At 61.3% G+C, this 905245-nt stretch carries 868 protein-coding genes, 7 tRNA genes and 6 pseudogenes (2 of these 881 only partly in view); 479 read left to right on the top strand and 402 right to left on the bottom strand.

Features of this window, described 5'->3' with window-relative positions; all coding sequences use genetic code 11:
- Nucleotides 1-173, bottom strand: the 5' portion of a protein-coding gene (locus QQ992_RS14950; protein WP_286110099.1) for a hypothetical protein. 133 nt of this gene lie to the left of the window's left edge; 173 of the gene's 306 nt are visible here — the first part of the coding sequence; it begins with the start codon at nucleotides 171-173; its stop codon lies off the left edge, out of view.
- Between the two features lie 476 nt (nucleotides 174-649).
- Between QQ992_RS14950 and QQ992_RS14955 the strand changes: the two genes are divergently transcribed.
- A complete protein-coding gene (locus QQ992_RS14955; protein ID WP_286110100.1) occupies nucleotides 650-1135 on the top strand; it encodes a P-loop nucleotide/nucleoside kinase family protein in 486 nt (161 codons plus the stop codon).
- Between the two features lie 158 nt (nucleotides 1136-1293).
- Here the strand turns inward: QQ992_RS14955 and QQ992_RS14960 are convergent, their stop codons facing one another.
- Complete coding sequence (locus QQ992_RS14960) at nucleotides 1294-1725, bottom strand: GFA family protein (protein WP_286110101.1); 432 nt, start codon at nucleotides 1723-1725, stop codon at nucleotides 1294-1296.
- Between the two features lie 104 nt (nucleotides 1726-1829).
- Here QQ992_RS14960 and QQ992_RS14965 point away from each other — a divergent pair, with 104 nt between their 5' ends.
- The 4 genes from QQ992_RS14965 to QQ992_RS14980 all read left to right on the top strand — a co-directional run bounded on the left by QQ992_RS14965 (nucleotide 1830) and on the right by QQ992_RS14980 (nucleotide 7870).
- Nucleotides 1830-2723 carry a LysR family transcriptional regulator gene (locus QQ992_RS14965; protein WP_286110102.1) on the top strand — a complete coding sequence of 298 codons (894 nt, stop codon included), beginning with the start codon at nucleotides 1830-1832 and terminating at the stop codon, nucleotides 2721-2723.
- Between the two features lie 156 nt (nucleotides 2724-2879).
- Complete coding sequence (locus tag QQ992_RS14970) at nucleotides 2880-3725, top strand: hypothetical protein (RefSeq protein ID WP_286110103.1); 846 nt, start codon at nucleotides 2880-2882, stop codon at nucleotides 3723-3725.
- A gap of 548 nt (nucleotides 3726-4273) precedes the next feature.
- A complete protein-coding gene (locus tag QQ992_RS14975) occupies nucleotides 4274-6721 on the top strand; it encodes a TonB-dependent receptor plug domain-containing protein (protein WP_433963119.1) in 2448 nt (815 codons plus the stop codon).
- An 84-nt stretch (nucleotides 6722-6805) separates the two neighbouring features.
- Entirely contained in the window at nucleotides 6806-7870 is a 1065-nt protein-coding gene (locus QQ992_RS14980; RefSeq protein WP_286110105.1) for an alpha-hydroxy acid oxidase, read from the top strand.
- Nucleotides 7871-7891: 21 nt separating this feature from the next.
- Here QQ992_RS14980 and QQ992_RS14985 read toward each other — a convergent pair whose 3' ends face one another.
- Together QQ992_RS14985 and QQ992_RS14990 are read right to left on the bottom strand one after the other, a co-directional pair.
- The gene (locus QQ992_RS14985) at nucleotides 7892-8848 is read right to left on the bottom strand and encodes an aliphatic sulfonate ABC transporter substrate-binding protein (RefSeq protein ID WP_286110106.1); all 957 of its coding nucleotides are present in this window, start codon (nucleotides 8846-8848) and stop codon (nucleotides 7892-7894) included.
- A gap of 16 nt (nucleotides 8849-8864) precedes the next feature.
- The gene (locus QQ992_RS14990) at nucleotides 8865-9830 is read right to left on the bottom strand and encodes an ABC transporter substrate-binding protein (RefSeq protein ID WP_286110107.1); all 966 of its coding nucleotides are present in this window, start codon (nucleotides 9828-9830) and stop codon (nucleotides 8865-8867) included.
- A gap of 305 nt (nucleotides 9831-10135) precedes the next feature.
- Between QQ992_RS14990 and QQ992_RS14995 the strand changes: the two genes are divergently transcribed.
- From QQ992_RS14995 to QQ992_RS15055, 13 genes are all read left to right on the top strand, one after another.
- Nucleotides 10136-11026, top strand: coding sequence for a LysR family transcriptional regulator (locus QQ992_RS14995; RefSeq protein WP_119370253.1), 891 nt, complete (start codon nucleotides 10136-10138; stop codon nucleotides 11024-11026).
- Between the two features lie 215 nt (nucleotides 11027-11241).
- Nucleotides 11242-12375: an acyl-CoA dehydrogenase family protein gene (locus QQ992_RS15000; protein ID WP_286110108.1), complete on the top strand. Its 1134-nt coding sequence runs from the start codon at nucleotides 11242-11244 to the stop codon at nucleotides 12373-12375.
- Nucleotides 12372-13316, top strand: a complete 945-nt coding sequence (locus QQ992_RS15005; RefSeq protein ID WP_286110109.1) for a D-isomer specific 2-hydroxyacid dehydrogenase family protein — start codon at nucleotides 12372-12374, stop codon at nucleotides 13314-13316. The genes QQ992_RS15000 and QQ992_RS15005 overlap by 4 nt, the downstream gene beginning before the upstream one ends.
- 17 nt (nucleotides 13317-13333) lie before the next feature.
- On the top strand, nucleotides 13334-14131 hold the full coding sequence (locus QQ992_RS15010; protein WP_286110110.1) for a class II aldolase/adducin family protein: 798 nt from the start codon (nucleotides 13334-13336) through the stop codon (nucleotides 14129-14131).
- 155 nt (nucleotides 14132-14286) lie between these two features.
- On the top strand, nucleotides 14287-15906 hold the full coding sequence (locus QQ992_RS15015; protein WP_119370258.1) for an ABC transporter substrate-binding protein: 1620 nt from the start codon (nucleotides 14287-14289) through the stop codon (nucleotides 15904-15906).
- Nucleotides 15903-16853, top strand: coding sequence for an ABC transporter permease (locus tag QQ992_RS15020; protein ID WP_286110111.1), 951 nt, complete (start codon nucleotides 15903-15905; stop codon nucleotides 16851-16853). Before QQ992_RS15015 ends, QQ992_RS15020 begins: the two co-directional genes overlap by 4 nt.
- A gap of 1 nt (nucleotide 16854) precedes the next feature.
- Nucleotides 16855-17751: an ABC transporter permease gene (locus QQ992_RS15025; RefSeq protein WP_198751240.1), complete on the top strand. Its 897-nt coding sequence runs from the start codon at nucleotides 16855-16857 to the stop codon at nucleotides 17749-17751.
- Nucleotides 17748-19367, top strand: coding sequence for a dipeptide ABC transporter ATP-binding protein (locus QQ992_RS15030; protein ID WP_286110112.1), 1620 nt, complete (start codon nucleotides 17748-17750; stop codon nucleotides 19365-19367). Before QQ992_RS15025 ends, QQ992_RS15030 begins: the two co-directional genes overlap by 4 nt.
- Before the next feature lie 271 nt (nucleotides 19368-19638).
- Nucleotides 19639-20973 (top strand): LLM class flavin-dependent oxidoreductase, encoded by a 1335-nt coding sequence (locus tag QQ992_RS15035; RefSeq protein WP_105948633.1) that lies wholly within the window; start codon nucleotides 19639-19641, stop codon nucleotides 20971-20973.
- Between the two features lie 62 nt (nucleotides 20974-21035).
- Entirely contained in the window at nucleotides 21036-22130 is a 1095-nt protein-coding gene (locus tag QQ992_RS15040) for an LLM class flavin-dependent oxidoreductase (protein WP_119370261.1), read from the top strand.
- 363 nt (nucleotides 22131-22493) lie between these two features.
- A complete protein-coding gene (locus QQ992_RS15045; protein WP_286110113.1) occupies nucleotides 22494-24056 on the top strand; it encodes an NAD(P)/FAD-dependent oxidoreductase in 1563 nt (520 codons plus the stop codon).
- A gap of 19 nt (nucleotides 24057-24075) precedes the next feature.
- Nucleotides 24076-24570, top strand: coding sequence for a RidA family protein (locus QQ992_RS15050; protein WP_286110114.1), 495 nt, complete (start codon nucleotides 24076-24078; stop codon nucleotides 24568-24570).
- Nucleotides 24571-24603: 33 nt separating this feature from the next.
- Nucleotides 24604-27015, top strand: coding sequence for a TonB-dependent receptor plug domain-containing protein (locus QQ992_RS15055; protein ID WP_286110115.1), 2412 nt, complete (start codon nucleotides 24604-24606; stop codon nucleotides 27013-27015).
- 29 nt (nucleotides 27016-27044) lie between these two features.
- Here the strand turns inward: QQ992_RS15055 and QQ992_RS15060 are convergent, their stop codons facing one another.
- Together QQ992_RS15060 and QQ992_RS15065 are read right to left on the bottom strand one after the other, a co-directional pair.
- Nucleotides 27045-28364, bottom strand: coding sequence for an LLM class flavin-dependent oxidoreductase (locus QQ992_RS15060; protein ID WP_286110116.1), 1320 nt, complete (start codon nucleotides 28362-28364; stop codon nucleotides 27045-27047).
- Between the two features lie 112 nt (nucleotides 28365-28476).
- Complete coding sequence (locus QQ992_RS15065) at nucleotides 28477-29430, bottom strand: ABC transporter substrate-binding protein (protein ID WP_105948627.1); 954 nt, start codon at nucleotides 29428-29430, stop codon at nucleotides 28477-28479.
- 299 nt (nucleotides 29431-29729) lie between these two features.
- Here QQ992_RS15065 and QQ992_RS15070 point away from each other — a divergent pair, with 299 nt between their 5' ends.
- The 4 genes from QQ992_RS15070 (at nucleotide 29730) to QQ992_RS15085 (ending at nucleotide 33245) form a co-directional block, all read left to right on the top strand.
- The gene (locus QQ992_RS15070) at nucleotides 29730-30332 is read left to right on the top strand and encodes a cysteine dioxygenase family protein (protein ID WP_286110117.1); all 603 of its coding nucleotides are present in this window, start codon (nucleotides 29730-29732) and stop codon (nucleotides 30330-30332) included.
- Nucleotides 30329-31912, top strand: a complete 1584-nt coding sequence (locus QQ992_RS15075) for a rhodanese-related sulfurtransferase (RefSeq protein WP_286110118.1) — start codon at nucleotides 30329-30331, stop codon at nucleotides 31910-31912. Before QQ992_RS15070 ends, QQ992_RS15075 begins: the two co-directional genes overlap by 4 nt.
- 368 nt (nucleotides 31913-32280) lie before the next feature.
- A complete protein-coding gene (locus tag QQ992_RS15080; RefSeq protein WP_286110119.1) occupies nucleotides 32281-32889 on the top strand; it encodes a GNAT family N-acetyltransferase in 609 nt (202 codons plus the stop codon).
- The gene (locus QQ992_RS15085) at nucleotides 32886-33245 is read left to right on the top strand and encodes a cupin domain-containing protein (protein ID WP_110742004.1); all 360 of its coding nucleotides are present in this window, start codon (nucleotides 32886-32888) and stop codon (nucleotides 33243-33245) included. The genes QQ992_RS15080 and QQ992_RS15085 overlap by 4 nt, the downstream gene beginning before the upstream one ends.
- Before the next feature lie 44 nt (nucleotides 33246-33289).
- Here QQ992_RS15085 and QQ992_RS15090 read toward each other — a convergent pair whose 3' ends face one another.
- Both QQ992_RS15090 and QQ992_RS15095 read right to left on the bottom strand, forming a co-directional pair.
- Nucleotides 33290-33670 carry a putative quinol monooxygenase gene (locus tag QQ992_RS15090; protein ID WP_286110120.1) on the bottom strand — a complete coding sequence of 127 codons (381 nt, stop codon included), beginning with the start codon at nucleotides 33668-33670 and terminating at the stop codon, nucleotides 33290-33292.
- An 85-nt stretch (nucleotides 33671-33755) separates the two neighbouring features.
- Complete coding sequence (locus QQ992_RS15095; protein WP_286110121.1) at nucleotides 33756-34703, bottom strand: LysR family transcriptional regulator; 948 nt, start codon at nucleotides 34701-34703, stop codon at nucleotides 33756-33758.
- Nucleotides 34704-34804: 101 nt separating this feature from the next.
- Between QQ992_RS15095 and QQ992_RS15100 the strand changes: the two genes are divergently transcribed.
- Together QQ992_RS15100 and QQ992_RS15105 are read left to right on the top strand one after the other, a co-directional pair.
- Entirely contained in the window at nucleotides 34805-35557 is a 753-nt protein-coding gene (locus QQ992_RS15100) for an SDR family NAD(P)-dependent oxidoreductase (RefSeq protein WP_125859340.1), read from the top strand.
- A gap of 95 nt (nucleotides 35558-35652) precedes the next feature.
- Entirely contained in the window at nucleotides 35653-36045 is a 393-nt protein-coding gene (locus QQ992_RS15105; RefSeq protein ID WP_286110122.1) for a hypothetical protein, read from the top strand.
- A 174-nt stretch (nucleotides 36046-36219) separates the two neighbouring features.
- Here QQ992_RS15105 and QQ992_RS15110 read toward each other — a convergent pair whose 3' ends face one another.
- From QQ992_RS15110 to QQ992_RS15125, 4 genes are all read right to left on the bottom strand, one after another.
- Complete coding sequence (locus QQ992_RS15110; protein ID WP_286110123.1) at nucleotides 36220-36696, bottom strand: GNAT family N-acetyltransferase; 477 nt, start codon at nucleotides 36694-36696, stop codon at nucleotides 36220-36222.
- A gap of 207 nt (nucleotides 36697-36903) precedes the next feature.
- Nucleotides 36904-37410: a GNAT family N-acetyltransferase gene (locus QQ992_RS15115; protein ID WP_198749138.1), complete on the bottom strand. Its 507-nt coding sequence runs from the start codon at nucleotides 37408-37410 to the stop codon at nucleotides 36904-36906.
- Nucleotides 37410-37916, bottom strand: coding sequence for a peroxiredoxin (locus QQ992_RS15120; protein ID WP_286110124.1), 507 nt, complete (start codon nucleotides 37914-37916; stop codon nucleotides 37410-37412). Before QQ992_RS15120 ends, QQ992_RS15115 begins: the two co-directional genes overlap by 1 nt.
- Nucleotides 37917-38093: 177 nt before the next feature.
- Nucleotides 38094-38384: a hypothetical protein gene (locus QQ992_RS15125; RefSeq protein WP_060501668.1), complete on the bottom strand. Its 291-nt coding sequence runs from the start codon at nucleotides 38382-38384 to the stop codon at nucleotides 38094-38096.
- A 963-nt stretch (nucleotides 38385-39347) separates the two neighbouring features.
- Here QQ992_RS15125 and QQ992_RS15130 point away from each other — a divergent pair.
- The 8 genes from QQ992_RS15130 (at nucleotide 39348) to dsdA (ending at nucleotide 48201) form a co-directional block, all read left to right on the top strand.
- Nucleotides 39348-40331, top strand: coding sequence for a DUF1852 domain-containing protein (locus QQ992_RS15130; RefSeq protein WP_286110125.1), 984 nt, complete (start codon nucleotides 39348-39350; stop codon nucleotides 40329-40331).
- Between the two features lie 27 nt (nucleotides 40332-40358).
- Nucleotides 40359-41393, top strand: coding sequence for a methionine synthase (locus tag QQ992_RS15135; protein WP_286110126.1), 1035 nt, complete (start codon nucleotides 40359-40361; stop codon nucleotides 41391-41393).
- A 49-nt stretch (nucleotides 41394-41442) separates the two neighbouring features.
- Nucleotides 41443-42372, top strand: a complete 930-nt coding sequence (locus QQ992_RS15140; RefSeq protein ID WP_286110127.1) for a LysR family transcriptional regulator — start codon at nucleotides 41443-41445, stop codon at nucleotides 42370-42372.
- A 372-nt stretch (nucleotides 42373-42744) separates the two neighbouring features.
- The gene (locus QQ992_RS15145; protein WP_286110128.1) at nucleotides 42745-44154 is read left to right on the top strand and encodes a circularly permuted type 2 ATP-grasp protein; all 1410 of its coding nucleotides are present in this window, start codon (nucleotides 42745-42747) and stop codon (nucleotides 44152-44154) included.
- A 3-nt stretch (nucleotides 44155-44157) separates the two neighbouring features.
- Nucleotides 44158-45108: an alpha-E domain-containing protein gene (locus tag QQ992_RS15150; RefSeq protein ID WP_110741996.1), complete on the top strand. Its 951-nt coding sequence runs from the start codon at nucleotides 44158-44160 to the stop codon at nucleotides 45106-45108.
- Nucleotides 45105-45884: a transglutaminase family protein gene (locus QQ992_RS15155; RefSeq protein WP_286110129.1), complete on the top strand. Its 780-nt coding sequence runs from the start codon at nucleotides 45105-45107 to the stop codon at nucleotides 45882-45884. Before QQ992_RS15150 ends, QQ992_RS15155 begins: the two co-directional genes overlap by 4 nt.
- A 73-nt stretch (nucleotides 45885-45957) precedes the next feature.
- Complete coding sequence (locus QQ992_RS15160) at nucleotides 45958-46680, top strand: proteasome-type protease (protein ID WP_286110130.1); 723 nt, start codon at nucleotides 45958-45960, stop codon at nucleotides 46678-46680.
- Between the two features lie 183 nt (nucleotides 46681-46863).
- Nucleotides 46864-48201 (top strand): D-serine ammonia-lyase, encoded by a 1338-nt coding sequence (gene dsdA, locus QQ992_RS15165; RefSeq protein WP_286110131.1) that lies wholly within the window; start codon nucleotides 46864-46866, stop codon nucleotides 48199-48201.
- Between the two features lie 123 nt (nucleotides 48202-48324).
- Here the strand turns inward: dsdA and QQ992_RS15170 are convergent, their stop codons facing one another.
- Together QQ992_RS15170 and QQ992_RS15175 are read right to left on the bottom strand one after the other, a co-directional pair.
- Nucleotides 48325-49278 (bottom strand): IS110 family RNA-guided transposase, encoded by a 954-nt coding sequence (locus tag QQ992_RS15170; RefSeq protein WP_119372048.1) that lies wholly within the window; start codon nucleotides 49276-49278, stop codon nucleotides 48325-48327.
- A 251-nt stretch (nucleotides 49279-49529) separates the two neighbouring features.
- The gene (locus QQ992_RS15175) at nucleotides 49530-50897 is read right to left on the bottom strand and encodes an aminotransferase-like domain-containing protein (protein WP_274082392.1); all 1368 of its coding nucleotides are present in this window, start codon (nucleotides 50895-50897) and stop codon (nucleotides 49530-49532) included.
- Nucleotides 50898-51047: 150 nt separating this feature from the next.
- Between QQ992_RS15175 and QQ992_RS15180 the strand changes: the two genes are divergently transcribed.
- The 5 genes from QQ992_RS15180 (at nucleotide 51048) to QQ992_RS15200 (ending at nucleotide 56516) form a co-directional block, all read left to right on the top strand.
- Nucleotides 51048-52334: a hydroxymethylglutaryl-CoA reductase, degradative gene (locus QQ992_RS15180; protein ID WP_286110132.1), complete on the top strand. Its 1287-nt coding sequence runs from the start codon at nucleotides 51048-51050 to the stop codon at nucleotides 52332-52334.
- A complete protein-coding gene (locus tag QQ992_RS15185) occupies nucleotides 52331-53251 on the top strand; it encodes a hydroxymethylglutaryl-CoA lyase (protein WP_286110133.1) in 921 nt (306 codons plus the stop codon). The genes QQ992_RS15180 and QQ992_RS15185 overlap by 4 nt, the downstream gene beginning before the upstream one ends.
- 102 nt (nucleotides 53252-53353) lie before the next feature.
- Nucleotides 53354-53806, top strand: coding sequence for a hypothetical protein (locus QQ992_RS15190; RefSeq protein WP_286110134.1), 453 nt, complete (start codon nucleotides 53354-53356; stop codon nucleotides 53804-53806).
- Nucleotides 53806-55188 carry a tripartite tricarboxylate transporter permease gene (locus tag QQ992_RS15195; RefSeq protein ID WP_286110135.1) on the top strand — a complete coding sequence of 461 codons (1383 nt, stop codon included), beginning with the start codon at nucleotides 53806-53808 and terminating at the stop codon, nucleotides 55186-55188. The genes QQ992_RS15190 and QQ992_RS15195 overlap by 1 nt, the downstream gene beginning before the upstream one ends.
- A 104-nt stretch (nucleotides 55189-55292) precedes the next feature.
- Nucleotides 55293-56516 carry an OprD family porin gene (locus QQ992_RS15200; RefSeq protein ID WP_286113953.1) on the top strand — a complete coding sequence of 408 codons (1224 nt, stop codon included), beginning with the start codon at nucleotides 55293-55295 and terminating at the stop codon, nucleotides 56514-56516.
- 47 nt (nucleotides 56517-56563) lie between these two features.
- Here QQ992_RS15200 and QQ992_RS15205 read toward each other — a convergent pair whose 3' ends face one another.
- From QQ992_RS15205 to pedF, 10 genes are all read right to left on the bottom strand, one after another.
- On the bottom strand, nucleotides 56564-57178 hold the full coding sequence (locus tag QQ992_RS15205; protein WP_286113955.1) for a hypothetical protein: 615 nt from the start codon (nucleotides 57176-57178) through the stop codon (nucleotides 56564-56566).
- 527 nt (nucleotides 57179-57705) lie between these two features.
- Nucleotides 57706-59370, bottom strand: a complete 1665-nt coding sequence (locus tag QQ992_RS15210; RefSeq protein WP_286110136.1) for a PAS domain-containing hybrid sensor histidine kinase/response regulator — start codon at nucleotides 59368-59370, stop codon at nucleotides 57706-57708.
- The gene (gene ercA, locus QQ992_RS15215) at nucleotides 59354-60517 is read right to left on the bottom strand and encodes an alcohol dehydrogenase-like regulatory protein ErcA (protein ID WP_014591380.1); all 1164 of its coding nucleotides are present in this window, start codon (nucleotides 60515-60517) and stop codon (nucleotides 59354-59356) included. Before ercA ends, QQ992_RS15210 begins: the two co-directional genes overlap by 17 nt.
- A gap of 144 nt (nucleotides 60518-60661) precedes the next feature.
- The gene (pqqA, locus tag QQ992_RS15220) at nucleotides 60662-60733 is read right to left on the bottom strand and encodes a pyrroloquinoline quinone precursor peptide PqqA (protein ID WP_010455123.1); all 72 of its coding nucleotides are present in this window, start codon (nucleotides 60731-60733) and stop codon (nucleotides 60662-60664) included.
- 381 nt (nucleotides 60734-61114) lie between these two features.
- Nucleotides 61115-62635, bottom strand: coding sequence for an acetaldehyde dehydrogenase ExaC (exaC, locus tag QQ992_RS15225; RefSeq protein WP_286110137.1), 1521 nt, complete (start codon nucleotides 62633-62635; stop codon nucleotides 61115-61117).
- 133 nt (nucleotides 62636-62768) lie between these two features.
- Entirely contained in the window at nucleotides 62769-64556 is a 1788-nt protein-coding gene (gene pedH, locus QQ992_RS15230; protein ID WP_105947860.1) for a PQQ-dependent alcohol dehydrogenase PedH, read from the bottom strand.
- Nucleotides 64557-64661: 105 nt separating this feature from the next.
- Nucleotides 64662-65618, bottom strand: coding sequence for a quinoprotein relay system zinc metallohydrolase 1 (locus QQ992_RS15235; RefSeq protein WP_286110138.1), 957 nt, complete (start codon nucleotides 65616-65618; stop codon nucleotides 64662-64664).
- 39 nt (nucleotides 65619-65657) lie between these two features.
- Nucleotides 65658-66419 carry a quinoprotein dehydrogenase-associated SoxYZ-like carrier gene (locus tag QQ992_RS15240; protein WP_286110139.1) on the bottom strand — a complete coding sequence of 254 codons (762 nt, stop codon included), beginning with the start codon at nucleotides 66417-66419 and terminating at the stop codon, nucleotides 65658-65660.
- A gap of 9 nt (nucleotides 66420-66428) precedes the next feature.
- Entirely contained in the window at nucleotides 66429-67304 is an 876-nt protein-coding gene (locus QQ992_RS15245; protein ID WP_286110140.1) for a substrate-binding periplasmic protein, read from the bottom strand.
- Between the two features lie 5 nt (nucleotides 67305-67309).
- Nucleotides 67310-67771, bottom strand: a complete 462-nt coding sequence (pedF, locus tag QQ992_RS15250; RefSeq protein WP_016714301.1) for a cytochrome c-550 PedF — start codon at nucleotides 67769-67771, stop codon at nucleotides 67310-67312.
- A gap of 254 nt (nucleotides 67772-68025) precedes the next feature.
- On the opposite strand from pedF, the gene exaA reads away from it, so the two are divergent.
- Together exaA and QQ992_RS15260 are read left to right on the top strand one after the other, a co-directional pair.
- Nucleotides 68026-69921: a quinoprotein ethanol dehydrogenase gene (exaA, locus tag QQ992_RS15255; RefSeq protein WP_119370282.1), complete on the top strand. Its 1896-nt coding sequence runs from the start codon at nucleotides 68026-68028 to the stop codon at nucleotides 69919-69921.
- Between the two features lie 66 nt (nucleotides 69922-69987).
- Nucleotides 69988-70647, top strand: a complete 660-nt coding sequence (locus tag QQ992_RS15260; RefSeq protein WP_286110141.1) for a pentapeptide repeat-containing protein — start codon at nucleotides 69988-69990, stop codon at nucleotides 70645-70647.
- Nucleotides 70648-70813: 166 nt separating this feature from the next.
- On the opposite strand, the gene QQ992_RS15265 is transcribed toward QQ992_RS15260, so the two are convergent.
- Together QQ992_RS15265 and QQ992_RS15270 are read right to left on the bottom strand one after the other, a co-directional pair.
- Entirely contained in the window at nucleotides 70814-71452 is a 639-nt protein-coding gene (locus QQ992_RS15265) for a response regulator transcription factor (protein ID WP_119370284.1), read from the bottom strand.
- Nucleotides 71452-72726, bottom strand: a complete 1275-nt coding sequence (locus tag QQ992_RS15270; RefSeq protein ID WP_286110142.1) for a HAMP domain-containing sensor histidine kinase — start codon at nucleotides 72724-72726, stop codon at nucleotides 71452-71454. Before QQ992_RS15270 ends, QQ992_RS15265 begins: the two co-directional genes overlap by 1 nt.
- A 161-nt stretch (nucleotides 72727-72887) precedes the next feature.
- On the opposite strand from QQ992_RS15270, the gene QQ992_RS15275 reads away from it, so the two are divergent.
- The 6 genes from QQ992_RS15275 (at nucleotide 72888) to QQ992_RS15300 (ending at nucleotide 78019) form a co-directional block, all read left to right on the top strand.
- Nucleotides 72888-74066, top strand: coding sequence for an ABC transporter substrate-binding protein (locus QQ992_RS15275; RefSeq protein WP_286110143.1), 1179 nt, complete (start codon nucleotides 72888-72890; stop codon nucleotides 74064-74066).
- A 30-nt stretch (nucleotides 74067-74096) separates the two neighbouring features.
- Nucleotides 74097-75083: a YVTN family beta-propeller repeat protein gene (locus QQ992_RS15280; protein WP_119370287.1), complete on the top strand. Its 987-nt coding sequence runs from the start codon at nucleotides 74097-74099 to the stop codon at nucleotides 75081-75083.
- Nucleotides 75080-75820: an ABC transporter ATP-binding protein gene (locus tag QQ992_RS15285; RefSeq protein ID WP_286110144.1), complete on the top strand. Its 741-nt coding sequence runs from the start codon at nucleotides 75080-75082 to the stop codon at nucleotides 75818-75820. The genes QQ992_RS15280 and QQ992_RS15285 overlap by 4 nt, the downstream gene beginning before the upstream one ends.
- The gene (locus QQ992_RS15290) at nucleotides 75817-76608 is read left to right on the top strand and encodes an ABC transporter permease (RefSeq protein ID WP_016714309.1); all 792 of its coding nucleotides are present in this window, start codon (nucleotides 75817-75819) and stop codon (nucleotides 76606-76608) included. Before QQ992_RS15285 ends, QQ992_RS15290 begins: the two co-directional genes overlap by 4 nt.
- 142 nt (nucleotides 76609-76750) lie before the next feature.
- On the top strand, nucleotides 76751-77299 hold the full coding sequence (locus tag QQ992_RS15295) for a PQQ-dependent catabolism-associated CXXCW motif protein (protein ID WP_286110145.1): 549 nt from the start codon (nucleotides 76751-76753) through the stop codon (nucleotides 77297-77299).
- A 54-nt stretch (nucleotides 77300-77353) separates the two neighbouring features.
- Complete coding sequence (locus QQ992_RS15300) at nucleotides 77354-78019, top strand: response regulator transcription factor (RefSeq protein WP_019096518.1); 666 nt, start codon at nucleotides 77354-77356, stop codon at nucleotides 78017-78019.
- 45 nt (nucleotides 78020-78064) lie between these two features.
- On the opposite strand, the gene QQ992_RS15305 is transcribed toward QQ992_RS15300, so the two are convergent.
- Nucleotides 78065-79963, bottom strand: a complete 1899-nt coding sequence (locus QQ992_RS15305; protein WP_286110146.1) for a hybrid sensor histidine kinase/response regulator — start codon at nucleotides 79961-79963, stop codon at nucleotides 78065-78067.
- Nucleotides 79932-81095, bottom strand: a complete 1164-nt coding sequence (gene nosP / locus QQ992_RS15310; RefSeq protein ID WP_286110147.1) for a nitric oxide-sensing protein NosP — start codon at nucleotides 81093-81095, stop codon at nucleotides 79932-79934. Before nosP ends, QQ992_RS15305 begins: the two co-directional genes overlap by 32 nt.
- Before the next feature lie 201 nt (nucleotides 81096-81296).
- Here nosP and QQ992_RS15315 point away from each other — a divergent pair.
- A protein-coding gene (locus tag QQ992_RS15315; protein WP_286110417.1) for an IS3 family transposase occupies nucleotides 81297-82654 on the top strand; the annotation gives its coding sequence in 2 pieces (ribosomal slippage) (nucleotides 81297-81765 and nucleotides 81765-82654; 1359 coding nt in all).
- A gap of 110 nt (nucleotides 82655-82764) precedes the next feature.
- On the opposite strand, the gene QQ992_RS15320 is transcribed toward QQ992_RS15315, so the two are convergent.
- The 15 genes from QQ992_RS15320 to QQ992_RS15390 form a co-directional block, all read right to left on the bottom strand.
- Entirely contained in the window at nucleotides 82765-83952 is a 1188-nt protein-coding gene (locus QQ992_RS15320; RefSeq protein ID WP_016714314.1) for a porin, read from the bottom strand.
- A 240-nt stretch (nucleotides 83953-84192) separates the two neighbouring features.
- Nucleotides 84193-84792, bottom strand: coding sequence for a trehalose-phosphatase (locus QQ992_RS15325; RefSeq protein WP_286110148.1), 600 nt, complete (start codon nucleotides 84790-84792; stop codon nucleotides 84193-84195).
- Nucleotides 84792-85490: a hypothetical protein gene (locus QQ992_RS15330; RefSeq protein WP_286110149.1), complete on the bottom strand. Its 699-nt coding sequence runs from the start codon at nucleotides 85488-85490 to the stop codon at nucleotides 84792-84794. The genes QQ992_RS15325 and QQ992_RS15330 overlap by 1 nt, the downstream gene beginning before the upstream one ends.
- A gap of 90 nt (nucleotides 85491-85580) precedes the next feature.
- Nucleotides 85581-86342, bottom strand: coding sequence for a phosphate ABC transporter ATP-binding protein PstB (gene pstB / locus QQ992_RS15335; RefSeq protein ID WP_042131386.1), 762 nt, complete (start codon nucleotides 86340-86342; stop codon nucleotides 85581-85583).
- Between the two features lie 75 nt (nucleotides 86343-86417).
- On the bottom strand, nucleotides 86418-87311 hold the full coding sequence (gene pstA, locus QQ992_RS15340; RefSeq protein ID WP_016714318.1) for a phosphate ABC transporter permease PstA: 894 nt from the start codon (nucleotides 87309-87311) through the stop codon (nucleotides 86418-86420).
- Complete coding sequence (pstC, locus tag QQ992_RS15345; protein WP_104834972.1) at nucleotides 87311-88276, bottom strand: phosphate ABC transporter permease subunit PstC; 966 nt, start codon at nucleotides 88274-88276, stop codon at nucleotides 87311-87313. The genes pstA and pstC overlap by 1 nt, the downstream gene beginning before the upstream one ends.
- Before the next feature lie 70 nt (nucleotides 88277-88346).
- Nucleotides 88347-89378: a phosphate ABC transporter substrate-binding protein PstS gene (gene pstS / locus QQ992_RS15350; protein ID WP_016714320.1), complete on the bottom strand. Its 1032-nt coding sequence runs from the start codon at nucleotides 89376-89378 to the stop codon at nucleotides 88347-88349.
- Nucleotides 89379-89518: 140 nt separating this feature from the next.
- Nucleotides 89519-89752, bottom strand: a complete 234-nt coding sequence (locus QQ992_RS15355; protein ID WP_105948660.1) for a hypothetical protein — start codon at nucleotides 89750-89752, stop codon at nucleotides 89519-89521.
- A gap of 203 nt (nucleotides 89753-89955) precedes the next feature.
- Complete coding sequence (locus QQ992_RS15360) at nucleotides 89956-90741, bottom strand: 2-keto-4-pentenoate hydratase (protein ID WP_286110150.1); 786 nt, start codon at nucleotides 90739-90741, stop codon at nucleotides 89956-89958.
- 120 nt (nucleotides 90742-90861) lie between these two features.
- Entirely contained in the window at nucleotides 90862-93552 is a 2691-nt protein-coding gene (gene metC / locus QQ992_RS15365) for a cystathionine beta-lyase (protein ID WP_286110151.1), read from the bottom strand.
- Between the two features lie 160 nt (nucleotides 93553-93712).
- The gene (locus QQ992_RS15370) at nucleotides 93713-94303 is read right to left on the bottom strand and encodes a cysteine dioxygenase family protein (protein WP_286110152.1); all 591 of its coding nucleotides are present in this window, start codon (nucleotides 94301-94303) and stop codon (nucleotides 93713-93715) included.
- A 28-nt stretch (nucleotides 94304-94331) separates the two neighbouring features.
- Entirely contained in the window at nucleotides 94332-95150 is an 819-nt protein-coding gene (locus QQ992_RS15375; protein ID WP_286110153.1) for an amino acid ABC transporter ATP-binding protein, read from the bottom strand.
- Nucleotides 95140-95820: an amino acid ABC transporter permease gene (locus tag QQ992_RS15380; protein ID WP_286110154.1), complete on the bottom strand. Its 681-nt coding sequence runs from the start codon at nucleotides 95818-95820 to the stop codon at nucleotides 95140-95142. Before QQ992_RS15380 ends, QQ992_RS15375 begins: the two co-directional genes overlap by 11 nt.
- On the bottom strand, nucleotides 95810-96544 hold the full coding sequence (locus tag QQ992_RS15385) for an amino acid ABC transporter permease (protein ID WP_110741969.1): 735 nt from the start codon (nucleotides 96542-96544) through the stop codon (nucleotides 95810-95812). The genes QQ992_RS15380 and QQ992_RS15385 overlap by 11 nt, the downstream gene beginning before the upstream one ends.
- Nucleotides 96544-97383, bottom strand: a complete 840-nt coding sequence (locus tag QQ992_RS15390; RefSeq protein ID WP_286110155.1) for a transporter substrate-binding domain-containing protein — start codon at nucleotides 97381-97383, stop codon at nucleotides 96544-96546. Before QQ992_RS15390 ends, QQ992_RS15385 begins: the two co-directional genes overlap by 1 nt.
- Before the next feature lie 289 nt (nucleotides 97384-97672).
- On the opposite strand from QQ992_RS15390, the gene QQ992_RS15395 reads away from it, so the two are divergent.
- Nucleotides 97673-98524 carry a LysR substrate-binding domain-containing protein gene (locus QQ992_RS15395; protein WP_286110156.1) on the top strand — a complete coding sequence of 284 codons (852 nt, stop codon included), beginning with the start codon at nucleotides 97673-97675 and terminating at the stop codon, nucleotides 98522-98524.
- Between the two features lie 18 nt (nucleotides 98525-98542).
- On the opposite strand, the gene QQ992_RS15400 is transcribed toward QQ992_RS15395, so the two are convergent.
- Nucleotides 98543-99007 (bottom strand): Lrp/AsnC family transcriptional regulator, encoded by a 465-nt coding sequence (locus QQ992_RS15400; protein ID WP_081735836.1) that lies wholly within the window; start codon nucleotides 99005-99007, stop codon nucleotides 98543-98545.
- A gap of 119 nt (nucleotides 99008-99126) precedes the next feature.
- Here QQ992_RS15400 and QQ992_RS15405 point away from each other — a divergent pair, with 119 nt between their 5' ends.
- The 5 genes from QQ992_RS15405 to QQ992_RS15425 all read left to right on the top strand — a co-directional run bounded on the left by QQ992_RS15405 (nucleotide 99127) and on the right by QQ992_RS15425 (nucleotide 103360).
- Nucleotides 99127-99846 (top strand): AzlC family ABC transporter permease, encoded by a 720-nt coding sequence (locus tag QQ992_RS15405; RefSeq protein ID WP_286110157.1) that lies wholly within the window; start codon nucleotides 99127-99129, stop codon nucleotides 99844-99846.
- Nucleotides 99843-100145: an AzlD family protein gene (locus tag QQ992_RS15410; protein WP_286110158.1), complete on the top strand. Its 303-nt coding sequence runs from the start codon at nucleotides 99843-99845 to the stop codon at nucleotides 100143-100145. Before QQ992_RS15405 ends, QQ992_RS15410 begins: the two co-directional genes overlap by 4 nt.
- 159 nt (nucleotides 100146-100304) lie before the next feature.
- Nucleotides 100305-101180: a universal stress protein gene (locus tag QQ992_RS15415; RefSeq protein ID WP_286110159.1), complete on the top strand. Its 876-nt coding sequence runs from the start codon at nucleotides 100305-100307 to the stop codon at nucleotides 101178-101180.
- 89 nt (nucleotides 101181-101269) lie between these two features.
- Nucleotides 101270-101980, top strand: coding sequence for a TetR/AcrR family transcriptional regulator (locus QQ992_RS15420; RefSeq protein WP_286110160.1), 711 nt, complete (start codon nucleotides 101270-101272; stop codon nucleotides 101978-101980).
- Nucleotides 101981-102133: 153 nt separating this feature from the next.
- Complete coding sequence (locus QQ992_RS15425; protein WP_198751248.1) at nucleotides 102134-103360, top strand: MFS transporter; 1227 nt, start codon at nucleotides 102134-102136, stop codon at nucleotides 103358-103360.
- A 65-nt stretch (nucleotides 103361-103425) separates the two neighbouring features.
- Here QQ992_RS15425 and QQ992_RS15430 read toward each other — a convergent pair whose 3' ends face one another.
- Nucleotides 103426-105201 carry an ATP-binding response regulator gene (locus QQ992_RS15430; RefSeq protein WP_286110161.1) on the bottom strand — a complete coding sequence of 592 codons (1776 nt, stop codon included), beginning with the start codon at nucleotides 105199-105201 and terminating at the stop codon, nucleotides 103426-103428.
- 106 nt (nucleotides 105202-105307) lie between these two features.
- Nucleotides 105308-105889 carry a response regulator transcription factor gene (locus QQ992_RS15435; RefSeq protein ID WP_286110162.1) on the bottom strand — a complete coding sequence of 194 codons (582 nt, stop codon included), beginning with the start codon at nucleotides 105887-105889 and terminating at the stop codon, nucleotides 105308-105310.
- Between the two features lie 210 nt (nucleotides 105890-106099).
- Between QQ992_RS15435 and bcsQ the strand changes: the two genes are divergently transcribed.
- Genes bcsQ through QQ992_RS15480 form a run of 9 tightly spaced genes read left to right on the top strand, consistent with a single transcriptional unit; the run spans nucleotide 106100 to nucleotide 120474 of the window.
- Nucleotides 106100-107065 carry a cellulose biosynthesis protein BcsQ gene (gene bcsQ, locus QQ992_RS15440; RefSeq protein ID WP_286110163.1) on the top strand — a complete coding sequence of 322 codons (966 nt, stop codon included), beginning with the start codon at nucleotides 106100-106102 and terminating at the stop codon, nucleotides 107063-107065.
- Nucleotides 107062-109212: a UDP-forming cellulose synthase catalytic subunit gene (gene bcsA, locus QQ992_RS15445; RefSeq protein ID WP_286110164.1), complete on the top strand. Its 2151-nt coding sequence runs from the start codon at nucleotides 107062-107064 to the stop codon at nucleotides 109210-109212. Before bcsQ ends, bcsA begins: the two co-directional genes overlap by 4 nt.
- 54 nt (nucleotides 109213-109266) lie before the next feature.
- A complete protein-coding gene (bcsB, locus tag QQ992_RS15450; RefSeq protein ID WP_286110165.1) occupies nucleotides 109267-111522 on the top strand; it encodes a cellulose biosynthesis cyclic di-GMP-binding regulatory protein BcsB in 2256 nt (751 codons plus the stop codon).
- A 13-nt stretch (nucleotides 111523-111535) separates the two neighbouring features.
- Nucleotides 111536-112729 carry a cellulose synthase complex periplasmic endoglucanase BcsZ gene (gene bcsZ / locus QQ992_RS15455; RefSeq protein WP_286110166.1) on the top strand — a complete coding sequence of 398 codons (1194 nt, stop codon included), beginning with the start codon at nucleotides 111536-111538 and terminating at the stop codon, nucleotides 112727-112729.
- Nucleotides 112711-116523 carry a cellulose biosynthesis protein BcsC gene (locus QQ992_RS15460; RefSeq protein WP_286110167.1) on the top strand — a complete coding sequence of 1271 codons (3813 nt, stop codon included), beginning with the start codon at nucleotides 112711-112713 and terminating at the stop codon, nucleotides 116521-116523. Before bcsZ ends, QQ992_RS15460 begins: the two co-directional genes overlap by 19 nt.
- Before the next feature lie 15 nt (nucleotides 116524-116538).
- Nucleotides 116539-117228 (top strand): SGNH/GDSL hydrolase family protein, encoded by a 690-nt coding sequence (locus QQ992_RS15465; RefSeq protein ID WP_286110168.1) that lies wholly within the window; start codon nucleotides 116539-116541, stop codon nucleotides 117226-117228.
- Entirely contained in the window at nucleotides 117225-117899 is a 675-nt protein-coding gene (locus QQ992_RS15470) for a cell division protein FtsQ (RefSeq protein ID WP_286110169.1), read from the top strand. The genes QQ992_RS15465 and QQ992_RS15470 overlap by 4 nt, the downstream gene beginning before the upstream one ends.
- A gap of 17 nt (nucleotides 117900-117916) precedes the next feature.
- Nucleotides 117917-119332 carry an MBOAT family O-acyltransferase gene (locus QQ992_RS15475; protein ID WP_286110170.1) on the top strand — a complete coding sequence of 472 codons (1416 nt, stop codon included), beginning with the start codon at nucleotides 117917-117919 and terminating at the stop codon, nucleotides 119330-119332.
- Complete coding sequence (locus QQ992_RS15480; RefSeq protein WP_286110171.1) at nucleotides 119332-120474, top strand: alginate O-acetyltransferase AlgX-related protein; 1143 nt, start codon at nucleotides 119332-119334, stop codon at nucleotides 120472-120474. The genes QQ992_RS15475 and QQ992_RS15480 overlap by 1 nt, the downstream gene beginning before the upstream one ends.
- A gap of 80 nt (nucleotides 120475-120554) precedes the next feature.
- Here QQ992_RS15480 and QQ992_RS15485 read toward each other — a convergent pair whose 3' ends face one another.
- Complete coding sequence (locus QQ992_RS15485) at nucleotides 120555-121445, bottom strand: alpha/beta fold hydrolase (RefSeq protein WP_286110172.1); 891 nt, start codon at nucleotides 121443-121445, stop codon at nucleotides 120555-120557.
- A 226-nt stretch (nucleotides 121446-121671) separates the two neighbouring features.
- Here QQ992_RS15485 and QQ992_RS15490 point away from each other — a divergent pair, with 226 nt between their 5' ends.
- Nucleotides 121672-122916 (top strand): DUF1835 domain-containing protein, encoded by a 1245-nt coding sequence (locus QQ992_RS15490; protein ID WP_286110173.1) that lies wholly within the window; start codon nucleotides 121672-121674, stop codon nucleotides 122914-122916.
- Nucleotides 122917-122920: 4 nt separating this feature from the next.
- Here the strand turns inward: QQ992_RS15490 and pdxR (QQ992_RS15495) are convergent, their stop codons facing one another.
- Nucleotides 122921-124405: a MocR-like pyridoxine biosynthesis transcription factor PdxR gene (gene pdxR / locus QQ992_RS15495; RefSeq protein ID WP_286110174.1), complete on the bottom strand. Its 1485-nt coding sequence runs from the start codon at nucleotides 124403-124405 to the stop codon at nucleotides 122921-122923.
- A 78-nt stretch (nucleotides 124406-124483) separates the two neighbouring features.
- On the opposite strand from pdxR (QQ992_RS15495), the gene QQ992_RS15500 reads away from it, so the two are divergent.
- Nucleotides 124484-126172 (top strand): NAD(P)H dependent flavin oxidoreductase family protein, encoded by a 1689-nt coding sequence (locus QQ992_RS15500; protein ID WP_286110175.1) that lies wholly within the window; start codon nucleotides 124484-124486, stop codon nucleotides 126170-126172.
- 8 nt (nucleotides 126173-126180) lie between these two features.
- On the opposite strand, the gene QQ992_RS15505 is transcribed toward QQ992_RS15500, so the two are convergent.
- Together QQ992_RS15505 and QQ992_RS15510 are read right to left on the bottom strand one after the other, a co-directional pair.
- The gene (locus QQ992_RS15505; RefSeq protein WP_286110176.1) at nucleotides 126181-126792 is read right to left on the bottom strand and encodes an alpha/beta fold hydrolase; all 612 of its coding nucleotides are present in this window, start codon (nucleotides 126790-126792) and stop codon (nucleotides 126181-126183) included.
- A 74-nt stretch (nucleotides 126793-126866) separates the two neighbouring features.
- Complete coding sequence (locus tag QQ992_RS15510) at nucleotides 126867-128087, bottom strand: MFS transporter (protein ID WP_286110177.1); 1221 nt, start codon at nucleotides 128085-128087, stop codon at nucleotides 126867-126869.
- 135 nt (nucleotides 128088-128222) lie between these two features.
- Here QQ992_RS15510 and QQ992_RS15515 point away from each other — a divergent pair, with 135 nt between their 5' ends.
- Nucleotides 128223-128810 carry a TetR/AcrR family transcriptional regulator gene (locus tag QQ992_RS15515; RefSeq protein WP_286110178.1) on the top strand — a complete coding sequence of 196 codons (588 nt, stop codon included), beginning with the start codon at nucleotides 128223-128225 and terminating at the stop codon, nucleotides 128808-128810.
- A gap of 62 nt (nucleotides 128811-128872) precedes the next feature.
- On the opposite strand, the gene QQ992_RS15520 is transcribed toward QQ992_RS15515, so the two are convergent.
- Nucleotides 128873-129499 (bottom strand): LysE family translocator, encoded by a 627-nt coding sequence (locus QQ992_RS15520; protein WP_286110179.1) that lies wholly within the window; start codon nucleotides 129497-129499, stop codon nucleotides 128873-128875.
- A 251-nt stretch (nucleotides 129500-129750) separates the two neighbouring features.
- Between QQ992_RS15520 and QQ992_RS15525 the strand changes: the two genes are divergently transcribed.
- Both QQ992_RS15525 and QQ992_RS15530 read left to right on the top strand, forming a co-directional pair.
- The gene (locus QQ992_RS15525; protein WP_286110103.1) at nucleotides 129751-130596 is read left to right on the top strand and encodes a hypothetical protein; all 846 of its coding nucleotides are present in this window, start codon (nucleotides 129751-129753) and stop codon (nucleotides 130594-130596) included.
- A gap of 366 nt (nucleotides 130597-130962) precedes the next feature.
- On the top strand, nucleotides 130963-131733 hold the full coding sequence (locus tag QQ992_RS15530; protein WP_286110180.1) for a response regulator: 771 nt from the start codon (nucleotides 130963-130965) through the stop codon (nucleotides 131731-131733).
- On the opposite strand, the gene QQ992_RS15535 is transcribed toward QQ992_RS15530, so the two are convergent.
- Complete coding sequence (locus tag QQ992_RS15535; protein ID WP_286110181.1) at nucleotides 131661-133484, bottom strand: ATP-binding response regulator; 1824 nt, start codon at nucleotides 133482-133484, stop codon at nucleotides 131661-131663. The genes QQ992_RS15530 and QQ992_RS15535 overlap by 73 nt on opposite strands.
- A gap of 459 nt (nucleotides 133485-133943) precedes the next feature.
- On the opposite strand from QQ992_RS15535, the gene QQ992_RS15540 reads away from it, so the two are divergent.
- Entirely contained in the window at nucleotides 133944-134177 is a 234-nt protein-coding gene (locus tag QQ992_RS15540) for a hypothetical protein (RefSeq protein ID WP_105948622.1), read from the top strand.
- 132 nt (nucleotides 134178-134309) lie between these two features.
- Here the strand turns inward: QQ992_RS15540 and QQ992_RS15545 are convergent, their stop codons facing one another.
- The 7 genes from QQ992_RS15545 to QQ992_RS15575 all read right to left on the bottom strand — a co-directional run bounded on the left by QQ992_RS15545 (nucleotide 134310) and on the right by QQ992_RS15575 (nucleotide 141565).
- On the bottom strand, nucleotides 134310-134822 hold the full coding sequence (locus tag QQ992_RS15545; protein WP_286110182.1) for an AmiS/UreI family transporter: 513 nt from the start codon (nucleotides 134820-134822) through the stop codon (nucleotides 134310-134312).
- Nucleotides 134823-134834: 12 nt separating this feature from the next.
- Nucleotides 134835-135419, bottom strand: coding sequence for an ANTAR domain-containing response regulator (locus tag QQ992_RS15550; protein ID WP_286110183.1), 585 nt, complete (start codon nucleotides 135417-135419; stop codon nucleotides 134835-134837).
- On the bottom strand, nucleotides 135416-136573 hold the full coding sequence (locus QQ992_RS15555) for a transporter substrate-binding domain-containing protein (RefSeq protein ID WP_286110184.1): 1158 nt from the start codon (nucleotides 136571-136573) through the stop codon (nucleotides 135416-135418). Before QQ992_RS15555 ends, QQ992_RS15550 begins: the two co-directional genes overlap by 4 nt.
- 21 nt (nucleotides 136574-136594) lie before the next feature.
- Nucleotides 136595-137716, bottom strand: coding sequence for an AAA family ATPase (locus tag QQ992_RS15560; RefSeq protein WP_286110185.1), 1122 nt, complete (start codon nucleotides 137714-137716; stop codon nucleotides 136595-136597).
- Between the two features lie 54 nt (nucleotides 137717-137770).
- On the bottom strand, nucleotides 137771-138814 hold the full coding sequence (locus QQ992_RS15565) for an aliphatic amidase (protein ID WP_286110186.1): 1044 nt from the start codon (nucleotides 138812-138814) through the stop codon (nucleotides 137771-137773).
- A 186-nt stretch (nucleotides 138815-139000) separates the two neighbouring features.
- Complete coding sequence (gene dapA / locus QQ992_RS15570; protein WP_286110187.1) at nucleotides 139001-139867, bottom strand: 4-hydroxy-tetrahydrodipicolinate synthase; 867 nt, start codon at nucleotides 139865-139867, stop codon at nucleotides 139001-139003.
- Nucleotides 139868-140233: 366 nt separating this feature from the next.
- Nucleotides 140234-141565, bottom strand: a complete 1332-nt coding sequence (locus tag QQ992_RS15575; RefSeq protein ID WP_286110188.1) for an MFS transporter — start codon at nucleotides 141563-141565, stop codon at nucleotides 140234-140236.
- Between the two features lie 287 nt (nucleotides 141566-141852).
- Between QQ992_RS15575 and QQ992_RS15580 the strand changes: the two genes are divergently transcribed.
- Nucleotides 141853-142104, top strand: coding sequence for a hypothetical protein (locus tag QQ992_RS15580; protein WP_286110189.1), 252 nt, complete (start codon nucleotides 141853-141855; stop codon nucleotides 142102-142104).
- A gap of 52 nt (nucleotides 142105-142156) precedes the next feature.
- Here the strand turns inward: QQ992_RS15580 and QQ992_RS15585 are convergent, their stop codons facing one another.
- Together QQ992_RS15585 and QQ992_RS15590 are read right to left on the bottom strand one after the other, a co-directional pair.
- The gene (locus QQ992_RS15585; RefSeq protein WP_286110190.1) at nucleotides 142157-143107 is read right to left on the bottom strand and encodes a LysR family transcriptional regulator; all 951 of its coding nucleotides are present in this window, start codon (nucleotides 143105-143107) and stop codon (nucleotides 142157-142159) included.
- A gap of 89 nt (nucleotides 143108-143196) precedes the next feature.
- Nucleotides 143197-144090, bottom strand: a complete 894-nt coding sequence (locus QQ992_RS15590; RefSeq protein ID WP_286110191.1) for a dihydrodipicolinate synthase family protein — start codon at nucleotides 144088-144090, stop codon at nucleotides 143197-143199.
- A gap of 207 nt (nucleotides 144091-144297) precedes the next feature.
- On the opposite strand from QQ992_RS15590, the gene QQ992_RS15595 reads away from it, so the two are divergent.
- A complete protein-coding gene (locus tag QQ992_RS15595) occupies nucleotides 144298-146151 on the top strand; it encodes an ABC transporter ATP-binding protein (RefSeq protein WP_286110192.1) in 1854 nt (617 codons plus the stop codon).
- 3 nt (nucleotides 146152-146154) lie between these two features.
- Here the strand turns inward: QQ992_RS15595 and QQ992_RS15600 are convergent, their stop codons facing one another.
- Nucleotides 146155-146982: an IclR family transcriptional regulator gene (locus QQ992_RS15600; protein ID WP_025753220.1), complete on the bottom strand. Its 828-nt coding sequence runs from the start codon at nucleotides 146980-146982 to the stop codon at nucleotides 146155-146157.
- 249 nt (nucleotides 146983-147231) lie between these two features.
- Here QQ992_RS15600 and QQ992_RS15605 point away from each other — a divergent pair, with 249 nt between their 5' ends.
- The 8 genes from QQ992_RS15605 to QQ992_RS15640 all read left to right on the top strand — a co-directional run bounded on the left by QQ992_RS15605 (nucleotide 147232) and on the right by QQ992_RS15640 (nucleotide 155188).
- Nucleotides 147232-148251 (top strand): ABC transporter ATP-binding protein, encoded by a 1020-nt coding sequence (locus QQ992_RS15605; RefSeq protein ID WP_286110193.1) that lies wholly within the window; start codon nucleotides 147232-147234, stop codon nucleotides 148249-148251.
- Nucleotides 148248-149117 (top strand): ABC transporter permease, encoded by an 870-nt coding sequence (locus tag QQ992_RS15610; protein WP_019099339.1) that lies wholly within the window; start codon nucleotides 148248-148250, stop codon nucleotides 149115-149117. Before QQ992_RS15605 ends, QQ992_RS15610 begins: the two co-directional genes overlap by 4 nt.
- A 4-nt stretch (nucleotides 149118-149121) precedes the next feature.
- Nucleotides 149122-149916: an ABC transporter permease gene (locus QQ992_RS15615; protein ID WP_016714351.1), complete on the top strand. Its 795-nt coding sequence runs from the start codon at nucleotides 149122-149124 to the stop codon at nucleotides 149914-149916.
- A gap of 14 nt (nucleotides 149917-149930) precedes the next feature.
- Nucleotides 149931-150221, top strand: coding sequence for a (2Fe-2S)-binding protein (locus QQ992_RS15620; protein WP_060499212.1), 291 nt, complete (start codon nucleotides 149931-149933; stop codon nucleotides 150219-150221).
- Entirely contained in the window at nucleotides 150218-151576 is a 1359-nt protein-coding gene (locus QQ992_RS15625; RefSeq protein WP_286110194.1) for an FAD/NAD(P)-dependent oxidoreductase, read from the top strand. Before QQ992_RS15620 ends, QQ992_RS15625 begins: the two co-directional genes overlap by 4 nt.
- Nucleotides 151573-152709 (top strand): NAD(P)/FAD-dependent oxidoreductase, encoded by a 1137-nt coding sequence (locus QQ992_RS15630; protein WP_286110195.1) that lies wholly within the window; start codon nucleotides 151573-151575, stop codon nucleotides 152707-152709. Before QQ992_RS15625 ends, QQ992_RS15630 begins: the two co-directional genes overlap by 4 nt.
- Nucleotides 152706-153749 carry a polyamine ABC transporter substrate-binding protein gene (locus QQ992_RS15635; RefSeq protein WP_019099336.1) on the top strand — a complete coding sequence of 348 codons (1044 nt, stop codon included), beginning with the start codon at nucleotides 152706-152708 and terminating at the stop codon, nucleotides 153747-153749. Before QQ992_RS15630 ends, QQ992_RS15635 begins: the two co-directional genes overlap by 4 nt.
- Nucleotides 153750-153943: 194 nt before the next feature.
- A complete protein-coding gene (locus tag QQ992_RS15640; protein ID WP_286110196.1) occupies nucleotides 153944-155188 on the top strand; it encodes an OprD family porin in 1245 nt (414 codons plus the stop codon).
- Nucleotides 155189-155300: 112 nt separating this feature from the next.
- Here the strand turns inward: QQ992_RS15640 and QQ992_RS15645 are convergent, their stop codons facing one another.
- Nucleotides 155301-156071, bottom strand: a complete 771-nt coding sequence (locus QQ992_RS15645; protein ID WP_286110197.1) for an IclR family transcriptional regulator domain-containing protein — start codon at nucleotides 156069-156071, stop codon at nucleotides 155301-155303.
- Between the two features lie 154 nt (nucleotides 156072-156225).
- On the opposite strand from QQ992_RS15645, the gene QQ992_RS15650 reads away from it, so the two are divergent.
- The 4 genes from QQ992_RS15650 to QQ992_RS15665 are packed head-to-tail and all read left to right on the top strand — an operon-like array spanning nucleotide 156226 to nucleotide 160801.
- Nucleotides 156226-157035: a shikimate dehydrogenase family protein gene (locus tag QQ992_RS15650; RefSeq protein ID WP_286110198.1), complete on the top strand. Its 810-nt coding sequence runs from the start codon at nucleotides 156226-156228 to the stop codon at nucleotides 157033-157035.
- Nucleotides 157036-157039: 4 nt separating this feature from the next.
- Nucleotides 157040-158773, top strand: a complete 1734-nt coding sequence (locus QQ992_RS15655) for an FAD-dependent oxidoreductase (RefSeq protein WP_286110199.1) — start codon at nucleotides 157040-157042, stop codon at nucleotides 158771-158773.
- Nucleotides 158758-159078 (top strand): NIPSNAP family protein, encoded by a 321-nt coding sequence (locus QQ992_RS15660; protein ID WP_284354596.1) that lies wholly within the window; start codon nucleotides 158758-158760, stop codon nucleotides 159076-159078. The genes QQ992_RS15655 and QQ992_RS15660 overlap by 16 nt, the downstream gene beginning before the upstream one ends.
- Before the next feature lie 40 nt (nucleotides 159079-159118).
- On the top strand, nucleotides 159119-160801 hold the full coding sequence (locus QQ992_RS15665) for an FAD-dependent oxidoreductase (protein WP_286110200.1): 1683 nt from the start codon (nucleotides 159119-159121) through the stop codon (nucleotides 160799-160801).
- An 18-nt stretch (nucleotides 160802-160819) separates the two neighbouring features.
- Here QQ992_RS15665 and tssM read toward each other — a convergent pair whose 3' ends face one another.
- Genes tssM through vasI form a run of 3 tightly spaced genes read right to left on the bottom strand, consistent with a single transcriptional unit; the run spans nucleotide 160820 to nucleotide 166544 of the window.
- Nucleotides 160820-164446, bottom strand: coding sequence for a type VI secretion system membrane subunit TssM (gene tssM, locus QQ992_RS15670; RefSeq protein WP_286110201.1), 3627 nt, complete (start codon nucleotides 164444-164446; stop codon nucleotides 160820-160822).
- Complete coding sequence (gene tssA / locus QQ992_RS15675; RefSeq protein WP_286110202.1) at nucleotides 164443-165906, bottom strand: type VI secretion system protein TssA; 1464 nt, start codon at nucleotides 165904-165906, stop codon at nucleotides 164443-164445. Before tssA ends, tssM begins: the two co-directional genes overlap by 4 nt.
- Nucleotides 165894-166544, bottom strand: a complete 651-nt coding sequence (gene vasI / locus QQ992_RS15680; protein WP_286110203.1) for a type VI secretion system-associated protein VasI — start codon at nucleotides 166542-166544, stop codon at nucleotides 165894-165896. Before vasI ends, tssA begins: the two co-directional genes overlap by 13 nt.
- Nucleotides 166545-166870: 326 nt before the next feature.
- Here vasI and tssB point away from each other — a divergent pair, with 326 nt between their 5' ends.
- The 16 genes from tssB to QQ992_RS15760 all read left to right on the top strand — a co-directional run bounded on the left by tssB (nucleotide 166871) and on the right by QQ992_RS15760 (nucleotide 185131).
- Nucleotides 166871-167374, top strand: a complete 504-nt coding sequence (tssB, locus tag QQ992_RS15685; protein ID WP_119370348.1) for a type VI secretion system contractile sheath small subunit — start codon at nucleotides 166871-166873, stop codon at nucleotides 167372-167374.
- A 17-nt stretch (nucleotides 167375-167391) separates the two neighbouring features.
- The gene (gene tssC / locus QQ992_RS15690) at nucleotides 167392-168882 is read left to right on the top strand and encodes a type VI secretion system contractile sheath large subunit (protein WP_286110204.1); all 1491 of its coding nucleotides are present in this window, start codon (nucleotides 167392-167394) and stop codon (nucleotides 168880-168882) included.
- Nucleotides 168879-169289, top strand: coding sequence for a type VI secretion system baseplate subunit TssE (gene tssE / locus QQ992_RS15695; protein ID WP_286110205.1), 411 nt, complete (start codon nucleotides 168879-168881; stop codon nucleotides 169287-169289). Before tssC ends, tssE begins: the two co-directional genes overlap by 4 nt.
- Nucleotides 169290-169292: 3 nt before the next feature.
- Nucleotides 169293-171059, top strand: coding sequence for a type VI secretion system baseplate subunit TssF (gene tssF, locus QQ992_RS15700; RefSeq protein ID WP_286110206.1), 1767 nt, complete (start codon nucleotides 169293-169295; stop codon nucleotides 171057-171059).
- Entirely contained in the window at nucleotides 171023-172039 is a 1017-nt protein-coding gene (gene tssG, locus QQ992_RS15705; RefSeq protein ID WP_286110207.1) for a type VI secretion system baseplate subunit TssG, read from the top strand. The genes tssF and tssG overlap by 37 nt, the downstream gene beginning before the upstream one ends.
- The gene (locus tag QQ992_RS15710; protein ID WP_286110208.1) at nucleotides 172036-172605 is read left to right on the top strand and encodes an FHA domain-containing protein; all 570 of its coding nucleotides are present in this window, start codon (nucleotides 172036-172038) and stop codon (nucleotides 172603-172605) included. Before tssG ends, QQ992_RS15710 begins: the two co-directional genes overlap by 4 nt.
- A complete protein-coding gene (tssJ, locus tag QQ992_RS15715) occupies nucleotides 172602-173402 on the top strand; it encodes a type VI secretion system lipoprotein TssJ (protein WP_286110209.1) in 801 nt (266 codons plus the stop codon). Before QQ992_RS15710 ends, tssJ begins: the two co-directional genes overlap by 4 nt.
- A gap of 56 nt (nucleotides 173403-173458) precedes the next feature.
- A complete protein-coding gene (tssK, locus tag QQ992_RS15720; protein ID WP_286110210.1) occupies nucleotides 173459-174796 on the top strand; it encodes a type VI secretion system baseplate subunit TssK in 1338 nt (445 codons plus the stop codon).
- A 1-nt stretch (nucleotide 174797) separates the two neighbouring features.
- A complete protein-coding gene (gene icmH / locus QQ992_RS15725) occupies nucleotides 174798-175661 on the top strand; it encodes a type IVB secretion system protein IcmH/DotU (protein WP_286110211.1) in 864 nt (287 codons plus the stop codon).
- Nucleotides 175662-175793: 132 nt separating this feature from the next.
- Entirely contained in the window at nucleotides 175794-176309 is a 516-nt protein-coding gene (locus QQ992_RS15730; protein ID WP_286110212.1) for an Hcp family type VI secretion system effector, read from the top strand.
- A 73-nt stretch (nucleotides 176310-176382) separates the two neighbouring features.
- Nucleotides 176383-178551 carry a type VI secretion system Vgr family protein gene (locus tag QQ992_RS15735; RefSeq protein WP_286110213.1) on the top strand — a complete coding sequence of 723 codons (2169 nt, stop codon included), beginning with the start codon at nucleotides 176383-176385 and terminating at the stop codon, nucleotides 178549-178551.
- Entirely contained in the window at nucleotides 178548-179480 is a 933-nt protein-coding gene (locus tag QQ992_RS15740; protein WP_286110214.1) for a DUF4123 domain-containing protein, read from the top strand. Before QQ992_RS15735 ends, QQ992_RS15740 begins: the two co-directional genes overlap by 4 nt.
- A complete protein-coding gene (locus QQ992_RS15745) occupies nucleotides 179473-182463 on the top strand; it encodes a T6SS effector BTH_I2691 family protein (protein ID WP_286110215.1) in 2991 nt (996 codons plus the stop codon). Before QQ992_RS15740 ends, QQ992_RS15745 begins: the two co-directional genes overlap by 8 nt.
- Nucleotides 182464-182465: 2 nt before the next feature.
- Entirely contained in the window at nucleotides 182466-183356 is an 891-nt protein-coding gene (locus QQ992_RS15750) for a DUF6708 domain-containing protein (protein WP_286110216.1), read from the top strand.
- Entirely contained in the window at nucleotides 183353-183610 is a 258-nt protein-coding gene (locus tag QQ992_RS15755; RefSeq protein ID WP_016711089.1) for a PAAR domain-containing protein, read from the top strand. The genes QQ992_RS15750 and QQ992_RS15755 overlap by 4 nt, the downstream gene beginning before the upstream one ends.
- A gap of 231 nt (nucleotides 183611-183841) precedes the next feature.
- Nucleotides 183842-185131, top strand: a complete 1290-nt coding sequence (locus QQ992_RS15760) for an MFS transporter (RefSeq protein WP_371059045.1) — start codon at nucleotides 183842-183844, stop codon at nucleotides 185129-185131.
- Between the two features lie 205 nt (nucleotides 185132-185336).
- On the opposite strand, the gene QQ992_RS15765 is transcribed toward QQ992_RS15760, so the two are convergent.
- The 3 genes from QQ992_RS15765 to QQ992_RS15775 all read right to left on the bottom strand — a co-directional run bounded on the left by QQ992_RS15765 (nucleotide 185337) and on the right by QQ992_RS15775 (nucleotide 188150).
- Nucleotides 185337-186152: a sugar phosphate isomerase/epimerase family protein gene (locus QQ992_RS15765; RefSeq protein ID WP_286110217.1), complete on the bottom strand. Its 816-nt coding sequence runs from the start codon at nucleotides 186150-186152 to the stop codon at nucleotides 185337-185339.
- A 29-nt stretch (nucleotides 186153-186181) separates the two neighbouring features.
- Nucleotides 186182-187234 carry a Gfo/Idh/MocA family protein gene (locus QQ992_RS15770; RefSeq protein WP_286110218.1) on the bottom strand — a complete coding sequence of 351 codons (1053 nt, stop codon included), beginning with the start codon at nucleotides 187232-187234 and terminating at the stop codon, nucleotides 186182-186184.
- 139 nt (nucleotides 187235-187373) lie between these two features.
- Nucleotides 187374-188150 carry an IclR family transcriptional regulator gene (locus QQ992_RS15775; protein WP_286110219.1) on the bottom strand — a complete coding sequence of 259 codons (777 nt, stop codon included), beginning with the start codon at nucleotides 188148-188150 and terminating at the stop codon, nucleotides 187374-187376.
- Nucleotides 188151-188345: 195 nt separating this feature from the next.
- Here QQ992_RS15775 and QQ992_RS15780 point away from each other — a divergent pair, with 195 nt between their 5' ends.
- From QQ992_RS15780 to QQ992_RS28145, 6 genes and pseudogenes are all read left to right on the top strand, one after another.
- Nucleotides 188346-190058: an FAD-dependent oxidoreductase gene (locus QQ992_RS15780; protein ID WP_286110220.1), complete on the top strand. Its 1713-nt coding sequence runs from the start codon at nucleotides 188346-188348 to the stop codon at nucleotides 190056-190058.
- Between the two features lie 163 nt (nucleotides 190059-190221).
- Nucleotides 190222-191691: a benzaldehyde dehydrogenase gene (locus QQ992_RS15785; protein ID WP_286110221.1), complete on the top strand. Its 1470-nt coding sequence runs from the start codon at nucleotides 190222-190224 to the stop codon at nucleotides 191689-191691.
- Between the two features lie 18 nt (nucleotides 191692-191709).
- Nucleotides 191710-192834, top strand: coding sequence for an NAD(P)-dependent alcohol dehydrogenase (locus QQ992_RS15790; protein ID WP_286110222.1), 1125 nt, complete (start codon nucleotides 191710-191712; stop codon nucleotides 192832-192834).
- A gap of 61 nt (nucleotides 192835-192895) precedes the next feature.
- Nucleotides 192896-193786: a transporter gene (locus QQ992_RS15795; protein WP_286110223.1), complete on the top strand. Its 891-nt coding sequence runs from the start codon at nucleotides 192896-192898 to the stop codon at nucleotides 193784-193786.
- A gap of 637 nt (nucleotides 193787-194423) precedes the next feature.
- Nucleotides 194424-195458, top strand: a pseudogene (locus QQ992_RS28140) (sigma-54-dependent Fis family transcriptional regulator); the annotation flags it as partial.
- 117 nt (nucleotides 195459-195575) lie between these two features.
- Entirely contained in the window at nucleotides 195576-195662 is an 87-nt protein-coding gene (locus tag QQ992_RS28145) for a helix-turn-helix domain-containing protein (RefSeq protein ID WP_371920925.1), read from the top strand.
- Nucleotides 195663-195665: 3 nt separating this feature from the next.
- Here QQ992_RS28145 and QQ992_RS15805 read toward each other — a convergent pair whose 3' ends face one another.
- Together QQ992_RS15805 and QQ992_RS15810 are read right to left on the bottom strand one after the other, a co-directional pair.
- Nucleotides 195666-198554, bottom strand: a complete 2889-nt coding sequence (locus tag QQ992_RS15805) for an HD domain-containing phosphohydrolase (protein ID WP_286110225.1) — start codon at nucleotides 198552-198554, stop codon at nucleotides 195666-195668.
- A gap of 189 nt (nucleotides 198555-198743) precedes the next feature.
- Entirely contained in the window at nucleotides 198744-199361 is a 618-nt protein-coding gene (locus tag QQ992_RS15810) for a TetR/AcrR family transcriptional regulator (RefSeq protein ID WP_286110226.1), read from the bottom strand.
- Nucleotides 199362-199470: 109 nt separating this feature from the next.
- Between QQ992_RS15810 and QQ992_RS15815 the strand changes: the two genes are divergently transcribed.
- From QQ992_RS15815 to QQ992_RS15845, 7 genes are all read left to right on the top strand, one after another.
- Nucleotides 199471-201264, top strand: a complete 1794-nt coding sequence (locus tag QQ992_RS15815; protein ID WP_286110227.1) for an ABC transporter ATP-binding protein — start codon at nucleotides 199471-199473, stop codon at nucleotides 201262-201264.
- Entirely contained in the window at nucleotides 201258-203015 is a 1758-nt protein-coding gene (locus tag QQ992_RS15820; protein ID WP_286110228.1) for an ABC transporter ATP-binding protein, read from the top strand. Before QQ992_RS15815 ends, QQ992_RS15820 begins: the two co-directional genes overlap by 7 nt.
- Nucleotides 203015-203956, top strand: coding sequence for an ABC transporter permease (locus QQ992_RS15825; protein WP_286110229.1), 942 nt, complete (start codon nucleotides 203015-203017; stop codon nucleotides 203954-203956). The genes QQ992_RS15820 and QQ992_RS15825 overlap by 1 nt, the downstream gene beginning before the upstream one ends.
- Nucleotides 203953-204894, top strand: coding sequence for an iron chelate uptake ABC transporter family permease subunit (locus tag QQ992_RS15830; protein WP_286110230.1), 942 nt, complete (start codon nucleotides 203953-203955; stop codon nucleotides 204892-204894). Before QQ992_RS15825 ends, QQ992_RS15830 begins: the two co-directional genes overlap by 4 nt.
- A complete protein-coding gene (locus tag QQ992_RS15835; RefSeq protein ID WP_286110231.1) occupies nucleotides 204891-205667 on the top strand; it encodes an iron ABC transporter ATP-binding protein in 777 nt (258 codons plus the stop codon). The genes QQ992_RS15830 and QQ992_RS15835 overlap by 4 nt, the downstream gene beginning before the upstream one ends.
- Complete coding sequence (locus QQ992_RS15840) at nucleotides 205664-206653, top strand: siderophore ABC transporter substrate-binding protein (RefSeq protein ID WP_286110232.1); 990 nt, start codon at nucleotides 205664-205666, stop codon at nucleotides 206651-206653. The genes QQ992_RS15835 and QQ992_RS15840 overlap by 4 nt, the downstream gene beginning before the upstream one ends.
- A 117-nt stretch (nucleotides 206654-206770) precedes the next feature.
- Nucleotides 206771-208993 (top strand): TonB-dependent receptor, encoded by a 2223-nt coding sequence (locus QQ992_RS15845; RefSeq protein WP_286110233.1) that lies wholly within the window; start codon nucleotides 206771-206773, stop codon nucleotides 208991-208993.
- A gap of 89 nt (nucleotides 208994-209082) precedes the next feature.
- On the opposite strand, the gene QQ992_RS15850 is transcribed toward QQ992_RS15845, so the two are convergent.
- The 9 genes from QQ992_RS15850 to QQ992_RS15890 all read right to left on the bottom strand — a co-directional run bounded on the left by QQ992_RS15850 (nucleotide 209083) and on the right by QQ992_RS15890 (nucleotide 221030).
- Complete coding sequence (locus QQ992_RS15850; RefSeq protein ID WP_286110234.1) at nucleotides 209083-210531, bottom strand: NAD-dependent succinate-semialdehyde dehydrogenase; 1449 nt, start codon at nucleotides 210529-210531, stop codon at nucleotides 209083-209085.
- A gap of 62 nt (nucleotides 210532-210593) precedes the next feature.
- Nucleotides 210594-212279, bottom strand: a complete 1686-nt coding sequence (locus tag QQ992_RS15855) for a thiamine pyrophosphate-binding protein (protein WP_286110235.1) — start codon at nucleotides 212277-212279, stop codon at nucleotides 210594-210596.
- Nucleotides 212280-212304: 25 nt separating this feature from the next.
- Nucleotides 212305-213501, bottom strand: coding sequence for an NAD(P)/FAD-dependent oxidoreductase (locus tag QQ992_RS15860; RefSeq protein ID WP_286110236.1), 1197 nt, complete (start codon nucleotides 213499-213501; stop codon nucleotides 212305-212307).
- A gap of 27 nt (nucleotides 213502-213528) precedes the next feature.
- On the bottom strand, nucleotides 213529-214341 hold the full coding sequence (locus tag QQ992_RS15865) for an NAD-dependent epimerase/dehydratase family protein (protein WP_286110237.1): 813 nt from the start codon (nucleotides 214339-214341) through the stop codon (nucleotides 213529-213531).
- Nucleotides 214342-214366: 25 nt separating this feature from the next.
- Nucleotides 214367-215569 carry a pyridoxal phosphate-dependent aminotransferase gene (locus tag QQ992_RS15870; protein ID WP_286110238.1) on the bottom strand — a complete coding sequence of 401 codons (1203 nt, stop codon included), beginning with the start codon at nucleotides 215567-215569 and terminating at the stop codon, nucleotides 214367-214369.
- 3 nt (nucleotides 215570-215572) lie between these two features.
- On the bottom strand, nucleotides 215573-217237 hold the full coding sequence (locus tag QQ992_RS15875) for a hydantoinase B/oxoprolinase family protein (RefSeq protein ID WP_286110239.1): 1665 nt from the start codon (nucleotides 217235-217237) through the stop codon (nucleotides 215573-215575).
- A gap of 24 nt (nucleotides 217238-217261) precedes the next feature.
- Complete coding sequence (locus QQ992_RS15880) at nucleotides 217262-219337, bottom strand: hydantoinase/oxoprolinase family protein (RefSeq protein WP_286110240.1); 2076 nt, start codon at nucleotides 219335-219337, stop codon at nucleotides 217262-217264.
- A gap of 195 nt (nucleotides 219338-219532) precedes the next feature.
- Complete coding sequence (locus tag QQ992_RS15885; RefSeq protein WP_286110241.1) at nucleotides 219533-220288, bottom strand: SDR family oxidoreductase; 756 nt, start codon at nucleotides 220286-220288, stop codon at nucleotides 219533-219535.
- On the bottom strand, nucleotides 220281-221030 hold the full coding sequence (locus QQ992_RS15890) for an SDR family NAD(P)-dependent oxidoreductase (RefSeq protein WP_110742298.1): 750 nt from the start codon (nucleotides 221028-221030) through the stop codon (nucleotides 220281-220283). Before QQ992_RS15890 ends, QQ992_RS15885 begins: the two co-directional genes overlap by 8 nt.
- 84 nt (nucleotides 221031-221114) lie before the next feature.
- Here QQ992_RS15890 and QQ992_RS15895 point away from each other — a divergent pair, with 84 nt between their 5' ends.
- The 5 genes from QQ992_RS15895 to QQ992_RS15915 all read left to right on the top strand — a co-directional run bounded on the left by QQ992_RS15895 (nucleotide 221115) and on the right by QQ992_RS15915 (nucleotide 225279).
- Entirely contained in the window at nucleotides 221115-221705 is a 591-nt protein-coding gene (locus tag QQ992_RS15895; protein ID WP_286110242.1) for a TetR/AcrR family transcriptional regulator, read from the top strand.
- Nucleotides 221706-221957: 252 nt separating this feature from the next.
- Complete coding sequence (msuE, locus tag QQ992_RS15900; protein WP_286110243.1) at nucleotides 221958-222518, top strand: FMN reductase; 561 nt, start codon at nucleotides 221958-221960, stop codon at nucleotides 222516-222518.
- 9 nt (nucleotides 222519-222527) lie between these two features.
- Entirely contained in the window at nucleotides 222528-223715 is a 1188-nt protein-coding gene (locus tag QQ992_RS15905; RefSeq protein WP_286110244.1) for an acyl-CoA dehydrogenase family protein, read from the top strand.
- Nucleotides 223716-223724: 9 nt separating this feature from the next.
- Nucleotides 223725-224825 (top strand): sigma54-dependent transcriptional activator SfnR, encoded by a 1101-nt coding sequence (gene sfnR / locus QQ992_RS15910; RefSeq protein ID WP_119370382.1) that lies wholly within the window; start codon nucleotides 223725-223727, stop codon nucleotides 224823-224825.
- A 136-nt stretch (nucleotides 224826-224961) separates the two neighbouring features.
- Nucleotides 224962-225279, top strand: coding sequence for a DUF2388 domain-containing protein (locus QQ992_RS15915; protein WP_016711111.1), 318 nt, complete (start codon nucleotides 224962-224964; stop codon nucleotides 225277-225279).
- A 58-nt stretch (nucleotides 225280-225337) separates the two neighbouring features.
- Here the strand turns inward: QQ992_RS15915 and glcC are convergent, their stop codons facing one another.
- On the bottom strand, nucleotides 225338-226102 hold the full coding sequence (gene glcC / locus QQ992_RS15920) for a transcriptional regulator GlcC (RefSeq protein WP_028699838.1): 765 nt from the start codon (nucleotides 226100-226102) through the stop codon (nucleotides 225338-225340).
- A 193-nt stretch (nucleotides 226103-226295) separates the two neighbouring features.
- On the opposite strand from glcC, the gene glcD reads away from it, so the two are divergent.
- From glcD to pdxR (QQ992_RS15955), 7 genes are all read left to right on the top strand, one after another.
- Nucleotides 226296-227795, top strand: a complete 1500-nt coding sequence (gene glcD / locus QQ992_RS15925; protein WP_286110245.1) for a glycolate oxidase subunit GlcD — start codon at nucleotides 226296-226298, stop codon at nucleotides 227793-227795.
- The gene (gene glcE, locus QQ992_RS15930; protein WP_286110246.1) at nucleotides 227795-228847 is read left to right on the top strand and encodes a glycolate oxidase subunit GlcE; all 1053 of its coding nucleotides are present in this window, start codon (nucleotides 227795-227797) and stop codon (nucleotides 228845-228847) included. The genes glcD and glcE overlap by 1 nt, the downstream gene beginning before the upstream one ends.
- A 9-nt stretch (nucleotides 228848-228856) precedes the next feature.
- Complete coding sequence (glcF, locus tag QQ992_RS15935; protein WP_286110247.1) at nucleotides 228857-230092, top strand: glycolate oxidase subunit GlcF; 1236 nt, start codon at nucleotides 228857-228859, stop codon at nucleotides 230090-230092.
- Nucleotides 230085-230483, top strand: a complete 399-nt coding sequence (locus QQ992_RS15940; RefSeq protein ID WP_110742276.1) for a heme-binding protein — start codon at nucleotides 230085-230087, stop codon at nucleotides 230481-230483. The genes glcF and QQ992_RS15940 overlap by 8 nt, the downstream gene beginning before the upstream one ends.
- A 90-nt stretch (nucleotides 230484-230573) precedes the next feature.
- Nucleotides 230574-232745: a malate synthase G gene (locus QQ992_RS15945; RefSeq protein ID WP_286110248.1), complete on the top strand. Its 2172-nt coding sequence runs from the start codon at nucleotides 230574-230576 to the stop codon at nucleotides 232743-232745.
- A 200-nt stretch (nucleotides 232746-232945) separates the two neighbouring features.
- Entirely contained in the window at nucleotides 232946-233284 is a 339-nt protein-coding gene (locus tag QQ992_RS15950) for a hypothetical protein (protein WP_119370389.1), read from the top strand.
- An 82-nt stretch (nucleotides 233285-233366) separates the two neighbouring features.
- Nucleotides 233367-234800: a MocR-like pyridoxine biosynthesis transcription factor PdxR gene (pdxR, locus tag QQ992_RS15955; protein WP_286110249.1), complete on the top strand. Its 1434-nt coding sequence runs from the start codon at nucleotides 233367-233369 to the stop codon at nucleotides 234798-234800.
- Here the strand turns inward: pdxR (QQ992_RS15955) and QQ992_RS15960 are convergent.
- Entirely contained in the window at nucleotides 234793-235989 is a 1197-nt protein-coding gene (locus QQ992_RS15960; RefSeq protein WP_286110250.1) for a cyanate transporter, read from the bottom strand. The genes pdxR (QQ992_RS15955) and QQ992_RS15960 overlap by 8 nt on opposite strands.
- A 201-nt stretch (nucleotides 235990-236190) precedes the next feature.
- On the opposite strand from QQ992_RS15960, the gene QQ992_RS15965 reads away from it, so the two are divergent.
- Nucleotides 236191-236628, top strand: a complete 438-nt coding sequence (locus QQ992_RS15965; protein ID WP_105948411.1) for a carboxymuconolactone decarboxylase family protein — start codon at nucleotides 236191-236193, stop codon at nucleotides 236626-236628.
- Nucleotides 236629-236652: 24 nt separating this feature from the next.
- On the opposite strand, the gene QQ992_RS15970 is transcribed toward QQ992_RS15965, so the two are convergent.
- Nucleotides 236653-237663, bottom strand: a complete 1011-nt coding sequence (locus QQ992_RS15970) for an AraC family transcriptional regulator (protein ID WP_286110251.1) — start codon at nucleotides 237661-237663, stop codon at nucleotides 236653-236655.
- A gap of 168 nt (nucleotides 237664-237831) precedes the next feature.
- Between QQ992_RS15970 and QQ992_RS15975 the strand changes: the two genes are divergently transcribed.
- The 3 genes from QQ992_RS15975 to QQ992_RS15985 are packed head-to-tail and all read left to right on the top strand — an operon-like array spanning nucleotide 237832 to nucleotide 240472.
- A complete protein-coding gene (locus tag QQ992_RS15975; protein WP_105948409.1) occupies nucleotides 237832-239016 on the top strand; it encodes an acetyl-CoA C-acyltransferase family protein in 1185 nt (394 codons plus the stop codon).
- Between the two features lie 13 nt (nucleotides 239017-239029).
- Nucleotides 239030-239878 carry a 3-hydroxybutyryl-CoA dehydrogenase gene (locus QQ992_RS15980; protein WP_286110252.1) on the top strand — a complete coding sequence of 283 codons (849 nt, stop codon included), beginning with the start codon at nucleotides 239030-239032 and terminating at the stop codon, nucleotides 239876-239878.
- 12 nt (nucleotides 239879-239890) lie between these two features.
- The gene (locus tag QQ992_RS15985; RefSeq protein ID WP_286110253.1) at nucleotides 239891-240472 is read left to right on the top strand and encodes a TetR/AcrR family transcriptional regulator; all 582 of its coding nucleotides are present in this window, start codon (nucleotides 239891-239893) and stop codon (nucleotides 240470-240472) included.
- A 156-nt stretch (nucleotides 240473-240628) separates the two neighbouring features.
- Here QQ992_RS15985 and QQ992_RS15990 read toward each other — a convergent pair whose 3' ends face one another.
- Genes QQ992_RS15990 through QQ992_RS16010 form a run of 5 tightly spaced genes read right to left on the bottom strand, consistent with a single transcriptional unit; the run spans nucleotide 240629 to nucleotide 247128 of the window.
- Entirely contained in the window at nucleotides 240629-241006 is a 378-nt protein-coding gene (locus QQ992_RS15990) for a response regulator (RefSeq protein WP_060499282.1), read from the bottom strand.
- A gap of 44 nt (nucleotides 241007-241050) precedes the next feature.
- Nucleotides 241051-242277: a hybrid sensor histidine kinase/response regulator gene (locus QQ992_RS15995; RefSeq protein ID WP_286110254.1), complete on the bottom strand. Its 1227-nt coding sequence runs from the start codon at nucleotides 242275-242277 to the stop codon at nucleotides 241051-241053.
- Nucleotides 242271-242846 (bottom strand): chemotaxis protein CheB, encoded by a 576-nt coding sequence (locus QQ992_RS16000; protein ID WP_286110255.1) that lies wholly within the window; start codon nucleotides 242844-242846, stop codon nucleotides 242271-242273. The genes QQ992_RS15995 and QQ992_RS16000 overlap by 7 nt, the downstream gene beginning before the upstream one ends.
- Nucleotides 242843-243664 (bottom strand): CheR family methyltransferase, encoded by an 822-nt coding sequence (locus tag QQ992_RS16005; protein ID WP_019099468.1) that lies wholly within the window; start codon nucleotides 243662-243664, stop codon nucleotides 242843-242845. Before QQ992_RS16005 ends, QQ992_RS16000 begins: the two co-directional genes overlap by 4 nt.
- Nucleotides 243661-247128 (bottom strand): response regulator, encoded by a 3468-nt coding sequence (locus QQ992_RS16010; RefSeq protein WP_286110256.1) that lies wholly within the window; start codon nucleotides 247126-247128, stop codon nucleotides 243661-243663. The genes QQ992_RS16005 and QQ992_RS16010 overlap by 4 nt, the downstream gene beginning before the upstream one ends.
- Nucleotides 247129-247375: 247 nt before the next feature.
- Here QQ992_RS16010 and QQ992_RS16015 point away from each other — a divergent pair, with 247 nt between their 5' ends.
- Nucleotides 247376-247726 (top strand): response regulator, encoded by a 351-nt coding sequence (locus QQ992_RS16015; RefSeq protein WP_198752134.1) that lies wholly within the window; start codon nucleotides 247376-247378, stop codon nucleotides 247724-247726.
- 15 nt (nucleotides 247727-247741) lie between these two features.
- On the opposite strand, the gene cobF is transcribed toward QQ992_RS16015, so the two are convergent.
- Nucleotides 247742-248494 carry a precorrin-6A synthase (deacetylating) gene (gene cobF / locus QQ992_RS16020; protein ID WP_286110257.1) on the bottom strand — a complete coding sequence of 251 codons (753 nt, stop codon included), beginning with the start codon at nucleotides 248492-248494 and terminating at the stop codon, nucleotides 247742-247744.
- Nucleotides 248495-248627: 133 nt separating this feature from the next.
- Here cobF and QQ992_RS16025 point away from each other — a divergent pair, with 133 nt between their 5' ends.
- The gene (locus QQ992_RS16025; RefSeq protein WP_286110258.1) at nucleotides 248628-250238 is read left to right on the top strand and encodes a metallophosphoesterase; all 1611 of its coding nucleotides are present in this window, start codon (nucleotides 248628-248630) and stop codon (nucleotides 250236-250238) included.
- Nucleotides 250239-250280: 42 nt separating this feature from the next.
- On the opposite strand, the gene QQ992_RS16030 is transcribed toward QQ992_RS16025, so the two are convergent.
- Entirely contained in the window at nucleotides 250281-251570 is a 1290-nt protein-coding gene (locus QQ992_RS16030; RefSeq protein ID WP_286110259.1) for an OprD family porin, read from the bottom strand.
- A 361-nt stretch (nucleotides 251571-251931) separates the two neighbouring features.
- Between QQ992_RS16030 and QQ992_RS16035 the strand changes: the two genes are divergently transcribed.
- The 3 genes from QQ992_RS16035 to QQ992_RS16045 all read left to right on the top strand — a co-directional run bounded on the left by QQ992_RS16035 (nucleotide 251932) and on the right by QQ992_RS16045 (nucleotide 253384).
- The gene (locus QQ992_RS16035; protein ID WP_119370495.1) at nucleotides 251932-252291 is read left to right on the top strand and encodes a histone-like nucleoid-structuring protein, MvaT/MvaU family; all 360 of its coding nucleotides are present in this window, start codon (nucleotides 251932-251934) and stop codon (nucleotides 252289-252291) included.
- Between the two features lie 225 nt (nucleotides 252292-252516).
- On the top strand, nucleotides 252517-253044 hold the full coding sequence (gloA, locus tag QQ992_RS16040; protein ID WP_016711135.1) for a lactoylglutathione lyase: 528 nt from the start codon (nucleotides 252517-252519) through the stop codon (nucleotides 253042-253044).
- 97 nt (nucleotides 253045-253141) lie between these two features.
- Complete coding sequence (locus QQ992_RS16045; RefSeq protein ID WP_019099472.1) at nucleotides 253142-253384, top strand: hypothetical protein; 243 nt, start codon at nucleotides 253142-253144, stop codon at nucleotides 253382-253384.
- Nucleotides 253385-253448: 64 nt separating this feature from the next.
- On the opposite strand, the gene QQ992_RS16050 is transcribed toward QQ992_RS16045, so the two are convergent.
- Nucleotides 253449-254270 (bottom strand): shikimate 5-dehydrogenase, encoded by an 822-nt coding sequence (locus QQ992_RS16050; RefSeq protein WP_286110260.1) that lies wholly within the window; start codon nucleotides 254268-254270, stop codon nucleotides 253449-253451.
- 161 nt (nucleotides 254271-254431) lie between these two features.
- Here QQ992_RS16050 and QQ992_RS16055 point away from each other — a divergent pair, with 161 nt between their 5' ends.
- Both QQ992_RS16055 and QQ992_RS16060 read left to right on the top strand, forming a co-directional pair.
- Nucleotides 254432-254776: a hypothetical protein gene (locus QQ992_RS16055; RefSeq protein ID WP_025752674.1), complete on the top strand. Its 345-nt coding sequence runs from the start codon at nucleotides 254432-254434 to the stop codon at nucleotides 254774-254776.
- Between the two features lie 94 nt (nucleotides 254777-254870).
- Nucleotides 254871-255053 carry a hypothetical protein gene (locus tag QQ992_RS16060; protein WP_016711139.1) on the top strand — a complete coding sequence of 61 codons (183 nt, stop codon included), beginning with the start codon at nucleotides 254871-254873 and terminating at the stop codon, nucleotides 255051-255053.
- Between the two features lie 76 nt (nucleotides 255054-255129).
- On the opposite strand, the gene QQ992_RS16065 is transcribed toward QQ992_RS16060, so the two are convergent.
- Nucleotides 255130-255444: a hypothetical protein gene (locus QQ992_RS16065; RefSeq protein ID WP_060499300.1), complete on the bottom strand. Its 315-nt coding sequence runs from the start codon at nucleotides 255442-255444 to the stop codon at nucleotides 255130-255132.
- Between the two features lie 164 nt (nucleotides 255445-255608).
- On the opposite strand from QQ992_RS16065, the gene QQ992_RS16070 reads away from it, so the two are divergent.
- Entirely contained in the window at nucleotides 255609-256433 is an 825-nt protein-coding gene (locus tag QQ992_RS16070) for a S24 family peptidase (protein WP_286113958.1), read from the top strand.
- 38 nt (nucleotides 256434-256471) lie between these two features.
- On the opposite strand, the gene QQ992_RS16075 is transcribed toward QQ992_RS16070, so the two are convergent.
- Nucleotides 256472-256798, bottom strand: coding sequence for a DUF1654 domain-containing protein (locus QQ992_RS16075; protein ID WP_286110261.1), 327 nt, complete (start codon nucleotides 256796-256798; stop codon nucleotides 256472-256474).
- A 240-nt stretch (nucleotides 256799-257038) separates the two neighbouring features.
- Here QQ992_RS16075 and QQ992_RS16080 point away from each other — a divergent pair, with 240 nt between their 5' ends.
- The 3 genes from QQ992_RS16080 (at nucleotide 257039) to pbpG (ending at nucleotide 259250) form a co-directional block, all read left to right on the top strand.
- Nucleotides 257039-257713: a polysaccharide lyase family 7 protein gene (locus tag QQ992_RS16080; protein ID WP_286110262.1), complete on the top strand. Its 675-nt coding sequence runs from the start codon at nucleotides 257039-257041 to the stop codon at nucleotides 257711-257713.
- 158 nt (nucleotides 257714-257871) lie between these two features.
- Nucleotides 257872-258108 (top strand): Arm DNA-binding domain-containing protein, encoded by a 237-nt coding sequence (locus tag QQ992_RS16085; RefSeq protein WP_105948396.1) that lies wholly within the window; start codon nucleotides 257872-257874, stop codon nucleotides 258106-258108.
- Between the two features lie 215 nt (nucleotides 258109-258323).
- Nucleotides 258324-259250, top strand: a complete 927-nt coding sequence (gene pbpG, locus QQ992_RS16090) for a D-alanyl-D-alanine endopeptidase (RefSeq protein ID WP_025752676.1) — start codon at nucleotides 258324-258326, stop codon at nucleotides 259248-259250.
- 42 nt (nucleotides 259251-259292) lie between these two features.
- On the opposite strand, the gene QQ992_RS16095 is transcribed toward pbpG, so the two are convergent.
- Nucleotides 259293-259727: a hypothetical protein gene (locus QQ992_RS16095; protein WP_286110263.1), complete on the bottom strand. Its 435-nt coding sequence runs from the start codon at nucleotides 259725-259727 to the stop codon at nucleotides 259293-259295.
- 201 nt (nucleotides 259728-259928) lie between these two features.
- Between QQ992_RS16095 and QQ992_RS16100 the strand changes: the two genes are divergently transcribed.
- The 9 genes from QQ992_RS16100 to QQ992_RS16140 all read left to right on the top strand — a co-directional run bounded on the left by QQ992_RS16100 (nucleotide 259929) and on the right by QQ992_RS16140 (nucleotide 267476).
- Nucleotides 259929-261263 carry a lysine N(6)-hydroxylase/L-ornithine N(5)-oxygenase family protein gene (locus QQ992_RS16100; protein WP_286110264.1) on the top strand — a complete coding sequence of 445 codons (1335 nt, stop codon included), beginning with the start codon at nucleotides 259929-259931 and terminating at the stop codon, nucleotides 261261-261263.
- Between the two features lie 177 nt (nucleotides 261264-261440).
- The gene (locus QQ992_RS16105; RefSeq protein ID WP_105948328.1) at nucleotides 261441-262634 is read left to right on the top strand and encodes a PepSY-associated TM helix domain-containing protein; all 1194 of its coding nucleotides are present in this window, start codon (nucleotides 261441-261443) and stop codon (nucleotides 262632-262634) included.
- Nucleotides 262631-263170: a hypothetical protein gene (locus QQ992_RS16110; protein ID WP_016711148.1), complete on the top strand. Its 540-nt coding sequence runs from the start codon at nucleotides 262631-262633 to the stop codon at nucleotides 263168-263170. Before QQ992_RS16105 ends, QQ992_RS16110 begins: the two co-directional genes overlap by 4 nt.
- Nucleotides 263167-263487 (top strand): hypothetical protein, encoded by a 321-nt coding sequence (locus QQ992_RS16115; protein WP_016711149.1) that lies wholly within the window; start codon nucleotides 263167-263169, stop codon nucleotides 263485-263487. Before QQ992_RS16110 ends, QQ992_RS16115 begins: the two co-directional genes overlap by 4 nt.
- Entirely contained in the window at nucleotides 263484-264053 is a 570-nt protein-coding gene (locus tag QQ992_RS16120) for a DUF6162 family protein (protein WP_119370506.1), read from the top strand. Before QQ992_RS16115 ends, QQ992_RS16120 begins: the two co-directional genes overlap by 4 nt.
- 18 nt (nucleotides 264054-264071) lie before the next feature.
- Complete coding sequence (locus tag QQ992_RS16125; protein WP_119370507.1) at nucleotides 264072-264974, top strand: metal ABC transporter substrate-binding protein; 903 nt, start codon at nucleotides 264072-264074, stop codon at nucleotides 264972-264974.
- Complete coding sequence (locus QQ992_RS16130; RefSeq protein ID WP_286110265.1) at nucleotides 264971-265720, top strand: metal ABC transporter ATP-binding protein; 750 nt, start codon at nucleotides 264971-264973, stop codon at nucleotides 265718-265720. Before QQ992_RS16125 ends, QQ992_RS16130 begins: the two co-directional genes overlap by 4 nt.
- Nucleotides 265717-266616, top strand: a complete 900-nt coding sequence (locus tag QQ992_RS16135; RefSeq protein ID WP_016711153.1) for a metal ABC transporter permease — start codon at nucleotides 265717-265719, stop codon at nucleotides 266614-266616. The genes QQ992_RS16130 and QQ992_RS16135 overlap by 4 nt, the downstream gene beginning before the upstream one ends.
- Complete coding sequence (locus tag QQ992_RS16140) at nucleotides 266613-267476, top strand: metal ABC transporter substrate-binding protein (RefSeq protein WP_286110266.1); 864 nt, start codon at nucleotides 266613-266615, stop codon at nucleotides 267474-267476. Before QQ992_RS16135 ends, QQ992_RS16140 begins: the two co-directional genes overlap by 4 nt.
- A 125-nt stretch (nucleotides 267477-267601) precedes the next feature.
- Here QQ992_RS16140 and QQ992_RS16145 read toward each other — a convergent pair whose 3' ends face one another.
- The 4 genes from QQ992_RS16145 to QQ992_RS16160 form a co-directional block, all read right to left on the bottom strand.
- A complete protein-coding gene (locus QQ992_RS16145; RefSeq protein WP_286110267.1) occupies nucleotides 267602-268654 on the bottom strand; it encodes a DUF1615 domain-containing protein in 1053 nt (350 codons plus the stop codon).
- 134 nt (nucleotides 268655-268788) lie between these two features.
- Nucleotides 268789-269508: a thioesterase II family protein gene (locus QQ992_RS16150; RefSeq protein ID WP_286110268.1), complete on the bottom strand. Its 720-nt coding sequence runs from the start codon at nucleotides 269506-269508 to the stop codon at nucleotides 268789-268791.
- The gene (locus QQ992_RS16155; RefSeq protein WP_016711157.1) at nucleotides 269505-269726 is read right to left on the bottom strand and encodes an MbtH family protein; all 222 of its coding nucleotides are present in this window, start codon (nucleotides 269724-269726) and stop codon (nucleotides 269505-269507) included. The genes QQ992_RS16150 and QQ992_RS16155 overlap by 4 nt, the downstream gene beginning before the upstream one ends.
- 90 nt (nucleotides 269727-269816) lie before the next feature.
- Complete coding sequence (locus QQ992_RS16160; protein WP_016711158.1) at nucleotides 269817-270218, bottom strand: hypothetical protein; 402 nt, start codon at nucleotides 270216-270218, stop codon at nucleotides 269817-269819.
- A 211-nt stretch (nucleotides 270219-270429) separates the two neighbouring features.
- On the opposite strand from QQ992_RS16160, the gene purU reads away from it, so the two are divergent.
- The 12 genes from purU (at nucleotide 270430) to QQ992_RS16220 (ending at nucleotide 282328) form a co-directional block, all read left to right on the top strand.
- On the top strand, nucleotides 270430-271296 hold the full coding sequence (gene purU, locus QQ992_RS16165; protein WP_286110269.1) for a formyltetrahydrofolate deformylase: 867 nt from the start codon (nucleotides 270430-270432) through the stop codon (nucleotides 271294-271296).
- Nucleotides 271293-272204, top strand: a complete 912-nt coding sequence (gene folD / locus QQ992_RS16170; protein WP_286110270.1) for a bifunctional methylenetetrahydrofolate dehydrogenase/methenyltetrahydrofolate cyclohydrolase FolD — start codon at nucleotides 271293-271295, stop codon at nucleotides 272202-272204. The genes purU and folD overlap by 4 nt, the downstream gene beginning before the upstream one ends.
- Complete coding sequence (locus tag QQ992_RS16175) at nucleotides 272186-273427, top strand: FAD-dependent oxidoreductase (protein WP_286110271.1); 1242 nt, start codon at nucleotides 272186-272188, stop codon at nucleotides 273425-273427. The genes folD and QQ992_RS16175 overlap by 19 nt, the downstream gene beginning before the upstream one ends.
- A gap of 12 nt (nucleotides 273428-273439) precedes the next feature.
- Entirely contained in the window at nucleotides 273440-273745 is a 306-nt protein-coding gene (locus tag QQ992_RS16180) for a sarcosine oxidase subunit delta (protein WP_119370515.1), read from the top strand.
- A complete protein-coding gene (locus tag QQ992_RS16185) occupies nucleotides 273742-276645 on the top strand; it encodes a 2Fe-2S iron-sulfur cluster-binding protein (protein WP_286110272.1) in 2904 nt (967 codons plus the stop codon). The genes QQ992_RS16180 and QQ992_RS16185 overlap by 4 nt, the downstream gene beginning before the upstream one ends.
- Before the next feature lie 3 nt (nucleotides 276646-276648).
- Nucleotides 276649-277254: an aminomethyltransferase family protein gene (locus QQ992_RS16190; RefSeq protein WP_119370517.1), complete on the top strand. Its 606-nt coding sequence runs from the start codon at nucleotides 276649-276651 to the stop codon at nucleotides 277252-277254.
- Nucleotides 277255-277371: 117 nt separating this feature from the next.
- Nucleotides 277372-277794 carry a nuclear transport factor 2 family protein gene (locus QQ992_RS16195; protein ID WP_060497205.1) on the top strand — a complete coding sequence of 141 codons (423 nt, stop codon included), beginning with the start codon at nucleotides 277372-277374 and terminating at the stop codon, nucleotides 277792-277794.
- The gene (locus QQ992_RS16200; RefSeq protein WP_286110273.1) at nucleotides 277791-278543 is read left to right on the top strand and encodes an SDR family NAD(P)-dependent oxidoreductase; all 753 of its coding nucleotides are present in this window, start codon (nucleotides 277791-277793) and stop codon (nucleotides 278541-278543) included. Before QQ992_RS16195 ends, QQ992_RS16200 begins: the two co-directional genes overlap by 4 nt.
- Before the next feature lie 3 nt (nucleotides 278544-278546).
- On the top strand, nucleotides 278547-279794 hold the full coding sequence (locus QQ992_RS16205) for an NAD(P)/FAD-dependent oxidoreductase (protein ID WP_286110274.1): 1248 nt from the start codon (nucleotides 278547-278549) through the stop codon (nucleotides 279792-279794).
- The gene (locus QQ992_RS16210) at nucleotides 279791-280603 is read left to right on the top strand and encodes a DUF1365 domain-containing protein (protein ID WP_286110275.1); all 813 of its coding nucleotides are present in this window, start codon (nucleotides 279791-279793) and stop codon (nucleotides 280601-280603) included. Before QQ992_RS16205 ends, QQ992_RS16210 begins: the two co-directional genes overlap by 4 nt.
- The gene (locus QQ992_RS16215) at nucleotides 280578-281837 is read left to right on the top strand and encodes an SAM-dependent methyltransferase (RefSeq protein WP_286110276.1); all 1260 of its coding nucleotides are present in this window, start codon (nucleotides 280578-280580) and stop codon (nucleotides 281835-281837) included. Before QQ992_RS16210 ends, QQ992_RS16215 begins: the two co-directional genes overlap by 26 nt.
- A 2-nt stretch (nucleotides 281838-281839) precedes the next feature.
- Nucleotides 281840-282328 (top strand): DUF2878 domain-containing protein, encoded by a 489-nt coding sequence (locus tag QQ992_RS16220; protein ID WP_060497210.1) that lies wholly within the window; start codon nucleotides 281840-281842, stop codon nucleotides 282326-282328.
- Between the two features lie 7 nt (nucleotides 282329-282335).
- On the opposite strand, the gene QQ992_RS16225 is transcribed toward QQ992_RS16220, so the two are convergent.
- The gene (locus QQ992_RS16225; protein ID WP_286110277.1) at nucleotides 282336-283220 is read right to left on the bottom strand and encodes a LysR family transcriptional regulator; all 885 of its coding nucleotides are present in this window, start codon (nucleotides 283218-283220) and stop codon (nucleotides 282336-282338) included.
- Nucleotides 283221-283366: 146 nt separating this feature from the next.
- Between QQ992_RS16225 and QQ992_RS16230 the strand changes: the two genes are divergently transcribed.
- Together QQ992_RS16230 and QQ992_RS16235 are read left to right on the top strand one after the other, a co-directional pair.
- Nucleotides 283367-284386: an alpha/beta hydrolase gene (locus QQ992_RS16230; protein ID WP_286110278.1), complete on the top strand. Its 1020-nt coding sequence runs from the start codon at nucleotides 283367-283369 to the stop codon at nucleotides 284384-284386.
- A gap of 54 nt (nucleotides 284387-284440) precedes the next feature.
- A complete protein-coding gene (locus QQ992_RS16235; RefSeq protein ID WP_286110279.1) occupies nucleotides 284441-285163 on the top strand; it encodes a pirin family protein in 723 nt (240 codons plus the stop codon).
- A gap of 52 nt (nucleotides 285164-285215) precedes the next feature.
- Here QQ992_RS16235 and QQ992_RS16240 read toward each other — a convergent pair whose 3' ends face one another.
- Nucleotides 285216-285509 (bottom strand): DUF1330 domain-containing protein, encoded by a 294-nt coding sequence (locus tag QQ992_RS16240; RefSeq protein ID WP_105948725.1) that lies wholly within the window; start codon nucleotides 285507-285509, stop codon nucleotides 285216-285218.
- A gap of 78 nt (nucleotides 285510-285587) precedes the next feature.
- Between QQ992_RS16240 and ribBA the strand changes: the two genes are divergently transcribed.
- The 7 genes from ribBA (at nucleotide 285588) to QQ992_RS16275 (ending at nucleotide 293638) form a co-directional block, all read left to right on the top strand.
- Entirely contained in the window at nucleotides 285588-286709 is a 1122-nt protein-coding gene (gene ribBA / locus QQ992_RS16245) for a bifunctional 3,4-dihydroxy-2-butanone-4-phosphate synthase/GTP cyclohydrolase II (protein ID WP_286110280.1), read from the top strand.
- A gap of 291 nt (nucleotides 286710-287000) precedes the next feature.
- Nucleotides 287001-288026: an ABC transporter substrate-binding protein gene (locus tag QQ992_RS16250; RefSeq protein WP_019099490.1), complete on the top strand. Its 1026-nt coding sequence runs from the start codon at nucleotides 287001-287003 to the stop codon at nucleotides 288024-288026.
- Nucleotides 288023-288940: an ABC transporter permease gene (locus QQ992_RS16255; protein ID WP_016711177.1), complete on the top strand. Its 918-nt coding sequence runs from the start codon at nucleotides 288023-288025 to the stop codon at nucleotides 288938-288940. The genes QQ992_RS16250 and QQ992_RS16255 overlap by 4 nt, the downstream gene beginning before the upstream one ends.
- A 6-nt stretch (nucleotides 288941-288946) precedes the next feature.
- The gene (locus QQ992_RS16260) at nucleotides 288947-289756 is read left to right on the top strand and encodes an ABC transporter permease (RefSeq protein WP_010954645.1); all 810 of its coding nucleotides are present in this window, start codon (nucleotides 288947-288949) and stop codon (nucleotides 289754-289756) included.
- Nucleotides 289757-289775: 19 nt separating this feature from the next.
- Nucleotides 289776-290924, top strand: a complete 1149-nt coding sequence (locus QQ992_RS16265; RefSeq protein ID WP_286110281.1) for an ABC transporter ATP-binding protein — start codon at nucleotides 289776-289778, stop codon at nucleotides 290922-290924.
- A 232-nt stretch (nucleotides 290925-291156) separates the two neighbouring features.
- Nucleotides 291157-292464: a substrate-binding domain-containing protein gene (locus QQ992_RS16270; protein WP_286110282.1), complete on the top strand. Its 1308-nt coding sequence runs from the start codon at nucleotides 291157-291159 to the stop codon at nucleotides 292462-292464.
- Between the two features lie 166 nt (nucleotides 292465-292630).
- Nucleotides 292631-293638 carry a TerC family protein gene (locus QQ992_RS16275; RefSeq protein WP_286110283.1) on the top strand — a complete coding sequence of 336 codons (1008 nt, stop codon included), beginning with the start codon at nucleotides 292631-292633 and terminating at the stop codon, nucleotides 293636-293638.
- Between the two features lie 66 nt (nucleotides 293639-293704).
- Here QQ992_RS16275 and QQ992_RS16280 read toward each other — a convergent pair whose 3' ends face one another.
- The 3 genes from QQ992_RS16280 to QQ992_RS16290 form a co-directional block, all read right to left on the bottom strand.
- Nucleotides 293705-294103: a hypothetical protein gene (locus tag QQ992_RS16280; RefSeq protein WP_286110284.1), complete on the bottom strand. Its 399-nt coding sequence runs from the start codon at nucleotides 294101-294103 to the stop codon at nucleotides 293705-293707.
- Nucleotides 294090-295496 (bottom strand): PAAR domain-containing protein, encoded by a 1407-nt coding sequence (locus QQ992_RS16285; RefSeq protein ID WP_286110285.1) that lies wholly within the window; start codon nucleotides 295494-295496, stop codon nucleotides 294090-294092. The genes QQ992_RS16280 and QQ992_RS16285 overlap by 14 nt, the downstream gene beginning before the upstream one ends.
- Nucleotides 295497-295663: 167 nt before the next feature.
- Nucleotides 295664-296893: an acyl-CoA dehydrogenase gene (locus QQ992_RS16290; protein ID WP_105948733.1), complete on the bottom strand. Its 1230-nt coding sequence runs from the start codon at nucleotides 296891-296893 to the stop codon at nucleotides 295664-295666.
- 140 nt (nucleotides 296894-297033) lie between these two features.
- On the opposite strand from QQ992_RS16290, the gene QQ992_RS16295 reads away from it, so the two are divergent.
- Together QQ992_RS16295 and QQ992_RS16300 are read left to right on the top strand one after the other, a co-directional pair.
- Complete coding sequence (locus QQ992_RS16295; protein WP_105948734.1) at nucleotides 297034-297960, top strand: LysR family transcriptional regulator; 927 nt, start codon at nucleotides 297034-297036, stop codon at nucleotides 297958-297960.
- A 187-nt stretch (nucleotides 297961-298147) separates the two neighbouring features.
- Nucleotides 298148-299302, top strand: a complete 1155-nt coding sequence (locus QQ992_RS16300) for a cysteine desulfurase family protein (RefSeq protein ID WP_286110286.1) — start codon at nucleotides 298148-298150, stop codon at nucleotides 299300-299302.
- Nucleotides 299303-299362: 60 nt separating this feature from the next.
- On the opposite strand, the gene nfsB is transcribed toward QQ992_RS16300, so the two are convergent.
- The gene (gene nfsB, locus QQ992_RS16305) at nucleotides 299363-300016 is read right to left on the bottom strand and encodes an oxygen-insensitive NAD(P)H nitroreductase (RefSeq protein ID WP_016711186.1); all 654 of its coding nucleotides are present in this window, start codon (nucleotides 300014-300016) and stop codon (nucleotides 299363-299365) included.
- 103 nt (nucleotides 300017-300119) lie between these two features.
- Between nfsB and QQ992_RS16310 the strand changes: the two genes are divergently transcribed.
- The 6 genes from QQ992_RS16310 to QQ992_RS16335 all read left to right on the top strand — a co-directional run bounded on the left by QQ992_RS16310 (nucleotide 300120) and on the right by QQ992_RS16335 (nucleotide 308713).
- A complete protein-coding gene (locus tag QQ992_RS16310) occupies nucleotides 300120-301043 on the top strand; it encodes a LysR family transcriptional regulator (RefSeq protein WP_286110287.1) in 924 nt (307 codons plus the stop codon).
- Nucleotides 301044-301260: 217 nt separating this feature from the next.
- The gene (locus tag QQ992_RS16315; protein ID WP_286110288.1) at nucleotides 301261-303504 is read left to right on the top strand and encodes a TonB-dependent receptor; all 2244 of its coding nucleotides are present in this window, start codon (nucleotides 301261-301263) and stop codon (nucleotides 303502-303504) included.
- 140 nt (nucleotides 303505-303644) lie between these two features.
- Nucleotides 303645-306092, top strand: a complete 2448-nt coding sequence (locus QQ992_RS16320; RefSeq protein WP_286110289.1) for a TonB-dependent receptor plug domain-containing protein — start codon at nucleotides 303645-303647, stop codon at nucleotides 306090-306092.
- 305 nt (nucleotides 306093-306397) lie between these two features.
- A complete protein-coding gene (locus tag QQ992_RS16325; RefSeq protein WP_286110290.1) occupies nucleotides 306398-307150 on the top strand; it encodes an ABC transporter permease in 753 nt (250 codons plus the stop codon).
- Between the two features lie 10 nt (nucleotides 307151-307160).
- On the top strand, nucleotides 307161-307916 hold the full coding sequence (locus QQ992_RS16330; RefSeq protein ID WP_286110291.1) for an ABC transporter permease: 756 nt from the start codon (nucleotides 307161-307163) through the stop codon (nucleotides 307914-307916).
- A gap of 11 nt (nucleotides 307917-307927) precedes the next feature.
- Nucleotides 307928-308713: an ABC transporter ATP-binding protein gene (locus QQ992_RS16335; protein WP_286110292.1), complete on the top strand. Its 786-nt coding sequence runs from the start codon at nucleotides 307928-307930 to the stop codon at nucleotides 308711-308713.
- A gap of 61 nt (nucleotides 308714-308774) precedes the next feature.
- Here the strand turns inward: QQ992_RS16335 and QQ992_RS16340 are convergent, their stop codons facing one another.
- From QQ992_RS16340 to QQ992_RS16350, 3 genes are all read right to left on the bottom strand, one after another.
- Nucleotides 308775-311213, bottom strand: a complete 2439-nt coding sequence (locus QQ992_RS16340) for a TonB-dependent siderophore receptor (RefSeq protein ID WP_286110293.1) — start codon at nucleotides 311211-311213, stop codon at nucleotides 308775-308777.
- 99 nt (nucleotides 311214-311312) lie between these two features.
- Nucleotides 311313-312296 carry a FecR domain-containing protein gene (locus QQ992_RS16345; protein WP_286110294.1) on the bottom strand — a complete coding sequence of 328 codons (984 nt, stop codon included), beginning with the start codon at nucleotides 312294-312296 and terminating at the stop codon, nucleotides 311313-311315.
- 4 nt (nucleotides 312297-312300) lie between these two features.
- Entirely contained in the window at nucleotides 312301-312810 is a 510-nt protein-coding gene (locus QQ992_RS16350; RefSeq protein ID WP_119370543.1) for a sigma-70 family RNA polymerase sigma factor, read from the bottom strand.
- A 120-nt stretch (nucleotides 312811-312930) separates the two neighbouring features.
- Between QQ992_RS16350 and QQ992_RS16355 the strand changes: the two genes are divergently transcribed.
- On the top strand, nucleotides 312931-313422 hold the full coding sequence (locus QQ992_RS16355) for a TonB-dependent receptor domain-containing protein (RefSeq protein WP_350156075.1): 492 nt from the start codon (nucleotides 312931-312933) through the stop codon (nucleotides 313420-313422).
- A 76-nt stretch (nucleotides 313423-313498) separates the two neighbouring features.
- On the opposite strand, the gene QQ992_RS16360 is transcribed toward QQ992_RS16355, so the two are convergent.
- Complete coding sequence (locus QQ992_RS16360) at nucleotides 313499-324325, bottom strand: peroxidase family protein (protein WP_286110295.1); 10827 nt, start codon at nucleotides 324323-324325, stop codon at nucleotides 313499-313501.
- 440 nt (nucleotides 324326-324765) lie between these two features.
- Here QQ992_RS16360 and QQ992_RS16365 point away from each other — a divergent pair, with 440 nt between their 5' ends.
- The 5 genes from QQ992_RS16365 to QQ992_RS16385 all read left to right on the top strand — a co-directional run bounded on the left by QQ992_RS16365 (nucleotide 324766) and on the right by QQ992_RS16385 (nucleotide 330810).
- Nucleotides 324766-326502, top strand: a complete 1737-nt coding sequence (locus tag QQ992_RS16365; protein WP_286110296.1) for a type I secretion system permease/ATPase — start codon at nucleotides 324766-324768, stop codon at nucleotides 326500-326502.
- A gap of 6 nt (nucleotides 326503-326508) precedes the next feature.
- Nucleotides 326509-327849 carry an HlyD family type I secretion periplasmic adaptor subunit gene (locus QQ992_RS16370; RefSeq protein ID WP_286110297.1) on the top strand — a complete coding sequence of 447 codons (1341 nt, stop codon included), beginning with the start codon at nucleotides 326509-326511 and terminating at the stop codon, nucleotides 327847-327849.
- 1 nt (nucleotide 327850) lies between these two features.
- Nucleotides 327851-329179, top strand: a complete 1329-nt coding sequence (locus QQ992_RS16375) for a TolC family outer membrane protein (RefSeq protein ID WP_286110298.1) — start codon at nucleotides 327851-327853, stop codon at nucleotides 329177-329179.
- 79 nt (nucleotides 329180-329258) lie between these two features.
- On the top strand, nucleotides 329259-330122 hold the full coding sequence (locus QQ992_RS16380) for a sensor domain-containing diguanylate cyclase (RefSeq protein WP_198751999.1): 864 nt from the start codon (nucleotides 329259-329261) through the stop codon (nucleotides 330120-330122).
- 19 nt (nucleotides 330123-330141) lie between these two features.
- Complete coding sequence (locus tag QQ992_RS16385) at nucleotides 330142-330810, top strand: class I SAM-dependent methyltransferase (protein WP_286110299.1); 669 nt, start codon at nucleotides 330142-330144, stop codon at nucleotides 330808-330810.
- Between the two features lie 29 nt (nucleotides 330811-330839).
- Here QQ992_RS16385 and quiC read toward each other — a convergent pair whose 3' ends face one another.
- Nucleotides 330840-332747 carry a 3-dehydroshikimate dehydratase QuiC gene (gene quiC, locus QQ992_RS16390; RefSeq protein ID WP_105946776.1) on the bottom strand — a complete coding sequence of 636 codons (1908 nt, stop codon included), beginning with the start codon at nucleotides 332745-332747 and terminating at the stop codon, nucleotides 330840-330842.
- A gap of 287 nt (nucleotides 332748-333034) precedes the next feature.
- Here quiC and QQ992_RS16395 point away from each other — a divergent pair, with 287 nt between their 5' ends.
- A complete protein-coding gene (locus tag QQ992_RS16395) occupies nucleotides 333035-334408 on the top strand; it encodes an MFS transporter (protein ID WP_016711199.1) in 1374 nt (457 codons plus the stop codon).
- Between the two features lie 35 nt (nucleotides 334409-334443).
- On the opposite strand, the gene QQ992_RS16400 is transcribed toward QQ992_RS16395, so the two are convergent.
- The 5 genes from QQ992_RS16400 to QQ992_RS16420 all read right to left on the bottom strand — a co-directional run bounded on the left by QQ992_RS16400 (nucleotide 334444) and on the right by QQ992_RS16420 (nucleotide 340566).
- On the bottom strand, nucleotides 334444-335856 hold the full coding sequence (locus QQ992_RS16400) for a DOPA decarboxylase (protein ID WP_286110300.1): 1413 nt from the start codon (nucleotides 335854-335856) through the stop codon (nucleotides 334444-334446).
- A gap of 81 nt (nucleotides 335857-335937) precedes the next feature.
- Nucleotides 335938-336882 (bottom strand): LysR family transcriptional regulator, encoded by a 945-nt coding sequence (locus QQ992_RS16405; protein WP_119370550.1) that lies wholly within the window; start codon nucleotides 336880-336882, stop codon nucleotides 335938-335940.
- A gap of 153 nt (nucleotides 336883-337035) precedes the next feature.
- Nucleotides 337036-337746: a YebC/PmpR family DNA-binding transcriptional regulator gene (locus tag QQ992_RS16410; protein WP_019097814.1), complete on the bottom strand. Its 711-nt coding sequence runs from the start codon at nucleotides 337744-337746 to the stop codon at nucleotides 337036-337038.
- A gap of 97 nt (nucleotides 337747-337843) precedes the next feature.
- A complete protein-coding gene (locus QQ992_RS16415; protein WP_286110301.1) occupies nucleotides 337844-339235 on the bottom strand; it encodes an FAD-dependent oxidoreductase in 1392 nt (463 codons plus the stop codon).
- Nucleotides 339236-339249: 14 nt separating this feature from the next.
- Nucleotides 339250-340566 carry an MFS transporter gene (locus QQ992_RS16420; protein WP_286110302.1) on the bottom strand — a complete coding sequence of 439 codons (1317 nt, stop codon included), beginning with the start codon at nucleotides 340564-340566 and terminating at the stop codon, nucleotides 339250-339252.
- A 243-nt stretch (nucleotides 340567-340809) separates the two neighbouring features.
- On the opposite strand from QQ992_RS16420, the gene QQ992_RS16425 reads away from it, so the two are divergent.
- Together QQ992_RS16425 and QQ992_RS16430 are read left to right on the top strand one after the other, a co-directional pair.
- On the top strand, nucleotides 340810-341679 hold the full coding sequence (locus QQ992_RS16425) for a LysR substrate-binding domain-containing protein (protein ID WP_025752728.1): 870 nt from the start codon (nucleotides 340810-340812) through the stop codon (nucleotides 341677-341679).
- Nucleotides 341680-341746: 67 nt separating this feature from the next.
- Nucleotides 341747-342118: a DUF2784 domain-containing protein gene (locus QQ992_RS16430; protein ID WP_286110303.1), complete on the top strand. Its 372-nt coding sequence runs from the start codon at nucleotides 341747-341749 to the stop codon at nucleotides 342116-342118.
- Here QQ992_RS16430 and tam read toward each other — a convergent pair.
- The 4 genes from tam to QQ992_RS16450 form a co-directional block, all read right to left on the bottom strand.
- The gene (gene tam / locus QQ992_RS16435) at nucleotides 342108-342884 is read right to left on the bottom strand and encodes a trans-aconitate 2-methyltransferase (RefSeq protein ID WP_286110304.1); all 777 of its coding nucleotides are present in this window, start codon (nucleotides 342882-342884) and stop codon (nucleotides 342108-342110) included. The genes QQ992_RS16430 and tam overlap by 11 nt on opposite strands.
- A 194-nt stretch (nucleotides 342885-343078) precedes the next feature.
- Entirely contained in the window at nucleotides 343079-345484 is a 2406-nt protein-coding gene (locus tag QQ992_RS16440; protein ID WP_286110305.1) for a TonB-dependent siderophore receptor, read from the bottom strand.
- A gap of 102 nt (nucleotides 345485-345586) precedes the next feature.
- On the bottom strand, nucleotides 345587-346429 hold the full coding sequence (locus QQ992_RS16445; protein ID WP_286110306.1) for a FecR family protein: 843 nt from the start codon (nucleotides 346427-346429) through the stop codon (nucleotides 345587-345589).
- Nucleotides 346426-346962, bottom strand: coding sequence for an RNA polymerase sigma factor (locus QQ992_RS16450; RefSeq protein ID WP_105946798.1), 537 nt, complete (start codon nucleotides 346960-346962; stop codon nucleotides 346426-346428). Before QQ992_RS16450 ends, QQ992_RS16445 begins: the two co-directional genes overlap by 4 nt.
- Before the next feature lie 194 nt (nucleotides 346963-347156).
- Here QQ992_RS16450 and QQ992_RS16455 point away from each other — a divergent pair, with 194 nt between their 5' ends.
- Entirely contained in the window at nucleotides 347157-347336 is a 180-nt protein-coding gene (locus tag QQ992_RS16455; RefSeq protein ID WP_028699887.1) for a hypothetical protein, read from the top strand.
- 3 nt (nucleotides 347337-347339) lie between these two features.
- On the opposite strand, the gene QQ992_RS16460 is transcribed toward QQ992_RS16455, so the two are convergent.
- Complete coding sequence (locus QQ992_RS16460; protein WP_019097820.1) at nucleotides 347340-348752, bottom strand: amino acid permease; 1413 nt, start codon at nucleotides 348750-348752, stop codon at nucleotides 347340-347342.
- Nucleotides 348753-349077: 325 nt separating this feature from the next.
- Between QQ992_RS16460 and QQ992_RS16465 the strand changes: the two genes are divergently transcribed.
- Nucleotides 349078-350502 carry an aminotransferase-like domain-containing protein gene (locus QQ992_RS16465; RefSeq protein WP_105946766.1) on the top strand — a complete coding sequence of 475 codons (1425 nt, stop codon included), beginning with the start codon at nucleotides 349078-349080 and terminating at the stop codon, nucleotides 350500-350502.
- Between the two features lie 50 nt (nucleotides 350503-350552).
- Here QQ992_RS16465 and QQ992_RS16470 read toward each other — a convergent pair whose 3' ends face one another.
- Nucleotides 350553-350834: a type II toxin-antitoxin system RelE family toxin gene (locus tag QQ992_RS16470; protein WP_286110307.1), complete on the bottom strand. Its 282-nt coding sequence runs from the start codon at nucleotides 350832-350834 to the stop codon at nucleotides 350553-350555.
- Entirely contained in the window at nucleotides 350824-351069 is a 246-nt protein-coding gene (locus tag QQ992_RS16475) for a type II toxin-antitoxin system prevent-host-death family antitoxin (protein ID WP_286110308.1), read from the bottom strand. The genes QQ992_RS16470 and QQ992_RS16475 overlap by 11 nt, the downstream gene beginning before the upstream one ends.
- A gap of 198 nt (nucleotides 351070-351267) precedes the next feature.
- Here QQ992_RS16475 and QQ992_RS16480 point away from each other — a divergent pair, with 198 nt between their 5' ends.
- Complete coding sequence (locus QQ992_RS16480; RefSeq protein WP_286110309.1) at nucleotides 351268-351810, top strand: WYL domain-containing transcriptional regulator; 543 nt, start codon at nucleotides 351268-351270, stop codon at nucleotides 351808-351810.
- A 9-nt stretch (nucleotides 351811-351819) separates the two neighbouring features.
- On the opposite strand, the gene QQ992_RS16485 is transcribed toward QQ992_RS16480, so the two are convergent.
- Both QQ992_RS16485 and QQ992_RS16490 read right to left on the bottom strand, forming a co-directional pair.
- Nucleotides 351820-352542, bottom strand: coding sequence for a hypothetical protein (locus QQ992_RS16485; RefSeq protein WP_286110310.1), 723 nt, complete (start codon nucleotides 352540-352542; stop codon nucleotides 351820-351822).
- A gap of 77 nt (nucleotides 352543-352619) precedes the next feature.
- A complete protein-coding gene (locus QQ992_RS16490) occupies nucleotides 352620-352922 on the bottom strand; it encodes a DUF3077 domain-containing protein (protein WP_060497247.1) in 303 nt (100 codons plus the stop codon).
- 199 nt (nucleotides 352923-353121) lie between these two features.
- Between QQ992_RS16490 and QQ992_RS16495 the strand changes: the two genes are divergently transcribed.
- Nucleotides 353122-353745, top strand: coding sequence for a glutathione S-transferase family protein (locus tag QQ992_RS16495; RefSeq protein WP_060497248.1), 624 nt, complete (start codon nucleotides 353122-353124; stop codon nucleotides 353743-353745).
- A 52-nt stretch (nucleotides 353746-353797) separates the two neighbouring features.
- Here QQ992_RS16495 and QQ992_RS16500 read toward each other — a convergent pair whose 3' ends face one another.
- The gene (locus tag QQ992_RS16500; RefSeq protein WP_286110311.1) at nucleotides 353798-354967 is read right to left on the bottom strand and encodes an MFS transporter; all 1170 of its coding nucleotides are present in this window, start codon (nucleotides 354965-354967) and stop codon (nucleotides 353798-353800) included.
- Nucleotides 354968-355061: 94 nt separating this feature from the next.
- Here QQ992_RS16500 and QQ992_RS16505 point away from each other — a divergent pair, with 94 nt between their 5' ends.
- Nucleotides 355062-355973 carry a LysR family transcriptional regulator gene (locus QQ992_RS16505; RefSeq protein WP_016711216.1) on the top strand — a complete coding sequence of 304 codons (912 nt, stop codon included), beginning with the start codon at nucleotides 355062-355064 and terminating at the stop codon, nucleotides 355971-355973.
- A gap of 7 nt (nucleotides 355974-355980) precedes the next feature.
- Here QQ992_RS16505 and QQ992_RS16510 read toward each other — a convergent pair whose 3' ends face one another.
- Nucleotides 355981-356466 carry a hypothetical protein gene (locus tag QQ992_RS16510; protein ID WP_286110312.1) on the bottom strand — a complete coding sequence of 162 codons (486 nt, stop codon included), beginning with the start codon at nucleotides 356464-356466 and terminating at the stop codon, nucleotides 355981-355983.
- 409 nt (nucleotides 356467-356875) lie between these two features.
- On the opposite strand from QQ992_RS16510, the gene QQ992_RS16515 reads away from it, so the two are divergent.
- Both QQ992_RS16515 and QQ992_RS16520 read left to right on the top strand, forming a co-directional pair.
- Complete coding sequence (locus QQ992_RS16515; protein WP_286110313.1) at nucleotides 356876-357121, top strand: hypothetical protein; 246 nt, start codon at nucleotides 356876-356878, stop codon at nucleotides 357119-357121.
- A 58-nt stretch (nucleotides 357122-357179) separates the two neighbouring features.
- The gene (locus QQ992_RS16520) at nucleotides 357180-358187 is read left to right on the top strand and encodes a 5'-nucleotidase (RefSeq protein WP_286110314.1); all 1008 of its coding nucleotides are present in this window, start codon (nucleotides 357180-357182) and stop codon (nucleotides 358185-358187) included.
- A gap of 88 nt (nucleotides 358188-358275) precedes the next feature.
- Here QQ992_RS16520 and QQ992_RS16525 read toward each other — a convergent pair whose 3' ends face one another.
- A complete protein-coding gene (locus QQ992_RS16525) occupies nucleotides 358276-358440 on the bottom strand; it encodes a hypothetical protein (protein WP_177410275.1) in 165 nt (54 codons plus the stop codon).
- Between the two features lie 209 nt (nucleotides 358441-358649).
- Here QQ992_RS16525 and QQ992_RS16530 point away from each other — a divergent pair, with 209 nt between their 5' ends.
- Entirely contained in the window at nucleotides 358650-359927 is a 1278-nt protein-coding gene (locus QQ992_RS16530) for a bifunctional O-acetylhomoserine aminocarboxypropyltransferase/cysteine synthase (RefSeq protein ID WP_286110315.1), read from the top strand.
- A gap of 64 nt (nucleotides 359928-359991) precedes the next feature.
- Entirely contained in the window at nucleotides 359992-360756 is a 765-nt protein-coding gene (locus QQ992_RS16535; protein ID WP_286110316.1) for a hypothetical protein, read from the top strand.
- Nucleotides 360757-360785: 29 nt separating this feature from the next.
- Here QQ992_RS16535 and QQ992_RS16540 read toward each other — a convergent pair whose 3' ends face one another.
- The 3 genes from QQ992_RS16540 to QQ992_RS16550 all read right to left on the bottom strand — a co-directional run bounded on the left by QQ992_RS16540 (nucleotide 360786) and on the right by QQ992_RS16550 (nucleotide 363706).
- Nucleotides 360786-361241: an anti-virulence regulator CigR family protein gene (locus QQ992_RS16540; RefSeq protein ID WP_119370566.1), complete on the bottom strand. Its 456-nt coding sequence runs from the start codon at nucleotides 361239-361241 to the stop codon at nucleotides 360786-360788.
- A gap of 168 nt (nucleotides 361242-361409) precedes the next feature.
- Nucleotides 361410-362801: an amino acid permease gene (locus QQ992_RS16545; RefSeq protein ID WP_286113959.1), complete on the bottom strand. Its 1392-nt coding sequence runs from the start codon at nucleotides 362799-362801 to the stop codon at nucleotides 361410-361412.
- 80 nt (nucleotides 362802-362881) lie between these two features.
- Nucleotides 362882-363706 carry a phytanoyl-CoA dioxygenase family protein gene (locus QQ992_RS16550; protein ID WP_286110317.1) on the bottom strand — a complete coding sequence of 275 codons (825 nt, stop codon included), beginning with the start codon at nucleotides 363704-363706 and terminating at the stop codon, nucleotides 362882-362884.
- 139 nt (nucleotides 363707-363845) lie between these two features.
- Here QQ992_RS16550 and QQ992_RS16555 point away from each other — a divergent pair, with 139 nt between their 5' ends.
- Nucleotides 363846-364769: a LysR family transcriptional regulator gene (locus QQ992_RS16555; protein WP_286110318.1), complete on the top strand. Its 924-nt coding sequence runs from the start codon at nucleotides 363846-363848 to the stop codon at nucleotides 364767-364769.
- On the opposite strand, the gene glsB is transcribed toward QQ992_RS16555, so the two are convergent.
- Nucleotides 364770-365678 (bottom strand): glutaminase B, encoded by a 909-nt coding sequence (gene glsB / locus QQ992_RS16560; protein WP_016711224.1) that lies wholly within the window; start codon nucleotides 365676-365678, stop codon nucleotides 364770-364772.
- A gap of 212 nt (nucleotides 365679-365890) precedes the next feature.
- Between glsB and QQ992_RS16565 the strand changes: the two genes are divergently transcribed.
- Entirely contained in the window at nucleotides 365891-366928 is a 1038-nt protein-coding gene (locus QQ992_RS16565) for a sensor domain-containing diguanylate cyclase (RefSeq protein ID WP_286110319.1), read from the top strand.
- A gap of 89 nt (nucleotides 366929-367017) precedes the next feature.
- On the opposite strand, the gene QQ992_RS16570 is transcribed toward QQ992_RS16565, so the two are convergent.
- Complete coding sequence (locus QQ992_RS16570; RefSeq protein WP_105946740.1) at nucleotides 367018-367887, bottom strand: DMT family transporter; 870 nt, start codon at nucleotides 367885-367887, stop codon at nucleotides 367018-367020.
- A gap of 121 nt (nucleotides 367888-368008) precedes the next feature.
- Here QQ992_RS16570 and QQ992_RS16575 point away from each other — a divergent pair, with 121 nt between their 5' ends.
- Nucleotides 368009-369391, top strand: a complete 1383-nt coding sequence (locus QQ992_RS16575; RefSeq protein WP_286110320.1) for an aminotransferase-like domain-containing protein — start codon at nucleotides 368009-368011, stop codon at nucleotides 369389-369391.
- On the opposite strand, the gene QQ992_RS16580 is transcribed toward QQ992_RS16575, so the two are convergent.
- The 3 genes from QQ992_RS16580 to QQ992_RS16590 form a co-directional block, all read right to left on the bottom strand.
- Entirely contained in the window at nucleotides 369388-370974 is a 1587-nt protein-coding gene (locus QQ992_RS16580; RefSeq protein WP_286110321.1) for an aldehyde dehydrogenase (NADP(+)), read from the bottom strand. The two genes, QQ992_RS16575 and QQ992_RS16580, sit on opposite strands and share 4 nt — an antisense overlap.
- 118 nt (nucleotides 370975-371092) lie before the next feature.
- Entirely contained in the window at nucleotides 371093-372082 is a 990-nt protein-coding gene (gene araD1, locus QQ992_RS16585; protein ID WP_286110322.1) for an AraD1 family protein, read from the bottom strand.
- Nucleotides 372083-372110: 28 nt separating this feature from the next.
- The gene (locus tag QQ992_RS16590; protein WP_286110323.1) at nucleotides 372111-373418 is read right to left on the bottom strand and encodes an MFS transporter; all 1308 of its coding nucleotides are present in this window, start codon (nucleotides 373416-373418) and stop codon (nucleotides 372111-372113) included.
- A gap of 185 nt (nucleotides 373419-373603) precedes the next feature.
- Here QQ992_RS16590 and QQ992_RS16595 point away from each other — a divergent pair, with 185 nt between their 5' ends.
- The 3 genes from QQ992_RS16595 to QQ992_RS16605 all read left to right on the top strand — a co-directional run bounded on the left by QQ992_RS16595 (nucleotide 373604) and on the right by QQ992_RS16605 (nucleotide 378924).
- Nucleotides 373604-375337, top strand: coding sequence for an IlvD/Edd family dehydratase (locus tag QQ992_RS16595; RefSeq protein ID WP_286110324.1), 1734 nt, complete (start codon nucleotides 373604-373606; stop codon nucleotides 375335-375337).
- Between the two features lie 198 nt (nucleotides 375338-375535).
- Entirely contained in the window at nucleotides 375536-376258 is a 723-nt protein-coding gene (locus QQ992_RS16600; protein ID WP_016711234.1) for a FadR/GntR family transcriptional regulator, read from the top strand.
- Between the two features lie 617 nt (nucleotides 376259-376875).
- Nucleotides 376876-378924 carry a TonB-dependent receptor domain-containing protein gene (locus QQ992_RS16605; RefSeq protein ID WP_286110325.1) on the top strand — a complete coding sequence of 683 codons (2049 nt, stop codon included), beginning with the start codon at nucleotides 376876-376878 and terminating at the stop codon, nucleotides 378922-378924.
- Between the two features lie 135 nt (nucleotides 378925-379059).
- Here QQ992_RS16605 and QQ992_RS16610 read toward each other — a convergent pair whose 3' ends face one another.
- Nucleotides 379060-379776: a hypothetical protein gene (locus QQ992_RS16610; protein ID WP_286110326.1), complete on the bottom strand. Its 717-nt coding sequence runs from the start codon at nucleotides 379774-379776 to the stop codon at nucleotides 379060-379062.
- 470 nt (nucleotides 379777-380246) lie between these two features.
- Between QQ992_RS16610 and QQ992_RS16615 the strand changes: the two genes are divergently transcribed.
- Complete coding sequence (locus QQ992_RS16615) at nucleotides 380247-380489, top strand: hypothetical protein (RefSeq protein WP_110741885.1); 243 nt, start codon at nucleotides 380247-380249, stop codon at nucleotides 380487-380489.
- Between the two features lie 161 nt (nucleotides 380490-380650).
- The gene (locus QQ992_RS16620; RefSeq protein ID WP_286110327.1) at nucleotides 380651-380914 is read left to right on the top strand and encodes a DUF3077 domain-containing protein; all 264 of its coding nucleotides are present in this window, start codon (nucleotides 380651-380653) and stop codon (nucleotides 380912-380914) included.
- A gap of 116 nt (nucleotides 380915-381030) precedes the next feature.
- Here QQ992_RS16620 and QQ992_RS16625 read toward each other — a convergent pair whose 3' ends face one another.
- Nucleotides 381031-381558, bottom strand: coding sequence for a GNAT family N-acetyltransferase (locus tag QQ992_RS16625; protein ID WP_286110328.1), 528 nt, complete (start codon nucleotides 381556-381558; stop codon nucleotides 381031-381033).
- Nucleotides 381559-381805: 247 nt separating this feature from the next.
- Here QQ992_RS16625 and QQ992_RS16630 point away from each other — a divergent pair, with 247 nt between their 5' ends.
- Nucleotides 381806-382717, top strand: coding sequence for an HNH endonuclease (locus QQ992_RS16630; RefSeq protein WP_286110329.1), 912 nt, complete (start codon nucleotides 381806-381808; stop codon nucleotides 382715-382717).
- Nucleotides 382718-382753: 36 nt separating this feature from the next.
- Here the strand turns inward: QQ992_RS16630 and QQ992_RS16635 are convergent.
- The 17 genes and pseudogenes from QQ992_RS16635 to QQ992_RS16715 form a co-directional block, all read right to left on the bottom strand.
- A pseudogene (locus tag QQ992_RS16635) lies at nucleotides 382754-382922 on the bottom strand (IS5/IS1182 family transposase); the annotation flags it as partial.
- Nucleotides 382923-383295: 373 nt separating this feature from the next.
- Complete coding sequence (locus QQ992_RS16640; protein WP_286110330.1) at nucleotides 383296-383595, bottom strand: hypothetical protein; 300 nt, start codon at nucleotides 383593-383595, stop codon at nucleotides 383296-383298.
- A gap of 61 nt (nucleotides 383596-383656) precedes the next feature.
- Entirely contained in the window at nucleotides 383657-384193 is a 537-nt protein-coding gene (locus tag QQ992_RS16645) for a DUF2514 family protein (protein ID WP_286110331.1), read from the bottom strand.
- Nucleotides 384190-384636 (bottom strand): structural protein P5, encoded by a 447-nt coding sequence (locus QQ992_RS16650; protein ID WP_286110332.1) that lies wholly within the window; start codon nucleotides 384634-384636, stop codon nucleotides 384190-384192. The genes QQ992_RS16645 and QQ992_RS16650 overlap by 4 nt, the downstream gene beginning before the upstream one ends.
- A gap of 96 nt (nucleotides 384637-384732) precedes the next feature.
- Nucleotides 384733-385536: a hypothetical protein gene (locus QQ992_RS16655; protein WP_286110334.1), complete on the bottom strand. Its 804-nt coding sequence runs from the start codon at nucleotides 385534-385536 to the stop codon at nucleotides 384733-384735.
- Nucleotides 385537-385549: 13 nt separating this feature from the next.
- Entirely contained in the window at nucleotides 385550-387499 is a 1950-nt protein-coding gene (locus QQ992_RS16660) for a hypothetical protein (protein WP_286110335.1), read from the bottom strand.
- Nucleotides 387500-387554: 55 nt separating this feature from the next.
- On the bottom strand, nucleotides 387555-390605 hold the full coding sequence (locus tag QQ992_RS16665; protein WP_286110336.1) for a host specificity factor TipJ family phage tail protein: 3051 nt from the start codon (nucleotides 390603-390605) through the stop codon (nucleotides 387555-387557).
- A complete protein-coding gene (locus QQ992_RS16670; protein ID WP_286110337.1) occupies nucleotides 390574-390978 on the bottom strand; it encodes a hypothetical protein in 405 nt (134 codons plus the stop codon). The genes QQ992_RS16665 and QQ992_RS16670 overlap by 32 nt, the downstream gene beginning before the upstream one ends.
- Nucleotides 390979-390980: 2 nt before the next feature.
- A complete protein-coding gene (locus QQ992_RS16675; protein ID WP_286110338.1) occupies nucleotides 390981-391460 on the bottom strand; it encodes a DUF1833 family protein in 480 nt (159 codons plus the stop codon).
- Entirely contained in the window at nucleotides 391457-391927 is a 471-nt protein-coding gene (locus QQ992_RS16680) for a transposase (RefSeq protein WP_286110339.1), read from the bottom strand. Before QQ992_RS16680 ends, QQ992_RS16675 begins: the two co-directional genes overlap by 4 nt.
- A gap of 26 nt (nucleotides 391928-391953) precedes the next feature.
- Complete coding sequence (locus tag QQ992_RS16685; RefSeq protein ID WP_286110340.1) at nucleotides 391954-392097, bottom strand: hypothetical protein; 144 nt, start codon at nucleotides 392095-392097, stop codon at nucleotides 391954-391956.
- Between the two features lie 83 nt (nucleotides 392098-392180).
- Entirely contained in the window at nucleotides 392181-392630 is a 450-nt protein-coding gene (gene gvpU, locus QQ992_RS16690; protein ID WP_286110341.1) for a gas vesicle accessory protein GvpU, read from the bottom strand.
- A gap of 62 nt (nucleotides 392631-392692) precedes the next feature.
- The gene (locus QQ992_RS16695) at nucleotides 392693-395614 is read right to left on the bottom strand and encodes a phage tail length tape measure family protein (protein WP_286110342.1); all 2922 of its coding nucleotides are present in this window, start codon (nucleotides 395612-395614) and stop codon (nucleotides 392693-392695) included.
- A 42-nt stretch (nucleotides 395615-395656) separates the two neighbouring features.
- Complete coding sequence (locus tag QQ992_RS16700) at nucleotides 395657-395968, bottom strand: hypothetical protein (RefSeq protein WP_286110343.1); 312 nt, start codon at nucleotides 395966-395968, stop codon at nucleotides 395657-395659.
- Nucleotides 395969-396015: 47 nt separating this feature from the next.
- Nucleotides 396016-396270 carry a hypothetical protein gene (locus QQ992_RS16705; RefSeq protein ID WP_286110344.1) on the bottom strand — a complete coding sequence of 85 codons (255 nt, stop codon included), beginning with the start codon at nucleotides 396268-396270 and terminating at the stop codon, nucleotides 396016-396018.
- A 107-nt stretch (nucleotides 396271-396377) separates the two neighbouring features.
- Nucleotides 396378-396863, bottom strand: a complete 486-nt coding sequence (locus tag QQ992_RS16710) for a phage-derived protein YdaY family protein (RefSeq protein WP_286110345.1) — start codon at nucleotides 396861-396863, stop codon at nucleotides 396378-396380.
- A 57-nt stretch (nucleotides 396864-396920) separates the two neighbouring features.
- Nucleotides 396921-398090 carry a phage tail tube protein gene (locus QQ992_RS16715; protein WP_286110346.1) on the bottom strand — a complete coding sequence of 390 codons (1170 nt, stop codon included), beginning with the start codon at nucleotides 398088-398090 and terminating at the stop codon, nucleotides 396921-396923.
- Nucleotides 398091-398200: 110 nt separating this feature from the next.
- Here QQ992_RS16715 and QQ992_RS16720 point away from each other — a divergent pair, with 110 nt between their 5' ends.
- Nucleotides 398201-398785: a hypothetical protein gene (locus QQ992_RS16720; RefSeq protein WP_286110347.1), complete on the top strand. Its 585-nt coding sequence runs from the start codon at nucleotides 398201-398203 to the stop codon at nucleotides 398783-398785.
- Between the two features lie 9 nt (nucleotides 398786-398794).
- On the opposite strand, the gene QQ992_RS16725 is transcribed toward QQ992_RS16720, so the two are convergent.
- Genes QQ992_RS16725 through QQ992_RS16775 form a run of 11 tightly spaced genes read right to left on the bottom strand, consistent with a single transcriptional unit; the run spans nucleotide 398795 to nucleotide 406991 of the window.
- Nucleotides 398795-399199 carry a phage tail terminator-like protein gene (locus QQ992_RS16725; protein ID WP_286110348.1) on the bottom strand — a complete coding sequence of 135 codons (405 nt, stop codon included), beginning with the start codon at nucleotides 399197-399199 and terminating at the stop codon, nucleotides 398795-398797.
- Nucleotides 399196-399585 carry an HK97 gp10 family phage protein gene (locus QQ992_RS16730; RefSeq protein ID WP_286110349.1) on the bottom strand — a complete coding sequence of 130 codons (390 nt, stop codon included), beginning with the start codon at nucleotides 399583-399585 and terminating at the stop codon, nucleotides 399196-399198. The genes QQ992_RS16725 and QQ992_RS16730 overlap by 4 nt, the downstream gene beginning before the upstream one ends.
- A gap of 2 nt (nucleotides 399586-399587) precedes the next feature.
- Nucleotides 399588-399968: a glutamate 5-kinase gene (locus QQ992_RS16735; protein WP_286110350.1), complete on the bottom strand. Its 381-nt coding sequence runs from the start codon at nucleotides 399966-399968 to the stop codon at nucleotides 399588-399590.
- A 1-nt stretch (nucleotide 399969) separates the two neighbouring features.
- Nucleotides 399970-400341 carry a hypothetical protein gene (locus QQ992_RS16740; RefSeq protein ID WP_286110351.1) on the bottom strand — a complete coding sequence of 124 codons (372 nt, stop codon included), beginning with the start codon at nucleotides 400339-400341 and terminating at the stop codon, nucleotides 399970-399972.
- Nucleotides 400341-400637: a hypothetical protein gene (locus tag QQ992_RS16745; protein WP_013972417.1), complete on the bottom strand. Its 297-nt coding sequence runs from the start codon at nucleotides 400635-400637 to the stop codon at nucleotides 400341-400343. Before QQ992_RS16745 ends, QQ992_RS16740 begins: the two co-directional genes overlap by 1 nt.
- Before the next feature lie 42 nt (nucleotides 400638-400679).
- Nucleotides 400680-401648: a major capsid protein gene (locus tag QQ992_RS16750; protein WP_286110352.1), complete on the bottom strand. Its 969-nt coding sequence runs from the start codon at nucleotides 401646-401648 to the stop codon at nucleotides 400680-400682.
- 9 nt (nucleotides 401649-401657) lie between these two features.
- Nucleotides 401658-402524, bottom strand: a complete 867-nt coding sequence (locus tag QQ992_RS16755; RefSeq protein ID WP_286110353.1) for a DUF6651 domain-containing protein — start codon at nucleotides 402522-402524, stop codon at nucleotides 401658-401660.
- A gap of 31 nt (nucleotides 402525-402555) precedes the next feature.
- Entirely contained in the window at nucleotides 402556-403632 is a 1077-nt protein-coding gene (locus QQ992_RS16760; protein ID WP_286110354.1) for a putative phage head morphogenesis protein, read from the bottom strand.
- The gene (locus QQ992_RS16765) at nucleotides 403632-405038 is read right to left on the bottom strand and encodes a DUF4055 domain-containing protein (RefSeq protein WP_286110355.1); all 1407 of its coding nucleotides are present in this window, start codon (nucleotides 405036-405038) and stop codon (nucleotides 403632-403634) included. The genes QQ992_RS16760 and QQ992_RS16765 overlap by 1 nt, the downstream gene beginning before the upstream one ends.
- A 2-nt stretch (nucleotides 405039-405040) precedes the next feature.
- Nucleotides 405041-406360, bottom strand: coding sequence for a phage terminase large subunit family protein (locus tag QQ992_RS16770; protein ID WP_286110356.1), 1320 nt, complete (start codon nucleotides 406358-406360; stop codon nucleotides 405041-405043).
- Entirely contained in the window at nucleotides 406335-406991 is a 657-nt protein-coding gene (locus QQ992_RS16775; protein ID WP_082044774.1) for a terminase small subunit, read from the bottom strand. The genes QQ992_RS16770 and QQ992_RS16775 overlap by 26 nt, the downstream gene beginning before the upstream one ends.
- Before the next feature lie 100 nt (nucleotides 406992-407091).
- Here QQ992_RS16775 and QQ992_RS16780 point away from each other — a divergent pair, with 100 nt between their 5' ends.
- The gene (locus tag QQ992_RS16780; protein ID WP_286110358.1) at nucleotides 407092-407292 is read left to right on the top strand and encodes a hypothetical protein; all 201 of its coding nucleotides are present in this window, start codon (nucleotides 407092-407094) and stop codon (nucleotides 407290-407292) included.
- 334 nt (nucleotides 407293-407626) lie between these two features.
- On the opposite strand, the gene QQ992_RS16785 is transcribed toward QQ992_RS16780, so the two are convergent.
- From QQ992_RS16785 to QQ992_RS16800, 4 genes are read right to left on the bottom strand one after another with little or no spacing between them, the layout of a single operon-like run.
- Nucleotides 407627-407818: a hypothetical protein gene (locus tag QQ992_RS16785; RefSeq protein WP_286110359.1), complete on the bottom strand. Its 192-nt coding sequence runs from the start codon at nucleotides 407816-407818 to the stop codon at nucleotides 407627-407629.
- The gene (locus tag QQ992_RS16790) at nucleotides 407815-408072 is read right to left on the bottom strand and encodes a hypothetical protein (protein WP_286110360.1); all 258 of its coding nucleotides are present in this window, start codon (nucleotides 408070-408072) and stop codon (nucleotides 407815-407817) included. The genes QQ992_RS16785 and QQ992_RS16790 overlap by 4 nt, the downstream gene beginning before the upstream one ends.
- A 49-nt stretch (nucleotides 408073-408121) precedes the next feature.
- The gene (locus QQ992_RS16795; RefSeq protein WP_286110361.1) at nucleotides 408122-408391 is read right to left on the bottom strand and encodes a hypothetical protein; all 270 of its coding nucleotides are present in this window, start codon (nucleotides 408389-408391) and stop codon (nucleotides 408122-408124) included.
- A complete protein-coding gene (locus QQ992_RS16800) occupies nucleotides 408391-408702 on the bottom strand; it encodes a hypothetical protein (RefSeq protein WP_064314657.1) in 312 nt (103 codons plus the stop codon). Before QQ992_RS16800 ends, QQ992_RS16795 begins: the two co-directional genes overlap by 1 nt.
- Before the next feature lie 128 nt (nucleotides 408703-408830).
- Between QQ992_RS16800 and QQ992_RS16805 the strand changes: the two genes are divergently transcribed.
- Nucleotides 408831-409130 (top strand): hypothetical protein, encoded by a 300-nt coding sequence (locus QQ992_RS16805; protein WP_286110362.1) that lies wholly within the window; start codon nucleotides 408831-408833, stop codon nucleotides 409128-409130.
- Here QQ992_RS16805 and QQ992_RS16810 read toward each other — a convergent pair.
- From QQ992_RS16810 to QQ992_RS16875, 14 genes are all read right to left on the bottom strand, one after another.
- Nucleotides 409107-409319 carry a hypothetical protein gene (locus tag QQ992_RS16810; RefSeq protein WP_286110363.1) on the bottom strand — a complete coding sequence of 71 codons (213 nt, stop codon included), beginning with the start codon at nucleotides 409317-409319 and terminating at the stop codon, nucleotides 409107-409109. The two genes, QQ992_RS16805 and QQ992_RS16810, sit on opposite strands and share 24 nt — an antisense overlap.
- Nucleotides 409320-409379: 60 nt before the next feature.
- Entirely contained in the window at nucleotides 409380-409895 is a 516-nt protein-coding gene (locus tag QQ992_RS16815) for a hypothetical protein (protein ID WP_286110364.1), read from the bottom strand.
- A gap of 129 nt (nucleotides 409896-410024) precedes the next feature.
- Nucleotides 410025-410201, bottom strand: coding sequence for a hypothetical protein (locus tag QQ992_RS16820; RefSeq protein ID WP_286110365.1), 177 nt, complete (start codon nucleotides 410199-410201; stop codon nucleotides 410025-410027).
- Between the two features lie 222 nt (nucleotides 410202-410423).
- Entirely contained in the window at nucleotides 410424-411110 is a 687-nt protein-coding gene (locus QQ992_RS16825; RefSeq protein WP_286110366.1) for a hypothetical protein, read from the bottom strand.
- Entirely contained in the window at nucleotides 411107-411256 is a 150-nt protein-coding gene (locus QQ992_RS16830; protein WP_286110367.1) for a hypothetical protein, read from the bottom strand. Before QQ992_RS16830 ends, QQ992_RS16825 begins: the two co-directional genes overlap by 4 nt.
- Entirely contained in the window at nucleotides 411253-411855 is a 603-nt protein-coding gene (locus QQ992_RS16835) for a recombination protein NinG (RefSeq protein WP_286110368.1), read from the bottom strand. Before QQ992_RS16835 ends, QQ992_RS16830 begins: the two co-directional genes overlap by 4 nt.
- Nucleotides 411846-412124, bottom strand: coding sequence for a hypothetical protein (locus QQ992_RS16840; RefSeq protein WP_286110369.1), 279 nt, complete (start codon nucleotides 412122-412124; stop codon nucleotides 411846-411848). The genes QQ992_RS16835 and QQ992_RS16840 overlap by 10 nt, the downstream gene beginning before the upstream one ends.
- Nucleotides 412121-412591, bottom strand: a complete 471-nt coding sequence (locus QQ992_RS16845) for a hypothetical protein (RefSeq protein WP_286110370.1) — start codon at nucleotides 412589-412591, stop codon at nucleotides 412121-412123. The genes QQ992_RS16840 and QQ992_RS16845 overlap by 4 nt, the downstream gene beginning before the upstream one ends.
- Nucleotides 412584-413240 carry an ead/Ea22-like family protein gene (locus QQ992_RS16850; protein WP_286110371.1) on the bottom strand — a complete coding sequence of 219 codons (657 nt, stop codon included), beginning with the start codon at nucleotides 413238-413240 and terminating at the stop codon, nucleotides 412584-412586. The genes QQ992_RS16845 and QQ992_RS16850 overlap by 8 nt, the downstream gene beginning before the upstream one ends.
- Entirely contained in the window at nucleotides 413240-413599 is a 360-nt protein-coding gene (locus QQ992_RS16855) for a hypothetical protein (RefSeq protein ID WP_286110373.1), read from the bottom strand. Before QQ992_RS16855 ends, QQ992_RS16850 begins: the two co-directional genes overlap by 1 nt.
- On the bottom strand, nucleotides 413596-414360 hold the full coding sequence (locus tag QQ992_RS16860; protein ID WP_286110374.1) for a replication protein P: 765 nt from the start codon (nucleotides 414358-414360) through the stop codon (nucleotides 413596-413598). The genes QQ992_RS16855 and QQ992_RS16860 overlap by 4 nt, the downstream gene beginning before the upstream one ends.
- Nucleotides 414357-415103 carry a phage replication initiator YdaU family protein gene (locus QQ992_RS16865; RefSeq protein ID WP_286110375.1) on the bottom strand — a complete coding sequence of 249 codons (747 nt, stop codon included), beginning with the start codon at nucleotides 415101-415103 and terminating at the stop codon, nucleotides 414357-414359. Before QQ992_RS16865 ends, QQ992_RS16860 begins: the two co-directional genes overlap by 4 nt.
- A complete protein-coding gene (locus QQ992_RS16870; protein WP_286110376.1) occupies nucleotides 415100-415555 on the bottom strand; it encodes a hypothetical protein in 456 nt (151 codons plus the stop codon). The genes QQ992_RS16865 and QQ992_RS16870 overlap by 4 nt, the downstream gene beginning before the upstream one ends.
- Entirely contained in the window at nucleotides 415552-416355 is an 804-nt protein-coding gene (locus QQ992_RS16875; protein ID WP_433963085.1) for a Rha family transcriptional regulator, read from the bottom strand. Before QQ992_RS16875 ends, QQ992_RS16870 begins: the two co-directional genes overlap by 4 nt.
- Nucleotides 416356-416517: 162 nt before the next feature.
- On the opposite strand from QQ992_RS16875, the gene QQ992_RS16880 reads away from it, so the two are divergent.
- Nucleotides 416518-416730, top strand: a complete 213-nt coding sequence (locus QQ992_RS16880) for a hypothetical protein (protein WP_286110377.1) — start codon at nucleotides 416518-416520, stop codon at nucleotides 416728-416730.
- Here QQ992_RS16880 and QQ992_RS16885 read toward each other — a convergent pair.
- The 3 genes from QQ992_RS16885 to QQ992_RS16895 all read right to left on the bottom strand — a co-directional run bounded on the left by QQ992_RS16885 (nucleotide 416696) and on the right by QQ992_RS16895 (nucleotide 417608).
- Nucleotides 416696-416899 carry a hypothetical protein gene (locus QQ992_RS16885; RefSeq protein ID WP_286110378.1) on the bottom strand — a complete coding sequence of 68 codons (204 nt, stop codon included), beginning with the start codon at nucleotides 416897-416899 and terminating at the stop codon, nucleotides 416696-416698. The two genes, QQ992_RS16880 and QQ992_RS16885, sit on opposite strands and share 35 nt — an antisense overlap.
- Nucleotides 416900-417173: 274 nt before the next feature.
- Complete coding sequence (locus QQ992_RS16890) at nucleotides 417174-417380, bottom strand: hypothetical protein (protein WP_019751332.1); 207 nt, start codon at nucleotides 417378-417380, stop codon at nucleotides 417174-417176.
- Nucleotides 417381-417410: 30 nt separating this feature from the next.
- Nucleotides 417411-417608, bottom strand: coding sequence for a Cro/CI family transcriptional regulator (locus tag QQ992_RS16895; RefSeq protein WP_286110379.1), 198 nt, complete (start codon nucleotides 417606-417608; stop codon nucleotides 417411-417413).
- Between the two features lie 116 nt (nucleotides 417609-417724).
- On the opposite strand from QQ992_RS16895, the gene QQ992_RS16900 reads away from it, so the two are divergent.
- The 31 genes and pseudogenes from QQ992_RS16900 to QQ992_RS17045 all read left to right on the top strand — a co-directional run bounded on the left by QQ992_RS16900 (nucleotide 417725) and on the right by QQ992_RS17045 (nucleotide 435807).
- Nucleotides 417725-418519 carry a LexA family transcriptional regulator gene (locus QQ992_RS16900; protein WP_286110380.1) on the top strand — a complete coding sequence of 265 codons (795 nt, stop codon included), beginning with the start codon at nucleotides 417725-417727 and terminating at the stop codon, nucleotides 418517-418519.
- An 82-nt stretch (nucleotides 418520-418601) separates the two neighbouring features.
- Nucleotides 418602-419468 carry a DUF7946 domain-containing protein gene (locus tag QQ992_RS16905; protein WP_286110381.1) on the top strand — a complete coding sequence of 289 codons (867 nt, stop codon included), beginning with the start codon at nucleotides 418602-418604 and terminating at the stop codon, nucleotides 419466-419468.
- Between the two features lie 497 nt (nucleotides 419469-419965).
- The gene (locus QQ992_RS16910) at nucleotides 419966-420175 is read left to right on the top strand and encodes a hypothetical protein (RefSeq protein WP_286110382.1); all 210 of its coding nucleotides are present in this window, start codon (nucleotides 419966-419968) and stop codon (nucleotides 420173-420175) included.
- 79 nt (nucleotides 420176-420254) lie between these two features.
- Nucleotides 420255-420560, top strand: coding sequence for a hypothetical protein (locus QQ992_RS16915; protein WP_286110384.1), 306 nt, complete (start codon nucleotides 420255-420257; stop codon nucleotides 420558-420560).
- 402 nt (nucleotides 420561-420962) lie between these two features.
- Complete coding sequence (locus tag QQ992_RS16920; protein WP_286110385.1) at nucleotides 420963-421247, top strand: hypothetical protein; 285 nt, start codon at nucleotides 420963-420965, stop codon at nucleotides 421245-421247.
- A 17-nt stretch (nucleotides 421248-421264) separates the two neighbouring features.
- Nucleotides 421265-421453: a DUF551 domain-containing protein gene (locus QQ992_RS27980; protein ID WP_433963120.1), complete on the top strand. Its 189-nt coding sequence runs from the start codon at nucleotides 421265-421267 to the stop codon at nucleotides 421451-421453.
- 20 nt (nucleotides 421454-421473) lie between these two features.
- A complete protein-coding gene (locus QQ992_RS16925; protein WP_286110386.1) occupies nucleotides 421474-421728 on the top strand; it encodes a hypothetical protein in 255 nt (84 codons plus the stop codon).
- Nucleotides 421725-421955: a hypothetical protein gene (locus tag QQ992_RS16930; protein WP_286110387.1), complete on the top strand. Its 231-nt coding sequence runs from the start codon at nucleotides 421725-421727 to the stop codon at nucleotides 421953-421955. Before QQ992_RS16925 ends, QQ992_RS16930 begins: the two co-directional genes overlap by 4 nt.
- A pseudogene (locus tag QQ992_RS16935) lies at nucleotides 421952-422143 on the top strand (hypothetical protein); the annotation flags it as partial. The gene QQ992_RS16930 and the pseudogene QQ992_RS16935, both read left to right, overlap by 4 nt.
- A 160-nt stretch (nucleotides 422144-422303) precedes the next feature.
- Nucleotides 422304-423401: a coiled-coil domain-containing protein gene (locus tag QQ992_RS16940; protein WP_286110388.1), complete on the top strand. Its 1098-nt coding sequence runs from the start codon at nucleotides 422304-422306 to the stop codon at nucleotides 423399-423401.
- Nucleotides 423402-423408: 7 nt separating this feature from the next.
- Nucleotides 423409-423555 (top strand): hypothetical protein, encoded by a 147-nt coding sequence (locus tag QQ992_RS16945; protein ID WP_165976044.1) that lies wholly within the window; start codon nucleotides 423409-423411, stop codon nucleotides 423553-423555.
- 85 nt (nucleotides 423556-423640) lie between these two features.
- The gene (locus QQ992_RS16950; protein WP_433963086.1) at nucleotides 423641-424426 is read left to right on the top strand and encodes an ATP-binding protein; all 786 of its coding nucleotides are present in this window, start codon (nucleotides 423641-423643) and stop codon (nucleotides 424424-424426) included.
- Nucleotides 424423-424932: a single-stranded DNA-binding protein gene (locus QQ992_RS16955; RefSeq protein WP_286110391.1), complete on the top strand. Its 510-nt coding sequence runs from the start codon at nucleotides 424423-424425 to the stop codon at nucleotides 424930-424932. Before QQ992_RS16950 ends, QQ992_RS16955 begins: the two co-directional genes overlap by 4 nt.
- A 2-nt stretch (nucleotides 424933-424934) precedes the next feature.
- On the top strand, nucleotides 424935-425129 hold the full coding sequence (locus tag QQ992_RS16960; RefSeq protein ID WP_286110393.1) for a hypothetical protein: 195 nt from the start codon (nucleotides 424935-424937) through the stop codon (nucleotides 425127-425129).
- Nucleotides 425130-425170: 41 nt separating this feature from the next.
- Nucleotides 425171-425518 carry a DUF7740 domain-containing protein gene (locus tag QQ992_RS16965; RefSeq protein WP_286110394.1) on the top strand — a complete coding sequence of 116 codons (348 nt, stop codon included), beginning with the start codon at nucleotides 425171-425173 and terminating at the stop codon, nucleotides 425516-425518.
- A complete protein-coding gene (locus QQ992_RS16970) occupies nucleotides 425493-425828 on the top strand; it encodes a hypothetical protein (protein ID WP_286110395.1) in 336 nt (111 codons plus the stop codon). Before QQ992_RS16965 ends, QQ992_RS16970 begins: the two co-directional genes overlap by 26 nt.
- A gap of 71 nt (nucleotides 425829-425899) precedes the next feature.
- Nucleotides 425900-426484 carry a hypothetical protein gene (locus tag QQ992_RS16975; protein ID WP_286110396.1) on the top strand — a complete coding sequence of 195 codons (585 nt, stop codon included), beginning with the start codon at nucleotides 425900-425902 and terminating at the stop codon, nucleotides 426482-426484.
- 67 nt (nucleotides 426485-426551) lie between these two features.
- Nucleotides 426552-427316: a hypothetical protein gene (locus QQ992_RS16980; protein ID WP_286110397.1), complete on the top strand. Its 765-nt coding sequence runs from the start codon at nucleotides 426552-426554 to the stop codon at nucleotides 427314-427316.
- 11 nt (nucleotides 427317-427327) lie between these two features.
- Nucleotides 427328-427861, top strand: a complete 534-nt coding sequence (locus tag QQ992_RS16985; protein ID WP_286110398.1) for an HNH endonuclease — start codon at nucleotides 427328-427330, stop codon at nucleotides 427859-427861.
- A complete protein-coding gene (locus tag QQ992_RS16990; RefSeq protein WP_286110399.1) occupies nucleotides 427822-429270 on the top strand; it encodes a DNA cytosine methyltransferase in 1449 nt (482 codons plus the stop codon). The genes QQ992_RS16985 and QQ992_RS16990 overlap by 40 nt, the downstream gene beginning before the upstream one ends.
- Before the next feature lie 8 nt (nucleotides 429271-429278).
- Nucleotides 429279-430043, top strand: coding sequence for a hypothetical protein (locus QQ992_RS16995; RefSeq protein WP_286110400.1), 765 nt, complete (start codon nucleotides 429279-429281; stop codon nucleotides 430041-430043).
- Entirely contained in the window at nucleotides 430040-430237 is a 198-nt protein-coding gene (locus tag QQ992_RS17000) for a hypothetical protein (protein ID WP_286110401.1), read from the top strand. Before QQ992_RS16995 ends, QQ992_RS17000 begins: the two co-directional genes overlap by 4 nt.
- Nucleotides 430238-430286: 49 nt before the next feature.
- Entirely contained in the window at nucleotides 430287-431045 is a 759-nt protein-coding gene (locus QQ992_RS17005) for a hypothetical protein (protein ID WP_286110402.1), read from the top strand.
- The gene (locus QQ992_RS17010) at nucleotides 431042-431395 is read left to right on the top strand and encodes a DUF4884 domain-containing protein (protein ID WP_286110403.1); all 354 of its coding nucleotides are present in this window, start codon (nucleotides 431042-431044) and stop codon (nucleotides 431393-431395) included. Before QQ992_RS17005 ends, QQ992_RS17010 begins: the two co-directional genes overlap by 4 nt.
- Nucleotides 431392-431772: a hypothetical protein gene (locus QQ992_RS17015; RefSeq protein ID WP_286110404.1), complete on the top strand. Its 381-nt coding sequence runs from the start codon at nucleotides 431392-431394 to the stop codon at nucleotides 431770-431772. The genes QQ992_RS17010 and QQ992_RS17015 overlap by 4 nt, the downstream gene beginning before the upstream one ends.
- Nucleotides 431773-432046: 274 nt before the next feature.
- Nucleotides 432047-432457: a phage protein NinX family protein gene (locus QQ992_RS17020; RefSeq protein WP_286110405.1), complete on the top strand. Its 411-nt coding sequence runs from the start codon at nucleotides 432047-432049 to the stop codon at nucleotides 432455-432457.
- Between the two features lie 46 nt (nucleotides 432458-432503).
- A complete protein-coding gene (locus QQ992_RS17025) occupies nucleotides 432504-433277 on the top strand; it encodes a DNA-methyltransferase (protein WP_286110406.1) in 774 nt (257 codons plus the stop codon).
- Nucleotides 433278-433392: 115 nt separating this feature from the next.
- Nucleotides 433393-434130 (top strand): metallophosphoesterase, encoded by a 738-nt coding sequence (locus QQ992_RS17030; protein ID WP_286110407.1) that lies wholly within the window; start codon nucleotides 433393-433395, stop codon nucleotides 434128-434130.
- Between the two features lie 14 nt (nucleotides 434131-434144).
- A complete protein-coding gene (locus QQ992_RS17035) occupies nucleotides 434145-434321 on the top strand; it encodes a hypothetical protein (protein WP_286110408.1) in 177 nt (58 codons plus the stop codon).
- Between the two features lie 20 nt (nucleotides 434322-434341).
- Nucleotides 434342-434758 (top strand): hypothetical protein, encoded by a 417-nt coding sequence (locus QQ992_RS17040; RefSeq protein ID WP_286110409.1) that lies wholly within the window; start codon nucleotides 434342-434344, stop codon nucleotides 434756-434758.
- Nucleotides 434659-435807: a tyrosine-type recombinase/integrase gene (locus tag QQ992_RS17045; RefSeq protein WP_286113961.1), complete on the top strand. Its 1149-nt coding sequence runs from the start codon at nucleotides 434659-434661 to the stop codon at nucleotides 435805-435807. The genes QQ992_RS17040 and QQ992_RS17045 overlap by 100 nt, the downstream gene beginning before the upstream one ends.
- An 82-nt stretch (nucleotides 435808-435889) precedes the next feature.
- Here QQ992_RS17045 and QQ992_RS17050 read toward each other — a convergent pair.
- From QQ992_RS17050 to thrS, 9 genes are all read right to left on the bottom strand, one after another.
- Nucleotides 435890-435966: transfer RNA gene (locus QQ992_RS17050), tRNA-Pro, on the bottom strand.
- A gap of 105 nt (nucleotides 435967-436071) precedes the next feature.
- Nucleotides 436072-436428 carry a MerR family transcriptional regulator gene (locus QQ992_RS17055; protein WP_003250681.1) on the bottom strand — a complete coding sequence of 119 codons (357 nt, stop codon included), beginning with the start codon at nucleotides 436426-436428 and terminating at the stop codon, nucleotides 436072-436074.
- Nucleotides 436409-436711, bottom strand: a complete 303-nt coding sequence (gene ihfA, locus QQ992_RS17060) for an integration host factor subunit alpha (RefSeq protein WP_003250679.1) — start codon at nucleotides 436709-436711, stop codon at nucleotides 436409-436411. The genes QQ992_RS17055 and ihfA overlap by 20 nt, the downstream gene beginning before the upstream one ends.
- Before the next feature lie 4 nt (nucleotides 436712-436715).
- Complete coding sequence (gene pheT, locus QQ992_RS17065; RefSeq protein ID WP_286110410.1) at nucleotides 436716-439097, bottom strand: phenylalanine--tRNA ligase subunit beta; 2382 nt, start codon at nucleotides 439095-439097, stop codon at nucleotides 436716-436718.
- Between the two features lie 33 nt (nucleotides 439098-439130).
- Nucleotides 439131-440147, bottom strand: a complete 1017-nt coding sequence (gene pheS / locus QQ992_RS17070) for a phenylalanine--tRNA ligase subunit alpha (RefSeq protein WP_286110411.1) — start codon at nucleotides 440145-440147, stop codon at nucleotides 439131-439133.
- Between the two features lie 109 nt (nucleotides 440148-440256).
- Complete coding sequence (gene rplT / locus QQ992_RS17075; RefSeq protein WP_003250671.1) at nucleotides 440257-440613, bottom strand: 50S ribosomal protein L20; 357 nt, start codon at nucleotides 440611-440613, stop codon at nucleotides 440257-440259.
- Between the two features lie 27 nt (nucleotides 440614-440640).
- Nucleotides 440641-440835, bottom strand: coding sequence for a 50S ribosomal protein L35 (gene rpmI / locus QQ992_RS17080; protein WP_003250667.1), 195 nt, complete (start codon nucleotides 440833-440835; stop codon nucleotides 440641-440643).
- A gap of 62 nt (nucleotides 440836-440897) precedes the next feature.
- Nucleotides 440898-441449 carry a translation initiation factor IF-3 gene (gene infC, locus QQ992_RS17085; RefSeq protein ID WP_177337068.1) on the bottom strand — a complete coding sequence of 184 codons (552 nt, stop codon included), beginning with the start codon at nucleotides 441447-441449 and terminating at the stop codon, nucleotides 440898-440900.
- Nucleotides 441449-443371 carry a threonine--tRNA ligase gene (gene thrS / locus QQ992_RS17090; protein ID WP_286110412.1) on the bottom strand — a complete coding sequence of 641 codons (1923 nt, stop codon included), beginning with the start codon at nucleotides 443369-443371 and terminating at the stop codon, nucleotides 441449-441451. The genes infC and thrS overlap by 1 nt, the downstream gene beginning before the upstream one ends.
- Before the next feature lie 336 nt (nucleotides 443372-443707).
- On the opposite strand from thrS, the gene QQ992_RS17095 reads away from it, so the two are divergent.
- Nucleotides 443708-444013 (top strand): hypothetical protein, encoded by a 306-nt coding sequence (locus tag QQ992_RS17095; RefSeq protein WP_286110413.1) that lies wholly within the window; start codon nucleotides 443708-443710, stop codon nucleotides 444011-444013.
- Between the two features lie 162 nt (nucleotides 444014-444175).
- Nucleotides 444176-444388: a cold-shock protein gene (locus QQ992_RS17100; RefSeq protein WP_003250656.1), complete on the top strand. Its 213-nt coding sequence runs from the start codon at nucleotides 444176-444178 to the stop codon at nucleotides 444386-444388.
- Nucleotides 444389-444465: 77 nt separating this feature from the next.
- Here QQ992_RS17100 and QQ992_RS17105 read toward each other — a convergent pair whose 3' ends face one another.
- The gene (locus QQ992_RS17105; RefSeq protein ID WP_286110414.1) at nucleotides 444466-444786 is read right to left on the bottom strand and encodes an I78 family peptidase inhibitor; all 321 of its coding nucleotides are present in this window, start codon (nucleotides 444784-444786) and stop codon (nucleotides 444466-444468) included.
- A gap of 257 nt (nucleotides 444787-445043) precedes the next feature.
- Here QQ992_RS17105 and QQ992_RS17110 point away from each other — a divergent pair, with 257 nt between their 5' ends.
- Entirely contained in the window at nucleotides 445044-445256 is a 213-nt protein-coding gene (locus QQ992_RS17110) for a hypothetical protein (RefSeq protein ID WP_105946722.1), read from the top strand.
- On the opposite strand, the gene QQ992_RS17115 is transcribed toward QQ992_RS17110, so the two are convergent.
- The gene (locus QQ992_RS17115) at nucleotides 445228-446229 is read right to left on the bottom strand and encodes a nucleoside hydrolase (protein WP_286110416.1); all 1002 of its coding nucleotides are present in this window, start codon (nucleotides 446227-446229) and stop codon (nucleotides 445228-445230) included. The genes QQ992_RS17110 and QQ992_RS17115 overlap by 29 nt on opposite strands.
- 163 nt (nucleotides 446230-446392) lie before the next feature.
- Between QQ992_RS17115 and QQ992_RS17120 the strand changes: the two genes are divergently transcribed.
- A protein-coding gene (locus QQ992_RS17120) for an IS3 family transposase (RefSeq protein WP_286110417.1) occupies nucleotides 446393-447750 on the top strand; the annotation gives its coding sequence in 2 pieces (ribosomal slippage) (nucleotides 446393-446861 and nucleotides 446861-447750; 1359 coding nt in all).
- A gap of 76 nt (nucleotides 447751-447826) precedes the next feature.
- Here QQ992_RS17120 and rbsD read toward each other — a convergent pair.
- The 6 genes from rbsD to QQ992_RS17150 are packed head-to-tail and all read right to left on the bottom strand — an operon-like array spanning nucleotide 447827 to nucleotide 453696.
- Nucleotides 447827-448225 (bottom strand): D-ribose pyranase, encoded by a 399-nt coding sequence (rbsD, locus tag QQ992_RS17125; RefSeq protein WP_286110418.1) that lies wholly within the window; start codon nucleotides 448223-448225, stop codon nucleotides 447827-447829.
- Entirely contained in the window at nucleotides 448222-449130 is a 909-nt protein-coding gene (rbsK, locus tag QQ992_RS17130) for a ribokinase (RefSeq protein WP_286110420.1), read from the bottom strand. Before rbsK ends, rbsD begins: the two co-directional genes overlap by 4 nt.
- Before the next feature lie 15 nt (nucleotides 449131-449145).
- Nucleotides 449146-450168, bottom strand: a complete 1023-nt coding sequence (locus QQ992_RS17135; protein ID WP_110740780.1) for a LacI family DNA-binding transcriptional regulator — start codon at nucleotides 450166-450168, stop codon at nucleotides 449146-449148.
- A gap of 4 nt (nucleotides 450169-450172) precedes the next feature.
- Complete coding sequence (locus tag QQ992_RS17140) at nucleotides 450173-451168, bottom strand: ABC transporter permease (protein WP_119370603.1); 996 nt, start codon at nucleotides 451166-451168, stop codon at nucleotides 450173-450175.
- On the bottom strand, nucleotides 451165-452718 hold the full coding sequence (locus tag QQ992_RS17145; RefSeq protein WP_286110421.1) for a sugar ABC transporter ATP-binding protein: 1554 nt from the start codon (nucleotides 452716-452718) through the stop codon (nucleotides 451165-451167). Before QQ992_RS17145 ends, QQ992_RS17140 begins: the two co-directional genes overlap by 4 nt.
- Before the next feature lie 21 nt (nucleotides 452719-452739).
- Nucleotides 452740-453696 carry a sugar ABC transporter substrate-binding protein gene (locus QQ992_RS17150; protein WP_286110422.1) on the bottom strand — a complete coding sequence of 319 codons (957 nt, stop codon included), beginning with the start codon at nucleotides 453694-453696 and terminating at the stop codon, nucleotides 452740-452742.
- A 314-nt stretch (nucleotides 453697-454010) separates the two neighbouring features.
- Here QQ992_RS17150 and QQ992_RS17155 point away from each other — a divergent pair.
- Nucleotides 454011-454301 (top strand): annotated as a pseudogene (locus QQ992_RS17155) (asparaginase domain-containing protein); the annotation flags it as partial.
- Between the two features lie 223 nt (nucleotides 454302-454524).
- On the opposite strand, the gene QQ992_RS17160 reads toward QQ992_RS17155, so the two are convergent.
- From QQ992_RS17160 to QQ992_RS17200, 9 genes are all read right to left on the bottom strand, one after another.
- Entirely contained in the window at nucleotides 454525-456216 is a 1692-nt protein-coding gene (locus QQ992_RS17160; protein WP_286110423.1) for a hypothetical protein, read from the bottom strand.
- 61 nt (nucleotides 456217-456277) lie between these two features.
- Nucleotides 456278-460090, bottom strand: a complete 3813-nt coding sequence (gene dsr1 / locus QQ992_RS17165) for an anti-phage defense-associated sirtuin Dsr1 (protein WP_286110424.1) — start codon at nucleotides 460088-460090, stop codon at nucleotides 456278-456280.
- 118 nt (nucleotides 460091-460208) lie between these two features.
- Nucleotides 460209-460664: a hypothetical protein gene (locus tag QQ992_RS17170; protein WP_286110425.1), complete on the bottom strand. Its 456-nt coding sequence runs from the start codon at nucleotides 460662-460664 to the stop codon at nucleotides 460209-460211.
- Between the two features lie 3 nt (nucleotides 460665-460667).
- Nucleotides 460668-462659: a hypothetical protein gene (locus QQ992_RS17175; protein WP_286110426.1), complete on the bottom strand. Its 1992-nt coding sequence runs from the start codon at nucleotides 462657-462659 to the stop codon at nucleotides 460668-460670.
- An 11-nt stretch (nucleotides 462660-462670) separates the two neighbouring features.
- Nucleotides 462671-464374 (bottom strand): hypothetical protein, encoded by a 1704-nt coding sequence (locus QQ992_RS17180; protein ID WP_286110427.1) that lies wholly within the window; start codon nucleotides 464372-464374, stop codon nucleotides 462671-462673.
- Nucleotides 464368-465753: a site-specific integrase gene (locus tag QQ992_RS17185; protein WP_286110428.1), complete on the bottom strand. Its 1386-nt coding sequence runs from the start codon at nucleotides 465751-465753 to the stop codon at nucleotides 464368-464370. The genes QQ992_RS17180 and QQ992_RS17185 overlap by 7 nt, the downstream gene beginning before the upstream one ends.
- Before the next feature lie 328 nt (nucleotides 465754-466081).
- On the bottom strand, nucleotides 466082-466627 hold the full coding sequence (locus QQ992_RS17190) for a hypothetical protein (protein WP_286110429.1): 546 nt from the start codon (nucleotides 466625-466627) through the stop codon (nucleotides 466082-466084).
- 66 nt (nucleotides 466628-466693) lie between these two features.
- Nucleotides 466694-468025: a hypothetical protein gene (locus QQ992_RS17195; RefSeq protein ID WP_286110430.1), complete on the bottom strand. Its 1332-nt coding sequence runs from the start codon at nucleotides 468023-468025 to the stop codon at nucleotides 466694-466696.
- A 345-nt stretch (nucleotides 468026-468370) separates the two neighbouring features.
- Entirely contained in the window at nucleotides 468371-468739 is a 369-nt protein-coding gene (locus tag QQ992_RS17200) for a histone-like nucleoid-structuring protein, MvaT/MvaU family (RefSeq protein WP_286110431.1), read from the bottom strand.
- Nucleotides 468740-469146: 407 nt separating this feature from the next.
- Here QQ992_RS17200 and QQ992_RS17205 point away from each other — a divergent pair, with 407 nt between their 5' ends.
- The gene (locus QQ992_RS17205) at nucleotides 469147-470235 is read left to right on the top strand and encodes an asparaginase (protein ID WP_286110432.1); all 1089 of its coding nucleotides are present in this window, start codon (nucleotides 469147-469149) and stop codon (nucleotides 470233-470235) included.
- 207 nt (nucleotides 470236-470442) lie between these two features.
- Here QQ992_RS17205 and QQ992_RS17210 read toward each other — a convergent pair whose 3' ends face one another.
- A complete protein-coding gene (locus tag QQ992_RS17210; RefSeq protein WP_286110433.1) occupies nucleotides 470443-471909 on the bottom strand; it encodes an RES family NAD+ phosphorylase in 1467 nt (488 codons plus the stop codon).
- A gap of 154 nt (nucleotides 471910-472063) precedes the next feature.
- Between QQ992_RS17210 and QQ992_RS17215 the strand changes: the two genes are divergently transcribed.
- Nucleotides 472064-472270 carry a hypothetical protein gene (locus QQ992_RS17215; RefSeq protein ID WP_286110434.1) on the top strand — a complete coding sequence of 69 codons (207 nt, stop codon included), beginning with the start codon at nucleotides 472064-472066 and terminating at the stop codon, nucleotides 472268-472270.
- Nucleotides 472271-473044: 774 nt separating this feature from the next.
- On the opposite strand, the gene QQ992_RS17220 is transcribed toward QQ992_RS17215, so the two are convergent.
- The 12 genes from QQ992_RS17220 to QQ992_RS17275 all read right to left on the bottom strand — a co-directional run bounded on the left by QQ992_RS17220 (nucleotide 473045) and on the right by QQ992_RS17275 (nucleotide 486801).
- Complete coding sequence (locus QQ992_RS17220; RefSeq protein WP_286110435.1) at nucleotides 473045-474370, bottom strand: carbohydrate porin; 1326 nt, start codon at nucleotides 474368-474370, stop codon at nucleotides 473045-473047.
- 78 nt (nucleotides 474371-474448) lie between these two features.
- A complete protein-coding gene (locus QQ992_RS17225) occupies nucleotides 474449-475768 on the bottom strand; it encodes a c-type cytochrome (protein WP_286110436.1) in 1320 nt (439 codons plus the stop codon).
- Nucleotides 475769-475776: 8 nt separating this feature from the next.
- Nucleotides 475777-477543 carry a GMC family oxidoreductase gene (locus tag QQ992_RS17230; protein WP_286110437.1) on the bottom strand — a complete coding sequence of 589 codons (1767 nt, stop codon included), beginning with the start codon at nucleotides 477541-477543 and terminating at the stop codon, nucleotides 475777-475779.
- A gap of 17 nt (nucleotides 477544-477560) precedes the next feature.
- Entirely contained in the window at nucleotides 477561-478283 is a 723-nt protein-coding gene (locus QQ992_RS17235; RefSeq protein WP_286110438.1) for a gluconate 2-dehydrogenase subunit 3 family protein, read from the bottom strand.
- Between the two features lie 232 nt (nucleotides 478284-478515).
- The gene (locus tag QQ992_RS17240; protein WP_286110439.1) at nucleotides 478516-479547 is read right to left on the bottom strand and encodes a LacI family DNA-binding transcriptional regulator; all 1032 of its coding nucleotides are present in this window, start codon (nucleotides 479545-479547) and stop codon (nucleotides 478516-478518) included.
- Between the two features lie 80 nt (nucleotides 479548-479627).
- Nucleotides 479628-480521, bottom strand: coding sequence for a DoxX family protein (locus QQ992_RS17245; protein WP_286110440.1), 894 nt, complete (start codon nucleotides 480519-480521; stop codon nucleotides 479628-479630).
- A gap of 12 nt (nucleotides 480522-480533) precedes the next feature.
- Nucleotides 480534-481067, bottom strand: a complete 534-nt coding sequence (locus QQ992_RS17250) for a GlcG/HbpS family heme-binding protein (RefSeq protein ID WP_286110441.1) — start codon at nucleotides 481065-481067, stop codon at nucleotides 480534-480536.
- Nucleotides 481068-481133: 66 nt separating this feature from the next.
- Nucleotides 481134-481628: a GlcG/HbpS family heme-binding protein gene (locus QQ992_RS17255; RefSeq protein WP_286110442.1), complete on the bottom strand. Its 495-nt coding sequence runs from the start codon at nucleotides 481626-481628 to the stop codon at nucleotides 481134-481136.
- A 151-nt stretch (nucleotides 481629-481779) separates the two neighbouring features.
- Nucleotides 481780-482946 carry an L-dopachrome tautomerase-related protein gene (locus tag QQ992_RS17260; RefSeq protein WP_286110443.1) on the bottom strand — a complete coding sequence of 389 codons (1167 nt, stop codon included), beginning with the start codon at nucleotides 482944-482946 and terminating at the stop codon, nucleotides 481780-481782.
- Nucleotides 482947-482981: 35 nt separating this feature from the next.
- Entirely contained in the window at nucleotides 482982-484370 is a 1389-nt protein-coding gene (locus QQ992_RS17265; protein WP_433963121.1) for an MFS transporter, read from the bottom strand.
- Nucleotides 484371-484424: 54 nt separating this feature from the next.
- The gene (locus tag QQ992_RS17270) at nucleotides 484425-485630 is read right to left on the bottom strand and encodes a mandelate racemase/muconate lactonizing enzyme family protein (protein WP_286110445.1); all 1206 of its coding nucleotides are present in this window, start codon (nucleotides 485628-485630) and stop codon (nucleotides 484425-484427) included.
- A 127-nt stretch (nucleotides 485631-485757) separates the two neighbouring features.
- Entirely contained in the window at nucleotides 485758-486801 is a 1044-nt protein-coding gene (locus QQ992_RS17275; RefSeq protein WP_286110446.1) for a LacI family DNA-binding transcriptional regulator, read from the bottom strand.
- A gap of 233 nt (nucleotides 486802-487034) precedes the next feature.
- Here QQ992_RS17275 and QQ992_RS17280 point away from each other — a divergent pair, with 233 nt between their 5' ends.
- The 5 genes from QQ992_RS17280 to QQ992_RS17300 all read left to right on the top strand — a co-directional run bounded on the left by QQ992_RS17280 (nucleotide 487035) and on the right by QQ992_RS17300 (nucleotide 493469).
- A complete protein-coding gene (locus tag QQ992_RS17280; RefSeq protein ID WP_286110447.1) occupies nucleotides 487035-487748 on the top strand; it encodes a gluconate 2-dehydrogenase subunit 3 family protein in 714 nt (237 codons plus the stop codon).
- 91 nt (nucleotides 487749-487839) lie between these two features.
- Nucleotides 487840-489615 (top strand): GMC family oxidoreductase, encoded by a 1776-nt coding sequence (locus tag QQ992_RS17285; RefSeq protein ID WP_286110448.1) that lies wholly within the window; start codon nucleotides 487840-487842, stop codon nucleotides 489613-489615.
- A 10-nt stretch (nucleotides 489616-489625) separates the two neighbouring features.
- Complete coding sequence (locus QQ992_RS17290) at nucleotides 489626-490933, top strand: c-type cytochrome (RefSeq protein WP_286110449.1); 1308 nt, start codon at nucleotides 489626-489628, stop codon at nucleotides 490931-490933.
- Nucleotides 490934-490947: 14 nt separating this feature from the next.
- Nucleotides 490948-492309, top strand: coding sequence for an amidohydrolase family protein (locus QQ992_RS17295; RefSeq protein WP_286110450.1), 1362 nt, complete (start codon nucleotides 490948-490950; stop codon nucleotides 492307-492309).
- Nucleotides 492310-492596: 287 nt separating this feature from the next.
- The gene (locus QQ992_RS17300; RefSeq protein ID WP_286110451.1) at nucleotides 492597-493469 is read left to right on the top strand and encodes an arginase family protein; all 873 of its coding nucleotides are present in this window, start codon (nucleotides 492597-492599) and stop codon (nucleotides 493467-493469) included.
- Between the two features lie 30 nt (nucleotides 493470-493499).
- Here the strand turns inward: QQ992_RS17300 and QQ992_RS17305 are convergent, their stop codons facing one another.
- Nucleotides 493500-494516, bottom strand: coding sequence for a helix-turn-helix domain-containing protein (locus QQ992_RS17305; protein ID WP_286110452.1), 1017 nt, complete (start codon nucleotides 494514-494516; stop codon nucleotides 493500-493502).
- Between the two features lie 339 nt (nucleotides 494517-494855).
- On the opposite strand from QQ992_RS17305, the gene QQ992_RS17310 reads away from it, so the two are divergent.
- The 3 genes from QQ992_RS17310 (at nucleotide 494856) to QQ992_RS17320 (ending at nucleotide 498684) form a co-directional block, all read left to right on the top strand.
- Nucleotides 494856-495506 (top strand): cyclase family protein, encoded by a 651-nt coding sequence (locus QQ992_RS17310; protein WP_286110453.1) that lies wholly within the window; start codon nucleotides 494856-494858, stop codon nucleotides 495504-495506.
- Between the two features lie 104 nt (nucleotides 495507-495610).
- The gene (locus QQ992_RS17315; RefSeq protein ID WP_286110454.1) at nucleotides 495611-496912 is read left to right on the top strand and encodes an MFS transporter; all 1302 of its coding nucleotides are present in this window, start codon (nucleotides 495611-495613) and stop codon (nucleotides 496910-496912) included.
- A gap of 410 nt (nucleotides 496913-497322) precedes the next feature.
- Nucleotides 497323-498684 carry a carbohydrate porin gene (locus QQ992_RS17320; protein WP_286110455.1) on the top strand — a complete coding sequence of 454 codons (1362 nt, stop codon included), beginning with the start codon at nucleotides 497323-497325 and terminating at the stop codon, nucleotides 498682-498684.
- Nucleotides 498685-499001: 317 nt separating this feature from the next.
- Here QQ992_RS17320 and QQ992_RS17325 read toward each other — a convergent pair whose 3' ends face one another.
- Both QQ992_RS17325 and QQ992_RS17330 read right to left on the bottom strand, forming a co-directional pair.
- Nucleotides 499002-500498: a carbohydrate porin gene (locus tag QQ992_RS17325; RefSeq protein WP_286110456.1), complete on the bottom strand. Its 1497-nt coding sequence runs from the start codon at nucleotides 500496-500498 to the stop codon at nucleotides 499002-499004.
- A 140-nt stretch (nucleotides 500499-500638) separates the two neighbouring features.
- Complete coding sequence (locus QQ992_RS17330; protein WP_286110457.1) at nucleotides 500639-501535, bottom strand: EthD domain-containing protein; 897 nt, start codon at nucleotides 501533-501535, stop codon at nucleotides 500639-500641.
- A gap of 308 nt (nucleotides 501536-501843) precedes the next feature.
- Here QQ992_RS17330 and QQ992_RS17335 point away from each other — a divergent pair, with 308 nt between their 5' ends.
- The gene (locus tag QQ992_RS17335) at nucleotides 501844-502773 is read left to right on the top strand and encodes a helix-turn-helix domain-containing protein (RefSeq protein WP_286110458.1); all 930 of its coding nucleotides are present in this window, start codon (nucleotides 501844-501846) and stop codon (nucleotides 502771-502773) included.
- 65 nt (nucleotides 502774-502838) lie between these two features.
- On the opposite strand, the gene QQ992_RS17340 is transcribed toward QQ992_RS17335, so the two are convergent.
- From QQ992_RS17340 to QQ992_RS17360, 5 genes are all read right to left on the bottom strand, one after another.
- Nucleotides 502839-503933 carry an alkene reductase gene (locus QQ992_RS17340; RefSeq protein ID WP_286110459.1) on the bottom strand — a complete coding sequence of 365 codons (1095 nt, stop codon included), beginning with the start codon at nucleotides 503931-503933 and terminating at the stop codon, nucleotides 502839-502841.
- Nucleotides 503934-503985: 52 nt separating this feature from the next.
- Nucleotides 503986-504447: a nuclear transport factor 2 family protein gene (locus QQ992_RS17345; RefSeq protein ID WP_286110460.1), complete on the bottom strand. Its 462-nt coding sequence runs from the start codon at nucleotides 504445-504447 to the stop codon at nucleotides 503986-503988.
- Nucleotides 504447-505493: an NADH:flavin oxidoreductase/NADH oxidase gene (locus QQ992_RS17350; RefSeq protein ID WP_286110461.1), complete on the bottom strand. Its 1047-nt coding sequence runs from the start codon at nucleotides 505491-505493 to the stop codon at nucleotides 504447-504449. Before QQ992_RS17350 ends, QQ992_RS17345 begins: the two co-directional genes overlap by 1 nt.
- Nucleotides 505494-505652: 159 nt before the next feature.
- Nucleotides 505653-507011: an MFS transporter gene (locus QQ992_RS17355; protein ID WP_286110462.1), complete on the bottom strand. Its 1359-nt coding sequence runs from the start codon at nucleotides 507009-507011 to the stop codon at nucleotides 505653-505655.
- Nucleotides 507012-507122: 111 nt separating this feature from the next.
- On the bottom strand, nucleotides 507123-508811 hold the full coding sequence (locus QQ992_RS17360) for a GMC family oxidoreductase (RefSeq protein ID WP_286110463.1): 1689 nt from the start codon (nucleotides 508809-508811) through the stop codon (nucleotides 507123-507125).
- A gap of 360 nt (nucleotides 508812-509171) precedes the next feature.
- Here QQ992_RS17360 and QQ992_RS17365 point away from each other — a divergent pair, with 360 nt between their 5' ends.
- Complete coding sequence (locus QQ992_RS17365) at nucleotides 509172-510056, top strand: aldo/keto reductase (protein WP_286110464.1); 885 nt, start codon at nucleotides 509172-509174, stop codon at nucleotides 510054-510056.
- A gap of 46 nt (nucleotides 510057-510102) precedes the next feature.
- Here QQ992_RS17365 and QQ992_RS17370 read toward each other — a convergent pair whose 3' ends face one another.
- The 6 genes from QQ992_RS17370 to QQ992_RS17395 are packed head-to-tail and all read right to left on the bottom strand — an operon-like array spanning nucleotide 510103 to nucleotide 515648.
- Complete coding sequence (locus tag QQ992_RS17370) at nucleotides 510103-510654, bottom strand: cytochrome b (protein WP_286110465.1); 552 nt, start codon at nucleotides 510652-510654, stop codon at nucleotides 510103-510105.
- Nucleotides 510651-511718 carry a catalase family peroxidase gene (locus QQ992_RS17375; RefSeq protein ID WP_286110466.1) on the bottom strand — a complete coding sequence of 356 codons (1068 nt, stop codon included), beginning with the start codon at nucleotides 511716-511718 and terminating at the stop codon, nucleotides 510651-510653. The genes QQ992_RS17370 and QQ992_RS17375 overlap by 4 nt, the downstream gene beginning before the upstream one ends.
- Before the next feature lie 57 nt (nucleotides 511719-511775).
- Nucleotides 511776-512750: a quinone oxidoreductase family protein gene (locus QQ992_RS17380; RefSeq protein WP_286110467.1), complete on the bottom strand. Its 975-nt coding sequence runs from the start codon at nucleotides 512748-512750 to the stop codon at nucleotides 511776-511778.
- Between the two features lie 58 nt (nucleotides 512751-512808).
- Nucleotides 512809-514017, bottom strand: coding sequence for an MFS transporter (locus tag QQ992_RS17385; RefSeq protein ID WP_286110468.1), 1209 nt, complete (start codon nucleotides 514015-514017; stop codon nucleotides 512809-512811).
- Nucleotides 514018-514060: 43 nt separating this feature from the next.
- Nucleotides 514061-514942, bottom strand: coding sequence for an arginase family protein (locus QQ992_RS17390; RefSeq protein ID WP_286110469.1), 882 nt, complete (start codon nucleotides 514940-514942; stop codon nucleotides 514061-514063).
- Between the two features lie 31 nt (nucleotides 514943-514973).
- Nucleotides 514974-515648, bottom strand: a complete 675-nt coding sequence (locus QQ992_RS17395) for a nitroreductase (protein ID WP_286110470.1) — start codon at nucleotides 515646-515648, stop codon at nucleotides 514974-514976.
- 208 nt (nucleotides 515649-515856) lie between these two features.
- Between QQ992_RS17395 and QQ992_RS17400 the strand changes: the two genes are divergently transcribed.
- The 3 genes from QQ992_RS17400 to QQ992_RS17410 all read left to right on the top strand — a co-directional run bounded on the left by QQ992_RS17400 (nucleotide 515857) and on the right by QQ992_RS17410 (nucleotide 518513).
- On the top strand, nucleotides 515857-516789 hold the full coding sequence (locus QQ992_RS17400; protein ID WP_286110471.1) for a LysR family transcriptional regulator: 933 nt from the start codon (nucleotides 515857-515859) through the stop codon (nucleotides 516787-516789).
- A 187-nt stretch (nucleotides 516790-516976) separates the two neighbouring features.
- Nucleotides 516977-517447, top strand: a complete 471-nt coding sequence (locus tag QQ992_RS17405; RefSeq protein WP_286110472.1) for an ester cyclase — start codon at nucleotides 516977-516979, stop codon at nucleotides 517445-517447.
- A gap of 148 nt (nucleotides 517448-517595) precedes the next feature.
- Nucleotides 517596-518513: a LysR family transcriptional regulator gene (locus QQ992_RS17410; RefSeq protein ID WP_286110473.1), complete on the top strand. Its 918-nt coding sequence runs from the start codon at nucleotides 517596-517598 to the stop codon at nucleotides 518511-518513.
- Here QQ992_RS17410 and QQ992_RS17415 read toward each other — a convergent pair.
- Complete coding sequence (locus QQ992_RS17415; protein WP_350156151.1) at nucleotides 518510-519412, bottom strand: LysR family transcriptional regulator; 903 nt, start codon at nucleotides 519410-519412, stop codon at nucleotides 518510-518512. The genes QQ992_RS17410 and QQ992_RS17415 overlap by 4 nt on opposite strands.
- Nucleotides 519413-519821: 409 nt before the next feature.
- Here QQ992_RS17415 and QQ992_RS17420 point away from each other — a divergent pair, with 409 nt between their 5' ends.
- Both QQ992_RS17420 and QQ992_RS17425 read left to right on the top strand, forming a co-directional pair.
- Nucleotides 519822-520748: an MFS transporter gene (locus QQ992_RS17420; RefSeq protein WP_286110475.1), complete on the top strand. Its 927-nt coding sequence runs from the start codon at nucleotides 519822-519824 to the stop codon at nucleotides 520746-520748.
- Nucleotides 520749-520947: 199 nt separating this feature from the next.
- Entirely contained in the window at nucleotides 520948-522582 is a 1635-nt protein-coding gene (locus tag QQ992_RS17425) for a GMC family oxidoreductase (RefSeq protein ID WP_286110476.1), read from the top strand.
- A gap of 508 nt (nucleotides 522583-523090) precedes the next feature.
- On the opposite strand, the gene QQ992_RS17430 is transcribed toward QQ992_RS17425, so the two are convergent.
- The 4 genes from QQ992_RS17430 to hpaA (QQ992_RS17445) all read right to left on the bottom strand — a co-directional run bounded on the left by QQ992_RS17430 (nucleotide 523091) and on the right by hpaA (QQ992_RS17445) (nucleotide 526670).
- Nucleotides 523091-523768: a DsbA family protein gene (locus tag QQ992_RS17430; RefSeq protein WP_286110477.1), complete on the bottom strand. Its 678-nt coding sequence runs from the start codon at nucleotides 523766-523768 to the stop codon at nucleotides 523091-523093.
- A 47-nt stretch (nucleotides 523769-523815) separates the two neighbouring features.
- On the bottom strand, nucleotides 523816-525012 hold the full coding sequence (locus QQ992_RS17435; RefSeq protein ID WP_286113962.1) for a Bcr/CflA family multidrug efflux MFS transporter: 1197 nt from the start codon (nucleotides 525010-525012) through the stop codon (nucleotides 523816-523818).
- An 86-nt stretch (nucleotides 525013-525098) separates the two neighbouring features.
- Nucleotides 525099-525521, bottom strand: coding sequence for a homoprotocatechuate degradation operon regulator HpaR (hpaR, locus tag QQ992_RS17440; protein WP_286110478.1), 423 nt, complete (start codon nucleotides 525519-525521; stop codon nucleotides 525099-525101).
- A gap of 243 nt (nucleotides 525522-525764) precedes the next feature.
- Complete coding sequence (gene hpaA, locus QQ992_RS17445; protein ID WP_286110479.1) at nucleotides 525765-526670, bottom strand: 4-hydroxyphenylacetate catabolism regulatory protein HpaA; 906 nt, start codon at nucleotides 526668-526670, stop codon at nucleotides 525765-525767.
- A 184-nt stretch (nucleotides 526671-526854) separates the two neighbouring features.
- Between hpaA (QQ992_RS17445) and QQ992_RS17450 the strand changes: the two genes are divergently transcribed.
- The 7 genes from QQ992_RS17450 to hpaI (QQ992_RS17480) all read left to right on the top strand — a co-directional run bounded on the left by QQ992_RS17450 (nucleotide 526855) and on the right by hpaI (QQ992_RS17480) (nucleotide 533048).
- Nucleotides 526855-527526 (top strand): fumarylacetoacetate hydrolase family protein, encoded by a 672-nt coding sequence (locus QQ992_RS17450; protein WP_286110480.1) that lies wholly within the window; start codon nucleotides 526855-526857, stop codon nucleotides 527524-527526.
- Nucleotides 527523-528290: a fumarylacetoacetate hydrolase family protein gene (locus QQ992_RS17455; protein WP_286110481.1), complete on the top strand. Its 768-nt coding sequence runs from the start codon at nucleotides 527523-527525 to the stop codon at nucleotides 528288-528290. Before QQ992_RS17450 ends, QQ992_RS17455 begins: the two co-directional genes overlap by 4 nt.
- 5 nt (nucleotides 528291-528295) lie before the next feature.
- Nucleotides 528296-529756 carry a 5-carboxymethyl-2-hydroxymuconate semialdehyde dehydrogenase gene (gene hpaE / locus QQ992_RS17460; RefSeq protein WP_286110482.1) on the top strand — a complete coding sequence of 487 codons (1461 nt, stop codon included), beginning with the start codon at nucleotides 528296-528298 and terminating at the stop codon, nucleotides 529754-529756.
- Nucleotides 529757-529846: 90 nt separating this feature from the next.
- Nucleotides 529847-530770: a 3,4-dihydroxyphenylacetate 2,3-dioxygenase gene (gene hpaD, locus QQ992_RS17465; RefSeq protein WP_286110483.1), complete on the top strand. Its 924-nt coding sequence runs from the start codon at nucleotides 529847-529849 to the stop codon at nucleotides 530768-530770.
- 60 nt (nucleotides 530771-530830) lie between these two features.
- Nucleotides 530831-531235, top strand: a complete 405-nt coding sequence (locus QQ992_RS17470; RefSeq protein WP_286110484.1) for a 5-carboxymethyl-2-hydroxymuconate isomerase — start codon at nucleotides 530831-530833, stop codon at nucleotides 531233-531235.
- Between the two features lie 195 nt (nucleotides 531236-531430).
- Nucleotides 531431-532234 (top strand): 2-oxo-hept-4-ene-1,7-dioate hydratase, encoded by an 804-nt coding sequence (hpaH, locus tag QQ992_RS17475; protein ID WP_286110485.1) that lies wholly within the window; start codon nucleotides 531431-531433, stop codon nucleotides 532232-532234.
- 10 nt (nucleotides 532235-532244) lie between these two features.
- Nucleotides 532245-533048, top strand: coding sequence for a 4-hydroxy-2-oxoheptanedioate aldolase (gene hpaI, locus QQ992_RS17480; RefSeq protein ID WP_286110486.1), 804 nt, complete (start codon nucleotides 532245-532247; stop codon nucleotides 533046-533048).
- 132 nt (nucleotides 533049-533180) lie between these two features.
- On the opposite strand, the gene QQ992_RS17485 is transcribed toward hpaI (QQ992_RS17480), so the two are convergent.
- From QQ992_RS17485 to QQ992_RS17495, 3 genes are all read right to left on the bottom strand, one after another.
- The gene (locus QQ992_RS17485) at nucleotides 533181-533939 is read right to left on the bottom strand and encodes a hypothetical protein (protein ID WP_286110487.1); all 759 of its coding nucleotides are present in this window, start codon (nucleotides 533937-533939) and stop codon (nucleotides 533181-533183) included.
- Nucleotides 533940-534229: 290 nt separating this feature from the next.
- Nucleotides 534230-535171 carry a p-hydroxyphenylacetate 3-hydroxylase reductase component gene (locus tag QQ992_RS17490; protein ID WP_286110488.1) on the bottom strand — a complete coding sequence of 314 codons (942 nt, stop codon included), beginning with the start codon at nucleotides 535169-535171 and terminating at the stop codon, nucleotides 534230-534232.
- 74 nt (nucleotides 535172-535245) lie between these two features.
- Nucleotides 535246-536415, bottom strand: a complete 1170-nt coding sequence (locus QQ992_RS17495) for a p-hydroxyphenylacetate 3-hydroxylase oxygenase component (RefSeq protein WP_286110489.1) — start codon at nucleotides 536413-536415, stop codon at nucleotides 535246-535248.
- Between the two features lie 312 nt (nucleotides 536416-536727).
- Here QQ992_RS17495 and QQ992_RS17500 point away from each other — a divergent pair, with 312 nt between their 5' ends.
- The 3 genes from QQ992_RS17500 (at nucleotide 536728) to QQ992_RS17510 (ending at nucleotide 540304) form a co-directional block, all read left to right on the top strand.
- Nucleotides 536728-537750 (top strand): MsnO8 family LLM class oxidoreductase, encoded by a 1023-nt coding sequence (locus tag QQ992_RS17500; RefSeq protein ID WP_286110490.1) that lies wholly within the window; start codon nucleotides 536728-536730, stop codon nucleotides 537748-537750.
- Between the two features lie 77 nt (nucleotides 537751-537827).
- Nucleotides 537828-538289 carry a GlcG/HbpS family heme-binding protein gene (locus QQ992_RS17505; protein ID WP_286110492.1) on the top strand — a complete coding sequence of 154 codons (462 nt, stop codon included), beginning with the start codon at nucleotides 537828-537830 and terminating at the stop codon, nucleotides 538287-538289.
- A gap of 761 nt (nucleotides 538290-539050) precedes the next feature.
- Entirely contained in the window at nucleotides 539051-540304 is a 1254-nt protein-coding gene (locus QQ992_RS17510; RefSeq protein WP_286110493.1) for a reverse transcriptase domain-containing protein, read from the top strand.
- Between the two features lie 147 nt (nucleotides 540305-540451).
- Here QQ992_RS17510 and QQ992_RS17515 read toward each other — a convergent pair whose 3' ends face one another.
- From QQ992_RS17515 to QQ992_RS17530, 4 genes are all read right to left on the bottom strand, one after another.
- Nucleotides 540452-540916 (bottom strand): toll/interleukin-1 receptor domain-containing protein, encoded by a 465-nt coding sequence (locus tag QQ992_RS17515; protein WP_286110494.1) that lies wholly within the window; start codon nucleotides 540914-540916, stop codon nucleotides 540452-540454.
- Nucleotides 540917-541692: 776 nt separating this feature from the next.
- The gene (locus tag QQ992_RS17520; RefSeq protein WP_286110495.1) at nucleotides 541693-542454 is read right to left on the bottom strand and encodes a glucose 1-dehydrogenase; all 762 of its coding nucleotides are present in this window, start codon (nucleotides 542452-542454) and stop codon (nucleotides 541693-541695) included.
- Nucleotides 542455-542560: 106 nt separating this feature from the next.
- Nucleotides 542561-543460, bottom strand: coding sequence for a LysR family transcriptional regulator (locus QQ992_RS17525; RefSeq protein ID WP_286110497.1), 900 nt, complete (start codon nucleotides 543458-543460; stop codon nucleotides 542561-542563).
- Nucleotides 543461-543499: 39 nt separating this feature from the next.
- Entirely contained in the window at nucleotides 543500-544393 is an 894-nt protein-coding gene (locus tag QQ992_RS17530) for a LysR family transcriptional regulator (RefSeq protein WP_286110498.1), read from the bottom strand.
- A 485-nt stretch (nucleotides 544394-544878) separates the two neighbouring features.
- Between QQ992_RS17530 and QQ992_RS17535 the strand changes: the two genes are divergently transcribed.
- A complete protein-coding gene (locus QQ992_RS17535; RefSeq protein WP_286110499.1) occupies nucleotides 544879-545583 on the top strand; it encodes a hypothetical protein in 705 nt (234 codons plus the stop codon).
- Nucleotides 545584-545809: 226 nt separating this feature from the next.
- On the opposite strand, the gene QQ992_RS17540 is transcribed toward QQ992_RS17535, so the two are convergent.
- Nucleotides 545810-546985, bottom strand: a complete 1176-nt coding sequence (locus tag QQ992_RS17540) for a hypothetical protein (protein WP_286110500.1) — start codon at nucleotides 546983-546985, stop codon at nucleotides 545810-545812.
- Between the two features lie 468 nt (nucleotides 546986-547453).
- A complete protein-coding gene (locus QQ992_RS17545) occupies nucleotides 547454-548617 on the bottom strand; it encodes a DUF3800 domain-containing protein (protein ID WP_286110501.1) in 1164 nt (387 codons plus the stop codon).
- 881 nt (nucleotides 548618-549498) lie between these two features.
- Here QQ992_RS17545 and QQ992_RS17550 point away from each other — a divergent pair.
- A complete protein-coding gene (locus QQ992_RS17550; protein ID WP_286110502.1) occupies nucleotides 549499-550290 on the top strand; it encodes a DUF5677 domain-containing protein in 792 nt (263 codons plus the stop codon).
- Between the two features lie 221 nt (nucleotides 550291-550511).
- On the opposite strand, the gene QQ992_RS17555 is transcribed toward QQ992_RS17550, so the two are convergent.
- Nucleotides 550512-551306 carry a site-specific integrase gene (locus QQ992_RS17555; protein WP_286110503.1) on the bottom strand — a complete coding sequence of 265 codons (795 nt, stop codon included), beginning with the start codon at nucleotides 551304-551306 and terminating at the stop codon, nucleotides 550512-550514.
- A gap of 489 nt (nucleotides 551307-551795) precedes the next feature.
- On the opposite strand from QQ992_RS17555, the gene QQ992_RS17560 reads away from it, so the two are divergent.
- A complete protein-coding gene (locus QQ992_RS17560; protein ID WP_286110504.1) occupies nucleotides 551796-551960 on the top strand; it encodes a hypothetical protein in 165 nt (54 codons plus the stop codon).
- Between the two features lie 64 nt (nucleotides 551961-552024).
- Here QQ992_RS17560 and QQ992_RS17565 read toward each other — a convergent pair whose 3' ends face one another.
- From QQ992_RS17565 to QQ992_RS17575, 3 genes are all read right to left on the bottom strand, one after another.
- Nucleotides 552025-552513: a hypothetical protein gene (locus QQ992_RS17565; protein WP_286110505.1), complete on the bottom strand. Its 489-nt coding sequence runs from the start codon at nucleotides 552511-552513 to the stop codon at nucleotides 552025-552027.
- Complete coding sequence (locus QQ992_RS17570) at nucleotides 552506-553114, bottom strand: MbcA/ParS/Xre antitoxin family protein (RefSeq protein WP_286110506.1); 609 nt, start codon at nucleotides 553112-553114, stop codon at nucleotides 552506-552508. Before QQ992_RS17570 ends, QQ992_RS17565 begins: the two co-directional genes overlap by 8 nt.
- Before the next feature lie 138 nt (nucleotides 553115-553252).
- The gene (locus tag QQ992_RS17575) at nucleotides 553253-553636 is read right to left on the bottom strand and encodes a hypothetical protein (protein WP_286110507.1); all 384 of its coding nucleotides are present in this window, start codon (nucleotides 553634-553636) and stop codon (nucleotides 553253-553255) included.
- A gap of 257 nt (nucleotides 553637-553893) precedes the next feature.
- Here QQ992_RS17575 and QQ992_RS17580 point away from each other — a divergent pair, with 257 nt between their 5' ends.
- Nucleotides 553894-554190: a helix-turn-helix domain-containing protein gene (locus tag QQ992_RS17580; RefSeq protein ID WP_286110508.1), complete on the top strand. Its 297-nt coding sequence runs from the start codon at nucleotides 553894-553896 to the stop codon at nucleotides 554188-554190.
- A 444-nt stretch (nucleotides 554191-554634) separates the two neighbouring features.
- Here QQ992_RS17580 and QQ992_RS17585 read toward each other — a convergent pair whose 3' ends face one another.
- Nucleotides 554635-554955: a hypothetical protein gene (locus tag QQ992_RS17585; RefSeq protein WP_286110509.1), complete on the bottom strand. Its 321-nt coding sequence runs from the start codon at nucleotides 554953-554955 to the stop codon at nucleotides 554635-554637.
- Between the two features lie 317 nt (nucleotides 554956-555272).
- Between QQ992_RS17585 and QQ992_RS17590 the strand changes: the two are divergent.
- Nucleotides 555273-556073 (top strand): annotated as a pseudogene (locus QQ992_RS17590) (asparaginase domain-containing protein); the annotation flags it as partial.
- 215 nt (nucleotides 556074-556288) lie between these two features.
- Here the strand turns inward: QQ992_RS17590 and hpaR (QQ992_RS17595) are convergent.
- Together hpaR (QQ992_RS17595) and hpaA (QQ992_RS17600) are read right to left on the bottom strand one after the other, a co-directional pair.
- Nucleotides 556289-556711, bottom strand: a complete 423-nt coding sequence (gene hpaR, locus QQ992_RS17595) for a homoprotocatechuate degradation operon regulator HpaR (RefSeq protein ID WP_286110510.1) — start codon at nucleotides 556709-556711, stop codon at nucleotides 556289-556291.
- Between the two features lie 155 nt (nucleotides 556712-556866).
- Complete coding sequence (gene hpaA, locus QQ992_RS17600; protein ID WP_119370635.1) at nucleotides 556867-557772, bottom strand: 4-hydroxyphenylacetate catabolism regulatory protein HpaA; 906 nt, start codon at nucleotides 557770-557772, stop codon at nucleotides 556867-556869.
- 171 nt (nucleotides 557773-557943) lie between these two features.
- Between hpaA (QQ992_RS17600) and QQ992_RS17605 the strand changes: the two genes are divergently transcribed.
- From QQ992_RS17605 to QQ992_RS17645, 9 genes are all read left to right on the top strand, one after another.
- A complete protein-coding gene (locus QQ992_RS17605; RefSeq protein ID WP_119370608.1) occupies nucleotides 557944-558603 on the top strand; it encodes a fumarylacetoacetate hydrolase family protein in 660 nt (219 codons plus the stop codon).
- Between the two features lie 10 nt (nucleotides 558604-558613).
- On the top strand, nucleotides 558614-559378 hold the full coding sequence (locus QQ992_RS17610) for a fumarylacetoacetate hydrolase family protein (RefSeq protein WP_286110511.1): 765 nt from the start codon (nucleotides 558614-558616) through the stop codon (nucleotides 559376-559378).
- Nucleotides 559379-559383: 5 nt separating this feature from the next.
- Nucleotides 559384-560844: a 5-carboxymethyl-2-hydroxymuconate semialdehyde dehydrogenase gene (gene hpaE / locus QQ992_RS17615; protein ID WP_286110512.1), complete on the top strand. Its 1461-nt coding sequence runs from the start codon at nucleotides 559384-559386 to the stop codon at nucleotides 560842-560844.
- Between the two features lie 193 nt (nucleotides 560845-561037).
- Nucleotides 561038-561961 (top strand): 3,4-dihydroxyphenylacetate 2,3-dioxygenase, encoded by a 924-nt coding sequence (gene hpaD, locus QQ992_RS17620; RefSeq protein WP_286110513.1) that lies wholly within the window; start codon nucleotides 561038-561040, stop codon nucleotides 561959-561961.
- A gap of 61 nt (nucleotides 561962-562022) precedes the next feature.
- Nucleotides 562023-562427, top strand: a complete 405-nt coding sequence (locus tag QQ992_RS17625; protein ID WP_105946710.1) for a 5-carboxymethyl-2-hydroxymuconate Delta-isomerase — start codon at nucleotides 562023-562025, stop codon at nucleotides 562425-562427.
- Between the two features lie 53 nt (nucleotides 562428-562480).
- On the top strand, nucleotides 562481-563788 hold the full coding sequence (locus QQ992_RS17630) for an MFS transporter (RefSeq protein ID WP_286110514.1): 1308 nt from the start codon (nucleotides 562481-562483) through the stop codon (nucleotides 563786-563788).
- 17 nt (nucleotides 563789-563805) lie between these two features.
- Nucleotides 563806-564609, top strand: coding sequence for a 2-oxo-hept-4-ene-1,7-dioate hydratase (gene hpaH, locus QQ992_RS17635; RefSeq protein ID WP_286110515.1), 804 nt, complete (start codon nucleotides 563806-563808; stop codon nucleotides 564607-564609).
- A 10-nt stretch (nucleotides 564610-564619) separates the two neighbouring features.
- Complete coding sequence (gene hpaI, locus QQ992_RS17640; protein WP_286110517.1) at nucleotides 564620-565423, top strand: 4-hydroxy-2-oxoheptanedioate aldolase; 804 nt, start codon at nucleotides 564620-564622, stop codon at nucleotides 565421-565423.
- 104 nt (nucleotides 565424-565527) lie between these two features.
- Nucleotides 565528-566885 (top strand): IS3 family transposase gene (locus tag QQ992_RS17645; protein ID WP_286110417.1). Its coding sequence is split into 2 segments (ribosomal slippage): nucleotides 565528-565996 and nucleotides 565996-566885, totalling 1359 coding nucleotides; the frame shifts between segments, so codons are not numbered across the junction.
- Nucleotides 566886-567001: 116 nt separating this feature from the next.
- Here the strand turns inward: QQ992_RS17645 and QQ992_RS17650 are convergent.
- Nucleotides 567002-567931: a p-hydroxyphenylacetate 3-hydroxylase reductase component gene (locus tag QQ992_RS17650; protein ID WP_286110518.1), complete on the bottom strand. Its 930-nt coding sequence runs from the start codon at nucleotides 567929-567931 to the stop codon at nucleotides 567002-567004.
- A 76-nt stretch (nucleotides 567932-568007) separates the two neighbouring features.
- Entirely contained in the window at nucleotides 568008-569177 is a 1170-nt protein-coding gene (locus QQ992_RS17655) for a p-hydroxyphenylacetate 3-hydroxylase oxygenase component (protein WP_110740772.1), read from the bottom strand.
- Between the two features lie 201 nt (nucleotides 569178-569378).
- Here QQ992_RS17655 and QQ992_RS17660 point away from each other — a divergent pair, with 201 nt between their 5' ends.
- Complete coding sequence (locus tag QQ992_RS17660; RefSeq protein ID WP_105946704.1) at nucleotides 569379-569969, top strand: TetR/AcrR family transcriptional regulator; 591 nt, start codon at nucleotides 569379-569381, stop codon at nucleotides 569967-569969.
- Nucleotides 569970-569980: 11 nt separating this feature from the next.
- Here QQ992_RS17660 and hpaR (QQ992_RS17665) read toward each other — a convergent pair whose 3' ends face one another.
- Nucleotides 569981-570403 (bottom strand): homoprotocatechuate degradation operon regulator HpaR, encoded by a 423-nt coding sequence (gene hpaR, locus QQ992_RS17665; RefSeq protein ID WP_119369533.1) that lies wholly within the window; start codon nucleotides 570401-570403, stop codon nucleotides 569981-569983.
- Between the two features lie 153 nt (nucleotides 570404-570556).
- Here hpaR (QQ992_RS17665) and QQ992_RS17670 point away from each other — a divergent pair, with 153 nt between their 5' ends.
- Nucleotides 570557-571855, top strand: coding sequence for an NAD(P)/FAD-dependent oxidoreductase (locus QQ992_RS17670; RefSeq protein ID WP_286110519.1), 1299 nt, complete (start codon nucleotides 570557-570559; stop codon nucleotides 571853-571855).
- A 30-nt stretch (nucleotides 571856-571885) separates the two neighbouring features.
- On the opposite strand, the gene feaR is transcribed toward QQ992_RS17670, so the two are convergent.
- From feaR to QQ992_RS17685, 3 genes are all read right to left on the bottom strand, one after another.
- Nucleotides 571886-572830 carry a transcriptional regulator FeaR gene (gene feaR, locus QQ992_RS17675; protein ID WP_286110520.1) on the bottom strand — a complete coding sequence of 315 codons (945 nt, stop codon included), beginning with the start codon at nucleotides 572828-572830 and terminating at the stop codon, nucleotides 571886-571888.
- Between the two features lie 113 nt (nucleotides 572831-572943).
- On the bottom strand, nucleotides 572944-573516 hold the full coding sequence (locus QQ992_RS17680) for a DUF3156 family protein (RefSeq protein WP_286110521.1): 573 nt from the start codon (nucleotides 573514-573516) through the stop codon (nucleotides 572944-572946).
- On the bottom strand, nucleotides 573497-574993 hold the full coding sequence (locus QQ992_RS17685; protein WP_286110522.1) for an APC family permease: 1497 nt from the start codon (nucleotides 574991-574993) through the stop codon (nucleotides 573497-573499). The genes QQ992_RS17680 and QQ992_RS17685 overlap by 20 nt, the downstream gene beginning before the upstream one ends.
- A 208-nt stretch (nucleotides 574994-575201) precedes the next feature.
- Between QQ992_RS17685 and QQ992_RS17690 the strand changes: the two genes are divergently transcribed.
- From QQ992_RS17690 to QQ992_RS17750, 13 genes are all read left to right on the top strand, one after another.
- On the top strand, nucleotides 575202-576689 hold the full coding sequence (locus QQ992_RS17690; RefSeq protein WP_286110523.1) for an aldehyde dehydrogenase family protein: 1488 nt from the start codon (nucleotides 575202-575204) through the stop codon (nucleotides 576687-576689).
- A gap of 177 nt (nucleotides 576690-576866) precedes the next feature.
- A complete protein-coding gene (locus QQ992_RS17695; RefSeq protein WP_286110524.1) occupies nucleotides 576867-578177 on the top strand; it encodes an alginate export family protein in 1311 nt (436 codons plus the stop codon).
- A gap of 260 nt (nucleotides 578178-578437) precedes the next feature.
- Nucleotides 578438-579655, top strand: a complete 1218-nt coding sequence (locus QQ992_RS17700; protein ID WP_286110525.1) for a multidrug effflux MFS transporter — start codon at nucleotides 578438-578440, stop codon at nucleotides 579653-579655.
- A gap of 125 nt (nucleotides 579656-579780) precedes the next feature.
- A complete protein-coding gene (locus QQ992_RS17705; RefSeq protein ID WP_110740766.1) occupies nucleotides 579781-580920 on the top strand; it encodes an ornithine cyclodeaminase family protein in 1140 nt (379 codons plus the stop codon).
- Nucleotides 580921-580950: 30 nt separating this feature from the next.
- Nucleotides 580951-581373, top strand: coding sequence for a RidA family protein (locus QQ992_RS17710; RefSeq protein WP_286110526.1), 423 nt, complete (start codon nucleotides 580951-580953; stop codon nucleotides 581371-581373).
- A gap of 54 nt (nucleotides 581374-581427) precedes the next feature.
- A complete protein-coding gene (locus QQ992_RS17715) occupies nucleotides 581428-582723 on the top strand; it encodes an NAD(P)/FAD-dependent oxidoreductase (RefSeq protein ID WP_286110527.1) in 1296 nt (431 codons plus the stop codon).
- A gap of 151 nt (nucleotides 582724-582874) precedes the next feature.
- Nucleotides 582875-583594, top strand: a complete 720-nt coding sequence (locus QQ992_RS17720) for a B3/B4 domain-containing protein (RefSeq protein WP_158261457.1) — start codon at nucleotides 582875-582877, stop codon at nucleotides 583592-583594.
- Between the two features lie 8 nt (nucleotides 583595-583602).
- A complete protein-coding gene (locus QQ992_RS17725; protein ID WP_286110528.1) occupies nucleotides 583603-584553 on the top strand; it encodes a LysR family transcriptional regulator in 951 nt (316 codons plus the stop codon).
- 186 nt (nucleotides 584554-584739) lie between these two features.
- Entirely contained in the window at nucleotides 584740-586152 is a 1413-nt protein-coding gene (locus tag QQ992_RS17730; RefSeq protein ID WP_433963087.1) for an amino acid permease, read from the top strand.
- An 11-nt stretch (nucleotides 586153-586163) separates the two neighbouring features.
- Nucleotides 586164-587810: a thiamine pyrophosphate-dependent enzyme gene (locus tag QQ992_RS17735; RefSeq protein WP_286110530.1), complete on the top strand. Its 1647-nt coding sequence runs from the start codon at nucleotides 586164-586166 to the stop codon at nucleotides 587808-587810.
- Nucleotides 587811-587827: 17 nt separating this feature from the next.
- On the top strand, nucleotides 587828-589018 hold the full coding sequence (locus QQ992_RS17740) for an amino acid aminotransferase (RefSeq protein WP_286110531.1): 1191 nt from the start codon (nucleotides 587828-587830) through the stop codon (nucleotides 589016-589018).
- A 216-nt stretch (nucleotides 589019-589234) separates the two neighbouring features.
- Nucleotides 589235-589477 (top strand): DUF1654 domain-containing protein, encoded by a 243-nt coding sequence (locus tag QQ992_RS17745; protein ID WP_016711353.1) that lies wholly within the window; start codon nucleotides 589235-589237, stop codon nucleotides 589475-589477.
- Nucleotides 589478-589483: 6 nt separating this feature from the next.
- Nucleotides 589484-590176: an endonuclease gene (locus QQ992_RS17750; protein WP_119369526.1), complete on the top strand. Its 693-nt coding sequence runs from the start codon at nucleotides 589484-589486 to the stop codon at nucleotides 590174-590176.
- A 3-nt stretch (nucleotides 590177-590179) separates the two neighbouring features.
- Here the strand turns inward: QQ992_RS17750 and QQ992_RS17755 are convergent, their stop codons facing one another.
- From QQ992_RS17755 to QQ992_RS17770, 4 genes are all read right to left on the bottom strand, one after another.
- Complete coding sequence (locus QQ992_RS17755) at nucleotides 590180-590605, bottom strand: GTP pyrophosphokinase (protein WP_286110532.1); 426 nt, start codon at nucleotides 590603-590605, stop codon at nucleotides 590180-590182.
- Between the two features lie 103 nt (nucleotides 590606-590708).
- Complete coding sequence (locus QQ992_RS17760) at nucleotides 590709-591278, bottom strand: SPOR domain-containing protein (protein WP_016711406.1); 570 nt, start codon at nucleotides 591276-591278, stop codon at nucleotides 590709-590711.
- Between the two features lie 132 nt (nucleotides 591279-591410).
- Nucleotides 591411-591487, bottom strand: a tRNA-Val gene (locus tag QQ992_RS17765).
- 169 nt (nucleotides 591488-591656) lie between these two features.
- Nucleotides 591657-591733: transfer RNA gene (locus QQ992_RS17770), tRNA-Val, on the bottom strand.
- Between the two features lie 203 nt (nucleotides 591734-591936).
- Between QQ992_RS17770 and QQ992_RS17775 the strand changes: the two genes are divergently transcribed.
- Nucleotides 591937-593220 carry an NAD(P)/FAD-dependent oxidoreductase gene (locus QQ992_RS17775; protein ID WP_003250557.1) on the top strand — a complete coding sequence of 428 codons (1284 nt, stop codon included), beginning with the start codon at nucleotides 591937-591939 and terminating at the stop codon, nucleotides 593218-593220.
- A 120-nt stretch (nucleotides 593221-593340) separates the two neighbouring features.
- Here the strand turns inward: QQ992_RS17775 and QQ992_RS17780 are convergent, their stop codons facing one another.
- Nucleotides 593341-594018: a peptidase C39 family protein gene (locus QQ992_RS17780; protein WP_286110533.1), complete on the bottom strand. Its 678-nt coding sequence runs from the start codon at nucleotides 594016-594018 to the stop codon at nucleotides 593341-593343.
- Between the two features lie 223 nt (nucleotides 594019-594241).
- Here QQ992_RS17780 and QQ992_RS17785 point away from each other — a divergent pair, with 223 nt between their 5' ends.
- The gene (locus QQ992_RS17785) at nucleotides 594242-594418 is read left to right on the top strand and encodes a hypothetical protein (protein ID WP_164524771.1); all 177 of its coding nucleotides are present in this window, start codon (nucleotides 594242-594244) and stop codon (nucleotides 594416-594418) included.
- Between the two features lie 45 nt (nucleotides 594419-594463).
- Here QQ992_RS17785 and QQ992_RS17790 read toward each other — a convergent pair whose 3' ends face one another.
- Nucleotides 594464-595216, bottom strand: a complete 753-nt coding sequence (locus QQ992_RS17790) for a TerC family protein (protein ID WP_284354778.1) — start codon at nucleotides 595214-595216, stop codon at nucleotides 594464-594466.
- 29 nt (nucleotides 595217-595245) lie between these two features.
- Entirely contained in the window at nucleotides 595246-595485 is a 240-nt protein-coding gene (locus QQ992_RS17795; RefSeq protein ID WP_016711409.1) for a hypothetical protein, read from the bottom strand.
- 131 nt (nucleotides 595486-595616) lie between these two features.
- Between QQ992_RS17795 and nhaR the strand changes: the two genes are divergently transcribed.
- The 3 genes from nhaR to QQ992_RS17810 all read left to right on the top strand — a co-directional run bounded on the left by nhaR (nucleotide 595617) and on the right by QQ992_RS17810 (nucleotide 598548).
- On the top strand, nucleotides 595617-596510 hold the full coding sequence (gene nhaR, locus QQ992_RS17800; RefSeq protein ID WP_119369522.1) for a transcriptional activator NhaR: 894 nt from the start codon (nucleotides 595617-595619) through the stop codon (nucleotides 596508-596510).
- 90 nt (nucleotides 596511-596600) lie between these two features.
- Complete coding sequence (sstT, locus tag QQ992_RS17805; protein ID WP_119369521.1) at nucleotides 596601-597812, top strand: serine/threonine transporter SstT; 1212 nt, start codon at nucleotides 596601-596603, stop codon at nucleotides 597810-597812.
- Between the two features lie 88 nt (nucleotides 597813-597900).
- The gene (locus tag QQ992_RS17810; protein WP_286110534.1) at nucleotides 597901-598548 is read left to right on the top strand and encodes a YceH family protein; all 648 of its coding nucleotides are present in this window, start codon (nucleotides 597901-597903) and stop codon (nucleotides 598546-598548) included.
- 4 nt (nucleotides 598549-598552) lie between these two features.
- Here the strand turns inward: QQ992_RS17810 and QQ992_RS17815 are convergent, their stop codons facing one another.
- From QQ992_RS17815 to QQ992_RS17850, 8 genes are all read right to left on the bottom strand, one after another.
- Nucleotides 598553-598741 carry a hypothetical protein gene (locus tag QQ992_RS17815; protein WP_286110535.1) on the bottom strand — a complete coding sequence of 63 codons (189 nt, stop codon included), beginning with the start codon at nucleotides 598739-598741 and terminating at the stop codon, nucleotides 598553-598555.
- A gap of 167 nt (nucleotides 598742-598908) precedes the next feature.
- Complete coding sequence (ahpF, locus tag QQ992_RS17820; protein ID WP_286110536.1) at nucleotides 598909-600471, bottom strand: alkyl hydroperoxide reductase subunit F; 1563 nt, start codon at nucleotides 600469-600471, stop codon at nucleotides 598909-598911.
- 126 nt (nucleotides 600472-600597) lie between these two features.
- Nucleotides 600598-601161, bottom strand: coding sequence for an alkyl hydroperoxide reductase subunit C (gene ahpC, locus QQ992_RS17825; protein WP_003250537.1), 564 nt, complete (start codon nucleotides 601159-601161; stop codon nucleotides 600598-600600).
- Between the two features lie 206 nt (nucleotides 601162-601367).
- Nucleotides 601368-602723, bottom strand: coding sequence for a glutathione-disulfide reductase (gene gorA / locus QQ992_RS17830; RefSeq protein WP_286110537.1), 1356 nt, complete (start codon nucleotides 602721-602723; stop codon nucleotides 601368-601370).
- 97 nt (nucleotides 602724-602820) lie between these two features.
- The gene (galU, locus tag QQ992_RS17835) at nucleotides 602821-603660 is read right to left on the bottom strand and encodes a UTP--glucose-1-phosphate uridylyltransferase GalU (RefSeq protein WP_105946682.1); all 840 of its coding nucleotides are present in this window, start codon (nucleotides 603658-603660) and stop codon (nucleotides 602821-602823) included.
- A gap of 252 nt (nucleotides 603661-603912) precedes the next feature.
- Nucleotides 603913-604827, bottom strand: a complete 915-nt coding sequence (locus QQ992_RS17840; RefSeq protein ID WP_286110538.1) for a c-type cytochrome — start codon at nucleotides 604825-604827, stop codon at nucleotides 603913-603915.
- Entirely contained in the window at nucleotides 604824-605474 is a 651-nt protein-coding gene (locus tag QQ992_RS17845; RefSeq protein WP_286110539.1) for a c-type cytochrome, read from the bottom strand. The genes QQ992_RS17840 and QQ992_RS17845 overlap by 4 nt, the downstream gene beginning before the upstream one ends.
- Nucleotides 605475-605551: 77 nt before the next feature.
- On the bottom strand, nucleotides 605552-605911 hold the full coding sequence (locus QQ992_RS17850) for a hypothetical protein (protein WP_019096535.1): 360 nt from the start codon (nucleotides 605909-605911) through the stop codon (nucleotides 605552-605554).
- A 159-nt stretch (nucleotides 605912-606070) separates the two neighbouring features.
- Between QQ992_RS17850 and QQ992_RS17855 the strand changes: the two genes are divergently transcribed.
- The 8 genes from QQ992_RS17855 (at nucleotide 606071) to csrA (ending at nucleotide 611833) form a co-directional block, all read left to right on the top strand.
- Nucleotides 606071-606373, top strand: coding sequence for a DUF1883 domain-containing protein (locus QQ992_RS17855; protein WP_003250918.1), 303 nt, complete (start codon nucleotides 606071-606073; stop codon nucleotides 606371-606373).
- 7 nt (nucleotides 606374-606380) lie between these two features.
- On the top strand, nucleotides 606381-606551 hold the full coding sequence (locus QQ992_RS17860) for a hypothetical protein (RefSeq protein ID WP_012051910.1): 171 nt from the start codon (nucleotides 606381-606383) through the stop codon (nucleotides 606549-606551).
- Nucleotides 606552-606602: 51 nt separating this feature from the next.
- Complete coding sequence (locus tag QQ992_RS17865; protein WP_286110541.1) at nucleotides 606603-607679, top strand: NAD(P)H-dependent flavin oxidoreductase; 1077 nt, start codon at nucleotides 606603-606605, stop codon at nucleotides 607677-607679.
- 91 nt (nucleotides 607680-607770) lie between these two features.
- Nucleotides 607771-608529, top strand: a complete 759-nt coding sequence (gene modA / locus QQ992_RS17870; protein WP_105946678.1) for a molybdate ABC transporter substrate-binding protein — start codon at nucleotides 607771-607773, stop codon at nucleotides 608527-608529.
- On the top strand, nucleotides 608529-609209 hold the full coding sequence (gene modB / locus QQ992_RS17875; protein WP_016487935.1) for a molybdate ABC transporter permease subunit: 681 nt from the start codon (nucleotides 608529-608531) through the stop codon (nucleotides 609207-609209). The genes modA and modB overlap by 1 nt, the downstream gene beginning before the upstream one ends.
- 1 nt (nucleotide 609210) lies before the next feature.
- A complete protein-coding gene (gene modC, locus QQ992_RS17880; protein ID WP_286110542.1) occupies nucleotides 609211-610302 on the top strand; it encodes a molybdenum ABC transporter ATP-binding protein in 1092 nt (363 codons plus the stop codon).
- Between the two features lie 57 nt (nucleotides 610303-610359).
- The gene (locus QQ992_RS17885; protein ID WP_286110543.1) at nucleotides 610360-611382 is read left to right on the top strand and encodes a DNA topoisomerase IB; all 1023 of its coding nucleotides are present in this window, start codon (nucleotides 610360-610362) and stop codon (nucleotides 611380-611382) included.
- A gap of 253 nt (nucleotides 611383-611635) precedes the next feature.
- Nucleotides 611636-611833 (top strand): carbon storage regulator CsrA, encoded by a 198-nt coding sequence (gene csrA, locus QQ992_RS17890; protein ID WP_004375914.1) that lies wholly within the window; start codon nucleotides 611636-611638, stop codon nucleotides 611831-611833.
- 45 nt (nucleotides 611834-611878) lie between these two features.
- On the opposite strand, the gene QQ992_RS17895 is transcribed toward csrA, so the two are convergent.
- The 4 genes from QQ992_RS17895 to QQ992_RS17910 all read right to left on the bottom strand — a co-directional run bounded on the left by QQ992_RS17895 (nucleotide 611879) and on the right by QQ992_RS17910 (nucleotide 615216).
- Nucleotides 611879-612232: a response regulator gene (locus QQ992_RS17895; protein ID WP_105946676.1), complete on the bottom strand. Its 354-nt coding sequence runs from the start codon at nucleotides 612230-612232 to the stop codon at nucleotides 611879-611881.
- Nucleotides 612233-612244: 12 nt separating this feature from the next.
- Nucleotides 612245-613690 (bottom strand): ATPase domain-containing protein, encoded by a 1446-nt coding sequence (locus QQ992_RS17900; protein ID WP_286110544.1) that lies wholly within the window; start codon nucleotides 613688-613690, stop codon nucleotides 612245-612247.
- 5 nt (nucleotides 613691-613695) lie between these two features.
- Nucleotides 613696-614856, bottom strand: coding sequence for a two-component system sensor histidine kinase NtrB (locus QQ992_RS17905; RefSeq protein WP_286110545.1), 1161 nt, complete (start codon nucleotides 614854-614856; stop codon nucleotides 613696-613698).
- A gap of 84 nt (nucleotides 614857-614940) precedes the next feature.
- Nucleotides 614941-615216, bottom strand: a complete 276-nt coding sequence (locus QQ992_RS17910; protein WP_198750773.1) for a hypothetical protein — start codon at nucleotides 615214-615216, stop codon at nucleotides 614941-614943.
- A 201-nt stretch (nucleotides 615217-615417) separates the two neighbouring features.
- Here QQ992_RS17910 and QQ992_RS17915 point away from each other — a divergent pair.
- Together QQ992_RS17915 and QQ992_RS17920 are read left to right on the top strand one after the other, a co-directional pair.
- A tRNA-Leu gene (locus QQ992_RS17915) sits at nucleotides 615418-615502 on the top strand.
- A gap of 104 nt (nucleotides 615503-615606) precedes the next feature.
- The gene (locus QQ992_RS17920) at nucleotides 615607-616020 is read left to right on the top strand and encodes a DoxX family protein (protein ID WP_016711429.1); all 414 of its coding nucleotides are present in this window, start codon (nucleotides 615607-615609) and stop codon (nucleotides 616018-616020) included.
- A 1-nt stretch (nucleotide 616021) separates the two neighbouring features.
- On the opposite strand, the gene QQ992_RS17925 is transcribed toward QQ992_RS17920, so the two are convergent.
- Nucleotides 616022-616219, bottom strand: coding sequence for a hypothetical protein (locus tag QQ992_RS17925; protein ID WP_016711430.1), 198 nt, complete (start codon nucleotides 616217-616219; stop codon nucleotides 616022-616024).
- A gap of 383 nt (nucleotides 616220-616602) precedes the next feature.
- Between QQ992_RS17925 and adhP the strand changes: the two genes are divergently transcribed.
- From adhP to QQ992_RS17940, 3 genes are all read left to right on the top strand, one after another.
- Nucleotides 616603-617613, top strand: a complete 1011-nt coding sequence (adhP, locus tag QQ992_RS17930; protein WP_286110546.1) for an alcohol dehydrogenase AdhP — start codon at nucleotides 616603-616605, stop codon at nucleotides 617611-617613.
- An 89-nt stretch (nucleotides 617614-617702) separates the two neighbouring features.
- A complete protein-coding gene (locus tag QQ992_RS17935) occupies nucleotides 617703-617909 on the top strand; it encodes a DUF6434 domain-containing protein (RefSeq protein ID WP_286110547.1) in 207 nt (68 codons plus the stop codon).
- A 264-nt stretch (nucleotides 617910-618173) separates the two neighbouring features.
- Nucleotides 618174-618410: a hypothetical protein gene (locus QQ992_RS17940; RefSeq protein ID WP_081717231.1), complete on the top strand. Its 237-nt coding sequence runs from the start codon at nucleotides 618174-618176 to the stop codon at nucleotides 618408-618410.
- Nucleotides 618411-618489: 79 nt separating this feature from the next.
- Here QQ992_RS17940 and QQ992_RS17945 read toward each other — a convergent pair.
- A tRNA-Cys gene (locus QQ992_RS17945) sits at nucleotides 618490-618563 on the bottom strand.
- 154 nt (nucleotides 618564-618717) lie between these two features.
- Complete coding sequence (gene sohB, locus QQ992_RS17950; protein ID WP_286110548.1) at nucleotides 618718-619737, bottom strand: protease SohB; 1020 nt, start codon at nucleotides 619735-619737, stop codon at nucleotides 618718-618720.
- Nucleotides 619738-620319: 582 nt separating this feature from the next.
- On the opposite strand from sohB, the gene QQ992_RS17955 reads away from it, so the two are divergent.
- The gene (locus QQ992_RS17955) at nucleotides 620320-620946 is read left to right on the top strand and encodes a DUF5343 domain-containing protein (protein ID WP_433963088.1); all 627 of its coding nucleotides are present in this window, start codon (nucleotides 620320-620322) and stop codon (nucleotides 620944-620946) included.
- Nucleotides 620947-620949: 3 nt separating this feature from the next.
- Nucleotides 620950-621543: a Swt1 family HEPN domain-containing protein gene (locus QQ992_RS17960; RefSeq protein ID WP_286110550.1), complete on the top strand. Its 594-nt coding sequence runs from the start codon at nucleotides 620950-620952 to the stop codon at nucleotides 621541-621543.
- A gap of 24 nt (nucleotides 621544-621567) precedes the next feature.
- Here the strand turns inward: QQ992_RS17960 and QQ992_RS17965 are convergent, their stop codons facing one another.
- From QQ992_RS17965 to QQ992_RS17980, 4 genes are all read right to left on the bottom strand, one after another.
- A complete protein-coding gene (locus tag QQ992_RS17965) occupies nucleotides 621568-621987 on the bottom strand; it encodes a recombinase family protein (RefSeq protein ID WP_433963089.1) in 420 nt (139 codons plus the stop codon).
- 360 nt (nucleotides 621988-622347) lie between these two features.
- The gene (locus QQ992_RS17970) at nucleotides 622348-622962 is read right to left on the bottom strand and encodes a hypothetical protein (protein ID WP_286110551.1); all 615 of its coding nucleotides are present in this window, start codon (nucleotides 622960-622962) and stop codon (nucleotides 622348-622350) included.
- A gap of 143 nt (nucleotides 622963-623105) precedes the next feature.
- Nucleotides 623106-623483: a hypothetical protein gene (locus QQ992_RS17975; protein WP_286110552.1), complete on the bottom strand. Its 378-nt coding sequence runs from the start codon at nucleotides 623481-623483 to the stop codon at nucleotides 623106-623108.
- A gap of 61 nt (nucleotides 623484-623544) precedes the next feature.
- A complete protein-coding gene (locus QQ992_RS17980; protein WP_286110553.1) occupies nucleotides 623545-623838 on the bottom strand; it encodes a hypothetical protein in 294 nt (97 codons plus the stop codon).
- A 434-nt stretch (nucleotides 623839-624272) separates the two neighbouring features.
- Between QQ992_RS17980 and QQ992_RS17985 the strand changes: the two genes are divergently transcribed.
- The 4 genes from QQ992_RS17985 to QQ992_RS18000 all read left to right on the top strand — a co-directional run bounded on the left by QQ992_RS17985 (nucleotide 624273) and on the right by QQ992_RS18000 (nucleotide 627414).
- Entirely contained in the window at nucleotides 624273-624983 is a 711-nt protein-coding gene (locus QQ992_RS17985; protein ID WP_286110554.1) for a histidine phosphatase family protein, read from the top strand.
- A 57-nt stretch (nucleotides 624984-625040) separates the two neighbouring features.
- Entirely contained in the window at nucleotides 625041-625358 is a 318-nt protein-coding gene (locus tag QQ992_RS17990; RefSeq protein WP_016487959.1) for an SCP2 sterol-binding domain-containing protein, read from the top strand.
- Nucleotides 625359-625542: 184 nt separating this feature from the next.
- Nucleotides 625543-626610: a phosphotransferase family protein gene (locus tag QQ992_RS17995; RefSeq protein WP_286110555.1), complete on the top strand. Its 1068-nt coding sequence runs from the start codon at nucleotides 625543-625545 to the stop codon at nucleotides 626608-626610.
- Between the two features lie 36 nt (nucleotides 626611-626646).
- Nucleotides 626647-627414 (top strand): SDR family oxidoreductase, encoded by a 768-nt coding sequence (locus QQ992_RS18000; RefSeq protein WP_016711440.1) that lies wholly within the window; start codon nucleotides 626647-626649, stop codon nucleotides 627412-627414.
- On the opposite strand, the gene QQ992_RS18005 is transcribed toward QQ992_RS18000, so the two are convergent.
- The 3 genes from QQ992_RS18005 to QQ992_RS18015 form a co-directional block, all read right to left on the bottom strand.
- Nucleotides 627415-628236 (bottom strand): class I SAM-dependent methyltransferase, encoded by an 822-nt coding sequence (locus QQ992_RS18005; protein WP_286110556.1) that lies wholly within the window; start codon nucleotides 628234-628236, stop codon nucleotides 627415-627417.
- Nucleotides 628237-628346: 110 nt separating this feature from the next.
- Entirely contained in the window at nucleotides 628347-628697 is a 351-nt protein-coding gene (locus QQ992_RS18010) for a hypothetical protein (RefSeq protein ID WP_016498900.1), read from the bottom strand.
- Nucleotides 628698-628770: 73 nt separating this feature from the next.
- A complete protein-coding gene (locus QQ992_RS18015) occupies nucleotides 628771-629931 on the bottom strand; it encodes a GGDEF domain-containing protein (RefSeq protein ID WP_286113964.1) in 1161 nt (386 codons plus the stop codon).
- 224 nt (nucleotides 629932-630155) lie between these two features.
- Here QQ992_RS18015 and QQ992_RS18020 point away from each other — a divergent pair, with 224 nt between their 5' ends.
- The 4 genes from QQ992_RS18020 to QQ992_RS18035 all read left to right on the top strand — a co-directional run bounded on the left by QQ992_RS18020 (nucleotide 630156) and on the right by QQ992_RS18035 (nucleotide 634331).
- Nucleotides 630156-630347 (top strand): hypothetical protein, encoded by a 192-nt coding sequence (locus QQ992_RS18020; RefSeq protein WP_016711445.1) that lies wholly within the window; start codon nucleotides 630156-630158, stop codon nucleotides 630345-630347.
- Between the two features lie 73 nt (nucleotides 630348-630420).
- Complete coding sequence (locus QQ992_RS18025; protein ID WP_025753699.1) at nucleotides 630421-630810, top strand: glycine zipper domain-containing protein; 390 nt, start codon at nucleotides 630421-630423, stop codon at nucleotides 630808-630810.
- Nucleotides 630811-630948: 138 nt separating this feature from the next.
- Nucleotides 630949-632778: an SLC13 family permease gene (locus QQ992_RS18030; protein WP_286110557.1), complete on the top strand. Its 1830-nt coding sequence runs from the start codon at nucleotides 630949-630951 to the stop codon at nucleotides 632776-632778.
- Nucleotides 632779-632915: 137 nt separating this feature from the next.
- Entirely contained in the window at nucleotides 632916-634331 is a 1416-nt protein-coding gene (locus QQ992_RS18035) for a GGDEF domain-containing protein (protein WP_286110558.1), read from the top strand.
- Nucleotide 634332: 1 nt separating this feature from the next.
- Here the strand turns inward: QQ992_RS18035 and QQ992_RS18040 are convergent, their stop codons facing one another.
- On the bottom strand, nucleotides 634333-635094 hold the full coding sequence (locus tag QQ992_RS18040) for a sulfite exporter TauE/SafE family protein (RefSeq protein ID WP_016711449.1): 762 nt from the start codon (nucleotides 635092-635094) through the stop codon (nucleotides 634333-634335).
- A 100-nt stretch (nucleotides 635095-635194) separates the two neighbouring features.
- On the opposite strand from QQ992_RS18040, the gene QQ992_RS18045 reads away from it, so the two are divergent.
- Nucleotides 635195-636100 (top strand): LysR family transcriptional regulator, encoded by a 906-nt coding sequence (locus QQ992_RS18045; protein ID WP_286110559.1) that lies wholly within the window; start codon nucleotides 635195-635197, stop codon nucleotides 636098-636100.
- 334 nt (nucleotides 636101-636434) lie between these two features.
- Here the strand turns inward: QQ992_RS18045 and QQ992_RS18050 are convergent, their stop codons facing one another.
- A complete protein-coding gene (locus tag QQ992_RS18050) occupies nucleotides 636435-636791 on the bottom strand; it encodes an SH3 domain-containing protein (RefSeq protein ID WP_286110560.1) in 357 nt (118 codons plus the stop codon).
- Between the two features lie 207 nt (nucleotides 636792-636998).
- Between QQ992_RS18050 and QQ992_RS18055 the strand changes: the two genes are divergently transcribed.
- Both QQ992_RS18055 and QQ992_RS18060 read left to right on the top strand, forming a co-directional pair.
- Complete coding sequence (locus QQ992_RS18055; protein ID WP_286110561.1) at nucleotides 636999-638042, top strand: alpha/beta fold hydrolase; 1044 nt, start codon at nucleotides 636999-637001, stop codon at nucleotides 638040-638042.
- Nucleotides 638043-638332: 290 nt separating this feature from the next.
- Nucleotides 638333-638518, top strand: coding sequence for a hypothetical protein (locus tag QQ992_RS18060; RefSeq protein ID WP_119369486.1), 186 nt, complete (start codon nucleotides 638333-638335; stop codon nucleotides 638516-638518).
- A 101-nt stretch (nucleotides 638519-638619) separates the two neighbouring features.
- On the opposite strand, the gene salA is transcribed toward QQ992_RS18060, so the two are convergent.
- Both salA and QQ992_RS18070 read right to left on the bottom strand, forming a co-directional pair.
- A complete protein-coding gene (salA, locus tag QQ992_RS18065) occupies nucleotides 638620-639903 on the bottom strand; it encodes a salicylate 1-monooxygenase (protein WP_286110562.1) in 1284 nt (427 codons plus the stop codon).
- A gap of 111 nt (nucleotides 639904-640014) precedes the next feature.
- On the bottom strand, nucleotides 640015-641352 hold the full coding sequence (locus QQ992_RS18070; protein WP_286110563.1) for an MFS transporter: 1338 nt from the start codon (nucleotides 641350-641352) through the stop codon (nucleotides 640015-640017).
- 237 nt (nucleotides 641353-641589) lie between these two features.
- Here QQ992_RS18070 and QQ992_RS18075 point away from each other — a divergent pair, with 237 nt between their 5' ends.
- A complete protein-coding gene (locus QQ992_RS18075) occupies nucleotides 641590-642498 on the top strand; it encodes a LysR family transcriptional regulator (protein WP_286110564.1) in 909 nt (302 codons plus the stop codon).
- Here the strand turns inward: QQ992_RS18075 and QQ992_RS18080 are convergent.
- Nucleotides 642458-643183 (bottom strand): FadR/GntR family transcriptional regulator, encoded by a 726-nt coding sequence (locus QQ992_RS18080; protein WP_286110565.1) that lies wholly within the window; start codon nucleotides 643181-643183, stop codon nucleotides 642458-642460. The two genes, QQ992_RS18075 and QQ992_RS18080, sit on opposite strands and share 41 nt — an antisense overlap.
- Nucleotides 643184-643279: 96 nt before the next feature.
- Between QQ992_RS18080 and QQ992_RS18085 the strand changes: the two genes are divergently transcribed.
- Nucleotides 643280-644026: a FadR/GntR family transcriptional regulator gene (locus QQ992_RS18085; RefSeq protein WP_286110566.1), complete on the top strand. Its 747-nt coding sequence runs from the start codon at nucleotides 643280-643282 to the stop codon at nucleotides 644024-644026.
- Between the two features lie 2 nt (nucleotides 644027-644028).
- Here QQ992_RS18085 and QQ992_RS18090 read toward each other — a convergent pair whose 3' ends face one another.
- The 8 genes from QQ992_RS18090 to QQ992_RS18125 all read right to left on the bottom strand — a co-directional run bounded on the left by QQ992_RS18090 (nucleotide 644029) and on the right by QQ992_RS18125 (nucleotide 654052).
- Nucleotides 644029-645831, bottom strand: coding sequence for a glycoside hydrolase family 28 protein (locus QQ992_RS18090; RefSeq protein ID WP_286110567.1), 1803 nt, complete (start codon nucleotides 645829-645831; stop codon nucleotides 644029-644031).
- A 28-nt stretch (nucleotides 645832-645859) separates the two neighbouring features.
- Nucleotides 645860-646636 carry an ABC transporter ATP-binding protein gene (locus tag QQ992_RS18095; protein ID WP_025753685.1) on the bottom strand — a complete coding sequence of 259 codons (777 nt, stop codon included), beginning with the start codon at nucleotides 646634-646636 and terminating at the stop codon, nucleotides 645860-645862.
- Nucleotides 646637-646647: 11 nt separating this feature from the next.
- Entirely contained in the window at nucleotides 646648-647487 is an 840-nt protein-coding gene (locus QQ992_RS18100; RefSeq protein ID WP_119369472.1) for an ABC transporter ATP-binding protein, read from the bottom strand.
- 11 nt (nucleotides 647488-647498) lie between these two features.
- Nucleotides 647499-648413, bottom strand: coding sequence for an ABC transporter permease (locus QQ992_RS18105; protein ID WP_119369471.1), 915 nt, complete (start codon nucleotides 648411-648413; stop codon nucleotides 647499-647501).
- Nucleotides 648414-648475: 62 nt separating this feature from the next.
- Entirely contained in the window at nucleotides 648476-650086 is a 1611-nt protein-coding gene (locus QQ992_RS18110; RefSeq protein ID WP_286110568.1) for an ABC transporter substrate-binding protein, read from the bottom strand.
- A 50-nt stretch (nucleotides 650087-650136) separates the two neighbouring features.
- Nucleotides 650137-651150, bottom strand: coding sequence for an ABC transporter permease (locus QQ992_RS18115; protein ID WP_016711470.1), 1014 nt, complete (start codon nucleotides 651148-651150; stop codon nucleotides 650137-650139).
- Between the two features lie 68 nt (nucleotides 651151-651218).
- Nucleotides 651219-652829 carry an ABC transporter substrate-binding protein gene (locus QQ992_RS18120; RefSeq protein WP_286110569.1) on the bottom strand — a complete coding sequence of 537 codons (1611 nt, stop codon included), beginning with the start codon at nucleotides 652827-652829 and terminating at the stop codon, nucleotides 651219-651221.
- Between the two features lie 68 nt (nucleotides 652830-652897).
- A complete protein-coding gene (locus QQ992_RS18125) occupies nucleotides 652898-654052 on the bottom strand; it encodes a mandelate racemase family protein (protein ID WP_286110570.1) in 1155 nt (384 codons plus the stop codon).
- A 343-nt stretch (nucleotides 654053-654395) separates the two neighbouring features.
- On the opposite strand from QQ992_RS18125, the gene QQ992_RS18130 reads away from it, so the two are divergent.
- The 3 genes from QQ992_RS18130 (at nucleotide 654396) to QQ992_RS18140 (ending at nucleotide 656935) form a co-directional block, all read left to right on the top strand.
- On the top strand, nucleotides 654396-655121 hold the full coding sequence (locus tag QQ992_RS18130) for an oligogalacturonate-specific porin KdgM family protein (RefSeq protein WP_286110571.1): 726 nt from the start codon (nucleotides 654396-654398) through the stop codon (nucleotides 655119-655121).
- Between the two features lie 75 nt (nucleotides 655122-655196).
- Nucleotides 655197-656015, top strand: coding sequence for an NAD-dependent epimerase/dehydratase family protein (locus QQ992_RS18135; protein ID WP_286110572.1), 819 nt, complete (start codon nucleotides 655197-655199; stop codon nucleotides 656013-656015).
- A 26-nt stretch (nucleotides 656016-656041) separates the two neighbouring features.
- On the top strand, nucleotides 656042-656935 hold the full coding sequence (locus tag QQ992_RS18140) for an SMP-30/gluconolactonase/LRE family protein (RefSeq protein ID WP_286110573.1): 894 nt from the start codon (nucleotides 656042-656044) through the stop codon (nucleotides 656933-656935).
- 36 nt (nucleotides 656936-656971) lie between these two features.
- On the opposite strand, the gene QQ992_RS18145 is transcribed toward QQ992_RS18140, so the two are convergent.
- Nucleotides 656972-658126 (bottom strand): MFS transporter, encoded by a 1155-nt coding sequence (locus tag QQ992_RS18145; RefSeq protein ID WP_286110574.1) that lies wholly within the window; start codon nucleotides 658124-658126, stop codon nucleotides 656972-656974.
- Nucleotides 658127-658410: 284 nt separating this feature from the next.
- On the opposite strand from QQ992_RS18145, the gene QQ992_RS18150 reads away from it, so the two are divergent.
- The 3 genes from QQ992_RS18150 (at nucleotide 658411) to QQ992_RS18160 (ending at nucleotide 660875) form a co-directional block, all read left to right on the top strand.
- Nucleotides 658411-659628, top strand: a complete 1218-nt coding sequence (locus QQ992_RS18150; protein ID WP_286110575.1) for an amidohydrolase family protein — start codon at nucleotides 658411-658413, stop codon at nucleotides 659626-659628.
- Nucleotides 659629-659816: 188 nt separating this feature from the next.
- Nucleotides 659817-660032 carry a hypothetical protein gene (locus QQ992_RS18155; protein WP_286110576.1) on the top strand — a complete coding sequence of 72 codons (216 nt, stop codon included), beginning with the start codon at nucleotides 659817-659819 and terminating at the stop codon, nucleotides 660030-660032.
- Between the two features lie 9 nt (nucleotides 660033-660041).
- Entirely contained in the window at nucleotides 660042-660875 is an 834-nt protein-coding gene (locus QQ992_RS18160; RefSeq protein ID WP_286110577.1) for a hypothetical protein, read from the top strand.
- A 58-nt stretch (nucleotides 660876-660933) separates the two neighbouring features.
- On the opposite strand, the gene QQ992_RS18165 is transcribed toward QQ992_RS18160, so the two are convergent.
- The 3 genes from QQ992_RS18165 to QQ992_RS18175 all read right to left on the bottom strand — a co-directional run bounded on the left by QQ992_RS18165 (nucleotide 660934) and on the right by QQ992_RS18175 (nucleotide 664586).
- Nucleotides 660934-661806, bottom strand: a complete 873-nt coding sequence (locus tag QQ992_RS18165) for a LysR substrate-binding domain-containing protein (RefSeq protein WP_286110578.1) — start codon at nucleotides 661804-661806, stop codon at nucleotides 660934-660936.
- A gap of 110 nt (nucleotides 661807-661916) precedes the next feature.
- The gene (locus tag QQ992_RS18170; RefSeq protein WP_286110579.1) at nucleotides 661917-662366 is read right to left on the bottom strand and encodes a GNAT family N-acetyltransferase; all 450 of its coding nucleotides are present in this window, start codon (nucleotides 662364-662366) and stop codon (nucleotides 661917-661919) included.
- A 33-nt stretch (nucleotides 662367-662399) separates the two neighbouring features.
- The gene (locus QQ992_RS18175; protein WP_433963090.1) at nucleotides 662400-664586 is read right to left on the bottom strand and encodes a methyl-accepting chemotaxis protein; all 2187 of its coding nucleotides are present in this window, start codon (nucleotides 664584-664586) and stop codon (nucleotides 662400-662402) included.
- A gap of 368 nt (nucleotides 664587-664954) precedes the next feature.
- Here QQ992_RS18175 and QQ992_RS18180 point away from each other — a divergent pair, with 368 nt between their 5' ends.
- Nucleotides 664955-665650, top strand: a complete 696-nt coding sequence (locus tag QQ992_RS18180; protein ID WP_026020319.1) for a 3-oxoacid CoA-transferase subunit A — start codon at nucleotides 664955-664957, stop codon at nucleotides 665648-665650.
- An 8-nt stretch (nucleotides 665651-665658) separates the two neighbouring features.
- On the top strand, nucleotides 665659-666300 hold the full coding sequence (locus QQ992_RS18185; protein ID WP_286110581.1) for a 3-oxoacid CoA-transferase subunit B: 642 nt from the start codon (nucleotides 665659-665661) through the stop codon (nucleotides 666298-666300).
- A 108-nt stretch (nucleotides 666301-666408) separates the two neighbouring features.
- Here QQ992_RS18185 and arfB read toward each other — a convergent pair whose 3' ends face one another.
- The gene (gene arfB / locus QQ992_RS18190) at nucleotides 666409-666822 is read right to left on the bottom strand and encodes an alternative ribosome rescue aminoacyl-tRNA hydrolase ArfB (protein ID WP_286110582.1); all 414 of its coding nucleotides are present in this window, start codon (nucleotides 666820-666822) and stop codon (nucleotides 666409-666411) included.
- A 99-nt stretch (nucleotides 666823-666921) separates the two neighbouring features.
- Complete coding sequence (locus QQ992_RS18195) at nucleotides 666922-667101, bottom strand: hypothetical protein (RefSeq protein ID WP_164524790.1); 180 nt, start codon at nucleotides 667099-667101, stop codon at nucleotides 666922-666924.
- A 210-nt stretch (nucleotides 667102-667311) separates the two neighbouring features.
- On the opposite strand from QQ992_RS18195, the gene QQ992_RS18200 reads away from it, so the two are divergent.
- Complete coding sequence (locus QQ992_RS18200) at nucleotides 667312-667896, top strand: class I SAM-dependent methyltransferase (protein WP_286110583.1); 585 nt, start codon at nucleotides 667312-667314, stop codon at nucleotides 667894-667896.
- Nucleotides 667897-667980: 84 nt separating this feature from the next.
- On the opposite strand, the gene QQ992_RS18205 is transcribed toward QQ992_RS18200, so the two are convergent.
- Nucleotides 667981-668331 (bottom strand): hypothetical protein, encoded by a 351-nt coding sequence (locus tag QQ992_RS18205; protein ID WP_286110584.1) that lies wholly within the window; start codon nucleotides 668329-668331, stop codon nucleotides 667981-667983.
- A 455-nt stretch (nucleotides 668332-668786) separates the two neighbouring features.
- Here QQ992_RS18205 and QQ992_RS18210 point away from each other — a divergent pair, with 455 nt between their 5' ends.
- Both QQ992_RS18210 and QQ992_RS18215 read left to right on the top strand, forming a co-directional pair.
- Complete coding sequence (locus QQ992_RS18210) at nucleotides 668787-669095, top strand: hypothetical protein (RefSeq protein ID WP_286110585.1); 309 nt, start codon at nucleotides 668787-668789, stop codon at nucleotides 669093-669095.
- Nucleotides 669092-669364, top strand: a complete 273-nt coding sequence (locus QQ992_RS18215) for a hypothetical protein (protein ID WP_286110586.1) — start codon at nucleotides 669092-669094, stop codon at nucleotides 669362-669364. The genes QQ992_RS18210 and QQ992_RS18215 overlap by 4 nt, the downstream gene beginning before the upstream one ends.
- A gap of 168 nt (nucleotides 669365-669532) precedes the next feature.
- Here QQ992_RS18215 and QQ992_RS18220 read toward each other — a convergent pair whose 3' ends face one another.
- Together QQ992_RS18220 and QQ992_RS18225 are read right to left on the bottom strand one after the other, a co-directional pair.
- Nucleotides 669533-670576 (bottom strand): phage portal protein, encoded by a 1044-nt coding sequence (locus tag QQ992_RS18220; protein ID WP_286110587.1) that lies wholly within the window; start codon nucleotides 670574-670576, stop codon nucleotides 669533-669535.
- Complete coding sequence (locus QQ992_RS18225) at nucleotides 670576-672327, bottom strand: terminase ATPase subunit family protein (RefSeq protein ID WP_286110588.1); 1752 nt, start codon at nucleotides 672325-672327, stop codon at nucleotides 670576-670578. Before QQ992_RS18225 ends, QQ992_RS18220 begins: the two co-directional genes overlap by 1 nt.
- A 153-nt stretch (nucleotides 672328-672480) precedes the next feature.
- Here QQ992_RS18225 and QQ992_RS18230 point away from each other — a divergent pair, with 153 nt between their 5' ends.
- From QQ992_RS18230 to QQ992_RS18360, 27 genes are all read left to right on the top strand, one after another.
- Nucleotides 672481-673326, top strand: coding sequence for a GPO family capsid scaffolding protein (locus QQ992_RS18230; protein ID WP_286110589.1), 846 nt, complete (start codon nucleotides 672481-672483; stop codon nucleotides 673324-673326).
- Between the two features lie 33 nt (nucleotides 673327-673359).
- Nucleotides 673360-674430, top strand: a complete 1071-nt coding sequence (locus QQ992_RS18235; RefSeq protein WP_286110590.1) for a phage major capsid protein, P2 family — start codon at nucleotides 673360-673362, stop codon at nucleotides 674428-674430.
- Nucleotides 674431-674433: 3 nt separating this feature from the next.
- The gene (gene gpM, locus QQ992_RS18240; protein ID WP_286110591.1) at nucleotides 674434-675135 is read left to right on the top strand and encodes a phage terminase small subunit; all 702 of its coding nucleotides are present in this window, start codon (nucleotides 674434-674436) and stop codon (nucleotides 675133-675135) included.
- A gap of 100 nt (nucleotides 675136-675235) precedes the next feature.
- A complete protein-coding gene (locus tag QQ992_RS18245; protein WP_286110592.1) occupies nucleotides 675236-675697 on the top strand; it encodes a head completion/stabilization protein in 462 nt (153 codons plus the stop codon).
- A complete protein-coding gene (locus tag QQ992_RS18250; RefSeq protein ID WP_286110593.1) occupies nucleotides 675697-675909 on the top strand; it encodes a DUF7415 domain-containing protein in 213 nt (70 codons plus the stop codon). The genes QQ992_RS18245 and QQ992_RS18250 overlap by 1 nt, the downstream gene beginning before the upstream one ends.
- Before the next feature lie 5 nt (nucleotides 675910-675914).
- Nucleotides 675915-676127, top strand: a complete 213-nt coding sequence (locus QQ992_RS18255) for a tail protein X (protein ID WP_286110594.1) — start codon at nucleotides 675915-675917, stop codon at nucleotides 676125-676127.
- A 33-nt stretch (nucleotides 676128-676160) separates the two neighbouring features.
- Nucleotides 676161-676475 carry a phage holin, lambda family gene (locus tag QQ992_RS18260; RefSeq protein WP_280045692.1) on the top strand — a complete coding sequence of 105 codons (315 nt, stop codon included), beginning with the start codon at nucleotides 676161-676163 and terminating at the stop codon, nucleotides 676473-676475.
- Nucleotides 676472-677311: an N-acetylmuramidase family protein gene (locus QQ992_RS18265; RefSeq protein ID WP_286110595.1), complete on the top strand. Its 840-nt coding sequence runs from the start codon at nucleotides 676472-676474 to the stop codon at nucleotides 677309-677311. The genes QQ992_RS18260 and QQ992_RS18265 overlap by 4 nt, the downstream gene beginning before the upstream one ends.
- Nucleotides 677308-677520, top strand: coding sequence for a hypothetical protein (locus tag QQ992_RS18270; RefSeq protein WP_286110596.1), 213 nt, complete (start codon nucleotides 677308-677310; stop codon nucleotides 677518-677520). The genes QQ992_RS18265 and QQ992_RS18270 overlap by 4 nt, the downstream gene beginning before the upstream one ends.
- A gap of 294 nt (nucleotides 677521-677814) precedes the next feature.
- Nucleotides 677815-678081, top strand: a complete 267-nt coding sequence (gene lysC, locus QQ992_RS18275; RefSeq protein ID WP_286110597.1) for an Rz1-like lysis system protein LysC — start codon at nucleotides 677815-677817, stop codon at nucleotides 678079-678081.
- On the top strand, nucleotides 678065-678514 hold the full coding sequence (locus QQ992_RS18280; protein ID WP_286110598.1) for a phage tail protein: 450 nt from the start codon (nucleotides 678065-678067) through the stop codon (nucleotides 678512-678514). Before lysC ends, QQ992_RS18280 begins: the two co-directional genes overlap by 17 nt.
- Nucleotides 678507-678962 (top strand): phage virion morphogenesis protein, encoded by a 456-nt coding sequence (locus QQ992_RS18285; RefSeq protein WP_286110599.1) that lies wholly within the window; start codon nucleotides 678507-678509, stop codon nucleotides 678960-678962. The genes QQ992_RS18280 and QQ992_RS18285 overlap by 8 nt, the downstream gene beginning before the upstream one ends.
- A 61-nt stretch (nucleotides 678963-679023) precedes the next feature.
- Nucleotides 679024-679596, top strand: coding sequence for a phage baseplate assembly protein V (locus QQ992_RS18290; protein WP_286110600.1), 573 nt, complete (start codon nucleotides 679024-679026; stop codon nucleotides 679594-679596).
- Entirely contained in the window at nucleotides 679593-679937 is a 345-nt protein-coding gene (locus tag QQ992_RS18295) for a GPW/gp25 family protein (protein ID WP_286110601.1), read from the top strand. The genes QQ992_RS18290 and QQ992_RS18295 overlap by 4 nt, the downstream gene beginning before the upstream one ends.
- Nucleotides 679934-680851, top strand: a complete 918-nt coding sequence (locus QQ992_RS18300; protein ID WP_286110602.1) for a baseplate J/gp47 family protein — start codon at nucleotides 679934-679936, stop codon at nucleotides 680849-680851. The genes QQ992_RS18295 and QQ992_RS18300 overlap by 4 nt, the downstream gene beginning before the upstream one ends.
- A complete protein-coding gene (locus QQ992_RS18305) occupies nucleotides 680848-681483 on the top strand; it encodes a phage tail protein I (RefSeq protein ID WP_286110603.1) in 636 nt (211 codons plus the stop codon). Before QQ992_RS18300 ends, QQ992_RS18305 begins: the two co-directional genes overlap by 4 nt.
- The gene (locus tag QQ992_RS18310) at nucleotides 681473-683485 is read left to right on the top strand and encodes a hypothetical protein (protein WP_286110604.1); all 2013 of its coding nucleotides are present in this window, start codon (nucleotides 681473-681475) and stop codon (nucleotides 683483-683485) included. The genes QQ992_RS18305 and QQ992_RS18310 overlap by 11 nt, the downstream gene beginning before the upstream one ends.
- Nucleotides 683486-683499: 14 nt before the next feature.
- Entirely contained in the window at nucleotides 683500-684306 is an 807-nt protein-coding gene (locus QQ992_RS18315) for a hypothetical protein (protein WP_286110605.1), read from the top strand.
- Nucleotides 684307-684374: 68 nt separating this feature from the next.
- Nucleotides 684375-685577 carry a phage tail protein gene (locus QQ992_RS18320; protein ID WP_286110607.1) on the top strand — a complete coding sequence of 401 codons (1203 nt, stop codon included), beginning with the start codon at nucleotides 684375-684377 and terminating at the stop codon, nucleotides 685575-685577.
- Nucleotides 685574-686080: a phage tail assembly chaperone gene (locus QQ992_RS18325; RefSeq protein ID WP_286110609.1), complete on the top strand. Its 507-nt coding sequence runs from the start codon at nucleotides 685574-685576 to the stop codon at nucleotides 686078-686080. Before QQ992_RS18320 ends, QQ992_RS18325 begins: the two co-directional genes overlap by 4 nt.
- A gap of 109 nt (nucleotides 686081-686189) precedes the next feature.
- Nucleotides 686190-687359, top strand: coding sequence for a phage tail sheath protein (locus QQ992_RS18330; RefSeq protein ID WP_286110610.1), 1170 nt, complete (start codon nucleotides 686190-686192; stop codon nucleotides 687357-687359).
- A 15-nt stretch (nucleotides 687360-687374) separates the two neighbouring features.
- Nucleotides 687375-687890 (top strand): phage major tail tube protein, encoded by a 516-nt coding sequence (locus tag QQ992_RS18335; RefSeq protein ID WP_286110611.1) that lies wholly within the window; start codon nucleotides 687375-687377, stop codon nucleotides 687888-687890.
- Nucleotides 687891-687914: 24 nt separating this feature from the next.
- Nucleotides 687915-688295, top strand: coding sequence for a phage tail assembly protein (locus tag QQ992_RS18340; RefSeq protein WP_286110612.1), 381 nt, complete (start codon nucleotides 687915-687917; stop codon nucleotides 688293-688295).
- An 8-nt stretch (nucleotides 688296-688303) separates the two neighbouring features.
- Nucleotides 688304-688423, top strand: coding sequence for a GpE family phage tail protein (locus QQ992_RS18345; protein ID WP_286110613.1), 120 nt, complete (start codon nucleotides 688304-688306; stop codon nucleotides 688421-688423).
- Nucleotides 688413-691043 carry a phage tail tape measure protein gene (locus QQ992_RS18350; RefSeq protein ID WP_286110614.1) on the top strand — a complete coding sequence of 877 codons (2631 nt, stop codon included), beginning with the start codon at nucleotides 688413-688415 and terminating at the stop codon, nucleotides 691041-691043. The genes QQ992_RS18345 and QQ992_RS18350 overlap by 11 nt, the downstream gene beginning before the upstream one ends.
- A gap of 6 nt (nucleotides 691044-691049) precedes the next feature.
- A complete protein-coding gene (locus tag QQ992_RS18355; protein ID WP_286110615.1) occupies nucleotides 691050-691490 on the top strand; it encodes a phage tail protein in 441 nt (146 codons plus the stop codon).
- 29 nt (nucleotides 691491-691519) lie between these two features.
- On the top strand, nucleotides 691520-692755 hold the full coding sequence (locus tag QQ992_RS18360) for a phage late control D family protein (protein ID WP_286113965.1): 1236 nt from the start codon (nucleotides 691520-691522) through the stop codon (nucleotides 692753-692755).
- Nucleotides 692756-693013: 258 nt separating this feature from the next.
- On the opposite strand, the gene QQ992_RS18365 is transcribed toward QQ992_RS18360, so the two are convergent.
- Entirely contained in the window at nucleotides 693014-693646 is a 633-nt protein-coding gene (locus QQ992_RS18365) for a hypothetical protein (protein WP_286110616.1), read from the bottom strand.
- A 72-nt stretch (nucleotides 693647-693718) separates the two neighbouring features.
- Nucleotides 693719-694048: a helix-turn-helix domain-containing protein gene (locus QQ992_RS18370; RefSeq protein WP_433963122.1), complete on the bottom strand. Its 330-nt coding sequence runs from the start codon at nucleotides 694046-694048 to the stop codon at nucleotides 693719-693721.
- 94 nt (nucleotides 694049-694142) lie between these two features.
- On the opposite strand from QQ992_RS18370, the gene QQ992_RS18375 reads away from it, so the two are divergent.
- The 12 genes from QQ992_RS18375 (at nucleotide 694143) to QQ992_RS18440 (ending at nucleotide 703398) form a co-directional block, all read left to right on the top strand.
- Nucleotides 694143-694355 (top strand): DNA-binding protein, encoded by a 213-nt coding sequence (locus QQ992_RS18375; protein WP_210172355.1) that lies wholly within the window; start codon nucleotides 694143-694145, stop codon nucleotides 694353-694355.
- A gap of 29 nt (nucleotides 694356-694384) precedes the next feature.
- The gene (locus QQ992_RS18380; protein WP_286110618.1) at nucleotides 694385-694867 is read left to right on the top strand and encodes a YmfL family putative regulatory protein; all 483 of its coding nucleotides are present in this window, start codon (nucleotides 694385-694387) and stop codon (nucleotides 694865-694867) included.
- Between the two features lie 41 nt (nucleotides 694868-694908).
- Nucleotides 694909-695166, top strand: a complete 258-nt coding sequence (locus tag QQ992_RS18385) for an ogr/Delta-like zinc finger family protein (protein WP_433963123.1) — start codon at nucleotides 694909-694911, stop codon at nucleotides 695164-695166.
- Nucleotides 695163-695531, top strand: coding sequence for a hypothetical protein (locus QQ992_RS18390; protein ID WP_286110620.1), 369 nt, complete (start codon nucleotides 695163-695165; stop codon nucleotides 695529-695531). The genes QQ992_RS18385 and QQ992_RS18390 overlap by 4 nt, the downstream gene beginning before the upstream one ends.
- Nucleotides 695532-695607: 76 nt before the next feature.
- The gene (locus tag QQ992_RS18395) at nucleotides 695608-695850 is read left to right on the top strand and encodes a hypothetical protein (RefSeq protein WP_286110621.1); all 243 of its coding nucleotides are present in this window, start codon (nucleotides 695608-695610) and stop codon (nucleotides 695848-695850) included.
- An 11-nt stretch (nucleotides 695851-695861) separates the two neighbouring features.
- The gene (locus QQ992_RS18400) at nucleotides 695862-698591 is read left to right on the top strand and encodes a toprim domain-containing protein (protein ID WP_286113966.1); all 2730 of its coding nucleotides are present in this window, start codon (nucleotides 695862-695864) and stop codon (nucleotides 698589-698591) included.
- 49 nt (nucleotides 698592-698640) lie between these two features.
- Nucleotides 698641-698913 (top strand): hypothetical protein, encoded by a 273-nt coding sequence (locus QQ992_RS18405; RefSeq protein ID WP_286110622.1) that lies wholly within the window; start codon nucleotides 698641-698643, stop codon nucleotides 698911-698913.
- Nucleotides 698914-698935: 22 nt separating this feature from the next.
- Complete coding sequence (locus QQ992_RS27985) at nucleotides 698936-699550, top strand: DUF7673 family protein (RefSeq protein ID WP_350156211.1); 615 nt, start codon at nucleotides 698936-698938, stop codon at nucleotides 699548-699550.
- Nucleotides 699547-699912, top strand: a complete 366-nt coding sequence (locus QQ992_RS18420; protein WP_286110623.1) for a hypothetical protein — start codon at nucleotides 699547-699549, stop codon at nucleotides 699910-699912. The genes QQ992_RS27985 and QQ992_RS18420 overlap by 4 nt, the downstream gene beginning before the upstream one ends.
- 62 nt (nucleotides 699913-699974) lie before the next feature.
- Nucleotides 699975-700238 carry a hypothetical protein gene (locus tag QQ992_RS18425; protein WP_286110624.1) on the top strand — a complete coding sequence of 88 codons (264 nt, stop codon included), beginning with the start codon at nucleotides 699975-699977 and terminating at the stop codon, nucleotides 700236-700238.
- Between the two features lie 195 nt (nucleotides 700239-700433).
- Entirely contained in the window at nucleotides 700434-702113 is a 1680-nt protein-coding gene (locus QQ992_RS18435; RefSeq protein WP_286110627.1) for a DNA cytosine methyltransferase, read from the top strand.
- A 115-nt stretch (nucleotides 702114-702228) separates the two neighbouring features.
- Nucleotides 702229-703398 (top strand): site-specific integrase, encoded by a 1170-nt coding sequence (locus QQ992_RS18440; protein WP_286110628.1) that lies wholly within the window; start codon nucleotides 702229-702231, stop codon nucleotides 703396-703398.
- A gap of 121 nt (nucleotides 703399-703519) precedes the next feature.
- Here the strand turns inward: QQ992_RS18440 and QQ992_RS18445 are convergent.
- Nucleotides 703520-703607, bottom strand: a tRNA-Ser gene (locus QQ992_RS18445).
- Between the two features lie 134 nt (nucleotides 703608-703741).
- Between QQ992_RS18445 and QQ992_RS18450 the strand changes: the two genes are divergently transcribed.
- The 8 genes from QQ992_RS18450 to QQ992_RS18485 all read left to right on the top strand — a co-directional run bounded on the left by QQ992_RS18450 (nucleotide 703742) and on the right by QQ992_RS18485 (nucleotide 709608).
- Complete coding sequence (locus QQ992_RS18450) at nucleotides 703742-704413, top strand: Bax inhibitor-1/YccA family protein (RefSeq protein ID WP_003251184.1); 672 nt, start codon at nucleotides 703742-703744, stop codon at nucleotides 704411-704413.
- 204 nt (nucleotides 704414-704617) lie between these two features.
- Nucleotides 704618-705997 carry a nucleobase:cation symporter-2 family protein gene (locus QQ992_RS18455; RefSeq protein ID WP_286110629.1) on the top strand — a complete coding sequence of 460 codons (1380 nt, stop codon included), beginning with the start codon at nucleotides 704618-704620 and terminating at the stop codon, nucleotides 705995-705997.
- Nucleotides 705998-706172: 175 nt separating this feature from the next.
- Nucleotides 706173-706565, top strand: coding sequence for a sulfurtransferase complex subunit TusD (tusD, locus tag QQ992_RS18460; protein WP_286110630.1), 393 nt, complete (start codon nucleotides 706173-706175; stop codon nucleotides 706563-706565).
- 1 nt (nucleotide 706566) lies between these two features.
- The gene (gene tusC / locus QQ992_RS18465; RefSeq protein WP_198751392.1) at nucleotides 706567-706926 is read left to right on the top strand and encodes a sulfurtransferase complex subunit TusC; all 360 of its coding nucleotides are present in this window, start codon (nucleotides 706567-706569) and stop codon (nucleotides 706924-706926) included.
- The gene (tusB, locus tag QQ992_RS18470) at nucleotides 706926-707222 is read left to right on the top strand and encodes a sulfurtransferase complex subunit TusB (protein WP_286110631.1); all 297 of its coding nucleotides are present in this window, start codon (nucleotides 706926-706928) and stop codon (nucleotides 707220-707222) included. The genes tusC and tusB overlap by 1 nt, the downstream gene beginning before the upstream one ends.
- On the top strand, nucleotides 707219-707554 hold the full coding sequence (locus QQ992_RS18475; protein WP_119369451.1) for a TusE/DsrC/DsvC family sulfur relay protein: 336 nt from the start codon (nucleotides 707219-707221) through the stop codon (nucleotides 707552-707554). Before tusB ends, QQ992_RS18475 begins: the two co-directional genes overlap by 4 nt.
- Entirely contained in the window at nucleotides 707551-708552 is a 1002-nt protein-coding gene (locus tag QQ992_RS18480) for a glycosyl transferase family protein (RefSeq protein ID WP_286110632.1), read from the top strand. The genes QQ992_RS18475 and QQ992_RS18480 overlap by 4 nt, the downstream gene beginning before the upstream one ends.
- A gap of 96 nt (nucleotides 708553-708648) precedes the next feature.
- Complete coding sequence (locus QQ992_RS18485) at nucleotides 708649-709608, top strand: glutathione S-transferase family protein (RefSeq protein WP_286110633.1); 960 nt, start codon at nucleotides 708649-708651, stop codon at nucleotides 709606-709608.
- A gap of 33 nt (nucleotides 709609-709641) precedes the next feature.
- Here QQ992_RS18485 and cysG read toward each other — a convergent pair whose 3' ends face one another.
- The 6 genes from cysG to QQ992_RS18515 form a co-directional block, all read right to left on the bottom strand.
- Entirely contained in the window at nucleotides 709642-711033 is a 1392-nt protein-coding gene (gene cysG, locus QQ992_RS18490; RefSeq protein WP_286110634.1) for a siroheme synthase CysG, read from the bottom strand.
- The gene (gene serS, locus QQ992_RS18495) at nucleotides 711034-712314 is read right to left on the bottom strand and encodes a serine--tRNA ligase (protein ID WP_286110635.1); all 1281 of its coding nucleotides are present in this window, start codon (nucleotides 712312-712314) and stop codon (nucleotides 711034-711036) included.
- Between the two features lie 30 nt (nucleotides 712315-712344).
- Nucleotides 712345-712719, bottom strand: a complete 375-nt coding sequence (gene crcB, locus QQ992_RS18500; RefSeq protein ID WP_016711494.1) for a fluoride efflux transporter CrcB — start codon at nucleotides 712717-712719, stop codon at nucleotides 712345-712347.
- Nucleotides 712716-714041, bottom strand: a complete 1326-nt coding sequence (locus QQ992_RS18505) for a replication-associated recombination protein A (protein WP_025753662.1) — start codon at nucleotides 714039-714041, stop codon at nucleotides 712716-712718. The genes crcB and QQ992_RS18505 overlap by 4 nt, the downstream gene beginning before the upstream one ends.
- Before the next feature lie 12 nt (nucleotides 714042-714053).
- Nucleotides 714054-714677: an outer membrane lipoprotein periplasmic chaperone LolA gene (lolA, locus tag QQ992_RS18510; RefSeq protein WP_019096729.1), complete on the bottom strand. Its 624-nt coding sequence runs from the start codon at nucleotides 714675-714677 to the stop codon at nucleotides 714054-714056.
- Between the two features lie 62 nt (nucleotides 714678-714739).
- Nucleotides 714740-717304, bottom strand: a complete 2565-nt coding sequence (locus QQ992_RS18515) for a DNA translocase FtsK (protein ID WP_401348977.1) — start codon at nucleotides 717302-717304, stop codon at nucleotides 714740-714742.
- 385 nt (nucleotides 717305-717689) lie between these two features.
- Between QQ992_RS18515 and aat the strand changes: the two genes are divergently transcribed.
- The 3 genes from aat to infA all read left to right on the top strand — a co-directional run bounded on the left by aat (nucleotide 717690) and on the right by infA (nucleotide 719454).
- The gene (gene aat, locus QQ992_RS18520) at nucleotides 717690-718370 is read left to right on the top strand and encodes a leucyl/phenylalanyl-tRNA--protein transferase (protein ID WP_286110638.1); all 681 of its coding nucleotides are present in this window, start codon (nucleotides 717690-717692) and stop codon (nucleotides 718368-718370) included.
- 56 nt (nucleotides 718371-718426) lie between these two features.
- On the top strand, nucleotides 718427-719134 hold the full coding sequence (locus QQ992_RS18525; protein ID WP_016711499.1) for an arginyltransferase: 708 nt from the start codon (nucleotides 718427-718429) through the stop codon (nucleotides 719132-719134).
- Nucleotides 719135-719235: 101 nt separating this feature from the next.
- Nucleotides 719236-719454: a translation initiation factor IF-1 gene (gene infA, locus QQ992_RS18530; protein WP_002553999.1), complete on the top strand. Its 219-nt coding sequence runs from the start codon at nucleotides 719236-719238 to the stop codon at nucleotides 719452-719454.
- Between the two features lie 170 nt (nucleotides 719455-719624).
- Here the strand turns inward: infA and clpA are convergent, their stop codons facing one another.
- The gene (clpA, locus tag QQ992_RS18535; protein ID WP_104834320.1) at nucleotides 719625-721895 is read right to left on the bottom strand and encodes an ATP-dependent Clp protease ATP-binding subunit ClpA; all 2271 of its coding nucleotides are present in this window, start codon (nucleotides 721893-721895) and stop codon (nucleotides 719625-719627) included.
- Between the two features lie 30 nt (nucleotides 721896-721925).
- The gene (clpS, locus tag QQ992_RS18540) at nucleotides 721926-722288 is read right to left on the bottom strand and encodes an ATP-dependent Clp protease adapter ClpS (protein ID WP_013973290.1); all 363 of its coding nucleotides are present in this window, start codon (nucleotides 722286-722288) and stop codon (nucleotides 721926-721928) included.
- 230 nt (nucleotides 722289-722518) lie between these two features.
- Between clpS and cspD the strand changes: the two genes are divergently transcribed.
- On the top strand, nucleotides 722519-722779 hold the full coding sequence (gene cspD / locus QQ992_RS18545) for a cold shock domain-containing protein CspD (protein ID WP_286110639.1): 261 nt from the start codon (nucleotides 722519-722521) through the stop codon (nucleotides 722777-722779).
- Nucleotides 722780-722848: 69 nt separating this feature from the next.
- Here the strand turns inward: cspD and icd are convergent, their stop codons facing one another.
- Nucleotides 722849-724105, bottom strand: a complete 1257-nt coding sequence (gene icd / locus QQ992_RS18550) for an NADP-dependent isocitrate dehydrogenase (RefSeq protein ID WP_286110640.1) — start codon at nucleotides 724103-724105, stop codon at nucleotides 722849-722851.
- 531 nt (nucleotides 724106-724636) lie between these two features.
- On the opposite strand from icd, the gene QQ992_RS18555 reads away from it, so the two are divergent.
- The 11 genes from QQ992_RS18555 (at nucleotide 724637) to QQ992_RS18605 (ending at nucleotide 737774) form a co-directional block, all read left to right on the top strand.
- Nucleotides 724637-726862 (top strand): NADP-dependent isocitrate dehydrogenase, encoded by a 2226-nt coding sequence (locus tag QQ992_RS18555; protein WP_286110641.1) that lies wholly within the window; start codon nucleotides 724637-724639, stop codon nucleotides 726860-726862.
- Nucleotides 726863-727015: 153 nt separating this feature from the next.
- Nucleotides 727016-727456: an NUDIX hydrolase gene (locus QQ992_RS18560; RefSeq protein ID WP_286110643.1), complete on the top strand. Its 441-nt coding sequence runs from the start codon at nucleotides 727016-727018 to the stop codon at nucleotides 727454-727456.
- A gap of 59 nt (nucleotides 727457-727515) precedes the next feature.
- Nucleotides 727516-728640 carry a tRNA 2-thiouridine(34) synthase MnmA gene (gene mnmA, locus QQ992_RS18565; protein WP_286110644.1) on the top strand — a complete coding sequence of 375 codons (1125 nt, stop codon included), beginning with the start codon at nucleotides 727516-727518 and terminating at the stop codon, nucleotides 728638-728640.
- The gene (gene hflD / locus QQ992_RS18570; RefSeq protein ID WP_016711506.1) at nucleotides 728637-729263 is read left to right on the top strand and encodes a high frequency lysogenization protein HflD; all 627 of its coding nucleotides are present in this window, start codon (nucleotides 728637-728639) and stop codon (nucleotides 729261-729263) included. The genes mnmA and hflD overlap by 4 nt, the downstream gene beginning before the upstream one ends.
- A 103-nt stretch (nucleotides 729264-729366) precedes the next feature.
- Nucleotides 729367-730737, top strand: coding sequence for an adenylosuccinate lyase (gene purB / locus QQ992_RS18575; protein ID WP_119369440.1), 1371 nt, complete (start codon nucleotides 729367-729369; stop codon nucleotides 730735-730737).
- An 81-nt stretch (nucleotides 730738-730818) separates the two neighbouring features.
- On the top strand, nucleotides 730819-731985 hold the full coding sequence (locus QQ992_RS18580) for a ribosomal protein uL16 3-hydroxylase (RefSeq protein ID WP_016711508.1): 1167 nt from the start codon (nucleotides 730819-730821) through the stop codon (nucleotides 731983-731985).
- Nucleotides 731978-732406, top strand: a complete 429-nt coding sequence (locus QQ992_RS18585; RefSeq protein ID WP_286110645.1) for a GNAT family N-acetyltransferase — start codon at nucleotides 731978-731980, stop codon at nucleotides 732404-732406. The genes QQ992_RS18580 and QQ992_RS18585 overlap by 8 nt, the downstream gene beginning before the upstream one ends.
- A gap of 167 nt (nucleotides 732407-732573) precedes the next feature.
- Nucleotides 732574-734532 (top strand): DNA topoisomerase III, encoded by a 1959-nt coding sequence (locus tag QQ992_RS18590; RefSeq protein ID WP_286113970.1) that lies wholly within the window; start codon nucleotides 732574-732576, stop codon nucleotides 734530-734532.
- Between the two features lie 128 nt (nucleotides 734533-734660).
- Nucleotides 734661-735950, top strand: a complete 1290-nt coding sequence (locus tag QQ992_RS18595) for an NAD(P)/FAD-dependent oxidoreductase (protein WP_286110646.1) — start codon at nucleotides 734661-734663, stop codon at nucleotides 735948-735950.
- An 80-nt stretch (nucleotides 735951-736030) separates the two neighbouring features.
- Nucleotides 736031-736861: an alpha/beta fold hydrolase gene (locus tag QQ992_RS18600; protein WP_286110647.1), complete on the top strand. Its 831-nt coding sequence runs from the start codon at nucleotides 736031-736033 to the stop codon at nucleotides 736859-736861.
- A 133-nt stretch (nucleotides 736862-736994) separates the two neighbouring features.
- Nucleotides 736995-737774, top strand: a complete 780-nt coding sequence (locus QQ992_RS18605) for a TSUP family transporter (protein ID WP_003251244.1) — start codon at nucleotides 736995-736997, stop codon at nucleotides 737772-737774.
- Here QQ992_RS18605 and nudC read toward each other — a convergent pair.
- Complete coding sequence (gene nudC / locus QQ992_RS18610; RefSeq protein WP_286110648.1) at nucleotides 737742-738572, bottom strand: NAD(+) diphosphatase; 831 nt, start codon at nucleotides 738570-738572, stop codon at nucleotides 737742-737744. The two genes, QQ992_RS18605 and nudC, sit on opposite strands and share 33 nt — an antisense overlap.
- A 36-nt stretch (nucleotides 738573-738608) precedes the next feature.
- Nucleotides 738609-739421, bottom strand: coding sequence for a crotonase/enoyl-CoA hydratase family protein (locus QQ992_RS18615; RefSeq protein ID WP_119369435.1), 813 nt, complete (start codon nucleotides 739419-739421; stop codon nucleotides 738609-738611).
- 150 nt (nucleotides 739422-739571) lie between these two features.
- Between QQ992_RS18615 and nhaB the strand changes: the two genes are divergently transcribed.
- The 6 genes from nhaB to QQ992_RS18645 all read left to right on the top strand — a co-directional run bounded on the left by nhaB (nucleotide 739572) and on the right by QQ992_RS18645 (nucleotide 744511).
- Nucleotides 739572-741074 carry a sodium/proton antiporter NhaB gene (nhaB, locus tag QQ992_RS18620; protein WP_286110649.1) on the top strand — a complete coding sequence of 501 codons (1503 nt, stop codon included), beginning with the start codon at nucleotides 739572-739574 and terminating at the stop codon, nucleotides 741072-741074.
- A 124-nt stretch (nucleotides 741075-741198) separates the two neighbouring features.
- Nucleotides 741199-741816 (top strand): dihydrofolate reductase family protein, encoded by a 618-nt coding sequence (locus QQ992_RS18625; protein ID WP_286110650.1) that lies wholly within the window; start codon nucleotides 741199-741201, stop codon nucleotides 741814-741816.
- Between the two features lie 78 nt (nucleotides 741817-741894).
- The gene (locus QQ992_RS18630) at nucleotides 741895-742440 is read left to right on the top strand and encodes a lipocalin family protein (RefSeq protein ID WP_286110651.1); all 546 of its coding nucleotides are present in this window, start codon (nucleotides 741895-741897) and stop codon (nucleotides 742438-742440) included.
- A gap of 85 nt (nucleotides 742441-742525) precedes the next feature.
- Nucleotides 742526-742972: an NUDIX hydrolase gene (locus QQ992_RS18635; protein ID WP_182774192.1), complete on the top strand. Its 447-nt coding sequence runs from the start codon at nucleotides 742526-742528 to the stop codon at nucleotides 742970-742972.
- A 16-nt stretch (nucleotides 742973-742988) separates the two neighbouring features.
- Complete coding sequence (locus QQ992_RS18640) at nucleotides 742989-743948, top strand: ribonuclease Z (RefSeq protein ID WP_286110652.1); 960 nt, start codon at nucleotides 742989-742991, stop codon at nucleotides 743946-743948.
- Between the two features lie 35 nt (nucleotides 743949-743983).
- Nucleotides 743984-744511 (top strand): P-loop NTPase family protein, encoded by a 528-nt coding sequence (locus QQ992_RS18645; RefSeq protein ID WP_286110653.1) that lies wholly within the window; start codon nucleotides 743984-743986, stop codon nucleotides 744509-744511.
- Nucleotides 744512-744521: 10 nt separating this feature from the next.
- Here QQ992_RS18645 and QQ992_RS18650 read toward each other — a convergent pair whose 3' ends face one another.
- Nucleotides 744522-745805, bottom strand: a complete 1284-nt coding sequence (locus tag QQ992_RS18650; RefSeq protein WP_286110654.1) for a Zn-dependent hydrolase — start codon at nucleotides 745803-745805, stop codon at nucleotides 744522-744524.
- Nucleotides 745806-745943: 138 nt separating this feature from the next.
- Nucleotides 745944-747434 carry an NCS1 family nucleobase:cation symporter-1 gene (locus QQ992_RS18655; RefSeq protein WP_286110655.1) on the bottom strand — a complete coding sequence of 497 codons (1491 nt, stop codon included), beginning with the start codon at nucleotides 747432-747434 and terminating at the stop codon, nucleotides 745944-745946.
- Between the two features lie 344 nt (nucleotides 747435-747778).
- Here QQ992_RS18655 and hydA point away from each other — a divergent pair, with 344 nt between their 5' ends.
- The 3 genes from hydA (at nucleotide 747779) to preA (ending at nucleotide 752076) form a co-directional block, all read left to right on the top strand.
- A complete protein-coding gene (gene hydA / locus QQ992_RS18660; protein ID WP_025753444.1) occupies nucleotides 747779-749218 on the top strand; it encodes a dihydropyrimidinase in 1440 nt (479 codons plus the stop codon).
- Nucleotides 749219-749433: 215 nt separating this feature from the next.
- Entirely contained in the window at nucleotides 749434-750801 is a 1368-nt protein-coding gene (locus tag QQ992_RS18665) for an NAD(P)-dependent oxidoreductase (RefSeq protein ID WP_286110656.1), read from the top strand.
- A complete protein-coding gene (preA, locus tag QQ992_RS18670; protein WP_286110657.1) occupies nucleotides 750802-752076 on the top strand; it encodes an NAD-dependent dihydropyrimidine dehydrogenase subunit PreA in 1275 nt (424 codons plus the stop codon). It begins immediately after the preceding gene.
- Nucleotides 752077-752205: 129 nt separating this feature from the next.
- Here the strand turns inward: preA and QQ992_RS18675 are convergent, their stop codons facing one another.
- From QQ992_RS18675 to gnd, 7 genes are all read right to left on the bottom strand, one after another.
- Nucleotides 752206-752664, bottom strand: a complete 459-nt coding sequence (locus QQ992_RS18675; RefSeq protein WP_286110658.1) for a hypothetical protein — start codon at nucleotides 752662-752664, stop codon at nucleotides 752206-752208.
- A 174-nt stretch (nucleotides 752665-752838) separates the two neighbouring features.
- Nucleotides 752839-753459 (bottom strand): TetR/AcrR family transcriptional regulator, encoded by a 621-nt coding sequence (locus QQ992_RS18680; protein ID WP_119369502.1) that lies wholly within the window; start codon nucleotides 753457-753459, stop codon nucleotides 752839-752841.
- Nucleotides 753459-753815, bottom strand: coding sequence for a VOC family protein (locus tag QQ992_RS18685; protein ID WP_286110660.1), 357 nt, complete (start codon nucleotides 753813-753815; stop codon nucleotides 753459-753461). Before QQ992_RS18685 ends, QQ992_RS18680 begins: the two co-directional genes overlap by 1 nt.
- Before the next feature lie 57 nt (nucleotides 753816-753872).
- Nucleotides 753873-754160 carry a HigA family addiction module antitoxin gene (locus tag QQ992_RS18690; protein WP_286110661.1) on the bottom strand — a complete coding sequence of 96 codons (288 nt, stop codon included), beginning with the start codon at nucleotides 754158-754160 and terminating at the stop codon, nucleotides 753873-753875.
- A gap of 15 nt (nucleotides 754161-754175) precedes the next feature.
- Nucleotides 754176-754454, bottom strand: a complete 279-nt coding sequence (locus QQ992_RS18695) for a type II toxin-antitoxin system RelE/ParE family toxin (protein ID WP_286110662.1) — start codon at nucleotides 754452-754454, stop codon at nucleotides 754176-754178.
- A gap of 194 nt (nucleotides 754455-754648) precedes the next feature.
- A complete protein-coding gene (zwf, locus tag QQ992_RS18700; RefSeq protein ID WP_286110663.1) occupies nucleotides 754649-756145 on the bottom strand; it encodes a glucose-6-phosphate dehydrogenase in 1497 nt (498 codons plus the stop codon).
- Nucleotides 756142-757149, bottom strand: coding sequence for a phosphogluconate dehydrogenase (NAD(+)-dependent, decarboxylating) (gene gnd, locus QQ992_RS18705; RefSeq protein WP_232888343.1), 1008 nt, complete (start codon nucleotides 757147-757149; stop codon nucleotides 756142-756144). The genes zwf and gnd overlap by 4 nt, the downstream gene beginning before the upstream one ends.
- 180 nt (nucleotides 757150-757329) lie before the next feature.
- On the opposite strand from gnd, the gene QQ992_RS18710 reads away from it, so the two are divergent.
- The 7 genes from QQ992_RS18710 to glgX all read left to right on the top strand — a co-directional run bounded on the left by QQ992_RS18710 (nucleotide 757330) and on the right by glgX (nucleotide 768821).
- Nucleotides 757330-757497 (top strand): DUF6026 family protein, encoded by a 168-nt coding sequence (locus QQ992_RS18710; protein ID WP_013973320.1) that lies wholly within the window; start codon nucleotides 757330-757332, stop codon nucleotides 757495-757497.
- 564 nt (nucleotides 757498-758061) lie between these two features.
- Complete coding sequence (glgA, locus tag QQ992_RS18715; protein WP_286110664.1) at nucleotides 758062-759621, top strand: glycogen synthase GlgA; 1560 nt, start codon at nucleotides 758062-758064, stop codon at nucleotides 759619-759621.
- Nucleotides 759622-759635: 14 nt separating this feature from the next.
- A complete protein-coding gene (gene treZ, locus QQ992_RS18720; RefSeq protein WP_286110665.1) occupies nucleotides 759636-761378 on the top strand; it encodes a malto-oligosyltrehalose trehalohydrolase in 1743 nt (580 codons plus the stop codon).
- On the top strand, nucleotides 761375-763444 hold the full coding sequence (malQ, locus tag QQ992_RS18725) for a 4-alpha-glucanotransferase (protein WP_286110666.1): 2070 nt from the start codon (nucleotides 761375-761377) through the stop codon (nucleotides 763442-763444). The genes treZ and malQ overlap by 4 nt, the downstream gene beginning before the upstream one ends.
- Nucleotides 763441-766215 carry a malto-oligosyltrehalose synthase gene (locus QQ992_RS18730; protein ID WP_286110667.1) on the top strand — a complete coding sequence of 925 codons (2775 nt, stop codon included), beginning with the start codon at nucleotides 763441-763443 and terminating at the stop codon, nucleotides 766213-766215. The genes malQ and QQ992_RS18730 overlap by 4 nt, the downstream gene beginning before the upstream one ends.
- A gap of 14 nt (nucleotides 766216-766229) precedes the next feature.
- Entirely contained in the window at nucleotides 766230-766514 is a 285-nt protein-coding gene (locus QQ992_RS18735; RefSeq protein WP_286110668.1) for a DUF2934 domain-containing protein, read from the top strand.
- 153 nt (nucleotides 766515-766667) lie between these two features.
- Nucleotides 766668-768821: a glycogen debranching protein GlgX gene (glgX, locus tag QQ992_RS18740; protein WP_286110670.1), complete on the top strand. Its 2154-nt coding sequence runs from the start codon at nucleotides 766668-766670 to the stop codon at nucleotides 768819-768821.
- A gap of 38 nt (nucleotides 768822-768859) precedes the next feature.
- Here the strand turns inward: glgX and QQ992_RS18745 are convergent, their stop codons facing one another.
- On the bottom strand, nucleotides 768860-768985 hold the full coding sequence (locus QQ992_RS18745) for a hypothetical protein (protein ID WP_286110671.1): 126 nt from the start codon (nucleotides 768983-768985) through the stop codon (nucleotides 768860-768862).
- Between the two features lie 189 nt (nucleotides 768986-769174).
- Here QQ992_RS18745 and QQ992_RS18750 point away from each other — a divergent pair, with 189 nt between their 5' ends.
- Entirely contained in the window at nucleotides 769175-770251 is a 1077-nt protein-coding gene (locus QQ992_RS18750; protein ID WP_286110672.1) for an autotransporter domain-containing protein, read from the top strand.
- A gap of 98 nt (nucleotides 770252-770349) precedes the next feature.
- Here the strand turns inward: QQ992_RS18750 and glgB are convergent, their stop codons facing one another.
- The 3 genes from glgB to QQ992_RS18765 form a co-directional block, all read right to left on the bottom strand.
- Nucleotides 770350-772560, bottom strand: a complete 2211-nt coding sequence (glgB, locus tag QQ992_RS18755; protein ID WP_286110673.1) for a 1,4-alpha-glucan branching protein GlgB — start codon at nucleotides 772558-772560, stop codon at nucleotides 770350-770352.
- Nucleotides 772557-775877, bottom strand: coding sequence for a maltose alpha-D-glucosyltransferase (treS, locus tag QQ992_RS18760; RefSeq protein ID WP_286110674.1), 3321 nt, complete (start codon nucleotides 775875-775877; stop codon nucleotides 772557-772559). The genes glgB and treS overlap by 4 nt, the downstream gene beginning before the upstream one ends.
- 146 nt (nucleotides 775878-776023) lie before the next feature.
- A complete protein-coding gene (locus tag QQ992_RS18765; RefSeq protein WP_286110675.1) occupies nucleotides 776024-778042 on the bottom strand; it encodes an alpha-1,4-glucan--maltose-1-phosphate maltosyltransferase in 2019 nt (672 codons plus the stop codon).
- Between the two features lie 139 nt (nucleotides 778043-778181).
- Here QQ992_RS18765 and QQ992_RS18770 point away from each other — a divergent pair, with 139 nt between their 5' ends.
- From QQ992_RS18770 to QQ992_RS27990, 6 genes and pseudogenes are all read left to right on the top strand, one after another.
- Nucleotides 778182-778322, top strand: coding sequence for a hypothetical protein (locus QQ992_RS18770; RefSeq protein ID WP_286114015.1), 141 nt, complete (start codon nucleotides 778182-778184; stop codon nucleotides 778320-778322).
- A 211-nt stretch (nucleotides 778323-778533) separates the two neighbouring features.
- Nucleotides 778534-778752: pseudogene (locus QQ992_RS28150) on the top strand (RHS repeat-associated core domain-containing protein); the annotation flags it as partial.
- 3 nt (nucleotides 778753-778755) lie between these two features.
- Nucleotides 778756-779349: an RHS repeat-associated core domain-containing protein gene (locus QQ992_RS18775; RefSeq protein ID WP_433963128.1), complete on the top strand. Its 594-nt coding sequence runs from the start codon at nucleotides 778756-778758 to the stop codon at nucleotides 779347-779349.
- 214 nt (nucleotides 779350-779563) lie between these two features.
- On the top strand, nucleotides 779564-779725 hold the full coding sequence (locus tag QQ992_RS18780; protein WP_286110677.1) for a hypothetical protein: 162 nt from the start codon (nucleotides 779564-779566) through the stop codon (nucleotides 779723-779725).
- Nucleotides 779726-779779: 54 nt separating this feature from the next.
- Nucleotides 779780-780127, top strand: coding sequence for a hypothetical protein (locus QQ992_RS18785; protein ID WP_286110678.1), 348 nt, complete (start codon nucleotides 779780-779782; stop codon nucleotides 780125-780127).
- A 27-nt stretch (nucleotides 780128-780154) separates the two neighbouring features.
- Nucleotides 780155-780661, top strand: a complete 507-nt coding sequence (locus tag QQ992_RS27990) for an RHS repeat-associated core domain-containing protein (RefSeq protein ID WP_350156233.1) — start codon at nucleotides 780155-780157, stop codon at nucleotides 780659-780661.
- 613 nt (nucleotides 780662-781274) lie between these two features.
- On the opposite strand, the gene QQ992_RS18790 is transcribed toward QQ992_RS27990, so the two are convergent.
- On the bottom strand, nucleotides 781275-782957 hold the full coding sequence (locus tag QQ992_RS18790; protein ID WP_286110679.1) for an AMP-binding protein: 1683 nt from the start codon (nucleotides 782955-782957) through the stop codon (nucleotides 781275-781277).
- A gap of 321 nt (nucleotides 782958-783278) precedes the next feature.
- On the opposite strand from QQ992_RS18790, the gene QQ992_RS18795 reads away from it, so the two are divergent.
- The 4 genes from QQ992_RS18795 to QQ992_RS18810 all read left to right on the top strand — a co-directional run bounded on the left by QQ992_RS18795 (nucleotide 783279) and on the right by QQ992_RS18810 (nucleotide 788925).
- A complete protein-coding gene (locus QQ992_RS18795) occupies nucleotides 783279-784442 on the top strand; it encodes an isovaleryl-CoA dehydrogenase (protein WP_105946579.1) in 1164 nt (387 codons plus the stop codon).
- A gap of 107 nt (nucleotides 784443-784549) precedes the next feature.
- Nucleotides 784550-786157, top strand: a complete 1608-nt coding sequence (locus QQ992_RS18800) for a carboxyl transferase domain-containing protein (RefSeq protein WP_286110680.1) — start codon at nucleotides 784550-784552, stop codon at nucleotides 786155-786157.
- Between the two features lie 3 nt (nucleotides 786158-786160).
- Entirely contained in the window at nucleotides 786161-786976 is an 816-nt protein-coding gene (locus QQ992_RS18805; protein ID WP_286110681.1) for a gamma-carboxygeranoyl-CoA hydratase, read from the top strand.
- Nucleotides 786973-788925, top strand: a complete 1953-nt coding sequence (locus tag QQ992_RS18810; RefSeq protein ID WP_286110682.1) for an acetyl/propionyl/methylcrotonyl-CoA carboxylase subunit alpha — start codon at nucleotides 786973-786975, stop codon at nucleotides 788923-788925. Before QQ992_RS18805 ends, QQ992_RS18810 begins: the two co-directional genes overlap by 4 nt.
- Before the next feature lie 33 nt (nucleotides 788926-788958).
- Here QQ992_RS18810 and QQ992_RS18815 read toward each other — a convergent pair whose 3' ends face one another.
- Complete coding sequence (locus QQ992_RS18815; RefSeq protein ID WP_286110683.1) at nucleotides 788959-789666, bottom strand: LexA family transcriptional regulator; 708 nt, start codon at nucleotides 789664-789666, stop codon at nucleotides 788959-788961.
- A gap of 88 nt (nucleotides 789667-789754) precedes the next feature.
- On the opposite strand from QQ992_RS18815, the gene QQ992_RS18820 reads away from it, so the two are divergent.
- Nucleotides 789755-790066, top strand: a complete 312-nt coding sequence (locus QQ992_RS18820) for a DUF6124 family protein (protein ID WP_016711549.1) — start codon at nucleotides 789755-789757, stop codon at nucleotides 790064-790066.
- Between the two features lie 438 nt (nucleotides 790067-790504).
- A complete protein-coding gene (locus QQ992_RS18825; protein ID WP_286110684.1) occupies nucleotides 790505-791020 on the top strand; it encodes a DUF4880 domain-containing protein in 516 nt (171 codons plus the stop codon).
- Between the two features lie 141 nt (nucleotides 791021-791161).
- Here the strand turns inward: QQ992_RS18825 and QQ992_RS18830 are convergent, their stop codons facing one another.
- The 7 genes from QQ992_RS18830 to gbcB all read right to left on the bottom strand — a co-directional run bounded on the left by QQ992_RS18830 (nucleotide 791162) and on the right by gbcB (nucleotide 799005).
- Nucleotides 791162-792481, bottom strand: a complete 1320-nt coding sequence (locus tag QQ992_RS18830; RefSeq protein WP_286110685.1) for an OprD family porin — start codon at nucleotides 792479-792481, stop codon at nucleotides 791162-791164.
- A gap of 122 nt (nucleotides 792482-792603) precedes the next feature.
- Entirely contained in the window at nucleotides 792604-793560 is a 957-nt protein-coding gene (locus QQ992_RS18835) for a LysR substrate-binding domain-containing protein (protein WP_286110686.1), read from the bottom strand.
- Nucleotides 793561-793574: 14 nt separating this feature from the next.
- Nucleotides 793575-794906 (bottom strand): NAD(P)/FAD-dependent oxidoreductase, encoded by a 1332-nt coding sequence (locus QQ992_RS18840; protein ID WP_286110687.1) that lies wholly within the window; start codon nucleotides 794904-794906, stop codon nucleotides 793575-793577.
- A 7-nt stretch (nucleotides 794907-794913) separates the two neighbouring features.
- Entirely contained in the window at nucleotides 794914-795255 is a 342-nt protein-coding gene (locus tag QQ992_RS18845; protein WP_286110688.1) for a cupin domain-containing protein, read from the bottom strand.
- Complete coding sequence (locus QQ992_RS18850; protein WP_286110689.1) at nucleotides 795252-796559, bottom strand: spinster family MFS transporter; 1308 nt, start codon at nucleotides 796557-796559, stop codon at nucleotides 795252-795254. Before QQ992_RS18850 ends, QQ992_RS18845 begins: the two co-directional genes overlap by 4 nt.
- 431 nt (nucleotides 796560-796990) lie before the next feature.
- Nucleotides 796991-797887: a LysR family transcriptional regulator gene (locus QQ992_RS18855; RefSeq protein ID WP_286110690.1), complete on the bottom strand. Its 897-nt coding sequence runs from the start codon at nucleotides 797885-797887 to the stop codon at nucleotides 796991-796993.
- Nucleotides 797888-797952: 65 nt separating this feature from the next.
- Nucleotides 797953-799005 carry a glycine betaine monooxygenase reductase subunit gene (gene gbcB / locus QQ992_RS18860; protein WP_286110691.1) on the bottom strand — a complete coding sequence of 351 codons (1053 nt, stop codon included), beginning with the start codon at nucleotides 799003-799005 and terminating at the stop codon, nucleotides 797953-797955.
- A gap of 247 nt (nucleotides 799006-799252) precedes the next feature.
- Here gbcB and QQ992_RS18865 point away from each other — a divergent pair, with 247 nt between their 5' ends.
- Nucleotides 799253-800491 carry an aromatic ring-hydroxylating oxygenase subunit alpha gene (locus QQ992_RS18865; RefSeq protein WP_286110692.1) on the top strand — a complete coding sequence of 413 codons (1239 nt, stop codon included), beginning with the start codon at nucleotides 799253-799255 and terminating at the stop codon, nucleotides 800489-800491.
- Between the two features lie 176 nt (nucleotides 800492-800667).
- Here QQ992_RS18865 and QQ992_RS18870 read toward each other — a convergent pair.
- From QQ992_RS18870 to QQ992_RS18895, 6 genes are all read right to left on the bottom strand, one after another.
- Nucleotides 800668-800743: transfer RNA gene (locus QQ992_RS18870), tRNA-Gly, on the bottom strand.
- 64 nt (nucleotides 800744-800807) lie between these two features.
- Nucleotides 800808-801368 (bottom strand): CDP-diacylglycerol--glycerol-3-phosphate 3-phosphatidyltransferase, encoded by a 561-nt coding sequence (gene pgsA, locus QQ992_RS18875; RefSeq protein ID WP_016711578.1) that lies wholly within the window; start codon nucleotides 801366-801368, stop codon nucleotides 800808-800810.
- Between the two features lie 33 nt (nucleotides 801369-801401).
- Entirely contained in the window at nucleotides 801402-803225 is a 1824-nt protein-coding gene (uvrC, locus tag QQ992_RS18880) for an excinuclease ABC subunit UvrC (protein ID WP_110740688.1), read from the bottom strand.
- A 6-nt stretch (nucleotides 803226-803231) separates the two neighbouring features.
- Nucleotides 803232-803870, bottom strand: a complete 639-nt coding sequence (gene gacA, locus QQ992_RS18885; RefSeq protein ID WP_003251380.1) for a response regulator transcription factor GacA — start codon at nucleotides 803868-803870, stop codon at nucleotides 803232-803234.
- A 63-nt stretch (nucleotides 803871-803933) separates the two neighbouring features.
- Nucleotides 803934-804323, bottom strand: a complete 390-nt coding sequence (locus QQ992_RS18890; RefSeq protein WP_105946558.1) for a helix-turn-helix domain-containing protein — start codon at nucleotides 804321-804323, stop codon at nucleotides 803934-803936.
- Nucleotides 804324-804441: 118 nt separating this feature from the next.
- Entirely contained in the window at nucleotides 804442-804873 is a 432-nt protein-coding gene (locus QQ992_RS18895; RefSeq protein WP_286110693.1) for a GNAT family N-acetyltransferase, read from the bottom strand.
- 211 nt (nucleotides 804874-805084) lie between these two features.
- Here QQ992_RS18895 and QQ992_RS18900 point away from each other — a divergent pair, with 211 nt between their 5' ends.
- The gene (locus tag QQ992_RS18900; RefSeq protein ID WP_286110694.1) at nucleotides 805085-806701 is read left to right on the top strand and encodes an inorganic phosphate transporter; all 1617 of its coding nucleotides are present in this window, start codon (nucleotides 805085-805087) and stop codon (nucleotides 806699-806701) included.
- A gap of 5 nt (nucleotides 806702-806706) precedes the next feature.
- Here QQ992_RS18900 and QQ992_RS18905 read toward each other — a convergent pair whose 3' ends face one another.
- From QQ992_RS18905 to QQ992_RS18915, 3 genes are all read right to left on the bottom strand, one after another.
- The gene (locus QQ992_RS18905; protein ID WP_119369363.1) at nucleotides 806707-807402 is read right to left on the bottom strand and encodes a glutathione S-transferase N-terminal domain-containing protein; all 696 of its coding nucleotides are present in this window, start codon (nucleotides 807400-807402) and stop codon (nucleotides 806707-806709) included.
- 87 nt (nucleotides 807403-807489) lie between these two features.
- The gene (locus tag QQ992_RS18910; RefSeq protein WP_286110695.1) at nucleotides 807490-807987 is read right to left on the bottom strand and encodes a PaaI family thioesterase; all 498 of its coding nucleotides are present in this window, start codon (nucleotides 807985-807987) and stop codon (nucleotides 807490-807492) included.
- A 57-nt stretch (nucleotides 807988-808044) separates the two neighbouring features.
- A complete protein-coding gene (locus QQ992_RS18915) occupies nucleotides 808045-809427 on the bottom strand; it encodes an amino acid permease (RefSeq protein WP_286110696.1) in 1383 nt (460 codons plus the stop codon).
- A 255-nt stretch (nucleotides 809428-809682) separates the two neighbouring features.
- Between QQ992_RS18915 and gcvA the strand changes: the two genes are divergently transcribed.
- Together gcvA and QQ992_RS18925 are read left to right on the top strand one after the other, a co-directional pair.
- Nucleotides 809683-810579 carry a transcriptional regulator GcvA gene (gcvA, locus tag QQ992_RS18920; protein ID WP_164524836.1) on the top strand — a complete coding sequence of 299 codons (897 nt, stop codon included), beginning with the start codon at nucleotides 809683-809685 and terminating at the stop codon, nucleotides 810577-810579.
- 120 nt (nucleotides 810580-810699) lie between these two features.
- Complete coding sequence (locus tag QQ992_RS18925) at nucleotides 810700-811950, top strand: 2-aminoadipate transaminase (RefSeq protein WP_286110697.1); 1251 nt, start codon at nucleotides 810700-810702, stop codon at nucleotides 811948-811950.
- Nucleotides 811951-811953: 3 nt separating this feature from the next.
- Here QQ992_RS18925 and QQ992_RS18930 read toward each other — a convergent pair whose 3' ends face one another.
- Nucleotides 811954-812256 (bottom strand): hypothetical protein, encoded by a 303-nt coding sequence (locus QQ992_RS18930; RefSeq protein WP_105946549.1) that lies wholly within the window; start codon nucleotides 812254-812256, stop codon nucleotides 811954-811956.
- 140 nt (nucleotides 812257-812396) lie between these two features.
- On the opposite strand from QQ992_RS18930, the gene QQ992_RS18935 reads away from it, so the two are divergent.
- Both QQ992_RS18935 and fusA read left to right on the top strand, forming a co-directional pair.
- Nucleotides 812397-812822, top strand: a complete 426-nt coding sequence (locus QQ992_RS18935; protein ID WP_105946548.1) for a hypothetical protein — start codon at nucleotides 812397-812399, stop codon at nucleotides 812820-812822.
- Between the two features lie 73 nt (nucleotides 812823-812895).
- Nucleotides 812896-815016: an elongation factor G gene (fusA, locus tag QQ992_RS18940; RefSeq protein WP_286110698.1), complete on the top strand. Its 2121-nt coding sequence runs from the start codon at nucleotides 812896-812898 to the stop codon at nucleotides 815014-815016.
- Between the two features lie 70 nt (nucleotides 815017-815086).
- Here the strand turns inward: fusA and QQ992_RS18945 are convergent, their stop codons facing one another.
- Complete coding sequence (locus tag QQ992_RS18945; protein WP_286110699.1) at nucleotides 815087-816529, bottom strand: SulP family inorganic anion transporter; 1443 nt, start codon at nucleotides 816527-816529, stop codon at nucleotides 815087-815089.
- Between the two features lie 317 nt (nucleotides 816530-816846).
- Here QQ992_RS18945 and QQ992_RS18950 point away from each other — a divergent pair, with 317 nt between their 5' ends.
- From QQ992_RS18950 to nuoN, 16 genes are all read left to right on the top strand, one after another.
- Entirely contained in the window at nucleotides 816847-817587 is a 741-nt protein-coding gene (locus QQ992_RS18950; RefSeq protein ID WP_286110700.1) for a secretin N-terminal domain-containing protein, read from the top strand.
- A 493-nt stretch (nucleotides 817588-818080) separates the two neighbouring features.
- On the top strand, nucleotides 818081-819406 hold the full coding sequence (aceA, locus tag QQ992_RS18955) for an isocitrate lyase (RefSeq protein WP_016711593.1): 1326 nt from the start codon (nucleotides 818081-818083) through the stop codon (nucleotides 819404-819406).
- A gap of 222 nt (nucleotides 819407-819628) precedes the next feature.
- Entirely contained in the window at nucleotides 819629-820291 is a 663-nt protein-coding gene (locus QQ992_RS18960) for a lysoplasmalogenase (RefSeq protein ID WP_286110701.1), read from the top strand.
- 380 nt (nucleotides 820292-820671) lie between these two features.
- Nucleotides 820672-821085 carry an NADH-quinone oxidoreductase subunit A gene (locus QQ992_RS18965; protein WP_003251427.1) on the top strand — a complete coding sequence of 138 codons (414 nt, stop codon included), beginning with the start codon at nucleotides 820672-820674 and terminating at the stop codon, nucleotides 821083-821085.
- A gap of 10 nt (nucleotides 821086-821095) precedes the next feature.
- Nucleotides 821096-821773 carry a NuoB/complex I 20 kDa subunit family protein gene (locus QQ992_RS18970; protein WP_008096180.1) on the top strand — a complete coding sequence of 226 codons (678 nt, stop codon included), beginning with the start codon at nucleotides 821096-821098 and terminating at the stop codon, nucleotides 821771-821773.
- A 79-nt stretch (nucleotides 821774-821852) separates the two neighbouring features.
- Nucleotides 821853-823634: an NADH-quinone oxidoreductase subunit C/D gene (gene nuoC, locus QQ992_RS18975; RefSeq protein ID WP_012273293.1), complete on the top strand. Its 1782-nt coding sequence runs from the start codon at nucleotides 821853-821855 to the stop codon at nucleotides 823632-823634.
- Nucleotides 823635-823636: 2 nt separating this feature from the next.
- Nucleotides 823637-824134 carry an NADH-quinone oxidoreductase subunit NuoE gene (gene nuoE, locus QQ992_RS18980; protein ID WP_012273294.1) on the top strand — a complete coding sequence of 166 codons (498 nt, stop codon included), beginning with the start codon at nucleotides 823637-823639 and terminating at the stop codon, nucleotides 824132-824134.
- A complete protein-coding gene (nuoF, locus tag QQ992_RS18985) occupies nucleotides 824131-825492 on the top strand; it encodes an NADH-quinone oxidoreductase subunit NuoF (protein ID WP_105946544.1) in 1362 nt (453 codons plus the stop codon). Before nuoE ends, nuoF begins: the two co-directional genes overlap by 4 nt.
- A 134-nt stretch (nucleotides 825493-825626) precedes the next feature.
- Nucleotides 825627-828341 carry an NADH-quinone oxidoreductase subunit NuoG gene (gene nuoG / locus QQ992_RS18990; RefSeq protein ID WP_119369354.1) on the top strand — a complete coding sequence of 905 codons (2715 nt, stop codon included), beginning with the start codon at nucleotides 825627-825629 and terminating at the stop codon, nucleotides 828339-828341.
- Entirely contained in the window at nucleotides 828338-829345 is a 1008-nt protein-coding gene (nuoH, locus tag QQ992_RS18995) for an NADH-quinone oxidoreductase subunit NuoH (protein WP_003251440.1), read from the top strand. Before nuoG ends, nuoH begins: the two co-directional genes overlap by 4 nt.
- An 11-nt stretch (nucleotides 829346-829356) precedes the next feature.
- Nucleotides 829357-829905: an NADH-quinone oxidoreductase subunit NuoI gene (gene nuoI, locus QQ992_RS19000; RefSeq protein ID WP_003251442.1), complete on the top strand. Its 549-nt coding sequence runs from the start codon at nucleotides 829357-829359 to the stop codon at nucleotides 829903-829905.
- Between the two features lie 10 nt (nucleotides 829906-829915).
- Nucleotides 829916-830416: an NADH-quinone oxidoreductase subunit J gene (gene nuoJ / locus QQ992_RS19005; RefSeq protein WP_016711598.1), complete on the top strand. Its 501-nt coding sequence runs from the start codon at nucleotides 829916-829918 to the stop codon at nucleotides 830414-830416.
- 3 nt (nucleotides 830417-830419) lie between these two features.
- The gene (gene nuoK, locus QQ992_RS19010; RefSeq protein WP_003251446.1) at nucleotides 830420-830728 is read left to right on the top strand and encodes an NADH-quinone oxidoreductase subunit NuoK; all 309 of its coding nucleotides are present in this window, start codon (nucleotides 830420-830422) and stop codon (nucleotides 830726-830728) included.
- Nucleotides 830725-832578: an NADH-quinone oxidoreductase subunit L gene (gene nuoL / locus QQ992_RS19015; RefSeq protein WP_060497815.1), complete on the top strand. Its 1854-nt coding sequence runs from the start codon at nucleotides 830725-830727 to the stop codon at nucleotides 832576-832578. The genes nuoK and nuoL overlap by 4 nt, the downstream gene beginning before the upstream one ends.
- A 40-nt stretch (nucleotides 832579-832618) precedes the next feature.
- Entirely contained in the window at nucleotides 832619-834151 is a 1533-nt protein-coding gene (nuoM, locus tag QQ992_RS19020) for an NADH-quinone oxidoreductase subunit M (RefSeq protein ID WP_286110702.1), read from the top strand.
- 7 nt (nucleotides 834152-834158) lie between these two features.
- A complete protein-coding gene (nuoN, locus tag QQ992_RS19025) occupies nucleotides 834159-835628 on the top strand; it encodes an NADH-quinone oxidoreductase subunit NuoN (RefSeq protein WP_012273301.1) in 1470 nt (489 codons plus the stop codon).
- Between the two features lie 90 nt (nucleotides 835629-835718).
- Here the strand turns inward: nuoN and QQ992_RS19030 are convergent, their stop codons facing one another.
- A complete protein-coding gene (locus QQ992_RS19030; protein WP_028699011.1) occupies nucleotides 835719-835982 on the bottom strand; it encodes an Ogr/Delta-like zinc finger protein in 264 nt (87 codons plus the stop codon).
- A gap of 179 nt (nucleotides 835983-836161) precedes the next feature.
- On the opposite strand from QQ992_RS19030, the gene QQ992_RS19035 reads away from it, so the two are divergent.
- Entirely contained in the window at nucleotides 836162-836554 is a 393-nt protein-coding gene (locus QQ992_RS19035) for a helix-turn-helix domain-containing protein (RefSeq protein ID WP_286110703.1), read from the top strand.
- Here the strand turns inward: QQ992_RS19035 and QQ992_RS19040 are convergent.
- The 3 genes from QQ992_RS19040 to QQ992_RS19050 are packed head-to-tail and all read right to left on the bottom strand — an operon-like array spanning nucleotide 836551 to nucleotide 837513.
- Nucleotides 836551-836913 carry a hypothetical protein gene (locus QQ992_RS19040; protein WP_198751582.1) on the bottom strand — a complete coding sequence of 121 codons (363 nt, stop codon included), beginning with the start codon at nucleotides 836911-836913 and terminating at the stop codon, nucleotides 836551-836553. The genes QQ992_RS19035 and QQ992_RS19040 overlap by 4 nt on opposite strands.
- Nucleotides 836906-837253: a head completion/stabilization protein gene (locus tag QQ992_RS19045; protein ID WP_286110704.1), complete on the bottom strand. Its 348-nt coding sequence runs from the start codon at nucleotides 837251-837253 to the stop codon at nucleotides 836906-836908. The genes QQ992_RS19040 and QQ992_RS19045 overlap by 8 nt, the downstream gene beginning before the upstream one ends.
- A gap of 11 nt (nucleotides 837254-837264) precedes the next feature.
- Nucleotides 837265-837513, bottom strand: a complete 249-nt coding sequence (locus QQ992_RS19050) for a helix-turn-helix domain-containing protein (RefSeq protein WP_019470477.1) — start codon at nucleotides 837511-837513, stop codon at nucleotides 837265-837267.
- Between the two features lie 220 nt (nucleotides 837514-837733).
- On the opposite strand from QQ992_RS19050, the gene QQ992_RS19055 reads away from it, so the two are divergent.
- Nucleotides 837734-839800, top strand: a complete 2067-nt coding sequence (locus QQ992_RS19055) for a TonB-dependent receptor family protein (RefSeq protein WP_286110705.1) — start codon at nucleotides 837734-837736, stop codon at nucleotides 839798-839800.
- Between the two features lie 53 nt (nucleotides 839801-839853).
- Here the strand turns inward: QQ992_RS19055 and chrR are convergent, their stop codons facing one another.
- Nucleotides 839854-840414, bottom strand: coding sequence for a class I chromate reductase ChrR (chrR, locus tag QQ992_RS19060; protein WP_286110706.1), 561 nt, complete (start codon nucleotides 840412-840414; stop codon nucleotides 839854-839856).
- 157 nt (nucleotides 840415-840571) lie between these two features.
- Between chrR and QQ992_RS19065 the strand changes: the two genes are divergently transcribed.
- A complete protein-coding gene (locus QQ992_RS19065; protein ID WP_016488235.1) occupies nucleotides 840572-840790 on the top strand; it encodes a hypothetical protein in 219 nt (72 codons plus the stop codon).
- Here QQ992_RS19065 and QQ992_RS19070 read toward each other — a convergent pair.
- From QQ992_RS19070 to QQ992_RS19085, 4 genes are all read right to left on the bottom strand, one after another.
- Entirely contained in the window at nucleotides 840774-843023 is a 2250-nt protein-coding gene (locus QQ992_RS19070; protein ID WP_286113972.1) for an Orn/Lys/Arg family decarboxylase, read from the bottom strand. The genes QQ992_RS19065 and QQ992_RS19070 overlap by 17 nt on opposite strands.
- Nucleotides 843024-843360: 337 nt before the next feature.
- The gene (dnaQ, locus tag QQ992_RS19075) at nucleotides 843361-844119 is read right to left on the bottom strand and encodes a DNA polymerase III subunit epsilon (RefSeq protein ID WP_286110707.1); all 759 of its coding nucleotides are present in this window, start codon (nucleotides 844117-844119) and stop codon (nucleotides 843361-843363) included.
- A 51-nt stretch (nucleotides 844120-844170) separates the two neighbouring features.
- On the bottom strand, nucleotides 844171-844617 hold the full coding sequence (gene rnhA, locus QQ992_RS19080; RefSeq protein ID WP_016711609.1) for a ribonuclease HI: 447 nt from the start codon (nucleotides 844615-844617) through the stop codon (nucleotides 844171-844173).
- Nucleotides 844618-844630: 13 nt separating this feature from the next.
- Nucleotides 844631-845404 (bottom strand): class I SAM-dependent methyltransferase, encoded by a 774-nt coding sequence (locus QQ992_RS19085; protein ID WP_016711610.1) that lies wholly within the window; start codon nucleotides 845402-845404, stop codon nucleotides 844631-844633.
- Between the two features lie 85 nt (nucleotides 845405-845489).
- Here QQ992_RS19085 and gloB point away from each other — a divergent pair, with 85 nt between their 5' ends.
- The 13 genes from gloB (at nucleotide 845490) to QQ992_RS19150 (ending at nucleotide 862661) form a co-directional block, all read left to right on the top strand.
- Nucleotides 845490-846269 carry a hydroxyacylglutathione hydrolase gene (gloB, locus tag QQ992_RS19090; protein WP_286110708.1) on the top strand — a complete coding sequence of 260 codons (780 nt, stop codon included), beginning with the start codon at nucleotides 845490-845492 and terminating at the stop codon, nucleotides 846267-846269.
- Between the two features lie 100 nt (nucleotides 846270-846369).
- Entirely contained in the window at nucleotides 846370-847800 is a 1431-nt protein-coding gene (locus QQ992_RS19095; protein ID WP_119369345.1) for a lytic transglycosylase domain-containing protein, read from the top strand.
- A gap of 164 nt (nucleotides 847801-847964) precedes the next feature.
- Nucleotides 847965-849794, top strand: a complete 1830-nt coding sequence (locus QQ992_RS19100) for an extracellular solute-binding protein (protein WP_201296070.1) — start codon at nucleotides 847965-847967, stop codon at nucleotides 849792-849794.
- A complete protein-coding gene (locus tag QQ992_RS19105) occupies nucleotides 849791-851626 on the top strand; it encodes an extracellular solute-binding protein (RefSeq protein WP_286110709.1) in 1836 nt (611 codons plus the stop codon). The genes QQ992_RS19100 and QQ992_RS19105 overlap by 4 nt, the downstream gene beginning before the upstream one ends.
- A 1-nt stretch (nucleotide 851627) precedes the next feature.
- Nucleotides 851628-852701: a microcin C ABC transporter permease YejB gene (locus QQ992_RS19110; RefSeq protein ID WP_027608722.1), complete on the top strand. Its 1074-nt coding sequence runs from the start codon at nucleotides 851628-851630 to the stop codon at nucleotides 852699-852701.
- A 1-nt stretch (nucleotide 852702) separates the two neighbouring features.
- A complete protein-coding gene (locus QQ992_RS19115; protein ID WP_016711616.1) occupies nucleotides 852703-853722 on the top strand; it encodes an ABC transporter permease in 1020 nt (339 codons plus the stop codon).
- Between the two features lies 1 nt (nucleotide 853723).
- Nucleotides 853724-855337 (top strand): ABC transporter ATP-binding protein, encoded by a 1614-nt coding sequence (locus QQ992_RS19120; protein WP_286110710.1) that lies wholly within the window; start codon nucleotides 853724-853726, stop codon nucleotides 855335-855337.
- Between the two features lie 521 nt (nucleotides 855338-855858).
- Complete coding sequence (locus tag QQ992_RS19125; RefSeq protein ID WP_286110711.1) at nucleotides 855859-856122, top strand: DUF3077 domain-containing protein; 264 nt, start codon at nucleotides 855859-855861, stop codon at nucleotides 856120-856122.
- A 112-nt stretch (nucleotides 856123-856234) separates the two neighbouring features.
- Nucleotides 856235-856762, top strand: a complete 528-nt coding sequence (locus tag QQ992_RS19130) for a helix-turn-helix domain-containing protein (RefSeq protein WP_286113973.1) — start codon at nucleotides 856235-856237, stop codon at nucleotides 856760-856762.
- 64 nt (nucleotides 856763-856826) lie between these two features.
- A complete protein-coding gene (locus tag QQ992_RS19135; RefSeq protein ID WP_286110712.1) occupies nucleotides 856827-857393 on the top strand; it encodes an HD domain-containing protein in 567 nt (188 codons plus the stop codon).
- A gap of 328 nt (nucleotides 857394-857721) precedes the next feature.
- Nucleotides 857722-860652, top strand: a complete 2931-nt coding sequence (locus tag QQ992_RS19140; protein WP_286110713.1) for an aminotransferase — start codon at nucleotides 857722-857724, stop codon at nucleotides 860650-860652.
- A 284-nt stretch (nucleotides 860653-860936) separates the two neighbouring features.
- Nucleotides 860937-861392 (top strand): REP-associated tyrosine transposase, encoded by a 456-nt coding sequence (locus tag QQ992_RS19145; protein WP_286110714.1) that lies wholly within the window; start codon nucleotides 860937-860939, stop codon nucleotides 861390-861392.
- Nucleotides 861393-861755: 363 nt separating this feature from the next.
- Entirely contained in the window at nucleotides 861756-862661 is a 906-nt protein-coding gene (locus QQ992_RS19150; RefSeq protein ID WP_286110715.1) for a LysR family transcriptional regulator, read from the top strand.
- A 91-nt stretch (nucleotides 862662-862752) separates the two neighbouring features.
- On the opposite strand, the gene QQ992_RS19155 is transcribed toward QQ992_RS19150, so the two are convergent.
- The 14 genes from QQ992_RS19155 to QQ992_RS19220 form a co-directional block, all read right to left on the bottom strand.
- Nucleotides 862753-863448, bottom strand: coding sequence for a response regulator (locus tag QQ992_RS19155; protein WP_119369340.1), 696 nt, complete (start codon nucleotides 863446-863448; stop codon nucleotides 862753-862755).
- Complete coding sequence (locus QQ992_RS19160) at nucleotides 863445-866099, bottom strand: sensor histidine kinase (RefSeq protein ID WP_286110716.1); 2655 nt, start codon at nucleotides 866097-866099, stop codon at nucleotides 863445-863447. Before QQ992_RS19160 ends, QQ992_RS19155 begins: the two co-directional genes overlap by 4 nt.
- A gap of 157 nt (nucleotides 866100-866256) precedes the next feature.
- Nucleotides 866257-866808: a potassium-transporting ATPase subunit KdpC gene (gene kdpC / locus QQ992_RS19165; RefSeq protein WP_286110717.1), complete on the bottom strand. Its 552-nt coding sequence runs from the start codon at nucleotides 866806-866808 to the stop codon at nucleotides 866257-866259.
- Between the two features lie 10 nt (nucleotides 866809-866818).
- Nucleotides 866819-868873 carry a potassium-transporting ATPase subunit KdpB gene (kdpB, locus tag QQ992_RS19170; RefSeq protein WP_286110718.1) on the bottom strand — a complete coding sequence of 685 codons (2055 nt, stop codon included), beginning with the start codon at nucleotides 868871-868873 and terminating at the stop codon, nucleotides 866819-866821.
- A gap of 9 nt (nucleotides 868874-868882) precedes the next feature.
- Nucleotides 868883-870577, bottom strand: coding sequence for a potassium-transporting ATPase subunit KdpA (kdpA, locus tag QQ992_RS19175; protein ID WP_286110719.1), 1695 nt, complete (start codon nucleotides 870575-870577; stop codon nucleotides 868883-868885).
- Between the two features lie 9 nt (nucleotides 870578-870586).
- A complete protein-coding gene (kdpF, locus tag QQ992_RS19180) occupies nucleotides 870587-870676 on the bottom strand; it encodes a K(+)-transporting ATPase subunit F (RefSeq protein WP_003251485.1) in 90 nt (29 codons plus the stop codon).
- 176 nt (nucleotides 870677-870852) lie between these two features.
- Nucleotides 870853-871905: an AI-2E family transporter gene (locus QQ992_RS19185; RefSeq protein ID WP_119369335.1), complete on the bottom strand. Its 1053-nt coding sequence runs from the start codon at nucleotides 871903-871905 to the stop codon at nucleotides 870853-870855.
- Nucleotides 871906-871917: 12 nt separating this feature from the next.
- Nucleotides 871918-872712 carry a DUF4892 domain-containing protein gene (locus tag QQ992_RS19190; protein ID WP_286110720.1) on the bottom strand — a complete coding sequence of 265 codons (795 nt, stop codon included), beginning with the start codon at nucleotides 872710-872712 and terminating at the stop codon, nucleotides 871918-871920.
- A 109-nt stretch (nucleotides 872713-872821) separates the two neighbouring features.
- Nucleotides 872822-873676, bottom strand: a complete 855-nt coding sequence (locus QQ992_RS19195) for an alpha/beta hydrolase (RefSeq protein ID WP_286110721.1) — start codon at nucleotides 873674-873676, stop codon at nucleotides 872822-872824.
- Complete coding sequence (locus QQ992_RS19200) at nucleotides 873673-874461, bottom strand: alpha/beta fold hydrolase (protein ID WP_286110722.1); 789 nt, start codon at nucleotides 874459-874461, stop codon at nucleotides 873673-873675. The genes QQ992_RS19195 and QQ992_RS19200 overlap by 4 nt, the downstream gene beginning before the upstream one ends.
- 93 nt (nucleotides 874462-874554) lie before the next feature.
- The gene (locus QQ992_RS19205; RefSeq protein WP_105946510.1) at nucleotides 874555-874941 is read right to left on the bottom strand and encodes a hypothetical protein; all 387 of its coding nucleotides are present in this window, start codon (nucleotides 874939-874941) and stop codon (nucleotides 874555-874557) included.
- A gap of 99 nt (nucleotides 874942-875040) precedes the next feature.
- Nucleotides 875041-875499 (bottom strand): phosphohistidine phosphatase SixA, encoded by a 459-nt coding sequence (gene sixA, locus QQ992_RS19210; protein WP_286110723.1) that lies wholly within the window; start codon nucleotides 875497-875499, stop codon nucleotides 875041-875043.
- Nucleotides 875496-875843, bottom strand: a complete 348-nt coding sequence (locus tag QQ992_RS19215) for a DUF4389 domain-containing protein (protein WP_016711631.1) — start codon at nucleotides 875841-875843, stop codon at nucleotides 875496-875498. The genes sixA and QQ992_RS19215 overlap by 4 nt, the downstream gene beginning before the upstream one ends.
- A gap of 36 nt (nucleotides 875844-875879) precedes the next feature.
- Complete coding sequence (locus QQ992_RS19220) at nucleotides 875880-876905, bottom strand: NAD(P)H-dependent glycerol-3-phosphate dehydrogenase (protein WP_060500858.1); 1026 nt, start codon at nucleotides 876903-876905, stop codon at nucleotides 875880-875882.
- A gap of 241 nt (nucleotides 876906-877146) precedes the next feature.
- On the opposite strand from QQ992_RS19220, the gene QQ992_RS19225 reads away from it, so the two are divergent.
- The 5 genes from QQ992_RS19225 (at nucleotide 877147) to fabB (ending at nucleotide 884067) form a co-directional block, all read left to right on the top strand.
- A complete protein-coding gene (locus QQ992_RS19225; RefSeq protein WP_286110724.1) occupies nucleotides 877147-879294 on the top strand; it encodes a TonB-dependent receptor plug domain-containing protein in 2148 nt (715 codons plus the stop codon).
- Nucleotides 879294-880184 (top strand): ABC transporter substrate-binding protein, encoded by an 891-nt coding sequence (locus tag QQ992_RS19230; protein ID WP_019099701.1) that lies wholly within the window; start codon nucleotides 879294-879296, stop codon nucleotides 880182-880184. Before QQ992_RS19225 ends, QQ992_RS19230 begins: the two co-directional genes overlap by 1 nt.
- On the top strand, nucleotides 880181-882112 hold the full coding sequence (locus tag QQ992_RS19235; RefSeq protein ID WP_286110725.1) for an ATP-binding protein: 1932 nt from the start codon (nucleotides 880181-880183) through the stop codon (nucleotides 882110-882112). The genes QQ992_RS19230 and QQ992_RS19235 overlap by 4 nt, the downstream gene beginning before the upstream one ends.
- 207 nt (nucleotides 882113-882319) lie before the next feature.
- Nucleotides 882320-882835, top strand: a complete 516-nt coding sequence (gene fabA, locus QQ992_RS19240; RefSeq protein ID WP_051098991.1) for a 3-hydroxyacyl-[acyl-carrier-protein] dehydratase FabA — start codon at nucleotides 882320-882322, stop codon at nucleotides 882833-882835.
- Nucleotides 882836-882846: 11 nt separating this feature from the next.
- Nucleotides 882847-884067 carry a beta-ketoacyl-ACP synthase I gene (gene fabB / locus QQ992_RS19245; protein ID WP_019099700.1) on the top strand — a complete coding sequence of 407 codons (1221 nt, stop codon included), beginning with the start codon at nucleotides 882847-882849 and terminating at the stop codon, nucleotides 884065-884067.
- Between the two features lie 47 nt (nucleotides 884068-884114).
- Here fabB and QQ992_RS19250 read toward each other — a convergent pair whose 3' ends face one another.
- Nucleotides 884115-885122: an amidohydrolase family protein gene (locus tag QQ992_RS19250; RefSeq protein ID WP_286110726.1), complete on the bottom strand. Its 1008-nt coding sequence runs from the start codon at nucleotides 885120-885122 to the stop codon at nucleotides 884115-884117.
- 117 nt (nucleotides 885123-885239) lie between these two features.
- On the opposite strand from QQ992_RS19250, the gene QQ992_RS19255 reads away from it, so the two are divergent.
- Entirely contained in the window at nucleotides 885240-886103 is an 864-nt protein-coding gene (locus tag QQ992_RS19255; protein WP_286110727.1) for a pirin family protein, read from the top strand.
- Between the two features lie 130 nt (nucleotides 886104-886233).
- Here QQ992_RS19255 and QQ992_RS19260 read toward each other — a convergent pair whose 3' ends face one another.
- From QQ992_RS19260 to QQ992_RS19275, 4 genes are all read right to left on the bottom strand, one after another.
- The gene (locus QQ992_RS19260; RefSeq protein ID WP_105946502.1) at nucleotides 886234-886959 is read right to left on the bottom strand and encodes a dienelactone hydrolase family protein; all 726 of its coding nucleotides are present in this window, start codon (nucleotides 886957-886959) and stop codon (nucleotides 886234-886236) included.
- A 78-nt stretch (nucleotides 886960-887037) separates the two neighbouring features.
- The gene (gene htpG / locus QQ992_RS19265) at nucleotides 887038-888942 is read right to left on the bottom strand and encodes a molecular chaperone HtpG (RefSeq protein WP_286110728.1); all 1905 of its coding nucleotides are present in this window, start codon (nucleotides 888940-888942) and stop codon (nucleotides 887038-887040) included.
- Nucleotides 888943-889012: 70 nt separating this feature from the next.
- Nucleotides 889013-889495 carry a PaaI family thioesterase gene (locus QQ992_RS19270; RefSeq protein ID WP_016711641.1) on the bottom strand — a complete coding sequence of 161 codons (483 nt, stop codon included), beginning with the start codon at nucleotides 889493-889495 and terminating at the stop codon, nucleotides 889013-889015.
- Complete coding sequence (locus tag QQ992_RS19275; RefSeq protein WP_286110729.1) at nucleotides 889492-889968, bottom strand: PaaI family thioesterase; 477 nt, start codon at nucleotides 889966-889968, stop codon at nucleotides 889492-889494. Before QQ992_RS19275 ends, QQ992_RS19270 begins: the two co-directional genes overlap by 4 nt.
- A 154-nt stretch (nucleotides 889969-890122) precedes the next feature.
- Between QQ992_RS19275 and QQ992_RS19280 the strand changes: the two genes are divergently transcribed.
- Entirely contained in the window at nucleotides 890123-890434 is a 312-nt protein-coding gene (locus QQ992_RS19280; protein ID WP_016711643.1) for a hypothetical protein, read from the top strand.
- 67 nt (nucleotides 890435-890501) lie between these two features.
- Here QQ992_RS19280 and QQ992_RS19285 read toward each other — a convergent pair whose 3' ends face one another.
- From QQ992_RS19285 to sdhC, 11 genes are all read right to left on the bottom strand, one after another.
- A complete protein-coding gene (locus tag QQ992_RS19285; protein ID WP_286110730.1) occupies nucleotides 890502-891251 on the bottom strand; it encodes a DUF599 domain-containing protein in 750 nt (249 codons plus the stop codon).
- A 211-nt stretch (nucleotides 891252-891462) separates the two neighbouring features.
- Nucleotides 891463-892776, bottom strand: a complete 1314-nt coding sequence (brnQ, locus tag QQ992_RS19290) for a branched-chain amino acid transport system II carrier protein (protein ID WP_016711645.1) — start codon at nucleotides 892774-892776, stop codon at nucleotides 891463-891465.
- Between the two features lie 375 nt (nucleotides 892777-893151).
- On the bottom strand, nucleotides 893152-894036 hold the full coding sequence (gene sucD / locus QQ992_RS19295) for a succinate--CoA ligase subunit alpha (RefSeq protein ID WP_003254203.1): 885 nt from the start codon (nucleotides 894034-894036) through the stop codon (nucleotides 893152-893154).
- Nucleotides 894036-895202: an ADP-forming succinate--CoA ligase subunit beta gene (gene sucC, locus QQ992_RS19300; RefSeq protein WP_011534748.1), complete on the bottom strand. Its 1167-nt coding sequence runs from the start codon at nucleotides 895200-895202 to the stop codon at nucleotides 894036-894038. The genes sucD and sucC overlap by 1 nt, the downstream gene beginning before the upstream one ends.
- A 172-nt stretch (nucleotides 895203-895374) precedes the next feature.
- Entirely contained in the window at nucleotides 895375-896811 is a 1437-nt protein-coding gene (gene lpdA, locus QQ992_RS19305) for a dihydrolipoyl dehydrogenase (protein ID WP_003254207.1), read from the bottom strand.
- A gap of 96 nt (nucleotides 896812-896907) precedes the next feature.
- The gene (odhB, locus tag QQ992_RS19310; protein WP_286110731.1) at nucleotides 896908-898131 is read right to left on the bottom strand and encodes a 2-oxoglutarate dehydrogenase complex dihydrolipoyllysine-residue succinyltransferase; all 1224 of its coding nucleotides are present in this window, start codon (nucleotides 898129-898131) and stop codon (nucleotides 896908-896910) included.
- Between the two features lie 42 nt (nucleotides 898132-898173).
- Nucleotides 898174-901005: a 2-oxoglutarate dehydrogenase E1 component gene (locus QQ992_RS19315; RefSeq protein ID WP_105946497.1), complete on the bottom strand. Its 2832-nt coding sequence runs from the start codon at nucleotides 901003-901005 to the stop codon at nucleotides 898174-898176.
- A gap of 246 nt (nucleotides 901006-901251) precedes the next feature.
- Nucleotides 901252-901956, bottom strand: coding sequence for a succinate dehydrogenase iron-sulfur subunit (locus tag QQ992_RS19320; protein WP_012315348.1), 705 nt, complete (start codon nucleotides 901954-901956; stop codon nucleotides 901252-901254).
- A gap of 11 nt (nucleotides 901957-901967) precedes the next feature.
- Nucleotides 901968-903740, bottom strand: coding sequence for a succinate dehydrogenase flavoprotein subunit (sdhA, locus tag QQ992_RS19325; protein WP_060500822.1), 1773 nt, complete (start codon nucleotides 903738-903740; stop codon nucleotides 901968-901970).
- A gap of 3 nt (nucleotides 903741-903743) precedes the next feature.
- The gene (gene sdhD / locus QQ992_RS19330; RefSeq protein WP_003254214.1) at nucleotides 903744-904112 is read right to left on the bottom strand and encodes a succinate dehydrogenase, hydrophobic membrane anchor protein; all 369 of its coding nucleotides are present in this window, start codon (nucleotides 904110-904112) and stop codon (nucleotides 903744-903746) included.
- Entirely contained in the window at nucleotides 904106-904492 is a 387-nt protein-coding gene (sdhC, locus tag QQ992_RS19335; RefSeq protein ID WP_012315350.1) for a succinate dehydrogenase, cytochrome b556 subunit, read from the bottom strand. Before sdhC ends, sdhD begins: the two co-directional genes overlap by 7 nt.
- A gap of 352 nt (nucleotides 904493-904844) precedes the next feature.
- Between sdhC and gltA the strand changes: the two genes are divergently transcribed.
- Nucleotides 904845-905245, top strand: partial view of a citrate synthase gene (gene gltA, locus QQ992_RS19340; protein ID WP_016711651.1) — the 5' portion only. It continues 889 nt past the right edge of the window; 401 of the gene's 1290 nt are visible here — the first part of the coding sequence; its start codon is at nucleotides 904845-904847; its stop codon lies beyond the right edge, outside the window.

Here is a 905245-nt window from a genome sequence, read left to right on the forward strand (position 1 = left end):
AACAAGTGGTCACCTTCAATCTGGACTTCCTCGTAGTCCTTAAATCGTATTAGCAGATACACCGGGTCATCGTTTGCTACCTCCAAGCCGAAAATCACGATAGCGGTAACGTCAGGCCGGAAATCACTGACTGTCCTTACATATGCAAACAGATGGCTTGTGGGCTTGGGCATGGCGTAGGCTGCATTTAATTGATGATGGTTCGCGGCATTGAACAAGACCGCTTATGGCCGATTGGTGCCCCTCCGGATGGCATGCGAAAGGCTAAGACGGAACGTATCGGAAGAGTATTATGACAAACTGCAAAAAGCCGCACCACTGCACGATCTGCGCACGCCTACTCGACAATCCGGACGATCCGCTATCAGGTAGTACCGGCGGGGATTGTTGGAGATGCATAGGCGCTATCGAGGCGAAAATGGGATGCGTAGAGTCACTCGACTACGTACGCCAAGAATACGAGGCAGGACTTCGACCTGATTGGGTCGATTCGTTCAAGCCATGACTCGGAAGCGCATTACGACTGCTTCGTGTCGAAAGCAGTCCTCTACGACCGGCAGCTTTCGACCCATAGCAGACAGTGAGGAGCCGCTAGTTGCTTCGAAGCTATTCAATAAGCATCATCAGGGCTCGACAAGGAGGCGTCCCCATGCTCACACCAGTGCTTCATCTCATGTCTGGCAAGATTGCATCTGGCAAATCAACATTGGCAAAAAGTTTGGCTACCGAACTGTCGGCGGTTCTGCTAAGCGAGGATCATTGGCTCTCAAAGCTTTACCCAGACCAGATCAAGTCAGTAACCGATTACGTACGCTTCTCGCGCCAGATTAGAGAGGTGGTGGGCCCGCTCGTCACTGATGTGTTGCGTGCCGGGGTGACAGTCGTCCTGGATTTCCCTGCCAACACTCTCCAGGATCGGCAATGGCTGCGGGGCCTGGCTGACGCGGCCGGGGTTGCCCATTGCGTTCACTATATCGAGGTACACGACGATGTCTGTCGAAGCAGATTGCATATTCGTAACCGCCGCGCCGAACATGAATTTGCTGCGACCGACGCCGAGTTTGATCTGATCACCAACTACTTTCAGGCGCCCGATAAGGATGAGGGGCTCCAGATCGAAATTCACCGCATTTGACGAAGACATCTCCAGAAAAATTGGGTCGTCTGGAGTATCCGCTCCTGGCCGATAGCAGTCGATCATGGATGACCTTTATCGGCCAAGGCGGACGTACTCATCTAGGGCAATTTGCTGTTCGACGAGCCACACATTCACTGATGAAGGATTAGGCTCTTTTAGCCTAATGCGGCGGCGAATGCTTCAGGCGTCGGGCTCTCCTGCCATTGCGCGATAGTCCCCGGCAGCACCAGCCATGGCTGCTTACGCCGTGTCCAGATATGCGCAATCGGCTCGAAACGCTCAGCGCCTTCCAGGATACCGGCCCGTACAACGCGCATGCCGGGTGCTGCTGTGGTCTCATTGAACAGCCGGGTATGACATACACCGCAGGCATGTTGGGTGGATGTTTGACCTTGGTGTTCATGCTGAAAGATCGCCGTTTCGCCCGCCACCTGAACAGCCGACGCCGCACTCAGCATGTGCAGACCAAACGCACTGCCGCTCCAGCGCTGGCAGTTCAAACAGTGGCAGGCATACAGCGGCGGCAATTGCTGCGCCACGATCTCAATGGTGATTTGCCCACATCGGCACTGACCGGTGATTCTCATGCATTGGTTCCTTACAATGACGCCCGGAAAAATGTGGGCGAATCATCGCTTTTTACGGACTCGGGCAGAAGATCAAATTAGGAGCAACTGTTGGCTAAGAATGTATGAGCGGTATTGAATGGGAAAGCCAGCGTGTATTTCTCGCCGTGTTGCGCTCTGGCAGCCTGAGCGGCGCGGCGAAGTTGCTGGGGATAGCCCAGGCCACTGCGCGCCGGCGCCTCGACCATCTTGAACACGCTCTCGGTGTGAGTCTGTTCACCCGCACACCTCAAGGACTGACTCCTACTGCCGGAGCGCAGCGCCTGATCGAACATGTGGAGGCCATGGATCTGGCCGCACAAACCTTCAACCGCATGGCCAGCTCTGAAGCGTCGATGGATCACGGTACAATCCGGCTGACCTGTGGCGAGTTGCTTGGCGTCGAGGTATTGCCCGACCTGCTGCGCCCTTTCCATTACGAACACGTCGGACTCAAACTTGAGTTGAGCATAAGCGATGCCCTTGAAGACATCGCCAGGCTGCAATCGGATATTGCGGTGCGGCTGATGCGGCCCAATGAAGCGGATATCACGGTACGGCGTGTCGGCAGTTTGCGGATTGGCATCCATGCCAGTGCCGGTTGCCTGGAGCGCTACGGTAATCCAGGCTCCCTGCTGTCGCTGCGCCATGGGCCGCTAATCGGGCCGGACAGACGCTCAGCGGATTTGCGTCGGCTTGTCGAAGCCGGTCTGTGCGATGCCGATCAGCACTTCGCTATTGCCTCTGATCATCACGTTGCTCAGTTAGCCGCTCTGAAAGCGGGCTTGGGCTTCGGACTTTGCCCGACGCAAATCGCAAAATCGCACGGCCTAGTACATGTGCTACCACACGATTTTGGCTTTGAGGTAGACGTGTGGATCGCAATGCACAATGACCTGCGCAAAATTAACAGGATCGTTCAGGCGTTCGAGGTTATTGGAGAGCAGTTGCATCAGTATCTATGCTTGGCTGATCAGTGAGCAGCGTAGGCCGTGGCATCCACTGCTTGGTCTAAACGGCTGCAATGGGTCGAAAACGAACAGTCGCGAATGACAGCTTACGACCCAAAGCAGACATCCCTCGATCGTATTGGTTACGGAGCGCTAGAATCGCAGCACTGGAAAAGCGGAGCGCACATGGACAAGCAGGCTAAAAATATACTTTTCAAAACATACTGGGGTAGCAATGGCTGGCTTCCTGCCCCGAAGACGGATCCTGAAGATTTCGCGTATGCAAAAGCGCAGGGCCTGATGTTTGAACCCGCCAGCATCGGCCATGACCAGTGCTTAGACGAGGTACTGGATATGATCAAGCGAATCCCCCCAGCCAAGGCCGCCCGCGCGTTTGTAGCCAGCCTTTCCAGAAGAAGACTGGACTGGCGGTCTGGCGTGGCTTCATATCATCTCGCCTGCCAGATGGTTCCTCATCAGTACACGCCGACTGTTTGTGGTCACAGTTACCTCCCCGACGGTACGGTCACGACCACAAGCTATACGTGCGCGGTCTGCCGCGATGTGGTCCCCGGCCTCACGGTCGGGGAAGATCAATACACGGATGTGGACCTCAACGTCCTTAATTTCGAGCGCATAAAATGGGGCGGAGTCCGCCACGGCCAGTTGATCTACACATGGTTCGACCTCCAAGAACTGTTGCGTGACGACATCCCCAATCCGACGGAAGAGGATTTAGCAATTCTCCGAGCGATCCTTGGGATCATCGACCTAAGCAAACCTGGCGACCACGCCGGCAGTTTGGAGAAGCGGCTGGCAGACGTGGTGAAGTCTTCAAAGAACGAGCGGCGGGTGATTATCGACGTCCTGGCGCACTTGGGCGTGCTCAAACCAGTGTCTTTCGAACGGCCTATTCACAGCAGAAGCGACTGGTCGGAAGCGGCTGCATGCTGGCGTGGAGAGGACAAGTTTGATCACGAGGCCGTGTGCAAACATTTCGGCCGGTGGCTCCAGACGGAGGTCAATCATTAGCGACTGATGTCCGATAGTAGCCATTCGTGAACGGCCGGTATGGGTCGATAGCAGTCATTTAAGGCTTACTGCTTTCGACCCATAGCGGGCGCTCAGAACCATGACGCAGGTGTGTCGCCTGGTTAGCCGAAGCGCCTTGACCCTGGGGCCATGGAAGGCTCGTCATCTAAAAATTTAAAATTCTTAATTCGCATATTGAAAGCAGAAGTTAATCAGCAATAATCATAATTAGCTTAGAACAAAAAAACCTTTTACATAGAGTAAGTATAAGAATACGGTCTTACACGGCCACCTCATCACGCTGGGGCGCTAAAGCGATCGGCGCTGCGATCTGCCCCTACACCCGTGATGAGAGACCAACGCTGCATGCCAACGCCCCCACGCTCAGACCCACCCACCCGCTAAACAACACCTCCCAATATATCGGGACTAAGCATCCTGTACCCGCACCAAGGGCCAGTGCTGGCTTAACAAAACGCGGCCCCAAATTGCCGCTTGCCAACACAAGGAAAGCTCAACATGAACCAACGCCCGCCCTTTCCACTGCGATCAGGGCTGCAGCTCTCGTCGCCTGCCTGGCGCTGCCGCAACTTTCAGTGCAGGCAGCCGAGCAGCAGGAGACCCGGCTCGACACCGTCTCGGTTATTTCCACCGGCCTGCGTGGGCAGCAGCGTACGGTCGCCGACAGCCCAACGCCCATCGACATCATCAACAGCGAGCAGCTGCTCAAGACCGGTCGGGCGGAACTGTCGGAAGCCATATCGAAATTGCTGCCATCGTTCAACTTCGGCACCAACATCGCCGGGGTCAACTCGCAAGTACGCCCGCTCAGCAATCGCGGCCTTGGGCCGGCCTACACGCTGGTACTGGTCAACGGCAAACGTCGGCATAACGGCGCCGCCCCCGCCAATGGCAGTATCGACACCAGTGGCGCCAACGCTGTCGATATCGACATGATCCCGATCAGTGCCGTCGACCATATCGAGGTGCTCAAGGACAGCGCCGCTGCCCAATACGGCTCGGACGCAGTAGCCGGGGTCATCAACATTATCCTCAAGAGCAATGCTTCTGGTGGTCATGCCGAGGCCAGCTACGGTCAATTGTTCTCGGGCCAGGGTGAAACCATCAAGAGCGCTGCTGATCGTGGCTTCGAGCTGGGTGACGGGGGCTTCCTGCACCTGTCTGCAGATGCCCGCAAACGCGGTACCGCCACCTGGGTCGGGAAGTCACCGGACAGCGTCCGTGCGTTTTTCGAGGATGATCGCCAAGCCGCCTGGGATCATGTGAGCACCAAGAACGGCGACCCGGATCTGAAAGCATTCAATCTGGCCTACAATGCCGAGTTGCCATTGGCCGACGACCTCAAGCTCTACTCCTATGCCACCTATGGCGAGCGCAAGACCGAAGCGAACAATCAGTTGCGCGCGGCCAACGGCGCGGCATCGATCCCGGAGCTGTTTCCGGACGGCTACTACCCCTTGAACAACCTCAAGGACACCGACTATCAGTTCCTCTTCGGGGGTAAAGGCAGCGCGGCAGAGTGGGACTGGGACCTGTCCACCACCTATGGCCGGGACAAGATCGAACATGCCAGCGACCTGACTGCCAACCCGACCTATGGCCCGCAGTCCCCGACCAAGTGGGATGACCTGGCGACCTTGCAGTTCGAGCAGTGGGTCAACAACCTGGATATCACGCGCCACTTCGATGGGCTTTTCGGTGTGTCCGTCCCCACCCAAGTGTCCGTTGGACTGGAGCACCGCTGGGAGCGCTTCAGGACATTTGCCGGGAATGATCCACGCGCTTACAGCGTCGGCCCCTACACCTTCCCGGTGGGCAGTCAGCTGTATGTCGCCAACGGAGCCCAACCTTCAACGGGCGCCCAAGGCGTACTGGCCATCCGTCCGCAAGACGAAGCCGATCTGAAACGCAACAACTTTGCAGCCTACCTGGATCTTGGCTTCGATCTCACCCAACGTTGGTACGTCGGCCTCGCCGGGCGCGCCGAACATTATGACGACATCAAGGAAAACACCTACAGCTTCAAGCTGAACTCCCGCTACGAGCTCACTGACCAGGTTGCCGTCCGCGGTACGCTGGGTTCCGGCTTCCGCGCGCCCTCTCTGACCCAGCTCGGCTACACCGTAACCGACAACCGGACGGCGGCTGATGCCAATGGCAACGCGGTACCCGCCCTGCGTTACACCGCAACGCCGGACAGCCAGGTAGCTCAAGCCTTGGGCGCAACGGATCTGAAACCTGAGAAATCGCGTAACGCAGGGCTTGGTATCACCTGGCAGCCAGCTGCGCGTACCAGCTTCACCGCCGACGCCTATGTGATCGACATCGACGACCGCATCCTGCTCAGTGAAAACCTGTATGACCGCAACAACGGCAACGGCGCGATCGGCGACATCCTCGAATCCGTCGGCGTGGCACGCAATACCTGGGTCAGTTACTACACCAACGCGTTCGATACCCGTACGCGTGGCATCGACTTGGTAGCCGATCACAGCAGCCAGTTCGGTGCCTGGGGCGATGTGCGCTGGAGCGCGGCCTTCAACTACAACAAGACGACCGTCGAAGGCAGCCGCGGTACGCCGGCTGCGCTGCAGAACGCGGGCATCAGTGTCGTGGGTCACGCCGCAGAGGGTTTGCTGGTGGCGGCCACCCCGCGTAGCAAATGGATACTGGGCGCGAACTGGACACTTGGAAACTTCGCCGCCAACCTGCAAACCACCCGCTACGGAAAGGTCGAGACCTGGCAACAGAATGCGGCCAATGACCGTTCATTTGGCGCCAAGTGGATCACCGACCTGGACCTGTCCTACGTGCTTTTCGACAGCCTGACGCTCAGCATCGGCGGCACCAACCTGTTCAACGTGCGCCCCGACAACAACGGCATCACCCAGGCTGCCTACAAGTACAACTACGGATCCCCCCCTTTCCATCCTGGCGGCGGATTCTGGTACAGCAAAATCGCCTACGACTTCTGACCACATGCGCAGGCTGCCCAACAGCAACCTGCGCGCTTGGCCTGCAGTTCCTGCATGCCAGACACTCTCCCTGCAGGAGGACAGATGCAACAACCGTCCCCGACATTCTTCAACTTGCTGGAACTGGAAGGCCTTGCCGCTGGCATCATTCCACGCGCAGCATTCGACTACATCACACGCGGTGCCGGAGATGAGCAGACGTTGCGGGAAAACCGCAACGCCTTCTCAAGATACTTCGTCGACCAGCGCATCCTCAGTGGCAAGACCGTGCAGAACCTGCAGACCCAGGTGTTCGGCAGCCAACTGAGGGCGCCGATCATGGTCAGCGCAATGGCGGCTCACGGCCTGGTTCACCCATCGGCAGAGTCTGCAACAGCACGTGGAGCCGCCGCGTATGGAACCCTGTTGGGCGTCAGCACCGTTGCAACGCAGAACCTTGAGCAGATCGCTGCTGCCAGCCAAGGTGACAAGTGGTTCCAGTGTTACCTGACCCGAGACAGCGGCTTCAACCGCGAGCTGCTGCAACGCGCCAAGGCTGCTGGATACAAGGCTATCGTGCTGACAGCAGACGTTACAGTCGGTGGCAATCGGGAGCAGGATCGCCGCAATGCCCTGCGCTTGCCGACACCCGGCAACTTTCTCGACAGCGAGGGCCGCAACCGGGATATCGACCTGACACTCAATAGCAGCATCGGCCTCGACAGCCTGGATTTTGTCCGTAGACACACTTCCGGCTTGCCCTTGATCGTCAAAGGCGTAACCACCCAGGCGGATGCGCGCGCAGTACTCCAGCACGGCGTCGATGCGATTCAAGTCTCCAACCACGGCGGCCGCCAGCTCGATGGCTCGCCAGCGGCCATCGACTCGTTACAGCGGGTCGCGGATGAAGTCTGTGGCCGGGTCCCACTCATTTTTGACAGTGGTATCCGGCGCGGACTGGACGTGTTCAAGGCCGTTGCGGCTGGTGCCGATCTGGTTGCCGTCGGGCGCCCGGTCCTTTACGGCCTGGCGCTCAATGGCTGGCAAGGCGTGCAAGCAGTACTTGAACAGCTCGAACAGGAACTGCGCATCGTCATGCAGCTCTCCGGCGCCGCCACGCTCGCGGATATTCGCGACACCCCATTGTTGCCACAGCCTTCAGCTCGGTGAAGCTTGACCTAAGAACAATGGCTAGTTTTGTGCCGGCTCATAAAGGCTCACCGAGCTGGCATCCACCGCCTTCGGCAGCAGCCCCTCGCGATAGAACGCATCGGCGATACGCTGCTGCTCAGCCAAGTTGTCCAACTTTACCGGCTGTACGTCATAACTGCGCCGGGCGTTGGCCTGCTGAACCGTGGCGCTGTCCAGGTTGCCCCACAACGGGCCGAGAATACGCGCAGCCTCCGCCGGATTGGCCTTGGTCCAGGCACCCGCCTCGCGTAGAGCCAGGTACACCTGCTGCAGCACCTCGGGGTGAGTCTTGGCATAGTCGCTGCCGGCCAGGTAGTAGCGCTGGTAGCTGGCCAGCTCGCTGCCATCGGCCAGGATACGCGCGTTCTGCTGGCGCTGGGCACTGGCCACATACGGGTCCCAGGTCACCCAGGCATCGACCTTGTGGTTCTCGAAGGCGGCTCGGCCGTCGGCGGGAATCAGGTAGGCCGGGCTGATGTCCTTGAAGGTCAGCCCGGCCTTGGCCAGGGCCTGGATCAGCAGGTAGTGGCTGCCTGCGGCCTTGGTCACCGCAACGCGCTTGCCCTTGAGGTCGGCCAGGCTCTTGAGCGGTGAGTCTGCCGGCACCAGGATCGCCTGGGCCGTGGGTGAAGGGGTTTCCCGGGCAAAGTAGGTAAGCTTGGCGCCGGCGGCCTGGGTGAACACCGGCACGGTATCTGCGACGTCCGCCGACAGGTCGACGTTACCCAGGTTCAGCGCCTCCAGCAGCGGCAGGCCGCTAGGGAATTCGTGCCAGCTAATGCGGATGCCCTCGGCTTGCAGGCGCTGTTCGAGGGTGCCGCGGGCCTTGAGCAGGGTCAGCAGGGTCGAGGATTTCTGATAGCCGATGCGCAGGGTCTGCTCGGCACTGGCAAAGCTCGGCAGCAAGGCGCTGGCCAGCAGCGCCAAGGCCACACGGTGCAGAGGTTTGAAGGTCATGGGGCGGGTCTCCGGGTCAGGGTTGTGCGGCCAGCTTGGCGTTGGTTGGCACGGTAAAGCCGGTGGCGAAGGTCGGCGCCACATTGAGGCGTTGGTTCATCAGGCCGTGGGCCTGGTAGAAGTCGGCGGTTTCCTGTTGTTCGGCCACGGTGCGTGGGTCAATCACCTGCCAGCGCAACTGGCGTCGCTCGAATTGCAGGCGCGCGGCGTCCTCGGGGAAGCCGATGATCGCGGCCAGGTTCTTGGCGTAGGTGTCCAGGTGCTGGTTGGCCCACACCTGGGCGCCGGCCAGACGGTTGAGGTAGTCCTGTAGCGCAGCGCGTCGGGCAGGTTCGTCCAGGGCCTTGTCGGTGGCGGCGAGGAAGCTGTTGCCGCTGGACAGGCCGCGGCCGTTCACCAGTACCCGGCCCTGCCCGCTCAGTTCGGCCAGCGCGGTGTAGGGCTCCCAGGTCGACCAGGCGTCCACCGAACCGTTGGCCAGGGCGATCTTGGCGTCCACCGGGCCAAGAAAGCGAAACTCCACGTCCTTTTCGCTCAAGCCGACCTGATCCAGCGCCTTGAGCGCCAGGTGATGCCCGATCGAACCGCGACCGGTGGCGATGCGCTTGCCCTTGAGGTCGGCGGCGCTGTGCAGTTGAGCGTCCGGGCGCACCAGCAGCGCGGTGCCATAGGGGTCGGATTTGTCCACCGCGATGGCCTTGACCGGCGCCCCCGAGGCCAGCACGAACAACAGCGGCGCATCGCCGATGATGCCGGCGTCGATGGCGCCGGCATTGAGCGCCTCGGCCAGCGGTGCGGCGGCGGGAAATTCAGCCCAGTGAATGTCATAGGGCAAATCGCGCAGGGCGTCGGCGGCCTCCAGTTGGGCGCGCATGTTGCCTTTCTGGTCGCCGATACGCAGGGTCAGGCGCTCGCTGGCGGCAGCCTGGCTGGCCAGCAGCACGGCGGCGGCAAGGGTCAGCAACTTCGAACGGATGGACATGGCGCTCCTCGGTGTCGTGGCGGGCGGCGTCTTGCGGCCCGGAAGCTGCGACTGTAGCGAGAAGTTCTTAATTACAAAAATTGATTTTAGGAATAACCTAATATGCATTTGTTGAAATTGTACGATAGGAGGCGTGGGAGCGGGCTTTCCCCGGCGAACCAGGCGCAGACCCAATCTCGGGACAAGCCCGCTCCCACGTAGTTGATCCTGCTGGCGTGACAGCACGAGTAAAGTCTGTAGCATCAAGCGCAAGCAAGATTATGCTGATAACGTATTTCTTCCGTTCTGTCCTGTGAGTACCGAACATGAAAATCGATGACATGGACGCCTTCGTGGCGGTCATTCGTTGCCAGTCGACCAACCTCGCCGCCGAGGCCCTGCAACTCACCCAACCGGCCATCACCCGCCGAGTGCAGAACTTCGAGGAAGACCTCGGCGCCACCCTGCTCGATCGCAACACCAAGCCGCTCAAGCCAACGCCCATGGGCCTACGGGTGTACGAGCAGTGCAAGGCGATCCTGCGCGAGATCGACTCGCTGCGCGAGTTGGTGGCCAACGACGGCGCCCCCTCCGGCACCCTGCGCCTGGGCGTGCCGCAAACCCTGGGCGATGTGGTGCTGCTCGACGCCCTGGCGCAGATCCGCGAGGCCTACCCGCAACTGCGCACCCAGGTCAGCAGCGGCTGGGGCAGCAGCCTGATCGCGCGCATGGAGAACGGCGAGCTGGACGCCGCCGCCGCGCTGTTCCCGCCGGGCAAGATCTTCCCCGAGGGCATCGCCAGCCAGTCCATCGCGCGCATGCCGCTCAAGGTGGTGGCCGCCAAGGGCAGCGCCGGCAAACGCAGCTACAAGTTGCGCGACTGCTACACCCGTGGCTGGGTGCTCAACCCCGATGGCTGCGGTTTCCGCGCAGGCTTGCAGCGAGCGCTGAGCGAACAGGGACTGAGCCTGTCGATCAACCTGGAGACCTTCGGCACCGAGCTGCAACTGGGGCTGGTGGCCAACGGACAAGGCCTGGGGTTGGTGCCCGAGCCCTTGCTGATGGCCAGCCGGCACCGCGATGCGCTGGAGGTGCTGAATGTGAGCGACTTCAAGCCGCAAGTGGATCTGTGGCTGTTCCATCCGCGCTATCTGGGGAACTTGCAGGAGCCGGTGGAGCTGTTTGGTGAGGTGGCGGGAAATCGGTTGTTAGGGTGAAAGCGTGACGCCTTGCCCCGCGATAGCGGTATCAACGCTGAGATCGCCATCGCGGGAGAAGCCCGCCACGCCCCTTATAAATGCAAATTACGCATAATCAGTAAAAATATAAATTCCATAATCTGATAATTAGCATAGAACAAAAAAGACTTTTACAGAGCCCATTCATACGAATACGGTCTTAGCCACACACCGTCATTCAGGGATGAACCCCCATGAGTCACCCTTCCGACAGCGTCCTGGCCGAGCTCACCACCGCCCTTGCGGCCAACGCCGAGCGCTACGACCGCAGCGCGCAGTTCCCCAAAGACAACTTCGACCTGCTCCAGCGCCACGGCCTGCTGGCCCTTACCGTGCCCCGTGCCCTGGGTGGCGGCGGCGCGGACCTGGCCAGCGCGCGCCGGGTGATCGGGGCGGTCGGCAAGGGCGACCCGGCCACCGCGCTGATCTTGGTGATGCAGTACCTGCAACACTTTCGCCTGCAGGACGATACCCGCTGGCCCGCCCACCTGCGCCAGCGCGTGGCTGACGAAGCCGTGCGCCACGGTGCCCTGATCAATGCCCTGCGTGTCGAGCCCGAGCTAGGCACCCCGGCCCGTGGCGGGCTGCCGGCCACCGTGGCAAGGCGCACCGCCGAAGGCTGGCGCCTGAGCGGGCGCAAGATCTACTCCACCGGCAGCCACGGCCTGAGCTGGTTCCTGGTATGGGGCCGCAGCGATGACAGCGACCCGCTGGTCGGTGGTTTTCTGGTCCACCGCGACACCCCCGGCATCCGCATCATCGACGACTGGGACCACCTGGGCATGCGCGCCACCTGCAGCCACGAGGTGCGTTTCGACGACGTGCTGATCCCTCTCGACCACGCCGTCAGCGTCAGTCCCGCCAGCGCACCGCGCGCCGAACTTGATGGCGACGGGTTGCTGTGGATGGCCGTGCTGCTGCCGGCGGTGTACGACGGCGTGGCCCGCGCCGCGCGGGATTGGCTGGCGCGCTTTCTCACCGAGCGCACACCGTCCAACCTCGGCGCGCCGCTGGCCAGCCTACCGCGCTTCCAGGACGTGTTGGGGCGCATCGACACCCTGCTGTTCGCCAACCAGAGCCTGCTCGATTCGGCCGCTGCCGGGCACATCGCCGCCAGCCATGCCGGGCAGATCAAGCACCTGGTCAGCGCCAACGCTATCCAGGCCGTGGAGCTGGCCGTCGAGGCCGCCGGCAATCCAGGGCTGTCGCGGCGCAACCCACTGGAGCGGCATTACCGCAACGTGCTGTGCAGCCGCATTCACACGCCCCAGGACGATGTGGTGTTCGGCCAGGTCGGCCGCAACGCGCTGACGGAGGTCGCAGCATGAGCCGTTCGATCATCGCCAGCCAGCTGGACACCCAGGCCAACCAAGTCTTGCGCGAGCGACTGGTGGACCATGAGGTAGTCGACATCCCCTTCGGCCAGTTGCACGTCGATGTGCCCGCCGATGTGTTCATCCTGCGCCCGGTGAACATCCGCGGACAGCGGGTCGACACCCCGCCGCCGGGCTGGCCGTGGAACCTGAAGTGGGTGCAGCTGGTGTCCTCAGGCATCGACTTCTACCCCGACTGGGTGTTCCAGGGCCCGCCGGTCACCAGCGGCAAGGGCGCCAACGCCGAGCACGTGGCCGAGTTCGCCCTGGCCTTGGTGTTCGCCGCCGCCAAGCAACTGCCGGGGCTGTGGGTCAAGGACGCCGACTGGCGCCTGACCCCGCTGGCCCCGGTGCGTGGCCGCACCCTGGGGATTCTCGGCTTTGGCAGCATCGGCCAGAGCCTGGCGCGCAAGGCGCAGGCCCTCGGCCTGCGGGTGCTGGCCCTGAGCCGCCCCGGCCAACCCATCGCCGAGATTCCCGGCGTGGAGCGTGCGGCCGATCTGCGTGAGCTTTTCGCCGGCAGCGACCACCTGGTGCTGGCCGCCCCGCTGACCCCCGCCACTCGCGGGCTGATCGACCGCCAGGTGCTGGCCCATGCCCGCCCCGGGTTGCACCTGATCAACATCGCCCGGGGCGGCCTGCTCGATCAGGAGGCGCTGCTCGACGCGCTGGACAGCGGCCTGATCGGCCGCGCCAGCCTCGATGTCACCGAGCCCGAGCCGCTGCCGGCGGGCCATGCGCTGTACCACCACCCACGGGTGTTCCTGTCACCGCACACCTCGGCCATTTCCGAGGACGGCTACCCGGCCTTCCTCGACGCCTTCACCGCCAACTTCCACCGCTACCGCGAGCAGGCGCCCTTGGCCAACCTGGTCGATACCGCGCGCGGCTACTGATCACCGGAGAACACACCATGAGTTCACTGTCTGCCGTCACCAGCAATACCGCCCAGAGCGTTCGCCAACGGGTCAGCGCCGAGGAATGGGAGGTACGGATCAAGCTGGCAGCGGCCTATCGCCTGGCCGCGCTGTTTCGCTGGACCGACCATATCTACACGCACTTCTCGGCCCGCGTACCGGGGCCGGAGGAGCATTTCCTGATCAACGCCTTCGGCTTGCTGTTCGATGAAATCACTGCCTCCAACCTGGTCAAGGTGGATGTCGACGGCACGATCATCGACGACCCGCTGGGGCTGGGCATCAACCAGGCCGGCTACGTGATCCACAGCGCCATCCACCGCGCCCGCCCCGACCTCAAGGCGGTACTGCACACCCACACCCGCGACGGCGCGGCGGTGTCGGCCCAGCGCGATGGCCTGCTGCCGATCTCCCAGCACGCCCTGGCCTACTACAGCCGCGTGGTGTACCACGACTACGAAGGCGTGGCGCTGGACCTGGACGAGCAAGAGCGGCTGGTGGCCAACCTGGGCGCGAGCAACATCCTGATTCTGCGCAATCACGGGCTGCTCACGGGCGGTGTCAGCGTGGAGCACGCCTTCCGCGAGCTGCACGGGCTGGAGCGGGCCTGCAACATCCAGGTGGCGGCCCAGGCCGGGGGCAATGATCAGTTGCTGCATGCGGCGCCGGCGGCGATCGCCAAGGTACATGAGCAGTCCAAGCGGTTTTCCGACGGCCAGGGTGAGGGGATCCAGCGGCATTGGGATGCGCTGATTCGCCAGCTGGATCGGGAGGGGCGGGACTATCAGGACTGACTGAAGGCATCTGCTGCCAGTACCGGCCTCTTCGCGGGCAAGCCCGCTCCCACAGGGATTGCACAGTTTCCCAGTACAGCACCGTACCTGTGGGAGCGGGCTTGCCCGCGAAAGGGCCGGCACAGGCAAACTCCATCTTGATCAAGGATTACCCCATGCCCCCACTGCACCGCCTGTTCGCCATCAGTTCCCTGGCCCTGGCCTTGTCCGCCTGCTCCCCCGCCGACAACAGCAGCGCCAGCAAGACCCTCAACATCGCCTTCTGGGGCGACAACACCACCTTGGTCAGCGTCGACCCGTTCCAGGTCTACTGGCTGGAACACCGCGTGTTGCTGCGCAACGTCGCCGAATCGCTCACCGACCAGGACCCGGACACCGGCCGCATCATCCCGTGGCTGGCCAAACGTTGGGAGATCGGCAGCGATGCGTTGAGCTACACCTTCCACCTGCGCCAGGACGTCACGTTCAGCAACGGCGAGCGCTTCGACGCACACGCCGTGAAGACCGCCTTCGACAGCAACAAGGCCTTCGCCACGCAACTCCCCGCCACCTTCGGCGCCACCTACCTGGCCGGTTACGATCACGCCGAAGTGATTGACGACTTCACCGTGCGCCTGGTGCTGTCCAAGCCCAACGCAGGCTTCCTGCAAGCCACCTCGACCACCAACCTGGCGATCCTCGCCCCGGCCTCGTACAAGCTGACCGCCCAGGAACGCTCGCTGGGCAAGATCATCGGCACCGGCCCATTCGTACTCGAACACTACACCCCGGAAGTCGGCGCCAAGCTGGTCAAGCGCGCGGACTACGCCTGGGCCTCGGCCAACGTGCGCAACCAGGGCGCTGCCCACCTGGACACCGTCGAGGTCAGCTACATTCCCGAAGAAAGCGTGCGCAACGGCCTGTTCCTGCAAGGCAAGGCCGACATCCTGTGGCCGCGCAACCCGTTCTCGGAGGTCGACCTCAAGCTGTTCCAGTCCAAGGGCGCGACCATCCAGAGCCGCTCGCTGCCGGGGCCTGCGCTGAACCTCTACCCCAATACCCGCAACAACCGACTGCTGGGCGACCGCCAGGTGCGCCTGGCCCTGCAGAAAGCCATCGACCGCACCAGCTACGCGCACACCGTGTACAACGCCGAGTTCCCGGTGGTGAGCGGGGTGTACGACGTGACCACGCCGTACTTCAAGGCCCAGGCCGACAAGCTGGCCTACGACCCCAAAGGCGCCGAGCAACTGCTCGAAGCCGCCGGCTGGCACAAGGGCGAAGATGGCTACCGGCAGAAGAACGGCCAGCGCCTGACCCTGCGCTACAACCTCACCCCCGCCGAAAGCGCAGGCGATGTGCTGGTGCAGGACCAATTGCGCAAAGTCGGCATCGATCTCAAGCTCAATGTGCTGACCCGCGCCGAGTGGGTGGCCGGCAATACCTCGGGCAACTACGACCTGACGTCCACCTACATGACCCGCGCCGACCCGATCATCCTGCAGACCATCCTCGACCCGCGCGCCGCCAACAGCGCAACGCTGGCCACCAACAGCTACGAGCCGCACACCCTGCCCAAGGTCCAGGCGCTGTTCGACAGCGGCATCACCGCCACCGCCGACCCACAGCGCGCCGCCGCCTACGGCCAGTTGCAGGACCTGCTGGTGGACGAGGCAGCAGCCTTCCCGCTGTACGAACGGGTCTGGCAGGCGGCCACCGCGCCACGGGTCAGGGACTTCCGCTGGACCGCCGAAGGCTTCGCCTTCCTCAGTGACATCCAGGTCGGCCAGCCATGAAGCGCTACCTGATCGGCCGCATCGGCCAGGCGCTGCTGGTGCTGTGGGGCGCCTACACCATCAGCTATTTCATCCTCTACCTGCTGCCGGGCGACACCCTGGCAATCATGCTCAGCGCCTCCGGCATGGAAGCCGACGGCCTGTCGCCCGAAGACCTGGCCAAGGCCCGCGCCTACTACGGGTTGGACAAGGGTCTGTTCGAGCAGTATTTCGACCTGCTCTGGCGTGCCGCGCACGGCGACCTGGGCCAGTCACTTTCGCTGGGCCGGCCGGTCACCGCGCTGCTGGCCGAGCGCCTGCCGCAGACCCTGTCGCTGGCGGGCCTGGCGATCGTGCTGTCGTTGCTGGGTGGCGTGGGCCTTGCCTACCTGACCGCCTACCTGCAATGGCGCCCGCTGAAGACCGCGCTGACCCGCCTGCCGTCGCTGGGCTTTTCGGTGCCAGTGTTCTGGATGGGGCTGCTGCTGATCCAGGTGTTCGCCTTTGGCCTGGGCTGGTTCCCGGCCACCGGCAGCCAGGGTTTTGCCAGCCTGGTGCTGCCGGCAGTGACCCTGGCCATTCCCAGCGCTGCGGTGTACGCCCAGGTGCTGCAACGGGGCTTTCAGGGCGTGTGGCAGGAGCCGTACATCGCCACCGCCTTCGCCAAAGGCCTGAGCCGGGCGCAGGTGCAAGCGCGGCACGGTTTGCGCAACGCGGCGCTGCCTCTTCTCACGCTGGTCGGCCTGCAGGTGGGCAACACGGTGTCCGGTGCGGTGCTGGTGGAGACCATCTTCTCGCGCAACGGCGTCGGCCGCCTGGCCCAGGAAGCTGTGCTGCGCCAGGACATTCCGGTGGTGCTGGCCATCGTCGCGGTGTCGGCGGCGGCCTTCGTGGTGGTGAACCTGATCGTCGATCTGCTGTACCCGTACCTCGACCCACGCATCACCCATACCGCCAAGGTGAGCTGATATGACTTCCGATACTCGCCTCTATCATCCAGTCCCCTCAACTGCTCCACAGCAATGGCAGCGCCGCACGCGCTGGCAACGCCTGCACGAGGCCGTGGCCCCGCTGCTGCGCCGCCCCGGTTTCAGCCTGGCCTTGCTGGTAGTGCTGTTCGCTCTGCTGAGCGCGCTGGCTCCACAACTGCTGACCAGCTTCGACCCGTACGCCACCTCCCCCGCCGACAAACTCAGCGCGCCGAGCCTTGTGCACTGGTTCGGCACCGACGAGCTGGGCCGCGACCTGTACACCCGGGTGGTCTACGGCGCGCGCTTGAGCGTGCAGGCTGCGCTGCTCGCGGTGGCCATCGCCCTGGCCGGCGGCCTGGGCCTGGGCGTGCTGGCCGGCTTTGCCGGCGGGCGCGTGGACGCCGCGTTGATGCGCCTGATCGACGTGCTGCTGGCCCTGCCCGGTCTGTTGCTGGCCCTGGCGATCGTCACAGCCATCGGCTTCGGCACGGTACCGGTGGCGATTGCCGTAGGCGTCGGCATCATCCCCGGCTTTGCCCGCACCACCCGCGCCGAGGTGCTGCGCATCAAGACCCTGCCCTATGTCGAGGCCGCGCGTCTGGGCGGCGCCAGCTGGGCGCGCACGCTGCTGCGCCATGTGCTGCCCAATGCCTGGGGGCCGGTGGCGGTGCTCGCCACCCTGGACTTCGGCGCGGCCATCCTCGCCACCGCGGGCCTCAGTTTTCTCGGCTTTGGCGCTGCGCCACCGGCGGCCGAATGGGGCACGCTGATCGCCAACGGCCGCCACTTCCTCATCACAGCCCCGTGGGTGTCCCTGTTGCCGGGATTGTTCGTGGTGGCCGTGGTGTTCAGCCTCAACCACCTGGCGCGCAGCGTCGAGGAGCATGCCCGATGAGCCAGCCTGCGTTGATCGAGGTCCGCGACCTCAGTGTCAGCTACCATTTCGCCGGGCAGCGTACCGAAGCCGTACGCCAACTGTCGTTCAGCCTGAACCAGGGCGAAACCCTGGCCATCGTCGGCGAGTCCGGGTCGGGCAAGTCGACCCTGGCCAATGCCCTGCTCGGCCTGCTGCCGGGCAACGCACGGATCGACCAGGGCCAGTTGCTGGTCGCCGGGGTCGATGTGGCCAAGGCCAGCGAGCCGGCCCGGCGCCAGTTGCGCGGGCGCACCGTCGGCCTGGTACCGCAAGACCCGATGGTCAGCCTCAACCCCACGCTGCGCATTGGCCGGCAGATCGCCGAAGCCCTGCTGCTGGCCCGCGGTCGGCGTTATCCGGGGCTGGACGCCGATGTGCTGGAGCTGCTGACCCAAGTGGGCCTGGACGACCCGGCCCTGCGCGCCCGCCAATACCCCCACGAGCTGTCCGGCGGCATGCGTCAACGGGTGCTGATCGCCATCGCCCTGGCCGGCGATCCGCGCCTGATCATCGCCGACGAGCCCACCAGCGCGCTGGATGTGACGGTGCAGCGGCGCATCCTCGACCACCTGCAACGGCTGGTGGCCGAGCGCGGCATCTCGTTGCTGATCATCACCCACGACCTGGGGATGGCCTGCGACCGCGCCGACCGCCTGCTGGTGATGAAGCACGGCGAGTTGGTGGAGCACGCCTCGCCGCGTCAGGTGCTGTGGGGCACGCCACAGCCCTACACCCGCGACCTGCTCGCCGCTGCGCCCGCCTTCGTGCCGCGCCAGCGGCCGAACACGGCCCTGGGAGAAACGCCGCTGCTGCGTCTGAGCAACGTCGGCAAGCGCTTTGCGCTACCGGGCAAGGACGCCCACTTCACTGCCCTGCACGACCTGAGCCTGGAGGTCAAAGCAGGCCAAACCCTGGCCATCGTCGGTGAATCGGGCTCGGGCAAGAGCACCGCGCTGCGCATCGCCCTGGGGCTAGAGGCGCCCAGCCAGGGCCGTGTGGAGTTTGCAGGCCAGGACGTCACCCACCACAGCTGGCGCCAGTTCAGGCCACTGCGCCGACGCATCCAGCTGGTGCAGCAAAACCCCTTCGCCGCGCTCGATCCGCGCTTCACAGTGTTTGACAGCATCGTCGAGCCGCTGGTGGCGTTTGGTGTGCTCAAGGGCCAGGCCCTGGAGCGCAAGGCGCGTGAACTGATCGCCCGGGTGCAGCTGCCGGTGCACTTCCTCGACCGCCTGCCGCGAGAGTTGTCTGGTGGGCAGCGCCAACGGGTGGCGATCGCCCGGGCCCTGGCGCTGGAGCCGCACGTGTTGCTGCTGGACGAGCCGGTGAGCGCGCTGGATGTGTCGGTGCAGGCGCAGATCCTCGCGCTGCTCGATGAGTTGCAGCGCGAGCTGGGGATCGCCTATGTGCTGGTGTCCCATGATCTGGCGGTGGTGGCCAGCATGGCCGATCAGGTGCTGGTGCTGCGGCGCGGGCAGGTGGTGGAGCAAGGGCCGGCGCTGGAGGTGTTCAGCCGTCCGGCCAGTGCCTATACCCGGGAGTTGATTGCGGCGATCCCGGGGCATTCGCGCAGCGTGTTGCCGGTGGCGGTGTAAAGGCGGATCCCCTGATTTGCTCTGACGGCCCTGTCGCAAGCTCCCACAAGGTTCACACCGGACACTATGGGAGCTGACGAAGCCTGCGACAGGATCAGGCAATAACAAAAAACAATGCATATTGATCATCACATCAAATAATACTTATGCATAATTAGCTTAGAACCACAAAGCCTTTCACAACCCCCTCTCCCCACGCTAACGTCCCCTTTACCAGTCCGACCCCACACCCGGCGGAGGCCTCCATCACCTGATTGCAGAAGGACTCCCCATGAGCAAGCGACAAATCAAACTCGGCGCGATGATCCACGGTGTCGGCCACGGCTGGGGCGAATGGCGCCACCCCGAGGCGCTGGCCGATGCCAGTGTCAACTTCGGCTTCTACAAGCAGCAGGCGCAACTGGCCGAGGCCGCCAAATTCGACTTCGCCTTCATCGCCGACAGCCTGCACATCCACGCCCGCTCCAGCCCCCACTATCTCAACCGCTTCGAGCCGTTGACCATTCTTTCGGCCCTGGCCGCAGTCACCTCGCACATTGGTCTTGTGGCCACGGTCACGGTCAGCTACACCGAACCGTTCCAGGTCGCGCGCCAGTTCGCCTCGCTGGACCTGATCAGCGGTGGGCGTGCCGGCTGGAACGTGGTCACCTCGTGGTTATCAGGCACTGCCGACAACTTCGGTAAGGCCGAGCACCCGCCGCATGCCGTGCGCTACCGCATCGCCCGCGAGCACGTCGAGGTGGTCAAGGGCCTGTGGGATTCGTGGGAGGACGATGCCTTCACCCGCGACAAACACACCGGCGAGTTTTTCGCCCCGGACAAACTGCACACCCTCGGCCACCAGGGCGAGTTCTTCAAGGTCAAAGGCCCGCTGAACATCCAGCGCTCGCCCCAGGGCCAGCCGCTGATCTTCCAGGCCGGAGTGTCCGAGGACGGACGCAACTTCGCCGCGCAGAACGCCGATGCGATCTTCGTCAGCCCCGAGTCGTTCAGCGACGCCCGCGCCTACTATCAGGACCTCAAGCAGCGCGCTGCCAAGCATGGCCGCGACCCTGAGCAGCTGTTCATCCTGCCGGGCATCCGCCCCATCGTCGGGCGTGACGAGGAGGAAGTAGAACGCCGCTACCAGCAGGCCGTGGAGCTGGTGAGCATCGAGGATGCCATCGTCGCCCTGGGCCGCCCGTTCAACGACTACGACTTCAGCCAGCACGCGCTGGACGCGCCCTTCCCCGACCTGGGCACCCTGGGCGACAACAGCCACAAAGGCACCGCCGACCAGCTCAAGCAGCTGGCCCGGGACGAACAACTGACCCTGCGCGAACTGGCCCTGCGCTTCTCGCGCCCGCGCCGCGACTTCGTCGGTACCCCCGAGCAAGTGGCCAACGCCCTGCAGGACTGGTTCGAGCACGGCGCCGCCGACGGTTTCATCATCAACCAGCTGCTGCCCGATGGCCTGCAGTACTTCACCGAGCTGGTGGTGCCGCTGTTGCAGGCGCGCGGGCTGGTCCGCGGCGAGTACGCAGGCGACACCCTGCGCGCCAACTTCGGGCTCGATGTGCCGGCCAACCGCAATACCTTGCGCCGCGAACAAAGCGCAGTGGCTTGAGACTGCCCGGGCTGCTTCACAGCCCCGGCCCGCCCATCCCCCCAGAAAAGGAATTTTGCTCCATGACTCTCGAATTCATCGGCCTCATCGGCCCCCAGGAAGGCAGCGAATCCCAGGCCCCGCGCGGCCCGCTGGTAGACCTGGAATTCATCAAGGCGTTCTCCCAGGCCCAGGAATACGGCGGTTTCGACAAAGCGCTGCTGGCCGTCAACACCAGCGCGCCGGACTCGATGATCCTGGCCAGCTACGTGGCCGCGCTCACCGAGCGCATCGGCCTGCTGGTGGCCCACCGCCCTGGCTTTCAGGCACCGACCTTCGCCGCCCGCCAGTTCGCCACCCTCGACCAGCTCAGCCGTGGCCGCGCCTCGATCAACGTGATCACCGGCGGCGACAGCGGCGACCTGCAGCGCGATGGCGACTTTCTCGACAAGGACGCCCGCTACGCCCGCACCGACGAGTACCTGGAGGTGCTGCGCAGCACCTGGACCCAGACCGAACCCTTCGACCACCAGGGTGAGCATTACCGGGTGGAAGACAACCTGACCCTGGTCAAGCCGGTGGGCAAGCTGCCGATCTACTTCTCCGGCGCCTCCGACGCCGCCGTGGAGGTCGCGGCCAAGCACGCCGACGTGTACATGATGTGGGGCGAGCCGCTGGAGCAGGTGCGCGAGCGGATTGCCAAGGTCCGCAAGGCCGCCGCCCGCTACGGGCGCGAGAAGCACATCCGCTTCAGCCTGTCGCTGCGCCCGATCCTCGGCGCCACCGAGGACGAAGCCTGGGCCCGCGCCGAGCGCATTCTGGCCGACGCCAAGCAGCGTATCGGCATCCGCCAGGGCAATCGCCGCGAGAAGAACTTCGGCAAGAGCAACGTGGGTTCCGAACGGCTGGTGCAGCTGGCCGGCAAGGTGCACGATACCCGGTTGTGGACCGAGATCGCCGCGCTCGGCGGGGGCGCGGGCAACTCCACCTCGCTGGTGGGCACGCCGGATCAGGTGGCCGAGGCTGCGCACGCGTATTACGAGCTGGGGGTGAGTACCTTCTTGTTCCGGGGGTTCGATCAGTTGCGCGATGCGGTGGAGTATGGGCAGGAGTTGATTCCGCGGATCAAGGCGCTGGTTGCGCTGCGGGAGGGTGAGCGTAGCGCCCGTACGGCCTAGATTTTCATAACGGCAACGGCCCCTTCGCGGGGCAAGCCCGCTCCCACGAAAAGCACGACCGTTGTGCATCGCGTGGGAGCGGGCTTGCCCCGCAAAGGGGCCTTTTCATGTTGTCGCCGATTAAATGAACAGCACATCGTAAAATACTACTTACGCATTTAGACAAATGAATATAATCATTAAATTACATAATTAACTTAGAACAAAACAGCCTTTCACAACCCCCGTAAAGACCATTAAGTTCTGTAAACCGACCCCGACCTGGCGGAGGCAAATGGATTCGTGCCAACCGTCGTCGGGCCTCGCCATGCGTCCGCCTGCCCTGTTGCGCACATCCGAACCCAACTTCTCGGAGACCGCGACATGGGATTGTCCCGTAGAGATCTGATCGCCCGCCTCGCCGCCATCGGCGGCTATTCGGCGGCACTGGCCGCGCTGGGGCAGAACGCCCTGGCCGCCACCTTCGAACCCCTGCAACTGGCCGCCAACGGTGGCAACGGCAAGCGCGTGGTAATTGTCGGCGCCGGTATTTCCGGGCTGGTGTCGGCCTACGAGCTGCGCAAGGCAGGCTTCAACGTGACCGTGCTGGAGGCCCGCGAGCGGGTCGGCGGCCGGGTCTGGACCCTGCGTCAGGGCGACCGCATCGAACACAACGACGGCACCACGCAGCGCGTGGAGTTCGACCAGGGCCAGTTCTTCAACGCCGGCGCCGCGCGCCTGCCCAGCCATCACCTGACCATCCTGGGTTACTGCCGCGAACTGGGCGTGGAGTTGCAGGTGCTGGTCAACAGCAGCCGCAACGCCCTGGCCCAACCCGACCTTGCCCGTCCACCGCTGCTGCTGCGCCAGGCGGTCAACGACACCCGTGGGCATTTCAGCGAACTGCTGGCGCGCAGCGTCAGCCGCAACAGCCTGGATGCCGAACTCGACAGTGGCCAGCGCAAAGCGCTGCTGGACTTCCTCAAGGTCTACGGTGACCTCGACAGCCAACAGCAGTACCGCGGCTCGGTGCGCGCCGGCTACACCCGCTTCGCCGGCGCCGGCGACCAGACGCCGATCCAGCGCCAACCCGTGCCGCTCGATCAGTTGCTGGACAGCAACCTGCTACTGCCGCTGGTGTTCGACGAGATCCCCGAGTTTTCCTCGACCATGTTCCAGCCAGTGGGCGGCATGGACCAGATCCCCAAGGCCTTCTACCGCCAGGTCCAGGACAGCGTACGCCTGGGCGCCGAGGTGCTCGGGGTCGAAACCGGCGACACCGGCGCCAAGGTAGTGTGGCGTGATCGCAAGAGCGGCCAGCAGCACGTCGAACAGGCCGACTACGCCATCGTTACCCTGCCCTTGCCGCTGCTGGCCAAGTTGCCGAACAACTTCGACGCGCCGTTCAAGCAGGCCATCGCCAGCGCCGAAGGCGACAAGGCCAACAAGGTGGCCTGGCAGTCGCCGCGGTTCTGGGAAACGGATTTTCAGATCTACGGCGGCCTCAGCTACATCAACCACGAGGCGCGCACCCTGTGGTACCCCAGTGATCGCCTCAACAGCGCCCAGGGCGTGCTGGTGGCCACCTACAACACCGGTGGTGTGGCCCAGCAGTTCGCCGCCAAGCCATTGGCCGCGCAGATTGCCTCGTCGCGCCAGGCGGTGGAATCGCTGCACCCCGGTCACAGCCAGAAACTCGGCCGGCCGGTGGTGGTGAACTGGTCGAAGATCCCCTTCAGCGAGGCGCCTTGGATCGTCCACGACGAAGTCGCCCAGCCCGGCTACGACCGGCTCAACCAGCCCCAGGGCCGTACCTGGCTCGCCAGTGACGCCCTGGCCCATGGCGGGGTGGGCATCTGGCAGAACAGCGCCGCCGAATCTGCCCGCCGCGTGGTCAGCCTGATCGCCCAACACGCCAGCCAGACCACCCGCGGCGCTGCCGCCTGACCCTGAAGGAATTCTACCCATGCCTCGTCTTCTTCTACTTGCCGGAGTGCTCATGTCCCTGACCCTCAACGCCCACGCCGACGGCATCAAACGCGTCGCGCCACCTGGCTCGAACTTCCCCATCTCGCAACTGGTCACGGTGCCGGCCGGCAGCCAGCTGACCTTCATCAGTGGCACCCTGCCGGATGTAGCAGACCCCAAGGCGCCCAAGGGCAGCGTCGCGGCCCTGGGTAATACCGAAACACAGGCCCGTTCGGTGCTGAAAAAACTGCGCGCAGCCTTGCAGAGCCAAGGCCTGGACCTGGGCGACATCGTCCAGTTGCGGGTGTTCCTGGTGGGCGATCCGGCCAACGGCGGCAACCTCGACTTCGCCGGACTGCAAGCGGCCTACACCGAGTTCTTCGCCACCGCCGATCAACCCCACACCCCGACCCGCACCGCCGTGCAGGTGGTGGCCCTGCCGTTGCCGGGCGCGCTGGTGGAAATCGACGCGATCGCGGCCAAGGCGCCCTGAGCGCGCCACCCCGCCCAACAAGGAACTGCGTGCATGAAGCAAGTGTTTACCTCTGCCTCGTTACTCCCCGTGGCCCTCGCCGCAGGGCTGCAAACCACCCCGACACTGGCCGATGAGCCCAGTGCCCAGGCCCTGGGCACGGTGATCGTCACCGGCAACCGTGGCGCCGAGAAGCGCACCGTCACCACAAGCCCCGTGCCGATCGACGTGATCAGCGCCAAGCAATTGCAGGAGACCGGCAAGCCCGGCCTGATGGAAGCCCTGAGCGCCAGCGCGCCCTCGCTCACCCTGCCGGAAAAGACAGGCTGGGACGCCAGCGGCATGGCCCGCGCGCCGAACCTGCGCGGGCTCAATGCCGCCCAGGTGCTGGTGCTGGTCAACGGCAAGCGCCGCCACACCAGTGCCACCCTGAACATCAGCGGCATCAACGCCGGTGCTGCGCCCAGCGACCTGGACCTGATTCCCATCAGCGCCATCGACCATGTCGAGGTGCTGCGCGACGGCGCCGCTGCGCAGTATGGCTCGGACGCCATCGCCGGGGTGATCAACGTGATCCTCAAGGCCGATACCAGCGGTACCGCCGTGACGACTGCCGGCCAGGGCTACGACGGCAAGAAGCAGACCGTGCAGCAAAGCCTGAACAAGGGCTTCGAGATCGGCCGTGACGGCATCCTGCAACTGGCGCTGGATGCGCGCAGCCAGAATGACGACAACAAGGCCAGCGCCAACGGCTACAGCCAGGCCGAAGCGCTGGACCGCGCCGGCAAGGTCACCTACGGCGGCTACGGCACGCCGAAGATCAACCTGCTGACCCTGGGCTACAACGCCGAGCTGCCGCTCGAAGACGACCTGACCCTGTACTCGTTCAGCACCTGGTCCTACCGCAAGGCCGAACAAGGCCAGAACTTCCGCCTGCCGACCATCGCCAACACCGTTACCACCGGCCCCAACGGGCGTCCGTCCGGCTACACGCCCACCTGGTACATCGAAGAGTACGACTACCAGGCCGCGTTCGGCGCCAAGGGCCTGGCCGGGGAATGGAACTGGGACCTGTCGAGCACCTACGGACGCAACGAAGCCGCCCAGGGCACCTGGAACAACCAGAACCCGTCGCTGGGCGAGGCAACGCCCAATCACTTCGAGTCCGGCACCTGGGTCAGCTCGCAACTGACCAGCAACCTGGACCTGCACCGCAGCTTCGAGGTGGGGCTGAGCAATCCGCTGGACTTCTCGTGGGGCCTTGAACAGCGCCGCGACACCTACCAGGTGCAAGCCGGCGACTGGGCCAGCTGGGCCGACGGCGGTTACTGCCCCACCCCAGGCAACTGCGCCGCCTCCGGCGCACAGGTGACCAACGGCATCTCCCCGGCCGAGGCCACCAGCGCCAGCCGCAACAGCTACGCCGGCTACCTGGATGTGGGCTTCAACCCGTTGCCACAGTGGTACTGGGGCGCGGCTGTGCGCTACGAGCACTACGACCGCGGCATCGGCGCCACCCGCAGCGGCAAGCTCACCACCCGCTACGAGTTCACCCCGGAACTGGCACTGCGGGCTACGGTAAGCAACGGCTTCCGTGCTCCATCGCTGGCCAACAGCCTGTTCAGCGCGCGCTCCACCACCTACGGGGTGGTCAATGGCGTGTATCAGTCGATCAACTACGGCGTACTGCCGGTGGACTCGGCGGCGGCCAAGGCGTTGGGAGCCGAAGCGCTCAAACCTGAAAAATCCACCAACTACAGCCTCGGCCTGACCTGGCAACCCACCGACCGCCTGGCCTTCACCGCCGATGCCTACCTGATCAACGTCCGCGACCGCATCACCCTCACCGGCACCCTGCTCGGCCCGGAAGTCACTCAGGCGTTGCTGGACAACGGCATCGACTCGACCTCCGGCGGGCAGTACTTCACCAACGGCGCCGACACCCGCACCAAGGGCCTGGACCTGGTGGGCAGCTACGACCAGGATCTAGGCAGCGCCGGCACTGTGAAGTGGACCGCAGCGTTCAACTGGAACGACACCGAGATCCTCGATTACAAGCAAAGCGTGAACATTCTCGGCGCCCCCTACACGCTGATGGACCGCCAGGCCCGCAACCTGCTCACCGAGGTGCAGCCGCACACCAAGCTGATCCTGGGCGGCAACTGGCGGCTGGACCGCTACCGGGTCAACCTGGGGCTGACCCGCTATGGTTCGTGGCGCGAGGTCAACGCCGCCAACGACCGCTCACTGGACCGCGAGTACAAGGCGCGCTGGATCACCGACCTGGATGTGGGCTACCAGCTGACCAAGGACCTGGAGCTGGCAGTGGGTGCGCGCAACCTGTTCGATGTGTACCCCGAGCGCCAGGCGCCGAGCAGCAAGACCATGGTCAAGGGGTATGGGGTTTACTCGCCGTATGGTTTTACTGGGGGGTATTACTTTGGGCGGGTGACGTACAACTTCTGAAAAGGGGGCTGCGTTGCAGCCCCGGCGATCTACCGGCTAAACCGCGGAATCGACAGCCCCAGGCTCTCGCGCAAGGTGCTGCCTTCATACGCCGTGCGATACACCCCACGCTCCTGCAACAGCGGCACCACCTCCTTGGTAAAGCGACGGAACTGCCCCGGATGCCCTATATAAATGTTGAACCCGTCCAAAGCCCGCGCCTCGAACCATTCGGCCATCTTCGCCGCCACCGTCTGCGCGGAACCTACGAACGCGCCGGGACGCAACTGGCGACCGAATTCCACCGCCTGGCGCAGGCTGAAGCCTTTGTCCCGGGCCTGGTCGGCGATGCGCTTGGCATTGGTGAAGAAGCTGCTGCGGGCATACTCCAGGCTCTCTTGCGGGAATGGGGCGTCAAGCTCGTACTGGCTGAAGTCGTGCCAGCCGAAATTGCGCCCGAACTCCTTGAGCGCCAGCTCGAAGCTGTGATCGGCCTGGTGATAGTGCCGTTCGATCTCACGGGCGTGCTCGTCGGTGTCCCCTACGTAGATCTCCGCGCCCGGCAGCACCAGCAACTGCTCCGGATCACGCCCCAGGCGCGCCGCGCGGCCTTTGACGTCACGGTAGAAGGCCTGGCCCTGCTCGATGCTGGCGGCATGGGTGAACACCACATCGGCGGTGGCCGCGCCCAGGTCGCGGCCCTGCTCGGAGTCGCCGGCCTGGAAGATCACAGGCTGGCCCTGGGGCGAGCGCTGGATGTTCAGCGGCCCCACCACCGAAAAATGCTCGCCCTTGTGGCTCAGCCCATGCAGCTTGCCAGGGTCGAGGAAGCGGCCGCTGGCGCGGTCGCGGGGGAAGGCGTCGTCCTCGTAGGAGTGCCACAGCCCCTGTACCACTTGCACATGCTCCTGGGCCCGGGCGTAGCGGGTGTCGTAGTCGTAGTGCTCGTCCAGCCCGTAGTTGCCGGCGGTGCCGGCATCACCACTGGTGACCACGTTCCAGCCGGCCCGGCCCTTGCTGATCAGGTCCAGCGAGGCGAGCCTGCGGGCAACGTTGTAAGGGGCGTTGTAGGAGGTGGTGAGGGTTCCGACCAGGCCGATATGGCGGGTGCTCACGGCCAGGGCCGACAGCAGGGTCAGCGGCTCCAGGCGGTTGAGGTAGTGCGAGGGGGAGCCAGGGGTGATGAACTGGCTGTCGACGATGAACATCAGGTCGAACAGCGCAGCCTCGGCCTGGCGGGCGATGTCGATGTACCAGTCGATGTTGACGCTGGCGTCCGCCGGCAGTTCGGGGTCCAGCCACAGGTTGTGCCGGCCGGGGCCGCCGCAGCCCATGGTCAGGGCGCCGAGTTTGATTTTGCGTTGGGTCATGGGGGTGGTCCTTCGAAATCGGTGGGAGCCCCTTCGCGGGTAAACCCGCTCCCACAGGGATTGTGGATGCCTGTGGGAGCGGGTTTACCCGCGAAGAAGCCGGTGAAGATCTTCAGTGCTGGCTGACGCTCGGCTGCTCGATAGCCGCACCAAACGAGGTGTCGAACAGGCTGCTGGCCGGATACGCCTGGATCAGCCCGAGCCCGGCGAAGAAGTCCACGGTCTTTTGCGCATCGACAATCACCTGCGGGTTCAGCGGTGCAAGGTCAGTGCGCGCACGGGCGAACCAGGCGCGGGCGATGTCGCGGTCGGCGCGGGTGCGCTTGGCCCAGGCGTCGGCGTAGGCCTCGGTGTGGGCCGGGTCGCTCAGGGTCCAGTCGCGGGCTTTTTTCAGCCGTTGCAGAAAGTCGGCGATCTGCGCGCGCTTGGCGTCCACCGCCTTGGCGTTGGCCACCACGAAGCTCTGCGCCGGGATCACGCCTTCGGCAGTGGCCAGTACGCGGGCGCCCTGGCGTTCTTGCTGGGTAACGTAGGGCTCCCAGGTGGCGATCACGTCCACCGAGCCGCCGTCCAGGGCGTGGGAAGCGTCCAGCGCGCTGAGGTAACGCAGCTCCAACGCATCACGCGGTACGCCGGCCTTGTCCAGGGCGCTGAACAACAGTTGCTGGCTCCACGAACCCTTCCAGATCGCCGCGCGCTTGCCACGCAGGTCTTGCAGGCTATGGATCGACGAATCCTTGCGCGCCAGAATCGCCACCCCTTCGAGGTTCTGGCGGCTGACCGCGATCACCTTGATCGGCGCGCCCAAGGCGCCCAGAAACAAGGGCGGCGCATCGCCCAGCAGGCCAATGTCGAGGCTGCCGACGTTGAGCGCCTCGGCCACGGGGGAACCTGCGGTGAACTGCTTCCACTCCAGCTCATAAGGCAGGTTGTCGAGTACCCCGGCCGCTTCCATCACCGCGCGGGCATTGTAGCTCTGGTCGCCAACGACCAAGGTCTGGGCGGCGGCGGCAAGGCTGAAGGTGGTGGCCAGCACAGTGGCGGCCAGTTGCTTGAAGTAACGCACGGGGGTCTCCAGATGCCCGCTTGGGGCATGTCAGGGCCGATCCGCAGGTGCGGTCTCGTGGCAACGGGTTTATATCTTTTAAGTCTTACTTGATCTATTTTTATAATCTATAGATCAATAAAGCCGCTGTGAAATGCGCTTTGGGCATAACCTCATGCCTTCGGCGTGATGGGATTTGAAAGCAGAAACGCTCATCTGTAAATGCATTATTTGCATATTAGCTTATGATTATTTTGCATTTTGAGAATAGAAACAGGCTTTGCTAGGGTGATATGAAACCTGAACACCGAGCCTGAACCATGAGCCATAACCCGGAACGCCTGCGCCACTTCATCGACAGCCTGGCCGAGTTGCTCGAACAGCAGCCCGACGAAGCTACCCTTCTCGACCGCGGCCAGGGCCTGCTGGCCAGCCTGGTCGCGCAGGACGACTGGCTACCAGACGACCTCGCCCAGCCCGACCCGCAGCGCTACCAGCAGTACCTGTTGCACTGCGACTCACGCCAACGCTTTTCGGTGGTGAGCTTCGTCTGGGGGCCGGGGCAGCGCACGCCCATCCACGATCACCGGGTGTGGGGGCTGATCGGCATGCTGCGCGGTGCCGAATATTCCCAAGACTTCACCCGCGACGCCCGGGGCGCACTGCAGCCCAGCGGCGCACCGGTGCGCCTGGCGCCAGGTCAGGTGGAGGCCGTGTCGCCGCGCATTGGTGATATTCACCAGGTCAGCAATGCCTTCAGTGATCAGGTGTCGATCAGCATCCACGTCTACGGCGGCAACATCGGCGCGGTCAAGCGCGCGGTGTACGCCGAGGACGGCAGCGAAAAAGCGTTCATTTCCGGCTATTCCAATACCCGCCTGCCCAACATCTGGGACCTGTCCAAAGAGAACCCTGCCCCATGAGCACAGTCACTACCCGCCGTTACCAAGACATCCGCCGCGCCCTGCTGGCCCGCGAGGAACTGGCCCTGATCGATGTGCGCGAAGAGGACCCGTTCGCCCAGGAGCACCCGCTGTTCGCTGCCAACGTGGCGCTGTCGAAACTGGAGCTGGAAATCTTCGCCCGTGTGCCGCGACGTGACGCCGCCATCACCGTCTACGACGATGGCGAAGGCCTGGCCGCCGTGGCAGCGCAGCGCCTGCTCGCGCTGGGCTACAGCGACGTGGCCGTGCTCGACGGCGGCCTGGCCGGCTGGCGCGCGGCAGGCGGTGAGCTGTTCCGTGACGTCAACGTCCCCAGCAAAGCCTTCGGCGAGTTGGTCGAGAGCGTGCGCCACACCCCTTCGCTGGCCGCCGAGCAGGTGCAGGCGCTGCTCGATGATAAGGCAAACGTGGTGGTGCTCGACGCCCGGCGCTTCGACGAATACCAGACCATGAGCATCCCCGGTGGCATCAGCGTGCCTGGCGCCGAATTGGTGCTGCGGGTGGCCGAGCTGGCGCCGAACCCGGCCACCCAGGTGATCGTCAACTGCGCCGGCCGCACCCGCAGCATCATCGGCACCCAGTCGCTGGTCAACGCCGGCATCCCTAACCCGGTGGCCGCCCTGCGCAACGGCACCATCGGCTGGACCCTGGCCGGGCAGCAGTTGGCTCACGGCCAGGACAAGACCTTCGCCCAGGTGAGCGCCGGCACCCGCGCCAACGCCGCCCGCCAGGCTCGCGCGGTGGCCGACCGCGCCGGCGTGCTGCGCCTGGAGCGCGCCGGGTTTGATACCTGGCAGGCCGACGCTAGCCGTACCACTTACCTGTTCGATGTGCGGACGCCCGAAGAATACGTTGCAGGCCATCTGCCCGGCAGCCGCAGCGTGCCCGGCGGGCAGCTGGTGCAGGAAACCGACCACGTCGCCAGCGTGCGCGGCGCGCGCATCGTGCTGGTGGACGACGATGGCGTGCGCGCCAACATGAGCGCGTCGTGGCTGGCGCAGATGGGCTGGCAGGTGGCGGTGCTGGACGGGCTGTCGGCGGCAGATTTCAGCGCCGCCGGCGATTGGCAAGCGCCGCTGCCGGAGCTACCCAAGGCCAATGAGATCGGTGTCGAACAGCTGCAAGGCTGGCTGCAGGAAGACGGCACCGTGGTGCTGGATTTCACCACCAGCGCCAACTACGTCAAGCGTCATATCCCCGGTGCGCACTGGGCGATTCGCGCGCAACTGGCCGAAACCCTGGAACGGGTGCCGCAGGCCAGTCGCTACGTACTGACGTGCGGCACCAGCCTGCTGGCACGCTTCGCCGCGCGTGACCTGCAGGCCCTCACCCGCACGCCCGTTTACCTGCTCGAAGGCGGCACCACGCGCTGGATCGCTGCCGGGCAACCGCTGGAAACCGGCGAAACGCAGCTTGCCGTTCCCCGCAGCGATCGCTACCGGCGCCCCTACGAGGGTACGGACAATCCTCGCGAGGCGATGCAGGGGTATCTGGACTGGGAGTTTGGTCTGATTGCGCAACTCGAGCGCGATGGCACCCATGGGTTCAAGGTGCTCTGAACCTGAACGCAGGGGTTCACGACAAACCGGTGCCGACCTGCACACCTTCACGCTCTGACGTACGCACGCGCCATGCTGAACCGAGGCCATCGGTTTCTATCCAGTATTGAGGGCCGTAAAACCAGGCTTCGCTTGCATTACTGGAAATCGATGGCTCGGGAACGTGCATCTTCGGCATTCGCTACTTGGTTTCGCAGCGGTTTTAGCCAGACAAGGGGCGGATTTTATCGCTACTGACCGGTAGTTTCCGGCCGGTAGTCGCACGCGGTGCTGACGCTGTTCGCCCCGAGCATGATGGGAACCTTTCAATCCGCCTACCCTGCCTCCCTGTCAAAGGCGTAATCCTTGAAAGCTAACTACCCGATCCCATGGGAGCACCGTACGTGCCTATCGACTTCAGACCCGCTCAAGCCTCGGACGCGCAGGATATTGCGCGCTTCTTTCAACTGACATCGGAAGGCATGGCCGATTACATCTGGAGCAAGCTTGCCGCACCTGGAGAAGCATTGCTGAGTGTCGGTGCGTCTCGCTATGCCAGGGAACAGGGCGACTTTTCGTACAAGAACTGCCTGATGGCCACTTACGAAGGGCGCGTCATCGGCATGATGCACAGCTATGCCTTGCGCGAGACCCCTGACAGGCCGGTCGAGACAGACCCGGTCCTCGCGCCGTATTCCGACATGGAAATACCCGACACCTTGTACATATCCAGCCTGGCCCTGGATGAGGCCTGGCGCAGCCAGGGGCTGGGCGTCCAGTTTCTTCGCCACGCCCAGCAGCGTGCGGAGGACGCTGGCCTGGATGGGCTATGCCTGATCGATTATGCAGAAAACCACGGTGCACGCCGCTTCTATGAACGTCACGGTTTTCAAATTGTTAAAACCTGCCAGATCGTTCCGCACCCGATGCTGGGCGTAACCGGTGAGGCCTATTTAATGTATCGCCCTAACCACAACGTGCTCGAGAAAAAACCATGAACAAGAAACTGACCGTGTTCCGCGAACTGGACATTCAACCGGTGCGCGACCTTCCCTTTTTTGAAGAAGTCGTGGAAGGCACCCCGCATACGCTGACGTCCAAGTACTATCACGATGAACAGCAAGGTCGCATTTCCGGAGAGTGGGAAGCCAGCACCGGAGCGTGGCGCATCGACTACAAGGTTTGGGAGTTCTGCCATGTGCTGAGTGGACGCTGCGTCATCGAGCTCGAGGGCTGCGCCCCCATCACACTGGCCGCTGGCGACACGTTCATTATCGAACCGGGCGCCAAGGGCAAATGGACCGTGCTGGAAGACATGAAAAAGAACTTCGTGATCCTCTTGCCCGCGAACTAGGCACGGGGTCACGTTTCGAAGCGCCCTCGAAACGCAGATCTCACCTATTCGGTGACTTTCCCTCGCGGGTCGTCAATGTGCTGTTTGGCCACATCGTAACGAATGCCCTCTCTATCCAGGATGCGGACGTTTTTCACAACCGTGGCCAGAGCCGTGAGGAAAGACTCCGAGTTTTCATGGCGCTCGTAAGCTTCTTCATCCGCCCAACCTTCAGTCAAATGGAAATTGTTCGGGTTGCTCAGATCCTGCGCAAATGCGTAGTAAATGCAGCCTGGCAGTTTCTGGGCCGCCAGCATCTCGGGGATCACCGCGTCGATGAAGGTCTGGCGGTCATCGGGATGAACGCGGTAGTACGCACTTACGAGAATCTTGGTCGGCAGGGTCTTGTCGTGGTCGGATGCAGCTGCTGGATGAACGTTTTGCATATTTATACGCCTCATTCGCGGGAAGTGAGTCAACGTTACTGAAGCCCAGGCCGCACAAAAATATCAAAGATTGAAAGCCATCATTTCACTTTTGAACATCGCCTAATGACTCATACCCGGGTGCCCAGCGCCACGTCGGCTCGGACAGGTGTTCAAAGAAGAAATCGGAAACCGCTCTGATCTTCACTGGCCGGGTTCGCGCAGACGGCGTCACGAAATACAAACCGCCCCGCGTCATGCTCCACTCCGGGAGGATTCTTTCCAGGCGCCCATCCATCAGGTATTCACTCGCGATGAACTCAGGCAGTTCGGAGATGGCCATCCCTTCTAGCAACAGTGGGATCATAGCGTCCGAATTCGTGACCCGCAGAGGCCCGGTAGGCACGACATCCTCTTCCACTCCAGAGGTATGCGTGAATCGCCAGACCTGCGTCCGGGCGCGGTAGGCGTAGCTCAGGCAAGGCACACTGGCCAGCTCTCGGGGGTGTTGTGGCCTTCCGTGCTTGTCGAGGTAGGCCGGTGAAGCGACAAGAAACTGGGTTACCGCACACAGCTTTCTAGCCACCAGTGATGAGTCTGGCAGTGCCGCGATTCTCAAGGCAGCGTCAAAGCCATCCGCGATCAGGTCGACCGAAGCGTCGGACAAATGCAGGTCTACCGAGAGTTCTGGATATTGCCGGATAAGTTTGGGCATCAAGGGCGCGACCCATCTCAAGCCGAACGACATGGGGATCGCGAGGCGAACCAGGCCGCGTGGTCGAACGGAGAGCTCCATCGCCTCGCCTTCTACCTCTTCGGCCTGCCGGTAGATTTCGCCAGCCTTGCCGGCCATGCTCTGACCGAACTCGGTCAATGAAAGTTGTCGAGACGTGCGGTTGAACAGACGCCCGCCCAGTCGCTCCTCCAGTCGAGCTATGGCCCTGGACACGGTGGGCACCGAAACGCCCATAACCCTGGCAGCGGCAGCGAACGAGCCCTCTTCAGCTACCTTGGCGAACATCGCCAAACCTTCAAAATCCGGAAGTTTGCTCATTTCATTTCTGCAACGATGAGTTTCTGACAATTCTATTTTGGTTTCTTCTCGTCGTCGATACGCTTCTCCCACCGCAACATTTCAAACATTGGAGAACGCTCATGACTGGCAAGCTTGTAAACAAAATCGCAATCGTGACTGGCGGAACCTCAGGCATCGGGCTGGCGACCGCGAAGCTTTTCGCTCAGGAAGGTGCGCGGGTATTCATCACTGGGCGCCGCCAGACGGAGCTGGACAACGCCGTCGCACTGGTTGGCAACGCAGTAGGGGTTCGAGTGGATTCCTCGAAGCCGGACGAACTCGATGCCTTGTACCAACAAGTCGCTGCAGCGCACGGGCGTATCGATGTGTTGTTCGCAAACGCAGGGGGTGGCTCGATGTTGCCGCTGGGAGACATCTCTGAAGAACACTACTACGACACATTTGATCGTAACGTCAAAGGTACGCTGTTCACGGTTCAGAAAGCGCTGCCACTTCTGGCTGAAGGCGCTTCGGTGATTTTGACCGGTTCCACTGCTGCCAGCTCGGGCACGCCCGCATTCAGTGTGTACGCGGCCTCCAAGGCTGCAGTACGTGCCTTCGCCCGTAACTGGATCCTTGACCTGAAGGATCGCAACATCCGGATCAACACCATCAGCCCCGGCGCTACCCGCACGCCGGGCCTGGTAGACCTTGCCGGCCCGGACGCAGCTCAGCAGCAAGGCCTGCTGGATTACCTGGCTTCGCAGATTCCCTTGGGACGCGTCGGAGAGCCTGAAGAGATTGCCAAAGCCGCTCTTTTCCTGGCGTCCAGCGATGCCAGCTTCGTCAACGGTGCCGAACTGTTCGTCGACGGCGGCCAAGCGCAAATCTAACCCGCAAAGGCCGCGAGAAACGCGGCCTTCCGCAAGCAGCTAACATTCCGACCCGTCGATCGAACCGAGCAGCAACAAAACCAAGGACATCCGCCATGGCAATCGATGCAAACCTCAACGGCATCACGAACACGTCCACACCTTATTCAGTATCGGTGCGCCCTGAACCCGTTGCGTCAAAAGACGACGCAACAACCACCGGTTCAATTAGCGTAAAAGCAGAAACACAGGCCGGATCCGAGACGGGTGCTGGCACGTCCAAAAAAGACATACTGGAAAAACTGCAAAAGCAGATCACCGAAGCGGCGAAGCGAATCCAGGAGCTGCAACAACAACTGCAGCAAGCCCAATCTGCTCAAGCATCCAGTGAGGAAAAAAATGCGCAGGTGGCAGCGATCCAAGCCCAGATTTCGAGTGTAACGGCAAACATGATGGCGATGCAGGCAACAATGATCACGCTGCAAAACTCCGTCGACACAACAGTTTGACTCACAAGCAGTTTTTTTCGTCAAACTCACACTTCGATACTCATGTCGTGCCGAATGGCTGTCCCGTCATTGAGGGCAGCCAGTGGTAGCGCTGTCAGCTTTCGTACTGATTAAAGCACTCACCCGCAAACGCCCGGTTCCCCGGACGCTTACCCAGATGTTCATCCCATGGCTTCATGCGCATCCAGTCAATCGCTTGTGCATGGGTGTGCATGCCAACTCAAGCCCCGAAGGCGAGGTGTAGATCCCTTCAGCCTCCCCAAGATAGCCACACCGATGGTAGAACGAAGTGGCATTGGGGGTCGCGTCCAGATGAATCTCGCAAAGCCCGGCCTCAAGCGCCAGACGCTCCAGATACTGGACCATAGCCCTGCCAATTCCCTGCCCCATGAACGCTGGCAGTACAAACAGAGCCCCCAGTTCCCCGGACTGGAAATCGATGTACCCTGTGGCCACAGGCGCTTCGCCCCACCATGCCATGTGGTAACACCGCTCTACGCTGAGCCTGTACCGCTCCGTCAGCGGCACCTGTGTCCAGGCTTGAACCTGTTCCGCCGTGTAGACGGTAATACACTGGTGCCGTATCGCCTGAAGCCTGATAGTGAAAGCAGCTTCGGCGTCGCTGTACCTGGCTGGACGGATCTGTAACATGCTCACTCTCCTTGTCATGGGTGATCATGACCGGAGCATGAAAAAGCCCCGACCATTGATGGCGGGGCTTAGGGTTACGTCAGGATTTACGCGCGCAACGTCCTATGGCCCGCCCAAGGCGGTCATCAGGGGACGCATCATGTACACGCGGCTGCAAGTCGTCATAGGGGCATCATCGGATGCTTCATGAGCGATGTCAAAACCCGCTCACGCCGTGGCATTGAACGCGTCGTGATATGCCACAGTCCCTGCAGGAACGTCACCGCAAAAGGACAGCGCCTGGAAATACACGTGAGGCACGCCAGGCAACACCAGCTCAGCGTGAGCGTTGAAGCCAAAACGGCTGTAGTAAGCAGGATCGCCAAGCACGACACAACCCGCTGCACCCTTACTTCGCAATTCGCTCAAAGCAGCCTTCATCAGAGAAGCGCCAATACCCCGGCCTTGCCAGCCCGGCAGCACGGATATGGGCCCAAGCCCATACCAATCTGCCGCACCGGAAGAGACGGTGACTGGAGAAACCGCGACGTGTCCAACGACTCGTTCCTGGTCCACTGCCACCAGCGAAACCGTTAATTGCCCGGCTTTGCGTAATGCATCGACAATGAACTGTTCGGTATGGCTAGAGTGTTCTGCCTGAGCGAACGCAGCGATGGTCACTGCGGCAATCTGCTCGATGTCTTCGGCTCGTTCGTTACGGATATCCACTTTCATCATACCGAACGCAGTGCAGCCAACACGCTCCCCGCGTCGCTGACCTCGAACTTGCCAGGCGCTTCCACCGCAACGTGCTTGACGATCAGGTCGTCGACCACCATGGCATAACGCAGCGAACGGCGCCCCAGCCCGCGGGCCGACAGGTCCTGGATCAAGCCCAGTGCGTTGCTGAACTCGCCATTGCCATCGCCGATCATCTTCACCGCATCGCCCACCTGCAGGCTGTTACCCCAGGCATTCATGACAAAGGCATCGTTTACCGAAACACAGAAAATTTCGTCAATGCCAGCCGCGAACAATGCTTGCGCCTGCGCTACGTAACCCGGAACGTGGCGTTCGGAGCACGTAGGCGTGAACGCGCCCGGCAAGCCGAAAATAACCACTTTTTTCTGCTTGCAGCGCTCGCGAACAGAAAAGGCATTCGGGCCGATCGCGCAGACGCCAGCATCGTTGTTGTATTCGTAAAGGGTAACGTCGGGCAGTTGATCGCCAGTTTTGATCATCGTTGTCTCCTGCATCAGGTGATGATTGAGCACGCCATGATGCCGCAGTCTGGTCGAAATGTCCGGGGTTCCCGCGCCGGATTGATAACCCTGGCAGCTGAAATGCAAAAGCCGCAGCCCCTTGCGCGAACAAGAGGCTGCGGCTTGGGTGTTGATGGCGCTAGCGGCCCAACTCAGTCAGACCGGTGCCACACCGATTTCAGCGCAATACGCTTCGGTTGCCTGCTCGATCACCTTGATATTCTTGTTGGCACGTACCAACAAGAAAACACCGAGCCCAATCATGATGATGCCGGGTACAAGCATGAACAGCATGGGCAACCCGAGAATGATGCAAAACCAGCCCACCAGTTTGAGGAACTTGGCAGCCTTGAGGAGCATGCTTTTCTGCGAGTAAATGGCGTCCGCGTCTTTGGTTGGCAGCATCTTGTAGCTGCCAATGATTTCCCGCTCGTTCGAAAACAGCATGGTAAGCCTAATTCCCTTTAGTGAGTGTGTGAATTTACGCCACAGCAACCTTTACGCTGTTGAAATAACACGAAGCTTGTCTAGCGATTCACTGCGAGCCGTCCATGTATCTCACGAAGCCCAGGCGCTGCCAGGCGTTTGAGCTGGCGCGATTTAAACATGGTCAAGAACCCTTGTTCAATCGATTCTCTGGCCCGACAGGCACAGGCAGAATTATTCCCTGTCGCAAGGAACTCTTTAAACCGGGTGATGTTCTGATGCAACTTTGTCTGCGCAATGCGCCGGATAATATTATTATGATATCACCCTGAATGTGGCGCATCGCCTGTTCAGCGGGCCAGTATCGCCTGATGATGGTCGATCGAAGGCACAGCGTCCTGAACGCGTCGAGCCGTCAGCCACTCACGCATTCGCGCAGTATCGAAAATCTGCCCCTCCTCCATCATGACCAAGATGAGCGTTTGGGACATTCGGTAACATCCACATCGGGAACAACATCGTGCTTCCCATCCGTGGGCGCATTCGACAGTTTCAGCCTGCCCTGCGCAGATCAGACAACTCATGTAAGCCCCCTTTTATTCTTCTTCCATGAAGGGTAGTTGCAAAGCCAAAAGAATAGTATGGCTTTCGATTGACATGAGATTTTCGTGCCAAGTCCCCAAATACCTTCTGCGCGCGCTTGAGAACCAGGCATGGCCCGAGGAGCGCTCATCAACTGTACAGGCTGTCATCCAAGGGCTCGCTCGGCGCGTCCATCAGGCACTCGCCTGGTACTGGCTATGGCACACATCATGAGCAACACTAAAAAACCTGTGAATTATCTTCAATACCCTTCATGTAGACGCCCTGCTTAAACTACGTCCTGATCATGCATCAGCATAAAGTTTGTTGAGCGAAGGCCCCGGAAGGTGCAACTGGACAGCACTGGAAGGCTCGACCTCAAACATCAGGACACCGCGCACCATGAATACAGCACCTACGTTTAGCCTCAAACGCATTGCCTTCGACGAACATTATCACCCTGCTGAAAACACCCGCATCACCACCAACTTCGCCAATTTGGCGCGGGGTGCGAACCGCCAGGAAAACCTGCGCAACACCTTGACGATGATTGACAACCGCTTCAACGCACTGGCGCATTGGGATAACCCCGACAATGACCGCTACCACGTCGAGCTGGAAATCATTTCGGTGGAAATGAACATGGAAGCCGAACAGCACGGCAATACCCTGCCGTTGATAGAAATACTGAAAACCCATATTGTCGACCGCACAACCAATACCCGCATCGAGGGCATGGTAGGCAATAATTTTTCTTCGTACGTTCGCGACTATGACTTCAGTGTACTGTTGCTGGAGCACAACAAGCATCAGCCAACCTTCAGCACGCCCGAGAACTTTGGCGCGCTGCACGGCAACCTGTTCAAGTGCTTTGTAAATTCGCAAACCTACCGGCAGCACTTCAACAAACCGCCGGTAATCTGCCTGAGTGTGTCGAGCAGCAAAACCTACTACCGCACCGAAAACCAGCACCCTGTGCTGGGCGCTGAATACCAGCAGGATGAATACTCGCTGACGGACGAATACTTCAAGAAAATGGGTTTGAAGGTTCGCTATTTCATGCCACCGGACAGTGTTGCCCCGTTGGCATTCTATTTTTCCGGTGACTTGCTCGCGGATTACACCAACCTTGAGCTGATCAGCACCATCAGCACCATGGATACCTTCCAGAAGATCTACCGCCCCGAAATCTACAATGCCAACTCTGCAGCCGGCAAGGCCTACCAGCCCAGCCTGAAGCACCAGGACTACTCGCTCACGCGCATTGTCTACGATCGGGATGAGCGCAGCCGGCTGGCGATCGAACAGGGCAAATTTGCCGAGGCGAACTTTGTCAAACCCTACCAGGCCACGCTTGAGCAATGGTCCGCTCAATACGCCCGTTGAATCATTCAAAGTACAAGGTCATCGCTCATGAACACGCTACTCCCCACGTCCACTGCCGGCAGCCTGCCTAAACCGTCCTGGCTTGCCCAACCTGAAACACTCTGGTCACCGTGGAAGTTACAAGACGCGCAACTTATCGAAGGCAAACAGGATGCCCTGCGCCTGGCCTTGCAAGAACAACAACACGCCGGTATCGACATTGTCAGTGATGGCGAACAAACACGTCAGCACTTCGTCACCACCTTTATCGAGCACCTGAGTGGTGTTGATTTCGAGCAGCGGGAAACCGTTAGAATCCGCGATCGTTACGACGCGAGCGTACCAACCGTGGTGGGTGCTGTCGCCCGACAGAAACCCGTGTTTGTCGAAGATGCCAAGTTCTTGCGCCAACAGACCACGCAGCCGATAAAGTGGGCGCTGCCTGGCCCCATGACCATGATCGATACGCTTTACGACAGCCACTATAAAAGCCGCGAGAAACTGGCCTGGGAATTCGCCAAGATTCTCAATCAGGAAGCCAGGGAACTGGAAGCAGCCGGTGTTGACATCATCCAGTTCGACGAACCGGCATTCAATGTCTTCTTCGACGAAGTGAATGACTGGGGCGTGGCCACCCTGGAAAGGGCTATTGAAGGCCTCAAGTGCGAAACTGCCGTCCATATCTGCTATGGCTATGGCATCAAAGCCAATACTGACTGGAAAAAGACCCTGGGCTCGGAATGGCGGCAATATGAGCAAGCCTTCCCCAAACTGCAACAGTCCGGCATCGATATCATCTCGCTGGAATGCCATAACTCGCATGTTCCAATGGACCTGATCGAGCTGATTCGCGGCAAGAAAGTCATGGTCGGCGCCATTGATGTGGCCAGCCATGTCATTGAAACACCGGAGCAGGTTGCCGACACCCTGCGCAAGGCACTGCAATTCGTCGATGCCGACAAACTATACCCGTGCACCAATTGCGGTATGGCACCCCTGCCTCGTCAGGTAGCCAGCGGCAAGCTCAAGGCGTTGAGTGCAGGCGCGGCAATCGTCCGCCAGGAACTCGTCAACGCACACTGAAGCCTATGCATACACAAGCCCCAAATTGAGCTGACCCGTATTTTTACCCATGATCGATTTACGCCACCTGCGAACCCTCCACGCGCTGCGTGAAACCGACAGCCTGCACGAGGCCGCCGAGCGCCTGCACCTAACCCAATCAGCCCTGTCGCACCAGTTCCGCGACATGGAAGAGCGCATCGGCATGCCGCTGTTCGTGCGCAAATCCAGGCCGGTGCGCTTCACCAGTGCAGGGCTGAAACTGTTGCAGCTGGCCGACCAGGTGTTGCCGCAAATCCGCAGTACCGAACGGGACCTTGGCAAACTGGCCGGGGGCTCGGCCGGGCGGCTGCACATCGCCATCGAATGCCACAGCTGCTACCAGTGGCTGATGCCTTCAGTGGATGAGTTTCGCAGCGCCTGGCCCGAGGTGGAACTGGACCTCGCCTCCGGTTTTTCATTCGCACCACTGCCAGCCCTGGAGCGCGGCGACCTGGACCTGGTAGTGACCTCCGACCCGGTAACACTGCCGGGCATCAGCTATGTGCCGTTGTTCGGTTATGAGGCACTGCTGGCCATCGACAACCACCACGCCCTGCGCGACAAGCCTTACCTGGAACCTTCCGATATCGCCCACCAGACGCTGATCACCTACCCGATCGAACGCACTCGCCTGGATATCTTCACCCGCTTTCTCGACCCGGCCGACGTCGAGCCGGCGCAGGTACGCACCTCGGAACTGACCGTGATGATGATGCAACTGGTGGCGTCCGGGCGCGGCGTCTGCTGCCTGCCCAACTGGGCAGTGCATGAGTACAGCTCGCGTGGCTATGTAACCGCCAAGCGCCTTGGCGAACATGGCTTGCAGGCCAGGCTCTACGCCGCACTGCGCAGTGACATGCTGGAAGTGCCATACGTGAGCGATTTTCTGCTCACCGCCAAGGACATCTCCTTCACCACGCTGGCAGGTGTCAGCGTGGCGTCAGGGCCCGTACTCTGACAACTGCGCGGCCTTAGCGGACCACGCCCCAATTCGGGTCAAAATCGATAACGGGGTTCAAAGCGCCCTTTTTTGATGCACGCCTGGCTGTCGGCCCGGCGTTGCTCACTCGCAGCTAGAGCAAACACCGCCCCGTACTGACACGGATTGCCCGCCCAAATCCCGTGTTTCGCGGCCCTTTCCCCTCGACATCCCCGCTGCACGGCGTTTTCGGCACCTTCATTGCAATGCTTGTTGTGCTCACCGCACAGGCAATCAATTGCAACCGAGGCTCACGCGAGACACGGCACCCACCGACCCCAGCAAGGCAGCACCCTGAAAAACGCAGATGAACCGCAATGAAGCTGCCGGCAACGGTGGCAAGGAGTGGGTATGTCCCGGGCTTTTTTCAATGAAATGTACGAAGCGAACGGCAGTTGCCGCCCGCATTACCAGGAGTTCGCCCGCTGGCTGGCGAACACCCCGCTGGAGCTGCTGGAGCAGCGCCGACGTGAAGCGGATCTGTTGTTCCACCGTGCCGGCATCACCTTCACCCTGTACGGCGACAGCCAGGACACCGAACGCCTGATCCCCTTCGATATCATCCCGCGCAGCATCCGCGCCAGCGAGTGGCGAACGGTCGAGCGTGGCTGTATCCAGCGTGTGCAGGCGCTTAACCTGTTCCTGCAGGACATCTACCACGACCAGCGCATCCTCAAGGCCGGTATCATCCCGCCAGAGCAGGTACTGGCCAACGAGGGCTACCAGATCGCCATGCAGGGCCTGGACCTGCACCGCGGGCTGTATGCCCACATCGCCGGTGTCGACCTGGTGCGCGATGGCGATGGCAGCTACTTCGTGCTGGAAGACAACCTGCGCACCCCCAGCGGCGTCAGCTACATGCTCGAAGACCGCAAGATGATGATGCGCCTGTTCCCCGAGCTGTTTGCCGCCCAACGTATCGCCCCCATCGACCACTACCCCAACCTGCTGCTGGACACGCTCAAGAGCGCCAGCCCGCTGGACAACCCCACAGCCGTGCTGCTCACCCCCGGCCGTTTCAACAGCGCCTATTTCGAGCATGCGTTCCTGGCCCGGGAAATGGGCATCGAGCTGGTCGAAGGCGCAGACCTGTTCGTGCGTGACGAGCATGTCTACATGCGCACCACCGCCGGCCCGCAGCAGGTTGATGTGATCTACCGCCGCCTGGACGACGACTACCTCGACCCGCTGTCGTTCAACCCGGACTCGATGCTCGGCGTGCCAGGGCTGATCTCGGTGTACCGCGCCGGCAATGTGGTACTGGCCAACGCCGTCGGCACCGGCGTGGCCGACGACAAGTCGATCTACCCCTATGTCGACGACATGATCTGCTACTACCTGGGCGAAGAGCCGATCCTGAACAACGTGCCCACCTGGCAGTGCCGCAAGCCTGCGGACCTGTCCCACGTCCTGGCCCACCTGCCCGAACTGGTGGTCAAGGAAACCCAGGGCTCCGGTGGCTACGGCATGCTGGTTGGGCCGGCATCGACCAGTGCCCAGATCGAAGACTTCCGCGCGCGCATCAAAGCCCGCCCGCACGCCTATATCGCCCAACCCACCTTGTGCCTGTCCACCTGCCCGACCTTTGTCGACAGCGGCATCGCCCCGCGCCACATCGACCTGCGCCCGTTCGTGCTTTCGGGCAGTGAAACCCGCCTGGTGCCCGGCGGCCTGACCCGCGTGGCGCTGAAGGAAGGCTCGCTGGTGGTCAACTCGTCGCAAGGCGGCGGTACCAAGGACACCTGGGTGGTGGAGGACTGAACCATGCTTTCGCGAACCGCTTCCGACCTGTACTGGATGTCGCGCTACCTGGAGCGTGCAGAAAACCTCGCGCGCATGCTTGAGGTCAGCTATTCGCTGTCGTTGATGCCTCAGGCCGGGCGCAGCGACGGTCATGCCGAGCTGGCGATGTCGCTGCTGGCATCCGGCACGCTGGACGACTACATCCGCCGGCACACCGAGCTCGACACCGAGCGCATGCTGCACTTCTTCGCGCTCGACGCGACCAACCCCAGCAGCATCTATTGCTGCCTGCAGGCCGCCCGCACCAATGCCCATGCGGTGCGTGGCCGCATCACCGCCGACATGTGGGAAAACATCAACGCCACCTGGATCGAGATGCGCAATATCGCCAGCAATGGCCTGGGCCGCTATGGCATCAGCCAGTTCTGCGACTGGGTCAAGGAACGCTCGCACCTGTTCCGTGGCGCCACCTCCGGCACCATCATGCGCAACGATGCCTACAGCTTCATCCGCCTGGGCACCTTCCTGGAGCGGGCGGACAACACCCTGCGCCTGCTCGATGCGCGCTATGAAATGTTCGGCGAAGCCTCCGAAGAGGTCAGCGACGATTCCGCCCGTGGCTATTACCAGTGGAGCGCCTTGCTGCGTGCGCTGACCTCGTATGAAGCCTTCAACGAGATCTATCGCGCCGCCCCCAGTGCCCGGCCAGTGTCCGAATTGCTGTTGTTGCGGGTGGACGTACCGCGCTCGCTGCATGCCTGCATCGAGGAACTGGACCTGATCCTGGCCGGTCTGCCGGGCAGTAGCGGGCGCGCCGCCCAGCGCATGGCCGCCGAACTCAACGCGCGCCTGCGCTACACCGCCATCGATGAAATACTCGAAGCAGGGCTGCACCCTTGGCTCAGCGATTTTATCGGCCGCATCAACCAACTGGGCCAGGCGGTCCATCACTCCTACCTGGAGGTTGTATGAAACTGTCCATTCGCCACGACACCACCTACAGCTATGCCAGCGATGTCAGCAACAGCATCCAGTTCCTGCGCCTGACGCCGCGCAGCAGCGCACGCCAACGTATCAATGAATGGCAACTGGGCCTGCCCTGCAAGGTCAAGAGCCAGATCGACCCGTACGGCAACATCCTGCATGTGCTGACCCTGGACAAACCCCACGGCCACCTGGCGCTGACTGCCAGCGGGCAGGTAGAGATCGACCCGGACTGCGAGCAGGAGGCTGAAAGCCAGTCTCCCCTGCCATTCCTGCGTGTCAGCCGCCTGACCCAGGCCGATGACACGCTCAAGGCCTTCGCCACCCGACAATGTGGCGAGCATCGAGACCGGGCGGCACTGACAGGGCTGATGCAAGGCTTGGCCGAGCACATGCCCTACAGCCCGGGGGCCACTTCGGTGGGTACCACCGCGATCGAAGCATTCAACGGCGGCGCCGGGGTGTGCCAGGACCACACCCACGCCTTCCTGGCCTGCGCCCGCAGCCTGGGGGTGCCGGCACGCTACGTTTCGGGCTACCTGTGCACCGAGGACGAGCAGCACCTGGCCAGCCACGCCTGGGCAGAGGCCTGGATCGACGACGCCTGGTACAGCTTCGACATTACCAACCGCCTGACGCGGCCAGACCGTCACCTGAAGCTGGCGGTTGGCCTGGACTACCTCGATGCCTGCCCGGTCCGGGGCGTGCGCCGCGGCGGCGGTATCGAATCGATGCAGGCCAGCGTCCACGTACACCGCCAGTGACACATTTGCTGCAGGCCGGTCTTGCCGCGCAGGTGCGGCAAGACCACTCCATACCCAATACAAGGGAAACCGCATGACTTACTGTGTCGCCATGCACCTTGAGGACGGGCTTGTCTTCATCAGCGATTCACGCACCAACGCCGGCATTGACCAGATCTCCACCTTTGCCAAGTTGTTCGTGTTCAGCGTGCCGGGCGAGCGGCTGATCGTGCTGCAGACCGCCGGCAACCTGGCAACCTCGCAGTCGGTGGTGAACCTGCTGCAGCAACGCAGCCAGGGCAGCGGCCCCCACCTGCTGAACGTTGCCACGCTCTACGATGCAACGGTGCTGGTCGCCGACACCCTGCGCGAAGTGGTCAACCGTGACCGCAGCAAACTTACGGGCGACATCGACCTGAGCAGTTCATTCATTGTCGGCGGCCAGATAGCCGGCGCACCCATGGCCATCTACAACGTCTACGCGCAGGGCAATTTCTTCCAGGCCACGCCAGACACCCCGTTCCTGCAACTGGGCGAAAGCAAGTACGGGCGGCCTATTCTTGACCGAAACCTGCAGTACCAGACACCACTGGATGAAGCGCTGCGTTGCGGACTGATTTCGTTCGACTCCACCATCCGCAGCAACCTGTCGGTGGGCATGCCGCTGGACTTGCTGGTGTACCGCGAAGGCAGCCTGGAAAGCATGACGCGCAAGCGCATCACCAATGAAGATGCCTATTATCAGCAGATTCGCAGGCAGTGGAGCGACGGGTTGAAGAGGTTGTTGGCGGAACTGCCTGCGCCGCCTTATGGCTGAATGAACACACGGCTCGAAACATCTGCTGCCTGTGCAGGCCTCTTCGCGGGCAAGCCCGCTCCCACAAGTACTGCGCATAACCTGAAGGCTGCGATGATCTTGTGCATGCTGTGAGGAGCCATCGTTTGAGTCTCACCAACCACTGAGCTCTAATTAGGCGAATACTGCGCTACTGGTGAAACCATGATTCACGGAAAAACCCTGGAAGCCTGGCAACAAAGCCACCCCATCATCGCCGACCTGGTTGCCCTGAAAGAAACCAACTGGTTCAACCCTGGTATCGCCAAGGCTGCCGAAGCCCTGCACGACGTAGGCCTGACGGCGGACGACGTGCAAGCGACAAGCGTGCGATTGCAGCGTTTCGCACCCTACCTGGCCACTGTGTTCCCTGAAACGGCAGCTGCCGGCGGGGTGATCGAGTCGCACATCACCCCGCTGCCGCAGCTTCGCCAACGGCTTATCGAGGAGGGCTCACCGCAAAACGTGGGCAGCCTGTGGCTCAAGGCAGACAGTGACTTGCCTATCTCCGGATCAATCAAGGCCCGGGGCGGCATTCATGAAGTGCTCAAGCACGCCGAAGACCTGGCCTTGGCGGCCGGTTTGATCACGCCGTCAGATGACTACACCAGACTGGCCAACGATGAGGCCCGCGCATTCTTCAGCCAGTACAAGATCGCCGTGGGTTCGACCGGCAACCTGGGCCTGTCGATTGGCATCATGAGTGCCAAGCTGGGCTTCCAGGTGAGCGTGCACATGTCGTCCGACGCCAGGCAATGGAAGAAGGACAAGCTGCGCGCCAACGGCGTAACGGTAGTGGAGCACGCCTGCGATTACAGCGTGGCAGTCGAGCAAGGTCGCCAGCAGGCAGCTTCAGACCCCAGCTGTTATTTTGTCGACGATGAAAACTCCCCACAGCTGTTCCTCGGCTATGCCGTCGCCGCTGAACGGCTGGCACGGCAGTTCGACGAGGCCGGCATCCAGGTGAACGCTGATCATCCATTGTTCGTGTACCTGCCGTGCGGCGTAGGAGGCGGCCCCGGCGGTGTCGCATTCGGGCTGAAGCTGGTGTTCGGCGATGCGGTGCATTGCATCTTTGCCGAACCCACCCACTCCCCGTGCATGCTGCTGGGGGTGTACACCGGCTTGCACGATGAAACCAGTGTGCAGGACTTCGGCATCGACAACATCACCGCCGCCGACGGCCTGGCGGTCGGGCGCCCGTCCGGGTTTGTCGGCAAAGCCATGCAGCGGCTGATCGATGGTTACTACACCGTGACCGACGAAGAACTGTACCGCTTGATGGTCATCGCCCATGAGCAGGACAAGGTCAAACTGGAGCCCTCTGCGCTGGCTGGCGTACCTGGCATGGCACGGGTGTTACGGGCAGACGAGTATCTGGCTCGCCAGGGCTTTACCCCAACGCATCTGCAAAATGCCACTCACCTTGTGTGGGGAACGGGCGGCAGCATGGTTCCAGAAACCGAGTTTGAGGCTTATCTGGCGAAAGGCCGCGGCCTGTAGGCTGCGCTTATCACAGCCCCTGAATGGGTTGCCTGTACTGGCCTCTTCGCGGGTAAACCCGCTCCCACAGGGATCGCACCGTTTTCGAAACCTGTGCTGTACCTGTGGGAGATTCTATGGTTTTCAGCAAGCTGTTTTGGCTCCTTTGGTGATGTATTCGTCCTGATTTTTCATCAGGGCGAATGCCACCCGTGCGAGCTTCCTGGCGAGGATTACCAATGCTTGGGTCGTTGCCTTTCCATTGTTCCGATGCCGCTCATAGTCCCCTTTCCAAACGGGTGACTTGCTGGCGGCCATCGCTGCGTTATGCAACAAACGACGGATTTCTGAGCAACCGCGCTTAGTGAGGCGACGTTGCCCACTTTTCTGCCCAGAGTCACTGACTCGTAGATCCATTCCCAAGAATGCGATGTACGCGTCACTGCTCTTGAACTCACCCCTCATAAAAGCCATTACCAGCGCTGTGGCGGTTAGAAAACCAATACCCTCTACTGCCTGGCAGCGAGCGACTTGCTCGTGCAATCCAGCTTCTCGCAGCACTTCCTTAATCTTCTTTTGGATCAACAGCTCCAGCCGATCTATCGATTTCACGAAGGTACTGAACGCAGCCTTCAAGAGGCCTTCATTAGCCCAGCTCTGAGTCATTGCAGTGCGAGCACTTACCAAGGCTGCTCTGCGACGAAGCAGGCTCTGAAGCTTGCCGTAGACAGCGGGAGGCGGGCTCCAGGGACGAAGATCCTCCCCTTCGTTTCTCAGAAATCGGGACAGCAACCGAGCATCGGAAGGGTCGGTTTTAACCCGTCCTCCAACACTTTTCCGGTAGTTACTCAGTTGGAAACCATCGATGACATAAACCTCGAAACCCAAGCTATGGGCCAGCTCAACCAAGTCCAGGTGATAAACATTGGTCGCCTCAACCGCGATAGCGGTGTTCAGCGGTTGCTGCTTCAACCATTTTTTGATTTCGGGTTTGGAATTTTTCAGTCTGACGATCTCATCACGGTCATCGTGATGGATAACCAGCTCAGCTTTTGCGACATCCGCACCCACAATCAGCTTGCCTACCTGCATTGCCATGGGCGACTCCTCACGCTATGGTTTTTCGGCTTGAAGGGGTTTCACCAAGAGGCGCTGGCTTGCTTCTATCGTCGCTTGTAAACGATGCATTCTTTATCGGCGCTTTGGTGGAAGGGGTGGGGCGATGTCTCCCACGGTCTGTACTGATGCGAGCAGTCAGAATCGGGCATTTAGTCCCACCACCCCTTCAAGTCTAACCATACAAGCGGGTTTACCCGCGAAGAGGCCGGTACAGGCGACACATAACTGGCTCAACCACGGATGCACTGAGCAAACACCGGCTCCTGCAAATAGGCCACATTCAACCGGGTCCAGGGCGTCACGGCCTTCTGGTTGGTCTGGAAGATCGCCCCCGGCGCCAGCATTACCCCCCTGCCCTGCACTTCGCGGGTCAGCAACGCGGTGTCTTCGATCCCCGGAAAGCGCGCCCACAGGTACAAGCTTTGTTCCGGTCGGCAGAACACCTCGGCACCTAGTTCGTCCAGCACCCGCAGCCCGCCAGCGGTGGCTTCCCGCACCCGGTCCTGCAGGCGCATCAGGTGCCGCAGGAAATGCCCTTCGCTGAGGATCACATCCGCCGTGCGTTCGCACAGTTCCGAACAACTGGTGTGCAACATCATCTGCAGGTCGGCCAACTCGTCGATGACCTCCTTGCTCCCTGCGATGTAACCCACCCGCAAGGCCGCCGACACTGATTTCGAGAAACTGCCGATGTACAGCGAACGCCTCAGTTGGTCGAGCGCCGCCACCTTGAGCGCCGAGCTGGGCTTGAAGTCTGCCAGTGCGTCGTCTTCGACCAGCAACAAATCGTGCCGCTCGGCCAGTTGCAGCAAGCGATGGGCCTTGGCCGGGGAGATATCCGAACCGGTAGGGTTGTGGCACACCGACTGGATGAAGAACAGCCGGGGCCGTTCGACCCGCAGCATGGCTTCCAGCGCGTCCATGTCCGGGCCGTCGGCCAGGCGCGGCACGCTCAGCAGCCGTGCGCCGTGCAGTTGCAGCTTGCCGAACAACGGGTAGTAACCCGGGTTTTCCACCAGCACCGCATCGCCTGGTACCACGAAGCGGCGAATGATCAGGTCCAGCGCATGGTTGGCGCCGTGGGTGGTCACGATTTGCCGGGGCGTGGCACTGATGGCGTAGCTGGCCAGCTTGCGCACCAGGCTCTGGCGCAGGCCGGGGTTGCCCAGGCGATTGCCATAGCGAAACAGGTTCCCTGCGCCACTGCGCATCGCTTGCCGGGTGAATTTGTCGAGGCGCATGTCCTGCAACCAGGACACCGGCGCAAAACCTTCACCCAACGGCGCCAGCCCGGGTTCGCGAACGAACTGCTGCCGCATCATCCAGATGGTGTCCATGGCCCGGGTATAGGGCGGTGTTTCATCCAGTTCGGCAGCCTGCACCTGCGCACCGACGAAAAAGCCCTGCCCGTGGCGGGCCTCCACCAACCCTTGGGAGGCGAGAATCTCGTACGCGGTGATCACCGTATTTTTCGAGTGCCCGTGCAAACGCATGTACTCGCGCAACGACGGCAGGCGGTCGCCAACCTTCAGCACGCCAGTGCGGATCTGCTGCTCGACCGCATCGGCGACCTGCTGGGCAAGGGTGACACGAGGCATCGGCTGGCTCCTGTGCTGTCATGGGTACAGTCTGGGTACTGTTGGGCAAAACTGTACCTTCAATCAAGGGCACAGTGGCTGCACATTTAGCACCACGCCGGCGACGCGCTCAAGCCGCCGCCCAACAACAATGACGCCAAGGGTACCCTCATGAGCCTCGATTCCCGCCTGCCCGCTTTCCGTAACCTGTCCCCCGCCGCGCGCCTGGACCACATCGGCCAGTTACTCGGCCTGAGCCACGACGACGTCAACCTACTGGCCGACGCTGGCGCCCTGCCGATGGAGATTGCCAATGGCATGATCGAAAACGTCATCGGCACCTTCGAACTGCCCTATGCCGTGGCCAGCAACTTCCAGATCAATGGCCGTGATGTGCTGGTGCCGCTGGTGGTGGAAGAGCCCTCGATCGTCGCCGCTGCTTCGTACATGGCCAAGCTGGCCCGTGCCAACGGCGGCTTCACCACCTCCAGCAGCACCCCGCTGATGCGTGCCCAGGTACAGATCGTCGGCGTAAAGGACCCGCTCAATGCACGCCTGAGCCTGCTGCGCCGCAAAGACGAAATCATTGAGCTGGCCAACCGCAAGGACCAATTGCTCAACAGCCTCGGCGGCGGCTGCCGCGACATCGAAGTGCACACCTTCGCCGACACCCCGCGCGGCCCGATGCTGGTGGCGCACCTGATCGTCGATGTGCGCGATGCCATGGGCGCCAACACCGTCAATACCATGGCCGAGGCCGTTGCGCCGCTGATGGAAGCCATCACCGGGGGCCAGGTACGCCTGCGCATTTTGTCCAACCTGGCCGACCTGCGCCTGGCTCGGGCCCAGGTGCGGATTACACCACAGCAACTGGAAACGACCGAGTTCAGTGGCGAGGCAGTGATCGAAGGCATCCTCGACGCCTACGCCTTCGCGGCGGTCGACCCCTACCGCGCGGCCACCCACAACAAGGGCATCATGAATGGCATCGACCCACTGATCGTCGCCACTGGCAACGACTGGCGTGCAGTGGAAGCCGGCGCCCATGCGTATGCCTGCCGCAGTGGTCACTACGGCTCGCTGACCACCTGGGAAAAGGACAACAACGGCCACTTGGTCGGCACCCTGGAAATGCCGATGCCCGTTGGCCTGGTCGGCGGTGCCACCAAGACCCATCCGCTGGCGCAACTGTCGCTGCGCATCCTCGGCGTGAAAACAGCCCAGGCGCTCGCTGAGATTGCCGTGGCCGTAGGCCTGGCGCAAAACCTCGGGGCCATGCGCGCCCTGGCCACCGAGGGCATCCAGCGCGGCCACATGGCCCTGCATGCACGCAATATTGCCGTGGTGGCTGGCGCCCGAGGCGATGAAGTGGATTGGGTTGCCCGGCAGTTGGTGGAGAACCACGACGTACGTGCCGATCGCGCCGTGCAGCTGCTGAAGCAGAAGCGCGCCGAATGAGCAGGGTCCCGATGCAAGCGGTAAAGGTCTTTGAAGTCGGCCCCCGTGACGGCCTGCAGAACGAACGCCAGCCGCTGTCGGTGACCGCCCGTGTGGGCTTGATCGGCGAGCTGGCTGGCACCGGCCTGCGGCATATCGAGGCCGGCGCCTTCGTGTCGCCGCGCTGGGTGCCGCAGATGGCCGGCAGCGACGAGGTGTTGCGCCAGTTGCCCAGCAACGACGGGGTCAGTTACTCGGCCCTGGTGCCCAACCGGCAAGGCTTCGAGGCGGCGCAACGGGCTGGCTGCCGCGAAGTAGCGGTGTTCGCCGCCGCCTCCGAGGCGTTTTCGCGCAACAACATCAATTGCTCCATCGATGAAAGCTTCGAGCGCTTCACCCCGGTGTTGCGCGCCGCCAAAGAGGCCTCTATCCGGGTGCGCGGTTATGTATCCTGCGTGCTCGGTTGCCCGTTCACTGGGGCCGTTGCGCCGGAGGCCGTGGCCAAGGTCGCACGCCGCCTGCACGAACTGGGCTGCTACGAAATCAGCCTGGGTGACACCATTGGCGCCGGCCGCCCGGATGAAACGGCTCAGTTGTTCGAGCACTGCGCACGGCAACTGCCGGTAGCGGCACTGGCCGGCCACTTCCACGATACCTGGGGCATGGCCATCGCCAATGTGCATGCCGCGCTCGCGCAGGGTGTACGTACCTTCGACAGCTCGGTCGCGGGCCTCGGCGGCTGCCCCTACTCGCCGGGCGCCAGCGGTAACGTGGCCACGGAAGATCTGTTGTACCTGCTGCACGGCCTGGGCTACAGCACCGGTGTCGATCTGGAGGCGGTGGCACGGGTTGGCGTGCGTATCAGCGCGCAGCTGGGCACCGCCAACCGCTCCCGCGCAGGCCTTGCCCTGGCAGCAAGGAGCGCCCGCGAACACTGATAGCGCCTGTGGCTCCCGAACAAAAACAACAAGCCCGCAAGGGCAGGAGAATGCCAATGACCTTTGAATGCCGCCTGCACCCCCTCCCCCCGGAGGTGGACCATGGCTGACGACAACCTCTATGAAGTGTGGGGCGACACCGTGGACAGCCGCCACCTGCTCGCCGCCATCGCCATCGGCGCCGCTTGCAGCCTGGGTACCTTTTTCCTGGCCGAGCGCCTGTTGACCGGCTGGGTCGAGTCCAGCCAGATGGCCCGGGCCTACGCCATGCTGCTGGGCATTCTCGGCTCGCTGCTGGGCGGCGGCGTCAGCGCTTGCCTGTTCAAACCCAAGCGCCATGTGGTCGAGCATGTGGCCGATCCGGCCTGGCGCCAGCAAGTCATCGAAGCGCTGCGCAGCGAATACGGCGGCATCGGCCAGCTCAGTGACCTGCCGCAGGAGGTGCGCAACGAGTTGCGTGAGCTGGGCTTGGAGCGCCTGTTCGATGAAGCCGAACCCGCAAGCACAGCCGAGGCCTGCACAAGCACCGCAACCCTGAAGCGAGGTACCGCCTGATGGACGCCCTGTTCGACCAGGTTCTGATAGCCGTGCTGATGGGCGTGATCGGTGCCGTGGTGTTTGCCGCCATCGGTCTGATCTCCGGCAGCGACGAAACTACCACCCTCGCCCCCCTGACCTTGCTGGTCGTGCTGTTGGGCGTGCCCGCTGCCGGGGTGTTTACCTTCTTTCTCGCCGGTGCAGTGGCCAAGCACATGACCCACGCAGTCCCCACGGCATTGCTCGGCATCCCCGGCGACACCATGGCAACACCCCTGATGCGCGAAGCCAACTTCCTGCGCAACCTGGGCGTGCCGCATATCGCCCTGCGCAAGATGATCTCCGGTGCGGTCATCGCTGCCTTGGTCGCAGTGCCACTGGCAGTGCTGTTCGCCGTGCTGCTGGCACCTTTTGGTGATGCGATCAAACGGGCAGCGCCCTGGGTGTTCCTCGCCGCCGCCACCACCATTGCCTATTTCTCGGCAGGCCGCTGGGCCTCGGTACTGGCGCTGCTGCCCTTCGTGCTGGTGATCATCGCCTTGCAGACCTTGACCGGCCAGCACGGCGTCAAGCTCAGCGTCAGCTACTTCCTGGGCATTGCCATCGGCCCACTGATCGCCGCCCTGTTCGCCATGCTCGCCCCGGCAGAGCGGGCGCGGATGAAACGCAGCGAACCGCGCACCTTTGCGCTGTCACCCGACGTCAAGGGCTGGGGCGGCTGGTTCCCCAACCCGCTGAAGGTGCTGGACCGCCGCCAGGCCGGCTGGACCTTGGCCACCGCCACGGTGTCCAGTGCCACCTTCGTGTTCAGCCCGGTGGCCATGACGGTGATCCTCGGTGAAGTGGTGGGTTCACGCATCAAGCACGCCTATCACCGCCTGACCTCGGTCATCAGCGTGCGCAACGGTGTTACCGAGTCCACCTACATTGCCGAGGCGCTGATCCCGCTGATCGCCTTTGGCCTGCCGCTCAGCCCGGTAGCCGCCGGGCCGGCCGCACCGCTGTTCAACGCCCCGCCACGCTTCACTGTCGACAGTGCCAGCGGCCAGGTGAACAACCTGCATAACCTGCTAAGTGCCAGCGAGTTCCTTGCCTACGGCATGCTGGCGGTCGTGATCGCCATCCTGATCGCCTACCCCTTCTCGATGAACTTCGCTCACCGTGCTGCTTCGTTCGTGTCCCGGTGCATCAGCCATGAGGCGGTGATCGCCACCTTCGTCGGCCTGATCCTGGTGATCGGCCTGTGGGAAGGCGGCCTGCTGGGCCTGCTGGTCATCCTTACGGTGGGCCTGCTGGGCGGTTTCCTGTACCGCTTCATCGGCTTCAACATCGGTGTGCAATTCATGGGCTACTACACCGCCGTGCTCAGCGTGCCGGCCATCGTCGCCCTGTTCGCTTGAACTGCCCCCCCCTCACTCTGCCACGCAACCACTGAGGTTGCGTGGCTTCACTCGCCTGCAAGAAAGGAACAACAACAATGAATATCCTTTGCCCCCCTTGCCGCATGACGGCGGCTTGCGCTTGTCTGTTGCTTGGCGCCGCCAGCGTCCAGGCCGAAGGCTTCAGCGAAGACGCCAAGGTCGGCCTGACCTTGCGCAACTTCTACATCAACCGCAATTTCGTCGACCCGGCCTATCCACAAGGCAAAGCCGAAGAATGGACGCAAAGCTTCATCCTCGACGCCCGTTCCGGCTTTACCCAGGGCGTGGTCGGCTTCGGTATGGATGTGCTGGGGCTGTATTCAGTCAAGCTCGACGGCGGACGCGGCACTGCCGGTACCCAGTTGCTGCCAGTGCACGACGACGGCCGCCCGGCGGATGACTTCGGCCGATTGGGCGTGGCGCTCAAGGCGCGTGTTTCGGCCACCGAGCTGAAGGTTGGCGAGTGGTCGCCGATGCTGCCGGTGCTGCGTTCGGACGACGGCCGCTCGCTGCCCCAGACCTTCCAGGGCGCCCAGCTCACCTCACGCGAGATCGACAACCTCACCCTTTACGGCGCACGCTTTCGCGGCAACAGCCCGCGCAACGACGCCAGCATGGAAGACCTGTTCATGTCTGGTCGGCCTACCGCCACGGCGGACCGCCTGGACATCCTCGGCGCCGAGTACCTGTTCAACGACAAGGCCACCCAGCTCGCCATCTGGCATTCGGACCTGCAAGATATCTACCGCCAGCAGTACTACAACCTGATCCACAGCCAGGCCGTGGGCAACTGGACCCTGGGGGCAAACCTCGGGTACTTCGTGGGCAACGACAGTGGCCGTTCACTGGCAGGCGAGATGGATAACCGCACCACGTCGCTGCTGCTCTCGGCCCGTACCGGCGGCCATACGTTCTACGTGGGGCTGCAACGTGTCAGCGGCGATACCGGCTGGATGCGGGTCAACGGCACTGCCGGCACCAGCCTGGCCAACGACAGCTACAACTCCAGCTATGACAACGCCCATGAGCGCTCCTGGCAGTTGCGTTACGACCACAACTTCGCAGTCGATGGCCTGCCTGGCCTGCAATTCATGACGCGTTACATCCGTGGCGACAACGTGCATATCGGCGCCCTGCGGGATGGCAAGGAATGGGGCCGAGAAACCGAACTGGCTTACACCCTTCAGAGCGGCCCCTTGCGCGACTTGACGGTCAGATGGCGCAGCTCGACCTTGCGCCGGGACTTCAACAGCAATGAGTTCGATGAACACCGGGTAATCGTGAGTTATCCGCTATCGATCCTGTAGCAAAACGCCGCGAACCGGGCTTGCGGTCCGCGGCGTTGCTCAGGCGATCAGCACGGTATACCCGCCAGTGGCCAGACAGGCGCTTGCGTCTCTTTGGCCTGGCTGCGTTTTCGCGCCCACTGGGTCAGGGCGGCCATCAAGGCAAAGCCCAGCAGGATCATGACCGGGTAGGCCAACAGCAACTCGGTCAGCGAATACTTCCACGCCAGCGGCCGACCGACACCCAACATCGCCGCATACAACCAGGACACACCCGACAGAGCGCCGGAAAACAACGCGAACATGCGCACGCCGATATTCAGGTCGAGCAAAGAACCTGCCTTCAGCAAGGCCGGCAATACATAGCGATGCAACAACATGCCATTGAACGTCAACAACAGGACAATAATAATCTTGGCATGAAGTTTGGGGTTGGCAAAATAGCTCATGCCCTTTTCAAGATAATCAATACCAATAACAGCTGCGCCTGTGAGCCACAAGAATATCAAGGCATTGGCCACAGACGTTTGCAAACGCGCCATATGTTGACCGTCATGCCCGGCCTGTTTACGACCTTTGAGCAAGTCCCTGACCATCTCGGCATCACTGGCAAACACCAGCCCGATGGCGACACAGCAGGCCAGCAAGTGAACATAAATAACCGACAACCGCACCAGCTCCATGGATTCTTTCTGCCCGAACAGGCTAATAATTGTATTAATCTCCACGACGTCTTCTCCACGTAATGCATTAGCGCTAGAGGGCCTTGCTACAGGCGTGCGAACAGCGTGATCGCAACGACAAGACCCAATTCATATCGTTAATTGAAACAGCGGATTGATACTTAGATACACAGCAGCTCAACCGTTAAGCCTCGGTCGGGCATAGGCGTTACTCCATGATCAAAGGTAATAAAAATCCCCATGTGCATCCCGTGATACGCATGAGGTTGGGGTATGACTTCCTGAGAGGGGCGCGAGGTGCAGTTCATGAGAACTACACCTGCTGGCAAATAGGAGCCGTCAACAGCAAAAACGTTCACTGCCTGAACACAACCACCGACCAGCGGTATTTAAAGTCACGTTAGTTAGTAGACTAACATTCTACAATGTTGACCGAAGTGGAAGTTTTTACTCACAACTGGATCCAAACTTCACGGCGGGCCCTGATTGCTCTAGTTCGCTGTACGTCGTTAACGGGCGATGATGAATTACGCCAACAACTGGCTCAAAACCGCGCGCAGTTTCCCCGGTTTAACCGGTTTGTTCAGCAGCGGCGCCCCCAACTTCTGCAAGCCCCGACGGCACTGGTCGCTGCGGTCTGCGGTAATGATCACTGCCGGTATCGCAACCGCAAAATGCTCACGCAAGTGCTTGACCACCTCGCAGCCCACCACCCCATGGTCGAGGTGGTAGTCGGCCAGGATCAATTCCGGAGCCCGCCCCTGCAACGCCAGCAAAGCTGCCTCCTGATCGGTTGCAGTGACCACTTCACAGCCCCACTGCTCCAGCAACGCGCCCATGCTCTTGAGGATGCTCACCTCGTTGTCCAGCACCAGCAAGCGGCGGCCCGGCAGCGGGTTGCCGGCACTTGGCAGCGGCACAGCCTGGTGAACGGCCAGTGGCACTTCTTTGCCAATCGGTACCTCGATACTGAACATCGAGCCGCGCCCCGGCCATGAACGCACCTCGATCCGGTAACCCAGAATCTTGGCAATCCGTTCAACGATAGCCAGCCCCAGCCCCACGCCTTTGCGATCCGCAGCCCGGCCGACGTCCAATTGGTTGAATTCGAGGAAAATGGCATCCAGCCGATCCGCCGCAATGCCCCGGCCGGTGTCCCACACCTCCAGCCGCAGATGCTCGCCACGGCGCCTGGCCCCAAGCAGAATCCGGCCTTCGTCGGTGTAGCGGCAGGCGTTGCTGAGGAAGTTGCGCAAAATGCGCGTCAGCAACCGCAGGTCGGTGCTGATGGCATGGTCAGCGATGCGTGCGTGCAGCTTCAGGCCTGCCGCGTCAGCCACTGTGCGGAACTCCGAGACCAGCGGCGCGAAGACTTCGTCGAGACGGTACACGGCCACGTCCGGTTTGACCGCTGCCTGGTCGAGCCGGGAAATGTCCAGCAGGTCGGTCAGCAGGTCTTCGGCGCCTTCCAGGGCCTGGTGGGTACGCTCCACCAGCACATGCTCTGCCTCTGGCAATGGCCGCTCGCGCAAGGTGGAGATCAGCAGGCGGGCGGCGTTCAGCGGTTGCAGCAAGTCATGGCTGGCGGCGGCGAGGTATTTGTCCTTGCTGCGGTTGGCGGCTTGCGCGGCATCCCGGGCCTCCAGCAACTCATCGGTACGCGCAGCAACCCGTTGCTCCAGTTCGTCGTTGAGCTGTTGCAAACGCTGCTGGGCCTGCTTGCGTTCGGTGATGTCGGCGACAAAACCTTCCACCAGCCCTTCCTGCCCGGGCTTGAGCAGCAGGTTCATCAGCACGTCGAGGTGGCTGCCGTCCTTGCGCCGCAAGCGGGTTTCGTAGCCGTGCAGGCTGCGGTCACGGGCGAGGATCGCGGTAATCGCCTGCAATTCTTCGGCGCCGCCGTCAAACAGGTGAGTGGCCAGGTCAGTCAGGGAAAACAGCACCGCTTGCGGGTCGTCGTAGCCAAGCATGCGCGCCAACGCCGGGTTGGCGGCACGCATGCCGTCCTGCAGGCTGGCCTGGAAAATGCCGTGCACGGCGTTTTCGAACAGCCATTTATAGCGGTTGCGCTCGGCTTCCAGTTCGTCAAGGCGGGCAGAAAGCTCCGGATAATGGCTTTTGCGTGCCGAGTGGTCGCCCAGCCCCAGCAGCCCGGCCAGCGCCCGCTGCTGCTCGTCAGAGGGCCTCGCCATAGACCACCTCGACATCACGCTGGCTCGACGCGCGGGGGTTGGTGAGAATGCACGGGTCATCCATCGCATGCTGCGACAGGAACGGAATATCGGACGTGCGCACGCCGTGCAGGCCCAGGGTTTCGTGGAAACCGATGGCGTGCTTCAGGGCGATCAGGTGTTCCACCAGGCGCCCGCAAATCTGCCGGTGGTTGAGGCCACGGCAATCAATGCCGAACACCTCGGCAATCACCTTGAAGCGCTCCGGCGCCGAGCTGTAGTTGAACGCCACCACGTGCTCCACCAGCACCGCATTGCACAAGCCATGGGGCAGGTCCAGGAACCCGCCAAGGCTGTGCGACATCGCGTGCACTGCACCCAGGATCGCGTTGGAAAACGCAAGCCCCGCCTGCATGCTGCCCAGCATGATCTTCTCGCGCAGGGCGATATCGGTAGGGTTGGCGATCATTTCCACCAGGTTGCCATTGATCAGGCGCATGGCTTCCAGCGCGTGGGGGTCGGTCAGCGGGCCGTGGCCAGTGGACACGAAGGCTTCGATGGCATGCACCAGCGCATCGATACCGGTACAGGCCGACAGGAACGGGTCCATGCTCAGGGTGGTTTGCGGGTCGATCAGCGACACATCCGGCACCACCGCCTTGCTGACGATGGAGAACTTCATGCGTTCCTGCTGGTTGGAAATGATCACGAACTGCGACACGTCCGCCGAGGTGCCGGCGGTGGTGGGGATCAGGATCAGTGGTGGGCTGGGCACGCGGATCATGTCCACGCCTTCGAATTCGAGGATGCTGCGCCCATGGGCAACCACGATGCCGATGGCCTTGCCGCAATCCATCGGGCTGCCGCCGCCCACGGCGACGATCACGTCGCAGTGGTTTTGCCGGTAGATCTCGGCGCCGAGCATCACCTCTTCCACCCGTGGGTTGGGCGATACGGCCGTGTACAGACAGTAGTCGATGCCCTGCGCCTGCAGGCTGGCTTCCACATCCGCCACCCAGCCGGCGGCAATCACGCCGGGGTCGCTGACCACCAGCACCTTGCGGGCGCCGAAGGTTTTGGCGTAATTGGCAACGTTATGCCGGCAACCGGCACCGAAGATGATTTCAGGCGATACAAACTTGCGAAGCGGGCTGAAACTCTGGCTCATCGTGAAGCCTGTTCTTATTGTTCTGGAAGGTAACTGCCAGCGTAAAGCATCCCGCAGCGAAAGCAACCAGACCAAAGCGTGGCACTGGCTCAACCACAGGTAATCAGGGGGAACCGGCCACCGTGGCGATGGCCGGGCGGCACATCAGCGATTGGCGAAATACATCGTCACTTCAAAGCCGATGCGCAGGTCGGTAAAGGCGGGTTTATTCCACATGGGCAATCCTCTTCTTATGCCGGGGGATTCCGGTAGAGGCATTAATGCACGGGGGGCGGCGGGACTGAATGCTACTTTGGAACGAATAGGGCGGTAGATTATCAGCGCCTGGGAGATCGAGCGCCGCCCACGCGGCGCATCGCGAGCAAGCTCGCTCCTACATCTGTTTCGGGCCAGTTAGTCCTGAGACAGAGGCGCGCGGCCCTTTGGCGTTCACCTCAATGTTGCGGGGAACAAAAAAGGCGGTCGCGCGCGCTGGTACAGGCATCACTGGCCCGAAACAGATGTAGGAGCGAGCTTGCTCGCGATGCGCCGCGCGGGCGGCGCTCGATCTCAAAAGCGCCGATAATCTACCGGCATAAGCCTTCCAGATTGTACGCCTTAGAAGAAACCCAACGGATTGATGTCGTAGCTCACCAGCAGGTTCTTGGTCTGCTGATAATGGTCGAGCATCATCTTGTGCGTCTCACGCCCCACCCCCGACTTCTTGTACCCGCCAAACGCCGCATGCGCCGGGTACAGGTGATAGCAGTTGGTCCACACGCGGCCAGCCTTGATCCCACGGCCCATGCGATAAGCACGGTTGATATCGCGGGTCCACAGGCCGGCACCCAGGCCAAACTCGGTGTCGTTGGCGATCGCCAGCGCTTCGGCTTCGTCCTTGAAGGTGGTCACGCCCACCACCGGCCCGAAGATTTCCTCCTGGAACACGCGCATCGCGTTGGTGCCCTTGAGCAGGGTCGGCTGGATGTAGTAACCCGTGGCCAAGTCGCCTTGCAGCCGCTCGGCCGCACCACCGGTGAGCAACTGCGCACCCTCTTCCCGAGCGATATCCAGGTAAGAGAGGATCTTGTCGTATTGCTGTTCCGAGGCCTGGGCGCCCACCATGGTCTCGGTGTCCAGCGGATTGCCCCGGGTGATCTTGGCAATTTTCTTCATCACCTCGGCCATGAACGGCTCGTAGATCGACTCCTGGATCAGCGCCCGCGACGGGCAGGTGCACACTTCGCCCTGGTTGAAGAACGCCAGCACCAGGCCTTCGGCGGCCTTTTCGATGAACGCGGGCTCCGCCTGCATGATGTCTTCGAAGAAGATATTCGGCGACTTGCCGCCCAGCTCCACAGTGGACGGGATGATGTTCTCGGCGGCGCATTTCATGATGTGCGAGCCCACCGGGGTGGAGCCGGTGAAGGCAATCTTGGCAATGCGCTTGCTGGTGGCCAACGCCTCGCCAGCCTCACGGCCAAAGCCCTGGACGATGTTCAGCACGCCGGCCGGCAGCAGGTCGGCAATCAGCTCGGCAAAAATGGTGATCGACAGCGGCGTCTGCTCAGCCGGTTTGAGCACTACGCAGTTGCCGGCAGCCAGGGCCGGGGCAAGCTTCCAGGCCGCCATCAGCAGAGGGAAGTTCCACGGGATGATCTGCCCGACCACACCCAGCGGCTCGTGAATGTGATAGGCCACGGTACCTTCGTTGATCTCGGCTGCGCCGCCTTCCTGGGCACGAATGCAGCCGGCGAAATAGCGGAAGTGGTCGGCCGCCAGCGGCACGTCGGCATTGAGCGTTTCGCGCACGGCCTTGCCGTTGTCCCAGCTTTCGGTAACGGCCAGCACCTCCAGGTTCTGCTCGATACGGTCGGCGATTTTCAGCAGCACCAGGGCGCGGTCTTGCACCGAGGTCTTGCCCCAGGCTTCGGCGGCGGCATGCGCAGCGTCCAGCGCGCGGTCGATGTCCTGGGCGGTGGAACGCGGGAACTCGGCAATCGGCTGGCCATTGACCGGCGAGCTGTTGGTGAAGTACTGGCCAGCCAACGGTGCCACGAACTCACCGTTGATGAAGTTGCCGTAGCGTTGCTTGAAGGACACGACGGCGCCTGGGGTTCCGGGTTGTGCGTAGATCATGCTGAGCCTCTGTGGGTCGATGCCTGTCCAGCGACAGGCGATGCAGCGATGGTAAAAAGCCCCGCGTGCCAGGCGAATGCATCGTTGGCAGCGGGGCTCTCCTCATTTGGTAGTAGGCGGCAGGGCCGCAGCGTTACGGCTTGGCGCTGGCCGTTTGCTGCAACTGCTTGGGCAACTTGAAGGTCCAGAGCATGCCGCCCTGGTTGAAGTCCTTGACCCGCTTGGCCACTTCGCCGCCCCACAGCGGTACGGCGCCGCCCCACCCGGAGACCACCGACACATACTGCTCGCCGTCCATTTCCCAGGTCACGGGCGAGCCGAGCACGCCGGAGCCGGTCTGGAATTCCCAGACCTTGTCACCGGTCTTGGCGTTGAAGGCCTGCAGGAAGCCTTCTGGCGTACCGGTAAACACCAGATTGCCCTTGGTGGTCAGCACCCCGCCCCACAGCGGCGCGTAGTTCTTGTGGCGCCACACTTCCTTGCCACTGATCGGGTCGATGGCACGCAGCACGCCGATGTAGTCTTCGTTGAGCGGCTTGATGGTGAAGCCGGCACCGAGGAACGCCGCGCCCTTCTTGTAGGCAATGCCTTCGTTCCAGATGTCCATGCCCCACTCGTTGGACGGCACGTAGAACAACCCGGTGTCCTTGTTGTAGGCCATCGGCATCCAGTTCTTGGCACCGAGGAAGGCCGGCGCGACGAACACCGAGCTGCCCTTGGCCTCGCTACCCGGTGCGCCCGGGCGGCTGGCTTCGTTGTAGATAGGCCGCCCGTCCTTGTCCAGGCCGGTGGCCCAGGTGATCTTGTCGACGAAGGGGAAGCCACGGATGAACTTGCCGTTGGTGCGGTCCAGCACGTAGAAGAAGCCGTTGCGGTCGGCGGTGGCGGCGGCCTTGATCTCTTTGCCGCCGTCCTTGTAGTTGAACGAGATCAGCTCGTTGACGCCGTCGAAGTCCCAGCCGTCATGCGGCGTGCTCTGGAAGTGCCACTTGATGGTGCCGTCGTCCGGGTTCAGCGCCAGGCGCGACGAGGAATACAGGTTGTCGCCAGGGCGCAGGTGCGAGTTCCATGGCGCCGGGTTGCCGGTGCCGAACAGGATCAGGTTGGTTTCCGGGTCGTAGTAACCGCCCAGCCACGGCGCAGCGCCGCCAGTCTTCCACAGGTCGCCTGGCCAGGTCTTGCCCGCCTCGCCGCCGGAGATACCGTTTTCGATGGCCTTGCCGTCTTTGTACACGTAGCCCATGTGCCCTTCCACGGTAGGGCGCATCCACAGCAGCTCGCCGTTCTCCGGGTTGTAGGCCTGGATCTTGCCCACCACGCCGAACTCGCCACCGGCCACGCCGGTGATCAACTTGCCGTTGACGATCATGGGCGCGGCACTGATGGAATAGCCTTCCTTGTGGTCGGCCACCTTCTTGCTCCACACCACTTTGCCGGTGTCCTTGTTCAAGGCCACCAGCTTGGCATCCAGCGTGCCGAAGAACACCAGGTCGCCGTACAGTGCCACGCCCCGGTTGATCACGTCGCAGCACGGGCGAATGTCATCCGGCAGGCGCGCATCGTATTGCCACAGTTTCTTGCCGGTGCGGGCGTCCACGGCGAACACCCGCGAGTAGGAGCCGGTCAGGTACATCACCCCGTCCTTGATCAGCGGCTGGGCCTGCTGGCCGCGCTGCTTCTCACCGCCAAAAGAGAACGCCCAGACCGGGCGCAGTTCCTTGACGTTGTTGGCATTGAGCAGGTCCAGCGGGCTGTAGCGCTGGCCCTGCACGCCCAGGCCATTGGTCACGATCTGCTGCGGGTTCTTCGGGTCCTGAAGGATTTCTTCATTGCTGACAGCGGCGTGGGCCGCGCCAGCAAGCAGCATGGCGCTGAGCACCAGGCTCACGGCGAACAAGGGGCGACGCGGGGATCGGGTCATGACGGCTACCTTTGGTTTTTTGTTGTATCCGGGAAAATTTCCCGGTGTGCCGGGAATTCTTGGTCCCGACCCGGTTGCCAACAATTGCCCGCAGTGCGGAAATTTCTAGTTCCTTGGTACAAGGCTGGCGGACGGTTCGCTATCAACGCGCTGTAAACGCTGACGCTCATAACGCGGATACAGGTGGCTGACGCTACGAATCAACTCGTACCGCGTCAGGCTGATACCGGCAAACCGCTCGGGGATGGGGCTGCGGATCATCTCGGCCATGTCATCACCACGCGCTGCGCCGTCGCGCATCAGGCCGTCCAGCCAGCCCAGGTAGTCGCGCATCTGCGCAAAGGGCCGGGCATCGCTGGCAACCGGACCATGCCCGGGCACCAGCTGCTTCCAGGGCAGCGCTTGCAAGGTGTCCAGGTCCTTGAGCCACACCTCCAGCCCCGGGCTGTTGGGCGTGGTCAGGGCACGTTCGTAGAACACCAGGTCGCCGGCGAACAGCACGCCGGTCTTTTCATCCAGAATCGCCAGGTCGGCACCGGTATGCCCGCCCAGCGCCAGTAGACGCAACCGGTGCCCGCCAACCTCGTGGATACCCGCCTCCAGCACACGGGTGGGCAGCACGACTTCGGTGCCGCGCATCCAGTCACCAACCAGGCGGTACATGTTCTCGGCCATGGCATCGCCCTGCTGGCGCAACAAATCACCGGTACCCGCCAAGGTCCCGATAGGCACATCGGTGAAGGCCTGGTTGCCCAGCACATGGTCGGGGTGATGATGGGTCAGCAGCACCTCCAGCACCGGCTTGTCGGTGGTGGCGGCGATGGCCTGACGCAGCGCTTCGCCGTAGCGTTTCGAGGGGCCGCTGTCGATCACCACCACACCGCTGTCGGTGACGATGAACGCGGTATTGACGATATTGCCGCCGTTGCTCCTGGCGAAATTGTCGGTGCTGCCTTCCAGCAGCCAGGTATCTGCGGCTATTTGCCGAGGTGTAAGCCGATAGTCAAGGTCAGCCCAGGCCGGCAGGCCCAGGCACAGCAGCAACAAGGGTATCCAACGCATACAGGCGCCTCTGGTCACAGGTGAGGTCGGGCAACAGGGTCAGGGCACCGCCGCCTCGAACTGGTTGCCACTGTTGTCCTGCAGCACCAGCCGGGTCGGCCCGGGGCCCTGGATGTCGAACCCGAGGTTGGGGTTTTCGCTGACGGCCGGGTACAGCTCGAGGTGGGCCAGGCGCTGGCCGTTCGCATCTTGCAACTCGGCCTGATTGAGGAAGAATTCGGGAATGCCGCTGACCAGGCCGTTATCCATCGGGTGAGCCACCTGCAGGCGCAAGCGGCTGCTGTCGCCACGCGGGTAGCGCCCGCCCAGCACCTCGCCGAGGTGCTCCTCCCAGCCAGGTTGCGTGCGCACCACACTGGGGGCGGTACAGCCACCGCCAGCGGCGTCGATCAGCGTCGAGCCGACGTGCCACAGGCCGTCACGCGTCTGCACCGCAGCGCGCAGCGGCGTGGCCTGTTCGATGCGGATGCGGATCGACAACCAGGGCAGCACGCGCCCGCCGGGCTGGAAATCGACAATACGCGGCAAAGGGTTCAGCTCCGCCCAGGCGATGATACGTACCACATCGCCAGAAAACGCCCGGGCATCGATCTCCAGCGGCACCTGGCGTGCGTCCTCGGCAAACGGCGGCGCCAGCAGCTTGACCCGGTCGTCGAAGACGAACGCGGCCTGGCCCAGTAGCTGCTTGTGGTAGAAGTCCCACATTACCGAGGGTACCGGGTCTGTCTGGGTACCTTGCGTGGCCGCCAGAGCCGCACAAGGCATCCAGCAGGCCAGCAAAAAAGTCGCTCGCCAGTTCATGGCCTGCTCCTATTGATACATCTCCGGGACCTCATAACGCAGGCCATAAGCGGCATACATGGCCTTGAGCCGGCCATCACGGATCATCGCTTCGAGGGCTTCTTCCACGGCATAGGCCAACTGGCGGTTGCTTTCATGCACCGCCATGCCAATCTCCCAGGCCTGCTTGCCCAGGTTGGGGTAGGCGTTTTCCGCCAGCGCCAGTTGCGGGTCGGCAGCCTGGTGCAGCTGCCAGTCAACCTCGCCGCGCATGGCCATCACCGCGTCCACCTGCCCGGCCTGCATCGCGGCGAACGCCTGTTGCACACCGGGGTAATGGTGGGTTTTGGCACTGAGCATGCCGTTGAATACCGACGTCAGGTAAAACGACGGCACGCTGTCCACCTCGACCCCGATGGGGTGCTGCTGGAACACTGCCACACTGGCCACCGATGCCAGTCGACGGCGGTCGTACGCGACTTGCCAGCGCTCTTCCTGATAGGGGCCGAACATCACCACCTGGCCGTTTTCCAGCTCGCCCACCTCGTTGCGTTTCTGCGCGAAGTCGTGGTCGTAAGGCACCCGCATCATCAGGTCGGCCAACTGCTGGTGGCGCAGCGGGCTGCCGCGCCAGATATAGTCGCGCAGGTCATCGTCGAGCTTTTCCCCGGGCGGCGCCCAGATCAGATGCAGGCGCACCCCCATGGCCGTGGCCAGGGCCTGTGCCAGCTCCACATCGACACCGCGGGGCTTGCCGTGGTCCTCGAAACTGTAAGGGGCAAAATCCTTGTACACCGCCACCTTCAACTCGCCGGCAGCGATGATCGCGTCATAGTTGCGCACCTGCGCCTGGGCCGCTGCGCAACACAGCAGCAGGCCACTCAACAGCACCGCCCACAGACGCATGGCCGTCACTCCTCGACGTGCACGCTGTCCAGATAGGTACGTACCGCCCACAAGGCTTCCTGGCTCAAGTAGTCGGCCATTTTCGGCATGTACACGCGGCCGTCGCGAACCGCGCCATGGCGTACCCGCTCGACGAACCACTCATCGCCCGCCTCACCCGCATCGAGCATGCGCAGGTCGGGCGCAATCCCCCCGGATTTGGCTTCAAGGCCATGGCAGGCGGCGCAGTTCTGGTTGTAGGCCGAGGCACCGATTTCCACGGCCTTGTCGTGCTCCGGCGAAGTACGGTACGGGTTGACCGCCGCCCAGCCGTCGCCGTCCAGGCTTACGCCAGCGTCCTTGATCGGGGTCAGGCCCTTGGTCTCCACCGCCTGGGGCACCACGTTGCCATGAGCCCAGGCCGTACCGCTCAGCACAGCCGCAGCCAGCAGCCCTGTAGCCAGCAACACATTGCGTTTTGTTGTCATTGTTATGCCCTCACCATTGCACGCAAAGCCTCAACCACAGAGGCCGTGCCGCCATCTTAAAAACAGCCCGCAGGCGGCCGAATGCTGCTTTGGTGGCCGGGCCTTACTCCCTTGGTAGTAGGGCTTGTGGTGAAGGGCCAATTGAGGTGCCGCTCGGGAACTATTCCCGGCAAGGGCGGGACTTTTTCCGTATCCCGCAACCGCCACACCGCTCCACCCTGTGCAGGCCAAAACCTCCACTGGGAACTGCAACCATGACAATAAGATCGCTACCCGCCCTTTCCCCTCTGGCCCTGAGCGTGCGCGTCCTGCTACTGGCTGGTGGCCTGGCCCTGGGCAATGTGGCAACAGCGGCCACCTCTCCTGCTGCACCTGCCGGCAAGAACGTGACCTGGGAAGACATCGCCAACGACCACCTGACCACAAAGGACGTGCTGCAATACGGCATGGGCACCAACGCCCAACGCTGGAGCCCGTTGGCCCAGGTCAACGACAAGAACGTATTCAAGCTCACCCCGGCCTGGTCCTATTCCTTCGGTGACGAGAAGCAGCGCGGCCAGGAATCCCAGGCCATCGTCAGTGACGGCGTGGTCTACGTCACCGGTTCTTACTCGCGGGTATTCGCCCTGGATGCCAAGACCGGCAAACGCCTGTGGACCTACAACCACCGCCTGCCCGACAACATTCGTCCGTGCTGCGACGTGGTTAACCGCGGGGCGGCGATCTACGGCGACAAGATCTACTTCGGCACCCTGGACGCGCGGGTCATCGCCCTGGACAAGCACACCGGCAAGGTGGTGTGGAACAAGAAGTTCGGCGACCACAGCGCCGGCTACACCATGACCGGCGCACCTGTGCTGATCAAGGACAAGACCAGCGGCAAAGTGCTGCTGATCCATGGCAGCTCCGGCGATGAATTCGGCGTGGTCGGCCAGCTGTTCGCCCGCGACCCGGAAACGGGTGAGGAAGTGTGGATGCGGCCCTTCGTCGAAGGCCATATGGGCCGCCTGAACGGCAAGGACAGCACCCCGACCGGCGACGTCAAGGCGCCGTCCTGGCCAGACGACCCGACCACCGAAACTGGCAAGGTCGAGGCCTGGAGCCACGGCGGCGGCGCCCCTTGGCAGAGTGCAAGCTTCGATGCCGAGACCAACACCATCATCGTCGGCGCTGGTAACCCCGGCCCCTGGAACACCTGGGCACGCACCTCCAAGGATGGCAACCCCCACGACTACGACAGCCTCTACACTTCGGGCCAGGTCGGCGTCGACCCGAGTACCGGCGAGGTGAAGTGGTTCTACCAGCACACGCCGAACGATGCCTGGGACTTCTCTGGCAACAACGAGCTGGTGCTGTTCGACTACAAGGACAAGGACGGCAAGGTGGTCAAGGCCACCGCCCACGCTGACCGCAACGGCTTCTTCTACGTGGTCGACCGCAACAACGGCAAGCTGCAGAACGCCTTCCCGTTCGTGGATAACATCACCTGGGCCAGCCACATCGACCTGAAAACCGGTCGCCCGGTAGAAAACCCTGGCCAGCGCCCGGCCAAGCCGCTGCCGGGTGAAACCAAGGGCAAACCGGTGGAAGTGTCACCGCCGTTCCTCGGTGGCAAGAACTGGAACCCCATGGCCTACAGCCAGGACACCGGCCTGTTCTACATCCCCGGCAACCAGTGGAAGGAGGAGTACTGGACCGAGGAAGTGAACTACAAGAAAGGCTCGGCGTACCTGGGCATGGGCTTCCGTATCAAGCGCATGTACGACGACCACGTCGGCACCCTGCGGGCGATGGACCCGACCACCGGCAAGCTGGTGTGGGAGCACAAGGAGCACCTGCCACTGTGGGCCGGTGTATTGGCGACCAAAGGCAACCTGGTATTTACCGGCACCGGCGACGGCTTCTTCAAGGCCTTCGACGCCAAGACGGGCAAGGAGCTGTGGAAGTTCCAGACCGGCAGCGGCATCGTCTCGCCGCCCATCACCTGGGAGCAGGACGGCGAGCAGTACATCGGCGTGACCGTGGGTTACGGCGGCGCGGTGCCACTGTGGGGCGGCGACATGGCCGAGCTGACCAAGCCGGTGGCCCAGGGTGGTTCGTTCTGGGTGTTCAAGATCCCGAGCTGGGATAACAAGACCGCGCAGCGTTGATCGCCAGCGGGGAGCGGGCCAACCCCCTCCCCGCTTTTGCTCATCTTCCGCCAGGAGCCTTTCACCATGAACTACCTGCCCTTTGCCTTGCTGTTGGTACTGTCCCCCGCCATGGCGGTGAGTGCCGACGACGATGGCAACGATGTCCCCCTGACCATCAACGGCTGTGTGATCGCAGAAGCCAGCCAGTGCCCAGGAGCCGACTTGCGCGGCGCCAACCTGGCCAACCAGGACCTGCGCAAGATGAACCTGGCCGGCGCCGACCTGCGTGATGCCGACCTGCGCCATGCCCGGCTGGACCTGGCCAACCTGGAAAAAGCCCGGTTGCAGGGCGCCAACCTGACTCGCGCCAGCCTGCAGCAAAGCAACCTGCGCCTGGCTGACCTGAGCAACAGCAAGTTGGTCGCCATCCAGGGCTGGGGCATGTTCGCCCAAGGCGCACAGTTTGAAAAAGCCGACCTCGGCGCGGCCTACTTGCAGTTCGCCCGGCTGTCAGGGGCAAAGATGCACCAGACCAACCTGCAGGCCGCAGACCTGGAAATGGCCTGGCTGAGCAAGACGGACCTGCAAGAGGCCAACCTGGGGGACGCTAATCTGCAAGAAGCCAAATTTGGCCAGAGCAACCTGGAACGCGCCGATTTGCGCGGGGCGCGGCAGCATTACGGGAATTTTCAGGAGGCCAATATGGAGGGGTGCAAGGGGTGCCCTGAGACCTGGGATAAATGATGGCTTGCGCGAGCCCCTTGTAGGAGCGGCCTTGTGTCGCGAAAGGGCTGCGCAGCAGCCCCGGCAATTTGTGCTTCAGTGCTGAAATCCTGGGGCCGCTTTGCGGCCCATCGCGACACAAGGCCGCTCCTACAGAGGGCCTCGCAGGGCCAGGATCGCGGTACATCTACCCCGCCACCCTCACCACCCCCAGATCAATCCCCAGATGCACCAGCTCGGCATGCGAGCTGACCTGCAACTTGCTCTTGAGCAAGGTCAAATGATTGGACACGGTCTTGGCGCTGATGCACAACTGCTCGGCAATCACCCGCGCCGGAGTGCCTTTGGCCAACATCGTGAAAATCTCCAACTCACGCTGGGTCATGCGCTGCAAACGCGGGTCATTGGCGCTTTGCTGTGAAGTGCAAGCCAACTGGGTAGCCAAAGGCTGTTCGATATAAGCATGCCCGGCCAACACCCGCTGCACCGCCTCGATCAACACCTCGGGCGCCGAGTTTTTGGTCAGGTAACCCGAGGCCCCAGCTTCAAGCGCCTGGCGCACCAGCGGCAGCTCATCGTGCATGCTGAAAAACAGCACCCGCAACTGGGGCAGGCGCTGGCGCAGGCGGCGGGTGGTTTCAAGGCCGCTAATGCCAGGCAGGCCAAAATCCATGATCACCAGGTTAGGCACTTGCTCCTGAACCCGGGCCAAGGCCTCTTCGCCGCTGGCGGCTTCACGTACTTCCATCGCGGGCAACACCGCCCGCAGCAGGCTGGCATAGCCCTGGCGGACCACGGCATGGTCATCGACCAATACGATATTCATCACACCTCCAAGGGAATGTTCAGGGCCAGTGCCCAGCCAACCCCGGGGCGGCTGAAAATGCGCAGTTCGCCCCCCAGGCTACGGGCGCGTTCGGCCATCGAATGCAGGCCTACGCCGGGCCGTTGCGGCTGACGGGCGCCGCAGCCGTTGTCGCGAATCAGCAGGCGCAGGCCCTTGGTACTGCGTTGCAGGCGTACCCGTACCTGGCTGGCACCGGCATGCCGGGCGACATTGGTCAGCGCCTCTTGCAGCAACCGGTACAGGTGCGTGCGGCTTGCCCCGGGCAGCGTGGGCAAGCGCTCGCCAACCTGGAGGCGACAAGCGATACCCTGGCTGGCCTGCCACTGGTTGACGAGCAGGTCGAAGGCTTCAGCCAGCGGCATGTGTTGCAACGCCACCGGATACAGGTCACGCACCAACGCACGAAAGCCCTGTTGCAGGCGTTCGCAATTGAGTGCCAGGGCTTGCGCCGTCTGTTCCACCACGGTCGGCTGGTCGGCCACCATGCGCAACAGGCAGACCTGGGCACGGATACCTGCCAGGTATTGGCCAAGGTCGTCGTGCAGCGTCTGCGCCAGGTGGGTGCGTTCCTGCTCCTGCACCGCCAGCAGGGCCTGCGTCAGTTGTGCATTGTCGGCCTGGGTCTGCTCCAGGGTGGCGGCCATGCGGTTGAAGTGTTCCGCCAGCTGACGGGCCTCCGGCAGGCCGGCCTCGCGCAGGCGGGCCGTCAACTGCCCGCCCGAGACCTGACGCAAGGCTTGCAGCAGCTCATCCAGCAAACCCATGCCACGCCGCACCGCCCAGCGGATGGTCAAGAGGCTCAATAGCAACGCCAGGCCGAACAAGCCGAGCAGTTGCTGCAAGGCATCCCAGACTTCGTCGATCTCATCCCGCGCATCTACAGCGATCAGCACCCGGGCGCCGTCATTCAGGTCCAGCAGCCGGCTGCTACTGTGCCGCTCACCCAACAGCTGGCGGCCCAGCCAGGCATCCAGGCCGCTCTGCGGCGGTAGCTGCGGTGCTTCCCCCGCCGCCAGCCAGTGTACCCGCACATGGCGCAGGCTCTGGGTCAGCCGTGGTTGCAGGCTTGCCGGGTCACGTTCGGCGGTGTCGCCGAGGTAAGCCACCACGGCTTCGGCAGACTGCAACTCACGCTCGACATCAGCCACCGCCTGGTGCAACAGCACGCCGGCACAGGCCAGCGTCACCAGGGCGAAGCAGCACGTGACCCAGAGGTTGATCCGCCACAGGGCCGACAGGTTGACAGGGCGCACAGGCGATTCTCCTTGGGCGTTGTAGCCCATCGTGTTTCCCATCGTAAAGCCGCAGCACCTGCGCCGAATTACTACCTTGGTACCGGCCGGGCGCTACTTTCTGCATATTTCCCCCTCCCGGTGGGCTTCCTATGCTGGCGCCATCTGCCGTGGAGTATGTTATGCGCCAGCCTGCCCCTTTTGCCCTGACCTGCCTGCTGGCCCTGGCCGCAGCGCTGTGCGCACCGCTGGCACCCGCCGCAGAACCCTTGCAGGTACGCATCGGCTACCTGAGCTATCGCCCCGACCCTGGCCCGTTGTTGTCCAACATCATCCCCGAGCCTGCCGATGCCGGGCTGCAAGGCGCGGAACTGGCGATTGTCGACAGCAACAGCACAGGGCGCTTCCTGAAGCAGCAATTCCAGCTGGCCAAGGCCACGGCCGACAGCCCCGAAGCCTTGCTGCAGGCGGCCAAGGCCCAGCACGACCAGGGCCTGCGGCTGTTCGTGGTGAATGCCCCGGCCGCCAGCCTTCGCGCCTTGTCTGCCGCCCTGCCCGACAGCCTGCTGTTCAACGCCGGCAGCCCCGACGACAGCTTGCGCAGCAGCCAGTGCCTGGGCAATGTGCTGCACAGCCTGCCGAGCCGGGCCATGCTGGCCGACGCCCTGGTGCAGTTCATGGTATTGCGCAAATGGCAGCGGGCGCTGCTGGTGGTCGGCCAGACCGAAGACGACCAGGCTTACGCCGCCGCCCTGCGCAGGGCAATGAAGCGCTTTGGTGTGCAGCTGGTTGCAGAAAAAGCCTGGACCTTCGACAACGACCAGCGCCGCAGCGCCCAGGCCGACATGCCGCTGTTCACGCAAACCGCCGAATACGACGTGGTGCTTGTGGCGGACGAACGCGGCGACTTCGGCGAGTACCTGCCCTACCAGACCTGGTACCCGCGCCCGGTGGCAGGCACCCAGGGGCTGACCCCCACGGGCTGGCACAAGACCGTGGAAACCTTCGGCGCCGCGCAGCTGCAAAAACGCTTCGAAGCCCAGGCCGGGCGCTGGATGAACGACCGCGATTTCGCCGCCTGGATGGCCGTGCGCAGCGTCGCCAGTGCCGTCAGCAAACTGCACCAGGCCGAGCCACGCGCGCTGCAGCAACTGCTGCTCAGCGAACAGTTGCCGCTGGACGGGTTCAAGGGCCGCAAGCTCAGCTACCGCCCGTGGAACGGCGAACTGCGCCAGCCGATCCCGCTGGTACAGCCGCGCGCCCTGGTCAGCACCTCGCCGCAGGAAGGCTTCCTGCACCCCTTCAACGAAATGGACAGCCTGGGCTACGACAAGCCCGAAGTGACCTGCAGCTACCCCTGACCCGATCACCACAACAATAAGGAATTCGCCATGCGCCGCCTCTTTCACAGGGCCCTGCTTTGCCCCAGCCTGCTATCGGCCGCCCTGGCACTGGCCAGCGGGCACACCATGGCTGCCACTGCCTGGGTCTCCAACGAGAAAGACAACAGCCTCAGCCTGATCGACATGCAAACGCTTGAAGTCACCGACACCTTGCCGGTCGGCCAGCGCCCGCGCGGCCTGCTGCTGTCCCACGACAACAAGTTGCTGTACATCTGCGCCAGCGATTCGGACCGGGTGCAGGTGATGGACGTGGCCACCCGCAAGATCATCAAGGAGCTGCCCTCCGGCAAGGACCCCGAGCAGTTTGCCCTGCACCCCAACGACCGCTGGCTGTACGTGTCCAACGAGGACGACGCGCTGGTGACCGTGATCGACACCGTCACCGACAAGGTGCTGGGGCAGATCGACGTTGGCATCGAACCCGAGGGCATGGCGGTCAGCCCTGACGGCAAATGGGCAGTCAACACCAGCGAAACCACCAACATGCTGCACTGGATCGACACCAGCACCCAGACCCTGGCCGACAGCACCCTGGTCGATCAGCGGCCACGCTTCGTCGAGTTCAACAAGGACGGCTCGCGGCTGTGGGCATCGGCGGAAATCGGCGGCACGGTGACCATTCTCGACGTGGCCACGCGCCAGGTACTCAAAACCCTGAACTTCCAGATCAAGGGTGTACACCCGGACAAGGTCCAGCCGGTGGGCATCAAGCTCAGCGCCGATGGCAAGTACGCCTTCGTCGCCCTGGGCCCGGCCAACCATGTGGCGGTGATCGATGCCAACACCTACGAGGTGCTCGACTACCTGTTGGTCGGGCGGCGTGTCTGGCAGCTGGCGTTCACCCCGGACCAGAGCCAGTTGCTGGCCACCAACGGCGTCAGCGGCGATGTTTCGGTCATCGATGCGAAAAACCTCAAAGTGCTCAAGTCGGTGAAGGTCGGGCGCTACCCCTGGGGTGTGGTGGTCACACCATGAACGCCCTCGACGTCAGTGACGTAAGCTTTGCCTATGGCCAGCGCGCGGCACTCAAACAGGTCGGGTTCAGCTTGGCGCCCGGGCGCTTCGCCGCGTTGCTGGGCCCCAACGGGGCCGGCAAATCGACACTTATCGCCCTGCTTACCCGCCTGTACGACCTGCAGCACGGCGACATCCGCGTAGGCGGCTGCTCGCTGCGCAATGCCGCACGCCCGGCTTTGCGCCAGCTGGGCGTGGTGTTTCAGCAAAGCACCCTGGACCTGGACCTGACCGTTGAACAGAACCTGCGCTACCACGCGGCGCTGCATGGCCTGTCGCGGCGCCAGAGCAGCCAACGAATCGACGCCGAACTGGCCCGTCAAGGGCTGGGCGAACGTCGGCATGAGCGTGTTCGTGCGCTGAACATCGGCCATCGGCGCCGGGTGGAGATTGCCCGCGCCCTGCTGCATGAACCACGCCTGCTACTGCTTGACGAAGCCAGTGTCGGCCTCGACCCGGCCAGCCGCCTGGCGCTCAACCAGCACGTACGACGGCTGTGCCGCGAGCAGCAGCTCAGCGTGCTGTGGACCACCCACCTGCTGGACGAGGTCCAGCCCAGCGATGACCTGCTGATCCTGCATCAAGGTCGCCTGGTGGCACGCGGTACCGCCGACGCCCTGAGCCTGGAGCACGGTGGCGACCTCGACAATGCCTTTGCCCGGCTGACCAGCGCGCCCTCAGGAGCCAATGCCCAATGAACGCTTACTGGCAATGTTTCAACGGCATCATGCTGCGCGAATGGCTGCGCTTCGTGATGCAGCGCACCCGCCTGCTCAGTGCGCTGGTGCGTCCGCTGCTGTGGCTGCTGGTGTTCGCCGCCGGGTTTCGTGCGGCCCTGGGCATTGCCATCATCGAGCCCTACGACACCTACATTCCCTATGAGGTGTACATCATCCCGGGCCTGGCCTGCATGATCTTGCTGTTCAATGGCATGCAGGGCTCGCTGTCGATGGTGTATGACCGGGAGATGGGCAGCATGCGCGTGCTGCTGACCAGCCCGTTGCCACGGCCGTTCCTGCTGGGCAGCAAGCTGTTGGCGACCGCGCTGATTTCCCTGCTGCAGGTGTATGCCTTCCTCGCCATCGCCTGGCTGTACGGCGTACAGCCGCCAGCGGCGGGCCTGCTGCTGGCGCTGCCGGCAATGCTGCTGGTAGCGTTGATGCTCAGTGCCCTGGGGCTGCTGCTGTCGAACGCGATCCGCCAGCTGGAGAACTTTGCCGGGGTGATGAACTTCGTGATCTTCCCGCTGTTTTTCCTGTCGTCAGCGTTGTACCCGCTGTGGAAGATGCGCGAGGCCAGCCAGTGGCTGTACTGGCTGTGTGCGGTGAACCCGTTCACCCATGCCGTGGAACTGGTGCGGTTCGCACTGTATGAGCGGTTGAACCTGCTGGCACTGGCTGTATGCCTTGGCTTGACCGTGCTGTTCACCCTGCTGGCGATACTCACGTTCAACCCCCAGCATGCCGCGCTGCGCAAGCCGCGCTGAAGCCTCCTGCCTGGGGCTGCTCTGCGGCCCCATCTTCCTGAGCAGCGCCTACTACTTTAGTACTGCCTTTGCTGTCTGATCGTCGCATTCACAACGCACCACCACTGGCATGTAATGGGCCTATAACAAAAAGGATAAAACCATGCCACGTGCCCCGCGCCCTTTGCTGGCTGCCCTTTCGCTGTGTCTGTCACTGGGTATCGCCCAGGCCGACACCACCCCGCTGTTTTCCACCGAAGGCTACCGCGCCACCCTCTATCGCAGCCCGACCCCGCAACAGGTCGAGGGCGGCCAGGTCATCGACACCGCCACGCTGCAAAACCTGCTGGCACACAGCCCCAGGCCCGTACTGATCGACGTCTATCGCCGCCAATGGCTGCAAGGCCAATTCATCGAAGACGAACCGCACGCCAACCTCCCCGGTAGCCTTTGGCTGGCCAACACCGGCGACGGCGAGCTGAGCCCGGCCTGGCAGGACTACTTCGTGCGCAACCTGCAAAAAGCCACTGCCGGGCACCCGGAGCACCCCCTGGTTTTTTATTGCCGCTCCGATTGCTGGTTAAGCTGGAACGCGGTAAAACGCGCTAAAGCCCTGGGCTACAACAACCTGTACTGGTACCGCGACGGCCTGGACGCCTGGCAGCAGGCCAACCTGCCGCTGCAGCCAGCGCAACCCGTGCCCTTTCCCTGAACTGCCTGCAAATGCGTGCCCCGCCCCCTCCAATAAAAACAAGGTGAAAAGGCCATGTACAAAATTTTGATTGCCGACGATCACCCGCTGTTTCGCGAAGCCATCCACAACGTCATCAGCGATGGCTTCCAGGGCAGCGAGGTCATGGAAACCGCCGACCTGGACAGCGCCCTGGCCCTGACCCAGGCGCACGACGACCTCGACCTGATCCTGCTCGACCTGAACATGCCCGGCATGCATGGCCTAAACGGCCTGATTACCCTGCGCAACGAGGCACCGACCACCCCGGTGGTGATCGTTTCGGCCGAGCAGGAAAAGCAGATCGTGCTGCAGGCCATCACCTACGGTGCCGTGGGTTTCATCACCAAGTCCTCGCCCCGTTCGCAGATGATCGAAGCGATCGAGCAGATCCTCAACGGCAATGTCTACCTGCCGCCGGACATCATCCGCGCCCAGAAAAGCAGCACCAGCCGGCGCCACAACGAGGCGCCGAGCTTCCCGCCGGAAATGCTCCAGGCTCTGACGCGCAAGCAATTGCTGGTGTTGGAGCGCATGACCAAGGGTGAATCGAACAAACAGATTGCCTACACGCTGGATATCGCCGAGACCACGGTGAAGGCGCATGTATCGGCGATCTTGCGCAAGCTCAATGTGCATAATCGGGTGCAAGCCATTCTCAGCGCTGGCGATATCGATTTTGCTGACTACCTGCGGCGTTAACCTGTTCTGGCCTCTTCGCGGGTTTACCCGCGAAGAGGCCGGCAGCTATAACGCACTGTTTGCCAACAAATGGCTCATCGCCGTCTTGAGCTTCATCGGCCGCACCGGCTTATGCATCAGGGTGTGGCCCAGCTCGCGAATCTGCTGCTTGAGGTCGTTGCTGTAGTTGGCGGTGATCATCAACGCCGGTAATGGCTGGGTGCGCCGGGCATTGATCCGCGCCACGGCGTCGACGCCGTTGCAGTCGTTGTCCAGATGGTAATCTGCTATCAGCAGGTCGGCTTCGGCATGGTAGTTGTCCACCTGCCGCGCCAGGTCTTCCTCCGACAGCGCCGTGACCACCCGGCAGCCCCACCCCTCCAGCAAGGTGCGCATGCCGGCGCAAATCGCCGCGTCGTTATCCAGCACCCACACTCGCGCACCGCGCAGGCGTTCGAGCATCGGCTCGCTGACCACCTGGCTCGGCTGGGTTTTGGGCGCGGTGGTGCTCAGTGGCACTTCGACGGCGAATACCGAGCCTTTGCCAAGCCATGAACGTACCCGTATCCGATGCCCAAGGATGCCGGCGATCTTTTCTACAATCGCCAGGCCCAGGCCCAACCCGCGGTCCTGATCCGGGCGCTGCACATCACCGCGCTTGAACTCCTGGAACATGTCGTCCAGGTGCTCTTCGGCAATGCCGATGCCACTGTCCCACACTTCGATCCGCAGGCCGCCACGCAGGCGCCGGCAGCCCAGCACCACACGCCCGCTGCGGGTGTAGCGAATGGCATTGCTGAGCAGGTTGCGCAGGATCCGCGCCAACAGCTGGATGTCACTGCGCACCACCGCCGAGCAGCCCACGAAATGCAGTTCAAGGCCTTCACTGCGTGCCACCTGTGCGTATTCGGCAGCAAGGTTGTCCATCAGTTCGCGCAGGGCGAACGGGGCGACATCGGCTTTGATCACCCCGGCATCGAGCTTGGAAATGTCCACCAGGGTGCCGAGCAGGTTCTCCACATCTTCCAGCGAGTTGCTGACGTTACGCACCAGGTGGGCACTGTCTTGCGGGTCGCGGCGCTCCAGCAACGCGCTGGTGAACAGCCGCGCCGCGTTCAGCGGTTGCAGCAGGTCGTGGCTGACCGCTGCGAGGAACTTGGTTTTCGACAGGTTGGCCTGTTCGGCCTCGCGCTTGGCCTCGCGCAGGCGCGCCTCGGCTTGGCTTCGCTCTTCGATTTCACGCAGCAACTGGTCGTTGAGGCTGGTCAGTTCGGCGGTGCGTTCGCGCACCCGCTGCTCCAGGTGCTGATAGGCCTGGTGCAGCGCCTGGGCAGTGTTGCGCCGCTCGGTAATGTCGCGGATCAACACGAAGATGCCCACCACCTCGCCGCTGGCCAGGCGGTTCGGCACGTAGGAGCGCAGCATGTAGCGTTCCTGGCCATTGATATTGGTTTCGGCAAATTCGAAGGTAACGCTCTCCCCCGCCAGCGCGCGTGCCACATAGGCTTCCAGGCGCTGATAGTGCTGCTCGCTGTGGGCCTCGCGCAGGCTCTGGCCGAGCATCACACCGTGCGGCCAGCAGTACCATTCCTCGTAGACCTTGTTGGTGAACTCGTAGACCAGATCGGCGTTCAGGTAAGCGATCAACGCCGGAACATTATCGGTAATCAGGCGAATCTGGTGCTGGTGGGCGGTCTCGGCCCGCTGCCGGGCCTCGCTGAGCAAGCGGTTGACGGCCTTGAGCTCGGCCATGGCCTGGTTCAGGGCATCGGTGCGTTCACGCACCTGCTCGGCCAGCACCACCGAGTGCTGGAACGCCGCATAGGGGTCGTTGCCCCGCGTTACTCCAGACTCGATGCGTTCGATCAACGCACCGTTGATCCGCTGCAGCTTCTGGTTTTCGTGCTGCAGCCGGGTGACCTCGGCCTGCAGTTCAGCGACCGACAGGAGGCCGGTTGCGGGCAATGGCGACCCCGGTGAAGGTCTGGTTGATGTGCATGCCATTGAACTGTTCTCCGTAGGTGTTGAAGCCGATCACCCGCTGCTCACGCAGAAACGCACCGACCGGTTCCAGGCCATGCCGGGCCTCCAGTTCCAGCCGCCGCAGGAAGCAATCACAACCAATGGTCAGCAGCAGCGGCCCGAGGCGCTGGCGCAGGCCGTCGAACAGCTGGTGCAGGTTAGGCAACAGCGGGCCCGGGGTCATGGCCGTGAGCACGATGCCGTTTTCCACTGCACAGTAAAAACTCAGGCTCAGGTCCGGGTGCACCTGCTGGATCGCCCGCACGTAGTACTGGTCGTGAATACGTACAGCCAGCGGGTGGGCGGCGAACACCCGATGGTCAAGCGCAGCCACTGGTACGCCGATGTGGCGGGCGTACTCTTCGGCTGCGGGCTCGGCATTCAGTTCGAAAACCCGGCGCTGGGCGCTGTCGGCGCCGGTTACCACCAGCTTTTCCTGACGCGGCAAAATGTGGTGCGTGGTGAACACTTCAAAATCGAGCCAGGTGTTGACCAGCACCACCACGGCCGCACCGTTGTGAAACGCGCCGCCGTAGTACACATGGGTGCGTGTCAGGTAGTTGTCGTCACCGGCAGAGCCCCCGAAATGCGGAATGTCACCTAAAGCCGCGCTGAGCGCGGCAAGCACCATTTCCTCGCGGCTGGACAGGCCGTCGAGCAAGGTCAGGGCAAAGCTGTGACCCTTGATGGGGGCCAACGTATTGCTGCGGCAGGTGCCGACCAGGCGCTCGACCATCTGCTGCGCGTCGATCAGGCTGAAGCGCTCCATTTCATCGATCAGCGCAGTGGCGATGGAGAAGTGCCGGTGATCAAAGCCTACCGCTGTGACGCAATTACGGCCGTACCCCTGGGGCGTGATTTCGCCGGCGCTGGTGCAGCCGACCAGGCGGATGCCGCCGAAACCCTGCTCCAGGGCCTCGCCCAAGGCCTGCAAGTCGTATTCGGCGGAGCAGAAGAACAGCACGAAACCCAGGTGCGGGTGCAGCAATTGCCGCGCCAAGTCCTGAGCGGCCAACCGGGCGTCGGTGGCCTGGGACATGGCGCTGACCACACCGTCGTTTTGAGCCTGCTGCATTGGGGTCTCCGGCGCGGGGTGGCTGAGTGGCAAGTGTACGAAGGCCGCCCTGTATGACGAATGCTACTTGGGTAGCGGGTGGGCGGTTCCATGGGCGTAAATGTTGGGGCCGCTTTGCGGCCCATCGCAGGCAAGCCAGCTCCCACAGGGTGGACTGCCCCCAAGAAGTTGGACACCAATCCAATTTCTTGGGGTGTCCACATGAGCAAGTATTCAGACCAATTCAAGCTTACTGCCGTTCAGGCTTACTTGGAGAGTGGTGAAGGCTTCCGAACAGTAGCCCGCCGATTTTCCGTGGATTTCAGCCTGCTGCGGCGCTGGGTCTCAAGCTTCCAGAAACATGGACAGTTCAGTCTGCGCAAAATAGGCCAGCGGTACAGTGCGACCTACAAGTGCTCAGTCCTTGAGTACATGCACAAGCATCAGCTTTCCTTGCGTCAGACCGCCGCCCATTTCGGTCTCGGCCAGTCCTCGCAGGTAGGCATTTGGGCGCGGCAACACTACAGTGGTGACCCTGCACTGCCTGCTCCCAAGAAAAGAAAACCTGCTGCCATGCCGAAAAAGCCTTATCCCATCAAACCTACGACTTCCGATGACACAGAGAAAAGCCGCGACCAGTTGCTGGCCGAGCTTGAGTGGCTGCGCATGGAGAACGCCTACCTAAAAAAGCTGGAAGAACTGAAGAAGCAGGAACGAAGGCAGCCCAAAAAGCCCTGATCGTCTCGGCGCTCAAGGACCGGTTTCCCTTGGCCGCCGTTCTACAGTTGGCGGATCTGCCACGCAGTACGTTTTATTACCAGCTTCAAGCGCAGGCCAAACCTGACAAGCATGCTGCTCTGAAGCAGATGATTCAGCGTGTCTATCACGAGGAAAAAGGGCTATACGGTTACCGGCGCGTTGCAATCGTGATCCGCAATGGCGGCACCTTGGTTAACAAGAAGGTGGTGGAGCGTTTGATGGTCGAGCTTGATCTTCGCTCACTAGTACGGCCAAAAAAGTACCGGTCGTACAAGGGGGTTGTCGGCACCATCGCGCCCAACCTGCTGGAGCGAAACTTCCTCGCGCAGCGCCCGAATCAGAAGTGGGTGACCGATGTTACCGAGTTCAAAGTGGCTCAGGAAAAGATCTATCTCTCCCCTGTGATGGACTTGTACAACGCCGAAATCGTGGCCTACGAAGTGGCCAGCAGGCCGTGCCTTGGGCTGGTTACCAACATGCTGGACAAGGCCTTCGAGCGCCTGGGAAACAAGCCGAAACTGGTGCTTCACTCAGATCAAGGCTGGCACTACCAACACTCGCAGTACCGCCACAAGCTGGCAGAGCAAGGGCTGAAGCAGAGCATGTCACGCAAAGGAAACTGCCTGGATAATGCGGCTATGGAGAGCTTTTTTGGTACGCTTAAGTCCGAGTTTTTCTACCCGAAGCGCTTCGAGAGCGTTGAAGAACTGAAAGCTGGTCTGGATGAGTACATCCACTACTACAACCATGACCGCATCAAGCTAAAGCTCAATGGCATGAGCCCTGTGAAATACAGGACCCATGCTGCGGCTGCTAGCTGAAACTGTCCAACTTTTCGGGGGCAGTCCAGGGACCGCGTAAAGCCGGAGATCAGCACTGTACCTGTGGGAGCTGGCTTGCCTGCGATGGGCTGCGAAGCAGCCCCGGGTGCCTACCAGGTCAACACCGCACCCACTGCAAAGGTATCGGTATCTTCGTTCTGGGCACTGGTGTCATGCCCGTCGATGGAAAACTGGTTGTACTCGGCCACCAGCTTCAGGTTGTCGTTGACGTCATGGAACAGTGCCACGCCACGGGTCTCGTAGTCCGCACCGCTGCCCACCGCGCCGTTGCCGTCGTCCTTGGTCTTGCCATACGACAAGGCAATGCGGTTCTTGCCAACCTTGTACGAACCCTGCAACAGGTAGCCGTCACTGTCGACGTTACGCAAGACCGGTTCGCCGGCATTGTTGGTAAAGAACGGGTTGATACCCTTGGCCTGGAACCCCGAGCCGGTCAGCGACAGCCCGCCCATCTTCGCCTGCACGCCATAGCCAACACCTTTGGACGTGATCGTCTCCACCGTCGAGTCGGTGTTGTCGGAAGTCTGGTAGCTGCCGTTGACCCAGCTGTAGATCTGCGCCCCGCCCAGGTCGAACTGGTAGGTAATCTCGCTCTCGGTACGCGGGTTTTCCTGGTAGGCCTTGCCGGTCGGGCTGCTGTCGTTGGTGTCCACCGGGTCCATGATGCCCACCGCCACGCGCAGCCCGTCCATTACCGGGGTGCGGTAGGTGATCTGCGAGGTGGGGAACGGGTACGGGTAGCCACTGCCGATGTTGCCGAACGACACCCCGCCGCCGTCCACCAGCCCCAAGGTGTCACTGACCTGGCCGTAGCCGGCCAGCAGTTCGTCGAGCAGGATGTTGGAACGGGCGAACAGCCCGAAGTCCTTGCCGATCAACACCTCGCCCCACTCGGGATTGGCCACGGTGCCGTAGAACTGGCGCACGTCGATGGCGGTGTCGGTGCCGTTGGTTTCACTGTCGTTGATGGTGACCCAGAACGAGGCACGTGCGCCGAGCTTCAGGTCATCCACCTGCTTGCCCATGTTGAAGCCCAGGTAGTTGGGCAGGAAGCCCATTTTCACCCGCGACTGGCGGCGGTCGAACTGCTCGCCTTCGCGGTCGACCTTGCTGTTGACGTAGAAGGCATTGATGTAGCCGTCGGTGGAAAAGGTGGTCTGGTCTTTGTCGTACAGCATGATCTCGGCTTCGGCGACGCCACTCAGGCCCAGGGCAGAAAAGCTGGCGATGGCGGCGGCGAGGAAACGAGGCGGCAGGTGCTTATTGTTGTTGTACATGGCGCGCTCCAAACGAGGGACTGGATGTCGGAGGCGATTATCAGAAGAGGGCAAATTGCCAGATACGCTGCTTTGGGGCGCAATAGCGGATGCTTTGGGCTGGCGGGTGCGGCGCAGTGATTTGGACCCAATACCTGCTTGGGTCGGGAGGCAGACTTAGCGAGTAAACATCGGTAGCAGGCGGGTATTAGTACATCTGTACGAACCAGGGCCGCCTTGCGGCCCCATTTTCGCGCCGCTTCAGGAAGCAAGCGCCTGCGAGCGCTGGCGCACGGGCATCTCATAGCGGTGAGGTTGTTGCCAGGCCAGCCGTGCCTGTACATCGACAGCCGCGTCCATCACCTTCTGAGCCCAGCTTTCATCCTTCGGGCACACCACCACCACGCGGAAACCATGGTCGACACCTTCCAGCCGCACGCCTTCGGAGTCATCCACATGCAGGTCGATATCGAACGCCGAGGGTAACTTCGAGGGGGAGTTCTCCAGGCCCTTCTGGGCCAGGATGTGTTGGTGCCGGTCGCTGTTGACCACGCCATCGACATGGATGCCATACAGCATCAGCCAGCGGCGAATGTAGGCCGGTGTGCGCCCCGAGGAGGTATAGATCCAGATGCTGCAACCCTGGCGGCGCAGGTCGCGGATCAGCGAGCGCGTTCCACTGCGCAGGGGTTCGCCCAACCAGCGGTGCACGAAGCCCGGCAGCTTGCTGTCCTCGGCGTCAGCGTGCTCAGGCAAGCAGGCGAGCGTGTCGTCGATATCGAAGGAAATGCGGACCTGGCCACGTTTGAGCTTGCGCTCGATGGCTTGGCGCCCGCGCTGGAGCATGGATGAACGCAGCATCAGCGGCTCCTCTCGCAGGCAGGCACGGGCGTACCGCTCAGGAAGAACTTGCCGGGCTCAGGCGCCTTCGCCTCAAGGAAAGCGGCGTACTTTTTCTTGATTTTGGGTAGTTCGTACAAAGCCTTGACACCGTGTTTGGCGGAGTTGCGAATGACCGAGGACGGGTTGAAGTAACCCTCGGCGTTATCCAGCGACAGCACGAATGGCGGCAGCCCGGCACGCATCAGCAAATAGCTGACAATGAGCGAACCCGTGCGGTTGTTGCCTTCGATGAACAGCTGCGGCTTGCTGAGGATACGTACATACACACCGGCAGCCCGCTTCCAGACCGAATCGCTGCGGTACGCGCAGTACCAGTTGTACAAATCCTTGATGCCACCTTCGACGTTGTTGAAAAAGTGCGCCTCGGTTGCAGCCAGGTGGGGGGCGAACTCCAGGCGGCGGGCCGGGTCGCTGCCGCACAGCACGGTGGCATTGATCTCCAGCATCAGGTTCAGCTGTTGCAGGTCGAACAGGTCGATACCGCGAGCGACATAGTCGTCAATCAGGGCATAGCCTTCAAGCACATTCAGCAGCACCTCGTCGGTGAACGGGTCCCTCGGTTCGGTGAAATGCTGGCTGAGTTCGGCAAAGCGGCCTTGCACCTCACGCAGTGCGCGCTCTACCGCTGACAGATCAAGACGACGCATCGCTCGCATTGGAAATCCCGGGTAACACTTTAGCGGAAGGTAACGCGGCCGGGCGTTGCACCCTTCCTGGCTGCAACGCCCGGCCACCTTGAAAAGTGATCAGCTGAACTTGCCGCTGATGTAGTCGGCAGTCAGTTGCTCACGCGGGTTCTGGAAGATCTGCGTGGTCGGGCCCATCTCGACCAGGTAACCGGTACGGGTACCCTGGGAGATATCGACCGAGAAGAACGCGGTGGTGTCGGCGACACGAATCGCCTGCTGCATGTTGTGGGTTACCAGCGCGATGGTGTAGTCCTTCTTCAGTTCGACCATCAGCTCTTCCACGCGGCGGGTAGCGATCGGGTCGAGTGCCGAGCACGGCTCGTCCAGCAGCAGCACCTCCGGTTCGGTGGCAATAGCACGCGCAATACACAGGCGCTGCTGCTGGCCGCCGGACAGGGACAGGCCGCTGACCTTGAGCTTGTCCTTCACTTCGTCCCACAGGGCGGCGCCTTGCAGGGCGTGCTTCACGCGGTCACCCAGGTCGCCCTTGTAGCGGTTAAGGCGCAGGCCGAACGCGACGTTGTCAAAAATGCTCATCGAGAACGGGTTGGGCTGCTGGAACACCATGCCGATGTAGCGGCGCACGACTACCGGGTCAACGCCCTTGCCGTAGACATCCTGGCCCAGGAAGTGCACATGCCCTTCGAAGCGGAAGCCTTTGACCAGGTCGTTCATGCGGTTGAGGCTACGCAGCACGGTACTCTTGCCGCAGCCCGATGGCCCGATGAAGCCGGTGATCTCGTTCTTGCGGATCGGCACATGGCTGTCGCGTACGGCCATGAAGTTGCCGTAGAAGATCTTGTCCAGCTTGCAGTCCATGACGATGGGGGTTTCGTTGACCACGGGAGCGACCTTTTGCGCAGTGGATACGTTCAAGTTTGGATGCTCCCTTTCTCAATACTTGGGCTTGCCGAATACACGGCTAAGAATGTTGATGACCAGCACGATCATTACCAGTACCAGCGAGGCCGCCCAGGCGAGCTCCAGCTGGTTGTCGAACGGCATGCCGGAGAAGTTGTAAATCAGTACGGCCAGCGAGGCCGTGGGGTTCATGACCGCCAGGCTGCCGTCGTGATAAATCCAGTAGTTGCTGAACAGTGCGGTGAACAGCAGTGGCGCGGTTTCGCCAGCGGCGCGGGCCACGGCCAGCATGACGCCGGTCAGGATGGCGGGCAGGCCGGTGGGCAAGACGATCTTCCAGATCACCTGTGCACGGGTGCAACCCATGCCGTAGGCAGCATCTTTCATGATCTTGGGCACCATCTTCATCGACTCTTCGGCGGTCAGCACCACGATCGGCAGCATCAGTACCGCCAGTGCCACGCCACCTGCCGGCGCCGAATAGGTACCGGTGGTCATCACCACCAGGGCGTAGGCAAATACACCGGCCAGGATCGACGGCAGGCCAGTGAGCATCTTGGCGGCAAAGCGCGCGGCGTTGGCCAGCTTGCTGTCCGGCCCGAGTTCGGCCAGGAATACCGCCGCCAGGATGCCAACCGGCACCGCGATGGCTGCGGCGATACCGACCATGACGAAGGTACCGGCCATGGCGTTGCCGAAGCCACCGCCCATCTCGAAGCCGGTGGGTGGCAGCTCGGTGAACACTTCCAGATTAAGGCGTGCACCGCCGCGGGTGACCAGCATGTACAGCACGGAAATCAGCGGCACGCTGGCCACCAGCGCCGCAACCCAGGCCAGCGTGGTCAGTATCAGGCTGCGCAGGGCACGGCCTTCCAGCTTGCGCTGCAGGCTGGGCAAAGCAGTTGTTGGGGTGCTGAGGTCAGTCATTATTTGTTACCCCGCTGGGCGTAGAGCATGATCATCGAGCCGAGCACGTTCACCAGCAGGGTGATGAACATCAGCACCAGTGCGGCGTACATCAGTACTTCGACCTCGTTCGGGCCGGCTTCCGGGAAGTTCAGCGCCAACAGCGCCGCCAGGGTGTTGGCCGGGGCGAACAGGGACACGGAAATGGTGTTGGCGTTGCCGACCAGCATGGCCAGCGCCATGGTTTCACCCAGGGCACGGCCCAGGCCCAGCACCAGCGAACCGAAAATGCCGGTGGCGGCGGATGGCACCATCACCTTGAGGATGGCTTCCCAGTGGGTAGTCCCCATGCCGTAGGCCGCCTGCTTGGTTTTCATCGGTACGCTGGTAAGCGCATCCTGGGAAACGGCGGCAATGGTCGGCAGGATCATGATGGCCAACACCAGCGCCGCAGGCAGCAGGCCAGGGCCACTCAGGGAGGTGCCGAAGAACGGGATCCAGCCCAGCTCGCTGTTCAACCAGGTGGTCAGCGGGCGGATGGCCGGGATAACGACGTAGATGCCCCACAGGCCATACACCACGCTGGGGATGGCGGCGAGCAACTCGACAATGGTGCGGAACACGGCAGCCAGCCGTGCCGGCAGGAAATCCTGGGTAAGGAAAATGGCCATGCTGACGCCGAAGAAACCGGCGATCAACAGTGCGATGAAGGCGCTGTAAAGCGTGCCCCAGATCGCTGGCAGAATACCGTACTTGCCTTGGTTAACGTCCCAGACAGTGCCGAACAGCACGTCAAAACCGTGTTTTTCAATGCCTGGCAGTGCCTTGCGGCCCACTTCGTAGACCAGCGCGACGACCAGCGCCAGTACCAGCACCACACCAATGCGTGCAAGCGCACGGAAGGTGCGATCAACCAGGAAGTCTTTCGCTGACGGTGGCTGGCACGCGGAGTCGGGGTTATCCGGTATGGCAAAGGGTGTGTTCATGGGCAAATTCCGGGACAAGGGACAAACACGCCCGGCACGGCTTCACTGCCATACCGGGAGCGCCTGGGTATTACTGGATGTTGGCCGACGCTTTGCGCACCTGGTCGACAACCGACGGTGGCAGCGGGATGTAACCCATCGAGTCGGCGATGGTCTGGCCTTTGGTCAGGCTGTACTCGACCATTTCACGCATGGCTTTGGCCTTGGCCGGGTTGCCGTTGTCCTTGCGGAAGATCATCCAGGTGTAGGAAGTGATCGGGTAGGACTTGGCACCGGTTGGGTCCGGCAGCCAGGCCACCAGGTTTTCCGGCATGTTCACCGCAGCCAGTGCTTCGGCACCGCTCTCGGCGTTCGGCACGACGTATTGGCCAGCCTTGTTCTGCAGCACGGCGAAGTCGACCTTGGCCAGCTTGGCAAAACCGTACTCGATGTAGCCGATGGCGCCTGGGGTCTGGCGGACGGTGGCGGTTACGCCATCGTTTTTCGGCGACTTGATGAACTTGTCAGTGGCCGGCCAGTTAACGGTGTTGCCTTCACCCAGCCCTTGCTTGAAGTCAGCGTTGATGGCCGAAAGGTGCTTGGTGAAGACGGCGGTGGTACCGCTGGAGTCGGCACGTACCACCACGGTGATCGGGGTGGCAGGCAGCTTCAGCTCAGGGTTGGCCGCAGCGATTTGCGGGTCGTTCCACTGGGTGATCTTGCCGAGGAAGATGTTGGAGTACACATCGCGCGGCAGCTTCAGGCCTTTAGGGTTGCCCGGCAGGTTGTAAGCCAGCACGATTTCACCGGCGGTCATTGGCAGCAACTGCACGCCTTCGCCAACCTTGGCAATGTCTGCTTCGCTCATGGCCGAGTCGCTGGCGGCGAAGTCGACGGTCTTGTTCAGGAAGTCCTGTACACCCGCTCCGCTCCCCTTGGACTGGTAATCAACGGTGACGCCAGCGGTGTTCTTGCTGAAGTCCTTGAACCAGGTCAGGTAGATGGGTGCAGGGAAGCTGGCACCGGAACCGGTCAGGCGAACGTTTTCGGAAGCAAAGGCTGCCGAAGTGGCGCAGAGGGAAACGGCAACAGCGAGTGCAGCAGACTTCATCAGGCGTTTCATCAAAATGTGCTCCGTGTGATGGCCGGCACACTTTGCATCAGCTGTGTTACAGCTTTGTGACTATTGAATGGCAGGCCGCACGTTAGAGCTTTCTGGTTGCGCCATCACGGCAGATTGATGCCATGCGCGGCTCACCGGCATCAACCAAGGCCGGCAATCCCCCCCTCATCTGTTTCTGGGCAGCGGTTACGGCATAGGCACTCGAACTCCGCCGCAGCCCGGGTCGGGAAGTTGAGGCTCAGGCGCATCTTGTCTTGCGTGTCATAAAGGTCGTAGCCCTCCGCCAACACGGCAGGAAAGCCGAGGCGGCGTGGGTAGATTTCTTTCTGGAGCGGCACGGCAGGAACCACAACGAAGCGCGTCTGCATGATCATCCCTCTTCGGCAGTTCTTTAGTATTAGTACCGCTAAGGGAAACCATCAAGCTGACTCATGCAAAATTGCGCGTGCGCTCATCAGGCCCGGAAAACGCTGAATACCCTCATTCAGCAACCCGGTACTGATCGAGCGCTTGCGCGGTCTGCCGGCCCCGATCAGCCCGCTTGAAACGGCAGCGGCTGCAGACGGCATTCGAACAGTTACAGCGTGAACGACAACGTCTGGCCAAGGAACCTGGCACTGACCTGATGCCCGGTTCCATTCAGGTCGAACGGCTGGCACATCGCCCCGGTGGTCACCACATCGCCCGCCTTCAGGGTCTGCCCACGCTCGGCGGCATGGGCATAAAGGTGAGCCAGTGATACCAGCGGGTCGGTTGCTGCATCGCCAGACAAACCCCGTGCCCGGCATTCACCGTCCACGTAAACCTCGGTGGTTTCCGCCAGGTCGGCCAACAGGGGGATGTCGATACCTGCGCCCAGGCTGTCGCTGACCACCAGTGCTTCAAACCCGACGTTGTCCGCGACAAAGCTCGGCCAGCCGACAGCCTTGCGGTCAACGAAACGCGAACGCACCACTTCGAACGTGACGCAGGTGGCGCGGATATCTTCACTGACCGGCACCCGCCCGGCTTGCGGGGGGATATCACGGTCGAGCACGAAGGCGACCTCGCATTCGACAGTGACGGGCGTTACAGCAGGCAGCTCGATGTGCACACCGCTTGCGTGGCAGCGCTTGGCTTCCAGCTGGCCAATCAAGGGCCGGGACAGATTGGCTGCCCGCATGCCCGCAGGGCTGCCGACGCCCAGCTTCCACCCGGCGCGCGGGCCAGCGGCGGCGGCAAACAACTGGTCCTGGCTGTCGTAGCCTTGCGTCAGCGTCTCGGGCTTGAGGCTGGCGGGCAGCTCCGTCAGCAGGTCACCGCTGTGCCAGTGCTGCAGAAGCAAGGCTGCGGTACGTTGGTGTACGAAGAGCGGACTGTTCATCAAGACCTCATGAGGATGGGTGATGGCGGACGACAGATGCTAGGGCCTGAAATTGATAAGGATAAATATATTGTCATGATGCAATGCATCACAAATTGTTATGAACCGTTTTATCCCTGATCAGCGCAGTGCCTGGTCCAGGTCGCGCTGCAGTGAGCCGACATCTTCCAGGCCCACATGCAGGCGCACCAAGGCGCCACGCACGGGGGTAGCGAAGCTGCGTTCCCCCAGCTCGGCCAGGGTCACCAGGCTCTCATAGCCCCCCCAGGAGGCGCCGATGCCGAACAGGCTCAGGCGATCGATGAATGCTTCGGCCCGCGCCAGGCTGGCATCGGCGAGTTCGATGCTCAACAGGCCATTGCTGCCCTTGAAGTCGCGCTGCCACAGGGCGTGGCCCGGGTGCTCCGGCAACGCCGGGTGGTACACCCGCGCCACATCTTCACGGGCCTGTAGCCAGCGGGCTATTTCCAGGCCCTGGCGTTCATGCACCGCCATGCGGCTGGCCAGGCTGCGTGCGCCACGCAACACCAGCCAGGCATCGTCCGGGCTGACCGTGCAACCACAGGTGTCACTGCTGCGCGACAACGCGGCGAAGGCCTCACGGGTGGTGCAGACGCTCCCCATCATCACGTCGCTGTGCCCGCCCAGGTATTTGGTCAGGGCCATCACCGAAATGTCCGCGCCCAGCGCCAATGGCTGATGCAGGTAGCCCGAACCCCAGGTGTTGTCGACCGCCAGTAGAATCCCGCGGGGCTTGCACAACGCGGCCATGGCCGGCAGGTCGTTGAGCTCGTATAGCAACGAACTCGGGCTTTCGCTGTAGACCATGCGCGTGTTCGACTGCAGCGCGGCCTCCAGGCCATGGCCGTCTGCGGCAAAATAGCTGACCTGCACACCAAACGGCTGCAGCAGCTCGCGTGCCAGGCGCCGCACCGGGCCATACACGCCATCACTGAGCAGCACATGGTCGCCGGGGCGCAGGTAGGCGAGAAACGTCTGGGTGATGGCCTGCAGCCCGGTGGCGAACAATTTGGTGCGGTAGCCGCCCTCCAGCTCGCTGACCAGGTCTTCAAGGGCGAACGCCGTAGGGTTGCCACGGGCGCCGTAACTCAGCACCCGGTGCTGGTCACGAACGCTGCGCGCCTGGCGCTGGTCGGCGACGCTGTCGAACAGCACCGTGCTCAGCCGGCTGACGGGTGGGTTGACGCCACGGGCACCTTGGCCCGGCTCGCCACGCCCGGCGTGGACCAACCGTGTGGCGACCGGCTCGCCGTGGGTCAGTGGCGCAAAGCTGGCGATCTCGGCGGGGCTCATCTGTGCGATCAAGCCGGTTTCCCAGGCCAGGTAGCGACGTGCCGCCTCCTTGTTGCCCGCGTGGCGGTCATGGACGAAGAACAGGAAGTCGATGCACGCGGCGTCTGCCAGCGAAGTATCGTCTTCAACGTGCGGCCACTCGGCCAACAGGGCCTTGGGGAACAGACGCGCGGCCAATCGTTGGTCATCGGGCAGTTCGCTGAGCGCCAGCTCGGCGACGCGTGGGTCGTCGGCAATGAACACCAGACGTCGGGGTTGCTGCTGTACGTGCTCGGCCAGTAAAGGGCGAATCGCCCAGTGCGCGCCGCGCAGGTGGCGCTTGCGATAGGCCGTACTCGGCCGTAGGTCCAGCAGCAAGGCGCCGTCAAGTTCTTCGGCACTGGCTTCGACCAAGGTCACTGCCAGCGGAGGCTTGGCCGGTAATGCCAGGCCACTGCTCAGGCCACCTTCAAGCACGCAGGCGTCATGCCCCATCTGCTTGAGCCAACTGGCCACCACCGGGGCGCGCACGCCATCGTCGTCGAACAGTACCACCCGTGCCTTGCGCACGCCGATGTAAAGGTCGGTGCCCTGCACCAGCTGCCCACCAGGGCAATGTTGCGCGCCGGGCAGGCTGCCCGCGGCAAATTCCTCTGGCGTGCGTACATCGCACAGGAACAGCGTGCGTTGTGCATCCTGGTGCCAGGCTTGCACTTGCGCCGCCGCCACCCACTCCACCCCGGCCTTGCGTGCCAACCCCGTGGCGCGTGCCCGTTGCCGCCCCAGTGCCTGGCCACTGTGCGCTGGGTACCCACGTTGCCCACCGTGTTCCAGTGGCAGGTCGACCAGGTACCAGCCTTGGGTGCCGTTCTCCAGGGCGAAGACCGGGTTGTCGATGCCGAGGTTGATCAAGGTTTGCGCGCCGATGATGCTGCGGGTGCGCCCTGCGCAGTTGATCACTATCGGTGTGTGTGGGTCTTGCACCAGGTCTTCCAGGCGGTAGCCCAGCTCACCGTTGGGGCAGCAGGTGGCGCCGGGAATATTCATCTTGGCGAACTCGTCCAGTGGCCGGCCGTCGAGCAGCACCAGCGGCTTGCCCTGGCGCTGCCATTGCGCCAGTTCCAGGGCGCTGATGCGCGGCGTGTGGCAGGCATGTTCGACCAACTCGCCAAAGGCTTTTGACGGCAGGTGCACACCGGCGAACAGCTCGAAGCCGGCCGCCTGCCAGCCCAGGCTGCCACCTTCAAGCCAATGCACTGCGGAGTAGCCCAGCGCCTGCAGGCGTTGGGCGCCACGCTGGGCCAGTTCGCCACCGGTTGCGTCGTAAACCACCAGGCGCACCGCCGGGTTGGGCGCCAGGCGTGGGGCCTCGATTTCCAGCCGGCTGTACGGCAGGTTTGCCGCGTAGAACAGGTGAGCCTCGCCGTACTGGCCGTGCTCGCGCAGGTCGAACAGGGCGATCTCCTGGCCGTCGAACAGCCAGTCATGCAGGTGCGCAGGGGTGATGCTGGGGGTCATGGGACGCAGTCCGTGGTCGATTGGATTGGAAAATTGCAATGCCTGTACTGGCCCCTTCGCGGGCAAGCCCGCTCCCACAGGTACTGCGCGGGCCTTGAGCATTGCGCGATCCCTGTGGGAGCGGGCTTGCCCGCGAAGAGGCCAGTACAGGCAACGAAAATCAGAGCCCGTAAGCTTCGATCGAAGGCGCCATCTGCGATTTGTTGTAGTTCACCACGCTACCGTCATCCTTGACGCCGTAGCGGTTCTCCAGCGACTCCAGCGGCCGGCCATACAGGTGGAAGTGCAAGGTCGGCTGATCGCCCTCGACACGAATGCCATGCAGGTCTTCGCCCAGGAAAGCCACCGAAGTTCCCGGTTGCACCACGATCTCTTGCTCCAGCACCAGGCGTGCGCGGGCCGGGTCGCTGCCGTCGTCTTCACGGCGGTACACCCGGTTCAGTTCCTGCCCCTCGACGGCGACGATGATCGCCCAGGTCTCGTGGTTGTGCGGCAGGGTCGCCTTGCCCGGCAGCAGCGAGTTCACATACAAGGTCGGCGACTCGCCATCGTCGTTCAGCCGGTAGCGGAACTGGGTTTCACCGGTCGCGGCATCCGGCGCCGGGAATCCCTCGAAATTGAACAGATCCCGGCGCTCGGCAAGGCCTTCGAGCAAGAGGACGATCTGCTGCAACGCGGCGCGGTCGACGCCACGCTCATGAATAGCGCGCACTTGCGCCAGGAACGGCTGGATCACGGAATCACGGGACATTGCGGGTCTCTCTTCTGGCTAACGGAGATCAAACGCTGAGGCTGTAGCGCCCCAGGTTGCTGAATACATCGGGCGCCGGGCGGCTCGGGCGCTGGCTGCCCTCGCCCAGCGCATGCTGCAAGAAGGCACGGGTGCGCTCGTGTTGCGGAGCACGGAATAGCTGTTCGGCGTTGCCGTGCTCGACGATGCGGCCATGCTCGGTGAAATACACCTGATCGCTGATTTCTTCGGCAAAACGCATTTCATGGGTGACCAGCACGCAGGTCATGCCCTCCTCGGTCAGCTCGCGGATCACCGCCAGCACTTCACCGACCATTTCCGGGTCCAGCGCCGAGGTCACCTCGTCGAACAGGATCAGCTTAGGCCGCATAGCCAGGGCACGGGCGATAGCCACGCGCTGCTGCTGTCCACCCGACAGCTCACCGGGAAAAGCCCCTGCCTTGTGGCCCAGACGTACCTTGTCGAGCAGTGCCAGGGCCTGGTCGCGCGCTTCGCCACGGTCACGGCCCAGCACCTTGGTCGGGGCGATCAGCAGGTTATCCAGCACACTCAGGTGCGGAAACAGGTTGTACTGCTGGAAGACGAAGCCCACCTGCTTGCGCAAGGCAATTAACTCGGCCTCACTGCGCAACCGTTCGACCTGGGTATCACCAATGCGAATACTGCCGCGCTGCGGCCGTAGCAGGCCGGTCATGCAGCGCAGGATGGTCGACTTGCCAGAGCCGGACGGGCCGATGATCGACACTGCCTGCCCGGCCTGCACGTCAAGGTCGATGCCGCGCAACACCGGGTTGTCGGCAAAGGCCAGGTGCACGTCACGCAGCTGGATCAAGGGTTCAGAAGGCATAGCGGCGCTCCAGGCGTTGGGTCAGGCGGGCAATCGGGTAGCAGTAGGCGAAGAACAGCGCCAGCACGCTGAAATACACCAGCACGGTGAAGCCGCTGCGGTTGACGGTGTTGGCGGCGATCTGCGCACTGTCGATCACGTCGTGTACGCCCACCAGCGAAGCCAGGGCGGTGCCCATGGTGACCACGGCGTACAGGTTCATCCATGGCGGCAGCATGCGCCGCAGGCACTGCGGCAGAATGATCGAGCGGAAGATCTGCGCGCGGCTGAAGGCCAGCGAACGCGCCGCCTCCCATTGAGTGGCCGGGATCGAGGCCACCGCACCACGGAAAATTTCAGCCACGTTGGCACTGGCCGGCAGGGCCAGGCCGATCGTGACCTTCAGCCAATCGGGGAAAGTGAACCAGGTGCCGGCAACCTGGATATCGAACGGGAACAAGTACGAGGTGAAGTAGATCAGCACCAGCCAAGGCGCATTGCGAAACACCTGCACCCACAGCCGTGCGATACCGCGCATCGGCGCCAAGGGCGACAGCAGCAAAATGCCCACCAGCAAGCCCAGTAACGTGCCCAGGCCGATAGCGCCAACGCTGATCTGGATGTTTTGCAGCAGGCCCGCCCCCAGGGTCGGTGACCAATGCCACAGCGTGGCGAGGTTTTCAATGGCCATAGCCGGGCATCCTCAGGCGCGCTTCCAGGGCGCGACCGGCACAATTGACGGCGAAGCTGAGCAGGCCATAAAAGGCCAGGATCAGGATCATCAGCTCGATGACGTTGTCGCCCTGGGTCCAGATCATGATCGCGGCGTAGGTGATGTCGTTGACGGCAATCGCCGATGCCACTGCGGTCATCTTCACCAGGTCGATCAGGTTGTTGACCAGCGCGGGCAAGGCAAAGCGCACGGCCAGTGGCAGTTGCACCTGCAGCAGTTGCTGGCGGCGGCTGAAGGCCAGCGAGCTGGCGGCTTCCAGAGTCACCGCCGGCACCGCCTCGATACCGGCGCGCAGGGCCTCGGCATGGAAGGCGCCCTTGTGCAGGGAAATCACCAGCACCACCCAGGCGAACGGCGTCATCGGGTTGGCATTGCCCAGGCTCTGGTTGATCAGCATGTTCAGTACCAGGAACGCGCAGTACAACTGCACCAGCGTGGGTGTGTTGCGCGTGACTTCAATGAAGGCCCGCGCCGGCCAGGCCAACCCGCGGCGCCCGGACGTAAGCGCCGCTGCCAGCAGCACACCGACCAGCAGGCTGCCGACCACGCTGAACAGACACAGCCAGACGGTGGTCAGCGCGCCCTCGAGCAGTTTGCCGCTGGCGTAGGCGTCGAGCAGGAAGCTGTAGTTCAGGCCAACCTGGGCGAGCTGCCCGACCAGCCCGTGCAAAACCTCGCTCATCAGGCGCCTTCGCCCTGCAGCTTGGCACGCAGCTCAACCAACGCAGGCGAGGCCGGGGTGATGTGGTTGGCGTGTTCACGCTCGATCAGCCAGCCGCTGCGGTGCCACTGTTTGACGAATGGGTCCAGCCGTTGCTGGGTGTCAGTCTCGCCCAAGCGCGTCCAGATTACCGACGGGGCCGGGTTGAGCTCGGGGGCCAGGGCGCGGTAAGCGCTCCACTCACCGCCCTTGGCCAGCAGCGGGTTGATCAGGGTGGCATCGTGCACGGCAGCCACGCAGTTGTTGCCGCGCAGCGCCAGCAGCGACTCGGCGGAGGTTTTGAAGGCCTTGAGGTCGGCACCCAACCCAATCAGCGCCTGGGTGTAGCTGCTACCCTGCGAGGTGCACACCGGCTGGCCCTTGAGCTCGGCCCAGGTCTTGATCGGGCTGTCCTTGGCCAGCGCTGCGCTGCCGCCCACGCGGTAGAACGGCGTGGGTACGTGGCCCAGCAACTTGTCGCGCTCGGGGGTCCACTCCATGTTGGCAATCAGCAGGTCAACCTTGCCCTGCTGCAAAAACTGCACGCGGTTGGCCGGCTGCACCGCTACCAGCTCGACCGCCACGCCCAGCTGACGCGCCAGGTCACGCGCGAGGTCGACACTGAAACCGATCGGTTCACGGGTGGCCGGGTCGATGGCGCCGAACGGGCCGCCGGACAGCACCACACCCACAGCCAGTTTGTGACGTTGCTGGACTTTGTCCAGGGTGGCATCCGCCTGGGCCAGGCCGCTGGCGGCCAGCGTGGCAGTGGCGAGCAACGATGCGAACAGCCCGCGACGGGCAACGGTGGTCAGCGACATGGTGGGGGTTCCTCATCCCGGCAGCCGGAACGCCCGGCCAATGAGGGCGCATCCTAGGAAGTTGCAGGGATGAGGGGAAATTCAAATATTGCCTATCGTTATAACTCAGAACGTTCAGCAAATACTAAAAACAGGCATAAGCACCGTAAAACTGGGGCTCTGTTAATTTCCGCTTGTTCCGGCATCGATCAATAGATAACACTTCGTTATCTTTCATCACGCATCAGTAATGTAAAAAAGCGGCGAAATCGCACTGCGCGCCCCTCCCACTCATTTGCCTGAGCACGCCATGAGCGCCCTCGACCTAGACCTGCTTCGCACCTTCGTCACCATCGCCGACCACGCCAGCTTTGCCGAAGCAGGCCGCCATCTGGGGCGTACCCAAGCATCAGTCACCCAGCATATGCAACGTCTGGAGCAGCAGGTGGGCGTACCACTGTTACGCAAGCAGGGCCGCCAAAAGTCCCTGACTGACGCTGGCCGCCAGCTGCTGCGCCATGCCCGACAAATGCTTGCGCTGAACGACGAAGCGCTGGCCGGCCTGCGCCTGGATGGCCCCAGCGGTGTGCTGCGGATCGGTTCGCCGCACGACATCGCCGACACCATCCTGCCACCGCTGCTCAGCCACATCGCCCGCTCGGCGCCCAACCTGCGCCTGGAAATCGACGTCGGCCGCAGCCCGTTCCTGATGGAAGACCTGCAGCGCGGCAAGGTCGACATGGTTATTTCCACGCGCACGGCCCCCGGCCTGGAAGGCTTTGCGCTACGCACTTCTCCTGTGTGGTGGATATGCGCGGCGCAGTATCAGCACCTGCCCGGCGAGCCTTTGCCGCTGGTGCTGGTGGACGAACCCAGCCTTTACCGCAAACTGGCCCTGGAGGCGCTGGAGCAGGCCAGTATCGCCTGGCGCCAGGCGTACCTGGCGTCGAACCTGATCGGCGTCAAGGCGGCAGTGCGCGCCGGCCTGGGCATTACTGCACGCAGCCAGGAAATGGTTGGGCCGGACATGCGTGTGCTCGGCCAAAGCGATGGCCTGCCGGCGCTACCCGACGTGACCTACCACCTGTGGGTGCGGGCCAACACCGTCAACCCGCTGGTGCGCCAGGCTTATGCGATGGTGCGAGCCAGCGCAGGGCTTTGATGCCCACAGCCCTTGCAGCTACACCGGCAGCTCGGTGGTCAGCTTGATCTTCTCCATCGGCACTTCAGTCTTCACGTTCTGAACCACGCTCAGGCTGGTCAGGTGCTTGATCTGAAAACGCCGATACGCTTCCAGGTCTGCCGCCACCACCCGCAACAGCAAGTCGCAATCGCCCGCCATCACATGGCATTCCACCACTTCGGGCAACTGGCGCACGGCTTCGACAAACGCGTCAGTGGTGTCCTGGTCCTGACGTTTCAGCCATACCCGCACGAACAGGGTCAGGCCCAGCGCGACCTTGGCCGGGTCCAGCAAGGCTACGTAGCGCTCGATCACCCCGGCCTCCTCCAGCAGGCGCACCCGTCGCAGGCACGGCGAGGCAGACAACCCCACCTGTTTGGCCAGTTCCTGGTTCTGCAACCTGCCGTCGCGCTGCAGTGCTCGCAGGATGCGCCGGTCGATGGCATCAAGCTTGATTGGCATTGACTAACCTCTTATTCGATATTTTCGGTAGCAGATGCCAAATGCTCTGCGCATCCATGCAACTACGCAAGCCAATTTCAGCGATTCATTGGAATACTCTTCCTCCACTGGAGGTGACCATGAATACCCTTGAACCTGTACTGAACAATCCCCCCGCCACCACACCGCAAGGAGAACTGCGCCGTGGCGCCATCGCCGCCGTGCCGGTGCTGCTGGGGTTCATCCCCTTCGCCCTGGTGCTCGGCGCGCAAGCTTCGCAGCACCAGCTGGCAGCCGGCGAAGTGGCACTGATGACCGGGCTCAACTTCGGTGGTGGCTCGGAGTTTGCCGCTATCGAGCTGTGGACATCACCGCCGGCAACCCTGGTGATTGTTGCCATGACCCTGCTGGTCAACAGCCGCCACCTGCTGATGGGCGCGACCCTGGCACCGTATTTGCGCCATCTGCCCCTGCCCAAGGCATTGGCGGCGCTGTTTTTCATGTGTGACGAGAGCTGGGCCATGGGCTTGGCCGATGCACGTCAGCGCGGCGACTTCAGCCTGCGATACTTCATGGGCATAGCGTTGTGCCTATGGGTAACCTGGGTGGCTTTCACCAGCCTTGGCGCGCAAATCGGGCCGTTGCTCGGCGACCTGCGCAGCTACGGCTTCGACATGGCCTTCGCTGCGGTCTTCCTGGTGCTGCTCAAGGGCATGTGGAAAGGTGTGCATGCCGCCCTGCCATGGCTGTTCAGCCTGTTCACCGCAGCGCTGTTCTACCTGCTGATTCCCGGTGGCTGGTACGTGCTCGCGGGCACCGTAGCCGGCCTGGTGACCGCTTACCTGTGGGCCAAGCCATGATTGACGTTGCTACGCTGGTCACCCTTGTGGGCATGGCCGTGGTTACCTACCTGACCCGTGCGCTGGGTTTTCTAATGCTGCGTAACCGCACCCTGGGGCCACAACTGACCCAAGTGCTGAACGCTGCACCCGGCTGCGTGCTGATTGCCGTGATCGCACCGAAGTTCGTTTCCGGGAACCCGACCGACCTCATTGCGCTAGGGCTTACGGTGTATGCAGCTACGCGGTTTTCACTCTTGCCGGTGGTGGTGTTTGCCATTGTCGTCACGGGGGTGCTGCGCGTGCTGTTGCCAGCATGATCCGCTGCGGCTTCTCCATTCCATTGACACACATCAAGCCCTCACGCCGGGTTCGCGCGACGATGGTTGCAAGCACGGAATGACTCAAGCACTGCCAGGCGCACAGAGCTCAAGGTTCACCCTTGACCCTTGTGCGCGACCTTGGACAAGGAGCCCCACATGAACCCGCTGAAACACATACTGGTTGCCACCGACCTGTCCCCCTATGCCCGCAACGCTGCGGAGCGCGCCGCCTACCTGAGCAAGGCGCAACAGGCCTCGCTTGACCTGCTCTACGTTGCCAACCCGGCACCCTTCGAGCGCCTGAAGCAGTTGGTCGTGCCTGACGACGACCTGCTGAAGCGCGTACTGGATAGCGCCGGAGAAAAAATCCATGCGCTGGCCGCCATGCTGTTCCAGCGCTACGACATCTCTGCAGGTGCTCAGGTTGCCAGCGGCTCGGTGACCACGGAAATCACCCGGGTGGTACAGGACAAGCACAGCAGCCTGTTGGTGTGCGGCGCCAGGGGCCAAAGCGTGGCCCGGCGCCTGCTGCTGGGCTCGACCGTGCAGAAAATGCTCAGCCGCATGCCCTGCCCTTTGCTGGTGGTCAAGCCTGCCCCTCGTGATGCCTACCGCACCGTGCTGGTTCCCGTGGACTTTTCCCCCGTATCGCTGCGTGCCATCGAGTTGGCCAGGCGTATTGCCCCACAGGCCGAGATCATCCTGTTACATGTGTACGAAGCACCGTTCGAAAGCAGCGTGCGCTTCGCCCATATCGACCACGACACCCTCACCCACTACCGCAATGTGATCCGCAAGGATGCAGTGGCACAGCTCGCCGCCCTGAGCAAGGCAGCCGGCATGCCCGATGCACGGCAGATCGTGGTGCATGGCGACCCTGGCTGGCGCATTGCCGAACAGGAACAGGAGCTGGAATGCGACCTGATCGTGGTCGGCAAGCAGGGTACTAGCGCGCTGGAGGAGCTGTTGGTGGGTAGCGTCACCAAGCATGTACTGAACGAATCGCAGTGTGACGTGCTGGTGGCACCCTAAGCCTCTGAAACAAGCTGAGCGGACATCGCATGCAAATTCGCTATATACTTTTATATACAGCGAATCCATAAAGCCCGAACAATGCCGTGATGTACGCTCAGCCCGACACGCCAGACACTGCCGACGAAGACGCTAGCCCCCCGTACGGCAAAATCGATCATGCGTTGGGTAACCCCGGTATACGATGCAAGAATCAGAAGCTGATTCTGAAGGCAGCCAGTGAGTCGTTTGCCTTGACCGGCTTCACCGCCACCCATTCGCACGAAATCGCCGAGCGTGCCGGAGTACCCAAGGCCAACCTCTACTACTACTTCCAGACAAAAGAGAACCTGTACGTCCAGGTGCTGATGAGTTTTGTAGAGCCGTTGGTTAAGGCCTCGGCAGCACTGCGAAAGAACGACGACCCGATAGCGGGGTTGCGGGCCTACATCAAAGCCCGCATCCGCATCATTCGGGAGCACCCCTTCAGCGCTGCAGTGTTCAGCCAGGAACTGCTCTCTGGGGGCAGGCGCCTGCCGGAGGCGTGCAAGAACCTGCTACACGAGGAAGCCCGGCGCAACGTTGCCTGCCTGCGCGACTGGATCGATCATGGCCGCCTGGCGCCCTGTGACCCTGAACACCTGATGATCTTCATCTGGTCGGCAACGCGCACGTATACCAACCTGGCCTGGCAAATGTCGCAGGTCAGAGGCGTGGCCCAACCTGACAAATCGGACTTTGATCGCGCCACCCGCACGGTTATCCAGATGGTGCTGGGAGGCGTCGTCCCGAAACAGCCACCTATGGCGACACCGCCATGACAAGCGCTCTACGCAAGGTGTTTCATCGATTGCGCTGATGTTTACTATCACGCGGCCTGCCTGTTGGCCTGACAAGGCCGTCCCTATAATCCCCTGCAAATCCCCCCGCTCCTGCGCCTGCTACAGGCGATATCCCTCATGGAACCGAACCCCATGCCAAGCAACCGCCAGGCCCCTCGCGGCCTTCCCGAACATAGTCAACAGAGTGTCCTGCAGCAATGGCTGGCAATCCTCTCGGTCGCCGTGGGTGCCTTCGCCCTGGTCACCAGTGAGTTCCTCCCGGTGGGGGTGCTCAACGATGTGGCCAGCGACCTGGGCATCAGTGCCGGCCTTGCCGGCCTGATGGTGACCCTGCCCGGCATCATGGCCGCATTGGCCGCACCCCTGATTTCCGTCGGCGTGGGTGCGCTGGACCGACGCTACCTGCTGATCGGCCTGACGCTGATCATGATCATCGCCAACGCGATCGTGGCCTATGCCGGCGACTTCAACCTGTTGTTGGTCGGCCGCGTGCTGCTGGGTGTCAGCATTGGTGGCTTCTGGGCGACCGCCATTGCCCTCAGCGGCCGACTGGCACCTGATGGCATGGGCGTGGCCAAGGCCAACTCCATCATCATGGCTGGCGTAACCCTGGCAACCGTCGTGGGTGTACCCGTGGGCACCTGGCTGAGTGGCCTGATGGGCTGGCGCATGACCTTCCTGGTGACCGCACTGGTGGGTGTGCCTGTGCTGCTGGCGCAAGTGTTCCTGCTGCCGCGGCTGATGCCGGAAAAGGCCATTCGCATCAGTGACCTGCCGGCGCTGTTCATCAACCCGCAAGCACGGGTCGGCCTGATCGCCGTGTTGCTGATTGGCCTGGCGCACTTTGCCGCGTACACCTATGTTGCACCGTTCTTCAAACAGAATGCCGGCTTCGACGGGCCTACGATCGGCTCCTTGTTGCTGCTGTATGGTGTGGCCGGCTTCATGGGTAACATCTTCGCCGGCTTTGCAGCCAACCGCAGCGTGCGGCATACCCTGATGCTGGTCGCGTTGATGATTGCCGTCAGCACTGCCCTGTTCCCGCACTTCGCCACCGGCATGACCGGCGCCGCGATGCTGATCGCACTGTGGGGCTTCGCCTTCGGTGCGTTCCCGGCCTGCGCCAACATCTGGATGTTTGTCGTAGCCCCCAAGGATGTCGAGCGTGGCATGCCGCTGTTCGTGGCCATGTTCCAGGTGATCATTGCCGTGGGCTCGTTCTTCGGCGGCCAGGTGGTCGACCACATGGGCACAGCGGTGCTGCTGAGCCTGGCTACGGCGCTGGTAGGCTGCGGCTTTGTCACGGTGTTGGTGCTGGGCCGCAACGTCAGCAACAGCCTGGCGGCGCAGCCGGGCTGAGGCACCACCACTTCGTTGCCGGCATCCCAGCCCAATGACGGTGAGCGTGAACTCAGTAGCCCTTGCTACTGCGCGCTCGCCCGACTCGCCAGTGCCTGATGCAGCTGGCGAGGTGAAACAGGCTTATGCAGCAGAGGAATACCGCTGGCTCGCGCCTCTCGCAGCCGCTCGGGTGCGGTGTCCCCGGTAATGAGCAGCGCCGGCAGCGTTGCGCCGAAGGCGGTGCGTACCTTGTGTATCGCGTCCGCCCCAGTCTGCTCATCCCGCAGTCGAAAATCACTGATCACGACCTGTAAAGGCCAGCCTGCCAACCGCTGCAAAGCAGCGTCATCCATGCGCTCTTCGGTCCTGCAATCACATCCCCAGTCGCTCAACAGGTGCTCCATGGCTTGGCGAACGATCAGGTCATCATCAATGACCAGCACACACAGCCCTTGCATAGGGGCACCATAATCAGCAAGCACCTCTTGGCTATTGGGCGCGTAATCAATCGTGCAGCGCTGAGCGAGCGGAACACTGATACGGAAAATGCTGCCTCTGCCGGGCTCAGAAACCAGGCTCATGTCATGCTTGAGCGAGGTCGCCAAGCCATCGGTAATAGCCAAGCCAAGCCCCAGGCCTTTGGTCCGGTCGCGCTCCGGGTTTCCCAGCTGGTGAAACTCACGAAAAATGGCTGCTTGATGCGCAACATCGATCCCGATTCCGGTATCCACCACCTCGATCAACGCGTGGTCACCCCGTCTGCGGCAACCAATCAGTACCCCACCGCGCTCGGTGTACCGAATGGCATTGGTGATCAGGTTACGTAGCATCAGCTCCAGCAACGCCGGGTCCGACTCGACCGCCAGTAAGGTTTCACGGCTTCGGTAAACGATGCCCTTGGCATCCGCTTGCCCGCCAAGCTCGATTTCAAGCTTGTGAAGCAGCGGCTGCAGAAGGAACGTACAGCGTTGCGGTTCAATCACGCCGGCTTCGATACGCGAAAAGTCGAGCAGGATATTCAACATCTGCGCTGCCGCCTGACTGGCAGCCCGCGCGTTGCCCAGGACTTTGCTCTGGACCTCGGACAGTTCGCTCGACGCCAATACTTCCAGGAACAACTCCTGAGCGTGAACGGGCTGGCGAAGATCGTGGCTGGCGGCAGCAAGGAACTTGGACTTGGCCTGGTTGGCCTCTTCGGCCTTGTTCAAGGCTTGTTGCAAGCGCCCCACTAAATTCAGGTTTTCAAAGCGTAGTGCAATCGACTGCGCGGATGCTCGCTGCGCAATCCGGGCCTGACCATACTGGCCCGCCACGAACAATGTGCAACCAATTGCCAATACGTTGTAGGCACCGCCCTCAATCATCACCAGGCAGGTGTTGATCACCAGCAACTGAGTCAGTTGCATGCTGGCATACAGGGGAAAGACCGGTGCCAGCAACGACACAGCATTGCCGCTAACCCCGGCCAACGAGGCCATGACCAGCAATTGCTCAGGCAACGAGCCTTGGCCCATCTCGATCCAGGTGAGCGCGCCCCAGGCGAAACCTTCAAACACCTTGATCAGGCACATGTGCCTGATCAGTCGCTGCGCGTTGCCAGGTGTGATGCCCACCTTCAACGCACGAATGGCATAGACAACGCACACTACACGCCCGACTGTAACCAACCCGAGCCAGGCGAGCAGCTGCCACCTGCGTTGCGGCGAATCCAGTGCTATCACCAGTATCACGGACAAACCCAGGCCCAGGTAAAGCGAGTTTTTCATGCCTTCAAAAACCTGGCGCACCTGCTCCACGCGAATACCGCTGGCCTGGTCGAGGTCCTGAGGCCCTTCGCCTGGTAGATCGTCCTTGATCACAATGTGTCCAATCCTTTTTGAGTGTTTAGCCAAACGCAATGTGGCGTTTAAGCTACTTCCATCATTTGTACGAAGGCAAGCACTCGCTTGCGACCGGGTTGGGCAGTCAATCTACCAGTTTCAGGCGCTGGGCACGGAAAGCGGCTTGCGAACGGCTCGAAACTTCCAGCGCAACCAAGAGTGCCTGGACATGGCCACGCACCGTGTTCTCGGACAACCCCAGTTGCTTGCCTATCGCCTTGTTCGACAAGCCCCGGTGCAGCAAGCGCAGCACGTCAAGTTGCCGAGGGGTCAAGGGTGGCGCTTCGGTAACCGCTGGCAAACCGAGGCCCAGCAAGTTACTGACCAGCTCCAGCATTTGCGCGGGCTTTTCCGTCTTGGAGATGAACGCACGGGCACCTAGGGTCTTGACTTTGTCGGCCACATCGTCCGGGTGTGCTGCAGACACCACGACCAACTGTGCATCCGGCCAAACCACGCGCATCAGCGGCATGCCATCCATCCCGCTAAGTCCCGGCAACTGCAAATCCAGCAGCACAAGATCAGGCGCATCGGTCAACGCCAATGCCTCTTCCAAAGCCCCCGCTTCGAGAATTCGTACGTTAGCCAAACCCGTAGAAAGCACCATGGCGATGCCTGAACGGAAAAGTGCGTGATCATCGACGAGCAACAGGCTAAGGGTTTTCATGAACGTAATGAGACCCGATGACGGACAAAGGCGCAACCAGTCCATCTGGACTATGGCGCACGGCCCAAGCAACCGCATAGCCTGAAAAGGCAAAGTGCCATGCCGCTTGCGTACCGGACTCAACAACTACGAAGGAACGTATGAACATGCCCGTTTGCGGTCTCTCGCATTCACTCCGTCAGCCGTTATCGCTTGCTCAAGGCCTGTCCCATGGCGCGCGCTGACGACATTGCCAATCTCTTCCAGTGCATTGGGGTCAGCCCAACCAGCTACCGGGAGATGTCGAGCCTGCTTGGCACCGCCCAGGCGCTTGCGCTACCCCCCATGGACGCTGTGCCTCCTGGCTTGACCAACAGCCTCGAACACATCCCGTCATCCGCCGCCAAGCGGGCTGTGCCGGCGCGCGTGGTCGTGGTGGTGTCCGCCAATGGTGGCGTTGGTAAAAGCACTGTGACAGCCGCACTGGCCTGCGCCTTGAACCGGGGTAACCGCGCGTACGCGATAGACCTGGACCCGCAAAACGCGGCAATGCGCAACTTTGCGTTTCGTACCAGAAAAGCTGGGCTCGTGCAGTTCTGGCAAGGCCTTGCTACCTGGCCGGAAATCGTCCACCACAACGACCTCAGGGGCTTCTGCATTCCCTATGGCAATGCCACTCATGCGCAGCAGCATGAATTTGAACGAACCCTGCACGAGGACCCCGAGTGGTTGGTTCGCCAGCTTTCACAGCTTCACACCAGTCCGCGAGACACCCTGGTCATCGATACCCCTACTGGCAGTTCGGTCTACCTTGACCAGGCACTTGCCATCGCCGACCTCATACTGATGGTGGCGACCCCCGATGCGGTCAGCTACCACGCGCTCGAACGCATGGAGCATGCGCTCATCAAGCGGGATGCCGGGCAAAAACATCCCCCCCTGCGTTACGTGATCAACAAAGTGGACCCCACGCGCGCCGCCAGCCTGGACATGCTCACCCTGATGCGCAAGCGCATGGGGCTCAACCTGCTGGGCATTATCCATCAGGACTACTGCCTGGCCGAGTCGCTGGCCGTGGAGCGTACCCCACTGGACAGTTTGCCCAGCACCCAGGGCGGTCTGGACCTGCTGGACCTGGCCCGGACGCTTCAACTTGCCCTTTCACAGCCCCAGCCTACGCAACTGAGTACGTCATGAACCTGCCTGCCCCTGCCCCATCCAGAACGCCGCAGCCCGATCACTGGCTCGACCATCTGGGTAAACGCCACTGGCCTTATCGCAGAACCTGGGTGACGATACTCGGCGCTTTGGGCCTGACGTTGCTGGCAAGTATCATCAGCGCGCCATTGGACCTCTACAGCCAGTGCTTCTTTGCCGGTGTGTGCTGCTGCGCTGCACTACTGCTGCGCAAACTGCCGGGGCGCCTGCCCATACTGGCGCTGGTCGTGCTGTCGCTGATTGCCTCCTTGCGCTACATGTATTGGCGCCTCACCGAAACCCTTGGTTTTGACGATTGGCTATCGGCATGCTTTGGCTACGGCCTGGTGCTGGCCGAGGTCTACGCGTTGGTGGTGCTCCTGTTCGGCTATGTGCAGACTGCCTGGCCATTGCGGCGCAAGCCACACCCGCTCAGCGACAGCCCCAGTGACTGGCCAACGGTTGATGTGTTCATCCCTACCTACAACGAGTCGCTCGATATCGTTCGGCTGAGCATCTTCGCCGCCCAGGCGATGGACTGGCCCGCAGACAAACTCCGCGTACATGTGCTTGACGATGGCCGACGCGATGAGTTTCGCCAGTTCTGCGCCGACATCGGGGTCAACTACCTTACCCGTGCCGATAACCAGCACGCCAAGGCGGGTAATCTCAATGCAGCGCTCAAGGTCACCGATGGCGAATACATCACGATCTTCGATGCCGACCATGTGCCGACGCGCTCTTTCCTGCAAATCGCCATGGGGTGGTTCATTCGCGACCCCAAGTTGTCAATGCTGCAGACACCGCACTTTTTCTTCTCGCCGGACCCGTTCGAAAAGAACCTCGACACCTTCCGCGACGTCCCCAACGAGGGCGAGTTGTTTTATGGCCTGGTGCAGGATGGCAACGACCTGTGGAATGCCACCTTCTTCTGCGGCTCTTGCGCTGTATTGCGGCGCTCCAGCCTTGAAGAAGTGGGTGGGGTAGCCGTTGAGACCGTCACCGAGGATGCTCACACAGCCCTCAAACTCAACCGCGCAGGCTACAACACAGCCTACCTGGCGATCCCTCAGGCGGCCGGCCTGGCCACCGAGAGTCTCTCACGTCATATCAGCCAACGCATCCGCTGGGCACGCGGTATGGCCCAGATTTTCCGCACGGATAACCCGTTGCTGGGCAAGGGGCTGAATCTCGGCCAACGCATCTGCTACGCCAATGCCATGCTGCACTTCTTCTATGGCTTGCCGCGCCTGGTATTCCTGACCGCACCACTGGCCTACCTGGTATTTGGCGCAGAAATTTTCCACGCATCAGCACTGATGATTACAGCTTATGTGCTGCCCCACCTGTTCCACGCCAGCCTGACCAACTCGACCATTCAGGGGCGTTTTCGCCATTCGTTCTGGAACGAGGTCTACGAGACGGTGCTTGCCTGGTACATCATGCCTCCCGTGCTGATGGCGCTGGTGAACCCCAAATTCGGTGGTTTCAACGTCACCGACAAAGGCGGCATCATCGACCGCCATTTCTTTGACTGGCGCCTCGCCCGCCCCTATCTGGTGTTATTGCTGTGTAACCTGACAGGCCTTGGTTTTGGCATCCATCAGTTGATCTGGGGCGACCCCTCAACCCTCACCACGGTACTGATCAACCTGGCCTGGACGCTCTACAACCTGGTGATCACCAGTGCTGCGGTTGCCGTTGCCAGCGAGACGCGGCAAGTTCGCCGTGAACCGAGGGTTCAGGCCCGGCTGCAAGCCAGGGTCAGCTTGCCCGATGGTCGCCAGTTCTTTTGTCGCACGTTGGACTTTTCACAGCGCGGCCTTTGTCTGGAGCTCCCGCCACGCATCAACCTGGCATGCGGTGAGCGCATTCAGGTTGGCCTCATTCGCAACCAGCAAGTCGTCGACTTCGACACCACGGTCGTCTTCAGCAAAGACCGCGCCGTCGGCACCGAGTTTGCGCAACTGACCCTGCAACAGCAGAGCGACTTGGTACGCCTGACGTTCGCCCGCGCCGACACCTGGGCCAGCAACTGGGGAAGCGGCGAACCCGACTCGCCACTCAGCGCACTGCGCAAAGTCAGCCGTATAGGCATGGGCGCAATGCTTGCCCTGTTACGCGATGCCGCCTTTCGGCGCACCTAGCAGGCCAACGCCCACGCATCCAACGCCCCAGTCAAAATTGCACTCGGACTCGCCATGAACCTACATACCCAACGCCGCGCCAACGTTCGCAGCTGTCTTCAACTTGCCGCCGTCGCCAGCTCAGCCCTGCTTGGGCTAAGCGCTCAAGCGGCATCGGAGCCGGTAACGCCGGCAGACACTGCCAGCTATAACTTCACGCTGAAGCAGCTTGGCCGCCCCGACACTATCAACCTGCAAGGCACTGAGTCCTCCGATGGGGTGAGCTTCGGCGTGCGCGCCGACCATGTGGTGACCAGTGCCCGGCTGCAACTCGACTACAGCTACTCGCCAGCACTGCTCGCAGACCTTTCACAGATCAACGTGCTGGTCAACGACGAGGTAGCCGCCAGCCTGGTACTGCCCAAAGACGGCGCAGGCAAGCCACAACAGCAAACGGTAGAGATCCCGGCGCCACTGATTAGCGAGTTCAACCGCCTGCGTCTGCAGTTCATTGGTCATTACACCCTAAGCTGTGAAGACCCCCTGCACAGCAGCCTGTGGGCCAAGATCAACACCGCAAGCCAGCTACAGATGCAGGTGGCGCCAATCCGCCTGCAAGACGACCTGTCAATTCTGCCGCTGCCGTTCTTCGACCGTCGCGACTCGCGTCGGGTAGAGCTGCCTGTCGTATTCGCCGCGCCCCCATCGGCTGGCATCCTAGAGGCGGCAGGTACACTGTCTTCCTGGATCGGTGCTTTGGCCGCCTACCGTGGCGCCAGGTTCCAGGCCAATGTCGGGCAAATTCCGGCCCACGGCAGCGCAATCGTTTTGGCGGTAGCCAGCGCACCCTTGCAATTGGGCGAGCTCCCTCTTGCCGAGGCCAAAGGCCCCACCGTGAGCCTGATGGGCAACCCCCACGATCCCTATGGCAAGCTACTGGTGATTACCGGCCGTGACGAGGGCGAGCTCAAGCTGGCGGCCAATGCGGTGGCACTGGGCAACAAGGCACTGGACGGCGCCAGTGTGCTCATCACGCACATCGAGCCCCTGACACCACGGCAGCCCTACGATGCACCGAACTGGTTGCCGACGGACCGCCCGGTCAAGCTTGGCGAACTGATCGCGCCCGATCGGCTCAGTGTTTCGGGCTACAACCCGGGCAATATCGACATCCCCCTGCACTTGCCACCAGACCTGTTCAGTTGGCGGGAAACCGGCGTACCGCTGACGCTCAAGTACCGTTACACACCTCAGCAACGCTCCAGCAACTCGTCGCTGCTGGTGAGCTTCAACGATGCCTTCGCCAAATCGATGCCGCTGCCCTCGCTTGCAAACCTCGGCGAAAGCGAATTGCTTGCAATGCTCAAGAAGGACGCAAGCCTGCCTCGCGAGTCCACCGTGCTGCTGCCGTTGGCCAACGCCACGCCGCGCTCACAGCTGCAATTGCGCTTCATGTTCGACTACATCAAGGAAGGGGAATGCCGCGACATCATCATCGATAACATGCGTGGCCTGATCGACCCGGAGTCGACCGTTGACCTGCGCGGCTATGACCATTACATCGCCATGCCGAACCTGGGGGTGTTCAACGACAGTGGCTTCCCCTTCACTCGCCTGGCAGACCTGTCACAGAGTGCCGTGGTCATGCCGGATGGCAGCGGCGAGCAAGAGTGGAGCACGTTGCTTACGGTGCTCGGGCGTTTTGGCCGTTCGACAGGGTATCCGACCACAGGCTTGCGCGTGGTGGATGCAAGCACGCTTCAGGCAGTTGCCGACCGCGACCTGCTGGTGATTGCATCCGGCAACAACCAGCCGCTGCTGGAGCAGTGGGCCAAACACCTGCCCGCAGTCACAAGTGGGGCACGCCCCTATTTCTCATTGTCAGACCTGGGCCTGCAAGCCCGCGACTGGCTCACCCCGTCGGCTCACGCGCAAGCACACAAGACCCAACTGAAAGTGGACTACTCCGGCGCCAGCCAAAGCACCTTCCTGAGTGGCTTCGAATCACCGCTCAGTGCTGGGCGCAGCGTCGTGGTGATCGCAGCCAGCAGGCCAGAATCGCTGGCCGACGCCACTGCCGCAATGCTCGGCGGCGAGCAATACCAGGACAGCATCCAAGGCAGCCTGGCCGTTATCAATGGCCTGAAAATCGACTCACTGGTGGCCGAAGAGCAGTACTACGTTGGCAACCTCGGGGTGTTCAAGCACGTGCAATGGCAACTTGCCCGACATCCGCTACTGATGCTGCTGGTTACCTTGCTGGGCCTGGCGGTGGTCAGTTCGTTGCTCTACCTGGCATTGCGTGCACGCGCCCGCAAGCGCCTTGCCTGAAGAGGATCGGGAGATGATGCAGCGAACCTGGCACTGCCTTCGCGCGCCCCTGTTGGCACTGGCCCTGACGGTACCCGGTGCCGCCCAGGCTGACTGTATGGCCAACTGGCCGCTGTGGGAGGGCTACGCTGGACGGTTTGTGCAGCAGGACGGGCGCATGCTCGGCTCCAGCATGAACCCTGACCAGAGCAGCTCCGAAGGGCAGTCCTATGGCATGTTCTTCGCGTTGGTGGCCAACGACCGCAAACGCTTCGAACAGTTGTGGCAATGGAGCCGGGATAACCTGGCCGGTGGTGATACCCGCCGCAACCTGCCGGGTTGGTTGTGGGGGAGCGACGGAAAAGGAGCCTGGACGGTACTGGACCACAACTCGGCCAGCGACGCTGACTTGTGGATGGCCTACGCCCTGCTCGAAGCCGACCGGCTTTGGCATGAGCCCCGCTACCGCACCGAAGCCCTGCAGATGCTGGATAACGTCGAGCGCACGCTGGTACGGGACGTACCTGGCCTGGGCCGCATGCTGCTGCCCGGCCCGCAGGGTTACGAACACCCCGACCAGCTTTGGCGCTTCAATGCCAGCTACCTGCCACTGCCGCTGCTGCGTTACTTCGCTCAGGCCCGGCCGGAAGGCCCATGGAACGACATCGCCAACAGCACGGTGGACATGCTTGCCGACCCTGACATCAACCCCTACGGCTTCGTCCCCGACTGGGCAGCCTACCGTGGTGACGGCCAGGGTAACGGCCGTTTTGGCAGCGATCCCTTCAGTAACGATATTGGCAGCTACGACGCTATCCGCGTCTACCTCTGGGCCGGGATGACACCTGGTGACGATCGCTTGACCAAACGCCTGCTCGCCAGCCTGGACGGCATGGCACAAGCCACCGAAACCCTGGGCACACCGCCGGAAAAGGTTCATGTGCTGACCCGCACGTTCGAGGGCACCGGATTCTACGGGTTCTCGGCGGCGCTGGTGCCGTTGCTTCAGGCCAAAGGATTACGAGCGGCGGCAGCGCAGCAACAGGCGATCGTCGAGCAAGCATTGCGCGACTACGCAAACCCTGCCAGCCCGTCTTACCACACGCATCAGTACTACCACCTGATGCTCAGCCTGTTTTCCCTTGGGTGGAGCGAAAAACGCTACCAGTTCACGCCCAACGGGAGCGTTCAATTGTCTTGGGAACACCAATGCGCAAACAAACCTTAGCCATCGCTGTGTGGGCGGCGTTAAACAGCGCCTGCGCCTCGGCAGCCGAGCCTTCCAGCCCCCAGGCCCTGTTGGTTCAGCAAGGCCTGTACTGGCAACACAAGGAGCACCCTGAGCGGGCAGCCGAGGCCTGGCAAAAGCTGCTGCACATTGCACCCGAGCACCCCGACGCCCTGTACGGCCTTGGGCTGATCGCCGTACAGAAGGACCAGGCAACGGTTGCCAACGGCTACCTGCAGCGCCTACGGACACTAACGCCCACCCCGCTGCAGGCCTTGCAGCTGGAGCAGGACATCCGTCTGGCCACCCCTGAAAAGCAGCAGATGCTTGAACAGGCTCGGGAGCTGAGCGATGCCGATCAACGCGAACAGGCGGTGTCGCTTTATCGCCGCTTGCTTGAAGGCCGCGAACCGCAAGGGTTGATTGCCCGCGAGTACTACAACACCCTCGGCTTCACCCAGGCTGGATGGCCGCAAGCACGCAAAGGGCTGGAGCAACTGGCCCGGCAACGACCAGACGATTCAATCCTTGCGCTGTTCCTGGCCTTGCACCTGGCGCGAAACCCCGACAGCCGTACCGACGGCATCCATGCCCTGGCCAAGCTTTCACACAACCCTGATATCGGTGGCAATGCCGACGAGACCTGGCGCTTTGCCCTTGAATGGTTGGGGCCGCCCAAGCGCGATCAGATCGTGTTGTTCCAGCAATACCTGAACGCACACCCGGACGACACACACATCCGCGCGTTGATGAACAAAGGCATTGCACAGAGCCGAAATGGCCAAGGGGCATGGCAACGGGATCTGCGTGTGAGCAAAGCCTTGAAGGCGCTTGACGCCGGTGACCTGGCCAGCGCCGAAGCAGCATTGCAGGCGCGGCTTCTGGAGCAACCGCAGGACTTCGACGCGCTTGGCGGCATGGGTGTGCTGCGCCAACAGCAAAAACGGCTGGATGAAGCCGAGGATTACCTGATACAGGCCACGCGCTTGCCTGGTGGCGAGCAATGGCGCTCGGCCCTGCAGGACGTGCGTTACTGGAAGGACCTGGCTGACGCCGATAACGCTGCGCGCGCGGGCCGCTTCGACGATGCTCAACGCACGCTTGGCCAAGCCATCGATGCACGGCCGAGCGACCCGGCCGGCCCTACCGCATTGGCGGCCTTGCATGCCCGTCGTGGTCAATGGGAAGCCGCCGAAACACAGTACCGCCAAGTACTGGCCCGTACCCCCGACTACGCCGACGCGCTCAGCGGCCTGATCAACGTGTTGACCCAGGCGGGCAAGGAAGAGCAAGCCCTAAGCCTGGTTGACGGGCTTACCGCGCAACAGCGCACACGCCTTTCTTCCACCTTGCGCATCAAGGCGCTACGCGCGACTCAGGCCGGTAAACGTGCCGAACGGCAAGGCGACTTCACTGCCGCACAAGCTGCCTACCAGGCAGCGCTGGCTGACGACCCGCAAAACCCATGGGCGCATTTTTCCTTGGCCCGCGTGCTGCTGGAGAACGGCCAGGTCCAGAAGGCCCAAAGGCTGATGGACGACCACCTGAAGCGCCACCCTGACGACCCCGATGCCCTGTACTCCAACGCACTGCTTAGTGCTCACCGCCAAGCCTGGGCCGAGGTGCAGCGCACGCTGCAGCGCATTCCCCCGGCACGTCGTAGCCAGGCGATGCAAACGCTGGAGCAAGACAGCCAACTGCACCTGCAGGTCGAAAAAGCGTTGGAACTGGCCCGCCGTGGCCAACGCGAGCAGGCTTGGGGGTTGCTGGCGCAGACGTCCCCCGCCGCAGCGGGAAAGCCCGAGCGTATTGCCTTGATCGCATCGGCCTACGCCGAGACCGGCCAAGCCGAGCAGGCCGAGCGTTTGATCCACGGGTTGCAGGATAACCCCGCATCAACGCGCTTGCTCAAGGCCGGTGTGCTGCTAAAAGCCGACCAGGACGCTGAGGCCAGCGAGATCCTGCAAGCACTGAAAGACCAGGACCTGGACGATAAAACTCACCGCCAATTCACCGACCTGCTCTACCTGTACCGCGTCAAGCAGGCAGACAAGCTGCGCGAAAAAAATGACCTGGTAGCCGCCTATGACATGCTTGCACCGGCGCTGGCACAGCGCCCGCATGCACCTGCGGCCGTGACTTCGCTGGCGCGCATGTACAGTGCCAGTGGCAACTGGCCAAAAGCTCGCCAGGTATACCAACCCTTGCTCGATGGCGACCCGGACAACGCTGCGTTGCAGCTTGGCTTCGCCGACCTGGCCGTCAAGGGGCGCGCATACCCCCAGGCAGAACAAGCGCTGGCCAAAGCCCTTGCGTTGCAACCCGACGCACCGCATACCCTGACCCAGGCCGCCCAGCTGTACCGCAGCCTTGGCCAGGCAAGCAAGGCACGCCAACTGCTGAACAAGGCGCTGGATATCGAACAGCGCGAGCAACCGCCCCGCCTTGTGGCTGCAGCCCCGGCGCCCTCCACACGCGTAGACAACCCGTTCGTGCGCCTGCCCGGGCAGCGCCAACAGGCCACCTTGCTGGCTAGCAACGATTGGGTCCCCGCCCCTGTCACCAGCGACCCATCCACTACCAACGGGCCATCGCTGGCCACCTACGACAGCGTCGAACCGCCCCTTGTCGGGACCAGCCCCGCACAAGAGACACTCGACACCCTGGGCCAAGTCCAGGGCCCTTACCTCAACCAGGGGCTCAGCGTACGTAACAACAACAACGACAAGGGCCTGGGCAAGCTTACTGATATTCAGGCCCCATTAGCCGTCGGCTTTCCCATGGACGAGGAGGGTCGCAGCCTGGCCCTGCGCGTTACCCCGACCTGGCTGCAGGCGGGTACACCAAAAGGCTATTCCGTGGCGCAATTTGGCACCAGTGGCTTGGGCAGCGTGGGCCGCCAGCAAGACAGCGGTGTCGGTTTGTCCGTGGCCTACCTGAATGAGGACAGCGGCCTGAAAGGCGACCTGGGCGTAAGCCCGCTGGGTTTCACCTACAGCACAGCAGTGGGTGGTATCAGCCTTGAGCGTGCCCTGCAGAGTGCCCCTGACTATCGGTACACGCTTAGCGCCTCGCGGCGATCGGTCACCGACAGCCTTACCGCCTTCGCCGGTTCACGTGACTCGCGCAGCGGCGCCAAGTGGGGCGCCGTAACCGCCAATGGCATTCGTGCCGAGCTTAGCCATGACGATCAGCGCACCGGTTACTACGGTTATGCCTCGGCTCACCGCCTGCTTGGCGAACACGTCGAAGCGAACAACCGCTTCGAACTGGGTAGCGGTATCTACTGGTACCTGCGCAACACTCCCGACAGCCGCCTGACCTTGGGCGTGAACGGAACAGCCCTGAGCTATTCGGACAACCAGAACTTCTACACCTATGGCCATGGCGGCTATTTCAGCCCACAAAAATTCTTCGCCCTGGGTATCCCCGTGGATTGGGCACAACGAGGGCCGCGTTTCAGCTATGCCTTGCACGGCTCTGTGGGGGTGCAGTACATCGACCAGGACAGCGCGCCGATCTTCCCCGGCCATTCGGCGCTGCAGGCCAATGCCGATGCCGTCGGTTTGTCGCGCTACTCGGGCCAAAGCAAGACCGGCATCGGCTACAACCTGCGCGCCACTGGCGAATACCGGCTCGAGCGTAACCTGTACCTGGGTGTCAACCTGGGCCTGGACAACGCCAATGATTACAAGCAGTACACCGGCAGCCTCTACCTGAGGTACGGCTTCGATGAAGTCAGCAGGCCAATGCCCCTGCCCGTCCGCCCTTTCACTTCTCCCTATTCAAACTGACCGCCAAGGACTCCCATGGCCACATCTTCCGTATTGGCAGGCCTGACCCTGCTGGTGATCGGCGAAAGCCACATGAGCTTCCCCGATTCCCTGATGAATCCCTTGTATGACGAACTGACCCGACAAGGTGCCCAGGTTCATGCCATTGGCGCCTGTGGTGCCAACGCCGAAGACTGGGTGACCCCCAAGCTCAAGCTTGACTGCGGGGCCACACGCGACCCCGGCGGCGCGCTCAAGCTGATGAGCCGCGGCACCATGAGCACTGAACCCATTACCCAGGTGATCGCCCGCGACAAACCCGATGTGGTGGTACTGATCATCGGCGACACATTGGCCTCCTACAAAACCACACCATTCCCCAAAGTGTGGGCCTACCAGAGCGTCACCGCGCTTACCCGGCAAATTGCCGCTACCCATACACCCTGCGTGTGGGTCGGCCCCGCCTGGGGCAAGGCCAATGGCAGCAACATCAACGAAAACCAGTACGGCAAAAACCAGGTAAGAACGCAACTGGTCGCCAGCACCCTGGCAAAGATGGTCGCACCCTGCACCTACATCGACTCCACCCAGCTTTCCAAGCCTGGGCAATGGGTCACCTCCGATGGCCAGCACTTCACCATCGCCGGTTACAAAGCCTGGGCCAACGCGCTTGGAACATCGCTCAGCCAGTTGCCCGCCAGCGCATTGAAAGGAGCAACCCCGTGAAAGCGTCCTTGCCTCTTGCATTTGCGTCTAGCCTGGCGTTCAGCGTGGCTAGCCCGGCGGCACAGATTGCCCTCTACCCGACCGGCCCTGCCCAGGATTCGGCCTACATGCGCCTGCTGAACCCGAGCGCTAGCGCACTCGCCTTGCAACCTGATGGCGGGCAGTCGCAGTTGCAATTGCAGGCCGGGCAACTGAGCAGCGATTTCATGCCAATACCGGGTGGCCAGCGAATTACCGGCAACCTGGAGCGCGACAGCCATCAGGCCCGCCTGCACCTGCAGGCAGCGCCTGGCGAATTCATCACGGTTATCACGCTGGCCAATGCCCAGGGCGGCATCGACCCTCTGATCGTGCATGAAACCTTTGAACTGCCGAACATGCTCAAGGCTTCGCTGGCCCTGTTCAATGCCGACGCAAGCTGCGTGGAGCCCCAGGTGAAGCTTGCAGGGCATGATCTGGACCTGTTCGCCAAAGCCCCGGCGGGTAACCCCAGGCGCCAGGAAATAAACCCACGCTCTGGCCTGAGTGTGCAGTTGCAGTGTGCCGGCAAGGCCGTGGGCGCCCCCCAGGATTTGGGCCCTCTGCTGGCCGGTGAACGCTACAGCCTGTTCCTGCTCCCCTCGCCCTCTGGCACGCAACTTCGCAGCATCACCGACAATACCGCCCACTGACTGGATAAACGGCACTCATGGTCTTCGCTTCGCTTGAGTTTCTCACGCTGTTTCTGCCGTTATTCCTGTTGGTCTATGCGTGCGTACGGCCCGCCTGGCGCAACCTGGTGCTGTTGATCGGCAGTTGGCTGTTCTACAGCTGGCTAAGCCCGCTGTTCCTGCTGTTGCATATGGCGCTGACCGTATTGGCCTGGGTCGGCGGTCTGCTGGTGGCGCATACGGATGAACGCAACCGGACGCGGATGTATCTGCTTGTGGCGCTGATCGTTACCAACACCGCAGTGTTGTGCTGGTACAAGTACGCCAACATCCTTGCAGCCTCGTACAACCAACTGCTCACCCATTACGGCGCCATGCCTGTGGAATGGCAGCGGGTCGCCCTGCCCGCAGGTTTGTCATTCATCGTGCTGCAGGCCATCTCGTACCTGGTGGACGTGCATCGCCATGTGGTGCCGGCAGAGCGCAGTTTCGTGCGCTATGCCACCTACATCTCGATGTTCGGCCATTCGATTGCCGGGCCGATCATTCGCTATGACTGGGTGCGCCGTGAACTGGAGCAACGCCTGTTCAACTGGCAGAACTTTACCTTGGGTGCACGACGGTTCATGGTCGGCATGTGCATGAAAGTCCTGGTGGCCGACACCTTGGCCCCGCTGGTGAATGTCGCCTTCGCGCTTGACCAGCCGTCACTGATCGACGCCTGGATTGGTTGCCTGGCTTACTCGCTGCAGTTGTTTTTCGATTTTGCCGGCTACAGCGCCATGGCCATCGGCCTTGGCCTGATGCTGGGCTTTCACTTCCCGGAAAACTTCAATCGCCCTTACCTGGCCAGCAGCATCCAGGACTTCTGGCGCCGCTGGCACCTGTCGCTGTCCAGCTGGCTGCGCGATTACCTGTATATCGCGCTGGGTGGTAATCGACGAGGCAAGTGGCGTACCTACCGCAACCTGTTCCTGACCATGGCAATTGCCGGGCTTTGGCACGGTGGTGATAGCTGGAACTACCTGCTGTGGGGCTCTGCTCACGGTATTGCCCTGTGCATTGACCGTGCATGGTCACGCTCGGACCTGCCCTGCCTGCCGAGCTGGGCGGCACACACTGCTACATTGCTGTTCGTTTTCCTGGCCTGGACGCTGTTCCGCTCACCCGACTTCGCCACGGCGCTGAACATGTATGCAGGCCAGTTCGGCTTCCACGGCACCGCCATTGGCGACGTAATGGCCACCACCCTACGCCCTGTCCATGCGCTGGCCGCAGTGCTGGGTGTGCTAACGATTGTGGCCCCGCTGTTGCAGCCTACCGTTGAAAAGCACTTTGCCGACCATCCACTGTTCCTTCTGTCGGCATCCCTTTGGCCCGTGCTGGGCTTCGCGTTGTCGTTCTGTCTGATCGCCAGCCGCGAATCCGTGCCCTTTCTGTACTTTCAGTTCTGATGAACCAGACACCTCAAACACCACCCTCTGCGGCCCCCCAGCCATTGTCTCTGGCGGCGCGAACCAGCGCCCTTGCGGGTTACCTGTTCGTCCTGTTCATGGCAGCCGCGCTGCTCTCGTGTGCCTGGCTGTTGCGTGGCCCGATCACCTGGCTGACCCCCAACCTGGACCACGACGCATTGCTGCATGGCGAATTCACTCACCACTTGGCCAGGCAATTGACAGCCGCACCGCTGCCGCGAAATGCCGCCAACCTGGAGCGTGGTGCCAGTTGGATACTGCTGGCCGACCTTGGTCCGCGCGTGCGCGAAGGTTGCCCTGGGTGGCTGTTCCTCGCCGACGAACTGCACCCTCAGCCCCAGGCAGAACGCAATGCCCGGGCCAAGGCTCAGGCCGTGATCGACCTGCAACAGCACCTATCACAACGGGGAATCCAGCTGCTGGTGGCCATCGTGCCGGATAAAAGCAGAATCGCCAGTAGCGCTTTGTGCCACCTGTACCGTCCTGCCAGGCTTGAATCACGTGTAGCGCATTGGCGGGGGCTCTTGCAAGCAAGCGCAGTGCCCGTCCTCGACTTGAGCGAGCGCCTGACGCCGCTTGGCAAGCGGGCGTACTTGCGCACCGACAGCCACTGGAGCGAGACGGGCGCACAGGCAGCTGCTGCGCAGGTGGCGCAAGGGGTTGCGGCGCTCCAGGTCGCGCCCTCCCCACGGCAGGCTTTCGAGCTTACGCAAGGGCCCATCGCGCCCCGCCCTGGAGACTTGGTGCGCCTGGCAGGTATCGACTGGTTACCACTTGCCCTGCAACCGCCGGTCGAGCAAGTTGCAGCATCGCATATCCAGGCGCTGCCCTCTCAGGTTGAGGACAATGGCCTCGATGACTTGTTCGGCGACAGCGCCTTGCCGAACATAGCGTTGATCGGCACATCGTTCTCCCGTAACTCCGGTTTTTCGGGCTATCTGCAAAAGGCGCTGGGCGCCCCCATTGGAAACTTCGCTAAGGACGGCGGTGCGTTTTCCGGGGCAGCCAAAGCCTATTTGGCCAGCCCGGCCTTTCAAAAAACGCCGCCGAAACTGCTGATATGGGAAATACCCGAGCGGGATATCCAGACGTCGCTGGAGGGTGGCCGGATTCTGCCCTGATACCGGCTGGGCCCAACATGGGCGTTTGCTGAGCCGCAGAAGGCTGCCGCCTGCAAGGCAGCATTGGGCCTAGGCCAGCCTCATCGGCCGAGGAACTCGACAACTGCCGTGGCAAATGCCTGGGGTTGATCCAGCATGACGAAGTGGAAGCTGCCGTCAATCCGCTTGAAACTGATGCCCCGCGTGCCGGCATAGGCATCAGCGAAGGTTGCATCGACACGGGCCGCGGGTATGCCATACAGGGGGTCATAGGCATACACGACCTCTACCGGTGCCTGGATACGGCCGAGTTCCGGGCGCAAGTCGGTGGTCATCAGTTCATGGGTGGCATCGGCTACCGTCTTGCGGTCCGAGCGCAGCGCTGCATCAACCAGTGCCGGCCTGGCCGCTGCGGTCTTGGCCAACCGGTCGATGGCTGCCCGCTGCATCGTTTCGGCCTGCGCTGCCGGTGCCGCCAACATCGCATCGCGCAAGGCGGCAGCCTGTGGTGCTGCCGTTTCAGCGGTTGCCGCCGGATCGATCAATAACGTGTAGAACGGCAGCGCGTCGACCACCATCAGCCGTCCCACCTGCTCGGGGTGACGCGCGCCGAGCATCAGCGCAACCTCGCCGCCCAGCGAATGGCCAATGATGGCCGGTGCCTCCAGGTGCTGGCTGCGGATATAGCCTGCGACTGCCTCGGCCACGGGAGCTGCCACGCGCCCCTGCGCAGCGGGCACGGCAGGCGCGCCGGCAAATCCTGCAACCTGCACCAGATGCAGGCGGTGCTGCTGGCGCAGCGCACTGGCAAGCCCTGCCCATACTTCACGCGATGAGGCCAGCCCAGGGATCAGGATAACGTCTGGCCCGGCGCCCTCGACCTGCACAGAAATGCGTTCATCAGCCGTAGACACTGATTGGCCTGGTGCGGCTAACGCCGAAGACAGGGCAACGCTGGCACCGATTGCCGCAAGCAGGGTTCGTACACGCATAGTGGCCATTCCTTTGACTTGAACCTGGAAAAGCCCGCCACTATAAGGCGTGCCACACGGCATGGGTAAACTATCGTTTGCAACCCGGTACGCTACACCGTTAAAGTCGGGGCCTGGGCGCCGGCTGCGCCTGCGGTCCGCGCGAAGGGGTTGCCCGAGCCATGCACCCCTACATTTTCGTACCAGCTCCCGGCTTGTCGGCGGACCGAGCCCCAAAGGAGTTGGCATGCCCGCCATCAATGCATCTCGCCACCACGGCCTGCTCGACCTGCCCGCCTTGCGCAAACGCGCCAAGCGCTTGCTGACTGCACTGAAAAACCACGAAGCCGACGACACCCGCGAGCAATTGCGCACGCTTGGCCTGCCCGGCCCCGACTACCGGCTTGCCGACACCCAATGGCTGGTAGCCCGCGAGGCCGGATTTGCCAGCTGGCCCAGGCTCAAGGCCCATGCCGATGCCGTGGCGTTTGCCGCGCGCCATCCCGGTTTTTCTGCTGATGACGAGGCTGCCGTACAGCATTGGCGCTGTGGCAACGACATCGCCCACAGCTTGCGCACCGCCGGGTTTACCGGTGCCTTCCAGATGTTCGAAGACCCGATGGTCATGGGGCCGGTACCGGCATTGCCCGAGGCACAGTACTGGCAGGTGCGGGGTGCCTACGTGCAGCAGGCGTTCAAGTTGACCCCACAAGACCTTGAACAGCGCCAGGCGGTACAGCGCAATGCATTGGCCGGGCTGAGCCACGACAGCCAGCTCGTGTTGTGGTGCGAGGCCGACGCCTACGACCAACTGTTCCTGATTCGCGTGCTCGCCAGCCTGCCCGGCCTGCCCCGCCGGCTGGAGCTGATCGAAATTGACCAGGTGCCCGGTATCGAGCGCTTCATCGGCATCGGCCAACTGGCCCCCGACCTGCTGGCCTGGCTGTGGCCACAACGTCGCGCACTGGGCGAGGATGCACTGGCCCTGGCGCGCCAGGCATGGGCGGCCTACACCGCACCTGATCCACAGGCCTGGGCACGCCTGGCTGGCCGCCAGCATACGGCCTTGCCATTGCTGGGTCGGGCACTGGCGCGCCAGCTGCAAGAGCTGCCGGGGGCGATCGATGGTTTGAGCCTTACCGAACGCCTGCTGCTGCGTGCGCTAGCGTCACGCGGCGAGATGGCGGCCGGGCGCGTGTTTGGCCAGTTGATGATGCGGGATGATCCCCTGCCTTACTTGGGCGACATGATGTTCCATGTCCTGCTGCAGCCCCTGATCCATGGGCCGCAGCCATTGCTGCTGGAAGGCCCTGGAGAGGCCTGGGCACAGCGGCAGTTGCAGCTGACCCCGCTTGCCGAACAGGTGCTTGCCGGGCAGGTACACTGGCTCGATTGCAACCCCGCACCGCGTTGGGTTGGCGGGGTGCTGATCGATGCGGCGGACAGGCCTTGGGTGGTCAGCGAGCAAGGCGAGGTGTGGCGGCGTCGATAGCGGTTCAGCAAGGGGGCCGCTGGGCGGCCTGCGCCAAACGTTGCGTGGCCAGCCGGATCTCATCCACATCCAGCGAAGCAAACCCCAGGCGCAGGGCGTTCTCGGCATGGCCAAACGGGGAAAACTGCCGCCCACTGCGCACCACCAGGTCCAGCTCCAGCGCTTTCTCGACCAACTCATCCACATTGATTGCGTCGGCAAAGCGCACCCACAGCGCCAATCCCCCTTCCGGCTCCTGTACGCAAATGTGCTCGCCAAACGCTTCGTGCAAACACGCCAACAGGGTCTCCCGGCGTCGGCGGTACTCGCGGTTGACCCGGCGCAAGTGCTTCTTCAGCTCGCCATCATTGATCAAGTCCGCCAGCATGCGCTGCATCACCGCATCGCCCTGCCCCAAGGTCAGCGTCGCCCGGCGCTCCAGCACGGCAATCACCTCCACGGGCGCCACGATATAACTGCAGCGGAACGTGCTGCCCAAGGGCTTGGACATCGTGCCAATGTAGATCACATGCCGCTGCTGGCGGTCGCTGGCCAAAGGCAGGTAGGGCCGCCCGGAGAAGTGGTATTCGTAGTCGTAGTCTTCCTCGACCACGCAAAAGTCGTGCTGGCGCGCCAGCTCCAGCAACTGCTGCCGGCGCCCGGCCGGCAGGCTGACCGTGGTGGGGAACTGGTGATGGGGCGTGATGTACATCATCCGTACCTTGTGCTGCCGGCACAGGGCATCGAGCTGATCGACCCGGCAGCCCTCATGGTCCAGCTCCACAGTGACCAGCCGGGCACCCAGCTGACGGAAGATCTCCCACGCAGGCGGATAACTCAGGCGCTCGACCAGCACAACATCACCCGGCTTGAGCAACACGCTGGCCACCAGCGACAACGACATCTGCACCCCCTGGGTCAGGCAGATATGCTCGGCGCCAACGTTCAGGCTGCGATTGTGCCGCAGCATGTCGGCCAGGGCGCTGCGCAGGTAGCGGCTGCTGCATTCACTGCCGTGGCGCACGCTGTTGCTGGTGAAACTGCTGCGCAAGGCATTGCGGTAATAGCGGTGCAGTACAGCCTGCGGCAGCAGGCGGTGGTCACACGCACCGTTGTCGAAAAACAACGCACCTGGCCGCCCCTGCTGCGCGGCGGCCTGCTCGTTCGCCGCAAAGTAGGCAACGGCGGGTTCCTCGGGCAGCGTCAGGGCAAAGCGCCGGGTGGCATCCGGTTCGGCCCGCGCACTGGCCGCCAGCTGCTGGCTGACAAAGGTGCCCCGGCGCTGCACGCTTTGCAGCCAGCCTTTGGTTTCGGCTTCCTCATAGGCCAGGATCACCGTCTTGCGGTTGACGTTCAGCAATTGCGCCATCTCCCGCGTGCCCGGCAAGGGCGTGCCAGGGCGCAGGCGACCCTCACTGATCGCGGCCACCAAACCCTCGACAATCTGCCGGTACGAAGCTTGCGCCCCGTCGAGCTTGAGCAGCGGCTGCCATTTACGAAGCTGGACCATGTGAATTATCCAAATCTGGAGGTTCTGCTGGTCCTGGACTATAGCAACAATCGAAGCTCCATTTGAGCCGAGGTGTTCATGCAAAGCCGCCACGTCATTGAATTGTCGCCCTCGGGCAAAACCTTCGAAGCCAGCCACGAGTTGCTGCTCGATGCCATGCTCGCCAGCGGCTTGCCGGTACCCTTCTCCTGCCGCCGAGGCGCCTGTGGCTCGTGCAAGGTCAAGGTGGTGTCGGGGCAGTATCACGACAAGCAGCGAGATGCGGACACGCCGGCCCCCTCCTATCCCCTGGCTGCCGACGAGATGCTGCTGTGCCAGAGCCACGCCTGCAGCGACATGCGCCTGGAGATACCCGGCTGGTCACTGGATACCCCGGCACTGGAAGTCCGCGCCCAAGTGGTTGGCCAGCGCGCGCTGAGCACGGATATCGTCGAGCTCGTGCTGCAGCCTGCCCAGCCACTGGATGTTCGGGCTGGCCAGTATGTGCGGTTCCAGCTGGGCAATGGCGACAGCCGCTGTTTCTCCATTGCCAACCTGCCGGCACAGGAACAGGGGCAACTGGTGTTTCACATTCGCAAGGTCAGCGGTGGCCTGTTCACCGAAGGCGTGCTGCCCGCCCTGCAAGCAGGTGCTTCAATAACGCTCGAAGGCCCACTGGGCGCCTGCACCTGGCAACACGAGGACCAACGCCCGTTGGTGCTGTTCGCCACCGGCACAGGTTATGCCGGCATCAAGCCCTTGCTGCTGACTGCCTTGGCCCGCGATGCGCAGGTCACGCTGTATTGGGGCGGTTCATCGCAAGCGGATTTCTACGACCATGATTTTCTCGAACAGGCCAGCCATGCGCACCCACACTTTCGCTGGCATCCGGTACGCTCGGACCAGGCGCGAGTGCAGCAGGCGGCGCTGGCCCACCCGCATCGCTGGGACGATACCCAAGTCTACGCCTGCGGCAATGCCACAATGATCAGCCAGGCCCGCGAACACTGCATTGCGGCAGGCGTACACCCCCATCGTTTTGTCGCCGAAGCCTTTGTCGCCAGTGGCGCACCGGCAGCGCAGGCCTCATCGGCCAGCACACTGCACCCAGAGCTGGAAAAGGTCGGCCCGCGCTATTCGCTGGACGGCATGCTCGCAGCCCGCGAGCAGTCGGTACGGTCCGTGGCCGCGATAGCCAGCCAACTGCAGGTCGGCATGACCACTGCCCAGGCGCTTGAAATGGCCGCGCAAACCCTGCAGGCCATGGGCGCATCGCACACCTGGCACCCCACCTACATCCGCTTCGGCGATGACACCGTGCGTACCCCGCGGCAAGGTATTGATCTGCAACGCGTATTACGTACTACGGATATCGTTGTGGTCGACGTTGGCCCGGTCTGGGATGGCTACGAAGGTGACTATGGCGACACCTTCGTGTTCGGCCAGCACGCGCTGCACCACGCCTGCGTCAAGGCATTGCATGAGGTGTTCGACGAAACCCGTCAGGCCTGGGGCCGTGGGCTGACCGGGCGCGAACTGTATGACTTCGCCGAGCGCAGTGCCCAGGCCAAAGGCTGGCAGCTCGAGCGCAACCTGGCCGGGCACCGCATCGCCGATTTCCCCCATGTGCTGTATGGGCAAGACAAGCTGGCCGAGGTAGAGATCGTCCCTAGCGAGGTGGTATGGGTACTGGAAATACAGTTGTGCCACCCTACCGAACCGGTCGGGGCGTTCTTTGAAGACATCCTGATTGGCGAGGCCAGGCCAGTCGTGGCTACGGCAGCTTGAAACGGCCGTCAGGACGCAAGGTGCGCGTCAATCAGGCGCGCAACCGCTTCGGCATGGCTGTGGCCCAAGTCATGACCGGCCTCGGGAAACACCTCCAGACTGGCGTGAGGTATCAACTGCAGCAAACGCTCGCCAACCGCAACCGGGCTGATCGGGTCTGCGCCGCCCCATAACAGCAGTACAGGCATTTGCAGTGCGTGCAGGCGTGCGCAAAGGTCGGTGCGGTCATCCAGGAACCAGCGGGGCAGGCTCGGGTTTTCCGCCGCGAATTCCCCACGCCAGTCAGCGGCACCAAAACTGGAAAGGTCCAGGCCGCCCGACGTCACGCTCAGGACCAGATGCGTAATCAACGTTGGGCGCTGCAGCGCGAGCAGCACCGCAACCACCCCACCCATGGACTGCGCGACCAAAGCCGTGGGCCTGTCGATTTCCTCCAGTGCAAGGGCTGCAAGGTGCTGCAGGCTGGAAACATCCGGGTTGGCTGGCAGGCTGCCGAAACCGGGCCAGCCCATGTGTCGGGCGATGGCTGGCGTACTCATGGCTGCGGCGGCCGGATGCCAGAAAGCCGTGTTGCCAGAAGCGCCCGGCAGGAACAGGATTTTTTCTGGTGAAGTCGTCATGGCTCGGTCCTTGATCCACTTACAGGTTGGAGTTGGCGACAGGACGATACCAGACAAGGACGATTGCCATACAACTACGCAACCTCACCCTGGACGGACAGCGGCTGAGCCTGATGACGACGCAGATGGCTCGATGCCCGAAACGCCACCACGGCTACGGCGACACCTGCTGCCAGCGCCAAGGCAAATCCCCACTGCACACCGGCGGCGTCGACAATACGACCGGCCCCGGCTGCCCCCAGCGCGACCCCGACATTCAGCCCGGCCAGCAGCCAGGTCATACCCTCTGTCACTTGCCGTTCGGGCACCAGGCGTTCCAGCAGCGTCATCGCCACGATCATGGTAGGGGCGAAGAACAGTCCAGCCGCCAGCATTGCAACAGCAAGGCCAGGAATACTGTTCACGGCCACCAGGGGCAACGTTGTCACACCCGTCGCCAACGCGGCCACCAGCAGCTGACGGTGCAGAGGAAATTTCGGCCGAAGGGCTCCGAACAACAACCCTGACACGCAGGAGCCCACGGCATAAACCGACAACACACCACTGGCTGCTGCCGGGCGGTTCAATTGCTCGGCGAACGCCACACTGACGATATCCACGGTGCCGACGATGACGCCCATGACCATTAACAGCAACGTCAACAGCCGTACGCTCGACAATCGGATGACAGAGTGTGGGCGGGCTGAAAGAAGGGGCTGAGCCTCGACCGCAGGCTCGGTAGTTCGCTGAACCAGTAACGCGATCACCCCGAGCAGCAGCAACGCTGCCGCTACCAACAGAGCAGCTTGGGGCAAGACCATGATGGAGAGCCCGATTGCCAGCGGCGGCCCCAGGATGAAGGAGACTTCGTCAAAGACCGTCTCCAGCGAGTACGCCGTCGACAACGGTGGTTGGCCTCGATAGAGCGCTGTCCAACGGGCCCGCACCATGGCCGAGATGCTTGGCATGAAACCGGCCAGCAACGCGCCGATGAACAGGCTCCAGTCTGGCGCCTGCCACTTCGCGCTGGCGGCCAGAACCAATAGCCCGATAACACTGGTTGCGGTAGCGAAAGGCAACACCTTGCGCTGCCCTTTCAGGTCTACCAGCCTTGATACCTGAGGTGAGAGCAGCGCGTAGGCAAGCACGAATGTCGCTGAGACCAGGCCCGCCAGCGCATAGCTGCCGCGCAGTTGGGACAGCATCGTGATGATGCCAATACCCGTCATCGGCAGCGGTATCCGGGCAAGCAGGCCAGCCAGGGAGAACGCCCTGCTGCCAGGCGCGTTGAACAGTTCTCGGTAAGGTGTGGCCATGTGGATCTCCTTGAAACCAGCTTGCACGTCAAATGCGTTGAGGTGGAAAATACATACGCGGCGTATGAATAGGATCGTATATTCATACGGCGCGTATGTAAATAATCATGCAGCTCGTATGTAAGGAGAGAGCAAATGGCTCGCCGCACCCGTGCCGAGATGGAAGAAACCCGAGCGGCTTTACTGGCCGCAGCCCGAAGGGTTTTCAGTGAACAGGGTTATGCCGAAACATCGATGGACGACCTGACTGCACAGGCAGGCCTAACCCGTGGCGCGCTTTATCACCACTTTGGCGATAAGAAAGGGTTGCTTGCGGCAGTCGTCGAGCAGATCGATTCGGAGATGGATGCGCGGCTGCAAGCAATCTCCGATAACGCCGAAAACGCGTGGGAAGGTTTTCAAGGGCGCTGCGAGGCCTATCTGCAGATGGCGCTGGAACCTGAAATCCAGCGCCTTGTGCTGCGGGACGCCAGAGCCGTTCTGGGGGATGCGTCACCAGAAGCACAGCGTCATTGCGTCAAATCCATGCAGCACTTGATCGACAGCCTCATCGCGCAAGGCGTGGTAGCTGAAATGGACTCCGAGGCGATGGCATTGCTGATCTATGGCAGCTTGTCTGAAGCCAGCTTCTGGATCGCCGACGGGGATCAAGCATCCGCACGCTTCAGGAGTGCGACTGACGCGCTCAAGTTGCTGCTACGTGGGTTGTTGGTTAGCACTTGATCGGAGCGCATTGCCTGGGGATGACGGGGCTCATCCAAAGCCCCGCCGCTTTCCCCCACCCACTACCTCTGACTCAAAGCCGCAATCGAAACACCGGAGGCGACGAAGGTGAGGCCTGCGCCGACGTTTAGACCATTTACCAGCCGTGGCCGCGGGTACAAGTAGCGAGATAACGCGGTGGCGAAAATGCCCATCAAGGCAAAACCAAAAGCTGTGAGTACAGCAAACCACACCCCGTAAACCACCATCTGCACGCTGACCGATCCGCGTGCAGGGTCAACGAACTGGGGAATGAATGCCAAAACGAACAAACCTGGCTTCGGGTTGAGCGCAGCCGAAAGCAGACCCGTTAGAAAAATGCTGGGCAACGATTGCCGGGACGCCGGCTGAAAGCTGATCAAGCTACGGGTGCGCAAGACCTTGATGCCGAGCCAGAGCAGATAGCCAGCACCCATGAGTTTGATCACCCAGAATGCGACCACCGAGGTTTGCATCAGAAGGGTCAACCCTAACGAAGCGGCTGCGACGTGAAACAGAATGCCCGCGCCTGACGCCATGCCAGATAAGGCCGCTGCGACTTTGCCCTGGCTAAGGCCACGGCCGATGGCCAACAGGTTGTCAGGGCCCGGCGCCAGTACCAGAAGCACGCAGGCGGCGGTGTAGGCAAACCACACATCCATTGGGAACACGGCTCTCTCCTTAAGCCTGATGAAGCATCCATCCTGACGGTGGGATGCTGCAATGGCAAGGTGGAATCTCAAGGGTTGTTGGCTCTGATGGGTTTGGACCTACTGACGTGCCCAAATCAGCAACGAACGCTATCTCTGCCAGGGGCGAAAGCGGCCACTCGTGAACGGCTGCGTTCGACCCAAAGCAGACATCCCTCGATCGTATTGGTTACGGAGCGCTAGAATCGCAGCACTGGAAAAGCGGAGCGCACATGGACAAGCAGGCTAAAAATATACTTTTCAAAACATACTGGGGTAGCAATGGCTGGCTTCCTGCCCCGAAGACGGATCCTGAAGATTTCGCGTATGCAAAAGCGCAGGGCCTGATGTTTGAACCCGCCAGCATCGGCCATGACCAGTGCTTAGACGAGGTACTGGATATGATCAAGCGAATCCCCCCAGCCAAGGCCGCCCGCGCGTTTGTAGCCAGCCTTTCCAGAAGAAGACTGGACTGGCGGTCTGGCGTGGCTTCATATCATCTCGCCTGCCAGATGGTTCCTCATCAGTACACGCCGACTGTTTGTGGTCACAGTTACCTCCCCGACGGTACGGTCACGACCACAAGCTATACGTGCGCGGTCTGCCGCGATGTGGTCCCCGGCCTCACGGTCGGGGAAGATCAATACACGGATGTGGACCTCAACGTCCTTAATTTCGAGCGCATAAAATGGGGCGGAGTCCGCCACGGCCAGTTGATCTACACATGGTTCGACCTCCAAGAACTGTTGCGTGACGACATCCCCAATCCGACGGAAGAGGATTTAGCAATTCTCCGAGCGATCCTTGGGATCATCGACCTAAGCAAACCTGGCGACCACGCCGGCAGTTTGGAGAAGCGGCTGGCAGACGTGGTGAAGTCTTCAAAGAACGAGCGGCGGGTGATTATCGACGTCCTGGCGCACTTGGGCGTGCTCAAACCAGTGTCTTTCGAACGGCCTATTCACAGCAGAAGCGACTGGTCGGAAGCGGCTGCATGCTGGCGTGGAGAGGACAAGTTTGATCACGAGGCCGTGTGCAAACATTTCGGCCGGTGGCTCCAGACGGAGGTCAATCATTAGCGACTGATGTCCGATAGTAGCCATTCGTGAACGGCCGGTATGGGTCGGAGGCGGTCAGTCGCGACCGGCCACTTTCGACCCAAAGCAAACGATCACGTTTGAAAGAGCAACCATTGGCCCAAAAGCTTTAACCTGACTTCCAATGTCTCATGGCAGCTCGGTTGATACCAGCTTCCATCTCTTCCATCCAAGGGATTAGCCCTACCGATTGAGCCCGTAAGCGCGCCCCGACCATGACGGCGAAGATCACCAAACCGGGCCAGGCGCCTGACGAAAACGCCCGACCACACCCACTACAGCCGTAGTAGGTACACCTGCGCCATTCTCGGCAATACTGCATGCACATCCCCCACCCGGAGCCGGCTGATGCGCATTCTGCTGATCGACGATCACGGCATCCTCAGGGCCGGGGTCAAGAGCCTTATCCAGGCCGTGCACCACGACGCCCAGGTGCTGGAAGCCTCGTGTACCGCAGAAGCCCTGGAGCTGGTGCGTAGCCAGGCATTCGACGTGATCTTCCTCGACCTGTGCATCCCTACCTCGGCCACCAGCAACGACCTCACGCCCGACAACGGCCTCAGCTTGCTGTCGCTGTTCAAGTCCAGCCGCGAGGCGCCGGTCGACCCCGACCCTGCCAAGTGCGTGACGGCTCCGGTGATCGTGATGTCAGCGGAGTCGGAGCGGCGCTTCGTGGATGAGGTGATGCGCCGTGGCGCTTCGTCGTTCGTGCCCAAGGCCAGTGCCCATGAAGTGATGCTGGAGGCCATCAACCGCGCGCTCAGCGGCGGGGTCTACCTGCCCAGCGAGGCGATCGGCAAAGGCGGCCAGGCCCCCTCCTCCTCGCTCCACGTGCAACCCGCTACCCCGCTCGGCCCCAAGGACCTGGGCGTGACACCGCGCGAATTCGACATCCTGCGCCTGGCGCTGCAAGGCAATGCGCCGTGGAAGATTGCGGCGATCCTGGAGATCAACCCGGTCAATGTGCGCCAGTACCTGAGCAAGCTCTATGGCAAGTTCGGGGTAATCGACCTGTATGGCCTGCAAGGCCTGTTCGCCAAGACGGGTCAAGTGCTGGGGGTGCTGTCTTCACCCGCCTCGCCAGCGTTGGCCAGCCGCCCGCGTGACAACAGCAGCTGAACGGCCGCCATCAAGGTGGCCGCGCTTTCGCCTTTGCTGACCGCCTGTGACAGGCAGTCGTCCAGCAGCGGCTGACGCAGCAGCTCGGCGGTGTAGAGGATCGCCGGCACATGGGCCCAGTCGTAGAACGCCCGGACATGGTCGATCAGCGCCATGCCAATCAGGCCATCGCGCAGTTTGTAATCGCAGATGAGCAAGTCCGGGTAACGATCCGGCGCCCGCTCCAGTGCTTCCTGTAAGGTGCTTCGGTCCTCGGCCGTGGCGACAATGGCGCCCTGCAGGCTCAGCGACTTCGACAAGCTGTCGAGGATACGCTTGTCGTCATCGACCAGCAGTACATAGGCACCGGTGATGTCTACGCGTTGGCCATTGACCTGCTGCGTTGGCGCATCGACGTCCGTCGGCAGCACGTCACCCTGGAACAACGGGCAGTCGACCGAAAAACGGCTGCCGCGCCCAGGGCGGCTGCTGAAGCTCAGCCGGTGCCCCGGTAGCCGGTCGATGAAGTTCTTCACGATCGACAGCCCCAACCCCAAACCGCGTCGGGCGTCATGGTCAGGGTTATCGACCTGGAAGAACGCCTCGAAAACCTTGCTTTTGAACGCATCGGGGATGCCAACGCCTGTATCGACCACATCGATGCGCACGGTGGTTCTGCCCGCCACGCTGCCAACCACCACGCCGCCGCACTCGGTGTACTTGACGGCATTCGAGATCAGATTACCCAGCACACGCTTGAAAATCGCCCGGTCAGAATTGAGCACGGCGTCCTGCCTGCGTTGCAGCAGTTTCAGGCGCAGGCCCTTGGCTTGCGCCAGCGGCTGATGCAGGGATTCGAGCTCGCTCATCAGCGCGTTCAGGGAAAACGGCTCGATGGCCGGCTGCGATTCACCACTGGTGAACACCTCCCGCAGGCCAGCGAACAGGGTGCTGATCTCCCGGCCTGACACGTCGATATCGTGGAAAATCTCCTGCAGGCGCTGATGCTGGCCCTGCTCGACCATACGCTCGCCCGCGTACGCCAGGGAGGCAATCGAGGCCAAGGGTTGCATGGTGTCGTGGTAGGCCGCACGAACGAAGCGTGTGCTGGCTTCGGCCTTTTCGCGGATTTCCACGGCTTTTTTTGCTTCCTGGTCAAACAAGGCCTTCAGGGCATCGTCCGCTTTCTGTTTCTCGCGGTGGACGCGAAAGTTGGCCTGTTCAAGGCTTTCGTTCTTCCTGTTCAACGCCAAGGACTTGAGATACCCCTCTCGCGCAACTTTCTCGGCACGCACACTGATGGTCCAACCCACCAGTGCAAACGCCAGCAAATAAAACATGGCGGGAAAAAAGTTGACATGTAACGCATCCGTCATGACTTCCTGCACGCAAAGCAGCAGCACGCAATAGCCTGTACTGAACAAGGAATAGCGTGCCAACAGTGCCAAGGTCCCGTGCTGAAAGAAGATAACCAGGACAATACCGACAAAATAATAATTGTAATTCAACGGTGCAGGGACAATTTGTATCATCGCCACCAGGCATGTCTGGGCGAAGCACACCGTAATCACCACGGTTCCATTCACCCAGCGCTCGTTATCAAAGCGCGTGGTGAGTGATACCCAGGTTGCCGTGGCGACCGCCAGGGTACCGGCCAGCCGCCATAGCAGAATCCAGTAAAAGTCCATGCGCGAAAGCGCCTGTTCATGGCGGATGTAGTGGTAATAATCCCAATAGCCGAAACCGGCCCAAACGGCAATCGCAACAAACATGAACAAGCGCCGTCTTCGAAGGTTTTCTGCGGCCTGAGTCGCGAGAAAACCCTGTTCATCCTGCGCATTGGCGAATGGCTGCGGCAGGCCGAAAAGTTCAACTGCTGCCTCTTGAAACTCTTGCCATCTGGTCATGTTGGCCACTCACGCTGCTGATACTACAGCTGTTGCACCACACCTGTAGCACCACCCAAGTTGCACTACTGCCGTTGTATTTTCCGAATCTGTCTTCGGTGAGAAGCTGAACCCATCGAAACACGTCAACTTCGAAACAGCGGGAGCAGGCATCATGAACACCAACATTGAAAGTAAAGCACCTGCCGACCAACCCGCCATCGAAGCCAGCATTCGTGCAACCCGGCATGACACGCGCGGCTGCTGAACCGGACCTGGCATGGCCCACTGCGCCCAAGTGGCCAGACCGTAGCCCAAACAAGCGGGCGATCATCGAGGTGCATCATGAAACTGATAAATACCATCGCGATAGGCAGCATGCTGCTTGGCCTGGCCGGCGCGGTTCACGCTGAAGACGGGTCCATGCGGGCTCAACAGTTCAAGCAGAACTTCCTGGCCGAGCAGGCTCGGCTGTGGGGCAATGACGCAGCAGCACAGAAACAGCAGATCGCCCAGGTGCAAGCCAGGCAAGCACAGCAAAGGGCCGATGCTCAAACAGCGGTACGCAAGGGCTTCTGAAGGCTGAGACCTGTAGGCGCGGGTTTACCCGCGAACACCCGCAACCCCGGTGCCATACACCAAGCTGGATGTTTCGCGGGCATGCCCGCGCCTACAGGGATCGGGCCCGTTTTCAGAGCGGTCGTGTTGCCCTTAGCCCATCTGCTGCCACAGGATCAGCAACCCAGGCACCCAGGCGGTGAAGATCGCGCACACCAGGGTCATCACCGCCACCAGCCGCTGGATTTTCCTGGCCAAGGCCAACAACAGGAAAAAGCTGAACCACAACACCGTCCACGCGGCCCAGTTCAGCACATCCCACACCTTCATCAGGCCCTCGGCGCCCGGGATGGAGCTGACTGTCACCACCAGCGCCGTCACGCTGACGAACAGGCAAAACCAGCCCAACCCGCGGCCATCGACCTGCAACAACTGGTTGGCGGCCACCCACAGGTAGGTAAAGGCGAACAGGATGGTCAAGGCGCCCGCCTTGATGCCTTCGGCCGCGCCCACCACAAAAATCAGGTAGACCGCCACCAACAGGCTGAGCGACCCGACAAACAGGTTGATCACCGCCACTTCACGGTCGGTGATACGCCCCATCAGCCAGATGCTGTTGATGAACAACACCGCACCCACATACAGCAGAACCAGTCCGTACAACATGGCAACCTCTTCTCATTCGAATTGTTTTAGGGTTTTTCTTGCCATTTCCAACATCGACAACCGCTGTTTCATTGCCTCTTTCGACAAGAAGGCATGGGCTTCAGGCTCCTGCCAGCCCTGAGCCGCCATCAGCAGGACCTTGGCCTTGTTGATGTCGGCCTGGTGTTCCAGGCGCTCCTGCAACTGGGCGTTCTTCTGCATCAAACGGGCGTGGGCTTCACTATTGCTTCTGGCGCACACCAGCGCCGGCAGTACCTTGTGGCTGTCCAGCGGCAGCACGATCACGCCATGGCACCCCAGCTCCAGAATCTGCGAGAGGATGGTCGGGCTTTCGTACTCCACCAGCGCGACAGCGGTCAGGCGAACCCCGCCCTGCGCCAGCAGCTTGCCCAGTTCGCCATGGTGGCGCCCTTCGAATACCCCGCAAAACACCAGGTCGGTGTGGGTGTCGAACGCCTTGGGCGGTGGCCAGTGCTGCTTCACCGAACAACCGATGCGCATCAGTTGCAACACCAGGGCATCGGTGATTTCACTGGGCGGGCAAACAATGCCTACATGCAGCTCACGCAGCGTATTCAGAATATTCGAGGTGCTCATGAGGGGCCGCCTCCCGCCATGCTCGCCGTCCAGTCATCGAGGTTGTGCACCACCACATAGGGGTCGGGGCGGATAGCCACAGGCGACTGCCATTTGATGCAGATCTGCCCGCTCGCATCGATCTCGCCTATGCGCGCGAACAGGTGCGAATGGTTGTTCTGCTGCTCCACATGCACCCTGCCCTGGGGGCTGTCCAGGCTCGCGTGGTACAGGTGATTGCGGATCACCTCCACCTCAAGGCTTTCGGTGGCATTCACCGCCTGGCACAACATGCGCATCTGGCTGTAGGCTGCCTCGGCCCAGGCGGTGATGCGCACATCAGCCGGGAAAAACGCCCGACACTCGCTGACGAACGCGTGGCTTTGTGGCAAGTCGACGCTGGTGAAATACGGCGCCACGACGATGTTGCCACAGGCCACCTTGGCGCCCATCTCGGCGATTTCGGCCTCACTGGTGGTCAGGCTGGCAATGGGCGGCCGAGGACCATTACCGTAACGCTGCGCCAATGCCTGATAGAAACTTGCCGTACCCGTACCGACCACGGTCGAGAACACCACATCCGGGGCAGCGCGAACCACCCGCTCCACCACCTGGGCCAGGTCATCGGCCGAGGGGTACAGTGGCATGTAAGCCTCCTCCACCACTTCGCCGCCATGCTGCTTGTACAGGTGGCGCATGACGTGGTTGCTTTCCCGTGGGTAGATGTAGTCCGAGCCGACGAAGGCGACCCTGGCGCCATAATGGCGGGTCAGGTAGGCCGCCAGCGGCGCGCTGTTCTGGTTGGGTGCCGGCCCGCCATAGATGATGTTGGGCGAGTACTCGAAACCCTCGTAAGGCGTGGGATAGAACAGCAAGCCATCCGCGCGCTCGACCACCGGCATCACGGCTTTACGGGTATGCGACATGTAACAGCCGAGCATCAGCCGCACGCCGTGGTTGCGCACGTAGTCGTCGCACAGGTTGCGGTACCGGTCCGGGTCGCCCCCGGGGTCACCGACCAGGGTCAGCACCGGCTGGCCAAGCACACCGCCTTCGCGGTTCACCTGCTCTGCTGCCAGCAACGCGCCGCAGCGCTGCGAGCGCTCGATGGCTGCGGTAACGCCGCTTTCGGCGAACAGCAAGCCCACCTTCAATTGCCTGTCTTGTCTACTCATCACACTGTCCTGTGGCAGCCATCATGTAGGCACCGAAAAACGGATACGCCCGCGTTCGAGGTGTCCGGCCACCGTGATGCAGGCCACTTCGGCCCGGCAGGGGATACGGTTGCCGAGCAGGTACTCGGCCAGCGGCACCTCCAGTTCGTGGCGAATGAACCGCTTGAGTGCGCGGGCGCCGAACTCCACGTCATGCCCTTCGCTGGCCAGCTTGCCGACCACTGCCGCATCCAGTTGCAGGCGGCAGTGATGCTTGGCCAGACGCCGGTTCAGGCGCGACACTTCAAGCTCCACGATGCGCTCACTCACTTCCTGTTCGATGGCGTTGAACACCACGGTGCTGTCGATGCGGTTGACGAACTCGGCAGAAAAACGCTTCACCAGGCGTCGCCGCACAAGGGCCAGCAAACGCTCCCGTTGCCCTGCCCGCTGCCCCAGCAAACGCCGCAGCGATGCCAGCGGGCCAAGCCGGTGCTGGCGTATTTCGTCTGCCGCCAGGTTGCTGGTCATGAACACCAGGGTATTGCGGAAATTGAAGCTCTTTTCCCCGGAAGCCAAGCGCAGCAAGCCATTGTCGAACACATTGAGCAGCGCCTGGGACACCTCCTTGCTGGCCTTTTCCAGCTCATCGAGCAGCACGATCCCCGGGCGCCCCTGGCTGCCGTCCAGCAGCGCCTGGTCGAACAGCGTGCGGCCCTCCTTGGCGCCAGCATAGCCCGGCGGCGCACCGGTCAGGGCAGCGGCGTAATGCTCCTGGGCCAGCGTGTTCATGTCGACCCGGCAGAAGGCATCGGCATCACCGTGCAGTGCGCGGGCCAGGGCGCGCACGATCTCGGTCTTGCCAACCCCGGTCGGGCCAAGGAACAACGCCGTGAACAATGGCCGGCGCGGGTCGAGAATATCCGCACGCACCACCGTGAGCACATCTTCGATGGCCTGCAGGGCTTCGTCCTGGCCCAGTACTTCGCTGCGTAACACCTGCATGATAGCGGCGACATCGAAGCGGAATCGCGACTGCAGGGTGTCTTCGCTACGCAGGTGGGTTTCGACGATTGTCCGCGTGTGGCAGTTTTCGGCATTCAGTGCAGCGCTGGAGGACGCGTCGCGGCGCGTCTGCTCCAGCAGGTCGTTCAAGAACGGCATGGTCTTCCCCTCAACGGTGAAACAGCGTGCCCGCAGGCACGCCGGGCACGCCCTTTAGCGGGCTTCCTTTTCCTTCGCGTCGTAGGGAAGGCTGCCAACCGGGCACTGCGCCACCCCGGAGGTGCGCCGGGTAATGGCCTCGACATTTTCGCGGGCCTTCTCGGCATCCAGCACCCAGGTGCGGTAGAAGTCGAACGGGCATTCGGCGATGCCACGGTCACCGTCGCCGGACAAATGCATGCCGCTGTAACCGCGGTGCAGAATCTTGTACAGGTGGTTTTGCGACTGGTCGTTTTGCCGTGCATCGCGAATCTGCGAGATCGACAGCTGAGCGTACTGAATGCCCATTTCCTCTTCACCGCACTCGCCCAGGGTGCGGCCATCGAAGCCGATGATCGCCGAGTGGCCGAAGTAGGAATACACACCATCGAAGCCGGCGGCGTTGGCCACTGCCACGTAGCAGTTGTTGGCCCAGGCCATGGCCTTGGCCATCAGCACCTGCTGGTCCTTGGCCGGGTACATGTAGCCCTGGCAGCGCACGATCAGCTCGGCGCCTTTCATGGCGCAGTCGCGCCAGATTTCCGGGTAGTTGCCGTCATCGCAGATGATCATGCTGATTTTCAGGCCCTTGGGGCCATCGGCAACGTAGGTCTGGCCGCCCGGGTACCAGCCTTCGATCGGACACCAAGGGATGATCTTGCGGTACTTCTGCACGATCTCGCCGTTGTTGTCGATCAGCACCAGGGTGTTGTAGGGCGACTTGCGCGGGTGCTCTTCATGGCGCTCGCCGGTCAGCGAGAACACGCCCCAGACATTGGCCTTGCGGCAGGCCTGGGCGAACACTTCGGTTTCCACGCCGGGCACGGCCACGGCGGTTTCCATCATTTCTGCCGGGTCGTACATGATGCCCTGCAGGCTGTACTCCGGGAAAATCACCAGGTCCATGCCCGGCAATCCCTGCTTCATGCCGACAATGATGTCGGCGATCTTCCTGGCGTTTTCGAGCACTTCATCGCGGGTATGCAGGCGCGGCATCTTGTAGTTGACCACGGCCACACCGACGGTGTCGTTGCTGCTGGAAATATCACCATGACGCATGTTGAACACCTCTTGTTGTTATTTTTCAGGGACGACAAAAAGCCCTCTCCGCATGCGGAGAGAGCTCATTTGCTCTTTGGGGTTCGGGGTGGAGGCAGCGGCATCGCCATTGATGCGCAGCTCCTGACAACCAACGGTATATGCCGGGTGTGGCGGCTTGTCAACCCGGCAACAGCCGCTGCCTCTTCAGGCGCCGAGTGAGCCCAGCACGCGTTGCAGCCTGTCCCGGGTCGTATCCGTGCATGCTTGCATCGGTTCGCGCAGCTCGTCTGCCATCAGGTTTTGCAACTGCAACGCCGCCTTCACCACTGCCGGGTTCGGCTCGGCAAACGCCAGCTTGATCCAGGGCAGCAACTGGTAGAACGTGCCACGCGCGGCCACCCAGTCACCGCTGTCGACCTGCTGTAGCATGCGCACATACAGGTCGGCGCGCACATGTGCGGAGGCTGAAATGGCCCCGGCACCACCCAGGCACAAGTTGTTGAAGATCTGCAGGTCTTCACCGGCCAGCACCTGGGCATGGCCATCCTCGATCAGGGCCAGGGTGGTCTCGCTGTCGCCGCCGCAATCCTTGACGGCCGCAATGCGCGGGTGGCGCACGATTCGGCGCAGGGTTTCACGCTCGATGCGCACGCCAGTGCGATAGGGAATGTCGTACACGATCACTGGCACGCGGGCGGCATCGGCCACAGTGGCGAAGAAGGCTTCGAGACCGGCCTGCGAAGGGCGGATGTAGCACGGTGCGGGGACTAGCAACCCGCCAATGTCACGCTGCTGGATTTCAGCCTGAAACGCTAGCAGCTCACGCAGGTTGTAACCCGACAGGCCCATCACCACCCTGCCCGGCTCCACCCAGGCCAGCACCGCATCCAGCACCGCCAGCTGCTCGGCCTTGGACAGTGCCGCCGCCTCACCCGTGGTACCGCACACCACAAAACCGGCCACGCCGTCCTCGAGCAGCTTCTTCACCAGCTTTTCCAAGGCGGCAAAGTCGATTTCATTGGCGCGCATTGGCGTGACGAGGGCGATCCAGATACCACGGAAATTCGACATGCAAAAACTCCTGATGTTGACCGAAAGTCAGCGTCAGAGGGTGAAGAGTCGAAGTGGTCTGGCAGGGATACCTGGCGCCTTCTGTCTCGTCAGCCCACCTGACGAGACAGCGCGCCTCGGTCAGATGAGCGGCTGTTTCTTGGATTTCTTGGCAACGGCAACGCACGCGCCTGCCTGGGCAGTGAAGCCCGAAGCGAAGATGGCGTGGTTGGATGTGGACATGGGGGAAAGCCCGTTGCGTGGATTAGGCTGGATAATGGTGGAGCGACACGCGAGGTGTCAACCCTCGACCTTGCTGTAGCGTCGCAAAACTCGAAGCCCCAACAGGCAAGCCTGCAGGGGCGTTTTTTGCAGCTCAGGGCAGGCTCAACGCTCAAGCGAAGAAGCGGCCTCCAGGCTCATGCCGCGGGTTTCAGGCGCCAGCCACACCGACACGATCAACCCGGCAAGCGAAACCAGTGCAGCGACCAGCATGGTGTTGCCGATGCCGATGCTCTGCAACGAAACGGGCACCAGCCACGTGCCAGCAGCAGAGCCGATACGTGACATGGACGACCCCATGCCCACCGCAAACGCGCGAATCTCGGTGGGGAACAGTTCATTGGGGTACACCAGTTCCAGCACTTGCGCCCCGCCGATAAACAGCGCGTAGGCACCGAACAGCACCAGTACCAGCACCTCCGAACCGTTGGAGAATACGCCCAGCCCCAACAGTGCGAGGGTGGACCACAGGAAGCTGTGGATGATCAGCGGGCGCCGCCCCAAGGTATCGATCATGCGTGTGGCGACAATGCAACCGACCACGAACAACAACGTGATCAGCACCGAGCCGTACGAGGCCCAATCGCCTTTCAGGTTCAGTGCCTGCAGCACCACCGGGGCGAAGGAGTACACCGCAAACATCGGCACCACCGCGGCACTCCAGAACACCGCGACAAACACCATGCGCTTGCCGTAGCCCGAGCGCATCAGCGCGCTCAGCGACACCTTTTGCTCCGTTGCCTGCTCAGGCATGTTGGCGAGGGAGAACGACGGCCCGTAGACCTGCTTGATGATGCGGTCCGCTTCGTCGAAGCGCCCCTTGCTCATCAGCCAACGTGGCGATTCAGGCGTTTTCAGGCGGATGATGAACAGCAGCACACCGAGCACCCCGGCGCTTGCCAGCACCCAGCGCCAGGCATCATCGCCGCCACGCGCCAGAATGAAGTTGCCCACGATGTAGGACAATGCAGCACCCGCAAACCACAAAATGGTGAGCCCGGCCAGGCGGCGGCCACGGTGTTTCTGTGGCAGGAATTCGGTCAGCAACGAGCCTGCGACAGGGTATTCGAGGCCCACGCCTACACCCACCAGGAAGCGCAGCACGAACAGCGCAAAGCCCGACTCCACCCAGAAGGTGCCCACAGAACCTACGATGAACAGGATGGGCCCGACGAAGAACAGCCGGCGACGCCCGGCCTTGTCGGTCAGCCAGCCACCCAGGAAGCCACTGCAGAAGGTCCCCAGCATGGCCGACGCGGCCACCAGGCCCTGCCAGAAAGAGTCCAGTTTCAGGTAATCGGAAAACTGCACGATCACCACCCCGATAATACTCAGGATATAACCGTCCAGAATCCAGCCGCCGCCGGCGCGCAGGGTCATAAGTTGGTGGAATCGGTTCAATGGTACATCTTCGATTGAAACAGTACTGCTCGTCACCGCGCGTGTCCCCTGTGGTATTAATTATTGTTGGATACTTAAGACGTCTGGCACTCGCTTATTAGCGAGACATCGCAGTAATAGATCGGCGGCTACCTGCACGACTGGCATCGTCGGCAGGCTGACTGACGCCAACCGCTTATCGTGATTGACGCGCACGTTCGCAGGCCCGCTGCGCAGATAAAAAACAGCGCACCGACCTATTGTCTACTATGTGTAGACACAGCATAGGCGAGGGATTCAGCAGTGGTCAACGCTGCCAGACCCAGAGTCGGCCAGCAGCTCATGTGGTTAACGAACGAGGAAATAAAGCATTCAACCGTGTCAAGGCCCACGCACGATTGGCGATGAAAAAAATAGATAAAACAGGCCTGATCAATGTCGCGATCAGGCGTCTTACTGGCGCGGGTGGAGGGCTAGGAATAGTGGGTTTGTTGTTGTCAGCGGCAAACTTTTTTTGCTCTTTTTTTGGGCTTTTTGCAGTGCCGGATGTCGCCCAGGGGCACCCCCTGCATGGCAAATATCCGCGCATGCCTTAAAGGTGCGATTTTATGCCCATTTACGACATGCAAGCGCATGAGGCGTATGTGATCAGAACGTCGACAAGATCCAGTCCCGCACACGGCAACAGGCGCTGTCGTCCTTTTTCTGCTCGTTGAATGTGAGGAAGTGCTGGCTGTCCTTATGCACCAGTTCGTGCGCCACCGGACGCACCAGAACGCCTTGTTCAATGAGCGGGTCCACCAGGTAATGCCATCCCAAGGCAACCCCCTGCCCCATGATCGCCAGCTGTACCAGCGAACCATAGTCGTTGGAATGCAAAAGCTGTGCGCCCGCCACCGCCCGCGCACTCAAGTCGACGTTGTGGTACTCGAACCACACGTGCCAGTCCACATGCTCGGCAATCTGCGAGCGACCGTAGGGGCTGAGGTTCAACAGCGAACTGTTGCAGATGCCCTCCAGCGTGACGGCGTCAGGGTGGCTGGCCAGGAAGGCCGGGCTGCAGATCGGGTAGATGACATCGTGAGCCAGCAGATGGCTGCTGTACCCTTCCCGTATCTTCGACAGTTTGTTGATGAAGATATCCGGCTGCACGCCGGGCTCCATGTTGACGAAGTTCTGCGTGATGACAAGGTTCAGGTCAATGTCCGGGTTCGCGGCCAGAAACGCCGGCAGCCGGGGCGTCAACCAAAGCCCTGAAAAAGCCGGCGTGCAGCACACTGTCACCACCCGCTTGCCCTTGTGTTGCCGGCGTATGCGGCTGGAGACCTGGGCGATGTTGCTGAGTGACAACTGCACTGCATCGAAAAACAAGGCGCCCTCGGGCGTGAGCTGCACCGCACGCCCGTTGCGGACGAACAGCTCCGCGCCCATGAAACTTTCCAACTCGCGGATCTGCTTGCTGACGGCAGCCTGGGTGACACACAACGACTCCGCCGCGCGGGTGAAGTTGAGGTACTTGGCCGCCGCAACGAACGCCTTGACGGCCCGCAGAGATGGAATTTGAATCAGCGCCTGATCGGGCTCTGTGTGCTTGACCACTGACTACACCACTTAATCAGAAAACGGAGGGTGTTCGCTGCTGGTCAATGATACAAAAAAGACACGCCCAGGTTTGCCCACAAAAGCGTTCAAGACCCCGCTGCTTCCTGTTCGATCAACGGGGCCAGTGCCTCACGCAGTGCGCCCAGTTTCGCTTCGGCCAGACGCGCCAGAGGGCGGCGCGGGTTGCCCGCGTCATACCCCATGATGTGCGCACCGGCATAAACCGACTGCACATAATCACCCTGCCAGATCAGCGACATGACCGGTGCCAGGCTTTTCCAGATCTGCTGCACCTCGGCCCAGCTGCCTTCACTGGCCGCATTCGCCACGGCAACACAGGTCCTCGGCGCCATGTTCGCACCACCCCAAATCAAACCTGCAGCACCGGCAAACAGTGCATAGGGCACCAGCGGGTCTGCGCCATTCATGGTCGGCAGGCCAGTGCGTGACAACGAGGCCTGAGCCGCCAGGTCGCCACTGCTGTCTTTGACCGACACGAAGTTGGGGATCTGGCACAGCTTGTTGAACAGCGACGGCGTCACCTCGACGCCAACGGCCTGAGGCACGTTGTAGCCAATGATCGGCAGGCCGGCCTGGGACACGCTCGCGTAGAAATCGACAATGCCCTGGTCGTCGGTGGGGCCTTCGAAGAACGGTGGCAGCACCATCACGCCGTCTGCACCACAGTCCTTGGCGTGCCGTGTGCGCTCGACCACCTCCTCGACCAGCAGCGCGGAAGTCTGCGCGATGACACGGGCGCGGCCGTTGATGACCTTGGCACCAAAGGCCACCAGAGCCTTCGATTCCTCCTTGCTCAGGTACACATGCATCCCGGTCCCGGAACTGAGCACAAAACCCTGCACGCCTGCGGCGATGTAACGTTCGATCAGGCTTTCGAACCGCGCAAAGTCGATCTTGCCCTGTGCATCGAACGGGGTGGTGATGGCCAGGTTTACGCCGGAAAACGTGAATGCAGACATCAGGTAACTCCTTTTTGTTTTCAGCTGGACGTTCCAGCCAGGCATCGAGCGTGCTGCGGCTCTGTGCAAAAGGCTAAAGTCTGGCTCACCGTGCATACAGCGACATTTCGGGCGATGACTTGATGAGAAAAGGTTATACCCGCAGGCGAATGCCTGGATGTGCGGTATGGTTACCCGGTAAGCAAAACCTGATTTGCGGAGACCCACATGTTTCGTGTTTTTGAACGCTGGCTCGACCCCTTCCCCCCTGACGAAGTACCACCGCCACCGGTGGGCCTGCTGCGTTTCATGTGGGCCTGCACCCGGGGCGCCCGCGGCTACATCCTTGCCTTGGCCCTGCTCAGTGCCGGGGTGTCGGTTTACGAAGCCTGGCTGTTTGCCTTCCTCGGCCAGGTGGTCGACCTGCTCTCAAGCTGGCAGGCCGGGGGCGCCGTAGGTGCTGAGGAACGCCGTGTGCTGTGGGGCATCGGAATCGTCCTGGTGGCCAGCATCGGGCTGGTGGCAATGCGTACCATGGTTCAGCACCAAGTGCTGGCGATCAACTTGCCGCTGCGGTTGCGCTGGGACTTTCACCGGCTGATGCTGCGCCAGAGCTTGTCGTTCTTCTCTGACGAGTTTTCGGGCCGGGTCACCACCAAGGTGATGCAGACAGCCTTGGCGGTACGCGAGGTACTGTTCACCGTCATCGAAATACTGCCCGGTATCGGCGTGTACTTCATTGCAATCATCGCCCTGGCGGGTGGTTTTGCACTGAAGCTGATGCTGCCGTTCATTGCCTGGCTGGCGCTGTTCGGGCTGGCCATGCTGTACTTCGTGCCACGCCTGGGCAAGGTCGGGCAGGAACAGGCCAACGCGCGGTCGTCGATGACCGGGCGGGTTTCCGATGCCTACACCAACATCACGACGGTAAAGCTGTTCTCGCACTCCAGGCGCGAAGCGCACTTCGCCCGTGCGGCCATGGAGGACTTCAAGCAGACCGGCTTTCGCCAGATGCGCCTGGTCAGCCAGTTCGAAATCGTCAACCAGGCGCTGGTGGTGGGCTTGATCTTCGGCGCCGGCGGCTACGCGCTGTGGCTGTGGCACCAGGGCCAGGTCGGCACCGGTGCAGTCGCGGCGATCACCGCCATGGCCTTGCGTATCAACGGGATGTCGCACTGGATCATGTGGCAGATGACCTCGTTGTTCGAAAGCATCGGCACCGTGCAGGACGGCATGGCCACCCTCACCCGCGGCCCCAAGGTGCAGGATGCAACCGATGCAGGCGAACTGGTGACACAGGGCGGCGCAGTAACGTTCGACAAGGTCAGCTTCAACTACAACGGCGAGCGCCAAGTGCTGAACGACCTGAGCCTGCACATTCGCCCAGGCGAAAAGGTCGGGCTGGTCGGCCGCTCCGGCGCAGGCAAATCCACCTTGATCAACTTGCTGCTGCGCTTCTATGACGTGGACAGCGGGGTCATCCGCATTGATGGGCAGGACGTCGCCAAGGTCACCCAGGACAGCCTGCGCAGCGCCATCGGCATGGTCACACAGGACACCTCACTGCTACACCGCTCCATCCGCGACAACATCGCCTACGGCCGCCCGGATGCCACCGAAGCGCAGATCCGCGCTGCTGCGGCCAATGCCCAGGCCGATGGGTTCATCAGCCAGCTCAGTGACCGCCAAGGCCGCAGTGGCTACGACACCTTGGTGGGTGAACGCGGTATCAAGCTGTCCGGCGGCCAGCGCCAGCGCATCGCCATTGCCCGGGTGATGCTGAAGAACGCGCCGATCCTGCTGCTGGACGAAGCCACCAGCGCGCTGGACTCGGAGGTGGAAGTGGCCATTCAGGAAAGCCTGGATGAAATGATGCAAGGCAAGACCGTCATCGCCATCGCCCACCGGCTGTCGACGATTGCGGCCATGGACCGGCTGATCGTGATGGATGAAGGCCGCATCATCGAGCAAGGTACCCACGCTGAGTTGCTGGCGAAAAAGGGCACCTATGCCCGGCTATGGCAACACCAGAGCGGCGGGTTTCTGGGTGAGGACCAAGGTGTGGCCGAGGCGGTGGAATAGGCCTTAGCCAAACACATGCGAGGGGCGGCGCAGCACCGGGTCGAACGGGTTGACCCGTTCGCCGATCGCCGCCGCCTCGCGCTTGAGCAAAGCCACCACAGTCGGCATGCGGTTAGGCCCAAGGCGGTCGCTGATGGTCGCCACGCTCAGCGCAGCCACAGCGTGGCCGTTGCGGTCGAGAATCGGCACAGCCAGGCCGGCCATACCGTCGAGTACCCCGGTATTGCGCCCGGCATACCCCAGGCTGCGCACATTGTCGATTTCGGCACGCAGCAGCACTTCGTCGTAATGGTGAAAGTCCTTCAGCCGCGGCAGGTTGTAACGGATCACCTCGTCACGTTCCTCTTCCGGCAGAAAGGCCAGGATCGCCAGGCTGCCCTGCCCCACGCCCAAGGCCACACGGCCGCCGATGTCGCCGGTAAAGGTGCGGATCGGGTAAGGCCCTTCGCTGCGGTCCAGGCACACGGCGTCAAACCCCGAACGTGCCAGCAGAAACAGCGAATCACCCAGCGAAGCCGACAGCCGCAGCAGGCTGGGGCGCACCACATCGCGCAAATTGCCGGCCTGCCCGGCCTTGGCCGCCAGGGCAAAGAAATCCAGGCTCAGGCGGTAGCGCTTGCTGGTCGCACACTGGTCGACCATGCCTTCTTCGATCAGGCTGCGCAGTAACCGGTGTGTGGTGGGCTGTGCCAGGCCAACCCGCTGGGCCAGCTGGCTGACCTTCTCGCCCTCGCCACCGCAGTCACCCAGCGCACGCAACACGGCGAACAAACGGGACACGGCACTGACGCCCACTTCCCTGGCCTGCTCATTTCGTTTATCGGAATCCATTTTTCGCTAAACCCCTTCAAATTTCATTGAGTGGAATAATTTCAAAATAGCTGTCACTCAGTGAAATTACCCTTTGTCGCCATCCTAATCATTGCCCTACTCTCCGGTCCATAGGGCGATATCACAACATCGGCCGCCGCCACAGAAGCGAGCGCCAACGTCCGTAAAAGCATTGCTTTTCGCCGCTGGCGCTCTGCCCACCCTGAAACTGCCGGTTTACCCCGGTTCCGTTTGCGATGGAGCACAGCCATGACCTTTCTGTTGATCGACAAACTCTGCAAGCGCTATGGCGCCACGGAGGCCGTGGCCAGTTCGTCACTGGCCATTGAAAAAGGCGAGTTTGTCTCCCTGCTCGGCCCTTCCGGCTGCGGCAAGACCACCACCCTGCAGATGATTGCCGGCTTCGTCGAGGTCACCAGTGGGCGCATCGTGCTCGATGGCCGCGACATCACCCACGCCAAACCAGCCAGCCGCGGCCTGGGCGTGGTGTTCCAGAGCTACGCGCTGTTCCCGCACATGACCGTGCGCGACAACGTTGCCTTTGGCCTGCGCATGCGCAAGGTGGCCAATGCCGACATCGCCCGCCGCGTCGACCAGGCGCTGGCGCTGGTGCGCCTGGACAAGCATGCCGACCGCTACCCACGGGAATTGTCCGGCGGCCAGCGCCAGCGTGTGGCACTGGCCCGCGCGCTGGTGATCGAACCGCCCGTGCTGCTGCTGGACGAGCCGCTGTCCAACCTGGACGCACACCTGCGCGAAGAAATGCAGTTCGAAATCTGCCGTATCCAGCATGAAGTCGGCATTACCACGCTGATGGTCACCCACGACCAGGCCGAAGCCTTGTCGATCAGCGACCGAGTGGTGGTGATGGAAGCCGGGCGCATCACCCAGGTCGATGACCCTTACCGCCTCTACGAACACCCGGGCACGCCGTTCATTTCCGACTTTGTCGGCAAGGCCAACCGCCTGCGTGGCGTCGCCGGCCCCGGCGGCCAACCGCAGGCAGCGCCCCAGGGGCCGCTGACCCTCAGCCTGCGCCCGGAAAAGATCAGCCTCGGCCCGGCGGGCAGCGGCAAACTGGCAGGGCGCATCAGCTGCCGCTACTTCCTCGGCAGCCAGTGGCTGTACCGCGTTGATACTGCCCTGGGCAACCTGGCCGTGGTCCGCGCCAACGATGGCAGCGCGCCGCTGGACGAAGGTGCACCGGTTGGCCTGGACTGGAACGATGCCCTGCTGCGGGTGCTGAACGCGGCCGAGGTGGCGGCATGAGTACGGCAAAACTGCGCAACAACGCCTGGGGCTACGGCCTGAGCAGCCCAGCCCTGCTGTTGTTCCTGGCCTTGCTGGTGATGCCGCTGGGGTTGACCGTGCTGCTGTCGTTCAACGCGTTCGACTACACCAGCGGCATCCAGGCCGGCCAGTACACCCTCAGCCATTACCTGAGCCTGGTGACCGACACCTATTACTACGAGATTTTCTTCCGCACCTTCTGGATCAGCGCCCTGGTCACCTTGCTGTGCGTGCTGATCGGCATCCCCGAGGCCATGGTGCTTAGCCGCATGGGCGCGCCGTGGCGCTCGATTTTTCTGATCCTGGTGCTGACCCCGCTGCTGATTTCGGTGGTGGTGCGCGCCTTCGGCTGGAGCCTGCTGCTGGGCTCTGACGGCCTGATCAACCAAGGTATCAGCGCCCTCGGCGGGCAGCCGGTCAAGCTGCTGTACACCCCGTTTGCGGTGATCATCGGCCTGGTCCACGTGATGCTGCCGTTCATGATCATCCCGGTATGGACCTCGCTGCAAAAGCTCGACCCGGCCGCCGAGCAAGCTGCACTGTCGCTGGGCGCCAGCCAGTGGACGGTGTTCCGTCGCATCGTGCTGCCACAGATCATGCCCGGCGTGCTGTCGGGCACGCTGATCGTGTTCGGCCTGGCGGCCAGCTCGTTCGCCATCCCCGGCCTGCTGGGCGGGCGCCGACTGAAGATGGTCGCCACCATGATTTACGACCAGTACCTGGCCGAACTGAACTGGCCGATGGGCGCCACCATCGCGGTCGCCCTGCTGCTGATCAACCTGCTGGTGATGCTCAGCTGGAACCGGCTGGTGGAACGCCGCTACAAACGCGCACTTGGAGTTTGAACCCATGACCCGTAACGGCCCGCTGGCCCTGTCTTTTCACGCCCTGGTGATGCTGTTCATGCTCGCCCCGCTGGTGGTGGTGTGCCTGGTGGCATTCACCCCGGAAAACACCCTGAGCCTGCCCACCGCCGGCTTCTCGCTGCGCTGGTTCAGCGCCGTGTTCGAGCGCGCCGACTTCCTTGACGCGTTCTACAACAGCCTGAAACTCGCCGCCCTAGCGGCCTCGCTGGCCACCCTGATCGCCGTGCCCGCAGGCCTGGCGCTGACCCGCTACAGCTTCCCGGGCCAGGGCTTTGTCAACGGCCTGCTGCTGTCACCCATCATCATCCCGCACCTGGTGCTGGGTGTGGCCCTGCTGCGGCTGTTCGCCTTGCTTGGGGTCAATGGCAGCTTCGCCTGGCTGGTATTCGCCCATGTGGTGGTGATTACCCCCTACGTGCTGCGCCTGGTGCTGGCTGCCGCCATTGGCATCGACCGCAGCGCCGAGCAGGCCGCACAGAGCCTGGGCGCAGGCCGGGTCACGCTGTTCTGCAAAGTGACGCTGCCGATGATCTTGCCAGGGGTGGCCGGTGGCTGGCTGCTGGCGTTCATCAACAGCTTCGACGAAGTCACGCTGTCGATCTTCGTCACCTCACCCGCCACACAGACCCTGCCCGTGCGCATGTACGTATACGCCACCGAATCGATCGACCCGATGATGGCCGCCGTTTCGGCGCTGGTGATCGCCGTCACCGCCCTGACCATGGTCGCCCTGGACCGGGTTTACGGCCTGGACCGCGTACTGGTGGGCAAGCAATGACAAGGAATGCCCCGATGCCCCTGTTCAAGCGCGTGGCCGAGCACGACCGCGAGCCGCTGCCCTTTTTGCTCGACGGCCAGCCAGCCCAGGGCATGAACGGCGACACCCTGCTGACCGCCATCCTGACCAACGCCACGCACCTGCGCGGCAGCGACTTCAACGCCGAGCCGCGCGCCGGTTTCTGCCTGATGGGCGCCTGCCAGGACTGTTGGGTACGCCTGCAGGATGGGCGCCGGGTGCGCGCCTGCTCGACCTTTCTGGAAGCCGGCCAGTGCATCACCCGCGACCCGGGGCGCCGGCCATGACTGCAATCGTGATCATCGGTGCCGGCCCCGCCGGCATCCGCGCCGCGCAAACCCTGGTGGCCCATGGCGTGCGCCCGGTGCTGCTGGACGAAGCCAGCCGCGGTGGTGGGCAGATCTACCGCCAGCAGCCGGCCAACTTTCACCGGTCGGCCAACGCGTTGTACGGCTTCGAGGCCGGCAAGGCGCAATCCGTGCACACCACCCTTGAGCAACTGCGCGGGCAACTCGACTACCGCCCGGATACCTTGGTGTGGAACGCCGAGCAGCAGGTGCTGGACACCTTGCAGCAGGGTGAGTTGGCCGACCGCCTCGCGTTCGACCGGGTGATTGTCGCCACCGGCGCCACCGACCGCGTGTTGCCGATCCCCGGCTGGACCTTGCCTGGGGTCTATACCTTGGGCGCCGCACAGATTGCCCTGAAGTTCCAGGGCTGCGCCATCGGCGAGCGGGTGGTGCTGGCAGGCAGTGGGCCGCTGTTGTACCTGGTGGCCTATCAGTACGCCAAAGCCGGCGCCACGGTCAGCGCAGTGCTCGACACCTCGCCGTTCAGCGCCCAGGTACGTGCCCTGCCACGCCTGCTGCTGCAGCCGGGCACCTTTGCCAAAGGCCTTTACTACCGCACCTGGCTTGCCCGCAAAGGCATACCGGTGCACCAGGGCGTAACCCTGCTCGGCATTGACGGCGAACAACGCGCCAGCGGCGTTCGCTGGTCACTCAACGGTCAGCAGCATCAACTGCCCTGCGACGCCGTGGCCTTCGCCCACGCCCTGCGCAGCGAAACCCAGCTGGCCGACCTGCTGGGCTGCGAGTTTGCCTGGAACACCCTCAACCGCGCCTGGCTACCGGTACGTGACCCCCAGGGCCGCGCCAGCAGCCCCGGCGTGTACCTGGCGGGCGACGGTGCCGGCATTCTGGGTGCCGATGGTGCGGAGATGACCGGCGAACTGGCAGCCCTGACGCTGCTGGCCGACCTCGGCAAACCTGGCAACCCGCAACGCCAGCGGCAGCTGGAAAAGCGCTTGGCCACGTTGCAGCGCTTTCGTCAGGGCCTGGAGCAAGCCTTCCCGTTCCCCGAACAATGGGCCAGCCAAGCCTCCGACCAGCTGACCGTGTGCCGTTGCGAGCAGGTCAGCGCCGGGGAAATCCGCGCTACCGTGCGCGCCGGGCACTGGGAAATCAACCGGGTCAAGGCCATGTGCCGGGTCGGCATGGGCCGCTGCCAAGGCCGTGTGTGCGGCGCCGCTGCCGCCGAGCTGATCGCCTGCGAAAGCGGTCGGCCCCTTGATCAGGTCGGGCGCTTGCGCGGCCAGGCACCGGTCAAGCCGCTGCCCTTTGGTCTGGAGATAAAGCCATGAGGCTGCTTGAAGTGGACGCCATCATCGTCGGTGGCGGCATCGTCGGCAGCAGCGCTGCCTTGACCCTGGCCCGTGCTGGCCAGCACGTGGCGCTGCTGGAGCGCGACTTCTGCGGCTCGCATTCCAGCGGGGTGAACTACGGCGGCGTGCGCCGTCAGGGACGCTCGCTGGCCCAGCTGCCGTTGTCGATGCGCGCCCATGCCATCTGGGGGCAGCTGCGCGAATGGATCGGCATCGACGGCGAGTACGCCCGCAGCGGCCACCTGAAGCTGGCCCGTAGCGAAACCGATTTCGATGCCCTGAAGGCCTATGCACGCCGTACCCAGGCCTTTGACCTGCGCCTGCAACTGCTGGAGCGCCGCGAGCTGCGCCAGCGCTTCCCCTGGGTGGGCGACATCGCCGTCGGTGCCTCGTATTGCCCCGAGGATGGCCACGCCAACCCTCGCCTTGTATCGCCGGCGTTCGCCCAGGCGGCCCGGCACAGCGGTGCCGAGGTGCACGAGCAGTGCAAGGTGCTTGATGTGGACCACGACGGCCAGCGCTTCAGCGTGCACACCAGCAACGGCCAGTGCTTCGAGGCACCCTGGCTGTTGAACTGCGCCGGCGCCTGGTCGGCGCAGCTGGCCGAACAGTTCGGCGAACCGGTGCCTCTCACCGCCGCCCACCCGGCCATGCTGGTCACCGAGCCGCTGCCGCTGTTCATGACCGCCAGCACCGGGGTCGAAGGCGGCGGTATCTACGCCCGCCAGGTAGCGCGCGGCAACTGCGTGCTCGGCGGCGGGCGCGGCTTTGCCCTGACCCCGACCACCGCACGCCCGGGCCAGGCCGCCGTGCTCGACATATTGCGCAACGCCACCGAACTGTACCCGGCCCTGGCCGGCGCCCAGGCCATCCGCACCTGGAGCGGCACCGAAGGCTACCTGCCCGACGACGAACCGGTGCTTGGCCCCAGCCTGCACCAACCCGGCCTGCTGCACGGCTTCGGCTTTGCCGGCGCGGGTTTCCAGATTGGCCCGGCGGCGGGTGAAGCACTGGCGCAATGCATCCTGCAGGGCGCACCCGCCATCAGCCTCGCGGCCTTTTCCATCCACCGTTTTCAGCCCAACCACCACCACAAGGAAAACCTGTCATGACGCACAAGCAACGTTTGCTCGCCCTGTTCTGCACCGTGCCCGGCCTGTTCGCCTGCCTGCCCGCCATGGCCCAACCCACGCTGTACCTGGGCATGAACGGCGGCACCATGGAACGGCTGTTCAGCGACAACATCCTGCCCCGGTTCGAGAAGGCCAACGATGTAAAGGTGGTGATCGTGCCCGGTACGTCGGCCGACATCCTGGCCAAGGTCCAGGCTACACCGAACAAGCCGTCGATCCATGTGATGGTGCTGGATGACGGCATCATGTACCGCGCCATTGGCATGGGGCTGTGCAGCACGCTCAAGCCAAACCCGACCCTGGCCCAGCTGCCGGAAAAGGCCCTGATCAAGGACAAGGCCGCCGCCGTCAGCCTGGGGGTAACCGGGCTGGCCTACAACAGCCGCCTGTTCAAGGAAAAGGGCTGGGCCGCACCCACCTCGTGGAATGACCTGGCCGACCCGCGCTTCAAAGACAAGGTGGTGTTCCAGTCGATGGCCTCGTCCACTTTCGGCCTGCACGGTTTCCTGATGTACAACCGCCTGCACGGCGGCACCGATACCGACGTCAACCCGGGCTTCGCTGCCTGGAAGCAGAACGTTGGCCCGAACGTGCTGGAGTACATCCCCAACTCGGCCAAGCTCTCGGAAATGGTGCAAACCGACGAAGCCGCGCTGTTCCCGCTCACCCCCACCCAGGTGACGGCACTGAAGCTCAAAGGCATCCCGGTGGAGTACGCAGCGCCCAAGGAAGGCGCCGTGGTGCTCAACCAGGCCGAATGCGTCACCGCCAACAACGACCAGCCGGAGCTTGCGCAAAAGCTCGCCGAATTCCTGCTGAGCCCCGAAGCGCAGGCACCGGCTCTGGAGCTGGGTGACCAGATCCCGTCCAACCCCAACACCCCGACCAGCGACAAGACCCGTGGTCAGGTCGAGGCCATGCAGACCTACCTGCAAACGGCCGTGACCATCGACTGGGACCAGGTCAACACCCAACGTCCGGAATGGAACGCCCGCTGGAATCGCCAGATCGAGCGATAGGCCGAGGCCACCTGGCCCGCTGTCGGCACCTCGGGTGCCGGTCGGCGGGCGCACCACCCGCTTGAGCCCTCTGTAAACGTACGAATGCTCTGCCCTGCACAGGCGCGGACAGGGCTTCTGCACGCCTGCAAAACGGCTCAGGCACCCCTTGCATCACGCTGCCACCTAACTAGAACAAGCAAACGGAGCATGAAATGAGCATCAACACACTCGGCGTCACCGCCCTTTTGCTGGCGTCTGCCAGCCCCTTGCTGCAGGCCAGCGAGCAGTCCGAATCGGCAGGTTTCATCGAAGGCAGCAAGCTGTCTGTCAAGGCACGCAACATGTACATGCAGCGTGACAACCGCGCCAGCGGCGCACGGCAAAACTACGGCGAGGAATGGGCCCAGGGCTTTGTCGGTACCTTTCAGTCCGGCTTCACCCAAGGCTCCGTCGGCTTTGGCATCGACCTGATCGGCCAGTACGCCTTCAAGCTCGACACGGGTGACGGCCGCACGGGGGGCGGTACGGGCTTGCTGGAGCAGGACAGCCATGGCGCCAAGCAAGACATGAGCAAAGCCGGCGCAGTGCTGAAAATGCGCGCGTCCAACACCGTGCTCAAATACGGCACGCAGGTAATGGCAGTGCCTGTGCTGGCCACCTCCGACAGCCGCCTGCTGCCGGAAACCGTCGACGGCTTCTCGCTCACCAGCAAGGAAATCCGCAATCTGCAGTTGGACGCGGGGCACTTCACCGGCCTGACCAACCGCAACCAGTCATCCCGCGACAGCGGGCGCATGACCGCCGTGGACTACCTGGGCGGGGTGTACACGTTCAATGAGCGGCTCTCCAGCAGCCTGTACTACGCCAAAACTGCCGAGCACTTTCGCAAGTACTACGTGAACACCCGCTACCTGTTGCCGCTGGGTTCCGCCCAGTCGCTGAAGTTCGACTTCAACGCCTACGACACGCAAAGCATCGGCCAGGCCCGCAGTGGCGACCTGGACAACCGCATCTGGAGCCTGGGCGGTACCTGGACGCTGGGCGCTCATGCCTTCACCCTGGCCTACCAGAAGGTGTCCGGTACCGGCGACTACGTGTACGGGCCAGACGGCAACGCGGTCTACAACTTTGCCAACTCGGTGCAGTACTCGGACTTCGACTACGAGAACGAAAAGTCCTGGCAGGCCCGTTACGACCTGAACATGGCCGCTTATGGCGTACCAGGGCTGAGCTTCATGACCCGCTATGTGAAAGGTACCGACTTCAAGAGCGGCACCGGCGGCGACCTGGACGGCAAGGCCTGGGAGCGTGACGTTGAAGTGCGCTATGTGGTGCAGGCCGGCGTAGCCAAGGACTTGTCGTTCCGGGTGCGGCAGGCCAGCTACCGTAGCTCGGAGCGAGGTGGCCAGATTGATGAAGTACGGGTGATTACCGAGTATCCGCTCAATATTTTCTAAGGGCATGTACTGCCCGCTCCTAAAGGATTGTGCAAGCCCGGCACCCTGCACGATACCTGTGGGAGCGGGCTTGCCCGGGAAGAAGGCAACGCAATTCCCCAGCCATGCCGCCTCAAGCCATCACTGGCTGCAACAACGCCTGCGCCTCATACAGCGTCGGCAGATACCGCAGCCGAATTTCATCCACGCTCAGGCGCGAAGCATGGGTCGTGATGGTGAGCGTTGCTTTCAACTGCCCGGCCCGATCCAGCAGCGGTACCCCCAACACACGCATCCCCATCTCATATTCCTGGTCGACCATGCAAAAGCCCTGCGTTTTCACCCGCAGCAACTCCGCCTCCAGCAGCCCACGGTCAGCCTGTGTATAAGGCGTCAGTGCCCGCAGTGGGTTGCGTGCAAAGTAGTCATCCCGCTCGTGTTCATCCAGCCAGGCCAGCCATATCCGCCCCCCCGCCGTGCAATACATCGGCACCCGCGAGCCTGGCCTGATCGACAACGACGCCACGTGGCTGTAGCGGCTGCGCACCAAGTGGATGATCTCGTCACCATCGCGGGTGCCCACTGATACATGCTCCTGGGTTTGCCGCGCCACCTGCTCGACAATCGGCCGCAGCATGCGCGGCAGTTGCGCCGAGTCGACATACGCCTGGCCAAGGCGCAACGCCTTGGGCGTCAGCCAGTACTCGCGGCTGTCGGTTTCGGCAAAGCCCTCATGCACCAAAGTCAGTAGAAAGCGCCGGGCGGCGCTGGGCGTAAGGCCAGACAGCCTGGCCGCCTGCGGCACGCTCAGGCGTGGCTGCTCGGCGCTGAACAGTTGCATCAGGGCCAGGCCTTTCTGCAAGCCGGCAATCAGGTCACGGGGGTGAATGGCGGGGGTGTTCATGCCTTCAACTCGCTAGCAGGGAGAAAAACAGCCGATTACCGCGATAACCGGAACATGACTGCGATTATCGCACTAAACCACCGACTAGCGCATTGTTGCCCACACCCCGCTGCTTCACGCTTACCGCCATAACAACGCCAATAAGGAGGTCAGCATGATTCGTGGTTCAACTGAACTGGTCGCCATCGTCGGTTCGCCCATCGCCCAGGTGAAGTCCCCGGAAAACTTCAACACCTGGTTCACCCACAACAACTGCAACCTCGCCATGCTGCCCATCGACCTGCACCAGGCGGCGCTGGACAGCTTTGCCGGCACCCTGCGCGGCTGGCAAAACCTGCGCGGCTGCGTGATCACCGTGCCGTACAAGCAGGCCCTGGCCAACCGCCTGGACAGCCTGAGCGAACGTGCGGCGGCACTGGGGTCGGTCAATGTGATACGCCGCGAGCGCGACGGGCGCTTGCTGGGCGACAACGTGGACGGCGCCGGCTTCCTGGGCGCTGCGCGCAAGCATGGCTTCAAACCGACGGGCAAGCGGGCATTGGTGATCGGTTGCGGCGGTGTTGGCAGTGCCATCGCCTATGCGCTGGGCGAGGCAGGCATTGCCAGCATTACCCTCAGCGACCCCAGCACAACGCGCATGGGTGCGGTGTGCGAACTGCTCGGCAATGCCTTCCCAGGGCTTACGGTCAGCACGCAGTTCAGTGGGCTGGAAGACTTCGACCTGGTGGCCAACGCCTCCCCGGTCGGCATGGGCACAAGCGCCGAGCTGCCACTGCCCGCCGCCCTGCTGGCTACCCTGCAACCCGACACCCTGGTGGCCGACGTGGTCACGTCGCCCGAGATCACCCCACTGCTGAACCGCGCGCGGCAAGTCGGCTGCCCGATCCAGACCGGCCCGGAAATGGCCTACGCCCAACTCGGCCACCTTGGCGCCTTCATGGGCGTGACGCCGCTGGAGATCTGAAGCCATGGCGACCCTTGAACACACACAACACAGCGTTGACCTGGTGGTACTGGGCAGTGGCGCCGGCGGCTTGGCTGCGGCTGCCACCGCGGCCTGCCGCGGGCTGAAGGTACTGGTCGTGGAAAAGGCCGAACGCTTTGGCGGCACCTCGGCGATTTCCGGCGGTGCGGTATGGCTGTACGGCACCGATCAGGCCCGGGACGCGGGTGCCAAGGACTCCCCCGAGGCCATGCGCACCTACCTCAAACACGTCATCGGTGACGGCTACGACCCCATGTTGGGCGACGCCTTCATCGAGCATGGGCACCAGGCGCTGCGCTGGCTGGAACAGCACACCGAACTGCGCTACGCCTTGCGCCCGCACTCGCCCGACTATTACCCGGATGCACCCGGCGCCACGCAGTTCGGCCGGGCTCTGGAAATGGTCGAGTACGACGGCAAGCACCTCGGCCAGCGCTTCAAGGACCTGCAGATGCCACCGCCCGGCATGCTGCTGTTCGGCGGCATGATGGTCAACCGCGTGGATATCCAGCATTTTCTCAGTATTCGCCGCTCGCCCAGTTCGCTGTGGCATTGCCTGAAACTGATGGCGCGCTACGCGCGGGACCGCCTGCAGCACCCGCGTGGCACTCGGCTTACCACCGGCAACGCCTTGATCGCCCGCCTGGCCACCAGTGCCTTCGCCCATGGCACGCAACTGTGGTTGCGCAGCGAAGCCGAAGCGCTGATCGTCGAGCACGGCGTGGTGACCGGCGTGGTTGTACTGCACGAGGGCCGACGTCAGCGGGTAATGGCACGTGGCGGCGTGGTGTGCGCCATGGGCGGGTTCGCTGCAGGCGCACTGGCCGCCAGCTACCGCCCCGCACAAGCGGCGCCGCACCTGACCATGTCGCCCGCCAGCAACGACGGTGCCGCCCTGCGCCTTGGTCAGGCGGTGTCGGCCGCCGAGGGCGAAGGCCTGGCGGCCAACTTCTTCTGGGCGCCGGTTTCCGAACGGCGCCATGCCGATGGCCAGCGAGAGCGCTTCCCGCACCTGGTCACCGACCGTGCCAAACCTGGCGTGATTGCGGTAGACCCGGCCGGGCGGCGCTTCGTCAACGAGTCCGACTCCTACCACCACTTCGTGCAGACCATGTTCGCCAACGGCATTGCCAGCTGCTGGCTGGTGTGCGATGCCGAGGCGATGAACCGTTATGGGCTCGGCCTGGCGCGGCCGAAGCCTGTGAACAACCAGGCATTGATCGACGCCGGCTACCTGTACCGGGCCGCTACACCGCAAGCCCTGGCCCAGGCCATTGGCGTAGAGCCCAAAGTGTTCGCGCAAACCCTCGAGCAGTTCAACACGGATGCCCGCAATGGCATCGACCGTGCGTTCGGCAAAGGCGGCAACAGCTACAACCGCTACATGGGCGACCCGCAACACACGCCCAACCCCTGCCTAGCGCCGTTGAGCAACGGGCCGTTCTACGCCATCCGCATTCACACCGGCGACCTCGGGTCGGCCCGTGGCCTGGTGACCAACGCCGATGCCAATGTGCTTGACCGAAGCGGCCAGCCGATTGCCGGGCTGTATGCGGTCGGCAACGACATGAACTCACTGATGAAGGGCACCTACCCCGGCCCCGGCATCACCCTGGGCCCTGCCCTCACCTTCGGCTGGCTCGCTGCCAACCACATCACCGCGCGCCTGCAGGCGCCGGCCACCCATACGGAGACCCCGGCATGTACTACGAACTGAGAACCTACACCCTCGACCCACTGAAAATGGCCGACTGGCTAGCCCTGTACCAAAGCCATGCGCTGGAAGTGCAAAGCGAACACCTGGGTAACCTGGTCGGCTTTTTCACCAGCGAGTTCGGCGACGTCAACCAGGTGGTGCACATCTGGGGCTATGCCAGCCTCGACGATCGCATCGCACGGCGTACAGCCATGGCAGCGGACCCGCGCTGGGCAGCGTTTTCGCGGCTTAACCGCGAGCTCGGGGCCGTTGTGCGCCTGCAATCGCGGCTGTTGCGGCCCACCGGTTTTTCGCCGCTGCAGTAAAGCGCGCCATCCTCTACCAACGCCTGAGCGGAACCCCTTCATGCACCCCCTCGAATGTGACGTACTCGTCATTGGCTCCGGCGCTTCGGGCCTGGCTGCCGCCGTAACCGCCGCGCATCACGGCCTGCAGGTGATCGTTGCGGAAAAAGCCCGCCAGCTGGGCGGCACCAGCGCCTGGTCGGGGGGCTGGTTGTGGATACCGCGTAACCCGCTGGCCATCGCCGAAGGCATCGTCGAAGCCGACGATGCCCCAGAGCGCTACCTGCGTGCGCAAACCCACACCCACGAACTGGACACGCGTCAACGTGCGTTCCTGCGCCATGGCCCGGAAATGGTGGCGTTTTTCCAACAGCACACGGCGGTCCAGTTCCAGAGTGGCAGCCGCATGCCCGACATGCGTGAAGGCGATGGCAGTGCACACGGCGGGCGCTCACTGTGTGCCCTGCCCTACGACGGGCGCCAGCTCGGGCCTTGTCTGCACACATTACGCCCACCGCTGGACATCGTCAGCCTGGCCGGCATGGGCATTGCCGGTGGCACCGACATGGCCGCCTTCTTCAACGCCACCCGCTCGGCCAAGGCGGCGCTGCATGTCAGCAAGCGCCTGCTGCGCCATGGGCGAGACCTGCTGCTGCATCGTCGCGGCCAGCAGTTGGTCAACGGCAACGCGCTGGTGGCGCGCCTGCTGCGCAGCGCCTTGGACCTCGATGTGACACTGCTGACCAACAAACCGGCCAGCCACCTGCTGGGCGAAGGCCGGGTCAGTGGCGCACTGTTTGCCGACGGCCAGGTCATCCAGGCACGCCGTGGTGTGGTGTTGGCCTGCGGTGGCTTCCCACATGATCGCCAGCGCATCGCGCAACTGATGCCGCATGCGCCGCAGGGTGACCAGCACTACTCCGCAGCACCCAAGGAAAACAGCGGCGACGGCCTGCGGTTGGGTGAACAAGCCGGTGGCCTGGTCAGTACGGCACTGGCCCAGGCTGGGGCCTGGGCACCTGTATCGAAGGTGCCACGCGGCGATGGCAGTTTCGGCCATTTCCCGCACCTGATCGACCGCGCCAAACCTGGCTTCATCGCGGTACGTCGCGATGGCCGACGCTTCGTCAACGAAGCCGATTGCTACCATGACTTCATGAACGCACTGTTCGCCGCTACACCGCACGGCGAAGCACCTGAAGCCTGGCTGATCTGCGACCACGCAGCACAACGCCGCTATGGCATTGGCTGGGCCAAGCCCTTTCCGTTCCCTACCCGCTTCTATCAACGCCGTGGCTACTTGCACAGTAGCGCCAGCCTGACGGAGCTGGCGCAGCGCTGCGGGATCGACGCCGCGCAGCTGCAGCGCACGGTGCACGACTTCAACCGGCATGCAGCCCAAGGTGAGGACCCCGTATTCCAGCGTGGCGCATCGGCCTACAACCGGGCTCAGGGCGATCCGTTGCAAGCCCCCAACCCGTCGCTGCGGCCCTTGCGGCACGGGCCGTTTCACGCCGTGAAGCTACTGCCGGGCAGCCTGGGCACCTTCGCCGGGCTGGGCACCGACGCCTCGGCCCGAGTGCTGGACCACGCTGGGCAGCCGATACCCGGGTTGTTTGCGGTGGGCAACGACATGCACAGCGTGATGGGTGGGCACTACCCCAGCGGTGGCATTACCCTTGGGCCGGGGATGACCTTCGGGTATCTGGCCGGCAGGGCGTTGAGCGGCGTGGCCTCGGCATGACCTCAGCGAGGCATGGCGTCATAAAGGCTGTTCATGGGGTTGCCCCGATTGAGCAACCTTGGTGGGCTGTTGCATTAACCCGCGTGGCAAGCGGAAACCTTTGAACGGTTGCTGGGTAATGGGGTTGAAGGCCTTTTCAGCATTCAACCGATAGCGCATTACACCGTCGCCCGTCCTGAAGCTCAGGTCCACGCTGGTCGCCGTCCGCCCATTGAGCGAGCCGCGGCTGAGCAAGCGGAACATCGACCATGGGCCACGGTATTCGAGGCTGCTGCTATTGCCGTTCTGCCTGAGTAACGTCAGGTTGCTGCGTACCTGCTGCCCCATGGTATTGGGCCAGACGATACCGGTGATCCGGGTAGGCCCATGGGTGTAGGAGATCAACTGGCCATCCAGGTCCAGCAGGCTGGTACGCTGGTTCGCACTGAGCCCCAACGGTTCGATACTGAACTGCACGCTCAACTTGCCGCGCTGATCGAAGAAGGTTTCGCGAATCCGCTCGGCCAGCTCGAGCTGCTCGATCACATCGGGGCGAATCAACGACTGCCCGTGCTGGCCAGACTGCAACGCCTCAAGGTTGTCCTTGAGGAAGACCTTGAGATACTGATCATCAAACTGCTGCAGGCGCCCTTTGGGCCCGAAGAATGCTTCGAAGTCATCCAGTGAAGCATCAGGCGCCCTCACCACAAAGGGGTAGCGGCCTGCCAGAGTTTGCTGGAAGAAGCTGTACACCTCAGCATCCCAACGTCGCTCCAGTTCGCGCAGTGCTTCAACGTTCAGCACCTGGGCTGTCTGGTCGGCAAGCTTTCTGACCTGGTGGTTGATCGGTTCCGGTAAACCTGTGGCAACACGTTGCAGGGTGCCAATCGGGTCCTGCCCGGTCATCGAGAAGCGCTGATGCACGGCTTGCAGTGCAGCCTTGCCGCGGTCCGGGCTGTCCTGTACGGCCTTGGCATAGTCCAGCACAGCCGATACGGCACCCAGGGTTTCGTCGTAGTAGCTCGGTTTGTCTCCTGTCACCTGCAGCATGGCGCCCAGGCCTGCAAAAGCCCGCTGGATGGCCTGTGTTTGCTGTTTTTCGGGGTTGCCCGTTACGGGTCGCAACGAACCCACCTCGCCCGGTGCCTCGACAACTGCCGGTGACGCGAGCGACGTGTTATCCCTGACCGTATGCAGCAGCCGCTGCAACGGTGCTGCCGGGCCAGTCAACTGTTCCAGAACGGTGACACCATGGTCCAGATCACGGAAGTCCGCCACGGTGAAGGCGTTCAAGGCGCGACGCCAGCTGTCGACGTAATCGGCGCTGTAAAGGTTGTGCAGCCGTTCAGTCAGCGCCTCTCGATCAACGCTCGAATAATCGAGCTGGGCACGCTCCCCGAGCGCCCACTGATCGACGATCGCCATTTCAGCGAACCGCTGGCTGCGCGGTTCAAAGTACTCCCTGAAGCCTTTGGCTGTGAGCATGGGGGGCAGCTGCACAGCCTCCTCCCCTTGCCTGGCCCCGGAAGAAGGCTGATACACGACATCGAATGCAGGGCCTACCTGGTGACGCAGGTTCAGGCCGGTGTGCAATTGCTCGTGAGCCTGTTGCTTCAGCCCCTCATAAACCCGCTGTGGCAAAGGCAATTTACGCAATGCCTGCTGCACGTTGCTGACATGCTCACGGTACTGCGGCAAATCGGTGTCAGCGTAGGCCAGGGCGTATTTCAAATGGTTCATGAGGTCTCGCTGCAACTGCCCCTGGCCAGGGAATGCCTTTTGCCATTGGCGCGCCATCCAGTCTTCCACCCATTCGGGCCGGCGACTGTGGCGGTCCTCGATCATCCGGTAAACCCTGAGCGCCGCCATTTGTTGCTCGCTGCCCGGCGGTGCTGCGTTCATGGCATCGATCACGCCGCTGGCCAAGGCCGGCAAAAAACGCCTGGACAACAAGCTGAGGTACGCTTCGTCAACCGTGGGGCCAATGTTGCGCCCTTGATAAAGGCCAAGATCGGCAACCCCTGGCCATGCCACGCGATAGTCGCCAAACACCGCCACCGCATCGCGGATCTGGTCCAGTGGCGCCAACAGGTTGCGCCCGGTCGGGTCTAGGCGCTGATCGACCTGGCGATGGCTGTACTCCTGGCTTTTGGCGAGCACGCTGGCGGCCTTGGCGCCATTGATATCGAAATAGCGTTGCCAACTCGCCAGGGCGATGCTGAACGCAAGGATGCCCACGCCCGAGCCGACCCACAGCAGTTGACGCTTGCTGCGCGCCACCCGAACGTTGTCGCCTGCCAGGCCGGCCTCCTGATAGATGACCCGCCTGAAGGCTTGCTGAATGAAGTAGGCCAATGCCTTGCCTTGTGCCTTGCCTTCACGCAGCGGAAGTTTCGTCTTGTAGGGCTGTGCGGCTTCACGGACAAAGGCATTGCGCATGTCGCCTTGCTGCATCACAGACGACCAATACACACCGCGTACCAGGGCAGGCGTGGAGTAACGGTCACTCACCAGGGTTTCACGCAGAAATGCCAGCAGTATGGGGCGCAACCCGGTCAGCGCCCCATACAGCGAAAACAGGCGCCCACACGGTGGCGCCTTCACCAGTACATCCAGTTGATCGATGAGCTGCTCCTGCAACGTGACGAGAAACCGACCGTAGTGCTCGTCATACTCATCCAGCCAGGCGTCGAACGCGTCAACCGCATCCAGTTTGAAGGTGAACCCCAACAGGTTTTCGCGCCTGGCGGCCGAAAGCTTGCTGTAGAACTGATCGAAGCCGTCCAGCAAATCGAATTTGCTCAGTACCACATAGAGCGGCAAGCGCGAGCCCAGGTGGCTGCTCACTTCGTACAGGCGGGTGCGCAACCGGTGGGCCAGCGCAACGCGCTGCTCAGGCGTGCCATGCAGCAGTGCCGGCAAGTCGACGACCAGCACCACGCCGTTAAGCGCTCGCTGGCTGCGATTTCGCAGTAGCCAGCCCAACAGGTGGTCCCACAACCTGGCCTGGGCCCCCGGCACAAAGGAGGGCGCTGACTCGGCAGGGACGTCGGCTGCCAAGCCCGCCGCTGGCTGCTGACGGATGAACGCACCGGGTGGGTCGATGAGCACAGCCTCGTCGCTGACCCACCAGCCCACCGGGTAGGCCAGCGCTTCAGTCTGTCGCCCTTGTGCCTGGACCTGATCGATACGCGTCAGGGTAAAACGCTGATCGGTGCAGTCGATGAAGCTGGTTTTACCGGCCTGTTCATCACCCATCACCAGGTACCAGGGCAGCCGGTACAAGGCACGTGGCCCACCGGCATTGTCAAGGTACCGATCAAGCCCCTGGCTCAGCGCCTTCTCTTGCGCCTGCACCAACGGCAGCGCGCGATCCTGTTCGGCAGCCCGTGCCTGCCGGCGCTCCGCTTGCAATCGGCGAAAGCGTGTACGCAGCACCACCAGCCAGCCTATTAGCGGCACGAGCATGAGTACCAGGCTTGCCACGCTGCGGTGCGCCACACTGGCCAGTGGCTGTTGCTCGCGCCACGTCCATTGTGGGCCGAGCCACCAGATGGCGACCAGCAGCAGCGTGGCCGCCAGCCCAAGTAACAGCGGCAGCGCCAGGCCAATGCGCGTTACATACGGCAAGCCCCAACCTTTGAATTGCTTCCATATATGATTCATCGAGGCTCCTGGTCCTTGTGTTGATCAGCCAGCGTTGGAGGGGCTGCGTACTGCTGAAGCCGCTGGAATACCTCTGGCTCCCACGCACTGGCGGTGGTTTGCTGCATCGTTCGGGCAACGCCGGCGCACAAGTCCTGGGCCAGCCAGGACACGCCCCGTGCGGCCAGCAAGTCGGCTGCGATCATGGTGGTATGGCAGCGGTCTCGAGGGGTACCCAGGTCCGCTTGCAGCGCTTGCAGCCTTAGCAGCACGGGCTCTACGCCGCCGTTGTCCAGCTGGCCGGCCAGTTCCTCGTGCAGGCCACCAAACGCGTAGGGAGCGGCCGCTTGGCCAGAAGGCCCTTGCGCGCCCTTGAGCCACGCCAGGCATTGGTCATCGACAAATACCAATCCGTCGCTGAAGCACAGCTGCTGAAGTGCCGGCATGCGCTGTACAAACCGGGCGGTCGCGCAACGGATGGCCTCAGCCACATCGCTCATCGCCAGCCGCGTGGCGACGGTTGCAGCCAGAAAGCTGCCACGAATCCAGTAAGGGCACGCCGCCACGCTCTTTTCGATGCGCTGAAGCAAGGCGGGGTCTATCGCTGTGCTGGCAATGGCCTCTTCATAGACCCGCGTGATATCCAGTGGCACCGCCATCAATTCCGTACGGGTGCCTTGCCTGGCCGGAGGCGCCGCCTGAATGTGTGCCCACAAACCGAAACGCCGTAACTGGTAGCCCGTTGGATCGTAAGGATCCTGCTGGTTGATGAGTTCGGCCATGGCCAGTATGGCCCGTCGTGTCTCACGTTCACTGCCCATCGACACACGCGGCATGGGCGCGGCGATGACATCGGCCAGCGGCGCAGGCTTCACGCTTGCAGCCGGCGCCTTGGGCACGTCAGCCTCGCCGGCACCGCTGACACGTTCAATGTGTTGGCACAACAGGCGCTCCAGCCCATCGAGAACAGCAGCCTCCAGCTGTGCCGCGTGCTGTTGTTGCAGGTGTTTCAACGCCGCCTGCGCTGCCGCTGCATGGGCAGGGGTATAAGTGAAACGGTCGAGACGCGGCAGCGCCTCGGTCAAGCGGTTGATCACCAGCCCGACCAGCTTGCGCTTGGTCAGGAAGCCTTTCGGCCCTGGCTTGGGGTGGGCGGGTTCCCAATAGCACGCGATCATGCCGGCCAGCAAAGCCAAGGTATCTCCCCAACGCTCCCAGCAGCGGCTGCGTAACCAGGCGGCACTCAAGTGCGCGACGATTCGCAGGTGCTTGCATTGTTGGCTCAGGTACTGACAGGACGCCTCTTCGATGTAAACCCAGTCGATCATCGCCTCCTGCAGCCCGCCCAGTTTGACCATCTCCTGGTCGATCGCCTGGTAGGTTTCGTCCTCGACATCGAACAGGCCAGCCGGTACTGCCGGATCGATCGGCGCCAGCAGTCGCGTGAGCTTGCCCTCTGACACCTGCGCTACCACCGGCATGCGCTTCGCGCCTGGCTGATCAACGGGGTCAGCCCTTGTGCATCGAAGATCAACCCGTCGAGCTCGCTGTGCTCACTCACAACTTCGATGCGATGGGCGCCAATCAGCGCCCTGATCTGCTCGATCGCTGGCAAGCCTCGGCCGGCATCGATTACCTGCCCGTTCTCCATCACCTGCCAGAGCGTTTCACGGGTAGACCAGCCCTGCCCTGTCAGCCGTACCTTGACCCAGCTTGCCTCGATCGGGCGCTTGGCAATCAGTTGCAGCCGGGAGATGGCCTGGATGCAACTGATTGCCAGGTAAGCAGGTTCGTTACCCGATGCGATGGCAGGCGCTGATATCACGAGCGCTGAAACGCCGGCACCGTCACCGGTTCGGCTACCGATGTGAAACGTCAGGTCATCTGGCGCCCGCGCCGCTTCATTTGCCATCACGCGCAACACGCTCGGGGCCTGCTGCTCTGGTGCAGACCACTGCCGTTCTGTCGTGTATGCCGGCGTGTTCGCAGCCTGGTCGAAACAGGCCAGTCGCTCGACGTTCGACACAATCCGTGAACAGTCCCGCGTGGGGCCTGCCAGTACCGGCTGCAAACAAAACAGCAACGAGAGACCGGCGCCATATACAGAACGGTTAATCATCCTGATTCACTCTCCAAAAACAGTATAAACGCCTATATGACCGCGCCCACTTTCCTACAAACACATATCGACTCACGCGCCAAGAAATAGCCAACCAAAACAAAACCGGATGGAGACTAATACACAGCGACGACTGCACACAAACAAATATTTACTTACATCTTCATGCTCGACCAAAGAGCACTTCACCCTGCATGGTTTTTATAGGAGCAAGGCAACTCACCCCACCAGATAAACATATGTAAGAAACTTCCTACAAGAGAAACAGCACATTAAACAAACCCCACAATTAAACATCCTACAAACCAACAGGGAGTTACGTACCGATGTCTAGAAATACGGGTTCTGTCGCGCCTAAAGAACGCGTCAATATCAAATACGTCCCCGCTACGAGCGATGAGCAGGCTGAGGTGGAGCTGCCCCACAAAATGCTGGTACTGGGCGACTTCGGCCTGGATGAAGACCGCGCGCTCGAGGACCGCCAGGTGATGCGTGTCGACAAACACACGTTCAACAGCGTGTTGAACGACGCCAACGTGAGCCTGGCGGTATCTGTGCCTTCCGTGCTCAGTGCAGCCCCGGATGCCGAGCTGGCGGTCCATCTGCAGTTCAGGTCCATCAACGATTTCGGGCCGGACCGTATCGCGCGGCAGGTACCCGAGCTGAACAAGCTGCTGGAACTGCGCGAAGCGCTGGTCGCCCTGAAGGGCCCGCTTGGCAACGTCCCGGCCTTCCGCAAGCAACTGCAACACCTGCTGAACAACGAGCAAGCCCGTAAACAGCTCGCACAAGAACTGGACCTGTTACCTGAAGCGCCAGAAAAAGACTGAGACAACGGAGCGTCCCCATGCCTAAGCCAAACACCACCACCGTCACCACAGACGCAACCCTCGATACATTGGGCAATGGCAACTTGCTCGACCAGATCATGGCAGAAACCAAACTGGTACCTACACAGGAGGGCTATCAGGTTGCCAGGCAGGGCGTATCTGCCTTCATCGCCGAAATCCTCAAAAGCAATGACCCGGATCAACTGATCAACAAGCACCGGGTCGACCAGATGATTGCAGAGGTTGACCGGGTTCTAGGCAAACAGATGGATGCCATTTTGCATCAACCCGAGTTTCAGCGGCTTGAATCCTCATGGCGTAGCCTGAAACTTCTGGTCGACCGCACGGACTTCAGAGAGAACATCAAACTCGAAATTTTGCACATCAGCAAAGAGGACTTGCTCGACGACTTCGAAAATGCCGCAGACATTACCTGCAGCGGCCTCTACAAACATGTTTACACCGCCGGGTACGGCCAGTTCGGGGGAGAGCCGGTTGCGGCCATGGTAGGTAACTACAACTTTGGCCCCGCCTCCGCGGACATCAAACTGTTGAGTTACATGGCCTCCGTAGGTGCCATGTCCCACGCGCCCTTCCTGGCCGCACCTTCCCCCGAATTCTTCAACTTGAGCAGCTTTGAAGAGTTGCCCAACCTCAAGGAAATAAAAGACCTCTTCGCCGGCCCACGTCATGCCAAGTGGCGCGCTTTTCGCGAAAGCGAAGACGCCCGTCATGTCGCACTGACCGGGCCACGCTTCATGCTGCGCTCCGCCTACCATCCGCAAGAAAAGCCAATCGAGAGCTTCAACTACAACGAAGACATCGCCGGGCGGCATGACCACTACCTGTGGGGCAATTCCGCCTTCCTGCTGGCCAGTTGCATCAACGACAGCTTCGCCCGCTACCGCTGGTGCCCGAACATCATCGGCCCGCAATCGGGCGGTGCGGTCGAAGATTTGCCAGTCCACCTGTACGAGTCACTGGGGCAATTGCAGGCCAAGATTCCTACCGAGGTGCTGATTTCCGATCGCAAGGAGTTCGAGCTCGCCGAAGAGGGCTTCATCGCCCTGACCATGCGTAAAGACAGCGACAATGCGGCGTTCTTCTCAGCCAACTCGGTGCAAAAACCCAAGAACTTCCCGAAAACCCCCGAGGGATTGGAGGCACAGACCAACTACAAGCTGGGGACCCAGCTGCCCTACCTGTTCATCGTCAACCGCCTGGCCCACTACATCAAAGTGCTGCAACGCGAACAGATCGGCAGCTGGAAGGAACGCCGAGACCTTGAGTCCGACCTGAACAAGTGGATCAAGCAGTATGTCGCCGACCAGGAAAACCCGTCTGCCGATGTCCGCAGCCGCCGGCCACTACGTGCCGCCCACATTGAAGTCTCGGATGTTGCCGGTGACCCAGGCTGGTACCAGGTTTCGATCGCCGTGCGTCCGCACTTCAAGTACATGGGCGCGAACTTCGAGATCTCTCTGGTCGGGCGGCTCGATACGCAATGAATGGATTTTTTGAACGCTTGACGGTGGATCAGAGTACCCGTCCGGAAGCCACTCGACAGGAAAGCGCTGCGCACACGTTCGCCACCATCAAGCGCCACCTCGAAACGCTGCTCAACGCCCGCCAGGGGTGCTCTCAGAGCAGTCCTGAGCTGGGCTTGCGTGATTTCAACGGGCATGACGTGAACCGCGGCGACTTGCTCGTACAAGTGAGCGCGGATATTCGCCGCACCCTCCAGCGCTTCGAACCACGTATCCAGATACGCACGCTCAAGGCAGTGCCCGATAGCCATGCCCCGCTGGAGCTGCATTTCAGGCTCGATTGCCAGGTGCAGGTCAACAACCACGCAGAGCAGCTGCAACTCGAGCTGCTGGTCAACGGGCTCAACCGCTACACCCGAGTGAGGTGACCGATGTCACTGAAAGACCGCTTCAGCGAAGAGCTGCGTTACCTGCACGAACTGGGGAACGACTTCGCCAAGGACAACCCACAACTTGCAAGGCTGCTTGGCACAGGTGCCAGTGACCCCGATGTCGAACGCCTGATGGAAGCCTTTGCATTCCTGACCGCCAAACTGCGGCTCAAACTGGAAGACGACCTGCCGGAGCTGACTCACCCCATGCTGCAGTTGCTGTGGCCCAATTACCTGCGGCCCCTGCCCAGCGCGACGATCATCCAGTTCACCCCGGTCAAGCAGTCTCTCAGTCAGTCACAGCACATTCCGAAGGGGTCGAGGTTGTGCTCGGCACCCGTGGACGGCGTAGCCTGCGAGTTCCGCACGTGCACTGCGGTGAACATTCATCCGTTCAGGATCGACACGGTGAGTGCAACCCAGACACTCGATAACGCTGTGATCCGCATCGGCCTACAGGTACTGGTCGACCGGCCACTGAACAGCCTGGGCTGCTCCAGCCTCGACTTTTACCTCAGCGGTGATATTCGCACCGCCCGCACGTTGTACCTGTGGGTTTCCCAATACCTCAAGCACATCAACGTGATCGTCAAGGGTGAAGTTCGTCGGCTGCCAGCCGGCAGCATCTCCTTCCCGGGATTTAGCCCCGACGATGCCTTGCTGCCCTACCCGCAGAACGTCTTTGATGGCTACCGGATCCTGCAGGAGTACTTTGTCTTCCCCCAGCGCTTTCACTTTTTCAGCGTCACCGGGCTGGATAGAGCCTGGCCGGCGCATGACAGCCTGGCGGTAAGCCTCGAGTTTCACTTCACGCGCCAGTTACCCGACACACTGCGTGTCAGCAACGCAGATTTCAGTTTGCTCTGCGCACCTGCAGTCAACTTGTTTCAGCACAGTGCCGAGCCCATCGACTTGTCCAGCGAGGACGCCTTGGTCCCACTGAAACCCAAGGGAGCACAGCCACACGGTTACGAAATCTTCAGTGTCGACCAGGTCATCAGCACGCGAACGACGACCGACGGGAGTGTCGGTGAGCACCTGCGAACGTTCCGTCCCTTCGAATCGTTCGCCCATGAAATCGAGCACGTTCAAGGACGCACTGCGCTGTATTACCGCTACCAGTTGGAGGCGTGCCTGCGCGGCGATGGTGTCACGCACCGCATCGCCTTCGTTCGTGCCGATGCCAACAGCTATATCGGCGAGCTGGAAACCGCGTCCATCGACCTGACGTGCACCAATCGAGACCTGCCGCTGGCGTTGGGCATCGGTGACATCAACGCGCGTACCGAGTTTACGCCGCCACTGGCCACCTACACCAACATCTGCAAGCCCACCCGCCCTTGTCGCCCGGTGCTGGACGGCCAGTTGCAATGGGCATTGATTTCCAACATGTCGCTCAACTACCTGTCCCTGCTCTCGGTCGAGCCGCTCAAAGCGGTGATCCGCGCCTACGACTTCGTCGCCCTGCACGACATCCAGCAGGCGCGTACCACCCAGAAGCGCCTGGACGGCATGCGCGACATTCATACACAGCCCATGGACTGGCTAATCAAGGGGCAACCCATTCGCGGCCTGCACACCCGGCTGAAGCTGGACCAGGCCGCCTTCCTCTGCGAAGGCGACCTGTACCTGTTCAGTTGCGTACTTGCCCACTTCTTCGCCTTGTACGCCAGCATCAACTCCTTCCATCAGCTGGAAGTGATCAACATCACCAACAACGAGCACTACACATGGCCAATACAGACCGGCAAACAACCGCTGATCTAGCCGACAGACTGCTCACCGAGGCGCACCAGTACAACTTCTTCCAGTTGCTGGAGCGGCTGCATGGGCTGCATGGCGACGATCTGGAACCCCGTTGGCCTGACGAGGCTACCCGGTTGCGCGTGCGCCTGGCCTGTGACCCACGGCTGACCTTCCCCGTATCGGACGTTTACAAAGCCCAACGCATGCCCGACGAAGAGGCGCGCTATCGGGTCGTTGCCACGTTCCTCGGGTTACACGGTACCGATTCACCATTGCCCACCTATTACCTGGAGCAGGTGGCCTATGAACATGCGCAAGGCATCGGTGTACGGCCGGCGTTCTTCGACTTTTTCAACCACTACCTGCTCAGCCTGTTGCACCGCAGCTGGCGCAAATACCGGTATTACATCCGCTTCCAGCCGGGTGCCCGTGACGGGTTCTCGCAGTACGTTTTTGCCCTGCTGGGGCTTAACGACAAGCAACTGCGAGGAGATACGGCACTGCCCTGGAGCCGCCTGCTCAGTTTTGCCGGGGTCATCGCCAGCCGCAGCCGTGCACCAGGCATCGTGGCCGGCATCATTGCGCACTGCTTCGACCTCAAGCATGTGCAGATCCGCGAATTCGAAACCCGCTCGGTACCCACTGCGGCCGGGCAACGCGTAAGCCTGGGGCGCGCCAACGGCCAGCTGGGCAGCACGTTCATGATCGGCAGCCGTACACGCACACGCAGCAGCAAGTTCACCATCGTGATCAGCGAACTCGACCAGGCGCAGCTGCGGGACCTGCTACCCAGCGGCATCAACTTCGGCCGTTTGCGCGCACTGATCGACGTTCTGCTGCGTGACGGCCTTGCCTACGACCTGGAACTGCGCCTGAAGCAGAACGCGTTGTCACCCTTCTGCTTGCACCGCAGCCAGGGCGCCTACCTGGGCTGGACCAGCTTCATCGACGACCGGCATGGCCAGATCAGTCCCGTTGTACGGTTCAGGGGGCGCTCATGAACACATTGACCGTGAGCATCATCAACCTGGACCAACTGCGACATGGCGTTATCGCCAGGCACCGATTCGATTGCAAGGGCGGAACCATTGGCAGCGGAAAGACAAGCTGGCAGCTCGACGACCCTAATCAGAGCGTTGCGCCCATCCACTGCGAGATCCGCTGGATAGAAGGCAGCTTCTGTGTGATCGATCACTGCCAGCGCACCTATCTGAATGGCAGCGCCACCAGCCTGGGTGCACACCCACCCAGACGCCTGCTTGAGGGCGACCAGCTTCGGGTGGGTGCTTATCGGCTACAGGTTCAGTACGCCCACGACCCCGCCGCCACGCGTTCGCTGGAGGACATGTTCTATCCGGATCAGGGGGTACTCGACCGCCTGATCGCCGAAGAAACAGCAGCCTCTTGGCCGATCGAACCCTCTGCTACCCAACCGGCTACCGAGATCTGCTCGGCCTTCGAGCCCCCCATGGGCAACGATCCCTTGGCAGCGCTGGATGCAGCCACTGAGTCAGAGGCGTCTCCGTCGAACCCGCTGCTGCGGCTGATTGCCGGAGATCGCCCATGACCCGCCAACCGTTGCTGGTCGCGGCCCTGCTGGTTGCAATGCTCGGGGGTGCCGGCTGCACCTCGTTAAGCAGGATGAGCCAAGTGGCCATGGACCACACGTTGCCCATCGGGCCGCCGAAGGATCATCCGACCGAAGTTGCGTTCAGCATCAACGCGAGCCCTACCCTCAATGCTAATCCGAACAGCCTTGAGGTAGCGGCCGAAGAACAGCACAGCACCCTGGAGCCGAGCCCCTACGCCGTAACCCTGAGTGCGGGCGACCCTTATGCACTGACGGAAAAGCTCGTGACCCTGCTGGAATACCTGCACGAGCAGTTTCCAGCCCTGTCCCCCGTCGAGGTGGATGAGGAAGGCAACGATGACCCGGCTCGCTCTCCTCTGGAAGAGAGCACCCCCGGCAGCTACGACGACCCGACCGTGACGTTGACCTTGCCGCACACCACAACTGTGGCCTCGGAACCCGTCGCCACGCCGATTGCCATCAAGATCCTGCAGCTGCGCGACGACTCGCTACTGCGCAACACCGTGTACCAGTTGCTGGACCAGGACCCGGCCAAAGCCCTGCGCAGTACCTACATCCGTGATGACGATTACCTGCTGCGCCCTGGCCAGTTCAAGTACATCCCGTTCGAACCCATCCATGCCGAAACCCGTTTCGTGGCGGTGATTGCCGACTACCGAGGCCTTGAGGACGCCAGCTGGCGGCAAGTGCTGCGCATTCCGCCACGTGGCCGCCAGATCATGCTGTCGGTATTGGTCAACGACACGCACATCGTGCTCAAGGAAGAAGACTGATGGCACGTCTACTTCCCTTTGCCCTTCCCGCTTACTCACGCTGACACGGAGTGCCCATGAGTTCACGCAATCCCGTTCTTTGGCCCGAAGGCCTGTTCGTAAAACCACAGCATTTCCAGCAAGCAGCCCGTGCGGGTGAAGCCGCCCTCCACCAGCGCCTTGCCAGCCTGAACGCAGCCTTCTACGGCTTTAGCGAGCTACAGCTGAACGACGAGTACCTGAGCCTGGGCAAGATCGCCATCACCCGGGCGCGGGGTGTCATGCCGGACGGCACGGTGTTCGACATCCCCGCCGACCTGCCGCCGCCGCCACCGCTGGAAATCGACGACGACGCGTGCAAGGACAGCGAGGTGTATCTGTGCCTGCCGCTGCGCACCGAGGGGGGCTGCGAAGTGAGCTGGCCCGACAATGCCGCCAACTTCCGCTACACCGCCCAGCCACAGGAAATCAAGGACACCCATTCTGCGGACGGTGACCTGGTACAGGTAGACCTTGCCATGCCCAACCTGCAGCTAAAACGCAAGGCTGAAGACAGCAGTGCCTACACACGCCTGGCCATGGCACGCATCCTGGAGCGGCGCCCCGACGGCAGCCTGCAACTGGACGAAACCTTCTACCCCACCAGCGTGTCGGTGCGGGCGGTGCCGGCACTGCAGCGGTTCCTTGACGAAATGACCAATACCCTGCGCGAGCGAGCGCGAGGCCTTGCCAAGCGTATTGGCGCCTCGGGCCAGTCCGGCATCGCCGACATTCGCGACTTCAACCTGCTGCAGGCCATGAACCGCTGGTGGCCGTGCTTTCAGCACCTGGCCCGGCAAGCGCAAACGCACCCCGAGCAGCTTTACCTGTGCATGAGCCAGGCCTGTGGCGAGTTTGTCACGTTCACCGACGAAAACAGGCTCCCGCAAGATTACCCCGCGTATCACCACATGGCGCTGCGTACTTCGTTCAAGCCGCTGGAAGACACCTTGCGCCGCGCCCTGAGCACCGTCCTGCAGCCGCGCGCCGTTTCACTGCCGCTGGTGAACGAAGCGTTCGGTGTGATGACGACCAGGCTGGAAGACCGCCGTCTGATCGACGAAGCCGACTTCATCCTTGCCGTGCGCGCCGACCTGCCACCGCAGGTGTTGCGCCAGATGTTCATCCAGAAAGCCAAGATCACCTCACTGGAGTCGCTGTACGACCTGGTGCCGCTGCAACTGCCGGGCATCCCCTTGTTGCCTTTGCCGGTGGCGCCGCGCGACCTGCCTTTTCACGCGGGTTTCAGTTACTTCGAGGTGAACAGGCGCGACCCGGCCTGGGCGTGCATGGCCGAGGCCAATGGCTTTGGTCTCCACATTGCGGGCGAGTTCCCCGGCCTCGAACTGCAGTTCTGGGCGATCAGGAGTCAGTGAGATGGCAGATGACACGACTACCCGCACCGATGCAACAAACGCCGAAGTCAGTCAGCTGACTACAACCCTTAAACCGTCAGCACCCGACGACCAGGCCGCGCCGGCCAATGCGCAAGCCTCTGCGCCAAAGCCTGAGCCTGTTTATGAAGGCTATCCCGCCGACCCGCAGTTTCAACTGCGGGGCGGGTTCGCCAACCTGATGCTGGATGCCGCATCACCGCTGTTTGGCTTGGTCATACGCCTGCGTACGCTGGACGAATTGCCAAATATCAAAGATGTGCACCAGCAAGTGCGCAACCAGATCGACAACATTCAGGAAGAAATGCGCCAGCACGGGTACGAGCCCGCTCAGCTGCTGGCGTATACCTACGGCCTGTGCCTGTTCATCGACGAAGCCGTCATGGAGCGGCCCTGGGGCAAAAGCAGTTGCTGGAGCCAGGAACCCTTACTGAGCATCTTCCACGACGAGACCTGGGGCGGAGAAAAGATCTTCACCGTGATCTCGCGCCTGATGCAGGAGCCCAAGCGTTATCAGGACGTGCTGGAGTTCATGTACTTCGCCCTTTGCCTTGGGCTGAGGGGCAAGTATGCGCTGGCGCCGAAAGGTGAAGAAACCGTCACTGCACTGATTCACCAACTGCACGGGATCATCCGCGAGCTGCGTGGCCCCACCCCTGAAGAAGTCTGCGACCCCTACACCAATGTGGCCCCACGCAACTTCCGCATGAACCGGCAATGGCCCTGGTGGAGCCCTTTGGTGATTTCCGCCATCGCCATGGCAGTGGCCTACGGCATCTACAGCTACCGCCTGCACCTGATTACCACCGAGGTACTGGAGTCGCTCAACGCCATCCTGCAGCAGTAGGCGAAGGCTACATGCACCCACCGAATTCACCCCATTAGCGAGGCATCTGCCTCATTGAAAAGCCCATCGTTTTCGATGGCCACGCCACCTGTGGTGTGCGTGCTAATCCACATGGACGCAGGAGAAACTGCCATGCCAACACCCGCTTACATCAAGATCGAAGGCAAGACCCAAGGCAACATCACCGCAGGTGCATTCACGTCCGACTCCGTCGGCAATGTGTTCGTCGAGGGCCATGAAGACGAAATTCTGGTGCAGGAGATCAAGCACCAGGTAACCGTCCCCACCGATCCGCAAAGTGGCCAGCCTGCTGGCCAAAGGGTGCATAAGTCCTTTGTTTTCACCAGTTCATTGAACAAAGCCACACCACTGATGTACCAGGCCCTGGCCAGCGGCGAAATGCTGCCGGTCGTTGAAGTGAACTGGTATCGCACCTCAGTGGAAGGCAAGCAGGAGCACTTCTTCACCACCAAGCTGGAGGACGCCACCATCGTGGACATCAATACCGTCCTTCCGCATGCCCAGAATCAGAAAAACGAGCATTACACGCAGCTGGTCGAAGTGGCCCTGTCATACCGCAAGATCACTTGGACACACGAGGTTTCAGGTACGTTAGGCTCTGACGATTGGCGTAAACCGATCGTCTGATCTAACGAAAAGCCCGGGCAGCCATGATCTGCCTGGGCACTTCGAAGTCTCAGACGACGGACAAGGACTGCTTATGCCCAGCCAATCTGACTTGCGATACAGCTTCCAGCCCCTCGTTGGCAACGCTGAGTTCGAAGTGGTGTCATTCAAGCTCGAAGAAGCGCTCAGCCAACCGTTTACATTGACCCTGGAGCTGGTCAGCTTCGAACACGACATCGACTTCGGCCACCTGCTCGACAAACCCGTGCTCTTCACCATCTGGCAGGGTGAACGCCCCGTACGGTACGTACACGGCCTGGTCAGCAGCTTCAGCCAGGGCGAGAGTGGCTTCTGCCGTACCTACTACCATGCCTTGGTCGAGCCCCAACTGGCCCGCGCCAGGCTGCGCTCGAACTGGCGCATCTTCCAGCACAAGACCGCCCCGCAAATTCTCGAACTGATGCTCAAGCGTCAAGGTATCGTCCAGTACCAATTCGGCACCGGCTTCGACTACCACGTTCGGGAATTCTGCGTACAGGCTGGCGAAACCGATCTCGACTTCTTTGCCCGCATCGCTGCTGAAGAAGGCATGGTCTATCGGTTTGAGCACACTGAAAAGCAGCACAAGCTGATCATCACCGACCGGCTGCTCACATTGGGGCATATCGAGTGCGACACAGCCCATGGCGAGGATGAGGACGAAGGCTTCGTCGAGGGTAACGAACCTGCCAAGCCTTACACCGTGCTGTACCACGCCAACAGCGGGGGCGCCCGACACACCCCTTGTCTGCAACACTTGCGCTACAGCGAACATGTGCGAACCGCACGCCAGGTTCAGCGCGATTACACCTTCACCCACCCAGCCTATCGCCAGGAACATCGGGCCTCGGGGCCCCATCTGGAACACCAGTCCACGGACTATGAGTGCTTCGACTACCCCGGCCGCTACAAGCGCGATGCCGTCGGCAAGCCGTTCACCGAAAACCGCATCACCGCCCTGCGCCACGACGTACGCATTGCCGAAGTCCGAGGCGACGATGTACGCCTGCAACCGGGCCTGAGTTTCACCCTGACCGGCCACCCCCGGGAAGACCTGAATGTGCACTGGCGGGCAAACACGGTCACCCACGAAGGCAGCCAGTTCACCAGCCTGCAGGAAGAATCGGCCGGTGCCGACCAAGGCACACGCTACGAACAAAAAGCGCTACTGGTGCCAGGCCGAACTGAATGGCGCCCTGCCCCGCTGCCCAGGCCACGGGTTGATGGCCCCCACATGGCGACCGTTGTCGGGCCGCCAGGTGAGGAAATCTATTGCGATGAGTGGGGCCGGGTGAAGGTCAGCTTCCCCTGGGACCGCGAAAGCCAGGACAACGCGTTCAGTTCATGCTGGGTACGGGTATCCCAAGGCTGGGCCGGCGGTAGCTGGGGCTCGATGGCTATCCCGCGTGTCGGCCAGGACGTGATCATCCATTACGTCAACGGCGACCCTGACCAGCCAATGATCACCGGGCGCACCTACTGCGGTGACCAGCTACCGCCTTACGACCTGCCCCGACACAAGACCCGCATGACCATCAAAAGCCAGACCCACAAGGGTGATGGCTTCAATGAACTGCGTTTTGAAGATGAACTGGGCCAGGAAGAGGTGTTCATCCATGCCCAGAAAGACCAGAACAACGTGGTCAAGCACGACGAGACGACACAGGTCGGCAATGATCGCCATGAACAGGTCAGTAACGACGAAACCATTCTGATTGGCCGTGACCGCACGGAAACGGTTGGCAATGATGAGCGCGTCACCATTGGCCAGGACGCCGCGCTCGATATAGGTCGCAACCAGACCATCAATATTGCCAAAGACCGCGTTGAAACCATCGGTAATCACCGCCACGACCGGATCACTGCCAATCACCACACCCATATCGGCGGTAACCTCAATCAGCAGGTCGAAGGGCTTGCAGTGCTTGAAGCCCGTGAGGAAATCCGCAGGCGAACACGCCGCTATGAGCTTCGCACAGCGGAAGCGGTGATCATCCAGGGCCCTGGGGGCGCCATCCGGATCGACGAGACAGGCATCACGCTGGACAGCCCGACGATTCGCATCAACGGTCAGATGCTCAAGTCTGCAGACGGGGCAACCAACCCCTTTTCAATCAGCGGTACGCCGGTCACTGGCAAACCTCTGGAGCGCCAGTGCGGGCGCCGCGCCGATGGCACCTGCGCCATGCCCGACTGCCGCTGTATGCGAGGGCCAGGCCAATGAGTACAACAACCACCCTCTCACAACCCAGCGAGCACTTCGGGAAGAACGCTCGCTTTCTGCTGCTCGAAAGCCGCGTGATCGAGTACTGGGCCTACCGGCCTATAACCCGAATACTTGCCAATGGTGAGCTGGTACCCGCCTATGCCCCTTCGGTGCTTGAGCTTATCAATGATGTCAGCCTGAACACCCAGCATGCGTGGCTGTGGAGGCGCAGCGCTCTGGACGAACGCCATGACTTCGGGCCGTTGCTGGTAGCTGTGTCAGATGCACCAGAACTGCTTGCCCATGCAATCGCTACCTGGATGCCCGTTGGCGGCGTCATTGCACTGGATGCCGAGATTGGCCTTGCCCAGTTGGCAGACCATTTCACCAGCCTTGTACAAATTTCGCTTCCAGATCAGGGGCTGGCCACTTTCCAGTTCAACCCGGACCACCTGGCGGCCTGGCTGGATGCACTGGATGAAGAGCATCGGGATGCATGGCTCGGGCCTGTGACTTCGCTGGCCTGGCGAGTCAACTGGGGGCCAGCTCACGCGTGGAAATCACTCGAACGCAGCCCGACCGATGCACGCTCCTTTTCGCAAGCCCCGCTCTCACTTGGCAGGCTTGAACTTGAGCGGCTGCAGGCAGGCATGCACGAGCATTTCGTGCTCACGTTGGCACGCGAGGTGGTAGCCCTGCCACAGCACGCCACCCACACACTGGCCGACATCAGGCAATGGATTGAAAGCCTGCTGCCACAACTGAAAGCCCTCAACTTTCGCGATGAGGAGGTCGCCGGGGAGTTCATCAGGCTGATTGCCAGGCACATGTGGCTCATGACCGATGACCAGGCCGGGAAGATCTACACCAACCTCGAGGAGTCTCCACAGGGCCGCCTCTACGAACTGAACGCCTTGGTCGACAGCAAGGAATCCAACCATGAATGACAACAGTGTCAGCAGCGCCACCTCCGGCCCGGCCTGCAGCGCACGCGTCCCCATTCTGCCCCTTCGCTATGCCATCGTGCCGCGCACCGCTGACGCACCCGCCTGCCGTTACACCGACTCAGGCTTCAACCTGGAACAGGGCTTCGCCCCGCTGCAGCGCTCCGCCTATACCCTCCGCGCATTGCGCCCGGGTTATGTCTACGTGTTCATGAAAGGCGCTCTGGGCCAGAAGCTGGTCATCCATGAGTACGTTGGCGCGGGCCTCTACAAGGAACTGCTCTACAAAGGGCTGGATGGCTACCACCGGCGTGACCGCTACCTGTCCAGTCGCCCCATGGGCTGGGTATGGGCCGACACCTGCCCCGATACCGCCAAGGAGGTGTGGATCGGTTACAGCCCACACCTGTGGACCAACGCCATGACCGCCCGCATCACCGGCTCGCCCGCCCTGCGTAAACGGCACATGCGCCGGCTGGACATGGCCGAACTGATAGCCGGCAACCGGGCACCCTCGACCCAGCCCCATGTCTTGCCGGTCAGTGCCCTGCAAACCTGGGTCGAAGACTTCAAGCCCACCGAGCGGCGCATGCCGCTGAGCTGGAGCAGCGACCCGATCACCGACACCTTGCCCATCGGCAACCTCGTCGCCGTGGCCCGGCACTATCCCTGGACCCAACCCAAAGTGCCGGTGGTGGTCGCACTCGCCGACGCCGAAGGCATGGCCCTGGACCTCAGCCTGTCGGTGTCGGCCTACCAGCACCAGCTGCGCGACCTGATGCCCGCCGAGCAGCTGCAACACACCAAACCCGCCCAACCGCCCGAGCACGAACGCGTACCGGCGTGCTTCCAGCTGGATGCCGAACAGTTGAGCACGCAGAGCCGTGATTTTCACCATCGCAACCTGGTGGCCATGCTGCTGAACAAGACGCTGGAGAGTATGTATCCGGCCGACGCTGCCTCGCCGGAACTCGCCGCGTTCCGGCTGGGCACGGAACGCCGGGGCCCCGCCCTGTCGCCCGCCGAGTCACATTTCCAGGCCCTCACCCACAAGGACTACTCCCCCCACGGCGCGCGCCTGGCACAGCGCCTCGATCTGGACAAATACCGGCGCTTCCTCGCCGAACGCGACGCGCTGGGACGCCGGATGGCCGCCCTGCGCAACCAGGCTTTGCACGCCAGCAACGACCATGACGCCTGGCTGGCGACGGCCGAGCCCGAACATATCGACAACCCCTACAGCCTGGCCGCCGCCCTGGCCTGCTACGACCGCGACGAAATCGTGTCCGCCCGAGGCCTGGAAATCTCCCTGGCGCTGCTGATTCACCCGATGGGCCAACCGACGCCGGGCGCCGAAGCGCTGGATCGGCGCTTCAAACGCCTGGAACAGTGGCTGGACCGGGACGACAGCCCGCTGTACACCGCCCTGGCGCCCTTCAACCCGTTCAAGGACAAGGCCGATTCGATCGGCAGCCTGTTCGGCGCCGTAGACAATGTGATCGAGGGGCTGGCCGGTCGCTTCCCGGCCATGGCCAACATCACCGACCTTACCGCCCAGTCGGTCAATACCGTGGTGCTCAAGCGCCTGCGCGGGCAAACCCGCTGGGACGCCAGCCATGGCCTGCGCCAGCAGGTGTTGTTGGCGGCGCGTGAAGCGAATGCCGAGAAAGCGCTGGGGTTGTTGGCAGCGCGCTACCGAATCACCGGGGAGGCCATCAAGAACAACCCGTTCAGCCAGGAGGTGGAGAAGTACCTGAAGAATGGCATGGCGCAGGTTGAAGAGATGAAGCAGCTGAGCATCTCAGGGAGCCGGACGATCTCGATCGAACTGACCACCAATGTACGGGTGAAGCCCAACTTCCTCGGAATGCTTACCTCGGGTGGAGGCGGTGGTTTGAACGCGGGGATGCTGTGGTACAACATCCTATCGCTCCAGACGGCCTACAACAGCCTGCAAAAGAGCAATGCACCGGAATACACCTTGGGTTTTGCTTCGTCGATTTTCGGGGTGATCGGTGCAGCAGCGGCGACGCTGGTTAGCGTAAGGGCCACGCAGAAGGCCGTGATGCTGCGGTTAAGTTCGACAGCGCCAGGGATGGCGTTTGGCAATGGAATTATCAAGTTTCTAAGCAGTAATCTGTTTGCACGCTTGGTTGGTTATCCGGCAATAGCATTTGGTTTCTTCGCGGACGGTGCTAAGGCGCTGCGACAGTACAGCAACGGTGATCTAACTGCGGCCGGTTACACTGCGGTTGGTGGATTAATCATGGCCATTGGCTCTGCTGTCACCCTTGAAGCAGCTCTTGCCGTTGCGGGCGCGACAACATTAGTGCCCTTTGCCGGATGGGCTGCAGCTGCCCTGGTCCTGGTAGGCGTAGGCATCATTGCAGGGGGCCTCTATCTAAATGCCAAGGCGCATGAACGCCTTCACAGCCCAATTGAGCTTTGGGCCGCACGCAGCATCTTCGGCAATCGCATCAATGATGGAGAGGTGCGTCCTGACATTGCCTTAAACCATGAGAAAAAACTTCCTGCTTACGCCTCACTACAAGCCGAGGTCAAAGCGTGGCACAACGAACATTACGGACCCAAGCTACTATCCGCCGAGCAGGCTGTATCACTCGGCATAACTAAAGTCGACACCCGATGGCATCAGAACGATCACTGGTCCCCACCAAACTGGACAGCCATTACACATAATGAAGTAGCCACACCTCAACCAACCGTTGAGTTCACCGTACTGCTACCAGGCTTTGTTCTAGGCGTAAGCGAATGGTCAGGAAGCTTGGGCACCCTCCGTGATGACCAAGGAATGGACGTGTTTCCAATCGTCCCGACCGGCCACATCACAAGTGCTGGTTTGGTTCTGCATTTCGAGAACACACTAGCCGACCAAGACCATGTCTCACTGCATCTAACTTACAGTGCCAATCAAGGCCTGAGCGAAGACAATGAGGCCCAATCAATCTTTCGTCTGGAGCGCTGATTATGGCAACCATCTGGATATTCAATTCAACGTCAGACTCTGGGCATAAGCCTGCAATTGGGGGACAACTGGCAAGCGTATCCGAGAATACTTTATGCCTGCGAAACCCATGGGTAACAGACTCCGTATTTATGGGAAAACTGTACTGCGCAATAACAGCCATATCACTCATTGGATTTTACCCTCAAATACTCCCAGTCATCTTGGACCTATACAATGATAGCATTGCATTAATGCTCATATTTTTAATCTTTCCATTTGCCTTCACTCCTTTCCTAGCTTATCGAATTTTCTTTATAAAAGGCTTATCAACCATTTGCCTCAACCGCTCAACTCAAAAAATCTACTATCAACGCTTGAGCAAGGTATTCGTCTTTGAGTGGAGCAACACCGGCGGTGGCCTTTTCAAACGCACCGAAAACGGCGGTTCATCCTTCAGCACCAGCTACGCCCTCGCCTTCGCCCCGCGCCGTGCGGACGGCAGCCTCCACCAAAAAGACTGCCTGTGGGTCGACAGCAACGAACCCACCGAGTCCGACGTCAGACACGTCGCCGAGGTCTGGGAATACCTGCGCCACTTCATGGCCCACGGCCCCGACAAACTCCCCCCACCCGGCGAACCCAACTGGTGGCACAAGCCCCTGCATGCCATCTGGCTGACCCCGGCTGAAGCCTGGCGCCACTACGCCCCCTGGCGAACCGGCGAGCCCGGTGAAATGCAGGGTAAGAAAAACTGGCAACTGCCCTTCTGGGCCGTGCTGTTCCCCTACAACCTCACCGTCGCCATTTGCTGGTACGGCATCTGCCGCCTGTTCAACGTTAGAGCAGCGCCACCGCCGCCTGAAGCCTTCGAAGAAACCCCAGCTAAACTCAACAAAAGGAAGCGCAAATGAGACCCATCGTATTGGTAGGCCATCGCCACAGCTGCCCGATCCATGGCGAAGGCACGGTGCAGACCGGTGCAAGCGCAACCTTCGTGGACGGCAGAGCCGTGGCGCGTGTGGGCGACCGCATCAGTTGTGGCGCCGTCATCGAAACGGGCGCAGCTTGCACGATCATCGAGGGCCAGCCCGCAGCAAGGGAGGGGGACACCACCAGCCATGGAGGCACGCTAGTCGAGGGTGACCCGGGTTGGCTCATAGACTGACAACGACGATCAGCACGTTAGCCAGTCTCTTTTGCACCTCGCAACCGTTCGATAACCGAACAGTAGCCCGTCTCGTGAATTGACGCTGCCATCTTCACTGCGCACCATGCACCGGCCTTGCGTGCCCCCTGCCTGGGAACCGGTTACGCATCCGTAGCACCGCAGCTGAATACAATTTCAAGAAACGAGCAGTTTATGAACCACTCCAAGATCACCCCCGCCGCACCCCGGATGCACCCGGGTTCGATCGGCGACAAGCTTCGCGGCGCGTTCGGCGTCGGCAAAACCCGTTGGGGCATGCTTGCCCTGGTGTTCTTCGCCACCACCCTGAACTACATCGACCGTGCCGCGCTCGGCATCATGCAACCCGTGCTGGCCAAGGAAATGAGCTGGACGGCGATGGACTACGCCAACATCAATTTCTGGTTCCAGGTCGGTTACGCGATCGGCTTTCTGCTGCAGGGCCGGCTGATCGACAAGGTGGGGGTAAAACGCGCCTTCTTCTTCGCCGTGCTGCTGTGGAGCCTGGCCACCGGTGCTCATGGCCTGGCGACTTCGGCCGCCGGCTTCATGGTCTGCCGCTTCATTCTGGGCCTGACCGAGGCCGCCAACTACCCGGCCTGCGTCAAGACTGTACGGCTGTGGTTCCCGGCGGGTGAGCGGGCGATTGCCACCGGGCTGTTCAACGCCGGGACCAACGTCGGCGCCATGGTTACCCCGGCCCTGCTGCCGCTGATTCTGGCCGTGTGGGGCTGGCAGGCCGCATTCATCGCCATGGGTAGCCTGGGCCTGGTGTGGGTGGTGCTGTGGCTGCTGAAGTACTACAACCCTGAAGACCACCCCAGCGTGCGTCAGAGCGAGGTGCAGTACATCCAGCAGGATGACGAGCCCGAGCCGACCCGCGTGCCGTTCAGCCGCATCCTGCGCCTGCGCGGGACCTGGGCTTTTGCGGTGGCCTATGCGATTACCGCGCCGGTGTTCTGGTTCTACCTGTATTGGCTGCCGCCGTTTCTTAACCAGCAGTACAGCCTGGGCATCAACGTGACCCAGATGGGTATCCCGCTGATCATCATCTGGCTGACTGCGGACTTTGGCAGCATCGGCGGCGGCATTCTGTCGTCGTGGCTGATCGGGCGTGGCGTGCGTGCCACCACGGCGCGGCTGGTATCCATGTTGATCTTTGCCTGCACCATGCTCAGCGTCATCTTTGCCGCCAACGCCAGTGGCCTGTGGGTCGCGGTGGCGGCCATCTCGCTGGCGGTAGGCGCGCACCAGGCGTGGACGGCGAATATCTGGAGCCTGGTGATGGACTACACGCCAAAGCACCTGGTGAGCACGGTGTTCGGCTTTGGCAGCATGTGTGCGGCAATTGGCGGAATGTTCATGACGCAGATCGTCGGTAGCGTGCTGACCGCTACCCACAACAACTATGCCGTGCTGTTTACCATGATTCCGGCCATGTACTTCCTGGCGCTGGTGTGGATGTACTTCATGGCACCGCGCAAGGTCGAAAGCGCCTGAGTGCGCTAGTCACTTTCCTCTACGGGGCCCTTGCGGGCCCTTTTTTTGGTCCGCAATTCCGTGAGCGTGGCACCGGCTGCGCCGGTGTTCGCGGGTGAACCCGCTCGTACAAGTAGCACGCCAAGCCCGAGCCATTCGTTGCACCTGTGGGAGCGGCTTTAGCCGCGAACACCGGCATAGCCGGTGCCATGCGCCACGTACTCGGTCAGACTGAAGACAACACCGCCCTGGCCTTCTCCAGTGCCATACGTGCGCGCTGTTCGCCGCTGATGCCTTGTTCCAGCAACTGCCGCGTGGGAATTTCCAGGCTTAGCGGTACGTTCGACGGCAAGGCGCGCAGCAAGCCTGCAAGGTCGGCATTACCCTCACCCGGGAAGCGTCGCTCGTTGCGTGCCTGGCGCAGGATCTCATCCATGTCGGCCGGTACCGGGCCGGCAACGTCGCACAGCTGGGCATAGCGCATGCGCTGCGGCGCCAGTTGCGCCAGGTCGCCCAGTGAAGACCGGGAGCGGTTGAAATGGAACGCGTCCACCAGCACACAGCCGTTGGCACGGTCGGCGTTGGCTACCACCCGCATGGCCTGGCGCAGGTCACGCACGTCGGTCCAGGGCATGAACTCCAGGTGTGGGTGAATGCCATAGCCCGCCGCCAGCTCACACAGGGCAGCAAAACGCTCGGTGAGGCGTGCTTCATCGGGGTCGTTGCCAGCCACCAGCAGTTCAGTGCCCCCCAGTTCGGCGCCCACCGCAAGGATCGGCTCGAAATCAGCCACACAGGTCTCCGGCCTCAGGCGCAGGATTTCCAGGTCGAGCACCTTGATGCCGGTGTCGCGCAGGCGCGCCTGGGTCTGCCGGCGCAGCTCGGCATCAGCCACCAGCGGGAAGTGCTGCTCCTGCTCGGTGGCGGGCACCAGGCGCAGGCCAACGTGGCTGTAACCGGCACGGGCTGCCGCCTCGACCATCTCTGGCGGGGACAGTTCGAGTACCGTCAGGGCGGCAAGGGAGAAAATACGGTCAGTCATTTATCGTCACCAAAAGAGTAGAGGTTGCGTCAGGCGATGTGCTCGGGCGCGCAAGCCCGGCCCGTTTCCGCCGCCTGGCGGATCGCTTCGATCAGCGCCAGCGTGCGGCCACCGTCGGCGGCATCGATCAGCGGCGCCTGTTCGCCCCGGGCAACCCGCACGAAGTGCTGCAACTGCAGGGTCAAGGCCTCGCCGGCGGGAATGCTCTCCTCGCTTTGAAGCAGCGGTGTGTGCCAGCCCGAGCCCGCTTCGGCGTAGTGCCAGCGCTTGAGCTGGGGAATGCTCAGCGCCCCTTGAGTGCCGGCCAGCAGGTAGCACGGCTGGCCATCCTGACGCGGATACACCGGGCTTTCGCCAGAGTCCAGCTCCCAGCTCCACGGCGCCGCCACCGCGTCGGAGCCGGTCAGGCTACCCAGCGCGCCGTTGGCGAACTGCAGCAGCACCGCCGCGCTGTCTTCGTTGGCAAAACCACGTACATCGTTACGGGTGAATGCCTGCACCTGTACCACCTCGCCGCACAGATGGCGCAGCAGGTCGAGGTCGTGGATCAGGTTGGTCAACAGGAAGCCGGCGCCCGGTTCGCGGCGCCATGGCGTTTCGAAATAGCTGTCGGGTTTTTGCAGCTGCCACAGCGCGGTGACATTGATCAGCCGGCCCAGCTTGCCGTCGGCAATCACCTGGTGCGCCTTGGCGATCAGCGGGTTGTGCCGCCGGTGATGGCCGACCAACACGGGTACGCCACAACGGCGCGATGCTTCTACCAATACGCGAACCTCATCCAGGTGCACGCCCACCGGTTTTTCGACCAGCACCGGCACGCCGGCTTCGACGCAATCCAGGGCGGTCGCCACATGCAGGTTGTTCGGGTTGGCAACGATTACTGCCTCGGGGCGTGCGCGCTCCAGCATCTGCCGGTGATCGGCAAAACAGGGTACGCCGCATTCGGCGGCAAAAGCCTCGGCCTGCGGGCCGGGGTCGGCCACCGCGCATAGCTGGGCGTGTGGCACATTGCGCAAGTGCTGGTAGTGCTGGCGGCCCATGATACCGGCGCCGATCAAGGCAATACGAAGGGGTGCGTTCAACAGCCTGTCCTCTTGTCATTGTTGTTGTATGAATTATGGAATTCGATTCCATAATTCATACAGCACAATTTAGAACCAAGTTCAGCTTTTCAGAAGAACCCGCAGGACAAGCTGTTCGGTAATCGACCGGAAATGCGCGTCAGGCAAACAATTCGCTTGCCCGGCTGGCCGCCGACAGCTCTTGTGCAGCAGCCAGCAGTAGCGGCGCCAGCTCTGTCAGGCGGCTTTTCGCCATCCGTGCACTGGGCCCGGCAATGCTCAATACGCCGATCACCTCGTCAGTGTGCGGGCGGCGCACCACGGCAGCCAGGGCCGAGGTGCCGATGGCCGAGGTTTCCTCGACCCAGGCATAACCACGCTCGCGGGCACGGTGCAGGTAGGCGAGCAGCTCGTCGGTGGAACGCGGTGCGTTGGGGCCGAACTGCGCAGGGTCGGCAATACCTTGGCGCAACACCATCTGCAGCGCCTGCTCATCGTCCAGGCTGGCCAGCCAGGCATGCCCGGACGCGGTGTAGAACAGCGGCGCATCGCGGCCCATGTCCGGGTCGTAGCGCAGCCCGGAACGGGCGCCCTGAGACTTGGCGATCCAGGTCTGGCGGGCACCGTCGATCACGCCAAGGCGCACCAGCTCACCGCTGTCCTGGGCCAGGCGGTCGAGAATCGGCTGAATGATGTCGGCACCGTTGCTCGACAGGTAGCGAAACCCCAAAGCCACCAGCTTGGCCGACAGTTGGTAGCGGCTGTTGTCGCGGTTCTGCCGCACGTAGCCCAGCCGCACCAGCTCGGTGAGCATGCGGTGGGCGGCGCTTTTGGGAATGTCCAGGCGCTCGGCCAGGGTTTGCAACGGCAGCCCCAGGGGTTCGCCGGTGAGGGTTTCTACAAGACTGAAGGCGCGTTCGATCTGACTACCAGCCATGACTACAGGTCCCTGATTTTTTTGCGGATTCTAGAAGATGATTCCATATGAGCGATAGCGGCCACAGCGAAGTCGCGCTGAAGTGTCCGGTTATCGCCCAGTTGTTGCCTGCGCGGGCTGCCATGCCCTTGCGGGTAAAGGCGCTGCCGATAAAAATGTGGAACCTTGTTCTAATAACAACACAGGAACACCGCGATGCCCTCAGCTGCTCTGGATACCGAATACGATGTACTGGTCATAGGCTCCGGCGCCGCCGGGTTGGCTGCGGCCGTGACGGCGGCCTGGCATGGGCAGAGGGTGATCGTGGTAGAGAAGGAGCCCGTGTTTGGCGGTGCCACCGCCTGGTCCGGCGGCTGGGCCTGGGTGCCACGTAACCCGCTGGCACAGCGGGCCGGCATCGTGGAGGATATCGAGCAGCCGCGAACTTACCTGCGCCATGAACTGGGGACGCACTACAACGCCGAGCGCGTCGATGCCTTCCTTGAGGCTTGCCCGCACATGGTGGCGTTTTTCGAGAAGCATACGGCGTTGCAGTTTTCCGACGGCAACGGCATCCCGGACATGCATGGCGACACGCCGGGTGCAGCCCAGGGCGGGCACCAGGTGATCGCGGCGCCTTACGATGCCCGCGAGGTGGGTACCTTGCTGCCACGCCTGCGCAAGACCCTGCGCGAAACCTCGTTCATGGGCATGCCGATCATGGCCGGTGCCGACCTAGCGGCCTTCCTCAACATGACCCGTTCGCCCAAGGCACTGCTGCACGTATGCAAGCGGTTTGGCCGTCACCTGTATCACCTGGCGCGGTATGGTCGGGCGATGCACCTGGTCAATGGCGTGGCACTGGTGGCGCGGCTGGCCAAATCGGCACAGGACCTGGGTGTGCACCTGCAGGAATCGGCGCCGGCCAAAAGCCTGCTGGTCGAGGATGGCCGGGTGTGCGGGGCTCGGGTGGCCACGCCGCAGGGCGAGCGACAGATCCGCGCCAAGGCCGTGGTGCTTGCAGCAGGTGGCTTCCCCAACGACAGCGCCCGGCGCCAGCAGCTGTTCCCGCGCGATGCCAGCGGCCACGACAACCTGGCCCTGCCGCCACAGGGGTGTTCCGGTGACGGGCTGCGCCTTGGCGAGGCGGCCGGCGGCGTGGTGGCCACCAACCTGAAGTCGCCGGTGGCCTGGGCGCCGGTTTCACGCGTGCCACACCGCGATGGCAGCATCGGCCACTTCCCGCACATCATCGAGCGCGGCAAGCCAGGCATCATCGGCGTGCTGGCCAACGGCAAGCGCTTTGTCAATGAAGCGCATGGCTATTACGACTATGTGTCGGCCATGGTCGCGGCAGTGCCGCAGGGTGAAGAAGTGTGCTCGTGGCTGGTGTGCGATCATCGCTTCTTGCGCCGGTTTGGCCTGGGCCATGCCCGCCCGGCACCGCTGCCGGTGTGGCCGCATGTGCGCAGCGGTTATCTCAAGCGGGGTGTCACGCTTGAAGCGCTGGCGGACGCCTGCGGCATTGAACCGGCCGGGTTGCGTGCCACGGTCAGCGACTTCAACAAACATGCACGAAATGGCCAGGACCCGGCATTTGGCCGTGGCTCCACGCCGTTCAACCGCAAACAGGGCGACCCGCAGCACAAGGGCCCCAACCCATGCGTGGCGCCCATCGAACACGGGCCGTTCTATGCGGTGAAGGTACAGCCCGGCTGCTTTGGTACCTTTGCCGGGTTGCGCACCGACGGCAGTGCCCGGGTGCTGGATGAAGCCGGGCAACCCATCGCAGGCCTGTATGCGGCGGGTACCGACATGGCCAGCGTGTTTGGCGGCTGGTACCCGTCGGGCGGCATCAACCTGGGGCCAGCGCTGACCTTTGGCTATGTGGCCGGGCGGCACATTGCCGGGGTGCAGGCGTATGAGTGAGGTGGGCTGAAATGGCCTGACAGTGTCCAGAAACTGAACATCACGAAAGCCGGCCAATGTTCAGCTTATGAACAGCACAGCGCACCGGAGCCCGGTAGTTTGCACCTCCAACGCTTTGGCATGCCCCCTGCAACAAGCATCCGTGAACACAACAACACACAGGATGCTTTGCGTGAATACCTTACTGCCAAACGAACTCTGGAATGAGCGGCTGTTCACCGGTACCTGGGTACCCGGCGAACTGCCCGCTACCGCAATCACCTCACCCGGCAATGGCCAGGCACTGGGTACCTTGGCCAACGCCGGGGCCAGGCAGGTAGAGCAAAGTGCCCGCGTGGCCGCCACGGCCCAGCGCGGCTGGTATGCCCTGCCCTACGACGAACGCGCCAAAGTCCTGCGCAAGGCCGCCGCCATTGCCGAGCAGTACCAGGCCGAAATCGCCGACTGGATCGTCCGTGAAAGCGGCTCCACTCAGGCCAAGGCCGGCTTTGAAGCGTCCATCACCCTAAAGTCGCTGCACGAAGCCTGTGCCCTGCCCTCGCGCAGCCAGGGCGAAGTACTGCCGTCCAGCGCCGGCCGCCTGAGCATCGCCCGGCGCCGTCCGTTGGGTGTAATCGGGGTGATTTCGCCGTTCAATTTCCCGCTGTACCTGGCCATGCGCGCGGTTGCCCCGGCACTGGCCACGGGCAATGCGGTGGTGCTCAAGCCCGACCCGCGCACCGCTGTGTGTGGCGGCCATGTCATTGCCCGCATTTTCGAGCTGGCCGGTTTGCCGGCGGGCGTGCTGCATGTGCTGCCGGGCGGCACAGAAGCCGGTGCTGCACTTACCGCGTCACCCAGCGTGGCAATGATCCAGTTCACCGGCTCTACCGCAGCCGGCCGCAAGGTTGGCGAGGCTGCCGGCCGCCACCTGAAAAAGGTCTCGCTGGAACTCGGTGGCAAGAACTCGCTGATCATCCTCGACGATGCCGACCTGGACCTGGCCATCGCCAACGCTACCTGGGGGGTGTACCTGCACCAAGGGCAGATCTGCATGTCGACCGGCCGGGTGCTGGTACAACGCGGCATTTATGACGCCTTCGTCGAACGCCTGGTGGCCAAGGCACGCAGCCTGACCGTGGGTGACCCGGCCAGTGGCCAGGTTCACCTGGGCCCGCTGATCAATGCTGCCCAGCGCGACAACGCCTTGCGTATCGTCGAGGCCGCACACGCTGCCGGTGCGACGCTGGCAACCGGTGGTTCGGCAGATGGGCTGTTCTTCCAGCCGACCGTGCTCAGCAACGTTCAACGTGACAACCCGGCGTTTCATGAAGAGATCTTCGGCCCCGTGGCCGTGGTGGTGCCGTTCGACACTGACGAGCAGGCGGTGGACCTGGCCAACGACACCGACTACGGCCTGAGCGCGGCCATCTTGTCGCGCGACACTGGCCGTGCCCTGCGCCTGGGCGAGCAACTGCGTACCGGGCTGCTGCACATCAACGACCAGACCGTCAACGACGAGGTCATCAACCCCTTCGGCGGCGTCGGTGCATCCGGCAATGGCACCAGCATCGGTGGCGCCGCCAACTGGGAAGAGTTCACCCAATGGCAATGGCTGACCCTCAAGGGCGAAGCACCTGCCTACCCCCTGTAACCCCGGAGAACAATAACAATGACAACACCCCTTTTCCGTCCTGTTCGGGCTGCCGTAACCCGTGGCAAAGGCGCACCTTTCGTGCTGGAGCAGGCGCGTATTCGTGCACCGCAAGGTGACGAAGTGCTGGTACGCATCGTGGCCACGGGCATGTGCCACACCGACATGATCGTGCGCGATCAGTATTACCCCGTGCCGCTGCCAGCGGTACTCGGCCACGAGGGCTCGGGCATCGTCGAGGCGGTTGGCCCGCTGGTGCAGAACCTGGCCGTGGGCGATCATGTGGTGATGACCTATGGCTACTGTGGCCACTGCCTGGCCTGCGACGCCGGCCAGGCGGCCTACTGCCAGGACTTTTTCGGGCGCAACTTCAGTGGCGCCGGCCCCGAAGGCGAGCATGCCCTGCAGGACGAACAGGGCCACGCCCTGAATGACCACTTCTTCGCCCAGTCATCGTTCGCCACCTACGCACTGGGGCGTGAGAACAACACCGTACGCGTGCCCAAGGAAGCCCCCATCGAGCTGCTCGGCCCGCTGGGCTGCGGCATCCAGACCGGTGCGGGTGCGGTGATCAACTCGCTGAAAGTCACCCCCGGCAGCGCCTTTGCCGCATTCGGCGGCGGTGCGGTAGGCCTTTCGGCCGTGCTCGCCGCACAAGTGGCAGGCGCCGCCACCATCATCGCGGTCGACGTGGTGCCTTCGCGCCTGGCCCTGGCGCTGGAGTTGGGCGCCACCCATGTGGTCAACAGCCGCGAGGCCGACCCGGTCGCCGCCATCCGTGAAATCACCGGCGGCGGCGTGCAGTTCGCCCTGGAGTCCACCGGGCGCCCGGAAGTGCTGCGCCAGGCCGTCGATGCCCTTGGCAGCCGGGGCGCACTGGGGGTGGTGGGCGCGCCGCCGCTGGGCACCACCGCGCAATTCGACGTCAACGACCTGTTGCTGGGCGGCAAGGTCATCCGCGGCATCGTCGAGGGTGACAGCGTGCCGAAGAAGTTCATCCCCGAGCTGGTCAACCTGTACCTGCAAGGCCGCTTCGCCTTCGACAAGCTGGTGCGCTTCTACGACTTCGAGCAGATCAACCAGGCCGCCGAGGACAGCGAGAAAGGCCTGACCCTCAAGCCGATCATCCGCATTCAGAAATAAGCACTCAGGGGGCAGCCACGCGCTGCCCTCACCCCATAACAAGAACAAGGGAAACCCTGATATGACACGACTCTCCAGCCTTGCCTGGGGCGCGCTGGCCTGCGCGCTGGTTTCGGCCAAAGCCCTGGCCGTTGATGTGAATGCCGGTGACTACACCGCGCTGCCGCCGGGCACCAACGTCGCGGCCTGGTACCAGCAGTTCAGCCGCGCCGACCGCTTCAATGGCGACGGCACGCCCGACGCCACACACAACACCCGTCTGCGCTCCAACATCAGCATCCTGCGCCTGATTCACTTCACCGAAATCGGCGGCATCACGGTAGACCCGCAAATACTCCTGCCCTTCGGGCATGTCTACGACGTGAAGGTGGGCGGGCAGCCGCTGGGCAGCAACAGCGGCATGGCCGACCCGATCATCGGCGCCACGTTCTGGCTGGTGAACCAGCCGGGCGTGGGTGCCAGTGGCCGCTACTTCGGCATCACCCCGCTGCTGTACTTGCCATGGGGGCAGTATGACCGCGATGCCGGTGTGAACCTGGGCGAAAACCGCTGGAAAGGCGACCTGCAACTGGGCTGGGTGGAGCCGCTGTGGGGCCGCTGGTCGATGGAGTGGTATGCCGATGCCGTGTTCTACGGCAGCAATGACAAGGCCGGCAGCGGCAGCCAGACCTTGCGCCAGGACCCGACCTACCAGCTGCAGACCAACCTGCGCTATGACTTCAACCCGGCCCAGCGCCTGGCCCTGGGCTTCTCAGCCAGCGAGGGTGGCAAGCAGCACCTGTCAGGCGACTACACCGGGCAGAAGACCGAAGTGCAGCAAGTGCGCCTGGAGTTCCAGCAGATGGTCGGCAAGACTGTGCAACTGAGCGGCCAGCTGACCCACGACACCCGCGTGATCGGCGGTTTCCAGGAAGACACCGGGGTCAACCTGCGAGCGCTGTTGCTGTTCTGATTGGCCCGCCAGCCTTGACGCGCTGCTGGCAGCGGCGCAACGTGCGCAGTCAGTAGCGTGCCGTCAACCCTCACAAGGTGTACCCATGGATCGCCTACAACTCCAGCTGCACAGCGCCCGCCAGCAGTTTGCCGACGGTTTGCCATTGCCCGCCGGGCTACTGCCTGAGCCTATCGAGCGCTCGTGGGAGCGTTCCAGGGCTGCCGGGCTCAGCCCCTGGCAGCCACGCCTGGCGCGCGGGCAGCTGGATGTGCAGGCACTGACCGACGCAGACACCCAACTGGCCGCCTGCGTGCAGCCCGAGCTGGAGCGCTTGTGGGAGCTGATTGGCGATTCCCACTGGATGCTGTTTTGCGTCAACCCGGAAAACCGTATTGTGCAAACGCGCAAGCCGGGCGGCATCGACAGCCCGCTGTCGGCCCTGCACGCCGGGCGCAGGGTCAGCGAGGTGGACGTCGGCACCACTGCCCCGGCCTGTACGCTGATGGACGGCTTGCCGGCCATCGTGGCCGGTAACCAGCATTACCTGCAGGAGTTTGCCCGTTTTTTCTGCGTCAGCGTGCCGCTGCGCGGGGTGAATGGCGAGCTGCTGGGGGCGCTGGACCTGACCGGTATCGGCACCCGTAATGCCGGGACCATGCTCGAACGCCTCAAGCATGCGGCGCTGGCCACCGAGAACAACTTTTTCCACGCGTTGCCGGGCTGCCGGATCCTGGAACTGCAACACGACCCCAGGCTGCTTGGCTCGCCGCTGCAGGCGTTGCTGGCCGTGCAAGACGATGGCACGGTGTACGCGGCCAACCGCGCCGCACAACAATTGCTCGGGGTACCCGACTACCGCCCTGAGGGGCTGACCCTGGAGCACCTGTTTGACCGCCCCGGCCACAACGGCCTCGACGGTTCGCCGCAGTTGCTGGCCCTGGCCGATGGCTCGCGCCTGTATGGTCGGCTGTTGGCGCAACCTGCGGCCAAAACTCGGCCACTTCGGCCCAGCCACACGCCGCTGGGCAGCGATCGGCGGGTAAATGCCCGCTTCGAAGATGCCTGCAAGGCCGTGACCGGTCACTTGCCGGTGCTGATCACCGGGCCAACCGGTTGCGGCAAGGAAGTGTTCGCCAAAGCCCTGCATGCCCACTGCTGCCCTCAGGCCCCGTTCGTTGCGATCAACTGCGCGGCCCTGCCCGAAAGCCTGATCGAAGCCGAGCTGTTCGGCTATACCGAAGGCAGCTTCACTGGCGCCCGCAAAGGTGGTGCCATGGGCCTGCTGGAGTCGGCCGGGGACGGGATCCTGCTGCTCGACGAAATTGGCGACATGCCGCTGGCCCTGCAAAGCCGGTTGCTGCGGGCACTGCAGGAACGGCAGGTCACCCGCATTGGCAGCACCACGGCAGCGCCCTTCAAGGCACACATTGTCGCAGCCACACACAAAGACCTTGGCGCGCTGGTAGCCACCGGTGGTTTTCGCGAAGACCTGTTCTACCGCCTTGACGGCCTGCGTGTCAGCCTGCCCGGTCTGGAACAGCGCCTGGATAAACAACAACTGATCGAAGCCTTCTTCCAGCGTCCGGGCTTTGCGCCGTTGCAGGCCGAGGCCAGGCGCCGGCTGCTGGCCTACCACTGGCCGGGCAACCTGCGGCAACTGGAGAACGTGGCGCGGCTGGTCGGGGTGCTGGCCGCGGGTGAGCCCAGCATAGGCGTGCAGCACCTGCCAGAAGACCTGCAAGGCCAGCCGGTCGCGCCGCCGCGCTCGCTTTCAGACGCCACCCACGACGTGATCGAGCGCGCTTTGCTGGCCCATGAGGGCAATGTCAGTGCTGCCGCCAAGGCGCTGGGGATTTCCCGTACCACCTTGTACAAGCGCCTGGGTTCGCGCTAGCACTCAGGCCGGGCAGCGCATCTGCGCCAGCCAGTACGGCACATCCACCTCGTCGATCTGCTCGGCACGCAGGAACTGCTCGGCGTACTGGCGGTACACCCCGCTGCTGAGGAACAACTCCAGCAGTTGCCCGTCGATGTGCCGGTCACGGGCCATGAACACCAGGATCTTCACCGATTCGGACAACGTCTTCGGCGGTTTGTAAGGCCGGTCGGCCGCCGTCAGTGCTTCAAATATGTCGGCAATGGCCATTACCCGCTCGGCAATGCCCAGGTCATGCTCACCCAGCCGGCGTGGGTAGCCGCTGCCATCCAGTTTCTCGTGGTGGTTGCCGGCGATGGCCGGTACGCGTCTCATCTGACGCGGAAACGGCAGCGAGCTGAGCATGATGATGGTTTGCACGATGTGCTCGTTGATCTTGAAACGCTCCTCGTCATTCAGCGTGCCGCGCCGGATCGACAGGTTATACAGCTCGCCGTGGTTGCTGGCGTGGGCTGGCAAGCGCATGTCGAAGCCCCATCGGTTGCACGGGTCGCCCTTGGTCACCGGGGGCGTGCGCTCGCCCCAGGGCACACGATGCTCGGGGCGGTCGGCCAGCAGCGGTTCGTCTACCGGCAGCGCGGGTTGCGGTACGCCGGTATAGCGCTGCGCCTCATCGCGGGAGATGCCCAGGCGGTTGTCGAAGTGGCGCTGCCAGCGCTGCTGGCTGATCTGCTGCAGCCGTTCGATATCGGCATCCTGCATGAACTCGCCGCCGATGTTGGCCTGGGCGACGAAGGCGAAGTCATCCTGCAGTTGGGCCTGGCTTCGGGCTAGCGCAGCTTGCAGCACCTGCGGGTCGGCGCCGCTGGCCAGGCCTTGCCAGTAGGCCAGTTCGGCATCACGCCACAGCACTTCAAAACGCATGCGTACTTCATGAATACGGTTGTACAGGGTCTCCAGCTTGGTCGCCTTGTCCACCACGTACTCAGGGCTGGTGACCTTGCCGCAGTCGTGCAGCCAGGCCGCTACGCGAAATTCGTAACGTTCGGCTTCAGTCATGCTGAAGCTGGCATAGGGGCCGCTGTCGGCGGCCACCACCTGGTCCAGCAGCATCTGCGCCAGTTGCGGCACACGCTCGCAGTGGCCACCGGTGTAGGGGCTTTTGGCATCGATGGCGTCGGCCAGCAACTTGATCATGGCATCCATCAGGCGTTGCTGGGCTTCGGCCAGCTGGCGTGTCTCGATGGCCACTGCCGCCACGCCAGAAAGCTCTTCGACAAATTGCCGGAACGGTTGGCCCAGCTGGTCGCGCGCCTGCGCTTCATCCAGTTGCAGCACCAGAATGCCCAGCAGCGCCTGGCTACGGTCTTCTAGCACCACGGCCTGGCTGCGCTCGTCCAGGCCGAGGGCCTGCGTCACCGCAGCAGCCAGCGTGCGCCGGGCACCCTCATCCACGGCAAGCTCGCCGGGGTACTGCTCACCCCGGCAGGCGGCGGCCAGGCGCAGCAACGCGTGCTCGGCGTCGAACAAATACACCACACCAGCCTCGACCCCGGCAGCATGCACCAGGTGAGCCAGAACGCCATCGAGCATACGCGCCAGGTCGCGCTCGCGGCTGAGCGTGAGGGTAATGGCCTGGAAACCGCGAATGGTGCCGGCCATGCGGCTTAATACATGGCTCAGCTCTCGTACTTCGGACACCTGCGATTTCACCCCCACTTCGCGGCTGAAATCAAAGCTGGCCAAGCCCTGCACCTGTTCAGCCAGCACCTTCAGCGGGCGGACGATACGCCGGCCGAGCACACCCCCGAGCACCAGCAGCACGGCCATCAACGCCAAGGTCCAGAGCAACTGCTCGAACAACACCTGGCGCGCACCGGCCAGCAGCTCATGGCCCGGTACGGCAATCAACACCTGCAGATCCTGCCCGGCCAGGCTGGTCAGCGGAATGCGCATGCCATACCAGGTCTGGCCGTCCACCTGATACGGCTGTGCCTGCGAGCCTGACGGCAGGTCAGCGTACAGGTGCTGCAGGCTTGCAATGTTCAGTTCGCTGACTCGCGACAGGCGCACGCCCTGCCCTTCATGCACGATCACCCGCTGCAAGTCCGGGTAGGCCACAACATTGCCCTGGTCGTCGAGCACGGCAATTTCGGTGCCGGGGGTGATGCGCAAGCCCTGGGTTTCGCTGGCCAGGTCGTTGACCGAAACATCCATGCCGATCACCGTTTCTGCGTCAACGCTGCGCTGTGCCAGGGTCAGGCCGATTTCACGGGTAGTGAAGAACACGTACGGCGGCGTCAGCACGGTGGCGGGCTGCACACTGGCTTCGGCGAACCACGGGCGTGTGCGCGGGTCGTAGCGGTATTCGGGTTTGGCCTGGGCCTGCAACAGGTTCAACGCCTGGTCGTAGTAGCGCCACTCTCCCTGCACCACCCCGCCCTCGCCACGGCTGACACGCTGCACCAGAAAGGCCGTGCCCGGCGGCGCGGCGAAGCGCTGCAGCAGCTGCGGGTCGCGCAGCCGGCGCACCAACAGGAAATCGCCGCTGGGGTAGCCCATGTAGGCGGCACTGAGCATGCGGTTGGCATTCAGCGTTTCGACCAGTTGCGGCAGCCGTTCCAGGCGCTGCGCTTGGGTATGCGCAGCAGGGTTGTGGGCAAGCAGGCGGATGCTGCTTTGCACCGGGTCGATCAGGCGCCGGGCGCGCTCGTCGATGGTCTTGCCCACCTGCTGGGCTGTATCGCCAGCGGCGGCTACCAGGGTCTGGCGGATACCGCGATAGCCCTGCCAGGCCAGCGCGGCGCCCAGCAGCAGCATGCCCAGCACGATGGCCAGCGCCACCAGCCATTGCAGTGAAATGCCACGCCCGGTCCTACCGGTATCACGACCCGTCGACACGCAGTCCATCCCAGGTACTCCATGTGAGCCAAATTGAGGGAGCAGCCAGGACGATCATGCGGGCCGAAGCCATTCGCAGGCAGCGAGATGGGCCGAATGGTGGCCAATAGCCCTGGCCCATCTTGGCAGGAGTGTAGAGTGCGGCCGGGGGTTCTGCCGGGTTGGCAGAAAAAATTAACGTGGCGGGTCACAATCCCGTCAGGTAGACGCGCGCTGCTCCAGCATTACCAGTGCGCCGACAATCAACGCCTGCATGCCTTCGAGCAACTCCACCTCCATTTCCGACTCCTCCCCCGCCCGGTCGGCCTCCAGAAGCGGCTCGCGCCCGGACACCGTGTACACGGTATCGGCCACCGCAAAGCCATGGAATGCCACGGTGGACAGCAACCAGCGCGCCTGCTCCAGGCTCAGGTCATAGGCCTGGGCGATGTGCGCCTGGTGGTCGTTGATCTTGTCGATCATCGCTTCCGTAGCCGCCAGCCTGCGTATCACATACGGCGTGAGCCCTGGATGCGCCTTGACGAACGCCTGTACAGACGTGGCAAAGCGCGTCAGGTAGGCCTGCAGGCCTTCAGCCGCATCACCACCCGCCTTCGGGATCTGCCAGCGCTGGAAAATTTCCTCGGCCACCAGGCACTTGAGCGCTTCGATGTTCGCCACATGCTTGTACAGCGCCATGTGGCTCACCCCCAGCGCGGCCGCCACGCCAACGAAGGTGAGGTTGGGCAGCCCTATGGTGATGCTGACGTCCGCAATGCGTTCACGGGTAATGGTGCGTGGGCGGCCTCGGCCGGGTGCGCGTTCAGGTGGTTGCATCAGGTCCTCCAGGTGTTGTGCAGACAGTCTTGTAGCTGGCTTGTCGGGTTTTCGCAAATTAGTTTATAGTCATGCAACTAATTCGTTTTCAGCTTTCCAGGCCCGCTTCATGTCTGACTCATCCCCCCCTCTTGACGCTACCGCCGCTGTCGACAGCAAGGCGCGCAGCCCCCTGAGCCGCGTGCTCTCCCCCATTCGCGGGCGGCTGGCCCTGGCGACCGTGCTGGCTGCTGCGGGTTCGATGCTGGCCCTGGTACCGCTGGCAGGCATTGCGCACATCGCCCACCTGGCTTTGAGCGAAGGCAACACATCGGGCGCCATTGGTTGGGCCATTGCCGCCAGCATTGCCAGCCTGTTCACAGGCATGGCCCTGATCACCGCAGCCGAACTGCTGGCGCACCAGGCCGACAACCACATCACCCACCAGCTGCGTGTAGCGATCGGCCAGCGGCTGATGCAGGTGCCACTGGGCTGGTTCAGCGAGCGGGCATCCAGCGAAGTGAAACGGGCGATGCAGGACGACATCGGTACCTTGCACAGCCTGACCGCGCACTTCTTCACCACCTTGGGTCGCGCTGTCGGCGCCGTGGTGACTTCGGTGGTTTACCTGTTCGCCATGGACTGGCGCCTTGCCCTGATCGCGCTGCTGCCGTTCCCGGCGTTCTTCCTGTTTTTGCACCGTGCCATCAAGGCCAGTGCAGCGCATATGGGCGACGTGGTCACCGGCATGACGCGCATCGACAATGCCGTGGTCGAGTTCGTCAACGGCATGCCGCTGGTGAAGGCGTTCGGCGACCGTGGCAACGCCCAGGACCGCTACCGTGCCGCGGTCGATGACTTTGCACGCACCTTCACCGGCTTCACCCGCCCATTGGTCGCAGCGATGGCCAGGGCCAACGCGCTGATCGCACCGGTGACCGTGCTGGGCGTTGTGCTGTTGGCCGGGATGGGGTTCGTGGCGCTGGGATGGATCGAGCCGATACAGATACTGCCCTTCGCCCTGGTCACGCCGGGGCTGTGCGCCCCCTTGCAACTGTTGCACTTCATCACCCACGACCTGAACGGTGCAGTGGCCGCAGCCCAACGGGTGCAGGCCCTGCTGGATACGCCTGTGCTGCCGGCCCCTGCTACTGGCAGCCTGCCCAATGGCTGCGAGGTACGCATGGAGCACCTGAACCATGCCTATGTGCCGGGCAACCCTGTGCTCAACGACGTCAACTTCACCCTGGCCCCTGGCACCACCACCGCCATCGTCGGCCCTTCCGGTGCAGGCAAGTCAACGCTCGCACGCCTGCTGCTGCGTTTCTTCGACCCCGACACCGGGCGCATCACCCTGGGCGGCGTGGACCTGCGGCACATCGAAAGCCGCGAACTGTACCGGCGCATCGGCTTCGTACTGCAGGAGGTACGGCTGATCCACGCCAGTGTGGCCGACAACATCGCCCTGGGCCGGCCGGATGCTACCCGTGAGCAGATCGAAGCGGCGGCGCGGCTGGCCAACATTCACGCACGCATCCTGCAGTTGCCACGCGGCTATGACTCGGTGGTCGGCGAAGACGCGCAATTGTCCGGTGGCGAACAGCAACGGCTGAGCATTGCCCGCGCCGTGCTGCTCGACCCGCCCGTGCTGGTGCTGGACGAAGCCACTGCCGCCGCCGACACCGACAGCGAGGCGGCAATCCAGGACGCCCTGTCGCGCTTTGCCCGGGGCCGCACCCTGCTGGTCATCGCCCACCGGCTAGACACGGTGATGCACGCCGACCAGATCCTGGTGATCGACCAAGGCACCGTGCGTGAACAGGGGCGCCACAACGAGTTGCTCGCCCGCCAGGGGCTGTACGCCCGGCTCTGGGCGCAGGGCGGTTATCAGGACACCGTGAAAGAGGCGCTGCCAGCATGCTGAAAACGTTCGTTCGACTGCTGGGCGACAGCGCGCCGGCCTGGCGCCGTTACCTGCTGATGACCGTGCTGTATGGGGTTTTCAGTGGCCTGACCATCTGTACCCTGGCGCCGATCATGGTGCACCTGCTGAGCAACGAGCTACAGGCGGCCTATGCCTGGCTGGCCGTGCTGGCGGCGGGTATGGCGCTGTGCTGGGCCTGGCGACGCCAGGTGGAACAGGCCGGCATCAGCCTGGCGGTGGCGGTGCTGCAAGGCGGCCGCCAGCACATCGGCGCGCAGGTGGCACAACTGCCACTGGGCTGGTTCACCCCCGACAACACTGCCCGGCTTGGGCATGTTATCACCCAGGGGACGATGGCCGTTGCACAGTTGCCGGCCCATGTCCTCACCCCCTTGATCAGCGGCTGCGTCACGCCGCTGGTGGTGGTGCTTGCGCTGTTCGCCCTGCACCCGCCGCTGGGGCTGATCGCATTGCTGGCGCTGCCGGGCCTGATGGCGGTGTTGCTGTTCAGCGCACGCCTGGGGCGTGGCGCGGACCAGCGCTTTCACCAGCACTTCGCCGCAGCCAGCCAGCGCATGGTCGAATTCGCCCAGGCCCAGTCGGTGCTGCGCGCCTTCAACGGCAGTGGTGGCGGCACGCGTTTGCTGGCGCAAAGCCTGGAGCGCCAGCGCAGCAGCGGCATGGGCCTGATCATGCGTGCTTCGCTGTCAGCACTGCTTAACAGTTGGGCGGTACAGGCAACGTTCGCGGCACTGCTGGTAGCCGCAGGGCTGTGGCTCGGCAATCGGGCAGGTGCTCAACTGCAGGATGCCGTGGCAGTGGTTGTGGCGCTGGCCATGGTGTGCCGCTTCATCGACCCGCTGCAGGACGTGGCCAACCATGTCGAAATCCTGCGTGGCGCGCACGGCCAGTTGCAGGAAATCGAGCGGATACTGGCAGCCACGCCCTTGCCGGAACCCGACTCGCCCCTGCAGCCGGTGGACGGTGGTATCGACCTGCAAGGGATAAGCCTGCGCTACAACCCCGGCGGGCCGGCTGTGCTGCAGAACGTGAGCCTGAGCCTCCCGGCGGGCAGCATGACGGCCATTGTCGGCGCCTCGGGCTCGGGCAAGACGTCGCTGATGCGCCTGATAGCGCGGTTCTTCGACACCACCCAAGGCAGCGTACGGATTGGCGGTGTGGATGTCAGGAAAATGGCCCGCGCCAGCCTGACCGACACCGTCAGCCAGGTACTGCAGGATACCTGGCTGTTCCAGGGCAGCATCGCCGACAACATCCGCATCGGCAAACCCGATGCCAGCGATGCCGAAGTGTTGCAGGCGGCGCACATGGCCGGGCTGACAAACGTTATCGACCGCCTGCTAGAAGGCCTCGATACCCCGGTGGGTGAAGGCGGCGTGCGGTTGTCGGGCGGCGAGCGCCAGCGTGTGACCATTGCCCGCGCATTGATCAAGCAAGCGCCGGTGCTGTTGGTGGATGAAGCCACCGCCGCCCTCGATGCCGAGAACCAGGCCGTGATTGCACAAACCCTGCACAGCCTGCGTGGGCGCTGCACGCTGGTGGTCATCGCACACCAGCTCAGCACCGTGGCCATGGCCGACCATATCGTGGTACTGGAAGCAGGTCAGGTTGTCGAACAAGGCACGCCGGCAGCATTGCGCGCCAGTGGCGGGCGCTATGCACGCTTTCTCGAACAACGTCACGCCGCTGGTGGCTGGCGCATCGCCGCGCCGCAGGTGGATCACGACTGATGCGCGCGTCATGGCTGGTCCTGTTCCTGCTGTTGTGCGTGGCCTCACTGGCGGTTGGTGCCCGTGAGCTGACCTGGGCCCAGCTGCTCACCCTGCATGGCGACGCGTGGCTGACCCTGACCGCCAGCCGTCTGCCGCGCCTGGCAGCATTGATACTGGTGGGTGTCGGGCTGGCGGTGTGCGGGGTGATCCTGCAGCAGATCGTGCGCAACCGCTTCGTCGAACCTGGTACCACCGGCGGGCTGGACGCCGCTCGCCTGGGCATCCTGCTGTCGCTGAGCCTGGCACCAGCGGCCGGGGCAATGTCGCGCATGCTGTTTGCCCTGGGCGTGTGCTTTGCCGCCAGCTTGCTGTTCGTTGCCATCATCCGCCGCATACGTGCCCGCAATGCGGTGCTGGTGCCGGTCATCGGCCTGATGTACGGCGGTGTGCTGAGTGCGCTGGCCGAGTTTTACGCCTACCGCTTCAGCCTGCTGCAAAGCATGCAGGGCTGGTTACTGGGTGATTTCTCAAAGGTGGTGCAAGGCCGCTACGAAATCCTCTACCTGATCCTGCCGGTCGTACTGCTCACGTACCTGTACGCGCAGCGCTTCACCGTGCTGGGCATGGGCGAAGGCATGGCCACCAGCCTGGGCCTGAACTACTCGGCCAACGTCACACTGGGCCTGCTGCTGGTCGCGGTGACCGTGTCGACCAGCGTGATCGCTGTCGGCGCCATCCCCTTCGTTGGCCTGGTGGTGCCCAACCTGGTGGCGCTGCGTCATGGCGACAACCTGCGCCGCACCCTGCCCCTGGTGGCACTGGGTGGCGCAGCCTTGCTGCTGGTGTGCGACTTGCTCGGTCGGCTGTTGATCTACCCGTTCGAAGTGCCCATAGGCCTGACAGCGGGCGGCCTGGGCGGGCTTGTCTTCCTTGGGCTGATTATCGGGAGGCAGCGATGAGGGGCCGTCACCTGGTGTGGCTGGCGGTCGTCGCCCTGGCCCTGGTGTTCGTGTTCGCCAATGCGGGGCTGGACTTTGACTACGTCATCCCCAAGCGCCTCGCGCGCCTGGCTGCCATGGTCATCGGCGGCGTGTGCGTGGCCTGTTCCGCCATCGCCTTTCAGACCCTGTCGGGCAACCGCATCCTGACCCCGGCGATCATGGGGTACGAAGCGGTGTACCTGCTGCTGCAGGCGCTGCTGGTGCTGGCCATGGGGGTGCAGGGGTTGGTGATGCTCGGCAGCAGTGGCAATTTCCTGCTCTCGGTGCTGCTGATGCTCGGCTACTCCTGGGCCCTGCACCGCTGGCTGTTTCGCGACGGCAAAAGCAACGTGTACTTCCTGCTGCTGGTCGGGCTGGTGCTGACCATGGTCATGGCCACCTTCACCCAGTTCGTCCAGCTGAAAGTCAGCCCGGGCGAGTTCTCGATGCTGCTGGGTTATACCCAGGCGTCGTTCAACCGGGCATCGCCACAGTTGCTGCTGTATTCGGGTGTACTGGTGACAGGGTTGTGCGTGCTGCTGGCCAAGGCCGTGCCGGTGCTGGACGTGCTGGCGCTGGGGCGCGACCAGGCGATTTCGCTGGGCGTGGATTACCGGCGCAACGTGCGCCTGTTGCTGGCGCTGATTGCGGCGCTGGTCGCGGTGTCGACCAGCCTGCTGGGGCCGACGGCGTTCATGGGCGTGTTCGTCGCCAACATCACCTACGCCGTGGCCGGCACCTTCCGCCACCGGGTCACCCTGGCCCTCGGCAGCGCTGTGGCTATCGCCGTGTTCATTGCCGCCCAGTTACTGGTCGAGCATGCCTTCAATTACAGGACCACCGTCGGCATCCTCGTGAACCTGGTGTGTGGCACCTATTTCCTCGCCCTGATGGTGCGTAACCGGGGAGCCGCATGATTACTGTCCATGAGTTGCACAAGCGCTACGGCAACAAAGCCGTGTTGAGCGGGGTGAGCACATGCTTCCCTCGCCAGCAACTGACCTCGCTGATCGGCCCCAACGGCGCGGGTAAAACCACCTTGCTGATGATGCTGGCCCGGTTGCTGGAGCCGAGCAGCGGCGACATCCAGCTGGACGGGCAAAGCATCGGCAGCATCCCCATCGGCGCCTACGCCCGGCGCGTCGCTACCCTGCGCCAGGCGGTCGATTTCAACCTGCGCCTGACCGTCGAAGAGCTGGTCGCGTTCGGCCGCTTTCCCTACAGCCGCGGCGCGCTCACCGAGGAAGACCAACAAGCGATCGACCAGGCCATCGCCTTCCTTGCCCTTCAGTCGCTGCGCCACGCCTACCTCGATGAGCTCAGCGGCGGCCAGCGGCAGATGGCGTTCCTGGCCATGACCATTGCCCAGCAGACCGACTACCTGCTGCTGGACGAGCCGTTGAACAACCTCGACATGCGCCACGCCGTGCAGATCATGCGCGCCTTGCGCCGGCTGTGCGACGAATTCGGCCGCACCGTGATCCTGGTGGTGCATGACATCAACTTCGCCGCCGCCTACTCCGACCACATCGTCGCCATGCAGGGCGGGCGGGTGCATTGCAGCGGCAGCGTCGACCAGGTGGTGACCGAGCAACAGCTGCACGCGCTGTACGGGCTGACTTTCGAAATCAGCCACAGCGCGCGCGGCCGACTGTGCAATTACTTCAATCCACCCGGAGAACAGCGATGAACCGCAATCACCCCACCCGCAGCTGGCCACTGGCGTTGCTGCTCGGCGCCACCCTCGCCCTGCCAGGCTGCAACGAGCCTTCGGCAAACACGGCGGCAACGGTTAAAACCGCAGCCCATGGCAACTACGCGCCAGTGACCGTGCAACACAAACTGGGCGCCACGGTGATCAGCCAGCTACCTCAACGTGCAGTGGCCCTGGACATGAACGAAGTGGACTTCCTCGACCAGCTGGGTGTGGCCGTGGCCGGCATGCCCAAGGATTTCGTGCCGCACTTTCTGGCCCGCTACAAGGATGCCGCACAAACCGCAGATGTCGGTTCGATCGTGCAGCCCAACCTGGAGCGGGTGCACGCCACAAGCCCCGACCTGATCCTGATCACCTCGCTGCAGGCCAACCACTACAGCGAGTTGAGCGAGATGGCACCGACCCTGCACTTCGATGTGGATTACCGCGATAGCGAAGCCGGCCATGTGGCGGTGGTCAAGCAGCACCTGGCAAGCCTTGGCGAGGTATTCGGCAAGCAGGAACTGGCCCGGCGCAAGGCGGACGAACTGGACGCCAGGCTGGCCCTGGCACGCAACGTCACCCGCGACCGCCCGGAGCGGGCCTTGGTGGTGCTGCATAACAACGGCGCGTTCAGTGCCTTCGGCGTGCAGTCGCGCTATGGCTTCATCTACAACGACCTGGGCGTCAAACCGGCCACCACCACCCTGGACACCGGCCTGCATGGCCAGCCCATTTCCAGCGAGTTCATCCAGCAGGCCAACCCCGACATTCTCTATGTGGTGGACCGCACTGCCGTGATGGAGCAACGCCCCCTGATGACGGCTGACACGCTGGACAACCCGCTGCTGCGCCAGACCAACGCCTGGAAGCATGGCCGCGTGGTGTTCGTCGACCCCGAGGCCTGGTACGTCACCGCCGCCAGCCCGACCTCGCTGGCATTGATCGCCGATGACGTGATCAAGGGCTATCAGGACTGAGCCATGCCTTAATGCAATCGCCTGTCGCCGCGTTAGCGCGTGATTCTCATTTGCCTTACGTCTTCGCTTTTTAAAACCAAAAACACCCCTGCCCTCTGTACCTTCTGGAGCCCTCGCGTGTCCAATCGTCCCCTGTTCACCGGTCCGTCCCTTGCACTTCAGCGCGCCCCGTTGTCACAAGCGGTACTCATTGGCTTGGCTATTGGTAGCTGCGCGCTGGCGCCGATAGCCGCACATGCCCAAACGCCTGCCACCCATGAAGCGGCTGAAGAAACACCTGCCGTACCGGAGCTGCCAGCCACACTGATCGACGCCCAGGCTACCGCTGCCGACGCCCTCCCCCCTGTGTATGCCGGCGGCCAAGTGGCAACCGGCGGTCGCGTGGGCCTGCTGGGCAACAAAGACTTCATGGAAACGCCGTTCAGCACCATCAGCTATACCGACACCTACATCCAGGACCTGCAGGCCAAGGACATTACCGACGTGATCGCCGCCACCGACCCGTCGGTGTTCAGCAACGGCCTGACGGGCACTTTCAGCGAGAACTACTCGATCCGCGGCTTCCAGACCAGCGTCAGCGACATGACAGTCGATGGCCTGTTCGGCATGGCCCCTTACTACCGCGCCTCCCCCGAAATGTACGAACGTATCGAAGTGCTCAAAGGCCCGTCGGCGCTGCTTAACGGCATGCCTCCAGGCGGCTCGGTGGGCGGTATCGTCAACCTCATCCCCAAGCGCGCCGCCGACACCCCGCTGACCCGGCTGACCGCCACCTATGCTTCCGACGCCCAGCTTGGCGGCCATATCGACGTGGGCCGGCGTTTCGGCGAGGGCAACCAGTTCGGCGTGCGCTTCAACGGTATGTACCGCGACGGTGATACCGCCATCGACGATCAGAACCAGCGCAACGTGTTGTCGTCGCTGGCGCTGGACTGGCGCGGTGAACGCGCCAAGCTGTCGCTTGACCTGTTCGATGCCGATGACCACATCAACGGCCAGAACCGTGGCATGGGCCTGGGCGCGGGTGTGCCTGTACCCAGGCCGCCCAGCAACGACACGCTGCTCAACCCCGACTGGGCCTATGTGGAAACCAAGGACAAAGGCGTCATCCTGCGCGGTGAGTACCAGCTGAATGACCAGTTGCTGGCCTACGGTGCGGTCGGCACCAGCAAGACCGACTACCACTACAGTGGTGCACTGACAGCCACGGTGACCAACAGTGCCGGCGACTTCACCACCGATATGGGCCAGTTGAAGATGGAAATCCACAAGACGTCGGCCGAAGTGGGCCTGCGTGGCCATTTCGACACCTTCGGCATCAACCACCAGTGGTCGGTCAATGCCACCCAGTACAGTGACAAGCAAAAGGACTTTGGCCGCCGTGGCGCAGGCGCCAGCTGGACGACCAACATCTACAACCCGGTCTGGGGCCCGAAAGCGCCCGAGGCCTGGCCATTGTTCTCGCACGTTGAGAACGACCTGAAAAGCTACGGCATCGCCGACACGCTCTCGGTGCTGGAGGACAGGGTGCAACTGACGCTGGGCGTGCGCCGTCAGGAGGTGGTCACCGACAGCTATAACACCCGAGCGGGCACCCGCAACAAGCCCGGCTACGACACCCATGCCACCACGCCCGCAGGGGCGATCCTGTTCAAGCTGACTGACGAGCTGTCGCTGTACGCCAACTACATCGAGGGTCTGAGCAAAGGTGCCATCGCGCCGATTACCGCAAAAAACCGCGGCGACGTGTTTGCCCCCTACAAGTCCAAACAGAAGGAAATCGGCCTGAAGCTCGACCTGGGCACCTTTAGCCACACGCTGGCGCTGTACGAAATCAAACGCCCAAGCAGCTACACGGACCCGGTGACCGATATCTTTTCATTTGGTGGCGAGCAACGTAACCGTGGCGTGGAATGGAGCTTCTTCGGAGCGCCGCGGCACGATGTGCGCCTGATGGGCGGGGTGGCTTACGTCGACCCTGAGCTGACCAAGACTGAACGCGGCGCCAATGACGGCAAGACCGCCACTGCGTACCCCAAGCTACAGGGCAAGCTGGGGATGGAATGGGACATTCCAGGCCTTGAAGGGCTGACCCTGACTGGCAATGTTACATCGCAGTCCAAGCAGTACATCAATGCCGAGAACAGCCTGTCGATCCCGGGGTACACGATCTTTGACGTTGGCGCTCGCTATGCTACCCAGGTCGCCAGCAAGCCGGTGACCTTGCGTGCGAACATCAGCAACCTGGGTGACAAGGATTACTGGGGCGTACCACTGACCCAGGCCCTGGGGCTGGGGGCACCGCGGACGTATCAGCTGTCGGCCACCGTGGACTTCTGATCGACCCGCTTGCAGCGCTTGCGCCGGCCTCTTCGCGGGTAAGAACGCGAAAAGGCCGGCGCAGGCGCCTTCAGCCTCTCAGGCACGATTCAAAGCCCAAGACACACATACTTGAGCTCCAGGTAGTCCTCGATCCCGTAACGCGAGCCTTCCCGGCCCAACCCCGACGCTTTCACCCCACCAAACGGCGCCACCTCGGTCGCCACTACACCGACGTTAACCCCGACCATGCCGTACTCCAGCGCTTCGGACACGCGCCAGATGCGCCCGACATCCCGGGCATACAGGTAGCAGGCCAGCCCGAACTCGGTGTCATTGGCCTGGGCAATCACCTCCTCCTCGCTGCTGAAGCGGAAGATCGGCGCTACCGGCCCGAAGATTTCCTCACGCGCCACACGCATGTCCGGTGTGACATCCGCCAGCAAGGTCGGCTCGAAGAAGGCCTCTCCCAAGGCATGCCGGCGCCCACCCGCCACCACCCGCGCACCGGCCTCCACAGCCTCGCCCACCAGCCGCTCGACACCGCTGGCCGCACGCCCATCGATCATCGGCCCGACCTGTGTGCCAGGCGCATCACCCTGCCCGACTACCAATTCCCCCACCCGTTCGGCAAAACGCGCCACGAAACGCGCGTAGATGCCGTCCTGGATATAGAAACGGTTGGCACACACGCAGGTCTGCCCGCTGTTACGGAACTTGGCGATCAGCGCACCTTCCACCGCCTTTTCCAGGTCGGCATCGTCGAACACGATGAACGGGGCGTTGCCCCCCAATTCCATGGTCACCTTCTTCACCGTCGCCGCCGACTGCTGCAACAACTGGATGCCGATGGGCGTAGAGCCGGTGAATGACAGCTTGCGCACCGTCGGACTGGCCGTCAGCTCGCCGCCGATGGCTGCCGAGTCACCGGTGACCACGCTGAGGACACCCGCCGGAATGCCGGCACGCTCGGCCAGCACACACAGCGCCAGCGCACTGAATGGCGTTTGCGAAGCGGGCTTGAGGACCAGTGTGCAGCCTGCCGCCAGGGCTGGGGCCGCTTTACGGGTGATCATCGCTGCCGGGAAGTTCCACGGCGTGATGGCCGCGCAGACGCCGATCGGCTCTTTGGTCACGATCAAGCGCCGGTCACCGTTCGGCGATGGGATCACATCACCATAGATGCGTTTGCCTTCCTCGGCATAGAACTCCACATAGGCTGCGGCAAAGGCAATTTCGCCACGGGACTCGGCCAGCGGCTTGCCTTGTTCAGCGGTCATGATGCGCGCCAGGTCTTCCTGATGGGCAAGGATTTCGCGGAACCAGGCTTGCAGCCGGGCTGCGCGCTCCTTGGCGGTCAGTGCCCGCCACGCCGGCAAGGCGCGCTCGGCAGCGGCGATGGCGCGGCGGGTCTCATCTACGCCCATGCGCGGCACATGGCCGAGCACTTCGCCTGTGGCCGGGTTGGTCACGGCAATGCGCTGGCCGCTGTCGGCGGCCAGCCATTGTCCATCGATATAGCAAACTTCACGCAGCAGATCACGATCGGCAAGGTTCATGTCGATTGGCTCGTTCGAAGAATGAAAAAGGTGGGGCCGGACCGCGCCCCACCTGAGGTGAATCAGCGTTTGGCCTGCAAGGCCTTGTCGCGGATCTGGCTGAGGGTCATGCGCGGAGTCAGGGCTTCAGGATCGACCTGCACTTCGATCAGCGCCGGCTTGCCGGACGCCTGGCAACGCTCGAAGGCGGCGGCGAAGTCCTCAGTGCGAGTGACCGTTTCACCGTGCAGCCCATAGGCGCGCGCCAGGGCGGCAAAGTCCGGGTTATGCAGTTCGGTGCCAGACACCCGGCCCGGGTAAGTACGCTCCTGGTGCATGCGGATGGTGCCGTACATGCCGTTGTTGACCACCACCGTTATCACCCGAGCGTCGTAGTGCGCCGCCGTGGCCAGCTCCTGGCCATTCATCAGGAAGCAACCGTCGCCGGCAAACGCCACGACCGTGCGCTGCGGGTAGGTCAACTTGGCTGCGACTGCTGCCGGCACGCCGTACCCCATGGAGCCGTTGGTAGGCCCGAGCAGCGTACGGAATACACGGTGCTGGTAGCCACGGTGCACCCAGCCGGTGTAGTTACCGGCACCGCAGGTAAGGATGCTATCGGCCGGCAAGGTCTTGTTCAGCCAGGCGATCACTTCGCTCATCTGCACATCACCCGGCGAACGCGGGGTTTCGAAGTTGCCCCGGTAGCCGCTGTTCAGGCTGGCGACCCAGTCGGTGAACGCCGCCGGGCGCACGGCAGGCAAGGTGGCGGCCTGGTTCAGGAAGCTCGCCGGGCCGGCATTGATGCCCAGGGTCGGTTGGTAGACGCGGCCAATTTCTTCGGCGCTGGCATGCACATGCACCAGTGCCTGTTTCGGTGTCGGGATGTCGACCAGCGCGTAACCGCCCGTGGTCATTTCGCCCAGACGTGCGCCTACCACGATCAACAGGTCAGATTGCTTCACTGCATCGACCAATACCGGGCCGGCAGCCAGGCCAAGGTCGCCGGCATAGTGCGGGTCGGTGTTGTCGAACAGGTCCTGGCAGCGGAATGACGCCGCCAGCGGCAAATGCTGCGCCTGCACGAAGCGCTTCAGGTCGGCCACCGCCTGGTCATTCCAGCCACCGCCACCGGCAATCACCAGTGGCCGCTCGGCCTTGGCCAGCAGCGCCTGCAGTTCGCCCAGCGCCTGCGGCGCCGGGGCGGCTTCGACACGCTGGGCCGGGCGGGCATCGGCTACCTGTACCACGTCCGTCAGCATGTCTTCCGGCAAGGCGATCACCACCGGCCCGGGGCGGCCGCTGATGGCGCGCTGGAAGGCCTGGTTGACCAGTTCGGGAATGCGTGCGGCATCGTCGATCTGCACCACCCATTTGGCCATCTGGCCGAACATGCGCCGGTAGTCCACTTCCTGGAAGGCTTCGCGTTCGATCTGGTCGCGGGCCACCTGGCCGATGAACAGCAGCATCGGCGTGGAGTCCTGGAAGGCGGTGTGCACGCCCACCGAGGCGTTGGTGGCGCCCGGACCACGGGTGACGAAGCAGATGCCCGGCTTGCCGGTCAACTTGCCATAGGCCTCGGCCATGTAGGCGGCACCACCCTCCTGGCGGCAGACGATGAGGTCGATTTCGTCCTGCACGTCGTGCAGCGCGTCGAGCACGGCCAGGTAGCTTTCGCCCGGCACGCAGAACGCACGCTCGACACCATTCACCCGCAGGGCATCGACCAGAACCTGGCCGCCACTGCGCTTCACTTCGGAGTTGCTCATTGTTGTTCTCCCTCAGGCGCAGCGGTCAGATGACCGAATCTTCCAGGAACGGCTTGTTGTCGATCACCCGCTGGTAGCTCAGCGCGCCCAGGTCGAGCGAGCGGTAGCCGCCATAGGTGATCAGCTCGGACAGCCCGCGGCCAATGGCCGGTGCCTGCTGCAGGCCGTGCCCGCTGAAGCCGTTGCAGAACAGGAAGTTGCTCACTTCGTTATGCGGGCCAACGATGGCGTTGTGGTCGAGCACGCAGAAGTCGTAGTGCCCGGCCCAGTAGTTGACCACTTTGATGCCCTCGAACGCGGGCACACGCTCGGCAAGAATCGGCCACACCTCTTCGTCAAACTCCTCGTGCAGCACGTCGAAGTCTTCAAAGTCCACTTCCGGGTCGTTTTTGGGGTAGGTGCCGCCCAGGTAGAACTTGCCTTCGGGGCGGAAGAACACCCCGGTCGGGTCGATGGTCAGTGGCACGGTGCCTTCCAGCGGGGTGCGGCAGTCGAACACGAACAGCGAGCGGCGCCGTGGCTCGACCGGAATATCCAGGCCCGCCATGCGCGCGACCTTGGTGCCGCGAGTACCGGCACAGTTCACCAACAGGCCGCAGCCGATGCGCTCGCCGCTGGCCAGTTGAACGCCGGTAATGCGATCACCTTCGCGCTGGATACCCGCCACCTCGTTCTCGATGTACTCGATGCCCATGGAACGCGCCTTGCGACGGAAGCCGTTGAGCATGCCAAGGCTGTCGAACCAGCCTTCGCCGCTTTGGCCATAGCTGGCGCCAGCGAGGCTGTCGATGTTCACCCAGGGAAACTTGCGCTGGAGCTGCTCGGGGTCGAGCAGGTGCACATCCGCACCGTGAGACAGCTGGGTATCGTGCAGGCGGCGCAGCACTTCATAGCCCTTGTCGTCGCCAAGGAACAGGTAGCCATTCTCGTGGAAGGCCAGATCCGGGCGGTCGCCATCCACTTCCATCACGTCGGGGAAGTTGCGCACGAATTCGGCGCCGAACCTGGAGATTTCAATGTTGATCGGGTTGGAAAACTGCTGACGGATCGAACTGCTGGACAACGCGGTGGCCGACTTGTTGTAGGTCCAGTCGCGCTCGATGACCAGCACCGAGCCCTTGAAGTCCGGGTTGTTGGCCAGGAAGTAGGCGGTGGCGCTGCCGTTGACTGCGCCGCCGACGATCACCACATCGTAGTTCTGTTGTTTAGCGGTGGAAGCCATGGAATTAGCTCTCTTCTGATGTGGGCGTTATTTCGGGTCTTCGAAATGGCCGGCGCCGGCGAAGTTGCCGCCGTGGTAGCGTGCAGCCGGTTCATTCGGGTGCAGTGGCGGGTGCTCGGCCAGGACCTTGTCGCGGTAGTCGTCGGCGCTGTCCTTGGGCACATAGCCGATCGATGAGGCCAGGCGGTTGTCCCACAGGCTTTCGCGGTTGGCCGACATGCCATAGACGATCATGTGCCCGACCCGTGGCGCCAACAGCGAGCGCTCGGTGAGCTGGGCGAAGTCGTCGAACGACAGCCAGGTGGCGAGCATGCGCCGGTCCAGCGGCTCGGGGAACGACGAACCGATGCGCAGGTTGACCGACTCGATGGCGAACTTGTCCCAGTAGTAGCGGCCCAGGTCTTCGGCAAAGCACTTGCTGACGCCATACAGGCTGTCGGGGCGATGCGCGGCGGTGGCATCGATGGTCTCGGTGCGGTCGTAGAAGCCGATGGCGTGGTTGGAGCTGGTGTACACCACCCGCTTCACGCCGTTGCGCCGCGCAGCTTCGTAAATGTTGTAGGTGCCGACGATGTTGCCGTTGAGGATTTTCTCGAAGGTATCCTCAACCGGTACGCCACCGGCATGCACGATGGCATCGACGCCTTCGGTCAGGGGCAGCACATCGTTGAAGTTGGCCAGGTCGCAGCGCACCAACTGTTCATGGGGCGCAGCGTGGCCCATGTCGGCGATGTCGGTCAGGCGCAACTCATCGGCGAAGGCGGCCAGGTGCTTGCGCAGCACGCTGCCCAGGCGCCCGGCGGCGCCGGTGATCAGCAGGCGTTTGAAAGGCTTGCTCATGTGTTACCTCGATTGCTTGATGGGCTCAGGACAGCGCCGCGAACGCGTCGCGCAACTGCCCCAGGGCTTGTTCCAGTTCCTGCCGCGACGTGGCGAACGACAGACGAATGTAGGGCTCCAGGCCAAACGCCGAGCCCGGCACGGTCGCGACTTTGCCGACCCGCAACAGGTAGGCCGACAGGTCGGCATCGTTGCCAATGACCTGGCCATCCGGGGTGCGCTTGCCGATGAAGGCACTGACCTCGGGGAACGCATAGAACGCGCCCTGCGGCATCTGCAACTGCAAGCCCGGGATCTGCGCCAAGCCTTGCACCACCAGTGCGCCGCGCGCCTGGTATTCACGGTTGGCCTCCCGCACGAAGTCCTGCGGCCCGTTCAGCGCCGCCACGGCGGCCAGCTGCGAAATGCTCGACGGGCAGGTGGTGGTCTGTGACTGGGTCTTGTTCATGGCCACGACCAGGTCTTTCGGCCCGGCGGCGTAACCCAGGCGGTAGCCGGTCATGGCATAGGCCTTGGACACGCCGTTGATCAGCAAGGTGCGCTCGCGCAGTTGCGGGCAAGCAGTGACGAACGACACGAACGGCTGATCGCCCAGCACGATGTGCTCGTAGATTTCGTCGGAGATGATCAGCACGTTCGGGTGGCGCTCCAGCACCTTGCCCAACGCGGCGAACTCTTCACGGGTGAAGATCGCCCCGCTCGGGTTGTTCGGCGAGTTGAGCATCACCCAGCGTGTGCGCGGGGTAATGGCCGCTTCCAGCTGCTCGGGCTCGAGCTTGAACCCCTGCTCGGCGCCGCAAGGGATAACCTTGGGCACACCACCGTTGAGCATGGCCATGTCGGTGTACGACACCCAGTACGGCGCCGGGGTGATGACCTCGTCGCCCGGTTCGAGCGTGGCCAGAAAGGCGTTGAACAACAGCTGCTTGGCACCGTTGCCTACGCAGATTTCGTCCAGGCCGTAGACCAGGTCATTTTCCCGGGCAAACTTGTCGACGATGGCCTGGCGCAACACCTCCAGACCGTTGGGCCCGGTGTAGTGGTTGTTACCCGCAAGCATCGCCTGGTAGGCGGCTTCGATCACGTGGGCCGGTACGTTGTAATCCGGCTCGCCGAGTGCCAGGTTGATGACCGGTTCGCCCTTGGCCAGCATCTGCTTGGCCAGTACCGACACGGCCATGCTTGGCGAGCTTTTTATCGCACGCACGCGGCTGCTTTGCACGTCCATCCTCTAGCGCTCCTGAGCGGCGTCAAAGCCGTAGTCGTTACGTGCCTGTTCGGCGCTGATGTAACCCGCACGCACATCGCGCTCAACCTGCTTGCGGTCGCGCTGGCGCGGGTCGCCATAACCACCGCCACCGGGCAGGCGCAGCACCAGGCGGCGCTCAGCGGGTACGAATTGCTGGCCTTTGCCGCGCAGCAAGCTGCCGTCATCCAGGCCAACGAAGCCTTGGGCGCCCTCCTTACCGCCCTCCAGGCCGCGTGCCGGGTACTGGATACGGTCGAACATGGCACTGAAGCGGAAGCTGTAGCCTTCGGCCGCCGACACTTCGATTTCCTGGCCCAGGCCACCGCGCAACTGGCCGGCACCGCCAGAGCCTTCGCGCAGCTCCTTGCGCCACACCACTACCGGGCCGGCATGCTCGGTGGCTTCCACCGGCATGGTGTGTACGCCGCTGGGGAACGCCGTGGCGCTCAGGCCATCCATCGCCGAGCGGGCCCCCATGCCGCCGCTGTTGAACATCAGCATCTCGGCGTTGCGGCCGTTGGGGTTGTTCTCCAGCGGACGCACGCTCAGGTGCAGGTTCCACAGGGCGCTGGCCCCCTCGGCCGGCACCTTGCCTGGCAGGCACTTGTGCAGCGCGCCGAGCACCAGGTCGGGCACGAAATGGCCCAGCACATGGCGCACCGATACCGGCGCCGGGTGCTTGGCATTGAGGATGCAGCCTTCAGGCGCGGTGACTTCGAACGGCGCCAGCGAGGCGGTGTTGTTCGGGATTTCCGGCGCGACGATGCACTTGAGGCCATAGCAGGCATAAGCCTTGGCGTAGCCCAGCGGCACGTTGATGCCGAACTGGCTCATGCCCGAGGTGCCGGTAAAGTCGCTCTTGATACCGTCGGGGCCAACCGTGATGGTTACCGCCAGGGTTACCGGCACATCGTAGCCGTCGAGGGTCATGCTGTTGCTGTAGGTGCCGTGGGGCAGCGACTTGAAGCATTCCAGGGTAGCGCGACGGCTGTGTTCGAGGATGAACCCGCCAATGTGCTCCAGGTCGTCCAGCTGGAACTCTTCGAGCATGTCCAGCAGGCGCTTGTGGCCGGTTTCGTTGCACGCCGACAGCGCATAGAAGTCGCCCACTACCCGGTCGTTCTCACGCACGTTGTTGCGCAGGATGTTGATCAGGTCGCGGTTGACCTTGCCGCGCTCGAACAACTTCATGATCGGGATGAACAGGCCCTCTTCATACACTTCGCGGGCATCGGGGCCGAAGCCCCGGCCACCGATATCGACCACGTGGGCAGTACTGGCGAAATAGCCGATCAGCTTGCCCTTGTAGAAGGACGGCGAAACGATGGTGATGTCGTGCAGGTGCCCAGTGCCCTTCCACGGGTCGTTGGTCACGTAGACATCGCCTTCGAAAATGTTGTCCTCGCCGATGTCATTGATGAAGTGCACCACCGCCTCGGCCATGGTGTTCACATGGCCAGGGGTGCCGGTGACGGCCTGGGCCAGCATGTTGCCAGCGCGGTCGAACACCCCGGCGGACAGGTCGCCGGCTTCGCGCACACTGGTGGAGAAGGCAGTGCGGATCAGGGTCAGGGCCTGCTCTTCGACCACCGAGACCAGGCGGTTCCACATCACCTGCATTTGAATGTCGATCAACGTATCGCTCATGGTTCTGGCTTCCGAATTCAGGCGTTAGCGGCGCACGACCAGCAGGCAGCCGTCTGGCTGGACCGTGGCGGTGAAGTTGGAGGTGACGAAGGTCGAGGTTTCGCGCTCGACGATGATCGCCGGGCCGTCGACACGGGCACCGACTTGCAGCTCTTCGCGCGGGTGGATGCCGGCTTCGACAAAACCACCGGCGGCCACGTCGAACACCTGGCGGCGGGAGATCTCATGGGCGCGGTAGGCGGCGCCCACTTCCTCAATCTGCGTGACGGGTGGCAGGGGCGAACTGGCCTTGACCGACCAGCTGACGATCTCGATGTCCGGCCCTTCGATGGGGCGGCCAAAGAAGCGGGTGTAGGCTTCTTCGAAACGGGCCTTGAACTCTACCGTGTCGGCAGCGCTGAAGGCTTTGAATGGCAAGGCAACCGGGATTTCCCAGCCCTGGCCCACGTAGCGCATGAACGCGGTGCAGTCCATTTCCGGTTCGCCTTCCGGCATGCCCTGGCGCAGGAAGCCCAGCGATTCGGCTTTCATCTCGTCGATCAGGTCATTGACCTGCGCAGCCTCGAACTCGGACAAGCGTACGAACGCACTGCGTACGGCCTCGTAGCCGAATGGCGCACGCAGAAAGCCGATCGCCGAACCCACACCGGCACCCGCCGGGACGATGAAGCGTGCCACACCCATCTTCTCGCACAGCCGTGCAGCGTGCAGCGGGCCGCCACCGCCAAAGGTGATCATGGTGTAGTCGGCAATGTCCTTGCCGCTTTCCACCGCATGCACACGGCCGGCGTTGGCCATGTTCTCGTCAACCACTTCGCACACGCCAAACGCTGCGGTGTCGGCCTGCATGCCCAACGGCTGGCCGATGACCCGGGCCATGGCGTTGGCCGCGTTGTCGGTGGACAAACGCAGCGCGCCACCGGCGAAGTTGTCTGCATCCAGGCGGCCGAGCAGCAGGTTGGCGTCGGTGATGGTCGGCTCCAGGCCCCCACGGCCGTAGCAGGCCGGGCCAGGCTCGGAGGCCGCACTGTGCGGGCCCACGCGAATCTGGCGCATGCTGTCGATGCTGGCGATGGAGCCGCCGCCAGCACCGATTTCGACCATTTCCACCACCGGGATGGAAATCGGCATGCCGCTGCCCTTCTTGAAGCGGTAGGTACGGGCAACCTCGAAGGTTTTCGCGGTTTTCGGTACCTGGTCTTCGATCAGGCAGATTTTCGCCGTGGTGCCACCCATGTCGAACGACAGCACGTTCTCCAGCTGGTAGCGGCGGGCGATGTCGGCCGCAAAGATGGCGCCACCGGCCGGGCCGGACTCCACCAGACGGACCGGGAACTCAGCGGCGCTTTGCACCGAGATGATGCCGCCGCCGGAGTGGATCATAAACACCGGGCAATGGGCGCCCTCCTGCTTGAGGGTCACCACCAGGCGGTCCAGGTAGGACTTGATCAGCGGCTTGACGTAAGCGTTGGCACACACGGTATTGAAGCGTTCGAACTCGCGCATCTGCGGCGAGACTTCGCTGGAAATCGAGATGGAAAGCTGCGGCAGGCGTGCCTGCAGGGCATCGCGCAACTGGCGTTCGTGAGCACCGTTGACGTAGCTGTGAATGAAGCCAATGGCCACGCTTTCGTAGTTGCCTTCGGCAATGCGCTCGACCAGGGCATCGACCTCGGCCTGCGCAGGGGCGATCAGCACCTGGCCTTTGACATTCAGGCGCTCACGCAGGGTGTAGCGGTGTTCACGATCGATCAGTGGCGGCGGCAGGGCGATGTTGATGTCGTACTGCTCGAAACGGTTTTCGGTGCGCATTTCCAGGGTGTCCCGGAAGCCTTCGGTGGTGATGAAGGCGGTGCGCGCGCCACGGCGCTCGATCAGGGCGTTGGTGGCCAGGGTGGTGCCATGGATCAACTGGTCGATGTCCGACAAGGCCAGGCCCGCCTGCTCCACCACCTGGCGCACGCCAGTGAGGATGGCCCGTTCAGGCAGCTCGTAGTCGGTCAGGATCTTGGTCGAATGCAGCACGCCGTTCACGTCCAGCGCGATATCGGTGAAGGTGCCGCCTATGTCCACGCCGACCCGGCATGATGTCGCAGTCATCGTCATATCCCCTGCAATGCTTTGTAGTTGTCTCGACCGGCTGAAGCGGCCTTCATGTAAGTTATATGTTGTCTTACAGGTGGTCAAGCACCTATTTGCTCAAATCTGCATTGCCTGCACTGCACTCGTGGGAACGGGTTCATCGCGGCGTCGAACCGCCGCGAAGAGGCCAGTACAGGCAACCGTACTGCCAGATCAACCCGCCGTCTTGACCATCCGCCCGCCACCCACCGCCTGCGCTGTGGGGAACACTTCCAACCGCGAGACATCCACCTGCCGCGGCATCTTCAGCGCCGCCAGCAACAGCTGGGCGATATCTTCCGGCTGGATCGACTCATAACCGTCATACAGTTCACTGCCCGCCGCCTGCATGCCCATGGCAGTCTTGTACAGCTGGGTCTGCACCCGGCCCGGGGCAATCTCGGTCACCCGTACGCCACTGCCCAGCAGGTCACAACGCAAGGCATCGCAGAACAGGCTAACCCCGGCCTTGGACGCGCCGTACACCGCTGCCCCCGGGTGCGGCGCACGGCCGGCACTGGAGCCAATGAAGAACAGGTGCCCCCTGCCCCGCTCGACCATGCCTGGCAGCACCTGGCGCGCCAGGTGCAACGGCGCCTTGAGGTTGATGTCGAGCATGTTGTCGATTTCGGCTTCGTCGATGTCCTGGAATGCCGCCCGGGTGGACAGAATGCCCGCGTTGTTGACCAGCACATCCACCGCTTGCCCTTCCAGCGCGGCAGCCAGCGAACGGTAATCACGCACATCCGCCTGCAAGGTGGTCACACCCGGCTCGCCCGCCAGCTCGGCCAGCGCCTCAGGGCTACGGCCGACAGCAATCACCTGCAAACCAGCGTCACGCAGCGCCAGTACGATGGCCTTGCCGATACCGCTGGTAGCCCCGGTCACCAGCGCGCGCTGGTAGCCCTCGGGAAATGCGACTTCAGGCATAGATGTAACCCCCGCTGACAATCACGTTTTCACCGGTGGCATAGCTGTTGCGGCTGCTGCCCATCATCACGATCCACTCGGCGATTTCTGCCGGTTCCGCAGCACGGCCCAGCGGGTTGGCTGCCGCCAGTTCGCCGAGGAAGCCCAGCTGTTTGGCGCGCTCGGTGGCAAAACCGGCCGGGGCTACCGAGTTGACCAGGATCTGGTCCTTGGCACAGGCCTGGGCGAACGACTTGGTCAGGCTTACCACCGCTGCCTTGGTGGCGGCATAGTGGGCGTTTTGCGGGTGGGCCTTGAAGGCGTCCACCGACGTCACGTTGACGATACGCCCGGTCACCGCCGGGGCCGCCACGTACTGCTGCATGTGGCGCACCGCGGCGACCATCATGTGGTAGGTGCCCTTGATGTTGACGGCGTTCTCCAGGTCCCACTCGTCGTCAGTGATCTCGAAGATGTCCTTGCGCGGGTAGATGGCCGCGCTGTTGACCAGGCAATGCACCCGCCCCAAGCCTTCGACGATCTGGGCGAAGGCCGCATGGGCGGTGTCCTTGCGGGCAATGTCGCCTACCGCGATTGCCACTTCTACACCCTGCCCGCGCAGTTCTTCTGCAGCTTGTACCAGCAACTGCTCGTTGCGGTCGATCAGGCCGATTTTGCCAGCACCACGTTTTACCATCAGCCGGGCTGTTTCCAGGCCCAGACCCGAGGCACCACCTACGATCACCACCGTTTGATTTTCCACAAAACACCTCCGCGATTGAGTCTTTACGTAAGATGCCTGTTGTCTTACATTTGGTCAAACATCAATTCGCCGACAGGTGCTTCCATGCCCGCTTCCAGCCTCTCGCCCGTACCCACCCCGCACGCTCGGGACCGCTTGCTGGATGCGGCCAGCGCCTTGTTTGCCAGCCATGGCTACCAGGCCATCGGCCTGCGTGACCTGGCCAGCCACCTGGGCCTGCGCGCCGGCTCGCTGTACCACCACATCGAGAGCAAACAGGGGCTGCTGTTCGAACTGATCGAGTCGAGCCTGACCGACCTGCTGTATGAAACCCGACAATGCCTCAAAGGTGCCCGTACCACCAGTGAACGCTTGCCGTGCTTTGTGCAGGCCTTCGTGACGTATAGCCAGGCCAACCCCGACAAACTGGTGTTGCTGACGCGGGAAGCCATGAACCTGAACACAGAACAACTGTTGCAAATCGAACAGTTGAAAACGCAATACAGCGGGCTGCTCAGTGACATTGTCGCCGCAGAATGCGGGCTGCCGGCACTCCGAGCGCGGTCGATTGCCCATGCCGTACTGGGTTTGCTGTGCGGGCAGGCGCAATGGGGAAGCGTGATCACCGCGAGGGATCAACTGGTGACGTTCGTACAGGGCATTGTCGGTACCGGCAAGACCGCGGCTTATCGATAAAAATGCATAACAATATGAATTCTTATTCTTTTTTTAATCAAAGATAATCCTCTATAACTCTTCCCACTGCACAGCCGCCAACACTTGGCCAACTGTTCGCAGCGCAACACCCAATCAACACGAAACGCCCGCCCGGCAACAGCGACGCAAACCTGCTAACGCGATAACGTGTTGATTTAGAAGAACATTAGAAACCGGCACGACGATTGCTCAAGCAAAGTCCCCCGCTCAACCCGAACCGGAGACCTGCCCATGAGCACCCCACTGAACGTCGTAGCCCTGTCCGGCGGCACTTCCCGCCCTTCACGCACCTTGGCCCTGACCGAGGCGATCCTCGCCGAGCTGGCCGAGCACCTGCACATCAGGCCGCACCTGATCGAACTGGGCGACATCGCCCGCCCACTGGGCAGCGCCCTGTGGCGCAGCGAACTGCCCGACACCGTCGAGCAGCAACTGCGCCTGGTGGAAAAGGCCGACCTGCTGGTGGTGACCACCCCCGTGTACCGCGGCAGCTTTACCGGCCACTTCAAGCACCTGTTCGACCTGATCGGCCAGGACGCCCTTGTCGACACCCCGGTTCTGCTCGCCGCCACTGGCGGCAGCGAACGCCATGCGCTGGTGCTTGACCACCAGTTGCGCCCGCTGTTCAGCTTCCTGCAAGCCCTGACCCTGCCCATCGGCGTGTTCGCCAGCCAGGCAGAACTGGCCGACTACCGCGTGTCCAGCGATGCCCTCGCCGCCCGTATCCGCCTGGCTGCAGAGCGTGCCGTGCCGCTGTTCGGCGCCCACCACGCACTGCGTAAAAGCGCCTGAGGAGCGGCCATGAATGCACCTGTGAATACCCCGCTGCGCCCGGCCTTGGCGATTGCCCTCGAACTGGCCGGGCAGTTTGCCCAGACCGCCGTCGAACGCGACGAGCGCGGCGGCACGCCGAAAGCCGAGCGCGATGCCCTGCGTGACAGCGGCCTGCTGTCGCTGGTGATCCCGCAGGCCTTCGGTGGCCAGGGCGCCAACTGGCACGACACGTTCGCGGTGGTGCGCGAGTTCGCCCGGGTCGACAGCTCCATTGCCCATGTGTTCGGCTTTCACCACCTGATGCTGGCCACCGTGCGCCTGTTCTCACGCCCCGACCAATGGCAGCCCTGGTTCGAACAAACCGCCCGCAAACAGTGGTTCTGGGGCAATGCCCTGAACCCGCTGGACACCCGCACCGTGGTCAAGCACTTCGATGGCTGGTGCGAGTTCTCGGGCAAGAAAAGCTTCTGCTCCGGCGCCAGCGACTCGGAAATGCTCATCGCCTCGGCGGTGGACGAACGTGCCGGCGGCAAGCTGCTGATTGCCGCCATCCCCAGTGGCCGCACCGGTATCAGCCTGCACAGCGACTGGAACAACATCGGTCAACGCCAGACCGACAGCGGCAGCGCCACGTTCGAGCGGGTGCGGGTAGAGCACAACGAACTGCTACTCGACCCAGGCCCGCTGAGCACTCCGTTCGCCGCCCTGCGCCCGCTGATTGCCCAGCTGCACTTCGCCAACCTGTTCCTCGGCATTGCCGAAGGCGCCTTCGAAGAAGCCCGCCAGTACACCCTCAAGGAAAGCCGGCCGTGGTTCCGCTCCAACGCCGCCAGCACTGCCGAAGACCCTTACGTGCTGCGCCATTACGGCGAGTTCTGGGTTGGCCTTGAAAGCGTGCGTCTGCTGATCGAACGGGCCGCACGCCAGCTGGATGCCGCCTGGGCCAAGGAACATGCCCTCACGGCAGAAGAGCGCGGCGACCTGGCCCTGGCCATCGGCACCGCCAAGGTCGCCGCCACCCGCCACGGCCTGGACATCTGCAACCGCCTGTTCGAGGTCACCGGCGCGCGCGCCACCCATGCCTCGCTGCGCTTCGACCGCCATTGGCGCAACCTGCGCACACAAACCCTGCACGATCCGGTGGACTACCGCATCCACGAACTCGGCGAGTGGGCCCTCAACGACAAACGCCCTGCCCCATCCTTCTATTCCTGAGGATTGCCCATGCAACTGCTGACCCTCCCCCCGTCACCGACACTGGCCACCTCGATCAGGGCGACCGCACAGGTCTTCGAAGACCCCAGGTCGCAGGCGCTGCTCGCCCACTTGCAACAGGTCGCCCCCAGCGAGGCCAGCGTCCTGATCATTGGCGAAACCGGTACGGGCAAGGAGCTGGTCGCACGCCACATCCACAACCTCAGCGGCCGGCGCAACGGCCCGTTTGTGGCGGTCAACTGCGGGGCGTTTTCCGAATCGCTGGTGGAGGCCGAACTGTTCGGCCATGAAAAAGGCGCGTTTACCGGCGCGCTGGCGGCCAAGGCCGGCTGGTTCGAGGAAGCCAATGGTGGCACGTTGTTTCTCGACGAAATCGGCGACCTGCCCCTGCCAATCCAGGTCAAGCTGCTGCGCGTGCTGCAAGAGCGCGAGGTGGTGCGGCTAGGGTCGCGCAAGAGCATCCCGATCAATGTGCGGGTCTTGGCCGCAACCAACGTGCAGCTGGAAAAGGCCATCAACGCCGGGCATTTTCGTGAAGACCTGTACTACCGGCTGAACGTGGTGACCTTGCAGTTGCACCCGCTGCGCGACCGCCCGGGTGACATCCTGCCGCTGGCCCGGCACTTCATCCGCAGCTACAGCGACCGGCTGGGCTACGGCCCGGTGGAGCTCAGCCCCAAAGCCCAGGCCAAGCTGGTGGAATACAGCTGGCCGGGCAATATTCGCGAGCTGGAAAACGTGATTCACCACAGCTTGCTCACCTGCGGCGACGGTACGGTACAAGCGCAGGACCTGCGTTTGTCCCACCTGCGCCTCGAACGCCAAGAGGAAGAGCCGACAGGCAATGGTGTGGAAGACTTGCTGCAGCGCGCGTTCAGCCGGTTGTACGAGGAGCAGTCGGGCGACCTGTATGAGAAAGTGGAAAATGCCCTGCTGCGCTCGGCCTATCGATTCTGCCATTACAACCAGGTGCACACCGCGCAGCTGCTGGGGTTGTCGCGCAACATCACCCGCACACGGCTGATCGCGATTGGCGAGTTGGTGGTGAACAAGCGGCGGGGGCAGGAACAGCAAGTGCTGGACAACCGGGTGGTGCGGTTGTCGATCTGAAGTGATCGGCCTGCCAGAGGGTGCGCAACGGCCGCAGAAATCTCCACGCCTCCCAAGGGAACTACAACCACCTCCGTGCTTTCTTAATCACTGAGTGGTTTATTCCCTTGGGCTTCACGCTACTGGAGAACACGACATGCGCCACCTACTCCTCGCTCCTGCGCTGCTGCTCCTGCTGCCTGCCGGTGCTGCCCTGGCCCGCGTCGATGCGGGCGACGTCGCCACCTCGGCCGGTATCTCCGCCTCGCTTTACTCGACCTTCAAGGACGATAAACGGATCATCCCGGCACGCGATGAACTTTCTGCCTTCGTCGCAAGCGGTGGGGCTATCCGTGGCGCCTATGTGGAGTCGGCGCTGGAACAGGCCCGCAAGGACCACCCTGGGCTGCAAGCCAATGATGAAGAACTGGCCCGGGCCATTCTGTCGCAGGATGACCGTATAGCGGATCATTGATTAAACCTGAACTGGCCTCTTCGCGGGTTTACCCGCGAAGAGGCCGGCACAGACAACCTCACCCCCAGCCATCCATGCGCATGGTCGCCCTGACCAACCGCTGCTCTTCCTGCTCGATCTCCCGCAAACTGTCGCGTATTCCGTTGATATGCTCGCGCGCCGCCCGCTGCGCCTGCTCCGGTAACTGCTCCATCACCGCCTGATACAACCGTGCATGCTGGCGGTCGATCTGGCGCTTTTGCGCCGGCCTGCAATACAGGTTGTTGACCGAGGCAAACACCGTGCTCAAGGTCAGGTCGCTGAGCGATTGCAAGGTATGCACCAGCACCGGGTTGTGTGACGCCTCACTGATCGCCCGGTGGAACGCGTGGTCGCGACGGGCATGTTCACGGGCATCGATCGCGTCTGGTGCCTCGTGCGCGGCCAGCATTTCTTCGTAGCGCCGCCGAATCAGCAAGCGGTCAACCTCGGTGGCCCGTAACGCCGCCAACCGCGCCGACTCGGCCTCCAGCAGCGCCCGCACTTCCAGCAAGTCGAACAGCGTACGCGGCTGCGAGCCAAACAAATGCATCAACGGTGTGGCACCCGACTGCCCTGTCAGGTCGGCGACGAACGAACCCCGTCCCTGTTCGGTATCGATGATGCCGCGCCCCCGCAAAATGCGTAGCCCTTCGCGCAGGGCCGAGCGTGAACACCCCAGCTTCTCCACCAACCGCCGCTCCGACGGCAAGGCCTGGCCCACCTTGAGTACGCCGTCAACGATCAGCCGCTCCACCCGCTCGGCCACCTGGTCGGCGACCTTGGCCTTGCCTTCAGCACCCATCACGCTCCTCCTGCTGGTAGGACCACTTAGACCGATGGCTCCAATCTAGCCAGTCAAAGCCGTCAACAACCAGCCCTTTGCAGAAAAACTGGTAGGACCAGTGAACGACGTACTCGACCCGGGCCGCTGGCAAGTGCAGGCTGCAACGGTGACCGCTTTGCCAACAACAACAAAAACGTTGCCGAGTGAGCCGATGAATATCCTGTACGACGAACGCGTCGATGGCGCGCTGCCCACCGTAGACCAGGCGGACCTGTTGCAGGCGCTGCGCAAGGCCTTGCCAGACCTCGATATCCTGCACCGCGAAGAAGACCTCAAACCTTACGAATGCGATGGCCTCTCGGCCTATCGCACGGTGCCGCTGCTGGTGGTGCTGCCCGAGCGCCTGGAGCAGGTGCAGGCCTTGCTCAGGCTCTGCCACCAGCGCGGCGTACCCGTGGTAGCCCGTGGTGCCGGCACCGGCCTGTCGGGCGGCGCCCTGCCGCTGGCCAAAGGGATCCTGCTGGTAATGGCGCGTTTCAACCGCATTCTGGAGGTCAATCCACAGGGCCGTTACGCCCGTGTGCAACCCGGCGTGCGCAACCTGGCCATCTCCCAGGCGGCCGCACCGCACGGTATGTACTACGCACCAGACCCGTCCTCGCAAATTGCCTGTTCCATCGGTGGCAACGTCGCCGAAAACGCCGGTGGCGTGCACTGCCTGAAATACGGCCTGACCGTGCACAACCTGCTCAAGGTGGAAATCCTCACGGTGAAAGGAGAACGCCTGACCCTCGGCAGCGATGCCCTGGACAGCCCGGGCTTCGACCTGCTGGCACTGTTCACGGGCTCCGAAGGCATGCTCGGCATCGTCACGGAAGTTACCGTCAAGCTGCTCCCCAAGCCCCAGGTGGCGCGGGTGCTGCTGGCCAGTTTCGACAGTGTCGAGGACGCCGGCCGGGCAGTCGCCGAAATCATCGCTGCCGGTATCATTCCCGGCGGCCTGGAGATGATGGACAACCTGGCCATCCGCGCCGCCGAAGACTTCATTCATGCCGGCTACCCGGTGGACGCGGCGGCCATCCTGTTGTGCGAGCTGGATGGCGTCGAGGCCGATGTGCATGACGATTGTGAACGGGTGGCCGCCGTGCTGGCGCAAGCCGGGGCCCGCGAGGTACGGCTGGCCCGCGACGAAGCCGAGCGCGTGCGTTTCTGGGCCGGGCGCAAGAACGCCTTCCCGGCCGTGGGGCGCATCTCGCCGGATTACTACTGCATGGACGGCACCATTCCGCGCCGCGAACTGCCACGGGTACTCAAGGGCATCAGTGACCTGTCCGCGGAATACGGCCTGCGCGTGGCCAACGTGTTCCATGCCGGCGACGGCAACATGCACCCGCTGATCCTGTTCGATGCCAACCTGCCAGGTGAGCTGGAGCGCGCGGAAGCCATCGGCGGCAAGATCCTCGAACTGTGCGTGGCGGTAGGCGGCAGCATTACGGGCGAGCACGGCGTAGGCCGCGAGAAAATCAACCAGATGTGCGCGCAGTTCAACAGCGACGAAATCACCCTGTTCCACGCGGTGAAGGCCGCCTTCGACCCGCAGGGCCTGCTCAACCCCGGCAAGAACATTCCCACCCTGCACCGCTGCGCCGAGTTCGGCGCCATGCATGTGCACCATGGGCAATTGCCCTTCCCCGAGCTGGAGCGCTTCTGATGAGCATGGACCGCGACAACAGCCAGGCCCTGCTGGAGCAGGTCGGCCAGGCGCTGAACCAAGGCACACCGCTGCGTATCCAGGGCAGTAACAGCAAAGCCATGCTGGGCAACCTTGTAGCTGGCGAAGTACTCGACACCCGCAGCCACCGTGGCATCGTCAGCTACGACCCGACCGAACTGGTGCTTACCGCCCGCGCCGGCACACCGCTGCGCGAGATCGAAGCGGCGCTGCACGAAGCCGGCCAGATGCTTCCCTGTGAACCGCCACACCTGGGCCCGGACGCCACCTTGGGCGGCATGGTCGCCGCCGGCTTGTCTGGCCCCCGGCGGCCATGGGCCGGATCAGTACGTGACTACGTGCTCGGCACGCGGGTGATCACCGGCCACGGCAAGTTGCTGCGCTTTGGTGGCGAAGTGATGAAGAACGTGGCCGGTTACGATGTATCACGGCTGATGGCGGGCAGCTTCGGGTGCCTGGGGTTGCTGACCGAGGTTTCGTTGAAAGTACTGCCCCGGCCGCGCCAATGCCTGAGCCTGCGCCTGCCAATGGGCCGGCATGAGGCGCTGGCCGAGTTGGCCGAATGGGGCCAGCAGCCGCTGCCGATCAGCGCGGCTTGCCATGACGGCGAAGCGCTGTACCTGCGCCTGGAAGGCGGTGAAGGTTCGGTACAGTCGGCACGCCAGCGACTGGGCGGCGCAACCCTCGACAGCCGGTTCTGGAGCGACCTGCGCGAGCAGCGCCTGGCATTCTTCAACAGCCCTGCACCGCTGTGGCGCCTGTCACTGCCCAACGCCACCGGCGAGCTGGACCTGCCCGGCCAGCAACTGATCGACTGGGGTGGAGCGCAGCGCTGGCTCACGTCCAGCGCACCGGCGCAGGCCATTCGCGACCTGGTCGCCAACGTGGGCGGCCACGCCACCTGCTACGCCGCCGGCGCAGACAGTAGCCCGCCGCTGCCCGCTGCACTGATGCGCTACCACCAGACGCTGAAGCAACAGCTCGACCCCCAGGGCGTGTTCAACCCTGGCCGCCTGTACCCGAACCTGTGAGGCCAGACCATGCAAACCAACCTGAGTGAAGCATCCCGACGCCTGGCCCGCGCCGACGAGGCGCAAAGCATCCTGCGGTCTTGCGTGCACTGCGGTTTCTGCACCGCCACCTGCCCCACTTACCAGTTGCTGGGCGATGAACTGGACGGCCCACGCGGGCGCATCTACCTGATCAAGCAACTGCTCGAAGGCGAGCCGATCACGGCCAGCACGCAACTGCACCTGGACCGTTGCCTGACCTGCCGCAACTGCGAAACCACTTGCCCCTCAGGGGTGAAGTACCACGACCTGCTGGACATCGGCCGCGCCGTGGTCGAACAACAGGTGCCGCGCCCGCTCGGTCAGCGCCTGCTGCGCCAGGGCCTGCGAGCCGTGGTGCCACGCCCGGCGCTGTTCAAGGCCCTGACCCGTGGCGGCCAGGCCTTGCGCCCGCTGCTGCCGGCCACACTCAAACGCAAACTGCCGGCACGGGTGATCGCCCCCGGCCAGCGCCCGGCACCACGCCATGCACGCCGGGTGTTGATGCTGGAAGGCTGCGTGCAGCCGGCCTTGTCGCCCAACACCAACGCCGCCGCAGCACGCCTGCTGGACCGCCTGGGCATCAGCGTGCAGCCAATCCACCAGGCCGGCTGCTGTGGCGCGGTGGACTACCACCTCAATGCCCAAGAGCAAGGCCTGCAGCGTGCGCGGCGCAATATCGACGCGTGGTGGCCAGCCATCGAAGCGGGGGCCGAGGCCATTGTGCAAACCGCCAGCGGCTGCGGCGCTTTTGTGCGTGATTACGGCCACCTGCTGGAAAAAGACCCCCGTTACGCCGCCAAAGCCGCGCGGGTCAGCGCCCTGTCCCGCGATCTGGTAGAAGTACTGCGCGATGAGCCGGTCGAGCAACTGGGCCTGTGCGCCGAACAGCGCCTGGCCTTCCATTGCCCTTGTACCTTGCAACATGCCCTGAAGCTGGGCGGCGCGGTGGAAGCGCTGCTGACGCGCCTGGGCTTTACCCTCACCGCTGTGCCGGACGGCCATCTATGCTGCGGCTCGGCGGGTACTTATTCGCTGACCCAGCCCGAATTGTCGCTGCAACTGCGTGACAACCGCCTCAACGCACTGGAAAGCGGCAAACCGCACGTCATCGCCACCGCCAACATCGGCTGTCAGGCCCACCTCGACGGGGCCGGGCGTACGCCGGTACGGCACTGGATAGAAATTGTCGAAGCAGCCTTGAACCCGGAGAACCCCCATGCATAGCAAGTTCGTGATCGGCCAGGCCGAAGTCGCCCGCGTATTGGCCGCCGCCCGCCAGGAGGCCCTGGCCCAACACTGGAACGTCACCATCGCCGTGGTTGACGACGGTGGTCACCCGCTGGCCCTGGAGCGCATGGACGGCTGTGCACCCGCCAGTGCCTACATTGCCGTGGAAAAGGCCCGGACCTCTGCGCTGGGGCGCAAGGAAACACGGGATTACGAAGAGATGGTCAATGGTGGCCGTACGGCCTTCGTCACCGCACCGCTGCTGACCAGCCTGGAGGGTGGCGTACCCCTGCGGGTGGAAGGCCAGGTGGTGGGTGCGATTGGGGTGTCCGGGGTCAAGTCCGAACAGGATGCCCAGGTCGCCAAGGTCGGGGCGGCGGCCCTCTGAGCCCTGTACCTGCCTCTTCGCGGGCTTGCCCGCGAAGAGGCCAGCACAGGCAACACATATCGAGCAGACTGAACACCGAGCGAACAGACAATGCCAAACCATCAACTCCAGATCGCCCCCACCCTCCAGCGCTTCATCGAAGACGAAGTGCTTCCCGGCACCGGCATCGAAGCCGCCCACTTCTGGCAAGGCTTCAGCACCCTGGTCCACGACCTGGCCCCGCAAAACCGTGCCCTGCTCGCCGAACGCGAGCGCCTGCAGGCCGAACTGGACAGCTGGCACCGCCAGCACCCCGGCCCGATCCGCGACATGGCCGCCTACCGGCACTTCCTGCAAGGCATCGGCTACCTCGTGGATGCCCCCGAAAACGTGCAAATCAGCACCCACAACGTCGACCGCGAGATCGCCGTACAAGCCGGCCCGCAACTGGTCGTGCCGCTGAGCAATGCCCGCTACGCCCTCAACGCCGCCAACGCCCGCTGGGGCTCACTGTACGATGCCCTCTACGGCACCGATGCCATCGCCGAAACCGCGGGTGCCGAGCGCGGCCAAGGCTACAATCCGGTGCGCGGCGCCAAGGTGATTGCCTATGGCCGGCAGTTCCTCGATACCTCAGCCCCGCTTGCCGGCGCCTCACACAGCGACGCCAAGGCCTACGCGGTCAACCAGGGCGCACTGCAGGTCACCCTGGCCGATGGCCGCCAGGTTGGCTTGCAAAACCCCGCACAAGTGCGTGGCTACCAAGGCGAGCCGAACTCGCCAACCGCGATCCTGCTGCAGCACCACCAACTGCATTTCGAAATCCGGATCGACCCGACCAACGTCATCGGCCAGCAGGACCTGGCCGGGGTCAAGGACATCCTCCTGGAAGCCGCACTGACCACCATCATCGACTGCGAAGACTCAGTGGCGGCCGTCGATGCCGACGACAAGGTCAATGTCTATCGCAACTGGCTGGGCCTGATGAAAGGCGACCTCAGCGAACAGGTCAGCAAGGGCGGCAAAACCTTCAGCCGCACCTTGGCCGCCGACCGCCAGTATCACGGTGCAAACGGCCAGCCACTGACCTTGCCGGGCCGTTCGCTGCTGTTCATTCGCAACGTCGGCCACCTGATGACCAACCCGGCGATCCACGACCGCGATGGCCGGGAAATCCCGGAAGGCATCCTCGATGCCGTGGTCACCAGCCTGATCGGCCTGCACGACCTCAAGCGCCGAGGCAACTCGCGCGAAGGCAGCCTGTACATCGTCAAGCCGAAAATGCACGGGCCGGCCGAAGTGGCCTTTGCCGACCAGCTGTTCGGTCGCGTCGAGGCCCTGTTGGGCCTGCCTGCGCATACCCTGAAGATGGGCATCATGGACGAAGAGCGGCGCACCAGCGTCAACCTCAAAGCCTGCATCGCCAGTGCGGCATCACGGGTGGTGTTCATCAACACCGGCTTCCTCGACCGCACCGGGGACGAGATGCACAGCGCCATGGAAGCCGGTGCCATGCTGCGCAAGGGCGACATGAAAGGCAGTGCCTGGATCCAGGCCTACGAACGCAGCAACGTGCTGGTGGGGCTGGCCTGCGGCTTACGCGGCAAGGCGCAGATCGGTAAGGGCATGTGGGCCATGCCCGACCTGATGGCGGCCATGCTCGAACAGAAAATTGCCCAGCCCAAGGCCGGTGCCAACACCGCCTGGGTGCCCTCGCCGACGGCCGCAACGCTGCATGCGCTGCATTACCACCAGGTAGACGTGGCAGCGGTACAGCAGGCGCTGGAAGCAGTCGATCTGAACGCCCAGCGCCACGCGCTGCTGAACGACCTGCTCAGCGTACCGGTCAGCCCCGAGCGGCCGTGGAGTGCCGACGATATCCAGGCTGAGCTGGACAACAACTGCCAGGGCATCCTCGGTTACGTGGTGCGCTGGGTCGAACAAGGGGTCGGCTGCTCCAAGGTACCGGACATCCACGATGTAGGCCTGATGGAGGACCGTGCCACCCTGCGCATTTCAGCGCAGCACATCGCCAACTGGCTGCACCATGGTGTGGTGGGTGCCGAGCAGGTCGAAGCGACGCTGCAACGCATGGCCAAGGTGGTAGACCAACAGAATGCCGGGGACCCGGCGTACCGGCCAATGGCGGCCAACTTCGAGGCATCGCATGCGTTTCGCGCCGCCCGAGCGCTGGTGTTCAAGGGGCGCGAGCAGCCAAGTGGCTATACCGAGCCGTTGCTGCATGGCTGGCGATTGCGGTTCAAGCAGCAGGCTCAACGCTAGCCCAAGCTGCGCGGTGCTGCTGGCGCGGCCTTGTGTCGCGCCGGCAGCAAACATCTGCCGCCGGCCAGTCAGGGGTGGTATTCCGGCGCCTTCAGAAATTTCCCACAGTGTTTTCGGAAGCATCCTGCTTGCTGCCTCTGCACGCAAAAAACAAGATCGGCACTGGAAAACGCAAGGTCGCGATCCAGAGGAGGCTCCGTATGCACCTTTACGCCCGCTCCATTGCCGAACTGCGCAGCAGCTTGTGCGAAATGCTGGCCCATGACATCTGCAACCCCGAAGAGGATCCGCACCTGTCGGGGGTGATGTTCTTCTGCGCCACCGACGAACACTCCCGGCAACTGATCGAGCGTATCGAGTTGCTGGCCAGCGAGGTGTTCTTCGACCCGAACGGGCGGGCCATCGCGGAACACCTGAAAGCGGCCGCAGTCGATGGCGTGCGCATCAAGCGCAACCGCAAGGCGCCAGCGGATGAAACGGTGATACGCATCGCAGTCGCCGACAAGGGCTATATCACTGTGAGTACGGCCCGGCTCTGAGCTTTTTGGGGCTGCTTTGCAGCCCCATGCCCTTCCCTGACCAATCCGCTATCCTGAGCACTCTCCCGCTCCGGACCGCCCCATGGAACTGCACATTCGCCTGGAAGGCCGCAAAGGCCTGGCCGACCAGCTCTATCAGCAACTGCGCGCCGGTATCGACAGTGGCCACCTGGCCGCCGGCACCCAGTTGCCACCCACCCGCCTGCTGGCCGAGCAACTGGGCGTGTCGCGCAAGACGGTGGCCGAGGCCTATTCGCGGCTCACCTACGACAACCTGCTCAGCGGTGTGGTCGGCCGTGGCACCTTCATCACGCCGCGCCAACCGCTGCGTAGCCATGAATCAACCACCATCCCCCTCGCCGGCGCTGTGTCCCTCGAACGCTGGCAGCAGCGCGCCACCGTGCTCGGCCAACGCCAGCTGCAAGCGCCCTCCCGCTATGACTTTATCGGTGGTGCTTCAAGCAAGGCGCAGTTCCCCTTCGACCAGTGGCGCAGCTGCCTGAACTACGCCCTGCGCCGCAGCCAGCGCCACCCCGAGCGGCAGTTTACGGCCCAGGGCTTGCCGGAGCTGCGCGAGGCCATTGCCCACCACATCGCCTACGCCCGCGGCGTGCACTGCAGCGCCGCCGACCTGCTGGTGTGCAACGGCGCCCAGCAAGCGCTGGACCTGATCGCCCGGGTACTGGTGGAACCCGGTTGCCAAGTGGCCATGGAAGACCCCGGCTACCCACCAGCCCGGCAACTGTTCCTGGCCCTTGGTGCGCGCGTGCAGTCCGTTCCGGTGGATGATGAAGGCCTGCGTGTCGAGCACATCGCCGATGGCACCCGGTTGATCTATGTAACCCCGTCGCACCAGTTCCCGCTGGGCATGCCCATGAGCGAGCCACGTCGGCACGCCCTGCTGGACCGGGCGGCTGAGCTGGGCGCGTTGATCATCGAAGACGACTACGACTGCGAGTTCCGTTACCACGGGCCGGCAGCGGACGCATTGCAGCGCCTCGACCGCCATGGTCTGGTGGCCTATGTGGGGACCTTTTCCAAGACGTTGCTGCCCGAGCTGCGGCTGGGCTATGCCGTGTTGCCGCCAGCCGTGCTGCAGGCGGCCTGCGTGGCCAAGCACCTCAGTGACTGGCACAGCCCGACCTTGCTGCAGTGGGCGCTGGCGCGCTTTTTGGGCGAAGGCCACCTGAACAAGCACATCCGCCGCTGCCACGAGGTTTACAGCGCCCGCCGCGAACGTATCCTGGCGCGCCTGGGCGGCGACCTGTCACCGTGGTTCAGCGCCATCCCCGCCAGCGCGGGGTTCCACCTCAGCGCGCTGGCCAAGCCCGGGGTCGATGTCGAGTTACTGGCCAACCTGGCGCGTAAGGTGGAGGTGGGCCTGTATTCGCTGGCGCCGTTCTTCAGCGAAGCCCCGGTACGCCCGGGGCTGTTGCTGGGCTTTGGCGCTATCGAGCTGCTGGACATCGACCCGGCACTGGACCGGGTGCGCGATACCCTGCAACGCCTCAGCTGACCGGCGCGGCCCTGCCCGTCGCGGGCGGGCGCGCGATGGCCGCAGCATAGCCACGCGGGTTGAAACAGGCGGTTACCAGCAGCATCGCCATCACGGTCACGGTCAGCAGCGTCCACGATGCCTGGAAGTCGCCACTCACGTCACGCAACCAACCGGTGATGTACGGCACGATACCGGTGATGATAAAGCCGATCCCCTGTACGAATGCCGCCAGGCTGCCGGCCTCGGCAGGCGTCTTGAGGTGTTCCAGGGTCAGCGTCAGGCTCTGGCTGAAGCAGGCACCCAGGCCAAAGCCGATCATGGCGACCCACAGTCCTGCAGCCACCGTGGGTGCCAGCAGCAGGCCGAGAAAGCCCGCCAGCTGAATCGCCAGCGCCAGCCAAAGGCCTGGGCGCCGGTCTGCCCAGCGCCGCAGCAACAGCGGTAGGCCGAGCGCACCGGCCACCTGGAAAATGGTCATCAGGCCGACCAGGTCGGCGCCGCCCTGGGCACTGCCACCGTGCTCGATATGGTAGGCGGGCAACCAGGCCACCATGCTGGTGTAGCCGCCATTGATCAGGCCGAAGTACAAGGCCAGCAACCACGCCCGGCGAGTGCCAAACCAGTGTCCACCCGCAGCGCCCGCCAACCTCGGTGCCTCCTGGCGTGGCCGCAGCACGGCCCAGGCCAGCACCGCCAGCACTGCCGGGGCTGCCCACAGGCCCAGGCCGGCCTGCCAGTGGCCGAAGTGGCCACTGACATGTGGCCCAAGCACGGCCGCCAGGCCGCCGCCCGTCATCAGTGCCGCCGAATACAGGCCCATCGCCCCGGCCAGCCGCCCGGGGAACCATCGATTGACCAATCCTGGCATCATGCCTTGCACCACCGCCACGCCCAGGCCCGCGACCACTGCACTGGCAATCAACGCCCAGGCGCTGTCCAGTTGCAGGCGCCACAGGCAGGCCAGGGCAATCGCAGCCAGGCCACCGAGCATGCCGCCATGCTCGCTGATCCAGCGCCGCAGCCAGGGTTGCAGCAACGGCACCAGCCCCATGCACAGCACCGGCAACGCCGTCAGCAGGGCGGCCTGCTGGTAGCCCAGGCCAGTGCTGGCACGCATAGGTTCGAGTAACGGGCCGATACTGGTCAGGATCGGCCGCAAGTTCAGCGCCAGCAGAATCACCAGCAACAGGTTCAACGCAGCTCTCATTGTGAATCGGTTCTCTTGTAGCAAGACCCGGCCATTATCCCGGCTCGGTCAGCCTGGCAGAAATGAAGAGATTGGATGCCTGTCAGTGGCCACCTGAATGGTCGATTGGCCTCCTGCATATGCGCAGGATTGGCTATCGGGGTGGCCAAAGGGCGGCGCTACAGTAGTGCCATTCCCACCCCACACCCTTTGGAGACAGCCATGCACAACCGTATCGAATGGGCCAAGCACGCCCCCGAAGCCTACAAAGCCATGGTCGGCCTGGAGCAGGCCCTGGCCAAGAGCGGCCTGGAGAGTTCCCTGCTGGAGCTGGTGCGCCTGCGGGCATCGCAGATCAACGGCTGCGCCTACTGCGTGAACCTGCATGCCAACGATGCGCGCAAGGCCGGCGAGACCGAGGCGCGCTTGCAGACGTTGAGCGTATGGCGTGAGACCGCCTACTTCACCCCGCGTGAACGTGCGGCACTGGCCTGGGTCGAGAGCCTGACCCGCTTGCCTGAGCGTGGGGCGCCGCAGGGGGAATATGAAGCCTTGCAGGCACACTTCGAGCCGGCCGAGGTGGCCAACCTGACCTTGGCGATTGCCACCATCAATGCCTGGAACCGGTTTGGTGTCGGGTTTGCGATGGTGCCGGCCTGATCATTAACCGGCACGGGTGATATATCAACGCCCAGCCAACCGCGCCCGATAGCTCCCTGGGCTCTGCCCGGTCCATTTCTTGAACGCCCGGTGGAACGCACTGGGCTCCTGGAACCCCGCCTGCTCGGCGATTTCGGCAATGCTCAACACCCCTTCACGCAAGCGCTCGAAGGCCATCGCCCGGCGTACTTCGTCTTTGATCTGCTGATACGAACGCCCCTCCCGGTCCAACTGCCTGCGAAAGGTACTGGCGCTAACCCCCTGCTGCTGGGCCAGCGCCGCCAATGTCGGCCACTGGCCATAACGCAGTGCGCGCAAGCGCCGGTACACCTCGGCCACCAGCCCGTTCTGGTTACGAAAGCGAATCACCAGCCCCTGTGGCGCAGTGCGCAGGAAGGTTTTCAAGGCTGGCAGGTCCTGTACCACCGGCAACCGCAGGTAGGCACTGTCGAATTCCACCTCGGTACGGCCGCTGCCCAAGCGCAGGTCTGGCCCCCACAGCAGCAGGTCGTCCTCCTGGGCCGGGCGCGACACCGCCAGCTCGGTACGGTCGATGGCAATGCGCCGCCCGGCCAGCCAGCACAGCATGCCGATCATCAGCACCAGGTAAGTTTCCTCGGCATACACCCGGGTCAGCGGGTCGGCAATGTTCGACTGAACGCTGATCAGCGCCCGCCCGCCACGTACCGTCAGGCTGCCACGCAGGTCGCGCAGGAACAGGCCGAAGCCACCCATGCATTGGCGCAAGGCCTTTTCCAGGTTCGGTTCAAGTATCAAGCCCCGGCAGATCAGGGCAAAGCTGCCCAGCGGCATGCCATGGCTGTCGAGGCAGAAAAACTCGTCGTCCAGCCGTTGAATCATCGCCAGCCAGAGCTGGGCGAAGGCCCTGGCCGGCACGCGTGCCTGGTGCTGTTCCAGCAGCTGTGGGTCGATGCCTACGGCACGCAGCTGCGCATCACGCTCGGCGGGGCTGTCGCGCAGGGCATGGAGCATGGCGTTGAGAAAGTACACGGCGACCGAATCGCTATCGCGCATGGCGGTTTTCGCTGTCTATGCTGAGTGGCAAAAAGTGCCAGGTTGTTTGAACAGTTCCGGCATAGGCTGCAACAGAGCCTTTGCCTAGACTCGATCCCACTCCGGGACCGCCGGCCATTCTCGCAGAGCCTGGCCCGGTCCCGCCATGCCTTCGCAATCGGAGCCCCTATGAGCAACGCAGAAATCTACGTCGTCAGTGCCGTCCGTTCAGCCATTGGTGGCTTTGGCGGCTCCCTGAAGGACCTGCCGCTGGCCGACCTGGCCAGCACCATTACCCGTGCTGCCATCGAGCGTTCGGGCCTGGCCGCCGATCAAGTTGGCCATCTGGTGATGGGCACGGTAATCCCCACTGAGCCGCGTGACGCCTACCTGGCCCGTGTGGCAGCGATGAACGCCGGCATCCCCAAGGAAACCCCGGCGTTCAACGTCAACCGCCTGTGCGGCTCGGGCCTGCAGGCCATCGTTTCGGCAGCCCAGGGGCTGTTGCTGGGGGACACCGACGTGGCCGTTGCAGCCGGTGCCGAATCCATGAGCCGTGGCCCATACCTGCTGCCACAGGCACGCTGGGGCGCGCGCATGGGTGACCTGCAAGGCATCGACTACACCGTTGGCGTGCTGCAGGACCCGTTCCAGCACTTCCACATGGGCATCACCGCCGAAAACGTCTCGGCCAAACACGGCATCACCCGCGAAATGCAGGACGAACTCGCCCTGACCAGCCAGCGCCGCGCCGCCCGCGCCATTGCCGAAGGCCGCTTCGACAGCCAGATCGTGCCGCTGGAACTGAAAACCCGTAAAGGCAGCGTGCAGTTCAGTGTCGACGAGCATGTACGTGGCGAAGTGACCGCTGAACAGCTGGCCGGCATGAAGCCGGTGTTCAAGAAAGACGGCACCGTCACCGCCGGCAACGCCAGCGGCATCAACGACGGCGCCGCCGGCCTGGTGCTGGCGACGGGCGACGCCGTGCGACGCCTGGGCCTGAAGCCGCTGGCCCGCCTGGTGGGTTACGCCCACGCCGGTGTCGAGCCTGAACTGATGGGCCTGGGCCCGATCCCGGCCACCCGCAAGGTGCTGGAAAAGACCGGGCTGAAGGTGCAGGACCTGGACGTGATCGAGTCCAACGAAGCGTTTGCCGCCCAGGCCTGCGCCGTGGCCCGCGAGCTGGGCTTCGACCCGGAAAAGGTCAACCCCAACGGTTCGGGCATTTCCCTGGGCCACCCGGTGGGCGCCACGGGCGCGATCATCGCCACCAAGGCCATCCATGAACTGCAGCGCATCCAGGGCCGCTACGCGCTAGCCACCATGTGCATCGGTGGTGGCCAAGGCATCGCCGTGGTCTTCGAACGCGTCTGAGGGAGGCTGACACATGAGCATTGAACAAATCGCCGTGATCGGCGCCGGCACCATGGGCAACGGCATTGCCCAGGTGTGCGCCGTGGCTGGCTACCAAGTGCTGTTGGTGGATGTTTCCGACGCGGCACTGGAGCGTGGCGTGGCCACCTTGAGCAAGAACCTAGAGCGCCAGGTCAACAAAGGCACCCTGGAGACGGACAAGGCTGCAGCCGCCAAAGCCCGCATTCGCACCAGCACCGACTACACCCAGCTCAGCGGTGCGCAGTTGGTGATCGAGGCCGCTACCGAGAACCTGCAGCTCAAGCAACGCATCCTGCAGCAGGTGGCGGCCAACGTCACTGCCGACTGCCTGATTGCCACCAACACCTCGTCGCTGTCGGTCACCCAGCTGGCTGCCAGCATCGAGCACCCCGAGCGTTTCATTGGTGTGCATTTCTTCAACCCGGTGCCGATGATGGCGCTGGTGGAGATCATTCGCGGCCTGCAGACCAGCGACAGCACCTATGCCCAGGCGCTGGTGGTGACCGAAAAGGTCGGCAAGACACCGATCACCGCCGGCAACCGCCCGGGCTTCGTGGTCAACCGCATCCTGGTGCCGATGATCAACGAAGCGATCTTCGTGCGCCAGGAAGGCCTGGCCAGCGCCGAGGACATCGACACCGGCATGCGCCTGGGCTGCAACCAGCCCATCGGCCCACTGGCCCTGGCCGACCTGATTGGCCTGGACACGCTGCTGGCGATCATGGAGGCCTTCCATGAGGGCTTCAACGACAGCAAGTACCGCCCTGCCCCGCTGCTCAAGGAAATGGTCGCGGCCGGTTGGCTGGGGCGCAAGAGCGGTCGCGGCTTCTTCACCTATTGAGGACCCTGCACCATGCCCCCGGTCAATGCCGCAATGCGCTGTGCCAATTTTGAAGAGCGACGTGACCGGGCCATGGCGCTGTTTGCCGAAAAGGGCTTTGGCCAGGTCAGCATGCGCGAGCTGGCGGCCCATGTGGGGCTGACCGCAGGCTCGCTGTACCATCACTTCCCGAGCAAGCAGGACTTGCTGTACGACCTGATCGAGGAGTTGTACGAGGAACTGCAGGCCACCCTGGACCAAGGCCGTCGGGCCATGGCGCGCGGGGCCTCGGCGTTGAGCTGCCTGATTGCGGCGCACTGGCAGTTGCATGCCGAGCGGCCCATGCAGTTTCGGCTGGCCGAGCGGGATTTGTGCTGCCTGAGTGACGAGCAGCGGGCGCGTTTGGCGTTGTTGCGTTCGCGTTACGAGGCGGGGCTGCTGAGGCTGATTGCGCCCCAGGCGAAGCTGCAAGGGGAAGCCCTGCTGGCGACGGCGCATGTGGTGGCGACGCTGCTCAACCAGTTGCCGGGGATGTTGAAGGCACTGCCTGAGGAGCAGGGGCTGGGCTTGATGGAGAGTATGTTGATGGGGGGAATAGAAAGAACCTTAAGGTAAGCGCAGATCCTGTAGGAGCGGCCTTGTGTCGCGAAAGGGCTGCGGAGCGGCCCCGGGTATCAAGCCAGATGCAAAAATGCCGGGGCCGCCTTGCGGCCCTTTCGCGACACAAGGCCGCTCCTACAGGGACCGTGTCCGGTCTCAAGCTGTCTGATCTCAGCGGAGCAATGCCTGGATCTGCTCGTGCAAGGTATCCAGGTCAAACGGCTTGGCCAGGATCGGTGCCTTGCGAGTGATCGGGCTGCCCGATTCCAGAATCTCCGCCGGGTAGCCACTGATGAAGATCACCTTCAGGTCCGGCCGCAACTTCACCGCAGGCTCGGCAATCTCCACCCCGGAGATGCCACCCGGCAGGCGGAAGTCCGTCACCATCAGGTCCAGGTGCGGTTTGCTGGCCAGGATGGCAAACGCCTGCTCGCCATCCTCGGCCACCAGCACGTGATACCCCTCGCCCGCCAGGTAGTCCCGCAGAATCATGCGAATCGCCGGTTCATCCTCGACGATCAGCACCACATCTTGTGCATCTTCACTCATGTTAACGCCTTGAAATGCTTACAGTTGGCCATCAGACCCCAGGCTCATGCAGAGGTTGCCCGCGCCTGGTCGTTTTGTTGTTCGTAGGTTGCCAGCGGCAGTTGCAAGGTAAAAGTGGCACCCTTGCCCTCTTCACTGTCGACCCGGATGCACCCGCCATGGGCCTGCACGATCTGTTCCGATATATACAGCCCCAAGCCCAATCCGCCGCTGGCTTGCTGGGTGGCCACCCGCTCGAACTGCTGGAAAATGCGCTGCTGGTTGGCCGCACCAATGCCGATACCCTGGTCCTGCACTTGCACGCACGCCAGGCCGTCCTGTTCGAACACCCGCACCAGCACCGGCTTGCGCTCACCATATCGCAAGGCATTGGACAACAGGTTGACCACCACTTGTTCAATGCGAAATTCGTCCCACTCACCGTGCAGCGGTTCGCAACGTTGTAGCTCGATACGCGTGTCCAACGCAGTGGCCTGGGCAGCGAAATTCTCCACCAGGCCGCCTACCAGCTGGCTCAAGTCGAAGGCCTTGGGCCGTAGCGACAGCTTGCCGGTGCGGATACGCGACACATCGAGCATATCTTCGATCAGGCGAATCAGGCTGTTGATCTGCCGTTCATCGCGCTCGACCATCGCCTGCAGCTTCTCGCCACTGAAGGCTGCAAGGTTGCCGCGTGCCAGGTGCATCTTGCGCAGCTGGGTTTCCAGGATCAACCCATTGAGCGGCGTGCGAACCTCATGGGCGACGATCGACATGAAGTCATCACGCATTCGCACGGCATGTTCCAGCTCGCCTCGCGCCGTCTGCAACTGGGTCAACAACAGTTCCTGCTCCTGGCGGCTGCGCTCCAGCGCCTGCAACTGGCGGTCGAGCACCTTGCGCTGGCGGTACACGTCGACGAACACCGACACCTTGCTCTTCACCGCCAGGGTGTCGAGCGGCTTGTGCAGGAAGTCCACCGCCCCGCTTTCGTAGCCCTTGAAGGCATAGTTCATCTCGCGTCCGGCCGCGGTGACGAAGACGATGGGTATGTTGCGGGTCTTTTCCGTGCCACGCATCAGCTCAGCCAGCTCGAAGCCGTTCATGCCTGGCATTTGCACATCGAGGATGGCCAGGGCGAACTCGTGTTCGAGCAGCAGCGACAATGCGGCTTCTGCAGACTGGGCCTGATGCACCTCGCGGTCTTCGCCCTGAATCAGGGCGTCGAGGGCCAGCAGGTTCTCCGGCAGGTCGTCGACGATCAGCAGTTTGGCGATGGTGTGGCTTAGCATGCGCTGGGTTCCAGGGCGGCGAGCAACTGCTCGATGCCACTCAGAGAAAGTATATGGTCAGGCTGGTGCAGGGCCAGGGCGGCCTCAGGCATCAGCGCAACCTGTGCGTCACGGGGGTCCTGGACGATGGTCCGGCCCCCGCTGTTCTTGATGTAGGCCAGCCCTTCGGCGCCATCTTCATTGGCACCGGTAAGCAGCACGCCAAGCAGGCCGTCACCGTAGGCGTCAGCCGCCGACATGAACAGAAAATCGATCGATGGCCGGGAAAAATGCCGCGGTGGCTCCTGGCTCAGCGACAGGGTGAAGTCGCGCTCCACCGACAAGTGGTAGCCAGGCCCGGCCACATACACCTGCCCGGGCTTCAGCGGTTGCTTGTCGCGAGCCTCGCATACCGGGCGCTGCAAACGCCGTTGCAGCACCTCGGCCAACTGGCTGTGGCGGTCATCCGGCAGGTGCAGCACACACACCACCGGGATGCCGTAGCCGGCGGGCAACGCACCAAGCACGGCGAACAACGCCGTCACGCCGCCCGCCGAAGCGCCGATCACCACCGCGCGCACGCCCTTCATGATTTGCGGTAGATCCGTTCAGGCTTGACCAGCGGCTCGAACCGGTCGCTGTAGGCCGAAAAGTCCACCGACTCCTTGCTGCCCAGCACCAGGAAGCCGCGGTGGCACAGGGATTCATGGAACAGGCCCAGGGCGCGGTCTTGCAGTTCCTTGTTGAAATAGATGAGCACGTTGCGGCACGACACCAGCTGGGTTTCGGAAAACACGCTGTCGGTGGCCAGGCTATGGTCGGCGAAGGTCACGTTGTCACGCAGGGTGCTGTCCATGATGGCGTTGCCGTAGGCCGACGTGTAGTACTCGGAAAAGTCCCTGCGCCCGCCCGCGATGCGGTAGTTCTCGGCGTACTCGCGCATGCTCTGCATCGAGTAGATACCCTGCTTGGCCTTGTCCAGCGAATGCGGGTTGATGTCGGTGGCGTAGATGATGGTGCGCTCCAACAGGCCTTCCTCGCGCAGCAGGATGGCCATGGAGTACACCTCCTCACCCGTGCTGCAGCCTGCAATCCACACCTTGATCGAAGGCCAGGTGCGCAGCAGCGGCACCACTTCGTTGCGCAGCGCCAGGAAGTGCCCCGGGTCGCGGAACATTTCGCTGACCGGGATCGTCAGGTACTGCAGCAACTGCATGAACATGCCGGGGTCGTGCAGCACACGCTCCTGCAGCGCCGACACCGTCAGGCAGTCGAACTGGCGCAGCGCGTGCAGGATCCGGCGCTTGATCGAAGCGCCGGAATAGTTGCGGAAATCGTAGCTGTACTTGAGGTAGATGGCCTCGATCAGCAAGCGGATCTCGATGTCGGTGTTACGTTCGCTAGTCAAATTCGCTCCAGTTGCGGCAGCCATACACGGATCAGCGAGAACAGGCGGTCCAGGTCGATCGGTTTGGCCAGGTAATCATTGGCCCCGGCCTGCAGGCAACGCTGCTGGTCATCCTTCATGGCCTTGGCGGTCACGGCGATGATCGGCAGCTTGCGCCAGCGCGGTTGCTGGCGGATCAGGCGGGTGGCTTCGAAGCCGTCCATTTCCGGCATCATCACGTCCATCAGCACCAGGTCGATGTCGTCATGCTGCTCCAGGCGCTCGATGGCTTCACGCCCGTTGCGGCCGATTTCCACAATCGCGCCCTTGTGCTCCAAGGCACTGGTGAGGGCAAAGATGTTACGCACATCATCGTCCACCAGCAGTACCTTGCGGCCTTCGAACACCTTGTCGCGGCTGCGTGCGGTCTTGAGCATGCGCTGGCGTTCATTGGACAACTGCGACTCGACCTTGTGCAGGAACAGCGTGACTTCGTCCAGCAGGCGCTCCGGCGAGCGTGCGCCCTTGATGATGATCGAACGCGAATACTTGAGCAGGTCGGCTTCTTCTTCGCGGGTCAGGTTGCGACCGGTATACACGATCACCGGCGGGAAGGAACGGATATCCTCGGCGGTCATGCGCTTGAGCAGCTCGTTACCGAGCATGTCGGGCAATTTGAGGTCGATGATCATGCAGTCGTAGATGTTCTCGCGCAGCAGTTCCAGGGCGTCCTGGGCCATGGCCACGGCAGTGATTTCCACGTCGTCGTCGCCAATCAGGCGGGCAATGCTTTCACGCTGCAGGTCGTCGTCTTCCACCAGCAGGATGTGCTTGAGCTTCTGGGTCAGCTTGGCCTCCAGGCGGGCGAACACTTCTTTGAGCTCATCGCGGCTGGTGGGCTTGACCGCGTAGCCGACAGCGCCCATGTGCATGGCGGCCTCGACCCGGTCTTCGACAGAAATGATATGCACCGGGATGTGCCGGGTGCTGGCCTGCTCCTTGAGGCGCTGCAGCACCGTCAGGCCCGAATGGTCGGGCAGGCGCATGTCCAGCAGGATCGCATCGGGGATGTACTGGGCGGCCAGCTCGAACCCTTCGTCGGCGCCCTGCGCCACCAGGCAGCTGTAACCCAGTTCATGGGCCAGGTCGAAGAGGATGCGGGCGAAGTTGGGTTCGTCTTCGATCACCAGGATGCAGCGGTTGCCGAACGGTGCGCGCTCACGGTCGTCGTCAAACGCCGGCAACGGGCGTTTTGGCGCAGCCGCCACCGGCACCTGGGGGGCGGGCGGCAGGGTGTCGACCGCCGGGCGCAGGCTGAGGGGCTCCACACTGTGCCCCACACTTTCGTAGTGCTCTGGCAGGATCAGGCTGAACACACTGCCTTTGCCAGGGCTGCTGTCAACGCTGATCTGCCCGCCCAGCAAATGCGCCAGGTCGCGCGAGATCGACAGGCCCAGGCCGGTGCCGCCGTAACGGCGATTGCTGGTACCGTCGACCTGATGGAAGGCACCGAAAATGGCCTGCTGCTGGTCGGCGGCAATGCCAATGCCGGTATCGCGCACAGCGAAGACAATGCCAGTGCCAGCCTGGTAACCGATGTTCAGGCTAACCTGTCCACGCTCGGTGAACTTGATGGCATTGGACAGCAGGTTCTTGAGGATCTGCTCCAGGCGCTGGCGGTCGGTGAACAGGGTGGCGGGTACAGTCGGTTCAGCGTTTACCTCGAAGGCCAGCCCCTTGTGCCCGGCCAGCGGTTCGAACATGCCGCGCAGGCCCTCGACCAGGCGTTCCACCTGGGTGCTTTCAGGGCGCACCTCGAGCTTGCCGGCCTCGACCTTGGCAATGTCGAGAATGTCGTTGATCAGGTTGAGCAGGTCATTGCCGGCCGAGTAGATCGAGTCTGCGAACTTGACCTGTTCATCGCTCAGGTTGCCTTCGGCGTTTTCCGACAGCAGTTTGGCCAGAATCAGCGAGCTGTTCAGCGGCGTGCGCAGCTCGTGGGACATATTGGCCAGGAACTCGGACTTGTACTTGCTCGAGCGCTGCAGCTCGTCGGCGCGCGCCTGCAGTTCGTCCTGAGCCTGCATCAGCTCGTCGTTCTTCAGGTCCAGCGCCTCTGTGCGTTCGGACAACTGCTCGTTGGTCTGCTCCAGCTCCGCCTGCTGGGTTTCAAGGTGGGCCTGAGACTCCTTGAGCACGCGGGATTGTTCTTCCAGCTCTTCGTTGGCGGTTTTCAGCTCTTCCTGCTGCACCTGCAGCTCTTCGTTCAGCTGTTGGGTTTCAGCCAGCACCTCCTGCAGGCGTTGGCGGTAGCGGGCACTTTCGATGGAAATGCCGAGGTTGCCGGCAATGCGCTCCAGCATTTCGGCGTCGCGGTCGTCCAATGGGCGCAGGAAGCCCAGTTCCAGCACGCCATTGATCTGCCCGTCGTCGCTGGCTGGCAGCAACACGGCACTGCGTGGCAGGCCACTGCCCAGGCCGGAACTCAGCTGGTAATACCCTTCCGGCAGGTCTTCCAGATGCAGCAGGCGCCCTTCACGTACGGCCTGAGCCAGCAGGCCGTCATGATCGCCCTTCACCTGCTCTCGGGCTTGCTCCTCAGCACTCAGGCCGTAGGTGGCCACGCGCACCAGGCGGCCATGCTCATCGCGCACATACACCGCCCCCACCACACTTCCCAGGTAGTCGGCAAAGAAGCGCAGGATGTTGTCACCCAACATGGACAAGGTCAGTTGCCCCAGCACCTGCTCGGCCAGTCGGGTCTGGCCATTGCGCAGCCAGGCCTGGTGCTCCAGGCGCTCGGCCGCACGCTGCTGGGCCTTGAAGTTTTCTTCGTAACTGCCCGACAACGCCAGCAGGTCACGCCGACCCAGATAGGCCAACATGGCGCTGAGGCCGACGATGAACAGCACGAACACCGAAATGGCAGTGACGGTAACGCTGCTGACTTTCTCGTTGCGGGCCATGCGTAATTGCTGTTCGGTGCCGATCAGGCCGTCGAATTCCTTGCGGATCTCGTCGGTCAGGCGCTTGCCCCGGCCATTGCCGATCGACGCCTGGTAATCGCCCTGGCTGCGGCGCAGGGCGATCATCTCGCTGCCGAAATTGTTCCAGGCTTGCTGCAGGGCAACCAGCCGGTCGATGCGGTCGACCTGCTGCGGGTTGTCCTCGACCAGGCCACGCAGGCTTTGCAAGCTGCCAAGAATGCGCGGTTTGGCCACCTCGTAAGGGTCAAGGAAGCGCTCGTCGCCGGTGATCAGGAAGCCGCGCATGCCGGTTTCCATGTCGATCGACAGCTTGAGCGTCTCGTTGGCATTGCCGATCACCCGATCGGTGTGCTCGACCCACTGCATGGCCGACAGCAGGTAGTTGATCACCGCGACAAAGGCCACGGCGCCCAACAGGCCAACCCCCAGAGGAAGACCGATGTTGCGGCTCAACAGCTTGCGAAAGCTTCGTTGGTCCATCGAGGCTGATTGCATCATGTGAAAGGGCCCGAGCAAGAAAAGTCCATTGAAAAGCGTGGCGGATCTACCGCTGTCGTTATCTGCCACTGCACCGTCCTGTTAAGCGAGTCTAACCAGCTTTGGCGGGTCTGGCAGGGCATTTAGCCAGTATTTGAAGGTGGCGTGCGCCAATCGTTCCATCTGATTGCATGGATCGGTATCCTCGGGAACTTCTGGTGCCGCCCGGAGCACAGATTAAAGACATTCATTGCACAGGACCCGAACCATGCACCTTCTGGTAGTCGAAGACGACGACATCGTTCGTATGCTGATGGTCGAAGTGCTCGATGAGTTGGGCTACGAAGTGATCGAGGCAGAAGACGCCGCAGCCGCCCTGCGGGTGCTCGAAGACCCGAGCCAGGCGCTGGCACTGATGATGACCGATGTGGGTTTGCCGGACATGCGCGGCGAAGTGCTCGCCGGCAAGGCGCGCGAATTGCGCCCACTACTGCCCGTGCTGTTCGCCAGCGGTTATGCAGACAGCCTCAATGTGCCCGAGGGCATGCACATGATCGGCAAGCCGTTCAGTATCGACCAGTTGCGGGACAAGGTGGTGGCTATTCTGGGTAACCCTTGAAATCGCAGTCGCCAACTACACTTCCCTGCGCAAGAGGTAGGTATCCATGATCCACCCCTTGCGACGCCTCTCCTGCTCGCGCACCGCCAAAATTCGCGCCTTCACCACCTGCAGCGGTCCGGATATCAGCACTTCGTCCTCCGTCCCCAGGTAGGCGCCCCAATAGATCATCAACGCCGGGTCATCGAGCTGGGCGAACGCCCCCTGCCCATCGAGCATGACCACCACATTGTCGATACGGCCCTGCCCGGCCAGGCGCCGCCCTGGCAGCACGGTGAGCGGCTCGCCGATGCGGTTGAGCGGGATCTGATGGCGCGCTGCCAATGCCTGAACGCTACTGATGCCGGGGATCACCTGCAGCTGCAGCGCCACCCCACGCTCGCGGACCAGATCGAGAATGCGCAGGGTGCTGTCGTAAATGCCGGGGTCGCCCCACAACAGGAACGCGCCGATATCCCCAGGTTTCATTTCTTCGCCGATCAGCCGGGCATAAAGGGCTGCGCGCTGGCGGTGCCAGTCATGGACGGCACCCACATAGTCTGTAGCCAGGCTATCACGGCGGGGGTCCGCCACCTGCACCAGGCGATAGCCTCCTTCAGGTCGGTACCGCTCAAGGATGACCTTGCGTAACCGCACCAGCTCGTCCTTGTCCAGGCCCTTGTCCAGCACGAAGAAGTGCGTGGCCCGGCGCAACGCCTCGACCGCCTCATAGGTAACCTGGCACGGATCACCAGGCCCAATGCCTATCAACAGTATTGTGGCGACCATGTACCTACCTTTTGTATAAACAAGCCGATATACACAATAGCGTGGATATCTACCACTCACAGCCCTGCTAGTACATTCAATAAAGTGAGAACCTTACGCTCGGGTACCTTATCTAAATCAGGAATACCCAGTAATGAGATTCATCACTCACACGGTTCGAGCGACGCTGATTGCGGCGGGTTTATCTGCGGCCGCGCACGCTGCACTACCGGCGCCGACAGCACCACACATATCAAGCCCCCAGGACGAGGTTCAACGCTTCGTAATACGCGCTGACACGCAATACCCCCGCGGGCCAGACAACGGCAACCAGCCGGGAGAATCGATCCGATTAATGACAGAACAGGACAATGCTATCAATCAATGGCGAAATTCATTTGGCGGCAGCATTCCCGTTTTCCTGAATGGCGACGTCACCGAGTTCGGCCATGGCAGCGAATGGAGCAAGATGTTCGAACACCTGGCAAAGGTGCCCGGGACCTATTGGGGCTTGGGGAATCACGACTACCAAAATAATGTCGATGACTGCGCCAACAACGGCTGTGCGCGAGATTCCATACAACACCTTGAGGCAGCGGTAGCCGGGTGGCAGGTTGATTCATTCCATTTAGCCAAAGAGAACAAACCGGATTACGAGCGCTGGACGGGTAGCTTCGGCTACAGCAAGACGATTGGCCGCATTACGTTCATCCAGCTCAACAACCACTTCGCCTATACAAAAAGTTTCTCAAGTAACGGTGGGCCGATTTTTCCCAAAAAAATCTATTTTGACGTGACAGCTTCACTCAACTGGCTTGAACAGCAGATGGAAATTGCAAACAAAAATGGCAAGTATATCGTCATCAATCTGCATCGCCCGCCCAGGGACTCGACGTTCGGTTCTGAAGCCGACCGAATCCGCTTTTACAACCTGCTCAACCAATACCGGGTCCTGAGTATCTTCCATGGCCACACCCACTATGCCGCGAAACGGCAAGCCATTGGCGACACACCCGTATATGACGCGGGGTCAAGTTTCCTGCGAGGGTTCCTGACAGCCGAACTGGATGAAGGGAAAAACAGCCTTGTCGTTCGCGTTGCCACTGACAACGACATCCAGAACGCCAAGGCGTACTCCACGCCTCTGCACCTGCTCCCACCGGCTCCGACATTCCAGTTCAGCACCCAACCGAGCGGCGATGCAATCCAGGGCCTTGTCATGTACGCCAACAGGCCGCGAGACACTCAGCTGCCCGTTGTGGAGATCTCGCTCGATGGCCTCCCCTTCAAGCGCTACGACATATCCAATAATGCCGCGCTGCTCTATGACCTGCGTCCAGACACGCAGTATCGTTACAGCATCAAAATTTATCGGGCCGAAGGCGAGGCAGCTGCCCGTGAAGACAAAGGGACATTCACAACACCCGCGCTTGCAAAAGCCCCTACCGATTTGTGCGTCGACCATATCGATGGAGACATGGGCACCCTGAGGCTGAAATGGAAAAACCCGGTTCCTGGTTTCCGAATGCCTTATTACATTCAGGTGGAGGCTAGCGAACCCGGTAACCCTTTATGGGTCCTGCGAAGCCTGGCGGACGATCGCCGGAGCACAACAGAGACCGTTAGATACCAGCTTCATGGCCGAGCCCCCTTCGCAATGACCTATCACGTGTTTTATTGGAGTGCGAGCGATGGGCACAGTGGGAAGGCGCAACTGGCCGGCAAGGATATCTGGACATCCGGCTGCCAATATCTCAAGGATTGAAGGCAGCCAGGACAACCTCTACCGGGTTCCTCCCTGCAACACTTAGAAGACCGAGAAGCTATAACTTACGATCACCCGTGTCTCGTCCATGTCACGCGCCCACTTCTCGTAGTTACTGCGGTATGTGGAGTTACGCAGGCGTACACTGACATCCTTGAACGTGCCACTTTGCACCTGGTACTTGAACTCGGTGTCGCGTTCCCATTCCTTGCCTTCGGCCGTGCTGCCCGGCACCTTGATATTGTCGCCGTTGATGTAACGGGTGAAGAAGGTCAGGCCGGGCACACCCAGCGCCTTGAAGTCATAGTCATAGCGCACCTGCCAGGAGCGCTCCTGGGCGGCGGCGAAGTCGTTGACCTGCGCATAGTTGACCAGGTACGGGTTGCTGCCATCCAGGTATGGCATGGCGCTGTCGCCATACATGCGCTGCCAGCCGGCACTGACCTTGTGGCCACCCAGGCTGTAGCCGAGCATGCCACTGAAAGCGCGGTGGTCGATTGCCCCGGCGCGGGCATTGCCGATGTCGTCACTCTTGATCAGCCGCAAGTCGGCCGATAGGCTGCCGACTGCCAGCGGCTGGCTGGCCACCAGGCCGAGGAAGTGCTGGCGGTAGATATTCTCCAGCTTGGCCACCTGGTACTGGGCGCTGAAGCGCTCGTTGAAACGGTAATCGACACCGGCCAGGTCGAAGTGGTCGGCCTCGATATCGCAGGCATAGCGCTTGTTCTTGCAGTGCACGCGAATGTCCTGGCGGTCGGTGGAATCCCGAGCGGTGTATTTGTCCAGGCGAGCCAGGGTGAACTTCAGGTCGTGCAGTTCTTCAGAGGTGAGCATGGCGCCATGGAACATGGTCGGCAGCAGGCGGCCATCGTTGTACTTGAGCAACGGCACATCCGGCATCATCGAACCGTACTTGAGCACAGTGTTGGAGACCTTGACCTTTGCCGCCAGGCCCATCTTCGCGTACTGGTCGGCCGAGTGCCGTGGGTCGTGGCCGGAAGACGGCAGCAAACCACTGTTACTGTCGGCCGGGCTGGAATCCAGTTTGAAGCCGACCATACCCAGTGCATCCACACCAAAACCTACCGGGCCTTGGGTATAACCCGACTGCACATTGAGGATGAAGCCTTGTGCCCACTCTTCGCGCTTGGACGCACCTTGGCTGGAACTGCTGTGGCCGTCACGAAAATCCCGGTTGAAATAGACATTGCGTGCTTCAAGCTTGGCACTGCTGTCTTCCAGAAAACCGGCGGCCTGGGCATTGACGCCGGCACACAACAGGAACAGGCCGGCAACACGGCGCCCGGGGGCGAGGGGGAAAGGGGCAAACATGCGAGGAAACATCCAGAATGAAAACGGGTTAACAACCTGTGGCACGTGTTGGCCACGGTACTGCGACAGGCCAGAACAATAGCCGACCATCATCTGAAATGATCGCGCAAAGGCTCTGGCACGGGCCATTGGACCATGGTCTAAGCGCCCAGGCAGGCCACCGCAGAAAACCGGAGAAATAACGCACGCAAAACTAGGAAAGTTCCCAACTTACTTACAAAAAGTTAGCAGTTTACCCAGTACCCATGAATGACTACACTCGATATCAGCGAACAGCAGAACCCACCCGCGTGGCCGGCGTTTTCATTCTTCTTCAATGTTCGTCACGCCCTGCCACGACCGACGTACAGGAGTGATTACAGTGTCCAGACTTGCAGAGTTTCGTGCTGCCGAAAAAGCGCTCCAGGAACAGATGGCGCAACTGGAAGCGTTGAAAAAGGATGCCGGCCTAAAACGCGAAATCGAATTCGAGCAGAAACTAGTCGGCCTGATGAAAAGCTATGACAAGAACCTGCGCGATATCATCGCCATCCTCGACCCGAAAGCCGTGACCCGGGTATCCAGCGCCGCGCCCAAGCAACAGCGCCGCCCGCGCGTGGTAAAGGTGTATCAAAACCCACACACCGGCGAGCGAATCGAGACCAAAGGCGGCAACCACCGTGGGCTCAAGGCCTGGAAAGAACAGTACGGCGCCGCGACGGTAGAAAGCTGGGTACGCTGATGAAACGTCCACGCTTACTTCACACTTTTTTCACAAGGACTGGCTCAGTATCGAGACAGCTAAAGGACTAGCGACCCCATCACGCGCCCGCACATGCGGGCCTCTAATTCCAGCGCCCTGCCTTGTGCAGGGCGCTTTCATTTGCGCTATCGGCGCACTGCCGTATCATGGCCAGCCTGTCCGTTTTGCCGGTGCCCTGCGCCCGGCCCCGTCTCAGGAGTTCCCATGAGCCTGCACGATCTGCAAACGCTGCCTGGCGTCACCGCCCAGCCAGACACCGCCACCGCCCAGTTCGTCTTCAACCACACCATGCTGCGGGTCAAGGACATCGAGAAATCGCTGGACTTCTACACCCGCGTGCTGGGCTTTCGCCTGGTAGACAAGCGCGACTTCCCCGAAGCCGCTTTCAGCCTGTACTTCCTGGCTCTGGTCGACCCGGCGCAGATCCCTGCCGATGACGCCGCACGCCACCAATGGATGAAGTCGATCCCTGGCGTACTGGAGCTGACCCACAACCACGGCACCGAAAACGATGCCGAGTTTGCCTACCACAACGGCAACACCGACCCGCGCGGGTTTGGCCACATCTGCATTTCGGTGCCGGACGTGCGCGCCGCCTGTGCACGCTTCGAAGCGCTGGACGTACCGTTCCAGAAACGCCTGCAAGACGGGCGCATGAACCACCTGGCCTTCGTCAAGGACCCGGACGGTTACTGGGTGGAAGTGATCCAGCCAACCGAGCTCAAAGGCTAAGCGTTCATCGCCGTGCGCTCGTCGGGCCGGGAACTCCCGGCCCCTTGCTGTGGTATATGAAGGTAACTGCTTCACATGCCACAGCGAGGTAAGGACGATGCAATCTCTTCACTGTGAATACCGCAAGCACACCATCACCGCCAGCGTGATGCCCCACCCCGACTCCCCCCTGCCCTATGCCGCCGGCTGCCTGATCACCGCCCCTGACGGGCACACCAGCAGGCGCATGTCGATGCCGATGAAGTTTTTCTCGGACCTTGAGAATGCGCAGCATGTGTCACTGGCTCACGGCCGGGCGCTGGTTGACCAGCAGCTGGATGAGGGGCACAAGGTGTTTTGATCCCTCGATTGCCTGTACTGGCCTCTTCGCGGGCAAGCCCGCGAAGAGGCCAGTACAGGAGTAACTAGATATCCCGGGCGTACGCCACCGCCGCATCCACCTGCGCCCGCGTCGGCCTTACCCCGGTGTAAAGCACGAACTGCTCCAGCGCCTGCAACGCAATCACCTCAAGCCCGGTGATGACCGGCTTGCCTAACGCCTGCGCCCGACGGATCAATGGCGTCTGCGCCGGCATCGCCACCACATCGAACACCCGCTCAGCCGCTGCAATGGCAAGCTCGGAAAACGCCAGTTCTTCAGCCTCCGGTCCGCCCGCCATCCCGATCGGCGTCACGTTCACCAGCATCGGCGGGCAGATATCGCCCAGGTCCGGTACCCAGCGATAGCCACAAGCATCCGCCAGCTGGCGCCCGGCTTGCTCGTTGCGCGCAACGATCAAGCCCTCGGCAAAGCCGGCATCGCGCAAGGCACTGGCCACGGCCTTGGCCATGCCACCACTACCGCGCAGGGCAAAGGCAGTGCCCGGGTCGACCTTATGCTGTGCCAGCAACTGGCGGACAGCCAGGTAGTCAGTGTTGTAGGCCTTCAGGTGCCCCTCGGTGTTGACCAGGGTATTCACCGATTCAATGGCCGCAGCCGACGGGTCGATTTCGTCGACCAGGGCCATGCAGGCCTCCTTGTACGGCATCGACACGCCACACCCGCGGATCCCCAATGCGCGGATACCTGCCACGGCTGCTGGCAGGTCATCCGTGCGCATGGCCTTGTAATAGAAGTCCAGGCCCAACTGCTGGTACAGGTGGTTGTGAAAACGCACGCCGAAGGTGCCGGGGCGCCCGGCCAGGGAGATGCACAGTACAGTGTCCCTGCTGGGAGTTGTCGACATAACCTGCTCCTTTGTCATAACTGAAACGTTTGTGCAGCGTACCAGAGGCAACCACTGGTCGTCCCTTACATAACCTTTACCGTTTCCCTGTGCTCAGCTGACGGAGACCGGAGTCATAGTAGTAAGGCCCCGAACGAGGGGTTTCCCTGCGAGGTTGCGTTATGAACCGTCTCATTCCCGGAATTGCCTTGCTGATCGGTGCCTTGGCCGTCAGCGGGCCTGCTGCTGCGCATGGCGGCCATGGCGGCGGCGGTTGGTATGGGCCGGGCCCGCTGTTGGGCGCGGCGGTGGTCGGCGCGGTGGTCGGGGCAACGGTGTATGGCGGACGTGACCGTACCGTGTATGTCGAACGCCAGCCGGTCTATTACGGGCCGCCGCCAGTCTATGTGCAACCACCACCGCAGCCGGTGTATTACCAGCCGTACTACGCACCAGCACCACCGCCCCCGGGCTACCGCACCTACTACGGCCCGCCGCCGGTGTATTACGGCCCGCCGCGCTGGTAAGGGTTGATAGAACTAATGACCACTATTGAGCACGTTGATTTCAAACCGCCCCGGCTGCTGCGTATGGTAGGGCCATGTCTTGCAGGAGGTCCCCATGGCCACTATCCATATCATGTCCGTCGTCGGCAGCGCCGTCCCCGCCTCACTGCGTGAGCAGGGCCTGCTGGCTTGCTGGTACCTGGTACGCAACGGTGAAGCCGTGAGCGGCCCGATGCCGACACTGGCCTCGGCCCAGGCACTGGTTGAACAGTTGCAACCCGGCACCCTGGTTGCCTGACCCGAATTTGTTGTGCGTTGCTCCCTACGCCCTTATGGCCCACCAAGATGGTGGGCTTTTTTTTGCCTGGGCCGCCTCAGCGTTGCGAGCTACGGCTCAGCTGGCTGCTCAGCACCATGATCTTGCCCTGAAGCCGCCCTACCGTCAGCACCAGCTCGTTGCGCTCCCTGGCCAGCTGGTCCGCTTTGGTTTCTGCCTCTCGGCGGGCATCGCGCTCGATGTCCAGCAGCTCGGTCAGGCGGCGGATAACTGCAACATCCGCGCTGTCCATCGCACGTTCGGCCGCATCCCTGGACAACCACTTGCGCAGCCACAGAAACGCACCTAGCAACACAGTGCCCGTACCGCTCAGCCAAGTGACTGTGCCCGGGCCGAGGTCGGTCGGATCCATGTGAACCTCATTACCAATGATGAAGTGATGAGCCCTGGAGAAAAGTGTCTCGCTGGCTTCCCTTGCTTGCTGCTTTAATTTAGCCTACAGCTAATTTCATCACAAGAGGCAATTTAGCCATGCGCACATTTAGCAGCAAGCTAAACACTGGCATGCTTTGCCCTATGGACATCTACGACATTCGCAAGCACAACCTGGTCAAATTGATCGGCAGCCAGAGGAAGGGATCCTGCGCAGAGCGCTGGGGGATGGCGCCTGCACACCTGAGCCAGATCCTTTCTGACAAGACCGCAAAAAACCTGGGCGATGACGTAGCCCGCCGAATCGAGGGCATCGAAGGCCTGCCACGCGGGTGGTTCGACGCACTGTCGAAAGGTGACCCGGTGCAGCTGCCGGTCGAAACTGGCGACGGCAAACTTTCTGCGGCCGACCTGGTCAAGCAGATGCTTGCCAGAAGTGGCAAAGGCATCCCCGAAGAAACCCGGCAGCGGTTGCTGGCCGCAGCTGAAGAGCCGCTGGACGCCACACCGGTGAAGGCTGAGCTTGTCCGCCCTGGCCTGGTGGGTGATGAAGTATGGATTGCCCACTACGACGTGCGGGCCGCCATGGGCGGTGGCCAGATCCCCCACGATTACCCGGAAATGTTCAAGGACGTTCGCATCAGTCCCAGCCATCTTCGCGAGCTGGGCGTGGAATTCACTGAACACCACCACCTCAAGATGGTGACCGGCTGGGGCCAGTCAATGGAGCCGACCATCAGGCACCGTGACCCACTGATCGTGGACGTGAGCATCCGGGATTTCGTGGGCGACGGGATCTACTTCTTTTCCTGGGGCGATCACATCTACATCAAGCGGCTGCAAATCGCGGACGAGGACCACTTCGAGATGATCTCCGACAACTCACGGCACAAGGACCGTATGATCCGCCGGGAAGAAACCTACATCCAGGCCCGGGTGCTGCTGGTGTGGAATGCACACCTGGTTTAACGCCAAAGCCCGCCGCCCAGGCGGGCTTTTCATGGCACTCAGAAAGGCGCCACCTCTTCGACCTCCTCCGCCTTGCTGTCCTGCTCAACGATGAAGTCGTCGCGCGCCTCCACACTGCTGCGCGCCCAACGTACGGTAACGCTCTCGTCATCGTTGAACGTAAGGTCCAACTCGGACGTTTCGGACAACAGGCCCATCACCTCTTCCCACTCCGCATCACCGTCGGTATCCAGGCGATTCACCACAACCCAGCGCTGGGTCTGCGCGACCGGGTGGTTGATCATCGACGACACCCGCAGGCTAAGACGCTCGATTCCGGTCATTGCCTGACGCTGCCGGGAGGTTGACTGCATGTGCATAGACATATTTCCATCCTGAAAGCTGTATATTTGTACAGTGACTGAGAAAAGCTTATCTCACCGCCAAATCCAGCGTAAAGCCCCCACCGCTGAAAATTTTCGCTATTGGGTAATTTTGCGCAAAGCGAAATTTATTTAGCTTTTAGCTATTGACTGCTATTTAGCCTGCCGCTAATTTTTATCCCGCAGCCGCAAACGTGGCCGCCAGAGCCCCCAGCCAATCCTATCTTTGCGTCAGGAGTTTTCATGACCGTAGACATCAGCAACCTCATCATCGCTACGCCGGTAGCCGTATCCTCGACCAACCCCGTTGCACTCGAACTCAACGGTGCCGAAGCAATTGCCAGCTACCCGAGCATCGTGAAGGTGCTAAACGATGGTTCGATCCAGTTCTCAGCCCCCACCAAAGGCGCCTCGAGCAAAAGCACCCACAGGACCCGCTGCGAGTGGACGGAAACTGAAGATTGGACACTGGCCAGCGCCCAGGATCACTGGAACTACCAAACCATGACGCTGACCAAGGTCAACGCTGCACAGAAGGTGGTCATCGCCCAGATGCACGTACGTGGGGACGATAGCCCGCCGGTGAAGGTGTTCTGGAACAAGGGCAACATCACGCTGGGGTTTCGGCGCACCTACAACCAGACCGACCCGGTGAACTCGACAGTGCTGAAAGGGGTGCCGCTGGGGGGCAGGTTCATCGTCAGCATCCACACCACGTCTGCCGGCGTGGTCAACGTAACGGCCAAATACAACGGTGTTTCCGGCTCGTCAGGCAATTTGCAACTCGACAGTACCTGGGCACCATGCTTGTTCGAGTTTCACGGCGGCATCTACAACCAGGTTGACTATACCGATGCTACACCAGCCGATGACGGCTCTATCTGCATCATCAGCGAACTGTCACTGATCCACCGCTGAACAATGCAAGCCCGAAAGGCATCCCGGTGCCCTGCCCATCACGGGTTGCGCCGGGATCGCCGTGACACGCCACGCCAGTGATTAGTCTCGATGAGTCATATTGTTGACTTCCCGCTCCCAGACTAATAATTAACTGTCTGCCTGGGGAGGCGCGAAACATGCAATCAAGATTCGTTATTGTCCCTGCCGTGCCAGTGGAAGGTGATTCTTTCCGCATCGGTAACCGGTTCTATGCCGCTACCACTTCGGGCGGCTTCGATATCTACGACAACCAGGAAAAACAGCGGCTCAAACGGGGCTATATCAACAAGTCCGAAGCGGCGGCAGCGTGCACGTTGATGAACGCCGAATCACGCAACCCAAAAGAGCTGTTTCCCATCCTGCGTACAGACTGATTCGCTATCCGACCTGATCATGGCCGCGTCGAGCGGCCAGCGCGGCCGTGCGCCTGAAATCAGCCACTGCCCCATTACAGGATTAAATTTCCTTCACCTTGCGCCCTTTAGTCATAAGGCATTCGACAGCGTTTGGGCCATACTCCACAATGCAGCGGTTTAGGGGGAAAACCCTTGCACAGCCAACGACATACCAACTTTTAGTGAGCCTCAACGTGAAAACATCCCTGTCTATCCTCAGCCTGCTGCTGTTGCTCACAGGAACCGCGACCCTTCCGTCGACCGCTGCTGCACAACCCCCGGCCCAGGTTCAACGCGACCCGTCCAAGCTGCACCTGGCTTCAGGCAGCGCCTTGCTGATCGACCTGAACACCAACCAGGAGCTGTACGCCAGCCATGCCGACCGCGTGGTGCCGATTGCCTCGGTGACCAAGCTGATGACAGCGATGGTGGTGCTGGATGCCAAACTGCCCATGGATGAGATGCTCACCATGACCATTGCCAACAACCCGGAAATGAAAGGCGTGTATTCGCGCGTGCGCCTGGGCAGCCAGCTTGACCGCCGCGAAACCCTGCTGATTACCCTGATGTCGTCGGAAAACCGTGCCGCCAACTCCCTGGCCAACGCCTACCCAGGTGGCTACCCGGCGTTCATCAAGGCGATGAATGCCAAGGCCCGCAGCCTGGGCATGGCACATACCCGGTATGTCGAGCCGACTGGCCTGTCGACGCAGAACGTGTCCACCGCCCGTGACCTGGCCAAGCTGCTGATGGCCTCGCGCAAGTACCCGATGCTGAGCGAGCTGTCGACCACGCGCGAAAAAACCGTGGCCTTCCGCAAGCCCAACTACACACTGGGCTTCCGTAACACCGACCACCTGGTGAACAAGAGCAACTGGGACATCAAGCTGACCAAGACCGGCTTCACCAACGAAGCCGGGCACTGCCTGGTGCTGCTGACCCGCATGGACAACCGCCCGGTGGCCATGGTCATTCTGGATGCGTTCGGCAAGTACACCCACTTCGCCGATGCCAGCCGCATGCGTCAGTGGCTGGAAACCGGTGCCGCCAAGCCAGCGCCAGCAGTGGCCATGCAGTACAAGGCGGACCGGCAGAACAAGGGGCGCCTGGTTTCCGAGTAAACCCAAACGGTCTCGCTGGGGCCTTTGCGGGCCCCAGTCGCATCAGGCCTGCGTATTGACCATCCCCCCTGCACTGCTGCCACCTGACGTCTGCAGCGCTTCGAGCAACTGCGCGGTTGCCTGCAGGATTTCCCCATTGATGGTCGCGATGCTCGCCTGCTTGGCACTCACAGCGGCCATCTTGGCTGTTTCTTCCATCTTCTGCGCCATCAGCTGGGCCAGTTGTTTCTGTTCGTCGGCCAATTGCTTTTGCAGCTTCTTGATCATCTCGCGCAATTGCTTGATGTGCGCAGGCTCCGAGCTTTCGCTGCTGCCCTGGGCACCTTGGGCCTGGCCGCCACTGTTCGTCCTGGAGGCGTCAGCCTGAGCGACTGTTCCACCCTCTTCAGCCTTTTGCGCGTCCTGGCTGTCGGCCGTCTGAGCCGTGCTCAACGCCTGGGCCGTGGTGCTGATGCTGACTGCTGCAATACCTGTCATGTCTGTCTCCCTGCGTTGCAGAATGGGTCCTTGCATGGTTCTGCCTATCGGCCGCAGAGCGCAGGTCTTTAGCCCGTGTAGCAGTGGGTCGGCCGCGCGCCAGTAAATTCCCCATCGTTTGGCTCGTTCCACCCAATGTACAAACGCTAGCGCCGGCCCCTCCCGGCGGCGTCCACATTCGACCATTATGGAACCGCAGCCATGAGCCAGTCTGCAAACCCGGAAACTATCAAGGACCTGATCGGCGTGGGCTTCGGCCCTTCCAACCTGGCCCTGGCCATCGCCCTGGAAGAACTCGCCGAGTCCCAGGGCCATGCCCTCGATGCGCAGTTCATCGACAAGCAACAGGACTACCGCTGGCACGGCGAAACCCTGGCCACCCAGAGTGAGCTGCAGATCTCGTTCCTCAAGGACCTGGTGTCGCTGCGCAACCCCACCAGCCCCTACAGTTTCGTCAACTACCTGCACCAGAAGCAGCGCCTGGCCGACTTCATCAACCTCGGCACCTTCTACCCCTGCCGCCTGGAGTACAACGACTACCTGCGCTGGGCCGCCGAACACTTCGCCACCCAGGCCGTGTATGGCCAGGAAGTGCTGCGTATCGAACCGGAACTGCAGGATGGCCGGGTAAACAACCTGCGGGTGATCGCACGTGATGCACAGGGCCGCGAATACAGCCGCCGCACCCGCTCGGTGGTGGTCGGCAGCGGCGGCACGCCGAAAATTCCGGAAAAGTTTGGCGCCTTCAAGGATGACCCACGGGTGTTCCACCACTCCCAATACCTGAGCAGCCTGAACAAGCTGCCGTGCGCCGACGGCAAACCGATGCGCATCGCCGTGATCGGCTCGGGCCAGAGCGCCGCCGAGGCGTTTATCGACTTGAACGACAGCTACCCGACCGTCAAGGTCGACATGGTCCTGCGCGGTTCGGCCCTCAAGCCGGCCGACGACAGCCCGTTCGTCAACGAGATTTTCTCGCCGGACTACACCGACCTGGTCTACAACGAACCCGCCGACCAGCGCAGCAAGTTGCTGGGCGAGTACCACAACACCAACTATTCAGTGGTCGACCTCAACCTGATCGAACGCATCTACGGCATCCTCTACCGGCAGAAAGTCGCCCACCAGCACCGCCACAACGTGCTGTGCCGGCGCCAGGTGGAGGCCGTGGTGGCCACGCGCGAAGGCCTGGAGCTGACCCTGCGCGACCTCGCTACCGGCCAGCAGCAAACCCACCGCTACGACGCCGTGATCCTTGCCACCGGCTACGAGCGCCGCTCGCACCGTGACCTGCTGGCGCCATTGGCCGGTTACCTGGACGACTTCAGCGTCGACCGCAACTACCGCGTGCTGGCCAGCCCCGACCTGCAGGCCTCGGTGTACTTGCAAGGCTTCTGCGAAAACAGCCACGGCCTGAGTGACACCCTGCTCTCGGTACTGCCGGCCCGTGCTGCAGAAATTGGCCGCGCCCTGTATCAGGACCTGGCGCAATTGCATGGCAAAGCGCAACCCGCTGCGGCCCTGACCCGCGCCTGACCCCTGTGTTATGCACCCTCAAGGCCGGCCTGTCGCCTCGCGCGCAGGTCGGCCTTGAGCTTTCTGAAACATTTGCTTGCATTTAAATCGGCAGGTTTTCAATTCTCATTCGTCCTTATCAGTACAGCCCTCTTTGGTTGGGCACACGCTCGACCACCCATTGCAGAAGACCGTCTGATGGCCAAATCACCGAAAAAATCCAAATCCAGGCTGTGGTTCCTGGTCCACAGCTGGCTCGCCTTGCCGATCTGGTTCTTTGTGCTGATCGTGTGCTTCACCGGCATGCTCGCCGTGGTCAGCCAGGAAATCGTCTGGCTGGCCAACCCGGATGTACGCGCGAGCAAGCCCGACGGTGATGCCGAGCGCCTGAGCTTCCAACAGGTACTGGACGCCATGCGCAAAGCCGAGCCAGACATGTTCGTGGAGTCGCTCAGGCAGCCCGACGGCTCGCACTTTGCCCTGCTGGCCGATGTCACGTACCCCGACGGCACCAGCCCGACGCTGTACGTCAACCCCTACACCGGCGTCATCCAGGGCAAGTCCCCTGACTTCAACTTCGAAGCCTTTACCCGTGCCCTGCACGGCTGGTGGCTGGTGCCGTTCACCAACGGCTTCAGCTGGGGCTGGTACCTGGTTTCGCTTCTCGGCCTGCCCATGCTGGCCTCTCTGGTCACCGGGCTGGTGGTGTACAAGAAGTTCTGGAAAGGCTTCTTCAAACCGGTGCGCACCGGGCATGGCTCACGTATTTTCTGGGGCGACCTGCATCGCCTGGCGGGGGTGTGGTCGATCTGGTTCATCGCGGTCATTTCCATCACCGGCACCTGGTTCCTGATCCAGGCGCTGCTTTCGGACAACCACATCACCATTTCCAGCCGGCCTATCGTGCCGGTGATCGCCCGTGAAGATGTGCCGCAAACGCCGGATGGCACCCCTGCCCCGCGCATTGACCTCGATGAGGCGGCACGTATCGCCGGCCTGGCGATCCCAGGCCTGGACATTACCTTCATTTCGTTGCCGGCGACCGCCTACAGCCACGTTTCCATGGGCGGGCGCGGGTGGTATCCACTGATGTTCCAGAGCGCAGCGGTCAACCCATACACAAGCAACGTCGACAGCCAGTTCCTGCTCAGCGACCGCTCCACGCTGGAGTTCGTCACCGAGTCCATGCGCCCCTTGCACACCGGTGACTTTGGCGGTTTGCCCATCAAGCTGATCTGGTTCTTCTTCGGCCTGATACTCACCTTGATGGTGCTCAGCGGCTTGCTGATCTGGACCAAGCGTACCGCCCAGGCCACCGCAGCCGCCCTCAAGCGCAGCGACCGCGCTCCCCGTGCCGCACGCAGCCAGACCACACTGGAGACCCAACCATGAGCCACGCCCAGGCCGTGCCCGCCAGCCCGCTGAAGCAGTGGTGGCTGAAGTGGCGCTTTCATCTGAACATCCTGCTGATCCTCGTCCCGCTGGGCTTCATGCCCAAGTATTTCAGCGACGCCAAGCTGTTTCGTGGCGACGCAGGCCTGGGGGCGAACGTGGTCAGCGGCATCCAGGCCGGCCCTTACACGCTGGACTTGGCTGAATTGCGTGACGAAGCACCACGCGAAGACGGCCCCGCAGGCCACTTCAAGTCCTTCAGCGCGTCCCTGTGCAAAGCCTGCATGAAAGACGTCAAGGCTGTTTACCTGCGCATCGGCAAACCGCGCAGCCTGCGCGCTGCCGGCACCATCTTCTTTGGCGCCCCCTACCGCATGGGCACCAACCTGCCCATCCCACCGCGTACCAAACCCGACGCGCAAATCTGGATCACCCTGGAAGGTTGGGACGGCAGCATGCACCAGGCATCCGTCCCCCTGGCCAAGGCATCGCCTGCCACCGTGGCCTGGCTCGAGAAACAAGGAGGCAAGAAATGAAACACCTGATGCGCACCCTCGCCCTGCCCTTGCTGGTACTGGCCGCTGGCCCTGCCCTGGCGCACAACCCGATGTGCGAATGCGAAGAACTGGCCAGCGGCCAGGTCAAATGCACCGGTGGTTTCTCGGACGGCAGCGGTGCCGCCGGGGTGACCCTGGACGTGATCGGCTATGACGAGCAAGTACTGGTCGGCGGCAAGCTGGGCGACGACTCCACGCTCACCTTCAAGCGCCCGGAAGGCGAATTCTACGTGCTGTTCGATGCCGGCCCCGGGCACGTGGTGGAAGTCGACTACGCCGATATCGCACAGCCATGAGCCGCGCTCAAGTGATTCGCCCGGCCGGCGCCGGGCACGAAACCCTGTACGTGCTGCTGGCCAGCCTGCTGATCGTGGTGCTCGCCGCCAGTGTGGTGCTGTTGCGTGGCGAGCGCGAAGACGAACAGGCCATCGCCAGCCACCAGATTGACGCCCGCCGCGACCTCACCGCTGCCGAGCAAGGCCTGTACACCGACCTGCGGGTGGCCTTCGACGAGATCCAGCTGCTGCGTGAAGAAAACGCCGCCGTGCCGAGCGTGCAGGCACTGGCCGAAGAAGGCCTGCCGCCATTCGTGGTGGATGCTGGCAGCCAGAGCCGTGGCAGTCATCAGTGGTCGTGGCTGGAGTCCGGCGCCTACCTGGGCCGCAGTCAGGCCCCCGAAGTCGCCGGCAGCCTGCTGCTGATCCTGCCGGCGGACAGCACCGGCCAGGCCGATGTCTGGTTGCGCCGCGACAGCGCTGCCGTCATCCCGGACGATCTCGGCCAGGCGGCCTTGATCGCTGCAGGTTGGCAACAGGTGGTCAGCCACTACGACGCCGGGGTTACCCGCGAACACCGTCACTGAACCCAAGGACTCCCGCCCATGTTCCGCTCCGCCCTCGCCCTGCTCCTGGCCTTTGCCCTGCCGGCACTGGCCCTGGCCGATAACGGCAAGCCGCTGCGTATTGGCATCACCCTGCACCCCTACTACAGCTATGTGACCAACATCGTCGGCGACAAGGCCGAAGTGGTGCCGCTGATTCCGGCGGGCTTCAACCCGCATGCCTACGAGCCACGGGCCGAGGACATCAAGCGTATCGGCACGCTGGACGTGGTGGTGCTCAACGGCGTCGGCCATGACGACTTCGCCGACCGCATGATCGCCGCCAGCGAAAAACCCGACATCGCGACCATCGAGGCCAACCAGAACGTACCGTTGCTGGCGGCCACGGGCATTGCAGCGCGCGGCGCCGGCAAGGTGGTCAACCCGCACACCTTCCTGTCGATCAGCACCACCATCGCCCAGGTCAACAACATCGCCCGCGAACTGGGCAAGCTCGACCCGGACAACGCCAAGTTGTACACGCAAAACGCCCGTGCCTACGCCAAGCGCCTGCGCGCCCTGCGTGCCGAGGCGCTGGCCAAGGTAACCGAAGCACCCAGCGCCACCTTCCGGGTTGCCACCATCCATGCCGCCTACGACTACCTGGTGCGCGACTTCGGCCTGGAGGTGACCGCCGTGGTCGAACCGGCCCACGGCATCGAGCCCAGCCCGGCCCAGCTGAAAAAGACCATCGACCAGCTCAAAGCCCTGGATGTGAAGGTGATCTTCTCGGAAATGGACTTCCCGTCCGCCTATGTCGAAACCATCCAGCGTGAATCCGGCGTACGCCTGTACCCGCTGACGCACATTTCCTACGGTGAATACACCAAAGAGAAATACGAAGTGGAGATGAAGCGCAACCTCGACACCGTGGTGCGGGCCATTCAGGAGAACCGCGCATGACCGCCGCCGCCAACCTGGTGACAGCCAGTGGGCCACGCATCGAGTTCGCCGACATCGACCTGACGCTGGGCCGCACACGCATCCTCGAACACGTCAGCTTTGGCGTTGCGGCTGGCAGCGTGCATGCCATCGTCGGCCCCAACGGCGGTGGCAAGAGTTCGCTGATCAAGACCCTGCTCGGGCAAATGCCACACCAGGGCCAACTGACCCTGCATTGGCCGGGTGAGCGCGAGGTGATCGGTTATGTGCCACAAGCGCTGGAGTTCGACCGTGGATTGCCAATGACCGTAGATGACTTCATGGCTGCCATGTGCCAGCGGCGCCCGGCTTTTCTCGGCTTGTCGCGCCGTGTGCAGCCGGCCATCGATGCGGCCTTGGCGCGGGTCGGCATGCTCGACAAGCGCAAACGGCGCATGGGCGCATTGTCTGGCGGCGAACGCCAGCGCGTGCTGTTGGCCCAGGGCCTGATCCCCGAGCCGCAGTTGCTGGTACTGGACGAGCCCATGTCGGCCCTCGATGAAGCCGGTATCCAGGTGTTCGAGCAGTTACTGCAGGGCTGGCGCCAGGCCGGCACCACGGTGCTGTGGATCGAACACGACCTGGAGGCCGTGCTGCGTCTGGCCGACCGGGTCACTGGCCTGAGCCGCCAGGTGCTGTTCGATGCCCCACCGGCCCAGGCCCTCACACCAGAGCGCCTGCTTGGCCTGTTCTCTGTTCACCCGCGTAGCGAGAGCCTTGCCTCATGAGTTTTGAAGCATTTCGCCAACTGGTCCAGGACTGGGCCACGGCTGGTTACTTGCCTGAGGCACTGGCCTACGGCTTCGTGGTCAATGCCTTGCTGGCAGGCCTGATGATTGGCCCGGTACTGGGCGGCCTGGGCACCCTGGTGGTGGTCAAGCGCTTTGCGTTCTTCTCCGAGGCCGTGGGCCATGCCGCACTGACCGGCGTAGCCATCGGCATCCTGCTCGGTGAGCCCTACACCGGCCCTTATGGCAGCCTGTTCGGCTACTGCCTGCTGTTCGGCATCTTGCTCAACTTCCTGCGTAACCGCACCGGGCTGTCGCCGGACACACTGATCGGCGTGTTCCTGTCGGTGTCGCTAGCACTGGGCGCCAGCCTGCTGCTGATGCTGGCCGGCAAGATCAACGTGCACATCCTCGAGAACGTGCTGTTCGGCTCGGTGCTGACCGTCAGCGGCCAGGACCTGGTGGTGCTGGGTATCGTCGCGGTACTGGTGCTGGCCCTGGCCGTGCCGCTGTACAACCGCATCATGCTGGCCAGTTTCAACCCGCAACTGGCAGCCGTACGCGGGGTGGCGGTGAAAACCCTGGACTACCTGTTCGTGGTGCTGGTAACCCTGGTAACCGTGGCCGCCGTGAAGGTGATCGGCGCCATCCTGGTCGGTGCACTGCTGGTCATCCCCGCAGCAGCTGCACGCCTGGTCAGCCAGTCGCTCAAGGGGTTCTTCTTCGTCTCGGTACTGATCGCCACCTTGAGCACCCTGCTCGGCATCCTGCTGCCGATCGTCTTCGACCTGCCCGTGCCGTCGGGCGCCGCGATCATCCTGGTCGCCGGCATCTGCTTTGCCCTGGCCGCCCTGGCCCGCGCCCTCGTACCACGCCTGCAAGGAAACCCGGCATGAACCTGAAACGCCTGACGCTGGCGCTGGCCTTGGCCGGCCTGCCATCGCTGTCTTTTGCCACACAAGTGCTGACCACCCTGCCCATCACCCATAGCCTGGCCAGCGCCCTGCTTGACGGCACGGCGGTGCAACTCAAACGTGCGGCACCGGCCAACCTGCCGGCCAGCCGCCAGCCGTCGTATTTCAGCTCGCGCGGTGGCCCCAGCCTGGAAAAAGCCGCACAGCAGGCCGATGCGGTGATCGGTGTACGCTCGATTTGGCGTGACGACCCGCTGTACCCGATGGCCCGGCGCAGCAACATCCGCATCGTCGAAATCGATGCCGCACGGCCGGTGGATGGCGCGCTGCCCGGCATTGCGGTCACGGGTGACGATGCCTATGGCGCCTATCCGTGGCTCAACCCGACCAACCTCGGGCGTATGGCCGATGTAGTGGCCAATGATCTGGAGCGGCTGGCACCGGACGACAAGGCGAAGATCCAGGGCAACCTGGCAGGGCTCAAGCGTCAGTTGCTGGAGCTTTCGGCCAGCAGCCAGACACGCCTGGCCAAGGTCGATAACCTGACGGTGGTGAGCTTGTCCGAGCGGTTGGGTTACCTGGCCAGCGGCTTGAACCTGGATGTGGTGGAGCAGCCGCTGCCAACCGAATGGGACGCTGCCGCGCTCAAGGCGCTGGGGGAGAACCTGAAAGCGCAGGATGTGGCACTGGTGCTGGACCATCGGCAACCGGACGCGGCGGTGGTCGAGGTGATCAAGGCGGCCGGGGCGAAACTGGTGGTGGTGGAGAGTGACCCTGAGGATGCGTTTGCCGGGTTGAAGGCCAGTGTCGACCGGGTGGTTGGGGCACTGGGCGAGAGCTGATGCCGCCTGTGCTGGCCTCTTCGCGGCTAAAGCCGCCCCCACAGAGACCGCGCCGCGTTATGGCCCGGTGAAATTCCTGTGGGAGCGGCTTTAGCCGCGAAGAGGCCGGTACAGCCAATACCCAGCTAGCGCTTCATGCACCGCTGGTAGCGCTCATCAACCCGCCCGGCAAACCACGCCGTAGTCAGCTTGCGAGTGATCTTCGGGCTCTTCAGCTCGATCCCCGGCAACACCGCCCGTGGCACCGGCTTGCCAGCCTTGGCATCTGCCAAGGCAAACACCCCGCTGTACAGCTTGCTGTCCTCGAACGCCAAACTGTCGCCCTCCTCCAGCTGGCTGCGAATCTGCGGGTTACGCAGCCCCAGCTTCACTCCCAGCTTGCGCGCAGCCAGTTCAGTGCTCCCTGGCATGATCGCCCCCGGCGCAATAAGGTCGCCATCCAAGGCCAGCGTCACGCCAGTCGCCTTGCTCAGTGCCGCCTGGAAGGCCGCGTTGCGGCTGGCGTACCAACCGGCGTTGAAGTCGGCAAAGCGGTAAAGCTGGCGCTCGTAGTTGACCGGGTAGCCCAACAGGTGGGCAATACCGAAGTACATGCCGCCGCGCCGGCTGAATACCTCCTGGCGAATGCTGCCATCGTGGCTGTAGGGGTATCCCTGCGCATGCTTTTCGGCAAAGTCGATGCTGACTTGCATCGGCCCGCCGGTGTGCACCGGGTTGAGCCCGTCCAGCAAGGTCTTGCCCAGTGGCACGCGGGCTATCACTTCGTCGTACAACGCGCTCAACTGCTTCTCGCTGCGCACCGCCTGCAAGCGCTGCTGATAGCTTTGGCCGTTGCCCGAAGGCGTCTTCAGCGCACCGTCAACCAACAGCCTGGGGATATGCAGACGTGCCGCACGGCGGTCGATTTCCTCGCGGGCGATACGCCCCAGGTTGGGTACCTGCGGGTCGGCGCTGAAAGTGGATTCCTGTTCAGTCACGGCCAGCACCGCGCACAGGTTGCTTTTGCTTGGGGTAATGCGCTGGGTTTCGAACGCCACCTGAATGTCCCTGGCCCAGCCCTCGCGGTCTTTGGTCTGGGCTGGCAATAGCCGCAACAGTTGCGCACGGACCTTGGCCGGGTCCGCCTCGGGCGTTTCCGCACGGTGCCCGACGCAGCCTTGCAGCAGCGCCAGGGCCATCAACCCGACGGCCAGTAACCGGCCGTTCAGGGCTGTTCACCGACCAGCAGTACGGCCTTGTGTAGATTGATCAGCATTGTCTGCCCCTTGCCTGGAAAAAGGCCTAGCCTCCCCCAGGCAAGCGGCAACGTCAATCAGGCGGACAGCCGAAGCGGCTGCAGTGATGCGGTCAACGCGTCGAGCACGGGGTCTTCGTGCTCATGGATGAAGAAGTGGCCACCCGGGAACATCTGCAGCGAGAAGTCACCCAGGGTTTCCTTGCGCCAGGCCTGCAACTGCTCTTCGCTGGCCCGGTCGTCCACGCCGCCCAGTACGTGCAGCGGGCACTGCAGGGCCGGCCGCTGACGGTAGGCGTAAGTGCCACAGAGCAGAAAATCCGCGCGCAAGGTCGGCAAGGTCAGGCTCATCAGCTCGGCGTTGGCCAGCACTTCTTCAGGCGTGCCCTGAAGCTCGCGCAACTCGCTGATCAGCTCGGCGTCGCTTTTGGGCTCGCGCCAGTCCTTGCCATCGTAATCCTCGCGCCGGGTCGGCGCTGCGGTACCGCAGGCAAACAATGCCAGTGGCGACGGGCAGCCCAGCGCCTGCAGTTCATGGGCCAGCTCGAAGGCCAGCAACGCCCCCAGGCTATGGCCGAGCAACGCATAGGGCCCATTGGCCGCCAGGCGTTGCTCGGCGGCCAGTTGCCGGGCCAGCGCCTGCATGTCGGTGTGCAACGGCTCGGCCATGCGTGCGCCACGCCCGGGCAGCTCTACCGGGCGCACCTGCAGCCACGCCGGCAGCTTGCGCCGCCAGCGGCTGTAAACCATGGCGCTGGCCCCGGAATACGGCAGGCACAGCAGGTTCAGTGCGATCACTGGGCGGCGGCTTCGGCCATTTTCTGGCGCAGGCTCAGTGGGCGCATGTCGGTCCAGACCTCATCGATGTAGGCCAGGCATTCCTTCTTCAGGCCGCTCTTGCCCACGGCACGCCAGCCGTTGGGGATGGCCTTGTAGTCGGGCCAGATCGAGTATTGCTCTTCGTGGTTGACCACTACCTGGAACTGGATATCGTCGCGGTCGAAAACGGAAGTCATTGCCTGTCTCCTTGAATGATGAATGCCGCTATGCGCGTGGCGCAGGGGGGCTTTCAAGTAGACGTAACCGGCCGCCGAAAAATTAACGTTTCAGGCATCACGCAACAGGTCGTGCGCATCGAGCAACCGGAACGCCACCTGCGGATTACGCTCCAGCCCGCGCCGGATTGCCGCCGGGATCGATTGCCGGGTCCTGCGGCACAATCCTGGCTGGTCATCCAGCTCGATGACAATGCCGCGCATGGTGCGCACTTCGTTGAACCCGGGGGCGATGTGCACGCGGATGCCGAGATTGTCGTACATCCGTTGCTGCAGGCGCTGCAGGTCCTCCAGGTCCTTGAGGTTTTCCAGGCGTTCGAGCAGGCGTTTCTCTTCCTGACGGGTCAGTAGCAGGATGCGCTGTGCGGCCTGCGGATGCTCGCCCAGATGTTCGCGGCCGCAGTCGCAGGCACCAGGGGGGCATGGTTGGCGCAAGGGGGGTGGTGTGGTCATGGTGCAAGCATAGACCTACAAAGCGCCCTCAAAAAACTTTCCTGCCAGGATAAAAAATTTCACAAACCTCTAGACCGCCACCCCTCACTTCGCCTATAAATCGCCAAAAGGAAATTTATATTCCTACCAAGAAACACCCCTTCGCCTTATCGCGAAGCCTCTTTTGCCCTTGTGCCCGACCTGCCCCACTCCCTCACGAGGCCTATCCGACATGCACCCCGCTCCCGATCACTTCATCCTGCGCGTCAGTTGCCCGGCCGTGTCCGGCATCGTCGCCGCGGTGACCACTTACCTGGCCGAGCACGGTTGCTACATCAGCGAGATGGCGCAGTTCGACGACGAGGACAATGGGCGCTTTTTCATGCGCGCAGTGTTCCGCTACAACACCGGCACCACGGGCGACACACCGCAACTGGAGGCGGGCTTTGCCGACGTGGCCCAACGCTTCGACATGCAGTGGAGCCTGCACAGCAGCGCCCGGCCGATGCGCGTGCTGCTGATGGTGAGCAAGTTCGACCACTGCCTGTCCGACCTGCTGTACCGGCATGCCAAGGGCGAGCTCGACATGCAGATCACCGCCGTGGTGTCCAACCACCTGGACCTGCGCCCCATGGCCGAGCGCCAGGGCATCCGCTTCGTCTACCTGCCCGTCACCAAGGAAACCAAGGCCGAACAGGAAGCCGCACTGTTGCGCATCGTCGAAGACACCGGCACCGAACTGGTGGTGCTGGCGCGCTACATGCAGATCCTCTCCGACGACCTTTGCCGCCAGCTGTCGGGCCGGGCGATCAACATCCATCACTCGTTCCTGCCCGGTTTCAAAGGCGCCAAGCCCTACCACCAGGCCTACCAGCGCGGGGTCAAGCTGATCGGCGCCACCGCCCACTACGTGACCAGCGACCTGGACGAAGGCCCGATCATCGAGCAGGAAGTGCAGCGTGTGGACCACGCCTACACCCCGGACGACCTGGTGGCCATCGGCCGCGACACCGAAACCATTGCCCTGTCCCGCGCTGTGAAGTACCACCTTGAGCACCGGGTGTTCCTTAACCACGACCGCACGGTGATTTTCAAATGAACACCATCCCCAGCGTCAAGCTGATCGACGGCAAGGCCACCGCCGCGCGTGTACTGGCCGAGGTGCGCGAGCAGGTGCAGGAGCTGCGTCAGGGCGGCGTGCAACCGGGCTTGGCCGTGGTGCTGGTGGGCGCCGATGCCGCCAGCCAGGTGTACGTGCGCAATAAAGTGCTGCGCGCCGACGAAGTGGGCATCCGCTCGCTGGAGCATCGCCTGCCCGCCGACACCACCCAGGGCGAACTACTGACCCTGATCGACCGCCTGAACCGCGATACCGAGGTGAACGGCATCCTCGTGCAACTGCCGCTGCCCGCGCACATCGACACGCACCGCGTACTGCAGGCCATTAACCCGCTGAAGGACGTGGACGGCTTCCACAGCGAAAACGTCGGCGGCCTGGCCCAAGGCCGCGATGTGCTCACCCCATGTACACCCAGCGGCTGCATGCGACTGTTGCGTGACGCCTGTGGCGAACTGCGCGGCAAGCACGCGGTGGTGGTGGGCCGCTCGAACATCGTCGGCAAACCCATGGCTGCCCTGCTGCTGCAGGCCGACTGCACAGTGACGGTGGTGCATTCGCGCAGCCACGACCTGCCGGCGCTGTGCCGCCAGGCCGACATTCTGGTGGCAGCCGTAGGCAAACCGCGCCTGATCGGTGCCGACTGGTTGAAACCCGGCGCGGTGGTGATCGACGTCGGCATCAACCGCATCGATGAAGGCGGCCACAGCCGCCTGGTCGGCGATGTCGACTTCGCAGCCGCCCTGCCCCAGGTGGCCGGCATTACCCCGGTGCCCGGCGGCGTCGGCCCGATGACCATCGCCTATCTGATGAAAAACACCCTGCTCGCCCTCGACCTGCAGCAACAGGCCGCCCACCAGGAGCGCACCGCATGCCTTTCGCCCTGCTGAAATACGGCCTGAGCGCCGACTACCCGGTGGAGGTCGACCTGCCGCCACCGTGCGAACTCAAACCGCGCTATGACGTGGTGATCATCGGCGGCGGCGGCCACGGCCTGGCCATCGCCTACTACCTGGCCAGGTATCACGGCATCACCAATGTCGCCGTGCTGGAAAAGGCCTACCTGGGCGGCGGCAATACCGCACGCAACACGGCGGTAATCCGCTCCAACTACCTCACCAGCGAGGGCGTGCGCTTTTATGCAGAATCGGTGCGCATGTTCCAGAACCTGTCGAACGAGTTCGACTTCAACATCATGTATTCCGAGCGCGGCCAGCTCACCCTAGCGCACACCGACGCTACCGTGCGCGCCTTCCGCCAGCGCGCCGAGGTCAACAAGCACTTCGGTGGCCGTACCGAAATGATCGACCGCCAACAGATTCGTGAACTGGTGCCCAGCCTCAACCTCGACCCCGGTCACCTCCCGGTGCTGGCTGGCCTGTGGCACATCGACGGCGCCACTGCACGCCACGACGCGGTGGCCTGGGGCTATGCCAAGCAGGCGGCCAAGCGGGGCGTGGAAATCCATCAACTGACCGAGGTGCAGGACCTGCTGATTCGCAATGGCCGCATCGAAGCGGTGAAGACCAACCGTGGCACCGTGCAGTGCGGCTGCGTGGTCCAGGCCGTGGCCGGTGCCAGTTCGGTGCTGATGGCCAAGGCCGGCATCCGTGCGCCGATCCACACCTACCCGTTGCAAGCCATGGTCACCCAGCCGTTCAAACCGTTTCTCGACCCGCTGGTCAGTTCGTCGGCGCTGCATTGTTATGTACAGCAGACCAGCCGGGGCGAAATCGTCTTTGGCGGCGGCTCCGACCCTTATCCGCTGTACAACACCCGCTCCACCCTCGACCTCAAGGAAAGCCTGCTGGCCCACGCCATCGAGATGTTCCCGTTCATGGCCAACGCCAAGCTGATGCGCCAGTGGGCCGGGATGACCGACATGACCCCGGACTACAGCCCGATCATGGGCCTGTCGCCGGTCGACAACTACTACCTGGACGCCGGTTGGGGCACCTGGGGTTTCAAGGCCACGCCCATCTGCGGCAAGACCATGGCCGAGCTGGTCGCCAGCGGCGGCACAGTACCCGAAATGATCGCGCCCTTCGCCCTGGAGCGCTTCAGCCGCTTCCAGCAAGTGAACGAAATGGGCGCCACGGCGGCCAGCCACTAGGAGCACACGACGATGAAGATCCTGACCTGCCCCTTGAACGGCCCGCGCAACATCAGCGAGTTCACCTACGGCGGCGAGTTCAAGCACATGCCCGACCCGGCCAGTTGCAGCGATGCCGAGTGGGCCGACTATGTGTTCAACAGCGACAACCTGGCCGGGGTGGTGACCGAGTGGTGGCTGCACAACGCTTCCAGCTACTGGTTCCTGGCCGAGCGTCACACGGTTAGCGACCAGATACTGCGCACCTTCGACCCGAAAGCACTGTTCGACCGCCGCGTCGACTTCACCCCCGCCGCCACCCCGGAGATTGCCGGATGAACAGCCACACTCGCCTCCCCGCACCCATGGGCCTGCTGATCGACCGCGAGCGGCCCGTGCGCTTCCAGTTCGACGGCCAGGCCTGCGAGGGCTTTGCCGGTGACACCATTGCCAGCGCCCTGCTCGGCAATGGCCGCTGGCTGCTGTCGCGCTCGTTCAAATACCATCGCCCACGCGGCCCGCTGAGCATGGCCGGGCAGGATGCCAACACCCTGGTGCAGTTGCCCGACGAACCCAACGTGCTGGCCGACCTGGAGGCTGCCCGCGACGGGCAGGTGGTCGAAGGGCAGAACTTCAACGGCAGCCTGCAGCATGACCGCGACGCCTACCTGGGCAAGTTCTCGCGCTTCATGCCGGTGGGCTTCTACTACCGCTCGTTCTACAAGCCCAAGGGTATGTGGAAAGTGTGGGAGCCGCTGATCCGCAAGAAAGCCGGCCTGGGTGTACTCGACCTTGGCTTCAAGCCGCAGTATTACGACAAGGCCTACCTGTTCGTTGACGTGGCCGTTATCGGCGCCGGCCCTGCTGGCCTGCGTGCGGCCCTGGACGCAGCCAATGCCGGGGCCAAAGTGCTGCTGATCGAACAACAACCGGTGCTGGGCGGCTCGCTCACCTACGCCCGCTTCGACATCGCCGGCACCCGCGCCGCCAGCCTGCGCCAGGAACTGCTGGCCGCCGTCGAGGGCCACCCGAACATCCAGGTGTTGCTGGAGGCCACCTGCAACGGCTGGTTCACCGACAACTACCTGCCGGTAATCCAGCACAAGCGGCTGTACAAGGTGCGCGCCACCCGTTGCCTGGTGGCCGCCGGCTCGTTCGACCAGCCGGTGGTGTTTCGCAACAACGACCTGCCGGGCGTGATGCTGACCAGTGCTGCCCAGCGGCTGATGAAGCTGTACGCGGTCAAGCCGGGCCAGCGCGCGGTCATCCTCACCGGCCACGATGACGGCTACCTCGCCGCCCTCGATCTGCAGGAGCAAGGCGTGGCCGTAGCCGCCGTGGTCGACATGCGCGCCGCGCCGGCCGATGCCGCACTGGCTGCCGAGCTGAAGCGCCGCGATATCCCCGTGCACCTGGGCAGCACCGTGTATGAAGCCCTGCATGAAGCGGGCATGCGCCACGTCAGTGGCGTGGACATTCGCCCGATCACTGGCCAGGGCAAGGTCGGCCCGCACGGGCTGCGCCTGGCGTGCGACCTGCTGTGCATGTCGGCGGGCTACATGCCGGTGTACCAGTTGCTGTGCCAGGCCGGTGGCAAGCTGGCCTATGACGTCAACCGCGACGAATTCGCCATCAGCCATTTGCCGGCCGGGCTGGATATCGCAGGCTCGGTAAACGGCCGTCACGCGCTGGCCAACGTGCTGGCCGATGCCACGCGCGGGGCCGCCGACGCGGCAACTGCATTGGGCCTGCAAGCACCGGCGCAGTCGGTGTTCACCGCCGAAGCCAAGGTCAATTTCCCTTGGCCGATTTTCCCCCACCCCAAAGGCAAGGATTTCGTCGACTTCGACGAAGACCTGCAAGTGCGCGACATCGTCAACGCTACCCGCAGCGGCTACCGTGACGTGCAACTGGTCAAGCGTTTTTCCACGGTCGGCATGGGCCCTTCCCAGGGCCGCCACTCGGCGCTGCCCACGGCGCGCCTGGTGGCCCAGGCCACCGGCCGCAGCATCAGCGAGACCGGAGTGACTACCGCCCGACCACCGTTCCAGGCAGAAAAACTGGCACACGTCGCCGGCCGCGCCTTCGACCCCTATCGGCAAACGCCCATGCACCGCCGTCACCTGCAAGCCGGGGCGAAAATGATGCCTGCCGGTATCTGGCAGCGCCCGGCCTATTACGGCAAACCCGAAGACCGCGAGCGCTGCATGCAGGAAGAAGCCCGCCATGTGCGCGAGAAGGTCGGCCTGATCGACGTGTCCACCCTGGGTGGCCTGGACGTACGTGGCCCGGACGCCGCCGAGCTGCTGGAGCGCCTGTACACCTTCGGCTTTGCCAAGCTGCCCATCGGTCGCACCCGCTACGCGCTGATGACCAACGAACACGGTGTGGTGATCGACGATGGCGTTTGTGCGCGCCTGGGCGAGCAGCACTTCTATGTCACCGCCACCACCAGCGGCGTCGACCGCATCTACCAACAGATGCTGAAGTGGAATGCGCAGTGGCGCCTGGACGTGGACATCACCAACGTCACCGCCGCCCTGGCTGCCGTCAACCTGGCCGGGCCGCTGTCGCGCCAGGTGCTGGCCAAGGTGTGTGACGATGTCGCGCTGTCGGCCGAGGCCTTCCCGTACCTGGGCGTACGGCAGGGCAAGGTGGCCGGCATCCCGGCGCGCATCCTGCGGGTCGGTTTCGTCGGTGAGCTGGGCTATGAAGTGCATGTGCCGGCGCGCCATGCCGAGCGCCTGTGGGACGCCCTGATGCAGGCCGGCGCGGGCCTGGGCATTCGCCCGTTCGGCGTCGAGACCCAACGCCTGCTGCGCCTGGAAAAAGGCCATGTGATCATCAGCCAGGACACCGACGGCATGACCCACCCCGCAGAGATCGACATGCAGTGGGCCATTGGCCGCAAGAAGCCATTCTTCGTCGGCAAGCGCTCTATCGAAATCCTCGAAGCACAGCCGCTCAAGCGCAAGCTGGTCGGCTTCACCCTGCCCAAAGGCAGCCCACAGCCGCTGGAGGGGCACCTGGTGCTGGACGGGCCGGACATCAGCGGCAACGTCACCTCCTGCGAATACTCGCAAACCCTGGGGCAGATCATCGGCCTGGCCTATGCCGGCGCCCACCAGGCCACCCCCGGCATGCACATCCCGATCCGCGTGGAGGGCGGCGCGATGGTGCAGGCCAAGGTGGTGCAACTGCCGTTCCACGACCCCGACAACCTGCGCCAGGAGCTCTGAACCATGACCAGTTTGCAAGCCAAAGCGTTTATCCCCCGCAGCCCGCGGGCCGAACTGTTGCACGCCTGCGCGTTGACCGACCTGACCGAAGTGGCGCGGGCCGGCTTTCGCGGCGTCGACAGCGCCGCCTACCTGCAGCAACGTGGCTACCGGTTGCCGCAGCAGCCGAACCAGGCCGTGCGCCAGGACGACGGCGGCTGGGTAGCGCGGTTGTCACAGACCGAATACCTGCTGCTGGGCAGCCTGGCTGACGAAGGCAAGCGGGTGGCCGCCACAGAGGCCGAGTGGGCGCAGGATGCCCAGCGTAACTACCTGCTGCCGCGCCAGGACAGCCATGCCTGGTTGCAGCTGTCGGGGGCGCATGGCAGTGCGGTAATGGCCAAGTTGTGCGGAGTCGACCTCCGTTTGCAGGCATTTCCCATTGGTGCCGTGGCGCAAACCTCTGCGGCGCGGATCAATGTGATCGTGGTGAACGTGGGGAGTGATGAGCAGCCGGCTTTACAGTTGCTGTTCGATCGGGCGTCGTTGGCGTATTTCCGTGAGGCGGTGCTGGATGCGATGGATGAGTTCGATGGCGGGCTGATCGAGTTGGGCGCATTACCGGGTTGATAGCAGTCTGAACCTGTAGCCCCAGCAAAACTGTACAAAACATTTCTTTTGTATAGCTTTATACAGTGACCTGCACTATACCTTGTACAACAGTTTAGTTTTGTACAGGTATTGTGCATGTCCACCTACCTCCAGTACTTCGCCGAACGCTTTGCCACGCTCGATTCGCACAACCTCGACCTGCTGAACGACCTGTACAGCGAGGATGTCGCGTTCCGCGACCCGTTGCACCAGCTCACTGGCCTTCGCGCACTGCGGGCCTACTTCGCCCAGCTGTACGCAAAGGTGCCTGACGTGCACTACCGCTTCGAAGGCACCGACGAACTGGAACCGGGCCACGGCTACATCCGCTGGACGTTGCACTACCGCCACCCGCAGCTTGCCCGTGGGCAACTGATCAGCCTGCAGGGTTGCAGCCACCTGCGCTGGCAGGAGCGGGTGCATTTTCACCAGGATTACTTCGATGCCGGCGCCCTGCTTTACGAGCATGTGCCCGTCATGGGCAGCGCGATTCGCTGGCTCAAAGGCAGGCTGGCATGAGTCGTTGCTGGCTCACCGGCGCCAGCAGCGGCATCGGCGCGGCACTGGCGTTGCACTTGCTGGAGCAAGGCCACCAGGTGGCGTTGGGAGCACGCCGGGCGGAGAAGCTGGCCACACTGGCCACACAGTTTCCGGGCCAGGTACTGCTGACGGTGGGCGATGTCGACCAGCCAAGGGATGTGGCGCAGATGGCCGGGCAGATCGAGCAGGCCTGGGGGGCACTGGACCAGGTGATTCTCAATGCCGGCACCTGCGAGTACCTGGAGCCGGGGCACTTCGACCCGGCGCTGGTCGAGCGGGTGATGCGCACCAACCTGACCGGCACCAGCTTTTGCCTGGCCGCCGCCCTGCCCTTGCTGCGCCGTGGCCGGCAGCCGCACCTGGTGGTCATGGGCAGCTCGGTCAGCTGGCTGGCCTTGCCACGCGCAGGGGCCTATGGCGCGTCCAAGGCAGCCTTGCGCTACCTGGTCGAATCCCTGCGCATCGACCTGGCTGCCGAAGGCATCGACGTCACCCTGGTCAGCCCCGGTTTCGTCGACACGCCCCTGACACGCCGCAATGATTTCCCCATGCCCCAACTGTGGAGCGTCGAACGCGCCGCCGACCACATCATCACGCGCCTGCCACGTCGCCCACTGGAGATTGCCTTCCCTGCCACCTTCACCCTGGTGCTGCGGTTGCTCGGCGCATTGCCAGCACGCCTGCGCCTCAGGCTGGGCCGCCATCTGGCGCGCCCCTCACAGGGCTGACCCATGCGCATCGCGATCATCGGCACCGGCATTGCCGGCCTCACCTGCGCCCACCTGCTGTCACGCCGGAACGAGGTCACGGTGTTCGAGGCAGCGCAGCGAGTTGGCGGGCATACCCATACCGTGGATGTGCACTGGGAGGGCCAACACTATGCCGTCGATACCGGCTTCATCGTGTTCAACGACTGGACCTATCCGCACTTCATCCGCCTGCTCACGCAGTTGGGCGTCGCCTGGCGGCCGACAGAGATGAGTTTTTCGGTGCATGACCCGCGCACGGGGTTCGAGTACAACGGCCACAACCTGGACACCCTGTTCGCCCAACGGCGCAACCTGTTGTCTGCGGGCTTCTGGGGCATGCTGCGCGATGTGCTGCGCTTCAACCGGCAGGCGCCAGCCGACCTGGCTCAGCAGCGCATCGATGGCACCACCACCCTTGGCAACTACCTGCAAGCCCAAGGCTATGGCCGGCGCTTCATCGACCATTACATCGTGCCGATGGGGGCGGCTATCTGGTCGATGTCACCCACCGGCATGCTGGACTTCCCCTTGCAGTTCTTCGTGCGCTTCTGTCAAAACCACGGTTTGCTGTCGGTCAACCATCGCCCGCAATGGCAGGTGATCGAAGGTGGCTCGCGCGCCTACCTCACGCCCTTGTGCAAGCCGTTTGCCGATCGGGTTCGCCTGGGCTGCCCGGTACAGCAGGTAAAACGTGACGTAAGCGGCGTCACGGTTACCTGGCCAGGCAGCAGCGAACGCTTCGACAAAGTCGTGTTCGCCTGCCACAGCGACCAGGCCCTGGCCCTGCTGGCACCGCCCAGCGAAGCAGAGCGCGCCATCCTGGGTGCCATCCGCTACGCCAGCAACGATGTGGTGCTGCACACCGACACGCGCCTGCTGCCCCAACGGCGTAAAGCATGGGCCAGCTGGAACTACCGCCTGGGCGACAACGCGCAGGCGCCCGCCGCACTGACCTACAACATGAACATCCTCCAGGGCATCCAGGCACCGGCCACGTTTTGCGTCAGCCTCAACCAGACGACACTCGTGGACCCGACACAGATACTCGCCCGCTTCGACTACGCCCACCCGCAATACAGCCTGGCCGCGTTGGCGGCACAGGCCCGCCAGCACGAACTGCAAGGGCCATTGCACAGCTATTACTGCGGCGCTTATTGGGCCAACGGCTTTCACGAAGACGGTGTGCTGAGCGCGCTGAACGTGGCCCGGCATTTTGGAGAGCAGCTGTGAACAGCAGCCTTTGCCAAGGGTGGGTCAGCCACAAGCGCCTGAGCCCAAGGCAGCATGCGTTTCGCTACCGGATCGGCATGTTCTATCTGGACCTGAACGAACAACAGCAGCTGCTGAGCCTGTGCCGCTGGCTTGGGCCCTCGCGGCTGGCCCCCCTGTGCTGGCGCGAAACCGACTACCTGCCAGCGCTCACCCGCCAAGGCAAGCCCTTGGCCGAAGCCGCCCGGCACCTGGTTGGCCAAGCCATTGGCCAGGTGCCCGAAGGCGCCGTGCACCTGCTTACCCAACCACGCTGCTGGGGGTTGTCCTTCAACCCGGTGAGCACCTACTTCTGCCATGACCAACAGGGCCAGCTGGTAGCCGTGCTGCTGGAGGTACGCAACACCCCATGGCGTGAACGCTTCCACTATGTGCTCCCCGTGGACGGCGACCTGGCGCGGCCATTTTCCGTGGCCAAGGCCTTTCATGTTTCGCCGTTCATGCCGCTGGACATGGAGTACCGCCTGCACTTCGCCCTCGATGCACAGCAGGTGCGCATCCACATGGAAAACTGGCGCGCCGGGCACATGGTGTTCGAAGCAGACCTGGCGTTGCTACGCCAGCCGCTGGACCGCGCCGGCTTGCAGCGGCACATCCTCACCTTCCCCTGGATGAGCCTGCGCACCCTCACCGGCATTTACTGGCAGGCCCTGCGCCTGCTGCTCAAGCGCACGCCCGTACACGACCACGTTGCCAGCCAGCACGATCTGGCACTCGGCCAACCCACATGCGAGGAGCCCGACCATGCCCGAACCGACCTTGAGCGTTAGCAAATCGACCAGCATTGCCCCACTGCTCGGCAGCCTGGCCAAGCATGCAGTGCTCGCGCAATTGCGCCAGTTGCGCCATGGCAATTTGCGCCTGATCAGCCAAGGCCAGCAGTGGACATTCGGCGACGTCGCCAGCCGGCTGTATGCAGAAGTCGAGGTCGTTGACGAGGCGGCTTGGGGGCTGGTCGCCGGCAATGGCTCGATTGGTGCCGGGGAAGGCTATATCCACGGTTACTGGCGCAGCCCGGACCTTGCCGCAGTCACCCGGCTGTTCGTGGCCAATCTGGATGTGCTGGATGCCATGGAGGGCGGCCTGGCACGCCTGGCGCGTCCGGCTCTGCACCTGCTGCACCGCCTGAACCGCAACAGCCGGCGCGGCGCGCGGCGCAATATCCTGGCGCACTACGACCTGGGCAACGACCTGTTCGAACGCCTGCTCGACCCCACCATGATGTACTCTGCCGCGCAATTCGACAGCCCGGCGCAAACGCTGGAACAAGCCCAGACCAACAAGCTGCAGCGCATTTGCCAAAAGCTTGAACTCAAGCCCGAGGACCACTTGCTGGAGATCGGCAGCGGTTGGGGCAGCCTGGCCATCCACGCCGCCCAACAGCATGGCTGCCGGGTCACCACCACCACCCTCTCGGCGGCGCAGCATGCCCACACCCTGCAGCGGGTAAAGGCCCTGGGCCTGGAGCAGCGCATCACCGTGCTGCTCGAAGACTACCGCGACCTGCGCGGGCGCTTCGACAAGCTGGTGTCGATCGAGATGATCGAAGCCGTCGGCCACCGCTACTTGCCCACGTACTTTCGCCAATGCGCTTCGCTGCTCAAGGACGACGGGCTGATGCTGGTGCAGGCCATTACCATCCGCGACCAGCGCTACGCCCAGGCCAGGCGTTCAGTGGATTTCATCCAGCGCTACATTTTCCCCGGCGGCGCCTTGCCCTCGCTGAGCGTGCTGCTGGATACCGCCAGCCGCCAGACCGCCCTGAACCTGGTGCACCTGGAAGACTTCGGCCAGGACTATGCGCGCACCCTGCGCCACTGGCGCGACAACCTGCGGTCGGCGCGTGCAGAGCTGATGGCGCTGGGGTATGACGATACCTTCCAGCGCTTGTGGGAGTTCTACCTGTGCTATTGCCAGGGCGGTTTCGAGGAGCGGACCATCGGCGTGGCCCAATTGCTCTGGGCCGCACCGCAGGCGCGTCGGGCACCGCTGCTGGACCGTTGAGCATGGCCCGCGGGTGGTTGATTGGCAACGCACTGTGGCTGCAAGCGGGTTGGTGGGCCTGCGTGCTGGGAGCACGCCAACCCTGGCTACTGCTGGCCGCGATGGCCGGCCTGCTGGTGCACCTGCGCTTGTGTCCGCACCCCGGAAGTGAACGGCGCGTCCTGCTGGGCGTGGCGATTGCCGGATGTTTACTCGACAGCCTGCTGGGCATGCTGGGTGTATTGCGCTTCGAACACTGGCCCTTGCCGCTTTGGCTGGCATTGCTGTGGCTAGTACTGGCCAGCGGGCTGCGCCACAGCCTGGCATGGGCCGGCCGACCGCTCTGGCGCGCCGCGCTGCTGGGCATGTTGGGCGGCCCCTTGGCTTACCTGGCCGGGGCTCGCGTGGCGGGCATAGAGTTGCCCATGGGGCAGTTGCGAACCGCACTTGTTCTGGCCCCGATCTGGGCGCTAGCCCTGCCGCTGGCCTTGCGCTTCGCGGCACGGGGCTGAGGCCAGGCTACAACTGCACCAGCCGCTCACGCAGAAAATCGACAAACCCCTGTACCGGCCGCGCCACCTGGCGGTGTTGCGGATACACCGCCGATAGCTGCAATGCCGGTGGCGTCCAGTCTTCCAGCACACTCACCAGCCGCCCGGCCGCCAACGCCTGCCCCACGATGAAGGTCGGCAGATACGTCACCCCCATCCCGGCAATGGCTGCATCCCGGAGCAACTCACCGTTGTTCGCACGCATCCGCCCTGCCACCGGAATCGCCTGCGCCTTGCCGCCCTGGCGAAACTGCCATTGCACCTGACGCGAATGCCCATAAGGCAGGCAGTCGTGCCGTACCAGTTCATCCGGTGCTGTCGGCACGCCCCGCGCTTGCAGGTAATCCGGGCTCGCACAGTACACCCGCTCGACACTGGCAATGCGCCGCGCAATCAGGCTGGAATCCTCCAGCGCCCCAATGCGCAGTGCCAGGTCGTAACCCTCGCCGATCAGGTCTACGGCCCGGTCACTCAGGTCTACCTCCACATCCACCTGAGGGTGCAATTGCAGGAACTCCGTCAGCAGGCAACCCAGGTGCGCCATGGCAAACGACAGTGGCGCGCTCAGGCGCAAGGTGCCACGCAAAGCCTGGGCCTGGCCGCTGATGTCGTGCTCTACCTGCTGCACTTCACCCAGCAGGCGCAGGGCTGACTGGTAGTAGTGCTGCCCCAGCGGTGTGGCGTCCAGCCGCCGGGTAGAGCGGTTCAGCAGGCGTACGCCAAGACGCTCTTCAAGCTGCATCAGGCGCCGGCTGACCGATTGCTTGGACATCCCCAGGCGGTCGGCAGCGGCGGTGAAACTGCCGGCTTCCATGACCTGGGCAAAAATCCGCATGTCTTCGTAAGGGTTCATTGTCTCGCTCTTGGTGACAGTCAAACGCTTTATAGCGGCTTTTTCCCATCAGTGCATCTCCCTAATCTACGCACAGGTCGCAGCGATGGCCCAGCAGGCCAGGCAAGACGCCCATTACCAACACTTGCATAGAAAAGGATTCGCTCATGAACATTGTCCACAAAGCCCTCACCGCTTCGCTTCTGGCCCTGTCCGTCTCCAGCGCCTTCGCCGCTGGCAGCCCAGGTGTCGAGCAACACACCCAGGCCTTCCTCGAAGCCCTGGAACAAGGCGGCGGCAAGCCACTGGAGCAACTCAGCCCGAAAGACGCCCGCGCAGTGCTCACCGGCGCCCAGGCTTCGGTCAAAGTCGACCTCTCCGGTATCGAGGTAAAAGAACGCACCATCCAGGCCAACGGCGAGTCGATCAAGCTGCAAGTGGTACGCCCGGCCAACGTCAAGGGCGACCTGCCGGTGTTCATGTTCTTCCACGGCGGCGGCTGGGTGCTGGGTGACTTCCCGACCCATCAGCGGCTGATCCGCGACCTGGTGGTCGGCTCGGGTGCGGTGGCGGTCTACGTGGACTACACCCCCTCGCCAGAAGCGCACTACCCGACGGCGATCAACCAGGCCTATGCCGCTACCCGCTGGGTGGCCGAGCATGGCAAGGAAATCGGCGTTGACGGCAAGCGCCTGGCCGTGGCCGGCAACAGCGTGGGCGGCAACATGGCCGCGGTGGTAGCACTCAAGGCCAAAGAGGCCGGCACCCCTGCCCTGCGCTTCCAGTTGCTGCTGTGGCCGGTGACCGATGCCAGCTTCGAAACGGCATCGTACAAACAGTTTGCCGAAGGGCACTTCCTGACCACCGGGATGATGAACTGGTTCTGGGACAGCTACACCACCGATGCCAACGCCCGGGCACAGATTTACGCCTCACCGCTGCGGGCCAGCAGTGAACAGCTGAAGGGGTTGCCGCCAGCGCTGGTGCAGACTGCCGAATTCGATGTGCTGCGCGATGAGGGTGAGGCGTATGCCCGCAAGTTGAATGCGGCCGGCGTAACCGTAACTTCGGTGCGCTACAACGGGATGATTCATGACTATGGGCTGTTGAACCCGTTGAGCCAGGTGCCGGCGGTGAAGGCGGCGATGAGGCAGGCCGCCGGGGAATTGAAAGTACACCTTCAATAACCTCATCTACCCATACGGCAGGGCCTGGCGCCCTGTCGTTCCAGGAGTACTGTCATGCTTACCATACGTAACGCCCAAGACCGCGGCCTGGCCTTCCATGGCTGGCTGAAGTCCTTCCACACCTTCTCGTTTGGCCATTACCGCAACCCGGACGAGCAAGGTTTCTCCGACCTGCTGGTGATCAACGACGACCGCGTCATCGCTGGCAAGGGCTTTGGCCAACACCCTCACCGCGACATGGAAATTTTCAGCTACGTGCTGGAAGGCGCGCTGGAGCACAAGGACACGCTGGGTACCGGCTCGGTGATACGCCCGGGCGATGTGCAATTGATGAGCGCAGGCCACGGCGTGGCCCATAGCGAGTTCAACCACAGCCAGGCGCAGCCGGTGCACTTTCTGCAGATCTGGATCGTGCCGAACGTGCAAGGCGCAACACCGCGTTACCAGCAACAGCATTTCAGCGCCGAGGAAAAGCGCGGCAAGCTACGCCTGATCATCTCGCCAGACGGTGCCGAGGGGTCGTTGCAGGTCAGGCAGAATGCGCGGGTGTATGCCGGTTTGTTCGACGGCGACGAACGCGCCACGCTGACCTTGCCGGGAAACCGCCATGCCTATGTGCATGTGGCCCGGGGCAGCATCGAGCTCAATGGGCAACTGCTGAATGAAGGGGATGGGGTGCGGGTGAGGCAGGAACAGGTACTTGAGCTGGGCAATGGGGTAGATGCCGAGGTGCTGGTGTTTGACCTGCGTCCGCATGAATTGCCAGGTATGCCATAAACAGGACCGGCCCTTTCGCGGGTAAACCCGCGAAAGGGCCATCAGCCCAAACTCAGGGTTCAAACCCTTCGACAATGATCACCTCTGCCTTCGCCACGCCCTGACGATGGCTGCAGGCCTCCTGATACAGCTCAGACCGGTAGCACGCCACTGCCTGCTCGTACGAATCGAACTCGATCACCACGCTACGCTGAGGGGTAGGCCGCCCTTCCATCGCCTCGCTGCGCCCGCCACGGGCCAGGAAGCGGCCGCCGAACGCCTTGAAGGCAGCCGGGGCGCGCTGGGTGTACTGCTGGTATTGCTCGGGGTCGGTCACGTCCACATGGGCGATCCAATAGGCCTTCATGCGCTGCTCTCCTGTAACGGCGATATTTGTGTATGATGGTATACCATAAAAATCACCCCACCACAGTGAGCGTGCAACATGGCTTTCAACACCATCGAGGAACTTCTCGAGGACTACCGGCAAGGCAAGATGGTCCTGCTGGTGGATGACGAGGACCGGGAAAACGAAGGCGACCTGCTGATCGCCGCCGAGCGTTGCGACGCCCAGGCCATCAACTTCATGGCCCGTGAAGCACGTGGCCTGATCTGCCTGACCCTGACCGACGAACACTGCCAGCGCTTGGGCCTGGAGCAGATGGTGCCGGCCAATGGCAGCGTGTTCAGCACAGCGTTTACCGTGTCGATCGAAGCGGCCACTGGCGTCACTACCGGCATTTCCGCCGCCGACCGGGCACGCACCGTGGCCGCGGCCATGGCTCGTGATGCCCGCCCCGAAGACCTGGTGCAACCCGGCCACATTTTCCCCCTGCGCGCCCGCGAAGGCGGCGTGCTGACCCGTGCCGGCCACACCGAAGCCGGCTGCGACCTGGCCCGCCTGGCCGGCTTCAGCCCGGCCTCGGTGATTGTCGAAGTGCTCAACGACGACGGCACCATGGCCCGCCGCCCGGACCTTGAAGTGTTCGCCGCGCAGCATGGCATCAAGATCGGCACCATCGCCGACCTGATCCACTACCGCCTGAGCACCGAGCAAACCATCAAGCGCATCGGTGAACGCGAGCTGCCGACCGTGCATGGCACCTTCCGCCTGGTCACCTATGAAGACCGCATCGAAGGCGGCGTGCACATGGCCATGGTCATGGGTGATATCCGCCGCGAGCAGCCGACCTTGGTGCGGGTGCATGTGATCGACCCGCTGCGCGACCTGGTAGGTGCCGAATACGCCGGGCCAGCCAACTGGACGTTATGGGCGGCCTTGCAGAAGGTGGCCGAGGAAGGGGCTGGCGTAGTGGTGATCCTGGCCAACCATGAATCCTCCCAAGCCCTGCTGGAGCGCGTACCGCAGCTGACCCATCCGGTGCGCCCTTATCAGCGCGGGCAATCGAAGGTGTACTCCGAAGTGGGCACCGGAGCACAGATTCTGCAGGACCTGGGCGTGGGCAAGCTGCGCCATCTGGGGCCTCCGCTGAAGTATGCCGGGTTGGCAGGGTATGAACTGGAGGTGGTGCAGAGCATTCCCTTTGAGCCACAAGCTGAAAGCTGAAAGCGGCAAGTAAAAGCGGATCTGCGCAAACACGCGATCCGCTTTTGCTTTTGCTTGCCGCTTGCCGCTTGCCGCTTGCCGCTCAGGTCGGAGTGATGGCCGGTCGCCTCATACCTCTTGCCAAAAGTTTGGAATACCATAATATGATATCCCGTAGACCTTGAATCTGCAGGCCGGCACCTATAATCACAAACGGCCACCAAGACACTTTGTTTTAGCTGCTCCCCGAACACTGTTGGCGGGCGCACCACAAGCCCCGCCTCGAATAACAAAAGCAACGAGGGCGTAACCATGCTGTTGAGCAAACGTGTAACCGCAGTGCTGTCCGCCAGCCTGCTGACCCTGGCCTGTCAAGCCGCCGTGGCCGCTGACAGCCTGAACTTCGTCAGCTGGGGCGGTACCACCCAGGACGCCCAGAAAGAAGCGTGGGCCGTCCCCTTCACCAAAGCCACCGACATCAAAGTCGTCCAGGACGGCCCCACCGACTACGGCAAGCTCAAGGCCATGGTCGAAAGCGGTAACGTGCAATGGGACGTGGTCGATGTCGAAGCCGACTTTGCCCTGCGTGCCGCCAGCGAAGGCCTGCTGGAACCCCTCGATTTCAACCAGATCAAACGCGACAAGATCGACCCGCGCTTCGTTTCCGACCACGGCGTTGGCTCGTTCTTCTTCTCCTTCGTGCTGGGCTACAACGAAGGCAAGCTCGGTGCCAACAAGCCGGTTGACTGGACCGCGCTGTTCGACACCAAGACCTACCCCGGCAAACGCGCCCTGTACAAATGGCCGAGCCCCGGCGTGCTGGAACTGGCCCTGCTGGCCGACGGCGTAGCGCCCGACAAGCTGTACCCGCTGGACCTGGACCGCGCCTTCAAGAAGCTGGACACCATCAAGAAAGACATCGTCTGGTGGGGCGGTGGCGCCCAGTCGCAACAGCTGCTGGCCTCGGGTGAGGCTTCGCTCGGCCAGTTCTGGAACGGCCGCGTCTACGCCCTGCAGCAAGATGGCGCACCAGTGGGCGTGAGCTGGAAACAGAACCTGGTCATGGCCGACTTCCTGGTCATCCCCAAAGGCGCCAAGAACAAGGACGCGGCCATGAAGTTCCTGGCCAACGCCAGCAGCGCCGAAGGCCAGGCCGAGTTCGCCAACAAGACTGCCTACGCGCCGGTGAACGTCGACAGCGTGTCCAAGCTCGACAAAGACCTGGCACCCAACCTGCCGACCGCCTACGCCCAGGATCAGGTCACCCTGGACTTCGCCTACTGGGCCAAGAACGGTCAGGCCATCGCGGCCCGCTGGAATGAGTGGTTGGTCAAATGAAAGTCGCCATCAACGCCCTGCATAACGCGCAAGGTGCCCCCACGGGCACCGGCGCCTCGGGTACGGCCCCCCGCCGCGCCAGCCTGAGCCAGCGCTGGAAGGGCAGCCGCAACCTGCTGCCGGCCCTGCTGTTCCTTGGCCTGTTCTTCTTCGCCCCGCTGGTCGGCCTGTTGCTACGCGGGGTGCTGGAGCCAACGCCGGGGCTGGGCAACTACGAGCAGTTGTTCGCCAACTCGGCCTACGCACGGGTGTTGTTCAACACCTTCTCGGTGGCCGGCGTGGTCACCCTGATCAGTGTGCTGCTGGGCTTCCCGCTGGCCTGGGCGATTACCTTGGTGCCCAAGGGCTGGGGCCGCTGGTTGCTGAACATCGTGCTGCTGTCGATGTGGACCAGCCTGCTGGCGCGCACCTACTCGTGGCTGGTGCTGCTGCAAAGCTCGGGTGTGATCAACAAGGCGTTGATGGCCATGGGTATCATCGATACCCCGCTGGAAATGGTGCACAACCTCACCGGCGTGGTGATCGGCATGAGCTACATCATGATCCCGTTCATTGTGCTGCCGCTGCAGGCCACCATGCACGCTATCGACCCGATGGTGTTGCAGGCTGGTTCCATCTGCGGCGCCAGCCCGTGGACCAACTTCTGGAAGGTGTTCCTGCCGTTGTGCCGTTCAGGGCTGTTCTCCGGGGCGCTGATGGTGTTCGTGATGTCGCTCGGTTACTACGTCACCCCGGCGCTGCTGGGCGGGGCGCAGAACATGATGCTGCCCGAGTTCATCATCCAGCAGGTGCAGTCGTTCCTCAACTGGGGCCTGGCCAGCGCCGCCGCCGCACTGCTGGTGGTGATCACCCTGGTGCTCTTCTACCTGTACCTGAAGCTGCAGCCGGAATCCCCGGTTGGCAACGCGAGGTAAACCGCCATGCTCCTGTCTCCCAATGCCATGGGCCGCCCGCTGCGCACGGGCCTGTACCTGACCACCGGGGTCATCGCGGCCTTCCTGCTGCTGCCAGTGGTGTTCATCGTGTTGCTGTCGTTCGGCTCGTCGCAGTGGCTGGTATTCCCGCCACCGGGCTGGACCTTCAAGTGGTACGGCCAGTTCTTCTCCAACCCGGAGTGGATGGACGCCGCGCTGGCCAGCCTCAAGGTGGCCGTGCTGACCACCATTGCCGCCGTGCTGCTGGGCCTGCCAAGCGCATTCGCTTTGGTGCGTGGCCGCTTCCCGGGCCGCGAGCTGTTGTACGGGCTGTTCACCATGCCGATGATCGTGCCGTTGGTGATCATTGCCGTGGCGGTGTACGCCCTGTTCCTCAAGCTCGGCTACACCGGCACGCTGTTCGCCTTCGTGGTCAGCCATGTGATCGTCGCCCTGCCCTTCACCATCATCTCGATCATCAACTCGCTGAAGCTGTTCGACCAGTCGATCGAGGATGCCGCGGTGATCTGCGGCGCCTCGCGCCTGCAGGCCATCTTCAAGGTCACCTTCCCGGCCATTCGCCCGGGGATGATCGCCGGCGGCCTGTTCGCCTTCCTGGTGTCGTGGGATGAAGTGGTGCTGAGTGTGATGATGGCCAGCCCCGACCTGCAGACGCTGCCGGTGAAGATGTGGACCACCCTGCGCCAGGACCTGAGCCCGGTCATCGCCGTGGCCTCGACCCTGCTGATCGGCTTGTCGCTGCTTGTGATGTTCATTGCCGCCGCCTTGCGCCGGCGCACCGAAACAAACGCCTGAGCGCGCGGAGAAAACAACAATGAGTGCAGTGATCAAAGACAACGCGCCAGGCAAGACCCTGGTCAGCCTGCGCGGCCTGAACAAGCACTACGGCGACTTCACCGCCGTGGACAACCTCGACCTGGAAATCCAGGACGGCGAGTTCCTGACTTTCCTCGGCTCCAGCGGCTCGGGCAAGTCCACCACCCTGTCGATGTTGGCCGGCTTCGAAACGCCGAGCAGCGGCGAGATCCTGGTCGATGGCCAGTCGCTGGTGAACGTGCCGCCGCACAAGCGCGACATTGGCATGGTGTTCCAGCGCTACTCGCTGTTCCCGCACCTGAACGTGCGCGACAACATTGCCTTCCCGCTGGCCATTCGCAAGCTCAACGCTGCCGAAACCGCCAAGCGCGTCGATGCCATGCTCAAGCTGGTGCAACTGGAGAAGTTCGCCCACCGCAAGCCTTCGCAGATGTCCGGTGGCCAGCAACAGCGTGTGGCCATTGCCCGGGCGCTGGTGTACGAGCCACGCATCCTGTTGATGGACGAACCGCTCGGTGCGCTGGACAAAAAGCTGCGCGAAGACCTGCAGGACGAGCTGCGCCAGCTGCACCGCCGGCTGGGCATCACCATCGTCTACGTCACCCACGACCAGGAAGAAGCCATGCGCCTGTCCCAGCGCATCGCCATTTTCAGCCATGGCAAGATCGTCGGCCTGGGCACCGGTTACGACCTGTACCAGAACCCGCCGAATGCCTTTGTCGCGTCGTTCCTGGGCAACTCCAACTTCCTGCGCATCAAGGCCAGCAGCAACGGTGCGGGCAGCTTCGAGGGCCAGCCGGTGGCCATTCGCCTGACGCCGGGCCTTACCGCCTCGCAGGATGCACTGATCATGGTGCGCCCGGAAAAGGCCCTGGCCCTGACCACCGAACAGGCTGCGCGTGAGCCGCTGCCGGCGGGCTGGAACGAGGTCAGTGCCAAGGTTGGCGAAGTGCTGTTCCTGGGTGAGAGCCAAACCTGCCATGTGGTGACGGCGGGTGGTACCGAACTGACGGTGAAGGCGCTGTCGGCTGCGGGTATGCCTATGCAACCGGGCGACAGCGTGAAAGTGCGCTGGGCAGTGGCGGATGCATGTATCTATACCGAGTGGGCCGAAAGCGATTTGAGCAAGTCGGCCGGGGCGCATTGAGATCGTCGGGGCCGCTTTGCGGCCCATCGCAGGCAAGCCAGCTCCCACAGGTAGAGTGCTTCCTTCAAGACAGGCACTGAACCTGTGGGAGCTGGCTTGCCTGCGATGGGCTGCAAAGCAGCCCCAATAACACGGACTGCCAAGTCTTAGATTCAGTCGCTACGGACTGTCACATTATCATCACGCCACTGTCGTAATCTGCCGGCCAACTCTATGCCATAGGCCACCCGGCATGCTGCGCCTGCTTGTCTTGCTGCTCACCCTGCTACCGCTAGCGACCCTGGCCGAGCCCGCGCACCTGCGCGTCCAAGGCTCCAACACCATCGGCGCCGCCTTGCTGCCGGCACTGGTGCAGGGGCAATTGCGTGCGCAGCAAGCCACCGCCATCCAACAGCAACCGGGCAACGTCGCCAACGAGACCGTAATCACCGCGCAGGACGATCATGGCCAGCCGGTACGCATCGATGTTGCCGCCCATGGTTCCAGCACCGGCTTCGTCGCCCTCGGCCGTGGCGACGCCGACCTGGCTGCTGCCTCGCGGCCGATCAACGACAGCGAAGTGCATCAGTTACGTGCTCTGGGCGACCTGCGCGCTGCCAGCGCCGAACAAGTTATCGGCCTGGACGGCGTCGCGGTCATCGTCCACCCCGACAACCCGCTGCCACAACTGAACACCCAGCAACTGGCGCAGATTTTTTCCGGGCAGATCCAGCGCTGGGAGCAATTGGGCATCGCTGGCGGCGCCATCCACCTCTATGCCCGTGACGACCGCTCCGGCACCTACGAGACGTTCAAGGCGCTTGTGCTGGAGCCCCTGCACGACGAACTATCAGCCAAAGCGCGGCGCTTCGAGTCCAGCGACGAACTGGCTTCGCAAGTAGCCACCGACCGTCAGGCCATCGGCTTCAGCAGCCTGGCCGCAGTGCACGGTGCCAAGGTGCTGGCGGTGGCAGAAGGCGACGCACCCGCCATGCTGCCGGAGCGCGCGCTGGTGGCCAGCGAAGACTACCCGCTGTCACGGCGCCTTTACTTCTATCTGCCGGCCAATCCTAAGCCACAGGCCAAGGCCCTGGCCGATTTCGCCCAAAGTCCGGCTGGCCAGGCGATCGTTGCCCAACAGGGGTTCGTGTCACAGCAGATCAAGGCCCAACCGGTTCCGCCCCAGGCCGACATGCCGCCACGCTACCGCACCCTGGCCCAGCAAGCGCAGCGGCTGAGCGTGAACTTCCGCTTTCAGGAAGGCAGCGCCAGCCTCGACAACAAGGCCCTGCGCGATGTGCAGCGGGTGGTCGAATACCTGCGCCAGGCCGGCAAGTTGCAGAGCAAGGCCGTGCTGGTAGGGTTTGGCGACCCCAAGGAAACGCCCGGGCGCGCTGCCCTGCTCTCCCGCCTGCGCGCCCAGGCCGTGCGCCGCGAGCTGGCACGCGATGGTGTGGAGGTGCTTGAGGTAACGGGCATGGGCGATGAACTGCCAGTGGCCGGCAATGAGCTGGAGCAAGGGCGCCTGCGTAACCGTCGGGTAGAGGTGTGGGTGTATTGAAGGCGTGATTGCGGCCCTGGCAAAGAAATGTAACAGCTCCCCATTCGGCATCCATGGCAAACGGGTCTAGGCTCAAGCCCATGTGATACCGGGCCCCTCTGACGGCTGCCAAGCCGCCATGTCGGATCACTGTTGCCTTGCAACGTCGACATTCAAGGAGGGGCTCATGACAGCTCTGCACGCATTCCTCACCACCCCCGTTCTCGGTACCAGCGCCTGGTTGTGGCTGGTGTTCATGGCCATCGTCATCGGTTTGCTGGTGCTCGACCTGGGCGTGCTGCACCGGCACGACCGGGAAATCGAAATGCGCGAAAGCCTGCTGCTGTATTCGGGCTATTTCAGCGTCGGTGTACTGTTCGGCGCAGGGGTCTGGTACCAGCTGGGTGCCCAGTCGGCGCTGGAGTTCTACACCGGGTTCCTGGTCGAGCAGTCGCTGTCGATGGACAATGTGTTCGTCATGGCGATGATCTTCAGCTACTTCGCCATCCCCCGCCGCTACCAGCACCGCGTACTGTTCTGGGGCATCCTGGGGGTGGTGTTCCTGCGGGCGATCATGATTGGCGTGGGCGCGGCGCTGGTGCAGAACTTTGCCTGGGTGCTGTACCTGTTCGGCGCCTTCCTGCTGTTCACCGGGGTGAAGATGGCGCTGTCGAAAGAAGACAGCCACCCGGACCTGGCCAACAACCCGATCATCAAGTTCGTCCGCCGGCACATGCGGGTCACCGACCAGATCCACGGCTCGCACTTCTTCGTGCGCCAGACCCCGCCTGGGCACAGCAAGGCCCTGCGCTATGCCACCCCGTTGTTTCTGGCGCTGGTGCTGATCGAACTGGCCGACCTGGTGTTCGCCGTCGACAGCGTGCCGGCAATCTTCGCCATTACCCAGGACCCGTTCATTGTCTACACCTCCAACATCTTCGCCATCCTTGGGCTGCGCTCGCTGTACTTCGCGCTGTCGGCGCTGATGCACCGGTTCGTTTACCTCAAGTACGCGCTGGCACTGGTGCTTATCTTCATTGGCTGCAAGATTTTCTACCACGGCATGGTGGGCAAGGTGCCGGCGTTGCTGTCGTTGGGGGTGACATTCGGGTTGCTGCTGGGTGGGGTGGTGGTTTCGTTGGTGAAGACGCGCAAAAAAACCGAAGTTAATCGAGGCCAAATGGAAGGACCCTGATCGTGAATAGCTCACTAGAGCGCTCCCAGGTGACATACATCCGCCTGGAAGCCGCTCTGGGGCTAACTACGCTTTGGAGAGCTCGGCTACTGCAACTGCAATCGCAATCCAAACAAACCCGACAATTGACAGCCACACCGAAATCCCAAGCCGTCGTTTGAGCTTTGGAGGGAATGCTTTCAACTCATTAACATCCAACTTGCCATAACGCAACGCCAATCCGGGGAACGTGACAAGACCACCTATATTACAAATCAGCAGCCATCGCCACTTCAAGCTTGAAGTCCCCCAAGCCACCTTCACTTGCTCTAGGTATGGGTTACTCGTAATCGCTGAGCAGGCAACGTGAAAGTCACGTGATAACGTGATGTAAAGGTTAATGAAAGCACCTAGCAGGCCAATGACAAAAGGGGTAATCATAAACAGGAGCTTCATAACGACAGACCAGGTTTCAAAGCTCATCATTTGAGGCCTCATAGATGAGTTCCCCGATAGACCCACCGGCCATTTCTCCCAACTTTACGCCCGTTAAACTACCCGTGCCTACGACCAAAATCCCACATGCTGGAACTGCAAGCCCCCCAGTACCTACGCTAAAAACGGCACATAACGTGCCAGCTGCAGCGCCTGCCAATGCTGCCCCCACCATGCCTCCGCCTACCCCCATGCTGAATGACCCGGTTTCAACATATCGAATTTTTGCACAGGCTTCTTCGCTTCCAGCGCGACACACTTCCTCTACTTTAAGAAAAGAAGAAGCCCCACCCAGTCCAATTGCAGCATGTCCACCATAACTAAGGTACTTGCTGAGCCGCGCCACCTTATCCAGATGCGTCGCGTACCCAGGAATCTGCCCTGGCCCGCCCGCTTTCGACCAATGATGCACAAGGCTCTTGGTGGAAATATTCAAGCTTTTCTTTAGTCGCTCATAGTTTCCTAGGTTCAGTTGTTTGTTGAGCAACGCTACCTTCAACTGACTATCCAGTTGTCGCAGAAGCCGCCGACGCTCGGCAAAGAAGCCTGGGCTTTTCAAGTGGCCATGACGCATGAACTCCCGCTGGTGCAGTTGCTCGATACTCGTCAATGTATGACTGACCTGTTTCAACCCTTGATCCAGCATGTCCTTACCCACGCCCATGGACAGGCTGGCGTTGCTGAGCAAGCCTGCGATTTCGGCCTGGTGCTCCATCATGAAATCCGCTTCGGCGTAGTCGAGCACTTCCAGCGCACGCCGCGCATGCTGCGCCGCAGCCATCAGCTCTCCCTCCTCGCGCGTGCAGGCATTTGCGTTGTCAGGATCACCGATAACGAAGATTTCCCCGGCCTTGAAGCCTTGCTCAAACGTCGGGTTGAGCCGCTGCAACCGGGAAATCGGTAACGTGGCGTCATGCTCGGCCAATTGCAGCAGCACCTGCGGGAAGGACATGCGTCGAGGAATGACGTAGAAGCCAGGCTCTAGCGTACCAGGCAGTGCACCTATGACAGGTTGGGAGAAACGCTCCGGGTAGACGGCGGTTGCCGGCTCGGCAAAGTGAGCATTGGCAAGCCCTGCTACGGGCTGCATGGGTGGCGGTGCTTGATACAGCGGTGCGACCACCCGGTTGCTGCCCGGCGAACAGCCACAGACAACCAACGCACCATCCATGGCCACGCGCTGTCCATCGGAAATGAAGTGGTCCACACCTTCGGCGACCATTCCCACCTGCCCACAAAGAGGGCATGGCGTGGTCTGGTCGCCTTCACGGAGCACCATTCGGCCTTCGTCCAGATAGCCGGCCCCTGTCGCAATACAAACGGCTCCAGTTGTGGTGATATCGCCGTCAACTGCCTGACCTTTTCCCTCTAGACTGACGCGCATCTACAAGCTCCCTTTGCGTGGTTGAGGTTCGGAACCTAACACCCGCAAGGCGGTTTCAAGCGCTTGGAGCAGAGAATCAGAAGCGTCCTACAGGTTACCCGAGCTTTGCTTAAAGTCCCTGTTCACGAGCACGCCCGTGAACAGGTAAGTAGCCGCTGACGAAGCCATCACCGCCCGCTACGCAACATCTCAACTGGCACATACTTGCCAATTTCATACTTGCCAATCGCCGCCCGGTGCACTTCATCCGGCCCGTCAGCCAGGCGCAGAGTGCGTTGCATGGCGTACATGTAGGCCAGTGGGAAATCGCCGCTCACCCCTGCCCCGCCATGTATCTGGATCGCCCGGTCGATCACTTTCAAGGCCACGTTCGGCGCCACCACCTTGATCTGCGCGATCTCGCTGCGGGCCACCTTGTTGCCGACAGTGTCCATCATGTAAGCCGCTTTCAGCGTCAGCAGCCGGGCCATGTCGATCTCCATACGCGAGTCGGCAATCTTGTCGACGTTGCCACCCAGCCGTGCCAGTGGCCGGCCAAAGGCGGTGCGTTCCACCGAGCGCTTGCACATCAGTTCCAACGCACGTTCGGCCATGCCGATCGAACGCATGCAGTGGTGGATACGGCCCGGGCCAAGGCGCCCCTGGGCAATCTCGAAACCGCGGCCCTCACCGAGGATCACGTTTTCATAGGGCACCCGCACGTTTTCGAAGAGCACTTCGGCATGACCATGCGGGGCATCGTCATAGCCGAACACCGGAAGCGGGCGGACGATCTTCACACCGGGCGCATCGGTGGGTACCAGCACCATCGAATGCTGCTGGTGGCGCGGCCCTTCAGGGTCGGACAGGCCCATGAAGATCATCACCTTGCAACGCGGGTCGCAGGCGCCGGAGGTCCACCACTTGCGGCCGTTGATCACCCACTCGTCACCGTCACGCACTGCCGTGGCGGCCATGTTGGTGGCGTCCGAGGAGGCCACGTCCGGCTCGGTCATGGCGAACGCCGAGCGGATCTCGCCACGCAGCAGCGGCTCCAGCCACTGGCGCTTCTGCGCTTCGCTGCCGTAACGCACCAGCACTTCCATATTGCCGGTGTCCGGCGCCGAGCAGTTGAACGGCTCCGGGCCAAGCAACGAGCGGCCCATGATTTCCGCCAGCGGGGCGTACTCCAGGTTGCTCAGGCCGGCGCCGTATTCCGATTCAGGCAAGAACAGGTTCCATAGCCCTTCGGCGCGGGCCTTGGCCTTGAGCTCTTCCATGATTGCAGTGGGCTGCCAGCGGTCGCCCTCGGCGACCTGGCGCTCGAACACCGCTTCGGCGGGGTAGACATAGGCGTCCATGAACGCAGTGACGCGCTCGCGCAGTGCCTGGACCTTGGGCGAATAGGCGAAATCCATCGGGGCTACCTTCACGGTTCGGAGTACATGGGCCAGAGCCTAGAGCAGCCTGCGCCCATCCACCTAGTCTATTTTCCGCGTGTATAAACATTCATAACCGATATATGATCGGCCAATAACTCCAACAAAGAGCGGCGCCCATGAACCTCAGCAAGGTCGACCTCAACCTGTTCATCGTGTTCGATGCGATCTATACCGAAGCCAACCTGACCCGCGCCGGGCAGATTGTAGGTATCACGCAGCCAGCGGTGTCCAACGCCCTTTCGCGGTTGCGCGAAACCTTCAACGACCCGCTGTTCGTGCGCACCGCGCAGGGCATGGTGCCCACGCCCATGGCACAGAACATCATCGGCCCGGTGCGCAACGCCCTGGCACTGTTGCGTACGTCGGTGCAGGAAAGCCGTATCTTCAACCCGCAACAAGCCAACAAGACCTTCCGCATCAGCATGACCGACCTGACCGAGGCGGTAATTCTGCCGCCGCTGTTCCAGCGCTTGCGCCGCCTGGCGCCGGCGGTGCTGATCGAGAGTTTCCTGTGCAAGCGCCGCGAAACCACCAAGGAGCTCGCCGCCGGCCGCCTGGACTTCGCCATCGACGCCCCCCTGAACACCGACCCGCAGGTACGCCACGTCAAACTGATGCAAGACCGCTATGTCTGTGCCTTGCGCCAGGGCCACCCGCTGGCCGACAGCAAGCTGACCCTCGACAGTTACCTGGGCATGACCCACATCCATATTTCCAGCCGCCGTAACGGCCTGGGCTATGTTGACCTGGCGCTGGGCAAGATGGGTGTACAGCGCAAAGTGGCCTTGCGCTCGCAGCACTACCTGATGGCTTCGCAGGTATTGCAGCAAACCGACATGGCGATGACCGTGCCCGAGCGCTTCGCCCGCCGCCATCAGCTGCGCTATCACCCCCTGCCGGTGGAAGTACCCGCGCTCGAAACGCACCTGTACTGGCATGAAAGCACCGACCAGGACCCGGCCAACCGCTGGATGCGTGAGCAAATCACCGAACTGTGCGAACGTGTGGTGGCCGAGGAAGAAAGAGCCTCGGAGCCCGCCTGAAGATGCATACAAGGGATCGCTCCTGGCCACAACGGAGGAAAAAATCCTACAAAACTACAAATAGATAGAAAATGTATGTGGCAGCACTCAAAGATCCACTGTGGGAAGTAAAAAATTTCTCTCAGATGGCGGATACGCTTACTCCATCAATCGCCGATTTCACGGCGACAGACATGGACCTGCCTCAATGCCAAGCGCCCCGCTCTACTTTGATTACGCCGCCACCACTCCAGTCGACGACCGGGTCATCGAAACCATGCTCGCCAGCCTTGGCAGCCACGCCAACTTCGGCAACCCGGCGTCCAGTGGTCATGCCTTCGGCCAGGCTGCCCGACGAGCCGTTGAGCAAGCCCGCCAGCAAGTGGCCGAGCGCGTCGGCGCACACGTCGAGCGCCTGGTCTGGACCTCGGGCGCGACCGAGTCCAACAACCTGGCGCTAAAAGGCATTGCTCAAGGCGCCGGCCAGCCTGGGCACCTGATCACCAGCCAACTGGAACACAAAGCCGTGCTCGACACCGTGGCCGAACTGGAGCGCCAAGGCTGGGCCGTTACCCGCCTGGCCCCGGATGCCGCCGGCCTGATCCAGCCCGCCAGCGTACAGGCCGCACTGCGCCCCGATACCCGCCTGGTATCGTTGATGGCAGTCAACAATGAGCTGGGCACGGTCACCGACTTTGCCGCCATTGGTGAGCAGGTGCGTGCCCACGGTGCCTTGCTGCACGTGGACGCAGCGCAGGCCGTGGGCAAGCTGGCCATCGACCTGAACACGATGGCCGTGGACCTGATGTCGTTTTCGGCGCACAAGGTGTACGGGCCAAAAGGCATCGGCGCGCTGTACGTCGGGCCACGCGCACGTACGCTGATGCGTGCGCAGATGCACGGCGGCGGCCATGAACAGGGCCTGCGCTCCGGCACCCTGGCGACCCACCAGATCGCGGGCATGGGTAGCGCTTTCGCCTTGGCCGGCCAACCCGGTGACAGTGAGTACCAGCACCTGGAACAACTGGCAAAGCGTCTGCGCGAAGGCCTGCTGGCCTTGCCCGGCGTCAGCCTGAACGGCTGCGCCAGCCAACGCATTCCCCATACCCTGAACCTGTGCATCGACAGCAAGGGCTTCAACAGTGCGGCGCTGGCCAGCGAGTTGGCGTTATCGACCACCTCGGCCTGCAACTCGGCCAGCCATGCCGCCTCACATGTGCTGCTGGCGCTGGGGCTGGACGAGCACCAGGCACGCAACAGTGTGCGCTTGAGCATCGGGCGCTTCAGCACCGAAGCCGAAGTGGACAAAGCGATCGAGGTGTTTGCCCGGGTACTGACAGCGGCATCTGCAGTGTTGTGGTAAGCCGCGCCCTGGCGCGGCCTGCCGCACGGCGTCACCGGGGCACCTAGCGCCCCGGTAACCTCACAGGAAGGTGAACACCTGCGACGCTGGCAAGCGCGACTTGTTCAGCCCGGCGTTAAAGTCCGTTTCAGCACGATAGCCCAGGCTGAGGATCACCACGCTGGTGAAGCCACGCTCACGCAGCCCCAGCTCGGCATCCAGGATCTTGCTGTCGAACCCCTCGATGGGCGTGGCGTCCAGGCCATGCGCCGCTGCTCCCAGCAATGCAGTACCCAATGCCAGATAGGTCTGTTTCTCCATCCAGTGCTGCACATCCTTCTGGTCATGACGGTGCAGGTCGACGTAGTGACGGCGGCTCTGGTTCTGCGCGGCTCGCGCCTGCTCATCGCGGAAACGGCCATCGGCAGCTTCCTGCTCGAGCACGGCATTGAGGTGCGCCTCGGGCATTTCGGTACGGGTGCAGAACACAATCACGTGCGACGCATCGAGCAGTTTCGGCGTGTTGTAAGCAAAGCGCTCCGTGGTGCTCTTGGCCAGGCGGGCCTTGCCTTCGGCCGTGTCGGCGACGATGAAGTGCCAGGGTTGGGAGTTGACCGAGGACGGGCTGTGGCGCAGTTGCTCGAGCAGGGCGTCGACAGTGGCCTGGGGAATGCGGCGCGAGGCATCGTAGGCTTTGGTGGTGTAGCGGCGCTTGGCCAGCGAGACGGTATCCATGCAACAACTCCGGAATGTACGGGGGATTTGCCGGGCATCTTATCTTTCCTGCCGCAAAGAAAAACCGGCACAATGCAGCAACACTTTCACACCTGGAGTGAAGATGCTGCGCATCACTGACCTCGAACTGTTCGTGCGCAGCAGCGTACTGGGTAGCTTTACGGCCGCCGCCCATGAAGCCGGTCTGCTGCCGGGGCAAGTGGCTGCTGCGATCAAACGCCTCGAACGCGACCTCGATGTGCGCCTGTTTGCCCGTACCACCCGTAGCCTGCGCCTTACCGCCGAAGGCGAGCGCTACCTGCCGACCGCCCTGAATGTGCTGGAGAGCCTTCGCCAGGGGCGCGAAGACCTGCATGGCAACCCCGGCACCCTGCGCGGCACCCTGCAGGTGTCGGCGCCTTCCGACCTGGGCCGCAACATGCTGTTGCCCTGGCTGAGCGCCTTTCGCCGGGAGCACCCGGCCCTGCACCTGCGCTTCTTTCTGTCCGACCAGATTGCCGACCTGAACCGTGACCCGGTGGATGTGGCCATCCGCTATGGCCTCAACCAGGACGCCAACTACATCGCCCTGCCCTTGGCCAGCTGGAACCGCCGGGTGCTGGTGGCATCGCCCGAGTACCTGGACCGCCACGGCCACCCGATCACACCCGAAGCCCTGCAAGAGCATGCCTGCCTGCTGTACATGCAGCACAACCGGGTCTACGACAAGTGGCGGGTGGGCAACCGCACCGTGCAGGTCAGCGGGCCGCTGGTCAGCGACGATGCCGACGTCATCCGCCGTCTGGCTTTGCAAGGTGAAGGCATCGTCTACAAATCGTGGCTGGACGTAAGCGCCAATATTGCAGCCGGCGAACTGCAGATCATCCTGCCCGAATACCTGGGTGAATCCGTGCCTGTAACCCTGGTTTGCCCACACCGCAAACAACTCACGCCTGCGGTGTCGCAACTGCACCTGTGCCTGCGCGACCACTTCGAGGCCCTGCGCGCTCGCGCACTGAACAACGGTTGCACAATCGTTCCAGACTAAGCGCCAGCAGGCAGCGAGCAGGGCGCAAAAACGCTCGCTGCAGGTTGCACGTCACCACTGCTGCCCCAGCAGCACCCGCCCAGCACCCGACTGCTGCCCAACCTGCAACACCGCCGAAGAAATCCAATAAAAACCATATATATCAATAACTTAACAATATGGCACAGTCCCTGCTCTAGCCCTCCCCAACAACGCTTTACATACGGGGAGATTCACCATGCATCAGCTCAACCCACTGGCCCGCCAGATCAGCCTTGCGCTGCTGCTGGCCGGCACCGGCAGCCAGGCCATCGCTGCCAACGAAGACAACAAGAACGAACCCGCCCTTGAAACCGTAACGGTCACCGCTCAGCACCGAGAGCAGACCTTGCAGGAAGTACCGGTTGCCGTGTCGGCCATCAAGGGCACCAGCATCACTGCCGATGGCGTGCGCTCGATGGGCGACATCACCACCTTCGTGCCCAACGCCTCGGCCAAGAACCCCGACGGCGACGGCCGCCCTCGTTGGTATATCCGCGGCCTGGGCACCGGCGATACCGGTGCGGCAACCGTATTCCCGGTGGGCATCTACGCGGACGATGTCTACCTCAACGCGCCCATCGCCGGTGGCGGGCCGCTGTTCGACCTGGAACGCATCGAAATCCTGCGCGGGCCGCAAGGCACCCTGTATGGCAAGAACACCACGGCCGGCGCAGTGAACGTGATCTCGAAGAAGCCCACCTTCGACACCGACGGCTATGGCACTGTCGGCTTCGGCAGCAAGAACGAGCGTATTGTCACCGGTGCCATCGGCGGTGCGCTGGTCGATGAAAAACTGGCCGGGCGAGTAGCGCTGTATTCCGAAGAGCGTGACGGTTTCCAGAACAACGACTTCGACGGCAACACCTACGGTGATGTGAACAAGAAAGCCATCCGTCTGCAGTTCCTGGCCCAGCTCAACCCGGACCTGGACGCCCTGCTCAAACTGCACAGCCGCCAGTTCAAAGGCGATGGCAGCAACGGCTCGCTGCCGGTTGGCCGCTACTACAACGTCGGCTACGAACGCCCGCACGGCCGCGATATCTCGCTGAACGTCAACGAAGACTATCGCCTGGACCACGACGGCGCCTCGCTGACCTTCAACTGGTACCTCGGCGATTACACCCTGACCTCGATCAGCGCCTACGACTACATCCGCAACCGCTCCACCAGCGATGCCGACTACACCCCCTACGAGGTCAACGGCGCGGCCATCACCGACAACAGCTACCGCCAGTGGTCGCAAGAGCTGCGCCTGGCCTCGCCGGAAGACCGCCCGCTGCACTGGCTGGTGGGTGCGCACTACTTCCATGAAGACCTGGACAGCTCGGCGCAACGCATCGTCACCCCCGGGCCGACGCCCAACGGCACCGGCTCGAACCAGGTGGGCACCACCGTGTTCCGTGACCTGGGTTACGACCACCGCACCGACAGCTATGCGCTGTTTGGCAACCTGACCTACGACTTTACCGATGATTTCAGCGTCACCGGCGGCCTGCGCTGGACCCAGGAGAAGAAGGACATCGACCTGGACCTGGTGCAACTGACCCGCGCCACCGCCAACGGCCCGCTGATCCCGCTGGGCGGTGTGGGCACCAACGGTAACCGCCAGGAAGACAAGACCTGGGAAGCCTGGACCTACGACCTCACCCCCGAATACCGCATCAATGACAACCTGCGGGTGTTCTTCCGCTACGCCCATGGTTTCCGCTCGGGCGGCTTCAACACTGGGCTCTCGACCAGCCTGGCACAGCTGACCACGGTCGACCCGGAAGAGCTGGATGCCTACGAGCTGGGGCTGAAGTCGGAGTGGCTCGATCGCCGCCTGACCGTCAACGCCAACCTCTTCTACTACGACTACTCCGACATCCAGGTGAATCTGCTGACGGTGAACAACGGCGTGCTCACCACCGCACTGACCAACGGCGCCAAGGGCAAGGTCAAAGGCGCAGAACTGGAAATCGAAGGCCAGCCGACCGAGCGCCTGCACCTGCGCGCGGCGGTGTCGTTCCTCGACACCGAGTACACCGACTTCAAGAACACCAACCCTACCACCGGCGCGGTGACCGGCGACTACAGCGGCAACAGCTTCGTGCGCTCGCCGCGCAACGTGGTGTCGCTGGGCGCCGACTACACCATCCCGCTGGAAGTGGGCGGCAAGCTGGTGGCCGGTGGCGACGTGAGCTTCCGGGACAAGGAGTACTTCCTGGCCGACCGCCAGAGCAGTGCCGACGCCACCCTCAGCCAGCCCCACTACACCCTGGCCAACGCCCGCCTGAGCTGGTTCAGCCATGACGACAAGCTGAGCGTGACCGGCTTCGTCAACAACCTCACCGACCGCCGCTACCAGGTGCACGGCCGGCCCAACGGCACTGCCGGGCAGTACGTGATCACCTACGGCGACCCGCGCACCGTTGGACTGAGCGTTACCAGCCGGTTCTAGGTTGTCCTTCCGGGCCCTATCGCCGGCAAGCCAGCTCCCACAAGTCCCCGCAGATCTCAGGTCCAGTGCTGTACCTGTGGGAGCTGGCTTGCCGGCGATAGGGCCAGCACTGCCAATACATCATTCAGCAGGAACACCCCATGCCCCACCACACCCCCTTGGCCAGCGCCATCGCCTTGGCCATCGCCGGCCTCGCCGTGCCCGCCTTCGCCGCCGAACCCAATGACCGCCTCGACACCGTGGTCGTGGTCGGCACCCACCGCAGCGACGTCACCGCCCTGCAAAGCGCCGCCCCGGTCGATGTATTGAGCGGCGAAAAACTCCAGGAAACCGGCGCCAGTGACCTGTCCACCGCACTCACCGCACTGTCGCCCTCGTTCAGCTTCCCGCAATCACCGCAAGGTGCTTTCGCAGGTTCCATCGCCCAAGGTGCCTCGCTGCGCGGCCTGGCTTCCGACCAAGTGCTGGTGCTGGTCAACGGCAAGCGCCGCCACACCAGCGCCAACGTTACCCGCCAGGGTTTGGTCAACGCCCGTGGCGCGGCAGCGGTGGACCTCAGCCTGATCCCGCTGTCGGCCATCGAGCGCGTGGAAATCCTGCGTGACGGCGCCGCCGCCCAGTACGGATCGGACGCCATCGCCGGAGTGATCAACATCGTGCTCAAGGAGCGCGACGAAGGCGGTAACGCCGGCTACCGCTTCGGCGGCTACAAGAAAGGCGACGGCCTGCAGCGCAAGCTCAGCGGCTGGAAAGGCTTTGCCCTGCCCAACGACGGCTTCCTCACCCTGGCCTTCGACGCAGGCTCTCAGGACCCGGCCAGCGACACCCGCGACGACAACCGCCTGTTCTACCCGGGCTCCACCAGCGTCGACACCGCGCGCGAGCAGAACAACCGCTACCGCAACTGGCGCTGGGGTTCGGGCAATGTCTCGGACCAGTACAACTTCACCGCCAACGCCGAAATGGGCTTGAGCGACGGCCTTAGCGCCTACGGCTTTGCCACCTACGCGCACAAGAACACCGACGCCGAGAACTTCTTCGACCCGCCCACCACCCTGCGCAGCAACTACGGCAGCGTGGCCCTGGCGCGCTACCCGGACGGCCGCCTGCCGGTCACCCGCTATGGCCTGGAAGACTTTGCGGTCACCGGCGGCCTGCGCCTTGAAGACGAAACCTTGGGCAACTTCGACCTGGCCTTGAACTACGGCGACAACCGGGTCGACTCCACCGACCGTAACGCCATCAACCCCAGCTGGGGTACGGCGAGCCCCTCGACGATCTACACCGGCCGCCGCGAAGCCGACCAGACCAACCTGACCCTTGACTGGACCCGCGACTTTGCCAACGACTGGTTGTTCAAGCCGCTTACAGTCTCTGCCGGGCTGGCCTGGCGTCAGGAAAACTACGACCTGACCGAGGGCGACGCCGCCGGCTGGTCCAACGGCCCGCTGTTCAACACCGTTGACCCGGCCTCTGGCCGACGCATCCCCGGCTATTACTCGGGCATCACCCAGGTCGATGCCGTGTCGCTGGACCGCCGCGTGATCGGCGCCTATGTCGATGTCGAAGCCCAACTGACAGAAAAATTCCAGGCCGGTGTGGCGGTGCGCAGCGAGCATTATTCGGACTTTGGTGACACCACCAACGGCAAGCTGTCGCTGCGCTACGACTTCACCCCGCAGATTGCCGCGCGCGCCAGCGCCAGTACCGGCTACCGTGCGCCTTCGCTGGTGCAGAGCGGGCTGTCGTCGTTCAGTGTGCAAGTGGTAGAGCAGCCGCCAGGCAGTGGCAACTGGGTCGAGGTGCAGCAGCGCACCCTGCGCGCCGACAGCCCGGAAGCCGCCTTGCTAGGCGGCAAGGCGCTGAAGCCGGAAGAGTCGACCAACTTCTCCGTGGGCCTGGTCTGGCGGCCGTTGCCCAACGCTTCGGTCACACTCGACGCCTACCGTATCGACATCGACAACCGCATCACCCTGTCCGATCAGTTGCCGGCCTCGGTGGTGGGCCCGATCTTCGCCGGTACCCCTTACGCCAACATCCAGAGTGCGGCGTTCTATACCAACATCGCCGACACCCGCACCGACGGTTTCGAGTTGGCGGGCCATTATCAGCTGGACGTGGGCCGCTGGGGGCGAGTGGACTTCAACGGCGGCTATGCTCGCAACAACACCCGCATCACCGGGCTGGATGATGTGGGCAACATCCCCGGCAACCAGATTATCGGCCGCAATACCCAAGGGCTGATCGAGGATGGCACGCCCAAGGACAAGCTCACGCTCAGCGCCAACTGGCTGTATGACAACTGGAGCGTCACCGTGGCTCAGCGCCGCTATGGCGAGTGGAAAAACCGCAACGCCGCAAACCCCACGCTGGACCAGACCTTCAGCCCGCAGTGGGTGACCGACCTGGATGTGTCGTACCGCTTCGACCTGGGCCTGACCTTGTCGGCGGGCGCGATCAACCTGTTCGACAGCCACCCGGACAAGCTCAAGGGCGCGCAGTTGTATGGCGTACCTAAATACTCCATCACCAGCCCGGAGGGGGCGCAGGGAGCGTTCTACTACACCAGCGTGAGTTACGACTTCTGATATGACTGGCTTGCACATCTCCTGTAGGAGCGGCCTTGTGTCGCGATGGGCCGCAGAGCGGCCCCAGGGTTTCAGCTTCGCCGCATAAAATGCCGGGGCCGCGCTGCGGCCCATCGCGACACAAGGCCGCTCCTACAGGGGCGAGCATGCCTGTGATCACGATACTGCTGACTGATTGCTGCTACATCAGCAACCCACTGTTGCCTCAGCACCACCCCATCCGTCCGCCCCCGCAATCCCGGGCTTCCACCGCCTGGCACATCTCTTGCGATACCCCTGTACCCTTAGCTTCCCCAAGGCCAGCCATGCGCGTGCTCTCCACCCTTTCCTGGTTCATCTCCCCCCTGGCCCTGCTCACGCTCTGGGCCGTGGTGGCCAATGCCGGGCTGTTTCCGGCCAACCTGCTGGTCCCGCCGCAAGAGGTCTGGCTGAGCCTCAACGACCTGCTGGCCACAGGTGAACTTCAGGCGCACCTGGCCGGCAGCCTGTCGCGCCTGGCCCTGGGCTTCACCGGCGGCGCACTGGCCGGCCTCGGCTTCGGTGCGGCGCTGGCCCTGTCGAAAACGGTGGAGGCGTACTGCGCCCCACTGTTCCACACCCTGCGTCAGGTGCCGAGCATCGCCCTGATCCCGATGTTCGTGCTGATGTTTGGTGTCGACGAAACCTTCAAGGTAGTGATCGTTGCCAAGACCGCGTTCTTCCCGGTGGCACTGGCCACCTGTGAAGGCATCCGCGCCATCCCGCGCAGCCATTTCGAAGTGGCGGCGGTGTACCGCTTGCGCTGGCCGACGCTGGTGGGGCGAATTGCCCTGCCCGCTGCAGTACCGGCCATTGTCACCGGTATTCGCGTGGCCCTGACCCGCGCCTGGGTGGTGCTGGTGGCCTGCGAGCTGCTGGCGGCGGACAGCGGCCTGGGGCAGATGATCGAGATGGGCCGGCAGATGCTGCGTATCGATGTGGTGATGGTCGGCGTGGTGCTGACCGGGCTGATCGGTTTTACCCTAGATTTCACCCTGCGCCGTGTGGAGCGGCGCTTGTCAGCCTGGCAAAGCCGCTGAGGAGGCTGTGATGAAACTGCACACATTGCGCGGTCTGGTGTTGCCACTGCTGCTGCTCGGCGCCTGGGAGTACGCCTCGCGCCAGGGCGCAGCCGGCGCCTTTGCCTTCGTGCCACTGGCGCAGGTGGGCACGGCCCTGGCCGAATTGCTGGGCAGCGGTGAATTGCTGGTCAACCTGTGGGCCAGCTTGCTGCGCACCTGCAGCGGCCTGGCCATTGGCATTGTCGGCGGTGTTGGCCTGGGCGCGCTGATGGCCCTGTCCGCACCGGCCAACCGCCTGATCGCCCCACTGTTCCACGCCCTGCGCCAGGTGCCGATGCTGGGTTGGATTCCGTTGATTGCCTTATGGCTGGGGAACGGCGAAGGCGCCAAGCTGCTGATTGTCAGCCTGGCGGCGTTGTACCCGATGGTGCTGAACACGTTCGAGAGCCTGCGCCAGGTCGCCGGTCAGCACCGTGAAGCCGCGCAGGTACTGATGCTCAGCCGTTGGCAGCAACTTTGGCTGATCCTGCTACCCGCCGCCCTGCCAGGCATTGCCGCCGGGGTGTTGCAGGCCCTGGCGTTCGCCTGGGTAACCTCGGTGGGCAGCGAGCTGTTCCTGTCTGCCGGGGCCGGCCTTGGCAGCTTGATGATGACCGCCGAAGCCGGGGCGCGCATGGAGATCATCGTGGTCTGCGTGCTGTGCATCGGCCTGTGTGGCTACCTGATGTCCTGGCTGAGCACCCTCCTCACCCGCCGCCTGCTGCGCTGGCGTACCACTTCTTGAAAGGCCCGACCATGAACGCCATCGCCCATGCTTTACCCACCAGCGCCATCACCGGCGCGCTGACCCTTCGCGGCCTGAACAAGGCGTACCCGCTCAAGGGCAAGGCTGTGCCGGTGCTGCAAGGCATCGACCTGGACATCCGCCCCGGCGAGTTTGTCAGCATTCTCGGCGCCAGCGGCTGCGGCAAATCTACCCTGCTACGGTTGATCGTTGGCCTGGACCAGGCTTACCAAGGGCAGATCCTGCTGGATGGGCAACCCGTGCGCGGGCCAGGCCTGGAGCGCGGCATCGTGTTCCAGGACCACCGCCTGTTCCCGTGGATGACCCTGCAGCAGAACATCGCCCTGGCGTTGAAAAACCATGCACTGCCGACGACCGAGAAGAATCGATTGGTGGCCGAGCACATCGAACGGGTGGGCCTGAGCGGTTACGAGCAGGCCTACCCGCACCAGCTTTCCGGTGGCATGGCCCAACGCGCGGCGATTGCCCGGGCGCTGGTGAACAAGCCCAAGGTGCTGTTGCTGGACGAGCCACTCGGCGCACTCGATGCACTGACCCGGGTGCGGCTGCAACAGGAGTTGCAGCGCATCTGGGTGCAGGAGCGTTGCACGGTGATCATGGTGACCCACGATATCGAAGAAGCGCTGTACCTCGGTGACCGGGTGATCGTGATGGACGCACACCCGGGACGGATTCGTGAGGATCTGCGTATCAACCTGCCACACCCACGCCAACGCGAGAGCCAAGTGTTGCAGGCGTACAAACAGCGGTTGCTGGGGGAACTGGTGGGGCATTGAGCGGCAGCAAGCTCACAGGCGCTGTGCGTTCCATGTTAAATCAATGAGACATGCGCAATTCTCAAAAGTCGTAGCGCACACTCACATTGGCATTACGCGGTGCACCATAGTGCCCATAGCTGCCGCCCATGCCCGAATAGTATTTTTCATCGAACAGGTTGGCGACATTCAGCGTGGTGCTCAGATGGTCGTTAACCTGATAGCGTGCCATGAGGTTTGCCACTGCATAGTCATCTTGTCGAATGGTGCTGCTGTAGTTCGTATAGGCAATTGATGAGCTGGAGTTCCAGTCCACGCCACCGCCCACGGTCATTCTTTGCCAGTCACCCGGCAGACGATAGGTGGTCCAGAAGCGGAAGGTATCCATGGGCAACTGGGTGGTGATGCGGTGACCTTCGGCATCCTCGGTTCGCGTATGGCTATAGCCGACCTGAGCACTCCAGCCCGGCAAGATTTCACCTGCCATTTCCAGGTCGATGCCCTTGGTTTCTGCACCACTCACGGCCACGTAGGCCGTACGTTTGACGTCCGGTCTGCTTGGGTTGTCGATGACCGGTTCCGGGTCCTCTTCAGGCACATTGTCCCGTTTGATGAAATAAATGGCAGCACTGGTATTGAGACGACCGTCGAGGAACTCGCCCTTCCAGCCCATTTCGTAGTTGGCACCCACCTGCGGATCCAGAGTCTTGCGGTTACGGTCCTCGGCCGAGTTGGGCTTGAAGATATCGGTGTAGCTGGCGTAAACCGACTGCTCAGGCGTGATGTCGTAAATCAGCCCGGCGTAAGGTGTGACGACACCACTCTCTTGAATCTGATACTGACTGACATACCCGGTCGAGTACACAAGATCGTAGTCATAGTGATAGTTGGAAACACGGGCTCCCAGTATGAAATGCAACTCATCGGTGAGGTTGAAGCGACTGGCCACAAAGTAGCCGCTCTGCCGGCTGGTGATATCAAAATCCATCACAGAGGTCAGCGGCACTTTATCGATCTGGTTTTTCCAGTTGTTGTAATCGAAGGCTGCAATCACACCCGAAACGCCCCAGTGCTGGTTTCGATAGTCCGAATAGTTGTAGCCCGCGATCAACTCGTGAGTTCGCCCGAACAACTGGAAGGGTCCTTGGGCATTTATGTCCAAACCCTTCTGTATCTGATCGGCCTTGACGTAGGCGCGCTCTGCAGAGCCGATCCCGTCAGGTCGCAACCACGAACGGCCGCTGGAGCTGTCCAGGGTTGTGTTATCAGTATCGCGTTTGATCTTCATGTAGTTGGTAACAACCCGGACCTGCCAATCGTTGGCGAGCGCTTGCTCCAGCGTCGCAGTGTAATTGGTGGTGTCGAATTTTTCGTAGCCCCAGCGTGCTCCCGAGCTGGTCGAACGCGAGTAATGTGCAGCTTGGCCATCAGTAAAGAGTAACGGAGCGCCAGGGGCGCCAGTTGCCTTGTACTTCTGGTTATCGATGCCAAAACGGACCAAGGTCGTGTCAGTCACATCGGCTTCGACAACGCCGTAGAAGATCTCTCGCTTCTGATCGTACCAATCCATGTAGGTGTGATTGTCCTGCTTGGCCGCGACCAATCGCCCGCGCACATTTGCCGCCTCGTTGAGCGGGCCGGACACATCGGCTTCACCCCGGTAGTTGTCCCAAGAGCCGGCATTGGCCTGAACATAGGATTTGAACGTATGCATTGGCTTCTTGCGAATCAAATTGATCACGCCACTGGGATCGCCTGCCCCGGTCATCAGCCCAGTGGCACCGCGCACAATTTCGACCCGGTCATATAGCGCCATGTCCAGCAGTGTGCTGGGCATATTGCGGGTGATGTTTTCCTGGGTGGTGGTCACGCCATCGAACTGATAGGTGTTCATGGCACTACCGCGCGAATAGATGTTGTAGCGCTCACCACCGTCCTGGGTCATGGTGATGCCCGGAGTCTGCCTGAGCACGTCAGTCATGCTGGTCAGGTGTTGGTCGTCCATGCGCTGGCGTGTAATGACTGTGATGGTTTGTGGCGTTTCCTTGAGCGACAGGTTCATCTTGGTAGCCGTACTGGTCACCCCCGTGGTGTACGACCCGGTGCCCTCGGTGGTCTCACCCAGCAGCCGCGAGTTGATCGACGTGGCCCCCAGTTCCAGCGCCCCACTCGGCTCGGCTGCCTGCATCAGCAGGTAGTTGCCACTGTCGGTCCTGAACACGTTCAGCCCGGTGCCGGCCAGCAACTGGGCAAAGCCTTGCTCCACGCTGAAACTGCCCTTCACCCCCGGGCTGGCCTTGCCGGCCGTGAGGCTGGCATCGATCGACAGCGGGATACCCGCCTGGCGGCCAAACTGGCTAAGCGCCTGGTCGAGCGGGGCTGCCTCGATATCGAAACGGATGATGCTGCTGGCCGCAGGCTGCGCCAGCGCGGCATGGGTAACAGCCAGGCTGCCCAGGGTCAGGCCGGTGGCGAATGCCAGGTGGATGGCGCGGGCCAGCGGGGTAATGCGAGGGGTCATGTGGAGCGTCCGAATGGGTCAAAAGGGCCGCGTTATTGGCGGGGTATGCCCTGAAGCCAATCGAGAACGAAAAAACTGCGCATTTCGCGAAAAAATTTTTCAGGCCTCTGCCTTGGGCACCAGCGTCACCCAGTAACGCGTGCGCCGCTGGATACTCACCGGCAGGCTGCTTTCCAACAGCGCGAGGATGCGTTCGTTGTCATCCAGCGGGTAGGACCCGGTAACCCGCAGCCCGCCCACACGCGGGTCGCAACGCAGAATGCCCGGGCGATAGCGGCCGAGTTGGCCGACCAGCTCATCCAGCCGTGTAGCCTGCGCGATCACGAAACCCTCTACCCAGGCATCGTCTTGCACGGCCTGCGGCGTGATGAAAATGCCAGCATCCTCGAGCCGCGCACGCTGCCCGCTTTCGACCACCTGCTGCCCCCGCCCACTTCGTAACGTGGCCGCCACACGCCCACTGCTCACCGATAGCAACGTGCCTATACAGCCCTCACCGCAGCGCACGGTGAAGCGGGTACCCAGTGGTTGCATCAGCGCATCCTGAGTGTGCACCTGCAGCGGCCGGCCGAGCGGGTCGTGGCCGGTGCGCACGTTGATTTCGCCGTAGCGCAGCAGGATGCGCCGGGTGCTGGCGTTGAAGTCGATGTCCACCGCAGTGGCAGTGTTCAACCACAGCTCGGTACCGTCGGCCAGCACCTGGCGACGGCGCTCGCCGGTCACCGTGCTGAGGTCTGCCAGGCTGCCCTGCAGCCATTGGCTTTCCCTGGTTTGCCAGCCGATGGCACCCAACACGCTGGCGCCCATCAGCATTTTCAAGAGCTGGCGGCGGTCGCCGTTGACGTAGCGGGCCTGTTGCAGCGCCGACCTGGCCACCGGGTCGCGCAGTGCGCCTGCGTTGTTGCGGATCAGCGCCGGCAAACCCGCCATGCGCTGCCAAGCGCGTTCGTGCTCGCTGTCGGCCTGGCGCCAGCGTTCAAGCTCACGGGCTTCCTCGGCGCTGATATCGCCGGACTGGGTCAACGAGAACCAGGCAATGGCCTGCTGGCGTACAGCGGGGGAAACAGGCTCGGAAGGCGGCATGGCGTCACTCGAACTGGCTGGCATAGCAGCGATCGAATGCCTTGAGCATGGCCCGCTGCACCTGGTCGACACTCAGCGCCAGCTGCGCGGCGATCTGCTTGTAGGTAAGCCCGTCGAGCTGCGACAGCAGGAAGATCTCGCGCACCCGTGGCGACAGCCCGTGCAGCAGCTCATCGAGCTGTGTGAGGGTTTCAATCAGCAAGTGGCGCTCTTCGGCGGATATCTCGTATTGCTCCGGTTGCGCCGCTAAGGCCTCGGCATAGGCGCGCTCCACCGCCAGGCGCCGCCAGCGGTTGATCAGCAGGCTGTTGGCGATGGTGGCCAGGTACGCCAAGGGGCGCTGCAGGTCATTGACCGGGCGCCGCGCGCGCATGATACGCACGAAGGTGTCCTGGGCCAGGTCGTCGGCATCCGCAGCCTCCCCCAGACGCTTCATCAGCCAGCGCTTCAACCAGCTGTGGTGCTGCGTGTAGAGGTGCTCGACATCCAGGTCGAAGGAGCTTGGGGGTCCCATTGGCAAGTGGCCTGCGTCTGCATGCTGGAAAGGCACACATGATAATCACTCGCAATTAAACGATGCAAGGTGAGCGGCTGCCCAGGTTCGCTGCCCAGCGGCTTTGACAGGCCGTCCAACATGCTGGAACGCGGTGAGGTCGTGCCCTATTCTGGGCTGATCTATGACCTGACGCCAGAGCAATCCCTGTATGCCAGCTACACCGATATCTTCAAGCCACAGACCGCCGTAGATCGCACCGGCAAGGTGCTTGATCCCGTCATCGGCAAGAACTACGAAATGGGCTGGAAGGGCGAGTTCTATGAGGGCCGGTTGAATGCCAGTGCTGCGGTCTACCTGATCAAGCGAGACAACTTTGCGGAAGATGACACCGGTGTTCCGATACCCGGCGTGGCAAACTCTACCGCGTCACGCGCGGTGAAAGGGGCTGAAACCAAAGGGATCGACCTTGAGCTCTCCGGCGAGGTGGCCGACGGTTGGAACGTACATACCGGGTATAGCCATTCACGGACGGAAAATGCCCATGGTGATCGCCTGACGGGCCTTGCGGGGAACTATCGGCATTACGGGGCACCCAGGAACGCTGCGTTGAACGTGCGCTACGACTTCTGAGCCGGTTGGACGGTACGTAAGCCGGGGCCGCTTTGCGGCCCCGGCTTTTCAAACCAACAGCCAGTCCTTTAGCCCCTCACCCCGCCAGGATGAAGTCCGCAGCAGTCACCGTGGTTGCATCCGCCACCCCCACCAGGCGAATGGAATCGGCAGCACCGATGCTGACCAGCGTATCCGCACCGACATCGGCGATGAAAACACTGGCGGCAAAGGTGGCTGCGGTGATGTTGAGGGCAGTGATGTCCAGCCGGTCCTGGCCACCCGCCGCAATGGCATCGAAGTTGATGATCAGGTCGTTGCCAAAGCCGACTGCAAACTGGAACACATCGTTGCCATCAGTGGCCATCATCGTGTCGTTGCCGGCGCCCCCTACCACCGTATCGTTGCCCGCCGCACCGTTGAGGAAGTCGTTACCGGCGCCCCCGATCAAGGTGTCGGTGCCGACGTCACCGAACAGCGTGTCGTTGCCATCACCACCTTGCAGTGTGTCGTTGCCGTTGCCGCCGTCCAGGCTGTCATCACCAATGCCCCCGAGCAGGGTGTCGTTACCGGCATTCCCCAGCAGCGTGTCATTGCCGTCGCCGCCGTCGAGGCTGTCATCGCCACCGCCACCGTTCAGGCTGTCGGCCCCCAGGCCACCAAACAGCTGGTCGTTGCCGGCGTCGCCGTTCAGGGTGTCGTTGCCGGCATTGCCGTTCAAGGTGTCGTTGCCACCGTCACCATTGAGCGTGTCATTCCCTGCCGCGCCGTTGATGATGTTGGCCAGGCCGTTGCCGGTACCGGTGAAATTCCCCGTGCCGGTAAAGGTCAGCGTCTCGACGTTGGCAACCATCGTGTAGCTGGCAAGCGTGGTGCGCACGGTATCGGTGCCTGCGCCGGTGGCCTCGACCACCACATCGCCGGCGTTATCGACCACGTACGTGTCATTGCCGACGCCACCGACCAGGCGGTCGGCCCCTGCTCCGCCATTGAGCACATCGTTTCCGGCACCTCCGGTAATGGTGTTGGCCAGCGTGTTACCCGTACCGGTAAAGGCACTGCTGCCGGTGTAGGTCAGGTTTTCGACGTTGGCCCCCAGGGTGTAGCTGGACAAGCTGGTTTGTACCAGATCGGTCCCCCCGTTCAGCGCCTCGGTTACCGTGTCACCCGCGTTGTCGACCACGAAGGTGTCGTTGCCGGCACCGCCGTTCATGGCATCCGCGCCAAGCCCGCCGTTGAGGGTATCGTTGCCGTCATCGCCATTGAGCAGGTCCGGGTCGTCCCCGCCGTTGAGGGTGTCGTTGCCAAGCCCGCCGAACAGCTGGTCGGCACCCCCCAGGCCATTGAGCGTGTCATTGCCACCCAGGCCCGAGATCACGTCGTCGCCCACCCCGCCGGTCAGGGTGTTGGCCGCATTGGTGCCCACCAGTGTCACACCTGGCGGCACCGCCACTGCGGCCGTCGCGGCCGAGGTCAGCGACTCCAGGGTGCCGAAGCCGTCGGTGTAGCGCACGATCACCCGCAACTGCTGGTTGCCTTGGGCGAAGCCCGGGGTAAAGGTGGCGGCGGTAGCGCCTACAATGTTGCTGAAGGTACCGCCAGTGCCTTGCTGCCACTGGAAGCTGAAGGCACCGAGCCCGTCCAGGTCAGCGATGCCGCCCGTGAGCGCGGTCAGCGTCTGGCCCCGGTCTGGCGTGGTGTCGCTGATCAGCACCGCACCGGTCGGTGCATCGTTGACGTTGGCCACCGGGTCGAGGATGTCGGAGGCGACACTTTCCTGCACGCCGAAGTCATCCACGTAGCTGACCACCACGCGCATGTTCTGCCCCACTTGCGCCTGGGTCAGGACAAAGGTGCTGCCGATGGCGCCGGCAATGTTGACCCAGCCCACTCCCCGGTTGGACTGCCACTGGAAGGTGAACTGCGGGTTGCTGATGCCGTCGGCATCGACGATGGTCGCCGGGTTGGCGGTAAGCGTCTGGTTCTGCACCAACAGCCCGGTCACGGTCGGCCCGGCGCTTGGCGCGCTGTTCGGTGACGAGTCGACGATTTCCAGCGTGCCCTTGGCGTCCTGGTACACCGCACGTACGCGGATGCTAAGGCCAGCCACATCGTCCGTGACCCGGTAGGTAGCGCCCGTCGCCCGCTGAACCTCTCCTGCGGCGACAACGGTAATGTCGTCATAAACCCCCGAACCCGGCAGGGTCTCGACTTGCCAGTAGTACGCCACCGGGCCGTTGACTGCGCCGGTCAGGTTGGCCGCACTGACGTTGTCCGCGTCATGTACCGCCAACGGCGTTACACGCAGCAGCTGGCCGCTGACCGGTGTGTCATCACGCACGCCCGTGGCGGCGTCGAGAATCACCAGATGCCCCGTGGGGCCGGCGTTCACGGCAGTGCCCACGCCAGAGACCTGCGAGCGGTCAGAGAACTGCAGGCGCTCGATACCGGTCAGGCGGTCGACACCATCACGCCCGGCCACCAGGTCGGTGACGATCACCGCGTTGCCATCGACCACCACGCTGTAGTCGGTGGCCACCCCCGAGAACACCGCCGTGTCGTAGCTGTCGGTGCCATTGAGGATCTCCCGGATGATCACCAGCTGGCCCGGGTTGTAGGTGCCATTGAGCATGAACGGCACCATCGGCTCCATGCTGTCGAAACTGGCGATTTCCGGGCCGGTGCCGTCGCTGTTGGCGCGCACGCTGATGCGCACGTTCAGCCACTTGTCACCGTCGAGGATGTCGTCGCCACCACGGCCTTCGATCAGGTCGCTGCCGCTGCCGCCGAGGATGATGTTGCCGCCATCGTAGAACGTCGCCCCGGCAGCCAGCAGGCTGGACAGGCCGTTGATCAGGTTGATGTTGGTCAGCACGCTGCCCGTGGCGCCATTGGTCGGCAGGCTGGCGGCGTCTTCGTTGTCACCGCGCAGGAAGTCGCCATGGGACGAGCCCGACAGGCCTTCCATGATGTCGAAGCGCACCAGCGCCGACGCGCCCGAGCCCGGTACCGGTGGCACGTCGAAGAAGCGGTCGCTGTAGTCGACGGTCACGCCCTGGGCCAGGTCCTTGAAGGTTGCCCAGTCGTAGCCGGAGCCGCCGATATAGCGGTCGCCGAAGCCCAGGCTGCCGACCATGATGTCGTCGCCGCCTTCACCGTTGAACTTGTCGTTCTCGTTGCCGCCGATGAACACGTCGTTGCCAATGACCGGGTCGTTGCCGAGCGGGTCGAAGTTGTCGCCAGGCGCACCGTCCGAGGTGCCCTTCTCGATCCAGTCGTCGCCTTCGTTACCCATGTCCTGTTCGTTGGCCTTGCTGCCCAGGATAAAGTCGTTGCCCTGGCCGCCAATGGCTTCGGATGCGTCTTCACCGGTGACGATGAAGTCGTTGCCGAAACCGCCGATGATCAGGTTGACGCCGTTACCGCCATGCAGCACATCGTTGCCGTCGCCGCCCTGGATGTTGTCGTCGCCGCCCATGTCGCTGATGATGTCGTCGCCGGCGCCACCGCGCAGCTGGTCGTTGCCGTCGCCACCCTCGATGCGGTCGTTGCCGCCATCGCCCCAGACCGTGTCGTCACCCTCGCTGGACACCAGGATGTCGTCACCGTTGGTGCCGCCCAGCACGATGTGCTCGGCACCGGCATAGCGGATGTAGTTGGTGTCCGGGCCAGCCGTCAGCGGGCTGTCGCGGAACACCACCTGCTCGCCGTTCTCGCCCAGCGGGTCGGCGTTGCCCAGGCCGTCGTTGTATTGCTTGCTTTGGTCCAGTTCCAGGTAGAAGCCAGGGTCGGAGAACACCAGGCCCGGCAGGTGGGTGGCCGAGGTGTTGGCCATGATCAGCTTGGCGAACGAGTTGCTTTCCAGCTCGGCGTTCATCGACAGGCCAGAGGTGCGCTCCAGGTAGTAGAAGCGGTCACCGTCCTGCAGTTTCTCCATCTGGTTTTCGAACACGAAGTTGAAGGTACTGCCGAGCATGCCGCCGAACGGGGTTTTCGCCTCGGCCAGGCCGCCGATCCACAGGTCGATGGCATCGACACCGGTCACGGTCACGGCCTTCAGGTCATCGGCGGTACCCAGCACGCCATCCTTGCCCGGCAGGGTCACGTTGGCCCAGGCACCACTGCTGTTGAGGAAGTCCAGGCGATCAGCCGGCGCGCCATCGCCGCCGAACACCAGGGCCATGGCCGCAGCGCGTTTTTCCAGCAGTGTGGTGGCACCGGTGATGCTGCTGTGGGTGCCGTAAGCCGCGATGAAGTTGATCAGCGACTCGGGGTGCTTGAGGTGCTGCACCAGGTCGACCCAGCTGGTGTACGGCTTGAGCTGGGTATCGCCGGTTTGCCCGAAGATGTCGCGGCGCACGGCGTTCAGCGAGGGGATGCCGACATCACGACCACGGGCGATGTTGATCGCCGGCAGGTCGAGCGGCAGGCCGAGCAGGTTGTTGCGCAGCGCCTCGGTGACGAACTCGTCGATTTCGTTACCGGCCTGGCGGGTGACACCGCGCACGATGGCACTGGTGGCATCCTCGGGGGTGACGCCACTGGCGGCATAGGCCAGCGGGTTGAGGAACGCCGCGATCAAGCCCAGTTGCTGCTCGGGGTTGGCGCTGGCCGGGTCCTGGATGACGTTGAAGTCGACGTCAAAGCGGTCGACAGTCTCGGTCAGCATCGAGTGGCCAAAGCGGTACACGGTGTGGGCGAACTCGGCCACGATCGACGCATCGAGGTCCACGTCGTACACCTGGGTCGGGGCAAAGAACAGGTCCACCCGTGGTTGCACGGTACGGGCGAACTCCTCGAACACAAGGTGCTGATACTGCATCTCGGTACCGAACTTGGCCGCCTGGAACAGGCGTTCGCCGTTCCATACCAAGGCATCGATCTCGGCCGGGGTGACCGGCAAGGCAGTGACCGGGTTGAGCAGCCACTCGTTGAGGAACGCCAGGTCGCCGGAGTCGAGCACGGTGTCCATGGTCTGCGCCACCAGCCGGTTGTGCTCGGAGTGGAAGATGGCATGCACGGCGGTCAGGCCGATGTTCTCGTTCACCCGGCCATCACCGGCGATGTAGTGCGCATCCAGCAGTTCGTTGTCGTACGCCAGGTTGGCACCGGTCTGCGGGTTGACGGGCACGGCGTTGCCAGCCACGTTGTCGGCATCCGGCGCCAGCACGCCTCCGCTGAACACCGGCACGGCATTGTGTGCGATGTCGGCGAGGAACTGGTGCCCCGTGCGCACAGCGTTTGTCAGGTCGAGCGGCGCCAGCGGGTTGCCTTCGACCTGCTGGTCATCGGCCGTGCCGGCAATGCCGTCCAGGCCCTTCATCACCACCATCGGGTAGCCGTTCGGCCCCTTGATGAAGTTACCGTAGGCGTCGGTTGCCAGCAGCGGCACGTTGTCGACATCGGCATCGGTCAGGTTGATGCCGAGCAGATCGCGGGCCTGGGCCTTGACCACCTTCCAGGTGGCCATGCCACCGATTTCGGTGTCGTCGCCGGTGCCGAACTTGCCATCGGCGCCCAGGTCACGGTTGGTGATCAGGCGGCCTGTAGCGACAGGGCCATCATCCGTCATGATGTAGGCGCGCAGGAACACCTGGTGCGAGGGGTGCGAGCTGTAGGTCTGATTCTGGTCCACGAACGGCGTGGTGGTGTTGGTGTGCTCGTGAATGTCATCGGCGTTGCCGAGGATGCCATCCGGCCCTGGCAGGTTGGTGGCACGGGTTACAACCATGAAGTTGGTGAAACCACCCTCCACGTACAGCGGGTCATCCGGCTGCAACGGGATGTAGATGGTACCCGAGCCGCCCTTGGTGACCAGGTCCAGACCATGGTCGAAGAACTGTCCGAAGAAGGTCATCCAGGCGTTGAACGGCGCGGACAACCCGGCATCGGCAGCGGTGTTTTCGAACAGGTACACATCGTGGTCGTCGGTGGTCCCGAACTGGCCATCCATGCCTGGGCTGGCGACGATGCGCACGCCATCCTTGAGCACGTCGTCATTGCCAGGCGTGCCGAAGTTGAGCACGCCATCCGCACCCGGGTCATAGGCGGTGGCATAGGCCGCCGGGTTGTTGGAGGTCTGGTCGACCACCAGGTTGCTGATGGTGCGTGGCTGCGAGTCGAACACCGGGCCGCTGGTCTGCTGGTACGAAGAGCCGGGAATCGCCGGCGAGCCGGGGCCGAAGAAGCCGGCCGGGGCACCTTCTGCCGGGTTGAACACCGGGTCGGTCAAGCGCGGGAAGACGTTGTCGGCAGCACCGAACTGGGTGTTGTTGTTACCGTTGAGGTTCATCAGGTTGTTGTTAGAGCCATCGACCGCACGTAGGCCCAAAGGCGCGCGGATGTTGGGGATCAGCGAGAGGATGTCCTGCCCCGCGGCATCGGCCTCGGCGATCTTGATCTGGTCGAGGATGAAGTTGAGGTCGGAGCGCACCATGTGCAGCCCCTCCCCGCCAGCCGTGGCATCCACGACCGGGGTTGCCGGGGTCGGCACCACAGGTGCGCCCGGCTGTACCACGGCCGTTGGCTGCGAGAACAGTATTTCGGTGGTGCCATGGGCGTCCTGGTAGATCGCCTTGACCCGCAGGCTCAGCCCGGCCAGGTCTGGCGACACCTTGAACGACGTACCGTCGGCGCTCTGGAACGCCAGGTCGCCGGCCGGCAGCAGGATGATGTCCTGGAACACACCACTGCCCGGGTCGGCCTCGAACTGCCAGTAGTACGACACCGAACGGTCGGCAAGCGTACCGGTCGGGTTGCCCGCGCTGATGTTGTCGGCGTCGAGTACGCCCGCCACGCTCACTGTCAGCATATCGCCCACGGTGATCGCGCCACCGTTGCCATCAGTGACGGTCGGGCTGCCGGTGGGTTGCGCATTCACCCCTTCCACCAGCACGCGTTGGCTGTCGGCGAACTGCAGGCGCTCGATGTGCAGCAGTGTGTCAACGCCATCGCGGCCGGCCACGGTATCGGTCACCGTCCAGACATCATCGGCAACGTCGGCGGTGCCCTTGTTGTTCTGGGTGACTACATACTCGCTTTGCACACCCGAGAATATGGCCGTGTCAAAGGCTGCGCCGCCTGTGGAGGTGCCCGGCAGGATTTCCCGCACGGCTTTGAGCTGGCCTGGGTTGTAGGTGCGGTCGAGCATGAACGGGATCATGTCGATCATGCTGTCGAAGCTGGCGATCTCAGGGCCGGTGTGGTTGACGTCGCCTGGGGCATACACCGCAATGCGCACGTTCAGCCATTTATCACCATCGATCAGGTCATCGCCGCCACGGCCTTCGATCAGGTCGCTGCCATTGCCGCCGAGCATGATGTTGCCGGTGGCAAAGCCCGTGGTCGGCAACCCGGCATCGGCCAGGAACTGCTGCAGGCCGCGGATCAGTGCCACGTTGGTCAGGGCGCTGCCGGTGGCACCGCCATGGTTGAGAATGGTCACGGCATCGACGTCATCGCCCTTGAGCACATCGGCGTAGTTCGAGCCGGACACCCCTTCCACCTCGGCGAAGCGGTCGAGGATGCTGGCCGGCGAGGCGCCGACCGGGTTGAATACACCAGCGTTCTGATTTGGCGCATTGCCATGGGGCTGGGCCAGTGCGGCCAGGCTCAGGTCAACGGTAACGCCGACCTTGTCGTTCTTGTTGGTAATCCAGTCGAAGCCGGACATGCCGTCCATCTTGTCCTGGGCATCGCTGCCGACGAAGATGTCGTCGCCGCCTTCACCGATCATTTCGTCAAAGCCACCGCCCCCGACGAAGATGTCGTTGCCGACCACTTCGTCACCCAGCAGCGGCGCAAAGTTGTCGCCGGGCGCACCGTCCTGGGTACCCTTCTCGATCCAGTCGTCGCCCTCGTTGCCGGTGGGCGGCAGGTTGGTCTTGGCGCCGAGGATGAAGTCGTCGCCCTGGCCACCGAAGGTGGTGGTGATGTCCTCGGTGGTGATGATGAAGTCCTGGCCGTCGCCGCCCAGGATCAGGTTGCCGGCCGCCAGCATGCTGCCGGCGACGATCACGTCGTTACCGGCGTTGCCCTCCAGGCGGTTGTCACCGAACGAGTCGGTGATGATGTCGTCACCTGCGCCACCCAGTACGGCATCGTTGCCTGCGCCGCCTTCGAGCACGTCGTCGCCGGCATCGCCGTAAACGGTATCGTCACCTTCGCCGGAGATGATGATGTCGTTGCCGGAAGTGCCGCCCAGCACCACATGGTCTTCACCGGTGTAGTGCAGGAAGTTGCTGTCTGGCCCCACAGTGTCAGGGTTATCGCGAATCACCAGCGGTACGATTTCCACGCCGTTGATTTCGATGCCGCCCGTCGGGTCGGCTTTGCCGTCGGCGCCCAGCCCGGTGAACTGGTTGGCCTGGTTCACCTCCAGGGTGAAGGTGGGCGTGAGGAACACGGTGTTGGACAGGTGAGTGACGTCGGAGTTGGCCATGATCAACTTGGCAAAGGAGTTGTTCTCCAGTTCCGTGCCGAAGTTCATGCCCGCCGTGCGCGACAGGTAGTAGAAGCGGTCGCCGTTCTGCAACGCTTCCAGCTGGGTTTCGAAGACGAAGTTGAAGCTGGAACCCAGCATGCCGCCGAAGGGCATTTTTTTCTCGGCCAGGCCGCCGACCCAGAAGTCGATGGCATCGACACCCGTCACCGTCACGCCGGCAATATCGTCGGCCGTGCCGGCGATACCGTCTTTGCCGGCCAGTGTCACGTTGGCATAGGCGCCGGTGCTGTTGAGGAAGTCCAGGCGATCGGCAGGCGCGCCGTCGCCGCCCAGCACCAGCGCCACGGCGGCGGCGCGTTTGGCCGCTTCGGTGGTGGCCCCGGTGATGGTGGCGTGGGTGCCGTAGGCGGCGATGAAGTTGATCAGCGACGCTGGGTGCTTGAGGTGGTCGGCAAAATCGACCCAGCTGATGTAGGCCTTGAGCTGGCTGTCGCCGGTTGCGGCATAGAACTCGCGGCGCGCCTCGTTCAGGCTGGGGATACCGGTGTCACGGCCACGGGCGATGTTCAGCGCAGGCAGGTCCAGCGGCAGGCCAAGCAGGTTGTTGCGCAGGGCCTCGGTGACGAACTCGTCGATTTCGTTGCCCAGCTGGCGGGTCACGCCGCGAATGATCGCACCGGCCGCTTCATCGGCGGTGGCACCGCTGCCGGCGAAGGCCAGCGGGTTGAGGAAGGCGGCGATCAGGCCCAGTTGCTGATCCGGGTTGGCGGGGTCACCCGACACAGGGTTGAAGTCGGGGTCGAAGCGGTCGACGGTTTCGGTCAGCATCGAGTGGCCGAAGCGGTACACCACGTGGGCGAACTCGGCGAGGATGGCCGGGTTGATCGACGTGTCGTAGCCGTTGGGGGCCAGGAACTCGTCGATCTGCGGCTGAATGGTGCGCGCGAACTCTTCGAACACCAGGTGCTGGTACTGCATTTCGGTGCCGAACTTGGCGGCCTGGAACAACCGCTCGCCGTCCCATACCAGTGCGGCGATGCCGGCTGGCGTGGTGGGGATGGCGGTGACATCGTCGATCAGCCACTCGTTGAGGAACGCCAGGTCGCCCGAGGCCAGCAAGGTGTCTTTGGTCTGCTGTACCAGGCGGTTGTGCTCGGAGTGGAACACATGGTGCACGGCAGTAAGGCCGATGTTTTCGTTCACCCGGCCGTCACCGGCGATGTAGTGGGCGTCGAGCAGTTCGTTGTCGTAGGTCAGGTTGTTGCCGCCTGGGCCAACTGGCTGGGCGTTGCCTACTGCGCTGTCGGCGTCGGCCTGCAACACGCCACCTACCACCACGGGCGCGGCGTTGTGGGCAATGTCGTCAAGGAAGCCATGCCCGGTGCTCACGGCGTTGGCCAGGCTGATCGGCGCAGCGCGGTTGCCTTCGACCAGCGTGGTGACGTCGTCGGCAGTGCCGGCAATGTTATCGGCACCATTGTTCACCCGCATCACCACCTGAGGCATGCCGTTGGGCCCGCGCAGGAAGTTGCCATAGGCATCGGTGGCCAGCAGCGGCACGCTGTGCACGTCGGCATCGGTCAGGTTGATGCCCAGCAGGTCGCGGGCCTGCGCCTTGACCACCGCCCAGGTGGCCATGCCGCCATTCTCGCTGTTGCCATCGTCGGCCGTGCCGAACTTGCCGTCCGCGCCCAGGTCGCGGTTGGTGATCAACCGCCCGGTGGCCACCGGGTCGCCTGCGGCACTCAACGCATATTCACGCAGAAACACCTGGTGCGAGGGGTGCGAGCTGTAGGTCTGGCTCTGGTCGACGAACGGCGAGGTGGTATTGGGCTGGCTATCGTCGGCGGTGCCCACCACGCCATCGGCGCCGGCGGTGCGTACGGCGCGTGACAACACCATGAAGTTGGTCGGGCTGCCGGCCACGAACAGCGGGTCGTCCGGGCGCAGCGGAATGAACACGATATCGGTGCTGCTCTTGGTCACCAGGTCCAGACCGTGGTCGAAGAACTGGCCGAAGAAGGTCATCCAGGCGTTGAAGCCAGCCGTCAGGCCCGCGTCGGGCGAGACGTTGGGGATGAAGAACACAGGCTTGTCATCAGCGGTGCCGAACACCCCGTCCATACCCGGGCTCATCACCGGGGCGGCACCGCCATTGGCCTCGACCGCAGCCGGGTTGTTCGCCGTCTGGTCGACGATCAGGTTGCTGATGGTGCGTGGTTGCGAATCGACGACATTGCCGGTGCCCACATAGTTGGCGCGGTAGGAGGCATCGAGCAAGCGCAGGAACGCGTTGTCAGAAGCGCCGAACTCGCTTTGCCCGGCGACCAGGTTGTTGAAGCTGCCATCCACGGTGCGCAGGCCGAACGGCACCTGACTGTTGGGCAGCAGGTCGATCAGGCTGGCGCCCGCGGCATGGGCCTCGGCGATGAAGATCTGCTTGAGGATGAATTCCAGGTCCGACTTGCTGAAATTGGCCATGTTCAGTTGCCCTCGATCTGTCGGGAGAAATCACAGGGCAACAGGGTCCTTCCCGCGCCCAGTCAGTGTTGACGTGCGCAGTTGTTGTTTCGGGTTTTTAGTTTTTCAGTCCAATCACGGTGCCTGAATACCGTCTCAGATCCCTTACACAGGGGCGGAATACATCAGACTTAAGTCGCAGGAGAAAACCTTGTCAATATCACGTCAAAAAAATAGCCCGTCCTGAGAATGCGATGCAACTCGCTGTTTTCTAGACACTTATGAAAAGTTCAAAGAATTTATAGAGCAAAAAGATATTACCGAATATTTCGTTGCAACCTACGCTGCTGCTTACAACAAGACCGCAGCGGCCCCACCGCCTGCGAGCCGACCAGAAGCCACGACTACCGCTGTACGGGGCGCCGCAAGGGCTCCCCGTTTTGTGAAAAGGGAGGCCTTCGATGCACAAGCCGCCGCGTTCCCGCTCCGAACTGGCTGACACACTGTTTCGCCTTCGTCGCAGTTTCTACGCCCTGGCCGCCTTCAGCGGCGTGATAAACGTCATGATGTTGACGCCAGCCATTTACATGCTGCAGGTCTATGACCGCGCCTTGGTCAGCCGCAACGTCACCACCTTGGGCATGCTCACCGTGCTGGTGGTCGGGTTGTTCCTGCTGATGTCGGCACTGGAGATGACCCGTACGCGCGTGCTGGTCCGGGTAGGCAACTGCCTGGACATGGACCTCAACCGACGCATCTTCAGCGCCGCGTTCGAGCGCAACCTGAGCCGCGCCGGCGGCAACCCGGCCCAGGCCCTGCAGGACCTGGCGCAAGTGCGGCAGTTTCTGACCGGCAACGGTTTATTCGCCTTTTTCGATGCGCCGTGGACGCCGATCTACCTGGTGGTCTGCTACCTGATCCACCCTTGGCTCGGGCTGGTCACGATGATTGGCTCACTGATCCTGGTGGGCCTGGCCTACCTCACGGAGAAGGCTACGCAAAAGCCACTGGCCGAAGCCAATCAGGCCGCCATGTCGTCGGCCAGCTACGCCAACAACAACCTGCGCAACGCCGAAGTGATCGAGGCCATGGGCATGCTGCCGTCAATCGGCAAGCGCTGGTACCAAGGGCACTTGCGCATCCTGCAGATGCAGACCCTGGCCTCCGACCGCGCGGCGCTGATCAGCAGCACCGGGCGTTTCGTGCGCATCACCTTGCAGTCGTTGATCCTCGGGACCGGTGCGTTGCTGGCGATAGAGGGCAAGATCACCCCCGGCATGATGATCGCGTGTTCGATCCTGACCGGCCGCGCCTTGGGCCCGGTGGAACAGGTGATTGCCTCCTGGAAGCAGTTGCTCGGTTGCCGCTTGGCCTGGGGCCGGCTCAACGACCTGCTGCAAGACTATCCGCAGCGGCCACCGAGCATGTCGCTGCAGCGGCCGATGGGCATGCTGGCCGTGGAAAACGTGATCGCCGGTGCCCCCGGCACCACCACCAGCATCGTGCGCGGGGTCAGCTTCAGCCTGGTGCCAGGTGAAAGCTTAGGCATCATCGGCCCTTCGGCTTCGGGCAAGTCTACCCTCGCCCGCCTGCTGGTGGGTGTGTGGCCGGCGCAGGCCGGCAAGGTGCGCCTGGATGGTGCCGACATCTTCACCTGGAACAAGGCCGAACTCGGCCCTTGGCTGGGCTACCTGCCGCAAGACGTGGAGCTGTTCGAGGGCACCATCGCCGAAAACATCGCACGCTTTGCCGAAGTGGACAGCGATGCGGTGATCCGCGCGGCCCGCAGCAGCGGCGTACACGACATGATCCTGCACTTTCCGCAGGGCTATGACACGCGCCTGGCCGCCGACGGCACCCCGCTGTCCGGCGGCCAGAAGCAGCGTATCGCCCTGGCCCGCGCCCTGTATGGCGAGCCCAACCTGGTAGTGCTGGACGAACCCAACGCCAACCTCGATGACGTCGGCGAGAAGGCCCTGGTGGATGCTCTGGCCGAGTTGAAGGCGCGCGGCGCCACGGTGATCCTGATTTCCCATCGGCCCAATGTGCTGTGTGCTGTCGACAAGATACTCATGTTGCGCGACGGCGCTGTGCACATGCTCGGCAGCCGCGACGAAGTATTCGCGGCGCTGCGCAAGGCTGCCGTGATTCCAGCGGCCGGTGCGGCACCGCTGGCTTCGGTCAAAGTAAGGGAGTAGCCGATCATGCAGATGACTCAACACGCTGAATTGATCCCCGCCGAAGCCAGGAACCTGATCGACCTGGATGCGGCCCGGCCAGTACGCTGGGGCGTATGGATGGTGATTGCCGGCTTTGGCGGCTTCCTGCTGTGGTCATGCCTGGCGCCGCTGGACGCAGGCGTGGTAGCCACCGGCACGGTCAAGGTCACCAGCAACCGCAAGGCGGTACAGCACCTGACCGGCGGTACGGTCGAGGCGATTCTGGTGCGCGAAGGCGATCTGGTAAGGAAAGGCCAGGAAGTGGTGCGGCTCGACGCCCTGCGCGCGGTCGCTGAGCAAGGCGCACTCAGCGCCCAGTACATCGTCAGCAAAACCGTGGAGAACCGCCTGGAAGCCGAGCGCGACGGCCGCGACACGGTCACCTTCGACCCTGCCCTGCTCCAGCACTACGCCAATGATCCACGCCTGCTGGCGGCCCTGGACCTGCAACAGCGCCTGCTCGACACCCGCCGCGCCGGGCTGGCGGGTGAACTGAGCATCCTTGAGGAAAACCTCACCGCTTCGGCGGTGCAGCTCAAGGGCCTGCAACAGGTGTACGGGGCCCGCGCCTCACAGATCGGCTTCCTCAACCAGGAACTGCAAGGCACCCGGGTGCTGGCCGCCGAAGGTTACGTACCGCGCAACCGCCTGCTGGAGCTGGAGCGCAGCAACGCCGACCTGTCCGCCGGCCAGGCAGAAAACCTCAACAACATCGCCCGGGCACGCAGCCAGGCCACCGAGATCAAGCTGCGCATCCTGCAGCGCCAGCACGACTACCTGAAAGAAGTGGAATCGCAACTGACCGACACCGCCAAGGAAAACACCACCCTGGCCGACCGCTTGCGCGCACTGGACTACGAAGTGACCCACACGGTGATCCGCTCGCCGATCGATGGCATGGTCCAGGGCCTGAGCATTGCCACGGTCGGCGGCATCATCCAGCCCGGTGCCAAGATCATGGAGGTGGTGCCACTCGATCAGCCCCTGCAGGTAGACGCAATGATCCCGGTGCAGGCCATCGACAAGATGGTGCCGGGCCTGGACGTAGACATCGCCTTCCCGGCCTTCAACCACGCACAGACGCCGAACATTCCGGGGCGGGTGAAGACCATTTCCGCCGACCGCCTGCTCGACGAAGAAAGCAAGCAGCCGTTCTACCTGGCCCAGGTGGAAGTGACGCCCGCCGGCATGGGCCTGCTAGGCAGCAACCATATCCGCCCCGGCATGCCCGCCACCGTCACCATCAAGACCGGCGAGCGCAACCTGCTCAGCTACCTGCTCAAGCCGATGCTCGAACGCGTCGACGCCGCGTTCAAGGAGCAATGACATGAAACGCCCGTGCCTGATGTTGTGCCTGCTGGGGGTTGCCGTACAGGCCAGTGCCATGGACCTGAAGCAAGCCTGGGACCTGTTGCAGTACCAGGGCCCGATCTACCAGGCCGCCGTGCATGAGAAACAGGCCGGCAGCGAAAACCGCGCTATCGGCGAAGCCGGCTTGCTGCCACAGATCAACGCTTCGGCCTATTTCAACAGGGTCAATGGCAGCCAGCGCCAGAATGGCCAGGACAACGACCTGGACTATGACTCCAAAGGTGCCAACGTGCGCCTGCGCCAACCGCTGTTCAACAAACAGAAGATGGCCGAGTACCGCCAGGGCCAGCAACGGGCCGACTACAGCGTGGCGGTGTTCGATGCCAAGAGCCAGGACGCAGCGGTACGCTTGGCCGACGCCTACTTCGACGTGCTGCTGGCCAGCGAAACCATCACCCTGGCCAAAGCCAAGCTGAACGCTTTCGAAGAGCAACTGGCTTCGGCGAAGCGGCGCAAGGAACTGGGCGCTGGCACCATCACCGATGTCGACGAATCGGTCGCTCGCCGCGACCTGGCCGAGGCCGACCTGATCGACGCCCAGGACAACCTGGTCAATACCCGGCGCAAGCTGGAGGAGTACATTGGTGAAACCCCACAGTCGCTGACCACCTTGCAGCCAGGCTTCAATACACCGCCGCTGATGCCTGGCAACCTGCAGGACTGGCTGGTCAAGGCCCAGGCAGACAGCCCGTTGATTCATGCACGCCGGCACAGCTACGAGCTGGCCGAAGAAGAAGTGAAACGTGCCCGCGCCGGGCACTGGCCAACGCTGGATTTCGTGGCCGGCTACACCGCCGGCAGCAGCCAGTCGATTTCCGAGATTAACCAGCGCAACCACTACAGCTCGATCGGGCTGGAGCTGAACATTCCGCTGTACAGCGGTGGCAGCACCAGCGCCCTCACCCGCCAGGCCAGCGCCAACAGCTCCAAGGCCCTGGACGAGCTGGACGCCACACGCCAGGAGGTGATTTCCGACACCACACGCGAGTACCGCGGTGTGCAGAGTGGTGCCTTGCGCATTCAGGCGCTGGAAAAAGCCGTCGCTTCCAACGAGCGCTCGCTGACCTCCACCCGCAAGGGCTTCAAGGAAGGCGGTACCAGCACCAACTCGGATGTACTCAATGCCGAAGAGTTGTTGTACGACGCCCGTCACGACCTGTTCGAGGCCAAGCTGAACTACCTGATGTCGCGGCTGCGGCTGGCCTCGTCGGTGGGTAGCCTGGGCGATGACGACATCGAGCAGATCAACGATTACCTGGGGCCGGAACTGATGGTAAGCAATTGATCGGAGCACACACGGTAGCGGTGGCCGGTTTATTGGCGTCAGGCTATGATCGGTCACCCCTCCGCGGACACCCTGCCCCATGCCCGTAGACCTGCAAGCGCTATACCCCAGGCTGATCCACCTGATGCTGGACACCGTGTTCGTGGTCGACAGGGACAACCAGATCGTCTTTGTCAGCGATGCCTGCGAAGCGCTGCTGGGCTACCAGGCCCGCGAGCTGATCGGCACACCGATCACCGACTACATGCACCCGGACGACCTGGCCATCACCCGCGCGTCGATTGTAAGGGTGATGAACGGGCAGCCCCATTACGACTTCCGCAACCGCTATGTGCGCAAGGATGGCGGGATCGTGCATATCCTGTGGGCAGCCAGCTGGTCCGATGAGGCGCAAGCGCGCATCGGTGTGGCGCGGGATGTGACGGCACTGCACCAGGCAGAAGAAGAGCTGCGCTTCCTGGCCCATCACGACCCGCTGACCCGGCTGGCCAACCGGGCCATGTTCAATGAGCGGCTCGACAGTGCCCTTGCCACAGCCCGGCAGCAAGAGCACCGGCTGGCGTTGCTGTTTCTCGATATCAATGACTTCAAGCAGATCAACGACAACCACGGGCACAGCGTGGGCGACCGGGTACTGTGCATACTGGCACGGCGCCTGGAAGACTGTGTGGGTAAAAACGGCACCGTAGCGCGCATGGGCGGTGACGAGTTTACCGTGCTGCTGACGGATTACCCGTCGCCGGAGGCCATTGCCGAACATGTGGCCAACATCCTGGCAGCCATGGCCGAGCCACTCGGCGTCCAACTGCCCGGCGTCGACGCGCCGTCCTGCAGCATCGGCGTGGCCTGTTTCCCTGAGGACGGCCACGATGCCGACCTATTGCTGAGGCACGCTGATGGAAACATGTATCAGGTCAAGCGACAGAGGACCGCAGCCGGCTGAACAAGAAAGGACCATGATCATGCCCAACCCTGAAGACGCTTTGCTCGACAGTTGGCAGCACAACGCGCAAGCCTGGATTGACGCCGTGCGCAGCGGCGCCATCGAAAGCCGCCGCCAGGTCACCGACCAGGCGATCCTGCTGGCCATTCTTGGCCGCCAGCCCGAACGGGTGCTGGACCTGGGCTGCGGTGAGGGCTGGCTGCTGCGCGCCCTGGGTGACCGCGGGATCGGAGCCGTGGGCGTCGACGGCGACAGGACATTGGTGGATGCCGCGCGGGCTGCGGGCTCGGCCGAGGTGCACCTGGCCAGCTATGCGCAGTTGGCCGAGGCCCACGTTTACGTAGGCAAAGGTTATGACCTGATCTGTGCCAATTTTGCGTTGTTGCACCAGGACATCATTCCGCTACTGGTAGCGATGCACGACCTACTGGTGCCTGGCGGTGCGCTGGTGATCCAGACGCTGCACCCGTGGAGCGTGGCGGGCGGGGATTATCAGGATGGTTGGCGGGAGGAGTCATTTACCGGGTTTGCCGGGGATTGGCAGCCAATGCCCTGGTATTTCCGTACCTTGGCCAGCTGGCTGAATGCACTGGACATGGCGGGGTTGCGATTGGTCAGCCTGCAGGAGCCGCAGCACCCGCAGAGTGCGGTGCCGCAGTCCTTATTGATGGTGGCTGAGCGCCCTTGAGGCGCTCAAGCCCCCACCCAGCTCAAGCTTCAGAGCACCGGCTTGCGCACCGCCCCGCTGCGGGCTTTGGCCATGGCCGCCAGGCGCACCGCAACGTTGGCCGCGCCGTAACCGGCATAGCCACCCTTGCGCTGGATGATCTCGAAGAAGAAGCGCTCCTCGAACGGTTCGGTGTACACGTGGAACAGCTCGCCGCCTTGGGCATCGCGGTCGTACAGCACGTTGTAGTACGCCAACTCGCTGAGGAACTCGTCGTCGAAATCGAAGCGTGCTGCCAGGTCGTCGTAGTAGTTCAGCGGGATTTCCAGCAACGGCACACCAGCCAGCTTGGCGCGCGCCACTTCGCGGAAGATATCGTCACAATCGAAGGCGATGTGATGCACGCCCGAACCGCGGTAGCTGGACAACGCATGGGCGATGGCGGTGTTACGGTTTTCCGAAATGTTCAGCGGCAAGCGCAAGGTGCCGCACTGGCTACGCAGCGCGCGGCTCTTGACCAGGCCGTACGGGTCGGGCAGCACCACTTCGTCATCAGCGGCGAAATCGAACAGGCTCTTGTAGAACAGGACCCAGCTGTCCAGCGACTCGGCCGGCAAGGCCAGGGCCATGTGGTCGATGCGGCGCAGGCCACCGGTGGCGGTGGCGTTCTTGTCCAGGCTGAAATCGGTATCGTACAGCGTCTGGCCAGCGGTGCCCTGCTCTACCAGGTACAGCAGGCTGCCATCCGGCGCACGAACCGCCGGTACTTCACATTCGTTAGGGCCGACCAAGCCCCGGAACGGCTGGCCACGGTAGGCAGTCGCGCGCTTCAGGGCTGCCTGCTGGTCCTTGACCCGCAGCGCGGTGGCGCACAGCGACGGGCCGTGGGCCTCGAAGAAGTTGTGGCCGAAGGAATACGGTTCGGCGTTCAACACAATGTTGATATCGCCCTGGCGCAGCAACTGCACTTCTTTGCTGCGGTGTTTGCCGGCTTCGGCAAAACCCAGGCGTTTCAGCCAGCTGGCCAGACGCGCGCCAACGGCTTCGTCAACCGCGAATTCGAGGAACTCCACACCGTCATAGGTGCTCGCCGCTGGCGGGGTGAACAGCACGCCAGGTTCGATCGGCGTGTTTTCCTGTTCCAGGCGCAGGCGGGTCTGCTCTTCGAGGTACAACAGCGAACGCAGGCCATCAGCGGCATTTTGCCGTGGCGGCGCAGCGCGGAACCCGTCGTTGAAGATTTCCAGCGATAGCGGGCCACGGTAACCGGTGGCAAGGATCGGCGCCAGGAAACCGGCCATGTCCATTTCACCCTGCCCCGGGAAGCAGCGGAAGTGGCGGCTCCACTCCAGCACATCCATGGCCAGAATCGGCGCGTCGGCCATCTGCACGAAGAAAATCTTGTCGCCGGGGATGTCGCGGATCGCGCTGGGGTCGCCCTTCAGGGACAAGGTATGGAAACTGTCGAGGATCACCCCGAGAGCCGGGTGGTCGGCCTGGCGCACCAGGTTCCACACTTGCTGGTAGGTGTTGACGTGCCGGCCCCAGGCCAGCGCTTCGTAACCAATGCGCAGGCCGCGCTTGCCGGCGTGCTCGGCCAGCAGGCGCAGGTCATCGACCAGCAACTGTTCTTCGCCCAAGGCATCGGCCTGGACGTTACTGCACACCAGCACCAGGTCGGTGCCCAGCTCCTGCATCAGGTCGAACTTGCGTTCGGCGCGGTCGAGGTTTTTCTGCAGGCGGTCGCGGCGGCAGCCTTCAAAGTCGCGAAACGGCTGGAACAGGGTAATGGCAATGCCAAGATCAGCACACATCTGGCGCACCTGGCGCGGGCTGCCGGCGTAATAGAGCAGGTCGTTTTCGAAGATCTCGACGCCGTCAAAACCGGCGGCGGCGATGGCTTCGAGCTTTTCCGGCAGGGTGCCGCTCAAGGACACGGTAGCGATCGAACGCTGCATGGCGGGAGTTCCTTGTTGTTAGAAAATGACGGTGCCAGTCAGGTAAAAACCACTGTCACAGTTTATGGCACGATCGATTATTCGCAGGTAAAGTCGCCGCTTCAATCTCTTTGTACGGAATGGTTAGTTTTGCGTTCGATTATCGCACAAAACCCAATTTAACGAATTGCTAGACCGCAGGCCCAGGGTCAACATGAGACCCAGACGCAGGCACACCGACCACTGCCTCCTGCCTTGGCGAACCGATGGCGGAACCTGCGCAAACAACAATAACAACGGAGACAACGATGGCTCACTCCAGCTCGCAAGCCAAAAAAGCGACCGCCAGTGGATGGATAGGCTCGGCACTCGAGTACTACGACTTCTTCATCTACGCCCAGGCCGCTGCGCTGATTTTCCCGCAGATCTTCTTCCCCAATACCGACCCGAAAATGGCCATCATTGCCTCGTTGGCCACGTACGGCGTGGGCTACCTGGCGCGCCCGGTCGGCGCCTTCGTACTGGGCCACTGGGGTGACACTCGCGGGCGCAAGAACGTCCTGCTGCTGTGCATGTTCCTGATGGGCCTGTCGACCATGGCCGTCGGCCTGCTGCCCACCTACCACGACATCGGTTACCTCGCCCCGGCCTTGCTGGTGGTGCTGCGCCTGATCCAGGGCTTTGCCGTGGCCGGGGAAATTTCCGGTGCCAGTTCCATGATCATGGAGCACGCGCCATTCGGCCGAAGAGGCTATTACGCCAGCTTTACCCTGCAAGGCGTGCAGGCTGGCCAGGTACTGGCAGCGGCGGTGTTCCTACCACTGGCCTACTTCATGCCTAGCGAAGCCTTCACCGAATGGGGCTGGCGCATTCCGTTCCTGATGAGCGCCATCGTGCTGATTGCCGGTTTCATCATCCGTAAGGAAGTGCACGAAACCCCGGCGTTCGTGAAGGAAGAGAAGCAGGACAAGGTTGCCAAGTCGCCCATCAGCGAGGCCTTCCGCCACAGCTGGAAGCACATGGTGCTGGTGATGTTCATGGCCCTGATGAACGTGATCCCGGTGGTGGCCACCATCTTCGGTGCGGCCTACGCGGTGCAGCCAGCCTATGGCATCGGCTTCGACAAGAGCGTGTACCTGTGGATCCCGGTGGTCGGCAACATCGTCGCGGTGCTGGTGATTCCGTTCGTGGGTAACCTGTCGGACAAGATCGGCCGTCGCCCGACCATGATCGCCGGTTGCCTGGGCTCTGGCCTGCTGGCGTTCGTCTACCTGTATGCAATCAGCATCCAGAACGTGCCCATGGCGTTCGCCGCATCGATCATCATGTGGGGCATGGTCTACCAGGGTTACAACGCGGTGTTCCCAAGCTTCTACCCAGAGCTGTTCCACACCCGCTACCGCGTTTCGGCCATGGCCATCGCACAGAACATCGGCACCATGCTGACCGCCATGCTGCCTGCGCTGTTCGCCCTGGTCGCACCGCCTGGCTCGGACAACATCCCGCTGGTGGTGGGTAGCCTGGCGTTCTTCATTACCTGCGTGTGCGCCCTGGCGGCCTACATTGCCCCTGAAACCCATCGCCTGGCGATGGAAGACCTGGGTAACCCAGACGCCAAGCCGATGGAAAAGGATGCTTACGAGGCTAGCCGTAAAGGTAGCTTTCAGGCAGTGAGCCACTGACAGATTGCCGGGGCCGCGTTGCGGCCCCGGCGCTTTCAACCTTCAACCACTTCCTGCAAGCGCGCCCACAGTCGCTCGACATCCCCTCGCTCAGTCGGCAGCGCACCAATCGAAACCCGCACCATCCACCGCCCATCCAGTGTCGCTGGCGTCACATAGGCATCGCCGGAAGCATTCAACCGGTCGGCCCACCCCTTGGTATGCGCATCCAGTGCCTCCCCCTCCAGCCCCGCCGGTCGATGGCGAATGCACAGGGTCTGCAGCTGCACCGGCGCCAACACCTCCCACTCAGCCGCCGCCCCAACCTGCCCCGCCAACCATCGGGCATTGTCCAGATCGCGCCGCAACCGCGCCTGCAATGCGTCAACGCCCTCGCTGCGCAGCATGAACCACAGCTTCAACGCGCGGAACCGTCGGCCCAGCGGGATGCCCCAGTCACGCAGGTTCTTCACCTCGCCATCCACCGCCGATTGCAGGTAGCTGGGGTTGGTGCTCATCACCCGAATCAGGTGCTGCGGATCGCGCACGTAATAGATCGAGCAATCGAAGGCCACACCCAGCCACTTGTGCGCATTGACCACCACCGAATCGGCCAGCTCGATGCCATCCCACATCCAGCGGCACTCAGGCAGGATCATCGCGGAACCGGCCATGGCCGAGTCCACATGCAGCCACAAGCCATGGGCCTGGGCGATTTCACCGATCGGGCGCAGCGGGTCAAGGGCGGTGGTGGCCGTGGTGCCAGTGGTGGCCACGACCGCGCAAGGTTGGTTGCCTGCAGCCAGGTCCTGCTCGATCGCCGCCCGCAAGGCCTCTGGACGCAAGGCGTAATGTTCGTCTGTGGGGATGAGGCGGATATTGTCGCGGCCAAAACCCGCCAGCAGCGCGGCCTTGTCTACCGAGCTGTGGGCATGGGCACTGACATACACGATCAAAGGCCTGGCTTCGGCCTGCAGGCCGCCGCGTACCAAGGCGTAGTCGGTGGCGCGTTCACGGGCACTGATCAGCGCCACCAGGGTGCTGGTCGACGCGGTGTCCTGGATCACCCCGCTCCACTGGCCAGACAGGCCCAGCAGCTGACGCAGCCAGTCGAGGGTGGTTTCTTCCAGCTCGCTCAGTGCCGGGCTGGATTGCCAAGACAGGCCAAGCACGCCCAAACCGGTGCTGAGGAAATCGCCCAATACGGAAGACAGGGTGCCATTGGAGGGGAAGTAGCCGTAGAAGTCCGGGTGCTGCCAATGGGACAGGCCGGGCATGACCAGCTGGTTGACGTCAGCGAGAATGGCTTCGAAGGGTTCACCCTGCTGGGGGGCGGTTTCAGGCAAAGCAGCCTTGAGGTAGCCGGGCTCGACCTGAGCCATGACCGGGCGTTCGCCGACGGTCTGGCGGTAGTCGGCGATCAGGTCGATCAGTTGGTGGCCGTACTGACGAAATTGTTCGGGGGTCACGTGGGGGCTCCTGTGGTTTTTCCACTGCCCCCAGTCTAGGCACCTGTGCCGAAGCGAATAACCCCGCCTTGCGCATACCTGCTATGGCAAACCCGCATGCCCACCCTGCACGCCAAACTGCGACTGTCGCCACAGCTCGAACACCCGGTTACGCAACCAGCGGTGCTCGGCCGAGGCCTGCAGGCGCTGGTGCCACACCACCCAGTAGCGCTGGCTGTGGTCGATGAAACCCAGCGGCCGCCAGGCCAGATCATGCAAGCGGCACAGTTGCCGGGCTATATGCTCGGGCACGGTTGCCACGGCCTGGCTGTTGGCGATCACCTGCACAGTGGCAGAGAAAAACGGCACTTCCAGGCTGACCCGCCGCTGCAAGCCTTGGGCGCGCAGGTGGCGGTCGATGAAGCTGTCCTTGTCGCCACCGCCGGAAATACGTACATGCTTGTGCGCCAGGTAATCGGCCTGGCTGAGTGCGGCATGGGCAGCTAGCGGGTGGTCACGACGCATCAGGCACACGGCGCGGTCCTCGCCCAGCAGACGCCCATGCAGGTTGGGCGGCGACTCGTCGAACAGGGTGGTGGCCAGGTCAATCTCGCCACTGGCCAGCAAGGCGTACTGGCCGGCCTGCCAGGTACGGTACTCCAGCGATACGCCCGGTGCTTCACGCTCCAGCGCGGCCACCAGTAGCGGCAACATGTGCTCGGCCACGTAGTCCGAAGCAGCCAGGCAGAAACGCCGCTCGCAGCGTGCCGGGTCGAACACGGCGGGCTGACGCAGAGCCTGTAGTTCTTCGAGAACCTGGCGCAGGGGTTCGACAAGGGCTTCGGCGTGTTCGCTCAATACGTAGCCGCGGCCCTGGCGTACCAGCAGCGGATCGTCGAAGGCTTCACGCAGGTGGGCCAGCTGGCGGCTCAGGGCCGACTGGCTGACGCCCAGGCGCTCGGCGGCGTGGCTGAGGTTTTTCAGCTGTAGCAGGTGGTCGAGGGTGCGCAGGTGGGCGAGGCTGAGGGAGGCGAAGGTGGGGTTCATCGGGTTCGGCTCCAGACCGCTGGCGAGGGCTTCGCCCTCGTTTCGCGACACAAGGCCGCTCCTACAGGGACCGCGCAGGCCATGGGCAGGTGCGGTCCCTGTAGGAGCGGCCTTGTGTCGCGATGGGCCGCAAAGCGGCCCCGGAAAAGCAGATCAGTCAGTCAGACCAACGTACACGTTCTGCACGTCATCGTTCTCGTCGATCGCCTCGAGGAACGCTTCAACCTCAGCCAATGCGTCAGCGCTCAGGCTGGCCGCACTCACCGGGTTTTTCGGGGTGTAGCCAATCTTCGCCGAGGTCACGGTGAAGCCATGCTCCGGCAGGGCCTTCTGTACCGCGTCCAGGTCGGTGGTGTCGGTAATGAACAGGGTCGAACCCTCTTCTTCACCTTCCTCGAAATCCTGGGCGCCGGCTTCGATGGCTGCCATTTCCGGGTCGGCATCGCCTTCCGGAGTGGCTTCGATCAGGCCGACGTGGTTGAAGTCCCAGGCCACCGAACCGCTGGCACCCAGCTGGCCCTTGCGGAACAGTACGCGGATTTGCGCGACGGTACGGTTGACGTTGTCGGTCAGGCACTCGACGATCAGTGGCACCTGGTGCGGCGCAAAGCCTTCGTAGCTGACGGCGTGGTACTGCACGGCATCACCGTCCAGGCCCGCGCCCTTGCGAATCGCACGCTCCAGCGTCTCGCGGGTCATCGAGGCCTTTTTGGCTTGGACGATGGCCAGGCGCAGGCGCGGGTTCATGTCAGGATCGGCGCCCGACTTGGCCGCGATCTGGATTTCCTTGGACAGCTTGCCCATGACCTTGCCTTTGGCATTGGCCGCTGTTTCTCTATGTTTGGCTTTCCACTGTGCGCCCATGTCGACTCTCTTGTTTCAGCGGCCGGTTCAGGAAGCGACCGGCCAAAAGTGGGTGCATTTTATACGCCCTCACGCATGGGATCGACAAGAAATCTCATCAGCCTTTATCGGCCTTGCCTGCTGCCGCGGCAAACCGCGCCAGGCGCACATCCAGCCGTCGCGGCCGCATGCCGAGGTCTTCGGCGCGCTCCTTGCGGCGGATGGCATTGCGCACCATCAGCGAACCCAGGTAGCGCACAGGCTCGGGCGGGAACAGCCCCAGCGGCCCCTTGACCAGCGGCGAACGGGTCCATGGGTTATCCAGCCCCAGCGCCAGCGACGACAGAATCTGCCCACCCATGTGGCATGGCCCCACACCACTGCCGGAATAGCCAAAGCCATAGAACACGTTGCCCTGCCCGTCCAGCCGGCCAAAAAACGGCAAGCCGGTCACCGAGCGGTCCGACGGCCCGTTCCAGCTGGCCGCCAGCGGCACTTCGGCCAAGGCCGGGAAAAACCCGCCCAAGCTTTCGCGCAGCAGCGGCCGGTATGGCGACGGCTGGTCGAACACCGGCAGCATGCGCCCGCCATAGGCAAAGGTATTGCCGCCTTTGCCAAGCATCAGCCGGCCATCGGAGGTGTTGTGGTAGTAGTGCACGAAAATGCGCGAGTCGAGCACGCTGATGCCGCTGTCCAGGCCGATCTCGCGCAGCAGCTCGGGGCACGGCTCGGTGATTACCATGTCACTGGAAACGATCGCCACGCTGCGCTCGAACTGCGGGAAAGCCCGCGCCATCCAGGCATTGAGGCCCAACACCACGCGGTCGGCGCGCACCGTACCATGGGCCGTGCGCACCTGCACCGGGGCGCCGTGTTCCAGGCCACTCATGGCCGTGCCTTCATGAATGCGCACGCCGTGCTGTAACGCCACCCGGCGCAGGCCACGCACCAGCTTGCCCGGCTGCACCGTGGCGGCAGCTGGCGAGAACCAGCCCTCCAGGTGCCGTGCCGAACCCGCCTGCCGCTGGACTTGGTCCAGCGGCAGGCGGCGAAACGAGTTGATGCCCTTGTGCTCCAGCGCCGCGATCACTGCATCGGTGGCGCCGACCTGAGCGGCGTTGGTGGCGGTGTACAACGTGCCATCCAGGCGGTAGTCGCAGTCGATGCCGTTGGCCGCGCAGAACGTACCGATATCACCGATGCTGCGCTCCGACTCGCGCACCAGGCGCACCGCCTCGGCCACCCCGAACAGGCGTTCGAGGGTGAAGTACTTGGCCGACCAGGACAATGCGCAACCGCCGTTGCGGCCACTGGCGCCGGCGCCGCAGATATCGGCTTCGATCAGCACGACATCCAGCGCCGGCACCGCTTCCTTGAGCATCAGTGCCGTCCACAGGCCGGTGTAGCCGCCGCCGACGATGCACACATCGCAACGGGTATCGCCTTGCAGCGGTGGGCACACCGCCTCCTGCGCCGAATCCAGGGCCTGTTGCAGCCAGAAGGGTCTCATTCGCTCGCTTTCCTTTAGGTACGCAGTGGCTTGATTGCCATGCTGGTATTCGGTGCCACGTCAGCGCTTTGCGGGGTGCTGGCCGGGCGGCTGTTCCAGTGCGGCAGCAGCACCAGCGCCGAGAACAGCGCGCAGCCAGCGAACACGATGAACACCGTGACACCATCGAAGTACCCCGGCAGCAGCCCGCCCAGCACCGCCCCCACCGAGCCACAGCCGTTGACGAAGCCCGCTGCAGTCGCACCGGCCTTGGCGGTGCCGAAGTCGATGGCCGCCGCGCCGCTGATCATCGAGTCTGGCCCGTACAGGGTCAGGCCCATGACGAACAGCAACGCCACCACCAGCATCACGCTACCGGTGTGCATGGCGGCCATGAACGCCGCCAGGGTCATGGTCAACAGCACCAGGCTGATGACACAGGCCGGCATGCGCCGGGCGCCGAACAGTTTGTCGGAGGCCAGGCCAATGATGATCGGGCCCAGCAGCCCGGCCAGTTCGAAGGCGGTCGGGATGATTGCCGCACCCACCTTGCCCACCGAGGGCATCTGCTCGAAGACGATCACCGGGCCCCACAGCAGGATGGCGTAGCGCGCGGGTTTGAGCAGGAAGTACGCCAGGCCTAGCGTCAGCACGGTACGGTTGCGCAGGATCTCTTTCAGCGGCGCCCACACACTGCACAGGTTGCCGGCCGGGGCCATGCTCTGCGGCTCGGGCTCTACCGCCGGCAGGCCGACATCTTCAGGTTTGTTGCGCTGCAGGATGAAGAACAGCACGGCCACCAGCGCCACCACGGCGGCACTGGAGAAGAACGCCGCGTGCCAGGTGCCGACCAGCGTGTACGCCCACCAACCCGCGAACGGCGAAGCCACCAGGCCGCCGAAGGCATAGCAGGAACTCCACAACCCCAATACCCGCCCGCGCTGCGAAGCCGGGAAGAAGCTGCCGATGTTCTTGCACAACCCGGCCCAACCGGTGGACTGCGCCAGGCCCTGCACCAGCATGCAGGTGGCAAAGATCGGGAAGGTGGCGTAACTGCCCATCACCACCGCCGCCACGGCGGAAATCAGCAACCCGCCCAGCACCACCACGCGCGGGCCAAAGCGGTCAGCGAGCATGCCCCAGGTGAACTGGCCCACGGCGTAAGCGGCCAGGTAGATGGCGTCGAGGTTGGCCATGGCGGCCTTGTCGAGCATGAAGTTGGGGTCTTCGGCGATGCCCAGCTTGGCCACCGAGAAGGCTTTGCGGGTGAAGTAGAAGGCGGCGTAGGCCAGCCAGGTGATGGCGAAAATCTGGATGCGCCAGCGTTTGAACGCGGCTAGTGATTGATTCATGTACGTCTGACCTCTTGCTCAAGTGTGCCGGCAGAATGTGAAGAAACGCCTGTCTTGTTCTTGTGTTACGCACAGCGATGACGAGGCTGTCATCGGGTCAGATGGCACCGTGTGGGCACCATGGCCCTGGCGGCATTCGTGGTGCCAGCGTCGGGCTGACATGCATGGAAACAGTTGCGCTAAGATAAATAAAATCGATTTATCGTATTTCACACATAAGCTCAGCTTGTTACTGAGGTGGTCATGTCGGTTTCCCACGCACAACTCAAGGCCTTTCATGCGGTGGCCGTGCACGGCAGCTTTACCCGCGCGGCAGAAAAGCTGTTTCTTACCCAGCCTGCGGTGTCGGACCAGGTGCGCAAGTTGGAGGAACGCTTCGGCGTTTTGCTGTTCCACCGCAACAAGCGTTCGGTGCAGTTGACCGACCTCGGTGAGCGCTTGCTGGGCATCAGCCAGCGCCTGTTCGCCTGCGAAGCCGAAGCCCATGACCTGTTGCAGGATTCGCGTGCCCTGCACACCGGCAGCCTGGTGCTGGCAGTGGATGCGCCGGTGCACGTGCTGCCGCAGATCGCCCGCTTCTGCCAGCGCTACCCGGGCATCCAGGTGAAGATCGAGACCGGCAACACCGATGAGTCGCTGGCCCGGCTGTTCAGCTACCAGGCCGACCTGGCGCTGCTGGGCCGGGATGTGGACGATGAGCGGCTGCATTGCCTGCCGCTGCGCCGCGACCCGATGGTGGCGTTCGTTTCCCACCACCACCCGTGGGCCAGCCGTGGTTCGATCAGCCTGGCCGACCTGGACGACACACCGCTGGTGCTGCGCGAGCCTGGATCGGTGACGCGCCAGACCCTGGAAGAAGAGATGCAGCGGGCCGGGCTGCGGATTCGCCCGGCGATCCAGGTGGAAGGTCGCGAGGCGGCGCGGGAAGCGGTGGTGGTGGGGATTGGCGTGGGGGTGGTGTCGGCGGCGGAGTTTGGCGCCGATGCGCGGGTGTGTGCGCTGCCGATTGTGGATTGCCAGCGGCATTTGACCGAGACGCTGGTTTGCCTTAGCGAGCAGCGCACGCGACGGGTGGTGGCGACCTTTTTGCAGATGGTCGAGGAAGGGATGTAAGCCCGCGAAGAAGCCAGAACAGGCAAACAACTATGCTGGGGTAACGTCAACCCCAGGCACACTGCCCATGCTCTACCGCCTTGCCGCCGACACCCTGGTCCTGCTGCACCTGGCCTTCATCCTGCTGGTGCTGTTCGGCGGCCTGCTGGTGCTCAAATGGCGCCCCGCCCTGCTCGTCCACTTGCCAGCTCTGGCCTGGGGCCTTGCGGTGGAATGCCTGCACCTTGGCTGCCCGCTCACCACCTGGGAAAACCGCATGCGTAGCGCAGCCGGTGACGCAGGCTACCAAGGCGGTTTCGTCGAGCACTATATCTGGCCGCTGATCTACCCCGCCGGGCTGACGCCGCACATCCAGCTGCTGCTGGGTTGCATTGTGCTGCTGCTCAACCTCGGCGTTTACAGTTACGTGGCCTGGCGCTGGCGCCACCCTAGCGGGTAGCGATCACGAACAACCGCGGGAACGGCAGCAGTACCTTGCCATCGGTGGCCGGTGGGTAGTCTCGCTGCATGGCCTGCAGGTACATCTGCAGGAAGTCGGCCTGCTCCTGTTCATCAAGCCTGGCCAGATAAGGCCGCAGGGCCGAACCCTTGAACCACTCCACCACCGCTTCGGCGCCACCCGGCAACGGGTGGTGATAGGTGGTGCGCCACACATCCACCCGCGCGCACAGTGGGCTGAGCAGGTCGTAGTAGAAGGCCGCGCTGTGCCGTGGTGGCAGCTGGAAATCCGCGAACTTCGCCGCCCAGGGGCCTTGGCTGGCAATCTCGCGCAATTGCCGGTGGGCCGGTTCGTCGAGGTTGTCCGGGGTCTGCACGGCCAGGCTGGCGCCTTCGCTCAGCTGGCGCACCAGGTGCGGGTACAGCGAAGCGTGGTCGGGTACCCATTGCAGCGAGGCATTGGCCAGGATCAGGTCTTGCGGTTCCGGGGCGGACCAGCCGGCGATATCCGCGATGGCCGTGCGCACCCGGGGGATGCACAGTCGTTTGCGCTCGCGGGCCTTGTCGATCATGTCGGGGTCGCTGTCCAGCGCCGTTACCTGGGCATCGGGGTAGCGTTGCAGCAGCACTTCGGTGGAATTGCCCGGGCCGCAGCCCAGATCGGTGGCGTGGCGTACCGTGCGTGGCGGCACAGCGGTGAGCAGGTCGCGCACGGCGCGAGTGCGTTCGTCTTCGAAGAGGGAATACTGGGTGGCGGACCAGGCCATGTCGGGCTCCTTGGGGCGGGCGATGTGTCTAGCATATGCCATCTGACAGCCTACGCGGTCGTTGTAGGAGCGGCCTTGTGTCGCGATGGGCCGCAAAGCGGCCCCGGCAATCCGTGCTGGAGTTTCGATCCTGGGGCTGCTACGCAGCCCATCGCGACACAAGGCCGCTCCTACAAGGGATCGCGTGCGTGCCTTCAGAAATCCCAGCGGGTGGTCACCATGAAGTTGCGCGGCTCGCCGTAATAGCCGCTGTAGAACGTGGTATCCAGCGCACTGAGGTACTTCTTGTCGAGCAGGTTGTTCACGTTCAGCGTGGTCGAAAGCTGGTCGGTGATCTGGTAGCGGCCCATCAGGTTGAACACGGCAAACTGCCCTTGCTTGGCCTTCACGGTGCCTAACTCGCTTGGTGTGGCAGTGAAATGGGTGCCGCTCTGCCAGTTCATCCCGCCCCCCACGGTCAGGCGTTCCAATTCACCCGGCAGGCGGTACGTGGTCCACAGCTTGACCATGTTGGCCGGAAACACGGTGTTGATGCGCTCACCATCAGCATCCTTGATGATGCTGTGGTTGTAGCTGGCGCTGAGGTTCCAGCCTGGCTGCAGTTCACCACTGGCCTCCACCTCGAAGCCACGCGTTGTAGCGCCGGAAATGGCGCGATACGCGGCAGTGGTGGTACCTGGCACGACCTGCCCCGGGTCGACCACGGCCAGGTTGTCCTGCTTGATCTCGAACGCCGCGACACTCGTTTGTAGGCGCCCGCCAAAGTACTCGCTCTTCAGGCCGACTTCGTAGTTGTCGCCTTCACGCGGCGCCAGCGTTGCACCGCTGGCATCACGCACCGTCTGCGGCTTGAAGATACTGGTGTAGCTGGCATACACCGAATGGATGTCGTCAAGGTCGTAGACCACGCCGGCATAGGGCGTTACTACGCCGCTTTCCCGGTTACCCGGGATCTTGTTCGGCTGGGTGGTGAGGTCGTAGCGGTAACGGTAATTGCTGACCCGGGCGCCCAGGATGACCGACAAATCGTCGGTGGGTCGCAGACGCGTGGCCAGGTAAGTGCCGCTCTGGTAGATGCTGGTGTCGCCGTCGTACAGCTTGCCGTTACCGGTGTTGGGCTTGGTGGTGTAGTTGTCCCAGGTGTAGAAATTGACCCGCGTGCCTTCGATGGCGGTGCCACGCAGTGGGTCGTGGTGGTTCTGGTAGCGGGAGAAGTTGTAGCCCAGCACCAGCTCATGCTCGCGGCCAAACGCCTGGAATGGTCCCTTGAGCTGGGCATCCACACCCACCTGCTTCTGCCAGGTACTCCCGGCCCCGCCGTACAGCCGCACGCCCTCGCCGGTCTGCTTGTCGGGGAAACCCCAGCTGGCGGTGGCCAAGCGATAGTCGTCGCGGTTGATGTACATCTGGTTCACCGCCAACCGCAGGCTCCAGTCGTGGGCCAATTGCTGCTCGATGCTGGCAAAGGTGTTCAACGCGTCCTGAGGATTGCTGCTCCAGCGTGCTGCGCTGTTGGTGGAACGGGAAAAATCGGTTTGCTCGCCGTTGCTGTAGAACAGCGGGAACGCTACCGACGACGAACCCTCCGGGCGGTTGCGTTGATAGTCAGCCCCCACAGTGAGCAAGGTGCTGTCGCTTAGGTCGGCTTCAAGGATGCCGTAGAACACCTGCTTTTCCTGGTGATAGTGGTCAACGAAGCTGTCGTTCTGCTGGTAGGCAGCGACCATGCGCCCGCGCACGTTGCCGGTAGGGGTCAGCGGCCCGGACAGGTCGACCTCGGTGCGGTACTTGTTCCACGACCCCAGCCCCGCACTGACATGCCCCTTGAATGCGGCGGTAGGCCGCTTGCGCACCAGGTTGATGGTGGCCGACGGGTCACCTGCACCGGTCAGCAGGCCGGTGGCCCCCCGTAATACCTCGACATGATCGTAGATGGCCATGTCGGCCAGGCTCTGGGCCGACACCTGGCTGACAATATCGAGGGTGGTGGGGATGCCGTCGAACTGGTAATTGTCGACCGAGTATCCACGCGAATAGATATTGAAACGCTCGCTGCCCAGGCTTTGTACCGACAGACCCGGGGTTTGCTGCAGCACTTCGGTGAGGTCGTTCAGGCCTTGGTCGTCCATGCGCTGGCGGGTGACCACGCTGATCGACTGCGGTGTCTCACGCGGCGACAGGTTCAGGCCGGTACCGGCGCGCGTGGTGCCCAGGGTGTAGGCACCGGTGCCGTCTGTGCTGTTGCTGTAGCGCTGGCTGTCGATGTTGGTAGCACCCAGCTCCAACGCGGTGCCACTGGCCGGCGCGCCAATCAGGTAACCCTCCCCGGCACGCTGCAGCTGCAGGCCCGAGCCTGCCAGCAGCTGTTGCAAGGCTTGCGCGACACTCAAGCGCCCTTGTACCGCCCCCGCCTGCCGGCCCTCGGCGGCATCGGTGGAAAACAGGATGCGGGTGCCGGTTTGCTGGGCCAGGGTGTTTAGCGAGCGGTCCAGACGTTGTGCCGGGATGTCCAGGGCGAAGGTGGCGTCCTGCGCCTGGACGCTGGCGCAAGTAAACAGGCTGGCGGCCAGAAGCGTCAGCGGTGAAAGGTGGTTACCCATGTGTTCCCCATACGATTCAAGTGACTTCATGGGAATGGCGGTTCGGCATGGGCGGAAGTTGATGTGCTAATGAAAATAATTATTGGTTGGCTGTTCTGGCGATCAATCAGTCCAGCCAATGACCAGGCCACCATCAGCACCGCGCACTACCGTCACAGGCAACACCGCCGGCAAGTGCTCCAGCAACGCCCGCACCTGCCGGCTGTCGAACTCACCCGACAAGCGCAAGCTACCGGTGCGCTCGTCCGCCAAGCGCAACGGCACCTCGCTGTAGCGCTGCAAGTCCACAATCGCATCGCGCAACGGTGTACCGTCAAAGCGCAACACCGAGCTGCTCCAGGCTGCCATCGCGCTCGGCTGCACTGCCTGCACCGCCCCCAGCTCACCGGCGACCGCAAGCAGTTGCTGCCCGGCCGTCAGTTGCTGCACGGCGCCGTGCGCACTGCCGACTTCTACTGCACCCTCCTGCACCCCTACCCGCACGCCACGCGCATCGCTACGCACGTCGAACACCGTACCGATATCACGCACCCGCACGCCTTGGCTGCGGACAATGAACGGCGCATCGGCATGCACTACGGTAAAGCGCGCCTGCCCTTCGACCAGCTCCAGCTGCCGGCTGCGCAGGCGCCGTTCGATCAGCAGGCGGCTGCCGGAGTCCAGCAGCACCTGGCTGCCGTCCGTCAGCACCAGCTCGTGCGTTGCGCCAACAGCCACCTGCACGTGCTCGGTCTGCCAGGCCGGGTCCACCCACCACAGGCCACCTGCCAGCAACAGCGAAAACAGGCTGGCCTTGGCCGCCTTGCCTGCCTTGCGTCGGCGTGCGGTCATGGCCTTGCCTTCAGCAAGCAATGCCTCGCGGGAGGCTACCCGCGCGCGTAGGGCTTCGCTGAACGCGTCCAATGGGTCGGCCTGAGGCTTGTCTTCACGCTTGTCCTGGCTCATGCCCGCCCCTCGCCACGCACACGCCGGGCCGGTTCCCAACGGCTAGCGATGGCGTGCAGCGCACGGTTGAAATGCTGGGTCACCATGTTGGTCGAAATTTCAAGCTCGGCAGCGATGTCTCGCTGGGCCATGCCGTGGATGCGATGCAGCAGGAACACCTGGCGCTGACGCGCAGGCAAGGCTTCGATAATCGCCAGCAGGGCATGCAGCTGTTGCTCGAAGTCCAGCTCGCGGGCGCCGTCCCAGCTGTCCAGGGCCGGTTCGTCATGGCTGGCTGCGGCCAAGTGAGCCGCACGCAGCGATTCGGCGCGCACCCGGTCGATGGCACGGTTGAAGGTAACCTTGCGCAGGAATGCCAGCGGCAGCGAGATGCGCTGGCGTGGCGGTTTGTCGAGGATCTGCAGGTAAACATCATGCACAAGGTCGCGGGCAAAATGCCGGTCGCGAAAGCGCTGCTTGATGTAGCGAACCAGGTCGTCATAGTGCAACGCCAGCGCGTCAAGCAGTTCCTGGTTGGGCGGTGTGGTGGACATGACGAGCCGATGCCAAGTGATAATGCTTCGCATTGTAGGGGCTGAGACATGCTTTTGTCTGCTCCGGCCTCATCGCCGGCAAGCCAGCTCCCACAGGTACAGTGCCGAGCCTGATGCCTGTACAGTACCTGTGGGAGCTGGCTTGCCGGCGATGAGGCCGGAACTGACCACCTATGCTTGAAGTCAGTCCATTTATGCGCACACCCATGAAAACCTACATCGCCCTCGCCATCCTGGCCCTGATCGCCGCCGCCGCCCTGCTCGGCTCGCCCTGGATGAACCAGCGCTTCCACATGCCCGCAGAAAAAGCCCAGGCCCAACAACGCGAAACGGCCGGGTCCCCAAGGGAGCCGGCCGTTTCGAAAAGCGAGTGACGCTTAGTGCTGCTTGCTGCCAGAACGGATCTGGTGCACCACACCCATCGCCACTACGATCGCCGCAGCGATACCGGTGGAGATCACCAGGATCTGGTAGTCAGGCATGAAGGCCATGGTCACCAGGGCAGCCACGATGAACGCGATCACCAGGTAGGTCAGCCACGGGAACAGCCACATCTTCAGGCGTACTTCCTTGCCTTCGGCAATCAGCTTGCGGCGCATGCGCAGCTGCGAGAAGGCGATGACCAGGTACACCAGCAGGGCAATCATGCCGGTGGTGTTCATCAGGGTTTCCAGTACGTCTTTCGGGCGCAGGGTCTCGCTGAAGTTGATCAGCGCACACACCACGGCCACGGCGCACGAACCCATGATCGCGTACACCGGTACACCGGTGCCGGCGCGGGTAATCTTGAAGAACGACGGCGCATCGCCACGCTGGGCCAGGGAGAACAGCATGCGCGAAGCGGTGTAGTGGCCAGAGATCAGGCAGCTGCTCACCGAGGTCAGCACCACGAAGTTCATCAGCAGCTCGGCATACGGCACGCCCAGCAGTTCCAGAGTACGGCGGTAGGCGCCATAGCCGGAAACGCCCAGGTGCGGGTCGTTCCACGGTACCAGGCAGACGATCAGGAAGATCGAACCCACGTAGAACAGGCACACACGCCATACCACCGAGTTGGTGGCCTTGACGATCTGCGCAGCCGGGTCTTTGGCTTCGGAAGCAGCGATGGTAACGATTTCAGCACCCAGGAAGGCAAACATCACCCCGAGCAAGGCACCGATCACGGTGGTGATGCCATTGGGCATGAAGCCTTCGGCGGTAAGGTGGCTGATGCCACGCACTTCACCGAACTGCCAGACGTTCAGCACGGCAGCGGTACACACGATCAGGAAGCAGACGATCGCGATCACCTTGATCAAGGCGAACCAGAACTCGAACTCACCGTAGTGTTTGACGTTGAAGAAGTTGACGGTGATCAGCAACAGCGTCGTGGCCAGCACGAACACGTTAACGCTGACGTCGGGGAAGAAGCCATGCAGGATCTTGCCCGCCACATAGGCTTCCCAGGCCATGAGGATGACCCAGTACCACCAGTACAGCCAGCCGATGGTGAAGCCGGCCCAGCGGCCGATGGCGCGGTCGGCGTAGGTGGAGAACGAGCCGGTGTCTGGCGAGGAAGTCGCCATTTCACCCAGCATGCGCATGATCAGTACCACCAGGATGCCGCCCGCCAGGTAGGCCAGGACAGCGGCTGGGCCGGCGCTGTGGATCACGCTGCCGGAACCGACGAACAAGGCGCCGCCAATAACCCCGGCGATGGACATCATCGTCAGGTGGCGCGACTTCAGCGAGGCACTGAGCTTGCTCTCGTGCCCGCTTTTCGCGGTGGTGGTTGTGGATGTTGCGTCCATCAGTTGTGTACCCCGTGCTTCTTTTTATCCAAGGAAAACCGTGAAACCCCGATGGCTGGCGGTTTCACCTGTACATCAGTGCTAATGCGGGCAGGAAGGTGTGAACGAACACACGCAGGCCTTCCATGGCGGCCTGCTGACGCGCCCCAGGGCGGCTGCCTGGAGCGAACTGAACATGCTTTATGTGGCGATATCCGACACCTAATGTAAAAATGTCCGACGCAGAGAGCCATGCACAGTGGCATGAAACTCGCACTGCACTGTACAGGTCGCCCATGCAGTACACCCTGCAAACGCCAGGCGATACGCACCCTGAAGGCCCCGAATGTTCGAATTACATCCAGACTCCTCAACCCCGCTGGTCAACCAGATCATTGACGGGCTGCGCGAGCTGATCGACAACCAGACCCTCAAGCCAGGCGCCAAGGTGCCGTCGATCCGCGCCTTTGCCGCGAGCTATTCGGTGAGCACCTTCACCGTGGTCGAGGCCTACGACCGGCTGGTCGCCCAAGGGCTGCTGGTAAGCCGTGGCAATGCGGGGTTCTTCGTCAACCGTGCGGCGGGCGAACTGCTGGACACGCACAACGCCGAGGCTGATACCAGTCGACCAACGTTCAACTCCGAGTGGTACCTGCAGCAGATCTTCGAGATCCGCCAGTTGCCGTACAAACCGGGGTGCGGGTGGCTGCCCAACGACTGGATGTACGAAGACGGCTTGCGTCGCGGCCTGCGTCAGGTGGCCGGCAGCCCGCTGGAATTGTCCGGTTACGGCGACCCCATGGGCCTGATGGAGCTGCGTGCACTGACCGCGCAGAACCTGCAGCAAGAGCTGTCGATCGTCGCCAATCCGGCACAACTGATGCTCACCCACGGCGCCAGCCAGGCCCTGGACCTGGCCGCACGCACGCTGGTGCGCCCAGGCGATGTGGTGCTGGTGGACGACCCTGGCTACCCCAACCTGATGAGCATCCTGCGCACCCAGGGCGCAACACTGGTCGGCGTGCCACGCACCCCGGCCGGTTACGACCTGAACCAGCTGGAGCACTTGCTCACCCACCACCGCCCGACCGCGTTCTTCACCCAGCCGCACCTGCACAGCCCGACCTGCTCCCGCACCCCGCTGCCGCAATTGCACCGCCTGCTGCAACTGGCCAGCCAGCACGGCTTCCGCCTGGTGGAAAACAACCTGTACGCCGATATGGTCGCCGAACCGCAGCCCTGCCTGGCCAGCCTCGACCACCTGCAGCAGGTGGTGTACGTGGGCAGCTACTCCAAGAGCATTTCGCCCAACGTGCGGGTCGGCTACATGCTGGCCAACCCTGAGCTGATGCAGAAACTGTTGCACCTGAAGATGCGTTCGGGCCTGACCACCTCACAGGTGATGGAGCGCGTGGTGTACGCCGCGATCATCGACGGCCGCTGGCGTAAACACCTCAAACGCCTGCGCCAGCGGTTGGCCGAGGCACATCAGGAAGTTGGCCGGCATTTGCATCGATTGGGCTTTGAACTGTTCATCGAATCGGATGAAGGCATGTACATCTGGACCCGCCATCCGGCCATTCCGGACAGCGCGGCGCTGCTGGATGATGCGCTGGAGAAAGGCATCATGCTTGGGCCAGGGCAGTTGTTCATGGTGGATGCCAAGGCGACCGGGTGGATGCGGTTCAATGTGGCGTTCAGTACGGAGCCGGCGATGTGGGAGTTGTTGGAGAAGGTGCTGGTGAAGCATGTGCGACGGGGTGGGGTGTAGTGTGTATGGCGGGCGCTGAACACGATGTGAATGCACCGGCGTGCCATCACCTAACGCTTTTGAGCCGCATGGTAGACCCCACTGCGCTCGCGCTTACCAACCGAAACCACTACGACAACGATTCGCTCGTCCTCAACCCGATACACTAGGCGATACCCGGAGGCCCTGAGCTTGATTTTGTAGTGGTTCGGCAAGTCACGCAGCGCATCGGCCTGTACCTTGGGCGATTGCAAACGCTCGCCGAGTTTTTTCTTGATCTGCTCACGCACAGTGTGGCCAAGCTTGCTCCACTCCTTTAATGCCGAAGGCAGAAATTCTAGCTTATAGGTCATCCAGAGACACCGGTACGCCCTTTTCACCCAACCGTGACTTGGCCAGTTCGCTCAGCTCGAGATCTTCAAGGCGCTCCATCATGGCCTCGTACAGTTCCGCCGGCACCATGTAACCCATCACACGATTGTGGTTGAGCACTGCGACAGGCATGCCAGCAGCGCTGGTCATAACGGCGGACGGGTTCTTTTTCAGTTCCGAAACGCTTACTGCCACGTCAGCGAATATGGATTGCATGTTCTTCACCCTCTAAATTGGGCTATATTTTGGTCCATAAATAGGACACAAACAAGATGCAATGGCTCGGGCTCAGAGAGGCATCCCACTGAATGACTTGACCGAAAACTTGGATCCCATTCAGCAAAAGGGTATGCTGAGGCAATAGCCATACGCCATCACTCGACAGGTTTGGCGCCTGCTTCAAGGACGAGCCCTTTGCCCAGCCACCCTACCCGCCACACCATTGCCCGCCAGTGGCAGCTCCTCAAGTTGTTGCCCGGCCGCCACCCGGGAATGAGCTCCACCCAACTGCAGGCCGCCCTGAAGACCGTGGGCCATACCACCAGCAAACGCACCGTTGAGCGCGACCTGGTCGAGCTCGCCGCGCTGTTCCCACTGCAATGCAACAGCAAAGGCATACCTTACGGCTGGTACTGGCAACCGGGCCTGGACCTGAACGAAGCACAACATTTGCAGCCCGACGTACTTGTCCCGCCGCCGCGCATTGAACTGCACGCCTGGGTCGATGACGTACTGGCCCGACGCTTGGAAACGCAGCCACTGTCTACGGATATGCAACTGACGCCACAAGAAAATGGCGGTGCCACGCTGCAGGCGAGCGTCGACGACAACCGCGCGCTGATGACCTGGCTGCTGTCCCAGGCCGGTTCGATCCGGGTGCATGCGCCCCACGTGCTGCGCGTGGCCATGCTGGAACAGTTGCGCCAGAGCCTGGCGCTGCACGATGGCGAATGTTGACCGGCGCAGTCAAACCGCGCGACGTCGCGCGAGGCAGGCATACCCAAGGCCCAACACACTGAGCCCCAACACCCCCAGCAACACCATCAGCTCACGGCTGTAGCGGGCCACCGTGGCAGGGAAACCGATGACCTCGTGGTACACCTGTACATTGGCTACACCGTCGGCGTGGCTGATGCTGACCCCGCCTTGGCGGATCTGCGAAAAGTCGGCGTCGAAATACACCCATACCTTGCAGGTGCCACCAGGCTCGATGGCCGGGATATCTATCTGCGCGGTGGCGTTTTCCAGCAGCGTGTCGTTACCGGCAGCATCGCGCACTTGCACCAGCCCTTTGGCTGGCAAGCGAATGCGCACCTGACGTACCTGAGCGTCTCCACTGTTGAGCAACTCGATGAGCAACCCCGTACGGTGATCGACCAGCCCGGCCTCGAACGGTTTGGCGAACAGCTGGGCATACGGTGCCTGGGCCATTTCGATCAGCCGCTCGACCTGGTCATGGCTCAGTTCGCCCTGGCCGATGCTGTTGATACGCCCCTGCAACTGCTCGTACTTGAGCTGCTCGCTGGCCTTGCTGATACGCTCGCTGAACTGGCTGGGGTAAGTGAGGTAGGCATAGGTCAGTGACGCCTCCAGGCGCGGGTTGCCCCTGAGCAGCGCGTAGGCGGCCAACAGGACCATCAGGCCAATCAGCACGGCGACGAGAAGCTTCCCCACCTTGTCCCAGCTCAATGCATGCTTCCTTCTGTGGTGATACGCGATTCAAACCGCCCAAGGTTGCCAAGTTCGTGGCCCCCAGGCAAGCCTGGCTAGGCGTCACCTTCGCCTTCGCGCGCCTGACGCATCTGCAGCAACTGGCCATCGATCAGTGCCTTGGCCATGCCTGCCAGATAGAACGTGGCTTGCATCATCGCCTTGCGGTCACCTGGCCTGTCGATGGCTTTGCGGGTGATTTCGGTGATGCAACCCATGATGCTGGAAGCTTCCATCAGTGCGGTGCGCAATGGCAGCTGAGGTTTCATTTGCACCAGTTCGGCATTGGCATTGCCAAACCGGCTTGCCGCGCTCACGACATTGAGCTTGCTGCTGTTTTGGGGCGTGTCGTTGTCCATGTCCATTCCTCGGGGTTACGAGCGTGCCGAGACTAGGGGGCTGTCGGCGCGACCACAATGGCCAATGGGGTGGAAAGGGTTACTTTCGGAAATGGCCTACAAGAACCCGGCTAAAGGGGCGCTCGGTCGCTGATCTGCCCCTTGACCAGCCCCTGGGCAGTGGCGGACGATCAACTCCCCCTCTACAAGGACGAATACCATGCTACGGATACTGGGCCGAGCCTCTTCCATCAACGTGCGGAAAGTCCTGTGGGCCTGTGCCGAGTTCGAAGTCGCGTTCGAGCGTGAAGACTGGGGCTCGGGCTTTCAGCCCACCGACCGTGCCGAGTTCCTTGCGCTTAACCCCAACGCCATGATCCCGGTGATCCAGGATGGCGACTTTACGCTGTGGGAGTCCAACAGCATCATCCGCTACCTGGCCAACCGCTACGGTGCCACCGCGTTCTACCCGAGCGAGGCGCAGGCACGGGCCAGGATCGACCAGTGGATCGACTGGCAGGCCTCGGACCTGAACCGCTCCTGGAGCTATGCATTCATGTCGCTGGTCAGGCATTCGCCCGCCCACCAGGACCCACAGGCGCTCGCCGCCGGCTGCGCCGAGTGGTCGCGTTACATGCACATCCTTGACCGCCAGCTGGCCAGCACCGGTGCCTATGTGGCCGGCAGCCAGTTCACCCTGGCCGACATCCCTATCGGCCTGTCGGTCAACCGCTGGTTCGAAACACCGTTCGAGCACCCGCACTTGCCGGCCGTACGCGATTACTACGAACGCCTGAGCGAGCGCCCGGCCTATCACCTGCATGGTCGCAACGGCACGCCCTGACAGCAAAAAGGAAGACGCCGGGGCTGCGTGCAGCCCCGGCGATACAGGCTTGTTACACCGCAACCTGGCCCGCCACCACCCGACCACGCCAGGCAAACAGCAGCACCATCACCAGCCCCAAAGCCGCCATCGCCGCCCCTGCCAGGGCAATCGCCGGGTAACCCAGCCCTGCATTGATCACCGCACCACCGAGCGCCGCGCCAATCGCATTGCCCAGGTTGAACGCGCCAATGTTCACCGCCGACGCCAGGTTGGGCGCATCCTTGGCCGCTTCCATCACCCGCATCTGCAACGGCGGCACCAGGGCAAAGCTGGCTGCCCCCCACACCAGCACCGCCAAGGCCGTTGGCAGTGGCCAGGCCAGAACCAGCGGGAACACCAGCAGCACCGCAATCAGTACCGCCAACGACAGCATCAGCGTGCGATCGATAGAGCGGTCCGCCGCCTTGCCACCCCACATATTGCCCAAGGTCAGGCCAACCCCGAACAGCACCAGCATGACTGTCACGAAGGTCGTGGACGCCGCCGCCTCGTTCTGCAGGATTGGCGCAATGTAGGTGAACACCGTGAACATCGCACTGGACCCCACCACCGTCAGCAACAACGCTGCCAGCACGGGCCCACGGCCCAGCACGCGGATTTCTGCCATGGCCCCATCACCCTTGGGCAATGCGACATTGGGCAGCGCATACCAGAGCGTGGTCATCGCCACCAGGCCCAGCCCGGCAATACCCCAGAACGCTGTGCGCCAGCCCAGCATTTCACCAAACCAGGTCGCCAGCGGCACCCCACCGATGGTGGCCAGGGTCAAGCCCATGAACATCGCCGCCACGGCACCAGCGCGCTTCTCGGGCGGCACCACACTGGCCGCAACGATCGAGCCGATGCCGAAAAATGCGCCGTGGTTCAACGAAGTGACCACGCGGGCCACCAGCAGGCTGGCGTAGTCACTGGCCAACGCCGACATCAGGTTGCCCAAGGTGAAAATGGCCATCAGCCCGATCAACAGGTAACGTCGCGGGATCTTCACCGTGGCCAGGGTCATCAATGGCGCGCCAATCAGCACACCGATGGCATAGGCGCTGACCAACAGCCCTGCAGCAGGAATGGAAACGCCAAGGTCGGTGGCGATACTGGGCAACATGCCCATGGGGGCGAACTCGGTGACACCGATGCCGAAGGCACCGATGGCGAGTGCAACCAGAGGTGGATTGATACGCATGGCAAGCTCCTTATCTATGCCGCAAATGCTACAAACTGTTTAAAAAGCGCACTAGACTGCGTTTTTGCGAATCACCTTTGCCTGCGAGACACAAATGGACTTCAGTGGAAGATCCGGAGAGATGGAGATTTTTGCCAGGGTGGCGCAAGAAGGCAGCCTGTCCGCCGCCGCCCGGGCACTGGGCCTGACACCTTCTGCCGTCAGCCGCATCCTCGCCCGTACCGAACAGCGCCTGGGCACGCGCCTGCTGCTGCGCACCACCCGGGCGATCACCCTCACCCCCGAGGGTGAGGCCTACCTGCGCGGTGCGCGACGGGTGCTGGCCGACATGCTGGAGCTAGAGGACGCCATCACCGACCAGGGCGTGCCACGCGGACGCTTGCGGGTCAGCGCGGCGCTGGGCCATGGCCGCCTGACCGTGGTGCCGCTGCTGGCGGCGTTCAGCGCGCGTTATCCTCAAGTGCTGGTCGACCTGACCCTCAGCGACGAGGTTGCCGACATTCTCGGTGGCCAGACCGACGTGGCGCTGCGCTTCGGTCACCTGCCAGACAGCTCGTTGAGTGCGCGTGCCATTGGCGAAACCGGCCAGGTAGTGGTCGCCTCGCCCGAGTACCTGCAACGCTGCGGTACCCCATTGGTGCCAGAGGACCTGGCCCGGCACAACTGCCTGCGCTTCAACTTTCGCCGCGCCGCGCCCGACTGGCCGTTTCGGCGCAATGGCGAAGTGTTTTCACTGAAGGTGACCGGCAATATCGAATGCAGCAGCGGTGAAGCCCTGGCGCAACTGGCAAGGCTGGGGGCCGGCATAGCGCGCATCGGTACCTTCACCGTGGTCGATGACCTGGCCAGCGGCCAGCTGGTACCGCTGCTGGAGGCCTATAACCCTGACGATCGCGAGCCGATTCATGCGGTGTTCGTTGGCGGCTCGGCGATGCCGGCGCGGGTGCGGGTGTTTGTGGACTTTCTGGTAGAGCAGCTGTCTTGCAGCGTGCGCAGGCCCCTATAGCGGTGCATTAACCAAGCACGTGCAGCCCCAGCGTGAACACCGCCACAGCCAAGGCCACCAACGACACGGCATGACGCTCCAGATACGCTGGCCAACCGTTCGCTCGCTGGCTCTCGCACTCACACCGGCGTTCGGCCAGGCTGGCCAACCGCGCCTCCACGCTGTCCACGCGGTCTGCCTGGGTGTTGGTCGCCTGTGCGAGCTTCTTCAGCGCCGTGGTTACCGTGCTCGACAGGCCCTCCCTGGCCAGGTTGCCTTCTGCCAGTTGCTGCTGGTGCTGTTCAAGGCGCTTGCGGATAGCCCCTTCCTTCTGCACCCGGGCCAGAGTACTTGCCACAAGCTTCTGGTTCAGTGCATCGATACTGGCCTGCAACGTGCCTTGCTCAGCGGCCTGCTGAAGCGAAGTATCTGCCTGAGAGGTGCTTTCGATCACCTTGTCCACCGTCGGCTTCGCGAGCGGGTTCAAAGTGCTGTGTTCGTGTGGCTGGTTCATCAATTCCTGTCCGGATACAGCGGTAATGGGCGGAAAGCTATCAAAATGGCATCACCGGATCCACTGATGCATCGCGCATTTGAGTGATTGGTCAGCATCTGAGAAGCCTGACCTGCTTGCTCACAGCCAAGTAAAGCCTCCCGGATATGTCAACTAACTAGCCATATTCGGGCAAAACCGCCCCTCTTCTGCCAACAACAGGCCGATTGCAGGCAAAGCCTTGCCAGAATGGCGCTGCATCCATGGCGTGATATCAGATTGCCTTGATCTCGCATGCTGCCGCACCCAGCAAGCCCCGCGGAACCTGCACCATTCCTTTACCTGTACAAGTCACCAATATCGACATGTATTCAGAATGGACATATCGTCTCGCTTACCGGCTTGTTGCCACGTCCCAAGGAAACGTTAAATGGAAGCGCTGGAAATCTCCCTGTTGTGTGTCTGCGGCATCACCCTGCTGCTTGTATGCCTGCAATCCGTCCGCCAAGGCGAGATGTGGAACTTGCTGCAGAGCGACCGTGAACTGGAGCAAACCGCCCGCCTTCACAAACAGGAGAACAGTACATTGCTCGCGGCCCTGCGCGCAGAGCGCGAACATGTGAGCCAGTTGCAGTACCAGATTCAAGTGCTGCTCGGGCTGACGCCGGAGGCCTGAGGGCTTTACACACAGCGTACGCGTACACTTGCCACAGGCCACTTGCAGGAGCAGCTTCATGCCTTACCCCATTGAACAGAAACTGGTCATCGGCGTTGCCTCGAGTGCGCTGTTCGACCTCACCGTCTCGGACGACATCTACAAGACCCAAGGGGTTGAGGCCTACCGCCAGCACCAGGAAGACAACCTGGACGAACCGTTTCCCAGGGGAGTGGCGTTCCCGTTCATTCGCCGCTTCCTGAGCATCAACCAGGCCTTCCCCGACCAATTGCCAGTGGAAGTGGTGCTGCTCTCACGCAACTCGCCGGCAACCGGCCTGCGGGTGTTTCGCTCGATAAGCCACTATCAGCTGGACATTACCCGCGCGGCGTTCATGTCGGGCCGCTCGCCCTATGAATACATCCCGGCGTTCAATGCGTCGCTGTTCCTCAGTGCCAACGAAGAAGATGTGCAAAAGGCCATCGACGCCAACTACCCGGCTGGGCGGGTGCTGCCCACACGCATCTACGACGATGAAATAGACACAGAGCTACGGGTGGCCTTCGACTTCGATGGCGTGATTGCCGACGACGAGGCAGAGAGCGTGTACAAGCGCAACGACAACCTGAACGACTTTCAGGAACATGAGCGCGTACACAAAGGCACCCCGCATTCGCCAGGGCCCTTGGCAGACTTGTACCGCAAACTTTCACTGATTCGCATGCTGGAGGATCGCAAGCTGGCAGAAGACCCGAACTACAAGCGGATTCTGCGCATTGCCATCGTCACGGCGCGCAACGCCCCCTCGCATGAGCGTGTGGTGACGACCTTGAAGGATTGGGGCGTGTCGCCGGATGAATGCTTCTTTCTAGGCGGGATGGAAAAGCCCAGGGTGCTGTCGATCCTCAAGCCGCATGTGTTCTTTGACGACCAGCGCACTCACTTGCAATCGCCTGCCGGGAATCTGCCAATGGTGCATGTGCCATTCGGGGTGGCGAACAGGCACGCGACGCCGAAGCTTTCTCACACAATCACGGCACCTGCTGAAACCCTGCAAGCTGATCACTCAGCGCAGGATAGCCAGTGACCTGGACGGGGCCGGCATGGTGAGTGCGCTCGCGCCGGGTGCACTGTTGCAGCCCGGCCGAGGCAGTGCGTTCCATCGCGGGATCAGCTTAGCGTGGGCCGCCGCCCTGATGGCCACCAAAGCCACCGCCACCGCCATGGCCACCACCCCCATGACCACCGCCACCACCCGGCGGCATGAACATCCAGCAACCCGACAAGGCGGATACCAGCGCCGCAACCAGGGCTGCGCGGAAAAGGTGTTTCGACTTCATTGGAACGCTCCACAAGGCTAGATCTGCCGCCCACCGTGGGCCGGTACGGCAGCGGGCGGATTCTAGAGCGGCGGCATGATGGCCCGGGGAATCTTTGCCTATCTTTACAATCTGCCCAGGCCCAGTGAGCGCCGGCACGACGCCCTTGACCCACGCCCTCGCACCACCGCATGCTCGAACGCTTCCACCCACGCTCAAGGAACGATTGCATGAAGCTGGAAACCCTCGCCGTCCATGCGGGCTTCAGCCCCGACCCGACCACCCGGGCGGTGGCCGTACCCATTTACCAGACCACCTCCTTCGCCTTCGACGACACCCAGCACGGTGCCGACCTGTTCGACCTGAAGGTGGCTGGCAACATCTACTCGCGCATCATGAACCCCACCAACGACGTGCTGGAGCAGCGCATGGCCGCCCTCGAAGGCGGGGTTGGCGCGCTGGCGGTGGCCTCGGGCATGGCAGCCATCACCTACGCCATCCAGACGGTCGCCGAGGCCGGCGACAACATTGTCTCGGTGGCCAAGCTGTACGGTGGTACCTACAACCTGCTGGCCCATACCCTGCCGCGCATGGGCATCCATACCCGCTTCGCCGCCCATGACGACATCGCGGCCCTCGAAGCGTTGATCGACGCACGCACCAAGGCGGTGTTCTGCGAGTCCATCGGCAACCCTGCGGGCAATATCGTCGATATCGCCGCACTGGCCGAAGCCGCCCACCGCCATGGTGTGCCACTGATCGTCGACAACACCGTCGCCACTCCAGTGCTGTGCCGACCGTTCGAACACGGCGCGGACATCGTCGTGCATTCGCTGACCAAGTACATCGGCGGCCACGGCACCAGCATCGGCGGCATCGTCATCGACTCCGGCAAGTTCCCCTGGGCGGACAACAAGGAACGTTTCGCCCTGCTCAACACCCCCGACCCATCGTACCACGGCGTCACCTATACCGAAGCCTTCGGCCCCGCCGCCTTTATCGGCCGCTGCCGCGTGGTGCCGTTGCGCAACACCGGCGCCGCGCTGTCACCGTTCAACGCCTTCCTGATCCTGCAGGGCTTGGAAACATTGGCCCTGCGCATGGAACGCCACACCGAAAACGCACTGAAGGTCGCCCATTACCTGCAGGCTCACGAACAGGTGGCCTGGGTGAAGTACGCCGGGCTGCCGGACCACCCCGAGCATGAACTGGCCCAACGCTACACCGGTGGCAAGCCCGCTTCGATCTTGTCGTTTGGCATCAAGGGAGGCCAGGCGGCCGGTGCGCGCTTCATCGATGCGCTGCAACTGGTGGTGCGCCTGGTGAACATCGGCGACGCCAAGTCGCTGGCCTGCCACCCCGCCTCCACCACCCACCGCCAGCTCAACGATGAAGAGCTGGAAAGGGCCGGCGTGCCACGGGACATGGTGCGCCTATCGATCGGCATCGAGCACAGCGACGACATCATCGCCGACCTGGCCCAGGCCCTGGAGGCCAGCCGCGCCTGATTCATCCGCGCCCCACCCAATGCTGACGGCGGGCGCACTTTCATCAAGCCTGGACACCCCCGCAATGACCCTGTTCTACCTGAAGCTGATTGTCACGCCCCTGCTGATGTGGGTCATTTCCCTTGCCTCGCGGCGCTGGGGCGGCCTGCTGGGTGGGCTGCTGTCCGGCCTGCCGATCACCTCCGCGCTGGTGATGACCTTCCTGTGCCTGGAACAGGGCACAGCCTTCGCCTTGGGCGCATTGCCCGGCGCGCTGGGCGGCCTGGCGGCGGTGCAAGCCACCTATATGTTTTACCTGTTGGCCACACGCAGGCTCGGCATCGCCCAGGCCGTGCCGCTGGCTTTGCTGTTCTATGGGCTGGCTGCCTATGCGTTTACGCACTGGGGCAACCTGTACCTGTCGATTGCCGTGGCGCTGGTGCTGATCGGCGTGCTGATACGCGCCAGCGGTCGCGAGCCCAAACCCGATACCCTGGCCCGCCCCCGGCACCGGTACTGGGAGATCCCCCTGCGAATGGTAGCTGCCACGTCCCTGCTGATGATCACCACCCACCTGGCCAACTGGCTGGGCCCGGCAACCAGCGGGATGCTGGCGCCGATTCCAGTGATTGCCTGGCCGCTGGTGGTGTTCGCCCATGTGCAGAATGGCCGGGCGGGCATGGCGGCCATGGTGCGGGGCAATGCGATTGGGGCGGTGGGCGTAATTGCGTTTTACCTGGTGCTGGCAGCATTGCTCGACACGTGGGGCGTTACCGTCGCCATCAGCCTGGCCATGCTCTGCGCCGTGGCGCTGACCGTTGGGCTGGCCACGGTATTGCGGCGGCGCTGACAAGCCTGCGCGGGGTGGCTCAGCACTGCTCAGTCGAACGCCCCGTTCAACACTTCGTAAATAATCCCGGTTGCCGCAGCGACAAGTATCAGGTCCGCACCTGCCTGCATCCACTCATAGCCATCGTAGTGAGGCAACTGCCCCAGCAGGCGGCCGTCCAGCTTCTTGGCGATGCCGGGCGGTAGTGGCTTGCCACGCGCCAGGTTCTTCTGAATGCCGGGCGGCAATGCAGGCCCCGGGCTCCAGTAACTGCGATGACCGCCAAGAATGCCCAGCACATCGCCGCGGTCGATGGACGGGCCACCATGCCAATCGTTACCGCCCTTCCCCTGCTTGTGGCCACCTGCATTGCCCTGGCCTTGAGCATGCTGTGCCTTGCCATGCCCCTGCCCTTTGCCGTTACCTGGGTCGGCAAAGGTCGGGCCAGCGGCGAATGCCACTGCCAACGAAGTCAGCAGGGCTGTCAGGTGTGATGTTCTGGCCATGGCGGCATCCTTCGCAAATGAGCGTTGCCCAAACTATAGACGGTGAGCAGCGCTAACCGGCCCTGCTCGCCTACATCGAACTCAAAGCCTGCACGGGCCTTGCAGGTACGGGTTAACCCGCAAAGAGGCCGTACAGGCGGCGTTGCCTGAGGCGTACGGTTCTATCCCTCAAGCGCTGGCTGACACCGGGCGTGGGCTACGCACACCCCACAGCCAGTAGCCCAAGGATAGAAGGACCAACCAGCCAACTCCGACATACATGGCTGTGCGACTGGCCGGGAACCAACCGAGTACACCAAAAATGAACACCATGAACGCAATCGCGCAAGCTGGCCCTACCGGCCACAGTGGCACCCGATAATCCAGTGCAGCAGCCTCTTCCTTGCTCATGCCACGCCGCATGGCCACCTGAGACAACAGGATCATCAACCAGACCCACACAATCGAGAACGTGACCACCGCAGCGAGTATCAGGAACAAGTCTTCCGGCACCAGGTAGTTCAGTACCACGCCCAGCAGTAGTGCGACGCCCATTACCGCGACCGTCATCCACGGCACACCAAACCGCGACAGTGAGGCGAAACCAGCGGGGGCCTGGCCGTTCTGCGCCATGCCGTACATCATGCGCCCGGCGCTGAAGATATCGCTATTGATTGCTGAAACAGCAGCTGAAATCACCACGATGTTCAACACGGTTGCCGCTGAGCTGATGCCAAGGCCACTGAAGATCTGAACGAAGGGGCTACCGTGGCTGCCAATACTGGTCCATGGGTAAATGGCCATGAGTACGAACAGCGTAAGGATGTAGAACAACAGGATACGCAGCGGCACTGAATTGATGGCCTTTGGCAGCACACGCTTAGGGTCCCTGGCCTCACCTGCGGTGATGCCGATCATCTCGACCCCGCCAAAGGCGAACATCACCACAGTGAAGGACGCAATCATCCCGCTGATGCCATTGGGGAAGAACCCGCCATGGCTCCATAGATTGGAAACGCCGGCAACCGTGCCTGCCTCCTCATTCAACTGGATACCCATCAGCAGCACAGCCCCACCTGCCACAATCATGGCAACGATGGCGGTCACCTTCAGCAGCGACAGCCAGAACTCCATCTCCCCGAACACTTTCACACTGCACAGGTTCAGCGCCCCGATAAACAACACAATCCCGAGCACCCAGATCCAGGCAGGTGTTTCAGGGAACCACAGCCCCATGTAAACACCAAACGCCGTCACGTCTGCCAGGCACACCACCAGCATCGAGAACGCATAGCTCCAGCCTGTCAGAAAGCCAAAGTAGCGCCCCAGGTATTGGCTGGCATAGTGGCCAAAAGAACCGGACACCGGGTTATGAACCGCCATTTCACCGAGGGCGCGCATCATCATGTAAATGGCTGCACCGCCGATTAAATAAGCGAGTAAAACCGAAGGCCCTGCCAGTTTTATTGCCGATGCCGAGCCATAAAACAGGCCCGTCCCAATTGCAGAGCCTAACGCCATGAAACGAATATGCCGGGTAGAGAGACCCCGCTTCAGCTGATGCGAAGATTGAGCGTTCATAGATACCTTCTTGCTTTTATTATCAGGTCCGCACAACGCTGATGCCGTGCGGTTTTATCAGGCACGCATTTCTACATTCATCAAGCCCGTGGCCACAGCACCGGGAACAGCTCATGGTCCATTTGGGCGCCGCTGGCCAGTTGCGTTTCCAGGCCGGGAAACGGTGGCGAGGTTTTCCACTGGCGCGGTGCGTGGGTGATGTCGTCACCCAGGAAGCGGACCGAGAAGGCGCGGCGCCGACGATTGCCCCCGACACCGCCCGAGGCGTGCAAGGTGAGCATGTGGAAGAACACGGCGTCGCCTGGGGAGAGGTCCCAGCCGAGGATATTCCAGGCGCTGCGATCGGCCTCGATATCCGGCAAATCCGCAAGGCTGCCTTCCGGGAACCACTGCGCCTGGCTGTCGAGGAAGCTGCGTGGCATCAGCCAAGGCCCAAGGTGCGAGCCCCCCACGAATTCAAGGGTGGACGCTCTCGAGACCGGGTCGACCGGCATCCACATGCTGCAGTTCTGGCGCCCGTCGATGTTGTAATAGGGCTGGTCCTGATGCCAAGGCGTGCGCTGGCGCGTGTTTGGCTCTTTCACCAGCAGGTGGTCGTGATAAAGCCGGGCTGTTTCGCTGTTCATCAGTTGCGCTGCCACACTGCCCACCCGGCTCTCGAAGATGAACTGGCGATAAGCCGCGATATCGCGCCAGTTGCAGAAGTCTTCGAAGAACCAACCCGGGTCGTCCGGGCGGCTGGCCACTTTGGCGCGCTCACTTGGCGCTTTCAGGTTCTGTTCAATGCCGGTCTCCAGCAGTGCAACTTCTTCCGGCGTGAACAAATGACGTACGCAAACAGCACCATCACGCTGAAAAGCCTCGATGGTTTCATCACTGAGTTGAAATTCGGCGGACTGTTTCATAACGCACCCTTTAGTCTTTTTATTGGGCAACAGCACCACTGCCAGCGTTTTAAGTGGAACAAGCAAGGTGCACAGCGAGTATTGCTTTTTGGCACCAATAGAAAAAGAATATATTTCCTAATCCTGAGTATAGGAAAACATGATAGGTTTCTCGTTCAGGCAGCTTGAGTATTTCGTCGCCGTGGCCGAACACGGCAGCATCAGCGCTGCGGCGAGAGCCAGGCACGTTTCGCAGCCTTCGGTTTCGGTTGCGATTGCCCAGCTTGAAGAGGCGCTGAACGAGCGGCTTTTCCGGCGTCAGGTCAGTCGCGGGCTAGAGCTGACGTCTGCAGGCACGCGCTTGCTAGCCCAGGCACGCGATATCATCGGCATGGCCATCGCCATGAACCAGAATGCAGAGACGCCCCAAGGCTCGCTTCGCGGCAACCTGTCGCTTATCTGCTTTCAAGACCTGGGCCCCTACTACGCGCCACGCCTGTTATCGAGCTTTCGCAAGCAGTATCCCGATGTCGAGGTCACCCTGTTCGAGACAGACCTGGCAGGCGTGCACCGCCACCTGAGCGCCGGTAAAGCCGAGCTCGCGCTGACGTACGACATCGGCCTTGATCCCTTGCTGCCGCGCCAGGTGCTGGCTGAGCTGAAGCCTTACGCGCTCATCGCCACAGACCACCGCCTGGCCCACCTGGCTGCGATACCGCTGCATGAACTGGCGCAGGAATGCCTGATTCTTGAGGACATCGCACAAACGCGTGAGTATTTCCTTTCACTGTTTTGGGCGCATAACCTGCAACCGCGTAGCCAGCAATACACCCAGACCTTTGAAATGCAGCGGGGCCTGGTCGCGCATGGCTACGGCGTTGCCCTGTCATGCACCCGGCCCGCCGGGGACCACTGCTATGACGGCACACCACTGTTATGTCGGCCCTTGCTGGAAGCGGTATCGCCGCAAAAAGTGGTGCTGGCCCAATCAGGCATGATGCACCCATCGCCGGTCGCGGAGGCGTTCAAGGGTTGGGTTGCTCAGGCGATAGCAGGCTCCGCTACAGACAACCCTGCCCACTGATCAAAACACCGACCAGCCAATCCGCGAACTCAGCAACTCCAGCGCCGCCATCCCGGCGAGGGAGTTGCCCGCCGCATTCAACTCCGGCGACCACACGCACACCGTGAATTGCCCCGGCACGATCGCCACAATCCCGCCGCCCACGCCACTCTTGCCAGGCAACCCCACTCGATAGGCGAAGTTCCCTGCTTCGTCATACAGCCCGCTGGTGGCCATGATCGAGTTCACCTGTTGCGTCTGGCGTCGGGTCAGAATCTGCTCACCGCTGTGCTTGCAGAACCCATCGTTGGCCAGGAAGCAGAACGCCCGGGCCAGATCCAGGCAGTTCATTTGCAGCGCGCAGTAACTGAAATAACTGCGCAGCACAGCCTCCACCTCGTTATGGAAGTTGCCAAAGGACTGCATCAGGTAAGCCATGGCCGCGTTGCGCGCGCGGAACTGATATTCCGAATCCGCAACACGGGCATCGATCGAGATGTGGGGGTTGCCCGAGAGCCGTCGTACGAAATCGCGCATCGACAACGTGGGTGCTGCAAAGCGCGACTGGTTGATATCACAGATCACCAACGCACCCGCATTGATAAAGGGGTTGCGCGGGCGACCGCGCTCGAACTCCAGCTGCACCAGCGAGTTGAACGGCTGCCCCGAGGGCTCATGGCCAAGCCGCTCCCAAATGGCTTCACCCGAGTGCCCAATCGCCTGAACCAGGCTGAACACCTTGGAAATACTCTGCACCGAAAATGGCACCAGGGCGTCGCCCGCGCAGTGATAGCTGCCATCATTGCCATAGACTGCGATGCCCAACTGGTTCGCCGGCACATCGGCCAGCGCAGGAATGTAATCCGCCACTTTGCCCTTGCCGATCAAGGGACGTACTTCTTCAAGAATCTCGTTCAACAGCGTTTGCATGGAAGGCCCTGTATCAGTCCCCAGACGACGGCTAAGGGGTAGCCTTCTTGACGAAGGTCGAGCGGAAGAAATCACACGCTCGGCAAGAAATGCCGCTCTACCCGGTAGCCCATGGCGCGATGCCATAACCTATGCTGTGGTTGCCTCGACGGTATAGAGAACGTGCAACCGCCAGGTGCAGTGGCCGCTAACCAAGGAATGGAGGACCAACGATGCCAGCTTGTCCCATACCCGCTGACGAAATGCTTCGCCAGCGCACGCTCGATGACATGAACCTGGTCGATACACCCGCCGAGCATTACCTCGATACCTTGGTACGGCTCACCCAGGACCTGGCCCATGTGGACACCGTGCTTATCAGCCTCATCGACCAGGACCGGCAGTGGTTCAAGGCCCGGATAGGGCTTGAGGCAAGTGAGACGACGCGCAGTGTTTCCTTCTGCGGCTACGCCATTCTCGGTGACGATACCTTGATGATCCCGGATGCCATGTGCGATACGCGATTCGTCGACAATCCGCTCGTGCTCAACGCGCCCTATATCCGCTTTTACGCCGGCCACCCCTTGCGCGCCGGCAACGGCAAAGCCATCGGTACGCTGTGCATGTTCGACCCCCAGCCACGCGTGCTCAGCGAGGCCCAAAAAGCGAATTTCAGGGACCTGGCCACGCTCGCCGAGGGATATCTGCAGCTGCGCACCCTGGCACAGGTAAACCGCGACCTGCGCCTAGAAATGGATCGCGAGCAGCGCAAAGCCCTGCTCGACCCTTTGACACAACTCTGGAACCGCGGCGCGTTGTCGGCGTTTGAAGCACATGAACGGCGTTTGGCCGAGGTGAACGGCTTACAGTTGGGGGCGGTTTATGCCGACCTGGATCATTTCAAAGCCATCAACGACAAGTACGGCCATGGCGGTGGTGACAAGGTGCTGTGCGAAACTGCCCGCCGGCTGCGCGCTGCACTGCGCCCCGATGACCTGCTCGTGCGCCATGGAGGTGAGGAGTTCGTCGCGATTTTGCAGGTCAAGGACAGCGAAGAGCTGCAGCGGATTGCTGAGCGCATTCGGGAACAGGTGGGCGCCGGGGCGATGCAGTTGCCCAGTGGTCAATTGAAGGTAAGCCTGAGCATAGGGTGCACCCTGTTTGCCAAAGGTGAAACGCTGGATGATGCACTGGAGCGCGCCGATAAGGGGCTCTATACCGCCAAACAGAACGGGCGTGATCGGGTTGTTTATGTAGCGCCGCCTTGCTGAGACGAGCACGCTCCGGGCTGTGTGGCGGTATGCTCGCCCTGTTTGTACTGGCAACGACCAAGGCGAGCCCCAGCCACCGCCGTACTCACTTATTGGGCGTACTTCCTGGCCCCGGCCACACAGATCACAGCCCCCAGCGTCACCACCAGCATCAACCAGCTGACCTGCTCGTGCAGCAGCAACGCCGCCAGCCCAAGCCCCATGAACGGCTGAAACAGTTGCAGCTGCCCCACAGCCGCAATGCCACCCTGGACCAGCCCCCGGTACCAGAACACAAAGCCAATCAGCATGCTGAACAGCGAAACGTAGCCAAAGCTGAACCACGCCGGCGCACTTACCTTGGCAAAGGCATCAGGTGCCGGAAAATTAACGACCGTCAGCAGCAGCATGAACGGCAACGCCACCAGCAATGCCCAACTGATCACCTGCCACCCGCCCAATGTGCGCGACAGCCTTGCCCCTTCTGCATACCCCAAGCCACACACCACCACCGCTGCCGTCATCAGCAGGTCGCCCACCAACGACCCTTCGCCGCCATTCATCAACGCATAGCCCGCGACCAGCCCGGCCCCCATGAACGAGAACAGCCAGAACAACGGCCGAGGCCGCTCACCGCCCCGCAAAACGGCAAACCCAGCGGTGCACAGCGGCAGCAGCCCGACAAAAACAATGGAATGGGCAGAGGTGACATGCTGGAGCGCCAGTGCCGTCAGCAACGGGAACCCGATGACAACGCCCAGCGCTGTTACCGCCAATGACGCCAAGTCACCCCGCTTCGGCCGAGGCTGGCGCAGCACGATCAAGAACAGCGCACCCAACAAGGCGGCAATGGTAGCCCTGGCACAGGTCAGAAACGTCGGTTCAAAGTCCGCCACGGCCACGCGGGTTGCCGGCAACGAGCCCGCAAAAATTGCGACGCCTATGAAGCCGTTGACCCACCCGCTTGTTGTTCTTTCCATCATTCATTCCTCGATAAGCCAAGCGTCAGTACATCACTGACGGGCTCACCCAGGCCATGTACAATCCAATACAGTTCAACCGAACTGTTATGCACATTAATCCAGCACAGTTGAGGGCGCGATGAAACGCAGCGGCACGCGAATTCGAACGGTCATGGCCGAGATCCAGTCCAGGATCGCCTCTCGCACCTACACCCCCGGCGCAAGAATTCCATCCGTCCGCGCCATGGCCCAGGCCATGCAGGTGTCGGTTTCTACCGTGCTCGAGGCCTATGAACGGTTAATGGCCGAGGGTGTACTCAGCTCTCGCCCTGGCTCCGGCTTTTACGTCGCAGGGCCAGTGGCGCCATTGGCACTGACCGAACTTGGCCCCAAACTGGATCGTGTCGTCGACCCGCTGTGGATCTCGCGCCAATCGCTTGAAACCTCCCTCGATGCGTTGAAACCCGGGTGCGGGTGGTTGCCGCCTTCCTGGATGTACGAAGCGGGTGTGCGTAAAGCGCTTCGCATGGTTGCCCGTTCTGACGCGTCAAAGCTGACGGAGTACGCCTCACCGCTTGGCTATCCGCCACTCCGGCAGTTCTTGTCGCGACGGCTGGCAGGCATCGGGGTCGAAGCCCCGCTTGAACAGATCATGCTCACCGAGTCCGGCACCCACGCCATCGACCTGATTTGCCGTTTTCTGCTGGAACCGGGCGACACGGTGCTGGTGGACGACCCCTGCTATTTCAACTTTCACGCACTGCTGAAAGCACACCGGGTGAACGTTGTGGGCGTGCCTTACACGCCGACCGGCCCGGACATCGATGCATTCGGCGCTGCCCTGCTCGCGCATGCACCCCGGTTGTACATCACGAATTCCGGCATCCACAACCCGACCGGGGCCACCCTGTCGCCGGTCACGGCACACAGGCTGCTGAAGCTGGCCGACACCTCCAACCTGGTGATTGTCGAGGACGACATTTTCGGCGACTTCGAACATACGCCCGCGCCACGCCTGTCTGCGTTCGACGGCCTCTCACGGGTCATCCAGATCGGCAGCTTTTCCAAGACCATCTCCGCTTCAATCCGCTGCGGCTACATCGCTGCGCGCGGTGAATGGATCGAGGGCCTGGTCGACCTCAAGATTGCGACCACCTTCGGCGGTGGGCGCCTGGCGGCGGACATCATCCACCACGCGATTACCGATAGCGGGTACCGAAAGCACATGGAGAGCGTGCGCCTTCGGTTGGCCGAGCAAATGGACAAAACGGTAGCCAGGCTTCAGGCGATTGGTATCAAGCCCTGGATCATTCCCCAGGCGGGCCTGTACGCCTGGTGCCAGCTGCCACAAGGCAAGGATGCCGCAACGCTGGCCAGGGCTTGTTTGAATGAAGGGGTGGTGCTGGCGCCCGGGAATGCCTTTAGCCAGTCCATGACTGCGGGGGATTTTCTGCGGTTCAACGTTGCGCAGTCGGGGGACGCCAGAATCTATGACGTGTTGAAACGGGCACTGGATGCTTAGTAGCGCCCCCCATCCAGCGCCTCACGGCTGTGCTGGCCGTCGACCAGGCGCTGCAGGCCTAGCGGGTTGGCGTTCTTCAACGCATCGGGCAGCAGCGCGTCCGGGTAGTCCTGGTAACACACTGGCCGCAGGAAGCGGTCGATGGCCAGGGTGCCGACAGACGTACCCCGGGCATCGGAAGTGGCCGGGTATGGCCCACCATGCACCATCGCATCGCACACTTCGACGCCAGTCGGGTAGCCGTTGAGCAACAGCCGACCGGCCTTGCGTTGCAGAATCGGCACCAGCGCTGCGAAGCGCTGAACGTCGTCCGGCTCGGCGATCAGGGTGGCGGTCAGTTGCCCGTGCAGGGCTTGCAGAGCGCGGCGCAGTTCGGCTTCGTCGGCCACTTCGACCACCACCGTGGCGGGCCCGAACACCTCCTCCTGAAGCAACTCATCGCCGTTGAGCAACAGGCTCACGTCGGCCTGGAACAGCTGGGCACGGGCCTGGTCGCCGACCTGTTCGGCACCGGCCAGGTGGCATACGCCCGGGTGCTGGTGCAGGCGCTGCACGCCGCTGGCATAACTGCGCAAGGTACCGGCATTGAGCATGGCCTGCGCGGGCTGGTCTGCCAGTTGCGCGCCCAGTACCGCAACGAAGGCGCTGAACGCTTCGCCAGCGATGCCGATGACCAACCCGGGGTTGGTGCAGAACTGCCCGCAGCCCAGCACCACCGAAGCGGCCAGTTCCTTGGCCACCTGCTCGCCACGGGCCTGCAACGCCGCGGGCAACACCAGCACCGGGTTGATGCTGCTCATTTCAGCGAACACCGGGATCGGTTGCGGGCGCGCCGCCGCCAGGTCGCACAGGGCCCGGCCGCCCTTGAGCGAACCGGTAAAGCCCACGGCCTGGATCGCCGGGTGGCGTACCAGCGCTTCGCCGACACCGGCACCGTAGATCATGTTGAACACACCAGCAGGCATGCCGGTGGCTACCGCCGCACGCTCGACGGCCTCGGCCACTCGCTCGGCAGTGGCCATATGGCCGCTGTGCGCCTTGACCACGACCGGGCAGCCGGCAGCCAGCGCTGCTGCGGTGTCACCGCCGGCGGTGGAAAAGGCCAGTGGGAAGTTGCTGGCGCCGAACACGGCCACCGGACCAACACCGGTACGGTACTGGCGCAGGTCAGGGCGTGGCAGCGGTTGGCGCTGTGGCTGCGCGCGATCAATGCGCGCTCCCAGGTAGTCGCCACGGCGCAGCACCTTGGCGAACAGGCGCATCTGGTTGCTGGTACGGCCACGCTCGCCCTGAATGCGCCCAGCCGGCAACGCGGTCTCGCGGCACACGGTGGCGACGAAGGTATCGTCCAGCGCGTCCAGCTGGTCGGCAATGGCATCAAGAAACTGCGCGCGGCGCTCTGGCGCCAGGGCGTTGTACTCGGCAAATGCCGCTTCGGCGGCCTGTGCCGCAGCAGCCACCTCCTCAGGGGTGGCCTGGGCAAAGGCTAAAGGCAGTGCTTCGCCGGTGCGCGCATCGAGGCTGTGCAGGCGCACGCTGCCGGCAGCGCTGCGCTGGCCGCCAATGAAGTTGCTTCCAGACATGGTTGACTCCTGTAACAAAGAAAGAAGGCGCGAAGGCGCTTGTCAGTCATGTGGGAGCGGGCAAGCCCGCGAAGGGCCGCAAGGCGGCCCCAAACTCAATAACTGACTGGCATAGGGCTCAAAGGCTTTTCACCACACCTGGGCGAACCTGTTCAGGCGCTGCTGCAATGCCGTTGCGCAGCGGCTGGCCAAAGGCGTCGAGGCTGACCTCGAAGGTATCGCCCGGGCGGGCCTGGATACCGTCGGCAAACGACAGCGTGGCGGTGCCGAAATAGTGCACATGGATATCGCCAGCACGCAGGAACTGGCCGTACTTGAAGTGATGGAACTCAAGGTTCTCGAAGCTGTGGCACATGTTCTGCTCGCCCGAAAGAAACGGCTTGCTCCACAGTTCCTGGCCATCTCGCAGGATGCGGCTGGTGCCTTCCAGATGGGCCGGTAAAGCACCCAGGCGCAGCTCTGGGCCGAAGCTGCAGGCACGCAGCTTGGAGTGCGCCAGGTACAGGTAATTGCGCCGTTCCATGACATGGTCGGAGAACTCGTTGCCCAGGGCGTAGCCGAGGCGGTAAGGCGTGCCGTCGGCACCGATCAGGTACAGCCCGACCAGCTCTGGCTCCTCGCCCGCATCTTCGGCAAAGGCCGGGAGCGGCAGGTCGGCGCCGGGGCGCACGACGATGCCGCCATCGCCCTTGTAGAACCATTCCGGCTGCGCCCCCTCTTCACCCGCTGGCGGTCGCCCGCCCTCCAGGCCCCACTGGAACATGCGCATGCTGTCGGTCACGGCACCTTCGGCTTGCTGCTGGTGCATCCTGTCGCGAGTGGCGGCGCTGCCCAGATGGGTAAGCCCGGTACCGGTCACCAGGCAGTGAGCCGGGTCCGGATGGTCCAGCGGTGGCAAGACACGGCCTTCGGCCAACAGGGCCAAGTAGTCGTGGCGCTCGCCCAGCCCGGCGGCCTGCACTTCGCTGGCCAGGTCACGGCCGGCGGCAATGGCCTGCAACGCCAGTTCACGGGTGCTGTTGGCGCCAGATACTTCAAGGGCGTACTCGCCTTCCACCACGCCCACACGGCGCTGGCCGCCAGCGGTTTCGAATTGAATCAGTCGCATGCTTGTGCTCGCTTATCGGTTGCAAGGATTAGCGGGAGGCATCGGCCGCCCGCGTGGAAGCCAGGCGCTGGCGGCGCTCCAGGCGGTTGTAGACCACGCCCGTGAGCAACACCCCGCACAGCATCACCAGCGCCAGGAAATACAGGCCCGACGACAGCTGCCCGGTGTATTCCTTGAGCGCGCCGATGCCGAACGGGCCAAGGTAGCCGCCAAGGTTGCCGATCGAGTTGATCAAGGCGATGCCCGCCGCCGCGCTGGCACCGGAGAAGAACCGCCCCGGCAGCGTCCAGAAGATGGCCGTGCAGGAGAACAATGCGAACGCCACCAGGCACAGCGCGGCCAACTGCAGCACAGGCATGGTCAACCAGGCGCTGAAGAACAGGCCGATGGCACCCAATGCGTACAGCAGGCCAAGGTGGCCGTAGCGATCGTTCAGGCGGTCGGAGCTGCGCGGCACGATGAGCAGGCCGATGATGCCGAACAGGTAGGGCACTGCCGAGACAAAACCGGTGACCAGGTCACTGCCGCCAAACTGGTGGATCAGCGTGGGCAGCCACAGGCCCAGGCCATAAATGCTCAGGGTCATCGGCAAGTAGAACAGCGCCAGCAACAGCACCCGGCCATCTTTCAGGGCATGCAGCGGGTTGCCATGACGGGTCTGGCCGAACTCGCGCAGGTCGTTGGCCAACTGCTCTTGCAGCCAGTTGCGTTGCTCGTCGCTGAGCCAGCGCACCTTGGCAGGCCCGTCCGGTAGCAGGCGCAGCGTGGGCCAGGCCAACAGCACCGCCGGCGTGCCGATGCAGATAAACAGCCACTGCCAGCCATGCAGGCCGTAGATGCCCTCAAGCCCCAACAGCGCGCCGGACAGCGGCCCGGTGATCAGCATGGCCAGTGGCTGCGAGAGGATGAAGAAGCCCAGGATCTTGCCGCGATGGCGCACCGGGTACCACTGGGTGATGTAGTACAGCACGCCAGGGAAGAAGCCCGCCTCAGCGGCCCCCAGCAAGAAGCGCATCAGGTAGAAGCCGTTAGGCCCGGTGACAAACGCCATGCCAACAGTGATCGCACCCCAGGTCACCAGGATGCGTGCGAACCACCGACGTGCGCCAAAGCGGTCGAGCAACAGGTTGCTCGGCACCTCGAACAGAAAATAACCGATGAAGAACAGCCCGGCGCCAAGGCCATAAGCAGCGTCACCCAGGCCGATGTCGGCGCCCATGTGCAGCTTGGCAAACCCCACCGCCGAGCGATCGACATAGGCCACCAGGTAAAGCAGAACCAGAAAAGGGATGAGTTTCAGAGTGATCAGGCGGACGAGCCGCTGCTCCTGAATCATGGCGATGTCTCCAATTGTTCTTGTAATGGGCACAACACCTGGCCGGGGCTTTATGGCAGACCTCTAACCTGGCGAAACGATCATATAGTATTACTATTTACAACAACAAGCCTTCACAGATGCCTTTTTAGCCGGTAGAGTCAGTCATATAACGACAAATAGTAATACTAATTAGGTGTCCCGCCATGTCTGATAAAAAACACCCCCTGCGCTCTGCCCAGTGGTTTGGTACCGCCGACAAGAACGGCTTCATGTACCGCAGCTGGATGAAGAACCAGGGCATCCCGGACCACGAATTCCAGGGCAAGCCGATCATCGGCATCTGCAACACCTGGTCGGAGCTGACCCCGTGCAACGCCCACTTCCGCAAGATTGCCGAGCACGTGAAAAAGGGCGTGCTGGAGGCTGGCGGCTTCCCGGTGGAGTTCCCGGTGTTCTCCAGCGGCGAGTCCAACCTGCGCCCCACTGCCATGCTCACCCGCAACCTGGCGAGCATGGATGTGGAAGAAGCGATTCGTGGCAACCCGGTGGACGCCGTGGTGCTGCTGACCGGCTGCGACAAGACCACCCCGGCGCTGCTGATGGGCGCCGCGAGCTGCGACGTGCCAGCGATCGTGGTTACCGGTGGGCCGATGCTCAACGGCAAGCACAAAGGCAAGGACATTGGCGCCGGCACCATCGTCTGGCAGATGCACGAGGCCTATAAAGCCGGCCAGATCGACCTCAACGAGTTCCTCTCGGCCGAGGCCGGCATGTCGCGCTCGGCGGGCACCTGCAACACCATGGGCACCGCGTCGACCATGGCCTGCATGGCCGAGGCGCTGGGCACCTCGCTGCCGCACAACGCCGCCATCCCGGCGGTGGATGCACGGCGCTATGTACTCGCCCACCTGTCGGGCATGCGCATTGTCGACATGGTCCGCGAAGACCTGCGCCTGTCGAAAATCCTTACCCGCGAAGCTTTTGAGAACGCCATCCGCGTCAACGCCGCCATTGGTGGTTCGACCAACGCCGTGATCCACCTGAAGGCGATTGCCGGACGCATTGGCGTAGACCTGCAACTGGAAGACTGGACCCGCGTCGGCCGTGGCACCCCGACCTTGGTCGACCTGCAGCCATCGGGCCGCTTCCTGATGGAAGAGTTCTACTACGCTGGCGGCCTGCCGGCGGTCATCCGCCGCCTGGGCGAACATGGTCTGTTGCCCAACCCAACCGCGCTGACCGCCAACGGCAAGAGCCTGTGGGACAACTGCCAGGCCGCGCCGCTGTATGACGAAGAAGTCATCCGCCCGATCGACAAACCGCTGGTGGCCGATGGCGGCATCTGCATCTTGCGCGGCAACCTGGCGCCCAAGGGCGCGGTACTCAAGCCATCGGCGGCAACACCGGCACTGATGCAGCACCGTGGCCGCGCCGTAGTATTTGAAAACTTCGAGGACTACAAGGCACGCATCAACGACCCTGAGCTGGAGGTGGACGCCAACTCGGTGCTGGTGATGAAGTACTGCGGGCCCAAGGGCTACCCAGGCATGGCCGAGGTCGGCAACATGGGCTTGCCCGCCAAGCTGCTGGCCCAGGGCGTGACCGACATGGTGCGTATTTCCGACGCCCGCATGAGCGGCACCGCCTACGGCACCGTGGTGCTGCACGTGGCGCCCGAGGCGGCGGCAGGCGGGCCATTGGCAGCGGTACGCGAAGGTGACTGGATCGAGCTGGATTGCAAGGAAGGCCGGCTGCACCTGGACATTTCCGCCGAGGAACTGGCCGGCCGCCTGTCCGACCTGCAAGCCCCGCCACAGTTGATCAGCGGCGGTTATGCGAAGCTGTACCTGGACCATGTGATGCAGGCTGATGAAGGGTGCGATTTCGACTTCCTGGTCGGTTGCCGCGGAGCGGCAGTGCCCAAGCATTCGCACTAACCAACCCGCCACACCGCTCCTGCAAAGCAGTGCCATGCATGGCATTGCTGCCCCGCGCAGATGTTTGCAGGAGCGGGTTCACCCGCGATCACGGGCGAAGCCCGTGCCATCCAACACAAAATCTGCCCCCGCAGGCCGCCCCCCGCCCACTAGTGCTATGATGCCCCCCCCGCCTGAAGGACCTACCGCGCCGCGCCCATGAACTACCGCCAGCCCACCACGCGCAAAAGCATGCACGCCACCCTGGTCCAGGACCTCGGCCTGCAAATCGTATCCGGCCAACTCGCACCTGGGCAAAAGCTGCCCTCCGAGGCCAGCCTATGCGAAAGCTACGCGATCAGCCGGCCGGTGTTTCGCGAAGCGATGCGCGCCCTTACCGCCAAGGGCCTGGTCGAAGCCCGCCCGCGGGTCGGCACCCTGGTGCGGCCCCGCCATGACTGGCACATGCTCGACCCCGACGTGCTGCACTGGCTGATGCAGGCCACCCCGCAAAAAGACTTCTTCAACACCTTGTCCAGCGTACGCTGGGTCATCGAACCCGCCGCCGCCGCACTGGCCGCCACCAACGCCACCGCCGAGGATGTAGAGTCGATTGGCGAGGCCTACCAGCGCATGGAAGCCGCGCGCACCCATGAGGAGCGCCTGCAACCCGACCTGGACTTCCACGCCCGCATCGCCGACGCCACCCACAACGACCTGCTGGCCTACCTGTGCAACATGTTGTCGATGGCCCTGCGCGAATCGGTACGCTATTCCAACCAGCGGCCGAACTTCGACCAGCTCGCCCTGCCCCGGCACAAGGCGATTCTCACGGCTATCCAGAACGGCGACGCGCTCGGGGCGCGGCATGCATCGCTGGTACAGCTTGAAGATGCACGCGTGGCGTTGAGCAAGGTGTTGGGGCAAGACCCGACTAGCTGAAGCAACGCCACTGATGGCTGGCGCGGGTTAGCCAGCACAGTCAGCCGGTTTCAGCGCTCACAGCGGCAATGAAACGACGAGAATTGCCGGAGCCCGGTATGGCTTGAAGCGCACTTGCCCGCGTTGCGATCAGCATGATCACAACCTGAAGACTTTTCTTTCACCTGATTTTCACAAGGCGTCGGCGACAATCTCGCCATCCCTACGTGATAGACCTTGCCCGCTTCGGCGGGCTTTCTTTTGCCTGCGATTTCTCTTTCGGCATGCCGTGAATGGTCCGAATGAAGAAGCCAGTAATCCCCCTTCCCTACAGGTCACCTCTCAGACGCCCCGCCATGGAGCATGCACTCGCCTGTGTGGGAGAAGATAATCTCTACGCCAGCGGGAAAAATCAAAGAAAAGCAGTGCGAGCAGCCATCAAACCACCGCGCCTAGCTCAACCATAGAACCGCGAAAGGCAGAAGCCGAGCCATAGCGCTTGTTGTTGGTGAGCCACTGAGTAAATTTTTTGTCAGTTTTATGTAAATTATTTTACACAATTCATTTCAAATAGTTCTCATTTGCGTTAACGTCCCGCCTCGATTTCAACCCTACCGATCGACAAGGACTGTTACGCAATGCTGCCATGCCCTCCTTTCTCCCGTGCCCTGCTCACCGTTGGATTGCTTGCTGCGGCTGCAGCGCAAGCCGAGGAATCCCTTGAGCTCGAGCCGCTTCCCGCCACAGAACTGCAAGCCTCCTTCGTCACCGCCACAGGGGGCGGTACGGATGTACGAGATGCGCCGGCCAGTGTCAGTGTCATCACTCGGGAAGAGATCGAACGCCAGCCTGTATACGATCTCAACACCCTCCTACGCCGCATCCCTGGCGTGACAGGCGGTTACGGCCCGGTGGGCGAGCAGTCGAAGATCAAGCTACGAGGCCTTGACGACAAATACACCCTGATCTTGGTGGACGGGAAACGCATCGGTAGCTCCGCCGACACTAATTACCGCCGTGATCTGGGTCGCCAGGACATCAACTGGATCTCGCCGAACATGATTGAGCGGATCGAAATCGTGCGCGGGCCGATGTCTTCGCTGTATGGCTCAGACGCCATGGGTGGCGTCATCAATATCATTACCCGCAAGGTCTCCCGTGAGTGGAGTGGGTCGCTCAACGTAAACACCACGATGCCGGAAGACTCCGACCGTGGGCAGACCAACCAAACGAGCATTAACGTGTCTGGCCCTGTCACAAACGCCATCGGCCTGCGCCTGGGCGCCAATGTCACTCGACGCGCTGCCGACGAGGCCGCGCCTCGCCTCGACGCAACGGGTGACTTCGTTTACAACGACGGTGCCGGCGGTTCCAAAGACCACAGCGTCAACGCTTTGCTCAATTGGCAAATTAATGACAACCATGAGTTGTCCTTTGAGGTCATCCACGGCGTGGAGCGTTCGTGGTCGTCAAAGAAAACGTTCGGTGATTGGGGGGATACCGTAGGTGAAGCTTTCGGCGCCGGACGCCTGACGCGCGACAGTTTCGTCGTATCTCACCATGGCGACTGGGGCTTTGGAACCTCGCGTATCGACGCTTACTTGAATAAATTCGACAATGACATCGGCGAGGGCAAGGCCAACTCGGAAGAAAAAATTGTCGAGGGCAGCCTTAATATCCCGTTCGAACTGTTGGTCAACCAGCGCCTGACCGTGGGCGGCCAGTGGAAACGAGAACAGCTGACCAACACTGACACGCTGGGCACGGTGCCCGTGGATTACCAAGGTGCAGCAGTGGGCGGGTCGGACCTTGAAGGTGACTATTCCGCACTGTTCGTCGAGGATGAACTGTTCCTGCTCAATAACCTATCGCTGACACTGGGTAATCGCTTCGACCACAGCGATGAATACGGCAACCACAATAGCCCACGCGCTTATGTGGTCTATCACCCTCATCCTGACTGGACAGTGCGCGGTGGGGTGTCGCGCGGGTTCCGGGCCCCCAGCTTGAAAGAAGGCAGTGCGGGCGCAGCGACCAACTCTGGCGGTCGCGGCTGTACCTCTCTACGCCCGCTTGGCTACGTGACCGGTAGTTGCTGGATGGCAGGCAACCCAAACCTGCGCCCGGAAATCAGTACCAACAAGGAAATCGGCGTTTCATTCGACCACGACGGCTGGGAGGCCAGCCTCACGTACTTCCATACCGACTTCAAGGACAAGATTGAATATGCCCCTCTGGGGTATTTCCAGGGCCGCTGGTGGACCATGCTGGAGAATGCGGACAAAGCCCGCACCCGCGGCTGGGAAGGCAGCACCAAGGTGCCGTTGTGGGAAAATGCCAGCTGGCGCACCAACGCAACCTACATGCTCGAAAGCCGCAACCTGTCGACCGGCAAGGATCTGATCAGTTCGCCGAAGCTCTCGTTGTTCAGCGCCATCGATTGGCAGATCAGCGAGCGGATCGGTACCGAGCTTTCGGCTCAGCATGTGGGCAAGCAACGCGGACTAGGCACAGACTTCGTCAAGTCGTACACCACCTATGATCTGACCGCAAACTGGGCCGCCACCAACTGGTTAACCCTGAACGCCGGCGTGCAGAACTTGCTGGATGAAGACCCACGTGATGACTCGACCAGCTTTTACGTGCCCGGTCGGGCGTATTTTGTCGGGGTAACCACCTACTTTTAAGTTGAGCGAACCGCAACTGCGCTCACCTGAATGTACAGTTGAGCGCGCCTGAACGTGTTTGCAGGCATGCGGGATGGGTGGGCCGGGCTTCCCCAGCAAAACTAGAAAAGCACATGCCACCTTCAACCGCTGCTATTAGGGCTTCATAAGCGGCTCGATGCCGATCCATTTTTTCACCGGGTGATAACACAGCTGCAGGGGCGGAATTTCCACCTTTCGCCCCTGCACCTGCAGGCTACCCAGGGTGATCGTCCACTTGGACTCGGCGTTCAGCTTGTCCGTCTGGAAGATCACATAAGCCGAGCCGTAGCGCTTGTTGTTGGTGAGCTTGGGAATCATCCGGTGCACTTCATCGCTGTTGATGTCGTACGGCGATGGCCTGGCAGCCCGCTCATTCACAGACGGAAAGTCGTAGATATCGTTGAGGCCCACGTACACCTCAGGCCGTGCATTCAGGCGCGAGCCGTCTTCAAAAGTGATGTAGGCCTGACGGCTGTCGTACAGCACAGGGATTGGCGGCTCGCCACGCTTGGAATCGGTCGACGGGCGCTGGCGGTCCTTGTTGTAGGCGATCATCTGCACGAAGAATTCCGGGCGTGGGTATTCCTCGCCGGGGTATTGCACGTGCAGACCTTGCTCGTAGCGCTTTTCGCCCCATTGGGCGGCGTGGTCGTAGAGGTAGGTTTCCAGGTAGAGGGTGGTTTCGCCTTTTGGGCCTGGGACTTTGAACTGGAATTCGGAATCGCAGAGGTCCGCGTAGGCGGCACGTTCGCGTTTCCAGGGGAGACAGGCGGTTAGTGAGGCGGTGGCCAGCAGGAGCAGGAGGGAGGTGGCGCGCTTGAGGTTGGTCATGACCTGCCTTGGTCTGGGTGCGAGAGGGGCAGTTTCGGGGGATGGGGGGCGGAAGTCCATGGTGACCGTTTGACATCATCGGGACATGGCTTGATACAGGGATGGGTGAGTGGCTCGTTTTTTGAGAGCTTTGAAGGGTTAACCGAGCAGCGAAAACTGCAGAATTCGACGGCAAAGGCGGGAAAAAATCAGAAAAAAGAACTTCCTCGTAGGGCATTTCCCAAAGATACTCCCTGCGCCTGTTTTTCGTTGCGGTCGCTTTTTCAGCGTTCTAGTCTCGGTCCGTCGTTGCACATCAACGACTAGCTTTGACAGGCTGACTGACGACCAAACACGCGGCTTTGCTTATGGCGGCTGTGTGTGGGGCACCTCGTGTGCGCCGGTTTGGTCTTCACCGGTCTGTCAACCCATACACGGCTGCCACCACTTGTTTGACAGCAAGCGCTGGTCGCTCCATTGAGGACCAAAAGATGCTGAAGATCGTTCCTGATCCACCCCACAAAACTCTCTGCCTTGAAGACACCTTGATCCAGGCAACGGAATACGCGCTATGCGCTGCGACCGTTGTGCATCAGGCCATACTGCTGCAGCCCAAGTCGCCTGTGTCGATTCTGATGATGACCTCGATGCATGAACTGGAGACGCTGCGCGCTTTGCTTGAGTCCGCGCTGGTTCAGCTACAGGTGCCCACCGAGCCCAGAACTTCGCACTGAGGCCTTACTGATTGTGTCGCTTGGGCATGGCCCATCACCGGCAAGCCAGTCCCCAACAGTGAACTGACCTACGTCACAGGCCCAAGCGCTTGTGAGCAGCTGTGGGGGATTGCTGGCGATGAAGCCCGCCCAGGTACTAGAGATTTCGGGGAGATTGAATAATGTCTACAGAAGAAACCAAATTCACCGTCGGCAAAACCACCTTCTACCAAGGTGAAAACCAGACCCATCCCCTATTCCGCATCGAAGCCGGTATTCCTTACCAGAGCGCCCGTGAACAGGCTTCGGAACTGATGGGCTATGCACGGGATATGACCTTGGACGGCTTGATGGAAGACAAGCCGCAACTGATCTGGGCGTCGCACTATCTCTGCGCCCTGGCCAAGGCGCTGATGGATGATGCCGAACTGGGCATGATGCGCTGAAGCGCCTACTCGTTACCCAAGGCTGCCTTCAGAAATCTCTGAAGGCCTTTCACCAGATGGAAGCATGCGGCTAACAGTCCCCTTTCACACTCCAGCTCCACGACCCACCACCGAAACTATCGAGCCGAGCTATCAGGACCAGAGCGGAAAACCAGGCTCAGTTCCATCGACTGAGATTTCAAAGTACAACCTAGGCGCAGAGGCTCTGGCAATCCAACATCACAAAATCCGCTTGTCCTGTACAAGTGCATCGCCGGTGTGTGTGCGATCGTCACGCCCAAGCGAACACGTTGCGCCCCGCGATTTTCAGCCCAATCAATAGCACTTGCCAGCAGAGCCCGGCCGGCTCCAATACCGCGCGAGACAGGGTCTACCCACATCTGAAAAACCTCAACGACATCTGGCTCAGCTTCTGACGATTTGCACCACACTAAGCCACAAGGCTCGCCGTGATGAAAAGCAAGAAACGCCTGTGCGCCGGTAGAAGTTGCCGCAGCAGCGATACGGGCCTCCCAATCATCGTCGCTTCTAATTGCCTCAAGCTCGTAGGTACTTGCGAACGCATCCGGTGACTCACGCAGGGCCCGCAAACGCAGACTCCGATAAAGCCGCCATTCATTTGCGGCGATGGGGCGAACAAACACGATGATACCTCCGATTGCTTTAGTCCCGTCAGCGGCGCTGACTTGCAGGGGCTACGCGTCCTTCACTTCATAGCATGGCCACATCTTCGCCATAATCTCGCCCATTCTGGCTTAGACCTACGGACAACACAGAATTTTCCTACGCTCTTCCACATTTTTTCGGAAGGAAGTAAGGTGTTGGGCATCTTTAAGAGAGGCAAAAGCAGGCATCAGCCCCTCACCTACGCCACACGCAAGGAAGCTGCACGTGCCCACCCCTATCACTTCAGCGCCAAACATAAAACCGTACGGGATTTTGGCATCGGAGCAGTTGGAGCCAGGCGCCGTTTATACACGAGACGACCTTAGAGCTCTATTCAACATAAAAGATGCCACGCTCAACACCGGCATATTTCGGCCGAAGGGATTCAACTCCGTTTGGCTGTTCATTACCGAGCATAAAACATCCGATAGAACTCAGTACGAAGATGCGTTGGAGGGCGATACCCTCCACATGCAAGGCCAACCCATGGGGCGAACCGATGCTCTCATTTCGGATCACCGCCAGCTCGGTCTGGAGCTACTTCTCTTCTATCGGAAAGCAAAGTACGAATATCCACACGCCGGCTTTAAATACGAAGGTATCTTCACCTACCAGCAACATTCTGGCAGCGCTCCTACCTCCTTTATATTGAATCGCAATCAGGCTAAGGCAGATGAAGCGCTGTCAGCCAAGATCGAGCAGCAGCTCAACACTCAAGGTGAGTTCAACCCCGAAGACCTCAGTGATGCACGCACACGCACAGTATCGTCCATCGTCCGTAGACGGGGTCAGCCTCAATTCAGAAAGCAATTGCTAAAGGCCTACCAAGGACGATGTGCCATCACCGCCTGCTCGTTAAAGCAGGTGCTGGAGGCCGCGCATATCCACCCCTACCTGGGCGATGCAACGAATGTCGTATCCAATGGCCTGTTGCTCAGAGCCGATGTGCATACTCTATTCGACTTAGGTTTGTTGTGGGTCAACCCAGATGATTTGCGAGTCGAGATATCCGAGATGCTGAGGGATAGCGAGTATGAATCGATCGAAGGGCAAGCGCTGTACTTACCGGAGAATGAGGCAGAGCGCCCGAGTCGCCTGGCGCTTGAGTTTCGATTCAACTCTATTGCCAATCGTTAATCAGGCTCACGTGCGACGTAGCTTTGTCGAGATACACACGTGCAGCCAATTCATGATTTCCGCGTCATCGGAGATCGGGGAACTGAGTCTTAGCCGAGCAAACTGATGTTTCGAGCTGACCTCGTACAATACCGTGTCCATCGCCGAATCGCTCAGCGCAAACCAGTTTTGGTAAGTGAATGCGCAGTATCATTTCCGTGGGATACAGTTATGACGTCACCGAACTTTGTACAGTGCAGTGCGATCAACCCAACCTACGGCACGTCCTACTCCGCCTCATACTGGAACCGTACAGCGCACACAGGAAACTGCCGCCCATAAAAAAATCCAGCCACCGCTAGGTGACTGGATTTTTTAGGGATTTTTGGTCGGGACGGAGTGATTCGAACACTCGACCCCTTGCACCCCATGCATGCCAAGCCTACCTAAAGGCATGATAACACAGGATTTCCGGCCCTGCTTTCGCTGCAACGAAGCCTCACGCGTCCGGACGAATCCTAGCGAAGTCACTTCAAAAGTCACTGGCCTTGGCCAGCCCGCCCCGGCGTCCTGCCGACCGTTTCCCTTCCTTTATATAGCTACTCACAGATGTGCGGTTTTCCGGCCCCCTTGATCACCTGGTACTCGCCTTGGTGATCTGGCTCGTACTCTCCAAAGAGGCCGATAGCCCAGGCCTCCTCGTGCTCCATCAGCGCCCAGTCGCGGGCCGCGTCGGCAAGCTCAAGCATGTCTCCCATATCCTCGAAGGAAACCTCTGACCGGTGATAGCAGTCGTAGGCCATCTGCCTGAGCACGGCAACACGCGCCTCTGGATCTGTGATCAGTGGCTCACGGTCATCGAGTGCGGTTACCCAGTGTGGCGGGTATGGAAGCGGCATGACTTATACTGTACATAAAACCAGTATCGTATAGGCCGTCACGCCTTCAGGCAATCAACGGTCAGCGGTGCGACCTCATACCGTCCATGACCGATTCGCACGCCAGCCCAGCTATTCGACTTCGCTCAAGCGCTGCTGCGCAGCTGCCCGCCATTCGGTCAGCGTCTTCAAGCAGTCCCCCGAGCACCACGACGGAAGAGGTTCCTGCCTGGCGCTGCTGGGCAGCGATGGTGTCGCAGGTGGCTCGGTGGCCATCCCGCAGTCTGGCGATTTCCCCGCGCAGCCCGCCAGCAGCAGACTCAGCAGCAGCGGCGCGGCCTTGGGCCAGCTCCAGTTGTTGTCGTGCACTCTCACCCTCCTCGTCCGCCACGGCTTGGCGGCGCTGTTCTTCGGCTCTGGCCTGAACTGTGGCGCGCCGGTCGCGTTCGGAAACCTCCAGGCGGTAGTCGGCCAGTTCGGTTCGTACCGTTTCGGTTTCGCCGCGGGCTGCTGCCGTCTCTCCATTGGCAAGCACAACCCGGTACTGCTGGCCACCGGCAACCATCACTAGAGCGATCAACCACCAGCACCAGGCCGGTACCGCGCCGAGCCAGCTCACGCCAGCGCCCGCCGAATGCCTTCGTCGACTACCTCGGCCTTGTACGGATTGCCGCCGTTCTCGTGGACGATGATGCCCACCACAGCCTCGCGCAGCACCTGCGGCTTGGAGATGTCGATGGAGTCGCGGACTCCAACTCCCAGGCGCTTGGCGATGGCCTGCGCGTACGCCAGCGTGTTGTTCTCGCTGGATGGGGCCCAGCGGCTGATGAACTCGAGCGGCGTGTCAATTCCTGGGCGGCCAACGCCGGGCATGCCGTCCTTGCCCCGGTAGTTCAGCAGCAGCTTGCCCAGGGCTCTGATGCCGTTCTCGGCTTGGTCGAAGCGGGCGAAACGCGGCTTGGCCACGCCCACCTCCACACCAAGCTGGCCCTGCCAAGCGTTCCGTGGGTTGAAATCAATGTTGCCGGGGTTGTTGTTGCGAACTCCGCGCGGTGTGGACATGGTTTCTCCAGACACAAAAAAACCCGCACGGGGCGGGCTACATGAATTTCAGGCACAAAAAAACCGCTCAAGGCGGTCAGGGGAAAAGCCTGCAGATCAGGCGATGCCGTATTCGGTCTTCAGGGCGGCAACCAGCTGGTCAAGTTGCGCCAGGTTGGTCGGGCTGGTGCGTAGGGATTGGTTGAACACGAATGTGTCCCCTACCTTCGCATTACGCAGGCTGTTGCCACTGCCGTGATAGCCGATTTCGAGGTAGCTTTCTTCGCCGGCCGCACTTCCAGTTGTCTTGGTATTCTCGGTGAACGACTCAACCTGGTTCACCGCGATCGAAACCTTCTTTGTCTTGTCGTCATAATCAACAATCGCGACGGCCCAGGTACCGGCCGGGCGTGTCGCTTCGGCATGTGGCGGGCTGTTGGTACTACCATAGGCAACCAGACGCTTGACCTCTGGGGAGGCGGTGGTGGTGTCGTAGCGAAGCACCGTCGCGATCGCTGCATCACCGGTGTAGGCCATCATGAAGTTCAGTCGGTCGGTTGGCTCGGTGATAGAGATGAGCATGACCACCGTGTAGGAGGCCGGCAGGCTGCCTGGCTGGAACGCCAATGCGCCCAGGCTGTTGTCGGCAGAGAACCCCAGCGCCGGCTTGCCCCCCACCGTGCTCAAGCGCAGGACCGAAGGCGAAGAACCCTTCTGCAACAGCTTTTCGCCGGTAACCCGGCAATTCCCTGAGACGCCACCCTCAGCGAGAGCCACCAAGCTCTTTGGCGCCATCGCTCGGTGGATATAGGGCATCGACGATGCGATCCGGTCGGCGGCGGAAACGTTGAGTTTTACCGCACCAGGTGCAGCAGGTGCCTGGACGCCAGGCAGGACAATCAGTTGACCTCGCAAAGCCATGAGGTGCACTCCATCAGTTGGTGACTTGAATTCGTTGGTGGCAGGCCCAGTTGTAGACCGGGGTGCCGGTTGCATCGAGGTCGGGCGCGCTGTCTCGGATACAGGTGCGGGCGCCCGTGGTCGGACCCGCACGGCTTCCGGCGACACCGATGTCCGCAATACCGACCATCTGGCCGGTACCGGTTGGCTCGTTGCTCAAGGTGAGTCGAAGGGTATCGAAGCCGGTCTTCTCGACCTTGGTAACCGTCGCGCTGGACGTGCTGTCGATCCAACGCAGGCCGTAGAAGCCAGGGTCCAGCACGTTGACTGTGTCGATTACCAGCGGGCCGGTCGGGACGTGGAAGCGCAGGTCGACTGTGACCCCAGTGCGTTTGGCCGACAGGCAGTGCAGCGGCAGCCATATGCGCTTATTGATGATCGCCCGTGCCGCGCGGGCAACCATCACCCCATCGCGAGCATACGAGGCTGCAGGCAGGTGAATGCCGTCGGTATTGCTCGGCAGCGAGTACTGTGGCCCGGCCATCACAAACTTTTCGGGATTCTCCAGCGCCGCTTGCAACTGCTCATGCGGAATGTTGCTAAAGGACCGGTTGTAGGCCGGCGCCGTCCAGTTGCTCATCTGGGTCAGCAGCATCGGTATGGTGTTCAGCTGCCCGGACACTGCTCGCAGGTCGGCGTCGTAGTCCGTTTGCAGCTGCAGAAGGTGGCCGATGTACACCCCGGCAGCCATACCACCGTCATGCTGCCCCTGGTTCCAGCCAACAAAGGGAATCTCGTAGCCATAGCCAAGCCGATCGGCCTCGACCTTCGCCGCTGTGGCTGCGGTGATGCTGTTGTTGTAAGGGATGGTGCCCTTGTTCAGCGAAGTGATGCCCTGGGCGCCGCGGGAGTGGTCGCTGGTGAGCAGGCCGCAGTTCGCCGGCAAGCCGCGATTGCGGTTGATGTTGGCGGCAGCCTGTAGCGCCGGAGATTCGAGCGAGCGAGCAGTGAGCGGTTTAAACGGCGCAACCATGCCAGCGCTCAAGGTCCCAGTCTCGTCGGCCAGTTGCACCCCATCATTGAGGGTGAGCAGCCGGTTTGCGGCAGGCGGCTGAGTGGTGATCGCAGCGCCAGAGCCAATACCCCTCATAAGCGACTGGCCGTTGAACAGGATGTGTAGCAGCTTGGTCACGTACCCGGCAACGCTGCCGGCGGAGGGAACCTGAGCAGATTGGGCCGACACTGTGTTGTAGCGACGCAAGTAGTTGACGACGCCAGAACTGAGCAGAGGTTCGCTATTGTCGCCATCAGAGGTGAGCTGATAGGGGATGCCGTTGGACAATACCCATACATCCCGCTGGCCCGGGGCACCTTCGACCCACGCCATGGACGTAGCGGCGCTGGCCGGCGGCTGATAGAACACCACCTCCCCGCTCCACTTGATGCCCAGGATCACGGTGTCGTTCTGATCACAGAGCGCCCAGGCAAAATCACCAACCAGTGACAAGCCTGGCATTCTGTCGAGAATCGCATCAACGATACCGTCCGTTCTCACCCCGAGAATTACCCGAAGCAGCTCGTCCGTCAGGGCCCAAGGGTGCGTTTCTGACATATTGCGGGGCGGCGCTGTTTCAACAGCAAACTGGGTGCTGTCCTGCACCTGCTTGACCTTCTTGGCATTCGGGTAAGTATCAACAAACACCGCGACGCCGGCAGATTTCCGGTACACGTTCACGTACTCGTCGTCAGCGCTCGAAAGAACGCTGAAGTTTGTTCCCTCGGTAGTTCCAGCCAACCCTAGGGCAACTGATGCATAGGGCATAGCCCCGCCAAGTAGAGTTGCCAGGTTGGTCATAACCATCGCGTTGGTCGGACGGATAACACCTCCACCAACATCCATCATCTTCACTTCTGGGGACAGCAGTAGCTCGTTCGTCGTCCCGACAATCCGGTCCAGCTCCTGAAGGGTCTGTTGGCCGCTCATCAAATCTTCCTCAATAAAAAGCCCGCACATGGCGGGCTTGGTAACTGCTGCGGCGTCATGCCGGCGGGAACTGGTCGTCGTAGGTGTAAACGCGGGCGTCGTAGGGCATGCCCTTCATGGCTGTGTTTCCATTGGCTGGGTCTGAACTGGTGATCAGCACCGGGTAGGCCCAGCGCGCGGCCGGGCCGAACAGGATGTGCGGCGGCTCCAGCGGACCATCCACTACCGGCGTGAAGTCGAGCGCGTCGACCCTCACCGTGTACTGATCTACTTGCGTGGCGGTCCACGGGCCGGACAGAGTGCCGTCAAGCTTGCGCAAACCGATTCGGTGCTCGCCGCCAGCGCTGAAGTCCAGTGGCTCAGAGGAGGACAGCAGCGTTCCCGAGCCAGTGACCTCGAAGTCCAGCAAAATCGCACTCTGGCACCGCTTTGGCGCGTCATCCGCGACGGCCGCAAAACTCAGATAGCCGCTGTTGCTCCCATCCATCTCGGTTTCCCAGGTGTAGATGTCGGTTCGGTATTTCTGGTGACCACGCCGGCGCATACCGAACCGCCAGGCCCTGGTCTCGTCGCTGAACCCGGGCATCTTGATCTTCTCAACCTTGGTGCCCAGGTCGCCTGGCCATCTGCACGGTCTCGTTTCCCAGGCCCAGGTCTCGCGCGAGAAGTACTCCACATCCACGCCGTCGAAGTCATTGATCGACGGCATGGCGCCGCTGATTTTGAGCATCTTGGTCATGTTCTGCGGTGAGTAGGTCTGCGTTTTCGGGCCGTAGGTCACGTCGAACGCGGCTCGGGCGCTATCCCGAACCGGTCGCAGCAGCCCCCGGAACGTCACCAGCTCGCCGAACCCGCACGCCAGAGCGTTGTTGATCATGTCCTTGACCGTGATCGTCGACTCCAGCGTCTCGTCGTACGTGTCACCGCGCGCCACGCAGATGTTGTGGAAGGCTTGCCACTCGGGCAGATCCAGGTCATCGTCCGTGTACCCGCGCTGCTTAAGCTGGTAGATGCACCAGGGCACGATATCCCGGGTCGGCCCGGTACCGCCCTCCATCAGCGGCAAGATACGGGTTGCCTCGCTGCTGACTTGACTCTCGGACTGCGCAGAGAGACGGTCGCCACCACGGATGTTGCAGGTGATCACTGTCATCGGATAACTGGTTGGCGAGCTCTGCATCCGGCCGCGCAGGTCAGTCCAGGTGGCATCGTCTCTGGCTTCGTCGTTGATGCGACCAGGGCGGTCCTTGTACAGCTTGCGAACCCTGGCCTCTGCGCGCATTGCGTAGGGGAGCGTGATTCGCCCAGTGAAGCCCTGAGCATCAAGGCTACCGCCCCAGTTAACCTGCTCCAGCACAGTCCACGCACCGGCCACATCCATGTCGCGGTACTCGAACACGTAGTAGGTCGGAATCTCGTAAATCTGCCCTTCCCGGCCAATGCCACACAGGCCATTGGCGTAGGTGACCGACCATTCAAGTTCGATGACTTTCTCGTTATCTGGGCAGCAGGCGAACGGGCCGCGATAACCACCCTGCAGGTTCGATGCATCCAGAGTGATAAGGCCGTTGACCGTCTGCATGGCGTTGAAACCCGACCAATCGTCATCGGTTGCTCCGGACGAGGTCAGGCGCTCCACCTCAAGCAGGCTGGTGCTGAAGGCCGTGATCCTGTAACGAAGGCCGCGAGGGCCGATGGTGGCCAAGCCCTGGCCAAGCGCAAGGCCAACCACGGGAGATCCGCCGTCGTAGTCCAGCGTCATCTCGGCTGGCTGCTCCGGGATTGCGCTGGTGGTTGCCGTTCCAGTTGCGCCGACCGGTGACGATCCAAGGATTGTCGAAGCGCCCGTAGCGGTAATGGCTTGGCCGGCGAACGGAGTCAATTCGATGAACTGGAGGCGCCCGCTGCTCTGCTGTGCCTGGAATGGAGTGCCGCTGAGCAGTGTATTCAGCGCAGATACCAGACCGGTGAGATCGGTTGTGGCAGTGTTGAGCGTGATCGGATAAGTCGACGCGCCGCGCACCAGGCTGAAGCTGAGCGGCGTGACGTTGAAGTCGTAGCGAGTCGGTGCAGCCGAGCCGGTCAGTGTGGAAGCGGTGCCAGGGTTAGCAGGCACCGCGGGGCTGTACGGCGTGTAACTGTTCACCACGTACAGGCCTGCGTTTGCCCCGGCAACCTCGATCAGCATCCCGACAGTGGGGTTCAGCATCTCCAGTGGCCCGCGCACGATGTCGCGACCTGCTCCGCCGTCGATGACGGTGTAGGTGTATGGCGCAAGCGCGCGGACGATGATGCCGTTCGACCAGTCAGCTGGGAACTGGCCAGATCCGGCCGGCACGCTTATGGTTTCGCCAACAAACTGGTACGCCGAAGCCGTGGCCGACCTGGTAAGGTCCGTGGCCATGGTCAGCTCAAGGCCGGCCGAGCCGCTTGAGCTTGCCCCTACCTCAGGCGCGTTGAACCAGTTTATGTGCGCCGGATCGGCAGATAGGTCGGCGCCTGGCGGGTAGATGGTGAATGTTGCGTCCGCGCCCAGGGAGATCAGCGGGGTTTCTCCCACTTTTACCTTTGCCAGCGGCACGTCGTACTCGCCTTCGCCGATGTAGAGCAGCATTTCAACACGCTGGTCACGCGGCGCCACGAATGCCCTTCGGGGCTGAGCCAGGTAAGACGGATAGACCCGCTGGTGGCCGGCAACCTGGCGCACCGGGTCGCCCAGCTTGACCTTGTTGCCCTTGGCACTGGCCTCGGTCAGCGGATCGCCCTGCTGAGATCCGGCGCTTGACGGCATGCCGGGCATCTTAGGCATGATCGACTTCAGCACTGCCTTGGCGCCCTTGAACAGCGCGAAGGTGATGGAAAATGGGTCGGTGCCCTTGGGCTCGCGGTAGATCTGCAGCAGATCGGCCGGCTTGAAATTCACCTTGTGCCACAGGTGCTGCTCAATCACCTCATCATTGAGGACAATGCTGATTGGCGGGCTCTCCCGGCGCTCATACGACGGCGCCAAGGACTTCAGCCATTCCTCGATGGACATGCGGCGGTCGGTCTTCCAGGTGCCGAGCGGCGCCGTGTCACTCAGCTTGTTCGGATAAAATTCGATCACGGTAGTACACCACCTTCGGGTGAGCGGCTTCGAACTCGCCGGTTGTGCGGAGGCAGGCGCCACCGGGGTTTGTGTCCAGCACCTTCAGGCGCCCTTCGCTTTCCACCACCACACCGACATGCAGGCACAGCGCCCCGCGGAACACGGCGGCGATTGCCCCTGGCTCCGGGGCGCATTCCTGCATGCCCTGGCGCAGGTCGTGATAGGCCTCGGTGTTGGCTTTGAGCTTGTTCTTGCCCACGGCGCCAAGGCTGGGAAGCAGCGGCAGGCCGAACACCTCATGGCGCACGGCAATGCACAGCCCCCAGCAATCGAAGGCAAAAGGCCCCCGTGCACCCTCGCGATACGGGGCGCGCTCGAATTTATCGATCATGGTCAGATGTACTTCAGGCCAGGTGCCAGAGAGGTGGTCAGGACGGTACGCAGACCGTTGGTATTGAGCAGATCGAAGAAGCCGGCGGTGAGCTTGGCTACGTCGTCCTCATATTCACGGCTGAGCAGCGTCATGCGGTACCGCTCACTCGGGAATGACAGGTCTTCGGCCAGGTAGCGCCGGAAGGTGATGATGAAGCGCTTGTCGGCAGCCTTGGCCGCCTCCACCACCTCCTGAACCTCGCCGGTCACGTTGTCCAGGCCCAGCACCAGGTTCTGGAACGCGCTGTTGTCGTTCTTCGGCAGGGCCAGGTCCATGGCCATCGCGATGAAGGTCAGCGTGCGGCCGTCTTCGGTGGCGCACACCCGGTCTTCCCATCCAGAGCAGTACAGGTGGGAGACGGTGCCGCCATCCTCCCGCGCCTCGATGGTGTCGACCAGCTCGCCACGGCCAGAGGCATAGCACTCTTCGATCAGGCTCATCCGAAGTACTCCGTGTGCCACTTATCAAGGATGGATTGCAGGCCGGCGTTGAACTGGTCAAGCGGCATGCCCAGGTAGGCGCCGAGGTACTGGTCCTCGGTGTAGACCGGGCGCTCCTTGAACTCCAAGCGAGCAGAGAAACGCCAGCGCTTTATTTGAGCCAGTTCCCCTCCAGTGGGAATGCCCTTGAAATGGACCAGGTGCACCTGCATGCCAAGCGGAGTCTGAAGAGGCATCTCGAACCACTCGACGCCAAGGTTCAGAGCCCAGGTATACCAACCCTCGAAAAGGGCTGCCTCTTCCTGACTGAAATTGAATGTGAACTGAGCGGAGGTTGGCGGGTTACTGGTTACTTTCCGATACCGCGAACGCCCGGTAACCATCGGCGTAGCCCGCATCGGATCAACCGTGCTCAGCCCATACCCCTCCTGCAGAGGAAGTGGCAATTCTGCCGGGTATTGAATCATTGCCGTTCCTCAGCTGAGGTTTCGATTTATGTGATAGGGCTGAGGCCCAGGGCTTCCTCGATGCGGGCGAGGCGCCGCTGCAGGAGAAGCTCTTTCTCGTCTGGCGGGACAACAGGATCGGGCACAGTTGCGCCCGGCCCGTCATCAGCCTCTTCGGTTTCGGTGGTCATGGCTTGCTCTTAGGTGGGATTACTGCGGCTCTGCGCCGGATGGCGCCCATAAAAAAGCCCCGATTTACGGGGCCTTCTACTTCTTACTCAGCTTTCTCTAGCTGGCCAAGGCTGAACCCTGTTACTTGGCTCAACCTTCCACGCCAAACCATCCCTGCTCCCTTGCTCGAAGGTATTGACCCGCTCGGAGTCCAGAACTTAGCATTGATCAGATGGATAAAGATAGTGTTGCCGGCATCAGGGGATTCATCTTTTTCATAGTACCTGCTGCCAATATTGCGAAGAGTTTTACGTGTCCCCTCTGCTGCCTCAGGAGTGAAACGGGACACGAACTGCTCGGTATAAGCATCGAAGTACTCTTGCCCAGAAACCAACACCCCGGAGATCATGCCGCCAGCCATCCAAAGTGTGATCGGCTGATGGAAGTCCTTTGCTAGATTCGCGTGAGTAACAAGGTGCTGAAGCAGCCAATCCCTGTCCACCTTATCGTTTACATTGGGCTCGTCAGCACCCAGATTCACTGCATTTTCCATGAAACATCCTCCGTGAGTGGATTGGCATTCTATGCACCAATCGTGGCTATATGCCACCCGCGCTACCCTCCTGGCCGCCTCCATCCATAAGCACCCTCACCTGCATCCACTACATCGCCATAACCAGATGCAAGCTGACCAGCCACCTCTTGCACGGCACGGTCAGTTGCCTCGCGAATAACGAACTCAAGGTCTCCGTTAGGCATGCGGCGCTGCTCGACCTGCGCGGTGGTGTGGTTCTGGATGTAGATATTCTGCTGAATGCCAGATGCCCCGGACGGCCCTGCTTGCGTCGAGACAACCGCGCCAGATCCGCCGGCCACCGATACCCGCTCATTCGAGTTGATGGCCTCCAGCAGCGCCCGGTTTCGCTTGGTCGCCGCGGCATTCACCACGAACTCGCCGTCGCTAAGGCGGGCCATGATGCTGTCCGAAGTACCGGTACCGGCGCCGGACACGTAGCCGCCGGTGGCGAAGCCAGGGATCACAGCCAGGCTGGTGGCCAGGGCAGTGGTCGAGGTCAGCGCAGCAGCAGCTGGCACGGAGTTGGCACCCAGAGTCGCCAGCGATGCCATCGCCGCAGCCGGGGCCCAGGCCGTGGCCGTAGTGCCGGCCAGGATCATGCTCTGGCCTGCCGCTGCCGTGCCCAAGGTGGCGTTCAGCGCCGCATTCAGCGCCATCTGCACGCCCATCCGCACGAAGCCCGTGATGATCTCGCGCACCACGTTGCTGGCAATGTCGCCCAGGCTGCTGAAGGACAGCTGCCCGGACATGATCGCGTCGGTGATGTCGGTGGAGATGTTGTTGAACGCACTGGAGAAGATCGACTCCGTCTGCCCGGCGATGTCGCGTGCCTGGTTGCCGAAGTTCTGCACCGCCGCAGTCCACCCGTTGATCGGGTTGAGCATGGCCTGGTCGATCTGCTCCCAGCCTGCCTGCATCGCGGCAAGCTGCTGCGGCAGGAACTCGTTGATGGCATCGATCTGGCCTTGGAGCGCCTGTCGCTGCTTCTCGTCCGTGGCGTTGGCCAGTTCGGTCTGCAGCTGCAGCAGGCGGTCGTTGGTTTGCATCTCCAGGTTGAGCCGCTGCTGCATCCGTGAGGCTTGAAGGTCGCCCATGCCGATGCTGGCGGCATCAAGCTGGTACTGGGCCTGCTCATTCACCAATTGGCGCTGCAACTGGGCACGGTACTGCTCGACGGCGGTCAGGCCCTGTGCGCCTTTCAGAGCTGATGCGTAGTTGATCGAGGCCTGGGCCAGCGCCTTGCTGTACTCCTCCTGAGTGATCTTGCCCTTGCTCAGCGCCAGATCAAGCTGACCCTGTTCCTTGGTCAGCGCCCGGGCGGCCTGGGCCGCTGGGTCATATTGGCCATACAGACGAGCGAAGGTGTTTTCTGCCTCGGCCACGCCACGGTTGACGTTCTTCGGTGCGTTCTTCTTCGCCTCGCGGGTTTTGATGTCCGCGATTTCCTGCTCGATGTTCTTCCGGGCTGTGGCGTATTTTGCTTCCTCAGTGGCAGTGAAAACGCCAGCCTCAACAGCTTTCGCCTTTGCCTTGTCGAGATCGGCGAGGTCTTTATTCAGTCGCTGAACCTGGGTCAGGGCGCTCTTGTAGCTGGCGTCCAGCGCGTCCAGGCCCTTGCGGCCTTCCTCCTGGACCCGTCGGCGCCTCTCCTCTTCTTCCAGCGTTTTCTGGTTAACCCTGAGGATTTCCTGCCGCTTGCTCAGTTCTTGCTCAATCTCAGCTATGCGAGATCTGGTCGTATCATCTTCATAGCCCGTATTGAGCAAGCTATTCCGGTAGGCCAATTCCTGTTGAAGCTTCTTGATCGCCGACTCTTCGCTCTCGGCGCTTCTTCTGCCGATGCTGGCGAACGCATCCAGAACTTCATTCGTCGCGTCCTTGATATTGAGCCAGCCGCGCTCAATCACGCCCAGGTTATCGCGGATCTTAGAGGTTCGCTGCCCCATCGCCTCGGCGTATGTGCGCTCGGCCAGGTCAGCAGCAGCTACGGCATTACCTTGGTCTGACAGGGCCTTGATCTGCGCATACACCGATGCAGTAAGAAACCGGTATTTTTCATCGAGCTCGACAATACCGGCCACAGGGTCCTTGCCGAGCTTTATGAACTCGGCGACCGTCTCCTCTACCGCCTTGCCAGTGACTCGCTGCATCTCGACGGCGGTGGTCGTGATCAGCTTGAAATTACCTGTGGTGTTCTCGCCGGCAGCGGTCAATTGCGCCAGTGCTCCAGCAGCCTGGCCAAACGTCCCTGTCACCTGATCGGCTGATTCGGCCAAGCTGATCAGCTGTGCCTCGGAGGCCTTAGAAAAGTTGCCTGTCAGAATCAAGCTGTTGCGCAGGGCGTCAGACTGCTCAGAACCCTTGTAATAGGCCACTGCCAGAGCACCAGCTGCTGCCGCAGCAACGGTGAACGGGTTAACCAGGCCAAGGATATATCCGCCCAAGGCCTTAGCGGCAGGAGCGACCCCGCCGAACATGTCTTTAAGTTGCCCGCCCTGCTGCAGGAAAACTGTCAGCGGGGCCTGGCCGCCCTGGAGGCTAACAGCGATGTCGGTGAACTGCGCAGGGACACCACGTAGCGCAGCTTGGTAGGCTTTGGCTGACATTCCCGCCTTGTTCATGCCCTCGGCAGTGTCGCCTAGAGCATCGCGCATCGTGTTGATACGCTGCGTGTACTCGACGAATGTATCGCTCTCGACAATTCCAGCCTTCTTGAGCTTGGACAGCTTCTCCTGCATGTCGTCGAGTCGACCGAGTGCAGCAACAGTTGGATTGATCTGCCCCAGCAGCTGGGAAAGCTCTTTTCGCTGATCGTCGAGGCTGCTGCTCACGCCATCCGCCGACGCAGCTGCCGCGTCACCAGCACGCTCCATGCGCTCAAGAGATCCGGTTAGATCGTCCGCATTGCGCTTTGCGCCCCGCGAGTCGATTGTTACCGCCAGGCGGGATTCCTGCGCCATACCTTTCTCCGGGGGTTAAAAAACCCGCCGAAGCGGGTTCTGTTATTTCATTGGCTCAATGATGTTTCGGTAGCATTCTGCGTATGCGGCGTTTCTGAACTCAGAAACGTACTTTTCCTTTCCTGCAGAGCTTGCGGCCACTGGCAAGGCATAGGCCTTAACCACCATTGCGTCAGAAAATTTGCTCTGATCGCCTACAGATGCCATTGCATCCTCAAGAAGATCACCGTTCTGGCGAGCCTCCATTGCCTTGCCAGCCATTGCAGATATTTTTTTGCAGGTCTCGGCCCCGCTCGCGGCGAGAGCGGGTAGAGGTATGCAGACAAGGGCGGCGATCAATAGCGTTCGATTCATGGCTTCCTCCATAAAGATGGCCAGAATCTAACACATGCTTGTGGACTTCAGCGCCGCTTAGGCCCGCTCTTGCCTGCTGATTCCGCCTGCGCTTTCTCCTGCTGCTCATCCCACCGCTTCCGGAACTCGTCGTCCAGAGCGAAGATGGCGGCATCGAACTCTTCGCGGCATATCACCGTGGGGTAGCGGTCGAGGTATTCGGTGATCGCTGATGGCGCGATCGTGGCCGGCGCGCCGATCATGCCGACGTACTGCCGGGACCTGCCAATGTGTCCGTATGCCTCGAGGATCTCAGCGACCACATCGTCGATCTCCGGAGGATCCTGGGTGCCCAGCCCGAGGCGCTCATGCTTCCAGCGCTTTTTCTCGTTCTCCGGCCCGGCCCAGTCCCTACCCCAGCGATATGCCGCTACTGCTTTTCCGCAGTGGCCTGGGCCTGCTCCTCGATGCGCTTGGCGATGTCCAGGGCGGTGCGCAGGGCCAGGAAGTAGATACTGGGCAGCTGCTCGATCAGGGCCTTGCACAGCTGCGGGGTGTATTTGGCTGGCTCGCCAGGGCGCTCTTCGACGTCGATCCCCTGCCAGTCTTTGATGAGGTGTTTGGTGGCCAGGCTGATGAACAGGTCGTCGTCGGTTTCGAGCTCAACATCCGGGATGGAGTCGATGGTGAAGCCGGCAGTGCCCACCCCGGCCTGCTGGTTCAGCGCGGCGAGGTGCCTGCGGATCACGGCCTGGTGCGACTTGTAGATCGGGTTGGCGATGGATGCGACCAGAATCGAGGCAGTGTCCGGCCCCTTGTCGCATTTTACGGCCAGGCCATTGGCGCCGACCTTGAAGTGCACCCAGCGCTCGCCGTTGATATCCAGCTCAGGCTTATTTGCAATGGTGATGCCCATGGTATTCCTCTGCGGTAAAAGGCCCGACGCGCACCGCAGGGCGCGCCAGGCAAATGGTTAAGCGGTGACGGTGACAGCGCAGGTGTCGGTCTTGGTGCCGTCTGCAGCGCTGGTCGCAGTGATGGTGGCGGTGCCGACGGCCAGGCCGGTGACCAGGCCGGTCTCGCTCACGCTGGCGATGGCAGGTGCAGAACTGGTCCAGGCGACTTGCTGGCTGGCACCGGCCGGGGTGACCACAACTTCGAGGTCACCGGTATCGCCCACTGCCACGCTCAGGGTGGCCGGGGTGACATCTACTGCAGCCACCACAATCGGAGCCGGGAGTCGGGTGATGGTCGGGGTCACGCGGCGGGCCGTGTAGTTCAGTTCCACCTGGATGATGTCGGTCGAGCCGCCATCGGGCCAATCAGCGGTAACTTCCATCTCGGGGATCAGGAACTTGTAGCCGCCGTCGGCGTTGCCGATGGTGAATTCCAGGCTGATCGCGTCGTTGGTCTTCTGGGCTTTCCACAGCTCGTAGGCCATCTTCGACCAGCTGATGGTGATCGCGCCGGACGGGGTGAACGTGGTGGCAATGATGTTGCCCGGGTACGGGTTGCCGTTGCCGATGCAGCGCTGGGTCTGGACGGCGTTGTCGAACTGCAGGTTGAAGCTGTCGACGCACGCGTTGTCCTCGCCCACCTGGACTCCGTTGATCTTCAGGCCACTGATGTCCTTGAAGCTGAAGCGGCGCTGGCTGGTCTCGGGCTGAGCGTTGATGATGAACGACGTGTTATCGCCCTTGTCATCCCAGGACCGCGCCGCCATGGTCGTGGTGACCGTGACTTCGTTGTCGCCCGGGAAATCGAAGTTCATGGTGGCGACTTGCACGCCGCGAGCGATGGCCGACACACCGATGTCGGTCGCGTAGGAGGCGATCGAGAAGGTGATGCGGTCGTCGCCCATGGTGAGCTGGTTGGTGGCCCAATTGCTGCCGAAGCAGGAGGCCATGAACTCGTCCAGCGCGCCGTAGCGCCATTTGGTTTCGATATCGCCGCCCACATCCACGGTGGTCTGGGCGGTTCCCTGCGACATGCGGGTGAAGCCGATCTCGTTGTTCTCTTCCGAGTTGAAGGTCGGCATCAGGCCGTTGCTGATGCGGGTCAGCACGTTCCAGTCGCCGGCCGGGGTCACGCCAGGGGTTACTTCTTTGATCCAGGCCAGCTGGACCTTGGCTCCGCTCGACATGCGGTTTCTCCTATCGATAGGCGTAAAAAAACCGCCATGTGGCGGTGGGTGTTTTTCGTGATAACAACGTCAAGTAGGATGTCCTGTATCGACAAGTGATAAGGACTGCCATGATCGACGCTGAAACCACGACCATAGTGACCCTCGCCCTAAGCGCAGCCTCAGCCATCGCTGCTTCAGCGTCTGCGTTCGGGGCATTCTGGACAATCAGAAGAAACAGCCTAAATCTTCGCGAAGAAAGGAAGGCTGCGGATGAAGTTAGAGAAAACGAAAGACTACTCAACCATGCTGCATCTACGCTTGAGCGCGCCTTTTCAGCGTTGATGGGAGGCAATCAAGAACTGGCATTCCCCCCATCAGACCGACTCGCATGGTTAACCTCTGCTCGCCTTATTCTCGATTATAAAAAAACCAAGCACAGGATCTCTTCACCTCTTCTCATCCAGGAGTGCGAAGGCCATGAGGAGCATTGGAGGCATCAGTTTTATCTGAAGCTTAATGAAATCAACCGACTTCCTCAGGGCTACTACGCAACAGGCGAAATTCAAAAATCATCCGCGGTAATCGTGCATGCATTCTCTGACTGGCCAGAAGGAAAGGTTGACGAAATCCCAGTGGATTTTTCGGACGCCGTCGATGAGCATGGGGTAAGGGCGTGGTGGTTTGAGTTACGGCATTACCTCGGCATCCTGTAGCTGTTTCTCTCAGTAGGCCCTGTACGGGACCCGGACGTTGACCTGGTACCAGTTGCTTCCGTCGTCGCCGACGACCTGCGGTGATGCTTCGAAGAAGTCGAAAGGCCCCTCTGGCGCGCTGTAGTACTGGAACTGGGCGACAAGTGTGTCCACGGCCCTTGTGATAGCCAGGGTGCCGCTGTAGCTTGGCACGAACAGCTGAATGACGACGATTCCTGTCTGGCGCACGCATGGGCCGATTCCGACCTCTGGCGTGCTGCTCAGGCCGGGTATGTCCGCCAGGCGGGCCCAAATACTGCGACCAGCAGGATCAAATGGCTTTGGTGGATTCGGGTAATCCACTGCATCAGCAGGGATGCCGGTCCATTGCGCCATGCGCCCGATGACGATGGCGCGGATTTGTTCGAAGGTCATGAGCTGTACTTCTGCGCGACACTGTTGAAGGAAACGCCGTAGATACCGGCGGGAGCCTGCTTCGAATGGCCATCTTCAAGCGGCACGGCGTACATCAGGTTGTTCTGGATGAACACCTGGGTGTATGGCTCAAGGCCTGTCATGACCGATAGCCCTCGGGATATGGTTTCCCCGCCTGACGGGTCGACCATATCGAGACTGGTGTAGACAGGCGCCCCGATGCTGACGATGTTGTTGCCACGGAATCGCCCGGTATCGACCGGCGAAGCCAGGACAATCTGCTGGAGAACTTCCAGCGATATCGTTCTGACCCTCAGAGCAAGCTGCTCCTCGACCACGCCAACGAACAGGCTCGGCGGTGTACTCCATCCCCTGCTCTTGGCCATGGCTACTTCCTCAGCTGGACTTCATAGTGCGCCTTGGCTGGATCAGGCGCCGGGCTTACCACGCGATACACAGCGGGCTGCCCTGTCATCAGGTCAGTGACCGTTATCTGGTGCCCAACGGCCGGCCTGTCGGTGACTTCGTTGGCCAGACAGATCAGCAGAAGGTCGCCCACCAGGATGTTCAGGCCGTCGATGCGCCGGCTGTCGTAGCTGTCTAGGACGCCGCGCCCGGTGTAGGTCACAGGCTGGGCCGTGGTCGTTTCGTTCACAGGATCCCAGGCGCCTGGCCCCATGTAAGTGCCGGTGAATGTGGATACGGCATCAGCCAGATCGGTATCGAACGCAGAGGCCAGGTCAGATTGGATATCGCTTCGCAGGCCCATGTCAGCACCTCACGACTTTTGTCTGACCGCTGCTGTTCAGGTAGTGCGCCAGTAACGCAAGGGCAAAGGACTCGCCGGCGCTGATGGTGCGGGATGATTCCGAGTAGGACTTGCTGCTGGAAACGCTGCCAGCTTGGACCGACTTGCTCAGCACGCCGGTTTCCTTACTGCCGTAGATGTTGCCAGCCGCAGCCTCTCTGGCGATCTCGGCGCCGGCCTGAATCACGTCATCCGGCACCGGCTCGAACTCAGGCAGGCCGAGATTGGTAAGCCAGGTGTTGGCCATCAGCACCGCCCGGGCCTTCTGGTCGTCGGGCGCCCAGGTCGGCCCAAGCAGGGCGTCTACCTGCTCGACGGTGACGTAGATGGTCATTACGCGGCCTCGTCCAGCAGCTTCTTGAGGTCTTCCAGGCTGGCGTCAGGGCTGAATTGCACGCCCTTTTCGATCAGGGAGGCCTGCAGCTTTGCCTTCAGCTCGACTTCTTCGGCAGCCTTCTTGTCGGCAGCGGACTTGCCAGCCTTCGAGCCTTTGGCTTCCTTCAGGGGCTCCGGGTGCTCGTAGCCATCGGGCGCGAAACGCGCATCGATAATCTTGTACCCCTTCTGCCGCAGTTCGGCTTTACGCTCAGGGCTGACCGGGTGCTTCTCGTAAATCACTTTCTCGCTCATGGCGATCTCCTGGGGAATGCGCCCCGGAGGGCGCGGTACCGGTTACTTGGTGGCGTCGCCGATGGTCAGTACGCCGGCCGAGGCCTTGATGCTGTTCGCCACCAGATCCCAGTTGGTGCCGGTGGACAGCTCGGCGTTGGTCGGCGACTTGCCGCCGTTGGCGGTGTCCCAGGTGTAGCCCTTGAGGCCCAGGCCGAAGGTGTAGTCGGCCTGCATGGTGGTCTCGATACGCTCCTTGCCGTTGGAGGTCTCGATGTTGGTGATCAGGTCGGAGCCATCCATCACCACCGCTGCGCCGTCGGCCAGGCTGAGCACCTTCTGCTTGTTCGGGGTGCCGGCCTCGTACAGCGCAGGGGCGTCGGTGATGATCACGGCTTTGCCGAGGATGTCGACCACCTGCACGCCGGAGAACTGGAACAGACGCTCGGCGTTGGCGAGGTTCTGGCCGACCAGCTTGTGGTACATGGCACCGGTCATGACCTGGGCCACCAGGCGCTGGGAAGCGTCACCGAACAGCGCGTGGGCGTTGTTGATCGCGACGTAGGTCACGCCAGCAGTCGCCGAAACGTCGTTGGTGGCGGTCGGCTGGTTGCCAATGGCGCCGGCCAGGGCCGAGATGGCGGTGTTCAGCTGGTCCGCCATGATGGCTTCGGACAGGTTCCGGCTGATCACTTCCAGCGCTTCTTCCGGGTTCTTCTGGATCCAGGAGAGCTGGGAAGGCTCCCACAGGATCGGGCCGAAGCCTCCGGCGATCTTCACCGAGTCGTACTGCTTCTGGGCCAGCGGGGTGGACGCCTGGGCGCCGTTGTCGGCGTAGCGGTCGACGCGACGCTGGGCGCCGTGCAGTCCGGCCCAGAACGATTCCTGCAGGAAGTCGCCGTCGATGCCCTGGGTTGTCAGGCGGATGGCGCCGGCCGAGGATGCGTTGAACTTCTCGACATCCTGAGCCAGGGTCTCGATGGTGGTGCGCTTGAGGTATTCGTTGAATACCTTCATGTTCGAAAGGGCCATTGGGCCTCCTTATTCGCTTGCGGTCAGGCCCTTGATGGCTTCAAGACGTTCAGCCTTGGTACCACCGAAGTTGCCCTTCGTGGTTTTGTGCTGGCCACCGCCGTTCGGCGCGCCGCCGCCATTGGCGCCGGAGCTCTTCAGGATGTGGTCGCGATGGGGGTACTGCGAGACGAGGGTTTCGAGCGCTTCGTTGAAGTCGGCCAGTTCGCCCGGGCGAGCGCGGCTGAAGATCTTCTGGCCCTGGGCGTCGTACGCGACGACCTTGCCTTCCTCGATCTTGAAGTTGCTGCCGAAGGCGGCCTGGACCATGTCAGCGGGAACAGCCATCTTCTCGGCGATGAACTGGGAGCGCGCGAAGCTGCCGCCGATCTTCTCGGCGTACAGCTGCTGCTCGAAGGTCTGCGCCTTGCCGTTAGCTTCATCCAGCTGGGTTTGGAAGGCCTTGCTGATTTCGCCCTTCACCTTCTCGATTTCGCCGGCATCCACCAGCTTCTTGGCGTCGAGGTTGGCAACGATCTCCAGGGCTTTCTTGGCGGCCGCAGCATCTTCGATGCCTTCGAACGCCTTCGCAGTTTTCTCGAAGCTGTCCGCGCGCTCACGGTGCGACTTCGCCTCGGCATTCAGCCGGGTGATGGTGTTGCGAGTGCCGACCGCATCGAAGGCGACGTCCTTTCCGTCGTCATCGGTGTAGACAGGCTTGCCATCTTCGATAACTGCGTACTGCTTGCCATCCACTTCAACAGTCTTGAGTTTCATTTCGTCTCTCTGGGCCATCCGGCCTGTTGGTGAGCCATCCGGCCCCAGGTCGCCCCGTCCATCCGAACCGCAGGCATGAAAAAGCCCCGCACTGGGCGAGGCTTTGCAATTGCGCGCCACGAAATGGCGCTTTGGTGTTTTGTGGCGCGGGCTACAACAGCCGATCCCGCAGCTCATCGAGCGTCAGGAACTTGCCCTTGTCGTTGTAGAAGTCCTGCAGCTTCAGCTTGTCCTGGCGCAGCAGCTTCCCCCGCTCCGGGCCGAGGATTTCGTCCTGGCGGGCGGCAGGCTGGCGTGCAAGCCATTGAGCGTACGTGGTCTGCTGCGGCACCTGCCCGTCCATGCTTGCCCGGGTCGCGGCGTCGCTGATCCCCAGCGCTATGGCGCTTTTGAGGATCGGCAGTTTGGTCGAGCGGCAGCAGAAGTGGATTCGGCCAGGGCCGGCTAGCCACGGCACCTTGTGCCCGATCGGTCGGTACGTGCCCAGCGTGTACGGCAGGCGGTCACGGATTCGGCAGGTCGTCGATGTCCGGTTATCCAGCGTACTCAGCCACTCAACATGGCTGATGATGTCGCTGTTGGCCTCGAATGCCTTGTCGCTGGCCGTCTCTGCTGTGCTGGACACTGCAGACCGGACAACCGCCTCCACCTCCCGGCGAGACCTCTGCAGGATGCCGTCAGCGTACTTCTCCGCCTTGGTACCCATGATCTGCCTGACGATCTCCGGTGTCGTTCGGCCTTCAAGCACGCCAGACCGCACTGCATCGCGGATCGACGCAGCACGGTCAGCCTCAATGCCGGCCATCCACTCGCTCAGTAGCCGCCCCTGGAACGGCCTTGCCAGCGCAATGGCGCGTACCTGACTGAACTGAGCCACCGCAACCGGGAATCTCGCCTGCACAAGCTCAGGAACAGCCGCCGTAAGCGCACCGGCCTGAAAAGCAATCTCGTAGCTGGCTACGCCGTCGATGACGCCTGTGAGCGCTTGCTGCAGGCTAAAGAACGTCGATTGATTGATCCGCAGCACGGGCGCCAGAGCAGCATCGATCGCTGCAACGGATGCACCGGCGTCCAGGCTGTCGATGGCAGCAATGAGCGCCGCCCGCAGCTCAGGGTCAGAACTGTTCAGGATCCTGATGATCGCCACGACCTGGCTGTTGCTCAGCCTGGACAGGTCAACCTCATGGCCGATCAGCTCATCTAGCAGCTTCTCGTTGGCCGTCTTCATCACAGCGTACCGAGTGCCGGGCCCTGGGCCTCAATCTTCGCCAGTTCCTCTTCCCAGTCGTATTCGTCGCTGATCACGCCGCGGCGCTGCATCTCGGTGAATAGCGTCTCCTTGCTGATCATCCCGGCATTGGCCATGGATACAAGCGTCGGCAGCGACACCTCTGGCATGTAGTCGACATCGAAATTGCCGCGCATCTCGACGGTTCCGCCATCGCCCAGGCCGCGATAATCGGCCATGAACTGGAGCAACTGGGCCAGGCAATCGCCGAAGTGGTGCGCCATGCGCGCCAGCGGGGACAGTTCTTGTGCCGCCTCCTCTTCCGCCTGGGTGGCGGTCTTGGTGGACGATTTGTCCGGCGTCAACAGCTTGGCCCCGGCCATGCGCATCTCGTTGATCAGGTCCTGCAGCGCGGTGCGACCCGCATCGACGGCCTGGCCGGTATGCTCGACGTACTTGAGGTCACCGTCCTTGGGCAGATCGGTCAGCTGGCCGGTACCCACCTTGAACTCTGGCGGGATCACCTTCCCCTGGTTGTCGTACTGGGTCTGGATTCCGATGCGAACCAGGATCGGCACGCGAATGACATGCAGGATGTTGTCCTGGTCGCTCTGGCTCTGCCAGTGCTTCACGTTCAGGTGCGCCAGCTCAATCAGTGGCGGCTTGGCCGTCATGAAGCCGGTACGGCCGGTGTAAAAGGTGACCCATGGAATCGCGGTCAGGCTATTGGTGCCTTCCTCGTGCAGCTCCCAGGTACCGCCGGCTGCGGCCTGCTTGCCCCGTACGGCCTTGGCCGACCTGCGATAGGTTCGCCAGGCGCCCGGCTCCAGCACGCGAATTTGCTCGACGCACTTGGCGCCGAACTCCCCATCCTCCTCCTCGACCACCTCTATGTAGCGGATCATGGTCAGCACGCCGCCCTTGGAGCGCCAACCCAGCACCTGCTCAGGCCTCACCATCACAACGTACGGGCGCACACCGGCGGCCTGCTCGTCTGCCTGGGTTTTAAGGTCGCCCGCAGGCGGGTGATCGACGAAGGCGTGGCAAAGACCGTGGCTCAGCCCCTCGGTGAAGAACCCGACCGCCCAAGAGTTGAGGTCATTGCCAGCGTGGTCGATATCCTTGGTCATCTCGACAATGACCTCGGGCACATCGTCGCCTACCTGCAGTGGCTCGGCGAACACGCGAGAGGTCATGTTGCCGACCGTCTCGGAATACGCCGGCAGCAGGGTCGACAGGCGCAGGCGCTCTTTGTAGGCCTCGTCGTCTTCGGCCGGGTACTGCGGCAGCAGGGTCTTGCCCGCGGCGCGCATTGCCATTGTCCCGCCCATGAGCGGCGAGATCACGGCCCAGTAGGCGCGCATCGCGTCAACAGCGGGCAGCGTGATGCTCGGGTTATCGCTCATGGTCACATTCTCAGGGATTGGCTTGTGGTCGTCGCCACGTTGATCGGGTATCGCTTGGCGATGAAGTAGCCGGCGGCGTCATTCATGTGGTCGTGCCCCTTCTTTGGGTCTTTGTCCGGATCGCCATGCTTGTCGTAGGTCTGCCGCTCCAGGCACAGCGTCAGCTGCGGGCATTGGTCGATGTTGACCTTCAATCGGCGCTCGCCGTAGCCGTTCAGCAGCATGGCATTGACCGAGTTCACCCGGTCTTTGACGCTGGGGTTCTGCGTGTCCACGATCACCGTGAATCCAGCTTTGCGCAGCAGGGACAGGTCCGACTCGCTTGCGTTCTTGCTGCTGGTGTTCTGGCCGCTGGCGTCGGGATAGACCGCTATGCCGTGGCCGGGGAACCTGGCCTTGATCTTCTCGATCATCTCTGGCGTGTCGCGCACTGAGTGGAACTCATCCAGGGCCAGGGGCAGGCCATCGCGGACGACATAGACCACCGCAGCCATCTTCATGACGTTGAAGTCCATTCCAATGTGCAAGGCCTCGCCCGGCTTGATTCGCTCGCTAGTGCGGCTCTCGCTTCGGCTGAAGGTGTAGTAGACGACCCCGGCATAGTTCTCGAAGCTGGCTTCGTACTCCTGCCGGAACGTGCGTGGGTCCATCTTGCGGCGGGCCGCATCCAGCTCCTCGGCCGGGACGTTGCCGCCCTGTAGCGATGTGTAGAGCCAGCTCTTGTGGTCTGGCTCGCCACCGGCCTGGCCGTCGCGGTAGGTGTCGAAGCAGTGATTGAAGCCTTTGGGGGTGCCGATGCGCAGCGCATGTCCGCCCTTGCACTTGCCGATGCCAGGTATGACGTACTCGCAGGTCGACAGCATCGGCCGCAGGACTTCTTCCCAGGCAGCCCACTTGCAGTCCGCCCATTCGTCCACCAGCACGAAGAACAGTCCGGAGCCGCGTAGGTCGTCGTAGTTCTCCAGGCCCACGCAGCGGATGAGGTGGCCGCTCTTGAGCGTGATCAGCATGTCCGACTCGTTCGGTTTGCAGTCCCGCCACTCTCGCGGGATAGCCTGCTTCAGTCGACGCCAGAACACCCGGCGGGCCTGCTTCTGCGTCGGAGCCGCGTACCAGATCTCATCCTCGACACTGACGCCCCACTCCGCAGCCAGCCGGGCCGCGCGGCGCATTTCAGCTTTGCCGAGGAACGTCTTGCCGAATCGCCGACCACACACCGCATCGCGGAAGCGAGCATTACGCTGGAAGCCCCACACATAAATGTTCGCCTGCTTTGGCGTCAGCTTGACCGGAGCCTCATAGGTACGGGGTAGTCGGGCCATCTTCGTCAGGACTCAAGGTGTACTCGGCCTGGGCGAACTCGCCCTCAACCTCTTTTGGTGGCTCAAGCTCGCGGCGCAGCTTCTCGTTGGCCAGTCGCTTGTTCTCAACCTCGATTCGCTTCAGCTCGACATCAAGGTCAGCGTGCCCGGGGGCACTGAACATCCCGAGGTGCCTGCCGATGTCGACCAGGGCGCCCTTCTTGTCGTGCAGCTTGACCTTCAGGCCGTCGCGCCCCTGAGACACCTCAGCGATGGCGGCAGCCGTGTCATCGTCAATCTCGGTGGAGTCGATCAATGCAAGCCCGTGGTACGGCACCAAGTCTTCGACGCCTTCATCGTCGGCATCAGCCATGCGAACCATCGTCTCGCCCCAGCGAACCACCTTACGGATGTCGCTGAAGCCGATCTTGGCCAGTTCGCGTAGCACCATGTCCTGGGTGATTGCCACCCTGCCAGAGCGCGCCTCCATGCCAGCTTGAATGGCCTGCTGAATGTCAACATTTGTCAACAGGCGATTCCCGGCCTGGCGTGCAGTCTTCGCGCTGAATCCGGCGCGGATAGCGGCTTGCGTGGCATTCAGGTCGATCAGGTATTCGTCGACGAAGCGCTGCTGTTTTGCTGTCAGCGCCATATGGATTCCTTGAGACTTTGCGTGCCTCTCTTGGGCATAGCTTGAAATGGTGGCGAGTTGCCGGTATTGATACGAATCCAATCCAAACAGGGGGAATGAGATGAACGAACTCTATGAAAGCATCAAAAAAGCTGGTGACTCGGATTACCCGGCAGAAGTGCGGCGAACCGAAGCAGTAGCTGCCGCCTTGATCATGATCGCATCCAAGGCGTCTGGCGCAGACTCAACAAACCTCAGTGCTGAGATGAACCGCCTTTCCACCTATGCAGATCAAATCCAGGCCGCGCTGCAAGTAGCATGACTGACCCGTGCCGCACTCACCTGCGGCACACCTCACTTGAACCAGCCAGTAGCCTCTACACCACAGCGACGGCAGTGGACCGCGCCGCTGGCTTGGCCTGGCTTGCGCATGATGAAGAATGTCTCGCTACCACAGTTGCAGTGGAATGCCTCGTCACCTGGTTGCGGGCCGAATGGATATTTGAACGCGCCGCGATGGGTTCCGCATTTCGGACACTCCAACTGCGTGACTCCTACCGGAGCTGCCGCTACCCATTCATGCCGACAGCTCGCGCAGATGCATTCGCCGGAGGCGTGCGGCTCTTCGCGACCTCGCGGTTTCAGCTCGACCACGTTCATTCGGCCACCATCTTGTGGGTTTCGGCTTGAGCGTGGCCGTGCAACAGGCCGACTAGTAGCCCCTGAGGAAGCCCGGCTTCCTTGGCGGCATCAATCGCTTTCACCAGTGCCGCATCGAGCTCGGCCACAGCATGGACGATATCCATGCTCACTGGTAGCTCATGGCGAATGCGGGTGACGTTGCTCATTCGCCCATCCTCTGCCGGCTTGGCGCATTGTTGAAATAGCCACCAGTGGCGAAGACCTTGACGGTGCCGCGCAGGCGCCTGGTGTACACCGTGCCTCGCCCCGGGCGCTTTGCCTTGATCGGTCTTGGCGCATACACGCAGATACCGGCATCGGTATCACACCAGATCACGTTGTCGATCTTGATCCCGTTGACGAAAACGTCGCGGGAACCTCTACCATCAGCGTGGCTATGAAAACTGGATGGCGCAGGCATTTGAAGTCCTCGCGCCACGAAGCGGCGCATCTCGAATTTGTGGCGCGCCCTACCCCGGCTGGAACACATGGCCGCGCCGGGCGACCGCATACAGGACGATCCCCAGCTTGAGGATCACGCCGTACAGGGTGGGTACATGGCCGTTCATGGCCAGGACGAACGCGCCGAACGCGCCGATGGCCACCAGGTAGAACGCGACGGCCAGCAGTGGCGCATCCATTGGCCTGATCCGGCGCAGGTAGTCGCACGCGGCGATCACCACCATCACGCTCAAGAACGCATTGGCGCCGATCAGGATTGAAATCAGGGTCGAGCTCATCAGGTAGCTCCCTTGGCTCCGAACTGACCCACGAGCGACTTCAGCACCGGGATGATGTTCATTGCCAGAAGGCCTATCAGAAAGGCCACGCCGTATTGGGTTTCTCCGCCTGCCTCAAGCTTGAAGAAGCTGATTGCGAGCGGGGTGCAGAATACTGCCGAGGTGAAGCCTGTGAAGAAGGCGGCGACCGCCTGCCCTCTGGTGAGCCCGCGCAGGAAGGTCAGCGAGAGGATCGCCCCCGCGAAGCCGCCAATGATCACGCCGTACTTCACCAGCAGGACGCCGGCAGTCGTGCTTGCTGGTTCGGCCATGAATGGTTCCTAAGAAGAAAAAGGCCCGGGGTGAGTCCCTATTGAGAGACCGGGCAAGTGCAGGAAGATGAAAAAGATGGCTCCATGCTATCGTCGCAATCCCTACAACTGCGACACAGGATGGAACCATGGCAAACTTTATCGTTACCTTCAGGCTGGAGAATGGAGCTGACTATCACGAGCGATACGAGTCGCTGATGGAGCAACTAGCAATCGTTTCGAATGGAGGCACCTGGGAGGAAACATCATCCTTTGCTGCCTTCACCAGCTCGAGATCACTTGAGGAGGTTTACAGTGCCCTCTACCTGGAAAGCAGATTCAGCCCCAGCAAAGACACGATGGTCATCATCGATCTCACGAACCGCAAAAAGAAAATCTGTGGCTTGGTTGAGTACCCAAACACCCTAAGCACCTGCTTGGGCTTCTGACCGGAAAAGTCTCGATTCAAGCCCTGCCAGTCTCTGCTCGCTTTCCCGGAGGCTGGCTTCCTGGTAGGAAACGAAGCCATTGGCTTGGGTCAGCTTTTCCTGCGCGTCGCGCTGAATGGCCTTCGCCTCTCTCAGCTTCTGCTCAGCGCAGATGATCGCCTCAACGATGCAGCGGTACTCGCTCTTCATACTGATCTCCAAAAACGAAAAAGCCCCAGATAAGTCCAGGGCTCACTGTGCGGGCACAGGTTACTGAGCAGTCTTTTTACAGATCTCAATCCGATCTACAACCGACTCAAGCGCTTGATAAACATTCACTGGCGTATAGACCTTAGCCGCTCCGAGCGGACGGCCGTAAGCACCATCCTGAGCATGCTGGATACGATCAAAATGGTATCGAGCTGGGGAGCCGTAACTTGCCACAAGCGTGTACCTGAATGGCATGTCATACCCTTGTCGCTCGGCGGATTCAACTCCGCTCAGCTGCACGCCTGACTTGTCTGACACCGGGGCGCCTTCTGGGCGAGAGATACTTTTGCTCATGCAGGAACTAAGCGTCTCTTCCTTGGAGTCGGGTGAGCGCTCAAAATCAACGCTGTCGAAGACTATTGTTCCATAGCCATCATTCACCACCCTGGTTTTTACCCCTGGCATAGACATCAGTTCAGGTGATGGTGTGCTGGTGCAGCTGGCCATGAGCGCAATTGCGGAGAGAGCCAGGATCCTTTTTGGCATTTTCTTGGACACGTTGAGGATAGGGAACAAGAATCTACCACCATGCGATATCGGCCCGCCATTACGCAAAAGCTCCGCTCCATGGATGGACTTTTTGAGGCCCTATTTCGGCCAATAAAAAACCCGGATCAAGGCCGGGTTTAGTCGTTTCATGTGTAGCTAGAGCACGATCACTTTTGCGATCACCCCGGACAGCCGCGTCACGCAGCCATCCAGTTTACCCTCGCGGATCAGCTCGTCTAGTCGCACTTGCAGATCTCGCATCTCGTATTCGTACTCTCTGCCCTGGTTGGCCATGTAGGCATTGTACTGAGCAGAAATAATCTCCGCGTCCAAGGAGACTCCAGCTCTCTGGCTTACATCTCTTGCGGATGATATCACTTTAAGCAGGTCACTTTCCCTAAGACTCATAGCTGCCTCGGCTTTCGTTTCGAGCGGCGACAGAGAGTAGCAAGTCGGGGAACAAAAAACCCGGCTTTTTGGGCCGGGCCTTTGATATTTTCGCCAGAGGCGAAATTATGACGATGGCGAAATAGTGCCAAAACACTCCTCAAACTGTCAAGCGGCTATTTCCTGTGCCTCGTCATTGCGCTCACGGAGCCTATCCACCACCCGTGCAACAGGCTTGAGGGCCTGCTTGTCGAGCTTGTCGACCTGGGCGCAGAGCGCATCCCACACCTCTTGCCAATCCCTGGCCCAGTTCTGCGGGTTCATTTTCTCGCCGGTGCGATCCTCGACGAACATGCACACCGCCCCTGGACCCATCGCCTCGCCGCCGTGCACGAGGATTTTGTGCGATTGGAGCGCAGCCATGGCCATCCAGTAGGCTCGTTGCTTCTTGCGGTCTGTGAGCGCTTCCAGACCACTCCCAAGCCATACCAGGCCATGGGAGATGCTGAGGTCGTTCCCGCTGGCCACTGGCGAGTACAGGAAGTGCCCTAGGTGACGCAGCGACTTCGCCAGGGAGTCGATCGCCTGAAGTACCAGGCCGGCGGTCAGCATGTGCGCGCAGCGGTCGTTGGTGAGACGGCGCCCGGGGCGAGTTTCCTGCACCCCCTCCTTGCGAACCTCATACACCTTGCACACCTCTTGCCCGTCGTGATTCTCCAGCATGACCATGATCTTCACGTCGGCGGAGCCACCCTTCTTGCCCAGGGCCGCCTGCTCAGCCGCAACTGCCAGGGCGGATGCGCGGTTCTCGTGCAGTGCGTCGTGCCAGACTTGGCGGGCGCTGATTACTTTCATGGTCGTTCTCCCTGGATGCGATTGTTCTTCTTCAGCAGAAATTCTTCGTAGCAACGCTTACGGCGCACTGCGCCAGCCCAGGACAACGCCACACCACCGACCACCATGAGGGTGGCCAAAATCAGGAATCCCCATGCTGGTGTCATGCTGCTGCCCTCCTTAGGTCTTTCAGTTTTTGCCTGTACAGGGCCTTGATGGCCTGCAGGTCTTCGATGGTCAGGCGCTGGGGCTTATGAGGCCCTTCGAGCCAATCCACCTTGTCGGCGCCGATGCGCTTCACCAGACGGATTCGGTACTCGACGGCATTCCCCGACAGGTTCCGGTTGCACTTGACGCACTGGCGGTGGACGTTCAGCGGCTCGAAACGCAGCTCCGGGCAGGCGCCCACAGATCGGTAATGTCCGGCGTCCCAGCGACTACCGGTGATGAGGTCGTGGTCGCTCGGCAACGAGTCGCAGCTGATGCACGGCAGGCCGGCGTCGCGTTCTCGGATGTAGGCGTTGAACGCGGTCTGCGCTTCAGCCATATGCTCGCGGCGAGTCTTCAGCTTCTCCCGGCGCTCCTTGAGGTCTTCCCGGGCCTGCCGGGTGATGGCCTTGGCCGCCACCTTCTGCGCCTTCGAATCCTTCGACATGGCCAGCGCGCAGGCGATGCTGCACACCTTCTGCGTAGTCATGGCCGGCTTGAAGCGCTGACCGCAGCCTGGCGCCTTGCACTTCTTCGGCTTGATCTCGGCTACGCGCATTTATCAACCTCCTTGGCTTTCTGCTGCTCAGGCTCAAAGTCGCCGCGCAGGGGCATCAGGTTCATGCTGTGCTTGATCGCAAGGCAATCCCTGAAACTGCACAGCCAACCGCCCACCCTGGCAGCTGGCCTGAATTGATATTTCTTACCCGTAGTGGGCGACACCACCACCTCGCCTGGCTGGACGTACCGGATGAGTTCGGCTGTTTCACCTAAATGACCGCCTGCAATCACCAGCGCGAGATCGCCCGGCTTGAATTGATGGCTCATGCCGCCTCCTCCCCGAGCAAATCGCTGAACACCACGCCACGGGCAGAGAAGTCAGCTACCACCCGCTCGGTGTAGGCGATGCCCTGTGCGCGATTGAACAGGCTGGTCACCGGCATGCCGTCCGGGCCGAACAGCTTGCAGTCGCCCATCATGTCCAGCTTCTCCTCGTAGGAGAGGTGGCGCATCACGCGGTACCAGGCCGCCTGGAAATCCTGATCCTCGTTCAGAAGGATCTGCACGCCGTGGTGCAGCTTGCAGTACTTGCGGGCCTCCGATGCGTCGCCGATCTGGGTCATCTCGGAGATTCGCTTGTAGAACGCGAACCACAGGGCGTTCTGGTCCAGGGTACGGTCCTTGCCCGGGCGCATAGTGACCACGACGAACTTCTTGTCGCGGAACAGGCGGGTGAGCATGGTCACAGCCTCGGAGAGCTTGGCCTGGCTGTTGACGCTGATGCGGTCAGTCATGGCTCGCCTCCTTGGCCATGGCCGCGTCGATGTTTTCATCCATCACCTCAAGCGAGGTCCAGGCCTTCACCTGGCGCTGCTCCTGCCATGGTTTGCGTAGCCACCGATACCGCTCGGCATCCTTGCGCAGCGCCTCGATCTCAGCCTTGAGATCTTCAATGATCTGCTCATAGCGCTCCTGCCCGGACTTGTAGTCTTCGTTCTCTGCCTTGAGCTGGTCGCGCTCTCGATTGGCGTTGATCAGCTGCGCTGATAGGCAATCGCACTCGGCTCGCCACTCGCCGGTTATGTCGTGCACGTCGCCGGTGTCACCGCAGGTCCAGCAGAATGGTCCGTGGTGCCAGACCTCAAGCTCTTGCTCAAGCTCTCGCTCTTTTTTGCTGCGACTGGTCGCCAACCGCTCGATCTCCGCGATAAGGGCCAGGACAACTGAAGGGTTTGCGGCAGCCATGAACTCAGCGTTCGCGATCTGCTCACCCTGGACCATCCAGTCGGCACCGGTTGCCATTGCGATCTGTTGGCGCCCCGCGCCGTTTGCGAACTGAATCACCGGCCCAGCCTGAATCACGCCGAAACGCTCGTGACTCCATTCGCCTTGGGTTGCAGCCTCTGCCAGCGCCTTCAGCTCGCGCATCTTGTTGGTGTCCATCAGTGTTTCTCCTGCATGGCTTTGCCGATCTCGGCGGCGACATCAACGATTGCGCGGCGGGTGGCTGCTGGGTCGCTCGGCGGCATAACGCTCCGAGACGCCTCGACAAAATCGCTGCAGCTATCCACGCGGTACGACTTCCACACTCGACAAGGGTGAATCGGCATCTCCAGCTCAAGCGCCAGGCGCAGCGCATCGCCGTCATCCTGGAGCGGATTCCAGTACTCGCACTCGACCTCGTCGTAGATCGCCCCATCCAACCCGTGGCGCTCGATCATCCCGGGGAACTGGCACCAGGTGCCGTTGATTCCGACTGCCTTCGCCGCCAGTTCCAGCAATTCGCGATCTGTCAGGCTCATACCCCCTCCCTGGCCGGCTGCCCGGCGCGCTTGATGTTCAACTTGGCCAGCAGGTGAGCGCGGCACGCGGCAGCGCCGGATGGGATCTGCTGAATCTCCAGCAGGCGGGCCTGCTTCTGGTTGGCGTACTCGTCGGCCAGCTGGGCGGCGCTCTTCTGGCTGTCGTGGCCGATGCCGGTGGCGATGTCGCCAAGAGACTCGCCGGCGACCAGCATGCGGATGGTGATGTCGTAGGCCCGGGCGAATATCTTCTCGGCGCGTTCGGGCTCCATGTGACCCAGGTTGTGCGCCTCGCACTGCAGGGCTGCGTGGCGCACCGCTGCGTGCGTCCAAACGCGTGACCCTGCCCTGCTGGGATGGAAATTCTCCAGCGCCTCTGCCAGGGCCCGCGCAAGCGGCGGAATGCCCATCTCTTCAGGCGTCGGCTGGCACAGCCTGATGAACTTGCCGCTGCTCGGGGCGAAATCGGTGCCCAGCACCCGGCACTTCTGGATGCCGAAGCGGATCTGCTCCAGCGTGTTGATGCCCGCGGCGACGAACGACTTGATCCAGCTGCGCTTGGCAGCCTTCAGGGCCTCATCATCCGGCCAGGCCTGCTTCCACGCTGGGAAGATGGCTTGGAGCTCCTTGAACAGGGCGTTGACCACTTCGGTGGTGCCAGGGTCGAGCTGCTTGGCCGGGGCAGCATGCACCTCGGTCGGCACGTTCTTGGTCGCAGCCATGATCTGCGTCACGCTGCGCAGTTTCGGTTGTGCGCTCATAAGGCCCCCAGGTCGTTTGCCCATGTGGTGTCGTTGAAGTCGGGGCCGTTGCGGACAGTGCGGCCATGCTGGGCACCAGGCAGAACCTTCTCCGGGAACAGGCCGGTCCAGCCGTTGCTGATGGACTGGTTGATCACGGCGTCAGGCGCATGGTGGCCGGCCAGAGTCTTGGCTTGGCGGTCACAGGTGGTCTTGGTCAGGCGCTTGCCGATCTCGCGGCGGTGCTGGCACCAGTCGGCCCATACGGATAGAGTGACGTTGGTCGGGCAGGCAGTCAGAGGGTCGAACTTCGAAGCCTTGCGCGAAGCGGCCGAGGACGCCTTGGCGGCCGCGCGCTCACCCTCATTTGTACTGTTGCTCTTTGTATTACTCTCCTCCGCCTTTTCCGAATAGGGGTCACCGCCTTTTCCGAATAGGGTCGCCGTGTTTTCCGAATAGGTATTCGACTTTCCGAATAGGTTCGAAAGGCGCACCCGGCGCTCTACAACCTGGCGACCGTCGCGGATCAGCTCGACCCGCAAAAGGCCCTTGGCCGAGAGAGCGCTGATGATCTCGGACACGCGGGAGCTCGACAGCCCGAAGAATCTGGCAAAGTGGCTGTTGCTGGCATAGCAGCCGCGCACAGGGTCTTGCAGGCTACCGATTTCAACCATCATCACCTTCTCGGTGATCGACAGGGAGTGATCAAGCCAGACCTCGGCAGGGATCCAGACGCCCTTGAATTGACGTGGAATGTCGGTCATTGGCCATGCTCCTGCGCCATGCACGCAAGAAGCTCGGCGTCGTCATACATCGCCTTATCGACGGCCTGGTCAGCAGCAGCGTACTGAAGCCAGAAATGGCGGCCGTCGGTGATCCCTACCGCCCGTGCTGAGTTGTTGTAGGGGAAGTCGCGCATGTAGCGATAACGCTTGGCATCAATGCGTAATGCGCCATGTTCGGAATTGAGGCCATCCCCAGTGTCGTCGAGCGCGGTTATAAGATCGCGCACCTTCTGAGCCGAAGCTTCGAGAACTGCGTCACGTGTGAGTGCACCGTCCTCAATCAGCAGCACGAGATCCTTCGCGGCCTCCATCAAGTCGCAGTACAGGGAATAGTCACCGATACCAGCCGCAGTAACGCGGCCACCAGCCAGCGCCATGCCCAGGTGAATCGGCTCGGCAGTATCTTCTACAACAATGGTCACGTATTTCATGGGCGCCCCTTCCTGACCATCTCGACCAGTTCAGGGAAGCGATCCGCGTACCAGTGAGGCTGCGTCTCGCGAGGCGATTGCGGGCTGGTCAGGTTCTTGCCGTAGCGAAGGCCCTTGTCGGTGATAGCCCAGAAAGTGACCGTCTCCTGCTTGGAGTTCTTGCGCTGCATGACCTTGAGCAGGCCGGCCTGCTGCAGGGCCTTGTTGAACGATGCCGGCGACATGCGGACGCCGTTATCCTTGAGCAAGGCAGTCAGCGCCTTGGTTGGCATCGAGCTTCCCCCTGCTGCATCTGGCGGCGCATCCACGGCATAGCTGGGCAGGAACTTCGGATCGAGTCCGTTGTTCTCGGCGATCTTGGCCAGCATCTGCATCTGGCACGATGCGGCAGGCTTCAGCAGACGCGTGAAACACTCCATGATTGCGATCTCGCCGATCACCTTGGTGCCATTGGCCATGACGGCCTGGCGGGCCTCGGATTGGCCCTCCAGCTCTCGCCAGCGGCGGATAACCTTCATGCGCAAGGCCGGGCTATACCCGGTCAGCAGGCAATCCGTGTGCTCGCGATCGAGCAAGTACTGAACCTGCTCGCGGTTCTGCCCGTCCAGGTAGATGTGCTCAAAACTGAGCGCATCTTCTTTCAGGTCCGCGAGCATGGCTGTGATGTCGCGCTTCACATTGTTGTGACGCTTGCCGGTCAGGCTTGCGATCTCACGCGACGACATCGTGCGCGCCACGAAATCGTGGTTCGCATTTTGTGGCGCGAGGGCCACGGTATTGCTTTGGATGGTCTGGTGCATATATGATGACCTCACACAAGCGTTACGAATGCAGTTGAAAAAGCCGGGATCGCACCCCGGTTTTTTTGTGCCTGCGGTTTGGTATTGCGGTGCTGCATTGGGTGTCCGGCGCATCCGTGGTAGCTTTTTGCTTCCACACGAAAAGGTCCAAGGAGACCGGACATGGCTGAAAAATCTGTCGAGCAAATGGCTCGTGACACGCTCAACTCCCTAATTGCTGGCGGCTACTTCAAGACCGCCCTAGTGAATCTCACGTCAGAAGGCCTAACGCTGGATAAAGAAGCTTTGGCCGCCATTGAGGGCCAGTTGAGGAACTACTACTCAACTGGGATGTATGCCCCTATTCCGCCAGCGAACATTTCGCTCCGCCTGTGAAGTAGCGCGACATGAACACGAAGGCCGAGGCGAACGCTTCACCGTGAGCCCTGGCCTTCTCCTCATTAAGGTCGTCACGCAAGATGTAGCCGACCGATTCCTTCAGCGACTCAGCGCAGGCTCGCGCAAAGATCAGTTGGATTTCCTGCTGTAGTTCTTCTTGGGTCATGCCCTGCTCCTGCTAAGTTTTAGGGCCTCTTCAGGCCCGCCATGAGGGCCTCACCTATCCGGTAGAGGGTCTCTTCAGTCCCACCAGCTCCAGAACCGGCGCCTTTCGCCTGCCTACAAACACCGTTGCGCCGGACGTAATTGCTTCGAGCAAGACCTCGTTCACGGCCTCCTCGAACGTCCAGCCCCTAGCTTCCATTAGGCGGTGAATCTTGGCTCTGGTCTCTGGCGGCACGTTCTCTTCACAAAATTCCATCGTGCCCTCCTGAGGGCCTCTAGCCCGCGATATCCTTCAAGTCGTCAGGCATGAGGGCTTCGATGCCGCCATTCACAGCGGCCCACTCGAGCATCTCGAACAGGTAGGTCGCGTACTCGCGGCGAGCCTTGTGGGCAGCTCGCTGCAGTTGCCGATCAAGCAGCGGATAAAGCCGGACCTTCCTCGCCAGGTCTCGACGTTGTGTCAGTGGGTCTTTGAATCCCATAGGGGTACTGCTCCTTGCGGTTGGAATTGGTTATGCGGCTGACTTACGAGCAGGAATCGGGCGGATTTCGTTCGCCTCGATACGGCCGTCGTCATAGATGGTGATTCGGATATCCCGCTTGGCGCGGAACATCTGGGATACGGCGCTTTGCTGGATCCCCAGGGCCTTGGCGAGGTCGCTCTGGGTTCCTTGCTCGGCCAGGTAATCCTCAAGGGATACAGTCTTCATCTGGTCTGCCTCTTAGGGGTTTAGCCGGATATTAGCACTGCTGTTTTACAATATTCAAGGACAAAGAGTAGCAGTGCTGTTTGCTAAATAATCAGCTGTGCTACTAAATCACGCGCATGAAAAAACCGATCAGAACGCCTCTTTCTGCTGAGCAGCTTGCCGATGCCAAGCGTCTGCACGAGATCTACAAGCAGCGCGTGAAGGAATCACGGGATGACCCCTCGAAGCCAGCACTCACCCAGACTGAGGTTGGGGAGCGCTGCGAGTGGAAATCCCCGCAAAGTACCGTCAGCCAGTACATGACCGGCAAGGTTGCGCTGAACCTTGAGGCTCTTGTAAAGCTCTCCGAGGCTCTGGACTTCGAGCCCGCCAAGGTAAGCCCAACTCTGGCGGCAGGCATTAGGCGCGCATCGAGCCAGCCGCTACACACAACTGAGGCCGCTAACTCTCCCCTGCCCGAAGGGGCAGATGAAGACGAGCTAGACGGCCGGTACGCCTACGTCCCTCAGTACGATGCCAAGGCAGCGGCAGGCCTGGGCAGCGAGAACCCGCACGTAGAAATCCGCTCAACCTTGGCGTTCAAGCGCGAATGGCTGAGGGTGAAGGGCGCCAAGCCAGATCAGCTGATCGTGATCTATGCCGAGGGCGAGAGCATGTGGCCGACCATCAATGATGGTGACGTGTTGTTGGTTGATCGGTCCCGCATCGAACCCGCTGACGGCCAGGTGTTTGTGCTTGCCGGGTCTGACGGCGCGATTGTGAAGCGCCTGGTGCAAGGGCCGCTCGGGCAGTGGGTGCTGCGCAGCGACAACGAGGACAAGGAAGAGCACCCAGACCGTTACCACCTGCGCAGCAATGGTAATGAGCACAGAATCATCGGGAAGGTTATCTGGCGAGGTGGCGATTTGTAGCAGGCCTTGCAGGCCTGGCTACCGATACCCCATAGATCAATCGTCTCCACCCACCTACAAACGAAGTCAAGGAAACGCAGGGATGCAGCAGGACGCATTTATCACTGAGGGCGCAGGGGCCTTCCCGTTTGAAATCCGTTATGAGGGTGGAGATGCGGAGGTTCACCGAATTGACATGGCAGCTCTTGCTGAATCGTTAGATGGATTCAGCCGGATTTACGCAGTAGTCGCGCATTTCGCAACAACTGGGCAATATGCCAAGCAAACCCAGGCCTTGAATGCGAAAGCTTATGCCCAGGAAACTCAAGCCAAATGCTTCAGTGTGGCTGGTGCTGTGGAATGGGCTACGACGAACGGCGTTTTCCAGGGCTTAGGTGGGGTTATCCTTACCTTGGTACTCAACCATGTCTATCAGAGCTGCAGTGGCGCCAAGGAAGAAATGAAGCATCTACGCGAACTGTTCGAAAAGCAGCTCGGTTTCAATCAGCAATATGTCGAAAGGCTTCTGAATACAATCGAGAAGCTGACGGACGCTATGCAGCCGTCCGCTCGTAAGTCTGTAGCCCCCATTGGCGACACGTGTGATCGCATAGATCTCTACTCGATGGCTGGAAAGCAGACGACTATCGGTCTTGCTGAAAAAGAGGCGATCATGGCCTCCGAGCCATCCCAGATCCTCCCGGCGAAGAAGTATTCCGTAATCATCAGCGAGATGGATCGCCTAAAGCGTACCTGCAAAGCTAGCTTCACGGAGCACGACACCGAGGAGCTCGTTGACGAGGATGGTTCGCCTAAACGCATCAGTTGCGACATCACCGATCCCGTGGCGAGCCTCGAGGATAACCCCTACCTGCAAGGTTTCATCAGTGGCAAGCCAATTAGCGTCGTAGCTAAGGCAATGCTGCGGAATGGCGTCATCGTCAAGCTATACATCTCTGACGTAGGCTAGAAACAACTGCGATCAGAAAGCCCGCCCCGTGCGGGCTTTTTTGTGGGCGGAAGAAAAATATCAGCACTGCTGTTGACTCCTAAATAACAGCAGTGCTACTTTTACTCCATCGAGGCGCTACACAGCCCCTCGACAGGCCCTCAAGCCGACCGCTCTTTAACATTGATGGGAACCTCGCGGATCGATCCCGGCAACGGTACAGCGCGAGCAATAAATTCGATCCCCATGCCAGCTCTGGAACTGGCCAGCTCAAAGCCATGTGGCGCGCTCCCTCACTGAAAGCGTCAAGCGGGCCAAGGGCTGAGCTGCAACGCTCCCTGCCGGGTAGCCCTAAGAACGGGCTGATGCACTGGCACAGCGGGCCACGCCGGGGAACCAGTGGAGGCTGCAGCAATCAAGCAATCGCCCAGGCCACCGTGGCGAGTAACGGAGCCAGCAGGATTTCCTTGATGCCCTTCTCGCGAGGGGTATCAGGGAAATCGCAAAGGATCATCAACATGAAAATCACTTCGCAGCAGAAAAAGTTCGGCCTACCGCTTTCGGGCTTTTTTATCTCCCTTGTCGCCTATCTGCTGTCCCTTGGCAGCATTTTGGCGATTCTTTGGGTAATTCCAATGGTTGCGACCGCTTGGGTTTTCGTCGCCTGCAACATCGACTCGATCCACAAGGCAATTACCGGCTGGCTAAATCGTGACGGCTGGAAGTAGCAGACGATTCCCCGGTGCGCCTCAAGCGGGGCGCATCAGGGGGAATTGAACTGAATCAACCGCCCTGGAGGGCAAGACGATGAACTGCACCTGCATCAGCGACGCTGTGAAGCTGGTGACCGACACGCTCGGCGAGGAGACGCCTGGGTCCGGACCCTTCTACATGCGCGCAGAGGGTCACAACTTGTCCCTGAACATCGAGACAGGTAAAGCGGAGCGGCGCTTCTGTGTTGAGGTCACCGGCCACTACATGGCGCCCAAGAAAGCCGGCGGCCTGAAGCGCGTGAATAAGACGGTCTCTGTGGTCGCCAATTACTGCCCGCTCTGCGGCAAAGCCTGCACCAACGATGACCGAGAAAAGACAACCAGCGCCACGTCCGCCTGACGTTAACTGCCCGATGCCCTGCTCCCCATCGCAGGCTGTATCGGGTTTTGATTTGGTGCGGACACGATCCCTGTAAGTCGTCGACATCGGCGCATTGATAGTCACCCGCTAAGCGCAGGCAGTTACCTGTACGGCCAGATCAAAACCCGATGCAGAGAAGCGCCCAGCTCAGGGCGCGGTTAACGAGGTACCTGTGGACGTCCCTTCCCTCGCTTCGGGGGTAAACGAATTGCGCCGCTGGATGGGTCCACGCCAAGCCAGCTGCCGGGGTAGCGCCCGGCCTCTGCATCCCCTTCCCTTCACATACGACCGCATTGGCGGGTGCCAGGCTGGCTTTTCACGCCCAGTTTGGTCACTGCGCCTGGCATCCGACCAATGCGGTTGGCTACCGAGGTTCACACGATGAACAGAGAAACAGGCGGACCCGCCTTCCCAACGCAGATCAACAACAGCGGAATCACGCCGATCAAGGGTTTCAACGGCGAAGAAATCAAGCCGCAAACCTTCAGCGCTTACCCGGGCATGAACCTGCGTGATTTCTTCGCCACGAAGGCCTTGCAGGGTTTGCTGTCATGGACTGGTGACGAAGCCAGCGGCAGCTACCACTCAAACAGCGACCCGGCTCATACCGCCAGCATGGCCTATGAGTACGCCGACGCCATGCTCGCCGCCCGGGTGAAGCCATGAGCGGCTGGATCAGGCTCATGGACAGGATTCCAGATCAGGGCCAGCGCGTCCTTGTCTACTCGCCTGATCTCAGGGTCATGTCCGCGCAGTACTTCATGCACGAACCTGGACTCCATGACGGCGACACTGGGTTCTGCGATGAGAGCGGAGACGACATTTTCCCTGTCACCCACTGGCAACCCCTCCCTTCCCCACCCACCGAGTAACCCACCACCTGGAGGCGATCATGGCTCACGAGCATGAGCTTTACGCAGACAGCGCACAGGGCCGCGAGCTTGATCGCCGGATCTCCGGTGATCACGACGTCCACTGGGCCGCAGGCATAACCCCCGAGCAGGCGGCTGCGAACAATCAAGCCTGGCTTGCGATCATCCGCCAGCAAGAAGAACACCGAAAAGCTACCAGCCGCCGGGTGATTGCCGCGGCACTCGACAAGATGGAAGCCAGGTGCGGCTCAGGTGCCGCCCGGAGGACTGCATGAACAGGAAAACGAGACAAGACGTAGTCGACTTCATCGAGTCGCGCTTTGAATGGGCGCGCGAGCGTTTCACCGCAGTCCTTCGGGCCGAGCTCGACACCGCGATAGACCTTGCGGGGCTTACTGGCGCAATCGATCTGACAGAGCAGCGGCGCTACAAGGAGCGCTTGAACCGCTTTGTAGTGGCTGATCACCAACAATGGCTTATCGCCAACAGGATGGCCTCATGACCACAGCACCGGTTAAATCCCTGATTGACGAACAGCTCGAGCAGATCGAGCGAAGCCTGGCGGTGATCAGCTTCGGCATACCCTTCAATGAAGCTGTTGGTCTTCCGCGTGAAACACCTGTGGCTAGCCTCAAGCGCAGCCTCGCCGTAACCATGAAGGGCCGGCGCATCGCCGTCCGCGTGCGGCCATGGCCGGCTACCAGCGCGCCCGTCGCTACGCCATGTGGCGCGGCAGCTTCATCACCCTCTCCCTGTGCACCGCCTGGATGCTCGCAAGCGCCCTAGCCGGCTGCATCACCCAATAACCAACTTGTCAGCGCCCACCGCATGGACGGCGCGGGAGATTCGCATGTCCGCACAAACTGAACTGGCTGCAGTGCCGCCGAAAGACACCGCGCTCCAGGTCTACCAGGCTGCCAACGGTCTGGACCCATACCTTCGTAAAATCCGCGAGGAGATCGACGCCTTCGTCCCGGATGTGACCACTCGCAAAGGTCGTGAGGCTATCGCCTCGATCGCCTACAAAGTAGCCCGCTCCAAAACCGCATTGGACAACGTCGGCAAAGAGCTCGTGGCTGAGCTCAAGGAGACCCCCAAGAAGGTCGATGCCGAACGCAAGCGCATGCGTGACCTTCTGGATGCTTGGCAGGAAGAAGTCCGCCGCCCGTTGAACGCATGGCAGGCTGCCGAAGATGATCGGGTTGACCGACACCAGGCTCGCATCCAGCAGCTGCGCGACCTGGTGGACGTTGAAACGCTGTTTGCGGAGGGTATCCGCTTCAAGATCAGTCAGGCCGAAGCAGTTGTGATTGACGAAGGCTTTGAAGAGTTCGAAGCGGAGGCGCATCAAGCCAAGGCCAAGACGCTGGAATCCCTCCGCGCATCCTTGGCCAGGCAGGAAAAGCACGAAGCCGAGCAGGCAGAGCTGGAGCGTCTGCGCGCTGAGACTGCCGCCCGTGAGCAGAAGGAGCGCGAGGAGCGCATCGCCCAGGAAGCAGCAGAGCGCGCCCGGCTGGAGGCCGAGCATAAGGCCCAGGCCGAGCGCGAAGCCGCCCAGCGTCGTGAGCAGGAGGCAAAAGCAGTAGCAGACCGCCGTGAACTTGAGCTGAAACTGCAGGCCGAGCAGGCGGAGCGCGCCAAGGCTCAGGCCGAGGCAGATCGCGTAGCCGCCGAGCAGCGGGCCGAGCAAGAACGGCAGGCTGCCGCCCGCCAGGCCGAAGAGGCTGCCGAGCAGGCGCGTCAAGACGAGCGCCGACGTGCTGATGCCGCTGCCGCTGAGATCCTTCGCCAGCAGGAAGCCCGCGAGTCCGACAAGGCGCACCGGGCCAGCATCAACCGCACTGCCCTGGAGGCCTTCGTGGCTGGCGGCATGACTGAGCAGTGCGCAAAGCAGGCGATCACCCTGATCGCTCAACGCAAGATCCCGAACATCGCCATTTCTTACTGAGGCGCCCATGAACACAACGCCCCGCCTGGCCGCCCAGCTCGACTGGATGACGGTCGGATCGTTCTCGCCTGAGCGGTACCAGGGCGAAGAGCGCAAAGAGTATGAAGACGAGGCCGCTCGTATTGAGCGGCAGTGGGACAACCAACCGAACTGAGGGCATCCCCATGTTCAAGAAAGCCGAACGCAAGCAGGCCAAGCTACGGCTGGCACTTGCTGGGCCATCTGGGTCTGGAAAGACCATGTCAGCGCTGCTCATGGCCAAGGGCCTGGGCGGCCGTATCGCGGTAATCGACACCGAGCACGGTAGCGCTTCGCTGTACGCCGACATTGCTGACTTCGACGTGCTCGAGCTGCACGCGCCCTACTCGCCAGAGCGATACGCCGAGGCTATCACCGCCGCCGAACAGGCCGGCTATAGCGTACTGATCGTCGACAGCTACTCGCACGAGTGGACAGGCTCCGGCGGCTGCCTGGAGTCGAACGAAAAGCTCGCGCACCAGAAGTTCAAGGGCAACACCTGGGCGGCCTGGAACGAAACCACACCGCGCCACCGCAAGCTGACGGACAAGATCCTGACCAGCCCGCTGCACATCATCTGCACCATGCGGAGCAAGACGGAGACGGTGCAGGGCGAAGGTAAGAAAGTGATCAAGCTCGGCATGAAGTCCGAGCAGCGTGACGGCACCGACTACGAATTCACCGTGGTGCTCGACATCACGCACGACGGCCACGCCGCCATCGCCAGCAAGGACAGGACCAAGCTGTTCGACCAGCCCGAGGTGATCAGCGAGGACACGGGGCGCCGGCTGCTGGCCTGGCTGAACGACGGTAAGTCGCAGGCCGACCTGCAGGCCACGGCGCTGCAGGATGCGCTGTCGAAGATCCCGGTTACCGAGACGATGCAGGAGCTGCAGAGCGTGTACTCGGCTGCATACCGGATCCTTGAGCAATCGCCCGACCACCTGGCGCAGCTGAATGCCGCCAAAGATAAACGCAAAGCAGAACTCGCGGAGAAAGCAGCATGAGGGGTATCAACAAAGTAATCCTGGTCGGCACCTGCGGCCAGGACCCCGAGGTCCGCTACCTGCCGAATGGCAACGCGGTCACCAACCTTAGTCTGGCCACCAGCGAGGCTTGGACGGACAAGCAGACCGGGCAGAAGGTCGAGAAGACCGAATGGCACCGGGTAGTGCTGTTCGGCAAGGTCGCAGAGATCGCCGGCGAGTATCTGCGCAAGGGCTCCCAGTGCTACATCGAGGGCAAGCTAAAAACCCGCGAATGGGAGAAGGACGGCATCAAGCGGTACAGCACAGAGGTGCACGTCGATATCAACGGCACCATGCAGCTGCTCGGCGGCAGGCCGGATAACCAAGGCGGTGGCCAGCAGCAACAGCGCCAGCCTCAACAGCAACGGCAGCAGCCCCGCCAGCATCAGCGCCAGGCGCCCCAGCAAAGCCAGCAGGCGGCTCCGCCTGATGACTTCGACGACGATATCCCGTTCGCCCCGCTCCACCACCTGGCAGGTGCATAGCCATGAGCGATCGCGGCGAGCACCCCAACACCTACTACACGGGCCGGGACTGCCGCCGCAGCGGTGGCAGCAAACTGGCCAACCCATTCGCCTCTCACACGTTCCATGGCGCCTGGTTTCTGGCTGGTTGGAACGACATGGACCTTGAGATTGAGCAGAAAAATCCGAAGCGCGCTGCAAAGAACAAGGCGGCGTGAGCACTTGCACCTTCCCCCAAGCGGCCTGCAGGAGGTCGAGCATGGCATCCCTTTTCGACGCATCGATTCGCAAGCCGGTGCGAAAGCTGTACATCACCCGAAGCGGCGGACAGTACCGGCCTGACGATGTGGCTTTGGCCTTTGCGCTTAGCCTGCGCGTGCACGACAGCGCCGATCACCTGCGCAGGCTTGCCCGGCGCCTGGTCGACAAGGTCTGCCTTGAGCACCAGCCGAACATGAAGCGCCTGGCTCGCGAGCCGGACGACGCCAAAGTGTTCGACGCCGCGCTCAAGATCATCAACCGGGTGTGCGACCTGCTGGAGTACGCCCCGGGCACCCGCTTTGTGCGCAATGGAGGCGATGATGGCTCTGACGCAGCAGCAGCGTAATGACAACGCTGAGAGGAAGCGCATCAAGTTTGACGAGAAGGCGCTGAGGCACCGGGTACGCCCAGGGATCCATCAGGCGATGGACCGGATCTGCGAGCGATCCAAGGGCATGCAGATCAACGAGGTGCTTCAAATGGCGATCCTCAAGATGGACGCCATGCCAGACGATGAACTAAAGAAATTCCTCATGGTGCGCCACGAAATCCTACTTAGCGAAAACGTGGTGCAGGCATTCAAAGACGCCAGCGTTCGCAAGATCATTTCCGATCCAGACCAAGACGCTGACGACGAAATCGATCGCCCTTCGTAATACCCCATCCCAACCCAAATTGCCACCATGCCGCCACCAGCACGGAGGGCGGCGCATGCATGGAGAAAGCTATGATCGAAGCGACCGAGAAGCAGCTCGAACTGCTCTGGCATACGCTGGGCCTGCATCCAGAATGCCGACTCAGTAGCCGAAACTACTTCCTGACCAGCCCAGGCTATGACGACGCCAACAACCTGGATGTACTGGTCGAGGCCGGCCTGATGACACGCGGCAAGGCGCCGGCCTTCTGTGACCCTGGCGATGTTGTTTACCGGGCAACCCCCGAAGGGAAGCAGTTTGCGCGGGAAAAGCTGCCGCCGGCTCCACCGCCTCGGAAGTACACCAAGTTTGATGCCTACCTCGACGAGTGCGAGTGCTACGACGGCTTCGCTCACTTCCTCGGCATCAACCTACCGTTCTATCAGCAGCGCGGCGAGTGGCGAGATCGCGAATACCGGATGGTCCGATACCCCCGTGGGAGCGTGTACCACCAGTACCGGCGCCATTACAGCTTCGTTCAGTGGTCGCCCTACGAGACGCTTGAGGTTGCCGGCGAGTGGGCTCCGACCCTGAAGGCGGCCAAGGCCAGCTACAAAGAAGCGCTTCGGCTTCACCAGGCCAAGGGCCGCGCCGATAGGAAGCGACTCGCGGCCTAACTCTCCCGCGCTGCCCGCCAGCGCCTTCCCCTATTCAACGATAACGCCTCCCCGGCGAGGATCCACCATGTCCAATCGAATCGTCTGCCAGTTCAGTTGCGGCGCCGCTTCGGCGGTGGCCACCAAGCTGGCCCTGGCCGAGTACGGCAGCACGCACGACGTGCAGATCATCAACGCGTTCCTTGCCAACGAGGAAGCCGACAACCGCCGGTTCGCCCAGGACTGCGAAGCATGGTTCGGCCAGCCGATCACCGTCCTGCGTGACGAAAAGTACGGGGCCGACGCCCATGAGGTGTTCCGCCGCGAGCGCTACATGAAGGGCCGAACCGGCGCACCCTGCACCAAGATCCTCAAACGGCGATTGCTCGACACTTGGAAGCAGCCAGGCGACGTGATGGTGTTCGGTTACACCGCCGAGGAGGCAGATCGCCTGGATGACTTTCGGGAGCGCAATCCAGACCGCCCAGTGATCGCCCCACTGATTGATCGAGGCCTCGGCAAGGACGACTGCAAGGCCATTCTGTTGCGCGCCGGCATCGAGCTGCCCCTGATGTACCGGATGGGCTACGAAAACGCCAACTGCATCGGCTGCGTGAAGGGTGGCGAAGGCTACTTCCGTGCCATCCGCCAAGACTTCCCGGAGCAATTCGAGGCCCTGTGCGCCATCCAAGACGACCTGGGCGAAGGCTCCTACCTGTTCCGTAACCGAACCACCAACGTGCGGTTCTCCCTCCGCGAGCTCGGCGACGGCCCGGTTCGCCGAAACGAAAAGCTGCCGGCCTGCTCGTTCTTCTGCGAGATGGCCGAGGCCGACATCATCGCCCGCGCCTGACCGGAGACCCTATGCCCATCACCTACGGAAGCGTCTGCAGCGGCATTGAAGCTGCTCTGATTCAGCGCTTCATGGCCAAGTTCGCCAAAGGCCTTGGCGACGCCTGCTGGGAATGGCGGGCGGCAAAGAACTCTCGTGGATACGGAAAGATTGGGGCCGGCGGCAAAAGAGGCAAGACGCTTCTTGCTCACCGTCTCAGCTATCGAATTCACCGAGGTGAGATACCGGAAGGCCTGCAGGTCTGCCACAAGTGCGATAACCGCGCATGCGTGAACCCTGATCACCTGTTCCTCGGCACAAATTCGGACAACGTCCAAGACATGCTCAGCAAAGGCCGCTTCGTCAGCTACGACATGCGCGGAGAAAAGAACCCTGCAGCAAAGCTGAGCGCGCATCAGGCCGAGGCCATCAAACACAGGATCAATGATGGCGAGTGCCGGCGAAAGATAGCCGCCGATTTCGGCGTTTCCTACAGCCTTATCGGCGAGATCGCCAGAGGGAAGTTATGGGCAACATCACCTACGGATCCGTCTGTTCAGGAATAGAAGCGGCCACTGTCGCGTGGGAGCCTCTGGGCTGGCGTGCCGGATGGTACGCCGAGATCGAGCCATTCCCCAGCGCAGTGCTGGCTCATCACTACCCCGAAACACCGAACCACGGCGACATGACCCGCCTGGCAGCCATGGTGCTGTCCGGCAAGATTCCGGCGCCCGAGGTGCTGGTCGGCGGCACGCCCTGCCAGGCATTCAGCGTGGCCGGCATGCGCGAAGGCCTGGCCGATCCCCGCGGCGCCCTCACCATCAAATACGTGGAGCTGCTCGATGCAATTGACCATGTTCGAACAAAGCGCGGCGAGCCCGAGGCTGTCTGCACTTGGGAAAACGTCCCCGGCGTCCTCTCCGACAAAGGCAACGCGTTTGGCTGCTTCCTCGGCGCCTTGGTGGGCGAATCCGAAGAACTCCAACCGCCAGGGGGCAAATGGAAGGACGCTGGTTGTGTGTATGGACCCACGAGAACAGTCGCATGGCGGGTTCTGGATGCCCAATATTTCGGCCTGGCCCAACGACGCCGCCGTGTGTTCGTTGTCGCAAGTGCTCGAGCAGGGTTCGATCCACTCGAAGTACTTTTTGAGCGCGAAGGCGTGCGCCGGGATACTCCGCCGCGCCGAGGCCAGGGGCAAGACCTTGCCGGACGAGCTCCATTCGGCCCTGCGCTCCAGTGCGGGTGCGGATATGTCTTCGGTTTAGACCTGGGCCATTACGGATGCCCGAACTGCGAGGGCGATGAAGGGCCGGCGGTCGAGGTGCTGGCCGGCGTTCCCGCCTACGGCGGCCACAGCTTACAGGGCGATGTCAGCCAGGCCGCAACGCTGACGGCCAAGGACACCAGGATGGACATGGAGAGCGAGACGTTTTGCATTCAGGAACGTGTAGCCGGCACGCTGCGCAGCACTGATGGCGGTGCCGACGTAGATCATGGCATGGCCGGGCACTTGGTTGCAGGAACGCTGCAGGCAAACGGCAAAGCGGCCGGCAGTGCCACCCAACAGGATGCCGAGAACGGCATGCTGGTGGTGCATGGCACGCAGGACCCTGACGTGTTGCATGACCTGGTGCACCCGCTTGGCCGGAACAACGGTCAGGAGAACGCGATTTGCATCACTGGGGACATCACTCACACCCTGAAGGCTGAAGGCTTCGATGCTAGTGAAGACGGAACCGGCCGGGGCCAGCCAATGGTAACCGCCGCTACTGGAGTTCGACGCCTCACACCGAAGGAGTGTGAATACCTTCAGGGCTTTCCCGGCGACCACACCCGAATCCCCTATCGCGGCAAGCCTGCAGACGAATGCCCTGACGGGCCACGCTACAAGGCGATCGGCAACAGCAAGGCCGTGTTCGTCGTCCGCTGGATCGGCCGACGCATCCAACAACAACTTGAACGTCTCGCTTGAGGTTACCAATGACTACTGAAATCCGATCCAGCAGCAAGGTGGCGGTCCTGCCGATGTGGGTCATCGACCGCATCAAGGAAGAAATGCGCCTCGGCCCTGCCGCCTGGCAGGCAATAACCGACGCGGTTGAGCAGGCAGAGGTGCCCCAGGCGCTGCCGTGCGAAGTGAAGCTGCCGCCGGGCACCGTAGCTGGCCAAGGCTCGCCCTTGTCGACGCTGCTGATGGCTATGGCGCAGCGCGCCAGCCAGCCGGCTCATGCTCAGGTGTTCTGCAGCGAGCCGCCAGCCCCGCAGCCCCACCCCGAGCCTATGGCCTGGATGGTTGGTACTGCCTTCTGGTGGACCAAAGGTGAGGCAGAGAGGGATGCGGCGGCGACTGGGCTGCCGATTGTTGGACTGGGGCCGATGACCGATAGCAGCGAGGTTGAGCGGCTTGTAGCTGCGAACACTGAGTACGCTCGCAGGCACCTTGAGCAACTGGGTGAGGTCAAGCGGATGAGCAAGGCCACGGCTTTCGTCCAAAGGCTGGTCGACTGTTCGGGCACCCAGCCCAGCGTGGCCACGGGGTATCTGCGCGACATCCTGGATGAGCTCAAGGGAAACACAACTCCGACTGCGCCTGTTGACCGCGATGAGCGGGCGGCCTTCGAGCATCACCACCGGATCTGCGACTTAGTGCGCGACGAAGACTGCCCTGAGGACTACCGAAACCAAAGCGTTCAGGATTCCTGGGAGGGATGGCAAGCTCGCGCCGAATGGGAGATCCGACCATGAAAATCCACTGGGCCGCCCACATCGAGTTCGACCACGACGGCAACGACCATGAGCACTTCTCTGCGTGCGGCGTGGGCCGTGGGAACCGTGACGGCGAGGAATGGGATTCGGCCAGGTTCAAGTCCGAAGTCACCTGCAAGACCTGCCTTAAGGTAATCGCCAAGCAAGAAAACATCCGTACTCCTCAGCTGTAACCCCTCTCCCCTCTATTCACTGCCGCGATATGGCGGCCAAGGCGAAGCTATGTCTCAAGCAAAGGAGCGCCCGATCCTGTTCAGTGGGCCGATGGTTCGCGCCATCCTGGAAGGTCGGAAGGCAGTCACCCGACGCCCGGTAAAGCCAGGCTTCCCGTCCTCAGTCACCGAGGCGTTCCCCTACGCGGGCGCGCCACATGCGTGGATGCCAGCCTTGCCGTCGGGTGAGCCTTGGTACGAACAGGTGCGCGAGTGCCCATACGGCAGACCAGGTGACCGACTGTGGGTGCGCGAGACTTGGCTAGAAGACCCAGAAGACGACGGAACTTGGGCATACACCCAATACATGGGCTGCAAAGGCTCGCCTCTTTCAGATATTCCCAAGCGCTTCCAGAAGCCAGAACACTGCATTTTCCGCGCAACCTGGGACGGTTCTGCTCTGAGGTGGCGACCAAGCATCCACATGCCGCGCTGGGCCAGTCGCATCCTGCTGGAGATCACCGACGTGCGCGTGGAGCGGCTGCAGGACATCAGCGACGACCAAGCCAAGGCCGAAGGCATGGTGTACACAGACTTCGGCATGCAAGAGCTGCCCGGCAAGGCCAGCATCGACGGCGGTAAAACTTTTCACCCTCTGAAGCCTCAGCAAGCGCCAGGGTGGCACGCCGGCGACGCAACGCACCCGGATCAATGCCTTGATCGAGCCAGGTGGGCGTTCGCGAACCTCTGGGAAAAGATCAACGGTGAGAACAGCTGGGACGCCAACCCATGGGTCTGGGTCGTCGAGTTCAAGAGGATCGAGCCATGACCCGCCTCGCCCTCTGCCTCCTGCTGCTGGCCACCCTGGCCGGCTGCCAAGGGGAAGCCGAATCAACCACGCGCGCAGGTTCCGACTTCAAGGTCGACCGGATCTTCACTGTCGATGGCTGCACCGTGTACCGATTCCACGACGGCGGTCGGGCCCGGTACTTCACCAACTGCGCAGGCTCGACCCAGTGGGAAGAGGACTGCGGCAAGAACTGCTCGCAACAGAGCGGTGTGACCGGAAGCAATCACCAGGCCGGCAACGAGCGCCAGCTCTCCCCTCACGAAACCCAACCCGAACCTACACCCGCTCTGGCGCCTGGGCGCTGGACCGCAGAGAGGTATTCGATGTGAGCGAAATGATCGAAGTAAGAGCCAGGGAATTGACTGGGCATGCGCTCGATTACTGCACCCTGGTGGCAAATGGAAAACAGGCTCGAATGACTGAATCCGGAGTTCGACTGGCCGTTGGCGGAAGCGTTTTCAAGCGTTTCAGCCCCACATCGGACAGCCGATTGGCCAGCGAACAAATACTCACCCATAGGGTGCGCTTCGATGAACTGCTTCCCGGATATGCGTTCTCGGCAAGAGTCGGTGACGTGGTCTGCGGAGGCGAAACAATCGACATAGCCGCCTGCCGCGCAATCGTCGTTGCATCGCTTGGTGAGGCATTCGCTTTGCCTCGCCATGTGGCGCCTGGGCGCTGGATTGATGAGAGGTATCAACTGTGAAAATTGGAAGGCTCTTTATCGGACTGAAGTGGTGCTACGGCGCGAAAGACCAAGCTGTGATCTTGAGCTGGGAGCTGAAGTGCGGCTACTGGCGGTGGGCGATCTGGTGGCGTAAGCCAAAGAAAGCGCTGTGCCTTCCGGCCTTCGGGCCATCCATGGCGGCAGGTACCAAGTACTTCGTTGGCCATGGCCACTTTGGAGCATGGGCGCGGGTTCCGCTGATCGGCTCGTTTTCCATCTCAACCCAACCGCCCTACCCGGCGCAGGTGCAGCCATGACCGACCTGATCGAAGTGAGGGTATCCAACCTAATCGGCGCGGCGCTGGACTGGGCGGTGGCCATGGCCGAGGGCTACAGGCCGGACAGCGAGCAGCTCGAAGGCGATGGATTGACCGTCATCAGCCCGAAGGGCGTGTTCACCAGTGTTAGCGTGCGAGGTGCGGAGAATGGATTCGGCTACCGACCATCCACGGACTGGTGCCAGGGCGGTCCGCTGGTAGACAAGCATCACGGCGGCCTCCACTACGAGGCCCATCTGGCTGATGCAAACTTCCGCTACAGCTCTGGCCCGGACAGGACTGGGCTCTGGTGCTACGGCCCGACCGCGCTAATTGCCTTCTGCCGGGGCCTGGTCAAAGCCAAGCTCGGCGATACCGTCCAGGTGCCGAAGGAGCTATGCCAATGATCCTGCCCCTGATGTACATGGTCTACCTGGTATATAGGGGGCCGCGATGAGCGAAGTCAGCCTCTACCACGGCGACTGCCTGGAGGTGATGAAGCTGATCCCTGATGCTAGCGTCGACATGGTGCTGGCTGACCTGCCATACGGCACCACGCAGTGCGCCTGGGATGTTGTCATCCCCTTCGAGCCGCTGTGGGAGCAGTACCTGCGGATCGCCAAGCCCGAGGCCGCTATTGTGCTCTGCGCAGCCCAGCCGTTCAGTTCGCTGGTGGTGGCCAGCAACCCCCGAGACTATCGCTACGAGTGGATCTGGGAGAAAGGCAATGCAACCGGCTTTCTCAACGCCAAGAAGCAGCCGCTACGGGCGCATGAAAGCGTCCAGGTCTTCTATCGGCGCCAGCCCGTGTACAACCCGCAGATGACCACCGGCCACGAGCGACGTACTGCAAAGCGGAAAACGGTCAACTCGGAGTGCTACGGCAAGGCCCTGTCGCTCACCGAGTACGATTCGACGGACCGGTACCCGCGCTCGGTGCAGTTCTTCTCGAGCGACAAGCAGAAGGCCAGCTTCCACCCGACTCAGAAGCCCGTGGCGTTGATGCAGTTCCTGATCGCCACCTACACCAACCCGGGCCAGATGGTGCTGGACAACACGATGGGCTCCGGTACCACCGGTGTCGCCTGCATCCACCTGGGCAGGCGCTTCATCGGCATCGAGGATGTCAAGGAGCACTTCGGTACCGCCCAAAAACGCATCGCCGAAGCCATCACAATTCGCGACACCCAGGCAGCGCAGACCGAACTGTTCGAAGCGCGAGCCTAACCCCCCCCTACTACTCAAGCCCGCCAGCCAGGCGGAACCATATCGGTGACCCCGCCGAAATGGTCACACCCAACCACTACTAAAGCCCGCCGACATGCGCGGGCGAGGATTCTGCATGCTCGAAAACATCGAGGTGGTGCGCATCAAGCGCTTCGCCGCAAACACGGCTGGCCGCGATTTAGCGGTCGGCGATATCCACGGGCACTTCACCCGCCTTCAGGCTGCCCTAGACTCGGCCGGATTCAACCCGGCAGTTGACCGGCTTTTCAGCGTGGGCGACCTGGTCGATCGCGGTCCCGAGTGCCGTGATGTGCTCGGCTGGCTGGCCAAGCCATGGTTCCACCCGGTGCGCGGCAACCACGACGACTATGTGTGCCGGTTCGACACCTGCGACGTCGACAACTGGATCTACAACGGTGGCGCCTGGTTCGCCGGCCTTGCCTGGGATGAACAGCGCGAGTACGCCGCCCAGTTCCGCGAATTGCCGATCGCCATCGAGGTAGAGACACCCGGCGGCCTGGTCGGCGTCGTGCACGCCGACTGCCCATTCCCATCCTGGGACCAGCTGCGGGCCGCACTTGAAGCGCCGGAGACTGCCAAGAAGCTGAGGCTGACACAGAACACCTGCATGTGGTCGCGCAGCCGCATCGAGCTTGGCGAGACCGATGGAGTGCAAGGCCTTAAGGCGCTGGTGGTCGGCCACACCCCGCTGCACAAGCCGGCGGCTCTCGGCAACGTCATCCACATCGACACCATGGGATGGAGGCCGCAGGACGGCGGCTTCTTCACCCTGCTCGACTTGGCCACCCTCGAAACAATTCCTCCCATGCCCACGAAACTCAACTGGGACTGAGCCAGGAGCCATCCATGAACCAGATCGACTGCTACGTCACGAAGATCCTCGGCGAGCCGTACCGCAAGTTTGGCGCCTGGTGGGTCGACGTCGAATACAACGCCTGGGGTAGCACCAGCAAAACCCAGCTCATGTTCCGCACCGAGGAAGCCGCCCGGGCGGCGCAGGTCGGATACCACTTCACGGCTTGATCTGGCCGCAGGAGAAATACATGGCGAACGCCACTTCAGCTGCACCGACAGCCTTGCAGCCTAGATTCCTGCGCGCAAAAGACGCGCCGGGTTATCTCGGCATGTGTAAGGACGAATTCAAGAACACCGTCAGGCCGCATGTCCGTGAATTCCCTATCGGGAAGCAGGGCATCGGCTTCGACCGCCTGGAGCTTGATGCCTGGGCAGATGCCTACATCGAGGCCATGGCCGTTGAAAAGGCAATCAATCAGGACAACAATCGACCCCGCAGCGTAAGTGGGGTCATGGAATCCAAGGAGACTCCATGGCCAAAAAGGCAATCACAGGGCTCCAGAAAATGCCCAGCGGCATCTGGAAAATCGACAAGGTCTACAGGGGAGAACGAATTCAAGAGAGCACTGGCACTTGTGACCGGCAAGAAGCAGAGCAGTACCTGATCCACCTGCTGGAAAAAATGCGCCAGCGCAAAGTCTATGGGGTTCGCGAGATCAAGACATTCGCCACTGCCGCGGCGAAGTACCTGGTCGAACACAAAGAGCAGCCATCGATCAAGCTCACGGCGATCTATCTGGAGCAGGTGGTCGAGTACATCGGCCACCTTCCATTGACGCACATTGACGACGAGGCACTGGCCGCATACATCCGCGACCGGAAGGCTGATTCGGTGATGCCTGATGGGAAGGTGAAGAAGGGAGTCAGCAACAGGACGATCAACATCGCGATTGAGCGAGTCATTCGTGTCCTTTCGCTGGCTTGCCGGAAGTGGCGGGATGAAGAGCGCAGGCCCTGGCTCGACAGCGTACCGCTGCTCACCAAGCTGGACGAAAAGAAGTCGAGTCGACAGCCCTACCCTATGTCCTGGGAAGAGCAATCGATTCTTTTTGGGGAATTGCCCGACCATCTGCAACGCATGGCCCTGTTCAAGGTGAACACAGGCTGTCGCGAGCAGGAGGTCTGCAAGCTGAGGTGGGACTGGGAGATTTTTGTCCCGGAACTGGACGCCAGTGTGTTTCTGATCCCAGCCGAGTTCGGCGGCAGGCATCAGAACTCCGGGGTCAAGAATCGGGAGGAGCGCCTGGTCGTGCTGAACAGCGTGGCCAAGTCGATCATCGAGGGGCAGCGCGGCCTCAGTCGTGAGTGGGTTTTCCCATACAACGGCACCGCGATGCATCGGATGAACGACTCGGCCTGGAAGAAAGCAAGGGTGCGCGCAGCGAAGCTCTGGCAGGAGCAGCATTTGCGGCCGGCACACCCTGGGTTCGCTTCCATCAGGGTTCACGACCTGAAGCATACCTTCGGACGAAGGTTGAAAGCAGCAGCTGTCAGCTTGGAAGATCGGAAGTCACTTCTTGGGCACAAGAGTGGCAGCGTGACCAGTCATTACTCCGGCGCGGAGATTGGTCAGATGATCGAGGCGGCAAACAAGGTATCGGCTACCGATTCTCGCGGGCCGGTGCTGACGATCTTGAAGAGGAGAATTGGATGATGAAAAAGGCGAAGTCACTCGAAAAGTCACTATGCCCAGAAACAACAAAGCCACCCGAAGGTGGCTAAGTCGTTGAATATATTGGTCGGGACGGAGTGATTCGAACACTCGACCCCTTGCACCCCATGCAAGTGCGCTACCGGGCTGCGCTACGCCCCGACTACATTCTCATAACCTCTGAGAATGATGAAGAATCTAACCTAACCTTTTGATAAATGGAAGCTTTTTCTCAAAAAATTTTCCACTCATCAGAAAAAGCCCAGCTCACTTCTTCAAAACCACCAACACATCCTCCAATTCAACAATCATCTGCCGAATCAGCTGCTTGTACTGGCTCGATTCATCCTTAGCCTCATCACTGGAGAGCCGCAACCGCGCCCCGCCGATGGTGAACCCCTGGTCATAAAGCAGCGCACGAATCTGGCGGATCATCAGCACATCTTGGCGCTGGTAATACCGCCGGTTCCCCCGCCGCTTCACAGGGTTAAGCTGGTCGAACTCCTGCTCCCAATACCGCAGCACGTGTGGCTTTACCGCACACAGCTCGCTCACTTCACCAATGGTGAAGTAGCGTTTGCCCGGTATGGGGGGCAGTTCGTCGTTATGGCTTGGTTCCAGCATAGGCCTCAACCCGGGCCTTCAACTTCTGCCCTGGACGAAAGGTGACGACGCGCCGTGCAGTGATCGGGATCTCTTCCCCTGTCTTGGGGTTGCGGCCCGGCCGCTGGCGTTTGTCGCGGAGGTCGAAGTTGCCGAAACCGGACAGCTTCACCTGCTCGTTCTCTTCAAGTGCGTGCCGAATTTCTTCGAAAAACAGCTCGACCAGCTCCTTGGCCTCACGCTTGTTAAGCCCCAGCTCCTCGTACAGCCTTTCGGCCATCTCAGCTTTCGTCAGAGCACCCATGCCGTTATTTCCTTAACGTGGTGTTCAACCTTTGTTCGAGCGAGGTGAGGATGTTTTGCAGGGTAGTGTTCACCTCATCGTCGTTAAGAGTGCGCGATGGATGCTGCCAGGTCAAGCCGACGGCAAGGCTTTTTCTATCAGGATCAATGCCTTTACCTTGGTAGACATCAAACAGCCTGAGGTCTGTGAGCCATTCGCCTGCATTGTCACGAATTAATTCAAGCACCGCGCTAGAAGCTACATCACGTCCTGCAATCAACGCCAGGTCACGACGGGTTTCCGGGAACTTGGACAGCTCGCTGAATTTCGGCAGGCGGCCTTCGACCACGTCGCCCAGCACCAGCTCGAACAGGAACACCGGGCGGTCCAGGTCCAGGGCTTTGGCCAGCTCTGGGTGGATGGCGCCAAGGTAGCCGACCAGCTTGCCATCACGCTCGATGGCGGCGGTTTGGCCAGGGTGCAGGGCTGGGTGTTTGCCGGCGCTGAAGGTGAAGTCGCTCAGGGCGCCGGAGTAACCCAGCAGGGCTTCCACGTCGGCTTTAACGTCGAAGAAGTCGACGCCATCGCGGCCGTTGGCCCAGCCTTCTGGCAGGCGGCTGCCGGTGATAACGCCGGCGATCATTGGCTGCTGCTGCAGATCACCCAGCTGGCCGACGAAGCGCAGGCCGCTTTCGAACAGGCGCACGCGGTCTTGCTGGCGGTTCAGGTTGTGTTGCAGCGCCTTGACCAGGCCCGGCCACAGGGACGCGCGCATGGCGGCCATGTCGCTGGAGATAGGGTTGGCCAGCAGCAGCGGCTCTACGCCCGGGCTGAACAGTTCGAACAGTCTCGGGTCGATGAAGCTGTAGGTGATGGCTTCCTGGTAGCCGCGGGCAACCAGCAGGCGGCGCAGGGTTGGCAGGTCACCGCGGGTTTCCGGCTTGCCTTGTGGGGCCAGGCGGGCTTGCGGGTAACGTACCGGCAGGTTGTTGTAACCGTACAGGCGGGCCAGCTCTTCGATCAGGTCCACTTCCAGACTGATGTCGAAGCGGTGGCTTGGGACGGTTACGGTCCACTGCCCTTCCCCGCTCTTGGCCGTGGTCAGCTCCAGGGCGTTGAGCAGTTGCTCGACCTGGGCTGGGTCCATTTGCATGCCGAGCATCTGGGTGATGCGTTCGTCGCGCAGGGTGACCGGGGCCACTTGCGGCAGGTGCTGTTCGCTGACGGCTTCGACGATCGGGCCGGCTTCGCCGCCGACGATGTCCAGCAGCAGCTGGGTGGCGCGCTCCATGGCTTCGCGGGCCAGCTGCGAGTCGACGCCGCGCTCGTAGCGGTGCGAGGCATCGGTGTGCAGGCCGTAGGAACGGGCTTTACCGGCAACGGAAATCGGCTCGAAGAAGGCGCTTTCCAGGAACAGGTCGCGGGTTTTTTCGGTGTTTACACCGCTGTGCTCGCCACCCATGACGCCGGCGATGGCCAAGGCGCGGGTGTGGTCAGCGATGACCAGCGTGTCGGCACGCAGGGCGACTTCCTGGCCGTCGAGCAGGACGAGTTTTTCGCCCTCTTCAGCCATGCGTACGCGAATGCCGCCGTTGATTTCTGCCAAGTCGAAGGCGTGCATCGGCTGGCCGAGTTCGAGCATCACGTAGTTGGTGATGTCGACGGCGGCGTCGATGCTGCGCACGTCGCTGCGGCGCAGGCGCTCGACCATCCACAGCGGGGTCGGCTTGCTGAGGTCGACGTTACGGATAACGCGGCCCAGGTAGCGCGGGCAGGCGGCCGGGGCACTGACTTCGACCGGGCGCACTTCGTCGTGGGCAACCGGTACGGCTGGCACCACCGGGCGCGTGACCGGGGTGTCGTACAGGGCGCTGACGTCGCGGGCCAGGCCGGCGATGGACAGGCAGTCACCACGGTTCGGCGTAAGGCCGATTTCGATGCTGGCGTCGTCCAGGCTCAGGTAGGTACGAATGTTTTCGCCAACCGGGGCATCGGCTGCCAGTTCCAGCAGGCCGTCGTTCTCTTCGCTGATTTCCAGCTCGGCAGCCGAGCACAGCATGCCGAAGGACTCGACGCCACGCAGCTTGGCCTTTTTGATCTTGAAGTCGCCAGACAGCTCGGCGCCGATCATGGCGAACGGAATCTTGATGCCTGGGCGGGCGTTAGGCGCGCCGCACACGACCTGGAAGGTTTCCTGGCCGTTGCTTACCTGGCACACGCGCAGCTTGTCGGCGTCCGGGTGTTGTTCGGTGGCGAGGATTTCGCCCACGACAATGCCGCTGAACTGGCCGGCAGCGGGGGTTACGCTGTCGACTTCGAGGCCGGCCATGGACAGGCGGGCGACCAGTTCGTCACGGGAGACTTGCGGGTTTACCCAACCGCGCAGCCACTGTTCACTGAATTTCATGCTGTTCTCCTGAAAGTTGCGTCGGGCATTGACCTAGCGGAATTGCGCGAGGAAGCGCAGGTCGTTGTCGAAGAACAGACGCAAATCGTTGACGCCATAGCGCAGCATGGCCAGGCGCTCGGCGCCCATGCCGAAGGCGAAGCCCTGGAACTCTTCAGGGTCGATGCCAGACATGCGCAGCACGTTCGGGTGCACCATGCCGCAGCCCATCACTTCGAGCCAGCCGGTTTGCTTGCACACGCGGCAGCCCTTGCCGGAACACATCACGCACTGGATATCGACTTCGGCGGACGGCTCGGTGAAGGGGAAGAACGATGGGCGGAAACGTACCGCCAGTTCTTTTTCGAAGAACACGCGCAGGAATTCTTCGATGGTGCCCTTGAGGTCGGCGAAGTTGATGTCGCGATCGATCAGCAGGCCTTCGACCTGGTGGAACATCGGCGAGTGGGTGATATCCGAGTCGCAGCGGTATACGCGGCCCGGGCACACAATGCGGATTGGCGGCTGGGTGGACTCCATGGTCCGCACCTGCACCGGCGAGGTGTGGGTGCGCAGCAGCATGTTGGCATTGAAGTAGAAGGTATCGTGCATCGCCCGGGCCGGGTGGTGGCCGGGGATGTTGAGCGCTTCGAAGTTGTGGTAGTCGTCTTCCACCTCTGGGCCTTCGGCAATGCCGTAGCCGATGTGGGTGAAGAACTGCTCGATGCGCTCGAGTGTACGGGTGATCGGGTGCAGGCCACCGGTGGCCTGGCCACGGCCTGGCAGGGTGACGTCAATGCATTCGGCAGCCAGGCGAGCGCTGAGCTCGGCCTCTTCAAAGGCGGCCTTGCGGGCATTGAGCACAACGGTAACGCGCTCTTTGGCGTCGTTGATCAGCGCGCCGACTTTCGGCCGCTCTTCGGCTGGCAGGTTGCCCAGGGTCTTCATCACCTGGGTCAGCTCGCCTTTCTTGCCGAGATAATTGACCCGGATCTGTTCCAGGGTAGTGATGTCTTCAGCGCGCTCCACGGCCTCCAGGGCTTGGGAGACCAGCGCATCCAGGTTTTCCATGTACAGACTCCAGATACGAAAATAGGGGAAGAGCTTTGAAGGCTCTTCCCCTATCGATGACGTTCAATGCCCGGCGCCGCAAGCGCCGCCGGGTGATTGTCGCGGGTACTTAAGCCAGAACGGCTTTAGCTTTCTCGACAATCGCAGCAAACGCCGCTTTTTCGTTCACTGCCAGATCGGCCAGAACCTTACGGTCGATTTCGATCGAAGCCTTTTTCAGGCCAGCAATCAGACGGCTGTAGGACAGACCGTTGGTGCGGGCACCGGCGTTGATACGAGCGATCCACAGTGCGCGGAACTGACGCTTCTTCTGGCGACGGTCGCGGTAGGCGTATTGGCCAGCCTTGATGACCGCTTGCTTGGCTACACGGAATACGCGCGAACGTGCACCGTAGTAACCTTTAGCCAGTTTCAGAATTTTTTTGTGACGCTTACGAGCGATAACGCCGCGCTTAACACGAGCCATGAGTAACTTCCTCTATCTTAACCAGAATTAACGAACGCGCAGCATGCGCTCGACTTTTGCCACGTCAGACGGGTGCAGCAGGCTGGCACCGCGCAGTTGACGCTTACGCTTGGTCGACATTTTGGTCAGGATGTGGCTCTTGAAAGCGTGCTTGTGCTTGAAGCCGGAAGCGGTCTTCAGGAAGCGCTTCGCAGCACCGCTCTTGGTTTTCATTTTTGGCATGTTGGAACTCCGCATTCGATAAAAATTACACAATAATCATCAGGCCTGCCGTGCCCGGGAGATTACTTCTTCTTTTTGGGGGCGATGACCATCATAAGCTGGCGTCCTTCCATCTTAGGATGCTGCTCAACGGCGCCGTATTCGGCGAGGTCGGCTTCGACCCGCTTCAACAGCTCCATGCCCAGCTCCTGGTGGGCCATCTCACGGCCGCGGAATCTCAGAGAGATCTTGGCCTTGTCCCCATCGGTAAGGAAACGTACCAGGTTGCGTAGTTTTACCTGGTAATCCCCTTCTTCCGTCCCTGGACGAAACTTGATTTCTTTGATCTGGATCTGCTTCTGGTTTTTCTTGGCTTCGTTGGCCTGCTTCTTCTTCTCGAAGAGGTGCTTGCCGTAGTCCATCACCTTGCAGACGGGCGGTTGCGCGTCTGCAGAGATTTCCACCAGATCCAGCTTCGCTTCATCAGCGATACGAAGCGCTTCATCAATCGAGACGATGCCAATCTGCTCGCCGTCAGCGCCAATTAACCGAACCTCGCGTGCCGAGATATTCTCGTTGATCGGGGCTTTCGGTGCAGTTCGTTTATCGTTTCTCATTTCACGCTTAATAGTCATTACTCCGATTCTAGGCGACCGCGCTGGGCAACAGCGCTGTTGAGCAGCTGCGTGAATTCAGCCACCGGCATGGAGCCGAGGTCTTTGCCTTCACGGGTGCGTACGGCGACGGTCTGCGTTTCGACTTCGCGATCCCCTATAACCAAAAGGTACGGGACCTTGAGCAAAGTATGCTCGCGGATTTTAAAGCCGATCTTCTCATTTCTCAAGTCCGACTTGGCACGGAAACCGCTACCGTTCAGGGTATTTTCTACCTCGAGGGCAAAATCGACCTGTTTGTCGGTGATGTTCATGATCACAGCCTGGGTTGGCGCCAGCCAGGCCGGGAACACGCCAGCATAGTGCTCGATCAGCATGCCGATGAAGCGCTCGAACGAACCAAGGATGGCGCGGTGCAGCATGACCGGGCGCACTCGGCTGTTATCTTCGGCGATATAGCTGGCATCCAGGCGCTCTGGCAGATTCGGGTCGTACTGCAGGGTACCGCACTGCCAGTTACGGCCGAGGCAGTCGCGCAGGGTGAACTCGATTTTCGGGCCGTAGAAGGCGCCTTCGCCTGGCTGGTATTCCCACTCCAGGCCGGATTCGTTCAAGGCGTCGGCCAGTGCACCTTCGGCACGGTCCCACAGCTCTTCGGAGCCCACACGCTTGGCCGGGCGGGTCGACAGCTTCATGGCAATGTCGGTGAAGCCGAAGTCCTTGTACACGTCCAGGGTCAGCTTGATGAAATCGGCGGCCTCTTTCTTCACCTGTTCTTCGGTGCAGAAGATGTGCGCGTCGTCTTGCACGAAGCCACGCACGCGCATGATGCCGTGCAGGGCGCCGGACGGCTCGTTACGGTGGCAGGCACCGAACTCGGCCAGGCGCAGTGGCAGGTCGCGGTAGCTCTTCAGGCCCTGGTTGAACACCTGAACGTGGCACGGGCAGTTCATCGGTTTTACCGCGTAGTCACGGCTTTCCGACGAAGTGGTGAACATGTTCTCGGCGTAGTTCGACCAGTGGCCGGAACGCTCCCAGAGGATGCGATCAACAACCTGCGGGGTCTTGATCTCTTGGTAGCCGTTGACGCGCTGAACCTGACGCATGTACTGCTCGAGTACCTGGTACACGGTCCAGCCGTTGGCGTGCCAGAACACCATGCCCGGAGCTTCCTCCTGCAGGTGGAACAGGTCGAGCTGCTTGCCGATCTTGCGGTGGTCGCGTTTTTCAGCTTCTTCGATGCGCTGAATGTAGGCCGCCAGCTGCTTCTTGTCGGCCCAGGCGGTGCCGTACACGCGTTGCAGCTGCTCGTTCTTGGCATCGCCGCGCCAGTAGGCGCCGGACAGCTTGGTCAGCTTGAATGCCTTGAGGAAGCGGGTGTTCGGCACGTGCGGACCGCGGCACATGTCGACGTATTCTTCGTGGTAGTACAGGCCCATGGCCTGTTCGTCCGGCATGTCTTCGACCAGGCGCAGCTTGTAGTCTTCGCCTCGGGCGGTGAACACGTCGATGACTTCGGCACGCGGGGTCACTTTCTTGACCACGTCGTAGTCTTTGTCGATCAGCTCCATCATGCGCTTTTCGATGGCGGCCATGTCTTCTGGGGTGAAGGGGCGCTCGTAGGCGATGTCGTAATAGAAGCCTTCATCGATGACCGGGCCGATCACCATCTTGGCGGTCGGGTACAGCTGCTTCACGGCGTGGCCAACCAGGTGGGCGCACGAGTGACGAATGATCTCCAGTCCCTCTGCATCTTTAGGGGTGATGATCTGCAGGGTGGCGTCGTGGCTGATCAGGTCGCAGGCGTCGACCAGCTTGCCGTCAACCTTGCCGGCCACGGTGGCCTTGGCCAGGCCGGCGCCGATGGATGCGGCGACTTCGGCTACGGATACGGCGTGATCAAACGAACGTTGACTGCCATCGGGAAGAGTAATAATGGGCATGGCGCCTCCTCTCCTAGTGGTGACCCCTACCAAAGGTCACGTGGGTTGGGATGAGCCAGTACAAGATCCGACCTGCCCTCCTTTAAAGGAAGCCTGCCTCACAGTGGCAGAAGCCTTTCGGCTTGCGAGGGACGAACCAGAGTGACTGGAAAGAAAAAGATAGCTGCACGCTGAAAGTTGTCAGCTGCAAGCCGGGCATGCTAGCACGCGGGTTGCACGCCAGGCAGAAATATTTGGAAATTACGGACTTCGGCTGAACTAACGCGGAAAAATTCCTATCAGACCTTGGGAAGCAACCTACTCTTGATGAGACCTTAACCCAAGGAGTAACTGGTTATGCGAGTTCCGTCTCTTCTGGCCCTGGCGGCCGCTGGGGCCCTGTTGCTGCCGATGGCGGCGAACGCTGGCAACTTCCCACCAGGCAAGGAAGCTGGCTACATGGCCCAGTGCACGCAAGTGGCCAAGGGCCAAGGCGTTGACGCTGCCACCGCAAAAAAACACTGCGACTGCGGCGCTCAGGCCATCAAAAAGAATTTCACCGACGCGGAGATTGCCGACCTGGACAGCAACGACGGGGTGGACGCCAAGCTGATGCAGAAGGCCCAGACGGTCGTTCAGCAGGCGTGCAAGCCGAAGAGCTGAAACCTTAAAGCCAGGATCAGCCAGCCATTCTTTGAGCTGGATCAATATCCTGCGAAGGTAAAAGGCGCTAGATGCGCAGAATTAGACTATGATGTGTCCCGTGCTCCGTAGCCTCGGCCGCATTGCACCACTGAAAAAACTAAATGTTCTGGAGATTCACCCATGTCCAATCGCCAACAAGGCACCGTCAAATGGTTCAATGATGAGAAAGGCTACGGCTTCATCACCCCAGCAGGCGGCGGCGACGACCTGTTCGTTCACTTCAAAGCCATCGAATCTGACGGCTTCAAGAGCCTGAAAGAAGGCCAGACTGTTTCCTTCGTCGCCGAGCGCGGCCAGAAGGGCATGCAGGCTGCACAGGTTCGTCCGGAGTAATTCGGATAGCTGTAAAAAAACCCGCCCTTGTGGCGGGTTTTTTTATGGGTGTTGCACCCGCCTCTACAGCCCTTGCATCAACCGCAGTTAACGCGGGTGACCTTGCCCTGCTCGTCCACATTCAGGTTCAGGCGCTCGGAGCGGTACTCCAGGGTGACCACATCGTGCGGCTTGAGAATGCGTGCCATCTGCGAGCCACTGGCCTTGCGTGCCTGCTCCAGCAGCTCTGCACTGCCCTGCTTGCCAATGGCGAAGTCGGCGCCGCTGGCTTCGCAGCGGCCATCGTTACCGGCCGCCGCCACGGGCGCCTTGCCGCCATCAGAACTACCGCCAGTGCTGCAACCAGCCAAGACAGCAGCCACCGCCAGGGTTGCCAACAGTGCACGGGTACGGAACATGAAGCCTCCTAAATCGATCTGGGAACTGTCTGTTCCGACAGCTCCACCAAGAATTCGTTGCAAAACCGCGCAAGTCTGCCTGAACCGGGCGCCCTGAGCGAAAGGCAATCGTGACCGAATTTTACCAGTCAGCCGACGAGGCGCTTGGTTTGCGCTGCAAAGTCATGATTTACTTTAGGAAGTGAAGGCACAGTGCCTCCCCGAATACCAGGATCCGGTATTCGCCCCTCCGCCCCGGGCCCAAGCGAGAGCCTTTCATGAGCAGCCACAGCATCGATGCCGATATCAAGGTCAAATGGGCCGAAGGCCAAAGCGCGTACAGCCCTGGCACGCCGGAAGAGTTGCTGCTGATCGCTATCGACCTGCTGGTGCGCGACAACGGCGCCGAGGCAGCGCGCAGCTTCATCGACCAGGTGTTCGAGCGCTACGCGCCGCACGCGGCTATTCCAATCGCGCCAAACGGGCGCTAAGCAGGTCGAACAGGCCTTGGGCATCGCCCTGCTCCACCCACATCACATTGGCGGGCTGCTTCAGCACACCGTACCAGTCGGCAACGGTCTGGCCGAAGGTCGGGCCTTCGCGACTGTCGATGCTCATGTGGATGCGCCGGCCGCTGAACAACTCGGGTTTTAGCAAGTAGGCGATGACGCTGGCGTCATGCACCGGGCCACCGGGCATGCCGTACAGGTCCATGTCGTGGGTGATGTAGGCGTTGAGGATATCCACCACCCGTTTACTGGCCTGATTGTTCACGGCGGCCAGTTGCTTGAGGCGAGCGTCGCTGGTCAGCAGCTTGTGGGTGACGTCCAGCGGCAGGTAGGTGAGTTGTACACCACTGGCCAGCACCACCTGGGCCGCATGCGGGTCGGCGTAGAGGTTGAATTCCGCTGCCGGGGTGATGTTGCCGCCGTTGAAATGGGCGCCGCCCATGACTACCACTTCCTTGATGCCTTTGGCGATTTCCGGGCGCTGGACCAGTGCCAGGGCCAGGTTGGTCTGTGGGCCCAGCATGGCCACGGTGATGCTGTGCGGTTTGGCGGCGCCGAGGGTGTCGACCAGATATTGCACGGCGTTGCCTTGGGCCAGGGGCTTCTTCGGTTCGTGTACGGGGACGCCGGTCAGGCCTTCTTCACCGTGGACGTCGGCGGCGTAGATGGGCGTGCGTACCAGCGGGCGGGCGGCACCGGCGTAGACGGGGATGTCTTCACGGCCGGCCCATTCACGGGCCAGGCGGGCGTTGCGCGAGGTTTTGTCCAGGCGCACGTTGCCGGCCACGGTGGTGATGGCGCGGATGTTGAGTTCGTCGGGCGAGGCCATGGCCAGGAACAGCGCGACCACGTCGTCGGCGCCGGGGTCGGTGTCGATGATCAGGTCGATCGGGGCAGCCTGGAGGGTGGTGGCGGTGGCCATGAGGGCGAGTCCTTGTAGCAGCGGCTTGAGCATGGGGTGGCACTCCTGTTGCCTGAGTAGTGATTTCCGGGGCTGCTTTGCAGCCCAATCGCCGGCAAGCCAGCTCCCACAGGTACAGCGCCGCCCTCAAGGCTGATGACATCCCTGGACTGCCCCCAAGAAGTTGGACACCAATCCAATTTCTTGGGGTGTCCACATGAGCAAGTATTCAGACCAATTCAAGCTTACTGCCGTTCAGGCTTACTTGGAGAGTGGTGAAGGCTTCCGAACAGTAGCCCGCCGATTTTCCGTGGATTTCAGCCTGCTGCGGCGCTGGGTCTCAAGCTTCCAGAAACATGGACAGTTCAGTCTGCGCAAAATAGGCCAGCGGTACAGTGCGACCTACAAGTGCTCAGTCCTTGAGTACATGCACAAGCATCAGCTTTCCTTGCGTCAGACCGCCGCCCATTTCGGTCTCGGCCAGTCCTCGCAGGTAGGCATTTGGGCGCGGCAACACTACAGTGGTGACCCTGCACTGCCTGCTCCCAAGAAAAGAAAACCTGCTGCCATGCCGAAAAAGCCTTATCCCATCAAACCTACGACTTCCGATGACACAGAGAAAAGCCGCGACCAGTTGCTGGCCGAGCTTGAGTGGCTGCGCATGGAGAACGCCTACCTAAAAAAGCTGGAAGAACTGAAGAAGCAGGAACGAAGGCAGCCCAAAAAGCCCTGATCGTCTCGGCGCTCAAGGACCGGTTTCCCTTGGCCGCCGTTCTACAGTTGGCGGATCTGCCACGCAGTACGTTTTATTACCAGCTTCAAGCGCAGGCCAAACCTGACAAGCATGCTGCTCTGAAGCAGATGATTCAGCGTGTCTATCACGAGGAAAAAGGGCTATACGGTTACCGGCGCGTTGCAATCGTGATCCGCAATGGCGGCACCTTGGTTAACAAGAAGGTGGTGGAGCGTTTGATGGTCGAGCTTGATCTTCGCTCACTAGTACGGCCAAAAAAGTACCGGTCGTACAAGGGGGTTGTCGGCACCATCGCGCCCAACCTGCTGGAGCGAAACTTCCTCGCGCAGCGCCCGAATCAGAAGTGGGTGACCGATGTTACCGAGTTCAAAGTGGCTCAGGAAAAGATCTATCTCTCCCCTGTGATGGACTTGTACAACGCCGAAATCGTGGCCTACGAAGTGGCCAGCAGGCCGTGCCTTGGGCTGGTTACCAACATGCTGGACAAGGCCTTCGAGCGCCTGGGAAACAAGCCGAAACTGGTGCTTCACTCAGATCAAGGCTGGCACTACCAACACTCGCAGTACCGCCACAAGCTGGCAGAGCAAGGGCTGAAGCAGAGCATGTCACGCAAAGGAAACTGCCTGGATAATGCGGCTATGGAGAGCTTTTTTGGTACGCTTAAGTCCGAGTTTTTCTACCCGAAGCGCTTCGAGAGCGTTGAAGAACTGAAAGCTGGTCTGGATGAGTACATCCACTACTACAACCATGACCGCATCAAGCTAAAGCTCAATGGCATGAGCCCTGTGAAATACAGGACCCATGCTGCGGCTGCTAGCTGAAACTGTCCAACTTTTCGGGGGCAGTCCATCCCTGTGGGAGCTGGCTTGCCGGCGATCGGGGGCAAAGCCCCCGCCTTCAAAAGGTAACGCCGGAGATCAGGGCGATGTTGCTGTAGGGCTGGCACTCCCCCGTACGCACCACGGCGCGGGCACTGCGCGACAGCACCTTGAAATCTTCATGGCTCAGCCATTCCCGCTTGCCCAGTTTGCCTTTCAACCGCTCGATCTCGACCAGCGCCGGTGGCACCACTTTCTGCATTTCTTCGGCCAGTACATGCCGCTCTACCTGCAGTTCGCTCAGCACCGCCCGCAAGACACTGGCGAAATCCGGCAGGCCTGGCGTAACGGCCAGGTCGATCAGTTCCACACCTGGCGGTACCGGCAGCCCGGCATCGCCGATCACCAGAATGTCGCCATGCCCCATGCCCGCAATGGTCCGCGACAGGGCAATGTTCAGCAGCGGGGTTTTCTTCATGGCGTAAGCTCCGCCAGATAGGGAATCGATGGCTGTGCACCAGCGCGGGTAACCGATAATGCCGCCGCACGCTGGCCAAAGGCGATGGCCTCGCCCTCCCCCATGCCCCGCACCAGACCGGCGGCGAAACCACCGATGAAGGTGTCGCCAGCGGCAGTGGTATCCAGCGGCTGCACCACAGGCGCCGGGAAATGCTGGTGGCCCTGTTCAGTCACCAGCAAGGCCCCTTGAGCCCCCAGGGTGATGATCACTTTACCTGCCCCCATTTGCCGCAAGCGTTCGCCTGCGCGCCGGGCACTGTCCTGGTCGGTTACCGGCATGCCGGTCAGGGTTTCAGCCTCGCTTTCGTTAGGTGTGAGGTAATCGATGCGGGCGAACCACTCCGCCGGCAAGGGGCCGGTGGCGGGCGCCGGGTTAAGGATGACCTGCTTGCCCAGCTCACGCGCCCTGGCCAAGGTCCAGGCCACGGTGTCCACCGGCACCTCAAGCTGGCAGATGACCACTTCGGCCGCTTGCAACAGTGCATCGAAGCGCTGTACCGACTGTGGCGTCAGCAGGCCGTTGCCACCGGGGATGATGACGATGCAGTTCTGGCTGGCGGCATCCACGGTAATCAGCGCCACACCACTGGATACGCCAGGGCAGGTACTGACACCCTGGCAGTCGATACCCTCTACATACAAGGCGCGGTGCAACTGCCGGCCATAGTCATCGTCACCCACATTGCCGATCATGGCCACGCTACCGCCCAGCCGCGCCACGGCCACAGCCTGGTTGGCGCCCTTGCCGCCCGGCACGGTAAAAAAGCTCTCGCCGGGAAGGGTCTCGCCGGCCCGGGGCAAGCGCTGGGCGCGGGCCACCAGGTCCATATTCAGGCTACCCACCACCACGACCTTGGCACTCATGACATTTCCTTAGCGTTAGCGGTAATCGTTGAACAGGTCCGGGCGCGGCCCGGTGGACTCACGCAGCACAATGCGGGGTGCAACGATGCGTTGCTCTGCCGCACCTTGCCGAGGTGCAGCAATGCGCGCCAGCAACAGCGACGCGGCGTTTTCGCCCAGCTCACGGATGGACTGGCCCACGGTGGTCAGCGGCGGGTACACATAGCGGCTGAGTTCAATATCGTCGAAGCCGATCACCGACAGCTCACCGGGTACATTGATATTGCGCTCGGCGGCAGCACGCAGCACACCAAAACCGATCATGTCGTTGCCGGCAAAAATCGCCGTGGGCCGCTTGCCTTCCAGTACCTGCGCCGCCGCTGCGTGCCCGCCGGGGCTGGTGAAGTCGCAATGCAGCACACGATTGCCCTGCACCTGTGCCCCGGCCTCGGCCATAGCCCGACGGAAGCCGCTCAGGCGCAGCTGGGTAACCCCGGTTTCGGCGGGGCCGCCGATGTAGGCGATATCGCGATGCCCCAGCTCCAGCAAATGCTGGGTAGCCAGGTAGGCGCCCTGCTCGTGGTCGATGCGCACTAGGTCGGCATCGACGCCTTCCAGCTCGCGGTCGACGATCACCATTGGCGTGCGCACGCTGGCCAGGCTTTGCAGCAGGTCACTGTCCTGGCCAACCGACGCCACCACCAGGCCGTCGATGCGTTTTTCCAGCAGCACGCGCAGATAACTGCGTTGCTTCTGCGGGTTGTCGTCGGAGTTACACAGGATCACGCAGTAGCCGTTGCGCTCGCAGGCGTCTTCGATACCCCGTGCCAGCTCGGCGAAGTACGGGTTGACGCTGTTGGGCACCAGCAGGCCGATGGTGGCCGTGCTGCGCGCCTTGAGCGAACGCGCCACGGCGCTGGGCACGTAGTCCAGTTCGAGGATGGCGGCTTCGACCTTCTGCCGCACGTGTTCGCTGACGGGTCGGGTCTTGTTCAGCACATGGGACACGGTGGTGTAGGAAATGCCCGCCAGTGCCGCGACGTCTTTGATGGTTGCCATGTTGTCAGTTCCGCCGGCCTGCACGCCGGCTACGGTAGGTGTCGAGCACCACGGCGATGACGATCACCGCCCCGGTGATGATGCGTTTGGTCGGTTCGCTGGCACCGATCTGCGCCAGCCCGGCGGCCAGCACCGAAATGATCAGTACGCCAAAGAAGGTGCTGATGACCGAGCCGCGCCCGCCCATCAGGCTGGTGCCGCCGATGACCACGGCTGCGATCACCTGCAGCTCCAGGCCTGAGCCGGCATTGGGGTCGGCCGCCTCCAGTCGAGAAATCTGGAACAGGGCGGCCAGGCCGGCGAGCAGGCCCATCAGGGCGAACACCAGCACCTTGTACGGGCGCGGGTCGATACCGGCCAGGCGCACGGCCTCTTCGTTGGTGCCGATACCGATCAGGTAGCGGCCGAACACGGTGCGGGTCAGCACCAGCTGGGCTAGCACGATGACCAGCAAGGCAATGATGAACGCCGGCGAAATGCCAAAGGCGACCGGGTTGGAGAACCAGGCGTAGGCATCGCCGATATAGGCGGTGCGCGAGTCGGTGAACTGGTAGGCCAGGCCACGGGCCATCTCCAGCACGCCAAGCGAGACGATGAACGACGGAATGCGCCAGGCTACGGTGACGCCACCGGTGATGCTGCCGGCCAGCGCGGCCACGGCCATGCCCAGTAGCGCCGAGGGCAAAACGCCCCAACCCCAGCCAAGAATCGCCACGCTCACCGTGGAAGCCGCCAGCGCCAGCACCGAGCCCACCGACAGGTCGATGCCGCCGATGATCAGCACGAAGGTCATGCCCACCGCCAGTACCATCAGGTCGGGAATCTGGTTGGCCAGGGTGCTGAAGGTGTTATACGACCAGAAGTGGCTGCTGAGGAACGAGAACAGCACGATCATCGCCAGCAAGGCGCCGGCCAGGCCCAGGTAGGTGCCCAGGCCAAAATAGGTGCCACTGCGGCGCACGGGGGCGGCGCCTTGGCTATCGAGCGGGGTGGTTTTCATGCATCCATCCTGGGGGCTGCGTCGTGCAGCAGTGCGTCACGTTTCTGATAACCGGCAAAGGCGGCGGCCAACAGCTGGTCCTGGCTCCAATGATCGCGGTCGAAGGTGTCGATCAGGCGACCGGCAGACAGCACGGCGATGCGGTCGCAAATCAGCATCAGCTCGCGCAGGTCGCTGGACACCACCACAAGCGCCTTGCCCTGGCACGCCAGTTCGGCCAGCAGGCCGTAGATGTCGAATTTGGCGCCGACGTCGATGCCACGGGTGGGCTCGTCGAACAGCAGCACCTGGCAGTCGCGCTCCAGCCAGCGGCCGATCACCACTTTCTGCTGGTTGCCGCCCGACAGCTCGCCCACCACTTGCTGCGCGCCGGCACTGCGAATGCGCATGGCCTGGATCTGGCGCTCGGCCAGGGCCTTTTCTGCCTCGCCATCGAGTATGCCGGCCCGCGATACCGCGCCCAGGTTGCCCAAGGCGATATTGGCGCTGATCGACTGTGTCAGCAGCAGGCCTTCGCCTTTGCGGTCTTCCGTAATCAGCGCGATACCCGCCCGCACAGCCGCCTTGGGCGAATCGATGTTAACGGCCTGGGGTGGCTGGCCAAGTGCAATACTGCCGCTGTCGGCACGGTCGGCGCCGTAGATCAGCCTTAGCAATTCGGTTCGTCCGGCGCCAATCAGGCCGGAGATACCGAAGATCTCCCCTGCCCTGACTTCGAACGATACGTCGCGCACCTTGTCGGCGCGGCTGAGCTTGTCGACCTTGAGCAAGGGCGCGCCAATCTGCCTGCGGCCCAGGTCGATATGCTCGCCCAGCTCACGGCCGACCATCAGGTTGACCAGCTCGGCACTGCTGTAGCGCTGTATCGGCTCGTCACACACCAGCTTGCCGTCGCGCAGCACGACGATGCGCTGGGCCACCCGCTGCAGCTCTTCGAGGCGGTGGGAGATGTAGACGATGGCCACGCCACGTTCACGCAGACGCTCGATCTGGGTGAACAGCAGCTCCACCTCGCGGGCGGTGAGCATGGCGGTGGGTTCGTCGAAAATCAGCACACGGCAGTCGCCGATCAGATTGCGGGCGATCTCGACCATCTGCTGATGGCCGATGCCCAGCTCACCGACCGGCGTGTCCGGGTCGATGGCATCGAGCCCGACCTGCGCCATGGCGGCCGTGGCCAGCTGGCGCAGGCGCTTTTGGCTGATCCAGCCGAAACGGCTGGGCAGGTTATCGAGGAACAGGTTTTCCGCCACGGTCAGCGTGGGCAGCAGGTTGAGCTCCTGCATGACCATACGCACACCCAGGCGCTCGGCCTCGCTGCGGCTGCCAGGCGCGTAGGCCTGACCGCGGTAGGTCATGTGCCCGGTGGTCGGGGTTTCCAGGCCGCTGATGAGTTTGGACAGGGTGCTCTTGCCCGCACCGTTTTCACCGGTCAGGGCCAGCACTTCGCCGGCCCGCAGGTTCAGGCTGACCTCGCCGAGCACAGGCTGGGCGTAGGTCTTGCCCAGCCCGTTGGCGGCGAGTACCACTTCGTTGGCCGATGCAGGCATGGCCGTTTCTCCTGCCAGCAATCAGGGCTTGGTGATGAGTTGGACCGGGGTCTGGATGACGTTGTCGGCATCCACGTCCGGCTTCTCGCCCTTGACCATCTTCAGCGCCGCCTGAATGCCGTACACCGCCTGCTGGCTGGCCGCCTGATCGAGGGTGGCGAGCACGCGGCCATCCTTGAGCATGGGTTTGATGGCGTTGATGTTGTCGTAGCCCACCACTTGCACTTGGCCAGTCTTGCCGGCAGCGCGCACGGCCGACACTGCGCCCAGGGCCATGCTGTCGTTGCCGGCCAGCAGGGCTTTCAGGTCGGGGTATTCGTTGAGCATGGAGGCAGCGACGGCATTGCCCTTGTCGATCTCCCAGTTGCCGCTTTGCACCGAGACGATCTTCATCTGTGCGGCGTCCATGGCGTCCTTGAAGCCGGCGGTGCGCTGCTGGGCATTGGTGGTGGTCGGCACGCCTTCGATGATGCCGACCTGGTCACCGGCCTTGAGTTTCTCGTTGGCCAGGTAGTCGCCGACCAGGCGCGCGCCCTTGCGGTTGTCGGGGCCAACGAAGGGCACGCTGATGCCTTTGCTCTTGAGCAGTTCAGGATCCAGGCGGTTGTCGATATTGATCACCACCACGCCCTGGTCCATGGCCTTCTTCACTGCCAAGACCAGTGCCTTGGAATCCGCCGGGGCGATCACCAGCGCCTTGGCGCCGGCGTTGACCATTTGCTCGACGATGCGGATCTGCTCGCCGGTATCGGTCTCGTTCTTGATGCCGTTGGCGATCAGGTCGAATTCGTTGGCATGCGCTTTCTGGTAGTCCTTGGCGCCGTCTTCCATCGTGCGGAAGAATTCGTTGGCCAGTGACTTCATCACCAGGGCGACCTTGGGCTTGTCTTCGGCGTGGGCGGCGGAAAACGGCAGGGCGAGGGACAGGGTGGAAACGACAGCGAGGGCCAGCAGACGGCCGGGGAACGGCAGTTTCATGGACGATGACTCCGAATCTTGTGTTTTTTATCGGATCGCAAACGTTTGCGTTGCCTAACTATGGAAACAAGACCGGGGTTTGTCAAATCCGTTTGGCGTTCGGTGGCCTGAGCACTGCTGGTGCCGATTATCCAGAATTTTTCCGGAAAACCGAACACCTTTTCCTACGCCCGTTCGGATTTTCGAATGGAATACTGCCCCCTGTCGCGGCTCAAGGCCGCGCCTGCACGCGTTTGCACAAGCTGGTATGAAACATGCCTCAAACCTTGTGCGACATACAAAAAATCTCATTAGGAAGAGAGAGAACAATAACGATGAATGCTGCACTTAAAACCTTCGCCCCCAGCGCCCTAGCCCTGCTGCTGATCTTGCCCGCCACCGCCTCGGCCAAAGAAGCCGAAACCCGGCAGAAACTGGCCAACGTGGTCATCCTCGCCACTGGCGGCACCATTGCCGGCGCTGGCGCCAGCGCCGCCAACAGCGCCACCTACCAGGCCGCCAAGCTGGGCGTCGACAAGCTGATTGCCGGCGTGCCTGAATTGGCCGACCTGGCCAACGTACGCGGCGAGCAAGTGATGCAGATTGCATCCGAGAGCATCACCGATATTCACAGGTTTATCAGTAAAGGACGGACATCGCTCTAGCCCTTCTGCCACAAGGGCTCCAAAAGAAAATGGCAATGTCCGTACCCCTACCGCACGGCCGCCCCTGCCAGCATCCATACCTCACTACGTCTCCAACCTGGCTGCCCGACTTGAGATCAATTCCCCCTCTACCCAGGGAAAGACACCCTCTCCTTGCATCATAAAATCTCAGGCCTAGAGCGCCTCAACCTCGCAAGAACCTGACGGCCCTTCCGATCAACTTAAGTCCATAGTGCGTAACAATCAGGAAAGCAATTACCGCCACCATTGCCGCCACCAGCCCAATCAACTTGGACCACTGCTCATCCAAACTAAATCCAGCAAGCTTCACTAGGGGTTGTACCAACTCTGGCGAGAGTGCCGCTGACGCAATGATGCCGAAAATTAGGGTGATGCGCCGAGTGAACGCCTCAGATGCGATTTTCTCATCCAATTCCAAGGACTTCTTAATCGCCTCTACTTTCTTATGAAAAATTTTGCTCATCATTGAGAGGTGAGTCCCCTGCTTAACCTCTTCGATGTAGTCAGCAATTTCCCCATATTTGTATAACGAGTACAATGACTCTTCAAAGCTCAACACCTGAAGCTCTATCCGAGTCACATCCGTTGATTTTATGCAATCGTCCAGCGCCGAAGAAGCATACGCATAGAACACTATCATGTAATGCGCCACTTCATTTAGGATTTGCGCATCTGAAATCAAGTTATCAAAGGTGTAGCCGTCACTCCGATCTATAAAACTCGAAACCTGGGATGAAGACAAAATCAACGACACCGGCTCTGAGTAGAAGTGATTGAAATCGTTGAAACACCTTAGATCTTTTAGCTGTATAGATTGTTCGTACGAAGCCCCAGATAGGCCGGCTCGGACCATGACGCTGTTCACGAAAGACTTATGAGCAGACCAGTTTTCTTCAGCTCCGCCCTTCTGCCCTGTATGGCCAAGGATTCCAATCAACGGCTTCCCATACCAGTATCTACCAACCGGAGGATCTGACTTACGGACATCACGCCAATTTACTTCCGATTTCACTTTTCTACTGGCAAGTGAGCGAGCCACCATTGACAGTACATTTCTTGCGACATCAGTCAAGGTTATCTGATCTGTATGCACAAGCTCATAAAGAGCTAACTCCTCCTCCAGAAAGTCAATAGTCGTAGGCGACTCCAGAGAGGAATCCATCATTTTCATGAATGTTTCTTTTTGAGCCATCCTCTCGGAGAATGACATCTGAGATATTTGACACTCGACTGATGCTTTATGTAATGCCTTGTCGCAGAGAACTGACTCCAAGTTCCGCAGCGATTTGTTAACCTCCTGAAAAACAACCTCACCCGAAGTCAGATCTTCAAAGCCGAAGACCCCCTCCAACACGATAGTGATAACACCTCCACTCGAAATCTTTAGATGTGGAAGAAGCAACTCATACTCTTCATCTCCCTCGGCCTGAATTGCCATAGGCCGAAGATAAACCCGCGCACTGTCGCTTGGATAACCAAACATCCCATTGAATAGCTTCCGCTCTGAAAGCAGCAAATTTAACGCCTTCAGGAAAGAATAACTAACTGAGTCTTTATCCTGATTATTCAAAAAATTTTGATGACCTGAAATGGTCATTCCAGTCCCTTGAATATTGCTTTTTATGGTTAATGCCTGAACCCTAACGCAAGCATTGTCTTTAAAATAAACCTGCCCTTTGTTATCAAGAGCAAAGGCGAAAGCATCGGATTGAACAAGGATTTTGCACGCCTCAGCAAGACTGAATGAGCAGTCAAGCCTAGAGGAATATAGGAATTTAGAGCACCCCGAATAAAACTCCTGCTCGTCATGGTCGACTTTGCAGGCTTCTGATTCGTAGGTTTCTGGAATCTCCATATATCCTTTTCCTTATATTAAACCATCAAGATTACATCGCAGAAGCATTAGTGCATCACCGCTAGCCACGACGCCGCGCATAATCTGCCAGCCGTTGATAGTCCGCAGTCTCAGCGAGAGCCACTTGCGCTGTAGCGATTTCCTCCAGACAAGGCTGGAGATCAGGAGATGGCCAACCTTGGTTGTCCACCGCTGCCGCCAGAAGCCTGAGCGCTTCTTGCGGGAACCTTGTACAAAGCCCAGATTTGAGCAACTGCTGGACTGAGTAGTGCATATGTTCACTAGGTACGAGCCAGTCGTAAATAGCTGCGAGCGCGGAGGGGAATTCGGTTCCCGCCGCGATAGACATCCTAAAGAGTGACTCTGCAATGGCCGGCGTCACTAGCTCTCGCGACTTTGGCCAAACATCTCTCCAGAAAGGCAGGATTCGATTTTGCCAATATTCTTCTCTCTGCTCCCCTGCACTTTCTAAAGCCTGAGACATTGCCCTGGCTGACTCTTGTAACGCCTGTAAAGGAAGCGCGACGAAAGCCTGACGAAATTCATCTGCGCTATAGCCTTCCAAAGGGCCTAATGCAGCGTAGGTGAAAAAGGCTGCGAATTGCTGACCATGCTCTCCTAGGCTCTCATAGCGACGCGCTGTCTCGAGGAAATCAGCCTTAAATGCCAAGAGTAGAGGGCGGTACAACCGCGGTGACCATAGGAAACCTTCCCATGCCCTTCTAGCTTCAATGGCGTTGATCGCCCAGTTGAAATGAGGAAGCAGATACTCTTTTGTCCAAGCCTGATCTACCCTGAACAGAGCAATGAGCCTCGATGCCAAAAGCACCCTGCCGTGACGATACCTTTCGATCCGAGAGTCACATAGCTCTGTAAAAGACCGGCGAATCTCGTCGGAGAGAAGATCATTATCACTGAGGGGATTTTTTTGCCAAATATTAAGCAGCGCTTGGGTGATATGTCCGATGGGATGATTGATGGCTTCAGTGACCGGTTCGTCAAGTGGCTGGCCATTACTAGTCATGCCAGTATCAGCATTGAGAGGAAGGCTCATCACTCTCTGGCAGATTCTTAAAAAGACAGTATGATCAGTAAGATTTGACTTTGATACGGCATCAAGCCAACGCGTGAGGCTATGAATAACTTGAGAAATGACCTCATCCGGCATTGCTTCGACCCATGGAGCAACATAACGCCATGATTTTCGAGCAATCTTTGATTCACTCCAAGCTTGGAATGCCTCTCGCCACCGATCTATAAGCCACTGGCCCTCCTGCGCAAGCTCTCCCATTGCAGACAAACTATTGAGTATATGCTTCTGGCAAACGTCCCTCCAGGTATCCTCATCAAAATACCCTTGGTCAGTTGGAGGGCTTCTAAGCCATTCAACAAGCGCTGCTTTCTTATGAGGTGCAATTCTGATTACTCGGTTTTCTTGGTAGTCAGGATCCCCCGTTCCACTCATCCAGTGGGAAAATTCATCACTCTCATTTTCCGCCAGACGAAGGTAGGGGTAGCCAGCAGATAGCTCATCAAGTCGCTGCCGAGCTTGCCCCCCGAGAATAAGCCCACTTAATTGAAGCTTCGCAAGGGCTCTCCATACCGAGTGATCTACAAGCTGCTGAAATCGCTCATCTGTAATATCATCAACAAAACTGTCTCGCGGCGGGCCTAACAATAGTGCCGCTTCCAAATTAACTTGGGATGATGCATGCAGATGACGACCTTGCAGAACTAGTAGTCGCAAAACCTCTCGGCGCGTAGATATCTCCCATAACCACTTACCATTATCGACCAGCAACCATCCGGCCCACTCGTCTGCTGCAATAGTGCCTTCCTGGCTAGCAGCGAAGAAAGCCAAGCGTTTGAAAGTAGGATACGGCATTTCAAACCATCGCCGCGCCGCGTTAACCGCAGCCACGTTATTCACTATCTTAAGAGCGAGCCACGAATCTCGCAATAATTCAATGAGCACGACCCATTCACGGAAACCTCGGTTTTGCCAATGAGGGGTTATAGATGGAAGATCCCAGTACGATCGATCCTCATCCGCGTCCGTATCCGCCAGCTCCTGTAAGAGGTCTAGGGCATCACGCAGGAGAAACTGGAAATCGTCAAAAAGGAGTGGCAATGCGGCCATCCATTGTTCATGCGATGATTCAAATAGCGTAGATCTTACATAATCACAACTCAATACCAATTCCCAATTAACGAGATGGCGAAGGCGGATTGGTGAAGGGACAATTTCTTCTCCCAATCGATAAGGTTTTGAGATGGAAACTACGGGTGACAATAGCTCTCGTAGCTGTAGACGCAGGCTGGCGGTTAGACCATCTCGCTTGAGTCGGTCGGCCCAGCTAAAAAGGTTCAGTTCTCGCCAAGGCGACTTGATTCTTTCGGCTAAAAACAGTGCCCATAGCTTTCGCATGAGAGGCCCTGGCACACCCTTGGGAGAGCTTTTCCGAATCTCTTCTAGCTCAGTCGTTTTCCCTTCGCTCTCCAGCTTTGCTGTTAATCCCAGGCGCTCCTCGATGAGAAATTCGAGCCGTTCATGGACATTTCCGCCACGCGTCGAGAGCCAAAGCAGAAGCTCAGGATCATCGAGATGCCTCACGATCCAACGGGCTATCTGGAACATCACATCATCCCAGTAGCCAGTCCGCCCCCCGACAAGCCCCATTGGAGCAGCTAACTGATAAGGCGTTGGTCTTTGAACAAGGCTGAAGCTGAGCTTAGGATCGGCCTCAGCATGAGGGGGAACCCCAAAGCGGCCCAGATCAGAGTGGCAATAGCGTGAATCAGTGAATGCGTCTAGTAACCAGTCCAAGGAGGGTGCGGGACTAAATTCCGCAAACCGACGAGCAGGAAAACCTGATTTGTCGGAGAGAGCCCAAAGCATTCGCCCCACAAAATCATCTTGCCGGGTACTAGCCGAGGGGCGGGATAGAGCATGAGTAGTCACGATGCGTTCTTTGCCAGTCGTGCCATCTCTGTAAGTTTCTGACCAAGCTTTCAAGGTTTGATGCAGACCTCTATGCGAGTTCGCGCCTGGCAGAGTCTGGTAGAGGATCGGAGTGACCCCTTTAGCCTTCCATTCCGCCGTTTTCAGGCTTTCCTCACCCGGTTTACAGGACCCGAACGCCCATGCTTGCGGAGTCATCTCACCGAGCATCCTATCAGCAGCCAGTGCGTCCATCATGTAGCGCAAAACCGGATCGCTCACGCTGTATCCGACGAAGCAAACCACGTAATTACGGAATAGCTCACTTACAAATCGGGCAGCCCAACGCTCTGTCAGGTAAGCAAGGCCGAAGTCTCCACTTGTGATGACGAGGCGATTGAGTTCAGAGGGGCTGATGACTTTGGGCAGCAATCCGTGAAGGTACACCACCCCATCCCAGCGGCTGTTTTTAGGAAGCGGGAGCATGGGTGCGGAGTATGAACTGAACTGCTGCTTTGTACGTCGAGCAGCTGCGTCGAATACTCGATCAAAATTGGTGGTCACCAGGCGGAGCGCACCACCGCGACTACGACCCAGACTCAGCAGCGCGGCATGTGTATCCGTTGCCCCTTTGAGTCGAAGGTTTGGCTTAAGAGCCCGAACCAACGCTTCTCGTACGGCGCCCCGCCCATTCGGTAGGCGCCTTTCAAGCAGGTCCAATGTGGCATCGTACTGGTAGCTCTCGAATGCCTTCTTCTCTGCACTATCAAATGTCGTATGTGCTTCTTTATAGATAAGCTCCACCAGACCCTTGAAATCGAGAAGGCCTGCTGGGTATGAGATACCTGCGCCGCAGAAGAAGACCACCTTGCCCTCTTCGTGGGCTTGTAGCAGTTCGTCTGGTATATCTGGACCGTGTGTTACGAATTGCATCCCTGCGCCACCTCGTGCTTGATGGCGACAAGCCATCTCGCATCGCTGTTTAGCACGGGCAGCGCCCTTTTTCCATCAGTAGATCGGGGGGGCAACTCTCTCCATCACCGCAGTGAGATTACGACTTAGCGTCGCCTCCCCTCTCATTGACTGTCTTCCATTTGTGGTGATCCAGGCTCGATACACTGATCGGACCTATGTAGACATCCAGCTGTTGACTCCGCTCCAGCAACGCAAGCTGAAGGTTCAGAACTTGCGATTTCAGTGCATCCCTCTCCGCCCGCAGTACGTCCATATCAAGAAGGATCCTACGGTTCTCATCCCTTGCGCCTTTCAATTGCGACGATAGGGAACGATCAACGTAGGCCGGCAGCTCAGCGACCAGCTGATTATCGATCTCTATCTCATGCACCAGAGAGGGAAATCGAGATCTCTTTAGAGCTGAGGGGTCCTTTCCAGCTTCCCTTGCGATGTTAGCCAAGGTAGCAGGAGCACCGACGGGAATCCGAATCGGCTTGCGCTCCCTGATACGTTGCCAGGCGTCTCGGTAATCTTGTTCTGCGCTGCGTCTCATGATTCAGTCCTGCAAAACCACATTAATCAATCGTTGGGTAAACCGGTGCTGAGCAGAAAGTGACTCCCTCCGAGGTCCATCCACTTTGGCGTCCTCCAACTGGATTTCGATCCAGTCATTAGTCTTCTGGATTTTGGAAAGATTTTGCTTACAAGCGAGACCGGAGACGCACTGATCGCATCCTAATACATAATCAGCACTTCCCAGTTCACAGTGCTCCGAATTGAGACAGATCCCCATGATAGTCTCCTTGATGGAGAACAGACCTTTCTTTGCCATACCTACTAGCTGCTTCAAATTCTTCATCTCCATGAAGCTGGTGACACGCTCTTTATGAAGCGGGCTAATTAATGACACGAAATCTGGCGACTTGAGTTCAACAGCATTCCGAGCCATGGACTCATAGAAGTTACTGACATATTCCTCAGCGACCTTCTGACTAACTGCCAAGTGCGAGCCGTTTCTTCCGTAGTACATACTCATGCTTTGATAGAGATGCTTAAGTTGGTATTGCATGCTCTGAGGTGAGACAAGCCCTGACATGTGAGAGTTGACCATTAGAGTGCGTCGAAACTGGTGAAATGCGAAGCTCCAAGGTTCGCCGACAGCAAATCGCTCGACATCAAGACCTGGATTGATTTTGACTGCCTCGTCAAAATCCTCCTCGGTAATGACTGTACTGCCAAGTGGAAAGAAATTCGGGCATTGCTGTTCGATGGTTGCGGCAGCCATGCCACGCCGAATGCTAGTGGCGTCACTTCCGCTCTCACTATAATGACCGCCCCACGGCTCATATGCTCGCAGGATGAGAAACGGATTTGTTAGCTCCGATTTATCGTGCTTAACCCCACGAGCAACTGCACACTTCATCCTTATTCTGCATACAGAGGCCATGGCTTTCACCACTTTTTCTGTGTCTTGGCATGTTACCCACAAAGCCTCGGGATCCTGAATTGTTTTCGTGGTACGCCCTTTCAGGAAATAAGCAGGACCATCATCCGTGTCCTCAGTAAAAAAACAGTCTGCGCGGAGATTGTTAACCTCTTCTTTCCTCATTGCAGTCAAACTCGCAATGCATGTGGCTCCAACCAACGCAATGGAACCGAAAAATCTCGACAGTACACCAACCTTGAGATCTTCGAATGATTTTCCAGGCCCACACATCCACTTTTTAAGTACTGCATCAACACCATGCCTTGTGGCGGCTTCAGAAAAAGATCCATAGTAAACAGTCCTTCTTACAGTCGTAGAGCGCTGGGAGTATGGACTAAACAACCTTCTTTGATCACCCCACCGCGCAGGGTCACCATTATTGTATAGGTATCCCCCCCAGGCCTCCTCAAAAAGCTGCTCAAATTGATGTGAATGGACGTTGAAATCATTCACAAGCTCCATCGAGCGTTCAAGATGCAGGTTATTTATGCGCTTAGGAATGTAAGGAGTTTGATTTGATTTTAAGTTTTTGAGCGCCACATGCAAATCAGCGATTTGCTTTAAGTTCAAAATCATAAAACCTAAGGTATCACGATGATCATAAATCGTTCTCAACACCTTGACCAGATGATGCACTTTATCAGAGCAAGCAGCGATTAACTTATCAACTAATTCAGGGAATTTATGAACATCAGTTACCGAGACTCCCATATCATTACACACGATGAAAACTTTTTTCAGAGCACCGTAACGAGTAAAGAGAGTACTGGGCTTTATTGATTCAGGGCTGCACCACATCATGAAAGCCATAATACATCTGAAGCGAAACGACTCCTGCTCGCTCGACCAAGACTCAGCCCTAGACGTCGACAGCTGTCCAAAGTTGAACGCGCAAATGCGTCCACACCAGTAAGTCATAGGCCAACGATCATCGCCGAAATGCGCTAAAACTTTACCTTCGGGGTCAATACATACAGGAAAATCATCCGAAGGGGGAAACTGCGGCAATTCATAATTTTTTGCCTTGGTGGGTGGATGTTCCATAACCAATTTCAGTCGCATATTTGTTGCTTTCAATGTAGCACCTCGATCATCCCACGGAAGGAATGGTGAAAGTCCAGCTCGCTTATGCGTAGTCTGGCCTCCACCACCCAGTCATTGCACTGCCCACCTTGCGCCTCGAACTCATTCATTAATGCATTCAGACGATCAACAATTGCTTTCTGGGGTGAGCCTTCTGCTCGTTTATTGAGGGGCAACCTCGCCAACTCTGCATTCTTCAAATAGTGATAACTGGCCATAGACCAGATATAGTCCAACGAGCGAATACCTTGATAATGCTCACAGAAAAGGCAACCCGCCGGGTTGATGCAATCTGGCTTGATTGGCGCAGAATCAGTGACGGCGACGACCTTGATTTCTGATGTGCATCTTCCCTTAGCGACAGAATCTCGAACAGTTTTCTCGTGGGCAAAAAACCCTGAAAACTCTCTCGTAGCAATGCTATGGTTCGGCGCCACATAGCTTCTGAACATAGTGGTAGTTGTATGCTGCGCCATTAAGGCCGAGAGCACTGGATCATGGGTTTCCCTCAACATCCAGTTCACTCGCCTATTTCGTAAAGACCTGAGATTTATGCACTTTTTATCGACAGATGAAAATAGTTTTTTCATTCTTGCCTGACTATAAGCATCTGCGCGCTTTTTGGAATTAGTCTTAATGAATGGAAAAAGATATTCGCACCCATCTGGATACAGCCTTCTTATGAAGGCCAAATACTCATCGAAAATTTCTCGATATTCTTTGTATATAAAAAACTCAACATCACCTTTACGCCTATCTTTGTACGCAGAGACTCTGTAATCTCCTTCCCATGAAGAGTAGCGATAATCCGCCATGGGCAGATCGTAAGCATCACTTGCATTCATTCCCGTCTGCGCGACAAAAAAATTAAACTCCGCATCAATTCGCAGATTGATCAATGGGCTTCGAGTCCTAACAGTTCCGTGCAACCTGTTTTCCTCGCGCCGAGAAGCTTGACCTTTTACATTGTACGGATCTCGTCCTTCGGGACCGAGGAGCTTGTCAGGGGTTTTCATCCTTGCCCAATGCTCAATCACCGCCCCATCTGTAAAGGAGACTTGCAAGGGAAGCTCGCCAAAACATGCCTCATAACTAAGGCTATCAATAACATCGAGTAAATCGGCGCCGTATTGAAATCCTGCATTGATACTACCCGTATCGTTTTTTGCTCTAGCTATCAGCCCACGACGCTTTAGGCTAGTGTAATTAAAAGAGGACTTTAATGAGCGCGGACTCAACTCCAGCATGCTTTCAATAACACGCACCAAGATCCGATCTACAGTATAGGCAGAATACGTACCCTCCTTACGATTATTGATATCGATATCATAGGCTTTGTCGTAGCTGTACTTTTCATAAAGCTCGCAGACATTCCCTACGGTTATATCAACACCCAAGGCGTCATAATGCGAATACAGAACCTTGAACGCAGTAATATCTCGCTTAGTGGTCCATTCACTGTAACCGTTATCCAATCGCCTAACTATATAGCCATGAAGAAGCCGAACCAATTCAAGCCTCGAAGGTTTAAGAGCACCTAACAAGCCCGAGCTGATCTGCTTTTCGACTGTAAAGCCGTGAGCCGCACTACCGCCACAATAGAGCAAAGCTCGAAGACTTGGAGGAGCAGTAAATCTATCTCCCACGCAGTGCTCGAAACCGAGATCGAATTCACCTATTAATTGCATCACCATTTGACTCGCAACTCTTTACTTCGACGAGTAAATTCATTTGACCAAGAGGCTTTTGCCTTGTGGTCTTGAACAAACTTAATGTATTTCATAGTGGTCTGCTCGTGCACATGCAACATGAGTCCCTTAAGTGTTCCGACAACCGACATCAGAGACACACCGGGCCTATCCAAATTATCCAATACAAACTGAGTACCAAAAGTTGCCCGCGACTGGTGAAACTTAAATTCAAGCTTTCGCCCCCGCCTAAGAGATATGAGCCTCAGCTTTGCAATATCAACATTCACCGTATTACTATTATCGCTACCCTTTCGGCAGTAAGATCGTCCATTCTTGTTGAGAAATACAAGCCTCCTATCATCAATACTTGCCTTAGCGACCCTAAGCAGTCGACGCATTGACCCAATATATGAATTCACAAGCTCATAAAGAGGAACCGGAATCGCTACCTGTCCAGTAACGCCGAATTTCGTTGCTACTGGTGCGTACTTCACACCTGGCCCAATGGACAGGTAATATGATTTCCCATCTTCTGCTAGCCTCGCATGTTTGAAGGTGAGCAATTTAAGATCGGAGATCGAGCCAATTCTCATACCAGTATAAAAGCCTAGCGCCAACATGAGATAAATTTCAGGTGACGAACACTCATACGCCAAGTCGAGAACATAACTCTGAGTATCCATATCTAAAGGTATCAATCCGCCCTCGACCGTACTCGCAAGGGAGCCCCCAGATTTAATGCGTAGATCCTTTAACCCGTTTTCGATCGTCCGTTTGAGCCCAGAGAAATTTTCAACCTTTGCGGCCAAAGTTAGATCTTCGAAAAATTCGCTTTTAGAAGTAAAAAAATTCGACTCATGAACCCACGTGTAAAGGTTGATTGCGGCTCGCATACATTTCTTGGCTGTTTTTACTTCAATCTCGCCGCGACGTATACGCCCTGTAAGATCACCGTGATATCGAAATAGAACCCGCTCATCTTTGGCATTGGGGAAATAGAACCATGGCAAATTGACGCGCGCAAGAAAATCCGCAAGATCTCTTAGCCCATACATTGAACTAACAAGTGTAACTTTTTTCTTTCCACCACTAGCAATACTGTGGCGCTGCGATGCTGCCCACAAATTAGCAACATCCCACGCTTTTCCAGCCGAGAGGTAAACTTGCGGAAAGCCATCAATCACGTTCGTGCTTTGATTAGGTACTGGAAATGGGTGCCCTACAAGATCATCTGTAGTAGTCCCGCACACCAAGATCCTTTCTGGAGAGTAATCAATAAACCCAAGTGAAGACATTAGTAGACAACTTGATAGCCAGACAAATAAAAATAAGATCACGAACTCGATAAGTTGTCCAGCTAGTAAAAACAGTGTCACCAGCAAATAATAAATCAATAAGATAAAAAATAGATTTTGTTTAGGTATTCTTAATGCTATTACAAAAAATTACCCACCCCACGAATATTAAGGCGTGCAAAGAAATGTCATCACATCGTGCTTAATGAAAAATAGCATTACAGTTTTAGGCAAACGCTAAATTTCAGCTTCAAAAAAAATTCAAAATGGGGCGAGGATCAGACAAATGGTCCCCAGTGGACACAGCAAAGGCTACCTGCCGGCATGCGTTTAACGTTAGCTCAGCTCCCAAAAGCTGCTAGGCCGAAGCCGTAGCGGCCTCGGCCTCTCGTTCTCTTAGTGACGGACTTCTTCCCTAAAGCAGATAAGCCTGCTCTTGAGTATCGAGCGACCTGTAAACCTCGCCCAGGCGCTCATTAACATCCGCGAATAGGACACCCGCCTCCCTCAACCTGGCCTCAGCAGTGTGGTGATTCCGCGTGTGTATAGCATCGGAGCAGAGCGCTGTGAGCTTGGTCACCTCCTCACGCAGAGCGTCATCATGCACCCGCACACGAAAAAGGCCTACTTGGCGAAACGCCGCCAATGATCGCTCCGCGATCTCGTCTGACACCTGCTCCTTTCCCCACTCTCCAACACGTCGTGCATTGAGATTTTCTTCGAGATTCAGGAGGGTGCTAGATCGCATTAGCTCTACTAGTGACTCTTGAAGTTGAGGCAATAGAACCCGTTGCGCTTCGATACGCTGCATCAGGAAGGTTTCTTGCCGTTTTTCGAGCCGAACTCGCTTTTCTCGTGCCTCTTGACGCTTTTCATTAAAGAGATCGAAGATTGCTTTGAGCAGTGCACCGGCTACGAGCGTTACGACAGGAAACCACACGTTAGGAGTAAATTCGCCCATAAAATCCTTAAACCACAACGGTTTTACTATCCATTTACCGATATCTATATTTGCATTAGTATCAATCTAATTTTGCCTGTCGCCAGACCTCCAATTATTGATTAACGCCTCCGCCATTTTCCTATTAACCAATGGTGGTGAATGAGGTCTTGCTGTTATCAATAATCGTAGCGATTCCGGAGAAATGCAGTCGTACGCGAACTCCACATCTATCCCATATCCTTTTAGTTCCCGCTTCATGGCTGTAACCACGTTGGAACAGCCGGCGCAAATGTGTTTGATTTCATTCCACGCAGTGCTAAATCTTGTAGGGGTATGGGTGTGGAAGCTGATCTTTCCTTCCGTGAAACTCACAGTCTCATACTTGGATCGCCCACATGTCGGGCACCTCCAATCCCCGGGAAGCGCCCCCCACATCCGAGCGCTCCCAGGGAACGAGTCTATCATCGCCAAAAAGTTTTCCGGAGGTTTGCCTCGCGCAGGTTGTGTCTCCGTACGCCACCGACTGTAATTCGATACGTGCTTAATAGAGGTCGATGTCATTTCACGAAACAGCGCCTCCCCGCTAACGAACTCCAGCCCATTATAGGTGTTATAGCCATTAGACAAAGTAGGCTCCGGAACAATATCACTCTGATATTTCTCGAACCAGTAGTCCTGCAACACAGCAGCTTTTGCTACCTCGTGCACCAACTTCATGCGTGCAAAGTAAGCTTGACGAATTAGCGCCCAAGCAGCAAATACTTTCCCTTCATCAACCAAGTGCGATGAGTTCGCGCCTATGACGATGAACTGATAGATCTGACTTATGGAAAATGAATGAAATCTTATTCGCCCATCGATGTCGGAGATGAGCTTTTTTGCAGCTGCGTCAGCATTATTACAGTCTTCACAAATCAAGACTGGAGCATATGCCGAAAAAGCAGGCGCCATACGCTCGATAAGCGCAAGTCCGGTGTTAGTAGCTTTATGAGAACCGCTATCGACGAACACTCTGTGAAATGCTGCCTCTAGGGCATCTGTCATATGGTCGTGATGAAGAACTAATTTAGCAAGTATCTGCCCCTTGCTACCTACCCTAGCTATCTCAAACTTATTTCTGCGGCAGCACGGACATACCCAGGATTGAGCGGTTTCAATCCAGTTCCGGTTCATTTCAAAAAGCTTACCGCCATGGTGAGCTTGAATTTTACGCGATAAAGGCGAACTAATTCCGTCAATTGAATCTATCGAACCATCGTTAATGCCTTCTATCGCCAGCCGCAAGGCTGTTTGCCGTCGTTCTTCATACAGTTCTGGACTGACCCTGTGCTGCCGAGCCCAAATTGCAAGAGAATATTTGGGGCTGGCTCTACCGGAACTCAGCTCATTTACCTTTGGCTTGCTGTGATCAGTCACACATCCTCCCGTGTACCTTGACATATCGGCAGCACGACAGTATCAGACACGTCAAGCAGGTGGAAAGACCGACGTATCTTCGAGATACCTCTCCGCGAAGGTGAGTAAAGCTAGATAAATACGAATGGTTGACCTCCAGTGGGTTGAACCAATGCATCCAGCAAAAAATTTAATTCCCCCTAAATTGAATTTTGTATATTTGCTGAAGCTCCTGACCCGACTTGTTGCCTGAGTACTGGCGCCTTAAAGACCAGGGTGGTCTTGGCTTAGAAATACTGCTTCGCAACTATGAACCAGAGGGGGCGTAAGTAGAAGAGTGCGTCTCCATTTTGCCCCCTCACTTTTTCAGCGCTTAACCCAAGACTCCACCACGTCGCTGCCGTGCTCCTGCTTCCATTCTTTCAGGCGACGATGGTTGCCGCCCTTCGTCTCGATTACCTCACCATTATGAGGATTCTTGTACACCTTGACCTCTCGGGCCTTACGCTGGGTAGCCTTTGGCGCCATTACGCCGGGATTACGACGAGCTGCTTGAGGGTCTAGGAGGTTGACCACATCGCGCAGGCTGTAGCCATAGCTCTCAAGCAATGCACGGAGTTTTTTCTCAAATTCGATTTCTTTCTTCAGGCCGGCGTCATTCTTCAGATTTTCCAATTCTGCCAGCTGAGCGGCCAAGTTCCGCTCAAGTTCTCTAAATTCGGCAAGTCTAGACATTGACATCGTTCCTATTGGGTGAATTTAAATCGAGATGGTAGTCGTTTTGCGGCCTTACTGCACCTAGGTTTACTCTAGACGTAGCCGCCTACGGCTAGTGTGAAGACTCAGGCTCTCCATTCGCGATAAATTTCATATAGCCAAATACGGCGCCTTCCTGAACAAGCCTCCTTACGCGCTGGCGCTACCGAAATCCCCGCTCTTCCCCCGGAAAACCGAACATACACCCACCTCAATGTTCGAAGATCCGACTATGAAAAGCACGCTGAGCTGCTCCAGCCTTGGGGAAACTGCCGCGAGAAGGGGGTCGTCTACAATTCTGTCGCGCAAGGCAGCCTCTGGTACGGAATCTGCCTTGGAGTAGGCGCAACATAGCAACCAATCTCATCAGGAAGAGAGACAAAACAATGAATGCTGCTTTGAAAACCTTCGCACCCAGCGTATTGGCGCTGCTGCTTATCCTGCCAACCGCGGCTTCTGCTAAAGAAGCAGAAACCCAGCAGAAGCTGGCCAACGTGGTCATCCTCGCGACTGGCGGGACTATTGCCGGCGCCGGGGCCAGCGCTGCCAATAGCGCCACCTATCAAGCCGCCAAGCTTGGGGTCGACAAGCTCATTGCCGGTGTGCCGGAACTAGCGGATCTCGCCAATGTGCGCGGCGAGCAGGTGATGCAAATTGCGTCCGAGAGCATTACGAATGAGGACTTGTTAAAGCTTGCTAAGCGCGTCTCTGAGCTAGCCGACAGCAACGATGTGGATGGTATTGTCATCACCCACGGCACTGATACCCTGGAAGAGACCGCTTACTTCCTCAACCTGGTCGAAAAGACCGACAAACCGATCGTGGTAGTTGGCTCGATGCGTCCAGGTACCGCGATGTCCGCCGACGGCATGCTCAACCTCTACAACGCCGTGGCCGTAGCCAGCGACAAGCAGTCGCGTGGCAAGGGCGTACTGGTGACTATGAATGACGAGATCCAGTCCGGCCGCGATGTGAGCAAGTCGGTCAACATCAAGACCGAAGCCTTCAAGAGCGCCTGGGGCCCGATGGGCATGGTGGTAGAAGGAAAATCCTACTGGTTCCGCCTGCCGGCCAAGCGCCATACGGTCAATTCTGAATTCGACATCAAGCAGATCAGCAGCCTGCCGCAGGTGGACATCGCCTATGGCTATGGCAACGTAACCGACACCACCTACAAGGCACTGGCACAGAACGGTGCCAAGGCGCTGATCCATGCCGGTACTGGCAATGGTTCGGTATCATCGCGAGTGGTGCCGGCGTTGCAGGAACTCCGCAAAAACGGCGTGCAAATCATCCGCTCGTCGCACGTCAACCAGGGTGGTTTTGTGCTACGCAACGCCGAACAGCCGGATGATAAGAACGACTGGGTGGTGGCCCATGATCTGAACCCACAGAAGGCGCGGATTCTCGCCATGGTCGCGATGACGAAGACCCAGGATAGCAAGGAGCTGCAACGCATTTTCTGGGAGTACTGATTCTAATCTAAGGCAGACCGGTGCCGCACAGCGCCGGTCAATTCAGCCCTCTTCCTCGGCTCCCTTTCCTACTGTCATCATAAGTTTTCGATCGAACGAACTGGTTGACCGACTAGCGACGCCAGCCAGCAAGCAAGCAAGCAAGCAAGCAAGCAAGCAAGCAAGCCAAACACTGCCTAGATTACGAGTGAAGCCTCTTCCGTCCATTCAGAACGATAAATCATCGAATGGCCCGTCCCACCTTTGTCTTGTGACACCTTTCGTCACCATCACATTTTGCGTTTTAGCTTTCACCTTTACTGCTTCGATCGCGTGAACTTGTAAAGTATCGAGATCCAAGCGGAGGCTGGGCTCGCGATGTGATGCATAGACTTGGGACCAATCGTAGTTTTTGAACGGGAAGGTTAGTGGCGGCTCCTCAATAGGAGACGCAGGTAGGTCGATCTGAATAGAATACGAAGGGTATTCATCGCCGGAGTCTGGATCGAACTCCGCGAGCTGGACGTGAAACGCAGTGGAAAATGGCACGTCTAGAGCTGCTACCCTTGCAGCCTTGTGGAACAGCGCAACGTTGACCCCTACCCCGTCCTGCACCGAGGGGAAAATAATGCCATCCAATGCAGGCGCTTGGAGCGAGGCGAGGTAGTCGGCCACGGCTTGTGTGATGAGATACTCGTGCTCCTGTTCCTGCGGCATCACCGGAAGCACCAACCTTTTACTAAGGGTTCGCAGGAAGTCGTGACGCCCCAGCTCTGTTGCATAGAGTGGGTCGAAAATACTTCCTTCGCAGCGAAGCCGCTCTAGCGCTCTGAGATCCAACAGCCTGAGCGGGCGAATGATGTCGAACTTCGCTGTTACTACGTTGCTGCCAACAACAGGACGAACCTCAGCTAATGCTGATCTGACATTCAGGGCCCCGTAAAAAACTGCGATCCCTGACGAGTTCATTCTTCCAGCTGCCGCCATGGGACCGGGAGGCGGCCCTAACCTCTCCACCGGATTTTCGAGCGCATCTTGCAGCGATTGGCCAGAACGGAATTCACGGGCACGGTAAAGTGCTGAGATTTTCTTGCCAGGCCCCGCAGAGACTATCGCTAGGCCTCTGGAAAGCTTACGAGCCCTGTCCAGACCCGCGAAGACGGAGTTGAGGATGACCAATGCTTCCTGGTTGAACAACCGACTCTCATGCTTGAGTACGTGTTCCAGCCGGGACCACATCTCATCCCAATCTCCACCCGTTGCCCGCTTTTGTCTGTAGTGGGAATCAGGATCAAAATCCGACTCGTCGTAAGCATCGCTGGGATCATACGGTGCGTACTTTTCACTGAGCAGCTCAAGAACATCCGCTGCTACGCTCTGCTCGCAACTCAATGCTTCCGCAATTACCTCTAGGACTGGGTCACCCTCACGCTCCCAGAAATAATCGATCTCTCTATCTCGGCTCAAGGCATACTCGTATGCACTTGGTTCCTGGGGCGTCCTTTCGTAATGTGACTCGAACGCTTCTTCTACATGCTCGGCAAGCACTTCTAGAGTGATACGCGGATTATCTGCCTCATCACAATAGGAGCATTGGCCGGAGGGGCTTTTGCCGATTTCTCTCTGCAAAAAACTCTCGCCGATACACCCTGCGCATACCCATTTTGGCTCATCGTCGAGGGGGCTAGAACTCATCACATCGCCTTCCTGTGCAGTCAATGACTACGCCGAGTATCCAACGCTTTGTAGGCACAAAACCATACGGCGGTATGGACCGGTGGCGGATTCACAGCCCACCCCGAGCGAGTACGAGCTATCATCCAGTGAATAATAGCTGGGAGGTCATCAGATGAAGCTCGCTCATCAGGTATTACCTTGGGACCACCAGATGTACCAAGACGCTATTGATGCGATGAAGCGATACTATGAAGCCCTTGCTTCAGGACGACCGCAAGGTGATATAGAGAAGCTGCTACTGATCGCCAAGGCACAGTTTGACGCTGTGAATACGTACCAACTCGAAGCTCTGAGTGGTTCAGGAGGGCAATCTCACTGATTGCAGGGGCTCCCTTCGCTACGCCCGCCCTCAGGTCCCTGCATTGTAAATGCCCCCATGGAAGACATGGCAATTGGCAGTCACTTCGCTTGTAGATGCCTTGCACACCAAGGCTTGAAAAGGTACCCAGCCATTTCATATCTCTGGTCGAGTGCCTGCGACCCATGCGGTTGCTTAACAGCGACCTCGCCCGCTCGTCTCTCCCCGAGGTGCCAGGTTCAGTAACAGCGTAACCTCGACGACTTCACGTTTAGCACGGCTACCACCGACCAGACCGCCTCATTGGCGAATTTATCCAGCGGTTGCGAGCAGGTAGCGTGGTCACCGTTAACGAAAGCGTGCACGGCACAGCGCAGGCGCGACGTGGCCCGCTGGCAGCCCCCCCCCTCTCTGCATCAGCAGCAATGGCGCATGAACAGCATCAATCCGATACAGTAAGTTGTTGTGCATATAGCGTTGCGAGGCCTGCCATGGCTTCTCCTTAATATCCACTAACGGAAGAGCATGGCAGTTGAGTAGAAAAACTGACCAGATCGCTCAGACCGGCCAGGGAGATTCCTGAGCGGAACACATACTTTGTTGCGTGTAGCGCCATCACTGCCCAGCGCCTAGCACTCTGGCCAAAAAGCTGCACATTATCTCAGTCGATCAGGCCTGCCTCATCCGCCACTTGGATGGCAGCTTAAAGTCTTAATCCTATAGCAACGCTGGGCGATAATTGTAAAGGACACTCATGCGCTTCGCCCAGCCTGCCATTGGTGAATTACAAGATACCTAGAACGTGGCCTGAACCTTCAATCCCCCGACCCAGGCATCGTCCACCTGCTTCACGCCGCCTGGGTGCCGGACGTATTGCAAGTTCGGTCGCACTGTCAGCCAGTCAGTGACATGCAGACCATAATTCAATTCGGCATTGTACTCAGTTTCCTGCACGGGAAGATATTCTGGATCATCATAGTCCCCGACACCATTCACCAGGTTTGTCAGGGCCGCATTCTTGCGATATCCCGGGTTCACATGCACCTCGGAAACAGCCAAGCCGATGTCATCCTTCGGTCGCGCCGCGAACAGGCCCTTGTACACAGCGCCCACTGAGACATAGTGGTCGACTTTGCTGGTCTTTTTGTCATGCGCGGTCGCCATGACGAATAAGCTCAAGCCACGCGACGCATCGCCGGTCTTATGGGTAACCTGCTGCGTTGCCCCCAGCCACAGGCCATGCTTGCTCGACGCGCTACGGTACGCAGCACCACTGATCACAGCGGGCCGGCCATTGCTGTCGTGAAGTACATCCTTGGAGTCAGCACTGCTGTAGTAATACCCTGCGCGATATTCACCCGGTAGGCCACCGAGGCGCGGCCGCCATACGATCTCCACAGGTAGCACTGCTCCCTTTGTGCCGCTACCACTGAGTTTGAAGCCGTTGCGTGATTCGGTGTTGGAGGGGTTTTGTTCGTACACACCAATCTGCGCATACAGCTCAGGACTGATCGCGTATTTGACCCTCAGTGCCCATTGGGTGATCGGCCAGTTGTACCAAATTCCGCCCCAGTTACCGACCTGCGATCCGCAGAAGGTAAGGTTCTGGAAGTTGCAGTCGAAGCTGTTGAAGTCTTCTCCTTCGCCGAAGCGACCAGCCTTGATATCTAGACGCCGGTCGAAGAATGCCTGCTGGTAGTACATCTGAGTCATCCGCCAGTGCGAACCCCGACCCCAGACTTCTTGGGATGAGCTGAGCGTACCAACACGTGGGTCGCCGATGCGGTCATTGGAAATATTGTCGCCGTTACGGTCGGCAACGGTCAGCTGGAAACGGGCATCGTGCCAACCAAGTAGTTTATCCAAATCGAAGCGGGCACCCAGCGAGTACTGGTCGCTATATCGAGCACTGCGATTGTTGTTGTAGCCGCCGCCGAGATTGGAGCCTATTTCACCGACGTACGAAAACTCGAAATCGATTCCCTGCTCGGCCAAGCTGCTACGTGCGCCATTCCAGTCGCCAAGGGCCCAGGGCGAATTGCTGGCGAACGGTTCTGCGGCATTTACAGTCTGCGCGCAAGCCATCGCGGCGAGCAGAACTCTATATTTGATAGTGGCCATGGGTATCTCGTTTTTTATTTGAATAACGATGACTTCGGCCTCACCGCGGCTTTACCGCGGAGAGGCCAGAGCTTGGGATCACTGAACGCTTGCGCGCATCTGTGCTGGGAGATCGAGTTGCTTTCGCATTTTCGACACCTCTTCGGCAGTCACCGGCGACGCACTATTGCCCCAGGTGTTGCGGGCAAAGGTGAGGATGTCAGCTATCTCGCTGTCGCTGAGTTTCCAGTCAAATGCTGGCATGCCAGCTCCGGTGGCGTAGGTGTGGGTATGCACCGCTCGGGCACCGCCCAACACCACGCTGGTGAGCGTGTCGGTGTTAGCTGCGAGGATCGCCTTGTTCCCGGCAAAGCCGGTGATCATATGGCTGACGCCCTCTCCCGCCGTACCGTGGCAAGCCGAGCAATGCACTTCGTACCCTTGTCCGCCGCGCTGCATGCGGGCATCGCCCGCTGCCAAAGCGGTCGGCGCCGGTTGCGGCGTACCAGGCATCGACTTGAGGTACACGGCGATGGCTCGCAGGTCGGCATCGTTCAAGTGCTGGGTGGAGTTCTCGATCGCCTCTGCCATCGGACCGCTGGCCACGGCCACGCCATCGCTCCCTGTTTTCAGGTAGTCGACAATTTGTTCGACGCTGCTGTCGCCCAGCCCTTGGTGCGGATCATTGGTAATGTTCGGCGCAAACCAAGTGCCGACCAAGCCTCCCTGTAATGCCTCGGCGGCGATTGGGCCGCCGAGAGCATTGCGCGGGCTGTGACAAGCAGCGCAATGGCCGGCGCCGTCCACCAAGTATCGGCCTCGGTTCCACTCAGGACTATGCGCCGGATCCGGGACGAATGGTTTGTTTTCGAAGAACATCCAGTTCCAGCCGGCCATCAACAAGCGCTGATTGAACGGAAAGTTCATGCCGGCCAGTTCGTCGACCTTGTGAGCCTTGGGTTCGATCGTGCTGAAGAATGCCCAGAGCGCGCGTAGGTCATCGTCGCTCATTCGCGTGTAGTCGGTATACGGCATAGCCGGGAACAGCAGGCCGTGGCGACCTTGGCCTTGGCGCACAGCGTTGAAGAAGTCGCGCTGGGTGTAGTTTCCGATGCCAGTTTCACGATCGGGAGTGACGTTTGATGACTGGATGTCACCAAACGGCGTACCGATCACGTAACCACCGGCAAAGTTTCCGCTTTTGGCGGTGTGGCAGGCTGCGCAGTCGGCGCCACGCATTACATATTCCCCCTGCTTAATCAACGCTGCGTCGGTGGATTTGAAGTCGGCTAGACGAACCACATCATCAGCCACCTCGGACCGGGGAGTTGAGTTGGCATGGATGACTAGGCCGAGCATAACGGCGCCGGCAAGCGCCGCCACCCCGCTACCAATCAGGGCTGTTCTTTTCGTAATCATGGCAGGCCTCACACCAAGGAACCGGGGTTGTGCTGGTATTTCTCATGGATCGCCCGGGCGGTACGGATAGCCAGTGCGCCCACTGTGCTGGTGGGGTTGTAGCCGGCGTTGGTGGGAAACGCCGAGGCACCAACGACGAATACGTTGTGCGCATCCCAGCTTTGCAGGTAGGTGTTCACCGCGCTGGTACGCGGATCTTCACCCATGATCATGCCGCCCTGGGTATGGTTGGAGTTTTCGTCGTACGGGCTCCATGCCTTGGCAGCGGAGTTGAATGTTTGAATGTGTTTGGCACCCATCTTCTTACCAATGTCCACTGCGCGCTGCTCGATGAAGCGAGCCATGTTGCGGTCGTTCTGGTTCCAGTCGAACGTCATGCGCAGCAGCGGCGTGCCCCATCGGTCCTTGTAGTTCCGGTCCAGCGACAGGTAGGCATCGCGGGTCGGCATTGAGGTGCCCTGGCCAAAGATGATCCCGTAGTTCTGGTAGTTGTCCTTGTAGTTCTGCTTGAAGCCTTTACCCCAGCGTGGGGTTCCTGGCGGGAGCAGGCCGGACCGGCCGATGGGCATGCCTTCGCGGGAGACAGTAAGCAGGCCGGCACCACCGATAAAATCGTGCTGGCTGTGGTCGAAGTTGTCGCCGTTGTAATCGTCCACCTGGATGCCCAAACCACCGGCACCAATGAACGGGTTCAGCGTCTGGCCTTCGAACCACACGTGGGCGCCGGCGCAGGTCTGATAGTTGTAGGCGCGGCCGAGGGTACCGGTCTGTGTGACGGGGTCGTACTGCTCGCCAATCTCGCTGATCATCATCAAGCGCGCGTTGTCGTAGGTGAACGAGCACAGGGCGACGATATCGGCGGGCTGAATTACTTCGCGACCTTGCTCGTCGAAGTAGCTCACGCCGGTGGCAGTCTTACCATCTTCAGCTTTGTGGATCTTGGTCACATAACCCTGGGTGATGAGGGTAAAGTTCTTGCGACGCATCAGAGCCGGGATCACACAGGCCTGGGGAGAAGATTTGGAGTAGTTGCCACAGCCATGGAACATGCAGTAACCGCAGTAGGTGCACGGCGCCATGCCTACTCCCAGCGGGTTTACATAGGCCGCCCCAACATGGGCAACTGGGATGTAGAACGGATGCAGGCCCATTTGCTCAGTGCTAGCACGATACATCTGCATCAGTTGCGAGTCTTTCAGCGCCGGGGTCGGGAATTCTCGGCTTCTTGGGCCTTCGAACGGGTTGCCACCGGGACGCATCTCACCATTGATGTTGCCTGCCACACCGGAAATACCGGCGATGCGTTCGAAGCGATCGTAGAACGGTTCGAGGTCGGCGTAGGTAATACCCCAGTCTTGCACCTGCTCCAGGCCTTTGAGCTTGGCCGCACCATAACGCTCGATAGTGGCTGAGCGCACGCGGAAGTCCCATTCGGAGAAGCGCCACGCCATTCCAGCCCAATGGAAGCCCGCTCCACCTACTGACTTACCCATCTGGAAGGCTTTCAGTTCACGGGTGGGGACTGCGGTCTGGCCGGAGTTGTTACGGAAGGTCAGGGTGTAGTCGCCTGGCTGCAACAACAGCTCGCGGCGCAGGCTCCAGCGCAATTCGTCGGGATCGACAGCGGGCGGCGTATCGGTGGAGGTGTCCAACCACGGGCCGCGATCGATAGCGACGACTTCGAGCCCAGCACGGGTCAGTTCCTCGGCCATCAGCGAGCCAGCCCAGCCGAGGCCGACGATAACGACGTCGGCTTTCTTGCGTGTAATTGTCATTTTGTTTTCTCTTGGGCTCAGCTAACGGGGATCAGGCTGATGGGCTCCAGGCCCAGGTTCTGTCCGCGACGGTCGATGTACTGGCGGTAGTCGTAGCGGGCACCGGGGAACCCAACAAGCTTCCAGCCGACCATGCCGCGGTTGCCCCCATACAGTGGGTCGGCAAAGTAACCCTCACGCACGCTCAGCAGCAGGAACTCGAACAGCCGACTGCCACTGCCAACGCCCTCCCAGTCCAGATGTCCGTCTTCCATTGCGCCCAAGATCGCGTCCATCTGCTCGCCGTCGAGTTCTGCAAATGCGCGGCTATGAACTTTACGGGCATGAGCATCGATAAATGTCAGACCGGCCAAGGTGTAATCGCGACGGGTGCGCAGGCTGATGGTCAAGCCCATCAGCTCGGATTCATCCGCGCGCAGAGGACCATTTAGGTACATGTCCTTGGACTCGCCATAAGGACCATTCATCTGTGAATCCAGATAGTCGACACAGCCGGCTTCGCTGGCGGATGCACCAAGCTCATCGTGCGGAATCAGACGGTCAAATACGGCAGTCAGAGTGGCCCGGGCCTGGCCTTTGAAAACATTGCCCTGCCCGCCGCTCATGACCGGTGACGGCAGCATTTCACGGGTCAGGCCGGTTTCCGGCGGCACAGATTTCAGCTCGACCGCACCGACCTTCGCGAGGCCTGCGGCGGCAAACAGCGCGCCCATTGAACGCAAGGCGTCCCTACGTTTCATGGAGTTCTCCTTATCGACAATCACGGGACCGTGAGGCAGGGGCGGATTTTCGGGCGCGCAAGTGCACACGACGTGCACACGGGGTGCGTCGGGAGCTTGAGGAATTGGCAAATTTACGAAAAAACGCGGCGCGTACTAGGACGTGGCGACCTGCCAGTTACGGCCGCGAAAGTGTATGGCGCGGCAATACGCCGCGCTATAAAAGGTTTGACGTGTTTACGTCAGAACCCTTTCATGGCGCTGAGCCTTCGAGCATTTCGTCGATCACGATGCGCAATTGGGGGCTTACCTGGGGAGGTGCATCCAGGTCGCCATTCGCATACCGCAAGTGCTGAATGGCTGCCTCAGCCTGCCCCTCAGGGTCTTGGTCAAGCACCAACGTCAGCCGCCCTTCCCGGAGCATTTGAGCATGCTGCACCGTCGCTTCGTGGCTGATCCAGACTAAACGTTGCCCATGCTCACACAGCGCACGGTGAACACCCGATGAGCCGCTGCCGGTTGTATAGAGCCCATGGATTTCACTACGTTGCTCAAGATATTCGCTGATCTCAGCAGCATTGAGATCGTCATCGTCAAAGCATTCGAGAGGCCCAATCACCTCGACCTCCGGGGCGCGCTCCGCCATGACCTCAAGGAACCCCTTCACACGCTGTTGGTGCGCGTGGTAGAGCAAAGAATTAGTCACCAGCAGCACCCGAGCCCCCTTCTCATTCTGCACCCATTGGCTCATCAACCGCCCAGCAGTTCGACCGGCCGCATGGTTATCGATTCCCACATAATTGGCCTCAGTCAGCCCCGGTAGGCTGCTGGTAAGCAGTACCACAGGCACGCCCGCTGCGATTTGCTTGCGTAAAGCCTCACGTACCTCTGGGGTGTCCTGTGCCACTACGATGAGGCCCTGACGGGGCACTACAGAGTTGCTGATCAGCTCCGGCAATTGCAGAGGATCTCGCTCCTGCCAGATATGGCGTTGCAGTACCAGACGGGACCGGTGCATCTCCGCCTGCCGGGCAAAGGCCGCTGCTAGCCTGCGAAAATGGTCGGTGGCACTATCCACCACCATTAGGTCGAATCGAAGCAAACCGTGGACCGGAGAAGGCAGTAACCTCTTTAGCCCTAGAGCCTGGGCAGCTTTAAGTACCTTCCGACGCTTGGCGTCGGAAACGCTACCACGCTCGTTTAGTACACGATCCACGGTACTTAGGCTGACGCCCGCCATTTGGGCAACATCGGCCATGCCTTGACGGCGGTCAGTTTTGTCCATGGCGAAACATCCAGTAACCAAAAGCGCGGAGTCTGCCATGACGAACGGGTTTCGCCTACTCCGCGCATTCACCACTAGTTCTAATCCGCTCCCTCAGCATTTACCGCTAGAGGCATGAGCTTTCTTGGCATCCAGCCGTTACGTATCAACCAGCCGTCGAGCGAAAACTTACCCGCGCCGGTGAACATCACGCCGACAAACACCACCATAAGCAGCATGACATATTCCCAGCCCCCGCCACCCGGCGATGCCCATGCATAACCGCGACTCCACTCACCACCAAACCCGACAGTGGCCACCAGGAAATAGATCAGGCTGAGCAAGGCGCCCGCCCTGGCGAACAACCCAAGCCCGACGCTGATTGCGCTGGCCAATTCAATCAAACCTCCCAAAACCACGAAGGCCGCCGCCGCCTCGCCCAGTCCGAATCCTTGGAAACCCGCCTCCAGTCGATGAAACCAATCGACACCCGCGAAGATTTTCTCGGAGCTATGACAAAGCTCATTGAGGCCGAAATAAAGGCGCACAAGGGTCGCTTGCCAAAGCAACGTTCCCAACCACGCCGTCGCTTTACCGCGGTTACGGCGCAGGTCGCTCAGCGCGCAGTCCACAAATTGCAGAAACAGGGGTACCGCAGCCAGGCTGGCGACCCAGACCATGACCTTGGCATCGTTCATTGCTGCCACGCGCCAAGCGATTAGAAATGGTAATAGCGATAAAAGAAATCCCGGCGCGAACACACGGGGCGTAATTAACAATGCACTGCACAAGGCGATGCAAAGCCAAAAAGTGCTCGCCCAAGCGGCGAAATCCGGCAGCGAATGGTTGACCCAACTGCAATAGATGGAAGCCAACAAGGTTGCCGCGAGGCCCAACACACTCAGTGCGTTAGGCATGACTGAAGGTTTGAGAATGCTGTAGTCAGTGGCGTAAGCGCCGTCGACGGCATCGAGGGTTAGCGCGGAATTGTTCATTTTCGGTCTCGATCACTCGTGGGGAGCAGGCAGAGTCGTTTCAAAGGCGCGCACTAGATCTGTGGCAAAGCGCTGCTCCTGGGCATCGCTGGCTCCACCGGCAACGCCTATGGCACCGAGCCGCTGACTATGCTGGCGGATGACTACACCAGCCACCGCCGGGAGAATGCCCGGAATGCTGCCTAATTGGAGGTTGTCCTTACGGGCCAGGTCGTAGAACACCACCGTGTCCACATCGTTGATGGCCGCAGAGTTGGCTTTTTTGATCGCGGCTTCGACGCAGCCTGGGGCTGCGCCATCCATCCGCTTAAAGGCCAACAGGTATCCGTTTGCATCTGCCACTGCGATGCAGGGGTGCACGCCCTCCTCACGCGCCCTGGCTACTGCCGTGTCGAGCAAGGAGGACGCTCCGCTCAAAGATAGGGTGTTTGCAGCCCGCAGCGAGGCCTCACCCGGCGCCGCAATTGCGCAAGGCGCAAGCAGCAGTGCGACGGAAAACGCGAAAGACAGGCGTGCAGTTGCTCGAAGCTCCAGTCGCAAGCTCATGGGTAATTCCTTTGCTTGAAGTAAGATGTGGGCCCTGCACTGTCCGGCGCAGGAGCCCTGCCGGGATCAGCGCAGACTTGCGGCCACGTCAACGGCGAGTTGCTGCTCGGTTAGGTCGGTCGCGCCGCTTACGCCCACACTGCCAATAACACTGTCGCCATGCTTGACCACAACGCCCCCGACCGCAGGAAGAATTCCGGGGATCGTGCCAATGGCCAGGTTTTCCTTGCGGGCGAGGTCATAGAACGTGATGGTGTTGATGGCAAATCTTGCGGCGGATTTTGCCTTGGCGATCGATGCTTCAACACAGCCGGCATAAGCCCCCTGCATGCGGGTGAATGCCAGCAGGTGGCCGTCGGCATCGGTAACTGCGATGCAGATTTTCATGTTGCGGCTGGCAGCGATGTCTGTGGCTTTTTGCGCGAGCTGCAACGCGGCGGCAGTCGACAGGTTTTGCTGGCTCACCACTGGGGCAGATGCGGTTTCTGCGGCGTGGGCAGGTGCGATTGCTGCTGCGATAAAAGCGAGGGACAAAGCGGCCATGGTCATTGTTGTTTTCATGGGTAAATCTCCTTGGTTTGATGACCTGTGCTCACTGCACAGGTCTGGCGGAAACGTTCGCGCAGGCAAGCGCTACCCGCGAGCACGATAGCGCTCGCAGCGTGGGTGGGTTTTCAAGAAAAACAGGCGTCGATGACGCCTGAATGAGAAGTTATTTCGCGCTGGTGGCCGGCACCTTCGCTCGCGTACCAAACGCTGCGGGCAACTGCACCTTGTAAACCATGAAGGGCGGCACGATTGCGTCCTTGCCTCCCGGGCCACGGTTCGAGGCCATGCGCGCGCTCTGAGGTACCGGGATGTACAGCTCACGCTGATCGGAGATGATCATTGCGTCCGGGTTCCAAAGCCGAGAATCCTGCGCTACTACACGTACCGTGCCATCCGGGGCAAGCGCGGTTACCCGAGGTTTGTCGTACTCACCGAGGAAAATATTGCCAGCGCTGTCCATCGCAGTGCCGGTAAGCGGACTAGTGTCGTAGACGAATTCAACTTTTTTAGCCAACTCCGCTTCGTTCACGCTGACGTCCCGCAGAGCTTTAGTCGGCACCCGCCATAGCGGCCCGCTCAATGGCTGGTAATACAGCCATTTACCATCCGGGCTCAATTCGATTGGGTCTGAATGCACCTGGTGGTCACTACCATCGGCAAGCAGTAATGGCTGGCTATTTTCGCCGAGTGGTCGGCGCTCGGGATTCATTTGTGTCGAGGGGTGCCCAGCCAGACGGCGCACGGCCTCACCGGTGCGCAAGTTGACCACGATGATAGCGCCCAGACCTGAGTCGGTTACATAAGCGTGCTCGCTGTCCAGGCGCAGGTCGTTGAGGTTGGCGCCTGCCGGCAGCACAGCTTCGGGCAGACTGATGCTGCGCAGCAGCTTGCCAGTGCGAGTATCGAACTGGAGGATTTTCTGCCCAGCGTTTACACCCTTTTTTCCAGCATCCTCACCCTGATCGATTGCCCAGAGCGTGTCATCGTCGAAGATATGGATAGTGTTGATCTTGACCAGCGCCTCGGCGTTGGGCTTGCCCGGCGCCCAGTCATTCCACTGCCCACCCGGAAATGGCTTGATGCTGCCATCGGGCATGACCTCGGCGATCGATGGTGTTTTTTCGAAACCCGGCCAGCGCGGCAGGCCGACGAACAAGCGCCCGTCAGAGGTGAGCGCCACGGCATTGCACAGCCAGTCCAGCTTGGCCACTTCGATCAAAGGCTGACCACTGGGAGGAATAGGGTAAGCATGGGCCAGCGAGGTGCAAGTTAGACCGACAGCGAAGCCAGCAGCGAGCAGAGCGCGAGAGAGTCGTCCTGAGGTAGTCATTATTGTTGTCCTTTACATGGAATGTTCTGAGCGTACTAGCGTGCGGTAGCGGGGTTTAGCGAGGGGTTGGCTTGGCCATCGTTCGAGTTTGCCGAAGTATCATCCGGACGCCGCAATGGCCCGACGACCACTAGGTAGCAGACAAACGCGCCGGCGGCATTTAGAGCGACGTAGATCAAGGCCCCATTGAATGACTGCATCGACTGCACCATGTAGCCGATCACTACCGGCGTGACGATGCCTGCCAAGCTGCCGAAGGTGTTGAAGATAGCCCCGTTCATACCGATGCTTTCTTTCGGCGACACATCGGCAATGATCGCCCAGCCCAGCGCCCCCATGCCCTTGCCGAAGAAGGCCAACGCCATGAATAGCACCACCAGTAGATCGGTCGACACGTAGTTGCACAGGATCATGCTCATCGACAGTGCCATACCGATGAAGATGGGTAGCTTGCGGGCCAGTGTCAGCGACAATCCCTTGCGTAACATCCAGTCCGAGAACATGCCGCCGCTAATCCCGCCGATAAAGCCGAAGATCGCCGGCACGGCAGCCATCAGCCCTGCGTCTAGCAGCGACAGACCGCGCTGCTGCACCAGGTAAACCGGGAACCAGGTCAGGAAGAAGAACGTCAGCGTGCTGATGCAAAACTGTGCCAGGTAGATACCCAGGAACATCCGCTGGCCTAGTAGGCTTCGGGCGCGAACCCAAGTGTCGCGCCAGCCCTGCCCCTGCGGTCGGCTACCGGCGTGTTCGCGCAGGCTGGCGCCGCCCAGGCGCATAGCTTCCCGTTCCACCGGCGTGAGCGTCGGGTGATCGACCGGGGCCTTGATGCGCCGGATGAACATCACGCCCATAGCTACCCCGGCCACGCCCATCACATAAAATACCCAAGGCCAACCCCAGCGGGTCGAGACCCAAGCCAGCAATGGTGTGAAAACAACAGCAGCGAAGTACTGGGAGGAATTGAAGATGGCGGTAGCGGTCCCTCGCTCAGCTGTGGGGAACCACATCGACACGATTTTGCTGTTAGCGGGAAAGCACGGCGCCTCGGCAGCGCCGACCAGAAAACGCAGGGCGAACACAGCTACGAATGCCAAGCCAACCGGCATCATCGCTACAGTGCCTATCAGGCCGGTGAAGACCGACCAGGCGATGATGGCAAGGCCCAGAACGCGGATGCTGCCAAAACGGTCGATTGCCAGGCCACCTGGCAGTTGCAGCATCATGTAGGCCCAGGCAAAGGCCGAAAACAACCAGCCCATCTGGGCATGGCCCAAGCCCATCTCATCTGCCAGGCTCGCGCCGGCAATGGACAACGTGGCGCGGTCACCTTGGTTGATGATCATCATCACAAAGAGCAGGAAGATGACTTCATGGCGCCGGTGCTCAGCGAAGAAGCGGCGCAGAGAATGTATTTTTTTCATTGTATTCTCGATACCGAATGGGCGGTGCGGCAGCAAGGTGCCGCTGCCTATCAGTCAGTTGGCTAAGGTTTCGCGAATGAGGATGTCCGCGCGCTTGCGCACTTCTGGCCGTAGGGCGGTGCCCAGGCCAGGCGCCGTAGGTGCCAAGGCAAAGCCAGCCTCTATCTGAGGCAACTGCGTCACCAGGTCGCCATACCAAGTTGCCAAAGAAGCCCTGACCACCTCTTGCAGTACGGCGGTGGGCGCATGTAGCCCGAGGTGCAAGCCCGCGAAGAGCGCCACTGGCCCGGTGCAATCGTGAGGTGCCAATGGCTTGTTGTAGGCCTGCGCCAGCGCGGCGATCTTGCGCGCTTCAGTGAAACCGCCGCACCACACCAGGTCGAGCATCAAGTAGTCGAGGCTGCCGGCAACCAGCAAGTCTCGGTAGGCCGTGCTGCCGCCCAGTGTTTCACTGGCGCAGATAGGAACCGAGGTACGGTTACGCAGGTCGGCCAACGCCTGGGCGTCGTCCATCTTGCACAGCGGATCTTCGACCCAATACACATCGAACGCTTCCAGCGCCTGACAGATACGCAACGCGGCAGTGGCGTCCCACAGGCTGTGCAATTCGCACATGATCTCGATGCGATCGCCAACTGCCTCTCGAATCTGGCGGAATGCCTCGCAGCCCTTGCGTACTTCTTCGAGGCTTATACTGTTGGCCCCCGGCTGGCGGGCGAATTGGTCGAACGGCCAGATCTTCATCGCCGTATAGCCTTCTTCCACCAGGCTGATGGCCAAGGCCCCGGCATCACGACTGAAGGCTACTTGGTCGTCATATGGGCCCTGCGCATGATCGGCCGCGCCGATCTCACGACGAGCACCCTGCTGAGTGTTGAAGTCGTAACCGGCACAGGTGTTGTACACGCGGATGCGCTCACGGCAAGCACCGCCTAGCGCTTCATGGATCGGGATGCCGTGACGCTGGCCCTTCAGGTCCCACAAAGCGATATCCACAGCACTGGCAGCCCGGATCTCTGCGCTTGCGCTGTGATAGCCAACATAGGGTGTGGACAGTTCAAGGGAGAGTGCTTCGATCTGCCGTGAGTCACGACCGAGCAATCCGGGTGCGATGAGTTCATGCACGGCCGCTTCTACTGTTTCGGCACCACGGAAGGTTTCGCCCAAACCGATCAGGCCCTCATCCGTCTCAATCTCTAGCCAAACCAACTTGGGGCGCTCGGGCAGGCGCAGGGTTCTAACGCAGGTGATCTTCGACATTGTTCTTGTCCTGAGTCCATTCCTCAAAATGGTATCGTTACCATTTCTTTTTAAAAACCTAGCGCACCGATGAGATCAGGACAAGAGTTTTTCTGAAAATTCTGGAGGGAAAGTGGAGATGTTAACGCTATCGGGAAGGGAAGCCAGTGCTGTCGCGCTGCACCAAGGTAAAGCCAATATCGACAGTTGAAGGAGCCGCTACCTGGCCGCCGAGGCGGTCCAGAAGTAGCCCAGCCGCAGTGTCGCCCATCAGCTTGCCGTCGATTCGCACGGTCGACAAGGCCGGGAAGGTATGTGCTGCAAAGGCCATGTCGCCGAAACCCATCACAGCCAGCTGTTCGGGTATTCGAATGCCTCGGGCCGCTGCCTCGGTGAGCACACCTTGAGCAATGGTGTCGGAAGTGCATACCACCACGTATGGCTCCTGCCCCTCTTCGCCCTGCGCCTTGAGCAACTCACTCAAGCCAAGTCGGCCCTGTTCCAATGTAGGTAAACCTTGCCATGTCTGCCGATGGACCGTAGTTACCCCCTGCTCGGCCAACGTGGCGATGAAGCTGTCGGCACGACGCAACCCGCGCGGGTCGTCTACGGCAAACAGCGCAAAATGCCGGTAACCCTGACCGGTCAATTGCCTGGCCACATCGCGACCGGCCTGCTCATGGGAGAAGCCGACCAGCATGTCGATCGGTTCTGCTGACAAGTCCCAGGTCTCCACCACGGGCACCCCAGCGGCGCGCAGGCGATTACGGCTGGTGCTGGTGTGCAGTGTACCGGTCAGGATGATGCCATCGGGACGGCGGCTGAGGATCACCTCCAGCAGCTCCTGCTCCTGCTCGCTCTGGTAGCCGGAGACACCCAGCAGCACTTGGTACCCAGCCTTGGCCAGCCGGTCGTTGATGGCCTGGAAGGTGTCCGAAAAGATCGGGTTGGTGACCATCGGCACCACCACCGCAACCAGCCGTGTTCGGCTGGACTTGAGCGAACCGGCCAGGCGATTGTGGACATAGCCCGTTTGCTCCATGGCCCTGCGCACCTTCAGCCGCGTGGGCTCGCGCACGGTGTCTGGCTGGTTCAGGTAGCGCGACACCGTCATCGGCGCAACCCCGGCCAGACGCGCCACATCGCTCAACGTGACCGTCGTGCGCCCCTGCCCCTTGCCTTCTGCGGCCATGACTGCCCTACCCCGTCAGCATCTGATTTTCAAGTCGGGCAAGAGTAGCCTGTGGAATTCTTGAAGGAAACCCGTCAAAACGGTCGTGGCATGTTTTGCATCGAGCGCCCTAGACTCGGCCCGCCAGTCTCGAAGCAATCGTGACGTAAGGCGTATAACAACAACGCAAGCGTTGCCAGAGGCCGGTGTGCCTGCACCCCACATGGCATGCGCACGTCCTGAGGATTATGGACATGAACCGACGTGAAGCCTTGATATCACTCGTTCAACTGAGCGCCCTTGGCGCTATCGGCAGCGCCAGTGCTGCCCTGCCTAGCAGTAGCCACCATGCTATTGGCACCCGCGCCGATGCCTTGCCACAGCCGGTCGCAGCTGGCGGCCTGACCTACCTCGCTCCCGTTGAAGCCCACGAACTTGCCGCAATCTTCGACCGATTGATCCCCGAAGACGAGTTAGGCATGAGTGCCAGTCAGGCAGGCTGTGTGACTTTCATTGATCGACAGTTAGCTGGTCCGTATGGCCAGGCCGCAAGCACTTATCGCCTTGGCCCATTCAGCCCGGGTACCGCCGAGCAAGGTCCACAGTTCAGACAAACACCTGCACAGCGCTATCGCGAAGGCCTGGAGCGCTTGGGGCAATACTGCCAGGCCAAGTACGCCAAGCAGTTCAGTGAGCTTTCGGGTGAACAGCAAGATGCCCTGTTGCAGGCCATGGAGGCCGGCGACACACGTTTGCCGGTCCCGCTGGACGCCGATTTTTTCTCCCTGATGTTGCAGAACGTACGGGAGGGCTACCTGGCTGACCCGATGTATGGCGGCAACCGCGACATGGTCGGCTGGAGGCTCATCGGCTTCCCCGGAGCGCGCTACGACTATCGCCCCTACATCCACCGCAAAGGTATGCCGCTCGACCTGGAGCCGGTGAGCCTGCTCGACAAGGCCGGCTGAGCAAGCAAGCGGACGCCCCTTTATTCGATTTTACGCGAGGCTGCCACGCAGCCCAGCCGGCCTCCGGCTGCTCGCGTTTCAAGGAAAGCATATGAAAACAACAAGACCTAAAGCGGACGTAGTCGTCATCGGCCTGGGATGGTCAGGCTCGGTGATCGCCGAAGAACTGGCACGAGCCGGGCTAAAGGTCGTGGCGATCGAACGCGGCGCTTGGCGCGATACTGCCACCGACTTCCCACCATCAGTCGATACCGACGAGTTACGCTGGGCAACCCGCAAGGAAATCCTCCAGCCACCCAGCCTGGAAACCTACACCGTGCGCAACAACGCCAACCAAGTGGCGCTGCCGGTTCGTGAGTGGAGCAACCTCACCCTTGGCAACAACGTGGGTGGGGCCGGCACACATTGGGCCGCTGCGTCGTGGCGATTCAATCCGTTCGATTTCCAGCCCTATAGCAAGACTGTAGAGCGCTACGGCAAACAGCAACTGGTGCCGGGTTTGCAGGTGCAGGACTGGGGGGTGACCTACGACGAACTGGAGCCGTTCTACGATCGCTTCGAACGGATCGCGGGTACCAGTGGCAAAGCCGGTGTGATTCAAGGCCAGGTAATGCCAGGCGGCAACCCGTTCGAGGGCTCGCGCAGCCGTGAATTCCCTACTCCGCCTCTAGTGCCCAGCCACTGGAACGATATCTTCAGCCAAAAAACCAGCGAGATGGGTTACCACCCCTTCCCAGTACCTGCCGGGACGATATCGCAAGCCTACGTCAACCCCCTCGGCATTCGCATGGGGCCATGCACTTACTGCGGTTACTGTCAGCTATTCGGCTGCGGCAACTGGTCCAAGAGCAGCCCGAATGCCTGCGTGGTTCCCGCGCTGATGCGCCATTCAAGCTTTGAGCTGCTGACCGAAACCGAAGTTCTGCACATCAACAAGTCGGCTGATGGCAAGACAGCCACCGGGGTTAGCTTCATAGACAAAAATGGTATACGCGGAGAACAACCAGCCGACATCGTCATCGTCGCTGCGTACCAGCTGGACAATGTGCGCCTGATGCTGCTCTCTGGAATCGGCGAACCCTACGATCCACGCACGCGTCGCGGTGTGATCGGTCGTAACTACAGCTTCCAGACGCTTTCATACGCCTATCTGTGGTTCGAGAACGAGCACCTCAACCCCTTCATGAACACGGGATGCTTGGCCATCCAGGTCGACGATTTCAACGCCGACAACTTCGACCATACGGGCCTGGGCTTCATCGGGGGGGCTGGCATCCAGTCGCTATCCAACAGCGGGCTGCCCATCGGGATGGCCGGGGTGCTACCTAAAGGGGCGCCCACCTGGGGCAAGGGTTGGAAGCAGGCGTTCAGGCACAGCTACCAGAACTGGGCAATGATCCAAGGGCAAGGGACCAGTTACGCCCACGAAGATGCCTACTTCGACCTCGACCCCACCTACAAGGACAATTACGGGCGCCCGCTGATGCGCATGACGTTCGATTACAACCTCAACGACAAGCGCTCGGGCGAATTCATCCGTCAGAAGTGCGAGCAGATTGCCCGGGAAGTCGGCGGCACGCGCATCGAGTCCTACAACTTCGCGGCTGATCACTACACCCCCTTCCGTGCCAACGATTCCTCGCACACCAACGGTGGGGTGGTCATGGGCACCGACCCACGCACCAGCGCACTCAACCGCTATCAACAGTGCTGGGCCGCACACAACGTGTTCGTGCTCGGCGCCTCGTCATTTCCCAACAACGGCGGCTACAACCCGACCGTGACCATTGGTGCCCTGGCGCTCTGGACGGCCAAGGCGATCATCGAGCAGTACCTGAAAAACCCCGGCCCGCTGGTTCAGGCGTGAGAACACCTCTATGTACAAGAAAACGATAGTTACAGCCTTGGCCTTCGTGACGTTGGCAGTGCTTGGCGGGGCCATATTGATCAATAACGATACGAGCGCAGACAACGTCGCAGACGATCGCACTACCGCGGCTGCGGGGCCAACAGCCGATTCGGCAGCTGCGGCCCGTGGTGCTTATGTCGCCACTCAGGCTGACTGCGCCGCCTGCCATACCGTCCCGGGAGGCAAAGCTTACGCAGGTGGTTATGGACTGAAGACACCGTTTGGGGTGATCTACTCAACCAACATCACACCGGACCGCAAAACGGGCATCGGCGACTGGACCGAAAGGGACTTCTTCCGGGCAGTGCGCCATGGCCAACACAAGAACGGTCAACTGCTATACCCCGCCATGCCTTATAACGCCTACGTGAAAATTAGCGATGCCGACATGCATGACCTTTGGGTCTATATGCGCACGCTTGAGCCTATTGAGCAGCAGGCCACTTCCAACACTCTCGGTTTCCCGTACAACATCCGACTGAGCCTTCTGGGCTGGAACCTGCTCTTCTTCGACAACGCGCCATTTACCGTTCACCCGGAAAAATCCAAGGAGTGGAATCGTGGACGCTATCTGGTGGATGGTGCGGGCCACTGCGCCGCCTGCCATACGCCAAAGAATCTGCTGGGCGGCGACACGAGTGATTATCTTGAAGGTGCAGAGCTGCTTGGCAGCTACGCTCCGGAGATCACCGGCGACCCCTACCGTGGTCTGGGCAGTTGGAGCAGCGAGCAGATTCAGACATACCTCAAAACTGGCTCGAATCATCAGGCAGTCGCGTCCGGACCGATGGGAGAAGCCATCGAATTCTCGACCCAGCACCTCCACGACCAAGACCTCGCAGCTATTGCTGACTACCTGAAATCTCTGCCAGGGTCCGGCACCACTGCGCCCAAAGTGGTGGAAGCATCCGCTCCACAAATGCAGCGAGGCGCACAGGTCTATGAGCACAACTGCATGGCATGCCACAACGTGGCAGGCGAAGGGATAAGCGGCATGGTGACGGGGTTTGCGGACAATCCGGGCATTCGCACGCCTAGCGGCTCAAACCTGATCGCCACGGTACTAAAAGGCGGCAAGGCGGTGGCCACCGAACACAACGTGACCGGTGCTGGCATGCCTTCATTCGATTGGAAACTGAATGATGCAGACATTGCTGCCGTGCTTACCTATGTACGGAACAGCTGGGGCAATGCCGCCCCTGCGATTGAGTCGAGCCAGGTAGAACGGGCAAGGGGGACCTTAGGGGCCGCCATGCAAATGCATCGTCAGTACTGACAGGGAAGACGCTCATGAAAACACGTGTAGCTGCTCTTTTGCTAATGCTCAGCGCCTGCTGGGAAGGCGCGACCGCCGCGGAATCGTCGGATAAACTGCTGATACAGGGCGGGTATGTCATGACTATGGACCCACTCGTCGGTGACCTTGAGAGAAGTGATGTGCTGGTTGAGGGCGGCCGGATCGTTGCAGTGGGTCGTGATCTACCGCCGGGCAATGCCAGAATTGTCGATGCTCGCGGCCAAATAGTGCTGCCGGGGTTCGTCGACGCTCACTCTCACCTTTACGTAACCACGATGCGTGGCCAATTTCGTAATCAAGATGGGCAATTCTTCCCCGTTAGTTCCCGGCTGGCTGCACAGATGACTCCAGCCGACACCTACACCGCGATGTACTTGGGTGCCGTGGAGCTACTAACTGGTGGAGTAACAACCACTGGCGACTTTTTCGATAACGTGCTCTCCCCTGCACACGGCGAAGAAGGTCTGCGCGCCCTGAACGATGCCGGTATCCGCGCCACGCTTTATTACGGTGGACCGGACAAGACTACCCGTAATCTCATTGATCTCGACCACCTCCAAACGCTAGTGAAGCAGCAAGGCACTGAGCATCGCGTACGCATGGGCTTGGCGTGGCGCTTGCCGCGGAACCGCGACGACGTCAAAAACTGGGCTATGCGCCAGCAGGAGTACGACACTGCCCGACGTTTGCAGATTCCTATCCAAGTGCATGTCAGTGGCGAAGCGCACCCAATGTTCGATGCGCTGATCAAACGAAACTTCCTGTATCCAGGACTTACGGTTGTTCATGCCACAGACGCGCAACCGGAACAGTTACGAGCGCTGGATAAATCTGGCGGCAGCTTGGTGCTGACGCCACTCAGCGAGCAACGGGTTGGCTACGGTCTGACCCGACTTGATCACTTCGATGGGGTGTCGCGGCTGGGTTTGGGCATCGATGGCAACGCGCTGGCTGGCAGTGCCGACATGTTCGCGAACATGCGTCTGGCAGCGCTAACCTGGAGCGGCGGTTCCCGCGACGAGAAAGGTCCCGCCCCACGTTCCCTTCTGAGGCTAGCTACCCTTGGTGGAGCTGAAGCGCTGGGCCTGGCAGACGAGGTCGGTAGCATAAGAAAAGGTAAACGTGCCGATCTGCAAATCATTGCGCGTGATGCGATCAACCTGGCCGGATTCGGCGGGGGCGACCCGTCAGCTCTACTGGTCTATTCGGCTCGACCGGACAACGTCCGCACAGTGATTGTGGATGGGCGCGTTCTCAAGCGAGATGGTCAGCTTCAGCGAGTCGATTTACCGGACCTGCTGCATCGCGCCGAGGCGTCCGCAACTCAACTGAGGCATCGGGCCAATAACCCGTAAAAGACCTAGGCTTGGGAAGGCCCCGCAGAATTCCTGGTCCTCTCGCACTTCAAACCACTGAAGTTTGCCAAGCTACCCTCCCAATCAGTTGTGCTAGTGATGGTTCTTTGTTCCAGCAGCTGGACGTCTCCGGGCTGACTTTGTTGAGTCAACTCTCAGAGCCCATGGGCTGAAGGTTGGCTGGCTGAGCACAAAGCCTGGCGATCCAAGCACAGTCGTGCGCTGGGAGAAAGGGGAAAATCATAGTTTGGCCTGCTAAAACCGTGAGGCCTCATGAGGAGACAGAATTGAGCACATCATCCAAAAACGTTCGGCTGATTTTTCCACAGTGGCAGGGCGGAGCACGGGCCCCGTACTACTTCGGCTCGCAGCTGCTCAATTGGCTTGCCCCTGAGACCGCGGGCACCGTGAAGACTATTCACGTTCCAGAGCCCGTGGAGGAAGCTCTCACTGTCGAAGATGGCATCACTGCTCGGGCTCAACTGCTGAGGCAGTCCGATGAAGCAGCCGCCATATTGAACTCCGAAGCCCCCGACAGTGTTGTCGTTTTTGGCGGGGACTGCCTAGTCGATCTGGCACCATTCGCCTATCTCAGTGAGAAATATGGTGACGATTTCGCGATCCTATGGGTTGACGCACACCCCGACATCATGACGCCGAAGCAATATACCAACGCGCATGCCATGGTACTCGGCAATCTATTGGGTCAAGGCGATGACGAATTCAGAAGTCGGGTCAAAGTCCCGGTGAAACCGACGCATGTGATGTATGCCGGGTTGGAGAAACCTTCCGAATACGAGGCATCGTTCATCGAAAAATTCGGGCTGCGTCATGCTTCAGGTGACGAACTGGCTGAGAACAGCAATCCTGTTTTGGACTGGATCGAGTCAATCGGCGCAAAGCATATTGCAGTGCATTTCGATCTCGATGTGCTTGACCCAACCAAATTCCACTCTCTGTACTTCCACACACCAGATGTGCCAAGTGACACCTACGAAGGGATTGCAAAAGGCAAAATGTCGATCCCGCAAATTATTCGCTTATTGCAAGATGTCAACAAGAAAGCCGATATCGTGGGCCTAGGCATCGCTGAATACTTTCCGTGGGATGTGATCGCGATCAAAGATATGCTAGGCCAATTACCACTTCTCAAGAAATAATCATAAAGCCCCGGTTACCCGGGGCTTTTTTCAATCCCCTTTCTTCCCGGGAAGCAGCATATCTCGATGTTGGCGAGGCGAAAGACCAAAAGAAGCCTTAAACGCACGACTGAAATGAGAAAAATTTCTAAACCCCATTTCGATAGCAACGTCACCAATATTTTTATCCGGATGGGCAAGCAATTCACGCTGACTCTCTAATAGCCGTTGCTCCCACAACCATTTGGATGCAGTGGTTCCTTCACGAGCAAACATTCTGTTGAGAGTTCTCGCAGAAACATAATTATCGCTTGCAACTGAGTCCATGCAAAGCATGGGGTTACGCAAATTCTCAATCAAATAGCTCTTTACCCGCTCCATTTTTCGAACCTGCCATGGTGCAGCTCGATTCAGCTCACCGACCTCAGACTCGAAACCTGCCGAAACGACATCCAACAAAGACCCACTTAGCTTCGTCTCGACCGCCACGCCCAAGCCATCAGACACCCACATTTCCCTTATCATCGAATTAACGATTTTGCCTAAGGTGCTATTTCCGTCCAGTGTTCGACTAGAGAAACTCAGCGCATTGGGGACATGTTCAATCATCAGCTCATGTGGAACGGTTATAACGATCTGATCGTCCCCCTCTGGAAACGAGCAAGAGAAGGTTTCACCACCGCCATAGAAAACAATATCTCCAGGCCGCTGTAAAGACTTTCGTCCATTCTGAACAACATGAGCTTGGCGGCACATCGTCAGACTAAGATAAAAGCTATCGGCATCAGAGGCTCTACCTGGGCTCGTATAGGAGATCGGGTTTGATCGGATGTGACTAAGGCTCGTATCGCCAAATTCTCTCAGCGAAAGGTTTCCATCAACTGCCGCACCGTCCAATAAGGCCACATCAGTTGAATTATAATTTTGGCAGATAAGACTTTGCCAAGCCTGGACATCGACGCACTCAAAATTGCTGACAGCTTTGTTAGGGATCATGTTCACCACCAACTCTATCTGGATTTGATACCAACCGTAATCCGCTGAAGCCGCTGCGTAACGAAAGAACACACAGCACCTTTCAGTGACTATCGTGACAGAAAATCTCCCGAGGGATTGAGGATTTCTACGACCGCCTGTCAAGGTGACCAAGCGCCCGCGCAAGACGCTCTATTTCGGGCCCCCAGCTGGATCAAGACCATTCTGCGATGCCCTGTAACGGTGCACGGAGCTTCATAGGCACCCTTCACAGGTTAGCGATATCTTCGTTTAGGGCGCAACGTTTCCCATATATTTTTCCGATCTGGCCATTTTTACACCTCTGCGCCAACCCTTGCAGGCAAACAGTCAGATGGCCAGCGTTATGCAGAGTAAACTGGGTCCATTTGGTAAAGCCCACAGGAAATCGCCATGAACTTCTCGGATATTCAAGACTACGTAGATCTGAATCACGTACTCAGGTCTGGAATGGTCACATTCCCAGGAACAAGTGTATTGGACATCACCGATCATGAGCCACGGTATGAAAATGGTTCACTAGTCGACTCACTGCACGTTCTCGGCATCACTTCGACCTACATTGACTCTCCCTACCATGTCAAAGATGGTGCTCCGAAAATCTCAGATTACTCCCTAAAAGCACTAGTAAACCTGCCGATTGTCGTAATCAAAAAACCCGAAGATCGCAGAATGTTTTTAATTGAGGACATGGGCGACATCAGTGTTGAAGGCAAAGCGGTGCTCTTCTACACTAAGCAAGATCGCTTCTTCGGCCTTCCGGAATACAATGAAAACGCGCCATTTATCTCTACGCCACTTGCTGAGTGGTTAGTAGAACATAAAGCAGCACTTGTCGGCATCGATTCCATATTAGTAGACGATCTTGATAACTGCGCCACCACGGTCCCAGTGCATAACCTCCTGTTAAACAATGGAGTGGTTATCGCTGAAAATATGACCAATCTGTCCGCCGTTGTGAGCCGCGTAGCGTTACTTACCGCCGTACCTCCACGAGTAGAAATGAGCAGCTTCCCCGTCAGAATTTTCGCAACCATCTTCTGATACGGTCGAAAAAATTGAAGTTTGGCGCTCTAGAATTTAGCAAGAGCGCCTTACAGATTAAGATTAGCCCGTATCCTCAAATACCACTATAAATTGGGTGCGTCATGAGCATAGAAGTCTCGGCTTCGTATCGCAAAAAAATTACAATTCCAGTGTGCGTGATCATTGGCTATCTATCGATCGCAGTGTTCATGACCGGCGATGGTTTCGAACAAGCGTTTCTTTCCCACCTCATCGTCGAAATTGGTTTCACAAAGACACAAGCGTCCTTTGTGTTTACGGTTTACGGTCTAATCGCCGGGTTAGCTGGATGCTGCGCTGGGATACTTGCCGAGATCTATGGCCCCAAAAAAATAATGTTAATCGGAGCCATTATCTGGCTTATATTTCACAGCCTTTTCCTCAAGTATGGAGTGGAGGAAAAATCCTACTCAGCGCTATTGGCATTCTACTCCATACGTGCTATTGGATACCCCTTCTTTGTCTATTCCTTTGTAGTTCTAATCTCGCGGGTTGTTCCGCCCAATAGACTTGCCTCGGCCATGGGCTGGTTTTGGACAGTATTTGTATTTGGTCTCGGTACCGCGGGAAGCTATATCCCTAGCATGACAATTCCGGCTGTGGGAAAAGTACAGACACTTTGGCTGGCCATGATATTTATCGCTGCGGGAGCACTAATAGGTTACGCAGCTCTTTCACGCCATCCGGCTAGCGGTCCAGGTGACTCAGGCGCCGCGACAGGAAAGAATAAGTTGAAGCAGTTGACGCGCGGCGTGGAGCTTGCACTTGAAAATAGAGCCCTACTCTGTTCCGCAATCATGATGACTATCGCACCCATTGCCATCTTCGGTTTTGCGGTCATCATGCCGTTTTTCTTCATCGACACCCTGGGCTTTACGGCTTCGGAGTGGCTGCGGATTTGGGGGACGATGCTGTTCGTGAATATGATCATGAACACCGTCACTGGCATCATTGCTGATCGAGTTGGATGGATGCGTATCATCCGCTGGCAGGGCTGCATCGGACTTTCGCTGACGACCCTCCTCTTCTATTACCTACCGGCATACTTCGGAAAGGACATGACGGTTGCGCTGATCATAGCGGCGTTCCATGGAGCATGTCTCACCGGCCTGATTCCGATTTCGGCCGTATTTTCAACCCTCGCGCCGGATGAGAAAGGTGCTGCAATTTCGCTTCACAATTTGTCCATGGGTCTCGGGACATTTGTCGGGCCTGCGATTGCTACCCTCCTCTTGTCAGTAGGGGGTACGGCCGCCGTTGTCTGGGTTTATGCAGGTCTCTACTTATCGGCGATCCTGCTCACCAAGTTCATACCGATTAAACATGAAGAACAAGCCTCTGCTCACGCGGCGAGCCTACCAATAGGAACCATTGAACGGGCCTAATAGGACAAGGGGAGTTAGACGCTCCCCTTTTCTCATCATTGACCGTACCCTAGGTTTAGTGACTGGGCCAACTCGGTACCAAACAAGCTGCCTGGCATGTGCACATGCCTTCTGCCTCTCAAATTATTCCCCTTGATCTCTCAAAAGATTTCCACTGAAAGCGTTATCACCCCCAGAAAAATTTAGCGTCACTCAATAAAATTAGCAAATGGGCTTTTACCATTAGCGCCAAATTTATCCTGAACTGCCATCTTGATTACACACTATTTTCCAGACAATGCAGCTGTGCAAAACTGCTTTTGTCGAAGTTTAATAGCAGTAAGCACTGATGATTAAGCTCCCACACCAAAAATCACAAGAACACATCCCAGTTAAGAATTGCTGCCTATAACAAAAACTCAGGAAGGCCCATGGATTCTGCAAGCAAAAAATTCAAATACCATTCTCTCTTCAAATTCTGTGCGTGCATTTCGGCGTGTTTAGCTTTAAATGCTCAAGCAAGCGATCCCAAAGGTGGCTCATCACAGTGGATGCTGGGTGACTGGAACGGCAAGCGAACCGAACTGCTGGAGCAAGGGGTAGATGTCATCGCGAACTACGCGCATGAAATGGCGTACAACGCAAAAGGAGGTTACAGCTCCGATAAAACTGTAAAGTATGCAAACAACATTGAGTTAGGAACCCAGCTAGACCTTGAGAAGCTAATGGGTATGAATGACGCAAGTTTTCGTTTTGTGGTATCAAACCGCAACGGCTCTGATTTGACTGTCGAGAGATTGGTTGACCCTCGGACTGGCCAAGTCGGCTCCACTACTGAAGTAGCGGGGCGGGGCCAAGTATGGCGACTCTCCCAGCTTTGGTTTGAACAGAGCTATTTCGAGCGCGCACTTGACTGGAAAATTGGCAGGGTATCCCCAAATGAAGACTTCCAAGACTTCCCGTGCACATTTCAAAACCTGTCATTTTGCTCCTCTCAAGCGGGCGTATGGGTTTCGAGAGTCTGGTATGGATATCCAGTTAGCACTTGGGGCACCAGACTTAGGTACCACATGACACCGGAAACATTCTTTCAGGTTGGAGCCTTTTTAAATAACGAGCGATATACTGAAACTGACCAGGGCTTTAATCTCAGCACTAAGGGCTCCAATGGAACAAACGTACCTATTGAATTTGTCTGGAAACCAAAGCACGGCCTGATGGGGCTTCCCGGTGAGTACCGTGTAGGTGCATTCCACATGAACGTTGAAGCTCCCGATATCTCTAAAGATGCAAATGGTCGACCAATGGCCATGAGTGGGCTGAATGCTAAAAATCGAAGTTCGAGGGATGGCGTTTGGTTCATTGGCCGTCAACAGATCGCTTGGTTTGATGATGTTTCTTCAAGGCCATTGGAAGTTTTTGCCCAAGCTCATTTGTACGACCGCGATACGAGTTTTGTTGATCGATTCTATAGCGCAGGCATTATTGCAACTGGGATCTGGAGTAGCAGACCAACAGATCAAATTGGGTTTGCTATCTCTAATACGCATATTAATGATAGGCTACGAGATCACCAAAAAATGCTTAATGAGCAGCGCGGGGTTACTGATTATAATGACCCTAGTTTCACGCCTGTTCAAAGATCTCAATGGGATGCTGAAATTTTTTATGGCGTGAAACCGACCAAATGGCTCACTCTGCGCCCCAACATTCAATATGTCCGCCATCCTGGGGCGGTCAACGAAGTCGATGACGCTCTGGTGGTGGGTTTGAAAATCCTCACCAATTTCTAAGCAAAGCCTCTCACGACTGCCCTGCTCGATGCGGGCAGTCACTACGCAAGTCGCTCCCTGGCCATCTTGCTCTGGAGTGGGTCCAGCGCCGCTGGGAGATTGGAAATCTCCGAAACGGCACGTGCTCTTATCACGCATAAGAAAACGGCGCATGAAAGCGCCGTTATCTGTATACCCTGATGAACTCCGGGATATTCCTGCCGTTGAGGTTCCTGCTAATTGGGACTAAAACTGGAAAAATCATGCCGAAGTAGCTTCGCTAAGCAGCTACGGTTTGATCCGTAAAACGATTGAATACCTCATGCCAAGCTCAAAACTTAGAACACTGCGATGATCTTCAATCCGGTGACCACTGCATCTTCCACTTCCCGCACTGCACCTGGGTTGTGTAAATACTGAATATTAGGACGAAGCGTAAGCCAGTTGGTTGCCTTCATACCGTAGTAAAGTTCCGCCATGTATTCGGAACTCTGCTCTGGAGTGAAATTCGGGTCATCATAATTTGTAGCGCCTGCTAAGCCATTCAGCAGCCGTTGATTGTCACGAATCTTTTCATTCACATGAGCCTTGCCAACGGCAAATGCTACCTGATCCCCAGGACGAGCCGCAAATGGACCAGTGACCACGATGCCTGCACTGTAGAAGCGATCCACAAAACTGGTATGACGATCGTTCGCATGAGCTTGAGCGAAAACTTCCACGGAGCGATTGGCGTTTCCATCGAACTGAGCAACCTGCTGCCTTGCCATAGCCCACACACCACTTCTACGGTCACGATTTTTCGCCTCAGCCCCTGTCAACGCCTTAGGCTGACCGTTTACATCCTCAAACTTGTCATCGGCATTGATGTTCATCCGATAGGCCCCCACTCGATACTCACCGGGCAAATCGAATAGCGCCTTGGATGGCGTCCAAAGAAGCTCAACCGGCAGAATTACGCCGTTTGCACCGCTAGTGCTTAACTTAAATCCATTATTATTTTGTCTCAGTGTACGATTGTGTTCATAAACGCCAGCTTGGAAAAATAGCTCAGGGGCTACTGCGACTTTGAAGCGAGTCCCCCATTGACCTATAGGATACGCGTACCAGTCATCCCCAACCCACATGCCAGCTTGTGCTCCACAGAATGCCACGTTCTGAAAGTCACACGGGAAGCTCTGAAAATCGTCGCTCGGGGACATGCGTCCCACCTTCAAGTCAAGCTTGTTGTCGAGCCATGACTGTTGATAGAACATTTGATTAAGACGCCAAACCTGCCCGCGACCGTAAACCTCCATCGTAGACGTTACTGGCCCAGACCTAGGATCAGTGAGTCGTTCGCCGGTAAGGTTGTCACCATTCCGATTACTGATCATCACTTGAAAACGAGCATTGGGAATACTCAAGATCTTTTGCAGATCCATTGCCACCCCGAAAGCGAATTGATCGACATAGGCCAATTTGCCGTTCTTGTCATAGCCACCATGGGCGTTGAATGCTAACTCGCTTATATAGGAAGCATCTATGGTATAGCCTTTTTCCTGGAGGTCTGAACGCGCCCCGCCCCAATCACCTAACATCCAAGGAGACTGGCTTTCAAAGGCCCCATCGGCTGTCGCGCTTTCTATTAACCCCAGATTTGCTGACAGAAAAACACCGCAGAGCAACAACTCTTTGCGCGACTTCGCGATTCGCATCTTATATTCTCCGGATGTAACTATTCGCGCGACAGTTTCTCGCGAACTATTTTTATTTTTGTTAAAAGGCAGCCATTTTGCACGGCCACCCACACCATCCCAAAGAAGGGCATGCAGGAGGAAATCTACATAGCTCATAGACTTCTAGCTTGGATGTATACGCCATCTTGTTGATTGGCTATGCCAGGACGCTGAAAAACACTTAACTTTCCGTCCACCCACAAAAAAGGCCTTAACTTAGCAAGGCCTTTCTGACGCTCTGGTTATGAAACTTGATTTTATTTCTTATCGGGAGGCGTCCCATTAAGCATCAGTTCACGCATACCTGGTCGCAGTTGGCTGATAGCACCAAAGGACGCAATAAGGTCAGTAACGTATGGTGTCCGAATACCATGTTCAGTGATGACGCCGCCGGCTCGCATGATGTAACGGCGATGACGGCGATAAGCGTGCAGGCTGCGAATGTGGTCCAAGGCCTCCTCACCGACTGTCCACTGGCTGAAGCCGCGAGATAGCTCAATAGGACTGCGGGCCACAATCTCGATGACCGCATCCAGCGCCTCGCCACGGACAGCTGTGTGCCGCATATTGGGTGGCAAAGGACCTTCATCCATTTCGTGGTCATATTCGGGGAAGGTGTGAAGGCGGACCCGAGCAAAGCTGTCGATTCCCACTGCTCGATTAGCCTGATCGGTCACCCAAGCTGTGGCACGTTCCCGATCGGCATCGTCTTTGAATTGGAATGCCAGAATGTACGAGTGACCTTGGTCGTGTTCATCCAGGTCATCCCGCAAGGTGCGAGATGCCTCACGATTGGTATAGAACAGGCCAGCCCAGAGAGCGACCTGCGCATCATCATGGGTATAACCACCAGGCGCGTCGCTGACAACGAAGGCTCGCTCAGCTGCCTCGTCGTTCAGATAGCTGAGTTCTGCAAAGCCCTCGACCTGATATTCGACCGGGGCCACCTGCTCGATTCCCTTCGGCAGAGGCCAAAATGGGATACGGGCGGTTTCCACGTGGTGCAAGACGTAGCTCCACACATCTGGAATTCTGGCCATCACAGGAGCATGGACGTTGGACCAGTAGGAATAGAAGTCCTCTTTGGATACACCTTCACGATGCTGCAAGGTGATGACCAAGGTGATTTGTGCTTCGTTCTCATGGCTACGCATGGGAGCCCCTTCTAGATAGGCTGTTAATTGCGACGATTGACCGCCTGGCGGTTTGTTGCGGACAGGATCGCTACCGAAGCGCATTTTAGGCAGCAGGACGACCAGGCGACTCGCCTGTCAGTGCCAAACCATGGCATGGTTGCGCCAGAGCACCCGCGACATTCGGATACTGATGCCAGCAGTGCCGGAATGGAGTCAGGGGAAAGCCGGAAATGCCAGGCCTCCCCGCTGTGCGGTGGATTGACGCACGGAAGGTAAATTGATTAACTTATTAACAAAAATAAGCACAAGAAAGCGGACTTACTGCCATGGCGACTACCTTCAGCACAAACGGCATAGATGACCACCACCGCCTCGCGTATTGGCACGAGGTCATCTGTAAGACCTATCTCACCGTCAAATGCAGGCCCCAGGCGGATGAGCCCTTACAGGGGGCCCTCAGCGTTCTTCACTTAGGGTCGATTGAGCTGAGTGAGTCACTTTCACCTCCTATGATCTACGAGCGCGGCGCCAGCGAAATCAGCCGCGACGACGATGACCACTTCCAATTTTGCTTGTGGAATACCGGCAGCGGCATCGTTCAGCAAGGTGGCAGGGAGATCATTCTGAGGCCTGGCGATCTGGCTTTATACAGCGCTGCAAGCCCGTCGATCGTGAACTGTCCGACCGGCTCAAATACCTTATTGCTGAAGATACCTAAAGCTGCGCTTTCGACACGTACTCAGTGTTTGCAAAGTCATAATTTGCACACCCTGCGCGGTGACACTGCGGCCGGTGCAATGGTCGGCCAAATGATGCGCCAGACCTGGTTGATTCAGGAGGAGAACCCATTGCTGGGTGACCCCCGATTGGGCAGCGCTCTGCTCGACATGATTGGGGCTTCACTTGATGCGGCGTCGGGGATACTGCCTGCCGGGCAAAGACATAATCCATTGGCGCAGATCAAAAGCTATATCCAGAACAACCTGGGCGATCCCGAACTGGATATGGAAGAGGTAGCTAAGAAGCACAGCGTTTCAATTCGGACGCTGCACAGGCTGTTCGCTTCTGAAGGGACAAGCGCTAAGCGCTGGCTCTGGCTCCAGAGGTTGGCTGCCAGTCATAAGGCACTTAGTGACGGTCGGATGAGGCAGGTCAGCGAGGCCGCTCTGACTTACGGTTTTAACGACCTTTCCCATTTCAGTAGACTTTTCAAACAGGTTTACGGCATATCACCTAGCGAACTGCTGCGGCACTAAGCATTTAAAAGCCCTCCACCGACAATGGTAATGCCGATGGAGGGCACGTATGGCTGCGTATCTGCTTACCCAAGGAATGGGTAGTCTGTATATCCTTCGGCCCCTACCCCATAAATTTCTCGCTCCTGGAGCGCATTCAGGGACGAGCCACTACGGATTCGCTCAACCAAGTCCGGATTGGCGATGAAGTAGCGGCCGAACGCTACCAGGGGAACAGTGTCTTCCTCGATCAGTTGTTGCGCGCTTTCGACGGTCAGCCCCCCGTTTGCAATTGAGACCCCATGGTAATTGCCCTTCAGGATTTCAAGAACCTTCAGAAGGTCAGGTTGACCAAACCATCCGTTGGTGTCAGCGATATGGACGAAGGCGACGCCCTTGGCTTCAAACAGACGAGCCAGATGGGTGTACATCTCAACAACCTGGTCATCGAGAGCGTTGTTATACGCCGCATACGGTGAAATTCGCACCCCAACCCGAGTGAGCGGTAAAACCTCTCCTACCGCGTCAATAATTTCCTCAAGGAATCGCGCACGCTTCTCAACAGAGCCGCCGTATTCGTCATCCCGGCGGTTTACATGAGCAGATAGGAATTGGTGTGGGAGATAGCCACTAGCGGCGTGAATTTCGACGCCGTCAAACCCTGCCTCGACGGCATTACGAGCTGCCTGCTGGTACTCCTGAATAGTGGCTTTAATTTCGTCGGTCGTCATTGCTCGCGATGGCGTGGCCGTGACTCGAACGTAATTGCCACTCTCCAGTCGCCCCCAAACGTTAAGGCCATCAAGATCGTCGTTGACCGCGGAAGGCGAGATTGGGTCATTCCAGTTCAGCAGCCCCATGGCCCCGATTCGGCCGCCATGCCACAGCTGGGCGACAATTTTCCCACCCGCTGCATGTACGCGACTGGTTACCTCTCTCCAACCTTGAACTTGGGCATTGGTGTAGAGGCCCGGGGCCTGATCGAATGGCCTGGAGTTGGGACTGACATTCGTGGCCTCAGAAATCAGCAAGCCGGCACTCGCACGCTGAGCGTAGTAGTCAGCCATCAGTGGTGTTGGCACATCTCCCTTTCCGGCTCTCGCACGGGTGAGGGGCGACATGACGATACGGTTTTGCAGCGTCAGGTCGCCCAGCTGAAAACTATCGAACAATTTAGACATACAGGCATCCTGGTGTATTGGTGAACGAAGTAATTGGAATTCAAGGCGACCGTTAGAACTCGCTGTCGAGCTGCGCATCCAGGCGATCAATCAGCCAAATGCCATCATGCTTGCTGAATTCAACATGGTAGGTACCCGTCGCCATGATCTGCGGGCGCGCGGGAGACTGGATGACATACAGGGTTAGATAAACTTTCAGTGTCGCTTGAGTCTCGGTGAGAGACACGATAAGAGGAGTGGACAGGGTGTGCCGGCGCTGATCCGTCTGGCCGCTCCGAAGGGCCGAGAGATTCGAGGCGATGGCTTCACGACCAGTCCACGGTCCCCAGCTTTGTGATGAGCCAGTGATCACCCCACCAGACACGGCGTCCTTGCTCAGTGCGGAGCCCAGGAGTGCGGGGTCATTTGCGTCATACCCCCATGCGTAACGACCCAACAAATCGGTAAGAATCTGGAGGTCATTCAGTTGATTAGTAGCGATATTCATGTCGGTACCCTTCAGAAAGGCGCTCATCAGTGACCGCGCTCGTACGGCCCGGTGGCTCTCGCGTATGCCGGAATTGCGAGCGGGATTTCAGTTCCAGTAGTTCGAGCAACATCCAGTAGCCAGAACGGATTGCGCAGCAGCTCACGGCCCATGTACACCAGATCTGCTTGTTCAAAGTGAAGAATCGATTCGACCAACTCGCTGGAGGTGATTGAGCCGTTGCAGCCCACTGGTAGTCCCACTTGTTTTTTGACTTGCTCGGCGTACCCCACTTGGTAGCCAGGCACGATTTCGCCATCAAATGTTGGGGTCAGGCCTCCTGCGGAAATACTCAAGAAATCTACTCCGAGAGCTTTGAGCTGCTCGCAAAGCTCAACTGTGAACTCGATGGTATTGCCACCAGGCCCGGCTTTATCTTCGGCGGACAAGCGCACCATTAGGGGCTTTTCAGCAGGCCATATGTCCCGTACCTGACGAACAATTTCGAGTAGCGGTCGTGACCGATTTTCATCACTACCACCGTACTGATCGATTCGATGGTTGCTGAGTGGCGACAAGAACTCGTGTAGCAGATAGCCATGGGCAGCATGGATTTCAAGGCAGTCAAAATCCGCCATGCTTGCGCGCTCAGCCGCCTGAGCGTACCAACCGATAATCTGCTGAACCGCCTCGGTCGTTAAGGCTTCGGGTTGCGGATATTTTTCGCTGTGAGCCAGCGCAGATGGAGCAAAAATCTTTCCGTTCGTACTGGACTTTCGACCGGCATGAGCAAGCTGCAAACAGCTGGCTGCCCCACAGGTGCGAATCAGCTGAGCCAGTTTTCTCAGTCCTGGAATCTGATCGTCGGACCATAGCCCCAGGTCTGTATGGCTGATGCGACCAGCAGGGTGCACCGCGACCACCTCAGTCGTAATCAGCCCCACGCCTCCCAGTGCCCTGGCTGCATAGTGCGCTTCGTGCAGCGCGTTGACCTTGCCGTCCTCTTGGCCGCTGTACATGAGCATCGGGGCCATAACGATACGATTTTTCAGGGTTACTTCGCGTAACTTGAGTGGCTGGAAGATCCCGCTCATATTCATCTCTCAGACGTTGTGTTAGCACCACAACGGCCCAGTCATATGACAGGGTTGTTCATTAGGGCCGTTACAAGAAGGATTGAGGGTAAGCGCAGCATTTACTGCTGCGCTTGGTCAGCCGGGCCAACCTTTAAGCTGCCAGTGCCAGAGGTGGGTTCAATGGATCGCACTAGCGCTCGGTTTTGCGCCAACGATCCCCAGTGCATGCTTGCGCTTACTGTCGTACAACCAAAGCAACGCGAAGATCACTACAAGCGCACAGGGAAGCAATGTGGCGGTCTGGAAAACTGTCGTGGTTGCGGACACAAGTACTTGGTCCAGTTCCGCACTGCCCTCTTTAAGCGCCGCAAATGCTGCTTCGCCCCCTGCACTAGCAATCTTTGAATGATCGAATAATTTTCCGAATAGAGGCATCAAAACATAGCTAGAGGACATACCAGCCGAAGCCGTAAGACCGATTGCCAAAGCTCCGCCTCCAGGTAGGCGCTCAGAAGTGGTTGCCAACATTGTTGGCCACATGACGCTGGTTCCGACTCCAAACAGGAGAGCTGCAAAGATACCTGCGACTGGACTCGCTGCTTGGCTCAGTAGGTAAAGACCTGCCATGGAGAACAGGGCCCCGAAGAAAAGGATCCCACTGGAACCAAGGCGTGCGTGAAGCACGCCCACTGCCAAGCGCACCACCACGTGGACGCTGTAGATGAATGCCACCAGCCAGAATCCTTCTATACCTACAATCTTCGTCAGAGTGAGATCAATCCAGCTAGAGGGAACCACCTCTGTTGCCGCCGAAATGAACATCACGCAGATGATCAGATAGAACACCGCCCGGCCGAAAGTTTGTTGGAACATACCTTTAAGCGATACGCCTTGAGCCACACGCTCACTGGGCGGGTACTTGACGCCAATTATAAGTAGGAAAGCCAGCGCTGCGGGTATGCACACCAGAGCTAGCTGAATTCGCCAGCCTAGCTCAAGATGTTCAACCATTACACACGCCGGAGCCCCAAGGAGCATGCCAAGAGCGAATGCCGCATGGAACAAGTTCAGCTTAGCCACCTTGCGGGTCGGATAAATCGAAACAACAAGAGGGTTAAGAGCCGCCTCGATTGAGCCCCAAGCAAGGCCCTGCATCAAAGAGCCGGCCCACAGAAGCATGAAGGCATTGTCCGCATCGGGCCGAGCACATATGACTGTCGCAGTACCAGCCACGTGCAGCAGCAAGCTGAGAACATGGACACGACGCAAACCGAGCACATCCACCAGACCGGACATCACCATGTTGGCGATTGCGAACCCGAGAAACAGCACCCCGAGGACCTCTCCGATCATGGCCCCGGAAGTCAGCGTATTGGTGGCGTCAAAGAAATCATGTTTTATGGTGTTGGCAGCATTGAGCCGAAGCAGCAACTCAAAGCCCATGCAAAACTGAGTGACGAAAGCTGCGATAAATATTCGCGTCACGGGGATACCTTTGAGGTAGTCCGGTACGCTGCTTTGAGAGAGTTTATCCATGGTGCCATGTCTCCTTCGCCACCGTTGGACAGTGGCGAATGTGCAGGTTTGTTATTGTTGTTTGTGCAAGGTTGAAACGGTAGAGCTAACGCCAAAAAACTAAGGAGACTTTCAGGCAGCCCCGACCAGTCCCGCTCTGGGCCGCTCCATGGTCCCGACTCCTCCAGTCTTTTCTTGCCGACTGATGAATTCCACCGCACGCTCCGCGATCATCGAAGTCGGAGCGGTAGTGTTGCCCCGAACCAGTTCAGGCATCACTGAAGCATCTGCTACGCGCAACCCATCCACACCACGCACGCGCAGTTCGAGGTCCACAACTGAAGTTGCGTCGACCCCCATTGCACAAGTGCCGGCTGGATGGAATGCGTTCTGCACATGCTCCCTAACATATTGTTCGAGCGCAGCATCGTCATCGCTCACGTTCGCGCCGGGCATCAATTCGCTGTCCATGAAGCGCGCCATGGCTGGTGCTTTAAGAATCTGTCGAGCCAGGCGTACGCCTCGAATGAGGTTTTGTACATCCCGGGAATCACTGAGGTAACGCGCATCCAAAATCGGCGCATCGCTCGGATTGGCGCTACGCAGCCGCACCGTACCGCGAGAATGACTTGTAAGGCAGCAAGGAGCCACGGAGTAGCCATGCTCTGGGACGCTGACGTCAACTGTGCCTTCAAGCTTGCCCCAACTGGTGGATGCCATCGCCAGCGTATGGATCTGAATTTCGGGACGTCCATCATTATCGAGGTCGAAAAAGCCCCCGCTCTCTACCAGGTTCGAACTCAGCAATCCACTGCGCCGAAGAACCCACTCCATTCCGTGTCGGATTGCTTTAAGCCCTTTATCCTGGCCCAGGAGGCTTATGGGATCTTTCAGCTTGCCATCGACCGGCACAACCAGGTGATCCTGGTAGTTCTCGCCAACACCTGGTAAGTCGCTCACGACATCAATGCCAAGCTCACGCAGGTGTTCAGCCGGGCCGATGCCTGAAAGCATGAGCAGCTTGGGAGAAATCAACGCACCGGCGCACACGATGACTTCCTTTCGAGCGCGGATCTCGAATTCCTTACCTGCCTCATCCAGTAGCACAACACCTACGGCTCGCTTGTTCTCGATCAACACGCGGGCGACGCGACTCCGCGTACGCACTTGGAGATTGGGCCGGTTCATAGCCGGACGCAGGTAGCCACGGGCAGTACTACACCGCTCACCTTTCTTGCTCGTGGTCTGGTAGTAACCAACACCGTCCTGAAACGCCCCGTTGAAGTCATCGTTGTAGCGAATGGAAATACCATTCTCCCGCCCAGCCTCCTGAGCAGCATGAACAAAGGCTTCGCTCAACACATGGCGATAGCTGTTATCCGAAACCATCAAGGGACCATCGTTGCCGTGCAACCCCCCGCTAAAGCGTTGGTTGTTTTCAGCTTTTTTGAAGTAAGGAAGCACATCAGCGTAGGACCAGCCCTCGCACCCCTGACTCGCCCACCCATCGTAGTCTTCGCGCTGGCCGCGGATGTACACCATTCCGTTGATTGAATGGCCACCACCAAGAGTTCGAGCCTGCATGACCGGTATTGTCCGGTTGTTGGTGTGTGAGTCAGGTTCAGTGTGATAGGTGACTGTGCGCTCTGTGTGCATGGTGCGGAAATAGCCGCCATTCATACGGATAAATAAGCTTTTATCGTGCGTACCAGCTTCCAGCAAAAGAACCTGCCTGGAAGCGTCCTCACTCAGGCGGGAAGCGACCACACATCCGGCGGCACCACCGCCCACTACGATGTAATCGAAGGCATCAGTATTCATGACTTACCTGCTCATTGTAATTTTTATGACTGTATGGCGGTCATGCTACGTCTCGGTCCGCAGCCGGGCTTGGATGGCTGCGCCAACCATTGAGTTGCTGGTGCCAGAATCCGCTCTAGCCTCAGGAAACTGATACCACTGATCCGCTTCCCCTGCCGCGCTTCAACCCCCGCCGAACGGGGACTCCCTAGAGTTCAGCCTCATAATTGCTCCGATTATTAGCAGTTAACATAACAATGAGTTCTCGATTCACGAACTTCTGCCGACCCCTTACCACTCCTAACATCGGGTAGGGCCTGATGGCGAAAACCGCTTGGTAGACGCTTATTTAGGCTTTCACCCATCGAAAAGGAGTTATCAATGACCGATTTGACGGCACGTACTGCTGGTACGTTTTCTATCGGAGGGGAGATTGAGGTAGCCCGTCTAGGCTTTGGCGCCCTGCGAGTTACCGGCGATGGCGGTTGGGGCGAACCTGCTGATCGAGAGGAGGCCCTGCGTACTCTGAAACGAGTACCAGAGCTTGGTATCACCCTCATCGACACGGCGGATTCCTATGGCCCTGATGTGTCCGAACAGCTCATTCAACAGGCTCTTCACCCTTACGAAAAAAACATCGTTGTTACAACGAAAGCAGGTGTTTTGCGTCCAGGCAAAGATGCGTGGGTTCCTCTCGGGAACCCCGAGTATCTGATCCAGCAAGCTTACAAAAGCCTGCGTAACCTGGGCCTGGAACAGATAGATCTGTGGCAGCTACACCGAATTGATCCGAGAGTACCGGCAGACGAGCAATACGATGCGATCAAGACACTCATCGATCTCGGAGTTGTCCGGCATGCTGGCCTCAGTGAAGCCGGCGTAGCTGACATCGAAACTGCCTCTAAATACTTCAAGGTAGCCACCGTTCAGAACATCTATAACCTGGCAGACAGAACCTACGAGGATGTACTGGATTATTGCGCTGCCCGACAGATCGGATTCCTTCCTTGGCATCCTTTGGCAGACGGTGCCCTGGCGAAGCCAGGCTCGCTGCTCAGTGACATCGCCGACAAGTATCAAGCAACCACCGGCCAGATCGCGCTGGCCTGGCTTCTGAAGCGAAGCCCAGTGATCATCCCAATTCCGGGCACATCGAAAATCAAACATCTGGAGCAAAATGTCGCCGCGGTGAACATCCAACTTTCCGATGAAGATTTCCGCCAGCTGGACGAGGGTGGTCGCCAGGCATTCGCTGCAAAATCCTAATAAAAATTGGCTCGACTGAGGGTGGATCAACCACCCTCTTCTTCAGCTAGCGGGAGCCTTTAGCCATTTGCGAGAAAACACCATCCCGTAAGACCCAGGCGTGGAATAGCGCAGCTGAGAGATGCCCAATCACGAGTGCAAATAACGTCCATGCCATCACACCGTGCACATCACGTAGCCACGCATACCATTGTGGATCGGCCGGTACTATGCCAGGCAAATTCCAGCCCTGGACCATCGTCACTGGATATCCACCCGCTGAAACCACACCCCAACCAATAAGCGGCAGGAGTATCAGTAAAACGTACAGCAGGAGATGCGAAGCCTTAGCGGCAATTTTTTGCCAAGCTGGAAGCCTCGCCGGTAATGAAGGCGATCTGGAAACCAGGCGGTTGATTAGGCGCACCACAGCTAAGAGCAGGATCGCAATGCCTAGTGGCCGATGCAGCTCGATCAGCGACAGTCTGTGCTGAAAGGAACTGACCATGCCAACTCCAACGAATAGCATCACTAGCACTAGGATGGCCATGAGCCAATGCAGCACCCGAGCGAGCCCGTTAAAGGACGACGGAGAAGACTGTTCAACAGACTGACTCATTGCACCACCTCCTTGCCTATGGCGTCGGTTGCCCGCCCATAACCGATATCGCGCTCTCGCAGGTTGAAGGAGTGTGAGTAAGCCGCAGATCGCGCTGAGAGGATAGGATCATTTGAGACCTCAATCCCCGTTGGCACTATCGTGGGGTCATAATTGATATCGCGGCATGCGCCTTGACTCTGATCGGACACTTCAGTCACTTCGAGTGTACCCGCCACCAGAAGCTTGCGGTCCTCTGGCCAGGGCTTGGAGGGATCGTCCACAAGGTCATTAGCAGCTGCTACCTGAATGACCAAATCCCAGTAAAGATGCTTTTGCCCGAGGCGGCGCTTAAGATCCTCAAACAGGTAATTTTCTCCAACCTTGCTACGTTGATCATCCGCCAATTCAACGAAAGATTCGTGAGGGCGCATTGCCCAGCGCACGGCGGTGTGACGGCCTTCGTTTGATACCAGATAGAAGGAATTCACCCCGTTGAACTCTGCCCCTGCAAAGCTACCTGGCGTTGGCGCTTCGTCAGCCAGCTTCAAAAACGGCTTTGTTTCAGGATGCTCATCAAGGAACTCAGCTACGCGCTTGTCGTTAGGCTTACCGGTCGCGGGATCCGGAGAAAACGCAGCCTGCATATCCAAGAATCCTTGCGAGGTCTTCGTCGCAAAGAATGGCTGATTGTTCATTGCCAGGCGCCACTGTTGATGATCATCGGTCGCCATCAGCAGCGCCATACTGACGGTTTTGGTCGATAAATCAGACGCAAACGGACTCCCGGTGCCAATGGAAAAGCGTCCAATTACCGGGACCTCAGGCTGGCTAAACGCCCGCGCTGAAGAAAGAACCCTGGCTTCGCCGCTTGGACGAAACGTGGCGACAAAACACATTCCCTTCCCATGGGCCCGGCGAAAGCCCGGTGGGAAATCTGTCGAGGTGTTGACGAAAGACTTGCTAGTCGGCCCGCTGCCGATCAAGCCGGCACTCCAGGCGAAAGCGAATGCAAGCGCACCGGCAACGGCTGCTATAGCTGGGATTGCCCAGCGAAAAGGAGGCGGATTCGGAAGTTCGCGCATCAGTAAAGTTCCTGGTAAAGGTTGAACAGCGCCTTTGCACCGCCCAACCTAGACATTTCAAAGCGCCAGAATTATTGAACCCACGGCCTGTCGAGAAACGAGCCGCAGATAGCCGTCCTCGTAGTTATCAAGCGTGTAGCGGCTGTCAATTTGGGGACGTATTTTGCCCGCAGCAGCAAGCTTGACGAGTTGACCCAAAGGCTCAATAACGTCCTCGTCTCGCTCAGCGTGCAAGGCATAGCCAATGATTTTTTTCTCGCCAGCAATCAGGTCGTAGGCAGGGAAGCTCGGGGACATCCCTCCCGCAAATCCGAGTGATACGACGGTGCCACGGAAAGCTACTGACTCCACCAGCTTGCCAAGTACATCTCCGCCAACCGGGTCGAAAGCGAAATCAGCGCCCCTGCCTTCAGTCAAAACGCGGACAGCGTTCGCAACATCAGGCTCAGCTGAGAGATCTATTACCTCGTTTGCACCTGCTGCCTTGGCACCATCAACCTTGGCCGCGGTCGTAACCAACGCAATGCTGCGCAACCCGAGTGCGGCCGCGACCTGGACGACTGCGTTGCCTACAGAACCTGTAGCTCCAGCGACAAGGATGGTTTGGCCCGAATGGACCTGAACGGAATGGGTCAAAGCGCGCCAAGCGGTGAGGAAGTTGACACTGAGAGTTGCCCCCACCTCTACATCCAGCGTCTGTGGCAACTCGAATAGGCGATGGTTTTCTACCACTACCCATTCCTGAAACAACCCATCTTCTTTAATGCCCAATCGATTTCCGCCATAAATCCCGACGCGCGTTCCGGGCTCGAAGCGAGTACTTTGCTCAATGGTGCCGGCACCCTCGTTTCCAAGCACGAGCGGTGTGATCGACCCTGGAACGTCTCCTTCGCGGATGTAGCGGGACAGTTGATTGATGGTGGCAGCCTGCATGCGAACCAGACTGAACCCATCCCTAATCACTGGCTTCAACCGATCTTCAACAACGCTTACTGGTGGTTTGCCGAAGGCCTGAGTCACGATTGCTTTCATGATTTCTCCAAGCGAAATGGTGCCCCGCCGCGTGCGGTAGCTAGTTTGGTTGGTGGGGTTAATTGTTGCTCGACAGGCGAGATCCAGGCGGGAACCCACGCCGTTTGGCTGACCACACGATTAAGATAGCGAGGATCAGAAGACCAATTAGCACCCATGGGAAGAAGCTCAGACCGCCACCGTTGAGCAGTAAACCGCCCAAGATGCCTCCCCCGGCGATTGCGCCATTCCAACCCACCACGTTAATCGCAATGGCTACGTCTGCACCCTTGCCTGCGGTGTCCGCCAATGCAGTTTGGACCAACGTGCCTGCACCACCGAAGCTAAGCCCCCAAATGGCTACGGCTACGAGGACCATCGCTGCGGATGTAGGCCACAAGGCAAATAGGAGGCTCGCTACAACGAAGGCAACTAGACTCGTCAGCACGGCCCCACGCAGGTAGCGATCTACGACTCTGCCTGTGATCCAGATGCTAACCAGAGCGCTTACACCAAAGACAAAAAGAACCAGATCAACCCGCTCTGTTAAGCCGGCAGGATCCACGAACGGCGCTACGTAGGTGTAGAGCATGTTGTGAGCTAGCATCCAGATCATCACGACCAGCAACACTGGCCGCACGCCTGGAGTCAACATCACTCGCTTCAACTGCATCCGCTCACCTTTAGCCTGCCCCGGGAAGTCAGGTACTTTCATCACAACCCAGCAGATCAAAACTATCGTCATCAGCGACATGATGCCGAATGCCGATCGCCAGCCCACGAGAGAACCTAGCCAGGTGCCCAGCGGCAAGCCGAGCGACAACGCTATTGGCGTACCCACCAATGAAACTGCGATAGCCCTACCCTGCTGGTGGGGAGCAACCATCCTTCGCGCGTACCCTGCCAGCAAACTCCAAGCGAGGCCTGCCGCCATCCCGGCGAAAAAACGAGCGCCCAACGTTAACCAGTAGTTCTGTGAAACGGCAGTAATAGTGTTGAAAACAAGGAAGCCACCTATCGCCATTAACAGCACTCGACGGCGTCGCCACCCTTGAGTGGCAATTGTGAGGGGAATAGCGGCGAGGAGAGAACCTATCGCGTAGGCGGTAATGGTCTGGCCGGCGAGCGACTGGGAGATGCTTAAGCCATGAGACATTTGCACCAGCAGCCCTGCTGGCAGGGTCTCCGTCAGAATGGCGATGAACCCCGTCATCGCTAATGCTAGAAGCCCCGCCATCGGCAGTGACTCTTCTGCCGAGTGGCCATGGGCGGTTGTCGTCGTTTGCATATTTACCTCAGGATTTGTTGCTTCGTGGAGCAAGACAACTGGATTAACGCTTGCTACCGATCAGTGGCAACTGAGCCAGCATGTTTTTCAACGCGAGAGCGTCCCACGGCAAATGCTCGGCAATGCCTAGGCCCACAACGTCAACCACCTGAGCGACATCACGAAGCAGTCGGACCACCTCGGCGATTTTCATCTTGCCCTGTGCGATGCCGTCAAAGGTCCCTGCCGGGGCATGGGGATCTGCGAACAACAGGGCACGAAACTCATTTGGGTCCAACACGTCTAGGTCGAAATGAATCGCCAGATGTTTGGCATTGATACTCGCCAGCCAATCCAGTACAGGTTTGCTAGTTTGGGCTAATGCTGCCGGCCCGAAGCTTTGAAGCCCGTGGTGCTGAATGAACTCATTTTCCACCGCTAGGGTTTCCTGGAGGCCCGCGTAGAGCAAGCGCTCAGGTTTGATAGGTGCTTTGACCAGGCGGGTGAAATCCTCATCCCCATGACCTAACAGATTTCCCATGACCATGGCATGAGCATGCTTGAAGTCCTTCGGAGTCATCACGTCTGGATGGGCATCTACCCACAAAACCGCTAGATCACTACCGTAGCGTTCATTGAGGTAAGCGAAGGGAGCGAGGTCGACCAAGCAATCACCGCCTAACACAACTATCCGGTCAGGTTGGTGTTTTTCGATGAGGGCTCGGGCGCTGATTTGCTGATCCAGCAACACTTGCCGACCAACGATGCCATCCTCTGTTGCTAGCGGCTTGCCGTCGGGCTCAGGCACTGGGACATGCTCAACGGGACCGCTAGCTTCTGGAGCGAGCCAGGCCAATAGCTGGGCCCCTAAAAAGTAAGGCGGGTTATTACCGCCTTGCCATTGAGGAAATAGCAGCCGAAGGGTCGTGCTTGAGGTTGTGCTCATTTTTTGATTCCTCCAGGTGGTTACCAGTCACTTAACGGTGGAATGTCACGCTTTCAGAGAGAGGTGCCCTGCCGAAACGGACCTGAGCTGATTTCGCTTGCTCGTTGGCATGACCGAAGGAGATGCCATGTACCAACCGCAGATCACTCGGGATGCCCAGCTCTTCGCGAATGGTGGAAGGGAAATTCGAGAGCATGCCTTGAGCAATCCCCCCTAATCCGCGCGAAACCAGTGAAAGCAGGAACGTCTGTGTGTACATCCCGACGTCAGCGGAATTTTGAACGTCCCCGTTGACTACATTCGGGATAAAGATCAGCGCTACGTGAGGAGCATTGAAGAATTCGAGATTGCGCCGGACCTCTTCCGTCCGAGCAGCAGTATCACTGCGAGCGATTTTTAACGCCTCGTAGTATTTAGCTGCTTGGGCATCGCGACGCTCGGCGTATACGCCGGGATAATTGGCAATGTCATAGCCAAAATCATGAGTGTCACCACCTTCATCGAAGGCGCGCATCAGGGCTGCACTCAACCGATCTTTGGCGTCGCCTGAAACCACGTGCACCACCCAAGGCTGAGTGTTGCAGCTGGATGGCGATTGTTGTGCGTCAAGCAAGATCTGTTCGATCTGCTCATCAGATAGCGGATCAGCGTGGAAGTCTCGCACCGAACGCCGTTGCGCCACGATCTCTTGGAAATTCAAACTCATGGAGCCTCTCAGGAAATATTCTGCCAACACGAGGTGGTGCGAGCTGCATCACCATTGGTTGAGTGGAAGGTTTCCTGAATTTTATGTATCGAGGGATAAAAGCAGAAGACCATAATAATCAAGCTCATTGTTATCAAATCCAATAACAATCGCTTGACCAATGGCTGGCAGTTAGTACACTCCGAAAAGCCAACTGCCAGGGGATCCCATGGATTTTGCTGAAAAGCTTCAGGTTTTCATAACCGTGGCGGAGCTTCAGAGCTTCGCCAGAGCCGCCCAATCGCTTGGCCTTGCCAGGCCTAGCGTAACCGTGGCGATAAATGAGCTTGAAAAAGAGGTGGGCGCACGGCTTTTACACCGTACGACACGGCGGACGACGCTAACGTCCGAAGGCGTGGCGTACTACGAACAAGCAACCATGACCCTAAATGCAGTCGGTGAAGCTCGAAATTTCTTCGGCGGTGGCTTATCGGAGCCCAAAGGACGACTGCGGGTAGACATGAGTAACTCGCTCGCGAAGTCCATGATCATTCCGAACATCAGCTCCTTCAAGAAAGCCTACCCCCAGGTTGAGGTGATTCTAGGAGTGAGTGACCAGCAGGTGGATCTAATCGCAGAGGGGGTCGATTGTGTGCTTCGGATTGGGGAGTCCTCTCCCACAAGCTTAGTGAGCCGTACGATCTACCGTGACCCGTTCATCATCTGCGCGTCACCTGATTACCTCAAGACTCACGGGGCACCAAAGTCCCTGGACGACCTGAAGAACCACTTGGGCGTTGTCTATTTTTATGGGCGAGAGCGGAAGGTCAAGGAATGGATGTTCACGGTAAACGGCAAGCCGCGTTCAATCAGGATGAGACCCGCCCTACAAGTCAACAATCATGACGCCTACGTGGCCTGCGCGTTGAATGGTCTGGGGTTGGCTCAGATTCCTCTGATCGGCGTTCGGAACGAGTTAGCAGCAGGTAGCCTTGTGCAGGTCCTGGCGGATGAGGATGCAGGGCATACCCCTATCTCCGTCATGTATCCGGCTCGAAAGTATCTACCCATGAAGGTCAGAGTATTCATTGACTGGGTCATTTCGATTTTTGAAAAGGAGGAGGCTAAAACACTCAAGTCTCCCGAAGGGGCCAGCCTCTAAAGGAATCCACCCGGTCGCGACATAGTACGACAAGGACTGGATTGATCACTGAACGGTCTCATCACACCGGTAGATTGTGCATGAGCCTGCACAATCATTCCAAGATTAGCGGCTTCTGCTGCACCGCGCGGGCGACTATCGTTAGCTCAACACCCACCGGTCACAGTGACCGCTACTGGAGTTCAACATGAGTACTATCGATAACGTCGCCCGCAACAAAGAAAACCTCCGCGCTCTGTTGCAGGATGCAATGCCAAACGGTCGCTTTGACCAAATGGAAGCGCTCGTCTCCCCTGATTGCATTACTCGCCGAGCAGGGTTCGCGAGCCTCTTCGTTGCTCGGGGCGATGCCATCCCTGAAAAAGGCAATTTTCTCAACTGGCTTAAAGCGGGCTGGAAGCCACTGACCGACGCTCTTCGATTCGAACCAGTTGTGGTTTCTGATATCGTCGGCGAAGGCAATAAGGCAATGATACATTTCACCATGACCGTCACCCACGTTGGCGAGTTTGTTGGCATGCCCGCAACTGGGAAAAAAATCAGCTGGGAAGAAATCGGCATCGCTCGCTTTGACGATGACGGTAAAATGGACGAGCTTTGGTTCATGTGCGAAGAGCTGAAAATGGCACTTGAGCTGGGTCTCAAGCTTCAGGAATGACGCAGGTGCGCGTTACTCCATCGCACGTAAAATCGCCGTTCAGATGTACGTAAGTCGGTGACTGACTATGACGGCCTTCACCAGCGGAGGCCGTCCTGGATCTTGGTGCGGAAGGCGAAGAATATTTTCTGGTTGAAGGGATTGACTTATGAACCAGATGTTGGCGATCCGCGCCTTCGTACGTCTAGCGGAAGCGGGATCGTTCACCAAGGTGGCAGATCAGCTGTCTCTCCCCCGCTCCACAGTGAGCAAGCTGATATCAGATCTTGAGCAGCATTTAGCGACCAAATTGGTTCAGCGGACAACCCGCGCTGCAACGCTCACGCCGGAAGGCGAAGAATATTACGCAATGGTTTTCCCACTCGTGGCAAACCTCGACGATGCAGACAGTCGGATTCGAGGTCACCGCGGGCGACCGAGCGGAAGACTGAGGGTCGATGTAACCTCGTCGTTCGCCAATCTCTTCCTCATAGACAGGCTACCTGACTTTCAGGCTCGCTATCCCGATCTCGTGCTTGAGCTTGGAATCTCCGACAGAACAGTCGATATCGTGAGCGAAGGTGTCGATTGTGCTATCCGGGCGGGTAAGCTTGATGACACGTCGCTCATCGGCCGGCAGCTATTCACTGCGCATTTATCGCTCTGCGCGTCACCTGGATATCTTGAACGTAGGGGAACGCCTCAAACCCCTGACGATTTGAGGAATCACGACCTTGTGGGCTACTTCGTTGCCACGACTTCGCGCCCATTTCCGATCCAGCTTAAAAAAGCAGATCAACACACCCAAATTCAGACCTTCTCTGTTCTTGCGAACGAAAGCCATGGCCATATAAAAATGCTCGTAGCCGGCCTTGGGATCGGGCAAGAAATCCGGCCAATGATGCAACCCTTCATCGACTCTGGCCAACTGGTCACCCTGCTTGATGATTGTGAGCAACCCACAGTCACCTACAACCTTCTATATCCATCTAATCGCCACCAGAGCCTAAGGCTTCGCCTCTTCATTGACTGGATTTTTGAGCAGGTACATCTGCTTGATAAGGTTGCCCAACCACCCAGCGTCTAATCTCCGAATCTTTTCACAACTTCGGAGATAAACGCCTTTAGGTGCGCGGTTTGTCTACGGTCAGCACGATATATCAGATGGAGCGGTTTCGTGGGCCCATCATACTCACCTAACACCCGAACCAACCTACCCGCTGCCAAATGGTCAACTAAGCTATCGTAAGCCCCCATTATTAAGCCCTCGCCGTTGATTGCAGCACCGATCAATGCTCGCATGTCATTTATCCGAAGCCGACTTTTCAGACGGGCATTAAACATTTCTCCATTACAGCTAAAAGTCCAGTTATCCTCAGCCGACCGATCACTGTATAGATAGCAAATCCCTGTATGCGCAGCGAGTGCATCAATAGTTGTAGGTGTTCCGAACCTTTCTAAGTACCCTGGCGATGCACAGACCACAAGCTGATGAGATCTAAGCGTGCGCGCCACTATAGAAGAATTGCTTAGACCATTCAGACCCCCTATCCGAATCGCAGCTTCGAATCCGTCATCAGTTAAATCCACATAACGATCCGTTAGCGTTAGCTCAATCTCTGTTAGAGGATGCAATTCGAGATATTCTCGAAAAAAAGCCATAAAGCTTCCACACCCGAAGTCCTGCGGAGCACTAATACGAAGAACACCTTTCGGTTCAGTAAGTGCCCCAGTTGCCATAGCGTCTGCACTCTCAATCTCGGCCAGAATGAGCTTACACCGGTGCAAATATCTTACCCCGACCTCAGTCAGGCTCTGCCGACGAGTAGTTCGACTAATAAGACGGACCCCGAGACGCTCTTCCAAGCTCAAAATGTGTTTTGCGACCATCTGAGGAGAAATAGACAGCTTCACCGCTGCCCCCGCGAATGAGCCCGTCTCCGACACGCAGACAAAGACCTGCATGGCCTTGACCTGATCCACCATTAAACACCCATGGTTGTTAATCAAAACAATAAATTAGCATTTTTTGCTCCTTTGTTGGGAATTAGTATAGCCAGCCGGGTCGTAGACGAGCACCACGTCCGCCACGACGTACTTACTGACTCTAGGATTAAGAAAATGCTAGCACCCTCCCCCATAGCCGCGACGAAGCCTTCAGTCGCTGGCGTCGCATCCCTAGCCGTTGGAGCATTTGCATTTGTAACGGCCGAATTCTTGCCTGTGGGCGTACTGCCCGAAGTGGCTGAAGCTTTTAACGTGACGTCTGGCCAAGCCGGCTTGATGATGACCCTTCCAAGCTTGCTCGCTGCCCTTTCAGCCCCTGGCCTAATGATTGCGACAGGCAAAGCGGACCGGCGCCTGGTCCTGATTCTTCTCTCATGCCTGCTGGTCATTGGCTGCACGCACTACTTCGCTATTTGCGGAATCATTTATCACCATGCTGATAGGACGAGCGTTGGTCGGCGCGGGATTAGGCGCTTTTTGGGCGATGGGGCTTGCTGTGGCAAGTCGTTTGGTTGATCCGAAAGATGCTCACAAGGCAGTCGCGGCTGTTTTTGGAGGCGTTTCAGCCGCGATGGTTTTGGGAGTACCACTAGGAGCATATATCGCCGAATGGTCATCCTGGCGCGGAGCCTTCGTTGCGGCAGCCGCAGTCGCTTTCATTGCTCTCGCGTTTCAGGCCGTCTCGTTGCCCTCTCTACCAGCTGACTCAGCGATCAAAAGTCGGCAGCTTTTCTCATTTATCTGCCGCATTGATGCTCGAAAGTCATTTCTTATCGCCACCTTAATATTTGGTGCGCACTTCGGTACGTATACCTACGTGGCCCCTTTATTGGTTCGAGCTGGTTTTGATTCATCAGAAATAACATTCCTGCTGCTGGGCTACGGTGCAGCGGGCTTCATCGCAAACTTTGTAGCTGCAAGGTTTATCTCCCATAGTTTAGCCAGGACTGCCTTGTCGACATTCGTCCTATTGGGGCTGGTTCTAGCTTTTTTACCAAGCATCAAACACCAACCCACAGTGGCAATTTTCGTGCTCCTTTGGGGAGCAGCATGGGGAACTGGCCCCCTATGCATCAATGCCGTCCATCAATCACTTGCAGGAAATCCCCCTGAAGCTAGTTCTGCAATGTTTATATGCGTTGTCCAGATTGCGATTTCGGCTGGTAGCGTAGTAGGAGGCCTAATCGTAGATGGCGCTGGAATTAATTCCACCTACTGGGCTGGAGCGGCATGCGTCCTATTGGGCTCGCTTTTGTTAATAGCGTTTCAAGGAAATATGAATGCAGGAGCGCTAGGTAAAATTCAAGCCCACTAATGTTCATTGACTGGATTTTTGAGCAGGTCCAGCTGTTCGACGATCAACAGTGAGTCGAATCCATGTGGTGGCATGATCATGCCGCCCTCCCCCCTGGCGCACCCAACCTAATGGTTGGCACGCCCAGCCGAGAACGTTCGAGTGAGTCGGCTTAGCCTCCCATGCATTTCTGATCACAACAATAATAAGGTCCGATAGCATGCAGACTGCATTTGATTACATCATCATAGGCGGTGGGGCAGCGGGTTGCGTTGTAGCAGCTCGGCTTAGCGAAAACTCCTCCAATCGCGTGCTGCTGATTGAGGCGGGACCACACGCTCGACACCCGCTAATCAAAATGGCCGGGGGGTACTTCAAGCTTCACGGGACCTCACGGACATTCCTGTTCAAAAGCGAGCCCGCTCCCGGTGCAAACAACAGGCAGCTGTCTCTGCTTCAAGGCAAAACCCTGGGGGGCGGAACCGCAATCAACGCGATGTGCTACAACCGTGGGCAGAAAGAAGACTACGACGCTTGGGCTGCAAACGGCTGCGAGGGATGGAGCTACAAGGATGTGCTGCCCTACTTCAAACGTGCTGAGAATAACAGTCGGCTTGCTGGCCCATTTCACGGGACGGACGGACCAGTGCGCGTCTCCGACGGTATACACCGCCACCGACTGAGCGATGCCTTCATCGTCGCCGCTCAGCAGGCTTCTGGCGCACCTGGACTACCCGCTCCCTTCAACCACGATTTCAACGGTGAAAAACAGGCAGGTGTAGGTTTTTACCAAACGATGAGTCATCGCGGAGAGCGCAGCAGTACGTATACGGCCTACATCGAGACCGCCGATAAGCGTAACAACCTGACTGTTTGGACTGACTCCTCAGCGCTGAAAATCCTGTTCAAGGGTACACGTGCTGTGGGGGTAAGAGTTCGCCGCGGTCGGACGGTGCATGACGTTCGGGCCGAAAATGAAGTGGTGCTGTCGGCGGGGGCATTTATGTCCCCGAAACTGCTCATGCTGTCGGGCGTCGGGCCGGCTGAGCATTTACAGCAACACGGTATCGACGTAGTTCTAGACCTTCCTGGCGTTGGCCAAAACTACCAAGATCACGTACTTGTACCAGTGGACGCTGACCTCAAGCAGCCAATCAGTTTGATGGGGCAAGATAGGGGGTGGAGGGCGCTGTCGAACGGCTTGCAGTGGACGCTGTTTCGCAGCGGTGTTCTCACCTCCAACATCGTAGAGTGCGGCGCTTACTTCGATACTGATGGCGATGGTCGATCCGAGGTCCAGCTGAATGCGCTGGCGGCCTCATCGTGCGGCTGGGGCGAGCCCATCCCACAGGTTCACAGGTTCTCACTTGCGCCACTGTGCAACGCTGTCCAATCACGCGGCGAGGTACGGCTGCGCAGCGCTAATCCTGATGACATGCCGATGGTGTATGGGAATTACCTCAGCGCTCAAGCGGACGTGGACCACCTTGTCAAAGGTATCAGAATTGCCCGCAAGATCATGGCAGCTCCCGCTTTGGCGAAGTATCTGAAACAGGAGTCGCTGCCTGGCAGCGACGTCGGCGACAGTGACGAAGAACTGGGAGCGTATGTGCGCGCACGCGTCAGTACTGCGCTCCACCCGGCCGGAACCTGCGCCATGGGGACCGGCCCCGACGCAGTGGTTGATACACAGCTTCGGGTGCATGGCCTACAGGGTTTGCGCGTGGCTGACGCCTCGATCATGCCTAACATCATCCGCGGCAATACTGCTGCTCCAACCGTGATGATTGGGGAGCGAGCCGCAGCGTTTCTGCGGGAGGGTACCAGGCTGACCTCCGAACAAATGGCCTCGTGAACGGACTGAACTGATCAACCGCCAGCGCAGCCTTGCGGTGAACGGTGTAAGGCCCGCTTAGCCGGGCCGTAGTCATTCAGCGTTTGCCTCCTCCTAAGGGCGCAGGCTGTCGCGTCCGCAGCTTCAGCTTTGCCGAGCGGCTTTCAAGCACCAAGCAGGCTAAACCTCAGAATTCCGGGATTAAGGCGTTGGTGCCCGTCTATTTTTTAGCGGACACGATTACGCTGATCCCAGGATTTCCATCCGCCATCGAAATCGTCTTCCCCTCGAAGCCTAAGTCATGCAGGAATGACTTTGGCCAGGCGCCCCGGCTTAACAAGCATCCATTGGACACGAGATCAATGCCAACATGACCCACGGAATGGCATCAACCTACCCTGGGTATGTCCGGCAGATATGCCGGTATGCGTACCGTGGCTAGCTAACGCCAATCGGCCAATTGTGACCACGATCAAGCTGAAACAGCATTGGCACTCGTGACCTCAATTACTGAGCGCTGACGGAAGGTTCAGGGAGCAGATTGCACAAATTGCTCGATGGTTTCGATCAAGCGGCTCGGATCGCTGTAGAGGTCCATGCCGCTGAAGGGGCGTATGACCTGATCGATCTCAACCAATAGTAGTGGCACACCACCCGCGCACACCTCGCGCATCAGAGACTGCGAGCCGCTGATGCGATGGGACGTATCTTCTGTTAGCTGCTCGTGGTGTGTAATCAGCGCGCGAAGGTCCTCTACACTGACCGCATGTCCCTCCTCGGTCAGAAAGGCAGCGGTGAACGCCGCCACTACATCAGATGATGATGTATCAAGCCCTTCAACGTAACGGGCCGTTTGGAGCTTGCCATATAGCTTCGGCTCTAGAGCTTTCTCCTTACCTCGAACGAAAGTAAGCGCTCGGCTCATCGGCATCGAGTCGAAGCGCACAGGCCTCTCACCCAAAATCTCTTCGAAGTAGGCCGGAGCAAAGGGTTGACCAGTTAAGGACGCAATCCGCTGATCATTGGTGCGCGCGTGGTGTGCGAACTCAGGGGTGATGAGACGTGCACCTGGGCCCGCGAAAAGACCTGTAGGGCGCATCTCCAGCTCGTTTGGAAAACGCTCAGCCAGCCGACTCAGAGCATCAGCGCTTGCGTAGCACCAACCACAGAGGGGATCAAACATGTAGTGCAATTTCAAGCTGGCCATTTATGGGCTCCGATAACGTAATTCAGCTGAACTGGCCCGGAGGAGATCTACGCTGCGGCAATCTCACCTACTCGCCTGAACCTCAACCACAGAAAGCTCAGCACCGCTCCCGACCCTGCGGCGGCGATTACTAAGCACATAGGACGTGGAGAACCGTCTGCTAAGACTCCAACCAATGCGCTAAAGGCTGCACCCATGGCAAACTGCGTGGAGACAGCCAGCCCGGCAGCGGCGCCGGCGTTAGTTGGAAAAAGCTTCAACAGGCAGGCCACACAGTTGGCGCCCATCAGCCCGGTCACGCTGACATATACGACTACCAAACCCACGATGCCATAAAGTCCGAGCATCCCCCCGCCACCAAGAGCTGCAAGGCCCAACGACGCCCCTCCAGCAAGCAATGCGCCCACGCCCAACATCTTGAGCGGGCCTGTGCGGCCGACGAATCGAGCATTCAGCGCCGTCACGACAATTACGCCTGCAATGTTCAAAGCAAAGAGCCAACCATAGAGCCGCGGTGAAACTCCGAAAAACTCAATGTAGACATATGGAGAGGCGGTAATGAATGCAAACATCCCTCCAAATGTGAGCCCCATGCAGAGAATCAAAGCTACTGCTGTGGGATCACATGCGATGCGCCAATAGCCAGCAAATGCGGAGCTGACTGAGCGTGTGCGCCTTTCAGGAGGATGAGTTTCTGAAATCCGCCAAATGCAAGCCAACAGGCATAGTGCAGCGAAGCCGAAGAGGCCTGCGAAGATGGTCCGCCAGCCATGTATCAGCATCAGAAAACTGCCTGCAAGCGGCGCAACCAGCGTCGCGACCATGGTGGCCAGATGCATCATGGACAGCGTCCGCGCTGCATCTCCGAAGGAGAACAGATCCCTGACGATGGTACGAGCCAATACCGAAGCTGCGGCCCCTCCAATCGCTTGGAAGAAGCGCCAGACAATCAGCTGCTCAACGGTATTTGCCAACATGCAACCAATTGAAGCCACCAGGTAGAGCGACATCCCCCCTAGCAGTAATGGCTTGCGTCCATAGCGATCCGATAGCGGGCCATAGAAGAGCATCCCTATACACAAGCCCGCGAGGAAGACACCTATGGTCATCTGCACGCTCTCAGTGCTAGCGCTCAGATCAGCCGCAATGGAGGGCAGGCTGGGCAGGTACGTGTCAATCGACAACGGCGCAAAAGCCACCAGGGCAGCCAACAGAATAATGAGGCGTCGAGGGTAATCAAGCATGCGCGCTCCGAAGCGATAAGACAGGCCCAAAAACGATAACATCTTAACGTTATTGAGCAAACCTTTTCACTTGAAGCGCAACGCCCCTAGGGTTCGATCTTCTTCAAATCGTTAAGTAGAGAGAGGAGCTGGGCCATTTTTTCCGCGCCAAATTGCGCCTGGATTTTTTGGTAATTGCTTTCCATATCTCCGCTCATTTCAGCAAAGCAAGCCTGCCCGCGCTCGGTAAGGCTCACGAAAACCCTGCGCTGATCCAGCTGTGATTTTTGGCGAAGAACGATGCCATCACGCTCCAGTCGACTGAGCACACCAGTCATGCTGGGCTTCAGAATGCATGCCTGCTGGGCGAGTTGATGACTTTCAAGCTCACCTTGCTGACTGAGGATTCGGATAACCCGCCATTGCTGCTCAGTCAGGTCATGCTCATTCAGAGATGGCCTGAAAAATGCCATTGCGGCCTCTCTAGCTTGCAGGAGGGTCAAAGTAAGAGAAGGTCTAGGTTTAGCCATGATCAAACCACGTCGAGTGAGCGAAACGGCAGCTTATTAGCATGCCTATACGGGTGCAAGAACGGCCCTGCGTTGGTGGACTGCCTCACCCCGAACACCGGGGATGCGCCATCGCACCCACTTGGACAAATCCCATGAAAAGTACAACTTCCCCCACGAAAACCTCATTTTCCATGCGGGGCTTTGCTGTGACCATCTGGATACAACCATTCAGATGACCGGAGCACTCCAGGCGTGTCCAGATCAGCTCAGTCCAGAGTGTCGTTGCCGATAGTCTCCAGGCGTGAGGCTGGCGTAACGCTGGAAAAAACGACTGAAGTAGGCCGGATCCTTGAATCCCAGCTGGTAACAAACCTCGTTCGCAGAACTAGCACTGAAAAGCAAAAGTCGCTTTGCCTCCTGCATGAGTCGCTCTTGGATGAGGCGTTTCGATGGAAGATCTGCAATCCGGCGGCAGACATCATTGAGCCTCGGCTCCGTCACTCCTATTCCCGCAGCGTACCGAGAAAGCGGCCAATGCTCGCGGTAGTGGGCTTCGATCAGCTCATTGAAACGATGGAAGATTTTAAGATCCTCTCGCCGCGCAGGAGTCGCTTTTACAGAGTTGGAGCAAAGCCTCAGGAGGCTGATCATGATCAGCCGAGTAAGGTTCTCCAATGCGGCACTGCGACCCGCCCGCCGCTCCGCGACTTCGTTGCTCAGCTCTTCAAACAAAAGCTCAATACGCCTGGCCTCCCCCTGGTACATCGGCGCGAGGTTGGACAGCGCAACACACGCCGGCGCTACCTGGAGCCCAGAAGACACCAAGCTTCCGTCGGCCTCGATCAACTGCCAAACGAGTTGCTGGCGTACCGTCAATACATGGCCGTCGCTGTTAGCTTCGGTGACGAAGGAGTGAGCGACTGTTGGTGGCGTCAGAAAGAACATCGGCCCGGATTCAATGTACTGCTGATCATCAAGGTAAACCCGGACAGCCCCGGTTTTGACGTAATGAACCTGGAAGAACCGATCGTGGCGGTGGACGGGCATGTTTCTCCCGAAAAAGCCTGCCAGGTTACCCAAACGGTCATAGTGGACCTCGCTATCGCTGTAGCGCTGGTCGTACACCTGGCCAATGTTGATGTTCGGGATTGGTTGCCGATCAGTCATCAATTCGTACCCATTGTTCTTTTCGTCTCAGCTAGCTACCCACTCATGGTGCACCTGCCGGCTGAGCCACGCTACGACACGACACGACACGAACGCTTGACGATCGTTAACATATTAAATATAACGTTAACACATTAACGATTAGCAGGTAAGGCCTTCGCCCTACCACTGCCAGGAGAGAAGCATGAGCCATGCCTTGCATGACGCTGCGAACGGCACCCTGTTTGGCGTCGCGCTGAACTACAACGGTCTGCTGTCACAACGTCTCGCTGAATTCGAACAGCCGCCGTACAAGCAGGCTCCGATCAAGCCAGTGCTGTTCATCAAAACCCCCAATACCCGCAATGCACATGGCGCAGACGTCATTCACCCCACCGGTGAGAGGCTGCAACCTGGCCCGGCGTTGGGAGTGGTGATTGGTAAGGATGCAAGCCGCGTAAGCGCGGCCGATGCTCTGGCTCATGTCGCCGGCTACACCATCGTCAATGAGTACAGCCTGCCGGAAGACAGCTACTACCGCCCTGCGGTTAAGGCCAAGTGCCGCGACGGTTTCTGCGCCATCGGCCCAGAACTGGTACCTGTAGCGGCCATCGCCGATCCACACCAGTTGACCTTGAAGCTGTATGTGAATGGCGCCGTGGTGCAGGAAAACACTACCGCCAACCTAGTGCGCAGCATTCCACAATTGATCGCCGAACTGAGTGAGTTCATGACCCTGCACGCAGGCGATGTACTGATCACCGGTACGCCCGAGGGACGCGTCGATGTCAAACCAGGCGATTACGTCGAAGTCGAGATCACCAGCCTAGGCCGCCTAGCCAACACCATCGTCGCCGAGTCGGGGGAACAAGCATGAAACACGCGCGCATCCGCCATGAAGGCACAATCCACGCAGTTACAGTAGAAGCCGACCACGCTGTCCGCCTTGCCGATGGCCGCCTGCTAGCCGAGCATCAGGTTGAGTGGCTGTCGCCTGCTGAAGGCAGCATGTTCGCCTTGGGTCTGAACTACGCAGACCATGCGGCAGAGCTGGCCTTTGCCCCACCAACCGAACCGCTGGCATTTATCAAATCTCCAGGCACCTATACCGGCCACAACCAGGTCACTTGGCGTCCGGACAACGTGAAATACATGCACTACGAGTGCGAGCTGGTGGCGGTAATCGGTAAACCGGCGAAGAACGTCAAGCGCGAGGACGCGTTGGATTACGTTGCGGGGTACACCGTGTGCAACGACTACGCCATCCGCGACTACCTCGAAAACTACTACCGCCCCAACCTGCGGGTGAAGAACCGCGATGCCACCACCCCGGTCGGCCCGTGGATCGTCGATGCCGCCGATGTGCCGGACGTCAGCAACCTGAAACTGCGCACCTGGATCAACGGTGAGCTGAAGCAGGAAGGCACCACCGCGGACATGATCTTCGATATTCCCTACCTGATCGAATACTTCTCCAGCTTCATGACTCTGCAACCGGGCGACATGATCGCAACCGGCACACCTGAAGGCTTGGCCGATGTGGTACCGGGCGATGAAGTGGTGGTCGAAGTAGAAGGCGTAGGCCGTCTAGTCAATCGAATCGTCAGCGAAGCTGATTTCTTCAAGAACAACAAGGCGTAAGCAGCATGATCAAACACTGGATCAACGGCCGTGAGGTCGAAAGCAAAGACACCTTCGTCAATTACAATCCCGCCACTGGCGAGGCCATTGGCGAAGTAGCCAGCGGTGGTGCCGAAGAAGTGGCACAGGCCGTGGCTGCGGCCAAGGAAGCCTTTCCAAAATGGGCCAACACTCCCGCCAAGGAACGCGCCCGCCTGATGCGCAAGCTGGGTGAATTGATCGACCAGAACGTGCCGCAGCTGGCCGAGCTGGAAACCCTGGACACCGGTCTGCCGATACACCAGACCAAGAACGTGCTGATTCCACGTGCCTCACACAACTTCGATTTCTTCGCCGAAGTCTGCACACGCATGGACGGTCATACCTACCCTGTCGACGATCAGATGCTCAACTACACCCTCTACCAGCCGGTAGGTGTGTGTGGTCTGGTGTCTCCGTGGAACGTGCCGTTCATGACCGCCACCTGGAAGACCGCACCCTGCCTGGCACTGGGCAACACTGCGGTACTGAAGATGAGTGAACTGTCGCCACTGACGGCCAACGAATTGGGTCGCCTGGCAGTTGAGGCAGGTATTCCGAATGGCGTACTCAACGTAATTCAGGGCTACGGCGCCACAGCGGGCGACGCACTGGTGCGCCACCCGGACGTACGGGCCATCTCCTTCACCGGCGGCACCGCTACCGGCAAGAAGATCATGCAGACCGCCGGCCTGAAGAAGTACTCCATGGAACTGGGCGGCAAGTCGCCGGTGCTGATCTTCGAAGACGCTGATCTGGACCGCGCGCTGGACGCTGCACTGTTCACCATCTTCTCGCTGAACGGGGAGCGTTGCACCGCCGGTAGCCGGATCTTCATCCAGGAAACCGTGTACAAGCAGTTCGTCGCCGAGTTCGCCGCCCGCGCCAAGCGCCTGAAGGTGGGCGACCCAACCGACCCGCAAACCCAGGTCGGTTCGATGATCACCCAGGCGCACTACGACAAGGTCACCGGTTACATCCGCATCGGTATCGAGGAAGGGGCAACCCTGCTGGCCGGCGGACTGGAGCGCCCTGCCAACCTGCCGGCACACCTTGCCAAGGGACAGTTCATCCAGCCTACTGTATTCGCAGATGTGAACAACAAAATGCGCATCGCCCAAGAAGAGATCTTCGGTCCAGTGGTGTGCCTCATTCCATTCAAGGACGAAGCCGAAGCGCTGCAACTGGCTAACGACACTGAGTACGGCCTGGCTTCCTACATCTGGACCCAGGACATCGGCAAAGCTCATCGTCTGGCCCGGGGCATCGAAGCTGGCATGGTGTTCATTAATAGCCAGAACGTGCGCGACCTTCGCCAACCGTTCGGCGGCGTGAAGGGCTCGGGCACTGGTCGCGAAGGCGGTCAGTACAGCTTCGAAGTATTCGCCGAGATCAAGAACGTCTGTATTTCCATGGGTAGCCATCACATCCCTCGCTGGGGCGTGTGACTTTTTTCCAAAGCGCTGGGCGGGCCGCTGTTCTGACGATCACCGGATCTACCCGACGCTGCGGGATTTACAAGAATAAGGAGTCTGATCATGGGTAAAGTCGCCCTGGCCGCGAAAATCACTCACGTACCCTCCATGTACCTTTCCGAAATGCCTGGCCCTCGTCACGGTTTTCGCCAAGCAGCCATCGATGGGCACTACGAGATTAGCCGTCGCTGCCGTGAGTTAGGGGTCGACACTATTGTCGTGTTCGACACTCACTGGCTGGTAAACGCCAACTACCACGTCCTCTGTGGGGAGCACTTCAAAGGGGTCTATACCTCCAATGAGCTGCCGCACTTCATCAGCAACATGGAGTACGAGTTCCCCGGCAATAAAGAGCTGGGGTTGATCCTGGCCGAGGAATGCAATCGCCTCAACGTTGAGACCATGGCGCACCACGCGACGACTCTCGGCCCCGAATACGGCACTCTGGTGCCCATGCGCTACATGAACAAGGACCAGCACTTCAAGGTCATCTCGGTCTCGGCGCTCTGCACTTCGCACTACCTGGCAGACAGCGCCCGCCTTGGCTGGGCAATGCGCAAAGCGGTAGAGAAGCACTATGACGGCACCGTCGCGTTCCTTGCCAGCGGATCGCTGTCGCATCGTTTCGCTCAGAACGGCCAAGCACCTGACTTTGCCACCAAAGTGTGGAGCCCATTCCTAGAAACCCTCGATCATCGTGTAGTAAAGATGTGGGAAAACGCCGAATGGGAAGAGTTCTGCGGGATGCTCCCAGAGTACGCAGCCAAAGGTCATGGTGAAGGCTTTATGCATGACACGGCGATGCTCCTGGGTGTGCTGGGCTGGTCAAAGTACGACGGTAAGGCCGAGGTAGTGACGCCATATTTCGGTTCGTCGGGCACTGGCCAGATCAACGCCATCTTCCCAGTAACACCTCAAGACGGTTCTGCAATCCCGCCTTCCCAGGCGTCCAACCCCAGCGCCGTAATGCCCACAAGCCGCCTGTGATACCACAACACGCCTGGCCCCCTTTGAGGGTGGCCAGCCTGCATCGCCGAGGACGCCCTCATGCCACACCTGGTTTTGCTTTATACCCCCGACGTTGAAGCGGAGGCCGACATAACCGGTCTCTGCCGCGCTTTGGCTGACACCATGCTTGAACAACGCGACGCTGATGGCAAAGCCGTTTTTCCCACTGGCGGAACCCGCGTGTTGGCCTACCCCGCCGCCCATTGCGCGGTAGCCGACGGTAAGGGTGATTATGGCTTTCTGTATGCCAACCTGCGAATGGGTACGGGTCGAAGCACTGAGGTGCATAAGGCCGTGGGCGATAGTCTCTTAGCCGTCCTAAAAACTCACCTCGACCCACTGCTACAGAAACGGCCAATCGGCATCACAGTGCAGATCGACCACAGCAACAGCCAGGTCTACGACGCCAAGCACAGCACACTGCACCCGCTGTTCAACCGCTAGCACCATGGGTTTTAGTGCAGCGCTTCCCAGGTACTGGCAACTCCCGTCAGCGCTTCACATCGGCCAGCTGCGCGCCACCACTCACAGCGCAAGCCTGGCGCTGTACGTAAATGCCGTATTCAACGCCTTATGTGACCTGCTGATGCTGCGCACCCGAGCCGCCAACGTCATATCTTGAATCGAGAGATTTCCACCATGCTAGACGACGCTTTCATCCAACAAGCCGCCGAACGCCTCGATCAGGCCGAACGCTCCCGGGAGCAGGTGCGCCAGTTCTCGCTCGACCACCCCGCAATCACCATCGAAGACGCCTACGCTATCCAACGCGCCTGGGTGGCGAAAAAGATCGCAGCCGGGCGCAAGCTGGTCGGCCACAAGATCGGCCTGACCTCGCGGGCCATGCAGGTGTCGTCAAACATTACCGAACCTGACTACGGCGCCCTGCTCGACGATATGCTGTTCGATGAAGGTAGCGACATCCCTTTCGAGCGCTTCATCGTGCCGCGCGTCGAAGTGGAATTGGCGTTCATCCTCGGCAAGCCACTGAAAGGCCCCAACGTCACCGTGTTCGACGTGCTGGACGCTACCGAGTGGGTAATCCCGGCGCTAGAAATCATTGACGCGCGCATCCAGCAGGTCGACCCGCAAACCCAGGCTACGCGCAAAGTGTTCGACACCATTTCTGACAACGCTGCCAACGCCGGCGTGGTCATGGGCGGCCGTGCCGTGCGCCCTACCGAGATCGACTTGCGCAAGGTGCCGGCAGTGCTTTACCGCAATGGCGTGATCGAGGAGTCTGGGGTCAGCGCCGCCGTGCTTAACCACCCCGCCAAGGGTGTCGCATGGCTGGCCAACAAGCTGGCCCCGTACGACGTTACGCTCCAGCCTGGCCAGATCATTCTGGGTGGCTCCTTTACTCGCCCGGTCGCCGCTCGCCCAGGCGATACCTTCCACGTCGACTACGACATGCTCGGCTCGATTGCCTGCCGCTTCGTTTGAGGACCTGCCAATGGACATGCCTACCAACCACTTTAAGCAACGCCTGCGGAGTGGCGAAGCTCAGATCGGCTTGTGGCTCGGCCTAGCAGATGCTTACTGCGCAGAGCTTGCTGCAAATGCCGGCTTCGATTGGTTGCTGATCGATGGTGAACACGCGCCGAACGACTTGCGAGGGATGTTGGCTCAGCTCCAGGCTGTAGCCCCCTACCCTAGCCAAGCAGTTATTCGCCCGGTAATAGGCGACACTGCGCTCATCAAACAGGTCCTGGACCTCGGTGCACAGACATTACTCGTGCCGATGGTAGAGACCGCCGAGCAAGCCCGCCAACTGGTCAAGGCTGTGCACTATCCGCCCAAGGGTATTCGGGGCGTTGGCAGCGCACTGGCCCGCGCCTCACGCTGGAACAGCATCCCTGGCTATCTCGATCTCGCGGACGAGCAAATGTGCCTACTGGTGCAGATTGAGAACAAAGAAGGCCTCGCAAATCTGGACGAAATCCTGGCTGTTGAAGGCGTAGATGGTGTGTTCATCGGTCCAGCTGATCTGAGCGCTGCTCTTGGCCACCGTGGCAATCCAGGGCACCCAGAAGTCCAGGCAATCATTGAAGAGTCTATTGTCAGGATTGGCAAAGCAGGCAAAGCCGCGGGGATCCTCAGTGCCGACGAAAAGCTGGCTCGTCGTTACATTGAGCTGGGGGCTGCTTTCGTGGCAGTAGGAGTAGACACGACGGTGCTCATGCGAGGCCTACAGACCCTCGCTGGCAAGTTCAAGGAAAGCACTGTGACCAGCAGCGCTGGCGGAGGCGTGTACTAGCTTTGCAGAACACAAAAGGGGCGCATTTGCGCCTCTTCTGATATGCAAATCGATATTGAGTGAGAAAGCGAAATCAAACGGATCTAATACGGACCTTACGCTTCAATGAGAAGCCATCCGCACAGATACACTCTAGAGCGCCCTTTTCACCTTGCCTGGCGGCACAATGCCACAATGTTTATAAGGCGCATTACTGACCAAGCGAACCGTGGTGAAATACGGATATAGTTTTTGTACTTCCCGAGCGGTGCAATTAGTGGTTTCCACTTCCGCTCCCTGCTGGAAAGCCCACCATGAGAGACTAGTTAATGGCTCCACTTCCTCAAATCCCCCTTTACGCGCACCAACGTAGCGAGTCAACCTGTCTATATACATCGGGAGATCTGCAACAGCTATCCCGCCGCTTCGATACCTAGCCGCATGAAATCCAAGCAAAAGACGATCGTCGTATAAAATCCTTTCTTTACCTGCTAAAACCATCCAAATGCATGCTGACTGACACTCCCCTTCAATGTAGCCGCCCGCAGTGCCCTCCAACCGATACTTGAGTGCCAAACAAGTTTGCAAACCATTAGAAAAAATGGTGTCAGCGATTTCCATAGCACTCTCGCTTACGCCTCCTCTCGACGACACACAGACTTTTTTAATTTCAGGATGCGCAGCAATCAACTCCTCTAGATTTTTCTTAACCCGCCACGCACCTAGTTCATTTACCTTTCCATGAACCAAGAAAACCTCATCAGCGCAACCACCTACCTCACACACTCTCGCTCTGCTGATAGAGGTTTCCGGCCATACGAACCAGGCGACAAAACCTGCATATAAACCAACAATGACAGCAACAATTGCTATATGTTTTCCACTTAGAGGTAGCTTACCAAATCGGAGCAAATCGTAATCCTTCTAAATCCAAAATCAGATATTCTCGCGCTCAAGGAGCACGTTAATCATGGCTGCCCTAGCCGAGCAGCGCCTTGAAGTCAATTGTCGAAACACCAACGATGGAGCAATATCAATACCTAACATGGCAGCCGCGAGAAGCATTACGACAATGAGGTCGGCCTCCAATCGCTGTCAGATCAGCGAGTATATCAAGCAAGGTGCCTATGATTACTCCCGCTCATTTCACAAAGCGAAAAAACGGCGCTCCAGGGCGCCGTTGTTCCAGGTAAAAATGTAATTCAGCTCCGAATTACGGCCTTCAGCACTTCTTTAAATGTCTCGACCTGTTCCTTGCTGAACTGCCCAAATACTTTCTCTTGCTGCTCACCCGCAATGGTCCAAAGCGCCTCGGTCTCGTCTACACCCCTGACCGTCAATTTTACGCAGTCGCCGGCATTCTCTACCAACCCCTTACGCTTGAGGTTGGTCACCGCTTCCTCGATCTCTCGGGCTGGCATCGCAACTTCCCGCTGCAAATCTGGAAGGCCGAGACCAGCGTCATTCTCAAGGACCATGAGCATCCGCGCTTCACTCGTGCGCAAGCCTGTAGAGAGCTGACGAGGCTGGTAGCTCGCTTGGTATGCCCGCAGTGCCTGGGTCATGAGGTAGTAGATATTGTGGTTCAAGCGACCTTGGAAATTGCTGCTAGGTAACTGACCTTCTTCACGCTTCGTCATGCGGGTATGAGGCAGCACCATGGAGTAGGCACCCTGATGGTAGAGCAGCGGCGCCCGGCCAAGGTCATCGAATGCCACAACCTTCCCAACGAGAATCCAGTGGTCTCCGCCATCGAGCTGCTGGAATTTCTCGCAATGGAATCGCGCTGAGCAATCTGCGAACACAGGAGCGCCACCCTCCCCTGGTTCATGAGCGATGCCTGCGAAGCGGTCGTCCTTCGGCCGTGCAAAATTGTTGGAGAGGTCAATCTGGTCGGCTGCCAGCACGTTCACTGCAAAATGGGACGCTGCCTCAAACACCTCATGACTGCTGGAACGCTTGTCGATGCTCCACAAGATGAGCGGCGGGTCGAGCGATACCGAGTTGAAACTATTGGCAGTCACACCCACCTGACGACCGCTGGGGTCCCTGGCTGTGATCACTGTTACGCCGGTTGCGAAATTACCCAAGGCGCGACGAAACGCTCGTGCATCAAACTCATGTTCAGTAGTTTCTGTGGACATGCAAGACTCCCGAACAAGCCGTAAACGGCTCGCTCTCATTGTTTTTATGTGTCGATTGGGTCGTAGAGAAGGCCTCAGACCATCGAAGGATCGGGCTCAAGACCCATCAACTCACGACCAAGAATCTGAGCGCATACATCGTAATCGGAGTAAGCGTGAGCACCTGTCATATGAGAGTCGCGGAAGAGTCGCTGCATCTCATTACTCTCAAACCAGGCGCCACCGCCAGCCGCCTCCATCAACCGATCTACCGCCTGGATGCACATCTTGGTTGCGTAGCCCTGATTGGTTCGCCAGAAAGCCAGGGTGCCACGGGCAGGATATTCATGGCGCTCGCTGTGCTCTGCGATCTCGCTCCAGCTCTTCTCCAGCAGTGCACGCGCCGCTGCGACCTGGTGAGTAGATTCGGCCAGGCGCATCAGTGCAGGGGTCGCTGCGCCCACGGCCGCGCCGGTGTAGGCGCGAACTCGGTTTTTGGTCTTTTCGCGGAAGACCTCAAGCATACGCTCTGCAACACCCAAGCTGATGGTGGAGAAGCCACTCGCAAAATATGGGCGATATGGAGCGTAGAAAATTTTGCTGTCTGGATAGAGACCAAAGCCAGCAGATTTTCCTTCCATCATATCCTTCGCTTTCTGGATACGATGTTCAGGCACAAATGCATTTTCGACGATGAGCGTCTTGCTACCACTGCCTCGCATCCCGATGGCGAACCAGTCGTCACGGATTTCGTAATCACTGCGAGGGAGGACTGCAAAGCAGTAGTCCTGGGTACCTTCGGCGTTTTTACGCCGGAATCCCAGAATTGCCCACTCAGCATGGTCGCAACCCGAACTCCAGCCCATCTCACCACTGAAGGTTACGCCGCCTTCAACTTCTTCGGTACGACCGAATGGCGCGATGCTGCTGCTTGCAGTAGCGTCTGGCGTGGTGCCCCACACTTCTTCCTGGAGCTTGGCTGGGAACATCGCCATCTGGTGTGAATGAGTGCAAAGCAAGCTCATCGCCCAGGCGGTGCTTGCGCATGAGCCTGCAAGTACGGCGATACAGTCTGCAAATTCAGGAAGCGAGATTTCCATGCCCCCAAATTTTTTGGGCAAAAAGGCTCGGTGCATTCCGATCCCCTTGAGCAGGGCGATGTTCTCGGCCGGCACGCTACGATCTTTTTCCGCCTGCGAAGCATTCGCTGCAATGGCAGGCAAGACAGACTTCAGATCTTCCAGCAGCGGGTTGGGCTTTTTCATGGATGGTCTCTTTATTATTGGAGAATTCTGTCCAGGACGATGGCCGTCTCGCACTCTTGCGAGGGCTGTATCCGTCGGCCTTACACTCGATGACCACTCCAGTATGTGGCCGCCTATCACCATCCGAAAATGCACGTTACGAGCAGAAAATTGCACTTTTCATGGGAAATCTCTGACCCCGGTCGCAGGCTCGCCTCCATTTCGTTAATATATGAACAAAGTTGTAGATTCGGTGCCTATTACGAAGATCGACAAGATCCTGGATCAGAACCGCTATCTGCGCAAAACCTCCCGAATGACGGAAGCACGCCTGTGACTTTGCGCCTAACCGTAATAGACCAGACACCTATCCATGAGGATCGCACCGCGGTGACCGCGCCGGCGATGTCAGTAGATCTCGCGATCATATGCGAGCAATTGGGCTATCACCGCTACTGGGTGGCTGAGCACCACAACAGCATCCAGTTCGCAGGTGCCGCTCCAGAGATCCTGGTAACAAGAATTGCAAGTGCCACGACTCGGATCAGAGTCGGGAGTGGTGGCGTGATGCTCACCCACTACAGTCCCTACAAGGTCGCTGAAACCTTTGCTCTGCTAGGAGGGTTATTTCCAGGACGTATTGACTTGGGAATTGGACGTGCACCAGGAGGAAATCATCTCAGCTCTGCGGCATTGGCGGCGCCAGGTACTCTGATTCAGCACGATCACTTTCCTCAACAGGCGGCTGAACTCTGCGCCTTCCTACGAGGAAGCTTTCCATCCGGACACCCGTACGCAACACTGGCATTTCCCACTGAAGATTCCATCATGCCGTCACTATGGATGCTCGGCTCTGGTGGCGGTAGCTCCGACCTTGCCGGCGAGCTGGGAATGGGCTTGGCGCTGGCGAAGTTCATTGCTCCCCGTGTTTGCTCTCCTGCCATTTTCAAACTTCACGCCGAGGTCTATCAGAGAGCCGGCCATGGGATATCCCCTCCTCGACTGCTCGCGCTGGCGGTGATTTGCGCGCCTACAGATGAAGAAGCGCGGTTCATCGCGGGTACGGCGGTATACAGAAAAATGATGGCCGGGTCCGCCCCGCGGGAACCTCTTTTGTCACCCTCAGAGGTAAAGGCGCGTTATCTGAAAATGACTCAGCTTGAGCGCGTGGAGTTCGATGCCACACTCGGCGATATGGTGGTCGGCTCACCCAAGAGCTGTCACGACAAAATCCAAGAGCTGGCACATACCTTTGGAAGCGATGAAATTGGTGTCGTGACCGTCACACATCGTCTGGAAGATCGCATTCAGAGCTACCGCCTACTCGCGAATGCGCATGGCCTTTCTAAGAAATGACACAGCTTTCTGTCGCATTCCCACAGTGAAGACAGCAAGCAGCATCCCCCAGTCAACCTCAAATGAGGAAAGGCAGAATGACCCTTTGGTTGAGACAGCAGCCGACGATTACGCTCGATCTCGCCGTCCAAGGCATGCAGGCCGCTATCGAGCAAGCACAGCAGTTGGGCATCAAAGTCAGTATGGTCATCGTTGACGCTAGCGGGACGTCAATCCATATGTCACATATGGACGGTGCACCAAGACCATCGCAAGCTATCGCCTTGAATAAGGCGCTTACCGCCGGAGGGTTTGGCAAATCTACTTCAGAATGGACAGATCGTCTGCAAGGGTGCTCTCCGGCTGTACAGACAGGCTTGCCGCTTCAGCCAGGCATGGCCCTATTCGGGGGCGGCGAACCCTTTCTGTGCGATGGAGAAATCGTAGGCTCCATCGGTGTATCGGGAGCAAGTGAGGCCGATGATGACTTATGCGCCAAAGCAGCAGAACGAAGAATCAGTGACCTGATACAGCAAGGGGCGATCGAGAACCATGCTTGAGCTGGAAGCTGGTGTGTGCAGTACAAACGAGCCGCCAAAAAGGTGGCTTTTGGCCGCATGGCTGATTAACATCGGGCTGCCTCGCCTGCTTGCTGGTGCAGCCGCCTCACAGCACTGAACCAAGTTTGACAGACGCCAGCCATCTCTCTTCGGAGGTTGCTGTCCGGGTCGCGACCAAGATCGCCGTTAAGGCTTCGCGGTCTCCCGAAGGTAAAGAGTACCGCTCGACTGCTGCGTCAATAACCGTAACTCTGTCTGTAGGTTGGGGTCACCAGCCGGTTAGTAGCTTTATTTTCAGCGCGGTGTTCGATGTTCAGCCGCACGGCTTGCGCTTGACCGCGAACCTTAAAAAGGTACGATTTGCACCTTGGCGGGGTCTTCGGAAGGCAACGCGAGTTCGTGCAAAAACGTGTCAACCTGGCGCGCGGCGCGAGCTTAACCGCTAAGCCCAAAAAGCTACGATTTATCGTGTTTTGAAGGATTCTTGGGGGATAATCATGCGTTTATGCAAAAACGTGCCAGCTTGGCGCTCACAGCATCACGGAGTTTCGTGACTGCGATCAGCCTCGCCTGCTTGCTGGTGCAGCCGCCTCACAGCACTGAACCAAGTTTGACAGACGCCAGCCATCTCTCTTCGGAGGTTGCTGTCCGGGTCGCGACCAAGATCGCCGTTAAGGCTTCGCGGTCTCCCGAAGGTTGAAGGTCCCCTGTAGCAGTTGGGTGAGAGTTCACTGGTGTCTCCCAACAAACAAGGAGTTTTTGTGGCCTCCTCGCTTTACCGTAGGATCTACAGCGGCGACTCACTGTATTCGGCTTGGAGGAAAGTCAAAGAAAGCGCCTTTTCTTCGTCATCCGAAACCATCCGAAACGAGGCCAGGGACTTCGATAGCCAACTCCCCCAGTCGCTTTCCGACATCCAGCGCGCGCTATCCAAAAAGACCTTTACCTTCCAGAAGCAGACCGGTGTGGCGAAAACCAAAGCCAACGGAAATGCTCGCCCGATTGTGCTTTCGCCTCTACCTAATCGAATCGTCCAGCGGGCTCTCCTCGACGCTCTATCACGTATCAAATTCGTAAAAGAAGCGATGGCTGTCCCGACGAGCTACGGGGGGATAAAAAGCAAACGGGTCTCGATGGCGATAGCCGATGCCAAAGCAGCCATTGCGAAAGGTGCTGGCTTTCATATCCGATCAGACATCGCCGAGTTCTTCACCAGAATTGATAAAGCCTATGTGATGCGGCTCGTAGCCCCTCACATCAAATGCCCTGACACAATCGCATTGTTCCAAGCGGCTATCACCACAGATCTGGCGAACATCGACGTGCTTCGACGGCAGGGTCTGGATGACATTTTCCCCATCGGGGTGGAGGGTGTTGCTCAAGGATCTCCCCTATCCCCACTCATAGCGAATTTGTACCTGCATGACTTTGATCAAGTCATGAACAATGGTGAAGTCACTTGCCTCCGGTACATCGATGACTTCCTGATCCTGGGGAAGGACATGAGCTGCGTGGATCGAGCCTTCAGCAAAGCCCAGACTGAACTCAAAAAGCTTTCACTTGAAGCATATCCGCCGTTAGCAAAAAGCGACAAAGCCTCAAGGGGCCATACCGCTACAGGGTTCGATTTCTTGGGGTGCTTTGTTTCAGAAGGACTAGTCCAGCCCTCTACGGCCACAAGGGAGCGGTTTAAGAAACGAATAAAATCCGATTTAGACGCATCAATACGCATGATGAAATTCAGTATCGAAGCTGGAGAAATATCCCCCAAGGGTTCCTACTCTGGCGCGCTACAGAATCTGGATCGGGTAATCCTAGGTTGGGGGAAAGCGTTTTCCTTTTGCAGCAATGGCCATTGGATAAAAAGTTTGGATGATTACATTACAAATGCACTGGCGCAGTATGAAAATGAGAAAGCGGGCCTCTTTCAAAAATCAAATGGCACGGCCCAGCGTAGGATGTTAGGGGTAAGACTGCTTGCAGCAGTGCATTCGGAGCGAAGCGAAACGGAGTGACGGCTTTAGCTGTTAGCTACCCTCTAACGAGGGCAGCTTATTGGTCGACTATTATCTCTCACTCCTAACGGCCCCCGCTGACAGTCAGCGGCTTTCGCCGCCCTTGGTTTCCCCCAGTGCGCCAAACGAGTCGCCATGTCGGACGATTTAAGCGCCTGAATCTCTAGATTTCAGCAAATCTGCGATCTCCGCTGCAATTTCATCAATGGTATGAACAGCGGTACTTCGCGCCACCTTGTCCGCGATGGAGGAGCTGAAATCCATCACTTGCTGCTTCGTGATATTGTGCCAAATCGGTAGTAATACTTGCTCCCCAGAGACGGAACGGGTGACGATGCCGTCTAGTTCGTAGTTAGTCCATCCCTTCTTGATGAAGGCCGGAGAAAGAACTACAAGCCCCACACGGCTGTTCACGAGGCCCTTGTCAATCTTCTGTCGTAGGCTGTCTCCAATTCGTAGCGTCATCTCGTCAAACCATACCTTAAGCCCTGCCGCGATCAATGCATTGGCCAACGGCCTGACGAAATCGTCTTTATCCTCAGACGCATGTGAGACGAATACATCGTAGGTCTGACCATCTGATTGCGCTGGCGTTGGAACATCACTACGCACGAGGCTGGGTACTTCGGATAATGGGCGCCGATAAATTTCAGGTACCGTACTAGTCAGTCCCCGAGTGGTCGCCCTACTCGTGCCTCCCGAAGTTGGGGAGGCTGAGGATGATGGATAGGCGGTCGACGAAAATGAGCGCGCCCCATAGCTGCTGTAACGGTCTCTACAAGCAGGACAATTAGCTCGCGCGCTCGCGGAGCGGTGGCCATTTCTCGGTGCAGTGCATGTCGCCATGTCGATTCTATCTCCAGGAGCGCGAAAAACACGCCATTCAAGCTGGTCTATCTCATGTGCTGACGAGATCGACGGCATTGGCGTGACATTACCTAGTATTTAGCGCCCAGAAAGAACCGGTCTCTTCAAAGCGCCTCTGCTGAAGAATCACTGATATCACTGTGCCAACGCAAGCACCGCTTACTGCCCTGCGAAGCGCCGCTTACGGTCGACGGGACCTAGCAGATCGACCCCAAAATTGACGATTAACGATGTTGAGCCCGCTACGAGATAGCCTTCCTGCCGATAAGACGCGCTGCTCACCGCACAGCCTGTAACAGGTTACGCAAATCAACTTAGGCTACTCACAACCTTGGCATCAGCGAACGCTTGCGATGGTTCGAAAGCTACCGTTCGCCTCAAACCGCTTTCGACCCATAGCAGACGCTGGATCTTACTTGAGCAAGCCTTGTATAGAACGGACGACGGGGGGGAGCATCAGGGGTTGAACAAGATGACCCGGCGCGTCGGTAGGCGACCACCGAGCGCCGGAAAGCGGGCGTTCAGATTGCGGTGTAACCGCCGTCAACAGGCAGAGCCACGCCAACAATGAAACTTGCAGCGTCGCTACAAAGAAACAGAACCGCAGCCGCTACTTCTTCCGCGCCGCCCAGTCTTCCGATGGGTTGCTTCTTGATGATGGCGTCCATAGCATCTGGGTAATCGGCCAGCAGCGTTGAGACCATCGGTGTATCAATCACACCCGGGCAAACTGTGTTTAAGCGAATGCCGCGCGAGGCGTACTCCAACGCGGCAGTCTGGGTCATGCCGATCACGCCGTGCTTGGCTGCATGGTAAGCGGCGAAGCCAGGATTGCCGACAAGCCCACCCAAGGATGAGCAGTTAACGATGGCACCGCAGCCCTGTTGCTGCATCTGACGCAGTTGGTGCTGCATGCAGTGCCACACACCATTCAAGTTGACTGCCATTACCCGCTCATAGTCTTCCTTCGATACGTCCGCTGCATCGGTATGCGCGATCTGGATGCCGGCGTTGTTGAAGGCCACATCCAGGCGGCCAAATACCTCTACAGTCTGCCGGATCATGGCGGCGACCTGGGTTTCATCCGAGACATCGCAGCAAATGCCAAGCACCTTGTGGCCAGCGCCTTCAAGTTCTTCAGTAGCTAGTTGCAACGCCTTGGCATCGCGATCAGCCAGAACCACCGTCGCACCAGCTTCGGCAAATTTACGTGCGGCAGCGAAGCCCATGCCCATAGCAGCGCCTGTGACCAGAGCCACCTTGTTAGCGAATGACAAATTCATAATTTACCCACCTCATCAGGTCATCGATATTCTCGACGTCTACCCTAACAAGTGCGTCGCATGCTGTATTCATGCTGAGTCAGCTTATGACTATAAGCAAAAATCATTAATCGTTGAGTTTGCCAGATAGGGCCGCCCCAATGAGATCGAGCGCTGCGCAAGCGTGATTTTGCGTGGAATAACAGAGATGAAAAGCCGGGATGGGGGCGCACCAATCACCCATCAGGCTGAGCAGCCTGGCGGAGTTTAAATGCTCCTCCACCAAGGGCTTCGGAAGGTATGCAAGACCGCAGCCGGCAATAGCTGCTTCAACCACAGCCGAGGCCCTGTCGAACGTCCATGGGCCTTCTACAGAAATCTTCCTCTGCTGTCCTCTGTGGGTCAGCGTCCAATTCTCTATAGGGCCATCCGGATGGTAGCGAGTGTTGATAACTTGATGCTGAGCCAGATCGTTCGGTGTCATCGGTACCTCGCGGTCTGCCAGATAGCCGGGTGAAGCAACGATTGCCATTCGGTACTCGGAAGAAATTTTGATTGTCTTCATGTCCTTGGCCACCAGGTCACCGCAGCGAATCATCGCATCGTAGCCGTCCGGTAGGCCGTCTCTTGAATCGGACGCCAGCCTCATTTCGATGTGAAGCTTTGGGTACTGGTGCTGTAGCGCCACCAGCTTGGGCCACAATGGCGTGTTCATCGCGAACTCCGAAGCGGAAATACGCAATCGGCTCTCCGAAGCAGTGCTCCTGTTCTTGAAGAACGCTAGCTCCTCGTCGATCGTTTCAAACCTGGCAGCGACCCGTTGCATGAGACGCCGACCGGCTTCAGTTGGCGATACACTTCGAGTGGTGCGCGTCAACAACCGCAGACCCAGCCGCTCCTCCAGGTTACGAACAGTGTGGCTCAAGGCGGATTGAGACACCCCCATCTGCACTGCCGCGCGGGTAAAGCTGCGTTCTCTGGCAACCGCCAGGAACGCCAGAACTTCGCGCAAATGCTCACCGGCCATTTTTGTCATTCCTGCAAGGGTGTCTGATCGGGCAGCAGTTCATGATTGCTCCCTCAGTGCTTCGATGAGAAGCGTCATTGCGCGCGAGGGTTGCCTGCGATTCGGGTAATACAAATGCAACCCTGACCACGTGGGGCACCAGTCCTCAAGCACCGATACTAGACGGCCACTCGCCACGTCATCTTTCACCAGGTCTTGAGGCAGATAGCCCAGGCCAAATCCAGCCCTGACCGCTTCTAGGATGTCGTAGGCATTGTTGAAGATGACTGGCCCATCAACCCGCGTGTTTATTGACTGGTCGCCCTTAGAGAACTCCCACTCGTACAGTCCTCCATGTGTTGCCAGGCGCAGATTGATGCAACGATGGTCGATGAGGTCTTTGGGGTTGGATGGAATTGCGTATGAAGAAAAGTATGAAGCGGAGCCAACCACCGTATTTTTGATGTCCGGGGCAATCCTTATGGAGATCATGTCTTGAGCTAACGCTTCGCCGAATCGCACGCCGGCATCATAACCCTGTGCAGCTATGTCAACGCTGGCGTATTCACTGACGAGTTCCACCTGTATGTCTGGATACCGAGGCAGAAAGTTGGCGAGCTTGGGCCACAGGGTACTTCTGACCGCGTAATCAATGGCGGTGATCCTGATTTTTCCGGTTGGGTGATCGCGGAGGTCTTTCAGAGCGTCAAGCTCGGCATCGATACCCGAGATTTCCGGAGCAACACGATCAAACAACCGTTGACCGTCCTCCGTGAGCGCGACATTTCGTGTCCGGCGGATAACGAGCTGTACGCCCAGTCGAGACTCCAGTTCACGCACTGCGTAGCTAACCGCAGGCTGCGTTACGCGAAGTTTTGCCGCCGCGCGGGTAAAATTCCCTTCCCGCGCCACTGCTAAAAATACGACTAGGTCGCTGAATTTGTCGCGGGCCATTGATGAGTCCAGCTTATGCAGTTCCCAGCATTATGTTCTACCACGCTACATAAAGCATCTCTGCGACGATCAACCTATGCAGCGGGCACCCATGCTGAACGCCATGAAACCGGACAGACCTGGATGTCTGCACTGGGTCGATAGCGGTCGGTCGCGAATGGCTGCTAACGACCCATAGCAGACTTTCGCCAAAAGGCTACCTGCCCTGTTCCTTCCACGTGATGGTGAACGGAGCCGTACAACAGCACATTGCTTGGCGTTGGCCCTTGCTCGCGTCAAGAAATCTAACCCGTAGATGCAGCTCTCTTATCTTCACTTGGAGAGTCTTGATAAAAACTGATGCATCCACTAGCTTCGTCAAGAAAGCAGGGAGGTGGGATTTTGATCGATTAATGGGGTATGCAGGCTTCCGGGTGCTGATTAAGAATAATTTTCAGAACACGCGCAGCAGGCGCGCTTCCTGTCACGACACGGGACTTAAGAGAATGTTCGATTTATCGCAAAAAGCTGCGGATCAGCTGTACGCCTGGTCTGGATTATGGTCTGTAATCGGGGCAATTATTGTATTTTTAGCTGCTGCTGGACTTGTTTGGTCAGGCACTGTACGAGAAAAATACGCCGAAATCCGGCAATCCAATAATGAAGTAAAAATAGCTCAAGCCGATGCAAGGGCAGCTGAAGCTAGTGAGCATGCTGCCAAATTGGAAAGAGAAACTGAATTCCTAAGAGCTGAAGCGGAGCAAGCCCGAGCAGAAACGGCTAGGGTTAATGAGCGCATTCAAAAAATGCAAAGTATTCGTCGATTGACATCCGACCAAGCGTCACGGATAGCAGACTTCCTGAAGTCTCCAAAGTTTCTGTACGACCCTGAAGCGAACCTAAGGGTTGCTTCAGTCGGAGAAACAGAGGCACAGATGTACGCCATGGATTTTCTAACGCTCTTTAAGAGCCTGAATGTCAATATCTACCCCACGCCCGGAGGCAATCTACCAAATGAAATCATCCAGGTGGAGCCCAGTGATACAGATATCAATCTGCGGGCCGGTCCCGATGTGACCGATAACCCTTACCACAGATATGCACTATTACTAAACATTATGCGCGAGATCGGGATAAAAGTTACTGCCGAGATTGATCCAACGCTAAAACCCAATGAGGCACAACTATCAATCTTGAGAAAGCCTAACTGACTTTCTATTTCTCGTGTTCGGCGCATTGGAGATCAAACTCAACATTATATAAGACTTCTTAACTTGTGCACCTGACCATAAGTTGCGCCTACATTGAGTATCTAATTTTTTCCGACCTCCCATCCTTTTCGAGCGGTGGCCGTGGGTCGATTACGGTCAGTCACGACCGGCTGCTTTCGACCCAAAGTTGCCCTTACGAAAGTCCGCAATCGGCCAGAAGCGAACGCTACCAGTCCATGTTTGTCGCTTGCTCAGCCATGTTAGAAAGATAATCAACCAAATTCTCCATCTCCTCTAGTGAGGCCATAGCACGAGAGTAAGTTCCATCTGCACAAAATGTCAAAATTGCAGGTAGGTTGCTGCCTTGAATGTACAACTGTGCCGGCGCTCTTTTTCCTGACCAAATCAGCATGACGAAATTATCAACAACACCAAACGCCAACTCATAGTCGAATTCCAGGTTACTACCGATAGAAAACTTTTTACTTCCAGCTTTTTCGGGAAGCAATACCGGGACGGCGCCTGCCGAGGAGTGAAATGAGAAAGCTTCGCCGCCTTTTCCAAACGCGCCATGAGCTATATAATTCCTAAGCTCTTGCCGCATGGAAAGCGCACTATCAAAAAGAGCCTTCTCTTTTTCATTTGTTATATCGAACACAGCTTTAAACTTTCGCGACCAATCTGCCGCTGCCAAATCCGCAATTTCACATGCCGATGTGACTCTACCAGATAGTATTGCTATATGTATTAACACGTGCTCAGTCCAGCTGAAAAATGCCTCTATAGCAGCGATCGCTAACCAGCTCGTCTCTTGTTTGATATTTGAAAACGCACCCCCGAAACTCCACACTCCCAATGGCAAGTTTCTCTGCTTAATTTTCAGGTCGTGCAGCTCGCTCTGAGCCACCAATTCAGCGCACTTAGATTGGTAGATCTCCCTCATGAATTCAAATCGGCATAAAAGCGCCATACTATTGTTAACCACGTTCACCTCAGAACGTTCTACCGCCTGACGGGCAATATAATCAAAAAATGGTGTCGCTGCTTTTACAGCCTTACGGACGCGGGTCGCGATTTCTTCTGCCGCAGCTCCTTCACTTTCAGGATCATGAGCATAAAGACCAATCCCAAACTTCCCATGCTCAAGCAAAAATGCTTTACCAAGATAATCGATGGGAATGGACCATGCTATTTTCTCAAAACGGCCAAGATTCTTGAATCCCAGCAAATCAACCAGCAAAAAATAAACCAAATAATAAGATGGTAGCTTCCGTTTCGTAATCACCTGTTTGCGGTTAAACAAAAAATGCTTATCCGCCCTTGTATTGCCATCAGCAGCTTTAATTACACCAAGTGCCCTTAGCGCCGAATGCCGAATCAGCTCAATATTTTCTGGCCGCATGATTAACCCCGACTATATTTTAGCGTAAGCCATAGCACTATGTTCTGTAATGTTATTTGGCATCAACCTTTGGCGATTTCATTATAATATGCTCCATCAGTAGCGCTACTCACAGGGCGTGTTCGCCAAGTGCTTTTACCATGAAATAACGTTACTCATACGTCGAGGCGGCCTGATCGACCGACGCGCTGAGGGCTCTGAGCACCGTTTCTGGTCGTTTTCGGACCTCCACGAAAGGCTGCTTCGGAAAGCAGACGATCACGTCTGACCGCTTTCAAGCCAAAGCAGCCGCTCACGTACTTTCGGCCATGAGCAACTGCGCGTTGATATCAGCTCTAACCGAGTTGGGACTATACATCTCACCGATTGTGCTGAGGACATATATCTTCAATCAGTTATTGCCATGATATTTAAATTTTTTTGGCCGAAGGAAAGGGCCGAGGCAATTTTTCTCCGCTCGTGAAACTTTTATCGATTGGTAGATTTCAGATGGGGAGAGAGACCCGTGCCGAAAATAAAATAGTCGCTCTTATTGTCGCTGTCCATAGTTGTTACTCGATGAAGCAAGACATTACTGATGGCGTCAGACTTTTCAATCAGCTTCCTCAAGGCAGTGACATTATCACGCTGAGCTTGGCTCAGGTTGTTTTTAAAATGAATTAGACTATTGGTTGGCGTTTTTTCGATGAAAGAAAAGTATTTCCCTAAAAAGCCCGCAACCACGTCTGACAGTTGAATTTCAAAGTGATCTTTTGAGTCTACGAATTGATAAGGAATCTCCCTACCCACATTTAAAACCTTATATCTCTCAATATTCTCCCTGACTGTTTTTTCTTCGTCAAAAATGTGGCTAGCATTCTTGAATGCGCACAGGCGGTACAGGAAAAACGTGTCAATCCCCTTGATTAAAACATTTGACTCATTCCCTTCCAGGAAGCACAACTCCGGGACAACTCTTGCTCTGAGAATGATTTCTTTCAGTGCGTTGGTGGGCGGGAAAACGATATCTGGCCAATTGGCCACTAGGAAATAGTAAAGATCTTTAAGGAAATTAACGGTCTCACTTCTTTGGATATTCGGGTAATTGTATTTATGGATTAACGTTAAAAAGTCAGGGAGATTTCTGCTGGCAATGTGGTGCAGTTCACTCTTGAGTTCGCGATGCATCACGAAGTAAGAGGAAAATTCCTCCTCAGCAAGAATTGAATCAACTATATCTAAGGTAAACCAGCTTATAATGTTCAAATTTGTATAGTGGATGCCAAGATCATGGTCAAGCAGCCAGTTGAGAACGTGGTTTAGCTTAGTGGACCCGAGTATCTTGTCGAACGTCCCATGGGCGACCATGTCAAATTTAATTTCTTTAGCACTTGCTTGCACCCTAATCTTTCGCATTAACTCAAGTGCATCTCCAGCAGACTGACCTGGCTTCAGCACTATACCACCCAGCACAAAGTTATCGCTCTTACTAACATTGAGTCCGCTTTCTAAAAGCTTGAGCTTACCAAAGTTATTTGTTTCATCGTAATAAAGAGCCAACTGCTGATCAGTCCCCCTTGTACCGGGAGCATCATAGAAAAAATGTGCGGCATCAACCTCGATTCTATCAAGGGGGTCTACGTGGCTGTTCATCTGTTAGTCCTTTTGAGATGTAAAAATGATATTTTTGCTAATTTTCTGACTGAATGTCAGTACTGATTATTAGCCGAGTTCTATTGGTTAGAGCCTCCAGCAGCCGAGCCATGATGGTGATTGCGCTTCGCGAAAACCGTCAGGCAGCTTACCGCTGGAGTGGTTAATTCCGAGAGTGCCTACAGTACCGCGATACACCTTCGCACCTTCGCCAAACCCCCTTCCGCGATCCCCAGCTATCCCCAGGCATAGCAAATAGCCATTACAACATGCCACCGGAAATGTCAAGCAGCATGAGCAAGGCTCCTTTGAGGTTGGTAGCACTCTGTGTGTGGATGACTTTTCGAACAGAAAATACTCGGAGCAGATGAATATAATTGCAGCCACCTAAACGCTAAGATAGAGTTGACCATAACCTAACTAGCGATGATGGCACATGAAAACCTATAGTTACTTACCCTACTACCAAGGCCCAACCCCGGCTAACCCAATGCGAGATGAACTCTCCACCGATGAGCTAGAGCAGAAGCTTGAGGCATTCTACTCAGATGTAGTAACCCACTTTGAAGACATAGGCTGCACAGTTAAAAGAAACAGCGTTGGTTTGATTAGCATTACAACAGAAATACCCGAAAAGGACTGCCACGACATTGTAAAAGGACTGCTAATTAGCCTAGACCTACGTGCTGATAAATCCTAAGACACTCAACAAATTACTTGTGTTACAGGGGACGCTACCGCCAAGAAGCACAACACATCAAAAAACTGATTGTTTCAACCTTACCGGAATTTTAACTTGTCTAGCCGTAACATGCCGACCAACGCAAACTGCGGTTTTCGAGTTAAGGTTGGTTGTAGCCATTGATCACTAGGTTCACTCTATGGAATTTGAACTCCCGAAAGCCGGCTTCCTCAGCTCAGAGGTTGAGGACGCAGTACCGGCCATCTTGCAAGCAAACCATGAGCTTTTCGGCTTTGCCAGAGACGTGAACCACCTTATCATGGCGATTGCTCAAGAGGCGGTGAATACCGTGCACACCAGCTCAATGAGTGAAGAAGCCGTTTTGGTACGGCTGCTTATGCGAGCAGCGGGCTTTTATCAGGGAGCACTGCTGATGGCTGAGCGCGGGATGTTTGTCGAGTGCCGTTCTATGGCTAGATCAGTGATCGAAGTCAGTCTTGCAGTTTCTGCAATGGACGGCAACAAGGGCACATTCATACAGATGCTCAGGGATGACCATTTGAAAAGCCGGCGCAATCGATACCAAACTCTTCACACTCAAAGCACGGACACCGAGGCACGAAAGGCCCTTCAGGCGGCGATAGACCAGCTCGAAAAGTCGCTCAGCCTCATCAGTCCGAAGGCGCTAGCGGCGCTTGGCCCTCTGGAGGGCTCTTACTTCGTTTATCAGGCCCTGTCTGACAACGCCGGGCACGTTTCCGCCTCATCCCTGGATCACTACATAGAACCCCAAGAAGGCCGAAAATACTGGAACTATAAGGTCGGCGCAGGAACCCCAGACGAAGTTGCCGCCTCACTCTACTACTGCCTATACGGTGTGATTCCCGTAGCCGTAGGTGTGGCTGATCTCCTCAGTCTTGAGCAATTTGCTACGCAGATACACGAGGTGGTCGACCGCTTCGACAAAACCTCCGCCCCATTATTGGTGTAAAGCTAAACCCCTGGCTTGCCTTGAGGGTGACCTGCTTGAGGGTCCGCATAGGAATCAGTTGGATGGATCAAACCGTCAGCGACTACAAGATGCACAAGGCCGGCAAGCCAGGACAGTCAGTTCACTGATAGATGGATTCTTCTCCACACGCGCCAGCTCTTTCAGTTGAATGTCGGCGTGATCTACCCCTCCTTGGAAATGTAATCCGACGTGGTGGCACATTAACGATGTCCTGTCATCTCGGCAATGCCATTCATTATCATGGTTTGTCGAATCTGGCTAACCGTTACAGGCTGGAGCTTCATATCTGCTTTGTGGGCCAGGGCGGTCAGCATTCTGGTCAATGTTGTCGGTGGCATAGGACACTTTTTATCCCCGTGAGAGTGGAAGATCAGGTCACCTTCGGAGATCTTACTGGCCCGCGCATACCCGGCGATCGCGTCTTGGCAGCTTTCTGGTAGAGGAATGAATTCATCGCCACGTGTCTTTAGCTTCTGGAAAACAGCCTGATTACCAACCCATCGCAGTGTCTTGAACTCTGAGGAGCGCAAGCCTGCCTGGATACACGCCAACAGCGCCCGCTCCCTGGGAGTTCCGGAAAGATTGGCCACTTTTCTCAGGGTCTGAACAATCTCTAAAGAAAGCAATCTGGGGCCGATTGAGACTACGCAGGGTTGCTTGAACGCCACCAGAGACGCCAGAGCAAACGAATCCAACAGTTGCCTCAGCTGATCTTGCTTAGCGGTCGTATTTCCCAGCACCAAGTGTGAGGTGATCGCGTTGAAAATCGCTGACTTGGCCTCATTCTCGGTCATCGTCGCTTGTGCAGGAGAACCTTCTTTGGCTGTCTGTTCGAGATCGTAAAAGCTCTCGTAGCCGAATCCTTTTGCGAGGATGTCCTTCGCAAAGGACAAGGAGACCCTGGATGGCCCATGCAACAGCTTGCGCAACTGCTTGGCCAAGCTCTTGAAGCCACGGTTTCGGATCAGGTCGTCGGGATGGACTGGGATGCGCATGCAAATCTCCGCTCGTCAGGGTGTCGGCTGCCCGCTGACTCATCGAGATGCGTGCGAGAGAATAAAGTGCTGCACCCTGTGGCTAAGCCTTCACGAGCCGACCGTTTGATCCAGGGGGAGATCAGTGGACGACAAAGCTACCACGCTCATTTTCGGGATGTCTAGGCGCTGCTCAGATATGGCGTGCGTGCCAGTTGGTGCATAAGTGCACCATCAGCCTTATGCTGGAGTTCGAAAGGTGGGTTCGCCAGACGATTGCTACATATGGCAGTCCTCAGCAGGCAGATGCCTGAATCTATAATCACTCTATAATCGTCTATAAAAGCCTATAAACCCCATGCTACAGGGCCTACAGACGAACAGAGTACAAATGTACTCCCTCGTATTCGTGCTCATTCAAGCTACCCTTCACCCTGCCTATAGGAAATGTAATGCTGAGGCTAATGGATGAAAGCGTTTGTTGCGCTGCTAGGCCCCGACGACCCACTGATGAAGCAGGCATTGGATGCGCTGAGGATCTATCAGGAAGCGGTAGATGCAGGCGCGCCGGCCAACGTCATCCAGCAGTACAAGAGTGAGGCTGAAGAGCTTTTCCAAGCCGTTTCTGACTACTATCAACGCTCGATGGGTCGTCCATCCGGCACGCTGCACTGAACTGACAACAGCACACCCACTGGGCCCTTCCGCAGCAAGCGGTATGCGCATTCCTTGTGGAACCCTAGGCTCCAGAATATGGTTCGATCTCGTAATCGATCAGCAGATCCCTCACTGCGCCACAGATCCGCGGTTCATAGTCCATCTCCAAATCAGTAATCGAGAGCGCCACTGCAATTTTCATAGCCTCTAGATCCAACGTAGACGGATCGAAAGGCCAGACCTGGACTCTGCTCACGGTAGTGTCCATGAAGTGGAATTCATCGACCACTTCAACCTTGTCTTTCATCTCCGCCCAAGCCTCTAGCGATACTCCATAGCTGCGCTGAGGGTGATCGCCAAGCATTGTGTGCTCTGAAAGAAAGCTGTCCGCGACAAGGACCAGGCCACTCGAATCCAGATTGCGGACGAAGTGGTCCGACAGTCTCGGGCTTGAAACCAAAGATCTTAGGTAAACAATCTTATGGGGCGGGTCGAACTGATCGAGATACTCTCTGACCTTCTGTACAAGGTCAGGCCTATTGGGCATCAGGAGATTTGGACACTCAAACATGGACGACACCCTGATCAGCCATCGATTGCTCAAGACGGCTAACGACGCCCTCAAGCAAGCGCTCATCATCGGCGGTAGCCATGTCACACGGAGCACGATTCCCCAGTTCGGGCAAAGGGTTGTGAAGCCACTGCGCAGCGGCTCGGAGATCTCCAGAGAAAAGCTCGCAGGCCCAGTTGATTGCCTGCTTTGCGTAGCGAACGTTTCGCGCCGCCTGACGCTCGGGGATCAGTTGTGATTTTCTGTAGATGTCTGGATGCTGATACACCAGCTCTCCTTCATCTTCGGCCCATCCTCCATCGGGAAACTCTGAAAACCGTGACCCAAACTCGGTCATATAGGAGTATCGTACGCGCCCATCATCACCAGGAGAAAAGCGCTTCATCTCCAGCAACAATTCGCATCGCCATGTCAGAACTCGGCTTCCGTCTGAGGTTTTCACAGGGCTCATCAAGTAGATTTCACCGATACTAGTATTCGACCATGCGGTGTTAACAAATCGTTGAAATTCATTTCCATCATCGATTTGCACCATTCTCGGCTCAGGACAGCTAGCGTTTTCATTCACTTGCAGATGTGTAATCCAGAACCATTCTGTCATAGAGATTCGCGTAACAATCTTCCACGCCTGGGTAACACTGCCAGGGGCAGCCCCCATGCTAGATCGCTCAAGCGCTGGATGCGTATAAAACATAGACGTATTCTCCCGAATTTATTGACTTCGACATGCAGTATTTTATCAACCTGGATTGGCTGATCTACAGGCAGGGCATAGAACTCGAACCCATCCCTGCCTATCCGGCGCAATACGACCTTGCCCGCCACAAATCTCACAAGTCACATAGGACATCCAGAACGCAACATCTACTGCCCCTCGGGTGTACTCATCAAAGCCAGTGAGCGTGCACTGAAGAATACCCATTTTCTGTTTGATGTAATTGAAGGTGATAGGACGCCCAGTATGATTGGCTCGATTTTGTAGTGCGTAGCACATGGAGGTAATTAGCGACTTCCATCCATTGCCGCACTCGATACCCCAGACGGCATCATCAGGAACACCCTCATTGAAACCAAACAGAGAAGGAAAACGGGTGAGCAATTCGTGCTCCACATCAAAATCCATGCAGCCTCCTACCGCCTCGTCGTTAGAGGTAAATGACATTGACACCACTACTAAAAATTAAATTATATACCCGTTCTCATGCATAGAAAATCGAACACCCGATTGTGAAATCAGTCATTCGCGCAAGAGCTAGAAGGGAAGCCGATTTCTAGGCTAACAGATTATCAATGTTATGCAAATTCAAAAACAGCCTATTGGCCGTCGTCAAATTCACTCCACTGTGGCCCTATGCTGCCTTTTGAGCACATGGGTAGACGATGACACCTGATGAGGAAGATCTGGCAAGGGCATTCGGACTGGCGCTGAATAAGGTGAGGCTGCGGCACAACCTTTCGCTCCTTGAGCTATCCAAGCTTGTCAGTGGTCGCACATACCTGAGCGACCTGGAGCGAGGTCTGAAGCTGCCCACGCTAGGCAAAATCGACACGATCGCTCGGGCTCTAAATGTCCATCCTCTGTCACTACTCATGCTTGCGTATCAGCAGCACGAGCAGCTAGAGACTCATCAGATCCTTGCTAAGCTTGAAGACGATTTTAAATTCCTAGACCGGTGATCATCCTACCTAGGAGTCAAGATTGAGCGCAGAACTGGGAGTGAAAGCAGAGCATCTTCCAACTCCAACTGCGCACCTTCTATTTCACTTTCAAAATATTCTTAAAGCCAATCTTTATACCACTAAGTAAAAAATCACCTTTAGAGCCTTGCTTCGGGATCCAGCAAAAATTATCAAGGCTTTAGACAACCCTCAAAACAGAAGCTTCTGAGTTCAAAAAACCAGCGAGAATCGAAGCACCTGCAAACGAATTACTGCATGCAATTATGCAACATAAACTCTCTCAGCCCCAAAACCATCAGCACAGGGCATTGTTTTCCATTAACGATGACGGCAAGACAGCTCATAACAAAGATACCTGACTCAACCGCCAAATACTGGCTATACACCGCCTCAATAAAAATTCATTCCCCCCAATCAAATTGGAATGCCTTTCGAATCATTTCAAATTAACAGCGCAAGCGGAAGCACTGCGGGCCGCCTCCCTTCGTTGAGAAGAAATCGAGCGTGCTCCCAATAGACCCTCTCATACTCGGTTATATCTTGAGCCTTTAGAGACTCTGCAATCACATGACAATCCTCTATCTGAAAAGCCACCTCTTTCAAGTCCGAGATCAAAGCCCTAACTTTAACCACAACCTCAACATCAGGAAAAATTGTATCCTGAGACAAGAGACAGCGATCAATGCTAAATTTTTCACCCAAAGCTTTGAGAAACTCACAAACATCACCAATGCACTCAGCTCTAAATGCGAAACTATTCATCGAACACCCCAACACTATTTTAAACGTGCCGCACCTATACACACAGTCGCGGCAACACTATAATTTTTTCCAATCAAGACGCAGATCTGTACAACCTGATTGACATTTCTTCAATCAAACACCTGGATAAAACTCACGAACATTTGATTGCGCCACCCTTCAAATCTAAGATCTTAGGATCATCTGTTTCTTGATAAAGCAAGAACAGGACCGTGAAGGTCAGCTAGACAGAAAGCTACGAGGGCGCCCCCCCGAATAAGTCATGTCCGTCCGTAATGACAAGTTCGATTACGTCCGCTCGATGTGACACACCTGTAAACGAAGACCTGCTGAAGCTGGGCAAGCGCGTTGCCGAACTTGCCGAAAGCAAGGACGTCGACGGCATCGTCATCACCCACGGCACCGACACCCTGGAAGAAACCGCCTACTTCCTCAACCTGGTGGAAAAGACCGACAAGCCCATCGTGGTGGTCGGTTCGATGCGCCCGGGCACTGCCATGTCTGCCGACGGCATGCTCAACCTGTACAACGCCGTGGCCGTGGCCAGCGACAAGCAATCGCGCGGCAAGGGCGTGCTGGTGACCATGAACGACGAAATCCAGTCTGGCCGTGACGTGAGCAAGTCGGTCAACATCAAGACCGAAGCGTTCAAGAGCGCCTGGGGCCCGATGGGCATGGTAGTGGAAGGCAAGTCGTACTGGTTCCGCCTGCCGGCCAAGCGCCACACCGTCAATTCCGAGTTCGACATCAAGCAGATCAGCAGCCTGCCGCAGGTAGACATCGCCTATGGCTACGGCAACGTGACCGACACTGCCTACAAGGCGCTGGCGCAGAACGGTGCCAAGGCACTGATCCATGCCGGTACCGGCAACGGCTCGGTATCGTCGCGGGTAGTGCCGGCGCTGCAGGAGCTGCGTAAGAATGGCGTGCAGATCATCCGCTCGTCGCACGTCAATCAGGGTGGTTTCGTGCTGCGCAACGCCGAACAGCCGGATGACAAGAACGACTGGGTCGTGGCCCATGACCTGAACCCGCAAAAAGCGCGGATTCTGGCGATGGTGGCGATGACCAAGACCCAAGACAGCAAAGAGCTGCAGCGGATCTTCTGGGAGTATTGATCGTTCCTCCCTCAGGGCCGGCACGCCGGCACTGGGGGCTTCGCTCCGACCCTACTGGCTAACACGCGCACCCTGTAGGAGCGGCCTTGTGTCGCGATGGGCTGCGCAGCGGCCCCAGGGTTTAAGCTTCGCCGCAGAAATCGTCGGGGCTGCTGCGCAGCCCATCGCGACACAAGGCCGTTCCTACAAAAAGCTCGCGCAAGACCAGGAGAAGGTCATGGCGCGATGCGCTTCAGCTCGTTTAACAACCCCATCAGCTGCTGCAGTTTCTCTTCGCCAAACTGCGCCTGAATCTTCTGGTAATTGGCTTCCATCCCCTCCTTCATCGAGGCAAAGCACGCCTCCCCACCCTCGGTCAGCGTCACGAAAACACGTCGCTGGTCCTGCGCGGCCTTCTGTCGCCGAACCAGCCCGTCACGCTCCAGCCGCCCCAGCACCCCGGTCATGCTCGGTTTGAGGATGCAGGCCAGCTCTGCCAGTTGGTAATTCTCCAGCTCGCCATGCTGCTTGAGGATACGGATCACCCGCCATTGCTGCTCGGTCAGGTCGTGCTCGTTCAACAGCGGCCTGAAAAATGCCATTGCGGCTTCCCGGGCCTGCAGAAGGCTCAGCGTGAGCGAAGGTTGCGTCTTGGTCATGGTCAAGCCTGTGGTTTTTCTCTGTTCACGAATTTAAGGGCATGCGCGATGGAAAGTGCAATCTGTTCCACGGAAAACCCATTCAAGCCCGGCGCGCGGGCTGCGACCATCCGCTGCAAACAACAACATATTCCGGGTGCCCTGCCATGGCCCTTTCACTGCAAGCCCGCCTGCCGTTGGCGGTACTCCCCGGGTGTGAGCTTGGCGTAGCGGTTGAAGAAGCGGCTGAAATAGGCCGGGTCCTTGAAGCCGAGCTGGTAGCAGATTTCGTTGGCCGTGCTGCCAGAGAACAACAGCAGGCGCTTGGCTTCCTGCATCAGCCGCTCCAGCACCAGGCGCTTGGACGGCAGGTCGGCGATGCGTCGGCACACGTCGTTCAGCCGCGCCTCGGTCACGCCAATTTGCTGCGCGTAGCGGGCCAGCGGCCAGTGCTCCAGGTAATGCGCTTCGATCAGTGCATTGAAACGGTGGAAGATTTTCAGGTCTTCGTGCCGCGCCGGGGTCGACTCCAGCGAGTGGGGGCACAAGCGCAACAGGCTGATCATGATCAACCGCGTCAGCGACTGCATTGCCGCCTCGCGCCCCGGTTGTTGCGTGGCAAATTCGTCGCTCAACGCTTCCAGCCAACCTTGCAGGCGCTGCGCCTCGGCCTGGTATTCGGTCGGCAAATTACCCAGCGCCACACAGGCCGGCTGCACCTGCATGCCCGCCGGCAGCAGGCTGGCATCGGCTTCAATCAGTTGCCACACCAGTTGCTGGCGCACGGTCAGCACATGCCCGTCGCTGTCCGCCTCGGTGACGAAAGCATGGGCCACCGTCGGCGGCGTGAGGAAAAACATCGGCCCCGATTCGATGTACTGCTGGTCGTCCAGATACACGCGCACCGTGCCCGACTTCACGTAATGCACCTGAAAAAACCGGTCATGCCGGTGCACCGGCATGTTGCGCCCGAAAAAGCCCGCCAGGTTGCCCAGCCGGTCGTAATGCACCTCGCTGTCGCTGTAGCGCTGGTCGTAGACCTGGCCGATGTTGATGTTCGGTATCGGATGCCGGTCGCTCATGGCTGCTTGCTCGCAAATCGCTTGACCCTGTTGACGATGGCCCATGGTGCACCGCCTTGTCGGCAGGCGCCACTGGCCACCCCTTGACCATCGTTAACATATTAACTATAACATTAACACATTAACAAAATCCGCAGGACGGCCACCGCCCTGCACTGCCAGGAGAAGAGCATGAGCCATGCCCTGCATGACGTTGCCAGCGGCACCCTGTTCGGCGTCGCGCTGAACTACCAGGGTTTGCTGCAGCAGCACCGCGCGGCGTTTGTCGAAGCACCGTACAAGCAGTTGCCGGTCAAGCCGGTGCTGTTCGTGAAAACCCCGAACACCCGCAACCAGCACGAAGGCCAGGTCGTATTTCCGGCCGGCGTGCAGCGCCTGCAACCTGGCCCGGCGCTGGGCGTGGTGATTGGCAAGGACGCCAGCCGCGTCAGCGTGGCCGATGCCCTGAAACATGTGGCGGGCTACACCATCGTCAACGAGGTCAGCCTGCCCGAAGACAGCTACTACCGCCCGGCCGTCAAGGCCAAGTGCCGTGACGGCTTCTGCCCGTTCGGCCCCGAACTGGTACCGGCCAGCCAGGTGGCCAACCCCGATGCCCTGGGCCTGCGCCTGTTTGTGAATGGTGAACTGCGCCAGCACAACAACACCGCCAACTGCGTGCGCACGGTGGCCCAGCTGATTGCCGAAATCAGCGAGTTCATGACCCTGCACGCCGGCGACATCCTGATCACCGGCACCCCCGAGGGCCGCGTCGATGTACAGCCAGGCGACCGCGTCGATATCGAGATCGACGGCCTGGGCAAGCTGACCAACCACATCGTCGCCGAGTGAGGAATTACCTGTGAAACACGCCCGTATCCAGTTCGACGGCCAGGTTCATGACGTTACCGTCGAAGGCGATCAACTGCGCCTGGCCGACGGCCGCCTGGTCCATCAAGACCAGGTCACCTGGTTGCCACCCGCCACCGGCAGCATGTTCGCCCTGGGCCTGAACTACGCCGACCACGCCAAGGAGCTGGCCTTCGCTCCGCCCACCGAACCCCTGGCCTTCATCAAGTCGCCGGGCACCTACACCGGCCACAACCAGGTCACCTGGCGCCCGGACAATGTCGAGTACATGCACTACGAGTGCGAGCTGGTCGCGGTCATTGGCAAGGTGGCGAAAAACGTCAAGCGTGAAAACGCCCTGGACTACGTAGCCGGCTACACCGTGTGTAACGACTACGCCATCCGCGACTACCTGGAAAACTACTACCGCCCCAACCTGCGGGTGAAGAACCGCGATGCCACCACCCCGGTCGGCCCGTGGATCGTCGATGCCGCCGATGTGCCGGACGTGAGCAACCTGAAGCTGCGCACCTGGATCAACGGTGAGCTGAAGCAGGAAGGCACCACCGCAGACATGATCTTCGACATCCCGCACCTCATCGAATACTTCTCCAGCTTCATGACCCTGCAACCGGGCGACATGATCGCCACCGGCACGCCGGAAGGCCTGGCCGATGTGGTGCCGGGCGATGAAGTGGTGGTGGAAGTGGAAGGCGTCGGTCGCTTGGTCAACCGTATCGTCAGCGAAGCTGACTTCTTCAAGAACAACAAGGCGTGAGCAGCATGATCAAGCACTGGATCAACGGCCGTGAGGTCGAGAGCAAAGACACCTTCGTCAACTACAACCCGGCCACCGGCGATGCCATTGGCGAAGTCGCCAGCGGCGGCGCCGAAGAAGTGGCCCAAGCGGTGGCTGCAGCCAAGGAAGCCTTCCCCAAGTGGGCCAACACCCCGGCCAAGGAACGTGCCCGGCTGATGCGCAAGCTGGGTGAGCTGATCGAGCAGAACGTGCCGAAACTGGCCGAGCTGGAAACCCTCGACACCGGCCTGCCGATCCACCAGACCAGGAACGTGCTGATCCCGCGTGCCTCGCATAACTTCGACTTCTTTGCCGAAGTGTGCACCCGCATGGACGGCCACACCTACCCGGTCGACGACCAGATGCTCAACTACACGCTGTACCAGCCGGTGGGTGTGTGTGGCCTGGTGAGCCCGTGGAACGTGCCGTTCATGACCGCCACCTGGAAGACCGCGCCGTGCCTGGCACTGGGCAACACGGCGGTATTGAAGATGAGCGAACTGTCGCCGCTGACCGCCAACGAACTGGGCCGCCTGGCGGTTGAGGCCGGCATCCCCAACGGCGTGCTGAACGTGATCCAGGGCTACGGCGCTACCGCTGGCGACGCACTGGTCCGCCACCCGGATGTGCGCGCCATTTCCTTCACTGGCGGCACCGCCACCGGTCGCAAGATCATGCAGACCGCTGGCCTTAAAAAGTACTCGATGGAACTGGGCGGCAAGTCGCCGGTGCTGATTTTCGAAGACGCCGACCTGGAACGCGCACTGGACGCCGCACTGTTCACCATCTTCTCGCTGAACGGCGAACGCTGCACCGCCGGCAGCCGTATCTTCATCCAGGAAAGCGTGTACCCGCAGTTCGTTGCCGAGTTCGCCGCCCGCGCCAAGCGCCTGATCGTGGGTGACCCGACCGACCCGAAAACCCAGGTCGGTTCGATGATTACCCAGCAGCATTACGACAAGGTCGCCGGCTACATTCGCATCGGCATCGAAGAAGGTGCACGCCTGGTCGCCGGTGGCCTGGAGCGCCCGGCCAACCTGCCGGCGCACCTGGCCAAAGGGCAGTTCATCCAGCCCACCGTGTTCGCCGACGTGAACAACAAGATGCGCATTGCCCAGGAAGAAATCTTTGGCCCGGTGGTGTGCCTGATCCCGTTCAAGGACGAAGCCGAAGCGCTGCAACTGGCCAACGATACCGAGTACGGCCTGGCCTCGTACATCTGGACCCAGGACATCGGCAAGGCCCACCGCCTGGCACGCGGCATCGAGGCCGGCATGGTGTTCATCAACAGCCAGAACGTGCGCGACCTGCGCCAGCCGTTCGGCGGCGTGAAAGGCTCCGGTACCGGGCGCGAAGGTGGGCAGTACAGCTTCGAGGTCTTTGCAGAGATCAAGAACGTGTGTATTTCGATGGGTAGCCACCACATTCCTCGCTGGGGCGTGTGACCTGACCCTGGATGATTGACACGGTCCCTGTAGGAGCGGCCTTGTGTCGCGATGGGGCGCGCAGCGGCCCCAAGATTTCAGCTTCGCCGCAGATATCGCCGGGGCCGCTGCGCGCCCCATCGCGACACAAGGCCGCTCCTACAGGGGACCGCGTCTGCCACAAGACAACAACAACGTCGTATCGGAGACCCCCATGGGCAAACTCGCTCTCACTGCCAAGATTACCCATGTACCGTCCATGTACATGTCCGAACTGCCAGGCCCGCGCCAGGGCTTTCGCCAGGCAGCCATCGACGGGCATTACGAAATCAGCCGCCGCTGTCGCGAGCTGGGCGTAGACACCATCGTCGTGTTCGACACCCACTGGCTGGTCAACGCCAATTATCACGTACTGTGCGGGCCGCACTTCGAGGGCGTGTACACCAGCAACGAGCTGCCGCATTTCATCAGCAACATGCCCTACGCCTTCCCTGGCAACCCCGAGCTGGGCAAGCTGATGGCCGAAGAGTGCAACCGTTTCAACGTCGAAACCATGGCCCACCACGCCACCACCCTTGCCCCCGAGTACGGCACCCTGGTGCCGATGCGCTACATGAACCAGGACCAGCACTTCAAGGTGGTCTCGGTTTCGGCACTGTGCACCTCGCACTACCTGGCCGACAGCGCCCGCCTGGGCTGGGCCATGCGCAAGGCAGTAGAAGACCATTACGACGGCACCGTGGCGTTCCTGGCCAGCGGCTCGCTGTCGCACCGTTTTGCGCAAAACGGCCAGGCGCCGGACTTCGCCACCAAGGTGTGGAGCCCGTTCCTGGAAACCCTCGACCACCGCGTGGTGCAAATGTGGCAGGACGGCGAGTGGGATGCCTTCTGCGGGATGCTGCCGGAGTACGCCGCCAAGGGCCACGGCGAAGGTTTCATGCACGACACGGCCATGCTGCTGGGTGCGCTGGGCTGGTCCGACTACGACGGCAAGGCTGAAGTGGTTACGCCCTACTTCGGCTCGTCCGGCACCGGCCAGATCAACGCGATCTTCCCGGTCACCCCGCAGGATGGCAAGGCCATCCCGGCGGCGCAGGCTGCCAACCCGGCTGCGGTGGTGTCCACCAGCCGCTTGTAACTCACCTGTCTGTGGCTGGCCGCCCACGGATGGCCAGCCGCGCCTCACCGAGGAAGCGCCCATGCCACACCTGGTTCTGCTCTACACCCCCGACCTGGAAACCGACGCCGACATCCCCGGCCTGTGCCGTGCCCTGGCCGACACCATGCTGGAACAGCGCGATGCCGAAGGCAAAGCGGTGTTCCCCACCGGCGGCACCCGCGTGCTGGCCTACCCCGCCGCCCATTGCGCGGTGGCCGACGGCAAGGGCGATTACGGGTTCCTGTACGCCAACCTGCGCATGGCCACCGGCCGCAGCGCCGAGGTGCACAAGGCCGTAGGCGACAACCTGCTGGCGGTGTTGAAAGCCCGCCTGGACCCACTGCTGCAACAGCGCCCGATCGGCATCACCGTGCAGATCGACCACAGCACCGCCCAGGTCTACGACGCCAAGCACAGCACCTTGCACCCACTGTTCAACCGCTAGCGCGCCGGCTCAAAAGCCCCTTCCCCGCCTCATTACAGAACAAGTACAAAAACATGAGCACACTCGAACACGCCTCGCCGCGCGAGGCACACGCTGAACGGGCCGACAGTACCCATCGGGCAGTCACCTGGCGGCTGATGCCGCTGCTGCTGGTGTGCTACCTGTTCGCCCACCTGGACCGCATCAACATCGGCTTCGCCAAGATGCAGATGAGCCAGGACCTGCACTTGTCCGACACGGTCTACGGCCTGGGCGCCGGTTTGTTCTTCATCGCCTATGCGCTGTTCGGCGTACCCAGCAACCTGATGCTCGACCGCGTCGGCCCGCGCCGCTGGATCGCCTGCCTGATGGTGGTATGGGGGCTGTTGTCCACCAGCATGCTGCTGATCGAAAGCAGCAGCGCGTTCTACCTGCTGCGCTTTGCCTTGGGCGCGGCCGAGGCCGGGTTCTTCCCGGGCATCCTGGTGTACCTCAACCGCTGGTACCCAGCCGGGCGCCGAGCCCAGGTCACCGCGCTGTTCGCCATTGCCGTGCCCCTGGCTGGGGTGGTTGGCGGGCCGGTGTCCGGGGCTATCCTGGCCTTCATGCACGACACCGCCGGCCTGCGTGGCTGGCAGTGGATGTTCTTGCTCGAAGGCGCGCCGGTGGTACTGCTGGGCCTGGTGGTGCTGGCCGTGCTGCCGGAGCATTTCGAAAAGGTACGCTGGCTGGACGATCAGCAGAAAGCCACGTTGCGCGCTCAGTTTGGCGAGGAAGAGCAGCGCAAGCCGGTCACCTCGTTCAGCGCCATTTTCGCCAGCCGGGCGCTGTGGCTGCTGGTAGCGGTGTATTGCGCGGTGATGCTGGCGGTCAACACCCTGGCGTTCTGGATGCCCAGCCTGATTCACAGTGCCGGGGTAGGCAGCGATGCCAGCGTCGGCCTGCTCAGCGCTGTGCCATACCTGGCCGGCTGCGTGTTCATGCTGGTCTGCGGCCGCTCCAGCGACCGCCTGCGTGAGCGCCGCTGGCACCTGTGTGTACCGCTGCTGATGGCAGCCACGGGTATCGCCGTTGCTGCGATTGCCCCCGAGCAAGCGCTGCCGGTGATGGCCGGCCTGGTGCTGGCCGGCATGGGCGCCAGCGCCGCACTGCCGATGTTCTGGCAACTGCCACCGGCATTTCTCAATTCACGCACCCAGGCTGCCGGCATTGCCCTGATCAGTTCGCTGGGCAGCATTGCCTCGTTCTTCACGCCCTACTTCATCGGCTGGGTACGTGACACCACCCACAGCGCCAGCCTGGCCCTGTACGTACTGGCCGTGTTCATCGCCCTGGGTGGCCTGCTGGTGCTGCGCACCCGGGCCGCCATCGTCAACCCTTGAATCAAGAGACCTCCCCCATGCTAGACAACGCTTTCATCCAGCACGCCGCCGAACGCCTCGACCAGGCCGAACGCAGCCGCGAGCAAGTGCGCCAGTTCTCGCTGGAGCAACCGGCAATCACCATCGAAGACGCCTACGCCATCCAGCGCGCCTGGGTGGCGAAAAAGCTCGCCGCCGGCCGCAAGCTGGTAGGCCACAAGATCGGCCTGACCTCGCGTGCCATGCAGGTGTCGTCGAACATCACCGAGCCCGACTACGGTGCCCTGCTCGATGACATGCTGTTCGACGAAGGCAGCGACATCCCCTTCGAGCGCTTCATCGTGCCGCGCGTCGAGGTGGAGTTGGCGTTCATCCTCGGCAAACCGCTGAAAGGCCCGAACGTCACGGTGTTCGACGTGCTGGACGCCACCGAATGGGTGATCCCGGCTCTGGAAATCATCGACGCACGCATTCAGCAGGTCGACCCGCAAACCCAGGCGACCCGCAAAGTGTTCGACACCATTTCCGACAACGCGGCCAATGCGGGCGTGGTCATGGGTGGCCGCGCCGTGCGCCCTACCGAGATCGACCTGCGCAAGGTGCCAGCCGTGCTTTACCGCAACGGCGTAATCGAGGAGTCCGGGGTCAGCGCCGCCGTGCTCAACCACCCGGCCAAGGGCGTGGCCTGGCTGGCCAACAAACTGGCCGCGTACGACGTTACCCTGCAACCCGGGCAGATCATTCTCGGGGGGTCGTTCACCCGCCCGGTCGCTGCACGCCCTGGCGACACCTTCCACGTCGACTACGACATGCTCGGCTCCATCGCCTGCCGCTTCGTTTGAGGACCTGCCCATGGACATGCCCATCAATCACTTCAAGCAACGGCTGCGTAGCGGCGAGCCGCAGATCGGCCTGTGGCTGGGTCTGGCCGATGCCTACTGTGCCGAGCTGGCTGCCAATGCCGGTTTCGACTGGCTGCTGATCGACGGCGAGCACGCACCCAACGACCTGCGCGGCATGCTGGCGCAGTTGCAGGCGGTGGCGCCCTACCCCAGCCAGGCGGTGATCCGCCCGGTGATCGGTGATACCGCGCTGATCAAACAAGTGCTGGATATCGGCGCGCAGACCTTGCTGGTGCCAATGGTGGAAAGCGCTGAGCAGGCGCAGCAGCTGGTGAAGGCCATGCATTACCCACCCAAAGGCGTTCGCGGGGTGGGTAGCGCACTGGCGCGGGCTTCGCGCTGGAACAGCATCCCCGGTTACCTGGACCATGCGGATGAGCAGATGTGCCTGCTGGTGCAGATCGAGAACAAGGAAGGCCTGGCCAACCTGGACGAGATCGTTGCGGTGGACGGTGTGGATGGCGTGTTCATCGGGCCTGCGGACCTGAGTGCCGCGATGGGCCACCGGGGCAATCCTGGGCACCCTGAGGTGCAGGCAGCGATCGAAGACGCCATCGTGCGCATCGGCATGGCGGGCAAGGCTGCAGGCATTCTCAGCGCGGACGAGAAACTGGCGCGGCGTTACATCGAACTGGGGGCGGCGTTTGTGGCGGTGGGTGTGGATACCACGGTGCTGATGCGCGGGTTGCGCGAGTTGGCGGGGAAGTTCAAGGGTACGCCAGTGGTTGGCAGTGCCGGGGGTGGTGTCTACTGAGGCACATTGGGGCTGCTGCGCAGCCCATCGCCGGCAAGCCAGCTCCCACAGGTTGGACTGCCCCCAAGAAGTTGGACACCAATCCAATTTCTTGGGGTGTCCACATGAGCAAGTATTCAGACCAATTCAAGCTTACTGCCGTTCAGGCTTACTTGGAGAGTGGTGAAGGCTTCCGAACAGTAGCCCGCCGATTTTCCGTGGATTTCAGCCTGCTGCGGCGCTGGGTCTCAAGCTTCCAGAAACATGGACAGTTCAGTCTGCGCAAAATAGGCCAGCGGTACAGTGCGACCTACAAGTGCTCAGTCCTTGAGTACATGCACAAGCATCAGCTTTCCTTGCGTCAGACCGCCGCCCATTTCGGTCTCGGCCAGTCCTCGCAGGTAGGCATTTGGGCGCGGCAACACTACAGTGGTGACCCTGCACTGCCTGCTCCCAAGAAAAGAAAACCTGCTGCCATGCCGAAAAAGCCTTATCCCATCAAACCTACGACTTCCGATGACACAGAGAAAAGCCGCGACCAGTTGCTGGCCGAGCTTGAGTGGCTGCGCATGGAGAACGCCTACCTAAAAAAGCTGGAAGAACTGAAGAAGCAGGAACGAAGGCAGCCCAAAAAGCCCTGATCGTCTCGGCGCTCAAGGACCGGTTTCCCTTGGCCGCCGTTCTACAGTTGGCGGATCTGCCACGCAGTACGTTTTATTACCAGCTTCAAGCGCAGGCCAAACCTGACAAGCATGCTGCTCTGAAGCAGATGATTCAGCGTGTCTATCACGAGGAAAAAGGGCTATACGGTTACCGGCGCGTTGCAATCGTGATCCGCAATGGCGGCACCTTGGTTAACAAGAAGGTGGTGGAGCGTTTGATGGTCGAGCTTGATCTTCGCTCACTAGTACGGCCAAAAAAGTACCGGTCGTACAAGGGGGTTGTCGGCACCATCGCGCCCAACCTGCTGGAGCGAAACTTCCTCGCGCAGCGCCCGAATCAGAAGTGGGTGACCGATGTTACCGAGTTCAAAGTGGCTCAGGAAAAGATCTATCTCTCCCCTGTGATGGACTTGTACAACGCCGAAATCGTGGCCTACGAAGTGGCCAGCAGGCCGTGCCTTGGGCTGGTTACCAACATGCTGGACAAGGCCTTCGAGCGCCTGGGAAACAAGCCGAAACTGGTGCTTCACTCAGATCAAGGCTGGCACTACCAACACTCGCAGTACCGCCACAAGCTGGCAGAGCAAGGGCTGAAGCAGAGCATGTCACGCAAAGGAAACTGCCTGGATAATGCGGCTATGGAGAGCTTTTTTGGTACGCTTAAGTCCGAGTTTTTCTACCCGAAGCGCTTCGAGAGCGTTGAAGAACTGAAAGCTGGTCTGGATGAGTACATCCACTACTACAACCATGACCGCATCAAGCTAAAGCTCAATGGCATGAGCCCTGTGAAATACAGGACCCATGCTGCGGCTGCTAGCTGAAACTGTCCAACTTTTCGGGGGCAGTCCAGGTACTGCGCAGCCCTTGAGCATTGTGCGGTCCCTGTGGGAGCTGGCTTGCCGGCGATGGGCCGCAAAGCGGCCCCAGCTTTTCAACTTCAGATATTGATTAGCGCCTTGAGCACAGTTTTGAAAGTATCCAGCTGCTCTTCACTGAACTGCCCGAACACCTTGTCCTGCTGTTCCCGGGCAATGGTCCACAAGGCCTCGGTCTCATCCACGCCCTTCACCGACAACCGTACCCGCCCGTCGTCATCGGCAATCAGCCCTTTGCGCTTGAGGTTGGCAACCGCTTCCTCGATTTCCCGCACCGGCATCGCCACTTCCCGTTGCAGCTCGTTCAAGCTCAGCCCCGCATCGTTCTCCAGCACCATCAACATGCGCGCTTCACTGGTCCGCAGCCCAGTGCACAGCTGGCGCGGCTGGTAATCAGCCTGGTAGGCACGCAATGCCTGGGTCATCAGGTAGTACAGGTTGTGCTGCAAGCGGCCCTGGAAGTGGCTGCTCGGTGCCTGCCCCTCTGCGCGCTGGGTCATGCGGGTATGCGGCAACACCATGGAATAGGCACCTTGGTGGTACAGCAGCGGCGAGCGGCCGAAATCATCGAAGGCCACCACCTTGCCCACTAGGATCCAGTGATCGCCACCGTCCAGCTGCTGGTACTTTTCGCACTCGAAGCGTGCCGCGCAGTCGGCAAACAGCGGCGCACCGCCTGCTCCCGTTTCGTAGTCGATACCGGCAAAGCGGTCTTCCTTCGGCCGGGCGAAGTTGTTGGACAGGTCGATCTGGTCAGCCGCCAGAATGTTCACGGCAAAGTGCGAGGCTTCTTCGAACACCTCATGGCTGGTCGAGCGCTTGTCGATGCTCCACAGGATCAGCGCCGGGTCCAGCGACACCGAGTTGAAACTGTTGGCAGTGACGCCGACCTTGCGGCCACTGGGGCCGGCGGCGGTCACCACGGTCACGCCCGTGGCGAAGTTGCCCAGGGCGCGGCGGAAGGCACGTGAATCGAAGGTTTCGTTGGACATGCAAAGCTCCCGGGCAGGCCTGGCAGCCTGCCCTGATTGTTGTTGTGCTTGTGGGGATAGTTACAAAGCTGGCGGCTCAGACCATGGCCGGGTCGGGCTCCAGGCCCATCAGCTCGCGGCCGAGGATTTGCGAACACACGTCGTAGTCGGTGTAGGCATGGGCGCCGGTCATGTGCGAATCGCGGAACAGCCGCTGCAGTTCGTTGCTCTCGAACCAGGCGCCACCGCCCGCCGCTTCCATCAGCCGGTCGACGGCCTGGATGCACATCTTCACCGCATAGCCCTGGTTGGTGCGCCAGAACGCCAGCGTGCCCCGCGTGGGGTATTCATGGCGGGCGCTGTACTCGGCAATCTCGTCCCAGCTCTTTTCCAGCAGCGCGCGGGCGGCGGCCACCTGGTGGGTGGATTCGGCCAGGCGCATCAGCGCCGGGGTGGCGGCGCCAACCGCTGCACCGGTGTAGGCCCGCACGCGGTTACGGGTTTTCTCGCGGAACACCTCCAGCATGCGCTCGGCAACACCCAGGCTGACGGTGGAGAAACCACTGGCGAAATACGGGCGATACGGGGCGAAGAAAATCTTGCTGTCGGGGTACAAGCCAAAGCCTGCCGACTTGCCCTCCATCATGTCCTTGGCCTTCTGGATGCGATGCTCGGGCACGAAAGCATCGCGCACGATCAGGGTCTTGCTGCCACTGCCGCGCATGCCCACGGCATACCAGTCATCACGGATTTCATAGTCGCTGCGTGGCAGGATGGCAAAGCAGTAGTCCTGGCTGCCTTCGGCATTCTTGCGGCGGAAACCGAGGATCGCCCATTCGGCGTGGTCGCAACCGGAGCTCCAGCCCATCTCGCCGCTGAACGAAACCCCACCCTCGACCTCTTCGGTACGGCCGAACGGCGCGATACTGCTGCTGGCGGTGGCGTCCGGGTCGGCGCCCCACACTTCTTGCTGCAGCTTGGGCGAGAACATCGCCATCTGATGGCTGTGGGTGCACAGCAGGCTCATGGCCCAGGCGGTGCTGGCACAGGCACCGGCCAGCAACGCGATGCACTGGGCGAATTCCGGCAGGGTGATTTCCATGCCACCGTAAAGTTTGGGCAAGAAAGCGCGGTGCATGCCGATGCTTTTCAGCAAGGCAATGTTCTCTGCCGGCACACTGCGGTCCTGTTCTGCGCGCATGGCGTTGGCGGCGATGGTCGGCAGGATGGACTTCAGGTCTTCCAGCAGCGGGTTTGGCTTTTTCATGAACGGTCTCTTTCTTATTGGATTCGAAGACGCGATCAGTATGTGAGCCGTGATTGGGCGGCGGAATGCACGTTACGAGGGGAACATTGCACTTTCCATGGCGCTGTCAAATTGCCCTGCGACAAGCATTGACCCGTGCATTTTCGATCACCACAATCCCCCCTCGAGACGCGCGCGGGCCACCGCGCCCCTGACGGAGCGATGCAGTTGAAAGACCTTTCCCCTTCTGCGGTGCGTGTGTGCGATGCCGCCGTCGGCCATTTTGCCGAGTACGGCTACGACGCCTCTTCGCTGAACGAAATCGCCCAGCTGGCCGGCATGCGCAAGGCCTCCCTGTATGCCCACTTCGCCAACAAGGATGCCTTGTTCGTGGAAGTGTTCCAGCGGGCGCTGGTGCAGGAAACGGCCTTTGTCGAGCACGCCTTCGCCCAGGAAACCCGCGACGGCCTGGCACCCGGTCACTGGTTGGCCTTGCACCTGGCGGACCGTTATCGCGACTCGGCCGAACTGCGCTTTGTGCTGCGCACGGCGTTCCTGCCCCCGGCAAGCATCAAGCCGGTTGTCACATCGGGCTTCGAGCACTACCTGGACGGCATACGTGTGGGGTTCTGCCAGGCCCTGCAAGCTCGCCACGGCTGGGCAGAAAGCCGGCTGGCGCTGTATGCCGATGCCTACCAAGGCATCATCGACAGCCTGTATGTGGAACTGATGTACGCAGGCCCCGGCGCCTATGAACGGCGCGCGGCAGCGCTGCTGAAAGTGCTGGAAGATTCGCTGTCGCTCAACCCCTGACGCCGGGTGCGTCAGGGTTTTATCTTTCTCATTTCATCCAGCAGCTGCATCAGCTGCTGCAGCTTGTCCTCGCCGAACTGGGCGATGATCTTGTCGTAGTTGCGCGCCATTTCCTCGCTCATCGCCAAGAACGCCTGCTGGCCGGCGTCCGTCAGGCTGATGAACACCCGGCGCTGATCTTCCGGCGACTTGCGCCGCCCCACGATACCGTCGCGCTCCAGACGCTTGAGCACCCCGCTCATGCTGGGTTTGAGGATACACGCCAGTTCGGCCAGCTGATGGCTTTCCAGCTCACCTTGCTGGCGCAGGATACGGATGACCCGCCATTGCTGCTCGGTCAGGTCATGGGCATTCAACGCCGGGCGGAAGAACGCCATGGTGGCTTCGCGCGCCTGCAGCAAGGTCAGGGTCAGGGAGGGTCTTGGTGTGGTCATGCGGGCTCGTGGGGCTGAGAATAGCAAACCGGCGAGTATGCCAGTGCATAATCATTAATACATTAATAGAATGGTTTCTACCCATTTCGTTGCAGCAACGCCCGGGCGCCCCTCGAAACGGCCAATCACCCTTTCAATTCAGCAGGCTGCGACATGATCACCCTCGAAAGCCCCACCTACTACTCGGCGACCAAGAAGTACAACCTGAGCTTCCCCACGCTGGAAAGCGACATCGAGGCCGATGTGGTGGTGATCGGTGGCGGCTTCTCTGGCATCAATACCGCACTGGAGCTGGCAGAAAAAGGCGTGACCAATGTCGTCGTGCTCGAAGCCCGTTACCTGGGTTATGGCGGTACCGGGCGCAACGGCGGACAGATCATGGCAGGCATAGGCCACGACCTGGAGAAGATCCGCAGCAGTGTCGGCGACCAGGGTGTGAGGGACATTTTCGAGATCAGCGAACTGGGCGCCGGCATCATCAAGGCGCGCATCGCCCGCTACGCCATCGACGCCGACTTCTGCCACGGCTACGGGTACATGGGTTTCAACCGCCGCCAGGAACAGACCCTGCGCCAATGGGAAAAGGCATTCAAGGCGATCAACACACACGACGAAATCCGGTTTCTTGGCGGCAGTGAAGTGCGCCAGATCATCGGCAGCAATGCCTACAGCAGCGCCCTGCTGCACATGGGCGGTGGCCACGTACATTCACTCAACCTGCTGCTGGGCGAGGCACAGGCACTGGTCGGCCATGGTGCGCGCATCTTCGAACACAGCCCCGCTCTGGAAGTGACCTACGGCGAGCGTATCAAGGTGCGCACTGGCCGCGGCTCGGTACGCGCCAGCAAGCTGCTGTGGGCCTGCGACAGCTTCCTCAACAAGCTGGAGCCAGAACTGCACGCACGCACCATCAACACCTATGCCTTCCAGATGATGACCGAGCCATTGGCGGACGAGCTGATCGAGCGCATCAGCCCGATTCGCGGAGCCTACAGCGATATTCGCCCGGTGATCGACTACTACCGGGTCACCCGCGAAAACCGGCTGCTGTTCGGCGCCGCCACGCCCTTTATCGAGCACTTCCCGCTGGACCTGAAGGCCTGGAACCGCGCCCTGATGCTGAAGATTTTCCCCTACCTGAAAGACGTGCGCATCGACCTGGCCTGGGGTGGCCCGATGGCCACCAGTGCCAACCTGTTCCCACAGATCGGCACCCTCAGCAACCGGCCCAATGCCTTCTATGTGCAAGGCTATTCGGGCTTTGGCGTCACGCCCAGCCACATCATTTGCAAAGTCCTCGCCGAGGGCATGCAGGAAGGATCGAAGCGCTATGACCTGGTCAGCGCGGTCAAACATGCGCGCATCTTCGGCAAGGACCATTTCCGCCCGCTACTGCTCACCGCCGGCAAGACCGTGCACCAGCTGTCGGGCTACTTCAACGGCCGTCGCTGAACCTTTTGACAGCGAGGCGTTCGTCAAGCATTACCTGGCGGTGACCTGAGCCCGATAGTCCTTGGGCGAGCGCTCGAACTGCTTCTTGAACGAACGGCTGAAATGCGCCGAGTCGGTAAACCCCCACTTGTAGGCGATCGAGGTAATCGACTCGCCCTTGAAGAACGGGTTGGCCAGGTCATCGGCGCTGCGCTTCAGCCGTGCCCGCTGAATGTAGCGGCATACGCTATCGCCCTCCTCCTCGAACAGCCGGTACAGGTGGCGAACCGAAATGTTCAGGCGCCCGGCCAGGCTGGAGGGAGTAAGCCCAGGCTGTGACAGCGACTCGTCGATCACCTGCTGCACGTAACCCCGCAGATTGGCGCCGCTCAAGGCCCCAAGATTACCCGGCGTTTCGCCATGGCGCTCGAAGCCTGGCTCCAACAGGGCGATAAAGGCGGTCTGCAGCGCGTCTCCCTGGGCGCCATCACCGCTCACATTGCCGTCCTTGCACAGCTGGTCCATCAACACATGCAACATGCGCCCGCAGGCGTTGGTCGAGGAAATCTTGCCGAACATCGGGCCACTGCCCTGCACGTACTTGCGCACCTGCTCGCGTGACAGCGCCAACGAGACGTGCTCGATCAAACCGCTGGGGGTGATCTCGCAACGCCCGACCGAATCCATCAACAGCAACTCGCCCGGCGCCAGGCTGACCTGCATACCGCCTTGGGACACGGTCGAATGGCCCGCACGCTGGCTCACCAGAAAGCAATGCTGGTCATCGTCGAGGGTGGGGTTTTCGCCCAGCCGGCGGATGTTGCCGGCGTTGGTACGCAGGTTGGCCAGCGGCAAGCCGGCGCGGGAAAAGGTGGAAACCTCGCCAATGAACAGCGAGTGATTGGACGCAAGCTCCGTCTCGAAGCGGCCGCAGATCTGCTGCATGGCCGTGGTCCAGCGTTCCAGCCCCTGACGGTTGGATTGTTGAGTATGCATGGCTGCCCTCGACGCAGGATTTGTTGTTATGCGCACATTGTTAACATGTTATCTATGTACGCACAACTGTCATCATTTGTCGGTAGATACAGCAAGGCGTATGCCAAGCGGCGTCAAAGAGCGGGTAGCAAGGTGCTGAAATGGGCCAGGCTGGCCATCAGATGCGCCCGTTGTTGCGGGCTGATCGAAATGTAGCGGCGAAACGCAGGCATGCGGTTGACCACTTCGCTGCCCCCCATGTGCTCCAGCGTCAGCAACCACTGGCCCTCGTGGCAGGCCAGGGTCAGGCGCTTGAAGTCCAGCGGCATCAGTGCCGCCTGCAATGCTTCATGCTGTTGCAGGGCATCACGCAGCCGGGTGAAGCGCGCCTGGTCGCCCTTGCGGTATACACAGGTGAGGCCCGTGCGGCGCAACGCACCGGCATGGCGCACCTCAAGGCTCACATCGCCCCCTTGCCGGGCAGCGACCTGCAACCGGAACTCGCAGGTGACGATGTGCATCAGCAAGTGTGCCTCGACACGTTCATGCACCTCGGCCCGCCAGCCTTGAGCCGGGTCTTGAAACACCCCGGCCGACGCGATGCCCTGCTGCCCCAGGTTGCGCGCCAGACACACCAGCGTCGCCCCTGGGCGGTAGCCGGAAGGCGCCCGAGGCGCCAACAGCTGCTTACGCAAACTTTTGATCATGCAGCACGTGCTCCACGGCATGGCCAGGCTCGGCGGCGAACTCCTTCTCAAGCACATCCTCCACCCGCGCCGGCTTGAACGGGTTGACCTTCTGCACGCACAGCGTCCAGAACAATGCGTAGGCCGCAGTCGCACCCAGCATGATGGCGAACGGCACATAGACATCAGCGGGGTTCATGCCTGGCGGTGTGATGAACGCCATGCCGATCAGAATGCCCGTGCTGGAGACGATTTGCGGCAGCGGGAACAGCGGCGAGCGGTAGGCACGCGGCAGGTCCGGCCGGCGGATGCGCAGGATCACCACCGACAACGTCACCAGCAGGTAGGCGGTGCTCCACGCACACACGGCGGCCAGCACCAGGTGCAGAATGTTGTCCGGGTTGCCGCCCAGGTACCACGCGTGCAGGCAAGGGATCAGCGCCACCACCAGGATGCACAGCAGCGGCGTCTTGAACCGCGGGTGCAGGTAGGTGAATACCTTGGGCAGCGCGCCGTCGACCGCCATGCCATAGAGAATGCGCGGCACACCGGCCATCAGCGTGTTGATGGTCGCAGCGCCAGCAAACAGGAAACCAATGCCCAGCCACACCGGGCCGATATCACCCATCACCTGCTCGGCAAAGCGCGGGATGGCCATGGGCGTGTCCAGCAGGTGCACGCCGCTGGCGGCATCGAGCAGCACGTTTTCCACCTGGCGCTTCATCGCCGCACCGTAGATGAACATGCAGCTGGCCACGCCGAACAGCCCAAGTGCCATTGCACGCGGCAGCACCCAGGCCGAACGACGCAGCTCGGGCGCCAGAGGCGTGACGAACTCGCAGCCGACGAACATGAACATGGCCATGCCGATCAGCGACAGGATGGTCATCAGGTCGGTGCCCACCAGCGATACGCCAAACGGGCCGTCCAGCTCCACTGCCGGTGCTGCGATCAGGCCCAGCACGCCGAACACCATCAAGGTGGTCCACATACCGAAGGTGAGGACCACTTCTGCACGGCTGAAGGCGCTGACGCCAAAGGCATTGAGCACCGCGAACGCCAGCACGAAGCACACCCCCAGCAGCCACGATCCGCCGGCGGATTCTGCCAGGGTGTTGAGGTGTTCGAAGTTCACCAGCGCCATCACGCCCGAGAGGATGGTTTCGGCGGTGCCGGCGAACACATGCACGATCAGGTAGGCCGACAGCGTGCCGGTGATGGCGAAGAAGCGGCCCAGGCCGCAGTTGATGTAGTCGTACACCGAGCCTGTGGTCGGCAAGATCGACGCGGCCTCGGCGAAGGTGGTGGACTGCGCCAGCATCATCAGCGCGGCAATGACCATGGCCACGGCAAAGGCGCTGCCGCCGATGCCAAAGCCCATGGTCGCGGTGAGGATCACCGGGCTGGCCATGATCAGCCCGACAGTGCTGGCCAGTGCGGTGGGGAAACCGACCGTACCGCGGTTGAGGTGCTCGGTGAGCTTGTTGTTGAGTGACATCGTTGTGCCCCGGCTTGTTTTTGTGGCGTTGAACGAGTGGTTACTCTGCGCTGTGGGTGGCATGGCGTCTTGCCAATGGCTGCCGCCGGGTTTGTTGCTGCCTGCCAACGCCTGGCAGCCACAGTCATGCCGCTGTCACGCTGGCACAAGAACCGCTCTCGCCTGCTCACTAAGCTGCAGGCTTTGGCTTCCTGCCCCCGGAGTTTGCATGAGCGACATTACCCTCCTTCCTGCCGTCACGGCATTCCTGGCCCGCGAGCATGGCGTGTTCATCCACGGTCAGCACCTCGCCAGCCAGTCGTCCGCGAAAGTTGCCGTGGTCAACCCGGCCAACGGCCAGACCATCGCCCACATCGCCGACGCCAACCAGGCCGATGTCGACCAGGCCGTCAGCTCGTCGCGCCAAGGCTTCACAACGTGGTCGCGCACCAGCCCCGCCGCCCGCGCCGCCGTTCTGTTCAAACTGGCCGACCTGCTGGAAGCCAACCGTGAAGAACTGGCGCAGCTGGAAACCTTGCAGTCCGGCAAGCTCATCGGCATCTCCCGCGCCTTCGAAGTAGAGCAGGCTGCACACTTCCTGCGCTACTACGCCGGCTGGGCCACCAAGATCACCGGGCAAACCATCACCCCGTCGCTGCCCTCGTTTGCGGGGGAACGCTACAGCGCCTTTACCCTGCGTGAACCGATCGGCGTGGTGGTGGGCATCGTGCCGTGGAACTTCGCCACCATGATCGCCATCTGGAAGCTGGCCTCGGCGCTCACCACCGGCTGCAGCATCATCCTCAAACCCAGCGAGTTCACCCCGCTGACGTTGCTGCGTATTGCCGAACTGGCCACAGAAGCTGGCCTGCCGGCCGGGGCGCTGAACGTGCTGACCGGTGGCGGCCTGGTGGGCAAGGCGCTGATCGAGCACGCGGGCACCGACAAGGTCTCGTTCACCGGCTCCGTGCCCACGGGTATCGCCGTCGGCCAGGCCGCCATGGGCGCCAAGCTGACCCGCGCGACGCTGGAACTGGGCGGCAAGAACGCGGTGGCCTTCTTGCCCGATGTAGCAACCGACAAGGCTGTGAACGGCATCATCGAAGCCGGCTTCCTGCATTCGGGGCAGATCTGCGCTGCGGGCGAGCGCTTCTACGTGCACCGCTCGCGCATCGACCCGCTGCTGAACGCCCTGTCCCAGCGCCTGGGCCAATTGACAATCGGCTCGCCGCTGGACGAAGCCACCCAGTTCGGCCCGGTGGCCAACAAACCGCACCAGCAGAAGCTGGCCGAACTGTTCGCCATCGCACGCGCCGAGGGTAGCCAGATCATCCATGGCGGCAAGCTGGGCGACGGCCCCGGCTGCTTCGTCGAGCCTACGGTAATCCTCGCCAGGTCGGCCAGCGACACCCTGCTCAACCAGGAAACCTTCGGCCCGGTAGCCACCTTCCTGCCCTATGACGACGAAGACGAACTGCTGCACCTGATGAACGCCTCGCCCTACGGCCTCAGCGCCAGCCTGTGGACCAACGACCTGGGCAAAGCCATGCGCATGATCCCGGAAATCCAGGCCGGTACCCTGTGGGTGAACATGCACACCCTGCTCGACCCGGCGGTACCGTTTGGCGGCATCAAGGCATCCGGCATCGGCCGCGAGTTCGGCTCGGCGTTCATCGATGACTTCACCGAACTCAAATCGGTGATGATCCGCTACTGACCCTCCCCTTGGCCAAGGCGTGCAAGCGCCTTGGCAGCCACGAACAAGACCCCGCCCCACCGCACACGCCCTAATAGGCCATCGCCGCCAACCGCGATGGCCCCTCGCCAAGCCGAGGGTGCCCCCGAACAACAAAGGCCCCTGTGAAGCGGGCCGAGAACAATCGAGGGATGTGTAATGGTCAAACCGCAAACGCTGTCCACCCTGGCACTGGCCACGTTGCTGGCCAGCCAGGCCGCGCACGCTGTTGAGTTGTACGCAGACGACGACAGCCACCTGAACGCCGACATGCTGGCGGTATGGGGCATGTTCAACAGCCGCAAGAACTACGACGGCACCCCGGGGGGATCAACCTGGCGCGAGGGCTTCATCAAGTATGGCCTCAGCGGCGACCAGGGCCTGGCCGGCAACGGCACACTGTATGGCAGCCTGAACTGGGTAAGCTCGGCCACCTGGGGCGATGGCGATGCAGCCGGCAACACCGACGGCTCCGAACGCACCACCAAGATCGAGGACGCCTTCCTCGGCTGGCGCTCGGCCGACCTGTTCCCCGTGCTGGGCAAGAATGGCGTGGATATTTCCGCCGGCCGCCAGACCATTCGCCTGGGCAGCGGCTTCCTGATCAACGATGACGGCCCGAACCTGGGCAATGGCGTGGCAGAGGGTGCGCTGGACCGTGGTGGCGCCTACTACCTGGCCGCCCGCCACGCCTTCGACCGCACTGCGATGCTGCGCCTGGGTGGCAGCGAAGGTTTGCACGGCAGCCTGCTGTGGCTGAAATCCGACAACCGCGCCCAGGCCGAAACCGAACTGGCCGCCGGCACACTGGACTACACCCATGCGCTGGGCACCGTGGGGTTGACCTGGATCCACGGCATCGACGTCGCCGACCAGTGGGCCAGCGACTTCCAGAAGGCCCGCGAAGGCATGGACGTGTACAGCGTGCGCGGCGAAGGCAGTGCCGGCATCGACAATGCCAGTTTCGCCTTCGAATACGCCTGGCAAGACAAGACCGACGGCCCAGAACAAGCCTGGTACCTGCAGGCCGGCTACACCTTCGCCGACCTGCCCTGGGCCCCCTCGATCACCTACCGCTATACCCGCTACTCGGCCGGCTGGGACTCGCTGTTCAGCGGCTTGTCCAGCGGTTACGGCACCTGGTTCCAGGGTGAAGTCGCGGCCAATTATGCCGGCCCGTTCAACAGCAACACCGGCATCCACCATGTGGGCGTGAAGGCGACGCCACTGGAAAACCTCACGGTCGGCGCCCTGTACTTCGACTTCGACACGGTGCGCACCCGCGACAGCCTCAACCTCGATGCCCGCGAGCTGGACCTGTACGTGGAATGGGCGGTCAACGAACACCTGATCATCAGCCCGCTGGTGGGCCTGTACCAACCGCGCAAGGACGAGAGTAACGGTGGTAACCAGGTGGGAGGAAATGGCACCAATGTGTACAGCCAGTTGACCGTGGCCGTGCCGTTCTAAACCACATTGCTTGAATGTCGATGCGATCGATGTAGGAGCGACCTTGTGTCGCGAAAGGGCTGCACAGCAGCCCCAGCAATTGTTGATGTTACGCTGAAATCCGGGGCCGCGTTGCGGCCCTTTCGCGACACAAGGCCGCTCCTACAGGGTCCGCGCAGATCGACCAGATCTGTGCTCCGAAGGGTTTGACCTTGCCTGGCCTGGCGAATAAGATTCGCCAACCTACCGACCGGTAGGCGAAAAAACAGCCAGAGAAAACCATGCAAGCAGATCCCTCCCCCCCAATACGCTTCAGCTTCGCCCTGGGCCTCGGCCTGGTCGGTGCCCTCGGCCCTTCCGCTGTCGACATGTACCTGTCGAGCCTGCCGGAAATCGCCAGCCACTATCAGGCAAGCTTCACCCGTGTGCAGCTGACGCTCACCTTCTTCCTGCTGGCCATGGGCGCCGGCCAGTTGATCTTCGGCCCCATCGTCGACGCCTATGGCCGGCGAAAACCGCTGCTGGCCGGCCTGCTGCTGTTCATCCTCTGTTCGCTTGGCGCAGCCGCAGCCCCCCGCCTCGATACCCTGATTGCGCTGCGCTTCTTCCAGGGTCTGGGCAGCGCACTGACCCTGGTGGTGATCATGAGCATGGTCCGTGACGTGAGCCAAGGCGTTGCCGCGACCAAGCTGTTCGCCCTGCTGATGACCATCGAAGGCGTGGCACCGATCCTGGCACCTGCCTTGGGCGGCGTGATCGATGCGCACTTCGGCTGGCGCGCAGTGATGCTGGTACTCGCCGGCATGGGCCTGGCGGTGCTGGTCAATAGCTTGCTGAACCTGCCGGAAACCCTGCCCGTCTGCAAACGTGCCCCCCTGCACCTCGGCCACGCCTGCCGTACCTACCTGGCCATCCTCGCCGACCGCCGCTTCCTGCGCCCGACCCTGGCCGTGGCTGCCGTGTTCTTCTTCCTGTTCGCCTACATCGGCGGCGCCACACTGGTGTACCAGGCCCACTACGGCCTGAGCGCCCAGGCCTTTGGCCTGTTGTTCGGTGCCACCGGGGTGTCGATCCTGTTCGGCGCCATGGCCGCAAGCCGCCTGATCGGCCGCCTGGGCCTGAACAACCTCACCCGCCTGGGCGTGCTGTGCATGGCTGGCGGCGCCTGCATCAGCCTGCTCGGTGCGCTCACTGGCCTGGGGCTACCGGGTGTGGCTGGCGGCATGGTGGTGGCGCTGTTCGGTTTAGGTATCGCCGAGTCGACGCTGATGTCATTGGTCATGGCCTCGCAAGACAAGGCTTTGGGCTCCACCGCTGCGCTGCTGGGCGCCATCCAGCTGTCGGTGTCCGCCAGCGCTGCCCCGCTGGCCGCCGTGGTACTCGGTCACGGCCCCACCGCCTGGGCCGCGCTGCTCGCCCTGTGCACCTTGGTGGTGTGCCTGTTGACGGCCCTCAGCTTGCGCGACACCCCCGCCAGCTTCTCGCTCGCTGGCCATTGAGGCCTTGGCACTGACGGTCAACTCGGCTGGCAGGCAGGCACAAGACGACCTACCAGTCGTTAGCGAAACTGGCTGCCACGTCACCAACAATAAATCCGACGGCAGCCAGCCCCGCGAGACCCGCCATGACCCCCGATACCAGAATTGATTTCATCTACCTGTCCGAACAGGACATGATCCGCGCCGGCGTGACCGACATGCCCGCCTGCGTCGACACCATGGAAGAAATGTTCGGCCTGCTGTACCAGGGCGACTACCGCATGGCCGGCCCGAACAGCGACTCGCACGGCGCGATGATCACCTTCCCCGAGCACTCGCCGTTCCCCACCATGCCCAAGCCCACCGCCGACCGGCGCATGATGGCGATGCCGGCGTACCTGGGCGGCAACTTCCAGACCGCAGGTGCCAAGTGGTACGGCTCGAACATCGCCAACCGCGAAAAGGGCCTGCCGCGCTCGATCCTGATGTTCACCCTCAACGATGCCGACACCGGCGCTCCGCTGGCGCACATGTCGGCCAACCTGCTGTCGGCTTACCGCACCGGTGCCATCCCGGGTGTGGGCGCTCGCCACCTGGCACGCAAGGACGCCAAGGTCATCGGCCTGGCCGGCCCGGGCGTGATGGGCAAGACCACGGTCGCCGCGTTCATGGCCGTCTGCCCGCTGATCGACACCCTCAAGCTCAAGGGCCGCGGCCAGAAGAACCTGGATGCCTTCGTTGCCTGGGTCAAAGCCACTTTCCCGCAAATCACGACGATCCAGGTGGTTGAAACCCTGGAAGACGTGGTACGCGGCTCCGACCTGGTCAGCTACTGCAGTTCGGGCGAAGTCGGTGACCCCAGCCAGTACCCGCTGGTACGCCGCGAGTGGGTCAAGCCCGGTGCGTTCCTGGCCATGCCGGCGCCGTGCAGCATCGACGCCGGCATGGAGCAGGACGACGTGCGCAAGGTGGTGGACAACACCGGCCTGTACGAAGCCTGGTTCGCCGAGTTGCCCAAGCCCGCACACAACCACGTACCGCTGGTTGGCGTGCGCTTCATGGACATGATTGCCGAAGGCAAGCTGGCCGCCGAGCAGGTGGAGGACATCGGCAAGATCATCAGCGGCGATGCACCAGGGCGCCTGCACGACGACGAAATCATCCTGATGTCGGTCGGCGGCATGCCCGTCGAGGACGTGGCCTGGGGCACCGTGGTGTACCGCAAGGCGCTCGAACAAGGCATCGGCGTAAAGCTCAACCTCTGGGAAACCCCCGTTCTCAGCTGATCCCCCCTACCGGATAACAAGGCAAAGCCCATGGCACAGATCACCAAACTGAAAACCGGCTCCAAATTCGAAGACATGGCCAGCTACTCCCGCCTGGTGGCGGTGGACAACTGGATTCACGTCTCCAACACCGCCGGGCGCAACCCGCAGACCCAGGTCATCCCGGAGGATGTGATCGAGCAGACCCACCAGGTGTTCGCCAACATCGAAACCGCCCTGGCGGCGGTCGATGCCAGCCTGGCTGACGTCATCAACTCACGCGTGTTCATCCAGGACCCGGCCGATGTGCCACGGGTAATGGACGTGATCGGTGAGAAGTTCCGTGGTATCGACCCGGCCACCACGGTCACCTGCCCGCCTCTCGGCTCGACCGTGTACAAGGTCGAGCTGGAAGTCACGGCCTATCGCGGCGCGGGGCAAGCACACGTGACCATGATCCGCCTTGGCCAGTAAAGGCTCTGGCTGCCCCTGAGCACTCCCCCTGTCTGACCTGCATCGAGTAAAGCCATGTCTCCCACGATCGCCCCTGTGCAAACCAGCGCCCGTCATCCCGACGCCACCACCGTGGTCATCATCGGCGGCGGCATCATCGGCCTCACCGCCGCATTGACCCTCGCCGAACGCAACATCCCGGTGGTGGTGCTGGAAAAGGGGCGCATCGCTGGCGAACAGTCGTCCCGCAACCTGGGCTGGGTGCGCAAGACCAACCGCCACGCCCACGACATCCCCCTGGCGCTGGCGGCCGACCGGCTATGGGCCGAAATGCCGGCACGGGTGGGCAGCGACGTCGGCTATCGCCAGGCCGGCATCATGTTCATCGGCCGCAACGACACGCAGATGGGCATGCATGAAGGCTGGCTGAAAAGCGTCGAAGCACTGGGCCTGGACTCGCGCTTGCTGAGCGCGCGTGAAATTGCCCAGATGGTGCCGGGTGGCCAGGCAGACTGGGCGGGCGGCATCTTTACCCCGTCGGACGCACGCGCCGAACCCACCCTGGCCGCCAGCGCCATTGCCCATGCGGCAATGGCCAAGGGCGCGGTGGTGGTAGAAAACTGCGCAGTGCGCACCCTGGTCACCGCTGCTGGCCGAGTCAGCGGCGTGGTCACCGAGCAGGGCGAGATCCGCTGCGACCAGGTGTTGCTGGCCGGCGGTCTGTGGTCACGCAAGTTCCTCGGCAACCTGGGCATCAACCTGCCAACCTTGCCGCTGACCTGCTCCGTGCTGCGCACCGAACCCATGGAGGGGCCCACCGACATCGCCGTCGGGGCACCGGACTTTTCCTTCCGCAAGCACAAGGACGGCGGCTACATCATCACCCAGCGCGGCGCACTGGATGCCTTCCTCACCCTGGACCACTTGCTGCTGGGCAAGCGCTACCTGCCCCAGTTGCGGGCTCAGCGGGACTTCCTGCGCATCAGCTTTGGCAAGTACTTCTTCAAGGATCTGGCCCTGGCCCGGCGCTGGAAAGCCACCGATGTCAGCCCCTTCGAGCACGTACGGGTACAAGACCCGCACGCCAACCCGGCACTCAATGACGAAGCCATGCGCAACCTCAAGGCGGCCTGGCCCGTGTTCGAACAGGCACGTATCGCCAGTGCCTGGGCCGGGACCATCGACGTCACCCCCGACTCCAACCCGGTGATCGGCCCGGTGGCCAGTCTTCCGGGCCTGACCCTGGCCACCGGTTTTTCCGGGCATGGCTTCGGCACCTCGCCTGCGGCCGGCCAGCTGGCAGCGGACCTGGTGTCCCAGGCTGCTCCGCTGATCGACCCCGCCCCTTACCGCTTCGAACGCTTCGCCTGACACCTGCGGGAACGGGCTCATCTGCAGCAACCGTTCCCGACTATCCAGTTTACGCATAGTTGCATCCCAGTCCTTGGGGCCGATTGCCCATGGCGCCGGTGCTATATTCGGGGCCTCAGACAAGTGGTCCATGTCCCGAACAGGAGCAAGCGTGAATTCTTTCACCTACACCATCAGCCCGGACGTTTTTGCCGATCATCCGCACTACCTGCGCGGCGTGCTCGTCTTCAAGCACCTGGACAACAGCCAAACCCACGAAGCACTGACCGCCCAGCTCCGGCAGGCCGAAAACCAGCTGCGCCAGCGCATTACCGGCAACCCGGCCGAATACCCCAACATTGCCGCCTGGCGTGACGCATACCGCCAGTTCGGCGCCAAGCCTTCAGAGCACCGTAGCTCGATCGAGGCCCTGGGCCGGCGCGTGCTCAAACCCGACAACCTGCCCGACATCAACCCCTTGGTCGATATCGGTAACCTGGTGTCCCTGCGTCACGTGCTGCCAGCCGGCGTGCACCCGGTAGGCCCTCAGTCGAAGCGCCTGGCGTTGCGCAAGACTCAAGCCGATGACCGCTTCCTCGCCACACCCGGAGAGGAACCAGAAGCCATCCAGCCGGGCGAAATCGTGCTGGCTGCAGACAGCCGCGTACTGACCCGCCGCTGGACCTGGCGACAGGCCGGTGATACCCGTACCCTCGCCGATACCGACTGCGTGTTTTTCGACATCGATGGCCTGCCCCCGGTATCGCGGGAAACCGTCAACGCCGCAATGGCCGATATCGTCGAGCTGGTGACCACCTACTGCGGCGGCCAGTGCGTCGGGCAAGCGATCCTCGATGTCAAACAGCCCACCTTCACAGTCAGTCTTGGCTGAGCCCGCCAATGAACAGTGCCTTCAGCAACCTGAGCATTTCGCAACTGACGGCACTGTTGACCATCCTGGAACTGCGCAACCTCAGCCAGGCCGCCCTCCGTCTGGGCACCAGCCAGTCGGGCGTCAGCCGCCACCTGGCCCAGTTGCGCGACGCCTTCGCCGACCCGCTGATGATCCGCCAGCAACGCGAATATGTGCTGACCGAACGCGGTGAAGCCTTGGTGGAGCCAGTGCGTACCCTGCTGGAAAGGCTTCAGGAAATGAGCCGGCCCACCACCTTCACCCCGCTGGCCTGCAACCGGCGCTTTCGCCTGGCCGGTTCCGACTACGTTGCCCAACACATCCTGCCAGGGTTGCTTGAGCACCTGGCAACAGTCGCGCCACAGGCCGACGTGGATTTTCGCCTGTGGCAACCCGACCGTTTCGACTGGCTGGCCACAGGTGAACTGGACATCGCCGTCAGCATGCTGCAGGACACGCCGGCGGCCTATCACGGCAGAATCATTGGTGAAGACCGGGCCGTTTGCTGCATGCGCGCCAACCACCCACTGGCCAAGCGAACGGCACTGGGTATCGACGATTACCTGGCATGGAGCCATGTGAAGATCACCACTGGCGGAGACAAAGACGGTTTCCTCGACGCCTACCTGCGCAGGCACAGCCTGCAGCGCAACCTGAAACTCTGCGTACCGTTCTACTCCGCAGCCCTGGCCGTGCTTGGGACCAGTGACATGCTGCTGATGCTGCCCGAACACATTGCCCGAAAATGGTCAGCGCAAGACGCCGTCTGCTACCGCCCACTCGACTTCATCGAACACCAGTTCCGTTACTGGGTGGTCTGGCACAGCCGCACGCACAGCTCGCCGGAACAAGCGTGGTTCCGTCGCCTGGTGCACACACATTGCCAGCAGTCGCAGTCGTTGCGCCCTGACAACAGCCACTATCCAGTCTCTGCATAATTCACTTTCAGAAACCGGAATTCACATTAAGCCGATAACTGTTAACTTGTTAATCAACGCGGTGGCACGTTAAACACACGACACCTCGCCTAACAATAATATCGCGCGCAAGCCCCTATTATTCTGCCAAATCATTCTAGTTCGCGAGAAGGCATTCGCGCACCTGAAACAATCGAGAATAAAACGATGAGCAGAACAGAAAGTACCGAACCTACATTCGAGCGAAATCTTTCAAACCGACATATACAAATGATCGGCCTGGGCGGGGCCATCGGTACTGGCCTCTTCCTTGGCAGTGCGGGGGTTATCAAGTCTGCTGGCCCAAGCCTGCTGGTGGGTTACATGATCGCCGGCCTTATTGCATTCCTTATCATGCGCCAACTTGGCGAAATGCTGGTTGATGAACCGGTCTCTGGTTCCCTCAGTCATTTCGGTAATAAATACGGCGGTGGTTTCATGGGCTACCTCACCGGCTGGAACTATACCGTCACTTACTTCCTGGTCGGCATGGCCGAACTTACCGCACTGGGCAAATACATGCAGTTTTGGTGGCCCGAACTTCCCACGTGGGCAACCGCCGGTTTTTTCCTGCTGCTGATCAGTGGCATCAATACCCTCAACGTGAAAATCTACGGCGAGTCGGAGTTCTGGTTCGCCATCATCAAGGTCGGCGCTGTACTGCTGATGATCGTGATGGGCGCCTGGTTCATCTTCGGCCCACATACGCCACCCCAGGCAACCATCGCCAACCTGTGGAGCCACGGCGGCTTCATGCCCAATGGCTGGCAGGGCTTGATCATGGCGCTGCCACTGATCATGTTCGCCTTTGGCGGCCTGGAGTTCATCGGCTTTACCGCTGGGGAGGCGCGCGAGCCGGGCAAAACCATCCCCCGTGCGATCAATGCCGTGCTCTATCGCATCGGCCTGTTCTACGTCCTGGCCTTGGCAGTGCTGCTGGCGCTCACCCCGTGGGACAACCTGGTCGCATCGCTGAGCGCGGCGGGAGCCCCCTATAGCGCCAGCCCGTTCGTCAAGATACTGAGCTTGCTCAAGGTGGATTACGCCGCCCATGCGCTGAACTTCGTCGTGCTTACCGCTGCCCTTTCGGTCTACAACGCAGTGGTGTACTGCAACTCCCGCCAGTTGCACGCCATGGCACGACAAGGCCATGCACCACGCGCCCTGGTCAAGCTGAGTGATCGGCGCATCCCCATCAATGCCCTGCTGCTCACCGGCCTGGTGACAGCGGCTGCGGTGGTGCTCAACTACCTGTCCCCCGATGGCGCCCTGGAAACCCTGATGTCGCTGGTAGTGGCGACCACAATGATGAACTGGGCGCTGACCAGCGTCATCCACCTGAAATTCCGCAAGGCCAAACGCGAGGCCGGGCAACCGACTGCCTATCACTCGCCGCTGTACCCGCTGACCAACTACCTGTGCATCGCCTTCATTGCCGGCCTGTTGCTGATCATCGCCTTCATTCCGGGCATGCGCATTTCCGTCCTGCTCATCCCCTGCTGGCTGTTGGTCATGGCCATCACGTATCAAAAAGTCAAAAACAGCCCCGCTGCCATTCACCCCGTTTCCAGCAACGCCTGAGAGGTACCCCAATGAAAAACCACCCAACACCCGTGCAGACGATGACCGGTGGCGATGCCATCGTCGCCAGCCTGAAAGCCCACAACGTCGACACCGTGTTCGCCCTGCCCGGTGCGCAAATCTATGGCCTGACCGACGCCCTGGCCCGCAACAGCGACAGCTTGCGTATCTTCGGTGCACGTCATGAACAAACCAGCGCCTACATGGCCTTCGGTTATGCCCGCTCCTCCGGGCGCCCCGGTGTGTTCGCTGTGGTACCCGGCCCTGGCATCCTCAACGCCAGCGCGGCGATGCTCACTGCGCACGGCTGCAATACCCCGGTGCTGGCACTGACCGGCGACGTGATGAGCCCGTTCAAGGACCGTGGCCGCGGTCAGTTGCATGAACTGCCCCGGCAGCTGGAAGTGCTGCAAGGCATCGGCAAATGGGCTGCGCATATCGAACAACCCGCCGAGGCGTCCTGGCGTGTTGCCGAAGCATTCCAGCACATGCAATCGGGGCGGCCTGGTGTGGTCTCACTGCAAGCGTCGTGGGACTTCTTCACCCGCCCTGCTGCGGTGCAGATTCAGCAGCCGCTGGCCCTGCAGCCGACCCCGCCGGTGGACAGCGATGCAGTGAGCGTGGCGGCAAAGCTGCTGAGCCAGGCCGCCAGCCCGATGATCTTCGTAGGCTCCGGTGCGCTGGACGCGAGCGCCGAGGTCAACCAGTTAGCCGAGGTGCTGGGCGCGCCAGTGGTCAGCTTCCGTGGCGGGCGCGGCGTAGTGGCCGATGACCATCCGCTGGGTTTCACCGTGGCGGCTGGCGCGCGGCTGTGGCCAAAGACCGATGTCGCCGTCGTCATCGGCTCACGCTTCGAGCTGCTGGATATTCGCTGGCGCCATCGCCCGGCCGGGCTGAAGCTGATCCGGATCGACATCGACCCGGCAGAAGTGCGGCGCATACCGGCGGACGTCAACCTGGTGGCCGATGCCGCCGAAGCCTCCGCCGCACTGGCCGAAGCCGTGCTCAAGCAGGGCGCGCCCAAGCGTCGTGACGCCGAACTGGCCGAAGCGAAGGCGGTTGCGGAGCAGGCTATCCAGTGTGTGCAACCGCAACTGGACTACCTGCGGGTGATTCGCGATGTACTGCCACGCGATGGCTTCTTCGTCGAAGAAATTTCCCAGGTCGGTTTCACCTCGATCTTCGGTTTCCCGGTATACAAGCCACGCACCCTCGTTACCTCGGGCCATCAGGGCACCCTGGGCTTCGGTTTCCCGACGGCATTGGGCGTGAAGGCAGCCCACCCGGACAAGGCGGTGGTGTCGATCTGCGGCGACGGCGGTTTCATGTTCGCCGCCCAGGAACTGGCCACAGCCGTGCAGTACCAGCTCAACCTGGTCACCATCGTGTTCAACAACAACGCCTTTGGCAACGTGTACCGCGACCAGCAGGAAAGCTTTGGCGGGCGCCTGTTGGGCTCCGAGCTGGTCAACCCGGACTTCGTCAAGTTTGCCGAGTCGTTCGGCGTCGAGGCGCACCGAGTGGACAGCCCCGCCCGCCTGCGGCCAGTGCTGGAGCGCGCCTTCGCCGCCGACAAGCCCGTGCTGATCGAGGTCAGTGTGCCACGCGGCAGCGACAGCAGCCCTTGGCAGTTCCTGCACCCCACTTTCTCCAACTGATTGCCGAGGTACCCCCGATGTTCGAACAGGTCGAAGCCTATCCAGGCGACCCCATTCTGTCGTTGATGGATGACTTCCACGCCGATGCGCGTAGCGAAAAGGTCAACCTCAGCATTGGCTTTTATTACGACGAAGCCGGGCAAGTGCCCGTGCTCGATACCGTGCAGGCCGCCAAGGCGCAACTCGATGCCCAGGCCCCGTCAGCCAACCTTTACCTGCCCATGGATGGCCATCCGGCATTTCGCAGCGCGGTGCAGGCCTACTTGTTCGGTGAACCCGACCGGCAAACCAGCGAACGCATCGTTACCCTGCAGTCGGTAGGCGGCTCCGGGGCCCTGCGGGTGGGGGCCGACTTCCTCAAGCGTTACTACCCACAATCACAGGTGTGGGTCAGTGACCCGACCTGGGACAACCACCTGGCCATTTTCAGCGGTGCCGGGTTTACCGTGCAGCGCTACCCCTACCTGGATGAAACCGGCAGCAACGTGGCGTTCGACCGCCTGCTGGCCTGCTTCGACCGGCTACCCGCGCACTCGATCGTGCTTCTACACGCCTGTTGCCACAACCCCACCGGTATCGACCTGTCGCCTGAACAGTGGGACACCGTCTTCAAGCTGTGCCGCCAGCGTCGTCTGATCCCCTTCCTGGATGCCGCTTACCTGGGCATGGGCGACGGTGTCGAAGCGGATGCCTATGCCATCCGTGCTCTGGCCAAGGCGGGCATTACCGGACTGGTCGCCAACTCGTTCTCCAAGGTGTTCTCGCTGTACGGCGAACGCGTGGGGTCGTTATCGGTGATCTGTGAGCACGCGGCCATCGCCACGCGTGTTGCCGGGCAACTGAAAGGCACCGTACGCACCAACTACTCCAACCCGCCACGGCACGGCGCCGAACTGGTGGTGACAATCCTCAGTGACGATGGCCTTCAGCGCGCCTGGCGTGCAGAGCTGGAGACCATGCGCACTCGCATGATCGCCATGCGCCAAGCACTGCATGACCGGATCAAGGCGCTGAATCCCGAGCAGGAAGTAAGCTACCTGCTGCAACAGAAAGGCATGTTCAGCTACACCGGCCTCAGTGCGCAGGCCGTTGACCGCATTCGCGAACAACATGCGGTGTACCTGATACGCAGTGGGCGCATTTGCATTGCCGGCCTCAACGAGGGCAACCTCGACGCCGTGGCCAGCGCCTTGGCCAGCACCAGGTAACTGCGCGCCCACAGAAGCAGCGCATATCGGTAGAGAGAACGCAAACAGCCCCGCTGCACGAGTGGGGCCGTTTGCAACTGCGGCCATACGTAACGCTGGCAACGGCGATTTCGCAAACGCCATGACTGGCCAAGAAAGGATTTCCCCCGACAAGCTGTTGCGAATTTACTTACAGTGAAATACTGTATGTGCATACAGCAAAACAAGGAAATGCCTGTGTCCAGCACCGCCTCCGCCACCCCGAGCAGCTATGAACAGCTGGGTGTACGCATCCAGAAGATCATCAACAGCCCTACCGCCCAGCGCAGCCGAGCGGCGCTGATCTTCCGCCTGGAACAGGAAAGCCCGGAAGACTGGGAAACCTTGCTGGAGGAGATTGCGGAAAACGACAACGTCACCCTCGCTCACCGCGACGATGGCGGCGTACAGGTTTTCTGGACCGTACCGAAGGAAGACTGACCCCGCATGAGAGTTTCGTTTTTTGCCGCAGCCTGCCTGTTACTGACCGCTCCACTTGCCCAAGCCGATGCCCCACGCACCTTTCAGGAGGCCAAGAAGGTCGCCTGGAAGCTGTATGCGCCGCAATCGACCGAGTTTTATTGCGGCTGCAAATACAAAGGCAACAAGGTCGACCTGGCGTCCTGCGGCTATGCCCCGCGCAAGAACGCCCAGCGCGCGTCACGTATCGAGTGGGAGCACATCGTGCCCGCCTGGCAGATCGGCCATCAGCGCCAGTGCTGGCAGGACGGCGGGCGCAAGCAGTGCTCGCAGCATGACGCGGTGTACAAACGTGCCGAGGCTGACCTGCACAACCTTGTACCGAGCATTGGCGAGGTCAATGGCGACCGCAGCAACTTCAGTTTCGGCTGGCTGCCGGAGCAACGCGGCCAGTATGGCAGTTGCCTGACCCAGGTCGACTTCAAAGCCAAGAAGGTCATGCCACGCCCCTCGATACGCGGCATGATCGCCCGCACCTACTTCTACATGAGCAAGCAGTACAACCTGCGCTTGTCCCGGCAGGACCGCCAGTTGTTCGAGGCCTGGAACAAGACCTATCCGCCGCAGGCATGGGAGCGGCAACGCAACCAGCAGGTGGCTTGCGTGATGGGCCGGGGTAATGAGTTCGTCGGGCCAGTGAACCTCAAGGCCTGCGGCTGAGCCTCAGACCAACGCCTGCAGATAGGCGCTGGCTTCCCGGTAGCGGGCCAACCGCGCCAGGTCGGCGGGGCCAGGGCAAGGGATGCGCGAAATGTCGCTGTTATCGGCCAGATCGGCCAGTTTGACGGTGCGCGCCAGCGGGTCATCGCCCAGACGCACCACGAAGTCCTGGTAAGCCTCACCCTCGCGGCGACTGAGCGCCAGCAAGGCGGCAAGGATTTTAAGCGCGAAACCCTCGCGCGCCAGGTCGGACAGGGTCAGCGGGGTGTCTTCGATCACATCGTGAAGTACTGCGACAATCCGTTGTTCGGGTGTGGACACCCGCATCATCACGCGTAGCGGGTGGAGGATATAAGCCGCCCCACCCTTGTCGTATTGCCCTTCATGCGCCCTGGCGGCCACGGCAATGGCCCGCTCCAGTGTAGACATGAGGCCCCTCCCCGTTCGGCATCGTCACTCCAAGCATAGCCAAACTTGTGTGAACATTGTCTAGCGCACGGTTAACTGTGCCTTGCGGGGCTGAAAGAGGCGGTTAGCGTGTGGCCCCGTGCTGGATAACCACCGAATCGGTGCCCAGCTTGGCCATCACTTCATCCCTGCGCGCTTGTGCTTCTTCGCGGGTAGGGAACGGCCCCATCAGCACCACTGGCTTGCCGTCGCGGTATTCCACCGAAGACGGGATGCCCTTTTCGATAAGCCGTGCGGTCATGTCGCTCAGCGCACCCATGTTGGCGCCCTGAACCACCTCTACATCCCAGCCCTCGGGTGCCGGTTGGTCTGCCAGCGCCTCGGCACGGCGCTGCAGGTCGGCACCGCCGCACATCTCGCGGATGCGCAGGTTGTTGCCGGTGTCGTCGACGATGATGTCGTACTGGCCATCGCGCTTGATCGCCACGTAGCTGCGGTAGGCTTCGTACTGCCCGGCATCATCCTTGCCACGGACCTGGCCGCAGATGGTGCCCTGGGTGTCGATCCGTACGTTGCCGAACTTGGCGGTTTTGGGGTTGTGCAGGTGTTCGGCCACCTGCTTGTGCACGCCTTCGACCTCGTTCTCACAGCCCGCCAGGGCGAGCACTGCCATTACCACAGCCAGTTTGCGCACGCGTGTACCTCCAGATTCGAAGGGGCGGATTCTAGCACGCCGACCTCTGTCCCGAACCGCGACCAAACGTTACACGCTGCTTCACGCGCACATGCAAAAAGGGCGATCATTTCTGATCGCCCTTTTCGGATTTGGTAGGCACAATTGGACTCGAACCAACGACCCCCACCATGTCAAGGTGGTGCTCTAACCAACTGAGCTATGTGCCTGTCGTGTGGTGCGCATATTAGTGATCGAATGCACACCTGTAAAGCTTTTTTTTGAGAAAAATCAAAAACTTTCGAATGTAAGCGCTTCGCGCCCATGCAACGGTTTGCTGCACCCGGAACCGGGCAATGAAAAAAGGGGTGACCCTTGCGGATCACCCCTTCTTCGATTTGGTAGGCACAATTGGACTCGAACCAACGACCCCCACCATGTCAAGGTGGTGCTCTAACCAACTGAGCTATGTGCCTGTCGTGTGGTGCGCATTCTACGCATTCCTAAAACCCTGTCAACACTTTTTTTCGCGCTAAGCTACTGAATCTTAAACTCTTTATAGATAGAAGGGCCGTCAGGTACCCCGTAAAGGATTTTCATCAGACGACTAGCGGGTGTTTATTATTATTGATAGCATCGGTACATTCGTTAAAAATATAAAACACGAGGTTCCTGCAGCATGGCTAACACCCCCTACCCCCAGTCCTACTACGCCGCCTCGGCCAACCCGGTGCCGCCACGTCCGGCGCTGCAGGGTGAGGTGGAAACCGATGTGTGCATCATCGGCGCCGGCTACACCGGCCTGTCCAGCGCCCTGTTCCTGCTGGAGAACGGCTTCAAGGTAAGCATCGTCGAAGCGGCCAAGGTCGGCTTCGGCGCGTCGGGCCGCAACGGCGGCCAGATCGTCAACAGCTACAGCCGCGACATCGACGTCATCGAACGCACCGTTGGCCCCAAGCAGGCGCAACTGTTGGGCCACATGGCCTTCGAAGGCGGCCGCATCATTCGTGAGCGCGTGGCCAAGTACAACATTCAGTGCGACCTGAAAGACGGTGGCGTGTTCGCCGCCCTCACCAGCAAGCAGATGGGCCACCTGGAGTCGCAAAAGCGCCTGTGGGAACGTTTCGGCCACAACCAGCTGGAGCTGATGGACCAGAAGCGCATCCGCGAAGTGGTCGCCTGCGACAGCTATATCGGCGGCATGCTGGACATGAGCGGCGGCCACATCCACCCGCTCAACCTGGCCCTGGGCGAAGCCGCTGCGGTCGAGTCGCTGGGCGGCATCATCTATGAGCAAACCCCGGCGGTGCGCATCGAGCGCGGCGCCAACCCGGTCGTACACACGCCACAAGGTAAAGTACGCGCCAAGTTCATCATCGTCGCCGGCAACGCCTACCTGGGCAACCTGGTACCGGAACTGGCCGCCAAGTCCATGCCGTGCGGTACCCAGGTGATCACCACCGAGCCTCTGGGCGAAGAGCTGGCACGCACCCTGCTGCCGCAGGACTACTGCGTCGAAGACTGCAACTACCTGCTCGACTACTACCGCCTCACCAGCGACAAGCGCCTGATCTTCGGCGGCGGCGTGGTATACGGCGCGCGTGACCCGGCCAACATCGAGGCGATCATCCGTCCGAAGATGCTCAAGGCCTTCCCGCAGCTGAAGAACGTGAAGATCGACTACGCCTGGACCGGTAACTTCCTGCTGACCCTGTCGCGCCTGCCGCAGGTTGGCCGTATCGGTGACAACATCTACTACTCCCAGGGCTGCTCGGGCCACGGTGTAACCTACACCCACCTGGCAGGCAAAGTGCTGGCCGAGGCCCTGCGTGGCCAGGCTGAGCGTTTCGACGCCTTCGCCGGCCTGCCGCACTACCCGTTCCCGGGTGGCCAGATGCTGCGCGTGCCGTTCAGCGCCATCGGTGCCTGGTACTACAGCCTGCGCGACCGCCTGGGCTTCTGATGTAAGCAGGCCAGGCCCTATCGCCGGCAAGCCAGCTCCCACAAGTACAACACAGGTTTCGAATCCTGTGCTGTACCTGTGGGAGCTGGCTTGCCGGCGATAGGGCCAACACAGGAAAAGTTACTTGTTCAGGCTACTCACAGCCTGCTTCGCCGCAATCTCCTGCCCCGCCCGCGCCAGCTCATCCGCCGCCTTCAACCAGCGCTGACGATCCACCTGTGCCGGAAGCTGCCTCGGCGGCTGTACCAGCACCGCCCAACTCCCCTGCTTCGCCCACGCCGAGGCAAAGTCATCGAACGCCATCACCTGCCGCCGGTGCATGCCCGAGCGCAACAGCACCCGTTGCTTGTAACGGTCATAGCCGATCAGCACCGCATAACGCGGCTCGCCCCACCACGCCGAACCGTCCTCATAACGCAGCAGCACCGGGTTGCCAGCCGCCACCTGGGCCAGCAGCGCGTCCAGCTGCTTGTCCAACGGGTACACCACCATGCCGTAGTCCCGCGCCACGCGAGGAATGCCGGTGTCCAGCGCTTCGGCGCCCTGAGGCAGGTTCAACGGTTTGTCCAGCAGCCCCGGGGTGATGGGCGCGCCCTGCTGCGACAGTACGGCCGCCAGGGCCATGGCGCCACTGTGGTTGGCGTTGCCACGGTAGAACGGCACGCTGCTGATCTCGACACGCTGCGGCAGGCCCTTGAGGTTGGCGGGCGGTGCACTGGCACAGCCGGCCAGGCTGGCCGCAATCAGGCAGGCAGCCAGCAGCCGACGAGGGACGGTTTTGAAGGAATGTTGCTGCATGGATGCTCGCTTGCTTCAACGCCAGGCAGGCAGCGCCTGGCTCTGGCCAACGATCATAGGTCCCACAGCGGCGCGGGTATAGTCCGACAGCGGCTTAGAGCAAATCGGACCCAGAGATAGACCTTTGTTCGATGGAACGTCACAGGCGAAGGGCTAGACTAAAGCAGTGTCTGGAAGGCAAGCGCTGGCTGACCGTGCGCTGCCCTTGGAGATGGAGGCACAGATGAGCCTGACCATGGCAATCCTCATGCTGGTGGGCATGTGGCTGAGCGTCGCAGCCGCCATGCTGTGGGGTGTACTGCGTATCGTGCGGCGTCATTCCCACCACCACCTGCCACCGCAGGCCCCCGCCAGGCCGCAGCCTGTGCGCCGGGCGCGGCGGCATGCCGGGGTGCACTAAGCTTTCAGAAACCGCGAACGGGGCGCATGGCGCCCCGTCTTTTTATCAACCTTCAGCCGCCTCACGCTTCAATCGCGCCCTGCGAGCCAGGATGTTGAGGATCTCGATCGCGGTCGAGAACGCCATGGCCGCATACACATACCCCTTCGGCACATGGGCACCAAAGCCTTCGGCGATCAGTGTCATGCCGATCATGATCAGGAAGCCCAGGGCCAGCATGACCACCGTCGGGTTGTCATTGATGAAGTTGGCCAGCGGGTCGGCGGCCACCATCATCACGATTACAGCCGTGATCACGGCAATGATCATGATCGGCAAGTGCTCGGTCATGCCCACGGCGGTGATGATGCTGTCCACCGAGAAGACGATGTCCAGCAGCAAAATCTGGAAGATCGCCGCCGCAAAGCCCAAGGTAATTGTCGAACCGACCTTGGCTTCTTCCTTGGCACCATGCGGGTCAACACTTTCGTGAATCTCCTTGGTCGCCTTCCACAGCAGGAACAGGCCACCGGCAATCAGGATCACGTCCTTCCACGAGAAGGCATTGCCGAACACTTCGAACACCGGGTCGGTCAGCTGAACGATCCAGGCCACCGTGCTGAGCAAGGCCAGGCGCATGACCAAGGCCATGCTGATACCAATGCGACGCGCCTTGGAACGGTATTCCACCGGCAGCTTGTTGGTCAGGATGGAAATGAAGATCAGGTTGTCGATGCCCAGTACAACTTCCATGGCCACCAGCGTAGCCAGGGCAACCCAGGCGGTAGGGCTAGCGGCGAGTTCCAGCAAGTATTCCATTGTTCAAATCCTGCAGCGGCGGTTGGGGGTCAGATTTCCTGAGTGTCTTTTTTCTTGTCAGCATCTTCAGGCGTGTGGCCTTCCTTGCCGATGGCCTCACTCAAGGCCTGCTGGGCGGCCTTGTTGGTGTCGTCGATCGCCTGCTTGGCCGACTGCGCCGCCTGGTCGAGCATCTGCTGGGCGGATTTCTCGGCCTGATCGCAACCCGCAAGAGTGAACAGGGCCAACGCCAGCACCAACGGGGTGCCAATGGATTTGAGTTGCAGCATGGTGTCCTCGCATGAAATATCCCGGCGGCGCATGGCGCCTGATGCCGTGCATTCTAGAGACGCCAATAGTTCAGGAAAATTCGTATTTTCATGGCGTATACTTCGGTTTTTACGAATCGGGGCGACCGACGGTGCTCAACTATCGCCAACTGCATTACTTCTGGGCCGTGGCCAAGACGGGCAGCATCACCCGCGCCAGCGAACAGCTCAACCTCACACCACAAACCATCAGCGGGCAGATCAGCCTGTTCGAGCAAACCTATGGCCTGGAGCTGTTCCAGCGCGCAGGCCGGCAGCTGGAGCTGACCGAGACAGGCCGCCAGGCGCTGGTCTATGCCGAGCAGATGTTCCAGATCGGCGGTGAGCTGGAAGCCATGCTGCGCGCCGGCCCGCAAGAGCAGATCCTGTTTCGCGTGGGGGTGGCCGACGTGGTGCCCAAATCCATCGTCTACCGCCTGCTGGCACCGACCATGGAGCTGGATGAGGTGCTGCGCATCAACTGCCGCGAAGACAAACTCGAGCGGTTGCTGGCAGACCTGGCCATCCAGCGCCTGGACCTGGTGATTTCCGACAGCCCCATGCCCAGCCACCTGGACATCAAAGGCTACAGCCAGAAGCTGGGCGAATGCGGGCTGAGCTTCTTCGCCACCCCGGCGCTGGCACAACGGCTGGACGGCCCCTTCCCGGCTTGCCTGCAGGATGCACCGCTGCTTGTTCCCGGCCAGGAGACCGTGGTGCGCAGCCGCCTGCTGCGCTGGCTAGGCGAGCAACAGGTGCAGCCACGGATCGTGGGCGAGTTCGATGACAGTGCCTTGATGCAGGCGTTCGGGCAGTCAGGCAGCGGCATTTTCGTCGCCCCCAGCGTGATTACCGACGAAGTGTGCCGCCAGTATGGCGTGGAACTGATCGGGCAGACCGAGGCCGTGCATGAGTCGTTCTATGCCATTTCGGTGGAACGCAAGGTCAAGCACCCGGGGATCGTGGCGATTACCGAAGGCGCACGGCGGGAGTTGTTTCACTGGTGACGTTGGCCCCTGCGACGACACAGCCGAGGCTGCGCCGCCGCGCTCTGTGCTAAAGTCGCGCCCTTTCACAATAATGAGATTGTGCTGCACATGTCCCCTGTACTTCGCCTACTCAACCGAACCAGCCTGGTGACGCAGATTGTCATTGGCCTGCTTGCCGGTATTGCCTTGGCCCTTCTGGCGCCCGCCATCGCCCGCGACCTGGCCTTCCTCGGCAAGGTGTTCGTCAGCGCATTGAAGGCGGTGGCGCCCGTACTGGTGTTCATCCTCGTCATGGCCTCGATCGCCAACCATCGCCACGGCCAGGAAACCCATATCCGCCCGATCCTCTGGCTGTACCTGCTGGGCACCTTCGCCGCGGCAGTGGTAGCCGTGGTCGCCAGCATGCTGTTCCCCTCCAACCTGGCGCTCAGTACTGGCGAGGCCACGTTGAGCGCACCGGGCGGTATCGCTGAAGTGATGCAAAACTTGCTGTTGAGCGCGGTCGACAACCCGGTCAACGCCCTGCTCAACGCCAACTTCATCGGCATACTCACCTGGGCCATCGGCCTTGGCGTGGCCCTGCGTCATGCCGGTGAAACCACCCGCACCGTGGTCGAAGACCTGTCCAACGGCGTCACGCTGATCGTGCGGGTTGTCATCCGTTTCGCCCCGCTGGGCATTTTCGGCCTGGTCAGTTCCACCCTGGCGCAATCGGGCCTGGACGCCCTGTTCGGCTACCTGCACCTGCTCGCGGTGCTGATTGGCTGCATGCTGTTCGTGGCACTGATCATGAACCCGCTGATCGTGTTCTGGAAAATCCGCCGCAACCCCTACCCACTCACCCTGCTGTGCCTGCGCGAAAGCGGCATTACCGCGTTCTTCACCCGCAGCTCGGCGGCCAACATCCCGGTCAACCTGGCCCTGTCGGAGCGCCTTGGCCTGCATGAAGACACCTACTCGGTGTCGATCCCGCTGGGTGCCACCATCAACATGGCCGGTGCGGCCATCACCATTACCGTGCTGACGCTGGCGGCGGTGCATACCTTGGGCATTCCCGTGGACCTGCCAACTGCCGTGCTGCTCAGCGTGGTGGCAGCCGTTTGCGCCTGCGGTGCCTCGGGCGTGGCCGGGGGCTCGCTGCTGTTGATTCCACTGGCGTGCAGCCTGTTTGGCATCCCCAGTGAAATTGCCATGCAGGTGGTAGCGGTGGGCTTCATTATCGGTGTGCTGCAGGATTCGGCCGAAACGGCGCTGAATTCTTCGACCGATGTGCTGTTCACGGCAGCGGCGTGCCAAGCCGAAGAACGACGCAACGCTTGAGATTGTCGGGGCCGCATCGCGGCCCCAATTGCTATACACCGTGGCATTACCTACCCTAGTGGCCTTTCCCCAGCAATGAGACAGGGCCATGTCAGAACACGAAACCGCAGGTGAAGGCCGCTTCAACAGCATCGAGATCCGCATTCTCGGCTCGCTGATCGAAAAGCAGGCCACCAGCCCGGAAAGCTACCCACTGACCCTCAATGCCCTGGTCCTGGCCTGCAACCAGAAGACCAGCCGCGAGCCGGTGATGAACCTTACCCAAGGCCAGGTCGGCCAGGCCCTGCGTGCCCTCGAAGGGCAAGACATGACCCGCCTGCAGATGGGCAGCCGTGCCGATCGCTGGGAACAGCGGGTAGACAAGGCCCTGGAGCTGGTACCGGCCCAACTGGTGCTGATGGGCCTGATGTTCCTGCGCGGCCCGCAAACCCTCAACGAACTGCTGACCCGCAGTAACCGCCTGCACGATTTCGACGACACCGAGCAGATCCAGCACCAGCTGGAGCGCCTGATATCGCGGGATCTGGCCTTGCACCTGCCGCGCCAGGCCGGCCAGCGTGAAGACCGCTACACCCATGCCTTGGGCGACCCGGCGGAAATCGAGGCGATCCTCGCTGCACGCCAGCAGGAAGGTGGCGTACGCAGCAGTGGCGCCAGTGTGTCGGAAGAACGGATCGAAGCCCTGGAAGCCCGCATCGCGGCGCTGGAGGCACGCCTGGCCGAGCTGGAAGGCTGAGCCGTCACGGCTCGGGGTCGGGGAAGTTGCGGCAGCTCTTGCGCTCGGCCAGCTCCCGGTCACTGGGGCGCTGGTCGACGAACACGGTGCGGCCGTCGGCATAGATTTCCAGGTAACCCCAGTGCAGGTCGTGCTCTTTCTGCCCGGGCTTTGGAGGGACTAACCACCAGGGTTCGCGGCTGATCAGGGTCATGTTCAAGCTCCTGAGGTAATCTGCATTAAGCATAGACACCCTCAGTTACTGCTCTGCTTGTGCCGGCCCTTTCGCGGCTAAAGCCGCTCCCACAGGTACTGCACAGAATTCAAAACCTGTGCAGTACCTGTGGGAGCGGCTTTAGCCGCGAAGAGGCCGGTACAGGCTTACGCCGGTGCCGAGGTCCGGATCAGGTGATCGAAGGCTGCCAGCGAGGCCTTGGCCCCCTCGCCCACCGCAATCACGATCTGCTTGTACGGCACGGTCGTCACGTCACCCGCCGCAAACACACCCGGAATGCTGGTCTGGCCCTTGGCATCGACGATGATCTCACCACGCGGCGACAGCTCGACGGTGCCTTTCAGCCAGTCGGTGTTCGGCAGCAGGCCGATCTGCACGAAGATACCTTCCAGCGCCACTTCAGGCTGTTCATCGGTTGTGCGGTCCTTGTAGCGCAGGCCGGTCACTTTCTCACCATTGCCCAACACTTCGGTGGTCAGCGCGCTGGTGATCACTTTCACGTTCGGTAAGCTGTGCAGTTTGCGCTGCAACACCGCATCGGCCCGCAGCTGGCTGTCGAACTCGATCAGCGTCACCTGGGCGACGATGCCGGCCAGGTCGATGGCCGCTTCCACGCCCGAGTTGCCACCACCGATCACCGCCACGCGCTTGCCCTTGAACAGCGGGCCGTCACAGTGCGGGCAGTAGGCCACGCCACGGGCGCGGTATTCCTGCTCGCCCGGCACATTCATTTCGCGCCAGCGGGCGCCGGTGGCCAGGATCACGGTCTTGGCCTTGAGCGAGGCGCCGCCGGCCAGGCGTACTTCATGCAGGCCGCCATCGGTGGCCGGGATCAGGGCTTCGCCGCGCTGCAGGTTCATGATGTCCACGTCGTACTGCTTGACGTGCTCTTCCAGCGCCGTGGCCAACTTCGGCCCTTCGGTTTCCTGCACCGAGATGAAGTTCTCGATGGCCAGGGTATCGAGCACCTGGCCGCCGAAACGCTCGGCGGCGACGCCGGTGCGGATGCCTTTACGTGCGGCGTAGATGGCCGCTGCCGCGCCGGCTGGGCCACCACCGACCACCAGCACATCAAAGGCATCCTTGGCGTTGATCTTCTCGGCCTGGCGAGCACCGGCGTTGGTGTCGATCTTGCCGAGGATTTCTTCCAGGCCCATACGACCCTGGCCAAACACTTCACCGTTCAGGTAGATGCTCGGCACCGCCATGATCTTGCGCGCTTCCACTTCTGCCTGGAACAGCGCACCGTCGATGGCCACATGGCGCACATTAGGGTTGAGCACCGCCATCAGGTTAAGCGCCTGAACCACATCCGGGCAGTTCTGGCACGACAGCGAGAAGTAGGTTTCGAAGGTGAACTCGCCTTCCAGCGCCTGGATCTGCTCGATCACTTCGGCACTCGCCTTGGACGGGTGGCCACCGACTTGCAGCAGCGCCAGCACCAGCGAGGTGAATTCGTGGCCCATGGGGATGCCGGCAAAACGCAGGCTGATCTCGCCATTGGGGCGATTGAGCGAGAACGATGGACGACGGGCGTCATCACCATCCGCGCGCAGGGTAATCAAGTTTGACAGGCTGGCAATTTCCACCAGCAGGTCATGCAATTCGCGGGACTTCGCGCCGTCGTCGAGGGAGGCAACGATCTCGATCGGCTGGGTGACCCGCTCCAGGTAGGTTTTCAGTTGCGATTTAAGCGTGGCGTCCAACATACGGGCGATTCCTTTTTTCAAAACTCGGATACAAAAACGCCCAGGCGAGGTCGCCCGGGCGCTTTTACGGGGCGGTGACTACTTCAGCTTTGGCGGCTGGCTACCGCCCACGACATGCACACGGCCTTAGATCTTGCCGACCAGGTCCAGCGACGGTGCCAGGGTGGCCTCGCCTTCTTTCCACTTGGCTGGGCACACTTCGCCTGGGTGGGCGGCAACGTACTGGGCAGCCTTCACTTTACGCAGCAGTTCGGCAGCATCGCGGCCTACACCACCGTCGTTCAGTTCGACGATCTTGATCTGGCCTTCCGGGTTGATCACGAAGGTACCGCGATCGGCCAGGCCGGCTTCTTCGATCAGCACGTCGAAGTTGCGCGAGATGACGTGGGTCGGGTCACCGATCAGCGGGTATTCGATCTTGCCGATGGTGTCCGAGGTGTCGTGCCAGGCTTTGTGGGTGAAGTGGGTGTCGGTGGACACACCGTAGATTTCCACGCCCAGCTTCTGGAACTCGGCGTAGTTGTCAGCAAGGTCACCCAGCTCGGTCGGGCATACGAAGGTGAAGTCGGCCGGGTAGAAGAACACGACAGACCACTTGCCTTTCAGGTCGGCTTCGCTGACCTGAACGAACTCGCCTTTGTGGTAGGCAGTGGCGTTGAACGGTTTGACCTGGCTGTTGATGATTGGCATGAGAGACGCTCCTTCATGGGGTTGGAATCAGTTGATGGATAGAATCCTAACTAATCATCCCGCAGATGGCTCATTGGCAAAGCTCATGCTTGCGATTGGTTTTGGCTATAACCGGGGTTTATTAATAGAAGGGAATCGGCTGAGCAAAGGATTGCGGGGCGCGCTTGGGCCTCATTGCCGGCAAGCCAGCAATGAGGCCGTTAGCATCAGCGGGTAACGGTGCGCATGGTCACGAACTCTTCAGCCGCCGTCGGGTGCACGCCGATGGTCTCGTCGAACTGTTGCTTGGTCGCACCGGCCTTCAGGGCAATGCCCAGGCCCTGGATGATCTCGCCAGCATCAGGGCCCACCATGTGGCAGCCCAGCACCTTGTCGGTGTCGGCATCGACCACCAGCTTCATCAGGGTCTTTTCCTGGATGTCGGTGAGTGTCAGCTTCATGGCGCGGAAGCGGCTTTCGAACACCTGCACCTTATGCCCGGCCTCCAGCGCCTGCTCCTCGGTCAGGCCCACAGTGCCAATCGGTGGCTGGCTGAACACCGCAGTCGGAATGTTCTGGTAATCCACCGGGCGGTATTGCTCAGGCTTGAACAGGCGCCGCGCCACGGCCATGCCTTCGGCCAGGGCAACCGGCGTCAGCTGCACACGGCCGATCACGTCGCCAATCGCCAGTATCGACGGCGCGGTGGTCTGGTACTGCGCGTCAACGCGGATGTAGCCACGCGCATCAAGCTCTACACCAGTGTTCTCCAGGCCCAGGTTGTCCAGCATCGGGCGCCGGCCTGTGGCGTAGAACACACAGTCTGCAACCAACTCGCGGCCGTCTTTCAACGTGGCCTTGAGGCTGCCGTCTTCCAGCTTGTCGATGCGCTGGATGTCGGCGTTGAACTGCAGGTTCAGGCCGCGCTTTTCCAGCTCTTCCTTCAAGTGCGTGCGCACCGAGCCATCGAAGCCGCGCAGGAACAGGTCGCCTCGATAGAGCAGCGTGGTATCGGCCCCCAGGCCCTGGAAGATACCGGCGAACTCGACGGCGATGTAACCACCGCCCACCACCAGCACCCGACGTGGCAGGTCCTTGAGGTAGAAGGCTTCGTTGGAGGTGATGGCCAGCTCCTTGCCCGGAATGTCCGGCACCTGTGGCCAGCCACCGGTGGCGATCAGGATATGCTCGGCCGTGTAGCGCTGGCCTTCGACTTCCACTTCATTGGCGCCGGTCAGCCGCGCGTGGCCCTGCAGCAGGGTCACACCGCTATTGACCAACAGGTTGCGGTAGATGCCGTTGAGGCGCTCGATCTCGCGATTCTTGTTGGCAATCAGGGTACCCCAGTCGAAATGCCCCTCTTCCAGGGTCCAGCCAAACCCTGCGGCCTGCTCGAGTTCGTCAGCGACATGCGCGCCGTACACCAGTAACTTTTTCGGTACACAGCCAACGTTGACGCAGGTACCGCCCAGGTAGCGGCTTTCGGCCACAGCCACCTTTGCGCCAAAGCCGGCGGCAAAGCGCGCCGCGCGCACACCGCCAGAACCGGCGCCAATCACAAACAGATCAAAATCGTAGGCCATGTATTCAGTCTCCTAGGCAGGCGCCCAGCATAACGCCGTTGGCCGCCGCAAACAAAAAAGCCACCCCGAAGGGTGGCTCTCGTACCAGCAGGGCTTATCAGTAAGCCTTGCCAGCCTTGTAGAAGTTCTCGAAGCAGAAGTTGGTCGCCTCGATGTAGCCTTCGGCACCACCGCAGTCGAAACGCTTGCCCTTGAACTTGTAGGCAATCACATTGCCTTCGGCTGCTTGTTTCATCAGCGCGTCGGTGATCTGGATCTCGCCGCCTTTGCCCGGTTCGGTCTGTTCGATCTTCTCGAAAATGTCCGGGGTCAGGATGTAACGGCCGATGATCGCCAGGTTGGACGGCGCATCTTCAGGCTTCGGCTTCTCGACCATGGCGTCGACACGGAAGATGCCTTCCTTGATTTCTTCACCGGCGATGACGCCATACTTGTTGGTTTCCTGCGGATCGACTTCCTGGATGGCGACGATCGAGCAGCGGTACTTCTTGTACAGCGCAACCATCTGCGCCAGCACGCCGTCACCTTCGAGGTTGACGCACAGGTCATCCGCCAGCACCACGGCGAACGGCTCGTCGCCGATCAGCGGGCGACCGGTCAGGATGGCGTGGCCCAGGCCTTTCATTTCGGTCTGGCGGGTGTAGGAGAACGAGCACTCATCGAGCAGGCGACGGATACCGACCAGGTATTTTTCCTTGTCGGTGCCCTTGATCTGGTTTTCCAGCTCGTAGCTGATGTCGAAGTGGTCTTCCAGCGCGCGTTTGCCGCGGCCGGTAACGATGGAAATCTCGTTCAGACCAGCATCCAATGCTTCTTCAACGCCATACTGGATCAGTGGCTTGTTGACCACCGGCAGCATTTCCTTGGGCATGGCTTTGGTAGCGGGCAGGAAGCGAGTGCCGTAGCCGGCTGCCGGGAACAAGCATTTCTTGATCATAAACGTCCTTACAAAAGGCTAGGCCTGTGGAATTCGGCGCAGTCTAATCAGGCGGCAGTCACCTTACAATGCCCCCCGGTATCGACCGATGCCATCATAGAGATATCCCAGTGTAGATAGTTCCGGGGGATCGTAAATATTAAGGTCATACATGACGGATGGATGACAGCAAAATGATGTTGCCTGTACCGGCCTTTTCGCGGGTTTATCGAGGCATCGAACCGCCGCGAAGAGGCCGGCACAAGCACCCCATCAACTACCCATGCCCTGCCCGACCAGCACCCCGTCAACCTTCTGCCCATACAGGTTCACGCCATCATTGGCATGAAACTTCACCCGCGTCTTCTCGATGGAGCCCTCCACCAGACGTGGGTCCTGAGGCCGCTCATGGCGGTTGATCCACGCCGCCACGTCCCAGGCCTGCTGGTCACTGAGGCTGCCCGGTTTGCCCAGCGGCATGTTGTACTTGATGAACGACGCCGCCGTATTGATACGGTGCATGCCGGCACCCCAGTTGTAGGAATCCTTGCCCCACAGCGGTGGCATCACGTATTCGCCCGCCACCTTCTGCCCTTCGCCGCTGTCACCGTGGCAAATCGCGCATTGCTCGCGGTACACCTGCTGGCCACGCTTGAAGTCGTAGCCACCCTTGGGTTGCGGCACCTCAGGGTACCCACGCCCGGCAATCTCCACGCCGGTGGGTGCCTTGGTCGAAAGCCAATACGAGTACACGGCCAGCGCCGTCATCTGCGGGCTGTCGGCAGCAGGCGGCTTGCCATTCATGCTGAACTGGAAACACCCCTGAATACGTTCGGCGTATGTGTTCACCTTGTCATTCTTCTTGCGGTACGCGGGGTACATCGGGTAAGCGCCCCACAACGGCGCCGAATGGGCTAGACGCCCCTGATCAAGGTGGCAGTTGCTGCAGTTCATGCCGTTGCCCACGGCCTCTGGCATCAAGCGACGGGTATCGACGAACAAGGCATGGCCTTCACGCACTGTCTTGCCAAAGGCATTGTCAGGCAGCTCGCTTTCGGCGGGCGGCATGAACTGCGGCGCCACCTGCACATCGGGCACCTTCAACTGCGACTGGTCTTCCATGGCGATCGGCGCGGCTTGGGCGCTGCCCATGGCCAGCAGCAACAAGGCTGGAATCATCGGTTTCATGGCTTGACCTCCTGGCTGACGGGATGGGCGAAGAACTCGGCAACGGCCTTGATCTCGTCATCGGTCATGGCCTTGGCCACGCCGACCATCAGCTGGTTAGGGTCATTGCTGCGGTTACCGTCGCGCCAGGCATTGAGCTGCGCCACCAGGTAGCTGGCGGGCTGGCCGGCCAAGGGCGGGAAGTGTTCGCCGACCCCGCCGCCACCGGGGCCATGGCATTGCACGCAGCCGGGAATCTGCCGGTTCCAGTCGCCGTACAGGGCCATGCGAGTGGTAGGGTTATCGGCAATCTGCTGGCGGCGCAGGTCGCCAACGGGGTCTGCCGGCAGGCTGGCCAGGTACAGGCTGACCGCCTTGATTTCATCTTCGCTCAGGGCCTTGGCCAACGGCTCCATCACCGGCTGCTTGCGGCTGCCGTTGCGCCAGTCATGCAATTGCTTGCTGAGGTAGCCGGCCGGTAACCCGGCCAAACGAGGAAAGCCGGCAGCAGCAATACCCTTGCCGTCCGGGCCATGACAGCCGAGGCAGGCCATGGCGGCGGGGTTGGCCCCACCCTGGGTGAAGATTTTCTGGCCATCGGCGGCATGCGCCATCGGCCAGGCCAGGATCAGCAGGCTGCCGATCACGACGCGTCTCAACGGTGTCATCACGAAACTCCTTTTCTTTTGTTATATGTTTAGGCTTAAAACATATAAGCAAAGAGCGGAAGGTCCGTTGCCTCAGATCAATGTCCGGAGATGCACTGCGTGGCTGCGGTACGCACATCGCCCAGGCGCAGGGGGAAGTTGTTCAGCCGCTCGCGCAGCTTGATGCTGCTACCGCTGCCACGCTTGTCGATATCCACAAGCGCCGCCGGCCCGGCACCCGACGTGAGCTTCTGCGGCACGATCAGCCGCAGGCCGTCACCGCGCTGCTCTTCAGTCAGCGGGTCGCGGGTATCGGCCAGCTTCTGCTTGACGCAGTCGGCATATTCACGCGGGCTCTTGCCAGAAATCACATCCAGCGTTTCGCGTGATTGCTCCAGCTCCGTAACGCTCACACAGCCACCGAGCGTCACCGCTAACGCGGCCACCATCCACTTCATTTGCAACACCTCTGCCTTCAAGAGTTCGGTTCGACCACAGCCGGGCGGTTTTGCTCCCTGCTTTGGCAGAATTATCTGCGCCGGGTGAACAGCGCGGCAGTGTAACGGCACATCGTGGTATCGTTTGCCTTTGCAGATCCAAACCTTGCGGAGCATCACATGAAATTCGTACACCAGCGCGAGCACCTGAACGAGGACGACATCGTCGTCATCGAGTGCTCCCAGCGCTGCAATATCCGCCTGATGAACGACGCCAACTTCCGCAGCTTCAAGAATGGCGGCCGTCACACTTACCACGGCGGCCATTTCGAGAAGTTCCCGGCGAAAATCACCGTACCCAGCACGGGCTTCTGGAACATCACCATCGATACCGTCACCACCCGCCCGATCTCGGTCACCCGCAAGCCGACCCTGACCCACAAGATCAAGATCATCCGTCGTTCGTCGTCGAAACTCAGATAAGGCCCCCATGACCCAGACCATCAAGTACGTCATCAAATACAAGCTCGACGGCCAGCGCCGCTGGGACTTCGCACTCATGCCAGATGCCTCTCAGGAGCAAGCCCTGGAAGCCCTGCGTAAAATCCACGGCGAAGACGCCGAGAAGATCAGCGACATCCAGGTCAGCAAGGCCTTGTAAAACCCGCTTCAAGCCCCTGTAGCGCCGCCCGCCCCGCACATGGAGAACCGCATGAGCCACTGGCCCGACCGCCGAATCCTCGATCTGCTGGGCATCGAGCTGCCCATTCTCCAGGCCCCCATGGCTGGTGCGACAGGCTCGCCCATGGCCATCGCCGTGGGCCTGGCAAGCGGGCTGGGCGCCCTGCCCTGCGCCATGCTTACCGGCGAACAGATACGCGCGGAAATCGCCGCATTCCGTGCCGGTTGCCCGGGCCGCCCGCTGAACCTGAACTTCTTCTGCCACCAGCCACCCGCGCCCGACAGCGCGCGCGATGTACGCTGGAAGCAGGCCCTGGCGCCTTATTACAGTGAAACGGGTGCCGACTTTTCGGCACCCACGCCGGTGTCCAACCGTGCGCCGTTCGATGAACAAAGCTGCCAGCTGGTCGAGCAACTGCGCCCGGAAGTGGTCAGCTTTCACTTCGGCCTGCCGCAGGCTGAACTGCTGCAACGGGTGAAGGCCAGTGGTGCCAAGGTACTATCCAGCGCCACCACGGTGGAAGAAGCGGTGTGGCTGGAGCGCCACGGTTGTGACGCGATCATCGCCATGGGGTACGAAGCCGGTGGCCACCGCGGCATGTTCCTTAGCGATGACATCACCAGCCAGATCGGCACCTTCGCCCTGGTGCCGCAGGTAGTGGATGCAGTCAGTGTGCCGGTCATCGCCGCTGGCGGTATCGGTGACCACCGCGGCTTGGTGGCGGCACTGGCGTTGGGCGCTTCGGCTGTTCAGATCGGAACCGCTTACCTGTTCTGCCCCGAGGCCAAGGTTTCGCCGGCGCATCGCAAGGCCCTGGACAGCGCCCCTGCCAGCGAGACCGCGTTGACCAACCTGTTTACCGGGCGCCCGGCGCGTGGCATCAACAACCGCATCATGCGTGAGCTGGGGCCGATGAGCGCGCTTGCACCGCGCTTCCCGCTGGCGGGTGGGGCATTGATGCCATTGCGGGCGATTGCCGAGCCGCAGGGCAACAGTGATTTCAGCAACTTGTGGTCGGGGCAGGCGCTGCGGCTGGGGCGGCACATGCCGGCCGGGGATTTGACCCGGGCGATTGCCGAACAGGCGCTGGCCGTGGTTTATCGTTAGGCTTCTGCTTCAGCAGGCTGGCCCTCTTCCCGGCAAATGGCCTATCGCTATATAGTTCAGGACATAACGATAACCCCAAGGAGCTGTTTTCATGCGTATCCGCCCGTCTCACCTGGCCTTCACCGCCCTGGCCAGCCTGTTCGCCTTCAACACTGCCTGGGCCGATGAGGTTCAGGTCGCGGTCGCAGCCAACTTCACAGCCCCTATCCAGGCCATTGCCAAGGACTTCGAGAAAGACACCGGCCACAAGCTGGTCGCAGCCTACGGCGCCACCGGGCAGTTCTATGCCCAGATCAAGAACGGCGCACCGTTCGAAGTGTTCCTCGCCGCGGACGACACCACCCCGAAAAAGCTTGAAGACGAAAAGGAAATCGTCCCCGGTTCGCGCTTTACCTACGCCATCGGCACCCTCGCCCTGTGGTCGGCCAAAGAAGGCTACGTAGATGCCAAGGGTGAAGTACTGAAGAAAAACACCTACCAACACCTGTCGATCGCCAACCCGAAAGCGGCACCCTACGGCCTGGCCGCCACCCAGGTGCTGGACAAGCTGAAGCTCACCGAAGCCACCAAAGGCAAGATCGTCGAAGGCCAGAACATCACCCAGGCCTTCCAGTTCGTCTCCACCGGCAATGCCGAGCTGGGCTTCGTCGCCCTGTCGCAGATCTACAAGGACGGCAAGGTGACCAGCGGCTCGGCCTGGATCGTACCCGCCAACCTGCACGACCCGATCCGCCAGGATGCCGTAATCCTCAACAAAGGCAAGGACAACGCCGCCGCCAAGGCGCTGGTCGAATACCTGAAGGGCCCAAAAGCCGCAGCGGTAATCAAGTCCTACGGCTATGAACTCTGATGCCACTGGATGCCAGTGACCTGGGGGCAATCTGGCTGACCGTTAAACTGGCCAGCCTGACCACCCTGATCCTGCTGGTTATTGGCACACCCATCGCCTGGTGGCTGGCGCGCACGCGCTCATGGCTGCGCGGGCCGGTGGGTGCGGTGGTGGCACTGCCGCTGGTGCTGCCACCGACGGTGATCGGCTTTTACCTGCTGATCGCCCTCGGCCCGCACGGCTGGCTCGGTCAGGCTACCCAGGCGCTTGGCCTGGGCAGCGTGGTGTTCAGCTTCACGGGCCTGGTGATCGGTTCGACGGTGTACTCCATGCCGTTCGTGGTGCAGCCGTTGCAAAATGCCTTTGGTGCGATCGGCCAGCGCCCACTGGAAGTCGCTGCCACCCTGCGCGCCAGCCCTTGGGACACCTTCGTGCATGTGGTGCTGCCGCTGGCCCGGCCCGGTTTCGTCACCGCCAGCATTCTTGGCTTTGCCCACACCGTGGGCGAGTTTGGCGTGGTGCTGATGATTGGCGGCAACATCCCCGACAAGACCCGCGTGGTTTCGGTGCAGATCTTCGATCACGTCGAGGCCATGGAGTATTCGCAAGCCCACTGGCTGGCCGGTGCCATGCTGGTGTTCTCTTTCCTGGTGCTGCTCCTGCTGTACGCCGGGCGCCGTGGCAAAGCTGGCTGGAGCTGATATGACCGCATCGATTGTGGCGCGCCTGAACCTGGCGCGCGACGACTTTACCCTGGACGTCGACCTGCACCTTCCGGGGCGCGGCATCAGCGCGCTGTTCGGCCACTCGGGCTCTGGCAAGACCAGCTGCCTGCGCTGCCTGGCCGGGCTGGAACGGGCCGCCAGCGCCTACATCGAGGTTAACGGCGAAGTCTGGGAAGACAGTACCCGCGACTACTTCCAGGCACCGCACCTGCGCCCGGTTGGCTACGTGTTCCAGGAGGCCAGCCTGTTCCCGCACCTGTCGGTGCGCGGCAACCTGGAATTCGGCTGGCGCCGGGTGGCGGCTGCCGAGCGCAAGGTCAGCCTCGACCAGGCGTGCCAGTTGCTGGGCATCGGCCACTTGCTGGAACGCCGCCCTGCCACCTTGTCTGGCGGCGAAGCGCAGCGAGTGGGCATTGCCCGCGCCCTGCTCAGCAGCCCGCGCCTGCTGTTGATGGACGAGCCCCTGGCGGCCCTGGACGGGCCGCGCAAGCGCGAGATCCTGCCTTACCTGGAGCGCCTGCACGACGAACTGGACATTCCACTGGTGTATGTCAGCCACGCCCAGGATGAAGTAGCACGCCTGGCCGACCACTTGGTGCTGCTGGAGCAAGGCCAGGCGGTGGCCAGCGGCCCGATCGGCGAAACCCTGGCACGCCTGGACCTGTCATTGGCCCAGGGCGAGGATGCCGGCGTCGTCTTCGAAGGCATGGTGGTGGGGCATGACCCGCACTACGACCTGCTCGACCTGCGTCTGCCCGGCAGCGGCGGGCCGCTGTTGCGCATCGCCCACCCGGCACATGTGATGGGCAGTACCCTGCGGGTCAAGGTGCAGGCCCGGGACGTCAGCCTGGCGCTGACGGCTGACAGCACATCGAGCATCCTCAACCGCCTGCCGGTGCGTGTGCGCGAAAGCCGCCCGGCCGATAACCCGGCCCATGTGCTGGTGAGCCTGGAAGCCGGCGGCAATGCCTTGCTCGCCCGCATCACCCGCTTCTCGGCAGACCAGCTCGGCCTGCACCCGGGCCAGGCGCTGTTTGCCCAGATCAAGTCGGTGGCCCTGTTGGGCTGAGCATCCTTTACATGGGCGTTGTCCATTGATCAGTGACTTGATCGAGGCCTGCCGCCCATGCTCGACTGCCCCCTGCCACGCACCCTGCACTACGTTGACGACAGCCAGCCGGGCCTGACCCGGCGACGCTGGCGCGACCGTTTCATCTATCTGGATACCGATGGCCAACGGGTGCGCGACAGCGAAACCCTCGCCCGTATCGCTTCACTGGTGATTCCGCCGGCCTACACGGATGTGTGGATATGCACCGACCCACAGGGCCACCTGCAAGCAACCGGCCGCGACGCGCGTGGCCGCAAGCAGTACCGCTACCACACGCAGTGGCGCGAGCTGCGCGACCAGCACAAGTATGGGCGTATGCTGGCCTTTGCCCAGGCCCTGCCTGAACTGCGCGCACAACTGGAGAGCCACCTGGCACGGCCAGGCCTGGACCGGGAAAAAGTGATGGCGCTGGTAGTGAGCCTGCTCGACCACACCCTGATCCGCATCGGTAATCAACGCTACCTGCGCGACAACCAGTCGTATGGCCTGACCACCCTGCGCAACCGTCATGTGCAGGTCAAAGGCAGCACCATCCGCTTCCAGTTCCGCGGCAAGCGCGGCGTGGAGCACAACGTCACCCTCAACGACCGGCGGCTTGCCAGCCTGCTCAAACGCTGCATGGAACTGCCCGGACAGGCACTGTTTCAATACCTGGATGAGGACGGCCAGCGCCACAGCGTCGGCTCCAGCGAGGTCAACCAGTTTCTGCAGCAGCTGACCGGCGCCGATTTCACCGCCAAGGACTACCGCACCTGGGCCGGCAGCAGCCTGGCCCTGGACCTGCTGAAGCCCTTGGCCTGGGAGCCGGACACCGAGGCCAAACGCCAGGTCGCCGCAGCAGTGCGCCAGGTCGCCAAACGCCTTGGCAATACGCCCGCAGTGTGCAGGCGTTGTTATATCCACCCCGCCGTACTTGAGCACTATGCCCTGGGGCGCCTGGCCAACTTGCCGAAAAGCCGGGTGCGCAAAGGGCTGGACCCCGAAGAAGTGGCATTGCTGATATTTCTGCAGGCACTTGAGGAACAGGATGACCATTAAGCCTGTCTATTCACCCCATGATGCGAAGAAATTTCCCATTGGCCGCCAAGCCCCCTATTCTTGCCACCGAGCACCTTGACCGACAAACCGCTGACGGTTTGCTTCGGCACCTGCAACTGAAGACTCGCAACAGAATTTGTCTGTCGGGGAATTACTATCCGCCGAAAGCGTCTTTAATGAGAAGGAAGAGGGACCCGCTCCCGCCGCCACGGCAATTAGCCCAGCGGTCTTTTACATCACCAAGGAGAACTACATGCTGATACTCACCCGCAAGGTTGGCGAAAGCATCGTCATCAACGATGACATCAAAGTCACCATTCTGGGCGTCAAAGGGATGCAGGTGAGGATCGGGATCGATGCACCGAAAGATGTTCAGGTTCATCGCGAAGAAATCTTCAAGCGCATCCAGGCCGGCAGCCCGGCCCCGGAAAAGCACGACGACTCGCACTGAGCGACCTGCCTCAAGCCGCACGGACGCGCTTGATCGCCCCACGCCTCAGGTGCCGAGCAGTTCGTGCACCTTGGCGATCATACAGTCCATGTCGAACGGTTTGTCGAACACCGCGGCGAACAGTTCCGGGCATCCCTGGTTGGCCTGCGCGCCGCTCATGAGGATGACCGGCAACTCGCTCAAGGCCGGGTCCTCACGCATCGAGCGCACCAGCTCTTCACCGTTTAGCAGCGGCATCATGTAATCGGTGATGACCAGCTGAACACGCTTCTCTTTGAGCGCTTCCAGCGCCTTGCAGCCGTTGCTCGCCTTTTCCACCAGGTAGCCTTCGTCCTCCAGGGCAAAACCGAGGATATCGGCAATCAGGTACTCGTCATCGACGATCAGGATGGTGTTCATGGGCCTGCTCCGTCACCCGCCCCCTTGCGGCACCGGCGTTCCCGAGAGCACGCCACAGGCGCCTTCGAACGCCTTGCGCAGGGTAATGCCTTGCGGCCCGATCAGCAGCTCGTGCAAAGCAGGGTCATGGTGACTGTCACGCACCTTGAGGATCGACAGCATGCGCCGCAGCTGCGAATCCAGCTCGACGAAGCGCATCAGCATCAGGTTGTCGACGATGCTCGACAGGTCCGGGGCCGGGGCAGTGATTTCCGAGCCGAAGATATCGCGCATTTCCCAGGTCAGCATCACGCTCACATCACGCGCGCGCAGTTCACCGGTCAAGGCGCGGAAAAATGCATTGAGACGCGCCGGGTCAACAGCCAGCCGGCTGAACGCGCCGAGGCTGTCAATCAGCACGCGCTTGCAGCCCTGCGCCTCGACACGTTCGAGCAGGCGCGCCCCGACCTGGTCCAGCAAGCCTTCGGTGGTCGGTTGCCAGCACAACTGCAGGCTGCCGGCCTGTTCCATCGCTGCAAAGTCGTAACCCAGTGATGCAGCCTTGCTACGCAGGCGTTCGGGTGTTTCGTAGAAGCCGAAATGCAGCCCCGGCGCTTGCGCAGTGCTGGCCCCCAGAAAGGCCAGCCCCAAGGATGTCTTGCCAATACCCGAAGGCCCGATCAGCAAGCTGACCGACCCCGTGGACAGGCCACCGTCGAGCATTTCATCCAGGCTTGGCACACCGCTGCTGATGCGCGCAGGGATGGCGCTGCCCATCTGGCTGGGGTGGCTGAACAACGCCTCAAGGCGCGGGTAGACATGCATGCCGCTTTCATCGATAAGGCACTCATGGCGCCCCGACAACGCCCCACTGCCGCGCGTCTTGCGCAACTGGATATGGCGTACGGCGCGGCTGCCCACCAGTTGCTCACCCAACTCGATCACGCCATCGACCATGGTGTGCTCCGGGCTGCCCTCGTCCAGCCGTGCGCTGGTGAGCAGCAACACCGTGCAGCCGGCGAAAGCCGCATGACCCTGCAACTCGGAGACGAACTTCTTGGTGTCCAGCGCAGTTTCCGCGCGCACCCGGGCATTCAGTACACCGTCGACGATCAGCAAGCTGGCCTGCTGCCGGGCGATTTCCTGGCGCAGCAGCCGCACAACGGCATCCAGCCCTTCCTGCTCAAGGGTGTCGAAGGCACTGACAAACTGGATCTGGTCGCCGACCAGCGCAGGGTCGAAGAAGTCCAGCGTGCCCAGGTACTGGAACAGCCGCTCATGCGACTCGCTCAGCAAGGTGGCCACCAACACCCGGCCACCGCCGCGTACATGGCCGCAGGCCAGCTGGTTGGCGAGAATGGTCTTGCCCGCGCCCGGCGGGCCCTGAATGATGTAGGAGGCACCGGCTACCAAGCCACCCTTGAGCAAGGCATCGAGCCCTTCGATACCCGTCACCAGCCGCCTGAGTGCCTGCGCCATGATGCTCACCTGTCGAGATTGCTGTGGGTCTTGTCCTGATACGTTGGCAAGTAAAGTTGCATGGAAGTTCCGTGGCCGGGCTCACTGTCGACAAAAATGGCGCCGCCGCTCTGCCTGGCAAAGCCATAAACCTGGCTAAGGCCCAAGCCAGTGCCTTTGCCGAAAGGCTTGGTCGTGAAGAACGGCTCGAAGATGCGTGGCAATACCTCAGGCGCGATGCCTTCGCCGCTGTCTTCCACCACAAAACGCACGAAACGGCCCTGCAAACCTTCCACTTCGCCCGCCAGTTCAACCGCTTCGGCCGTCAAGCCTATCCGGCCCTCCCCTGCGATGGCATCGCGGGCGTTGAACAACAGGTTCAGCAGCACCATCTGCAATTGCCCGGCATCCACTTCGATCAGCGGCAAGTCCGCCTGCAACTGTACCTGCAGGTCTATCGAACTGGGCAGGGCATGTTCCAGGAGCCCACGCGTGGCAGCCACAAGGTCTGCCGGCGCTACACACGCCACATCGAGTTTGCGGTGGCGGGCAAAGCTGAGCAGTTGCTGGGTCAGTTCGGTGCCTCGCTGCCCGGCATCAAGAATATGTTGCAGCATGCGCTGGGCACGCGCCGGGTCCTGGGTGGCTATCGCCAGGCGCGCCGAACTGATGATGATGGTCAGCATGTTGTTGAAGTCATGCGCCAGCCCGCCAGTCAGTTGGCCGAGGGCCTCCAGTTTCTGTGCCTGGAACAGCTGGGCGCGCACCGCGTCCAGCTGCATCGCCGACTCGCGGCGGTCGGTGATGTCCCGGGTAACTTTGGCCAGGCCGATGATCTGGCCCTGGTCGTCGCGGATCACGTCCAGCGCCGCCAAGGCCCAGAACTGTGTACCATCCTTGCGCACCCGCCACCCTTCATCCTGCGCGACACCCTGCTCCAGCGCCTGGCGCAACAAGCGCTCCGGGCGGCCGTCAGCACAGTCCTGCGGCGTGAAGAACAGCGAGAAATGCTTGCCGATCACTTCATCGGCGCGGTAACCCTTGATCCGTTGCGCACCGGCATTCCACGACACCACATGGCCGGCAGGGTCAAGCATGTAGATGGCGTAGTCCACCACCGACTGAACCAGCTGCTCGTAGCGGTGGGCAGGCATGACGGGGTGGTCGGGGCAGTCAGCTGAAACCATGCAAGCTCCACTGGCACAGCGGGAGGAACAAAATGAGCTTAGCCGAACACGCCCGGTGACAAACAGCCGTGCAGCTACCGTGGGTCACCGTTCAGGCTCGACCAGTATCGGGCTGATGCGTCGCGGCATGGCGACTTTCAAGAGCCACAGGCCAACCAGCATGATAACCCCGCCACCTGCCAGGGCCATCAGCCGCTGCGACTGAGGATGTTCGGCATCGAACCCCAACATCAGCAGGTAAACACCCAGGCTGACCAGGCTGAGGTAGAGAAAAGCCCCCAACACGATCACCTGCGCAAACAGCAGCCGCCAGAACAGCCGTGGGCGCACGACACGCTCGCAAGCGTCGGACTGAGTCATCGCCGCATACTCTTGGATCCAATAAAAGGGCAACAGTGGCGCAATGACAGCAAGGTGTCAATTACCCGTTCGCGCGACCCTTCATTCTGTTGATCATAGGTGCTGCAGTTGACTCAACTATAACAATGGGTTATAAAGCGCGCTTGATTGCGAAGCCCTTCTGCTTAGAAGCGAGCCGGTCGTTACGACCCCTTCAAGCGTGCGAGTGTGGTGGAATTGGTATACACAGCAGACTTAAAATCTGTCGGCGTGAGCCTTGCGGGTTCGAGTCCCGCCACTCGCACCAAACTTCGTTGAAAAGGCGCCCTTGCGGCGCCTTTTTGCTGCCTGCCGGCAATGTCTCGCGCAGCTGCTAGAGTGGAGCTTGTACTCGTCCACTGGAACGCCGCCATGCGCTACTCCCTGTTCGATGGCCAACGCGACATCATTATCCTGATAGCCCGCGTGCTGCTGATGATCCTGTTCGTCTTGTCTGGCTGGGCCAAGCTGACCGGCTTTGACGGCACGGTCGGCTACATGACCTCGCTGGGTGCCCCTGCCCCCATGCTGGCGGCAGCAATTGCCGTGCTCATGGAGTTCGTGGTCGGCATCCTGCTGATCCTGGGCTTCTATACCCGGCCGCTGGCGTTCCTGTTCGCACTGTTCGTGCTGGGCACGGCGCTGCTGGGCCACCCGTTCTGGAACATGGTCGACCCCGAGCGCAGCGCCAACATGACCCAGTTCCTGAAAAACCTCGCCATCATGGGCGGCCTGCTATTGCTGGCCGTGAGCGGCCCAGGGCGCTTCTCGGTGGACGGCCGCTAGGTCAGTCGTCTTCGCAATCGTCGAACCAGGCTGGGTGATCCCGCTCCTCGTCATCGAGGTCATCCAGCGTTTCCTCGTCTTCTTCCACTTCATCCTCGGCGCCCTGGGCATCTGCCTCGTGCTCCACGTCGTCGTAGAGAAACTCATGGTCGAGCAGGTGATCGTGCTCGGGTTCGTGCAGGTCGTCTTCGTCGTGCATGCTGGCTCCTGGCGTGATGGCAGGCCTGTATAGGCTGATCAGGTTCCGAGGTCAATGCGTTGCCACTTAATCCTGGGTTAACCAGCTGGGCGCAACCTGCAGGCTCTCCCTTCAAACGTCTTTTGCCCGCCGCTCATGGCGGGCTTTTTTATGGTGTTGCGCACATGACAGCCTCATGACCTGCGCTTCACGAAATACTGACAAACGGATGGGCACACTGACCCCGCTCCGTACGTTCTTGCAGCCCGCCGCATCATTGCCGCGGGCTTTTCTTTTTATAGCGTTAACCCACTCCATGACTTGAAGCAGTTTTGCCTGGCGACGCAAGGGCTATGCTAACCCAGCGATAACCCAAGCTCACTCGGATAGACACGGAGGCTCTTATGAAAGCTGCTGTTGTTGCGCCAGGCCGTCGCGTGGATGTGGTTGAGAAAACCCTGCGCCCCCTCGAACACGGTGAAGCGCTGCTGAAGATGCAATGCTGCGGTGTGTGCCACACCGACCTGCATGTGAAAAATGGCGACTTCGGTGACAAGACCGGCGTCGTGCTGGGCCACGAAGGCATCGGCGTGGTCCAGGAAGTCGGGCCGGGCGTTACCTCGCTCAAGCCGGGCGACCGTGCCAGCGTGGCATGGTTTTATCAGGGGTGCGGGCATTGCGACTATTGCACCAGCGGCAACGAAACCCTGTGCCGCGAAGTGAAGAACTCCGGGTACACCGTAGACGGCGGCATGGCAGAAGCCTGCATCGTCAAAGCCGATTATTCGGTCAAAGTACCTGACGGCCTCGACTCCGCCGCCGCCAGCAGCGTTACCTGCGCCGGCGTGACCACCTACAAGGCGGTAAAAATCTCCAACATCCGCCCCGGCCAATGGATCGCCATCTACGGCCTCGGCGGCCTGGGCAACCTGGCGCTGCAATACGCCAAGAACGTGTTCAACGCCAAAGTGATCGCCATTGACGTAAACGAAGAGCAACTGCGCTTCGCCAGCGAAATGGGCGCCGACCTGGTTATCAACTCGCGCACCGAAGACGCCGCGAAGGTCATCCAGGCCAACACCGGGGGTGCCCATGCCGCTGTGGTGACCGCCGTTGCCAAAGGTGCATTCAACTCGGCTGTAGATGCGCTGCGCGCAGGCGGCCGCCTGGTTGCCGTCGGGCTTCCGTCAGAGTCCATGGACCTGAATATTCCCCGCCTGGTGCTGGACGGAATCGAAGTGGTTGGCTCGTTGGTCGGCACACGGCAAGACCTGCAAGAGGCCTTCCAGTTTGCCGCTGAAGGCAAAGTAGTGCCCAAGGTAACCCTGCGGCCGATCGAGGACATCAACCAGATCTTCGACGAGATGCTGGAAGGCAAGATCAAAGGCCGCATGGTGATCCAGTTCGAAGGTTGATAGCCTGAAGGCCGATCATTTCGAACGACCAAAAGCCCGTGGATGATCATTCACGGGCTTTTGCCCTTTTCATAGTCAAGGAACAGACCATGAGCTTCGACTGGCACGCCGGGCCGATTACCCGCACCACGCCCCTGGACAAGCACTACCGCAACACGCAAAAGGTGCGTCAGTTTCTGCTCGGCGAGTGTGGCCAGGCATTCAAGTTCGACCGAGCCTTCATGGCGTGGATCAAGAGCGGTACGCCGTCCACTATGGGCGACGTCGCGGATGAATGGTTACGGAGGCATCGCTGACTTTCATTGGCGGGTACCTGCGCTGCAGCCGCTTTCTCCAACATCTTGTCCAACGCTTCAACCATGCTGGAATAATCCATTTCCTGACGACCTCGCTGATGGAATGGGCTTGAGCTCAACCTTAGCTTGCGAACATTTCAATACGTGGTGAGGGAACCGGGGCGTCATTACCGCCCTCTCTTCTGATGACCCGCGTATGGGTGGTGCGGTTCAAGATAAGTACTCAAGATGCAGCATCGAGCCTGTACACACGAGGAGATGGGCATGTCGATTCGAAGCTTGGCCAAGCATCTACCGCCAGATCCTTCCAGAGCGGGCTGGGTTCTGGGATGGGGCGTTCTGAGAGACAGGCATCCCTGGCATTTCGTCGACGTCTATGCCGACCAGAAGACGGCCGAAGCGGAGGCAAAGCGCCGAGGGGAAGGTTACGTCGTGGAGTTCGGCTCGCATCGCCTGGGGTCGCGTGATTTTGTCTGTGGCGTAACCTTGCCTGAAGGCTAGTGCCCAAGCGGAAATGAGCAGACTTTCCAGCGCGCAAAGAAAAACCCCGCAGACGTTAATCTGCGGGGCTTTCGAATGGTGGAGGCCGAGGTCGGAATCGAACCGGCGTAGACGGATTTGCAATCCGGAGCATAACCACTTTGCTACTCGGCCTCAAAGGTCGGATCTAGCTGCTTGCGCTTTGCTATCTCCTTGAAACGCTGAACCTTTTTCAAAGTTTGCTGCGTTTCGATGGGCGCCATTATGTCTTCATTCCTTTAACCTTGCAACCCCCTGAACGAAAAAAAATTTCAACGGGTTCAAGGTGTTAGCGCAGACGCCCGAGTTTGCTCCACAAACCTACCACCGTGTTCTCCACCGTGCCGCTGGCCGCCATGCCGATGCGTTCCTGCAGGCTCTTGCGTTCGGCATAGTGCAGGTGGAACAGGTTGGCATTGCGCGCACGCTCGCTGAGGTATTCGTCGCTGGTCTGCAGTTCGTCCACCAGTTTTCGGTTGAGTGCCGCAACCCCGAGCCAGACTTCACCGGTGGCCACTTCGTCAATGTGCAACTGTGGGCGGTAGCGTGCAACGAAGTCCTTGAACAGCTGGTGGGTGATGTCCAGGTCTTCCTGGAACTTCTCCCGGCCCTTCTCGGTGTTTTCGCCAAACACGGTGAGGGTGCGCTTGTACTCGCCAGCCGTCAGCACTTCAAAGTCGATGTCATGCTTCTTCAACAGGCGGTTGACGTTAGGCAGCTGCGCCACCACGCCGATCGAACCCAGCACGGCGAACGGCGCACTGACAATCTTCTCGCCGATGCAGGCCATCATGTAACCACCGCTGGCGGCCACCTTGTCGATGCACACGGTCAGCGGGATGCCAGCCTGACGAATGCGCGCCAGTTGCGACGCTGCCAGGCCGTAGCTGTGCACCAGGCCACCGCCACTCTCCAGGCGCAGCACCACTTCGTCACGCGGGGTGGCGAGGGTCAGTAGCGCGGTGATTTCGTTACGCAGGCTTTCAGTGGCCGAGGCCTTGATGTCGCCATCGAAATCCAGCACGAAGACCCGGCCCTTTTCCTCGGCCTTACCCTTCTTCTGCTGTTTTTCCGCTTTGGCCTGCTGCTTGCGCAAGGCCTTGAGCTGGGCCTTGTCCAGCAGGCCAGACTCCAGGCGCTCGCGCAGGTCCTTGTAGAACTCGTTCAGGCGGGTGACCTGCAATTGCCCACCCGGTTTGCGCCGCCCCTTGCCGCGCAGCCCGGCGATGGCTGACAGCACCATCAGGATGGCGATGACCAGGGTGGCGGTTTTGGCGAGAAAGCTTGCGTATTCGGCAAGAAACTCCACAGTGCCCTCGAATCTCGGAATTAAAGGGGCATCGTACCGAAGCTTGTGACACTTTGGTACGGTCTTGTGACACTGACATGTGTCGCCGAAAAACAGTCTCACTTCCAGGGAGTCACGAGCCGATGCGAAATTCTTCGTCTGCCGGCACGGCATTCCAGAATTCAGCCTCAGTCGCTACGAGCAAAGCACCTATTGAGATCAAGGAAGGTTGCAGAGGGAGCCCCAGCAAGCTCTAACCCTAACCATTTGTCAAAGATCAAGAAAATTTCCGAAGTAGATAGTACTCGCGCCTCACATTTATGCCTGTGCTCAGCAGGCAGGCACGCGACACGCAGCAGTACACGAAGGTGCTCATCCTGCCAGTTGCAAACAGGCTGACGTCGAAGTATTGTCGCAAAAAATGGATAGCGCATCACGAGCTTGCAAATTTCTAAAAGACTCACCAGCCATTTATGTGACGACAAATGTTCGCACAGCAACCGGTACGGAAACACATTCCGATTTAATACAAGCTACTCTTAAGGGATTTAGACGATGGCTGGAAATCTACCTTACGTAACATCCGTAGGAACGCTGACTAACATGCTTGAGAAAATCAAGACAGCTTCTGTTCCGGAAAGATTTACGCAAGACTTCGTTTCTACAAAGCTCCAGATGAAAGGCGGCACCGCCGCAGCATGCATACCCTTCCTAAAGAAAATGGGATTTGTTGCAAGTGACGGAGCCCCTACCGACCTTTACAGAGAATTCCGCAACCCTCACAAATCGAGACTGGCTGTTGGAACAGCCTTTAGAAAACTCTACGAAAAATTATATGAAATGAACGAGTACGTTCATGACGCGCCTGATCAAGAGATTCTTGGCATGATAGTAGAGTTCACCGGCGGGGAAAAAGCCTCGACAGTGACAAAATCCACTCTTGGAACGTTAAACGCCTTACGAAAGCTCGCTGACTTTGATACTGAAAGCAATGACTATCCTGATGGTCGTAGCGCAGATCAAGCGCGCACCTTAGCAATAGAACTGCCTCCCCAGATACAATCCTCCCACCAGGCCACGGGCCAGACAGCAGCCACGACCGCAAACCAGCACGGAACCAAGGGCATAAATTTAGCTTACACCATTAACCTTAACCTGCCTGCGACCAAAGATATCGAAGTATTTAATGCGATCTTCAAAAGCCTCAAAGATCACATACTTGGGGATTAAAACGTGGCATTTGAGCAAAATGTAAAAGCCTTCGGCATGACCAACATGCTTATAGAGTCTGAAATTGACCAGCTTGAACGTCGATTTGACGTAAAGCTCCGCAGCGAAACTGCGCAGGGAGACGAATTAAGCGATATCGAAAAAGCATATTTCCCCCAGTTCACAGAGGCACTTCGAGCAGAAGCCGCGAGCATGGCTCGAAGCTACGAGCTATTTTACTGCCTCGAGAAAACGATCAGATCCCAGATCACTGACCTTCTTAGCTCAGTGCATGGAGATTCTTGGTGGAATGACAAGATAGTGCCTCAGCATATTTTTGGCGAAGTAAAAAAAAGAATTACCCGAGAGCGCGAGTCCGGAATAACTCCCCGTTCGATCGACCAGCTTGACTATACAAACTTCGGGGAACTCGGGGAAATCATCAAAGCAAATTGGAATATTTTTGCAAGCGTATTCAACAACGTCAAAGCAGTAGAAAAAGTGATGTCCAACCTTAACTCCCTCAGAAATCCAATAGCGCATTGCAGCGTGCTGGCCGAAGATGAGCGACTCAGGCTTGACCTAAGCCTCCGGGACTGGTTCAGACTTGCGGAGTAAGGAAAAGAGGAAGGCCGATTATCGCTATTTCGGCCTGCTCTGACCTTCCCGATTTGAGCGAATTGCCCTTTGAACGGAGCTCAGACACACACCCAGTTCCTCTGCCGCTTTCCGAAAACTCAATCCGCCTGCCACAGCGGTTCGGATCGCTTCGTCATCCACGGCCTTCTTTCGGCCCTTGTAGACACCGGACGCCTTGGCCTTGGCGATCCCCTCGGCTTGCCGCTCACGGATCATGCTGCGCTCGAACTGAGCCACCGCGCCCATCATGCTCAGCATCAAGTCTTGCGTATGATTCTTCTTGGTCGTGAAGATCAAACCTTCCTTGTGGAAATGAAGCTGCACGCCACGGGACTTGAGGTCCTCGACCAGCCCCAGCAGATCCTTGAGGCTTCGGGCGAGTCGGTCGATGCTGTGAACGTGGATAGTGTCGCCCTTGCGCACGTAGCGTAGCATCTTGAGCGATACACGGTGGCCCCAATCCCGTACATGGTCTACCCAACGGTGCCCTTCGTGGGTATCGGTTCATGGATCGACAATATCAAGCTGTGCTCCTTTCTACTGGAGCCAGACACTGAGGTCTGCTTATCGGGGACTGTTGGCGCTGGCTCGCATCACCGTAGTGGTGGCTGGTCTCTTATCGCTTGGTCGTCGCTGATCGGGATCGCAAGGATGCCCGGCAGGGATGGCAGGACACTTTGTGATTTCTTGGTGGTCTCTGTGTGTCCTGGCCATAGTGAGGGTTTTTAAATTCTGGTTGACAGCGGTACGTTGCTTGACCCTCTGAGACGCCCTTAAGGCGAATTAGCGACTGGTCTCGCCGGTGTTCACATTCAGGTACACCTTGTTGCTTAGGGTCATACCACCGCAATAAGTAAAATACATCCCCTTGCCTTTATTGGGAGAGGACATCCAGCCGCCCATTTCCTGAAAGTCACCCTCAGTGCAAGTCCCGTCATTGATTAACTTTCTTGCACCTTGAGAGAATTGCGCCTTGTAGAGCCGATAGTCATCTGACCCTTTAATAAGGGCATCATCACCGCTTGCCCCACTGGCCGGGTCTTGAGGACGCTCCACAACCAAATCCTTGGTTTGAACCCACTCAGCAAACTTACCATCAGCAATGCCGTTAGAGGCTACGCACGCTGCATTACCTTCCTTCACATATTCACTTTTCCGGTTGACGCATGACGCTGAGTACCGTTTGGTCACCCTCACCCACCCAGATTTTTTTTCGAGAACTTCGACACCCTCTCTAAACATCAGACGACCTGCCACCCCGCAGTCAGTAGAAGGGCAAGTGTGGCGATCAGTGCGATCCGTATTAACCCACAACTGATTTTCTGCCATAGCTGGCACGGAAAGCATCTGAAAGGCGATGCAAAAAGTGGCACTGAAAGCGAAACGTCCCTTAGTCATTGGAAACTCCTGTAGCGTTACGTTTACGGTGAATTGGATGTTGCCGGAATGCAACCGCTCCCCTGCATCCCAAGATGTCCATAATGGCCAGTGTGATCCACGAGGACATCTAGTTCGATACCCATGAAACTGCGCTCTTCAAATCAGAAGAAAATCTTATAGAGGCCGAACAGACCGAGCGCAACGAATATATAGAATACGATCTGCACACCTTTCTTGGTGACCTTCTGATTGATGACTCCCAACTCATCAAAAAAGTGAGAGACGAAAGTATTGGAGTCAATATCCATTTGATCGCCCGTCTCGCAGAAAGCTGCAATAGCCTCTCCATGCTTAATACGGGCAAGGTTGGCAGTTCGTTCATTACTGTCATCCAATTGAATCTGGTCTTGGATGAAGCACTGCCATGCCATGATGCGAGCCGTCTTTTCGCCAAGCGAAGCCATTCGGTCGACTACTACAGCCCGCTGGTGCAACTCACTATTTACCTTTTGGATTCCATATAGATCAAGGTTTCTCATAGCGCCTCCATTCGAAACCTTGATAGTATCACTTGGCCATCGAGAACGCCTTCCCAAACACTCAGCGGGCTAACCTCAGCGCCTCGACCATGAGTCCCCTCGAAGCAGCCGCAAGGACTCTCTGAGCCATCAGAACAGCCTGCGCTTGTGCCAACCCCATCGGCATCGTTTCTGCAATCTCAGCGAGGTTCTCAGAGACGTCATCCAGGACCAGCCCATAGGCGTCGCCCTGAGGATTACCTAACGCTTCCTCAGCGATATCCCGAAGGTTGTCCCGCAGCATCTCAAAGCTCGCCTCTGGATTGTCGAGGTGGAACGCTTTGAGGGTCTGAAGGAGGTGCTTGGCGATAGTCATGGAAGCAGGTCGATTGGTGCTCTTGAGGGAGATCGTACAGGAGTCGTGGCAGCCCTTGAGGCGGACTCGAAGGTGATACCTGCCCGAGGCTCTACGGTAGACGTAGGGCACAGCGATTTGTGACACGTTGGGACGATTTGTGACACTGGTTTCAACGGTGAGGATGGTCATTTTGGGTGTAAGCCCCATGCTGCTTGGCTTTACCCGGAATCAAGGACAGTTGGCAAGAAACTCCACGTTGACTCCTTAAATACCTGCGCCACGGCGGCGCGTAACTGTTGCAAGCATACCGTTGAGCCTGAGGTGCTGCCAGCCGGTGCAAACGCTGGCAACATCTTTCAAACAACCTTTTCAAACGCTTGTATGTTTTTTCGTTGACAGCCCGTGTGCCGCATCCTAACCTCGCAGCAACCTCCAACAGGCCGGAACCTTTCGTGGGCAACCTCTACCTGATCCGACATGGCCAAGCCTCCTTCGGTGCCGATGACTACGACGTCCTCTCCCCCGTGGGCGTGCGCCAGAGCCAGGCCCTGGGTGAGCACCTTGCCCAGCTGGGTGTGCGCCTGGACCGTTGCGTGGCAGGCGACCTGCGCCGTCAGCAGGATACCGCGCGCCTGGCCCTGGAGGCCTTGCAGGCCAACGGCTGCCCGGTGCCGGCGGTTGAGACCGACGCGGCGTTCAATGAGTTCGATGCCGACGGCGTCATCCGTGCACTGTTGCCCGGGCTGCTGCCGCAAGAGCCAAACGCCCTGCACATCCTGCGCAATGCTGCGCAGCACCGCAGCGAGTTCCAGCGCCTGTTCGCCTTGATGGTGCAGCGCTGGCACGACGGGGAGCATGCCGACGACGGCCTGGAAACCTGGCAAGCTTTTACTGCCCGCGTACAGGGTGGGCTGCAACGCGTACTGGATACCGCCGGCAGCGGCGACAATATCGCCATCTTCACCTCGGGCGGTACCATTGCCGCCCTGCTCCACCTGGTTACCCGTATCACCCCCAGCCAGGCGTTCGCGCTGAACTGGCAGATCATCAACACGTCGCTCAGCCAGCTGAAGTTCCGCGGCCGCGACGTGGCACTGGCTTCCTTCAACAGCCAAGCCCATGTGCAACTGTTGAGGGCGCCGGAGTTTGTCACCTACCGATAAGCCCGGCTTTGTTGTGTCCCTGCGGGGACGTGTAAATCACTCTATAAGGAATGCGCCATGACCTCCGTAGCTGATGCCGTCAAAAAGATGCAAGAGAAGTTCAACCCATCCGCTGCCGCCGGCCTGGACCTGGTGTTCGGCTTCAACATCACCGACGAAGGCAAGCAGTACGCGCTGATCGTCAAAGACGGCACCTGCGACCTGCAGGAAGGCGAAAACCCGGATGCCAACTGCACCCTGGTAATGGACAGCGAAACCCTGAAGGGTATCGTCAGCGGCGAAACCGACGGCATGCAGGCTTTCATGGGCGGCAAGCTGCGCGTTGAAGGCGACATGATGCTGTCGATGAAACTCAGCGAGCTGTTCCCGTCCTGAGGGTTGGGGATACCGAATGACCGAAAACCGAAGCCCTCGCGGCTTCGGTTTTTTTTTGCCCGGCATTCGGTGCAGTGATCCACCGGCAACACCCGCACCTATATGGCACCTGGCACGCTTGTTCCAGCCCGGGCAGGCCATTAGATTAGCCAATAGTCCTTGCGATCGAGAATAAGGAAAACGCATGACGCTCACCGACCAGTCCACCCAGGTACGCCCCGGCGAAGAACTCGACGCGGCCGTCATCGCCCCTTACCTCAAGGCCAATATCCCCGGCCTGGATGGCCTGCCCAGCATCAGCCAGTTCCCGGGTGGCGCCTCCAACCTCACCTACCTGGTTAGCTACCCGGGCCGTGACTTCGTACTGCGCCGCCCACCGTTCGGGCAGAAAGCCAAGTCGGCCCACGACATGGGCCGCGAGTTCCGCATCCTCAACCAGCTGAACAGCGGCTTCCCCTACTGCCCCAAGGCCTATGTGCACTGCACCGACAGCAGCCTGATCGGCGGTGAGTTCTACGTGATGGAGCGGGTCAAGGGCATCATTCTGCGCTCGGACATCCCTGCCGAACTGAACCTGGACGCCAGCCGCACCGAGGCCCTGTGCAAAAGCTTCATCGACCGCCTGGTCGAGCTGCACCAGGTGAACTACAACGCCTGCGGCCTGGCCGACCTGGGCAAGCCGGAAGGCTATGTGCAACGCCAGATCGAGGGCTGGAGCAGCCGCTACGAAAAAGCCCTGACCCCGGATGCCCCGCGCTGGGAACAGGTGATCGCCTGGTTGCACGACAAGATGCCCGCCGACCACCCGAAGCCCGGCATCGTGCACAACGATTACCGCTTCGACAACGTGATCCTCGACGCCGACAACCCCATGCGCATCATCGGGGTACTGGACTGGGAAATGGCCACCCTGGGTGATCCGCTGATGGACCTGGGCAACAGCCTGGCCTACTGGATCGAGGCCGATGACCCGGCACCCGTGCAACTGATGCGCCGCCAGCCAAGCAATGCACCAGGCATGCTTACCCGTCGCCAGTTCGTCGATTACTACGCCGAGCGTGCGGGCATCCAGCTCGACAACTTCGATTACTACTATTGCTATGGCCTGTTCCGCCTGGCCGGCATCGTCCAGCAAATCTATTACCGCTATTTCCACGGCCAGACTCAGGACAAACGCTTCGCCCAGTTCATCCACATGAACCGTTTGCTGGAGCAGATGACCTTGCAGGTCATTGCCAAGTCCAGCCTCTGAGCACCGACCACGACGACGGATAACAAGGAAAACAGCATGTCCAAGACCCACCTGTTCGACCTCGACGGCAAGATTGCCTTCGTTTCCGGTGCCAGCCGTGGCATTGGCGAGGCCATCGCCCACTTGCTGGCACAGCAAGGCGCCCATGTGATCGTTTCCAGCCGCAAGCTCGACGGTTGCCAGCAGGTGGCCGATGCCATCATCGCCGCCGGTGGCAAGGCAACGGCGGTGGCCTGCCACATCGGTGAACTGGAGCAGATCCAGCAAGTGTTCGCCGGCATTCGCGAACAGTTCGGGCGCCTGGACGTGCTGGTCAACAACGCGGCTACCAACCCGCAGTTCTGCAACGTGCTGGATACTGACCCGAACGCCTTCCAGAAGACCGTGGACGTGAACATCCGCGGTTACTTCTTCATGTCGGTGGAAGCCGGCAAGCTGATGCGCGAGCACGGTGGTGGCAGCATCATCAACGTGGCGTCCATCAACGGGGTGTCGCCCGGCCACTTCCAGGGGATCTATTCGGTAACCAAGGCAGCGGTCATCAACATGACCAAGGTCTTCGCCAAGGAGTGCGCCCAGTTTGGCATTCGCTGCAACGCCCTGTTGCCGGGCCTGACCGACACCAAGTTCGCCTCGGCACTGGTGAAGAACGATGCCATCCTGAACGCCGCGCTGCAGCAGATCCCGCTCAAGCGCGTGGCCGACCCAAAAGAAATGGCCGGCGCAGTGTTGTACCTGGCCAGCGATGCGTCCAGCTACACCACCGGCACGGCACTCAATGTAGACGGCGGCTACCTGTCCTGATCAAGCTTTGACTGCCACCAAGGTGTAGCTCAAGGGCAGCCGTGCAGGCTGCTCGCGCAAGCGATACTCACCGTCGCTGCCCTTGACCATCTGCCCCGGCAGCGCCTCCCAGGGGATGCTCTGATGCTCGACCAGTGCCGTCAGTTGCAGCCCATGCGCCAGCAAGGCAGTAACCACTTCGCCCAGGCCGTGGTTCCATTCATGGGTTTCGGTGTGGGCAAGGCGCTGTTCGGTTTCGACGTAGGTCTGGTCGTTGTGCCACACCGTCGGCGCTTCGTGCTCGAAATACGGGTATTCGAGCTGCAGGCGGTCCTGATGGTCTTCGTTGACCGCCATCAGCATCGGGTGCCCATCGCGCAGGAATAGCCGCCCGCCTGGCTTCAACAGTGCTGCCACCGTACGCGCCCATGGCTCGATGCGGGGCAACCAGCACAGTGCGCCGATACCGGTATAAACCAGGTCGAACGTGCCTGCCGGAAGCACCTTGTCGGCAGCATAGACGTCAGACTCGACATACTCGATGGGCACCGCGCAACGTTTGGCCAGTGCATGCGCTTCGGCCAGTGAAGCTGCGGAATAGTCCAGGCCACAGACCTTGGCGCCAAGGCGCGCCAGCGAGAGCGTATCGGTGCCGATGTGGCACTGCAGGTGAACAGCGTTCAGCCCTTTGATATCGCCTAGCAATGGCAGGTCGAAGCGGACGGTTTCGGAAAGGTGCCCGGGGCGCTGGACCAGAAGCTCGACTTCGTAGTCCTTGGAGGCAGCGTGTAGCGGAGCGCGTTCGTCCCAGCTGGCACGATTGAGTTGCAGTGAGCGATCCATGGTGTCGTCCTTGAGTGGTAACGGCCCATGCTAGCCGTCACCACACGTCTTGCGACACAACTGCCTTGCTAAAAATTGTAAAGCCCGCCCCTATAGGGTGAGCGCCTGCGTTACAGGCACGTAGCCGCAGCCGCCCGGCGCTGCAATGCCACGCCGTCATTTTTCTGTGCGTAATAGTCAACCCGCGCCCCACCCGCCTGCGGGTAAACATCCACGAACGCTTCGGCTTCGCGGGTATACACGGTAAACCCGCCCTGCTTGCGCGGCTCCAGATAGCCACTGGCATCGTCGCCGAACACCTTCTCTTCCTGCCAGCTGAACTGAATGCACTGGGCCACCAGCTCTGGCGCCTTGTGCGAATCGAGCTGCGCCGTCGGCTTGCCGCCGCGGGCCGTCTCCATGGTCGCAGAAGCACAACCGACCAGCATCAGTGCTGCGGCCATCGGCAGAATCGCACGCATGTTCCATCCTCGGGGTAAAAAAAGAAGGCGACTCTAGCACTGGCCGGCATCACGCGTGAATGCTTGTTGGCACTCAACCCGCTTCGGCCATTGCCGCCATATGCACCGTATTGCGCCCGGCGGCCTTGGCCTGGTAAAGCGCTGCGTCAGCCTGGGCCAACAGGCTGGCGGTGCTGTCCTTGAGCCCAGGCACGCCGCACCACAAGCCAACGCTGAAGCGCAGTTCGATCTGGTCACCAGCGAAACTCGCCGGGTTGCGCGCAATGGCCTCACGCAGCCCTTGCAGCGCAGCCATCGCCCCGCTGCGGTCAGCGCCCGGCAGCAGCAACAGAAACTCCTCACCACCATAACGGCCCAGGCAGTCACCTTGGCGCAGCCGCTGTTGCAACTGGCGCACGCAATGGCACAGCACCTCATCACCTGCCAGGTGCCCATACAGGTCGTTGATGCGCTTGAAATGGTCGATGTCGATCATCGCCACAGCCAGGCTGCCCTGCTGCTGGCGAGCATGGTCCAGCTCCACGGCAAAGCGCTCGAGGATCGCCCTGCGGTTCAGCGTGCCGGTCAGCACATCGTGCAGGGCCAGGTGCTGCAAGCGGGATTCGCTGCGCTCCTTGGCCATCAACACCAGCCCGATCGAGTACATCATCACCGTGGCCGTGCCAATCGCCACGGAAATGCTCTGCTTGAGGTTGCTGGTGTCGTAGCGCAACTCCACCGCCGTGCCATTGGCCACCGCCACCACGCGCATGCCCAGGCCGACCAGGCTGATCAACGCACCAATCTGCAGCAGCAAGTGGGCCTTGCCCGGCCGCTCGGCATAGCGCCGCGCCCAGTACAGAATCATCGAACACTGCAGCATCAGCACCAGCGTTGCCAGCAGCATACGTGGCTCCACCGTATCGAGCAGCAGCATCAACCCCACCAGCATGCACGCCGGGATAATGAAGATACTGCGCCAAGGCACCACCTGCTGACGCACCCGGAACAGGCTGGCCGTATAGAACGCCAAGGCCAGCGACAACAGGCTGTTGCCCAGGCCATAGCTGAGCCACAGCGGGGCCTGGGCGTAGACGGTGTAGCAGACATAGGCCAGGGCATGCACCAGCAGCCCGCACCCCGTGAGTAACAGGTTGTCACGGCGGTTACTGCGCCCGACCAGCAACAGGCAGAAGGCCAGAATGGTTGCAACCAAGGCAACGGCGGCGAACAACGTGGGGGTATGGGCGATCATCATGATTCACTGTGTGGCAAATTGCCGTCTTGCCTGCGGCTTACCCCACAGTCTAGAGGGGCATTACCGGCTCGACCATGACCGAATGGGACAGAACAGCAGCCCACAAGCACGCCGCTCATCACTGGCGCGACAAATTTTTGCCTGCCAGGGAAACCAAATGGATCATTCCCAGTCTCAGCAAGTGCCCTGTAAACCATTGCGGATCAAGGACCTATATCGTGATGACCCGCCTTGCAAGCCTTTCGCTGGTTGCTGTTGTCCTGCTGACCGCAGGCTGCCACAGCCATCGCTACCATGACGACGACGATGGCTGGCGTGACCGCGACCGTGACCATCGCCACCACCATCGCCATGACCGCGACGATGATGACGATGACAATCGCCAGTATCGCGGTGACCGCTACTACCGCTGAAGCGTCTTTGCACCCCTGACCCGCCGCCCGTTGCGCGGCACCTTAACCTGATGATTCCTTTGAGGTTCGTATCATGCGTCTGACTCTGCCTTCCCTTGCCCTCGGCCTGCTGCTGTGCCAGGGCGCTTTCGCCGGTGACGGTACTGCCGCCATTGGCGGTGGCCTGGGTGGTGCCCTGGGTAACGTTGTCGGTCAATCGATCGGTGGCAAGACCGGGGCGGCCATCGGCGCCGGCCTCGGCGGCGCAGCCGGCAGTGCGGTAGGTGCACGCAAGGGCAACCGTACCGAAGCCGCCATCGGTGGCGGCCTGGGCTCGGCTGGCGGCTCGCTGCTGGGCGGCGCGGTGGGCGGCAAGACCGGCTCTACCGTCGGTGCCGGCCTTGGCGGCGCGGCCGGTGGTGCCATCGGCAACCACCTGGGCGACAATAACGGCAGCAAGAAGCACCGCCGTCACCGTCACTGATCCGGTGACCCAAGGGGCCGCATTGCGGCCCCTTTTGTTTGGCAAACCCTGCAGCACATCAACACCCCCTTCATCACAAGCTGGCACACTGGCTGCTACTGTCTATCGTGCCCCTGTGTGAAGGAACACCCCCTCCCCATGAACCAAGAGCTGCTCTGGGTCCTCGGCCTGCTTGCCATCGTCATCCTCCTGTTCGTCATCAACCGCCCGCGCATGGACGTGGTCGCACTGCTGGTGATTCTCGCCCTGCCGCTACTCGGCATCCTCACCGTCGAGCAGGCCCTGGCCGGCTTCAGCGACCCCAACGTGGTGCTGATCGCCGCCCTGTTCGTGATTGGCGAAGGCCTGGTGCGTACCGGCATCGCCTACCGCATCGGCGAATGGATGAGCGAGCGGGCCGGCAACAGTGAGGCACGCCTGCTGGTGCTGCTGATGGTGGCGGTGGCCGGGCTGGGCTCGATCATGAGCTCCACCGGCGTGGTGGCCATCTTCATCCCGGTGGTGCTCAGTATTGCCGCACGCCTGAAACTCTCGCCCAGCCGCCTGATGATGCCACTGGCGTTCGCCGGCCTGATCAGCGGCATGCTCAGCCTGGTGGCCACACCGCCCAACGTGGTGGTGCACAGCGAGCTGGTGCGCAATGGCGAAGCCGGTTTCAGCTTCTTCAGCTTTACCCCGTTTGGCCTGGTGGTGCTGGTGCTGGGCATCGGCTACATGCTGCTGACCCGCCACTGGCTCAACGGCGAAGTGCGCAAGGACGGCCGCGTGGAAACCCGCCGGACACTGCTGGACCTGGTGCTGGACTACAAGCTCAACGGCCGCGAACGGCGCCTGCGCATCCGCCCCCACTCGCCGCTGATCGGCCACACCCTTGGCGAACTGGAACTGCGCACCCGGCACGGTGCCAACGTGATCGGTATCGAGCGCCAGCACAAGTTCACCACACGGGTGATGGCTGCCGACTCCAGCACCGTGCTGCACCAGGGCGACGTGCTGCTGCTCGACCTGTTCGCCAACCGCGACGACCTGCGCAGCCTGTGCCAGACCATGCAACTGGAGCCACTTCACTTCAAGGCCGCCTATTTCATCGACCAGTCCCAGGAACTGGGCATGGCCGAGGTCTCGCTACCACCGGGGTCGCAGCTGATTGGCAAGAGCATTCTCGAACTGGCCTTCCGTACCCGCTTCGACCTCAACGTGGTCGGCCTGCGCCGCGAGCAGGCAGCGATCGAAGACCAACTGGTGGAAGAAAAGCTGCGCCTTGGCGACACGCTGCTGGTGGTCGGCCCGTGGAAGGCCGTACGCCAGTTGCAAAGCAAGCCCAGGGACTTCCTGGTGCTGAGCCTGCCTGCCGAAATCGACCAGGTAGCCCCCGCCCGCACCCGCGCACCACAAGCGCTGCTGAGCCTGGCGGTGATGGTCGGGCTGATGGTCAGTGGTGCCGTGCCCAATGTCATGGCCGCGCTGATCGGCTGCCTGCTGATGGGCGCCGGCCGCTGCATCGACATGAACAGCGCTTATCGGGCCATTCATTGGCAAAGCCTGGTGCTGATCGTCGGCATGCTGCCCTTTGCCCAGGCGCTGCAGAAAACCGGCGGCATCGACCTGGCGGTGAACGGGCTGGTCAGCGTGCTGGGGGGTGCCGGCCCCAGTGCCATTCTCGCCTGCCTGTTTGCCGTCACGGCGGTGATTGGCCTGTTCATTTCCAATACGGCCACTGCGGTGCTGATGGCGCCGGTGGCTGTCAGTACCGCAGCACAGCTGGGGATGTCGCCCTACCCGTTCGCCATGACCGTGGCGTTGGCCGCATCGGCGGCGTTCATGACGCCGGTGTCATCGCCGGTCAATACGCTGGTGCTGGGCCCGGGGCAGTACCGTTTCGCCGACTTCGTCAAAATCGGCGTACCGTTCACCCTGCTGGTGATGCTGGTGACCGTGTTGATGGTGCCGTGGTTCTTCGGGCTGTGACGACACCACCGAGGAATGAAGGCAATTTGGCATTATCTCGACCGATCGCGGCAGATTGACATCAACTGCCCTGACGAAACACACTGCGGGTCATTGTCCCAGGTGCTTCAAGGCGTTGTCCTGGATTTCGTTTCCGCTTGCCGGTCGAGCCCATGGTTTTTGCTGCCCAATCGCGCTTGTTGCCTTACGTCGTTCTGCTCTGCCTGACCTTTGCCCTCACCCTGGGCGGCATCCTGGCACGCCCGATCGAATCGCTGTCGCTGTTCTGGCCGGTGAATGCCGTATTGGCCGGTGTACTGCTGCGCTACCCTCGCCAGGCCACGCTTACCGGCTTTGGCCTCGTCTGGCTGGCCATGGTCGGTGCCGACCTGCTGTGCGGCAGCGCCTGGGCCCCGGCCCTGTGGTTCAACCTGTGCAACCTGGGCGTGGTGGTGACCCTCTGGCAATTGCTGTCGCGCTTGCACCGACGCATGCGAACCCCGCACGGCGTACTCAGCGTATTTGCCGCCTGCGCCGCCGGCGCCATGGTGGCGGCCAGCATGGCGGCGGCGATGGCCGCGCCCTGGTTCCAACAATCGTTGCGCGCCACTTGGCTGGCCTGGTTCAGCGAACAGTTCTCGACCAGCGTGCTGGTGCTACCGGTGCTGCTGACTGCGCCCTCGGTGCGGGCCTTGGTGCGCGGTGGTGCCCAGGCCATCCGCCTGGCACCGCTGCTGGTGCTGCTGGCCTCACTGGCGTTCAGCATTGCCTTTGGCGGCCCCGGGGCCATTGCCTTCCCGATTGCCGCCTTGCTGTGGTGTGCCTGGACCTACTCGCCCTTCATGGTTTCGCTGCTGGCACTCACCGCCGGCAGTACCTTGATTGTGGCCGTGGCGCAAAACCTCATGCACTTTAGCGTGCCGCAAAGCGAGCCAGGGGTGACCACGCTGATGTCGGCGCGCCTGGGCATCGCCATGCTGGTGCTTGGCCCGCTGGTGGTGGCCTGCGTCAGCCAGGCCAACCGCAGCCTGATGGCCCGCCTGGCGCACCAGGCGACCATCGACCACCTTACCGGCGTGCTCACCCGCAGTGCCTTTACCCGCCGCGCCAACGCGTTGCTGGACAGCCGCCAGCAGCATGCCCAGGCGCTGCCGCTGACCCTGATGATGCTGGACATCGACCATTTCAAGTCGATCAACGATGCCCACGGCCACGCAGTCGGTGACCAGGTGCTGCGCCAGTTCGCCAGCACCTTGCAAGACCAGTTGCACAACGATGAACTGCTCGCGCGCCTGGGTGGCGAGGAGTTCGTCGTCATTCTCCCGGGCCTTGCGCCAGAACGGGCCAAGTTCACCGCCGAACGCCTGCGCCGCGCCGTACAGGACCTGCATGTGGTGCAGGCCGACCAGCGCTTGCAGATTACCGTCAGTATCGGCCTGGCCGGCTGCGACGCCGACCGCCCGGCCCCCAGCCTGGACGCGCTGCTGGCAAGCGCCGACCAGGCGCTGTACCGGGCCAAGGCCCATGGCCGCAATCGCGTCGAGCAGGCCGAGGCTCAGCGCCAGGTGATCTAAGTCAACCGGCCAGCAAGTCCCACGACAGCTTGGCGATCAGCACGCACAACAGCACCAGGAACAGCCCGCGGACAAAGCCGGCGCCCTTGCGCACTGCCAGCCAGGTACCGGTCAGCGCACCCAGAATGTTGCACACCGCCATGGGCAGGGCGATGGCATACAACACGTTGCCCGTCGGCACGAAGAACACCAGTGCCGCCAGGTTGGTGGCGATGTTCACCACCTTGGCCGACGCCGAGGCGTGCAGGAAGTCCAGGGCAAAGAAGCGGATGAACAGGAAGATCAGGAAGCTACCGGTGCCCGGGCCGAACAGGCCGTCGTAAAAACCGATCGCACCGCCGATCAGCACCGCCAGGCACTGCTCCTTGCGGCCGATTTGCGCAGGCTTGTGCAGGGTGCCGAAGTCTTTCTTGCAGAAGGTGTAGATGGCCATCAGCACAATCAGCACCAGCACCGCCGGGCGCATCACGCTGGGCGGCACCAGCGACACCGTGGCGGCACCGGCGAACGACATGACAAAGGCGCTGAGTGCAGCGGGTACGATCAGCCCCCAGTCCAGCGTCACCTTGCGGATAAACGACCGCGCCGCGAAGGCCGTGCCGCACACCGACGCCAGCTTGTTGCTGCCGAGCAATGCCGCTGGCTGTGCGGTGGGCAGCACATTGAACAAGGCCGGGATCTGGATCAGCCCACCGCCCCCCACGGCGGCATCGATCAGCCCGGCGGCAAAAGCGAACACGGAAAGTACAGCGATATCCATCATGATGCAGGCCCAGAGGCAGAGAAGACGCCTGCAAGGCTAATCAAAGTACCGCGCTTGTGTTGAAATGCCATATTGCGAAAACTGCAATAAGGAGCAGACGATGGCATTGGACATGCTGCGGGAAATCCAGGCGTTCGTCAGCGTGGCACACAAGCGCAGCTTCGTCGCCGCTGCCCGCGCACTGGGGCGTTCACCCAGCGCAGTTACCCGGGCTGTGCAAACCCTGGAAGACAACGCCGGAAGCAAGCTGCTCAACCGCAACGCCAACGCCGTGACCTTGACCGAAGCCGGCGAGCGACTGTTGCCGCACGCCGAACGCTTGCTGGATGTGCAACGCGATGCCGCCGACGAACTGGCAGCGCTCAGCGGCAGTGCCCAAGGCTGGATCCGCTTTGCCGTGCCGCAGTTGCTGGGGGAGCATGTGTTGCCGCAGGTGCTTGCCGAGTTTTCTCGCTGTCACCCGCAAGTGACCCTGGACGTGCAGTACAGCGACGAAGCCCTCGACCCACTGCAAGGCAAATTCGATTTCGTGGTGCGCGGCGCCTTCCCCCAATCAAGCGAGCTGATCGGCTACCCGCTTTGGCCCTATCAGCGCCACCTGTACGCCAGCCCCGCCTACCTGGGCCTGGCCGGCACACCGCAACACCCGGAAGACCTGGAGGGGCATACGCTGATCCTGCATACCGCGCCACGCATCCTCAAGGCCTGGCATTTCTGCCGCGATGGCAAGATCACCAGCCTGCGCCCCAGGCCCAGGCTGCGCCTGGGTTCGGGCGATGCGGTGTACCACAGCACCCTGGCCGGTGCCGGTATCGCCCGCCTGGCCGCCTGGGTTGGCGAAGCGCAGGTCAAAACCGGGCGCCTGGTGCGGGTGTGCCCGCAGTACCGCCTGACCTCCAGCAGCGGCCAGGACCCGCAGATGCATGCGCTATACCCTGCCGGCGAGCTGCCGGCACGGGTACGTGACTTGCTGGCGGCCCTGCGCCGAGCCGGCATGGCTCAATGAAACAGCCACTGAAAAGGCTGTTCAATTTCTGCTCAATTTAACAGAGCCCGCCGTGGGCTTGGCTTACAGCACTTTATCCACAGACCTACCCACGTTTTTTGTGGACAGATTTCCCAGCGCAAAGAATGACTTATCCCATGCGCGGGTGAAGGTTGAACCTCAGCTTGGCGGAATCGTGCCAAGAAGACCAATCAGAATGGTCAGTAGCAGAAAACCACCCAGGAATAGCGCCAGCTTGCCCATTGGAACCTCTACAGTTGTGATGCGGGAATGGGCATATTCTCGGCCTTGGGCTGATACGGTTACAGATTCAGCTTTGTGGAAAAAAAGCGGATCAGATGGAAACCTGCTGAAGCTTTTCTGCAGGCAGCCAGCCCAGCTCGCCATTGCCATGGCGACGGCACCAGACCCACCCGTTGAGCGGGCGCAGCATCTGCACCCGTTGCCCGGGGTCGACATCGAGCTCATGCGCTGAGTAATTGTCCAGTGCCCTGCCCTGGCACACGCTGATCCGCTCGATCAACTGGGCCGGCACCCAGCCAGGCTCCTGACCACTGCAGGTGCACAGGTACCAGTCCTGCCAGCCTGGCTCGCCTTCGTAGCGTGGCCCGATGTTCAGCAACGTGCCCTTGGCGAAGCGAATGGGCCGCGGGTATTCACTGCGATGGGGTTCAATGACAACGTAATGCATGGGCCTCTCCTTGGCCGGGTAAACCTTCGATTGGAGCAGCAGCGGAAAAACCACCGCTGCACCGCGTTTGTATCGTTATGTGTACCCATTGAGACCTGATACACAAATACGTTTCCAACGGGTCAACCGGACATATCGGCGATACAGCCGTCAACTTTACTGGCACACATCAACCCGCCCCACTGGCTCATGCCAAGGAGATGCCCGATGCCTGCCCGCCACTCGACCCACACCCTGTCACGCCGTTTCAACCATGCCCTGCTGGCCTGCACCGTGCTGCCGCTCGGGCTGATGGCGGCGGCCATGGCCACCGCCGCACCCGTACAGCCACAGCCAGCAAGCGCAGTGGCAGACAGGTTCGGCCCGCTGAAACACATCAACGCAGGCGTGCTCGATGTGGCTTACGTGGAGCAAGGCCCCGCCGATGGCCCGGTGGTGATCCTGCTGCACGGCTGGCCCTACGACATTCATAGCTTCGAGGAAGTTGCACCTGCCCTGGCGGCAAAAGGTTACCGGGTGTTGGTGCCCTACGTGCGCGGCTACGGCCAAACCCGCTTCCTGTCTGCGGCAACTCCACGCAATGCCCAACCCACAGCCTTGGCCAGCGATGTCGTCGCGTTCATGGACGCGCTGCATATCCAGCGTGCAGTACTTGCCGGTTTCGACTGGGGTGCGCGCACTGCCGACATTGTCTCGGCGCTGTGGCCAGAGCGGGTGAAGGCCTTGGTGTCGGTCAGCGGCTACCTGATCAGCAGCCAGGAAGCCGCCAAGGCCCCGCTGCCACCCAGCGCCGAACTGCAGTGGTGGTACCAGTACTACTTCGCCACCCCGCGCGGCCAGGCGGGCTACGAGCAGAACCGCCATGCCTTCGCCAAACTGATCTGGCAAACCGCCTCGCCCAAGTGGGCTTTCGATGACGCCACGTTCGAGCGCAGCGCCCAGGCCCTGGATAACCCCGATCAAGTGGCGATTACCGTGCACAACTACCGCTGGCGGCTGGGGCTGGCCCAAGGCGAAACCCGCTATGACCCGCTGGAAGCCAAGCTGGCCAGCTTCCCCGGCATCACTGTACCGACCATTGCCCTGGAGGGCGACGCCAACGGCGCCCCGCACCCGCCTGCAGAAGCGTATGCAAAGCGCTTTACCGGCAAGTACGAGTACCGGCTGATCAGCGGTGGCATTGGCCACAACCTGCCGCAGGAAGCGCCAAAAGCGTTTGCCCAGGCGGTCGTGGATGCGGACCACTTGTAACGCGCAAGCAATTGCTACACGAAGTTGCGAAGGGCACGGCAAGCCATTTACAGGAAATTGCCGAGAGCCAGTAAGGACGAAGCCCCGTTGTGGCTAGGTATCACGCGGGGTTCAGCCAAGATTGAATGAAACGATTCGAAATGCAGCTTGTAGGATCTTTTACCGCGCAACGTAGGAGTATTCGCCTCGAAGGGACTTCCCTGTATGAAACATCAGTTTCTGCAGCAAAATCGAGCTGCTACGGTCCGGTTTTCCTACAACGGCACGGAAGCCCACAGCGTGAGAAAAGCATGGACCCGTACAATGCCTCGGCCCTGAAGCTGCAGAAGAATTTGCTGAACCTGCGCCTTGAGCGCGATCGTCTGAGAAGGGAGGGTAAGGACAACGAGGCGGACGCGTTGGCTGAACCGATCGCCAAGATAGAGGCGGCTATCCAGCAGTTACCGGATAGCTTCAAGCCCGTGACCTTGCAGTGAGCTGCATCCTGTGTACCAAGGCAAGCACCGTCCCTGTGGGTGCGGGTTTATCCGCGAATCCCGGCAAAGCCGGTGCCAGCCACCACGGCCCTCTCAACGCATCAGGCAGCCTGCACCTGCATCCCCAACAACTGCCGTGCCTGCTTCAGGTCATCCTGCAAATCATGGTTCCACAACCAATCGAACCGCTCGCCCAGCACCTTGCCCAACGCTTGCGGATCGTCCAGCACGGCAGGGTCACGAAACTCGTAAAGCTCCCCCGCCTCCCACGAGGTGCGCTGCACCTGGCAGGCACGCGGCCGCCGCACCGTGTCATACGCCTGCAACACCGCTTGCGGGCTACCTTGTAACACCGCCGGGTCAGCCAACAGCCGCGCCAGCAACCAGGCATCCTCCAGCCCCTGCCCGGCCCCCGCGCCCTGGTGCGGCAGCATGGCGTGAGCTGCATCGCCAATCAGGCCAACCCGGCCATGGCTGTACCCCGGCAATTCGGCAAGGTCGTGCAGCGCCCACAACGATGGCGTCTTGATGCTCTCCAACAGCACCTGCGCCGCATCGCCCCAGCCTTCGAACGCCTTCAGCATTTCGGCCTGCGTTGCCTGGCGCACCCATGGCGCATCGCTTGGCCACGCCGGGTTCGGCTGGCTGCGGTCCGACACAAACGCCACCACGTTGATCAACCGCCCCTGTTTGATCGGGAAGGTCAGGATATGGCGGTCGAGCCCCAGGTACATCTGCGGCACATCAATCAGATGCTCGCCAATGCCACGCGCCCAATAGGCCTCGCGCAACTGCTCACTGTCGATCAGCCCACGGTAGGCGCACGTGCCACTGAACCGAGGCGATACCCGTGGCACACCCAGGCCATCGAGTACATGGTCACGGATCGACGACTTGATACCATCGGCACCGATCAGCAAATCGCAGTGGTGTTCCGTGCCATCGGTAAAGCACACACGCACCCGCTCCCCCACTTGCTCGACCCGCTGAGCGCGCTTGCCAAACTGCGCGATGCCCGCCGGCAACTGGCTGGCCAGCGCATCGAGAAAGTCCGCACGGTGCACCGACGACTGCCCGACGCCCTGCGCCACACTGCTGCCCAGGTACTGCGCATCGCGCCCGTCCCGCCACTCGAACCACACGTCCTGCCACGGTGCCGGCGTGCTGTCGGCAATGTTGGCGTAGGGTTCGGCAATGCCCAGGCCGGCAATGGCCCGCACGGCATTGGCACCAAACGATACGCCCGCGCCCACTTCGCCAAAGGCGGCAGCCGATTCGAACAGCTGGACGTTCAAGTGCGCATGGCGGCAAAGGTCGAGCGCAAGTGCGACACCTGCGATACCCCCACCAATAATGGAAACTTCAAGCGCAGTAGCATTGTGCATTGCAAGGTACCTCGAGGCTGATTGTTATTGGAGTACGCCGATGATTACGGCTGGCCAGCCATTGATAAATACTGCGAAACCCATAACCGGCATCACCCACCTGAATATCCCTCAGCCGGCCATTTGCCGGGCGCGACGTACAGCGGATGTACCCGCCTGACGCCGGATGAACAGCAGAATGGCGACTGCGCCGATGGCACCGGGTACGGCAAACGCCAGGAAGCTGCTCTGGTAAGGCCAGTGCGCGCCATGCAACACCCCGCCCAGCACCGGCCCGACAATCGCGCCCAGCCGGCCGATGCCCATCGCCCAGCCAAGGCCGGTGGAACGTACGTGCGGCGGGTAGTACTGCACTGCGCAGGCATTGGCCAGAATCTGCGTGCCAATGGTCGAAGCGCCCGCCACTGCAATCAGCAGATACAGCACCGCCACCGGCGCCTTGAGCGCAAGCAGGCTGAGCGATAACGCACCACAGGCAAAGAAGCACAACAAGACGTTGGCGATACCGACACGGTCGCCCAGCCACCCACCCGCTACCGCACCGATGATCGCGCCCGTGTTGAGCACCAGCAAGAACGCCAGGCTTGAGTTCAGCCCGTAGCCGGCACTGCTCATCAGCTTGGGTAACCAGGCGCTCAGGGCATACACCATCAGCAGGCAGCAGAAGAATGCGACCCACAACGTCAGCGTGTTGATTGCCCGGCCGTCAGTGAAAATTTCGCGGATCGATACGTTTGCTCCACGCGCAGAGCCTGGGCTAAGTGAATCTTCGTCTTGCGCTACATAGGCCGGCGTTGCCTGGGTCAGCAAGGCTTTGGCCCGTTCGGTTTGCCCACTGCGCAGTAAAAAGTCCATGGATTCTGGCAGTTGGCAGATCAGCAAAGGCAACAGCAACAGCGGGATCACCGCCACGTAGAACACCGCCTGCCATCCCCACTGGGGGATGAACAGCATGCCCAGCCCGGCCGACAACATGCCGCCCAGCGAATACCCGCTGAACATGATTGCCACCAAGGTGCTGCGCAACTTGCCGGGTGCGTATTCGTTCATCAACGCGACCACATTGGGCATGACGCCACCAATGCCAAGCCCGGCAACGAAACGGCACAGGGCAAAGGTTTCGGGGGACGTGGCCAGCCCATTCAGCGCGGTGATGCCGCTGAACAGCAACACGCAGGCCATGATGGTCTTGCGCCGCCCGATGCGGTCCGAAAGCGAACCGAAGAACAGCGCCCCCACCATCATCCCGACCAGCGCACAGCTGCCCAAGGCGCCCGCCTGCACGGCGCTCAGGTTCCATTCGGCCATCAGCGAGGGCAACACCACGCCGTAGATGACCAGGTCATAGCCGTCGAAAATGATGATAAGTGCGCACCAGAACAGTAACCGCGCGTGAAAGGCATTGAACCGGGCCCCGTCCAGCAGGGCGGCTGCATTGATGTTTCGCATGGCATCGCTCGTTCTTGTAATTGTTATGGGTGGGGCATGCCCCTGATTGACTTGCGAGCACCATCATGAACAAGGCGTAACACCACTCCCATGCAGCCACCCGAATAGTGGCTATTTCGCGTGTGAATACTGCTTATACATACCCAGCAAGTCTGGTTTCGGGTAGCTTTGCATCAGGACGCTGATTCAATAAGAGAACAATACCCATCACGTCTCGATCAATACCTGGGAGGTATCATGGAATTACGCGATCTGGACCTTAACCTGCTTCTGGTTTTCAACCAGTTGCTGATCGACCGCAAAGTTTCGACCGCTGCCGAAAACCTGAACCTGACCCAGCCGGCGATGAGCAACGCACTGAAGCGCTTGCGCACGGTGCTGCAAGACGAACTGTTCGTGCGCACCTACCAGGGCATGGAACCCACCCCCTACGCCCTGCAATTGGCCGAGCCGGTGACCACTGCCATTCACACGCTGCGCGATGCGTTTGCCAGGCAAGACACCTTCGACCCGCGCACCAGCAACCGCCGCTTCACCATGGCCATGACCGACATTGGCGAAATCTACTTCATGCCGAAGCTGATGGACGCCTTTGCCAGCCTGGCGCCCGGATGCACCATCAGCACACTGCGCAACTCCACCGGCACCCTCGCCGAAGGGTTACAGAACGGCGCCATTGACCTGGCGGTTGGCCTGTTGCCGCATTTGCAGGCGGGGTTCTTCCAGCGGCGGCTGTTTCACCATCGCTATGTGTGCCTGTGCCGCAAAGGGCACCCCGCTACGCGGCAGCCACTGACCGTGGAGCGGTTCGCAGGCTTCGATCATGTGAACGTGGTGGCAGCCAACACCGGGCATGGCGAGGTGGATACGTTTTATGCGCGGGCGGGGGTGGTGCGCAACATTCGCCTGGAAGTGCCGCACTTTGTGGCCGTGGGGCATATCTTGCAGCGCACTGATTTGCTGGCGACGGTGCCCGAGCGGTTTGCCGCCAGTTGCGAGGTGCCGTTCGGGCTGAGCGTACTGCCGCCACCGGTGGCGTTGCCGAACATCGAGATCAACCTGTTCTGGCACGGGCGGTACAACAAGGACCCGGCCAACCGATGGCTCAGGCAACTGATGTTCGATCTGTTTTCGGACACTCACTGACCGCTCGCCGGGCGCGTGTCAGGCAGTTGATCAGGTGCAACCGCATGGCAGCGCGGGCAGCGCCGGCATCCTTGCGGGTTATCGCGGCATGCACTTGCTCGCGCTCCCGCGCTTCCAGTGCCCGCTGCCCGGCATCACCCCCTGAAACTGCTGGCTGGGCCGCCAGCAAGGTATGCCCAAGGTGGGTCATGGTGTCGATGAAAAAGCTGTTGCCCGTGCATTGGGCTATCTGCAAGTGAAACTCGAAGTCGGTACGCATGCAGGGCGCAGACTGCGTATCGACGGCCCCATCGAGCGCCGCCCGCATGGCAGCCAGTTGCTCCGGGGTGGCACGCTGGGCAGCCATGGCAGCCGCCTCGACCTCAAGGCAAAGCCGCAACTCGATGATCGCCACCGCGTTGTATGCGCCGCCCATTCCGGGGCTGGCACTCTGGAAGTCACCTGCCGGGATGGCATCTACCACGAAGGTGCCGATACCACGGCGGGTTTCTACCAGGCCTTCGGCCTGCAACCGTGACATGGCTTCACGCACCACGGTACGGCTTACGCCACGCGCTTTGGTCACGGCTTCTTCGGTGGGCAATTTGCTACCCGCCGGCAATTCACCCGAGAGAATCTGCTGCGACAGGTCTTGTACCAGTTGCTGGGCGAGATTCAGGCGTTTTTCCGGGGTGGCAGAAGCCATTGGGCGAACCTTTGCAATACGGAAGAGCCCGGAGTATACCCGCTGCCCGGGGCCAAAACGCACTATACTGGCCGCTGCCCACACAAGAGCACAGCAATGCCGGCCCCTACCACCAGCCCCACCCAACCGCCCCGTCGCCTGGCCGAAGCGCTGGTCGAACGCTTTGCCCAACGCATGCGCGAGGGCACGCTCAAGCGTGGTGACAAGCTGCCGACCGAAGCGACGCTGATCGAAACCGAAGGTGTCAGCCGCTCTGTGGTACGCGAAGCGCTATCGCGCATGCAGGCAGCGGGCCTGGTCGAGACTCGCCATGGTGTCGGCACCTTCGTGCTGGACATGCCGGCACCGGAGAGCTTCAACGTGGGGCCGGCAACCATCAGCCTGCTGTCCGATGTGCTCGACCTGCTGGAATACCGCCTCAGCCTTGAAGTGCAAGCCGCCGGCATGGCCGCCGAACGGGCCACGCCGCAAGCGCTCGAAGAATTGCAGCAAGCATTGGAGGCGCTGATGCAGGGCCCGGAAAAATCCGGCAGCACGACCAACGCCGATTTCCAGTTTCACCTGAAAATCGCCAAGGCCGCAGGCAACCAGTACCTGATCGACATCATGAAGCACCTGGGCACCAAGATGATCCCCCGCACGCGCATGAACTCTGCCTACACCGGGCAGAGCAACCGCAGCACCTACCTGGCCGGCATCAACGCCGAACATCAGCAGATCTACGACGCCATCGCCAGCCGCCAGGTCGACGCGGCGCGCGCCGCCATGTACCTGCACCTGAGCAACAGCCGTATGCGCCTGCGGGAGGCGCAACGGCTACAGGCATTCTACAGCGAGGCCTGAGGCTACGGTGCGGGCTCCACGTCCGTGTAGGCAAGCCCTTGGCTGCCCTGCACCTGCCAAGGGTTGGCGCCCCCGGTCTCGGTGAAGCGAAGCCCGTCGAAGCGCGAATCCTTCAGGCCATCGATCTTCACCGGGGCCGGCCCACTGAAGCGCACCCGCTCGAACACCAAGCCTTGGTGCCAGGCGCCATGGCTGCTATCGCCTTTCACCTCGATGGCGGCGGTGCGGGCGTTTTCCACGCTCACGTCACTGACCGTGATATCCCGGAACTGCCCCGCCACCGTCGAGCGTTTGTAATCGAGTTTGGCATTCGGGTCGTTGTAATCCAGGGTGAAGATGAAGGCCTGTTTCGCCGTGTTGCGGATGGCCGAATCCCGGAAGGTGACGTGGCGCGCACCACCGCCCATGAAGTTGGTGCTTTTCATGCGCAGCCCGGCATCGGTGCCATCCGAGACGTTGTCCTCGGCCAGGATGTTCTGAATCCACGCGCCGGTATGGCTGCCCGCCACGACCATGCCATGGCCTTTGCGGAAGTAGTTGTTGAAGATCCAGGCATCCTCCTGCGCCTTCTGGTGGACCGCATCCGCCCCGGTACCGGCGGCGAAGTTGACGCAGTCGTCACCGGTGTCGAAGAAGTTGTTGAACACCAGCGCGCCGCGGCTGTTGGCAAACTCGATACCGTCGCCGTTGTTGGCGTCGTAGGTACGGTGCGTGGTGTTGGCCAGCACCACATTCTGCGTCTCCAGGTTCATGATGCCGTGGTAGGCCGGGTTCACCACCGTGAAGCCGCCATAGAACACGTTCGTCACATTGCGCAGGGTGATCAGCGACGAGCGCATCTGCCCGTAGGCATCCTTGACGTTCATGCCCTCGGCCACCGCCCGCTCTACTTGCGCCTTGGCCAGCACGCCATCGTGCATGTAGCGGGTGTTGTCGCTGGGCAGGTAGAAGGGCAAGGCTTGCCCACGCTCGTCGAGCACATCCGGGTTACGCTTCCAGCCATTGCCGTCGATGGTGCCCTTGCCGACGATGCGGATGTTCTCGAAGGCCTGATGCGCATGGGGGTCGCGCGGCAAGGCATTGATCAGCGAAGCCGGGCGCACGGTGGTGGAATACGGGTACTGGATATAGCCCTGGCGCGGGTAGTCCTCGGCACGTTCGGAGCCCAACAGGGTAGCGCCCTCGGCGATTTCCAGGGTCATGTCGCTCTTGAGGTAGAGCGCCCCGCTCTTGTACGTGCCGGCAGGCAGCAACACCTTGCAGCCCTTGCTGCACGCATCGATGGCACGCTGGATAGCAGCCGTGTCGAGCGCCTTGCCATCGCCCTTGGCACCATAGCGCTGCACATTGAACAGGGCCGGTACGGCGGTGGTTCGCTGCACCACCACGGGGCTGTCAGCAGACTCTTTGCCATGGCGATCGACCGAGCGCACGGTGAAGCGGTACTCGGTATCGGGTGCAAGCCCTTGGGCGGTGAAGCTGTGAATGGCGATGCGGTGGTGGAAGTTGTGCAGGTCCTGCTCGTAGAACCGGTCGATGTAGGGTTTGGCCGGTGACACCTGATCGTTGTTGGCGTTGCTGGCACCCAGCAATCTGCCATTGGCATACACGTGGTAGTCGACGATTTCGGCATGGCTGGCGGGCTTTTCCCACACCAGGATGATCTGCCGGTCGTCGTAGGCCAGCGTCGGCACCTGGACCTTGGCAGGAGCCTCAACGGCCCACAGTGGCAAGCTGCTGCCCATGGCCAGGGCAGCCACGGCAGCACGCACCCGCGAAGCGGGCGCAGGGTTGGCATTCGGCATGTTCTTGTCTTCCTTGTAATTGCCGGGTTCAGGCCGACAGGGCCGGGGCGGCGTCGGCGCTGAAGTCGCGGCTGGCTTGCACCAGCATTCGGGTGTAATCGTGGGTGGCCTGGTCCTGGCTCAGCGCCCGGCAGTCCAGTTGCTCGACGATACGCCCCTGCTGCATCACCGCGACCTTGTCGCACAGGTGGCTGACCACACCCAGGTCGTGCGTCACCATCAGGTAGGTGAGCTTCTCGCGCTGGCGCAGGTCCGACAGCAGGTTGAGAATTTCTGCCTGCACCGACACGTCGAGGGCCGACGTGGGCTCATCGAGCAACAGCACCCTGGGCTCAAGAATCAACGCCCGGGCGATAGCCACGCGCTGACGCTGGCCGCCAGACAACTGGTGCGGGTAGCGGTAACGGTAGCTGTCGTTGAGGCCAACCTTGATGAGGATGTCGTTGATGCGATCGTTGCGCTCATCCATGCCGTGGATCACCAACGGCTCGCGCAGTGCAGTGTCGATGGTATGGCGCGGGTGCAGCGAACCATAGGGGTCCTGGAACACCATCTGCACCTTGCGAAAGTGTTCCTTGGGAAGCTTGTGCTGCAACGGTACACCGTCGATGCTCAGGGCCCCGCTCCAGTGCCGGTACTGGCCGGCCAGGCAGCGCAGCACCGTGGTCTTGCCAGAGCCGGACTCCCCTACCAGGCCAAAGGACTCGCCATCTTCGACACTCAGGTCGACATTGTGCAGCACCTGGTTGAGCGCGGCGCCAACGCCAAAGCTCAGGTTCAACGCGTGTGCTTGGATCATGGACATGGTCAGTTACCTCAGCAGGAGAGCCACAGCGGGTCGCGTTGCAACACAGGCAAACGCGGGCGGCGGTTGTCCATGCTTGGCAAGGCGGCCAGCAGGCCTCGGGTGTAGGGGTGTTCGGCACGGTGCAGGTCGCTGGCAGCCAGCGACTCCACCACGCGCCCGGCATACATCACCAGCACCCGGTCGCAGTAGTTGCGCACCAGGTTCAGGTCGTGGCTGACGAAAATCAGCCCCATCTGCTGCTCTACCACCAGCTCTTCGAGCACGTTGAGCACCTGCTGGCGTACCGACACATCCAGCGCCGAGGTCGGTTCGTCGGCAATGATCACTTCCGGGTTGGTGATGACCATCATCGCGATCATGATGCGCTGGCCCATGCCGCCGCTCACCTCATGCGGATAAAGGTCGTAGACGCGCTTCGGGTCGCGGATATGCACCTTGTCGAGCATCTGCAGCACCCGTTCACGGGCCTCGCTGCGGCTGGCCTTGTGGTGTGCCAGGTAGGCCTCGGCAATCTGGTCCCCCACACGTACCACCGGGTTGAGCGAGTACTTGGGGTCTTGCATGATCATCGAAATACGCTGGCCGCGAATTTTCTGCATGGCCTTTTCGCTGGCACTGAGCAGGTCGACATCGCCGAACTGCAGGGCCTTTGCGGTGATCTGCGCGCTGCCAGGGTGCAGCTTGAGCAAGCTGCGGCCAACCGTGGACTTGCCCGAGCCGGACTCACCGACGATGGCGAGCTTTTCCCGGCCCAGGGTGAACGACACATCACGCACCGCGTGCATCACTTTCTTGCCGTTGACGAAGCGCACATTGAGCGATTCGACATTGAGTTTGAGCGCTGACATAAAGCCTCCGGTTACTCGCTACGCGGGTCGAGAATGTCCCGCAGGCCATCGCCCAGCAGGTTGAACGCCAGGCTCACCACCATGATTGCCGCGCCCGGTACGGCTACCAGCCACCAGCACTCGAGCATGTAGCGCCGCCCGGTGGAGATCATCGCCCCCCACTCCGGCAACGGCGCCTGCGCACCCAGGCCGAGGAAGCCCAGCGCCGCCGCCGTGAGGATGATGCCGGCCATGTTCATGGTCAGGCGGATGATCACCGACGACAGGCACATCGGCACGATGTGGCGCAGGATGATGCGGGTCGACGACGCGCCCTGCAGCTCGACAGCCACCACGAAGTCGGCCTTGCGCAGCGACAGGGTTTCGGCGCGGGCCAGCCGTGCGATCGGTGGCCAGGAGGTTAACGCGATAGCCACCACCGCATGCTCAAGGCCAGGGCCCAGTGCAGCGATGAAGGCCAGCGCCAGCACCAGGCTGGGGAACGAAATGAAAATGTCGGTGACGCGCATGAACACGGTATCGACAATGCCGCCGAAATAGCCCGACACCGTGCCGATGAACAGCCCGATGGGGCCGACGATGACCGTCACCAGGGCGATGATGTAGAGGGTGATGCGGGCACCGTAGACCAGCCGACTGAAGATGTCCCGCCCGTATTCGTCGGTGCCGAACCAGTGCGCGGCACTGGGTGCCTGCAAGGCGTTGGCGAGGTTCTGGATGACCGGGTCGTGGGTGGCGATCCACGGCGCGAACGCCGCCACCACGACCAGCAGCAAGGCCACCAGCAGGCCTGCCAGGGTCATCGGGTTGCGCACCAGCAGGCGCAGCACCCTAAGGCTGCTGTTGCCAAGGGCCTCAAGGCTGGACGCGGGGGCGTCGGCCTGCCGCTTGGCGGTGGTTTCGGTGGAAGAGATGTTGGCAATCATCGGCATGTTCTCGATGTGGAGTCATGGCCACTCGGGGTACCCGCAGGTGCCCCGGGTGGTACTCAACGTTGCTTGTAGACGCCCAGGTAGCGGGTGGCCTCGGCGTCATCGCCGCTGAAGCCCTTGACGTCGGCTGCGCTCACGGCGGTGTCGGTCATCTGGGAAATCATCATGATCGGCCCCACCTCGTCGTCGTACAGCTTCTGCGCCTGCTGGTACATGCCCAGGCGTTTGGCCGCGTCGCGCTCGACACCTACCCGGTCGATCAGGTCATTCAGCGGGGGGCTGAAGAACGACGCTCGCCAGCCCTGGAAGTTGGGCAAGCCAGCGCTGTCACTGTTGTCGGGGTTGTAGACGAAGGTGCGCAGGCTGAAATACGGGTGCGGGTAACGCTCGGCGCCCCGCGCCACGATCATTTCAAAGTTGCGCGCGCGCATGGCGCCATACACCTGGTTGCCGGTACCGGTGACGATACTGGCCTTGATGCCACCCTCGGCCAGGGTCGACTGCATGCGTGCGGCGATATCGATGAAGGGCGGTTCGGACAGCGTGCGGATGGTTGTGCTGAAACCTTGTGGGTAGCCCGCCTCGGCCAGCAGTGCCTTGGCTTTGGCAACATCCAGCTTGTAGCCAGGGTCGGGCAACCGGGCCTCGAGCCCAAGCTGCATCGGTTGCTGGTTGAGCTTGCCGTAATGCGGCATCACCTGCTGGTCCAGGCCCTGGTAGTCGATCAGGTTGCGCACCGCTTCGCGGACTTTGCGGTTGGCGAACTCCGGTTGTTTCATGCTCATCGCGACGTAGTACATGGTGCCGCGCTGCAGAGCCTGTACCTGGAGTTTGTCCGAGCTTTCAATGGCCTTGATATCCGGCGCCGCCATGCCATAGGCCAGGTCCAGGTCGCCGCGCTCGAGCATCAGGCGCAGCGATTGCGACTCGGTCATGTGGCGAACCAGCACTCGTTTCATCTTGGCCGGGCCTGCCCAGTAACCGTCGAAGCGGGTCATCACCAGCGCATCGTTGGCGCTCCACTTGGTCAGGGTGAACGGCCCACTGCCCGCCTCGTTGGTGACCAGCCAGGCCGCGCCCAGGTCGCCGTTCTTCTCATGCTTGAGCACTTGCTGGCGGTCGACCACCACAGCGCTGGGCGACACGGCCAGCGAGTCGATCACCAGCAAAGGGTCTACCGGCTGCGGCAGGTCGACCACCAGGGTATGGCTATCGGTCGCGCGGATCAGCGTTTGAATGTTATCGACACTGTAGCCGTAGGCCTTCCAGGTGGTGGCCAGGCCATAGTTGAGCTTCATCACCCGGTACAGCGACCAGGCCACATCCTCGGCAGTGAGCGGGTTGCCGGAATGGAACGTGACATCAGTGCGCAGGTGGAAGGTGATCTGCTTGCCGTCTTCGCTGATATCCCAGCGTTCGGCCAGTTGCGGCAGGTGCTTGTCCGGGCTGCCCTGGTCGCGCTTGATGAGTGTGTCGTAGAGGTTGGCGTTGATGCCAGAGGCATCCAGGCCGGGGGCGTTGGCCGGGTCGATGGAGAACAGGTTGACCATGCTCATACCAACGATCAGCTGGTCGGCAGGGGTTTTCGCCTGCACCGCAGCGAGCGGGCCGAGCAGCAGCGCCGCGCCCAGCACAGCCATGCGCAGCGGCGGGAATACAGTCTTCATGGGGCATCCTTCTTTTTATAGTTATTCAATGTGTTCACGCTGATTGGGGGCTAGCGGGTCCTTGGGTCGAACACCTTGTACAGGGCGTCGCTGATCAGGTTGAGTGCGACGAAAATCAGGCCGATGATCAGCACGCAGCCCATCACCGCGTTCATGTCACCGAGCATCAGGCTGCTGGTGAGGTACTGGCCGAAGCCGGGCCAGGCAAACACGGTTTCGATCAACACAGCCCCTTCCAGCAGTGAGCCATAGGCCAGGGCGACCACCGTGAGCAACTGCACGAGGATGTTGCGGAACGCGTGGTTCCAGACCACCTGGCGCCGTGACAGCCCCTTGACCCTGGCGGTGATGATGTATTCCTGCGACAGCTGCTCGAGCATGAAGCTGCGGGTCATGCGGCTGATGTAGGCCACCGAGTTCAGCCCCAGGATCAACGCCGGCAGGACGATATGGCGCAACGCGCTGGTGAAGGCCTCCCAGTCACGCGCCAGCGCCGTGTCGATCAACAGCAGGCCGGTAACCTCATCGACCATGCCGTCATAGGCCAGGTCGATGCGCCCTGCCCCACCCGCCCAACCCAGCCAGGCATAGAACACCAGCAGGCCCATCATGCCGACCCAGAAAATGGGCGTGGAATAGCCGAACAGGGTAATCACCCGCGCCACGTGGTCGCCGACCCGGCCCTGGTTGCTGGCCGCGACCACCCCCAACGGCAGGCCGATCAGCACGCCGAACAGGATTGCCAGGGTCGCCAGTTCGATGGTGGCCGGGAACACGCGCTTGATGTCTTCAAGCACCGGGTGGCCGGTGAGCAGCGCATTGCCGAAGTCGCCATGCAGCAGGTCGTTCAGGTAGAGCCCGAACTGGACCCAGATCGGTTTGTCCAGGCCCATCGCCCGGTACACCTGGTCGTAGGTGGAGCTGTCGGCATCCGGGCCGACCACTGCCAGCACCGGGTCCAGCGGCATGACCCGTCCGATGAAGAACGTCAGTGCCAGCAGGCCAAGCAAGGTCACCAGCACCGTGCTGGCCCGGCGAGCGGTGCCCGAGACACGGGCACCCATTACAGAGGCAGTCGAAGCAAACATAACAAGCTCCTGAAAAAGCATTCACCAATCACGCAGGCTTTGCCTCAACGCGACTTGTAGACGTCTTTGTAACGGGTGGTGGCCGCGGTATGGCCCTGGTAGTCCTGCACATCGTGGTAGAGCACCACGGTGTCGGTCATCTGCGACACAGGCAGGATGGCCCCCACCTGCTCGTCCAGGGTTTTCTGGATTTGCTGGTACTGAGCCAGTTGCTGCGCCTTGTCGGGCTCGACTTCCGCCTGCTCGATCAGGCGGTTCAGCTCGGGGCTGTAGAACGAGGTACGCCAGCCCTGGAAGTTGCTCAGCTTGGCTTCGTCACGGTTGTCCGGGTTGTACACCAGGGTGCGCAGGCTTGAATGCGGGTGCCGCTCAGCGCCACCACCACCGCGCCCGACCAGGATGTCGAAGCTGCGCTCACGCATGGCACCGTAGATCTGGTTGCCGGTACCGGTGACGATGGTGGCCTTGATACCGGCCTGGGCCAGGGTCGACTGCAGGCTGGACGCAATGTTGATGAAGGGCGGCTCGGTGAGCACGCGGATGGTGGTCTTGAAACCCTCGGGGTAACCGGCTTCGGCCAGCAGCTTTTTCGCTTCGGCCACGTTCAGGGCATAGCCCGGATCATCCAGCCGTGCTGGCAGGCCAAGCGGTAGCGGGCGCTGATTGAGCTGCCCATAGTGCGGCATCACCGTCTGGTTGATGCCTTGATAGTCGATCAGCGAACGCACCGCCCGGCGTACGCGCACATCGTCGTAGGGCTTGTTCTTCACGCTGAGGGCTACGTAGTACAGGGTCCCGCGCTGCACGGTCTGGGTGCGAACGTTGTCAGACTTCTCCAGCGCTTCGATGTCTGGCGCGGACATGCCCTTGGCCAGGTCCAGGTCACCCCGCTCCACCATCAAGCGCAGTGACTGCGACTCGGTCATGTTGCGCATCACAATGCGCTTGAGCTTGGCCGGGCCGCCCCAGTACCCGTCAAAACGGTTCATCAGGATGACATCGTTGGCGCGCCACTCCTTGAGCACGAACGGCCCGCTGCCCGCCGCGTGGGTGGTCAGCCAGGCACCGCCCATGTCATCGCCCTTCTGGTGCTGCTGCACCACCTTGCGGTCGAGGATGAAAGCGCTGGGCGAGGTTGCCAGGGTATTGAGCACCAGCAACGGGTCAGTCGGCCGTGGCAGCTCGATGACGAAAGTAGCGTCATCGACAGCGCGCATGTGCTGGTCGACATTGCCGGCAGAAAAACCGTAGGCCTTCCAGGTCGACGCCAAGGCCAGGTTGAGTTTGAGTACACGCTGCAGCGACCAGGCGACATCCTCGGCACTTAGCGGGTTACCGGACTGGAACGTCACGCCCTTGCGCAGGTTGAACGTGAGGGTCTTGCGGTCATCGCTGACCTGCCAGCTTTCTGCCAGGGCCGGCAGCAGTCGGTCCGGCTGGCGCACGTCCTGCACCAGCAGCATGTCGTAGAGGTTGGCATTGACCTCGGACACATCCAGCCCGGTGGCTGCCGCCGGGTCGAGGGACAGCAGGTTGATCATGCTCATGCCGACGATCAACTGATCGGCCGGGGTTTTCGCAAAAGCAGCAGGTACCGAGGTCAGCGCCAGAGACGCAGCAAAGACCCCCGCCCAGAGTGTGGGGATAACGCTCATGTGAGATCGCCTTCTTATAGTTATTGGACGCTCGGGCGGCACGCAGCGACGCGTGCCGCCATGACGAATCAGAAGCTCTGCAGCGTATTGGTTTCGACGTAGTCGAAGTCGATGTCCTCACCCAGGCCCGGCAAGTTCGACAGGTGCACGAAACCGTCTTCGTCCATCGGGTCGACCAGGCGTTTGAGGTAGGCAGGTACCTCGTCATAGTCAAGGTATGGATGCAGCAGGCCGCGCTCGTACCAGGTGCAGTTCTTGATCGCCCCCACGACCGCCAGGTTGGCGGCACCGTTGCCATGGATCTCGCAATCCATGCCGAACGATTCGGCCATGTGCGCAACCTTCAGGCACGGTGCAATGCCCCCCACACCGGCAACCCCCGCACGCAGGATGTCGCACACATCGTTCTTCACCCAGCTGGCCCGGCTCAGGTGCTTGCCGCCGAGGCTTTCCGGGCCAAGCACCGGGATATCCAGCTGCCCGGCCAGCCAGGCGTAGGACTCGGCGGAGTCTTCCATCATCGGCTCTTCGAACCAGGCGAAGTCGAGCTTTTCCAGGGCGCGGCCGATGGTGAGGGCTTCGGTACGGCTGTACCAGTGATAGCCATCGATCATCAGCGCGATGTCCGGGCCCACAGCCTCGCGTACGGCGGCGCATGCCTTGATGTCCATGCTCACGCTGGGCGCGAACGACACCGGTGGCATCCAGGTGTGCAGCTTGATGGCCTTGTAGCCGCGCTTGACCAGGGTTTCGGCGAAGCGGCCGTACTCCTCCGGCGTCGACAGGCCGCCCGGCAACTCATCACCACACATGGTCGAGCCGTAGGCCGGCACCTTGTCGCGGTAGCCGCCAATCAGCTTGTGCACGGGCAGGTTCAGCTTGCGCCCGGCCCAGTCCCACAGCGCCTGCTCGACCAGGGCCAGGGCGCGGTCAGTCAGCTGGCTGGCGCTGCCGCGCTGCCAGTGGGCCAGGTCATGCCAGATTTTTTCACGGTCGAAGGCATTGGCACCAACCAGCACCTTGCGCACGAAATTATCCAGCACATAAGGGCGAATGAGTTCGGGCGCACCCAGCGCATAGCCTTCGCTGCCGCACTCGGTCCTGATGCGCAGCAGGGCCATCTTGGCCTGGGTCACATCACCTGGGTGGGCATGGCCGGCGCTGTCTACGGCGCGGCGCGTGGGGTAGGAAAACACCTGGACGTTTACAGCAGTAATGATCATGGACGTCTGAGCCTTCTTATTGGATTTGTGGCGGGTGAGTCACGCTCTGGAGGTCATCCTACGTCATCATACAACATTTGAAAAGCATGACTTTTAAGTCGCCAAAAACCCCGATTCATGATGCTTACGGCAATCATGAGAACCCCATCACAAAGCATTGCTATAGCTGAAAACACCGAAATAGAGCCATCAACACAAGTGATCAGACAACATTTCAATAATTCGTAGACAGCCCCACGGTCGTACGATAACTTATTTGAAAAATCACGGAGCGCTCACCACCTCACCCCACCTTGCTCACACGCCTCATCACGTCCTCAACAAAAACAAAAAAAGAGATCGCATGAACATCACACTTCGCCGCCTCATCGCCGCCAGTACGCTCGGCCTGTCGTTCTACGCCTGCGCGGACTCCGCCAGCATCAACTACCGGCACGGCTTCACCGAAGACGACAGCATTCACTCCGACCGGATAAAGCTGAGTTACCGCAAGGACAGCGGCCTGGGGTTTGCCGCAGAAATCAAATACAAGACTGCCGGCGACCGCGAAGACGTCGCCTACGACAACATGGTCAACAACGGCCATGAGTTCACCGTGGACTACAACTACAAGACGAGCCCCAAGTCGACCTGGACCCCCGCCTTCCAGATGGACAGCTCCAAGGATGCGACCACCTACAAATTCGGCTTGAAGTACAGCTACAAGCTCAGCGACACCTGGTATGTCTCCACCCGCGTGCGCCACGACGCACGTAGCCTCGACCGGGACCAGGTCGACCACAGCAAGGCTGACCGCGCCAAGGACGACCAGAACACCACCCGCCTTGAAGGCTGGCTCGGCTACACCCCCAGCGGCCCGTGGGCATTCGAGTACCAGTACATCCACTTCACCACCGACTACATCCGCTACGACAACAAGAAGCGCGACTACGAGCAGAACCTGATCATCAAGTACAAGCTCAACAAGCAGTGGGCACCGTTCATGGAAGTGGGTGACATCAAGGTCAACAGCTACACGGACGATCGCCAGGCCCGTTGGCGCCTGGGCATCCAGTACAACTTCCTGTAAGGGCAACCGCCCGCCCATGCCGGTGTCGTTCCCGCACGGCACCTTCATGCCGTTTCAGTAAAAGGCCCCAAGACAATGACCACGATCACACGCAAACCCTTCAACCGCCTGCTGCTCACCGGTGCCGCCGGCGGGCTCGGACAAGTGCTTCGCGAAGCACTGCAAGCGCACGCCACCATCGTGCGCGCATCAGACATCAGCCCCATGGCAACAGCTACGGGCGAGCATGAAGAAGTCATCAACTGCAACCTGGCGGACAAGGCCGGCGTACTGGCCCTGGCCAAGGATGTAGACGCCATCGTGCACCTGGGCGGCATCTCCACCGAGCGTGCCTTCGAAGAGATTCTGCAAGCCAACATCGTCGGCACCTTCCACATCTATGAGGCCGCCCGTAAGCACGGCATCAAACGCGTGGTATTTGCCAGCTCCAACCATGTCACCGGCTTTTACCCCCAGGACGAACAAGTGGATGCGCATTCGCCGCGCCGGCCAGACTGCTATTACGGGCTGTCGAAGGCCTACGGCGAAGACCTGGCGACGTTCTACTTCCATCGCTACGGCATCGAAACGGTCAGCCTGCGCATCGGCTCTTCATTCCCCGAACCCCGCAATGTGCGCATGTTGTCCACCTGGCTGAGCTACGGCGACCTGGCACACCTGGTGGAGCGCGCATTGCTGGCCGAGAACGTTGGCCACACCGTGGTGTATGGCGTCTCGGCCAACCGCGACCTGTGGTGGAGCAACCGCTACGCCGCACACCTGGATTTCAACCCGAAAGACAGTTCCGAACGCTTCCGCGCAGCACTGGAGCAGCAGCCAAAACCCGCAGCAAATGACCCGACGGCCCATCTGCAAGGTGGCGCCTTCACCGCTGCCGGCCCTTTTGGCGACTGAACCCTGATAGAGCGCAGACTGCTTCCATGACAGCCGAACTGATCATCGACGTACGCAATGCCACGGGCGAGAGCCCGGTCTGGCACCCACAGGAAAATGCCTTGTACTGGGTGGATATACCGGCAGGTCGCCTGCACCGCTGGCAGATGGACGGCCAGACAACTCACTGGACCGCAGACGAAATGCTGGGCTGCATTGTCCGCAACCAGCAAGGCCATTGGCTGGGGGCCCAGGAGAGCGGGATCTTCCACCTCACCCCTCAGGCAGACGGCCGCCTGCTGGCCGACAAACGTGCCAGTGTCGAACACGCCAGGCCCGGCATGCGCTTCAATGACGGGCGCTGTGACCGCCAAGGGCGCTTCTGGGCCGGTACGATGCAAACAAACATGGGCGCCGAGCCGGTGGGTGCGCTTTACCGATATGACGCGACGGCAGACGCAACGGTAAAACCATTGCAAGCACGACTGGACAAGCTGATCGTGCCCAACGGCATGGCCTTCAGCCCGGACGGCAAAACACTGTATATCTCCGACTCACACCCCAGCGTCCAGCTGATCTGGGCCTTCGACTACGACATCGACAGCGGCACACCGCACAACCGCCGAATCTTCGTCGACATGAACCCGCACGCCGGCCGACCGGACGGGGCCGCGGTGGATGCCGAAGGTTGCTATTGGATCTGCGCGATCGATGCCGGCCAGGTACTGCGCTTCACCCCCGAAGGGAAACTGGACCGCGCCCTGCCGCTACCGGTGAAGAAACCGACCATGTGCGCATTCGGCGGCCCGCAGCTGGATACGCTGTTCGTGACGTCGATTCGCCCACAAGGCATCGACCTGAGCGACCAGCCACTGGCCGGAGGCGTGTTCGCACTGAACCCCGGCGTGAAAGGCCTGCCGGAGCCGATTGCCGGGGGCTGAAGCCTGAGCCGGCAATGGCTGACACCAGGGGAATACTCAGTAAGCAGCCTTGCTGGGCATCCCCCTGCGACCTACCCCAAGGCAAGTGACCGCAAAAGCAATCACCAACGCCCCGGTTCCCAACAGGAAAATCAACTGCTGGTTGGAGCCCTCCACCAGCATGGCAATCAGTGCCGGCGTCACGGCTGCAGCCCCCATCAACGTGATGCTGACCAGCGGCGTCAGCTTGCCGGTCGGGTCGTTGGTGGTGATCAGCGCCATGTAGTACGACAGTGACAGCACCCAGCCAAAGTTGATCAGCAACAACGCCACGAACAACTGCATCGGTGTGCGGGTATGGCCCGTGAGCATGGCGATGGAAATGAACACCGCCACCAGCCCCACAGCAATCATCAGTTGGCGGTTGACCCGCGCCCCCAGCAGGCTTGGCAGCCCTGCCCCAGGCAGGCCGCCAATGGCCGACAGGCCGAACGCCCAACCAATGTCGACGCCGCTGATGCCCTGGTCTCGCGCCAGCTGGTCGATGAAGCCCCACACGCAGTAGATGGCGATCTGCATGAACAGCATGCCCACCAGCGCCGTACGCCCGGTACGTGCCGAACCACCCTGGGCAGGTGAGCCTTCGCCAATGGCCAGCAACGCCGCCGGACGGCGCGGCAACACCAGGCTGGCGCCGCAGATCAGCAAGTACCACAGGCCGAACGCGCACAAAGCGGTCACCGTACCGCTCTGCGCGGCCAGCAACGGCAATGCAGCGGAAAACAGCGAGTACTCGGGCGTTTGCAGCAACAGCATCAACCCGAACGAACGATCCTGATTGGGCAAGCGCCCCAGCGTAGACACCGCGTAGGCATACACCAGCCCCGCACAGGTGCCAGCGGCCAGGCGCACAATCAGCAACACGTTATTGGTGGTGGCAAAGGCGGTCGCAAGGCTCAACACCACGCACAGCGCCCCCACGAACAGGCAAAGGCTACGCCCGCCATGGCGCTTCATCAGCAGCGGGCATAGCAAGGTGCCCAGGGTCATGCCGATCATCTCGACCGACACCACCCAGCCCTGCTGATCGAGTGACAGGCTCAGTTGTTCCGTGACCAAACCCATGAAAATGGGTTGCACACCACAGACGATGAATGAAGTACAGGCAATGAAAATCAAGGCGGCACGCAGCAGCTTGGAATCATTGATCATGGAAGGACTCCGACACGGCATTTGTTTTTATTGTGTGTGATGACCTGCCCGGAACACGCCGCAGCAAGCGGTCGGACGGGGCACGCGATCAATCCTGTGCCGAGACCGAAGGCTTTGAAAGTTAATTATCGCAATCCACTTCAGTGGGCTTTTTAATGCAGGCCAACCTCCACTGCCTGTATCCAGAAACGCACTGCTGTCGATCCTGATAATTAATTGGAGACATGCCCGCATCCGCCCTACCGTGGTACGTCACCCAAGCCGTTAGTAAAAAAGGCCCAACCATGAACGACCGTGAGTTCATCAACGCCATCGACGCCGATGGCCTGCCGCTGAACATTGCCGTAAGCAATGGCCGCATCAGCCACATCGGCCCGCAACGCGCCAGCACGCCCGCCCGCGAAACCATCGACCTCGAAGGCCTGCTGGTGCTGCCGGGCTTTGTCGATGGCCATATCCACCTGGACAAAAGCTTCGTCGGCGACCGTTGGCGCCCGCACCAGCCCGTGGCCAGCCTGCGCGAACGCCTGGCCGTGGAAAAACGCGAACTGGCCAGCGCCCCGCCCATCGTCCAGCGCGCCGATGCGCTGATGCGCCAGGCCACCTCGTTTGGCACCCTGGCCATGCGTTGCCATGTGGACGTGGACGCCACCACCGGCCTTACCAACCTGCATGCCATGCTCGAGGCCCGGGACATGTGGAAAGGCCTGCTCGACATCGAACTGGTGGCCTTCCCCCAGGCCGGTGTGGTGACCTGCCCCGGTACTGCTGAAGTGATGGAGGCGGCCATCCGCGAAGGCGTGCAGGTGGTCGGCGGCATCGACCCGACCACCCTTGATGGCGATGCCGATGGCCAGCTCGACATCGTGTTCGGCATCGCCGACCGACATGGCGTGAAGGTCGACATCCACCTGCATGAGCCTGGCGATATCTGTATCGCCCAACTCGAACGCATCGCCGCCCGCACCCAGGCGCTGGGCATGCAAGGCCTGGTGGCGGTCAGCCACGCCTATGGGCTGGGCGACGTCTCCGATGCCGTGGTCGACCGCACCGCCGAAGTGCTGGCTGGCGCCGGCATTTCCATCATGACCAACGCCCCCGGCGAGCATGCTTTCCCACCCGTCCTACGCCTGCGTAACGGCGGCGTGCGGGTGTTTACCGGCAACGACAACATCCAGGATGCCTGGTGGCCCTACGGCAACGGCGACATGCTGCAACGGGCCATGCTGGTCAGCTACCGCTCAGGCTTCAACACCGACAAGGAACTGCGGGTGGCGTTGCACATGGCGACCGAGGCCAGCGCTGCAGTGATGGGCAAACAGGATTACGGCTTGAAGGTGGGCAACGAGGCCAGCTTCATCCTGTTCAAGGCACCGAATGCCGCTGCGGCGGTGGCGGCTGCCATTCATGAGCGGGCGATCGTGCGCCACGGGGCGTTCTGGGGCGGGCCTGCGCAGTTGCAGTTGAAGGCTACTCAATTTGCTGCAGAGATACGCCGCTAAGCTGCACCGGACCTTCACCACTGCGGCACTCCTCGACACGAAACGAAACACCCCGGCTCGTTCATCTGCCCATACAAGTGCACCAGTTGCGGTATGCTACCCTCCGCCCGCAGGCTGGCGGCCTATAGCGAACACGCTGCTATGCTTGGGACAAGTGTTCAGGCAATACGTGGAAGAGGAGTGATTGCATGAGCCACAAAAGCATCTGGGAAACCCTCCTGCAGTGGGTTTCCCCTCCATCAGAAGAGTCCTTGGCAATCGCCAGGCGGCTCAATGCAGTCGCTGAGCAAGTGCAGGTCAGCGAACATGGCGCCGTATCCATTTCGGCATCCACCATCCTGCAAGATGCAGATTTCGCACGCGCCTGTGAAGCAGCCAGGCAAGCGATTTCGAAGTCGAACTAGGCATCAGTAGTGGGCTTTCTACTCGTCCTGCCCATCCTGATCTGCGGGTTCATCTACTGCAAATACAACTTCTACGACAAAACACTCATCGCAAAATATGAGGGGCAGTCACTGTACTTGCATATTGCAATGAGGGGGCTTGTCCTCGCATTCCCATGGCTGACATTGGTATTTTTGATCGAGTGGTGTACCAAGGGGTTCTTTGGCCTGGCCGAACTGTTCGAGGACCGGGGCTTTACCCACTCTAAAGAGCAGCATCTGTTCTCGACGATGCTGATAGCAATTCTCACGGCACCGCTTTACGCCTACCTGGCGGCAAAGGTCCGTTTTAAAGTCACCCGTTACCGTCACGGCCTGAAGAACGATTTCCTTACCCGCTCCTTCATCCTCGAAACCATGCTGCCCACCAGCACCCATCAGGCATTGCTGCTTGACTCACTGTTCAACAAACGTCTGTATATGTTCAGCATGGAAGACCGCAAGGTGTACATCGGCTGGGTAAAGAACTTCGGTAACCTGCAGGATCACGACTCGAATCACGATGAGGGTTTCTCGATCATCCCCATCTACAGTGGCTTTCGTGACAAGGATCAGTTGACGGTTGAGTTCACCACCTTCTATGACCGTGTATACGACGCGGTCAAGAAAGGTCCGGTTTCAGGCATTGATGACGGCACGGAAGACCGCTGCACTCGCGCTAGCCGGGCCGATGAGATTGGCAGCCTGTTCAGTATCAGCCTTCTGCAAAAGAACATTGTTTCCATGACCTTCTTCGAAGGCGCGTACTGGCAGGAATTTAAAAAGAACGAGATCAAGCCAGACAAGGACGCCACAAGAGCTTGAGTGCCCTGATGGGTATTTGCCTGACCACAACTGCACCCCTTTGCGCTCTACGAACCGCTCACTCGGCCCTCAAAATACCAATCAATACCTCAGCCAACTCCATAACCATCGGATCCGCCGTAGGCCGATGAAAAATCGCCGCCTCAAACACTTTGATCGGCTTGAACCCTTCTTCCGCCCCCAACACCCGATGCCCCGGCGTCACCACCCGCAATGGCAACAGGCTCACCCCTAACCCATTGGCCACCGCCTCCTGAATCCCTGCCAGGCTCGAGCTGGTGAACGCAATACGCCAGCTCCGCCCCATGGCTTCGACCGCACTGATCATGTCGTCCCGGTACAGCCCACGCGGCGGGAAGGTCACCAGCGGAATCGGGTCCTGGGCAAAGCACGGGTACTGCGCACTGTCGATCCACTCGATACGCTCTGGCTGGCAAGCATTGGCCTCACGGCTGTGGCGCCGTTGCTTGATCAACACCAGGTCCAGTTCGCCCCGATCATAGGCGCTCATCAGGTCACGGCTAAGGCCACCGGTAATCTCCAGTTTCACCGTCGGATTACGCCGGTTGAACGCCGCCAACGCCTGCATCGTCTTGCCCGCGACAAAATCGTCCGGCAGGCCGATGCGCACGGTCACCGTCACCCCACCCGACATGGCCTCGGTCAACTGGCTGCTCACCGCCAGCAGGTGCCGAGCGTAACGCAGCAGGGTTTCACCGGCGTCGGTCGGGTGCACCTCCCGGTTGCTGCGGTCGAGCAGCTGGTGGCCGACCATTTCTTCCAGCCGGCGCACCTTCTGGCTGACAGTCGACTGGGTGGAATGCAGGCGGGCTGCGGCGGTGGTGAAACTGCCGCAGTCGGCCACCATGACCACGGTGCGGAGCATGTCCAGGTCGTAGATGGCGCGGTTAGGGTTGGGGGATTCAGGCATTTGGCGCGTTCAGCTTTTCGATGGGGCTGGGTACATGATGCCTGAAGCCGGGGTGCATGGCGCATTGCCCTTGTGCGGGGCATGCTTTGTACGCATGCACGAACGGCCTGTCAGGGCACCAGGGTCTTCTCGAAATAAACGCGCTTGAAACCGTCTTCCGTCCGTTGCCCTACATTCACATAGCCAAGCTTGGGGTAAATCGACAGGTTCTCGGTCATCTTCTCATTGGTATAGAGATGGACGGCGCCTACCCCCTGTTGCCGGGCCGCATCTTCACAGAAGCGAATCAGCGCCTTTCCTACACCCTGCCCGGCTGCGCTGGGCAGGACTGCGACGTTTTCCAGCAGCATGTGGCCGTGCTCGGCATAGAACACGATGAAACCCTGAAGAACCGCCCGATCATCCGTCGCCACGTACACCACACCGTCCGCTATCTGCCTGGCGAAGTCTGCGGTCATCGGGGCAGGCTTGCGCCCGATGAGTGGCACATACCGAGCGTAGGCCTGCTCAGCACACTGCCTGACTTCAGGCTCATCGGTTGCTACGGCCAGCCGGATCATGACGGTCTCCCTGGTTACCGGATAGTGCGTTACTCAAGCAGCAACGCCTCGTTCGCCATCATCGCTGACTTCGAACTGCCCCACCAGCTTCTGCAACTTGCCGGCATCCACCTTCACCTTCTGCGCACTGCTTTGCAGCACCACGGCGGTCTGGCGCATCTCGCTGGACGACTGGTTGACCTGCTCGATGGTCTTGCCGTATTCCACACTTCGCCGGTTGAGCTGCTGGATGATGGCGAACATGCCCTCCACCGCCTGGTGCAGTTGCACATTCTCCGAAGAGGCGTCCTCGGCGAGGCGCAGACTGTTGTCGACGTCCTGCACGCCCTGCTCCATGAAGCTTACGGCCTGACGGGTTTCGCCCTGCAGGCTTTCGACCATATGGCGAATGTCGTCGGCAGCACGCGAGGTACGCGCGGCCAGGCTGCGCACCTCGTCGGCCACCACTGCAAAGCCACGGCCATGCTCCCCGGCGCGCGCCGCCTCGATGGCGGCATTGAGCGCCAGCAGGTTGGTCTGGTTGGTGATTTCGCTGATCAACCCGGTAATGTTGTCGATTTCGACCATGCGGCTGTCGAGCCGCTGCACGCTGGACGACGAGCGCGCTACCACATCGCGGATCGACTGCGTGCCCGCCTGCACCGCCAGGTACTGCTCGCGCGCGCGGCTGACCACTTCGTCCATGGCCTGCTTCATCTGCTCGGCACTGACCGAAGCCTGCTGCAACTCGCCAAGCTGCTCTTCCATGATGATCATCATCTGGTGCACGGCGTCTGCCACATCGGCGGAGCTCACGCTGGCTTCCTGGCTGCGCCCGAGCATCATCTGGTTGGTGCTGCCGACGGTTCGACTGGCCTTGACCACCTGCCCCACCACTGCGTCCAGGCGGTCGATGAAGCTGTTGATCCAGCGCGCCATGTCGCCGCTTTCGTCGTTGGCCAAGGTGCTGGTGTCCAGCCGCTGGCGCAGGTTGCCTTCTCCCTCGGCGATGGTGCGCAGCACGCCGCTCATGCCATTCAGCCTGGCCGCCAGGCGCTTGGGCCCGAGCACACCGAACAGCAACGTGGCGCCGAGCATGCTCGCGGCCTCGATCGCGTCGTTCAGCCCTTGCGGCAGGCCTGCACAGTGCTGCACCAGGTAATTGCAGCCGAACAGCCCCGCCATGATCGCCACATAGGGCTTCATCAAACCGTAGCTCAGCGAGCGCCGGCGGTAGACCTCCCCCAGGTCTGCCTCGCACATCATGCCCCAGCGGTCGGGTGAGCCCGGTAACTGGAAGGTCACGCCCTTACCCACCACCGGCACGTGGCGATAGTCCGAATAACCGGGGTAGGTCACGAACAGGTTTTCACCGCGCCTGATGGTCTCCCTTACGCCCGGGTGCAGTTCCCGCGTGGAGGGGTCGGTGAAACGCAGCTCCAGTTCGGTATGGCGCTGGACCTGCACCGTGGTCCAGGGCGTGTGCACGCCGCTCTTGAGGTTTTCGCCATGGGTGAAGGTGGCGTCTTCGAAGCGCGAGCGGGACAGCGCGATGCCAGGCTGAATGGCAAGGTCGAAGCGCGATTGCGCCATGAACAGGTAGTTGTCACCCGACTCGGGGTAGATGTGCCCGGCCTCGCGCTGGATCAGATCGCCCAGCACGTCGTTGGGCACCCGCCCGCACAGGCAACCGAGCACTTTGCCCGCGTGCCTGAGGGGCTGGTAGAACATCAGCGTGACTTCATCGTGAAAGCGTGAGGATGACGGGCCGATCTGCAAGGTCAGTGGGTCGCTGTAGGGCCCGTGCAGAAAGGGGGCTTTCAGCCCTTGTGCCAGGGCTGACATGTGCTCGATACGCGGCGTGCCACGTTGGGGCCAGGTCGAAGCAATGACGTTGCCGTGGGCATCGACGACAAACAGTTCGGAAAAGTCCTCGGCCTGGGCCAGCGTGCTGCGCAACATCGCGCTATCGACTTGAGCGAGCCCGGGCGCCAGTTGATCGGCCAGCTCGGCCAGATGCTCCCACTGCTCGCGCGCCCACTCATGCAGCAACTGCACACGGGTGTGGGCGATGGCTTCGAAGGTTTGCTCGATCTGCGGGTAACTGGCCCGATTAAGGCGGCACGCCCAGCCCATGCTGAATTTGCCGGTTTTACCAAACCACGGCAGCCAGCCCTTTTCATGCGACGACAACTGCATCGAACCACTGGAAAGCGACATTATCTTCACCATACGCGACATCGAATGGCAATCTGATAGCAAGTCGCACGCCAACGCGGCAGGGGTGATTAATCGGTGATTTCGCGAGTCTGCTGCACTTGATCAGTGCAGAACCGTTGCAGAGAAGCGCAGAGCGCACCAGCGAGGGGCGACAATGAAGCGATCACACGTTCAATTTGAGTGAGGCAAATAGCTTCCGAAACTGCTCGCACATCGCACAACAGTTCGATAATCGCACAAATTCAGCCAAACCCCCTCTACTGTTGCCCTATCTTGCGGCACGCTATAGCGAAAGTCAGCAAGTAATTTCAAGCGCTGACAGGCCCCATCGCTTCACGCGCTCCGGCCAGCCCGACAACCACAACTCCAGGAACAACCAGGAGCTCGCCTTGATCAATAAAACGTACGAGTCCATCGCCAGCGCGGTGGAAGGGATTACCGACGGTTCGACCATCATGGTCGGTGGCTTTGGCACGGCTGGCATGCCGTCCGAGCTGATCGACGGCCTGATTGCCACCGGTGCCCGCGACCTGACCATCATCAGCAACAACGCCGGTAACGGCGAGATCGGCCTGGCCGCCCTGCTCATGGCAGGCAGCGTGCGCAAGGTGGTCTGCTCGTTCCCGCGCCAGTCCGACTCCTACGTGTTTGACGAACTGTACCGCGCCGGCAAGATCGAGCTGGAAGTGGTACCGCAAGGCAACCTGGCCGAGCGCATCCGCGCCGCAGGCTCGGGCATTGGTGCATTCTTCTCGCCGACCGGCTACGGCACCCTGCTGGCCGAAGGCAAGGAAACCCGTGAAATCGACGGCCGCATGTACGTGCTGGAAATGCCGCTGCACGCCGACTTCGCGCTGATCAAGGCACACAAGGGCGACCGTTGGGGCAACCTGACCTACCGCAAGGCCGCCCGCAACTTCGGCCCGATCATGGCCATGGCCGCCAAGACCGCCATCGCCCAGGTCGACCAGGTTGTCGAACTCGGTGAACTGGACCCGGAACACATCATTACCCCGGGTATCTTCGTCCAGCGCGTGGTCGCCGTTACCGGCGCTGCCGCTTCTTCGATCGCCAACGCTGTCTGAGGCCTGCCATGACCATCACCAAAAAGCTCTCCCGCACCGAGATGGCCCAACGCGTGGCCGCAGACATTCAGGAAGGTGCCTACGTCAACCTGGGCATCGGCGCACCCACCTTGGTGGCCAACTACCTGGGCGACAAGGAAGTGTTCCTGCACAGCGAAAACGGCCTGCTGGGCATGGGCCCAAGCCCGGCCCCGGGCGAGGAAGACGATGACCTGATCAACGCCGGCAAGCAGCACGTGACCCTGCTGACTGGCGGCGCATTCTTCCACCATGCCGACTCGTTCTCGATGATGCGCGGCGGCCACCTGGACATCGCCGTACTGGGCGCCTTCCAGGTGTCGGTGAAGGGCGACCTGGCCAACTGGCACACCGGTGCCGAAGGTTCGATCCCGGCCGTAGGCGGCGCCATGGACCTGGCCACCGGCGCCCGCCAGGTGTTCGTGATGATGGACCACCTGACCAAGAGCGGCGAAAGCAAGCTGGTGCCTGAGTGCACTTATCCGCTGACGGGTATTGGTTGCGTGAGCCGCATCTACACCGATTTGGCCGTGCTCGAAGTAACACCTGATGGGCTGAAAGTGGTCGAGATCTGTGCGGATATCGACTTTGAAGAGTTGCAGAAGCTGAGTGGCGTGCCGCTGATCAAGTGATCGGCGAAACCTTCTGGCAAAACGCAATCTCCGTGGCCTACCCAAAAGCCACTGTCATTGCTCACTCAGGCGATACGGATACTTGCCAGCAACGTTCCACCATCCGCACTAAAACTCCACCTTGCCCCGCCCCGCCTTGACGGTGCTCCGCCTGGCTTTGCCTTCAAGGCGGCGGGTTTTCGAACCGAGGGTCGGCTTGGTGGGGCGGCGTTTCTTCTCGGTCTTGCCGGCAGCGATGACCAACTCGGTAAGACGCGCCAATGCGTCAGCACGGTTCTGCTCCTGCGTGCGATACTGCTGGGCCTTGATGATCAGCACACCGTCGCCGGTGATGCGACTGTCGCGCAGCGCCAGCAGCCGCTCTTTGTAGAACTCGGGCAATGATGAGGCCGGGATGTCGAAGCGCAGGTGCACGGCGCTGGACACCTTGTTGACATTCTGCCCACCCGCGCCTTGCGCACGGATGTAGGTCAGTTCGATTTCGGCATCCGGCAGATGCACGTTGTTGGAGATGGTCAGCATGACATGGCCCTGATAATTGCCCCATTATCACAGGCTCCGTCGCTCTCCCATAGAACAACAGCACGCAAAGTGTGGCCGCCTTTGCCTTAGGCGCAGCGCTTAAGGCTGGACGTTGTTGCGCCGGGCACGCTGAAAGCGCGTAACCACGATTTGAACAGCACCGGCCACAAGGCACAGCACACCTATCTTCCAGCCCCCTTCCACGCCAAAGTTATCGGCGATCGTCCCTACGATCATCACGCTTACGAAGATGGCGGCGGGCAGGATCAGTTTGTTCATTTTGGTAATCCGAATGCGAGCGACAGAATGTGTGAAGCGGCACAGTCTACACAGAGACAGTGCCAGCGCAGGTCAGGATTTCGTAACCAGGCCGGTAACCTGTGGAAATACTCAAGCCGCCTAGCGGTAACCCCCAATGGGATAACATCCCCCATTCATGCATTGCGGTAACCACCCTGTACAAGATGGAAAGGTAAGGACGCTTTCTCCATGACGAGCTGGAACGCTTTTTACGAACGCACGAGCGAACGCGCGCCCTCTGTGCTGCTCAGTTGCGCCATTGATCACGCCAGGCACCTACGCCCCCTGCATGCGGTAGACCTCGGATGCGGTGTCGGTAATGAAACCTTGCAACTGATCCAGGCTGGCTGGCAGGTGCTGGCCATCGATAAAGAACCTGAGGCCATCGCTCGAACCGCCAATAAATGCTCAATGGATGAGGCTCGAATGCTGGACGCCAAGGTGGCAGACTTTGAGTACCTTGCCGAGCTACCGCCTTCAAGCCTGATTCATGCCGGGCTTGCCCTTCCCTTTTGCCACCCTGGGCGATTCGATCACCTGTGGAATCTGATTTTCAAAACGCTGATCCCCGGTGGTGTCTTTGCGGGTCATTTCTTTGGGCTAAGGCACGGCTGGACTAGCCAGGGGCATATGTCGTTTCATAGCGTTGAAAATGTTCAGGCGCTTGCTGCGGGGTTGGAAACCGTCCTGCTGCGCGAAACCGAATCAGCCATGGTCATCGATTCCGGAACGGTGAACTGGCATCGGATTGATGTGATTCTGCGCAAGGCATGATGCCGAAGCCCTGAGAAGATCTGGGCTTTTCTGGACTTGGAAGTCGTTGGCCTTGCTGGAATCAGGCCCTCTGTCTTCAGAGGCTCATTTTACAGACCCCAAAAACGCAAAAAGCCCTGAATAATCAGGGCTTTGAATATGGCGGAAGCGTAGAGATTCGAACTCAACATATTGGCGCTGGCATCGCTGGAGGCCTTGATTTACGTGAGGTAGAGAGCGGGTGAGCGCGCATTTGTGTTCCCAGAGTGTTCCCAGCTCTTGTGTAGGCGTCACCCTGCCACCCCTCCCCCCATGGAGATTTTCCATTTCATGTTGACCCATCAAAAAAAGGTAATTTTGGTAATCGATTTTTAGAACAGCCGTGAAAGCCTTGTAAATCAATGGCTTGAGAGAAATACATAAAGGTAATTTTTTAGTAATCAGTAGGTAATCCAATTACCCAAACCGTTGGTTGGATCGGGGAATCCTCAACCCCAGTAAAATCAAGGGGTTAGCAAAAAATTACCTTTTCACTTACCGTTTCTTACCTTTTTTGGTAATCGCTACAAGCCACGAATTCCGTGGTCTGGGAGGTGATCGATAAGGGGGGATTACCAAAATTACCTATTTTTGAAACTCCAACTCAGAAATGCTGGAGCTGTCCTGGAACATCCAGGCATTGGCCGCAGAAAACACCATCACTGCAGGGATTCGCAGAACGCTGAGGTCCCCCATTCTCTGCCAGACCCCAGACACTGGGCGGCTTACCTCTGGCTGCAGGGGCGCAGAAATTCCGACACGTTTAGCCCGCAGGCGTGGCGGGGGGACGAGGGCGCGCGCCGGGGTCAGCCCGAGCAGATTTGAATCGAAGCGATTAGACTGGGCCATCACTCACACGATGGAGCGTGACCATGCATGACTCTTCACCTGGCCTGGCCGGCTCGCAGTACTGGTCCAGCACCGAACGCGACGACACTGATGAAGGCGATCCTGGCGTCATCGGCCAACAAGGCTTGCCCCTGGCAAATGTGATGCGACTTGAAAACCTGAAGAGGTGCCTTGAGCAGGCAGTCGATTCCAAAACCGTTGAGCACTACGCAGCGCGGATCGCAGGCTACCTGGACGGAGTCAATGACAGTGGCCAGCAGGTGGCAGCCGCCAACCTCGCCCCGTTCTTTGAACAACAGGTAGCACTTGCAATGGGTCGGGTGCAGTCATGAGAAATAGCCCAGTTGGCGGGGATGACGAGCTGATCCCTGGACTTGTCCTGCCTGCTGGATGGGCCGCCGAACTACGCAAGCTCTTGGCCCGCATCGAGAATGCCAGGACCAAGACGGACTGCTCGCTCGCCCTGGAGCGTGCGACGGGGGTGATAATTGGTCTTGAGCTGGCCAAAGCGCGTGACCCGGCGACCATCGAGCAGCTTTATCTACTGGTTGCAGGTGTAGGACATGCTCGCTTCGAGCAACTGAAATCTGAAGCCTCTTGAAGGGTCGAAGTGCCCGATTCATTGGGTCGAACCGGTGATTTGAGTAGCTTGAAAGGTGCACCAGTGATAAGATTTGCTGGGGTTTTTCATGCTGAAGCCCCACACATTTTCAGGTCCTCCGGACGCAAAAAAGCCGCCTCGATGGGCGGCTTTTCTGCATTCGGTTTCTCAGTTTACGTTGCCGGCGGGAACCTCATATGGCTGGAAACGGATCACCTCTTCACCCAACCAATCATTGATCTGCAACAGCCTGGCCTGTTCCGGCTCTAATTCGTTCATGGCCCAAACCTGAGTGGCGTCACGAACCGAGCCGAAGCCGCCCGCGTTTTGCGGAACCACGCCCATCAGTTGGGGCGGTATACGCAGCATGGCCAGCTGGTCGTCGCGACTGATGTTCTTGATCGCGCCGAAGTCATCCTTCGCCGCCACCTCGCTGATCGGGATCAGCTGAATGCCGTCCTTCTTGCCATTGGGCGCGTACATGAACAGGTTGCGGAAGTTGCCCGGGCCCTTGCTGCTCTTCATCGCCGTGCGCAGGTCGTCGACAAAGTCTTCGTTCTGGGCTGCGTCGGTCATGTACAGAATGAAGCCCGCATGGCTCCCGTTTTGGTAGTACTTCCGGCGGAACAGGGTGGCCGACTCATTGAGCAACGCGGCCTGCAGCGCTGGCAACCACTCCGGCAGGCCATACACCTCCTGGTTGATATCAGCCACCCGCAAGTGGCAGATACTGCCCGCCCTGAACTCATGCTCATCACGCCAACCTCGCACCTGGTAATAGGTCTCCAGATCCGCACCACGGCGCATGTATTTGGCCAGGCAGGGTCGAAGCCCCATCGCCCGGCCCAGCATGTTGTCGCGCTTTTCCAGGTAAAGATTGCCCGACCACCCAAGGTCCATGACGATCTGCTCGAACGCCTGGCGCGTCAGCAGCCTGTGGGGGATGAATGTCCGGGCCAAGGCGTTGCGTTTGAAGATCAGCCCAGACTGCAGGTAGACGCTGGCCTTCGACGACCGGGCCAGTCCATCCAGAGATACTGGTGGCTCATACCATCGGCCGTTGCTGTAGCACTCCAGGTAATCCAGGATCTCGCGCCCGTCCAGGACCGGTACCGGATCGCCAAAGGTAAAAGCCTCGGCCCGGGCACTGGGGTTGGCGAGCAGCTCGCCGGTGGGCCCCGGCGCGGCGCCGGCCAGATCGGTGTTGCCCATCAGAAGATCTCCATGATGCGAGTATTGGTTGCGGTTTGCCCTTCAAGCGGCTCGTTGTGCAATGCGTGGAAAAGCGCCCAGGCTAAGTCGGCGTGGCCGGTGGCTTCGTTCCGGCCCGCGGTGTATGTGAATTGGCGACCACCAGGTGTGATGGTTTTGCGAATAGCCATGAGGGACTGCGCCACGTCTGTTGCGCCGGCATCGAACTCCAGACGGCCTTTGCTTATGACGTCCCACGCCTTCATGACCAAGCGGGTCTTAACCTCGGGGCTGTAGGTGAAGGTGCGAAGCGCCGGGAAGAACTGACGCACCAGTTGGGCCACGGCGCTGCCCATACCCGTGGTGTCGATGCCGATATAGGTAACGTTGTAGCGCCGGGTGATCTGGCGGATCGTCTCAGCCTGGGAATTGAAGTCCATCCCGCGGAACTGATGCTTTTCCAGCAGGAAGAACTTACCGCCCGGTACCAGGGGCGGAGCGAGTACCACCAGTCCGGCCGAGTCACCGGTTTCTGCCGGGTCATATCCAACCCACACCGGGCGCTCACCGTATGGCCTGGCAGAAAACGGGCTGTAACCCGGCCAATCCCAGCTTTCCACCATGCAGGGCTGCAGCATGCTGAGTGGGAAAATGCTCGCACCGTCGTCCACAAACTGACACATGAGCAGGTTCTGAAAGGCTGCCGCGTCGTACTCCAGCCGCAGCTCGTCCAGGTCGAACAGATCACAACCCCGGGCTTCGGCGTCCATGATCGTGACGATTTGCCGCCAGATCTTGTCCTCACACAGCCGGCCTTGCTGCAGCGCCTCGTGGGTAACGTCCAGCTGGATGTGCTGGGCAGTGGGCTTACCCTTGTTGATACGCTCGCCGGTCCACCAGGTGTAAGCCGGGTGGGCCATGCTGCTCGGCGTCGAGAAGTAGGTTTTCCGCCACTTCTTGTGCAAGGCCATGCCGGAGGCCACCTTGTTGATCTCGGCGAAGCCATGAACCCAGAAGAACTCGTCGAAGTAGAAGTTGCCGGAGCGGCCCTGGGCAGTACGGAAGTTGGTGCCAAGGAAGTGCAGCTCGGCGTTGTTCCATAGCACGATGGGGTCACCGGTCAGCTTGATGCCCAGCACCTCATTGAGGAACGCCTGCATGTACGTCTTGAACTGGTGAGCCTGTGCCTTACTGGCGGACAGGAAAATCTGGTTCCGGCCGGTGGTGATGGCGTCGATCAGCGCTTCCCGGGCAAAGTAGAAGGTGGCACCGATCTGCCGGCTCTTGAGGATCATCCTGGTGCGCTGGTTACCGGCGCGGTACCAGTCGAGCTGGTAATCGAAGCAGCTGTCGCGGAAGGCATCGACGAGTTTCTCGATCTGCTCTTCGTCCAGCTCGTTGCGTTTGGGCTGCTTCTTCGGCCCCTCGTTGCGCTTGGCGATGTTGGGGTTAAGGTCGGTTTCAGTGCCGCCGCCCTGGTAACGCTGAATACGTGCCTGCCGCTCCAGCTGCCGGTGCAGGAGGTCGATTTCCTTGAAGTCGCCGCTGGTCTTCTCGTCCTTGAGGATCAGTTGAACGAGACGCGCCTCAAGGGCGCCACCGATCCGCTCGACATTGTCCGCCCGGTCCCACTCGTCGCGGGCTTTCCAGCTATGGACGGTTTTCTCTTTCTCGCCCAGGTGATCGGCGATATCGGTGACGCGCCAACCCGTCCAATACATGAACTTGGCTTGGCGGCGGGGATCGGTCGTGGGTTGGTCGGTAGTCTTCATGGCGCCGATGCTGCCGCTCGCGCGCGCGTTCACCCACTGGCGCCCCCTGTAGCCCGCAGGCCTACAAGTGCGGCGCGTTGCCGTATAGCAGCCCGCTGCGGACCATGCCCCTCATCGCAAGGCACAACGCCACCGCAATGAGGACATCCCCCCATGGCCGCAAAAAAGTTCCGCAGCAAGTTCTTCCGCGTCGCCGTTGAAGGCGCAACCACCGACGGTCGTACCATCGAGCGTCAGTGGCTGGTGGATGCTGCCGAAACCTACAACGTCAACACCTACGGCGCTCGCGTCTGGCTGGAGCACTTCCGCAGCGCGCTGCCAGATGGGCCGTTCAAGGCCTACGGCGATGTCGTGGCGTTGAAGACCGAAGAAGTCGAGATCGCCGGCAAGAAGAAACTGGCCCTGTTTGCGCAGATCGAGCCTACCGCCGACCTGATCGCCCTGAACAAAGCCCGACAGAAGATTTACACCAGTATCGAGATCCGTCCGAAGTTCGCCGACAGCGGTCGCGCGTACCTGGACGGCATTGCCGTTACCGACACCCCGGCCAGCCTGGGCACCGAGATGCTCACCTTCAGCGCCCAGCATCCTGACGCCAACCCACTCAAGTCGCGAAAAAATGACCCGGACAACCTGTTCTCCGAGGCCATCGAGATCGCGTTGGAATTCGAGGAAGTCACCGACAGCGAGAGCAAGGTCGCCGGCCTGTTCTCCCGGGTGATGGACGCCCTCGGCAAGAGCAAGGACAAAGCCGTCAAGGACGACGCCCAGTTCTCCGAGCTGACTGAGGCCATCGAGGCGCTGGCCACGCACGCCAAGGAACAGGGCGAGGCGTTCACCGAAGAAGTGGCCGCCCGCACTGGCCTGGTCGAGAAGGTCGACAAGCTGACCACCGACTTCAACGACCTGGTCAAGCGCCTCGGCGATACCGAAGACCACAGCCAAAAAACGCGTCCGCCGGCCACCGGTGGCGACGGCAAAGTGCTGACCCCGTTCTGAACCCATCCAGCCTGAACACCCGGAGAACACCCAATGCGTAACGCAACCCGCATCGCCTTTACCGCCCTGGCCGCGCAAATTGCGCTGGTCAATGGGGTGGCCAGTGCCACCGAAAAATTCAACGTCGCGCCGACCGTGCAGCAGACCCTGGAAAAGGCCACTCAGGAGTCCTCGGCATTCCTGAAAGCGATCAACATTATTGGCGTCGATGAGCAGCAAGGCGAAGCCCTGCTCGCAGGCGTCAACGGCCCGGTGGCCAGCCGCACCAACACCGGTGCGGGTAATCGCCGCAATCCGGCCAACGTCGCTGAGATGTCCAAAGACAGCTACAGCTGCGTTCAGACCAACTTCGATACGTCGTTCCCCTACGCGCTGCTCGATGCCTGGGCGAAGTTCCCGGAGTTCCAGGTGCTGCTGACCAACGCCATCATCGAGCGGCAGGCACTTGACCGCATAATGATCGGCTTCAACGGCAAGCTGGTGGCAGTTGCTACCGACCGCGCTGCCAACCCGCTGCTGCAGGACGTCAACAAAGGCTGGCTGCAGAAAATCCGCGAAGGTGCGGCCGATCGCGTCCTGGACGAGGGCGCTGTCGCGGGCAAAGTCCGCGTGGGCGCGACCAAAGTCGTCAAAGTGGCCGGGGTCGATACAGAGATCAGCGGTGACTATCAGACCTTGGACGGTGTGGTATTCGACGCCATCCAGATGCTTGACCCATGGCATCGTGCTCGCCCGGACCTGGTCGTCCTGGTCAGCCGTGACCTGATGCACGAGAAGTTGCTCAAGGCTGTGGAAAAGGGGGCGGCCTCCAACCAGGAAGAGAACGCGTCGCAGGAAATCGTCAGCCGCGCGCGTCTGGGTGGTCTGCCAGTGGTCGACGCCCCGTTCCTGCCAGCCGGCACCGTGCTGGTCACCTTCCTGAAGAACCTGTCGATTTACTGGCAGGAAGGCGCCCGTCGCCGTCACCTCAAGGACGAGCCTGAGTTCGACCGGATTGCTGACTACCAGTCCAGCAACGATGCCTACGTCATCGAGGACTTCGGCGCCGTTGCCCTGGTGGAGAACATCGAAGCCTTGACCTACCCGGCACCGACCGAGGCGTAACCCATGGCCCTGACCCTTTCGCAAACGAACCAGCTGCGCAAGCGAGCCGCCAAGGAGGCGGCAAGCGCAGCACCGGCCGCCCTGATGGATGGGCTCAATCAGTACGAGTTGATGCTTGCCAAGCTGCAGCAGGATCAGTTTCGGTTGAAGCAGATCCAGTCGATTCAGAGTAAGTGCCTGCTGAAAGCGCAACTGATCGGCGAGTACAAGCCCTATATCGACGGCGTCTTGTCGGCTGGCCGCGGCGCCCAAGACGATGTGGTTACCACCATCATGCTGTGGCGCTTCGATGCCGGCGACTGGGATGCAGGCCTCGATGTGGCGGCCTACGTGCTGAAGCATGGCCTGAAGATGGCCAACCGTTTCGATCGCACCAGTGGCTGCCTGATTGCCGAGGAAGTCGCCGAGAACGCCCTCAAGGCGCAGAAAGCGGACAAGCCGTTCCCGATTGACATCCTGCTCCGCACTGCCGAGCTGACGAAAGACCAGGACATGCCCGATGAGGTCAGCGCCAAACTGAAACTCGCGCAGGCCCGGGCCACCCTGAGCGGGCTTGATCTAAGCAACCCGGGCGAGCCGGGTCAGCTGCAGCGCGGGATCGACCTACTCAAGGCCGCGATCGAGCAGGACGCCCACTGCGGCGGCAAGAAAGAACTGGAGGCCGCCGAGCGCCTCCTGAAGAAACTCGCTGGCCCTGCCAGCTAACCGAGCGTCCCACGCAACCCGGCGGCTCGGGACGGATCAGCGGCCATTGGCTCAGCTGTGAAGTCCCGACCACCGCCGACCTATTCCAGAGCACGCGATCATGAGCGGATTTATTGCCGGAGCCCCTGCGGCTGCCGGGCTGATCAGCAGCGACCCGTTCTGGCCAGGCATCGACCTGGACGAACTACGGGCAACCCTGCGCATCGACTCCAGCGTCTCCCCGGCCCGCCTCGAAACTGCGGTCGTTGCCGCGATCATCAATGTCAATCGCGAGTTGAGCGCCTGGCGCCTCGGGAAACAGGCCGAAGGCATTGCAGCCCTGGTGGATGTCCCGGGCGAGAAGATCCAGGACAAGTCCGCATACGAGCACCTGTACCTGCGTGCTGTTCAGGCAGCGGCCGGGGCTGAGGTGTGCGAGCGGTACCGCGGCTATGACACCACAGCCAGCGGTGCCAAAAATGCCGAAGAAAACACTCCGACGATCGACGACTACCGGCGTGATCAGCGTTGGGCGATTCGCGATTTCCTCGGCAAATCCCGTACCACCGTGGAGCTACTTTGATGAGCGCACCAAAATTCATCGACTGGAATGAGATCTCCGATCGAGGCCTGTTGGTACGGATCAACCGCGAAATCATGCATCCCCTAGGCCTGGCCGTCGCTCGCGACCCTGCAACCGGTAAATCGCCAGGCGCCGTGGTTTCCGATGACGGTCCTTTCGTCTACGCCGAAGACATCCTGTCGGTTCCGTCCCACGAATCGGCCGAAGGCTAACAGCCATGGCCGAGCAGAAGCGCACCCAGCAAAACGACACCGTCGACGCACTCTGCTGGCGGCACTACGGCCGGACGGCCGGCGTGGTCGAGGCCGTGCTCAATGCCAACCCCGAGCTGGCCAGCCACGGTGCCGTTCTGCCTGCCGGCCTGCTCATCACCCTACCCGACATCCAGACATCGGCGCCCGAGCGCCAGATGGTGAGCCTATGGGACTGATCGTGCCCCCCACTTCACCAAGGAAGGAAAACCATGCCTGACCGTCCCGATACCTGGGCGTTTTTCGCCACCTGGCTTGAGCACAACTGGCCAAGCCTGTACGCCGGCGCGCTGGCCATCATCATCGCGGCCCTGCGGGTGATCTACGGCGGCGGCTCGATTCGCCGGACTGCCGTGGAGGCCCCACTGTGCGGCGCCCTTGCTCTCTCCGTCAGCCACGGTCTGTCGCTGGTCGGAATTCCCCTCACTGCCGCGCCGTTCTTCGGCGGCGTGATTGGCCTGCTGGGCGTCGAGTTCATCCGGGCTGCGGCGCAAAAATTCTTCACGCGTAAGGAGCAACAGTTGTGATCACCCTCCGCCACGGCGACCGCTCCCAAGCGGTTCGCGATCTGCAGCGCAAGCTGAATGCCAAGGGCGCCAAGCTTGTCACCGACGGTGACTATGGCGACTCAACCGAAGGCGCCGTACGCGCCTACCAGCTGAAGGTTGGCCTGGTATCGGATGGGGTGGCCGGGCCCAAAACACAGGCCAGCCTGATGGGCCTGGATGTTCAGAAGCTGCTGAAACACTCCGACCTGGTCAAGGCTTCTCAGCGGCTTGGCGTACCGGTAGCCGCGGTGTATGCCTTGAACGAGGTCGAATCCCAGGGCTGCGGCTTCTTCGACAACGGCAAGCCGGCCATCCTGTTCGAGCGCCACGTCATGTATGAACGCCTGCAACTGGCTCGCGATCCGGCGGATGACCAGGAGCAACTGCGCCGGCGCGCTGCCGACCTTGCCAAACAGGCACCTAACCTGGTCAACCCGAAGGCCGGCGGTTACATCGGTGGCACCGCTGAGCATCAACGTCTCGCTCAAGCGCGCCAGTTCGACGAGCAAGCCGCACTGGAGTCGGCAAGCTGGGGCGCCTTCCAGGTGATGGGTTACCACTCGAAGAGGCTCGGCTATGCCGATGTCCACGACTTCGTGGCAGCCATGAACCGCAGCGAAGCGGACCAGCTGGAGGCGTTTGTGCGCTTCATCGAAGCCGACCAGATGCTGCACAAAGCGTTGAAGGCCTTGAAGTGGGCGACCGTGGCCAAGCTCTACAACGGCCCCAACTACCAGCGAAACCTGTACGACGTGAAGCTTGAGCGTGCCTTCGAGCGCCACCAGGACCGCGCGCTTGTCCAGGGGGCCGCATGAACTACAAAGAGCTGCTCGAAGGCCTCGCGGTGCACCGTCTCCAACCGAACGATGTCCTGGTCTTACCGGATGATTTCAACCAAGACCATTTCGAAGATCTTCGGAAAGCCCTGCACCAGCTCAACGCCTCACCTTGCCTGGTTGTCATCGGTGATGTGGAGAAGCTGGAAGAGTCCGACATGAACGCATTGGGCTGGTACCGGAAATGATTGACCTGCGCCCTGCCCCACTGCTGCTCGCCGGCGCCGTAGTGATACCGCTGGTTCTCACCCTGGCGGTCTGGGGCATCGATCAGTATCTCGATGCCAATGACGCAAAGACCAAGCTCCTCGAAGAGCAGATCGCCACCGCGCAGACCACGGCAGAGCGCAATCTCGCCAACACCAACCAACTGATAGCCACCCTGACGACCCTCCGCGACGGCCAGGCCAAGCTGCTGATGCTCCAGGGCGAGCTGCGCACGGGCCTGGCGCAGCGCGAGCGCCAGATCGAGGACCTCAAGCATGAAATCAAGGAACTGCAGGAGTGGGCTGACCGTCCTCTGCCTGGCGCTGCTCGCCGGCTGCGCGAAAGACCCGTCATCATCGGCGCCGACGCTTACCGTAAGTGGTTGTCCGGTAGTGGTGCCGTGCACCCTCCAGGCGACGGCTCCGACCAGCAACGGTCAGTTGCTGACTGACCAGGAGCGCACCGAGCTGGCCTGGGCCGAATGTGCTGCCCAGGTCGACCGTGTCTATGAGCACCAGGTGAAACATGAACAAACCCGATAGCTTGCGTAAGCACCTGCTGGAAGCCGTGCCCGGGTTGGCCAACAACCCAGATTGCCTGCTGATGTTCATTGACGAGGGCAAGGTTCGTTCGATCGCCACGGCCGCCCTGTCCTTCGAGTACGGCTACAACCTGCAGATCATCCTGACCGACTACGCCGGTCACCCGGACAGCGTCTTCATCCCGCTGCTGGGCTGGATCAGGGTCAACCAGTCTGAGCTGATGGAGAACCTGACCAACTCAGCCGAGGGCGTGAAATTCGAGGCCGACATCCTGGACAACAGCAAGGTCGACTTCAGCATCTCGCTGGCCCTGACCGAGCGGGTGATCGTGAAGGATGTAGACGGGGTGCAGACGGTGAAACATGCCGGCGAGCCGCAACGCAACCCGAACTGGCCGGGTGAAGGCCCGGAATGGATCGTGCCAAATGTCTGAGCTCGATGCCCTGGAAGACTGGGCCGGTCCGATCCTGCGCCGTCTGGAGCCCGCCGGCCGGGTAAAGCTGGCCCGCTCCCTGGCGCAGCAGCTGCGCCGCAGCCAGCAGCAACGGGTGGCCGCCCAGCGCAACCCTGATGGCTCAGCCTTCGCCCCGCGCAAGCCCCACAAGCTGCGGGAAAAAGCCGGCCGGGTGAAGCGCAAGGCCAAGATGTTCCAGAAGATGCGCACCGCGGCCTACCTGAAGGCCAGCGGCGACGGCCGCGCCGTGACGGTAGGTTTCACCGGCCGCATTGCCCGGATCGCCCGCGTTCACCAGTACGGCCTGCGTGATCGCGTGGCACCCCGCGGCCCTATGGCCAATTACGAGAAGCGGCAACTGCTGGGCCTAAGCAACGCCGACCTCGATCTCATCCGCGACGGCATGCTCGCGCACATCAGCCTGTAACCTCCCTTCCTACAAGCCGGCCAGGCTGCGCCCGCGCGCGTGTAGCGCGATCCTCGCCGGCATGAACGACATCGCCGAACTCAATCGCCTCGTAGAAAACCTGATCCGCCTTGGCACCATTGCCGAGGTGCAGTTCTCGCCGCCCCGGGTAAAGGTGAGCACCGGCGGCATCATGACCACGTGGTTGCCCTGGATTTCCCCGCGTGCCGGCGCCGACCAGGTGTGGGACCCGCCCACTGCCGGTGAACAGGTGCTGCTGTTCTCGCCCAGCGGGCAGCTGGCCAACGGCGTGGCCGTGACCGGGCTATTCAGCGACAAGATCCCTGCAAACGGTGACCGCACCGGCCTGTATCGCCGCACATTCGCCGACGGCGCTGTCATCGAGTACGACAGCGAAGGCCACCACCTGAGCGCTGTCCTGCCTGAAGGCGGCACCACCAGCCTGATCAGCAAGGGCGGCATCCACTTTGAAGGGCCGATCACCCACATCGGTGACTACACCCAGACCGGCAACCAGACCGTCACCGGCGAAGTGAACGTATCCGTGGACGTAGTGGCTGCGGGCATCAGCCTGGTCGAGCACACGCACGGCGGTGTGATGACCGGTCCTGGATCTACGGGAGTCCCCCAATGAACAGCCTGACCGGCGGCAACCTCGGTGAAAGCGAGCATATCGCCCAGTCGATCGCGGACATTTTGACCACGCGAATCGGTACCCGCGTTATGCGCCGAGAGTACGGCAGCCTGCTGCCCGACCTGATCGACCACCCAGCCAACGATGTGACCCGGCTCCGGGCCTATGCGGCCACCGCCATGGCGCTGGCCCGCTGGGAGCCCCGCATCCTCATGCATCGCGTTCAGCTACAGAGCGCATCGCTGCAGGGCCAGGCCGTCATGGACATCGAGTGCACGGTCGTTGACACCAACGAACCCTTGAAGCTGAGCGTTCCGCTCCAGTTGGGAGCCATCGTATGAGCACCTGGACCCCGATCGATCTCTCACAACTGCCAGAACCTTCAGTGGTCGAGATCCTGGACTACGAAGTCATCCTGGAAGAGCGCAAGGCCCACCTGATCAGCCTGTGGCCTGCGGAAGAGCAAGCCGATATCGCCCGGCGCCTTGAGCTTGAGTCCGAGCCACTCACGAAGCTGGTGCAGGAAAACGCCTATCGCGAAATGATCTGGCGTCAGCGCGTCAACCAAGCGGCACTGGCCAACCTGCTGGCTTACGCGACAGGCACCGACCTGGAACAGCTGGCTGCCAACTTCAACGTCGAGCGTCTGCTCGTTACGGCGGCAGACTCGAATGCCATCCCTCCAATCGCTGCCGTTTGGGAAACAGACGATGCGCTGAGGGAGCGTACCCAGATGGCGATGGAGGGCCTGAGCACAGCGGGCCCGCGAAATGCCTACATCCTGCACGCCCGAAACGCATCCGGCCGTGTAGCTGATGCCAGCGCGATCAGCCCTTCCCCGGCATGCGTCACCGTCAGCGTGCTGTCTGTTGACGGTGAGGGAGTACCAGACCAGGACCTGCTGACTTTGGTCAGAAATGCGCTGAATGATGAGGATGTGCGCCCGCTCGGTGACCGACTGACCGTGCAGGCGGCTCAGGTGCTGCCCTACTCGATCACGGCGACGATTCACCTGGGTAGCCTCACAGCTGAGGCCGAGCTGATTGAAGCCCAGGCCCGGGATCGGCTGACCAAGCTCGTAACCAAACGGCGCCGCCTGGGCCTCGATGTCCGCCGATCCGCCCTAGACGCCGCCATGCATGTCGACGGCGTGCGCTTTGTCGAGCTAGCCGGCTGGACGGATATCGTCCCGAACGAAACGCAAGCCCCGTGGTGCACGGCCATCAACCTCACGGTCGTAGAGGTTGGCGAATGAGCGGTCAACAGACCCTACTTCCCAAAAATACCACCGTGCTCGAACAGCGCACGGCGGAAGGCTTGGCGCATATCGACCGTGTTTCGGTGCCGCTGCGCGACCTATTGAGTCCGGATCGATGCCCTGAGCCGCTACTGCCTTACCTGGCTTGGGCACTGAGCGTCGACCGCTGGCACATGACCTGGCCAGTAGAGACCAAGCGCAAAGCAATCAAGGATGCCTACTTCGTCCACGCCCACAAGGGCACGATCGGCGCCCTGCGGAGAGTCGTTGAGAATCTTGGCTACGCCCTGGAAGTCAGCGAGTGGTGGCAGCAGACCCCGGAGGGCACTCCGGGCACGTTCTACATCAGCATCGACCAGCGCGACTTGCCGATGCCCGACGAAATTCAGCGCGAACTGCAGCGCCTCATCGAGGACGCAAAGCCGCTGAGCCGCAAATTCGACCACATCACGATCAATGGCCGGCTACTCGGCCCAAGCCGCGTCGTTGCTGCAATTGCGAGCTCTGACGCCGCCGACCTGATCTACCCGAAGCGATACATCACCGACCTGGCACCCCGTGAGCGGGGAGCCAGCCGGCTGCATGCCTTCGTCAATACCACAGTACCCGAGGCAGTAAATGGCAAATAACGAGACTATTCCCGAGCGTGAAGAGGCAATGGTTACGCGGGGTGAGGCGGCGATGGAGCTGCTGCACGTCTTCATTCACGGTGACGCGGTGACAGACGCCGATACGGAGAGCGGCGCTTTGCCCTCTTTAGCCAAGCAGGTACGCCTGCAGGCAGAGAAGGTTGTTGCTGCGCTGGAGCTCGTCGCCGGCCAGCTGGCCGGCGCGATGATCTTCAGTTCTGTGGACAAAGCGCTGCTTGCCACCCCGGATGACGGCTATTTCAGCCTGAGGGCCGCGCAAGAAGGCTACATCGACCTTTACAAGAATGTCGGTGGCACGGCGGTCTACCAAGACACCTGGCCTTCTGCTGCCCAGGTCAAGACCGTTTCCGACAGCACTAAATATGCCGTCGAGGCCGCGGTGCGCCGCAGCCTGGAACTCAAGTATCCGTGGCTGATCACTGATGAAGTGATGAATGTCATCCTGGGCATCCGGGATGATGGCGTTGTTGATGCCATCCTTGACCGGATGCCTGGGCTGACACTGATCAGTGACTATGCCTGGGTCATGACCGATGACAGCGTAGAGCAGACGGTCCTACTGGGCGTGAAGTGGTCCGGCGACGTGGTGATCAATGGTGCCGTGATTGCACACCAGAGCGCCGTCGCTGTGTGGGAGGACGGCCCCTCTGGCCAGCGCGACATCTGGGCTTTGGTCGATGCAGTCCCCTACCAGTTGACCTCGTCGGGCGACAATGCTTCGCCTGCAGTACTGGCTGACAGCATCAGCTACGTCGAGCGAAAGGGAAAAGTGTCGCGCAAGACGATCGATATCCCAACGCCCGGGAAGCTGGCGGACTACGTCAACGTCATCTGGCACATCATTTTCAACGGTCAATCGCTGCAGTGCGGGATCGGTTCTGGCACACCAGCAACCTCCCAGCCACCAGCCGCGAATCGGCTGCTCACGCTCAAGGATGGTGTTCAACTCGCAGATGAAACCGGCGTGCTGACTGCCGATATGGTTGCGCCATTCAAGCCGCTGGTAGCCAAAAGCTTGGAGCCGCCGGCACTGCAAGTGGCCGCGCACCTGAACCGCACCCGCGCGCTACCAAGTGACGTGGGGCTGCTGACGAGCATGCACGGTCGCGGCGGGCAGAGCATCCTCTCGCTCAACAAGGGGACCATTCCCTACAACAACAGCCTGACCGCGATGACCGAGGCCAAGGCTGAGTGCGCCCGCTTGGGTTACGGCTACAAGGTGCCCTTTGTCAGCTGGAACCAGGGCCAGCACGATGGCGGCTGGGCCGCTGGTCGCTACCTGACCGCTTTGCTTCAGCTGCAGGCTGATTACCAGGTCGACATTCAGGCCATTACTGGCCAGACCGAAACCATCCCGCTGCTGCTGACCCAGATGAGCAACTGGACGGCGCCCACCTACAAGCGGGAATTCAGCAACATCCCCCATGAGCAACTGCAGGCCGCGCTGGAGAACCCCGGTCGATTCGTCATGGCTGGCCCGCAGTACTGGATGCCCAGCAACAACGACGGCATCCACCTGCCAGCATCCTCCTATGCACGAGATGGCGTCATGGTCGCGCGAGCTGCCCGGGCAATCCTCAGTGGCCAGAAGTGGATGCCGTTGCACTGCGTCGAGGCGATCCGGAGCGGCACTGTCGTGGAACTCCGTTTCCACGTTCCGAGCGGCCCACTGGTCATCGACACCGTGAACGTCCTTGACCCTGGCAACTACGGCATTCGCTGGATCGACAGCGCGGATAGCGCCTCAGTGATTGCCGTCGAGCAGGTTGGCTACGACACGCTGCGGGTGAAGTTGAGCGCCGAACCGACCGGGGCCAACCCTCAGGTCGGCATCGCTGACATTGGCGAGGCCAGCACCCGAGCGGGTCCAACCACAGGCCCGCGCACCTGTATCCGTGACAGCGCGCCCGACCTGGATCTCAACGGACTGCCCGTCTTCAACTGGGCTTGCCACCAGCGCGTAGCCGTCTCCCTCATTTAACAACAGGAATCACCATGAATATTCGAGGCCAACACATCGTTCTGCGCGGCGTAAAAGCACCGGCCGCGCCGGGCTCCGTAAAGCTGAATACCTCTGCTGCCGACCGGATTCTGGCCGGCATGCCCTATGTGCACCGAGTAATGGCACCAAAGAACTTGAAGAACATCGATGGCGGTGGTGTATCTGGCAACTGCCAGGTCAGCGGCGAGCCCTTCATCCTGAAAGGCGTCCAGCCGTTCACCCTGCGGGTTGAAACCTTCAACGGTAAGCCCGTGCTCTCCCAGGCCAATACGCTCTATCAGGCCTCGCTGGCATTCCAGCCAGGTAGTGGCCGCAAGTCGTACACCGCCGTGATGGTCGTCAGCGTGGCCGATCCGACCGACCGCGTGAACTTCATGATGTCGTACACGGATGAAACGCCGATCGCCACGGTGCTTCGCTACGACATCACCACCGACTCGCCAGACCAGAAAAAGCTGGTGGCCTACGGGAGCAACAACAACCCCGCCCATGCATCGGTGCAGCGCCCGGCTGGCAACTTTGCAGTGGTCGTGGTTGATTACAACGACGCCACCCGCGTTGTGTCGATCGCCGTCAACCAGGCGGAAGCCTTCGTGGAGCAGGTCAAGTCGGTGAATCACCCGGTGGTAGCGGACAAGAGCTACTTCGAAATCGGCTATCACGGCAGCGTAAACAGCTTGCGCGCCGCCAAGGTTGGGGATGTCTACCTGTTCGAAGAATCGCTTCGCACAAGCCCGGCAGCGATGGCGGAGCTGGTGAAGCTGGTAGCCGCCCTGAAAACCGAATACGCCATTGCCTGAAGCGATAGCGCCCAATTCCAGCTCCGCGTTAGTGATACCAGCTGACGCGGGCAAAGGACTCAACGGCCATGTCTGACTATTACTGCATCCTGACGCCCGAGGGCCGGAACAAACTGGCCCGGGCAGCTCTACTCAACCAGCCCCTGCTTATCGACCGGATGGCTGTCGGGGACGGCAATCCGCTCGAAACCCCTCCTGAAGACGACCAGGTCAACCTGGTGCACGAGGTGTACCGCGCACCGCTCAACAAGCTCTACACGCCAGAGGAAGACAATTCTGTGGTGATCGCCGAAATGGCTATCCCCACAACTGCCGGCGGCTGGCAGGTGAATGAGATTTCCTTAATCGACGCTGAGGGCATCGTCATTGCCATCGGAAATTATCCGATGACCTGGAAGCCGCCGTTCACAAGCGGGACAGGTCGCGTCCTGTTGATCCGAATCATGCTCGATGTCACCAATGCCACCGATATCGTGCTGATAATCGACCCAGCAGCCGTGATGGCCACTGAACAGCATGTGAGACTTGTGGTGGACGACCTCCGCGAATATGTCGACCAGACCACCGGCGTTCAAGCGGGTATCTACACCAAGGTCGAGGTTAACGTCCGCGGGCAAGTGATTGCAGGTTGGAATCCTGACACCCTCGCGGGCTATGGCATCGTGAATGCCTACACCAAATCCGAGATCGACTTGCTGCTCTCCCAGAAGGCCAACAACGCTATAACCCTCGGCGGCTATGGCATTGGGGACGCATACACCAAGGTCCAAGTCGATGGTTTCCTCGCAACCAAGCAGCCCAATCTCGGGTACACACCCGTTCAGCAAGGTGGTGGCGCGTACCAGGACAGCGTTACGAAGGTGTATCTGGGCTGGTCGACAGACCACCTGCGAGCTCAGGCAGGCAGCCAAGACCTCGGCCGAATCTGGACAGAGACCAATAGACCGAAGAACACCGCTGCGTTTGGCAACCCAGCTTGGTGGCGCTGCGCGGACACCGGCACCGTCCGGCAGCGCGGCGTGGCTCCGATCATGACCAACATCATGGAGCAGCGGGTCACCTTCCCCGCCGCCTTTGCGGAAAACCCGGTGGTTACGCTCGGGGGCATGACCTCGACCGCTGACGTGAACCCCAGTACCGAGAACAAGACCGAAATCCAAGCCAGCATCGTGGCGCTCGACAACACCGGATTCACCCTGGCCAGCCGCCGCCTGGGCGGTTCTGACACTGACTACGTCACCGTTATGTGGCAAGCGGAGGGCCGAGCATGAGAATTTTCTACCGTGCGATCGATGGTGGCTTCTACTTCGAAGAATGGTTTGGCCCGCGTGAAATCCTGGTACCGGACCCGCAATGGCAGGCCGAGGGTGACGACCAGGTCGCGCCGCTCGTTGCCATTGCGAACCCTGACTGCAGGTTACCGCCGGCTGAAGAGCTTGTTGAGATCAGCGCCGATCTGCACCAGGAACTCTTGGCCGGCGAGCAAAGCGGCCTGGTGATCAGAGCTGATGACCAAGGCTTCCCGGTCAGTGCCTCAGCAAATCCGGCCTCTGAGGAACAGCTAGCCGAGCTCGAACGCCTCTGGCGCGATACGACCCTGACCGCGACCGACGCCCTGGTGCAGCGACACCGTGACGAAGTCGAGGCAGGCAGTGACACCACGCTGACGCCCGACCAGTACCAGGAGCTGCAGGCCTACCGGCTCGCGCTACGTGACTGGCCGGAAAATGAAGCATTCCCGTCGGCGCTGGATCGACCGGCGGCACCGGCCTAGCTGGCCGGTCAGTTGTAAGGCCCCCGCCTACAAGCCGCTTTGCTCGTCTCGGGCGCGCGCGTGCAGCAGCCTGTGCAGGTATCCCCACTCCACTGCACAGGCACTTCCCATGGCCGACTACCTCCACGGCGTCCGGGTCATCGAGCTTTCCGATGGCACTCGCCCGATCCGCACCATCCCCACCGCTGTAATTGGTCTGGTCTGCACCGGCGAAGACGCTGATGCAGCCACCTTCCCTTTAGACACGCCAGTCCTGGTCACCAACGTGCAAACCGCCGTGGGCAAGGCCGGCACCACCGGCACGCTGAAAAGCAGCCTGCAGGCCATTGCCGACCAGACCAAGCCCTATGTCATCGTCGTGCGCGTCAAGGAAGGCGCCACCGAGGCCGAGACCAACACTGCTTTGATCGGCACCACCACGGCCGATGGCAAGTACACCGGCATGAAGGCCCTGCTGGCAGCCAAGGCCAAGGTCGGTATGGTCCCGCGCATCCTCGGTGTGCCCGGCCTGGACACCCTGCCCGTGGCCACCGCGCTGGTCTCTATCGCCCAGGACCTGCGAGCGTTCGCCTACATCAGCGCCCGGGACAGCAAGACCAAGGAAGAAGCGGTGGCTTACCGCGAAAACTTCGGTGCCCGCGAGGTCATGGTGATCTGGCCGGACTTCGAGAGCTGGGACACCACAGCGAACGCCCAGGCCAAGACCCACGCAGTTTCCCGAGCCCTGGGCCTGCGCGCCTTGATCGATCAACAGATCGGCTGGCACAAAACCATCTCCAACGTGGCCGTCAACGGCGTGACCGGCATCAGCGCCGATGTCTTCTGGGACCTGCAGAACCCGGCCACCGACGCCAATTACCTCAACTCCAACGAGGTCACCACCCTCATCAATGAGAGCGGCTATCGCTTCTGGGGCAGCCGGACCTGCTCGGAAGACCCGCAGTTTGCGTTCGAGAACTACACCCGCACCGCGCAGATCCTGGCCGACACCATGGCCGAAGCGCACATGTGGGCGGTGGACAAGCCGATGACCCCCAGCCTCATCAAGGACATCATCGAGGGCATCAACGCCAAGTTCCGCGAACTCATCACCGCGGGCTACCTGATCGGCGGTAGCTGCTGGTACGCCGAGGAAGCGAACGGCAAGGACACGCTGTACGCCGGCAAGCTCACGCTGGACTACGACTACACCCCCGTGCCGCCGCTGGAAGACCTGACCTTCCGCCAACGCATCACTGACAGCTACCTGATGCAGTTCGCCAGCAGCATCAACGCCTAATCGGAGAAAACCAGCATGGGTATGCCCAGCAAACTCAAGAACCTCAACCTGTTCAACGACGGCAACATCTACCAGGGCGTAGCGAAAACCGTCACCTTGCCGCCCCTTGGCCGGAAGATGGAGAGCTACCGCGGCGGTGGCATGAATGGCCCGGTGAAGGCCGACCTGGGCATGTCGGATGACGGCATCCAGCTCGAATGGACCACCGGTGGCCTGGATCTGATCTCGCTGCGCCAGTTCGGTGCCATCGGTGCCGCAGCCTTCGGCCTGCGCTTCTCGGGTGCATACCAACGTGACGACACCGGTGAAGTCTCCACCGTCGTGGTCGTGGTGCGCGGCCGGCACGAAACCATCGAGATGGGCGAAGCCACACCAGGTGAAGACACCGAGCACTCCATCACCACCACCTGCAGCTACTACAAGCTGACCGTGGACAACGAAGACATCATCGAGATCGACCTCTTGAACTTCATCGAGAAGGTCAACGGCGTCGACATGCTCGAAGCCCAGCGCCGCGCCATCGGCCTCTAACCCCACTGCACACAAGGAAGCACCATGGAAACCGTCGACAACAACGCCGAAAACCTCGAATTCCAAGGCCCAGGCACCGGCCAAACCACGGTCGAAGTCGAAGCCAACGCAGCACCCGCCGCCCCGAACACCGTCACCCTGGACACTCCGATCAAGCGTGGTTCGCACCTGCTGAAAGAAATCACCCTGCGCAAGCCAGCCTCGGGCGAGCTGCGCGGCATTCACCTGGCCGAGCTGCTCAACATGGACGTCACCAGCCTGATCAAGCTGCTGCCCCGCATCACCCAGCTGACCGCCCCTGAAGCGGCCCAGCTCGACCCTGCCGACCTGGTAGCCATCGGGGTGAAAGTCACCGGTTTTTTGCTGCAGAAGCAAACGAAGACGGACGCCTCCCTGCTTGCGTAGAAGACGCCATGGCCGATCTGGCCGTGATTTTCCACTGGGGGCCAGCGGACATGGACCTGCTGACCCTCACCGAACTGATGGATTGGCGCGAGCGAGCGCGGGTTAGGAGCGGCAACAATGGCAAATGATCTACGGCTGAGGGTGGTGCTGGACGCGGTCAACAAGGCCACCGCCCCACTGCGGGAGATCAACCAGAGCGGACACCAAACCGCCCAGGCGCTCAAGGCCACCCGCGAGCGCCTCAAAGAGCTGAACGCACAGCAAAAGGACGTCAGTGCGTGGCGTCAACAGCACACCCAAGCACGCCAGACCGCTCAGGCCTTGGACGAAGCGCGGGCAAAGGTCCGGCAGATGGGCAAGGATATGTCCGCTGTCGAGAACCCCACCAAGCAGATGACGGCCGAGTTTCAGGCCGCCATCAGGGCCACCAATGCGCTGAAGCAACGGCAGCAGGAAGAGCAGGAGGCGCTGCGGGGATTGCAGCGCCGGCTCGGCGAGGCCGGTATCAGCACGCGCAACCTCAACCAGCACAATGCCGCCCTGCGCCAGGAAATGACGCAGGCCAACCACGCGATCGAGCAGCAAGAGGCCAAGCTCAAACAACTGGCGGCGACCCAGCGCAGGGCAGCCGAGGCCAAGGCCAGGCTGGAAAAAGCCCAGGGTCGGGCAACCACCATGGCCGGTGCCGGCGCAGTCGGTATTGGCGTAGGCGTAGGTATGGGCATGGCCGGGGCAACCCTGATGGCGCCCCAGATGGAGCTTGCCCGGCAGGGATCGCTGGTCGCCGCCCAGTCCGGAGACTCACCCGAGCGTGCCGGTCAGTACGCACAGATCATGCGCAACATCCGCACTGACGGCCAAAGCACCGACATTGCCGAGATCAGCGAAGCGGTATCGGCCGCAAAAAGCACGCTTGGCTCGCTGGGCACATTGGGCGACCAGGAGCTGGATGCCGCCTCTCGGAAAGCCCTGGACCTCTCCAAAATTATGGGCATCGATGTAGCCGAAAGCATTCAGATGGTCGGCATCCTGATGAAGAACGGCCTGGCCAAGAGCAGCGATGAGGCGTTCGATCTGGTCGCCGCCGGCATGCAGAAGGTGTCAACGCAAATGCGGGGCGAGATCCCCGAAATCTTGCACGAGTACTCCACGCACTTCCGCGGGATGGGCTTCAGCGGATCGGAAGCGATGAGCCTGCTGGTGAAGATGTCCCAACAGGGCAAGTTCGCCTTGGACAAGACCGGAGACGCGATCAAAGAGTTCTCGATCCGCGGCTCCGATATGTCGAAAACCAGCACCGAGGCCTACGCCTCGATCGGGCTCAATGCCGGAAAGATGTCCACTGCAATCGCCAAAGGTGGCGACGACGCCCGCCAGGCGCTGCAGAAAACCGCACAAGCGCTGTTGCGCATCAAGGACCCGGCAGAGCGTTCCAACGCGGCTATCGCCCTGTTCGGCACGCCCGTTGAGGACCTGGCAATCGACCAGATTCCGGCCTTCCTACAGGCGCTGGCAGCAACTCAGTCCTCGCTGGGCGAAACCGCCGGCGCCGCCGATAAGATGGGCAAGACCTTCCGGGACAACCTTTCGGGTGACCTGGACAAGCTCACCGGCAGCTGGGGGGCGCTGATCGGTGCGCTGATGGACGGCCAAAATGGTCCACTGCGAGAAATGGTGCAGTCAGTGACGGAAGTCACTGGCAGGGTACGCACCTGGATCGAAGCGAACCCCGAGCTGGCTTCGGGTATTGCCAAAGGTGCAGCAGCGCTAGCTGTTCTCGTCACCGGTATGGGTGCACTCACCGTGGCGCTGGCCAGCATGTTGGGCCCATTTGCGATGGTCCGGTACGGCATGACGCTGTTCAGCATCAAAGGGGCCTCGATGCTTCCAGTGCTTGGCAAGCTGGCAACCACGCTGGGCGGAGGGCTGCTTACGGCAATTCGAGCGGTGAGCATCGCCTTGTGGGGACTTTCGGCCAACCCAGTGGCGCTCGCCATTGCCGCGGTCGTGGTCGCGCTGGCCGGGGCTGCCTATCTGATCTATCGCAACTGGGACCAGGTGAAGCAGTACTTCGCCAGTTCCTGGAGCGAGATCCGTACTGGCTTCAGTTCTGGCATCGGCGGGATTCTCACCGTGCTGGCGAATTTCAGCCCGATCGGCTTGATCTACCAGGCATTTGCCGGCGTATTGAGCTACCTAGGCGTAGACCTGCCAGCCAGGTTCACCGGCTTCGGCGGGATGATCGTCAGCGGCCTGGTCAACGGCCTGGTCGGCGGGCTGGGGAAGATCAAGGAGACCATCAGCTCACTCGGCGAATCGACCATCGGTTGGTTCAAGGAAAAACTTGGCATCCACAGCCCATCCCGGGTGTTTGCAGAGCTCGGCGGGTTCACGACTGAGGGCCTGGCACTCGGCCTTGATGCCGGCGCAAAAGCCCCAATCGACGCGGTCACCCGCATGGGCCGGCAACTTTCCCAAGCCGGCAGCTTCGACCTGAAGGCGGCAGTACCGGAGCTGGCGAATAACCCAGGCGTATCGGCCGCCGGCGGCATCACCATGGACAACCGGCCACCGATCGGTGCCGCCCCACCTGTGGTCAACGACAGTCATGACACCTACCACATCACGATCCCCGCGCCGGCCGGGATGGACCCACAAGCCATCGCCCGGGCCGTGGGGCTGGAGCTGGATCGCCGCGAGCGCGAGAAATCCGCCCGCCGGCGCAGTAGCCTGTACGACCAGGAGTAACCAACCATGATGCTTGCCTTGGGCATGTTCGTATTCAGCCTGGACACCCTGGCCTATCAGGAGATGAACCGGCAAACCGATTGGCGGCACGCCAGTAGCAATCGGGTAGGTGCGCAGCCAGCCCGGCAGTTTGTTGGCCGCGGCGATGACAGCGTGACCCTTCCTGGTGTGCTGCTGCCCGAGCTGGCGGGCGACATCACCTGCCTGGATGAACTCAGGGGGATGGCCAACACGGGTAAGGCCTGGCCGATGGTCGATGGTAACGGCCGTATGCGCGGTCTGTACGTCATCGAGAGCCTGAGCGAAGGACAAACGCTGTTCTTCCAGGACGGCACCCCACGCCGTATCGACTTCACCCTTTCCCTGCAAAGAACGGATGAGGGCCGTGTGGACCTCCAGGAAGGTACAGCCAACCGCAATTCCCGCATTCTGAGACAGCTATCGTGACCGAGGAAGAACAACGCGTCGCTTCAGTCATGCGCGAAGCAAGGGCCGCGCTCAAGCGGGATGCTGCCTACCCGGCCCCCGCTTTCCGGCTGACAGTTGATGGGAAAGATATTGCCAAACTCATCAGTCCTCGGCTGATTTCCCTGCAGCTGACGGATAACCGAGGTATCGAGGCGGATCAGTTCAGCCTGAGCCTGAGCGACCACGACGGCCTGCTGGAGATACCACCGAAGGGCGCGACTATTCGCCTGTGGTTGGGCTGGAGCGACACAGGCCTGGTCGACAAAGGCACCTACACTGTCGACGAAACCGAGCACAGCGGGTCACCGGACACGCTCAACATCCGTGCACGCTCTGCCGACCTGGGCAAGGGTTTGAAGACCAAGCGCGAGCGCAGCTGGAACAGCACCACGCTTGGCCAGGTGCTCGCCGACATCGCCAGTGCCAGCGGCCTCAACACCAACATTGCGCCGGCAGTTGCTGAGCGTGCGGTAAAGCACCTGGACCAGGCCAACGAGTCCGACGCAAACCTGCTCACCCGCCTCGGCGAGCTGCACGACGCGGTCATCACGGTCAAAGCTGGGAAGCTGCTGTGCTTACCAGCTGGTGGCGGTAAAACACCCAGCGGCTTGGCGCTTCCTCATGTGACTCTGACTCGGGCCGACGGCGACGGCCACCGTTTCCTGCAGGCCGATCGGGACAGCTACGATGGGGTGAAAGCCTTCTACTACGACGTAGGCAGCACGAAAAAGCAGGAAGCGATTGCCGGCGGCGGCGACAAGTTCAAGGAGTTGCGTCACACGTACAGCGATCGGGATTCAGCCCTTCGGGCTGCACGCTCGGAGCTCAACCGCCTTCAGCGCGGCAGTGCAACGCTTAGCTACAACCTAGCCAAGGGTCGCGCCGACCTGATCCCGGAGCTGACCTACAGTCTGCACGGCGTAAAAGCGGAGATCGGTGCCATTGTCTGGTACGGCGGGAACGTACAGCACAGCCTCACAGCTGACGGCGGCTTCACGACCAGCCTGGAGCTGGAGAGCAAGCTGCCAGAGGACACTGTGGATGGCCTCTACGAAGAACCGAAGAACGGAGTTTTCACGGGCGTGGTGGCGTTCTACAAGGACAAGGCCACAGGCAAAGAGTTGTCTGTAGTGTCGGGAGATTCAACGACTCCCAAGCGTATAAAGCGTGTTTTCGACAGCAAGGAAGCGGCCAAGAAAGCGGCAGATAAGGAGTGGGAAAAATTGCAGAAACAAACGACTTGAAAAAAAGAAGCCCGGCACGAATGCCGGGCTTCTTCTTACAGCTCCATTACTCAGCCGACTGCGAAAGCACCTCCAACAACCTCATCAAGTCTTCTTTTCCCTGCTCGTCCAGAGTGCGCAGAAGTTCGATAAAGAGGCGTTCCAACTGGGTAAGGTTTTCCATCATAGGTACTCCATTTCCATAAGACATATGCGGCATCGGAGATACCGCACACTGCCAAGCGGGAAGTAGGAGCACCTCCACTAGTTACCCTTGAACTAGATCGGAGCAGCCATAAACCAGGTGCCCATGATGTCTGTTGGCTTTACGCTCAACTTGACCTGTCCATAGGTTTTTGGATTACCGTCGATCATGGCCGGCAACCCCTTGAATACATCTCGATGGTCCGCATCAGGCGTAGCGGCTGCCAGCGCTGCGCTAGCAATCATCATGATCTCAAGACCTGATGCCGGCTTACCGTCACCTGCGCCAATCAAAGTCACATCGAGTAGATCGCCAGTCTCCTTGGAGACTCCAGCGACCAGCGATGCATACGGCCCCAACTTGACGTTGAGTACGTTCTGCACCTCACCCTCAGCAATCGAGTTTGGATCTACACGATACGGCTTCTCAAACTTTTCAAGCAGCGAATTTATGCGGTCGGCGTATTGAGCTGGGGTCATATGCAAAGACTTGATCTCAACAACTTCTGATTTCTCAGGAGATTTGCTTTCAATTATTCCTGCTTCTATCGACATGCCCACCAGGAAGAACGCCATAAAGCAACCAGCGAAGCTGCCCGCAACATTCCTAATAAACCATCCGCGCCCACTTCTTTTCATGCGGCTCGCAAGCCACCACCAGGTGCCAACGGCAACGCCGAGGCACAACAGCCCAATCAATCCATCCATACATCGTCCTCGACAATCAACCGGCCCCCATGGCCGGCCACAGCAATCCATTCAGCTCATAAATTTCAGCTGTTACTTCAACGAGTGCACCCTTGCGAAGGCGCGCGCAGTGCGTAACAAGACTGCCCTGTCAGCCTCATCAACAGATCGGAGGATCTCCACGAACTCAGTTTCCTCCGCTGTGAAGCTGGAGGACGGCTGTAGCGTTCTCACTCCGGTGATCACGTACAGCACGTCCACCCCCTGCGCAGCTGCTGCAGCCAGGTAGTTCGAATCAGGGCTGCGCTCGCCCTTTTCGTAGTTGTACTGGGTGTTTTTAGACGCCCCCGCAAGCGCAGCAAAGTCCGTCTGGTTCAACCCCAGACGCTCACGTTCTTCTTTCAGGCGCTCGCCTATTCCCACAAACGTCTCCATAGACGATTGACTTTCCCTCAAACGAGGGAAATAATCGCCACAGCATCACACGAAACCACACGAAATCACACGAACCGAGACTATGCCCAACAGCTACCCCACCGAGCAAGCGTGCCAAGCGGCCCGTGCTCGAATCGCGCGACAAGGAATCTCAGCGAAGGAATGGGCCGAGCAGCATGGCCTCAGTCCATCCACCGTCTACGCCGTGCTCAACGGTCAGAAAAAGTGCCTTCGAGGCGAGTCTCACCGCGCAGCAGTGCTGCTCGGGATCAAAGACGGCGAAACAGAAAACTAGCCACCCTGGCCCAAGGAAGAAACCAGAACATGAAGACCCCCGTTCTAGAAACCCTGCGCCAGGTTGTCAGCGCCGTTGTGTGCGCTTACCCGGGCGGCCGTGAGTGCGCAGCTGCACACCTCGGATTTCAGCTGAAGCAGTTCGACAACCGTGTGTATGAGAACGCCGGCAGCCGACCTTTGAGCTATGACCAGATCCACCAGCTGGAGCAGGTAGCCAACACCACCCACCTACCTGAGTTCATCGCTCGACTTTATGGCGGCATGTTCGTGCCACTGAGCAAAACTGAGGACCTGGACAACGTCGAGCTGTTCCGCCGCTCACTGAAGACTGACGCCAAGCTAGGTCACATCGACCAGCTCATCGCTGCTGCGATAGAGGACGGCGTTATCGACCCCTGTGAGGCGATGACCATCATCCAGGCCCTGACTCGCTACTTCGCCGCCCGCACCGCTGAAGTCGCTGCAACCATCCAGCTCTACAGCCCAGTGAATGCAAGGGGTGCGAAGTGAGCAGCGCCTACAAGCTCGTATGCCCCCACTGCAACAGCAAGATGCGTATTCGGACCAGCGAAGGTACCCACATTTTCCTGCGTATTGCGTACCTGCAGTGCGTGAACGAAGCCTGCGGCTGGTCAGTACGGGCCCAGTTCGAAATGACCCATGAAATGAGCCCAAGCGGCATGCCGAACCCTTCTGTTCAGCTTCCCGTAGCGCCTATCGCAATCCGCCGCCAGGCCATGAAATCCGCTTCATCTGACAACCAGCCCGATTTGCTCGACCAGTTGACCATGGAGGCAGTAACCGCATGAACGCCATTGCCCTGACCACCAATCACGAAACCGACTACCGGGACGCCATGCAGTGCGCTGCTGTGGCTTACCTCTTCCGGCGCGAAGGCCTGCACCTTTCTGGTGACCACCAGGTGGTGGAGATCTGCAGCGCTTACCTGGCCCAGACGCTGGAGGTTCCGGCTCACCTGGTGCAACGCATCGCCGAGCTGGCTGTAGCTGAGTTCGAAAGCAAGACCACCAAGCGGCTGCAGATGATAGGGGTGTGCGCATCCAGTGGGATCTTCCGCCCAAGGCTCATCTTGTTGGACACGATCACCCAGCACCGATACCAGGTGCCGGCACGCTATCTACCGCGCCGCATGCTCCACCACCGCGACAGCTGAAGTAACCCCGAACAACCCCTTCCCGATGCCCCGTTCCGCGTGGGTAAGGGGAAACTGCATTCAATTGGTGGCAACCATGACCAAAATCACCATCCAGCTGGAGCTGGACGAGCAGCAGGCAGAGCGATATCTGCAATGGCTCAACTCCCAGTACAGCAGCACCATGGCCGAGGTTTGGCACTCGGATCGCTATCGCCACGTCCCAAGCGGCGAGCGCGGGCCCAAGGTACTTCGGGATGTTCCTCATCTGGTCGGGATTGGCCGCACCTGTCGCGAGCTGAAGAAGCAACTTGCATGCACTGGGGAGCGCTTCCAGTGAACCGCCAGCCAATGGAACACAGCCTGCGCACCGAGCTGCTCCGTCGCCTGCAGGATGACTACGGCCTCAAGCCGATCGCGAACACCGACTACATGCGCAAGGGCAAGTGCCCTACCTGCGGAAAGCCCGAACTCTACTCGCGCCAAGATGAACCGTGGTTCATCAAGTGCGGCCGGGGTAAATGCGGCGATCAGTGGCACGTCAAGGAACTGTACGACGACCTGTTCGACGACTACAGCAAGCGCTACCCAACAACCCAGGAGGCACCGCGCGCCTCGGCTGATGCCTACATGCAGTACGCTCGCGGCTTCGACCTGAGCATGGTCAAGGGGTGGTATAGCCAGGACAACTACTGGGATCGCCATCTCGGGATCGGTAGCGCCACAGTGCGTTTCAAGCTGGAACACGGCGAGTATTGGGAGCGTCTGATCGATCAGCCTCACCGTTTCGGCAAGAAGAAGGCACGATTCGCCCCGGGCCAATCTCCGCGCGGTTACTGGTGGCGCCCACCTTGCGTTGATCTGACCGAGGTAGATGAGCTGTGGATCGTCGAGGGTATCTTCGACGCCATTGCACTGGTGCACAACAACGTCGACGCCGTGTCTGCCATGAGTTCGGGCGCCTTCCCGTTCGAATCACTCAAAGCGCTTGCTCAGCAACGCAGAGACGCCGGCCAGAAGCTGCCTCGCTTGGTCTGGGCGCTGGATAATGAGCCTGGAGCCCACCGCTATACACGCAAGCATGCCGCAATGGCGCGCGACCTGGGCTACACCTGCCTGGCGGCGCAGATTCCCCAGAAGGGGCGAAAGGTCGACTGGAACGACCTGCACCAGCGCTGGCACTTCCTCGACGCAGATAAACGCCAAGATCAAGTCGACAAGGATCTGCGCGAGGCTCGTTACAACGGCAGCCTGCTGCTGGCCGACAGCGCCGCAGAAAAAGGCGTGCTGATGTACGACTGGCGAGAGCGCCAGGAATTTCACTTCTCATTCGAGAACCGCCTGTATTGGTTCAAGATGGACGTGGAGAAATTCAACAAGGCGCAGCAGCAGCTGGACGAATCCGAGCGGCAGGAAGACCTGGTGCTCACTGATCGCCAGCGCCGCGACAAAGCACTGCGTCAATGCGGGGCGGTGATCGAGATCGCCAACTGCTTCCCGCAGGCCCTGTACTTCCAGCGCAATGAAGTGACGGACGAGTCCTGGTACTACTTCCGCGTCGACTTCCCGCACGATGAACCGAGCGTGCTGAACACCTTCACCGGTGGCCAGGTCGCAGCGGCGAGCGAGTTTAAGAAGCGCCTGCTGGGCATGGCTGCCGGTGCCGTATTCACCGGTACCGGCTCCCAGCTCGATCGCATCATGCAGCATCAGCTATTCGGCCTGAAAACCGTCAAGACCATCGACTATGTCGGGTACAGCAAGGAACACAGCTGCTACGTGTTTGGCGACCTGGCCGTGCGCGGTGGCGTGCTGGAGAAGGCCAACGCCGAGGACTACTTCGAATTCAAAGGGCTGCGCCTCAAAACGCTGCAAAAGTCGATCCGACTGGAGATCAGCCAAGACGCCACAAGCTACCGCCCGAACTGGTTCAACTGGCTGTGGACCTGCTTCAACACGCAAGGAACCATCGCCCTCGCCTTCTGGTTTGGCTCGCTGTTCGCCGAGCAGATCCGTGCCGAGTTCCAGTCTTTCCCGTTTCTGGAGGTGACCGGCGAGGCCGGCGCCGGCAAGTCCACGCTTCTGATGTTCCTGTGGAAGCTGCTCGGCCGGCAGGACGAGGAAGGCGATGACCCGATCAAGATGACCAAGGCCGGGTTGCGGCGCTGGCTGAGCCAAACTTCGGGCATGCCGGTGGTGATGCTGGAGGCGGATCGCAGCGATGCTGAAACTGGTGCAGCCAAGTCGTTCGACTTCGACCAGTTCAAGCCGTTGTTCAACGGCCGCGGCCTTGGCCTGACTGGCGTCAAGAACGGGGGCAACGACACAAATGCCCCGCCCTTCCGCGCCACTCTGGTTTTCAGCCAGAACGCCCCGGTTGTCGCGTCCGAGGCAATCCTGACGCGGATCGTGAAGCTGCACTTCGTACGGCCAGACGTAACCAGCGAAAGCCGCTCGGCCGCTGACAACCTCAATCACCTGCAGGCCAGCGAAGTGAGCCACTTCCTGCTGATGGCCGCCAAGGCGGAACACAAGGTCATGGAAACCTTCCGCGCCCAGGTGAAGGTGCATGAGCAGGCGCTGCGTGAGCAACGCGAAATCCGCATCGAGCGGATTATCAAGAACCACGCCCAGATGATGGCCTTGGTCGACGCGCTGCGTGTCGTGGTGCCAATGAGCGACCGCCAACACGAAAGCACACTGCGCGAACTTCGGGCCATGGCCGTGGGCCGTCAGCACGCAGTGAACGCCGACCCGAAAGAAGTGGCCGAGTTCTGGGAAGTGTTCGACTACCTGCAATCGCTGAGCGAAGACCCGGTGGTGGACCACAGCAAGAACGCCGAGTTGATCGCCGTCCATCTCAACGAGTTCTGTGAGCGCGCGGCCGAGCACAAACAAAAGCTGGCTGACGCCACCACCCTGCGCACCTTGCTGCGCAACAGCAAGTCACGCCCCTTCGTAAGCAACAACCACGCGGTAGATAGCGCCGTGCGAGCGACATTCAACAGCCGCACAACGGCAGCGAACCTGCGGCCGACCACTGTGAAGTGCTGGACCTTCAAGGCCGCCAAGGCCGGATGAATCAATACCTGGTGCTGCAACACCAGGCTCAACCCCAAGGAGAAACGACATGCAACTGAATATTTCCCGAGGCGCCAAGGCCACTGGAAAGACCATCCGCCTACGGCAAACGGCAAAGAAAGCCGGAATAAAGGAAAAAAACATCCTGATCGGTACCAACTACGTGGACCAGGAGCTGGAGCAGAAGGTCCTGCAGCTCGCCCTACGCGGGCTAAAGGTGATCTGCATCGACGAATGCCGAGAGGAACAGCTTGCCTTCCTCCGTCGAGTCAAACACCGCATCTGCAATAGCGTCACCGTTCACGTAGTTGTCGCCAACTGATACCAGCCAAAGGAGTAACACCATGTACCTCAGCGTAATCGACGGCCCAGCTGGCTCCGGTAAATCCTCGAAACTGCACAAACTGGCAGAGGAAAAACGCCTCGAAAATCACATTCTTGTGGCCCAGCGGATGACTGCGGAGGCGCTTAAACGAACTGTTCGCCGGCTGGTGTCTCGCGGGGCAAAAGACTTGTTCATCGATGAATGCCCCAAAGACCTGCTGGACGAAATCGTGGAGATCGTCGTGGATCTGCCAGGCTCTTCGCACATCACCCTGCACGCGGTCGTCGAAACGGCTGCCCCGAACACAGACAGTCGAATCATTTTCGATGAGTTCTTCTCCGACAAGGACGAACGGCCCACCAACCGAGAAGCGGGCATCCAAGCCCTTGCTCGCCTTGTACCTATTGCGCTCCAAGACTCGGGCCAGAGCCGCACGGTCGGCCGTTTCCTGCTCGGTTTGTACAACGGGCCTGAGTTCCCCTTCACCCTCACTGACCTCCGCAGTCTAGATGCAGGGCTGTTCGACGACTGTTTGGCCGTTCTACGCCTGGATAACGTTCCTGAGCTCGAAGTTCATGAGTACCTGCCGAAGGGCAAGATGATCTTCAACCAACTGCGCGAGTACTGGGCATGAGTAGCGCACGCCTGGACACCCTGAACATGGAGCTGGGCTTTCAAAGCTGGGCGGAAGAGCGCGGCTTTGACGTCAAAGTCAGCGCTGATGGGACCTTCGCCAACCTTGAAACCCGCGCCGCTTGGCTCGGATTTGAGGCAGCTCATGGTCCCGCCGGCTGCGGCCCAACAGGGCAGCAGCTCCACGCGCGAATCAAGAAGAGCAGCGAATACGCCCACCAGTCCGATCAGCTGTTCCCAGTGAGCGTCGGTAAGCCGACCCACGCCGACTACAACGTTCGTGGTGGACCAGGTGGTGTGTATCGCATGAGTGACGTGGAGCTGTACGTCATTGATGACGGCAAGCAGTACCGCCTCAAGTAATAAAAAAGAGGCGCCGAGGAGCTGCAACTCCCCGGCGCCGACCAACCCCAAGGAGAAACGACATGCAAGTAGAAACCCCCGAAGTCGGCGCCGAGCAGGCTACCACACCCGCTTTCAAGCCAGGCGACAAGGTGACTTTTACTCAGATCCGGCGCGGTGCGAAAACAGTCCGTATGACTGCCAAGGAAGCCACCATTGTTCGCATCCTCGGCATCACCGCGATCGTCAAATACAGGAATGGTCAAAACGTCGCGATACCGGTGTCCGAGTTAACTCCGGCCGGCGAGCGCAACGCGCTGACACGCGCCCTGTTCGGGGAGTCCTGAGCGTGACTCAACAAATCCGTCCCCGCTTGGCCAGCCACGCCCTGGACCTGCCAAATCACTGCGACATCTGCAACAAGGCCCGCTCCCACGGCAACCACCAGCGCTGCAGCAAGCTCCGCCAACAGCGCCAATCTGCGTACTGGTCAGCCTACATGGCCAACGTCGAAGCCAAACGAGCGCAAGGAGGCCGTCGCAATGCTCGCTAAGCGCAAGCTTTACCACTTCCACTTCTGCTGCGGCCTGGGCGGCGGCGCCAAGGGCTTCAACCGGGCCAAGCCCATCGTCGGCAACATGCAGGCCGAATGGGAGTGCATCGGCGGCGTCGACGTTGACCCGGCCGGGCTGGCCGACTTTGAGCGTTTGAGCGGCGTCAAAGGGACGCTCATCGATCTGTTCACCCGCGACCAGTACATCCGCTTCCACGGCAAGGAGCCGCCACCTCGCTGGCGTGAGGCTACGCCGGAAGACATCCGCCGCGCAGCCGGTGGGCGCCGTCCCGACGCCGTGTTCATCAGCTCACCATGCAAGGGCGCCAGCGGGCTGCTGTCCGAATCCATGAGCATGACCCCGAAGTACCAGGCCCTGAACGAGCTGACGCTGCGCTGCATCTGGCTGTTCGGCGAGGCCTGGCGCGATGACCCCGTGCCGCTGCTGGTGTTCGAGAACGTCCCCCGCTTGGCAAGCCGCGGCCGGCACCTGTTGGACCAGATCGGCGCCCTGCTCAGCCACTTCGGCTACGCGGTCGCCGAAACCACCCACGACTGCGGCGTCATTGGCGGCCTGGCCCAGAGTCGTAAGCGCTTCCTACTGGTGGCCCGCCATGTCGAGAAGGTGCCGCCGTTCCTGTACGAGCCGGAGAAGAAGAACCTGCGCGCCGTGGGCGACATCCTCGGGCGCATGCCGTTGGCCGGCGACATTGAACAGGCAGGACCCATGCACCGGGTACCCGCGCTGCAATGGAAGACCTGGGTTCGCTTGGCCCTGGTCGAGGCCGGCAAGGACTGGCGCAGCCTGAACGACCTGGCAATCGAGGACGGCTACTTGCGCGACCTGATCATCGTCCCGCAATTCCGCGACGGATTTCTGGGCGTTCACGACTGGCAGGAGCCAGCCGGCACCGTGGCAGCACGTAGCGGCCCAACAAACGGCAAGTTCTCGGTTGCCGATCCACGCGCGAAGGCGGGCGCCCTGCAATACCAGCAATACGGTGTTCGCCGCTGGCAGGACACAAGCGGCGCGGTCATCGGGGTAAAGAGCCCTGGACAAGGGACGTTCAGCGTTGCGGACCCGCGTCGGGTCGGTGGCGGCTTCGGCAAATACCAAGTGACGCCATACGGCAGCCACGCCAATTGCGTAATTTCCGGCAGCACCACTGGCCAGGGCGCGTTCGCGGTGCAAGACCCACGCCCAGGCATGCGTCGCACCAAGGGTGATGCGTATCTTACTGGCGGGCACTACGGCGTTGTGCCATGGACTGGCCCCGCCGGCGCCGTTTCTGCCAGCGCCGTGCATGACAATGGGCGGTGGAGTGTTGCCGATCCCCGCCTGCCCGAGGCAAACGACCGACTCACCTGCGTGATCGAGTCGCTCGACGGCACTTGGCACCGGCCATTTACAACGCTGGAACTGGCCGCGCTGCAAAGCCTTGTCGAACCTGAAGAACAGATTGAGCTGGATGGTCTCAGCGATCAGGCCTGGCGTGAGCGAATCGGCAACGCTGTACCGCCGGCAGCTGCGGAAGCCATCGCCCATGTGATGGGGACCACGCTGCTCCTGGCCGCCCAGGGCGAAACCTTCATGCTCAGCAGCATGCCGATTTGGGTACGCCCTGTGGCAGTGGGTTTGAGCGTTGCCCAAAGGGAAAACGTCGGGTGATTACTTCGCCCTGCACGCCAAGAACTGACGCCCAGAACTTCTAGGCCTGGAAATACGCCTTCACCTCAGCACGGCCCATACACTGGGCCGTATCTTCGTTTTCGAGTAGAAATAAATGGCAGCAGGAGTCGAAGTACGCGGCAACCACGTCCGCGTGTATTTCCGTTACCAGGGCGAGCTGTGCCGGGAAACAATCCCCGGCGACGCCTCGCCCGCGAACCTGGCCAACGCCGAGCGCCTGGTCGGGATCATCAATTACGAGATAGAGGCCGGAACTTTCAACTATGCCCGGCACTTTCCTGACTCACCCCGAGTCAAGACCAACACCCTCGGCCACTACATCGACTTGTGGCTGGAAATAAAGGGCAACCAGATGGCAGCCAGCGGCTTCGCCATGTACCGCAGCCGCACCGAGAAGCACATACGCCCGCGCTGGGGCGACCAACAGGCCGACCGAATCGATCACCTGGACATCCAGCACTGGGTGCAAACCGTGCTGATGCCCAAGCTGCACAACAAGACCGTGCGCGAAATCGTCAGCCACCTGCGTCAGATCTTCCAGTTGTACCGCACCAGAAACCGCTTCGCCTTCGACCCAACCGATGGAATCACCATCTCACTGCCCGACGCCGATGACCCGGACCCGTTCACCCGTGAGGAAATCACGGCGATTCTCACCCAGCACACTGACCGAGAGCAGGAAATAAACCTGACGGAGTTCATGATCTGGACTGGGCCGCGTGTCAGCGAAGCAATGGCTCTTGCCTGGGAGGACGTCGACCTGGTGGCCGGTACCGTGGAGATTCGTCGCGCCCGCGTGGCCGGCCAGTACAAAGTGACCAAGACCCGCCGCTCTACACGCAAGGTCAAACTGCTCGCTCCAGCCCTGCGCGCTCTGCAGGCGCAGGCCAAGTTCACCCAGCACCTGGCGCCGGAACTGATCGAGGTCGTCGATCGCGACAATCGGACAGTACGGGAGCAGCGCGTGCGCTTTGTCTTCCACAACAGTGCTACTGGTGAGCCGTACCGCTCTTCCGATGTTCTGCGCCATGGGTGGTGGATCACACATCTGGAAAAAGCTGGCGTACGTCAGCGCGGGCCGAACACCTGCCGGCACACCTTCGCCAGCCAGATGCTGAGCAGCGGTATCGCCACGCCGGAGTGGATTGCGGATCAGATGGGGCACACGTCGACGGCAATGATCTTCAAGCACTACGCGAAGTGGATCAGCGAGGACGGCCCTGATGTGGTGGGGTTGTTGAATCAGGCGCTCAGGCTGACCTGAACGCACAAAAAAAGGGGCCGCAAGGGCCCCTTTCTTCTGCCTGTCATTCCCAAAGTGTTCCCAAAACGCTCCCATTTGAGGGTCAAGCGGTGGCGAACATCAATGAAATCAAGCACTTGTATGGCGGAAGCGTAGAGATTCGAACTCTAGGATAGTTGCCCATCGACGGTTTTCAAGACCGTTGCCTTAAACCACTCGGCCACGCTTCCAGCTCGTTTTGCGGCCGCCATAATACCTTAATGAAACACGCTGTCAAACTCTCTGTGTCGCGGGTTGTGGGAGCTCTGATAGACTCCTAGCATCTGAACGTTCGAAACCACAGGTTTTACCAAGGAGTGTCGCCATGCGCGAACAGGATTACGCCGTACACCACGGCCAGCAGGTCGAGCAGCAGGAGATCAGCAAGGTCCTGCGCAACACGTACAGCCTGCTGGCACTTACCCTCGCCTTCAGCGGTGTCATGGCCTTCGTCGCCCAGCAGATGCGCGTCGGCTACCCGAACGTGTTCGTGGTGCTGATCGGCTTCTACGGGTTGTTCTTCCTCACCAACAAACTGCGTGATTCGGCCTGGGGCCTGGTGTCTACCTTTGCCCTCACCGGCTTCATGGGCTTCATCCTCGGCCCGATCCTCAACCGCTACCTGGGCATGGCCGGTGGCGCTGAAGTGGTCAGCTCGGCGTTTGCCATGACTGCGCTGGTGTTTGGTGGTCTGTCGGCCTATGTGCTGATCACCCGCAAGGACATGAGCTTCCTCAGTGGCTTCATCACTGCTGGCTTCTTCGTTCTGCTGGGTGCTGTCGTGGCCAGCTTCTTCTTCCAGATCAGCGGCCTGCAACTGGCGATCAGCGCTGGCTTCGTGCTGTTCTCGTCGGTGTGCATCCTGTTCCAGACCAGCGCGATCATTCATGGTGGCGAGCGTAACTACATCATGGCGACCATCAGCCTGTATGTGTCGATCTACAACCTGTTTGTCAGCCTGCTGCAGCTGTTCGGCATCATGGGTCGTGATGACTGATTGATGAATGTACGAGAAAGCCCGCTTCGGCGGGCTTTTTTGTGGGCGCTACCAAGCCCCAGAAAGCACAACCAATAACTGACCAAAAAGTCAGATAATTAGGCGCATGGTCGCCGATCATGCCGCGATCGTGCTTTTCTCTACCGCAATCCCTCATCACCCCGTAGAATGCGCTCCTTTTTTCTTCCGGGGCAGCTTCCAGCAATGAGCTCACACGAACACAGCCCAGGCGCGGCGGCGCCTGCCAATGAACTGGTGCTTGGCCTTGAGGACAAGCCACGGCTGGTGATCGGCCTGCTGGCGGCCCTGCAGCACCTGCTGGCGATCATCGTGCCGATCGTGACCCCTGGCCTGCTGATTTGCCAGGCGCTGGGTGTTTCGGCGCGTGATACCAACCTGATCGTTTCCATGTCGCTGGTGATCTCGGGTATTGCCACCTTCGTTCAGTGCAAACGTTTCGGGCCATTTGGCGCCGGGCTGCTGATTGTTCAGGGCACCAGCTTCAACTTCGTCGGGCCGCTGATTGCTGGCGGTGCGCTGATGGTCAAGCAAGGCACGCCGGTAGAAGGCGTGATGGCGGCTATCTTCGGCGTGGTGATCGCAGGCTCGTTCGTGGAGATGGGCGTTTCGCGCATCCTGCCCTTCGTAAAGCGCCTGATCACCCCGCTGGTGACCGGCATCGTGGTGCTGATGATCGGCCTGACGCTGATCAAGGTCGGCCTGATCAGCATGGGTGGCGGCTTTGGCGCCATGGCCAACGGCACCTTCGCCAATGGCGATAACCTGCTGCTGTCGGGTGTGGTGTTGGCAATTATCGTAATTCTCAACCGCGTCCCGGTGGTGTGGATGCGCAGCTGCGCCATCGTCATCGCCTTGGCGGTTGGTTATGCGTTGGCCGGTTACATGGGCCGCCTGGATTTCACCGGCATGCATGAAGCCGCGCTGTTCCAGGTGCCTACACCGCTGCACTTCGGCCTGGGCTTCTCCTGGGCGCTGTTCATTCCGATGTTGGTGATTTACCTGGTGACTTCGCTGGAAGCCATCGGTGACGTTACCGCCACCAGCAAGGTCTCGCGCCAACCGGTCGAAGGACCGGTGTGGATGCAGCGGATCAAGGGCGGCGTGCTGGTCAACGGGGCCAACTCGCTGCTGGCGGGCTTGTTCAACACCTTCCCCAGCTCGATCTTTGCGCAGAACAACGGCGTGATTCAGCTGACCGGTATTGCCAGCCGCCATATCGGTATCTGGATTGCCGTGATGCTGGTGCTGTTGGGCCTGTTCCCGAGCGTTGCCGGGGTGATTCAGGCAGTGCCGGAGCCGGTGCTGGGTGGTGCGGCCATGGTGATGTTCGGTGCGGTTGCGGCTTCGGGGATCAATATTCTGGCTAGCACCCGGCTGGACCGCCGCGCGCTGCTGATTATTGCGGTTTCGCTGGCCTTGGGCCTGGGTGTGGCACAGGTGCCGGAATTCCTGGCGCATATGCCGGCTGCGATCCGCAATGTGCTGGAGTCGGGTGTAGCTACTGGGGGTATCTGTGCTCTGGTGCTGAACTGGTTCTTGCCGGAGAGCAAGGAACAGGCTTGAGTTCAGTTTCTTCCTGATTGGGCCATGGGGCCGCTGCGCGGCCCATCGCAGGCAAGCCAGCTCCTACAGGGATCGCGCAAGCCTGACGATTGGATAGAAAGCCCGCCCCGCCATGCACAAGCGGGCGCGGGCTTTTTTGCTTTATCATGGCACCATTCCTTTGCATGAGTTACCCATGAAATTCGCTATCGCGGTGTTCTCTCCGGCCCATGCGCCCTCTTCACGGCGCGCCTTGCGCTATGCCGAGGCGGTACTGGCCGGCGGGCATGAGATTGCCCGGTTGTTCTTCTATCAGGACGGGGTGCACAGTGCCTCGGCCAACGTGGTCGCCCCGCAGGACGAACTCGACGTGGCAGGCCAGTGGCGCGCCTTTATCGAGACTAACCAACTGGACGCCGTGGTGTGTATCGCTGCTGCCCTGCGCCGTGGCGTGCTCGATGAAGCCGAGGCCAGCCGCTACCACCGCCCGGCCGTGAACCTGCCCAAACCTTGGGAGCTGTCCGGCCTGGGCCAGTTGCATGAGGCTGCGCAGGTAGCCGACCGCCTTGTCTGCTTCGGAGGCGACTGAAATGGCCAAATCCTTGTTGATCATCAGCCGCCAGGCACCGTGGAACGGCCCATCCGCCCGTGAAGCACTGGACATCGCCCTGGCCGGCGGCGCCTTCGACCTGCCGCTGGGCATGCTGTTCCTGGACGATGGCGTGTTCCAGCTTGCGCCCGACCAGCAACCCACCGCCGTGCAACAGAAGAACCTGGCCGCCAACCTGCAAGCACTGCCGATGTTCGGTGTTGAAGAGCTGTTTGCCTGTAGCCACAGCCTCACCCGCCGCGGCCTGGCAGCCGACACCCTGGCACTGCCGGTGCAAGTGCTCGATGACGCAGCGCTAACCGCGCTGATCGCCCGTTTCGACCAGGTGGTAACGCTCTGATGACGACCCTGCATGTAATTGCCCACTCCCCGTTCGGCGACGAGCGCCTGGCCAGCTGCCTGCGCCTGCTCGGTGCCGACGACGCGCTGCTACTGTGCGGCGATGCGGTGTATGCCTTACGCAGCGGCAGCGAGCCGCACGACCTGCTGCAAGCTGCCGGCCTGGCCCAGCGCCTGTTCGCCCTGGAAGAAGACGTGCAAGCCCGCGCAGTCGGCAACGACCTGGCCAAGTCCGTGGACTACGCCGCGTTCGTCGAACTGTCGCTGCACTACGACAAGGTCAACAGCTGGCTATGAATACGCTCAACGTTGGCGATAACGCCATTGCCCTGGACAAGGACGGCTTCCTGGTCGACCTGCAAGACTGGTCCCACGCTGCCGCCGAAGCCTTGGCCGAGCGCGAGGGCATCCCGTTGACCGCTGACCACTGGGAAATCCTCGAACTGCTGCGCCAGTTCTACCAGGAATACCAGCTGTCCCCGGCCACACGCCCGCTGATCAAGTACACGGCCCTGAAGCTGGGCCCGGAAAAGGGCAACAGCCCGCATCTGAACCGCCTGTTCAACGGCACCCCCGCCAAACTTGCCGCCAAGCTGGCGGGCCTGCCCAAGCCGACCAACTGCATATGAACGAACCTCGCCCACTTACCCTGGAAACCCCGGCTGAACACCCGTTCGCCGAATTCGTGCGCATTCTTGGCAAAGGCAAACGCGGCGCGCGTGGCCTGACCCGCGAAGAAGCCCGCGCTGCCATGACCCTGCTGCTGGAAGGCAAAGTCGAAGACACCCAGCTGGGTGCATTCCTCATGCTGCTGCGCCATAAAGAGGAAAGCGCCGACGAGCTTGCCGGTTTCACCGAGGCCCTGCGCGCTCACCTGCAGGCACCGAGCATTGCGGTGGACCTGGACTGGCCCACCTACGCCGGCAAGAAACGCCACCTGCCCTGGTACCTGCTGGCGGCCAAGTGCCTGGCCGGCAACGGCGTGCGCATCCTGATGCACGGTGGCGGCGCGCACACCGCCGGGCGCATGTACACCGAGCAACTGCTCGACCTGCTGCAAATCCCGCTGTGCCGCGACTGGGCCGCTGTCGGTAGCGCCCTCGACCAGCATCAGCTGGCGTTTTTTCCGCTGCACGACTGGGCGCCACAATTGCAGCGCATGATCGACCTGCGCAACACCCTGGGCCTGCGCTCGCCCATCCACTCACTGGCGCGTGTGCTCAACCCGCTGGGCGCACGCTGTGGCCTGCAAAGTATCTTCCACCCCGGTTACCAGGCAGTGCACCGCGAGGCTAGCCGCTTGCTGGGCGACCATGCGGTGGTAATCAAGGGCGATGGCGGCGAGATCGAAGTAAACCCCGATGTCATCAGCCACCTGTACGGCACCACGGCAGGCGAAGCGTGGGACGAAGAGTGGCCAGCACTGAGCGAACGCCGCCATGTGAAACCGGCCAGCCTACAAGCCGAACACTTGCTGGCATTCTGGCGGGGCGAAGTTGAAGACAGCTATGGCGAGAAGGCCCTTATCGCCACCATGGCCCTGGCCCTGCGTGGCTTGGGGCAAGACCGCGAGCAGGCGTTCGCAACCGCCCAAGGCTATTGGGAGACACGCAACAAATCGATTTAACCGATCATTAACCCCGGTTATTTGCGCTATTTATTCGAACGATTTGGCCTAGACTGGGCTCCAACGACAAACAACTTTGTTCCGAGGAGCCTACGCATGGGCCTTTTGATCGACGGCCGCTGGCATGACCAGTGGTATGAAAACGGCAAGGACGGCACGTTCAAACGTGAAAACGCCCAACGCCGCAATCAACTGCCCGCCCCTGAGGCCGGCCGCTACCACCTGTACGTCTCGCTGGCCTGCCCATGGGCCCACCGCACCCTGATTGTCCGCGCACTCAAAGGCCTGGAGCCCTTGATCGATGTTTCGGTAGTCAGTTGGCTGATGCAGGACCACGGCTGGACCTTCGATGTGCAGCAAGGCTCCACGGGTGACCACCTCGACGCCTTGCAGTACCTGCACCAGCGCTACACCCAGGATGACCCGCACTACACCGGCCGCGTGACCGTACCCGTGCTGTGGGACAAGAAGGAGAAGCGCATCGTCAACAATGAGTCGTCGGAGATCATCCGCATCTTCAACAGCGCGTTCAACGAGCTGACCGGCAATACACTGGACCTGTACCCCGAACCGCTGCGCCCAACCATCGAGGCGCTTAACGAGCGCATCTACCCGGCCGTGAACAACGGCGTCTACCGCGCAGGCTTTGCCACCACGCAGGAGGCGTACGAAGCGGCGTTCGACGATGTGTTCAATGAGCTGGATTATCTGGAAGACGTGCTAAGCCGCAATCGCTACCTGGCGGGTGAATACCTGACCGAAGCCGATGTGCGCCTGTTTACCACGCTGGTGCGCTTCGATGCCGTGTACCACGGGCACTTCAAGTGCAACCTGCGCCGCCTGAGCGACTATCACAACCTGTCGAACTGGCTTCGCGAGCTGTATCAGTGGCCTGGGGTGGCGGGCACGGTGGATATGGAGCACATCCAGAAGCACTATTACATGAGCCACAAGACCATCAACCCGACCGGGATCGTGCCCAAGGGGCCGTTGCAGAACTTCAACCTTGCGCATGATCGGGAGCGGTTGGCAGGTAAAGGGATTTGGCAGGCTTGAGATAGCTGGGGCTGCTTTGCAGCCCCAGCGATATCAGCTGTTTTGCGAACCTTCGAACCAGGCCAGCTTGTCGCGCAGTTGCACCACTTCCCCCACAATCACCAGGGTCGGCGCATGCACTTCATGCTCGGCCACCAGCTTCGGCAAATCCGCCAGGGTACCGGTGAATACCCGCTGATTACGCGTAGTGCCCTGCTGAACCAAAGCCGCCGGCGTACTGGCCGCCCGCCCATGGCGAATCAGCTCGGCACAAATGGTCGGCAAGCCCACCAAACCCATGTAGAACACCAAGGTCTGCGCCGGCGCCACCAGGTCATCCCACGGCAGGTTGCTGGTGCCATCCTTCAGGTGCCCGGTCACGAAACGCACCGACTGGGCATAGTCGCGGTGAGTCAGCGGAATCCCGCCATAAGCAGAACACCCACTCGCCGCCGTAATACCCGGCACCACCTGGAACGGAATGCCATGCTCGGCCAGCTCTTCGATCTCTTCGCCACCCCGGCCGAAGATGAACGGGTCACCACCTTTCAGACGCAGCACACGCTTGCCCTGCTGAGCCAGATCGACCAGCAGGCGGTTGATCTGGTCTTGCGGCACGGCATGGTCTGCACGGCGCTTGCCCACATAGATACGCTCGGCATCACGCCGGCACATCTCGATGATCGCAGGCGCCACCAGGCGGTCGTACAGCACCACGTCGGCCTGCTGCATCAGGCGCAAGGCACGGAAGGTGAGCAAGTCGGGATCGCCCGGGCCTGCACCGACCAGATACACCTCGCCCCCCTGCTGCACCGGCGCGCCGTCTACCATCGCCTGCAACAAGCGCTCGGCTTCGGCGCCCTGCCCGGCCAGCTGGCGCTCGGCAATCGGCCCCTGGAACACGGTTTCCCAGAAGCCGCGGCGCTGGTTGACGTCCGGGTACAAGGATTTCACCTTGTGCCGAAAGCGCGCTGCCAGCCCGGCCAGCTCACCATAGGCCGACGGAATCCAGGCCTCCAGCTTGGCGCGAATCAACCGCGCCAGTACCGGGGCGTCACCGCCACTGGATACCGCAATCACCAGGGGTGAACGATCGACAATCGCCGGGAAGATCACCGTGCACAGGGCCGGCGCATCCACCACATTGACCGGCAGGCTGAGGGCCTGCGCATCCGCCGACACCTGGGCGTTCAGCCCAGGGTCGTCGGTCGCTGCGATCACCAGCCGGCAACCGACCAGGTCAGCGGCCTGATAGCCACGCACCAGCACCTCACCGCCACCTTCCCGGGCCAACGCAGCCAACTGGCCGTCGACATCCGGCGCCACCACGCGCAGCACGCCACCGGCATCCGCCAGCAGGCGTGCCTTGCGCAAGGCGATCTCACCGCCACCGACGACCAGCACGCGGCCGCCCTGCAGCTTGTGGAACAGCGGCAGGTAATCCATTTAGCGGATGACCTCGACGCCGCCCATGTACGGCTTCAGCACGTCCGGCACGCGGATCGAACCATCAGCCTGCTGGTAGTTTTCCAGCACGGCAACCAGGGTACGGCCGACGGCCAGGCCGGAGCCGTTGAGGGTGTGCACCAGCTCTGGCTTGCCGGTTTCCGGGTTGCGCCAGCGGGCCTGCATGCGGCGCGCCTGGAAGTCGCCGCAGTTGGAGCACGAGCTGATTTCGCGGTACTTGTCCTGGCTCGGCACCCACACTTCCAGGTCGTAGGTTTTGACGGCGCCAAAGCCCATGTCGCCGGTGCACAGGGCCAGTACGCGATAAGGCAGCTCCAGCAGTTGCAGTACGCGTTCGGCGTTGGCAGTCAGGCCTTCCAGCGCTTCCATCGACTTGGCCGGCTCTACCACCTGCACCATCTCGACCTTGTCGAACTGGTGCTGGCGGATCATGCCGCGGGTGTCACGGCCGGAAGCACCGGCTTCACTGCGGAAGCACGGGGTGTGGGCAACCAGTTTCAGCGGCAGCTGCTTGGCGTCGAGGATTTCACCGGCCACCAGGTTGGTCAGCGACACTTCGGCGGTCGGGATCAGATAGAAGTCGGCCTCACCTTCGCGGGTGATCTTGAACAGGTCTTCCTCGAACTTCGGCAGCTGACCGGTGCCTTGAAGGGCCGGGGCCTGCACCAGGTACGGGGTGTAGTGCTCCTCGTAGCCGTGCTCGCCGGTGTGCAGGTTGATCATGAATTGCGCCAGGGCGCGGTGCAGCCGGGCGATCGGGCCACGCAGCACGGCAAAACGGGCGCCAGACAGCTTGGCAGCGGCTTCGAAGTCCAGGCCACCGCTGACTTCGCCCAGGGCGACGTGGTCCTTGATTTCGAAGTCGAAGGCCTTCGGCGTGCCCCAACGGCGCACTTCGACGTTGTCGTCTTCGCTGGCACCGACCGGTACGCTGGCGTCCGGCAGGTTGGGGATGGTCAGCAGGATACCGTCCAGCTCGGCCTGGATGGTGTCCAGTTCGGTCTTGCCGGCGGCCAGCTCATTGGCCATGCGCTCGACGTCGGCCATCAATGGCGCGATGTCTTCACCCTTGGCCTTGGCCTGGCCGATGGACTTGGAGCGGGCGTTGCGCTCGGCTTGCAGCTGCTCGGTGCGGGTCTGCACTGCCTTGCGGCGCTCTTCCAGTGATTCGATGCGCGCGACATCCAGGCTGAAGCCACGGGAGGCCAGGCGATCCGCCACTTCCTGAAGTTGGCCGCGTAACAGTTTGGAATCGAGCATATCGTTCTCTCGTTATAAGTAGGTGTTGGTTCAGAATCGGGTCAGGGACAGGCCGGCCCAGGTCGCGAGCAGCCCGCCCACCACGCTGATACTGGTATAGCCCAAGGCAAGGGGCACCTGCCCGCTTTCCATCAGGCGCACGGTATCGAGCGAGAAGGAGGAAAAGGTCGTCAGGCCGCCGAGGAAGCCGACAATCAGGCCGGCGCGCAGCTCGACCGGCGCCAGCGGCTTGTGCAGGAACAGGCCATAGAGCAGGCCGATCAGCAGGCAGCCAACCAGGTTGACCGCCAGCGTACCGGCATAGAAGTGCCGTGGCCAGTGGGCCGCTACCCAGTTGGCGGTAGCAAAGCGCAACAAGGTGCCGGCGATACCGCCCGCGCTGACCGCGGCGATGAGTGCAATCACGGTTTTCTCCGTTGACGGGGGCTGTTGCGGTCGAGCTCGGCCAAGTGGCGTAGCTTCTCGCCAATCTTCAGTTCCAGGCCACGGGGCACTGGCTGGTAGTACTGGCGAGGCTCCAGTTCATCGGGGAAGTAGTCTTCACCCGCGGCATAAGCGTCGGGTTCATCGTGGGCATAGCGGTACTCGTCGCCATAGCCCAGTTGTTTCATCAGTTTGGTCGGGGCGTTGCGCAAGTGCAGAGGCACCTCCAGCGAGCCATGTTCGGCCGCTTCGCGCAGGGCAGTCTTGAAGCCCATGTACACCGCGTTGCTCTTCGGCGCGCAGGCCAGGTAGGTGATGGCCTGGGCCACTGCCAGCTCGCCTTCGGGGCTGCCGAGGCGCTCCTGAACATCCCAGGCCGCCAGGCACAGGCTGAGCGCGCGCGGGTCGGCGTTGCCGATGTCCTCACTGGCCATGCGCACCACGCGCCGGGCGATGTAAAGCGGGTCGCAACCGCCGTCGAGCATGCGCGCAAACCAGTACAGGGCGCCATCGGGGTTGGAACCGCGCACCGACTTGTGCAGCGCGGAAATCTGGTCGTAGAACGCCTCACCGCCCTTGTCGAAACGACGGCGGCTGTCACCGAGCAGGCTTTGCAGCATCTCGACGTCGATTTCGCTGCCGTCTTCGGCCAGGTCCGAGGCGTTCTCAAGGAAGTTGAGCATGCGCCGGCCATCGCCATCGGCGGCAGCCATCAGCATCTTGAAAGCATCGTCGCCCACCCGCAGGTTGCGCTTGCCCAGCCCGCGCTCCTCGGTCAGCGCACGGTTGACCAGTTTGCGCAATGCCGCCTCGTCCAGGCTCTTGAGCACGTACACCCGCGCCCGCGACAGCAGCGCGTTGTTCAGCTCGAAGGACGGGTTTTCAGTGGTGGCGCCGATGAACAGCAGCGTGCCGTCTTCCACGTAGGGCAAGAAGGCATCCTGCTGCGACTTGTTGAAGCGGTGCACTTCGTCGACGAACAGGATGGTGCGGCGGCCATACTGGCCGGCCTGCTGCTTGGCCACTTCAACGGCCTGGCGGATTTCTTTCACCCCGGCCAGTACCGCCGACACGGTTTCGAAATGCGCGTCACAAAACTGCGCCAGCAGCCGTGCAAGGGTGGTCTTGCCCACCCCCGGCGGCCCCCAGAAGATCATCGAGTGCAGCGCACCCTGCTCCAGCGCCTCGCGCAGCGGCTTACCGCGCGCCAGCAAGTGCTCCTGGCCGACGTACTCGTCCAGGTTGGACGGGCGCAGGCGAGCGGCCAGGGGCTGGGCGACGGGTTCGCTTCGAAACAGGTCCATGACGGGCTCTGGTTACTCCTTGATCACGTCCGCGCCTTTGGGGATGTCGAACTTGAACTGGCTGTCCGGCACCGCCTGGTTGGCCTTGACGCCATTGAACAGGATGTTGGTGCGCTGGCCGACACTGTCGATCAGCTGCATGTCATTGATCAGGCCTTTGCGGAACGACACGCGCAGCGAGTCGAACAGGGTGTCCTTGGTCTTCGGTTTGAGGGTGAAGTCCATCACCTCGCCCTGCTCCTTGGAAGCAATGTCGAAACTCTGGCTGATCTTCGACACATCACCGGACAGCAGCAGCGCAGGGGTCTGGTTCAGTCGCACATCGAGCTTCTTGATGGTGGCCTGTTCCAGGTCCGGGTCCCACAGGGTGACGTTTTTGCCGTCCGAAACCACCACCTGCTCCTGCGGCGCATCAGTGTGCCAATAGAACAGGCCCGGGCGCTTGACCGCCATCTTGCCCGAGGTTTCCTGCAGGCTGGTGCCATCGGCGCCCAGGGTCAGCTGGGAGAAGTTGGCCTCGATGGTCTGCGACTTTTCCAGCAGCTGGGTCAGGCGTTGTACGTCTTGCTCACCGGCATAAGCAGTAACCGAGCCCAGGGTCAGGGCAGAAACCAACAGCATGCGAATCGCGCGCATGGGAATCCTCATTGAGCATTGAAAAGGCCGGGCGCCACCGTTGGCGCCCGGCAAGGTGTTCTTCAGTCGCGCGGGCCGCCCGGGGCAATCACTTCCCGCGAGCCGTTGCTGTTCATGGGGGTGACCACGCCGGCCATTTCCATGGCTTCGATCATGCGGGCGGCGCGGTTGTAACCGATCTTCAGCTTGCGCTGCACGGCCGAAATGGACGCGCGGCGGCTTTCCAGCACGAACTGCACGGCCTCATCATACAGGGCGTCGCTCTCCGAATCTTCACCATCACCGCCACCACCGCCGCCGCCATCGAAGCCACTGCCGGCTTCTTCCACGCCGTTGAGGATGTCATCGTTGTAATCCGGCGCGCCGCGCAGCTTCCACGCCTCGACCGTACGGTGCACTTCGTCGTCAGAAACGAACGCACCGTGCACGCGAATCGGCAGGCTGGTGCCCGGTGGCATGTACAGCATGTCACCATGACCCAACAGCTGCTCGGCACCACCCTGGTCGATGATGGTGCGTGAGTCGATCTTGCTCGACACCTGGAACGCCATGCGGGTCGGAATGTTGGCCTTGATCAGGCCGGTAATGACATCCACCGACGGGCGCTGGGTGGCAAGAATCAGGTGGATACCGGCTGCCCGCGCCTTCTGGGCAATACGGGCGATCAGCTCTTCGACCTTCTTGCCGACGATCATCATCATGTCGGCGAACTCGTCCACCACCACCACGATGGTCGGCAAGGTTTTCAGCGCTGGCGGCTCGTCGTCCATGCTCTCGCGGCGGTACAGCGGGTCGTGGATGATTTCGCCGGCTTCCTGGGCGTCCTTGATCTTGCGGTTGAAGCCGGCCAGGTTACGCACGCCCATGGCCGCCATCAGTTTGTAGCGCCGCTCCATCTCGGCCACGCTCCAGCGCAGGGCGTTGGCGGCGTCCTTCATGTCGGTGACCACCGGGCACAGCAGGTGCGGGATGCCTTCGTAGATCGACAGTTCAAGCATTTTCGGGTCGATCATGATCAGCCGCGCGTCTTCCGGGCTGGACTTGAACAGGATCGACAGGATCATCGCGTTCACACCCACCGACTTACCGGAACCGGTGGTACCGGCCACCAGCAGGTGCGGCATCTTGGCCAGGTCGGTAATCACCGGCTTGCCGCCGATGTCGTGGCCCAGGGCCAGCGTGACCGGGGACTTCTGTTCGTCGTACTGCGGCGTGGCCAGCACCTCGGAGAAGCGCACCATCTGCCGGTTTTCGTTGGGGATCTCGATACCCACGGTGGTCTTGCCCGGGATCACCTCGACCACGCGCACGCTGGTCACGGCCAGCGAGCGCGCCAGGTCCTTGGCCAGGTTGGCGATGCGGCTGACCTTCACGCCAGCGGCCGGCTGGATTTCGTAACGGGTAATCACCGGGCCGGGGTGGATCGAGTCCACCGCCACTTCTACACCGAATTCCTTGAGCTTGATTTCCAGCAGTTGGCCGACACCGGCCAGGGACTCTGGCGAATACTCGATCTTCTTCTGCTCGGCAGGGTCGAGGATGGAAATCGACGGCAAGGTGCCTTCCACCGCGCTGTCGATGAACAGCGGTGCCTGCTTCTCCTTCATCACCCGCTTGCTCGGCTCCGGGGCCTTGGCAGCGGCGGGTGGCACGATGGTCGGGGCGGCGTGCTGCTCGCGAGGGACCACGGTTTCACGCGGCACTACGGGCTCACGGGCGGCCTCACGTGGTGGCACAACAGGCTCACGACCAAGCGTCGGCTCACGGGGTTCAACGACCGTGGCCGGCGCTTCTTCACGCTTGAAGATACGCTCACGCAACGCCGGCTTGGCCGGCTCACGCTTCTCGGCAGCCATCGGCGCGGCCTTGACCACCGGCTCATCCTCGCGCAGTTGCGCCTCCAGGCGTTTGCGCTCGTTGCGGGCTTCCCACCAACGGTTGGCGGCGCCCTGCACCAGCTCGAACAGGTCGAGGGTGATCTTGCCGGTCAGGTCCATCACCTTGAACCACGACAAGTCGGTGAACACCGTCAGGCCGAACAGGAACAGGGCAATGAACATCAGCGTGCTGCCCTGCACGTTCAGCAGGTTGCGCGCCAGGTCACCGAGGCTTTCGCCCAATGCGCCACCTGCAGAGAACGGCAGGCTGGCCGGCGGGTGGAAGTGGATATGCGCCAGCGCCGCCCCGGACAACACCAGGAACACCAGGCCGATCAACCGCCAGGAGAACAGCCAGCCGCTCCAGTCCCACGGCTGGTGGCGTTCGCGGAAGATCTGCCAGGTCTTCACCGCCAGCAGCAGCGGGAAGATATAGGCGAAGTAACCCAGCACCATGAACAGGATATCGGCGAAGTAGGCGCCGGCACGCCCGGCGGCGTTCTGCACCTGGTCGACGGTGGCGGTGTGGCTGAAGCCCGGGTCCGAAGTGTCGTAGGTCAGCAGGGCCATCCACAGGTACAGGCACAGAGCGCCGACAGCGATCAACGCACCTTCCTTGAGGCGATAATGCAGCTGCTGCCGCCACAGGGGCACGGGCAAGGGAGCTGGGGTTGCGGTGGATTTCTTCAAAACGCGTCTATTCCTGCGCGTGCTGCGCGTCCAATAGTGATCGGCCGGCGGTGCGGCCAATGAACCACTACTTTTAACATTACTGCCCGACAGCCGCCATGGCGGCACGCCGTATGGGGGGTTGGCCGGGGGCGACTTTCATATACCTGCAATTTGAGCATGCATTTTCTTTTGTGACAAAGGCTTATGCTGTGTTTTTGCACAGGTGTGACAGCAAATGTAGCGGATGGTGCCTGCGGTTTCATGAATGTGTAGGAAATTGCCCAAATTCATTGCCTGTGCGGGCCTCTTCGCGGGTAAACCCGCTCCCACAGGTACTGCACTGCATTCAGGGCTTGTGCAGTACCTGTGGGAGCGGGTTTACCCGCGAAGAGGCCACAACCATTGACCCTGCCCAGCGCGCAAGCCATGCTGCCCTCTCCCCTCCCCCACCGCACGATAGACCATGCTCACCTGGCTGACCCGCGACTCGCTGACCTTCCCGCCCCTGGAAAAGGCCCTGCACGCCCCCAACGGCCTGCTGGCCGCCGGCGGCGACCTTACCCCCGAGCGCCTGGTCCAGGCTTATCGTCACGGTTGCTTCCCGTGGTACCAGGATGGCCAGCCGATCCTGTGGTGGTCACCCGACCCGCGCACGGTGCTGTTGCCCGACCAGCTGCACGTGTCACGCTCACTGGCCAAGCTGATGCGCCAGGGCCGCTACCAGGTCAGCTTCGACACCGACTTCCCGGCCGTGATCGCCGCCTGCGCCGCGCCACGCGACTACGCCGACGGCACCTGGATCACCGACACCATGCGCAACGCCTACTGCGAACTGCACCGACGCGGCATTGCCCACTCGGTGGAGGTGCGCCAGGACGGCGAACTGGTCGGCGGCCTGTACGGCCTGGCCATGGGCCAGTTGTTCTTCGGTGAATCGATGTTCAGCCGCGCCGACAACGCCTCCAAGGTCGGCTTCGTGACCTTGGTCAACCACCTGCGCCAGGCCGGGTTCGTGCTGATCGACTGCCAGATGCCCACCAACCACCTGCACAGCCTGGGTGCCCACGCCATCAGTCGCGCCGAATTCGCCGGTTACCTGGCACGCCACCTCGACCAGCCCAACAGCGCCACGTGGGTTGCCTAGGCGAGTTCCCGTAGCTGGCTTACACTTAAAACAAAGTCTCACCGAGGGGGTTGATCATGACAGAGTTGGCGCGGTTGAAGTTTTATGCCACTCAGCCCCACTCCTGCAGCTACCTGCCCGAGGAACAGGCCACCACGCTGTTCCTCGACCCCAGCCAGCCGATGGACGTGAACGTGTACGCCGACCTGTCGGAAATGGGCTTCCGCCGCAGTGGCGACCATCTGTACCGCCCGCACTGCCAGAACTGCAACGCCTGCGTGCCGGCACGCATCCCGGCGGCGCGGTTTATCCCCAACCGCCAGCAACGGCGCATCCTCAAGCGCAATGCCGACCTGACCGTGACGGCGGCGCGCCCAACCTTCAAGGAAGAGTATTTCGAGCTGTACCGGCGCTATATCGAAACACGCCACGCCGACGGTGACATGTACCCGCCCAGCCGCGACCAGTTTTCCACCTTTCTGGTGCGCGACCTGCCGTTCTGCTGGTTCTACGAGTTTCGCCTGGAAGGCCGCTTGATGGCGGTGGCCGTGTGCGACCTGCTGCCCAACGGCCTGTCGGCGGTGTACACCTTCTACGAGCCGGACGAGGAGCGCCGCAGCCTGGGCCGCTTTGCCATCCTGTGGCAAATCACCGAGGCCCTGCGCCAGGACCTGGAGGCGGTATACCTGGGTTACTGGATCAAGAACTGCAAGAAAATGAACTACAAGACGCAGTATCGGCCCATCGAATTGCTGATAAACCAGCGCTGGGTCACCCTCAACTGAAAGCATTGGCTTGACACACAGTTTTCGGGCATAATCCACGCCACTTTTTTGCCCGGTGCGGATATGCGTCGGGCCAACACTGGATCCGAGGGCTCTACTGCATGTCGAAAGAAGACAGCTTCGAAATGGAAGGTACTGTCGTCGACACCCTGCCCAACACCATGTTCCGCGTGGAGTTGGAAAACGGGCACGTCGTAACCGCGCACATCTCCGGAAAGATGCGCAAAAACTACATCCGTATTCTCACTGGCGACAAGGTCCGCGTCGAACTGACGCCGTACGACCTGAGCAAGGGCCGCATCACTTACCGTGCGCGCTAAGCTCAAGCCATGAAAAAGCCCGGCCATGTGCCGGGCTTTTTTGTGCCTGCGAGATTGTAGGGGGCTGCTTTGCAGCCCATCGCGACACAAGGCCGCTCCTACAGGGATCGCATAACCCTTGTAGGAGCGGCCTTGTGTCGCGAAAGGGCCGCAAAGCGGCCCTCTACGGTTCAGGCAACTTCAGCCGTGGTCTCGAAGTCGAACACCAGTTCGCCATCGCGCAGATCGACGTGCACCACGCCACCATGCTCGGCCAGCTCGCCAAACAGGATCTCCTCGGCCAGCGGCCGCTTGATCTTGTCCTGGATCAGCCGCGCCATCGGCCGCGCCCCCATCTGCACGTCGTAGCCCGACACCGCCAGCCAGCCGCGTGCGGCATCGCTGACTTCCAGCAGCACACGCTTGTCTTCCAGCTGCGCCTGCAGTTCGATAAGGAACTTGTCGACGATGCTCTTGATCGTCTCGGTGCTCAGGCGGCCGAACTGGATAATGGTATCCAGGCGGTTGCGGAACTCTGGCGTGAAGCTCTTGCGGATCACTTCCATGGCATCGGACGCGTGGTCCTGATGGGTGAAGCCGATCGAGGCCCGCGCTGCCGTTTCTGCACCCGCGTTGGTGGTCATGATCAGGATCACGTTACGGAAGTCGGCCTTGCGCCCGTTGTTGTCGGTCAGGGTACCGTGGTCCATTACCTGCAGCAGCAGGTTGAAGACTTCCGGGTGGGCCTTCTCGATTTCGTCGAGCAGCAATACGCAGTGTGGTTGCTTGGTAATCGCCTCGGTCAGCAAGCCACCCTGGTCGAACCCTACGTAACCAGGAGGCGCACCGATCAGGCGCGACACGGTGTGGCGCTCCATGTACTCGGACATGTCGAACCGCACCAGCTCCACGCCCAGCGCCTTGGCCAGCTGACGCGCCGCTTCGGTCTTGCCGACGCCGGTAGGGCCGGCGAACAGGAACGAACCGACAGGCTTGTCTGGCGACTTCAGGCCAGCACGGGACAGTTTGATGGCAGTAGACAGCGAGTCGATGGCCTGGTCCTGACCGAACACGGTCAGCTTCAGGTCACGTTCAAGGTTACGCAGCAGTTCCTTGTCGGAGCTGGTGACGTGTTTCGGCGGAATCCGCGCGATCTTGGCGACGATGTCCTCGACTTGAGGCACATCGATGCGTTTGACGCGCATGGCCTCCGGCTGCAGGCGCTGGTAGGCACCGGCTTCGTCGATCACATCGATGGCCTTGTCCGGCATGTGCCGGTCATTGATGTAGCGCGAGGCCAGTTCGGCGGCGGCGCGCAGGGCTTCGTCGCTGTACTCGATGTTGTGGTGGCTCTCGAAGCGCCCTTTCAGGCCGCGCAGGATGCCCACGGTGTCTTCGACCGACGGCTCGCTGACATCCACCTTCTGGAAGCGACGTGCCAGGGCACGGTCCTTCTCGAAGATGCCGCGGAATTCCTGGAACGTGGTCGAGCCGATGCAACGGATCTCACCCGACGACAGCAGCGGCTTGAGCAGGTTGGAGGCATCCATCACCCCGCCCGATGCCGCACCGGCACCGATGATGGTGTGGATCTCGTCGATGAACAGGATCGCCTGCGGGCGCTTGCGCAGCTCGCCGAGCAGCGCCTTGAAGCGCTTCTCGAAATCGCCACGGTATTTGGTACCGGCCAGCAGCGCGCCCAGGTCAAGGGAATACACCACGCTTTGTGCCAGCAGGTCGGGCACCTGGCCATCGACAATGCGCTTGGCCAGGCCTTCGGCGATAGCAGTCTTGCCAACGCCCGCCTCACCCACCAGCAACGGGTTGTTCTTGCGTCGGCGCGCCAGGATTTGCGCCACGCGCTCCACTTCCTGCTCGCGGCCCACCAGCGGGTCGATACGGCCAGCACGGGCCAGCTCGTTCAGGTTGCTGGCATAGGCGTCCAGCGGGTTGCTCGAAGAGGAGGTTTCGCCACCCTCTTCGTCCTGCATGTCCTGGTCGCTTTCAGATTGCGAACCATGCCCCGGCACCTTGGAGATGCCATGGGCGATGTAGTTGACCACGTCGATGCGGGCCACGCTCTGCTGTTTCAGCAGGAACACAGCCTGGCTTTCCTGTTCGCTGAAGATCGCCACCAGCACGTTGGCGCCGGTCACTTCGCGTTTGCCAGAGCTTTGCACGTGGAACACGGCACGCTGCAGCACCCGCTGGAAACCCAGGGTCGGCTGGGTTTCACGGTCTTCGTCGTTGACAGGAATCAGCGGCGTAGTGGAATCGATGAACTCTTGCAGGTCGTGCTTGAGCTTGTCGAGATTGGCGCCACAGGCGCGCAGAACGGTCGCGGCAGCCTCATTGTCAAGGAGTGCCAGCAGCAGATGTTCGACGGTCATGAACTCATGACGCTTCGAACGGGCCTCCTTGAAGGCAAGATTGAGGGTGACTTCGAGCTCGCGGTTTAACATAGCTTCACCTCATACCCAAGTGGTCGGCGATTAACCGTCCTTCTCGATTTCACAGAGTAGCGGATGCTGGCTTTCCCTGGCGTATTGGTTGACCTGCATAGCCTTTGTTTCGGCGATGTCACGGGTAAACAATCCGCACACTGCCCGCCCCTCGGTATGGACGGTCAGCATGATCTTGGTCGCCAGCTCGCGGTTCAGATTAAAGAACGTCTCGAGCACTTCGACGACGAAATCCATCGGCGTGTAGTCATCGTTGAACAAAACCACCTTGTACATCGGTGGCGCCTGCAGGATCGGCTTGGCTTCCTGAACTGCAAGACCTGAGCCGTCGTCCTCATTCGATTGCGGGCGATCCTGATTGAATGTTAGTCGAATCTCACTAGGTGCATGCATGGAAAGAATTTCATCATGAGCGTCAGGTTAAGGTTGTGGGTTGACCGCACAGGCCACGAACGGCGCAGGCGCCGGGCGACCTTGACTATCGGCAAAACGGTGTTACAACCAATAAGAACCCACCGTGGTCGATAAAGATCCGCGCAGTCAACCAGATTTTTCGCAAGGTTCGTATGCGGATGAAGTGGATGATACTCCAGTGATGGAGTCCTTTGCAGAGGGACATAGGGATGGCAAGCGGTAAAGTCAAGTGGTTCAACAATGCCAAGGGCTACGGATTCATCAACGAGGAAGGTAAATCCGATGACCTTTTCGCTCATTACTCGGCCATCCAGATGGACGGATACAAGACACTGAAGGCGGGCCAGGCCGTGGAGTTCGAAATCATCCAAGGCCCCAAAGGCCTGCACGCGGTCAAGATAATGGACGCCGCTACCGCTGCGGCTGCCAAGGCCCAAGGCCAGACCGCGAGCGAAACCGTGCGCGCCTGATCGCCGCCCCGTGTCGTAATACGAAAAAACCGGTCGCCCCTTTAACCAGGCGACCGGTTTTCTCTTGCCTTACATATGTTTGATCATTGCATCACCAAAACCTGAACTGCCGACCAGCGTGGCGCCGTCCATCAGCCGCTCGAAGTCGTAGGTCACGGTCTTGGCCGCAATCGCGCCATTGGTGCCCTTGATGATCAGGTCGGCCGCCTCGGTCCAGCCCATGTGCCGCAGCATCATCTCTGCAGACAGGATCACCGACCCCGGGTTGACCTTATCTTGCCCCGCATACTTGGGCGCAGTGCCGTGGGTGGCCTCGAACATGGCCACGGTGTCGGACAGGTTGGCGCCCGGTGCGATACCGATACCGCCCACCTCCGCCGCCAGGGCGTCGGACAGGTAGTCACCGTTGAGGTTGAGGGTGGCGATCACGTCGTACTCGGCCGGGCGCAGCAGAATCTGCTGCAACATGGCGTCGGCGATGGCGTCCTTGACGATGACCTCGCGGCCGGTCTTGGGGTTCTTGAACTTCATCCACGGGCCGCCATCGAGCAGTTCGGCGCCAAACTCATCCCGGGCCACTTCGTACCCCCAGTCTTTGAAGGCACCTTCGGTGAACTTCATGATGTTGCCTTTGTGTACCAGGGTCAGCGACTCGCGGTCATTGTCCACCACGTATTGCATGGCCTTGCGCACCAGGCGCTTGGTGCCTTCTTTCGAGACCGGCTTCACGCCAATGCCGCAGTCCTGGTCGAAGCGGATCTTGGTGACGCCCATTTCCTCCTTGAGGAACTTGATCACCTTGTTGGCCTCGGGCGAGCCGGCCTTCCACTCGATGCCGGCATAGATGTCCTCGGAGTTCTCACGGAAGATCACCATGTCGACGTCGCCAGGCTTTTTCACCGGGCTCGGTACACCCTGGAACCACAGCACCGGCCGCAGGCACACATACAGGTCCAGTTGCTGGCGCAGGGCCACGTTGAGCGAGCGGATGCCGCCACCCACCGGGGTGGTCAGCGGGCCCTTGATCGACACCACGTAATCACGCACGGCGTCGAGGGTTTCCTGAGGCAGCCAGGTGTCCTGGTCGTACACCTGGGTGGCCTTCTCGCCGGCGTACACCTCCATCCAGGCAATCTTGCGCTTGCCGCCGTAGGCCTTCTGCACGGCGGCATCGACCACCTTGATCATCACGGGCGAAACATCGACGCCGATCCCGTCACCTTCGATGTAAGGAATGATCGGGTGGTCAGGCACGTTAAGCGAATGGTCTGCATTGACGGTGATCTTGGTGCCGTCGGTCGGAACCTTGATTTTCTGGTATCCCATGCTTGCACTACTCCGCGGTCGGGTGTGGTTTGGACATCATGCGATGCAATGAGCCTAAACCAGCTTTTCGCAGCTGCAAGCTTCAAGCGCCAAGTTGCAAGCTGATCACCTCACCCCCACTGTCCGTGCCCACTCCACAATCGCACAGAGCGCAAGCCACGAAGCAAGGACACTAGCAGCTTACAGCTTGCAGCTTCTCCTGCGACAACCCGCCACATTGCCGCTTAGTCTTTGGTCTTATAAATGGGCCGATATCACTTGGCCTTGCTGATTAGCCCGAATGGTTTGGTATACTCCGCCGCGACCGAAGGGTCATCGGGGCGAATCCCAGGAAAATGCGGACCGCCCTAGGCCATGAATGGCCGTAAAGCCTGGGCTGTTACCGCAGCTCAGCACTTGACGCTCGACTGATGCATCCACCATCACCGCTCGCAGCCTCTCGACTTTCCGCTCATGGCGTTGCCAGGGCGATGCGCCTACCCTGCGCACCACGAGACTCGAGCACGCTCAGCACACAGAGAGTTAACCCGCATGCCCACCCGTTCCAAGATCATCTATACCTTCACCGACGAAGCCCCCGCCCTCGCCACTTACTCGCTGCTGCCGATCGTCGAAGCCTTCACCGCTTCGGCTGACATCGCCGTCGAAACCCGCGACATCTCCCTGGCCGGCCGTATCCTTGCCGCCTTCCCGGAGCAACTGGGCGCAGAGAAGCAAGTAGGCGATCACCTGGCGGAACTGGGCCAGCTGGCTACCACCCCTGAAGCCAACATCATCAAGCTGCCGAACATCAGCGCCTCGGTACCGCAGCTCAAAGCCGCGATCAAGGAACTGCAAGGCAAGGGCTTCAACATCCCTGACTACGCCGACGAGCCGGCCACCGCGGAAGAGAAAGAGTCCCGCGCCCGCTACGACCGCATCAAGGGTTCCGCCGTGAACCCGGTCCTGCGCGAAGGCAACTCCGACCGCCGCGCGCCGCTGTCGGTGAAGAACTACGCTCGCAAGCACCCGCACAAAATGGGCGCCTGGGCCGCCGACTCCAAGTCGCACGTTGCCCACATGACCCAGGGCGACTTCTACGGCAGCGAAAAAGCTGCCCTGATCGAAGCTGACGACAGCCTGCGCATCGAGCTGGTCGGCAAAGACGGCAGCACCACCGTGCTGAAAGAAAAGACCGCCGTCAAAGCTGCTGAAGTGATCGACTGCGCCACCATGAGCCGCAAGGCCCTGAAAGCCTTCATCGCCGAGCAGATCGCCGATGCCAAGGCCTCCGGCGTGCTGCTGTCGGTACACCTGAAAGCCACCATGATGAAGGTTTCCGACCCGATCATGTTCGGCGTCATCGTCGAAGAGTTCTACAACGATGTGCTGGCCAAGCACGCCGCCGCACTGGCTGAAGTAGGCTTCAACGCCAACAACGGCATCGGCGACCTGTACGCCCGCATCAAGGACCTGCCAGCCGACAAGCAGGCCGAAATCGAAGCCGACATCCAGGCCCTGTACGCCGAGCGCCCAGCCCTGGCCATGGTCAACTCCGACAAAGGCATCACCAACCTGCACGTGCCGAGCGACGTTATCGTCGACGCCTCGATGCCGGCCATGATCCGTGACTCGGGCAAGATGTGGAACACCGCTGGCGAACTGCAAGACGCCAAGGCCGTGATCCCGGACCGTTGCTACGCTGGCATCTACCAGGCCACCATCGAAGACTGCAAAAAACACGGCGCCTTCGACCCGACCACCATGGGCAGCGTGCCGAACGTTGGCCTGATGGCGCAAAAGGCCGAAGAGTACGGTTCCCACGACAAGACCTTCCAGATCAAGGCCGACGGCGTGGTCCGTGTGGTCGATGGCAAGGGCAACGTCGTGCTGGAGCAGAACGTCGAAGCCGGCGACATCTTCCGCATGTGCCAGACCAAAGACGCGCCGATCCAGGACTGGGTCAAGCTGGCCGTCAACCGTGCCCGCCTGAGCAACACCCCTGCGGTGTTCTGGCTGGACCCGGCCCGCGCCCACGACGGCGTGATGATCGAGAAGGTACAAAAGTACCTGAAGGATCACGACACCACCGGCCTGGACATCCGTGTTCTGGCTCCGGTCGACGCCATCAAGTTCTCCCTGGCCCGCATCCGCGAAGGCAAGGACACCATCTCGGTGACCGGCAACGTGCTGCGCGACTACCTGACCGACCTGTTCCCGATCATGGAGCTGGGCACCAGCGCCAAGATGCTGTCGATCGTGCCACTGATGAACGGCGGTGGCCTGTTCGAAACCGGCGCCGGCGGTTCGGCTCCGAAGCACGTGCAGCAGCTGGTTGAAGAGAACTTCCTGCGTTGGGACTCGCTGGGTGAATTCCTGGCCCTGGCCGCTTCCCTGGAGCACCTGGGCAACACCTACGACAACCCGCGCGCCAAGGTTCTGGCCAACACCCTGGACCAGGCTACCGGCAAGTTCCTCGACACCAACAAGTCGCCTTCGCGCAAAGTTGGCGGTATCGACAACCGCGGCAGCCACTTCTACCTGACCCTGTACTGGGCCCAGGCCCTGGCTGCCCAGACTGACGACGCTGCCCTGCAGGCACGCTTCGCCCCGCTGGCAAAAACCCTGACCGAGAACGAGGAGACTATCGTCGCCGAGCTCAACGCCGTTCAGGGCAAGCCAGCCGACATCGGTGGCTACTACGCCCCGGATGCCGAGCTGACCGCCAAGGTGATGCGCCCAAGCCAGACCCTGAACAGCGCCATTGCCGCCCTGTAAGGTTCGCTTGAAGTAACAGCACAAACCCCGGCCACGCACCGGGGTTTGTGCTTTTTTAGCCACAAGTTTCAAGCTGCAAGCCACAAGCCAAAGCAGTTCGCGTACCGCTTAAACTTGCAGCTTGAAACTTGCAACTAAGGGAGAGAATCGACCGTGTCTTGGCAACCCCACATCACCGTCGCCACCATCGTCGAACACGAAGGCAAGTTCCTCTTCGTCGAAGAATTCAAAGCCAACCAGCACGTCTTCAACCAACCCGCCGGCCACCTCGAACCCAACGAGACCCTGCCCCAGGCTGCCCTGCGCGAAACCCTGGAAGAAACCGCCTGGGAAGTCGAGCTCACCGGTGTAGTCGGCATCTACCTCTACACCGCCCCCAGCAACGGCGTGACCTACCAGCGCATCTGCTTCGCCGCCCGCCCCGTACGCCATCACGCCGACCTGGCCCTGGACAGCGACATCGTCCGCGCCGTGTGGCTGAGCCGCGACGAGCTGCTGGCCGACCCCACCCGCTGGCGCAGCGAGCTGGTGCCGCGCTGCCTCGACGACTACCTCAAGGGCCCCCTGCACAGCCTCGAACTGCTACGCGACTGACGCAACGTCGCGGGTTTGATAGAATCGGCGTTTTTCCCCTCTGATACACACCGGTACCCATGACCAGCCCAGCACTCAAAGACCCCGCCAAGACCCGCGTCATCGTCGGCATGTCCGGCGGCGTGGACTCTTCCGTCTCCGCCCTTCTGCTCATGGAGCAGGGCTACCAGGTGGAAGGGCTGTTCATGAAGAACTGGGAAGAAGACGACGGCACCGAATACTGCACCGCCCGCGAAGACCTGGCCGACGCCCAGGCCGTGTGCGACCGCATTGGCATCAAGCTGCACACCGCCAACTTCGCCGCCGAATACTGGGACAACGTGTTCGAGCACTTCCTTGAAGAATACAAGGCTGGCCGCACGCCCAACCCGGACATCCTCTGCAACCGCGAAATCAAGTTCAAGGCGTTTCTCGACTACGCCCTGTCGCTGGGTGCCGACCTGATCGCCACCGGCCACTACGTACGCCGCCGCGATACTGGCGAGCTCACCGAACTGCTCAAGGGCCTGGACCCGAACAAGGACCAGAGCTACTTCCTGCACGCCGTCGGCGGCAAGGAAATTGCCCGCACCCTGTTCCCGGTCGGCGAACTGGAAAAGCCTGAAGTGCGCGCCATCGCCGAAAAGCACGGCCTGGCCACCGCCAAGAAAAAGGACTCCACCGGCATCTGCTTCATTGGCGAGCGCCGTTTCAGCGACTTCCTCAAGCAGTATCTGCCAGCCCAGCCGGGCGATATCGAAACCACCGAAGGTGAAGTGATCGGCCGCCACCATGGCCTGATGTACCACACCATCGGCCAGCGCCAGGGCCTGGGGATTGGCGGCCTGAAAGATGCCGGTGACGAGCCGTGGTACGTGCTGCACAAGGACCTGACCCGCAACGTGCTGGTGGTCGGCCAGGGCAACGAACACCCATGGCTGTTCTCCCGCGCCCTGCTCGCCTCGGAAATCTTCTGGGTCAACCCGATCGACCTCAGCCGCCCACGCCAGCTGACTGCCAAGGTGCGTTACCGCCAGAGCGACCAGCAATGCACCCTTGAGCTGACCGAAACCGGCTACCGCGCTGTGTTCGACGAGCCGCAGCGCGCCGTCACCCCGGGCCAGTCGGTGGTGTTCTACGACGGCGAAGTGTGCCTGGGCGGTGGCGTGATCGAAGCCGCTGAGCCGTGGAGCTCGCGCGCATGAGCAACCTGCAGGAGCAATTGATTGCCCTGGGCGGTGTATTCCAGGCTGCCGTGCTGGTTGACCGTATCGCCCGCACCGGCCAGGCCAGCGAGGCCAACATTGGCTGCATGCTCGGCAGCCTGCTGGTCCGCGACCCCAAGGACACCCTGGAAGTGTTCGGTGGCGACGACCTGAACCTGCGTGACGGCTACCGTGCACTGGCAGGCGCCCTGGAGCGCGACCCCAGCAGCCTGCAGCGCGAGCCGCTGCGCTATGCCCTGTCGATGCTGGGCCTGGAGCGCCAGCTGAACAAGCGTGGCGACCTGCTCGACACCATCGGCAACCGCCTGCCGCAAATCCAGTCCCAGGCCGAGCATTTCGGCCTGGTTCATGAAAACGTCATCGCTTCCAGCGGAGCCTTGTATCAGGACACGCTCAGCACCTTGCGCCAGCGCATCCAGGTGCATGGCGACATGCGTTTCCTGCAGCAGGCCAGCAACGCTTCCAAGATCCGTGCCCTGCTGCTGGCCGGTATCCGCGCCGCGCGCCTGTGGCGCCAGCTGGGCGGGCACCGCTGGCAGTTGGTGTTCAGCCGGCGCAAGCTGCTGAACGAACTGTACGACATGATGCGTTCGCCTTCCTGAAGACGCTTTTATAGGCCCGACCTTTGGTCAGCCACCCGACTCGGGCGCAAATTTCATGTATGATATGCGCCCTTCCAAAAGCCTGACTGTCCGAGAACACCCCATGCAGCTTTCTTCGCTCACTGCGGTTTCCCCTGTAGACGGCCGTTATGCCGGCAAAACCCAGGCCTTGCGCCCCATTTTCAGCGAATTCGGCCTGATCCGTTTCCGCGCCCTGGTCGAAGTGCGCTGGCTGCAGCGCCTGGCCGCCCACCCGCAGATCGGCGAAGTGCCGGCGTTCTCCGCCGAAGCCAACGCCCTGCTGGACAGCCTGGCCACCGATTTCAAGCTGGAACACGCCGAGCGCGTCAAGGAAATCGAGCGCACCACCAACCACGACGTCAAGGCGATCGAATACCTCCTCAAGGAGCAGGCCGCCAAGCTGCCTGAGCTGGCCAAGGTCAGCGAATTCATCCACTTCGCCTGCACCAGCGAGGACATCAACAACCTGTCCCACGCCCTGATGCTGCGCGCCGGCCGTGACGACGTGCTGCTGCCGCTGATGCGCCAGATCGCCGACGCCATCCGTGCCCTGGCCCACGCCCACGCCGACGTGCCGATGCTGTCGCGCACCCACGGCCAGCCGGCTTCGCCAACCACCCTGGGCAAAGAACTGGCCAACGTCGTGTACCGCCTGGAGCGCCAGATCGCCCAGGTTGCCGCCGTGCCACTGCTGGGCAAGATCAACGGCGCCGTGGGCAACTACAACGCCCACCTGTCGGCCTACTCGCAGATCGACTGGGAAGAGAACGCCCGCGCCTTCATCGAAGACGAGCTGGGCCTGCAGTTCAACCCGTACACCACCCAGATCGAGCCGCACGACTACATCGCCGAGCTGTTCGACGCCATTGCCCGCTTCAACACCATCCTGATCGACTTCGACCGTGATGTGTGGGGCTACATCTCGCTGGGCTACTTCAAGCAGAAGACTGTCGCTGGCGAAATCGGCTCGTCGACCATGCCGCACAAGGTCAACCCGATCGACTTCGAAAACTCCGAAGGCAACCTGGGTATCGCCAACGCACTGTTCCAGCACCTGGCCAGCAAGCTGCCGATCTCGCGCTGGCAGCGTGACCTGACCGACTCCACCGTGCTGCGCAACCTGGGCGTGGGCTTTGCGCACAGCGTCATCGCCTACGAAGCCAGCCTGAAAGGCATCGGCAAGCTGGAAGTGAACGAAGCCCGCATCGCCGCCGACCTGGACGCCTGCTGGGAAGTGCTGGCCGAGCCGATCCAGACCGTGATGCGCCGCTTCAACATCGAGAACCCCTACGAGAAGCTCAAAGAGCTGACCCGTGGCAAGGGCATCACCCCAGACGCGCTGCTGACCTTCATCGACGGCCTGGACATGCCAGCCGACGCCAAGGCCGAGCTCAAGCTGCTGACCCCCGCTACCTACATCGGTAACGCGGCAGCGCAGGCCAAACGCATCTAAGCTGACCGTCGCGTACAACGCCCGGCCTGGCCGGGCGTTTTTATTCCCGTACGAAAATTACGTTTTTTCAATAGGTTGAACATGAATCCTGATACTCCACTGCAGCTGCTCGGCGGCATCTCGGCCCGCGAATTCATGCGCGACTACTGGCAGAAGAAGCCGCTGCTGGTGCGCCAGGCCTTCCCGGACTTCATCAGCCCCATCGACCCCGACGAACTGGCCGGCCTGGCCCTGGAAGACGAAGTCGAGTCGCGTATCGTGCTGGAGCACGGCGCCCACCCGTGGGAGCTGCGCCGCGGTCCGTTCAACGAAGACACCTTCGCCGAGCTGCCAGAAAAAGACTGGACCCTGCTGGTACAAGCCGTGGACCAGTTCGTCCCGGAAGTGGCCGAACTGCTGGAAAACTTCCGCTTCCTGCCCAGCTGGCGTATCGATGACGTGATGATCAGCTTCGCCGCCCCGGGTGGCAGCGTTGGCCCGCATTTCGACAACTACGACGTCTTCCTGCTGCAAGGCCACGGCCAGCGCAACTGGAAGATCGGCCAGATGTGCAGCAGCGACAGCCCGCTGCTGGAGCACGCCGACCTGCGTATCCTGGCCGAGTTCGAGCAGAGCGAAGAATGGACCCTGGAGCCAGGCGACATGCTCTACCTGCCACCGCGCCTGGCCCACTACGGCGTGGCCGTGGACGACTGCCTGACCTACTCGGTCGGCTTCCGCGCCCCAAGCGCCGCCGAAGTGCTGACCCACTTCACCGACTTCCTGGGCCAGTTCCTGCCTGACGAAGAGCGCTACAGCGATGCCGACGCCCAGCCGGCCAGCGACCCGCACCAGATCCAGCACGACGCCCTCGACCGCCTCAAGGCGCTGCTCGACAAGCACATGAACGACAAGGACCTGCTGCTGACCTGGTTCGGTCAGTTCATGACCGAGCCGCGTTACCCCGAGCAGATCGTTGGCGAAGAGCTGAGCGAAGAAGAGCTGATCGATGCCCTGGAACAAGGCGCCATCCTGATCCGCAACCCAAGCGCACGCCTGGCCTGGTCGGAATTCGAAGACGACCTGCTGCTGTTCGCCAGCGGCCGCAGCTGCCCGCTGCCGGGCAAACTGCGCGAGCTGCTGAAGCTGGTGTGCGCGGCCGATGCCCTGCATATCGACAACCTGGCAGACTGGCTGCAAGACGAAGATGGCCTTATGCTGGTACAGCAGCTGGTCAAACAAGGAAGCCTGGGATTCGCCAATGAATAAGATCAGCGTTCGCCTCGCCGACTGGCACAAAGACAACGCCGACATTCGCCGTATCCGTGAGGCGGTGTTCATTGCCGAGCAGCATGTACCGCCGGAGCTGGAGTGGGACTCGGATGACCCGACCGCTGCACACTTCCTGGCTCTGGAAGGCGACTACCCGATCGGCACTGCCCGCCTGTTGCCAGACGGGACGATCGGCCGGGTATCGGTGCTGAAGGACTGGCGCGGCTTGAAAGTGGGTGACGCGCTCATGAACGCAGTCATCGTCGAAGCGCAGAACCGCGACCTGAAGCAGCAGATGCTCAGCGCTCAGGTGCATGCCACGCCGTTCTACGAACGGCTGGGCTTTCGCGTAGTCAGCGAGGAATTCCTCGAAGCCGGCATCCCGCACGTGGACATGGTGCGCAACTCGCGCGCCTGACCCACAACCTGCACCGGCCCTTTCGCGGGCTTGCCCGCGAAGAGGCCGGCACAGGTCAATGACATGCTCACTGACAAAAACCTGTACATCCATCCAGATAAAACTTGCCTCCGCGCCCCCGCTTGCGCATCCTAGTGCCCATCACCCCCGATGAAGCGTTCCCGGCCATGCGCCTGTTCCTCTGCGAAAAACCCTCCCAGGCAAAAGACATCGCCAAAGTGCTCGGCGCCAACCGCAAGGGCGACGGCTGCTGGCAAGGCACCGACGTCTGCGTCACCTGGTGCATCGGCCACCTGCTGGAAACCGCCCCGCCCGACAGCTACGACGAACGCTACAAGCGCTGGAACCTGGCCGATCTGCCGATCATCCCGGACAAGTGGAAGATGCTGGTCAAGCCCAAGACCGCCAGCCAGTTCAAGGCGGTCAAACGCCTGCTTGGCGAAGCGCGGGAACTGGTGATCGCCACCGACGCCGACCGCGAAGGCGAAATGATCGCCCGCGAACTGGTCGAACATTGCCGCTATCGCGGCCCGGTGCAACGCCTGTGGCTGTCGGCACTGGACGACGCGTCCATCCGCAAGGCCTTGGCCCGCCTGCTGCCCGGCCACGAAACCTTCAACCTGTACCACTCGGCCCTCGGCCGCTCGCGCGCCGACTGGCTGATTGGCATGAACATGAGCCGGCTGTTCACCCTGCTGGGCCGCCAATCCGGCTACCAGGGCGTGTTGCCGGTGGGCCGGGTGCAAACGCCCACCTTGCGCCTGGTGGTCGACCGCGACCGCAGCATCGCCGACTTCGTGCCCGTGCCGTTCTGGGCCATCGATGTGCAACTGGAACACGCCGGCCAACACTTCAATGCCCAATGGCGCGCCCCCGAGGACGCCTGCGACGACCAAGGCCGCTGCCTGAAGCAAGCCTTGGCACAACAAGCGGCCACCGACATCGGTAACGCCGGCACGGCCCGCGCCGTCAAGGTTGCCACCGAGCGCGTGCGTGAAGCCGCACCACTCCCCTTCGACCTCGGCACCCTGCAGGAGCTGTGCTCGAAAAAGTTCGGCCTGGGCGCCCAGGAAACCCTCGACATCGCCCAGGCCCTGTACGAAACCCACAAGCTGATCACCTACCCGCGCAGCGACTGCGGCTACCTGCCGCAAAGCCAGCACACCGAAGCGCCGGCCATCCTCGCTGCCTTGCAACGGGCCGATGCCAGCCTGGCGCCTCTACAGCCCTACCTGGAGCCGCAGCGCCGCTCGCGGGCATGGAACGACGCCAAGGTCAGCGCCCACCACGGCATCATCCCCACCGCCGCCGCCAGCGACCCGTCGCGCCTGCCGGCCAAGCACAAGGCGGTGTATACCCTGATCCGCGCCCGCTACCTGGCGCAGTTCCTGCCCAACCATGAGTACGACCGCACCCAGGCCGACTTCGACTGTGCCGGCCATGCCCTGCGTGCCGTAGGCAAGCAAATCGTCGAGCCAGGCTGGCGCCGCGCCCTGCCCGAGGCGTTGACCCCGGCCAAGGGCCGCGAAGCGCCACCCGCCCAAGTGCTGCCAGCATTGCGCGAAGGCCAGGATTGCAATGTACAAGGCCTGCAACTGAAAGACCTGTGGACCCAGCCGCCCAAGCCGTTTACCGAAGGCGACCTGATCAAGGCCATGAAGAACGTGGCCAAGCTGGTGGATGATCCGCGCCTGAAGCAGAAGCTCAAGGAAACCACCGGCATCGGCACCGAAGCCACTCGCGCCAGCATCATTCAGGGCCTGCTCGACCGCGGCTACCTGGTGAAGAACGGCAAGGCGCTGTCGGCCACACCGGCGGCGTTCAGCCTGATCGATGCGGTGCCGAAAGCCATTGCCGACCCTGGCACAACGGCAATCTGGGAGCAGGCGCTGGACATGGTGCAAAGTGGCGAAATGAGCCTGGAAGAGTTCGTTTCGCGGCAGTCGGCGTGGATGGGCAAGCTGGTCGAGCGCTGCAGCGGCATGCGCATGACCATCAGCGGGCCGGCTGCCGGGGCGGCGCCGCCTTGGAAGAAGAAGCGGCGCGGTGGCGGGAAAAGCAAAACGGCTGGCAGCAAGTCGGCCGCCAGCAAGCCGCGTCAGCCTCGGAGAAAAGCGACAACCTGAGGTTTATGCCATTTCAGGACTGGCCGCTTCGCGGGTAAATCACAAACTGGACTAATAGATTGGCACCATGAATTTTACCTGCTAAGTTTTTATGAAAATAATAACAATAATTTTCATGAGGTCTATGCATGTTCAAGCAGTCCGCCCAGCACGTCGCCAGCTACTACGCCCAGACCTACCCCGCCCACATCCCCCTACGCCCAACGCTACAAGGCACCCACGACACCGATGTGCTGATCATCGGCGCCGGTTTCAGTGGCCTGCACACCGCCCTGCGCCTTACCCAGGCTGGCAAGCGCGTGACGCTGCTGGAAGCAAGCCGCGTGGCCTGGGCCGCCTCCGGGCGCAACGGCGGCCAGGCGCTACTGGGCTGGTCGTGCGATATGCCGCCGCTGGAAAAGGCCTTGGGCATCGAACGCACCCAACGGCTGTGGGCCAGCATGTGCTGGGCCGCTGACGAAATGCGCGACCTCCCCCAGCGCCACGGCTTCGATATCGATTACCGGCTGGGCAGCCTATGGACCGCCGTGCTACCGCGCCGGGTGAAACTGCTTGAAGAAGCCCTGCACGAGGCTGAGCACAAATGGGGCTACGACGCCCTGCGCCTGATCGGCCATGAAGAGCTGCCGCAATGGATCGACAGCCCGCGCTATCAGGCCGCGCTGTATGACGCCAAAGGCGCCCACCTCAACCCGCTGAAGCTGGCACAAGGCCTGGCCAGCACCATCGAAGCCGCTGGCGGCCATATCTACGAACAAAGCCAGGTACTTGGCTACCAACAGGCAGGCGATGGCTACGTTGCCCGAACCGACAAAGGCGAAGTGCGCTGCAACGTGCTGGTGCTGGCCTGCAACGCCTACATCGACCGCCTCGACCGCAGCCTGTCGCGCCGCCTGTTGCCAGTCGGCTCCTATCAGGTGGCCACCGCGCCACTGGACCCTGACTTCGCCCGTTCGCTGCTACCGCGCAACAGCTGCGTGATCGACAACCAGTTCGTACCCGACTACTTCCGCCTTACGCCGGACCACCGCCTGCTGTTCGGTGGCGGCTGTACCTACCTGGGCGGCATCCCCAAGGACGTTGCCAGCGCCACCCGGCCCTACCTGGAGCGCGTCTTCCCGCAACTGGGCGGGGTGGCCATCGACTATGCCTGGGGTGGCCATATCGACTGCAGTATCCAGCGCACCCCGGACGTCGGCCGCGAGGGCCAACGCTACTGGCTGCAAGGTTTTTCCGGCCATGGCGTGCTGCCAACCCTGGCAGCGGCACGGGCAGTCAGCGATGCAATTCTCGGTGACGACGACCTGCTGGCACTGTACCAAGGCATCGACAACGGCTGCTTCCCCGGCGGCGACATGCTGGCAGCACCGCTGGAGGCTGCCGCCAAGGCCTGGTACAGAATGCGCGACCGCGCCTGAAGACGGCCGGTGCTTGCTGCGCGGAAATCTCTCCTATTCTCAATAGCTCCCTTCGGTTCCTGCACACAGGAGACACGACCATGAGCTATGTAACCACGAAGGACGGGGTGCAGATTTTCTACAAGGATTGGGGCCCACGCGACGCACCGGTCATCCACTTCCACCACGGCTGGCCGCTCAGCGCCGATGACTGGGACGCGCAGATGCTGTTCTTCCTGGCCCAGGGTTTCCGCGTGGTCGCCCACGACCGCCGAGGCCATGGGCGTTCCAGTCAGGTATGGGATGGCCACGACATGGACCATTACGCCGACGACGTGGCAGCTGTGGTCACCCACCTGGGCACTCAGGGCGCCGTGCATGTCGGCCACTCGACCGGGGGTGGCGAGGTGGTGCGTTACATGGCCCGGCATCCGGAAGACAAGGTAGCGAAGGCCGTGCTGATCGCCGCCGTACCGCCACTGATGGTGCAAACACCCGCCAACCCCGGCGGCCTGCCCAAGTCGGTGTTCGACAACTTCCAGGCACAGGTCGCCAGCAACCGGGCTCAGTTTTACCGGGACGTGCCGACCGGGCCGTTCTACGGCTACAACCGCCCCGGTGTCGAAGCCAGTGAGGGCATCATCGGCAACTGGTGGCGACAAGGCATGATCGGCAGTGCCAAGGCCCATTACGATGGCATCGTGGCGTTTTCCCAGACGGACTTCACTGACGACCTGAAAGGCATCCAGCAGCCAGTGCTGGTGATGCATGGGGACGATGACCAGATCGTGCCGTATGAGAATTCCGGGGTGTTGTCGGCGAAGCTGCTGCCCAATGGCACGCTGAAGACCTACAAGGGCTACCCGCATGGCATGCCGACTACCCATGCCGATGTGATCAATGCGGATTTGCTGGCGTTTATCCGTAGTTGATGTCGTTAGCCTGCACCGGCCTCTTCGCGGGCAAACCCGCGAAGAGGCCAGCACTGGCAACACATGCAGCCCAGGATTACCATGTACCCCTTCTAGTGCAGCCCTTTGCTGCCTCCCTGCCTGCCAATACCCCATGCCCTTCGAACTTACCGTAGAACCCCTAACCCTGCTGATCCTGGCCCTGGTCGCCTTCGTCGCCGGTTTCATCGATGCCATCGCTGGCGGCGGCGGCCTGCTGACCACCCCGGCCCTGCTCACCGCCGGCATGCCACCGCACCTGGTACTGGGCACCAACAAGCTCAGCTCCACCTTCGGCTCGGCCACTGCCGGTTTCACCTACTACAAGCGCAAGCTCTTCCACCCGGCGCAGTGGCGCCCGGCATTGTTCGCCACCCTGACCGGGGCGTTGCTCGGCGCCGTCATCGCCCACTACATGCCCGCCGAATGGCTGAACAAAATGTTGCCGGTGATCGTCTTCGCCTGTGGCATCTACCTGCTGTTCGGTGGCACGCCCAAGGCGCCGCTGGATGCCGATGCGCCGATCAAGAAAAAGTGGCAAGTACCACAAGGCTTCACCCTGGGCTTCTACGATGGTGTGGCCGGGCCGGGTACCGGGGCCTTCTGGACCGTCAGTACCTTGCTGCTGTACCCCATCGACCTGGTCCGCGCCAGCGGCGTGGCGCGCAGCATGAACTTCGTCAGCAACATCGCGGCGCTGACGGTGTTCATCATTTCCGGGCAGGTGGACTACATCGTCGGCCTGTGCATGGGCCTGTCGGTGATGGTCGGCGCCTTCTTCGGCGCACGCACGGCGATCAGCGGCGGCAGCAAGTTCATCCGCCCGGTGTTCATCACCGTGGTGCTGGCGTTGACCGTGCGCCTAGCGTGGCAGCACTGGTTCGGGCAGGCCTAAACGGCGAGCGACATATAAATCGATCAGGTACCGGGCAATGGAGCGCCCGGCCGGCAGCGGCGGCAGGTCGTGGACGCTAAACCACTGGGCATCCTCGATCTCGTCCGGCTGCATCACAATCTCGCCCCCGGCATATTCGGCATGGAAGCCGAGCATCATCGAATGCGGGAACGGCCAGCACTGGCTGCCGACGTACTGAATGTTCTGTACCTCCACCGCCACTTCTTCACGCACTTCGCGTACCAGACAGTCTTCGGCCGACTCACCCGGCTCAGCAAAACCGGCCAAGGTGCTGTACACCCCGGTGACGAAGCGTGGCGAGCGCGCCAGCAGGATTTCATCGCCACGGGTCACCAGCACGATCATGCTCGGTGAAATACGCGGGTAGCTGCGCAGGTCGCACGGCTGGCAATACATTGCCCGCTCCCAGCGAATTTGCGTCATGGCCTGGCCGCAACTGCCGCAGAAGCGGTGCTCGCGGGCCCAGGTGCCGATTTGCGCGGCATAACCCAACACCTTGTAGGTGTCGAAGTCACCTTCGAGCATGAAGGTCCGCAGGCCACGCCAGCTGCACCCAGGCATCTCGGTAGCGCTACGGAGCTCCAGCAGGAACACGGGCTGGCCGTCGAAATGACCGATGCCGTGCTCGCACAGCACGTCGAGGTCCTGGCGCTTGAGCCAGTCGCGGGGGAACAGCGCGCCGTTATCGTCCACCAAAAACCCTTCCGGGCTGCGGGCCACGGCCAGCCCCCCGGTGATCTGCGGGTCGAGTACTGCGGTAGTCCAGCGTGCTGACATGTCGGGGGTTCCTTTACTGCGCGTCCCCCGGCCCGATCAGTCGGCGAACGTCGGTTTCTGTTTGCTCATGTGCGCCGCCACAGCCACGCGCAAGTCTTCGGACTGCAGCATCGCGGCGTTCCAGGTGGCGATGTAGTCCAGGCCATCGTCGATGCGATGGTCGCGCATGTAGCTGAGCATTTCCTTGGTGCCGGCCACGGCGATCGGCGATTTTGCGGCAATCTCGCGGGCGATGACAAAGACACCGTCAAGTAGCGCGGCCTGATCATCATAGACCCGGTTGACCAAGCCGATGCGCAGGGCTTCGTCCGCCGCAACGTTGCGCCCGGTGAAGGCCAGCTCACGCATCATGCCGTCACCGATGATACGTGGCAAACGTTGCAGTGTGCCGACATCGGCGGCCATGCCCATGTCGATTTCCTTGATCGAGAACTGGGCATCGCTGCTGCAGTAGCGCATGTCGCAGGCCGAGATGAGGTCGATGGCACCACCGATGCAGTAGCCTTGCACGGCAGCCAGCACCGGCTTGCGGCAATTGTCCACGGCAGTGAACGAGGCCTGCAGGCGCTGGATGGTCTTGCGCAGGAAGCGCGCATTGCGGCCCACATCCTTGCCCATCTGCCCGGCCAGCGACGCCAGCATCATCAGGTCGATACCGGCGGAGAAATGCTTGCCGGCGCCGCTGATCACCACCGCGCGCACCGCATCGGTGTCGTCGATCCACTGGAAGATGTCGATGATCTCCTCCCAGAAGGCGGCGTTCATCGCGTTGACCTTTTCCGGGCGGTTGATCTGAACGTGGGCGATGTTATCGGTCAGTTCGACCTTGAATGCGCTGTAATCGGTCACGGGCGGCACTCCTGCGGGTGAAGGGTTCATGGCTCGGATGGTAACCCAGCCCGATGACCGCACTTGTGCCAAAAACGGGACTGCACGCCTTGCCTAAGACGCGCCGATCCGGCACCGTGCGCCATCGCCGAATTATAAGGATACAAATACATGTCACGCTCCCCGACCGGCGCCCTCGCCCACAGTTTTCTGGGCCAGTCGCCGCTTTGGTACAAGGCGGTCATCTGCCTGTTCCTGGTGCTCAACCCACTGCTGTTGGTCACCCTTGGTCCGGTTGCCGCCGGCTGGGCGCTGGTGCTTGAGTTCATCTTTACCCTGGGCATGGCGCTGAAGTGCTACCCGCTGATGCCGGGCGGCCTGCTGCTGATCGAAGCCCTGCTGTTGCAGATGACCACGCCACAGGCGCTGTACGAGGAACTGCAGCACAACTTCCCGGTGATTCTGCTGCTGATGTTCATGGTCGCCGGTATCCACTTCATGAAGGAACTGCTGCTGTTCCTGTTCTCACGCATCCTGCTGGGCGTTCGCTCGAAGGCAGTCCTGTCGCTGCTGTTCTGCGTGCTGTCGGCATTCCTCTCGGCGTTTCTCGATGCGCTGACCGTGACGGCGGTGATCATCAGCGCGGCGGTGGGCTTTTACGCCGTTTACCACCGTGTCGCCTCCGGGGCCAACCCGCGTGAAGACAGCGCGCTCGATAGCGATCAGCAAGTGGCACAATTGCACCGCGAAGACCTCGACCAGTTCCGCGCCTTCCTGCGCAGCCTGCTGATGCACGGCGCGGTGGGTACTGCCCTGGGCGGTGTTTGCACGCTGGTGGGCGAGCCGCAAAACCTGCTGATCGGCCATGAAATGGGCTGGCACTTCGCCGACTTCTTCTTCAAGGTGGCGCCCGTGTCGCTGCCGGTGCTGGGTGCCGGCCTGCTCACTTGCGTGCTGCTGGAGAAGCTTCGCCTGTTCGGCTACGGCACGCTGATGCCTGAACCCGTGCGTCAGGTGTTGGCCACCTATGCGGCCGAAGACGACGCGGCGCGCACCCAGGCCCAGCGCCTGGCGCTGTGGGTGCAAGGGTTGGCTGCGCTGATCCTGATCGTATGCCTGGGGCTGCACGTGGCCGAGGTTGGTCTGATCGGCCTGATGGTGATTGTGCTGATCACGGCCTTTACCGGCATCACCGACGAACACCGCCTGGGCCGTGCCTTCCAGGACGCCATGCCGTTCACGTCCTTGCTGGTGGTGTTCTTCGCCGTGGTGGCTGTGATTCATCAGCAGCAACTGTTCAGCCCCTTGATCGGCTGGGTGCTGACGCTGCCTGCCGAGCAACAGCCGGGCATGCTGTACCTGGCCAACGGCCTGCTGTCGGCGATCAGCGACAACGTGTTCGTTGCCACCATCTACATCACCGAAGTGAAGCAGGCGTTTCTCAATGGCGGCATGAGCCGCGAGCATTTCGAGACACTGGCGGTGGCGATCAATACCGGTACCAACCTGCCCAGCGTGGCGACACCGAATGGCCAGGCCGCGTTCCTGTTCCTGCTGACCTCGGCGATTGCGCCGTTGATCCGGCTGTCGTATGGGCGGATGGTGTGGATGGCCTTGCCCTATACCGTGGTGATGGGTGGGCTGGGGTGGTGGGCGGTGACCTACTGGTTGTGATGTGAGCCTGTGCCGGCCCTTTCGCGGGCAGCCCGCGAAAAGGCCGGCACAGCCTGTCGATTTTGTCTTGTGCCATTCGACTATTCATGAAAGCAGCCATCGGGCTGCCGACCGGAGAGTCCCCATGCGCAAACTCATCGTAGCCGCCTTCATCAGCCTCGACGGCGTCATGCAAGCCCCCGGCGGCCCGCAGGAAGACACCAGCGGTGGCTTCACCTACGGCGGCTGGATCGTCCCCTACGCCGAGGAAGTCTTCGGCCAGGCGATGCAGGCGCTGTTCAGCCAGCCCTTCGAGCTGCTGCTGGGCCGGCGTACCTATGACATCTTCGCGGGCTACTGGCCAAAGATAAAAGACGACTCGGAAGATTTCTCCATCGCCAACCTGTTCAACCGTGTGCCCAAGCATGTGGCCACCCATAACCCAGGCACCCTCGACTGGCACAACAGCCACGCCCTGGGCGCGGACATCGCTGCGGCGGTACGCACACTTAAACAGCAGGACGGCGCCGACCTGCTGACCCAAGGCAGCGCCGAACTGGTGCAGCAACTGCTGGCGGCAGGCCTGGTCGATGAGCTGCAGTTGCTGATCCATCCGCTGCTGCTTGGCCACGGCAAACGCCTGTTCGGTAACGACGCGGCCGCAGCGGCCTTCGCCTTGCAGCACTCGCAGGTTTCACCCAAGGGCGTGGTCATCGCCCGCTACGTGCGCGCAGGCCAGGTGCAGACCGGCTCGTTCGAATAAGGGAAATTCCGTACAACTTTTGCCCCGCGCCCGCATCGAAACACAGGTAAGCCCCCATCCGTTCCAAGGAGGTTCACCATGGCACTACGCACCCCGTTGCTGCTGTCCTGCATCACCCTGGCCCTGCTCGGTTGCGCCGGCAACGATCACCCGGCGCCGCCGCGTACCCAGCAGGTCGACCTGCAACGCTATCAGGGCACCTGGTACGAACTGGCGCGGCTGCCGATGTTCTTCCAGCGCAACTGCGTGCAGTCCGAGGCGCACTATGGCCTGCGTACCGATGGCCGCATCGACGTGACCAACCGTTGCCAGGAGAAGGACGGCCAGTGGAATGAAGCCAAAGGTGTCGCCGAGGCCCAGCAACCGGGCAGCACCGACAAGCTGTGGGTACGCTTCGACAACTGGTTCAGCCGCCTGGCCCCCGGCCTGACCAAGGGCGAATACTGGGTGCTGTACCACGACAAGGACTACCGCGTGGCGTTGGTCGGCCACCCCGACCGTGAGTACCTGTGGCTGCTGTCGCGCACGCCGGCGGTCACCGACCAGCAACGCGAGCAACTGCTGAGCATCGCGCGGGAGCAAGGCTATGACACCAGCAAGCTCATCTGGCGGCAGGCAGACTAGCTCACCATCGACGGCATGCGGCAATCCGGCTAAGGTGTGCGCCCTTTATCGACTCGAAGGAACGAGCCCGTTGAGCACTCAACCGCTGCAAGTACCCCGTATCCGTTTTCTGGCCCTGTGCGTGTTCCATCACCAGGGCAAGATCCTGGTTAACGTGTTTGACGACCCGGCCACCGGCCAGACGCTGTGCCGCCCCTTGGGAGGTGGCGTCGAGTTCGGTGAGTTGGCCCAGGATGCCATTGCCCGGGAAATCCATGAAGAACTGGGCCAGCCGATCAGCGATGCAAGACTGCTCGGCACCCTCGAAAGCCTGTTCACCTATGCCGGCAAGCCGGGGCATGAGATTGTGCAGGTGTACGATGCGCGCTTCGATGACGCCAGCCTGTACGAGCAAGACTGGCTGGACGGCCACGAGTCGGACAACAGCCCGTTCCGCGCCCGCTGGTGCAACAGCGCCGACTTCGCTCGCATCGGCCCACTGGTGCCACAGGGGCTGCAGGTGATGCTGCGCAACCTGTCGCTGCTGGACTGAATCAGGAGCCCTGAGCATGGACCTGCTGTTCCTGGGCACCTCTGCCGGGGTGCCGACCAAGGCGCGCAACGTCAGCGCCACTGCCGTGATCGAAGCCAGTGGCAGCCACTGGTACCTGGTCGACTGCGGCGAAGGCACCCAGCATCAGTTGCTGCACACGCCGCTGTCGATCCGTGACTTGCGTGCCATTTTCATCACCCATGTGCACGGCGACCATTGCTTTGGCCTGCCAGGCCTGCTGGCCAGTGCCGGGATGAGCGGGCGCACCCAGCCGCTGGAGCTGATTTTGCCCGCCGCACTGCATGACTGGGTACGTCAGGGCCTGTTGGCCAGCGACACCTTCCTGCCCTTCGAACTGCGCCTGCTGGCCGTGGAGGACGTCGCCGAATGGCGCAGCGAGACCCTGCAAGTGACCACCGTGCAGTTGTCACACCGGGTACCGAGCGTTGCTTTCGTGTTCACCGAACTCAACCCCGAGCCGCGCCTGGACATCCAGCGCCTGGAAGCCGAAGGCATTCCACGCGGTCCACTGTGGGGCGAGCTGGCCAAAGGCCTGAAGACGCAGCATGGCGGGCAGTGGCTGGACGGTAACGACTACTTGCGCCCTTCGCGCCCGCCGCGCCGGGTGATCGTGTGCGGAGACAACGACAACCCGGAATTGCTGGCCGATGCCGCCAAAGGCGCGGATGTGCTGGTGCACGAAGCCACGTTCACCCAGGCAGTGGTCGAGCGCACCGGGGTCACCTTCGGCCACAGCACCGCAGCAGCGGTAGCGCACTTTGCCGAAGCGGCAGGCGTGCGCAACCTGGTGCTGACGCACTTCAGCGCCCGCTACCAGAGCGATCCCAGACGCAGCCCGAATATCGATAACGTGCGTGACGAAGCCCTCGCCCACTACCACGGGCAACTGGTCCTGGCGCGGGACCTGCAGCGCTATCACATAGGACGCGATGGCTGTCTTGAGCGGGCCGAATGAATTAGGATTGCCGGTTTTTCCAAAAGGACTTGGCCATGCAACGCATCATGATTCTGGGCAACGCCGGCAGTGGTAAGTCGACCCTCGCTCGGCAGATAGGCGCCCGCTTGGGCGTGCCGGTGGTACACCTCGACACCTTGTTCTGGGAGGCTGATTGGGTAGAACCGGATGCCGAGACTTTCCGCAACAGGGTACGCGATGCGGTTGCCGGGAATGCGTGGGTGTGCGAGGGCAACTACAGCCGCCGCACGTTCGACCTGCGCTTGCCACGGGCCGACCTCGTCATCTGGCTGGATACGCCACGGCTGACCTGCCTGAAGCGGGTAATCCTTCGCAGCGTACTGAACAAGCCACGGCCGGACCTGCCGGCCGGGTGTACCGAACGGCTGGACCGGGCGTTTCTGGGTTTCCTGAAGTTTGTGTGGACGTTCGACCGGGGTTATCGGCCAGGGATCGAAGCGAACCGCCAAGCCATTGGTCCGCAGGTTCCAGTGGTGCATTTGCGTGGGGAGCAGCAGATAGCGGCGTTTTTGTCTGGCCTTGCGCAGCCGCTACCTGCCTGACGTTACGGTACTACGCAGCCAAGCGCCCGCTGGCAATGGCCTCCGATGCCGCCAGCATCGCCCGCAGCAATACCGCGCACCCTGCCGCCAGGTCATCCGGCGTGGCGTTCTCGATCTCGTTGTGGCTGATGCCGTTTTCGCACGGCACGAAAATCATCCCCGCCGGCCCTAGCTCGGCCAGGAAGATCGCGTCATGCCCCGCACCGCTGACGATGTCCATGTGCGGCAGGCCCAATGCCTTGGCCGACTCGCGCACCGCATCGACACAGTCCTTGTCGAAGTACAGCGCCGGGAAGTCCGCCGTGGGTACCAGTTCATGGCTCAGGCCATGCTTGGCACAGGTGGCCTCGATCACCCCGCGCACCTCGGCAATCATCGCACTCAGCTGCTCGCCCTCCAGATGGCGGAAGTCCAGGGTCATGCGCACTTCACCCGGGATCACGTTACGCGACCCGGGGTACGCCTGCAGGCATCCCACGGTGCCGCAGGCATGGGGCTGATGGCCGAGGGCGGTGCGGTTGACCGCTTCCACTACCGCAGCGGCACCGACCAATGCATCCTTGCGCAGGTGCATGGGCGTCGGGCCGGCATGGGCCTCGACACCACGCAGTGTCAGATCGAACCACTTCTGGCCCAGGGCACCCAGCACCACGCCGATGGTCTTGGCCTGATCTTCGAGGATGGGCCCCTGCTCGATATGCGCTTCGAAATACGCCCCCACCGGGTGGCCCAGCACTGCACGAGGGCCCGCATAACCGATGGCATTCAAGGCCTCGCCAACGCTCACACCCTGGGCATCGCGCTTGGCCAGGGTTTCTTCCAGAGTGAACTTGCCGGCAAACACCCCCGAGCCCATCATGCATGGCGCAAAACGTGAGCCCTCTTCGTTGGTCCACACCACGACTTCCAGCGGTGCTTCGGTTTCCAACCCCAAATCGTTGAGGGTACGGATCACCTCCAGCCCGGCCATCACCCCGAAGCACCCATCGAACTTGCCGCCCGTAGGCTGAGTGTCGATATGGCTGCCGGTCATCACCGGGGGCAGCTTGGGGTTACGCCCGGGGCGGCGGGCAAAGATGTTGCCGACGGCGTCGATGCTGACCGTGCAACCGGCGGCCTCGCACCACTGCACGAACAGGTCGCGGGCCTGGCGGTCGAGGTCGGTCAGGGCCAGGCGGCAAACGCCCCCTTTCACGGTGGCGCCGAGGCGTGCCAGGTCCATCAGCGATTGCCACAGGCGGGTGCTGTCGACGTGGTGAGCGGTGGTCTTGAGGATGTCTTGGACTGGAGTCACGGGTTTCTCCTTCAGGCTTTTTTGTTGTCTGTCAGGGCCCTATCGCCGGCAAGCCAGCTCCCACAGGACCACCACAGGTTTCGAGCGCTACGCCGTACCTGTGGGAGCTGGCTTGCCGGCGATAGGGCCAGTGAGGTCTCAAGGTAATGGCTTCGCCAGCCGCGCCGGATTGCGCGCCGCCATGCTGGCGAAGACGTAATACAGCCCCCCACCCAGCAGCGAGCCGGTGAACCAGCCGTAGTCGTAAAACCAGCTAAAACTGCTGTTGCCAATGGCCATCACGGTCAGCGCCACCGGCAAGGCAAAGGCGGCAAACCCGGCCCAGTTCCACGCCGGGTACACGTCATCCCGGTACAGCCCGGCCAGGTCCAGCTGCTGTCGGCGGATCAGGAAGTAATCCACCACCATGATCCCGGCAATCGGCCCGAGCAGGCTGGAATAGCCAAGCAACCAGTTGGAATACACGCTCTCCAGGCTCAGGTCGGAGACGATCCAGCCCAATTTTTTCAGCAGCTCATGCCCCATCAACGCCAAACCGATGAAGCCGGTCAGCCATACCGCACGGCTGCGCCCGATCAGGCGAGGGGCAATGTTCTGGAAGTCGTTGGTCGGTGACACGATGTTGGCGGCGGTGTTGGTCGACAGCGTGGCGATCACGATCAGCGCCATGGCCAGGGCCACCCAGAACGGGCTGTGGATCTTGCCGATCAGACTGACCGGGTCGGACACCGTTTCGCCCACCAGCGACGCCGAGGCAGCGGTCAGCACCACACCCAGCGAAGCGAACAGGAACATGGTCAGCGGCAGGCCGAAGATCTGCCCCAGGATCTGGTCTTTCTGGCTGCGGGCGTAACGGCTGAAGTCGGGAATGTTCAGCGACAACGTGGCCCAGAAGCCGACCATGGCGGTAAGCCCAGCGCAGAAGTAACTGACCACGCTCGCCCCTTCCGGGCGCTTGGGTGGCTGGGCCAGCAGTTCGGTCATCGACATGTGCGGCAACGCCCAGAACAGCAGCCCGACGCCCACCGCCACCAGCAGCGGTGCCGATAGTGTTTCCAGCCACTTGATCGACTCGGCGCCGCGCAGCACCACCCACAGGTTCAGGCACCAGAAAATCATGAAGCCGATCACCTCGCCGGTACCGCCCAAAGCCTTCCAGCCATCGAACACCGAGCCCAGGAACAGGTGGATGGCCAGCCCGCCGAACATCGTCTGGATACCGAACCAACCGCACGCGACCACCGCGCGGATCAGGCACGGCACATTGGAGCCGAGAATGCCGAAGGACGAGCGCAACAGCACCGGAAACGGGATGCCGTACTTGGTGCCGGGAAACGCGTTGAGGGTAAGCGGAATCAGCACGATCACGTTGGCCAGCAGGATAGCCAGCAACGCCTCGCCCACGCTGAGGCCGAAGTAAGCCGTGAGCACGCCGCCCAACGTGTAGGTGGGCACGCAGATGGACATGCCTACCCACAGGGCAGTGATGTGCCATTTGTTCCAGGTGCGCTGGTGCACTTTGGTGGGCGCGATGTCGTGGTTATAACGCGGGCTGTCGAGGACATCACTGCCCTCGGACAGCTCGAACAGGCCATCTTGCTCGACCACTTCCGATCTGCTCTGTTGCATGGGCCCTTCTCCAGATTTTCTTTTAGTTGTTTGCTCATCGGGCTAATTCGATGGCCGGAGTACGCACGCGTAATCGTGCTTAAAAATCTCGACCAGATTTTCATCTTGTCAAGTAAGTCAAAAACCTCCGAAAGCCCCGCAACCAGCGCTAACTGAATTATTAATCTTTAAATATCAGTTACTTAAAAACCACAAAAATAATAGGAAAATTTTCTTGATGAATCACGGATCAGCATCTAGCCTCGAATCTTGTCAGGCCTGACAGGATTAACCGCCCTGCCCGCCCTGCACCCGTGACAATTCCAAGAACCGGCCCAGACCGGTCAGCCTGCGAGGAAAACGGCATGTCCCTGTTGATCCGTGGCGCCACCGTGGTTACCCACGAAGAGAGTTACCCCGCCGATGTCCTGTGTGCCGATGGCCTGATCCGCGCCATCGGGCAAAACCTCGAACCCCCGACCGACTGCGAGATTCTCGACGGCAGTGGCCAGTACCTGATGCCCGGCGGCATCGACCCGCACACCCACATGCAGTTGCCGTTCATGGGCACCGTGGCCAGCGAGGACTTCTTCAGCGGCACCGCTGCGGGCCTTGCTGGTGGCACCACCTCGATCATCGATTTCGTCATCCCCAATCCGCAGCAATCGCTGCTGGAGGCCTTCCACACCTGGCGCGGCTGGGCACAGAAAAGCGCCAGCGACTATGGCTTCCACGTCGCCATCACCTGGTGGAGCGAGCAGGTGGCCGAAGAGATGGGCGAGCTGGTGGCCAAGCACGGGGTGAACAGTTTCAAGCACTTCATGGCCTACAAGAACGCCATCATGGCCGCCGACGACACCCTGGTGGCCAGCTTCGAGCGCTGCCTGCAACTGGGTGCCGTGCCGACCGTGCATGCCGAAAACGGCGAACTGGTGTACCACCTGCAGAAAAAACTGCTGGCCCAAGGCCTGACCGGGCCGGAAGCCCACCCGCTGTCGCGCCCGTCCCAGGTCGAGGGCGAGGCGGCCAGCCGCGCCATCCGCATTGCCGAAACCCTCGGCACGCCGCTGTACCTGGTGCATGTTTCCAGCCGCGAGGCACTGGATGAAATTGCCTATGCCCGGGGCAAGGGCCAACCGGTGTATGGCGAGGTGCTGCCCGGCCACCTGCTGCTGGATGACAGCGTCTACCGTGACCCGGACTGGGCCACTGCAGCCGGCTACGTGATGAGCCCGCCGTTCCGCCCGCGTGAGCACCAGGAAGCCCTGTGGCGGGGCTTGCAGTCGGGCAACCTGCACACCACCGCCACCGACCACTGCTGCTTCTGCGCCGAGCAGAAAGCCATGGGCCGCGACGACTTCAGCCGTATTCCCAACGGCACCGCGGGTATCGAGGATCGCATGGCAGTGCTGTGGGATGCCGGGGTGAACAGCGGGCGTTTGTCGATGCATGAGTTCGTTGCGCTCACCTCCACCAACACGGCGAAGATCTTCAACCTGTTCCCGCGCAAGGGTGCCATCCGTGTTGGCGCCGACGCCGACCTGGTGCTGTGGGACCCGCAGGGCACCCGCACCATCTCCGCCCAGACCCACCACCAGCGGGTGGACTTCAACATCTTCGAAGGCCGCACCGTGCGTGGCATCCCCAGCCACACCATCAGCCAGGGCAAGGTGCTGTGGGCCGATGGCGACCTGCGCGCCGAAGCGGGCGCGGGGCGGTATGTGGAACGGCCGGCGTACCCGTCGGTGTATGAGGTGCTGGAGCGCAGGGCCGAGCATCAGCGCCCGACTCCGGTACAGCGCTGAGGCTATTGGGGCTGCTATGCAGCCCATCGCAGGCAAGCCAGCTCCCACAGGAATAGTGCTGCTCTCACAGGCATGACTTTCCTGAAAAACCAGCTCTCACAGGGATAGCACCAGCCTCAAGGACATCACTGTACCTGTGGGAGCTGGCTTGCCGGCGATTGGGGCGCACCGCGCCCCCATTCCAAGCCACTTATAAAAATAGAGAGGCTACAACCGTGATCGACGCCCTGAACCACTTGCCGCGCCCAAGGGCCGGTGCCGACCAGTTGGCCGAGCGCTTCAGCGACCTGGCCCCACCCCTCACCGCTCGCCAGGCCGCAGTCGAAAGCGCGCGCTGCCTGTACTGCTACGACGCGCCCTGCGTCAACGCGTGCCCCAGCGACATCGACATCCCCTCGTTCATCCACCGCATCAGTGACGAAAACCTGCAAGGCGCCGCCGAGCGCATCCTCTCCGCCAACATCCTCGGCGGCAGCTGCGCCCGTGTATGCCCCACCGAAATCCTCTGCCAGCAAGCCTGCGTGCGCAACAACGCGCAGGAGTGTGCACCGGTACTGATCGGCCAGCTTCAGCGCTACGCCCTGGACAACGCCCACTTCACCGAACACCCGTTCAAGCGTTCCCCGGCTACCGGCAAGCGCATCGCCGTGGTCGGTGCCGGGCCTGCCGGGCTGTCCTGTGCCCATCGCCTGGCCATGCACGGGCATGACGTGGTGGTGTTCGAGGCCTGTGACAAGGCTGGCGGCCTCAACGAGTACGGCATCGCCCGCTACAAACTGGTCGACGACTATGCGCAACGTGAAGTGGAATTCCTGCTAGGCATCGGTGGCATCGAAATCCGCCATGGCCAGCGCCTGGGCGGCAACCTCAGCCTGGGCGAGTTGCGCGACCAATACGACGCGGTGTTCCTCGGCCTCGGCCTGAATGCGGTGCGCCAGCTGGGCCTGCCCGATGAAGAAGCTCCCGGCCTGCTCGCCGCCACTGCGTACATCCGCGAGCTGCGCCAGGCCGATGACCTGAGCCAACTGCCCTTGGCCGACCGCTGCCTGGTGATCGGTGCCGGCAACACCGCCATCGACATGGCCGTGCAGATGAGCCGCCTGGGCGCCCGCGACGTCAACCTGGTGTATCGCCGTGGCCACACCGACATGGGCGCCACCGGCCACGAGCAAGACATTGCCAAGGCCAACCAGGTGCGCCTGCACACTTGGGCCCGCCCCGATGCCGTACTGCTGGATGAGGCTGGCAAGGTGCGCGGCATGCGCTTTGCCCGCACCGAGCTGGCCGACGGCCGCCTGCGCGACACTGGCGAAACCTTCGAGCTGGCCGCCGATGCCATCTTCAAGGCCATCGGCCAACGCTTCGACGACGCCAGCCTCGGTGATCCGGTGGCCGCACAACTAGCCCGCGAGGGTGAGCGCATCCGTGTCGACGAAACCCTGCAAACCAGCCTGCCGGGCGTGTATGCCGGCGGCGACTGCACCGCCCTGGGCCAGGACCTCACCGTCCAGGCCGTACAGCACGGCAAGCTGGCCGCCGAAGCCATCCATGCCCGACTCATGCTCAACGTGGAGGCAGCGTAAATGGCCGACTTGTCTATCGTGTTTGCCGGTATCAAGGCACCCAACCCGTTCTGGCTGGCTTCCGCGCCGCCCACCGACAAAGCCTACAACGTGGTCCGCGCCTTCGAGGCCGGCTGGGGCGGCGTGGTGTGGAAAACCCTGGGCGAGGACCCGGCGGCGGTCAACGTGTCGTCGCGGTATTCCGCACACTACGGCGCCAACCGCCAGGTACAGGGCATCAACAACATCGAGTTGATCACCGACCGTTCGCTGGACATCAACCTGCGCGAAATCACCCAGGTGAAGAAGGACTGGCCCGATCGCGCATTGATCGTGTCACTGATGGTGCCGTGCGTGGAGGAGTCGTGGAAGTTCATCCTGCCACTGGTGGAGGCCACCGGGGCCGACGGCATCGAGCTGAACTTCGGTTGCCCGCACGGCATGCCTGAACGGGGTATGGGTGCGGCGGTCGGCCAGGTGCCGGAGTACGTGGAAATGGTCACCCGCTGGTGCAAGACGCACTGCTCGCTGCCGGTGATCGTGAAGCTTACGCCGAACATCACCGACATCCGCCAATCGGCCCGTGCCGCGCACCGGGGCGGGGCCGATGCGGTGTCGTTGATCAACACCATCAACTCCATCACCAGTGTCGACCTGGACCGCATGGTCGCCCACCCCATCGTGGGGGACCAGAGCACCCACGGCGGTTACTGCGGCTCGGCGGTCAAGCCGATTGCACTGAACATGGTGGCGGAAATCGCCCGCGACCCGGAAACGCGTGGCTTGCCGATCTGCGGCATTGGCGGCATCGGCAACTGGCGTGATGCGGCAGAGTTCATGGCCCTGGGCAGCGGCGCCGTGCAGGTGTGCACGGCGGCGATGCTGCACGGGTTCCGCATTGTCGAGGACATGAAGGACGGCCTGGCGCGCTGGATGGACCAGCATGGGCACGCCAACATCGAGGCGTTTCGCGGGCAGGCGGTGGGGCACACCACTGACTGGAAGTACCTGGACATCAACTACAAATCGGTGGCCCATATCGACCAGGAGGCGTGCATTGGCTGCGGGCGTTGCCATATAGCCTGTGAGGATACGTCTCACCAGGCCATTACCAGCACGCTGAAGGCTGACGGCACGCATGCCTACAGTGTGATCGAAGAGGAATGCGTGGGCTGCAACCTGTGCCAGATCACCTGCCCGGTGGAAAACTGCATCGAGATGGAGGCGCAGGAGACTGGCAAGCCGTACATGAACTGGACGCAGGATCCGCGTAATCCCTATAGAGAGGCCAGCTAGGGGGTTGGGGCTGCCCTCGCATTCCGTCAAGAGGTTCTGCAACGGGTCTGAGGACTTGCCGTTATTCCTTCATAACGGCAAGTTTTTACGAGGCATCCTCATCACTGCACGCTTGCTTGGCCGACACGTTCACTTGCTTCTTAAAACGGGGGCTACCATTTTCATGGTACTGCGATCCCGACTTCCTGTGGCATTAAAACTAATTTCTTTGATGTTCCCATCCACCCAGATTATCTTACATGAACCTTCGAGCGACTGGTCATGGCGGATGCCTGGCCCAAGAAACGCGCATCTGATGCCGTCCTCGGCGAACTTATCTCCCGCCTTTAAGCCGTTGACGAAGTCATATAAAATGCCGTACCAAAGTGTCAACTTACCGTCATCAGTAGGGACCCTCAAAACAACCACTTTTTCATCGGTGTACAACAGAGAAGATCCAACGTAGCTCTCTTCCCCATGCCCATGTACCAACGAAGCCTGCAACTGAATATCCGAAACCTTCAACACTACGCCCGACTTCTTGAACCCCGGCACCTTCTCATTTAATAGTGCAATAAATGCATCAAAATTCTCTTTTTTTGAGGACATTTTCTTATCCCTCTCAGCTCGTAAGCTCCAGCACATTCGAACGCAGTCCGAACACAAGTGCCAACTCAAGCAGCCGTTACTCGCCACTTGCCACGTCACTCTAGGAGCTGGCCAAAACTTTCGAAACTGGCAAAAATATCAGGTAGTAGCTCACTTCCGGGCAACACAATGCCCTCACGGCTGAAGCCCGATACCCCGCAAAATCACACTGGTCACCGTCTGCACCGCGCTCTCGAACGCCATGTCCGAGAGCATCTCCCCGCCATTGAGCAGTTCAACCTGGTAGCCAAAGTCAGCATAGTGCTGGGTCGAAGCCCAGATCATGTACAGCAACGCCGACGGCTCCACCGGCAGAATGCGCCCCTCCTCTACCCAGCGGCGGATCTTGGTCTCTTTCAACTTGGCCCAGGGCACCAGGCTTTCATCCAGGTTCACCCCCAACACCGGCGCCCCGTGCAGCATTTCTTCGGCCCAGATCTTCGAGCCCAATGGCCGTGAGCGCGAATGGCCCATCTTCGCGCGGATGTAACTGGTCAACACCACGCGTGGGTCGTCGAAGTTCTCGAAGCACAGCGCGTCCTGCTTCCACACGTCCAGCAAGTCTTGCAGTACCGCGCGGAACAGGTCGTCCTTGGTGCTGAAGTAATAGTGCAGGTTGGAGCGCGGCAACTCGGCCTGTTCGGCAATATCGCCCATGGACGTGGCGCCATAGCCTTTTTCGGCGAACACCTTTTCCGCCGCCTGCAGAATCTTCTCGATATTGCGCCGGCGGATTTCGATCTTGTGGTTGGCCATCAGCCCTGGGCCGTCCACACCGCCAGTTCATAACCGTCCGGGTCGATGAAGTGGAAGCGTCGCCCACCGGGGAAGGCAAAAGTTGCCCGGCTGATTTTCGCCCCCGCCGCCTCGACCCGCTGCTGCGTGGCCTCCAGGTCGTCGGCATACAGAATGATCAGCGGCCCACCCGGAGTCACAGGCTCGCCAGTGGTAAAGCCGCCAGTCAACCGCCCATCGCTAAACTCGGTGTAGGTAGGCCCGTAGTCGGTGAACGCCCAGCCGAACACGCTGCCATAGAAGGCCTTGCTCCGTGCGATGTCGCTGACATTGAACTCGATGTTGTCAATCTGCCGATCATTACCGCGAATGCCCATGTTTGCTCCGTGCCTAGGGGTTTGCCCTAGTCTACTCCGGGGCTCAAGACTTCGATATCAGGCAGCTTGAAACAACCGGGTAATCACGGGCTGCTGGCGGTGGCGCGCCTGCCAGATATCGTAGTCGGCCTGGATAGCCAACCACAGGCGGGCAGTACTGATGCCCGCCATCTCCAGACGCACTGCCAAATCCGGAGACATCGCCGCGCGGCCATGCAACACCCGCGAGAGTGCTTCGCGGGAGAAACCAAGGTGAGCCGCAAAGGCTTTAACCGTGAGCCCCAATGCTGGCAGAACATCTTCGCGTAAGGTTTCGCCGGGATGGGGCGGATTGTGCAAAGGCATTATCAGCACTCCTTTCTAGTGATAATCGAGGTAGTCGACCAGTTCGACATCCGAACCTACGAAACGAAAAGTAAGCCTCCAGTTACCTGACACACTGACTGACCAGAAGTCCGATAGCTCCCCTTTGAGCGGATGCAACTGCCAGCCTGGGACGCTCAAATCCTGTGCAACCATGGCACGATCCAGAAACTGAAGCTGCCGTTTCAAGCGATTCGCGTGGAAGGCCTGGATCCCTCGGGTGTTGCCCGTCTCATAAAAGACTCGCAGTCCTTTGTGTCGAAAACTGATGATCATGGTTAGCTCGCCGCGTCCATTTGGGAGACGGACAGAGTGTGACCCCATGCATCACACGAAGCAAAATAACATATGTGACGCCATGCGTCACAGACTGATTGCAGGCAACCACGCACCTAGCCGCAACTCACCAGGTCACGCACCGGGCGCTGTGCCCGGTGCAGGTTCAGCGCGCTATCAATTTTCCTTTTATGTCACCCCAACCGGTGCCACTCGCGTTTATCCCGCGCCAGCAGTTCGTTGCCAGCCTCAGGCCCGTCTTCACCCGCCGGATACTCATGCACCTCGCCATCCTGCGCCCAGGCATCGAGAAATGGCTGCACCGCGCGCCAACCGTTCTCGATGTTGTCGGCGCGCTGAAACAGGGTCTGGTCACCGGTCAGGCAGTCGTAGATCAAGGTCTCGTAGCCGGTCGCCGGGGTCATCTTGAAGAAGTCCTTGTAGGCAAAGCCCAGCTCGACGTTCTCCATCACCAGCTCCGGCCCCGGCCGCTTGGCCTGCAGGTCGAACCACATGCCTTCGTTGGGCTGAATCTGGATTTTCAGGTAGTTGGGCTTGGGCCGCTCCAGCTCCGACTCGCGGAATTGCGCATAGGGCGCGGGCTTGAAGCAGATGGCGATTTCCGTATCGCGCACGCTCATGCGCTTGCCGGTACGCAGGTAGAACGGCACGCCGGCCCAGCGCCAGTTGTCGATCATGACCTTCAGTGCCACGAAGGTTTCGGTCTGGCTGTCGGCAGCGACGTTGGCCTCCTGGCGGTAGCCGGGCAACGGCTTGCGCCCCTGCTTGCCGGCGACGTACTGGCCGCGCACGGAGTTTTTCAGGGCCATTTTCGCCGACCACGGGCGGATGGCGCCGACCACCTTGGCCTTTTCACTGCGCACGGCGTCAGCACCGAACGCTGCGGGGGGCTCCATGGCTACCATCGCCAGCAACTGGAACAAGTGGTTGGGGACCATGTCGCGCAGGGCCCCGGTGCTGTCGTAGAACGCGCCACGGGTTTCGACGCCGACGGTTTCCGCAGCGGTGATCTGCACATGGTCGATGTAGTGGTTGTTCCAGAACGATTCGAACAAGCCGTTGGAAAAACGGCTGACCAGAATGTTCTGCACCGTTTCTTTGCCCAGGTAATGGTCGATGCGGTAGATCTGCCGCTCGCCCATCACCTTCAGCAGGCAGGCGTTGAGCGCCTCGGCGCTGGCCAGGTCGGTGCCGAACGGCTTCTCGACCACCACCCGGCGAAAGCCCCCGACTGACTCGTCGAGCAACCCGGCCTGCCCCAGGCGCTGGGCCACTTCGGGGAAAAAACGCGGCGAGGTTGCCAGGTAGAAGATCGCATTGCCGTGGCTGGTCTTTTCGATACGCTTGGCGATGGCCTGATAGGTCGCCGGATCGAGGAAATCGCCGGTCTGGTAATCCAGGCGCTTGGCCAGGCGTGCCCACAGTTTCTCGTCCAGGCATTTGGCCGTGCCCTTGTCCCGCTCGACCATGAACGCATGCAGGCGCCCGGCAAAATCCTCGGCGCTGGCCGGATTGTGGTCGACGCCGACAATGCGCAGGTTGCGGTCCAGCAAGCCGTCGCGGCTAAGGTTGTAAAGCGCCGGCATCAGCAGGCGCTTGACCAGGTCGCCATTGGCGCCGAACAGAAACAGGGTGCAAGGTGGTGCAGCAGGAATGGTCTGTTTGGTCATTCGGCTTTTTTCTCGACATGGCCACCAAAGCCCAGGCGCATGGCCGAGAGGATCTTGTCACCGTAAGTGCCCTGCTGCTGACGCGAGCGGAAGCGGGCGAACAGCGCGCTGGACAGCACCGGCACCGGCACGGCCTGTTCCACGGCGGCGTCGATGGTCCAACGGCCCTCGCCACTGTCGGACACCGAGCCGCTGAACTGCGACAGCTGCGGGTCGGCCACCAAGGCATCGGCGGTGAGGTCGAGCAACCACGAAGTGACCACGCTGCCGCGCCGCCACACTTCAGCGATCTCGGCCACGTTCAGGTCGAAGCGCTGGTCTTCGGGCAGTTCGTTGCCGCCCTTGCTGCGCAGCAGGTCGAAGCCTTCGGCATAGGCCTGCATCAGGCCGTATTCGATGCCGTTGTGCACCATTTTCACATAGTGCCCGGCGCCGGGTGGGCCGGCGTGGATATAGCCGTGCTCGGCACGCTGGTGCTCACCGCTGCGGCCATGAGTACGCGGGATGTCGCCCACGCCCGGCGCCAACGCCTTGAACAAAGGCTCCAGGCGCTCGAACACGTCCTTTTCGCCACCGATCATCATGCAGTAGCCACGGTCCAGGCCCCACACACCGCCGGAGGTGCCCACGTCCAGGTAATGCAGGCCGCGCTTGGCCAGTTCAGCAGCGCGGCGCATGTCGTCCTTGTAGAAGGTGTTGCCGCCGTCGATGATCGCATCGCCCGGCTCCAGCAGTTCGGCCAGTTGGGCGATGGTCTGCTCGGTCGGCTCACCGGCCGGCAGCATGACCCACACTGCGCGCGGTGCCTTGAGCTTTTGTACCAACGCACCGAGGTCGTGCGCGCCTTGAGCACCCTCGCCTTCAAGCCCGGTGATGGCCTCACGGTTGCGGTCGTGTACCACAGTGCGGTGGCCGGCGCGCATCAGGCGCCTTGCGATATTGCCGCCCATGCGGCCCAGCCCGACGATTCCCAGTTGCATGAGCCGATGCTCCCCTTTCGAAATGGTTGACGACACAGTCCAGCTTTTCAGATTAGTCCAGCGTACCGCATGAGGGTTCAGCGACGAACGGCGAGACCACGATAAACAAAAAAGTTCCCAAGCCCTGCGAAAGAATTCAGAATGCGCCCCGCGTGAAGCGTCTACGCTTTGACTTGTCACCAGCCAAAACCGCGAGGTGTGCTCATGGGTACCTTGATGCCTGCAACCCCAACCCAGACCCTCTATGTCTCCGTGCGCCGTGATGAGCTGCGTAAACTGAAAGACGAACGTGACCAGCTGCGCCAACAGGTCGCCCAACTGAACCTGCTGCTGGCGCAAGCGCGTACCGACGGCAAGGCCGTCAGCCTCTGATCTTTCCTTTCTCTCAGTGGGGGCTATAGGGCTCCCACCTTGCTGATTCTGCTTTTTCAGGTCAGGCCCCTTCGCGGGTCACCCGCAAAGACCCAAACACCTTTCCGGCGCACCGCTATGGTGCAAACCCCCTCTCCAGCCACAATTTGGCGCACTCGCCAGAGACCTTCGGCAAACCTTTTCACATCTGGTCACATACGCCAACGTTTGCGTCTATTTCGCACCTAACAATAGTGACCAGTGGGTCACCTTTTTATCACTTTCTCTCCTACACTCGGTTTTCGGCCCGCCATTTGCTCAAGGGAAGAGTGACGTAAAAAAGTCGAACTTTAAGGAAAGCCGGCAGGTCAGGAATTAAGTAGGTCAAACGCATGGGACACTCCCATCCACGGCCCACCCACCCCAACCAGTCCAATCGCCTGCGGCCGGAATGCCGACAGCGCTGTGCCTGCGCGCACGACTCAGGGGCATGGAACGCACTACACAGATTCGAACCAGAGAGAACCAACACGATATATCGCCACGGGTGCCAGCACCCGGCCAAGCATAGGGACGGAGAGAAGTATGATCAGTGCCGCTGTCGAGCCTCACGTAGATTCATTCAACCCGGACAACCGCGAGCCGCTCACCCCGGACTTCGCCAAGACAGGCACGGCACCCGGCGCCCAGCGCCAGCACAACCCCAACAAGCGCAAGATCCTGTTCGTAACCTCGGAAATCGCCGACTTGGTGAAAACCGGTGGCCTGGGTGACGTATCTGCCGCCCTGCCCCGCGCCTTGGCGCACCTGCACGATGTGCGGGTGCTGATCCCCGGCTACCGCCAGGTGATGGAAAGCGACAACCCCATCCATATTGTCGGTGAACTGGGCGGCCACGCGGCATTGCCGCCGTGCAAGATCGGGCGCATGGACATGGCCGATGGCTTGGTGATCTATGTGCTGATCTGCCCCGAACTGTATCAGCGCGACGGCACGCCCTATGGTGCCAACAATGGCCGCGACTGGCCCGACAACCACATCCGCTTCGCCCGCCTGGGCCTGGCCGCCGCCGAAATTGCGGCTGGCGAAGGCAAGATCCACTGGACACCCGAAGTGGTGCACGCCCATGACTGGCCCGCCGGCCTGGCCCCGGCCTACATGCACTGGCGCGGGCTAAGCACGCCTACCCTGTTCACCATTCACAACCTGGCCTACCAGGGTGTGTACAGCCGGGGTTGCAGCCCTGAGCTGGCAATCCCCGAACACGCCATGCAGCAGGAAGGCATGGAGTTCTACGGCAAGCTGTCGTTCCTCAAGGCGGGCCTGGCCTACTCCAGCCACATCACCACGGTCAGCGCCACCTATGCCCGGGAAATCACCACCCCGGAATTTGGCTGCGGCCTGGACGGCTTCCTGGCCAGCAAGGCCCAGCAAGGCCTGCTCGGTGGTATTCCCAACGGTATCGACGAAAGCTGGGACTCGGCCACCGACAAGCACCTGCAACACAACTTCAGCATCAACGACTGGGAAGGCAAGGCACGCAACACCCAGGAAGTGCGTGCATTGTTCGACCTCGAACCTTCCGAGGGTCCGCTGTTTGCCGTGGTTTCGCGCTTGGTCTACCAGAAAGGCCTGGACCTGACCCTGGGTGTGGCCGACTACATCGTCGAGCAAGGCGGGCAGATTGCGATCATCGGCCGTGGCGAGCCGGAAGAAGAACAGGCCATGCGTGAACTGGCGCTGCGCCACCCGGGCCGCATCGGCGTGCGCATCGGCTTCAACGAAACCGACGCACGGCGCATGTTCGCCGGCAGCGACTTCTTGCTGATGCCGTCGCGCTACGAGCCCTGCGGCCTCAGCCAGATGTACGCGCAGCGCTTCGGCTCGCTACCGGTGGCGCGCAATACGGGCGGCCTGGCCGACACCATCGAGTGCGGCGTGACCGGCTTCCTGTTCAACGAGTCCACCGTCGAGAGCTACCGCCAGGCACTCAGCCGCGCCTTCTATGTGTACGGCAAGAAGGACCTGCTGAACGCCATGCGCTGCCTGTCGATGACTCAGCCGTTCAACTGGTGCCAAGCGGTGGAACCCTATGCCCGCCTCTATGAGGACCTGGTCAAGCAGGCACAGCTGAGCCATTACTGAGCGGGGGCCAGAAGATGCACAGGCATGGCGCACACTTGCTGGACGCCACGTCGGCGCGCTTCGCCCTCTGGGCACCCGATGCGCGCAGCGTGAGCGTGGAACTGGAACAGCAGCCGGCCATCGCGCTGCTGCCGGATGAAGATGGCTGGTACACCGGCGTGGCCCCGTGTCAGGCCGGTGACCGTTACCACTACCGCATCGACGGCGACTTGCAGGTGGCCGACCCGGCCTCGCGCTACCAGCCTGAAGGCGTACAGGGGCCGAGCCAGGTGGTGGATGTGGCCGGTTACGCCTGGCAACACCCGTGGCAAGGTCGCCCCTGGCACGAGGCCGTGATCCAGGAGCTGCATGTGGGCCTGCTCGAGGGTTACACCGGGGTTGCCCGACAGTTGCCGCGCTTGGCCGAGCTGGGCATCAGTGCCATTGAGTTGATGCCGCTGGGGCAGTTCCCCGGCGAGCGCAACTGGGGCTACGACGGCGTGCTGCCGTACGCGCCACAAAACACCTACGGCAGCCCCGAGCAGCTGTGCGCACTGGTTGACCAGGCCCACGGCCTGGGGCTGATGGTGCTGGTGGACGTGGTGTATAACCACTTCGGCCCCGACGGCAATTACCTGCACCAGTACGCCAGCCCATTCTTCCGCGAAGACCGGCAGACGCCCTGGGGCGCCGCCATCGACTTCCGCCGCCCGCAGGTGCGCGAGTACTTTATCCAGAACGCCCTGATGTGGCTGTGCGACTACCGCTGCGACGGCCTGCGTCTGGACGCCGTCCACGCCATCGACCAGCCCGACTTCCTGATCGAGCTGGCGCAACGCGTGCGCGCCGCCGTAGAACCTGGCCGCCAGGTGTGGCTGGTGCTGGAGAACGAGCACAACCAGGCCGGCCTGCTGGAGCAGGGCTTCGACGCCCAGTGGAACGACGACGGCCATAATGCCCTGCATGTGCTGCTGACCGGCGAAACCGAAGGCTACTACGCCGACTACCAGCAACGCCCCATCGAGCAACTGGCGCGCTGCCTGGCCGAAGGCTTCGTGTTCCAGGGCCAGGCCAACCGCCACGGCACGCCACGCGGCGAACCCAGCGGTCACCTGGCGCCCAGCGCCTTTGTGTTGTTCCTGCAGAACCACGACCAGGTCGGCAACCGCGCCCTGGGCGAACGCCTGACCCGCCTGTGCCCGCCGCCGGCCTTGCGGGCGGCCACTGGCCTGCTGCTGTTGGCACCGATGATCCCGCTGCTGTTCATGGGTGATGACGATGGCAGCTGCCGGCCGTTCCTGTTTTTCACCGACTTTCATGACCAGCTGGCAGATGCCGTGCGCGAAGGCCGGCGCGGCGAATTCGCCCACTTCAACGCCTTCGCCGACCCCGAGCAACGCGCGCGCATTCCCGACCCCAACGCCGAACAGACCTTCGAAGCGTCACGCCCGCAAAACAAGGAAGTGATCGCCGGCTGGCACGGTCTGTACCAGCAACTGCTCGACCTGCGCCGCCGTCATGTCATCCCGCACCTGCCCGGTAGCCGTTCACTGGGCACCGAGGTGCATGGCGAAAAGGCGCTGACCGCACGCTGGCGCCTGGGCGATGGCAACACCCTGCGTATCGACCTGAACCTGGGCGACACACCGCAGTCCATCGAATTACCCGCCGCGTCCACGCGGCTGTTCGACAGCAGCGACACCCGACACCCCGATAACCAACTGGCCGCCTACAGCTGTGTGGTCAGCCTGCTTCCCCCTGATCTGGAGCGTCCATGAGCGAAACCGCCCTGCACCGCCTGGCAAACCGCGTCGGGCTGAGCCGCGACTGGATCGACGCCAACGCCCGGCCCCAGCGCGTCAGTGATGAGGTGCTGCGCAGTATTCTGGAAGGCCTGGGCCACCCCGCCGCCGATGACACCGCCATTACCGCCAGCCTACGCGCTGTGGAGGCCGCAGAAGACAGCGAGCACCTGCCCCCCCTGCTGACCGCCGACCTTGGCCAGCCACTGGCGCTGGCACGCTACTTCAGTGCTGCCAGCGTCGCGCACTGCACCCTGGAAGACCACACCTCACGCACCCTCAGCCTCGACGATCAGGCGCGCCTGCCCGGCGAGCTACCCATCGGCTACCACCACGTGGAAATCGACAGCCGCCGCTTCACCGTGGCCGTGGCACCGCCGCGTTGTCACAGCCTGGAAGACAAGGTGCCGCAACCCCCGCCGCGCTGCTGGGGCCTGGCCGTGCAGCTGTACAGCCTGCGCCGCCCCGGCGACGGCGGCTACGGCGATTGCCTGGCCCTGGAACAACTGGCCCGTTCCGCTGCCGAACGCGGCGCCGATGCCTTGGCCATCAGCCCGATCCACGCGCTGTCGGCCATCGACCAGGAGCACTACAGCCCCTACTCGCCCTCCAGCCGCCTGCTGCTCAACACCCTGTACGCCAGCCCCGCTGCGCTGCTGGGTGAACGGGAGGTGCGCATGGCCATCGAAGCCTGCGGCCTGGAGCAGCAACTGGAAGACCTGGAACAACGCTCACTGGTCGATTGGCCACGCGCCGCCAGCGCCCGACTGCGCCTGCTCGAAGCGCTGTACCAGGGCTTTAGCCAGGGCAACCATCCACTGCGCACGGATTTCGACAGCTTCCGCGAAGCCGGCGGCCAGGCACTTGAGCACCACTGCCGCTTCGAGGTACTGCAAGCACAGGCGGTAGAGCATGGCCTGGGTGCCGATTGGCGCAACTGGCCCAAGGCCTGGCACGACCCGTACCACCCTGAGGTGGAAGCCTTCGCCAACGCCTACCCGGCCAAGGTCGAGTTCCATGCCTTTTGCCAATGGCTGACCGAACGGGGCCTGCAGCGTGCGCAGGAAGCCGCCCGCAGCAACGGCATGAGCGTTGGCCTGATCGCCGACCTGGCCGTGGGTGCCGACGGTGCCGGCAGCCAAGCCTGGAGCCGCCAGGACGAACTGCTGGCGGGCCTCAAGGTGGGTGCGCCGCCCGACATCCTCAACCGCGCCGGGCAGGACTGGGGCATCTGCGCGTTCTCGCCCGAAGGCCTCAAGCGCAATGGCTACCGCGCCTTCATCGAAATGCTGCGGGCCAACCTCGCCCACGCGGGTGGGCTGCGCATCGACCACGTGATGGGCCTGCGCCGGCTGTGGCTGATCCCACAGGGCGCCAAGCCCAGTGAAGGTGCCTACCTCAATTACCCACTGGACGACCTGCTGCGCCTGCTGGCGCTGGAGTCGGTGCGCCACCAGGCAATCATCCTCGGCGAAGACCTGGGCACCGTGCCCGATGGCCTGCGCGAAACCCTGGCAGAGAAAGCCGTGCTGGGCATGCGCGTGCTGCCCTTCGAGCAAACCCAGCCCGGCCAGTTCAAGCCGATTCTCGACTGGCCGGACAACGCCCTGGCCACCACCGGCACCCACGACCTGGCGCCCCTGGCCGGCTGGCTGGAAAACCGCGACATCGACTGGAGCCACCGCTTGCAGCTGATCGATGCCGCCACCGAATTGCACTGGCGCCACGACCGCCAGAAAGAGCACGAAGGCCTGCGCCGCACCCTGGAAGCCAACTACGGTGCGTTGAAAGACAACGACGCGCTGATCGATGCCGCCATCCGCTACGTCGGCCATACCCGCGCGCCGCTGGTGCTGGTGCCACTCGAAGACCTGCTGGGCTGCGACGAGCAACCCAACCTGCCGGGCACCACCGCCGGGCACCCCAACTGGCGCCGGCGCTTCGCCTTGCCAATCCGCGACCTGCTTGATGACGAAGATGCCGCACGGCGCCTGGAGCTGCTGGCCCAGGCCCGCGAACAGGCCTGGGAGCGTGACCGATGAAGCCGCTGACCGCGACCCTGCGCCTGCAATTTCACAGCGACTTCACCCTTGACCATGCCGTGCCGCTGGTGCCGTACTTCGCCCAGCTGGGCATCAGCCACCTGTATGCATCGCCCATCCTCAAAGCCCGTGCTGACTCGCGCCATGGCTACGACGTGGTCGACCCGACCTGCGTCAACCCCGAGCTGGGCGGCGAGGCCGCGCTGGAGCGGCTGGTCGCCGCCCTGCGCCAGCACGGCATGGGGCTGATCCTCGACACGGTGTCCAACCACATGGCCGTGGGCGGCGCCGACAATCCTTGGTGGCAGAGCGTGCTGGCCTGGGGCCGGCGCAGCCCGTATGCAGAATTCTTCGACATCCAGTGGCATTCCAGTGACCCGCTGCTGGCCGGGCAACTGCTGCTGCCGTTCCTGGGCAGCGACTATGGCGTGGCATTGAAGCATGGCGAGATACCGCTGGCATTCGACAAGCATCACGGCTTGCTGCAAGTGGCGCATTACGAGCACCGCTTCCCGATCTGCCCGGTTGACTATGGCTGGATCCTGGCGCTCAGCCCGGAGCCGGCCCTGACAGCCTTGGCCGAGCACTTCACCGCCTTGAACGACTCGGCCACGCCGCTTGCCGATGCCCTCCCGCTGCAAGCCGAGCTGGCCCGCCTGGCCCGCGAGGGCGCCGACCTCGAGTCGGCCCTGCTGGCGTTCGACAGCCGCAGCGAGGCCGGCTTCAAGCGCCTGCACCTGCTGCTGGAGCGCCAGACCTACCGCCTGGCCAGCTGGCGCACCGCCGCCGACGACATCAACTGGCGGCGCTTTTTCGACATCAACGAACTGGGCGGCCTGCGGGTGGAACGCGCGGCAGTGTTCGAGGCCACCCACGCCAAGCTGTTCGAACTGATCGAACGCGGCCTGGTGGACGGCCTGCGCATCGACCATATCGACGGCCTTGCCGACCCGCGCGGTTACTGCCGCAAGCTGCGCCGGCGCGTCGATGGCCTGTTGCCACGCCGGCCTTTGCAGGCTGCCCTGGAGCACTTCCCGATCTACGTGGAGAAGATCCTCGGCGCCAACGAGCACCTGCACCGAGACTGGCTCACCGACGGCACCACCGGCTACGAGTTCATGAACCAGGTCTCGCTGCTGCAACACGACCCGACCGGCGAAACGCCGCTGACGGAACTGTGGGCCAACGTCACCGAGCGCCCGGACTTCCCTGAAGAAGTGCGTCAGGCGCGCCACCTGGTGCTCAACGCCAGCCTGGCCGGGGACTGCGAATCGGTAGCCCAGGCCTTGTTGCAGGTCGCGCGCAACGACCTGATGACCCGCGACCTGACCCTGGGCGCCATTCGCCGGGCCTTGCAGGCACTGGTGGCGCATTACCCGGTGTACCGCACCTACTTCAACGCCTGCGGGCGCCCGGCTGAAGACGAAGGGTTTTTCCAGCAAGCGTTGGCCAATGCCCGGCAAGACCTGGGCGAAGCCGACTGGCCGCTGCTGGAGCACCTTGAGCAATGGCTGGGCGGGCAAGGCTGGCGGCACCTGCCACCGGGCCGCGCCCGCAAACAGTTGCGCCATGCCTGCGTGCGCTTCCAGCAGCTGACCGCGCCCAGTGCCGCCAAGGCTGTGGAAGACACCGCCTTCTACCGCAGTGCCCGGCTGCTGTCGCGCAACGACGTAGGCTTCGAGGCCGAACGTTTCAGCGCCCCGCCCATGCATTTCCATAACGAAGCCCAACGGCGCCTGCGCGACTTCCCCGACAACCTGCTGGCCACCGCCACGCACGACCACAAGCGCGGCGAAGACACCCGCGCACGCCTGGCCGTACTGAGCGAGCGCGGCCCGTGGCTGGCCAGCCGGGTGGAGCATTGGCGCGAACTGGCCGAGCCCCTGCGTACGCAGCTGGACGATGGCCTGGCGCCCAGCCCCGGCGACGAGCTGATGCTGTTGCAAACCCTGCTGGGCAGTTGGCCGCTGGCCCTCGACCTGCAGGACGGCAACGCCCTGCGCCAGTACGCCGAACGCATCCGCCAGTGGCAGCAGAAGGCCCTGCGCGAAGCCAAGTTGCGCAGCAGCTGGAGCGCCCCGAACGACGCCTACGAAAACGCCTGTGCCCGTTACATCGACAGCCTGCTGCTGGACAACGAGAACCAGCAGCTGCGCAAATCCGTGGCCGATGCCGCGCAGTTGCTGGCCTGCCCCGGGGCCCTCAATGGCCTGGTGCAGGCGTTGCTACGCATGACCACGCCCGGCGTGCCCGACCTGTACCAGGGCAACGAGTATTGGGACTTCAGCCTGGTCGACCCGGACAACCGCCGTGCGGTGGACTACGCTTGCAGGCGTGCCACCCTGGACGATGCCACGCCCGCCACCGAGCTGCTGGCACACTGGCGCGACGGCCGCATCAAGCAGGCCTTGATCGCCCGGCTGCTGGACTGCCGCCAAGCCCATGCCGACCTGTTCCGCCGCGGCGCTTACCTGCCGCTGACGGTGCAAGGCCGGCATGCCGACCATGTGATCGCCTTTGCCCGCCTGGGTGAAGGCGAACGCGCCATCGTCGTCGCCCCGCGCCTGGCCAGTGGCCTGCTGGGCGGCGCCGCAACCCCGTTGATCCCGGCACAGAACTGGGACGACACCCGGCTGGTACTGCCGTTTGCCTTGTCGCCTGCCAACTCGACGGGACTTTTCCCTTGTGCGGCGGTCAGCCCTTCAAGGGAGCTGATGTTGAGCGCCGTGCTGGCGGAGTTTCCGGTCAACCTGTTGATACAACAATCTTGAGCATCAGGAGCGTCATGATGAGTGTCGATGAAAAACGTATTCGCGAATTTGCCTACCAGATCTGGGAGTCCGAAGGTAAGCCCGCCGGCCAGGAAGACCGCCACTGGGACATGGGCCGCAAGCTGGCCGAGGCAGAGGCATTAGCGCCCAAGGCGGCGCCGCGCAAAAAGGCGCCGGCCAAGGCCAAGGTAGCGGCTGAGCCCAAAGCGCCTGCCGACCCCAAGGTAGCTGCCCTGCCGGGCGTCAAACCCGCTGCGGCGAAAAAGCCTCGGGCAGTGAAAAAGCCATCTGCTGGTTAAGCCTGGCCCGGCCTCTTCGCGGGTAAACCCGCTCCCACAGGTACTGCACTGCTTCCAGCACCTGCGATGAACCTGTGGGAGCGGGTTTACCCGCGAAAGGGCCGGTGCAGGACTGCACAACTTCCCCTCCACCAAGGCCCCCTGAGGATTGCCATGAGCCCCCGCACCCCAAAGAAAACCCGCTCAGTCGCCCCATCGCGCATCCGCGAAGGCCTGCCCTTCCCCCTTGGCGCCACCTGGGATGGCCTTGGGGTCAACTTCGCCCTGTTCTCGGCCAACGCCACCAAGGTCGAGCTGTGCCTGTTCGACTCCAGCGGCGAACAGGAAATCGAGCGCATCGAACTGCCCGAGTACACCGACGAGATCTACCACGGCTACTTGCCCGACGCTCACCCCGGGCTTGTGTATGGCTACCGGGTATACGGCCCCTACGAGCCAGAGAACGGCCACCGCTTCAACCCCAACAAACTGCTGATCGACCCCTACGCCAAGCAGCTGGTCGGCAGCCTGAAATGGTCCGAGGCGCTGTTCGGCTACACCATCGGCCACCCCGACGGCGACCTGTCGTTCGACAAACGCGACAGCGCACCCTTCGTGCCCAAATGCAAGGTGATCGACCCCGCGTTCACCTGGGGCCGCGACCAGCGCGTGCTTATCCCCTGGGAACGCACCATCATCTACGAAGCGCACACCCGCGGCATCAGCATGCGCCACCCGGCCGTACCGGAAGCGCTGCGCGGCACCTTCGCCGGCCTGGCCAATGACGAACTGCTCAAGCACATCAAGGAGCTGGGCGTTTCCAGCATCGAGCTGCTGCCGATCCACGCCTTCGTCAATGATCAGCACCTGCTGGACAAAGGCCTGAACAACTACTGGGGCTACAACAGCATCGCCTTCTTCGCCCCCCACCCGCGCTACCTGGCCAGCGGCAAGATCGCCGAGTTCAAGGAAATGGTCGCGCACCTGCACGACGCCGGGCTGGAGGTGATTCTGGATGTGGTCTACAACCACACCGCCGAAGGCAACGAGCGTGGCCCCACCCTGTCGATGCGCGGCATCGACAACGCCTCGTACTACCGCCTGATGCCGGACGACAAGCGCTACTACATCAACGATTCCGGCACCGGCAACACCCTGGACCTGAGCCACCCCTGCGTGCTGCAACTGGTCACCGACTCGCTGCGCTACTGGGCCGGCGAAATGCATGTGGATGGCTTCCGCTTCGACCTGGCAACCATCCTGGGCCGTTACCGCGAAGGCTACAGCGAGCGCCATGGTTTCCTCGTTGCCTGCCGACAGGACCCGATGCTGAGCCAGGTCAAGCTGATTGCCGAACCCTGGGACTGCGGCCCCGGAGGCTATCAGGTAGGCAACTTTGCCCCGGGCTGGGCCGAATGGAACGACCGCTTCCGCGACACCGTGCGGGCGTTCTGGAAAGGCGACGAAGGCCAGCTGGCCGATTTTGCCTCGCGCATGACCGCCTCGGGCGACCTGTTCAACAACCGTGGCCGTCGCCCGTATGCCTCGGTCAACTTCGTCACCGCCCACGATGGTTTCACCCTGCGCGACCTGGTGTCGTACAACCACAAACACAACGAAGACAACGACGAGAACAACCAGGACGGCACCGACAACAACCTGTCGTGGAACTGCGGCGTGGAAGGGCCGACCGACGACCCGGGCATCAATGCCTTGCGCATGCGCCAGATGCGCAACTACTTCGCCACCTTGCTGCTGGCCCAGGGCACGCCGATGATCGTTGCCGGCGACGAGTTCAGCCGTACCCAGCACGGCAACAACAATGCCTACTGCCAGGACAGCGAGATCGGCTGGGTGAACTGGGACCTGGACCAGGACGGCGAGGAGCTGCTGGCCTTTGTCAAACGCCTCACCCGCCTGCGCCTGGCCTACCCGGTGCTGCGCCGCTCGCGCTTCCTGGTAGGCGACTACAATGAGGCCATCGGGGTCAAGGACGTGACTTGGCTGGCGCCCGATGGCAGCGAAATGAGCGTGGAGCAATGGGAAGACCCGCACGGGCGTTGCCTGGGCATGCTGATCGACGGCCGTGCGCAGGTCAGCGGTATTGCCCGGCCGGGTGCCGAGGCCACCGTATTGCTGATCGTCAATGCCCACCATGACATCGTGCCGTTCAAGTTGCCGGCAGTGCCCGAGGGCGAATACTGGAGCTGCCTGGTCGATACCGACCGGCCGGAGCTGCGCAAGGGGCAGCACTTGCAGTTCGACAGCACGTTCGAGGTCAAAGGGCGGTCGATGCTGCTGATGGTATTGCAGCACGAGGAAGACTGAATCACCTGCCAGTGGCGATGCGGGTGAGGCGCTAGCAATCATTCTTCATAGCCGGGGCGCGGTAAATAGCGAACCCGGCTATGCCCTGCCTGTTTGCTCAAGAAATCAAGAAGTTGAAGCAAACCACGAAGCGTGAACAGATTCTTCACGCTTTCTTGACGCAAGCGGCGTCGTCTCCTTAGCTGAACATTATCTAGCAGTAAAGATCTCGCGCCGGGCCTCTAGCTCGCGCCTTTGTGCGCGCTTGCGAAGGCTGGCGTGCTGGTTTGGGTCGCCCTCTGTTTTTGCCGTACAGCTCGTGACAACAGGCCAGGTCCTCGGGCTGTAACTCACAAAAACAAAGGAGATCCGCCATGAAATGCACCTCGAACCCCTTGCGCTTCGACAGCATTTTCTACGCGGTTTCCACGTCGCTGCTTCTGGCAACCCCGGTGGAAACGTTCGCGTACGAGCTGCAAGGTGACCCCACCTCGCCCGGCTTCTTGCAGCAGCCTGCGCTGCCGCAGCTGTCGCTCGACCCGGTCAGCGCCAGTGGCCTGAGCATTGGCACGCTGAATGCCTTTTCACAGAAGATGAGCGAGCGCCACGGGCAGGCGGCACCGGACCTGGTTGCCAGCCAGTGGGCGCAGTTTTTCCCGACCACTTCGCGCAACGGCGCGCAACCCCCGGAGCAGCTGGAGGCGCCCAGCCAGCAACTGATGATCGGCCCGAACCTGTTCGTGCGTGAAACGGCTGCGGGTAATGTGCACCGCGCAGGGATTTTCGTGGGGCACAACAACCTGCAAAGCAGCTTCAACGGCATGCGCCCACTGTTGGGCGACAAGCAGCGCAATGCGGTGAACCTGAGCGGGGAAAGCCTGGGCGTTTACTGGAGCATGACCCATGAACAGGGCTGGCACCTGGACGCCGTGGCCATGGGCTCGCGCATCGATGTGCTGGGGCGTGGCGAGAACGGCCAGCGCGTGGACGACAGCGGCCACGCGATGACTTTTTCGGTGGAAGGTGGTTACCCGATTCGCCTGGGTGGCAACTGGGTGATCGAACCTCAGGCACAGTTGATCAACCAACAGTTCTTCCCCGGTAACCAGGTGCAGGAAGAAACCCTGCAGGCCTTCGACAGCCAGCCGAGCTGGAGTGGCCGGGTAGGTGCGAAATTGTCCGGGCGCTACGAAGTGCGCGGCATGCCGATTGAACCCTATGTGCGGACCAACGTGTGGTATGACTTCAGCAATGCCGACGAGGTGAAGCTGGACCAGGTCGACAAGATCTCCAGCTCGCGCTACTCGACCACGGTGGAATTGGGCTTGGGGTTGGTGGCACGGGTGACACCTTCGGTGGCCTTGTTTGTGAGTGCAGATTACAGCAGTGATGTGGATGACAATGATTTGAATGGGCTGATTGGTAGCCTCGGGGTGCGGATGCGGTGGTAGGCAGGCCCGGCCTCATCGCGAGCAAGCTCGCTCCTACAGGGGTGTGCGATACCTGTAGGAGCGAGCTTGCTCGCGATGAGGCCGGGACTGCCAGCCAACTAGATGGGCTTGAGCACCAATACCCCAAGCGGTGGCAAGTTGAGGGCTAGCGACAGCGGCTGCCCATGACTTGCCACTGCCTCACTGGCCACCGCCCCCAGATTGCCCACATTGGACCCGGCATACAGCTCGGCATCGCTGTTCAACAACTCCTGCCAACGCTCGCCGAACGGCACGCCAATCCGATACCCCTCACGCGGCACCGGGGTGAAGTTGGCTACCACCAGCACCGGCTCGCCACTGCTGCTCCAGCGCAGCCAGGCGTACACGCTGTTCTGCGCATCATCACCGATTAGCCACTGGAAGCCCTGCGGCTGGCAGTCCTGCTCATGCAGTGCGGGCACCTCGCGGTACAGCCGGTTGAGATCGCTTACCAGCCGCTGCACACCTTGGTGCTCGGGGTACTGCAACAGGTACCAGTCCAGTTCGCTGTCATGGTTCCACTCACGCCACTGGCCGAACTCGCAGCCCATGAACAGCAGCTTCTTGCCCGGGTGCGCCCACATGAAGGTGAGGTAGGCACGCAGGTTGGCGAACTTCTGCCAGCGGTCGCCGGGCATCTTGTCGATCAGCGAATGCTTGCCATGCACCACTTCGTCATGGGAGATGGGCAGGATGAAGTGCTCGGAGTAGGCATAGATCAGCCCGAAGCTCATCTCGTTGTGGTGGTAGGTGCGGTGCACCGGGTCGTTCTGGATGTAATGCAGGGTGTCGTGCATCCAGCCCATGTTCCACTTGTAGGCAAAGCCCAGCCCGCCTTGCTGGGTCGGTTGGCTTACACCAGGCCAGGCGGTGGATTCCTCGGCGATGATGAGCGCGCCCGGGGCCTCGTGGGCGGCCACGCCGTTGAGGTGGCGGATGAAATCAATGGCTTCCAGGTTTTCACGCCCGCCGTGGCGGTTGGGCACCCACTCGCCGGCCTTGCGCGAGTAGTCGCGGTACAGCATGGAAGCCACCGCATCGACCCGCAGGCCGTCGATGTGGAAGTGCTTCAACCAGTGCAGGGCCGAGGCCATCATGAAGCCACGCACTTCGTTGCGGCCCAGGTTGTAGATCAGGGTATTCCAGTCCTGGTGGTAGCCTTCCAGGGGGTTGTCGTATTCGTACAGGGCGGTGCCGTCGAAGCGCGCCAGGCCGTGTTCATCGGTGGGGAAATGCGCGGGCACCCAGTCCAGCAGCACGCCAATGCCGCCCAAGTGGCAGGCATCGACGAAGGCGGCGAAGTCCTCGGCACTGCCGTAGCGAGAAGTAGGCGCGAACATCGACAACGGCTGATAGCCCCAGGAGCCGCCGAACGGGTGCTCCATGATCGGCAGCAGTTCGATGTGGGTGAAGCCCAGTTGCTGCACGTAAGGCACCAGGCGCTCGGCCAGTTCGCGCCAGTTGTAATAGCGCCCGACTTCGCCCGCTTCATCCAGCTCGCAGCGCCACGACCCGGGGTGCAGCTCGTAGATCGACAGCGGCGCGTTGTAGGCATGGCGCTGCGCGCGCTGTGCCATCCAGTCGTGGTCCTGCCAGTCGTGGCTGAGTGCATGGGCGACCTTGGACGCGGTGCTCGGCGGCAATTCGGTGGCGCGGGCCAGCGGGTCGGCCTTCAGCGGCAGAATCCCCTCCTTGCCCAGCACCTCGAACTTGTAGGTTTCGCCCACACCCAGGCGCGGCACGAACAGCTCCCACACCCCGGCGCTGTGGCGCAGGCGCATGGGGTGACGGCGGCCGTCCCAATTGTTGAAATCACCGACGACCGAGACCCTGCGGGCATTGGGCGCCCACACCGAGAAGCACACGCCGTCGATACCCTCGACCTGGATCGGCTGGGCACCGAAACGCCCGGACAAGTCGCGGTGGTTGCCCTCGGCGAACAGGTACAGGTCCATGTCGCCCAGCTGTGGGCCAAAGCTGTAGGGGTCTTCCGTCACCTGCTCGCCGCCGGCCCAGCCGATGTGCAACAGGTAGGGCTGTGCCTCATCAAGGTGCGCACTGAACAACCCGGGCAGGCTACCCTGCTCCATTTCGGCGAGGATGCGCCCGTCATGCCGCGCCAGGATGCGCACATTCAGGGCATTGGGCAGAAAGGCGCGAACCACCTGCCCGCCCGCGCCGTCGCCATGGGGGCCGAGTACCGCAAATGGATCGGCGTGTTCGGCGCGGGCCAGGGCGTCGAGGTCCCGTTGCCGAAGGCCACCGTTTTCACGCGTTGTAACGTTCATTCTGACTCTCCCCAGGTACTGATCAGTCCATGCAGGCCATGCAAAGGTACGGCCAGCCAGCTTGGACGGTTCTCGGCTTCGTATGTAATTTCGTAGGCGGCTTTTTCCAGGCAGAACAGTTCCAGTGCGGCGCGTTCGCCCTCGACCTGTTGCCAGGCATGGGGCATGGCGGCGGTGGCCAGGCCATAGGCTTCGACGAAGGCGTGGCGCGACTGATGCAGGTACTGCCGGGCAACCCGCTGACGCGCCTGGCGCGCCGGGCCGGAAAGGTCGACCGCAGACGCGCTGCGCAAGATCATGGCAGCAGCATAGTCGAAGGATCGCAGCACGCCGCTCACATCCTTGTACGGGCTGTGTTTTGCCCGCCGGGCCTCCAGCGGCCGGGCCGGTTCGCCTTCGAAATCGATCAGGTAGGCATCGCCCTGAACCACCAGCACCTGGCCCAGATGCAGGTCGCCGTGCACGCGCATCAGCAGGCCACCCTGGGCCTGCCCAGCCAGCTGGCTGATGTGGTGGGCCAGGCCGTCGCGTTGTTGCTGCAGGTCGTCGACCAAGGTCTGGCTGTCACTGTCCAGGTTATCGCGGTGCTGGGCCAGCAAGTCGAGGGCACGGGTCAGTTCGGCACTGATCTGCGCGGCCCAGTGCTGGCTGTCGCTGGCATCACTGGGGCGCGGGCGGAACGCCTCATCGTCGGTGGGTGCGGCCAGCAGCAGGTGCATTTCACCCAGGCGCTGGCCAAGCAAGGCCGCGAAGCCGCTGAGTTCGGCCAACGCGTCGGTGTGCGACTCGGCATCAGTGGCGGTGGGCTCCATCTGGTCGCGTATCGCCCGCTCCAGGGTGTTCTGGGTCCAGGCCCAGGCATCGCCCTGATTGTTCAGGTAGCCCTGGGCAATCATCAGCAAATGGGGCGCATGTCGTTCGTCCACCCGGCTGACCCAGGCCAGCAACGGCGAGATATTGGCAAAGCCGGCAGCGGTGAGGTAGGCACTCATTTCCAGTTCGGGATGGATACCCGGGTTGACCCGGCGGATCAGCTTGAACACCACCCGGTCGCCGATCACCACCGAGCTGTTGGACTGTTCGGCGCTGAGGTAGCGCACTGCACTTTCGTCGTTCAACGCCAGGCCTGCCAACGGCGCCGTGCTTTCGAAACGCAGTTCACCCTCGCCGTTGCCACACGGCAGGCGCATGCCCTCCTGGCAGGCACGCAGCACGGCGCGGATGAATGGTTCGAGGACGAAGGCATCGGTGATCAGGCCGACCTGATGGGCGCGGCGCACCCGCGACAGGGCCAGTTGCTGCGGCAGCGCGGTGTTGATGTCCTCTTCGCGCAACAGGCCGAACGGCAGCTGATACCGATTGGCCGTGCCGTCGCTGAGCACTTCGATTTCGCTGAGCAGAACCGGCGTGGTGGCGGTGCCGAAGCGTACGCCATAGCACAGCCTGACGGCGTCGATTGGCCCTTCCTTGCCGGCGAACCAGCGCCGTTTTGGCAAGTATTGGGGCAGGATGCTGTTTTGCAGGGTGTCGCTTGACGGTGCTTCCAGCAGTTCTTCCAGGCGTTTGCGCAGCACTAACGTGGTCAATTCGGGTAACCCCTCGGTGGCCTGTACGTGCCAACTGGGCATGCGGTCGTGGGGAGCCAGCAGGAACCAGTAGAAGGCATAGGGTGGCAAGGTGAGCAGGAACGGTAACTGACCAATCGGCGGGAAGGCGCTGCCGCCGAGCATCTCCACCGGTACTTTGTCGGCGTAGTGTGACAATTCCAGTTCGGCGGCCTGGGCGGCACGGGAAACGTTGGCCACGCACAGGATCACCTCGGTATTGCCGTCGCCATCGGTGTGCTCGCGGATATAGGCGAGGATGCGCCGGTTGCTGGGCGTGAGCGTACGCAAGCTGCCGCGACCAAAGGCCTTCTGCTGTTTGCGCACCGCCAGCATGCGCCGGGTCCAGTTCAGCAGCGAATGCGGGTCGTGGCTCTGGGCTTCGACGTTGACGGTCTGGTAGCCGTACAGCGGGTCCATGATTGGCGGCAGTACCAGGCGCTGTGGATCGGCGCGGGAGAAGCCGCCGTTGCGGTCCGGCGACCATTGCATGGGCGTGCGTACGCCGTCGCGGTCGCCCAGGTAGATGTTGTCGCCCATGCCCAGTTCGTCGCCGTAGTACAGGGTTGGCGTGCCGGGCATCGACAGCAGCAGGCTGGTAAGCAGCTCGATACGCCGACGGTCACGCTGCAGCAGTGGCGCCAGGCGCCGGCGGATGCCTAAGTTGATGCGGGCACGGCGGTCTTCGGCGTAGTAGTTCCACAGGTAGTCGCGCTCGCGGTCGGTGACCATTTCCAGGGTCAGCTCATCGTGGTTGCGCAGGAAGATCGCCCATTGGCAATTGGCCGGAATTTCCGGGGTCTGGCGTAGGATGTCGGTGATCGGGAAGCGGTCCTCCATGGCCAGGGCCATGTACATGCGCGGCATCAGCGGGAAGTGAAACGCCATGTGGCACTCGTCGCCCTCGCCTTCGCCGAAGTACGGGCGGGTGTCTTCGGGCCACTGGTTGGCCTCGGCCAACAGCATGCGGTCGGGATAGTTGGCGTCGATTTCGGCGCGGATGGCCTTGAGCACCGAATGGGTCTCGGGCAGGTTTTCGTTGTTGGTGCCGTCGCGTTCGATCAGGTAGGGGATGGCATCCAGGCGCAGGCCATCGACGCCCAGGTCGAGCCAGAAGCGCATCACATCGATCACCGCCTTGAGCACCTGCGGGTTGTCGAAGTTGAGGTCGGGCTGGTGCGAATAGAAGCGGTGCCAGAAGTACTGGCCGGCGACCGGGTCCCAGGTCCAGTTGGACTTTTCGGTGTCGAGAAAGATGATGCGCGTGCCGTCGTACTTCTGGTCATCGTCCGACCACACATAGAAATCGCGCGCCTTGCTGCCGCGCTTGGCATGGCGGGCACGCTGGAACCACGGGTGCTGGTCGCTGGTGTGGTTGATGACCAGTTCGGTGATCACCCGCAGGCCACGCTTGTGGGCCTCGGTGATGAACCGGCGGGCGTCTGCCAGGCTGCCGTAATCAGGGTGCACGGCCTTGTATTCGGCGATGTCGTAGCCGTCGTCGCGCCGTGGCGAGGGGTAGAACGGCAGCAGCCACAGGGTGTTGACGCCCAGCTCGGCGATGTAGTCGAGCTTGCTGATCAGGCCGGCGAAGTCGCCGATGCCGTCGTTGTTCGAATCGAAGAACGACTTGATGTGCAGCTGGTAGATGACGGCGTCCTTGTACCACAGCGGGTCGTCGATGAAGGCTGCCGGGCGGGAACGCTTGGCCATGGGGGACTCCTTTCAAAGCTGTCTTGAGCTTGCGCGATCCTCTGTAGGAGCGGGTTTACCCGCGAAGCAGGCACCGCGGTGTATGGCACCGGCTTCGCCGGTGTTCGCGGGTAAACCCGCTCCTACAGGGGAACAGCGTGCGATCATCAATGGGCTTTTTCGATACGCCAGATACCGAATGGCTGATGCCAGGGCTCAATGCGCATGAACTGGGTCTTGCCATACCACGACCAGCGATGGCCGTTCATCAGGTCTTCGCCATGGGTTTCGGCGTTGTCGTCCAGGCCCAGCTCCCACAGCGGCAGCTCGAAATGCGCCTCCTGGGCGTTGTGCGGGTCGAGGCTGATTGCCACCAGGATGTAGTTATCGCGCTCAGGCGTGCGTTTGGCGAAGTACAGGATGTTGTCGTTCCAGCAGTTGAAAAACGCCACGCCCAGGTGAGTCTGCAAGGCACGGTTCTGCCGGCGGATACGATTGAGCTGGGCAATCTCGGCAATGATGTTGCCGGGCTGGGTGAAATCCCGTGGGCGAATTTCGTACTTCTCCGAGTCCAGGTATTCCTCCTTGCCCGGCAGCGGCGTGCCTTCGCACAGCTCAAAGCCCGAATACATGCCCCACAGCCCCGAGCCCATGGTGGCCAGCGCGGCGCGGATGAGGAAACCGGCGCGGCCGGAGGTGTGCAGGAAGTACGGATTGATATCCGGCGTGTTGACGAAGAAGTTGGGCCGATAGCACTGGCTCCAGGGCGGCTGGTTGAGCTGCTCGTAGAATTCGCGCAGCTCCTGTTTGGTGTTACGCCAGGTGAAGTAGGTATAGCTCTGCGCATAGCCGACCTTGCCCAGCCGCGCCATCATGGCCGGCCGGGTGAAGGCCTCGGCGAGGAAGATCACATCCGGGTGCCGGGCGCGCACGCCGGCAATCAGCCATTGCCAGAACGGCAGCGGTTTGGTGTGCGGGTTGTCGACGCGGAAGGTTTTGACGCCCTCCTCCACCCAGCCGATGATCACATCGCGCAGGGCCAGCCACAGGCTCGGCACTGCGTCGGGGGCGTAGAAGTCGACGTTGACGATGTCCTGGTACTTTTTCGGCGGGTTCTCGGCATAGCGGATGGTGCCGTCCGGGCGCCAGCTGAACCAGCCTGGGTGCTCCTTGAGCCAGGGGTGGTCCTGGGAGCACTGGATGGCGAAGTCGAGGGCGATTTCCAGGCCGTGCTCGCCAGCCGCAGCCACCAAGCGGCGGAAATCGTCGCGGCTGCCCAGTTGCGGGTGGATCGCGTCGTGGCCACCTTCGGCGCTGCCGATGGCGTAAGGGCTGCCCGGGTCGCCCGGCTGGGCCGTGAGTGCGTTGTTGCGGCCTTTGCGGTGTTGCAGGCCAATGGGGTGGATGGGCGGGAAGTACAGCACGTCGAAGCCCATGTCGCGGATCATCGGCAGGCGTTCATGCACATCGTTGAACGTGCCGTGGCGCCTGGGGTCGTCAGTGATCGAGCGTGGGAACAACTCGTACCAGCTGGCGAACTGGGCTGCCGGGCGGTCGACATCAACGGGGAATTCACGGCTGCGGGCCAGGTAGCTGCGGTGTTCGGCCTCACTCATCAGGCGTGCGGTGGTCGGGTCGAGAAACAGCGCTACCTGGTCGTCGGTGCCGAGTGTGGCCAGGCGCTGCTGCGTGGCCTGTAGCTCCTCACGCAGGGCGCCTTTGCACAGGTCGATGCCTTTGCCCAGCATCAACCGGCCCTCTTCCAGCTCCAGCGTTACCTCGACACCGGCGTGGTACTTTTTCTCCAGGTCGTGGCAATAGGTGGCGAAGGGGTCGACCCAGGCTTCGATGCTGAACAGGTGTGGGCCCAGCTCGGTGGGGGTGAACTCGGCCAGCCACAGGTCGTTGCCCGGTGAGTGCATGGGCACGCAATGCCAGCGGCGGCTGTTGGCCTGGCGCCAGCAGAGCATCACCGCCAGGCGGTCGTGGCCATCGCAATAGACGTTGCTGCTGACCGCCACCGGCTGGCCGCTGATGGCCTTGGCGGCGAAGGTACCGGCTTCGAGCACGGGTTGGGTGTCTTCGATCACGATACGCGGCGCCAGCAGCGCCTGGGACAGGCCGATGGCCTGGTCCGGGTGATCGTTCGCCATGGGCACGCTTTCAAAGGGCTCGTTACGTGACATCGACCTTGCTCCCTCAGGCTGGTGGCGGTAAGGGTTCAGAGCCGGGCACAGGCGTGGGGTTCAAAAAAATTGAGCGAACGGCAGCTGCGCGAAGTCGAAGCCTGCAGCACCTCTTCATTCACCCACGCGAGGTCAGGCCATGAACATTCCCATTCCACCGGAAACCCCCGATCCCAACATCGACGACCCCAGCTTGCCGCCTGTGCCGATGGCGGTAGAGGGGCGACCCGCCGAGCCAGGAGCCACCGTTGAAAGCTTGAGGGTAGACCACGGCACCTGATAATTCTGCCAGTTGTGCTGTGGATTCATAATTTTACAAAATGAGCATCAATATTTGAAAGCACGCGTGTAGCAGTACGCAACATAAATAGCCTCGAGTTAACTCAAGGCAAACATGCAAACAGCATCAATTCCTGGTCGATAAAAATGGCCCGACAAGCCACTTCGGCGTTAGCGTCCTGATGTGTCTCAGACTCGACAGAGAAAAGCCTATGCGATCAACGAACACGACTACCGCTACCAGCCATGTCAATTACAATGCTTACGGCTACAGCAAGATACTGACCCAGAGCTCCTGCTTAACAGGTTTCAACGGAGAGTTCTTTAACATTCACACACATTGCTACCAGCTCGGGCAAGGGTATCGCGCTTATAGCCCTGCACTGATGAGGTTTACTAGCACAGATCGCTTCAGTCCATTTGGACGGGGCGGGATGAATACTTATGCGTACTGCAATGGGGACCCGGTTAACCGAATCGACCCAACTGGAGCCGCAGGCGTGAGAAAAACTGTTCAGAAGAAGCGTGCTCCAGATAGGTGGCGAGCACCTACTGAAATTAACATGCAGTCTTCCAGAAACGATTTTCTGGCCTCTGAGCGCCCAACTCAATTAGACGTCATTACTCGACTAATCAATGACTCAAAGTCCGAACCACTGCTGTTCGAAAAAAAAATCTCGCCATTTATGCCTAGAGATCTTGAAAACGCAACACTCCACCTCCCTGACAACGACCCACGGAAAATATGGACAAGCCACATTGCCGCCAAGGCCTTTGTGAAACATCATGATAACGTGATGCTTGGAAATCTGAGCTACCACACTGACGGAAAATTGAATGATGACGCGATGTTCTTCCTTGGCGCATTAGAAGATTCCATATTGAGAGCGAACAGACCTTATCAACAAAAAGATACCAGAGACTACGCCATGCCCGAATTCAAGCTAGCGTCAAACATTAAACGCGCCAATGGAATTCGCAACGCACTAGCGCGCGGGCAAACTCATTTCAAGACCTATGATTATTGAACAAGGGTATGCGCACAACCACGACTTGGTTCAAGATAACTTTAAACAACAGTGCAACGATTGACCCATGAGTCGAGCATCATCCTATAACCTCGGCACCTGTTTCGCTTAACTGCCCCCTCTGCTCGGGCGGGGCGCAAAAAATTGAGCGAACGGCAGCTGCGCGAAGTCGAAGCCTGCAGCACCTCTTCATTCACCCACGCGAGGTCAGGCCATGAACATTCCCATTCCACCGGAAACCCCCGATCCCAACATCGACGACCCCAGCTTGCCGCCGCCCGTGCCGGAAGAAGAACCGGACGAACTGCCGATCAGGCCGACTGTGCCGCCGACGGTGGGCGACCCGCCGAGCCAGGAGCCACCGGTGAAAGCCTAAGGGTAGACCACGGGAACTGATATTTTTGCCAGTTGCGCGCAACTGAGAACCCGCATGATCATCGAACCTTCTTGTTCCGAAGGCGGTGGCATCGTGAACCTGATTGGCCAACGCAAGCATCCGCTAAGCGAGCGCGACGTGTTTGATTGCCTGCAGGATGCGGGGGTAGTCGCTCCATCTTCGGGAACCCGATTGGAGGATATCAGCCCGAACAAATTCGAATATGCATTGAAACTGCTCGCGTCCCGCCACAAGGTCCGCATGCGGCGTAATGCTTCCAGCACTGCCCTGAACGTCTTTATCGATGCCAGCCAGCTGCATTCAGATGTGAACGGTGTCAAAAATACCGAATCGCTCATCAGTGACTTTAGTCCAGACTCATTTGAACGGGACCACCACTAAATTTATACGCCATCGAGATCTCACAAAATGACATCAACACATCGATATTTTTACAATAACGATCATTTGGTCAATGTGCTGCGCCCTGGAAACAACCAGCACTGCTTCCAGTGGAGGCAATTGCCTCTGGCTGAGCACTCATACACATCTGACGCTCGGACCACCCAGCTACTTCAAACTGACTCAAGCGATTCAGTATCAAGCGTGCACTTGCCGCACGCAGTACGTAACATTAACTATACTGTCTACGGCTACGCTAAACAGCATGTCAACTCACCCCAAATCAAGGGTTTCAACGGTTATAGTCTTGACGCCTTCACGAATCTTTACCACCTTGGCCAAGGGCGCCGCTCACTTAGTACGGCACTGTTGAGATTTACCTCACCGGACAGACTTAGCCCATTCAGCAAGGGCGGGATAAACTCATACTGTTACTGCCACGGGGATCCAGTTAACTTCAGAGACCCAAACGGAACCAGCAGAATCAGAAACTTACTGAAATACTTCGGCACAAAAGAACATCGCAAAAAATAAACTTACATCGAGAAGACTATAAACTCATCCGTGCTGGAAAAGAATTAGAAGAAACACTCTTACAAAAGAGCAATACCAGCAGGCGATCCGCAGTAGCACTACTCAGAGAAATCTCCGAAATTGAACCAGGCAACTTCAAATCGGTAGCTATGCACTTATCCTCCGGCGACCTGGAGGATGCCTTTTTTGCCCCTGAACAATACCTAAGAAGTCGAGATTCCTTGACGGAGGAATGGTTATTCAGCCTGTCGCGGAACGCCGCTGCCGACCATGCCGAACGAATCGTGCGTGGACGGCCTGAAAACTACCATGCAGATGCAAGACTAAATAAACTCCATAGAGGCTTTCTTGACAACGTACCAAATACTTTACTCGCAACCGCCAGGCCCTACGATTATTGGACCTCAATGGATAAATATGAGCCATGGTTTTTGGAGCGGCGTTTACAGAATTTAAATGAATTCATTAGTGAATTTCGCTCACAGTAACAATTATGGTCAACCAGAGCACAAGGGTCGTCTCTTGTGGATGCAGCTGCGAGACAGAACGACCCTGCTGAACCTACCGGCTCATTAGCAGGGCCAGACCTCGCAGAGCCAGCGTACGCAGCACATCAACCCACAGAGTTTACCGCCAACTCCACCACACTGATCTCCCGCATGCGGAACTTCTGCACCTTGCCCGTCACCGTCATCGGGTATTCGTCAACGAAACGGATATGTCGTGGCACCTTGAAGTGTGCGATGCGTGCCTTGCACCAGCCCTGCAGCTCTTCCACGGTGGCGCTGTGCCCGGGGTGCAGCTTGATCCAGGCCACAATCTCTTCGCCGTATCGGCTGCACGGAATGCCGATCACCTGCGCATCGGCCACCGCCGGGTGGGTGTAGAAGAACTCTTCCAGCTCACGCGGGTAAATGTTCTCACCGCCACGAATGATCATGTCCTTGTTGCGCCCGACGATGCGCACGTACCCGTGTTCGTCCATCACCGCCAGGTCGCCCGAGTGCATCCACCCCGCCGGGTCGATGGCGTCCGCCGTGGCCTGGGGGTTGTTCCAGTAACCCAGCATCACACTGTAACCACGGGTGCACAGCTCGCCGATCTCACCGCGCGGGACGATGCAGCCGTCGGCGTCAACCAGTTTGTTCTCCAGCTGCGGCTGGGTGCGGCCGACGGTGGTCACGCGTAGCTCCAACTCATCGTCGGGGCCGGTTTGCAGCGATACCGGGCTGGTTTCGGTCATGCCGTAGGCAATTTGCACTTCGGCCATGTGCATCTGGTCGATGACCCGGCGCATGACTTCGATCGGGCAAGTGGCACCGGCCATGATGCCGCTGCGCAGGGTCGACAGGTCCATGCCTTGGCGAACCGGGTGGTCGAGCATGGCGATGAACATGGTCGGCACGCCGTACAGGATGCTGGCACGCTCCTCGGCCACGGCGCGCAGGGTGAGCTCGGCGTCGAAGGCGTCGTTGGGGTAGATCATGGTGCTGCCGTGGGTGATGCAACCGAGGTTGGCCATGACCATGCCGAAGCAGTGATACAGCGGCACCGGGATCACCATGCGGTCGCGCGCGGTCAGGCCCAGGCTTTCGCCGACCATGAAGCCGTTGTTGAGGATGTTGTAGTGGCTGAGCGTGGCGCCCTTGGGCGCGCCAGTGGTGCCGGAGGTGTACTGGATGTTCACCGGCTGGTCGAACTGCAGGCTTTGCTGACGAGCGGTGTAGGCCTCTGTCGAGGTCTGCCCTGCCCATTCAGCCAGCGCTTGCCAAGGCAGGAAGCCGGCAGGCGGGTTGGCCGCCAGGCTGATGACCCCGCGCAACTCGGGCAGGCGTTCGCAGGCCAGTTCGCCTGGCGTGGCACTGGCCAGCTCCGGCGCCAGTTCCTGGACCATGGCGTGATAATCGGAGGTCTTGAAGGCATCGGCGCACACCAGCCAGCGGCAGCCGGACTGGCGCAACACGTATTCCAGTTCGCCCACGCGGTAGGCGGGATTGATGTTGACGAGAATGGCGCCGACCTTGGCGCTGGCCAGTTGCAGGATGCACCACTGCGCGCAGTTGGGTGACCAGATGCCGACCCGGTCCCCGGTGTTGACGCCCAGGGCCATCAGGGCGCGGGCATGGGTATCGACCTGCTCGGCCAGCTGTCGCCAGCTGTAGCGCAAGCCCTGATGACGCGACACCAGCGCCTCGCTGTCAATACAGCGGGCCACCGTGGCATCGAAGGCCTGGCCGATGGTCTGGGTCAGCAAGGCTTGGTCCTGGCGACCGCGGGTATAGCTCGGTTGACTCATGGGTGTCCCTTCTTGTGGTTGTTCTGGGCACGGCTGAAGCAGCGGGAATACTCTGGCGCAGATTTACGTTTACGTAAAGGTGATGAGTGGATTGACAGTGATCGCATGCAGGTTTACGTTAACGTAAAGGTGATGAACGACACCCACTTGCAGGCAACACGCCGAATTCTGTGGGAGCGGGCTTGCCCGCGAATGCGATCGATCAGGCAATGACGGTGACCCTGCCGACGCATTCGCGGGCAAGCCCGCTCCCACAGGGGGCGGGGTTGGATCCGCAAGCTACGGTGTAACCCAATTTCAAGAACAAGAAGGTGCCCCAGCATGCATTACCCCTCCCTGAACTTCGCCTTGGGCGAAACCATCGACATGCTCCGCGACCAGGTCCGCGCCTTCGTCGCGACCGAACTGGCCCCGCGCGCCGCGCAAATCGACCACGACAACCTGTTCCCCGCCGACATGTGGCGCAAGTTCGGCGACATGGGCCTGCTGGGCATCACCGTACCGGAAGAATACGGCGGCGCCGGCCTGGGCTACCTGGCCCACGTGGTGTCGATGGAAGAAATCAGCCGTGGCTCGGCCTCGGTGGCACTGTCGTACGGCGCCCACTCCAACCTGTGCGTCAACCAGATCAACCGCAACGGCACCCATGAGCAAAAGCTCAAGTACCTGCCCAAGCTCATCAGCGGCGAGCACATCGGCGCGCTGGCCATGAGCGAGCCCAACGCCGGCTCCGACGTGGTGTCGATGAAGCTGCGTGCCGAGAAGCGCGGCGACCACTACGTGCTCAACGGCAGCAAGACCTGGATCACCAACGGCCCCGACGCCAACACCTACGTGATCTATGCCAAGACCGACCTGGACAAAGGCCCGCACGGCATCACTGCCTTCATCGTCGAGCGTGACTGGAAAGGTTTCAGCCGCAGCAACAAGTTCGACAAACTGGGCATGCGCGGTTCCAACACCTGCGAGCTGTTCTTCGACGGTGTGGAAGTGCCGCAAGAGAACATTCTCGGCCAGCTCAACGGCGGCGTGCGCGTGCTGATGAGCGGCCTGGACTACGAGCGCGTGGTGCTGTCCGGCGGCCCGACCGGCATCATGCAAAGCTGCATGGACCTGGTGGTCCCCTACATTCATGACCGCAAGCAGTTCGGCCAGAGCATCGGCGAGTTCCAGCTGATCCAGGGCAAGATCGCCGACATGTACACCCAGCTCAATGCCAGCCGCGCCTACCTGTACGCCGTGGCCCAGGCCTGCGACCGTGGCGAGACCACCCGCAAGGACGCCGCCGGGGTCATCCTGTACACCGCCGAACGCGCCACGCAAATGGCCCTGGAGGCGATCCAGATTCTCGGTGGCAACGGCTACATCAACGAATTCCCGGCCGGCCGCCTGCTGCGCGACGCCAAGCTGTACGAAATCGGTGCCGGCACCAGCGAAATCCGCCGGATGCTGATCGGCCGCGAACTGTTCAATGAGACGCGCTGACGCGCTCAAGCGGTTAGCTAAAAGCGGCAAGTGAACATGCGCTTATAGCAACAACATCGAACAATCTTGCAGCTTGAAGCTAGCAGCTTGATTCTGCGCCAGGAGTCATGATGATTCTGAAATCACAGTTGAATACGAAGGCACCAGAGTACGCGCAGAGCTATGCCGCCATGGCGGCAGAAGTCCAGGCCCTGCGCGGCCTGCTCGCCCAGGTGGCCCAAGGCGGCGGGCCCAAAGCCCAGGAGCGGCATACCTCACGCGGCAAGTTGCTGCCACGCGAGCGTATCGACCGCCTGCTGGACCCAGGCTCGCCATTCCTCGAAATCGGCCAACTGGCAGCCCATGAGGTGTACGGCGAAGACGTGCCGGCTGCGGGCGTGATTGCCGGTATCGGCCGCGTCGAAGGCGTGGAATGCATGATCGTGGCCAACGACGCCACGGTCAAAGGCGGTTCGTACTACCCGCTGACGGTGAAAAAGCACCTGCGCGCGCAGACCATCGCCCTGCAAAACCGTCTGCCATGCATTTACCTGGTGGACTCGGGCGGCGCCAACCTGCCACGCCAGGACGAAGTATTCCCGGACCGCGAGCACTTCGGCCGGATCTTCTTCAACCAGGCCAACATGAGCGCGCAGGGCATCCCGCAGATCGCCGTGGTGATGGGTTCGTGTACCGCTGGCGGTGCGTATGTGCCTGCCATGGCCGACGAAGCGATCATGGTGCGCCAGCAGGCGACCATCTTCCTGGCTGGCCCGCCGCTGGTGAAAGCCGCGACGGGTGAGGTGGTAAGCGCCGAAGACCTCGGCGGTGCCGATGTGCACTGCCGCACCAGCGGCGTGGCCGACCATTACGCCGACAACGACGAACACGCACTGGCCATTGCCCGGCGCAGCGTGGCCAACCTCAACTGGCACAAACTGGGCAAGCTGCAGCGCCTGGCCCCGGTGGCGCCGCTGTATGCGGCCGACGAGCTGTATGGCGTGGTGCCGGCCGATGCCAAGCAACCCTTCGATGTACGTGAGGTGATCGCTCGGCTGGTCGATGGCTCGGTATTCGACGAGTTCAAGGCGCTGTTCGGCACCACCCTGGTGTGCGGCTTCGCCCACCTGCATGGCTACCCGGTGGCGATTTTGGCCAACAACGGCATCCTGTTCGCCGAAGCCGCGCAAAAAGGCGCGCACTTCATCGAACTGGCCTGCCAGCGCGGCATCCCGCTGCTGTTCCTGCAGAACATCACCGGCTTCATGGTCGGCAAGAAGTACGAAGAAGGCGGCATCGCCAAGCACGGTGCCAAGTTGGTGACCGCCGTGGCCTGCGCCCAGGTGCCCAAGTTCACGGTCATCATCGGCGGCAGCTTCGGCGCCGGCAACTATGGCATGTGTGGCCGCGCCTACGACCCGCGCTTCCTGTGGATGTGGCCCAACGCACGCATTGGCGTGATGGGCGCCGAACAGGCCGCAGGCGTGCTGGCCCAGGTCAAGCGCGAGCAAAGTGAGCGTAGCGGCCAGCCGTTCAGTGCCGAGGACGAGGCCAGGCTCAAGCAGCCGATCCTCGACCAGTACGAGCACCAAGGCCATCCTTATTACTCCAGCGCCCGCCTGTGGGACGACGGCGTCATCGACCCGGCACAAACCCGCGACGTGCTTGGCCTGGCGTTGTCTGCCGCGCTGAACGCGCCGATCGAACAGAGCCGCTTCGGCATTTTCCGGATGTGACCCATGAGCGATTTCAGCACCCTCGAAGTGATCCGCGACCCACGCGGTTTCGCCACCCTGTGGCTGAGCCGCGAGGACAAGAACAACGCCTTCAATGCGCAGATGATCCGCGAGCTGATCGTGGCCATCGACCAGTTGGCCGAAGACGCCAGCCTGCGCTTCGTGCTGCTGCGCGGCCGTGGCCGGCACTTCAGCGCCGGCGCCGACCTGGCCTGGATGCAGCAATCGGCGCAGCTGGATTTCAACACCAACCTGGATGATGCCCACGAACTGGGCGAACTGATGTACGCCCTGCACCGGCTCAAGGCCCCTACCCTGGCCGTGGTGCAAGGTGCAGCCTTTGGCGGCGCGCTGGGCCTGATCAGCTGCTGCGACATGGCCATTGGCGCCGAAGACGCCCAGCTGTGCCTGTCGGAAGTACGCGTCGGCCTGGCCCCGGCAGTGATCAGCCCGTTCGTGGTCAAGGCGATCGGTGAACGCGCCGCGCGCCGCTACGCCCTCACTGCCGAGCGTTTCAGTGGCGTGCGGGCCCGCGAGCTGGGTTTGTTGGCCGAGGTGTATCCGGCCAGTGAACTGGACGCTCAGGTCGAAGCCTGGGTAACCAACCTGCTGCAGAACAGCCCGCAGGCGTTGCGCGCCACCAAGGACCTGCTGCGCGAAGTGGACGACGGCGAACTCAGCCCGGCCCTGCGTCGCTACTGCGAGAACACCATCGCCCGCATCCGCGTCAGCGCCGAAGGGCAGGAAGGCCTGCGCGCCTTCCTGGAAAAACGCCGCCCCGCCTGGCAAACCGATGACAAGAAGGAACCGCGCCCATGAGCCGCCCCGTTTTGACCACCCTGCTGGTCGCCAACCGTGGCGAAATCGCCTGCCGGGTCATGCGTACCGCCAAGGCCATGGGCCTGACCACCGTGGCCGTGCACAGCAGCACCGACCGTGAGGCCCGGCACAGCCGCGAAGCGGATATCCGCGTCGACCTGGGCGGCACCAAGGCCGCTGAAAGCTACCTGCTGGTCGACAAGCTGCTGGCCGCAGCCAAGGCCAGTGGCGCCCAGGCCATCCACCCGGGCTATGGCTTCCTGTCCGAGAACGCAGGCTTCGCACGCGCCATCGAACAGGCCGGGCTGATCTTCCTCGGCCCACCGGCCAGCGCCATCGATGCCATGGGCAGCAAGTCGGCAGCCAAGGCGCTGATGGAGGCTGCCGGGGTGCCGCTGGTGCCGGGCTACCATGGTGAAGCGCAGGACCTGGACACCTTCCGCGCCGCTGCCGAACGCATCGGCTACCCGGTGCTGCTCAAAGCCAGCGCCGGCGGCGGCGGCAAGGGCATGAAAGTGGTCGAGGAAGAAAGCCAGCTGGCCGACGCCCTGGCCTCGGCCCAGCGTGAGGCCCAGTCGTCGTTCGGCGATGCGCGCATGCTGGTTGAAAAGTACGTGCTCAAGCCGCGCCACGTAGAGATCCAGGTGTTCGCCGACCAGCACGGCAACTGCCTGTACCTCAACGAACGCGACTGCTCCATTCAGCGCCGCCACCAGAAAGTAGTCGAAGAAGCCCCTGCTCCCGGCCTGTCACCTGAACTGCGCCGGGCCATGGGTGAGGCGGCAGTACGCGCAGCCCAGGCCATCGGCTATGTAGGGGCCGGTACCGTAGAGTTTCTGCTCGACGCGCGCGGTGAGTTCTTCTTCATGGAGATGAACACCCGCCTGCAGGTGGAACACCCGGTCACCGAGGCCATCACCGGCCTGGACCTGGTGGCCTGGCAGATTCGCGTGGCCTGCGGTGAGGCGTTGCCGATTACCCAGGAACAGGTGCCGCTGATCGGCCATGCCATCGAAGTGCGCTTGTATGCCGAAGACCCGGCCAACGAATTCCTGCCGGCGACCGGCAAGCTGACGCTGTACCGTGAGTCGGCGCCGGGTGAAGGCCGGCGGGTGGACAGTGGGGTCAGTGAAGGTGACGTGGTGTCGCCGTTCTACGACCCGATGCTGGGCAAACTGATTGCCTGGGGTGAAGACCGCGAACAGGCACGCCTGCGCTTGCTGGCCATGCTCGACGAGTTCGCCATTGGCGGGCTGAAAACCAACATCGCCTTCCTGCGCCGCATTCTGGCCCACCCGGCATTTGCTGAAGCTGAGTTGGATACCGGCTTCATTCCGCGTCACCAGGCGGTGTTGTTGCCAGCGCCGCAAGCGCTGCCGGCCAGCTTCTGGGAGGCAGCAGCCGAAGCCTGGCTGCAAGGCCAGGCCGGGCATCAGCGTGATGACGACCGCCGTTCGCCGTGGGGTGAACGCAACGGCTTGCGCTTGGGCCTGCCGGCACGCACCAGCCTGCACTTGGTAAGCAGTGGGCAGGACCAGGCGGTTGCCCTGGAGCGCAGCGCTACTTCCACCTACCAACTGGTGGGCGAACAGCTGGTGCATGACCAGGCCGGTGTGCGCCGCCAGCACCTGGCGATCCGCCGGGGTGGCACGCTTTACCTGCACTGGGATGGCGAGATGCACGCCATCGAGGCCTTCGACCCGATTGCCGAAGCCGAAGCCAGCCACAGCCATCAGGGCGGCTTGGGCGCGCCCATGAACGGCAGCATCGTGCGGGTACTGGTCGAGCCGGGGCAAGTGGTGGAAGCAGGTGCCGCGCTGGTGGTGCTGGAAGCCATGAAGATGGAGCACAGCATTCGTGCGCCGCATGGCGGGACGGTGAAGGCGCTGTTCTGCCAGGAAGGGGATATGGTCAGCGAAGGGACGGTGCTGGTCGAGCTGACAGAGTGAGGTCAGCGGGGGCTGCTTTGCAGCCCCTTCATTCTAGAAGGCACCGTGCACTCGCACGACCACTCCGAGAAACTCGCAACCTTCTTCACAGAGCAGCGTCGGGTAGTTGTTATTGAGGGCCTTCAGGTACCGCTGCCCGCCGTCCTCAGCCAACTCGCGAAAAATCGCTGGCTTGCCCGGCTGACGAGCGATAACCAAACGCCCAGCCTCAGCCTCCACTCCAGGGTCAACCAGCATCCGCATGCCCTGTGGCACACTGCGACCACTGACAGCGCTCATCGCGTCATTCTCAACTGTCAGCCAGAATGCTTTGCCTTGGGCCAGGTAATCCGTCTGTTCGAACACGCTGGGTTCCTCAGCATCTATAGCACCCAACTCACTCCAGTCCTTGACCGGGTAGCGGAAACACACGATGTACTGCATGAGGTCCAGGTCGTCCTCAGCATCATCCACCCCGTAGGCGCCACGCTCCTCGCCAACCTGGCCCTGAATGCGCAGCTGCAGGCTGACGTTGTAATGGGGCATGCCAATCTCGACAAACGTGCGGTTCATCGACTCGATCTTCGGCTGACGCCGCTTGTTCACCCAATGCCCCACACTGCCTTGAGACACACCAACGCGCTCGGCAAGCTGCTCCTGGGTGAGCCCTAGCTCCTCCATCCGGTCGCGGACGAGGGCAATCCATTTATCCATATTCATCGCTGGCACGATACGGACTGCCTTCAAGCGCTCAATAAACATTCAGTATTATTTATCTAAACGCATAAAAATACTCTAGGTATTAGTATCGGGTTCACCCCTTTCCTTACTGGCTCTAGCAGGTATCAGGATGAAACCATCGAAAAACGACGAAACAGATCTCGACAGCGAAGCAGCCCGTCGCGCGCTCGACTACTACCTCAACCCCAACCCGCCACGCCCCACGCTGGACAACAAGATCTGGACCTTGCACGAGGGCGTAACCGGCGACCAGGCACAGGAGCACGCCATCGCCCTGCTGCGGTGCGCTGCCGCCACCGCCCAGGAAACAGCCACCCACCAGCACGGCAGCCAGCGCGAGCTGACCTTCGCCCTGATGCACATGATGGACATGGCCCGCGCACTGCTGGAGCACAAACGCGCCGCAGAACCGGGGTTATAGGCAAGAAAGAAGGGAGAAAACGTGATAGCCGCGTAACGGCAAAGGCCCCGATTGCCGGGACAAGGAAGCGCATCGGTAAAACTTTTTTACCGAAAGGACGAAAATTCATTTGACTGGCAAATGATAACGATTATTATTGCACTCAGCTGATCGCGAGATCCGCTGGATAACCTGGAGCTTAGGTCGCTCTCAGATTATCTCCTCATCAGGCTAATCACGGTTTTTGACCCGGCTTTTTGCCGGGTCTTTTTTTTGGCTCTTCAGGCTAATGAAGATCGTGATGGCGCGCATGATAGCAAAGGTGTTTCAGGGCGTGAACGCTCATTACAAAACTTTGCGGAATCAGCAGTTGAGAATCAATCTCGTTTCGTCTACGCTGATCACGCATCAAGGAAGATGCCCCCATCCCCTCCCCCTTTGTAAAGCAAGGAGCTGTCCATGACCCGTCTGCTACTGCCCCTTGAGCACCCAGGCCCGGTTGCCGAACATGATGCCGACCACGCCCTGCTGTATGCCCTGAAGCGGCTGCCCCGGCGCGTACAGCAAGTGTTCCTGCTCAACCGCCTCGATCAACTGGACTTCGCCAGCATCGCCGCCCGCCTCGACCTGCCATTGGCCAGTATCGAGCGGCACATGGACCAGGCGTTGCAGGCCGGCCGCTCGCGCCGGGACGTACTGGCAAGTGTTGCCGGGCAATGGTATGTGCGCTTGCAAAGCCCTCAGGTAACGGCGTGCGAACGGATCGACTTCCGCCGCTGGCTGGATGCAGACCCGGCAAACTTGCAGGCGTTTCACGAAACGGAATTGCGCTGGCGCAGCCTGCTGGCACCGGCTCGGCAGCTTGGCCACGACGGCTGGTACCGGCAGGGCCGGGCGGCGTTGTCGCTGGGCGGTTGTTCGGTTGCGGTCGGGCTTGGTGTGGCGGCGTTGGTGCTGTTTGGGCTGTGGGGCTGATCACCTCCTTCGGCTCTACCAGAATAGGGATGCCGCAAACACCGCATGAAACAAGCCAGCGATACCATGGGGCGATCAAACAGTTTCGGTGAGCCGGGCTTCCCCTGCGGGACTGCTGCTCGGAACCTTGCTCCAGATCGCCTAGAACAGCTCCAAAGGGTACTGCGTAATAATTCGCACTTGGTCGACATCGCCATCTGCCTGAGCGGTATTTGCACGGTGGATCGTCTGCTGCACCACAAAAGAGAGATTCTTCGCCGGTCCGCTCTGGACCACATACTGCAGTTGAAAATCTCTTTCCCAGTGCTTTCCTCCGCTGCCGAGCCTTGAGTAGTAGGCATACGCCCCCGTCGGATCAACGTTCGAATTATCGATATGCGAGCCTCGAAGGTAGCGCGTCATGAAGCTCAGCCCCGGAATACCCAGCGCGGCAAAATCGAAGTCGTAGCGCACCTGCCAAGAGCGCTCTTGGGGTGAGTTGAAATCGGAATACAGCACTGAGTTGGCAAGGTAGATGGAATCACCATCACCGAGGTAGTCGAACGGCTGGTCGCCATCGATTCTCTGGTAGGCCAGCATCACCGAGTGAGCAGCAATCCGCAGACGCGCGTAACCGCTCCAGCTGTCGGTGTGGATTTCGCCGGCACGAGCGCTGCCTTGATCGCGCGTGCGGTAGAGGTTGGCGCCCAGCTCCAGGGAACGGCCCTCATCCAGTACGAAACCCTTGCTCAGGCTCAGGTAGGTCTGGTTCCACACATCCTCGAAGCGCGACTGGTACACGCTCAGTGACACACCGCCGGCAACGCTGTAATCACCGCCCAGGTAACTGGCAGAGCCGTAGCGGGTGCCGCCGTATTCAGTGCTCATCTCGCCATCGTGGTTACTGCTGGCCTTGTTGCGCGCGGCATGGAGGTGTCCGCCTTGCAGGGTCAGGCCGTCGAGGGAGGTGTTGCGCAACGATACGCCACGGAAACTCTGCGGCAGCAGGCGTCCGTCGCCATAACGAAAGACCGGTGTGACCGGAAACAGGTCGCCTACCTTCAGCTCGGTGTCGAAGGCCCGCAGCTTCAGGGCACCGCCAGCGGCGGAAAAGTCGTCCTCGGCACGATTGCGGCTGCCCAGCGGCAGCAGGTTGGTGCCCGAGGTGCCGCCGCCGCTGTCCAGCTTCAGCCCCAGCAACCCGTGGACATCGACGCCGACACCCGACGTGCCCGCTGTATAGCCGGAGCTGAAAAATGCCTGGAAGCCCTGCGCCCACTCTTCGCGATAGCTCTGCTGGCGCGGGTTGAACACACCATCGTCGCGGCTGCGGAAATCACGGTTGAAGTAGAAGTTGCGGTTGACCAGTCGCAGCGTACTGTCTTCGACGAAGCCCCGCTCGGTAGCTGCCATCAGGGGCAGGCTGAACAGCATCAGGGTACTGGCGCAGAGGGCGCGGGGATAACGGATTGGATGGGACATGACGGCGGAGCCTCTTATCGTTCTTGTATGAGGAGCCGCCAGTGTTGCCGGCCCGCGCGGGGCCGGACAAACGATGATTTTCAGTGCTGTGCATGCTGGATTTGCATGCTGCGACAGGGACGTCAGGCTTGAGGGGCAAGCCCCAGAAAATCGCGAGTAGCGTCATTGGTGCGCCGTGCGTATTCGAGAATCCAGTCCTTGAACACCATGTGCGCACTGGACTGTTCCAGCGCCTTGCCATACACCAGGTATTCCACATGCCCGGTGTTCACTACCTCGCCGACCGGCCGCAAGAGCGTGCCACTGGCGAAGTCCGCCAGCGGCGCCACATAGGCCCACATCAACACCACACCCTGGCCGGCCAGTGCAGCGCGGCAGGCGAGGTCGTAGTTGGAGACCGAAAGGGTGTAATTGATGCCGCGGGTTTCGCAGCCTGCGCGACTGAACCAGTCTGGCCAACCCTTGACCGTGCGCAGGTGCTTGACCTCGAAGTCGATCAGCTTCTCCCGCGACAGGTCGGCAAGGCTGTCGATTTCCCGCCCCTTCAGGTAGGCCGGTGTACAGGCTGGAAAAATCACTTCCTCGAACAGGGCGACGGAAACCTGACCGCCCCTGTGCCCCTGGTCGTAGAGGATGGTGAAGTCGGTTTCATCGCTCTGGACGCCGGCGTAATCCTCGCCATCACCCGCGATCACCCGCACGCGGATGTCCGGATGCCGCTCCTTGAACTCGGCGATACCCGGCAACAGCCAGAAACTGGCGATGGCCATGCTGGCGCTGATGGTGACAGTAGGACTGCGGTCGTTTTCGATGGTTTCCACGGTACGGCGCAGCTCTGCCAGGCTGCGCTCGATGCCGTTCAGCAGCGTCCGCCCGGCCTTGGTCAGGTCGAGGGTCTTGTGGCTGCGGGTGAACAAACGCACGCCCATGCTCTCTTCCAGGTGCTTGATCTGCCGGCTCACAGCACTCTGCGACAGGTTTATCTCCTCTGCCGCCCGGGTGAAGCTCAGGTGTCGGGCGGCAGCTTCAAAGGCTTCGAGGTTCTGCAATGGGGGGAGTCGTTTTCGGGAAGTGCTCATGGCCGCTCGCTAATTCAGTATTCCTGCCTCCCGACCCAACGTTCCTTGGCCAGATACGCTTTCACCCCGAGGTCGAGGAAGGGTCGCGGCGGCAATCGGCTCGGCGCGCCCAGCTCCAGCATATCGGCGATCAGCGGGTTTTCCACACCACAGGCCAGGTCGGCCAGGGTCAGGCCTGCGATGGTCTGCTTGGCAATACCGACACCGTTGCAGCCTACCGCGGCGAAGACGTTGGGCTCGATCTTGCCCCAACGCGGTGCACCATTGCGAGTGATGCAGAAAAAACCCATCCAGAAATGCTCCATCGCCACGTCCCCCAGCTCAGGGAAGCGTGCCAGGAATACCGCCTTGTGCTGCTCGCGAATGCGTCTGCGAACACGCTCGTCGACCCGCATAGCCGGGGTGAAATCGAACTGCTGGCGGATAAGCAGCCGGTGGTCGCGGGTGTAGCGCATGGTCGCGCCGCTGACCGCGTTGGCCGGGGTCACGCCCCACTCCTCGATATCGCCAATGCGGGCACGCTGCTCGGCAGTCAAGGGCCGGGTCAGGCTGCCGTAGGAGGCAACGTTGAACATCTGCCGCTCGAAGCCAGGTAACTGCGAGGCACTGCCGTTATTGGCGAGGATCAACTGGGCGGCGTTGACGCCGCCGTGGGCAGTACTGGCGCAAATCCTCCGCCCGCGTTCCAGGCGGGTCACCACGCTGTTTTCGAACAGGGTAACGTTGTCTGGCAGGGTATCGGCCAACCCACGGGTCAGCGCCGCCGGGTTGAGCAGGATGCAACCCGGCGTGTAGATCCCGGCGTGGAAGAACGAGGTGCCCAATCGCCGCGACAGCTCGTCGTGCTCCAGCCACTGGTACGGCTCGCCGAGGGTTTCCAGTTCGTGGGCGTGCTGGCGCAGCAGGGTCTCGGCCAGGTACGGCGCGGCAGCACAGTGGTACTTGCCCTTTTCGCTCCAGTCACACTGGATGCCACGTTCGCGGACGATACCGTCGAGCCAGGCGATCCCGGCCTTCATCAGGCGCTTGTAGTTGACCGCTTTCTCCAGCTCGGCGGTGGAGCTGCCGACGTTGTGCGGCACGTCGATGGCAAAGCCGGAGTTGCGTCCGGAGGCGTTGTCACCGGCCTCGCCCGCTTCGAGCACGACGATTCGATCGTCGGGCCGGTTATGCGCCAGCCGCCGGGCTGCGGCGAGCCCCGCGTAACCGGCACCGACGATCAGCCAGTCGGCGTCCAGTTGCTGGCGCAGGCTGGCGTGGGGACGCCGTGGCGGCAAGATCGCCGACCAGCCGTTGGTTCGGTCGTCGTGAGGTCTTAGGGTGATGTCCATGTTGAGCGCTTCCATGCTGGCCTCAGGCTTGTGGAGGAGTGATGACGAAGAAGACTTTCGCCTGCGAGCCGAAGTACTTCACCGCGGTGTTTTTCGGGATCCGCAACGTGGTCTCTGGCCCACCCTCGAAACGCTCGCCGGACGCCAGTTCAAAGCCAAAGGTGCCTTCGAGCACGATCAGCACCTCGTCGTAGTTCAGCGTCTTGAACGGCGAATCATCGCCATCCCAGCGGGCGAAGCCAGCCAGCAGCGCACCTTCGTCATCCAGGGGAATCGACCAGCCCATCTCGACCCGGGAGTTGCCCGAGAGCGGGCGCTGGCTGTAGCGCACCTGCGCTGCGTTGATGCTGAGAGGCTGGTTCATGCGGTTTCCTTTTTCATGTGCCGGGCGCAGGCCCGGTAGTGGTAGGCGGCCCAGAAGCCGGTGAAGGCGCAGCCCAGCAGTACGTAGCGCAGCGACTCTTGCGGATTGCCCAGGTGTGGTGCCACCAGGTCCGATAGCAGGCCCACCAGTTGCGGGGCGATCGCCAGGTTGGCGATGTTGGCGGTGAACAGCAGGATCGCCGAGCCCTTGGCGCGCATACCGGCGGGATACAGGTTCTGCAGCAGGCCGATGGACGGGCCGATGTAGATGTAGGTGATGGGCACGAATAACCACAGCAGCACATGGGCCAGTTCCAGGCGATCGGTGGCGAACAGCGCGACAGAGAAAAGCGTGCCGAGCAGCGTGGTCCAAGCCACGAACGCCGACTGCTGGTGCATGGCCTTGCTGCGCAACAGCAACATCACCAGGACGGTGATGACCATCATTGCGGTGCCAGCGATGCCGTGGATCGGCCCCAGCAGCGCCCCCGCCTCGCCCACCGTCATCGAATAGGTGCGCACCAGGAACGATGTGGCCCACCACAAGATGCCCCAGCCCCAGAAGGTAATGACGGTAGCGCCGGCGATCAGGTGAAACAGCGCCCGACGTTGCAGGGTGTAACGCAGCGCGTCCTTGAAGGTGGTGGCGTCGCTGTCGCGGGCTTCGCCTTCGTCATGCACCCGCTTCGGCTCGCGGATGAACAGCCAGACCAGCAGCGCGAACGGCAGCCCGCATAGCCCGAACACCAGTAGCGTGGCGCGCCAGCCGTAGGCATCGTTCAGGTAGCCCGCGCCCGATGCACCGAACCACGCACCGACACTGGCGCCGATACCGTACACCGACAAGGCGAAGGCGCGCAGCTTGGGTCGAAACTTGTCGGCGATGATCGAGTGGCTCGGTGGCGTACCGCCCGCCTCGCCGACCCCGACGCCGATACGCGCCAGTAACAGGTGCCAGAAGTTGCCGCTCAGGCCGCAGAGCACAGTCATCGCCGACCACACCGTCACTGCGGTGCCGATCATGCGCTTGCGATTGGTGCGATCAGCCAGTGCCCCCAGTGGCAAGCCAGCGGCGACATAGAAAATCGCCAGGGCCACCCCTGTGAGAAAGCCCACCGATGCATCGCTGAGCTGGAACTCGTGCTTGATTGGCTCAATCAGTGTGGAAAGGACATAACGGTCGGCGATATTGATCGCATACACCGCCGTCAGAATGAATAGCGTGGTCCAAGCGCCGGAGCTGGCGACCACGGACGACCTGCTTGGCGCCAAGGCGCCGTTGAAACTGTTCGACTGCACGGACATATTGACCTCCAGCCGCCCGGCGCGCAGAGAGACGCCGCGAGCTTTCTTATTGGTTATGTGCGGGGCTAATAGGGGGAGCAGTGCACGCGACGGAATCAGCCTGATCGCCGGTGACGATCAGTGGCGGTCTGGCCGGAAAGGAAAGGCGAAATCATGGAGTTCCCTCGAGCATTGTTCTTGTTTGGAAGGAATACTGCGGGCTTCGCAGACAGGTCCAACATACGCGGGGAACAGGGGGCGCAAAAGCGCATAATGGTTCTGCGCTGCATGCGCGGCATGCATGCAAAATCGCGCGCAGCGCCGTGACGGGGGGCGTAGCCTGAAAACAGGTTGTTCATGGCATGACGGTTTACAGGGACCTTTTGTAGCTGCAAGCAATAGGCATGGTTACCTATACACCTCACAGGTAAAGACACCCCCTGGTGAGAGCCTCAGTCACGCCGAATAGAATCACCCACCCAGTCCCACAACGTGCGAGCCACCGGGGTCAGCTCCCGCGAAGCAGGATAAGCGATGTACTCCCCAAACCCCGTTTTCAGCGCGTCATCCACCACCCGGCACAACCGCCCGCTGCAAAGCTCATCGGGCGCCGCCTCGGCCCATACCAGCGCCACCCCGTCACCGGCCAGCGCGGCCTTGATCGCCAGCTCGTAGCTGGATACCCGAATGATCGAGCCGCGATGCTCCCCTTGGAACCCCACGCGGCGCATCCACTGCCGGGTGGAAAGGGTCGCCGGATCGCTGGACTCCATTTCGATCAGGTCGCAGCGCCCCAGGTCCGCCAGCCCTCGGACCTGCTGAGCATCCCGATAACACGGCGTGCACACCGCGAAAATCTCTTCCTCGGCAAGGCGCAGCACCCGAAGGTCCTTCCACTGCCCATCGCCATAAAGAATTACGAAATCGGATTCACTGAAGCCCAGTTTCAACCGGTCCTCGGCGCCTACTACCCGAACATCGATCTGGGGGTGCAACTTTCGGAACCGGGAAACCAGCGGAATCACCAGGTAACTGGCAATCCCGGCACTGGCACCGATGGACAGGCTCGGTGTCAGCGCACTGTCGATCTGCTGCACCGCTTCCTTGATGCATTGCAGGCTCTGGGTCACGGCCCGGTACAGCACGGCGCCGCTGGCAGTGAGGATCACCTCGTTGCCACGGCGCTCAAACAGCGGCGTGCCCAGGCTCTGCTCCAGGCGTTTGATTTGCTTGCTGATGGCGCTCTGGGTGAGATGCAGTTCGCTGGCTGCACGCGTGAAGGTGCCGAGCCGCACGACTGCGTCGAAGGCCACGACGGCACTCAGTGGCGGCAACTTCCTGGTACTCATGGTGAAATCCCCGGTCAGGCGCTATATCGGAAACGTCCGAGGGTAGCGACAAACCGGTACGGCGCTCAACAGTCGAGGGTCACATCTCCCTGGGGAGTCCCGCAACACGTCAGCACATAGCCCTCGGCCAGTTCCTCGTCACTGACGCCACCGATGTGCGCCAGGGTAACCTCGCCGGACAGTTTCCTGACTCGGCAAGTGCCGCACACGCCCATCCCGCAGGCCTTGGGGATATGCAACCCGACTCGACCCGCCGCAGCATGCAGGGTTTCTCCCGGCGCCACGCGCACGCAGTGGCCACTGCGGGCGAAGCTCACCCGATAACCTTCGCCAGCCTGCTCGGCCGCAGGTGCCTGCGGCGCGACAAACGCTTCCTCGTGATATCGAGACATGTCGAACCCGGCGTCTTCCAGCATCTGCCGTACCGCCGTCATGTAGGGTGCCGGGCCGCAGCAGAACACCTCGCGCTGGAGAAAATCCGGTGCCATCAGTTCGAGCATCGCCCGGCAGAAATAGCCGCGATAGCCCGACCACGGCTCGCCCTTGCCGTCCCGTTCGCACACCAGGTGCAGCCTGAACGCCTCGCTGCGGGCAGCCATGCGGCGCAGTTCGTCGTGGTAGACGATGTCTTGCGGCGTACGGGCGCTGTGAACGAAGACCCTGTCCACCGGCGCGAAGGTCTCGAAAAACCAGCGCGCCATGGACATCACCGGCGTGATGCCGACACCACCGGAGAGCAGCAGCACCTTGTCCGCCGGAAAGTCAAAGGCGTTGAACTGGCCCATGGGACCGTGCACCACCAGCGGGTCGCCCACCGCAAGATGATCGTGCAGCCAGTTCGACACAAGGCCGCCCGGCACGCGCTTGATGGTCAGAGAAAAACTATAGGGCTGGGCGGGCGAACTGGACAGCGTATAGGAACGCATGACCTGCTCGCCCCCGATCGCCAGCTCCAGGGTGACGAACTGGCCGGGCTTGAAGTCGAACAGCGTCGGCGCCTCGGCCTTGAAAGAGAAGGTCCGCACATCATGGGTTTCCTCGACGATACCGACACAGCGCACCGGGTGCCGGCCGTTGCTCCATGACCGCAAAGGAGTGGATTGCACGAAAGTAGTCATATCGATCCCACTGGTTATTGTTGTTCTGCCGCACAGGCTGCGAGCGAGTATCGAGGCGCTCCGCCGGCCTCGGCAAAGGATCATTCGGCATGCCCCCATGCCTCCGGGGAATGACCGGCGAACCCATGAAAAAAGGAATGACGGTCATGCCGGAGTTTCGTTTGGCATCACCCTGCCCCTGCCCTATAAAAACCCTGGCCACATAACAACAACGCCTCGGCCGGCGACACTCGATGAGGAGCTTCACATGGCAGCCTGCAGCCACGGCATCACCCCGACCGACCTTCCCCTCAACGCCCTGGCCGATCTGTACGGCCAGTGCCAACGCGGCCACACACTGCCGCAGGCGTTGTACACGTCACAGGCGGTGTTCGACTTCGAGATGAAAGCGGTCTTCGCCCGCGCCTGGCTACAGGCCGGGCATCTGGCCGAAGTACCGCGGATAGGCGACTACATCACCGTGCAGACAGGCAAGACCTCGGTGGTGATCATCCGCGAGGCGGAAAGCTCGGTGCGCGCCTACTTCAACACCTGCCGCCACCGTGGCGCGTTGATCTGCACCAGCGACAAGGGCTCGGCACGGCGCCTTGTGTGCCCATACCACCAGTGGACCTATGACCTGAGCGGCAAACTGATCTTCGCTCGCAACATGCCCGCCGGATTCGCGCCACAGCAGCATGGACTAATCCCGGTGCACTGCGAGGTGGTGGCCGGAGTGATCTTCATCGCCCTGTCGGACGACGTGCCGGATTTTGGCGAGTTTCGCCGAGCGCTGGAGCCGATGCTGGCGCCCCATGACCTGGAAAACGCCAAGATCGCCCACAGCGCGGTGCTGCCCGAATACGCCAACTGGAAACTGGTGATGGAAAACGGCCGCGAGTGCTACCACTGCAGCGCGCGGCATCCGGAACTGCTGTCATCGTTCCGTGACCCGACCGAGGAGGACTACTTCGACGGCCAGCCACAATGGATGCTGGATTTCGAGGCAACCTGCAGGGCCAACGGGCTGATCAATGGTCCGGCCGAAGGCAAATGGTTCGACATCCTGCGCTTTCCGATCAAGGACAGTGTGCAGTCCCTCACCCTCGATGGTCGCCTGGCCTGCACGAAGCTGCTGATTCCGGATGGCGAAGGCAATATCGGTACCCTGCGCTGGGCCACCGAACCGAGCGCCTTCAGCCACGCTCTGCGGGATCACGCCTTCACCTTTGAAGCCTGGCCGATCGACGCCAGCACCACTCATGTTCGGGGAAAGTGGCTGGTGCACAAGGACGCCGTGGAAGGCCGCGACTACGACCTCACCCACCTCACCGCGCTATGGAACGCCACCAACGACCAAGACAAATGGCTGGCGGAAAACAACTTCCTCGGCGTGCAAGGTGCCGGCTATGTGCCAGGGCCATACTCGCAGAATGACGAAAAAAAGGTGATCAAGTTCGTGGAGTGGTATCTGGATACCGTCCAAAACCACATGCAAAGAAATTGAATGCCGCACGATACGAACATACGATGCCTGCGCAGCTTCAACCTCAGGCATCCGGTTCGTCGTTTGTTTGCTGAGCAGGCTATGGTAAAGCGAGCACAGTGAGAAACGAAAAAAGGGCCCGAAGGCCCTTTCTTCACGACTTACAGACTTCGAATAAAAATCTGTAGATCTTTATTTGGAGCGGGAAACGAGACTCGAACTCGCGACCCCGACCTTGGCAAGGTCGTGCTCTACCAACTGAGCTATTCCCGCGTCGTGATGGGTGCCATTCTAGCGATTTCTAAAACAGCGTCAACCCCTTGATTCAAAAAAACTTTTATTTCTGCTCCGAACCTTCGCGCAGGTGCGGCCAGGCGGCCAGCAGGTAGTGCACCATCGACCACAGCGTCAGCCCCGCCGCCACCAGCAGCAGCCCATACCCCAGGATGACCCAGAAAGTCACCGCCGGTGGGTTGGCCAACAGAATCACCAGCGCCAGCATCTGCGCGGCAGTCTTCCACTTGCCTAGGTTGGACACCGCCACATGCGCCCGCGCGCCCAGCTCGGCCATCCACTCGCGCAGTGCCGACACCACGATTTCGCGGCCGATGATGACCGCAGCCGGCAGGGTCAGCCAGAAGTTGGCGTGGGTCTGCACCAGCAGCACCAGGGCCACGGCCACCATCAGTTTGTCGGCCACCGGGTCCAGGAAGGCACCGAACGGGGTGCTCTGCTGCAGCCGGCGCGCCAGATAACCGTCCAGCCAGTCGGTGGCGGCAGCGACGGCAAACACGCTGCTGGCGGCCATATAGCTCCAATGGTAGGGCATATAGAACAGCAGGATGAAAATCGGGATGAGCAGGACGCGTAGAACGGTGAGCAGGTTTGGAATATTCATCGGTACGACTGGCTGCAAGTTGAGCCCGGCATTCTACTCGCTATGCAGGCTGGCATAAATTGATTCGGCAAGCTTTTTACTGATGCCGGGGGCTTTGGCGATTTCATCGATACTGGCGCGGTTGAGCTCTTGCAGGCCGCCGAAATGTTTCAGCAGGTCGCGGCGGCGCTTCGGCCCTACCCCGGCCACATCTTCAAGGCTGGAGACGCGACGGGCCTTGCCACGACGGGCGCGGTGACCGGTGATGGCAAAACGGTGGGCTTCATCGCGGATCTGCTGGATCAGGTGCAGAGCAGCAGAATCGCCCTTGAGGGTAAATTCGTGGTGCACGTCGTTCAGATAAAGGGTCTCGAAGCCTGCCTTGCGGGTGACGCCTTTGGCCACGCCAAGCAGGGTCAGGTCGTTGAAGCCCAGTTCCTGCATAACATCGCGGGCCATGTTCAGCTGGCCCTTGCCGCCGTCCACCAGCAACACATCGGGCAGCTTGCCCTCGCCGTCCTTGATACGCCCGTAGCGGCGAGTCAGGGCCTGATGCATGGCGGCATAGTCATCACCGCCGGTGATGCCTTCGATGTTGAACCGACGGTAATCGGACTTCAGCGGGCCTTCGGGGCCGAACACCACGCAGCTGGCCACGGTGGCTTCGCCGCTGGAATGGCTGATGTCGTAGCACTCCAGGCGCTGCGGCACTTCATCCAGGCCCAGCACTTCGGCCAGGGCCTCGAAGCGGGCAGCCATGTGCTGGCGGTTGGCCAGGCGGGCGTTGAGCGCCTGCTCGGCGTTGGTCACGGCCAGCTGCTGCCAGCGGGCGCGTGTGCCGCGTACCCGGTGGCTGATGGTCAGCTCGCGGCCACGCAGCGTGTGCAGCGCCTCGGTGATGGCTTCGAAGTCTTCGTGAACCACGTTGACGATCAACTCGCCAGGCAATTCGCGCTCGGCGTTGCCCAGGTAGTACTGGGAAAGGAATGCGGCCATGACCTCGGCCACCTCTTCCTCGATACCCACCTGCGGGAAAAAGTTCTTGCTGCCCAGTACTCGCCCACCGCGCACGCTGATCAGGTGCACGCAGGCGCCGCCCGGGTTGACGAACGCGGCGATGACGTCGACATCGCCACTGCCACCTTCTATGTACTGCTGGTCCTGCACGCGCCGCAACAGGGCAATCTGGTCACGCAATTCGGCAGCTTTCTCGAAATTGAGGGCCATGGCGGCCGTTTCCATCTCGGCATTCAGTTCGTTGCCCAACTGCTGGCTACGCCCTTCCAGGAACATGACCGAGTGGCGCACATCCTCCGCATATTCCTCGGCAGTCACCAACCCGGTGCAGGGCCCTTTGCAGCGTTTGATCTGGTACTGCAGGCAAGGCCGGGTGCGGTTTGCGTAATAGCTGTCCTCGCACTGGCGCACGGAAAAGGCCTTTTGCAGCAGGCTGAGGCTTTCGCGGATGGCCCCCGCGCTGGGGTAGGGGCCGAAGTAGCGGCCCTTGGCCTTTTTCGCCCCACGGTGAATGCCCAACCGTGGGAACTCGCCATCGGACAGAAACACATAGGGGTAGGACTTGTCGTCGCGCAGAAGGATGTTGTAGGGCGGGCGCCACTCCTTGATCAGGTTCTGCTCCAGCAGCAACGCCTCGGTTTCGTTGGCGGTGATGGTGGTTTCGACCTGCGCAATGCGCGCTACCAGCGCGGCGGTCTTGGGCGCCAGGCCAGTCTTGCGGAAATAGCTGGCCAGGCGCTTCTTGAGGTTCTTGGCCTTGCCCACGTAAAGCAGCCGGGCTTCGGCATCGAACATCCGGTAAACGCCCGGGCGACCACTGCAGGTCGCCAGGAATGCGCTGGCATCAAACACTTGAGACATGAGGTTTTACAGGCTTGCGTCGACCATACCGTGGCGAACGGCCAGCAAGGTCAGTTCGACGTCGCTGGTGACCGAGAGTTTTTCAAAGATCCGATAACGGTAAGTATTGACGGTCTTGGGCGAGAGGCACAACTTGTCCGAGATGATCTGCACTTTCTGGCAGCCGACGATCATCAGGGCAATCTGGATTTCCCGTTCGGACAATGCGTCAAACGGCGAACCCTGCGGCTGAAACGGTTTCAGCGCCAGCTGCTGGGCGATTTGCGGGCTGATATAGCGTTGGCCGGCAAAGGCCAGCCGAATCGCCTGGACCATTTCATCAAGGCCTGCCCCCTTGGTCAGATAGCCGGCAGCGCCGGCCTGCAGCAGGCGCGTGGGGAACGGGTCTTCCTCGCACACCGTCACGGCGACTACCTTGATGTCCGGATGGCTGCGCAGCAATTTGCGGGTGGCCTCCAGGCCACCGATGCCGGGCATTTTCACGTCCATCAGCACCACATCCGGCTTGAGCTCACGGGCCAGTTTGAGCGCCGACTCGCCCGAGTCCCCCTCACCCACTACCTGCAGGCCGTCGATGTCGGCGAGCATGCGCGTAATACCGGTTCGTACCAGATCGTGATCATCGACCACTAAGACCCTAATCAAGCACACACCTCGTCAGCAGGGCGATTGGATCCCGCCACCTTAACAAAATTTTTCACGGTGGGCCTAACGCATTGATTCCGTCAGAAACGCCTGACGCTCAACGGGCAGAGGCCTCGCTGTTTGCCGGGGTTTACCGTTGCTGGACAAACGCCCCAACAGGTGCCAAATCGCCGCCTGATCCTCGAACGGCAGTTGGCGGAATGCCCCCAGCAAACCGGACTCATCCGTACTCAAACCTTCGAGCGGTGCAGGGGTGCGTGTACCGCTAAGCACATACAGCGCATCCACCCCCCTGACCGACAACGCGGCCAGGTAATCGATCCGAGGGGTACGCTCACCGCTTTCATACTTGCCCTGAGCATTGGGCTCGACACCGCCGATATCGCCAAAAACTCGCTGGGTCATGCCCAGTCGTTCGCGTTCTTCCCGCAACCGCGGACCGATTCCATTCATTGGGGTTTCTCCTCTTCCTTGATATCCCTGGTGCCCGGCCAACCCTCTGCAGGCAGCCCTAGGCACGTGGATCCACTATGCACATGCTCTTGGACCGCGACAAGCCATCATTGGGCTATTAGTTGATGGCGCGCTGCATACGCACAAAGCAATCGTCTTCTCCCATTTCAACGAAACCGTGGCGCTGATACAGCTGACGGGCCGGGTTGCTGCGAAACACCATCAGCCGCAGCAGCGGCAGGCGCCGCTGCCTGGCCCAGAGCGCCAACTGCTCCAATACCCAGCTGCCGACCCCGCGCCCACGGTGCTCGGGCAACAGGTGCAACTCGCGGATGAACAACGCCTGGCGGTCCTGGCTGAGGCTGCAGAAACCCAGCAGGGTGTCGCCTTCGGTCACCAGCCACTGCTCGCGCCAGCCCCAGGCCTCGTCGAAGGCTTCTTCGATCCATAACAGGTCGTACTCGCAGTAGTACGGCAACATGGCGCGGCGCGTGAGGTCGCGGGCGAAGGTGCAGTGGCGGTCGCTGGCGGGGGTTAACTGTAAAGGCATCGCATATCGCTCATCGGGGATGACACACGGTCGCACAAACACCGCCCCTGCAGGTACGCCTCGCGTTTTTTGTAGCGAATCATCGCGCGCCCCTGCCATTACCGTCTGTCTTGAGCCTAGATAATTCATTGATCGAGGTCACGGCCGGGTTACGAATTGTTTCTATGCTCAAGGCCTTCGGCACCCACGCCCAACGCCAACCGGAGCACCCATGGCAACCCCGTCACTGGCCAGCCAGCCGCAACTGGCCCAGCGCGATTCCCGCCCGCAGCTTGCCCACACGCCAGGGCGCGCCACCCTCGTGTTGTTCTTCGGCCTGCTACTGGCTGGTATTGCCTATACCGTCTGGAGCCTGAAACAGGATGTGACGGCCAGCGGCACGCTGATCACCACGGTCACACCGTTCCTTCTACTGGGCCTGGCGCTGCTGATTGCCCTGGGCTTCGAATTCGTCAATGGTTTTCATGACACCGCCAATGCAGTCGCCACGGTCATCTACACCCACTCGCTGCCGGCACCGGTGGCGGTCGTCTGGTCCGGGCTTTGCAACTTCCTTGGCGTATTGCTTTCCAGCGGTGCGGTGGCGTTCGGCATCATTGCCCTGCTGCCGGTGGAGCTGATTCTGCAGGTCGGCTCCTCGGCCGGCTTTGCCATGGTCTTCGCCCTGCTGCTGGCAGCCATCATCTGGAACCTCGGCACCTGGTGGCTGGGCCTGCCGGCCTCGTCCTCACACACCTTGATTGGCTCGATCATCGGCGTGGGTGTGGCCAACGCGCTGATGCACGGGCGTGACGGAACCAGTGGCGTGGACTGGTCCCAGGCAAGCAAAGTCGGCTATGCCCTGCTGTTCTCCCCCCTGATCGGCTTTGCCTGCGCGGCCTTGTTGCTGATGGCGTTGCGCGCACTGGTCAAGCGCAAGGAGCTGTATCAGGCGCCGGAAGGCCGCACCCCACCGCCGTGGTGGATCCGCAGCGTCCTGATCCTCACCTGCACCGGCGTATCCTTTGCCCACGGCTCCAACGACGGCCAGAAAGGCATGGGCCTAATCATGCTGATCCTGGTCGGCACCCTGCCCATGGCCTATGCCCTGAACAAGACCATGCCCAACGAACAGGCCCTGCAGTTTTCTGCCATCGCCGAGGTGACCCGCCAGGCGCTGGTGCGCAGCGATCCGCAAGCGGCCCCGGTCGACCCGCGCCAGGTACTGACCTTGTTCATTGCCGAGCCCAAGGCCAGCCCGGAACTGATACCGGCACTCGCGGCGCTGACCGGGATGATCGGCGACCAGGTCAAAGGCTATGGCTCGCTCAAGCGCGTGCCGGCCGAAGCCATGGCCAATGTGCGCAACGACATGTACCTGACCAGCGAAGCCATTCGCCTGATCGAGAAAAAACACCTGGTGGCATTCGATGCCGACACCCGCAGCCATGTAAAACTGTTCAAGGCCCAGCTGGACGATGCCACCCGCTACATTCCACTGTGGGTGAAGGTGGTCGTGGCCATCGCGCTGGGGCTGGGCACCATGGTTGGCTGGCGGCGTATCGTGGTGACGGTGGGCGAGAAGATCGGCAAGACCCACCTGAGCTATGCCCAGGGCGCCTCGGCTGAAGTGGTTGCGATGTGCACCATCGGCGCGGCGGACATGTTCGGGCTGCCGGTTTCGACCACCCATGTGCTGAGCTCTGGTGTGGCCGGCACCATGGTCGCCAACGGCTCAGGCATTCAGAAACGCACACTGATCAACCTGCTGATGGCCTGGGTGCTGACCCTGCCGGCAGCCATGGTGCTGGCAGGGTCGCTGTACTGGTTGTTGAACCAGGTCTTCTAGGTCTGTCAGGCAGGAATCTTCAGGCCGCGCTGCACGGCTGGCCGTTCAAGGAACGCCGCCAGTACCCGTTGCACTTCCTTGAACTGATCAAAGCCTACCAACTCCCGCGCGTTGTAACGCTCCACAAGGTTGCGTACCCACGGGAAGATGGCGATGTCGGCGATGCTGTACGCGTCCACCATCCACTCCCGCCCTTTCAGGTGCCGATCCAGCACACCCAGCAGCCGTTTGGACTCGTTGACATAGCGATCACGCGGACGCTTGTCTTCATATTCCTTGCCAGCAAAGAAATGGAAGAAGCCAACCTGGCCAAACATCGGCCCGATGCCGCCCATCTGGAACATCAGCCACTGCAGGGTCTGGTAACGCTGGGCAGGGTCCTGGCTAAGCAGTTGGCCGCTTTTCTCCGCCAGGTACTGCAGGATCGCCCCCGACTCGAACAGCGGCAGCGGCTGACCACCCGGCCCGTTGGGGTCGAGGATGGCCGGGATCTTGTTATTCGCGCTGAGCGAGATGAACTCGGGGCTCAACTGGTCATCGTTGTCAAAACTGACCTTGTGCGCCTCGTAGGCCAGGCCGATTTCTTCGAGCATGATCGACACCTTGACACCGTTGGGTGTCGGCAGCGAATACAGCTGCAGGCGTTCTGGGTACTTGGCGGGCCACTTGCGGGTAATCGGAAAAGCACTGAGATCGGTCATGATCAACCTTGCCTGGGGAATGAACCTGTCACTCTAGAGACATCCCCGGCCGCTGACCATCACCGACCACGCATCAGCGCTGGCAACTCAGGCCTGACCGTGGGCCTTGAGCTTGAGCTTTTCGGTGTCGACACGCACGAACACCGAGTCGGCGGTCACGGTCAGCACATCGTCGGCCCAGACCTCGCAGATCACCCGGCTCTTGCGCCCCACGTCCCCTTCCACACGCGCCTTGAGCAACAGCTCGACGCCCATGGGCGTGGGTTTCAGGTAGCTCAGGTTGAGCGTACCCGTGACGCAGTCGATACGCGGCAGGCTGCCCGGCTCGCGGCCTTCATTACGGTAGTGGTAAGCCATGGCCGTCCAGTTGGAATGACAGTCGACCAGCATCGCCAGCAGGCCGCCGTAAACCAGGCCGGGCCAGCCGATGAAGGTGCTGTCGGGCGCATGGCGGCATATCAGGTGAACGCCGTCGGCGTCCCAGTGGCTTTGCAGGTGCAGCCCGCTGGGGTGGGAGCACCCGCAGCCATAACATGTGCCATCGGGTGCCGCGAGGGCCTGGAGGGAAAGGGCTTGGTCGTTCATACGCTTCCTGTGCTTATTGAAATGGGGGCGCGCAACGCCCCCATTAAAGCAGAAACATCAGGCCGTCTGGGCAACCACCTTGGCACGCCGCTGGGTCAGCGAAACCAGCAGGATGAACAGGGTTACGCCAGCAGTCATCAGGGTTTCGTAGCGGTAGGCATCGCTGAACAGCATGTAGCCCAGCACCATGACGATGGTGCCGATCACCAGCCAGGTCAGCCATGGGAACAGCCACATCTTCAGCTCCAGCGGGCGCCCTTCGCGGTCGGCGCGGGCACGCATGCGCAGCTGCGACACGGCAATTACCAGATACACCAGCAAGGCGATGGCACCGGTGGTGGACAGCAGGAAGCCGAACACCTTGCCCGGGAACACATAGTTGACGAAGCAACCAGCAAAGCCTGCCAAGGTGGAGAAGATCACCGCCACGGTCGGTACGCCGGAGCCGGAGATGCGCTTGGTAACGCTCAGTGCCTGACCACGGGCACCCAGCGAATAGAGCATGCGCGACGCGGTATACAGCCCCGAGTTCATGCAACTGGTCACCGCTACCAGCACCACCAGGTCAACCAGCAGCTTGGCACCCGGCACGTTCAGCACCTCCAGTACGCGCTGGAACGAACCGACCGCCTTCAGTTCAGGGTCGTTCCAGGCCACCAGCGACACCACCAGGAAGATCGACGCCAGATAGAAGATGGCGATGCGGTACACCACCAGGTTGGTGGCGCGGCGGATCTTGTCTTTCGGGTTGGCGGTTTCGTCAGCGGCAATGGTGACGATTTCGGCACCGAAGAACGAGAAGATGGTGATCAGTACACCACCCAGCACGGTCCCGAAGCCGTTGGGCATGAAGCCGCCGTTGTCCCACAGTCGGCTAACCCCGGACACTTCGGCCAGCGGCCAGAAACCGAACACGGCCAAGGTGCAGACCACGATGAAGGCAATGATCGCCACCACCTTGACCAGGGCGAACCAGTACTCGAAGGCACCGAAGTTCTTCACGCTGATCAGGTTGGTGCCCGACAGCACCAGCATGATCAGGAAGGCGAACAGCCACGATGGCACCCCAGGGAAGTAGGCGTGCAGGATGTCCGCACCGGCAATGGCCTCGACCGGAATGATCAGCACCCAGAACCACCAGTACAGCCAACCGATGGTAAAGCCCGCCCATGGGCCAATGGCTTCGGAGGCATAGGTGGAAAACGAGCCGCTGTTGGGGTTGGCGATGGCCATTTCGCCCAGCATGCGCATCACCAGCAAGACCAGCAGGCCGGTCATGGCGTAGGAGATGAGGATGGCCGGGCCGGCGGTGGCGATGGCATTGGAGGAGCCGATGAACAGGCCGGCGCCGATGATGCCCGCAATGGAAATCATGGAAACCTGACGGGAGGTCAGGCCGTGCTGCAGGGAACGCTGTTTCTTGTTGTCTTGCGAAGCCATGAAGAACCCTCGAATGGGTCGGCCGCAGCGAGGCGGCTGAAGGTCGGAGCAGAATTCTTTTAAATTTCTGATAGTCGTTGTTGTTGTTTTGCAGATGCCGGAAGCGGGTACTGACCTCCTCTTCGCATGACCGGTTGTAATCGTTGATCCAGGTCAGTATTAATCTATAGGCCGGGGTCAACAAACGACCTTTTCGAACCACATGATTCCGCTTTGGAATGAACTTCTTCCTTTTTTGCTCGGTATTTGCCCGTCATGTCCAAACGCCTGATGCCTTCGACCACCGCCCTTCAGTGCTTCGAAGCGGCCGCCCGCCACCTCAGCTTCACACGCGCGGCGCAGGAACTGCACCTGACCCAGAGCGCCGTCAGCAAGCAGGTGGCGCAGCTTGAGGACATGCTCTCGCACTCGCTGTTCCAGCGCATTCGCCGCCGCCTGCACCTGACCCCGGCCGGCGCGCTGTACCTCACCGAAGTGAACAAGATCCTCACCCAGATCGACATTTCCAGCCGCTACATCCTCAGCTACGGGGACGAGACCGAAGTGCTGCGCATCGCCACCCAACCCACCTTCGGCGCCCGCTGGCTGGTGCCCAGACTCAAGGGTTTTGGCGACCGCTACCCACGCATCCACCTGGACGTGCGCAACGAACTGGAGCCGTTCGACCTGGTGCAGGCCAAGGCCGACATTGCCTTTTTCTTCGGCCAGGGCACCTGGCCCGGGGCAACCTGCATCGAGCTGTTCAGCGAAGAAGTGGTACCGGTATGCAGCCCGCAGCTGCTGGCCAATCACCGCTTCGACAGTGCCCAGGCGTTGACCGAGCACCGGCTGCTGCAATGCGTGTCGCGACCGGAGGCCTGGCACGAATGGTTTCTGGGGCTGGGGCTGCATAGCCAGAACAGCTACCACGGGCCGCGTTTCGACACGTTCTACCTGTGCATTCGCGCAGCGATTTCAGGCTGCGGTATCGCCCTGATTCCGCGCTATCTGGTGGCAGAGGAACTGAGCGAGGGCAAGCTGGTGGTGGCCTGGGACCACCCGGTGGCGAGCAATGGCCGGCACTTCATCGCCCATGCCGAGCATGCGGCCGAAGTGCCCAAGATCCGGGCTTTTGTGCAGTGGATTCGGGAGCGGGTGGCTGAGGGCGATTGATATTGACCGCGCCGGCAAGATCACGAATCCACGGAATGACCGCAATCGAATAATTCGTTTGCGGAATAACCCGCCAACACGCTTGGATAATAAGAAACTCGAACAAGGTCCCGCGTGCCCATGAACCAGGAAAGTATCAGCCAATCCATTGCCATCGTTCACCCGATCACACTTTCCCATGGCCGTAATGCCGAAGTCTGGGACACCGACGGCAAACGTTACATCGACTTCGTCGGCGGTATCGGTGTGCTCAACCTGGGCCACTGCAACCCCGCCGTGGTCGAGGCGATCCAGACCCAGGCCACCCGCCTGACCCACTACGCCTTCAACGCCGCCCCGCACGGCCCGTACCTGGCACTGATGGAACAACTGAGCGAGTTCGTGCCCGTCAGCTACCCATTGGCCGGCATGCTCACCAACAGCGGTGCGGAAGCAGCAGAAAACGCCCTGAAAGTTGCCCGCGGCGCCACCGGCAAGCGGGCTATCATCGCCTTCGACGGCGGCTTCCATGGCCGCACCCTGGCCACCCTGAACCTCAACGGCAAGGTCGCCCCGTACAAACAGCGGGTCGGTGAACTGCCTGGGCCGGTGTACCACCTGCCCTACCCCAGCGCCGACACCGGCGTGACCTGCGAGCAGGCGCTCAAGGCCATGGACCGCCTGTTCAGCGTCGAGCTGGCTGTGGAAGACGTGGCAGCGTTCATTTTCGAGCCGGTGCAGGGAGAAGGCGGCTTCCTCGCCCTTGACCCCGCCTTCGCCCAGGCCCTGCGCCGCTTCTGCGACGAGCGCGGCATCCTGATCATCATCGACGAAATCCAGTCGGGCTTCGGCCGCACCGGCCAACGCTTCGCCTTCCCACGCCTTGGCATCGAGCCCGACCTGTTGCTGCTGGCCAAGAGCATTGCCGGCGGCATGCCACTGGGTGCGGTGGTCGGGCGCAAGGAATTGATGGCAGCCCTGCCCAAGGGCGGCCTGGGCGGCACCTATTCGGGCAACCCGATTGCCTGTGCGGCGGCGTTGGCCAGCCTGGCGCAGATGACCGACGAGAACATCGCCACCTGGGGTGAGCGCCAGGAGCAGGCCATCGTCAGCCGCCACCAGCGCTGGCAGGCCTCGGGCCTGAGCCCGTTCATCGGCCGCCTGACCGGCGTGGGCGCCATGCGTGGCATCGAGTTCGTCAATGCCGATGGCAGCCCGGCGCCGGCACAACTGGCCAAGGTGATGGACGCCGCGCGGGCCAAAGGCTTGTTGCTGATGCCCAGCGGCAAGGCACGGCACATCATCCGCCTGTTGGCACCACTGACCATCGAGGCCAAGGTGCTCGAAGAAGGCCTGGATATCCTCGAGCAGTGCCTGGCCGAGCTGAACTGAGGCTTACAGCCCCAGTTCTTGCGGGGTGAGCATGTCGGACTCGAAGGCAATCCAGCCGCCTTCGAGTTCGGCATGGCCGTTGACGATCGGGCCGTAGTAGGTCAGGCCGTTCTCCAGGGTCACGCAAATGTGCGTGGCCGATTTCTCGGGGGCTGCGAGCGTACCGACGAAATGCACCTTCTTCAGGGTTTCGGTCACCGCTTCCAGACCAACGCGCATGTTGGGGTTTTCCGAGGCCTCGGTGTCTCCGCCGCGGTCTTCAGCGCTGATGGTCACGGTGGCGATGTACGGGTACTTGGTGCTCAAGCGGGGTTACCTCAGTGGATGTGTAGGCATATGGGCGCGTAGAGTACGGCAGGCGGTCCCGGTTGTCTCTACAGGTGATCTGAATGCCCCGATCTGTTAGGGTGCCCGCCGATGCACGCCACACCACACGAGGATCCCGAGTGAGCGCCGAAGAACCCCTGATCGCCGACCTGTTCGATGTCGACAAACGCCTGTCCCTCAAGCCCGTCGTGGACTTCAACAGCTACCTGCGCAATGCCTTCGGCGAAGGCCCGTGCCGCTGCCACCGTTGCGCCGAAGGTGGCGACGAGAGCACCTACAGTCACGCCCACAGCTTCACCTTCGACGGCCGTCAGTGGCACCGCCGCTTCGCCAGCACCTCGGGTAGCGATGTTGCCCAAGCGCTGAAAAAGGCCTGGCTGTCGTACACCAAAGCCGACCTCAACCTGGTCGGCGCGCTGGACCTGACCACCCTCAAGACCTTCACCGAAGCCGCCCTGCACCCGCGCCTGCTGGCCCTGCTGCCAGCCAGCGGCCTGGCCCGTGAAGTGGATGGCCAGTGGATGCTGCAAGCCCAGGCCGACTGACGGCCCGGCGGCAGGGCAGGATTCCACCGGTCTGCTAACGTGGTGGAATCCGCCCATCTGCAGGTAGTCCGCCATGGCCCGCACAACGCCCATCGAGCTGTACCGCAATATCGGCATCGTCGCACACGTTGACGCCGGCAAGACCACGACTACCGAGCGGATCCTGTTCTACACCGGGGTCAACCACAAGATGGGCGAGGTGCACGATGGCGCCGCGACCATGGACTGGATGGCCCAGGAGCAGGAGCGCGGCATCACCATCACCTCGGCGGCGACCACCGCGTTCTGGCAAGGCTCGACCAAGCAGTTCGCGCACAAGTACCGCTTCAACATCATCGACACCCCCGGCCACGTCGACTTCACCATCGAGGTGGAGCGCTCGTTGCGCGTGCTCGATGGCGCGGTGGTGGTGTTCAGCGGCGCTGACGGGGTGGAGCCACAGTCCGAGACGGTCTGGCGCCAGGCCAACAAGTACCATGTGCCACGCCTGGCCTACATCAACAAGATGGACCGCCAGGGCGCCGACTTCCTGCGCGTGGTCAAACAGATCGACAAGCGCCTGGGGCATCACCCGGTGCCGATTCAACTGGCCATTGGCAGCGAAGAGAACTTCATCGGCCAGATTGACCTGGTGAAGATGAAGGCCATCTACTGGAACGACGACGATCAGGGCACCAGTTACCGCGAAGAAGACATCCCCGCCGAGCTCCAGGCACTGGCCGACGAATGGCGCGCGCACATGCTCGAAGCCGCGGCCGAAGCCAATGATGAGCTGACCATGAAGTTTCTCGACGGCGAGGAGCTGAGCATCGACGAGGTCAAGGCCGCCCTGCGCCAGCGTACTATCGCCAACGAGATCGTGCCGACCATCCTTGGCTCATCGTTCAAGAACAAAGGTGTGCCGCTGATGCTCGATGCCGTCATCGACTACCTGCCCGCCCCGTCCGAAATCCCGGCGATCAGAGGTACCGACCCGGATAACGAAGAAAAACACCTGGAGCGCCACGCCGACGACAAGGAGCCATTCTCGGCATTGGCCTTCAAGATTGCCACCGACCCCTTCGTTGGCACCCTCACCTTCGCCCGGGTGTACTCCGGTGTGCTCAGTTCCGGCAATGCTGTGCTCAACTCGGTCAAGGGCAAGAAGGAACGCATCGGCCGCATGGTGCAGATGCACGCCAACCAGCGCGCCGAAATCAAAGATGTGTGCGCCGGCGACATCGCCGCACTGATCGGCATGAAGGACGTGACCACCGGCGACACCCTGTGCGACATCGACAAACCCATCATTCTCGAGCGTATGGACTTCCCCGACCCGGTAATCTCCGTGGCAGTGGAGCCGAAGACCAAGGCCGACCAGGAAAAAATGGGCATCGCCCTCGGCAAGCTGGCCCAGGAAGACCCGTCGTTTCGCGTGCGCACCGATGAGGAAACCGGCCAGACCATCATCTCCGGCATGGGCGAATTGCACCTGGATATCATCGTCGACCGTATGCGCCGCGAGTTCAACGTCGAAGCCAACATCGGCAAACCGCAGGTGGCCTACCGCGAAAAAATCCGTAATACCTGCGAAATCGAGGGGCGCTTCGTCCGTCAGTCCGGTGGCCGAGGCCAATATGGCCATTGCTGGATCCGCTTTGCGCCTGGTGATGAGGGCAAGGAAGGCCTGGAGTTCGTCAACGAGATTGTCGGCGGCGTAGTGCCCCGCGAGTACATCCCGGCGATCCAGAAAGGCATCGAGGAACAGATGAAGAACGGCGTGCTCGCCGGCTACCCGCTGATCAACCTCAAGGCCGCGGTGTTCGACGGCTCCTACCACGACGTCGACTCCAACGAAATGGCCTACAAGATCGCCGCCTCGATGGCCACCAAGCAGCTGTCGCAGAAAGGCGGCGCGGTGCTGCTGGAGCCGGTCATGAAGGTCGAGGTGGTCACGCCCGAGGAGTACCAGGGCGACATCATGGGCGATCTGAGCCGACGGCGCGGGATGATCCAGGACGGCGACGAGACGCCTGCAGGTAAGGTGATTCGCGCCGAAGTGCCGCTAGGGGAAATGTTCGGCTATGCCACTTCGATGCGCTCGATGACCCAAGGGCGCGCCAGCTACACGATGGAGTTCACCAAATACGCCGAAGCACCGGCAAACATCGTCGAGACGATCATCAGCAAGAGCCAGGGCAAATCCAAAACCTAGCCCTCCAACGTCGGTTCAGTCCTCCAGGTTTTTGCAAATGCCCTGGAGGACTGATGTTACCCCTCAAGCGTCAGTGCTGCTCGCCCGCCCGCTTCAAGAGCTTCTTGCACCGCTCCGACAAATGCACCACCCGCAGTTGCTTGCCCGCCTTGGCGTAGCGCTCACGCAGCGTTTTCAACGCCGCGATCGCCGAGTAGTCGACAAAGCTCAAATGCTGGCAGTCCAGCGTGACCTTCTCTGGGTCGTTGGCCGGGTCAAACTGGTTGAGGAACGGTGTGGTCGAGGCGAAGAACAGCGTGCCATGCACCTGGTACTGCTTGCCCCCTTCACCATCCTCATGGCTGTCGGCATACAGCTCCCGCGCGTGCTGCCAGGCAAAGTTCACCGCTGCGATGATGATGCCGAACATTACCGCCATGGCCAGATCGGTGAAGACCGTGACCACGGTCACCGCAATGATCGCCAGCACATCGTTCACCGGCACTTTGTTAAGCACCCGCAGCGACGCCCAGGCAAAAGTCTGCTGGGCCACCACGAACATCACCCCCACCAGTGCCGCCAGCGGAATGCGCTCGATCAGCGGCGACAGGAACAACACGAACAGCAAGATCATCACCCCGGCCACCACCCCGGACAGCCGGCCACGGCCATTGGAACTGAGGTTGATCACTGTCTGCCCGATCATCGCGCAGCCACCCATGCCGCCGCACAGGCCCGAGACCATGTTCGCCGCACCCAGCGCCACGCACTCGCGGTCCGGGAAACCTCGGCTCTCGGTGATTTCATCGGTCAGGTTGAGGGTTAGCAGGGTTTCCAGCAGCCCGACCATGGCCATCAGCACTGCGTAGGGGGCGATGATCTTCAGGGTTTCCAGGTTCCAGGGCACATCCGGCAGCGCCAGCCCCGGCAGGCCACCGGCGATGTGCGCCATGTCACCCAGGGTGCGGGTGGGCAGCCCGAGCAGGTACACCAGCAGGCCAACACCCAGGATCGCCACCAGCGCCGGCGGTACTGCGCGGGTGAGTTTCGGCAGCACATAAACCACCGCCATGGTCAGCGCTACCAGGCCGATCATCAGGTACAGCGGCGCGCCACTGAGCCAGTGCTCACCGTCCTTGAAATGCTCCAGCTGGGCCATGGCGATGACGATCGCCAAGCCGTTCACGAAGCCAAGCATCACCGGGTACGGCACCAGGCGTACCAGTTTGCCCAAGCGCAGCACGCCGAACAGGATCATCACCACGCCGCCCAGCAACACCGTCGCCAGCAGGTACTGCACGCCGTGCTGCACCACCAGCGCGACAATCACCACGGCCATTGAGCCAGCGGCGCCGGAGATCATCCCGGGCCGACCGCCGAACAGCGCCGTCAGGGTGCAAATGATGAAAGCGCCATACAGGCCCATCAAAGGGTTGAGGTGGGCCACCAGGGCAAAGGCGATGCATTCGGGCACCAGGGCGAACGAGGTGGTCAGGCCGGCGAGCAGGTCGGCGCGTAGTCGGGCGGGTTTCATGTGATTCCTGTGTATGGCGAGCACTTGTCTGGAGCACTCCCACAGAGCCACAGGAGCGCCCGAGGCAGCCTACGGCCTTTAGAACGGGCAAAAAATTGAAGCGGGAATGTTACGTAATTTGTCCGACAGCAGCCACAGCGTGATGTGCGCGGGCTGACCAACCAAGCCTGCATCGTGGAATTATCTGCAATTATCTGGCTGACTATAATTTATAGTTGCCTGGATAAAGCCAGTATAAATGGCAGGTTTTAATGTGCACCCGGCACAAGCAGGATGCCTTGGCCATTCTGGCGATTCCCCCCGCGGAGATCATGGACATGCCGCTACGCCCCCTTCTCACCACCCTGCTGCTGGTTACCAGCCTCGTCGCCCAGGCCGCCACCGAGGTGGTGCCGCTGCAGCACCGCGCCAGCGCCGAACTGCTGCCTGCGGCGCAGGCATTCATCGGCAAGGACGGCACAGTCAGCGCCTTCGAGAACAAGCTGATCGTCAACGCCAGCCCCGAGCGCATCGACGACCTGCGCGCCCTGCTGCAACAACTGGACACCGCACCCAAACGCCTGCTGATCAGCGTCGACAACAACGACAGCAACTTCCAGGACAACCGTGGCAATGCCCGTGTTATCCACTACGGCACCAGCAACCGTGACGGCGGCATGCAACAGATCCAGGCCAGCGAAGGCCAGCCGGCGCTGATCCAGGTTGGCCAGAGCATCCCGATCACCAGCACCAGCACCAGCACCGACGGATACGGGCGCCTGCAGAGCAACACCGAATACCGCAACGTGACCCAGGGTTTCTACGTTACGCCAAGCCTGAGCGGTGATACGGTTCGTCTGCAAATAAGCACCAATAATGACCGCATCAGCCATGAACGTGCAGATGTAGTGAAAGTGCAAAGTACCGACACGACCGTCACCGGAAAGCTCGGCGAATGGATCACCCTGGCAGGCTACAACCAGCAGAGCCAAGCCGACCGCAGCACGTCAAGCCGCAGTTACAGCACCCAGCGCGGTGAAAACATGACTTTGCGTGTCAAAGTCGACCTTCTCGACTGATCCCAGGCAATTCAAGGCCTCGACCAAAGGCCTTGAAACTGACTGCCAAGTCGCATTAGACCAAAGATGTAGTAAGTGAAAAATTCCACTACAAAACATTTGACATGCCCTTTTTCCCAAGGGCATGATGGCCTCGCTCCCGCTAATCAGGGGCCCTGGCAAGGGCCTTCGAGGCGTGCTCCTCCCACCCCTGGAGGCGCCTCGTGTCTATACGGCCCACAAGGCGGTTCGACGGGATTGCGACTGCAACGAAGAAGTTGTCCCGAGGGACGGAAGCGCATCACCGCAGTACTGGCAATCGCGTAGCACCGCAGCAAGGCAACCACGAGCCGACCTGCCGGAGCACACCTTCGCCTGGCCTGCCCACCCTTCCCCCTTCGAGCCTTCGCGTTCGCCGCCGCACTCTCTAGAACAGGACAGCCGCCAGGCACCCTGATCTGCACCCGGGCATCAGCACAATTAACCCAAGATCGATGCGACGAGGTTTATTTCCATGGCACTGACACGCGAACAGCAAATTGCAGCCCTCGAGAAAGACTGGGCCGAGAACCCGCGCTGGAAAGGCGTGACCCGTACCTACTCCGCCGCCGATGTCGTTCGCCTGCGTGGCTCCATCCAGCCGGAGCACACCTTTGCTCGCCAAGGCGCAGAAAAACTGTGGAAGCTGGTCACCGAAGGTGCCCACCCGTCCTTCCGCCCAGAAAAAGATTTCGTGAACTGCATGGGCGCCCTCACCGGCGGCCAGGCAGTGCAACAGGTAAAAGCCGGCATCCAGGCCATCTACCTGTCCGGCTGGCAAGTAGCCGCCGACAACAACTCGGCCGAGTCCATGTACCCTGACCAGTCGCTGTACCCGGTCGACTCGGTACCGACCGTGGTCAAGCGCATCAACAACGCCTTCCGCCGCGCCGACCAGATCCAGTGGAAAGCCGGCAAGAACCCGGGCGACGATGGCTACATCGACTACTTCGCGCCCATCGTGGCTGACGCCGAAGCCGGTTTCGGTGGCGTACTGAACGCCTACGAACTGATGAAGAACATGATCGAAGCAGGCGCCGCCGGCGTGCACTTCGAAGACCAGCTGGCCTCGGTCAAGAAATGTGGCCACATGGGTGGCAAGGTACTGGTACCGACCCAGGAAGCCGTACAGAAGTTGGTGGCCGCGCGCCTGGCAGCCGACGTATCGGGCGTGCCGACCATCATCCTGGCCCGCACCGACGCCAACGCCGCCGACCTGCTGACCAGCGACTGCGACCCGTACGACCAGCCGTTCGTGATCGGCGAGCGTACCCGTGAAGGCTTCTACAAGGTACGCGCCGGCCTCGACCAGGCCATCGCCCGCGGCCTGGCCTATGCGCCGTACGCCGACCTGATCTGGTGCGAAACCGCCAAACCGGACCTGGACGAAGCCCGCCGCTTCGCCGAAGCGATCAAGAAGGAGTACCCGGACCAGATCCTGTCGTACAACTGCTCGCCGTCCTTCAACTGGAAGAAGAACCTGGACGACGCCACCATTGCCAAGTTCCAGCGCGAGCTGTCGGCCATGGGCTACAAGCACCAGTTCATCACCCTGGCCGGCATTCACAACATGTGGCACGGCATGTTCAACCTGGCGCACGACTACGCCCGCAACGACATGACCGCCTACGTGAAGCTGCAAGAGCAGGAATTCGCGGACGCCAGCAAAGGCTACACCTTCGTGGCGCACCAGCAGGAAGTGGGCACTGGCTACTTCGACGACATGACTACCGTGATTCAGGGTGGCGCATCGTCGGTGACTGCACTGACCGGTTCGACCGAGGAAGAGCAGTTCCACTGATAGTGGACTGCTGTTGAACGAAGGCCCGGGGCTTGCGAAAGCTCCGGGCCTTTTTTTGCCTGTTCTGGCCGTTTCGCGGGCAACCCCCACAGGCACTGCATCTCCCTTGCAGCCTGTGGTGACTCTGTGGGAGCGGGTTCACCCGCGAAAGGGCCGGCACAGGCCGCAGCAAAACCCTGGATCAGGTCTATGCTTGAGGCAGCACAGCAGCAAGGACCGCCCATGCCTCGTCCAAGCCACCTGATCATTCTCGCCCTGGCCGCCGCTGCTCTCTATATATATGCACTGGCCAGCGACAACACCGTGCTTGCCCTGCTGGCCAAGCCCATCCCGGTGCTGGCCCTGATTGCCTGGTTGCGCAGCGCCCCCGCCTCACCCTATCGCAAGTGGATCTCTATCGGCCTGGGGTTCTCGGTACTCGGCGACATCCTGCTGGCCATCCCCGCCGACCTCTTCGTCTTCGGTCTGGCCGCCTTCCTCTGCGCTCACCTGGCCTACCTGCGCGCCTATTGCGGCCAAACCTTGCGCCTCGCCCTGCCCGCGCTGGCGTTCAGCGCAATAACCGGCATCACCCTATTCAGCGTACTCGCGAGCCACGGTCTCGGCCCATTGCTGGCCCCCGTCGCGCTTTATGCCCTGGCCATCAGCGCCATGCTCTGGCGCGCCCTGGCCTGCGGCGGGCTGGCCGCACTCGGCGCCGGCCTGTTCGTGCTTTCCGACAGCCTGATCGGCATCGACCGCTTCGTCAGCCCGTTCGCTGCCGCGCCCTACCTGATCATCCTTACCTACTGGCTCGGCCAGTGTGCGATCGCTTCATCAGTCGGTCATGGCTCAATCGATAAAGTATTGACCCAGAGCGGTGCGCGAAGCGCCGGAAGCTGCTAGAACAAGAGCCTTTCGCATTTGCAAGTAGGGGAATCGCCAGATGAACTTTACAAGGCGCAGAACAGCCAAATTAGAAGGCATCAGGTCAAATGATATTAATTATCATTCCGAAACTTGTAATTCGTTACCACTCGCAAGAAACATAATTAACAAAACAGCACGCAATGCCCGAATCTCAAGGCTTTCAGCCAGTTACACGCGTGTTTTGTTCTTAATCCTACGAATAAATTTGCGACAGAAATTTTACTTGCACCGGGTTTACCCATAAAATCAGCGCGATTGATTCAGCTGCGACATTTGGTCACTGCACCTGCGACACCACGTCGCCGCTTTACTTATTTCAGACTGCAGAGCTGGGTCTCTGTATAAGGAGCTCTAGCATGTCCGATTCGGCAGGACTCATCGCCCACAACTGGGGCTTTGCCATCTTCCTCCTGGGTGTCGTCGGCCTGTGTGCCTTCATGCTCGGCCTGTCCAGCCTGCTCGGTAGCAAGGCCTGGGGTCGCGCCAAGAACGAACCCTTCGAATCCGGCATGCTGCCCGTCGGCAGCGCACGCCTGCGCCTGTCCGCCAAATTCTATCTGGTCGCGATGCTGTTCGTGATCTTCGATATCGAAGCCCTCTTTCTCTTTGCATGGTCTGTGTCCGTCCGCGAAAGCGGCTGGACCGGGTTCGTCGAAGCTCTCGTTTTCATAGCAATTCTGTTGGCAGGTCTTGTCTACCTATGGCGCGTCGGTGCTCTTGATTGGGCTCCCGAAGGTCGCCGCAAGCGGCAAGCGAAGCTGAAACAATGAGGCTTTGGCAATGCAATACAATCTCACCAGAATCGATCCGGATGCGCCTAACGAGCAGTACCCGGTAGGTGAACGGGAAACCGTCACCGACCAGCTGCTAGAGGACCAGGTCCACAAGAACATCTACATGGGGAAACTCGAAGATGTGCTGCGTGGCGCGGTCAACTGGGGTCGCAAGAACTCCCTCTGGCCGTACAACTTCGGCCTGTCCTGCTGCTACGTGGAAATGACCACGGCCTTCACGGCACCCCACGACATCGCCCGCTTCGGCGCCGAAGTCATCCGGGCATCGCCGCGTCAGGCCGACTTCATGGTCATCGCCGGTACCTGCTTCGTCAAAATGGCGCCGATCATCCAGCGCCTGTACGAGCAGATGCTCGAGCCCAAGTGGGTCATCTCCATGGGGTCGTGCGCCAACTCCGGTGGCATGTACGACATTTACTCGGTCGTTCAGGGGGTCGACAAGTTCCTCCCCGTGGACGTCTATGTGCCTGGCTGCCCGCCACGCCCTGAGGCTTTCCTGCAAGGCTTGATGCTGTTGCAGGAGTCGATCGGCCAAGAACGACGCCCGCTTTCCTGGGTTGTTGGTGATCAAGGTATTTACCGTGCCGAGATGCCAGCCCAGAAAGACCTGCGTCGTGAGCAGCGCATTGCAGTAACCAACCTGCGCAGCCCCGACGAAGTCTGATCCAGCGACCTGCCGCCCGCTCCCGAAGGAGCCGGCGGCCTGGCTTCATTCTTAACGTTGACCCAAAGCGACCGAGACCATGACAGCGGACAACGCTATTTTCATTCCGCCCTACAAGGCTGACGACCAGGATGTGGTCGTCGAACTGAACAACCGTTTTGGCGCCGAAGCATTCGTCGCCCAGGAAACCCGCACCGGCATGCCTGTGCTGTGGGTCAAGCGCGCCCAGCTCAAAGAGGTGCTCAGCTTCCTGCGTGGCGTGGCCAAGCCGTACAGCATGCTGTACGACCTGCACGGCGTCGACGAACGCCTGCGCACCCAGCGCCGTGGCCTGCCAGCCGCCGACTTCAGCGTGTTCTACCACCTGCTGTCGGTCGAGCGTAACAGCGACGTGATGATCAAGGTGTCGCTGAGCGAAGGCGACCTGAACCTGCCGACCGTGACCGGTATCTGGCCAAACGCCAACTGGTACGAGCGTGAAGTCTGGGACATGTTCGGCATCGACTTTGCCGGCCACCCGCACCTCAGCCGCATCATGATGCCACCCACCTGGGAAGGCCACCCGCTGCGCAAGGACTACCCGGCCCGTGCCACCGAGTTCGACCCCTACAGCCTGACCCTCGCCAAGCAGCAGCTTGAAGAGGAATCGGCACGCTTCAACCCGGAAGCCTGGGGCATGAAGCGTCAGGGCGCCAACGAGGACTACATGTTCCTCAACCTCGGCCCCAACCACCCTTCGGCGCACGGCGCGTTCCGTATCGTCCTGCAGCTGGACGGTGAAGAGATCGTCGACTGCGTACCGGACATCGGCTACCACCACCGTGGTGCCGAAAAGATGGCCGAGCGCCAGTCCTGGCACAGCTTCATCCCCTACACCGACCGTATCGACTACCTCGGCGGGGTGATGAACAACCTGCCGTACGTGCTCGCGGTCGAGAAGCTGGCCGGTATCAAGGTGCCGCAGAAAGTCGACGTGATTCGCATCATGCTCGCCGAGTTCTTCCGCATCACCAGCCACCTGCTGTTCCTGGGTACCTACATCCAGGACGTCGGCGCCATGACCCCGGTGTTCTTCACCTTCACCGACCGTCAGCGCGCCTACACCGTGATCGAAGCGATCACCGGCTTCCGCCTGCACCCGGCCTGGTACCGCATCGGTGGCGTCGCCCACGACCTGCCACGCGGCTGGGACAAGCTGGTCAAGGACTTCGTCGAATGGCTGCCCAAGCGCCTTGACGAATACACCAAGGCTGCCCTGCAGAACAGCATCCTCAAGGGCCGTACCATTGGCGTTGCTGCGTACAACACCAAGGAAGCGCTGGAATGGGGTACCACCGGTGCCGGCCTGCGTTCCACCGGTTGCGACTTCGACCTGCGTAAAGCCCGCCCTTACTCCGGCTACGAGAACTTCGAGTTCGAAGTACCGCTGGCCCACAACGGCGATGCCTACGATCGCTGCATGGTCCGTGTCGAGGAGATGCGCCAGAGTATCCGCATCATCGATCAGTGCCTGCGCAACATGCCGGAAGGCCCGTACAAGGCGGATCACCCGCTGACCACGCCGCCGCCGAAAGAGCGCACCCTGCAGCACATCGAAACCCTCATCACGCACTTCCTGCAAGTCTCGTGGGGCCCGGTCATGCCGGCCAACGAGTCGTTCCAGATGATCGAGGCGACCAAGGGCATCAACAGTTACTACCTGACGAGCGATGGCGGCACCATGAGCTACCGCACCCGGATCCGTACCCCGAGCTACCCGCACCTGCAGCAGATCCCTTCGGTGATCAAAGGCAGCATGGTCGCCGACCTCATTGCGTACCTGGGCAGTATCGACTTCGTTATGGCTGACGTGGACCGCTAAGCATGAACAGCACGCTTATCCAGACAGACCGTTTCGCCCTGAGCGAAACCGAGCGCTCGGCCATCGAGCACGAAATGCATCACTACGAGGACCCGCGCGCGGCGTCCATCGAAGCCCTGAAGATCGTCCAGAAGGAACGTGGCTGGGTGCCGGACGGCGCCATCCACGCCATCGGCGAAGTGCTGGGCATCCCGGCCAGCGACGTCGAGGGTGTCGCCACCTTCTACAGCCAGATCTTCCGTCAGCCGGTCGGCCGCCACATCATCCGCGTGTGCGACAGCATGGTCTGCTACATCGGCGGCCATGAGTCCGTGGTCAGCCAGATCCAGAGCGAGCTGGGCATCGGCCTGGGCCAGACCACCGCCGACGGCCGCTTCACCCTGCTGCCGGTGTGCTGCCTGGGCAACTGCGACAAGGCCCCGGCACTGATGATCGACGACGACACCTTTGGCGACGTACAGCCAGCTGGCGTTACCAAACTGCTGGAGGGTTACGTATGACCATTACTTCCTTCGGCCCGGCCAACCGCATTGCGCGCACCGCCGAAACCCACCCGCTGACCTGGCGCCTGCGTGACGACGGCGAGCCGGTATGGCTGGCCGAGTACGAGTCCAAGAACGGCTATGCCGCAGCGCGCAAGGCGCTGGCGCAGATGTCGGCCGACGACATCGTGCAAAGCGTCAAGGACTCCGGCCTCAAGGGGCGTGGTGGTGCAGGCTTCCCCACTGGCGTGAAGTGGGGCCTGATGCCCAAAGACGAATCCATGAACATCCGCTACCTGCTGTGCAACGCGGACGAAATGGAGCCGAACACCTGGAAGGACCGCATGCTGATGGAGCAACAGCCCCATCTGCTGGTCGAGGGCATGCTGATCAGCGCCCGCGCCCTGAAGGCCTACCGTGGCTACATTTTCCTGCGTGGCGAATACACCACCGCAGCGAAAAACCTCAACCGCGCCATCGATGAAGCCAAGGCCGCAGGCCTGCTGGGCAAGAACATCCTGGGCAGCGGTTTCGATTTCGAGCTGTTCGTGCACACCGGTGCCGGCCGCTACATCTGCGGTGAAGAAACCGCACTGATCAACTCGCTGGAAGGCCGCCGCGCCAACCCGCGCTCCAAGCCGCCCTTCCCTGCCGCCGTTGGCGTGTGGGGCAAGCCGACGTGCGTGAACAACGTCGAAACCCTGTGCAACGTGCCAGCCATCGTCGCCAACGGCAACGACTGGTACAAGTCGCTGGCCCGTGAAGGCAGCGAAGACCACGGCACCAAGCTGATGGGCTTCTCCGGCAAGGTGAAAAACCCGGGCCTGTGGGAACTGCCGTTCGGCGTCACCGCCCGCGAGCTGTTCGAAGACTACGCCGGTGGCATGCGCGACGGCTTCAAGCTCAAGTGCTGGCAGCCAGGCGGCGCCGGTACCGGCTTCCTGCTGCCCGAGCACCTCGATGCGCAGATGTACGCCGGTGGCATCGCCAAGGTCGGCACCCGTATGGGTACCGGCCTGGCCATGGCCGTGGACGACAGCATCAACATGGTGTCGCTGCTGCGCAACATGGAAGAGTTCTTCGCCCGCGAGTCGTGCGGCTGGTGCACCCCCTGCCGTGACGGCCTGCCGTGGAGCGTGAAGATGCTGCGCGCGCTGGAGAAAGGCCAGGGCCGCGCCGAAGACATCGAGACGCTGCTGGGGCTGGTCAATTTCCTCGGCCCAGGCCGTACCTTCTGTGCTCACGCACCGGGTGCCGTCGAGCCGCTGGGCAGTGCCATCAAATACTTCAGGTCCGAGTTCGAGGCCGGTGTCGCGCCTGAAAGCGCTGGCACCCTGCGCCCTAACCTGGCCAAGCCGATCGTGGTCGGCGCATAACAAGACGATTAAGGCGGGTGGTCCGTGCCACTCGCCAGCTTGCCGACAGGTCCGAGTCCATCGTGGCGTGTCGCAAGCTCACCGATTTCCATTAGCCACGCCCGCTCACGCGGGCCAACGAAGAACTTTGAACAATGGCCACTATCCACGTAGACGGCAAAGCGCTCGAAGTCAACGGTGCAGACAACCTGTTACAGGCGTGTCTGTCACTCGGCCTCGACATCCCTTATTTCTGCTGGCACCCGGCGCTTGGTAGCGTTGGCGCCTGCCGGCAGTGCGCGGTCAAGCAGTACACCGACGAGAACGACACCCGTGGTCGTATCGTCATGTCCTGCATGACCCCTGCCTCCGACGGCACCTGGATCTCCATCGACGATGACGAGTCCAAGGCGTTTCGCGCCAGCGTCGTCGAATGGCTGATGACCAACCACCCGCACGACTGCCCGGTGTGCGAGGAAGGCGGTCACTGCCACCTGCAAGACATGACGGTAATGACCGGCCACAACGAGCGCCGCTACCGTTTCACCAAGCGTACCCACCAGAACCAGGACCTCGGCCCGTTCATCGCCCATGAGATGAACCGCTGCATCGCCTGCTACCGCTGCGTGCGCTACTACAAGGACTACGCCGGTGGTACCGACCTGGGCGTATACGGCGCCCACGACAACGTGTACTTCGGCCGCGTCGAAGACGGCGTGCTGGAAAGCGAGTTCTCCGGCAACCTGACCGAGGTCTGCCCGACCGGCGTGTTCACCGACAAGACCCACTCCGAGCGCTACAACCGCAAGTGGGACATGCAGTTCGCCCCGAGCATCTGCCACGGCTGCTCCAGCGGCTGCAACATCAGCCCGGGTGAGCGCTACGGCGAACTGCGTCGCATCGAAAACCGCTTCAACGGTTCGGTCAACCAGTACTTCCTGTGCGACCGTGGCCGCTTCGGCTACGGCTACGTCAACCGCAAGGACCGCCCACGCCAGCCACACCTGGCCGACGGCACCAAGCTGAGCCTTGACGCTGCCCTGGACAAGGCCGCCGACCTGCTGCGCGGCCGCACCATCGTCGGTATCGGCTCGCCACGCGCCAGCCTCGAAAGCAACTACGGCCTGCGTGAGCTGGTCGGCGCCGACTACTTCTACGCCGGTATGGAAGCGGGCGAACTGGCCCGTGTGCGCCTGGCCCTGAACGTGCTGAACAACAGCCCGCTGCCAGTGCCGACCCTGCGCGACATCGAAGACCACGACGCCGTGTTCGTGCTCGGTGAAGACCTGACCCAGACCGCTGCCCGCGTTGCCCTGGCCGTGCGCCAGGCCACCAAAGGCAAAGCCGAGGCCATGGCCGAAGCCATGAAGGTGCAGCCGTGGCTCGACGCCGCCGTGAAGAACATTGGCCAGCACGCGCTGTACCCGCTGTTCATCGCCTCCCTGGCTGAAACCAAGCTGGACGACGTTGCCGAAGAATGCGTGCACGCCGCCCCGGCCGACCTGGCCCGCATCGGTTTCGCCGTGGCCCACGCCATCGACCCGAGCGCACCTGCCGTTGCTGGCCTGGACGACGAAGCCAAGGCCCTGGCCCAGCGCATCGCCGACGCCCTGGTCGCTGCCAAGCGCCCACTGGTGGTCGCCGGTACGTCCCTGGCCGACCCGGCGCTGATCGAAGCGGCCGCCAACATCGCCAAGGCCCTGAAGCTGCGCGAGAAGAACGGCTCGCTGAGCCTGGTGGTGCCTGAAGCCAACAGCATCGGCCTGGCCATGCTCGGTGGCGAGTCCGTCGATGCTGCGCTGGACGCTGTCATCAGCGGCAAGGCCGACGCCATTGTCGTGCTGGAAAACGACCTGTACGCCCGCGTACCGGCCGCCAAGGTCGACGCAGCCCTGGCTGCGGCCAAGGTGGTGATCGTTGCCGACCACTCGAAAACCCCGACGGTCGACCGCGCCCACCTGGTGCTGCCGGCTGCCTCGTTCGCCGAAGGCGACGGCACCCTGGTCAGCCAGGAAGGCCGTGCCCAGCGCTTCTTCCAGGTGTTCGACCCGCAATACCTGGACAGCAGCATCCAGATCCACGAAGGCTGGCGCTGGATGCACGCCCTGCGTGCCACCCTGCTGAACAAGCCGGTCGACTGGACTCAGCTGGACCACGTCACCAGCGCCTGCGCCGAAGCCGCCCCGCAACTGGCCGGCATCGTCAACGCCGCCCCAAGCGCCGCGTTCCGCATCAAGGGCATGAAGCTGGCCCGTGAGCCGCTGCGCTACTCTGGCCGCACCGCCATGCGCGCCAACATCAGCGTGCACGAACCACGCACCCCGCAAGACAAGGACACCGCGTTCGCCTTCTCCATGGAAGGCTACTCGGGCTCCGCCGAACCGCGCCAGCAGGTGCCGTTCGCCTGGTCGCCGGGCTGGAACTCGCCACAAGCCTGGAACAAGTTTCAGGATGAGGTCGGTGGCCACCTGCGCGCCGGTGACCCGGGCGTGCGCCTGATCGAGTCGCAAGGCGACCGCCTGAACTGGTTCAACGCCATTCCGGGTGCCTTCAACCCGGCCCGTGGCACCTGGACCGCCGTGCCGTTCTTCCACCTGTTCGGCAGCGAAGAAAGCTCCTCGCGCGCCGCCCCAGTACAAGAACGCATCCCGGCTGCCTACGTGGCCCTGGCCAAGTCCGAAGCCGACCGCCTGGGCGTCAACGACGGTGCTCTGCTGAGCCTGAACGTGGCCGGTGTGGCCCTGCGCCTGCCGCTGCGCATCAATGAAGAGCTGGGCGCAGGCCTGGTCGCGTTGCCGAAAGGCCTGGCCGGCATTCCGCCTGCCATCTTCGGTGCATCCGTCGAAGGTCTGCAGGAGGCAGCACAATGAGCTGGTTCACCCCCGAAGTAATCGACGTGATCCTCACCGTGCTGCGGGCCATCGTGGTCCTGCTGGCGGTAGTGGTCTGCGGCGCGCTGCTCAGCTTCGTCGAGCGCCGCCTGCTGGGCTGGTGGCAGGACCGTTACGGCCCGAACCGCGTAGGCCCGTTCGGTATGTTCCAGATCGCAGCCGACATGCTGAAGATGTTCTTCAAGGAAGACTGGAACCCACCGTTCGTCGACCGCGTCATCTTCACCCTGGCACCGGTCGTGGCCATGAGCGCCCTGCTCATTGCCTTCGTGGTCATTCCGATCACCCCGACCTGGGGCGTTGCCGATCTGAACATCGGCCTGCTGTTCTTCTTCGCCATGGCCGGCCTGTCGGTCTACGCGGTGCTGTTCGCCGGCTGGTCGTCGAACAACAAGTACGCCCTGCTGGGCAGCTTGCGTGCTTCGGCACAGACCGTGTCGTACGAAGTGTTCCTGGGCCTGGCGCTGATGGGCGTGGTGGTGCAGGTGGGCTCGTTCAACATGCGCGACATCGTTGAATACCAGGCTCAGAACCTGTGGTTCATCATTCCGCAGTTCTTCGGCTTCTGCACCTTCTTCATCGCTGGCGTCGCCGTGACCCACCGTCACCCGTTCGACCAGCCAGAAGCAGAACAGGAACTGGCCGACGGCTACCACATCGAGTATGCCGGCATGAAATGGGGCATGTTCTTCGTCGGTGAGTACATCGGCATCATCCTCATCTCGGCGCTGCTGGTAACCCTGTTCTTCGGCGGCTGGCACGGCCCGTTCGGCATCCTGCCGCAACTGTCGTTCCTGTGGTTCGCGCTGAAGACCGCGTTCTTCATCATGCTGTTCATCCTGCTGCGCGCCTCGATCCCGCGCCCACGCTATGACCAGGTGATGGACTTCAGCTGGAAGTTCTGCCTGCCGCTGACCCTGATCAATTTGCTGGTGACCGCTGCGATCGTGCTCTACAACACGCCAGCCGTCGCGGCCCAGTGAGGATTTGACCCATGTTCAAGTATATCGGCGACATCGTTAAGGGCACCGGCACACAGCTGCGCAGCCTGGCCATGGTGTTCTCCCACGGGTTCCGCAAGCGCGACACCCTGCAATACCCCGAAGAACCCGTGTACCTGCCGCCGCGCTACCGCGGCCGCATCGTCCTCACCCGCGACCCCGATGGCGAGGAGCGCTGCGTAGCGTGCAACCTCTGCGCGGTGGCCTGCCCGGTTGGCTGCATCTCGCTGCAGAAAGCCGAGACCGAGGACGGCCGTTGGTACCCGGAATTCTTCCGCATCAACTTCTCGCGTTGCATTTTCTGCGGCCTGTGTGAAGAAGCGTGCCCGACCACCGCGATCCAGCTGACGCCGGATTTCGAAATGGCCGAGTTCAAGCGTCAGGACCTGGTGTACGAGAAAGAAGATCTGCTGATCTCCGGCCCCGGCAAGAACCCTGACTACAACTTCTACCGTGTTGCGGGTATGGCCATCGCTGGCAAGCCGAAAGGCTCTGCGCAGAACGAAGCCGAGCCGATCAACGTGAAGAGCTTGCTCCCATAAGGACAGAAAGATGGAATTCGCTTTCTACTTCGCATCCGGGATCGCCGTGGTCTCCACCCTTCGGGTGGTGACCGGTACCAACCCCGTGCACGCCTTGCTTTACCTGATCATTTCGCTGATTTCCGTGGCCATGATCTTCTTCTCCCTGGGTGCGCCGTTCGCCGGCGCCCTGGAAGTGATCGCCTACGCCGGCGCCATCATGGTGCTGTTCGTGTTCGTGGTGATGATGCTCAACCTGGGGCCGGCTTCGGTCGCCCAGGAACGGGGCTGGCTCAAGCCCGGCATCTGGGTCGGGCCAGTGATCCTCGGCGCCCTGCTGCTGGCAGAGCTGCTGTACGTGCTGTTCGTCACCCCGAGCGGCGCTGGCATCAGCGGTACCACCGTGGGCCCGAAAGCAGTGGGTATCAGCCTGTTCGGCCCTTACCTGCTGGTGGTCGAACTGGCGTCGATGCTGCTGCTGGCTGCAGCCGTCACCGCCTTCCACCTGGGCCGCAACGAGGCGAAGGAGTAAATCATGGGTGCTATCCCTCTCGAGCACGGTCTGGCAGTCGCCGGCATCCTGTTCTGCTTAGGTCTGGTTGGCCTGATGGTCCGCCGCAACATCCTCTTCGTGCTCATGAGCCTGGAAGTCATGATGAACGCCTCTGCCCTGGCGTTCGTCGTCGCCGGTGCCCGTTGGGTCCAGCCCGACGGCCAGGTGATGTTCATTCTGGTGATCAGCCTGGCAGCCGCCGAGGCCAGTATTGGCCTGGCCATCCTGCTGCAGCTGTATCGCCGCTTCCACACTCTCGACATCGATGCTGCCAGTGAGATGCGCGGATGAACCTTCTCTTCCTGACTTTCGTCTTCCCCCTCGTCGGCTTCCTGCTGCTGTCGTTCTCGCGCGGTCGGTTCTCGGAGAACCTGTCCGCCCTGATCGGCGTCGGCTCGGTGGGCCTTTCGGCCGCCACCGCCGCCTATGTCATCTGGCAATTCAACGTCGCCCCGCCTGAAGGCGGCGCGTACAGCCAGCTGCTGTGGCAGTGGATGTCGGTAGACGGCTTTGCGCCGAACTTCACCCTGTACCTGGACGGCCTGTCGGTCACCATGCTGGGCGTGGTCACTGGCGTGGGCTTCCTGATCCACCTGTTCGCATCCTGGTACATGCGTGGCGAAGCCGGCTACTCGCGCTTCTTCTCGTACACCAACCTGTTCATCGCCAGCATGCTGTTCCTGATCCTGGGCGATAACCTGCTGTTCATCTACTTCGGCTGGGAAGGCGTGGGCCTGTGCTCGTACCTGTTGATCGGTTTCTACTACAGCAACCGCAACAACGGTAACGCGGCACTCAAGGCCTTCATCGTCACCCGTATCGGCGACGTGTTCATGGCCATCGGCCTGTTCATCCTGTTCGCCCAGCTGGGTACCCTGAACGTGCAGGAACTGCTGGTGCTGGCACCGCAGAAGTTCCAGGCGGGCGACACCTGGATGGTGCTGGCAACCCTGATGCTGCTGGGCGGTGCGGTCGGTAAATCGGCCCAGCTGCCACTGCAGACCTGGCTGGCCGACGCGATGGCAGGCCCGACCCCGGTTTCGGCACTGATCCACGCCGCGACCATGGTGACCGCGGGCGTGTACCTGATCGCCCGTACCAACGGCCTGTTCCTGCTGGCGCCGGACATCCTGCACCTGGTAGGTGTTGTCGGTGGTGTGACCCTGGTGCTGGCCGGCTTTGCCGCGCTGGTACAGACCGACATCAAGCGTATCCTCGCCTACTCGACCATGAGCCAGATCGGCTACATGTTCCTGGCCCTGGGCGTCGGTGCCTGGGACGCGGCGATCTTCCACCTGATGACCCACGCCTTCTTCAAGGCCCTGCTGTTCCTTGCCTCCGGTGCGGTGATCGTTGCCTGCCACCACGAGCAGAACATCTTCAAGATGGGCGGCCTGTGGAAGAAACTGCCGCTGGCCTACGCCAGCTTCGTGGTCGGTGGCGCTGCCCTGGCTGCACTGCCAATCGTGACCGTGGGCTTCTACTCCAAGGACGAGATCCTCTGGGAAGCCTTCGCCAGCGGCAACACCGGCCTGCTGTACGCCGGCCTGGTGGGTGCGTTCATGACCTCGCTGTACACCTTCCGCCTGATCTTCATCGCCTTCCACGGCGAAGCCAAGACCGAAGCCCACGCCGGCCACGGCATCAGCCACTGGCTGCCACTGGGCGTGCTGATCGTGCTGTCGACCGCCGTCGGTGCCTTGATTCACCCGCCGCTGGCAGGCGTGCTGCCTGAAAGCGCCGGCCATGCCGGTGGCGAAGCCAAGCACGCGCTGGAGATCACCTCGGGTGCCATCGCCATCGCCGGTATCCTGCTGTCGGCCCTGCTGTTCCTGGGCAAGCGCACCTTCGTCAGCGCAGTTGCCAACAGCGGCATCGGCCGCGTCCTGTCGGCCTGGTGGTTCGCCGCCTGGGGCTTCGACTGGATCTACGACAAGCTCTTCGTCAAACCGTACCTGCTGATCAGCCACATCCTGCGCAAGGACCCGGTTGACCGCAGCATCGGCCTGATCCCTCGCATGGCGCGTGGCGGCCACGTCGCCATGAGCAAGACCGAGACAGGCCAACTGCGCTGGTACACCGCCTCTATCGCCGTGGGTGCCGTGCTGGTGCTCGGCGCTGTGGTAGTGGCTGCGGTATGACTATGAATCTTGCGACTTTGCCAAAGGAAACCAACCCGTCATGATTTTGCCTTGGCTGATCCTGATCCCCTTCATCGGCGGCTTCCTGTGCTGGCTGGGTGAGCGCTTCGGCGCCACCCTGCCGCGCTGGATCGCGCTGCTGACCATGTCCCTGCTGCTCGGCATCGGCCTGTGGCTGTGGGGCACCGGCGACTACACCCTGGCCCCCGCTCCGGGCGCCGAGCCTGCCTGGGCCGTGGAATACAAAATCCAGTGGATCCAGCGCTTCGGCATCAGCATCCACCTGGCCCTCGACGGCCTGTCGCTGCTGATGATCCTGCTCACCGGCCTGCTCGGTGTGCTGTCGGTACTGTGTTCCTGGAAAGAAATCCAGCGCCACGTCGGCTTCTTCCACCTCAACCTGATGTGGATTCTCGGCGGCGTGGTCGGTGTGTTCCTGGCCCTGGACCTGTTCCTGTTCTTCTTCTTCTGGGAAATGATGCTGGTGCCGATGTACTTCCTCATCGCGCTCTGGGGTCACAGCTCGGCAGACGGCAAGAAAACCCGGATCTACGCGGCGACCAAGTTCTTCATCTTCACCCAGGCCAGCGGCCTGATCATGCTGGTGGCGATCCTGGGCCTGGTGCTGGTCAACTACAACACCACCGGCGTGCTCACCTTCAACTACAGCGACCTGCTCAAGACCGAGCTGCCAGCCGGTGTCGAGTACGTGCTGATGCTGGGCTTCTTCATCGCCTTCGCGGTGAAGCTGCCAGTGGTGCCGTTCCACTCCTGGCTGCCTGATGCTCACGCCCAGGCACCGACCGCAGGCTCCGTGGACCTGGCGGGTATCTTGCTGAAGACTGCGGCCTACGGCCTGCTGCGCTTTGCACTGCCGCTGTTCCCGAACGCCTCGGCAGAGTTCGCGCCCATCGCCATGACCCTGGGCCTGATCGGTATCTTCTACGGTGCCTTCCTGGCCTTTGCACAAACCGACATCAAGCGCCTGATCGCCTTCTCCAGCGTCTCGCACATGGGCTTCGTGCTGATCGGCATCTACTCCGGCAGCCAGCAGGCCCTGCAAGGCGCGGTGATCCAGATGCTGGCCCACGGCCTGTCGGCCGCCGCACTGTTCATCCTGTCCGGCCAGTTGTACGAGCGCCTGCACACCCGTGACATGCGCCAGATGGGCGGCCTGTGGCATCGCATCGCCTACCTGCCGGCCATCAGCCTGTTCTTCGCGGCGGCATCGCTGGGCCTGCCAGGTACCGGCAACTTCGTCGGCGAGTTCCTGATCCTGATCGGCAGCTTCGTGCATGTACCGTGGATCACCGTGATCGCCACCACCGGCCTGGTATTTGGCTCGGTGTACTCGCTGATCATGATCCACCGCGCCTACTTCGGCCCGGCCAAGAGCGATACCGTGCTGGCCGGCATGGACGGTCGCGAGCTGGTCATGGTGCTGGGCCTGGCGGTGTTGCTGATCCTGCTGGGCGTGTATCCGCAGCCGTTCCTCGACACCTCTGCCGCCACCATGAGTGGTGTGCAGCAGTGGCTCGGTTCCGCTTTCACTCAACTCGCTTCGGCCCGGTAAGAGCGCTATGGAATTCACCACTCAACACTTCATCGCATTGGCGCCGATGCTGATCACCACCATCACCACGGTGGTGGTGATGCTGGCGATCGCCTGGAAGCGCAACCACTCGCAGACCTTCCTGCTGTCCACCGTGGGCCTGAACCTGGCCCTGCTGTCGATCCTGCCGGCGCTGAAGGTCGCGCCACTGGCGGTCACCCCGCTGATCACCATCGACAAGTTCGCCTGCCTGTACATGGCGATCATCCTGGTGGCGACGCTGGCTTGCGTCACCCTGGCCCACGCCTACCTTGGCGAAGGGTCCAAGGGCTTCCCGGGCAACCGTGAAGAACTGTACCTGCTGCTGCTGATGTCGGCCCTGGGTGGCCTGGTGCTGGTCAGCGCCAACCACCTGGCAGGCCTGTTCATCGGCCTGGAGCTGCTGTCGGTACCGGTCTACGGCCTGGTGGCGTATGCCTTCTTCAACAAGCGGTCACTGGAAGCCGGCATCAAGTACATGGTGCTGTCGGCTGCCGGTTCCGCCTTCCTGCTGTTCGGCATGGCCCTGCTGTACGCCGATGCCGGTAGCCTGAGCTTCGACCAGATCGGCAAGGCACTGGCAACCACCAGCATGCCAAGCCTGGTGGCCCAACTGGGCCTGGGCATGATGCTGGTTGGCCTGGCCTTCAAGCTGTCGCTGGTGCCGTTCCACCTGTGGACCCCGGACGTGTACGAAGGCGCCCCGGCGCCGGTCGCCGCGTTCCTGGCCACCGCCAGCAAGGTTGCAGTATTCGCCGTGGTCGTGCGCCTGTTCATGCTCTCCCCTGCTGCCAGCAGTGGCGTGCTGAGCACCGTACTGGCAGTGATCGCCGTCGCTTCGATCCTGATCGGTAACCTGCTGGCGCTGACCCAGAGCAACCTCAAACGCCTGCTGGGTTACTCGTCCATCGCCCACTTCGGTTACCTGGTCATTGCCCTGGTCGCCAGCAAGGGCCTGGCCCTGGAAGCCATGGGCGTGTACCTGGTCACCTACGTGATCACCAGCCTGGGCGCCTTCGGTGTCATCACCCTGATGTCCTCGCCATACGGCGGTCGTGACGCCGATGCGCTGTACGAGTACCGCGGCCTGTTCTGGCGCCGTCCGTACCTGACCGCAGTACTGACCGTGATGATGCTGTCGCTGGCGGGTATCCCGCTGACCGCTGGCTTCATCGGCAAGTTCTACATCATCGCCACCGGCGTCGAGTCGCACCTGTGGTGGCTGGTCGGTGCGCTGGTGATCGGTAGCGCCATCGGCGTGTACTACTACCTGCGCGTCATGGTCACCCTGTACCTGGTCGAGCCGAACCTGCGTCGCCACGACGCCCCACTGAAGTGGGAACAGCGCACCGGTGGCGTCATGCTGCTGGCCATCGCCATTCTCGCCTTCGTGCTGGGTGTGTACCCGCAGCCACTGCTGGAACTGGTTCAGCAAGCCGGCCTGCAACTGATCGGCTGATTACCCCGGCAGTTTCGGCAAAACAAAACACCCCGCCTAGGCGGGGTGTTTTTTTATCTGCACGTTTTATTGCCTGTACCCTACGGCGCCTCACCCAAGCGGGCTACCCTGGCCTGTACCCGGCAAGGCGGCCTTGCGCAAATCACCATTGGCTGAAGGCAGGTAGACTTCCGGGTTGGGCATACCGCTCGGGGAGAGTTCGTGGGTCATTTCGAATTCGGCCCGCACTGACCAGCCACACGCCTCGGTGGTGCATTGCAAATAAGCGATCCGCAGGAAAATATGGCGCCCTTCGCTAGTGCGTATGCGCATACGGCTGTGGCAATGCGGACAAACCAGCTTGTAAGTACTCACGGCAAGTACCTGCTAGCATTGACCAGGCAGGCCTGTGTGTAAGTATTGGCTGCAACTATGGGTGTATTCTTCAATTTGGTGGTTCTCATTGCAGAAATGCTCCTTAAAACGCAGGGCTGTATTCATAACGAGTAGTTTAAGCCCATGGAATATCATTAAACCAGTCATGGATATTTGTTATGAGTACTCACGTACTTGCCGAGGTGCTCACGCGCCTCAAGCTTCTTACCCGCTCCCAGTCCGACGCCGACCTGTCCCGTGCACTTTCCATCAGCCCGCAAACACTCAGTAGCTGGAAGGTGCGCGACAGCATCCCGTACGCACTTTGCGTGGAGATTGCCAGGCAGCATGCATGCTCCCTGGACTGGCTACTGCTGGGTGAAACGGCACAGCGGCCCGGGCACGAATGTGAAGCCGGCTGGGAGGGCGACGTGCTCGAACGCCTGCGCGCACTCTCACCGGACGATCGCCACACCATCCTGTTGCTCATCAAGGACAAGCAACGTATCCAGCAGCTGGAACAACAATTGAGCGAACTGCGCAGGCAGCTACCCCAGGCCACCGGCAGTTAACCCCGGCGGCGCCAACGCTGTATGAGCTCGCGTGGGTCGAGCGTATCCAGCCAGACCATGACCTTGAGGCTGATGGGAATGACCACCACGGCGGCCACGAATGCCGCCATGCCTCGGGTCAGCAAGGGTGCCAGCGATGAAACCAGCGGCTCGAACAGGTGCCCCACCCCCACGGTCACGAACACCAGCAGCAATTTCTTGCCCAGCGTCAGGCGTCTGGTTGCATTGGTGATCAACCGGTCACGCGCAGCACTCACCAACAAAGCCCCTAGCAAAGCAGCGAACAACACACTGCCATCAACGCCCAACAGTTCGATCAGCGCCGAGGCAAAGCGGTCGATAAAGGACTCGTCAGGCATGGGCAGCACTCCGACGGGAAGTCGGCAGGTACGCGCTCGAGCCAAGGCTGTACATGACCGCCGCTTCGACAAAACGGATGTAGCACACCCGCAAAGCGCGCCCCTGGTCGTGCCCGGCCACATCTTCAAGGCGTTTGTAACCGCGCTCTCGCAGCACTGCGCGCCAACGCGCGAACTCCCGTGCAGCATCAATGGCGGCGCAACGTGCAGCCACCTCCAGCGCGGCCTCACTGACAGGCCGCTGCAAGTTCAAGCGTTCGCGTAGCCTGCCAAGGTCTACCCGGGGCCAGAACGGGTCATGGCTATCGGCATAGCGTGGCAGTACAGGTTCGTTGCTCATGCCCTACCCCCTCACTGCTCGGCCAGCATGCCGTAGCGAATGGCCTTGATTACCGCAGCCACCCGGGTAGGTACGTCGAATTTGCGCAGGATGTTGGACACATGAAAGTTCACCGTCGATTCCTTGCACTCAAGGATACGGCCGATCTCCCACGAGCTCTTGCCGTAGGCACACCACAACAGCACTTGCCGTTCACGAGGCGTCAGGCGAACCGGGGCGTCCGCCGGGGGTTGCTGCGGGTGTCGTGCGTTGTCAGTCATGCTTGTACTCCACGGGTGATTGAGCGAGGCATCGCTGCCGATCTGCAGTCACCTTACGAAGCGCATGCCGCGCCGCTCCACTGCTGCGGCTTGTAAAGAACTTTCGTACAAAACCGTCTGACGAAGGCTGTGCAAGATTTGCTGACTTTCTTCGTGCTCCAGGCGGCATTTCGCTCGTCTCAACGCCGTTGTCCATTCGCCTTTCGCCTGGAGTCGTACAATGCGTTCCGATTTACCCCTCTCGTCCTGCCTCGGCCTGCTGGCTGCCTTGACTGCCGCCCAGCCCGCCCTGGGGGCATCCTCGGTCGAACTGGGCCAGGTGCTGATCACCGATGAGGAGCAGAACGAACTGACGGCAGCCAGCGAACGCCTGCGCGAAGTACCCGGCGCCAGCAACCTGGTGGACATGCAGCGCGTGGGGCAAGGCCGGGTGGCCAGCAACCAGGACGTGCTCGCCTACCAGCCAGGGGTGTTCGCCCAATCGGCGGGCAACGACGGCATCAAGCTGTCGATCCGCGGCTCGGGCATCAACCGCGCACCTGGGGCCCACGGCTCCGGGGTTTACACGATGTTCGACGGCCTGCCACTGACGGGCCCGGGTGGCACGCCCTATGAGTTGTTCGAACCGCTGTGGCTCAGCCGCGCCGAAGTGCTGCGCGGCGCCAATGGCTTCGACCAAGGCGCCTTGGCGCTCGGCGGCGCCATCAACTACGTCACCCACACCGGCTACGACGCCGCGCCGTTGCAAGTGCGCTATGAGGTCGGCAGCCGTGGCTACCAGCACCGGCATGTCAGCTCCGGCCAGGTGCTGGGCAACCTCGACTACTACGTGGCCCTGACCGATTCCGAGTATGACGGCTATCAGGCACACAGCAGCGGCAGCGCCAAAGGCATTGCCGCCAACGTCGGCTACCGCTTCAACCCCAACCTGGAAACCCGCTTTTACCTGCGCTACCGGGAAACCGAAAACGAACTGGCCGGGCGCCTGACCAAGGATCAGATCAAGCACCACCCACGCGCGGCCAACCCGGCCTACCTGGCCCGCGACGACAGCCGCCCGCAACCGGGCAGCACCTGGGTCGGCAACAAGACCACCTTCTACCTCGACGACGATGCGCGCCTGGAAGCCGGGCTGGTCTATCACGACTACCCGATGGACCTGCGTGAAAGCCCGATGCGCCTGAAGGTGGCCTACACCGATGTCAGCGGTACGCTGAACTACTCGCGCCGCGACACCCTGTTCGGCCACGAGAGCAAGACCACTGTCGGCTGGCGTACTACCAAGCACCTGCCCAACAGTGGCGCGTCACAGTTCGCGCGCAGTGGTGACGTGTTCGGTCCACGCACCCGCGACTTCACCTATCAGGGCTCGGACACCGTGCTGCATGCCGGCAACGACCTGGAACTGGTCCCCAACCTGTGGCTGACCACCGGCCTGGCGATGATCTACACCCGCCGCGAGAGTGACGTCACTTACCACCCTGCCGGGGGCGGAAAAGTGAGCCAGCATGACTGGGACTATGCGCCACGCATGGGACTGCGCTATGACATCAGCCCAGACCTGCAGGTGTACGGCAACCTGAGTCGATCGGTCGAACCTCCCCATCCGTGGGCCCTGATTTGGAGCGCGCCCACCGCGAACCAACCGATCGAAATGCAAAACCAGACCGCCACCACACTGGAATTGGGCACACGCGGCGAATCGGCATTGGGGCATTGGGACCTGGCGTGGTACTACTCGCAAGTTCACCATGAATTGCTGGCGGTGGAAATCGTGCAAGGCGCTCCGGCCAAGGAATTCAACGCCAGCGCCACCGTGCATCAAGGCGTGGAAGCCGGCCTCGACAGCATCCTGTGGGAACGTGCCGGTACTGGCAAGCTGAGCTTGCGCCAAGCCTACACCTTCAGTGACTTCCACTACCGCGATGACGACAAGTTCGGCGACAACCGCCTGCCCGGTATCCCCATGCACTATTACCAAGCCGAGCTGCGCTACGACTGGCCGAGCGGCTTTTATGCCGGGGTGAATACGCAGATGGCGTCGAAGGTGCAGGTGGACTACGCCAACAGTTACCATGCCGATGAATATGCCTTGCTCGGTGCGCGCCTTGGCTGGGATTCACCGAAGCAGGACTGGCAGGCCTGGCTGGACCTGCGCAACCTGACCAACAAGCGTTATGCGGCGACGGTGACACCTGGCTACAACGATGCAGGAAAGGATGAGGCCCGTTCGACGCCGGGTGAAGGATTTGGCGTGTATGCGGGCGTTTCCTACAGCTTCCGCTAAACAGCTGGGGCCGCTGCGCGGCCCCAATGAAATCAGCCCCGGATGAGCAGGTATCAAACCGCCCTGTTCAACTTCACCCACGAAGCAAACTTGTCGACAAACGCCTGCAAGAACGGCCGAGTCTTGTCGTTGAGCTTGCCTCCCTCCTCGAACAAGCTCGCCGCGCCGCCAATATAGGCCTCGGGCATCTGCATGCATGGCATGTCGAGAAACACCAGTGACTGGCGCACGGCATGGTTGGCACCAAAGCCGCCAATGGCCCCCGGCGACACACTCACCACCGCCGTCGGCTTGCCGCTCCAGGCACTTTGCCCGTAGGGCCGCGAGCCCACATCGATGGCATTTTTCAGGCAACCCGGCACCGAGCGGTTGTATTCCGGCGTGACGAACAGCACCGCATCACTGCGGCGGATGTCTTCGCGAAAACGCTTCCATGCTTCTGGCGCCGCCTCGGCCTCGACGTCCTCGTTGTACAACGGCAAATCGCCAATCTCGACAATCTTCAGGGCTAGGCTGGACGGCGCCAGCTCCGAAAGTGCGCGGGCAACCTTGCGGTTGTAGGACTCCTTGCGCAAGCTGCCGACGACAACAGCTACCGAATACACCTGGCTCATGGCAATTTCCATCCTGTGCTGGGTAAAGGGACGTTCTAGTTATAGATGACCGTTCCTCGGTACTTTGGTTTTTTTTCCTCATGGCGAAAACTTCCGAGGCTGTTGTACGGTCTATGCCTTCAGACATTTTCTACGTAATTCAGAGGTTTCCACCCAAATGGCAGCAGTAATGGTCGGCCAATTCCACGCCCGTGACGCCGAAGGCCGTATCTACCCCGTGCACGAGTTCCAGGAGTCCACCCTGCAACTGGACGGCAGCACGCTGGGCGCCCCCATCACCACTTACCGTCTGGCCATCGGCGACAAGGTCAACCACCTGGGTGAAAACCGTTTCGAACTGGCACGCTCCGGTGTCGAGATCATTCGCATTCCTTGATGCAGTCCACGGTGTAGCCACCACTCTCGTTCTGCAGGCCATGCACGTCGGCGACAAAACCGGGAAACCCTTGGTTGAACGCCCGGGCAAAGGCCAGGTAGTCGAGTATCGAGCGGGTCGCCTCGGTGAACCGCTCCCCCGGCATGATCAACGGAATGCCGGGCGGGTACGGCACCAGCATCACTGCCGCCACACGCCCCAGCAGTGCCTCGATCGGCACCGCCTCCACCTCGCCACGCACCATCTGGTCATAGGCCTGGGCCGGGCTCACGGCTACCTCCGGCAAGCGCGTGAACAGCCGTTTCAGTTGCTTGGCCGTGGCGTTGCTGCGGTAGCAGCCATGCAACTGGTCGCACAGGTCGCGCAGGCCCATCCCCCGGTAGCGTGAGGCATCGGCGGCCACCACACTCGGCAAGCAGCTGCTCAGGGCAGTATTGCCATCGTAGTGGCGCTTGAACTCAAGCAACTCGGTCAGCAACGTGCTCCACTTGCCCTTGGTGATGCCCATGGAGAACAGCACCAGAAAGCTGTACAGGCCGGTTTTTTCCACCACCAGCCCCCGCTCCCAGAGAAACTTGCTGACCACCACCGCCGGGATACCGTGCTCGTCCAGCACACCACCCGCACTAAGGCCCGGCATCACCAGGGTTACCTTCAGCGGGTCGAGCAGCACGTAGTCGTCCACCACCTCGCCAAAGCCATGCCACTCTGCGCCCGGTTGCAACAACCAGTCCTGCGCTTGCAGATGGTGAATACCTTCAGCGCTCGGCGGCTGCCAGATACTGAACCACCAATCGTGCGCAGCAATGTGTTCGCGCAGATTGGCCAGGGCACGGCGAAAGCTCAGTGCCTCGTCGAACATTTCCTGCAGCAGCGAGCGCCCGGCCGGCCCCTCCATCATGGTCGAGGCCACGTCCAGCGAAGCGAGGATGCTGTACTGCGGCGAAGTCGATATGTGCATCATGAACGCCTCGTTGAAGCGGTCGCGGTCCAGCTGGCGCCTGGCCCCGTCTTGCACATGAATCATGGACGCCTGGCTGAACGCCGCCAGCAGCTTGTGGGTGGAATGGGTACTGAACACCAGCGGGCTATCGTCCGCGCAGGCAGTGCCCATGGCATAACGCCCGGTGAAAAAGTCATGAAACGCCGCATAGGCAAACCAGGCCTCGTCGAAGTGCAGCACCTCGACACTGCTGCCCAAGGTCTGCTTGATCAGCCCTGCGTGGTAACACAAGCCGTCATAGGTGGAGTTGGTCACCACCGCCAGCTTGATGCGCGGCGTCCGGCCACGGGCAAGCGGGTTGGCCTGGATCTTCGCCTGGATTGCCTCAGGGCTGAACTCGCTGAGCGGGATCGGACCGATGATGCCCAGTTCGTTACGCTCCGGGCACAGGTACAACGGAATGGCGCCGGTCATGATGATCGCGTGGACCACCGACTTGTGGCAGTTGCGGTCCACCAGCACCAGGTCGTCACGGCCGACCATGGCGTGCCAGACGATCTTGTTGGCCGTAGAGGTGCCATTGATGACGAAGAAGGTATGGTCGGCGCCGAAGTTGCGGGCAGCCCTGGCTTCGGCTTCAGCCAAGGGGCCGGTGTGGTCGAGTAGCGACCCCAGCTCCGGCACCGAAACCGACAGATCGGAGCGCAGCGTGTTTTCCCCGAAAAACTGGTGAAAGGCCTGGCCTACCGGGCTTTTATGGTAGGCCACGCCACCACCATGGCCCGGGGTGTGCCAGGAATAGTTGGATTGCGCGGTGTGCTGCACCAGCGCCTTGAAGAAAGGCGGCAACAGGCCATCGAGGTAGGTGTGTGCGGCACGCGCCACCTGGCGGGCAAGAAACGGTACGGTGTCCTCGAACAGGTACAGGATGCCGCGCAGCTGGTTGAGCTCGCTCATGGCTTCGGCAGGGGCGTTTTCCAGGGTGACCTGCTCACCCAGGGCGAAGATCGGCAGGTTGGGTGCACGCAGACGGGCCAGGCGGATCAGCTCGGCCATGTTCTGCAACAGGTGGGTATTTTCGCCGGCGCCTTCGGCGGCGATCAGCATGCAGGCCAGGCCGTGGTGGGTGGCGGCGACCAGCCGCGCTTCGGCGTGGTCGGCGGCGGCGAGGATGGCGAAGCCGTCCTGGCGCAGTTCCTCGGCAATGCCCCTTACGCGCTCGCCGGCGACACTGTCAGCCTTGATGGCACGGTGGACGATAAGGATGGGGAACTTGAGGTCCTTGTACATCAGGTGGCTACCTCCGAAGGACATGGCGTCCATTTCAGGGTAGTTGAGGTGCATGTCTTGAGTGTTGGGGGGAGGCGGAAATCGCGCGCCGCCCGCGCGGCGCATCGCGAGCAAGCTCGCTCCTACATTTGTTTCGGGCCAATTATGCCTGTGGGATTTGCGCGCGAACGCTTAGGCGCATGGCTCGATATTGCGCTGTACAAACAGGGCGGTCGCGCGCGCCCGGCACAGGCGTTACTGGCCCGAAACAAATGTAGGAGCGAGCTTGCTCGCGATGCGCCGCGCGGGCGGCGCTCGATCTCATCGGCACCACAGAACCCACGGCAAGCACAAAGAATCAACCAGCAGGTGTCTCGGTCAAGGCTTGCCACATGGACGGCCCACCCGCCGACTTGGCAACAGCCGCCAGCCGCTCGGCATGCGCCTCCAGCTCCTCGGCACTGGCCATGATCACCCGCCCAGGCGCACGCCCGGTAATCCGGCGGATTTCGCTACCTCCAGCCCCCTGCCCATCACCCTCGGCATCAGCACCATGCCCGGCCAGCGAAAGGCTGGTCTGGCCACCGGTCATCGCCAGGTAGACATCTGCCAGCAGTTCCGAGTCGAGCAGTGCGCCGTGCAGTTCACGGCCCGAGTTGTCGATGTCGTAGCGTTTGCACAACGCATCGAGGCTGTTGCGCTGCCCCGGGTGACGCGAACGTGCCAACAACAGGGTATCGAGGATGGTGCAATACTGCGAAGCGTCCGCACGGTCGTGCTGGCCGAGCAGGGCAAATTCGTTGTTGATGAAGCCAACGTCGAACGCCGCGTTATGGATAACCAGCGTGGCGCCCTGAATGAAGTCGAAGAACTCTTCGGCCACATCACCAAAGCGCGGCTTGCCGACCAGGAAGGCATCGGTGATGCCGTGGACGTTGATCGCGCCCTCGTCACTCTCGCGGTCCGGCTGCAGGTAAACGTGGAAGTGCCGCCCGGTCAGGCGCCGGCCGATGACTTCGACACAGCCGATCTCGATGATCCGGTGGCCTTCGCTGACCGGCATGCCCGTGGTTTCGGTATCGAGAATGACGAACCGCTTATCTTGCTGCTGCTCCACGCGGGGCGCTCCAACTTGCATCAGTTACAAAGGCGGCAATTGTACCCCAGCTCAACGCTGGGCGCGCACTTCGTCCACGCCACGGTTGGCCAGCTGGTCGGCACGTTCGTTGCCGGGGTGGCCGATATGGCCGCGCACCCATTTCCAGGTCACTTTGTGGCGATTGACCTGTTCATCCAGCTGCTGCCACAGGTCGGCATTCTTTACCGGTTCCTTGGCCGCCGTCTTCCAGCCGCGCTTCTTCCAGTTGACCATCCACTCGTTGATGCCCTTCATCACGTACTGCGAGTCGGTGGTCAACACCACTTCGCATTCACGCTTCAGCGCCATCAACCCCTGGATCGCGGCCATAAGCTCCATGCGATTGTTGGTGGTTTCGCGTTCGCCGCCCCACAGTTCCTTCTCGACGCCCTTGTAGATCATCAGGACGCCCCAGCCACCCGGGCCGGGGTTGCCCTTGCAGGCACCATCGGTAAACATCTCGACGCTTTCGCTCATGTACCACTCATGTTCAGTGCTTTTCAGTATCAGGGTTCACCGCCGTGCGGTTGACCTTGGCCAGCGGCAGCGGCAGCAACTTGCCCATCGGTTCGCGGCGCTCCGGGCGCAGCGGCCGCAAGCCGACCACCATCTTGCGCGCCACCAGCAGGTACACGCCGCCACCGGAGCTTTGCCAGCCGCCGGCCAGCCGCTCCCAGCCCTCCAGGCGTTGCTGCCAGGCCGGTGAGGCAAGCGGCGGACGATAGCACCCGAAGCGGCGTTTCTCCAGCGCGAAGCCCAGCAGGTTGAGCCAGTCCCCCACCCGCGACGGCGAGATGCAGCGGGCCTTGCGCAACGCCCCGTGGCTGAAGAAATGGCGCATGCCCCAGCTGCTCCACGGGTTGATCCCGACGATCAGCAGATGCCCGCCCGGGCGCACGGCGCTGGCGGCCTCGCGCAGCAGGCCATGGGGCGACAGGCAGAAATCCAGGCCATGTTGCAGCACCACCACATCGGCAGCATGCTCGCTCAGCGGCCAGGCCTGTTCCTCGCACACAATCTCGACCCCCGGCAGCGGCGCGCCGAGGCGCACGTTGCGCTGCACCTGGGGCGCGCTCGGTGGCGGCTCGGCACAAGGCCCGTAATGCACAAGGTACCCGCCGAAGAAGCGCCCCAGCTCTTCTTCCAGCAGTTTTTCCTCCTCCTTGAGCATCAGCTGGCCGAGTGGGCCGTTGAACCACTCACGGGCCAGGCTGATCAGCTTGACCCAGTCCGGGTCAGCCTGGGCAAAGGCTTGGTCGGTCATTGCGCTCTCCCTCGAAGGTTCTCGCACCGCGCCATCGCGGCTAAGATGCCCTCATGTGCCACGCTAGGCGAATCGGATCCGCACCATGATACAGATCGATGCTCTCCCCGCTTTCTCCGACAACTACATCTGGTTGTTACAGGATACTGCCAAACGCCGCTGCGCGGTGGTCGACCCAGGTGACGCCGGCCCGGTGGAACGCTGGCTGGCGGCCAATCCCGAATGGGTGCTCAGCGATATCCTGATTACCCACCACCACAACGACCATGTCGGCGGCGTGGAACGGCTCAAGCAACTGACCGATGCGCGTGTCTGCGGCCCGGCCCACGAACGTATTCCCTGCCGCGACCTGGCGCTCGACGATGGCGATCAGGTCACTGTGCTGGGCGTGGCCTTCCAGGTGCTGGCAGTACCCGGCCACACCCTGGGGCATATCGCATTCTTCAGCGACCAGCCGGCAACGCCCGTGCTGTTCAGCGGCGACACCCTGTTCGCCGCCGGATGCGGTCGCATGTTCGAGGGTACACCCGAACAGATGCAACCCGCCCTCGCCCGCCTGGCGGCGCTGCCGGCGCAAACAGAAGTGTACTGCGCCCACGAATACACCCTCAGCAACCTGCGTTTTGCCAAGGCGGTGGAACCCACCAACCCGCACGTTCTGAAGCGGTTCGAGGACGTTACCCGTTTGCGCGCCGACAATCGCATCACCTTGCCATCAACCATTGGCCTGGAACGCCTGACCAACCCCTTCCTGCGTACCTCTGAAACATTAGTTAAACAAAAAGCAGACGAATGGAAGGGACATCCAAACGACTCGCAGGTCACTGTTTTTGCTGCCTTGAGGTCTTGGAAGGACACCTTCTGATAACCGCAAGATATATCGCAAGTGATGGTCAAAGGTTGACCAGGCCCGGAGCGGTTTCTAGAATCGCCGAAATTTTTCGCCCGGATACCTGTGTCAGCCGATGTCTTCCCGTAGCCGCAGAACCTCTCATTCCGTCGCCCTGACGCGCCTGGCCCAAATCAGTGCGCTGGCCCTGGCCGCCACCCTGGTGGGCTGCCAGAGCACCCGTCAGCTCGACGAATCCGATAGCGTTCGCGCGCACAACTACCAGGCGCGGATCAAGCACAAACCTTCACCGCTGCTGGTCAAGCCGGCCGAGCAGGCACCGCAGGATGTCTGGGAACGCATGCGCCAGGGCTTCGCCCTGCAAGACAGCATCGACGTCAACCCGCGCATCGAACAGCAACGCCTGTGGTTCGCCAGCAACCCGACGTTCATCGAAAGCGCCGGCGAGCGTGGCAGCCTCTACCTGCATTACATTGTCGAACGCCTTGAAGAGCGCGACATGCCGCTGGAACTGGCCCTGCTGCCAGCCATCGAAAGCGCCTACAACCCGATGGCCTACTCGCGTGCCCACGCGGCGGGTATGTGGCAGTTCATCCCGTCCACCGGCCGCCACTTCAACCTGCGCCAGACCAACTTCTACGACGGTCGTCGCGACGTCACCGCCTCGACCAACGCTGCACTGGACTACCTGTCCCGCCTGCACGACATGTTCAACGGTGACTGGCTGCTGGCCCTGGCCGCCTACAACGCCGGTGAAGGCACCGTCAGCCGCGCCATCGAGCGCAACGAACGGCTCGGCCTGCCAACCGACTACTGGAACCTGCCCCTGCCACAGGAAACCCGCGACTACGTGCCCAAGCTGCTGGCCCTGTCGCAGGTGGTGCTCACCCCTGAAGCCTACGGCGTGAACCTGAACCCGATCGCCAACGAACCCTACTTCGAGGCGGTGGCCATCAACGACCGCCTGGACCTGTCGCGGGTGGCAGCCTTTGCCAACATCGACGAAGACGAGCTGATCCAGCTCAACCCGGCGTTCAAGAAGCGCATGACCGTAGACGGCCCGCAGCAGTTGCTGGTGCCGACCGCCAAGGCACAACTGCTGAGCGACAGCCTGTCCAACCTCAAGCCCGAGCAACTGGTCAGCCTGCAGCCGAACAAAGCCGTATTCGCCCGTGCCGTGGCCGAAGCCAAGGCACCGGTTGCAGCGCGTAGCTACCGGGTCAAGCGCGGTGACAACCTGGTCGCCATCGCCAAGGCCAACCGCGTGTCGGTCAAGGACATCAAGCGCTGGAACCGCCTCTCCGGTAACAACCTGCGCGCAGGCCAGGTACTGGCCTTGCGCGGCGGCAATGCACCGAGTGCCGCTGGTAACCGGGTAGCTGCATCCGGCAAGCGCTCCACACAATACAAGGTACGCAAGGGCGACTCGCTGTACCTGGTGGCCAAGCGCTTCAACGTGGAAATGCAGCACCTCAAGCGCTGGAACCCGCGCAGCGGCCACGCCCTCAAGCCAGGCCAGACCCTGACCGTCTACCTCTCGCATTGAAAGCGACAAGCTGAAAGCTACAAGCGGCAAGAACAAAGCAAATCGCATGCGACCCGCTTTTTCTTGCAGCTTGAAGCTTGAAGCTTGCAGCTCTCTTTTTCCAACCCCACCAAGCTGTTACTGTACCCCGATCAAAGCCCAACGCCTCTGGATCGGATGCCGACTTGATACGTCCCCTCCTGCTGTCACTCAGCCTGGCCTTGAGCTTTCCCGCAGCCGCGATGGTGAGCGAAAGCCACGGATACGCGCAGTTCGGCACGCTCAAGTACCCAGCCACCTTCACCCATTTCGACTGGGTCAACCCGCAAGCGCCCAAGGGCGGCACCTTGCGGGCCATGGCTTTTGGTACGTTCGATACCCTCAACCCCTACACCTTCAAGGGGTCGAGCCCGATTACCACGCCCAATTTCCAGCAATACGGCATCAGCGAGCTGAACGAGCCACTGATGGTCGGCACCGGCCAGTACGACCCGTCCGGCGACGAGCCGACCTCCAGCTACGGCCTGATCGCCCGCTCGGTGGAGTACAGCGAAGACCGCAGCTGGGTGGTGTTCAACCTGCGCCCGGAAGCCCGCTGGCATGACGGCCAGCCGATCACCTCGGCAGACGTGGCCTTTTCCTACCGCACCCTGCTCAAGGACGGCCACCCGATCTACCGCACCAACCTGCAGGAAGTGCAACGGGTAGACATCCTCGGCCCGCTGCGCATCCGCTTCGTGTTCAAGCGCGCCGGCAACCCGCTGCTGATCCTGCGCCTGGGCGAGATGCCGGTGCTGCCCAAGCACTACTGGCAAAAGCGCGATTTCAAGGCCACCACCTTCGAGCCACCGCTGGGCAGCGGCCCCTACCGCATCACCGAAGTTCAGCCCGGCCGCCGGCTGGTGTTCGAACGGGTGAAGAACTACTGGGGCAAGGACCTGGCAGTCAACCGGGGCAAGTACAACTTCAAGCGCGTGGAGTACGAGTTCTACCGCGACGCCACCGTGGCCTTCGAAGCCTTCAAGGCCGGCGAATTCGACATCTATATCGAGCACCAGGCCAAGAACTGGGCCAACGGCTACAACTTCCCGGCCGTGCGCCGTGGCGAGGTCATCAAGGCCCAGATCCCGCACCAGATTCCGACGCAAACCCAGGGCCTGTTCATGAACAGCCGCCGCGCCACCTTCAGCGACCCGCGGGTACGCCAGGCGCTGGGGCTGATGCTCGACTTCGAGTGGACCAACCGCGCCCTGTTCAGCAGCGCCTACCGCCGCTCGACCAGCTACTACCCCAACAGCGAGTTCGCCGCCAGCGGCCTGCCCACCGGCAAGGAATGGCTGCTGCTGGCGCCGTTCCGCGACCAACTGCCGGCAAAGCTATTCAGCGAACCCTACAAGGTCAGCCAGACCGATGGCCGCGGCATCAGCCGCCAGACCCTGCGCCAGGCCCTGGGCCTGCTTGCCGAGGCCGGCTGGAAGCTGAATGGCCAGCGCCTGGTCGACAGCAAGGGCCAGCAGCTGCGTATGGAACTGCTGCTGGTAAACCCCAACCTTGAACGCATCCTGCAACCTTATGTCGAAAATCTGTCCAGCATCGGCATCGATGCGCGCTTGCGCACCGTGGACCGTGCCCAGTACAAACAACGCCTGGACCAGTTCGATTTCGACATGATTCTGATGACCCTGAACCAGACCCTTAGCCCCGGCCTCGAACAGTGGCTGTACTTCCATTCCAGCCAGGCCGCCACCAAGGGCAGCAAGAACTATGCTGGGGTCAGGGACCCGGTGGTCGACCACCTGCTCGACACCCTGCTGGCTGCGCGTACCCGCGACGACCAGATCGCCGCCGCCCGCGCCCTGGACCGCGTGCTTTCATGGCAGTACTACATGATCCCCAACTGGTACCTCGACAATCATCGCCTGGCCTACCGCAACCGGTTCGCCTTCGTCACCACGCCGCCCTACACCCTGGGGCTGAACAGCTGGTGGATCAAGACTTCGGAGAAAGCCCAATGACGCCAACGCACCCACTGCGCCGGCTGGCAGGCAGCCTGTTGCTCGCCTGCCTGAGCCTTCCCGCCCTGGCCGCACCGCAACACGCACTCACCCTGTACGACGAGCCCCCCAAGTACCCCGCCAACTTCAAGCACTTCGACTACGTCAACCCGGATGCGCCCAAGGGCGGCACCTTCCGCCAGTCCAGCTTCGGCGGCTTCGACAGCCTCAACCCGTTCATCAACAAAGGCGTGTCGGCCGAAAACATCAGCATCATCTACGACACCCTGATGCGCCAGAGCCAGGACGAGCCGTTCACCGAGTACGGCCTGGTGGCCGGCAAGATCGAAAAGGCCCCCGACAACAGCTGGGTGCGCTTCTACCTGCGCCCCGAAGCGCGCTTCCACGACGGCCATCCGATGCGCGCCGACGATGTGGTATTCACCTTCAACGCGTTGATCAAGGACGGTGCGCCGCTGTACCGCCAGTACTATGCCGACGTCGCCGAGGTGGTCGCCGAAGACCCGCTCAAGGTGCTGTTCACGTTCAAGCACAAGGGTAACCGCGAGCTGCCGCTGATTCTCGGCCAGCTGCCAGTGCTGCCCAAGCACTGGTACGAAAACCGCGACTTCAACCGCGGCAACCTGGAAATCCCGCTGGGCAGCGGGCCGTACAAGGTCGCCGATGTAAAAGCCGGGCACTCGGTGCGCTACGAGCGGGTCAAGGATTACTGGGCCAAGGACCTACCGATCAACCGCGGGTTCTATAACTTCGATGCCATGACGTTCGACTCCTACCGCGACACCACTGTCGCGCTGGAAGCACTCAAGGCCGGGGCGTTCGACTACGCGCTGGAGGTCAGCGCAAAAAACTGGGCCACCGCCTACAACGTGCCCGCCGTGCGCGACGGCCGCCTGATCAAGGAAGAGCTGCCCAACGGCAACCCCACCGGCATGCAGGGTTTCATCTTCAACATCCGCCGCCCGGTGTTCCAGGATGTGCGTGTGCGCCAGGCCCTGAGCCTGCTGCTGGACTACGAGTGGACCAACAAACAGCTGTTCAACGGCGCCTACACCCGCACCGGCAGCTACTTCGACAACTCGGAGATGGCCGCCCACGGCCTGCCCAGCGCCAGCGAGCTGAAAATCCTCGAACCACTGCGTGGCAAAGTACCCGAACAGGTCTTCACCGAGGCCTTCAAGAACCCGGTCAGCGATGGCAGCGGCATGATCCGCGAGCAACAGCGCCAGGCCTACAAGCTGTTGCAGGAAGCCGGCTGGAAGATTGTCGACGACAAGATGGTCGACGCTCAGGGTAAACCGGTCAGCATTGAGTTCCTGCTGGCACAAACCGAGTTCGAACGCATCCTGCTGCCGTTCAAGCGTAACCTTGCCGACCTCGGCATCGACCTGAACATCCGCCGGGTCGACGTTTCCCAGTACATCACCCGCCTGCGCTCGCGTGACTACGACATGATCGTTGGCGGCTACCCGCAGTCCAACTCGCCGGGCAACGAGCAGCGCGAGTTCTGGTCCAGCGCCGCCGCCGACAACCCCGGCAGCCGCAATTTCATCGGCCTGCGCGACCCGGCTATCGACCAACTGGTGGAGGAACTGATCAACGCCGACTCGCGCCAGAGCCTGGTCGACCACTGCCGCGCCCTCGACCGGGTGCTGCTGTGGGGCTACTACGTGATCCCCAACTGGCACATCAAGACCTGGCGCGTGGCTTACTGGAACCATATCGGCCACCCGGATGTTTCGCCCAAGTACGACATCGGCATCGATACCTGGTGGATCAAGCCCGGGGTAACCCCGGCGGTCAGCGAAGCCCCTGCGGACGAGGGCAACTAAGATGCTGGCCTACATCCTGCGCCGCCTGCTGCTGATCATCCCGACCCTGTTCGGCATCCTGATCATCAACTTCATCATCGTCCAGGCGGCCCCCGGCGGCCCGGTCGAGCAGATGATCGCCAAGCTCGAAGGTTTCGAAGGCGCCACCAGCCGCATTGCCGGTGGCGGCGCCGAGGTTTCCGTGGCCGGCTCCAACTATCGCGGCGCCCAAGGCCTGGACCCGGCGCTGATCGCCGAAATCGAGCGCATGTACGGCTTCGACAAGTCGCCGCCCGAACGCTTGTGGATCATGATCAAGAACTACGCCCGGCTGGACTTCGGCGACAGCTTCTTCCGCGATGCCAAGGTCGTCGACCTGATTATCGAGAAAATGCCCGTGTCGATCTCGCTGGGGCTGTGGAGCACGCTGATCATGTACCTGATCTCGATCCCGCTGGGGATCGCCAAGGCGGTGCGCCACGGCAGCCACTTCGACGTGTGGACCAGCTCGGCAATCATCGTCGGCTACGCCATCCCGGCGTTCCTGTTCGCCATCCTGCTGATCGTGCTGTTCGCCGGCGGCAGCTATTTCGACTGGTTCCCGCTGCGCGGCCTCACCTCCAACAATTTCGACGAGCTGAGCACCACTGGTAAAGTGCTGGACTACTTCTGGCACCTGGTGTTGCCGATCACCGCGCTGGTCATCGGCAACTTCGCCACCATGACCCTGCTGACCAAGAACAGCTTCCTCGACGAGATCAACAAACAATACGTGGTCACCGCCAAAGCCAAAGGCCTGAGCCGGCCACGGGTGCTGTATGGCCACGTGTTCCGCAACGCCATGCTGCTGGTGATCGCCGGCTTCCCTTCGGCATTCATCGGCATTTTCTTCACCGGCTCCTTGCTGATCGAGGTGATCTTCAGCCTCGACGGCCTGGGCCTGATGAGTTTCGAGGCGGCCATCAACCGCGACTACCCGGTGGTCTTCGGCACCCTGTTCATCTTCACCCTGCTGGGGCTGGTGGTGAAACTGATCGGCGACCTGACCTACACCCTGGTCGATCCACGCATCGACTTCGCCAGCCGGGAGCACTGACATGGCCTTGTCCCCCCTCAACCGCCGGCGCTTCGAGCGCTTCAAGGCCAACCGCCGTGGCTGGTGGTCGCTGTGGTTGTTCCTGATCCTGTTCGGCCTGAGCCTGGGCGCCGAGCTGATCGCCAACGACAAACCAATTGCCGTGCGCTACGACGGCGAATGGTACTTCCCGGCGTTCAAGCGCTACCCGGAAACCACCTTCGGCGGCGAGTTCCCGCTGGAAGCCAACTACAAGAGCCCGTACATCCGCGAACTGCTGGAAAAGAAAGACAGCTTCGTGCTGTGGGCACCCATCCCGTTCAGTTACCAGAGCATCAACTACGACCTGCGCGTGCCCGCCCCTGCGCCGCCCTCGGCGGACAACTGGCTGGGCACCGACGACCAGGGCCGCGACGTACTGGCGCGGGTGATCTACGGCTTCCGCATTTCGGTGCTGTTTGCCCTTACCCTGACCGTGGCCAGTTCTATCGTCGGCGTCATTGCCGGCGCTTTGCAGGGCTTTTATGGCGGCTGGGTCGACCTGGCCGGGCAACGTTTTCTGGAGATCTGGTCCGGCCTGCCAGTGCTGTACCTGCTGATCATCCTGGCCAGCTTCGTCCAGCCCAACTTCTGGTGGTTGTTGGGCATCATGCTGCTGTTCTCGTGGATGAGCCTGGTGGACGTGGTACGCGCCGAGTTCCTGCGCGGGCGCAACCTGGAATACGTGCGCGCCGCCCGCGCCCTAGGCATGCGCAACGGCGCGATCATGTACCGGCACATCCTGCCCAACGCCATGATCTCGACCATGACCTTCATGCCGTTCATCCTCACCGGCGCCATTGGCACCCTCACCGCCCTGGACTTCCTCGGCTTCGGCCTGCCCGCCGGTTCGCCATCGCTGGGCGAACTGGTGGCCCAGGGCAAGTCCAACCTGCAGGCGCCGTGGCTGGGCATCAGCGCCTTTGCCGTGCTGGCGCTGATGCTGAGCCTGCTGGTGTTCATCGGCGAATCCGCCCGCGATGCCTTCGACCCGAGGAAGTGACATGAGTGAACAGAACCTGATCGAAGTGCGCGACCTGGCCGTTGAGTTTGTGACCGGGGACCAGGTCAACCGCGTGGTCGACGGCATCAGCTTCGACATCCGCAAGGGCGAGACCTTGGCACTGGTGGGCGAAAGTGGCTCGGGCAAGTCCGTCACCGCGCACTCGATCCTGCGCCTGCTGCCCTACCCCCTGGCCCGCCACCCCAGTGGCAGCATCCGCTACGAAGGCAAAGACCTGCTACAGCAGAACGAGAAGACCCTGCAACGCATTCGCGGCAACCGCATCGCGATGATCTTCCAGGAGCCGATGACCTCGCTCAACCCGCTGCACTGCATCGAAAAGCAGATCAACGAAATCCTGTTGCTGCACAAGGGCCTGACCGGCAAGGAAGCGACGGCACGCACGTTGGAGCTGCTGGAACTGGTCGGCATACCCGAACCGCAAAAGCGCTTGAAGGCCCTGCCCCACGAGCTGTCGGGCGGGCAACGCCAGCGGGTGATGATTGCCATGGCGCTGGCCAACGAGCCGGAGTTGCTGATTGCCGACGAACCCACCACGGCGCTGGACGTGACCGTGCAGTTGAAGATCCTCGACCTGCTCAAGGAACTGCAGGCGCGCCTGGGCATGGCACTGCTGCTGATCAGTCACGACCTGAACCTGGTGCGCCGCATCGCCCACCGCGTCTGCGTGATGCAGCGCGGGCAGATTGTCGAGCAGGCCGAATGCGCCACGCTGTTCAGTGCCCCGCAGCACCACTACACGCAGATGCTGATCAATGCCGAGCCCAGCGGGCTGCCGGCGCACAACCCGGTGGGCGCGCCGTTGCTTGAAGTGGATGACCTGAAGGTGTGGTTCCCGATCAAGAAAGGGCTGCTGCGGCGCACCGTTGACCATGTGAAGGCGGTGGACGGCGTCAACTTCAGCCTGCCGCAAGGGCAGACGCTAGGGATTGTTGGCGAATCCGGGTCGGGCAAGTCGACGCTCGGCTTGGCGATCCTGCGGTTGATTTCCAGCCAGGGCGGCATCCACTTCCACGGGCAGAATCTGCAAGGACTGAACCAGAAAGCCGTGCGACCGCTGCGGCGGGAAATGCAGGTGGTGTTCCAAGACCCGTTCGGCAGCCTGAGCCCGCGCATGTGCGTGGCGGACATCGTGGGTGAAGGGTTGCGCATTCACGGCATTGGTACGGCGCAAGAGCAGGAAGCCGCGATCATTGCAGCACTGGAGGAAGTGGGGCTGGACCCGCGTACACGGCATCGCTATCCCCATGAGTTTTCCGGTGGGCAGCGCCAGCGCATAGCCATTGCCCGTGCGTTGGTGTTGAAGCCAGCGCTGATACTACTGGATGAGCCCACCTCCGCGCTGGACCGCACCGTGCAGCGGCAGGTAGTGGAGTTGCTGCGTAATTTGCAGCAAAAGTACAACCTCACCTATCTGTTCATCAGCCATGACCTGGCGGTGGTGAAGGCGTTGAGTCACCAGTTGATGGTGATCAAGCATGGGCATGTGGTAGAGCAAGGGGACGCGCAGGCGATCTTCCATGCGCCGCAGCATCCGTATACGCGGCAGTTGCTGGAGGCGGCGTTTTTGGAGGTTGAGGCGGGTTCGTCTTAAGTTTTGTAGCGCCCTCAAGATCGAGCGCCGCGCGGGCGGCGCTCGATTTCCGCACCACCGAAAAATCCAAACCGTTCACCTCGCGGCCCTAACACAGTCGGGCGCGGAACAACTGCCATGTCAGATTTAACCCCTTCCCTGTAGGCCATTTCCCAAACATACTCCTGCCGCGTGTTTTCCGTTGCGGGTGCTCTGGCTGGGCTCTAGTCTCGGCTTGTCGCTGAAGATCAGCGATACAGCTTTGACAGGCTGTGACGGTTAATTCACGCAGGCAGTCTCCGCTTCATGGTGGCTGTGCGTGTGGGCACGCTCGCGTGCGCCGGAATTTTTGCGTGATTAACCACCGGTCTGTCAACCCACGTACAGCTGCCACCCAACTGTTTGACAGCAGACAGGTGGCGGCACCGCCAGAGGTTAATCACGATGCTGAACATTCTCCCCGACTCACCCCACACCCCCCATTCCCCCGAAGCCACCCTGATCCAGGCCACCGACGTCGAGAACCTTCAGGGAATACAACAATGACCACAGAAGACACCCAATTCACCGTCGGCAAAACCACCTTCTGCCAAGGTGAAAACGGCACCCACCCACTGTTCCGCATCGAACCCGGCATCCCGTGCCGAGACGCCCGCGAGCAATCATCAGAACTGATGGGCTACGTCCGCGAACTGACCATCACCGGCCTGATGGATGAAAAACCGATGATGATCTGGGCTGCCCACTACCTGAGTGCGATGGCCAAAGCACTGATGGATGATGCCGAACTGGGCATGATGCGCTAAAGATCAAAGTATGGGCGGCTGCGTTGTTGCAACTGCCCATACACTGACTTCTACAGGACCACAAAGCATCGGAGGCTTCCTCGTGACTATCTCACCATCCCCCATCGGCCCGATGCTCAGGCACTGGCGCATGCTGAACCGGGTCAAGCAGCTGCACGCTGCGCAGATGTTCGGGGTGTGCCAGTCCACCGTTTCCCGCTGGGAGTCTGGGATTCAGGACGCCGAGCCCGAGCAGCGCGCCCGCATCGAAGCCTTGCTCAAGGCCCGCCTCAGCAGCGCTGCCGACCATGCACTGGCGCGGCTTGTATCGGGCAGCTCGCAACCCGTGCACCTGGTATGCGACCTCACCCACCGCCTGTTGGCCTGCTCAGCTCCCCGAGAAGCCGAGTTCCACGTCCCGGTCAGCGAGCTGCTGGGCGTTTCGCTGTGGCCCTTTGCAACAGAGGAAATAGCCTCTCAGGAACAACGCCTGGCCGACATAGGCTGGCGGCAAAACCTGACCTCCCCGGCACTGGAGTTTGCCACTGGCGAGAACGACTCCGCGTTGGTGCCTATCCAGCACAGCCTTTGCCGCTGGACACGACTCACCCTGTCGGATGGCTCGACTGCCCGGCTGGTCGAAACGCTCTCGCATATTTAATGCGTGGACGCCCGCAAGCGGCGAGCCGAAGATCTACCCCTGCAATAGCCAGAGGTCACCCGCCGTGTCAGATCAAAACCTTCATGGAAAACTCGAGTTCCTGCGCCAGGCCGAAAAGCTCAAGAGCGTGACCCGCAGTGCCCACACCTCCACGGGCCGGCGTGAAAGTACCGCAGAGCACAGTTGGCGGCTGGCATTGCTGGCACTGGTGTTTGAAGAAGACCTGGGTGATGTCGATATCTGCAAGGTGCTGAAGCTTTGCCTTGTCCATGACCTTGGGGAGGCCTTGAATGGCGATGTCCCCGCCCCCGAGGCTCAGGCCATGCCCGACAAGGGAATGGGTGAACGGCAGGACCTGCTAGCCATCACATCGACGCTGGAACCTTCGATGCAAGACAACATCGTTGCCTTGTTCGACGAGTACGAAGCGGCCACTTCGCCCGAAGCCAAGGTGGTCAAGGCACTCGACAAGATCGAAACCATCCTGCAGCACACCCAGGGCGATAACCCGCCTGGCTTCGACTACGCGTTCAACCTGGAATACGGCCGCCGTTATACGGATGCCATTCCATTCCTGGCTTCCCTAAGGCGCACACTCGATGACGAAACACGTCAACGCATGACAGGCTAACGCGGTCGCTGTGGGAGCGGCCTTGTGTCGCGAAAGGGCCGCAAAGCGGCCCCAGCAATTCATGCAATGAAGTTGAAACCCGGGGCCGCTACGCGGCCCTCTCGCGACACTGCAGCGATTAACGCTGGTTTACCCACTACGCCCAGGTCTGGAATGAAAGCTTGCAGCGGTTTTATCCAGTTTTATGAATGGCCAATAATTATTGGCTGCCAATAATTTCCATAATTCAGCGCTATTATCAGTTTCCCTGACAACAATCGTCTTTCATCATCAGCCAGACTAGGCATAGATTCTCTCCGTCCACTCCCAGCAGCAACGGTAGAGCCTCATGTCCAGCCCACAGCACCCGTCCGCCTCCCCCGCCCTGACCACGCTGATCAGCCGTTCCGGCCTGCCTAGCCCCTCACTCAGCGAAACGCAGGCACGCGCCGTATTGCAGACGCACTATGGCCTCGACGGTGACCTGACCGCGCTGGGTAGCCAGCAGGACCTCAACTTCCGTGTGGAGGCACTACAAGGCCGCTATGTGCTGAAGGCCTGCCACGGCAGCTATGCCCAGCTTGAACTGGAAGCACAGCACGCCGCACTGGCCTACCTGCACGAACAGGGCTTGCCGGTACCGGAAGTGCGCCCAGCCCGCAATGGCGAAGGCTTGCTGGCACTGGACATCGACGGGCAACCCCTGCGCCTGCGCCTGCTCGACTACATCGAAGGCCAACCGTTGACCCGCCTCAAGCACATGCCGCCACGCCTGGTGGCTGAACTGGGCGGGCTTTGTGCGAAGCTGAACAAGGCCCTGGCCGACTTCGATCACCCAGGCCTTGTACGCACCCTGCAATGGGACCCGCAACATGCCGAAGCGCTGATCGATCACTTGCTGCCAGTGCTGCAAGACAGTGCCCAGCGCGCCCGCATCGAGCAGGCTACCCGCCAGGCCAGCGAGCGCTTGCTGCCGCTGATTGATCGACTGCCGAGCCAGGCCGTGCACCTGGACCTCACCGACGACAACACCGTGTGGGCGCGCGACAGTGAGCGCCAGTGGCAACTGCAAGGGGTGATCGACTTCGGTGACCTGATGCGCACCTGGCGTATCGCCGACTTGTCTGTGACGTGCGCGGCGCTGCTGCACCACGCCGAGGGCGACCCGCTGCGCATCCTGCCGGCGATCGAAGCCTATCAGGTGCTCAACCCGCTGACCGAGGCCGAGCTACGCGCCCTGTGGCCACTGGTGATCAACCGCGCAGCGGTACTGGTGTTGAGCAGCGCGCAGCAACTGGCCGTGGACCCCGGCAACCAGTACACCCGCGACAACGTGGCCCATGAATGGGAAATCTTCGACACCGCCACTGCCGTGCCTTTCGCGCTGATGGAGGCCGCCATCCTGCAGGCGGCGGGCGTGCAGATCGACGCTCCAGACTTGGACCGTTGCGCCCCCCTGCTCCCCGAACTGGCCGGGCAGGAAGTAACACGGGTCGACCTGGGTGTGCTCAGCCGCCATTGTGAAGCGGGTAACTGGGAGCAACCCGGTTTCGACCAACACCTGCTGAGCGCGCAAACGGCCCCGGCCTGCACCCTGCACGGGCAATATCGCCTGTCGCAAACCCATATCGACCGGCCCGAAGAGCCTGCTACCTGCGCCCTCGGCGTTGAGCTGCATGTGCCCAACGGCAGCCAGGTGCAAGCACCCGAAGCCGGTACCTGGCTGCGCCATGGCGACGGCCGCGGTTGCCTGCAAACCGCGCACTGGGCCTTGTGGTTGCAGGGCCTGGAAGATGCACCCGCCGATGGGCAGGCGATGGATAAAGGCCAGTCGCTGGGCCATAGCTGTGGTTTCCTCAGCGTACAGCTGTGCCTGGACCTCAGCATCCAGCCCCCCTTCTTCGCCACCCCGTCCCAAGCCGAGGCCTGGCTGGCCCTGTGCCCGACGCCGGCTGAGCTGCTGGACCTGGACTGCGATGCCGAGCCGCTGCCCGACCCACAGGCCCTGCTGGCCCGCCGCGACGCCAGCTTTGCCCGCTCGCAGAAGCACTACTACGCGCAACCGCCACACATCGAGCGCGGCTGGCGCAACTACCTGATCGACATGCAGGGCCGTTCGTACCTGGACATGCTCAACAACGTCGCGGTACTGGGCCACGGCCACCCGCGCATGGTCGCCGAGTCGGCGCGGCAGTGGTCGCTGCTGAACACCAACTCGCGCTTCCACTACGCGGCCATCACCGAGTTCTCCGAACGCCTGCTGGACCTGGCGCCCGAGGGCTTCGACCGGGTGTTCATGGTCAACAGCGGTACCGAGGCCAATGACCTGGCCATTCGCCTGGCCTGGGCCTACAGCGGCGGGCGCGACTTGCTGAGCGTGCTGGAGGCCTACCACGGCTGGTCGGTGGCCACCGACGCCATCTCCACGTCCATTGCCGACAACCCGCAAGCCCTGGAAACCCGACCAGACTGGGTGCACCCGGTCGAGGCGCCGAACACCTTCCGTGGCCGATTCCGCGGTGCCGACAGCGCGGCTGACTACCTGCGTGACGTCGATGCCAAGCTGGCCGACCTCGATGCCCGTGGCCGCCAGCTGGCGGGCATCATCTGTGAACCGGTGTACGGCAACGCTGGCGGCATTTCGTTGCCGGCCGGTTATCTGCGCGATGCTTACGCCAAGGTCCGCGCCCGTGGCGGCGTGTGCATCGCCGACGAGGTGCAGGTGGGTTATGGCCGCTTGGGCGAATACTTCTGGGGCTTCGAGGAGCAAGGCGTGGTGCCCGACATCATCACCATGGCCAAGGGCATGGGCAACGGCCAGCCGCTGGGCGTGGTCATCACCCGCCGCGAAATCGCCGAAGCGCTGGAGGCCGAGGGTTACTTCTTTTCCTCGGCCGGTGGCAGCCCGGTCAGCTGCCGCATCGGCATGGCGGTGCTGGACGTGATGCAGGAAGAAGGCCTGTGGGACAACGCCCGCGACACCGGGCGCTACTTCAAGGCCCGTCTGCAGGCGCTGGTCGACAAGCATCCGCTGGCCGGCGCAGCGCATGGGTCTGGCTTCTACCTGGGGCTTGAACTGGTGCGCAATCGCGAAACGCTGGAGCCGGCCACCGAAGAAACCATGGCCCTGTGCGACCGCCTGCGTGAGCTGGGCATCTTCATGCAACCCACCGGCGACTACCTGAACATTCTCAAGATCAAGCCGCCAATGTGCACCACCCGCGCTAGCGTGGACTACTTTGTCGACAGCATCGACCGGGTGCTGACCGAAGGCTTGTAGGGTGAAGTGAAGGCTGAAATCGAGTCAAAAAAACAAGGCGGTCGCGTGCGTTGGCATAGGCTGCACTGGCCCGAAAAAATGTAGGAGCGAGCTTGCTCGCGATGCGCCGCGCGGGCGGCGCTCGATTTCCGCTCCACTACAAAAACCAAATCTTGTACTTGGTGTGCCTTGACTCAATCCTCAACCATACAGATGGAAACTCACACCCTGTAACCCCAATCTTCATCACCTTCTGCCGCCAATGGCTATTCTGCCTCGGGACATGTCTGTTCAAGGATGACCACATGCCCAACCCTCATGGTTGTTTGCTCCGCCGTGGAAGGTGCTCAGAACCAGGCCGGCTCTACATGCTTACCTCCGTCACATACCACCGTCGCCCCTTGTTCCAGAACTTCCAGTTTGCTCGACTGGTGATCCATCACCTGCGCAGAGCAGATCAAGAGCAGCACTGCCGATCATTGGCCTGGGTTGTAATGCCCGACCATGTGCATTGGCTGCTTGAGTTAAAAGACGTAACGCTTGGAGCACTGATGCAACGTTTCAAACCCCGAACCAGTCATGCTTTGCGCAAAGCTGGATCAAGGGCTGCGCCTATCTGGCAGGCGGGTTATCACGATCGGGCTTTGCGACACGACGAGGAAGTGGTCGAGGTCGCCAGGTACATCATTGCTAATCCGATAAGGGCTGGACTGGTCGATAAAGTCGGCGACTATCCACACTGGGATGCGGTCTGGTTGTGAGTGATTGTGCAGCCGCATATCGATGGATTTTTGGAGGTGCGGACATCGAGCGCCGCCCGCGCGGCGCATCGCGAGCAAGCTCGCTCCTACATTTGTTTCGGGCCAATTGCTCCTGTGGGATTTGCGCGCGTAGGCCTTGGCACATGGCTGGATATCGCGTCGTACAAACAAGGCGGTCGCGCGCTCTGGCACAGGCGATACTGGCCCGAAACAAATGTAGGAGCGAGCTTGCTCGCGATGCGCCGCGCGGGCGGCGCTCGATCTCACAGGCGCTGAAAACACCCCGCCAAACACCCCAAAACCCACAATGCATGTTCAAATAAACACCCCATACTTGCCCCACCATGATCAGGTTTACTGACAATGGCCTTTTCCAGCGATTCCCTGGCAATATTCCTCGCCGTGCTCGATGCCGGCTCGTTCTCCGCCGCTGCGCGCAAGCTGGGCCGTGTACCCTCGGCAGTGAGCATGGCGGTCGCCCAGTTGGAAGCGGAACTGGACCTGGTGCTGTTCGACCGGGCCACGCGCAAGGCCTTGCCCACCAGCGCCGCCCTGGCGCTGGAGCCGCAAGCCAGGCAGGTGATTTGCCAGCTCAACCTGCTGGACGCCCAGGCCCTGCAACTGCACAAAGGCCTGGAAAAGCGCCTGACCATCGCCATGGCTCCCGAACTGCAAACCGGCCGCTGGAGCCAGCCACTGGAAATTTTGGCCCAGGAGTTCCCCAGCCTGGAAATCGAAGTGCGCTCGGCCACACAGACCGAAGCTGTTCGCTTGTTGCATGAAGGCAGCGTGCAACTGGCGCTGGTGTTCGAACGGCCCGGCATCGATGAGCGTGAATCGTTCCTTGAAGCCGGCAGCCAGTTGCTGGTGGCCGTCGCCTCGCCCCGCCACCCTGCCGGCCAGAACAGCGGCACACCATTGCCTGAAGAAGCCTTTGCCGAACAGCGGCAGATCATCGTGGCGTCGGGCAAGGCCACCGGTTCAGACCCGCGCATGGTGCTGTCGCGGCGCATCTGGCTGACCGACAGCTACCTGGCCACACTGGACTTGGTGCAGTCCGGCCTGGGCTGGGCCTACCTGCCGCAACCACTGGTTGAACCCTTGATTGCCTCAGGTGCGCTGGCCGAAGTGCGCTTTGACAACATGGCCAGCCGCTTGCGCTTGTGGGTGGACATCATCTGGATCAAGTCGCGACCGCTGGGCCTGGGGGCAAGGCGCTACCTGGATGTGATGCGCCAATGCTTTGAAACAGAATCACCGAGGTCCTGACGCAGACGCAGCTACGCTTCGGGCACCACCCTGCACCGTGTTGGATTTTTCGCGGATAAGCCCGCTCCCACAGAGTTGGCGTGAATCCGGATCAAGCGGCCGGCGCCACCAACCTGTACCCCACTCCCGCCTCGGTAATGATAAAGCGAGGTGCTGTGGGGTCGTCCCCCAGCTTCTGGCGCAGATGCCCGACCACGATCCGCAAGTAATGGGTGTCTTCCACATGGGTAGGCCCCCAGATGTCCTTGAGCAACTGCTGCTGGGTGATCACCCGCCCCGGATGCCCGGCCAACAGCGCCAGCAAGGCATACTCCTTGCGCGTCAGCGCCACCTCGACGCCCTCCAGCGTCACCCGGCGGAAGGCAAAGTCCACGGTCAACGGCCCGAAGCTGGCCGCCACCTCCGAACCACCGGTCTGCGGCACCTGGCGCAGCAGGGCACGCACCCGCGCCAAGAACTCCTGGATGCCGAACGGCTTGGTCACATAGTCGTTCGCCCCGCCATCCAGCGCATCCACCTTCTGGACCTCACTGGCGCGTACCGACAACACCATCACCGGCACCGCACTCCACTCGCGCAGCTCACGCAGCACCTGCTGGCCGTCCATGTCCGGCAGGCCCAGGTCGAGCACCACCAGGTCCGGCTTGCCCAATGCTGCCTGAGTGAGCCCCTCCTCACCGGTTGCCGCTTCGATCACCTTGTAGCCCTGGGAGGCCAGGCTGATGCGCAGGAACTTGCGGATCTGCGGTTCATCGTCGATGACCAACAGGGTGGCGGACTGGCTCATGGGGTTTCGCTTTCGGCTTCAGGTTGAGGGGGCAGTGGCAAGCATAGAGTGATGCCGGTGCCCTGGCCATCGATGCCTTCGCCTACCAGAATCTGCCCGCCATGGGCGCCGATCATGCCCTGGCAGATGGCCAGGCCCAGGCCGGTACCCTGCCCGCCACGGTCACCACGGGCGGCGGTGTAGAACATGTCGAAGATCTTCTCGCGGTCGGCCACCGGAATGCCGGGGCCTTGGTCCAGGACGGCAAAACGCAACTGCATGTCCTGCACCGATACGTGGAGATCAAGCCGACCATTGGCCGGCGAGAACCGTGCCGCGTTTTCCAGCACATTGACCAGCGCCTGCTCGATCAGCGCTGCATGTACGAACAGCAGCGGCAGCTCGGCCGGCACGTCAGTGTGCACACGCAACGGGGCGAGCACCACGCGCAGGCGGTTGAGCGCACTGCCAGCGATGTCGCCCGGAGCCACCCAGTCGCGTGCCAGCTTGAGGCCGCCGTGGCCCAGGCGGGTCATGTCCAACAGGTTCTGGATGTAGCGGTCAAGGCGCTCGGCCTCGTTGCGGGTGCCTTCCAACAGCTCACGGCGGTCTTCAGGCGGGATGGCCTCGCCCAACGCCAGCAGGCTGTCGATGCTGCCACGCATGGCGGTCAGCGGCGTGCGCAAGTCGTGGGAAACGGACGCCAGCAAGGCACTGCGCAACTGCTCGGTTTCGCCATGCAGGCGTGCGGCCTCCAGCTGCTCGGCCAGGCGGGCGCGGGCCAATGCCTGTGCCAGCGGCTGGCCAAGGGCGGTGAGCAGGCGCCGCCGCGGGTCGCTGAGCGGCTGGCCGGAACGCGGGCGTACACCGAGCAGCGCCAGGGGTTGTTCATCTACCGCCAGCGGCCACCACCACCAGCGGCCATTGGGTAGGGTGTCACTGCCATGGCCGGCGGCCTGGCCATGCTGCCAGGCCCATTGCGCAGCGGCGCGTTCGTTGTCGCTAAAAGCGTGGGCTTCACCACTGGCCACCTGCAGCTGGCCTTCGGCGTTGCGCTCCAGCAGGCACACCTGCATATCCTGCCAGCCATCCAGATGCTGGCCGGCGGCACTGAAGACGGCCTGGCGGTCGGTGGCCACCGTCAGCCGGCGCGACAGGTCGAGCAACTGGCTGGTTTGTGCCTGGGTCTCGCGCAGCGCCTGCAGCTGGCGACGCTGGCGGGCGGCCAGGTTGCCGGTTAGCGCGGCCATCAGCAGGAAGAACACCAGGGTCAGCACATCTTCTTCACGCTGGATGCTGAACGAGAAGTTGGGCGGAATGAACAGGAAATCGTAAGTCAGGAACGACAACGCAGCACAGGCCAGCGCAGGCCCCAGGCTGCTGCGTACCGCCACCAGCAACACCGCCGCCAGGAACACCAGCGAAATGTTTGGCAACGCCAGCACACTCGACACCGCCCAGGACAGGCCTGCTGCCATGACGGTGGCCAGTAGCGCCAACAGGTAATGCCGCCACACCCACACCCGCCGCACCGCCGAACGCGGCGCTTGCGGCTGCACATCGCGGTCCAGCACGTTGATTTCCAGGCCATGGCTCTCACGCAACAGCCGCGCAGCCACCCCGGCACCGAACAGGCGCCGACGCAGGCGGTCGCGGGACTGCCCGACCAGCACCAGGCTGGCCCGTCGTTCGGCGGCATGCTGGATCAACGTGCGCGCCACTTCGCCGGCACGCAGCACCACCACCTCCCCGCCCAGGCGCTCGGCCAGTTGCTGCGCGGCCTGCAGGCGATGGCGAGCGGTTTCGTCACGCAGGCGGCCGTTGTCCACATGCACCATGCTCCAGGGCAGGTGGCGGCGCTGGGCCACGCGGCTGGCATGACGCACCAGGCGCTCGGCCTGGTCGTCGCCATCCACGCCCACCAGCAACCGGCCACGCAAGGCCGGGGCCTCCTGGCCGCGCTGGCGATAGCCATGGGCCAGGTCGGCATCGACCTGCGCGGCGGCAGTCTGCATGGCCAGCTCGCGCAGCGCGGTCAGGTTGGTTTGCGAGAAGTACGCGTCGATCGCGGCCCGCGCCTGCTCCGGTACGTACACCTTGCCTTCGCGCAAGCGTTCGAGCAGCTCGCGCGGCGGCAGGTCGATCAGCACCAGCTCGAAGGCTTCCTGCAGCACCCAGTCCGGCAGGGTTTCGCGTACGAGCACGCCGGTAATGTCGCGCACCTTGTCGTTGAGGCTTTCCAGGTGCTGGACGTTGACCGTGGTGTACACGTCGATGCCGGCGGCCAGCAATTCCTGCACGTCCTGCCAGCGCTTGGCGTGCCGGCTGCCGGGGGCATTGGTGTGGGCCAGTTCGTCGACCAGGGCCAGTGTTGGCGCGACCTTGAGCAGGCCGTCGAGGTCCATTTCTTCAAGCGTGACGCCGCGGTACTGGCTGCGCAGCAGGGGTTGCTGCTGTAGGCCGGCGAGCAACGCCTCGGTTTCGGCGCGGCCGTGGGTTTCGACAACGCCGGCAAGCACTTGCACGCCCTGGCGTTGCTGGGCGTGGGCGGCCTGGAGCATGGCGAAGGTTTTGCCGACGCCGGGGGCGGCGCCGAGGAAGACCTTGAGCCGGCCCCGGCCTGTACGAGGGAGGTTAGCCAGCAGCGCATCGGCGCGGGCGGAATCACTCATGTTTCATCCTTCAGAATCTGCGACGGTCGACCAAAGGGCCTGCTTTGCAGGCCATCGCCGGCAAGCCAGCTCCCACCTCGACCGCAGCAACCTAAAGTCATGTGCAGTACCTGTGGGAGCTGGCTTGCCGGCGATGGGCCGCAGAGCGGCCCCAACATCAGTGGTTCAATTGCTCCAGTGCCTGGTTCAGCGCCAGCACATTGACCACCGGCGGGCCGATCAATGGGTGGAGGGTGGCCTCTTCCACCAAGGCTTGCAAGCGCTCCACCGGCAGTTGCCGCGCTGCTGCCACGCGCGGAACCTGATAAGCCACGGCCTCTGGCGGCAGGTGCGGGTCGAGGCCGCTGCCCGAGGTGGTCAGCAACGCCTGGGGCACTGGCCCCTGCTGCGCCTGGTACAGCGTTGCGGCATCCCCCTTGACCCGCTCAGCCAGCACCGGATTGCTCGGCGACAGATTGCTCGCACCGCTGGCCACCGTGGCGTAAGCGCCTGCCGACGGCCGCGCATGGAACCAGCCATCCCCCTTGAATTCCTGGGCGATCAGCGCCGAGCCACGCACCTGGCCCTGGTCGTCGCGCACCAGGCTGCCATTGGCCTGTTCCGGGAAAGCGACCTGGGCAATGCCCGTCACCGCCAGCGGATACAGCGCGCCAGTCACCAGCGTCATCAGCAAAGCCAGGCTCAACGCCGGGCGTACATAAGCATTCATGGCGGCCTCCTCAGACCAGGTTCAGGGCATTGAGCAGCAGGTCGATCAGCTTGATCCCGGCAAACGGCACCACGATGCCGCCCAGCCCGTAGATCAGCAGGTTGCGCCGCAACAGATGCGCCGCGCTGGCCGCCTGCACCCGCACGCCACGCAGCGCCAGCGGGATCAGCGCGATGATGATCAGCGCGTTGAACACGATGGCCGACAGGATCGCGCTCTGCGGGCTGGCCAGGTGCATCAGGTTGAGCACGCCCAGCTGTGGGTAGATGGCAGCGAACAGCGCCGGCAGGATGGCGAAGTACTTGGCCACATCGTTGGCAATAGAGAACGTGGTCAGTGCGCCACGGGTGACCAACAGTTCCTTGCCGACCTGTACCACGTCCAGCAGCTTGGTCGGGTCGCTGTCCAGGTCGACCATGTTGGCCGCCTCGCGCGCGGCCTGGGTGCCGTCGTTCATGGCCATGCCCACATCGGCCTGCGCCAGTGCCGGGGCGTCGTTGGCACCGTCGCCGCACATGGCCACCAGGCGGCCGTCGTTCTGCTCCTGGCGGATACGCGCCAGTTTCTTCTCAGGGGTGGCCTCGGCCAGTACGTCATCCACCCCCGCTTCGGCTGCGATGGCGGCGGCGGTCAGCGGGTTGTCGCCGGTCACCATCACCGTGCGAATGCCCAGTTTGCGCAACTCGGCGAAGCGCTCGCGGATACCCGGCTTGACCACGTCCTTGAGGTGGATCACGCCAAGCAGGCGCTTGTCGATGCACACCAGCAGCGGTGTGCCGCCACTCTGGGCGATGCGCTCCACTTCGCGGGCCAGCGCCGGGGGCATTTCCAGCCGCTGCATGCCGACGAACGCCAGCACCGCATCGACGGCGCCCTTGCGGTAGCGGTGCTGCTGGAAGTCGATACCCGACAGACGTGTCTCGGCACTGAAGGCCACAGCCTCGAACTGCCCGGCAGCCGGTTCGATAAAGTCGTGCAGTTGGTGCAGGTACTCGACAATCGACTTGCCTTCGGCGGTGTCATCGGCCAGCGAGGCCAGCAGCGCGCCCTCCCCCAATTCCTTGGCGGTGATGCCCGGCGCAGCATGCAGCGCGCTGCAGCGGCGGTTGCCAAAGGTGATGGTGCCGGTCTTGTCGAGCATCAGCGTATGCACATCACCGGCCGCTTCCACCGCCCGGCCGGAGCGGGCGATGACGTTCAAGCGCACCAGACGGTCCATGCCGGCGATGCCGATGGCCGACAGCAGGCCGCCGATGGTGGTAGGGATCAGCGTCACCAGCAGCGCGGCCAGGAAGATCAGCGGCAGGCTGCCACCCGCGAAATGGGCGAACGGCTGCAAGGTCACCACCACGATCAGGAAGATCAGCGTCAGGCCGATCAGCAGGATGTCGAGGGCAATCTCGTTCGGCGTTTTCTGGCGCTTGGCGCCTTCGACCAAGGCAATCATGCGGTCGAGGGTCGATTCGCCCGGGTTGCTGGTGATACGGATCAACAGCCAGTCGGAGACCAGCCGGGTATTGCCGGTCACCGCCGAGCGGTCGCCGCCGGACTCGCGGATCACGGGGGCAGACTCACCGGTAATGGCGGCCTCGTTGACCGCCGCGATACCTTCCAGCACCTCGCCGTCGCCGGGGATCATTTCGCCAGCGGCTACGCGCACTACGTCATCTTTGCGCAACGCGCTGGCTGCAATGGTTTCGTAGCTGCCATCACGCTTGCGACGCTGGGCGGTCAAGCCTTGGCTACCCGCCTTGAGGCTGTCGGCGCGGGCCTTGCCACGGCCTTCGGCCAGCGCCTCGGCAAAGTTGGCGAACAGCACGGTAAACCACAGCCACAGGGCGATTTGCACGGCAACGCCGGTACTCACGCCACTGCCGGGGGCGAAGCACAGCACAGTGGTCAACACTGCGGTCAGGGCCACCACCAGCATCACCGGCGAACGTTTGAGCTGGCGCGGGTCGAGCTTGACGAACGCCTGCACCAGCGCCGGGCGCCACAGCGCGGCGAAGCGGGTCTGGTCCTTGGCGGTGTGCCGCGCTTTAACTTCAGGAATGGGCATGTTCATGGTCAGTCCTCAGAAACCCAGGCTCAGGTGTTCGGCGATTGGCCCCAGGGCCAGGGTCGGCAGGAAGGTAAGGCCACCCACCAACAGGATGGTCACCAGCAGCAGGCCGGTGAACAGCGGGCCATGGGTGGGGAAGCTGTTCTGCCCCTGCGGTGCGCTTTTCTTCGCTGCCAGGCTGCCAGCCAAGGCCAGGATCGGCAGGATGTAGCCGAAGCGGCCGATGAGCATGGCCAGGCCGATCATCAGGTTGTGGTACACCGTGTTGGCACCGAAGCCGGCGAAGGCCGAGCCATTGTTGGCCGTGCCCGAGGTGTAGGCGTACAGCAGCTGGCTGAAACCATGCGCCCCCGGGTTGCTGACCGCACCCGCCGGGCCAGGCAGGCTGGCGGCGATAGCGCCCAGCACCAGCACGCCGACCGGCATCACCAGCAGGGTTGCCACCAGCAACTGCACCTCACGGGCTTGCAGCTTCTTGCCCAGGTATTCCGGGGTGCGGCCAATCATCAGCCCGGCCAGGAACACCGCGATCAGCACGAACAGCAGCATCCCGTACAGCCCGGCGCCGACGCCGCCGAAAATCACCTCGCCCACCATCATGTTGACCATCGCCACCATGCTGGTCAGCGGGTTGAGGCTATCGTGCATGGCGTTGACCGAGCCGTTGGAGGCCGCAGTGGTGGTGACCGTCCACAACACCGAACCGGTGGTGCCAAAACGGCTTTCCTTGCCTTCCATGGGGGCCGCCTGTTGCACCTGAGTGCTTTCCAGCGCCGGGTTGGGCTGGTACTCGGACCACAGCGCGGTGCTGCCGCCAATCAGGAACAGGGCAAGCATGCAGGCGAGGATCGCGCGGCTCTGACGCAGGTCCTTCACGTAGTGGCCGAACGTGAACACCAGCGCCACCGGAATGAGGATGATCGACGCCACCTCGAACAGGTTGCTCCAGGCCGTGGGGTTTTCGAACGGGTGCGCCGAGTTGACGCCGAAGAAGCCACCGCCGTTGGTACCCAGTTGCTTGATGGCGATCTGGCTGGCGGCCGGCCCCAGCGGAATGGTCTGGTCAGCCCCTTGCAGGGTCAGCGCATGGGCGTAGTCGGCAAAGGTCTGCGGCACGCCCTGCCACACCAGCAGCAGCGCCAGCAGCAGGCACAGCGGCAGCAAGCCATAGAGGGTGGCGCGGGTCATGTCGACCCAGAAATTGCCCAGCGTCGTTGCACTGCGCCGGGCAATGCCGCGACACAACGCGACCAGCACGGCCAGGCCGGTGGCGGCACTGACAAAGTTCTGTACGGTCAGGCCAAGCATCTGGCTTAGGTAGCTGACCGATGCCTCACCACTGTAGGCCTGCCAGTTGGTGTTGGTGACGAAGCTTACGGCGGTATTGAACGCCAGCGACCACGCCTGGCCTGGCAAGTGCTGCGGGTTGAGCGGCAGGTAGCCCTGCAACAGCAACACGGCAAACAGCAGCAGGAATCCGGCCAGGTTGAAGGCCAGTAGCGCCAGGGTGTATTGCCGCCAGTTCTGCTCCTGGCTGGCGTTCACGCCCGCTAGCCGGTAGCAGGCCTGCTCGACCGGGCTCAACAGCGGCGACAGCCAGGTGCGCTGGCCTTCCATGACCCTGTAATAGAACCGCCCGAGCCAGGGTGCCGGTAACAGCACGATGGCGAAGAACGCCAGCAGCAAGGCGAAATCGTAACTGTGCATGGCCGCTCCTTAGCTGCGATCGGCGCGCAGCAGCGCCACCAGCAGATAAAACGCCAAGGCCACTGCCAGCAGCAGTGACAGCCCGTCGAGCATGTTCATGAGTGGTTCTCCCCGTGGTGCGGCGTGTGCCGCTATGGGGAAATTGTCTGAGGGAGGGGCGTAAAGGGGCGAGATCGGCGGATGGGGGTGGGTATAAAGAAAGCGTAAAAATCAGGTTTGTGGGCTGTCTTTACTGGCCTCTTCGCGGGCAAGCCCGCGAAGAGGCCGGTGCAGGCTTACTGCTGGGGAGGCTGCTGGGCGGCGTTACGGCTCCAGTCCAACAATAAACTGTACCCCACTGCCAGCAAGGTCGGCCCGATGAACAGGCCAATGAAGCCAAAGGCAAGCAATCCGCCGAACACCCCCAACAGCACGATCACCAGTGGCAGGTTACCGCCACGGCTGATCAGGTACGGCTTGAGCACGTTGTCCACGCCGCTGATGACAAAGGTGCCCCAGATGCCCAGGAACACCGCCATGCCGTACTCGCCCTTCCACACCAGCCAGGCCGTGGCCGGGATCCAGGCCAGTGGTGGGCCCATGGGGATCAGGCTGAGCATGAAGGTCACCAGGCCCAGCACGATGGCACCCGGCACGCCAGCAATCAGGAAGCCGATCAGTGCCAGCAAACCCTGCGCCGCCGCTGTGCCAATCACCCCGTTCACCACCCGCTGAACGGTGCCCGCCACCAGTTCCAGGTAGTACTCGGCGCGGTCACCCATCAGGCGGTGCAGCAAGCGCAGTACGAACGCCGACAGGCGCGGGCCGTCGCGGTAGAAGAAAAACACGAACACCAGGCTAAGGGTCAGTTCCAGCACACCGCTGCCGATCTGCGCACTGCGCGCCAGCAACCAGTTGCCCACCTGCCCGAGGTACGGTTTGACCGACGCCAGCAGGGCCGCCCCCTGCTGGTCGAGCGACTGCCACCAACTGACCAGGCGCTCACCAACGAACGGTATGCCCCCCAACCAGGCCGGTGCATCGGGCAAACCGTCCACCTGCACGTCGCGCACGAACGCCGTGGCATCGCGAATATGATCGGCCAGGTTGAACCCCAGCCACACCAGCGGCAATGCCACAATCAGGATCCAGGCGGTGGTCAACAGGCTGGCCGCCAAGGTTTCGCGCCCGCCCAGCACACGCGTGAGCAAGCGCATCAACGGCCAGCTGGCAAACGCCAGGATGGCCCCCCACAGCAACGCCGAGATGAACGGTGCCATCACCCACAGGCCGGCCCCCAGCAACGCCAACAGCAGAATCTGGACCAGCAGGCGATCATTGTTAACCATGGCGGCGCTCGTTCAACGGATCAGTTCAAGGTGCAGGCCGTCGGTGGGCGCGCTACCGACTTCAAGGCGGCCATTGCGCACACCTGCCTTGACCAGCGCCTCGCGCCAGGCTTCGGCCTGAGCGCCACTGAGGCTGGCACGCAGGGTGCTGTCCAGGTTCAGGCTGCGGGCCAGCAAGTTCACCCAGGTGTCTTGCGGCGCGGCCAGGTCAGGGTAGTCGAGCTTGCCGGTGTCGCGCATTTCGCGCAGCACCGTGGCGGCGGTCGGCAGCAGTTCGCCCAACGGGTTGCCGGCAACGAACTCTTCCACATGCAGGTAGGCACGGCGGTTGCCCCGGGTAACGCTGTACAGCGCGACCAGGGTGTCGGCCTCTTCCGCCGAACGACGCAGCAAGATAAACGCCTGCTGCTCGTCACCACCGTTCAGGCGGGCATTGGCAAACACATCGTTGGCCCACAGGCTGGCCTCGCCGCAATCGCGGCCCTGGCACCAGAACAACGGGTAACCACCGTCGCGTTGCAGTTCTTCACGGGCAGTGGTGAAGGCTTCGCGGGCGGTGCGTTCGACCGGCAGTTCGTAGGTGACCGAGCTGACCTGGCCACGGCTTTCGACCTTGTCTTCGACCCGCAGGCGGCCGCTGATCTTGCGCAGCGGGCCCATCGGGTAAACACGTTCCTGCTCCACGGCCGGACGCTGGTCGACGACCTTGGCGTCCACCGGCACCGGCAAGCTGCCGGCCCACAACACGGGGCTGGCGAACACCAGGCAGGCGGCTACGGCATTACGGATGGCAACAGGCGCGCTCATTGGCGACCCAGGCGGCGCCCTGCGCCGAAATGAAGCTCCAGGATGTCTGGCAGTTGCATGGTTGTCTCCCTGTTCAACCCGCCAAGCCTCGACAGTTGTCCGGTGCAAGTCAAGCAAAGCCAAAGAAGCGATTGAAACAGTCTGCGACAAGGGCCGCGCCCTGCTCATCGTTCAGGTGCAGGTGATGGCCACCGGGTAGCGTCACCTGCTCAAAGGGTAGCTGCTCCAGCAACGCGGTGTGGCGCACCAGCATGCCATCGGCGGCGACCACTAGCTGCGCGGGGCATTTCACCCTGCGTACATAGGCCATGGCCTGGGCTTCGCTCAGGCGTACTGGCGATGGCAAGGTCAGGCGGCTGTCACTGCGCCAGCTGTAACCGCCCGGCACCGGCATGAGGCCACGCCGGGCCAGCAGTTCGGCGGCCTCGCGGCTGACCGCGACCATGCCTTTCATCCGGGCATGCACACCTTCTTCCAGCGTGGCGTACACCGACTTGCGCTTGCCGTCCAGCCGCAGCTGGGCCTGCAGTGCCATCCCCAAACGTTCGCCTGCATCCTGCTCGGCACCGGTCGGCGGGATGACGCCGTCGATCAACGCCAGATGGCTGACCCGGTCGGGCAAGGCGCCAGCCAGCTGCACCGAAATGATTGCCCCAAGCGAATGCCCCAACAGTGCAAAACGCTTCCAACCAAGCTGCTCGGCCACCCGCAGCACATCATGGGCATAGTCGGCCAAGGCATAACCGGCGCCAGGCGGGCGGTGTTCGGAGTAACCGTGCCCGGCCAGGTCCAGGGCGACGATGCGCAGGCCTTTGAGTTGCGGTGCCAGGCGGGCGAAGCTGTTGGCGTTGTCCAGCCAGCCATGCAGGGCAATCACCGGCAGCCCGTCCTCGGGGCCGAACAGGTGCGCGGCCAGCTCGATATGGCCCAGGCTCAGGCGGATTTCTTCGACGTGTGCGCTCATGCCTGACTCCAGCGGTCGAACAGGCCCTTGATCAGGCTGGCGGTGTCTGCGGGGCGCTCCAGCGGGAACATGTGCCCGCCCGGCACGCTGTGGTATTCACCCTGGGACATGCCCCGTACGGCCAGGGTGTGGTGGCGGCGAATGACATTGCTACGGTCGCCGCGCACCATGGCCAGCGGCACCTGCAACTGCCGCGCGGGCGCCGGGCTGGTATGCGGGATGCTGCGGTAGATGCTGATTTCGGTAGCCGGGTCGAAGCGTAGCTGCAGGCCCTGCTCTGCCGCCTGCAAGCCGTGTTCGACATAGGCGTCGAGGCAGTCGGGATCGAAATGGCGGAACAATGACTTGCCGGCGAAATAGTCCCGGGCGCTGTCGCGGTCATTGAACGTTTCTCGGCGCCCCAGCGTGCGCCCGGCCGGGGTGATACGGTCGATGAAGCCAAAACGCTTGGCGGTGCGCAGCAGCCATTGATCGGCGCGGGTGAGTACCGGCGAGTCGAGCATCACCACACCACGGTAGTACTCGGGGCAGCGCAAGGCAGCATGCAGGTGCAATACGCCACCCAACGAGTGGCCGACACCCCAGACCGGCTGGTCCTGTTGCGCCAGGTGGTGCAACAATTCATCGACCAGGCTCTGCCAGTTGTCATTCACCGGAAAGCGTGGATCGTGCCCATGCTGGGCCAGGTGCTGCACCTGGTAGTCCGGCGCCAGGGCAGCGAACAGCTTGCCGTACGTGGCCGAGGGGAAACCGTTGGCATGGGCGAAGAAGATCTGCTGCGGCATGGCGCCTGGTCCGGACGGAGGAGGATGGCTCATTGTCGGCATCGGCGCGCCGTTCGGCAACGTCCGGAAAGGTCATCGGCGAGGGCTATCAGGTCACGCCGACCGGTCGAAACTGGCCAGTGAACGGCGCAGGCAGGCTTGCATGTAGGCCAACTGGCTTTCCAGCGCTTCGCGGGCCAGGCGCTGGTCCTTATAATCAAGCTGAAGGCGTCGCAGAGCCAGGCAACTGGTTTGCAGCAAATGAGACACCCGCTGGCAGGTATCTTGAAGGATAAGAAAGTCCTGCAGACTGTTCTCTCTGTCAGCAGCATTCAGCACGCTGCTGGCGTTGACCGTTTTCATCAGGCCATAGAGCTTGGCATCGGCCGAATCGCGTAGCAGGCTGTATCGGGCGAAGTCCAGAGCGACACCTTGCTCAACCATGTCCAGGGTAGGTTGCAAATCCACGGAGCTCAACAACGCCCCCCTCTCACCCTTCATTCGCTGCTCCCTGCCTGTTTGCTTTCAGGCAACGCTAGCAAGGGGCCACTCACCGCGGCAACTGACAAAAATGCCAGTTGCCTTACCGGTTTCAGGGTTTCAAGCCGGATAACTGATCCCTTTGAGGGTCATCAGCCCAGCCAGCGGCCAATCCCCTTCCAGTTCAGCCAGGCTGGCGGTGCTCATGGCTGCCGGATGTTGCTGATGGCCATGCTCCAACACCCCGACCAAGGTCCCCACCAGCGGCTGGTGGCTGACCAGCAGTACATGCTCCAGGCCCAGCCGCTCGATTTCACCGATCACCTGCTGCACGTCACTTTCCGGGGTCAGCCAGGGCACGGTACGCACCGGCTCGCCGAAGCCCAGTGTGTCATGCACCAGCGCCGCCGTTTGCTGGGCGCGCACGTAGGGGCTGGCAATAATTGCCTGCAACGGCTGCCCGAGCAGGCGAGCAGCGCTGTGCAGCACCTGCTCGCGGCCTTGGGCAGTCAAACGGCGTTCGGCATCCGTGTTGGCCCGTGGCTCCGCCTCGCCGTGGCGCAGTACCCAAAGCTTCACAGCTTGGGTTCCTCGTCACGCACCGGGTGCGGGGCCGGCGCCACGGCATGCGCTGCTTCACCTTCCGGCGCGCGCGGCGCAGGCCAGTCAGAGAACGGCCATGGCTTCTGGTCGCTGTGGAAGCTGCCAAAGCGGCCGATCTGCGCCAGGAACTGGCTCAGGCTGTCGCCGAAGTTCATCAGGCTGGCGCTGGGTGCGCCGTACACCAGACGGTAGATCAGCTGCACCAGCACCAGCCCACCCAACAACAGTTCGGCCAGTTGCCAGACCACCAGGAACACCAGCATCCACAGCACCCGCAGGATGATCGACTCGCGCTGGGCGCGTTCGGGCGTATCGTTCATGTGTCGCTCCTTGCTCGTGTCAGAGCCGCCAAAGGCTCAGTTGAAACCGCTGATGGAAATGAAATCGACATCGGTCTTGGGTTCGGCGCGCATCAGGTGCTCGATCACCTGGTTCAGCGTGCGGCCTTCGAACAGGATGGCATGCAGGCCCGCCACCAGTGGCATGTAGACCTGCACTTCCTGGGCTTTGGCCTTGAGCACCTTGATGGTATTGACGCCTTCGGCCACTTCGCCCAGGCGGTTGACCGCCTCATCCAGGCTTTGGCCCTGGCCCAGCGCGTAGCCAACCTGATAGTTGCGGCTCTTGGGCGAGGAACAGGTGACGATCAGGTCACCGACACCGGCCAGGCCGAGGAAGGTCATGGGGTTGGCCCCCTGGCTGACGGCAAAGCGGGTCATTTCGGCCAAGGCACGGGTAATCAGCATGCTCTTGGTGTTCTCGCCCATGCCCAGCGCAACGGCCATGCCGGCGATGATGGCGTAGACGTTTTTCAACGCGCCACCCAGCTCGACACCAAAGCGGTCAGCGCTGGCATAGACACGGAACGTGCGCCCATGCAGCACAGCCTGCACCTGCTTGCAGAGCTTTTCGTCCTCGCTGGCGACCACCGTTGCAGTCAGCGCATGCTCGGCGATTTCGCGGGCAAGGTTAGGGCCCGATAACACGCCAATACGCGCTTCGGGGGCAATTTCTTCAAGGATCTGGCTCATCAGCTTGAAGCTTTGCGCTTCGATGCCTTTGGTCAGGCTGACCAGGCCCTTGCCGCGCAGCAGCTCGGCATGGGGCGCCAGCACGCTGCGCAGGGCGCTCGACGGCAGGGCAACGAAAATCAGCTCGCTGGCCTGCAGGGTCGCCAGCAGGTCATTGACCGGCTCGACGCCATCGTGCAGACGGATGCCCTTGAGGTAGCGCGGATTCTCTCGATTGACGCGCATGGCCTCGGCTTGCGCCGGGTCGCGCATCCATTGACGCACCGGCACACCGTTTTCCGCCAGCAGGTTCGCCACGGCGGTGCCAAAGCTGCCGCCTCCCAGAACTGCAACAGGTTGCTGTTCAGTCATATCCAATCCATTAAAGCCAAAAATTAAGTGGCGACCCCGCCATTATACGGCTCGCCTGCCATGCGCCAAGGCTTGCAACGCAGATGACACTGTCATGGCCACGTTGCAACAAATGTAGGAGCGAGCTTGCTCGCGATGCGCCGCGCGGGCGGCGCTCGATTTTCGCCCCCATGAAAGCGTCAAGTCAGACACATTGCAAAACCACTCCAGGTCACTGGCAAATGCGCCACGGTCAGTTACCATGCCTGTTTCAATCCTGATACAAGGCCGCCCCGTGTTCCCTGGCACGCCCCCGTACCCGCGCCTGCTCATACTGACCGCTCTGCTCGGCAGCCCGGCTGTGGCCGACGACCTGTTCATCGACAACACCGACCTGCCCCAGGTTCTGACTGCCACACGCCTGAAACAATCCCCGGCGGCAGTCCCGGGTAGCATGACCGTGCTCGACAGCGAGCTGATCCGTGCCAGTGGCGCCCGCGACATCCCCGAATTGCTGCGCCTGGTACCGGGCATGATGATTGGCTACGGTGCCGGTAACCAACCCACGGTCAACTACCACGGCAGCAACGTCAACGATGCACGGCGCATGCAGGTACTGATCGATGGCCGCTCGGTGTACCGCGCGGGCCTGGCCACCGTGGACTGGAGCGACATCCCTCTGGCCATGGAGGATATCGAGCGCATCGAAGTGTTCCGCGGCCCGAACACCGTCAGCTACGGCGCCAACGCGCTGATGGCGGTGGTCAACATCCTCACCCGCAACCCTGCTGACAGCCATGGCACGCGGCTGAAGGTGACCCACGGCCAGGATGGCATCAACGACTTCTATGCCAGCCACGGCTTTGGCTGGGACGGCGGCGACATGCGCCTGTCGCTGTCCGGCCAGCAGGACGATGGTTTCGACGAGAACCAGTTTGGCCAGGATTACCGCGACAGCCGCCGGCTCACCCGCTTCAACCTCAGCGCCAGCCACAACCTGGCAGTGGACCAGACCCTGGAGTGGCAACTGGCGGCGAAGGAAGGCAGCAACCAGCGGCCCTATACCTATCAGCCAGTATTCGCGAGGTACGAGGCCGGCGACAACGCAGACGTCAATGCCAAGGACTATGCCGGCTCATTGCGCTGGACCAAGGATTTCAGCGCCGAGCACAGCCTCTATATCCAGGGTTCGGCGCAACACTTTGACCGCCAGCAGGTATGGCGCGCCTGTGATGCCTTGCAGTCGTTCAGCCCCGAATTGACCCAGCTCTGGCAAATGAACCCTGACTTCGCCGAAAAAGTGGCACGCGGCATCGCTACCGGCGCCCCCCTTTCCACCGACGACCCCACCCTGAAAGGGCTTTTGCAAAAAGTGCAGCAACAGTGGGAGAACGGTGGCAAGCAACAGGTGTGCGGCGATGTCGACCAGAGCACCCGCGAAACCCGCTACGACCTGGAAATCCAGGACACCCTGAGCCTGACCGACAGCCTGCGCCTGCTCAGCGGCATGAACTACCGCTATGACCGGGCCGACTCGCAGACTTACTTCAACGGCAGCCTCGACGACCAGACCTGGCGCCTGTTCGGCCAGCTGGAATGGCGCGCCGACGAACACTGGATCCTGCAGGGCGGGGCCATGTTCGAAGACTCCCGCCTGTCTGGCAGCTCGCTGACCCCGCGCGTGGCGGTCAACTACCTGATTACCCCGCGCCATGGCCTGCGCGCCGTGTATTCCGAGGCCGTGCGCTCACCCGACATGTTCGAGAACAACGTCAACTGGAGCTACACGGTCAAGAACCTCACCCCCAATGCATTTGGCCTGCAGAACGGCGAGTACTTCGTCAAGACCCGTGGCCCCGGCGACCTCGAACAGGAGCGCATGCGCTCGCGCGAGCTGGGCTACAACGGCTCCTTCAGCGACATCGACCTGAACATGGATGTGAAGCTGTTCTACGACGAGATCACGGGAATGATCAGCGAGCCCTTGAAGAACAACCAGTACATCGCCAGCAACGCCAACAAGGCCCGTTTCAGTGGCAGCGAAGCGCAACTGGACTGGCGCCCCACCCTGCGCGATCGCCTGCGCCTGACCTACGCCTACGTCGATGCCTGGGCCAGCAACCCCGACGACCGCCGCCTCAGCGCCCACAACAGCGGCTCGGCCGGATGGATGCGCGATTGGGGGGCTGGCTGGTCGAGCGCGCTGTTCTACTACGGCGACGATGCACTCAACCAGTACCGCTACGAGCGCCTGGACCTACGCCTGGCCAAGCGTTTTCGGGTGCATGGCAGCAACCTGGAGCTGGCGGCGCTGTGGCAGCAGCGCCTGGACGATGAGCCCACCACGGCAATCCAGAACCGCTACGACAGCCGCCACCGCCTGAGCGTCAGCGCGGAGCTGGAGTTCTGATGGCCGTGTTGCTGCGCCTGTTGCTGCTGTGCCTGTGGCCGCTTGGGCCATTGTCGGCCAGTGAAATCCTGCTGGTGGGGGCTGAGGATCAGCCCGGCATCCGCAGTTTTGTCGCCGCGCTGGAAAGCCGTCGACCGCATGACCATGTGCATTTCCTGACCACTGCCGAGCTGCCGCGCCCGAGCAAGCTCAAAGCGGACCAGCGCCTGATTCTGCTCGACAGCGCCGCGCTGGAGTGGCGCCTGGGTGAAAACGCCGGCCCACCGGCCCTGGCCATGCGGGTCAGCCGGGTACAGGCTGAACAGCGCCTGGGAAAGTCGCGCCCAGCGTTCCTTACCTTGTTGTGGAGCGACGCGCCGCTGGGCCGGCAATTGCGCCTGACGCGCTACTTGTTGCCGCAGGCCCAGCGCATTGGCGTGCTGTACGGTGAACACAGCAGTTTCTTGCTCGACGAGCTGCGCCATGCTGCCCGCCCAATGGGCCTGGAGATCATCGCCCAGGACTGGTCCGACCCACGGGACAGCCGGCCGCTGCAGCACCTGCTGGGCAACAGCGATGTGCTGCTGGGCCTGGACGACCCCAACCTGTACAACTCCAAGACGGCGAAAAACCTGCTGCTGAGCAGCTATGGCCGGCAAATGGCACTGATCGGCCCGAACGCCGGGTTTGTGCGGGCCGGCGCCCTGGCCAGCACCTACAGCGATCAGGACGACTGGCTGGCGGAGCTCGACCAGTTGCTCGACCAGCCGCCAGCGCGCTGGCCACGCAGCCTGTACCCGGCGCGCTACGGCGTCAGTGGCAACCAGCAGGTGGCCCGCGCCCTGGGCCTTGAACCGATCGATCCGAACGCCGCTGCCAAAGCCCTGGCCGCAGGAGAACCCACCCCATGAGCAAGCGCCTGAGCTGGGATATCCACACCCGCACCCAGATCATCAGCCTGGGCCCTGCCCTGCTGCTGACCTTGCTGTTGATCAGCTTCTTTACCTTCGTGCGCATCCAGGACTTGCGCCAGGAGCTCAATCACACCGGGCAACTGATCGCCAATCAGCTGGCACCGGCATCAGAGTACGGGGTGATTTCGGGTAACAACGAAGTGCTCGAAGGGCTGATGCGGGCCACCCTCAGCATCCCGCACGTACGCTTTCTGGAAGTGCAGGACAGCCGCAACCACATTCTGGTGTACGTCGAGCAGTCCGACGAAAGCGCCAACCGCGCGCAACAGGTTGAAGTGTTCCAGGCCCCCATCCGCCTGCAGCAAATCCGCCTGGACAACGACTTCCTGCAACAAGGCAAAGCCACCACCCCCGCCATCGGTGACGACTACCTGGGGCGGGTCATCGTTGGCATGTCCGATGACGCCTTCAGCCAGCGCCAGCAGGAAATCGTGATCAAAGCCGGCATACTGGCGCTGTTCGCGCTGCTGTTCACCTTTTTGCTGGCGCGCCGCCTGGCCCTGAGCCTGGCCAAGCCCATCAGCGACATGGGGCATGCGGTAAAGGCGATTCAGCAAGGCGAGTACAACACCCCCTTGCCGGTGGTCGATGACAGCGAACTGGGCCACCTGGCACGCCACATCAACAACCTGGCCAGCGCCCTGGAACAGGCCAGCGATGAACAGAAGCAGGCCATTGCCGAGCTGATTCAGGCCCGTGAGGAGGCCGAGCAGGCCAACCGCGCCAAATCCGACTTCCTGGCGATGATGAGCCACGAGCTGCGCACGCCGATGAATGGCGTGCTGGGCATGCTGCAGCTGCTGGAGACCACATCGCTGAGCACCGAACAGGCCGACTACACGGCGGTCGCCAGCGAGTCCACCGGGCATTTGTTGAAGGTCATCAACGACATCCTCGATTTCTCGCGCATCGAACGCGCCGCGCTGCAACTGGAACACATCGACTTCAACCTGGGTGAGCTGATCACCAGCAGTGTCCAGTCGTTCCAGCACAGCGCCCAACAACGCGGCCTGGGCCTGCACCTGCAACTTCCTGCCGGTATCAAGCAGCTGCAGGTGAACGGCGACCCCACACGCATCCGCCAGATCCTGTTGAACCTGGTGGGCAATGCCCTGAAGTTCACCGAGCGCGGCCAGGTGCAGGTCGAAGCACGCTGGCAGGTGCTTGACCGGCAACTGATCTGGCTGACCTGTAGCGTGCGCGACACGGGCATCGGCATTGACAATGCCCGGCTGGAAATGATGTTCGTCGCCTTCCAGCAGGCCGACAGCTCGATTTCCCGCCGTTATGGCGGCACCGGGCTGGGGCTGTCGATCGCCCGCACCCTGGCCGAGCGCATGGGCGGCAAGCTGCGCGGTGAAAGCCGCGAAGGCCTGGGTTCGACCTTTACCCTGGAGATGCCGCTGGCACTTGCCAACCCTGCCCCCGTCCCGCTCGCGCCGCCAATCGCTGCACCAACGCCGGTCACCGACAATGACCAGGTACTGCTGGTAGAGGACAATCCGGTCAACCAGAGTGTCATCGAGGCCATGTTACGCAGCCTGGGGATGGCCGTATGCACCGCCGAGGATGGCCTGGAGGCGGTCGACCTGGTCGGTCGGCAACGCTTTGCCGCCGTGCTGATGGATTGCCGCCTGCCGCACCTGGACGGCTATGAAGCCACCCGGCGCATCCGGCAGTTGCCCAACGGCGCCGGGCTACCGATCATCGCCTTGACCGCCAACGCCTTGCAGGGCGATCGGGAGCGTTGCATGGCCGCCGGCATGGACGACTACCTGAGCAAACCCTTGCGCCGCACCGAACTGCAACGGGTGCTGCAGCGCTGGTTACCCGGTCGGACAACCGCGACTGGCGATAAATGCTAAAGTGCGGCAGTCTTAAACACTGGACAGGACCTTCATCGGACCTGAAAATAGACGTTTCAGTGCACACCTGTACTTCTTTCACCAGGTGCGCTGTGACTTTCACCACAACGCAATAGTCTACCTGTAGGCTGCCGCCCCGAACGCATTGCGTATCGGGCCGGCCGGGAAGGTTCATCCCCTGCCACAGGGGGTTATTGAGGAGCTCGCATGACCAAACAACACGCCTTTACTCGGGAAGACCTGCTGCGCTGCAGTCGCGGTGAGCTGTTCGGCCCAGGTAATGCGCAACTGCCCGCGCCGAACATGCTGATGGTCGATCGCATCACCCATATCAGCGAAGAAGGCGGCAAGTACGGCAAAGGTGAATTGGTCGCCGAGCTGGATATCAACCCGGACCTGTGGTTCTTCGCCTGCCACTTCGAAGGTGACCCGGTCATGCCGGGCTGCCTGGGCCTCGATGCCATGTGGCAGCTGGTAGGCTTCTTCCTCGGCTGGCAGGGCCTGCCAGGCCGCGGTCGCGCCCTGGGTTCGGGTGAAGTGAAATTCTTTGGCCAGGTATTGCCTGCTGCCAAGAAAGTCACCTACAACATTCACATCAAGCGCGTCCTGAAGGGCAAGCTGAACATGGCCATCGCCGATGGCTCGGTCAGCGTCGACGGCCGCGAGATCTACACTGCCGAAGGCCTGCGGGTCGGCGTGTTCACCTCCACTGACAATTTCTAAGGGTTATTCGCATGCGCCGCGTCGTTATCACTGGTCTGGGCATCGTGTCGTGCCTGGGCAATGACAAAGCTACCGTCACCGAAAACCTGCGCAACAGCCGTCCGGGTATCCGTTACAACCCGGAATACAAGGAAATGGGGCTGCGTAGCCAGGTTTCCGGGTCCATCGACCTCAACCTCGAAGAACTGATCGACCGCAAGGTCTACCGCTTCGTCGGCCACGCTGCTGCCTACGCCTACCTGGCCATGCAGGACGCGATCAAGGACGCCGGCCTGACCGAAGAGCAGGTTTCCAGCCCGCGTACCGGCCTGGTAGCCGGCTCTGGCGGCGCCTCGACCCTGAACCAGATGGAAGCGCTGGACACCCTGCGCGAGAAAGGCGTCAAGCGCGTCGGCCCATACCGCGTTACCCGCACCATGGGCAGCACCGTTTCGGCGTGCCTGGCCACCCCGTTCAAGATCAAGGGTATCAACTACTCGATCTCGTCGGCCTGCGCCACTTCGGCTCACTGCATCGGTACCGCTCTGGAGCAGATCCAGTGGGGCAAGCAAGACATCGTCTTCGCCGGTGGCGGTGAAGAAGAGCACTGGAGCCAGTCGTTCCTGTTCGATGCCATGGGCGCTCTGTCGACCAAGCGCAACGAAACCCCGGAACTGGCCTCGCGTGCCTACGACGCCGACCGTGATGGCTTTGTCATCGCTGGCGGTGGCGGCATGGTCGTGGTCGAGGAGCTGGAACACGCCCTGGCCCGTGGCGCCAAGATCTACGCCGAAATCGTTGGCTACGGCGCCACGTCCGACGGCTACGACATGGTTGCCCCGAGCGGCGAAGGTGCCATCCGCTGCATGCAGCAGGCACTGTCGACCGTCGACACCCCGATCGACTACCTGAACACCCACGGCACCTCGACCCCGGTCGGTGACGTTGCCGAGATCAAGGGCGTTCGCGCCGTGTTCGGCGACAAGGCACCGAAGATCAGCTCGACCAAGAGCCTGTCGGGCCACTCGCTGGGCGCCGCTGGCGTGCACGAGGCGATCTACTGCCTGCTGATGATGGAAAACAACTTCATCGCCGGCTCCGCCAACATCGACGAGCTGGACCCGGAGGTCGCCGACCTGCCGATCCTGCGCAAAACCGAAGAAAACGCCAAGATCGACACGGTCATGAGCAACAGCTTCGGCTTCGGCGGCACCAACGCCACCCTGGTGCTCAAGCGCTGGGAAGGCAAGTAAGACGCTGATGCGGTAATCGAAAACGCCCCGACTGGTTCGGGGCGTTTTTATTTGTGTTGCCTGGGCAGCACAGCCAGAAAGTTATCGCGGGCCACTTTATTGGCCACATCTTCAGGCAAGGCATCCAGAAACGGCCTGAACCCGTGCATCTGCTCCCCCAGGCTGCCAAACCGCCCCACCACGTCCGACCCCAGCATGAAACGCTCCGGGTACTGTTCGACCAACGCCACCCATTCCTTGCGCGGCACGCCTTTGTCGTCCAGCAGATACGGCTCCAGCACACTCCACGACAGGTCCACATACAGGTTCGGGTAGTCCTCCAGCAGCCGCGTCAGCACCGGCAGCAGAAAGTCCATCTGCGTCTGGTGCCGGTGTATCTCCATGCTGCTGCCGGCATGCGCCCAGATGAACCGCGTATGCGGGTGGTTGCGCAGCGGCTCTTCGATTTCCGCCAGGTACAACGGGTTGCGCTCGCGCTTGGAGGTGATGTTGGAATGCAGCAACACCGGCAGGTCACGCTCGGCCGCCAGGTGGTAGATACGCGTCATGGCTTCGTTGTTGGCGCGCGGCGTGTCGCCACTGGTCAGCGCTGTCAGGTCGTCGTGCCGGGTGAACACCTCGCCAATGCCCTGCCACAACCCCGGGTACAGGTCGAGCATCCGCTCGATGTGGCTGACTGCGTTCTTGTCTACCGGGTTAAAGCCCGTCAGAAACGGATGAAAGCGCTTACGCTGCGCTTCCGGTAATGGCTGCAGGGCTGCGGCCACATAGGTATCGGTCGCGCTGTACCAATACGCATCGGCATCGTCACCGGCGTAATAGCGCGGGCGTTTGGGCTCGTCCTCGTGCCACTTCTTAGCCACCGGTATGCCGGAAATCATCGACTGCTCGATACCGGCAGCATCCATGGCCTTGATCAATGCCGGCATGCCTTCGCTTTCCTGGAAGAAGTCGACGTAGTGCAAGTGGGCATCGCTGTAGCGGTAGTCGCGCGCCTGTGCCACCTGGCACAGCCAGCCCGTCAACAACACGCAGGCCAGCGCTTTGGCAATCATGGGCAGCTTCCTTCCAAGGGGGCGAAAACAGTAGACCGGCCGTTAAGCGAGACGGTTCAGCCGAAGCGGGCAAACCGCTATGCTGGAGGCATTTCCACTTCGCCTGGAGCCCACCCCATGAGCAGCCCCCTGATCATCCGCCCTCGCGCCGAGTCGGTCGAGGGCCAGCCGATCCTGCGCCCGCTGCCAGCGGCTCAGTGCCGTAGCGTCGGACCGTTCGTGTTTTTTGACCATATGCTGGAAACCGACTATGCCCCAGGGCATGGCATGGACATCCGCCAACACCCGCATATCGGCCTGTCGACCCTGACCTACCTGTTCGAGGGGGCGATCCTGCACAAGGACAGCCTCGGCTCAGCGCAGCGGGTACTGCCCGGCGATGTCAGCTGGATGACGGCTGGCAGCGGCGTGGCCCATGTGGAGCGTACGCCCGACGACGCCTTGGCTCATGGCTCGCGCCTGCATGGCTTGCAGGTATGGCTGGCCTCGCCACGTGAACATGAACAAGGCGCGGCAAGCTATAGCCATCACCCGGCGGCGAGCCTGCCGGTCAGTGAAAACCTGGGGGTGCGCATTTGCATGATTGCCGGTAGCGGGTTCTGCCTGGAATCACCGGTGCCGGTGCTGTCCCCTACCCTTTATGCGCATGTGCGGATGCAGGCGGCTACGACGCTGCTGATACCGACCGAGCATGCGCAACGAGCGCTGTATCTGCTGGATGGTGAGCTGCTGTTGAACGATGAAGACGTGGAGCCGTGCAGCCTGGTGGTACTGCCGGAAGGCGAAGAGGTGGTGCTCTATGCAGAGGAAGAGTGCCAGCTGGTGCTGATTGGCGGCGAGCCTTTGGATGGACCGCGGCGAATGAACTGGAATTTCGTGGCCAGTGATCCGGAGCTGATCGAGCGGGCCAGGGCAAGGTGGGCGGCGGGGGATTGGCCGGTGGTGCCGGGGGAAACCTCAAGAATCGAGTTGCCCCGGTAATTTTGGGGCTGCTTTGCAGCCCATCGCGACACAAGGCCGCTCCTACAGGGACCGCGCAGACCATGAATCACGCGATACCTGTAGGAGCGGCCTTGTGTCGCGATGGGCCGCAAAGCGGCCCCCTGCATTCTCAGCGCTGGAACACTTCTGTCAGCAGGTTATGCATCGAGCGGAACGCCCGCTCCGAGGTGCGCCGGTCATACTGCATCTTGCCCGGCACATTGGCACTCGGGTCGGTAAACGAGTGCACCGCCCCGCCATAGCTCAGCAACTGCCAATCCACCTTGGCCGCGTTCATCTCGTCTTCAAACGCCGGCAACTGCTCCTTCGGCACCAGCGGGTCGGAAGCCCCATGCAGCACCAGTACCGAGCCCTTGATACGCTTGGCGTCTTCCGGGTTTGGCGTATCCAGCGTGCCATGGAACGACACCGCGGCACGCAGATCGGCACCGGTACGGGCCAACTCCAGTGCACAGCAGCCACCAAAGCAGAAGCCAAACGTGCCGACCTTGCCTGGCTCCAGCAGCGCCTTCGACTGCCCCAACAGCTGCGCCAGGGCTTCCTGCATGCGCTTGCGCAGTTCGCCCCGGTCGTTCTTCAACGGCATCATCGCCGCGCCAGCCTCGTCGGCATTGGACGGGCGCACCGACTGCCCGTACAGGTCGGCAATCAGCACCACATAGCCCTTCTCGGCCACTTCCTTGGCAATGCGCTCAGCCCCTTCGCCAATGCCCATCCAGTTCGGCGCCATCACCAGGCCTGGACGGCCCAGCGCCCCTGGCTCATAGACCAGGCGGCTTTCGTAGGTTTTGCCGGACAGGTGATAAACCAGCGATTCGACGATTACCTTGCTCATCAAGCACTCCTTAGGCACTTATTCTAAAAAGCCCGCCATGAAAAAAGCCCGCCGAAGCGGGCTTTCCTATGCATCAACTCAAGCAGACAGCTCGACCAGCAGCTTGTTCAGGCGACGAACGTAGGCCGCCGGGTCCTTCAGGCTATCGCCGGCCGCCAAGGCCGCTTGATCGAACAGGATGTGCGACAGCTCGGCGAAGCGGTCTTCGCTCTGCTCGTTGTCCAGCTTTTCGATCAGCGGGTGGGTCGGGTTGAACTCGAAGATCGGCTTGGATTCCGGCACCTTCTGCCCGCTGGCCTCCAGAATCTGACGCATCTGCAGGCCCAGGTCCTGCTCGCCAATAGCCAGAATCGCTGGGGAGTCGGTCAGGCGATGCGACACACGCACTTCAGCCACGCTGTCACCCAGCGCGCCTTTCAGGCGCTCGACCAGGCCTTCCTTGTCCTTGGCCACTTCTTCCTGGGCTTTCTTGTCTTCTTCCGAATCCAGGTTGCCCAGGTCCAGGTCGCCACGGGCGACGTCGACAAAGGCCTTGCCGTCGAACTCGTTGAGGTAGCTCATCAGCCACTCGTCAATGCGGTCGGTCAGCAGCAGCACTTCGATGCCTTTCTTGCGGAAGACTTCCAGGTGCGGGCTGTTCTTGACCTGCGCATACGACTCGCCGGTGAGGTAGTAGATCTTGTCCTGACCTTCCTTGGCACGGGCCAGGTAGTCAGCCAGGGCGACGCTCTGCTCGCCACTGTCGTCCTGGGTGGAGGCAAAGCGCAGCAGGCTGGCGATTTTCTCCTTGTTGGCGAAGTCTTCGGCCGGGCCTTCCTTCAGCACCTGGCCGAAGTTCTTCCAGAAGCCCTTGTACTGCTCGGGCTCGTTCTTCGCCAGTTTTTCCAGCATGTCGAGCACGCGCTTGGTCAGCGCGGTCTTCATCGAGTCGATGATCGGGTCTTTCTGCAGGATTTCACGCGACACGTTCAGCGACAGGTCGTTGGAGTCGACCACGCCCTTGATGAAGCGCAGGTACAGCGGCAGGAACGACTCGGCCTGGTCCATGATGAACACACGCTGCACATACAGCTTCAGGCCGCGCGGTGCTTCGCGCTGGTACAGGTCGAACGGCGCGCGGGCCGGTACGTACAGCAGCGAATTGTATTCGAGCTTGCCTTCGACCTTGTTGTGGCTCCAGGCCAGCGGGTTTTCGAAGTCATGACCGATGTGCTTGTAGAACTCCTGGTACTCCTCGTCCTTCACCTCGGTGCGCGAACGGGTCCACAGGGCGCTGGCACGGTTGACGGTTTCCCACTCTTCGGCCGGCTGTTCTTCGCCTTCGGCGGCTGCCTGTTCTTTCGGCAGCTGGATAGGCAGGGCGATGTGGTCGGAGTACTTCTTGACCACGTTGCGCAGGCGCCAGCCATCGGCGAACTCTTTTTCTTCCTGCTTCAGGTGCAGGACGATACGGGTACCGCGCTGAGGCTTGTCGACAGTGGCGACTTCAAACTCACCCTCGCCTTTCGACGACCAGTGCACGCCTTCGGCGGCTGGCTGGCCGGCACGGCGGCTGTAAACGTCGACCTTGTCGGCCACGATGAACGCGGAGTAGAAGCCCACGCCGAACTGACCGATCAGGTGCGAGTCCTTCTTCTGGTCACCGGTGAGGTTCTTCATGAAGTCGGCAGTGCCGGACTTGGCAATGGTACCCAGGTGGGCGATGACGTCTTCACGGCTCATGCCGATGCCGTTGTCTTCGAGGGTGACGGTACCGGCGTCCTTGTCGAAGCTCAGGCGAATCTTCAGGTCGGCGTCGCCCTCAAGCAGTTCTGGCTTGGCCAGGGCTTCGAAGCGCAGCTTGTCGGCCGCGTCGGAGGCGTTGGAAATCAGCTCCCGCAGGAAGATTTCCTTGTTCGAGTACAGCGAGTGAATCATGAGGTGCAGCAGTTGCTTTACCTCGGTCTGGAAGCCCAACGTTTCCTTTTGTGTTTCCACAGTCATGGTCTTCGAAACTCCGATCTGATGGCAGTTGGCGCCTGGCGGCCAGTTCGGCCTGCGTTAGCGGCGGATGTCATTCAGATGGGGGCTGCCCGGATGATTTCAAGGGCTTTTCCGGTTCGATCTTGAAATGCGCGCGGGCCGTGGCAATGGGGGATTGCCTGTCGCCCTGCCAGGCGGTAATGGCGACATTCGTCACCCGTCGCCCTTGGCGCCACAGCTGGCACTGGGCGTAGGTATCGCGAAAATGCCCGGCACGCAGGTAATCAATGGAGAAATCGATGATTTTCGGGATGCTCGCACTTTCGCTGTAGATCAACAGGTACAAGGCCGCGGACAGCTCCATGAACCCCGCAATCACACCACCGTGGATGGCGGGCAGCAACGGGTTGCCGATGTTGTCCGGGCTGGCCGGCAGGCGGAACAGCAGGTCGTCGCCCTGACGCTCGCATTCGATACCAATCAGCCCGGCGTAAGGGATCAGCGCCAGCAATGGGCCGTAGTCGCCCACCGCGTGGGCGGCGTTGAGCTGTTGACGAACCGCGTGTGGAATCATGCCCCGCTCTCCTTCAGGCTATTGCCGAAACGGATACCGCCCTTGATCTCCTGCCCCAGGCGCATGAACGTGCCCACCACCTGGCAAATCGGCTGTTCGGGATCGTCCTGGTAGGCGGTACCACGGGTAAAGATCACGTCGCGGGTCACCCGGTAGCACTGGGCATGGCCGTAGATGTCCTTGCCGGCTTCTGCCGGGTGCATGTAGTCGATGCGCAGGTCCAACGTCGGGCACACCTCGAAGCGCGGCAGCACGCACAGCGTGGCCATGCCGCAGGTGGTGTCCATCAGCGTGGTCAGGGCGCCGCCATGCACAGCCCCGGTCTGCGGGTTGCCGACAATGGCTGCCGACCAGGGCATGACCAGGGTCATGCCATCGGCATCGGCTTTCGCCACACGCATTTGCAGTAACTGACAATGTTTAAGCGCCGAGAGAAAACGCTCGGCCATGGCCATCAAGGTTGAATCGCTCATTCACTGTTTCCACCCGTACTGCCTCAGCGGCATAAAATCGTTAAAAAGTCTATATAGAACGGGGCGTTATATATCTGTAACCTTCGCGGAACTTATTCCGCGTAGTTGCACTCGAAGGAACAAGTCACTTATTCCACCAAGGAGAAACACCCCCATGCGTAAACCTTTTGCTTTTGCTCTGATGCTGGCCGCTGCCATGGGCCTGGCCGCTTGCGATAAAGCGAGCGAAGACAAAGCCCAGGACGCACAGCAACACGCCGAGCAAGCCCAGGAAAAAATGGGTGAAGCTCAGGATAAAATGAACGAGGCCGCCAAGGAAAACGCCGAAGCCGCCAAAGATCAGGCTGAAGCCGAGCAGAAGGCTGCTGAAGAAGCCGCTCCGGCTACTCCGGCTCCAGAAGCCGCCCCAGCCGCTCCGGCGACAGAAGCTGCCCCTGCTGCTCCGGCAGAACCAGCCAAGCAGTAATTGGCTAAAACAAAAAAACCCGACGCTGTCGGGTTTTTTTGTGCCTGCAACTTAAAGATTAAACGTTTCAGTTACCCGCTACGGTACTTTCCCTGCCCGCGTCGTTAGGCACACTTTCCGTGGGTGTGAACACCATCACATCCAGCACATCCGAATGGAACTCGCGGCGATACAAAATAAAGACGACCCCGACACTCATGACCATGAACAACCACGGGCTGATGAACCAGCTCAACATGGCCATGCCGAAGTAGTACGAGCGCAACCCCAGGTTGAACTGGTTGGCCGCCAGCGACAGCACACGCGCCGCCCGCGAAGCGAATGCCTTGCGCTCCAGCTCATTGACCAACCGTTCACCGATCATTGGCGCAGAACCCACCAGCACGGCGGCAAAGTTGTACTGGCGCATGCACCAGCTAAACGTGAAGAAGGCGTAGACGAAGACTGTGGCCAGGCACAGCAGCTTGATCTCCGACATGCCTTGGGAGGTCTGTTGCACCAGCGGCAGGTCGGCCAGCAGCGACAGCGCCCGGTCAGAGGCACCGAGCACGGTAAGGATGCCGGCGAGAATGATCAGCGTGCTGGACGCAAAGAACGATGCGTTGCGCTCAAGGTTGCCGATTACGCTGGCATCGGCGATTCGGTTGTCGCGCAACAGCATGCGGCGCATCCAGTCTTCACGGTACAAATGCAGCACGCTGGCCAGGCAGGCGGTGTCACGCCCCTTCCAGATGGCATAACGGGTATAACCGCCCCAGCACAGGGCAAACCAGGCGATGGCCAGCAGGTTGTTGAAGTTGCTTTGGATGAAGTTCATGCAGGGTTCCCGAATGGGCCAGATGCCTAGAGGATAGGGACCGGGTTTCGACGCTGGCAAGCGGCAAAAGGCACAAGTCCACCCTGAAAAACGCACTGATCATGCCGCCAATAAAAAACCCCGCATCCTTCCGGATACGGGGTTTTCGAGTCTGGGCCGTTGGCGGGCACCCTGTTGGCTTGTGGCCGGTGCCGCCCTCAGGCTTCGACTATCAGGCCAGCGCTTCGCGCGGCTTGCCGAGCATGCGGTCGCAGGCCACGGCACCCACCAGGGTCACCACCGAAGGCACCAGCCAGGCCAGGCCTTGGTCGCTCAGCGGCAGGTGCGCCATGAAGTCCGGCAGCACATGGGCAATGCTGCTGCCCTTGATCGCATCAACCATGCCGAACACCAGCGACACCAGCATCACCGGCGCCAGAATGCGGGTCGGCGAGTTCCACAGGTCCTTCACGAAGCTCAGGCCAACCACCACGATGCAAGGTGGGTAGATGGCGGTAAGCACCGGGATCGAGAACATGATCAGCTTGGTCAGGCCCAGGTTGGAGATCAACAGCGAGAAGCCCGCCAGGATCACCACCAGTGCCCGGTACGACAGCGGCAGAATCTGGCTGAAGTACTCGGCGCAGGCGCAGGTCAGGCCGACAGCGGTCACCAGGCAGGCCAGCGCAATCAGCACGGCCAGGAAGCCGCTACCCAACGAACCGAAGGTGTGCTGCACGTAGGCATGCAGAACCGCTGCACCGTTGGTGGCGTCAGCCGCGATGTCGTGGCTGGTGGCGCCCAGGCGGAACAGGCTGATGTACACCAGTGCCAGGCCGACACCGGCGATCAGGCCGGCGATGATGGCGTAGCGGGTGATCAGCTTCGGCGACTCGACACCGCGCGAACGGATGGCGTTGACGATGACGATACCGAACACCAGGGCACCCAGGGTATCCATGGTCAGATAGCCATCGGAGAAGCCCTTGGAGAACGCAGCGGCAGCATAGGCAGGCTGTGCTTCGCCAATGGTGCCGGCTGGCAGCGCGAAGGCAGCAATGCCCAGCACGGCCAAGGCGATGATCTTCAACGGTGCCAGGAAGCGGCCCACGGTATCGAGCAGTTTGCCCGGGTACATGGACACTGCCAGCACCACGATGAAGTAGACCAGGCTGTAGATAAACAGCGCCAACGGGCTTTCACCGGTCAGCGGCGCCACACCCACTTCGAACGACACGGTCGCCGTACGCGGAGTCGCGAACAGCGGGCCGACCGACAGGTAGCACACAGCCGCCAGCAGGCCGCCGAAGAACTTGCCGATCGGGCTGCTCAACGCATCCATACCGCCGCCGACCTTGGCCAGGGCGACCACGGTGATGACCGGCAGGCCCACGGCGGTCACCAGGAAGCCCAGTGCAGCCATCCATACGTGCGGGCCAGACTGCAGACCGACGATAGGCGGGAAGATGATATTGCCTGCACCTACGAAAAGCGCAAACGTCATAAAGCCAAGCGCCAGGATGTCCTGGCCTTTGAGAACTTTCATTTAAGGTAGTACCACACTGCTGAAATCGGGATTCGAGAGGGGATTTCCCTATGGGTGAGGGAAATGCTGCCCGGCTTTATAGGCCAGACCCGTTTAGCGTGTCGTTCCCTTTTGGGGAGCGGGCACAGAGTGAACGCGTAGACTAACCGTTTTACCCGACAAACGCACTGTTACAGTGCTGCTTGTCCGATGTGCGTACATGTTTGTCGTCTGGTTATCTGTGTCGGGCGATAATTTATTGCCAATTAGTGCGAATGTCTGGTGGAAAAACCTGATGAGGGCTATCGAATTTTCCACCTTTACAAAAATACCCAACGCTAAAACGACAAAGGCCACCCGAAGGTGGCCTCTGTGCGCGTGGGGGGTGTAGCAGTATTACTTCTTGGCTTCCCAGCCAGTCAGCTCGGCCAGGGCCTTGCCGATGTCAGCCAGGGAACGCACGGTCTTCACACCCGCGTCCTGCAGGGCAGCGAACTTCTCGTCCGCAGTGCCCTTGCCGCCGGAGATGATGGCGCCGGCGTGGCCCATGCGCTTGCCCGCAGGTGCGGTAACACCGGCGATGTAGGAAACGACAGGCTTGGTCACGTGGGCCTTGATGTAGGCCGCAGCTTCTTCTTCAGCCGAACCGCCGATCTCACCGATCATGACGATCGCTTCGGTCTTCGGGTCTTCCTGGAACAGCTTCAGGATGTCGATGAAGTTGGAGCCCGGGATCGGGTCACCGCCGATGCCGACGCAGGTCGACTGGCCGAAGCCGGCGTCGGTGGTCTGCTTCACAGCTTCGTAGGTCAGGGTGCCGGAACGCGAAACGATACCGACCTTGCCTGGCAGGTGGATGTGGCCTGGCATGATGCCGATCTTGCACTCGCCCGGGGTGATGACACCTGGGCAGTTAGGGCCGATCAGGGTAACGCCCAGCTCGTCGCACTTGACCTTGGCATCCAGCATGTCCAGGGTAGGAATGCCTTCGGTGATGCACACGATCAGCTTGATGCCGCCGAAGGCAGCTTCCAGGATCGAGTCTTTGCAGAACGGAGCCGGTACGTAGATGACCGAAGCGTCAGCGCCGGTAGCTTCCACGGCTTCCTTGACGGTGTTGAACACCGGCAGGCCCAGGTGGGTGGTGCCACCCTTGCCTGGGGTTACGCCGCCGACCATCTTGGTGCCGTAGGCGATGGCTTGTTCGGAGTGGAAAGTACCCTGCGAGCCGGTGAAGCCCTGGCAGATGACTTTGGTGTCTTTATTGATCAGGACGCTCATTACTTGCCCTCCGCAGCTTTGACAACTTGTTGAGCAGCGTCGGTCAGGCTGGTTGCCGCAATGATGTTCAAACCGCTTTCTGCCAGTACTTTAGCGCCCAGTTCGGCGTTGTTACCTTCAAGGCGAACAACAACCGGAACTTTAACGCCGACTTCTTTCACTGCACCGATGATGCCTTCGGCAATCATGTCGCAGCGAACGATGCCGCCGAAGATGTTGACCAGAACGGCCGCGACATTGCTGTCGGACAGAATGATCTTGAACGCTTCGGTAACGCGCTCTTTGGTAGCACCGCCGCCAACGTCGAGGAAGTTGGCTGGCTTGCCGCCATGCAGGTTGACGATGTCCATGGTACCCATGGCCAGGCCGGCACCGTTGACCATGCAGCCGATGTTGCCTTCGAGGGCAACGTAGTTCAGTTCGAACTTGGCAGCGTGGGCTTCACGGGCGTCGTCCTGCGACGGGTCGTGGAAGGTTTTCAGCTTAGGCTGACGGTACATGGCGTTGGCGTCGATGTTGATCTTGGCATCGAGGCAGTGCAGGTCGCCGTCGGCCTTGATCACCAGCGGGTTCACTTCCAGCAGCGCCAGGTCGTGATCCTTGAACAGCTTGGCCAGGCCCACGAAGATCTTGGCGAACTGTTGAACTTGCTTGCCTTCCAGGCCCAGCTGGAATGCCAGCTCGCGACCCTGGAACGGCTGCGCGCCGACCAGTGGGTCAATGGTGGCCTTGAGGATTTTCTCAGGCGTTTCGTGAGCGACTTTCTCGATGTCCACGCCACCTTCGGTGGAAGCCATGAACACGATGCGGCGGCTCGAACGATCGACTACAGCGCCCAGGTACAGCTCTTTGGCGATGTCAGTGCAGGATTCGACCAGAATCTTGGAGACGGGTTGACCGTTGGCATCAGTCTGGTAGGTAACCAGATTTTTGCCCAACCACTGTGCAGCGAACGCCTTGGCGTCTTCCTTGCTGCGAACCAGCTTGACGCCGCCCGCTTTACCGCGACCACCCGCGTGAACCTGGGCTTTTACCACCCACTCGCTCCCGCCGATCTTGTCGCAGGCTTCTGCAGCTTGCTCAGGGGTATCGACTGCGAAACCCTTGGAAACTGGCAGGCCGTATTCAGCGAACAGCTGCTTACCCTGATACTCGTGAAGATTCATGCTTTTTACCGTCTTCGTTAGGTACTGCGCTTCGGCGCTGCGCCATTACTGGCGCCGCACCACCTGTGACCGTTGACCCCGGGTTTTCCCGTGTGATCCGGTCCGGCGGACGTTCCGCGGTGAGTCATGCACGCAAGACTCACGACGGGCTGCCCGCCGTGGTTTCTTATAATTAACGCTTCTTACGGTTGGCCACGTGAATGGCGCCGCCATTCACTGCCAGCGCTGCTTCATGCAACGCTTCGGACAGGGTTGGATGGCTGAAGACCATCATGCCCAGATCCTCGGCACTGGTGCCGAATTCCATTGCGATTGCGCCCTGCTGCACCAGTTCGGCAGCCGATGGGCCAATCACGTGTACACCCAGGACGCGGTCGGTCTTGGCATCGGCGATGACCTTGACGAAACCACCGGTGTCGTTGGCTGCCATCGCACGGCCGCTGGCCGCGAACGGGAAGGTGCCCACGTTAACCTCAACGCCTTCGGCCTTCAAGGCCTGTTCGGTCTTGCCGACCCACGCGATTTCCGGGTGGGTGTAGATAACCGAAGGGATCAGGTCGTAGTTCATCTGGGCCTTGTGGCCTTTGATGCGCTCGACAACCATGATGCCCTCTTCCGAGGCCTTGTGGGCCAGCATCATGCCGCGTACCACGTCACCGATGGCGTATACGCCCGGCACGCTGGTAGCGCAGTAGTCGTCGACGAAGATGTAGCCACGCTCGTCGATGGTCACGCCGCTGTCGGCCGCCAGCAGGTCGGTGGTTACAGGGCGACGGCCGACCGCAACGATCAGCTTGTCGAAGGTGATCTTCTGCTCGCCTTCGGCGTTGGTGTAGGTCACTTCAACTTCGTTGCCGTTGACTTTCGAGCCGGTGACGCGAGCGCCCAGCTTGATGTCCAGGCCTTGCTTGGTCAGGGTCTTCTGGGCTTCTTTCGACACGGCGGTGTCGGCAGCCATCAGGAAAGTGTCCAGGGCTTCCAGAACGGTGACTTCAGCACCCAGGCGAGCCCATACCGAGCCCAGTTCCAGGCCGATCACGCCGGCACCGATAACGCCCAGGCGCTTCGGTACGGCCTGGAATTCCAGGGCGCCGGTGGAGTCGACGATGACGTTCTGGTCGACCGGAGCCGGCGGAATGTCGATCGGGCGCGAGCCGGAAGCCAGGATCACGTTCTCGGCTTCGATGACTTCGGTGGTGCCGTCAGCCTTGGTGACTTCGACTTTCTTGCCAGCCAGCAGCTTGCCGTGGCCCTGGATCGAAGTAACGCCGTTGGCCTTGAACAGGGTGGCAACGCCACCGGTCAGGTTCTTGACGATGCCAGCCTTGCGGCCAACCATCGCGGCGACGTCCATCTTCACTTCACCAGTGGAGATACCGTGGACGTTGAAGCTCTCTTTGGCTTCCTTGTATTTCCAGGAGCTGTCCAGCAGCGCCTTGGAAGGAATGCAACCTACGTTCAGGCAGGTACCGCCCAGGGCCAGCTTGCCCTCGGCGTCGGTGTACTTCTCGATACAGGCAGTCTTCAGACCAAGTTGGGCAGCCTTGATGGCAGCCACATAGCCGCCAGGACCTGCACCAATCACCACTACGTCGAATTTCTGGGTCATAAAAGATTCCTTTTTAGCTTCAAGCGGCAAGCTGCAAGCCGCAAGACCAGCAGGCTTCGGCTTGAAGCTTGCGGCTTGCAGCTTACAGCTGCGCGATTAGATGTCCAGCAGCAGGCGAGACGGATCTTCCAGCAGGTTCTTGATGGTGACCAGGAAGGTTACCGCTTCCTTGCCGTCGATCAGGCGGTGATCGTACGACAGCGCCAGATACATCATCGGGCGAATCACGACCTGGCCATTGATGGCCATCGGACGCTGGATGATGTTGTGCATGCCGAGGATGGCGGCCTGCGGCGGGTTGACGATCGGGGTCGACATCATCGAACCGAAGGTACCACCGTTGGTGATGGTGAAGGTGCCGCCGGTCATTTCTTCGATCGACAGTTTGCCGTCACGGGCTTTCTTGCCGAAGGTGGCGATGCCGTTCTCGATTTCAGCCAGGCTCATCGACTCGGCGTTACGCAGTACCGGTACCACCAGGCCACGGTCGCTGGACACGGCAACACCGACGTCGGCGTAGCCGTGGTAGACGATGTCGTTGCCGTCGATCGAGGCGTTGACAGCCGGGAAGCGCTTCAGGGCTTCGGTGGCGGCCTTGACGAAGAACGACATGAAGCCCAGGCGTACGCCGTTGTGGGTCTTCTCGAACAGGTCCTTGTACTTCGAACGCAGGGCCATGACTTCGGTCATGTCCACTTCGTTGAAGGTGGTCAGCATGGCCATGCTCGACTGGGCTTCGACCAGACGCTCGGCGATCTTGGCACGCAGGCGGGTCATCGGCACACGCTTCTCGGTGCGGTCGCCAGCAGCGACGACAACCGGGGCAGCAGCAGCGGCAGCAGGCTTGGCAGCCGGGGCAGCGGCAGGCGCCGACTTCTTGTTGGCGACGGCAGTAACGACGTCTTCCTTGGTGATGCGACCACCTTTGCCAGTGCCGGCAACGGCAGCCAGGTCGATGCCGTTTTCTTCAGCCAGCTTGCGCGCGGCCGGGGCAGCGATCGGGTCGTCTTCGCCAGCGTCGGCAGCAGCGGCAGTCGGAGCAGCAGCGGCCGGGGCAGCAGCAGGTGCAGCGGCGGCAGCGCCGCCCTCAACGATCGAACCCAGCACTTCGTCGGACAGGACAGTGTCGCCCTCGCCCTTGACGATGGCGCCCAGCACGCCGTCGGCGGTGGCCAGTACTTCCAGGACGACCTTGTCGGTCTCGATGTCGACGATCAGCTCGTCACGCTTGACGGCTTCGCCCGGCTGCTTGTGCCAGGTGGCAACGGTGCCATCGGCAACCGATTCCGGGAAGGTTGGGGCTTTGATCTCGATAGCCATTATCAGTGTTTCCTTAAATTCGGTTTCAGGTGCGCGAAGGCGTTAGACAGTGAAGGCGTCTTGCAGCAGTTTTTCCTGCTGTTCGGCGTGCTTCGAAGCGTAACCACAGGCTGGCGCGGCAGAAGCGTCGCGGCCGGCGTATTCCAGGACCAGCGCCTTGTTGTGGCGGCCCAGGATACGGCGCATGTGGTGCTGGCTGCTGTACCAGGCGCCCTGGTTCATCGGCTCTTCCTGACACCAGACCGCATGCTTGAGGTTGGTGTACGGCGCCAGGATTTCGACCAGGTCGTCCTCCGGGAACGGATACAGCTGCTCGATACGCACGATGGCGATGTCTTCGCGGCCTTCGGCACGGCGTTTTTCCAGCAGGTCGTAGTAAACCTTGCCACCGCACAGGACCAGGCGTTCGACCTTGGCCGGATCGAGGGTGTCGATTTCCGGGATCACGGTCTGGAACGAGCCTTCGGCCAGGTCTTCCAGGGTCGAGATGGCCAGCTTGTGGCGCAGCAGCGACTTTGGCGTCAGCACGATCAGCGGCTTGCGCAGCGGACGGATAACCTGACGACGCAGCAGGTGGTAGATCTGAGCCGGGGTGGTCGGTACGCACACCTGGATGTTGTGCTCGGCGCACAGCTGCAGGTAACGCTCCAGACGCGCGGAGGAGTGCTCCGGACCCTGCCCTTCATAACCGTGTGGCAGCAGCATGGTCAGGCCACACAGACGGCCCCACTTGTGCTCGCCGCTGGTGATGAACTGGTCGATCACCACTTGCGCACCGTTGGCGAAGTCGCCGAACTGGGCTTCCCAGATCACCAGCGCGTTCGGCGTGGTGGTCGAGTAGCCGTATTCGAAGGCCAGTACCGCTTCTTCCGACAGGAAGGAGTCGTACAGGTCGAAGCGCGGCTGCTCCGGGAACAGGTTCTTCAGCGGTACGTAGGTGCTGGCGTCCTTCTGGTTGTGCAGCACCGCGTGACGGTGCGAGAAGGTGCCACGGCCGATGTCCTGACCGGTCATGCGGATCGGGTGACCTTCGAACTGCAGGGTGGCGTAAGCCATGGTCTCTGCATAACCCCAGTTGATCGGCAAGCCACCGGCCTGCATCTTCTGGCGGTCTTCGTAGATCTTCGCGACCTGACGCTGAACGACGAAGCCTTCCGGAATTTCCAGCAGCTTGGCCGACAGGTCTTGCAGGGTCTTGAGGTCGAAGCGGGTGTCGTGACGCGCGGTCCAGGCATGGCCCAGGTACGGGCGCCAGTCGACGAACAGCTCGCGGTTCGGCTCCTTGACCAGGCTCTTCACAACGTGCAGACCGTTGTCCAGCGCGTTGCGGTACTCGTCGATCTTGGCCTGGGCGCGCTCGGCATCGATGCGGCCGGCCTGGATCAGTGCATCGGCGTACAGCTCACGGGTAGTGCGCTGCTTGCTGATTTGCTGATACATCAGCGGCTGGGTACCGTTTGGCTCGTCGGCCTCGTTGTGGCCGCGACGACGGTAGCAGACCAGGTCGATCACCACGTCACGCTTGAACTGCATGCGATAGTCGATCGCCAGCTGGGTGACGAACAGCACCGCTTCCGGGTCATCGCCGTTCACGTGCAGGATCGGCGCCTGGATCATCTTGGCAACGTCGGTGGCGTACTCGGTAGAGCGCGCATCCAGCGGGTTGCTGATGGTGAAACCCACCTGGTTGTTGATCACGATGTGCACGGTGCCGCCGGTCTTGAAACCGCGGGTCTGCGACATCTGGAAGGTTTCCATGACCACGCCCTGGCCGGCGAACGCTGCGTCGCCGTGGATCGAGATCGGCAGTACCTTGTCGCCAACGGTGTCGTTGCGGCGGTCCTGACGGGCGCGCACCGAACCTTCGACCACTGGCGATACGATTTCCAGGTGGGACGGGTTGAACGCCATGGCCAGGTGCACTTCGCCACCGGCGGTCATCACGTTCGAGGAGAAGCCCTGGTGATACTTCACGTCACCGGAGCCCAGCTCGTTCATCTTCTTGCCTTCGAACTCGTCGAACAGCTCGCGCGGGTTCTTGCCGAAGGTGTTCACCAGGACGTTCAAACGGCCACGGTGGGCCATGCCGATCACGACTTCCTTGGTGCCGTAGGAGCCGGAACGCTGGATCATCTCGTCCAGCATCGGGATCAGGCTTTCGCCGCCCTCAAGGCCGAAACGCTTGGTGCCCGGGTACTTGGTGCCCAGGTATTTCTCAAGGCCTTCACCGGCAGTCACGCGCTCGAGCAGGTGAGCCTGCACGTCAGCGGAAAACTCCGGACGGCCGCGCACGCTTTCCAGGCGCTGCTGGAACCAGCTGCGCTGCTCGGAATCGACGATGTGGGTGAACTCGGCGCCAATGGTGCGACAATATGTCTTCTGGAGCGCCTCGAAGATCTCGCGTAGGCTCGCCTCCTCTTTGCCGATGAACAGGTCGCCGGCACGGAAGGTCGTATCAAGATCGGCATTGGTCAAGCCGTAGTGATTGATCGACAGGTCTACGGGCGCAGGACGCTGCCACAACCCCAACGGGTCGAGCTTGGCAGCCTGATGGCCGCGCATACGATAGGCCTGGATCAGTCGCAGAACTTCAACCTGCTTCTTCTCGTGTTCACTGCTCACGCTCCCGGCGGATACCGGTTGGGCGCGGCGCTGGTTCTTTGCCAGCAGTACGAAATGGTCGCGGATTGTCGAGTGCGATACATCGGTAGCGGTGCTGCCGTCGGCGGGCAACTTCTGGAAGTAGGTGCGCCACTCTTCTGGCACAGCGTTAGGGTCGTGCAGGTAGAGCTCGTAGAGCTCTTCCACATATGCAGCGTTACCACCTGAAAGGTGGGCGCTTTCCCACATGCGCTGCATCACGCTTTCTTGCATGCTTGGTCACCCTCGATTAGGGGACTGATCGGCGAGAGCCACAGCAAACCTGGAAAAGTCCGAATACAGCGACTGAACCACGCCACTTGGATCCTGCTGATTTTCCGGGTACCAGCCCGGAAAGCCCCTGCTGGTCTCATATCTTCATAGGTAATGAACGCAGGCTTTGTGGGCCTTTGTTCGGGTTTTACCTCAGTGCGGGCTCACCACCCGCACCTCGGCTTACTGCAGGTACAACACTTTGTATCAGGTGCCGCTTTGCAGCAGCATGTTACGTACGTGACCGATTGCCTTGGTCGGATTCAGACCTTTCGGGCAAACGTTTACGCAGTTCATGATCCCGCGGCAGCGGAATACGCTGAACGGGTCATCCAGGGACGCCAGGCGCTCCTGAGTCTTGGTGTCGCGGCTGTCAGCCAGGAAGCGGTAGGCTTGCAGCAGTGCAGCCGGGCCCAGGAACTTGTCCGGGTTCCACCAGAACGACGGGCAGGACGTCGAGCAGCACGCGCACAGGATGCACTCGTACAGGCCATCCAGCTTGTCACGGTCTTCCGGCGACTGCAGGCGCTCGATGGCCGGTGCCGGGGTATCGTTCTGCAGGAACGGCTTCACCTTCTCGTACTGCTTGTAGAAGATGCTCATGTCGACCACCAGGTCACGAATGACCGGCAGGCCTGGCAGCGGGCGCAGAACCAGCTTGTTGCCTTTGACCACACCCGACAGCGGGGTGATGCAGGCCAGGCCGTTCTTGCCGTTCATGTTCATGCCGTCGGAACCGCACACGCCTTCACGGCAGGAGCGACGGTACGAGAAACCTTCGTCCTTTTCCTTGATCAGCGCCAATACATCGAGAACCATCAGGTCCTTGCCGCCGGTATCGACGTCGAACGACTCCATCTTGGGCGCCGAGTCGGTGTCCGGGTTGTAACGATAAACTTCGACTTTCAACATAGCAGCCACCCTTAGTAAGTCCGGACTTTTGGTTCGAAGGCTGGAACAGTCTTCGGCGCAAAGTTGACGCCGCGCTTGGCAACGCGCTTCTCACCCGGGTAGTACAGGGTGTGGCACAGCCAGTTTTCGTCGTCACGGTCTTCGAAGTCTTCACGGGCGTGAGCGCCGCGGGACTCTTTACGGGCTTCGGCCGCGATGGCGGTAGCTTCGGCGACTTCCAGCAGGTTCTGCAGCTCCAGCGCTTCGATACGCGCGGTGTTGAAGGCCTGGGACTTGTCGTTGATCTTGACGTTGGCGATACGCTCGCGCAGGCCAGCCAGCTGCTCGATACCCTTCAGCATGTATTCGCCAGTACGGAATACACCGAAGTAGTTCTGCATGCAGCTCTGCAGTTCGCGCTTCAGGCTCGCAACGTCTTCACCCGTGGTACGCCCGTTGAGGTTGTTCAGGCGGCTCAGGGCAACATCGATGTCGGTGTCGCTGGCGTCGAGATGTTCGATGCCGTCGCTCAGCGCCTTCTCCAGGTGCAGGCCGGCAGCACGGCCGAACACCACCAGGTCGAGCAGCGAGTTGCCGCCCAGACGGTTGGCACCGTGAACCGATACGCACGCCACTTCACCTACGGCGAACAGGCCCGGGATGATGTGGTCCTGGCCTTCGGCGTCCATGGTGATGGCCTGGCCATGAATGTTGGTGGCAACGCCGCCCATCATGTAGTGGCAGGTCGGCACGACCGGAACCGGCGCGACCACAGGGTCGACGTGGGCGAAGGTCTTGGACAGTTCGCAGATACCTGGCAGGCGGCTGTGCAGCACTTCCTCGCCCAGGTGGTCCAGCTTCAGCAGTACGTGGTCCTTGTTCGGGCCCACGCCGTTGCCGGCGATGATTTCCTTGACCATGGAACGGGCAACCACGTCGCGGCCGGCCAGGTCTTTCGCGTTCGGCGCGTAACGCTCCATGAAGCGCTCGCCGTGGGCGTTGATCAGGTAGCCACCTTCACCACGGCAACCTTCGGTTACCAGTACACCGGCGCCGGCGATACCGGTCGGGTGGAACTGCCACATCTCGATGTCCTGCACCGGTACGCCTGCACGCAGGGCCATGCCGATACCGTCACCGGTGTTGATCAGGGCGTTGGTGGTGGAGGCGTAGATACGACCGGCACCGCCAGTGGCCAGAACGGTGGCCTTGGACTTGATGTACATGGTTTCGCCGGTTTCGATGCAGATCGCGATCACACCGACGAACGCACCTTCCTGGTTCTTCACCAGGTCAACCGCGTAGTACTCGTTGAGGAAGGTAGTACCGGCTTTCAGGTTGCCCTGGTACAGGGTGTGCAGCAGCGCGTGACCGGTACGGTCGGAAGCGGCACAGGTACGGGCGGCCTGGCCACCCTTACCGAAGTCCTTGGACTGACCACCGAACGGACGCTGGTAGATGCGGCCGGTTTCGGTACGCGAGAACGGCAGACCCATGTGGTCCAGTTCGAAGACCGCAGCCGGGCCTTCCTGACACATGTATTCGATAGCGTCCTGGTCACCGATGTAGTCGGAACCCTTGACGGTATCGTACATGTGCCAGCGCCAGTCGTCGTTCGGGTCGGCCGAAGCGATGGCGCAGGTGATGCCGCCCTGGGCGGATACAGTGTGCGAACGGGTCGGGAAGACCTTGGTGACTACGGCAGTCTTGTGGCCGCCTTGAGCCAGTTGCAGCGCGGCGCGCATGCCGGCGCCGCCGCCACCGATGATGATGGCGTCGAAGGAAATGGTTGGAATGCTAGCCATGGATCAGATACCCCAGAGAATCTGCACACCCCAGACGAAGTAAGCGAACATCGCAACGCCGCATACCGCCTGGAACAGGAAACGAATCGCAGTTGCCGACTTGCCGAACGACATAGGCGTCAGGTAGTCGGTTGCAATGGTCCACATGCCGACCCAGGCGTGAGCGCCCAGGGCAACGAGGGCCAGCAGACTGAAGATCCGCATCGCGTTGTTGGAGAACAGACCATGCCACTGGGTGTAGTCGATGCCTGGGTGGGCGACCACGTAGCCGATCAGGAAGAGGAAGTAAGCCGCGAGAACGACCGCAGAAACGCGCTGCGCCATCCAGTCATAGAGGCCCGAACGCGACAGGTTCGTGACATTGGTTACCATACCCAAACTCCCACCAGAACGATCAGCACCACGGAGATGACGATCACGATTTTCGAGCCCAGCTTGCCGCCTTCCAGCGTCTCACCGATACCCATGTCCATGATCAGGTGACGAACACCTGCCACGAGGTGATAAAGCAGGGCAGACAGCAGGCCCCAGGTCACGAATTTGGCCAGCGGGCTGGTCAGACACGCCTTCACCTCACCGAAGCCTTCCTCGGAACCCAGCGACTTGCCCAGTGCATAAAGCATGATGGCAAGACCGAGGAACAGGATGACGCCGGAGATACGGTGCAGGATGGACGTGTACGCAGTGACGGGGAGCTTGATGGTCCTTAGGTCTAGGTTTACAGGTCGTTGGCTTTTCACGGCTTTTTTCACACTGAAGAGCCCCTAGCGAATCAGGGCAAAGTTGTTGGTAAGTGTACTGGTCAGGTACCCACCACCCAGGGAACGGCGACCCCCAGCAGTTCGGGCTTGCAAGCCCCTGGCGGTCGGGTGCCGAGTATAGACAGTTAGGCTGCTTATGACAACGTGACGGGGTAGCCCAAATAGCGCATTGCCTTTAGCGAACAAAAGGCGTAAATGGGCGAGAATTTCGGGAAAAATCAGGCTTGAATGCTTGATTCAACAAGCCTTTAGGCAAATTGACATCTGAATTTATCCCTCTATAGTGGTGCGGGCCCTGCGTGGGGGGTCTGTCTGATGATTTCTAGCATTAATAGGAGGCCACATGGCTGACAAAAAAGCGCAGTTGGTCATCGAGGGCGCTGCCCCCGTCGAGCTGCCCATTCTAACCGGCACCGTTGGTCCTGATGTAATCGACGTCCGCGGGTTGGGGGCCACTGGTCACTTCACCTTCGACCCTGGTTTCATGGCGACTGCCTCGTGCGAGTCGAAGATCACCTACATTGACGGCGACAAAGGGATCCTGCTGCACCGCGGCTACCCGATCGAACAACTCGCCGAACAATCCGACTACCTCGAAACCTGCTACCTGCTGCTCAACGGCGAACTGCCGAATGCCGAGCAGAAGGCCCAGTTCGTCAGCACCGTCAAGAACCACACCATGGTTCACGAGCAGCTGAAGTCCTTCTTCAACGGTTTCCGTCGCGACGCTCACCCGATGGCGGT

It is taken from the genome of Pseudomonas kurunegalensis (assembly GCF_030291635.1).
GTDB lineage: Bacteria > Pseudomonadota > Gammaproteobacteria > Pseudomonadales > Pseudomonadaceae > Aquipseudomonas > Aquipseudomonas monteilii.

Excerpts from the sequence above, each read along its gene's own strand:
- QQ992_RS16650 (WP_286110332.1), bottom strand. The coding sequence starts at position 384,636 with ATGTCCACACCGCGCGGAGTTCGCAACAACAACCCCGGCAACATTGAT.
- QQ992_RS17285 (WP_286110448.1), top strand. The coding sequence starts at position 487,840 with ATGAAAACAACAAGACCTAAAGCGGACGTAGTCGTCATCGGCCTGGGA.
- QQ992_RS17935 (WP_286110547.1), top strand. The coding sequence starts at position 617,703 with ATGAGCTTCGACTGGCACGCCGGGCCGATTACCCGCACCACGCCCCTG.
- QQ992_RS14970 (WP_286110103.1), top strand. The coding sequence starts at position 2,880 with ATGGACAAGCAGGCTAAAAATATACTTTTCAAAACATACTGGGGTAGC.
- QQ992_RS16285 (WP_286110285.1), bottom strand. The coding sequence starts at position 295,496 with ATGCGCGTCAGTCTAGAGGGAAAAGGTCAGGCAGTTGACGGCGATATC.
- QQ992_RS19115 (WP_016711616.1), top strand. The coding sequence starts at position 852,703 with ATGGCCTTGTCCCCCCTCAACCGCCGGCGCTTCGAGCGCTTCAAGGCC.
- QQ992_RS15130 (WP_286110125.1), top strand. The coding sequence starts at position 39,348 with ATGAATACAGCACCTACGTTTAGCCTCAAACGCATTGCCTTCGACGAA.
- QQ992_RS18225 (WP_286110588.1), bottom strand. The coding sequence starts at position 672,327 with ATGAAGACTACCGACCAACCCACGACCGATCCCCGCCGCCAAGCCAAG.
- QQ992_RS15285 (WP_286110144.1), top strand. The coding sequence starts at position 75,080 with ATGAACGCCCTCGACGTCAGTGACGTAAGCTTTGCCTATGGCCAGCGC.
- QQ992_RS16055 (WP_025752674.1), top strand. The coding sequence starts at position 254,432 with ATGAACCGTCTCATTCCCGGAATTGCCTTGCTGATCGGTGCCTTGGCC.
- QQ992_RS16925 (WP_286110386.1), top strand. The coding sequence starts at position 421,474 with ATGGCTCACGAGCATGAGCTTTACGCAGACAGCGCACAGGGCCGCGAG.
- QQ992_RS15045 (WP_286110113.1), top strand. The coding sequence starts at position 22,494 with ATGGGATTGTCCCGTAGAGATCTGATCGCCCGCCTCGCCGCCATCGGC.
- QQ992_RS18590 (WP_286113970.1), top strand. The coding sequence starts at position 732,574 with ATGCGCCTGTTCCTCTGCGAAAAACCCTCCCAGGCAAAAGACATCGCC.
- QQ992_RS16915 (WP_286110384.1), top strand. The coding sequence starts at position 420,255 with ATGAACTGCACCTGCATCAGCGACGCTGTGAAGCTGGTGACCGACACG.
- QQ992_RS17215 (WP_286110434.1), top strand. The coding sequence starts at position 472,064 with ATGAAGCTCGCTCATCAGGTATTACCTTGGGACCACCAGATGTACCAA.
- QQ992_RS18310 (WP_286110604.1), top strand. The coding sequence starts at position 681,473 with ATGGCAAATAACGAGACTATTCCCGAGCGTGAAGAGGCAATGGTTACG.
- QQ992_RS17940 (WP_081717231.1), top strand. The coding sequence starts at position 618,174 with ATGTCGATTCGAAGCTTGGCCAAGCATCTACCGCCAGATCCTTCCAGA.
- QQ992_RS17570 (WP_286110506.1), bottom strand. The coding sequence starts at position 553,114 with ATGACAGAATGGTTCTGGATTACACATCTGCAAGTGAATGAAAACGCT.
- QQ992_RS16240 (WP_105948725.1), bottom strand. The coding sequence starts at position 285,509 with ATGAAGGCCTATTGGATCGCCCATGTGGACGTGACCGACCCCGAGCAA.
- QQ992_RS19190 (WP_286110720.1), bottom strand. The coding sequence starts at position 872,712 with ATGAGCGCGCCTGTTGCCATCCGTAATGCCGTAGCCGCCTGCCTGGTG.
- QQ992_RS15970 (WP_286110251.1), bottom strand. The coding sequence starts at position 237,663 with ATGCGCGATAGCGATTCGGTCGCCGTGTACTTTCTCAACGCCATGCTC.
- QQ992_RS17280 (WP_286110447.1), top strand. The coding sequence starts at position 487,035 with ATGAACCGACGTGAAGCCTTGATATCACTCGTTCAACTGAGCGCCCTT.
- QQ992_RS16500 (WP_286110311.1), bottom strand. The coding sequence starts at position 354,967 with ATGCGTATCAATCCACCTCTGGTTGCACTCGCCATCGGTGCCTTCGGC.
- kdpC (WP_286110717.1), bottom strand. The coding sequence starts at position 866,808 with ATGAATGCTTATGTACGCCCGGCGTTGAGCCTGGCTTTGCTGATGACG.
- QQ992_RS15155 (WP_286110129.1), top strand. The coding sequence starts at position 45,105 with ATGAAACTGTCCATTCGCCACGACACCACCTACAGCTATGCCAGCGAT.
- QQ992_RS15235 (WP_286110138.1), bottom strand. The coding sequence starts at position 65,618 with ATGCGTTGGATACCCTTGTTGCTGCTGTGCCTGGGCCTGCCGGCCTGG.
- sdhD (WP_003254214.1), bottom strand. The coding sequence starts at position 904,112 with ATGGTAACCAATGTCACGAACCTGTCGCGTTCGGGCCTCTATGACTGG.
- QQ992_RS17775 (WP_003250557.1), top strand. The coding sequence starts at position 591,937 with ATGGCTAACACCCCCTACCCCCAGTCCTACTACGCCGCCTCGGCCAAC.
- QQ992_RS18555 (WP_286110641.1), top strand. The coding sequence starts at position 724,637 with ATGCCCACCCGTTCCAAGATCATCTATACCTTCACCGACGAAGCCCCC.
- QQ992_RS16465 (WP_105946766.1), top strand. The coding sequence starts at position 349,078 with ATGTTCGAATTACATCCAGACTCCTCAACCCCGCTGGTCAACCAGATC.
- QQ992_RS18110 (WP_286110568.1), bottom strand. The coding sequence starts at position 650,086 with ATGAAGACTGTATTCCCGCCGCTGCGCATGGCTGTGCTGGGCGCGGCG.
- QQ992_RS18400 (WP_286113966.1), top strand. The coding sequence starts at position 695,862 with ATGGAACACAGCCTGCGCACCGAGCTGCTCCGTCGCCTGCAGGATGAC.
- QQ992_RS16700 (WP_286110343.1), bottom strand. The coding sequence starts at position 395,968 with ATGAATCGAACGCTATTGATCGCCGCCCTTGTCTGCATACCTCTACCC.
- QQ992_RS15840 (WP_286110232.1), top strand. The coding sequence starts at position 205,664 with ATGAACCGCAATCACCCCACCCGCAGCTGGCCACTGGCGTTGCTGCTC.
- QQ992_RS18170 (WP_286110579.1), bottom strand. The coding sequence starts at position 662,366 with ATGATCCGGCTGGCCGTAGCAACCGATGAGCCTGAAGTCAGGCAGTGT.
- QQ992_RS17885 (WP_286110543.1), top strand. The coding sequence starts at position 610,360 with ATGCTCGACTGCCCCCTGCCACGCACCCTGCACTACGTTGACGACAGC.
- QQ992_RS19205 (WP_105946510.1), bottom strand. The coding sequence starts at position 874,941 with ATGAAGGGTGAGAGGGGGGCGTTGTTGAGCTCCGTGGATTTGCAACCT.
- QQ992_RS15005 (WP_286110109.1), top strand. The coding sequence starts at position 12,372 with ATGAGCCGTTCGATCATCGCCAGCCAGCTGGACACCCAGGCCAACCAA.
- QQ992_RS18785 (WP_286110678.1), top strand. The coding sequence starts at position 779,780 with ATGATCATCGAACCTTCTTGTTCCGAAGGCGGTGGCATCGTGAACCTG.
- rpmI (WP_003250667.1), bottom strand. The coding sequence starts at position 440,835 with ATGCCAAAAATGAAAACCAAGAGCGGTGCTGCGAAGCGCTTCCTGAAG.
- QQ992_RS16330 (WP_286110291.1), top strand. The coding sequence starts at position 307,161 with ATGAAACTGCACACATTGCGCGGTCTGGTGTTGCCACTGCTGCTGCTC.
- nuoG (WP_119369354.1), top strand. The coding sequence starts at position 825,627 with ATGGCCACTATCCACGTAGACGGCAAAGCGCTCGAAGTCAACGGTGCA.
- QQ992_RS16350 (WP_119370543.1), bottom strand. The coding sequence starts at position 312,810 with ATGGGACCCCCAAGCTCCTTCGACCTGGATGTCGAGCACCTCTACACG.
- QQ992_RS17355 (WP_286110462.1), bottom strand. The coding sequence starts at position 507,011 with ATGGATAAACTCTCTCAAAGCAGCGTACCGGACTACCTCAAAGGTATC.
- QQ992_RS16660 (WP_286110335.1), bottom strand. The coding sequence starts at position 387,499 with ATGAGCGGCCAACAGACCCTTCAGGAGCTGGACCGGATTGTCGGGACG.
- QQ992_RS15020 (WP_286110111.1), top strand. The coding sequence starts at position 15,903 with ATGAAGCGCTACCTGATCGGCCGCATCGGCCAGGCGCTGCTGGTGCTG.
- QQ992_RS16380 (WP_198751999.1), top strand. The coding sequence starts at position 329,259 with ATGCCCGTAGACCTGCAAGCGCTATACCCCAGGCTGATCCACCTGATG.
- QQ992_RS17455 (WP_286110481.1), top strand. The coding sequence starts at position 527,523 with ATGAAACACGCGCGCATCCGCCATGAAGGCACAATCCACGCAGTTACA.
- QQ992_RS16365 (WP_286110296.1), top strand. The coding sequence starts at position 324,766 with ATGCACAAGCCGCCGCGTTCCCGCTCCGAACTGGCTGACACACTGTTT.
- QQ992_RS17710 (WP_286110526.1), top strand. The coding sequence starts at position 580,951 with ATGGCACAGATCACCAAACTGAAAACCGGCTCCAAATTCGAAGACATG.
- QQ992_RS17270 (WP_286110445.1), bottom strand. The coding sequence starts at position 485,630 with ATGTCGAAGATCACCTGCGTTAGAACCCTGCGCCTGCCCGAGCGCCCC.
- malQ (WP_286110666.1), top strand. The coding sequence starts at position 761,375 with ATGAGCGAAACCGCCCTGCACCGCCTGGCAAACCGCGTCGGGCTGAGC.
- QQ992_RS15945 (WP_286110248.1), top strand. The coding sequence starts at position 230,574 with ATGCCAAACCATCAACTCCAGATCGCCCCCACCCTCCAGCGCTTCATC.
- QQ992_RS18025 (WP_025753699.1), top strand. The coding sequence starts at position 630,421 with ATGCGTCTGACTCTGCCTTCCCTTGCCCTCGGCCTGCTGCTGTGCCAG.
- kdpB (WP_286110718.1), bottom strand. The coding sequence starts at position 868,873 with ATGAACATGCCCATTCCTGAAGTTAAAGCGCGGCACACCGCCAAGGAC.
- QQ992_RS18070 (WP_286110563.1), bottom strand. The coding sequence starts at position 641,352 with ATGCGAAACATCAATGCAGCCGCCCTGCTGGACGGGGCCCGGTTCAAT.
- QQ992_RS16025 (WP_286110258.1), top strand. The coding sequence starts at position 248,628 with ATGAGATTCATCACTCACACGGTTCGAGCGACGCTGATTGCGGCGGGT.
- QQ992_RS16830 (WP_286110367.1), bottom strand. The coding sequence starts at position 411,256 with ATGACACCAGCATGGGGATTCCTGATTTTGGCCACCCTCATGGTGGTC.
- QQ992_RS17110 (WP_105946722.1), top strand. The coding sequence starts at position 445,044 with ATGAGCAGCCACAGCATCGATGCCGATATCAAGGTCAAATGGGCCGAA.
- QQ992_RS16395 (WP_016711199.1), top strand. The coding sequence starts at position 333,035 with ATGGCTCACTCCAGCTCGCAAGCCAAAAAAGCGACCGCCAGTGGATGG.
- QQ992_RS18505 (WP_025753662.1), bottom strand. The coding sequence starts at position 714,041 with ATGGACCTGTTTCGAAGCGAACCCGTCGCCCAGCCCCTGGCCGCTCGC.
- QQ992_RS15985 (WP_286110253.1), top strand. The coding sequence starts at position 239,891 with ATGCCCCCGGTCAATGCCGCAATGCGCTGTGCCAATTTTGAAGAGCGA.
- QQ992_RS16075 (WP_286110261.1), bottom strand. The coding sequence starts at position 256,798 with ATGTCTATGCACATGCAGTCAACCTCCCGGCAGCGTCAGGCAATGACC.
- QQ992_RS15655 (WP_286110199.1), top strand. The coding sequence starts at position 157,040 with ATGGCGACCCTTGAACACACACAACACAGCGTTGACCTGGTGGTACTG.
- dsr1 (WP_286110424.1), bottom strand. The coding sequence starts at position 460,090 with ATGCAATTCGTAACACACGGTCCAGATATACCAGACGAACTGCTACAA.
- QQ992_RS18000 (WP_016711440.1), top strand. The coding sequence starts at position 626,647 with ATGTCCAAGACCCACCTGTTCGACCTCGACGGCAAGATTGCCTTCGTT.
- QQ992_RS15855 (WP_286110235.1), bottom strand. The coding sequence starts at position 212,279 with ATGAGCAACTCCGAAGTGAAGCGCAGTGGCGGCCAGGTTCTGGTCGAT.
- QQ992_RS15265 (WP_119370284.1), bottom strand. The coding sequence starts at position 71,452 with ATGAATATCGTATTGGTCGATGACCATGCCGTGGTCCGCCAGGGCTAT.
- nuoI (WP_003251442.1), top strand. The coding sequence starts at position 829,357 with ATGTTCAAGTATATCGGCGACATCGTTAAGGGCACCGGCACACAGCTG.
- QQ992_RS16180 (WP_119370515.1), top strand. The coding sequence starts at position 273,440 with ATGAAGATCCTGACCTGCCCCTTGAACGGCCCGCGCAACATCAGCGAG.
- QQ992_RS18440 (WP_286110628.1), top strand. The coding sequence starts at position 702,229 with ATGGCAGCAGGAGTCGAAGTACGCGGCAACCACGTCCGCGTGTATTTC.
- QQ992_RS15330 (WP_286110149.1), bottom strand. The coding sequence starts at position 85,490 with ATGCGAGCGATGCGTCGTCTTGATCTGTCAGCGGTAGAGCGCGCACTG.
- QQ992_RS18290 (WP_286110600.1), top strand. The coding sequence starts at position 679,024 with ATGAACGACATCGCCGAACTCAATCGCCTCGTAGAAAACCTGATCCGC.
- cspD (WP_286110639.1), top strand. The coding sequence starts at position 722,519 with ATGGCAAGCGGTAAAGTCAAGTGGTTCAACAATGCCAAGGGCTACGGA.
- QQ992_RS19200 (WP_286110722.1), bottom strand. The coding sequence starts at position 874,461 with ATGCCGCAGCAGATCTTCTTCGCCCATGCCAACGGTTTCCCCTCGGCC.
- QQ992_RS17145 (WP_286110421.1), bottom strand. The coding sequence starts at position 452,718 with ATGCCTGCATCGGCCAACGAAGTGGTACTCGCCGCCAACGGGCTGGGC.
- QQ992_RS17580 (WP_286110508.1), top strand. The coding sequence starts at position 553,894 with ATGACACCTGATGAGGAAGATCTGGCAAGGGCATTCGGACTGGCGCTG.
- lolA (WP_019096729.1), bottom strand. The coding sequence starts at position 714,677 with ATGCGCGCGATTCGCATGCTGTTGGTTTCTGCCCTGACCCTGGGCTCG.
- QQ992_RS18185 (WP_286110581.1), top strand. The coding sequence starts at position 665,659 with ATGACCATCACCAAAAAGCTCTCCCGCACCGAGATGGCCCAACGCGTG.
- QQ992_RS15515 (WP_286110178.1), top strand. The coding sequence starts at position 128,223 with ATGGCTCGCCGCACCCGTGCCGAGATGGAAGAAACCCGAGCGGCTTTA.
- QQ992_RS17375 (WP_286110466.1), bottom strand. The coding sequence starts at position 511,718 with ATGCGCGAACTTCCGAATCCGCCTCCTTTTCGCTGGGCAATCCCAGCT.
- QQ992_RS16945 (WP_165976044.1), top strand. The coding sequence starts at position 423,409 with ATGAACACAACGCCCCGCCTGGCCGCCCAGCTCGACTGGATGACGGTC.
- hpaH (WP_286110485.1), top strand. The coding sequence starts at position 531,431 with ATGCTAGACGACGCTTTCATCCAACAAGCCGCCGAACGCCTCGATCAG.
- QQ992_RS15965 (WP_105948411.1), top strand. The coding sequence starts at position 236,191 with ATGCACAACCGTATCGAATGGGCCAAGCACGCCCCCGAAGCCTACAAA.
- QQ992_RS18580 (WP_016711508.1), top strand. The coding sequence starts at position 730,819 with ATGAATCCTGATACTCCACTGCAGCTGCTCGGCGGCATCTCGGCCCGC.
- QQ992_RS16215 (WP_286110276.1), top strand. The coding sequence starts at position 280,578 with ATGCCCGAACCGACCTTGAGCGTTAGCAAATCGACCAGCATTGCCCCA.
- QQ992_RS18375 (WP_210172355.1), top strand. The coding sequence starts at position 694,143 with ATGCCCAACAGCTACCCCACCGAGCAAGCGTGCCAAGCGGCCCGTGCT.
- QQ992_RS16015 (WP_198752134.1), top strand. The coding sequence starts at position 247,376 with ATGCACCTTCTGGTAGTCGAAGACGACGACATCGTTCGTATGCTGATG.
- QQ992_RS16600 (WP_016711234.1), top strand. The coding sequence starts at position 375,536 with ATGAACTACCGCCAGCCCACCACGCGCAAAAGCATGCACGCCACCCTG.
- QQ992_RS18385 (WP_433963123.1), top strand. The coding sequence starts at position 694,909 with ATGCGTATTCGGACCAGCGAAGGTACCCACATTTTCCTGCGTATTGCG.
- QQ992_RS16190 (WP_119370517.1), top strand. The coding sequence starts at position 276,649 with ATGACCAGTTTGCAAGCCAAAGCGTTTATCCCCCGCAGCCCGCGGGCC.
- QQ992_RS16750 (WP_286110352.1), bottom strand. The coding sequence starts at position 401,648 with ATGGCCCTTTCGAACATGAAGGTATTCAACGAATACCTCAAGCGCACC.
- fusA (WP_286110698.1), top strand. The coding sequence starts at position 812,896 with ATGGCCCGCACAACGCCCATCGAGCTGTACCGCAATATCGGCATCGTC.
- QQ992_RS15465 (WP_286110168.1), top strand. The coding sequence starts at position 116,539 with ATGGCCACATCTTCCGTATTGGCAGGCCTGACCCTGCTGGTGATCGGC.
- galU (WP_105946682.1), bottom strand. The coding sequence starts at position 603,660 with ATGATCAAGAAATGCTTGTTCCCGGCAGCCGGCTACGGCACTCGCTTC.
- rbsD (WP_286110418.1), bottom strand. The coding sequence starts at position 448,225 with ATGAAGAAAACCCCGCTGCTGAACATTGCCCTGTCGCGGACCATTGCG.
- QQ992_RS18900 (WP_286110694.1), top strand. The coding sequence starts at position 805,085 with ATGGCAACCCCGTCACTGGCCAGCCAGCCGCAACTGGCCCAGCGCGAT.
- QQ992_RS19035 (WP_286110703.1), top strand. The coding sequence starts at position 836,162 with ATGAGTACTCACGTACTTGCCGAGGTGCTCACGCGCCTCAAGCTTCTT.
- QQ992_RS15940 (WP_110742276.1), top strand. The coding sequence starts at position 230,085 with ATGCATAGCAAGTTCGTGATCGGCCAGGCCGAAGTCGCCCGCGTATTG.
- QQ992_RS15475 (WP_286110170.1), top strand. The coding sequence starts at position 117,917 with ATGGTCTTCGCTTCGCTTGAGTTTCTCACGCTGTTTCTGCCGTTATTC.
- QQ992_RS19320 (WP_012315348.1), bottom strand. The coding sequence starts at position 901,956 with ATGTTGAAAGTCGAAGTTTATCGTTACAACCCGGACACCGACTCGGCG.
- QQ992_RS16865 (WP_286110375.1), bottom strand. The coding sequence starts at position 415,103 with ATGACCGACATTCCACGTCAATTCAAGGGCGTCTGGATCCCTGCCGAG.
- glgX (WP_286110670.1), top strand. The coding sequence starts at position 766,668 with ATGAGCCCCCGCACCCCAAAGAAAACCCGCTCAGTCGCCCCATCGCGC.
- QQ992_RS16105 (WP_105948328.1), top strand. The coding sequence starts at position 261,441 with ATGGCCAAATCACCGAAAAAATCCAAATCCAGGCTGTGGTTCCTGGTC.
- QQ992_RS17575 (WP_286110507.1), bottom strand. The coding sequence starts at position 553,636 with ATGGATTTTGATGTGGAGCACGAATTGCTCACCCGTTTTCCTTCTCTG.
- QQ992_RS18655 (WP_286110655.1), bottom strand. The coding sequence starts at position 747,434 with ATGCAACAGAGCAGATCGGAAGTGGTCGAGCAAGATGGCCTGTTCGAG.
- QQ992_RS15355 (WP_105948660.1), bottom strand. The coding sequence starts at position 89,752 with ATGATCATGCAGACGCGCTTCGTTGTGGTTCCTGCCGTGCCGCTCCAG.
- QQ992_RS15525 (WP_286110103.1), top strand. The coding sequence starts at position 129,751 with ATGGACAAGCAGGCTAAAAATATACTTTTCAAAACATACTGGGGTAGC.
- QQ992_RS15010 (WP_286110110.1), top strand. The coding sequence starts at position 13,334 with ATGAGTTCACTGTCTGCCGTCACCAGCAATACCGCCCAGAGCGTTCGC.
- QQ992_RS19150 (WP_286110715.1), top strand. The coding sequence starts at position 861,756 with ATGGCCTTTTCCAGCGATTCCCTGGCAATATTCCTCGCCGTGCTCGAT.
- QQ992_RS18905 (WP_119369363.1), bottom strand. The coding sequence starts at position 807,402 with ATGACCGATCTCAGTGCTTTTCCGATTACCCGCAAGTGGCCCGCCAAG.
- QQ992_RS15545 (WP_286110182.1), bottom strand. The coding sequence starts at position 134,822 with ATGTTGTACGGACTGGTTCTGCTGTATGTGGGTGCGGTGTTGTTCATC.
- QQ992_RS17545 (WP_286110501.1), bottom strand. The coding sequence starts at position 548,617 with ATGAACAGCCACGTAGACCCCCTTGATAGAATCGAGGTTGATGCCGCA.
- QQ992_RS18835 (WP_286110686.1), bottom strand. The coding sequence starts at position 793,560 with ATGAGCACTTCCCGAAAACGACTCCCCCCATTGCAGAACCTCGAAGCC.
- QQ992_RS19275 (WP_286110729.1), bottom strand. The coding sequence starts at position 889,968 with ATGAGCGATTCAACCTTGATGGCCATGGCCGAGCGTTTTCTCTCGGCG.
- QQ992_RS15115 (WP_198749138.1), bottom strand. The coding sequence starts at position 37,410 with ATGAAAGTGGATATCCGTAACGAACGAGCCGAAGACATCGAGCAGATT.
- QQ992_RS17560 (WP_286110504.1), top strand. The coding sequence starts at position 551,796 with ATGAAGCAGGCATTGGATGCGCTGAGGATCTATCAGGAAGCGGTAGAT.
- QQ992_RS16895 (WP_286110379.1), bottom strand. The coding sequence starts at position 417,608 with ATGAAGACTGTATCCCTTGAGGATTACCTGGCCGAGCAAGGAACCCAG.
- gpM (WP_286110591.1), top strand. The coding sequence starts at position 674,434 with ATGGCCCTGACCCTTTCGCAAACGAACCAGCTGCGCAAGCGAGCCGCC.
- QQ992_RS16920 (WP_286110385.1), top strand. The coding sequence starts at position 420,963 with ATGAACAGAGAAACAGGCGGACCCGCCTTCCCAACGCAGATCAACAAC.
- QQ992_RS15590 (WP_286110191.1), bottom strand. The coding sequence starts at position 144,090 with ATGTCTGCATTCACGTTTTCCGGCGTAAACCTGGCCATCACCACCCCG.
- QQ992_RS15000 (WP_286110108.1), top strand. The coding sequence starts at position 11,242 with ATGAGTCACCCTTCCGACAGCGTCCTGGCCGAGCTCACCACCGCCCTT.
- QQ992_RS17840 (WP_286110538.1), bottom strand. The coding sequence starts at position 604,827 with ATGAAACCGATGATTCCAGCCTTGTTGCTGCTGGCCATGGGCAGCGCC.
- pstA (WP_016714318.1), bottom strand. The coding sequence starts at position 87,311 with ATGACTGACCTCAGCACCCCAACAACTGCTTTGCCCAGCCTGCAGCGC.
- clpS (WP_013973290.1), bottom strand. The coding sequence starts at position 722,288 with ATGCATGCACCTAGTGAGATTCGACTAACATTCAATCAGGATCGCCCG.
- QQ992_RS18340 (WP_286110612.1), top strand. The coding sequence starts at position 687,915 with ATGGAAACCGTCGACAACAACGCCGAAAACCTCGAATTCCAAGGCCCA.
- QQ992_RS17180 (WP_286110427.1), bottom strand. The coding sequence starts at position 464,374 with ATGGTGATGCAATTAATAGGTGAATTCGATCTCGGTTTCGAGCACTGC.
- QQ992_RS18360 (WP_286113965.1), top strand. The coding sequence starts at position 691,520 with ATGCGCGAAGCAAGGGCCGCGCTCAAGCGGGATGCTGCCTACCCGGCC.
- kdpA (WP_286110719.1), bottom strand. The coding sequence starts at position 870,577 with ATGCACAGTTACGATTTCGCCTTGCTGCTGGCGTTCTTCGCCATCGTG.
- QQ992_RS16095 (WP_286110263.1), bottom strand. The coding sequence starts at position 259,727 with ATGACAGGTATTGCAGCAGTCAGCATCAGCACCACGGCCCAGGCGTTG.
- QQ992_RS16060 (WP_016711139.1), top strand. The coding sequence starts at position 254,871 with ATGGCCACTATCCATATCATGTCCGTCGTCGGCAGCGCCGTCCCCGCC.
- QQ992_RS17660 (WP_105946704.1), top strand. The coding sequence starts at position 569,379 with ATGCAGTTGAAAGACCTTTCCCCTTCTGCGGTGCGTGTGTGCGATGCC.
- QQ992_RS15755 (WP_016711089.1), top strand. The coding sequence starts at position 183,353 with ATGAGACCCATCGTATTGGTAGGCCATCGCCACAGCTGCCCGATCCAT.
- QQ992_RS15740 (WP_286110214.1), top strand. The coding sequence starts at position 178,548 with ATGAGTACAACAACCACCCTCTCACAACCCAGCGAGCACTTCGGGAAG.
- QQ992_RS17150 (WP_286110422.1), bottom strand. The coding sequence starts at position 453,696 with ATGAAACTGCCGTTCCCCGGCCGTCTGCTGGCCCTCGCTGTCGTTTCC.
- QQ992_RS16875 (WP_433963085.1), bottom strand. The coding sequence starts at position 416,355 with ATGCACCAGACCATCCAAAGCAATACCGTGGCCCTCGCGCCACAAAAT.
- QQ992_RS15040 (WP_119370261.1), top strand. The coding sequence starts at position 21,036 with ATGACTCTCGAATTCATCGGCCTCATCGGCCCCCAGGAAGGCAGCGAA.
- QQ992_RS16220 (WP_060497210.1), top strand. The coding sequence starts at position 281,840 with ATGGCCCGCGGGTGGTTGATTGGCAACGCACTGTGGCTGCAAGCGGGT.
- QQ992_RS15275 (WP_286110143.1), top strand. The coding sequence starts at position 72,888 with ATGCGCCAGCCTGCCCCTTTTGCCCTGACCTGCCTGCTGGCCCTGGCC.
- QQ992_RS18710 (WP_013973320.1), top strand. The coding sequence starts at position 757,330 with ATGGGTACCTTGATGCCTGCAACCCCAACCCAGACCCTCTATGTCTCC.
- QQ992_RS16345 (WP_286110294.1), bottom strand. The coding sequence starts at position 312,296 with ATGCCGCCTTCCGAGCCTGTTTCCCCCGCTGTACGCCAGCAGGCCATT.
- QQ992_RS15435 (WP_286110162.1), bottom strand. The coding sequence starts at position 105,889 with ATGAAAACCCTTAGCCTGTTGCTCGTCGATGATCACGCACTTTTCCGT.
- QQ992_RS17140 (WP_119370603.1), bottom strand. The coding sequence starts at position 451,168 with ATGAAAACCACCCCGCTCGATAGCCAAGGCGCCGCCCCCGTGCGCCGC.
- QQ992_RS17910 (WP_198750773.1), bottom strand. The coding sequence starts at position 615,216 with ATGACTCAGTCCGACGCTTGCGAGCGTGTCGTGCGCCCACGGCTGTTC.
- QQ992_RS15835 (WP_286110231.1), top strand. The coding sequence starts at position 204,891 with ATGATTACTGTCCATGAGTTGCACAAGCGCTACGGCAACAAAGCCGTG.
- QQ992_RS15765 (WP_286110217.1), bottom strand. The coding sequence starts at position 186,152 with ATGACTGACCGTATTTTCTCCCTTGCCGCCCTGACGGTACTCGAACTG.
- QQ992_RS17055 (WP_003250681.1), bottom strand. The coding sequence starts at position 436,428 with ATGCTGGAACCAAGCCATAACGACGAACTGCCCCCCATACCGGGCAAA.
- QQ992_RS17525 (WP_286110497.1), bottom strand. The coding sequence starts at position 543,460 with ATGGCCGGTGAGCATTTGCGCGAAGTTCTGGCGTTCCTGGCGGTTGCC.
- QQ992_RS15980 (WP_286110252.1), top strand. The coding sequence starts at position 239,030 with ATGAGCATTGAACAAATCGCCGTGATCGGCGCCGGCACCATGGGCAAC.
- QQ992_RS17405 (WP_286110472.1), top strand. The coding sequence starts at position 516,977 with ATGAGTACTATCGATAACGTCGCCCGCAACAAAGAAAACCTCCGCGCT.
- QQ992_RS16570 (WP_105946740.1), bottom strand. The coding sequence starts at position 367,887 with ATGGAAAGAACAACAAGCGGGTGGGTCAACGGCTTCATAGGCGTCGCA.
- QQ992_RS18605 (WP_003251244.1), top strand. The coding sequence starts at position 736,995 with ATGCCCTTCGAACTTACCGTAGAACCCCTAACCCTGCTGATCCTGGCC.
- QQ992_RS15500 (WP_286110175.1), top strand. The coding sequence starts at position 124,484 with ATGCAAAGCCGCCACGTCATTGAATTGTCGCCCTCGGGCAAAACCTTC.
- QQ992_RS17630 (WP_286110514.1), top strand. The coding sequence starts at position 562,481 with ATGAGCACACTCGAACACGCCTCGCCGCGCGAGGCACACGCTGAACGG.
- QQ992_RS16160 (WP_016711158.1), bottom strand. The coding sequence starts at position 270,218 with ATGACCACACCACCCCCCTTGCGCCAACCATGCCCCCCTGGTGCCTGC.
- QQ992_RS15325 (WP_286110148.1), bottom strand. The coding sequence starts at position 84,792 with ATGCTGCGTTCATCCATGCTCCAGCGCGGGCGCCAAGCCATCGAGCGC.
- QQ992_RS18210 (WP_286110585.1), top strand. The coding sequence starts at position 668,787 with ATGCATGACTCTTCACCTGGCCTGGCCGGCTCGCAGTACTGGTCCAGC.
- csrA (WP_004375914.1), top strand. The coding sequence starts at position 611,636 with ATGCTGATACTCACCCGCAAGGTTGGCGAAAGCATCGTCATCAACGAT.
- QQ992_RS15280 (WP_119370287.1), top strand. The coding sequence starts at position 74,097 with ATGCGCCGCCTCTTTCACAGGGCCCTGCTTTGCCCCAGCCTGCTATCG.
- QQ992_RS17695 (WP_286110524.1), top strand. The coding sequence starts at position 576,867 with ATGGTCAAACCGCAAACGCTGTCCACCCTGGCACTGGCCACGTTGCTG.
- QQ992_RS16995 (WP_286110400.1), top strand. The coding sequence starts at position 429,279 with ATGACTACTGAAATCCGATCCAGCAGCAAGGTGGCGGTCCTGCCGATG.
- QQ992_RS17565 (WP_286110505.1), bottom strand. The coding sequence starts at position 552,513 with ATGTTTGAGTGTCCAAATCTCCTGATGCCCAATAGGCCTGACCTTGTA.
- QQ992_RS17345 (WP_286110460.1), bottom strand. The coding sequence starts at position 504,447 with ATGAGCGCCTTTCTGAAGGGTACCGACATGAATATCGCTACTAATCAA.
- QQ992_RS15120 (WP_286110124.1), bottom strand. The coding sequence starts at position 37,916 with ATGATCAAAACTGGCGATCAACTGCCCGACGTTACCCTTTACGAATAC.
- QQ992_RS17795 (WP_016711409.1), bottom strand. The coding sequence starts at position 595,485 with ATGCTGCAACTCAAATCCATTGGCACCCCGTTGGTGCTGGCGTTGGCC.
- QQ992_RS19085 (WP_016711610.1), bottom strand. The coding sequence starts at position 845,404 with ATGACCGACCAAGCCTTTGCCCAGGCTGACCCGGACTGGGTCAAGCTG.
- QQ992_RS17330 (WP_286110457.1), bottom strand. The coding sequence starts at position 501,535 with ATGCGTAGCCATGAGAACGAAGCACAAATCACCTTGGTCATCACCTTG.
- QQ992_RS18355 (WP_286110615.1), top strand. The coding sequence starts at position 691,050 with ATGATGCTTGCCTTGGGCATGTTCGTATTCAGCCTGGACACCCTGGCC.
- QQ992_RS27990 (WP_350156233.1), top strand. The coding sequence starts at position 780,155 with ATGACATCAACACATCGATATTTTTACAATAACGATCATTTGGTCAAT.
- QQ992_RS15460 (WP_286110167.1), top strand. The coding sequence starts at position 112,711 with ATGCGCAAACAAACCTTAGCCATCGCTGTGTGGGCGGCGTTAAACAGC.
- QQ992_RS18365 (WP_286110616.1), bottom strand. The coding sequence starts at position 693,646 with ATGGATGGATTGATTGGGCTGTTGTGCCTCGGCGTTGCCGTTGGCACC.
- QQ992_RS18480 (WP_286110632.1), top strand. The coding sequence starts at position 707,551 with ATGAACGAACCTCGCCCACTTACCCTGGAAACCCCGGCTGAACACCCG.
- QQ992_RS16960 (WP_286110393.1), top strand. The coding sequence starts at position 424,935 with ATGAGCGATCGCGGCGAGCACCCCAACACCTACTACACGGGCCGGGAC.
- QQ992_RS17755 (WP_286110532.1), bottom strand. The coding sequence starts at position 590,605 with ATGTCTACACTGGAGCGGGCCATTGCCGTGGCCGCCAGGGCGCATGAA.
- QQ992_RS18330 (WP_286110610.1), top strand. The coding sequence starts at position 686,190 with ATGGCCGACTACCTCCACGGCGTCCGGGTCATCGAGCTTTCCGATGGC.
- QQ992_RS17035 (WP_286110408.1), top strand. The coding sequence starts at position 434,145 with ATGAACCAGATCGACTGCTACGTCACGAAGATCCTCGGCGAGCCGTAC.
- QQ992_RS16125 (WP_119370507.1), top strand. The coding sequence starts at position 264,072 with ATGTTCCGCTCCGCCCTCGCCCTGCTCCTGGCCTTTGCCCTGCCGGCA.
- QQ992_RS19260 (WP_105946502.1), bottom strand. The coding sequence starts at position 886,959 with ATGAGCAAGGTAATCGTCGAATCGCTGGTTTATCACCTGTCCGGCAAA.
- htpG (WP_286110728.1), bottom strand. The coding sequence starts at position 888,942 with ATGACTGTGGAAACACAAAAGGAAACGTTGGGCTTCCAGACCGAGGTA.
- araD1 (WP_286110322.1), bottom strand. The coding sequence starts at position 372,082 with ATGCGACTGATTCAATTCGAAACCGCTGGCGGCCAGCGCCGTGTGGGC.
- QQ992_RS15645 (WP_286110197.1), bottom strand. The coding sequence starts at position 156,071 with ATGAACACCCCCGCCATTCACCCCCGTGACCTGATTGCCGGCTTGCAG.
- QQ992_RS15090 (WP_286110120.1), bottom strand. The coding sequence starts at position 33,670 with ATGCAAAACGTTCATCCAGCAGCTGCATCCGACCACGACAAGACCCTG.
- quiC (WP_105946776.1), bottom strand. The coding sequence starts at position 332,747 with ATGCAGCGTTCGATCGCTACCGTGTCCTTGAGCGGCACCCTGCCGGAA.
- QQ992_RS15410 (WP_286110158.1), top strand. The coding sequence starts at position 99,843 with ATGATTGACGTTGCTACGCTGGTCACCCTTGTGGGCATGGCCGTGGTT.
- QQ992_RS19140 (WP_286110713.1), top strand. The coding sequence starts at position 857,722 with ATGTCCAGCCCACAGCACCCGTCCGCCTCCCCCGCCCTGACCACGCTG.
- QQ992_RS18140 (WP_286110573.1), top strand. The coding sequence starts at position 656,042 with ATGACAGCCGAACTGATCATCGACGTACGCAATGCCACGGGCGAGAGC.
- QQ992_RS15630 (WP_286110195.1), top strand. The coding sequence starts at position 151,573 with ATGAGGCTGCTTGAAGTGGACGCCATCATCGTCGGTGGCGGCATCGTC.
- QQ992_RS17365 (WP_286110464.1), top strand. The coding sequence starts at position 509,172 with ATGACCGATTTGACGGCACGTACTGCTGGTACGTTTTCTATCGGAGGG.
- pstS (WP_016714320.1), bottom strand. The coding sequence starts at position 89,378 with ATGAAACGCCTGATGAAGTCTGCTGCACTCGCTGTTGCCGTTTCCCTC.
- gbcB (WP_286110691.1), bottom strand. The coding sequence starts at position 799,005 with ATGACTACTTTCGTGCAATCCACTCCTTTGCGGTCATGGAGCAACGGC.
- cobF (WP_286110257.1), bottom strand. The coding sequence starts at position 248,494 with ATGGTCGCCACAATACTGTTGATAGGCATTGGGCCTGGTGATCCGTGC.
- QQ992_RS16260 (WP_010954645.1), top strand. The coding sequence starts at position 288,947 with ATGCTCCTGTCTCCCAATGCCATGGGCCGCCCGCTGCGCACGGGCCTG.
- QQ992_RS15490 (WP_286110173.1), top strand. The coding sequence starts at position 121,672 with ATGCCCGCCATCAATGCATCTCGCCACCACGGCCTGCTCGACCTGCCC.
- QQ992_RS17290 (WP_286110449.1), top strand. The coding sequence starts at position 489,626 with ATGTACAAGAAAACGATAGTTACAGCCTTGGCCTTCGTGACGTTGGCA.
- QQ992_RS18300 (WP_286110602.1), top strand. The coding sequence starts at position 679,934 with ATGAGCACCTGGACCCCGATCGATCTCTCACAACTGCCAGAACCTTCA.
- QQ992_RS18950 (WP_286110700.1), top strand. The coding sequence starts at position 816,847 with ATGCCGCTACGCCCCCTTCTCACCACCCTGCTGCTGGTTACCAGCCTC.
- QQ992_RS17340 (WP_286110459.1), bottom strand. The coding sequence starts at position 503,933 with ATGTCTAAATTGTTCGATAGTTTTCAGCTGGGCGACCTGACGCTGCAA.
- QQ992_RS15095 (WP_286110121.1), bottom strand. The coding sequence starts at position 34,703 with ATGAGCAAACTTCCGGATTTTGAAGGTTTGGCGATGTTCGCCAAGGTA.
- QQ992_RS17520 (WP_286110495.1), bottom strand. The coding sequence starts at position 542,454 with ATGAATTTGTCATTCGCTAACAAGGTGGCTCTGGTCACAGGCGCTGCT.
- QQ992_RS15530 (WP_286110180.1), top strand. The coding sequence starts at position 130,963 with ATGCGCATTCTGCTGATCGACGATCACGGCATCCTCAGGGCCGGGGTC.
- QQ992_RS18630 (WP_286110651.1), top strand. The coding sequence starts at position 741,895 with ATGGCACTACGCACCCCGTTGCTGCTGTCCTGCATCACCCTGGCCCTG.
- nuoH (WP_003251440.1), top strand. The coding sequence starts at position 828,338 with ATGAGCTGGTTCACCCCCGAAGTAATCGACGTGATCCTCACCGTGCTG.
- QQ992_RS17540 (WP_286110500.1), bottom strand. The coding sequence starts at position 546,985 with ATGCGGCCAGAAAATATTGAGCTGATTCGGCATTCGGCGCTAAGGGCA.
- QQ992_RS16880 (WP_286110377.1), top strand. The coding sequence starts at position 416,518 with ATGGCTGAAAAATCTGTCGAGCAAATGGCTCGTGACACGCTCAACTCC.
- QQ992_RS15125 (WP_060501668.1), bottom strand. The coding sequence starts at position 38,384 with ATGCTGTTTTCGAACGAGCGGGAAATCATTGGCAGCTACAAGATGCTG.
- bcsZ (WP_286110166.1), top strand. The coding sequence starts at position 111,536 with ATGATGCAGCGAACCTGGCACTGCCTTCGCGCGCCCCTGTTGGCACTG.
- hpaH (WP_286110515.1), top strand. The coding sequence starts at position 563,806 with ATGCTAGACAACGCTTTCATCCAGCACGCCGCCGAACGCCTCGACCAG.
- QQ992_RS16565 (WP_286110319.1), top strand. The coding sequence starts at position 365,891 with ATGCCAGCTTGTCCCATACCCGCTGACGAAATGCTTCGCCAGCGCACG.
- QQ992_RS16270 (WP_286110282.1), top strand. The coding sequence starts at position 291,157 with ATGCTGCGCCTGCTTGTCTTGCTGCTCACCCTGCTACCGCTAGCGACC.
- QQ992_RS15025 (WP_198751240.1), top strand. The coding sequence starts at position 16,855 with ATGACTTCCGATACTCGCCTCTATCATCCAGTCCCCTCAACTGCTCCA.
- QQ992_RS18485 (WP_286110633.1), top strand. The coding sequence starts at position 708,649 with ATGGGCCTTTTGATCGACGGCCGCTGGCATGACCAGTGGTATGAAAAC.
- QQ992_RS18020 (WP_016711445.1), top strand. The coding sequence starts at position 630,156 with ATGACCCGCCTTGCAAGCCTTTCGCTGGTTGCTGTTGTCCTGCTGACC.
- QQ992_RS19040 (WP_198751582.1), bottom strand. The coding sequence starts at position 836,913 with ATGCCTGACGAGTCCTTTATCGACCGCTTTGCCTCGGCGCTGATCGAA.
- QQ992_RS16000 (WP_286110255.1), bottom strand. The coding sequence starts at position 242,846 with ATGAAGGGCGTGCGCGCGGTGGTGATCGGCGCTTCGGCGGGCGGCGTG.
- dapA (WP_286110187.1), bottom strand. The coding sequence starts at position 139,867 with ATGTCGAATTTCCGTGGTATCTGGATCGCCCTCGTCACGCCAATGCGC.
- QQ992_RS15200 (WP_286113953.1), top strand. The coding sequence starts at position 55,293 with ATGACGGCGGCTTGCGCTTGTCTGTTGCTTGGCGCCGCCAGCGTCCAG.
- QQ992_RS16100 (WP_286110264.1), top strand. The coding sequence starts at position 259,929 with ATGAGCCAGTCTGCAAACCCGGAAACTATCAAGGACCTGATCGGCGTG.
- QQ992_RS15905 (WP_286110244.1), top strand. The coding sequence starts at position 222,528 with ATGAATGCACCTGTGAATACCCCGCTGCGCCCGGCCTTGGCGATTGCC.
- QQ992_RS15875 (WP_286110239.1), bottom strand. The coding sequence starts at position 217,237 with ATGAGCGATACGTTGATCGACATTCAAATGCAGGTGATGTGGAACCGC.
- QQ992_RS16715 (WP_286110346.1), bottom strand. The coding sequence starts at position 398,090 with ATGTCGAGCGGAGCCAAGGTCCAGCTGGCCTGGATCAAAGAAGTAACC.
- sstT (WP_119369521.1), top strand. The coding sequence starts at position 596,601 with ATGTCCCCTGTACTTCGCCTACTCAACCGAACCAGCCTGGTGACGCAG.
- QQ992_RS15555 (WP_286110184.1), bottom strand. The coding sequence starts at position 136,573 with ATGAGTAGACAAGACAGGCAATTGAAGGTGGGCTTGCTGTTCGCCGAA.
- QQ992_RS16720 (WP_286110347.1), top strand. The coding sequence starts at position 398,201 with ATGATCGACGCTGAAACCACGACCATAGTGACCCTCGCCCTAAGCGCA.
- QQ992_RS16300 (WP_286110286.1), top strand. The coding sequence starts at position 298,148 with ATGCCAAGCGCCCCGCTCTACTTTGATTACGCCGCCACCACTCCAGTC.
- QQ992_RS14995 (WP_119370253.1), top strand. The coding sequence starts at position 10,136 with ATGAAAATCGATGACATGGACGCCTTCGTGGCGGTCATTCGTTGCCAG.
- QQ992_RS16375 (WP_286110298.1), top strand. The coding sequence starts at position 327,851 with ATGAAACGCCCGTGCCTGATGTTGTGCCTGCTGGGGGTTGCCGTACAG.
- QQ992_RS16430 (WP_286110303.1), top strand. The coding sequence starts at position 341,747 with ATGCTCTACCGCCTTGCCGCCGACACCCTGGTCCTGCTGCACCTGGCC.
- QQ992_RS15810 (WP_286110226.1), bottom strand. The coding sequence starts at position 199,361 with ATGCAACCACCTGAACGCGCACCCGGCCGAGGCCGCCCACGCACCATT.
- QQ992_RS18640 (WP_286110652.1), top strand. The coding sequence starts at position 742,989 with ATGGACCTGCTGTTCCTGGGCACCTCTGCCGGGGTGCCGACCAAGGCG.
- QQ992_RS16640 (WP_286110330.1), bottom strand. The coding sequence starts at position 383,595 with ATGCCGCTTCCATACCCGCCACACTGGGTAACCGCACTCGATGACCGT.
- clpA (WP_104834320.1), bottom strand. The coding sequence starts at position 721,895 with ATGTTAAACCGCGAGCTCGAAGTCACCCTCAATCTTGCCTTCAAGGAG.
- QQ992_RS18350 (WP_286110614.1), top strand. The coding sequence starts at position 688,413 with ATGGCAAATGATCTACGGCTGAGGGTGGTGCTGGACGCGGTCAACAAG.
- QQ992_RS16800 (WP_064314657.1), bottom strand. The coding sequence starts at position 408,702 with ATGGCCGAACCAGCAAGCACGACTGCCGGCGTCCTGCTGGTGAAGTAC.
- QQ992_RS15600 (WP_025753220.1), bottom strand. The coding sequence starts at position 146,982 with ATGGATTCCGATAAACGAAATGAGCAGGCCAGGGAAGTGGGCGTCAGT.
- QQ992_RS18735 (WP_286110668.1), top strand. The coding sequence starts at position 766,230 with ATGATGAGTGTCGATGAAAAACGTATTCGCGAATTTGCCTACCAGATC.
- QQ992_RS18055 (WP_286110561.1), top strand. The coding sequence starts at position 636,999 with ATGCCTGCCCGCCACTCGACCCACACCCTGTCACGCCGTTTCAACCAT.
- QQ992_RS17900 (WP_286110544.1), bottom strand. The coding sequence starts at position 613,690 with ATGGCGCAGGCACTCAGGCGGCTGGTGACGGGTATCGAAGGGCTCGAT.
- QQ992_RS16440 (WP_286110305.1), bottom strand. The coding sequence starts at position 345,484 with ATGGGTAACCACCTTTCACCGCTGACGCTTCTGGCCGCCAGCCTGTTT.
- QQ992_RS15885 (WP_286110241.1), bottom strand. The coding sequence starts at position 220,288 with ATGCCTGAAGTCGCATTTCCCGAGGGCTACCAGCGCGCGCTGGTGACC.
- pstB (WP_042131386.1), bottom strand. The coding sequence starts at position 86,342 with ATGGACTGCAAGCTGGACAAGATCTTCTACGGCAACTTCATGGCCGTA.
- QQ992_RS15080 (WP_286110119.1), top strand. The coding sequence starts at position 32,281 with ATGGGAGCACCGTACGTGCCTATCGACTTCAGACCCGCTCAAGCCTCG.
- QQ992_RS18165 (WP_286110578.1), bottom strand. The coding sequence starts at position 661,806 with ATGCCTGAATCCCCCAACCCTAACCGCGCCATCTACGACCTGGACATG.
- QQ992_RS18890 (WP_105946558.1), bottom strand. The coding sequence starts at position 804,323 with ATGAATGGAATCGGTCCGCGGTTGCGGGAAGAACGCGAACGACTGGGC.
- gvpU (WP_286110341.1), bottom strand. The coding sequence starts at position 392,630 with ATGGAAAATGCAGTGAATCTGGGTGCTGACGAGCCCAATGTAAACGAT.
- QQ992_RS16325 (WP_286110290.1), top strand. The coding sequence starts at position 306,398 with ATGCGCGTGCTCTCCACCCTTTCCTGGTTCATCTCCCCCCTGGCCCTG.
- QQ992_RS16405 (WP_119370550.1), bottom strand. The coding sequence starts at position 336,882 with ATGAACCCCACCTTCGCCTCCCTCAGCCTCGCCCACCTGCGCACCCTC.
- QQ992_RS15795 (WP_286110223.1), top strand. The coding sequence starts at position 192,896 with ATGACACGACTCTCCAGCCTTGCCTGGGGCGCGCTGGCCTGCGCGCTG.
- QQ992_RS16275 (WP_286110283.1), top strand. The coding sequence starts at position 292,631 with ATGACAGCTCTGCACGCATTCCTCACCACCCCCGTTCTCGGTACCAGC.
- QQ992_RS17655 (WP_110740772.1), bottom strand. The coding sequence starts at position 569,177 with ATGAAAAAGCCAAACCCGCTGCTGGAAGACCTGAAGTCCATCCTGCCG.
- hpaI (WP_286110517.1), top strand. The coding sequence starts at position 564,620 with ATGGACATGCCCATCAATCACTTCAAGCAACGGCTGCGTAGCGGCGAG.
- QQ992_RS18435 (WP_286110627.1), top strand. The coding sequence starts at position 700,434 with ATGCTCGCTAAGCGCAAGCTTTACCACTTCCACTTCTGCTGCGGCCTG.
- tssK (WP_286110210.1), top strand. The coding sequence starts at position 173,459 with ATGAGTTCACGCAATCCCGTTCTTTGGCCCGAAGGCCTGTTCGTAAAA.
- sucC (WP_011534748.1), bottom strand. The coding sequence starts at position 895,202 with ATGAATCTTCACGAGTATCAGGGTAAGCAGCTGTTCGCTGAATACGGC.
- QQ992_RS16550 (WP_286110317.1), bottom strand. The coding sequence starts at position 363,706 with ATGAAACAGTCCGCCGAATTTCAACTCAGTGATGAAACCATCGAGGCT.
- QQ992_RS17955 (WP_433963088.1), top strand. The coding sequence starts at position 620,320 with ATGCTTGAGAAAATCAAGACAGCTTCTGTTCCGGAAAGATTTACGCAA.
- preA (WP_286110657.1), top strand. The coding sequence starts at position 750,802 with ATGGCCGACTTGTCTATCGTGTTTGCCGGTATCAAGGCACCCAACCCG.
- QQ992_RS16740 (WP_286110351.1), bottom strand. The coding sequence starts at position 400,341 with ATGACCATCTACGTCACCGTCGAGCAGGTAGACGCCCTGCTTGGGCCG.
- pheT (WP_286110410.1), bottom strand. The coding sequence starts at position 439,097 with ATGAAATTCAGTGAACAGTGGCTGCGCGGTTGGGTAAACCCGCAAGTC.
- QQ992_RS17925 (WP_016711430.1), bottom strand. The coding sequence starts at position 616,219 with ATGCACGACGAAGACGACCTGCACGAACCCGAGCACGATCACCTGCTC.
- QQ992_RS17260 (WP_286110443.1), bottom strand. The coding sequence starts at position 482,946 with ATGACTACCTCAGGACGACTCTCTCGCGCTCTGCTCGCTGCTGGCTTC.
- QQ992_RS15060 (WP_286110116.1), bottom strand. The coding sequence starts at position 28,364 with ATGACCCAACGCAAAATCAAACTCGGCGCCCTGACCATGGGCTGCGGC.
- QQ992_RS16130 (WP_286110265.1), top strand. The coding sequence starts at position 264,971 with ATGACCGCCGCCGCCAACCTGGTGACAGCCAGTGGGCCACGCATCGAG.
- QQ992_RS17975 (WP_286110552.1), bottom strand. The coding sequence starts at position 623,483 with ATGAGAAACCTTGATCTATATGGAATCCAAAAGGTAAATAGTGAGTTG.
- QQ992_RS18475 (WP_119369451.1), top strand. The coding sequence starts at position 707,219 with ATGAATACGCTCAACGTTGGCGATAACGCCATTGCCCTGGACAAGGAC.
- glcD (WP_286110245.1), top strand. The coding sequence starts at position 226,296 with ATGAATATCCTGTACGACGAACGCGTCGATGGCGCGCTGCCCACCGTA.
- QQ992_RS16455 (WP_028699887.1), top strand. The coding sequence starts at position 347,157 with ATGCGCACACCCATGAAAACCTACATCGCCCTCGCCATCCTGGCCCTG.
- QQ992_RS16745 (WP_013972417.1), bottom strand. The coding sequence starts at position 400,637 with ATGAGCGAGAAAGTGATTTACGAGAAGCACCCGGTCAGCCCTGAGCGT.
- QQ992_RS15375 (WP_286110153.1), bottom strand. The coding sequence starts at position 95,150 with ATGCCTTCTGAACCCTTGATCCAGCTGCGTGACGTGCACCTGGCCTTT.
- QQ992_RS18865 (WP_286110692.1), top strand. The coding sequence starts at position 799,253 with ATGGCAGCCTGCAGCCACGGCATCACCCCGACCGACCTTCCCCTCAAC.
- QQ992_RS17370 (WP_286110465.1), bottom strand. The coding sequence starts at position 510,654 with ATGAGTCAGTCTGTTGAACAGTCTTCTCCGTCGTCCTTTAACGGGCTC.
- QQ992_RS16760 (WP_286110354.1), bottom strand. The coding sequence starts at position 403,632 with ATGAAGACGGCCAACGAGAAGCTGCTAGATGAGCTGATCGGCCATGAG.
- QQ992_RS16580 (WP_286110321.1), bottom strand. The coding sequence starts at position 370,974 with ATGTCTGGAAGCAACTTCATTGGCGGCCAGCGCAGCGCTGCCGGCAGC.
- QQ992_RS17400 (WP_286110471.1), top strand. The coding sequence starts at position 515,857 with ATGGATTTTGCTGAAAAGCTTCAGGTTTTCATAACCGTGGCGGAGCTT.
- QQ992_RS15735 (WP_286110213.1), top strand. The coding sequence starts at position 176,383 with ATGCCCAGCCAATCTGACTTGCGATACAGCTTCCAGCCCCTCGTTGGC.
- QQ992_RS19110 (WP_027608722.1), top strand. The coding sequence starts at position 851,628 with ATGCTGGCCTACATCCTGCGCCGCCTGCTGCTGATCATCCCGACCCTG.
- tusC (WP_198751392.1), top strand. The coding sequence starts at position 706,567 with ATGGCCAAATCCTTGTTGATCATCAGCCGCCAGGCACCGTGGAACGGC.
- QQ992_RS17730 (WP_433963087.1), top strand. The coding sequence starts at position 584,740 with ATGAGCAGAACAGAAAGTACCGAACCTACATTCGAGCGAAATCTTTCA.
- QQ992_RS16420 (WP_286110302.1), bottom strand. The coding sequence starts at position 340,566 with ATGAATCAATCACTAGCCGCGTTCAAACGCTGGCGCATCCAGATTTTC.
- QQ992_RS16425 (WP_025752728.1), top strand. The coding sequence starts at position 340,810 with ATGTCGGTTTCCCACGCACAACTCAAGGCCTTTCATGCGGTGGCCGTG.
- QQ992_RS16460 (WP_019097820.1), bottom strand. The coding sequence starts at position 348,752 with ATGGACGCAACATCCACAACCACCACCGCGAAAAGCGGGCACGAGAGC.
- QQ992_RS18450 (WP_003251184.1), top strand. The coding sequence starts at position 703,742 with ATGCGCGAACAGGATTACGCCGTACACCACGGCCAGCAGGTCGAGCAG.
- QQ992_RS16860 (WP_286110374.1), bottom strand. The coding sequence starts at position 414,360 with ATGAGCGCACAACCGAAACTGCGCAGCGTGACGCAGATCATGGCTGCG.
- QQ992_RS18255 (WP_286110594.1), top strand. The coding sequence starts at position 675,915 with ATGGCCGAGCAGAAGCGCACCCAGCAAAACGACACCGTCGACGCACTC.
- hpaD (WP_286110513.1), top strand. The coding sequence starts at position 561,038 with ATGGGCAAACTCGCTCTCACTGCCAAGATTACCCATGTACCGTCCATG.
- glsB (WP_016711224.1), bottom strand. The coding sequence starts at position 365,678 with ATGCAAACGCTGTTGAACGAGATTCTTGAAGAAGTACGTCCCTTGATC.
- QQ992_RS15485 (WP_286110172.1), bottom strand. The coding sequence starts at position 121,445 with ATGCGTGTACGAACCCTGCTTGCGGCAATCGGTGCCAGCGTTGCCCTG.
- QQ992_RS16540 (WP_119370566.1), bottom strand. The coding sequence starts at position 361,241 with ATGGCCAGAACATCACACCTGACAGCCCTGCTGACTTCGTTGGCAGTG.
- QQ992_RS16355 (WP_350156075.1), top strand. The coding sequence starts at position 312,931 with ATGCTGGAACGCGGTGAGGTCGTGCCCTATTCTGGGCTGATCTATGAC.
- QQ992_RS16655 (WP_286110334.1), bottom strand. The coding sequence starts at position 385,536 with ATGGCTTTGCGAGGTCAACTGATTGTCCTGCCTGGCGTCCAGGCACCT.
- tusD (WP_286110630.1), top strand. The coding sequence starts at position 706,173 with ATGAAATTCGCTATCGCGGTGTTCTCTCCGGCCCATGCGCCCTCTTCA.
- QQ992_RS18895 (WP_286110693.1), bottom strand. The coding sequence starts at position 804,873 with ATGCCTTTACAGTTAACCCCCGCCAGCGACCGCCACTGCACCTTCGCC.
- QQ992_RS17295 (WP_286110450.1), top strand. The coding sequence starts at position 490,948 with ATGAAAACACGTGTAGCTGCTCTTTTGCTAATGCTCAGCGCCTGCTGG.
- QQ992_RS18345 (WP_286110613.1), top strand. The coding sequence starts at position 688,304 with ATGGCCGATCTGGCCGTGATTTTCCACTGGGGGCCAGCGGACATGGAC.
- dsdA (WP_286110131.1), top strand. The coding sequence starts at position 46,864 with ATGATTCACGGAAAAACCCTGGAAGCCTGGCAACAAAGCCACCCCATC.
- QQ992_RS15820 (WP_286110228.1), top strand. The coding sequence starts at position 201,258 with ATGCTGAAAACGTTCGTTCGACTGCTGGGCGACAGCGCGCCGGCCTGG.
- QQ992_RS15880 (WP_286110240.1), bottom strand. The coding sequence starts at position 219,337 with ATGACTGCGACATCATGCCGGGTCGGCGTGGACATAGGCGGCACCTTC.
- QQ992_RS16120 (WP_119370506.1), top strand. The coding sequence starts at position 263,484 with ATGAGCCGCGCTCAAGTGATTCGCCCGGCCGGCGCCGGGCACGAAACC.
- QQ992_RS19235 (WP_286110725.1), top strand. The coding sequence starts at position 880,181 with ATGAGCAAGCGCCTGAGCTGGGATATCCACACCCGCACCCAGATCATC.
- QQ992_RS15100 (WP_125859340.1), top strand. The coding sequence starts at position 34,805 with ATGACTGGCAAGCTTGTAAACAAAATCGCAATCGTGACTGGCGGAACC.
- QQ992_RS18455 (WP_286110629.1), top strand. The coding sequence starts at position 704,618 with ATGAGCTCACACGAACACAGCCCAGGCGCGGCGGCGCCTGCCAATGAA.
- QQ992_RS18585 (WP_286110645.1), top strand. The coding sequence starts at position 731,978 with ATGAATAAGATCAGCGTTCGCCTCGCCGACTGGCACAAAGACAACGCC.
- QQ992_RS16010 (WP_286110256.1), bottom strand. The coding sequence starts at position 247,128 with ATGATGCAATCAGCCTCGATGGACCAACGAAGCTTTCGCAAGCTGTTG.
- QQ992_RS17200 (WP_286110431.1), bottom strand. The coding sequence starts at position 468,739 with ATGTCTAGACTTGCCGAATTTAGAGAACTTGAGCGGAACTTGGCCGCT.
- QQ992_RS15400 (WP_081735836.1), bottom strand. The coding sequence starts at position 99,007 with ATGCCAATCAAGCTTGATGCCATCGACCGGCGCATCCTGCGAGCACTG.
- hpaE (WP_286110482.1), top strand. The coding sequence starts at position 528,296 with ATGATCAAACACTGGATCAACGGCCGTGAGGTCGAAAGCAAAGACACC.
- QQ992_RS17895 (WP_105946676.1), bottom strand. The coding sequence starts at position 612,232 with ATGAACACCATCCTGATCGTCGATGACGAGTACCTGATTGCCGATATC.
- QQ992_RS16805 (WP_286110362.1), top strand. The coding sequence starts at position 408,831 with ATGGCAAACTTTATCGTTACCTTCAGGCTGGAGAATGGAGCTGACTAT.
- nuoK (WP_003251446.1), top strand. The coding sequence starts at position 830,420 with ATGGGTGCTATCCCTCTCGAGCACGGTCTGGCAGTCGCCGGCATCCTG.
- QQ992_RS15050 (WP_286110114.1), top strand. The coding sequence starts at position 24,076 with ATGCCTCGTCTTCTTCTACTTGCCGGAGTGCTCATGTCCCTGACCCTC.
- QQ992_RS17750 (WP_119369526.1), top strand. The coding sequence starts at position 589,484 with ATGAGAGTTTCGTTTTTTGCCGCAGCCTGCCTGTTACTGACCGCTCCA.
- QQ992_RS16890 (WP_019751332.1), bottom strand. The coding sequence starts at position 417,380 with ATGGGATTCAAAGACCCACTGACACAACGTCGAGACCTGGCGAGGAAG.
- QQ992_RS15480 (WP_286110171.1), top strand. The coding sequence starts at position 119,332 with ATGAACCAGACACCTCAAACACCACCCTCTGCGGCCCCCCAGCCATTG.
- QQ992_RS18175 (WP_433963090.1), bottom strand. The coding sequence starts at position 664,586 with ATGTCGCGTATGGTGAAGATAATGTCGCTTTCCAGTGGTTCGATGCAG.
- QQ992_RS18910 (WP_286110695.1), bottom strand. The coding sequence starts at position 807,987 with ATGAACGACCAAGCCCTTTCCCTCCAGGCCCTCGCGGCACCCGATGGC.
- QQ992_RS16825 (WP_286110366.1), bottom strand. The coding sequence starts at position 411,110 with ATGAAAGTAATCAGCGCCCGCCAAGTCTGGCACGACGCACTGCACGAG.
- QQ992_RS16235 (WP_286110279.1), top strand. The coding sequence starts at position 284,441 with ATGCTTACCATACGTAACGCCCAAGACCGCGGCCTGGCCTTCCATGGC.
- QQ992_RS16370 (WP_286110297.1), top strand. The coding sequence starts at position 326,509 with ATGCAGATGACTCAACACGCTGAATTGATCCCCGCCGAAGCCAGGAAC.
- msuE (WP_286110243.1), top strand. The coding sequence starts at position 221,958 with ATGAGCACCCCACTGAACGTCGTAGCCCTGTCCGGCGGCACTTCCCGC.
- QQ992_RS16770 (WP_286110356.1), bottom strand. The coding sequence starts at position 406,360 with ATGGCCCGACTACCCCGTACCTATGAGGCTCCGGTCAAGCTGACGCCA.
- QQ992_RS16080 (WP_286110262.1), top strand. The coding sequence starts at position 257,039 with ATGACCGTAGACATCAGCAACCTCATCATCGCTACGCCGGTAGCCGTA.
- QQ992_RS14955 (WP_286110100.1), top strand. The coding sequence starts at position 650 with ATGCTCACACCAGTGCTTCATCTCATGTCTGGCAAGATTGCATCTGGC.
- QQ992_RS16590 (WP_286110323.1), bottom strand. The coding sequence starts at position 373,418 with ATGATTCAGGAGCAGCGGCTCGTCCGCCTGATCACTCTGAAACTCATC.
- QQ992_RS16030 (WP_286110259.1), bottom strand. The coding sequence starts at position 251,570 with ATGTTTGCCCCTTTCCCCCTCGCCCCCGGGCGCCGTGTTGCCGGCCTG.
- QQ992_RS19195 (WP_286110721.1), bottom strand. The coding sequence starts at position 873,676 with ATGAGCGCACACGTCGAAGAAATCCGCCTGAGCCTGGGCCATATCGAG.
- QQ992_RS17450 (WP_286110480.1), top strand. The coding sequence starts at position 526,855 with ATGAGCCATGCCTTGCATGACGCTGCGAACGGCACCCTGTTTGGCGTC.
- QQ992_RS17550 (WP_286110502.1), top strand. The coding sequence starts at position 549,499 with ATGGAATTTGAACTCCCGAAAGCCGGCTTCCTCAGCTCAGAGGTTGAG.
- fabA (WP_051098991.1), top strand. The coding sequence starts at position 882,320 with ATGACCAAACAACACGCCTTTACTCGGGAAGACCTGCTGCGCTGCAGT.
- QQ992_RS17815 (WP_286110535.1), bottom strand. The coding sequence starts at position 598,741 with ATGACCCTGATCAGCCGCGAACCCTGGTGGTTAGTCCCTCCAAAGCCC.
- QQ992_RS18925 (WP_286110697.1), top strand. The coding sequence starts at position 810,700 with ATGAACCAGGAAAGTATCAGCCAATCCATTGCCATCGTTCACCCGATC.
- QQ992_RS16610 (WP_286110326.1), bottom strand. The coding sequence starts at position 379,776 with ATGACCAACCTCAAGCGCGCCACCTCCCTCCTGCTCCTGCTGGCCACC.
- QQ992_RS16255 (WP_016711177.1), top strand. The coding sequence starts at position 288,023 with ATGAAAGTCGCCATCAACGCCCTGCATAACGCGCAAGGTGCCCCCACG.
- QQ992_RS15145 (WP_286110128.1), top strand. The coding sequence starts at position 42,745 with ATGTCCCGGGCTTTTTTCAATGAAATGTACGAAGCGAACGGCAGTTGC.
- QQ992_RS17725 (WP_286110528.1), top strand. The coding sequence starts at position 583,603 with ATGAACAGTGCCTTCAGCAACCTGAGCATTTCGCAACTGACGGCACTG.
- gloA (WP_016711135.1), top strand. The coding sequence starts at position 252,517 with ATGAGCCTGCACGATCTGCAAACGCTGCCTGGCGTCACCGCCCAGCCA.
- QQ992_RS19270 (WP_016711641.1), bottom strand. The coding sequence starts at position 889,495 with ATGATTCCACACGCGGTTCGTCAACAGCTCAACGCCGCCCACGCGGTG.
- QQ992_RS15085 (WP_110742004.1), top strand. The coding sequence starts at position 32,886 with ATGAACAAGAAACTGACCGTGTTCCGCGAACTGGACATTCAACCGGTG.
- QQ992_RS15730 (WP_286110212.1), top strand. The coding sequence starts at position 175,794 with ATGCCAACACCCGCTTACATCAAGATCGAAGGCAAGACCCAAGGCAAC.
- QQ992_RS18305 (WP_286110603.1), top strand. The coding sequence starts at position 680,848 with ATGAGCGGTCAACAGACCCTACTTCCCAAAAATACCACCGTGCTCGAA.
- QQ992_RS16225 (WP_286110277.1), bottom strand. The coding sequence starts at position 283,220 with ATGAACCCTTACGAAGACATGCGGATTTTTGCCCAGGTCATGGAAGCC.
- QQ992_RS15370 (WP_286110152.1), bottom strand. The coding sequence starts at position 94,303 with ATGTCCCGTGATTCCGTGATCCAGCCGTTCCTGGCGCAAGTGCGCGCT.
- glgB (WP_286110673.1), bottom strand. The coding sequence starts at position 772,560 with ATGAACGTTACAACGCGTGAAAACGGTGGCCTTCGGCAACGGGACCTC.
- QQ992_RS17435 (WP_286113962.1), bottom strand. The coding sequence starts at position 525,012 with ATGCTTGATTACCCTCGACGCCTCATTATTCTGTTGGCTGCCCTGGTG.
- QQ992_RS18235 (WP_286110590.1), top strand. The coding sequence starts at position 673,360 with ATGCGTAACGCAACCCGCATCGCCTTTACCGCCCTGGCCGCGCAAATT.
- arfB (WP_286110582.1), bottom strand. The coding sequence starts at position 666,822 with ATGCTGACCATCTCCAACAACGTGCATCTGCCGGATGCCGAAATCGAA.
- QQ992_RS16545 (WP_286113959.1), bottom strand. The coding sequence starts at position 362,801 with ATGAACGCTCAATCTTCGCATCAGCTGAAGCGGGGTCTCTCTACCCGG.
- QQ992_RS16470 (WP_286110307.1), bottom strand. The coding sequence starts at position 350,834 with ATGACCTATAAGCTAGAATTTCTGCCTTCGGCATTAAAGGAGTGGAGC.
- QQ992_RS17210 (WP_286110433.1), bottom strand. The coding sequence starts at position 471,909 with ATGAGTTCTAGCCCCCTCGACGATGAGCCAAAATGGGTATGCGCAGGG.
- QQ992_RS15075 (WP_286110118.1), top strand. The coding sequence starts at position 30,329 with ATGAGCACAGTCACTACCCGCCGTTACCAAGACATCCGCCGCGCCCTG.
- QQ992_RS15415 (WP_286110159.1), top strand. The coding sequence starts at position 100,305 with ATGAACCCGCTGAAACACATACTGGTTGCCACCGACCTGTCCCCCTAT.
- QQ992_RS15665 (WP_286110200.1), top strand. The coding sequence starts at position 159,119 with ATGCACCCCCTCGAATGTGACGTACTCGTCATTGGCTCCGGCGCTTCG.
- QQ992_RS15015 (WP_119370258.1), top strand. The coding sequence starts at position 14,287 with ATGCCCCCACTGCACCGCCTGTTCGCCATCAGTTCCCTGGCCCTGGCC.
- QQ992_RS18320 (WP_286110607.1), top strand. The coding sequence starts at position 684,375 with ATGTCTGACTATTACTGCATCCTGACGCCCGAGGGCCGGAACAAACTG.
- QQ992_RS15320 (WP_016714314.1), bottom strand. The coding sequence starts at position 83,952 with ATGTACAACAACAATAAGCACCTGCCGCCTCGTTTCCTCGCCGCCGCC.
- QQ992_RS16680 (WP_286110339.1), bottom strand. The coding sequence starts at position 391,927 with ATGATTCAATACCCGGCAGAATTGCCACTTCCTCTGCAGGAGGGGTAT.
- QQ992_RS18260 (WP_280045692.1), top strand. The coding sequence starts at position 676,161 with ATGCCTGACCGTCCCGATACCTGGGCGTTTTTCGCCACCTGGCTTGAG.
- fabB (WP_019099700.1), top strand. The coding sequence starts at position 882,847 with ATGCGCCGCGTCGTTATCACTGGTCTGGGCATCGTGTCGTGCCTGGGC.
- nuoM (WP_286110702.1), top strand. The coding sequence starts at position 832,619 with ATGATTTTGCCTTGGCTGATCCTGATCCCCTTCATCGGCGGCTTCCTG.
- QQ992_RS16605 (WP_286110325.1), top strand. The coding sequence starts at position 376,876 with ATGCTGCCATGCCCTCCTTTCTCCCGTGCCCTGCTCACCGTTGGATTG.
- QQ992_RS17585 (WP_286110509.1), bottom strand. The coding sequence starts at position 554,955 with ATGAATAGTTTCGCATTTAGAGCTGAGTGCATTGGTGATGTTTGTGAG.
- QQ992_RS15295 (WP_286110145.1), top strand. The coding sequence starts at position 76,751 with ATGCCACGTGCCCCGCGCCCTTTGCTGGCTGCCCTTTCGCTGTGTCTG.
- QQ992_RS15750 (WP_286110216.1), top strand. The coding sequence starts at position 182,466 with ATGGCAACCATCTGGATATTCAATTCAACGTCAGACTCTGGGCATAAG.
- QQ992_RS18200 (WP_286110583.1), top strand. The coding sequence starts at position 667,312 with ATGACGAGCTGGAACGCTTTTTACGAACGCACGAGCGAACGCGCGCCC.
- QQ992_RS15825 (WP_286110229.1), top strand. The coding sequence starts at position 203,015 with ATGCGCGCGTCATGGCTGGTCCTGTTCCTGCTGTTGTGCGTGGCCTCA.
- QQ992_RS17205 (WP_286110432.1), top strand. The coding sequence starts at position 469,147 with ATGAATGCTGCTTTGAAAACCTTCGCACCCAGCGTATTGGCGCTGCTG.
- QQ992_RS17020 (WP_286110405.1), top strand. The coding sequence starts at position 432,047 with ATGACCGACCTGATCGAAGTGAGGGTATCCAACCTAATCGGCGCGGCG.
- QQ992_RS18150 (WP_286110575.1), top strand. The coding sequence starts at position 658,411 with ATGAACGACCGTGAGTTCATCAACGCCATCGACGCCGATGGCCTGCCG.
- QQ992_RS18730 (WP_286110667.1), top strand. The coding sequence starts at position 763,441 with ATGAAGCCGCTGACCGCGACCCTGCGCCTGCAATTTCACAGCGACTTC.
- QQ992_RS19160 (WP_286110716.1), bottom strand. The coding sequence starts at position 866,099 with ATGAGTGATTCCGCCCGCGCCGATGCGCTGCTGGCTAACCTCCCTCGT.
- QQ992_RS18970 (WP_008096180.1), top strand. The coding sequence starts at position 821,096 with ATGCAATACAATCTCACCAGAATCGATCCGGATGCGCCTAACGAGCAG.
- QQ992_RS17715 (WP_286110527.1), top strand. The coding sequence starts at position 581,428 with ATGTCTCCCACGATCGCCCCTGTGCAAACCAGCGCCCGTCATCCCGAC.
- QQ992_RS17265 (WP_433963121.1), bottom strand. The coding sequence starts at position 484,370 with ATGAAAAAAATACATTCTCTGCGCCGCTTCTTCGCTGAGCACCGGCGC.
- QQ992_RS16985 (WP_286110398.1), top strand. The coding sequence starts at position 427,328 with ATGCCCATCACCTACGGAAGCGTCTGCAGCGGCATTGAAGCTGCTCTG.
- QQ992_RS17425 (WP_286110476.1), top strand. The coding sequence starts at position 520,948 with ATGCAGACTGCATTTGATTACATCATCATAGGCGGTGGGGCAGCGGGT.
- feaR (WP_286110520.1), bottom strand. The coding sequence starts at position 572,830 with ATGCATACTCAACAATCCAACCGTCAGGGGCTGGAACGCTGGACCACG.
- glcC (WP_028699838.1), bottom strand. The coding sequence starts at position 226,102 with ATGGGTGCTGAAGGCAAGGCCAAGGTCGCCGACCAGGTGGCCGAGCGG.
- sfnR (WP_119370382.1), top strand. The coding sequence starts at position 223,725 with ATGCAACTGCTGACCCTCCCCCCGTCACCGACACTGGCCACCTCGATC.
- hpaR (WP_286110510.1), bottom strand. The coding sequence starts at position 556,711 with ATGACCAAGACGCAACCTTCGCTCACGCTGAGCCTTCTGCAGGCCCGG.
- QQ992_RS18045 (WP_286110559.1), top strand. The coding sequence starts at position 635,195 with ATGGCATTGGACATGCTGCGGGAAATCCAGGCGTTCGTCAGCGTGGCA.
- glgA (WP_286110664.1), top strand. The coding sequence starts at position 758,062 with ATGATCAGTGCCGCTGTCGAGCCTCACGTAGATTCATTCAACCCGGAC.
- QQ992_RS16450 (WP_105946798.1), bottom strand. The coding sequence starts at position 346,962 with ATGTCCACCACACCGCCCAACCAGGAACTGCTTGACGCGCTGGCGTTG.
- QQ992_RS17850 (WP_019096535.1), bottom strand. The coding sequence starts at position 605,911 with ATGAAGTGGATGGTGGCCGCGTTAGCGGTGACGCTCGGTGGCTGTGTG.
- ercA (WP_014591380.1), bottom strand. The coding sequence starts at position 60,517 with ATGAGCCAGAGTTTCAGCCCGCTTCGCAAGTTTGTATCGCCTGAAATC.
- QQ992_RS19225 (WP_286110724.1), top strand. The coding sequence starts at position 877,147 with ATGCCTGTTTCAATCCTGATACAAGGCCGCCCCGTGTTCCCTGGCACG.
- QQ992_RS15290 (WP_016714309.1), top strand. The coding sequence starts at position 75,817 with ATGAACGCTTACTGGCAATGTTTCAACGGCATCATGCTGCGCGAATGG.
- QQ992_RS16200 (WP_286110273.1), top strand. The coding sequence starts at position 277,791 with ATGAGTCGTTGCTGGCTCACCGGCGCCAGCAGCGGCATCGGCGCGGCA.
- pedH (WP_105947860.1), bottom strand. The coding sequence starts at position 64,556 with ATGACCCGATCCCCGCGTCGCCCCTTGTTCGCCGTGAGCCTGGTGCTC.
- QQ992_RS16955 (WP_286110391.1), top strand. The coding sequence starts at position 424,423 with ATGAGGGGTATCAACAAAGTAATCCTGGTCGGCACCTGCGGCCAGGAC.
- QQ992_RS17415 (WP_350156151.1), bottom strand. The coding sequence starts at position 519,412 with ATGGTGGATCAGGTCAAGGCCATGCAGGTCTTTGTCTGCGTGTCGGAG.
- QQ992_RS15185 (WP_286110133.1), top strand. The coding sequence starts at position 52,331 with ATGAGCAGGGTCCCGATGCAAGCGGTAAAGGTCTTTGAAGTCGGCCCC.
- QQ992_RS15055 (WP_286110115.1), top strand. The coding sequence starts at position 24,604 with ATGAAGCAAGTGTTTACCTCTGCCTCGTTACTCCCCGTGGCCCTCGCC.
- QQ992_RS19250 (WP_286110726.1), bottom strand. The coding sequence starts at position 885,122 with ATGATTGCCAAAGCGCTGGCCTGCGTGTTGTTGACGGGCTGGCTGTGC.
- nhaB (WP_286110649.1), top strand. The coding sequence starts at position 739,572 with ATGTCACGCTCCCCGACCGGCGCCCTCGCCCACAGTTTTCTGGGCCAG.
- QQ992_RS16930 (WP_286110387.1), top strand. The coding sequence starts at position 421,725 with ATGAACAGGAAAACGAGACAAGACGTAGTCGACTTCATCGAGTCGCGC.
- QQ992_RS16475 (WP_286110308.1), bottom strand. The coding sequence starts at position 351,069 with ATGCAATCCATATTCGCTGACGTGGCAGTAAGCGTTTCGGAACTGAAA.
- QQ992_RS15605 (WP_286110193.1), top strand. The coding sequence starts at position 147,232 with ATGACCTTTCTGTTGATCGACAAACTCTGCAAGCGCTATGGCGCCACG.
- QQ992_RS15140 (WP_286110127.1), top strand. The coding sequence starts at position 41,443 with ATGATCGATTTACGCCACCTGCGAACCCTCCACGCGCTGCGTGAAACC.
- QQ992_RS17740 (WP_286110531.1), top strand. The coding sequence starts at position 587,828 with ATGTTCGAACAGGTCGAAGCCTATCCAGGCGACCCCATTCTGTCGTTG.
- QQ992_RS27985 (WP_350156211.1), top strand. The coding sequence starts at position 698,936 with ATGTACCTCAGCGTAATCGACGGCCCAGCTGGCTCCGGTAAATCCTCG.
- QQ992_RS18825 (WP_286110684.1), top strand. The coding sequence starts at position 790,505 with ATGACCCGTCTGCTACTGCCCCTTGAGCACCCAGGCCCGGTTGCCGAA.
- QQ992_RS15380 (WP_286110154.1), bottom strand. The coding sequence starts at position 95,820 with ATGGCCATTGAAAACCTCGCCACGCTGTGGCATTGGTCACCGACCCTG.
- QQ992_RS17470 (WP_286110484.1), top strand. The coding sequence starts at position 530,831 with ATGCCACACCTGGTTTTGCTTTATACCCCCGACGTTGAAGCGGAGGCC.
- bcsB (WP_286110165.1), top strand. The coding sequence starts at position 109,267 with ATGAACCTACATACCCAACGCCGCGCCAACGTTCGCAGCTGTCTTCAA.
- infC (WP_177337068.1), bottom strand. The coding sequence starts at position 441,449 with ATGACTATTAAGCGTGAAATGAGAAACGATAAACGAACTGCACCGAAA.
- treZ (WP_286110665.1), top strand. The coding sequence starts at position 759,636 with ATGCACAGGCATGGCGCACACTTGCTGGACGCCACGTCGGCGCGCTTC.
- QQ992_RS18145 (WP_286110574.1), bottom strand. The coding sequence starts at position 658,126 with ATGATCAATGATTCCAAGCTGCTGCGTGCCGCCTTGATTTTCATTGCC.
- QQ992_RS16725 (WP_286110348.1), bottom strand. The coding sequence starts at position 399,199 with ATGACCTTCGAACAAATCCGCGCCATCGTCATCGGGCGCATGGCGCAA.
- QQ992_RS15785 (WP_286110221.1), top strand. The coding sequence starts at position 190,222 with ATGCTTTGCGTGAATACCTTACTGCCAAACGAACTCTGGAATGAGCGG.
- QQ992_RS15190 (WP_286110134.1), top strand. The coding sequence starts at position 53,354 with ATGGCTGACGACAACCTCTATGAAGTGTGGGGCGACACCGTGGACAGC.
- QQ992_RS17785 (WP_164524771.1), top strand. The coding sequence starts at position 594,242 with ATGAGCCTGACCATGGCAATCCTCATGCTGGTGGGCATGTGGCTGAGC.
- nfsB (WP_016711186.1), bottom strand. The coding sequence starts at position 300,016 with ATGGATACCGTCTCGCTGGCCAAGCGCCGCTACACCACCAAAGCCTAC.
- QQ992_RS18220 (WP_286110587.1), bottom strand. The coding sequence starts at position 670,576 with ATGGGCAACACCGATCTGGCCGGCGCCGCGCCGGGGCCCACCGGCGAG.
- QQ992_RS16975 (WP_286110396.1), top strand. The coding sequence starts at position 425,900 with ATGATCGAAGCGACCGAGAAGCAGCTCGAACTGCTCTGGCATACGCTG.
- QQ992_RS18525 (WP_016711499.1), top strand. The coding sequence starts at position 718,427 with ATGACAGAGTTGGCGCGGTTGAAGTTTTATGCCACTCAGCCCCACTCC.
- QQ992_RS18230 (WP_286110589.1), top strand. The coding sequence starts at position 672,481 with ATGGCCGCAAAAAAGTTCCGCAGCAAGTTCTTCCGCGTCGCCGTTGAA.
- QQ992_RS17310 (WP_286110453.1), top strand. The coding sequence starts at position 494,856 with ATGAACTTCTCGGATATTCAAGACTACGTAGATCTGAATCACGTACTC.
- QQ992_RS15170 (WP_119372048.1), bottom strand. The coding sequence starts at position 49,278 with ATGGCAATGCAGGTAGGCAAGCTGATTGTGGGTGCGGATGTCGCAAAA.
- rnhA (WP_016711609.1), bottom strand. The coding sequence starts at position 844,617 with ATGAGCGAAAGCGTCGAGATGTTTACCGATGGTGCCTGCAAGGGCAAC.
- QQ992_RS17235 (WP_286110438.1), bottom strand. The coding sequence starts at position 478,283 with ATGAAACGTAGGGACGCCTTGCGTTCAATGGGCGCGCTGTTTGCCGCC.
- QQ992_RS16490 (WP_060497247.1), bottom strand. The coding sequence starts at position 352,922 with ATGGACAACGACACGCCCCAAAACAGCAGCAAGCTCAATGTCGTGAGC.
- QQ992_RS17810 (WP_286110534.1), top strand. The coding sequence starts at position 597,901 with ATGTCAGAACACGAAACCGCAGGTGAAGGCCGCTTCAACAGCATCGAG.
- QQ992_RS18765 (WP_286110675.1), bottom strand. The coding sequence starts at position 778,042 with ATGTCACGTAACGAGCCCTTTGAAAGCGTGCCCATGGCGAACGATCAC.
- hpaA (WP_119370635.1), bottom strand. The coding sequence starts at position 557,772 with ATGAGCGACCGGCATCCGATACCGAACATCAACATCGGCCAGGTCTAC.
- QQ992_RS18295 (WP_286110601.1), top strand. The coding sequence starts at position 679,593 with ATGAACAGCCTGACCGGCGGCAACCTCGGTGAAAGCGAGCATATCGCC.
- QQ992_RS14985 (WP_286110106.1), bottom strand. The coding sequence starts at position 8,848 with ATGACCTTCAAACCTCTGCACCGTGTGGCCTTGGCGCTGCTGGCCAGC.
- QQ992_RS18390 (WP_286110620.1), top strand. The coding sequence starts at position 695,163 with ATGAACGCCATTGCCCTGACCACCAATCACGAAACCGACTACCGGGAC.
- QQ992_RS18095 (WP_025753685.1), bottom strand. The coding sequence starts at position 646,636 with ATGTCCATGATCCAAGCACACGCGTTGAACCTGAGCTTTGGCGTTGGC.
- QQ992_RS18690 (WP_286110661.1), bottom strand. The coding sequence starts at position 754,160 with ATGCCTTTGCACAATCCGCCCCATCCCGGCGAAACCTTACGCGAAGAT.
- QQ992_RS14965 (WP_286110102.1), top strand. The coding sequence starts at position 1,830 with ATGAGCGGTATTGAATGGGAAAGCCAGCGTGTATTTCTCGCCGTGTTG.
- QQ992_RS15660 (WP_284354596.1), top strand. The coding sequence starts at position 158,758 with ATGTACTACGAACTGAGAACCTACACCCTCGACCCACTGAAAATGGCC.
- QQ992_RS17670 (WP_286110519.1), top strand. The coding sequence starts at position 570,557 with ATGATCACCCTCGAAAGCCCCACCTACTACTCGGCGACCAAGAAGTAC.
- QQ992_RS18100 (WP_119369472.1), bottom strand. The coding sequence starts at position 647,487 with ATGTCAGCGCTCAAACTCAATGTCGAATCGCTCAATGTGCGCTTCGTC.
- tssF (WP_286110206.1), top strand. The coding sequence starts at position 169,293 with ATGTCACTGAAAGACCGCTTCAGCGAAGAGCTGCGTTACCTGCACGAA.
- QQ992_RS18080 (WP_286110565.1), bottom strand. The coding sequence starts at position 643,183 with ATGGCTTCTGCCACCCCGGAAAAACGCCTGAATCTCGCCCAGCAACTG.
- QQ992_RS18130 (WP_286110571.1), top strand. The coding sequence starts at position 654,396 with ATGAACATCACACTTCGCCGCCTCATCGCCGCCAGTACGCTCGGCCTG.
- QQ992_RS18915 (WP_286110696.1), bottom strand. The coding sequence starts at position 809,427 with ATGGCTTCGCAAGACAACAAGAAACAGCGTTCCCTGCAGCACGGCCTG.
- QQ992_RS17490 (WP_286110488.1), bottom strand. The coding sequence starts at position 535,171 with ATGTCCACAGAAACTACTGAACATGAGTTTGATGCACGAGCGTTTCGT.
- lysC (WP_286110597.1), top strand. The coding sequence starts at position 677,815 with ATGAAATCAAGGAACTGCAGGAGTGGGCTGACCGTCCTCTGCCTGGCG.
- QQ992_RS18380 (WP_286110618.1), top strand. The coding sequence starts at position 694,385 with ATGAAGACCCCCGTTCTAGAAACCCTGCGCCAGGTTGTCAGCGCCGTT.
- tssB (WP_119370348.1), top strand. The coding sequence starts at position 166,871 with ATGTCTAGAAATACGGGTTCTGTCGCGCCTAAAGAACGCGTCAATATC.
- QQ992_RS17230 (WP_286110437.1), bottom strand. The coding sequence starts at position 477,543 with ATGACAATTACACGCAAGAAAGCCGACGTCGTTATCGTCGGCCTCGGC.
- QQ992_RS15205 (WP_286113955.1), bottom strand. The coding sequence starts at position 57,178 with ATGGAGCTGGTGCGGTTGTCGGTTATTTATGTTCACTTGCTGGCCTGC.
- QQ992_RS19315 (WP_105946497.1), bottom strand. The coding sequence starts at position 901,005 with ATGCAAGAAAGCGTGATGCAGCGCATGTGGGAAAGCGCCCACCTTTCA.
- treS (WP_286110674.1), bottom strand. The coding sequence starts at position 775,877 with ATGGCCAAGCGTTCCCGCCCGGCAGCCTTCATCGACGACCCGCTGTGG.
- rbsK (WP_286110420.1), bottom strand. The coding sequence starts at position 449,130 with ATGAGTGCCAAGGTCGTGGTGGTGGGTAGCCTGAATATGGACCTGGTG.
- QQ992_RS19145 (WP_286110714.1), top strand. The coding sequence starts at position 860,937 with ATGCCCAACCCTCATGGTTGTTTGCTCCGCCGTGGAAGGTGCTCAGAA.
- QQ992_RS16085 (WP_105948396.1), top strand. The coding sequence starts at position 257,872 with ATGCAATCAAGATTCGTTATTGTCCCTGCCGTGCCAGTGGAAGGTGAT.
- QQ992_RS16855 (WP_286110373.1), bottom strand. The coding sequence starts at position 413,599 with ATGAGCCTGACAGATCGCGAATTGCTGGAACTGGCGGCGAAGGCAGTC.
- mnmA (WP_286110644.1), top strand. The coding sequence starts at position 727,516 with ATGACCAGCCCAGCACTCAAAGACCCCGCCAAGACCCGCGTCATCGTC.
- QQ992_RS18135 (WP_286110572.1), top strand. The coding sequence starts at position 655,197 with ATGACCACGATCACACGCAAACCCTTCAACCGCCTGCTGCTCACCGGT.
- QQ992_RS16195 (WP_060497205.1), top strand. The coding sequence starts at position 277,372 with ATGTCCACCTACCTCCAGTACTTCGCCGAACGCTTTGCCACGCTCGAT.
- pdxR (WP_286110249.1), top strand. The coding sequence starts at position 233,367 with ATGGAACTGCACATTCGCCTGGAAGGCCGCAAAGGCCTGGCCGACCAG.
- QQ992_RS17700 (WP_286110525.1), top strand. The coding sequence starts at position 578,438 with ATGCAAGCAGATCCCTCCCCCCCAATACGCTTCAGCTTCGCCCTGGGC.
- QQ992_RS16140 (WP_286110266.1), top strand. The coding sequence starts at position 266,613 with ATGAACCTGAAACGCCTGACGCTGGCGCTGGCCTTGGCCGGCCTGCCA.
- QQ992_RS18695 (WP_286110662.1), bottom strand. The coding sequence starts at position 754,454 with ATGATCATCAGTTTTCGACACAAAGGACTGCGAGTCTTTTATGAGACG.
- gcvA (WP_164524836.1), top strand. The coding sequence starts at position 809,683 with ATGTCCAAACGCCTGATGCCTTCGACCACCGCCCTTCAGTGCTTCGAA.
- tssG (WP_286110207.1), top strand. The coding sequence starts at position 171,023 with ATGGCCAATACAGACCGGCAAACAACCGCTGATCTAGCCGACAGACTG.
- vasI (WP_286110203.1), bottom strand. The coding sequence starts at position 166,544 with ATGATTAACCGTTCTGTATATGGCGCCGGTCTCTCGTTGCTGTTTTGT.
- QQ992_RS18675 (WP_286110658.1), bottom strand. The coding sequence starts at position 752,664 with ATGTCCTCAAAAAAAGAGAATTTTGATGCATTTATTGCACTATTAAAT.
- QQ992_RS15950 (WP_119370389.1), top strand. The coding sequence starts at position 232,946 with ATGCACCTTTACGCCCGCTCCATTGCCGAACTGCGCAGCAGCTTGTGC.
- hydA (WP_025753444.1), top strand. The coding sequence starts at position 747,779 with ATGTCCCTGTTGATCCGTGGCGCCACCGTGGTTACCCACGAAGAGAGT.
- QQ992_RS16835 (WP_286110368.1), bottom strand. The coding sequence starts at position 411,855 with ATGCGCGTAGCCGAGATCAAGCCGAAGAAGTGCAAGGCGCCAGGCTGC.
- QQ992_RS17410 (WP_286110473.1), top strand. The coding sequence starts at position 517,596 with ATGAACCAGATGTTGGCGATCCGCGCCTTCGTACGTCTAGCGGAAGCG.
- QQ992_RS17225 (WP_286110436.1), bottom strand. The coding sequence starts at position 475,768 with ATGATTACGAAAAGAACAGCCCTGATTGGTAGCGGGGTGGCGGCGCTT.
- QQ992_RS15535 (WP_286110181.1), bottom strand. The coding sequence starts at position 133,484 with ATGTTTGTTGCGATTGCCGTTTGGGCCGGTTTCGGCTATTGGGATTAT.
- QQ992_RS16310 (WP_286110287.1), top strand. The coding sequence starts at position 300,120 with ATGCTGCGCATCACTGACCTCGAACTGTTCGTGCGCAGCAGCGTACTG.
- QQ992_RS16910 (WP_286110382.1), top strand. The coding sequence starts at position 419,966 with ATGAAAATCACTTCGCAGCAGAAAAAGTTCGGCCTACCGCTTTCGGGC.
- QQ992_RS16525 (WP_177410275.1), bottom strand. The coding sequence starts at position 358,440 with ATGAAGTCGAAACACCTTTTCCGCGCAGCCCTGGTTGCGGCGCTGGTA.
- QQ992_RS18120 (WP_286110569.1), bottom strand. The coding sequence starts at position 652,829 with ATGAGCGTTATCCCCACACTCTGGGCGGGGGTCTTTGCTGCGTCTCTG.
- QQ992_RS17170 (WP_286110425.1), bottom strand. The coding sequence starts at position 460,664 with ATGAGACGCAGCGCAGAACAAGATTACCGAGACGCCTGGCAACGTATC.
- tssJ (WP_286110209.1), top strand. The coding sequence starts at position 172,602 with ATGACCCGCCAACCGTTGCTGGTCGCGGCCCTGCTGGTTGCAATGCTC.
- QQ992_RS18090 (WP_286110567.1), bottom strand. The coding sequence starts at position 645,831 with ATGCCGAATGCCAACCCTGCGCCCGCTTCGCGGGTGCGTGCTGCCGTG.
- QQ992_RS17980 (WP_286110553.1), bottom strand. The coding sequence starts at position 623,838 with ATGACTATCGCCAAGCACCTCCTTCAGACCCTCAAAGCGTTCCACCTC.
- QQ992_RS18600 (WP_286110647.1), top strand. The coding sequence starts at position 736,031 with ATGAGCTATGTAACCACGAAGGACGGGGTGCAGATTTTCTACAAGGAT.
- QQ992_RS19155 (WP_119369340.1), bottom strand. The coding sequence starts at position 863,448 with ATGAGCCAGTCCGCCACCCTGTTGGTCATCGACGATGAACCGCAGATC.
- gorA (WP_286110537.1), bottom strand. The coding sequence starts at position 602,723 with ATGGCCTACGATTTTGATCTGTTTGTGATTGGCGCCGGTTCTGGCGGT.
- ribBA (WP_286110280.1), top strand. The coding sequence starts at position 285,588 with ATGGCTTTCAACACCATCGAGGAACTTCTCGAGGACTACCGGCAAGGC.
- QQ992_RS15625 (WP_286110194.1), top strand. The coding sequence starts at position 150,218 with ATGACTGCAATCGTGATCATCGGTGCCGGCCCCGCCGGCATCCGCGCC.
- QQ992_RS18850 (WP_286110689.1), bottom strand. The coding sequence starts at position 796,559 with ATGTCCGTGCAGTCGAACAGTTTCAACGGCGCCTTGGCGCCAAGCAGG.
- QQ992_RS15385 (WP_110741969.1), bottom strand. The coding sequence starts at position 96,544 with ATGAGCGAGGTTTTGCACGGGCTGGTCGGGCAGCTCGCCCAGGTTGGC.
- QQ992_RS16410 (WP_019097814.1), bottom strand. The coding sequence starts at position 337,746 with ATGGGCGCACAGTGGAAAGCCAAACATAGAGAAACAGCGGCCAATGCC.
- QQ992_RS18800 (WP_286110680.1), top strand. The coding sequence starts at position 784,550 with ATGATGATTCTGAAATCACAGTTGAATACGAAGGCACCAGAGTACGCG.
- QQ992_RS18795 (WP_105946579.1), top strand. The coding sequence starts at position 783,279 with ATGCATTACCCCTCCCTGAACTTCGCCTTGGGCGAAACCATCGACATG.
- QQ992_RS17530 (WP_286110498.1), bottom strand. The coding sequence starts at position 544,393 with ATGGCCCGCGACAAATTCAGCGACCTAGTCGTATTTTTAGCAGTGGCG.
- QQ992_RS15620 (WP_060499212.1), top strand. The coding sequence starts at position 149,931 with ATGCCCCTGTTCAAGCGCGTGGCCGAGCACGACCGCGAGCCGCTGCCC.
- QQ992_RS16185 (WP_286110272.1), top strand. The coding sequence starts at position 273,742 with ATGAACAGCCACACTCGCCTCCCCGCACCCATGGGCCTGCTGATCGAC.
- QQ992_RS16885 (WP_286110378.1), bottom strand. The coding sequence starts at position 416,899 with ATGACCCAAGAAGAACTACAGCAGGAAATCCAACTGATCTTTGCGCGA.
- QQ992_RS16790 (WP_286110360.1), bottom strand. The coding sequence starts at position 408,072 with ATGCCTGCGCCATCCAGTTTTCATAGCCACGCTGATGGTAGAGGTTCC.
- QQ992_RS17315 (WP_286110454.1), top strand. The coding sequence starts at position 495,611 with ATGAGCATAGAAGTCTCGGCTTCGTATCGCAAAAAAATTACAATTCCA.
- QQ992_RS18325 (WP_286110609.1), top strand. The coding sequence starts at position 685,574 with ATGAGAATTTTCTACCGTGCGATCGATGGTGGCTTCTACTTCGAAGAA.
- QQ992_RS15240 (WP_286110139.1), bottom strand. The coding sequence starts at position 66,419 with ATGAACTGGCGAGCGACTTTTTTGCTGGCCTGCTGGATGCCTTGTGCG.
- QQ992_RS15815 (WP_286110227.1), top strand. The coding sequence starts at position 199,471 with ATGTCTGACTCATCCCCCCCTCTTGACGCTACCGCCGCTGTCGACAGC.
- tam (WP_286110304.1), bottom strand. The coding sequence starts at position 342,884 with ATGGCCTGGTCCGCCACCCAGTATTCCCTCTTCGAAGACGAACGCACT.
- QQ992_RS16795 (WP_286110361.1), bottom strand. The coding sequence starts at position 408,391 with ATGAGCTCGACCCTGATTTCAATCCTGATCGGCGCCAATGCGTTCTTG.
- aat (WP_286110638.1), top strand. The coding sequence starts at position 717,690 with ATGCTCACCTGGCTGACCCGCGACTCGCTGACCTTCCCGCCCCTGGAA.
- QQ992_RS17005 (WP_286110402.1), top strand. The coding sequence starts at position 430,287 with ATGTCTCAAGCAAAGGAGCGCCCGATCCTGTTCAGTGGGCCGATGGTT.
- QQ992_RS17995 (WP_286110555.1), top strand. The coding sequence starts at position 625,543 with ATGACGCTCACCGACCAGTCCACCCAGGTACGCCCCGGCGAAGAACTC.
- QQ992_RS15760 (WP_371059045.1), top strand. The coding sequence starts at position 183,842 with ATGCACCCGGGTTCGATCGGCGACAAGCTTCGCGGCGCGTTCGGCGTC.
- QQ992_RS15260 (WP_286110141.1), top strand. The coding sequence starts at position 69,988 with ATGAACTACCTGCCCTTTGCCTTGCTGTTGGTACTGTCCCCCGCCATG.
- QQ992_RS19105 (WP_286110709.1), top strand. The coding sequence starts at position 849,791 with ATGACGCCAACGCACCCACTGCGCCGGCTGGCAGGCAGCCTGTTGCTC.
- tusB (WP_286110631.1), top strand. The coding sequence starts at position 706,926 with ATGACGACCCTGCATGTAATTGCCCACTCCCCGTTCGGCGACGAGCGC.
- QQ992_RS16695 (WP_286110342.1), bottom strand. The coding sequence starts at position 395,614 with ATGGCGCAGGAATCCCGCCTGGCGGTAACAATCGACTCGCGGGGCGCA.
- QQ992_RS17680 (WP_286110521.1), bottom strand. The coding sequence starts at position 573,516 with ATGATCAAAAGTTTGCGTAAGCAGCTGTTGGCGCCTCGGGCGCCTTCC.
- QQ992_RS17250 (WP_286110441.1), bottom strand. The coding sequence starts at position 481,067 with ATGAGCTTGCGACTGGAGCTTCGAGCAACTGCACGCCTGTCTTTCGCG.
- QQ992_RS16515 (WP_286110313.1), top strand. The coding sequence starts at position 356,876 with ATGGAAGCGCTGGAAATCTCCCTGTTGTGTGTCTGCGGCATCACCCTG.
- QQ992_RS18830 (WP_286110685.1), bottom strand. The coding sequence starts at position 792,481 with ATGTCCCATCCAATCCGTTATCCCCGCGCCCTCTGCGCCAGTACCCTG.
- QQ992_RS14980 (WP_286110105.1), top strand. The coding sequence starts at position 6,806 with ATGCAACAACCGTCCCCGACATTCTTCAACTTGCTGGAACTGGAAGGC.
- QQ992_RS18050 (WP_286110560.1), bottom strand. The coding sequence starts at position 636,791 with ATGCATTACGTTGTCATTGAACCCCATCGCAGTGAATACCCGCGGCCC.
- QQ992_RS17000 (WP_286110401.1), top strand. The coding sequence starts at position 430,040 with ATGAAAATCCACTGGGCCGCCCACATCGAGTTCGACCACGACGGCAAC.
- QQ992_RS15860 (WP_286110236.1), bottom strand. The coding sequence starts at position 213,501 with ATGGCTTCCACCGCTAAACAACAGAACTACGATGTGGTGATCGTCGGC.
- QQ992_RS19255 (WP_286110727.1), top strand. The coding sequence starts at position 885,240 with ATGAGCAGCCCCCTGATCATCCGCCCTCGCGCCGAGTCGGTCGAGGGC.
- QQ992_RS17100 (WP_003250656.1), top strand. The coding sequence starts at position 444,176 with ATGTCCAATCGCCAACAAGGCACCGTCAAATGGTTCAATGATGAGAAA.
- modC (WP_286110542.1), top strand. The coding sequence starts at position 609,211 with ATGACCGCATCGATTGTGGCGCGCCTGAACCTGGCGCGCGACGACTTT.
- QQ992_RS18030 (WP_286110557.1), top strand. The coding sequence starts at position 630,949 with ATGAACCAAGAGCTGCTCTGGGTCCTCGGCCTGCTTGCCATCGTCATC.
- QQ992_RS18815 (WP_286110683.1), bottom strand. The coding sequence starts at position 789,666 with ATGTTTATTGAGCGCTTGAAGGCAGTCCGTATCGTGCCAGCGATGAAT.
- QQ992_RS16135 (WP_016711153.1), top strand. The coding sequence starts at position 265,717 with ATGAGTTTTGAAGCATTTCGCCAACTGGTCCAGGACTGGGCCACGGCT.
- QQ992_RS18945 (WP_286110699.1), bottom strand. The coding sequence starts at position 816,529 with ATGAAACCCGCCCGACTACGCGCCGACCTGCTCGCCGGCCTGACCACC.
- QQ992_RS15775 (WP_286110219.1), bottom strand. The coding sequence starts at position 188,150 with ATGGCTGGTAGTCAGATCGAACGCGCCTTCAGTCTTGTAGAAACCCTC.
- QQ992_RS15175 (WP_274082392.1), bottom strand. The coding sequence starts at position 50,897 with ATGCCTCGTGTCACCCTTGCCCAGCAGGTCGCCGATGCGGTCGAGCAG.
- QQ992_RS19065 (WP_016488235.1), top strand. The coding sequence starts at position 840,572 with ATGGCAGCAGTAATGGTCGGCCAATTCCACGCCCGTGACGCCGAAGGC.
- QQ992_RS16850 (WP_286110371.1), bottom strand. The coding sequence starts at position 413,240 with ATGGACACCAACAAGATGCGCGAGCTGAAGGCGCTGGCAGAGGCTGCA.
- metC (WP_286110151.1), bottom strand. The coding sequence starts at position 93,552 with ATGACCCCCAGCATCACCCCTGCGCACCTGCATGACTGGCTGTTCGAC.
- QQ992_RS15180 (WP_286110132.1), top strand. The coding sequence starts at position 51,048 with ATGAGCCTCGATTCCCGCCTGCCCGCTTTCCGTAACCTGTCCCCCGCC.
- QQ992_RS18285 (WP_286110599.1), top strand. The coding sequence starts at position 678,507 with ATGTCTGAGCTCGATGCCCTGGAAGACTGGGCCGGTCCGATCCTGCGC.
- QQ992_RS15035 (WP_105948633.1), top strand. The coding sequence starts at position 19,639 with ATGAGCAAGCGACAAATCAAACTCGGCGCGATGATCCACGGTGTCGGC.
- QQ992_RS15360 (WP_286110150.1), bottom strand. The coding sequence starts at position 90,741 with ATGAACAGTCCGCTCTTCGTACACCAACGTACCGCAGCCTTGCTTCTG.
- QQ992_RS17555 (WP_286110503.1), bottom strand. The coding sequence starts at position 551,306 with ATGCGCATCCCAGTCCATCCCGACGACCTGATCCGAAACCGTGGCTTC.
- QQ992_RS16780 (WP_286110358.1), top strand. The coding sequence starts at position 407,092 with ATGAACGAACTCTATGAAAGCATCAAAAAAGCTGGTGACTCGGATTAC.
- QQ992_RS18855 (WP_286110690.1), bottom strand. The coding sequence starts at position 797,887 with ATGAGTACCAGGAAGTTGCCGCCACTGAGTGCCGTCGTGGCCTTCGAC.
- QQ992_RS19120 (WP_286110710.1), top strand. The coding sequence starts at position 853,724 with ATGAGTGAACAGAACCTGATCGAAGTGCGCGACCTGGCCGTTGAGTTT.
- QQ992_RS16230 (WP_286110278.1), top strand. The coding sequence starts at position 283,367 with ATGAACATTGTCCACAAAGCCCTCACCGCTTCGCTTCTGGCCCTGTCC.
- QQ992_RS16155 (WP_016711157.1), bottom strand. The coding sequence starts at position 269,726 with ATGACTTCCGTTTTCGACCGCGACGATATCCAGTTCCAGGTAGTGGTC.
- pheS (WP_286110411.1), bottom strand. The coding sequence starts at position 440,147 with ATGGAAAACCTGGATGCGCTGGTCTCCCAAGCCCTGGAGGCCGTGGAG.
- QQ992_RS16900 (WP_286110380.1), top strand. The coding sequence starts at position 417,725 with ATGAAAAAACCGATCAGAACGCCTCTTTCTGCTGAGCAGCTTGCCGAT.
- QQ992_RS16810 (WP_286110363.1), bottom strand. The coding sequence starts at position 409,319 with ATGAAGAGCGAGTACCGCTGCATCGTTGAGGCGATCATCTGCGCTGAG.
- QQ992_RS16065 (WP_060499300.1), bottom strand. The coding sequence starts at position 255,444 with ATGGATCCGACCGACCTCGGCCCGGGCACAGTCACTTGGCTGAGCGGT.
- QQ992_RS15195 (WP_286110135.1), top strand. The coding sequence starts at position 53,806 with ATGGACGCCCTGTTCGACCAGGTTCTGATAGCCGTGCTGATGGGCGTG.
- QQ992_RS15635 (WP_019099336.1), top strand. The coding sequence starts at position 152,706 with ATGACGCACAAGCAACGTTTGCTCGCCCTGTTCTGCACCGTGCCCGGC.
- QQ992_RS17790 (WP_284354778.1), bottom strand. The coding sequence starts at position 595,216 with ATGGAATACTTGCTGGAACTCGCCGCTAGCCCTACCGCCTGGGTTGCC.
- QQ992_RS17335 (WP_286110458.1), top strand. The coding sequence starts at position 501,844 with ATGGCGACTACCTTCAGCACAAACGGCATAGATGACCACCACCGCCTC.
- QQ992_RS18805 (WP_286110681.1), top strand. The coding sequence starts at position 786,161 with ATGAGCGATTTCAGCACCCTCGAAGTGATCCGCGACCCACGCGGTTTC.
- QQ992_RS16965 (WP_286110394.1), top strand. The coding sequence starts at position 425,171 with ATGGCATCCCTTTTCGACGCATCGATTCGCAAGCCGGTGCGAAAGCTG.
- QQ992_RS15565 (WP_286110186.1), bottom strand. The coding sequence starts at position 138,814 with ATGCGTCATGGTGATATTTCCAGCAGCAACGACACCGTCGGTGTGGCC.
- QQ992_RS16280 (WP_286110284.1), bottom strand. The coding sequence starts at position 294,103 with ATGATGAGCTTTGAAACCTGGTCTGTCGTTATGAAGCTCCTGTTTATG.
- aceA (WP_016711593.1), top strand. The coding sequence starts at position 818,081 with ATGGCACTGACACGCGAACAGCAAATTGCAGCCCTCGAGAAAGACTGG.
- QQ992_RS16730 (WP_286110349.1), bottom strand. The coding sequence starts at position 399,585 with ATGGCCAAGAGCAGGGGATGGAGTACACCGCCGAGCCTGTTCGTTGGC.
- QQ992_RS18960 (WP_286110701.1), top strand. The coding sequence starts at position 819,629 with ATGCCTCGTCCAAGCCACCTGATCATTCTCGCCCTGGCCGCCGCTGCT.
- QQ992_RS19220 (WP_060500858.1), bottom strand. The coding sequence starts at position 876,905 with ATGACTGAACAGCAACCTGTTGCAGTTCTGGGAGGCGGCAGCTTTGGC.
- QQ992_RS16990 (WP_286110399.1), top strand. The coding sequence starts at position 427,822 with ATGGGCAACATCACCTACGGATCCGTCTGTTCAGGAATAGAAGCGGCC.
- QQ992_RS18125 (WP_286110570.1), bottom strand. The coding sequence starts at position 654,052 with ATGATCATTACTGCTGTAAACGTCCAGGTGTTTTCCTACCCCACGCGC.
- QQ992_RS15390 (WP_286110155.1), bottom strand. The coding sequence starts at position 97,383 with ATGTCGCTGACCACCGTTGCCCGTCGCGGGCTGTTCGCATCGTTGCTC.
- QQ992_RS16530 (WP_286110315.1), top strand. The coding sequence starts at position 358,650 with ATGAAGCTGGAAACCCTCGCCGTCCATGCGGGCTTCAGCCCCGACCCG.
- QQ992_RS17905 (WP_286110545.1), bottom strand. The coding sequence starts at position 614,856 with ATGGTTTCAGCTGACTGCCCCGACCACCCCGTCATGCCTGCCCACCGC.
- QQ992_RS16840 (WP_286110369.1), bottom strand. The coding sequence starts at position 412,124 with ATGAGCCATCAATTCAAGCCGGGCGATCTCGCGCTGGTGATTGCAGGC.
- nuoJ (WP_016711598.1), top strand. The coding sequence starts at position 829,916 with ATGGAATTCGCTTTCTACTTCGCATCCGGGATCGCCGTGGTCTCCACC.
- bcsQ (WP_286110163.1), top strand. The coding sequence starts at position 106,100 with ATGGCGCGCGCTGACGACATTGCCAATCTCTTCCAGTGCATTGGGGTC.
- QQ992_RS17970 (WP_286110551.1), bottom strand. The coding sequence starts at position 622,962 with ATGACTAAGGGACGTTTCGCTTTCAGTGCCACTTTTTGCATCGCCTTT.
- QQ992_RS17690 (WP_286110523.1), top strand. The coding sequence starts at position 575,202 with ATGAGCGACATTACCCTCCTTCCTGCCGTCACGGCATTCCTGGCCCGC.
- QQ992_RS16845 (WP_286110370.1), bottom strand. The coding sequence starts at position 412,591 with ATGACTGACCGCATCAGCGTCAACAGCCAGGCCAAGCTCTCCGAGGCT.
- QQ992_RS17160 (WP_286110423.1), bottom strand. The coding sequence starts at position 456,216 with ATGGAGATTCCAGAAACCTACGAATCAGAAGCCTGCAAAGTCGACCAT.
- QQ992_RS17625 (WP_105946710.1), top strand. The coding sequence starts at position 562,023 with ATGCCACACCTGGTTCTGCTCTACACCCCCGACCTGGAAACCGACGCC.
- QQ992_RS17190 (WP_286110429.1), bottom strand. The coding sequence starts at position 466,627 with ATGGGCGAATTTACTCCTAACGTGTGGTTTCCTGTCGTAACGCTCGTA.
- nuoC (WP_012273293.1), top strand. The coding sequence starts at position 821,853 with ATGACAGCGGACAACGCTATTTTCATTCCGCCCTACAAGGCTGACGAC.
- QQ992_RS17705 (WP_110740766.1), top strand. The coding sequence starts at position 579,781 with ATGACCCCCGATACCAGAATTGATTTCATCTACCTGTCCGAACAGGAC.
- QQ992_RS17780 (WP_286110533.1), bottom strand. The coding sequence starts at position 594,018 with ATGCAGCAACATTCCTTCAAAACCGTCCCTCGTCGGCTGCTGGCTGCC.
- QQ992_RS16290 (WP_105948733.1), bottom strand. The coding sequence starts at position 296,893 with ATGGATTTCGCCTATTCGCCCAAGGTCCAGGCACTGCGCGAGCGCGTC.
- QQ992_RS15805 (WP_286110225.1), bottom strand. The coding sequence starts at position 198,554 with ATGGACTGCGTGTCGACGGGTCGTGATACCGGTAGGACCGGGCGTGGC.
- QQ992_RS15505 (WP_286110176.1), bottom strand. The coding sequence starts at position 126,792 with ATGACGACTTCACCAGAAAAAATCCTGTTCCTGCCGGGCGCTTCTGGC.
- bcsA (WP_286110164.1), top strand. The coding sequence starts at position 107,062 with ATGAACCTGCCTGCCCCTGCCCCATCCAGAACGCCGCAGCCCGATCAC.
- pdxR (WP_286110174.1), bottom strand. The coding sequence starts at position 124,405 with ATGGTCCAGCTTCGTAAATGGCAGCCGCTGCTCAAGCTCGACGGGGCG.
- QQ992_RS15150 (WP_110741996.1), top strand. The coding sequence starts at position 44,158 with ATGCTTTCGCGAACCGCTTCCGACCTGTACTGGATGTCGCGCTACCTG.
- QQ992_RS15895 (WP_286110242.1), top strand. The coding sequence starts at position 221,115 with ATGCCCGCTTCCAGCCTCTCGCCCGTACCCACCCCGCACGCTCGGGAC.
- QQ992_RS16710 (WP_286110345.1), bottom strand. The coding sequence starts at position 396,863 with ATGGGCATCACCATTGCAAATAAGCCTGAGCTGGATATCAACGGCGAG.
- icd (WP_286110640.1), bottom strand. The coding sequence starts at position 724,105 with ATGGGATACCAGAAAATCAAGGTTCCGACCGACGGCACCAAGATCACC.
- QQ992_RS15790 (WP_286110222.1), top strand. The coding sequence starts at position 191,710 with ATGACAACACCCCTTTTCCGTCCTGTTCGGGCTGCCGTAACCCGTGGC.
- QQ992_RS18270 (WP_286110596.1), top strand. The coding sequence starts at position 677,308 with ATGAACTACAAAGAGCTGCTCGAAGGCCTCGCGGTGCACCGTCTCCAA.
- QQ992_RS18685 (WP_286110660.1), bottom strand. The coding sequence starts at position 753,815 with ATGGGCATTCGCGGTAATGATCGGCAGATTGACAACATCGAGTTCAAT.
- QQ992_RS15610 (WP_019099339.1), top strand. The coding sequence starts at position 148,248 with ATGAGTACGGCAAAACTGCGCAACAACGCCTGGGGCTACGGCCTGAGC.
- QQ992_RS17030 (WP_286110407.1), top strand. The coding sequence starts at position 433,393 with ATGCTCGAAAACATCGAGGTGGTGCGCATCAAGCGCTTCGCCGCAAAC.
- QQ992_RS16775 (WP_082044774.1), bottom strand. The coding sequence starts at position 406,991 with ATGGCGCTGACAGCAAAACAGCAGCGCTTCGTCGACGAATACCTGATC.
- QQ992_RS15510 (WP_286110177.1), bottom strand. The coding sequence starts at position 128,087 with ATGGCCACACCTTACCGAGAACTGTTCAACGCGCCTGGCAGCAGGGCG.
- QQ992_RS15870 (WP_286110238.1), bottom strand. The coding sequence starts at position 215,569 with ATGGACGTGCAAAGCAGCCGCGTGCGTGCGATAAAAAGCTCGCCAAGC.
- tssC (WP_286110204.1), top strand. The coding sequence starts at position 167,392 with ATGCCTAAGCCAAACACCACCACCGTCACCACAGACGCAACCCTCGAT.
- QQ992_RS18625 (WP_286110650.1), top strand. The coding sequence starts at position 741,199 with ATGCGCAAACTCATCGTAGCCGCCTTCATCAGCCTCGACGGCGTCATG.
- QQ992_RS16970 (WP_286110395.1), top strand. The coding sequence starts at position 425,493 with ATGGCTCTGACGCAGCAGCAGCGTAATGACAACGCTGAGAGGAAGCGC.
- QQ992_RS17350 (WP_286110461.1), bottom strand. The coding sequence starts at position 505,493 with ATGAGCGGGATCTTCCAGCCACTCAAGTTACGCGAAGTAACCCTGAAA.
- QQ992_RS17735 (WP_286110530.1), top strand. The coding sequence starts at position 586,164 with ATGAAAAACCACCCAACACCCGTGCAGACGATGACCGGTGGCGATGCC.
- salA (WP_286110562.1), bottom strand. The coding sequence starts at position 639,903 with ATGCACAATGCTACTGCGCTTGAAGTTTCCATTATTGGTGGGGGTATC.
- folD (WP_286110270.1), top strand. The coding sequence starts at position 271,293 with ATGAACACCATCCCCAGCGTCAAGCTGATCGACGGCAAGGCCACCGCC.
- gloB (WP_286110708.1), top strand. The coding sequence starts at position 845,490 with ATGATACAGATCGATGCTCTCCCCGCTTTCTCCGACAACTACATCTGG.
- QQ992_RS16335 (WP_286110292.1), top strand. The coding sequence starts at position 307,928 with ATGAACGCCATCGCCCATGCTTTACCCACCAGCGCCATCACCGGCGCG.
- QQ992_RS17045 (WP_286113961.1), top strand. The coding sequence starts at position 434,659 with ATGCCCAGCGGCATCTGGAAAATCGACAAGGTCTACAGGGGAGAACGA.
- ihfA (WP_003250679.1), bottom strand. The coding sequence starts at position 436,711 with ATGGGTGCTCTGACGAAAGCTGAGATGGCCGAAAGGCTGTACGAGGAG.
- hpaR (WP_119369533.1), bottom strand. The coding sequence starts at position 570,403 with ATGACCACACCAAGACCCTCCCTGACCCTGACCTTGCTGCAGGCGCGC.
- QQ992_RS18770 (WP_286114015.1), top strand. The coding sequence starts at position 778,182 with ATGAACATTCCCATTCCACCGGAAACCCCCGATCCCAACATCGACGAC.
- QQ992_RS18315 (WP_286110605.1), top strand. The coding sequence starts at position 683,500 with ATGAATATTCGAGGCCAACACATCGTTCTGCGCGGCGTAAAAGCACCG.
- QQ992_RS17495 (WP_286110489.1), bottom strand. The coding sequence starts at position 536,415 with ATGAAAAAGCCCAACCCGCTGCTGGAAGATCTGAAGTCTGTCTTGCCT.
- QQ992_RS16940 (WP_286110388.1), top strand. The coding sequence starts at position 422,304 with ATGTCCGCACAAACTGAACTGGCTGCAGTGCCGCCGAAAGACACCGCG.
- QQ992_RS15210 (WP_286110136.1), bottom strand. The coding sequence starts at position 59,370 with ATGGCGAGGCCCTCTGACGAGCAGCAGCGGGCGCTGGCCGGGCTGCTG.
- nuoL (WP_060497815.1), top strand. The coding sequence starts at position 830,725 with ATGAACCTTCTCTTCCTGACTTTCGTCTTCCCCCTCGTCGGCTTCCTG.
- QQ992_RS15405 (WP_286110157.1), top strand. The coding sequence starts at position 99,127 with ATGAATACCCTTGAACCTGTACTGAACAATCCCCCCGCCACCACACCG.
- QQ992_RS15990 (WP_060499282.1), bottom strand. The coding sequence starts at position 241,006 with ATGAGTGAAGATGCACAAGATGTGGTGCTGATCGTCGAGGATGAACCG.
- QQ992_RS16265 (WP_286110281.1), top strand. The coding sequence starts at position 289,776 with ATGAGTGCAGTGATCAAAGACAACGCGCCAGGCAAGACCCTGGTCAGC.
- QQ992_RS16115 (WP_016711149.1), top strand. The coding sequence starts at position 263,167 with ATGAAACACCTGATGCGCACCCTCGCCCTGCCCTTGCTGGTACTGGCC.
- QQ992_RS16905 (WP_286110381.1), top strand. The coding sequence starts at position 418,602 with ATGCAGCAGGACGCATTTATCACTGAGGGCGCAGGGGCCTTCCCGTTT.
- QQ992_RS16045 (WP_019099472.1), top strand. The coding sequence starts at position 253,142 with ATGCAATCTCTTCACTGTGAATACCGCAAGCACACCATCACCGCCAGC.
- QQ992_RS16250 (WP_019099490.1), top strand. The coding sequence starts at position 287,001 with ATGCTGTTGAGCAAACGTGTAACCGCAGTGCTGTCCGCCAGCCTGCTG.
- chrR (WP_286110706.1), bottom strand. The coding sequence starts at position 840,414 with ATGAGCCAGGTGTATTCGGTAGCTGTTGTCGTCGGCAGCTTGCGCAAG.
- QQ992_RS16495 (WP_060497248.1), top strand. The coding sequence starts at position 353,122 with ATGCTACGGATACTGGGCCGAGCCTCTTCCATCAACGTGCGGAAAGTC.
- QQ992_RS15425 (WP_198751248.1), top strand. The coding sequence starts at position 102,134 with ATGCCAAGCAACCGCCAGGCCCCTCGCGGCCTTCCCGAACATAGTCAA.
- sdhA (WP_060500822.1), bottom strand. The coding sequence starts at position 903,740 with ATGGCTAGCATTCCAACCATTTCCTTCGACGCCATCATCATCGGTGGC.
- QQ992_RS16385 (WP_286110299.1), top strand. The coding sequence starts at position 330,142 with ATGCCCAACCCTGAAGACGCTTTGCTCGACAGTTGGCAGCACAACGCG.
- brnQ (WP_016711645.1), bottom strand. The coding sequence starts at position 892,776 with ATGAAAGTTCTCAAAGGCCAGGACATCCTGGCGCTTGGCTTTATGACG.
- QQ992_RS15780 (WP_286110220.1), top strand. The coding sequence starts at position 188,346 with ATGCCCTCAGCTGCTCTGGATACCGAATACGATGTACTGGTCATAGGC.
- glcE (WP_286110246.1), top strand. The coding sequence starts at position 227,795 with ATGAGCATGGACCGCGACAACAGCCAGGCCCTGCTGGAGCAGGTCGGC.
- QQ992_RS17685 (WP_286110522.1), bottom strand. The coding sequence starts at position 574,993 with ATGTCACTCAACAACAAGCTCACCGAGCACCTCAACCGCGGTACGGTC.
- QQ992_RS15850 (WP_286110234.1), bottom strand. The coding sequence starts at position 210,531 with ATGAACCTTGCCGATCGTGATCTGCTGCGTGAAGTTTGCTATATCGAT.
- pgsA (WP_016711578.1), bottom strand. The coding sequence starts at position 801,368 with ATGAATATTCCAAACCTGCTCACCGTTCTACGCGTCCTGCTCATCCCG.
- purU (WP_286110269.1), top strand. The coding sequence starts at position 270,430 with ATGCACCCCGCTCCCGATCACTTCATCCTGCGCGTCAGTTGCCCGGCC.
- QQ992_RS16535 (WP_286110316.1), top strand. The coding sequence starts at position 359,992 with ATGACCCTGTTCTACCTGAAGCTGATTGTCACGCCCCTGCTGATGTGG.
- QQ992_RS17115 (WP_286110416.1), bottom strand. The coding sequence starts at position 446,229 with ATGCTCAAGCCGCTGCTACAAGGACTCGCCCTCATGGCCACCGCCACC.
- QQ992_RS16510 (WP_286110312.1), bottom strand. The coding sequence starts at position 356,466 with ATGAACCAGCCACACGAACACAGCACTTTGAACCCGCTCGCGAAGCCG.
- QQ992_RS17865 (WP_286110541.1), top strand. The coding sequence starts at position 606,603 with ATGAGCCACTGGCCCGACCGCCGAATCCTCGATCTGCTGGGCATCGAG.
- QQ992_RS17990 (WP_016487959.1), top strand. The coding sequence starts at position 625,041 with ATGACCTCCGTAGCTGATGCCGTCAAAAAGATGCAAGAGAAGTTCAAC.
- QQ992_RS17175 (WP_286110426.1), bottom strand. The coding sequence starts at position 462,659 with ATGCGACTGAAATTGGTTATGGAACATCCACCCACCAAGGCAAAAAAT.
- QQ992_RS19125 (WP_286110711.1), top strand. The coding sequence starts at position 855,859 with ATGACCACAGAAGACACCCAATTCACCGTCGGCAAAACCACCTTCTGC.
- QQ992_RS18115 (WP_016711470.1), bottom strand. The coding sequence starts at position 651,150 with ATGGGTGCCCGTGTCTCGGGCACCGCTCGCCGGGCCAGCACGGTGCTG.
- QQ992_RS15830 (WP_286110230.1), top strand. The coding sequence starts at position 203,953 with ATGAGGGGCCGTCACCTGGTGTGGCTGGCGGTCGTCGCCCTGGCCCTG.
- odhB (WP_286110731.1), bottom strand. The coding sequence starts at position 898,131 with ATGGCTATCGAGATCAAAGCCCCAACCTTCCCGGAATCGGTTGCCGAT.
- QQ992_RS18010 (WP_016498900.1), bottom strand. The coding sequence starts at position 628,697 with ATGCGTGCGATTCTGCCGATGGCCGCAGCACTGATGCTGGTCGGTTGT.
- QQ992_RS18405 (WP_286110622.1), top strand. The coding sequence starts at position 698,641 with ATGCAACTGAATATTTCCCGAGGCGCCAAGGCCACTGGAAAGACCATC.
- hpaR (WP_286110478.1), bottom strand. The coding sequence starts at position 525,521 with ATGGCTAAACCTAGACCTTCTCTTACTTTGACCCTCCTGCAAGCTAGA.
- QQ992_RS18075 (WP_286110564.1), top strand. The coding sequence starts at position 641,590 with ATGGAATTACGCGATCTGGACCTTAACCTGCTTCTGGTTTTCAACCAG.
- QQ992_RS14990 (WP_286110107.1), bottom strand. The coding sequence starts at position 9,830 with ATGTCCATCCGTTCGAAGTTGCTGACCCTTGCCGCCGCCGTGCTGCTG.
- QQ992_RS18040 (WP_016711449.1), bottom strand. The coding sequence starts at position 635,094 with ATGATGGATATCGCTGTACTTTCCGTGTTCGCTTTTGCCGCCGGGCTG.
- QQ992_RS16575 (WP_286110320.1), top strand. The coding sequence starts at position 368,009 with ATGAAACGCAGCGGCACGCGAATTCGAACGGTCATGGCCGAGATCCAG.
- QQ992_RS15070 (WP_286110117.1), top strand. The coding sequence starts at position 29,730 with ATGAGCCATAACCCGGAACGCCTGCGCCACTTCATCGACAGCCTGGCC.
- QQ992_RS18245 (WP_286110592.1), top strand. The coding sequence starts at position 675,236 with ATGAGCGGATTTATTGCCGGAGCCCCTGCGGCTGCCGGGCTGATCAGC.
- QQ992_RS18395 (WP_286110621.1), top strand. The coding sequence starts at position 695,608 with ATGACCAAAATCACCATCCAGCTGGAGCTGGACGAGCAGCAGGCAGAG.
- QQ992_RS16670 (WP_286110337.1), bottom strand. The coding sequence starts at position 390,978 with ATGATCGATAAATTCGAGCGCGCCCCGTATCGCGAGGGTGCACGGGGG.
- QQ992_RS18195 (WP_164524790.1), bottom strand. The coding sequence starts at position 667,101 with ATGAACAAACTGATCCTGCCCGCCGCCATCTTCGTAAGCGTGATGATC.
- QQ992_RS18845 (WP_286110688.1), bottom strand. The coding sequence starts at position 795,255 with ATGAACCAGCCTCTCAGCATCAACGCAGCGCAGGTGCGCTACAGCCAG.
- QQ992_RS15300 (WP_019096518.1), top strand. The coding sequence starts at position 77,354 with ATGTACAAAATTTTGATTGCCGACGATCACCCGCTGTTTCGCGAAGCC.
- QQ992_RS16415 (WP_286110301.1), bottom strand. The coding sequence starts at position 339,235 with ATGAGACCCTTCTGGCTGCAACAGGCCCTGGATTCGGCGCAGGAGGCG.
- QQ992_RS16295 (WP_105948734.1), top strand. The coding sequence starts at position 297,034 with ATGAACCTCAGCAAGGTCGACCTCAACCTGTTCATCGTGTTCGATGCG.
- QQ992_RS18015 (WP_286113964.1), bottom strand. The coding sequence starts at position 629,931 with ATGATCGCCCATACCCCCACGTTGTTCGCCGCCGTTGCCTTGGTTGCA.
- QQ992_RS15710 (WP_286110208.1), top strand. The coding sequence starts at position 172,036 with ATGAACACATTGACCGTGAGCATCATCAACCTGGACCAACTGCGACAT.
- serS (WP_286110635.1), bottom strand. The coding sequence starts at position 712,314 with ATGCTCGATTCCAAACTGTTACGCGGCCAACTTCAGGAAGTGGCGGAT.
- QQ992_RS18750 (WP_286110672.1), top strand. The coding sequence starts at position 769,175 with ATGAAATGCACCTCGAACCCCTTGCGCTTCGACAGCATTTTCTACGCG.
- QQ992_RS17010 (WP_286110403.1), top strand. The coding sequence starts at position 431,042 with ATGACCCGCCTCGCCCTCTGCCTCCTGCTGCTGGCCACCCTGGCCGGC.
- QQ992_RS16340 (WP_286110293.1), bottom strand. The coding sequence starts at position 311,213 with ATGACCCCTCGCATTACCCCGCTGGCCCGCGCCATCCACCTGGCATTC.
- QQ992_RS15420 (WP_286110160.1), top strand. The coding sequence starts at position 101,270 with ATGTACGCTCAGCCCGACACGCCAGACACTGCCGACGAAGACGCTAGC.
- QQ992_RS19230 (WP_019099701.1), top strand. The coding sequence starts at position 879,294 with ATGGCCGTGTTGCTGCGCCTGTTGCTGCTGTGCCTGTGGCCGCTTGGG.
- QQ992_RS16505 (WP_016711216.1), top strand. The coding sequence starts at position 355,062 with ATGGACTTCAGTGGAAGATCCGGAGAGATGGAGATTTTTGCCAGGGTG.
- glcF (WP_286110247.1), top strand. The coding sequence starts at position 228,857 with ATGCAAACCAACCTGAGTGAAGCATCCCGACGCCTGGCCCGCGCCGAC.
- QQ992_RS16205 (WP_286110274.1), top strand. The coding sequence starts at position 278,547 with ATGCGCATCGCGATCATCGGCACCGGCATTGCCGGCCTCACCTGCGCC.
- QQ992_RS17275 (WP_286110446.1), bottom strand. The coding sequence starts at position 486,801 with ATGGCCGCAGAAGGCAAGGGGCAGGGGCGCACGACGGTCACGTTGAGC.
- QQ992_RS15135 (WP_286110126.1), top strand. The coding sequence starts at position 40,359 with ATGAACACGCTACTCCCCACGTCCACTGCCGGCAGCCTGCCTAAACCG.
- QQ992_RS15995 (WP_286110254.1), bottom strand. The coding sequence starts at position 242,277 with ATGCTAAGCCACACCATCGCCAAACTGCTGATCGTCGACGACCTGCCG.
- QQ992_RS19070 (WP_286113972.1), bottom strand. The coding sequence starts at position 843,023 with ATGTACAAGGACCTCAAGTTCCCCATCCTTATCGTCCACCGTGCCATC.
- QQ992_RS17325 (WP_286110456.1), bottom strand. The coding sequence starts at position 500,498 with ATGAGCTATGTAGATTTCCTCCTGCATGCCCTTCTTTGGGATGGTGTG.
- QQ992_RS17395 (WP_286110470.1), bottom strand. The coding sequence starts at position 515,648 with ATGAGTTTGAATTTCCAAGAGATCGTGGCGCAACGGCGTTCGGTGCGA.
- uvrC (WP_110740688.1), bottom strand. The coding sequence starts at position 803,225 with ATGTCTCAAGTGTTTGATGCCAGCGCATTCCTGGCGACCTGCAGTGGT.
- nuoF (WP_105946544.1), top strand. The coding sequence starts at position 824,131 with ATGACCATTACTTCCTTCGGCCCGGCCAACCGCATTGCGCGCACCGCC.
- QQ992_RS18425 (WP_286110624.1), top strand. The coding sequence starts at position 699,975 with ATGCAAGTAGAAACCCCCGAAGTCGGCGCCGAGCAGGCTACCACACCC.
- QQ992_RS18680 (WP_119369502.1), bottom strand. The coding sequence starts at position 753,459 with ATGGCCAACCACAAGATCGAAATCCGCCGGCGCAATATCGAGAAGATT.
- QQ992_RS17385 (WP_286110468.1), bottom strand. The coding sequence starts at position 514,017 with ATGCAAACGACGACAACCGCCCATGGCCACTCGGCAGAAGAGTCACTG.
- QQ992_RS19285 (WP_286110730.1), bottom strand. The coding sequence starts at position 891,251 with ATGAACTTCATCCAAAGCAACTTCAACAACCTGCTGGCCATCGCCTGG.
- QQ992_RS18215 (WP_286110586.1), top strand. The coding sequence starts at position 669,092 with ATGAGAAATAGCCCAGTTGGCGGGGATGACGAGCTGATCCCTGGACTT.
- QQ992_RS17535 (WP_286110499.1), top strand. The coding sequence starts at position 544,879 with ATGTTCGATTTATCGCAAAAAGCTGCGGATCAGCTGTACGCCTGGTCT.
- QQ992_RS15560 (WP_286110185.1), bottom strand. The coding sequence starts at position 137,716 with ATGCCGTTCTTGAACGACCTGCTGGAGCAGACGCGCCGCGACGCGTCC.
- QQ992_RS16950 (WP_433963086.1), top strand. The coding sequence starts at position 423,641 with ATGTCAGCGCTGCTCATGGCCAAGGGCCTGGGCGGCCGTATCGCGGTA.
- QQ992_RS18965 (WP_003251427.1), top strand. The coding sequence starts at position 820,672 with ATGTCCGATTCGGCAGGACTCATCGCCCACAACTGGGGCTTTGCCATC.
- QQ992_RS18005 (WP_286110556.1), bottom strand. The coding sequence starts at position 628,236 with ATGGATCGCTCACTGCAACTCAATCGTGCCAGCTGGGACGAACGCGCT.
- QQ992_RS16110 (WP_016711148.1), top strand. The coding sequence starts at position 262,631 with ATGAGCCACGCCCAGGCCGTGCCCGCCAGCCCGCTGAAGCAGTGGTGG.
- QQ992_RS15975 (WP_105948409.1), top strand. The coding sequence starts at position 237,832 with ATGAGCAACGCAGAAATCTACGTCGTCAGTGCCGTCCGTTCAGCCATT.
- cysG (WP_286110634.1), bottom strand. The coding sequence starts at position 711,033 with ATGGATTACCTGCCGCTGTTCCACAAGCTGCAGGGCGGCCGCGTGCTG.
- QQ992_RS18645 (WP_286110653.1), top strand. The coding sequence starts at position 743,984 with ATGCAACGCATCATGATTCTGGGCAACGCCGGCAGTGGTAAGTCGACC.
- QQ992_RS16595 (WP_286110324.1), top strand. The coding sequence starts at position 373,604 with ATGTCTGATAAAAAACACCCCCTGCGCTCTGCCCAGTGGTTTGGTACC.
- QQ992_RS18790 (WP_286110679.1), bottom strand. The coding sequence starts at position 782,957 with ATGAGTCAACCGAGCTATACCCGCGGTCGCCAGGACCAAGCCTTGCTG.
- QQ992_RS15640 (WP_286110196.1), top strand. The coding sequence starts at position 153,944 with ATGAGCATCAACACACTCGGCGTCACCGCCCTTTTGCTGGCGTCTGCC.
- QQ992_RS18335 (WP_286110611.1), top strand. The coding sequence starts at position 687,375 with ATGGGTATGCCCAGCAAACTCAAGAACCTCAACCTGTTCAACGACGGC.
- infA (WP_002553999.1), top strand. The coding sequence starts at position 719,236 with ATGTCGAAAGAAGACAGCTTCGAAATGGAAGGTACTGTCGTCGACACC.
- pstC (WP_104834972.1), bottom strand. The coding sequence starts at position 88,276 with ATGAACACACCCTTTGCCATACCGGATAACCCCGACTCCGCGTGCCAG.
- QQ992_RS15030 (WP_286110112.1), top strand. The coding sequence starts at position 17,748 with ATGAGCCAGCCTGCGTTGATCGAGGTCCGCGACCTCAGTGTCAGCTAC.
- QQ992_RS16555 (WP_286110318.1), top strand. The coding sequence starts at position 363,846 with ATGATAGGTTTCTCGTTCAGGCAGCTTGAGTATTTCGTCGCCGTGGCC.
- QQ992_RS16615 (WP_110741885.1), top strand. The coding sequence starts at position 380,247 with ATGCTGAAGATCGTTCCTGATCCACCCCACAAAACTCTCTGCCTTGAA.
- nosP (WP_286110147.1), bottom strand. The coding sequence starts at position 81,095 with ATGCAGCAGGCTCAAAACGACGGTGTGGTCAGCGCCATGTCCCAGGCC.
- QQ992_RS15550 (WP_286110183.1), bottom strand. The coding sequence starts at position 135,419 with ATGAGCACCTCGAATATTCTGAATACGCTGCGTGAGCTGCATGTAGGC.
- QQ992_RS18105 (WP_119369471.1), bottom strand. The coding sequence starts at position 648,413 with ATGATTGCCAACATCTCTTCCACCGAAACCACCGCCAAGCGGCAGGCC.
- exaA (WP_119370282.1), top strand. The coding sequence starts at position 68,026 with ATGACAATAAGATCGCTACCCGCCCTTTCCCCTCTGGCCCTGAGCGTG.
- QQ992_RS15160 (WP_286110130.1), top strand. The coding sequence starts at position 45,958 with ATGACTTACTGTGTCGCCATGCACCTTGAGGACGGGCTTGTCTTCATC.
- QQ992_RS17920 (WP_016711429.1), top strand. The coding sequence starts at position 615,607 with ATGCGCTACTCCCTGTTCGATGGCCAACGCGACATCATTATCCTGATA.
- hpaE (WP_286110512.1), top strand. The coding sequence starts at position 559,384 with ATGATCAAGCACTGGATCAACGGCCGTGAGGTCGAGAGCAAAGACACC.
- QQ992_RS17650 (WP_286110518.1), bottom strand. The coding sequence starts at position 567,931 with ATGTCCAACGAAACCTTCGATTCACGTGCCTTCCGCCGCGCCCTGGGC.
- QQ992_RS15105 (WP_286110122.1), top strand. The coding sequence starts at position 35,653 with ATGGCAATCGATGCAAACCTCAACGGCATCACGAACACGTCCACACCT.
- QQ992_RS19045 (WP_286110704.1), bottom strand. The coding sequence starts at position 837,253 with ATGAGCAACGAACCTGTACTGCCACGCTATGCCGATAGCCATGACCCG.
- QQ992_RS15110 (WP_286110123.1), bottom strand. The coding sequence starts at position 36,696 with ATGTTACAGATCCGTCCAGCCAGGTACAGCGACGCCGAAGCTGCTTTC.
- QQ992_RS17255 (WP_286110442.1), bottom strand. The coding sequence starts at position 481,628 with ATGAAAACAACAATGACCATGGCCGCTTTGTCCCTCGCTTTTATCGCA.
- QQ992_RS17245 (WP_286110440.1), bottom strand. The coding sequence starts at position 480,521 with ATGAACAATTCCGCGCTAACCCTCGATGCCGTCGACGGCGCTTACGCC.
- QQ992_RS17380 (WP_286110467.1), bottom strand. The coding sequence starts at position 512,750 with ATGAAAGCAATCGTGACTCAGGCCTTCGGCAAACCACCAGTAAGCGTT.
- QQ992_RS16315 (WP_286110288.1), top strand. The coding sequence starts at position 301,261 with ATGCATCAGCTCAACCCACTGGCCCGCCAGATCAGCCTTGCGCTGCTG.
- tssE (WP_286110205.1), top strand. The coding sequence starts at position 168,879 with ATGAATGGATTTTTTGAACGCTTGACGGTGGATCAGAGTACCCGTCCG.
- ahpF (WP_286110536.1), bottom strand. The coding sequence starts at position 600,471 with ATGTTGGACGCCACGCTTAAATCGCAACTGAAAACCTACCTGGAGCGG.
- tssM (WP_286110201.1), bottom strand. The coding sequence starts at position 164,446 with ATGAATCATATATGGAAGCAATTCAAAGGTTGGGGCTTGCCGTATGTA.
- QQ992_RS15595 (WP_286110192.1), top strand. The coding sequence starts at position 144,298 with ATGTTTCGTGTTTTTGAACGCTGGCTCGACCCCTTCCCCCCTGACGAA.
- QQ992_RS18060 (WP_119369486.1), top strand. The coding sequence starts at position 638,333 with ATGGACCCGTACAATGCCTCGGCCCTGAAGCTGCAGAAGAATTTGCTG.
- nuoE (WP_012273294.1), top strand. The coding sequence starts at position 823,637 with ATGAACAGCACGCTTATCCAGACAGACCGTTTCGCCCTGAGCGAAACC.
- QQ992_RS19055 (WP_286110705.1), top strand. The coding sequence starts at position 837,734 with ATGCGTTCCGATTTACCCCTCTCGTCCTGCCTCGGCCTGCTGGCTGCC.
- QQ992_RS19280 (WP_016711643.1), top strand. The coding sequence starts at position 890,123 with ATGCGTAAACCTTTTGCTTTTGCTCTGATGCTGGCCGCTGCCATGGGC.
- QQ992_RS18155 (WP_286110576.1), top strand. The coding sequence starts at position 659,817 with ATGAGCCACAAAAGCATCTGGGAAACCCTCCTGCAGTGGGTTTCCCCT.
- QQ992_RS16735 (WP_286110350.1), bottom strand. The coding sequence starts at position 399,968 with ATGGGCCTGCGAAGCGATATCCAATCTGACCTGGCCTCTGCGTTCGAT.
- QQ992_RS16870 (WP_286110376.1), bottom strand. The coding sequence starts at position 415,555 with ATGAAATACGTGACCATTGTTGTAGAAGATACTGCCGAGCCGATTCAC.
- QQ992_RS17105 (WP_286110414.1), bottom strand. The coding sequence starts at position 444,786 with ATGTTCCGTACCCGTGCACTGTTGGCAACCCTGGCGGTGGCTGCTGTC.
- QQ992_RS18085 (WP_286110566.1), top strand. The coding sequence starts at position 643,280 with ATGCCGGCCCCTACCACCAGCCCCACCCAACCGCCCCGTCGCCTGGCC.
- QQ992_RS18280 (WP_286110598.1), top strand. The coding sequence starts at position 678,065 with ATGAACAAACCCGATAGCTTGCGTAAGCACCTGCTGGAAGCCGTGCCC.
- QQ992_RS17220 (WP_286110435.1), bottom strand. The coding sequence starts at position 474,370 with ATGGCCACTATCAAATATAGAGTTCTGCTCGCCGCGATGGCTTGCGCG.
- hpaA (WP_286110479.1), bottom strand. The coding sequence starts at position 526,670 with ATGACTGATCGGCAACCAATCCCGAACATCAACATTGGCCAGGTGTAC.
- QQ992_RS17360 (WP_286110463.1), bottom strand. The coding sequence starts at position 508,811 with ATGAATACTGATGCCTTCGATTACATCGTAGTGGGCGGTGGTGCCGCC.
- QQ992_RS17390 (WP_286110469.1), bottom strand. The coding sequence starts at position 514,942 with ATGAGCACAACCTCAAGCACGACCCTTCGGCTGCTATTTCCTCAATGG.
- QQ992_RS17605 (WP_119370608.1), top strand. The coding sequence starts at position 557,944 with ATGAGCCATGCCCTGCATGACGTTGCCAGCGGCACCCTGTTCGGCGTC.
- QQ992_RS15865 (WP_286110237.1), bottom strand. The coding sequence starts at position 214,341 with ATGAGCAAGCCTTTCAAACGCCTGCTGATCACCGGCGCCGCCGGGCGC.
- hflD (WP_016711506.1), top strand. The coding sequence starts at position 728,637 with ATGAGCAACCTGCAGGAGCAATTGATTGCCCTGGGCGGTGTATTCCAG.
- QQ992_RS16070 (WP_286113958.1), top strand. The coding sequence starts at position 255,609 with ATGGACATCTACGACATTCGCAAGCACAACCTGGTCAAATTGATCGGC.
- QQ992_RS19130 (WP_286113973.1), top strand. The coding sequence starts at position 856,235 with ATGCTCAGGCACTGGCGCATGCTGAACCGGGTCAAGCAGCTGCACGCT.
- QQ992_RS15960 (WP_286110250.1), bottom strand. The coding sequence starts at position 235,989 with ATGAGAGCTGCGTTGAACCTGTTGCTGGTGATTCTGCTGGCGCTGAAC.
- QQ992_RS16175 (WP_286110271.1), top strand. The coding sequence starts at position 272,186 with ATGCCTTTCGCCCTGCTGAAATACGGCCTGAGCGCCGACTACCCGGTG.
- QQ992_RS16360 (WP_286110295.1), bottom strand. The coding sequence starts at position 324,325 with ATGGCCAATTTCAGCAAGTCGGACCTGGAATTCATCCTCAAGCAGATC.
- tssA (WP_286110202.1), bottom strand. The coding sequence starts at position 165,906 with ATGCCGGTGGTAGCGCAGGTGTCAGAGGGCAAGCTCACGCGACTGCTG.
- QQ992_RS18810 (WP_286110682.1), top strand. The coding sequence starts at position 786,973 with ATGAGCCGCCCCGTTTTGACCACCCTGCTGGTCGCCAACCGTGGCGAA.
- nuoN (WP_012273301.1), top strand. The coding sequence starts at position 834,159 with ATGGAATTCACCACTCAACACTTCATCGCATTGGCGCCGATGCTGATC.
- QQ992_RS16445 (WP_286110306.1), bottom strand. The coding sequence starts at position 346,429 with ATGAGCCAGGACAAGCGTGAAGACAAGCCTCAGGCCGACCCATTGGAC.
- thrS (WP_286110412.1), bottom strand. The coding sequence starts at position 443,371 with ATGCCCATTATTACTCTTCCCGATGGCAGTCAACGTTCGTTTGATCAC.
- modB (WP_016487935.1), top strand. The coding sequence starts at position 608,529 with ATGCCACTGGATGCCAGTGACCTGGGGGCAATCTGGCTGACCGTTAAA.
- modA (WP_105946678.1), top strand. The coding sequence starts at position 607,771 with ATGCGTATCCGCCCGTCTCACCTGGCCTTCACCGCCCTGGCCAGCCTG.
- QQ992_RS18250 (WP_286110593.1), top strand. The coding sequence starts at position 675,697 with ATGAGCGCACCAAAATTCATCGACTGGAATGAGATCTCCGATCGAGGC.
- QQ992_RS17240 (WP_286110439.1), bottom strand. The coding sequence starts at position 479,547 with ATGGACAAAACTGACCGCCGTCAAGGCATGGCCGATGTTGCCCAAATG.
- QQ992_RS18840 (WP_286110687.1), bottom strand. The coding sequence starts at position 794,906 with ATGGAAGCGCTCAACATGGACATCACCCTAAGACCTCACGACGACCGA.
- QQ992_RS18780 (WP_286110677.1), top strand. The coding sequence starts at position 779,564 with ATGAACATTCCCATTCCACCGGAAACCCCCGATCCCAACATCGACGAC.
- QQ992_RS16675 (WP_286110338.1), bottom strand. The coding sequence starts at position 391,460 with ATGAGCCTGATCGAAGAGTGCTATGCCTCTGGCCGTGGCGAGCTGGTC.
- QQ992_RS16620 (WP_286110327.1), top strand. The coding sequence starts at position 380,651 with ATGTCTACAGAAGAAACCAAATTCACCGTCGGCAAAACCACCTTCTAC.
- nudC (WP_286110648.1), bottom strand. The coding sequence starts at position 738,572 with ATGTCAGCACGCTGGACTACCGCAGTACTCGACCCGCAGATCACCGGG.
- QQ992_RS17855 (WP_003250918.1), top strand. The coding sequence starts at position 606,071 with ATGAAATTCGTACACCAGCGCGAGCACCTGAACGAGGACGACATCGTC.
- QQ992_RS14960 (WP_286110101.1), bottom strand. The coding sequence starts at position 1,725 with ATGAGAATCACCGGTCAGTGCCGATGTGGGCAAATCACCATTGAGATC.
- QQ992_RS17505 (WP_286110492.1), top strand. The coding sequence starts at position 537,828 with ATGACCCTTTGGTTGAGACAGCAGCCGACGATTACGCTCGATCTCGCC.
- QQ992_RS15615 (WP_016714351.1), top strand. The coding sequence starts at position 149,122 with ATGACCCGTAACGGCCCGCTGGCCCTGTCTTTTCACGCCCTGGTGATG.
- QQ992_RS18775 (WP_433963128.1), top strand. The coding sequence starts at position 778,756 with ATGAATACTTATGCGTACTGCAATGGGGACCCGGTTAACCGAATCGAC.
- QQ992_RS15395 (WP_286110156.1), top strand. The coding sequence starts at position 97,673 with ATGAGCGCCCTCGACCTAGACCTGCTTCGCACCTTCGTCACCATCGCC.
- icmH (WP_286110211.1), top strand. The coding sequence starts at position 174,798 with ATGGCAGATGACACGACTACCCGCACCGATGCAACAAACGCCGAAGTC.
- QQ992_RS19095 (WP_119369345.1), top strand. The coding sequence starts at position 846,370 with ATGTCTTCCCGTAGCCGCAGAACCTCTCATTCCGTCGCCCTGACGCGC.
- rplT (WP_003250671.1), bottom strand. The coding sequence starts at position 440,613 with ATGGCTCGTGTTAAGCGCGGCGTTATCGCTCGTAAGCGTCACAAAAAA.
- sucD (WP_003254203.1), bottom strand. The coding sequence starts at position 894,036 with ATGAGCGTCCTGATCAATAAAGACACCAAAGTCATCTGCCAGGGCTTC.
- QQ992_RS15915 (WP_016711111.1), top strand. The coding sequence starts at position 224,962 with ATGCGCCACCTACTCCTCGCTCCTGCGCTGCTGCTCCTGCTGCCTGCC.
- ahpC (WP_003250537.1), bottom strand. The coding sequence starts at position 601,161 with ATGCCAATCATCAACAGCCAGGTCAAACCGTTCAACGCCACTGCCTAC.
- QQ992_RS16685 (WP_286110340.1), bottom strand. The coding sequence starts at position 392,097 with ATGACCACCGAAACCGAAGAGGCTGATGACGGGCCGGGCGCAACTGTG.
- QQ992_RS16980 (WP_286110397.1), top strand. The coding sequence starts at position 426,552 with ATGTCCAATCGAATCGTCTGCCAGTTCAGTTGCGGCGCCGCTTCGGCG.
- QQ992_RS17095 (WP_286110413.1), top strand. The coding sequence starts at position 443,708 with ATGCGAGTTCCGTCTCTTCTGGCCCTGGCGGCCGCTGGGGCCCTGTTG.
- QQ992_RS16050 (WP_286110260.1), bottom strand. The coding sequence starts at position 254,270 with ATGTCGACAACTCCCAGCAGGGACACTGTACTGTGCATCTCCCTGGCC.
- pedF (WP_016714301.1), bottom strand. The coding sequence starts at position 67,771 with ATGACAACAAAACGCAATGTGTTGCTGGCTACAGGGCTGCTGGCTGCG.
- QQ992_RS15745 (WP_286110215.1), top strand. The coding sequence starts at position 179,473 with ATGAATGACAACAGTGTCAGCAGCGCCACCTCCGGCCCGGCCTGCAGC.
- QQ992_RS15245 (WP_286110140.1), bottom strand. The coding sequence starts at position 67,304 with ATGCGTCTGTGGGCGGTGCTGTTGAGTGGCCTGCTGCTGTGTTGCGCA.
- hpaI (WP_286110486.1), top strand. The coding sequence starts at position 532,245 with ATGGACATGCCTACCAACCACTTTAAGCAACGCCTGCGGAGTGGCGAA.
- QQ992_RS19185 (WP_119369335.1), bottom strand. The coding sequence starts at position 871,905 with ATGGTTAACAATGATCGCCTGCTGGTCCAGATTCTGCTGTTGGCGTTG.
- exaC (WP_286110137.1), bottom strand. The coding sequence starts at position 62,635 with ATGATCTACGCACAACCCGGAACCCCAGGCGCCGTCGTGTCCTTCAAG.
- QQ992_RS17025 (WP_286110406.1), top strand. The coding sequence starts at position 432,504 with ATGAGCGAAGTCAGCCTCTACCACGGCGACTGCCTGGAGGTGATGAAG.
- zwf (WP_286110663.1), bottom strand. The coding sequence starts at position 756,145 with ATGACCAAACAGACCATTCCTGCTGCACCACCTTGCACCCTGTTTCTG.
- purB (WP_119369440.1), top strand. The coding sequence starts at position 729,367 with ATGCAGCTTTCTTCGCTCACTGCGGTTTCCCCTGTAGACGGCCGTTAT.
- QQ992_RS17845 (WP_286110539.1), bottom strand. The coding sequence starts at position 605,474 with ATGACACCGTTGAGACGCGTCGTGATCGGCAGCCTGCTGATCCTGGCC.
- QQ992_RS18420 (WP_286110623.1), top strand. The coding sequence starts at position 699,547 with ATGAGTAGCGCACGCCTGGACACCCTGAACATGGAGCTGGGCTTTCAA.
- QQ992_RS18595 (WP_286110646.1), top strand. The coding sequence starts at position 734,661 with ATGTTCAAGCAGTCCGCCCAGCACGTCGCCAGCTACTACGCCCAGACC.
- QQ992_RS16520 (WP_286110314.1), top strand. The coding sequence starts at position 357,180 with ATGCCTTACCCCATTGAACAGAAACTGGTCATCGGCGTTGCCTCGAGT.
- QQ992_RS19215 (WP_016711631.1), bottom strand. The coding sequence starts at position 875,843 with ATGAACGATACGCCCGAACGCGCCCAGCGCGAGTCGATCATCCTGCGG.
- QQ992_RS17860 (WP_012051910.1), top strand. The coding sequence starts at position 606,381 with ATGACCCAGACCATCAAGTACGTCATCAAATACAAGCTCGACGGCCAG.
- QQ992_RS15650 (WP_286110198.1), top strand. The coding sequence starts at position 156,226 with ATGATTCGTGGTTCAACTGAACTGGTCGCCATCGTCGGTTCGCCCATC.
- QQ992_RS19050 (WP_019470477.1), bottom strand. The coding sequence starts at position 837,513 with ATGACTGACAACGCACGACACCCGCAGCAACCCCCGGCGGACGCCCCG.
- QQ992_RS16765 (WP_286110355.1), bottom strand. The coding sequence starts at position 405,038 with ATGAGCGATAACCCGAGCATCACGCTGCCCGCTGTTGACGCGATGCGC.
- QQ992_RS17430 (WP_286110477.1), bottom strand. The coding sequence starts at position 523,768 with ATGGCCAGCTTGAAATTGCACTACATGTTTGATCCCCTCTGTGGTTGG.
- QQ992_RS17320 (WP_286110455.1), top strand. The coding sequence starts at position 497,323 with ATGGATTCTGCAAGCAAAAAATTCAAATACCATTCTCTCTTCAAATTC.
- lpdA (WP_003254207.1), bottom strand. The coding sequence starts at position 896,811 with ATGACCCAGAAATTCGACGTAGTGGTGATTGGTGCAGGTCCTGGCGGC.
- hpaD (WP_286110483.1), top strand. The coding sequence starts at position 529,847 with ATGGGTAAAGTCGCCCTGGCCGCGAAAATCACTCACGTACCCTCCATG.
- adhP (WP_286110546.1), top strand. The coding sequence starts at position 616,603 with ATGAAAGCTGCTGTTGTTGCGCCAGGCCGTCGCGTGGATGTGGTTGAG.
- QQ992_RS17040 (WP_286110409.1), top strand. The coding sequence starts at position 434,342 with ATGGCGAACGCCACTTCAGCTGCACCGACAGCCTTGCAGCCTAGATTC.
- QQ992_RS18820 (WP_016711549.1), top strand. The coding sequence starts at position 789,755 with ATGAAACCATCGAAAAACGACGAAACAGATCTCGACAGCGAAGCAGCC.
- QQ992_RS16785 (WP_286110359.1), bottom strand. The coding sequence starts at position 407,818 with ATGAGCAACGTCACCCGCATTCGCCATGAGCTACCAGTGAGCATGGAT.
- QQ992_RS16320 (WP_286110289.1), top strand. The coding sequence starts at position 303,645 with ATGCCCCACCACACCCCCTTGGCCAGCGCCATCGCCTTGGCCATCGCC.
- QQ992_RS17135 (WP_110740780.1), bottom strand. The coding sequence starts at position 450,168 with ATGGCAACCATCAAAGACGTCGCGGCACTGGCGGGCATTTCCTACACC.
- kdpF (WP_003251485.1), bottom strand. The coding sequence starts at position 870,676 with ATGAACATGCTCGACGGGCTGTCACTGCTGCTGGCAGTGGCCTTGGCG.
- QQ992_RS15540 (WP_105948622.1), top strand. The coding sequence starts at position 133,944 with ATGAAACTGATAAATACCATCGCGATAGGCAGCATGCTGCTTGGCCTG.
- QQ992_RS16145 (WP_286110267.1), bottom strand. The coding sequence starts at position 268,654 with ATGGCCCTGGCGCTGCTGCAAGGCTGCGTCGGGCACCGTGCGGAAACG.
- QQ992_RS27980 (WP_433963120.1), top strand. The coding sequence starts at position 421,265 with ATGGACAGGATTCCAGATCAGGGCCAGCGCGTCCTTGTCTACTCGCCT.